This is a genomic window from Gemmata palustris (assembly GCF_017939745.1).
Classification (GTDB): Bacteria; Planctomycetota; Planctomycetia; order Gemmatales; family Gemmataceae; genus Gemmata; species Gemmata palustris.
Genome location: NZ_JAGKQQ010000001.1, coordinates 3,848,930 through 4,771,675, shown reverse-complemented (window position 1 = coordinate 4,771,675; position 922,746 = coordinate 3,848,930). Strand labels below are relative to the sequence as shown.

Below are 922,746 nucleotides of genomic sequence, written 5' to 3'. Positions count from 1 at the left end.
CAAGTCCAGCGGGCTGAACAGCGACTTCAGCGAGGCCCTGGTCGAACAGGCGCGGGAGATCCGGGAGGTCGATAAGGTCTCGGAGGGCGTCGTCGACGTGACCGATATGACGCGCGACAGTGGCGCGTCCGACCCGGTGCTGATCCAGGGTTGGAAGCCGAGCAACTTCGGGTTCGAGGACATTCAGATCATCTCCGGGCGCAAGCTCGAAGAGGGCGAGCGGAGCAAGATCATGCTCGGCCGCACGCTCGCAACGAACCTCAACAAGAAGGTCGGCGACCACATCGTCTTCGGCGGCAACAAGGACAACCCCTACGAGGTCGTCGCGGTCTTCAAGAGCTTTGTGGTGTTCGAGGAGGGCGGAGCGGTCGTTTCGTTCCCGGACGGGCAGGCGCTCACCGGCAAGCGCGTGACCGGGTTCTCCGTGCGCGTGAAGAAGACCTCGCCCGACTCGGCCGCCGAAATCGAAGACGTGCGCCAGAAGATCGAGGCGCTCCGCGACCCCAAAGACAAGACCGCCCGGCTCTCGGCGCAGACGCCCGACGCCTACGTCACGTCCGTTTCGCAACTGAAACTGGTCCGAGCGGTCGCGTGGCTCGTGTCGGCCATCGCCCTGGCCATCGGCGTCATCAGCATGCTGAACACGATGGCGATGTCGGTGCTCGAGCGCACGCACGAGATCGGCATCCTGCGGGCGGTCGGCTGGCCCCCCGGGCGCGTGATCGGCATGATCCTGGGCGAAGCCGTGCTGCTGGCGACCGTCGCCGCGATTGGGGGCACGGTGATCGCTTTTCTGGGTATGCACCTGCTCACACTTTCGCCGAAGGTGAACGGGTTCATCGAGCCCGAACTCGCGCCTGTGGTGATCCTCCGCGGGGTTCTCATCACCGTGTTCATCGGGGTTCTCGGGGGGGCGTACCCGGCGTTCCGCGCGTCCCGCCTGCTGCCAACGGAGGCGCTCCGCCATGACTGACGGCCCCGCCGCCCACCTGCTTTACGCCGACCAAGTGGTGAAGACTTACCCGGACGGGGACGTCCACGCGCTGAACGGGGTCACGCTCGGCGTGCGGCCCGGGCAGCACGTCGCCATCACCGGACCGTCCGGGTGCGGTAAGTCCACGCTCCTGAACCTGCTCGGCGTGCTCGACAAGCCCGACGCCGGCGAGGTGTACTTCCGCGGCGAGCCGCTCTCCCGGCACCCCAACCTGAACCACTTTCGCGCCCGCCAGATTGGGTTCGTGTTCCAGTCGTTCTTCCTGATCCCGACGCTGACCGCGCGCGAGAACGTGCAGGTGCCGATGTTCGAGGGGCCACCTCGGAGCGCCCGCGAGCGTGTGAAGAAGGCGGACGAGTTGCTCGAACTCGTGGGCATGGCGAAGCGCGCCGACCACCTGCCGCAGAAACTGTCCGTCGGCGAGCGCCAGCGCGTGGCGCTCGCCCGCGCGCTGGCGAACGACCCCGCCATGCTCCTCGCGGACGAACCGACCGGGAACCTCGACTCCGACAACGCGGCAAAGGTGCTCGACCTGTTCGCCGCGCTCCAGAAGTCGCGCGACCTCGCGCTCTTGGTGGTCACGCACAGTGACGAAGTCGCCGAACGCGCCGACCGCGTGATTCGCATGAAGGACGGGCGCGTGGTCAGTGATTCCGGGACCGCCCGAGTGTCCGCCCAGGGGTGCGGGGGGAGTGGCTGACCGCGGGGTTCTCGTTTCGCGCCGGGCTGTCACTATCATTGTGCCGGGCGCCACTTTCTGGACGCTTTTTGCCCCGTGCCTCAAGTGGCACGAGGACGCGCATGGTTCCCCGGCGCTTTTCCCCTCGCGCGTGCTCCGGCGCGCTAAGATTCGGTTGACAGACGGAGATCCGATCCGCCTCGCGCCCAGAGGTTCGTGATGTTCACGCTGGTGAAAGCGCTCGAGACCATCGCCCAGCAGCCACGAACGTCGCGCCTGATGCGGTTGACCGCGCTGAAGTTCCCCTTGCTACCCCAAGCCGCCGAAACAATGGCGCTCGGGATGGCCATCAGCGACGCCACCCGCCCCGACTATCCCATCGTCTACTGTAACCCCGGGTTCGAGCGCCTGACGGGCTACACGTCCGAAGAGGTTTTGGGCCGCAACTGTCGGTTCCTCCAGGGGCCGAGCACCGACGCGCACGAGCTCGAAAAGCTCCGCCGGGCGCTGCGCGAGCGCGCCGCGTGCTCGGTCGTGCTGCGGAACTACCGGAAGGACCGGACGCCGTTCTGGAACGCGCTCTCCGTTACGCCACTCGAAGACGAAACCGGAACGGTCACGCACTTCGTCGGGGTGCAGACCGACATTACGAACGTGAAAGAACTCGAAGCGCAGTTCCTCCAGGTGCAGAAGATGGGCGTCGTCGGGCGCCTCACGGGGGGCGTGGCGCACGACTTCAACAACCTGCTCACCGTCATCAACGGGTTCGCGGAGGCCGTTCTCGATCTGTTGCCGCCGGACAACCCGACCCGCGACATGATCTCCGAGATCGCGGCGGCGGGTTCACGCGCGGCCGGGCTCACGCGCCAGTTGCTCGCGGTCAGCCGGAAGAACGGGGGGCGCCGCGCGCACGCGGACCTCAACGCCGTGGTGAACGCCTGCGGCAGCATCCTCCGCCGACTGCTCGGGACCGATATCGAGCTCCGGACCGAGTTCGCCCCGGACCTGTGCGCCACCACCACCGATCCGGGGCACGTCGAACAGGTGCTGATGAACCTCGTGGTGAACGCGCGCGACGCGATGCCCGACGGGGGCGCGCTCACCATCTCGACGCTCGGGGCGCACGTGCGGGGCGACGACCCGCTGCACCCCGGAATCCCCTCGGGCACTTACGCGGTGCTCCAGGTCGCGGACACCGGGCACGGGATGGACCCGGCGACACTGAAGAAGATTTTCGAGCCGTACTTCACCACGAAGCCCACTGGGAGCGGGACCGGACTGGGGCTCTCGACGGTTTGGGACATCGTGCAAAAGAGTCAGGGGCACGTGCGCGTGGATTCGGAGCGCGGACTGGGCACGACGTTTCGCGTGTACCTGCCGCGCGTGGACGCGCTCCCGTTCGAGCCGCTCCCGGACTCGTCGGGCGAGCACCGGCTGCGCGGCTCGGAGACGGTCCTCGTCGTGGACGGCGACGCGCCCGTGCGGGCGCTAATGACCCACGCGCTCCGCTCGCGGGGCTACACCGTGCTCGCGGCGCGCGACGCGCAAGAGGCAACCGCGCTCGTTTCCGACCACCCCGGGACCATCGATCTCGTGGTTTGCGACCTGATGCTCCCGGGGGCGCCGGGGCGCTCTCTGGTCCGCCGGCTCCGGGCGTCCCACCCGAACCTGGCGCTCCTGCTCACGTCGGGGTGCGTCGGCGAGGAGTGCGAGGTGCCGGACGGCGCGACGCCGTTCCTGGTTAAGCCGTTTACGCCGGTCGGACTCGCGGCCGAGGTGCGAAGGGTGCTCGACCGGCGCTGAAGTCGCGGGGTTCGCCTTGCCGAATTTCGGTGCCGCGAGTCTAATCCGCGGACGTTTCCCAATGCACGCTGACACGGAGGTCGGCCATGCGCGCCGCGATCGTCATTCCCGCGAGATTCGCATCATCGCGATTGCCCGGTAAACCGCTCCTGCGGGAAACCGGGAAGTACCTGATCCAGCACGTTTTCGAGCGGGCACAGAAAGCGAAGTGCGCGTCCGACGTGATCGTCGCCACCGACGACGACCGCATCTTCGCGGCGGTGCGGGAGTTCGGCGGCACCCCCGTGATGACGCGCGAGGACCACGTTTCCGGGACCGACCGCGTGGCCGAGGTCGCCGCGCGACTGGGCGCGGACGTGGTCATCAACCTGCAGGGCGACGAACCGCAATTCGACCCGGACGCGATCGACCTCCTCGCGGAACTGATGCGCGCTCCCGGTTCGGATATGGCCACGCTCGCGGTACCGATCACGGACGCGGAGACGTACCGCAACCCGAACGTGGTCAAGGTGGTGTGCGACGACCGCGGGCGCGCGCTGTACTTCTCGCGGTCCCCGATCCCGATGGTGCGGGACGGCGAACCGGACTTCGCCGCGAGCCCGGCGCGCTTCCTTCAGCACCTGGGCGTGTACGCCTACCGGCGCGACTTCCTCCTGCGGATCGCCGGAACCCCGCCGCACCCGTTGGAGCAATCGGAAAAACTCGAACAGCTCCGCGTCCTCGGTACCGGCGGCACAATCATGCTGGGGCAAGTGGCCCGCGCCCACCGCGGCGTTGACACCCCGGCCGATTACGCCGATTTCGTGCGTTGGTACCGGCAGAACGGCGACGACGGGGCGGGCGGAACGCGCCGCGCGGCTTAACGGTCCTTTGCGCGACCCGGCAACCTGCGCTGATTGGTTCGGCTCGGAGCGGGCGATATAGTGAGGTGATAGCCCGCCTCACGTTAAGGATCGCCGCGCGATGACCAAGCACATTTTCGTTACTGGTGGCGTCGTCAGCTCACTCGGAAAAGGGCTGACGTCCGCCTCCATCGGGCTGCTCTTGGAGAACCGCGGGCTGCGGGTGCGCTTGCAAAAACTCGACCCGTACTTGAACGTCGATCCCGGCACGATGTCGCCCTACCAGCACGGCGAGGTGTACGTTCTCGACGACGGCACCGAGACCGACCTCGACCTGGGGCACTACGAGCGGTTCACGCACGCGGTTCTCAACAAGGACTGCAACTACACCACGGGCAAGATCTACCTCTCGGTCATCGAGAAAGAGCGCCGCGGGGACTACCGCGGGAAGACCGTGCAGGTGATCCCACACGTCACCGACGAGATCAAGAGCTGCATCAAGAAGATGGTCGCGCCGGACGTGGACGTGGTCATCACCGAGATCGGCGGGACCGTCGGCGACATCGAGGGGATGCCGTACTTCGAGGCGATCCGCCAGTACGCGCTCGACGTCGGCAAAAATAACTGCCTGTTCGTTCACCTCACGCTCGTCCCGTACCTGAAGGCCGCCGGCGAGCTGAAGACCAAGCCGACGCAGCGCAGCGTGCGCGACCTGCGCGAGATCGGCATCCAGCCCGACATCCTCATCTGCCGCACCGAGAAGGAGATCCCGAAGGACGAGTGCGAGAAGATCGCGCTGTTCTGCAACGTCGAGCGCAACGCGGTGATCGAGGAGAAGGACAAGGAGTTCAGCATCTACGAGGTGCCACTCAGCCTCGCGAACAACAAGCTCGATCAACTCGTCGTGGAGAAACTGCACCTCACGCACGCGCGGCCGCTCGACATGAGCGAGTGGAGCCGGATGCTCGAAAACATGCGGGCGCCCGAGCACGAGATCACCATCGGGTTCGTCGGCAAGTACGTGAAGCACCGCGACGCCTACAAGAGCGTGTACGAGTCGCTCGACCACGCCGGGATCGCCCACCGCACGAAGGTGAAGGTGCTGCGCATCGAGTCGGACAAGCTCGCGGACGAGGGCGCGGCCCAGGCCCTGGCGACCGTGGACGGGCTGCTCGTCCCCGGCGGATTCGACAAGCGCGGGATCGAGGGGAAGATCGAAGCGATCCGGTTCGCGCGCGAGTCCGGGCTGCCGTTCTTCGGCATCTGCCTCGGGCTCCAGTGCGCGACGATCGAGTTCGCGCGCCACGTGGCCGGGCTGGAGAACGCGAACAGCACCGAGTTCGACAAGGCGTCCCCGCACCCGGTCGTGTGCCTGCTCGAAGAGCAGGCGGGCGTCACGGACCTCGGCGGCACTCAGCGGCTGGGCGCGTACCCGTGCCACCTGAAGCCGAACACCAAGGCCCGCGCCGCGTTCGGGGTGGACGTGATTAGCGAACGGCACCGGCACCGCTACGAGGTGAACAACAATTACCGCGACCGGCTCGAAGCGCGCGGCATGATCTTTTCGGGCACGAGCCCCGACGGGTCGCTCGTCGAGGCGATCGAGTTGCGGGACCACCCGTGGTTCGTGGCGGTGCAGTCGCACCCAGAGTTCCAGTCGAAGCCGACCAAGCCGCACCCGCTGTTCCGCGACTTCATCGGCGCGAGCCTCGATCGCCGCCGCACGCGCAAGCCCGTTGCGGTCGTGATGGGCTGAGGACGAAAGGGAAGTGGGAGCCGCGGGTAACGCGGCTCCCTTGTTTTGCAGCTCTTACTTCACCAGCTTCGCAATGTCTTCTTTGATTGCGTCGGCCCAAATCTTGTACCCCTCTTCGCTCAGGTGCAGGAAGTCGGGCATGATCTTCTTCTCGAGCGTGCCGTCCTTTTCCAAGAACTTCTCGCCGATGTCTTTGTAGAAGACCTTCTTGTCGTCGCCGAACGTGGCGAGGATCTTGTTCGTGTCGTTCACCTTCACGCGGATCTTGTCGTCGGCCTTCGGGGACCGCGGGAAGATCGCGAGCAGGAGCACCTTCGTGTCGGGCTTCTGCTTTTGAAGTTCGGCGATGATGGCCTTCACGCCGCCCGCGATCTGCTCGGGCGTGTGTGCGCTCATGTTGTTCGTGCCGATCATGATGACCGCGAGTTTCGGCTTCAGCGGTTCGATTTCCTTGCCCACGGTGATGCGCCAGATCACGTCCCCGGTCTGGTCGCCGCCGATGCCGAGGTTCACCGGCTTGAAGGCGCCGAAGGCCTCGGGCCACACTTTCTTTCCATTCCCTTCCCAGCCCTGAGTGATGGAGTCGCCGAGGAAGATCACGTCGCCCTCACCTTTCTCCACGATCTTCAGGAACTGTTTGTGGCGCGGGACGTCGCGCGGGCGCGGTTGTGCGGCCGGGTTGTCCTTGGCGTCTTTCGCGCCGAGGGGCGCGGTGACACACAGCGCCAGCACGAGGCCGGTGCTCACGATTCGGCGAACGAGCATGGAGATTCTCCGGTACGGTCAGATCGGGGGTGGGAAGGTGGGCGGGAACGAGTTCGTAGCCTGAACCCCGGTAGTATCCCGGTTCGCGCCGCACACGGCAACAGTTATCCCACCGTTCGCCGCCGCTTTACGCAGACGAAAACGCGCACCCGCTGCTCGCCCAATCCGCCCGCACCGTTTGCCCCTCGGCAGTGTGGTTCGTGAGCAACCAGCGCGCGAGCGGCGCGACCACTTCGCGCTCGATGGCGCGCTGCAGCGGGCGCGCGCCGTACCGCGGATCGAAGCCGATTGCGGCGAGGTGCTCCACCAGCGCTTCCGACCAGTGGACGTTCACGCCACTCCGCGCCAGTCCTTCGCGCTTGGCGATGGCGTCGAGTTCGCGCCGGGTGATCGCTCGCACGGACGCGGGCAACAGCGGACGGAACGTTACGACCGCGTCCATTCGGTTGAAGAACTCCGGGCGGAAGAACTTCATGGCCGCGTCCTGGTATTGCGCACCCGTGTTCTCGCCGCCGAACCCCACCGCGCGCGACGTGCCCGAGCCGAGGTTCGAGGTCATCACAATAATCGTGCTGCGGAAGTTCGTGACGCGCCCGTACTGGTCCGTGAGCCGGCCCTCGTCGAACACGCCCATGAGCGCGTCGAACACATCGGCCGCGGCCTTCTCAATTTCGTCCAGCAGTAGCAGCGAGAACGGCTGCCGGCGCACTTGCTTCACCAACTCGCCCGGCTCACCGCGCGGCGGACCGAGCAGCCGATACACCGCGTCGAACCCGCCGTACTCGCTCATGTCCAGCCGGATCAATCGATCGGCGCGGAACTCGGGGGGCGGAACGCGGAGCGAAGAAACAGAAGGGGGCACCTCTTTGCGGGCCGTCGATTTTGGTTCCGCGCTTTCGCTGTGCCCGAAGAAGTAGGTCGCGAGCGCCTGGGCCATGTGCGTCTTGCCGACACCCGTGGGGCCGCAGAACAGCATCACCGCGGGCGGCCGCGTCGGGTCGTTGAGCCCGGCCTTCACCGTCATTACGATGTTCGCGGCGGCTTCGCACGCTTCCGGCTGGTCGATCACGCGGGCGCGGAACCAGTCGAGGGCGCTCTCGCGCCGGAGCGTGATCTCGTCGCGCAGGAACAGCTCGGGTAGCCCCGTTTGTCGGCGGAACTGGTCCACCACCGCGCCCGGTGTGACCGGCTTCTTGTCCTGCTTGACGTGCGTATCGACGAGTTGGCGCGCGAACGCGGACGCCGGCCCCGGGAACGCCGCGTAGGGCATGAAGCGCCGGAACAGCCGCACGATGCGCTCGCCCGTGCCGCGCTCGACCTCGACGCCGGGGCCACTCGCAGTCGCTTCGAGTTGTCGATCGATGACCGTAAGGGCCGTGGCGCGGTCAAACGGTTCGACGCGCACGATCTGGAACAGGTCCGGCAATCCCGGCATGAGCCGCCGGCAAGCGTCGAGTTCCGCGGGCGTGACTTCCGCAATCATGCGAAGCTCGCCACGGGCGAGGTACGGCACCAGCAACGCGGCGATGCTGTCCGTCGGCCCGAGGCCGCCCGCGCGGACCAGCTCCAGGAGGCGCTCGACGCACAACACGCCACCGAGTTCGCCGAGTTCCGCGATCACCGATTCGACGCGCTCTTCCCACTGGCCGAGGTACTTCATCCCGGCGACGATGCGGCCCGCGGACGTGAGCCAGAACCGCCGTTTGTGCTTCACGCCGGGGCGCTCGTCTTCTGCGAGCGCCTTCTTTTCGGCCTCCTTCACCGCGTCCACCATGAGCGTCGTTTTGCCGGCGCCGCTCTCGCCGACGAGCAGCACGTTGGCCTTCTCGTGGTGGAGCTTGCGGACGAGCGCCGTCAGCTCGGTCTCGCGGCCCCAGGCTCGCGCGTACCCTTTGCGCACGGCGCGATCGCCGACCGGCTCGGCCACCCGCGCGAGTGTCGGGGGAGGGGGGATCGTGAGTAGAGCGCCCGGAGGTTCCTTCGGCACAGGGACAACGATTTCGAGCAGTTCCGCTTCGATCGGCGGGAGGTACGCGCCGACCTGCTCCGGCGTCAGCCCCTCGAGCTTCTGCGAAACGTACCGCTCGACGAGCTTTTCGAGTTCCGTGCGATTGGGGTAATCGAACCGGATGCCGAGCAGCGGGAGGTCCGCGGTATGTTGCCCGCTCTTGCGCGTGCCAACGACGCAGGGAACGCGCACCGGCACTTCGGCGTCGGTGGGGTACAACCGGTTGGCCCCCCGGTACTCGGGCCGCACCGCCACGGTGAACCACCGCAGTTCCGGCTCGCCGAAGTCGGGCGCGGTCGTCCACTGCTCCTTGCGGTGCAGCCAGCGGAAATACTCTTTGAGATCGTCGCGTGCGTCGTTCGCGGTCGCGCCGAACCCGGTGGTACCGAGGTCGAGCGCGATCGCGGAGAAGCCGCCGGCGGCGTCGCGACAGAGCAGGGCGTGATAGCGCGCGGTGGGCATAGTGGCTCGGGCTGGCTAACAATTGCTAACAATTTGGGGGTCGGACCGTCGATCGCAGGCCGCAACTATTGGAATCGTCAGCAGTTGGTGTTATTTGGCCTCTTCACCGGGCCGGCCCGATGGGTAACAACGGCTAACATTTCTGCGTTCCTGGCTCACATCGGCTCCCAAATTGATTGATTTTGTAGAGAACGATTTCAATCTGAATTATACGGATAAATAGCTAAATATGGATGAATCAATAACTTCCGTTCTGTTGATCGCCCGTGATGACACATGGAGACTAACAAGTAGCAAAATTCCGAGTTTTTGGGCTAACATCTGTCCAAAATCCCGCTCCCATTGGCTAACATTCGCGCCTCACGATCAAGTCGTTAAGATTTATGTGGCGAACGGCCGGCGTGAGCCGGCTGGGGCAGTGCCGAGACCCAGTGCATCACTCGTCGGACTGGGTCGATCCGGGTGTGGGTGGCACTGTGGCTGGTAGCCCCCCCACCAGCCGTTCGCCAAATCACCTGACACTTCGCACCCGGTTGGTCGCCTTTGAATCCGCTCCAGACATCTGGGTTTCGTAAATTGTATACTAGTGGACACAAGAATACAAATAATTTGGTGACCGATCACGTTGTTTGTTGGCCCGCGCGCGGGAGCGCGGCGAGCGCGAACGCGCGGAACACTTCGGGGAAGTCACTTCGCCCGGGGAGAGGCGATACTAATCCCGTGCGCACGTCCGCGACCGGTTGACCCTCGGCGTACACACGGAGGATCGGCCCGAACGCGAACGGGTCCGCGACTTCGTCCGGCCACGAATCGAGCACGTCCACGCGCAGCGGAACCGGTCCGCCGTGCTTCGGCAAGTACAGGTGCGTGCCGCACTCTACGCGGGCAAGCGCTCGCGCGTGGAACCCCTTCAACTGAATGACCGCGTGGCTCATTTGCAGCTCGGGTTTCGTCGCGTCCGACAACTCGAGGCCGAACTGCGTTCCCCAAGCGGCCCTGTATTTGGCGGCGTGGATCGTGACCCACTTCGATGGTTCGCCGTCCGGGAACCCGCGCACGAGCAGGTACACCGGCTTATCATCGACGGGCGCGGTGGCCATCAGGTTCAGGAGCGCGAGCCGGTTCTCCACGTCGAACACGTCCTGGTCGTCCGGCAGCGGCTCGGACGTGTCGAAGAGTTCGCGCAGCGCGTCCTCCATGTTGTCCGCGGAGGCGAGCGAGCGGAGCGGTTGTGCGACGGCGTGGTTGTGATTCGTGAGCATTTTGCGCTTGATCGCGCGGTACCGAGTCCGGCGCCCGGTCGCTTCGGGCTGCGCGGCTTCGAGATAAAAATGTTTGCGGTCCTCGAGGCGGCTCTCGTAGTCGTTGAGCGCGTCGGCGATCGCGTCGGCGAGTTCCTTCAGCGCGAAATAGCGCTCGTGGTCGCGGGTGACTTTCCCCGCCACGAGCGCGGTTCCGGGGCGGATCGCGTTCAACACTTCATCGACCCGGTCGAGTGCGGCCCATGCCGCGGCGAGGCGCTCGTTCAGGGGTACCGCCGCGCGCTGGTCGAGTGGCAGTTGCGCGGCCCATTCCGGCGCCTGCACGCTCACCGTCAGTGCCCGGGGGTTCGACTTCACCGTGACGACGGTCAGTTCGTTGACGTCGAGTGAGGCGAGCCGGGCCGCGGCCGGTTGCGTCAATTCGCGCTCCACCGCGCGCTTCATCGCTCGCGCGCCGAGGGCCGGGTCGTAACCGGCCTGGATCACGCGCTCCAGTGCGTCCGGCGCGACGTTCAGCACGCACTTGCGCTGGCCGAACCCCTCGCGCGAAAGCACTTCATTTACGAGGCGCCGGGCGATGCGACCCATTTCGTCGCGTGACAACTTGCGGAACGGAATCACACGGTCCAGCCGGTTGAAGAACTCCGGGCGGAAGAACTTCTCCGCGGCGCGCGTGTAAGCGAACGACCGGTCCGCTTCGGGCACGAACCCGAGGGCACCTTCGGCCTCGCGCACCCCGAGGTTCGAGGTCATGACGACCAGCGCGGACGTGAAATCGGCCGTGCGCCCGAGCGAGTCCGTGAGCCGGCCCTCGCCGAGCAACTGGAGCAACAGGTCGAACACTTCGGGGTCGGCCTTTTCGATCTCGTCGAGCAAAACCACGGCGAACGGTTGCCGCCGGATCGCGCTCGTGAGCAGGCCCTCGGGTTGAGTGAACGTGCCGACCAGACGGGCCGCAGCGCCGGGCTGGTTGAACTCGTTCAGATCGAACCGCAAGAGCCGGTCACTTTCGCCGAACAGGGTGCGGGCGATGGCCTTCGCGCACTCCGTCTTGCCCACACCGGTGGGGCCGAGAAACAGGAACGCGGCGAGCGGGCGGTCGGGGTCGTTGAGCCGCGCTTTGGCCACACTCACCACGTCCGCGAGTGCTTCCACCGCTTCCGTCTGTCCGATCACCTGTTCCTGGAGCTTGTCGCGCACGTCGTCGCGGTCGAGGCGCTGTTTCGGATCGAGGAAGGCGAGCGAAAGTCCGCTACGGGCCGCGAAGTCGGCGAGCACGTCGTCCCGCGTGATCTCCGGGCGCGGGGGGAACTCGTACCCGTCGCTCGGGCGCGTGGTGTCGTACAGAACTTGCGCGAGCAACTCTTCTTGCTTCGTTGAGGCGCGCACCGCGAGGCGCGTGAGTACGTTCGCGGCTTTACCGGGAAACGCGGCACTGCGATCGTAGCGCCGTTGTTGGTCGATGACCGCGGGCAACACGTCGAGGCCGAAAATGCACGTGTGTTTGCCTTCGAGTCGGCGCTGCTGGTCGATCAAGATGCGCAGGGTATCGGCGTCCGTCGGCTGGCGCACCGGGATGATGTGGAACAGGTCCGCGAACCCGCGGTCGCGCTCTTGCAGCACGCGCAGACCTTCGGGCGTGATCTCGCCGAGAACCCGCACGTCGCGCTGCTCGAGGTACGGCTTCAGCACGACGGCCGCACTGAGCGTGGACTGGCCCGTCACCCCTGCGAGGAACAAACCGAGCAAATCATCGAAATAGAGAACGTGGTCGCGCTTCCGCGCGTGTTTGAGGATCGCGAGCAGCCGGCCCTCCCACTGCCCCACATACGACATGCCGGAGATGAGCCGCTGCGGGGAGACGAGCCACGTGTTGTACCACTGGCGGTGGACCGCTTTGCGCGCGGCCACCCGGCGGTACACGCACTCGTGAATGACGGCGGACTTGCCCACCATGCGCGGGCCGCACAGCAGGACCGGCCGGCGGTCGTTGAGTTCGAGGAGCCGGGCGAGTTCGTTGACTTCGAGGTCGCGCAGCACGGCGCGATCGAGTTCGTCCGGGTAGAGCCAGTCGAGGCACCGCCCGACGCGGCGCAGTTCGGTCGCGCCGTCACTCGTTTCGCCCCCGCCGAGCGCGAGAAAATTCGTGGGCGGCTTCTTCGGCACGACCGCGGGGACGTTCGCGCTGATGTCGAGCACCTCGACCCATGCCTTCCCCGCGAGCGAACCGTCTTCGGGGCGCACGTCGTCCGCTTCGTCTGCGTCGCGCTCGATCGCGCGCCAGTGTTCGGAGTAAACGGCCTGCGCGCGGACCTCGAGCGGTTCCCCGCGCGTCATCTCGAACCACAAATCGGGAACCACCGGTGTGAACGCCAATCTGCGCCCCAGGTGATCGAACGCGAGCAGCAGGTACTTGGTACGGGCGACGCGCCGGCGCAACTCGATTTCCACCGGGACGCGGTGCGCTGTGACTTGGGGGCAGAACGCCCACGCCGCGAGCTCGTTGTGGCGCTCCTTGCGGCCCAGCGCTTCGAGCAACTCCACGAGGTCGCGCGTGAGCTTGGTGAGCAACCGGTTGAGGTTCCCGTCGGTACGTTCCGGGGACGCGAAGAACAGCGGTCGGGCGGTGTAACCGCCTTTGTGCTGGAACACGTACATCGGAATGCGGAAGTTCATAAGCGAAGAACCTCTCCCCCCAACCCCCTCCCCTAAAAAGGGAGGGGGAGCAGAAAGACAACCTACCCCCCCGCCCCCTCCCTAAAGGGAAGGGGGAGCAGGCGCGCGAAATCACTGTGCTTGAAACTGCGTCCGTATCCGGGAGTTCTTTCTCCCCCTTCCCTTTAGGGAGGGGGGATAGGGGGTAGGTTTTGACTCGAACCCCTTCCCCTCAGAAAGGGAGAGAGGTTCTGCCGCCCCTCTCTCCTACTCCGCGATCATCTTGAGTAGCCGGGCGCGAACGTTCGCGGCGAGCGCGGGGGCGAGCCAGCGGCTCAGCGCGCCGTACTGGTTCGTCCACACGCGCTCGAGGTTGCCGTCGTGCATCTCGCCTTTTATGCGGTCGTACTGTCGCCGGATTTCCTCGTCGCGGTACCACCCGCGCCGAACTACGGTTTCGGGCGGGCGGTACGCGCCCAGCGGTTCACCACTGAACCGCACCATCACGTTCGGGTTATCGTCGGTCTGGTCTTCGAGCGGCTTGATCTGGTGCAATCCGGTTTCTCCCCCGAACCGCAAATGGGCACCCGGACCACTAATGTCGAGTGCGATCCCGACGGTGTTCTTTTCTGCGTAGCTGCGCGCCTGCGCGGGCGTGATCGGCACGCGCTTCAGCAGCAGTTTCGCAGGCGCGGCCAGCAGTAAGAACCGGTCCCCGATCCACACGGTTGTTGGCGCGGGCGCTTGCCCGCCCGGAGGCGGGGTGTCGGTCGGGCGCGGCGCTGCCGGCGGTGCGGGGACCGGCTCGTCCGAGTCCGGCAAGTCGTAGCGGATCATGTCGACCGTCAGCCCGTTGTCATTCGCAATGTTCCGGTACGCCGACGCCATTTCCGCCAGGTGCTCGCGGTGCTCACTAAAGAGGGCGAGCGTGACGCGGTCCCCGGTCGGCGCGTTCAGCGCGTACAAGCGAAGGAGCAGCTTGTCCCAGTTCTGGTTCGCGTCGTCGAGCCGCTCTTGCAGATCGGCGGGCGGGTTCTCGGCCGTCTCGTGGAACGCGACCACGGCCGCGTCTTCGAGGGCGAACGCCGCGCTCCGTTGCTGGAGCACGTCCCCGGCGACATCGCGCAGCTTCCCGAGCGCCGCGAGAACGTACTGGTCCTCGGCGGTGAGCTTCTTTTTCGCGGCCTGCTTCTTCAGGATGCGCGCCTCTTGTTGGGAGAACTGGTACACATCATTGTTCAACTCGCGCACGGTGGAAGACGCCGCGAGCAACTGGTGCCACCGGCGCATTGCTTGCGCGCTGGAGGCGAGCTTCCCGCTCGGGCTGGATGGTTCGCGCTGGGCCTTTGCACGAGCGCCTTGAAGTGGCCGAACAAGCACCGAAGGCGCGTTCCGCTCGAAACCGATTTCCACGGACAGCGGAACGTCACCCGCGTGGCGGTTCATTTGTCGCGCGAGCGGCGCGAGCAACTCGCGCTCCATCGCGCGCTTCAGCGGGCGCGCGCCGTACCGCGGGTCGTAGCCCGTTTCTGCGAGATGGTCGAGTAAGAGTGCGTTCGCCGAAAGCGCGAGTTCGCGGAAGCGGACGCCGTCGCGGTTGAGCACCTTGTGCCACTCGCGGTCCGCGATCCGGCGGATGACGTCGGTGCCGAGCGGCGCGAACGGTACGATGCGATCGAGCCGGTTGAACATTTCGGGCCGCAGGAATTGCTCGACGGCCCGCGCGAAGTGCTCTTGCGATTCCGCTTTGCCGGCGCCGCCCCCAATGAACCCCGCGGCCCCGCGCCGGAACGACTCCGCGCCGAGGTTCGACGTGAGAATGACTACCGTGTTGCGGAAGTCCGCGAGCCGCCCGCCCGCGTCCGTGAGGCGCGCTTCGCCGAGCGCTTGCAGGAGCAGGTCGAAGAACGAGCCGTCGGCCTTCTCAACTTCGTCGAGCAGCAGCACGCTGAACGGCTGCTCGCGGACCTTCGCGGTCAGCAACCCCTCGGTCCCGAACGCCCCGCCCACCAGTCGGCGCACCGCGACCGGGTCCGCGAACTCGCTCATGTCGAAGCGCGTGAGCCGGTCCTTCGAGCCGAACAGGAACTCCGCGACGGCCTTGGCCATCTCCGTTTTGCCCACCCCGGTCGGGCCGATGAACAGCAGCGACGCGATGGGCCGGTTCGGGCGCGTGAGTCCGGCTTTTACCGTCGCGAGCAGGTCCGTAACGAGGTGGACCGCGTCCGGCTGGCCGACGACGCGGCCCGCGAACCACGTGTGCGTCTCCGCGAGATCGAGCGGCACGTTCGGGTCAATGATGGCCCGCGGGAGGCCGGTTTCGCGCGTGAACCCGTCGAACACTTCGCTCTCGGTGACGGGCGCGTCTTTGGCGCCGTCGCGAATGAGGTTTTCGAGGAACCGGAGCGGCCGACCCGGGTACGCGGAGTAGGTCGCGTACCGGCGGTGGAGCCGGTCCGTTGCCGCGAGCGCGGCGGGTTCGGTCACGCGCCGGGCGTTGTCGCGCGCGAAGCTCGCGAGGATCACGCGCCCCCTTGCCGCGTCGGGTTCTTTTACCGTGATGTGGCGGAACGCATCGAGCAACTGCGGGTCTTGCTTCTCGATCAGCGGGATCTGCTCGGGGGTGCATTCCGCGATGCAGAGGAACTCGCCGCGCGCGATCGCGGGGCGCAGGAACGTCGCGATACCGGAACTGTTGTGCTCGCTCTTACCCACTTCGAGCAGTTCCACGAGCGGGCCGACGTGAACGACGGCCTTCTTCCTGGTCGCGTCCTTGACGAGTTCCTGGCAGCGCTCCTGCCACATCCCGAAGCCGCACTGCCCGGCGACGATGCGGGAACCGCTCGTCTGGTACACCGGCGCGCACGCGGTCTCGAACCGGCGCCGGGCGAGTTCGCGCACCGCGGCCGTTTTACCCACACCGCTCGGGCCGATCAGGAGCACACTTTGGGCCGGGTTCCCCGTCAGCGCGCGGGTGAGTTCGGTTACCGTTTCGTCGGTCTCGTAGGCCTTTTCGCGGTCGCGCCCGAGGAGCGTGCCGATTTGCTGGAGCAGCGATTTTTTGCCGTCTTGTTCGGCGGCTTCGGCGCGCAGTACGCGGTCCTTGAGCGTGGGAACGCGGACGGTCAGGGTGTGGTGCTCCACCGCGAACCCGAGCGTCGTTTGCACCGCGGCGAGGGAACGCAAGTTGACGGACAGGTTCAGGCGCCGGAGCGCGGCGAGCGATTCTTTTTGCAGCAGCGACACGAGGTCGTCACTCGGCGCGGCGATGACTTCGATCCCGAGCTCGATCACGCGCGCGAGGACGTAGTGCTCGTGACGCGGGCCGAGCGCGCTGAACGGTGCGGTGTCGGGCGCCGGATCGGGCTGTGATTGGTCCCACACGGCCGCGTGGAACTCGAGCACGAGCGGGTCGCGCCAGGCTTCGTTCGCGCGCGGCGGCGGGAGTTCCAGCGTGAACGTGAGCTCGCGCGCGGCTCGCGCGCGGCGGCGCTGAATCAGCGTGGCCGGATCGAGTTTCGGGAGGAGTTCGAGCAGGTTCCGGCGCGCCGCGGAGCCCGACAGCGCGCGGTTCGCACCCAGTCGCGCGAATTCCGGGAACAGGAGCGGTTCCGCGAGTACCGCGCCCGGACCGACTTTACGCAGCGCCAGAGAGACGGGGAACGCGATCTCGGACGCCATGTGTCCTCCGGGGCGAACAACGGTTGACTCTTCTTGAGACGTCCGGTTCCGGTTGTGGGGCGGGCCAACGGTCGATGATCGCGGTGCTTTCCCGCGCCTCCTGGCACGGACCGTCTCGTGTGTAGCACCCGCCGCGCTTCGGAACGCCGGCACCGGTGCCCAACTACGAGAGGCGGAACACGTCCGCGAGGTTCGGTCGGCTTCTAAATCTCACCCGCCCCGTGGGTCCGCGAGCGGATCACTTCGTGCCGCGCGCGTCGGTCGAGCGCTCGCCGGTAATGAGCCGGGCGGCGCGGTTCCGCGTGACGTAGTTGAAGAACCACTGGAACAGCACCAGCACGCGGTTCTCGAACCGGGCTAGGTACAGGATGTGGATGAACAACCACGCGAACCACGCGAGGTGCCCGCTGAACCGGATGCCGAACGCCTCGGCCACCGCCCGCGCGCGGCCGATCGTCGCCATGTTCCCCTTGTCGAAGTAGCGGAACGGCCCCTTCGGGCCCTCGCCCTTGAGTCGGCGCACGATGGCGCCGGCCACGTACTCGCCCTGCTGCATCGCGACCTGGGCGACGCCCGGGAGCGGCTTGCCGTTCGCGTCGGGGCAACTGGCGAGGTCGCCGATCACGAAGACGTTGGGGTGCGTTCCGACACTACAATCGGGGTTCACCGGGACGTGCCCGCCGCGCCCGACCGTGACGCCGCCGAGCGCGTCCGCGAGCAGCTTCCCGAGCGGCGACGCCTTCACGCCCGCGGCCCACACGACCGTTTCGGTATCGATCCGGGTCACCTCGCCCTTACCCCCGTCGGGCTTTACGAGCACGTGCCCCGCCCCAATCGAGGTCACGTGGCAATCGAGTTGCACTTCAATGCCCATTTCTTCCAGCGCGACCTTCGCCCGCGCGCTAAGCGACTCGTGGAACGCGCCGAGTACGCGGGTCTGCCCCTCAACGATTATCACGCGCGCGGTGGCCGAGTTGATGTTGCGGAAGTCGGCGCGGAGCGTGTACTTCGCGAGCTCGCGGATCGCGCCGGCCATCTCCACCCCGGTCGGCCCGCCGCCGACGACCACGAACGTGAGGAGCCGGGCCTGTTCCGTGGGGTCGGTCGCGCGCTCGGCCCGCTCGAACGCGGACAGCACCCGGCGCCGGATCTCGGTCGCGTCCTCGATGGTTTTTAGGCCCGGGGCGAACTCCTCCCACTCGTTGTGGCCGAAGTAGTGGTGCGTGGACCCGGCCGAAACGATGAGCGAATCGAACGGGACGCGCGCGCCGTCCTTGAGCAGTACGGTTTTGCCGGCGATATCGAACCCGGTCACCTCGCCGAGCACCACGCGCGTGTTCTTCTGCTTTTTGAGCGCGGACCGGAGCGGGGCCGCAATGTTGGCGGGCGAGAGCGCGCCGGTCGCGACCTGGTACAGCAGCGGTTGGAACAGGTGGAAGTTGCGCCGATCGATGAGCGTGACGTCGGTCGGCGTTTTGTTCAGCGATTGTGCCGCGACCAGCCCGCCGAACCCGCCGCCGATGATGACCACCTTGTGGCCGCCTGTGCCGTCCGCCATGTGCGTTTCCCCGCGGATTTGTTGGGTCGTGTCGGGGAGTAGTGTATGGAGGACCGGAAGTGGGGAAGAGAAGGGCGGCGCCGCGGACCGGCCCGAGAAATCCGACCGGCGGCCCGCGGTGACCCGTGGGCCACCGCGAGCGGAGGGCCTTACTTGTCAATGAGGAGCATGTCCGCAACGTTCAGCGGCATGTTGATCTGAATGGCGCCTTTGAGCTGCGTGAACTTCAGTTCCCCGCGCTCGACGCTCCGCACCTTGCTCACCTTGTCCACGCGGATCGTGATCGTGAGCGAGGTCTGTTCCGCGCCGCTCCAGTTGATGAGCGGCACCGCGAGTTTGGCGGGCGCATCACCCTTCGCGGGCGTGTCGATGCACATCGTTTCCACGAGCCCGTCCGTGGTGACGACGGGCTTCGCGTCGCGCCCCGCGAAGCCCAAGAAGTCGTCCGCGAGCCGCGTGAGCAGGTGGAGCCGCATCCCCGTGGGCAAGAAGTGCGAGTAGCTCTCTGCACTCGCCCCGCGATCGACCGGGCGCACGGGCAACCCGCTTTGCAGGTACGCCTGCCCCGGCAGGAACCCGAACAGGATCGTGCGCCCGGTGCCGTGGCGCTTCGCGATCACCGCGGGCGCGCCGTCCTTGAACTTGCCGATGACCGTGCCATCGGTCGCGGTGAGCGCCTGCTTCCACGCGATCACGGGCACGTTGAAGACGTGGTTCGGTGACGGGGCCGGGTCGGGGTCCACTTTCGACAACCCGCCGATGTGCCAGTGGGCCGTGTCCATCGGCTCGTACTGCGGGAGGTCGTGCTTGCTGAAGAACGGCGTGTTCTCCTTCCGCAAATACTTTGAGACGAGGTTGGGGTCGGTCGTGATCTTGCTGCCGGTGGCGCCATAGAACTTCGCGGTTGCTGGGTTCTCTTTCTGGAACTCGTTGAAGTACCCTCCTCCGACCGTCGCGACGACCGTTCCTCCGGCCTCGCACCATTTCTGCAGCGAATCCAGACACTTGGAGTGGAGGTACTGCTGCGTGACGTAGATGAGCTTGTAGTCCTTCGCCCGGCCGTCAATCACGTCATCTTCCGAGAGGAAATCGACCGGCACCTGCGAGTGACGCAGCGCGTAATAGAGCGCCTTGCGTTCGTTGTTGTGGATCGCGAGTGAGAAGTTGTTGACGCCGGTGATTAACTCGTCCGTGCTCGAAAGGAGCAACCCGACCTTCGCGGGGCGCACTTTGCCGTCCACAATGTAATCTTCAAAGATGCCGGCCTCGTGCGTGCAGGCGTGGATCTCCTTCCACATCTTCAGGTCGTAGCTGTCGACGTAGTTTTCGGTAGCACCCACGGCGGACGGCGTCGCACAGAAGTAGTTAATCATCTTCGCGCCGTGGGCGATCGATGTGTAGAAGCTCTGCCGGAACTCGCTCGGCAATTGACCCGGTGAGTGCGGCATCACGTACATGTGAATCGGCAAGTCGTCGTACTTCGCCCCCGCGCGCAGCCCGCTCGCGAGATACCCCACGATCTGCGGGCTGAACTCCGCGATCTGCCAAGCATAGTCCTCCGTCCAGGGCATCGACATCGCCTTGAGCTTGAACGGGCGGATGTAATCGAGTTCGGTGACGAGGTAGTTCGCGTGCGGCGAATAGTTCGCGCCCGTGAGCACGCCCTTTGATTTGTAGTAGGCCGTTCCCTCGGCGAACTTCGCTGCGCCTTTCTCCTTGGCCGCGATCTGGGAGTAGTAGTAGAGCGGATCTTTCTTATCAGCCGTGTACTTCACCGCGCCTTCAACGGTTACTCCCCGGTCCTTGAGCCACTTCGCGAACTCATCGTCCTTAAGCGGGATCGCTGGCAGGTGAATCTCGTCGCCGTAACTCACAATAGCGAGGTCATCGAACCCGCCTTTACGGGCCATTTCTTGCTTCTTGATCGACTCCACGGACGGATCGGCCCAGTGCGCCACCAGTTCGCGCTTCTTGCCGGTCGCATTGACCGTGGTGTTATCGCCTAGCGCGAGGGCAAGTTGTTTCGCTTCGGGGAACGCGGTGTGTGCGGAACCGAATCCCATGATGCCGTAGATCGGCATCCGCTTCGGCACGCTGCCGACTTGCGGAAACTTCGCGACTTCCGCGTTCAAGTAGTCGAGCACTTCCTTCTGCGTGCGGATTTCGGGCTTCCAGTAGCGCTTGATGAGCGCGAGCAGGTGGTCCTGGTTCGGGTTCACGCAGCCCGGAATGTCGAAGCACGCGGGCGAGAGATTTTGCGCCGGCCCCTTTACGGTTACGTTCTTCACCAACTTGATCCCGCCGCGACCGTCCGGGATACCGAACTCCAGGCGGAGGTGGACGCCCTCGACTTTGCCCTTGTAGATCGCCTTCGGAAACCACTGCGAGTAGTTGAGCGAATCAAGTACGGGACCGAGCGGTACCCACCCCGACGTATCCCCCGGTTGCAGGTACTCGTTATTCGGGATCGTTGCCGGAGCGGGGATAACCGGGGCGAGTGCTTCCGGCTTCACTTTGGTGGAGCGCGGACCGGCGTTCTGGTACTTGGATTCCGATACCGTGCGCCCGCTCTTCATCACTTGCTGCGTGGGCCAGTCGCGGACGTGAACGTAGTACGGCGAGTGCTGCCCCTGATCGAACGGCGCGACGACCGGCACGACCGGCCCGAACCCGTCCTTCGGGTTCGTGAACCGGACGAACACGTCGCCGTCCTGCACGAGCCAGCCGTCGAATTCGAGGTAGCCCGTTTTCTTCTGGGCCTCCGTGCCGGCCTTATCGTTCGTCAGGCACACGAGGTCGATGTTCCGCTTCGCGATGTTCACGCGCGGTTTGTCGCCGTCCTTCTGCTCGGTCGCGATGAGACGCAGTTTCGCGGTGCCGGCGGCGAGCTTCACGTTTCCCGGTTGCTGCCAGACGATGTTGTCGGTGCCGCTCCACGAGTATCGCTCCATCAGGACGCGCTTGTGGTCGTTGAACGCCCAGATTTTCGGATCGGTCAGGCGCCCGCACGGGAAGCTCCCGACCACTTTGCCGTCTTGCTCGACTTCGACCGTGAACTCGGCCGCGAACTGGTACGGTTGCTCGTACCGGACCATAACCTCGAACGTGTCGGCGTAGGGAATCGTGATCGCTTGTTCCGCAACGGCTTTCTTGCCGGCCGCGATCTCGTCCGGGGCACTTAAACACGACATCCGCGACAAAAATGTGATGGCGAACGTCCCTGCGAAGTAATTCTCGCGGTACGGCATCACCTTCCAGCCCGAGGTGACGGTGAAGTCTTCCGCCTCCGCGATCAAGCGCACTGGCTTCTTGTCTTGCGCGAACGCGGGCGACGGCCCCGCGAGTACAAGAAGTGCAACAACGACCGGCAATAGCGAGCGGATCATGGTGGCATCCGAAGGATTGCTGAAATCGAGCTTGGAAAACGATGGTACCCGGTCGAGCACGAGAATGCACAGGGCTTCCGCCCTGTGCTACGAACGCCGGCCCCGCCGGGGCGAAGAATCGCTTCCGCCCTATGTTTAAACGCCAGTCGCTCCGCGGCGGAAGCCCTGTGCGCTCTTCCGTCCGGTGCGTCTGAAACACGTTGACCCGTTCTCGGGTATCCGTGATAACGCCTCTCTACGGCCCTCACGGATTTGCCATATGCGACTGACCGCGTTCGCGTTCCTGGTGCTCGTTGCCGGTGTAGCCCCGGCAGCCGATGTCGCGCCCGCGCCGCGCGAAAAAGTTCTCGCCGACCAGAACCTCAAAGAAGCGCCGAAACTCCGGCTTCCCGGGGAAGCGGGCATCGGCCGACTCGTTCCCGATATCGCGTTCACGGACCTCGCCGGCAAACCGGGAAAGCTGTCCGATTTCAAAGGCAGCAAACTTACCGTTGTCGCCTTCACGAATTCCACTTGTCCGCTGTGCAAAAAGTACCGGCCGGCGCTTCACCGTCTGGAAAAGGAGTTCGCGGGGAGGGGGGTGAGCTTCCTGTTCGTGAACCCGACCAAGACCGACAAACCGGGCGATCACGGGTTCGCGGGGCGCTACGTTCACGACACAGACGGTGTACTCACGGCCGCGTTCGGTGCGACTGCGACCACGGAAGTGTTCGTACTCGATTCCGCTCGCACGCTGCAGTACCGCGGTGCGGTCAACGACCAGTACGGTCTCGGCTACGCGCTCGAAAAGCCGCGTGCGAATTATCTCGTCACCGCGCTGGAAGAATTGCTCGTCGCCAAGCGCCCGGTCGTGCAGGCGACCGCCGCGCCGGGGTGCGAACTCGCGCCGGATGCGGCCAAAGCGCCCCGAGTCGCGCTCACTTATCACGCGCGCGTCGAGCGCATCATTCAGGCCAACTGCGTCGAATGTCACCGAACCGGAGGCGTGGGGCCGTTCGCACTCGATACTTACGATTCCGTCGTTGCGAATAAGGGCATGATTCGCAAGGTCGTGAGTAGGGGCACGATGCCGCCGTGGTTCGCGGCTCCGCCGAAGAAGGGCGAGCACTCGCCGTTCGCGAACGACCGCACGCTCACGGAAAGCGACAAGAACGATCTGCTCGCGTGGCTGGCTTCCGACCTGAAAGAGGGGGACGTGGCCGATGCTCCCTTACCGCGCAAGTACGAGAGCGGTTGGCTCATTGGTAAACCGGACGTGGTGTACCAGATCCCCAAGCCGATCGAGATCCCGGCCGAAGGGACGATGCCGTACCAGAACGTGAACGTGGAAACGACTTACGACGAGGACAAGTGGGTGCAGGCGCTCGAAGTGCAACCGGGTGCCCGCGAAGTGGTTCACCACGTCCTGGTGTTCGCGATACCGAAGGGGTCGCGCGGCTCGGGCGGCGAGGCTCAGGGCTTCTTTGCCGCTTACGTTCCGGGCAACAGCGCGATGGTGTACCCCGAGGGCTACGCGAAGAAGCTCCCGAAGGGGTCACTCCTGCGGTTCCAGATCCACTACACGCCCAACGGCAAGGCGACGACCGACCGGACCAAAATCGGGCTGGTCTTCGCGAAACAGGCACCGCGGTACGAGGTCCGCGTGGCGGGGATCGCGAACCCGGTGTTCACGATCCCCGCCGGCGCCGACAACCACAAAGTGAACGCGAGTCTGCCCATTATCCCGTTCGAGACGCGCATTCTGGCCCTCTTCCCGCACGCTCACCTGCGCGGCAAAGCCGCGAAATACGACCTCCGCACCCCGGATGGGAAGGTAACGACGCTACTCGAGGTACCGCACTACGACTTCAACTGGCAGTTGCAGTACCGGTTCGCCGAGCCGGTGCATGTGCCGCGCGGGAGCGGGTTGAGTTACGTCGCGTGGTACGACAACAGTGACAAAAATCCCGCGAACCCGGACCCCACCAAAGCGGTGAAGTGGGGACCGCAGACCCACGACGAAATGCACCTCGGCTACGTCGAATTCGTTCTCGACACGCGATCACAGGCGCGCGAGAACTTCGATTTCCCGAAGCCGGAAGTGAAGATCCCGAAGGGCGGCATCGTGATCCCGGAGCAGTTCAAGAACGGGCTCAAGCGGTTCGACACCAACGGTGACGGCAAACTCGACGAAAAAGAGATCGACGCGCTCCCGCCCGCGATCAAGAACGCCGTGCTCGAATACATCTGGCACACCACGCAGTAGGCGGGCAGGTACAGAGAACAGAGGACAGAGGACAGAGGACAGAGGACAGAGGACAGAGGACAGAGGACAGAGCCACGGATCAACGCAGATCACGCAGATCATGATCGCGAATGAGAAGAAGGCCTTGTTTTTGTAGCCCCGGACGGGGCGGCCGATGGCAGTCAGGGGTTGCGCGTTGCTCCACCCCTGGCGGGCTTCCGCGAACCCCGGGACTCATAAACGAAATGAAACCGAGCCCCGTGAGGGGCGTCAGGGCCAACCGAAGCTCACCAGGGGTTGCGCTAGCGCTCCACCCCTGGCTACGATCGGTCGCCCCGTCCGGGGCTACAAAAACCAACACACGTCCGGTCTCTGTCCTCTGTCCTCTGTCCTCTGTCCTCTGTCCTCTGCGCCTGTAATACTCCACGTCTCGTCTTTCCCCGACCGAACCGGAGGGCCGCCTGTCCCGTAGTACCGCTGGAGACTACAAAGGCAGAAGTCCTATTTTCCGGTCCGGGGTCCGTGCAGTCATGGCCGAACCGACTCAATCGCCCGCGCTCCCGTCCACCGCGGACGCGACCCCCTACGTCCCGGTGTCGTGGACCGCGGTCGCGTCCGCGCTCACCGCGGCCCTGTTCGCGATCGTCCTCCTGATTCTGGGGGCCTTCGCGTTCATCGGTAAAAAACCCCTGCTGATGCAGGAACTGCTGGTGATGCCCGTCATTGCCATCATTTTGTGCTTCGCGGCCCGGCGCATCATCCGCAATTCCGAGGGCACCCGCACCGGCGAGGGCCTGGCGGTCGGCGCGTGGTGGGCGTCGCTGGTGCTGGGGCTGGGGTACGTCGCGTACCTGTTCGCGATCGATTACTCGGTGCGCCGGGACGCCGCGAACGTGGTCGAGCAGTGGGTCGGGCAGGTGCGCGACGACAAGATCGCGGGGGGGGCCTTCTACACGGCGCTCGACCCCCGTCAGCGGCAAGGGGTCTCGCGGAGCGACACGAGCCTGATCGAGATGCGGTTTCGGGACGAGTTGCTCGCGTTCCGCAACTCCGACCTGGTGCGCCTCGCGCAGCGCAACAGGGGCGAGGGGGAGTTCAAATTCGAGTCGGTCGGGGTCGCGGACTGGTCGTACAAGCCGGGCGCGATCGATTGCGCGTTCTCGGGAACGGTCACGTGCCCGGAGGGGAAGTTCCCGATCCTGGTGAAACTCAAGGGCATCGAGGGCGTCACCGGGGGCGAGGGCGGCGGGGTCCGACAGTGGGCCGTCGCGTTCCAACCGGGCGGCGGGTTCATCCAGCAGGAGAAGAGCGAGCGCACGACCTACGGGTGGATGATGGTTCTGTTGGAGATCAACGGGGGGACGTTCGGTAAGAGGTTCATTGAAGAACTGAACGCCGGTCCGTTCGCGCTACCGTTCGCGTACCAGGGGTTCGTTACCGAGAGCGGCACCCCGGCCGACATGATGGGCAGCCGGAACCCGACCGCCGTGCTCGCGTCCTTTATTCCGCTCGGCGTCGCCTCGAGCACCGGCCGCGGGTACGCCCGGCAGCTCGCGGACACCGTTTTCAAGCTCCCCGGCGGGGCCGAACCGACACCGGCGCAGAAGGACAAGTTCTTCGCGGCGTGGAACGCCCAGGGGCTGTTTGAGGCCGGTCGGCGCCTGAAAGACCCGGCCGGCGGCGTGCCCGACAAGGACATCACCCTCAAGACCACGGACACCGCGGTCGAGGTTCACCTGCCGGTCGAGATCCCACTTCAGAACAGCTACGGGAAGCCGGAAACCGCGCGCGGACGGGTCGTGGTCGCGTGCAAAGACCCGGCGCTTCTCGCCGAGATCAAGGCGCGCAAGGCCGCAGCGGTCGCGGGCGAGAAGCCGGTCAACACCCCGCCCGCGGAACTGGGTAAGTGGACGAGTTCCCACTGGCGAGTGGTGCGGATCGAATCGGACCTGAACCCGGTCACCGCGCACGCGGCCGGCGGACCGGGCGGTGGACCGCCGGGTATGGGCGGGGGCCACGGTGGTCCCGGCGGCGGGTAGCGCATTCGCGCCGGGCGAGCGCTACAATAGCTGAGACGCTACCTCGCCCGGAGACCGCTATGCCCCGCACCGCCGAAGGATTTTGCACCATCGACGCGGCCCTCGAAGACCTCCGGGCCGGCCGCATGATCGTGCTCGTGGACGACGAGCACCGCGAGAACGAGGGCGACGTCGTGATGGCGGCCGAGGCGATGACGCCGGCGGCCATCAACTTCATGATCCGCCAGGCCTGCGGGCGCCTGTGCGTTTCGTTCTCGCGGCCGCACGCGGAGCGGCTGGGCCTCGAACTGCTCCCCGGCGTCAACCTCGACCCCACCGCCACCCCGTTCACGCACAACTTCGACGCCCGGTTCGGCATCTCCACCGGCATCTCGGCCTTCGACCGCGCCCGCACCGTGCAAGTGTGCGCCGACCCCGCGTCCGGCCCGCAAGACCTCGTGCGCGATAAGGGCCACGTGGACGGGCTCATCGCCCGGCCCGGCGGTGTGCTCGTGCGCGCCGGGCACACGGAAGGCAGTGTGGACCTGTGCCGGCTCGCCGGGCTGCGCGAGATCGCCGTCATCTGCGAGGTGCTGAACGAAGACGGCAGCATGGCCCGGCTGCCGGACCTCCGCGAGTTCTGCGTGAAGCACGAACTGAAGATGTGTACGATCGCGGACCTGATCGAGCACCGGCGCCGGCGCGAGAAGCTCATCAAGCGCGAGATCGCACTGAAGCTGCCGACCGAGTTCGGCACGTTCGACCTGTTCGCGTACTCCTCAATGGTGGACCAGGAACCGCACCTCGCGCTGGCGCTCGGCGGCATCGGCCTACCGACCGCGGACGCGGCCGGCGCGCCGGGCATCCCGGTCCAAGAGGAATCGGTTCTGGTGCGCATGCACAGCGAGTGCTTGACCGGCGACGTGCTGCACTCCACCAAGTGCGACTGCGGCCCGCAGTTGAAGTACGCGATGCAGCAGGTGGCGGAAGCCGGGCGCGGGGTGATCGTGTACATGCGGCAGGAGGGCCGCGGAATCGGGTTGCTCAACAAGCTGAAGGCGTACAAGCTCCAGCAGGAAGAAGGGCTGGACACGGTGGAGGCGAACAAGCGCCTCGGCTTCGCCCCGGACCTGCGGCACTTCGGCATCGGCGCGCAGATCCTGCACGACCTCGGGGTCCGCGACATCAAGCTCCTGACGAACAACCCGCGCAAGGTGATCGGGCTCGAGGGCTACGGCCTGCGGATCGTGGAGCGCATACCGATCCAGATGCAGCCGGGCGCCCACAACCGCGACTACCTGCAAACGAAGAAGGACAAGCTCGGTCACCTGCTCGACGAGTTCGAGCAAAACGAAGGTGCGTGAAGCCGATGAACCCGTCCGAGCCGAATCGACTCGCGGCGTTGCGGGAGAAAGCGGCCGCAGCGCGTGAACGAGCGAAGCAAGATCCGTTCTGGCAGCGCCCCGGCTGGGTCGCTGCAGAAGCTCGGATACGATCAGTGTTTGCGACGCTCGGTGACGCGCCGTTCAGTCCGGACGCGATTACCTCAGCCGCGACCCAACTCTGTATTCCGTTCGACTTTGTCTTGCTCCGCAATCCGTGGCGCAGCAACCCGGCGGGCAAAGGAACGAAAGCATTCGAGGATCTTTCCGAAGCCGAATTGTTCGATTCGGTCTTTGAAGAGCACCCGCCGGCGCCTGGGCCGCTCTGGTTCATGCCGGACGACTGCTTTGACTTCCGCCGCGAACCATATTTGGCTCGCGGTGAATCACTGCGCGAGTTCGCACTGAACGGTCCCTGTTCGCTACACCACGATGTGCTGTTCATCTGGACCGAAACACCGCGGGTGTCGCTCATCCACCACGAAGGCTGTTACACCCATATCTTTCTGCCGGACGAGCCCGTGATCCGCGAAGCCCAATCGTGATGGGTCGAATGGGCTTTGGCTTACGTGTTAAACGCGGCGGGTAATCTCGAAGGCGTAGCACGCCTGCACATCCGAGCGCAAGCGGGTAACTGGAGCGGCGGCGCCCGGAACCCGCGCATTTCCGTAGATTGCCAATCCACAAAATCGGAAAATCATTCCCAGCTTCTCAGGCACCTGTCTTGTGAAAGGCCAGGGAGCGGCCGTGAACCCGACACGAATCCACACCATTGCGAACCGGTTCACCGCTCCGCGGGAGCGAGCGGACGCGCCCACCGACGCCGAACTGCTCGGCCGGTTTCTGGACGCGCGCGACCAAACCGCGTTCGCCGACCTCGTCACGCGGCACGCGCCGGCGGTCCGGGCCGTGTGCCGATCGGTGCTCCGCGACCCGAACGACGCCGACGACGCAGCTCAAGCCACGTTCCTGGTGCTCGTTCGCCGGGCAGGAGTGGTTCGGGACCGCGCTGCACTCGGCGGGTGGCTCAGCCGCGTCGCGTGGCGCGCGGCCAACCGGCTTCGTGCCGACAACCTGCGTCGTGACGATCGGACCGCCGGTGTTGATCCCGATTTCACACCCGCGGCGCAGGTGGCTGGCGATTCCCCCGACTTGGCGATCGTGCTCGACGAGATCGGGAAGTTACCCGAACGGTACCGCGTCGCGGTGCTGGCCTGCTACGCGACCGAGACACCGACGGCCGAGGCCGCGCGGCAACTCGGGTGGCCGAAGGGCACGCTCCTGACGCGACTGGCCTGGGCGCGAAAGCGGCTTCGGGACCGGTTGGCCCGACGGGGCGTCACGCTCGCGGGCGGATTGGTTGTGGTTCTCGCGAACCGGCTCGGTTCGGCCGGGGCCGCATCGTTTGCGGACCGAATCACGCGGGTCGCTGCGGCGCTGGTCGCCGACGCCCGGGTAGAAGATGGATTGGTGTCGGAACGAGTTTTCCCTCTCACGAATGGAGTGGTGCGAGCGATGATCGGAACCAAACTCAAAGCGGCTATCGGGATCGGACTCCTTCTGGCCGTGCTACTCGGGCTGGGCCTCGGCCGCTCGACGGTCGCCACCGCCGAAGCGAACACGGGTGACGGTAAGAAGCTGGTTGCGGCTGATAAGGCGGAAAAGGCCGATAGAGGAGCACCGGCGAAGGCGGACGAGGAGCAGCAACCGAACGTTGTGGCCATCGGACCGGGCAAGGAACTCGTTGTGCGCCGGCCGTTCGGCAGCTACACCCGTGAGGTCCAGCCCTACGGCCGCGCGACGCTCACGTTCACAGAAGACCGGTTGCACGTCCAGGCGACCGTGAGTATCGAGAAATTCACCGTCACCGTCACCGCGGACGCCGACTACAGCGTCAACCGCGAGAGCCTTGTGTACGGGGTGATCACAGGGGCAGACGCTACCGGCGCGGGTGAGGCCGCGGGAGCGTTCGCACCGTTTGCTGTGGTCGCGACCGACCTGCCCTTCGCGTTCCGGGTTCGGGTCGAGGACGACGCGATTACGATCAAAGACATCAAGGCCGGGCCGTTCGGCTCGCCGCTGCTCATGGAGGCACTGACGAATGAGAAAACGGGCAAGGAGATGCTCTTGGTAGCGTCTATGGTGGGCGGGAAGTACAAGGTCGATCCGAGTCCGGATCGGAACACCGCTCCGCCGGTCGCCCGTCCGCGGAAGAAGTGAGGGCGCGCCACCGAACCGAGGGCGAGCTACCCGATACGTGGGTAGCTCGCGCCACTTACGGCAGCAGTTCGTTCACGGGAATGGCACTCGTCGTGGTGCCATCGAGTACCACCGGGACCGGGTCGCCGGGGCGGTGGTCCGTGCGAGTGCGATAGGCCGGCGGGTTCGCAGTCGTATCCGGGTTTGTGTACACTTCTACTTGTCGGTCCGCAACGTTGACGATCCAGTACACCGGAATGCCGGCCCGGGCGTAGATCCGGCCCTTGTCGTTCCGGTCCGTGTGAAGCGACGAATCCGCCACTTCGATGACGATGCCAATTTCAGCGGGCAACGGGTGATGCGCGGCGAACGTCGTCTCATCTCCCTTTGCGAGCAGTCCGTCGGGTTCAGGTTCACTGTCGGACAGCGTGATCGGGAGCTGGGACCGCGGTTCCCACCCGGGCGGAGCGAGCCGGACCAATCGCTTGATGAGTTTCTGGACGGCAACACTGTGGGGCGTGTTGTGCGACATCTTTTGCACCAAGTACCCTTCGAGCAGCTCGATCCGATCTCCGTCGCCGAAAGCACCGTCCTCGATCATCTGGTGGTACTCGGCAACCGTCACTCTCGGGTAAAGAGTGCGGGACAGGTACGACGGCGGAACGGCGGTAATGCGTGCGGTCACGGCCCACCTCCTACGGTCTGCTTCCGTATACCATAATCCCCTTACGAACGAAAGCCCGGCCAAAGGCCGGGCTTTCGCGCTACTACCCTCTCTGGGCTTGCGCCCGGGGGGGCGGTTACTTGTCGCGGGCGGTGTCGCCGAGCGCGGCTTGGGCCGCGGCGAGGCGCGCGATCGGCACGCGGAACGGCGAACAGCTCACGTAGTCCATCCCGATCTTGTGGCAGAACACCACGCTGTCCGGGTCGCCGCCGTGCTCGCCGCAGATGCCGATCTTCAGGTGCTGGCCGTGCTTCGCGGTCCGGCTCGTCCGGCCCTTCTGGATGCCGATCTTCATCAGCTCGCCGACGCCGTTGAAGTCGATCGTCTGGAACGGGTCGATCGGCAGAACCTTGTCCTTCAGGTAGGTCGGCATGAACCCCTTGATGTCGTCGCGGCTGAAGCCGAACGTCATCTGGGTCAGGTCGTTCGTCCCGAAGGAGAAGAACTCCGCTTCCTCCGCGATCTTGTCCGCGGCGATGCAGGCCCGCGGCAGCTCGATCATGGTGCCGATCTGGTACTCGACCGTGACCCCGGCGGCCTTCATACATGCGTCCGCGACCGCGATCGCGCGCTTCTTGAGGATGCTGAGTTCCTCGACCACACCGACGAGGGGGATCATGATCTCGGGCAGCACGCTCTTGCCCCGCTTCTTCACTTCAATGGCGGCCTCGATGATGGCCCGCACCTGCATGTCGCCGATCTCGGGGAAGACCAGCGGCAGGCGGCACCCGCGGAACCCCATCATCGGGTTCATCTCGTGCAGTTCGTCCACCCGCGCGAAGATCTGCTCCACCGACACGCCGATCTGCTTGGCGACCTCTTCGGCGCCCTTCACGTTGTCCTTCTGTGGGAGGAACTCGTGCAGCGGCGGGTCTAGCAGCCGGATGGTGACCGGGTACCCGTCCATCGCCTCGAAGATGCCGATGAAGTCCGCGCGCTGGAACCCCAGGAGCGGGGCCAGGGCCCGTTCGCGGGCGGTGATCGCCGGCTCGACGGTCTTGACCGTCTGCTTCTGCCCGCCGAAGTCGATTTCGCGCTCGACCTCCACGGTGGCGAAGTAGTCGCCGGTCGCGAACACCGAGAGGATGCCCTGCTCCTTGCGGGCCGCGGTCTTCGCCGCGTCGTCTTCGGCCAGGATCATCCGGCGGAACGCGGCGATGCGGTCCTTGCCGAAGAACATGTGTTCGGTGCGGCACAGGCCGATCCCCTCGGCCCCGAACTCGCGCGCCTTCAGCGAGTCGGCCGGGGAGTCGGCGTTGGTGCGGATCTTGATCTTCCGCGACCTATCGGCCCACGTCATCAGGGTGGCGAAGTCGGCCGTCATCGACGGGGCGATGGTCGGCACCTTGCCGATCATCACGTCGCCGGTGGTGCCGTTGATGGTCACGAACTCGCCGACCTTCACCACGTGCCCGGCGATCGTGATCTGCTGGGCCGCCTCGTCGATCTTGACCTCGTCGCACCCGACGACGCACGGCTTGCCCCATCCGCGGGCGACCACGGCCGCGTGGCTCGCTTTGCCGCCGGTGCTGGTCAGAATGCCCTTCGCGACGTCCATCCCGGCCACGTCTTCGGGCGACGTTTCTTTGCGGACGAGCAGGATCGGCTCACCGGGGAACTTTTCCGCGTGTTCCACCGCGGCCTCGGCGGTGAGGATGACCTTCCCCGACGCCCCGCCGGGGCTGGCCGCGATGCCCTGCGCCACCGCCTTGATGTCCGACTTCGGGTCGAGTTGCGGCTGGAGCAGGTGGTTCAGGCTGTCCGGCGCGACGCGCTTCACCGCGGTCGTCTCGTCGATCAGCTTTTCCTTCGCCATTTCGACCGCGATGCGCACGGCCGCGGTCCCGGTGCGCTTGCCGGAGCGCGTCTGGAGCATGTACAGGACGCCGTCCTGCACCGTGAACTCGATGTCCTGCATCTCCTTGTAGTGCTTCTCCAGCGTGCTGCGGATGCCGACGAGCTGCTCGTACACCTTCGGCATCTCGTCGTTCAGTTGCGCGATCGGCTCCGGGGTGCGGATGCCGGCCACCACGTCTTCGCCCTGGGCGTTGATGAGGTAGTCGCCGTAGAAGACGTTCTCCCCGGTGTTCGGGTCGCGGGTGAACGCGACGCCGGTGCCGGACGAGTTGCCCATGTTGCCGAACACCATCGCCTGCACGTTCACCGCGGTGCCCTTGAGCCCGGTGATGCGCTCGATGCGGCGGTACTCGATGGCCTTGTTGCCGTTCCACGAGTTGAACACCGCGTTGACCGCGAGGAACAGTTGCTTCTTCGGGTCCTGCGGGAAGTCGTCCTTCACGTGCTTCTTGTAGACGGCCTTGTAGCGCTTGACGAGTTCCTTGAGGTCGTCGGCGCTCAGGTCGGTGTCGAGTTTGGCGCCCTTCTGCGCCTTCATTTCATGGATTTCGTGCTCGAACTTCTCGTGCTCGCAGCCCATCGCGGTGGACCCGAACATGTCGATGAGGCGGCGGTAGCTGTCGTAGGCGAACCGCGGGTTGTCGGTCTTCTTCGCCAGCCCCTCGACGCTCGCGTCGGTGAGGCCGAGGTTGAGGATGGTGTTCATCATCCCGGGCATGGAGAGGGCCGCGCCCGAGCGCACCGAGACGAGCAGCGGGTCGGCGGGGTCGCCGAGCTTGCGCCCGCCGAACGCGGCCTCGACCTTCTTGAGCGCCTCTTCGATCGCGGGCACGGCCGCTTCGGGGATCTTCTTCCCCTGTTCGTAGTAGGCCGCGCAAACTTCGGTGGTGATGGTGAACCCGGGCGGCACGGGGATCCCGATGCGGCACATTTCGGCGAGGTTGGCGCCCTTACCGCCGAGCAGCTCTTTCTGCCCCTTCGCGTCCAGGCCGGTGTCCTCGGCCGCCTTGCCGCCGAAGAAGTAAACGTGCTTCGCGCTCATTGTCGTCCGCTGTAAGGAGGGGTAGCGCCGCAGTGCGGCGTGTTCACGAGATGGTTTACGGACGAGAGAACCGTGCGGCAAAGCGGCCGGGACGGTAGAATACGCGCACCGCACATTCTGGAGGGCGACATGCTCCGCACGACGATTCAGACAATAGACGAAGAAACAGGGAAGGAGCAGCCCGTCCCAACCGACCTGCTCAAAAAGGTTCGGCGCGCTGCTGATATTTTGGAACAACTGCTCCGTAGGGTGGGTGAGAAATTCGACGTCGAGGCACGGTGGCGGTTCGATCGTATAGTCGTGAGCGACTTTGCTGTGCTTCTCAGCCTGACTACTGCTGATGGAGGGGTATTGAGTTACGAGTTTCCGAAGGAGGATCTCGAGAGCGACGAGTCCATTCGGAGTCGGCTGTGGACGCCGATCGGCCATTTTGGTGCCGTGTTGTCAGGTGAACTGGATCGTGACCTAGAACGCATTCGTCGTGATCTCCAGTCTCTCGTCACTTCAACGGGGGATTAAACGTGCCCGGTAAATCGCCCACTCAGCGTATTGAAGAGTTGGCCAAGAAGGTTCAGGAGTTAGAAACCGCCTTCGAGAAGCATCGAGCGGTTGCGGATCTTCAATTACAGAGGTTAGAGGCGCGCGACGGCGAGCACACACGAACGGAAGATGAGCTCCGCAACAAAGTCTCCGAGTTGACTGCGAAGAACGCAGCCCTCGAAGAACGGGCGCGGCATCAAGAGAAGACCACGGACCGCGGATGGCAACTCTGGCTCGCGGCGCTCGGTTTCGGCTTCGGACTCATCAGCTTGCTTATCACCGTCGCGCTTCAACTCAAGAAGTGAGTTCACATTGACGCATTTGCCCGCCCAATAACGGGGCGCCGAATTCGTTAGGTGCCTCGGACGCTCATCAGGGGCTGTTTTTATCGGTCAGCGGCGCCTAATTGCCTCAATTCGGACAACCGGCATCGCCAGGCCCGAACGTTTTGTCACACTGGATAACACGGCACAAAAGCTCAGCCAACGAGCGGGAACGATGCGGGTACCAGAGTTCGAGTCGGTTTACGGCGTGGACTTTTCTGGGGCGAAGCAGGCGGGGCGCACGATCTGGATCGCGCGCACGGAAGCTCGCGCACGCGGGCGGCTGGCACTCGTCGCGCTCGACCGACTCGATTCGCTTTGCGGGACCGCGGAACGGGCCGTGTGCCTCGCGGAACTGGTGCGGATCGTGAACGCGAGCGACGCGGCCCTGTGGGGTTTTGATTGCCCGTTCGGGCTGCCCGTTGAACTGTTTCCCGAAGGGGCGCCGTGGGCGGACCAGTTCGCGTTCCTCGCGGAGTACGAGGACGCCTACCAGTGCGGTTTGGAGTGCATCGCCCGCACCAAACGGCTCCCCGACGGTCCGCTGCGCAGCGCGCTGCACTGCCGGCGCCAGTCCGACTTCGACGCCAAGGCGCCGTTCGACGGGTTCCACTACCGCATGATCTACCAGACGTTCTTCGGGATGCGCGACGTGGTGCAACACCTGGCCGCGACACCCGGTACCGCGGTGCTACCGTTCCAGTACCGCAAGTTACCGAAGGCGAAGCGCGTCGTGGTCGAGTGCTGTCCGTCATCGGTACTGAAGAGAAACGGCCTTCCGCACCAGAATTACAAACAGCCGAAGGGCGGTCCGCTCCTTCGTAAGCGGCGCCTGACGCGGCACGAGATTCTGGCCGCCCTGGATAAACGGGTGCGGATCGGCGATCGGCACCGGCGCGTGATGATGCGCAACCCCGGCGGGGACGCCCTGGACGCGGTCATCGCGGCGGCCGGGGCGCTCCGAGGGGTCCGCGACGCCGACCACGCGATTCTGTCAACGCACCCCCGACTCACCCGTGAGGGCTGGATGTACGTGTGACCCATTTTTGCCGCTCGCGGGCGCCAGTTTTTTACACGCGGACTTGCGTCATCGTTTTCCCGAAACCACTTCAAACTCATCAATTTTCGCGGACACAAAGCCACGCTCCCGCAGAGCGGGCGGTTGCGGTTGCGTGGGATAAGTGAATTGTGTAAACAGCTTCCCGGGGTTCTGCCGAATGTATTGAGTAGGCACGGGCGCCGCGACGGGGGACGGTGCTGGCTCCGGGCAACTCAGGGAAGGGAACCGATGGACCTTCGGAACAAGCGAATCCTGGTGACCGGCGGCGGCGGGTTCCTCGGTCGGCACGTCGTGGCGGAGCTGCGGCACGTGGGGTGTACGAGCCTGTTCGCCCCGCGCCGGGCCGAATACGACCTGACCGATGCCGACGCGGTGCGCCGGGTGCTCGACTGGAGCCGCCCGGAGGTGGTGATCCACCTCGCGGCCGTCGTCGGCGGGATCGGCGCCAACCGCAAGTACCCCGGCACGTTCCTCTACGACAACCTGATGATGGGCGTGCAGCTCATTGATGCGTGCCGGCGCCGCGGGCTCGCGAAGTTCGTTTGCGCCGGGACCATCTGCGCGTACCCGAAATTTACGCCGGTGCCGTTCAAGGAAGAAGACCTGTGGAACGGCTACCCGGAGGAGACCAACGCTCCCTACGGGCTGGCCAAGAAGATGCTGCTCGCGCAGCTCCAGGCGTACCGCCAGGAGTTCGACTTCCCCGGCACCTACGTGCTGCCCGTGAACCTGTACGGCCCGTGGGACAACTTCGATTTGCAGTCGTCGCACGTGATCCCGGCCCTGATCCGCAAGTGCGTGGACGCGCAAGCCCAGGGGCTGCCAGAAGTTCCCGTGTGGGGCACCGGTCAGGCGACGCGCGAGTTCCTTTACGTCGCGGACGCGGCCCGGGGGATTCGGCTCGCCGCCGAGCGCCTCGAGACCCCGGACCCGGTTAACCTCGGCTCCGGGCACGAGATCTCGATCCGCGACCTGGCCCAAATGATCGCCGACCACGTCGGGTACCGCGGGGCGCTGAAGTTCGACCCGACCCAACCGGACGGGCAACCGCGCCGGTGCCTGGACACGAGCCGCGCGAAGGCGGTGATCGGGTTCGAGGCCACGACCACGCTCACGCGCGGGCTCGCCGACACCATCGCGTGGTACCGCGCGCAACTTTCGGCGCCGACCCGGATCGCCGCCTGATACCACCGCCGCTACAGAGGGGCACAGCCATGAGTTCGCCGGAGACCGACACGAACGCCACCGAGTACCCCATTATCCTGGGGATGGAGCGGCGCGTCCAGGACCTCGCGAACCAGGTTCTGGTGCTCCAACAGGAACTGGGGCGCCTGAAATCGTACACGCGCCCGCGGCTCCCGTGGAAGTTCTGGATCCGGCACCAGATCAAGGTGCTACTGGACCTGCGCGTGGTTCTCGGCAAGCTCTCGTTCACCGAGCCGCCGAAGGTCGTGGGCGTCCCGAAGTGGTACCACACCAAACCCGTACTGAAGAACCCGCCGGTCATCTCGATCGCCACCCCGTCGTACAACCAGGGGGACTTTCTGGAGGGCACGATGCGGAGCGTGCTCGATCAGGAGTACCCGGAGCTCCAGTACGTCGTGCAGGACGGCGGATCAACGGACAGCACCGTCGACGTTCTCGCCCGGTACAGGTCTCGGTTGCACCACTGCGAAATGCAGAAGGACCGGGGCCAGTCGCACGCGATCAACCTCGGCCTGGCGCACACCGACGGCGCGATCATGGCCTACCTCAACTCGGACGACATCTTGTTGCCCGGGGCGCTCCACGCGGTCGCGAAATACTTCGAGGACCACCCGGACGTGGACGTCGTGTACGGGCACCGCGTCCTGATTAACCAGCAGGGGGACGAGATCGGGCGGTGGGTGCTGCCCCCGCACGACACCGATGTGCTGAAGTGGGCCGACTACGTGCCCCAGGAAACGATGTTCTGGCGCCGCCGGATCTGGGACAAGGTCGGCGGGATCGACGAGAGCTTCCGGTTCGCGATGGACTGGGACCTGATCGCGCGGTTCGTCGACGCCGGGGCCAAGTTCTACCGGATGCCCCGGTTCCTCGGCGCGTTCCGCATCCACGATGCGTCCAAAACAATGACCGTGGTGAACACGCACGGCCAGGAAGAGATGACGCGGTTGCGGCGCCGGATCCACGGGCGCGACGTGAGCCCGCAGGAGATCCAGCAGGGCATCCGCCGGTACTTGGGGCGCCACGTGATCTACAACCGGTTGTACCGGCTCGGCCTGTTCCGGTACTGATCGCGCCCGGTACTCGAAATACACGCACGAACCCCGAGCGCACCAGCGCTCGGGGTTCGTGCGTTCCTACGCGGCTCCACACCCGCCGGTGCGCGGGTAAGCTGAGCGCACTTCGCACCACGGGACGATCATGTGGAACCTCATTGAACTGGAGCCGATTCCCGGGCGCGTGCGCGCGGTTTCCGCCCCCGATCACCGGCAGATGCTCGTGGTGTGGACCACCGACGGGCTGTACGGGCTCTGGTTCGGGCGCGCGGCGACGAGCCTCCGCATGGGCAGTTCCGCCGATGCGGAACGAGCGTTTGATACCGCGCGGGGCGTGCTGGCGTGGCGCGGGGCGGAGTTCTCCATGCACGGCGAGTGCGGCGCGCCGGGCACCCGGTACGGCTGCGAACTGCCCGCGCGTTCGCCCCAAGGGGACCGACTCGCGTTCGATCCCGCGGGCCGGTTAACCGGGATCGACGCGCCCGAAGACGCGCGCGTTGCGATCACCGATGCGCCGCGCGCCGGGAAGTGGGCGGCCATCGGATTTTCGGCCGACGGCCGGTACCTGCTCGTCGCGGACGAGTGGGACGTCCGGCTCTTCCGCTACGCGCCGCCGAAGGGCCGGCCGGTGCGCGCGCACTCGGTCGATCAACTCGCACTGGTCCGCGCGATCGCGACCGAACCGAACGACGACACCCCGCGCCTCGTGTACGCGGACTGGCTCCAGGAAAATGCTCAGCCCGAGCGCGCCGAATTCATTCGTCTGCAGTGCGCCCACGCGCGCCAGTTGCGCGCGGGGAAATTCTTCGCCGGCGCGGAGCGCGAACAAGAACTGCTCGCGCGCTTCGGCGACGTGTGGCAGGCCGAGTACCCGGTCATCCGGGGCGTAACGTGGTCGGGCTTTTGGCGCGGGTTCCCCGGCGTAACCGTACTAAACGCGGGCACGCTCGCGCGAAACGCAAAAGCGATCTGGGACGCAGCGCCCGTCGAGTCCGTCGTGGTCCAGAAAATGGACCTGAAAAGTGCGACCGCGCTCGCGAAGTGCCCGTTTTTGGACCGGCTCCGGGTACTCGAATTTCGCAACTACCGGGCGGATTCCGCGCCACTTCACGCGCTCGTGGGTGGCGCGGCGCTGAGCGGGTTGTGGTGGCTCGCGTTCGGAGGAAACACGCGCCTCGATGCGCCCGTGCTCGAGGTCGTTGCGTCCAGCGACGCGCTCCGAAACCTGGAAATACTGACACTTCGCTGGTGCTCGATCAGCGACGCCGGCGCCCTCGCGCTGGTCGCGTCGTCTCACATGAATAATCTTCGCGAACTCGATCTGACCGGCAACGCATTCACCGCCGACGTACCTTCCGCGCTGCGTAAGCGGTTCCCGGGTGTTCATTTCTGACGAGCGCAACAAAACGCCCGCCTTTTGGCGGGCGTTTTGTTGCGTACCGGGCTCGGTTACTTCTTACCGGCTTTCACCGTCTGGCGCACCTTGGCACCGCCCTCGGATTCGACGACAGCTTCTTCTTTGCGCACGGTGCCGCTGACCGTTCGGTTCTCGCGCACCTTTCGTTTGCCGACCGTTACCTCTTCCGTAACGACCGGCTCTTTAGTCACGCGCACACGCTCTTCTTTGACCGGTATGCGGATCTCTTCGGCCCGAATCTCTCCGGACGCCGTCCCGGTCGCGGGGCGCCGTTCGATGACCACCTCTTCGTGCTCCACCGGGACGGTGAGTTGCCGCTGCTCGGTGTGAACTTCTTTCCGAACGCTCACGCTGCCCGTCTCGATTTCTTCCGTGTTGGCCCGGAGCTGTTCCTCGCGGAGCTGAATCACGCGCCCGTCCTGCGCCTCGAACCGGCCGTCGGCCACGATGTTCGCGCGATCGGCGCGAACGGCGGTCCACCCCTGGCGGTCGAACCCGCTCCGGCGGTGCATGATGTCGCGGGCCTCCAGCCCCCGCCCGTTCGCATCAACGGTTACGAGATACCGTCCGTTCTCGACTTCGCGCTCGTAGAACTCGGCGTCCTCCTCCGGGATGCCCCAACCGACGAGCGCACCCGCCAGCCCGATCAGGGCCGCGCCGCCCGCGGCGTTAACGAGCACGGTCCCGAGGGTACCGAGCGCCAGAACCGGCCCGATGACCGGGATCACGCCGGCAAGAATACCCGCCCCCACGAGGGCCCCGCCCGTGGCCCCGGCCAACGCGCCGGCTATTGCGCCTTCCTCGGCGTGGGTCTCGTCCGCGGCCCCGGTCTTCACCGTTTTGCCGGCCGCGTCGCGGTACACCATCCCGATTTTACTCTCTTCAAAGCCGGCGGCTCGAAGGTCCGCGATCGCTTGTTCGGCCCGTGCTTTCGATTCAAACACACCGATGGTGTGGTGCTTCTTTCTCGCTGGCATGATGTGCCCTCCCGGTGTAGGTCGCCGGTCCTCGCAACCGACTGGGATGAGTTTCAGCACGGTGCGTGCCGGCGCCGCGGTGAAATCGCTCCGGCCCGCGCCACTGGCACGCACATAAACGCAGGTGTAGAAGGGGAATGATGCGTGCGGTGGGCGAATGAACGCGCCGCGAGAAATGTGCGAAAGATCCCGGCGGGCGCGGATCGGGCAATTGCCCGCGCACATTTCGTCGGACGGGTGCCCGATCGAATGGTTTAGCGGCGTGGGGTTACGCCAGCACCCCTTTGACGACGCTGCCGTGAACGTCGGTGAGGCGGAAGTCGCGCCCCTGGAACCGGAACGTGAGTTTGGTGTGATCGAGGCCGAGCAGGTGCAGGAGCGTCGCCTGGAGGTCGTGGACGTGAACCGCGTCCTTCGCGGGGGCGAAACCGAAGTCGTCGCTCGCGCCGTAGCTCGTACCCTTTTTGATTCCCCCACCGGCCATCCAGAGCGTGAACACATACGGGTGGTGGTCGCGCCCCCAACTCTTCACGTCCTCGATCTTGCCCTGGAGGAACGGCGTTCGGCCGAACTCGCCGCCCCAAATCACGAGCGTGTCGTCGAGTAGCCCGAGGCGCTTCAAATCACTCACCAGCGCGGCCGAGGGCGCGTCCACATCAGTGCATTGGACCTTGAGTTGCGTGTTGAGGTTCCGGTGCTGGTCCCAGCCGGCGTGGAGGAGTTGGACGAACCGGGTGCCGCGCTCGACGAGCCGGCGCGCCATCAAACAGTTGTAGGCGAAGCTCCCCTGGCGCTTCACGTCCGGCCCGTAGCTGTCGAGAACCTTCTGCGGCTCCTTGCTGAAGTCGGTGAGTTCCGGCACGCTCGTCTGCATCTTGTACGCCATCTCGTACTGTGCGATGCGCGTACCCACTTCCGGGTCGCCGAATTCCTTGAGGGTGAGGTCGTTCAGCTTCGCGAGGTCGTCGAGAGACGCGCGCCGGCTCTCCTTGCTCAACCCGTCGGGGTTCGAGAGGTAGAGCACCGGGTCGCCCTGCCCGCGGAACTTCACGCCCTGGAACTTGGTCGGAAGGAACCCGCTGCCCCAATAGAAGTCGTAGAAGATCTGGCCGCACGACGCTTCCTTGTCGCGCGAGGTCATCACGACGAAACCGGGGAGTTCTTCCGTTTCGCTCCCGAGACCGTAGGTGAGCCAGCTCCCCATACTCGGGCGGCCCGGCATCTCGGACCCGGTGAGGAAGAAGCAGATCGCCGGCGCGTGGTTCACCTGCGTGGTGAACATCGACTTCACGAAGCACAGTTCGTCCGCGATGGCGGCCGTGCGCGGAAGGACGTCGCTGACCCACGCGCCGCTCGCGCCGTGCTGCTTGAACTTGGTGATTTCGGGCAAGCACGGCCGAACCGTCTGCCCGCCGGTCATCGTGCTGAACCGCGCGCCCTTCACCACGGAATCGGGGATCTGCTTTCCCTTCTGCTTGGTAAGTTCCGGCTTGTAGTCGAAGAGATCGACGTGCGTCGGCGCGCCGTTCTGAAACAGGTAGATGATGCGCTTGGCCTTCGGCGCGAAGTGCGGCAATTCCTTCAGCCCACCGATGCGCGCGCGGTCGGCCCCGTGCGCGTCGCGTGCGAGGAGCGCGCCGAGCGCGGCCGTGCCGATGCCGGTCGCAGCGCGCCCGAAGAAATGCCGGCGCGAGAGCAACAGTGCGCGTTCGTCGATGGGGTGCATGACGGTTCTCGTAGGTCGGGCTGTGCCCGACATGTATTTGCTGGCGCCGGGCACAGCCCGACCTACTTATTGAGTGTCTCGTCCAGGTTCAGCATCATCAGGCACACGGCGGCCAGGGCCGCGTGCTCGGTCGCGTCCAATTTCTCGTTGCGGGGCGAATCGCCCACCTTCAGGAGCTTGAGGGCGGCCGCGCGGTCCGCCGCGAACAACTTCCGCTGCTTCTCCAGCGCCGCGCCGAGTAGCTTTTGTTCGGTCGCGGTGGCCTTGCGCGAGGTGACGCGCCGGAAGGTGAACGCGAGGCGTTCCGCGTCGGTCGCGCCGCCTTTTTCGAGCGCGAGTTGCGCCAGGGCGCGGGCCGCTTCCACGTATGTCGTGTCGTTGAGCGTGACGAGTGCGTGGAGCGGGGTGTTCGTGGTCGTGGTCTTCACGCTGCACGTCTGACGGTTCGCCACGTCGAAGAACATGGTCGGACCGACGATTCGGCGCCAGAACACGTACAGGCTGCGCCGGTACAGTGCCTCGCCCTTGTCCTGAACGTAGCGCTTGTTGCCGAATGTTGCTTCTTCCCAGATGCCCGGCGGCTGGTACGTTTTGACCGGCGGGCCGCCGTAGGTCGGCGTGAGCAACCCGCTCGCGGCGAGGGCTTGGTCGCGGATCACCCACGACGGCAGCCGGTAGCGCGGGCCGCGCGCGAGGAGCCGGTTGTCCGGGTCGCGTTCGAGCAACTCTGGTGTGACCTTCGCTGACTGGCGGTAGGTCGCGCTCGTAACGATGAGCCGGACGATGTGCTTGGTGTCCCAGGGAGAAGAACCTAACCCCCCAGCCCCCTTCCCTAAAAAGGAAGGGAGAGCCGAACCAGAACCACCAGGCGCCGTTCCGCTCGTCTTGGTTTTAGGCCCCTCTCCGTTTAGGGAAGTGGTTGGGGAGGGGTTGTCGGCAGAACCTAACCCCCCAGCCCCCTTCCCTAGAAAGGAAGGGGGAGGAAGAGTCGGCTGCTGAAGTCCCTCTCCCTTCGGAGCTGGGGTCGGGTTCTGAAACTCCACCGCGAGCCAATCCAACAGTTCCGGGTGGCTGGGGCGCTCGCCCTGAACGCCGAAGTCATCGCCCGTCTTCACGAGCCCGGTGCCGAAGAACATTTGCCACAAGCGGTTCACGGCAACGCGGGCCGTGAGCGGGTTGTCCTTCGACGCGATCCATTCGGCGAGCGCGAGCCGGTTCGCGCTCGCGCCCTTCGGAAGTGCGGGGAGGCCGACCGGCGTACCGGGAGGAACTTTGCCTTCCTTTTTGTCGTAAGCGCCGCGGGTGAGGATGAACGTTTCGCGCGGAGTTGGCTGGTCGCCCATCACCATCACTTTGGGCAGGGCCGCGCTCGCCGAATCGCGGATTTGTTTGGCCTTCCGCACTTCGCCGAGCAGTTTCACGTATTCGGGTTCTTTGTCCTTGTAGTGTTTGGTGAGTTCGTCGTAATTCTGGTCCGCGCGGTCGTTCGGACCTTTGCGAAGCGCCGATTCGATCAGTTGCGGCAGCGTCGTTTCGTACTTACCGTCCTTGTTCTTCACCATCCCGGCTTCGCGGAGCTTCGTCTCGATCGGGACGATCTTCTTCACGAGTTCGTCGTAAGCGACTTGCGTGTCCTTGCGCTTCTTCTCCTGCTCGGGCGTGCCAAAATCCATCACAGGGGGCGTTTGTCCGCTACCGTTTCCGCCGTTTACGGGCGTCTGGTTGAAGTACGCGAACAGGCTGTAGTAATCCTTCTGCAAGATCGGATCGAACTTGTGGTCGTGGCACCGGGCGCACCCCACGGTGAGGCCCATCCATACGGTCGCGGTCGTTTCCGTTTGGTCGAAAACATATTCAACTCGGTTCTCCTCCGCGATGCGCCCGCCCTCACCGTTAATCATGTGATTACGGTTGAACGCGGTCGCCAAGAGTTGCTCGCGCGAGGGCTTGGGGAGATGGTCTCCTGCGAGTTGCCAGGTGGTGAACTGATCGAACGGCAGGTTGTCGTTGTACGCCTTCACCACCCAATCGCGCCACGGCCACATGGTGCGTTCGCCGTCGCCCTGGTAGCCGTTGCTGTCCGCGTAACGGGCCGCATCGAGCCAGTCCCACGCCATCCGTTCGCCGAACCGGGGGGAGGCGAGCAACCGATCGACGACCGTCTCGTAGGCACCGGGCGAATCGTCCTTCAGGAACGCATCGACTTCTTCCGGGGTGGGAGGGAGTCCCGTCAGGTCGAGTGTGACGCGGCGAATGAGCCGCTCTTTGTCCGCTTCGGGCGAAGGAGTGAGCTTTTCTTTTTCGAGGCGCGCGAACACGAATTTGTCGATTGGGTTTTGTGTCGGGTACTTTGTGCTCGGGGGGACCGGGCGCACGGGTTTGACGAACGACCAGTGCGTGCCCCATGAAGCGCCCTGGTCGATCCATTTTTTCAGCACCGCGACCTGTTCGGGCTTCAGCGGCTTGTTAGCCTTGCGCGGCGGCATTACCTCTTTCGGGTCCGCCGATTCGATGCGCTTGATGAACTCACTTTCGCTGCTCTTGTTGGGCACAATGACCGCGCCCTGTTTGCGCAGCGCGTCTTCTTTGGTATCGAGACGCAGGTCGCCTTTACGGGCCTTCTCGTCCGGCCCGTGGCACTGGAAACAGTGGTTCGACAGGATCGGCAGCACGTCACGCGCGAAGTCGATTTTCTCTTGCGCGCGGGCGAGTTGAGTGAAGGCGAACAACACGGCCAGCGCGAGGAAGTGGCGCATCATCGTGATTTGAATTGGGTGTGGGAGAGCGGGGCGGGTGGTGCGCAGTATACCCGAGACGTGCCGAATGGTGAACCCCCGCGCGGGCGGGGCACACGGTCAACTGAGGATCGCGCCGATGGGCTTGCCCTCGCTGCGGGCGAACGTGCGCCCGATCGGGCTGCGGAACGTCTTCTCCCAGTCGATGCCCAGTGCTTTTAATACGGTCGCGTGCAAGTCGGCCGCAGCGCGCTTGTCCGCGGGTTCCTTTCCGCCGGCCGGGTCGCTTTCGCCCACCACCGTGCCGCCCTTAATGCCTCCTCCGGCCAGCGCCGCGGTGAAGTTGTGCGGCCAGTGGTCGCGGCCCCCGAGCGCGTTGAGTTGCGGCGTGCGTCCGAACTCGCCGACGCACAGCACGATCGTGTCCTTCAGTGAGTCGCGCTTCGCGAGATCGCGGATCAGGGCCGCGAACGCCGGATCGAGTTCGCCCTTTAATCGTGTGGTGATCTCGTGATTGTTCGCGTGGCTGTCCCACCCCGCGAGCGTGACTTCGACGCACCGCACGCCGACTTCGATCAGCCGCCGGGCGGCCAAGCACCCGCGACCGAACGCCGTGTCGTCGTATTCCTTGCGGGTGGCCGCGGACTCGCGCGACACGTCGAACGCTTTGAGTTGGTCCGAACTCATCATCTTGCGGGCACGGTCCATCGTGTCTTGGTGCCCGGTCGCCTCGACGCGCTTCCCGCGTCCCTTCGCGAACGCCTCTTCCACCACTTTCAGGTCTTCGAGGCGCTGATCGAAGCGCGCCGGCGGAACGTGCGGCGTCACATCCGGCACGCTGTCCTTCGGATCGTACACCTTGAACGCATCGAACTGCGCGCCGAGTACGCCTCCGCGTGCGGGCCACTCGTTCGGCATGATGGAGACGTGCCGGGGGATTTCGACGCCTTTGTTGGGCAGGTCGTGACACACGATCGCCCCGAGCGACGGGTGCGTTACGGTCGCGTCGGGGCGGTAGCCGGTCTTCAGTGCGTAGGTGCCGCGCTCGTGGTCGCCCTCTTTGCTCCAGAGCGACCGCACCAGAGCAACATGCTGCATCTGGTCCGCAAGTTGTTCGAGGCCGGGCGCGAGTTGCACACCCTTCGCAGCGGTGTTGATGGCTTTTGTGCCAGCGGCGATGTCCGTTCCCGACTTCGGGTCGAATGTCTCCAGTTGACTCGGCCCGCCGCCCATCCACAGCACGATGACCGACTTCGCGGGCGCCCGTTCCTTCTCCGCAGCGCGAGCCAGTGCCGTACCCAGCGGCGTCAGCCATGCGAGGGAAGATGCGCCCGCGGTCGCGAGGAAGTGACGGCGATTGAAGTGTGGAAGAAGCGGGTTCACGGTCGCTCCGCGGAAGAAGCCAAGCCAGACGCACTGACAAGCGTAGCACGGTACGGGGAATACCCCGGTCGAGCGCAACGAGTTTCAAAGCGGGCTGGTAACAAAGATGGGATCGGTCGCTCGGCGATCGTGTTTATTTGGGAGAGGCAAACACGGGTCCGGATTTCAACGATTTGGGCTTACGAACCTGTTGGGACTTGTGCGACTAAACTCGGTCCGCCGAACAGCGCCCGCGGATTCTTCGGATCAGTTCCGCTTCCTCCGGGTTTTGGGTGCGTCTCCCGCCAACTCTTCGGAAGAGGGCGAGAATGTCTTTTCCGGTGAAGTGGACCTTGCTCCTGCACTCTTGCAGGGCGGTGTGGATCGCGTGGCGGAAGGAAATCAGGTCTCGGTTACCCGCCTCGTACACGGCCCGCGCCAGTTCGGGTTTGACGTGCTCCCAGGTTTCCAACGCATCGGAACATGCCTCCGCTGCTTTACGAATGGCTGTTCTGTTGACTGTGCTCGTCCTTTTCATGCTTTTGGTTTCCCCATGATTACAGGGAGCGAAATTGTTTTATCGCCGACCGCGCAACTCAGGTCAATCATGAATTTTAACAATTTTCACGCCGCGACGGGGTTACGAATACTTTGCATCTGGAACGATTGAACGGTTTGGTAGGCACAGTGAAGAGAAGCCGCGAACCGCTTCCCCTGTGAAGATTGGTGCGGGAATCAGGGACCGGGTCGTTGGGTGCATCGGCTTATGCAAGTAGGGCGCCTTACCCGCTCGTTGACACTCGCGGTTCGCCGGAGTCTATGGCGAACCGCGAGTGTCAACGAGCGGGTGGTCTCGCATTCGTGAGGGCTTATCGCATCTTGAGAGGTCGATAGTGGTTATATGTGTCTATTTGTTCCAGCTCAATTCCGTGCCATTGCGTAGAATAACCACTCACTAGGTCGGAGATTTGTGCTTGGCTCCAATCTCCGTTTGAGTTATCGTTTCCCCCATGAAGGAAACCAAAATGGCACTGGGTTACTCCTACAAGCGGTTCAGTTCTCCTGAGCAAGCGAAGGGGCGGTCGCTGGAGCGCCAAACGGAATTTGCGAAGCAGTGGTGCGAGCGGAACAAAGTCCAACTCGACGCATCGCTACACATGACCGATGCGGGTGTGCCTTCCGCCAAGGGACAGAATTTGGTGAACCCCGATGTTCACGCGCTGGCGGGTTTCATTCAAGCGGTTCGGAACAAGCGGGTGCAGTCAGGTTCGTTCCTCATCTGCGAATCATTCGACCGACTGAGCCGCGCCCACTGGCGGTTAGCCCTGCCGCCGTTGATGGAACTGATCAACGCGGGCATTCGGCTAGTGCAACTCGCCCCCGAACAAATCATTGACGATAAGACCGACGCATTTGGTCTGATTGGTTTAATAATTACGCTCGCTCGGGGACAGAATGAATCGGACATGAAGTCCACACGCAGCGCCCATGTGTGGCAGGATCGGCGGAAGAAAGCCCGCGAGAAGGGGAAGCCGGTCGGCGGGGTGATTCCCGGTTGGTGCGAGTACCGAGACGAGAAGATTGTCGCGAACACGGAACGGGCTGCGGTCGTTCGCCGGATTTTCAAACTCGCGTCTTCCGGCAACAGCCTTCGCTCCATCACCAAAATTCTGAACGGTGAAGAAGTGAAGCCGTTCAGCGAGGGTCGGCGGAAAATGCCTCCGAAGACATGGGCTGACCCGATGGTTTACAACATCCTCAGAAACCGGAATGTGCTCGGAGAGTACCAACCGCACAAGGGTCGGTGGATCGACAACAACCGCGAACGCGAAGGTGAGGTAATCAAAAATTATTACCCGCAGGTGGTCACTGAGGAGCAGTGGCACGCGACCCGACACGCGATCGAAAAGCGGCGCACCTCCGACCGGGGGCGAAGGAGCAAACACGTTAACTTGTTCACCGGGTTGCTGTGGGATGTGACATCGGACGGTCGAATGAGTTACTGGCACGAACCGGGACGAGCGCCGAAGATCTTCCCCACGGACATGAAGACCGGGCGGGACAAAGAAGGTGCTACTTGGAAGACATTCAACTCTCGGATTTTCGAGCAGGCGGTTTTGTCCCAACTGGTCGAACTCAAGGCGTCCGATGTGATGCCCGGTCAGGACGCTACGCAAGTCGAGGTATTGGCGGGGCGGCTGACAGAAGTGGAGCAGGGGATACTGATTTTAAAGTCGCAGATTGAAGCGCGTCCGGTGCTCGCCGCTACCCTTGGGAACGCCCTCGCGAACGAACTCGAAAAGCAACGGAAGATCGGAGAGGAGTTGGCGGACGCACAGCGGTTAGCGGCTTCGCCGATGTCGGAAGCGTTCGGGCAGTTCAAAAAGATTGCGGGTCAGACCGAAACGGAAGAGCAGCGGAAGCGGGTGCGGACGGCAATCCTGAGAATTATCGAGTCGATTAAAATTCTGATCGTGGGGAAGGGGAGGCACAGCCGTACCCGCATGGCTTATGTGTTCGTGCGGTTCGTCGGTGGTGCGATGCGCGTGTGCTTGATTCTGCACCAGCAAGCTGGCAACCGTGCAAAGGAAGCGTGGTCGGTCGGTTCGATTCGTGAAGAAGAAATGCCCAACGAACTGAACTGGCAGGAAACGGAAAAGCGGACATTGGACAACTGGAGTTTGTTTGAATCGTTCAGAGGCGTGTTACCGGTGAGCGTGCCCGGAATGGTGGGGACTACCACTTGGGTTGCTGTCGAGATTCCTGCAGGTGAAAAGTGGTCGGGCGAGACTTTGGAGTTTGATTCGCAAATCTTCGATCTTCTGGTTTTCGAGGGGAAAGAGCGTTCGGAGGTGGTGCGGGAAGTGGTGCGGTTGGTGCGGGGGAACGAGAGCGAAGAATTTAGTTTCCAGGTGCGGGGCACTTCGCTCTTCGTTCGGCGCGACAAAGAGGATGACACGGTGCTGGTTTCGCCTCTGGAATTTCTGTCGTGAAGACGGAAACAGACTTCAGGTATGAAAATAAAATTAGTGCGTGAGGTTAACGCAGGCGCTTGGTAGTATCTCGTTTGTACTAAGCCTAGCCTAAGCCGACGCTCGCCCATGCCCGCTCGCAAGCCCCCACCGGACTACCTGCGCTTTTACAAGTCGATCTCGTTGGGAAGCGGAGTCATGCCATGCCCCTCCTGTGAAGCACCGTCCCGTTTAACGCGCGTGCAAAAGCCGATGAGCAAAACCGAGTCTCAAGTGAGCATTTATTTGTGCGCGAAGTGCGGCAAGTGGTTGCACATCACGCCTGCGGGCGATTTGCAAAATTGAAGCATGCGGAACACTCCCGGCCTTACCCAAGGGTAAGGCCGGTTGCTTGGAACTCACTCCAATACGCACAACTCTTTTTTCAGTCTCGTTCGTTCCTTCAGTCGCAAAACAGGCAACTCAATACGCGGAGGCATTTCGTCGTAAATCTTCCCGTCGAGGGTGCGCCCGGTGCCTGCCTTTCTCACCCCGCCCCACTGCTTAAAAAAGAAATCCGAGCCGCTCGCTTCGCACTGTTGGCGGATCGATCTAGCCCAATCCGCTTCCATCGGTCGCGCACCCGGTCCGCTCTCGCCACCCGCGATTACCCAGTGGATGCCCCTTAAATTTATTTTGCCCAAGTCTTCGAGAAGTGGTTCGCAAGACAGGAATCTGGTGGCTGCCGGTGCTGCTCGGAGGTGATCGATTCGCGGTAGACCGTGCTTTTTGTTCTCGACACTTACCCCCCACCAGACATTTTCGAGTTTCGCGTATTCAGGGTTCTCAGTCAAAAAATCCCGAAGTCGTTCCGATCGCTTGGTTAGCACCTGAAAGGTATGGCAATTTGCTTTCTGCATTACCCAGCAAACTTTCTTAATATAGTTTTCAGGAACATCCTTATGGAACAGGTCACTCATCGAATTCACAAACACTAATTTTGGTCTGGTCCATTTGAGCGGCTCGTTCAGTTGCTCTGGCACAAGTCTTAGTTTGAACCCGCCTTCGTAGGCGCCGCCCTTTACCCCCTTAAATCGGTGGGCAATGGACGCAGCGTAACAATGGGTGCATCCGGGGCTAATTTTCGTACAGCCCCTTACCGGATTCCAGGACTCTTCAGTCCATTCAATCTTAGTCTTCTGAGCCATTTCAAGATCCAGCCTTTCTGTAATTTATTCTTCTTTACTAAAGCAATTATAGCACACATCATTCATGTTGTCAACTGAGAAACGGAAATTTATTCATAATTGAGCAAAAAAGTGCGTATTGAAGGGGTTAATTCAGGGAAAAAGTGGTGAAAATCGGAGTTTTCTGCAGTGAATTGCGGCTTTTCGGACGGAAATGAGAGAAAGCGGTGGTTTTTGTCAGAATGAGAATAGTTTTCAGGCAGTAGGTGGGCAGGGTTTAGGGGGCAAAGTGCAAAATTGAACGCGCTGCGCAAGAAAATGTGCTGTTTTGAGACGTACTAAAGAAAATTAAAAAGCGTGAAAGGGGCGGTGATTAGAGGGGTAAGGATCCGACAGTCCCCAATCACTCCGAGAGGCTTGCCCGATGCCCAAGTCAGAAAAAATGACCGGTGCGGAACTGCGCAAACTGGTCGATGTGAAGCAACTCAAGCGCGACATTAGTGAGTTCTGGGAAATCATTTTGGATGATGCCCAATTGTTCCTCTACCCCGAAGAACCCACTCAGGCGATCGCACTGCTTCGATTACTGGAGAAGGCTGCGGACAAACTGCCCGCTGGTGCGATTCGGGCAAACCTGACTTTAGTGGCGAAACCGTCGCGGGAGTACAAAATCACCACCGACGAAGGGGTTGAGGAAGGGGTAGCGGGTGGGAAGTCGGGACTAGACGGTGAAGTGCATTACCCCGGTGGAAAGACCGTTACCATTCGAGTGATCTGGGTTTCGCACCCCTTCTACCAGTACCGACCGATTTCAAATGCGCCCGCGAAGGTCGGAAAATAGTTTTCATAAAGAGAAAGGCCGGGGTTACCCCGGCCTTTGTCGTCACTTCGTACCGCTCACTTCACTTGCGCATAGTGTGGGGGTTCACCTTGTGGTTGCACTCGTCCCAGAGCATCCAGACATCTTGCCGTTGGGCTTCCGCGATGTCGTCGTCGGTAACCGTAAAGCCCTTCTGTCTCAAATGCGTAATGGCTTTATTCGTCGCGATCTGATTCATTCGTATGGACGGGTGAGCCAAGTACCACACGACTGAATCGGTGGTGTTAAATGGTCGCTCGTTGAGAGCAGTGAACACCGCAGTGAAAACGGCATCCCACTTGTCCCGTGTCCAGCGATACGGGCGCACTATAGGTTCGACTGGTTTGGGCATCCGGCATTCAGCAATCTCCGCTTGCTCTAGTGCGACTTGCTTTGCCCAATACGCCTTGTCCGCACGATGCCAGTCCTGCGAGTGCTGCGGGGTGACTTCGGCGAGCACTTCGAGCGGAGTAATGTTCGTGGGGCGGTGCTTCGCGTCCGCCTGCCAATCGTACCGGTCGATTCGCTTGAGCCGTCCGAGCACTGCCGCCGCTACACTTCGCTCTTCCTTCAGTGCCTTTTTCGCTGCCTTAATCAGCACCCAACCGAACCGCGTAGCAAACTGCACTTCGGTCTGGAACTCTCTTCGGCTCGGCTGGTTCTTAATAATTTCAATTGCAAGTTTGGTACTCGGGTTGCGTTCACCGGCGAATTCTAAAAAGGATTTGATCCACCGCACGCGCTTCGCCAGTTCTGTCGGTGACATGCCCTCGATTCGCGATTCCCAGGTGTCACTGATTGCCATAATGATTTCCTCTTGCGGCTCTAGATCGCCCATATTGTCTCTTATTAAATTGAGTGATTCAAGTTCAGATTTTGCTTCGCGCAGGGATACCGCACTTGTCGAGAGCATCCCCTGCAGTGCCTTTTTGGTTGCCCAGGAGTACCCCTCTTTCGTGGACAAAGACACAATCAGCCAGAGCAAGCGGTTCGCTTTGGGGCTGAGTTTTGCGTTATCCTGCACCAGAGCGGGCACGGGCACGCAACGTGGTCTGCCCGCCCGGTCGGTCGAGACTTCGGTGGGCAGGCAAATAACTTTTAAATCTTCGACTGCACCGGCAGCAGCTAATTTTTTCAAGGAAGACCGAACCGTAGACCAGTCATAATTCACCGCTCGGGCGAGCGCCGCCAGTGTCGGTATGCTCCGTGCCGAGAGCGTGCCGAGTACCAACCGGTCACACGCACTCAGGTCGGACTTGTCTTCCTCGCCACGAGTAATTGACGCGAGCCGGGCACAATTTAAAATCTGAAAAGTTTCTTTTCCAATCGCCATTTTATTTATCCTTTAAATGATTTAACAATCATATCATAAAAATATCGCTTCTGAAATATGAGTATCGAGAACTGCGAAATGCAGCCCGTGGACTGAATTTTGGTAAGTGAAGACTGGAAAGGTGAACGGGGTGCGTCTGGAATTAAGGGAGTGAACTCGGGAAAATAAGTGCCGAGTAATGAATCCGAAATACAATTACATTAAGTATTACAAGTTGATTACAAGCTGATTACAGTTCGGTCACTTTTTAAATTATGTATAAACAAGTTTGATTTCCGGTTTCGCTCCGCGAACGAAGACAAAACGCTTTCAAATTTTGAACTGGTGTAAAGGCAGTTGGACCAGTCCGGGCTTTAGGCACGAAAGTGTAAATTTGCCAGTGCGGTGTAACTCGCGTTGAGTATGCCTCACTGCGTTCGGCATTGTCCTCGCACCGAAGTCGGTGCATCGGACAACGGGAAAGCTTCGCTACGCTCTCTGGCAAACCAAAGGCAGTTGAACCCGTCTTCACTCAGTGAACTGCAAGTACCACCAGTTATTTAAGAATTAGTCGTTATCGGATGTTCTACCCACCAGATGAGTATTTACCCGTTTCCACCCGTCCGACCGGTTTTAACGCTATCCTGTGCGATTTACACCAGTTAACATTGCGCGTGCGTGAAGTGTGCGGCTTTGCCGCCAGACAGTTTTTGAAATTTAGTTAGTTAAGTTCAAACTTGTTCGGGTGTGGTCGGGTTGGCTTGCTCGCTCGTGTTCACCCGTGCCGACTGGTCGAGTTGCTTGCGGCGGGTTAACTCCAAATCCAGCATAATTTCGCGGAGCGTGTCACCCCACACCAATCTCAGTGGTTCGTGGTCGCCCGGCTGGTCTACTTTCAGCCAACCGCCCCAACTGCTTTCCGGCTTTTTACTTTGAAAAATGCAGGCAATGAACCCGCTCCCACGCGCCACATACGAAGACGCAGTCTTGCTCAGTCGCCATTGCGTTGCGTCACTGAAATCTATTTGGTCGGCTTCCATTTAAGGCTCGCTTTTGCCGCTTCAAACGCGGCGATTTTGTCTTTGATCTCCTGCAAATCACTGGCTTTAACGATGCACGCTTTGCCTACCCGCTCATTGGGAATCCTGCCGCAAATCGCCAGTCGGTACAGAGTCGAATACGGGTATTGCAGGATTCCCGCGAGTTCGACCAGTGAATACAGCTCTTTAGGCATAAAATATCCTCCAATATATAGGAGTGCTGAGTGTGAATTTTGTGCGATGCAATTAGTGGTATTTCTGAAAGCAATAGTTCACATAAATTGATGATAAACGAATTGTAAACTTGACAATGGCTTGAGATGTGTGGTATAATCAAACCAGAAGGTAAGATTTTAAGTCTAAAGTCTGGAAAAGGATAAACATGACTGAGGCGATTAAGGGGTTGCTGCGTCCGGCGACGCTGGAAGAGTTTCACGATTTGTTAGCCGATTTGACTTGGAACACGGAATCCAAGTGCTGGCTGCCCCCGATAGAATGGCTAATAAATTTGTGGATTCATTTTGAAGACGAGCCAATTGACATCATTGACGGTGAAGATATCTTCTTCACTCCCAAAATCGTTGCCGAGTTACTGAATCGCCGGCACAGCTTCGACCAGAATTATGATGACCGGTACTGGGATAAGTTCAGCGACGGAGTGCTTGCGGATGCTTTTCTCAATTCGCTCAGGGAACATGGTTTCGATGTTGAACATCTGCAAACCAATGTCGATAGCCCGGGATTCATTTTGCCCCACGAGAGGGTAGTGGCTTGGAACGATTTCTTTCCTCCCGACTCCTTCACCATTGTTGACTTGCTGGTGCAGTGGGCGCGAATCACTCATCCCGAATTCAGTGTCAAGAACGGTAGTGACTTTCCAATTTTCGCTGATTTACTTCAGGAAGAAGGGAAAGAGGGATGGGCGGAACGATTCCGTTACTATGCAGGCTGGTCTGCGTAAACGCGAACAGCCGACAACGAGTCGGCTGCTGCTTTATTGGAGATTTGCCCCAACTGAATCACTCGTATCTAGTGCTCACTCAATAATATGCTAGATCATTGCCGAGCAAATCGCAAAAAACAGTTGACATGCGAATGGGCGAGTGGGAGTCTGTTCAATGTTCACACTTAGTCTTCAACACTGTCAGGATTGATCTCATGAAAGTCTCACGAGTCCTCCCGTTGTTCGCAGGCGTGGTGATTGGAGCGGTAGGCGCACTCACCCTAGCGAGCGACTTGCTGCCGGCATCTACTGCCCAGCCTGCCGCCCCGGTACTCGCGCCTAATGCCGATACAGGTCGATTTCAAATTTCCTCGTGGGGACACGGAGGGAGTGGCGAGCGAGGCGGTGGAGCGAACCACGGTGCGTACATCATCGATACTCGGACTGGGGATGTGTATTCACTGCCTCGGGATGGCAAAATGGTATTCGCCAGTTCACTTCCGGAGAAGAAGTGATCGCTTGCGTGTCGCAAACTGAATCGCATCTAATGCTCTTGAAAGCAAAAAAACAACCCGGACAACGAGTCCGGGCTGCAAGGATAACTGAGAATAGTCGATGGACACTAACCACATCTATCTAGTGTTCTCGTCAATAATTTTTCGCAAACGCTCCGTGTCGTTTTTTACGGTTTCTTCGTAGGGGTATCCGCGAGTCAACCTTGGCATTCGCGCCTGAACCCTGTCGATGCCCCTGGTGCGATTGTGACGGCACAAATGCTTGATGTCGTAGGGTAACGGCACTTTACGCCCTAAAGCTGCGAACACCATGTCTAACTGAACATCCCCGCCCCACGAGCCAAACGCGGGGTTGATCGCGTGCCCCAACGCCAAAATTGCTTGCCGTGACAGCACTGGAAAGCAACTGTACGCGCACCCGGTGTCATCGTGCGGGCAACCGAGCAGAATGCCGTCCGGGTGCTTCTGAAAACTATTCAGCAATTCCAGGGCTACGATATTCCAGCCTTTAGTGGCGAAAAGTGTGTCGTCGTTTAGCAACTGTACAAATTTGCCCGTGCTGCGAAGAGCGAGGGGGGTGTAGTATCCAACGCTTAAATTGCTCTGCTGTTCGCCGCTGAAAAATCGAACGAAAGGGAACTGCCGCCGCAACTTGTGTGATGCTTCGACCGTTTTGGAATCGTCGCGGTCGATGCCCACGAGCACCTCTACCGACGAAAGGTCTGCGGTGGTGTCCGCGATCGACTGAAGGCACTGAGTCAAGAGGGGTACGCGCTCGCGTGAGGGAAGGACGACAGAAAATTGAATGCTCACCGTGCCTTCCTTCCGACTGCCGGTCTGCGGTTCTGCCACCAGCGAGTCGAGTGTGTGTCAAAATTCGTGATGTCTGATTTGCTTGCGCGTTGCCCTGCTAACCAAGCGGTCGGAGCGTAAACCCGGTAGTCCTTTTGCGCGTGTGCCCATTCCCAATCGACATGACCACGGGAACGGGCGAAGATCGAATGGAGTTGGTTAATGAACTCGCCCCGCACCATGTAAGCGTGCGTCCGGTGGCAACTCAGGCAGCGAACCACACCGGGGCTGACTTGTTCAGGGGCGGAAGCGTGCTGCCCTCCGAGCATGAGCGCTTGCCAATCCGGTGGCACTTCTTCGAGGAACGCGGAAAGTCGCTCCTGAAAGTTAGGAACGAAAGTCACGTCGTCTTCGAGCACGCAAACTTGCTCGTAGCCCTTTGCAATTACGTCCGCCAGAACCGACATGTGCGACAGACGGCAGCCGAGAGCACCCGCGTTCTCTTTGAAATCCGGTGGCATCGGTACGGTAGTGCCGTCGGTGGCTTCCCAAACGATGGGCTGGATTCCGACCCGTCGGCACTCTTCGAGTGATTCTGCCAAGCGGTCTGGTCGCTTTCTTAGATTTATTAGGTAATGCAACTTCCCTTCTTTTTAGGCTAAACCAACGACCAATCCGCCAACGATGGTCATCGTCTTTGGAACTCCCGAAACGGTGACAGTGCAGGTGGCATCGATCCCGTCGTAAGTGGTCGGGGTGTAACTGGAAATCCGAACGATTGAATACTTTGGCGTTGAACTCCCACTCCCGTTTTGCGGCGCTTTCAGAATGAACCGACCGGCGTAGTAAGTCTGGCAATGCCATTCGCTCTGGTAGTTATTCAAACTGCAAGTGAACCCGCCGACGTGACTCGTCGTCAGCCCCGGACCGCTACCGCCAGTTCCGCCCGCACCGAGTTGCGCCCAATCCGTGAGCAGAGTTCCGGTCAGAACATCGTTTGCGCGGACATACACATACCCCGAACCGGCAGAAAATCCCGGATAGCCGTCCGCTGTATTAAAAGCATAATTTATATTCGATCCGATATTATACGAACAGTTCTTTAACTGCCGTCCGCTCGTCCCGTCCCAAAGGGCAATGGCGGTGTCGGTGGTTGCGGTTGCCGGTCCGTCCACATTCCCACTGACTCGCTTGAAATTTATGCTCGTGCTGCCAACCGTCGGGTTGGTGTAATTGGTGCAGAACCAAAGCGTGTTCGTGCTCAATGTGCCCAGGCGAACGGGAACAATCGCGCTAACAAAATCGGCTGCCGAATCCATATCGGATCGGCGCGTCAGAACCCAAGGAGTGCTCACGCTGCCCAGGTCGGTGATTCGGTACACACCGTTTCGGGAAGCGGTGCTTTCGGCGGTGACCAGTATTTCGTCGTTCAAGTTGGTGCTGAAGCCATCGGTGAAGGGAAAAGCCCCGTTGCTCGTGGCGGTCAGAGTTGCACCCACTCCAGAACTTCCATTGCTATAAAAATTCGCGGGAAGGGCTGCTGTAACGACCAGCCGAACCGAGTCCTTCAGGTTGTTCACGGCTGGAGCGCTGCCGCTTTCGCTCGCCTCTTGCACTACGAACACTTGGTTCACAACGCTGCCACTACCCGAACCGCTTCCGCTAACGCCCTCGGACACATTGTTAATCCCGCAGTGCATGGCGCGATAACGCTTCCCGACCGTGAGGGGCAATTCGTTGCAGTCGATCGCAACGCAACTGCCCGTGAACTCTTCCCACGAATTGGTTGTTGAGTTGTACTGCACGGCAACGCAGGGGAAGAAAGACGAATGGATTTCGTCTCCCGTCACCTCTAAAAAGCAGTCGAAGCGAGGCGTAGTGTTCGTGGTCGCTCGCGCCGGAAGGGGAGCGCTCTTCGTGAGCAGCGCCTTCAGTTTATTCGCGGTCCGTTTCGAGAGTTCGTAACCCAAATTCCCTTCTTTGTTTTCAGAAAACTCAACTAAAAATCGTGCTAAAATCTTGGCTCGGGTGCGGGTAGAACTCCAACACCACGGGCGGGAAGCCTGAAGCCAATGGCGCACCAGCCCCGTTCAAAAACATCGCATGGTCAACCGGGGCGCCTGTGCTCTGGTCGAGAAAACGATTTAAAATGGGTCTACCAAGAATGTCGAGCGTCCCGGACAGGTAGGTAAAGCCCGTGTCCAATATATTGCGAGTCCAGGTATTTGAGTTCATTTCAAATTCAATTTCACACTGGGTTATCCACATTCCGTCTTCATAAACAATCGTGCCAGAGTACGAGTTGCACCTGAGCGTGTAAGTGGCGTATGTCCCGAATGCGGGCGCGAGGCTGAAGGGGGCGTCATTACAAGTGCCGACGAACTGTTGCTGCTTTACCGAGATGTCGGTAACTGCCTTATTGAAACTGACTGTGATAACACTCGTGATTTCGTCACGGACTTCTCCTTCCAGGGGGACGCCTGCACTATTCTTAAGTGCTTTCGCGCCGCTAGGGTCAAAGTCTTTGGTGAACGGAACTTGAACGGTGTTTTGGCTGAATTTTATTGTCGGTGGACGTAGCAGGGGATTTGGCTGAACGGTCGGGTCTGATTGACCCGGCTCAAGGGGAGTGCCACCACCACCGCCAGTTTCGACATCCGCACCGATGCCCGAATCCCAGGGGCGCGAAGTGTAGGAGTAACTTACATCCTGAATGCCCAACTCGCCGTTCACAAAAGCAGAAGACACGCCGACTGCCAAAGCACCTGAGTCAGTTGGGTACGCGGAAAAGCGGGTGATTGGAATTCCGGCAATGCCGAATTCGGGGCGCTGAGCCGGGTCTAAGCCGTAGATGCGGAAGACACGAGTGTAAAGGCGGATGCCGTCTTTGTCGGTCGATGCTGTCCCTTCTGGTAACTCTACATAAGTTGCCACCTTCCCCCTTCTTAGATTTCAGGTGCGGAGCGATCTAAAGCCCCTAACCCAATCACGATTTGTTGAAGCTTCTGCGCCATTTCTTTGAGCAATTTTTCTTGGTTCATTCCGAACCGCCGATCTTCCTCGAATTTAATCTTGTTCTGCAGTGAAAACGCATCGGCTGAACCTGCCTGAATCGCTTTCGAGGGCTGGTAAGGTGTGTCCAACTCTTTCTTGTAAGCAATCAGTTGCTTGATTCGCGCGATGTGCTTTTCATCAATGCCTTTCTCTATCAGGTCTTGCAGTTGGATCTCTTCGCTTGATTTTTTGTAGAATCCCTTTATTAGCCCCAAGTCTTCTTCGAGCGACCGGGCGAAGCGCTGGGCTTCACGGTCGTTCTTGGCGAAAATTGCGTCCTGCCCTTTCTGGATTTGCTCCGCAGTAAGTTTGTGCTGTTCGGCAAGTTCGGTAAGTTTCTGCACGTCCGCATTCACGTCCGAACTGTATTGCGACGAAACAAATCTATCGAGTTCATCGTTCGCTATCGCCATTTCCTTGTTGATAGCGGCGAGTCTGGCAGCACCGATATCAGCATTTGAAAACCCGAAAGCGTCTTTCAGCTTCTCCAGTTTCATGATGTCGGAATTCTCGGTCAAGCCTTTTACGGCATCGTCCATTTCGACAATAAATTTGCGGAGTGCGTTCGTGGCTTCGATGGATTGGGTCGGGTCTGCGATCTCCAGCAGCCCCTTTCGCAACTCCTGTGCCCGCTCGAATCGCTGCTTGTAAACCGTTTCGATCTCGTCGAGTTTCTTCTGCGCTTTCAGCGCGAAGTCCTCTTTGCTGCCGATGAGAAACGCTTGCATCACGCTGGTATCTTTCCCCCAGACACTTTGCCAGCGTTCCACTTCTTCGCGTGCCTTTTTGAGTTGCGGGGCAGTGCTCGCCAACTGGTCGTCGAGAGTTTTGAGTTGCCGCTTTTGCGCTTCGATGCCTTGGGAAGTCCCAAGGATGTCCGCCATTGCTTCGAGTTCCTTGCGGCTTCGCTCGATGCCCTTGCCTACGACTTCACTCCAAGCAGCAGCGAGTTTTCCGCCCCGTTCCAGTTCGTTGTGGAACATCTGCGAGCGTGTCACCAGCCCGCCCATGTTCTTCGCCAGTTCTATTGCGCCTACTGCGAGAACGCCTGCAATTCCAGCCTTCCCGCCTAATTCCAAGAAATTCCCCAGGCTGCCCCCAACTGAAGCCGTCATTTCCTTGGCTTTAGCAGAGAACTCGCTGAGTTTGGCGTTCGCCTGCTTCAGCCCCGTAACGAGTCCGGTGCTGTTGGTGGTGAGGATGAGCGAACCTTCTCCCAGTGACGACGCCATTCTTAAATTTATCCTTTTGTTTTGGTATTTTTCTTACTCGCTACTGCCCACGCCTTCAGTGCTACCGAAGCCTCGTTTCCGGTCAGGGTCTTCGCTTCCCCGAAGTGCGGAATTAACTGCTTCACACTCACCTTCGCACCGTGAACCTGACAGTTCGCAGCCCCTGACAACGCAATCGCTGCCTCTAGCCTCTGGAGAGGCAATCCTTCCCGACGCATGTACTCGCCCCAAAGTGGAATCTCGTCGTATGGGAAGCACTCGCGGAAGTGCTTGAGCGACTGGTAACCCAGTGCCAAACACAACCGCATTTCGAGCATCACCCAGGGTTCTTCTTCGAGGATTTTTTTGCTTCGGAATCCCCCTTCAACCCGGCGAACACGCTGGCGTTGCTCGCGATCCAACTGAGCGTTGCACCGTTCTTCTCCGCAAGTATCGGGAAGTCGTCGTCACTGAATACCCGTGTGCCGTCCGGCTCGGACAAGCAGTACAGGCAAATCCAGATGTTCGCATCGAGTCCGCGTGACTGCTTTTCGCACTCAACGATTTTGAGCAGAACCGAAGTCCATTCCTTACCCTTCAGCGAACGCAAGTGCAGCCCCTTTCCCGCTTCTTCCCACTCGGGAACGGGAAAGGGCGTGACTTTGACATCGTTCAGGCTGGCTAGTTTCTCTTTGGTACTCATGCGATGGATACATCTCCAGACGGGGTTATTTCCAGCGAGATCATCACCTCTTCGTCCGGGGAAAACGGGGTGTCGATTTTTGTGATGAAACCTGAGAAGGTGACTACGGCTGGTTCGTCGGCGGGACATGTGATGCGCCAATCAACCATGTCGCGGAGCATACCGTGAAGTGTGGTGAAAGCGGATTCTGAGAATTCTAGTGACACACTAATTGCAGCGTTCGTTATCATGCCGGGCATCATCGTCTTCTGGTAAGAAGTCAGCCCAAGGTGCGAAGTGTCTATGCTAGTTACAGAAATCGAAGGCAGCGCGAGAGTCTTAACCCCCGCGAGAGCCACCCAACTTGACCCGACTTGATACTCTATTTTGCTTGTAACTCCGAGTACTGGCAATGATCCCCCTAGTTTCGATTCTTAAAACTATGTAGGGGGCTGCTTCTCACTTTCGTTTCGGGAGCAACAATTCGACTTGCCGTCTGAGTTCAATGATGAATGTGCTGCGGAACGCGCGACCGTAAGAACGCTGAATGAAGTGCCTGCCTCGGATGAATCGTGTGCCCTGGTCTACCAAGTGCGAGTAGTTCGCGGGTCGGTGGTTCTTCGGCTGTCCCTTCTTCTTCCCGCGTTTGAACTTCCCTTTCTTCCTCACGAAACTCCGCGACGGACCAATGACCGAAACCCAAACTTGCTTGTTTTGGTAGTTCTGTAACCGGATGCGAATAGATTTCTTTAAGAAGCCGAAGCGGTTTGGGGCTGCTGCAACGATCTTCGCTTTGACGGGCGAAGAAGCCTTGTTCAGCGCAATGCGCATTGCCTTGTTTCGCAAGCCCTTACTGAGTTTCTCAAGCACGGTCTTCGGGTCGGTAGTCCAGGTGAAATAGGCTGAAATCCCAATCGTTCCCCCTCTTGCTTCACAAAACTAGTAAGAGTGCTGCGGAAAAATCGTCCGAAGAACCAAGAGGCACACCGATGGTGAGATGTTGCCGCATCCGTGAGATCCCCACGATATGCGCAGCAATGCTAACATCTGTAGTGAGTTTGTCGTTACGGTGCGCCTGCAGCGATAACTCGTTGTTTGCGCCGTAAATAGATTCGATGCGGTAGACCGTCCCCGATTCGTCCCGCAACAAATCGTCCGTGCTGACTGGTGGGGCGTCCTTCAAGAGTATCGTGACATCCGCACCGGGCTGCTTCGCCCCGTAGTCTGCAGTATTTCGACCGTTCGTTTCTTCTAGCGACGCCCAAAGGTAGCCGTTCTCTTGAGCAGTTAGCACCTGTTGCCCTTGCTCGTCAACGGTTCGGTAGCCCTTTAGCCACTGCAGACGGCAATTATAGATTCCAGATTTCTGCATATTACACTCCTGCCAAGCCAGTGAGATATTTGTTGCAGACGCGAGTGAACGCCATCGGCAGTTCCTTCAGTGAATCCGTGGTATGACTCTCGCGGTTTGCGTAGTAATGCGCGGCAAGTTGGAGCACAGCGACACGCACCTCTGCGGGCAAGTAATCCACTCCGACCCAACCCGCTGTAAACTCAATTGCGATCGGTCGGGGCATGGCACTTAGTGCCGGGAATTCCCCGTCAATTATGGAAACTATAGCGGGGATGCCGGTCGCGTCCCCGATCCAAGAGGTCAACTCTTGCTCTTGGTCGGCATCGTCGAAGTAGGTCACGCTGGCGATGTCCGTGACCTTGCCCCGTGCAAGTTCAAAGCATTTTGCCCAGCAAGGGAAGTACTGTTTAAAGCCCGTGGACAGGACAATGCGTCCATCGGTTTCGTGCTCGAATGCGGACATAGCCGCATCAAGGAACACTTGTAATTCGGCGTCTTCGGACGATCCGTTGTTGCTTTTGATGTGGGCTACCAGTTGCGTTACTAAATCCAGGCTTTCGGGCGGCTCGGTGATTTCAATGGAATAGTGGTGCATACCGTATGTAGTGTGTTCTTCTTTAAACTAAAAAGCACCACCGGCGAAACCAGAACCGGTGATGCTAAATCACCCCTGAGCACTGAATTCAGGAAATGATATTTCTTGAAACTATTCTTAACTTGTGATCGTGAGCGAGTGGACTGCACCGCTTGCGCCGGTCGGTCCGAGCCATGCGCCGCCAAAACTCATGAGTCCGCAGTAGGCAGTGTGCGGGTGGTACTTCTCAACCAAAGTGTCGAAGCGTTGACCTTCCACCATGCGTAACATGTAGAAGTCGGGAACGAAGAACAGGATTACATCGTCCGCCATGTACTGACTCACGTAAGCCCGCTTGCCGAGCAGCGTGTCCCACTCAACTCCGTCAACAATGTTTTTGTCGAACAATGATCGCTTGTCGGCATCCTTGAGGTACTTGCGCAAACGCTTCGCGGTCACATCGTTATACAGCCACATCGCGTTCTGCCGGTACTGCATCGGAATGCGGAAGTACATGTCTTCCAGGTAACTTTGTGCGTCAGAGTTGAAGTTGCTGGAAGTCACCGGAGTCAGCACGTTATCGACCGCGAACAAACCTTGGACGCCAGTCGAACCGTTACCGCTCGCATTCAGGATTTCGTCTTCGAGTTTGCGAGCGTGGCTGTTGCTGTTGGCTTTTGCGATCTTCTCGACAATGCCGACGGCAGCGTGTGCATCCCTCAACTCTTGGTAGCTTATTTTCTGATATCCGCTTGTCAAATCGAATGTATTGATTGTGACGGCTGCGGAAGCGATGTTGGTATCGGGAATGGTCGGGTTGGAATCCGTACCTGCTGAAGCGGTTAAATATGTGGACTTAAGTCCAGTATCGTCTATGCGAAAATAATCGCGTGCGTTCCCGTCACCAGTCGTTTCGGTTGCGAGCGTGCCGACGAAAGGCGAGAAGTAAGTGAGGTACTCGGTTACATGATCTGAATAAGATTTGTAAATCCACTCAGCACCGCTACCGCTTCCGCCTTTGGTGAGAATGGTACGCTGTTTGAAATTCAGTCCACGGTAGTCGCATTTGATCTTTGCCGACCCTGAACCCAGCATGAACCCGGCTTCGCGGGTGCGGAAGTGTGCTTCGCTCGAATGGTCGGGCTCTGCAGTTCGGGAAAGCATCCACAACCGCAGACCTTCGCTGAACTCGTCGCGATCGTTGCGCTTCGGAGTGGCTGCTACCTTGGGTGCGGGTCGGGTCGGCTGCTGCATCCGGTTCTTGGCAGCAAGTAACCGCTGACTCGACTGGGCGGCTGCGAGGTCGGATTGAAGTTGTTCGATCTGCGAAAGGACTTCGTCGAGGTGTGACTGCTCTTCTGGCGAGAGCGTTTCTTTTGCCTGAAGTGCGTCGGCTTCCGCCATTAGACTGTCAATGCTTCCCTGAATTTCTTCTGCGCTAGAGCGGCTCTTGGTACTCATTTTCCTCCGTGGTTGTTAGTATCTAGTGCTTAACATTCTGTTTTTGATTTTTATAATTCGCATCCTACTCAGCATTCTTTTCAGTTCTTGGTTTTGGCGCAAGTGTACAGTCGTCTCGTGGTACGCTGCCGCCGTGTTGCGGCAAATGCACACGTCTGCCAGCGTTACCGACAGCCGTTCCACGAGGTCACCGTTCAGCCGGTCCTTCAGCGAACCAAAGCGGAAACTGCAGCCATCGAGTTCACCCCGTTCCACTCGTGAAATGATGCTGTCGCCGAATTCACCGGGGGGAAGGTAGCAACTTGCGAACAAACCGTGCGGGTCTTCCTGCAGGATGAGTTCACCCGTACTTCTGCGGGCAAAGGTCTGCTTGTCGTCGTGGTCGATGTTCGCGATCACTTCCGCCTCGGAGCAAAGTGCTTCTGTAAAAGCACCCGGGCGAATCACTTCGCGGTAACTCACGAGTTTGCCGGCTGCGTCCCGTTCGGTGATGGGGGCAATTTCACCGAACACGCTCGCATAAAAACTAAGTCTGCGGTTCTCCCCGATGGTCGGGGCAATCCGGCTGTTGCGAGTGTGGCTCATGCTGCTCCTGGTGCTGGTGGTAGTTGGTTGGGGCTGACAGGCGGAAGTGTTCCCGCCCCTTGGTTCAGCGGGGCTAACGGCTGGTCTAATCCTTCGATGGAGTTCAGTTTCAAGCCTTCCCGCACTTCGTTTCGGAGTAGAACCCCACTCGTTAAGTAAGTGTTGTCGATCTGCGATTGCGTAACCGGGTCGCCTCGGAGAAGTTCGCGCGTGTCGAACTCCGCGAAGAAGTCCGAACCAACACCGAAGATTTTGTTGTTCACCTCGGTTTCGATCGCTTCGAGCATCCAGCGAAGTGACTTCTGGTAAACGGCTTGGTTTTCTGCAGCGAGAGAAGCGTATTTGGCTGCTGCGTAGTCGCCGAGAATTATGGAGCTTATTCCCGTCCAACGGCTCACATCACCAACGGAAGCCCCAAGCGCCTCGATGATTTGGGCATCTTCGGCGTTGCTCCCGCTGAGCGGGGTGAATTCCCCGCCTTCGCTCAGCAGTGGGATTTCGCCCGTGTTCAGCGTGCCCGCGAACTGCTTTTTAAAATTCTCGCGAATTGTGTTGATCGTTTCCGGGGTGATCTTCCCCGCGTACCGCAAGTAGCCGCTTGGTTTCGCAGCGTTTTTGTAGAAGGATGTCGCGGATTCCTGAACCTGCTTGTGCAGTCCGAGTGCTTCGCCTGCCCAACGCAGGAAACTCGCACCTCGGATGCCGTCACAATCGGGAATCGCCACGATGTGAAGCATGTCCGTGTCGGAGTACACTTCCGGTTCGCCGTTGTCAGCTCGCACCGCAAACGCTTTGTTCCACTCGTCGTCAACTATCACTTCAGTGACACAAGACGGCTTGATGGGGTAAACACCGTACAGCGCACCCGTGCCAGTCCAGCGAAGTTGGCAGAACGCTTCGCCGTGCAAAAAGAGGTCACGGGCGAGCACCTGCAAAAAAGTGTTTCGAGTTTGCGCCGGGTTGGGGCGGAACTGTAATAGTTTCCAGGCAGGGTGCGTTCGCGCTTGCTCGCGTCCCCCATTGAAATCGTCGCGGTAAACCACGAGTGGAAGGCTGCTCAGAGTGGTTTGATACCAGCGCAACGCGGCGAAAACGGGGGAGAGGGTTAGCGCTTCATCGGGAGTTGCGACCGGTGATCGGTTGCCGGAACGCCCGAAGAACCATCCCTCGGGAAGCGAGTTGAGTGGATACCACTTTGTGCGGTTGAAAAGTCTACGGGCAAATTGGAACATACCCTATCTAGTGTCGATCAAATCAAAACACATCCGGTCTGAACCACATTGTCGGCGGGCTTTGCGAGTTGACCGAGAAGACTGAGCAGCGCCGAAATCGCCCCGTCCACTTTATCGACTGACCGTTTACGAACGGGGTAAACCTCCCCGTAGCGGTTCAGTTCCACACGCACGTTTTGAAGGCAGAACTTGAGCCAACTGCTTCCGTCGTGTGAGTACCGCTTCTCTTCGATTGCCTTCCGTAACTCCACCATTGCCGGATTAAAGTAACGGGCTGATGGTGGCACACGCTCGCACTTCACCCCTTCCTCGGACAGCCGGTTACCCATCACGTAAGCCGATCTCGGATCGAAATTGCAAACTTTGACATCATAGTTTTTCGCGAGGGAAACGAGGTGAGCGAGAATTGCCCTCTCGTCGATCATATCGCCCTTCGTGATGCACATCTCCGGGAACTCACGGTAGTGGCTCAGGTTCGACTTTTCCCGTTCAAGAACCGCCTTTTCTGCAACCCAGCACCACGAGCGTGAGAAGTATCGTCCGGGCGAGAGTTCCCAAGTGATCGTTACCGAAGTCGGGTCGGTCGTTTCCGAGAGGTCTACACCGATCGCAGCCGGTGCGGACTTCAGTTCCGCTTCGCTCGGTTCGGCTTTCAACTCATCGAACTTGTTCACCTCGAAGTACGCCATCTCATCGGGCTTCAGCCAGCGCCCCAACCGCAATCGCTGGAAGTTCAGCCACTCACCCAACCCCGCCGACTTCGCCGCTTCGAGGTCGCGGCGGAACTGGTCGGTAGGACACCACGGTGAACCGAGTAACGGGTTAGCCAGTTTCCACTGTGTCGGGTCTTCCGGGCTTCCGTCCGCGTCCATCTCGTGGACAACGGCTAAGTGCGTGATGTCGAGGTCTTCGCCCGACAGAATTCGCTTGGATTTGCTGTAAATCCGCTTGTGATACCAGTGTTCTTGCTGGTCGCTCGCCGTGCTTATGACAACTATAAGACCGTTCGGTCGGGCTGCCGGAGCGTAGCGAAGTGCATCGAACGCATCCGCGCTGCGTGTCCAACCCGCTTCATCCACAAGCACGCTAGAGCAGTTGAAACCGTGTAGCCTTTTGCCGTCTGATGAAACGGAACGAAAACGGGAATTCAGGTCTTTGACTTCGATTTCTTTCGTGTGCCGTCGGCAATCGGTGAACGGGTCGAACGGTGAGTGCTCCACTGCGAATTTCAACTCATCGAAAACTTGCGAAGCGTTGTCCCTTGATGCCGCGCAACTCACCACGAACGGACTGGGTTCACCACTGCCCAAAGTCTCGAAGTACGCGATTATTGAAACTAAAAGCGTTTTGCCGAATGACTTCTTCGGTACGTGGAGATTGGCGAAGCGAAACCGCCTGTTACCGTTCTGAAGTCGCCAACCGTACAACCGCTGCAGGAACTGGGCTTGCTCGGTTGCGAGGGTGACTTGCCCGCGAATGAACTGACTGCGGAAGAATGTTCGCGTGAATTTTAAAATGCAGTTCGCGTGCGGTTCGCTCCAGTAACACCCTTCTTCGAGTGCCAGCCGATCGGCTGCGGTGACTACTGCCCAGTCTGGCGGGTTCACCGATCCTGCTTCGCGTGCAACCGCCCGTGACAGGTGGCGCACAACGCTCGGTAATCATCGAGGCTCAACGCGGGGTAACGCAAGTGGTGGGCGTGAGCAGAGAATTCGGTGTTGTTGCAGCAGCCGTTACCGCAGCCTTCGCACTGACAGACCGGATGAGTGGCAAGCAGTTCACGCCGCAAGTCATGGTGTCTGCGATCGTAACCCCGCATCCACGAATTCGGTCGCTCCCGCTTCTGCTCGGTGAGGGGTTTAGCTCTGGGCATCTTGTCCGGCATTCAATCCTTCTCTGATAATCGCTGCGAGGTCGCGGGGCTTCTCGTTCTTCTTCTTCGCGGTAACTCCGAACGGAATTCCCTGCCGCTCGAAACTCTTTGTGAGTGCGACGAACTTGATGATTCCGGTTCGCTCGTCCTGCTCCGGGTCGAACTGGAGCAGGGCGTAGGTGCGGGCGAGCAGCACAAAGGAATCGAACGTGGCGTCAGTCAGCAGCCCTTCCTCAACGCACCGCTTTGCGTGCCGATCCCAAAACTTCGCCGCTTCCTTGCTCAAAACTGGTCGTTTCATTCTAATAGCCCTTATCAAATAATCTGTTTGAAGAAAGATCACATGCCGGTGTGGTTTCTAGACTCTACGTTCTGAACATCGTTAGGGCATCCCCCTCCCACCACGACATTCTGTCATAAATTAAAATACCGCGAGGTACTGCGAGTTGAACGGTTCGCTGAAATCTAATCGAGGTGCGTCACCGGTAATGGTTGGCGTCCCGAACGCTTCGCCTGACTCGATCCCAGCATCGACACGAATTCGCACGGTCTGTTCGTACCAAACGGTGAACTCTGAGACTGCCGAATACCGCTCCGAGTCTTCGTCCTTTTCAGTGGCTGAGTTGCCCCACATCGACCACTTAACTTGACCTTCGCTCCACCCACTGAGCGTGCTCCGCAGCGCACTCAGGATCTGCGTAACTTGAGTGTGCTTGTTGCCCCAAACATCGAACATTATTCCGGTCTTTTCCAGTGAAGACGGGCTGCCATCGAGTCTGTAACTGTTCTCGCTGCTAGTAATGGTGAACGCGACAAAAGGCACTTGAGTGCCATCAGTGCCGATGGCGGGTGTGATCCTACCGCCCACCAACGCATTCACGGGACTGTTTGTTAGTTTCGCGACTAATGTTTCTGGCAAGCCCATGCCAGTATTTAGTGCTGCTAATCAATTTTATCTGCGAATGCTTTGTCGCAGTCGAAATCGTGCTTTTTAAGCCGGTAAGTGACTGTGTTTAGGGCGATGCCGAACCGTTCGGCGAGTTGGGCGATTGTCGCGGGCTGTCCCTGGAACACGAACTGTCTGGGTTGAGAACCCGTTTTTCTGTTCGGTGTGGTGAACGCTTTATTTGCGTCCCAACCGTGCCGTGTCAGTCGTTCTGAAACCGTTCGTCGCGGCATGTTGAGGTGTTGCGCCAGTTGGGTCACAGTGAATTGCTTGCCTCGGTACTCTGTCGTCGTGATTCCCGCACCTAATCGTTGTGGCTTGGGTGCTCGTTGTGGCTTCGGCTTGGTTGTTCGATGCTGCTTCTGCTTGGGTGGTTCGGTTGTGGGCGTTGGTGGTGCTGGAAGTGGTGCGATGATCGTGAGAAGGGGGTTGCTGCGTCTCCACTCGATGAGTTGTCGAAGCCGTTCGGTGTCCTTGTCGCTCCACACGAGCCAACTGCCCTGCCTGCGAGTGGGCAGGGTGAACAAGTCGGCTCGCACGAACTTATTGAGCGTTTCGGGCAGAATGCCGAGTTCGGCGCAGACGGTTGAGGTGTTGCGTTCGGGGACTTCGGGCTTCGGGGCGTAGTGCATGCACTATTTAGTTTCCAGGAAACGAAAAACCCCGCCTGGAAGCGGGGCGGTCGCGTGGTTTACTCCTTTGATCAAATCAAAGAAAATCGCCTTGTGGTTAGCGTTTCGCGACGTGTGTCTTTGCAAGGGCTGCGCAAACCATGCTGAGTATTTCCTTATTGGTGATGACTACTTTAACCGTTTTGTCTCTCCCTCTTCCCGCTATCTTAAATTCTATCGCTACCTTTTCTGGCTCATCGCTGGTCTGAGGGAAAAAACTTTTTTCCGTCCCAACTACAGTCATGGGGCAGTTGTAGTTCTTCTTCCCGTTGCCCAATTGAACCGTAGCCATGTCGTATCTCTCCTTTGTTAGCGGGCGATTGCTGATTGTCTCATGAATATGAGTCATTTGCAAGGAAAAAATAAATTTATTTAGTTAGATTGATTCGATCAAATTGTGACGTCTGCAAATAAGGAAGCCCGGCGAAAATCGCCGGGCTTTTTAGGGGGGGAATACTCAGTTCACTTGTTACCTGTTCAGCCCCAGTGCCTTTCGATCGCGTTCGATTTGTTGCCCGACGAGTTTGGAACGCTGCTCTCCGAGTTCCCGCGAGCGTTCGGTTTCGCGCTGAATCGCTCGGCTCTGAATCCCGTGAAGGGCGTTCACCACGACGAACAGCGCCACGCAGCACACGCACACCGCGTAAATCTTCAGCCACTTCAGCCCCGTGCGTTTCCGCTTCCGGGGCTTCACGAGTTCGACATCGATCTCGTCGTCTTCGTAGTCGCGGTGGTTGCGCATGGTCGGCACTCCCCTTGTGCGTTGGGTCGGATAATTGTGGCTCCAACGACATTGAGATTAACGCGGTTCGGGGGCGGTGCCAAGATTTTTCAGGAGTGGTTACAAGGCGCATTCGTCTTGGTAGTTCACCTCCTGGCGTAGGCGGTTTTGTGCCTTGCTTGCCTCCTCTTCGGTCGCAAAAGAATAGGGCAGACTGTACGGATTGCTCCCGAATTCGTCCGATTCAGATTCGAGTTGTGTTATCGACACTCGCCACCTCCCGTTCTTTTCCCAGCGGGACAGTCGATACCACCGCACACGAGTTTGAAATTTAATGTACACGTGTTTAATTTAATTTGGGTTTTCTGTCGTCTCAAATTGCAATGCCCGCTACTTCGGAAGTCAACCATAACCAGCATGAAACGTGAAACCATTTGAAATCGCAGGGGAAATTATCGCTACCTATTTGTTGCCAACTCAGTCGAATTGAATAGTACCCAATACAGGTCCGCGAGCCGTCGCTTGCGTTCGTCGCCGGTGGTGCCGGCGAGTTTCGCCGTGAAGTGCTCTGTCTCTCGTTGCGTGGGGCGGCGCGTCAGCACGGTCAGGTACGCGGTCTCGACGGCCGCCGCGTCGCTGGGGGCGAACATCGCGATTTGGGTGGACGCGCTCAGCAGCTCGTCCTTCGCTTTGCCGTCCACGAGGTCGCCGTTCATCATCAGGAGCCGCTGCGGGATGGTGCCGTGTGCCCGCGCGAACTCGTCGTCGTCCGCGTCGCCGTAGCGCTTCACGAAATCCCGCTCGTTGAAGTACCGCATGGCCCGCACGAAGATGTGCGACTGCTGGTTGATCGTCTTCACGCTCGCGGCCTGAATCACGTTGCCGATCACCTGTTCCGGGCGCAACCGCGTGAGCGGGAAGACGGCCAGAGAGTCGTCGTGTGCGTCCGTGACCTCGAACTCGGCCGCGCTGTCGAGCCGGAACACGTCCGTAGACGCGATGAGCAAGACGAGCCGGCGCAGGTCGTGACCGTGGGCGGCGAAGTCGTCCGCGAGGATGCGCAGCGCGGGCGGGATCTTCTCGGTACTCATCTCATCGAGCGTTTGCGCTTCCACGCGCCGCAGCAGCGGCCGGCCGAACATCATCGCCCAAACGCGGTTCACGGTGGCGCGGGCAAAATAGACGTTCTCCGGGTCGGTGACCCACGACGCCAGGCGCTCGCGCCGCGTCCCGTGTGCCGGGAGCAGTTCGGGCGCGAACGGTACTGATGGCGCGATTTGGTGCGTTCCGCCCGCCACGCGGTCCTCGAATTCGTACTCGCCTTTGTCCGCGTCCGCGATGTTCGTGACGGCGTGCTTCGTCTGGCCGAAGAACGCCGCGAGTGCCTGGAAGTGCGTTTGCTTCCATGCGGGTTCCAGAAAGTGGTCGTGGCACTGGGCGCAATCGATCCGCAGACCGAGGAACGCGCGCGTGACGCGGATCGCGAGCTTCTCGGCGTCCGGCGCCTTCTTGTTCTCATCAAACGTCGCCGCGATGAAATTGACCGCCGGCGTGTCCGTGTTCAGCCCCTGGGCCGAGATCATTTGTCGCACGATTTCGGCATACGACGTGTTCTTGAAAAGCTCGTCACCGAGCCACGAGATGTACCGGCGCTTGCGGTATGTGAGGAGCGGGCCGTCTTCGGTGCCGACGAAGGCCCGTGCGAGCCGGTCCGCGAAGTAGTCCGCGAACCGGCGGTCGTGGAGCAGGTGATTCGCCCAACCGTCGAGCCGTTTTTCGGGCGGTTGAAGCTCGAACTGGCGAATCTCTTCGAGCGACGGCACGCTGCCCGTCAGTGCGAGCGACAGCCGGCGCGCGACCGCGAGGTCGTCCGCGCGGGCCGCGGGTCGAAGCTGCTTCGCGGCCCAATCTTCGCGGAACGAGTGGTCGACTTTGCTCACCACCGCGCGGAAGTCGTTTTGTTCCGCGGGCGTTGGATCGAACTTCACCTTGCGCGATTCGGTGTACAGCGGAAACAGGCTCGCACGCAGCGCGAGCACGCCACCCGCCACGATCGCGATGAAGAGAAGGTTACGGCCCCACATGGGTGCGCTTCCGGTGGATGAAGACTCGCACACACATACCCCGCGTCGCGCCGCCGCGTTTCACGAAACCGCGAGCTACCTTGAAGGGTAGCACGAATATCGTAACCGCCTCACTCCGTGCGAATCATGGCCAGTGCAGCAATACCCGTCGCGCCACCGCTCCTGGTCGAACCGGACTTCGAGGGCGAAGTTCCGACCGTGATGCCGATCCCGCCGAAGAATTTTCTTCAGCGCGCTCTGCGTTCCGTTGGCTCCGTTGTGGAATGGTGTTTCGGCGTCACCGCGCTGTTTCTGGGGCTGTCCGTGTTGGCGTCGGTCCCGCTCGGCCAGTTCCTCGCGCTCGGGTACCTGCTCGAAGCGAGCGGGCGCGTGGCGCGCACCGGGCGCATCCGCGACGGCTTCATCGGTGTGCGCACTGCGGCGCTGTTCGGTGGGGTCGCACTCGCGTGCGCGCTGATGTGGCTGCCGCTGTACTTCGTGTCACTACAGGCCGAAGCCGCGCGGATCATCGACCCGAACGGCCGGGCGGCGAAATTATGGGAGGGGGCGCTGACCGCGCTCGCGGTGGTGTTCGTGCTCCACGCGGTCGGGGCGCTGATGTGGGGCGGGCGCATTCGGCACTTCATGAACCCGATTAACGCCCCGTGGCTCGCGTACCGTGCGTGCCGCGGCGGGCTCTACACCGAGGCCCGCGACCGCGTCTGGAACGCGGTCGTTGCGCTGCGCTTGCCGTACTACTTCTGGCTCGGCGCGCGCGGATTCGCGGGCGCGTTCGTGTGGCTCGCGCTCCCGCTCCTGCTGCTCGGGTTGGGGCACCGGTACTGGTTCGTGGGCTTGGTCGGCGCGGGGCTGTTCGCGGTCGTGGTGCTGTACGTGCCGTTCATGCAGGCGCGGTTCGCGCGCACGCACCGGTTCCGGGCGTTCTTCGAGGTGCTCAAGGTCCGGCAGGTGTACCGGCGCGCCCCGCTCGCGTTCGCACTCGCGCTGTGGGTTCACCTGCTGTTCGCGATGCCGCTCTATTTGCTGAAGATCGAACTGATCCCGCGCGACCTCGTGTTCCTCGAAGGGTTGATCTTCCTGCTCTTCATGTTCCCGGCGCGCGTACTCGGCGGGTGGGCCTACGCTCGTGGGGCGCGCCGGCGCGAACCGCGGTTCTGGGTGTCCCGCTGGGCGGGCCGGTTCGCGGTGATCCCCGTCGTGCTGGCGTATGTGTTCGCGGTGTGGGTTTCGCAGCACATCGGCTGGCAGGGCGTGTCGACGCTGTACGAACAGCACGCCTTCCTCTTGCCGGTTCCGTTCGTGGCGTGGAAGTAATTCCCGGGGCCGTGGGCGCTACCGTCCGTGCCGCTTCTGGAGGTACGCGGCGAGGTCGTGACCGAGGTCCGCGTCGGTGCGGAGCCGGACGTAATCGACCTCCAACCTCCGGCACCCGGCTTCGATCGATTCGATGTGATCGTGAAGTGCTTTCAGGTAACTGTCGCGGATACCGGACGGGTCGGTAAGAATTTCGGGCAGCCCTTCGAGCCCGCGGAACAGCGTGGTTTGCCTGAACGGGAAGTCGAGTTCGGCCGCGTCGAGCGTGTGGAAGAGGATGACTTCGTGCTTCTGGTACCGCAGGTGCTGGAGCGCGGCGAGAATATCGGGCACGTCGTCGAGTAGGTCGCTGAACAGGAACACGACCCCCCGGCGCCCGGTGCGCCCGGCCAGTTCGTCCACGCCGCGCGCGATCCCCCCTCCGCCCGGGAACGGCCCGTTGGCCATCACGCGGCACGCTTCGCGGAGCTGATTCATCTGGCCCGACGGCCGCAGGAACGCGCGCACGTCGTTCGCGACCAGGCTCAAGCCCACCGTGTCGGCTTGTTGGAGCACCAGGTACGCCATCGCCGCCGCCGCGGTACAGGCGAGGTCGTACTTCGTGCGGGCGCCGGAGCCGTACCCCATCGACTCGCTCGCGTCCACGACGAGCCACGCGACGAGGTTGGTTTCCTGCTCGTATTGCTTGAGGAAGTATCGTTTGGTACGCGCGTACACGGCCCAGTCGATGTGTTTCACATCGTCACCGGGTGCGTACTCGCGGTGCTGCGCGAACTCGACGGCCAACCCCTGGCGCGGGCTGCGGTGCTTGCCCGCGAGGTACCCCTCCACCGCGAACCGCGCTTCCAGTTCGAGGCGGTCGATGCGCGAGAGGACGGCGGGGTCGATGGGGTTCGTCATGGCGAGCGGCCGGGTGAGAGCGGCGGAACAACGTGTGGCACCGGGATCTACTCCGTCGCCCGCGCGGGGACGAGCGCGAGGAGCTTCCGCACGATCTCGTCGGGCGTGACGCGGTCGGCGTCGGCGTTGTAATTGGTGACGATGCGGTGGCGCATCACGGGCATCGCGACCGCCTTCACGTCCTCGGTCGCGACGTAGGTGCGCCCGCGGAGCAGGGCACGGGCCTTCGCCGCGAGGATCAGGCTCTGCCCGGCGCGCGGACCCGCGCCCCACGTCACGTACTTCTTCACGAAGTCCGGCACGTTCGGGTCGGGCGCCTCGCCGTCCTGGGTGCCGGGGCGCGTGAGGCGCGCGATCTTCATCGCGTAGCGGATCACGAACCCGGCCGCGGGCACCTTCCGCACGAGCCGCTGCATCGCCATCAGCTCTTCGCCGCCCACGACGCGGTTCGGTTGCGCCCGCACCGCGGACGTGGTCGCTTCGATGATGCGGAACTCTTCTTCCTCGCTCGGGTACCCCACGTTGACCGTGAACATGAAGCGGTCCTGCTGCGCTTCGGGGAGCGGGTAAGTGCCTTCCTGTTCGATCGGGTTCTGGGTCGCGAGCACGAAGAACGGTTCGGGGAGCTGGTGCCGGACGCCGGCGACGGTGACCTGCTTTTCCTGCATCGCCTCCAGCAGCGCCGATTGCGTTTTGGGCGGCGTGCGGTTCACCTCGTCCGCGAGCACCACGTTGGCGAACAGCGGCCCCGGGAGGAACTTGAACACCGGGCGGTGCGTCTCCGGGTCGTCCTCGATCATCCGCGTACCGGTGATGTCGGTCGGGATGAGGTCGGGGGTGAACTGCACGCGGTTGAACGTGAGGTTCATGCTGTCCGCGAGCGTGCGGATCATGAGCGTCTTCGCCAGCCCGGGCACGCCCACCAGGAGCGCGTGGCCCTGGGCCAGGAGCGCGATGAGCAGCAGCTCCATCACGTCCCGCTGGCCGACGATGACCTTGCCGCACTCTTCGAGGATGCGCTCGCTGGCGGCCCGCAGTTGATCGACCGCGTGTGCGTCGTCACCGCTCAGGCCGACGGGTTCCGCTCGAACAGGCACTTCTGCCTCCAGTCGAATGTCGAAAGGTCGAAGGTCGTAAGGTCAAAAGCCGTTAATCCGACCGACGTTACGACCTTCGACCTTATGACGTGTGACTATTCACTTTAGCCATACGACGCGATCGCCGGTGGCGAAGGCGGCGGTGTTCGCATCAAACCACGCGGCGACGGCCGGGCCGCGGGCCGGGATCTCGTACCGGCCGACCCGCTTGCCCGTTTCCGGGTCGAACAGCAGCACCGGCACCGTGCGATCGACCCACGCATCATACAGTGTGGTCGCGAGTCCGGGGAGGCGCCACACGAACGGTTCCGCCCGGAACGAGCGCGCGAGGCGCGCGAGTACGGCTCCGGTCGGCTCGTGCGGGATCGCACGCGTTGGGTACGCGATCACGCACGACTTCCCGGCGCGAACGACCCACTCGGCGCCGTGCGCATCGGGCAGGTCCGCGGTCCATTCCGTTTTGCCCGCGCCGAGCGTGAGGCCGAGCAGTTTGTTTTCGGCCGGGACGTAAGCGCGGGTCGCATCGGCATCGCTGGCGAAGAGATCAATGCGGAACGCGTCCGCGAACGCCGGGTCGTTCCACGCCGGAGTGCCATCAGCCGCGCTCACGCACTCGATGTCGACGCCGTGATTTCGGCGCGTCGCGATCAGTACGGTGTCGCCCCACGCGCGCACTTGCGGCGGTGCGCCCGCGAGCCCGTCATCGTCCTTCACTTCGTAGGCCCACTTCACGCGCCCGCCGAGGCGCACCAAGCGCACGAGGCCCGGGCCGTCCGCGAGCGCGAGCAGGTTCTCGCCCACTTCCGCGGGCGCGTGCGGCCAGTTCACGCGGGCCGTGTTTTCGCCGAGTGCCGGTTGTGCTGCGGGGCGCCCGGTTTCAAGCTTGATGAACCAGCGCCGACCGTCGGTGAGTTGCGCGACGACGAATTTCCCGGACACGGCGAAGTGCGGGCAGAACCGCGGGGCCGTGGCGAACACGAGTGCTTCGTAACCACTTCGCCCGGTCGCGCCGAGAACCCACACCACGCGCCGGGCCTGGAGGTCGAGTGCGATGAGGTGGTATTCGCCCACGCGCACGAACAACCACGACCCCGATAGCACGAACGACGATAGGTACGGCGCCGGCGCTGCACCTTCAGTTAGTACGCGAAAGGGGGCCGAACCGCTCGGGAGGCGCTCGGTCGCGGGTAGGCGAAACACCCACACCGGGTCACGGGCCGCTCCGTAGAGTGCAACGGCCCGAGGGCCGGCCGCAACGAACCCGTCGCGCACATCTGCCGCGTGGGTGAAAATGTCGGCCGCGACGTGCTCACTTTCTGCGCCCTGATCGAGCGGAATCGCAACGATTTTCTGCAGCCCCGCGGCGAAGAAATGCTTCGGCGGACCGGTCCCGCCGACCACCGCCAGGAGCGGCGAAACTCCGGCCGGGAGTTTCAGGGTGCGGTCGAATTCCGCGTCCGGTGAAAGTCCCGGTACGCACGGCTTGGTGTTATTCGTGCGTACCGGGGTGGAAGCCGCGGGCGGTTCGTGCCCGAGGTGCTTCTGGAGAAAGTCTTCGAGCGTAACCGGGAGCCCGTCGGGGGTGATAATCCATTCGCGCATGAGTGCCGGGCTGAGCGCGCCTTGAACTTCGCGCGCGAGTTGTTCGCGTGCGGTCACTTGCGGCGACCACTGGAGGATGCGTGCGGCGGCCCACGCACGCATCGGGGCCGGGAGATTACTAGTTGCGACTCGCGCGAGTGCCGTGATCGCGCCGGCGCGGTCGCCCGAGGTGAACTGGCGCTCGGCGCGCTCGACGATCCAGTCGAACCGGTCGCGGGGCGTACTGTCCGGTCGCGGGACGATTTTCGCCGATTCCGCGTGGTAGCCCCAGATCTGAGTCGGGGTCACCACGACGAGTACGCCGTCCGCGTAAGCGAGGTTACCGAAGTAGCGCGCGCGAAAGTTCGTGTCCAGGGCCTGCCACGGGTTCGGGCGCCCCGGCGGGAGTTGGCCGTCCTCGGGGCGCAAGAAGTACAGCCCGTGGTGCGACGGCCAGGCGATCACGTCGTCGGTGACGATTCCTTGCCCGTAGGGAAGGGTACCGCCCCCGCCGCTCTGCACCCACCCGCCGTCCTCGCGGTAGTGCGAACCCGTATCGAGGTTCAGCCCGCGGAGGCCCCGGAGCGGGCCGGCCACGCTGACGATCAACCGGCCGCGCGCGATGCCGACGATTCGCGCCCCCTCCGTCGGCCCCGATTCCCACGCGAGTTGGCCGGTGCGCGCATCGAGGGCGTAGACGCGCTCGCCGTCGGTCGGGGCGACGAACACGCGCCCGCCGAACGCGACGGCCGGGCTCGGGTCGCCATTCGCGCTCGCGGACTTGCGCGCCCGCGGGTAGCGGAAGCCCCACGCCCGCTGGCCCGTACTCGCATCGACGGCGACCACCGCCCCGCCGTTCGAGCAGAACACGAGGTGCTGCCCGGCGAGCGTGAGAAGCTCCTGGCGCGTGCGGCCCTCGTTCGAGACCGGTTGCGCGCTGTCGCACAGTTCCGTGGCCCAGGCGGGGCGCTGGGGATCGGTGGCGCCGTCGATCGGGTCGTAGCCGACCGCGACGTGAATCACGCGCCCGCCCTCGAACTTGGCGTACACCGCCCAGAGGCGCTTCCCAACCACGACCGGCGCGCCCTCCCACGCGGCGGGCACCTTGGGGTCTTCCGGGGGCGCGAGTTTCCACAGCAGCTTCAGTTCCTGATTCTCCGATCGGAGGCAGCACAGAAACGATTTGCTCGCGCCTTCGGGCGCGCGAACAACGGGCGGGCCGAAGCGGGCGTAGAGCAGCCCGCCGGCCGCGGTGAGCGAACAGCACGGGTCCGGGTCCGGGGTTTTCTGGTTCGGTGTGACCTTTAGTCCCGAGTCGTAGGGGCGCAGGCGCGCGCCGGTTCGGAGGTCGAAGCCGAACACGTGTGTGGCGCTCGCGACGAACACCTCGCCGTTCACGATGACCGGGTGGCCGAGCGGGGGGCGCGCCGGCGGGTTGCGGAAGTCGGTCACGTCGTCGATGGTCGTTTTCCACGCGGGTACCGATGACTCGAACCGCGGGAGGCCGCCGGGCACGCGCCCGGTGCGCTCGGGGCCGCCGCCGTAAGTCGCCCACGCGCGGGTGGGCGGCTCGGGCGCGAGTTTCGGCGGCGCGTCGAGGAACGTTCGGAGCGTGTCCGCGAGCGGCCCGGTCTTCCCGGCGAGCGCGCCGGTCGCGGTCGCGTGCTGGGTTTTGAAGGCGTCGAACTCGGTCTTGGCGCGCCCCGCGTCGCCCGCGAAGAGCGCCGCGAGTACGATTCGTGCGCGGACGAGCGCGGGATCGGCCTTCGAGTTCGGGTACGTCACGTCCGCCCCGCCGGCCGGCAGGAGCCTGCGCCACGTTTCTTCGGCCGCGCGGAACTCGCCGCGCTCGAAGAGCAGGTCGCCGAGCAGCAGGAGCGCCTCGTCCGCGGGGTGCGAGACGAAGTAGCGGTCGAGGAGTTGGTAGAGCGGGCGCGGGTCGCGGTCCCGCTTCGCGTGCGCGAGTAGCTTCTTCGCGGGTTGGTCGACGCGGTCCTGGTACGCTTTCAGGGCGTCGCCCGGGAGCTTGGCCAGGAGCTGGTGCGCGAACCACCGCGCCGGGCGGGCCTGGGTCGCGTTGATGAGAATCAAATCACCACCGGACTCGTCGAGCACGCGCTGGAGCTCGTCGGCCGCGTCCGCGTGCTTGCCCGCGAGGAGCTTCTGCTCGATTTCGAGGAGCCGCTTGCGGGTCTGGGCGGATTCGCCCCGCAGGGTGGCCGGTTCCGGCGCGATCGGGGCCGCGGGTTGTGCGCGGGCGGTGAGTGCGGTCGAGAACAGACAGAACGTTGCTGCGGCGCGAACGGCCCGGTTCATAGAATGTGGTCCGTGGGCCCGGGGCTGTCCGTCGGGGGACGTGGGTCCATTGTTGGCATTCCGGTCGAAAGCACAAGCGCCACTCGGTGAAAAACGGAACCCGAGGGCGCCGGGGCTTTGGGCCGAACGACGGGACCGAGCCGGATCGAGGCGCGCCGTCCGCCTCCCCTCACAGTGCGCTGCTTTGCCATGAACCAACTTCGCTTCGTGCTCACGTGTGCCGCTCTCGCGTCCTTCGTTTGTGCCGGGTGCGGGTCTTACGGGGAGGGGGACGCGCCCTCGCCGGCCGCGGCGCTCACCGTACCGTCGGGTCGGTACGCGGCCCGCACCGACCTGCTGGCCCTGACCGCGCCCAAGAAGGCCCAGCCGCGGTGGTACTCGGCCCAGTTCCCGCCGCTGCGCAGCGTGCGGCTGTTTCCTAACACGCCGGACCGCGATCTCGCGACCGACCTCCGCGCGGAGGGGCGCGAAGTGGTCCTCGACCCCACGGTGTTCGAGCAAGAAGTCTGGATGCCGGCCCAGGCGGACCGGCTGACGCGCCTCCTCGACGCGCACTTCGGTACGCCCGCTGCGCCCGCAGTACGGGTGCCGAGCTGGGACCAGTTGGTCGCGGCGGGAATTACGCGCTTCGATCAGTCGGTGAGCCTGGGTGCGAACCTCAAGGAGATCCGCGGGAAGCTCGGCAAGGCGAAGTTGAAGGACTGGCAGGCCGACTGGACCGCCGCGACCGCCGCGAAAGCGGAACTCAAGCTCGATGACGCGGCCCTGGCGCGCGGGGCGCTGGTGTACCGCCGGTGGTGCATGCAGTGCCACGGGCCGAGCGGCGCGGGGGACGCGGCCTACGCGATCGAAGCCGGCCCGATGCCGCGCGACTACCGCCAGGGCGTGTTCAAGTTCACCACCGCGTTCGCGCCGCCGAGCGCGCCGAAGAAGGCCGGGCTCGGGGCGAGCGGTAAGGCGCGGCGCGGGGACCTGAAGCGCACCGTGCGCAACGGGTTGGACGGCTCCATCATGCCCGCGTTCCCGGCCCTCACCGACGCGGAACTCGAAGACGTGGTGAGCTACGTCATTCACCTGAGCGTCCGGGGCGAGACGGAATTCGCGACGCTCGTCAAAGCGATCAAGCCGGGCGGGGACGACCCGATCGCCGAGGGCGGCGAACTGGACTGGCTGTTCCTGCAGCACGAGCTCGCGGTGCTGATTAACTGGGGCGTCGCGGCGAAGAACACGATCCCGGTGCCGCTCGAGAAATCGATGACGGAACCGGAGCGCATTCAGTCGGCGATCCGCGGGTTCAAGTTGTACAACTCCGCCGAGTTCGGGTGCGCGAGCTGCCACGCGAACTACGGCCGCGCGCAGCAACTGAAGTGGGACGCGTGGGACACCGTTGTGCAACCGCGGAACCTCACCCTGGGCGTGTACCGTGGGGGGCGGAAAGGCGAAGATTTGTACGCCCGAATCTACGGTGGGATCGCGCCGTCCGGGATGACCGCATTCCACGATCGCGTGGCGACCGCGCCCCCGGGGCAGCCGGACAAAATTTGGGACATCGTCCACTTCTTGCAGGCCCTTGCCGATTCCAGCGATCGGCGCCGGATGCAGGAACTCGACCGCGACGTGAAGTTCGATCCGTGAGAACGGGGCGTTCCGTGAGTTACCACGCCGACCCGCGCCCTTCGTTTAACGCGCCCGCTTTTTAGTCTCATTTACGTCACCACGCGACTACGTTCGCCCCTCGGTCTCTATGTAGAGGCCGGGGGGTGTTAGGTGGTTTTGTGCGGACGGTATTGGTTGGTGAAGCTTCGCGCCCGGCCGGGGCCGGGTGTGTGAAACGGGTCTGCATGGCAGACGTTACATGGACGGGCGTTTCCGCCGCGTTGCAAACGCCGCGCGCGGGACCGCGTTGAGTAGGGTGCCAAACACATCGGGATCGACCGTGCGGCCGGCACAATCGGCACGCTCGGTATCAGTTTGCCCACCGATGAGCGCTTTATTGCCGATTTATGTCGCGCACGCGGCGCAGTTATCACCAGTCCTTCAGGACTCGTTAAGCGGGTACTAACTATTCGTCCTGTAATGTGGAAGCAACCCATTCGTTACCGAACGGATTCGGGTATCGGAGTCATTCCATGCTCGTCGTTCTCGTCGTCCTGTGCCCACCGCTCGCGGTGCTCCTGACCGCTCCGTCACAAACCGCCAAGAGCTTCGCCCTCACGCTCTTGCTTTACGTTCCCGGGGTGCTCCACGCGCGGTCCACGGTCGAGCAGTACCGTGCGCACCGCCAGTACGCCTCGCTGATGCGCGTGCTGGACGGCCACCCGGAGCCGGCCAAGTCCCTCCGCGCGGCGTAGCGGCGTACCGGTTACGAATTCTTCAGCGCCCGGATCGCTCTCCGGTCGTTTGGAGGTGCTCGTCGCGAAGGGGGCGAACGTTGGCCCCTCTGGACTCCGTTCATCCGGGCCGGTGTCGCGGGTACCGGGGTACCGTCCAGCACGGACTGCGGACAGGTGGTTAAGTCGGACCTCGCTGATTGCAACTCATACCAGAAAAAAAACGCGAACGGCGGCCGGATCATTCCGACTGCCGTTCTTCGTTTCGCGACGATCTGCTGGCCGTGAATCACCGCTCGGCTTTTGCGCGGGAGGCCACTTTCATTCCCTTTTTCCGCGCCTCCGATAGACCGATCGCGACGGCCTGTTTCGGGTCGGTTACGGTCTTCCCCGAGCCGCTCTTCAACTTGCCGCGCTTGAACTCGTGCATCACTTCGCCGACTTTTTCCTGGGCTTTCTCGCTGTACCTGCGGGCCATGACGGTGCTCCCCGGCGTCCCTGGGCGGAATTCCACACGCCCGGACGTGTTGCATCCGGCGTGCCGGGCGCGGGGCGAAGGTGCCGGGACGCTCGTCGGAATGACACCGCGTTGTCACTCTGTGATTTTTTCTGGTTTTTCTGTTGTCTTCTTCGCGCGTCGGGGTAGCATCTCGACTTTGTGAAGAGAGCGGCAAAGTCGTGTGGACACTCCCCCGGCCGGGTCGTAATTCACAAGCACCATTCGGCGGAAAGGTGGCTGCGTCCTCCTCTCCCCGCCGGCGAACGGCCGGAAACTCGCGTTTCCGTACCCCCTCGCGACTCTCAGAACGGCTACGCAACGAGCGGCGCTCGTGTCACACACGCGGGCGCGGTTCCCCGGTTCCTTGCGATCGAGAACTCGCCGCCGGTCGGTACCGATGGTCGAGCCTCGGAGCAACTCCCCGGTCGGAGGCCTGATTGTGGATCATCCCTCAACAACTCCCGCACCCGTTACCGGCGCCCGCTCGCCGAACGACTCCTACGTCGCTCGCGGGATGGCCACCGCGTCGGTGGGCATGGGGTTCTTCTCCGCGTGCGTGTTCTGGTGGACGCCGTTCACCTCGATCCTCTCGACCGTCGGCCTGACGCTCGGCCTGATCTCGGTCCTGCGGGGCGTGAAGGGCGGGCTCCGCGGCGAGAACTACGCGATGGTCGGCACCATTCTGTGCGCGACCAGCCTCTCGATCACGGTTACGCTGAACCAGGGTTTGCGGTACGCCCAGTGGGACTCGCTCCCGTGGCTGTGGTGAGTGCCGGAGCGGAGTTGTAGCGTGCCGCTCGCCCGCGCTGCGGGTGCGCGTCTGGCCGGTGCTCGACGGGTTTGAGTCGGATACGTAGGAAAGGTGGCTCGCGATGCCCCAGATCTTCCCGAAAGCGCTGAACCCGATCACCAAGATGCTCGTCCTCGCCGCGCCGCTTTTGGCCGGGGCGACGGGCGTGACGGGCGCCGCGTTCTACCGGTCGAGCTACGCGACGGGTATGGGCGAGACCCCGCCGCAGCCGGTCGCGTTCAGTCACGGGCACCACGTCGGGCAGCTCGGGATTCACTGTGTCTACTGTCACACGTCGGTCGAGTCGTCCGGGTTCGCGAACGTCCCGCCGACCAAGACGTGTATGAACTGTCACCAGCAGATCTGGCAGGGGGCCGACCTGTTGGAGCCGGTGCGCAACAGTTACAAGGAAGACAAGCCGATCGAGTGGGTTCGGGTCCACAACCTGCCGCACTACGCCTACTTCAATCACTCCATCCACGTCGCCAAGGGCGTCGGGTGCGCGTCGTGCCACGGGCAGCTCGATCAGATGAACCTGACGCGGCAGAACAGCACGCTCCTGATGGAGTGGTGCATCGCGTGCCACCGGGCCCCCGAGAAGAACCTGCGCCCGAAGTCGGAGGTCTTCAGCATGACCTACGACCCGAAGAAGCCGGCGGACTGGACGGCAGAGGACTTCCCGAAGTCGGGTCGGCTGCCCGACGGCACGCTCAACCCGCTGATCGGTACGCCGCGCCCCACGAGCCAGAAGGAACTGGGGCTCCTGCTGAAGGAGCAGTACCACGTTCGCGACGCGGTCACGCTCACCAACTGCTCCATGTGCCACAGGTAGTAGCTGTTAGCCGGACTGGTTAGCTGTTGGCCCGCCGTCGGAGGTGTGTCGCCCGGCTAACAGCCCGTAGCGAAAGAGCCAAGAGCTAACGCGAGGTAGCGATGAATCCCGACCGCACGGAAACTCCCGCGACCGAACCCGCCCCGCTCCCCATGTGGCGCGGGCTGGATGAGCTTGCGGCCTCGCCGGAGTATCAGGCCGCGGCCCTGAACGAGTTCCCCGAAGGGGCGACCGAGTTCGTGGACGAGCCGAGTCGCCGCCGGTTCCTCACGCTCATGGGGGCGTCCCTCGCGCTCTCGACCGGCGTCGGGTGTAACATCCGACCCGCGTCGCAGCGCAAGATCGTTGCTTACACGACGCAGCCCGACGAAATCGTTCCCGGCGTCCCGCTCTACTTCGCAACGTCTGCTCCGTTCGGCGGTTACGGACAGGGCGTGTTGGTCCGCAGTAACGAAGGGCGGCCGACCAAGGTCGAGGGGAACCCGGACAGCGCGTCCAGCCTCGGCGGGGCGAGTATTCACGCGCTCGCGTCTGTTCTTGATCTTTACGACCCGGACCGTTCGCGAGGTGTCACCCGTCGCGGTATCAGCGCCGGCTACGATGAGGCCCTCGCCGCGCTCCGTGCAAAACTCTATCCGGGCGGCGCCGCGAACGCGGGCGTTAAGATCCGCATCCTGAGCGAGACGACGACCTCGCCGACGCTCGGCGGGCAAATCGCGAAGCTGTTCACCGCGTTCCCGAACTCGAAGTGGGTTCAGTACGACCCGATCAGCAGTGAGAACGTTCGGGCCGGTACCGCGAAGGCGTTCGGCTCGCCGAACGGTGTGGCACTCCGGGCGACTTACGATTTCCTCAAAGCGGACGTCATCCTCTCGCTCGACGCCGACTTCCTCGGGAGCGGGCCGGGACACGTTCGCTACAGCCGCGATTTCGCCGATCGTCGCAAGATCCGCGAACACGGCAAAGACGCGAAGGCTATCGCCGAGGGCAAGCGTCTGCTCGAGGGCGTGCTGGCCGACCAAATCAGTCGACTGTACGCGGTCGAGTGCATGCCGACCAACACCGGGGCCGTCGCGGACCACCGGTTGCCGCTCCTGAGTGCTCAACTCGAAACGTTCGCTCGTGCCCTGGCGACCGAACTCGGCGTGGCCGGTACGCCGGCCGGCGGGGCGCTGCCTGACGAAGCGAAGGCGTGGATCAAACCGCTCGCGGCCGATCTTAAATCGGCCGCCCGCAAGGGGAAGACGATCGTTGTGGTCGGCGATCACGCGCCGGCGTCGCTGCACGCTCTCGCGTTCGCGATCAACGCTCACCTGGGTAACATCGGTCAGACGGTGAGCCTCGCGCCGTCGCCCGAGGTGGCCGTCGCGGGCAAGATGGGCGACCTGAAGGCGCTCGCCGCTGAGATGGCCGCGGGGCAGGTCGACGTGCTCCTGATTATCGGCGAGGCGAACCCCGTGTTCACCGCGCCGGCCGACATCGACTTCGCCGGCGCCCTCGCGTCGCTGGCGAAGGACAAGACCAAGCTCACGTTCCACCTCGGTCAGCGCCAGGACGAGACCGGTGTGCTGTGCGAGTGGCACGTCAACGAGGCCCACTACCTCGAAGCCTGGGGCGACATCCGCGGGCACGATGGGACGGCCTCGGTTCAGCAACCGCTCATCGCGCCGCTGCACCACGGCAAGTCCGCGATCGAGCTCCTCGCCGCCCTGCTGAAAGACGAACCGGGGGTTCCGGCGGCCTCGCGCGACCCGCTCGACGTCGTTCGCGCAACTTGGCGGGCGTGGTTCACGGGGCAGAAGCGGACCGAAGCGTTCGAGACCTTCTGGCAGGAGTCGGTGCGGTCCGGTGTCGTTGCCGGATCCGCGCCCGCGGCGGTTCCCGCGGTCCTCGTGCCGAACTGGGCCGCGGACGCCCCGGCCTCCCCGCCCATTCAGGGGGCGAACGCTTACGAACTCAATATTCGCGCCTGCCCGTCGCTGCACGACGGTCGGTTCGCGAACAACGGCTGGCTCCAGGAACTGCCCAAGCCGCTGACCAAGATTTCGTGGGACAACGCCGCGTTCTTGAGCCCGAAGACCGCCGACACTCTCGGCATCATGGAAACCTATTACGAGTGGAACAAGGGCGCCGGGGAGCACGGTCGGGCCGAAGTCGGCGTCATCGAAATCGAAGTCGGCGGTAAGAAGATCAAGGCGCCGGTGTGGATTCTGCCCGGACACGCGGACGGGGCCATCACGGTTCACCTCGGCCACGGGCGCGACGGCGGGGCCGTCGGGCGGATCGCGACCACGCCGGACGAACTGAACGTTGACGGCAAGCCGGTTCGCGGGTTCAACGCCTACCCGATCCGCACTTCTACGGCCCCGTGGGTCGCGGGCGCCAAGGTGAGCGTCGTCGCGGGGGCCAAGTACGTTCTCGCGTGTACCCAGGGCCACTGGGCGATGGCGGAGAAGGACCCGGTTTCCGGGAAGTTGCTCGACCGCAAGCCGGTTCGCAAGGGGAGCCTGGACGAGTACAAGCACAACCCGGCGTTCGCGAAGATCCCGCCGATGGCCGCGGGCGAAACGCTCGAGATCAACCAGAACACGCCGCTCCCGAAGCAGAAGGACGGCAAGAACGCTCACCACCCGCACGACGAGCGGTTGCACCCGCTGAACATGTACCAGCCCGCCGAGGGGCTGTACCCGGACCTCAAGGACGCCCAGCGCCGGCGCTGGGGCATGGCGATCGACCTGAGCGCCTGTAACGGGTGCAGCGCGTGCGTGATCGCGTGCGTCAGCGAGAACAACATCCCGGTCGTCGGCAAGCGGCAGGTGACCCGGGGCCGCGAGATGCACTGGATCCGCATCGACCGGTACTACGAGAGCACCACGGCCGACATGAAGGGCGCGAAGGACGCGGGCGCGATCAAGACGTACTTTCAGCCGGTCATGTGCGTGCAGTGCGAGAACGCCCCGTGCGAGATCGTCTGCCCGGTCGGGGCGACGGTCCACTCGGCCGACGGCCTCAACGACATGACCTACAACCGGTGCGTCGGCACCCGGTACTGCTCCAACAACTGCCCGTACAAGGTGCGCCGGTTCAACTTCCTCACGTTCGAGGGGAACGACTGGAGCACCGACACGCTGAAGCTCGGGCGCAACCCGGACGTGTCGGTCCGCAGCCGCGGCGTGATGGAGAAGTGTACCTTCTGCGTGCAGCGCATTCGCGGGGCGGAGATCGTGGCCGAGCGCGAACAGCGCCCGATCCGCGACGGCGAAATTCTGACCGCGTGCCAGTCCGCGTGCCCGTCCGGGGCGATCGTGTTCGGCGACCTGAACGACGCCGACAGCGCGGTCGCCCGGTGGAAGAACGAGCCCGCGAACTACGGGCTCTTGGCCGAACTGAACACCCGCCCGCGGCTCACGCACATGGCCGCGATTCGCAACCCGAACCCCGCGATGCCGAAGTGACTTGTTTGTGGGGCGGGCGCTCGGCCCGCTGTGGCTCGGCTCTGGCAGGCTAAAACGCCTGCCCCACAAGAATGCCTAGAGGGACTGACGTGGCGACAGCGGAACTACCCCCTGCTCGATCGACCGAGCTGCCGCTCGAACCCGAGATGCACCCGCTCGTCAAGAGCGTGCATACCGGGCAGCCGCACAACTTGGTGACGGTCGGCAACGCGATCGGTAACGTCGTCCTCGACGGCAACCACCCGCGCGGCTGGTGGATCGGCTTCCTGGCCGGCTTCGCCATGCTGCAGGTGCTGGCGCTCGCGGTGTGCTGGCTGTTCTACATGGGCGTCGGGATCTGGGGCATCAACGTCCCGGTGGCCTGGGGCTTCGCGATCGTCAACTTCGTGTGGTGGATCGGCATCGGCCACGCCGGTACGCTGATCTCCGCCGTGCTGCTCCTGCTGCACCAGAAGTGGCGCACGTCGATCAACCGGTTCAGCGAGGCCATGACCATCTTCGCGGTCATGTGCGCGGGTCTGTTCCCGCTGCTACACATGGGCCGCCCGTGGTTCGCGTACTGGCTCTACCCGTTCCCGAACGTCGCCGGCGTGTGGCCGCAGTTCCGCAGCCCGCTGACGTGGGACGTGTTCGCCGTTACGACGTACTTCACCGTGTCGCTCGTGTTCTGGTACCTGGGCCTCGTGCCCGACCTCGCGGCCCTGCGCGACCAGGCCAAGAAGCGGTGGCAGCGCATCGCCTACGGGCTGCTCGCGCTCGGCTGGCGCGGGTCGGCGATCCACTGGCGCCGATACGAAAAGGTCTATTTGATCCTCGGCGGCATCAGCACGCCGCTCGTGCTCTCGGTTCACACGGTCGTGTCGTTCGACTTCGCCGTGTCGATCGTTCCGCTGTGGCACGCGACGATCTTCCCGCCGTTCTTCGTCGCGGGGGCGATCTACTCCGGTTTCGCGATGGTGGTGCTGATCGCGATCCCCGTGCGCCGGTGGTACAAGCTCGAAGACTTCTTCAGCGACCACCACCTCGACATCATGGGTAAGGTGATGTTGGCGACCGGGTTCCTTGTCACCTACGGGTACTTCAGCGAACTCTGGATGGCGTGGTACGGGCACACACTCTATGAGTGGGGCACGACGATCGAGCGCATGTTCGGCCCCTACGGGTGGTCGTACTGGTGCCTGATCGGGTTCAACTGTGTGTTCCCGCTTACGGCCCTGTGGTCCCGGAAGATGCGCGTCAGCCCGTTCTGGATGTCCGCGATCTGCATCTCGGTGCTGATCGGGATGTGGTTCGAACGGTACGTGATCGTAATCACGCTGGCCCGCGAGTACCTGCCGAGCGCGTGGGGCCACTACGCCCCGACGGTATGGGACTACGCCACGATGGTCGGCTCGCTCGGGCTGTTCCTGTTCCTGTTCTTCTTGTTCCTCCGATACCTGCCGATGATCTCGATCACCGAGATGCGCGAGCTCCTGCCGAAGAAACAGGGCGGCGGCGGCGGCCACTCGATCATGGAGAACGCACCATGAGTACGACCGTCGTTCCCGGCACCGGCCACGAGCCGGGCCACGCTCACGGCCACGCCGACCCCGATATGCCCGTGACCTACGGGCTCCTGGCCGAATTTGAAACCGGCGACGCGATGGCGCACGCGACCGCGAAGGCGACCGCCGCCGGCTACACGCACCTGGACGCGTACAGCCCGTACCCGGTGGGCGAAGCGGCCGACGCGCTGAACTTCCCGAAGTCCGAAATGGGACCGGTGATGTTCATCGGCGGCCTCACCGGGGCGTGCGCCGGGTTCATCATGCAGTACTGGGCGAACACCTGGGGCTACTCGCTCAACATCGGCGGGCGCCCATACTTCAGTTGGCCGTCGTTCGTGCCCATCACGTTCGAGATGATGGTGCTCACGACCGCGCTCTCGGGGTTGTTCGGCTTCATGGCGATCTGCGGGTTGCCGCGCTACAACCACCCGCTGTTCAACAGCAAGACGTTCGATCGGGCCTCGTGCGACCGGTTCTTCGTGTGCATCGAAGCGACCGACCCGAAATTCGATCGCGCCGCGACCCGCGCGTTCCTCAATGACCTCCACCCACTCTCGGTCGAGGAGGTGATGGAATGACCACCACGCTTTGTGACGGCACAAGGGAAAAAGGAAAAATGGGAAGCCGGTCACTCGGTTTTTACCTTTTCGCTTTTGCCTTTTTGCTCCCCGCCGCGGCCGGGTGCCGCCAGAAAATGGCCGATCAGCCGTACTACCGGCCGCTCGAGGGGAGCGAGTTCTTCGCCGACGGGCGCGCGAGCCGGCCGCTCGAGCGCGGCGTCGTCCACCGCGCCCAGCGCCTCGAAACCGATCCGCGCGTGACCGGTTTGACTGCGGAGGAGTGGAAGCGGGTTTACGAGTACGGCGTTCCGGTCGCGAAACTCGATACCCCGCCCCTGGCCGACGCGGACCGGATTCTCCGGTCGGTCGGTGGCCCGCGGTTCGACCCGAAGGACGCGAGCAAGCCGAAGGTGTACGTGGACGAGTACCCGTTCGCGATCACCCAGGCCGATCTGAAGCGCGGGCAGGAGCGGTTCACGATCTTCTGTGCCGTGTGCCACGGCCCGCTCGGGAACGGGCAGGGGAAGATCTGGGAACGCGGCTACCTCACGCCGACCTCGTTCCACACCAAGCCGGTGGCCGCGGACGAAGTGGCGGCGAAGAACAAGGACGAGGGGCTTGGGCTGTCCCGCGGCTACAAGCTGTGGGGCTACCGCGTGCCGATGGACGAGGCCCCGGTCGGGTACTACTTCGAGGTCATTACGAAGGGGTACGGCGGGATGCCGAGTTACTCGGCCCAGATCCCGGCCGACGACCGGTGGCGGATCATTGCGTACATCCGGGTGTTGCAGTTGAGCCAGCGCGCGGACGCCGCGAAGCTGCCGCCCGAAATCAAGAAGTTGCTCGACGAGACGGGAGGTAAGAAGTGAGTAATACTCCCGTTACGGCACCGCCGGCGCCCTCCGACCAGCCCAACTGGTCCGGGTACACCCGCGTCGCGCTCATCATGGCCGTCGCCGGCTGGGTGCTGTTCGCCATCGTCGGCTTCATCAACTACGGTGCGGCCAGTTCGCACGCGGTCGACGCCGCCGCGAAGGTCGAGAAGGCGAAGGCCGAGGGCGGACCGGACGGTCTCGCGAAGGCCGAGGCGGAGAAGGCCCACGCCGACGAAGAAGTTCACGACTCGAAGTCGCGGTTCATGGTCGCGTACCTGTCCGGGTTCACCTACTGGTTGAGCCTGCCGGTCGGGGCGCTCGCGCTGCTCATGATCCGGTACGTCGCCAAAACGTCGTGGGGGCTGTTGCTCACGCGCCCGTTCGAGGCCGCGACGCGGACCCTGCCGCTCACGATCGTGCTGTTCCTGCCGATCGTCGGCGCGGTCGCGTACCACGACGACAAGCACGAGGCGCCGCTCTCGCCGTACTGGTGGTCCGGCCCGGCGCACGCGGCGGAGCACGACGCGCACGACGTCAAGAACGACGCGCACGCCGACCCCGGCGACAAGCGACAGCAGGCCGAGAAACTCGGCAAGTTGCACCTGAACAAGGCCATCGCCGATCGCCAGGAGGCCGAGCGCAAAGAACGCGACGAGAACATCTACGGCTACCTCTCGGTGCCGGGGTTCGTCGTCAACAGTGTGATCGTGTTTAGCGTGTGGGGTGTCCTGATTTTCTTCCTCAACAAGTGGGGCAAGGAAACCTCCAACGCGACCGACCCGCGGGTCGTGGACCGCGGGCTGATTAAGCTCCAGAACATCTCGGGGCCGGGGCTGATCCTGTTCGCGATCATCACCACGTCCGCGGCGACGCAGTGGACGATGTCGCTCGAGCCGGGGTGGTCGAGCACGATGTTCCCGGTGATCTTCTCCGTGAACACGTTCCTCACCACGATGGCGTTCGGCGTGGCGATGTTCCTGCTGATCGCGGACAAGCCGCCGTTCAAGGGGTTCATGCGGCCCAAGTTCCAACTGGACATGGCCACGCTGATGCTCGTGTTCACGCTGTTCTGGTCGTACACCTCGTTCAGCCAGTTCATGCTGGTGTGGATCGGGAATCTGCCGGAAGAGATCCCGTTCTTCCTGAAGCGGTCGAACGAGCACGGCGCGCGGTCGTTCTGGTGGTTCGTGTCGGCGGCGCTGATCGCGCTGCACTTCGCGCTGCCGTTCGTGCTGCTGCTGTTCCGCAACATCAAGCTGCACCCGAAACGGCTGCGGATCGTCGCGCTGTACCTGATGGTGATTTGCGCCGTGGACGTGATCTGGTGGGTCGCCCCGAGTGCCCCGGCGCACGGGAGCTTCCCGACGTACCTGATGGACGTGGGCGCGGTCCTCGGGGTCGGCGGGGTGTGGCTCCTGTACTTCGTCTACCAGTTGAAGCAGCGGCCGATTTTCCCGGACAACCAAGCGTTCCTGCTGCCGGAGGGGCACCACCATGAGCAGCACTAATCCCTCACCCCAAGACCCGGTCGTGAAACTCGCACCGAAGGAGCCGGGCGCGCCGGCCCACGACGACCACGACCTGAGCGGCCCGCCGTCGGCGGAGACGATCAAGCGGGGGTACGAAGAGGACAAGTACGACACCAAGACCGTGCTCAGCGTGCCGCTGCTCGTGGTCCTGTTCTTCGTGCTCGCGTTCGGCACGGTGACGGTCCTGTTCTCCGTGTACTCGAAGCCGATCGTGGACCCGAACGCCCACCCGCAAGCGAAGGCGCGTAACGAGGCGGACATCAACACGCGCATGGGGCGCATTCACCGCGGCGGCGAGGTCGACCAACCGCGCCTCGAGCCGCTCCGGATGCGGTCGGGGGATTCCCGCGCGATCACGCGCCCGGAACTGCCCACCGGCAACTCGCCCGAGATCCACCCGGAAGACCTGATCCCGAACGAGAAGCGGTTCCCGGAACTGTACGCGACCAACAAAGAGAAGGTCGGGCTCGACAAGACGATGGCCCTCGGCAACGACGCCCTGAAGACGCTGTTCAAGTCTTCGGCCCCGCCGCTGTCGGAGGAGGCGTCCCGGTTCGTGCCGAGCGGCTCCAACGCCGGGCGCGGGGCGGAGGGCTCCCAGGCCGCGGCCCCGAAAGCACCCGAAACGAAGCAACCGGCCCCGGCGCCGAAGGAGAACAAGAAGTGACGCGCGTCAGCCGCATCGCTCTCTTCGCTCTGCTCGCGGCCCTCGGTTCGGTGGTCGCGCTGCCGCTGCCGGCCCGCGCCGGCAACGACGGGGTCGTGCCCGCGCACGATACGAAGAATTCCTCGCTCACCACGGCCCGGATCGACGAGCAGATCGGTGCGCAGGTGCCGCTCGACACCGTCTTCCGCAACGAGGACGACCAGCCCATTACGCTCCGGGAGTGCATCGGTGACAAGCCGACGATTCTCGTGCCGGTGTACTACCGCTGCCCGATGCTCTGCACGAAGATCCTCAACGGGCTCGTCGAGACGATGCGGGACATGCCGAAGGATTTTTCGATCGGCCAGCAGTTCAACGTCGTGACCGTGAGCATGGACCCGAAGGAGCACGGCGGGCTGGCGAAGGAGAAGAGGGCGGCCTACGTCGGCGAGTACGGGCGGCCCGGGGCCGAGAACGGCTGGCGGTTCCTGACCGGGACCAAGGAGTCGAGCACCGCGCTCCTGAGCGCGGTCGGGTTCCGCTACGAGTTCGACAAGATGCTCAAAGAGTACGACCACCCCAGCGGGCTGGTCATTCTGTCGCCGGCCGGGAAGGTCACACGATACTTCTACGGCATCAGTTACGACGGCGAGTTCGAGGTGTCCGAGAACGCGAGTTGGGCCGGCAAGGGGCCGCGGCCCGAGCTGACCAAGGAAGAACTCAACGTCCGGACGGAGAAGCGTAGAAACTTCACGCGGCCCACCACGACGCTGCGGCTCTCGCTGATCGAGGCCGCGGACGGGAAGGGCGGGTCGCTGCTCGACAAGCTCACGCTCCTGTGCTACCGCTACGACGCGCTGCACAAGGGCTACTCGCTCAACGTGCTCCGCGCGGTGCAGGCCGGCGGCGTCCTCACGCTGCTGCTCATCGGCACCGGTATCTTTTTGGCGCTCCGGCGCGAGCGCCGGTCCCGCACCCTTCCGCCGATCGCTCTCCCCGAGGGAGGGGGAGGGGCCGGTGCGACACCGCCTACCGCGTTACCCTCTGGGGGAACTGCATGACCACCCTGAGCATGTTACCGTTCATCCCCGAGCGGGCGTCCACGCTGGCCGACCAGTTCGAGTACCTGTTCTGGTACATCACCATCACCACGGGCGTCGTGGGGCTGGGGGTGTACGCGGCGATGGCGTACTTCTGCGTCCGGTACCGGCGCGGGGCTACCAGCGGCTCCACCCCCCGCATCCTGGGGTCCACGCGGCTGGAGCTGGCCTGGACGGTCGTCCCGCTGCTCGTGTTCATCACGTTCTTCGCGTGGGGCATGTTCGTGTACAACCACGCGGCCCACGCGCCGGCCGACTCCGAAGAAATCTTCGTCATCGGCAAGCAGTGGATGTGGAAGGCGCAGTACCCCAACGGCCAGCGGGTCATCATCGGGGGGAACCCGGCGAACATGACCGAGGCCGAGCGCAAGTCGATCGGCAAGTTGGTGCTGCCGGTGAACAAGCCGGTGAAGCTGACGTTCATCTCGGAAGACGTGATCCACGACTTCGGGGTGCCCGCGTTCCGCTCGAAGATCGACGTGCTCCCCGGGCGCTTCACGACCGCGTGGTACCAGCCGACGAAGCTCGGCGAGTACCACGTCTACTGCGACCAGTATTGTGGCACGTGGCACTCGCTGATGGTCGGCAAGATCGCGGTCGTGCCAGAACAAGAGTACCGGGACTTCCTCCAGGGGTTCAAGTCGCTCCAGGGCACGAGCAACGCGGTGGACGGGTCGCTGGCGCACGAGGGCCGGCAACTGTTCCTGAAGCTCCAGTGCATCAACTGCCACGGCGCGACTCCGACCGCGAAGGCGCCGGTCCTCGAGGGGCTGTACGGCAGCCGGGTGCCGCTCACCGGGGGCGGGGCCGAGATCGCCGACGACCACTACATCATCGAGTCCGTCCGCCGGCCGCGGCTCAAGGGCGTCGAGGGGTGGGAGAAGATCATGCCGGCTTACGACGAGAGTCAGGTATCGGCCGAAGAGATGAACGCGCTCGTCGCTTACATTCGCAGTCTGAAGAAGGGCACCACGCCGGACAACACCCAGCGGTTCCCGGCGCCGGTCGGGGCGCCCACCGAGCGGCCCCAGTCTACCGTGCCCACGCCGGGAGGGAAATGATCCATGAGCATCGCGGTTACTCATCGCGGCCCGGCCGCGGCGCCGGTTCCGCCGGAGCCGGCCCCGGCGCCCGTCAACTACCTGAACGTCTCGCACACGATCTGGTCGTGGCTGTTCACCGTTGACCACAAGCGGATCGGGCTCCTGTACCTCGGGTCGATCAGCGTGTTCTTCGTGATCGGCGGCATCTTCGCCGCCCTGGTCCGAACGAACCTGCTGATGCCCAACGGCGCGTTCCTCAGCGAGGACGCGTACAACCGGGCGTTCACCGCGCACGGCGTGATGATGTTGTTCTTCTTCCTGATCCCGGCCGTGCCCGGGGTCATGGGGAACTTCTTCATCCCGCTGATGATCGGGGCCAAGGATCTCGCGTTCCCGAAGTTGAACATCGCGAGCTGGTACGTGTTCATGATCGGGGCCACGTTCTCCGGCTGGGCCGTCCTGGTCGGGGGCATCGACACCGGGTGGACGCTGTACCCGCCGTACAGCTCCCGCGCGTCGCAGTCGAACGTACTGCCCGGCGTGATGGGGGTGTTCATCTCCGGGTTCAGCTCGATCATGACCGGCCTGAACATCATGGTCACGGTCCACAAGATGCGTGCCCCGGGCATGACGTGGGGCCGGCTCCCGCTGTTCGTGTGGTCGCTCTACGCCACGAGCCTGATCCAGTTGCTGGCGACGCCGGTCGTGGCCGTCACGCTGGTGCTGCTCATGGTCGAGCGGGCCGCGGGGATCGGGATCTTCGACCCGTCCATCGGCGGCGACCCGATCCTGTTCCAGCACCTGTTCTGGTTCTACTCGCACCCGGCCGTGTACATCATGATCTTGCCCGGGATGGGCGTGGTCAGTGAAGTTCTCACGTGCTTCAGCCGGAAGAACATCTTCGGCTACCACGCGGTCGCGTGGTCGAGCATGGGCATCGCGGTCGTCGGCTTCTTGCTGTGGGCGCACCACATGTTCGTCGCCGGCATCAGCTTCTACGCCGCGCTGTTGTTCAGTTTGCTCAGTATGCTGGTCGCGGTGCCGAGCGCCATCAAGGTCTTCAACTGGACCGCGACGCTGTACCGCGGGTCGATCACGTTCCACGCGCCGATGCTGCTCTCGCTCGGCTTCCTGGTCCTGTTCACCGTGGGCGGGCTGACCGGTCTGTTCCTCGCCACGCTGGGCACCGACATCCACCTGCACGACACCTACTTTGTGGTGGCCCACTTCCACTTCGTGATGGTCGGCGGGATGGTGATCGCGTACATGGCCGCGGTCCACTTCTGGTGGCCGAAGATGACCGGGCGGATGTACTCCGACTGGTGGAGCCGGGTCGCGTCGGTCATCATGATCGTGGGGTTCTTCCTCACGTTCGTGCCGCAGTTCATCATGGGGTACCACGGGATGCCGCGCCGGTACCCGAACTACCCGCAAGAGTTCCAGATCCTCAACGTGATGTCCACCGCCGGGTCGAGCGTGCTGGGCCTCGGGTACCTGCTGCCCGGGATCTACCTGCCGCTGTCGCTGTTCTTCGGCAAGAAGGTGGGCGCCAACCCGTGGAGCGCGACGGGCCTGGAGTGGACCACCCCCAGCCCCCCGACGGTTCACAACTTCGAGGTCACGCCCATCGTCGTGTGCGGGCCCTACGAGTACGCCATCGGCGTCGATCAGATGGGGCGCGGGCTGCCCGAACCCCCCGGTGCGCAAGACGATCCCTCCCACCGGGACGGGAGCACCGGTCCTTCTGGACCCATGAAGAAGGAGACCGAAGTTGTCGGCTAGCACCCACTCACCGGTGCTGAAGCACCACTTCGAAGACCTGGGTCAGCAGCACGCCTGCGAGCGGCTGGGGATCTGGATGTTCCTGGCCACGGAGATCCTGTTCTTCGGCGGCATCTTCGGCGCCTACACGGTGTACCGGCTGTGGTACCCGCACGAATTCGTGTTCGCCAGTTCGCACCTGAACCGGCTGTTCGCGACGATCAACACGGTGTTCCTGATTACCAGCAGCCTCACGATCACGCTGGCGATCCGGTCGGCCAAGCTCGGCGACCGCGCCGCGCTGATCCGCTACCTGCTCATCACCGCGGCGCTGGCGACCGCGTTCATGGTGGTGAAGGGGTTCGAGTACGCCGAGGACTTCCACGAGCACCTCGTGCCCGGTCCGTCGTTCAGCCACGAGATCGAGAAAGAAGCGGTCGATAAGGGGCTGGACCCGGGCAAGGTGCAGTTGTTTCTGTGCTTCTACTACATCATGACGGGCATCCACGGTATCCACATCATCGTGGGCATCGGGTGTATCCTGTGGCTGGTGTGGGAAGCGTGGCGCGGGACGATCCCGCCCGAGAACTACTCCACCGTTGAAGTGGTGAGCCTCTACTGGCACTTGGTGGACGCCATCTGGCTCTTCCTCATGCCGCTCCTGTACCTCGCCGGTGCCGGGTACGGGGCGCACCACTAACGCGACGTTCTCTTGTCTGTGGCGCGGGCACTCTTGTCCGCGCCGCAGAATCGAAAATTACGAACTCCCTGCGCTGCCAGGACGATTCTCAATGTCACACCCAACGACCCCCGGCGCGACGACACCCGACGACCCGCACGGCATCCGCGCGAGTGCCGACAACCCCGGCGTGCTCCTCGTGGTGTTCGCCTGTGTCCTCGGGCTGGCGCTGGCGAACATCGGCATCTCGATCCAAATCGGGCCGACGAAGTTCACGCTGCCGCTGCAGCTCGCGATCGGCTCCGTGCAAGCGGGCCTCGTGGCGTACTACTTCATGCACTTGCGGCAGGGCGACAAGGTGGTGATCCTCACCGCGCTCTCGTCGCTGTTCTGGATGGGCATCCTGTTCGTGCTGTTCATGGGCGATTACATGACGCGGCACCTCGTTGTCAGTTCGTGACGGAGCCGTGAACTCGGATGACGGTATCGCACACCGGGCGGGGTCGGTTTCGAGTTGCGGTTTCAACCGCGCTGCTCGCGACCTGCTCCGCCCTGCTGCTCCCGGGCTGCGGGGGCTGTAACAAGACCCCCGACTACCCGCCGAACTTCACCTTCCCCGCGCGCGCCGATCGGCTCGTACTCAAAGCTCCCGACAAGCCCGCACCCGCGATCAACGACCCGGGCAAGCGGCAAGATGACATCGACGCACTCGATGCGGTCGGCGGAAAGACCGCGGACGTGTCCGCGATTCCGGCCGACACTCGCGCCAAACTCGAGGCGTTTCTGAAGGACACGTTCGGCACCCCGGCCGCGCCGACGATCGCGGTCGAGAGCGAGACCGTGGCCCGTCTTAAACTGACGAACGCGCACCTCGCCGAAGGGGGCAAACTCTACCGCCGGCACTGCCTCCAGTGCCACAACATGGTGGGCGACGGGCGCGGGCCGTCCGGGGCCACGATCCCGTTCCCGCGCGACTACCGCCAGGGGCAGTTCAAGTTCGTGTCGAGTGGCGACGGCGGGAAGCCGCGCCGGGCCGATCTCCTGCGCACGATCGCCGAGGGGCTGAAATCGACCCCGATGCCGTCGTTCGGGCTCCTCCAAGAGGGCGAACGTGACCTGCTCGCGGGCTACGTGACCTACCTCGCGATCCGCGGACAGGTCGAATTTGAATCACTGCGCGCGCTCGCCGCGGGAGAGACGAACGACCCCGCATTGCGCCTAAAAACCGCACTCGGCGAATGGGAGAAAGCGGAGACCGCGGTGCCGGTTCCGACCGAGCCGGACGATGGCGAAGTGGGCGGCCCGAAACACCAGGAAGCCGTGCGCCGCGGGTTCGCGCTGTTCACGGTGAAGGCAGACAACTCGTGCATCAGTTGCCACGGCGATTTCGGTCGGAAACCGGTGCTGCGGTTCGATGTGTGGGGGACGGTCGCGAAGCCCGCCGACCTCACCCAGACCACGCTGAAAAGTGGTTCGCGCCCGGAAGACGTGTTCGCGCGCGTTCGCGGGGGCATCCCGGCCGTGGGGATGCCGGCCCACCCCAAATATTCCGACCGCGAGGTGTGGGATCTGGTGCGATTCGTGCGATCCGCACCTTACATGGTGCAGCTCCCGCCCGATGTGATGAGCGCTGTCTACCCGAAGTAGAATTCGTAAGCTGAAGCTACCCCTTTGACGTGCCGCCCCGAGCTTTTCATCGATGACCGACCCGCTCCGACCCGTTCCGCGCTGGCTGCACGTCTGGGCCGTCCTCGCGGTGCTCGCGACCCTCGTGCTCCTGGCGATCGGCCAGTTGGTGACGAGTTTCGCCGCGGGCATGGCGGACCCGGTGTGGCCGACGGAACCGTGGTACGTGTTCCGCACGGCAACCGATACGGAGAAGGAGCGGTTCCGCAAGGACTACCAGTTCTTCCTCGAGCACTCGCACCGCATCGCGGGCTACACCATCGGCGGGCTGGTGATCGTTCTCAGCCTCGGGGTGTGGGCGACCGAACCGCGCAAACCCGTGCGCTGGATCGCGCTCGCGGGCATCTTCGTGCTGATCGTCGGGTACGGCGAGTTTCACCGCGGGTTGATGGCGCAGCGCGACAAACTCCCCGCGGACGTGCGGTTACCGATGGGCGCCGTTGGCGTCGCGCTCCTGGGCCTCGGGACCATGTTGGCCGTTGGCGTATGGGGGCTGTTAACGCGAGCGCCGGGTGCGGGGTTGCGCCTGCTCGCGGGCCTCGCGCTCGTCGCGGTGATGATCCAGGGGTTACTCGGCGGCTTCCGCGTGAAGTTGAACGAACTCGTGGGGACCGACCTCGCGGCGTTCCACGGGATCTTCGCGCAGATCGTGCTCGGGTTGCTCACGTCCATCGCGGTGCTGTCGGCCCGCGCCTCATCGAGCGTGAGTGCAGAATCGCGCCGGCTCGGTCGTTGGACCTGTGTCCTCGCGCTCTTGGTGTTCGTGCAGGTCGCGTTCGGCGCGATGGTGCGGCACTACCCCATTCCGCTGTCGCAACGGTTGCACTTTGCGACAGCGTTCCTGGCCACGGCACTCGCGGTGTGGGCACTGCGAGCCGTGTTCGTGGATTCTGTCACGCGGGCGCGAGCCGGATGGTTCGCGTGGGTGCTGGCCGCGTTGCTCGTTGCGCAATTATACCTCGGAATCGAAGCGTGGTTGGCGAAGTTCGGCGCGTACATGCCACCGGACATGGTGCCGATCACGGCCGAGGGCGGGGCGATTCGCACGCTACACGCGCTCGTCGGGAGCGGTGTGTGGGCCGCGTCTTTGGCCCTCGCCCTGAGCCTTTGGCGGCCGGCGCCCGTGCCCAGTAATACACTGAATCCACACGTTTCGGTCCGTGCGGTGGAGCACGCTCAATCCCCCGCACGCACACCGGAAATAGTTGCAAGTCACTTACGCGGAGACGCGCGATGATGAAGGTGACGCTCACCGGCGAGGCCGACACGCTGACCTCGGTGGCTTCGGCCGTGGCCGCGCCGCGGGCGCACGCACCCTCGCGCTTCGCGGACTACCTCGAACTCACCAAGCCGCGGATCGCGGTGATGGCGCTGTTCACCGTGGGGGCCGGGTACCTGCTCGCCGCGGGCGGTGCGGCCGAGTGGCGCGTGCTGCTCAATACGCTCCTCGGTGCGGGCCTCGTTGCGGCCGGTGGGAGCGCGCTGAACCAACTCTTCGAGCGCCGGATCGATGCGCGGATGCGCCGCACGCTGAAGCGGCCGCTCCCGGCGGGGCGCATCTCGCCCGAAGAGGCCGCGGCATTCGGCGCGGGGCTGGCCGGGGCCGGGCTCGCGTACCTCGCCGCGACCGTGAGCCTCCCGGCAACCGTCGCCGCCGCGCTCACGTTCGTCGCGTATGTGTTCGTGTACACACCGATGAAGACGAAGACCGCGTGGAACACGGTTGTGGGGGCGGTCCCCGGGGCGCTGCCGCCGGTGATCGGTTGGTTCGCGGCGCAGGGGTGGAACGGCGGGTTGGGCTGGAAGGGCGCGCTCGCGGTGTTCGCGATCCTGTTTCTGTGGCAGATCCCGCACTTCCTCGCGATCGCGTGGATGTACCGGGCGGACTACTCCGCCGGCGGGCTGAAGATGCTGCCCGGGTGCGACCCTTCGGGGAAGCGCACCGCGTTCGTGATGGTGGTGACGGCCGCGTCGCTCCTCCCGCTCGCCTTCCTGGTCCCACTCGCGGGCCTGGGCGGTTGGCTGTTCGCCGCGGGAGCGATCGTGTTCGGCGCGCTGTTCCTGCGCCGGACGATTGAGTTTGCCCGCGACCGCACCGACCGCAAGGCGCGCCGCGTGCTCCACTCTTCGCTCTTCTACCTGCCCGCGGTGTTCGCGTTCCTGATGCTCGATGCCCTTCTGGTGAAGTAACAAACCAAACAGAGTTTTGACAGAATTAACAGGATTGCAGCCGAATTCTGCCTTCATTCTGTCAAAACCCTGCTATCCCTCTGTGATTCCAATGCGCCGTTTATTTCCGTACACGTTTCTGCTTCTCGCCGGGTGCGGCGCGTGGGCCGGGTCGCGCCCGACGCAACCCGCGCAGGAGCCGGACCTCGATTACCCGGTCGGCGCGTTCAGTCTCACCGAGCGCAGTGGGAAAACTGTCACGGATCAAGACCTGCGTGGTAACGTGTGGGTCGGGTCGTTCATCTTCACGCGCTGTAACGGCCCGTGCCCCGCGGTCACGGCGACGATGGGCACGTTGCAACGCGACCTCGCGGACGAACTGAAGACCGGCGAACTAAAACTTGTCACGTTCACGGTCGATCCGGCCCGGGACGACCTGAAGTCCCTCAACGAGTACGCGACCGCCCGCGGTGCGGACCCGAAGAACTGGCTGTTCCTCACCGGCAACGAAAAGACGGTTCACAAGCTCCTGAGCGAGCAATTCAAGCAAGCGGTGGAGCGCAAACTCGGCCCGGACGTACAGCCCGGCGACGAGTTCGGGCACAGCACGCGCCTCGTGCTCGTGGACAAGACCGGTGTGATTCGCGCGATGTACGAGGGGCTGCCGAACGAAGACTTCCCGGACGGTAAAGAGCGCTTCGATGCCGGTCTCAATCGACTGAAGGATCGCGTTCGCGAACTACTGAAGTAGTAGCACTACACCTTATTCGGGCGGTACCAAGTCGCTGTTTCTCGTTGCACATTGCGCGGGGCGCTGGTGCAATGACGGCATGGACCGCGAGCCCTTCGATCACATCTGGATTCACGCGCGGGTCGCTACGTTCGACCCGCGCGTGACTGTGCCGTGCGGCTTGCTCGCAGATCACGCCGTCGCGGTTCGCGGTGACACCATCGCGGCCATTTTGCCTTCCAATGCGCCCGAAGTGCAATCACATCGCGGCGCGGTTACGGATTGTGGCGGGAAACTCGTTACGCCAGGGTTCATCGACTGTCACACACACCTCGTGTGGGGCGGGTCGCGCGCCGCGGAGTGGGAGATGCGGCTCGCGGGCGTTCCCTACACCGAGATCGCGAAACGTGGCGGGGGGATTCTCTCGACCGTGCGTGCGACGCGGGCGATAAGTGAAGGTGAACTGCTTCAAACTGCGGTTCCGCGCCTTCGGGCACTCGTCGATGAAGGCGTTACATGTGTCGAGATCAAATCCGGTTACGGTCTCACGCTCGACGACGAACTGAAGATGCTGCGAGTAGCGCGTCGCTTCGCGATCGTCGAGAGTATCGACGTGTCACAGACATTGCTCGCGGCGCACGCGGTTCCGCCGGAGTTCGCCGGCCGCGAGGATGACTACGTTTCACTCATCGTGAACGAGATGATTCCCGCGGTCGCGCGCGATCGGCTCGCAGAAGCGGTAGACGTGTTCTGCGAGTCGATCGCGTTCACCGTCGCGCAATGCGACCGCATCTTTTCAGCGGCGCGGGCACACGGACTTGCGATCAAGGGGCATGTCGAGCAAATCACGAACTCGCACGGCGCGGAACTGGTCGCCAGACACGGCGGCTGGTCCGCAGATCACCTCGAACACCTGGACGATGCCGGCATTGCGGCGATGGCGAAGAGCGGCACCGTCGCGGTACTGTTACCCGGTGCGTTCTATTTTCTCCGCGAGAAACAAAAGCCGCCCGTCGAGAAGCTCCGCGCCGCGGGCGTGCCGCTGGCCGTGGCCAGTGACCTCAACCCCGGCACGAGCCCGTTCGCATCGATTCGCCTGGCAATGAACATGGCGTGCGTGCTGTACGGCCTTTCGCCAGAAGAGGCACTAGCGGGGGTGACACGCGAGGCCGCCAAAGCACTCGGCCGTGCATCGCATATTGGCACACTCGAAGCCGGCAAGCGGGCGGATTTCCTTGTGTGGGATGTTACTCACCCGGCCGAAATCGTGTGCCAACTCGGTGCCACTCCGCGAGCGGAGCGAGTCGTTCGGGGGAAGGCCAGCAATGCCTGAACCCGACATGAGCGTGTGGACCGGTCGGGTCGATACCGCGGACGGCCCGACCGCGCTGCGGTGGCACCAGATGGTGAAGCCACTTGCTCCGGATTCGCCACCGGGCGTCGTGCTGATCGGTTTCGCGTGTGACGAGGGCGTGCGCCGAAACGGTGGGCGCGTCGGCGCGAAGGACGGTCCGCGTGCGATTCGTAAGGCGCTCGCGAACTTCGCGTGGCACCGACAACAGCCGGTTTACGATGCGGGTGATGTGCGGTGCGACGGTGGCGACATGGAGGGGGCACAGGTACGGCTCGCCGAGGCCGTTCGGAACGCACTTGTCGCGGGCCACTGTCCATTGGTACTCGGTGGCGGTCACGAAACAGCGTGGGGGACGTATCAGGGGTTGGTGTCATTTCGGTCTGATGTGAACATCGGGATCATCAACGTCGACGCTCATTTCGACTTGCGGGACGACGAACCCGGAAATTCGGGAACCCCCTTTCGCCAGATGGCGGATTGGTGTCAGGCACACGGTCGTTGGTTCGGCTACATGGCACTCGGGATCTCCGTGCCCTCGAACACGCGCGCGCTTTTCGATCGTGCGTGCGCATTGAATGCTTGTTGGCGTCTCGACCAGAGCCTTGTGCCCTGGAACCTGGGCCGCGTGCTGGCCGACGTAACGGCTTTTGCCGGCTCCGCTGATTACCTTTATCTCAGTATCGACCTCGACGTTTTGTCGGGCGCGGTGATGCCGGCTGTGAGCGCGCCGGCCGCGCGCGGGGTGGCGCTCGAATCAGTGGAAGAGATCCTCACGGCGGTCCGAGATACGGGGAAGCTATTGGTCGTAGATATCGTTGAGCTAAACCCGCTGCACGACATCAACGGTCAGAGCGCTCGGCTCGCGGCTCGGTTAGTTTGGCACTTTTTGAACGCGCGAAAGGTCGACGGAGAGCAGCCATGACCTTCACCCGAAACGATCCCTCGCGCGTGATCCGCGCGCCGCGGGGGAACTCACTTTCGTGCAAGAGCTGGCAGACGGAAGCGGCCCTCCGGATGCTTATGAACAACCTCGACGCGGAGGTGGCCGAGCGCCCCGCCGAACTCGTGGTCTACGGTGGGATCGGTCGCGCCGCTCGCAATTGGGAGTGCTTCGACAAGATCGTCGAAGTGCTGCGCCGACTGGAGGACGACCAGACGCTGCTCGTGCAGTCGGGTAAGCCCGTGGGCGTGTTCCCGACGCATTCGGATGCGCCGCGGGTGCTCATCGCGAACTCGAATCTGGTGCCGCACTGGGCGACGTGGGAGCAGTTCCACGAACTCGACCGCGTCGGGCTGATGATGTACGGTCAGATGACCGCCGGGAGCTGGATCTACATCGGTACCCAGGGCATCGTGCAGGGCACCTACGAGACATTCGTAGCAGTCGCGAAGAAACATTTTGGCGGGAACGCAGCGGGTAAGTGGATTCTGACCGGCGGACTGGGCGGTATGGGCGGCGCTCAACCGCTTGCGGCGACAATGGCCGGTTTCAGCTTACTCGCGGTCGAGTGCGATGAAACGCGCATCGACTTCCGATTGCGTACTCGTTACCTCGATCGCAAAGCGAGTAACCTCGATGACGCACTCGCCATCGTGCGCGAAGGCCAGCCCGTATCGGTCGGACTGGTCGGCAACGCGGCCGACGTGTGTTCGGAACTCGTCGCGCGTGGCATCGTGCCGGATGTTGTCACCGACCAAACCAGCGCGCACGACCCGCTGAACGGCTATTTGCCCCAAGGGTGGACACTCGCGGAGTGGCGCGCAAAGGCGAAAACCGAACCGCAAGACGTGATCGCGGCGGCGAAGCACTCGATGGCGGTTCACGTTCGCGCGATGCTCGAACTTCAGAATCGCGGTACGGTCGCGCTCGACTACGGGAACAACATCCGACAGGCCGCGAAGGAAAACGGAGTCGCGAACGCCTTCGACATCCCCGGTTTCGTCCCTGCATACATCCGCCCGCTGTTCTGCGAGGGCGTCGGGCCGTTCCGCTGGGCCGCGCTGTCGGGCGATCCCGAAGACATCGCCCGTACCGACGCAAAAGTTAAGGCGCTGATCCCTAATGACGCGCATCTACATCGCTGGCTCGATCTAGCGAAGGATCGCATCGCTTTTCAGGGGTTACCTGCTCGCATCTGTTGGCTCGGGCTGAAGGACCGCGCCCGTGTCGGGTTGGCGTTCAACGAAATGGTCGCGTCGGGAGAACTCAAGGCGCCGGTGGTGATCGGGCGCGATCACCTCGATTCCGGCTCCGTCGCCAGCCCAAACCGCGAAACGGAAGGAATGCGCGACGGCTCCGACGCGGTGTCCGACTGGCCACTACTGAACGCGCTCCTGAATACCGCGAGCGGCGCGACGTGGGTTTCGTTGCACCACGGCGGTGGGGTCGGCATGGGGTTCAGTCAGCACGCGGGCGTCGTGATCGTGTGCGACGGCACACCGGAAGCTGCGAAACGCATCGCTCGTGTGTTGCGAAACGACCCCGGCACCGGTGTGATGCGCCACGCGGACGCGGGCTACGACAGCGCGATTCGCTGTGCGAAGGAGAACGGGCTGGACCTGCCGATGCTGGGCGAATGACGCACGAAGACGCACAGGGCGGAAGCCCTGTGCTACGGACGCCGGCCCCTCCGGGGCGAAGAGAAATGCAGTCTTTTGTAGCGCCGGGAGCCCGGTGCGGGAGTTCGTCATGTACCCACGTTTGTCCGTTGTGTTCGCGCTCGTTGTGGGTGCCGGTGTTGTGCCCGCGGCGCCGGAGCCACCGGCGTTCAAAGTGACCGAAGACGGCGAGCGCATTCGTATCGCGGGAAGCACACTGGAAGCATCAATCAAGAAAAAGGGGTACGTGAGTGGCGTTGAAGCCGGCAGCCTGCTCGACACGAAAACCGGCGCGCGCGACCTCGGGTTCGGGCTGGACATCGTCGATTGGGTCATGGAACCCGGCAGTGATGAAGAGTACCGCGACAAGCTCCCGGGTGATCTGCCTTACGTCTTCAACAATCCCTATCACGGCAAGCGCGCGAAGCGCTGCATCGAAGGCCCGCAAATTTGCACGAAGGCAAAGGAACTGAAGCCGACTGTGATTTTCGGTAAGGACTTCGTCGCGGTGAAGCAGGATCACACCTATACGCTCGCCGCGCCGGGTAAGAAGACCGGCTCGAAGTGGGAACAAACGATCGTGTTCCCGGCCGGCAAACGCTACTTCATCTCCGCGGACAAGATCGCCGCGGTGAACGCGAGCGACGCGATGTTCTTTCGCATCGACATGCCGGGGCACATCAAGCACAAGGGCGGTGACACGTTCAGCGAAGTGTACCTCAGTTACCACGGAAAGATCGCGCCGAAGGAGTTCGAGAAGGACTTCGCTCCGGACGAGAAATTCCTCTACACGCGCGACGACAAGAAGGTTCCCCAACGGATCATCCGCGCGTACCGCATCCGCGATCCGAAAACCGGGAAGGACGGCCCGTGGTTGGCCGGCATGACGCTCGACCCGTCAGTCGTTTACGAAGCCTGGTGCCACCAGCGCGGCTACATTTGCATGATCGAAGAGATCGGCGGGCGTGCGGTGAAGGCCGGTGACACGTTCGGTGCCGCGTTCATCGTCGGGTATTTCGATTCCGTCGAGGAGATGGAAAAGGTGTACGACGAGTTCGCGGGTAACCAGGGGCTCGAGGTTAGCGAGACTGGCTGGAAATTGAAGAAGGCGCCGTAGCGCACTTCGCTCCGCGGTCGCTCACTTCACCACCACGAACGGGCGGAGCTTGTCGAGCGTCTTCGGGCCGATGCCCTTCACTTTGTCCAGGTCGTTCACGGTCTGGAATGGCGCGAGTGTCCGGGACGTGATGATCGACTGCGCGTGTGTCGGACCGATGCTCGGGAGGCGCTGGAGTTCTTCCAGAGTCGCGGTGTTCACGTTGATTGGCGCTTCGCCCGGTTGAATCTTCTTCGCGCTGACCGGCGCGGGGCGCGGAGCGGGAGTCGGCGCGAGCACAGGTGGGGTTGGCGGCGCGGGCGAGATCGGTACTTCGGCGAGAGGGGTATTCGGCGGCGCACTGGTGCGGAAGTGCGAGCGGACCTTCTCGAACGTGACCGGGCCGATGCCGCGCACGTTTTTCAACTCGTCCACCGACTTGAACGGCCCGTGAAGGTGGCGGTGATCGACGATCGCGACCGCCATTTTCGGCCCGACGCCCGGCACCTGAGCCAGTTCCGTCTGGTCCGCGGTGTTCAGGTCCGTGAGATCGACTGCGGCGGGTTCCGTTGGCCGTGCCCCGAGCCGGTTGCCGTACCCCCGAACCACGAGCAAACCGAGCAACACCGTGAAGAACACCCCCAGTGCTACCTGCGCGCTGCGCGAGGGCGCACCTGACGCATCAGCAACCGGAGGTAGCGAAGCGGCACTCATCGGGGCGGCTCAATCGGTGCAATCCGCACAACCCCAATAGTCTAACCGCCCGTACAGCCAACATCCACCCCCTAATTGGCTTCTATTGCTCGCGACGCAGCACGATGACCGCGTAGCGGCACCAGTTTCCGAGAGCGGGCAAAGCGCGGAGTAATTGAGTGTCGGCGGCGTCGAGGAGGTTCAGCGCCCGGCGGTTCCGCCACACCCGGCGCACCATCCCGAGCAGTTGGAATCCGCGGACTTCGACCGATGGGAAAATCGCGCGGAGCGGCGCGAGGTCGCGGTGCGTGAGTGGGTGCTCGTCCGGCGTGCGATCCTTGCCGGGGTAGGGGAGCGACCCGCGTGCGAACCCCAGAACCGGGTTCCCGCCCCACGGTTCGCAGAACACCGCGACGCCGCCCGGTTTGAGGACGCGGCGCAGCTCCGTTCCGGCCTTAGCTAGGTCGAGGTGGTGCAGGATCGCGTTGCCCCACACCGCGTCGAACGAAGCATCCGGAAAGGGTAAATCTTCGCCGTCAGCGGCCACGCATTCGATACGCACGCCGTTCGCAGCGGCCCGCGCCCGAGCTTCGTTCACGTAACCCGGCGACAGATCGAACGCGGTCACGGTCGCGCCGGCGCGGGCCATCGCAACGGCGGCCATGCCGTGCCCGCACCCGTAGTCGAGTGCGTGCGTCCCGCGCAGATTGCCGAGCGCCTCGAACGCGGGCCGCACCCAGGTTTCGTGATCGAGGTAGGAACCGGTATCGAACCGGAGATCGGCCCGGCCCGCGCGGAACGAGTCCGCGCGCTCGGCGGCCTGCCGGTCGTGAAAGAGTTGTTCGCTGAGTCGGCGCTCCGTGCCGTGCATGGGAAACCTTTCCAGTATGGGGCGAGCACGCGGCCCGCCCCGTCAGCACAAAATCAGAACGGGAGCAACGCGGGTGGGATAAAAGCGTACCCGCCAACGACGACGGAGACCAGCCCGACCATCGCGGCGAACAGCCACAGCACGTTTTTCTGTTTGCGGGCCAGAGCTAGTGACGACGCGACCGCGCCGATTTGCGCCACGAGCATCGCGTAAGAGAGGAATTCGCTCTTCTTGCGGTGCTTGTCGCTCTCGGCCGCGCTCACCTTCGTGCGGATCTCGTACAGGAACCCGATCCCCTGGTTCAACCGCGACTCGGCCCGGTACCGGCGCTCTTCGAGGTCGAAGCCCACCGCTTGCGCGGCGGTCGCGCTCGCGGACTTCTTGGCCGCGTCCGCGGCGTCCGGATTGAACGCGAGTTGTGCCCGCACCAGTCCGTTCGCCAGGTTCAGCGTCGGGGTCCATTCCTTGTCGGTGTGTTCGGTGTACTTCTCGGCGTCGTCGATCGCCTTGGTGATCTTCACCATTTCGACGCGCCCGGCCTTTTTGAGCAGGTCGCGCTCGGGCTCGCGGTGCTCGATGGCCTCGCGCAATTCCTTGATTTTTTCGTCTTCAATGTCGGGCAGTTTTGCTGGTGGTGGGCCGCCTTTTTCGCCGCGCTCGGTGAGCCACGCACGAGCCTTTTGAAGCTCCTCGGGAGTGGCAACGTCTTTTAGCGTGACATCAAACTTGGCGGGCGCGTAATTGCTCAACGCGCGGAGCTGAGTCGCGGTCGCTTGCATAATCAGCGCGCGGTCTCGCTTGAAGCCCGCGAGCGACCACTGGTTCGTCGATTTCGACTGGTCCTGTGCCGCCTGGGATTTCCAGTACATCGCTTCTTGAAGCGCGCCGTTGGACATGGACGCGAACACCGTCGCGAGAGCGGTCAGCGCGATCGGGAGCGCGGCCCCGGCCTTTTCGATGAGGCTCTTCGGCTCCTCGGGCTTCTTGTCGTCCGGGTTCGGCGCGGGTGCGTCGTCGGCCATGATGAGCGTCTCCGTGATGAGGTGGCCGGAACAGTGTACCCACCGATTTGGTCGCGGTCACCAACCACGGTCGGGAACTTCATTCGGGCTTCTTTTTTCCCTTTGCAGGGGGCCGTTCCTTCTTGGGTTTCGCCGGTGCCGGAGCGTTCTTTCCCTTTTCGGGTTTCGGCTTCGATTCTTTCGGGGCCAACTTTCGGAACGCGACCGCGGCGCGCTCGGCCACTTTCGTGTCGGAGTCGCTGGTTGCGGTGGCGAGCGCCGCGAGAACCGCGCCGGTGCTCACTTTCAGTTTGCCCAGCGCATCAATGGTCGCCCGGCGCACTTTCGCTGCGCGATCTTCGACCGCGTGACCCAGTGCGGCGATCGTTTCGGTTGAGGTGTCGTTGCGCCAGACTAATACTTCGATCGCACGCAGGCGCACTGCCTCTTCGCTGTCACCAAGCATTCGCCGAAGGAGCGGGAAAACGGCCGGTGTGCCGAGCCGATTGAGTTGGTAGACGAGGGCCGCGCGGATATCCGGTTCGGGATCGTCAACGAGCCGTGCAAGTTCCGGCAATAGCGCCGCGTCGTTCAACGCGAACAGCGCACTCGCGCAGGTTTGTCGGGTGGACTTTTTGACCCGACGTTGAGCACTGTTGTCGGTTTCCTCCGGTGCAGCGGCACGCAGAAATTCACACAGTGGATCTTTGACTTGCGGTTCGCGCGGGGCGAAATGCGCGACGATCGTGGCGATCGTATCGAGGTCGTTCGCGAACCCGGGCCGGCGTGCGAGTTCGATCAGTCTCGGCAGGTGCGGAAGGAGCGCGGGGCCGAATTGTTGGAGCGCGCGGAGCGTGTTGGTTCTGGTGTGCCCCGGTTGCGTCGTTTCGAGGGCCGCCATCAGACTCGGAATCGCGGCATCTGCGCCGGGACCGAGGGCGCGGATCAAGTCTACGATCAGGCTCCGGTGTCGTTCGTCGGTCGTGCGGTGATAAAGTCGGAGCGCTGCGGGCAAGAACGGCAGTGCGGCGGCCCCCTGTGCCCGTAAGCCCTGAAGAACAACCGCGCGCGCGTCATCGGTCCCAGTATCAAGTGCTGCGATGAGTTGATCGTGCCCGCGTTCACCGATACGAATGAGCGCCGCCACCGCGAACTGGTGTTCGTAGTAGTCCAAGGGCTGATCGTCGCGAGAGAACAGGGCGACGAGATCCGGAATTGCAGGGGCGGCGGCCGATCCCAGGGCCGCAAGTGCCTCGATTGCGGTCCGTTGACCGTACCCAACCGGGGGCGCGCGCACGGCCTCGCGAAGTGCTTCGATCACTTCGGCTGGTGGGGCCTCGAACCGACCAAGAGCGCCCAGAACTACCGCGGTCGCGTGCCCCCACTGATCGGTGCCACGCAGTCGCGCGAGTCGCTCGAGCAGCGGGGCCGCAACCGGAGCCGGGAGCTTCTCCCAATTGCTGATAGCGCTGGTCGCGTCATACGCCACCTCCTCGATTGGATCGTTGAGTAGCGGTACGAGAGCCGCGAGCGCGCTCGCGTCGTCGCGCCCGACTGTCCCGACAGCGCAAGCAGCGAGTTGGCAGTGCTTGGGATCGAGGTTGTTGAGTTGCGCGTTCAGGGCTTCGAGTGCGGCCTTATTGCCTCGGGCAATGTCGCTGAGCGTGCTGATCGCACTTTGCTGGACTTCGGGGCTGAGGTCGCCGAGTAACGCAATGACGCGCGGAATTAAAGGAGGCACTAACGGGCCGTCGAATCGAGCGATTGTGGCGCACGCCGCTGTGCGCACGTCGGGCACCGGATCATCGAGCAAGACGATAAGTGCCGTGACCACTTCAGGCGTGAGGGCCGCGTAGCGACCCCCGCTCCCGAGTTGCCGGACCGCGCTCTTGCGGATTGTCGCGACGCGGTCCTTCATCGCGCGGCATAACGCTTCCGATGCGTCCGCAAATTTCAACCGGCCGAGCGCCTGGACCGCTGATTCGCGGACCGCCATTTCGGGATCATCGAGCGCGCGATCGAACGCGGGGACTGCGTCTGCGGTGTCGAGTTGCATCAGGCCGCGGATCGCCTCCCGACGGTCGTCGGCGTCGGGACTGTCGAGCTGCGTCACGAATTCCTGGAGTACACTCCCCTTCGCGCGCATCGAACCGAGCACCTTGCTCGCCGCCCGGCGCACGCTCCAGTCGTCGTCGGTGAGTGCTGCTTTTAGTTGGTCGGTGTCGGTTACCCCGGCGGTTCCGATATCCTTGAGTGCTTTCGCGGCCTGTTCGCGCACGTCGCGTTCGGAGTCGCCGAGCGCTTCGAGCAGCGCGGGTACGGCTTCCTTTGCGCGCTTGCCGATGTTCCGCAAACACATGCACGCCTGCTGCCGAACGCGGGGCTTCGCGTGTTTGAGTAACTCGATCAGCCCCGGGACGATCGGCTCTCCAATTGCTTCCGCGGCCCGGCGCACGTCGAGCACGCGCTTGTCCGCTACGAGCGCGGCGAGTAACTTCGGGGCCGGGTTCTCGTATGTAGGGGGCATCCACGGGCGGACGGCGTGGTGGCGAATCCACGGGCCGCGCGGGTCGCCGCGGTCGTCGAGCCAGTCCGCGAAGACCAGCGGTAGGTGTTGCTCCTCGGGCGCGGCCGCGATCGCCGCGATAAATGCCGCTTCGTCGTTCATCGCACAGTCTCGTGAGTGAGGGCTACGATACCCGTTGCGCGGGCCCCTCGCCACGTCGGGGGCGAACACCGCCCGGTCGTCGGGTGTCCTTAGTTCGTTCCGGCGGCTAAAACGCCTGTAACTTCACTCACACAACGGAATACTAACTGTGGCCGACGAAACCCCGCCCCTGCCGCCCCCCGCTTCCCCTCCACCCGCCGGCGGTACCCCGCGCCGACCGGCCGACGAAACGCCCGATCTCGCCGAAATCCGGCTCCAGAAGCTCCGACAGATCGAAGCCCTCGGTCTCGACCCGTGGGGCCAGCGGTTCGACAATACTCGGCCCATCGGCGACATTCGCCAGCTCCCGGCGGAGAATTTCGACGACGCGAAGCCCGGACCGAAGGTGCGTGCGGCGGGGCGCGTGGTGCGCTACCGCACCGGCGGGAAGCTCCTGTTCCTCGAAATCTGGGACCAGACCGGGCGCGTGCAGTTGATGATTCGCGTGAACAAGGTCACGCCGCAAGAGTGGCAGGTCGCGCAGTTGCTCGATCTGGGCGACCTGATCGGCGTGGACGGCGAGTTCGGCAAGACGAAGACCGGCGAACTCACGATCCAGGTCGAGACGCTGACGTTCCTCACGAAGAGCCTGGAGCCGCACCCGAAGGACGTGTTCGGGATGGGCGACATCGAGTTCCGGTTGCGGCACCGGTACCTCGACATGATCTACACGCCGGACACGCTGCGCCGCGCGCACCAGCGCGTGAAGATCATCCGCACGATCCGCACCCACCTCGACGCCCAGGGCTACATGGAGGTGGAAACCCCCACGCTGCACGCGATCGCGGGCGGGGCGGCCGCGCGCCCGTTCGAGACGCACCACAACGCGCTCGACATCGACCTGTTCGTGCGCATCGCCCTCGAACTCCCGCTGAAGCGCCTGCTCGTGGGCGGTCTCGAAAAGGTGTACGAACTCGGCCGGGTGTTCCGCAACGAGGGCATCAGCCCGCGGCACAACCCCGAGTTCACCATGCTCGAACTGTACCAGGCTTACGGCGACTACCGCAGCATGATGGACCTGACCGAGGGGCTGATCGTCGCCTGCGTGGACGCTTTGGGGAGCGGGCGCACGATCCCGTTCGGTGAGAAGACGGTGAACTTCGAGCCGCCGTTCCAGCGCGCGAAGTACGCCGACCTGTTCCTCGAGCACGTCGGGTGCGACATGGCCGACGAGGTCGCGGTGCGGGCCGCCGCTCGCGCGGAGAACATCGAACTCGAAATGGCCCCGACGAAGGGCGCCCCGAAGGTCGCGAAGGCGCACGTCGTTCTCGTACAGGAACTGTTCGAGGACCTGGTGGAAGAGAAGCTGGTCGGGCCGGTGTTCGTCCACGACTACCCGGCGCCGCTGTGCCCGCTGACCAAGCGGAAGCGCGAGACCCCCGCGATCGCGGAGCGGTTCGAGCTGTACGTTCACGGCATGGAGTTGGCGAACGCCTACACCGAACTGAACGACCCGATCACGCAGGAGCAAACGTTCACGCAGCAACTGGCCGGCATGTCGGAAGAGGACTCGATGGCCAAGATGGACCACGATTTCATTCGCGCGCTGCGCCACGGGATGCCGCCCGCGGGCGGCCTGGGCATCGGCATCGACCGGCTCGTGATGCTGTTGACCAACACGCAGACGATTCGCGACGTGATCCTGTTCCCGCTGCTGAGGTCGGAGGCGAAGTGAGCTGGCAGAACCGGTACCTGTTGCCGTGGGAGCGCCTCGACCGCGATCGCATCGCCGCTGCCGTGGAGCACGTCATGCGGTCGGGCGCGGGGCTCCCGCTGCTCCGGTACAAGATCGAGCCGCACGGGGCGGACGCGGTCGCCGTGTTCTTTTACTTCCGGGCCGAACTGGAGCGGAAGTGGGATCTGCTATCGAGCGCCGAACGAAACTTCCGGCTCTACGAGATCTCGGACGAAAACGAGGCGTTCGTCCAGATCGATTTCGGCCACACGCCCGCCGATCCGAAATTGGACCTCCCGGCCGAGACGTCCTTCGAGTTCTACTCGAACGTCTCGGGCAATTTCGTGTTCAGTGGGGTCGGAATTGAGATCGCGGAGCGGATCGGGCGCTACTTTGGGGTGAAGTGCGAGCCGCTTTAAGGTGCCGGTCGGTTGTTCGCGCTACCTTCAGCCATGTAAACAAGCACCCAGCGCGCCCGCGCCCGTGAGAGTTCGCGACACGAGGGTCTTGCGAATCGCCCCGAGGTGCTCTTCCAACGACTCTGTGATCGAGCCAATCCGCACCACTGAGGCTCGCGCCAGGAAAGCACGTCCACCTCAAATCCCCGCTTGCTCCGTTCGTGGCGAATGCGACAATCTCGTTTTCAGGAGGACTTGTCCATGAGCCGAACGGCTGCGAAGTGTTGCGGGGTGCTCGGCCTTCTTCTCGTCGCGGCCGAGCCGGGCTTGTTCGCCCAGGAACCGCCCTACGACGTCTTCCCCCTCGCCGAACCGCCGTACTATCGCGTGCGGTACGAGGCTTCGACCAACAAGGGCGAACTGCCGTACCCGGTCAACTACACGATCTGGGTTCCTCCGGGCGTGAAGACGCTGCGCGGCGTCATCGTCCACCAGCACGGGTGCGGCGAGGGGTCGTGCAAGTCGGGGCTGACGGGCGCGTATGACCTCCACTGGCAGGCCCTGGCGAAGAAGCACGATTGCGCGCTCCTGTCCCCGTCCTACGAGCAGCCGGATAAGGCCGACTGCCAGATGTGGTGCGACCCGCGCAACGGTTCCGGCGCCGCGTTCCAAAAGTGCCTCACGGATCTCGGCGCGAAGTCGGGTCACCCCGAACTGGCGAAGGTGCCGTGGGCCTTGTGGGGGCACAGTGGCGGCGGTCACTGGGCCGGTGGAATGGTGATGCTGCACCCGGACCGCGTCGCCGCGGCGTGGCTGCGCTCGGGCGTGCCGCTCCTGAAGGCGGACCCGGGCCGCGCCGGGATCAAGGCGCACACCTTGCCGGACGGCGCGCTCAAGGTGCCGGTGGTGTGCAACCTCGGCACGAAGGAGGGCGTCACCGTCAAGGACAAACAGTTCGCCGGCGTCTGGCCCGCTAACGAAGTGTTCTTCAACGAGGTTCGCGGGAAGGGCGGGCTCGTCGGCGTGGCGGTCGATCCGCTGTCGAGTCACGACTGCGGCAACCAGCGGTATCTGGCCGTCCCCTGGCTCGATGCCTGTCTGAGCGCTCGCCTGCCGAAAGCCGTTGGTGATCCGCTCCGGGCCATGCCGACGGACAAGGCGTGGCTCGCTCCGGTCCTCGGCGGCGACGCGACGCCGGCTACGAAGTACGTGGGCGAGCCCCTCAAGGCCGCGTGGCTCCCGAACGAAGCGGTGGCGAAGGCGTGGACGGAATACGTCAAGGACACGAAGGTCACCGACCCCACTCCGCCGCCCGCGCCGACGAACGTGTACGTGCGGGACAACAAGCTGACCTGGGAAGCCGAGGCCGATCTCGAAAGCGGGCTGGCGAGTTTCGTCATCGAGCGCGACGGTCAGTTCCTTGCTAACGTGCCCGAATCGGGCAAGAACCCGTTCGGCCGACCGATCTTCCAGAACCTGCAATACAGTGACACGCCCACGCAGCCGCTCGTGCCGATGCAGTTCACCGATACCAAGGCGGAGGTCGGCAAAACACACACCTATCGCGTCACCGCCGTGAACACCACTGGACTGAAGTCGAAGCCCAGTGCGGACGCGGCTCCGGCGCAGGACGTGGACGCCATCGCCGGCAAGCGGGTCGTGTTTCTCGGCGACAGCATCACGCAGTCCGGCGGGTACGTTGCGTTCACCACGTACTACCTCGAAAAACTGTACCCGAAGAAGGACTTCGACGTCCTCGGTCTCGGGCTGGCGAGTGAAACGCTGTCGGGGCTGAGCGAGGACGGGCACGCGGGCGGCCAGTTCCCCCGCCCGTGCTTGTTCGAGCGCCTCGGCCGCGTGCTGGAGAAGTCCAAGCCGGAGGTCGTGTTCGCGTGCTACGGGATGAACGACGGCATCTACCTCCCGCTCGACAAGGACCGATTCGCTGCGTTCCAGAAGGGGGTCACGAAGCTGATCGAGCAGTGCAAGGGGGCCGGCGTGAAGCAAATCTTCCTGGTCACGCCGCCGATCTACGATCTCGTGCCCAAGAAGGACGAGTTCAATTACGACACGGTCCTGGCCGAGTACGCGAAGTGGGAGATGAGTTTGAAGGTTCCCGGTGTGCGGGTGATCGATTTGCACACCGCGATGCGGAAGGCACGCGACGGCCGTACCGAGCCGTTCTCGAAGGACCGGGTTCACCCCGGCGACGACGGGCAACTGGTGATTGCGAAACCGATCCTCACCGCGCTCGGTGTCAAGACCCCGGACGAGACGGTTACGGCGATCAAGGCCGACCCGCTGTTCAAACTGGTGGAGCAGAAGCGCGGCGCGCGGTCGGCCGCGTGGATGAAGCACGTCGGCTACACGCGCGAGAAGACCGTCAAGCCGGAACCGCTCGGGACCGCCGAGGCGGACGCGGCGAAGTTCCAGGAGAAGATTGATGCGCTCCGGCGCCACTGATCCCGCCGCACACGCCGAAAACGACATCAAAGCTGATGTGTTGTCGGCAAACGAGCCGCGACCGCCAGGGAGCGGGGCGCGGCTCCCCGAGTTACCTTGAGGTCACCCGGATGCGGGCAGTGCCTCCCGCTCCCTCGCGGTCGCGGCTCGTTACAAGACAAGGCGCGGCTCCCGGGTTCTCTTGAGGTCACTCGGATGCGTGCAGTGGCTCCCGCTCCTTTGCTGTAGCTCGCTACAGGGAGCCTGAAATCGGACTGGTTCGCGTTTCGCTATCGGCTGTCCGGTCATGCACTTGGGGTGATTGCCGCCCGCCGTTGTACCCCACGCTACACGCTCGCAAAACGTGTTCGGCGCACCCGCATCACTTCTCAACTGACCTATCACTCGTGCCGAAAGCCGTAGTAGCCTCTCTCCCCTCAATTAACACCGCGCCGAAGCGCCCGGCGGCACACCCGCGTGGACGTGCCGGCGGACGTTTCACACCCCACCCGTGCGAGGCGTGACGGGCATCGGTAACTCCGAGGCGAGATGATTACGCCGCTCCTTTCCCCGGCCGACGTTCGCGCGCGAGTTGATGAGATCTACCGCGCGGAATCCCGGCGCGTGTTCGCCTCCCTGGTGCGGTTGCTGCGGGACTTCGATCTGGCCGAGGAAGCCCTACACGAGTCGTTCGCGACCGCGGTCGAGCGGTGGCCCGCGGACGGGCTGCCGGACAACCCGCGGGCGTGGCTGGTATCGACCGGTCGGTTCAAAGCGCTCGATGCCCTCCGGCGCCGCACCAAGTTCGCGGCCCTGCAACCGGAACTCGCCGGCCGGGTGGCCGAGGTCGCCGGAGTCAACGCGGTCCGCGCCGCGGAGGAGATCGAGGACGACCGACTGCGGCTCGTTTTCGCCTGCTGTCACCCGGCCATCGATCGCGCGGTGCAGGTGCCGCTCACGCTGCGGGAGGTGTGCGGGTTGACCACCGAAGAAATCGCCGCCGCGTTCCTCGCCGCGCCCGCGACGATGGCCCAGCGGATCGTGCGCGGGAAGGCGAAGATCCGCGACGCCGGGATACCGTTCGCGGTCCCGACCACAGGCGAGTTCCCCGAGCGACTGGGAGCGGTGCTGGTGGTCGTTTACCTCGTGTTCAACGAGGGTTATTCGGCCACCGCCGGGGCGGGCCTCACGCGGGCGGACCTCTCGGGCGAAGCCATCCGCTTGGGGCGCCTCATTGTGGAACTGCTACCCGATCCCGAGGCGGTCGGGCTGCTCGCGCTCATGCTCCTCCAGGAATCCCGCCGCCGCGCCCGGGCGACCCCGGAGGGCGACGTCGTGCTCCTCGAAGAACAGGACCGCTCGCTCTGGGACGCGGCACTTATCGCGGAGGGGCGGGCGCTGGTCGCGCGGGCGCTCGGTACCCGTCAATTCGGCCCGTACACGATTCAGGCCGCCATCGCCGCCGCCCACGCGACGGCCCCGACGCCGGGGGCGACGGATTGGCGGCAGATCGCGGCGCTCTACGACGCCCTGCTCGCACTCAACCCGTCGCCAGTAATCGAACTGAACCGCGCGGTCGCGGTGGCGATGCGCGACGGGCCGGCTGCCGGTCTGACTTTAATCGACGCCCTCCTGGGGCGCGGTGACCTCGGCAATTACCATCTCGCGCACGCTGCGCGGGCCGATCTGCTCCGCCGGCTCGGGCAGCGTGACGCCGCACGAGGGGCCTACGAGCGGGCGCTCGCGTTGGCTCAACAGGAGCCGGAACGGCGATTCCTGATGAAGCGACTTTCGCACCTCTGACGATTGTGACCTGTCTCGCTGGCGGCGCGACCGCATGTCCCCGCGTCGACACGGGAAAACTTTGCGGAGTGTCGATCCGCACCCGCCCCGTTCGACTACGGGCTGACAGCGCGCCCGCTTCCGTTGACGAGGAGCCCCGTTCTGCCGCAATTCCTCGCAGATCCCGCAACGGCCGGGCGCGTGATGCAGGCACTCATGGGGATGACCAAGCTCGACATCCAGGCGCGGCAGAACGCGGCCGACGGCAAATAAACACACTCACGGGGAACGCGATGAAATACATGCTGCTCATTTACAGTGCTGAGAGCTGTTGGATCGATGAGGAGCGAACGGCCTGCATGGTCGATTCGCTCGCGCTCTGCGACGAACTTGCCGCACGGGGCCAGTTCATTGATGCGTCGCCACTGGAGCCGGTGACGACGGCCGTCACCGTCCGCGTGCGCGACGGGCAGACGCTCGTCACGGACGGCCCGTTCGCCGAGACCACGGAACAGCTCGGCGGGTATTTCGTGCTCGATTTGGCCGATCTCGACGAGGCGATCGCGGTCGCGACCCGGCTCCCGCCGGTTACCAAAAGCACCGTCGAGATCCGCCCCCTGTTCGTGCTCGACGGGCTCCCGCCGGCCCACCCGGTCTCGGCCGGCGAGGGGAAGCCCGGCGCGACGTTCCTGATGCTCTGCTACGACGACGAGGGCGCGTGGCGCGCGGCCGGCCCCACCGCGCAAGGTGTCGCGATGGCGGAGGCCGCTGCGCTCTGCCGGGAACTGAGTGGCTCGGGCGCGTACCTGAGTGCCGCGCCGCTCCACCCGGTGGAAACGGCGACGTGCGTGCGGGTGCGCGACGGCCGGCGCGTCATCACGGACGGCCCGTTCGCCGAAACGCACGAGGTGCTCGGCGGCTATTACCTGATCCGCGCCGAGTCCCGCGACGCGGTCGCTCGGATCGCCGAACGGCACCCCGGCGTGCGGGTCGGTGCGGTCGAGGTCCGACCGGTATTCGACCTGTCCGGGCTGCGGAAGCGGGCGTGAGAAAATTCGGCGGGGCGTCGATTCCCGCTCCCGGCGATCGACTAACCAATGAAGCGACGGGGCGGGTGATCCGCTCCACGATCAAGAACCCGTGAGCGAGGAGAGACCATGACAGGCACAACCATCACTCCATACCTGTTCTTCGGCGGCCGGTGCGACGAGGCCCTGGAATTCTACCGCACGGCCCTCGGCGCGGAGATCGAGATGCTCATGCGGTACGACGAGGGCCCGGAGCCGCCCCCGCCCGGGGCGCTCCAGGCGGGGTTCGAGAAGAAGGTCATGCACGCGACCTTCCGCGTCCGCGGCGTCCCGCTGATGGCGTCCGACGGGCGCGACGACCAGTCGAAGTCCGTCGGGCTGCACCTGGCCCTTTCCGTCCCGGCCGAAGCGGACGCGCGGCAGGCGTTCGACGCGCTGGCGGCCGGCGGCACCGTCGAGATGCCGCTCGGCAAGACGTTCTGGTCGCCGTGCTTCGGGATGGTCACCGACCGCTTCGGGATCGGCTGGATGGTGTCGGTCCCCGGTCCGGTGGGCTGACGGCAACGAGAGCACACGCTCCCGCGCCGGTGCGGGGGCACGATTCGCCCTGACCCCAATGGGAGTTCGACATGATGCAACGAATTCTGACCTGTGGCTTACTGTTCATCGCCCTCGGCACCAGCGCCCGCGCCGCCGACGCGCCGGCCAAGACCGCGCCCGTCCATCCCGGCCTGGAGAAGATCAAGGCGCTGGCCGGAACCTGGGTCGAGGCCGACAAGGACGGCAAGCCGACCGACAAGGTGGTCTCGGTCATCAAGGTCACCGCGGGCGGCAGCGCCGTGACCGAGACGCTGTTCCCCGGCCAGCAGCAGGAGATGGCGTCGGTCTACCACCTGGACAAGGGCGACCTGGTGATGACGCACTACTGCGTCCTCGGCAACCAGCCGCGGATGAAGGCGGACCCGAAGTCCCCGTCCAACCAGATCAAGTTCCTGTTCGCGGGCGGAACGAACCTGGACCCCGCGAAGGACATGCACATGCACGAAGCGACGCTCACGTTCATCGACGCGGACCACATCGAGATCACCGGGGTCGCGTGGGTGAACGGCAAGCCGGCCGACGACCACTGCGGCGGCATGAAACTGGTCCGCAAGAAGTAACTCTCGCGGGCAGGTGGCCAGAGTAACGAAAGCCGGCGACTGAAGTCGCCGGCTTTCTCATTTCCTGTGGGCTCACACGGCCGAATTTCACGCTTTTCGTTGCCCGACCCATGCTTCAAACCGCGTCGGCCCGAGGCGCGGATTTTTGCCCACCGGTGCGAGGCCCCGGTCGTCCAGCGGCGCGCCGAAGTAACGGGCCTGTGGGTCGGCAATGACGGTCCGCTTGTCCCCGGTCGCGGCCAGGAACCGCCCCACGAATTCGGCGACGGACGACGCTTCGGGGCCGGCCAGTTCGACGGTCCCGTTCGCCGGCGCGTCCTCGACGATCGCGGCGAGCGCGCCGGCTACGTCGGCGGACGCGAGCGGTTGGAAGGGGGCGGTTGGTAGGCGAATCGTGTCGCCGACTACTCCCGATTCGGCGATGCCACCGAGGAACTCGAAGAACTGCGTGGCGCGGACGATCGTGTACGGCACCTTGCCCGCCCGGATCAGTCCTTCCTGGGCGACCTTCGCCCGCATGTACCCGCTGTCCGGCAAGAGATCGGCACCCACCACCGACAGGGCGATGTGGTGCTTCACCCCCGCGGCCGATTCCGCGGTCAAGAGATTACGGGTAGACTTGTCGAAGAACTCCATTACCGCCGCATCCTCCCAGGACGGCGCGTTCGATACGTCCACCACGACGCTCGCGCCCGCGAGCGCGCCGGCCAGCCCCGCGCCGGTGAGAGCGTTGACGCCCGTGGACGGGGACGCGGCCACAGCCTCGTGCCCCCGCTTCTGGAGAATGGGCACGAGCTGTTTCCCGATCAGCCCGCTACCGCCGATTACAACGATCTTCATGGTTGAACCCTCATTGCGGATTGCTCTATTCGACCGCGGCCGCCGACCACCGGGCCAGCTTGTCCGGGTTCACGCTGATGTACACCGCCCGCACGTCCGTCCCCAGGGACAGTGCCGTGACCTGGACGACGACCCCGCCGGACGAGAACACCACGCCCGGCGCGCCGTTTACTGTCGTCGCGCGCATGTCGCAGTTGCGCCGCTTCTTGCTGAACACGCCCGTCAGGAACCGGGCCGCCCGCTCGCGCCCGCGGATCACGACCCGCGCCGCCGAAACTCTACCCCCGCCGTCCGAGTGGATCTCGACGTCTTCGGCGAGCATCCGCTCAACGGCCCTCACGTCTCCCTCCCGGCAGGCCGCGACGAACCGCTCGGCCAGCCCGTCCGCCCGCTCCCGTGTCGCCCGGAACCGCCGCTCCCCGTCCAGTCCCAAGCGCTGTCGCGCCCGGCTGACGATCTGCCGGGCGTGGACCTCGGATTTGCCCAGCGCCTCGGCAAGCTCGCCGTACTCGTAGTCGAACACGGTGCGGAGCAGGAACGCCGCCCGCTCGTCCGGGGTCAGGCGCTCCAGGAGCAGTAGGAACGCTTGCGTCAGGGACTCGGCCAGCGCGGTATCGCGGGCCGCCCCCCGCGTGTCGACCGGTTCGGGCACCCACGGGCCGACGTACCCCGCGCGCTGTCGCGCCCGGAGCCGGTCGATGCAGAGGCGGGTGGTGGTGCGGACCAGGAACCCTTCCGGCGAGGACACCCCGCCGGCGGTCTGGTACCGCACGAATGCGTCCTGCACGGCGTCCTCGGCGTCCGCCACGCTGCCGAGCATCCGGTACGCGACGGACATCATCCGCGGCCGCAGGCCACACGCTTCTTCGGTCATGACACCCTCACGGGGCCGCTCACTTCTTCGGCTCGGGTATGACGAGCTGAGCGGCGTCGCGCGGGTGCAGTACCCACGCGAGCACGCGCGTCTTTACTTTACCCGGGTTCTTTGACACCCGGTGCAAGCAACCGGCCGGCTCGTAGAAGGTTTCCCCGGTCTTGAGTACCTTGGCGGGTTGGTCGTTGATGGCCCACTCGTACTCCCCCTCCAGCACGTACCCGAACGTCGGTCCGGGGTGGCGGTGCGGTTCACCCGCTTTTCCGGCCTCGAGTGTCACCTCCACGGTCGTCGCTTTCGCTTCCTTGCCGTCCAATTTCTCGGCAATGTCCCGCGCGGCCAACACCTTGACCGACCCGTGCTTCTCGTCGTGTCGGGCGGCCGTCATCCCGCCCGCCCCGAGGCCGATCCCAGCCGCCAACAGTAGTGCTCCGCGAATCATTGCTTCCCCTCCATCGTGTGTGCTGTGACTGGGCGACATCCCGCGTTCGGTAGCAAGGACGATCGGGCGGGGTGGTTTTGTGACAGACGGGGAGATTTTTTTGGATTTGGCGGAAGTGAGCGAGCGGGGCGCCAGGAGCGCGATGTCCCGCCGACGCCCTTCGGTTCGGCCCGTTTCCAGTTTCCATTGCCGCAGTGCCTTCGTCGGTAATTCGTCAGGACGGGAAGGTGCTATCGGCGAATTATGTCTCGTACTCGACGCGCAACTGACCTATCGTAAGGCCCAGTGAAGTCATGATGTGCCCGGCCGGTTCTGGAGTACCCGCCATGTCTATTCGTCTTCTTGCGTTGGCTGTCGGCTTCGCTCTCGCTCCCGTATCAGGCCTCGCGGCGGACTGGCCCCAGTTCCGCGGAACGGGCGGGACCGGGGTCGTGACCGGGAAGAACCTTCCTCCCAACAACTGGACGACGAAGGACAACGTGGCGTGGAAGCTGGATGTTCCCGGCCAGGGTTGGTCGTGCCCGATCGTTACCGGCGGAAAGGTGTTCGTCACCAGTTGCGTGAGCGACGCGAAGGTCGCGGTGCCGAAGACCGGGTATTACGCCCCGAAGGACACGAAAACGCTGACCGGCGAGCACCGCTGGACGCTCTTCTGCCTGGACGCGCCCACGGGCCGCGTTCTGTGGGAACGGGTGGCGCACAAGGGAGAACCCAAACACCCGATCCACGTGAAAGCCAGTTACGCGCCCGAAACGCCGGTCACCGACGGCGAGCGGGTGTACGCGTACTTCGGCAACGTCGGCATGTTCTGCTACGACCTCGCCGGGAAACAGCTCTGGTCGAAGTCGTGGGACGTGGTGCCGACGCAACTGGATTGGGGGACCGGGGCGTCGCCGGTGCTTCACCGCGACCGCGTGTACGTCGTCAACGACAACGAGAAGAGTTCCTTCATCGTGGCGCTGGACAAGAACACCGGTAAGGAGGTGTGGAAGGTCGCACGGGACGAGAAGAGCAACTGGGCCACGCCGTTTATCTGGGAGAGCGGCAAGCGGACCGAGATCGTCACTTGTGGCAAGGGTAAGGTGCGGTCCTACGACCTTGATGGCAAACTGCTCTGGGAGTTCGGCGGCATGTCGTCGATCTGCGTGCCGTGCCCGGTCGCCGCACACGGGCTGTTGTACGTCAGTTCGGGGTACGAGTTCGGCCGCCCGCGCCCGGTGTTCGCGGTCAAACCCGGCGCGTCCGGCGACATCTCCCTGAAGAAGGGCGAGACGAGCAACGAGTTCATCGCGTGGTACAAGGAGCCGGCCGGGGCGTACCACCCGACCCCGCTCGTGCTCGGCGATCACCTGTACGTCCTGTACTCGACCGGCCTCATCTCCTGCTTCGAGGCGAAAACCGGCAAGCCGGTTTACGAACGGGAGCGGCTCGGCGGCAGCTTCACTGCATCCCCGTGGACCTACGACGGCAAAATCTTCTGCCTCAGCGAGGAAGGAACGACTTACGTTGTGAAGGCCGGTGCGGAGTTCGAGTTGCTGGGCAAGAACGTGCTGGGCGACGTCGCGCTCGCGACCCCGGCGGTCGCCGACGGTCGGCTCTTCGTTCGCACTGCAACGAGCCTGTATTGCATCCAGAAACCGGCTAGCTCGGATGCGAAGAAGCCGTGACCGCGGGTGGGAACGGGACGACATAATCGATGAGAAATGCGCTCTCGCCACCGCTTCCGTGTGGGGCGGGAGATCGGTCCCGGGTCCGGGCACCTACAAACACGACTTGAAGTTCGGAGAATCGCGATGAGGGTTTGGGACCGAGTCGGGCGGAGTGCGTTCGTCGCCTGTGCGGTCGGGATGGCCTGGGGCATCCGCGGGGACTACGGCCACGTCATCGGGGCGATGTACCCGGGCGCCGTCCTCGGGCTCGCCTGGGTGTTCGTCGCCGGCTCCTCGACCCTGCGCTCCCGGATGTCCGTGATCGCCGCCCTGACCGCGGCCGGGATCGGGGCCGGCGGGCAGATGAGCTACGGCGTACTCCACGGGTACGCGCAAGCCGACACCCTACCGAACTACGCCTACGGGTTTGCCGCCCTATTCCTCCAGGGCGGGTGCTGGGGCACGTTCGGCGGCGGGCTGGCCGGGCTCCTGGCCGAGCGCCGCGCCGTGCGCACGGGGGACTGGGTCGGGCTCCTCGCGAGCGTGGTCCTCGGCGGGTGGCTCGCGCCCGCGCTTCTCGTGGATGCGATCGGCTTTCACATCAACCCGCCCCGGAACAACATCGCTGTGGCGTTTCTCGGGGCCGCGCTCGGGCAGTTCGCGTGGCTCGCGTGGACCAGGCGCGCGGCCGGGCTTCGAGGCGCGCTCTACGGGTTCGTCGGGTTTGGCCTGGGTATGGCCGGCGGGCGCCTGCTGGGGAACGCGGCCGTACACCTGGAGGTCTGGGGGTACACCATCAACCACTGGAACGTGATGGAGATCACCTGCGGGTTCGTCGGGGGCGGGGTGTTCACTTACGGGATGCTGGGGCTCGGCCGGGTCGATCCGGCCGGGGAGCCCGACGAGTTTCGTCTCCCGGCGGTCCTCGGGGCGGTGTTCGTACTCGGCGTGATCCCTGCCTGGCACCGGTTGACCCGGGTGCCGGAAAAGGTGGCCGGGTGGGGTGCGACCCTGCGCGAGTTGGGGCACGCGGACGGGCTGGCCGGGACGGTGCTGCGTGGTACGGACGCCGTGTGCGTCGCGGCCGGGGCCGGCGCGGTCTTGTGGGCGCTCGCCCTGGCTCGTGGGTGGCGGTGGCCGGCCGCACTGCCGGTCATTGGGCTGTCCGTTGCGATGCTCGTGTTCCAGAACTTGACGGCCCTGTACTTCTGGCGCCCGGCCCGGCCCGGCTACCTGGACACGCAGACGGGTTTCTGGATTTTGTTCGCGTTCGTGCTCGCGTACCCGATACTCGCCCGCCCGCGGGAGCGCGCTCTCGTGGAGCCCGAACGCCCGGTTCGGTGGGGGCGATTGATTCTTGGAACTGCTGCCACCTTGGGGGTGATCGTGGCCCTGGCGGGGTTCACGAACGGGGAGCGGACGATGCGCACGGCGAACACCCGGTGGCCGGTCTGGTCCTGGAACGATGGGCCGTTTCCGGGCTCCCGGAGTAAACCGTAACATTTGCTCGTGCGGGAAGCCGAAGTCGTTGCACGGTTCCCAAGTTTCTCGACCCCGCGGTACCCTCACGAATGAAGCTGCTCCGCACCCACCACGTCGCGATCATCTGCTCCGACTACGCGCGGTCGAAGCACTTCTACACCACCGTCCTCGGTCTGGAGGTGGTTTCCGAGGTACATCGGGCCGAGCGCTCTTCGTACAAACTCGACCTGCGGCTCCCCGACGGCACCCAGATCGAACTGTTCTCGTTCCCGAACCCGCCCGCGCGCCCCAGCTACCCGGAGGCGTGCGGGCTCCGGCATTTGGCGTTCGAGGTTGGAGACGTGGACGCGGCAGTCGCGGACCTGGGGCGGCACGGGGTAGCGGCCGAGCCGGTGCGGGTGGACGAATACACTGGCAAGCGGTTCACGTTTTTCCGAGATCCAGACGGCCTGCCTCTGGAACTGTACGAGCGGTGACCACACTCGGGCGGTCACGTGTCCCGGGTCGGCGGATCGGACGATTCGTTTTGATTCGCCTCGGTCCCGGGTTGGTACCCATCACACCGCACCACCGGTTGCGCCGGGTACTTTGGGAAATCGGCCCTTGTGACCGACAACTCGCACAGCAAAAAGCGCGACCGCGGCGTGCGGACCTCGCGCATCCGCTCGCACGATTCGCAAAGGCTCGGTGTCGTCACTTCTGCACGCAAAGTATCATTGACGCGACCGGGGGAACGAGGGGCGCACGAGAACGTATACTCGAAGTTCCGCGCGTCGCAGCGGGCGTCACCTCAATCGTACCGCCCGCTGGCCTCAATCGGCCACACGGCCTCTACCCGCCCACCGCGGACGGCCGCACACGATCGGTGCAAGTTCATCGTCGCGCAGCAGTGGGCCGGCAGCACCTCTCGCCGGTCCCCGACTCGTACCGCCTCGCCGTCACCCGGGGCCACGATCGTGTGTTCCTCGTTGACCGCTGTCACGCGGTCGGCCGGTCGGTCCTTGACTACCGGGGTGCCGAAGTCTCGCGAGATCGCTTTGCTCCCGGCGTCGAGCACGTACCGCCCGTCCCGCCGACTGACCACCGTCGTGAGGACCGACAGGGCGCACCCGTACTCCGGGCAGACGGCGTGGTACGCCGCGTCCATGACCGCGAACGACCCCGGCTGAATCTCGGTCAGCCCCGGGAACCCGGCGGCGGTGTCGGCGGTTCCGGTCCCCGCACCGGTGACCACCGGGACCGCGATTCCGGCCGCCTCGAGCTCCCGGCGGGTACCGACCAACAACTGGAGCCCGGCCCGGCACTGTTGGCCCCGATCGGCCGCATCGGGAATCATCTGGATGTGCCCGGCGTACCCTTGTAGCCCGCGGAATTGCAGTGCCGGGGCGTGACCGAGCACTCGTCGCGCGAGAGCCACGGCCGGGGCACCGGGATCGACGCCGCACCGGTGCTGCCCCACGTCCACCTCGACCAGTACCCCGAGCGACACCCCGGCGGCGCGAGCGGCCGCGGCCAGTTCGTCCACGTTTTCCGCGTCGTCCACGCACACGGACACGTCGGCCCGGGCGGCCAGTGCCGCCAGCCGGCGGGCCTTCACCGGGCCGACGATCTGGTTCGCCACCAGCACGTCCCGGACCCCGGCGCCGACCAGCACCTCGGCCTCGTTCAGCTTCGCGCACAGGAACTTGTCCGCCCCGGCCGCCATCAGGTGGCGCGCCAATCCACCGCACTTGAGGGACTTGAAGTGAACCCGGACGTCCACCCCGTTGGCCCGGCCCAGGGCGAACATGGCGGCCGCGTTTCGGTCCACCACGTCGAGGTCGATCAGGGCTTGAGGCGTGTCGAGGACCGGATACAGGTCGGCGGCTATTGTCACGGGAATTCTCCGGGGTCGTTCCGCTCAGAGTACGGCGCGGCTCGGCCCCCCGGCTCGGTGGCCCGTCGTAGCCCCTATCGCACAAGAGCCTACAAATTCAATTTTCAGTCACCCGGGTTCTAATGCTGACATCGACTCGCTACCGCGGCCCGTTTAAATTCACCCACTTCGCCCGACTCACGGAGGTAGACATGCAAGCGGAACCACAGAAAGAGCACAAGTGGCTGGAGCAACTCGTCGGCGAGTGGGTCACCGAAATGGAGGGGAGCGGCGGCCCCGATCAACCGCCGGTGAAGCACACCGGCACGGAAACCGTCCGCTCGCTCACCGTGTGGGTGCAGTGCGAGGGGCAGATGCCCGGCGACGTGCCGATGAAGACCGTGATGACGCTCGGCTACGACCCGACCAAGAAGAAGTTCGTGGGCACCTTCATCGGGTCCATGATGACCAACCTGTGGGTGTACGAGGGGGAGTTGGACGCGAGCGGGAAGATGCTGACGCTCGACGCCGAGGGGCCGAGCTTTACCGACGCGACCAAGACCGCGAAGTACAAGGACACGATCGAGATTCTCTCCCCAAACCACCGGACGCTGTCGTCCCGGTTCCAGGCCGAGGACGGGACGTGGCACCACTTCATGACCGCTCACTACCGGCGCAAAACGTAACCGGCGCGAACCTCTCGTGGGGTTCGCGTGTCTGCCCTCTCCGGCACCGTGTGACGTGGTGCCGGGCGACCGGCCACAGGCGCGGACGGTGACGCCGGAGCGCTGGGCGCTCGGTCCGTGAGACGCTCGACACCCGACACCCGAGGGCGGAACCGATGGACGAGGCCGCGATCACGAGGCACATCACCGAGACGTACCCGGGAGTCGACACCGTCGTGGCGCTCGGCGCGACGTTCTTCTTCTACAACCCCGAGGACGGCGCCCCGAAGGATCACATGTTCCCGTTCGCCACGCTCGTCACCGGCGACGAGCACGATCAGTTCTCGAACCTGAACCGCCCGGGCGTGTTCCGGCTGAACGTCGGCGCTTCCAAGCAGACCTTCCAGTCGCTGTTCCAGACCAACGACCACGACTTCACCGCACTTGATACGATCATGCCCCACCCGGTGTACGGAATGATGTACTGGGTGTGCGTGCTCAACCCGAGCGCCGAGACGTTCGAGCGCGTCGAGCCACTGCTCGCCGAAGCGTATCAGACGGCCGTCGGAAAGCGCGCCAAGCGGGAGGGGCAGCCGTGAACCTGAACCACCTGAACCTGACCGTTACCGACGTGCCGGAGACGTACCGGTTCTTGGAGACGTACTTCGGGATGCGGGGGACGAGCGCGAATAACAACATCGCGTTCCTGACGGACGCGAACGGGATGATCCTGACGCTCACCAGCATGAAACTCGGCGGGGTGGACGAGGTGAAGTACCCGCCCAACTTCCACATCGGGTTCGGCCAACCGAACGCGGACGCCGTGAGCCGAGCAAGCAACACGGATCGTGGACGTTCTACTTAACCGCCCCGGGCGGGTTCACCATCGAAGTGCTGGCCTGACCACGATAGACGGGAGTGAATCATGCCGCTGTCTGGAGAACGCGCTCGGATCTACGACGAACTCCGCCGCGCTTACGACGGCGACGCCTGGCACGGGCCGCCGCTGCGCGAGGTGCTGAAGGGTGCGACGGGCGCGCGAGCCGCGGCGCAGCACCCGCGGCTCGCGCACTCCGTTTGGGTACTGGTGAATCACCTTGCCGCGTGGACCGAGGTGGTCGCCCAGCGGATCACCGAGTGGCGGGCGATTGGCGAACCGGAGGCGGGCAACTTCCCGCCCGTGCCCGACACTTCGGAGGCGGCGTGGGCGGCCGCGCTCGACAACCTCGATCGGCAGCACCGAAGGCTGCTCGACGTGATCGTCGGGCTGAACGCTGCCCAACTCGACGAGACCGTGCCGGGGAAGACGTACCCGGTCACAGTCATGCTGCACGGCACCGCCCAGCACTACGCCTACCACGCCGGGCAGATCGCGCTCTTGAAGAAGTTGGCGGAATGACGGCGGGCGCGCCGGGGTGACCGCATCCGTCGAGGTCGCCTTCGTCACTCCCACCGCGCCCGCTCGGGCGGCCGGTTGAACTCGGTCGGCGGCACCAATTCCGTGTCGTCCGCTCTCAACTCCCGCCCATCAAGGGACGTTCCCTCGGGGGCGGTGCGACTTCTAATTTTGGAACCGGGAGAGGCGCAGGCGCCGCGGCAATGCGCTTGAACCCCGGGCGCTCGCGGAGCGGAGCCAGGTACGGGCTCGTCGCCAACTCCCGCTTCCCGCCCCGGGTCACGAGGTAGCCCATGTCCCGGGAGCGGGTCAGGAGCTCGATCGCTCGGGCCGCGTACACTTCGGCCCAAAAGCTCCGAGCGAGCGCAGGGATTGTGGCATCCCGGCGGGCTGTAGCGGACGCTTCGGCCAGGGCCTCGGCCCCCCGGAAGAACAGCAGTCGGGCGGCCTCCGGTGGCGCCGTCAGAGCGGTGACCTCGGTGCTCGCGTCCGCCCGCTGTCCGACCGCCGCGAGGCTCACCGCGTGCTGGGACCGGAGCTCGTTCCGCGTGCCCTCGGTGTGCTGCATCGCGAGCAATTCGTCCCACACGGGCAGCGCTTCGTTCGAGCGCCCGAGCGCGGCCAACACCTCCGCCCGGTTCCACTGTACGTTCCGGATCAGGTTCTGGAGGTCCGGGGACGCTGGATCACCGGTCCGCAACCCCTCGACCACGGCCCACGCCTTATTCGCCCACTTCAGTGCCCCGGCGGGATCGCCCGCGACGCGCCCCTCGCTCGCCAGTTCGTCGTATGCCCCGGCGAGTGCCTGCCGGTACCGATGCGCCCCCGACCGGGCCGTCAGGCGCTCGTAGGTTCCGATCACCTCGAAGAACTGCAGGCGGATTTTGTCCGCCGGGACGGTTCCTTCCGCTCGCGCGACGATGACCAAGTTGTTCAGGGCCGCGGCCGCCCGGTACTGGTACTCGAACGCATCCGGTTCGGCGGCCGCGAGTTCGGTGTAAATCGCTCGTGCCTGTTCCAGTGCCCGCCGCGCGGCCGGGAGGTCCCGGGGCGATTGTCGGAAGCACGCCAGCCCCAACCCGTTCAGCGCCACGGCGAACCCCTCACGGTGCTCCCGGCTCGCGCCGTCCGTCCGGATCAGGTCGCTTTCCAGCTCCCGCGACCGCTCGTAGAGTGCCCGCGCCGCCGAGTGTTGCTGGGCGTCGAACCGGGCGGCACCGGCCATCTGGTACGCCCCCGACAGTTCCATTCGCACCGACGTATTCGCCGGTACCTCGCGGAGCAATTCTTCGCCGAGCGCGATCGCCCGGTCAAAGTGCTCGAACGCGCCGGCCGGGTCTTTCGAGACCGTGGCGAGTCGCCCGAGGTACGTCCGTGTCGCCACCAGATCGTTCCGGTACGTGCGGTTCCCGGGCTCTTTGGCGAGCAACTCCTCCTGCGCGGCCCGGGCCGCGCCCAGGTGTTCCCGGGCCGCCGACCGCGAGCCCCCTTCGGTCTCGATGTACCCGAGGTACGCGCGGGTGCGGGCGCGGTCCCCGGCCAACCGCGGGTCGCCCGGGTAGGTCGCGTTCAGTTGCTCGTGGTACTCGTCGGTGTCCGCGAGCAGCGCGCGCTGCACCCCGGGCAGCCCCCGGAGCCGGTTGTCGTTGGCGGTCCTCCGACCGAACTGGTCGATCGCACCGCGGGCGAGCTCCAGCAGACCCTCGGCCCTCGCGCGCTGCTCCTTTGCATCCTCGAAGTTCTCGACGGCTTTTTTCTCGGCCGCGATCGCGCGGACCGCGAGCCACGTGCTCACGCCCGTTGCGGTGGCCAGGAGGAGCACGAACCCGACCGCCACGGACACGGCCCCGCGGTTGCGCCGGACGAACTTCTCGACCCGGTACCGGCGCGACGGGGGCCGTGCTTCGACCACCTCGTCGGCCAGGTACCGTTCCACGTCTCCGGCTAGCCCGGACGCCGACTCGTAGCGCCGGGCGCGGTCTTTCTCCAGCGCCTTCATCACCACCCAATCCAGTTCCCCGCGGATCATGGCGGCCAGGCGCCGCGGTTCGACGCGCCGGTTCGCGGCGATCGACGGGAGTGTCTCGGCCCCGGCCAGCCGGCTACTCGGGGTGGGCGGCTCCTCCTCGCGCACCAATCGCAGAACCTCGAGCAGTGCCGCGCGGCCGACGCGCTGTCGGGTGAGCGGGGTCGAACCGGTCAGCAACTCGTACAGGAGCACCCCGAGCGCGTACACGTCGGCCCGCGTGTCCACGTCGAGGCCGTCGGCCGCGGCCTGTTCCGGGGCCATGTACTCGGGGGTGCCGACGATGGCCCCGAGGCCGGTCACCAGCGTGCGCTCGGTGAGCGGGCCGTGGGTGGCCTTCGCGATCCCGAAGTCGATCACCTTGGGGACCGCCCGCCCGTCGACCTCGGACACGAGGACGTTGCTCGGCTTGATGTCGCGGTGGATGACGCCCTTCTGGTGCGCGTGCTGGATCGCCCGGCACACCGGGACGAACAATTCGAGCCGCTCCCGCAGGGGGAGGTGCTTGTCGTCGCAGTACGCCGTGATCGGGACCCCGCGGACCAGTTCCATGACGAAGTACGGGCGCCCGTCGCCGAGAGCCCCGGCGTCGAACACTTTGGCGATATTCGGGTGGTCCATGACCGCGAGCGCCTGGCGCTCGGCCTCGAACCGGGCCAGCACCTGCTCGGACCCCATCCCCGGGCGGATCAGTTTCACCGCGACGTCGCGCCGCACGGGCTCGGTCTGGCGCGCCCGGTACACGGTGCCCATCCCGCCCTGGCCGATCGGTTCCTCGAGTACGTATCGACCGCCGACCACGGCCCCGACCCCGAGCCCCGGCCCGGCGGCCGACGCGGGCGCTCCACGGAGCGCGGCCGCGACCGGGTCACCATCTGTGCCCGCCTCGAGGCGCTGGAGCGCGCCCTCGCACCGGGCGCACCCCTCGACGTGACGGGCGACTTGATCGATTTCGTCCGGGGGCAGGTCGCCGCGAAGAAATGAGGTCAGGGCCGCGTCGGTCGGGCAATCGCCGGGCGTCGGGCGGGCGTCGGAAGTCATGAGCGGGGTCCGCGGAGGGGTAGAAGACCGGGGCGGTCGCGTTATAACACACATCCGGTTGCTGTGACACGCTCTCCGCGAATCCCGCCCCCGGTGCCCCATGTCTGATACCCACGATTCGGGCCGCGCCGCGACCTCGATGACGCTCTTGGACAAGCTCCGGGCCGACCAGCCGGACGCCTGGACCAGGACGGTGCGCCTCTACGGGCCGCTGGTCGAATACTGGGCCGGGCGCGGCGGCGCGACCGGGGCGGACGCCGAGGACGTGGCCCAAGAGGTGTTCCGGGAGGCCGCCGGTGGGCTCGAGCGGTTTCGCCGGGACCGCCCGGGGGACACGTTCCGGGGCTGGCTGCGCGGGATCACCCGGATGGTTTTGCTGCGCCACGCCCGGCGCCGGAGCCAGCAGCCGCACGGGAGCGGCGGTACCGCGGCCCTGGCCGCGCTGAACGAAGTGGCCGACCCGGTGAGCGAACCGGACGCCGACGACCCGGCCCCCGAGACGCACGCCCTGTACCACCGGGCACTGGAGTTGGTGCGCGGGGAGTTCGAGGGGAAGACGTGGAACATGTTCTGGGCGACCACCGTGGACGGCCGACCTCCGGCGGAAGTAGCGGCCGAACTGGGAGTGAGTACGGCGGCGGTGCGCCAGGCCAAGAGTCGGGTGCTGCGGCGCCTCAAGGAAGAGGTCGGTGACTTAATCGACTGACGGCGAATATTTTCCTGTCACACTCCCGCGATTAGTGAGCACCGGGGAACGAACCCCGGCCTCACCCGGCCCCTCGGGGCCATCAACGGAGCACGAAAATGTCGCCGAAAACCTGGGTCCGCAAGCTGTTCGCCCCGGCCACCTCTCCCGTCACCCGTCGCGCCACCACGCTCGGGCTCGAAGCACTCGGGGAGCGGGCCATGATGTCCGCCACCGCGTCGGTCGCGGGCGGGGTGCTTACCATCACCGGCGACGCCGCGATCAACCGGGTCGAGGTCACGCACTCGAACTTCAACGGCGGTCGATACCTCGTGTTCGACAACAGCACCATCGTCGCGAACGTGCCCGCTGCCGGGGTCACGGCCCTCGATTTCGTCAACCGCGGGTCGGGCGACACCCTGGCCAACACCTCGGGGCTCGCGACGGTGCGCCACGAGACGGGCACGGTCAGCGGGGGCATCACCTGGGCGTTCGACTACAACCCGATCAGTCGCGTCGGGACGCTGACCGTGAACGGCACCAGCGGTGCCGACCGGATCGACCTCCAAGAAGCGTACAACAACGCCCAGGTGGGCGAGCCCGGGTACGGGGACAACCGCCCGGTCGGGGTCAACATCCTCAACGCCAACGACAGCGAGTCCCAGGGCGGCCCGTCGTTCGCGGCCGGGAGCCAGATCACGATCGTGGTGAACGCGAAGGCGGGCAACGACATCGTGCGGAACTTCACCCGGTTCAACTCGGTCCTGAACGGCGGGTCGGGCGCGGACCAACTGTTCGGCGGGTCCGGGAGCGACACGCTCTGGGGCGACCGGGATCTGGTCAACGGGGTGTACGTCGAGGTGGTCACCAAGACCGGCGAGACGAACAACGACATGCTGCTCGGTGGGTGGGGCGCGGACGTGCTGCACGGCGGGTCGGGTGACGACCAGTTGTGGGGGGACCAGGGGCATCAGGTGAAGGTGGGCACGCAGTGGTGCTGGGAGAGCCTGTCCGGTGACGGCACCGGGACCGCGGGGGACGATGTGCTGTACGGGGACGCGGGGAACGACACCCTGATCGGCGGGTACGGGAACGACACGCTCGAGGGCGGGGCGGGCAGCGACTGGCTGTTCGGCGGGATCGGCAACGACACCCTGAAGGGCGGGACCGAGCGGGACTACCTGTTCGGCGGCGACGGGTCGGATTCGCTGGACGGCGGAGCCGGGAACGATTTCATCCGAGTGAACAACGCTTACGGGAACTACAACGACCCGTACTGGGGGGTGAGCGAGTACGCCCTCCCGCACACGGTCGACAGTTACGGGGACAACGACAACGAGGCCATCAAGCTCGGGTAATTCGCGTCCCGATTCGTTTGAGGGCGGGTGGACCGCGGTCGGCTCCCAGTGCCCGGTACTCGGGCGGGAGCGGGCGGTCCCGTAGCCCAATGGTAGAACGGTAGGGGGTGCAAAAACATCCCTTCCCCTTTGTTAGGGGAGTTTTCAACAGTTCGCGCCGCTCTCCGACACTCTGTAAATGCGATCCTACGCCCACCACCTCGATCGTCGTCACGTTCCTCTTGCTTTACGCCGGCGCTCCGGTCAAAATAACTGCTCCTCACCAAACCAGTTGGTCAAATCTGCAACTTGTGGTTGGCGGTTTTAGTCGCATGTGGAATGCGAGGCCGGTATGGAGGTGGTGTACCCATCAGAGCTCACCGAATTCTTCCTGCCGAGTAGCAAGCCGGCCTAACTACACCCACCTCTCCGGCCGCAGCAAACACGACACCCGCACCTGAGATTCGCTTTCGTCTTGGCCCGTCTTTGCTTTTGGTTTCGCTCCCTTCTTGCTGACACTTCTCGCTGTTAATCCCTCGTTACTTTGGAGTTTCCCATGCCCACGTTAATCGTGGCGGCGCGGTCGTTTGTGTGTTCCGTTGGGGGAACACCGCCGCTTTCCGCTGTGTACGATCAGCGCGTGATTGCCGCGGCCGAAAGCATCGGCTGGTCCGTGCTCGGCGCGGCCGATGATTGGATCTCGGATGATGTGCCCGATCCCGTGGTGTACGTCACCACCGAGCTCGCGATGTCAACTGCCTGTTCACTGGATCTCGCGCTGCTCGAGCCGTCCTTCGATTTGCTCACGCGCGTGCCGGAGCGCTTTCTGCGTCGGCACGTCGAATCCGCGACGTTCGGTGATCTCGACCGGCTCGACGGCCGGACGTTCGTGAAGCCGGCCGACCCGCTCGACAAGTGGTTCGACGCGGGGCTGTATTCCGACGTGCGCGACATCCGCACGTGCGGGCGCTCGCGGCCCGAGGCACCGATTCTGCTCAGCGAGCCGGTCGAGTGGTCGGTGGAGTTTCGTTACTTCGTGCTCGAAGGAAAGGCGGTCGCGGGTTCGCCCTATCTCGCGTATGGGCGCCCGGCGTGGCGCTGGAGTGCAACGGCATCGCCGATACCGACTGCGGGTTTGCACGTCGTTGAGGGGCTCTGTGCCGCGATGGAGGGCGAACTACCGCCCGCGTTCGTGGTGGATGTCGGGCGGATTGACGACCGCGGGTGGGCCGTGGTGGAGTTCAACCCGGTGTGGTCTGCCGGCTTATTGAACGCGGACGCACGAGCCGTTCTGCCGGTGCTCCAGCGCGCGACGCGCCCGCGGCCAATTTCGCACGCGAGCGACCAGCGGTGGGATCTGCGAGGGGGCTGATGCGCGACATTTCAGCTACCCGTTGCTTCCGCACGTCGATCACCGCATAATCCACATCACTGCCCTCCCTCCTCCCTCGTCAGGAACCTCTCACCCATGCGCCGGCTCCTACCCGTACTGCCCCTCGTCGCATTCGGCTTGGCCCTCGCGCTCGCGCCCTCAACGGTCGCGGCGCCCAAGGCCGAGGACGCGAAGATCACCTGGAAGAAGACCGTGCTGGACGCGAAGTTCCGCTCCGAAGGCGTGGCCGTCGCGGACGTGAACAAGGACGGCAAAATTGACGTGCTCAACGGCGAATACTGGTACGAGGCGCCGGACTGGACCCCGCACGAGTTGCAGCCGTACAAGGACCACGGTACCGGTCTGGGCAACTACAGCCGCGTGTTCGCGTGCTGGACCGAGGACATCAACGGCGACGGGTGGCAGGACCTCATCGTGATCGATTTCCCGGGCGCGCCGTGCTACTGGATGGAGAACCCCCAGGGCAAGGCCACCGGCGCCGACGGCAAGCCGCTGCACTGGAAGAAACACACCATCTGGCACTCCGCCTGCAACGAAACGCCGCTCTACACGGAGCTCGTCGAGAAGGGCAAGCGCGTGCTGGTGATGGGCTGGCAGCCGAAGGGCAAAGAGACCGACGGGCAGATGGCGTACTTCACCCCGGACCCGAAAGACCCGACGGCGCTGTGGGTCATGCACCCGATCAGCGAAGCGAGCGTTCCGCCGGACGTGAAGGACGGTAAGCCGGTCGCTAACACCGGTAAAGAAATGCCCGGCACGCGGAAGTTCAGCCACGGGCTGGGCGTCGGCGACATCAACGGCGACAAGCGGGCGGACGTGATCTGCACGGGCGGCTGGTGGGAGCAACCGGAGAAGACCGACGGCAAGACCGCGTGGACGTTCCACCCGGCCAACCTCGGCGCCGCGTGCGCGGACATGTACACGTTCGACATGGACGGCGACGGTAAGGCCGACGTCATCAGCTCGTCCGCGCACCAGTTCGGCATCTGGTGGTACAAGCAGCGCGCCACCGACAAGAGCGGGAACCCGGCGTTCGAGAAGGTGGACCTGTTCCCGAAGCTCGTGAGCGAAACGCACGCGGCGCACTTCAAGGACATCGACGGCGACGGGCGCCCGGACCTCATTACCGGCAAGCGCTGGTGGAGCCACGGCAAGGCCGAACCCGGCTCCGACGGCCCGGCCGCGATCTACTGGTTCAAGAACACGAAGGGCGCGGACGGCATCGTCCATTTCACCAAGATGACCATCGACGAAGACTCGGGCATCGGCACGCAGTTCGAGGTCGCGGACATCAACGGCGACGGCCTGCTCGACGTGATTTCGTCGAACAAGAAGGGCGTCCGGGTCATCATCCAGCAGCGGAAGTAAATGTTGCGCGAGGGACGCACAGGGCGGAAGCCCTGTGCTACGAAAGCCGGCCCCTCCGGGGCGAAGACGGGGAACCATCTTCTGCCGCGGAGGGGCCGGCGCATTTGCACCAGTCTTCTGCCCGGTGCCGTCAACATTCGCAGGCCGTCACCGCTTTTCTCGCTATTCTCAATTCGAGAAGTGGGGGTTGTCAGCGCCCGGCGTTGAAGCCCTTTCGCGTCTCTCTATCATCAACTACCGGTACTTTCTCTTCCACGAGGGGGCGTTTCCCCAATGCGGCACGTGCTTTCCGCTCTGGTGCAGAATCAACCGGGGGTTCTGGCGACCGTCGCCGGGATGCTCCACTCGCGCGGGTTCAACATCGACAGCCTCGCGGTCGGCGAGACCGAGGCGCACAACCTCTCGCGCATGACGTTCGTCGTTAACGGTGACGACAACGTACTCGACCAGGTGCGGAAGCAGCTCGACAAGATCGTCACCGTCGTGCGCGTGGACGACATCAGTTCCGAGGATTTCGTCGAGCGCGACCTGATGCTCATCAAGGTGACGTGTACCTCGGCCCAGCGCCCGGAAGTGTTCCAACTGTCCGAGAGCTTCCGCGGCCGGGTGGTGGACATCCAGCACAACAACGTGCTGATCGAGATCAGTGGTACGGAAGGGAAGGTCGAGGCGTTCATCGAACTGATGCGGCCCTACGGCATCCTGGAACTGGCCCGCACCGGGCGCATCGCGCTGGTGCGCGGGGAAGCGAAGCCCGCGGTCGCGGCGGAGGGCACCTGAACGTGGACACCGCAGCCCAAAAGATCATCCTGCCGACGCGCCGGCTCGATCCGGCGATCGTGGAGTTGCTCCGGGCGCTGAAGCCCGGCGACAAGATCAAGATCACGCAGGCGGTCCGCGTGGGCGCCAAGAAGTGGAACGCGGAGGCCACGGGCGAATTCCGCGGCCTCGCGTACCTGCAAACCGGCGTCACCACGGAGCGCGTCAAAGAGGACGATCTGGTGGTGCCCGTGGTCCGCTTCACCAAGCCCAACGGCGAACTGACCTCGATCAGCCTCGACGAAAACACGAAGATCGAGCGCGGGGTATAGCTCGCACCCGGGACCGCGGACGTCCCGTATTCAAGCGCGACACTTTGTGCTTCAACCGAAACGAAAGTCGCGGGCATTCGGCCCGCGACTTTTCTCGTATCCACTCCGGTTTTGGGTTTCAGCTAACGAGTCGCGAGGAAGCGGAAGGCGCTACCGGTCGGTGAGTGCGGTTCCGTCAACCGGGTCGGAACGAGCCGCGATCGCAAGGGAGCGGGAGGCACTACCGCCATTTACCGCTCAGCCAACATCGGGAAGCCTCTGCCCGCTCCCTTGCGGTCGCGGCTCGTTTGACGTGCTGCGACGATTACGCAGCGAGAGTGGCCGGTGGAATGCAGTGGACGGGACGTCCGCGATCCCAGGCTTATTGCGCCTTCGGTGGTTCTGTGCGGAACGGTTTTCGGGCTTTGTAGAGTTGCAGTCGCTTTTGCGCGTCCTCGTCGCACTTCTTCGCGTACCCGCGGTCCGTTAGCGCGAGTTCCTGCGCCTTCACCGCAGCGCTGAAATCATCGACTTCGGCGTGTGCCGCCGCGAGCGTATCGAGAAACCCGCCCTCGCGGTTGCCCGTTAGCTCGCACGCGCGTTTCGCGAATTTCACGGCCGCCTTACCGTCTCGAAATTCGGCACTCGGGCACGTCGCGCGCAACCACGCGGAGTTGTTCAGTGCCAGCGCGTCGTCCGGGGTGCCCGCGAGGACCGCGGCATAGTCCGCGTCCGCGCGTTTGTACTCGCCTTTCATCTCGTAAGCCCAGCCGCGGTTGAGTTGCGCCGGGGGGTGGCCGAGCTTCACGGCCTCGTCGAGATCCTTGATGGCCCCACCGAACTTGCCCAACTCCGCGAGCACCAACCCGCGGTTGCTGAGCCCGACGGCGCGGTTGGGATTGGGGCCGGGGCCGGGGCCGACCGGGGCCAACTTCAGGAACTCGTCAAAGTCCTTCACCGCGTCGTTGGGCTTGCCGAGGAGGTACTTCGCCCAACCGCGGAAGTTGTAGGCGTAGGCGTCCTTTTCATCGTCCTTGAGCGCCTTCGTGAAGAAGTCGATCGCGTCCGCGAGTGGCACGAGGCGCTCTTTCTCGACCCAGCACACGGTCCCGTCCGTGTCGAGTACCTGGACGCTGGTGTCCTTCTCGGCTTTCACGTCCCACGCCGCCGCGTAAAGCGTGCGGAACAGCTTCGTCGGTTCGGACGAACCGGGGCGGGCGGGCTCATAATAGGCACCGATCGGGTCCGCCTTTTTGGGCAGGACCGTCTTACCGACCCACGACTTGTCATCGCTCTTGGGTACCGGCGCGGCAAACGCGCCGAGTGCCCCGGTGGTAACGGCCACTCCGGTGGCGAGGGCCTCGCGGCGCGAAACGGGTGCGGTCACGGGCTTGCTCCCGGGTTCGGTTCACACGCGGTACTACTTCTTTTCGTCCTTCAGATAAGCATCGTAAAACACGCGAACCGATTCCGCGAGGTCTTTTGCGGTGGTCGCGTACTGCTCGCGTGCTCGCAGCTCGGTGCCGAGTTCGACTTGGATCGCGTCGATTGCGAACGCGGTGTGGCTGCCGTAGGTGGCGACGATGTGCCCGCCGGTGAACTGCGCTTCTTCCTTCGCGGTTTCCTCCGAGTCGCCCGGCGGGAGGATCTTGTAGCCGAGCTTCTCCATGCGGCCGAGCACGCTGTTCTTCCCGCGGATCGCGGCCATGCCCTCGCGGTCCTTGAGCAACTTCACCGTTTTGAGGTTCTGCGTGCCGCGGCAAATCGACCCCTGATGCACGCTCTGGCCGTGGATATCGAGCAGAATCCCGCGCCCGTACTTTTCCTTGACGGCCTTGCACGCCGCCGCGAGCGGGTCGTGGTACGCATCGTAGTACGGCTTCGCCTTATCGCTCTCGTAAGCCTGCTCGCGCGAGCGGTTTACGTCGAGGTGCTTGCGCTCGAACCGCGCGACGACGACCCACGGTTTGGCGTTCAGTGACTTCTCGATCTCGGCGACGAGTTTCTCGACCAACTCGGCCGTGTTCTCGTCGCGCACGGTCTGAAAATTGGTGAGTCCGGTCGCGACGCGCTCGGGGACGTCGGGGATTTTTTTGCGCCCGCCGTGCGGCGCCGAGATGATGACGGGCAGCGTGCCCTTTTGCACGCTCACGAAGTCCGCGGGTTTGGGAGCGTCCGGGGCGGCGGGTGTGAAGACCGCGAGGGCGGGGAAGAGCAACGCGGCCGCGGCAGAGAACGGACGCCCCATGAAGAGCCCTCGTCAATCAGTTGCCGGCTAACGTCGGGCGCCCCGTCGCCGTATCCCAAACGGTCAGCACGAAGACGCGACAATCGGCTGCAATCACTTCAAACTCGACACCTAATGGGGTGTACGTGTATTCGCGAACGGTGTCGAACACGACCCGACCGACGGTATCGGCATCAATGGCGAGCGATTGGTCGATGGCGTGCGAAGCGTCCGTGACCGCGGCGCGGTTCGCGGACGCCAACCAGATCGCGGCCAGTTCTTGTTCGGCGGCGGGGCGCCAATCGACCATGAACGTCACACCCTGCCCCCGCCGAGTTGGTTCAACCGGGTCATGATCTCGGCGAGCGATTTCCCGCCCCCCGGGTTCTTTCGGGCCTCTTCGCGCCGCTCCTCCACCTCCTCACGGGTGTACGGTGAGTGCGGGAATTTGACCGGTGTGCAGACGGCGATGACCGTGCCGGTTGCATCAACGATGTTCACCGGCCCGTCGGCCGCTTCGATCTGCTTCGCCATCTCCGCGTCGGCCAAAATCTGACTCACGGCTCATTCCTCCAGTGAAGCTCGCCCCATCATATCAGGTCGCGGCAATCCGCGATGGTGCCCGCGAGGGCGCTGGCGGCCACGGTCAGCGGGCTGGCGAGGAACACTTTTGCTTCCTTGTGCCCCATTCGACCAGGGAAATTGCGGTTCGTCGTGCTGATGCAACTGATGGGGGTGTTCAGCCGGCCGAAGGTGTCGCTCGGCCCGCCGAGGCACGCGGCACAGCTCGCCTCGCCGATCTTCGCGCCGGACGCCAGGAAGATGTCGCGGAGCGATTTTCCGCCGATCTTCTCGGTGTCCAAGCCGCGCGCGACTTCGGTCGTCGCGGGGACCACGAACGTGTCGATCTTCACGCTCTTGCCGTTCAGCAACTCGGCCGCGGCGCGGAAGTCGGTGAGCTTCCCACCGGTGCAGCTACCGATGTACGCGCGGTCGAGTTTCGTGCCCTTCACCTCGGTCACGGTCGCCTTGTTGTCCGGCGAGTGCGGCTTCGCGATCACCGGCTCCATCTTCGTCACGTCGTACACCTTCTCGAACACGAACTGCGCCCCGGGGTCGCTCTTCACCGCCTGGTACGGCTTCTGCCCGGCGTTCCGCTTGTTGACGTAATCAAACGTCACCTGGTCCGCCGCGATGATGCCGTTCTTCCCGCCGGCCTCGATCGCCATATTGCACAGCGTCATCCGCTCCTCGATGTTGAGCGCGTAAACGCCGTCGCCGTCGAACTCCATCGCGCGGTAGGTCGCGCCGTCCACGCCGATGTCGCCGATGACCGCGAGGATCAGGTCTTTGGCCATCAGATACGGCGGGAGGTTGCCGTGGAAGACGAACCGCATGGTGGGCGGCACTTTGAGCCACAGCTTACCGGTGCCCAGGACGAACCCCGCGTCAGTGTTACCGATGCCAGTGGCGAACTCGCCGAACGCGCCCGCGGTGCAGGTGTGGCTGTCGGTCCCGAGCAGCACTTCGCCGGGGCGGGTGTGGCCCTCTTCGGGCAGGGCGATGTGGCACACGCCCTTATACTTGTCCGTACCCACGTCGTAGAAATACTTGATGTCGTGCTCTTTCGCGAACTGCCGCAACACGTCGACGTTGCGGTTCGCCATCGCGTCCTGGGTGAAGATGTAGTGGTCCGGGATGAGGACGAGCTTTTCCTTGTCCCACACCTTCGCGTTCGGCCCGAACTCTTTCTTGAAGACGCCGAACGTGCCCGGGCCGCACACGTCGTGCGTCATGAGTACGTCGACGTTGGTCCAGACGTTTTCGCCGGGCGCGACGCTGCCCTTGCCGCTCGAGCGGGCCAGGATTTTCTCGGTCATCGTCATCGCGGACATCGCGGTAAACTCCCAAATGGAAGAGGCCTTACCAGTATTGTAAGGTATTTACCATCAGGAAGCCGGCCCGCTTTGCTCTCCAACTTATGTAGCCCGCGTCCGACCGACGTGCGGCGCGGGGTCGGGTCGATTTTACGTCTCGCGAGTGATACGCAGACGGTCACAGGACCGATCGCGTGCGAAGCACGGGAGAAACTGAATGTGGCGCATGAGTGGTAGGCCCACTGCTCGCGCTCTGGGGCGGGGCCGCAACGATATACGGCCTGATGCTACCGTTGGCCCCCGGAGTTTATGGGGTCAGTCAGATCGCCGTGATCGTGTTCGCCGGGTGCGCGTGCCTGATCGGTATGTGTCTCGCTGGTATGGGGGTCGCCAAATTGAGCACTTCATCGACCGGTTCGCCGCTCTGCGGGTCGCGCTCACGCGACCCGCAGAGCCATCTCCCCCTTCCTGATGGGGGGGGGCGTCGCGGTGACGGTTGGTACGCTCCTCATCGGCGTGACCGGGGCAATTCTCCTGTTCGGCGGCTGGCGCGAGACGCCCCCGGTCGGTGTGCTGTTCGCCAACAACGACTACCGCGACTCCCGAGCGAACGGGGTGATCCTGATCGGCTTCGAGGTCGGGTTCGGGAAGGCGTTCGACACGGGGTGAGGTTGGCTCCGCTCGCGAAACCGATCCGCCCCTCGGGGTTGACCAACGTCGCCAAGGGGCTGCGGTGCGCCTGTTGAGCCGCTTTCGACGATCTGGCCGAAAAACGCCCGGGCGGTAGTTTCGGGGACCGTTCGACCGGAGCCGGGCCATCATTCGGACACGAATCGTGTTGCAGGCGACCATTCACGGACGTAATGTGTGACCTCAATGCCGATTCGTGTTCCCAAAGGCGTTCGTCTGGGAAAGATCGGCTAAGATCACTTCCGGCCTAACATCACCTGGAGCCCGCCCGTGCCCATAGCCCTCCGCTCCGTCGTTCGTCGGGTACTTGGCCATTAGGCGCAATCGCTCCCGCCGCATGATACGATGGTGACCGCCGAATCATTACTCGTCGGCTTGGCGCGGGATGTGATCCTGCCTCGTCTTCCGGCGCCGGCTGCCGGACCGATGGGTGACCCCGACCTGTACGCGGCCTCGATCCCGGAACGGGTAGCTTTGGCCGCCCTCGTCATCCGGCACGGAGCAAAGCGGGTGTTCGAGATCGGCACATTCCGGGGCGTCACGGCACTGACGATGGCCGCTAACGGTGAGTCTGACGGAGTCGTGCATACGCTTGACCTTCCCCCCTCATTGACGCCCGCCGAGATCGCCGCCGGGCACTACATTGACCCCGCCAACGGGTTCGCACGGATGGCCGCCGCCGGGGCCGAGCGGCGAGTCGGGATCGCATTCGCGGGGTACGCCGGCCCCGGGCGGATCGAGCAGTTGTTCGGAAACTCTGCGGCGTTCGACTTCGGTCCGTATCGCGGCGCGTGCGACCTGTTTTTCGTGGACGGATCACACGAGTACGCCGCGGCCAAGACGGACACGGCGACGGCATGGGCCTGTCTGCGTCCCGGGGGCGCGCTCGCGTGGCACGACTACGATTGGCCTACGGTCCATCGGGCGGTCGCTGATTCCAAATTGGGCTCGCCCATTACGCTGATCAAATCCACGTCCCTGGCCTTCGCGCTGAAAATCTGAGGCTCGCAGCACCCCCTTCGCCGCTCCGACCGCGCGCGCCGCCGGCACCGCGTTCCGCGCCCACCTCCGTCCACCACCCGCCCACCTCGCCGGGCGGGGCGTAGATGTCGTCCGCGGTGATCCGCACCCGGGCGACGGGTGCAGTTCGGTGTTGCCGGTGTCCTTGTCGATGACGCGGGAGCGGCGGAGGGTCCGGGCGCAGCGGAACCACCCCGGCCCCAGGTACTCGCCGCTCATCGCGTCCAGGTGTCGCAGGTGGCGGAGACGACGCGCTGTGTGGCGGGGATCACGTCACCACCTCAGAACGGGCCGGGGTTCGCCCGGCGGAACAGGTGTACGGCCGCGAGGACGGTCAGCAGGGTGAGCAGTGGTGCCACGGGCGGCCTCCCGGAAACGAATCGGGCCGTCCCTCGCGCGAGGGGCGGCTCGCTGGCGAATCACCAGTAGGCACCGGTGCTCAGCAGGTCGAGCAACAGCTTGGCCCCCGACGGCATCCCCACCGCGGCCGGCATGTCGCCGCGGTTCTCGTACCAGTAGGCCAGGCATAGCAGGATCGCGGCCTTGGCGCTCTCCGGCACGGCCGCGGGTTCGCCGCCGGCCGTCAGTTCGATCGTCACGCTCTGTATCGCGCCGTACTGGGTCGCCGGCCGGTAGCGGGACGCGGCCGGCGCGATCAGTGGCGGGCTGTGGTCGAGCAACGTCTGGTACCCGTCGGCCGCGCAGCGTGCGCGTCACGCCGTTCGTGTCCGGGTGGGTCGCGCTTTAAGTCGTCCGGCGACAACCACCCGCGCACATGTTCTGGCTTGTCCACGATGAATTCTGCCAAATTCTGCGTGGTTCGACTCGATCGTTTGGCAATGTCGTACCGAACCACAGACGGCTTTTCCCGACTCGATTAGCTGGCCGATCTCGAGTGGACGTATCGGGCGCATTCGGTTCGGTCAGCGGGAGTTCTTGAGTTGCTTGATTTGTTCTCTCCAGGCCTCCGCGAACACTTTGTTCACGTTCCCCAACTCGATTCCCCGGTCCCGGATCTCGAGCGCCTTGATCGCGCCGTTGGCCAGCAGCATCCCGACGATCACCCAGATGAGGGCGCCGAAGAGTGCGCCGATGAACAGCGGACCGGTCGCGGCCTTCGGTAGCGCGTCCCAGAACACTCCGAGTGCGACGGCGACCGCGATCCACCAGAGCAGGCCGAGCCACACGAACAGTTTCCGGGCGCGCCAGTGCCCGCGGTGCTTCCCGCACATCGGTGCAACGACCCGCATCGTCCTGCGCATGACGAGGGCCATGATGATCCACGGTCCGAGGCCGAGGAGGATCAGGAACGTGACCCAGACCGGCATCCACGCGAACGTTTGCGGCACGTCGTGATCGGCCGGTCGCCCGCACCGCATGCACAGGCGCGGGAAGTATTCGCCGTGGGCCTCGTCCCTGAAAATGCGTATCCGCGCCATCTAACCCTCGCGTGCGTGTCCTGAACTGAGTATGGTTTGGACCAGGTTAGAGTCTCGGGGCGCGATCGTCACTCTGTGAATGCAAACGTGCCCGGCACGACGTGGAAGTAGGGCACGTGGACGAAGTCCACCACCGGTGTACCCCGCGAGCCAGCGCGCCTGAATCGCCCCGTTGCACGCCCGGGCGCCGGCCGCGATCGGCTCCATCTGATCACAGTCGACAGGGAGGGGCGCCCGCGCCGTAGGCTCGGCGGGTGCCGATTTCGTCCCACTGCTTGGCGAGTTCCTTCACGCCCGCCAGTTGCGCAGGCGCTAGTTCGCGTTTCGTCATCGGCTTTCCCGTCTTGAAATTGGGGCGAATTTTTGGACTAATTTTATACCGATAAAGATATGTTGTCGCATGATAATGTGAAAGATAGGTCCTGCATTTCCGTTCGTAACGAATGCACGCCAGCCCTTGCTTCTCCGGCCGCGCCGTGTTGAACTAAAGAGTGCATCCGCGCGTGCATTCAGGAGTCCCATCATGTTCCGTGCCGGGAAATGGGCCGCTGTTGTCGGGTTCGTGGGGGCCGCGGTGTGGCTCGGGTTCTCGCTCACCGCACAAGAACTGAAGCCGACCCCGACCGCGGACGCGAAGGGCACCGACCTGACCGCACTACGGGACGTGGTCACCGCTGCCACTAAGCGCGGCGAAAACGTGGACGAGGTCCGCAAGGCGCTCGAAGCCTTTGAGAAAGCACTCCCGACCATCAAGTCGGGCCGGGTGTCCCCGGAACTGCAAGCGCTCCGCGATGCGGTCGATGCCGCTGCGAAAAAGGGCGAGAACGTCGAGGCGGTGCTGAAGGAACTCGCTGCGGTCGAAGTCGCGATCACCGGGCGGTCGCTCGCGAAGCCGAGGCCGGAACCGCGCCCCGAGCTGCCGCCGAACCCGTTCAATAATCCCCCGGCCCTCGACCTCCCCCTCCCGGTCGTCCCGTTCCCCGATCCGGGCCGGATCGACCGGGATGCGGTCCAAAAGGCGATGGACCTGCGCATGAAAGCGCTCGAAATGCTGAAGGCGAACCCGGAGGCGCCCGAAGCCATGAAGCTGTTCATGGAAGCGAACGAACTGATGCTGAAGGCGATGCGGAACGGCGACGGGGCCGCGGTGCCTCTGTTCCCCGCGTTCCCGGACGCCGGCCGGGTACCGGATCGTGCCCGGTTCGGCATCCGCATGGAGAAGCTCACCGCGATCACCACCGAGCAACTCGGGATCGAACCGAACGTCGGGGTCGCGGTCGCCGCGGTCGTGCCTGACTCGGCCGCGGAGAAAGCCGGATTGAGGGTTCACGACATCATTCTCGAGTTCGCGGGCAAAGTCGTGAGCGACAACACCGACGACTTCGTCCGCCAAGTGAGCGCGGTGAGGGCCGGTGAGAAAGTCGATCTCGTTGTAATGCGTCGCGGAAAGAAGGTGGAGGTGAAGGGCGTCGTGCTACCGGATGTCGGGCGCCAACCGGTCCCCCCGCGCCTCCCCGTGCCGGTGCCCGGACTGCTCCCGGTTGCACCCAAGCTTCAACCGCTCCCGGTACCGAAGCTAGAACAGAAGTTTCAGAACCTGCAGCCGCTCGCGCCGATCGCCCCGCTGCCAAAACTGGAATCACTCACACCGCCACCGGCCAAGCCCGTGATTGACGGAGCACTCGTCGACATTCGGGCCGCGGATGAACCTAAAACCACGAAGCCGGATCTCGGTGAATTGCGCGCGGTGGTGGCGGCCGCGAACAAGCGGGGAGAGAACGTCGATACGATCCTCGCCGCCTTGACCGCACTCGAAAAAGCACTGGCGAAGGGTGCGGTCAAACCGGGCGACGCCCCAGCAGAACTGATCGAGTTGCGCGAGACCGTAGAACAAGCCGCCAAGAAGGGCGAGAACGTCGAGGCGATTGCGCGGGAACTCGCGCTCGTCGAAAAGACACTGACCGGGCGCGCCTACGAGCGGCCGAAGCCCCCAACGCCGCGGCGCGAACCCGTGCGCCCGTTCCCCCCGCGTGGCGACGGGTTCGGGCGCGGGGTCATCGTTACCAACACGATTGTCACCGTTACGAACGGCAACTTCACCATCAAGGCGAAGCAAAACGACGTGGCCTACGCCATCACGGGCACCACCGACGCGACCGGTGCGCTGAAGATCGTCATTGAGGACGGGAAGAAGACGGTCGAGGCCGACGACGTCAAGAAAGTGCCCGAGGGCTACCGCCCGATGGTCGAGCAGCTCCTCAAGGTGGTCAATCGGCGTTAAACGACCGGGACCCCGCGTTACTCTTGCGGATCGTACAACCGCACGCGGAGCGAGTTGTTCCGCAACGGGGTGTGCTCATACGCGCTCGGTAGCCCGGACACGCACGCCTCGGCCTCGAACGATTCCGTTTCAATTTCCGTTTCGGACTGTAGTTGCCCGTCGGCCAGCTCGAACACGCGGTCCGCGAAGGGCGTGAGGCGCGGGTCGTGCGTGACCACGAGGACCATCGCACCGTTTTCGCGCGCCGTTTCGGTGAGCAGGTTGATGACCTGTTCGCCGTTCTCCCAATCGAGCGCGCTGGTCGGCTCGTCGGCGAACACGAACGACGGGTTCTTCACGAGCGCGCGGCCGATGGCAACGCGCTGCTTTTCTCCACCACTCATTTCGGCGGGGCGCAGGTGCGCTTTTTTCGACAGCCCGAGTTGCCCGAGCACCCGATCCGCGCGACAGCGGGCCTCGCGCGCCGGGCACCCCTCGCCCCACTTCAGCACGATTTCCAGTTGTTCGCGCGCGGTCAGCGCCGGGAACAGGTTGTACCCCTGGAAGATGTACGAGCAGTGCCGGAGGCGGAACCGCTCCATTTCGTCTTCGCCCATCCGCCACACGTCCCGCCCGAGCGCTCCCACCGTTCCCGTGTCCGGGCGCAGCAACCCCGACAGCACCGCGAGCAGCGTGGACTTCCCGCTCCCGGACGGCCCCATCAGAAGGTTGAGTTCCCCGGGTTGGAAGTCGGCGGACACACCCTTGAGTGCGTAAGAGCGCGTTTCGCCGGACCCGAAGGACCGGAACAGGTCCACACCCGCGAGGGCCGGTTCGCGCCGGCAGATCACCGCGGGCGCGTCTTGAACGAGCGAAAGGCCCCCTCCGTCCGCTTCCCCTCGAAACAAGCGCCCCAGGTATCGGGAAAGTGGAATCATCGCGGCATCATCCTTGTGTCGTGTGTGGATTAGCTAATGTGGTGGGGCGGGTAGGTTGAAGCCGGCGATACGCGCCGGTTCAAGGAGGAGAGGTGCTCGAACTCCTTTCGATGGTCAGTGGGATCGGCATTCCGGCCCGCGCGTCTCGCGTTAAGTCACGCGGATTGGGGCGAATCGATCCGAGATCGAGTTTTCGGCTCATTCGGAGGGTGGCAGCGATCAGGACTTTTATGCAACTCGAAACGACTCTTGGCAACCCATTAACCCTATTTAACCGACATTACTCCCCGGCCCAATTGCGGCAATTCTGGCGGAATGGGCGTGTTTCGTCCACTGAAGCCCACTGCCTTCAAGTACGGTGATAGCCTTCACTTACGCACATGAAATCGGGCGGGGGTGTCGGGCTGTTCACGGGTCGCTGCCGTGCGGTAATAGAATGGGCGGTTCAAGGAGAATTTCATGACGACGGCGGCCCCCGCAGCGCCGGCGGATGCCGGTTTACGCGCTCTACCCGGCCTCCTGGAAAAGACGGAGGGGTGGGCTGAACTGCGCGCCGCGCTCGTCTCGGGACGGAGCGGAACCGTGGACGGCGCCTGGGGGTCGTCCGCGGCGCTCGCGGCCGCCACCCTCGCGACCGAAGCGCCCGGCACACTGCTCGTGGTGGTTCCCAACCCTACCGACGTCGAACCCTGGCGGGAAGACATCGCGTCGTTCACGGGCACGCGGCCCGCGGTGTTCGAGGCGTGGGAATCGTGGCCGGTGGCTTCCAACAAGGGGAAGCTCGACCCAACCACGACTTCGCGCTTGCGGTTGCTCCAACAACTCATGTCGAGCGCGCCCAAAATCGTCGTCTGCGGCGTCGCGTCGGTGTGCCAGCCGGCGCCCGAACGTGCGGACCTGGCCGCGCGGGGGCGCACGATCACCGTAAACGAGATCGTGGAGCCGAGCGAACTGGCGGAGTGGCTGGTCACGAGCGGCTACAAGCGCGTGGACGCGGTCGAGTACCCGGGCGAGTTCAGCCGCCGCGGGGGGATCTGCGACGTCTACCCGCCGGATGCGCCCGACCCGTACCGGTTCGAGTTCTTCGGCGACGAAGTAGAATCGATCCGCAGCTTCGCGGCCGGTTCGCAGCGGAGCCTGGAGAAGAAGAACAGCGTCGTACTGTTGGGAATAGAAAACGACCCCTCCCCAACCCCTCCCCTAAGCGGAGAGGGGCTTAAAACCGAAGACGGTTCTGCTCCCCCTTCCTTCTTAGGGAAGGGGGTTGGGGGGTTAGGTTCTTCCCGGAGCCGTCCCCGCGGGCACCTTGCGGACTACCTCCCGCCCGATTCGTGGGTCGTACTCGTCGAACCGCGTGAACTGAAGGAGCAGGCCAAGCACTTCCACGAGCGCGTCGCAACGACGGATGGGCTGCACTCGCCGGAACAGGCGTTCGCACAGTTGATGAAGCTGCCCAGTGTAGTTCTCTCTGCGCTGCCGCGGCCCAGTGTGGAGGCGTCCGTTCACCTGCGCGTCGAGTCGGTGAACCGATTCAGTGGTAGCGTGCATCGGGTGCGCGACGAACTCGATTCGATCGCCCACAACTCGTCCGCGCGCGTGCTGATCGCGTGCCAGAGCGAGGCGGAGGTCCACCGGCTCACGGAGGTGCTGAAGGCGGGCAAGCTCGCGGAGTCGCACCGGCTCCAGCTCGTGACGGGCCACGTCCGCGGCGGGTTCCGTCTGGTCGAGAGCGGGACCATCGTTCTCGGTAGCCACGAGATCTTCCACAAGGATCTGCTACCGCCCGGCGTGAAGGCTCAAACGCGCTCCAGCCGACAAATCGAGTCGCGCGCGATCGACTCGTTCCTCGACCTCAACGACGGGGATTACGTCGTCCACGTCGCCCACGGGATCGCCCGGTTCCGTGGGATGCACATGCTCGAAAAGGCCCGGGGGCAGGACACCGAGTTCGGTGAAGAGAGCGCCGAGCTAAGTTCGTCCCGAAGGGCCGAGTCCCGAGCCGGTCCCGCGACGGAAGAGCACCTCGTGCTCGAGTTCCGCGACGGGATGTTCCTCTATGTTCCGGCCACGCGCATCGACCTCGTGCAGAAGTACGTGGGCGGGTCGCAGACGGAACCGGCGCTGAGCAAGCCCGGCGGGACGGCGTGGGGGCGCAAGAAGGAAAAAGTCGCCGAAGCCGTGCGCGACATGGCGGCCGAGATGATTAACATCCAGGCCGTCCGGCAAGCCGTTCCGGGGCACCAGTTCCCGCCCGATTCCGACTGGCAGAAGGAGTTCGAGGCCGCGTTCCCGTACCAGGAAACGCCGGACCAACTTTCCGCCATCTCCGAGGTGAAAGGCGACCTGGAAAAAACGAAGCCAATGGACCGGCTCATTTGCGGCGACGTCGGGTACGGCAAAACCGAGGTCGCGATCCGGGCCGCGTTCAAGACGGTCGATAGCGGCAAGCAGGTCGCGATCCTCGTACCCACAACGGTACTCGCGGAGCAGCACTACCGCACGTTCACGCAGCGGTTCGCCGAGTACCCGTTCATCGTCGATGTGGTGAATCGTTTTAGGGGTGGGGCCAAACAGAAAGAGACGCTGAAGAAGCTCGCGACCGGCGAGGTGGACGTGATCGTCGGCACGCACCGGTTGCTCTCGAAGGACGTGAAATTCAAAGACTTGGGTCTGGTCGTGATTGATGAGGAGCAGCGGTTCGGGGTCGAACACAAGGAGCGCCTCAAGCACCTGCGCGCGATGGTGGACGTGCTCACAATGACCGCGACGCCCATTCCGCGCACGCTGCACGCCTCGCTGCTCGGCATCCGCGAAATCAGCAACCTCGAAACGCCCCCCGCGGACCGCCAACCCGTGGAAACGCACATCACGCGCTGGGACGACAAGCTCATTCGCAACGCGATCCTGCGAGAAATGAACCGCGGCGGACAGGTGTACTTCGTTCACAACCGCGTGCAGGACATCTTCGACATCGCGACGAAAGTGCGGATCTTGGTCCCGGAAGCGAAGGTGACCGTCGGGCACGGGCAGATGGACGCGCACGACCTCGAAAAAGCGATGGTGGGCTTCGTGCGCAAGGACGCCGACATCCTGGTCGCGACCACGATCATCGAGAGCGGGCTCGACATCCCCAACGCGAACACCATCTTCATCAACGACGCGGACATGCACGGGCTTGCGGACCTGCACCAACTGCGCGGCCGCGTCGGGCGGTCGAAGCACCGCTCGTATGCGTACCTCATTGTGAACCCGCTGAAGCTGCTGAACCCGACGGCCCAGCGCCGGTTGAAGGCGATCGAAGAGTTCACCGAGTTGGGCGCGGGCTTCAAGATCGCGATGCGCGACTTAGAGATCCGCGGGGCCGGGAACATTCTGGGGGCGGAGCAGAGCGGGCACATCGCGGCCATCGGCTACGAACTGTACTGCCAGCTCCTCGAGAACGCGGTGCGGGCGCTCAAGCAACAGGCGCCAAAGGTCTCGGTAGAAGTCACGGTCGATTTGCCGTGGCCCGCGTACTTGCCGCGCGACTACGTTCCGGGGCAGAAGTTGCGCATCGAGGTGTACCGGCGGCTCGCGCGGCTCCGCGACCCGGCGAAGCTCGCGGACTTCCGGCAGGAACTCCGCGACCGCTACGGCCCCCACCCGGACCCGGTCGAGTGGCTACTCCGCACGACCGAAATTCGGCTCCTGTGCGTGAAATGGCAGGTCGCGAGCGTTCACCGCCACGATCACAATCTGGTGTTCACGTACCGCAACGCGGACCGCGCCAAGCAGCTCGTTGCCGCCAGCAAGGGGCGGCTCAAAATTGTGGATGAGAAAAGCATCTACCTGCGTCTCACCGCGGGCGACGCGGATAATCCCGAAGGGTTGTACAAGCTGCTGTTGAGCGTGCTGAAGCCGACACAAACCGCCGGGGCGTGAGACCAGATTCCTTGGATTGTGTGACGCAGAACAGGCACCAAAAGTGCTTCACAGAAACGATTTAAGAGGGTCCGAACCCTCGTCGGAGCAACCGGGCTACGTAAGTTATCTCCCGCCCGTTTCGCGGGAACCCGCGCCCTCCCCAGGAGAACACCGATGCCAGAAGTACCCCCGATGCCGCAAGTGGACGCCGACGAGTGGACGAAGCAAGCGTCCGGGTTGGAAGTGTGGGACGCGAAGGTGGGCGAGGGCGACGCCGTCAAGCCCGGCGCCACCGTCACCGTTCACTACACCGGGTGGCTCACGAACGGCAAAATGTTCGACAGCAGCGTGGCCCGCGGGCAGACGATCTCGTTCTCGCTCAACCAGGTCATTAAGGGTTGGCAGGAAGGGATTCCCGGAATGAAGCCGGGCGGCCTGCGCCGGCTCAAGATCCCCGCCGTACTCGGTTACGGGGCCGCCGGCGCCGGGCGCGACATTCCGCCGAACTCCGTTCTCATCTTCGAGGTCGAGTTGATCTCGGCGAAATAAATCCGATAGTTCCAGTCGTTGTGCAACTCCACCCGCTCGTTAACACTTGCGGTTCGCCAAGAGGCTCCAGGCGAACCGCGAGTGTTTTGGAACTCTGGCAACTACCTCCTCAGCAACCGCCACATCAGCAGCAGGCCGACGGCCCCCATCACGATGTCGGCGGCCCAGCACCCGAGCCAGAGCGGTACTTTCCCCGTTTTGCCCATGTCGGACCCGGCCAGGAGCAGCGGGTAGTAGACGAGCAGCGTGGGGATGAAGCACACGACGAACGTGCTGAGGTAGTCGGACCGGTTGGCCCAAATACCGACCGGGCACCCGATGAGCGCGAACACGAGGCAGCTCACCGCCAGTGCGGGCCGGGCGTACACCTCCGCTTCCAGGTTGCGGACCTGCCGGGTCTTCGCGTCGATCCCAAACTTGAAGCCCCGCAGTTCGGCCTGCCCGTTCGTGCGGACGTTGATGTCGGAGGAGCGCTCGACCTCGACTTGGTGCGCGTCCCGCTGGGCCACGAGCACGTCGCGCTCGGCCCGCATGCCCGCGATCCGGTCCGGCAACTCGTCCCACGTCAGCGCGCTGATGCGCAGCCGGGCTTCCTTACCGCTTACCGAGTCGGGCAGGTCCATTTTGAACTCGCCGCTGCTCGTGCTGCCCCCGACCGCGGTCTTCCCGTCGATGACGAACCGGTCCGGCACGATCGACATCGTACCGTTGTCCGCGTCCACCTGGAGCTGGGCCTCGTGCATGCGCGCCACGAAATCGTAGGGGCTGGCGCCGGGCCTCGGGTCTTTCACCCGCCGCTTGATGACCACGTCGATGAGGCGCCGACCCTGCACGTCGCGCACGTACAGCACGTAGGGGAGGCTCGGGTGCCGCAGGCACCGGTCCCGGCGGAGCGAGTTGTAGAGCACCTCTTCCGGGTCCGAGAGGATCTGCCCGTAGAACATCTGCTGGGTGCGCGGGATCGTGGTGTGGTACAGCGCCGCGGTGGTGCCGGTGGTGAGCACGCCGAGCGCCACGGTCGGCTTCACGATCCCGAACAGGTGGACCCCGGCCGCTTTGAGCGCGACGACCTCGTTGTCGTGCGCCAGGCGCCCGTACACGACGCACGCCGCGAACAGAGTCGTCGCGGGGATCGCGATCGGCAGGATGCTCGGCACGAGGAGCGGCATCGCGCGGACCAACTGGGCCAGCGACAGCCCGAGCTGCGACGCCTGCTGGACCGCCACGACGACCAGAACCAAACCGGTGAGGGAGCCGAGCGAGAGCAGGAACACCCGCACCAGTTCCCAGAAGATCATCCGGTTCAGGGTACTGCCTAGCACACCGCCTCCTCAAACTGTGACCGTGTTACAGCGTTGAAAACGCGCGTTTTCTGCTCGTGGCGCGGCGCAAGCCCGCCGGTGGTTTTAGCCATTACTGGCGGGCTTACGCCGCGCCGCTCGCATTGGGTATTTCACTCGTGCTCCCGCACGCACCTTCTCGAACTACTTTCCCATTAACCACCCGGCGCCGCGCTTCAATCGGTCGAGAATAGCCTTCGTCGGCTCCGTCACGAGCGGCACCGGTTCCGGGCTGTATTTCAGTTTGCCGTTCTCCCGCACCATCTTGATCGTAAACAGGTTCTTGCTCAGGAACTTGTTCAGTTCGCCCACCGGCGTGTTAATCATCTGCTTCAACAGTTGCGACCAGATCACGTAGAACTCGAACTTCACGTAGTCCCCGCTGGTGTCGAGCTCGCCCGATCCACCGAGGCAGATGGCCTTCCCGATCAGGTCAAGCTGATCGACCCGGATCCGATCACCCCGCACGTGGAACGACACGTGCGCCTGCTCGAAGGCGGTCTTGTCCGGCACCGACCCGCGGAACACCTTCATCAAATCGAGCAGGACCGGCAGGTTGTACATGCGACCGGTGGGCACATCGAGCGTGCCCTCTCCGTCAACGACCAGTCGGCCCGTCTTGGGGTCCAGTTTGTTGCCCAGTAGGAGCCGGGCTTGTGCGATCCCCTTGAGGTCGGCGTCGGAGCCGAGATTGTAGTGGCGGGCCGCTTTTTCCAGGTTCACGTCGGTCGCCGCGAGCCACACCATGTACCCGGGTGCCTCCGTGAGCACGACCGCGGCCTCGCCGATGAGCCGGCCGCTGAACAGGTCGCTGGACACATTGAGGAACTGGAGCGTGGTGGGCAGGTGCTGGCCGGGCCGGGCCGGGTCGGGCGCCTGCGGGTCGGCGCGCAACTGGCACCGGGCCGCCGCGACCGGCAGGCGCGCCACGAGCGCGCGGTCCAGCCACACGTTACCGCGAACCGCCCCGAGGTGCGTACCCTCGTAGCGCCCGCGGCACGCGACCGAACCGAAGGCGTCCTCCCACGCCACACCGGTATCGAGCGCCGCGCCGAACAGCTTCAGTTCCGCGTCCCAGTACACAACGGGGTCGGGCGGTTCCGCCACACTGGCGCTCGAACCGACTTTCAGGGAAGAGTCGGGCGCGGGCCGTTTCCCTTCGGGGAGGAGCGCGACGGGGAGCGGTCCCGGTGCCCGCGCGTCCGGCGGAACGCTCACCACGAGGTGCTTGACCAGCAGTTCCGCGCCGCCCCTAAACTGCAACTCGTCGATCGCGGGGCCGAGCTTGCCGGGCAGCGCCTTCTTGAGCGCCTCGTCCACGACGCACGGTTTCATTTCGATCCCGCCGAGGTTCGCCCAGACCGCGCCGTCGGGGTAGAACCGGATGTCGCCGGCGTCGAGTTTCACGCGGCTCGCGCCGTGGCTCCCGGACATGCGCGCCACGTCGAGGCGGTTGTTCTTGTACTCCAGCCACCCCTCGATCTCGGTCAGTTCGTAGGGGAAGAATTTCGGCGTCACGGTCGGGCCGCGGAACGCGAACGTCACCTTCGCGTCGGTAGCCGGGTCCAGCGGCGGGTCGAAATCGGGGCGCGCGGCGGTCGGACCGCGGTCCAGCACGTCCACGGCGGCCGTGAACGTGAGGGTCCCGGTGGGCGCGAGCGTGGCCCAGACGTTGTCCGCTTTTACCGCCCCGAGCGCGGTGCGGAGGTCGGCGTCGAGCGGCACGTTGGTCCCGCCGACGTGGATCACGAGTTTGTGGTCGGGGGTGTCCGGGACCGGGCGCCTCGATCCATGCATCCGCACCAGTGCGCCGGCGTGGACCGCAGTGAAGTCGTCAAAAATGATCTCGTCGCGGTCCGGCGGCGGGCGGCGCGGCGCGCCCGGGGGCGTGCGGTCCTCGGTCGAAGTGGTGTGGATCACGAGCCGCCCCTTGAGCTTCTCCAGGGGGTACGGGAAGGCGGTGTAGTTCAGCTTCCCGTCTTTGACGTCAATGCTGAACTCGTTCTCGGTCATGTTCACGCCCGCGCGCTGAACGACCTTGGCGACGAAGTCCCCGCGCCCGGTGGCGCGGAACTCGCGCACGATCGCGGCGTACTTGGGCGGGAGGGCATCAAACAGTTTTTCGTCCACCGGAACGTTCGTGCCCGTGACGCGCAGGCTGAGCTCGGGGTCCGGTCCGTCCCCGGTGATTTGCCCCTTGACCGAAATCGACTGGCCCGCGGCGACACCGATGAGATCGATGGCAGTGGTCTCGGTCCCCGTGTGCGTGGTCGTGCGCTTGACCAGCCCGCGCACCTCGGACACCGGGTAGCGGAACTTCTCGTAGATCATCCCGGACTGTTTCGGGCGCACCTCCAGCTCGCGCTTCCACCCGGCCCCCTCGCGCACGAACTTGTACCCCGCGTCCACCTGACCGGTGGGGGAGAACATTCGGCGCCCCTTCTTCAGCTTGTCCGGGAGCCGGTTGAAGAGGGCGTCGTCGAGCGGCACGCCGGCTACCGACACGTCGAGCCGCTGGAGCCGCTCCTCGATCCGGCGCATCGGGTCGTCGCCCGCGGTCGCACTGGGTCCGGGCGGCGTGAGCGCAACGGGGGGGGCATCGGCGCGCGTTTCGAGTGACACGCTGAGTTTCGCCGGACCGACCTCCGCGGTCGCGTTCTCGACCCTCACGCGCCCGTCCACGCTGCGCACGGTGGCGGCGATCTTCTCGATCGGCCACGGCAGATCGGGGTGCTCGAACCGCGCGCCCTTCACGTCGAACCGCACGTCGTGACGCCACTGCGGGGACGATTCCGGCGCGAAATTGAGGTCGGCCTTCACGTTGGCGACCGCGCTGAGCTTCGCCAGGTGCGGGGCCACTTCCGGGGCGAACCGCTGGGCGGTCGAAACGGCCGCGGCGCCGACCGGGAACTCGGCCAGTTCGACCGAGAGCGCCAGGTGGTTGTTGATCCGGTTCAGGCGCCCGCGAACGGTAACGGGGCCGTACTGTTTTGCGGTCGCCGTGGCCTGCACGGTGAGCGCCGGGAGCGGGTCGTTGAGGAGCATCCCTTGCACGTTGGTAAACGTGGTCGGGGGGAACCCGGCGGCGGAGTGATCGATGACGATCGCGGTCGCGCCCCGCACCTGGAAGGTCGGAACCGGCTTGTCGGCGGGGCCGGGTTTCAGGATCTCGGCGACGTTCCACTTCCCGTCCGCGGACCGCTCGATGCGGATCGTCGGGTTCTCCAGCTCCACCTTGCGGATCACGAGGCGCCCGCGGTTCAACTGCTCCTTGTCGTGGATCAGGACCGCGTCGGGCACCACGAGGAACGGCTGGCCGGGCGGGTCGCCGCGGCGCGTGAGGCGCAAGTCGCTCACGGCGATGCCGCCGAGGATGCGCATGCGGGCGGAGCCGACGTGAACGTCCACGTCCTCGAACTGCTCGGAAAGTGTGGCGATGACCTTCTCGCGCACCCGTTCCGGGCTGACCCACGAACTGGCGACCCACGCGAGCGCGGCGAGAGCCGCGATCCCGGCGAGGATCAACCCGCGGATAAGCCAACTGCGAACGCGCATCCGTGCCCGTCCCGGTGTGTTGCCGCGCCGCCGGTAACGGTCCGGGAGGGCGCGATGCGGCGGGACAATACGCAGAGTTCACGCTCTGGTCAATTCCGAGTGCCGGGGACGGAAGTCGCGGAACGGATAAGGGTTGCCTTTTCCGCGCGGTTCATTCATCGTGGGAACTATTCCCGCTGGAGCTGCCAATGTTCCCCCACCGGCTACTCGTTCTCGCGATCGTCCTCGTCTCGTTTAACCCCCGACCTGCGCGCGCCGACGCCCCGCGCGCTCTACCGCCCGAGAAGGCGAGGAGCGCGTTCCTCAAGGCGCTCGACCGGCCGAAAGTGCCCGCGGACGTGCGCGACGAAGGGAAGCCCGCCGAAAAGGGCACGCTCTCGTACTCGCAGTGGTCGTTTGCCAGCGAAAAGAAAGCCGACGGCGCGATGGAACGTGTGCCGGTGCTGATGGTTGCGCCCGCCGGCGCGAAAGGGAAGTTGCCGGTGATGGTCGTGCTGCACGGCACCGGCGGAAACAAAGAAGGCGTTCAATCGTGGCTCGAAGACTTCGCGAAACAGGGAGTTGTCGGCATCGCGATTGACGCTCGCTACCACGGCGCGCGGAGCGGAGGGAAGAAGGGCTCCGAGGCTTACGTCGCAGCCATTACAAAAGCGTGGCAAACGCCCGCCGGCAAACCGATGGAGCACCCGTTCTACTACGACACCGTTTGGGACTTGTGGCGCCTCGTAGACGTGCTGGAAGCGCGCAACAACATTGACCCGAAGCACATCGGAATGCTCGGCATCAGCATGGGCGGCATTCAAACGTGGCTCGCGGCGTCGGTGGACGACCGCGTTACCGTGGCGGCGCCGCTCATCGGCGTGCAGAGTTTCAAGTGGAGTTTGGAGAATGACAAGTGGCAGGGTCGCGCGAACACCATCAAGCAAACGCATGAGGCCGCCGCGAAGGAACTGGGCGAACCGGCCGTGAACAAGAAGGTCTGTCGCGAACTGTGGTCGAAGATAATTCCCGGCATTCTGGACGACTACGACTGCCCGAACCTGCTCCCCCTATTTGCAACCAGTTCCCGGGCGCTGTTCATCGCGAACGGCGATCTGGACCCGAACTGCCCCGTCGAGGGAGCGAGGATCGCCATTCGCGCTGCAGAGGACGCTTACACAAAAGCTGGCACGAAGGACCGGCTCGTGGTCCGCGTGAACGCGGGCGTTGGGCACAAGGTCACCGACGATGACCATAAGGCTGCCATCGAGTTCTGCACGAAGTGGCTGAAGTAGGCCGATTACTTTAGCCGCAGGGCCGTTGAGTTCTCGGGGATAGGAACGTCCACCCGCTCGGTGACCGTCGCGGTTCGCCCGCGTCTCTTGGCGAACCGCGACGGTCACCGAGCGGGTGGAGTCAATCATGCGGCCCATATTCACACAGTAAACAGCCCTGACTTCAGCCGGCGTTCGATTGACGCGACGATCACATGTGTGGACAATCGCGGGTTCCCAGCCCTTTCCTTTCACGCCGAGGTATCGCTCGTGAATCGGCTCCTGCTGCTCGCACTCGCGGTCGTGCTACTCAGCGCGTCCGCCGTCCACGCGGACGTCATCCTGCCCCCGCCCCCACCACCTCCTCCACCGCCGGGCGAAACGATGACCCCATCCGTGGTCGCAGGCGTGGCGGCCGCGGTGGGGTTGGTACTCGCGGGGCTGTGGGTCTCGCGCACGCGGCGCCGAACACTCTTGCAGGGTTAGACCGGTCCCGGGTTCCTCACAGCGAGCCGCGACTGTAAGGGAGTGGGAGGCGCAACCGGCTCGGTGGTCACCGCTCATTACACAGGGAACCACTGCCCCCGCTCCCTTGCGGTCGCGGCTCGTTGGGTCGGTGACAATGATCCCGAAACGAGACGAATCGCGCATGTCCGTTGCCGCCCCCGCTACCGACATGCCCGTCACCTTGAGCAGCCCGCGAATCGCGTTCGCACTCGGGTTCGTCGGGTTGGCCGTCTGCGCGGCCGTGCTGTCGGGCACGCTACCGATCGCGTTCGCGTTCGCGACGGTGTTCCTGTTCGCCGGGCCGCACAACTGGTTTGAAGCCCGGTACGCCCTCGGTCGACTGCCCGCGCGTACCGGAAAGTTGTGGGGCTTCTTCCTCGTTTCCGCGCTCGGCATCGTCGGGTTGAGCGCAAGTTACGCGGCACTGCCGGTTGCCGTATCACGAATCTCCGATGCGCAACTCGGCACGAGCGTGTATGCCGGGTGGGGCACCGCGTTCCTGTTCTGGGTTGCTCTTCTCGTGTGGATGCGGGCACGCACGAACCCGCGGTTCGACGGCGGTTGGGTGTGGCCGGCCGCGTGCCTCGCGTGCGCCGGCGTGTGGCTGAACCCGATCGCGCTGCCGATGGTGCTGGTGTATCTGCACCCGCTCATGGCGCTGTGGTTACTCGACCGCGAACTCGCGCGCTCGCGCCCCACGTGGCGCCGGGCGTACTGGTGCGCGTTGGCGTCCGTACCGCTCTTGCTCCTCGCGCTGTGGGGGCAGCTCCGCGATTCCCCCGAGTTACCCGGCACGGACCAGATCACGCTCGCGTTCGCGCCCAACGCCCTGAGCGCGGAAACGCTCACCGATCACGCGGGGGCGTGGGCGCTCTCCTCCGTATCGCCGCACTTCCTGGTCGCTGCGCACACGTTTCTGGAGGTGGTGCATTACGGCGTGTGGGTGGTGCTCATCCCGCTCGTTGGGATGCGATCGTGGCCCTGGCAGTTGAAGGCGATCCCCGCCGCGCGTCGCGGTCGAAGTTGGTCGCGCGGGGTGGGTGCAGTCCTGCTGTTCGGCCTGTTGATCGTGGTGACACTGTGGGTGTGCTTTGGCATCGACTACGAAACGACGCGCCGCGTGTACTTCACCGTGGCGATGCTCCACGTCCTCGCGGAAGTGCCGTTCCTGCTCCGAATGGTGTGAGCCCCCGGGCTCCCGAGAAAGAAACGTGCGATGCCCGCGACCGAATACCTCCTGGCGATGCTCGTCGGGTACCTCATCACCATCTCGATCGAAACGACGGTGCTGCTCGTGCTCTTGTCCCGGAGGCATTCGAGGCGGGTGCGGGTATTCGCAGGCGTGTGGCTGACCGCGTGTACGTACCCGGTCGTGTGGCTCGTGCTCCCGCCGCTGTTCGCGGACCAAGAGCGGTGGGCACTCCTCCTGGTCGCCGAGACGTTTGCGCCCGTTGCGGAATGTGCAATTTTTTGGCTCGCGTTTATCCGCCCGTCCGCGCTCGGGGAACGAGTCGAAACCCGAGAACCGTCCCCGCCATCGGCCGATGCCCGCGCCACCGCGCGCGATTTCGCCGCGATCACGCTCGCGAACCTGTGTTCGTTCGGATTGGGTGAGGTGCTGATCGAATCGGGGCTGTTTGAAAAACTGGTGGCGGCCCCCGGGCGCTGGCTCCTGTAGGAACCGGCGCGCGACATTACAAATCGGTGCGGAACTGGGCGCCGTAGACGGACTCGCGCATGGAGGACTGCGTGCGGATCAGGCGCACCAACACGGCCTGACCAACGGTCGCCGTAACGCTGGGGAAGACGACGTAGGCGTACTTGGTCGGCAATTTCACCGTGGTGGTGAACCCCAGACCGCCGAGCGACACGTCGCGGCACCGGGCCGGTACAGCCGCGTCAATCCCGCCGTCGCTGTGAACGGGGTAAACCGTAACCTGCGCGCCGTATGCGATCCGCGGGTTCTTCCGCCGGTCCTGCACGTTGGCGAGTTGTGTTCGCACGTCAACGAGCAACTTCGGCATCAGGTCCATCGAGTCGCGTGCGAACTTCTGGTCCGGGGCGCCGAACAATTGTGCCGTGGCGGTGATCTCCCCCACCGCGCGCCCGGCCGGAGGGAGCACGATCGTGGCCTCGAACCCGAACTTCTTTCCGCTGAAGAACCCGCCGCCGCCGGCGGTGCGCCGCATCACGATCAGGCCCGCTTCCGGCTGTTCCAGCGACACGCCCCAGCGCTCGCGAACCACGGACAGTTTGAGCGGCACCACCGGCGTGGGAACGGTGGAGGGGAACTGGCACACCCACGAGCCGTCGATCAGGCGCCCGATGTCTCCGGGAATGTGCGGGACGTACCCGCCCCCACTGGCCGCGTGCATGATCGCTTCGGCGAACGTCTGCGGGTTCAGGGCGTGCTCGTCGGACGTCATGCCGAGCAGCAGCCCCACCGGAACGACGGACTGAATCGAATCCAGCACCACCAGCCCGGGCTCGATTTCGTCGGCGGGAGGAGGCGTTTCGACCATCCGCGGCGGCGGCGTGGGGACGGAACTGGACCGGCGGGTGCTCGCCGGGATCGGTTCCGGGGCCGGAGCCTTGCGCGTGCCGGACACGAGGGGCGGCAGCCCACTGTACTTCACGCCCGGCACGGTGAGTGGTGCCTTCGGGAGCGTGAAGCTCTGGGTCGGCGGCGCGCAGCGGCTCTTGGGGAGGCCGGGGTGGGTCAGGTCGTTCTGGGCGCTGACCGACGAGGCGTTGCCGGGGTACTCGTCGTCGTGGTCGAGTGCGGCGTGCATCTCGGCGACGGCCCGGTCCACGCGCGAGCGCCGAATGCTCATCCCGGTGTTGGGAATCGCGGTCGAGTTCTCGGCGAGCATGAGCGCCTGAACGAACGCGAGGCACGACGGGAACCGGTCGATCGGCCTCTTGGCCAGCGCGCGCTTCACGGCCGGCTGGTCGGAGGGCGGCAGCCCCGACAGGTCCGGTTGCCCGGAGACGTGCTGGAGCATCAACTGTTGCGGCGTGCGCCCCGGGTACGGGAACTCGCCGGTGAGCAGTTCCTGGTAGACGAGTGCGAGGCTGTACTGGTCCGAACAGCTACTCGGCGTGCCGTGGAGGACCTCCGGCGCCACGTACCGAGGGGTCAGCCCGCGGTTACCCGAGTCCGCGCCCTCGAGTTGCGCGACGAGCCCGTAGTCGCCCACCTTCACGTGGCCGGACACGAGGAACAAGTTGGCCGGTTTGACGTCGAGGTGCTGGAGGTGGAACTTGGCCGAAATCACGTCCAGGGCTTCGGCGGCGTCGGCGAAGTAAGCCAGCAGCTCTTCGCGCGGAACGCCGGGCAGCCCGCAGGTGCGGCACTCGCGGAACCGGTCCTGGAGCTGCCGGTCGGCGAGTTCCATGACCATCACGAGTTCGCGGTCGATTTGCTCGACGCGCTCGAGCGTAAGTAAGAACGGGTGCCGGATCGTTTTGATTTGCTCGAACGCGGCGAGTTCCTGATCGAACCTTTCGTCCCCGCGCCCGTCTTCCGAAATCGACGATACGAACTTGATGGCCTTGTGCAGCCCGCCGGGGGCCTCGCACTTCCACACCTCACCGAACCCGCCCCGGCCGAGGGGCGAAAGGAGCTTGTAACCGGGCAGCGGCTCGGAGCCGGCTAGTTTTGTGTAGGAGCGATAGGTACCGCTGTCTGCGGTCGAAACCGGCGGCATGGGGGTGCCAGCGCATGGGGATTCGTGGGCGTTAAGCAACCGTAGGCCATAATCGAACGACGTGTGTCAAAAAAAACGTCATTTCAACGCACCAGAAATTCAGGCCCCGCGAAGCGCGGTGTGAAAACCGCGTGAAAACGTGCTTCGCGCGTGACCTCACACGGCCACATCAAAGACCGCGAACTGTTTGTTGCTCCCGCCGACGGAGCACGTGAGCCCGTCCGGGGAGAAGGCGACCGAGGTGGCCTCTCTGTTGTGGCTTGCCGAGTGACGCAGGTAGCTCGTCCGCGGTTACTGTTCCCCTTCGCCGTCTTCGTCGGGAGCCGCGTCGTCTTCTGTAATGCTGGCCTTCATGACCTCGGCGAGCAGGACGGTTGCGTAACTACCGGCCGGTAGCGTGAAACCGAGCCGCAAGCCGTCCGGCTCCCACGCAGACGTGAGGTCGTCGAGGTACACCAAGTTCTGGCGCCGGGTACCGAGTGCGAGTTTGCCGAACCCGCCGAATGATGCGATCGACAGCCCGTTGTCGCGCAGCACCACGGCCTCGCGCTCGGCCGCGATTCCCTCAGCCGGAAACGTCTTCTTGCCGAACATCGGGCCGGCGGTCACGGTTTCGCGCGTGTCGAAGCGGGCTTGCTCCGCGGGCACGTCCTTCGCGACGAACATGCCGCCGAACGGCCACTTCGTCATCACGTCACCGTCGAGCACCGTGCGGAACAGCCCGTCCTTCATCCGGCGCGCGAGGTAGTCGTTGAAGAGGAGCGATTGCACGCTCGAGAGTGCGAATCGAAACAGAAACGGCCGGATGCGCCGAGGGGCTTTCCCGGCGAGGCACTGGAACCCGAGGTCCACGGTTCCACCGTCGCGCCCGAACCGCTGCGGGCCGTAATAGTTCGGCATCCCCTGCGCGCGAATGCGATCCAGGATCGCGTCAACGGGGGCGGTGCGATCGGCTTCACGAATGAGAATGCGGAACCGGTTGCCACGCAAGTGCCCCGGCTTGAGCTTGTTCGAGTGCAGCCCCGTTTTCAGAACGCGCACGCCCTCGCCATCAATTTTGGACACACGCGGTTCGCACTCCTTCGGCACGGACACCCATTGTCGGGTGACCGCGTGCCGGTCCTTCAGGCCCGCGGTGCCCACGTTCCCCGGGTGCGTACCGAGCTTCCGCGCGATCGTCTGAGCGAAGAATTCCGGCGCAACGCCCTTCTTTTCGATCCACAGATAAAGGTGATCTCCGGTACCGCACGGTTCATACGAGGGCACCTCTTCGACCTCGAAGTCCTCATCGTGCGTGCGAATTCGCCCGCCGATGCCCGGCAGTTCGGCGGTAAACAGCGGCGGACTCATCGCGGGGTGGTTCATCTACGGCGCTCCTTTGGGAATGAACTATGCTGTTCGCAAGTCGAAGCAATCCCGCTCAGCAATTGAAACGCGCCTTCGTGAGGCTCTGGGAACCACGACGCGGTACGAGGCGAGGACGTCGGCGTACACGTTGGCCCCGGCCCGGTACCCGTGTGGGAGCGCGTCCCACAACCGCTGGACGGTGCCCGCGGACCGGTCCCCGGGACCAGGATCCGCCGGATACCCGCGTCCTGGTTCACCCGCACCCAATGCCCGTCACCCTTGGCCCCCACGAAACTTCAGAGCTCATCGGCTTCGATTACGACCGAGCCGGCCTTTTTGGGGGCGGCCCGGGATCGCGCGGGGTATCGCCCCGGTACAACTGGTTAACGAACCTTTGGACCCAGGACCTGGGCCGGCCCGTGATTCGGGCGGTGGCCCGCACCCCGAGGCGCTGGAGTTGCAGGCTGCCCACCGTGGCTCCGAGGTGGGCAACTGAGACACGACGCGGCGCCGGTTTCGCGCGCCGACGCCCCTTCGACTGGAAAATTCGCGCGCCGATTGGCTCCGGGTACCCTCTTACACGATAACAGGTACCGGGAGACCTCCCATGAGACTGACCGCGGCCCTTCAACTCGTCCGAACCGTCGAACGCGCGCCCGTGTGCGACACCGGCGACGCCGAACTCCTGCGGCGCTTCTGTCGGGACCGGGACGAGGGCGCGTTCCGGGAGCTCCTGCGGCGGTACGAGGCGCTCGTCCGCGACGCGAGCCGGCGTCTGACGCGGGACCGCCACGCGGTCGACGACGCGGTCCAGGCGACCTTCCTGACACTGGCCCGGAAAGCCCACACCATTCGACACGCGGAAGCACTCCCCTCCTGGCTGTACCGCGTGGCGCGGTCCGTCACGGCCCGGCCAGTTGCGGTCGTTCCGCCCGTCACCGAACCCGTTGATCCGACCGCGTCGCCCCTGGATCAGCTCTCGGCCCGCGAAGTCATGGCCATTTTTGATGAGGAGCTCGCCCGCTTGCCCGCGGCTCATCGATCGGCCGTTCTGTTGTGTACCATCGAGGGGAACACGGTCGAGGACACAGCCCGGCGCTTGGGAACGACACCTGGCGCGGTCCGAGGGTGGCTCCAGCGCGGCCGGGAGACCTTGCGCCATCGGTTGGGACGGCGCGGAGTGGAACTGTCGGTGGCCGTGTCGCTGTTGTTAATCGACTCGACGACCGGGTCCGCGGGTGCCACACACGACGCGATCGTTCGCGGTGCGATGGCAGCCCACAGCCCCGTGAACGCGGTCACCCGGTTCCTGACCGGTTCGTCCGTTACCGCTGCGGTGGTAAGCGTTCTGGTCGCGGGAGCCGTTGCGTCGGTCGTGCTGCTTTCTTCCGGGGCCAGCACCTCTCCCCCGACGCAGGCACCAAAGAAGGAAGAAGCGAAAGTTGATACGCAGGCGGATGCCCTGGTCACGCGCGACAGCCTCCCCGAAGGGGCGGTTGCGCGGATCGGCTCGCCGCGCTTGCGGCACGCGGGAGAGGTCGGCGCGATGGCCTTCAGCCGCGACGGGCGCCGGCTGGCAACGGCCTCGCCCGCGAACGGGGACAAGTCGGTCCGCGTCTGGGATCTGGCCAACGGGAAGGAAGTGTACCGCGTCCCGGTCGCCGTGGATCCGCACCAGAGCACCATGTGTTACCGGACAGTCGCCGTGGCGTTCACAGCAGACGACAAGCGACTGTTGGTTCTGGACGCGAACGGGTTCCGGTCGTTCAACGCGGCCACGGGCCGGCAGGAGTTGGAAAAGGTTCTGTACACAGAAGCGGACCCAAACCAACACTTCCCGCCGAACAGCATTATCGGTACGGGTTTCTCTCCGGACGCGAAAACGTTCGCCGTCGTCCGCCGGAACAGTGAGATGCTGCTCGGCGACACCGCGACCGGCGAGGTAAAAAGGACCATTGCAAAAACGACAACCGTCCCCGAGAACTGGCTCTACTTTTACGCCGGCGTCCTGTTTACTCCGAGCGGGTCCGAAGTGTGCGCGCCGATCCAGGGGCGCCCGATCCCGATATTCGACACCGCGACCGGGGAGCCGAAGCGATCGTTCGCGCCGGATCTCGTTCCTCAACACGACGTCATCCACAACGCCGCGTTCGCGAACGACGGGCGAGCGTTCATCACCATCTCTGGCACCGCGCAAGAGGGGAAGCCCCGCACCGGCACGGTCACTTTCAGGGACATCGCGACCGGCAAAGTGCTCCGGTCCATTTCAGTACCGGCCGTGCCCAGCGTCCTGAGTGTCAGTCCGAACGGAAAACTCCTGGCGGTTTCTACAGAATCAGCGTCATCGAGCGAGATACGGGTGCTCGACCTGGAAAGCGGCAAGGAGCTCCAGTCCATACCTTTCGCCTGGCCCGCACTCGTGGCGTTCTCCCCGGATTCCCGACTGCTCGCCAGCACGCGCAACTACGAGGGGCGGGTAACGGTGTGGGATCTCGAAAAGAACGCGCGGCACCCACAGTCGGCGGACGAGTACGTGCTCCCGGTCCGCTTCGACGCCCGCGGCAACGTCGTACTGCGCCAGTCCAACCGGACGATCACGGTCGACCGGCAGAGCGGGAAGTTTCTGCAAGACAAGGCATATCGTCCCAAATCGCACTACGACGACATCAGAACCGAGGACGGGCGGATGCGCGTCGAGCTTGATATCCCGAAAAGTAAGCCCAGGCTCCCACTGGCGATTCTGATTAAGGAAGTAGCCACGGACCGAGTGGTCGCCCGATTAGAAGGTGTGTCCGATTACCCGTGGCACACGACGTTCGCGGACCGGGACCGGCTGCTCGTAACGGTCACGCAGGACCATGTGCTGACGGTCTGGGACATCGCGGCCGGGAAAGCACTTTGGTCGGAGGCGTGTCCCGGGGCCTTCGGCTACAAAGGGATGGGGGTACCGTACTTCGACGCCGTAAACCGCCGGCTGGCAATCTGTTCGCTGACTCAAAACGGAACCGCCATCGACGTCTGGGAGCTGCGGCGCCACAACCGGGTGACTCGTGTGGAAGTTCCCGGGCGACCACTGATCGAAGGGATCGCGTTCTCTCCGGATGGTGCGTTCGTCGCGGGCGGACCCGAAGACGTGACGTGCTGGCGGGTGTCGGACGGGCGGGCGATGCACACACTGAAGGGGCAAGCGACCAAAGCATCGCCCAACGACCTCTCGGGCGTCAGTTGCGAGTTCTCGGCCGACGGGCGGAAGCTGCTCACGGTCGACGGGGCGGGCACGATCCGCGTGTGGGAATTCGCTACCGGACAGGTGATCCGCACGTTCTCCGGCCACAAGGGACCGACCATCGCCCACTTCGCGCCGGACGCCCGTGCCATTGTGGGGGCGAGCTACGAGGCCCCGGTCTTCGTCTGGGATGTGTACGGGCCGGGAGCCCCCACGTCTTTCAACACCGACCGGGTCTGGACCGACCTGGCAGACGCTTCACCCGCGACGGCGTTCCGGGCGGTGCGTGAGCTTTGCGCGTCGCCCAAGGAGGCCATCGCTCTGCTCAAGCAGAAACTGGAGCCGGAATCGATCGACCCGAAGGCGATCGCCGGGTGGGTCAAGGATCTCTCGTCGGAACAGTTCGCGGATCGGGAACGGGCGACGGCCGAACTGGAGAAGCGGGGAGAGTCGATCGCGTCGCTGTTACGGGAGGCACTCGGGGCAGCCACGGACGCGGAGGCCCGTCAACGTCTCACAGCGATCCTGGGACGAACGGAGCGCCCCTCCCCCGCGGCCCTGCGGCTCCGCCGCGCGATGGACGCGCTCGAACACCTTGGTACGCCGGAGGCGAAAGCACACCTCGAAGCCCTCAGCCGCGGTTCACCCGGGTGCCTGCAAACCATTCAGGCGAAAGAGGCCCTGACCCGGATTTCCGGGCGGTAAAACGCGCCCGCAAAAACGCGAAAGGCTCCCAGAATCGCTGGGAGCCTTTGCCACGAATCACTACCCATTTCTCAGCGCTTCACGTCTTTGATGTCCAGCACGTGGGACGTCGCCATGCTGTTGCCGAACGTCTTGAAGTCTTTGAATGTCCACACCACCTTCTTGTCGCGGGTGACCTCGAAGAGCTGCGGGTTGTCCGGCCCCGCGTGGCAGTTGCCCACGATGAGGTTGCCGTTCGGGAGCGCGTGGAGCGTCGTGACCCACGCGAGCGTGATGCCGGGCAGTTCCTTCTGATCGATGCTCCACACCACCTTGCCGTCTTTGTCCACTTCCAGGACGCGGTTGTTGTTCCCGCCCGCGATCACGGTGTTGCCGTTCGCCAGGCGCAGCGCGCCGTACACCGCGGTCCCGTGCCCCTCCGGGCCGTGACCGTCCGAGGCCTTGCGCCCGCCGAGGTCGAGCTTGTACTCCCACACGACCTTGCCCGTCGCATCGTACTCGCGGACGCACCCGTCGCCCTCGTGACACACGAGGTAGTTCCCGGTATCGAGCTTCCGCACCATGCGCGTGTCGCGGTGCGGGTCCGGCTTCTCCACCTTGAGCGCGATTTCCTTCACGATCTTGCCGTCCTTATCGACCTCCACGAGGCGCTTGTTGCCGCTCTCCGCGACGAGCGTGTTACCGTCCGCGAGGCGCTGAAAGGCGTGAACCTCGATGCGCCCCTTGTACCCCTCCTTCGGCTTCGCCTCGTACTTCCACACGACCTCTTTCTTGGGCGTCATCTCGGTCACGGTCGCGGGGGCGGTGTGCAGGAGCAGGTTGCCGTTCGGGAGCAGATCGATGTCGTGGGAGTTGTGTTTGCACTCCACCTCCCACTCGATCTTGCCATCGGTCCCGACGAGCACCACGTGCCCTTTGTCCTGCGCGAGCACGCGGTAACCGGGGTGCTTGGGCGCGTCCGCCGCGAACGCGGGCAGCGCGAACGCGAGCGCCGTGAAGGAGAGAAAGAGTCGCATGAAGCCTCCTGGCGAACGGCCGGTGTAAACCGGCTGGTAAGGCGATCGGGGCAAGTAAATAAGCCGTTAGCAAGCGGACCGAAACAAACAAGTGTGTAGCCGGTGAATCAATTCTGGGCAAACGTGGTTACATCACCACCAGCCGGCTCACGCCGGCCGTTCGCCCAATGAGTCCAGGGCGGTTTTTAGTTTCGCGCCCACGTCCGGGCGGACCATGTTCACGAACGCGATCTTGCCCGCGAGCCACTCGCGGAAGTTCTCGCGGCCCTCGCGGTTCTGGGCGTCGAGCCCCTCACTCTTCGCGCGGTGAAGGATCGCACGCAGTCGGCGAATCTCGTCTCGGCTCACGGACGGCTTGTCGTTCACCACGACGCCCGTGACCACCTGCGCCGCGCTCCGGCGCATCACGCGGGTCTTCTTCTCGTTGACCGCGAACCCCTCTTCCCGGCAGATGTTCCGCACCTTCGCGAGCAGCCAGCCGATCTTCCCCGCGAGTTCCGCGCCGCCCGAGAACGTCAGGTCGTCCGCGTACCGCGTGTAGGTGAGACCGAGCTTCGCCGCGACACCGAGCAGCCGCTTATCGAGCTTGCGCGCGACCTGGTTCGACAGCCCGGGGCTGGTCGGCGCGCCTTGCGGGAGCCCGCGCGGGCCGGTCGCGGCTTCGTATTTCGTGCCCGCGTAGGTAACGGCGGTGCGCGGGCACTCGGTGCAGAGTAGCGCGAGAACGGTCGCGACGCTGCCGGAGTAGCCGTAGCGCTCGTAGACCGCGCGCACGCGGAAGAACGCGATTGATGGGAAAAAGTCGGAGAGGTCGAGGTTCACGACCACGGCCTTGTTCACGTGCGGGTTTGCGTTGGTCACGATCCCGCGCCCGGCAACGAAACCGTGGGCCGCTTCGGTCACCGGGAACTTGTTGATGACGTTCCCGAGAATCCAGTGCTGCGCGGCCTTGAGCTTCTTGTGTGGGGCCGCGAGCGTGCGCACCCCGCCGGACTTCTTCGGCACCTGGAACTTGACGTAGTGCGTGCGGGTAGCCACTTCGGTGTGAAAGCTGAGCCAGCGGAGTTGCTTGATCGTTAGCCCGAGTGCCTTCGCGACGTCCGCGGGCGCGTGCAGCACGGGCAGCCCGAGCGCGGTGAGCTTCGCCTCATCGCTCATGCGCAGGTGGAGCCGGCCCGAGACGCCGCGCCCCAGGAAGATGACGTCCGTGGCCCGTCGGCGCCGCACCGCCTCCGCACGCGCTTTCTTCCGTTCGGCGGATTCGGCCTTCTTGCGGGCCTTCGCGCGCTCCTTCGCTTCGCGGTACGCTTTCACCGCAGCGTTACCCGCCAATCCTGCGGCCGCGGCCATGCCCTGTTCGGTCGGGCGGACCTTCTCGTACTCCTCGCCGACGCGGTGGATCTCGTTGAGTTCTTCCGGCGAAAGGAGACCGTTCGTGACGAGTGCGCGGTCGATGATCTCGGTTCGCGGGTCGCTGACGGGCGGGATGATGCTCTGGCGCCCGAACTGGAACGCGGTCGCGAGCAGGCGCCCGTGCTTCTGGGCCGCGTCCACGATCTCCTGCCTCGAGATGGGCAAAAATTCCGACGCGGAGTACGGGTCGCCGACCGCTTCGGCTTGCGGTTCGGCCTTCGGCGCTTGTTGCTGGGGGCGCGGATCGGGTGGCGGGGGAACGGAGGGCGGAGCGCTCTCCGCGGACGGGGTTACGTCGCGCTTGCGCCGGAAGATCCAGTCGAACATGCTCATGACAGCGCTCGCACGGCAAGCCCCGACCGTGCGGTCGGTGGGTAAACAAGGCGACCGGCTCCGACTTCAATCGTGGACCAGATGCGTTCACGACGCCGGTCGAATTCGTGGCCTTCCGGCGACGCCGGTCGATTCAGGCCGGAAGGCCACGAATTCGACCGGCGATAAAGAACAACGCACCTGGGAACGCAATCGCAAGCAACCGCACCCGCGGCGGAGCGCCGCAGGATGTTTAAGTCTCGGAGCCGGTCGCTTGGCTTCAGTGGTTCGGTATCACAACCCCGATTCAAACGCGGAATCCAGCTTCCGGTACTGGAAGCCCGACACCTGCCACCCGCTGGGGCTGGCGTAATACGTGAAGGACCACACCACGCACCCGTGCGGGAACTTCTCGGTGTACGCGAACCGCACGGCGTCGCCGCCGAACGTGGTCTCGCGAACGAACTCGAACTCGCTCGGCGCGCCGTACACCCTCGTGAAATTGGAGCGCATGGTCTTCATCTGCAGCCCGAGCTGACCGAACTGATCGTCGGTTAATTCGTTGAAGCCCGATCGCACGACCGCGAGGAACTCATCGTTCTTGCCGGCCTTCAGTTTCGCGACCAACTCATCGGCCAGCGCGCGCGCTTCGCTCCGGGGCGCGTCGGGAACCTGTGCCGACTTCAAGGTCGATGGGAGCGTCCGTAGCAATGCGTAGCCACCGAACCCACCGAGCAATCCCCCGAGCACGCCCGCGAACAGAACCGACTTCGTCACCAGAATGCCCCTTGAGTTACCCCGGTTCCCGTTTCTTTGTCACGAGCCGCGACCGCAAGGGAGCGGAAGGCGCAGCCATTTGCGGCAGGATCCAACACTCAGGAAGCGACTAGCCACCGCTCCCTTGCGGTCGCGGCTCGTTCAATCCGCCGTCAGCTCGTGAACCGCTTGAACCAGCTATCGAGCGTGCCGCCATCCGTCCCAATATCGAGCGCCTTGTTGCGGAGCGCCTGAAGGTGCCGGCACGGTCCCTTCCGCAAGCCGCCCGTGTAGAAGTACGAACACGCGCACTTGCCCGCCACAATGCGGTCGTCCGCGTCCAGCGTGACCTCCGACGCCGCCCGCCCGTCGACCGTCCCCACGACGCGGCGCTGGCCCTTCGCGTCCACGGTGTCGGACGTGACGCGGCACTTCCACCGGCTCAGGTCGCGTGCGGCCACCGTCTCTTCGTTTTCCGGGCCAATGACTTCCGCCGAGAGCGTGACCGGCATCACCTGGCGCCACCGGTACACGCCGTGCGGCAAATCGTGAATCACTTGCCCCAGAAGCGCGAGCTTGTTCAACCCGGCCGACACCACCGGCGCCGAAGCGCGCGTCTTGCTCGCGAGCGCGTCGAGCGTCCATGTCGGCGACTGCTTGAACGCGGCCGCCATCGCGTTCATCACCTCGGTCGAAGGGGCGACGGGGGGCGCGAGTTGATCGATCGCGCTGCCGCCACTGGTCCAGTCGTTCGTGGTCCACCCTGAGAGCCCGAGCGTCAGCTTCATCTCGCCCATCTTCGCGACCCAGAAGCTGGGCAGGCCCGTCCCGAGCAGGTACACGTCCACGCCATCGAGCAGCGGAAGGAGCCGACCCAACACGCGGAGCCGATCGCGGCCCCAGGTGCGAATCACCTCCTTGCGCGGACCGGGGTACGGCGTATCGTGAAGGACGATCTCCTTGTTCCACGGCTCGAGAACGATCTTCACCGGTGCCCCGGGCGTCAGTTCAAAGCGAACCGCACGCGGCGACGCCTTCGCCTTGTGGCGCTTCAGGAACGCGACCAGCGCATAAATCCCTTCGCGGCTCACCGGCACGCGGCGCATCGGCAAACTCATCGCGGATTGCAGTGCCGAGAACCCGCGGAGCCACGATTGGGGGAGGTCAATCTTCTCTTCGCGGTACCCCGCTTCGTCCGACGTGGTCTGCACCTCGAAGCCCATTGGGTCGATGGTGAACCGCGTTTCGCGGTAGCTCCGAATGGTTTGAAAGTGTTCGTAAAGGCGCCACGAATAATCGACGTTTGTCGTGCCGAGCGCCACATCGGTTTCGGCTTCAAACGCCTCGCGCTCGACCGTGAGGCACCCGTAACTGCTCTCGTCCGCACTGAAGCACTCGAAGAACATCACGTCCGGGCTGACGGTGATGACCGGGTCGCACGGCATCAGCATGCGCCACAATTCCGGGTCTTCGCGCGAGAGCAAGTTGCCGTACCGCGTGCGCGCCTCCCAGTACCGCTGTCGGCACTTCTGGAAGCGCCGCTCCAGGCCCTGCGGCATCGGGCGCCCGCGCTCTTTCTCGAGTTCCGCGCGCGTGAGTTTCACGGCCTCGGTGCGGATACGGGCTTCCTTCGCGGCCTCTTGCTTCTTCCATTCCTCGTAGCCGGTCTTGTCTTTTGGTTTGAAGCGCAAATCAGAAATGACGACATCGTGGAGCGCGGACATCGCTTCGCGGAAACGGAGCGGTTGCCGCAGCACACCCACGAAGCTCACGCGGTCGCGGCGCAAGTTGGGCGCCAGCGACACCGCCAAGCCGACGGGGGTCTGTGCGACGTTGCTCCGCCCGCGATACGCCGTGTTCAGCAGCATTCAGCGACCTCTCGCCCGGCCAATGACGGGCGCCTGAGAATCATGGGTGGTGGAACCGACTTCTATCGTGGACCAGATGCGTTCACGACGCCCGGCCCGGGTGGTCCGGGCCGGAGACGCCGGTCGATTCAGTACGGCCTGGACCACCCGGGCCGGGCGATAAAGAACAACGCACCTGGGAACGCAATCGCAAGCAACCGCACCCGCGGCGGAGCGCCGCAGAGAAGGTCTCGGAACCACCACCCAAGTTTTGGCAATCTTGGCGAACCCCGCCCGCAAGGGCGGCGGGTGAAACTCACTACCAAAGGTTGACCGCCAATCACCATTGCCATTAGTTGTTGGGCTACCCACCGCCCTTGCGGGCGGGGTTCACCCGTGTTTCGCGGTGTCCGCCGCAACCGACTTCAATCGTGGACCAGATGCGTTCACGACGCCCGCCCCGGACCGGTCGGGCCGAGGACTCGGGTCGATTCAGTTCGGCCCGACCGGTCCGGGGCGGGCGAACAAGAACAACGCACCTGGGGACGCAATCGCGAGCAACTTCAACCGCGACGGAACATCGCAGCATGGTGGTCTCGGATCGCGACGGACACCGTAGCTTTCCGTGCGACCCGCTCCGTGAGCGGGGCACCCGATTCAGTTCCACTGTAACTCCGGGAATACTGCTTCCACCAGCGGCTTCCGCGTCGGGTTCTTCGCGACGAAGCCCGCAACGCCGGCCAACCCCACACGGAACTCCGGCCCGCGCACCGAGCGGAGTGCGACCGCCACCATCGGGAGCAGGTCACCGGCTTCGTCCGGGTGGTCCGTGAGGCGGTCGATAATTTGCCGTACCACGAACGGTTTCGCGCGGCTCCCGCGGTGAACGTTCAGGAGCACCGTGGCCCACAGGAACCGCACGCGCTCTGGGGAGAACTTCGTCAGCCCCGCGGGTTCCTTGGCGCGATCCTCCAGCATTCCCACGAGTCGCAACCGAATGTTGTCGTAGGGCGATTCTAATAGCCGTTGCCACACCTGGATCGCGTCGCGCGCACGCGGTTCAATCTGAAGCCATTCCCAACCGATCTCGCGCACCTCTTCAAAGCGGCTATCGAGGAACTCCAGCACCCACAGCGGGTCGAAGTCCGTTCGGCCGCTCAGCGCCTCGCACGCCCACTTCACGAGATCGGCGCGGAGCGGTTCGGCCTCCGCGTTCCGCAAGTTAAACACCGCAGTCAACTCATCTTGCGTGCGCGGCTTCTTACCTTTGAGGAAAGCAAAACCCAGGCGCGCGAGCGGAACGGGCCGCTGCATCGCGAGCCGCACCGCGGACGCGAACGTGACCTGCTCCGGCTTCACGTTGCGCTCGACCATTGTGCAAATTCGGTCGAGCAGATCGGTGCGCACTTCTTCCGTGATGCGCAACCACTGCTCGACGCTGACTTCTTCCAGTCCGCCGCGCGCTTCGAGCAGTTCGAGCGCGAGTTCGTTCAGCGCGCCGTTGGGTGCCGTCACCCACGCGAGCATCTCGTCGAGCGTGAGTTGCGCGAGCCGGTCCGGGAAGTTTTTGCGGAGCATCTGCACCGCCCACATCGCGACCGGCCGGCACTTCGCGGTCACCAACAGGTCGAAGATCGGCTCCGGGCTGCGCAGCCACAACTTGCGGAACATCGGGTCCGGCTGCAACCGCGACAGCGTTCCCCCGTCCGCGACGCGCCACCCCGCCGGCTTCGAGACAATGGTCGGCGAGTGGTGAAACAGGACGTGAACGAGGCCCCAATTGTCGAGCAGCGCGAGGCCGTCGGGAACGTCCGCGTCGGTGTAGAGTTTCAGGGCGGCGCAGACCGCGGGGATGTAGCGCGCGGGCTCCTTGCGCCCGAGCTTGCGGAAGTACCGCCACGCCCGGCGCCGGAGGTAGTTCCGGGTGGGAACCGAGAACAGAAACTTGCCCTGCGTGAACTGTTCGCGGTTCTGGCTGAACCACGGCCCCGAGTACGAGCGGTCGTCGCGCGAGAGCGTCGTGTCGCTGGGTGTGGTGACGGCTTCGTACTGCTCGTAACTGCGCGAACGATAGTTGTATTTTTGCTTCGTACTGCGCCGGCGCCGGATGGTGCGATCGAACCCGACGAGGAACCGCGCCATGATTGCGTCGTCGCCGGTCGTGTCCGCGAACTTGAACAGCCGCTTCACGAGCGGCTCGTGCCGGGGGGCGTTGAACGGGAGGTCGAGGTAGTTGAACAGCAGGCGCTTGGCTTCGATCCGCGGGTCCGTCCACCACGTCTCGGCGAACGTGGCGAGCGCGGGAGCGTTCACGCGCTGGCGGATCGCGTCCACGAACTCCGGCGCGCCCGCCTGGAACAGCCGCACCGTGCGGTCCCAGTCGGGGCCGTTTCCAGCGGGTGGTGGAGGTTTACGGTCACGGGCCATCGTCACTTCCCGAGTGTGGTGAAGAGGATGGTATGCGGTGCCCGCGCCGGGTGCAAGCGCGGTAGTCGCCCGGAACTTGGCGCCGAGGTCAGTTCACGGTTTGTTGGGGGCTAGCAGTGTTTCGAGGGCGGGATAGGAAATCCCCAACCCGTCGTCGACGCAACCTCAAGGCAGGACGAGCCATGCCGACGCCCCGCTTCACGCCCGAGGAACTCCGCCAACTCCACGACCTCGCCCGGCAGTGGGCCAAGATCGTCTCCAAGCGGGCCTTCGGCGACGACGGCCCCGGACTCGACGTGGACTTCCGAGCCATGGAGCAGATCGCCACCGCCGCGGCCCGGGGACTCACCGAGGGCACACTCGAACTGCTGCTCCAACAGCAGGCCGACAAGCTCTCCACCGAACAGCCGTGTCCGGCGTGCGGCACGCTCTGTCCCACGACGCCGCACACCCGACCGCTCACCGCGGACGGAGCCGAGGTCGAGCAGACGGAACGCAAGGCCCACTGTCCCGACTGCCGCCGGGACTTTTTCCCCCCTGCGGACGGCTCTGGGCCTGGATGAGCACGGGTACAGTTCCTCCGTCCTCGAGCGTATCGTCACCGCCGCCGCCCGGTTCGCGTCGTTCCGCGATGCCACCTTCGCCGTGCAGATGTCGCGGGTCGGCATCAGCGAGAGCCAGGTCCGCCGGCTGGCCCACAAGGTCGGGGCGGAACTGGTCGCCGAACGGGACCGGAAGGCGGTCGAGCACCGCCGCCGGCAACTGGCCTCGCGGACGGGGGTGGTTCCCGAGGTCGTCGTGGTGGAGGTCGATGGGGGGCGCATCCGTACCCGCGCGGCGGGGGCGGCCCCTGGTGTCCACGAAGCCCAGAACAAGGAGGACAAGATCGCCGGTCTGGCCACGTTGAAGGGTCCGACGTTCGCCGCCGACCCGTGCCCCGAACCGCCGGAGTCGTTCCTCTGCCCCCGCCGGGTGCAACGTCTGGTGAGCCAGATGAAGGGGCACTCGGGTCGGGACGATACCCAAGAAACCCCGGACGAATCGACCACGGCCGGAGTCGAGCCGATCGCGACCGGGTCGGCCGGGCGGTGGTCACCGGAGAAGTTGGTGCGGACGTGTGTGGCGAGCCTGGGATCGAGTTGTTCGTTCGGCCCGTTGGTGGCGGCGGAGGCCCAAGAGCGGCACTTCTACGAGGCGAGGCGCCGGGCGTTCGTGGCCGACGGGGCGGCGTACAACTGGTCGATCCACGAGGGGTACTTCCGGGACTTCGAGCCGGTCGTGGACCTGTTGCACGTGCTGTGCTACGTGTACTCGTCGGCGCGTGCGGTGGGCGGGGACGAGTCGGGCGGGTGGCGACAGTACGAGGCGTGGATGCGTTCGTGTTGGAAGGGCCGGGTCGCCGAGGTGCTGGTGGAGTTGGACGGGTGGCACGAACGCCTGGGAGAGTCGCCGGCGGGTGAGGCAAGGACGGCGGAGGACCGCCGTGACCCACGTCGGTTGGTGGCCGAGGCGAGGTGCTACCTGAGGAACAACGAGAAGCGGATGGACTACCCGAGATACCGGCGTGAGGGGTTGCCGACGACGAGCAGCCTGGTGGAGTCGCTGGTGGGTGAGTTCAGCGCTCGTGTGAAAGGGAAGCAGAAGCACTGGAACCGCCCGGACGGGGCCGAATCCATCCTGCAACTCCGGGCGGCCGTTCTGAGCGAGGACGATCGCTTGAGTCGGTACTTCACTGACCGATCCGGAAGCCCGTTCCGGAAACGGCAGCCAGTGGAGAAAGACGACACCCCAAACACGCAAACCGCGGCGTGACCTCCTTGGCGCCGAGGTTCGTCGGGGCTGCGGTGTTTCGCGGGCGAGACAGGAACGATCCGACAAATCATCGAGTAACGAGCCGGTAAATTCCCCAATAACCGGCCCATTCTGCAGCGGGGACAGGGCGGCCCACCGAACCCGGCCTGCGGGTGCGGTACGGTCGCCCTAAAATGATCTCCTCTGGGGGCGCGCAAGTGGCGCCTCCGGAGCAGCGGCTGCGTGGGACACGCGGGCCGAAAGCACTTTCGCCCATGAGGAGTTGTCTGTGAACCTGCGATTCATCGGAGCTGCGTCGTCGATCGCCTGCTTGTTTTTGGCGTCGGCCGCTGCCGGCGACGAGCCGGTCAAGAAGACCGTCAAGGCCGGCGACGGGCTGAGCATCGCCTGCGACGTCCGCGGCAAGGGGGACACGGCCCTCGTCTTCCTGCACGGCTGGGGCGGGGACCGCGAGTACTGGAAGAACCAGGCCGACGCTTTCGCCCCGGAATACACGGTCGTCACCGTCGATCAGGCGGGGCACGGCGCTTCGGGCACGGACCGTAAGGCGTGGACGGTCGAGGCCCTCGCCGGTGACGTCGAGGCGGTGGTCAAAGACTTGAAGCTCAATCGGGTGATCCTCGTCGGCCACTCGATGGGCGGGCCGGTCGCGCTGTTGGCCGCCAAGCGATTGCCGGGGACGGTCGTCGCTGTGGTGGGTGTTGACACCCTGCAGGACGCCGAAATGAAGAGGCCCGAGGAGATGGTGAAGGCGCTCACCGCCGGTCTGGAGAAGGACTTCAAGGAGACGGTGGGCGGTATGGCCGGCGGTTTGCTCCCCGAGAAGTCCGACGCCAAACTGAAGGAGTGGCTCGGGACCAAGGCGGCGAGTCGGGAACCCGCCATTGCGATCGCCCTGATAAAGGATCTCTTCGCCCTCGACCAGAAGAAGGCGTTCAAGGAGGCCGGGGTGCCGGTGCGGTGCATCAACTCGGCCGGCGGGTTCCCGTTCTTCACCCCGACGGCCGTCGAGACGAACAAGAAGTACGCCGATTACGACGCGGTCACCATCGCGGACGTCGGCCACTACCCGATGTTGGAGAAGCCGAAGGAGTTCAACGAGAAACTCCGGGACGTGCTCAAGGGCCTCGCGGCCAAGAAGTGAAATGATTCAAAAGAGGTCAGCAGCCTTTCCCGGCTGCTGATCCTCGTGACGGGCGCCCATCACTTTGCGCTCCCACAGAGCTTCGCCGCCAGTTTCACCGCCTGCACGAAACTCGACACATCAGCCACTCCCCTCCACGCGATGTCGAACGCGGTACCGTGATCGACGCTCGTGCGCACAATGGGGAGCCCGAGTGTAATATTGACCGCCTCCTCGAACGCGAGCGCCTTCAGCGGGATCAGCCCCTGATCGTGGTACATGCACACGTAAGCGTCGCACCCGGCGCGGTACTTCGGCAAGAACGCCGTGTCCGGCGGGAGCGGGCCACTCACATCAATGCCGCGCGCACGAGCGGCCTCGATCGCGGGCAGAATGATGCGCTCTTCCTCGCTATCACCGAACAGCCCGTGTTCGCCCGCGTGCGGGTTCAGCCCGCACACGAGCAGGCGCGGCGCGCGCCCGCGGATGCGCCGCATGGCTTCCGCCGTGAGGTCGATCGTGTCCCGGATGCGCTCCGCGGTGAGTAGGGCGGGCACTTCGCGGTACCCGACGTGAACGGTGACGAGGCTGCACGTGATCGCCTCGGCCGTAAGCATCATGCAGGAGCGCTCCGCGTTCGTGCGGCTCGCGAGGATCTCCGTGTGCCCGGGGAACGGGATGCCGGCCGCGTGGAGCGCCTCCTTATGAAGGGGGCCGGTGGTGATCGCGTCCACGCGCCCGGCGAGCGCCTCATCGATCGCAAAATTCACATAATCGTAAGCCGCCTTCCCGCACGCCGCCGACACCGCACCGGGTTCGACCGTGCCGGCATCGATCGCCTTCAGATCGAGAACGCACGCCGTATCGGGGGCACCGAGGTGCGCCCACTCGCTCCGGTCGAGGACCAGATCCGGTTCCGGCCACCCGAGGTGCCGGGCGACGCGCGCGAGAACGCCAGCGTCCCCGAACACCACCGGCGTGCAGAGCGCGAGTACCCGCTCGTCGCGCAGCAGCTTTAAGCACAATTCAGGGCCAACGCCGGCTGGATCGCCTGTAGTGATTGCGATTCGTGGAAGTCGCGTCATCGTGCCTTCTCGCGGGTCTGTTGCTTGCGGGGCAATTACACCGGGGTAGAATGCGAGTACTAGGTAAGTTGCGGATACTATTCGGTCTTTTATTCCGCGGCCTCCCCCAAATTGTACGGTACCACCACTCGATGCTCCCCAGAGGGACCGTTCATGTCTATTCGAGTCAGCCGGCTCCGCGTTCTCGTACCCGCGATCTTCGCGCTCTCGGCCTTCGGGCTGGTGACCGCAGCGAGCGAACCGGATCTCCCCACGCCCAAGGACGTGAAAGAGTCCGTCGACGCGCTGCGGGACGCTTACGAGAAGCACTACAAGGCGGCGGAAACCGACGCCAAGGCGAAGAAGGACCTCGCCAAGAAGCTGTACACCGAGGCCCCCAAGCGGAAAACGCCCGCGATGCAGTACGCGAGCTACGACGAGGCCCGGCAGCTCGCGGCCGGGACCGGTGACATCAAGCTCACGCTCGACGCGCTCGTGGCCCTCAGCACCAAGTTCCCGGGCGTGGACCCGAACCTGGCCCCGGACACGCTCAAGCTGCTCGGCGACGGGGCACTGGTATCGACCGACGACACCGGGCTCATCCCGCTCGCGACCGAGGCCGGCGCGTCCGCCCTGGACCGCGAAGACTTTGCGACCGCGGTCGTGCTCGGCAAGCTGCTCGCGACGGCCGCCAAGAAAGCCGAAGACCCGGACGCGACGATGGAAGCGCGCAAGCTGCTGAGCCGGGCCGAATCGCTCACGGCCGCGGTCGCGACCATCAAGACGAAGCCGAACGACCCCGCGGCGAACGAGACGCTCGGGCAGTACTGGACCTTCACCCGCGGGCGCTGGGACATGGGGTTGAAGTACCTCGAGAAGGCGGCGAACAAGGATCTCGCGGCGGCCGCGGCGAAGGACCTCGCGAACCCCAAGACCTCGAAGGAACGCGCCGCGGTCGCCGATGCGTGGTACAAGCTCGCGCGGGACTACCGGGGCGCGGAGCACCGGCGCGTGATCGACCGCGCCTGGGAGTGGTACTCGGCGGCCCTCGTGATCGCGGCGGGCGACGAGGAACTCAAGGTCGGCGAGCGGGTCAAGGAGATCGAGAAGAACTACCCGGAACTGTTCAACGTGACGTTCGCCGGCCACACCGGGGCCACGGCCGCCATCGCCGTCACGCCCAACGGCAAGACCCTCGTCTCGGTCAGCAACGACAACTCGGTCCGCCTCTGGGACGCCACGACGGGGCGCCTCCAGAAGGTGCTCGAGGGGCACACGTCCTGGGTCGGGAGCGTGGTCCTCACGCCCGACAGCGCGCAAGCGGTGACCGCCGGCGGGGACAACACGATTCGCGTTTGGGACCTGCAATCGGGTAAGGAAGTGGCCCAGTTGAAGGGGCACGCGGTCGCGATCCGCGGGCTGGCCCTCACCGCCGACGGCAAGACGCTGATCTCCGGTGCGAGCGACAAGACGTGCCGCGCGTGGGACCTGAAGTCGGGTAAGGAGCTGAAGCGGTACGGCGAGGGGAAGGATTCCGTGGAGAGCGTCGCCGTCACCCCGGACGGCAAGAGCGTGCTGGTCGGCAACGACGCGGGCGTGGTCACCGTGTACGACGCGAAGTCGGGCGACATTGTGAGCAAGTTCGACAAGCACGACGGCATGATGGTCTACACCATCGTCACCAGTGCCGACGGGAAGACTGCGATCTCCGGGGCGCGCGGCAAAGACGTTCACGTGTGGGACATCGCCACCGGCAAGGAGCTCCGCCGGTTCAAGGGGCACACCGAGCAGGTGTACCAGATCGCCCTCAGCCCCGACGGTAAGCTCGTGGCGTCCGCGAGCTTCGACAAGACGGTCCGCATCTGGGACTTCGAGAGCGGCAAAGAGCTGAAGAAGCTGGAGGGCCACGCGGACGGCGTCCAGGGGGTGTGCTTCACGCCCGACAGCCGGTTCGTGCTCTCCGCGAGCTGGGACAAGACCGTCCGCAAGTGGCGCCTGCCGCTGTTCCCGAGCGGGAACAACAAGCGGGTGGACTAACGAGCGCGCGGGGTGGGGAATAGAGTGGGGAGTGAGGAGCGGAGAGCGAACCGGGGGAACGTACCCGGCCCTCTCGCTTCTCGCTCCCCGCTCTTCATTTTTCACCCCCAGAGGTGCCATGTCCGCGCCTGAACAACCACCTCGCGCGTCGCTCCCCGCTCCGTCGCGCATCGGGTCCGTGGATGCGTACCGCGGCTTTGTCATGTTCCTGATGCTGGCGGAAGTGCTACACTTCGACAAGCTAAAGAACAGCTTCCCGAATTCCGAGTTCTGGAGTTTTCTCGCCCACCACCAGGACCACGTCGCGTGGCGCGGGTGCTCGCTGCACGATCTGATTCAGCCGTCGTTCTCCTTTCTGGTGGGGGTCGCTCTACCCTTCTCGCTGGCGTCGCGCGCGGCCCGCACGGAAGCGGCCTGGGTGAGTTGGCTGCACGCTTTCTGGCGCGCGTTCCTGCTCGTCGCCCTCGGCGTGTTCCTGCGCTCGGTCGGGAAGGCGCAAACGAATTTCACGTTTGAAGACACGCTCTCGCAGATCGGCCTCGGGTACGTGTTCCTGTTCGCGCTGGGGCGCGTGCGCCCCGTGTGGCAGTGGGGCGCGTGTGGCGCCATCCTCGTGGGCTATTGGGGCTTGTTCGCACTGTACCCGCTCCCCGCACCGGACTTCGACTACCGCGCCGTGAGCGGACTGCCCGAGGCGGAGCGCCCGACCGGGTTCGCGGCCCACTGGGACAAGAACACCAACGCGGCGTGGGCGTTCGACGTGTGGTTCCTCAACCTGTTCCCGCGCGAAGTGCCGTTCACTCACAACCGCGGCGGCTACGCGACCCTCAGTTTCATCCCGACGCTCGCGACAATGATCCTCGGGCTGATTGCCGGCGGGTGGCTGCGCGCGTCATCGGCACCCGGCGCGAAGATCGGGCGGTTCGTCGCGGTGGGGCTCGCGCTCCTGGCGTCGGGCTACGCACTCGACGCGGCCGGCATTTGCCCGAGCGTGAAGCGCATCTGGACGCCCGCGTGGGTGCTGCTCAGCGGCGGGTGGTGTTTCCTGTTGCTCGCGCTGTTCGCGGCCCTTCTCGATACCGGGTTACCCGGCGGGTGGGCGTTTCCGCTGAAGGTGATCGGCGCGAACTCGATCGCGGCCTACGTCGGCGAGCACCTGATTAAAGGTTTCGTACTCGATTCATTCAGAACCCACCTCGGCGCGAACATCTTCACTCAGGCGGGACCGTATGAACCGCTCGCGAGCGGGGTGACGTTCCTGGTCGTGTTCTGGCTCGTCCTCTGGTGGATGTACCGGCACAAAGTGTTCGTCCGCATCTGACTCTTCCCTTCGCGCGAGCGCGGATAATTCGCGCTCGCGCGAAATCGCGGACGGTCCGCGGGAGAAATGCGCCGCGGCCCCGGCCCCCGGCACGCGCGCCGGGCGGTACTGTTCTACGCTGGGCTTCACACACTCGCGCGGTCCGATTGGTCACAGCCGTGGAAGGTACGTAGCTCATGCCCGCCCCAGTAGGTGCTCTCGTGGATACCCCCCCGGCCCCGCTTTACGCCCCCGGCGCACCGAAATCGACTGCACAGGCCGTCCCGACCATTCTCCTGGTCGACGATTCGTCCGTTCAGCGCCGGATCGTCCACTCACTGCTCGATGGGGCCGGAACCTGGAACGTCGTTCACGCCGCGGACGGGGTCTCGGCGCTGCAGCAGATCGAGCGGGAACAGCCGGACCTGGTCCTCACCGACGTGTACATGCCGAAGATGGACGGGTTGGCCCTGGTCGAACAGGTGCGCGACCGGTTCCCGGGCGTGCCGGTCGTCCTGATGACCGGGCACGGGAGCGAGCAGGTCGCGGTCAGCGCGCTCAAAGCGGGGGCGGCGGACTACGTCCCGAAGCGGGCGATGGTGAGCGAACTCGGGCGCATCCTGGAACGGGTGCTCACGAACGCCCGCACGGAATCGGACCGCGTGCGCCTGTTCTCCGGCATGACCGGGCGCGTGAGCCGGTTCGTGCTCGACAACGACCCGCGGCTGATCGGCCCCCTGGTCGCCCAGATCCGCGACGACCTGCTCGCGGTGGGCGTGTGCAACCGCAACGGGGTCACGCGCGTCGGCATCGCCCTCGAAGAAGCGCTCCTGAACGCGATCTACCACGGGAACCTGGAGGTCAGTTCCCAGTTGAAGGAGAACGGCGACGGACCGTTCTGTGAGCTCGCGCACGCGCGCCGCACCCAGGCCCCCTACGCCGCGCGCCGCGTGCGCGTGGTGGCCCGCGTGACGCCGCGGCGGGCGATGTTCGTGGTCGCGGACGAGGGTCCGGGGTTCGATGTGAACAGTCTGCCGGACCCGGCCACCCCGGAACTCCTCGAGCGCCCCAGCGGGCGCGGGCTGCTCCTGATGCGCTCGTTCATGGACCAAGTGCGGTTCAACGCGATCGGCAACCGGGTCACGCTCGTGAAAAGCCAGATCAGTTGCACACGGGACGATTGACCCGCCGGCAAGATAACGGGGCGCGCCCGCGAAAAGCGGCACCCGTTTCCCACGGACGCCGCGTGGCGCTAACCGAGTTTGTGGACCGCGATCCGGTTGTGGCCGACGCTCGTGATGAGGTCGCCCGCGGTCGAGATGGCGAAGTCGTGAACGTGCATCATCAGCTTTTCCTGGCGCAGCGTCTTCTTGTTGGTCGGGTCGAAGAAGCACAGGAACCCTTCACCCGCCCCGCCGCCGCCCACGAGCCAGGATCCGTCCGGCGCCCACGCGAGCCGGTTCACCAGCCCCACGAACTTGTCGCCCGGGAACTCGGCCGTCCGCTTACCGGCTCTCCAGTCGAACACCTCCACGCGCGCTTTGCCCTCGAGGTGGTCGATGTTCCCGACCTGCCCCATCCCGCCGACCGCGAGTGACTTGCCGTCCGGCGAGAACGCGAGCGAGCGGATGCCGCCGATCGAGTGGAGCCGCTGCACCTTGTCCCAGGTGTACATGACGGGCGCTTCGCAGACCGACAGTTCCTTACCGGTCGCCGCGTCCCACACGACGACGTGCCCCGCCTTGTCGCCGGTCGCGATCAACTTGCCGTCCGCCGAAAAGGTGACCGCGTACAACATGGAGGCGAAATCGTTGGGCGTCTTCTCCTTGTGCCCCTTCAGCGCGTGAACGAGCTTACCCGTCGCCGCGTCCCACACCTTGCACACCATGTCGTCGGCCACGCTCGCGACGAGCTTCCCGTCCGGCGCCGCGACCACCTTGCGAATCCACTTCGCGTGCGCGTCCGTCGTGCGGACCTTCTCCCCCTCGTCCGTATCGAACCACACGAGTTTGCCGTCGTAGCTGCCGCTCACGAGCGCGGCGCCCGCGAGCGCGACGCCGGTGACGTAGCTCTCGTGCGCGTAGAGTTCTTTGGGTTCAAACTTCGGCGCGGCGAAGTCGGCCCGGTACACCTTGAAGTCCGAGCACCCGAGGTACGCGGTGTCGGACCCGTCCGCGCGCGCGATCGCGAACGTGATCGTCGGCCGGGAGAAGTCCTTGACCAATTTGAGGCTGTCGGGGAGGGGAGTTTTCATGGCGACGAAGTGGACGTTGAGGTAGGTGGGTATCGGAACCAGAAGTCGGTGGCGTTTCCGCCGTATTCACCGAGGCGGAGTAACGGCAGCCCGACGAGGCCCACGAAGTCGGAATGGGACCGCGCGGCTGCGGCCGCTGCTCGATCGTTTCCAAAAGCGAGAACCAGTTCAACAATCCCAGGTCGGGATTGTGCCATTGAATCCAACCACCTTCGAGTTCGCCAAAATTGCTCTGACGATTTCGTGACGGAGCGACACGAAGCGCGTTCATGAGGTCGGTACGGATGATAATTCCGGCCGGGCTGCCGGTATCCGCAACTAGGTCAAGGCTCATTACGGTCCGGTCCGGAGCACGGAACCCTAAACAGAGCCAGGGCCGTGGACCGCGATAGGGGTTGCGCTGTTCGGGCATTGGGCGTCCCGTGTCTAAAGAATCTCGAGATAATCTGGGGTATCGTCTCCCGCGCGCTCAATGAGCGCGTCCCAGAGATCGATTCCCAAGGCGTGCAGTTTCTCGCGCAGCTTGTCGAAATTCGCATCGTCGGTAACGATCTTTCCGCCCGCAATCGCTACGAACTGTTTGGGCGGGTAAGTCGCGTCGATTGTTGGCTTCAGCCGCGGAAACGCGGTCTCGTTGACGGCGCGGTGCTCTTCGCGGGTCATGTGTCATCTCCGATAAACGGGCGTCGGTCCATGATACCGCGCGTCCGCTTTCACTGCAGCACGGCGGAGATCGGATGCACGCCGGGGTTCACGAGCGGGATCGGCCGGCTGCCGACCTGGTAGTTCTTGTCCGGGTCGAGGCCGAGGGCCGAGTAGATCGTCGCGAACAGGCTGCCCGCGTCCGCCTCTTCGGACACAACAGTTTGTCCCTTCGGGTCGGTCTTGCCGTACACCGAGCCGCGCTTGATGCCGCACCCCGTGATGGTGCTGCTCCACGCGCTCGCGAAGTGGTCGCGCCCCAAGCTCGCGTTGATGCCCGGCGTGCGGCCGAACTCGGAGAGCGTGATGACCATCACGTCGTCGAGCATCCCGCGCTCGCCGAGGTCGTCGATCAGCGTCGCCATGACGTGATCGAGTTCGGGCACCATCTCCTGGTGCGTCTCGAAGTTCTGCCCGTGGCTGTCCCACCACGCGCGCCCGACGCGGACGAACGGCACCCCGGCTTCCACCAATCGCCGGGCGATCAGCACCTGCTCGCCGAACTGCGTCGGGCCGTAGCGGTCGCGGACCTTCTGCGGTTCCTGGGTGATGTCGAACAGTTTCTCGCTGGCCATGATCCCGCGGACGCGCTGGTACGCTTCGTTCTGACTGCTCATCGTTTCGGAACTGCGGCCCCGGCCGAACTGCTTGCCCAACAGATCGCGGAGTTCCCCGCGTTCCTGGTGATCGAGATCGGTGATGCCGTCGAGCTTCTTGATGAACTCCGGGTAGTTGCTCGTGGTCAATTCCATCGGGGCGTAGCGCGACCCGAGGAACCCGGCGTCGCCGGGCGCCATGCTGCGGCCCTCGGTCTGCGTGTAGAACGTGACGTAGTCGGGCACCTTGCTGTCCGCGCGGCCCATTTCGCGCGCGACCACGGCCCCGAGGTCCGGGTAGCGCAGGGCCGCTTCGTCGCGCCGGCCGCGCATCATGGTTTGGGCCGCGCTACCGTGGTCGCCGTTCTTGGTGTTCAGCCCGCGGATCAGACACGTGGTCTTCATCCGCGCCGCCATTTTCGGCATCAGCTCCGAAATGCGCAGGCCGGGCACATCGGTCTGGATCGAGCGGAACGGCCCGCCCGTGGGGGCGCCCGGCTTCGGGTCCCACGTTTCGAGCTGCGACGCCCCGCCCGCGAGCCACAACAGGATGATGCGCTTCTGCGTCTTCTTGAGCGCGCCGTTCACACCGGGTGCGGCGAGCGCGTTGAGCGCAGTCATATCGGCAGCGACCGCAGCGCCGGCGGCCGCGATACCCCCCAGGAACCCGCGGCGATTGATGGCGTGGGCCGCGGAACCGCAGAACGTGTTACGGGCCATGATTGCCTCGTGTTAAGTGAACCCCGACCGCGAGGTCGGGGGTGCATGTCGCAGGTCGGAGGTGCGTGTCACAGGTCGGGGGCAAACGTTAATAGCTGAATCGGAACTCGGGCGCGGTCACGAGCGCCCAGAGCACCTGACGGTAGGCTTCGGGCTCGCGCCCCTTGCGCTTTTCGATGTAAGCGACGAGCGCCGTTGTTTCGGGCTCGGTTGCGGCGCGCCCGTAGGCGGTCTTCACGAGGAACTCGACCGCCTCTTTCGGTTCCTTCATCTGCTTCACGCGCCCGAGGGCCGTGCCCGGTGCGTCCGTGAGGAACTCTTTCATCACGCGGTCGCCGTTGCTGAACAGGAGCGCTTCGCCGACGCCGATCTGGAAGTTGTCGGCCGGCTGCGCGAGTTGCGCGGCGAGCCCGCGCGCGGAGGATTCGAGCTGCTCCATCCGCTTCTCGAACTCTTCGGGCTTCAGCTTGTCGAAGCTCGCGGGGTCCGCGGCCGCGAGCTTCAGGGACGTGGCGAGTTGCAGCGGCGTCATCGGCTTGAGGCGCGCGACCGCGAACATTTTGTGCGAAGGGAGGCTCTCGGACGCCTCGAACCGGCTGCTCCGCGAGTACGCCTTGCTCATCACGATCCCGCGCACCAGGCGCTTGATATCGTACCCGTTGGCCGAGGTGTCCCGCGCGAGCCACGCGAGCAGTTCCGGGTGACTCGGCCGGTTCTCGCTGTGCATCTGATCGAGCGGGCTGACGAGGCCCGTGCCGAGGAACCGGTGCCACAGGCGGTTACTGAGCGACCGCGCGAAGAAGTCCGCGTTCTCTCCCTTAAGAGCGACTTCGACGAGCTTGGCCCGTGCGCTGAACTTCGGCGCGGGCGGCGGGGCCTTCGCGGTCCGGGCCTTGTCGAGCGCGTCCTTTTCGGCCTTCTGGTCCGCGGCGCTCGGCTCCTTCGCGCTCGCGTCCTCGAGGGTGGTTCCGGTGAGGAACATCATCTTCGCGGTGCGCTCCGGGCCTTTGGTCGGCTTGTACTTCACGGTGCCGTACCCGCGCTCCCCGAGGAACCCGCCGTTGTCGAACGTGCGCGCGAGGAACGCTTTCATCCCGTAAAAGTGATCCTGGGTCCAGTCCTCGACGTGCGGGTGGTTGTGGCACTGCGCGCAGCTCACGTTCACCCCGAAGAACGCGACGCTCACATCGGCGGTGAGTTTGTCGGCGTCGGCGACGCGCCCGCGAATGAACTCCGCAGCGCCCTTCAACTTCGGGTCGGCCTCGTTGGGCAGCATCACTTCGCGGAAGATCCGGTCCCAGGGCTTGTTCTCTTTTAGCGCGTCGGCGAGGTACGCGCGAAGTGCGCCCCCGCGGCGCTCGCCGTCGGGGTTGAGCATGACGTCGAAGAGGGCGGCCTGGTGCCGGACGAACCCCGGCGCCGCGATCAGCCGGTCGACCAATTTCGCGCGCTTGTTCGGGTCGGTCGACTTGACGTAGGCATCGACCTCGCCCGTCGTCGGGATGCGCCCCACGAGGTCGAGCGTGAGTCGGCGAATGATGGTCGCGTCGTCGGCCTGCTCCGCGGTCGCGATACCGGCCTCGGCGATCGCGGCGTCCACGAACTGGTCGATAACTTGCTCAACGGGGAGCAACCCGGACGCGACGAGTGCGCGGGGGGCGGGAACGGGGGCCGGTTCAACGACCCGCGGCGCCGGCGCGCGGTCCGCCGCTTCGGTCGCTACGGGTACGAGCACACAAACGGCGGCGAGCAGCAAACGGAGCCGCATGAAGGGTGCTCCTGGTAGGCGGGTTAATTGGTCGCGGTACAAGCCGTGGCGGGAGAATTCGGCGGGCAGGTCTCACAAAAGTATAACATCGGCCAATAGCGACGCCAGCGCAAACCGTGGCGCCCGGAATCGATTCGTCCCCAACGCTGTCCCTTAATGTGGCGGAACACGTTCCTCTCATGTTGAATGTTCACCTTCGGATCAACGCCGCGACCACGAACCGACCGGTCCCCGTTCGCGTGCGCATCACCGGACCGGACGGAACCCACTACGCGCCGCTCGGCCGGTCCGCGGAGTTCGCCGGCGGGCGCAACGAGGACGTCGGCGGTCACCTGAGAATCGGGCGCGAGCGCTGGTTCTACATTGATGGCGCGTGTGAAGTGCCGCTCCCGGCCGGCGTGCCGCTCCGGGTACAAGCCGCGAAGGGGCCGGAATGGACACCACTCGACGCGCCCGTCACCCTCGGCGCCGGGCAAATTTCCCTGCGGTTCACAATCGAGCGCTGGATCGACACGCGCGCGGAAGGCTGGGTGACGTTTGATGCGCGGAGCCATTTCCTCCCGCCGCACGCGGCGCTCCTCGAAGCCCGAGCCGAAGACCTGACTTCCGTGAACGTGCTGGCGACACCGATCCCGGTCCTGGCGATGGACGCCAACACGTACACCACCACGCCGAACCTGCTCGCGTTCAGCGGGCAAGTTCCCGCACTGGAGCGCGACGGGCACGCGGTCATCGTCAACACCTTCAACACTCACCCGGTGTTGGGGAAGGTGTCGCTCCTGAACTCGCACCGCCCGGTGTTTCCCCTCACCTTCGGCGGCGAAGATTCCGACGATTGGGGCATCTGCGACTGGTGCGACCAGTGCCACCGCAAGGGCGGATTGGTGGTGTGGGTCGATGCGTTCGAGCCGACCGGCGGGGTAACCGGAGGCGAGGCGCTCGTCGCCGCGATTCTGGGGAAGATTGATGCGATCGAAGTGTGCGCGAAACCGCGCAAGTCGCCGCTAATGCCGTGGGTGTACCGGCTCTGGGACGCGGGGGTGATGGTGCCGCTCGTCGGCGCGAGCGGCAAGGACTCGAACGCGGTGCCGCTCGGCGCGATGCGGACCTACGCGCGGGAGCAATCTCCCCCCCCGGCTCCCCTCCCTAAAGGGAAGGGGGAGGAGCAAAGACAACCTAACCCCCTAACCCCCTTCCCTAAGAAGGAAGGGGGAACAGAACCAAATACGACGGGCATCACGCCACAAGCGCCGGTATTAAGCCCCTCTCCGCTTAGGGGAGGGGTTGGGGAGGGGTTGCAGATACAACCTACCCCCCCGGGCCCCCTCCCTAAAGGGAAGGGGGAGCTGGCGCGCGAAATCGCTGGGCATAAAGCCATGCCCATGTCCGATGGTTCTTTCTCCCCCTCACTAGAAGCGAGGGGGGCGGGGGGGGGAGGTTCTTCCTGGCTCGCGGCCGTTCGCGCCGGGAGCACGTTCGTGACAGCGGGTCCGCTCCTCACGTTCGCGGTCGAGGGCCAGCGCGCGAGTGCCTCCCAACGGGCGCCCTTCGAGTCACGACCCGTGGAGATCGTCGCGAACGGTGACGTCGTCGCATCAAACGCGCGCGCGGAAGCAACGATCAGCGCGCCCGGTTGGGTGGCAGCGCGCGTGATGGGTTCGGCCGGTTTCGCGCACACATCGCCGGTCGTTGTGGGCTCGCCGACCCGAAATCCGGACGCGGTCGCGGCGCTGCGAGGGCTGATCGAGCAGATGTGCGAATGGGTCGAAACCCAGGGCCGGTTCGCGAACCCCAAGCGGAAACAAACACTGCTCGACCGGTGCGCGGAAGCCGCACAAAAACTGGGAGCCGGCACGTGACGCGGGGGCCGAACTGCTCCACTCATGGAAATGGCCACGCGGCCCGAGTTTCTGGATTTACAGATGGAAGAGATCCGCGTGGCGCCCGCCACGACTCCACCAGTCCCGGGGGAGAAACCTCGCCGGGGTGGTAGTCGACATGGTGCGTCCGGGCCGCGAATCGCTCTGCAACCCGAATCCGGGGCTGATTTTAGAATCAGAAATGGTACTAATCACCCGGGGCCTGTGCCGACAGTTGGATCGGCTCGAAGAGTTCGTGCCCTCCGGGAAAACGTGGCCCAGCCCCCGTCAGCAACCGACCGACGTGCCGGCAACCATTTGATCTTCCACGTAGCGGTGCTTTGAGTTAGTTTCTGCGCAGGGGCGATTGCGCCCGAATTGCGCCGCGGTACGGTTTCCTCGTACCGACCTTCTATAATCCGCGGAAGTCCTTGTTGGCGATTGTTCTACCGCCCAGAGCAGCCGATGTCAGACTCGCCCGTTACCCCCGTCCCGCCCACCGGCGCCGGTGCCGAAACCGAGCGCCTGCTCCGGCTCGCGCACCAGAAGCTCGTTGCGCACGCCGAAAACACCCCGCTGGTCGTGATCGAGTGGGACCACGAGACCCGGATCTCGCGGTGGAACGCCCAGGCCGAGCGCGTGTTCGGGTGGTCGGCCGCGGAGGTGATCGGCAAGGGCCTGTTCGACTGGCACTTCGTTCACGAGGACCACTACGAGTTGGCCCGCCAGATCACGCGCGACACGTTCGCCGGGGGCCGGGCGCGGCGCGTGCTCGTCACCCCGAATTACACGAAGAGCGGCGGCCTCGTCTGGTGCGAGTGGTACACCTCCGTCCTGTTCGACGACGCGAAGCAGCCGCTCTCGACCCTGTCGCTGGCCCTGGACGTGACCCCGTACCGGGCCACGGCGGAAGCACTGGAGCTGAGCCGCACCCGGCTCACGGCGGCGCTGGACGGGGCGAAGATGCTCGCCTGGGACATGGATCTGACCACGAACAGGTGGGAGACCACGCTCGACATCCCCGACTTCTACGGCGTCCCGCGCGGGCCGGACTACTCGAACCCCGAACTCGCGCTCCACGCGGTTCACCCGGACGACACGGCCCTGGTGACCGGCGGGCGCCAGCGGGCGATCGACACCGGCGAGCCGATGCGGTACGAGTTCCGCGGGCGCGCCCCGGCCCCGGACGGGTTCCCGCGGTGGTTCTCGACCCGCGGTCAGGTGCTCCGCGACGCCTCCGGGAGGCCCGCCCGAATCATTGCCGTCACGTCCGACATCACGGAACTCAAGCGCGCCGAGGAGCAGCGCGAGGCGCTCAACCGGCAGCTCCGCGACGCGGCGAAGTGGGAGAGCTTGGGGGTGCTCGCGGGCGGCGTGGCGCACGACTTCAACAACATCCTCACCGTCGTACTGGGGAGCGCGAACTTGGCCCGGCGCGGGCTGCCCGCCAACTCGTCCGCGGCCGCTTACCTGGACCAGATCGAGCAATCGTGCCGGCGCGCCGCGGAGGTGTGCCGGCAGATGCTCGCCTACGCGGGGCGGAACCTGGGCGGGGCCGCGCGGATCGACCTCACGCCCCTGGTCCGCGAGTCCGCGCCGCTGCTGGCCGGCCCCGCCGCCCCGCACACCGTCCGGTACGAACTCGCGAACGACCTCCCGCTGACGCACGCCGATTCCGCCCAGGTCCGACAGGTGCTGGTGAACCTCGTGACGAACGCGGCCGAGGCGCTCGCGGGCGCCCCGGGCGAGATCGCGGTGAGCACCAGTTCCACCGAGGTGCCGCCCGGGATGCCCGACGGCACGTTCCACCTCGCGCCCGCGCCGGGCCGGTACGCGCGCCTCGCGGTCGGCGACACCGGCCCGGGGGTATCGGCCGAGGTCCGCGCCCGGATGTTCGACCCGTTCTATTCGACCAAGTTCACCGGGCGCGGGTTGGGGTTGGCGGCCGTGCTCGGGATCGTTCGTGCCCACAAGGGCGGCATCCGCGTCGAGAGCGCGCCGGGCGCGGGCACCACCGTGGCCGTGTACTGGCCGGGGCCGGTCGAACAGGTTTCACCCCCATTAACGCCCAGCCCGTCCCCGCGGACCACGAGCGCCGCACTGGTGATCGACGACGAGATGTTCGTCCGCGAGGTAACGGCTTCGACGCTGGAAGAACTGGGGTACACGGCGATTCTGGCCGCGGACGGGGCCTCCGGGGTCGAACAGTTCCACCGGAACCGCGACGCGATCAAGGTCGCGGTGATCGACGTGATGATGCCGGGGGTGACCGGCGATCAGGTTCTCAAGACGCTCCGGCTGTTTGCGCCGAAACTGCCCGCGGTCCTCGTCAGCGGGTTCACGGACAACCGCATCGTGACGGCCGAGTTCGGCCCCCACACCGAGTTCCTTCAGAAGCCGTTCCACCCCGAGGATTTAATGAACATCGTGCGCCGCCTCACAGAAGAGTCGGGGATGAAGTGAGGTAACAAGTCGGCCCCAGATCCTTTCGGGAAGGCTCCTTCTTACCCGCTAATTCGTCACGGTGGCGCGATTCATCCTGGCCATCATCTCGGTTCTCACCCGGTGGGCGTGGCCCCGCTACGAACCGGACCTCCGCGGCGGGAGTTCAACGTCAGTTAAAGTGGCTGAACCCTTCTTATTACACTTGTTGTGGCGATTATTACGGGCGAACAGATCGCACGGAGAACGCCCGGCGCGACTCTTGCGCGCTGCGTATTTGTTGCGCGCGTTCTGTTGCGAAAAATAGGGCCGTGAGCAAAATTAGTGAAGTTGGGCGACGGAAGACGACGAGCGGCAGGCCGCTGCTAGTGTGAGGGGGGTCTGTGATGCTCCGCCGGTCGGTCTTGATTGCCGCTGCCGCAGTTCTCGTTGCGGCCCAAACGGGCTGTCGGTCGAATTGCAGCGATTGGCGCCCGGGGTGGTTCACATCACACTCGCGGCCCGCGGCTCCGTGCCAAACGGTCGGTCGCAGTAGTGGGTGCTTCGACGCGGCGACCGGTCAACCGGTGCCCTGCCCACCCGGAACACCTTCCACCGTGGTTCCCGGGGGCACGTACACTCCGACCGGCCCCTTCGTGCCCGGCGGCCCGCGCCCGGACGAGCTGCACATGCCCGCACCGAATAACCTGATCCCTTCACCCGCGGTTCCCGAAACAGCGCCTCCGGGCAATGCGGTGCTCCCGCTCCCAACGCTGCCCGGCACACCGGTGAAGAGCGGCTCGAACAAGTGAGATCACCCGGGAGGGTGACCCTACGACGCGGCCGGTGGTCGGAGACCGCCGGCCGCGTCTGTTTTACGTCACTCACGAACGCGCGACTTTCGTGGCACCGGTCCCGAGCCGGGAACAATGCCCTAGAGCCGAGGGCGTGCCGCGAGACGAGGAAGTGCGTTCATTAGCGCGGGGTGGGGCAGCGCCCGTTCGGGCACCCACCGGAGGACGGGAAGGAGTAGCCGCCCTGGATGATCGTCGGGCAGCTCCCGCCGGAGCACCCGCCCTGGATGACGGTCCCGCGGTACACCGGGGCGTAGCCGGCCGGGTACACGGTGTACGGCGCGCTCGTCGCGCCGACCGTCACGGTCGTCGCCGGGGTGCCGGGCGCGGTCGCGAAGGCCGTGGCGTGCTTCGTCAGGTCGGTCGCGCTGACCGCTCCCGATTGCCGCAGCGCCTGGTGCGTTCCGCCGGCGCTGCTGATGACCAGCCCGTCGGTGAGTTGGAACTGGCCGGCCAGTTGAGCCCCGGCCGGGGTGCTCACGTCCACGGTCACGCAGACGAACTTATCGCGGAGCAGTTTCGCGGTCGCTTCGGGCAGGTCCGAGTCGCCCATCGCCTTGGCGAACGGGTTCCCGGTCCCGATCAGCACCGCCATCGGCTTCCCCTCAGCGGCAGCCTGCCGCAGTGCCTGGCCGTAATCGGTTTGGGCCTGGAACTCGGGCTTGGCCGCGGGTACCAGCGAACCGGCTAGGGCGATAGCGGCCAGAATCGTAGTGGTCATCCTTCTCGTACCTCCTGGTGTACCACATGGTGGGCGACACCGCGCCATACGCGCCGCGGTGAAGTGCCGTTTATAGACGAAACCGACGCGACCGGGAACCTACTTATCCACAAAAAAGGAATATTCGGAATAATTGAACTTCAGAGTGGAGCAACACTGGACATTTACACCAATTTCGACTGGAGAAAATGGGATACTTGGATCATTTGGGGGCTGTGCGCGGATTCCTGGCATTGTGGGAATTTGACTCCATACTTAAGTGCGAAAGCCCGTCACTGATTCAGCCGTTGCGTGTCTTGCGTTCGTCATTCGGCTCTCGTACTCTCAATTCCGCCCGCCAAGATCGGGTCGGAACCGAATTGCAAAGAATAGGCGACCGTCCGATACTCCCTCGCCCCGTGCTGCGTATCTGAAGGCTCGAATCGCCCGCGTATCTATTCTCTCGGAACCCATCAAAATGCACCGCCGCACGTTCCTGGCGACCCTCCCCTCTTCCGCGCTCGCCGCTCAACTGTCCGCGATCGAACCCCGAAAGGAGCCGAGTACGATCGCGGTTGCGGCGACCGACTGGCCGTGGTGGCGCGGGTTCACGCGCGACGGCGTCGCCGCGCCGGGCCAGAACGTGCCGCTGGAATGGTCCCAGGACAAGAACGTCCTGTGGGCGGCCCCGCTCCCCGGGCGCGGGCACGGCTCGCCCATCGTAGTGGCGGATCGCGTGTTCCTCGCGACAGCCGATCAGGAAGCGGAAACACAATCGCTACTGTGCCTCGACCGAAAAACGGGCCGGCACCTTTGGCAGGCAGAGGTCCACAAAGGGAACTTCGCGAAGGGCGGCAACGCGAAGAGCTCGCACGCCTCTTCGAGCCCCGCGTGCGACGGCGAGCGGGTGTACATCAACTTTCTCAACGGCGGGGCGGTCCACGCGACCGCGCTCGACCTGACGGGCAAAAAGGTGTGGCAAACGAAGGTGACGGATTACGTCCTGCACCAGGGCTTCGGCTCGTCCCCGACCGTGTTCGGGCCGCTGTTGCTCGTGACCGCAGATAATAAGGAGAGCGGGTTACTCGCGGGGCTGGAGCGCGCGACCGGCAAAGTGGTGTGGACCCGGAAGCGGCCAAAAGCGCCGAACTATGCGTCGCCGATCGTGGTGAACGTGGCCGGTAAGGAACAACTCGTTCTCACGGGGTGCGACCTCGTCACGAGTCTCGATCCGCTCACGGGGAAGGAAAACTGGGAGATTAAAGGATCAACGACCGAGTGCGTGACGTCCACCGTGACCGACGGCAAACACGTCTTCACGAGCGGCGGGTACCCCAGGAACCATGTCGCCGCGATCAAAGCCGACGGGTCCGGGGTCGCGTGGGAGAGCAAGGCGCGGGTGTACGTGCCCTCGATGCTCTTCCGCGCCGGTCACCTGTACGCGGTAATGGACGAAGGGAACGCGATTTGTCTGCGAAGCGACACCGGCGCAGAAATCTGGAAGGGCCGGCTCGGGGGCACGTTCAGCGCGTCGCCGGTCATGATCGGGGAGCACGTCCTCGCGGTGAACGAGACCGGGCTCGCGTTCGTCTTCAAAGCGGCGCCCAAGGAGTTCGAGGTCCTGGCCGAGAACCGGTTGGGCGACGAGGCGTTCGCCACCCCCGCCGTGTGCGGCGGGCACATTTTCATGCGGGTCGCGGTCAAGGAGAAGGGCCGGCGCGAGGAGCGGCTCTATTGCCTCGGCACGAAGTAGCGGGTCCGATGGCCGCCCTTTCAGGTGAGCACACGAATGTCGGTTTATATCGGCAAGCTTTGTACGTTTCTGTGACGTTCCCAGTGTCGGTGCGTAGCCGGGCCATTGGCGTGAGCTATATTGCCCCGGGTGCCACATCACGCGGCCCGCGGCCCCTCTCGCCCGCGGGCGCGACCCTCCCCACAACGCCCCGGCGCGCATGACCGCGTACGACCAGGCCGAACTCGCGCAGGCGCTGCTCTCCGAGATCGGGGACGCCCTGTTTCTGCTCGACCCGGACACGGACCGGTTGCTCGAGGTGAATCCGGTCGTGCTGCGGCTCACCGGGTTCTCGCGGGCGGAAGTGCTCCAGTTCTCCGTCACCTACCTGTTCCGATTCGAGGCCGCCGGCGGAACCCAGCGCCTCAAAGGGGCGTTCACCAAAACGGTCGTGTTCCACGGCCAGGACGGGTTCCTGCTCCGCACGAAGGGCGACACGTGGCTCCCCGTGAGCCTCACGGTGTCGCGGCTGCACCTCGCCCCGAAGCCGCTGGGCCTGATTATCGCGCGCGACGACCGCGAGCGCCGCTCGGCCCTGGCGCAAGCGCGGCGCGTCGAGGCCGAGCTGCGCACGGTGCTGAGCAGCTCCCCGGCCGCGCTGTGGAGCGCCGAGCGCGCGGCCGGGCCGGACGTGTTCTCCGGCTGGCTGTTTCGGTACGTGTCGCCGCTCCTGGGCCGGATCGCGGGGCGCCCGACCGAGTTCTTCGATCACCCCTTTAAATGGGCCGAAGTCGTCCACCCGGGCGAGCGCGAGGCGTACCGGGTGGCCCTGCGCCGGGTGCTCACCGGGGGGGGCGACTGCGAGCAGCTCTACCGCGTGCAGACCCCGGACGGCGGCGCGCGCTGGGTGCGCGACCGGCTCCAGGTGGTGCGCGACGCGGCCGGGCGCCCGACGCGCCTCGACGGGTGCGTGACCGACGTAACCGAGCAGTGGGCCGCGGAAGAGGCCGTGCGCCAGAGCGAGGGGCGGTTCCGCGCCCTCGTGGAGAAGAGCCGCGATGGGATCCTGCTGCTCGACGAGCGCGGCACCGTCAAGTACGCGACCCCGGCCATCAAGTTCATCCTGGGGTTCGCCCCCGAAGCGGTCACCGGACTGGAAGCGTTCGCGTTCGTTCACCCGGACGACGTTTCGGCCACGCGCAAGCGCCTGGCGTACAGCCTGAGCCACCCGGGTGAAGACGTACCGGCAACGTTCCGCGCGATCGCGGCCGACGGCGGCACGCGCGTGATCGAGATGAACGGGGTCAACCGGCTCGACGACCCGAGCGTCCGGGCGGTAGTGGTGAACTACCGCGACGTGACCGAGCGCGACGCGGCCGTGCGCGAGCTGGCGAAGCAGCACGCGCTCCTCGAGGGGCTGTTCGCGTCCGTGCCGGACGTCGTGTGCTACAAGGACCGCGAGGGCCGGTTCCTCGGCGGGAACCCCGCGTTCGAGGCGTTCGCCGGGCGCCCGGCCGCGGACCTCGCCGGGCTCCGGTGCGACGAAGTCTTCGCGGACGAGTGGGCGGTGCGCATGCGCGCCGCGGAGGAACTGGTGCTCGCGACCGGGCGCACCGAGCGCAGTAAAGAATGGGTGACCTACCCGAACGGGCGCAAGGCGCTGTTCGATACCGTCGTGGCCCCGCTCCGGGGGGACGACGGCGCGACCCTCGGGCTGATCGTCGTCGGGCGCGACGAGACCGAGCAGGAGCGCCTCGAGGACGCGCTGCGCCAGTCGCAGAAGATGGAAGCGGTGGGCCGGCTCGCGGGCGGGATCGCCCACGACTTCAACAACCTGCTCACCGTCGTGCTGGGGAACCTCGAACTGGTCCGGTGCGGCGCGGCGACCGGGCCCGACGCGGCCGAACTGCTCCTCGCGACCGAGCGCGCGGCCAAGCAAGCCGCGGAACTGACCAAGCAGATGCTCGGGTTCGCGCGCCGGCAGCCGCTCCGCACCGCGGTCGTCGATCTGAACGCCCTCGTGCGCGAGTCGCTGGAGCTGCTCCGCCGCAGTATCGACCCGCGGATCACGATCCGGTTCGTCCCGGAGCCGGAACTGCGCCCCGTCGCGGCCGACCCGGTACAGGTCCAGCAGGTGGTGATGAACCTGTGCTTGAACGCGCGGGACGCGATGCCCGATGGGGGAACGCTCACGCTGGAAACGACCGAGGCGGACCCGCCGAGCGAAGCGGGCGCTGTGCGCCGGTTCGTGCGCCTGAGCGTTTCGGACACGGGCACGGGGATGAGCGAAGAGGTGCGGGCGAAGATCTTCGACCCGTTCTTCACCACGAAGGGCGTGGGCCAGGGAACCGGCTTGGGGCTGGCGGTCGTGTACGGCATCGCGACGGCACACGGCGGGCTGGTGGAGGTCACGTCCGAGCCCGGTGCGGGGAGCCGGTTCGACGTCTATTTGCCGCGCGGGATCGCGTCCGACGAGCGGGCCGGGTTCAGGAATGAAGTGCGCACCGACTTCCCCCGCGGGGGCGGCGAGACGGTGCTGGTGGCCGACGACGAAGCCGGGGTGCGCGACCTGGCCCGGGTCGCACTGGAGCTGTCCGGGTACAACGTCCTCTTGGCAGTCGACGGCGCGGAGGCGGTCAACGCGTTCCAGAAGGCGAACGGGCAGGTGAAGCTCGCCGTTCTCGATGCGAGCATGCCGAAGCTGTCCGGGCGACAGGTGTTTGAAGCAATTCGGCGCATCGATCCGGGCGTCAAAGTTCTGTTCGCCAGCGGCTACCACGGGGGCGGCCTGCTCCCGGAGGACGAGCCCCCCGGCACCCGGCGCCTCAACAAGCCGTACATCCCCAGCCAGCTCGCCGCGGTCGTTCAAGAAATGCTCACGGGCGCGTAAGGCGGGAGCCCGCTCTCGGTTCGGGACACGTTGTCCGGGAACCGAGAGCGGGCTCCCGTTTTACCGCAGTCACTTATCGTTTACACGCTCATCCCGTCGCTCAACTTGGAGAGCGCTTCGTTCTCGATCTGGCGCACCCGCTCGCGGGTCAGGCCCAGGCACTCGCCGATTTCCTTGAGGGTCTTCGGCTCCTCGTCGTTCAGCCCGAACCGCATGCGCAGGACGCTCGCTTCGCGCGGGTCCATCTTGTCGAGCAGGTGCAGCACCTGCTTCAGGTCGTCCGATTTCCCCATCTCGGACTCGGGCGTATCGGCCCGGGCGTCCATGAGCATCTCCTCGATGCTCCACCCCGCGTCCCCTTGATCGGCCTGCGAGCCCGCGTTCGCGACGCGGATCGCCTTCTTGATGATCGCCAGTTTCTTCTTCGATAGCCCCAGGAGCTTGGCGATTTCGTCGTGGGTCGGCGGGCGCCCGAGGTCGTCGCTGAGTTGATTGGTGGCCCGGCGCCACTTGGTGAGCAGTTCCGCCATGTACGCCGGGATGCGGATCGTTTTCGCGGTGTTCACGATCGCGCGCTTGATGCTCTGCTTGATCCAGTAGCTCGCGTAGGTACTGAACCGCGTGTTCATCGACGGCTCGAACCCTTCGACCGCGCGCAACAGGCCCATGTTCCCTTCGGACACGAGGTCGTCGAGGGCGAGGCCCTTACCGGTGTACCCCCGCGCAATATTCACGACGAGGCGCAAGTTGGCGCGCACCATGCGGTCGCGGGCCTGGGCGTCGCCGGTCAGCACGCGCGCGCCGAGCTCGCGCTCTTCGGGGGCCGAGAGCAGCGGCGTGTGGTCGATCTCGCTGAGGTACGTGGAGAACGCGGTGCGGGCGTTATTTTCAGTTCTCACGGTAGCTCTCTGATAAGCGGCGGATCGGTTTAACAGCGCACTCAGGCCGGACCGGAACCCGAGTGACTCGTTAACTTGCGACAGGAAATCGGGTCAGTCAAATCGGAATATTCGACACAATCGAAATCCCTTTGCGGGTCCGTGATTCGGTCGAAATGATTCTCGAACGTGCTTCACGCACGCACCTCGCAACGGCTCCGCCTTCCGCCACCAAAGAGAAGTGAAAGTGTTTGACTGTGACCGGGAGAGGCCCGAAACTGGCGAGCGTTAGCGAATCGTCGATCACACTCTCCCGAGGGTCGTTATGCGCGGTCCGGCGAAATGCCTCTGCTTGGTTGTCCTGGTTGCTCTGCTGGGGGGCTGCTCGAAGAAGGTGTCCGAGGAGAACGCCAAAAAGGTGCAGCCGGGCATGACACTGTCCGAGGTCGAGGCGCTTCTCGGCTCGGGCCGAAAGGACGGAGCGGACCAGTACGAGTGGACCACCGAGAAGGGCAAGCTCAAACTCGGTTTCAGCAACAACAAGGTCACGCGGATCGAGTACCAGGGTGCCCCGCGCGTCGTGACGGAAGAAGAACAAGCTGCGGAGAAAGCGCGGAGTGACGCGAAATGGGCCGAGCAGAAGAAAGATTCGGATCGCGTCGCACAAGACCGGGACCGGATCAACGCACTGAACGACGTCTACGCCCTCCTGTTTGCCGCCGTCGGTGCCGGGGACCGGCTCCCCGCGAACGAAGCGGCGGCAGCGGCGAGCCCGCTGGCGAACGTGAACAAGGGAATGGACGCGATCCGCTCCGGGCGCGTGGTCGTGCGCTGGGGCGCGGCGATCACCGACGACGTTTGGGCGTATGAAAAGGACGCCCCCACCAAAGGCGGGTACGCCGTCGGCGAGAAGTACACCCAGCCCGAGAAACTGACCGCGGAGCAACTGCGCCCGTTCGCGGCCCGATAATAGTCGTTGAAGGAGCCGCACGCGGCCCACGGTCGCGGCTGTGCCACGCTGTGCTATTCCCAGTAACCCGCGGCACAGCGTTCTTGACCGCGGGCCGCGGGTATGCGACAGTTTGATTGCTGCACGAGCGCACCACGCGCACCCACCCGCCGAATTCCCGCCACCCGTGCCCGTCTCGGAGGCCCAAACATGTTCAGCCTCGACCTCGGCTCCTCGAGCCGCTACTGCGACGGCGTTTCGCGCCGCGACTTCCTTCAACTGGGCGTCGCGGGGATGGCGAGCCTCGGACTACCGGACGTGCTCCGCGCGAAGGCTGCCTCGGCCCAATCCCCGGCGAGCAGCAAGAGCACGTCCGTGATCCTGATCTGGCTCGACGGCGGCCCCGGGCACATGGACATGTACGACATGAAGCCGGACGCGCCGGGCGAGTACCGCGGGATCTGGAAGCCGATCCGCACCAAGGTGCCCGGCTTCGACATCACCGAGCTGTTCCCCAAACAGGCGCAGGTGACCGACAAGTTCTCGATGGTGCGCTCGCTGTACCACGACACCGGCGACCACTTCGCCGGCGGGCACCGGATGCTGACGACCAAAGACATGGGCGTGTCCGGGGCGAACAACGCGCAGAAGTTCCCGGGCATCGGGGCCATCGTGAACCGCGAACTCGGTTCGCGCGTGAACGGGATGCCGGGCTACACCGCGACCCCGCACGCGGCCAGCATCGGGATCGCGCCCGGGTACTTCGGCGCCCACATGCTCGGCGCGCAACACGACCCGTTCCTGACCGGCGACCCGAGTGTCGCGAACTTCCAGGTGCCGAACCTGAACCTCGCGAACGGGCTGACCCTGGAGAAGATGGAGGACCGCCGGTCGCTGCTCACGCACTTCGACAGTAAGCGCAAGCACCTGGACGCGCACCCGACGGCCCAAGCAATGGACCGGTTCGGGCGCGAGGCCTACGAGTTCGTGACGGGGCCGACCGCGCGCGAGGCGTTCGCCATTAGTAAGGAAAGCACCCGGCTCCGCGACCGGTACGGCCGCGACACCTGGGGACAATCCACGCTCCTCGCGCGGCGGCTGGTCGAAGCCGGTTCCACGTTCGTCACGGTCCACTTCGGCGGGTGGGACCACCACTGGGACTTGAAGACCGGTTACGAGAACTACTTACCGAAGGTCGATCGCGCGGTCTCCGCGCTGTTCACCGACCTCGACGACCGCGGGTTGCTCGACACGACGCTCGTAGTTCTGTGCGGCGAGTTCAGCCGCACCCCGAAGATGAACGACGGCGGAAACGGCGGCGCGCCGATGAGTCAGGGCACGCCGGGGCGCGACCACTGGGGCAACGCGATGTTCTGCCTCATGGGTGGCGGCGGCGTGAAGGGCGGGCAGGTCGTCGGCTCGACGGACCGGCTCGGCCAGCGCCCGCACACCCGCGCGGTCACGCCCTCGAACATCCACGCCACGATCTACCAGGTTCTGGGCATCGACCCGAAACTGCAACTGCTCGACCCGAGCGGCCGACCCGTCAACGTGCTCGACGACCCCGAACCGATCAGCGAACTGCTATGACTCCCCTGGGACCGCGGGCAAGGTGCTCGCACCTGAGGACGCCTACCGCATCGCGTGGGTGTTGTCTTCTGTAGCCCGCTCCGGCCAAGCGCTGGCAACAATTGGTTGTGCCCTCTCCCCTTGCGGGAGAGGGTCGCCGCGCTTCGCGGCGGGGTGAGGGGTTGCTTCCACATTCAGGGAGTACCCCTCACCCGGTTCGCAAAGCCTCACCACCCTCTCCCGCAAGGGGAGAGGGCAAAAGACGCACCAGGCACTTGCAATCGCTTGGCGGAAGCGGACTACAAACCGCCCAAATACTTCGGAAAGCATTTGGGCTCGGCTCGTGCGGGCAAGATGCCCGCGGTCCCGGATCAACCCAATCACTTCGCCTTCAGTACGTCCAGAGCAATGTGCGAAGCGAACTTCGGCGTGTGGTAGACGCGCTGCGTCGCTTTCTGGAAGTCGCTGTCCACGGCCTCGAAGATGTTCGGGACGAACTTCTGCGGGTTCCGGTCGATCACCGGGAACCACGTGCTACTCACCTGCACCATGATCTTGTGGCCCTTGCGGAATCGGTGGTGCCCCCAGTTCAGATCGATCGTGTACTCCTCCACCGCGCCGGGCTTCACGGGCTCGGGCTTCTCCAAACTCTTGCGGAACCGCGCCCGAACCGGCTCGCCTGCAATGAGCAGTTGGGAGCCGGCCAGGTCCGCCGGCTTCGTGTAGTCATCGGGGTACACGTCAATCAATCGAACGATCCAGTCACAGTCCGTGCCAGATGTTGAGCCGAACACCTTCACCTTCATCGAGCCGGCCACGATCACGTCTTCCGTCAGTGGCTCCGTCTCGTAAGAGAGCACGTCCGGGCGCCCGTGCGTGAACCGCTGGTCCTGAACCATCCACTCGGGCCACTCGGGGCCGGGGTACGTCGGGCGCACCGGGCGCGGGCGGTACGGGACCGGGTTCGCGGGGTCGGAGACGTACTCATCGGCCTCGGTCGCGCCTTCCACCGGCGGATCGAAGCTCAACTTGCCCTTCGGGTGAAAGTGCAACTTTCGCGATACGACGCCCTTCGGGGGCCACGAATCGTAGGTCTCCCATTTGTTGGCGCCGGTCTGGAACATGCGAGCTTCGGGCGGCGCGTCTTTGCCGACGTCCTTCAAGTAGTGCGCGAAGAACGGCGCCTGAATCTCTTTCCGAAAGTGTGCGCCGGTGGCCGAATCGAACGGGATGCGCCCCAACTTGTCGGCCCTACCGCCGCCCCACCCACCGTGGTTCCACGGGCCGACCACGAGGAAGTTCTGGTTCTTGGTGTCGTGCTTTTCCAGCAGTTCGTAGATCTTCAGCGGCCCGCGGAAGTCCTCCTGGTCGTACCAACCCGCTACGTTCAGTGTCGGCACGGTGACCTTCGTGAGCCGCGGTTCGAGCGACTGCGTTTTCCAGAACGCATCGTAGTTCGGGTGCGCGACGAAGTCGTTCCACGTCGGGAGCGTGTTCTTGAAGTGCAGTCGGTTAACGTTCGAGAGCGCGCCGAGCTTCAGGTACCACTCGTAGGTGTCGTGCTTGTCGAACTTGAAACTGAAGTTGCTCTTGTCCGTTTCCATCATCGCGACGTACTCGAACCCGTAACTGAGCCGGAACGCGCCGTTGTGGTGGAAGTCGTCCCCGAGGAACATGTCCACCGGCGACGCTTGCGGGGAGACCGCCTTGAGTGCCGGGTGCGGGTCGAGCATCGCGACCGCCGCGAGCCAGCCGGGGTAACTGATCCCGAGCATCCCGACGCGCCCGTTGTTGTTCTTCACCTCCTTCAGCAGCCAGTCGATGGTGTCGCTCGTGTCGGACGCTTCGTCCACGGCCTTCGGGTCTTGCGGGTCGCGCGCCGGGCGCGTCATCACGAACGTCCCCTCCGACTTGAACCGCCCGCGGATGTCCTGGAGGACGAAGGCGTACCCGTCGTCGATCATCTCCTTGAAGTAGTCCCGGAACAGCCGCTCCGTGCGCCCGTCGATGCCATAGGGCGTGCGGAGCAGAACGATGGCGACCGGCCCCTTCGGGTCTTTCGGGGCGTGAACCGTGGTGAACAGCTTCTTCCCGTCGCGCATCGGGACCATCGCTTCCGTGCGCTCGAACCGGGCGTCGACTTTCGCTTGTTGCGCACGCGCGGGCGCATTCGGAACGAAGAGTGCGAGAAAGACAAAGGCGAGTAGCCGCATTGGAGTCTCGTCTCGGGGGTGCAGAGGGGGAACCGGTTATTCGTCGCAGCAGGGGCACTTGTCCGGCACGAACACGGTGAGCGTGGCGGCGAACTTGGTCGCCTCGTACTTGTCGCCCTTTTCATCCGTCTCGTGGTGCGCTACGACGAGGTAGTAGTTGCCGGTCTTCGGAGTGAAACTCGCGCGCCCGTCCTTGTCCGTCGTGCGGTCGTAAGTGGGGTCCGTTCCCTCTTTGAGCGCGACACCGCGCGGGATGAAACTCACGCGCGCCCCCGCGAGCGGCTTTCCGGCGAGGAGCAGTTTCACCTTGAGCGCGGTTCCCGGCCCCATCGGAGCGACCGGATTCACTTCGGGCACCAGTTCCAACTTGTGGCCGAGCGGCTTATCGAAACCCGTCAGGTTGGCCGGCACCTTATCGAGCGAGTTGGAAACTACGAAGTATGTCTTGGCACTGCGAACGGCCCGCACCGGTTTGCCGTGATTCACGACGCTATCGGAACTCTGCGCGGCAACGTACAGCCCGGCCTTCGCGGGCGCGAACTTTACGGTGTGGAAGCCCTCTTTGGGCGCGTACCCGAGGTCGGCCAGATCAGTCTTTAGGTCGTAGCTCTTGCCGTCCGGCGCCACGACCACGAACGACCCCACGGATTCGGCCGGGAGCTTCCCCGCGATCTTGAAGTCGCGGTGATCGTTCCCGTGGTTGCCGAGTAACAGGTCGATGTGAATCGCGTCGCCGGTCCGAATGATGTGGGCGTTCGTCTGAACCCAGGTGTCGTGTGCGCCTGCGGATATTGCAAAAAGTGCGAGGACAAGGGCTGCAACCAAACTCAGGCGGCTCATGAGGGGTGTCTCTTGGTGGTTCTGTGCTCGTGTTTAATGCGGTTTCCCCGTTGTACGCGCCCCGCACGCTCGCGCCAAAAGGATTCCCGTGTACCGATCGAACCGAATACGCGGGCGGCGCGGCCCCGCACGTCACGCCCCGGGACCGAAGCCCTCGCGTCACAAAAGTGGGCGCGCGGGCGGTTGAGTAAAGTTGAGTGTCCTTGTTTGTCGCGTTGGAGGAATTCGTATGGAGGTCGAGACACCATTCCGGCTATCCGAACGCGCGGCGCGAATTCGCACGCAGGCCCGCGCGTTGCTGAACTTGCACGGACTGACCGCGTGGGAGTTCGGGTTCAACGCGAACGTGCGGCGCGCCGGCGTGTGCTTCTACCCGCACGCGGGCGAACCCGGGCGCATCGAGCTCTCGGTCCACTTCGCAGCGCGGAACACGGACGAGGAAGTGCTCGACACGCTGCTTCATGAAATCGCGCACGCATTGGTCGGTCCGCGTCACGGACACGATGCGGTTTGGCGGGCGAAGTGTCGCGCAATTGGAGCGCGCCCGGAAGCGTGTTATGGCGAAGAGATCGAAATGCCGCGCGGCCGCTGGCGCGCGACGTGTCCGGGGTGCGCTGCGGAGTACGATCGCCACCGGCGCCCGGCTCGTGCGGAGGGTTGGTATTGTCGGCCCTGCGGCCGAAATCGCGGAACCCTGACGTGGTGCGAAGCGGACCCGGGTTAATCCGGTTACGGTTTGTGTGTAACGAGCCGCGACCGCAGGGGGAAGTTGATCGGTACACACTCGCTCGGGAGCGCTTCGTCAAATTTAATGAGCCGCGACCGCAACAGTAGTTTCAAGGCGTTGCGTTGGTTGTAAGTGTATTGTGTGGCAGGGTAATACATCGTGTGCGTGGGTATCGTGAGCGGATCCGTTGCGTGAGCCAGTCGAGCATCTCGGCCAACGGGAACTGGGCGACCCAGGCGGTCGGCGCGAGCCCGCGTGCCCGAGCGATCCGGAGCGTCAGGTACACCCACACCTGGCGCAACAGCAGGGCCACGCCCTCGAGCAGCAACCGGTACTCGGGGTTGGTGCTGGTGGTCCACCCGCGGGCCTGGTTCTTCTGCCGATAGCTGGTCTCGATCCCGAACCGCTCTCGGTACCGCCGGCGCCCCAACCGAGCCCGGTTCGCCTCCGACACGGCGGTCGCATCGCCCCACCCGCGGAACGCGTACACCCGGGCGTGCGATTCGCCCTTCCGTTGCCACACGAGCACCCGAGTCGATACCGCCTTGCGGCTCTTCTCGGTGACCCACTCCATGGTGGTGATGGTGCCGTGGGGTTGGGTGTAGCTGGCGTTGCGGCGGTTGGTACCGGTGCCCTTCTTGCGCATCGGGACCGTGTAGCTCAGGTTCCGTTCCTGCAACAGCAACAGGGTCTCCCCGCTGTCGAACCCGGCGTCCAGAACCACCCCGCGGACCGTGAGCCCGCGGGCCGCCACCTGGTCCAGAAGGGTCTGCACCTGCTGGTGCGGCTTGGTTCCTTTCGTCACGCTCATCAGCCCCACGGTGTACCGCCGGTGCTTGTGAATCAGTACCCCGGTGGCGTACGCGTGAAAGAACGAGGTCCCGGCCTTCTTGGGTCCGCCGATGATCCCCGGGGTGCTGCGATCCCCATAAAAGGGGACGTAATGCACATCGATGGCACACGTCCACCGGCGCCTCCGGTCCCGGCGCGTGAACCCCGCCACCTGGTGAAGGGCATCCACCAACCGGGCCGTGAGTTGGTCCCGGGAACCCCGGTTGGCGTGCATCGCCTGTCGCGCGGTCTCGTGGGAGAACCCGAAGTACCGGGTCACTACCGCGAACAACGTGCGGGTGGTGCCCGCGATCAACAGCACCAGGTCGAGCAACTGGGTGCGCGTGACCGACCGCTTGTAGTCGGTCCAACCCAGGGCCCGTTCCAACGTTCGGCGCGTCAGTGCGTGGACCACCGCCGGGGTGATCGTAGAGTAACCACGTCGCATGGGAGGCTCCCGTTCAAGTGCCTGAGAACCTTGAACTTAGGAACTCCCATGCGGCACTGCCAAATCACTTGAAACTACTGGCAAGGGAGCGGGAAGCGCGCCCGGGTCGCCGAAGTCCCGGTCTAACGCAGAGCCTCGGCCCCGCTCCCTTGCGGTCGCGGCTCGTCAAGAAGTCCCGAAACCGGGTCAGGCTTGCGTATCGAGGAGCGCGAACACCACGCGGATCGCGTCGTAACTCACTTCGCGGTTGAGTTCCTCGAACACCGGCTTAAGTTTTGCCGTGCCGTGGATCTCTGCGGCGGCCGCGACCCGCTCGCACACGTCTTCCGGCACCCAGTGAAAGATCGATGTCGGCTTTTCCGTCCGCACGAACTCCGCGAGGTAGTCGGTGATCGTTGCGGCGGCCAACTCGGTCTTGTTCACAACGTCGGTGATCGACGACCCGCCGCGGAACATCTTGAACGCGAGTTCCTTCTTCCCTCCCGGCTTGGGCGTTGCGGGAGGCAAAGCAGCCGGCGCGGTTCTCGGTGCCAGCGCACTTTTTGGCAGCGGCACGTCGTTCATCAGCCCGGTGCGCAGACAGTACGCGATGATCGCCTTCAGGAAGGCACGGCCATAAGACTGGAGCCGGTAATCGCCGACACCGGAGATGCGCCGAAGTGCGTCCTCGGTGGTCGGCCGGCCGCGGGCCATTTCCGCGAGCACCGTGTCGGGGAACACCTGCTCCGGCTTCACGCCCGCACGCGACGCCTCCTGCCGGCGGAGCTGGCGGAGCGCCTCGAACAGTTTGGCATCGGCCCCGGCGGGCAGCGCGAACGGTTGTGCGGACGCGGCGGAACTGCCGCGCTTCTCGCGCCGGGCGAGTTGGATGAGCCGCACCGTCTGCTTCCCGTTCATCACGGCCCACGACGCGGAGTTCAGCTTGAGGAGCGGGTACTCGTCCCCGCCCTGTACCAGCACGTCCTGCCCAATCAGTTGGTAGACCCAGTCGCGCAAGTCGGTTTTGGGAACGCTCTTCAGCAGTCCGTGCGTACTCAGTTCGTGGTGCCCGCGTGCGCGGATCGTGGCGGTATCGGCCCCGCGAAGGACGTCGATCACGTGCGCGATGCCGAAGCTCTCTTTCACGCGCGCCACGCACGAGAGGATCTTCTTCGCAACGGTCACTGCGTCCGGGACTTCCTGCGTGTCGCCGAGACACAAATCGCACGCGCCGCAATTGGGTGCGTCGTAGGTTTGGCCGAAGTGCTGAACGAGCGCCTTGTGCCGGCACACGGCCCCGCGACAGTACCGGGCCATTTCGTCGAGGTGCTTGATGCTCGCGGTGACGTACTCGGCCGCGGTCTGCGCCTCTTCCGCCGACTTCTCGATGATCGCCTTGAGCGAAACGAAGTCCGCACCGGAGTGGAGCAGCACGCACTCGGACTGCAACCCGTCTCGCCCGGCGCGCCCGGTTTCCTGCTGGTAGTGCTCTATGGTCTTCGGCATCGCGGCGTGGACGACGAACCGCACGTTCGAGCGATCGATCCCCATCCCGAACGCGACCGTTGCCACCACGATATCAGCCTCTTCAGCCGCGAACGCTTCTTGCGTGGCCCGGCGCGACTCGTTGTCCATGCCGGCGTGGTAGGGCAGCGCGCGGTACCCGGCGGCCTTCAGCGCGGCGGTCATCTCGTCCACGTCCTTGCGCCGCAAGCAGTACACGATCCCGGCGTCGCCGGCGTGCCGGTTGAGCACCTCGCGCACTTGGGTCTGCAAATCCAGTCTGGGGAGCACGCGGAAGATCAGGTTCGGCCGGTCGAAGTTACCGACCAAGATTTCGGGTTGCTTCAACCCGAGTTGTTGCGCGATGTCGCGCCGCACTTGCTCGGTGGCCGTTGCGGTGTAGGCGTGAACGGCGGCGCCGGGGAAGAACTCGCGCAACCGGGCGAGTTGCCGGTACTCGGGCCGGAAGTCGTGCCCCCAGTGACTCACGCAGTGCGCTTCGTCCACCGCGATCGTGTTGGTCCCGGCGTTTTGGAGCATCCGGAACACGTCGGTGTTGACGAGCCGCTCCGGAGACGTGAAAACGAGTCGCGTGGTGCCGTTGCGGATACCTTCGGCAGTGGAAGCGCGTTCGGCCGCGTTGAGCGTACTGTCGAGCCGCGCTGCGGGCACGCCGATGCGGGTCAGGTTATCGACCTGGTCCTTCATGAGCGCGATGAGCGGCGAAATCACGACCGTGAGCCCCCCGCGAACGACCGCCGGCGCCTGAAAGCAGAGTGATTTCCCGCCGCCGGTGGGCATGACGACGAGCGAATCGCGCCCGGCGAGTGACGCGCGGATGGCCTGTTCCTGAATCGGTCGGAGCGACGAGAACCCCCAGTGCCGGGCGATGGCGGCGAACAGCGCGGGTGGCAGCGGAGCGGGGGCAGGCACGATGAACCTCGGAAGGCGCGGGAACGCGAGCGCAAATAAACATCCGTACCCTACCCCAGATGCGGGGCTCGCGTCTACCCCAGCCGGAAGAAGAACGGCATGGCGAGCGGGCCGCGCCAGGTAAACTGCGGCGCGGCCAATCAAAGTTCTAACGCCGCGAGAGGAAGGCCCGCTACCCCTGAGAATCACTTCAAACGGGGCCGGATCGTTGAAATTGCCGGTCGGCGGGGGTAAAATGATTGGGTAGGCCATCACACGTCGGGACGACCCAACGTTTTTCAACTTCCGGTAGGGACGACCCACCACTAGCGCCAAAGGTGCGTTATGGCTTGGGTGTATCTTCTCATCGCCGCCGCTTTCGAGATCTGCTGGGCCATCGGCCTGAAATACACGCAGGGCTTCACGAAGCTCTGGCCGAGCGTACTGACCGTCACCGCGATGGCCGTGAGCTTCGCGTTCCTGTCGCTGGCCGTTCGGACCATTCCGATCGGCACGGGGTACGTCGTCTGGACGGGCATCGGCGCCGTCGGAACGGCCGTCCTCGGCATCATCCTGTTCGGCGAACCAATCACGGTTTGGCGGGCTCTCTTTTTACTGCTCATCGTGGGAGGCGTAGTGGGGCTCAAGTTCACGTCCACCATTCCCCATTGACGTTATCGTAAATGAGCACACCGAACCGTGCCCGGAGTTCGTCGGTGAAACTGTTGAATTCGTCGGTGTGATCGAAGCCCGGATCTTCGTCCGACCAAACCGAAAGCCTCCGAGAGCACGTCGACACCACCTCGGTCGGAGCGGGCAAATTGTCGCGGTTGGCCAGTTCGCGGCTGTCTTCCAACACTGATTTGTCCGCTTCCAACCACGCGACAATCGCCCAGTCGCCGTAATAGACGCGGAACCCCGACGGCTTTCGCTTGCCGGGGCCGACAGCCGCCTCCGCACGCAGACGAGTTGATCCGGATTTAAGCGAGCCGAAGTGTTTGAGCGCGACCTCCAGTGAAAAGTCGCTCGTCTCCGGAATAAGAGCGATCACTTCATACATGCCATCTGCCATCGGATTCGCCCTCCACTGCTTATTCGAGCACAGAGCAGAACGCAAAATTGAATCGCGTCCTGCTTGGCCGCAACTCGCCGAGGCACCTCTCCTACCGCAGCGGGTGCTTCTCGGGCTTACCTCGCGCGTCCAGAATCTGGAAGTGGTGAATACCGCTCTTGCGATCGTCGGTGTAGGTCCACACCACTTTCTTCTCGCGCGTCACTTCGGTGAGCTTCGTTTGTTTGGCGGTCGCGTGGTGGCTCGTAATCACCGTGTTGCCGTTCTCCAGGCGCTGCACGCCACAGGCGTCGTTGATCGGCTTGTTCGAGAGATCATCGTTCGTCACGCGCCACACCTCTTTGCCGTCCTTGTTCACTTCGATCACCAAGTTGCCGAGCGTGCAGCCGATCAGCGTGTTGCCGTCGGGCAGGCGGATCGCGGTGAACGGCATGTGCGGGGTCTTCACCTCCCACACGATCTTCCCTTTCGGGTCGTACTCGCGCACCACGCGATCCAAGAGTTGCGGCACGAGGTAGTTGCCGTTGGGGAGCTTGCGTGTCATCCGCGTTTGCAGGTGGTGGTCCTTCGTTTGTGCCTGCAGCGGCACTTCGGCGAGCACCTTCCCGTCGCGGTTCACCTCGAGAATACGCGGCTTGTCTCCGGCCTCGGTGAGCAACACGTTCCCTTCACCGAGCGCCTGAACCGTGTTCACCTCGGATTGTACACCCCTAAACGCGAAGACCTCTTTGCCGTCCTTGTCGATTTCCGCGACTCCGCCGCCCGGATAGGCTTTGCTCTTCGAGAGCGCGAGCAACACGTTGCCGTTTTCGAGCACCCAGCCGTCGCGCGACGATTGTGGGTACTTCCACGTCACCTTGCCGGACTCGTCGGCGATGAACGTTTCCGCGCCCGTGGCGAGGAACCCGTGCTTGATGGGATCGGCCCCGAATGTGGGCGAAGCAAACGCGGCAGCGAAAAGGGCGATTACGCCCCGACGGGAGAGGAGCATTTCGTTCTCGATAAGGTCGCGGGTGTGGTGGTACGGGCAGCTCGGCGATTGTCGCCGGTAGGCACCACTCAGGCAAGGATTTATCGTTCGCGAAGTGAGCTTTAATAGGCGAACGGTCGGCGTGAGCCGGCCGGTGGAACAACAACCAACTGGGCCGCTAGCACGAGCGAACGGCGCGGCGTAAGCCCGCCGGTAGTGCCGCCCTAAGTGTGCCCGCGCCGCACCGGCGGCACCTCAAAAACTGGTAGCACCGGCGGGCTTACGCCGTGCCGTTCTCACGGACCACCAAGAGCCTCACACCCCGATTTTGACTTTGCGGCGCACGCTGATGACCGGCGTCGGGCGCGGCGGGCAAATCGTGGCGGCGATGTCCAATAGTGCGGTCGGGCCGAACGGCTTCGGCAGGAAGTGCTCCGCGCCGGACGCCGCGGCGTAGTCTTGTTGGGCGGGGGACGTGTACCCGGACATGATGGCGACGCGGATGTTGTCGCCGAACCGCTCCTTCAGCGCGAGCGTGACCTGAAACCCGCTCTGGCCCGGCAGGAGCATGTCAACGATTGCGGCAACAGGTTTGTGCTCGTGGGCCAGTTCGACCGCTCGGAGGCCGTTACCGGTAGAGATAACTTCGTAACCCGCGTTGTGGAGAACAGTTTCGAGGGTACCGCGCAGGTCGGGGTCGTCTTCAACGAGTAGAATTGTGCCGTAGCGCGACGACATGCTGCCTCCTGCAACCGCACCCGATGTTCGGGTAGTTCGTCCTTGATGTAGTGGACTATAGCCGTGGTACGGCCGGCTCGCAAGAACGTCTCCCGGCAGAATCGCCTCGCTTGATTAGAAATTCCGAAGTTTCGCGCGGGATTAAAAGATGCCATCAGCGTTTCGGCATCGCCTGAAAATCCTCCTCACGGTCACACGATGACTGCACCGACCCACCTCGATAAACCCGCCGCGCGCGGGTTCCGAATGCCCGCTGAATGGGAACCGCACGCGGCCACCTGGCTCGGGTGGCCGCACCGCGAATCCGATTGGCCGGGTCGCCTCGAACCGATCCCCTGGGTTTACGCGGAGATCGTTCGCGCGCTCACCCGGCACGAGACGGTGAACCTCCTCGTCCCCGACGAAAAGCACGCAAACACCGCAGCCGACGTACTTTCGCGCGCGCACGCGTACATGGGCCGCGTGAAGTTGTGGGAACTGCCCACCGACCGCTCGTGGTTGCGCGACTCCGGCCCGATCTTCGTAACCAGCGCCAGCGGCGAGCGCATCGCCCTCGACTGGCGGTTCAATGCGTGGGCCAAGTACCCCGACTGGCAGCACGACGATTTGGTACCCGCGTTCGCCGCGCAAAAGCTGAACGTGCCGAGCACGCAGCCGACACACAATGGGCACCGCGTGGTGCTCGAGGGCGGCAGTATTGATGTGAACGGCGCGGGGCTCCTGCTCACAACGGAAGAGTGCCTGCTGAGCAAAACCCAGGAACGCAACCCGCCGTTCGCGCGGGCGGATTACGAACAGGTGTTCGCGGACTATCTGGGTGTGAAGAAGGTGCTGTGGCTCGATCGCGGGATCGTGGGCGACGACACGCACGGCCACATTGACGACCTCGCCCGGTTCGTGGGCGAGCGGACCGTCGTAACCGTGGTGGAGACGAACACGGCCGACGAGAACTACGCGATCCTGCAGGAGAACCGCGAGCGGCTCGAAAGCATGACCGACCTGCACGGTACGAAGCTCGAAGTGGTGCCGCTCCCGATGCCGCGCCCGCTGATCTTCGACGGCACGCGGTTGCCCGCGAGTTACGCGAACTTCTACATCGCGAACGGTGTGGTGATCGTGCCGACGTTCAACGACCCGGCCGACCGCGTCGCGCTGGGCACGCTCGCGGACCTGTTCCCCGGCCGCGAGGTGGTCGGGATTAGCTGCGTCGATCTGGTGTGGGGGCTGGGTACGCTCCACTGCATGACGCAGCAGGAGCCCGTTTAAACAAGAAGGGTCGTCGTGCGGCTGGGCGCATAGCCAGGGGTGAAACCCCTGGCTATGCGCCCAGCCGCATGCGGGGCTGAAAACTGGCACCCAAGGAACCGGGCGCGCCTGAATTTCGTGGCGCACGCCTTCAATGGACACCCGCACCGTGTCTTTGGCCCGCGCTGAAGCGGGCCGGCACTACTGCTTCCGCTCATCGAGCCACTCGCTGGCCTTCTTGTGCGCCGCAGAACGTGACTTCGCGTCGGGGAATCCGTGAATGCGCGGAGAGTAGAACCAGTCCGTGTCGGGCTTCCCGCCGTCGAGTATGTGCGGGTGCAGGAAGCCGAGTTCCGCCGGCTTGCCGCCCGCGAGCTTCACGGCCGCGGCCCACGCACAGTCCGCGATGCTGCGGTCGCCCTCGCGCACGTCGGCTTTCTTCCACGCCTCGGCCCACTGCTCTTGTGATACTTTCTCGCCGAACTTGACGCCGTGCCACAGGAAGTTGAGTTCCTCGCGCCCCTTCAAGATCACGCTCCATCGCTCGCGCGGCTTGTTCGCTTCCTTTGATTCCGCTACGCGACGCAGGAGCGAAAGATCGTCCTTTGTGCCGAGCATCCCGATGAGAAGGGCCGCTTGTGAGCGCCGGTCCGGTTCGGCCTTTTCATCAACGATCAGCTTCCGCAACAGCGGCAGCGCCTCGGCAACGCGGTCGCGGCCGATCTTGTTCAACCCGCCCTCAACGACGAGTTCGTTGTCTCGCAGCGCGAACCACGCGGTAAACACCCGGCGCGCTGCGGGGCCGGCCGGTCCCGCGAGTGCGGCGTCCCACGTGCGGAAGAGCTGGTTCTCCAAGTTATCGGGAACCGCTCCGGCGCTCCGGGGGTACGTCCCCAGGTACAGTATGACGAGTTCATCGGCCCACGGGCGCTCCTGCGGTTCCGGCGCCTTCGAGTTGTTCACCCGATCCAACTGTTTTTGCCACAATTTCTGCACGTGCACGCAGTACGCTTTTATCTCGCCACTGTAGAGCGTCCCCGCGCGGTCCGGGTCGCGTGCCACGTCGTCGAGTAATTGGCGCCGGTGCGGATCGGAAATGAGTTCCGCGAACAGCACGCGGGCCGCTCGATCACGGCCCGCAATCGTTTTGAACCGCGCCCAGATCGGGTGATCCGGCTCGGTGTCTTTTGCGGTGTCGAAGCTCTTTACCAGGGCGTCGAGAGCGTCCTTGCGAATCGCGATGAGGAGCGTGGCGCACCGCGTGCGCACTTCGGGGTCTTCGGACCTCGCCCCGGCCCGGAGCGCGGGTTCCGCTTTCAGCCCGATTCCGCGCAGGCTTTTGTGAGCGGCCTCACGTTCGGCAAAGTCTCCGCTACCGAGTTTCGTCACGAGACCGGCCGCGTCCTCCACGAAGCGCGGAGCGGGAGCCGGGGCTTTAACTTCTGGGGGCGAATCGGACGAGTGGGTCACCGCCAGCCCGCCGCAAACGACCGTAAGGCACACCGCGGCCGCAAGCGCAGCGGACCTGAGTTGGTCGAAGAGCATCGCCTTGACCACCGTTGCTGCGGTCGCGCTCGCCGCACTTCCGGCCGCGCCACGAACAGCGGCGGCTGTCGTTTGAAGCAACCGCGCCGAGACTGTAACCGGCGCGAGAAGCGTACCGAGCGCAAGAGCTGGGGCGACCCCGCGCGCGGAGAGCCGCTCGGCGAGTTTCCGCTTCGCACCCGCGAGTCGGCTGGACAGCGTACCCTCGGGGATGCCGAGTTCGGTCGCGGCTCGCTTGCGTGACAGCCCTCGCAGTTCGCACAAGATAATTGCTTCACGGTGCGATTCGGGAAGGCTCGCGAGTTCCTCGTCAATCACATTCGCGAGGGCGTGGTCTGCGGGTGCGGGAATCTCAGTAGACGGTCGAACGCGGCTCGCGCGCTCGTGCTTCTGCCGGCGCTCGCGCATGACCCGTACCCCCTTCGCGGTGCGTGCCGCCACGCCGTGTAGCCATGCGGCTATATTCGACCCGCGGATGGCTCCCGCTTTGCGCGCGAGAACGATGAACACCGCCTGGAATGCGTCTTCGGCGTCGTGCTCGTCGGTCAGCACGCGGTGGCACACGGCCAGCACCATCGGGCCGTGCCGCCGGACCAGTTCGGCGAACGCATCGTCCGTCCGCGACGCGATAAATGTTCTCAACAGAGCGGCATCGGACGCGGAGGTGGGGCGCGGTGCGATGAAACGCGCGAGCGCGACTGCGGTGTGAGACATGAGCCGACCCTCCGAGTGAGTGTCCGCCGTATAGTGCGCGGCGAAGGGTCAGCGCGTCGCGCGAATTAGTTCCAGCGCGCGATCTCGGTGAGCGCTTGGGTCAGGAACTTCTCGACGTCGCGGGCGTCCTCGGCCTGGGGTTCGGCACGCAGGTACGCGCGGAGCGGGTCGATCGCCCGGCCCGGTTGCTCCGCACGCACGAGCAGAACGCCGAGGTCGCGGTGCTGCGTCGCGTCGCCGGGTACGAGTTGCGTGAGTCGGCGCGTGATGCGAGCGGCCCGCGTGTACGACCGGTCTGCCAGGTACGCGGTTTTCAGGTTCTGGAGCATCCGCGCCACGATCGCGCCCGGCGGCGTGGCCGCAAGTGCTTCCGGTGTTGCTTCAAACGGTCGACCGGTCACCCCACCGACCAGCGCTTCGCACGCTTCGATGTCAAGGAACTGCCCGCCGTTGAACGGGTCGAAGAGCACCTCCTCGTTCCCGTCCACCGCCTTCGCGATGAAGTGACCGGGCAACCCGACGCCGACCACGGTCATGCCCGCCCGCGTTCCGACCGCCATTGCCAGGACCGAGAGCGCGATCGGCAACCCCATCTGGCGGTCCAAAACCTTGTTGAGATAGCTGTTGCGCGGGTCGTAATAGTTCTCGGTGTTCCCCACGAAGCCGCACTCTTCAAAGAGGAAGGTCGAGAGCTCGGCGGTGCGCGCCGCGAGCGACCCGTGCAACCGCGGCCGGAGTTGGTCCGCGAGCCGATCAATGCGGCGGAGGTACGCCCGTGGATTCATGTGGCTGTAGGCGTCACGCGCAACGAGTAGTGCGACGCGCGCGATGTCGATCGGTGCGTGCGGGTCGGCCGCAAGGGTCGTGAGGGCGGAACTGAGTTTCATGCTCGTATTCTAACCACCGGGGGACGTTTCAGGTTCCCAGTTTCGGACTCTACTCCAAGAAACGAGAGCACCAAAATCCCGATCGGACATATTTTCATTTGTGGACTTCAGTCCACATTGTTATAATTCCGGTGAGGTGCCGAGCGAGATGTCTACTGAGCGAGCGTCCGGCTCCATATCGAGGCCGAAATTCCGATCGGATGTTAGCCGAGAACCGCGAGTTTTGGAGTTTTCGTAGCGAATGTTAGCCGCAATCGGCTCGCGGCCAGCAGTAACGAACCGGCTCCCTGACGTTCAAGGCTTTGAAGCATCAGCACTTAACGCAACATCCGTGCTGCACGTAATCCGAGCGGAGGCTCCTCGGCCCCAAAATGTTAGTGATTGTTACCCACAGATTGGCACTAACGAAGATGGACACACGCCACGCAGCGTCCAGGTCCGACAAACTTGAAATTTTGAAGCAGGGAATTTCGGAACGCGAAATGAGTAGCTGGAAATGATCGAACCGCACGACTGACTGACAGCCTCTCCCTCTGCCAGTCAGCCGTGCGGTTAATTGGCTCTCGCCGAAATAGGTAATAGCGAGCAGCGTGCCAATTCCACGAACGTGTGCGTTAAGAAGTCGCAAAGACTGACGAAATAAGGCAATTTGACGTGTCGAATTTTTTCAGATGAAAACAATCAAATCCCAAAATGCACGCAAATCGCGCACTCAATCAAGGAAAATGCGCGATTCAATGGCAATTGCCATTTTCCGCCTCTTTCGATTGACCCAACTTCCCGCTCTTGTCCACAATACATAGCAAAAAATGCCTTGAATTGAGGTTACGCTCGATGCCAGCCACGATTGACGACACCTACGCCGAAGCGTTCCGCAGCATCTATGCGAGCGTCCTCATCACCGCACGCGACCGGTATTGGCTCGACAAAGCCATCAACGCAAGTACCGGCAACGCAAGCAGTACCATCCTTTGCGACTGTGAAGCCGGTTTGGACCGGTACGTGGACGCGAGCGAAACGCCCGACAACCGACCGGGCGCGATTATTCAGTTCCACGTTCCGCGCTTCCACAAAGACCGCGAAGCCCGGCTCGAACGCAGTGCGCTAGTCCGCGTGTCGCAGAACGTGATGACGTGTCCCACAACGGCCGTGTTCAACGTGTTGCCCGCGGACGGGAGCTGGTACGCGAGCACTCAACCACCGAAGCCGGGCGCGAAGTGGTTCCCGCTGGGGCGGAAGACCTCGTACTTCGGCGACGGACACCAATTCACCGCGGACCGATTCGGGCGCCGGTGTTGGGTGGTACCGATCCTCAGCGGTGAGTTCGTGATCGAACGGCGCTGCGGGTTCACTGACGGGCTGATGGGCGGGAACTTGTGGTTCTTCGGCGCAACCGCCGATGCCGCGCTCGATGCCGCGACGAAAGCCGCGGTCGCCGCGAGTGAAGTTCCCGGGGTGATTCTGCCGTTTCCGGGCGGGGTCGCGTCGAGCGGGAGCAAGGCGGGGAGCAAGTACAAGTTCAGTATCGCGAGCACTTTCGCCGAATACTGCCCGACCCTTCGCGGCAAAGAAGGGATCACGTCGCGGTTGCCAAACGGCGTCACGAGCGTGCAAGAAATCATCATCAACGGCGCGGACCTGCCGACCATCGTGAAGGCAACGCAAGCCGCGATCGCGGCCGCAAAAGACACCCTAGACCTGCTCATGATCTCTGCGGGCAACTACGGCGGGCGGCTCGGGAAGAGCTTCGTCTACTTGCACCCCGAGAAGCAACCCGCAGCGTGAGCGTCACGCGGGCGGGTGCAAAAGCTGTGCGGCCCACACCGCATCCGATGCGGACAGCGGCGGTTCGGGGTCGGAATCGTAGATGAAGAGCCGGTACCGACCGGCGTCGTAAATGCGGTGAATCAGGGCTTGCAGATCGAGCAGCGGCTCCGGTTCGTCGGGGCGCAGCGAGATCGGAATGGGCGAGAGCGCTTCTCGCAGCTTTACGGGCCAAAAGGCAACACGCGGGCGCTCGGACGCGCGACTAACGAGCGCGTAGTAATCGCACTCTTTCATCTCGCGCCACGGCATTCGCGGGCCACCGCGAAGCAGGTCGATTTCGACGAGATTAGCTTTGGTCCGACTCAGAAGCAGCCGAACCTTGTTCCAGTATTGTTGCCGCCCCTCTTTGGAATCCTTGTTAGACGGGCTGAGCAGTTCGACGACGGTGACGACCTCGCGCGTCTGCCGATCACGGATCTCGAGGTATCGCTGGATTTCTTCCTCAACCGCGTCCGGTGTAAAGACGGTAGCGGGCGCAGCTACGGCAGCTCCACCAGAAGGCACGGGGGCATTTTCGTCACCCGGAAGCACGCTCAAGTCGGGACGACCAAACGGTTCGCGCTCCGCCGAGAAGAGTTCGTGGAGGTAGCGGTGCTCTTCGATTTTCACGAAGTATCGCGGCTCGACCTGTGCCCCGATCACATCCGCCGCGGTACTCATGAACCGCGTGTGGAAGTCCTGCCATACGGCCGCCTGTTCGATGTACGGGTTCATTCCGGGAAACGGCGACGGCATTCGCAACCCTCTACGGTGCGCCGCATTATACCACCGAGTTACGACTTGCCGAGCACGAGATCGACGACCCAGCACCCGCGCACGTGGGCCCCTTCGCTGCGGCAGTGCGAGAGGATGTCGGTGTTGTCACAACCTGCATCCTGGAGCGCGTCGGCCAGAATCGGCACCCGATCGAAGGCACGCTCCTCGTAAATGCCATGCGCCAGTGCGAGTACGTCGGAAGTGAGCCACGCGAGATCGAAAGTGAGCGGTCGGAAGGGATTGCCGAAGATGTCGCGAAGAAGCTCGACCTGAGCGGCCCGCTCGTCTGTTGCACCACCTGAAGCTGCCGGGAGGATCGCATTGATCGCTTCAGCGAGAACATGTACGGCAAGCGAAGGACTCGAAGAATATGAGGCCGCATAAGCAACATTTGCCATCAGGTCGTCGTTGTCCGTGGCGGCCTCTTCGTAAGCCTCTTCCGCTGCAGCTGAAAGGAGATCGAGCGCCCGTTCGAGAATCAAGCCGTCGGCGAACTGTTCGGACGCGGTAACGGCTTCGCAACAACGAGCATCACCCATTAGGTCCGAAATCCGGCGGCACGCAGCACACCCAAACAGACGTAGCTTCCGGGCACTCGCGACACCCGGAAGCCCTCGCAACATGAGTTCCGGAAGGGCACACGCGATCCACTCCGCTTCGGTCATCGCCCTACCCCAAGCGGCTCATCTTGATCGCGCCACCGACGATCGTAGCCACCGCACGACCAGTGACCGCGGTGCCGTGGAACGGCGTGTTGCGGCTCTTCGACTTCGACTCGGTCTTGTCGATCGTCCACTTCGCTTTGGGGTCGATCACTGTTACGTCGGCCGGTTTCCCGGTTTGAAGCGTCCCGCGATCGATCCCGAGCACCGCAGCGGGGTTACACGTCATCTTCGCCAGCATGCGGGGCCACGTGAGGTGCCCCGGTTCAATCAGGTGTGTCACGCACAGCGGCAGGAACGTTTCCAGGCCCAGAATGCCGTTCGGCGCTTGGTCGAGTTCGCGCTCTTTCTTCTCGGGGGCGTGCGGAGCGTGGTCGGTCGCGAGCACCGTGAGCGTGTCGTCTTTGAGTCCGTCGAGGATCGCCTGACGATCCACCTCGGTACGCAACGGCGGCGACATCTTGTAGTTACTATCAAACGATCGAAGCGTTTCGTCCGTCAGGATGAAGTGGTGCGGGCACGCCTCGCCACTGATCCAGAACGACGGCTTCCCGGCCGCTTTCAGCACCTCAGCACGTTTGCGCCCCTGCCGAATGAGATCGACGCCGCCGGCCGTCGAAACGTGCAGGATGTGAACTTTACCGCCGGTCAGTTCCGCGAGCACGATGTCGCGGTAGATCATGATGTCTTCCGCGACGCCCGGCATCCCGCGGAGGCCGAGCTGCGTACTCACCAGTCCCTCGTTCATCACGCCACCCTGCGTGAGTTCGAGGATCTCGGCGTGAACCAGAACCGCTTTGTCGAACATCTTGCAGTATTCGAGTGCCCGCCGCATGATCTCGGCCGAATACACCGGCGCGCCATCATCCGTGAACGCGACCGCTCCGCCTTCGGCCAACCCACCGAGTTCCGCGAGTTCCTTCCCGGCGCGTTCCTTCGTGACCGCTCCAATGGGGAACACGTTGCAAAAGCCCGCGCGCTGGGCTTGGTGGACCACGAACTCGACGGCCATGCGCGTGTCGAGCCCCGGCTCGGTGTTCGGCATGCACGCGACCGACGTGACGCCTCCCTCGACTGCGGCTTCGGTGCCAGTAGCAATGGTTTCGTCTTCCTCGCGTCCCGGTTCGCGCAGGTGAACGTGCATGTCGATGATGCCCGGCGACACAATCAGTCCGGTGCAATCGAGCGTCTGTACGTCGCCGGAAATGCCCGCGGGCCGCGCGCCGGTACCCGCGATCTTGCCGTCGGCGAGCCACAAGTCGGTGACCTGATCGAAGTCGCGCGACGGATCAATGACGCGGCCGTTACGGAGATGGAGTGGGGTCGACATCGTGAATCTCGATCACAAGTTGAAGTGGAAACGAACCGCCCCCAGTGGGAACGACTCTTTCTGCGCGAAGAAACGCCGGGAAACGCAACCGTGCGGCTCCCGGCGTCGCGTGGCTTGCCGTGCGGGCCGCTTAGCGGTTGCGGAGGCGCCCGAACAGCCCGCGGCGCTGCTTGGCCGGCTCGCTGTAGCTGGCCGTCATAACCGTGCCGCTGTCCGTTCCGCTCGCCATGACGACGCCCGTGGTGCCCGGCATCGGGGTCGCGCTGGTCTTGCCCGGCATCGGCATTGGGGCCGGCGGGGTGGCTGGCGGCATCGGCGTGGCGCCGGTCGTCGGGACGGTGGTGACCGGGCCGGTCGTGTAGGTGCTGCTGGTACCGCGGTTGCGGAGCCGCGCGAACAGCCCGCGACGGGGCGACGCGGTCGTCACCGACCCGTACTCGACAACCGGGGTGCCCGGCGTGCTCACGACGACCGGGGTCGCAGTGGCCGGCGGGGTGGCAGCCGGCTTGTCCTCAGCGCCACCAGCGGACGCGGCCAGAGCCACCACTGCGACCGCGAACAGGAACCGCTTCATGATGCTTCCTCCTGAAACACTCTGATCCCCGTACCGCCCATCGGCCGGCGATCAGGTGGGAACAGTTTAGCGACCGCGCCGGAGAGGGGGAATAGTCCGGTTCAAAGTGGCACGCCGGTTGCGTGAACTGCGGCGTCGAGCGGCCGTGGCGCGCTTCGGTTTTCGCGCCCCCGCGGCAGCGCGTTCTGGAGAAAGCACCATGAGTTCGGCAGTTCCCACTTATCCCGCCGGTTCCGTTCCCCCTCCCGGTATCGCACCTGCGACCGTGGCCGTGAGTGGCGGGCCGGTGCCGGATGAAGAGATTCGCGTTTATGGGCACAGTAACCTCTTCTACTGGTGGCCGGTTTGGGCGGTGGCGTTCCTCATGGCCGGCCTGACGTTTCTCGACGGGCACGTCATGGCGATCGTTCCACGTGGGACGACAATTGAACAAGGTCAATCCGCGCCCGGTACGGACAAGACGCGCGACGTTCTCGTAACACCTCCGGGCGAAGTCGTTCCACCCGCAACGGCCACGAACAGCGATCCTTCACCGCGCCTCCGCGTTGCGGCCAATAACAATTACGGCGTCGTGTTCACCGGCGTCCTGCTCCTCGTGGTCACCATCACCAACCTGACCCTCCGCGGGCTCGCGTCGGTTATTGCTATCGCGGCGCTGGTCATCGTCGGACTGGTGGTCGCACTATTCGGCTGGTGGGACCAAGTGCTCTTCTGGCTCGGTGGGGTAGACGTGCGCATGAATGCAGGGGGCTATCTCGCGATCGGCATCCCGCTGTTCGTGATCTGGGCGTTCTCAACGTTCATTTACGACCATTACACATATCTCATCGTTTCGCGCGGTCAGGTGCGCATCCGCCGGGAGATCGGCGACGGTGAACTCGCCGTCGATACAGCCGGGTTAATGTTGGAGAAGAAGCGCGATGACCTGTTCCGGCACTGGCTGTTGGGATTGGGGAGCGGCGATCTACACGTGAAGACTGGTGGGCCCGCGAACCTCGACTTCGAGCTGAATAACGTGCTGTTCGTCGGTGCGAAAATGGCTCGCATCCAGGATCTGATTCGCGAGAAGGAAGTTTCGTCGCAGGCCGCCGGCGCGTGAAAGCGAGCGGCACAATGAGACGCGGCCCCGTGTTACATCACGGGGCCGCGCTGCGCTTTCTGATCGTTGAGTAATCACGAACTCAACACGTCAGGGCTTCTCGACGCGGCATCACGCGGCCCTGCTCAACTCACTCAGCACCGCCATGCGCACGGCGAGGCCGTTTGTGACCTGATCGAGAATCGCCGAGTTCGGACCGTCCGCGACCTCCGGCGTGATCTCCACGCCGCGGTTGATCGGCCCCGGGGCGAGTAACAGCACGTTCTTCTTTGCCTTCTTCATGCGATCACCGTCCACGCCGAACAGTAACCGGTACTCGCGAATGGACGGGAACAGTCCGCTCCGTTGCCGCTCGAATTGCACGCGGAGCAGGTTCAGCACGTCACAGCGCGGGAGCACGTCGTCGAGTTTGTCCGCGATCTCCACACCGAATTGAGCCACTTCCGCGGGAACGAGCGTGGTCGGACCGCACACGATGACCTTCGCGCCGAGTGCCGTGAGCGCGTGGATGTTGCTCCGCGCCACGCGACTGTGTGCGATGTCCCCGACCAATCCCACTGTCAACCCCTGCACACGACCGAGTTTCTTGCGGATAGTGAAGATGTCGAGCAGCGCTTGCGTGGGGTGTTCGTGTGCCCCGTCGCCCGCGTTCACGACGCGAACGTGCGGGGCGAGGTGTTTTGCGAGCACGTGCGGCGCGCCCGGCGACGAGTGCCGCACCACAACCATGTCGATGCCCATCGCCTCGATGTTCTTCGCGGTATCGATGAACGTCTCGCCCTTCGACGTGCTCGACCCGCTCGGCGAGAAGTCGAGCACGTCCGCACCGAGCCGGCGTGCGGCCAAGCCGAAACTCATCCGCGTGCGTGTGGACGGCTCGTAGAACAGGTTGACGACGACCTTCCCTTTGAGATCGTCGCGTTTCGGCACGTCGCCAACCCCAACACCGGCGAACGTCTCCGCCGCGTCGAAGAGGCGGTTCAGCCCCGCCGCCGACATCCCTTCCAACCCCAACAAGTGCTTCATATAGCTCTCCGAGCGAGCAGTCGGCAGCCAACCGTTCGCCTAACCTCGCTTCAACCCGCGCCCCGATCGCGCGCTCGTGCGCTCGCCGGCGAGCAACACCGGGGTACCGTTCACAAACACGTGCTCCACACCAACTGCGAGTGCCTTACCGTTATCGTATGTGGAACGGTCCGCGATCGCGTCCGCGTCGAACACTACCACATCGGCCGCGAGCCCCTCACGGATCAGTCCGCGGTCTTTTAATCCGAACCGGCGGGCGGTGTGGTACGAGCACTTCATCACGGCTTCTTCGAGCGTCCAATCGCCGTTGCGGACGTGGTGGCCGAGGTAGCGCGCGAAGCAACCGGTCCCGCGCGGGTGAGGTTTCCCGCCGACGTAAATGCCGTCGCTCCCGGCCATCATCAGTGGGTGCTTCATTAACTTCAGAACGTCCGATTCCTGGCGCTCCGCGAAGTGTCGGATCACGCACCCGGCCGCGAGATCGGTCGCGATGAGCAGATCGCACGTGAAATCCAGCACCGATTGGCCGCACAACTCCGCCGCACGCGGGAGCGCCTGCCCTTCGAGGTGCCGGTATTTATCGTGCGGCAAACTCGCGAGCCGAATCGTTTCGATCGGGAACCGTGGGTTCGCGAACGCGGCTTCGAGTTGCTTGCGCGTCGCGGGGAGCTTCAATCGCTCGACCGTGGCCTCGATCCCGCCTTCGAGCGTTTCCGGCGGGAGCGTGAGCATCGCGACGATGGTGCTGCCATAGAGGTAGCAGTACAGGTCGAAGGTCACATCCACGCGGTCGGCTCGTGCGGCATCGAGCATCGGAATCGTTTGGTCAGCGAGGCAGTTGAAGTGCGACACGTGGACCCCGCATCGCGCGCGTTTCCCGATGTTAAACACCTCCTGCAGCGCAGCCGGTGCTTTCTCGCGGTTGTACCCGCGCATGTGAGTCACGTACACGCCACCGAACGGCGCGATCTCTTCGCACAGGGCCGTGAGTTCGTCTTCGTCCGCGTAGATGCTCGGCACGTAATCCAACCCGCTGGACAGGCCGACCGCGCCCTGCTCCATCCCCTCTCGCACGAGCGCCTTCATCCGTGAAAGTTCGGCGGGCGTGGGCTTTCGCGGATCGAGGCCCGTCACCTCCATCCGAACGTTGCCGTTGGGGATCAGCACACAGGCATTGATGGAAGACTGCCCGTCGAACTGTGTGAGGAACTCACCAATCGAATACCAGTTACGACCGGGAGTTGGGAAGTTGCCATTGAAGCCGGCGGTATAGCGCCGCATGTACGCCATCGTTGCCGGCGACGCGGGCGCGAACGCAACCCCGTCCTGACCGATGACGTGCGTGGTCACGCCCTGACGGACGCCCTGTTCGTGCGCGGGATCGGCGAGCAGCGGCAAGTCGCCGTGGACGTGTGCGTCCACGAAGCCGGGGCACACCACCTTCCCGGCCGCGTCGATCACTTGCTTCGCGCTCGCCCCGCCGAGCGCGCCCACGGCCGCAATACGATCCCCGGTGATGCCAACATTCGCCGCGACCCACGGAAGGCCGGTGCCGTCTACGACGCGCCCGTTGCGGATGAGGTAGTCGAACATGGGGAATGGTGCCGTGTGAGGTAGTTGTGAAGAACATTACCGCTGACTCGGTGCGCAGACCAGTTGAATCGCGCCCGCCCCTTGCGGCACCCAGGGCGCGGGATGGCGTGCTCCTGTTAGATGCGGTACAACAGCACTTCGTTTATTCTGCCGACCGCACCATCCCGGGCACACTATGGCCGCCGCGCAATCGGTTCCGCACACGCGCATCCTGCTCGGTCTCGTCGGCGGGGCCGTACTCGGTTGTGCGGTGAACGCACTCAAAGCCGAAGGCACGATCGATGCGGCACTGGTCGCGGGAGTGATTAAGTACGTCACCAAGCCCGTCGGCGACGTCTTCCTGAACCTGCTGTTCATGGCGATCATCCCGCTCGTGTTCGCGTCGCTCGCGGTCGGCGTGACGCGACTCGGGGGCGGGCAGAACGTCGGGCGCGTCGGGCTCAAGACGGTCAGTTACTTCCTCGTGACGACCGCGTGCGCTGCGGCCATTGGGCTGTCGCTCGTGAACGCCGTCCGCCCCGGGGACCAGATCCCGGAGGAGAAGAAAAAGGAACTGCTCGCGGAATACTCGAAAGAGGCCGACAAGAAGTTGGACAAGAAAGAGGGGGACGAAGGGTTCGGCATTAACACGTTCGTGAAGATCGTGCCCCGCTACCCACTGAAGGCGTTCGTCGAGAACGATATGCTCGCGGTCATCTTCACCGCGCTCATCGTGGGCATCGCGCTCACGCGGATGGCACCCGACCGCGCCAAATTGATGATCGACCTACTTGAAGGCGTCAATTTCATTGCCGACTTCATTCTCCGGCTCGCGATGGCGATCGCCCCGTATGCCGTGTTTTGCCTGATCTTCACCACGACCGCAGCGCTCGGGTACAAGGTGCTGGTCGCGCTCGCGGCGTTCGTGTTCACCGTGCTCGGCGGGCTGACCCTTCACTTGTGCGTCGTGCTCCCTCTATTGGTGAAATTCCTCGGCGGGATGTCGCCGCTGGAGTTTTTCAAGCGCGCACGCGGAACGATGGTGACCGCGTTCAGTACGAGCTCGTCGAGCGCGACGCTCCCCACCGCGATGCAGTGCGCTGAGGAGGAACTGGGCGTCCCGCCGAGCGTGTCGCGGTTCGTGCTGCCGCTCAGCGCGAGCATGAACCACAACGGCACCGCGCTGTTCGAGTCGGTGACGGTGCTGTTCCTCGCGCAAGCGTTCGGCGTCGATCTGAATTTCGGCCAGCAGTTGGTCGTGCTGGTGCTGTGCATCCTCACGGCCACCGGAATGGCCGGCGTGCCCGGTGGGTCACTCCCACTAATCGGGCTGATTCTGGTTCAGGTCAGTGTGCCCGCCGGTGCGATCGCGCTCGTGCTGGGCGTGGACCGCATCCTCGACATGTGCCGCACGATGGTGAACGTGACCGCGGACCTGACGACCGCGGTCTTCGTGGCGCGGAGCGAGCCGGCCATTGATGCGCCACCGACGCCGGCCGAGAAAGCTGCGGACGTGAGCAGCGCGAACGCGCCCGAATAGCCTGGAACGTCTTACGCGCGGGCGCTCAGATCGTTTTCACCCACGGGCGCACGTCCACGCCCAACATCCCCGCGCGCCGGGCGGCTTCCAGGCCGATGTCGGTGTCCTCGAACACCACGCACTTCGCCGACTCGACGCCCAGGCGCTTCGCGGCTTCCAGGAACACGTCCGGCTCCGGCTTGTGGCGAGGAGTGTCTTCGGCTGTTACGATCGCATCGAACCAGTCGCGGATCGCGAGCCGATCCAATGTGCGCGTGATAGTATCGCGGTACCCACCGCTCGCGACCGCGATCGGTAGCTTTCCGCGATATGCGGTTGCGATGTTGAGCACCGGCTCGATGGGCGCGACCGCTTCGAGGAACGTGAGGAACGTTTGCTCTTTTTCGTGGACCATCGCATCCACGTCGGGTACGGCTACGCCTACCTCCCCGGCAAGTACACGGATAATACTAGCCGTGGGCATCCCGCCCATCGCGTAGAACCGCGGTTCGGGGAACGGGATGCCGAACCGCCCGAGCATCGCGATCCACGCCTTGTAGTGGGCCGGCATGGTGTTCGCCAGCGTGCCGTCGCAGTCGAAGATGAGCCCGGTCGTGCCCGCCGGCGGGGTCCAAGTGTGCGTGTGCATGGTAGTTCTTTTAGGATCGCGGGCGGGGCGCGACGACTGCCGGGAGAGTTTACGCGATTGCGCCAACTTGTCGGGGCGGTTCAGCGTCATATCATTGTGATTCGTCCAATCGGCGAAATCCGTGCCCCTGTTCTGCACCTGAGTCGCGACACCAAACGGTCGAACATGCAGACGCCGGCGATCAACGTTCAGAACCTTTCCAAAAACTACGGCCCCGTGCAGGCCGTGGACGACGTCACCTTCCAGGTGGCGCCCGGCGAGTTGGTCGGGTTCCTCGGCCCCAACGGGGCCGGCAAATCCACCTGCATGCGCATCCTCACGACCTGGCTCCCCGCGTCCAGCGGGTACGCGTGGCTCAACGGCTACGACGTGATGTACCAGTCGATGGAGGTCCGCAAGAACATCGGGTACCTGCCCGAGAGCGTGCCGGTGTACGGCGAAATGCGGGTCCGCGAGTACCTCGCCTACCGCGCCAAGCTGAAGGGCGTCGAGCGCCACGGGCGCAGCGCCCGCATCGACCACTGCATGGCAAAGTGCCGCGTGAAGGAAGTGCAGAACCGCCTCCTCAACACGCTCTCAAAGGGTTACCGGCAGCGCGTGGGCCTGGCCGACACGCTCCTCGCCGACCCGCCCATTCTGATCCTCGACGAGCCGACCAGCGGCCTCGACCCGGTGCAGATCGGCGAGACCCTCGCCACCATCAAGGAACTCGGCGGCCAGCACACGATCCTGTTCTCGACGCACGTGCTCCCGGAAGTCGAGAAGGTCTACGATCGCGTCATCATCATCGACAAGGGCCGCATCAAGTTCGACGAAACCAAAAAAGCCATCGACTCCCGCGAGGCGTCGTACCTGTTGGAAGTTCGCGGCCCCGTCGAAGAAACCACCAAGTTCATGCGCGAACAGCCGGAGCTCGCGTCGGTGGAATCAACGACCATCGGGAGCGACTTGGCCGCGTTCGAGGTGAGGACGCGGGACCACAAGGATCACCGCGAAGCGCTCGCGGCCCGGGTTGTAACAAAGGGTTGGGGCCTCGGTCGGTTGGAGATTCGGAAGCCCAGCCTCGAAGCCATTTTCGACGATGTCGTTCGGCAGCGGTATCAAGCGGAAACCGCCCCCGTAGCACCGCCCGCGGCCGAACCGGATAAGACCCCGGCGGCGTAAACCCATCGGGGCCTTGCGCACCAGTGGGCGCCTTACACAGAACGATAAACAGGGGCTTACCATCCCCGTCGGCTGGAAACAGAGCGCGAATTACCCATGAGTAGCACCCCGCCCGCGCCGACCGATCCGATCCCCGTAGCGACCGCGGTCGGGGCGCTCCGCGCCCCGGTCGAAACCGCGCCCTCGGCAATCAAGTTCGAGGGGCCGGCGTTCGCGCGGGTCGTCGGGTTCCTCGGACTGTTCCTGCTGGTCCTCGGTGCAGTGGTGGTAGTCGCCACGCGCGCCACCGGGCAGGCCCGGATCGTGCCCGAAAGTTGGGGGTTCCTGCTGGCGGGAGTGGGCATCGCGCTGATGCTCTACCACGCGATCATTGACGGCGAGCAGGAAATTCGGCGCATGTACGGGATGCTGTTCGTCGCGTTCCTCGCGCTGGCGCTGGTCGGTGCCCTCGTACCGGGACCGTTTAAGGGCGCCGACTCCAAGTCGATCGGCTTCTATTTCATGCCGTGGGGCCTGGGAGCCGGGATTCTCGCGATTCTGTTCGCGATCCCGTTCACGCGCCACGAAACGGACGAACAGCTCCGCACGATCGGAGGGGGCGTACTGCTTGCGGTGGGCGCGACCTTGTGCGTCGGCGTTCTTATCGCGGGTATCGCAAACCCGGAGTGGCTCGCGGGGACCGGTTTGGCGCTCGCCGCTCTCGGGTTGGGGTTCCTCTGTGCTTACTTGGGGCAGGCCGACACCGACACCGGAATCGGGCACACGGTCGCGGTCGCGCTCGGCGCGGTCGGTGCCGCGGCCCTCTTCTACGCATTCGCCCGCACAGTGTTCCCGACGGTATTGTTCGACGGACCGGCCGCGCTGCGCAAGCCGTCGCAAGCGCTCGACTACTGGAAAACGGCCGGGCGCGTCCTCGTACTGGGTGCGAGCCTGGGAGTTGTAGCACTGGGAGCGCTGGGCAAGTTCCCGGTGTGGCTGCGTGCGGTTCTCGCGGGGGTGGGTGTAGCGACCGCGGGGGTATTCATCATGGGTAGCACGGGCACCCACGTTGCAATCGCGCCCCGGCCGTTCCTGATCCCGGGCGGCGCGATCCTCGGTGGCATCGGTCTCATTTACCTCTCCGTCTCCCTCGGTGTGTGCTCGGACAATCAGTTCGTAACGCTCGTTCGGCGCGAACTCGGTGCGTACTTCGCCTCCCCGATCGGGTTCATCGTCCTCGCGGGGATGCTCCTCGTTCAGGGCGTCGCCTACGCGGAGTTCGCCGGGTCGCTCCAAGACGGTAACCCGCGGCGCGAGCCGATCGTCCTCGGGTACGGCGTCCACATTCTGAGTTTGTTCGCGTTCACGCTCCAGATCCCCGTACTGACGATGCGGCTGCTCTCGGAAGAGAAGCGGTCCGGGACGCTCGAGGTGCTCCTGACCGCCCCGCTGAACGAAGTCCCCGTGGTGCTCAGCAAGTTTCTGGGGACGTGGATCTTCTTCCTGCTCTGCTGGCTCCCGACCGGGCTGTTCCTGATCGCGCTCCGGGTCGTCGGCGACGCGCCGTTCGACTACCGGCCGCTGATCGGGTTCTACTTGGGGCTGGGCGCACAGGGGGCCATGTTCATCGCGATGGGTATCTTCTTCTCGGCCCTAACGCGAGATCAGATCGTGTCCGCGGTCCTCACGTTCGCCGTCCTCTTGGTGCTGCTCGCGTTCGTATTTTTACGCGAGAATCCGATGTTCCTGGACCTGCCTGAGGTGCTCCTCACGGTCGCGAACCGGCTGTCGTTTTACCGCATGTGGGTCGAGTCACTGTCCGGCCAGCTCCCGGTCCGGGATCTCCTCTTGGCTCTGTCGCTGGCGGTGTTCTGGCTGTTCCTCGCGACGAAGATCCTCGAAACCCGCAAGTGGAACTGACGGCGCCGAGCCCACGCTCCCGATACACCGTAGCCCCCGCGCGAACCAACCATGCAACCGACGCCACCTGTTCCCGTCCCGAACGCTCCGGCCCCGAACTCCGGGAACCCGGTCGTCGAGTTCGTCCGGACGCAGCGCCAGAACGCGGGGAGCGTCCTGGCGGGTCTGGCGGTCGTCCTCCTGGCGCTCGCCGGGTACATGGCGGTCAAAGGGTTCCGGGACGCGCCGGCGCCGGCACCTGACAAACCGCAAGTCGAGAACCCGCTCGATCCCGAGCGCCCGGAGTCGGCCAAACCGGTCGCGGGCACAAAGGAGGGCGATTTCCGATGGGGAGCGATCGCCGCTCTCAGCGCGTTTCTGGTCGCCATCGGCGGCGCGGCGCGGTTGCTCGTCTCCCTTCCCCGAACAACGGAATCGCAACAGCGGGCCGAGGCCCGTGCGGTCATCTTGGCCGTCGGCGGCGCGCTCGCGTGGGAATTGATTGCGACCGGCGGGGTGTTCTTTTATCGGTGGAGCGAGAGCATCGTCAACTGGCTCGAAAAGGGTCAAGAAGAAGAGGCGCGGTACGTCCTGATCCCGGTCCTGATGATCGCTTTCGGCGCCGCACTGGGGTTGGCCGCGATCACCCCCGCACGGGCCGAGGAACGCAACAATCCGTCAATTCGTAAGCTCGTGTACGGGACCAATCTGGGGCTGACGGCGCTGGTACTGTTCGTCGTCCTCGTCATCGCCAACGTCGTGTTCGCGTACCGCGTGTCGAACAAGATCGACATGACCGGGAGCGGGTTCTACTCGATGAGTCCCCGGACCGAAGAGTTCCTGCGCGGGCTGGACCAGCCGATCGAGGCCTACGCGATCCTCCCGGGCCAGGGCAGCCGGGTCGAGAGCGACCTCCGCGACGTGCTCACCCGGTTCCAAGAAACCAGCCGCGACAAGTTCCGGGTCCGGTTCCTCAGTCCCGTCTCCAGTACCGCCGATCTCGCCGAACTGAAGGCCAACTACCCGCCGGTGCAAGACGGTGAACTGGGCGTCCTGCTCACGTTCCCGGGCGACAAGAAGCGGTTCTCGTTCATTCCGGTGGAAGAGTTCTTCACCACCGAACCCGGCCCCCGCGGTGAGACCCCCAAGACGGTCTTTACGGGGGAAGGTCGGCTGGTGAAAGAACTGTTGTTCCTCGCGGACAACAAGCAGAAGCCGAAGGTATATTTCACCCAGTCGTCTGATGAGTTGGAGCTCGCCGGGCGAACGGACCCGGAACGGGCCGCGACCCGGCTCCGCACGTTCCTGGAAAAGAACTACCTGGACGTACAGCCGCTGACGTTCGAGGGCGAGAGCCCGAAGGTGCCGGACGACTGCGCCGTGCTCGTCGTGGCCGACCCGCAGAAGCCGCTCGACCCCAAGTACGTGGACGCGGTCCGCAAGTACATGACCGAGCGGAAGGGGAGGCTCGTCGTCCTGTCCGGTGCGACCCTGCCCGGGCCGAACCTGCGCAAAGTAACGCCGACCGGTCTCGAACCCGTGCTCGCACAGTTCAACGTCGGGCTGAGTGACAAGTACCTGTTCGCGCTGTCCGCCGACCGACGCATCCCGGTCACGAGTCCCCCGGTCGAGTTCACCCAAGCCGCGGCGGACGCCAAGAACCCGATCGTCCGGCTGTTCCGCCGGATCAGTATTCAGATGCCACTTCCCCGTGAGGTGAACGCACTTAATACCACGCCCGGGATGACGGCCACCCCCCTGTTGACGACGGACACCGAAGGCGGCGCGTGGCTGGCCGACGAGTTCCCGGCGAACCCGAACGTGCGCCCCGCGAACGCCGTTGCCGTCCGCAGGCGCACCGTGGGGGTCGTTGTGGCGGAGGGCGGAAACGGCCGCGTGGCGGTGTACGGCAACGGGCTGATGGTGTGCGACGCCCTCGCCGGTCAGTTCGGGGCGGAGAGCCCCCCCGCGTTCGACCTGCTCGGGGCCACCATCGACTGGCTCCGGGACCGCCCGCCGGTCCCACAGGGCGTCGAATCCAAGGCCTACGCGGTGTACGCCCTGCCGGGGGCCAAAACGATCGACGGTACCCGACTCAAGTACATGCCCGTGATCTTCGGGCTGATTGTGGTCGTCTCACTCGGGCTGGGCACATGGGTCATCCGACGGCAACAGGCGTGAACGCGCACCGGGACCGCACTACGGACGAACGACTGGGAGCTCGGGTATGAATTTCCGACTGACGACGGTTCTGATCGGTGCCGTCCTCCTGATTGGCACCGTGCTGCTCGTTCGGACGTTCTTCCTCGATCCCGCGGCACCCGACACGCTCCTCGTCGGCCTGAGCGGGGCGAAGGTCGGGGACATTGACGAGGTCGTCATCGAGCGCCCCGACACATCGGCCACGCTCAAGTTCAAGCGCGTTGTCAACGACGATTGGGAGATCGTCGAGCCGATCCGCGCGAAAGCGAACGGGGCGGCCGTCAAAGCGATCGTCGAATCCCTGCTCAAGGCCAAGCCGACCGTGTTCGCGGAACTGAGTTCCAACCCCGCGCTCCACGGTCTCCAGCCGCCGAGCCTGAAAGTCACGCTGCGCCAGGGCGAACAGCGGTCCGGCACGCTGAACGTTGGCAACGTCAGTATCGGTGGTCGGGAAGCGGTGGCGTTCGTGACCACAACGGCCAAACCCGATCGCCCCATCGCGGTGGGGCGCCGCGACCTCGACGCGCTCTTCCGCCAGGATCAAGTCGCGGGCGGCGGCAAGGCGGGCGACCTGACGAAGTGGACCGCGGACTATCGTTCGTCAGCAATCTTCCCCTCCGATTCGCGTGCGGTGGGCGAGGACGTCACTTCGGTGCGCCTGGAATTACCAAACAAGAAAGCGACGCTCGCCCTTACTCGCGCACCCGGGGGGGCGTGGAAGTTCGATAGCCCGGCCGGGTGGGGCGACGCCGATGTCGAGGGCGACGCGGCCGGGTCGCCGACCACGTTCACCGGCGTCCGCCGACTGCTCGGTGCGCTCACGAGCGTGACCGCCGCGACCCCGGCCGACTTCATCGACGCCCCGAAAGACCTCAAGGAATACGGCCTGGACGCGGGCAACCCCGACCTCGTGAAGGTCGAGATGAAGACCAAGGACAACCAGACCGCGATTGTGTACCTCGGCAAGCGCGAAGGGGCGGCCCCGCCCGTGACGCTCCCGGGCGCGCCGCCGAGCCCCCCGAGCGGCAAAGTGTACGTGCGCGTCGAGGGGCAGCCGGGCGTGATCCGCGCCACGGCGGGCGATCTGTCCGGGCTGAACGGCGTCGTCCTCGATCCCGCTCCGCTCCGTGACCGCACCCTGGTGAACGCGGACCGCGCGAAGGTCGATGGCATCGACATCGTGCTCGCCGGTCAGCCGGCCGACAAGCCGACGAAACTCCGGCGTTCCGGGGAGGTGCCACTGCAATGGCGGCTCTTCGGCGGGCCGGGTGACCCGCAGTCCGCGGACCGCGGACCGGTCGAGCGGTTGCTCGATGTCGTTATGGCGCGGCGAACGATCAAAGACTTCCCCCCACCGAACCCGGCCAACTTCGCCGCGATCTCCGCTACGATCTTCGTATGGGCAGACGGATTCACCGCGCCGACCGATCCCAAAGCGGAGCCGACCAAGAAGGCCGAGCCGATCAAAATCGAGTTCGGGCGCAAGGACGGCGACACGGTTTACGTCCGGCGCACGCTGCCCGGGCTCCCGCCCAACGAGTTCACGATCCCGGCACAGGTGAAGGTTGGAGGGGCCACCGATACCGTGGACGCGATCACCGCGGTCGCTAAATCGCGTTTGGACCTCCTCGACCCGTCGCTCCCGACGTTCGGCTCCGACGCGGTGATGCAGGTCAACGTGAGCGGCGCGAACAATTACGTGCTCAACAAGGACGAGAAGCCTGATCCGTCCACGAAAGAGGTTTTGTGGCGGTTCGCCGCCCCGGAACCGAAGGGCCGCATCGCGGACCCCAAGAGCCTGGAGTACATCCTCCAACTGCTCGGCACCACACAATCGGTTACGCGGTTCGTGGACGAACAACCGAGCGACGCGAAACTCGCCGAGTACGGGTTCACGCCCGCGCCGCGCCTGAAGGTCGTCGTCGGGCTGAAGCCCGATTCGCTGGACAAGGAGCGCGTGTACGAGTTCGGCAAGGACACCGCCGATCCCAACTTCGTGTACGCCCGCGTCGCGGGTAAGGCGGCGGTGTTCACGCTCCCGCGCTTGGTGCTCGACAAGTTCGTGGCCCCCGACCTGCGCGACCGGGTCGTGTTCCGCAGCGTCGATGCCCCCGCCGTGAACAAGGTAGTGCTCCAGGGGTGGGGGAACATTCTGGGGAACACGCCCATTACGCTGCGGCTGGAGAAGAACAAGGACGGCGTGTGGATCGTTCCGCCCGCGGCCCCCGGCGCGCCGCCGAACGCCCCGGCCGGGTTCGTGGTCGATCCGGCCAAAGTCTCGGCGTTCGTGGACCTGATCGCCAAGAGCCGCGTCAAGGGCTTCGAGCAGGGGCGGCCCGAAGCCCGGCACGGGCTCGCCAACCCGAACGAGTTCCTCGACGTCCGGTTCGAGTGGCCGGGCGGGGCCGTCACGTTCCGGCTCGGGGCCACCCCGGACAACGGCGCGACCTACTACGGCGAAACCGGCTGGTTGCCCGCCACCGACCCGATGTTCACGATCGACGGCGCACTCTTGAAGCCGTTCAAAGACAAGCCGGGCGGGTTCGCGAAGTAAGATCCGTAGTCGCGGTTCTCGCCCCACCAAAAGCAGTGGGGCGAGAACCGCGACCAAACTCACAAATCTCCATGCAAACCTTCACCAGTGTCGGCTGCACCGTGTGCGGGTGCGTGTGCGACGACCTCACGGTGACGGTGGACCGGGGGCGCGTCACCGGGGCGCGCGGGGCGTGCAAGCTCGCGGAGCCGTGGTTCCTCGCACAAAACACCTCTTCTTCCCCCGCGGTACTACTCGACGGACAACCGGCCGAACCCGAGGCCGCGTTCGCGCGCGCCGCGGAGATCCTGCGAACCGCACGCTATCCACTCATCTACGGGCTGTCGCGCAGCACGACGGAGGGTCAGCGCGCGGCCGTCGCGCTCGCGGACCGACTCGGCGCGACCATCGACACTACTGCCAGCACCGGCCACGCGCCGTCCATCGTCGCGCTCCAGCAGGTGGGCGAATCTACCTGCACGCTCGGTGAGGGCAAGAACCGCGCGGACCTCGTCGTGTTTTGGGGTAGTGACCCGGTCGTAACGCACCCGCGGCACATGGAGCGTTACTCGGTCGATCCGATCGGGCGCTGGCTCCCCGGCGGGCGCGCGGATCGGTTCGTGGTCGTGGTGGACGAAGAGGAAACCGAGACCGCGAAACGCGCCGACCTCTTCGTGCAGGTACCAAGCGCCCGGAACTGGGACGCGCTCTGGACCCTGCGGATGCTCGTCCGACCTACCCCCCCAGGCCCCCTCGCTTCTTGTGAGGGAGAACCCCCCACGGGTTCCCCCTGTGACCCCCTCCTGCCAGGGAAGGGGGAGGAAGAGCCTAACCCCCTAACCCCCTTCGCCCCTTCACCCGCTCTCTCCGAACTCGCGGGGCGCATCACAGCCGCGCGGTGCGGGATGTTCTTCTTCGGCGCCGGGCTCACGCGCGGGAAACTCGCGCACCGCACGGTCGAAGCACTATTGCAACTGGTCTCCGAGCTGAACGACCGCGGGCGGTTCTACGCGCGCCGGATGCGGCGGTTCGGGGACGTGGCCGGCGCGGACTCCGTGCTCGCGTGGCAAACTGGCTACCCATTCGGCGTGAACCTCAGTCGCGGGTACCCGCGGTACAACCCCGGCGAGTTCACCGGGCCTAACGTGCTCGCACGCGGTGAACCTGATGCCTGCCTTCTGGTCGGGAGCGAGACGGTCGCCGACTTCCCGCCCGCGGCGCTGGAGCACTTGCGGAAGATCCCGGTCATCGCGCTCGATTCGTCCGGCGCGGAGCCGCCGGTCCCGACCGCAGTGCGGTTCACAACGGCCGTGTACGGCATCCACCGACCCGGCACCGCGTACCGCATGGACGAAGTGCCGATTCCGCTCCGCGTGCTGCTGCCGACCGACTACCCCAGCGACGCCGACGTGCTGAACGAACTCTTGAAGCGCGTGGGCTGAGGCTGTTTTCCCTGGGACCGCGGGCGTCCCGCCCGCCTACGGTGATCGCACCCGTTCACAAATGGGAAGCAAACGAACCGTTCTACTCTGTGCGGGCGGGACGCCCGCGGTCCCAGGGAAAACAACGCCTTCATCTCAGCCACGTCTGGTACGCGAACACCCCAACGGCGATCACGAGCGCGAGTGATGCGGCGTACCCGATGGCGGTCATCCGGCGGTAGTCGCGCTCTTCGGCGATCGCGGTCGCGGTCCAGCCGACGTTGTTCTGCAAGCCGATGAGTTGCTGCACCACGCCCGCAACGAATGCTTGGTCCTGCTCCGCGGGGCCGGTCCCGGCGAGGTACGCCCCCGCGAGCATGGGCAGCCGATCCGCGCCGTCGGTGATACCCTGTCCCAGCAATCGCACAAGGGCCGCTCGGCGCGTGTGCAGTTCACACAAGAGTGCCCACAGCCGGGCGTTCGCGGGCGACCAGCGCTCGCCGTTCCCCTCCGCCTCGCTGCCGAACCGCTGGTACGCGACGCCCGGCACCAAACTCCGCGCGACCCAATCCACGCCGTTAAACAGCACGTCGGGCCGCTTCTCGGCCGGCACCGCGGGCACGAGGGGGAACGACCGACCGAGCAGCCGTTCGCGGGCGAGCGGCTCGGGCAACCCGCGGAGCAGATCGCGGAAGCCGGGAAGGTCTTGAGCGTCGCAGACCACCGCCGCGGCCGGGCAGTGAACTTGCAATCCGGCTTCGGCCGCGAGCAGATCGGCGCGACACGCCACTGCGGTGCGGTCCGCGACCGCTTCGGACGACGTGCCGACCACGGGAACCAGCCACACGATCCCGTTCGCGGGGCAGTACGGTCGGCGGCGCTCGGCGATCAACCGACACAGGTACTTCAAGCGCCCCGCGAGCCGGTCCGCTTCGTCCGCGGGGACCGCGGGGACGTCCGAAACGCCCGGGCGCGGGAGCCATTCGTCCAGCACGTCGGCCGACGCGGTACCGGCTTCGGGCACGACGACGAGCGCGGACCCGGGCAGCACTTCGAGCGGGCGCTCGGTGCTGTCGAGCAAATCGAAGCCGGCCGGGGGAGGCGGGGGCGCTGCGGCACGCGCCTCGCTCACGAAGATGTCGGCCAGCCGGCACAGCACCGACGCGCCGGGGCACACCACGAACACCGCGTCGCGGGTCGCGTACACCTGCACCGGGGCGCCTTCCGTGCGGGGTTCCGCGCGCACCGCGAACGGGAGCTTCGTCGCGGCGAAGAAGTCGGCGAGGTCGGTTCGCGGCTTACCGATCACGAGAAATAGCGGCACCTCGGTCGGGTCGATCCCGGCCGCGTCGAGTGATTTCAGGGCCGCTTCCCAGGCGTCATCAATGTCGGGGTGCGAACCGTCGCGCGGGTCGGTGAGCAGCCGGAAGAACCAGTAGCCGAACCACGCACCGGCGTACATCAGCAGGAACAGCAGCGGCAGCCAGTAGGCGTACAGCCCGGGGAACGGCGAGAGCAACTCGGTTTCGAGGTGGTACCGTTGGTTGATCGCGTACAGCCCGAGCGTAACCAGAATGACGATGAGGACGTGGAGCGTCCACACGATGACGCGCAACACCTTGCGCGACGTGAGCCAGGTGAAGAAGCGTGTGAACATGCCGCGTCCGATTGTGTGGCTTTGTCTGCGTAACGCCTTACTGAAGCACCAAGTCCGCGAAAGTCTTTCACTTCAAACACTTACGGCCAAATATCTCGGGCCACCACACCGCCGACGCTAACCATTGCTAACATTTCGGCCCGGTAGGGTTCAGAACCGGGCCGTTCGTAGCAAGAGCATCAAGATTTCCAGACAATTGGTTCACAGTACATGCCACCGTATTAATACCAATTCAGTCTTGGGAACGTCATTCAAGACCGCCACTGCCACGGAATAGCCGATCCAACATCGAAACAAGCCACCCCCGAGCGGTATTGAATGCCACCAATCTGGCACTTCAAAAATGCGTCGTAATCCCAGTCGCGGCGTACGTTGAACTGGCGGAACAGTACCTCGTCTGTAGCAACGTAAAGCGTCACCCTCACGCCGTCAGCAGGACGATAAAAAGCACCGCGTAGGACACACGGCGGTTCGTCCGCCCAACCCCATCGACATTCTGTGAGGCCGAGCCGCTGAACCACATCGCCTACCTTTTGACCGAGGCAACCTTCCAAAACGGCTTCGGTCACTTCCACGTTTTGTGTACCTCGCGTTGTCAAACCTGGCGATCATCAACTAACACTCGCTAACCTTTCCCCTTCTGGAACGCATCTTCCAATTGATGCGCCTGTTTGGACACTTGCGGTGACGGCCGGCTTATCTGGCATTATACACCGCTAGTATACTAAAATTCAGTAAAATTCTTTCACTCAATCCCCTGGTCAACTCACCCGATCGGGAAACGCGGCATCACTTCATCAGTTGCCGCGCGACCAGAAGCGCGCCGAACGGGACGCACACGAGCACGGCCAACCCCGCGAACACGGCCATGCGTGCCAGACGCGCTTTGCCGTATCGGGGGGGCACGCTCGCGGGCGGCTCCAGTGCTTGCGGGCCGACCCATTCGGTTCTCAGCGCCTTCACCAGGCGCTCGCGGGTGGACCCGAGCCACGCTCGGAGTTGTGCCTGATCTTCTACCCATTCACCGCGGAACCCGAGCACCGCACACAAGTAAAAGACTTCCAGGTCGTCGTCGGTGGCGCGTTCGGCGGCCATGCGTGCCTGAATCCAGAAGCGCCACGCGCGGTCGTTCGTTTCGTAGAACTCGACCTCGAACTTCCGCTCGTTCCACTGGCCCGCAACCGGCGAATTGAGCGTGAACAGTTCGTCCACCCAGCTCGCGATCGCGTAGCCGATGCCGAGGTACCGCGCTTCCGGTGAACTGAGGCTCGACGCGGACAGGTCGATCTCGAAACTCGATGCCCCCGGTCGCGCGGAAGGCGGGGCGAAGGTCAGAAGGAGTTCGCGGAACCGCGCGATGAGCAACTCGCGCCCCGCGTCGAACGGCGGTCCCGCACCAATAGCCCAATCGTCGCGCAGCTTCAGCGCGGTGCGCACGATCGGGTTCACCACGGATAGCAGTTGGTCGCGCATTCGCTTGTTCTATGTTCTCCGCTCTTGCGTTCCGCCGAGTCACATTCCATCGGCCCGCGCCGAAAGCCAGTCCTTAATCGTTCTTGCCCGTCTCCAAGCATCAGAGAATCCTGCGCCGAGGCACTCACCCCGCGGGCACTGCGTACAGCGTGAATTGCATCGTGTTCGTTCGCCCTCCGCCCGCGCGAACGGTGACGGTTCGCTGCCCCTGGATCGCACCCACCACGCGCGTCTCGTTGAACCGCACCGCGACTGTTAACGAGCGCGTGACCGCGCCCCACTCGCGTTCCGGCAACCGACTCACGCGGCAGTAGCGCTGCCCCGCGAGGTCCGGCAGCAACCCGGGTCGGGGACACGGCTCGAACCGGAGCCCCGCCTGACCGAGTTGATAGATCGCGTCCACGCGGTCCCCGGAGCCGACCTTCATATCGAGTTGCCCCGGCACCGTGAGCAACCGCATCATCTCGTCCGGGTCCATTTCGGACCGCACCCCGAGGTACAACTCCCACGCGGGATCGAGCCACGTCGGTTCGATCGCGGCCTGCATTCGCAAGCCCATCCCGATGAACGGCCGTTCCTTGTATTCGGGTTCCGGCAGGATGTCGAGCAGCGTGTCGAGGTACACCTTCACGCGGTAAAAGCACCCGCCCAAATCGTCGTGGTCGTAGGGCGGGATCGCGGGCCAGCGCCCGGAACGGTCGAAGATCGCGAGCTGTCCCACGAGCCGGCACAGTTCGGTGTAAGCCGTGAGGGGCGGGATTCCCGGTGTGAACGCGACCACACTCAGCACCGCGTAGGACTCGTTCAGCTCGCGGAGGTGGGCGGCGGAGACCGCGTCTTGAGGGTCGGTCCCCACGAGCGCCCCGCCCCGAGCCGCCAGCGCACTTGCGAGCCGTTCGCGCTTCCGCCCGATACGGTCGAAGAGCCCCTGCAGAATGTCACCGTGCAGCGCGGGCCACGTGTCGCACGCGAGCACCGGCGGAATGTACGACACGTCGATTTCGGGCGGCGCGTTTGCGAGCGCGGACTTCACGAGCCGCACGAGCGGAAGTGTCGCGAAACCCGTTTGATCCTGATCGCCGACGAGGAGGCGCAAGTTGTGCAGCCGCACCCGGATGGGCTGCGGGTTCACGCCGGTGTTTTCGTCCTCGAGTTCTTGTGTATCGAGACGGTAGCGGGCGTTCGGGTCCGGTACGTCTTCTGAGATGTTCGCTTTGCCGAGGTTGAGGGCGGGGGTCGCCAGATACACCATCAGCGGTTGCCCCGGCTCGAACAGCCCCTTGAGTTCGAGTGTGGGTAGCAAGCCGTCAGTGGGGACTTCGATCGGGGTGCCGTCGCGGAAGACCGCGCGTAACGACCGCACAACGAAGCGGTTGTTCGCGAGTGCGTCCGGATCGACTTCGACGGTACGCAGCCCCCAAACGTGGTGCGTCGGCCAGCTACCGGCACGATGCGCCCGGGCCGTGAGGTACCGGTGCTCGGCCTGGAACTGGTGCGGCTGGAGGAACATGCCCTCGTGCCAGTGAACCGCCCGGGCCGTCATGCGGGAACCTAATGTGTTGAGGGTGTTCGAGTAACGGCAGTATAAGCCAGCGCGAAAACCGACTGCAAGTGTTACGCCCCGAGGAGCGTAGTTCTTTCGTGCCGCGCGCCGGTCCCGGACGGTTTGTGCCGGTTACATGCCGCGTGCGAAGCCGTGAACGTATACGTCTGCGCCGGATGGCGCGAAAGTAACGCCCTGCAGCGCGAGCCCCTCGGCCATTTGCGCGGCGCCGAGCCCGGCGATTGGAACGGGCGCGCCCGTTCCCCCAATCACCTTCGGCGCAATGAACACATGGAATTCATCCGCAACGCGCTCATCGAATACCGAACCGAGTAATCCCGCCCCGCCTTCGACCAGCACGTTGGTGAAGCGCCGACGACCGAGGTCCGCGAGAACTGCGTCGAGCGTCATCGCATCGGGGAACGCGACTATTTCCGCGCCGTCCGCGGCCCAACCGCGGAACTTCGGGGCGTTCGCGTCGAGTGTGTAAACGATTACGGGTGCTTCTCGTGCGGTTGTGCGCAAGTGACATCGTTCGGGTAAATCGCCGGAAGCCGAAATTACCACGCGCGTTGCGACACGCGCCCCCGCGGGCCGAGCTGTAAGAAGCGGATCATCGGCCACGACGGTTCCACGCCCCACAATAATCGCGTCCAGCCGCCCGCGCAGTTCGTGAACTCGGCGCCGCGACTCTTCCCCGCTGATCCACTTGGAATCACCGGTTCGCGTGGCGATTTTCCCGTCGAGTGTCATGGCCCATTTCGCATGAACCCACGGGCGCCCGGTGCGGATCAACTTCAAGTAAGGGGCGTTGAGGGCGAGCGCGTCCGGTTCACACAACCCTACGTGAACGTCCTTTCCAGCCTCTCGCAAAATCGAGATCCCGCCGCCGGCCACTTTCGGGAACGGATCGGCCATCGCTACTACAACGCGGGCGATACCCGCTTTCAGAACCGCATCAGTACAGGGGGGCGTCTTCCCGTGGTGACAGCACGGTTCGAGCGTGACCACGAGTGTTCCGCCGCGTGCGCGATCTCCGGCCGCGGCCAGCGCGAACACTTCTGCGTGCGGGCCACCGAACTTCTGGTGCCAGCCCTCACCCACCAACTGGCCGCTCGTGTCGAGCACGACGGCCCCGACCATCGGGTTCGGTTCGACAAATCCGCGCCCCCGCGCTGCCAGCGCAAGAGTATGCCGCATCCAGGGTTCTAGATCGTTCACGATTGAGTTCTCAACGCCCGCGCAAAATAAATTCGATTCTGTGCGAACCCTTTGATGAGTCCCGCGTCTATCTAGCGTACACCGCGAGTTGGAATCAACAACCGCGGGTTAATCACCAACACGGAACTCAACGTACACCCGATACAACCATGACACGCTGGCACACGAGTAACGAGCTTCAACTAACGACCGCGACGGTCGCCGCGAAGACGCTGTATACCGCCGGCCTGGAAACGGGTTATGCGTTAAGCCTGGATCTTGATACCGCGGCGCGCGTCGAGCTTGAAGTCAGTCTGAGCGGTAAGAGCGATACGAGTGGGTGACCCCTGGCGAGCCATGTTATGGCAACCGCGCCGGCCGGGGGTACAAGTGACCCCCGGCCGGTTCTCGTTTTGGGGACGCGCCGGAAGAGATTTATGCCCCGTTCGACTTCCGGTGAGGTCGGTGGCCTTTCAAGCCGCCCAGGTCGGGTTCGACTCCCGCACGGGGTACTGAAATACAGGTGGGGATTGCGTCTGGGAACGCACTCGGTCTCCAAAACCGACGGTTCGTCCTGCGGGGTTCGATTCCTCCCCCACCTGCTGTTCGTGAACGGTCCCGCGGGCCAGTGGAGTGGCCGTCTCCCTGTCACGGAGAAGATCGGGGGTTCGAGTCCCCTCGGGATCGCTACCCGACACCGGGTAAATGGAAGTGTGTCCGACGTTGGCTAGGAGCCTGCCTCTTAAGCAGGTGTACGTGGGTTCGATTCCCACCGCTTCCACTGTCTGTGACGGTTCGTTCCGCGCCCATGATGTAGCGGTAGCCTATCGCTTTGCCAAGGCGGATGTGTGGGTTCGACTCCCACTGGGCGCTCTTGATTTCGGGACTGGAGATATATCGCCCCTGTGATGTAGCGGTAGCTTGCCGTCTTGGTATGGCGGACGCGCGGGTTCGACTCCCGCCGGGGGCTTTAAGAGTTTCAGATTCCAGGCTCTTAGTTCCAAGTTAAATACGTGATTGCGGGTTATCAATTTGGAACCTGGAGCTTGGAACTAAGAACGGAATTGACGGCACGGTACGCCAACTGGAAGTGCGACCAAGCTCAAACCTTGGTGTGTGTGGGTTCAAATCCCTCCCGTGCTACTCGATTGATGTCGGTTACGCCTCCGGGCGCGCGGTGGGCCGCCAGGCTGCCTGTAAAGCAGCCGCCCCTTGTGGGCAATGTGGGTTCGATTCCCACCCGGGGCACTGGGAAAAGTGCGGAATGCGGAGCGTTGAACGCGGAACAAATATACGAGAAGCGGAACAAATCGGAGCCTGATCTTAGTTTTCGCTCCGCGTTCCGCACTCCGAATTCCGCGCTCCCAAAATACGGCCCGTTCGTCTAGCGGTTCAGGACGCCAGGTTCTCAACCTGATAACGGGGGTTCGATTCCCCCACGGGTCACTCGGAGCGGCTTGAAGAATAAGCGCGGTGTCAGCTCACCGGTTTATTGACATCAAGTGGTTCCCGAACGGTGATGTAGACCAACTGGCAGGAGTCGCCACGCTCAGAACGTGGACAGTGTGGGTTTGAATCCCACCGTCACCACTCCATGAATTGCGGACGGGCCGGCGCCCGACCGGGTCTCATAAGCCTGGATGCTGGGTTCAACTCCCAGGTCCGCAACTCCTCGGCGCGTTATGCCGCCGAGATCTATCGCGGGCGGGCAGGCGCTCTGCCGGGTCTCATAAGCCCGGCCGCTGGGTTCGAGTCCCAGGCTTCGCGACTCGCGCTCCGACGAATCGGAGCGCGCATGGCCCGGTGGTGTAACGGGAGCCACGCCGGTCTCAGAAGCCGGTGCCGTAACGGGCGTGAGGGTTCAACTCCCTCCTGGGCCACTGACGGAAAATGACCTCGTGCTGTAATTGGTAGCCAGAGTCGGTTGAGAGCCGGCTGCCGTAAGGCGTGTGGGTTCGACCCCCACCGAGGTCACTGTGCTTTTCAAATGGGATCGTTCGCGGGCGAGAGTTGTGTCTTGCAAACACGACGACGGGGTTCGACTCCCCGCGGTTCCACTTGATCGGTGTGTGTTCAACAGGTGCGAGGCGCGGACCAATCAACGTCCGGCCGACTGGGGTTCGTTTTGCGCTTCGCACCTGTTGAACGCACGCCGGTCACTTACGGACGGGAGCCGGATACGGCTTTGCCGGGTCGCTTTGCTAAAGCGATAGCCCCTCGCGGGTATGTGGGTTCGAATCCCACCCCCTCCGCTGAGTTGATGAAATGCCCTGGTGGTGAAACGGACATCATTCCGCGCCTCGAACGCGGCGTTCCGGGTTCAAATCCTGGCCGGGGTACTCGGGAGAGCGTTCCGTCCGAATTGTACTGCACAGTTTGTGCAGCGCGCGTTTCCAAAACTGAACACTGAAGACAAAATTACTGAACATTCATCTGGTCCTGTGGTCTAGCGGTTCAAGGCGCCTCCCTGACACGGAGGAGAACGGTGGTTCGATTCCACCCAGGATCACTCCGAGTTGCGTTCTTTCGCACGACGGTGCAACGTTTCTCGGCTCCGTGCGGCATGTGGTGTAACGGTTAGCACGCGGCCCTGTGAAGGCTGAGGAGATGGGGTTCGACTCCCCCCGCGCCGCCCTCTCAGAATTTCTGCTCCAGGCCCGAATTATAGAGAGCTGAAACGCTGGAATTTTCAGCACTTTGCCGGTGTGGCGCGACTCAGGAAGGCACCGAGCTCGTACCTCGGATCATGCGGGTGCGAACCCCGCCGCCGGCTCTCGTTCCGTGTCGATTATTGGACCCGTCGCGGCGGTGCGCGTTGCGCGCCCCCGCGGCGGGTCGTTTCGTTTACATTCCCGTTCCCGCAGTGGCACGGCGGCGCCCGGCTCCGTAGGATTTCATCTCCGAAAATTGCCCGCCCTACATCGCCGCACGTGACGGCGTCTACTGGTGCCAATATGACCGAGTTTGCAGAAGCTCGCAAAGTGGCCGCGTTGCTCGATGCCGTGGCCGAGCCGACCCGCTTGTGCGTCTTGTGGCAGTTGGCCAAAGGCCCCCAGCACGTGGGCAAACTTGCGGAACTCGTGGACATCAAGATGGTGAACATGTCGCACCACCTCGGGGTGATGCGTCAGGCCGGCGTGCTGGAGGACGAGAAGGACGGGCGCCAGGTGATTTACCGGTTGCGCCCGGACGTGTTCACCCCCGGTACGACCCCGGACGTGCTCGGCGTTCTGTCGCTCGGCAGCTTCCGCGTGATCCTGCGGGCCAAGCCCGAAGCCCCTCCGGTATCGACCAATACCAAGACCCGCCGGAAGACCGCGAAGAAGTAACCCTTCACCGCCGAGCGCCGTCCCTAAAATGTGGCGATGGCCAATCCCGCGGCACCACCCGAAGCACTGTCGCGACCTCTCTGGCGGCAGGTGCTGGCCCTCGCTCTCCCGGCGCTCGCGCAGCAGTACCTCCACCTCGTTGTCCAACTCTCGGATCAGTTCCTCGCGGGGCGGTTCGAGTTGCCCGATCCGAACCAGCGCATCGGTTACCTCTCCGCGCTGAACACCGCCGGCTACCTCTACTGGTTCGTTTCGAGCTACACCGTTTTGGTGAGCGTGGGGAGTACCGCGCTCGTGGCGCGGTTCGTCGGGGCCAAAGATTGGGCACTCGCCAAGCACGCGACCGGGCAAGCGGTGGTGCTCGCGGTCGTGTTCGGGGTGCTCGGCACGGTTGCCGCGGTCCTGGGGCTGCCGAGCCTCATCGAAGCGCTGAAGCTCACCGGCGACGCGGCCCGCGTGTGCGTCGAGTACCTCATGCCACTGGCCGCGCTGCTCGCGTTCCAGATCACGGAATCGGCGTGCGCCGCGTGTTTGGCCGGCGCGGGGGACACGCGCACCGGGCTTAAAGTGCTCGGCCTGGTCGCGGTCTTGAACGTGCCGCTCGCGTGGGGGCTGTGCTTCGGTGTCGGTCCGCTACCGGGGATCGGCTTCGTCGGGATCGCGCTCGGCACGGGAATCAGCCACGTCATCGGGTGCATCACACTACTCGTAATCCTCGCGCGCGGAAAATCGGGCCTACAACTTCACCTCGCACACCTCGTCCCGGACATCGGCCTGATTCGCCGACTGCTGTGGGTGAGCGTGCCGGCCGCGATCGATAGCCTGTCGGCCGCGTTCTGTCAGTTGTGGTTCCTCAGCCTGGTGAACCGCCTGGGCGACACGGCCGCGTCCGCCCACGGCATCGCGCTCAAATGGGAAGCGCTCGGCTTCCTCTCTGGTGCGGCGTTCGGAACGGCCGCGATGGCGCTCGTGGGGCAGAACCTCGGCGCACGAACCCCGGACCGCGCGGCCCGGAGCGGGTGGACCGCTTACGCCATCGGCGGCGGCGTGATGTCCTTCATGGGACTGCTGTTCGTGCTGCTGGCGGAACCGATGTTCCGCGTGTTCTGCCCGGACCCGAACCTGCAGCCCATTGTTGATGCGGGCGTACCGGCGTTACGACTGATCGCGTGCGCAATGCCGGCACTGGCGTCACAGATCATCTTTACGGCCGCGCTACGCGGCGCCGGCGACTCGCGCGTGCCGGTGCTGTTCAGTTGGTTCGGGTTCCTGGGCGTGCGCATTCCGCTCGCGCACCTCCTCACCGCTCCGCAAGTCGATCTGGGACCGCTCGGTGTGGTCCCGGGTTACGACCTGGGACTATTGGGGGCGTGGGTGGCAATGTGCTCCGACTTGTGGGTGCGCGGAACGTTCTTCGCGATCCGCTTCGCCAGCGGGAAGTGGAAGAAAGTGGAAGTGTAAGGCAGCGGGCGGGATGCCCGCGGTCCCAGGAACGACAGATTACTCGTGCGTCGGTTGCTTAATCGTGTGGGTGAATCAACTGTTTCTGCGGTCGGTCGTGGGAACGCTCACTCGAACGGGGGCAAAGGTGTCCGCCCGTGTAACCGGTGCGTCAAGCCCGGAAGACCCGTTACGATGCGTCGCGCCGTCACGGGAAAGCCCAGATAGCGCATGTCTTTATCGCGCCGGCGCCTGGCGCGAGGGCGCGGGGCGCGCTATTCTTCCCTGATGGGGGAAGGGGCATGAGGGTACTCAAAACGGCGCTGGGCAAAGTGCTAGACGTGGCGTTCAGCCCGGATAGCCGCGCCGTTGCCGCGATCGTCGAGGAAGAGAACGCCCTCCTGTGGAACCTCGACTCGCCGAACATCGCGCCCGTGCGGCTGGAAATCGGCGGTAAGTACCGGGCCGGCGGACTCAACTTCTCCGCCGACGGGCGGCAGTTGTCGTGGCAACTCTTCGACGGCCGGCGCACCTACGACCGCGACACCCGCGACGCGACCAGCGAGTACCCGGCCCTCCTCGCGACGGCGACCGCGTGGAAGCTCGGCGCCGACGGCACGCACCTCGTTTGCGTTCACGGTTTGCCGGACCACGTTCTGGCCGGGTGGCGGTGGAAGGAAGAGGAATGGGTGCGCCAGTGGCAGATTTCCACGCGCGACCTGTCCGTCGGTAGCGTGACGCTCGCACCGCCCGGGGACCGGTTCGCGATGTTCACTCGGGCGACGGACGCGGACCGGTGGTGGGAACAAAAGCACCGACTCGAAGTACGGGACGCGGCCACGTCCGTCGCCCAGAGCGTCGGCACGTACCCGTACAGTTATGCGGGGAAGCTCGCGTTCCACCCGACCGGCAAGCAGATCGTCGGCATCAACGACGCGACCCTTCTCGCGTGGTCACTGCCGGAGGGGGGCGACCCGCGCCTGGCACGCAGTGACAACAAGAAGCACTTCACCGCGTTCGCGTACCACCCGAACGGGCACCGGCTGTTCGTCACAAGTAACGACGAAACCGTTCACGTGTTCGACACGCACGCCCTCGACCGCGTGAACCGCTACTCGTGGCGCCTCGACCGCCTCAGTGCGGTCGCGATCAGCCCGGACGGGACGCTCGCCGCGGTCGGTTCCGCGAACGGCGACGTGGTGGTGTGGGATCTGGATTAATCGGTATCAGGGCGAACGGCCGGTGTCAGTCGGCCGGTGCGCGAAGAAATCACCGCGTTGGTTTTTGCATTCTCACCGGCCGGCTGACACCGGCCGTTCGCCTGAATACCGGCCAGCTGACACCGGCCGTTCGCCTGAATACCGGCCGGCTGACACCGGCCGTTCGCCTGAATACCGGCCGGCTTACACCGGCCGTTCGCCTGAATATCGGCAGTCGCCTCGTACCGCGCGAATGTTCCGCTATTTCTTCCGCCACACCTGATCGGCAGTGAGGCCGAGCTTCGCCATCGCGGGCTGAATCTCGGTGAAGAACCGTTTCGCGTCCATCGGGTAACCGGCGGTGGGCGCGATGCTGGGAACGCGGGTGGCCCAAAAGCGGTTGAACTGCTTCATGCACACTTCGCGCAGGTACTTGCACAGCATCGACGCCAGCGCCACGGACACGCTGTCGCCGTCGGCCCGCGGGCGGAAGGTGATGGATATTTCGCGCGGCGTGTGCTCGATGCGGTACCGGCTCTCCTCGGCCGATTCGCGCTCGGCGACCACCCACCCGTCCGGGAACGCTTCCTGAAGGATGCTCGCGTAGAAGTTCCGCCCGCCCTGCTTGTCGCACGCAAACACGATCGGTTGGCCGTCGGCCGGCACCGCGTCCGTTAACGAAGTGAGCAGTTCGATCAGCCCGCGCCCGAGGATCGTGCCCTTCGACCCGTACTCGTCCACCATGCGATTGAAGCGCGGCGCGGGTACGATGCGGTAATCGCCGCACCACTGGTGATTGATCGCGGTCCGAACCGGCTCGGACGCTTCCCATTCCGCACCGGGATCAATGTGTAACGGGATCGAGGCACCCCCATCGAACCACGATTCCGCCAGGAGTTCTTCACCCCACGCGGGCACATCGCCACTGCTCCAGAGGAAATCGTGGATCGTGTGCGGATCGGCCCCGACAATCGACCAGACCCCGCGTTCGAGGGCTTCGAGGCCGCCGCGTGTGTAGACCTTCTTCGAGTCGTCAATAAGGAGCCGGCCGTCGGGCTTCTCGTGCGCGCGCCGGACCACGGGCTTCAGCGTGCCCCAACCCGCGGGGTCGCCATCGGGCAAGTTCAGCGCGACCGCCGCTTGCACGAGCGGACCGAGGTTCGGTCCGTAACCCGCTTCATCGATCCCGACGACCCAGGGCATAAGCAACCTCTCCCCAACCCCCTCTCCCAAAAAGGGAGGGGTTAAAACCGCCGCGGACAGCGTGACGTCTATTGTGTTTGGTTCTTGCTCCCCTTCCTTCTTAGGGAAGGGGACTGGGGGGTGAGGTTCTTCGCGCGTATGGTAACGGCATTCCCCGATTGGAGGAACCCGACGTGTTCGCCGACAACCTCTTCCTGAAGATCATCGACAAAACGATCCCCGCGAAGATCGCCTACGAAGACGATTCGTGCCTCGCGTTCCACGACATCAAGCCGCAGGCGCCGGTCCACGTGCTCATCATCCCCAAAAAGGTGATCCGCACGCACGACGACGCCACGGCCGAGGACCAGGCGCTGCTCGGGCACCTGCACCTCGTCGCGATCAAGTTGGCGAAGGAACTTGGTCTATCGAACGGGTACCGGCTCGTCATCAACTGCAACGAGCACGGCGGGCAAACGGTGCCGCACCTGCACGTCCACCTGCTCGGTGGGCGCGACATGACCTGGCCCCCCGGTTGAACATGGACGATTCCGAACTGCGTTCCGTATTGGCCGAACGAATCGCGGGCGCCCGCGCGCGCATCGCCGAGGCGTGCCGGCGCGCGAACCGCGACCCCGCGGGCGTCACGCTCGTCGCGGTGTCCAAGACCGTGACCCCGAAGGTGGCCGCGGTCGTTGCGGATCTGGGGTTACGCGACCTCGGCGAGAGCCGGCCGCAAGAACTGTGGAAGAAGGCCGAAGCCGTGCCGGGCGTGAACTGGCACCTGATCGGGCACCTCCAGCGGAACAAGATCGACCGCACGATTCCGCTCGTCGCGCTCGTTCACTCCGTTGACAGCGAGCGCGTACTCGACGCGCTCGACGCCTTCGGTCGCAAGCGCGGGACCGCAATACCGGTGCTGCTCGAAGTGAACTGTAGCGGTGAAGCGAGCAAGGGCGGGTTCGCGCCGGACGCGGTTCATCCACTGGGCGACAAGCTAGCGGCACTCGCCGGCGTCACCGTTCGCGGGCTGATGACGATGGCCGCCTACTCGGACGATCCGCAATCGGCGCGACCAACGTTCGTGGCCCTGCGCGAACTCCGCGACGCGCTGAGTACGCGAACGGGGCTCGCGCTGCCCGAGCTCTCGATGGGAATGAGCAACGATTTCGAGGTCGCGGTGGAAGAGGGCGCGACGCTCGTGCGAATTGGGACGACACTGTTCGAGGGGCTGAGCTAAGAAAAGCAGAATTCGCCACAGATGAACGCAGATAAACACGGATCAGACCAATTCAAGGAGGGCTTCAGGCAGTCGCGCTGCGGGTAACTCTTCTTAACAATGGCTCTGCTCTAATCCGCGTTTATCTGCGTTCATCTGTGGCGAATTTCTCTTTGCCCTTCTCCTTTATTTTACTTCTTCGGTAGGTCTTTCGCCTTCTGGTCGAGCAGGTACGCGACGATGTGGTAGAAGTCGGCTTCGGGGACCACGTCGCTGAAGTTCGCGGGCATCGCGGAGAGCATCGTCTCGCGGTTCAGCGTGATCTCCTTCAGCGGGATGCGCTTCTCCTTGCCCTCCAGGTCCGCGACCACCAGCACCTCGCCCTCGACCCGGAGCATCAGCGCCGTAATCGTGCGGTCGTCGCTCGTGCTGATCGACCGCGCGCGGAACGCCTGGTCGACGTTCCGGTTCGGATCGAGCACGTCTTCGAGCAATCGCTCCAACCCGCGGACGCCGATGCCGTCGAGTTGCGGCGCGATCTTACCGCCCTGGTCGCCGATCTTGTGGCACGCGGCGCAGTGCTTGGTAAACAGCTTCGCGCCCTCGACCTTATCGGCCTTCGCGGACGCGAACCCGCTCGCGCGTTTCTTGATGAGTTCCGCGAGCCGCTGGTCCGCCGGCGGAAGCCCCTTCGTCAATTCCGCGACCTGCTTCTCCCAGCCCGGCAGGTTGGACGCTTTCAGGCGCTCGAGAACGGCCTTCTCCTGAAGCAACCGCTGCGGCGCTTTGCCCTGTTTGACCGCGGTGAGCAGAATGTCGGCCCCCTCCCGGGTGCTGGCAAGACTCAAGCCGATCGGCACCGCGACCCGGTAGGGCAGGTCTTTCAGCGCGTCGCGGGCTTCGACTTGTGCGCCCGGTACGTTTGACGCGGCGAAGACGAGCAGGAACCCGACCTTGACCGAATCGGGAGTTGTCGGAACGGCCAGTTGCTTGCGCACCGCGCTGATGCTCTCCGCGGGCGCGTACCGGAGCAGCACCTCCGCGGCGCTGATGCGGACCTCGTCGGGAGCTTTCGCGGCAGAGACGGCGTTTCCGAGCGCCTGCACCGAGTCCGCGGTCAGCTTCAGCGCGCCTCCGCCGGCCACGGTGGGCAGAGTGTTAAGAACCCGCAAGCCCCAGATCGCCCGGATCGCCTCCGCGGGCGGCAGGCCCGCAGCAAAATCACTCGCGTGAATCGCGCCCTGCGCGGTCTCCAGGAGATGCTTCGTCGCTTCGGTCCCGAGCTTCGTGCCACGGGCCTGCACGCCCTTGAAGGCGGCGACAACCGCGTCCGCGTTCGGCGGAGACGATAGCGACTTGAACAAGCTTTCTTCGTCCTCAGCCGCACCGTAACGCGCGACGTGTTCGGCCGCGGGCGGCAACCGGTTCGCAGACAGCTTCCGCGTGCTGATATGGGACAGGAGGTACTTGGCCGCGTCGCGGGTGTTGATCGCGAGCGCCATATCCGCGTAAACGGCCTGGTACTCCGTCGGCCACGCCTTCGGGTCGTCGCGGAGGCAGTTCCGCAGTGCGATCCGGGCCGCTTGCTTCAACAGCACGTCATCGGCCGGGCACTTCCGCAACACCTCGACGAGCGGCTGCACGAAGTCCGCGTGCGGGTGTGCGCCAACGGCCTCGACCGCGGCCCGCGTTTGGTGAACGGATTCGGACGATTTGAGGGCGCCGAGCAGAATCGCGCGCTCGTCTTTGTCCCACTTCGGGCGGCTCGAAAGTGCGCGAATCAGGTGCCCGGTGAGTTGTTCCGGTTTGATGCCCACGTCTTTGTGAATCGCCCGCAGCAATTCGTAATCTTTTGCCGCCTGTGGTTGCGGGCGCGCCTCGGAGATGAACGCGCTCCAGCCGATCACCGACGCCGCGAGTTCCGGGTTCTTCGCCAGTTTCTCGCCGTTAACGCCCCCCCTCAGATCCTTCCCCTCCGCCGCGCGGCGCCGGAGCTGGTGCCCCGCGAAGAACCGCACCGCCAGGTTCGGGTGGAACAGGTCGTCCACCAGTTCCGCGTCCGTCGCGGTCGTGTAGTCGGCGCGGTGGAACTTCGGCGCGGGGGCCTTTCCGTCCTTACCGGTCCACACGATGCGCCAGATGCGCCCGCGTCCCTTGTCGCGGCGCGGGTCCTTGAGGTCCACTTCGTAGTGGCCGATGATCTTGTTGTAAAAGTCCGCCACGTACAGCGCGCCGTCCGTGCCGAGCTTGATGTCCACCGGGCGGAACCACCGGTCCTTGCTCGTCAGGAAGTCGGGCTGCTCCACCGCGACCGGGGTCGAGCCCTTCCACACGATCTTGTCGGAGCTGATGCAGTTACTGACCACGTCCCCGAGGAGCATCGTGCTCTTGTACTCCGCCGGAAAGTGGTCCGCGTCGTACCACACCAGCCCGCACAGCCCGGTGCTCTTGTGCGGGTGCGCGGTGACGTGCGGGGTGAACCCCAACCCGTCGTGCGGCTTGCCGAAGCTCTCGTAGTACGCGCCCGGAACGAGTTGCGTGATCGGCTTCGAGTGGCAGTCGGCCGTGTACAGGTTGAACCACGGGTCGACCGCGATCCCGAACGGGTTCACCTGCCCGCGGGTCCAGATCTCGAGCCGCGAGCCGTCCGGCCGGAACCGGAACGTGTTGCCGGAGTTCATTTTCACTTCGTGGCCGTCTTTACCCCGCACCGTGCTGTCGTTCGAGAAGCCGTGGCACGAGTACACCCAGCCGTCCGGCATGAGCGTGTACGAGTTGTACATCCCGTGCGTGTCGCGCGAGCCGAAGCCGCTGAACAGCACCTCCATCTTGTCTGCCTTGCCGTCGCCGTCGGCGTCCGTGTACTTGCGGATCTCACCGACGCTCGACACGATGCAGCTCTTGCAGTCCGGCAGCGGCAGGATGCCAATGGGGATGTTCAAATCGTCCGCGAACGTCTGCACCTTCCCGGCCTTGCCCGTTTTCGGGTCGAAGTCGGAGAGGATAAACAGCTTATCGGTGGGCTTGCCCTGCGCCGCGAACGGGTAGTGGTACGAGGTCGTCACCCACATCCGCCCCTTCGCGTCGAAGGCCATCTGCATCGGCTTCTGGATGTCGGGCTCGCTGGCGACGAGTTGCACATCGAACCCGGCGGGAACGGTGAACGCCTTCCGCTCCTCTGCGGGGGTGAGTGCGTCGGTGGGCGCCATCAGGTCGGGCGGCAGGTTCGGCAGTTTCGGCTGCTGCGCGAGTGCCGGCAGCGCGAGCACGAATAACGAGGCGAGGGAGAGAGGGAACCGCATAACGTCGAATCTCCGCGAAAAGCGCTAACGAGGCAGACCCAGATTAGACCACCTCGCGGCCCGGAACAAAAGCCCTTCTCCAATCTGAGTTCCAAGTTCCAGCGTTCCAAGTTCCAGAGCTGAAGACCAAACAGCGCCGGGCTTATGTTTTTCAAACCTGGAACTTGGAACTCGAAGCAAAGTGATTTTCGGCTCGGCAGAAAAAATCAGTGATAGGATCGCGCGCGGCCCGCCGTAATTTAGGCATCCAACACGGGTCGCGAGTCAACGGCCCAGAAAACAACGGGTTCGAGTCCGGGGTGCTTCACCCCACAACGAGGAGCAGGTTATGCCGATTTACGTCAAGTACGGGAAGATCGTCGGGAACGTGACCGAGGCGGGGCACAAGGACTGGGTGGAAGTGAACAGCTTCCAGTGGGGCGTGGGGCGCGGGATCGGGTCGCCGGTCGGGAAGTCTGCGAACCGCGAATCGTCGGCCCCTTCGGTCAGCGAAATTACGGTTTCCAAGCAGATGGACAAGTCCACCTTCGCGTGGCTCCAGGAAGCACTGACCGGCAAGGGCGTGGACTGCACCGTCCACTTCTGCTCGACCGACGGCAAGGAGCTCCGCATGTACGCGGAGTACAAGCTGACCAACTGTCTCATCAGCGGGTACTCGCTGTCGAGTGGCGGCGACCGCCCGTCCGAGAGCCTCTCGATCAACTTCACCAAGATCGAGTACCTGTTCAAGGAATACGGCCAGGACAACTCGATCACCGACAGCCCGCGCGTGTCTTACGACCTGGCGACCGCGGTCGCTTCGTAATCCCGGCCCCAATCTTTCAGAGTCGAAAGTCGTAAGGCCGAAAGTCGTAAAGTCGAAGATACCAACCACATTGGTCTTCGCCTTTACGACTTTCGGCCTTCCTGACTTTACGACTTTCGCCTTTACGACTTTCGGCTCGGCTCCGACTTTCGACCCTGTAAAGATTGGAACCCTGAAAGATTGGGACTCGGAAAGACATGGCCCTCACCCAGAACCGCCGGCTCGTCACGCTCACGACCCCGCTCGGAGCTGATACGTTCATCGTCACCGGGTTCCGCGGGCGCGAGCGCCTGTCCGTGCCGTTCGAGTTCGCGCTCGATCTGGTTTCGGAGAACCTGACGGTCGCCGCAGCCGATCTCGTCGGTAAGGCAGTCGGGTGGACGCTCAACATGCCCGACGACACCCCGCGCCCGTTCCACGGGTTCGTGCGGAAGCTCGTCGCGGGCGAAAGTGCGAGTCGCGGCCTGCGCGCCTACCGCGCCGAAGTGGTCCCCTGGTTGTGGTTCCTCACGCGCACCACGGATTGCCGCATTTTCCAGAACATGACCGTGGACGCGATCATCACGAGCACGTTCGACCGGCTCGGGCTCACCGACTACAAGAAGCAGCTCCAGGGGACGTACCCGACGCGCGAGTACTGCGTGCAGTACCGCGAGACCGCGTTCGCGTTTGTGTCGCGGCTCATGGAAGAGTACGGCATTTACTACTTCTTCGAGTTCAAGGAGGGGCAGCACACGCTGGTCCTGGCCGATGCGCCCTCGGCCGCGTTCGACTGTGCCCCGCACGGAACCGTCGAGTACCGGCCGGACGTGCCCGGCGCGGAGAGCGTGTCGAGTTGGGACCGGCGGTTCGCGTTCCGCTCGGGGAAGGTCACGCACACCGATTACAACTTCGAGACCCCGGCCACGAACTTGCTGAAGGACGCGGACACCACCGTCGCGCTCACCGGCATCAGCGGTTTCGAGCTGTTCGACTACCCCGGCGGGTACCCGGTCGCGGGCGACGGCACCACACTCGCGAAGGCGCGCATGGAAGAAGTGGAGGCCGGGTACGACACCGCGACCGGCACGAGCCGGTGCTCGTCCTTCGCCCCCGGGGGCAAATTCACACTGGAGAACCACCCGTCTGATGACGGCAGCTACGTGTTCCTCGAAGTAGAACACAACGCGAGCGAGGATTGGGCCGGAGGTGGCCCCGGCGCGGCCGACTACTCGAACACGTTCGTCGTCGCGCCCGCGGCGGTACCGTTCCGCCCCGCACCATCGACCCCGCGCCCCGCAATTTCGGGCGCGCAAACGGCCGTGGTCGTCGGGCCGAGCGGCGAGGAGATTTACACCGACAAGTACGGGCGCGTGAAGGTGCAGTTCTTCTGGGACCGGCTCGGCAAGAAGGACGAGAACAGTTCGTGCTGGATTCGCGTGTCCGAGATGTGGGCCGGCAAACAGTGGGGCATGGTCTTCACGCCCCGAATCGGGCAAGAGGTGGTGGTCGAGTTCCTCGAGGGCGATCCGGACCGCCCGCTCATCACGGGCCGCGTGTACAACGCCGAACAAATGCCGCCCTACGCGCTGCCCGCGAACATGACGCAAAGCGGGTTAAAAACGCGATCCACTAAAGGCGGCGGAGAAGCGGACTTCAACGAACTGCGGTTCGAGGACGCGAAGGGCAAGGAGGACATTTACTTCCACGCGCAGAAGGACTTCCACCGGTTCGTGGAGAACGACGACGACCTGAAGGTCGAACACGACCAGTTCATTCAGATCAAGAACAACCGCACGCTGACGGTACAAGAGGGTTTCGAGAAGATCACCATCGAAACGGGCGACCGCGACCGGACCGTCTCGAAGGGCAACGACACGCTGCTCGTGAGCAAGGGCAACCGCAGCGTCACGGTGTCCGAGGGTAACGAATCGCTGACGGTCAGTAAGGGCACCCGCACCGTTGACGTGAAGTCCGACTACACCGTGACCGTACAGGAGGGGAACCGCAGCATCACGGTGTCAAAGGGCAACGACACGCACACCGTTACGAAGGGCAACCGCGTGGCGGGTGTCGATACGGGCAACGACACGCTGACCGTCGCGAAGGGCAACATCGGCGTTAAGGCGACCGCGGGGAGCATCGAGATCGAGGCCGGTACGTCCATCACGCTGAAGGTGGGTGCGAACAAGATCGTCATCGATTCGAGCGGGATCTTGATCGACGCCGCGAAGGTGACGCTCAAAGCCACCGCGAGTTCAGTGGAAGTCGCCCCGGCCGGCGTGACCGTGAAGGCGCCGAACGTGAACCTGAAGGGCGACGCTCAGGTGAAGGTGGAAGGCCCAATGGTCGCGGTCGAAGGCGCGGGAGTGACGACCGTGAAGGGCGGCATCGTGCAGATCAATTGACCGGACCGCGATCACACGAAGCCCTGCCGGGTGCCGTCACGCCAACTCGCTGATGACATCACCGTGGGGCAGCATCGGGATGGGGCGGCCGGTACCATCCGTGAAACTGGTCGCGTTGAAGTCGATGTTCAGGTGCGTGAACACCGTCGCCCACAAATCGTTCGGCGTGAGCGGGCGGCCCTTCGGCACCTCGGCCTTTGCGGTCGTGCTGCCCACCGTGATACCCGTCTTGCACGCACCGCTCACCAAAATGCTCTGCGCCTGGGGCCAGTGATCTCGCCCCGGTCGACCGGTCGCCTTATCGTACTCGACGCGCGGCGTGCGCCCGAACTCGCCCGTCACCACGAGCAACACACGCTTGTTCAGCCCGCGCGCGTACAAGTCCTCGATCAGTGCCGAGATCGCCTGATCGAGGAAGCCGAGCTTGTACCGCGTGTCCTCAAAGATGTGGCAGTTGACCGCGTGCGAGTCCCAGTTGTACGTGTGGTCCTTCTTCAGATCCGCGCCCGGCGGGGTCGCGTTCTCCATCACCATCGTGACCCACGACGCGCCCGCCTCCACGAGCCGCCGGGCGAGCAGCGCCCGCTGTCCGTAGCGGTGCATCCCGTACCGGGCGCGCGTTTTCGGGGATTCTCTCGTGAGATCGAAGGCATGCTTCGCGGTGTCCGTTGTGATGAGATCCAGCGCACGAGCGCGGGCGGCGTTCATGCCCTCGGCGCGGCCCGCGAGGTCCGGGCCGATCAACGGCGCATCGAATTTGCTAAGCAGTGCGAGACGATCTTTCAACTTCTCTTCGGTTCCCGGTAGCGCCGAGAGGTTCTTCACCTCGAACTTGCTATCGGCCGGGTCGCCCGGGACGAACAGCGGGTGCGATTGCGGCCCGAGGTACGCGGAGCCGAAACTGAACGTGTCGATCTGCTGGCGCCCGCCGTCGACGCCCGCGATGTAGTTCGGGACCGCGGCCCGCTTCGACTTCAGCACCTCTGCGACCATTGACCCGACCATCGGCGTGTCGTTCACGAAGCCGACCTGTTGGAGCGGGTCGCGCCCGGTGAGGAACCGCTTGTGCCCACCGCCGTGGTCCGCGAACGTGTGCGCCACCGAGCGGATGATCGAGTACCGGTCCGTCACCTTCGCGAGTTGCGGTAGGTGCTCGCAAATCTGGATTCCGGTGACGTTGGTTTTGATCGGTTTGAACGCGCCGCGGTACTCATCAGGCGCATCCGGCTTCATGTCGAACGTGTCCTGGTGCGGCGGACCGCCCGGGAGCCAGACAAAGATGACCGCCGGGTCGTTTGTGGTCGCATCGGCCGCTGGCGTCTTGTGTGCAGAGAGCGGACCGAGGGCCGCGGACGCGAGACCGACCGAGCCGAACCGCATAACGTCGCGGCGATCGGGGCCTCGGCAGGAGCGGAATTTTGGTAACACGCTGACGTGCTCCGCGCGGGTGGAAGTGCGTGAGGTGGGTACCGTGCAGATTAGGCGCAAATTGCTGTGAAGTCAAAGGCGAGGTGTTCGCGTTGTTGCACACCGAAGCCGGCGCATAGCGGACAGTACCGAGGCCATATTAAGGACGCGGCTGTCACGAAGCCTACCTGCGCAGTTCCGAAGCGCGAAGAAGAGAGGATTTATGCTTTACGCATTCAGGAGTGACACATTGCCCCAGGTCTGGAAGTTGTGCGTCAACAGAGTGGCCAGCTTCTGGCGGTGTTTGGTCGTCAGATCAGCCAGGCACCCGTCGATGGCGTCCTGAAACTTTTTGAAATCCTGATGGTGGCGGCTGTTCAGAACTTCCATCTTGACGAACTTCCACAGTCGCTCGATCAGGTTCAGGTTGGGCGAGTAACTCGGCAGGAACAGCAACTCGATACCCAACTCCTTGGCCGCGCCCTGCACCAACGCGCACCGCTGGTACCGGGCGTTGTCCATCACCAACGTGACCGGTATCGGCATCCCTCGGTTCGCGATCGTGCGGAGCAACGCACACACCGAGGTCGCCGTGATGTAGGTCGTGTTGATCTCCGTCACCAGTTCGTGCGTGACCGCGTTGAGCGCGCCCAGCACGTTGTACCGCTGCCGGCCACTCGCCGCCCGCACATACAGCCGCACGAAGCACCACACCCACCCCAGGAACGACGCCAACACGAAGTGCGACGCGTCTACGAAATACACGGTCCGGTTACCGCCCCGAGCCTGCGCCAGCTTCGGTTCCAGTTCCGCCTTTTAAAAAGTCCGCCTGCGTTCGGGCGTGTTCCACGACGGTCTTCTTCGGTGGGACCGGGATTGGGGCCACCTTCAGGCACTTCATCCCCAGGTCGTCCTTCAGGAACTTACGGACCCGTGATGGCTTCCGTCGGACGCCGGTCCGCTCCTCGATCCGCCGCGCCGCGTCGTGAGCCGTGTGCGGCGGACGCGCGCGGAACTCCTCTTCGATCGTGGCCCGGTGCGGCGTCAGGGCGCTGGGCTGGCCTTTCCAACCGAACGACCGGACGCCGTCCAGACCTTTGACCGCGAAGATCCGCAGCACCCGCTGGACCGTGGACCGCGACACATTGGCCAGCTCGGCGATGCACCCGTGGGTCTGGTTCTTGCTCTTGAGCCAAAGGATCTCCATGCGCTCCTGAACGCGCGGGTCCGGGTGCCCATACCGATCACGCGCGATCGCTTCGACCACGGCCTCGGGAAACGAATATGTGGGGCGCATCATCGGCCTCCCGAATACGGATTACGGCGACAGGCCTATCCTCTGCTGACGAGCGCTGACCCGCAAGGACGACTTGTGTCACTTCAGGGGACGCCGAGAATAGAAACAATACCTCTTGGCAAAGATCGGGATAACCGCTCCGATCCGAAGAACACTGATCGTGATAGCGGTGTGATGTTCGTCATGACTGAACCTGCACCGTAGGCGATCCCAAAGCAGCACTAATCAGTGGCATAATCGGAACCTCCCATTGATAGCTGTGCAAATTTAGGTGAATCGCGCCTTGAGCCGCCTCTGCAAGTGGTGATACAGTGCAATTATGTCCATAAGCAAGGAGGATTTGTGGCAGCAAACCGATTGCAGCTTTACGAGTACGCTGGCGGAAAATGTGTTTTTTGTGGGCGCGATGTTCGAGAAAATCTGGCTCGCTTCCACACTCTAAACGGTTTCGAGTTCAATCACATCAACCCCAAAAAGAAGGCCCCTGATTATGAGAACCTGATTCGCCGTAATCTATCAAGCGAACAATTGGACGAAATCGACAAATGTGCTCTGATGTGCCGCATCTGTCACAGTATCTTCCATGCGCAAAACATCACAGCGCGAGGGACAATCAGCATTCGTGTCGGAAAGATGCGGAGGCAGCAGACGTATCGCGCGGCAGGAATGGCAGATTGGAAAGAGAAACGTTTGGTGCTTTTCAGCGATCAAGACGATGCACTCGCGATTTTCACAGCTCAATACCAGAGGACGCCTCCTCGCTTCATGACCAAGAAAGACATTGAAGCACGATTCCTTCCCGAACTCCTTCCTGCGGTAAAATCGCAAGGTTCACTATTGATCCGAGGTAGTAACAGGACACCACTCCTCCTGGTGGAACCCGTTGATTCCGATCACTTTCAAATCCAAATGGACGTCCGCTGTCCACTATTCCAAGTCGAGCTTCACGAAGAGCAGGGTAAACCTGTGATCTGGGTTCGGAATGGAAAAGCGGTAACGGCGGAAGGCGAAGTGCTTCATCAGGGAGTCGTCACTTTCTACCGCCTACCGTATTCCGAGTGGTGCAAAGCAAAAGTCTCGGCTTAACTGAACAGTTCGCGCATCGGCTTCCCGCGTGCGATCGGCAGCGGGCGGTTCAGTTTGTCGCGGACCTCGGTTTCCGGGTCGATCCCGAGCGCCTCGAACATCGTCGCCGCGAGGTCTTCCGGGCGCGCCTGGCCCACGGTGGAGTACGCGCCGAGCTTGTCGCTGGCGCCGTAGACGAACCCGCGTTTCGCCCCACCTCCAGCGAGAACGGCGCAATAGCACTGCGGCCAGTGGTCGCGTCCCCCATTGGAACTGATCTTCGGGGTGCGCCCGAACTCGCCCACCCACACCACGAGCGTATCGTCCAGCATCCCGCGGTCTTCGAGGTCGGTGAGGAGCGCGGGCAGCGTCTGGTCGGTCATCGGCAGCAGTTCGTCGAGCCGGTCCGTGACGCTCTCCTTGTTGAACCCGTGGTAGTCCCAGCCCTGTCCCTTCCCGCCAATGGCGCGCGAGAAGTACACGTTCACGAACTTCGCACCGGCTTCGACCACGCGCCGCGCGAGCAAGCACCCCTGGCCATAGGTCGTGCGCCCGTAGGCGTCTCGCGTCTTCTTGCTCTCCTTTGTGAGATCGAAGGCCTGCTTGAAGCGCGGGCTGGTGAGCATCGCCACCGCCTTCTGATAGCTCTCGTCCAGTCCCTGCGCGACCAGCGAGGTTTCGAGCAGGTCACTCTGCTCGTCAATCAACTTCAGAATGTCCTTGCGGCTCTCCAGACGTTCGACGCTCAAATTGTCCGGCAGCGTGAGTTCCGGCAACTTGAAGTCGGCCCGGCTCGGGTCTTGGTTCACGAACAGCGGGCTGTGGGCTTTGCCCAAGAAGCTCGCGTGCTGGCCCGGAGTAATGGACCCGTCCGCGATGACGTGCGGGTACGCGACGAACGTGGCAACGCCTTTCGGCGCCGGCGCGAGCTTATCGACAAGGGAACCGTAAGCGGGGAACAGTTCGAGCGAGTCGCGGAGGCGCTGGTCATCGGTGGGCGGCGCGACTCCGGTGAGGCTGTAGTACCCCGCGGAGTTGTGGTTCTTCATCGTGTGCTGCATACAGCGCACGATGGTCAGCTTGTCGGCCATTGCCGCGATCTTCGGGATGCGCTCGCCGAAGATCACGCCCGGTAGTTTTGTCTTGGTAGCGCCGTACCACCCGCGCACGTTGTCCGGCGCATCGGGCTTCGGGTCGAACGTTTCGTGTTGCCCCGGTCCGCCCCACTGGTGCAAGAAGATGACGCTCTTGGCCGTGGCGCGGTGCTTGGCCTTCGGCGCTTCCGCCGCGCGCAGCATTTCCGGGAACGACAGCCCGAGAAGCGACGCTCCGCCGACGCGGAGAACGGCCCGACGGGAGGGAAACGAAGTGTGAGGCATGGCAGCGCCCTTGTCTTCAAGCCCCGTAAGGGGCGGCAGATGGTAGCCAGGGGTGGAGCAACGCGCAACCCTTGGTGGAGCGACGCACAACCCCGGCGGGCAGCGCGCCAGGGGTGGAACCCCCGGCGGGCAGCGCCAGGGGTTCCACCCCTGGCTACTATCTGCCGCCCCTTCGGGGCTAATCCAGTTTTCTTGTAACGAGCCGCGACCGCAAGGGAGCGGGAGGCACCTCCGCGCAAAGCGGCTCGCTAGCCCACTATGAGGCACAGTCGGTTCGCGGAATCCTGGTTAACATGGGAGTCGTTCCCCGCTCCCTTGCGGTCGCGGCTCGTTCGCCCGCAAGCACTCGGAACGGCACTATCGTCTCAGCAAGAATTCCTTGCTATTCAGCAGCGCCCAGAGCACGTCTTCCCACGCGGCGCGGCGATCCTTCGCGGCCGCGAGGTACGCGAGCAGTTTCTTCGCTTCGGTCGAAGTTGGTGACCGGCACAGCGCGGCGAGGTAGAACTCGTCGAGCATCTCCGCGTCCGTTTTACCGGCGGAGAGCATCTTGCCGAGCCGGTTGTTGGAATCTCGCACCAGCGTGTTCATCAACTCACCCGTAATGAGCTGGAACGCCTGGAGCAAGCCCGGGTCGTCGTTGCGTTCGCACTCGCAGGTGAGCAGGCGGTCGGGTTTCCCGAATACCTTCAGGAAGCGCTCGCTCATGCCTTCAAACCCGCGCCGGCCGGATTGGGGCGGGGCCGGGATCTGGTTCGCACGCATCCCGAGCGGGTACCCCTTAAACTGCACCGGCACGCCGGTCACTTGTGCGAGGGCGTCGAGCAATTGCTCCGCTTCCAGCGGCATTACGGTCGCGTGCGAGTTGTGGAGGTCGTCACCCATCGTGGTACTGTCGCGCACCGTCGCACTCAGTTGGTAGGTGTGGCTCAGCATGATCGTCTTCACGGTGCGCTTGAGGCGGAATCCGCCTTTGGCAAAGTCTTCCGCGAGCCAAGCGAGTAACTCCGGGTTCGTCGGCGGGTTGGTCGCGCGGAAGTCGTCGTTCGGGTCGACCAGTCCGCGCCCCATCAGGTGCAACCAGATCCGGTTCACCTGCGCCTTTGCGAAGAACGGGTTACTCGGCGCCGCGATCCAGTCCGCGACGGCGGCGAGCCGGTCGGCGCTTTCACCCATTTCCGGTGTGGAGGCGCCCAAGAAGCGCGGTTTCGCGGACAGCTTCGTGCGCGGGTTCGGCATCTCCGACGTGCGGTTCTGCCACACGATCTGCTCGCCCACGAACTCGTGCTTGTCCAGATTGTCCTTCTTGTTGTTCTCTAAAATGCGGTAATCGATGCGGGCGAACAGCGCCCCGAAGCCGTAGTAATCATCAATCGTCCACCGGTCGAACGGGTGGTTGTGGCACCGCGCGCAGCCGATACGGATGCCGAGGAACACTTGCGCAACGGATTCCGAACGCATCAACGGGTCGCGGACCGCGCGCCAGAAGTTCGCGGGCGGATTCGCATAAGTGCTTCCGCGGGCGGCGATGATGTCGCGTGCGAATTCGTTGAGGGGCCGGTCCGCGGCGAGTTGGGCCGCGATCCACCGGTAGAACACCGCGACGCCCTTCTTGTCGAGCGACTTCTCTTCGTTGCGCAAAAGGTCCGACCACTTCTGTGCCCAATACTCGGCGAACTCGGGGCGCGCGAGGAGGGAATCGATCAGTTTCGCGCGCTTCTTCGGATCGGTGTCATCAAGAAACGCGCGCGTTTCGGCGGGCGTGGGCAGAACGCCGAGTGCATCAAGAAACGCCCGACGCAAGAAAACGTGGTCGGGGGACAATTCCGCCGGCTTCAGACGCAACTCTTTCAACTGCGCGAACACCAATCGGTCGATCGCGTTATTCGTGGGGAAGTTGACCGTGTCGGGAACCGGGCGGTCCGGCAGGAAGACGATGCGGACCGGTTCGACGTGCGAGAGGTACCGCACGAGCAGCACGACCTCGCCAGTTTGTTCGCGGACCACTTCGCCCACGGGCGTGATCTTCGCGACACCAACTGCGGTGAACTCGAACGCGGCGAGCGAAGTGACGTTGCGCGTGGTGCCGTCGGAGAAATGTGCGAGCGCTTTGACCTGAAAGCGATCGGCCGGGTCCACCAGGATTTGACTCGCGGGGGTGACCGTGAGTTTGGTGAGAGCGGCCCCGCCCGGCGCATCGAACTTGGCGCCGCGCGCGATCCAATCGCGAAGGACCGCGTACTCGGGAGCGCTCTTCGCGAAGCGCGCCCCGCCTTCGTGCGGCACCTGTGCGGTGGCCTTTTGGAGAAGAAGACTCTCGTCGGGCTTAATGGGGTCGATTCGTCGTGCGAGCATGTCGCGCGTGAGAACGGCGAAGTCTCCGGTCACCTCTTCGCCCTTGAGCGAGAGCTTCAGCCCGCCCTTGCCGTTGAGGTTGCCGTGGCACGCGCCCGCGTTGCACCCGGCCCGCGTGAGCACGGGGAGCACTTCGCGCTCGAACGACACTTCGGCAGCAGACGCAGCGAGGGGTGAGGCGAGCACCAGTAGCGCGGCGAGAGACCGGACGGGCATCAGCGCACTCCGGGGAGCGGTCGGTGGGTCTCCCCAGTTTACCATCCCGACTCCGGCAGAGCGAACACGAACACCGTAGTATCGGCACGCAGATTCCGTTCGTAGTGGCGGGGCGGCGCAACCGATCTTGATCTGTGCCGGTTGCTGGCCGAGCGACTCGGGGATCGGGCCATCGCACGGGCCACGGGCCGATCCCGGTCCTGGGTTCACAACTTCGTCAACGCCCTGTACCGGGAACAAACCCCGGACGATCCGGAACCGCCCCCAAAGTCGGCCCCGGTCGTGATCGAGGCCGATGAGTTGTGGAACTTCGCGGGGTCCGAAGACCAGGTCCAGTGAGTGTGGGTAGCCTTGGAAGCGGAACCCGGCGGGTGCTGGCGATGACCGGTCCGCAGCCACGGCTCAGCGATTGTGGGACGCGCTCCCGCGCGGGTATCGGACCGGGGCACCGTGTACACCGACGTCCTCGCCTCGTATCGGGTCGCGATCCCCCAGATCCCGACACCGACCCGTGGGTACGAACACCGGGAACCGCAGCGCTTTGGGCCTCGCCCGGCTCGGCCCGGAGGTGTTAGGCGACGGGCACCGGTTCGTGGTCGGCCGGTTGCGCACCTGAATTACTGCACCCGTGCGGCGCGAGTTCGTCGCGCTGTGACATCGTCACAACATGTGTGTAGGCAACTACAAACGCCAGTTCCATTCGATCGAATCTCGAACCGGTACCGCATAGCGGTACCGCACGGGCGCGGAAGTGGGAATATTCTCGACGGATTCGGCGCGCGGCGCGGGTACAATACACTATCGCCCATAACGGAGAAGCAATGCGCGCACGTGAGATTTGCCATGCGTGGGTCGTGTACCGGATGACAATGGACAAGGGTAAAGTCGGCGGGAACGTGGTGTGCGAACAGCGCGAGTGGGACGCGATCGAGGCCGCCCAGCCCGGTCTGCACACGCTCTTGCACACGGGGATCAAGACCGAGAAAGAAGCCGAGCGGTTGGCGACCGGCACGGCCGGCGATAACTACCGCGTGCGCGCGAGCCGGCAACCCGTTGCACGACCCGCGGTCAACGTGCCCCCGTTGGTCGGCACCTCACCGCGCTAGTGTGCCCGAGGCCCTGCCATCTGCCGCTCCGTAGTTGATCGCTTCTGCATTGCACATGCTGATTGAACTCGGGCGCTCGATGTCGAGTGCCCGAGCACCAACTCTCAACCGACTTGCGCCGCGTTGCTCGAGTGGCGTGGTATCGGAATCAGTCGGGAGCAACCACTTCGCCCCCGGCGCGGGTGGCTAGCGCGGCCAATATCGAGTTGGCCCGATACGCGAGGACGCGAACGGAACCGTCGCAAAAAGCGAAGTTGGCACCCCCGGAGTGCAAGGACCAATACTGGAACTGGGCGCAGTCGGCCTCAGAGTTCAAATCCGGTCGTTGATACGGGAACGGCCCGGGACCGCAACTCGCGTCCGGTACCCTCCAGACAAACGGGTTCGGATCATTAACGCCCATGACAGAACTGAGTTCGCCCGCTCCGTTCGCGTGTGCTCCCCACCCGTAATACAACCACCCGAGCATTAAGTTCTTTGGCGGCGGGCGTTCGCCGAACGCGAGCGTATTGGAAGTGCCGTCCGTTACATGTAACAGAGTTACGGTGCCGTCCGCGATGATGACGCCGTCTCGCCGCGCGCTGACCTCGCCCCCGTTCCCGAGGTACGAGGTGAGCGCGAACGATCGGGTGACGAGGGCCGGGCGGGGCCGGGCGAGTGAGTAGACGAACGTGACCTCCCAGCTCACGGCAGTTCGCGGGTCCGACGGGCAGGAGAACGGTTTCAGTGGCACGGACAGGCCGCGGTGCGGCGACGGGAATATCGCGTCCCGCTCGCGCCGAAAATCGTCCACCGCCGTCCGCCAGTTGGCCTCGAGTTCGAGGTACGGCGCGATCAGCAGCGGCCACTGAAGGTTGGGCGTCTCCGGGTCGGTACGCCGGTGACGGAACGCGGGCGGCAGTTGGCCGTGAGCGGACTCGTAGCCGTGCGTCGCGAGGGCGATCTGTCGGAGGTTCGACTGACAGCCCATTCGTGTGGCCGCCGCCCGAGCGCGCTGCACTGCGGGTATGAGCAGGGCGAACAGGAACGACAGGATGCTCACGACCACCAGCACTTCCACCAAACTGACGCCTCGGCGCCGAAGTGATCGGGTGAGCTCCGTCATCCCGCGGCCCTCCGCCGGCGGATGACGACCGCGAGTACCGCGGTTACGACTGCCAGTAGCGCGGTAACAATGCTCACGGTGAGAGTCGTGCTGCCTTCAGCCGGGTAGTTGGCCACGGTTTTCGGACCGTCGGCAACTGCCGTCTGGGGCCCGAGCATATCGGCCGTGTATTGGCCGAGCGTGTACGACTCATCGACCTTGCCGTTCCGCCACAGTGGCCGCTCGGAAGGTTTCAAATCGGGAAGCCCGATCGCCTGATTCTCGTTCAACCCGAGGCCAGCGAGCGTGAAGACCGCAGGATCGATGGCGCTGTCGAAATCGGCGTGTGTCACCGTGACGATTTCTTCACCCGGGTATTTCGCACCGTTGAACGAAATCGTCGTGTTGTGTTTCACCGTTTTCGGGTACCGATGCCCTCCCGGGGTCAGTTGCCAACTCACCTCCGTCGTTCGGCTTTCGGGTTCCCCTCCAACGACCTCGAACTTGTCCTCGAAAAAGACCGGATTAAACTCTTCGCGTTCACTAAGCCAAACGGATTGCTGGAGGTGCCCCGTCTTTCTGGACATGGCCGCGACAAGACACGGAACCCCGCCTCGGTTTTCGCGCCTTGTTTGGACATCGGACCGGCCAAAAAAGCCGGGAAAGTCGGAGCCAATATGAAGTTTCGGGTATCCGCATGGCCGGTCGTTGCTCAACCCGAAATATCGCCAGTCGAAATAGGTGCAGTATCCATCTAAATTGCGTGTGCCAAGGCGAACGAACTCGACCGTATGAAGCGTTGGGGGAGAACCCCGTACCACAGTGGTCACAATTCCGTAACCTTCTTTCTCGCAATTCTCACACGTGACTCGCCGATCGTGACTATCGTGATTCGGTCGCGGGGGCGTGTAGTGAGCGTCCAAGTGATCGACGCGAAATTTGTTCCCGTCACGCCAGATATGTAGAGTTGAGTCCCACGAGGACTCGAGCGGCGGCGGCGCGTTTGGCGTGCGCGATTCCACGCGGAGCTTCAGTTGATAGCGGTTTGGCATCCGCGACTTCTGGGCAACAACAGCCTCAGCTTTGTCGGCAGGTGCCCCCGGTGAGAGAACGAGAAAAATAATTGAAGCGAATTCCATTCCGCGCCCTCGAAAAGCCAGTTGTCCGGAAATTCAATTATTTTTGCTTATCTACCGAGTCAAAATCGTTTCACGTGGTCACGGCTAACGGGCGGGCAATTGCGACCACCCGTTTCTGAGATGTGGACCTACTCGATCCATGTAGCGACAATTAGGGCGCAGCTGGTGGCGGAGGTGGCGGAGGTGCAACGACAATTACTGCGCATTTTATATTGACCGAAGCCCCTTCTCGGCCGAGATCCTCCTTGACAAGCCTTTTGGTTATCACGATTTCGCCTTTTTGAGAGCAGTTCGTGTACAACGTACCATCACCCTTGGTCTTGGTTTCACCGACGCAGATCCGCTTTTGAGTACATTCTTGAGATGCGACACTGTCGGCGCAATACGATATATATTGCCCTGTAGCCGGATCGACCGCGGGAGACGTGCAGCCGAAATATTCGATATTGAATGCAATTGCATTCAGACACGCGCCATTGTGCGACAAGTCGCCTTGGCACTGTGAAGACTGATAGTAGCCCGCTGGTACCGTGCCGTCACATACAATACTTTTTGGTTTCGTCCCATCGCAAGTGGGGTTGGCTATCGCAGCGATTGCCAGTACCAGCGTGGTTGCGAAGCCGAAAGCGACCATACACGCGAGCTTTCGCATAACGTACCTCCTAAATAAGGCAAGAAATCGCGATTCACTATTTGCGAACCCGAACGGGCACCCGAATCGTTTCTTCACTTGGATTATTCGTGGTAATAATACACTCCGCTTCAAGTACGGCCTCGTCCCGTGTGTTGAGATCCAGTTCGAGTGTCACAATCGGCAGAGCACCAGCATCCACATGCACGCATTGATGATTTGATCGAACATCAATCACTTTATTCTGCTCCGCCGTCGAAGCGGTACTAACAACAAACGTGGCCTTTGGCTTCGCTCGCGTCAAGATCACTTCAGTCGGATCTATTTCAAAAACGCCCTTTGGTGCGAAGTACACCCTGCCGAATACTTGAACCGCGTCCGATCCAGCACTTGTACAGACGAGGGCGATGGTTTCCCTCCGAGGAACGCGGTTCCCACCGGCGTTGATTGCGAACTTCAGCGAGCACCGTTCCCCAGGAGCCAATTCCCGGCGATCCAGTTCGGCGGTCGTGCATGAACAACTCTTCATCGGCTCGCCGATCATAATGGTCCGGTCAGTATCGTTGACGAGCGTAAACGAATCGTGAATCGTCTCATTAAGGCGAACGGCGCCTAATTGTTTATCTGGCTCGAGAAAGTGAACTCCGCGGCGGACGGGAGCGGCCACCGACTCGGCGCGAACTGGCCCTTTGGCCCAGTAGACGAATGAAGCGACTGAGATCGCGGCGAGAATGCAAGATATGGTGACAAGTAGCCTCATGCTGCACCCGAGGGAATTCGCTTTTGTGGACATTGTCGCAATTTCAACCGTGGCGGCAAGCCATCCCGCGGCAATATTGAGCTAATGATATTTAAATAATCTTGCATTGTTTTGCCAGTCGCATCGAATTCATCCGCCCCTCTAACCCACACCGAGTGCGTCGCGCGAAAATCGTGGAAACGAAAACGAGGGCCGTCGGCTGTGCTTGGAACGCTGTTTCTACCTGGGATTATTTCGTGGATTTGTGCAAGGAGGGGCTTCGGACGACGCCTTTGGTTACCTCGGGCGCACGAACAAAGTTGAAGCGAAATGTGCCCGATGGAGGCGGGCAATCGGCAGTATGCGAACAGCTCGGGGCCGGGCCGGACGTGAACTCGTCAGTGCGTACCGCCGGTTGCTTCCCGAATCGACCGGGTTCGGGTCGTTGCAAAACCGGCCGCTCGGTTCTCAGTTCGAGCCGACGGGAAAATACGTTCGGCTCACCCAGAGCAACAGGCCGAGTAAAACTGCGCCGAGGGCCAGGCTCCCGCCGATCAGCCACTTTTCAGCGGGCAGCAGCGGCTCGGCTTCGACTTGAGCCAGTTCGCGGGCCATCTCCGCGTCGGTCGGAGGGACGTTCGGCTTTTCCATTTCACTTTCCCCCCGCCGGCACCCCGTGAAAGAACAGCCACGAGATCGCCAGCCCGATCCAGATCACGAACCCGAACAGGTTCACCACGTACACCAGCGCGAGGCGCCCCAACCCCTCGGCCCAGAGTCGGCGCACGTTCGTCGCCAGCCCGATGCTGAAGAACGTCAGCACGAAGAACAGTCTGCGGAACACGTCGGCCTGATCGGTCCCGCGTTTCAGGTCGCCGATCACACCCGGGTCCGATACCCCGATGGCGAAGAACGTGCCGAACGTCACCGCGTAGCCGAACACGAACTTGGGGAACCGCTCCCAGATCTCGCGGAGCGGGAGCCCCCGGCCCGGGCGCTTGTCGATCTTCCACGACCAGATTACGGACAGAACCAGTGCCCAGATCCCGATAAACACGTCGATGAACACCTTCACCGTCGTGGTCGTCAGTGCCATCCACTTCCGGGCCGGGTCTTTTTCGTCGGGGTAATAGAGCCCGGCCGTGATCTCCCCGCTGGAGAACGCGGCGCCGTCCGTTTTCACGGCCAGCCCCATCCACCCGGCGGCAACCATTGGTTCGTCGGGCAGGATCACGTGTGCGAGTTTCGGGAGCACTAACATCTCGAAGACCGCGAACACGACCACCAGCGACGATACCATGACCGGCACCACCGGTCGGGCGCGAATCGCGGCCCCCGTAGTGATCGCCGCGGTGACACCGCAAATCGAGATACCTGAGGCGAGGGGGGCGGCCCACTCGCGACTGAACCCGAACACCTTCCGCGCGATCAGGTACACCAGCGCCCAGTAGATGAGGTACGCCTCAATGATGGCCGCCAACCCGCGGAACAGGATCGCGGTCGCCCGGACCGATTCCTCGGCCGCTTTCGCCCCGAGAACCGCACCGTAGATCACGATACCGACTTTGATGAACAGCTCCGAGCGGGCCGCGTCCTTGAACCAGGCGCCTGCGCGCGGGAAGAGGTTCCCGATGAGCAACCCGCCGATCAGCGCGAGCAGGTACCCGGCCTCTCCGGTCAGGCCCAGTGCCCAGCCGACGCCCGCCGGGAGCTTGTTCGGGTTGGCCGCGATGTAGGCGTTGTGCCCGGCGACCCAACAGAGAAACGCGAGTACGAACAGCACGGCGAACCGGACGGCGAAGCGCGCCGGGCTGGTGCGCAGGAACACCGCACCGGCGGACAGCACGCCGAGCAGAAACACAAAGGTGGCCGCGAAGGCGCCGATCCCGGTCAGCCCCGCGAACGCGGAAGACGACGGGACGAGTGCCTTCGCGGGGTCGGCCCACTCCTTCACGGCCACCGACCAGCCGAGCAGGTTCGCCCCGGTGAGCGTGGCCAGACTGAGGCCGATGAGGAGCACGCCGATCAGAACAGCGAGGACGTCTTCTGAACGGAACCACGATTTCATGAGCCGGCGCGCCTTGGGGAGAGGGACCGCGTTGGACCTTACCGCATCGGGTCTTCGGGCAGGTACAGTTCATTCACCTTATTAACGTCGTCGGGCGGGGTGCCGTCTTTCCACGTCGGGATGGCCGTCTTGTCCGGCGCGTAGAGCGACTCCAGCGGCCCCCAAACCTCGTCCACGTGGTCATCGAACAGGTCGCCGATGAGCAGGTCGGTCACCTTCCCCTTCAGGTGCGGGTACGTCTTCACGAACCGCCCGAAGCTGAACCCGTCGTAGTACTCGCACACGAGCCGGCGCATCCGGTCCACGCCCTTGTTGAACACGTCCCCCCACCGGCCCAACTGCGCGGCCGAGGTGTCACCCGCGGCCAGTCCATCTGCAATCGCGTCCGCGGCCAGTTCCCCCGACTTCAGCGCCAGGAGCACGCCGGAGGAGTACAGCGGGTCGAGGAACCCGAAGGCGTCCCCGATCAGCACCCACCCGTCGCCGGCCACCTGCGACGAGCGGTAGGAGTAATCCTTCGTCGCGTAGTACCCGCCGCGGCGCTGGCCCGTGGAGAGCCGCTTGATGACCTCCGGGCAGGCGTCCTTCTCCTCGTTGAACACCTGTTCGTGGCCCCCGCGCCCCTTGAACAGGTAGTCGAACGGGGCCACCACACCAATACTCACCGTGTTATCGTGCTGAGGGATGTACCACCACCACCCCTGCTTGTTGGGCGTCTGGATCACGACCGTCGCGCCCTCGTCCTTACCGGCGTCGCGGTACGCGCCCTCCCAGTAGGTCCAGATGGCTCCCTTGTTGAGTATCGGATCCCACAGCCGCAACTTGAACTTGTTCTGGAGCATCGTGCTCTGCCCGCTGGCGTCCACCACCACCTTTGCCCGGACCTCTTCCGATCCGCCGCCCTCCTTTTGAACCTTCACCCCGACCGCGCGATCGCCCTCGAACAGCACTTCCAGCACGCGCGCCGGCTGGCGGACGTCGACCCCGTGCTCGCGCGCGTTGTCGAGCATCATGGTGTCGAACTCACTGCGGATCACTTGCCACGTCTGTGACTGCTCGCCCGGCTTGTTCTCGTCGAAGTAGAACGGGGCCGACAGCTTCCCCTGGGCGTTCACGAACTGCACGCTGTACTTCTTGACGAACGCACTGGCCTTCATCTTGTCGAGCATGTTCAGGCGCTTGAACACCCAGTACGTCTCGGGAATCAACGACTCGCCGATGTGGAACCGCGGGAACGTGTCGCGCTCGTATAGCCGGACCTTGGCGCCCCGCTGGGCGAGCAGGGTCGAGACCGTGCTGCCGGCCGGTCCGCCGCCGATCACGATGACGTCGGGGGTGTTATCGGAACTCATGTCGGACTCCGGGAAGGATAGGAGAGTCACCGCCAGCTACTGTCGGCGTCCTCGTGGGGCAACCGGGCGGTGCGGAGGAGGTCGGTCAGATCGCGAAGTTGTGTGCGGGACAGGTGGCCGAGTTGTCGCGCGTGACACTCCCGCAGGGGCTCATGGAGCTTCTCGAGGAGGGCGATCCCGGCCGCAGTGATGCCGACGCGGACCTCGCGGCGGTTCGTGGCCGGGCGGTGGCGCTCGATCAGTTGGCGCTCGGCCAATTTGTCGAGCAAGCGGGTGGTGTCGGGGGCGCGAGACACGAGTCGGGTGCTCAGGTCCAGCGTGCGGAGCGCCTCCGGGCTGGCGGCCCGGAGCAACCGCAGCGCGTTGTACTGTTGCGGTGTCAGGTCGTACCGGGCGAACAGTTCCTCTTCCATCGCGCGAAGGCGGTCGAACGTCCGCCACAAGTTGAGGAACGCCTCCTGCTCGGGGGAATCGAATCGGCGCTGGGGAGGGGCGGTGTGAGTAGCCATACGGTTACAATACCGGTTCGGACGACGGTTGTCCAAACAGCTATTCCTGCCGACGGCGCGAATCTATCACCGCGCGAGTGGAAAAGTGGGTGCGGTGAAGTGTGCGCCGGTGCGCCGCATGCTTCCATCACTGGTCATTGACGAACCACTCTGGCCGAATAGAGTACAGGTGGCTGTTGAGAATCAATCTCAACAGTTGCCGAGCACGCTCCGCACCGCACGCAACGCGCCTACGATCCCACCCGGCGCATTCCTGCCAGCAACGCGGCTCTCCACACGCACCCTACGGAGATCGGCTCATGTGCCGCGGGAATCGTCGCGCCTTTACGCTCATTGAATTGCTCGTTGTGATCGCGATCATTGCGATCTTGATCGGATTGCTGTTGCCCGCAGTACAGAAGGTGCGTGAAGCTGCGGCCCGGATGAAGTGCTCCAATAACCTCAAACAACTGTCACTCGCATTCCACAACTACGAGAGCGCTCAGGGCGGGCTCCCTCCGTCCCAATTTAGCCCGCCGTTCACCGGGTGGGGGAGCATCACCTTGCCGTACATCGAGCAGGGGAACGTGGCCGCCATCTACAAATCTGAACTCGACTTCTACGCGCCCGAAAATCAGACCGCGGTCAACACGCGGCTCGATACCCACATCTGCCCCTCAACGCCCTCGTCGGATCGCCTCTTGAAGCCCATCGGCAACGTTTCGTTCACAGACCGCACCGGTCAGGCGGGCGATTACTACGTCCCGCGGTCCTATAAGACTTCGGCCTCCGCGACCGAAGAAGCGGTCGGCGCGATCAGCTACCTGAAGGACGTGCGGACCAAGTTCCTGGAGGTCACCGACGGGACGTCCAACACCATGCTCCTGTACGAGAGCGCCGGGATGCCCGTCACCTATCGCAAACGGGCGCCAGTGGCGTGCGCCAACACCACCAACCCGGCCAACTGCAACCGCCACTGGTTCGCCGCGTGGTCGTCGTTCCACAGCAGTCGGATCTACTCGTGGACGTTCGACGGGGTGAACAGCGGTGGGCCGTGCGTTGTGAACTGCACCAACGATTTGGCTTACGGGATCTACTCGTTCCACACTGGCGGGGCGAACTTCGGGCTGTGCGACGGGTCGGTCCGGTTCGTGTCCGAGAACGTGACCCCGGACGTGATTAAGTCGTTCGTGAGTCGGGCCGGCGGAGAGGTGTTCAACCTGGATTAAGTCGGGCACGATCCGGCACGAATCACTCCATCCTGGGCCATCCATGCATACTGCACGATCAGTTTTTTGGACCGTGACGTTCATCGCCCTGGTTGCGACCACCGGGTGCGAAAAGCCGAAGCGCTACACCCCGATTCACCTGGTTCCCGTGCGCGGGAAGGTGCTCACGGACGGGAACCCGGCGGCCGGGGCCACTGTTCGGTTCCACCCGCGGAACGCGGCCCCCGGCGCGCTGACACCGGTCGCCAAGACCGGCCCGGACGGGTCGTTCGAGCTGACGACCTACGAGAACCAGGACGGCGCCCCGCCGGGAGAGTACGACGTGACGCTCCGGCTCGATGAACCGACGGGCCGCGACGCGGAGATGGTGGACCGGTTCCGCGGCCGGTTCGCCGACCCGAAGAAACCGGCGTGGCACATCCGCATCGAGGACCGGGCGACCGAATTAGACCCGTTCATCGCAAAGTGAAAGGCACGACGATTATGATAACGCGATTCATGTTGGCCGCGCTGGTATCGGGTGGGTGTTTGGTGCCTGCAAGGGCCGCCGAACCGATTACCGAACACGCGCTCCCCGGCACGGGCCAGCGCCCGCAGGCGATCGTCGTCGGGCCGGACGGGAACGTGTGGGTGACCGAGGTGCTCAAGCGGCAAATCATCCGCGTCACCCCGAAGGGCGCGGCGACCGCGTTCGCGGTTCCGGGGAAGGACGTCGGTGTCCTTCAGGGATTGGCCGTGGGGCCGGACGGCAACCTGTGGTTCACCTCGCGCGAGGAGAACGCGATTCGCCGGATCACGCCCAAGGGAGAGTTCGATGGAACGTTCCCAATTCCCTCGAAAGCGGTGGTCGAAAACAAGGTGACGAAGGGCTCGTGGCCCCGCGGGATCACGGCCGGCCCGGACGGGAACTTGTGGTTCGCGGAGATGACCGGAAACAAGATCGGTCGGATCACCCCGAAGGGCGAAATCACCGAGTACCCGGTCCCGACCGACGACGCCCAACCCTACGGGGTCGTGACCGGTCCGGACAAGATGATCTGGTTCACCGAAAGCGCGGCCGGAAAGATCGGCCGGCTCGACCCGAAGACCGGGAAGATCGAAGAGTTCCGCTTGGCCGATCCCAAGGCCCGCCCGCGCGACATTACCAACGGCCCGGACGGGAACCTGTGGTTCTCCGAGAACGGTGCCGATCGAATCGGCCGGATCACCCCGAAGGGTGAAGTGACCGGGTTCGAGTTGCCCAAAGGAACGCAGCCGATCGGGATCGCGACGGGCGGCGACGGGAACGTGTGGTTCACCGCGTTCAAGACGCACAAGATCGGGCGGATCACGCCGGCCGGGAAGCTATCGTGGTTCGACCTGAAGACCGAAAACGCTCAGCCGTTCGGGATGACGGCCGGCGCTGATGGGACCGTGTGGTTCACCGAGCAGGCGAACCGGGTCGGGCAGATCGACACGAAGAGTGCTGGCAAATAGTTCGGTCGTGGCGCCGGTCACTCAATTGACCGGCGCCACGAGTACTAGCAGCGGCACTTCGGGGGAAGGTGCGCTCTGCTCCCGCGACTGTTTACTTGCGAATCATCTTCGAGCAGGCGGCTTTCGCCGCTTCGCGCACCATCGGATCGGTGTCCACGCACGCGGTCTGGATGTGGCCCAGGAAGTTCGCATTGAAGTAGCCGAGCTCGCACAGGTGCGTGATGCACGCGGCCCGCACTTCGCCGCACGGGTCCATCTGGGCCGCCTTGAACAGCACGTCCTTGACGCCCTCGGTCGAACGGTGCCGGCACTCAGTCAACCCCTTCGCAGCGCTCAGCCGAGCGGACGGTGCGTTCATTGATTGCAGCGCGATCACGAACGGCTCGACGTCGCGATCGAACGCGATTTGCGGCGGAACGTACCCGGCCGGCACCACAATCTGCAGCGGCTTGGTGGCTGACGTCCCGCCCGGCGGCACCGGGATCGGCGGCAACCCACCTCCGGCCGGGGGCACCGACGGCAGCGGCACCGGGATCGGCGGCGCCGGGAGCGGGGTCGGAATAGGCGTTGGGGCCGGGAAAGTCGGGATCGGCGCCGGGACCGGAGTCGGAGTCGTTTGCGGCGCGGGCACGGTCGGCACCGGGGTCGCCACCGGCGGCGCGACCGGCTTCGTGGGCATCACGCGCGGCGGTTCGGCCGTTCCCCCGGTCAGCCCGCCCGGGGGAACCGGCAGCACCGCCGGGGGCGCGGACGAGGTCGTCTTCACCGTTGGGCCGGTCGCGGGCGTGGACATGTTCGGGCCGCTCGGCTTCTTCCCGAACACGCGCGCCAACATCCCCGGCTTCTTGGTTTCGCCCGCCGAATCCGACGGCTTGTCCTTCTCGAACATGCGGAGGAGCGGGCGCTTCTCTTTTTCCTTGTCCTTCTCTTTGTCCTTCTCTTTGTCCTTCGCCGAATCGGGCATCGTAGCCCCGAGCGGCGGGGTTAGCGTGTCCGTCGTGCGCGGCTTCGCCTTGGGCGGACCGTTGTCCGTGGTCTTCGGGGGCTCCGTACCCTTGGGCGGTTCCGCTCCCTTGGGGGGCGCGGTCTCGGGCTGATCGACGAGCGTGATCGTCTCGCCCGTCTTGGTGTCCTTCAGTTCCGACTGGTAGGTGCCGTCGGTTTGCTTCTCGCACTTGAGCACCTTGAACTGGCGCTCGCCCTTGCCGTCAATGTTCAGGGAGATCACCGCGCCGACTTTTTGGGGCGGGGTATCCGCTCCCGTCGCGCTCCCGACGGTCACGGTGGCTCCGACCACGACCGCCCACGCCCACCGTTTGCACAACCACCGTGACATGATTTCGGCCTCCGTGCGCGTGCCCTGTGTCGCCGTCCTTGGCGTGTCGGGCTTCCGTGCGTAGGCGGAGTATCGGTTCGCCCGGATTCGCCGGTTGACCCATCTTGATGGGTGGCGCGGAAAGTCGAGCGAAAGCTGGGCAAAGTGTATGTGACGTGGCGGTGGTATCGCGTGAACCTGAAATGCCGGGCGCGGCGCAAACCTTTACGCCCGCGTCGCGCCCGTTCCCGGGGTCGCGGTCGCGCTGCCGCGTGCGGTGCCCGCGCCGGGGAGCGAACTGCCCCGGGTGATCGTGCCCACGCTGGTGCTCGTGACGCTAGTGGGGAGGCCCGCCCAGCGGCGCAAGAGGCGCGTGACCGGTGACCGCGACGATGTGTCCATGACGAGCACCATCCCGCTCCACATCAGCGCGACGAGCACCAGAATCACCACGCACGCGACGAGCGCAACGTAGCCGAGGCGCCACTGCAGGTCGCGCACCGGCTGGAGGGCTTCGTCTCTGCGCTCCTGGACCAGTACCACCCAGCCCGTATCGACCTTGTCCGGCCCCACGCGCACGCGGTTCACGGCCGCCAGCCACTTGCCCTCGTAAGTCGCTTGCCCCGGAACGTCGCCGTTCGCGACCGCAACGGGGTCGGTGTATTCGGCGCCGCCGTCGAAGGACCGGGCGTCCTCGCCCGTTTCGCGCATCGCGTCGGTCCACTTCACGACCGCGTCCGCGTAGTAGAGCGGCGGGTCGCTCTCGCCCTTCGTTGCCGACCAGTACGGGTGCCGCAGGATCAGCCCGCGGCGCCCGGTTTTGAAGTCCGGGCGCGTGTCGATCAGCACCGGGAACCGGTCCGTGCGCTCGGGAGCCGCGTCCGCGAGATCGATCGTCATTCCCACGACGCCGACCGGTTTCGGGTCCGGCCCGTCGCTCAGCACCGGTACCGTGAACGCCACCGCCCACACGCTATCGCCGCCGTCCAATTTGCGGCGGTACGCGACCGAACGGTGCGGGCGCGTGACGATCCCCGGCGGGGTGCCGGACGCCGTTTCCGGAAACTCGCCCGTTCCGTTGAAGTAGTCCCGGTACCCGCGGTACTTGTGGCGACTCGGTTCGGACGGCGGAGAGGTGCCGCGCTGGTACCCGCCCGCGTCGTCCGCGAACCAGATGGACGCTTTCTCCGAATCGGAAAACTGCCTGTCGCCGCGCTCCTTGCGCTCGGCCAGCAGTTGATCGAGCTTCAACCCCGCGCCGGGGTCGTCCTTCATCCGCTCGCCCTTCTGAAGTAGCTCGCGAATCTGCTGGTTGCGGGCCATCGCTTCGAGCTGCACCCACCGGAGCTGAACCTGTGCGGCGAGCTGGCGGGCTTCGGTTTGCGCCGCGAACCGGTTCGCATCGAGCGCGCGACTCTCGACCCCCTGCGCGGCCGTGTTCACCGTGGTGCGGAACAAGTATTGGCCGAGTAGCGCCATGAGGAAGAAGAGGAGCGCGAACGTGAACCCGGTGACCCACAGCAACGGCCGGCGCACGCGCTGGAGGTTCCACGCATCAAGGGCCGCGAGGACCGCTTGGGGGTTCGCGAAGCGCTTGCCGGGGCTCGGTTCCAGGCACTTGTCGATGATCGCGGCCAGGCCCGAATCGACGCCCGGGACGGGCCGGTGCGCGCTCGGTTTGGGCGCGCTGAAGATCAGTTTACGGTACGCCGCGAGTTGCGCCTCGAGCGTGCCCGTGGTCACGTGCGCCGCGCCCGGTTCGTTCCGGTGGGGCGGTTCGCCCGCGAGCATCCGGTACATCACCGCGCCGAGCGCGTACACGTCCCAGCGCGCGTCCGGCACCGCGGTCAGGTCGGCCTGCTCGGGCGCCATGTAGAACAGCGTGCCGAGGGCGGGCGCCATCTCGTTCGTGAGGCGCGACTGGCCGAAGTCCGCGAGCCGGGGCTTGCGCTCGTGGTCGAGGAGGATGTTCGCGGGCTTCAAATCGCAGTGCAGAATGCCCTTGTCGTGGGCGTGAACGAGCGCGATGGCGACTTCGCGGAAGACCGTGACGGCTTCGTGAGTCGTGGGGTGGTAGGTGCGGAGCAGGTCTTCGAGCGACCCGTTCTCCATGAACTCCATGATGTAGTACGGCGGATCGGACTCCCACCCCACCTCGAAGAGCTGCACCACGTAGCGGTCGGAGAACAGGTAGCGGAGCTTCTCGACCTCGCGCGCGAGCGCGGACCAGTCGAGGCCCCCGCGCCGCGTGAAGAACTTGATCGCGACCCGGCGCCCGCTGTTCCGGTTCACCGCGGTCCACACTTCGCCGTAAGCGCCGTGCCCGAGGAACTGCTCCTGGTCGTAGCCCGGCACCTTGACCGGCGGGCGCACCCCGCGCAGGCTCAGCTCGCGGGCCGCTTCGCGGTCCGTTTCGCCCATCACGGGAGTGAGTCCGGAGTCGCTCACCACGATCCTGTGCGCGTTCATACCAGGAAACAGTGGGCGATGCCCAACTTGCGCCGCTTTCCCACGCGAAACGAAGATACCACAGGGCTCCCGCCCTGTGCTACGAACGACGGCCCCTCCGGGGCGGAAAACAAAGAATCCGCTCTTCGCCCCAGAGGGGCCGTCGTTCGTAGAGGGAGCCCTGTGGTATCTTCCGCCTGTACGACTCTGTGCGACCGGTACGCGAGTCGGCTACACTTACACCCACCCACTCAAGGAGCAATGTCGATGCCACTCTCCCGACGCGCGTTCCTGGCCACGAGCGCCGCGATAACACTCCATTCGTCACTTGCCTACAGTGCGGACAAGAAAAAGAAACTGGTGATGATCGCGGGGACGCCGAGCCACGGCCCCGGTGACCACGAGTTCAACGCGGGCGTGCGCCTGCTCGAGAAGTGTCTGAAGGGGTACCCGGGGCTGGAAACCGTCGTTTTCCTCAACGGCTACCCGAAGGACGACTCCGCGCTCGACACCGCCGACGCGATCCTGTGTTTCGCGGACGGCGGCGGGAACCACCCGCTCGTGCGCGAGAAGCGGCTCGAGCGCATCGGCAAGTTGATGGCGAAGGGCGTCGGACTCATGTGCGCGCACTACGGCGTCGAGGTGCCGAAGGATCTGGGCGGACCGGAATTCAAAGACTGGATCGGCGGTTACTACGAACACATGTATTCCTGCAACCCGATGTGGGCGCCGGAGTTCAAGGAGTTTCCCAAGCACCCGATCGCGAACGGCGTGAAGCCGTTCAGCGTGAAGGACGAATGGTACTTCAACATGCGGTTCCGTGACGGGATGAAGGGCATCACGCCCATTCTCTCCGCGAAGCCCGCCGACACGGTGCGCGACGGCCCTTACGTGTACCCGCAGGGGCCGTACAAGCACATCCAGGACGCCAAGGGGCAGCCCGAAACGATGATGTGGGCGCTCGAACGCGAGAACGGCGGGCGCGGCGCCGGGTTTACAGGCGGGCACCACCACCGCAACTGGAAGGACGACAACTACCGCAAGGTCGTGCTGAACGCGCTCGTGTGGCTCTGCAAACTCGACGTGCCGAAGGACGGCGTGAAGTCCGAAGTGACCGAAGAGGACATGCGCGCCAACTTGGACCCGAAGGGGAAGAAGTAACCGGCGACCGGCCGGTGTGAGCCGACCGGTAATTGAGGGACGCATCCACCGGCCGGTCGCCTACGGTGGATCGTACCCGCCCCTATTCCACGGGTTGCAGCGGCAGATGCGCCACGCGCCTTTTGCGCACCCGAAGATCGGGCCGTGCTTCTTCACCGAGAGAATGAAATATTCGCTGCACCCCGGATAGAACCGGCACATCGGCGGCAGAATCGGGCGAATCAACTTCTGATACCCGCGCACGCACACGACCATCACCGCGCCGAACGCGAGCGCCGGTCCGCGCCAGAGCCAAGAGAGGGACTTCACGAGGGGGTGCCCCCGTTGGGGGCAGGTTGTGGCTGTAACCCCTCCCCAACCCCTCCCCTAAACGGAGAGGGACTTAAAACGGCCGTAGATTGCGTTGCGTCTGTTGCGTTTTGCTCCGTTCCCCCTTCCTTCTTAGGGAAGGTGGTTAGGGGGTTAGGTTCTGCCTCCCCCCTCCCTAAAGGGAGGGGGGACGGGGGGGTAGGTTGGCTTGGCTTGGGGCGCGGACCGTCGCGCAGCTTTCGCGTCGCCTGAGTCGCCAGTTTTACCAGTGACACCTTGAGCGCGTCGATCGCGGGGTACGGCCCCGGGCGCGGGATCAGGATGAAGTCCGCGCCCGGCGGCAAGTCGTGTTGCACCAAGCGGAACGCTTCGCGGAACAGGCGCTTGTAGCGGTTGCGCACCACTGCGTTGCCCACCTTACGCGACACGGAGCACCCGAGGCGCGGGTGGGCGAGTTCGTTCTCGCACGCATACACGATCAGCAACCCGTCCGCGGACGAGCGCTTCCGCGCGTAGCACCGCTCGAACTCCGCGGGAGTCTTCATGTGGTGCGTTTGTGGGAACGTCAGTGGCTTGTCGGGCGCGGTCATATCTCAATTCGCTACACGAAGGAAATCACACCCACGGGGCTTCCGTGCGCAGATTCTGTGGGTTCAGTTTCGCGAACTCCTCGATCAGTTCGCGGCTCTTGTCGTCGACCTTCCCGCTCGGCACTTCCACCTTGAAGACCAAATACTGATCGCCGCCCGAGATGCCTTTTCCGCGCAAGCGCAGCTTGCGACCACTCGATGTACCGGGCGGAACAGTGACGGTGAGTAGCGCCAGCTTGCTCCCGTCGAGCGTGGGCACGTCTACCTTCGCGCCGAGAACCGCTTCCGAGATCGTGATCGGCACGTCCAGGTAGAGGTCGTTGCCCTCGCGCCGGAAGAACGGGTGGGGGGCGATCTTCACTTTGAGTAGCACCTCGGGTCCGCCGGTCGCGTCGGCCGGTACGCGGAGCCTCTTTCCCTCCTCGATCCCCGCGGGTACCTTCACATCGATCCGGCGCCCGCCGACCTCCAGCGCGACGCTCCCGCCGTTCGCGGCCACGTCGAACGGGACCGTCACTTCGGACTCGATCGGCTCGGCGTGCGCGCGCGACCGGGTCCGGGTTTTGCGCTTGCCGCCACCGAAGATGTCACTCAGATCCGGACCGCCTTGGCCGCCCATTCCGCCGCCGAACATGTCAAAGAGGCGCTGCGCGGCTTCCGGGTCGATTGGCGCACCGCTCGCACCCGGGAACCCGCCGCCACCAGGAAACCCACCCCCACCCGGAAATCCGCCACCGGGGAACCCGTTTTGCGGTCCGGCGAACCCGAACTGGTCGTACTGCGCCTTCTTGTTCGTGTCGCCGAGGATGTCGTGTGCGGCCTGAACTTCCTTGTAGCTGGCGTCGGCCTGCTTGTCGCCGGGGTTGCGGTCCGGGTGGTACTTCTTCGACAGTTTGCGATACGCCTTGTTGATGTCGTCCGCGGTCGCGGACTTGGAGACACCGAGCACGTCGTAAGGATCACGGGGCATTGGAGTAACTGCTGGTGAATGAAACACCGCTCCGTGCGGCTTGGTAAATTGTAGTGTTCCGGCCAACCGAACCGAAACCTCGTTCGTTTAGATTGGTGCGGCGCTCGCTCGGGTTCAGGGTCTCGCCCCTCGGATCGGGGAATTCATGCGGCCTCACAAGACGCGCGGATTCACACTGATTGAATTACTGGTCGTCATCGCGATCATCGCGGTACTTATCGGGTTATTGCTCCCCGCGGTGCAAAAAGTGCGGGCCGCGGCCGCACGCATCTCGTGCAGTAACAACCTGAAACAGACGGCACTTGCGCTGCACGCCTTCGCAGGAGACAACGAGCGGTTCCCGTCCGCGTTCGCGGGGCCGGATTTCAATGGCTCGTGGAGCTGGTCCGCGTACCTGCTCCCCTACATCGAACAGGACAATCTCTTTAAGCAGCTCGGAGTGAGCACCAACACGCGGTTCGGTGGCGGACTGGTACTCGTTAACGCGACCGACGTTCCGGGCGGGTTGAGTCAGGTGAAGATCAAGACGTTCCTGTGCCCGGCGGACGGTGCCCCGGAGATCAACCCGCAGCGGCAGAACCACGCGACCTCGAACTACCGCGCGGTGTGCGGCCCGTACACGCTCCCGACGATCCAGATGAACTTCGACTTCGGCGGCATCATGTACCAGAACAGCCGCACGCGGATCACCGATATCACCGACGGCACGTCCAACACGCTGCTCATCGGCGAGTGCATCTTCGACACGCCAACTCAGAAGCGCGCCGCGATCTGGGCCGGGATGAGCGGGCAACCCGGTGCGATCGTGCAGACCAGCGACACGATGTGGTGGCTGGACGCCGACACGTCGCGTATTAACGGCTCGGCCCCGCAAGCGTTCAGTTCGCGGCACAGCGGCGGGGCACAGTTCGGGTTCGCCGACGGCTCCGTGCGGTTCCTCCGTGACTCCAGCGACCCGGCACAACTCCGGTGGCTGGCGGGGCGTGCGGACGGGATGGTTGTGAGCGCGGATTACTGACGAACCTCCGACCGGGGATGTGTGTCCGTGCGGCATGGCTCTGTCGCACGAACATCCCCTGGAGTGCCAATGCACGAAGAGGCCGGTTTTCTGTCCGTGATCCGCCAATCGCCCGCCGACGACACCGCCCGACTCGTATTCGCCGACTGGCTCGACGAACAAGACGACCCGAACTGCAAAACCAAAGCCGACTTCATCCGCCTCGAACTCCGCATTGCCGACGCACCCGAACAAAACCACGATCAAAATTACGGCCGGAATCAGCTCCGGCGCCTGGCCAAACGCATTGACCCTTTGTGGCTTACGGTGATTAGCAATCCGAAGCTCGAAACCTATCAAGTAACACCTTCAGATGCGTGCCCGAAACAGTGGAAGCGGCTCACACCAACGGCTACTCCGGAACTGCGACATTGCGAAGTTTGTCGGACGTGTATTCCCTATTGTGGCTCGTTAGAAGAAACCCGATCCAGTGCCTTGAACGGAACCTGTGTCGCGCTGGCCCTTGCCTTGACAAATCGCGCCAGTGATCTTAGCGCACTCCCCGCGCTCAAATCTCGGCGCCTCGCGCCCAAAACACACGAACGAAAAAAGCGACAAGCAAGGTGGCTCGACTCACGAGAGAATGCCATTCGCGTGATTGCCGAACCAGTTGAAAATCGATTCGGGGCGCGTGGCAGATGGCTCGAATCAGTTCCACCCCGTGGGTGAAACCGCGAGGCACGTTGCAATGCGCGGAAACACAACATCGAGCGCGAGAACTGGGAGGAGATGGATTGAATCGCACGCATCCCAAGCCCGTTCGCCCTCGGGCTTGGGATGCGAAACACACAGTGACGCCTCGCTTGGCCGCGACCCAAGATCAGCGCTCGCAAGCGGCCGCGTAGGTGGCTTCGAGATCGAGCTTCAGGTTCATCGCCCCACGAATCGGAACCGGGACCGTGGGCAGCGGGAACCCCGACGCGACCGCGTAGTGCCACACCGCGAACTGCTCCGCGCCGCCTTGCACTTGGGGGTGAACGACGAGTACAGGGGCGTCGGTGCCACGCGGTCGCTTGGTGATGGGGTACACCCCTACGAGGCTGTGCAGGTGCGTGGCCCAACTCGCGGGGCCGGGCAGCGCGTCCACAATGACCACACCCGCCCCGCGCGACATGAGCGCGGCCGCGCGCACCGCGAACGCGAGCGACGAATCGGAGTCGGCCTTGTTGTCCGGGGTCACGAACATCACCACGGCCGTGACGCGCCGACCGTGGTGCGCGTCGGACACGTTCACGCCCACGCGGTCGGTGAACCGGGCCGGCGCAACGAACGTCGGCGCCGGCGGATCGAACGCCGGGTACTTCTGGTCCGTGTCCTGCCCACCGGCGCTCACCACCGGCGGTCCTCCGGCGAAGCCCGCGATTTCTTCGCCCGTTTTCAGGCGCGTGCGGTGGAACGATTCCGCGAGGAACCGCTCGGTGTTCGGCAGTTGCGCGTTCAGTGCGTCGGCAACGCACGCGGACCAGTTCACCAGGAACGCGAACGGGTCGCGGTCGTTCTTCGCCCAGTCGATATCGAGTAGCGGCATCGGGTACCCTTTAATGGTGGCTATTCAGTAATACGGAGCCGCGCGCACGCTTCCGTGTAAGTGGCTTCCAGATCGAGGCGCACGCACCCGTAACCCTTGAGTGCCAGGGGCACGGCCGGGAGCGCGGTTCCGACCACGAGCGGCCAGGTCCAGAGGTCGATCAGGTCTTCTTTGTTCCGGCGCACCGGGCGGTACGCGGTGGCGTAAATCCACGGATCGTCCGGCATCAGAAACTTGTCGTCGTGCTCGGCCAAGCGGACGAGTTCGTTGTGCAAGTTCCAGTGCCGCGACGTCACGATGTCGATCACAACGAGCCCGATCCCCTTGCCGAGGTAACTGAGGCACTTCGCGGCGAACTGCTCCCGCTCGTTGGCCTCTTTCTTGTTCGATTCGCTCACCAGTTCGATGACGGCGATCACGCGCGACGCTTTGAGCGTGTCGCGCACTTCCACGCGGTACTCGTCGGGGAATGTGGTAGGCATGACCAGTTCGGGCGCCGGTGGCGCGTAGACCTCGACTTCGGTCACGAGGGCCACGCCGTTGCCGGTGGCCGACTCGCCGCCGTGGGTTTCGTGACTCTCGGAGAGCCACTCCCGTTCGGCCACGTCCGCCGCGACGGATGGCCCGAGGCGCATCGGGGCCGAAGCGAGAAATCGTCTCGGTAGGCGTCGATTCAAATCATCCGCGAGCGCAACGCCCCAGCGGGTGTGAAACGTTTCCCACTCGTGCGCTTTCGCAATCGGTCCGTGAAAGTGGTCGAGCAGCGGCATCGGTCTTCTCCTGAGAACACCCGCCCCATTCTACTTCGCGCGGTTACTGCCCCAGTAGTGGATCAGGTCGATGCGGGTGACGATGTCCACGACCGCGCCGTCGTTCGTGGCCAGCACGCCGGTGTAGCCCGCGAGGAGGAGGCGGTACGCTTCGTCCAGGTGCGTGCGGATGTCGAGCGTCGGCAATGGGCGCGCCATCAGGTCGCTGATCGTCACCTTCGTCGGGTCTTTGCCGTCGTGCAAAATGCGGGCCAGTGACACCTCCTGGACGCTGCCGACCGGTTTGCCCGCGTCCATGACGGGCAACTGTGAGATGCCGGTCGCTTCCAACAGTTGAATCGCCTGCTCCGCGGTCGCGTCCGGGGTTATCATCACCAGTTTGCGCTCTCCACGTTTCTTGAGTAGGTCGCCGACCGAGTGCGCCGGGGCTTCCGTAAATGTGAGCTTGTTTTCGGCCAGCCAGCCGTCGTCGAAGAACTTGCTGAGGTAGTTGCGCCCGGTGTCGCACCCGAGCGCGACGATGATCTGCCCCGGCCCCAATCGGCGGGCGTAGCGGAGCGCCGCGGCCACGTTGGTTCCTGTGCTCCCGCCGAGGAGCATGCCTTCGCGCCGGGCCAGTTCGCGCGCGACGAAGAACGACTCCGCGTCGCCCACGCGGACCCAGTCGTCCACGTACTTGCTGGAAAACGTCTTGGGGACGAAGTCTTCGCCGATCCCCTCGACCTTCCACGGTTTCGGTGTCCCGCCGGAGAGCACCGAGCCTTCCGGGTCGGCGCCGACGATCTTCACGTTCGGGTTCATTTCCTTCAGGTACTTGCCCACGCCGCTCACGGTGCCGCCGGTGCCGACGCCGCACACGAACACGGTCACCTTGCCCTTTGTCTGTTCCCAGATTTCCGGGCCGGTCGTGCGGTAGTGGACTTCCGGGTTTGCGGCGTTGGTGAACTGGTTGGGGCGCCACGCCCCCGGGATCTCGCGCGCCAATCGATCGGCCACGCCGTTGTAGCTTTCGGGGGAATCCGGCGCCACGGCGGTCGGCGTGACGACGACCTCCGCGCCGTAAGCCTTCAGCAGCAGGATCTTCTCGTTGGACATCTTGTCGGGTAGCACGAAGATGCAGCGGTAGCCCTTTACCGCAGCCACCATTGCTAGGCCCACGCCCGTGTTGCCCGCGGTGGCCTCGATGATGGTGCCGCCGGGCCGGAGCGTGCCGCGCAGCTCGGCTTCCGCGATCATCGCCTGCGCCACGCGGTCCTTCACGCTCCCGCCGGGGTTGGCGAACTCCACTTTCACCGCGACCTTGGCCTGGAGCCCCTCGGTGAGCCGGTTGAGCAGTACCAGTGGCGTCCGGCCGATGGTATCGAGAACGGATTCGAGCATGGGGGTCTCCGGGATTGAGGGGGAGCGGCGAACCACCGGGCGCACGCGACACCGTATTGTCGGGCGCGGGTGGGAACTTGGACAAGCCCGCGAATCTCGTTCTTTTTTGGGTTCCGCTGTTGGCGTCGCGCGCGCCCGTACCGTACAGTGGCACAACGGTCCGCGCTGCCGCTCCGGTCGTTTCAAGTCGCAAGGTCGGCGAGAAGTCCGCGCTCGTAAAGTCGGTGGCGTAAAGCTCGGGGGGGCGTAGAGTCGAACGCGGCCCCGCGCGGGGCTTCGACTTTGTGGCGCTCGGACTCACGACTTTGGCCTTGGTGACGTTTGACCGTTCGCGAACCCGGCGACCCGAAACTACTCATTCGCTAGTCTTCCCAATATGAGCTTGCCCAGCCAAAGCGTCGCGCTGCTCCAGGCGGCGCGCGATCTCGTGAAGAGTTTGCCGGCCGATGCCGTGCTGCTGCTCACCGAAACGTCCATCGACTGGGACGAGGTGGGCCGCATGCTGGCCGGGTGCCGGCTGTTCGTCGCCGCGGAGAACCCCGCGCTGACCAAGTCGTTGCGCGAAAACCCGGACTGGACCGTCATCGACCTCGACCCCGAACCGCTCCCCACCCAGGAGCGGATGAACGCGGCGCTGCTGAAGGCGGTCACGGAGGATCTGCTCCAACCCGGGTCGCACGTCGTCGCGATCTACAACGGGATCGCGACCCTCGAAGACGCGCCCGAACCGGTGGACAGCCTGAGTGTGATTCACCTCGGCGAGCACCTCGAACGCATGACCGCGCAAGACCTCCGCGTGCTCGGCGACGCGGCGCCCATCGACGTGCTCCGCGCGGTCGTCGATCTGGCGACCGAGATCGGGCGCGAGGGGCGCGAGGGCCAACCGATCGGCACCATCCTCGTTGTCGGCGACACGCGGAAGGTGCTCAGCCTCTCGCACTTCCAGAACTTCAACCCGTTCCGCGGGTACTCGCGCGCGGAACGCGACGTCCGAAAACGAGACGTGCGCGAGCAGATCAAGGAAATCGCCAAACTCGACGGCGCCGTTCTGATCGGGCGCGACGGGATCGCGGAGGCCGCGTGCCTGCACTTGGGCGGGCGCGGCGACGGCGTGAACATCCGCAAGGGATTCGGCAGCCGGCACATGGCCGCGGCCGCGATCAGCAAGCAAACGAGCTCGGTCGCGTTCGCGGTCAGCCAGTCGAGCGGGAGCGTCCGCGTGTTCCAGGGGGGCGAAGAGGTGCTCCACATCGAACCGCTGGCGCGCCCGCACGTGTGGCAACCGTTCCGACTTGAAAACCAGGAACAAGCGCCGGCCGAACCCGACGATAGCGGGGACGAGGTTTCCTGAGTAACCGGTCGTATCCGCGAGTCGCGATTGTTAGCGTTCGCAAACCATTTTCCCGTAATGGTTTGCGTCTGATTTGGGGCCGAATGCTAACATTTGCTAACCTTTTGGGCTCGTAGAGGGTGTTGGGGCCACACGGTTCATCGAGTGTGGCGTAAGTCGTTATTTATTCGAGAGATCGGCAATTTGCGTGTTCTTGTGAAGCGACTCGCCCGGCTAACAAACGCTAACATTTCCCTCTTTTGGCCTTCGATCTCCTCCGACCTGTTGGAACGCGATTCTTCTCGCGCGTGTGGAGGGGCTCCGCCGATAACCCAATTGTGACTGATTTTTGGACGGACGTCCAGTTTAATTTGGCACAGATCCAGGGCCGAATTTGCTGGAGATTACCAGCCGAAAACGTTGTCGGTTGGGCTGTGCCCGACGTAACCCCCGCAGGGGTCAACGCTCCGCAGCCCGATGCCGTGCTGTTCACCCGTTTCGTGCCCACCGAGGATGCGGTATTCTTGCTATGAAACGGTTCAGAGGTGTTTGAAATGACCGAACAGGAATGGCAAACGGCGACTGACCCAACGCCAATGCTGGAGTTCCTACGGGGTAAGGCAAGCGACCGGAAGTTACGTTTGTTCGCTGTGGCGTGCTGTCGGCGAGTTTGGACATTACTGGAGGACAAACGGCATAGATTTATCGTTGAGAGGGCAGAGCAATATGCGGACGGCGTATTGTCGCTAGCACGCATGAACAAAGCAGTGGAACGTGCGCAGCAGGCGGGGAATGAACGTCGCTATCAGGGCAGCGAGTTGGTAGGCGACTGGCATGTGGTATTGGCTGCCGAAGGACTGACGATTGATTTTGATGCGGCGAGGATTGCGGACAACGTGGCGACGGCACGAGGGGAGATTGCCAGCCACTTCTATTTTGAAGAGGTAGCGAAAAGAAGCCAAACAGAGTATGAAACCGCGTGGAGGGAGCAACGGGATTCGGCAAGCCGAAATGCCGCCGATGCAGAAGAGAAACGTTCACAAACTGTTCTGCTTCGAGACATCTTCGGCAATCCCATCCGTCCAGTCACCGTTGAACCCTCCTGGCTCACGTCCACTGTCACCGCACTCGCAAACGGCATCTACACCGAAAAAGCCTTTGACCGGCTCCCGATTTTGGCGGATGCGTTGATGGATGCTGGATGCTCGCACGACGATCTTCTGAACCACCTTCGCAGTGATGGCCCGCATGTCCGAGGCTGTTGGGCATTGGACTTGGTGTTGGGCAAAACGTAGTCGAAACACGTCCGCTGTAACATCGTTGGGAGCGCCCGCAGTCCTTACGCCGAAATTACTTGCACCACATGGAAGAAGAGTGCAGCTATTACGGCATTTCGGGTAACCCAGGCACGTCGGGCACAGCCCGATTTACGAATACTGGTTCTGTCCGGTGATCCTTTTCGCTTGCGTGCGGTATTGCGACACGTGATCTCGGAAAAGAGCCGAGCGCACTCGTCATCGTTTTGGTCGTCACTCGTCACAGATTGTGTGGCCCGTTAAGATGGGCGCATGTGGGCCGGTGCGCCCGCCGTTACGAGGACACGCCATGTCTCTGTTGTTCCGTGCCGCGGTCGCGGCCGCCGTCATCGGTACGTTTGCCGCGTGCGCGCCGCTTTCGCACGCCGTTGCGCCGGTGCCACCGGATGGGGGGAAGGCCGTCACCTTCCCGTTCCCGGCGAAGGCGCCGATCGCCGTGCAACTTACCGGTATCGGGGCCGCCCGCGAGCGGCTCTCCGCGATGCTCAAGGCCGCGCTCCCGGACGCAGCCGAGATCGACAAACAGATCGACGATGCCCTGAAGCAGCTCCTCACCGATCGCAAACTCACGGCCGTTCCCAAAGAGGGCCGCGTGTACTTCGTCGTGAACGACATCGCGAGCCTGTTCGAGAACACCCCGGCCGTGTCGGTGCTCGTCCCGGTCACCTCTTACAAAGAGTTCCGCGCAACGTTCCTCACCGCCGACGAGCGGAAGACGTTCGAGGAGGGGAAGGGCGTCGACGAGGTGAAAGTGAGCGCCGGGGGTGCGGAGCACGCGGTCTACATGGTGGACCTGAAGGAGTACGTCGCGCTCTCGCCGGACAAGGCGACCGCCGACACTTATGCGGCCAAGTTTACGCGGGCCAGCACCGCCACGATGCCGGCCGAACTCGCCAAGTCGTTCGTCGGGGCCGATTTCGGGCTGTACGTCAATCTGGACGTCATCAACGACGTGTACGGCGACCAGATCCGAGGGTTCAAGGGGCTCATCGACTTCGGGCTCCAACAGGCCCAGATGGGCGGCATGTTGCCCGGCTTCGGCAAGAAGCAGCTCGAAAGCGTGAAGGCGATGGCCCACGGGCTGTTCCAGGCCATCGGGGATTGCCGCGGGCTGGTGGTGGCGGCCGAGTTCCGGCCGGAGGGCCTGAACCTGCGCGTGCAGGCGCAGTTCGCCGAGGGCACCGAGAGCATGAAGTTACTGAAGGCCGAAACCCCCGGTTCGTTCGCCGAGATCGGCAACCTGCCCGCGGGGCTGGCGCAATACACCGGCTCGAAATTCGGCAAGACGTTCTCCGACGCGGTGCGCGGGCTGAACCCGGAATTCGGCCCGGTGGATGAAGACGAAAAGGGGAACCAGGCGATCGAGAAGCGCCTAGCCGATCTCGCCGCGGCCGGTCCGCAGGGCGAGATCTCGGCGGCGGGCACCCCGGACTCGCTGTTCACCGTCGCCAAGTACACGGAGCCGAAGAAGGCCGTGGACGCGCTACTCGGGTGCTACGAAGCGATGGCCCCCGGCGGGCGCATCCACAGCGCCGTGCTGAAGGACGCGCCGAAGGTGACGAAGGACGCGCACAAGCACGCGGGCATCGCGTTCGCCGAGATCCGGCTCGCGTTCGATTTCGAGGCAACGGTAAAAGACCTCCCGGAAGGGGCGAAGGAAATCACTCTGGAGCAGCTCAAGCGAGCGATGTCCGAGAAAACCACCGTTTGGATCGGCACCGACGGCAAGGCGGTCATTCAGGTGACTGCGAAGGACTGGGCCGCCGCCGCCGCTACGATCGACGGCTTCCGCGACAGCAAGAAAGCGATCGGCGAGACGGCCGGGTTCAAACTCACGCGCAAGCAACTCCCGGCCGACGCCAGCGTGTTGACGCTGATGGAAGTCGGTCAGGCCGTCACGGGGTTACTCGACGGGCTGCGCGCGCTGCAGGACACCGTGCCCGGCTTCCCGCGGATCGGGAAAGTGGCGCCGGTGAAAGGCCCGCCCGCGTTCATCGGGGTCGCGATCACGCTGAAGGACGATACCGCGACCCTGAACGTGTTCGTTCCGGGCGCCGCGATCGCCGCCGGGCGCAAGATTGCGGCCGGCCTACTCACGAACCTCGAGTAATGGCGTGTGCCGGTTCGCGTACCCGGCTTTCGTAAAAGACGAAAGCCGGGTGCCGGACACCAAGTACCAACCGCGTTAAGAAAGGATCTCCATGCCCACTCGATTCGCTCTCGCTGTGTGCGCGCTCGGACTGTTCCTCGCGACCGGGTGCGGTCCCGCGAAACTGGACCAAAAGACCGTTGTTTCCGTTGATGCCGGGGACACCAAATCAATCGATTTGGACGCTCAGCCGAAGCCGCAAAAGATCACCATCGATTTCTCGTCTTCCGCGGGCTCTGTGTCCGTGTACGTCTTCAAGGAGGCCGACGCAAAGGGCGAGAAGGGTTTGGAGGACGCCGAGGCGAACAAAGCAAAAGCTCTCGCCGCCAAGGAGAGCAAGGGGGAGGCGTTCGCCGTGGACGTGCCCGAGAACACGGCGATTCGCATCATTTTTTTCGCAACTAAGAAGACGGATGTAACGGTGAAACTCACGAACCGGTAACCGTCGGTGGTGCTCACTTTTACGGGCGCTGGCCGTTCAGCCAGCGCTCGAACACGTCTTGGCCGCGTGCGTAATCCTTCACCCATTCCGGGCGCGGCTCCACCCGGTCGCGGAACCGGACCATCGCGGCGACCGCGTCGGCCGCGGTGTACGGCTCGCCGATCCCCTGTTGCTTGCGCAGGTGGCTCTCCAAGCCCGCCAGGGCCGCGACCGCGGCGCCGAGGGCCGGGCCTTCGTCGGACACGAGCCGTTCGAGCGGGCGGTTCAGGGCGCTCGCGAGGATCTCGCACATCAACTGGCTCTTCGCCATCCCGCCGGACACGGTGATCCGCGTCACGGTTTGCCCCGCTTGCTCGTGCTCGCGAACGGCCCGTGCGAGCAGATACGCGAGCGCCTCCAGACAGGCCCGAACCTTAACAGCGCGGTTCTCGGTGTTCGCGGGGGACCACTCGACGCGGGGTGCTTCGACCCCCACCGAGGGTTCGGACAGCAGGAACGGTAGCACGGATGTCCCGTTGCACAGCGGCGGAACCTTCGCGGCCTCTTCGACCTTGAACCAGTCCTTCCCGGCAACCTCATCGAGGAACTGGGCGCCGTTGGAATAACACCGCATCCAGAGGTACGGCCCCCAGTTGAGCTTCATCGCGTCGAGCGTGCCCGATTGCGGGAGCCGCGCGGACGACGAGTTCACGACCGCAGAATTCCCGAGGATGATCGCGACCTGTCCGGCCTCGACCGCCCCGCCGCCGATCAGCCCGGCCGCCTGATCGTCGAGCGTCGGGAACACGAGGGGCCGGCAACTACCCGGTAGCTGAGCGTCGAGCCCGACCGACTCGGACAGCGGGCCGACCGGCTGGTTCATGTCGATGATGTCGGGCAGACAGTCCCACGCGAGGGCGCGGTACTCGGGCTTCGCGATGGCATCGAGCATTTCCTTCCGCCACTGGTTCGTGCGCAGGTCCATGATGCCCGTGGACGCGGCCGATGAAACGCTCGTGACGTCGAACCGGTTCGTGAGGTAGCCGGCCGCGAGCGGTCCGTGCGGTACGATCCCATCCGTCCGCTTCCAGTCGGCTTCGCTCAGTGCGTGTTCGTCCTTCACCAGGTGGGAGAGCGAATAGCGAACGGCCCACGGTCCGCCGGTCAGTTCCTTCGCGCGCTCCTGACCGCCGAGTCGCTTCAAGCCTTCGGCGTGGTACTTCGCGAGCGTCTGGTCGTTCCAGCAGATGGCCCGGCGCACCTGATTACCCCTCCCGTCGATCCGCCCGGCCGAGTGGTGCGTCGCCGAGATGCCACACGCGCCCGCGCCCCACGCGGCAATCTGCTTGCCGTCCATCGTGCTGACGATCGCGCGGGTCGCGGCGCGGGCCTGTCCTTCGAGCTGCATCAGGTTGAGTTCGGAGACGCCGCCCTCGGTCCACAGATCAGTGGGGAGCCGGACCTGGGCGACGGTGTTACCGGAGAGGTCGAACGCGAGCGCCTTCACGCCCCCGGTGCTGAAATCGTAGCCAACGATAATTGCGTTCGGGGGAACGCAGCGCAGGGATTCGGACATCGGAGAGGCTCCGGCGTGGAGAAACGGGTGGTGCCAGACCGGGTGATGTTCTTCTGTAGCCGGCCTCTGTCAACGAATTGCAAACGTGGAGCGCCAGCGTTTTGGTTGTGCCCTCTCCCCTTGCGGGAGAGGGCCGTCGCGCTTCGCGGCGGGGTGAGGGGTTGCTTCCACACGCGGGACGTTACCCCTCACCCGGTTCGCAAAGCCTCACCACCCTCTCCCGCAAGGGGAGAGGGCACAACCAAAGCGGAACCGTTGCCCACGTTTGCAATCTGTTGACAGAGGCCGGTTACAGAAGGCACCCAACCAACACGGCGCTGCTGCGTTGAAAGCGGGCGTTTTTGCGGTGGCACAGGCCTCTGGCCTGTGGAGGCGCTCACACAGGCCAGAGGCCTGTGCCACCAAACCAAGAACCACGCGCATCAAATCAACACGGCAACGTGTCTGAGTTACCAGTAGAGTAGTGACTCACACCCATCCCCTCGAACGGTATTCTTCCGGTACGTCGGGCGGTAGGGGGGGCGGTTTGCACCGGGCGACGCACGCGACGGCTTCGCGCACTTTGTCCGCCCAGTCGGGATCGTCGGGCAGCACGACGCACACGTTCCGGTCGAAGCGGTTCTCGGCCCACACGCCCCAACTATCATCGACGTGCAGATGAATCCCGAACCCGCCGGGATTTTTGCTCGGTCCGCGGCGCCCGAAGGCGCGCTCGTGGCGGTCCTGGTTGATGACGCGCCCGACCCGCGCCCCGTAGCACCAGAGCCACCACGCGACCGTTCGCGGGCTCCGGTACGAGGTGGTGTAAACCCAGATCTCGTGTTCTTTTACGAGTTCGGAGAGCAGGCCGACGGCCCCGAGCCGGAGCGGTTCGTAGATCCACGGGCGCAGCCACCAGCGCACCCGGCTCGGCTCGTTTCGGGCACCGGCGTGGTAACAAATGAGGGTGTCGTCGAGATCGAACGAGATCCGCATGCCCTCGTTACGAGGTGCGCGCGGGGGCGGTTCGGGGCGGCAACATCGAAAGTCGCCGAAGTATGGTCTGCGATCTAATATACTATCGGGTGCCCATCCTAAAAACACGAGGCGTCACCGTGGCCGACAAACTCACCGCGAAACAGCAGATTCAGGCCATGTTAGATCGCGGGTGGTTGTGGCGCGACGCGTACTCCGACGTACTGGTTCACCCGCACGACTACACCCTCTCCGTGAGCTACGACCGCGAGGCCGACACGCTCACCTTTTCCCCGGAACTGCTCAAGGCCCTCGAACTGGTCATCCCGACCCCGGCCGGGCGCAACCCGCGCTACTGGCGCGACGAGCAGAAGGCCAAACCCACTAAACGGTAGCTCCGGCGCGCCGAACCCGGCGGTCAACAGAAAATGGGACCGGAGCAGGGATTCTGCTCCGGTCGGGTTTGCGTATTGGGGAAATGCGTTCTATCTTCTGACAGCGAACGGTCGGGTGCGTTTTGGGTACCCGACCGGGGGCGTGCGTCGGCGCGTTCCTCGGCGCCACACCTTTCATCCTCGAAAGGGCTAACCCGCCGCGAGGCGGGGGCGCAAAGCCACGGGCCTGCGGGTACCCCACCAAACCAATCCGCAGGTCGCCTGGTTGCCGAAGGGCTTGGCGGTGAAAACCTGTCCATCCCTGGGCCACCGGTCGGGTTAAACCGGCTAGTGGCCTCCGTGCCGCGGAACCCGGATCAAACCGGCGCCGCCGACGCACGCCCCCGCTATTCTCTTCCCCACACACGCCACTTCGTAAAAACTTACGCAGCGTCGCGTGCCCCCACCGGCGGCATCCGAAATCCGTGGGGCGCGGGCGACACTATTAATCCGGCGCATTTCGTGCCGTCGACGTGCTCCGGCAGCGGAATGTAGAGCCCGTGCTATGACGCACTGTACCGTGATAGGACCGGGATCGGGCGCGCCCGAAGTTCCCCGGTTTGGATTTGCTGCAACTGAGCCGTGGTTCTGCCGTGTCGAAATCTCGCGAACGGCGCGGCGTGAGCCCGCCGGTATCGCTTTAAACACCGGCGGGCTCACGCCGCGCCGTTCGCACTCGGTCGTTGAGCCGCGCGAGTCGTGCGCCTCGGGTGAGTTGGCGGTGTTGTGAGAATTTGGGAATTGGACTGGAAATGCAGCGCCGCGAACTCGCGACGAGGGAGTGGTCCGTTACCGGCGAGATGATTGCAACTGGTCCCGATGGCAAACAGTACGCCATGTCGATGATCGATCTCGACTCACTCTTGATGTGGCTCGCCTCGATCGACACGCGCAAGGTTGTCGCTCGCGAAAATCGAACGAGCCGCAGTCGTCAAACCCCCAGTTCGGACAAGTTTGCCCGAACTGGGAAAGCGTCAGGTCCGCGACCAACTCGCGAAGTTCACTCAGCTCCCGGCGGGCGGCTTGACCGAAGAGCCGACGAAGCTGAACGTGCTGTTGGCGTTGGAGCCGAGGGTCGTGATGGCGGCGATGCACACCACGACGATGAGGGCCAACATCACCGCGTACTCAACGGCCGTCGGGCCGTCTTCGGCCTTCAGGAACGACACTACGTTCTTGGTCAAGCTACGCATACTCGTGCTCCGAAAAAGGGTCGGCGCTCGCGGCGCCCGTGATGGATAGAGAGCGGTACTCGTGCGACCGGATGGGCGGGAGAGGTCGCGACTCGCGGTCGACACACAGACGTAGCAGCGCGCCGTTGGCGTGCGGGACGGTTTTGCCGATTTGTTCGATTGCGTCGGGATCCTCCGTCCAGAACGCCGACACATGGAAACGGCCGTCGGCCCCACGGGACGCCCAAATCAAGAACGGTTGGCGGTTCTCGGCTCCGGCAATATTATCGGGGCCGAGAACGGGAACATCCGGGACCGACGCGCGAACGCCTCCGGGCGCCGCGTTCGCGCTTGCACCGGGGGCCGGATCGGTCATGCTGGTGAGGGCACTGTCCGCGTCTCCCAACCCTCGGGGCACCATGTCAAAGAGCGCGTTATTGGGCGCGTACCAAGTGCTCTCGGTACTCGCGATTCTCGCCGGGGCCGGCGGAATGGGGCTGAGTTTCCTGTCCATGGCGTGCGCGGAACTGCCCGAAATCGTCGCGGGCGGCGCCGGGTTCATTGCGGGCTCGATCCTGGTCGGAACCGGGCTGATTTCCTTGGCGATCTTCTCGTTCACCGGTGTATGGCTGGCGCGCGATTCGCACCCGCCCGTGTCGGGTGACAGCGAAGATCTGTCCGCGCTCGAATAACGCCATTGAACGGCGGTTCCAAGGGTGACCGGTGGCCGAAGAGGAATGGCTAGCTGCCACCACCCCTCAGCTAATCCTGGCTCGCCTGCGCGGGTTGCGGTGGGGGCTACTGATCGGGGACTCGAGTTTTTCGCGCTTCACGCCGACTTGTCACGTGGGCGGGTGCTGGGTTGTCGACCTGGTACTGGGGAAAGTGTAACCGAGTGAAGAATCGACCATGTGTTAGACTAGGGTTTCTCCCCTTGGCGCCCGGAGCCCGCTCCGCTCTACTGCCGGTGGCTTCACCGCCCGCCCGGTGATCGGGGCGTCAGGCTGCGCATATCAGCCACCGTCACGGGGTCCGGCGTGAGTACCCGGCGGTCCCGCACGGGAGCTGCCTCCCGGGCCGCAACCGCGCCAGTCGGAGCGCTCCTACACCTTGGAGCGGCTCCGGCCTCTGCCCGACGGCCGGGCACAAGGGGCAACCCAGCCGACTTTTCTTCGCCAACGCCCGCCCGCGTAACGACCTCCGCTACACGACTGCGAACCCGCGCGTTGATCTCCGACACACCGCCCGGACCAGAGTGTTTCACCGCAGAGGGCACACGAGGCCGCGGTGAACGACCGGATTGAGGGCGGACGATTTCAGCCCTTGCTTTCCTCTGCGCCCTCATCTCATGTGCTCTCTGCGGTGAAACACTCTCACAAGGGCTGTCTCAAACGCAAGCGTTGTTGGAACAGTGGTCCCCGCGCGGTGCGGTAGTACGGGTTCGGACGACGTAACATCGTCCTATCGCAGAGCGACGAGTTAAACACTTCCACGGGAATCGTTACAAAGAATATCAGACAAAATGATGGTTGACGGGGCGTATCTGACCTCGTCATACTGCTCGTGTTTGCCGCCGGACGAGACGCTTTAACCCCTTGGAGTGCCACGATGCCCCTTCTTCGGACACTGGCTGTCGGTGTCACCTTCGCCACGTTGCTCACTCTGTCCGGGACAAGTGCCGCTGCCGACCCGATTACCTCGTTCAAGCTCCCATTCATCAAAGGCGGGGTGATGCTCGCCGACGCGAAAACGCTCGTAGTTTCCATCCCGTCCAAAGCGACGCTTGTCTACTACGACACAATCGCCGAGAAGGAACTCAAGCGCGTCGAATTGGACTTCAAGCCCACGTTCATGGCCGTCCAGGGGGACAAACTGTTCGTCGCCACCGACGGGTCCGCGAAGATCCACGTACTCGACGGAGCGACCGCCAAAGAACTGAAGGAGATTGCCGTCCCCGGTGAGCCGGTGCAGGCGCTCGGGTGCCACCCGACCAAGGGGCTGTTGTATGCCGTCAACTTTCAGAACCAGGTATACGCCATCGACTCGGATAAGGGGTCAGTGGACAAGACTGGTGCAACCGGGCAGTACATCGCAGTGGACCCGAGCGACGGAAAGACCGTCTACTTCGGCATTCAAAAGCCGATCCGAAACGTCTTGGTGATGGAGGAAGGACCGGGCAAGTCGGTGAAAATATCTCTTGCCACCGCGAACATCCGTGCGGTGATACTCAAGTACGCTGTCGCCGATAAGGACCTTAAACTTATTGGGGTAAACGACAACGCCTCAGTCAACGGAACGTCACTGGCGGTGAGTTCGGATGGCAAGCAGGTCGTGCTGGCCGGTGCGGGCGGGTGGCGTTCAAAGGTCGATCCGAGGTCGGTCCCCGGTGTGGCCGTCTTCGACACAAAGGATATGGAGACGCGACTGGGACAAACGGAGAGTCCAGGAGGGGGGCCGCAGGGAGTGGCGTTCCACCCGAACCTGAACTTAGGCGTCACGCTCTGCGTGGACGCTAAGGGAAAGTTGCTGACCTTCAGCACCAAGTCATTCGTCTCCAAAGACACTTATGATGTAAGAGACGGATCGCACCCGTGTGTCCTCACCTTCGGGGCGAAGGGAACCAAGATCATCTACGGGTCTATGCCGGGTGTAGGTGGGCCAAAGGAATCGACGATCGAGTTCTTTCCGCTGAAACTCTCCGACGCTGAGAAAGAGATACTTCAGAAAGCGTACCCGAAATAGAGCGCCGACCGCAACTCGCCGCTGAGGTGGATCTGGTGCGAGGCAAGGAGTATCACAAGCCCCGGCATTCCCGGGGTTTTAATGTGCCTTCGGGTGTTCTTGAACCGGGGCCGGCGGCCCCTCACCGCTCCCCGATCCAACAGATGCGAACGCCGACGTCCCGGCGCTGAGCGTCGGGGCCGTACCAACCGCGGTTCGCGGACCGGGCGTCGTGGGCCTGGTTGAACCAAGAGCCCCCGCGCACGACGCGCGCCGGCATGCCCTCGTACCGGTTCTCGCACCACTCCCACACGTTACCGTGCATGTCGCACAGCCCCCACGGGTGCGGGGCCTGCGCCGCGTAACTGCCCACCGCCACCGGGCGCCCCACGTTCCGTCCCTTCGTCGCGGTCCCGAACGGGGCACTGCCGTCAACGTTCGCCTGCGTGCCGTTGAGCCCCGCACCGAAGTAAAAGGGGCGGCCGTTGCCCAACCCGCCGCGGCACGCGTACTCCCACCCGTCCTCGTGTGGGAGCGCGAACGCACCCTTCCGGCCGAACACTTTTTCACCCCCGCCCAGCGCGTTCAGCTTGTCAACGAACTCCCGGCTCTGAACCCACGAAATGCTGTCCACGGGCAATTGCCCGTCCTCGGTGTTCCCTTCGGGGGCGGCCCTGTTATCGCCCCCGAGCTGGGAACCCGGTGCGGCGGACGGGGGGCCGCGCATGACCGCCGCCCACTCCGACCGGGTGACCTCGTATCGGCCCATCCAGAACCCGTTCGTCGTGAATGTGCCGCGCCGCTCCTCGCGCTCGTCCGGGAGCCAGGCCGGGGCCTGCCCGAACGACTTCAGAACGGTGTCCCGTTCGGCACTCGGGGAACCGAGTTGGCACTCCCCGGGCGGAACCCAGCAGAACGTCATGGTCACCCCGTCGGGGAGCCGAAATTCGCGCGTTTCGCCCGGTGCGGGTCCGCTCAACCTCCACCCCGGCGGAAGGAAGGTATGGGGCGCGAGGAGCGCGAAACCGGCACACAAACCGACCACGATGAACAGGCCCGCGCCCAGCACCCACCCCGCGGACCCGCGCGATTTCTTGCGCCGGACCGGTTTCGGCTCGTTCCAGACGCGCCAGTCGGCCGGGCGCGGGGGCGCGGGGGCCGGCTCCGGTTCGGTTCGCGGGGGCGGAACGTCCGTCGGCGCCTCCGGTGCGGCACTCGGATCCGTACCCGTGGGGTGTGCGCGTTCGGAGGGGCCGTCCGTCTTGTGGATCAGTGCCGCGAGCGCGGACTCCCACGCGCCCGCGTCCGGCGGGCGCCGCTCGGGGTTGATGGCCGCGCTCCGGACGATGAGTTCGACCAACTCGCCCGGCACCCGGAGCCGGCGCAGTTCGTGGCCCGCGTCCGTTCCCGGGGCCGTCGTCAGATCGGCCAGAACCATCTGGTACGCGATGACGCCCAGCGCGAACACGTCGTCGCGCGGGCTGGGGGCGCTGCCGAACAACTGCTCCTGGGGCGCGTAGATCCGGGTGCCCGCGGCGCGCAACTCGGACGGCAGGCGCGGCGCCCCCTCGGTCGCGCTCTCGGTCGTGAGGTCCATCGGGCGCAGGGCCACGCCCCCGATCCCGAAGTCGGTGATGCGCGGGACCGACCGGGCCATCAGCACGTTGTGCGGCTTCATGTCCCGGTGTACGAGCGGCGGGTCGAACCGGTGGAACGTGCCGAGCGCCCCGGCGATGGCGTGGAGCGCGCGCACCGCGAGGTCGGTGCGCGCGCGGGGCGGGAGCCCGCGCCACTGGGTGATGGCGCGCGCGAGGGTGCCGCCCTCGACGAACTCGTACATGAGCCAGGGGGTGTCGCCGTCGAGGTTGCAGTCGAGGAGCGGGACGACGTTCGGGTGCTTGGCCGCGTACTTCATCACCCGCAGGACGACGTTCTTCTCGTGGGTGACGAGGCGGTTCCGGGCGACCGGGTCGGTGCAGAATTTCACGGCCCGGGGGTTCTGCTCGGCGTCCCAGGCGTGCCGCGCGAGCCAGACCTCGCCGAACCCGCCCCCGCCGAGTTTGCGCTCGAGGAGCCAGCTCGAGAGCCCGGGTACCGGGGTGCCCGCGGCGAACACGGGCACCGGGCGCACGGTCAGGAGTTTCAGATCGTCGGGGGATTGGACGCGGGTGCTATCGACCGGGGTGCCACTCATCGACCGCTCTCGTGGGGGCGCAACCACACAAGTTTCTTGTAGTGCGCGATTGGGAGCGGTGCCGGCCGCCCGAGGTACTCGCCCGACAAGTGCCGCGGGGGATCTGTACTTATTGCAATGATTTCGACCCCGAGTTCGTTGAACAGGGCCATGTCTTTGTTTAGAGCGAATAGTTGTGAGACACTGTGGGGCAGTAGACGAACTCAGGGCGCCCACGATCCTTCTGTGCTCCATGCCCCGGAGCCCGCGCTCCCCAACGAAACTCGTACCCCTACAACTTTCAATGGGCATCACCGGTTTTGGACGCGAGTGAAATGAACACCTTTGAACGCGACCGTATCGCCATCCGCTACCCCACGAACTGGACCGCGGAGGAGGCCGAAGACCCCGAAAGCGGCGGCTGGTCCGTAACCGTGTCCAGCCCGGACACGGCGTTCTTTATGATGTCGCTCCAACCGGAGGCCCGCGACCCGGGCGAACTCGCGGACCAGTCGCTCGATGCGCTGAAGGGCGAGTACAAGGATCTGGACTCGGAAGACGTGACGGAAACGATTAGTGGTCAACCCGCCATCGGGTTCAACGCGGACTTCCTCACGGTGGACACGGCCACGAACTGTCGCGTGCGCTGCATGGACACGTTCGCCGGGCCGCTGTTGCTGCTCGCCCAAGTGAGCGAATACGACCGCGCGCGGAACGAACCCGTGCTGAACGCCATCATCAAATCGCTGAACGTGGACGTCGATTGATGCGCACCACGCTCCTCGTTTTGTTGGTTTGCGCCACACTCGATCTGATCGCGGTCCTGGGGCTGCTCGGTGTGGTGTGGGCGCTGCACCGGCAGATGCGGAAAGAGGCCGCAGTGCGCGGGGAAGTGATCGCGTCCGCTGCGTCGCAGTTCGGGTACGTTCTCGCCGGACTGGTCGGTCTGTTCGCGGCGTTTTGCGGACTGATCGCGGCCCTTTTCCTGTGGGCGTGATTCCCGTGTGGCACGGTTGATGATTTCTCGTTTTCACCGTTGCGTGCTTCCGGCCCTTTCGCTCCACTAATGGTTGTTTTGTTGTGTGTCGGACCGCGCTCCCGATCCGGCCCTGACCCTTTGAAGGGCTGTCATGCGCCCGTTTTCTCGCGGCCGCAGTGGGTTCACCCTGATTGAGCTGCTGGTCGTCATCGCGATCATCGCGATCCTGATCGGGCTGTTGCTCCCCGCGGTCCAGAAGGTGCGCGAGGCCGCGGCCCGGATCAAGTGCGCGAACAACATGAAACAGGTCGGGCTCGCGTTCCACAATTACCTCTCCGCGCACGACACGTTCCCGCCCGGGTGGCGCACGGATTACCACAACTACGCGGTGTGGCTGCTGCCGTACATCGAACAGACCGCGGTCGCGGCCCGGTACGACCTGAACTTGCCGTACACGCACGCTTCCAACGCGCCCGCGGTCGAAAACGACATCGCGATTCTGGTGTGCCCGTCCGCCCCGTCCCGGCCCCGGCTGTTCGTGTGCGATTACCCCATTTCCGAATCGGTCTCCGTGACGCAGAGCGAGTTCGGCTTGCCGACCACACCCGATACGAGTTGGAGGATCGGCTTCTTCCGGGCGAGTAATGAACCGGTGCGGGTGGGCGCAGTCAGTGACGGGCTGTCGAACACGTTCATGGTGTTCGAGGACGGCGGGCGCCCGGAATCGTGGGCGAACGGGAAGCGCATTTCCGGCGGCATCATCAACGGGAACGAGCGCTGGGCCGATTCCGAGAACCGGATCACGATCGAGGTGGTGTGCAACGGGACCAGCCCGATCAACTGCCACAACGGGAACGAGATCTACTCGTTCCACGGCGGCGGGGCGAATTTCCTCCTGGGCGACGGGGCCGTGCGGTTCTTCCGCCAGAGCATGTCCGGGGCCACGTTCGTCGCGTTGTACAGCCGCGCTGCGGGCGACGTGGCGCCGAACGAGTGACGGCGGGTCGCGTTCCGGGATCGCGGTCGGTAGGATGTTGGCACCGATCGCTCCCGATGGAACCCCGCATGTCCACCGACCCGTTCGCCGCGAAGCGCCAGGAGATGCGCGACGAGTTCTTCGCCAAATTGTTCCTGCTCGGCGGGTGGCTCGGCGGGACCGATACGTACAAGCGCACCATGTGGACCGCGGTACCCGAAATCGCGCTCCAGCGCGCCGCGTACACCCTCACGTTTCGCAAGGGCCTGCCCGAGGTCGGGGCGAACAACCGGCTCGTCATGGCCGGGCACGAGGCCATGCTCGCGCAGTGGTTCCACCGACCCCTCAAGAGGCGCGACATCGAACTGTCGCGCGCGTGGTACGCGACCCACTCCGCGACGAAGGCGTTCCCCGCCGAAGTGTGGGACGCGGTGCTCGAACAGCCGGGCGAAGACCTCACGTTACCCATCGACATTTGGGGGCTCCCCGGCGGGCAGACGTTCCTCGCCGGCGTGCCGAGTATCACCTTTGAAGGCGCGGGCGGGCTGATTTCCTATCTCGAGCCCGCGATGTGCCGCTACTTCGCGCCGATCATCCAGGCGACCAAGGCCCGCCTCATGAGCGAAGCGACCCCGCGCGACGCCGAGTTCGGGCTGCGCTCCGCGCCGGTCGAGGTGTGCAACCTCGTTCTGCTCCTCGCGCGGTTCGTTGGCGGGGCGGGGACATCGGGGGCCGCGCAACTCACGTCCAACGACACGGCCGAGTTCGTGTGGCCGGAGCTGTTCAAGTCGATCGGCACCATCGGTCACGAAATGATGTGCGCGGCGCAATCGTTCGAGAAGACGCTCGCGGCGAGCGAGTACGAGATGATGGACCGGTTCGTGTCGAAGATGGGTACCGCGTCGCTGCTCTGCGACCTCGTGGACGCGGAAACTGTCGGCCTGGAGAACGCCCTGCGCGTGATCCGCGCGCACCCGGAAACCGATCGCGTGGGGGTGCGCGTCGATAGCGGCGACATCGCGGCGCAGTGCGTGCTGTACTTCCAGCGCATGAAGGCGCTCGGTATCCCGCCGCGCGTGATTGTCTTCGAGGACGAAGTCACCCCCGACGGCGTGCGCCGCGTCTACGACGTGTTCCGCACGCAGACCGGCATCGAGCCGACGATGCTGTTCCCGGGGGCGGGCGGGTACTGGTGGAAACTGGTCCACCGCGACACCGTGAGTGCAGTGTTCAAGCGCACCGCAACGGCGGACCGGCCGAACGTGAAGTTCTCCAATTCGCCGGGTAAAGAAACGATTCCGGGCTACGTCCGCGTGTACGCACGCGGCGACACACTCGTCGTCGCGGACAAGAGCGAGAGCATCGACGGCGAACCGCTGTTCGTGAAACTGGTGGAGCAGGGCCGCGTGGTGTACTCGGAGGACTTCCGATCACAAGCGGCCCGCGCGGAACGCACCTGGGCGCGATACACGCGGTGGGAACCGTCGCCGCTGGTGGCCGAGCACCTGAGTCGATTCAACGCGATGCGCACCGCGGAAGTCGCAGAGGCGCGTGCCCGACTGTCCGCGGGAACTACGGGATAATGGCCCGTTCACCGCATCGCAGATCGCTGCGCGCGGGGGCGCAGTTGGTAGAATGTTGGTAGGGCGTGAACGATAACGAACACGTATGTTGTGACCGGTGCAACCACGGTCACGACCAGCAATTGAAGCCGTTCACCGGAATCGCCGTCGAGGTGATATAACTTCGCCATGAACACACACGGCTTCCTTCGCGTCGCGGCGGCCAGCCCGGAACTGCGGGTCGCAGATTGCCCGTTCAACGCGGACCGCACGCTCGCGCTCATGGCCCGGGCCGAGGGGCAGGGGGTCAACCTGCTCGTGTTCCCGGAGTGCGGGTTAACCGGCTACACGTGTCACGACCTGTTCCACCTGTCGTCGCTGCAGCGCGCCGCCGAGGAAGCGCTCGCGAAGGTGGTGGAGAAGGGCGCGACCGTGTTCCGCGGGGTCGCGGTGGTGGGGCTGCCGCTCGCGATCGAGGGGCAGCTCTTCAACTGCGCCGCGGTCGTTCACGGGGGCAAGGTGCTCGGCATCGTCCCCAAAACGTACCTGCCGAATTACAAGGAGTTCTACGACGCCCGGTACTTCTGCCCGGCCGACAACGCGAACTTCTCCGCCGCGTCGTGCGCCGGCCAGAGCGTGCCGTTCGGCACCAACTTGCTGTTCGACTGCCGCACGATGAACGGGTTCACGCTCGGCGTCGAAATTTGCGAAGACCTGTGGATGCCCGTCGCCCCCAGCGCGCTCCAGGCGGTGATGGGCGCGACCGTGTTCGCGAACCTGTCCGCGAGCAACGAGGTGATCGGCAAGGCCGGGTACCGGCGCCAGTTGGTGAGCTCGCAGTCGGCGCGGTGCATCGGGGGGTACGTGTACGCGTCCTGCGGGGAGGGCGAGTCGACGACCGACATCGTGTTCGGCGGGCACTGCATCGTGGCCGAGAACGGCGTGATCCTCGCGGAGTCCGAACGGTTCCGCCACGGGCAGCAGTTGCTCGTGACCGACCTCGACCTCGACCGGCTCCTGCACGACCGCATCCAGACGAACACGTTCCACGACGCCAACCGGGTGGCGGACCTGGGCCTGGGCAAGTACCGGACCCTGTCGTTCGATCTGGAACCCACGGCGCGCGAGCCGAAGCTCGTGCGCGCGGTGGACGCGAACCCCTTTGTGCCCTCCGACCCGGCCACGTGCGACGAGCGGTGCCGCGACATCTTCCAGACGCAGGTCGCGGCGCTCGGGCGCCGGCTCTCGCACGTCGGGCTCCCGCCGGTCGCCATCGGCGTGTCGGGCGGGCTGGACTCCACGCTCGCGCTGCTCGTCGTGTGCAAGACGATGGACGAACTGGGGGTGCCGCGCGAGGGCGTTCACGCGCTCACGATGCCGGGCTTCGGCACGAGCGCGGGCACGCGGACGAACGCACACGACCTCGCCCGCGCGCTGAACATCACGCTGCGCGAGATCGACATCCGCGCGATGTGTTTGGAGCAAATGCGGGCACTGGGCCACGCCCCGTTCGGCATCCGGCTCGAGACCGAGACCGTCGCTTCGCTTTCGGAGCGGCTGTGCCGGCTGCCGGAGGACAACCGCTCCGACCTCACGTTCGAGAACGTGCAGGCCCGCGCCCGCACCGCGCTCCTGATGAACACCGGGTTCGTGATCGGCACGGGCGACCTCTCGGAACTCGCGCTCGGGTGGTGTACCTATAACGCCGACCACATGAGCATGTACAACCCGAACGTGAGCATCCCGAAGACACTGGTGAAGTTCCTGGTGGAGTGGGCGGCGCACAACGAGTTCGACGGCCCCGCGCGCGACACGTTGCTCGAGATCGTGAAAACTCCGATTTCGCCGGAACTGTTGCCCACCGGCGCGAACGGCGAAATCGCGCAATCGACCGAATCGACCGTCGGTCCCTACGAACTGGTGGACTTCTTCCTCTACCACTTCCTGCGGTTCGGCGCGGAGCCCGAGAAGATCCTCTTCCTCGCGGGGCACGCGAAGTTCGCGCGCGAGTACACCGCGGACACCTTGCGCCACTGGCTCCGGGTGTTCCTCAAGCGGTTCTTTGCGAACCAGTTCAAGCGGAGCTGTTTGCCCGACGGCCCGAAGGTAGGTTCGGTGAGCGTCTCGCCCCGCGGCGACTGGCGCATGCCCAGCGACGCGGCCGTCCGCGTGTGGCTCGACGCGGTGGAGGGGGGCGAGTGAACGACCGGGCGGAATTGAACTAATGGTCATTGATAACGTTTGCCCCGAATCGGCTCACCGCGACTGGCAGTTGTACTCGCGCGGTAATTCGGCTTCGCAGACACCGCACTCGAACACGGCGTGCTTCACGAGATTGAGCGCTGCGCACTTTGGACAGCGCCGGAATTCGCACCGCGGGTCGAAGCCGTCCGTTGGCCCAAGTCCCGCCCCGCGCAGTGCGCCGACCACATCCGCCCACGACTCCGGTTCCGGGCAATAGCCGGTCGACTGGTTGCTGATTCGCGTCACGGTTACAGCGTCGCCGTGAACCGCAAAGCAAATTTCGCCGGCCGTGCGCACCGGTCGGGTACCGGCACAGGCGACGTGTTCCGAATGGCGGTCGGCGATGAGGAGCGTTCCCGCCTCGCTCACGACAAAAGTAACGGTTACTTCAACTGCGACGAGCGGCCCTTCGGTGTTCGAGGCGACCCAGCGAAGTACGTCTTCCGGCGACGCGATCGGGGTTCCGCGTGGGGGCGGGCCGCAGCGGTTCGCGATCGCGCGCGGACCGACGAAGTGGTAGAGCACGGTTCCGGCCTCTGACTTCATCGCACCCGGGCGAACCGCTACCCCTACCGTCACTTCTGGTAGATCGGCAGGTAGTGCGTCGGCACGCTGAGGATCAGCACCGCGATCGCCGTTTGGTACGAGGAACCGTAGGCCGCTTCGAGGCGCGGGTCGTACCACTCGCCGGTGTTTTTCTGGTAGCCCGGCGAGAGCAGCTTGTCGCGCATCCGCTTGTAATACTTCTCCCACAACTCGCCGCCGATCTGGTTCATCGCGTGGCAGGCGTAGTAGTGGCCGTACCAGTAGTGGGCGCGGTCGTCGCTGATCTTTTCCAGGTACTCCACCGCCTGCTTGATCTCGTCCGCGTCGTACTGGCCGCACAGTTGGAGCACGCACACGCCCGCGGCCGTGCGCGCGTAGCCCGCGCCGGCCGAATAGGGCTGGTACTTGTACCCGCCGGTGCGCTTGTCGTAACAGCGGTTCACGTACTTGATGGCGTCCTTCATCACCTTGTCCGGGACGTGGACGCCCGCGTCCTGCGCGCCGCGCAGCGCCATCACCTGCATGATCGTGACCGAGATGTCCGCGCCGGTGGGGGCCGGGTCGTAGCGCCAGCCGCCCTCGTTGTTCTGCGTCTTGATAATGAGGTCGATGGCCCGCTTGGTGACCTTCTTCACGTCCTCGTCGCCGGTCATGCCGTAGGCCTGCGTGAGCGCGAGCGTGGCCATGCCGTGGCAGTACATGTTGCCGCCGCGGGCGCCGACCAGGTACCCGTCCTCGCGGGCCACGGAGCACAAGTTGCGGATGCCTTTCGCGACCGCTCGGGCGTGGTCGCCCTGGGTCGGCATGTGGCCGTTCGACATAAACGCGAGGAGCACGAAACCGGTGATCGCGGTGTTCCCCCACGAGCCGTCGGACTCTTGCTTGTCGGCGAGGTACCTGAGCGCCTTGTCCACCGCCTTCTTGGTGTCGTCGTCCATCTTCACGTTGTCCTTGGGGACAACGCCCATCGGCTTCGGCTCGTCGGCCGCCGGCGGTTGGGTGGCGGCCGGGGCCGCGAACACGCCCCCGAGGGCAGTGGCGAGCACGGTAGCGAGGACGGTGCGGCGCATGAAGTTACTCCCGCGGACGAGGGCTGTGGGGGCGGGCACAGCGCGTGTGTTCTTTAGAAGGGCTCATTCGGACAGAGGGCCGGTGAACCGACACGTTCGGTTCCCGGCCCTCGGGGTTACGAGCGTAGGCGCCGGCGGGTCACTTGCCGCCCGGGGCCGGGGCGCCGGCGGCCGGCTTGCCGTTCTTGATGTTGATGTTGTACTGCTTAATCAGTTCGCGGAACTCGGCCGGGAACTGGGTGTCGGCGGTTTGCTGGACCTTGTCGCGGTCCTTGTTGCGGAGCTTGATGAAGTTGCTGTCGCCGTTGGCGTTGTTCCCGGACGACCCGACGTTCTTCAGTTTGTCGTTGCCGTTCATGTCGCCTTCGCTCATGCCCATGTTCATCGGCTGACCCATTCCCATCCCCATTCCCATCCCGGGCTGCATGCCCATTCCCATCCCAGGTTGCATCCCCATGCCGGGTTGCATTCCCATCCCCATACCCATGCCGGGCTGCATACCCATCATTCCCATACCCATACCCATTCCGGCTTGGGCCATCATCCCCATTCCGGGTTGGGCGCCCATCATGCCCTGGGCCATTGCCGCTTGGTTGAGTGCCTCGAGTGCCTGTTGAAGCCCCTGGGCGGCTTGCTGCTGGTTCATCCCGGCCTGACCGGGCTGCCCCTGTTGGAGCTGCTCGCCGGCCTTTCCGAGCTGCTCGCCGGCCTTTTGTAGCTGTCCCTGCACGGCCATCGGCGCGTTCGCCTGGGCCTGCTGCAGCGCGGCCTGGGCCGCGGCGTTGGCCTGTTGCGACTGCTGGAGCGCCTTCGTCGCATCGAGGACTTGCTGCTGGTTCTTGGCGATCTCGCCGGCCATCGGGTTCATGGGCGTCCCCATGTCGCCCATCATCGGCTGACCGGCCTTTTTCAACTCGTCGAGGGCCTTCTGCTGGTTCTCGATGGCTTTCGGCAGGTCGCCCTTTTCGAGCGCTTGAGCGGCTTTCTCCGCGGCCTTCATCGCGTCGGGGAGCTTCTGGTTGTCGGCCCGCTTCGCGATCTCTTTTTGCAGCTGCACGATGTCGGGCGGGGTCTTGCCCTCGACCGGCTCTTGGAGCGCCTTGTCCGCCATGTTCGCTTTGTCGGCCGCCATGTTCGCCTGCTCGATGGCCTTGGCGAGTTGCTGCGCGGCTTGCTGCGGGTCCACCTTGTTCGGCTGGAGCGCGGCCTGGTCCGCGGCCTCCTGGCCCTTCTTCTCATCGACCTTTTTCTGAACGTCCTTCGCGGCCTCGGCGAGCTTGTCGGCCGCTTCCATTGCCTTTTCGCTGCCCGTCATCGGCATGTTCATGGCGAGGTCGTTCTTCGCGCCCTCCTGCTTCGTACCGGCCTCATCAACCTTCTTGGCCGCGTCCGGGGCGAGTTCCTTGAGCTGCATCCCCACGTCCTTCGTCGGCGGCGTGAGATCGTCTTGTTTCTTGGCGAGGTCGCCCGTTTCGGGCTTCTTCGGGTCCGCCGCGGCCTTGTCCGCGGCCTTCGCCAGATCCTTTTCTTTCTTGGCGAGTTCTTCGAGCTTGTTCTTCAGGTCTTCCAGTTTGGCGATTTCGGCGCGGCGCTCTTCGATGGCTTTCGCCTGCTTTTCGAGTTCGTCCTTTGCGTCTTGCAGCGCCTTGAGGGCCTCTTGTTGGTTCGGCTTGGCATCGGCCGGCTTCTTGTTGTCGAGCTTCTCGCCGGCCTGTTTTTGCGCGTCCGCGGCCTTATCGAGCGCTTTCTTGGCGTCGGTGTTCGGCGGGAGCGGGGTGTTCCGCAGGTCGTCGGTCTTCTTGGCCACGTCCTTTTGGGCGGTGGCCGCGTCCGGGGTGCGGTTCGGTTGCTCCGCGGCCTTGTCGGTCTTGGCGTTCGTTTCTTTTTGTTCCTTGATGATCTGTTCGACCTGCTCGATGGCCTGCTTGGTCGCGGCCAGCGGATCGACCTTCGCGAGTTCCGCGGCGGCGATCTGGCGGTCGAGTTCGTCCTTCGCGGCCTTCAGCGCGTCGAGGGCCTTTTCCTGCGGCTCTTGCGCGCCGGCGATGTCCCGGTCGCGGAGCTTGTCTTCGGCCTTCCACTGCTGCGTTTCGGCCGGCTTGAGGGCGTCGGCGACTTCCGGGGCGGCTTTCTCGGCGGCCTTACGCGCGTCCCGGGCGGCGAACTCGGCCTTGGTCTGCGCGTTCGCGAGCTCGTTGGCGCGGACGGTCTTCGGGTCGGTTCCGGGTCTGCGCGGCCGGTCCGTCTCGACGCGCTCGGGCTGCTCGGCCGTGTCTTTGTTCACTTTCGTCTGCGCGTCGATGGCCTTCGCGACCTGCTTCTGGGCCTCTTTCAGAGCGTCCATGCGGCTACCCGGCGGGGCGCGGAGCGCGGCGGCGAGGTCCTTCAGTTCCTTCGCGTGGCGGCGCTGGCGCTCGACCGCCCCGCCCTCGCCGATGAAGTTACCGGCGCGGAGGGCCGGCGCGGTGTTGCCCATATCGGCGGCGAGCTTGATGCCCCGCGGAAGGGCCTCGGCCTTCTCGACGCGCGCGAGCTGTTCCGGGGTGAGTTGCTTCTCGTCGATGAGCCGCTTCACCTGTTTGAACACCGCGAGCACCTCGGTGCGGAGGTCGGCCTGCTCGATGGCGAGCTCCTCGCGGTCGTCCGCGCGCGCGCCGGCCCGGGAGGGCAGCGTGCTGTTGGTGTGGGCCGCGGTGACGAGTTTGATCTGCTTCTCGGCGGCGAGTTCCAGGCGCTCGGCGGCCTCGTCGAGGTTCTTAATCACGTCGAGCTGGCCGAGCATCACCTTGAGCTGCTGCACGACCTTGAGGTGCTTCGTGTACGCTTCCTTCTGCTCCAGGGTGGCGCTCAACGGGTTCGGCGCGTTCACCGCTTTTTCCAGGTGGCCGAGCACCTCGGTGATCTGGTCCCGGCTCAGCCCGCGGAGCCCGTCGGCGACGTCGCGGAGCGTCTTCTGTTCCGCGTCGGCGGGCAGGCGCTGGTACCGCATGACGTTGAGCGTCGAGTAGGCGCGGCGGGCCGCCTCGTCCACGCGGGCCTTGATCTTCTTCTGCTCGTCCCGCTGCTTGGCCGGGTCGATGTCCTTGGAGACGGCCAGCGGAACGGTTGTCCCGGCCAGCAGCAGTGCGGCCACGAACCAACCACGACGAGCAACCATCGGCGGGCCTCCTTGAGGCGGGTGGTGCGCGGAGAGGGGCGCCCCGGTGAGAAGTCTTTTCAGTATCCAACCGTCACACGTGGAATGCAATCGGAAATCATTCGCCCTGTTACGCGAGCGTTTCAGGTGCGGCGCGAGAAACTGGCAGGTACCGTGCCGCCCGTTGCGGTTACTGCTTGGGCGGTTACTGCTTGGGCAGCTCCTTCTTCGGCTCCTTGAAGACGTTCCCCTGGTCGGCGGCGAGCTCGCGGAGCTTGTTCTGAAGGCGATCGTACTCCACGTTTCGCATTTGGGTCGCGATCCGGGCGTCCTCGGGGGTGACCACGATCTTCCGGCGCGCCTCCTTGGTGTAACCGGGCGCGCGGCCGGGCGTCGGGTTCTTATCGAACACCTCCACGAATAATTCAACCGTGTCGCCGACCTCGAGTTTCGCGTTAACGAAACTTCCGGTGCTATCGGGGATTTTTTTGGTCAGCCCGTCGATCTCGAAGTTGTAGCGCCCGCCGGCTTCGAGCCCGCCCGGGACCGCGTCCGGCGCGGGCGAGGGCCAGAGGTAGAACTCGATGTTCACCCGGTCGCGGTCGGGCTCGCTCAGCCCCGCCCAGGACTTCTCGAACAGCCCCAGATCGGGCACGAACTTGCCCACTTTGGTCAGGTCCGCGGTGATCGGTTTGAGCGGCAGGCGGTTGAACACCTTGTTCTCCGGGTCCTGCCGCGGGTGCTGAATGTCCTGGACCTCTTTGGGGTAAGCGTCCGGCGCGACGCCCCGCGGGATCACGCGGTACGCGATGTTCGCCCGGCCGATGCCCTGCTCGGACCGGGTGTTGTAGATCACCATCACGCGCCCCCCCTGGGCGAGCGGGATGCGGTCGCCCCACTCGTACACTTTCGGGTCGCCCTGGCCGCCGAAGTCGGTCGGGTCCGGGTGGCGGTCGGATTCGGGCAAAAACGTGACGACCGGGGGGCGGTCGTCCAGCATGCGCACGTTGCGCCGGATCGGGACCGAGTTCACGAACCCGCGGTCGTCGGTCAGCTCGATCCGGTACCCGATGGTCTTCTCGGTGGTGGGGAACAGCCACACGGCGGATTTGCGGTCGGCGCCGGTGTCGCGCGGCGCGTGGAAGTCCGCGGGGCCGTCCGGGTAGTCCTTTTCGCGCACCCCGTCGCGCACGATGGGGATCAGGCGCGCCTTCTGCACCGGCTTGTTGAACTTCGCTTCGACGAGGATCTGGGACTGAGGCAGGGCGTCGGTCACCTCGCCGCGCACCCCGCCGTCGCTCTTGCGGACATACGGCGCGCCGTTGGGCTGGGTGCCCAGGAACTTCGGGAGCCACTGCTCGGCGGTGAGCGCGTCGCTGTCCGCGCTCAATTGCGGCGGCGGCTCGAACCGGACGCGGCCCGGGGCGCGGGTCCGGCCGTTGTCGAGGCGCGCGGTGAAGCTGAAGTCGAGTGATGATGCGGGGAGCTTGGCGACGAAGTACGCGGCTCCGGGTTCGCCCTCGACCTCCTTGTCGTACACGAGGTCGTAACTCTCTTCCGGCTGGCCGTCCGGTTCGACCCGCAGCCGCCCGGAGAACCCGTCCGCGGGCGGCGCGAGCGCGAACCCGTGCTCCGCGCGGAGCCGCTCGGTGAACCACGGGCGCGGGTAGTCGCCGGTCACCTTGTACCGGATTTCGACTTCCGCCCCGGTCGGCCACACGTCTTGCGACACGTTTTGCAGGTGAATCGTGCGCGGGATCTCCACGCTCAGGAGCAACTGGCGCTTGAGCAGGACGGCGGCCAGCGCGGGCTTCGCGAGCGCGTAAGCGGCCCAGCCGCCGAGCACCGGCCCCGCGACCAGCGCCGCGAGCGCGAGGCGCCGGTAGTCGACCAATTTGAGGAGGTTGTGCCGTGCGGAGAGCTCGCCCGCTTCGCGCGTGACGTCCGCGATCAGTGATTGGGACATGCCCTGCGTCCGGGCCGTCGGGCGGTTCAGTTGGAGCGCGGTTACGAGCCGGTGCCCGAACTCGGGAATGGCTTCTTCGGCCGCGCCCGCGAGTTCGTCCACCGAGGGCGTTCGGCGCCACGGGCGGACGAGCAGGTAGTACGCGAGAACGAGCGCGAGGGCCGCTTGCCCGCCGGTCATGGCGACGCGGAGCCACTTGGGGGAGTCGTCGATGACGGCCGCGGCCGGTGCCCGGAACCCGTAGTGGAGCCGCAGGTGCTCGGTGAACCAGCGGTCCTCGGCCGCGGGCGCCGGGGCGGGGGCGAAGACCCAGGTGTCCTTGAGGAACTGGCGCCACGTTTCGGAGCCGAGGTACCGGTCGGCGGCCCAATCCGTGAGGCACGCGGCCGCGAGCACGGCGCCGACGACGGCCCCCCACCGCGCGCCGCCCCACGCGAGCCGGACCAGTTGTTCCGTGAACCGCCAGCGCTTGAGTTGTCCGAGTAAATGGGTCATGGGGCCAGAGGTCAGAGGACAGAGGACAGAGGACAGAGGACAGAGGACAGAGGACAGAGGACAGAGGAGCCTCACATTGTGTCCGCGAGAAGGAATGGTTCCGGGTTCTGAATCATTGCACCCAGCATTTTGCCCACCTCACAGCACAAGCCCGCGGCCCGGCGGTGATCTTCTTCGGTGATGTAACCGTGAACCAGGGCAAAATCGAGCGCGGTGTCCGTCTCGTTACTCTCTCCGTCACAGTCTGTAAGTTTGCTGACAAAGTGAGCGCGGTACCGACGTTTGGCCCATGCTTCCCGCAAGTTCAAGCAGATCGAACGTGAAGACCGGCGCAACTGGCTCGTGAGGGCGTAGATCTCCTCTCTCGGAAAACGCAGCGTCAGCTCGAACGCCAATTTACCAAGCTCAAACGCTTTTTGATAAACGGTGAGGTCTTTTGCGGAGTTAATACGCACGGCGATAGTCCCCGACGTTTTGACTTTTTACCCGCTTCACTGGCTACTGTTTTTTGCTGTTTTCTGTCTTCCTCGTCTTCTGATCTCTGGTCTGGTCTTGTCCTCTGGCTTCTGGCTTCTGTCCTCTGTCCTCTGTCCCCTGGCCTCAACTCAGGCCGCAGAACTTGCGCAAAAACCACTCGAGCGACAGCAGGCCGATCAGCAGGGCCATCCACCACTTGTTCCACAAGACGGTTTCGTCGCGCCGGGTGAACTTCGTGTACTGCGGTTTCACGTCGTCCGGCAGTCGGGACAGGTCTTCCTCGTGGTAGAACTGGCCCGGGCGCTCGGCCGCGCCGCTGTCGGCGGCGAGCTTCATCATTTCGAGTTCCGCGAGCCCGCCGGGCGCTTGCTCGTGATCGGGCGGCAGGTTGACGCGGTACTCCAGGTGCGCCGGGGACTTGTTGTTCGGCGTCACGGTGAGCTTGAAGCGCCCGAACCGGTTGAACGGGAGCGGCGCCACGAACTCGCCGTCCTGCCCGTGGAGCTTCCGCAGCTTCACCGGCGCGGTGCGGTCCCGGGCGTTCGGGTCCGCGTCGAGTTGCTCCAGCGTCGCGTCGATCTCGTCGGCCGCGTAGGGCTTGAAGTTCTCGTCGAGGACGCGGGCGTAAATCTGCCCGCTCTTGCCCTGGACCGGTTCGAGCGTGTCGAGCGAGACCTGCGTCAGCTTGGTCCCGATGGCCCGGGGGACGCCGGCCAGGTACACGCACTGGCTCCAGAACCGGCCGAAGTACCGGTCGGCCTCGTTGAACCGCCACTTCCAGGTGTCGTCGAACGCGCAGAACAGGACGTAGCCCTTGCCGTAGTAGTGGCCCGCGAGCAGCGGCATCGGCCGGTTGTCCGGCTCGGGGGTGCGCGCGGTCGGGTGAACGAGGAACGTTTCCGCGCCCGGTTTGAGGCGGGTGACGGGGTAGTACCACTCGATCGGTTGGAGCTGCTTCTTCTTCGTCTCGCGGCTCGGCTCGGGCGCGGACGGGGTGTCGTTCGGGCCGGTCGGGGCGGTGCGCCCCCACAGGTCCGCGTTGTCGAGCGGGTCGTCCTCGAGGGCCACGAGCGGGTTCCGGGTCGCGGTCGGCGCGAGGGCCGGGACGAACGGTTGGTAGTACCGGCCCTGGGGCGGCTGGATCGCGAACTTGACCGGCTTCAACTCGACCGGCAAAACGTCGGCGACGGACGCTTGCCCGCCGTCCGCGGTGAGCCACCCGCTCGGGCCGTTCCACTTCCCCGCGATGTGAACCATCCCGCCGCCCTCGGCCACGAACTCTTTGATGACCTGCTGGTGCTCGCGCGAGAAGAACTTGCCCGGTACGTCGCCCAGGATGAGCAGGTCGTACTCGTTGACGAGCTTGCGGAACTCTTCCCGCTCCAGGCTGAGCGTGCCGTTGAGCTGGCGCGTGAACTCGAGGAGCCACGGGTACCCGGACTTCATCGCCTCGCGGTCGCCCTCGGTGAGAAAGAACCGCGCGTCCACGCGCCGGTCGCGCAGGAGCGCCCGCTGGAGGAACTGGAAGTCCTTGCGCGGCAGCCCGTCCACCACCAGCACCTTGAGCTTCTTGGTGACGACCTGCGTGGGCTTGGTGGTCGAATCGGTGAGCGCGTCCGCGACAACGCCGGCCGGTCCGCCGGGCGTGACCGTTACGGTGACGGTGATTTCCTGCTTCTTGGACCCCGCTTCCTCTTTGCTCGGCACGAAAGTCAGCACCTCGCGCAGGTCGTCGCCCCCGCGCGCCGGGATGCCGCGCTTGGCGGCGACCTCGCGGTCGCCGAACTTCACCACGATGTCGACCGTGCCCCCGGCGACGCCCTTGACGGCGTAGCGCACCGGCACGGCCACGGTGTCGTCGATGAACACCGATTCCGGCACGCCCGCGTCGCGCAGCCGGAGCTGGCCGAACGAGGAACTCCCGACGCCGTAGATGTGGAGCGGGATCCGGCGCGCGCGGTACCGCTCCGCGAGTTCGGTGAGGCTCTTGTCGCTGGCGTTCTCGCGCCCGTCGGTGACGACGACGACGGCCGCGGGCTGTTCGTTTTCGTCGCGGTTGAGCAGCTCGAGGGCCGCGTTCACGAGCTTGGTCCGCGGCTGGTCCGCGGTGAGGCTCTTGATCCACGCGGTGTCGCCGGAGTCCCGCCCGGTGCGGCCCGAGCCGAACGTGGAGACCTCGAGCGGCCCGGTCTTCTTGAGCTTGTTGAGCAGGTCGAGCCGCGGGTTGGTGAGCGCGGCGCGGGCGACCTCCAGGCGCGTGGGGCGCTCGGGCACCGACCCCCGGTCCGCGGGCGAGTGCGCCGGGAAGGGCTTGCCGGGCTCGATGAGGCCGAACGCGAGCGCCGCGCGCCACTGGTCGTCGGGGTTCGGGCGCGGGTCCTTTTGGTCCATGCTCTGCGACACGTCGATGAGCACGGCGACGGGCCGGGGGCGCTCGCCGGCCCGCTCGCTGACCCACACGGGCCGCGTGAGGAGGAACGCGACGACGGTCACGATGGCCGCGCGCACGCCCGTGAGGAGCAGCCGCTGGGCCGCGGTCAGCCGCCCGGCTTCTTTGGCGTAGAGCACGACGACCGCGGCGACCGCGACGAGCCCCAACGGGATCGCGACCTCGGGGCGGATGCCGCCCCGGACCTGGGGTTCGCCGGTGAACAGGCCCCAGAACAGGCCCAGGAGCGGCGCGTCGGCGAACTGCGGGGCGATTGCGAACAGCGCGTTCATAAAGCGTTACACTCGTCGGTACCGGCCGTCGTTGCGCGCGCCACTCCGGGGAACATTCACCACGCTTTTCCGCAGGACCACGCCCAGGCCGCTTCACCGATCAGCAGGAAGAGCAGCCCTAACAGGAACCAGTGGGTCCACTCGCCGCGGGTGCGGCGCTCGCGCACGGCGGTCTCGGTGCCGGCCCCGGCCGTGATGATCGCGGGGCGGAACCCGAGCAATTTTTCCAACTCGCTGTCGGTGATCGCGTCGAGGTTCTCGGTTTCGCGCAGGTCGGGGTTCACGGCGAACGTGATGCCGTCCGTCTCGGGCGCCCCGACGGGCACGATCGCGTACTCGCCGGCCACGAGCGCGTCGGCGGTGCTCACGGTGAGCTTCTGCCCCACTTCGGCCTTCGGCTCGGGGAGCTTCACGCGCGGGCGCACCTTGTCGCCCGGTTTCGCCCCGCGCGGGCGCGGCTTCACCAGCTCGAACCCCGGCGCGGTCACGGGCGGCGCCCAGGTCAGCGTGTCGCCGGCGGTGCGGGTGCCGCCCGGAACCTTGCGGCCCGTGAGGTGCGCGACGAGGTACGTGGTCATCGGGACCGCGAGCTGCCCGTCGGACATCATGCGCCCCCAGGTCTCGTCGAGCGACGTGGCGAAGAAGATCACCTCGCCCTCACCGACGACGCGGGACGCGACCAGGGGCTTGCCGTCGGTGGTGCGCATCAGGACGCGCCCGCCGTTCGGGGCCGCTTCGTCCAGTTTGAGCACGCGCGTCAGCGTCGCGCGCCGGAGCCAGTCCGTGTACGGCTTGACTTGCCCGAGCACGGAGGTCGCGTCGATGCTCTCCGCGGCCGGCACGAACGGGGCCGAGTCGGTCGCTTCCCACGTCCCGCGGGCCAGCGGGAACGGGAGCAGCCCGGCGCCGCCGAACACGCGGTTGTAGGCGTCCGCTTGCACCAGGTCGCCGCACCCGATCACGAGCCCGCCCCCGGCCCGCACGAACTCGGCGAGCTTCGTCACGAACGCGGGCGGCAGCCCGGAGAGCGGGTCGTCGGTCCGGGCCGCGGCGTTGAGGAGGTAAACGATGTCCTTCCCCGCGAGCTTGTCCGGGCTGACCTCTTGGGGAAGGACCGATTCCGTTTCGATGAAGTATTTTTCGATCTTGTCGCGGTCGCGGTCGGCGTCGAACGGGACGAGGGCCTTCCGCGCGAACCAGTCGCCCGCGTCGGTGGCGGGCTGGCCCGCGAACGGGTGCGCGACCAGCAGCACGCGCACCTTGTCCCGCACGCCGACGATCTTGTACAGCACGTTGTCGCCCTCGAGCCCGTCGCCGTCCACGAACACCGCGAGGAGCCGCGCGCCGGCCTCGTCGAGGCTCCCCGTCAGGGTCACTTCCGCGTTCGCGCCCGCGTCGATGTGCTCGATCTGCACCACGTCGCGTTCGACCGCCTTGCCGTCGAGTTCGAGCGACACCTTCACGCCGCGGATCGGCTCGCGCCCCGTGTTGCGGACCGTGACCACGAACGGCACGCGGGTCCGGGTGTGCGGGATCGCGGCGATCAGCTTCACGTCGGTGATGGAGACGTTCGATACCTTGCGCTCCGGGTTGCCGCACCGGATAAAGACGAGGTTGGCCCGCGCTTTAATTTCCTCGCACTTGGCGCGCACGGCCCCCTGCTGGCGCGTGAACCCGGTCTGCTGCAGGTCGGAGAAGACGTAGATCTCCTTCGCGGGCGCGGTACCGCTCTCGGCCGCGGTCAGGGCGTCGGTCAGCCCGGGCAGGAAGTCCGTCGCGAGGCTCGTGACCTCGACGCCCTGGATGACCTGCTTGGCCTGGTCGCGGTTGTAGCGCGAGACCGGGCCGAGCAGGTGGGCGCGGTCGGCGCACGAGTACACCTGCACCGACGACTTGTTGGGCAGCGTTTCGAGGACGGCGAGCGCGGCCTCTTTCGCGCGCTCGATCCGGGTCCGCTCGCCGTCGCGCGCGGCCATGCTGTACGACGTATCGAACACGAACACCGCGTCGATGGTTTCGTTCCCGCTCGGAGACGCGGACTCCCGCCCCGGGCGGGCGATGGCGAGGGCGAGCAGGACCAGCGCGAGGCACCGCAGCGCGAGGAGCACCCATTCCTGGAACTTGAGGCGCCGACTGGTCTGTTCGATGGCCTCCTTAAGGAACTTCATCGGCGCCCACGGGAGCGGCTTGTACCGCGCGCGGTAGAAGAAGTGCAGCGCGATCGGTACGGTCACCGCGGTCGCGCCGAGCAACATCATGGGAGCCAGGAGCTGCATCGCGTGGGAACCTGAAAGGCGGTCGGAGGGCTACTTCGGGCCGGTCGTCGGTCGCGTCGGCTTCACGGGTTGGGCAACTGGTTCAGGACCGTTTTTGTGGGTCACACGATTGCGCCGTCCGTTTCGATGGCGCTGCGTCAAAAACTCGCGTATTCTGCTGGTGACACCGGCCTCTGGTCGGTGCCACCAAACAAAAGACCAAACGCACCAATTAAGCACAGCGCTTCGACGGCACGCCTCGGATCACTTAGTGGTGCCCCGGGACGTGCTGCGGTAGGTGCCGCGCGAGGTTCCCGAGCGCGCGGTGCCGCTGAACGATCCCGGCACGTCCCCGTTCACCTTTTTCAGCGTCATGAGGACGACGCCGGACACGTCGGGCTTGCCCGGCTCGGACACGTCCGGGCGCGCCTTGAACTCCTTCGGGGGCGCCTTCTTGTCGTCCCGGGTGAACGCGACGACGAGCGCGTCCCCGTCGAACTTGTAGATCCACTTCCACGTGTTCGGGTCCTGCGATGCCGGGGCGTCGCCCGATCGCGACGTACCGCGGAAGGTGCTGCGGGTCGTGCCGCGTGCGGTGCCCCGCGCCGGTTCGTCCGCGCTGGCGCGGAGGTGCGCCATGACCTTCGGGTCCTGCTTTTCGTCGAGCGCGAACCGCGTTGTGAACTCCTCGCGCCCGTTGTCGAGGATCGTCATCCGGTTCCCCTCGAACTGGAACCGGACGTACTTCAGGTCCTCGAGGTCGCGCGTTTTTTCGGCCTCCGGGCGGTTGGTCCGGCCGTTGTCGAACGTGTCGATGCGCCACGCGCCCTGGAGCTTCTTGTGGTCGGCGCTGACGTCCGCCGAGCGCGCGTTCGGTTCGGTCAGCCGCGCGCACCCCCCGCCGAGTGCGGCGCCGAAAACGAGCAGCGCGAACGTGATGGGCTTGCGCATGGCCGGGTTCCTCACTTCTTGACGCGGGTAAAGGTCAGCGACGCGATCGTTCCCCCGTCCCCGCCGCTGAAGTTTTTGAGCGCTTCTTCTTGATCGCCGGAGGTGCCCGGGTGCCCGCACCGCGGACGCCGTTCCGACCATTGCGACGAACGGCACGAGTACGGCGCAACGCACGGCGCTATCTACCCTGTAACTCGAGCACCCAGACCGGGGGGCCGTCGGTCGCGTCGAAGGCGGTCGGGCGCGGGTGCGGGTTCGGCGCGGTCACCACTTTCACTTTGTCGCCCTCGACCGTGTAAATCCCGCGGAGGACCACCGGCACGAATTTTCCGTCGCGCCGTTCCTGTTGCGGGGAGTCGTCCGGTGCCAGTTGCGTGAGGTCGATTTCCTTCGGGCTCGTGTCCGGGCGGAGCGCCATCGCGTAGCGCTTCTGGTCCGTACCTCCGACCAACCAGGTCCACTTGTCGCCGGACACGCGGACCGTGATCGGGGCCTGCTTCGCGCGGTCGGCCACGGTCAATTTCCACTCGCCCTGGAACCGGCCGAAGTCGTCACGCGGCTCGGGCGTGCGGATCGCGAAGTACCACACGGCGACCGCGACCACACCGGCGACCGCGGCCACGATCGCAAAGCGCCGACGGGAGGAACCTCCCCCCCCGTCCCCCCTCGCCCCTTGTGAGGGAGAACCCCCCACGGGTTCCCCCTGCGACCCCCTCCTGGCAGGGAAGGGGGAGCTGGCGCGCGAAATCGCCGTGCTTGAGGCGACGTCGGCCGACAGTTCTTTCTCCCCCTTCCCTTCAGGGAGTGGGGACGGGGGGGTAGGTTCTTCCATCATCGGCGCCCCATCTGCAGCCGGCGCACGAGGTACTCGGACAGTGCCACGTCGAGCGGTCGGTCGGTCATCATCCGCACGTAATCCACCCCGCTGCCGTCGCAGCCCCGCTGAATGTCCGCGAGGTACTTCTTCACGATGCGCAGGTACGCCGGGCGCAGCAGGTGCGGGCGCGTCATCCGCTCCTCGAACCCCTCCAGCCCGATGAAGCGGACGTTGCCGTCGAGCGGGAACTGCACCTCGTCCGGGTGGAGGACGTGGAACAGGATCACCTCGTGCCCGCGGAACCGCAGGTGCCGCAGCGCGGCCAGGATCGGGTCGAGGTCCTCGAGGCAGTCGGAGATCAGGCACACGATCCCGCGCCGGGCGATGCGGTCGGCCACTTCGTCGAGCAGCGGGCCGATGCTCGTGCGGTCGCGCGGCTGCGTATCCTCGAGCGTGTGCGCGATCGCGTTGATGTGCGCGAGGGAGCTGCTCGCCGGGAGCTCCGCGGCCCACGCGGTGTTGAAGACGCGCAGGCTCACGCTGTCGCGCTGGCGGATCGTCATGTACGCGACGGACGCGGCCAGGAGCTTGGCGTACTCGAGCTTGTTCGTGCCCCCGCGCCCGTACCGCATCGAGTTGCTGCCGTCGAGCAGCAGGTGGCACAGGAAGTTGGTTTCCTGCTCGTACTGCTTGATCGTGTAGCGCTCGGACCGACCGTAACCCTTCCAGTCGATGTGCCGGATGTCGTCGCCGGGGACGTACTCGCGGTGCTGGACGAACTCGACGGAGAACCCCTTAAAAGGGCTCTTGTGGTCCCCGACGCGCAGCCCCTCGACCACCTGCCGGGCTTTCATGCCCAGGGCTTCGGCGCGGGCCAGGATTTGGGGATCGAGGTAGCTCGGCATCGCGGCTCACAGGCGAACCCCGGACGCGAGTCCGGGGGTATGGGTTGGGAGCATTACCCCCGGACTCGCGTCCGGGGGCACCGAGGTCAAGCGGCCACGGCCTTCGCCGCGGTCTTCACCAGTTGGCGGATCACCTCGTCGATTGTAACGCCCTCGCTCTGCGCGGCGAAGTTGAGAATGAGCCGGTGGCGCAGGATCGGCGTGGCCACCGCGACCACGTCGTCGCCGGCCACGTGGTTCGAGCCGCGCAGGAGCGCGTGGGCCTTCGCCGCGAGGATCAGGTTCATGCTCGCGCGCGGCCCGGCGCCCCACGTGAGCCACTTCTGCACGAACTCCGCGGCCTCCGGGGTGCCCGGGCGCGACAGCCGGGTGATCCGCTTCGCGAAGTGGAACACCTTGTCCGACACGGGCACGCGGCGCACGATGTGCTGCAGCCCGAGGATGTCCTCGCCGTTGAGCACCGGGCTCACGGTCACCTTCGTGTCCGAGGTGCCCATGCGCATGATCTGCTCCTCTTCCGCGTCGGTCGGGTAATCGACCTTGATGAGGAACAGGAACCGGTCCAACTGTGCCTCGGGGAGCGGGTAGGTGCCCTCTTGTTCGATCGGGTTCTGCGTCGCGAGCACGAAGAACGGGCTGCGCATCGGGTGGTCGGTGCCGCCGATGGACACCTTGCGCTCCTGCATCGCCTCGAGGAGCGCGGCCTGTGTTTTGGGCGGGGTCCGGTTGATCTCGTCGGCCAGCACGATGTTCGAGAAGATCGGGCCGGCCATGAACTTGAACATGCGCTCCCGGGTCACCGGGTCGTCCTGGATCACCTCGGAGCCGGTGATGTCCGACGGCATCAGGTCGGGGGTGAACTGGATGCGCTTGAACCCGAGGTCGAGCGCCTGGGCCAGCGTGGAGACCATGAGGGTCTTCGCCAGCCCCGGCACGCCCATGAGCAGCGCGTGACTGCGGCAGAAGATCGCCATGAGCAGCTCGTCGACCACCTTTTCCTGACCAACGATGACCTTGCCGATTTCTTTCTTCAACTTCTGGTGCGCGGCCCGAAGTTTCTCGATCATCGCAACGTCGTTTTCCACGGGTTCGGCGCTCATGGTTGCTGATCGGTTTGGTTGTGATTGGGCGGGAGAGGGGCCGGCAGGTTAGGACTATCTAACCACAGAAGGCGAACGGACGCAAAGGGATTAAACTCCGCCCGCGGCAGAAAGTAGCGACGGAAAATTGGAACGCTCGGGGCGGTTCGATTTGGGTTGCGACGAAGGAACGCGCGCAGCCGTTTGCGGTGCGCGCTTCGGTGTTGTGGCGGATGAGGTCCGGGACGCGGGAGCTTACTCCCCGAAGCCGTTCGGGTGCGCCTTGTGCCAGCGCCACGCGGTTTCGAGGATCGCGCGAAGGGTGTCGTACTTCGCCGACCACCCGAGTTCGCGCCGGATCTTGTCCGCGCTCGCGACGAGTACCGGTGGGTCGCCGGCGCGCCGCGGCCCTTCTTTCACCGGCACTTTTAGACCGGTCACGTCTTCCGCGGTGGCGATGACCTCGCGCACGCTGTACCCGCGCCCGAGACCCACGTTGTACGCGAGCTTCGACCCGGGGGCGATCTTGTCCAGTGCCAGCGTGTGCGCGGCGGCGAGGTCGTTCACGTGGATGTAGTCGCGGACGCAGGTGCCGTCGGGGGTCGGGTAGTCGGTCCCGAGAATGGTGACGTGCGGGATCTTACCCGTTGCGGCCGCGAACACCAGCGGGATGAGGTGCGTCTCCGGGGTGTGGTCCTCGCCGATGGCGCCGTCCTCGGCGGCGCCGGCCGCGTTAAAGTACCGCAGCGCGCAGAACCCGAACGGGTGGGCCGAGGCGTAGTCCGAGAGGGCGTGCTCGAACGCGAGCTTCGTGTTGCCGTAGGGGTTCACCGGGAGTTGCGGTTCGTCTTCCGTGATCGGCACCCGGTCCGGTACGCCGTAGGTCGCGCACGTGCTGGAGAAGACGAACTTCTGGATGCCGTTGCGCCGGCACCGGTCGAGCAACTGCAGCGAGTAAATGAGGTTGTTCGTGTAATACTTCGCCGGGTTGGTGACGGACTCGCCCACGTATGCGAACGCCGCGAAGTGGACGACCGCTTCGATCCGGTTGACGACCATGAGTTGGTCGACGTGGTCGATGTCGCGCAGGTTGCCGACGACGAGATTTTCGGCCGGGACCGCCTGCCGGTGCCCGTACTCGAGGCTGTCGAACACGGTCACCTCGTGACCGCCCGCGAGCAGGTACCGAACCGTGTGCGAGCCGATGTACCCGGCCCCACCAGTGACGAGAATGCGCATGGTTTTCAGTATTCGGTGTTCAGTGGTCAGCCAGAAACGGGGCGCCCTGGCACTGTCGTTATGCGGACGCGAGAGCACTTCGTCCGCCCCCGGTCGGGCACCGCGCTAGCTCGTGATCCCCTTCGTGATGGTGAGGAAGATGTGTTCGATGTTGATCTCCTCTTCCCGGAAACTGTGGAGCTTGAACCGGTCGGCGATGAGCCGCTCGGGGATGAAGCTCCCGTCGTCCTGCCCGCCGCGGAGCGCCACGCGGACGGCCCCCGCCTTCGGGTCGAGGTCCGCGCTCGCGACCTCCTTGTAGCTGCTCAGCTTTTTGGCGGCCTCGGCGTTGCGCTCGCCGACGGAAACCAAGAACGCCCGCCCGCCGCGGAGCTTGCGGACCTCGTTCTCGGCCTCCTCGACGGTGCCGTTGAAGATCAGCTTCCCGCGCTCGATGATGCCGAGCGTGTTACAGATCTCGGCCAGTTCCGGGAGGATGTGCGACGACAGCATGATCGTCTTCTGCTCCTGGCGCAGGCGCTTGATGAGTTCGCGCATTTCGATGCGCGCGCGCGGGTCGAGGCCGCTCGCGGGCTCGTCGAGGAGGAGCACCTGCGGGTCGTGGAGCAGCACGCGCGCGAGGCCGAGGCGCTGCGTCATCCCGCGGCTCAGGCTCGTCACGAGCGCGTCGCGCTTGTACCCGAGGTCGACGTAGTCGAGCACCTGTTCGACCTTCTTCTTGCGCTCCGCGCCCTGGATGCGGTACGCGGCGGCGAAGAACTCCAGGTACTCGGTCACCTTCATGTCGTCGTACACGCCGAAAAAATCCGGCATGTACCCGATCGCGCGGCGGATCTCCGTCGACCCGGTGTAGATCGAGTGCCCGCACACGGTCGCCTCGCCCCAACTGGGGTTCAGGAGCGTGGCGAGCATCCGCATCGTGGTGGTCTTGCCGGACCCGTTCGGGCCGATGAACCCGTACACGTCGCCCGGCGCCAGCTTCAGCGAGAGCCGGTCCACCGCGAACAACTCGCCGTACTTCTTCGTCAGGTCGCGGCACTCGATCATGGCGTGAGTTCCAAGTTCCAGAGTTCCAAGTTTTTGTTCGGCGGCTTCCCGTTCGAGTTCCAGAACTGATCCAACGCGCGCCTTTTTGGTTTGCCCCTTGGGGCCGGGCGCTCCGTGCGAATTGGAACGTGGAACTTGGAGTTAGTCGGTTTCCGTTTTGCCTGAACGAGCCGCGACCGCAAGGGAGCGGGAGGCGCCTCCCTTAGCGGTCACGGCTCGTTCGGGCCGTTGCACTCTTCCCGAAGTCGGTCTAGCGAACCGGAAGATAAAATCGGACCCATGTTTCTTGTCGGGCGGTGCCGGGGATCGGCCGGCGCTCGCCGGACCCGGGCAGCCCCTTGAGCCACAGCGTCGCGGGCGCGTTCGGGCCGGTCAGGACCTCTTCCGCCGGGCCGAGCGGCGGGGCGACGCGGCCGACGACGATCACCTCGTCGCGGTTGTCGGCCGCGAGCCGCCACGACTGGTCCAGGCGCCGCAGCGAGGCGTTCCCGGCGATCACGCCCTCGTCGTTCTTCAGCGCGCCCTCGTGGAACAGCATTCCCATCAGCGGGAGCGGACCGGCGAGCGCCGTTTGCTGCTGTTGCTGGCGCGGCGCAGTCTTCGGCCCCGGGCGCTGGGCGTAGGCCGGGTCGCGGACCAGGAGGGTATCGAGCCCCGCGTTCTTTTGCAGCCACTGCGTCGCCGAGGTGCCCTGATCGAGAAGCAGGCGCACGGTGCCGCCGCGAACGATCACGTCGCCCGGGAGCGGGTACGCATTTCCCGCGTAGAACGCGACGCAGTCCGTCAGCTCCGGCAGGGGCAGGTTGTGCCCGAAACTGCCGAGCACCTTCGTGCGGTCACCGGGCGGGTGGAAGAGGTTCGACTCGAACCGGCGCGGCTGTTGGCCCGGCGCCGCGGAGCGGTCCAGTTGGGCCGACCAGTTCGCGGAGAACGCCTTCGTGGACCACACCTGAATGGGCACGTTCTCCAGCCCGTTGGCCCCCACCCCGTACTTGCGGCGGGTGACGCCGGCGCGCCCGGAGCGCGGCGCACCGATCGACGTGATCGCGGTACTTTCGGGCCGGTCCTCGGCCCCCCACCCGGCACCGGGGGTGACGCCGATCGAGTACGAATCGATCCGCGGGCTGAAGACCGTGAACCACGTGGTCCCGTAGATCCGGTCCGACGACGGGTCCACGTCCACCACGTCGATCTTGTTCACCTTCAGGTCGCGCCCCTTCACCGCGAACGCGGAGACGTAGGTCAACACGCACACCGTTAGCACGATGACGGGGAACGTGACCCACGTGAGTTCGAGCCGCCCGAAGAACCTCTTGAGGACGTAATACTCGACCGGGCCGATGAGCAGGATGTACAGCGCGATGAGCAGCGCGACCCACCCGAACGACACCACGGGGACGCCGTCGAACGTGTCGTTGTGGACGCGCAGCGCGACCGCCGCCGAGTCCTCGTCTTCGGTCACGGTGCCGGGCGGCCGGGCCTTGCCGTCGCCGCCGCTGGAGGCCCGGTTCGCGCCGCACTCGCGCAGCACGAAGTCCCAGAAGTCCGGGCGGGCGGAGAACTCGGCGAACGGGGAACCGTCCAGATCGAAGCCGACCACCGTGACGCGCCCGAGGCCGAGCGCCGATTGCACCACGAGCGCCTGGCGCTCGGACCCGGATTGGCCGGGAGGCGGGATCAGCACCCGCGCCGCGCGCCCGGGGTGCGGCACCAAGTTCGCCAGCGGGAAGCGCGCCCCGCGCCCGGTCAGCGCCGCGCTCGCGGTGTTCGCCAGCCCCGAACCGGCGGACCAGACGAGCCCGACGATGTCGACCTGTCGGGCGGGCTCGTCCCCCCGTACTGCGAACGGGAGCAGCGGCTTCAGCGCGGGAAGTTGCGCCACGAGCGCGGCGTTCGAGCCGACCGACGTGACCAGGCGCCCGCCGCGGCGCACCCACTCGATGAGCGCTTCGCGCTTCTGCTTGTTCGGGGCGGGGGCGTCGTCACCGAACAGTTGCTTCAGGAAGTCGGCCGCCGTGCCCGTGTTCAGCACGACGAGGTCCGCACCGTCGTAGCCGTACCACCGGTCCGGCAATTGGGCGACGCTCGCGATGTGGGCGAGTTCGACCCGCCCCCCACGAAGGGGAGCGGTTTCGGCCCCCGCCCCCGCGGGCTTGGGGAGCTCGAACCCGGCCGGTGCGCCGCCGAGCGCGAGCACAACGTACTGGAGCGCCTCGTGCGGGCGCACGCGCACGCGGAACGGCTCGGAGATTGCACCGCCCCGCGCGGTCCGCACCGTGACAGTGACCTCGCTCGTGGACCCGCCCGGGCGCACGTAGCCGATCGCCGCGCGGTCGGTCGCGAGGTTCAGCGGGACCGTAAAGGTGGTCGTGGTTTCGTCCGCGTCCGGGGCCTCGATCACGAGTTCCGCCGGCTCGGTGACTTCGCCGAGCGCCTCGAACTGAACGTACACCGGTGCCCACGCGCCGAACTTCGCCGCGCGCGCGTCGTCGCGTCCGGTCGGGAACCCGACCGATACGCCGGTAATCTTCACACTATCTTTAGCGCCGGCGGGCGCGGTGAACACCAGGAACGTGAACGCGGCCGCGAGAGTGCGCCCGATGGTGGCCGCCGTTGGCATGAATCGTCTCGACTTCTTTCTTGCTCCCCCCGCGAGCGAGAGGAGGGCCGAACTCACGGTTTGGCGGCGCCGCACACACACGGTGTGGCGCTGCACTTCGGGCAGCCGGCGCCGTACTTCCGCCGCATCGCGTCTTCGAGGTCCACGCCCGCAATGTTCGCGAGGGTGGCGAGCCATGCCAGCACGTCGGCGAACTCCAACCGGAGGTTGTCCGGGTCCGCGGACGGGTCGCGGAGCGCGGCCGACAGCTCGCCGACCTCCTCCATGAACCACATGAACGTGCCTTCAACGCCGCGCTTCCCGTCCTTCGCTCCGAACAGGGCGCGGATTCGTTGCTGCACGTCGCGGAGGGTCATTGGTGCCGGTGGTTGCGTCACGCACCTGATTCTACGGCCGGGCTCGCCTTACGGCAGCGCGCGGGCGCGCGCCCGGGGCCGCGCCCGGTATTCGGTACGTTCCGGGGGAGAAAGGAGTTCGCGTGTTTGCGGTGAGGGCACTCTTGAATCAGTTACGGAGGAGAACCTTGTATGCGGCAAACTATCGCGAAAAGCGACGCAAAAGTTGGTTAGCGATGAGTACGGAACCACACTCCCGATGCGCCGTCGTGGTTGATTGGGTAAACGTTGTTTAATTGCTCATTGCTCGCAGTGTCGCGTAGCCAAAAGCCACCCTTGCTTCGGATCTCATTAAGTAGGGCCTCAAATTCGGCCGATTCGGGCCAATCTTCATCAGACCCGAAATAGACTCGAAAGCGATCGAACTTTGCTGGATTGTTGAGTTCGCCGTAAGTCCAAGGGGACTCGTAACTCGTTTCGCGAATTGTGGAGATGACTTCGGTGCCGAGTCCGAGTTCCCAAACAGTACCGTTGAACATGTCATTTCTCGGCGCGCTCGAGTTGAATCTTCGCGGCTTTCGCGGCCCCGTCGATCTTTTTCAAATCGTCCTTCGGCGGGAACTCGAATCCCTGGATTCGGTGACTCCAGAACACCATCTCGTTTTCCGCGAGGAGCTTCAGGGCCGCGGTGAACTTGTCCGTGCCCGCGTAAACCGTCGGCGCGGTCTTCACCTCTTTTTCAGTCTTGTTGCGGTTCGTGCCGTCCATGATCGCGAACTGCCAGGTGCCCTTATCGTCCTTCCAACTGTAAACCTCGACGCCCTTGAACCGCGGTTTCGGCTCCCGCTTCGGTTCGTCGGCCGCAGTTCCAAACGGACAGGCGAAGAAAGCCGCGAGGAGCGCGAGCACGAGGGGGCCGAGCTTCATTTGCGTTCTCCGGGGCGGTTAATCACTTCGCGGGGAGTTCCAGTCGGAAGCACGAGCCCGGGGCGCCGTCGGCCGGGCGGTACGCGACCGTGCCGCCGAGCACCTCGGCCCACTGCTTGGCGAGCGCTAGGCCCAGTCCCGCGCCGCCGGCCGCAGCATCCGCGCTTGCGCCGCGGCGGAACGGCTTGAAGATCGTTTTGCGCTCACCGGCCGGCACGCCGATTCCGCGGTCCTCGACCTCGAACACCACGCGGGTGGGGCCGTCCGGCTTCGCCCAGAGCCAGATGCGCCCGTCGCCCGCGTCGCGCGTGTACTTCCGCGCGTTGTCGATCAGGTTCCCGATGATCTGTTGAACCATCGCCGCGTCGGTGCAGACCTCCAGGTCCGCCGGGAGCGTGGAGACAATCACCAGTTCTTTGCCGTCCGCGCGCACGCGCTCGGTCCACGTCCGGTCGAGTTGGTCGAGCAGTTCGCCGGCCCGGATCGGCTTGAAGTCGCCGTTCTTCCGGCGCTTCTCGAGCTTGGCGAAGTCCAGTACGTTGTCGACGAGCCGGTGCAGCCGGTCGGACTCGGTCGCGAGTGTGTTCAGGTACTCCTGGCGCTTCGCTTCGTCGTGAATCATGCCGCTCGTGAGCAGATCGAGGTACAGGCGCAGCGACGTGAGCGGCGTTCGGAGTTCGTGCGTGACGGCCGACACGAACCGGATGCGGCGCTCGGCGAGGTCGATGAGCGACCACCCGCTCAGCCCCACCGCCGCGAACGCGATGAACGCCGCGATCCACGCCAGCACCAGCCCGAGGCGCAGCGTGGTCCACCCCGCGGGCGGCAGTTCGGGCGCGGGGCCGGGGTCGAGTTGCACGGGCAGGGCGGTCATCGCGCGGTCGGGCGAAACGCCGTCGGCGTTCTTCACCGGAACCAGTTTCGCGTCCGGGAACAGGTCGCTTACCTCGTCCTTCAGGACCAGTTCCAGCTTCGGCCAGTCGAGAACCACGCCCTGGTACATCGTCTTGGCGTCGAGCTTCGCGACCCGCACGAGGACGAGCGTCTCGGACCCGTCGGTCGCGGTGATCCACTGCGGGCGCATCGATCCGAGGTGGATGTTGATCGCCGGCGGACCCGCGAGCGTGTTGCCCAGCGACGGGGTGTTCGGAATCCCGTTGCCGGGGTTGGTCGGCGTCGGGTGCTCTTCGGCGGGCGGGACCGGCCGCGCCGGGCTCCCGGTGAGGTACACCGCCCCCGCGACGCCCCACGCGGCCGCGACGAGCGGGTGCGCGTCCGGGCTCGCTTGCTTGCGGCGCAGTTCCTGGATCTCGTCGAGCGCGATCCGGCGATCGAGCTGCGCGCGCAGCTTTGCGAGCTTCTCGGAGATCGAGTCTTCCGAACTCTTCTTGAGCGGGTCGGAATCTTTCGCGGGCCTCGTGTCTTTGGACTCGCTCAACTTGTCGGGGGGAGACGATGAACCGGGTTTTGCGGGCACGGCTGGCGTCAGTGCCTTGCCCTCTTTGACCTTGTCGCCGTCCGCTTTTCCGCCTCCAGGTGCCCCCGGGAACCCGCCCGGCCCACCCGAGCCGGCGCCTCCCGGTTGTGCTGGTGGACCGCCCGCGCCGGGACCGCCCGGCGCGCCGCCGAGCGGGGTGACGAGGTTCGCGGGCGCCTTCGGGTCGGGGTTCAGCACCGAGTTGTTCTGCGTGTATCCCTTCCCGTACATGGGGTCGCTGCCCGCGTTCTTGGAATCCTGGATCGCGCGCTGGCTGGTCTGCGCGCGGTTTAGAAAATCGTTCAGCCCGCGGTCATTGTCTTTGTCCAGTGCCTGCGTGAACCCGCCGCGCCCACCGTTCCCGCCCGCACCGGGCGCCCGCGGTCCGGGGGTTTGAGAACCGCCCCCCGGTGGGGGCACGGATTCCTTCTTCGGGCCTTTACTGTTGTCGAGTTGGTTGCCGGCGAGCGCTTCGCGGGGTTTGAACTCCCACCCGAACATGCGGAACGTGTTCGGGCTCGGGTCGGCCGGCGCGGGGGTGGATGGGAGCCCGCTGATCGGCCCCATTTCCGGCGGGGGTGGGGGCTTGGGCGGCGAGATCGGGGCGCTCGGGATCGCGTACTGCTGGAGCGCGTTGTTGGTGAACAGTGCGGCCGCGAACGGCGGGGAGTCGTCCGGGATGGCGCGGTCGCGGGCCGCGAGCAGTTCGCAGGTGGTGCTCGCCGGGTACTTCGCGCGCACGCCCCGCAGCGCCTCCGCGCGGTCCGGGGTGTCGTTGCGGAGCGGGAGATCGGGCCAGGCGCTCTGCACGCGCTCCCGGGCGTCGGGCGCGAGGACTTGGGGCGAGTCCCAGCCGGTAGCGGGGTCGAGTTGGACGTGCAGCTTCATCCAGTCCGGGAGCGGCGCGGCCAGGAGCGGTGTGGGGCCGGTGGTGGAACCCGAGAGCGGGTCGGCCGGGCTGTAGTGGTAGAACGGCCTACTGTCCTCGACGCCCAGGGCCGGGAGCATGCGCCCGTCGAGGCGCCAGAGCGCGACGCGCAGGTTGTTCCCGAGTTCGGCTTGTGCGGCGGCCTCGCGCTGGGCTCGCTCGACGCGCAGCGCGACGATCGTGACCCAGCCCAACCCGGCGAACACCAGGGCGGCGACGAGGAAGAACACAACCGGTCCGCCGACCGGACCGAGTAGCCGCCGCGACATCGCGCACTCCGCTGAACGTCGCGCGGTCCGGGAACGACCCGAGGGTTTCGACCTTGCGACTTGATGACCTTACGACTTGAGGCTCGTGGCCTCTTCCGGCACCGCCAGGGCGGGACCGGCCATGTACCCGTGTGCCCGCACCGTGACGATGGCGTCGGGCTGGTCCTCGCCCCCGTGCGGGTCTTTGAGCTTGGCCCGCAGCCGGGCGATGTGCATGTCGACCGCCCGCGTTTCCAGGCCCGCGGTCCCGATCCCCCACACGCGGGAGAGCAGTTCCTCGCGGGACACCGCGCGCTCGCGGTTGCACACCAGGTACTTGAGCAGCGCGGCCTCGGTTTCGGAGAGGTCGGCGCGGGTGCTGTCGCTCCACCGGATCTCGCGGCGCAGGAGGTCGATCATCCCCCCGCCCATCTCAACGAGCCGCACGTCGGGCACCGCCCGCATGGTGCGCCGGAGGATCGCTTCGACGCGGGCGATCAGTTCCTTCGCGGAGAACGGTTTGACGACGTAATCGTCGGCGCCCATTTTGAGCCCGCGCACGCGGTCGTCCTCGCTGCCCCGCGCGGTGAGCAGGATGACCGGGCGCGTCGGGTTGGTGCGGCGCAGTTCGCTCAGCACCTCCAGCCCGTCGCGCTTGGGGAGCATGATGTCGAGCAGCACCAGGTCGACGCCGGCGGAGGCGGCCTCGCGCAGCCCGATGGCGCCGTCGATTGCTTCGGTGACTTCGTACCCGCTCAAGCGGAGAGCGTCGGACACGCCCCGGCGAATGGCCGGCTCGTCTTCCACCACTACGATGCGTGCCTTCGGCATGGAATCACCCGTGTGCGGCGTCTGTTGGGAGCCACTAGTAAGACGACGGACGGGGGCATTTCGTTTGACAGATCTTGTTTGGCGCGCGGGTAAATGTGCGCTGTGGGCATAAGTGTGAGTAAAAGACGGAAACCTGTAGCTACTCGGGGTTTCTGCCTTTCACTCACGCTCGCACGAATTACTTATTTCGCCAGGAACCCGCCGATGTTCACGTTCTTGTCGAGTTCCATTTTGAACTCGTAGTCGATGAACAGGGACTTCTCGCCGTTCTGCTTCGGGTCGATGGTCACGTCCCAGCGGAGCAGCCCGCGGCCCTTCTCGTCGCGGACGTAGAGCGGGTCCGCGCTCAGCTCCGGCTTCGGGTTCGTGAGATTGATCGCGATCGTCTGGGCCGTTTCCGCGTGCGGGGTGCGGTCCCACACCTGGACCGGCGTCGGCGACGGCTTGTAGCTCGACAGCATGATGCGGTACTTGAACGTGAGCACCTGGTTGCCGCCCTGTGTGGTGCGCGTCTTGTCCACCAGGAGGCGCGACACCTGCAGTTGCGGGTCGACGCCGAACCCGACCGTGAACGGCTTGCCCGCGGCGACCAGCGGGAGCCGCGTTTGGCCCACGAAATCGCCGTTGAGGTACATGGTCGCGTCGCCCGGGAGCAGGACGTATTCGCTGTTATTGGTGAGGTCCGCGAGCCGGTACACGTTGGCCGTTAGAACCGGTACGGCCTTGTGGTAGAACTTCGGCGGCAGGTCGATCTTGGCGATCTCGATCACCTGCTCGTCGTTGCGGCTCGGGATGGTGAGGCGGGTGGCGAGCTTGTACGTGACGCTCGGCCCTTCGCCCGCGGCGCCCGGAGGGGCAGCCGCGGCCGCGGTCAGCTCTTCCTTCCCGGAGAACAGGTCGCGGAACTGCTCCAGCGCCGCGGCGTTGTTCGCGAGGTCGCCGGCCGCCTGATCTTTCTTCTCGCGGTAGTTCTGAGCGACTTGTGCCCGCAGGTCTTTCGAGAGCTTGTCGAGATCCTTCGCGTACTCGGTGGCGCTGGGCATCCCGCCCATTCCGCCGCCCACCCCGCCCGGTCCGCCGGCACCGGAGAAACCGGGGGATGCGGGCTTCGCGGGCACCGGGATGCCCGTGGCCGGGTCGACCGCGGCGGCCGCGACGGTTCCGATCGGGCTGATGTTCACCGACAGGGCCTTGAGGTCCGGCGGGGCCGCGTTCAGGAGCGGCTGCGCGGTGGACAGCGTGACGAGCGCGTTCACCCAGTCCTCACCGGTGCGCTGGTCGATCGCGGCCTGGTACTCGGCCACGACCGGGTCTTTGTCCTTACCCGTTGCCCGGAACTTGTACTGCGGGCGCCACGACGCGCTGCCCACGAGGTAGTTCAGCTTCACCGCCCCGGCGCCGGGCTTCTTGTCCAGCAGGATGACCGCGTCGCGCTCGGTGCGAACCGACCCGTTGGACCGCTCGGCGAGTTGCCGCTGGGCGAAGGCGATTTTCACCTGCACGTCTTCGAGCTGTTGCTTGACGCCGAGTTGCTCTTTGACGCGCTTCGCGCGGTCCTCTTGCACGAACTTCGCCAGCGCGATGATCTTTTCCGGGTCGAGCTGGCCCTTGTCGGTGAGGTTGTCGAGCGACTTCGCGGTGAACCCTTCGAGCTTGTCGAGGAGCTTCAGGTTGTCGGCCATCGCCTTGAGATCGGACTCGAAGGTTTGGGCCTTCGTCTGGAGCGCCTTGATTTCGCCCTCGATCTTGCGGACCTCCTCGCGGGTGTCCTCGGCGATCGCCCGGGTGCGGTAGCGGACGCTGAGCACGCGGATGTTGTCGTTGCCTTCTGCGTAGAGCGAGCTTTGCATCGTCTGCGGCGGCATCGGGGAGACGACCACTTCCGCGAGCCCGGCGGCTTCCGGGACCGTGACTTCGCGCGTGATGAGGGCCGTGTTCGCGTACACCGTGACGGCTGTTACTTTGCTCGGCGCGGGCTTCACGGGGTCGCCCTTCTCGTCGGCGGATTTCCCGGCCGAAGCGAAGGCGACGAGCCCGAAGGCGAGGATCGAGAACCGGAGGAACATGGGCACGAACTCCAGAGAGGTTGTTTGGCGATCCCGGGACCGCGGGGCGACACGCGATCCCGGGATCAGAGGTTCCGATTTACTTCGCGCCGGCGAGTTTCGGCTCAAAGCGGCCGAGGAAGTACAGCGCGCCTTCGGGGAGCGATGCCCCCTTGTTGGTCATTTGCGCGAGCTTCGCGGTGACGGTTACTTCCTTGCCGTTGAGCGGCGCGAGCACCTTGGGGAGCGTCTTCCACTCGCCCTCGCTCGCATGCACCCAGACGCGCGTCTCCTCGATCTCGGAGCCGGTCTTGCGCTTCACCGAGACGTAGGCGCTGGTGCCGTCGAGGACCAGCACGCCGCGGATCTCGGCCGCGATCTCGCCCTGCGGCACGGGTGTGGCGGCGGTCATTTGGGCGTACCAGCCGGTCTTGACGGCGTGAATGGCGACGCGGCTCGGAATGCGCTCGCCTTGCAACCGCGTGCCGGTGAGCGTGTACTTGGTTTGGTCCTTCTCGCCCGGTTCGGTGACGAGGTGGGCTTCGTAAGTGCTGGCACCGACCGCGAACACGAGTGCCTTCCCGTTCCAGGTGCCGGTGAAATCGGTGCCGAGCATCGAGCCGGTCACTTTGCCGTCCTTGATCTCTTTGATGATGAAGTCGCCCTTCGTACCGTCCGCGTTCGCGGCCCACGTCCCGGTCGGCGGATCGACCGCGCGAACGGAGCTCACGAGCGCGAGGGGGAGCACCAGTGCGAGCGCGAAGCGGGTCATGGTGGGCCTCGGAACGGGAAGGGTGAATCGGGGATCGCGGGTGGGTTCGAGGGTCGGATATCGGCGGGGCTAACAATTGCTAACATTTGGGCGCTGCGGAGCAGGGAGAGCGTTTTCGCCGGGCGAATGCGAGGTTTGCCACCGCCTCGGGCTAACAATCGCTAACATTTCCGGGTTCTCGGGCGGCTTTTCTGTCACCGGTTCCAAGGGCTGGTGCTCCCCGGCCTACTTAGGTTTTGGCCTCACACAACAGATTGCAAACGTGAGCAACGATTCTGCTTTGGGTTTGTGCCCTCTCCCCTTGCGGGAGAGGGCCGTCGCGTTTCGCGGCGGGGTGAGGGGTTACTTCCTGGGTGTGGCGACGACCCCTCACCCGGTTCGCAAAGCCTCACCACCCTCTCCCGCAAGGGGAGAGGGCAAAACCTCAGACCACACAGAGGCCGGCTACAAAACAACAACTCTTTCACGCGATTCGGATTACTTCTTCTCCGGCGCGACCTCGAAGCCCTTGGCCTTTGCCTGGTCGCGGATGACGGACTTGAACGCCTCGTCGAGCGCTTTCTCGGCGTCGTTCTTCGGTTTCTTGGTGAGTTCCTCGTCGATCTTCTTTTGCCGCTGGGCGGACAGGTCCGCGATCTTCTTTTGGAGGTCGGCCCGCTCTTCGGCCTTCTTCTTGAGGAACGCGAGCCGCTCCTCGGGCTTGATCTTCTTCAACTCGTCGCAGAGGTCTTCGTCCTTGATCTTCGTGATGTCGAAGTCCTTCTCCTTCATGCGGTCGACCAGATCCCAGGTCGCGTTGCGGTACAGCCCACCGGCTTTAGTCACGCTGCGGTCGATGGCCGCGGCCGGGGCGCCGCCTGCCACGCCGGGCGCGGCCGCAGCGTTCTTGTCTTGCACGACTTGGTTCTCGGCCTTCGCCTTACCCTCTTTGCCGTAGGCGACGTAGGTCTTGTTCAGGTCTTCGCCGAGTTTGATGATTTGCCCGTCGAACTCGGTTTTTACGACGACCTGCAGGGCGGCTTTGTTCTGGTCGATGTTGACGTGTCGCCCGCCGCACGATTCGGAGAACGCGGCCCAGGCGGGGATCTCCTGGTCGTGGCCGTATTTGCAGTAGATCGTGTTGACGACGATCCCGGACTTCTTCGCGAGCGCCGCGACGTCGTCGAGCGGAACCTCTTTGTCCTGGTTAGCGGGCTCGTTGCCGCACACGAAGACGATCTTAAGCGCGCCCTTTTCGGTGCTCCACTTCTGTTCGTCGATGGCCGTCTTCGCGGCCCGGGCGACGTATTCGTCCCCGCCGCCGGTCGTGAGCGCGTTGAGCGCTTTGTACACTTCGTCGAGGTCTTCCGTCAGATCGACTTCCTTGTGGACCCACCCCTTTTTCGCTTCGTATTTGGTCGCGCCGTAGGCGTAGAGGCCGACCCGCAGTTGCGGCGTGGGCTTGATCCGCGCCAGTTCGTTCACCACGTTCCAGAGCTGGATCTTCGCGGAGTCGATGAGCCCGTTCATGCTGCCCGACACGTCGAGGCAGATGACGATGTCGATGGGTTTGCCCTCGGCGGGCTTGGCCGCGTCCGCGGGCTTGGGCACATCCGCCGCAGAGAGCGGGGGCGCAGCGCCGAGTGCCAGTGCGACGAACCCCGCGAGCGCGGCGAAGCGGAAGGAGCGTGACATGCGCGGAACCTCCGGAGCGAACGTGAATACGGGCGCGGGCAACGAGGCCCTTCCTCATATCCGACGAAATTGTAAGCGGATTCGCTTGGCGGAGGTGTAACGCTTCGGTAACTGCGCGGAGGGCGGAGAAGGGGGCGTTGGGCGTTGTTCCGATTCGTCGGTGTTGTGAGTTCGCCAGTTGTTGCGCGGGAGTCCGCCAGGGGTTGCGGCCCGCCGGGTTCCGCGGGAGTCCGCCAGGGGTTGCGCTGCGCTTCACCCCTGGCTACTATCTGTCGCCCCTACGGGGCTAAAGAGGGCGTTGGTTTTAAGCCCCGAATGGGGCGTAGGAGTGTAGCCAGGGGTGGAGCAACGCGCAACCCCTGGCGGACTACCACGAACTCCGCGTCGGATTCGCGGCACAATCACTTCTTCAGCACTTTGATCTCGACCTTGCGGAACTCGACGGGGTGGCTCTCGGCTTGCAGCGAGATGTAGCCTTCTTCGAGCAGCAGTTTGTCGTCCTTGATGAGCTTCTTCGCGTCCGCGTCCTTCGGGTCGAGTTGTGGCTTCTCGTACTGCATCACCAACTCCCCCTCGACGAAGTGCTTCACGGTGCCGGAGCCGTGTACCTCGATCTCGGCCGTCACCCACACGTCGCCGTTGTAGGTCTTCGACTTCGAGTCCTTGCAGTGCGGCGTGTAGAGTTTGCCGTCCACCACGATGTTCGTGCCGGGGGAGCACATGTTGTTCGTCGTGCGGTTGCCCTTGCCCAACCCGCCGAGGAACTGCGCCTCGATCGACACCGGGAACTCCTGGTCCTTTCGCATCGTCTTCGGGTTCTGGCAGTGGAACATCACGCCGCTGTTGCGAGTCGCCCAGCCCGGGCCGCCCTTGCACTGGTCGCCGACGAACCGGTACTCCACCTTCAGCCGGTAGTGGGAGAATTTGTCCTTGTAGAACAGGTGCCCGAACTTGCCGTCGAACTCCTTGTACTTGTCGTACCGCACCTTGATTATGCCGTCCTCCACGCGGAACGTGTCCGCGTGGTTGTCGCCGTACTCATACCCGGTAATTTTGGGCGTCCAGCCGTCGAGGTTCTTGCCGTTGAACAGCGGCACCCACTCGTCTTTCTTGGGTTCGTCGGCCGCGACCGAGTTCGGCAGCGATAGGGGCGCGGCGCAAAGCGCCGTGAGTGCAAAAACGGCAATGCGAGAGGTCAGAGAGCGCATAGGAATTGGCTCGTGCGGGCGGAGGGTTGAGGGCCACTGACAGTGTACGGCGCGGGTTCGTAGGAAATGCCTACCCGTTCTCCTCGTACCCGAAGGAACCGTGCCATGTCCGCCGGACGCATCGCGACCGTAACTCCCGTTTCCGAAGAGGCCGCGACCGGCAAGGTCGCCGCGGTCTTCGCAGACATTAAAGCGACGAAGAACATCGCCTTCGTACCGAACTTGTGGCGCGTGCTCGCCACCAACCCGGACCACCTCGAACTCGTGTGGACGCGGTTGAAGGCGATCATGCACCCGGAAGCGTGCGGGCGAACGTCCAAACTCGACCCGCTGGTGCGCGAAATCATCGCACTGGCCGTGAGCGCGACCAACGGTTGCGCCTACTGCGTGAACTCGCACACCGCGGCGGTTCGCAAACTCGGGTTGGGCGTCGAGGCACTCGGAGAAGTGATGGCCGTTGTGGGGCTGTTCAACAGCACCAACTCGATCGCGGAAGGATATCAGGTGGAGCCGGACATTTTGCCGCCGCTGGAATAATCGTCACCTATGCTTGAGACATGAACCGACTCCTCTTTCTCGGGCTTTTTGTGCTCTGCGGGTGTTCCGACAGCACGCCGCCCGATTCGCAGTGCATTCTGGGCGAATGGGTGGTGGTGGACTTCCGCTCGCCCAAGGCGACCGAGGACCGCGGCCAGCGCCGGAAGCACGCGATCATCTCGGAAGGGACGTGGTCGGAGCAGTTTCAGGGTGACACGTTCGAGGACTTCGAGTACGCGATCGATCCGAGTAAATCGCCGAAGGAGCTCGACCTCACTTACACGGATTCGAGCGGCCGGCACCTGAAGGTTCGTGCGATCTACGAGATCGTCGATGAGGACCGGTTGCGGGTGTGCCTCGGGTCGCCGCCGATTGTGCTGAAGAACGGGAAGCCCGAGTTCGTTGAGAGCGTGCGCCCGATCACGTTCGAGGCAAAGGACGGTCCCGTCATCAGTTACCGCCGGAAGACGAAGCGAGCAGAGTGGTTCTTTGGCACCCGGGATTGAACCCGGGATTTGACGGTTAGCGCGGTGTTGATTCAACCCCCGCTCGGTAGCGCTTTAGGTTCCCCCAAGCCGCCGAACTTGCGCAGGAACACGAGGAACTGCTCCATCAGGCTCGACGGGTTCCCGGCGTGGCCCTCGATCGTCACTGCGTTGCGGGTGACGTTCACCTTGCCCGCGAATCCGGTCAGCGCGATCACCGCCGCGCCCGAGTCGCTCGCCACGCTCACCTTCACGCCCTCCGGCGGCGAATCCTCGATACGGTCCACGAAATCCGCCACGTCTACTGGTACCGCGAACTCGAACACGAGTTTGTCGAACATCGTGCCGAACACGTTGCGGAAGCCCTCCCCGCGCACGAAATCGGGACCGGACAGCCGGCTCACTTCGCGCCGCCAGAGCACCTCGGACGGATCGTCTTCGTGTACGCTCAGCGACACCGTGTACTCGAAGTCCGGCGTGCGGATGAACCCGAGCCCGTCGCGCTCGGCCGAGACGTCCAGGTCTTTGCGCTTGTAGCCGAACGTCTCGCGCACCATGTCGAACGTGTTGTCGAGATCGGCCTTGATGTCGGCCGTTGCGATGCGGTTGACGTACTTCCGCGCCCACTCGTTCGCGCGGTCCGGGATCGGCTGCCCCTTGCGGTACCCCGTGAGGTTTTTGACCTCCCCGCGGCTCTCGGAGCGGAACACGACGCGCTTCATGCGGGTCGGGTCGAGCAGGTCGCCGCCCGGCCCGAGCAGCTTCTCCAGTTCCGCGACCACCACCGCGCCGTTCGCTTCGCCGTAAAGCGTCGGCGTTTGTTCTTGGGCCGTTTCGTAGGTGCGGCGGAGCGTGCGCGGGACCGCGTCCGCGAGGAAGTCGTGGAGGGCCGCGGCGGTCAGCGCGCCGTCCTTGCCGACGCCGCTCCGCGTCTTGCCGGTGAACGCTTCGATGAGGTGGTGCCGCCAGATCCCGTGTCGGAGTTGAGCTGATTCAAACGAGCGCTCGCCCTCCGCGCACGCGAGCAGCCCCACGCACTTCGGCGACTTGTCGAGCAGCGCCGCGAGTTCCGCGTCGTCGAGGCCCGGGTGAAGCAACTTGCTTTCCGCGATAGTGAGCGGGTCGATGTCGAGAAGAACCGTGATTTCTTTCGCCTTCACTTTGCTGAGTTGCGCGAAGAGGTCGGCGACGGGGAGGGCCGTTTCGAGCGGATCGGGTACGATCGTGTCCGCGCACGCGATGTACCCGCGCCCCTTCACGTTGAACCCGCGCGACGCGACCAGCACGAGCAGCGATTCCGCGTCGCCCACGATTTTGGGCAGGCGCTTCAGCGTGGCTTCGATCACGGCTTTGGTGGTGCGGTGCGCAGCGAGTAGCGTGCAGCGCTCCTGTGCGTAACCGACGGCGGGCAGCGCGCGGAGCAGTTCGGCGCAATCGGCCGCCGCGTACTGCACGAGCGGCCCGGCCTCGAAGAACGTTTCCACTGCGATCAGCAGCGCGGCACGGTCGGGCACATCAACCCCCTTTGAAAGTGAACCAGTGGGGGATTCTACCGCGAAGTGGGGCCGCGATACGAGGTGAGTGGGTGATTGGTGCCACCCGCTCGTTGACACTCGCGGTTCGCCCGAACCTCCTGGCGAACCGCGAGTGTCAACGAGCGGGTGGAGTTTCTTCGGATTAGACGTCCACTTTCACCAGGGAGCAGCTCTTCGCGTGGCCCAGCCCGCGCTTCAAGATGGGGAACGTCTGACACAGCGCGATCGCGAGCGCGAGTTCTACCATTGCTTCTTCGCCGAACACCGATTGGAGCCGGTCGCGGTACTCGGCTTCATTTCCACTGTTCTCCGCGACTGCTTCGGTGAACCGGTACACGTCGCGCAGCGATTCGGGCAGCGCGTCCACATTTCCGAGGTACGCGGCCTTCAGGATGGCGGGTTCGACACCGTCGGCTTTGGCGAGGTTGATGACCGTTTGCACGCACGGGCCGCAATCCTGGTGGCGCACCGCGACCACGCGCGCGACGTGGAACGGGGCCGCCGGGAGCTTGCTGCGGTACGCGGAGGCTTGCGCGACCTTCGCGAACTTCCAGAACGCGCCCGGCGAGTGGTCGAGCATCTGCCGCAGGTAGTCGAGCGGTTCCCCGAGCTTCTTCTCGGCGGAGCGGATCTTCCAGCGCACCAGGAAACCGAGCATACAGGCGTCTCCGTTCAGTCCAGCCACGAGTACGGGTACTTCGGGTCATCGAGTTCCAGCGACTGTTTCGTTACGAACAGCGGGCGGAACGTGTCCACCATCACCGCGAGTTCATCCGTCCACTTCACGTCGCGGCTGGCGACGATGGTACCCGGGTGCGGCCCGTGCGGAATGCCGTGCGGGTGCAGTGTGAAGGATGCCTCTTCCACTCCGCGCCGACTGCCGAACTTCCCGCGCACGTAATACAGCACCTCGTCGCTTTCCACGTTGCTATGCGCATAGGGAACTTTGATCGCGTCCGGGTGCGTGTCGAGCATCCGCGGCGCGAACGTGCAGAGGACGAACCCGGGCGTCTCGAACGTGAGGTGGATCGGTGGCGGCTGGTGAATCGTGCCCGTAATCGGCTCGAAGTCGTCCGCGTTGAACGTGAACGGGTACACTTGGCCGTCCCACCCGATCACGTCGAACGGGTGGCTCGCGAGCACGTAACGCGACAACCGGGGGCCGTCCTTGATGACAACGGGCGTGTCTTTCTCTTCGTCGAGGACGAACAAGTCTGTGGGGCCGTGGAGGTCGCGTTCCGAGTAGGGGGCGCCGAGCCGGAGCTGGCCGTCGTGGTTGAGGTACTTCGCGGGGACGCTCACCTGGCCCGCCGATTCGACCACGAGGAGATCGGGCTGCGTGCCCGGGTCGAAATCGAACTTGTACGTCGTGCAGCGCGGGATCACGACGTAATCGAAGGGTTTGAACGGCAGCACGCCGAACGCAGTGAGTAACCGGCCCGCCCCTTTGTGAACGAAAATCACTTCGTCCGCGAGTGCGTTGCGGTACAGTTCTGCCTGTGGTTGCGCCGGTCGGCACCGCCACATGGTGACGTCTGCGTTCGTGAACATCGGCACGCGGCCCGTCACGGGATCGCCCTTCGTGGGCATCGTGCCGCTTTTCAGGTGGTGGTGCCGCAGAACCGCTTGCTCCGCGACGTCCACGGCGATCGTGCCGGCCGGTTCGATGTGCTTGACGCGCGTCGGTGGCTTGAGGTGGTACGCGATCGAGTGTGCGCGCGAAAAGCCCTGAGTGGTAATCACCTCTTCGTAGTAGATGCCCTCGCTCTTGAAGCCCGGCGAGGTGCGGTGCGCGGTGTGGCGCTTCTTGGGAACGCTGCCGCGGGAGAGATAGTGTGGCATGTCTGTCTGCCCTCGTCGTAAGGTCGTAAGGTCGCAAGTCGTAAGGTCCAAAGCATCTGCCGTTTCGGTCTTTGGATCTTACGACTTGCGACCTTACGGCTTTTGACTGAGAAGGGCCGCGTGGCCCAGAATCGTCGGCCCCGCTTTGAGCAGCGAGCACGTCGGCTTCCAGCCCCGTTCGACCCGCCGGGCGAGCAGTTCGTCCGCACTCGGGCGGTGATCCCAGACGGCGACCGCCGCCAGTTCACCGAATCACGACACGCCGAAGACGAGCCAGCGCGAATCCGGGAGCGGGACAGTAGTTTCAAGTGATTTGGCAGTGCCGCATGGGAGTTCCTAAGTTCAAGGTTCTCAGGCACTTGAACGGGAGCCTCCCATGCGACGTGGTTACTCTACGATCACCCCGGCGGTGGTCCACGCACTGACGCGCCGAACGTTGGAACGGGCCCTGGGTTGGACCGACTACAAGCGGTCGGTCACGCGCACCCAGTTGCTCGACCTGGTGCTGTTGATCGCGGGCACCACCCGCACGTTGTTCGCGGTAGTGACCCGGTACTTCGGGTTCTCCCACGAGACCGCGCGACAGGCGATGCACGCCAACCGGGGTTCCCGGGACCAACTCACGGCCCGGTTGGTGGATGCCCTTCACCAGGTGGCGGGGTTCACGCGCCGGGACCGGAGGCGCCGGTGGACGTGTGCCATCGATGTGCATTACGTCCCCTTTTATGGGGATCGCAGCACCCCGGGGATCATCGGCGGACCCAAGAAGGCCGGGACCTCGTTCTTTCACGCGTACGCCACCGGGGTACTGATTCACAAGCACCGGCGGTACACCGTGGGGCTGATGAGCGTGACGAAAGGAACCAAGCCGCACCAGCAGGTGCAGACCCTTCTGGACCAGGTGGCGGCCCGCGGGCTCACGGTCCGCGGGGTGGTTCTGGACGCCGGGTTCGACAGCGGGGAGACCCTGTTGCTGTTGCAGGAACGGAACCTGAGCTACACGGTCCCGATGCGCAAGAAGGGCACCGGTACCAACCGCCGCAACGCCAGCTACACCCAACCCCACGGCACCATCACCACCATGGAGTGGGTCACCGAGAAGAGCCGCAAGGCGGTATCGACTCGGGTGCTCGTGTGGCAACGGAAGGGCGAATCGCACGCCCGGGTGTACGCGTTCCGCGGGTGGGGCGATGCGACCGCCGTGTCGGAGGCGAACCGGGCTCGGTTGGGGCGCCGGCGGTACCGAGAGCGGTTCGGGATCGAGACCAGCTATCGGCAGAAGAACCAGGCCCGCGGGTGGACCACCAGCACCAACCCCGAGTACCGGTTGCTGCTCGAGGGCGTGGCCCTGCTGTTGCGCCAGGTGTGGGTGTACCTGACGCTCCGGATCGCTCGGGCACGCGGGCTCGCGCCGACCGCCTGGGTCGCCCAGTTCCCGTTGGCCGAGATGCTCGACTGGCTCACGCAACGGATCCGCTCACGATACCCACGCACACGATGTATTACCCTGCCACACAATACACTTACAACCAACGCAACGCCTTGAAACTACTGGGGAGGTACAGGTCGTAGCTGTACTCGTCCTGTTGCACGAGGTCGATGCCCGCGAACGGGATGCCGGCGCCGGGCGCCCACTTCAGAATCGCTTCGAGGTTCCGGAGCGGCGCGACCTGTTCGCCGAGTGCGGAATCGCGACTCACGAGTGCGGCGAAGTGTTCGGGGTACGTCATGTCGGGCGCTCCACAACGGGGTTCCACAAGATGCCGAGGCGCTCGATCGTGAGTTCGACCACATCGCCGGGCTTTAGCCAACCGCCCACGACTTCGGGTGTCAGTTCCAAAATGCAGCCGGTGCCGACGGTGCCACTGCCGATCACGTCGCCGGGCTTCAGTTCGGTGTCGCGACTCGCGTGGGCGAGGATTTGCGGCCACGTCCAGTACATGCTACCGCCGTTGCCGCGCGAATACTCTTTGCCATTAACGGTCGCGGTCATCTCGACGTGGAGTCGGCCGTCGCGGTAGACGTCGCGTAGTTCGGAAACCGGGACAATCCGTGGTCCGAGCGAGGTCGCGAAATCCTTGCTCTTGGACGGGCCGAGGCCGACGGCCATTTCCGCGCGCTGAATATCACGCGCGCTCCAGTCGTTCATGATGGTGAACCCCGCGAGGCACTCCAACGCGGAGTCATCAGCGGGTAGGTCGCGGGCCGGTTTCCCGACGACGCACGCGAGTTCCAGTTCGTAATCGAGCGCTGCGCTCCCTTTGGGTGCCCAGACCGGGTCGCCGTTGCTGATGATCGCGACCGGGTTCGAGAAATAGAAGACGGGCACCTGATACCACTGCGGCACCATGTCCAGCCCGCGGTGCCCGCGGCACGTCTTCACGTGCTGCTCGAAAGCGTAGAAGTCTCTCAGTGACGCGACGGGGAAGGGAGCGGTCATGAGCGTTACTCGAAGATTTCGGCGACTTGGCACACGAAGCCGGGCAGGTCGGCGCCGCCGGGTAGTTCCTGAGAGCGTGTGTACATAACGGGTTCGGCATTCGCTCGGTGAACGGTCACCGCCTCCGTAGTGGTGTCCACAATCCAGACTTGTTTCACACCGCAGTCGAGGTACTCCTCAATGGAGTTGACGATGTCTTGGTGCTTGTCGTTGGGGGACAATACTTCGACCGCGAGCAGCGGCGCGCCGTCCACGAACGTCGATTTCTTCTTTACTGCCGCGGCTTGTTCCGGGGTCGCGAGTGCGACATCAATTCCGACATTCGTTTCCGGATCTTGACGGATCCGGAAGTACGCCTCGCCGCCGTAGAGCTTCCCGCGAGGCTTTGGTTGTTTGGCGAGCCAAATACCAAGCAGTACGCCGATGGTCATTACCGCGGCGGCGTGGTTCGGGTTGCGTTTAGTCACTTTGCTTTCTCGAAGTTCGCCCTGGAACAGCCAGCGATCTACCTTCTTGCTCGGCGGTAGTGCGAACAAGTCGGCGCTTGTTAGGCGCTTGGTTGTTGTGTTGCTCACGATCATGCCTCACAGAGTGCCACGCAACTCCTGTTCGCGCTCGATCGCCGCGAACAGTGCCTTGAAGTTGCCCTTGCCGAAGCTCTTCGATCCGCGGCGCTGGATCACCTCGAAGAACAGCGTCGGGCGGTCCGCGACCGGCTTCGTGAAGATCTGCAGCATGTAGCCCTCGTCGTCCTTGTCCACGAGGATGCCGAGTTCCGCCAGTTCGTTCAGGTCTTCTTTGATGTTGCCGATGCGGGCGGTGAGGTCGTCGTAGTACGTGCGCGGGACGCGGAGGAACGACACGTCATTCGCCCGCATCGCGCGGACCGTCTTCACGATGTCGCCCGTGATGAGCGCGATGTGCTGCACCCCGGGGCCGCCGTAATACTGGAGGTACTCGTCGATCTGGCTGCGGCGCTTCGCCTGGGCCGGCTCGTTGATCGGGAACTTCACACGGCCCGTGCCGTTCTGCACCACCTTCGACATGAGCGCCGAGTATTCCGTGCTGATGTCCTTGTCGTCGAACGACACGAGCTGGTTGAAGCCGAGCACCTTGCGGTAGAACTCGACCCACTCGTTCATCTTCCCCTCTTCGACGTTCGCGACGATGTGGTCGATGGCCGCGAACCCGACCGGGCGCGCGGTGCTCGGGTGGTAGCGCTCCGGGGCGATCGGGTGGAAGCCCGGCGCGAACACGCCGCGGTACCGGTCGCGGTTGACGAACGTGTGCGTGGTGTCGCCATACGCCTGGATGCTCGCGGTCTCGAACACGCCGTGCTCGTCTTCGAGGGCCTCCGGCGCCCTCACGCCGGTAGCGCCGCGCTTCAGGGCTTCGTCGTAGGCGGCCCGCACGTCGGGGACGTCGAGCGCGATGTCCATCACGCCGTCGCCGTGCGTGACGAGGCGCTGGCTCTCCGGGTGCTTGTCCGAGAGCGGCGAGGTCAGCACGAACGTGATTTCGCCCTGCTTCAGCACGTACCCGGCTTCGTGCTTCACCTTCGTTTCGAGGCCGGCGTAGGCGACGACGTCGAACCCGAATGCGTTGCGGTAGAAGAACGCGCTCTGGCGCGCGTTGCCGACGAAGAACCGCACGTGGTCGATCTTGCGAAGGGGAATGTCTGTCATGAGTTAATCCAAAGAGGGTTCACCGCAGGGGGCACGAGAGGGCGCGGAGAGAACATCAGCAGAGTTCGAGAGTACCGCGCGGTACTTCTCTCTACGCCCCCGAGCGCCCTCTGCGGTGAAATAGCTTTGTTTACAGCGCCGAGATACCGAACCGGCGCACAAGTGACTCCAGTTCCCGGCGCAGAAATGGTAGCGACGGGGCAATGAAGAAGTCTTTCTGCATCTGCGACGGGTCGTAGTCCGTGGCGATTACGGTCTCCGTGACGAACGGTCGCCGGGCCGCGTTCGGCGAAAACAGCGCGTGCGGGATCTCGCCCGTACTCGAAAGGATACCCGCGCCGAACACCTTCGTTTCACCGCGCTCCTCGATCAGCCCGAACTCGATGCTGAACCAGCTAAAGCGCTTCAGCGCGAGCACCTGTTCGCCGTGCGGCGTGGTGGCCGCGGCCTTCCCGATGAGCGTGAGCAGCTCCGCGTAGTCCTGGTTCATCAGCGGGGGGACGTGTCCCAGACAGTCGTGGATCATGTCCGGTTCCGGCGTGAACTCGGGGTGCGACCCGTGCCGGATAAATTGCGTGACGGGGAACCCGCGCCGGGCGATGTATTCGTAAAACGTGCGGTACGGGAGCGCCCCCTCCGCGGGGACGAGGTGCATGTTCGTCTCGCGCTGCACGCGCTCGCTCAGGGTCTTCAGTTGCGGGATCTCGGCCTGCGTGATCGCGAGATCGTCCTTCGCACGCAAGTAAATCTCGCAAGCGTACTTGCGGTGCAGTTCGTCGAGCTTCGGTGAGACCTCGCGCCAGATCCGCGTTTCTTCGGGCGTGTACGCCACGAACGGCGGCCCCAGCTTTTCGAGCCGGTGCTTGCGGGTGAGCGCGAACAGTTCTTTCCGCCGGGCGATGTATTCCGCGTCGTGTTCGCCGGGGTGCCCGGGTTCGAGCTCCAGTTCGGTCGTGTCGAGCGGTTCGACCATCTGGTGCGCGTCGATGACCGCGCCGTACTCGACGAGCGTGTTCGGTGGTTCGTTCATGGCTGCACCTCGCGAACTGGCAGACGTGATGTGCGAAGGGGCACCCGTGACCGCAGTGCCCCCGGTCTTTATGCTATCGGAGCGCGGGGATTTCTTCGCCCCCAGCTTCTGCCAACGTCGGTACGCTTCTTCTTCCAAACAGACGGGCCGAACTATGAAAGCCGCGTTCTTCGACACGACCGGAACGCCCGACGTGATCCGCGTCGGTGACCTGCCCGCCCCGGAACCCAAAGAGGGCGAGATCCTGGTGCGGGTGACGGTCGCGGCCATCAACCCACTCGATACGTACATTCGCGGCGGACTCGCGCCCATGCCGTTCCCCAAGCCCGCGATTACCGGGACCGACTTCGCCGGCGTCGTCGAGGCCGTGGGGTCGGGCGTGACGCGGTTCAAACCGGGCGCTCGCGTGTGGGGGAGCAACCAGGGAGTGCTCGGCCGACAGGGGACTTGCGCGGAGTTCGTGTGTACCGATGAGAAGTGGGCGTACCCCATCGCGGAAGGTGTTTCGGACGAACAGGCCGCGGCCGCGGCCCTTACCGGGATCACCGCACACCTGGGGCTGTTTCACCGCGCGAAGCTGCAGGCCAAGGAGTTCGTGTTCGTCAACGGCGGGACCGGTGGCGTCGGATCAATGGTCGTTCAGATGGCGAAGGCGGTCGGGGCACGGGTCGTTTGCACCGTCGGGAGTGATGAGAAAGCACAAATCGCGCGTGAACTCGGGGCCGACTGGGTCGTCAATTATAAAGCCGAAGACGTTGGGGCGCGCCTGAAAGAGATTACGGGCGGTGCGGGCGTTGATGTGTGGTTCGAGACGCTCCCGCCCTCGGACCTCGACAAGACCGTGGAGGCGATGGCCCCGCGCGGGCGCGTTGTTGTCATGGCGGGGCGCGCTGCGCGTCCGGTGTTCCCGAACGGACCCTTCTACGTGAAGGGATTGTCGCTGCTCGGGTTCGCGATGTTCAACATGACCACGACGGAACAGCAGACCTGTGCAGATGATATGGCTCGGTGGATGGCCAAAGGCGTGGTGAAGGCACTTGTCGGTGCGCGGTTCCCACTGGCGGAAACGGCACGGGCACACCAGTTGCAGGAGGACAACACGATCCGTAAGGCGGGGACGCTTTCGGGGAAAATCGTGATTTCGCCAACGTGACCCGAGATTGAATCGTTGGTCGGGTGCTGCGAGAATAAAACCAAGACACGAAAATTGTGTAAGATTGGCCCTACTTAAACGAATTACCGTTAGCGTGCGACGGAGCCGCCGCCTTCACTCCTCGGGTCAACGAACGGTGCTACTATGATCCGGCTCACGGCTCTTATCATCCTCGGCAGTGCGGGTTTAGCATTCAGCCCCGCAACGGCCTCCGCGCAGTTTGGTCCGCGCCCCTCCGGTTTCGGACCGGTGCCGGTCATCGTGCCGTCGTTCAACCCGTTCTTCTACGTGCCACAGTACCGCTATCAGAGCAACACGTTCCTGAACCTGCAGGGGCCACTCGGAACCACGACTCTATCCACCAGTCGTTACTATTACGGTGTGAACCCGGTTTGGTCGGTGGCGCCCGCGTACCCGGCGATCTACTCCCAGGCCGTGGGTTCCTCGTACAGCACAATGGGCGTGCGCCCGAACGTCGCACTGGAAGCGCAACGCGACCTGATGCGTGCCCAGCGTGCGATGTCGGCACAGGTGCCCCCAGCTACCTCGAAGGCGGTTGTCGGCGAGAAGCCGGTCGCGCCCGCTGTGATCGAAAGCAGCTCACCGATGCCCGAAGGGTTCCCGGCCCTTACCCCGGCCGAACGAGCCCGGGTGCTGTCCGGTGAGGCGCTTAACGAACTGCTCGCGGCGATCGTGAAGGCTGAGGCGAAGGCCGGGGCGCGGTCGTCCGCGTTCGTGCCGAACATGCTGCTCGATGATGTGCGGTTCGGCGGTTCGGACGCGGCCGACACGCTGAATCTCGCGCGGCGTGCGACCAGCTTGGATTTCCCGGCTGCGTTCGACAACGCGGCTCTGAAAGACGACCGCATCGCTCTGACCCGGGACTTCGCAGCGGTGACCGAGCGACTGCAAGCAGGCAAGGCCGTGGACCCGACCAAGCGAGATCAGTTTGAAGTGACGCTCCAGAAAGCGGAAGCCGCGCTCGCTTCGATCGTGAAGACTCTGCCCGCGGACGACGCGACCGCTGCGAACCGGTTCCTGGGACAAATGACGGGGGCGCTGAAAGTCATGAAGACCGAAGCGGCGACCGGCCTGATCGACCCGAAGTGGGCCTCCGAGGGCACGACCGTCGCGGACCTCGTGAAGCACATGACGCGGTTCAAAGTGCAGTTCGCCGCTGCGACCACCGGGAACGAAGAAGCGTACCTGACGCTGCACCGCAACTTCGCGAGCTACCTGTTCTTCCTCACGCAACCGAAGAAGTAAGGGGCGAGCGGTCCGGCACCTTTCGTAACCGGCAGTGGGGCCGGGGCTCCACTGAGGGTGCCCCGGCCCCACTGCCGGTTGCAGAAACTGCTCAACGTCAATCACGTTAGTCGCGTTCCAGGATCGTAGCGGGTTGGGCGAGCCGTGACCGCAAGAGCGCGGCGCGCGTGGACGCCTGATCCCGGTACACCATGAGTGTTGCGGGCAAACGAGCCGCGACCGCCAGGGAGCGGGGCGCGGCTCCCCGAGTTACCATGAGATCACTTGAGTGCGGTGGTGTCTCCCGCTCCCTGGCGGTCGCGGCTCGTTACAAGGCGCGGCTCCCGAGTTCTCTTGAGGTCAGCAGTAAACAAAAAGATCGCGTCCATCGCACTCGCGAACAACGCGCTCCTGCTGACTGCGAACCGGCAGCACTTCCAGTACCCCTCCAACTTTCGGGTCAAAAATGGGATCGGCGCACACCGCGGCGCGTCACGTGCCCGCCGCCGGGCGTTCGGCTATAATGCCGTTCTGCCCCGGCGAATCGTAGGGGCACGGAGGGTCGCCATGTCGTCTCCTGTCGAATCCGCTCTCGACGAATCGCGCACATTTGATCCGGCTCCCCTCGGTATCGGGCACCCCGGGCGCGTCTGGGCGAATCTTTCCGCCGCGGCCCTGACCGAGCACGCCGTGCGGCGCGAAGAGGCGCTGCTCACGGACCTGGGCGCGGTCGCCGCGTACACGGGGAAGCGGACGGGGCGCTCGCCGAAGGACAAGTTCACCGTCCGGGAGCCGCTCGTCGCGGATCAGATCGACTGGACCGCGAACCAGCCGATGGCGCCGGAGACGTTCGCGCGGCTCCGCGACCTCACTCGCGCGTACTTCCAGAACCGCGAACTGTTCGTCTTCGACGGGTTCGCCGGGGCCGATCCGGAGCACCGGTTGCCGATCCGCGTCGTGACCGAGAAGGCGTGGCACTCGCTCTTCGCGCGCTGCCTGTTCTTGCGCCCGACCCCCGAACAACTGCAAGGATTCGAGCCTGAATGGACGATCCTGCACGCCTGTGATTTCCACGCGGACCCGGCCCGGGACGGCTCCAAGTCCGAGACGTGCCTCGCGATCAGCTTCGAGCAGAAACTGGTGATCGCGTGCGGCACGCACTACGCCGGCGAGATCAAGAAGTCCGTGTTCACCGTGATGAACTACCTGCTGCCGCAGAAGGGGGTGCTCTCGATGCACTGCTCGGCCAACGTGGGGCGGGGCGGGGACGTCGCGCTCTTCTTCGGGCTGTCCGGAACGGGCAAGACCACGCTCAGCGCCGACCCCGAGCGCCGGCTGATCGGGGACGACGAGCACGGCTGGTCCGGGACCGGTGTCTTCAACATCGAGGGCGGCTGTTACGCGAAGACCATCAAGCTCTCGGCCGCGGGCGAGCCGCAAATCTGGAACGCGCTGCGGTTCGGGTGCGTGCTGGAAAACGTGCCGATCGACCCGCTGTCGCGCGTGCCGGATTTCGACAGCAAGCAGTACACCGAGAACACCCGGGCCGCGTACCCGGTGGACTTCATCCCCGGGTGCGAGCTGTCCGGTACCGGCGGGCACCCGAAGAACGTGTTCTTCCTGACGTGCGATGCGTTCGGGGTGCTCCCGCCGCTCGCGCGCCTCACGCCCGATCAGGCGGTGGAATACTTCCTGTGCGGGTACACCGCGAAGATCCCCGGCACGGAGGTCGGCGTCACGGAACCGGCGCCGGAGTTCAGCACGTGCTTCGCGAAGCCGTTCCTGCCGCTCCCGCCGAAGCGCTACGCGAGCATGCTTAAAGAGAAACTGGAGCGCCACAACGCCCCGGTGTGGCTGGTGAACACCGGTTGGACCGGCGGGCCGTTCGGCGTCGGCAAGCGGATGAGCCTCCCGCACACGCGCGCCCTTTTGCGCGCCGCGCTCACGGGGGAACTGAAGGACGTGCCGTTCAGCCCGGACCCGGTGTTCAATCTGGCGATCCCCGCGGCGTGCCCCGGCGTGCCCGACACCGTGCTGCGCCCCCGCGATGCGTGGGCGGACAAGGCCGCTTACGACGCGAAGGCGAAGGAACTCGCCGCGCGCTTCAAGTCCGAGTTCCAGAAATACACGTGAGGGCTTCGGTTCAAGTCGCGCGGGCCAATCGCCGGAGGCGCCAGCCGAACAGCGCGAGGATCGCGGCCCACGTCACGCCGAACATGAGTGGCGCGAACGGGAGCGCGGCCGCCATGAGGAACGACAGGAGTATGAACAGCACCCCGAAGCCGTAGCACCAGCCCCAGAACACGCTCCCCAGCGCGAAGAACGTGAGCGCGGCGAGCGTCGCGAAGAGCTGGTACATCATCGGCTCGACGCCGTTGTTGACGCCCCACCCGGAACTGAATCGCAGGGCCAGCGAGCCGCCGAAGCACGCGACCGCGTAGCCGCAGGTGATCGACCACAGTTGTCGCTCGGCCGCCGTGCGCGGGAGCACGTGCCCCCGGCGGGCGACCCACACGATTGCCACGTACAGCGCCAACCGAATGTACTGGGTGATCGCCCCGACCCACGACGGCAAATAGTCCAGGGTGACAATGGTTTGGAGGCCGTCCACCAGCAGCGTGACGATTGCGAACCCGAACAGTACCGATGCGTAGCCGGTGAATTCTGCGTCCTTGCCCGTCCGGTCCAGTGCCCCGACCATTTTGCCGAACACGCCCGTGGTGCGGGCCTCGACCGGTTCGCCGTTCAGGAACCGGCGCAGGTCGTCGGCGAGATCCTCGGCCGTCGCGTATCGCGCGTGCGGTTCCTTGCGGAGGCACTTCAGGCAGATCGCTTCCAAATCGCGCGGGACACTCGGGACGAACTGGCGAACCGGTTGCGGCTCGTTCTCGACCACTTTGACGAGGAGGCTCACCGTGTCATCGGCCGTGAACGGCGTGCGCCCGGTCAGGCACTCGTAGAGGATGGCGCCGAGGGCGTAGATGTCGGCCGCGGGGCCGACGAACTTGGTTCGCCCCGCGGCCTGTTCCGGGGCCATGTAGTGCGGCGTACCCATCACCGCGCCGGTTTGGGTGAGGTCGGTGCGCCCGCCGCGTTTGGCGAGCCCGAAGTCGGTCACTTTTGGTAACTCGTCGTCGCCCAGTAGCACGTTTTGGGGCTTGATGTCGCGGTGAACGATACCCAAATCGTGTGCCGCTTGAACGCCCCGCGCGACTTGCTCCACGAGGGTCGCCGCGCTCGCGGGGGCGAGCCGACTACTCTTCCGAATCAGGTCCACCAGCGACCCGCCGCCGAGGTACTCCATCGCGAAGTACGGGCGCGCGGCACACTGTCCGAAGTCGTACACTTGCACGACGTGCGGGTGGCGTACCGCGGCAACGGCCTCGGCTTCGGCCAGGAAACGGGCCAGTTCGTGTTGCTCGGCGTAGGCCCCGCCGGGCAGCATCTTCAGCGCAACGATCCGGTTCAGACTGATCTGGCGCACCTTGTAAACCACCCCCATCCCACCCCGACCGAGTTCGCTAATGATCTCGTACCCGGGCACGTCCACGGCGCCGGCGAGCATCGCGGGTGCGGCGACCTGCGCAATGGTCGCGTCGCCGTCGGGGGCGGTCGGGCGCGCCGGGGGATCGGGAGTGGGTGTCATGGGCGCGCGGGGAGTTATACGGCGGGCGGTTTGCCCAGACTGCGGCGGATCGTCGAGAGTTGGCCGCAGTGCATGGTGAAGTGCATCGCGCCGAACAGCACGGCCTCGCCGTAATTGGTGGCGAAGCGGCTGGGGTTCGCGGGCGGGTTCGTGAGCGCTTCCGCGGGAAGCGTTCGCGCCGCTCCGATGAGCTTGTCCACGCAGTCGTCGAGCAGTTTCAACAGATCGCCTTTGGTACCCAGTTCGGTCTGCGTTCCGGCGGCTTTCTTTGTTACGCTGAACCGCCCGATGAATTCTTCCGTCAGCGCCGGTAAGTCGGTCGCGCCGAGCCGCTCCGCCGTTCGGCGCGCGGTGACGGCGAGGTGCCCGACGATCCACGCGGCCGAGTTCGTTCCGGGAACCGGCTGGTGCGCGAACTCGGGGGCCGTGAGGTCGTCCGTCATCGTATGGACCATGTGTAGGCCCATCCGGTACCCACTGGCGAGCAGGTCGTTGGGTGACATCGGCACCTCCGAGTTGTGAATCGCGCTGTGGAACGGGAATACCGAATAGCATAGCGTTCCTTTCCTGTGAGGGGCCGGCGCCCAATGTCCGCGGGTCGGTCGGAACGGTATAACCCTATGTGGGTGCGGAGGATGGCGATGAGCGAGACGGTGCGCAACGTTCCCCAACTGCCGCGGCGCGCCCACGACGGGCACAAGGGGACTTACGGCAAGGTGCTGGTGGTCGCCGGGAGCCGCGGGATGAGTGGCGCTGCGGTTCTGTGCGGGCGCGCCGCCCTTCGCAGTGGTGCGGGCGTGGTACAGGTCGCGTGCCCGGCCGACGTGCAACCCGTCGTTGCGACCGCGTACCCCGGGTACACCACGCTCCCCATTCGCCAGCACGCGGACGGCACGTTCGGCGACGGTGCGGCGGGGGAGCTGGTCGAACTGGCGCGTGCGGCAGACGTAATTGCCATCGGGCCGGGGTTGGGACGCAGCGACGCGACTGTTGCCTTCGTGCGCCGGGTACTCGCGGACCTACCCAGCGCTACCGTGGTGCTCGACGCGGACGGACTGTTCGCGGTGTCGCCGTTTCGCGACGACTTCACGAACCGAACCACGACTCTCGTAATGACCCCGCACTCGGGAGAGTTCGCCCGGCTCACGGGAAAACCGGCGCCGGCGACCGACCGCGAGCGCGAAGACGAAGCCGTTGACTTCGCGTCGCGTTTCGGCGGCGTGATGCTGCTCAAGGGGGCCGGGACGGTCGTGACCGACGGCACGAACGTATACCGCAATACGACGGGCAACCCGGGCATGGCGACCGGCGGGAGCGGCGACGTGCTCTCGGGAATCATTGCCGCACTTATCGGTCAGGGGTTGGGCGCGTTCGATGCGGCGGTTCTGGGCGCGTGGGTTCACGGCCGGGCCGGTGACCTCGGCGCCGCCGTGCTCGGACAAACCGCGCTCAACGCGACCGACCTGCTCGATTATCTCCCGGCGGCGTTCAAAGAGCTCGAAACACACTGGTAGGAGCGGATATGCGGTTGATTTGCCCGCACTGCATGAGCGGCGTGACCGTGGCCGACGATACGGCCGGCAAAGAGGCGACGTGCCCGAACTGCGGTCGTTCGTTCCCCACGCCCGCGCGGTACTCCGCCGCGGTCGTACCCGAAGCGGCCGCAGCAATCGCGAGTGCGGCGGCTTCGGCCCCTCCGGGATCGACCCCGCCGGCGCCTCCGCCCATCCCCGCGTCGGCATCGGCTTCGGCCCCGCCCCCGGGATTCGTTCCGCCGGCGCCGCCGACGCCCGACGGGTTCCTCCCGTCGTCCGCCGCTGCGCCCGCGCTCGCGGGATATACGCACGCACGCGGGATCACCATTTCGCCGAAGGTGGTCGCGTGGCTCCCGGCCGCCCTGCTGACAGTAGTGTTCGTGCTCACGTTCTTCCCGTGGGTGGGGAGTTACCTGGGGGGCTCCGCGGTTTATTCACAGCGGCCGTGGGGGGCGATGTTTGGTGGGTCGCCGAGCCGGAACTACCAGCTCGAAGAAGCGGGAGCAATTCCTGGCAGTTGGATCGACAAGATGCACGGTGACTGGCCACTGCTCTTACCGTTCTTCTTGTTTCTTTTGACCGGGTTGTCTTTTGCCTGGGCCGAGCGTGGGCTGAGCTCATTTGACCCACGAAAGGTGCCCCCGCTCGCAAAACTGTGGCCCTGGCGCAACGCGATTGTTTTGGCGTGCGCTACGTTCGCGCTCCTCTTCGCGCTGTGGCAAGTTGCGAACGGCTTTGGTATGGAACGCGCTATCCAGAAACAAATTTCGGAACAGTTTGCTGCGGCCCGTGAGAAAGAGACCAGCCCGGCCAAGTTGGATGCGCTGAAGTACAAGGAAGAGCAAGCGTATAACGCTTACAACGTCGAGCGGACGTCGTGGTTGTATCTCGCGCTCCTGTGCAACGCACTTGCGGTTGGGGCTACCGTCACGCGCATCGTGCTCGACAAACGCGGCAACAAGCCGGCGCCGAAGATTCTGTTGCACTACTGACCCCAGAGTTCCAGAGTTCCCAGTTGAAAAGATCGATCCGAACGGTTCGCCTTCAACTTGGAACTCTGGAACTGGGAACTCTGGAGCTACCACTTCCACCCGGCGGCTTCTTCGCCATCGAGCCGCAGGGTGAGGCACTTCGCGCTACCGCCGGCCTTCAGGAACTCGTCCAGCTCCACTTCAATTGCTCTGTACCCGGCGCGGGTCAGGTCTTCGGCCAGGCGCGGGCACCGGCTATTGTGAACCACCGTTTTGCCGACCACCACCGCGTTGCACCCGAACCGAAACGCCTCTTCTTCTGCGACCGGAATGAGTTTGGGCACGTGTGTGTGTAGCACGCGCTTACCGTAAGTGTCGAACGCATCCGGGAAGTAGATGGCTTCGCCCGGCGCGATCGGGCAGAAACACGTATCGAGGTGGTAGAACCGCGGGTTCACCAGTTCGAGCGGCAACACGCGCACCTCGAACGTTTTGCCGACCCACTGGTGCGCGCTCGCGTCCGACCGCGTGCGGTACCCCGCGAACAGCGTGTCGCCGCAGAACAGCGCGTCGCCCGCGCCTTCGTGGAACGAGTTCTCCGGCAAGTGCGTTACGGTAAAACCGTGTTCCGCGAACCACGCATCAAAGTGCGGCGACTCTTTGGCCCGCACCTCGTGCCGGAACCGACTACTCAGGAACGTGTTGTGGAACACCAGCCCGGCGTTGGCGGTGAACACGAGGTCCGGTAGCCCCGGCTGCGGGGTCATCGTCTCGACCCGAACACCGAGCGACACGAGTGTGTCGTGGAGTTGCTGCCACTGTCGGAACGCGAGCGCGCGCACGGCGCCGAGGGACCGGTTCATCCACGGGTTGATTTCGTACTCGATCCCGTAGTGGTCCGGCGGGCACATCAGAATTCGCGCGTGCGGCGACATATCGAACTTCCGTGATTGCGTGAACGCGGCGTCTGTGTTCCCATTTTACCAAACGCGGGAAGAGAGCTTTTGGATGCGCCAGTTCAACACCCCGGCGGGCGAGGTTCGCTCGCTCCGATTCGCCCCAGACGGTCGGAGCCTGTACTTGCTGTCTAAAGACTCAGGTGATTGGCGTCGATTATCGGCGCACCTATCGAAGCGTCAATTCGATGGACCTGAAAAACTAGCTGATCAGTTCGATGAGAGCTGGCTCGGGCTCTACCGAAATGCGTACCGTGTTGACGTTTCTTCGGGCGCTGTAGTTGGTGAGTGGCAGTTGGACGGAAGTGAAGTTGCGATATTCGCGCCCGGCCTGTGCTCGGTTTACCATTCGGTCTCAGTTGCAGTTGCTGGAGGCGAACTCGATCTCCGGCGGCTTGATCTGCAGAGCGGGCGACAGAACGTTTTTTACCAAGCGGATGTCCCCTACCCACGGTGCCTTTCGTTTACTCCGAACGGTCACATCCTGGCCATCGGTGGATATCACCATTTCGGGGACCATCGTGAATACGTTCATCGACTTGACGTGTGGCACAAGACTGAACTCGACACGATACAAGTCGATCTGAGCTGTCTCGCGTATTCACTTGACGGCCGATTGCTCGCGACCGGGGGCCAAGAGGTGCAGGTCTGGTACGGCCGGAAGTCGATCGCGCGGTGGACAGGATATGCCGGTTCGGTCGCGTGGTCACCGGACGGTCGGCTTGCCTGGGCAAATGAGAAATCGGTAACAATCGCCCACCCGACGACCGTCGAGCCTTTGCTGACATGGGACGTGCCCCACGGAGAAGCTTCGGTTTTGGTGTTCTCGGCGTGCGGCCGATTTCTGGTTACGGGAAGTACACGCGGGAGTTGCACCATACACGATCCCAACGCGGGAGCCGTTCGTGGGACATTTGATTGGGGAATCGGCCACGTTCATTCGATCACGTTTTCCCCGGACGGTCTCACGTGCGCCGCTGGGGGTGAGAACGGGCGGGTCATCGTTTGGGACGTGGACGGGTAACCGCGCTCACGCGCCCGCAAGCAATTCGTCCCAGGTGCTTACATCGAGCAGCTTCTCGATGATCGCTTCGAGCCGCGGGAGTTCCGTGATGGTGCTCAGTGCGGTTTCTTGCTCGGCAGTCGGCGGCCCGAATTTCCTCCGGCCCTGACGGAGCAGAAGTTTGGCGGCTTCTTGAACTGATCCTTGCTGGAGCCCTTGCTGGAGCCCTTGCTGGAGGCCTTGTTGTAGCCCTTGCTGGAGGCCGCGTTCGATACCGTCCTGCATTCCGCGGCGCAGGATCGCTTGGTAAGTCACAGATTCTTCCATTTGCATTACCCCTGATAGGATATTATCGATTACCTGCTCATCGAACCGCAAGCCCATTAGCACGTATGTGGCCGCCCACAGCTTCGCAGCGAGTGGGCGGTCGGACTGGGCATCGATTCGCCCGCGCATTCCGGCCACAACGGTCGGTAATTCGGCCTCACTCACGCCCGAGAGTGGGGCGAACGGGACCAATCCTAGCGGGCCGTTCAGGAAGTCGGTTGCCGGTCGTTCCCACACGCGAATAACCTGGTAGCGGAACTCCCAGGGTGGGCCGACCGGTGGGGCGGTCGACAGACATCCGCTCAACCACGCTATGTTAGCGGAGCGCCGGAGGAGCACAACGGCCGACGCGACCGGCACCCCGTGGCGGGCGTGGAGCAGGGCGTTGTAGCGGAGCAGGCGCCGTTCGATTGATGAACTCGTGCCGGTCTGGATATCGAGGTGGAGGAGCCAGCGGTACGGCTCGTCCACACGGATGACCTTGTCGGCATCGGTCGTGACGGTGGACAGGTCCGCGTCGATCATCCCGACGGCCGAGGGCCGCACCGCGCACCCGAGGAACGTGACCCAGCCCGCCGGGTCCGTTTCGATCAAATCCTTGCTCGTTGCGTCGTAGGGCATGCTCACTGCGCACCACCCTTATCGAGTTCGGTCACGAGCGCGCGGATGAACGGTTCGGCGTCGGAAACGATGCCCACGGTCTGCGTACTCCCGCGGTCCATGAGCTTCGTGACCGTCGCGGGGCTGATGTCCACGCACGCGACCTTGACCCACGCTGGCAACAGGTTGCCCACTGCGATGCTGTGCAGCGTCGTCGCGACCATCAGGCAGAAGCCCACGCCGGGGATGAGTCGGCGCATCGCGTCCTGGGCCGCGAGCGCGTCGGTGACGACTTCCGGCAGCGGGCCGTCGTCGCGGATGCTGCCCGCCAGTACGAACGGCACGTTCCGGGTGGCGCACTCGTACATGATGCCGCTCTTCAGGCGCCCGGCTTCGACCGCCTTCTTGATGCCCCCGATTCGGCGAATGGTGTTGATCGTGCGCAGGTGGTGCTCGTGCCCCTCGTCGGTCGGCAAGCCCTTATCGAGCGAGACGCCGAGGCTCGTGCCGTAGAACGCCTGTTCCATGTCGTGGGTCGCGAGCGCGTTGCCCGCGAACAGCACGTTAATGAACCCGTCGCGCACGAGCTTCGCCACCAACTCGGCCCCGCCGGTGTGAACGACCGCCGGGCCGAGGACCGCGAGCACCTTGTCGCCCGCGGCGCGCGTCTTGCGCATCGCGCCGGCGATCTCGCGCACGCTGACCGCCTTCGGGCGCTCGCTCGAAACGGGGCTGGCCATGAACTCGAACAGTTCGTGCCGCCGCATCTCGGCTTCGGGCGGGAACACGCGCGTCCCCTGGCGCCCGACGAGCACACGGTCGCCGGTCTTCACGGCCGTCATCGGGATGCAGCGCGCCGCGCCGCCCTCGGGGTCGACGACGATCCCGCAGTCCATCTCCTGGTCCTCCACGTCCACCCACTCGCCGTTCAGTTTTACCTGCGTGCGGAAGTTAGTGGAGCAGTAGAACCCGTCGGGGAACGCGCCGTCCATGTCGGCGGGCGCGGTGCGGCAATCGCCGGGTTGCGCCGGGACCGCGCCGTGCGGGTGGACCTCCGCGAGAATCGCGTCGAGTTGCTCCGGCGAGTCCGCGCGCACCTCGATGCGCACGAAGCTGGGGTCGTCCTGGCGCTCGCCGAGTTTCAGCGTCTCGATGTGGTACCGCCCGCCGCGCGACAGGATCGCGTCGAGTACCTTCGGCAACAGGAGCGAATCGACGATGTGGCCGGTCATTTCGACGTGTTCGACGTGCGGTGCGGACATGGCGTGAACCTCCCCGATGTGTGCGGCGTCGTAGCGTGTGCGGTGCGCGGCGCGGACCCGCCGGCACACGGCTTCCTGATACCTTGATACCGGGACCGGCGCGGGAATACGAGACGACCATGAGTGACGGCTTGGGCGACCGGATGAAGCAGTACGAGGGGGCGGAAGCCGGTCGGCGCCTGATGCCCTTGTTGCCCGCGCTCGCGCGGCTCGACGGGCGCGCGTTTCACTCGTTCGTGCGCGGACTGGATAGACCGTTCGACAAGCGCCTCTCCGACCTCATGATCGACACCGCGACGTTCCTCGTGCGCGAAACGAACGCGGTCATCGGCTACACGCAGTCGGACGAGATCACGCTCGCGTGGGTGCCGGGGGAGTACGACGCGCAGATTTTCTTCGACGGGCGCATTCAGAAAATGACGTCCACATTAGCGGCGCTGTGCTCGGCGCACTTCAACCGGAGGTTGCCCGCGTATTTGCCGGGCGCGTTCGCCGATCGGGTGCCGGTGTTCGATTGCCGCGTGTGGAACGTGCCGACACGGGAAGAGGCCGCGAACACCTTCTTGTGGCGTGAACGGGACGCGACCAAGAACTCGATCGCGATGGCGGCCCGCGCGTATTACGGCCACGCGGACCTGCACAACAAGAGCGGCGCGGAGATGCAGGAACTGCTCTGGAAGAAGGGCGTGAACTGGTCCGACTACCCGACGTTTTTCAAACGCGGCACGTACCTGCAGCGCCGGACCGTTTCCCGCGCGTTCACCGCGACCGAGCGGTCGGCGCTTCCCGAAAAGCACGCGGCTCGTGGTAATCCGGCGCTGTCTGTCGAGCGCACGGAGTGCGTCCCGCTCGACCTGCCGCCACTGGCACAGGTGGGAAATCGGGCCGGAACGCTTTTCCGCGGTGAAAAGCCGTGCCCGAAGCCCGTTGACGCCAGGCCCAGCGCGGTGTAAGAATCTACTGTGGTTGGTGGAAGCGCCAACCGCTCACGGTGGCTGTAGCTCAGTTGGTTAGAGCGCCAGATTGTGGATCTGGAGGTCGCGGGTTCAAGCCCCGTCAGTCACCCTAGCACGATAGCGGCACAAACCCTTTAGCCGAAGCGTCTTACGCTTACACCGGAGTTCTCCGGCTGCGGCTTCCGAACGGTGCGAAGTGTGGAATCATTCCACACTTCGCCGCGAGGAACCCACAGTATGAGCGCCCGCCGCAAACCCACCCCTTCCTACCTCCTTCACAAGCAGTCCGAGCGCGCGAGAGCCGTTTGGACCGATTCCACCGGCACCCGGCAGCAAAAACTTCTTCCCGGACTGTTCGATTCACCCGAATCTCGGTCCGCGTTCGCCCGACTGCTCCTCGAACTCGAAGTCGCACCCCACGCGCGCACCAACCCCGACGGCGCGACCGTCAACGAAGTGCTCCTCGCGTTCATCACCTTCGCCGAAACCCACTACCGCCGCGCCGACGGCACCACCACCAACGAACTCGACGAGTACAAGCTCGTCTCCCGACACGTCCGCGAACTCTACGGCGACCGACCCGCCGCCGAGTTCGGCCCGCTCGCGCTCAAGGCCCTGCGCCAGCGGTTCATCGGCGCGGGTTGGGCACGCGGGTTCATTAACCAGCGCGTCGGGCGCGTGCGGCGCGTCTTCAAATGGGCCGCGTCCGAGGAACTGGTTCCCGCCACCGTCTACCACGCCCTCGCCACCGTCGCCGGGCTCCAGCGCGGACGTTCCGCGGCGCGCGAGTCGGAACCGGTCGGTCCCGTGGCCGGGGCCGTGGTCGATGCCACGCTCCCGTTCCTCAACCGCCACGTCCGCGGGCTGATCGAGTGCCAGCGCCTCACCGGGTGTCGGCCGGGCGAAGCGTGCGCGATCCGCCGCAGCGAGATCGACACCACCGGCCCGATCTGGTTCTACAAGCCCCCGCAGCACAAAACCGCGTGGCGCGGAAACGACCGTACCATCGCCATCGGTCCCAAGGCTCAGGAGCTTCTCCAACAGTTCTTCACGCCCGACGCCGCCGACTACCTGTTCTCGCCCGCCCGCGCCGTCGAGGAGCTGCGGGCCGCGCGCGGCGCGAACCGGAAAACCCCGCGCTACCCGTCGCACATGGCCCGCAACGCGGCCAAGCGCAAGGCCCGTCCGAAGCGCGCCCCGGCGCACCGCTACACCCGAGGGAGTTACGGCGTCGCCATCGACCGCGCGTGCGACAAAGCGTTCCCGCCTGCGGAACCACTCGCCCCGCGCCCCGGCGAGTTCACCAAAGCGTGGTGGGTGCGCCTGACGGCCGACGAACGAGCCACGGTGAAGGCGTGGCAGAAGGCGCACCGGTGGCACCCGAACCAACTCAGGCACCTGTTCGCTACCGAAGTTCGGAAGGGGCACGGGCTGGAAGCCGCCCAGGTGCTGCTCGGGCACTCCCGCGCTGATGTGACTCAAGTCTACGCCGAACGAAACGAGGCCCTGGCCGCGACCGTTGCGGCCAAAATCGGTTGACTTTGGCCGTTCGTAGCGGCGCTGGAGTGACGGTCGTTTGAAACTCCCGGTTCACAGAGCGCCGTTCCCTGCGACCTGCCATTGGCCGCGCGTGGTTACTCACACCATGCGAGGGCGCCTTGAATGGCCGATTCCGTTCTCACCCCCGACGTCGAACCCGTCGCGCAAGTGCTGGCCGAGATCCAGACCGGCGACGGGCTAGCCCTCTCCGCGGCCGGGCGCCTGTTCCCGGCCCACCGCGGGACCGGCACCGTCGGGCCGTCCACGGTCTTCCGCTGGCTCACCAAAGGCGCGAAGGCGAACGGCGGGCACCTCGTGAGGCTCGAAGCGGTCCGCGTGGGCGGGCGCTGGCTCACGTCGCGCGGGGCCGTCGCCCGGTTCGTCCGCGCGCTCACCGATGCGGCCACCCCCGCGGCTCCCGTCCCCGCTCCCCGAACCACGTCCGCGCGGCAGAAGGCGAGCGAGCGCGCCGGCCGTGAACTCGTCAAGCGCGGCGCGTGAACCCACACCCATTCCGATACGGCCGGAGGAGCCATGAACCCGACTGCGCGCGCTGTGGACGGTCCGCCCGAAATCTCGCTCGATCCCCCGCGCCCGGTGCCGGGGAAGCCGGGCGTGTTCACGTTCGTCAGCCGCAACGGGGAGCCGATCCACTCGGACGACTTCCGCCCGTCGATCGCCTCGCGGGTCACGAAGTTCATCCGGGAAACCATGCGGAAGGCGTACCCGGACCTGAAGGAACCCGAGTGGCCGGCGCCCGTCGTGGCCCGACTGGAGAAGCAGTTCACGGCCTGGGCGGTGGTCCCGCCCGCGCCCGCGAACCGCCCGCCCGCGAGCGCGGACCCGGACGCCGACCCGCGCGCGGAGGCGCTTTCCCGGGTGCCGGAGGACGTTCAGATCGAGGCCTACGACCTGCTCGAAGACCCGAACCTCATCGAGATCGTCAGTGCCGATATCCGGGGCGTCGGGGTGGTCGGCGAGTGCGAAACGGCGCTCGCGCTGTACTTGGTCGGCACCAGCGCCCAACTCACCGAGCCGCTCGCGGCCGTCGTGCGCGGGCCGAGTTCGTCGGGCAAGTCGTTCCTCGTCGAAGCGGTCGCGTCGCTGTTCCCGCCCGAGGTCACGCTCCGGGCCACCGACCTGAGTCCCAACGCGCTGTACTACTTCAAGCCGGGCGAACTGCGCCACCGCTGGGTGGTGGCGGGCGAGCGCTCGCGGATCGAGGACGACGAGCGCGCGGAGGCCACCCGCGCGCTGCGCGAGATGATCTCCGCGGGCCGGCTCTCCAAAGCGGTCGCGATGAAGGAGGGCGACGGGATCTGTTCGCGCGTGATCGTTCAGGAGGGGCCGATCGCGTTCACCGAAACCACGACGCTCGAAGACATCTTCGCCGAGGACGCGAACCGGTGTCTGGTCTTCAGCACCGACGAGCGCGACGAGCAGACCCGGCGCATCCTCGACGCGACGGCCGCACGCGCGGCGGGGCACCCCCGGCGCGATCCGGCCCGGCTCCGGGCGGTCCACCACGCCCTCCAGCGCATGCTCCCGCGCGCCGAGGTGGTGGTGCCGTTCGCGCCCGACCTGTCCGCGCTGCTCCCGGCGACCCGCGTCGAGGAGCGGCGCGACCTGCCCAAGCTGATCCGGTTCGTCCAGGCCGCGGCCCTGCTGCGCTACCGCCACCGGGAGCGCGACGGCGCGGGCCGGGTGGTCGCGGAGCTGGCCGACTACCAGCTCGCGCTGCGGCTCGTGGCCCAGGCGCTGAGCGCCGCGCGGAACGGGCTGAGCGACCCGGCGCGCCGGTGCTTCGCGACCCTGTGCGAGAAGTTCGGCACCACCGGGTTCGATTCCAACGAGGCCGAGCGCGCGGTGGCGAAGTCGCGCTCGTCGGTGCGCGCGTGGCTCTCGGCGCTGACCAAGTGCGGGTTCCTCGAACAAACGGAACCGAACAAGGGACCGAACCCGGCGCGCTGGCGCCTGACCGGGGACGAACCGACCACGGCCGCGGCGTACCTGCCCCCGGTGCAAGAAGTGATGACGCGGTTCCTGGCCCGGACGCGCGGACACAGCGAGTAATTCGCGGCTTTTTGCTGGCTTTGAACTGTCCGGGTGCTCGTTGGCCGCTTTCGGACAGTGGACGCATTCCGCGCCCGAAAGAGCGTCTACCGTCCACGAGTGGACATAGTCCGGTTCGGACACTCGATTCGCTAGCGGGGCAAGGAGTTGGTGCGTTGCGTCCGAGCGTTCACGAGGTTCACACCATGCGCACTCACGCACCGGTCTTGGTTCTCGATGACCTATCGTTCCTCGACGGGGGCGCGACCGCACCGGATCACGTGGTATGGGACGCGGGCGCGGCGCAACGGCTGATGGACGAAACCGACGGCACGGTTGCCGCGAGCGGGGTACCCGGCACGGACCCGATCATCTGGAGCGCGGCGGAACGGTGCGTCGGGGCACAGCGCCGGCGGGATTTGGCCGCGGTCCGGGCCGCGTGCCGTGCGATTCGGGACCGTGTGAACGATCTGAGTGGAACCCGGCGCGCGTAGCTGTGGCTCAAGATTAGCTCAGGAGTGTCTTACCATGACCGACCGTGGCAGCGCGAAGAACGGGACCAAGCCGCACCGCGGGCGCGCGGGCGCTGATGATGCGCTCGTTTCAGCGCTGGCCGCGGGGCGCACGGCGCGGGAGTCGGCGGCTCTCGCGGGCGTGAGCGAACGTACCGTGGCGCGGCGGCTCCATGATCCGGCGTTCGCAGATCGAATACGCGCGCTCCGGTCCGCGGCGCTGGTGGCCGCAGCGGGCCGGCTGACTGACGGGAGCACCGCGGCGGCGGACGTGCTGCGCGGGCTGCTCACGAGCGAGGACGAGCACGTGCGCCACAAGGCCGCTGTGAAGCTGATCGAACTCGGGCTGAGGATCAGCGAGGTACTCGAACTGGACCGGCGCGTCGCGGACCTGGAGCGCCTGCTCGCGGGCGCCGCGAGCGGAGGAGCGCTGTGAACGCGGCCCGGATCGCGAAGCTGGAACGGTTCGCAGCGCGCGTGCGGTGCCGGCACTGCGGGCGCCCGCTCGTGGACCGCACCGAGGACCGGGTGCTCGCGCTTACCGTGCCCGAGGTGAAGGAACTCGCTCGGCTGATCGGGTGCGCGGTGAGCAAGTGCGCGTGCGGGCGCGCGTCGGTGGACCTGGGGCAGATGCCGGACGAGAACAAGCGTGCGGCGCTGGCCCTGTTCCGCGGGGCGCGGTCGGGCCGGGTAGCCCCTACTTCTTCGTGCGCCCCTTTGCTTTAGGGGCCTTCTTCTCGGTGGCCGGAGTCACCGGCTCGGTCGAGCCGTCGCGCTTCACGCGGATCTCGGACTCGCAGCACGGGCACCGGACGACCAGCCCGAGCGGTGGCAAGCGCGACAACTCGTCGCCATGCGCGAGCGGCCGGTTGACGCCCTCGTGGTCGAGCCGGTGAACCACCTCGCGCGCCCACCGGGACAGTTTGCCGAACTTGGTCGGCGCCGGGATGCGCTGCTCCTTCACCCAGCGCAGCACGGTCCGCAGGGTCGTGTTGTACCGCGCGGCGAGCTGGTCGCCGGTGAACCACTCCGGGTCCGTGTGGTCGGCGGGGGGCGTAGTAGGCACGATGCGTTACTCGAAAGAAACAGAGACGGGAGATGATAGATTGTGACGGGTGATGTCGAATTCCGCAAGCTCGGAGCGCGTCCGATTTGAATCCGCGCCCCGCTCCACCATCCGTGGTTCCGCACCCCCCACCGTCCATCGGGGCATCCTGCCCCGCGTGCTCCGCGCCCTGTGGTCGCTCCACTGTGCCGGGCGGCGCCGAAGATGGGCGCCGCGGAAAGGCACGGTTCGGCGGCGCGCTCCGCTTCGGCCCCACGGCGGCATTTTAGCTCGCTCCGCTCGCTGTGCCGCCTTTGGGGGCCTCCGCTCCGCCGCGCACGAGTTCGAGAGGGGTGGAGAAGAGAAAGGCGGTGGGGGTAGCGCGTGCCCTTGTGCGTGCGCGCCGGCAGGAAGCCGGCGCTGTCTTCGCGCCGGATGCGCGGGCTTTGTAGGGCGGTTCCCGTGCAGTGGGGCCGCGGCGCGCGCTGTGAAGCACAGAAAACACCGGGAAAAACGTTGATTTTGAGTGACAGAAGATGATATAATATGACCGGAGATGACAAAAGGTGCCGCCGCGGTGCTGGTAACACCGCGGCGGCTGCCAAAACCCCTGAGTGATGCAGGAGCAAGGCAATGGCAACGGTAACGAAGGCAGCGACGAAGAACAAGGTAAGGCAGAACCTGACGCCGCACGTGCGGCACGCATTGCGGCTGCTGGCCGCGGCCCGGCTGTGTTACGTGTTGGTTCTGATCCCGAACACACAAGGCCACGCGGAAGATTGTTGCAGCGTGCGGATTTCCAAGGCCCAGGCCCGGGTGTTCATCCGCCGGCACGGTGACAAGTTCACCACGCAGCAGTGGGATAACGGCGGAACACTGGTGTTAGATCCGATGCCCTGGTGAGCTTCGCCGCGGCCGGCGAACTGTTCGCCGGCCGCACTGCCTGAACCCGCGGGGGCGCAAGCCGCGGCATCGTGCCGCGAAAGCCCGCGCCGGCCTCCTGCCGGCGCACATGCAGCCCGCCCCGCAAGACGCGCGCTACCCCCACCGCCTTTCTCTTCTCTTCCCACACCCCTCTAAACCAACGCGCGCAGTGAAGCGGAGGCCCCCCGAAGGCGAACAAACCGGTCGTCAATGGCCGGCCGGCTTTGCGGCCGGAGCGAGGCTTTGCGAGCGGTCCATTGCACGGCCGAGTTAGTTTGGAGCCGCAGGGGGCCGAAGCGGAGCGCGCCACCGCAAGGGGCTTTCCTCCAGAACACTCCCGCACGCACCCGGATCAGTGCCCTGCGGCAACAGACGGTTTTTTACTACGGGCCGTTGAACAGTAGTCCGTGCGAGTTAATAACGTGCAAATTAAAATGCGACTTTCTCCGCGCGCTCTGTTTAGGTAGACTTACTCAACAATCGAGGTTACCCCACTGTGGCCAGTTGCTCATGAGATCGATCGACCGCTGAGGAATTATGCCTTTTCTCTACTCGAGCGGACCACCTGCCGAGTTCGTCCGCACTCCCTGCCGCGTCACCCGCATTTGAGGCCATTAATGCCCCGCCCACAGCCCCCGCTCCCCCCCCGTTCAACCACCCGGAGCACCGCCCCCGGCCTTCGATCGAAAAGCGGTCATCACGATTCAGGGCGGCGGGGTCTACGGACTCAGTCTCCTCGGCCAGTTGCAGGGGCTGCTCGACGAGGGCGTCGAACCGTTCGCGCTGGCCGGTACGTCCGCCGGGGCAATCGTCGCGACGCTGTTTTGGGCGGGTCTGTCCCCGGAACAGATCCGCGACCACTTCGCCAAACTCGCCGAGAGCCCCACCGGTCTGTCGGACCTCGTGGGGCCGTTCCGCAATCCCCCCTTCGACTACGCGAAGTTCCGCCGCACCGTCCTGCGCTACCAGCGGTACCTCGGGTTCTTGCAGCGCGAGTTCGAGTCCGATACGTGGGACGTGTGTGGGTGGCCCGGGCGCCTTGTGGACTGGCTGCGTGGGCTGCCCAGTGCGGCCCGCATCGTCTGGGATGTGCTGTTCCCGTTCCGCCGGCTCGCCGGGTACCGCGGGCTGTTCGCCGGTGACACGTTCGAGCACGAGATCGATAAGCTGCTCCGTGCGTCCCCTCTGCTCGTCCGTGTGCGCGCGGCCGACCCCGAATTTCCCCCCTCCAAGGACGTACCGGGCGGGCGGCTCCTGACGTTCGGTGACTTCCACCGGTGGCTCGATAACGGGCTCGAGTTCTTCGGCCCGCTGTTCCTGACCGCGACGAACCTCGTCACCCGACAACTGGAACTGATCGAGTTCCCGAACCGCGACTATTTCGGGCTGCCGGTGGCCCGTGCAGTGCGCGCGTCGGCGGGGTTCCCGTTCTTCTTTCGTCCGGTGAACGAAACCTACGATAACACGCGCTACGCCAGCTACGTGGACGGCGGCGTGATTTGCAACTTCCCGGCCTTCGTGTTCGCGGACACGTTCCGAACGCGCTTGATCGGGCGCCGCGACCGGGCGGATTACCTGTCGTTCGCGGCGCGGACGTGGGTCCACATCGGGTTGCGCCTGGGGAGCGACAAGCACGATCAGAACCCGAAGAAGATGCGCGACCCGGAGGAGTTCTTGAAAGCCGTGTTCGGCCTAGCGGCCGGCGGTGCCCGGAGCGAGTTGGAACAGCGCCTCGCGGGAGTGGTCTCGCGCTCGCTGACAGTCGAGCAACCGCCGGAGCGGATCGGCGGACCGAAGAACGTGTTGGACATCCATGACCTGACCCCCGAGGTCGTCAACGTGATGTTCGCGCTGGGGCAGAAAGAAGCGAAGAGCACCATCGGCGCGCAGAAGTTCGATCTGCCCGACGCGCGCCCCATCCGCGACGTCTTGGAAGACCTCGTGCGGCGGTCCGCCACGGCACTCGGCGACCCGTCCAACGCGACCCTCGGCCTGCGATCGAATGTGTTCATTCCTCAAGGCCAACAGCTGATCCTCCGATACTCGTTCAACATGGACGACCCGCGGGAGAACCCCGACCACGAAATAATCCTCCGCGACGACCAAGGGTTAACGGGTTTCTGTTTCCTCCGCCGTGCCCCCATGTTGTGCAATTTGCAGAAGCTGAACGAGGCGTTCGATACGGCCGCGGACCCGAGGGAGTTGTTTGGCCTGGACCCCGGGTTGCGGCGGCAAGTGCGTAGTGATAGGACGTGGCTGCTGAGCGTACCGATCTTTGATCCGTACTCGCTCCTCGCGAAGCGCGTTGACTGGACACCTGACGGGCACCCCGAGGGGCCGTACTATAAAGTTTTGGAAACGGCGCTAGACGGGGCCGTATTTGGTGTGCTAAATTTAGACGCACATTTGCCTTATGCGGACCCTCCGTTCGCATTCGATCCCGATCCGGCGAACCTAGTTGATGACCACCGCATCTGTACCGTGCGGGATATAATGCTCCGCGCGGCCTACACCATCGGCGGAATCTTCTCCGCCGAGTACCCCGGCCGGAAGTGACCCTCTCATGAACGATCAAACCCCGAAACCGACGACCCCACCAGCGCAAACCCCGCCCGCGAGCGCGCTGCCCGCGGCCAAAGTCCCGGTGTCCCCGACCGTCCTCGCTAGTGGCGTAACCGAGAAGGGGCGGATGCTCTACGCGATGTACGAGAAGCGCTTTGGGAAGCCGGCCGGTAGCTGACTCGGTACACAGACACTCGACGCCCGTGGGTCCACTCAGTACCCGCGGGTGTTTTATTTGTGAGGTTCAGAGATTCGTCAGAGCGGGCCGCGGAGCAAACCCGGGACCGTGGCGAGTTCCGCGAGGGAGCGAATGCGAATGTACCGATCCCAAGGAACGAACTCGGTTTGTTCGACAGACCAATTCTTTCGGTGATCGACGTGAATGCCCCCCAGTCCCGCATCGCGCGCGGGGATCATGTCGGATTTTCCACTGTCGCCGACCACCCACGACCGGGCCGGGTCAACAAAGTGGGTGTCGCAAAAAGTACGGAACGTGCCGGCCGTCTTTGCCTCCACGATCTCCACCGCAGCGAACCGATCGCGGAGGTGGAAATCGTTCAGCCGTCGCTCCTGGACCCACTTCTCGCCGGCAGTGACGACGGCGAGTTGGTACTCGTGGGCCAGCGACCCCAAAACTGCTTCGAGGCCCTCCACGGGCTGTACCCGCTGCTCGAAGATGTTCAACGCGAGCAGCCGTGCGTGCCGAATGTTCTCGGGTGGAGCGCTGGGCACGAAGCGGAGCCAGGTGTCTTCAAACGACCGCGCGAAGCGACACGCCGAGTAGCCGTGGGTCGCGTACAGTTCGATGTCACGTGCCCGTTGGTAAGCTTCCACTTCATCGCGCTCGAACCCTTCGAGCGCCAGAGATTGTACGAGAGATTCGCGCGCGTCATCGTAGAGGTGCTCGATCGGCCAAAGGGTGTTGTCTGCGTCAAAGATGATCCACGCGCTACGACCTTCCACGGGCGCCTCCGTTCAATGTGAGGTTCATTCAGAGCGTTCCACAGTATTCCACAGATAGCGGTGGAAATTCCACAAATCCCTGTGTTTCCACACAACGAATCTTGCTCCTCGCACGGCGTTCGGGTACGCTCAAACACTGGAAAACGTAGTCGTTCGGAGCGTTTTCGGGGTACGCTGGTCGCGATTGTGGATCTGGAGGTCGCGGGTTCAAGCCCCGTCAGTCACCCTTAAAAACAAGCACTTTCACAGCACTTCGAGTTCTGGGGTAGCGGATTGTCTCCAAACTCAAGGGTTTGGAGCGGGAATTACGGGGGAGATGCGGGTAACGGCCCACTCCCAGGTGGAAAAACAGAATAGCCCCGGAAAGCCGTGAAGGATTCCGGGGTTGTTTCGTTTCTGCTGGGGTATTTCCCGTCGCTTTTCACTTCTGCGGTTCTGGGGCACTCGGGTGGATTCTGGGGCAATAGGATGCCTGCCATTCGCTTCATCAGTTCCTGCCCGTCGAAGGCCTTCGACGAATCCAGGTCGTGCCGAGACGCGGTTTCGGGTCGGACGCCCCGGGCGGGCGCGGCAGCGTCGATTGAAGCAGCTGCTTTCACCGTGAGTGTGATTGCTCTACGCCGAAGATCGTGCGGCGCGAACTGCGTGCGCTCGGGGGACTTCTTCACGTAGTACCGGAACAACCGACGAACCGCCATCGCGAGCCGTTCGGGGTAGAACTCGGCTGCGGCTCGTGCGTCCCGTTGCTTCGTTTCCGGTGCGTCCCGTTCCTGCAAAATCAATAATTTCGGAGACGGACATCCGCTCTCCGAGTGCTCGGTTTCCGGTGGGTGAATCACGAGTGGGCGGGCTTTGACGGTAAACACTTCGCTGATAGCTGCTGCAATCATGAAGATTTTATTAGCTCGATGGTTAGTCTTTGATTGCAACTGCGATTGCAGGTAAGATGCGCCCGACTCGCACCAGCCCAAACCAGCGCCCGCTCATGCCAACGCCCCTACACAAGCCCCCGCCGGACTACCTGCGCTTTTATGATTTAATTTCGCTCGGGAGCGGGGTCATGCCGTGCCCCAAGTGCCAAACCCAATCGCACTTAACACGAGTGCAAAAACCGTTACGCAAAACCGAATCTCAGGTGAGCGTGTATTCGTGCTCGAAGTGCGGGAAGTGGCTGCACATCACGCCCGTGGGCGACTTGCAAAATTAGTCGGCTACCAGCCGAACAGCGGAAAGCACCTCAATTCTTGAGGCGTTTCTCATGAGGCGAATAGCATTCTCTTGTCCATGCGTGTTGCTTTTATTAATTGCATCATGCGAGGATCACAATGGCGACAGCCGCAATTCCAGGACTCGTAACAGTCCTGCACTTTCCGTGATTTCCTATATACCGGATGCCAATTGCCCCGAGCCTTCATGGCAGTTCTGTAGGCATAGCCGGCTGGGTGCTACTCGTAGATCTTGCCGCACAGCAGGAAAACGGCGAAAGTCTTCCACGACGGCTCGACGGGCAATCCCTGGCGGGTGCCCATGTCGGAATCTACGGCCCACGCGAGCGCGGCGTTCAGGTAGGACTCGATCGTGAAGTTGTACCAGCCACCCGCATCAGGCGTGAGCCCCAGGGCGCGGGGATCTGTCGGTTGCCGCGCTTCGGCTTCCAGGGCGGCCTCGCGGTCCGCTACCAAAGCACGCACGAACGCCAGGAACGACTCGCGGTCATGCACGGCGTCCGGGTCGAGTGCGTCGGGCTCCTTGCTCATTGCCGCCTCCCACCGGTGCGCTCACTCGTGTTTCAGTGGCCGGGAGCCGGCCTATCCGGGACGATGGCGGTAACCACACCAGCCCACCGCCCCGGACGGACTCGGCCATGCCATCATCGCATCCGCTACCCCCGTCGTGCCACTGGTTTTCTCGTCTGGCGTCGGCCCTCGACCCGCGCTCGGCCCCGCGACTGGCGTGGCTGCTGGTCGGGGCGGTTTTGGCCCGGGGGCGTCGGACCGTCACCAGTTGGGTTCGGGCGGCCGGGCTCTCGAACGAATACCGACCGTGCTACACAACCGTCGCCGCCGCAGGTAGGCGGGCCGACTCCGTTGCCGCTCGGTTACTTCACGAGGTGGTGGAACCGCTCGTAGTCGGTGCGCCGCGGCTCACGTTGGCCTTGGACGACACGCCGACCGAGCGGTACGGGCCGAAGGTGCAAGGGGCCGGGGTGCATCACAACCCGACGCCCGGACCGGCCGGCGGCCCGTTCGTGTACGGGCACGTGTGGGTGGTCCTCGGGTTGCTCGCCCGGCACACGTCCTGGGGTATCGTTGCGCTCCCGCTGCTGGCCCGGTTGTATGTCCGCCAGAAGAACCTTGTCGGCATCGCCGCAAAGCACCGACCCGCGTTCCGTACCAAGCTGGAACTGGCCGCCGAGTTGGTGCAATGGGCGGTGTCGTGGCTCGGGCACCTGGGCAAACCTGTGTGGGTCGTAGCCGACGGGGCGTACGCCAAGGCCCCGTTCCTCAAGTCCATGCGGACGCTCGCGGTGACGGTAGTAAGTCGCCTGCGGAAGGACTCGGCCCTGTGGACCGTCCCGGGGGGCCGCGAGTCCCTCAAAGGCGCGGGCCGAACCGGATCTATGGCGAGCAGAGGATCGTTCTTGCCAAGCGGGCCGGGCAGAAGCGCGGGTGGGCGACCGGGACGTTCGATCTGTACGGCAAGGCGACCGAGAAGAAGTACAAGACGTTCGTGGCCACGTGGCGCCCGGCCGGGGGCGCGATCCGGGTGGTCCTGGTGGACGAGCCCAAGGGATGGGTCGCGTTCTTCTGCACGGACACGGCGGCGACGGTGGCCGACATCCTCGAATCCGTCGCGGGCAGGTTCAGCCTGGAGATCACGTTCCGTGACGTGAAAGACGTGGTCGGCGCCGGTCAGCAGCAGGTGCGGTTCGTGCGGGCCAGCGTCGGGGCGTTCCACATGTGCCTGTGGACCTTCACCATGACGGAGGCGTGGGCCTGGACGCGAGGCGAGAAGGAACTGGCGGGCCACCGGTCCGCATCCCCGTGGGACGATGAATCACGACGACCGAGCCATGCGGACAAGCGGCGGGCGTGGCGTCGGGAACTGCTGGGAAATGAAATCCGGGCGGTTCTACGCCCCGGGGCGACCGAGCAAGAATTGCAAGCGGCCGCGGAACGCATGCTCAACTTGGCCGCATGAAGCATAGGAAATCACGGAAAGGACAGACAGTCTTGAGAATATTGCAATCGGAGCGGAGAACCTTGACCCTGTTGAGATGGAAAAGTCGCGCGACGTGGAATCGCTGCGCCGAGTGTTCACGGCAGAAGATGATCCCATAACCAAAGAGCTCTCCGCAAGTTATTGGACTGATGGGTGGGGCGTTCCGATGCAGTTGGACCGAACAGAGGTCGCCGATTCGGTCAAAATGCGCATCTATTCCAGCCACAATGCTCCCGAAGGTGATAAGTGGAGACGGTTGTACGTCGATATTGTTTTTCACCGCCTTGCGGATGGCAAATTTCGTGTCGAAGTTAAAAGAGGGTGGAAATGACGGCTCGCGCCGTTGAGCACAGCGCGGCGCGTTATTCGCCGGTATACGAAGTGTGTTTGGTCATCTCGTGAGGCGTCGGCGATCATTCGGTAGGGCGATGACTGCCAGTAGGAACTCCCGGATCGCCCTCAGATCGGGTACGTTGGGAACGAGCTTTGCAGCAGTACCATTGCACGCGGCACCGCTCGGGCGCGACTCGACTCTGGCACTCACGAGTTCCACCATGATTTGGCCCTTCCGTCGCCCAAGCTCGAATGCTCCCGCTCCGACTCGCTCCCACGCGGCACCACTCCGAATCGAGTCCCTGGAGGATCGGAGCGTGCCCGCGGTGATTGGTGCCACCGGGATCAATTTCTTCCCCAACCCGTTTGGAGGTGGAACCTTCTCCCCTTTCGGCGCCTTCACGGGCACGGTCCGGTCCGCGATCGGGGATGTGAACGGGGACGGGGTTCCCGACATCATCACCGCTCAGGGGGTGGGGGCCGGGAGCGCGTCACAGATTCGGATCTTCGACGGGGGCGCGGCCCGCTTTCAGTCGAGCCCCGTGGCGATCGCGGACTTCTATGCGTATTCGGACGTGCCAGGCGCGAGCCAAACACCGGGGTTCGCCGGGGGCGTGTTCGTGGCGTCCGCGGACGTGAACGGCGACGGGTTCGCGGAGGTCATTACGTCGCCCGGCGCGGGCGCGAGCGGGCACCTCAAGGTGTTCAACTTTAATAACGGGGCCGGCGCGTTTCTGGGCAGTGCGCCGACCCTGCGTGCGAGCTTCTTTGCGTACCCCGGTTTCCTCGGGGAGATCCGCGTGGCCACTCTGGACCCGGGTAGCGGTCAGTTGCCGCTCCTCGCAACCGCGTCCGGCGCGGGCACGACCCAGTCGGACATCCGGCTCTATACGAACGCATTTAACATCGGCTCGGTCGGGTCTGGTACGCTCGTAACCCCGGCCGTGCAGATGTTCCCGTTTCCGGGGTATTTGGGTGGCGTGTCGATCGCTGGAGGGGCCGCGGGCCAACTGTTCGTGTCCCCCATTGTCGGGCAGTCACTGGTAAGCGAGTTCGATCTCAACGCGCCCGTGGGGGCCGCGATGACGCTCTCGCCCGGCATCACGTTATCGACCGGGTTCAGCGCCCCGACGGACGCGCGATTGGGGGCTGCGGACATCAACGGGGACGGAGCCCCGGACGTACTGACCTCGTCCGTGGGCAAGAACTCGACCGGGGCGATTTCCGTCTTCTCGCTGAGTGCCGGAACGATTACGCCCCTGAGCGGATTGAACGGGTTTCAGACGTTCGGGTTCTTCGGCGACTCGTGGTTGACCCCGACAGCGATCGTGACCTTCCCGAACGGCGCGGTCGGAGGGTTCGTGTTCCCGGGCTAGTAAGCACCCGGAACTCCCCGCGCCTCAACGCTCACGTAGTCCCGACTTCCGGCTCCGAGGTGGGTTCCATCTTCGTATCCGCACGCGACCCTCCGCACCTTTCGTAGGCGCGGGGGATGCGTCGTCGCGTGATTCCTGGTTCAACTTTCTCGCGGTTTCGACCACAAGCCGGTCACCCGGTTCAGCAGGCGGTGCAAAGCGGAACCTGGCTCCTTGCTTTCGACCTCCGGCTCGGGGAACAGGGTACCGGCTCGCAGGCCCGCGCGGATCTGCTCGATCACCTCGGTCGGGGCCGCGGGTTTGGTGAACTGCAAGTCGAACCCGGCGTCCACGGCGCGCTCCAGGTGCGCGTAGTCCCCGTAAGCCGTCATCGTTGCCAGCAGTGGCGGGCGGTCCGGGAACAGGCCGCGAATCTGACGCGCCAGAGCGTACCCGTCCATCCCGGGCATGTTGATGTCCAGAAGGCACGCTTCCGGGGCAAAGGTCGCAGCCGCCTTCAGAGCGGACGGACCGTCGAAGCAGGTCTCGACCTCGAACCCGGCCACGACGAGCAACTCACTCATGGACAGTGCCGCGTCGCGGTTGTCATCAACGATCAAGACACGGTGCTTCGTCATCGGGGCCTCCAGAATGAAAGTATCGAACGGATAGCAAAAGCGATGCCGCTAGTGCCCCATCTCTTGGTGATTTCCTTCGACCTTTTGATTTCTTTGGATCGCGCTTCGGTTGGAATGATGCAAAATGTGCCCGGCGAGATTGTGCCCGACAAATCACACGTTCGCCGACGCCGCACGATTCGCGAGTCGCGATGCCACAGTGACGACGTGTCGTCACTGCTCGGGCTTCGCACCCGGCCCCCGAAAGAATTCACCGACGCGCGGGCCGAGCGACGGGATTATTTTGATGTACCCCGGGAAGGGACCGAGATGACGACAACGGCAGTAACCGGGTTCCTCACCCGCACGCGCTGGGGAGCGGCCCGCGACGTTCGCACGGACGCTGAACTGGTTCGTGAGTTCGCCGCGACCGGTTCCGAGGGCGCGTTCGCCGAATTGGTGCGCCGGTTCGCCCCGATGGTGTGGGGCGTGTGCCGGCGCGTGGTCGGGCACCGCGAGTGTTCCGAGGACGCCTTCCAAGCCGTGTTCCTGGTTTTGGTGCGCAAACCGACCGCGATCCGCCCGCCCGCGGCCGTCGGCGCGTGGTTGCACGGGGTGGCCGTTCACACCTCACTTCGGGCACGAGCAATGGTCGAACGGCGCCGGCGCTGGGAATCTTTGGGAGCAACAGTTCCCGATCGTGCCATGCCCGAGGCCCCCGAGTCGCCCGATCCGGACGTGGTGCGGGTGCTCGACGAGGAGATCGCGCGGCTCCCGGACAAGCTGCGGGCCGCGGTCGTGCTGTGTGAACTCGACGGGCTGAGCCGGCGCGACGCGGCCCAGCGCCTGGGGATCGTTGAGGGCACGTTGAGCAGCCGGCTGGGTGCGGCCCGGCGGCAACTGGCCCAGCGCCTCCGGTCCCGGGGCGTGGCGCTGGGCACTGGTGGGATCGCGGTGGCTCTGGGTGGCCGAACGGCGGCCGCTCCGCCGGTGTTCCCGACCGTATCCGAACCCGTGTCCGCACTCGCGGATGGAGCGATCCGAACTATGTTCCTGAGCAAACTCAAATTGTTGACGGCCACGGCGATGGCGGCGCTGGCGCTGATCGGCGTCGCATTGACGGCGTACCGCGGGGAAACGAGCGAACCGCCGCGCCCGGCCCTTCCGGTCGTCCGTGCCGCTCCGGTTCCGAAACCGAAAGCGGTGCGAGAGGGCACGATTCTGATCTGGGTGGACGAGAAGCCGCTGCTGCTGAAGCCGGACGGGACCGAACTCGAGTCCCCGGACCCGATCCCGAACGTCCAGTTCGGTGTCGGCAGTGGGAACGCCAACCTGTCGCCGGACGGTACCAGGGTCGCGTTCGAGATGCAGGGGGCCGAGTACGAACGGAAGCCCGGGGCGGTGCCGGCGGGAGCGGTCGTCAATAGGTACCGCACGAACCTGAAGATCCTGGATCTGGGAGGGAAGAAGGAGACGAAGTCGCTCGACTCGGTCCAACTGAACGGGTTCAACTGGCTCGGTGACGGAAAGACGCTGCACCTGCGCGGGTACGAGATCGGTGCGGACGGGGTGGCGAGTGAGAAACTGGAGAACTGGGTGTACGACCCGGCAACCGATAAGCGCACGTCGCTGAAAGTTCCCGCGGACTTCGTCGTCCGCGCTATCGGACCCGACGGCAAGACGGCCGTGGTGGACGAGTGGAAGATGGGCGCGGAGAAGTGGCACCAGCACGCCCACCTGTGGACCATCGGAACAGAAAAGCCGGCCCCGCTGTTTGAACTCAACCAGAGCATTTACAGTCCGACGCCCAAGTTCTCGCCGGACGGCAAGCGTGTGCTGTGCAAGGTGCTGCAATACGGCACGCACACGGCACTCGGAAACGGGGCCTTTAACATCGACGACTTCAAGTGCAACAACGTCGTGGTGATCGACCTGGCGACGAAGAAACAAACGGTGGTGAAGGAACTGGGCGAAAACCCCGAGTGGGCCGTGTGCGGGCTGGCGTGGTCGCCCGACGGCCGGAAGATCGCCTACGTCGAGACCAAGCGCCTCCCTCGACCCCCGGGAGCCCGAGCGGATCAGAACCCGTACCGGGTGATGATCGCGGACCCGGACGGGAAGAACGCGAAGGAGATCCACACGGCCCAAGGGAGTTGGTTGGTCGGGTTCGACTGGAAATGACCGCGTCCCGAAAGGGATGTCAGGGGCGCGGATTTTAGTCCCGTTTCGGTTTCCTTGTAGCAGGGCGCGACCGCAAGGGAGTGGAAATCGTTTCCGCTCCCTTGCCAGTAGTTTCAAGGGGCTTGGCAGTGCCGCATGGGAGTTCCTAAGTTCAAGGTTCTCAGGCACTTGAACGGGAAGCTCCCATGCGACGTGGTTATTCTACGATCACCCCGGCGGTGATCCATGTGTTGGCCCGGCGAACGTTGGCCCGGGCACTCGGTTGGCCCGACTACAAGCAGTCGATCACGGGCACACAGTTGGTTGATCTGGTGCTGCTGATCGCGGGCACCACCCGGACCCTGTTCGCGGTGGTCACCCGGTACTTCGGATTCTCGCACGAGACCGCTCGGCAGGGGGTTCGCGCGAGCCTCGGTTCCCGAGACCAACTGACGGCCCGGTTGGTCGATGCACTCCACCACGTGGCGACGTTCACCCGTCGGGACCGGAATCGCCGGTGGACGTGCGCCATCGACGTGCACTACGTCCCCTTTTACGGGGACCGCGGCACCCCGGGGATCATCGGCGGACCCAAGAAGGCCGGCACCTCGTTCTTCCACGCGTACGCCACCGGGGTCCTGATCCACAAGCACCGGCGGTACACCGTGGGGCTGATGAGTGTGACGAAAGGAGCCAAGCCGCACCAGCAGGTGCAGACCCTTCTGGACCAGGTGGCGGCCCGTGGGCTCACGGTCCGCGGGGTGGTTCTGGACGCCGGGTTCGACAGCGGGGAGACCCTGTTGCTGTTGCAGGAACGGAACCTGAGCTACACGGTCCCGATGCGCAAGAAGGGTTCCGGCACGAACCGACGCAACGAGTGCTACACGCAACCTCACGGCACCATCACCACCATGGACTGGGTGACCGAGAAGGCCCGCCGGTCGGTGTCCACCCGGGTGCTGGTGTGGCGCCGCCCGGGCGAATCCCACGCGCGGGTGTACGCGTTCTCGGGTTGGGGCGATGCGGCGGCGGTGTCCGAGGCGAAGCGCGCGTGGCTCGGGCGGCGCCGGTACCGGGAGCGGTTCGGGATCGAGACCAGTTACCGGCAGAAGAACCAGGCCCGCGGGTGGACCACGAGCACCAACCCCGAATACCGGTTGCTCTTGGAAGGGGTGGCGCTGCTGTTGCGACAGGTGTGGGTGTGCTTGACCCTTCGGATCGCTCGCGCACGGAACCGGAGCCCGAATGCGTGGGTACCCGAACTCCCGTTGGTCGAGATGCTCGACTGGCTCACACAACGCATCCGCGCGCGATACCCACGCACGCGATGTATCACGCTGCCCCACAAAATACTTACAACCGCTCCAATGCCTTGAAACTACTGTTGCGGTCGCGGCTCGTATGGCCGCTACAAGGATCTCGAAACGAGACTAATCCTTGGTGAATTGGAACGCGAACAACTTTGTCCGCTTCATCTTGATGTGAATTCGCACCGGCTTGCCTGCGAGCGCCGACACGTCCGTTTTTCCCTTCCAGTACACGCACTGGTCGATGAAGTTGCCGCCGATCTCTTCGCAATCGGCGAGCGCGAAGCCGGGGATCGGCTTCCCGTCGGCCTCCTGCAGTTCGACGAACGCGGTGCCCGCCGATCCGGTGTCGATGTTTAGCCGCAGCCGGTTGCCCCTAAACACGACCGATGGGGTGGTCAGCCACCCGCCGCGGTGGTCCGCGTCGGCCGAGACGAACCCGTCCAGCCGCTGCTTGACGACCCCCACACCGCCCTCCTGCTTCGCGACCTTGTCGTACTCGGGGCGCAGGATCGCCGAATCGTGCAGGCGGCCGGAGGAGTAGTAATACTGGTAGATCGAACTGCCCCGCCGAACGAAGCCGGGGGCCGCGACCGTGTACCACCGGTCCCACTCATCTGCCAACCCGTTCGGGATGTACGCGCTCCGCTCGGGCCGCGCCCACTTCACCCCGTCGCGGCTGACACCCATTTGCACCTCGAGCATCCCGTAGTCCTCCCACTGGCCCTTGACCCGGGGGCGGATGAACGGGTTCCGCTGGGGCGAGAAGTGCCGAAAGTGGGAGGGGAACATGAGGTACACGTCGTCGGCCCACGGGTACGCCCCGGCCGCGTTGTAGTAGACGTCCGAGTGCGGGTCGTCTTCCTTGTCGGCGGAGTACACGACCGGGATGTTCTCGATCGACGGGAACGTGCGGTGCTTGGCGGTCTTCTGATACGGCCACGGCTTGAGCGGGTCGTCCGTTTCGATGCGCCCGATCCGGCGCTGGTTCTCCGAATCGTAGTCGAACGCGCGGGTGTAGATCACGTACTTCTTGATGCGCTCGTCCCAGTGGACGATGGCCGGGTTGTCGGTGAAGAACGGGAACACGCGCCCGACCTTGGTGAACGTCACACCGTCGGCCGAGTAGCTCGCGTACACGCCGTGTTTGGCCGGGTCGAACGGCTCGCTGAACTCGAGGTGGAACAGTTTGTACTTCTTCGCCGGGTCGGTCTCGTGCGGGTCGAGAAAGACCGTCGGGAACCAGCCCCCGGGGAGCTTGGTCCCGGTGCGGCGGAACTTCAGCCCGTCGTCGCTTTCGAGCACCTGCACGTCTTTGGCCCCGAGGTACAGGCGCACCTTTCCACCGTCGTCAATTACGCGACTGATGTGCCCCTTCAGGAGCTGGTCCTTCTCGTCCCGGAGCGCTCCGAGTTTTTGAGGCGGGTTGACCCGGAGTTCGACGCGGTCGCGCTCGGCGATGAACCTGTCGTCAATGAAGAGCTGTTTGCGGTCACCGATGTCGATCGGTGTGGGTGGCGCGGCGAGCGCGAGGAACGCGATCAGTGCGGTGGGCATAGGACTTGTACCTTAACGGGCGAGGGCGGGCGGGGAGGGGGGCTGTGGCGGGTAAAGACCGAACCGGGCCGCGGGTGGCGAGCGGGCCGCTCGCACGCAGAGGTTACCCCGAAGACTGTATCCAACGTACACGCGAATCACAACACTGATGGACCGCGACGATCCCGAATCTAAAATGCGCCTCCGTGCCCGGTCGACTCGCTGTCGGCTTCCGCGTTACCATCAATGGCTGTTCCGCACCCTCAACACGCGGAGCGGTTAAGATTCACAATTGAGGTGACTCGACGTGTTGGAACGTATTTCGATCACCGCAGACTTCGGCGCACGGTGTGCATCACCAAGAGCTTTTGAGAACGCCCAGACGTGCTCCTCGAGCACAGTCGGGCAAACTGCGGGTTTTATAGGCCGAGGGTATATTCCATTAGCTCACTCCGCTTCACATGGCTGTATGCCGTGAAGCGGAGTGAGCCCGGCCGATGAGCACCGGGCGACCAGTTGAACGGGGCGCGATCTCGGCGCGAGTCCGGACCGATCAATTGGGACCATCGATCCGTGAAAAACACTCGCACGGGCTCTTTAACACGTGAGCCGGGCGTGCGAAACTCAATAGATCGCCTCAGCAACGTGGGTACCGAGCGATGACCGTGTTTGTGGCCGAATACCAAGTACGACCACCCGGGAGCCCGCGCGAGCGCTGGGCCGAAGAAGCGGCACGGGCGCACGTCCACTTCTTCGACGAGGCGAGTGGGTTGTTACTCGTCCGGGCACCGGATGATTTTCAGGATCGAGGTGGGCGGTTCCATCCGCTCACCGAGCCCGAGTTCGAGCGCCTGAGTCAGATCGCCCGGTACTGGCTCGAACAGGTCGAATGATGGCGGCAAATCGGCCCCGCGCCTTATCCCCCCCCGGCAACCCGAGCAGGGATCAACTCGAATCGGGAGCGGCGCAGCACCGGCGGCAGATGCACTGAGAACGGTAAGGGCTATTCGCGGCAGAGCCCCGGACGTTCCGGGGCTCGTGTATTCCCCGCTGATATTCGCCGCCCCCGCCCATCGCACCGCGCGGCGGCGGGGCGTGTCGTTCCGCTCGCGCCCCCGCTCAGCCCATGAGCTTCTGGAGCAGAGCGGTCCCGTTGGGCGTGCCCCACCCGGTACACGCATCCCACCCCGCCCGCGCCGTGTACGCCCCGTTGTTGCCCGAGGTCACGTCACGAAACGCGCCCGAGCCGACGAGCGAGCCGTAGAGCATCGGGTTCAGGAACCCGACCGGGTGCCCGAGCCTCTGGTTCACCAGCGCGATCAGCCCGGCCCACAACGGGGCCACCGCACTCGTCCCGCCGATCGTGAATTCCTGCCCGTCCACTCGGACCTCGTAGCCCGTGGCCGGGTCCGCGTCGCCCGCCACGTCGGGAACCCCGCGGCCCGCGCGCCCGCCCGGGTTGACCGACACCGGGACGCTCGCTCCCGCCTGATACGCCGGGACCGGGAACACGGCGCTCACCCCGCCCCCGGTCGCGCTGCGGGTCGGGTCCGCGTTCCAGACCGTTTCGCTCGCGATCGCTCCGCCCGCGGCCGTCAACTTCGTCCCCCCGCAGCACAGGGCGAACGGGCTCGAACCGGGGAAATCGGCGTGGGCGAGACCGTCGGGAGGGGGGAGATGATTCGCGGCCAGTTGGTCCGGGTTCTCGTCCCCGGACCCGGCGTCACCCGCGGCGCAGCACACGGTCACGCCCAGTGCGGCCGCCGTCTGGAACGCCTGATCGAACGACCGCGTTGCCTGCCTCGTCCAGTTCTTCTCCGGGTTCCCCCAACTGATCGAGATTACCGACGGCTTGTTCACCGTGTCGTGGATCGCCGCCGTGATCGCGTCGAGGAAGCCCTTGGTCGTGTTGGGCGCGAAATAGACGGCGATGCGCGCCTTCGGTGCGACGGCCGCGGCGACTTCGATGTCGAGCATCACCTCGCCGTCGTCGCTGTTGGCGTTCGAGGGCAGGTTCCTCGCGCCGTCCACCCGGACCGCTTTGACGTTGGGCACGGGGAGCCCGAGTTTGTGGAAGTAGGCCGTGATGTCCGCGGCGCGGAACCCGCCCCCGAGTTCGATAATGGCGATGCACTGGCCCGACCCGTCGAGGCCGGTCGGGAAGTTGTACAACTTGGCCAGTTCGGGGGGCGTGAACGTGGCGCCGGCGGCGCGGGGCTGGGCACCGGCGGCGGGCCGGGTTCTCTGGAAGTGCGGGGTCGCGGCGGGGCGGTCGTCGATGCCGAAAACGCCCTCGACGAGGTCGGCCATGTCGGTCGGCATCATGAGCGCGCCGGTGCGCCCGCGGTACGTTCCGCCGTCGTGCTCGTACTGCTGGATCGCGGTCCCGAACGCGGCCTCGAACTGGGCCGCGGTCCCCGACAGGAACACGCTCCGGCGCGCCGGGCTGGACTCAACGACGACCAGCCCGTGTGCCCGCGCGAACGCCTCGATTTTTGCGAGATCCGCCGGGTCGGACCCGTTTTTCGTGGCGTACTCTTCTCGGGTCATGTACCGGCGCTTGGACGGGAGTTGGTCGGCGTGGGTCGCGCCGGCTGTGGCGTCGAGTGGGGCCTTTCGGCGCACGCGCACGGTGACCTCGAACCGCTCGTCGCGGGGCACCGGTCCGACCGCTTTGGCCCCGTGAAGGGGCGCGCGCTCGCTACCGCTGACCGGCATACGGGATTGGTGAACCGTCATTGCAGAACCTCTGTGGGCGCGGGACGTGGACCTCCGCTGGCGGCGCGGGCGCGTTCAGTTGGGACTTTGAATTTGCTGAGCGGGCATGGCTCGGAGGCTACAACGATAAGCGACACGAGGACCGCTACCGGTCACAAAAACTCGAAATTTAATTTGCGCTGTTGTGGGCTTATGTAGACAACTTTTTGGCGAGTGGCACCGGTTCGGGTATCGCGCCGAACCCCGGAACCCGAACCGGTGCCACTCGTTGCGCCCGGGCTCTTTGGGGCGGCCGGTGTGATTGCGCACCTGATCCGCAGACCCGGCAGCGGTGACAACATTCTTCGTCACCGGACCGAGGCGACACCCCGGTAGCGCCGGTGCTCGTGGCACGAGTCGCACCCGATGGCGAACGCGCGGCACACCTCCGGGCGGTGCTCGTGGTAGCGGCACCCCTTCGATTTGAGATCGAACCAGAGGCACGGCGATTCGAGCGCGCCGCGCGCGTCGCGGCCGTTGAGGAGCTGGTTGTGGTACTCGGCGAGCGCGCGCTTGGCCTCGGGTGGGGCGGTCGCGAGGCGGTCCCAATCGGGGTGGTCGCGGTTGGGATCTGTTCCGTCGTTGCGCATCATCCCGGCGGCGATCAGCGCGGGGCTCCAGGTGACGAAGGGCGGGCTGGCCATGTGCAGGCAGCACGCGCCGCAGTTCTCGCAGGACACGGGCGCGGGGGGTGAAGGCGCGAAGAGCGTCAACGAGATCATGTCGCGACTCCTTCGCGCGTTGGGGGCTGGTGCGGCCGGTAGTTCATCTTCTGCACCGGCCGGGAGAATACAACGGCAACATGCGATCCGGTTCGCCGTTTCCCGTTGCCTTGCACACTCGGGCGGATGGACGATTGATTCCCGCCCCGGTTCCATCGGACTACCGAGGTTTCGGCGGATCGATCCCGATGAGTCGCTTTTGCGCGGCTCGGGCGGACTCGGTCAGTTCGGCACCTCGCGCTCCGCGCGCCCACTCGCCGAGGAGCTTCCTGGCTTCTGGAGTCCCCGCGCTCTCGGTTACTTCGACCGCGCGGATCAGCCGCAACCGGTCGCCCCCTCGCGTCACGCCCGGGGGCGCGAGTAGCGCTGAGAGCCGTTTGCGAATTTCGGGCGCCTCGGCTGCCGTAGCCGCTGTGCGGAGCTGATCGGCCGCCCCTTCGCCGATCTTGGCCAACTCTTTCTCCGCCGCCTCGCGTTCCGAGAAGGTCTCGCTCCCCAGTTTCTCGATCAAGCCGGCTACCGTCTTCGGGTCCGTGGCCGGAACCGGGCGCAGGTGTTTTGCGAATAGCGAGACGGCTTCCGCCGGCCGATCGGCGAGGTACCGCGCCGCCGCGAATCCCGCTGCGGCATCTCGGTCGGAGAGTTGCGCCCAGGCGCTGACCGCGTCTTTCGGGCGGTGCTTCGGGTCGGTCGAGAGCGCCGCCCCGGTCGCGTCCCAGGTGACCACCGACCGGTCGCTGCTACCCGACGCCAGGAGCGTTCCGTCCGGGGAGTACGCGAGTGCCAGGACGGACCCGCGGTGGCCGTCCAACGAGAACCGTTCGCCCCCGGTTGCCAGTTCCCAGACCCGAACTTTCCCGTCTATACATCCGGTTGCCAGGGTCCGACCGTCCGGGGAGAACGCGACCGCGTACACGGAGTTCTCGTCGTGCGCAGCGGACCCCGGCCGATTGGTATCAAACTCGCGCACCGGCTTCCCCGTTCCCAGATCGTACAAGCGGACGAAGCCGTCCCCGCCGCCGACCGCGACGAACCGCCCGTCGGTCGAGAGCGCCGGCGCACTGTAGGTTCGCTTCCCGGCGTCGAACGCGAGCACCTCCTTGTCGGTGGTCCAGTCCCAAACGTGGACCTTGGACTGGTCGCTCGACCGGACGAACACCACGTGCCGGCCGTCCGGTGTGAGTTGCAGCCCGTTCATGGTTTCACCGCTCGCGATCACGCGCACCTGTTGGCCCGTCGCCGTGTCGATCACGCGAATGCCCGGTTTGTCCCCGCGGACGGCCAATTCCTTCCCGTCCGGGGTGAACTCAACGTCGTACCCGGTCAGCCCCTTGGTGTCGGCTACCGAGATTTCCGCGAGTGTGGCCGCGTCCCGCAGGCGCAGCTTTTGGTCGAGCCCGGTCGTGGCGATCAGGCGCCCGTCACGAGAGGCGGCGACGCCGTACACGCCTCCGGGGTGACCCGCGAAGGCACCGATCTTCTTCCCGGTACGCGGGTTCCAAACGAGCCCGGACTCGGCGCAGGACAGAAGCACCCCGTCCCGGGTGAAGCCCACGAAACCGACGGACCGGCCGTGCCCACCGAAGTCGTGGACCTTTTTCCCGGTTTCCAGGTCGAGGACGGCCACGTCGTCCATGAGGGCCACCGCGATCCGCTTGCCGTCCGGGGTGAACGCGGCCCCCCACGCCCCGTGCCCGCCCGGGTAGTCGCGCACCTTCTTCCCGGTGGCCACGTCCCAAACCTGGAGCGGCCCGGCCGAATTGGAACTCGCGATCCGCTTGCCGTCCGGGGAGAAGGCGCGGACGTTGAGGAGCCCGCGGGATCGTTCCGCGGTCACCGCAAGTTCTTTCTTGGTTGCCACGTTCCAGAGCTGGAAACTGTCGGCCATCGGCTGTACGACGGCGAGGTTCTTCCCGTCCGCGGAGATGACCGCGTGCCCGACCCAAGTGCCGTTCGGAATGACCGGCACTTTCAGCTTCGCGGTTCGAGTGTCGGTATCCCACACCTCGTAGGTGTCCTGAAAGTGCATCACGACGGACTTGCCGTCGTCCGAGAACACGAACCCGAACAGGCTGCGGCCGACGATCTCGGTGAACACGCCCGGAGTCGGATTCTTCTCGGTCAGATCGGCGAGGTACACGGTCTTTTTGGCACCGTTGTTGAATGTCGTGTGGGTCCACAGCATCCACTTCCCGTCCGGCGAGAGTTCCGGCTCGCGGTCCGATGTGTGGGAGGGGCGCGTGAGAACGTGGCGGAGCGACGCGGGAACGGCCGCGACTTCCTCGCCGGTGACCGCGTCGAGAACCCGTGTGACGGGCTGCTTCTTGTCCGGGACGACGGCGACCACTCGCTTCCCGGCCGGGGCGACCGCGGCTTCCCACTGCTCCACGTCGCGCCCCTGTCCCCGTGACCCGGTGAACCGGGCGTTGGCCGGCATCCCGACCGGAACTTGCTCCTTGCCGGTCGCCAGCTCCCACACCCGATACCCGGTGTGAGAACCATAGGAGATGACCCATTTGCCGTCGGGGGACACGGTCAACCGGTGAATGTTTGACCCGTGGTGGAACCGAGACGAACCCATGCGGGCGAGCGCCCCGGGCGGGAGCGGGTCACCGACCACGTCGGTTTGCGCCGCCGGCGCGACCGCGACGGGCGGTGGGGCCGGATCGAGTTTCGGTGGATCGGCCGGTGCCCGGAGCGCAGCGAACCCGATGCCCGCCACCGCGGACGCGGCGATTCCCGCGACGATGAGCCACTTCACCCACGCGACCGCGGCGCGAACGGGCGCTGATCCCGCGGACCGGACCGCGGCGAGAGTGGCGTTTCGCAAACTCGCTCCGACGGTCGGTGCGGCCGAGCCCGCGAGGACCAGCGCGGCCGGGAACCCGAACCGCCCCAGGCGCCGGCGCAGGGCCTCCCGGCCGCGCTCGAGGCGCCCGCGGAGGGTTCCGAGCGTACACCCGAGGCGCTGGGCCGCGTCCGCGTAGCTGAGTTCCTGGACGTAACACAGTAATAGCGGTAACCGGTACTCGTCCGGGAGGCGGGCGAGTTCGGCATCGATGCGTTCTCGCACCTCGGCCCAGGCGGTGTCTTCTTGAGACGGGTCCGCGGAGGGCGCGCGCGGGGGGCGCTCGCGCCGGCGGCGCCGATCCTCAGCGCGGCGAATTTTCCCCGCCGACCGCACGGCGACCGTGTGCAGCCAGCCGGCGACGGACGGGCTCTCGACGAGTCGGGCGGCGTTCCGGGCGAGCAGGAGGAAGGTGACCTGGAAGGCGTCGTCCGCGTGGGCCGGATCTCGGAGAACGTTCCGGCACGCCCGGAGCACGAGCGGCCCGTTACGGCGCACGAGTTCGGCGAACGCGGACTCGTCCCCGGTCTCGGCGTACCGGCGGAGGAGCTTCCCGTCGGCGGTGCGGGCGTGGTCCGGCAGGTTACGGAGCAGCGCGAGCGGGGTGGCGATCATGTGGGCCTCCGTTCGGGTCATCTTATCTGAACAGATAACCCCGCGGGGGCCGCCCTCGGCGCGCGAATTATTCGATTCGCGGGTACCGTCTCGCGCCCGGCGCCGGGCCGGTCGCGCTGGGATGATCGACCGGCCTCTGCGCCCGTTTGCACTGCCCACACAACGAATACGACTCGGCTGGTTACTTCTCGCGCGGGGCCGGGGCCTGCGGGGGCGGGTATTTCGCCCGCTCGTTTTGCCATTTGGCCACCTCGATCGGCTGCTTCGTGGCGGTGTACAACTCGATGAGTCGGTCCACCGCGCCAGGGAGCAGGGCCTTCTGCGACCCGGGGATTTTGTCCGCTCGTGTCTTGAGCCCCTCGTACCCCCCGATGAGAAGCGGTGCGGCCGCGTCGAACTGCTCCTGACCCACCGCGACCGCGCCGAGCATCGACTTCGTGTGGAACGTCCGCCAGTCGTTCGGCAACTTCTTTTCGCGGATCTTCAGGCACTCGCGCAAGACCGTTTCGGCCTCCGGTAACTTCTGCGCGGTCAACAACACTTCCCCCAACCCGGCGAGCGTCCGGGCCAGGTCCGGGTCGTCGGCCGGTAGGAGCGGGCGCGTGGCGGTGAGTAGGTCGCGGTAGGTTGTTGCCGCCCGGTCGAGTTGGTTGTCTTTCAGGTACGACGTCCCCAGATATTGGATCACGGTTTGCGTGTCCGGGCTCACCGGCCCGAACTTCTTCTTGAACGCGGTGACCACCTGCTCGTGCATCCGTACCGCGTCGCTCGTGCGCCCCGACGAGCCATACGCGATCCCCAGGTTCGCCATCGTCACCAGCAGGTCGCGGTGGTCCGGGTCGAGTTTGGCTTTCTGAACGACGAGCAATTGTTCGAGCAGCGGAACCGCATCCGTCGCGCGCCCGACCGCCTCGTATGCCGATGCCAGTTGCGTAATTGTCCGCTGTAGACCGGTGTCGTCCTCGGAGCGGGCCGCCTTCCTCGCGGCGAGGGCGCGCTCGAGTACCGGGATCGCCTCGGCGGGTTTGCCGGCGCGCCGCAGGGCGACGCCGAGGTCGTGCGTCGCGGTGATGGTCGTGTGGTGGGTCGCCCCCAACTTGGTCGTCGCCGCGGTGACCACTTCCTGAAGTAGCGCGAGCGCCTCCTCCGGCCGGTTCAGGAAGCTGTAATTCATCGCCAGGTCGTGCATGGCCGTGAGTACGGCACCGGCGTTCTGTTCCTTGGCGCCTTTCGCGCGTTTCAGTGCCTCCGTGCTGACGGGCAGCGCGTCGGGCGCTTTGCCGAACTGATAGTACGTTTGGACCAGTTTGCTCATGGCATCGAGCGTCCGGTGGTGATCGGGGCCGAATTTTTCTTCCATCCGGGCAACGGTGTCGCGCTGCAGAGCGATGGCGTCGGCCGTGCGCCCGGCGTCCGCGTACACCCGCCCCAGGAAGTTGAGGGCCAGCACCGTGTCCGCGTGGTCGATGCCCTTGTGCATTTTCAGCAGGGCCACGGCTTCTTCGTGCAGCTTCACCGCATCGGCCGTGCGGCCCGCGGCCTGGTACAGCATCCCCAGGTTCGTGATCGCATTGGGGAGCTCGGGGTGCTCCGGCCCCCAGACCTTCCGCAACCCGGCCAGCCCTTGCTCGGAGAGGCGGATCGCGTCGTTCAGGCGCTTGGCGCTCCAGTACCGCCCGGCCAGTTGGGTCATCGTGAGCAGCGTGTCGGGGTGATCCGGGCCGAGCACCTCTCGGCGGCGCGCGAGGAGGTCTTCCCCCACGCGAATGGCGTCATCGATGCGGGGCGTCTGCCCCAGGCCGAACGACAGGCGGTGCATTACGCCGAGGGTGTCGGGATCGTTCGGCCCGAGCTCGTTCTGGTAGTCGGCCAGCGCTTTTTCCTGGAGCGCGACGGCCCGCTCCGGCAGCCCGAGGGAGAAGAACGTCTGCCCGAGTGCGTCCCGGAGCCGGGCGCGCGTGAGGGCGCCCATGTTCTTGTCGCCGTCGAGTTGCTCCGCGGCCCGATCGAGCAGGTCGACCACCTTGAGTTGCCGGCCGTCTGTTGCCGGGTCCGGCTTGCGGAACGCGCTCACGAGGTAGTCGGAAACGGCCGCGGCCTGTTTCCGGGCGGTTTCCGCCTTGGCCCGCGCGCGTTCCGAGTCGGCGAGCGCGTTTTTGGTTTCCCCGCGCGCGCGTTCTGAGTCGGCGAGCGCGTTCTTGGTTTCTCCGCGCGCGCGTTCCGAGTCGGCGAGCGCGTTCTTGGTTTCTCCGCGCGCGCGTTCCGAGTCGGCAAGCGCGTTCTTGGTTCTCTCTCTCTCGCGTTCCGAGCCGGCGAGCGCTCTTTCGGTTTCTGCACGCGCGCTCTTTGAATCGGCAAATGCGTTCTCGGCTTCCTCCCGCGCGCGTTCGACTTGTGCCAGCCGGTCGTGCGCGAGTTCTTCGGCGGCCAGAGCGCGGCGCAACCCCCAGGACGCGCCGACGATCCCGCAAACGAGGGCGACGAACACGAGCGCGGCGGCCAACACGGGGCCGCGGTTGCGGCGGGCGAACTTCCGCGCCTTGTACCACCGGTTCGGGGGGCGCGCTTCGACCGGCTCGTCGGCGAGGTACCGCTGAACGTCGCGGGCCAGTGCGTCGACGGTCTCGTAGCGCCGGGCGCGGTCCTTCTCCAGCGCCTTCATCACTACCCAGTCGAGTTCGCCCCGCAGCGCCTTCGCCAGCTCGGTCGGGCCGGTGTTGCGATTGGCCGCGATGAGCTGGATGCCCTCGGCCGTGCTCAGTTTCGTACTCGGGCGCGGCGGCTCGACCTCCCGCACGATCCGCAGCACCTCGAGGAGCGTTCCCCGTTTGAGTTCCCGGCCGTCGATCGGCGGCGCCCCGACCAGGAGCTCGTAGAGCACCACCCCGAGCGCGTACACATCGGTCCGCGTGTCGACATCGGCCGAGGACGGGTCGGCCTGTTCGGGCGACATGTACGCCGGGGTGCCCACGATGGCCCCGAGGTCCGGGAGGCTCAGATCGGTGAGCTTCAGTTCAGTCGCCTTGGCCACCCCGAAGTCGATCACCTTCGGCGCCGGGCGCCCGTCCACTTCCGTGACGAGGATGTTACCGGGCTTGAGGTCGCGGTGGATGATCCCCTTCTGGTGGGCGTGTTGCACTGCCTGGCACACGGAGACGAACAACTCGAGCCGGGCGCCGACCGACAGCCGGTGCCGGTCGCAGAACGCGGTGACCGGCGCGCCGCGAACCAGTTCCATGACGAAGAACGGCTGGCCCGCGGTCGTGGTGCCGCCGTCGTAGACGCGCGCAATGTTCGGGTGGTCCATCAGCGCCAGCGCCTGGCGCTCGGCGTCGAACCGGGCCAGCACCTCTTTTGAACCTGCGCCGAACCGGATCAACTTGAGCGCGACCTGCCGTTTGACCGGTTCGGTCTGGTCGGCCAGATAAACACTGCCCATCCCGCCCGCGCCGATCATCTCGACGAGCGTGTACCGGTCCGCGATAACCGTTCCCACCTCCTCGCCCCTCCGGGGCGCCGGTGACGGCCTGGCGGAGACCAACGTGTCCGCGGACGGGTTGGAGGGCGGGAGCGCCTTCGTGTTGGGACTACCTGCCGAGGATACGACGGTTGCGGACGGGTTGGAGAGCGGGACCAGGGTGAAGTCGGCGCCGCCATAGCTCCCGGACTCGACCTCGGACCGGACCAGGGCCTCCACACGTGCGCGCAGAGGGGCATCGCCCGCGCACGCCTCGTCGAGGTACGCGGCCCGGCTCTCGGGATCGGATCGTTCGATCGCCGAAAGGACAATCTCCCGCTCGGTCATGGGAGTTCTCACCTTAACACCGCTGGATCGTTGCGCCCGGGATGAAGGATAGCGGTGCGGGTGTTCTCCATCAATGCGCTGAGCCGGCGCCCCCTTCGTTCCGTGATCGCGCACGGGGATGCGCACTCGCGCGAGTTCGAGCGCAACCTGCGGCAGCGACAATAAATAGATGGATTTTAGAATTTACAGACGCGAACCGAACGCCTTGCTCAGCTTCGCGAAGCGCTTGCCGGAGTGGAACTGATGTGGAGCCACTTTCCGCACTTTTCGCACGCGAGCACCCGGACGATTGCCCGATCCTGGGCCTCTTGGCAGATGGGACTCGACCACGTTTCGCAGGTGGGGCACGGTTCGCCCCCGCGCACTCGGAACAGCCCGCTACTTCGCGCCGACTTTTGTTGTTTACTCGTGACCATGTGACACCTCGGTTGGGCGCTCGACACATAGAGCACGTTCGGTGCCCGCAAATGACTCTACGGGTGAAAATTGGCTCGCCTTACAAGCCCTCCCGTTTTCAACGTTGTTATGCAAGTCGATATTGTTTTGATTGAAACGCGCCCGCGTGGTTCGGTACCCGAGTTCAGCCCTCCGCGGTTAATCGCTTCCGAATACAGACCGACGGGGATACGAATCCGATGCGGCTGCGGTTTGGTTTTTGTCTCTGGTTCAGTGAGCCGTTTAAGATTTGCGCCGTGTGCGTACTTCGTGCAATTAAGCGGAACGCAGGGGCGAGTGAGATGGGGAGAAGCGGGAGAGCGATGCACGGTTAACGGGCCGGATGACGCGATTGCACGCGGACCGTTTCGGTGTCACCGTTCGATGGGCATGGTGTTGCAAAACTGCATGATTGCAAAGATGAACAGCGCGACTGCGACAAGAAAGGCGAAGATCACACTTAAATCCGACTGCGAGGGGGAATCGACGGGGTTATGTGACATGAAGGGTACTGCTGGTTGTGGTGAGTACCGTGACGAATCGCCCCGGCGCGGCAACACTTTGCACTGGGAGCGGGACGCGCGTCAATCCCCGTTGGCATTGCCGAGCCCGAAATTATCGACATCGATGTGACCGGCCGAGCGCTTTGCGAGTGGCTACACGCGGAAACGCTGATGGTAAATGTGTCGTCGGATTGAAAGGGTTGGTGGCAGTTCGATCGGTCCGGTGACCGCCGCGCGGCTGACGAATGCGTGCGCGGCGGCTATTATCGCGATCCCGCCGAACCGACGTGCGCACGGGGCGCCTGATCGTGCGCACGTCGGTTCGGCGGGGCGTGGATTCCGAGGTCGGTGTGCGTCGATCGCGCGGACCGACGACCCGTTCGCGCTCAGCCCAGTGGTATGGTCACTTTGGCCCCGGACGGGTGGACGAGTTCCAGCGCGGCCCCGGTCGCGGTGGCCCCGACCAGACTGTACAGCATGAACCGCCCGTCCTTCTGAGCGGTCACCACCCCGACCACTTTCAGGATGCTGAGGTGGTGCGACACGTTCACCATCTCGGTTCGGCACTCGCGCGCGAGCATGGTGACGGTCTTCTCGCCGGCCGCGAGCGCGCGGATGAGGGCGAGGCGCGTCGGTTCGCCGGCGGCCGAAATCCAGTCGGCTTGCGCTTTGAGGTCGGTAGCGGGTTTTGCCATCGGATGACCTGCGGGTTGGTGGGTTCGAGTAGCGGGTTCGGTCGCGGCGCCGGTTCGCGGTGGTGGTCGGCTCGTGTCGCCCGGCCGGATTCGCGGAGCAACTTAATTGACTAACGTATTGTACGAATGGAATCATCACAGGCCATTTCTTCCCACATCTGCTTGTGGGTTCGCGACGCGGGTCCGCATGTCAAAACGCGCATATTGTGAAAATGGGTTATTTTGTTGATCGCGTTTCGTATGGTTCGTGGCCGGCCCGTGGACCTTTGAATGAGCCGCGGTCGGAACGGATTGTGTCCCTTGTTTGTCAAGTTGAACGTGCCGCGGGATTGATTTCTGCGGACCGCGTCTCTACTCTGGTGAAGCCATCCCGCCTCACCGATTCTTCATCAGAGTCGCCATGCCCAACAACGTCTATTCGCTCCGCCGTCGTATCGGTTTCACCTTAATCGAGCTGCTGGTGGTGATCGCGATTATCGCGATCCTCATCGGGCTCCTGCTCCCGGCCGTGCAGAAAGTGCGAGAAGCGGCCGCGCGCATGAAGTGCCAGAACAACCTTAAACAGCTCGCGCTCGCGTGTCACAACTGCGAGTCCAGCAACGGCCGGTTCCCGATCGGCAGCCAGGGGAACGACCCGGCGACCGGTCTCAACAGCCTCACCAAGCCGCGCAAGCCGTTCGTCGCCGACGTTCTGCCGTACATCGAGCAGGACAATCTGTACAAGAGCTACAATCAGACAGTCGGTTTCAACGACGCCCTCAATACCCTGGCCCGTTCGCAGAAACTGACCATATTCCAGTGCCCGTCCGACCAGACCCAGGAGCCGTGGACCACGACTAACGATTACAAGGGGAACTACGGGGTGAACTGGGGCCGGTGGGCGTTCTTCGACCAAGGCGGGCCGGCCAGTAACCCCGCTCCGCTGAACATCGGCACCGCAGGGCGGTCCCCGTTCTGGCTCGAGTTCGGCGCCAAGTTCACGGACATGACCGACGGGACCAGCAACACCCTGTGTCTGATGGAGATGCTGCAACCCCCGCAGAACCACTTGGGGTTGACGACCGACCGCCGGGGGCGGATCTGGAACAACGACTCCGCCTGTTACGAGATCTCGGCCCGGATCACCCCGAACAGCCCGTCCGGGGATTACGGCCAGTGCATCGACAACCCTCAACAGGGATGGCCGTGCATCCGGGACACGGGCGGCGACCCGCGGAACTTCTTCATGGGCAGCCGGAGCCGGCACACCAACGGAGTGAACGCCGCGCTGTGCGACGGGTCGGTCCGGTTCATTAATAACTCGATCGACCTCAACACCTGGGCCGGCATGAGCAGCATGGCTGGGGGCGAAGTGCTGGGGGAGTTTTGATGTCGAGGTACTGTATTCTGGGCGCGGTCCTGTTAGTGACCGCCGGTCTTTGTGGGTGCGGGGACGCGACCCCGAAGCGGGGGCCGATTCGCGGAACCGTCACGGTTGACGGGGAGCCACTGGCGGCCGGGAAAGTTCGGTTTTTCGCCCTGACCGGCGGGATCAGCGCCGAAGGCGACATCCAGGACGGGCGGTACGAAATCCCGGTCGAGCGCGGGCCGACGAGCGGCAAATACCGGGTCGAGATCGTCACGGAGAAGAAGACCGGGCGCAAGGTGCCGGACCGGGACGCCGGTCCCGGTGAGATGAAGGACGAGATCGTGAACGTGATCCCGCCGAAGTTCAACCGGGATTCGACGATGCAGATTGATTACGACTCGGGTGCTGGTACCCCGCACGACTTCAGTCTGAAGACCAAATAACGACCAGTGCGATTCTTGAGACCGGTTGCTGTCGTCAGCAACCGGTCTTTTTGTGTTTCTGTAGGTCGGGCTGTGCCCGACGTCCGAAGCTTTGTGAAGATGCGCTGGGTACGGGCCGACCTACAAAACACGGAATCACGCCGGCCGTTCGGCGACGCAGACGATGCAGTCCGACGCGCTGGTCACGTAGCACAACCAGGCCGCGAGTCGGGCCGTCGGCTTCCACCGCAGCAGCTTCGTGAGCAACCCCTTGTGGCCGTTGCGCTCGGTGAGACGGGCGCTCGAGCGGAGCCAGTCGCTGTGTCGCAAGTGGCGCACCGGTTCAGGGCGGAACCCGGCGCTTTGTAACATCGTGGTCAGCGTAGTCGGCGTGAAGTGTGTGAGGTGGCGCGGGAGGTCGAGTCCGAACCACGAGCGCCCGAACAGCTTGTAAGGCAGGCTATCAATGTTCGGCGTGGCGATGATGAGCTTGCCGCCGGGCACCAATAGTCGGAAGGCTTCGCGCAGCAAGGTTAGTGGTCGGTGGACGTGCTCGAGCGAGTGCCACATGGTTACTACGTCAAATGAGCCGGGTCGCAGGTCCGCGTGTGGCAGTGTGCCGACCAGCGCGGCCAACCCGAGCTGCTCGCGCGCCTGCTCCACCGCGCCGATAGAGGCGTCGAGGCCGGTCACCTGCCAACCCTGATCGGCCATCGTCTTCAGGAAACTTCCCGCCCCGCAGCCGAAATCGAGTAGGCGCCCCGGACCGGGCCACGGCAGCACCCCGCGGCGCTCCGCGCACGGGCGCCCGGAAAGGCGCGCCCAGAACGGCCGCGCCCGGCGCGACTGGCGGATTTTCCCGGGGCGGCGGTGCGGCTGGTAATCGGTCGGGTAGAAGCCCGCGATCGTGCGCTCGGTCGGGCGCGGGTTAGTGTACGTCAGCCCGCAGTGCGCACAGCGCACCACCGCGAACACCAGGCCGGTACCGGCGGCCGGGAGCGGGTCCGGCGCTTCCAGAACGGGCGCGCCCGCATCGGTCCCGCAGAGCGGGCAGGGCGTTTCTTCCCATGCGACGCTCGGGGCCGTGTTGCGCACTTCCGCGCCGGCGGGGAGGGGCGCGAGTGAAGGGCGGTTCAGCATGGAGGCTGCCATCCGTGAGCCGACAACGAGGGACGTTCGGGCAAACTTACCTCGATCCGGTTTTCCGCGTCAACGGCACCTTATAGATGGGTAAAATGTGCGCTCTCAATTCACGGAGCGACAGCCATGAAAATAGGTCATTGGAGTGTCGCACTGTGCGTTGTTGCGTTCGGTACAACTGGGTGCGCGAAAGAGAGCAAATTGCCAGTCGCGGTGCTGGCGGCGCTGGAGAAGGCCACCGAACTCGAACTTTATTCGCTGAGTGGTGATGAAAACGTTCAGGACGGCTGGCACGGCACCAAGGTTCTCGGCCAGACGACCGTAAAGGGTGACGACGCGAAGAAACTGACGGCTGTGGTGGTGAAGAGCGTGGGCGAGGGTGAACTGGGCGCGCGGTGCTTCATTCCGCGTCACGGTGTCCGCGTAACGCACGACGGGAAGACCTACGATCTCGTCATCTGCTTTGAGTGCCGCTGGGTGTACGTCTACACCGACAAGAATGAGAAGCCCCAGATCGTTACGACCTCCACTTCGGCCCAGGAGTTGCTGTACCAAATTCTGACTGATGCAAAGGTGCCGTTAGCGAAGCCGGAGGAGTGACGCCGGGGCTTCTGGATGGCTTCGCGCAGGCCCTGCGCAAAGCGAAGCTCCATTTCGCTGAGCCGGTGTGACGGGTCTTCGCTCGGGTGCCCAACGATCAGCAATGGTTACGCCCTCCGCCAGGAGACGGTCATGAAAGCCATTCGTTGGTTCGCTGTGGGGTGTGCGGTCGTGTTCGTCAGCACCGCCACGGCTCAAGATCAAAAGCCGCCCGAGACTAAATTGCCCGACGCGGTGCTGACGGCACTGGAGAAGGCCGAATCACTCGAGGTGTACTCCCTCAACGGGAGCACCAACGACGAAGATCAGACCGGGTGGCACGCTTCGCGGCTACTCGGCAAGACGACTGTGAAAGGTGAGGCTGCGAAGGGGCTGACTGCCGCGCTCAAAAAGGGCGTTCAGGACGGGGCCGAGAAAGCGGACTGTTTCACCCCGCGGCACGGTATTCGTGCGATCCACGATGGCAAAACCTACGACTTCCTGATTTGCTTCGAGTGCCGCTGGATGTACGTCTACACCGGCGAGAAAGACAAGCCGCTAATGGTTGTCATATCCGATTCGCCACAAGAACAGATCAACAAGATTCTCACCGACGCGAAGATCCAACTTGCCAAATAGCAAACGAGAAAGCACAGGGCTTCCGCCCTGTGCTTTCGGTGTTCATATTGGACACAACGTTGCCAACCGGACGAAGCTACCGCACGGTCTTCGCGATTCTTTCGGGCCAATCGAGGTCGCTGCCGGCTTTCGCCAGTTGCGTTTGGAAGTCCAGGAGCAACTTCGCGTCCTTGCGAACCTGGCGCGGAACGCGCTTCTTTGCTGTGCAGAACGCGACCAACTCGCCCACCGCTTCGCCGATGCTCCATTCCACCGGGTGTAGCCGGTAACAGCCGTTCGTGATGTGCGTGGTGCCGATGTTCTTGCACGCCGGGAGCAGGTTCTCGACGCGCTCGGGAATCAGCGCGCCGAGCGGGATCTGGAACGGGAGCGAGCTCACGTCGATGTAGTTATCCCCGCCGGACGACGGGTGCAAGTCGATGCGGTAGCTCCCGGTCCCGACGGAGTCCTTGAATGGCTCCGCGGTGAACTCGCCCGGTTTCGCGCTGAGGTGCTTGGCCCGGGCATCGACCCCGACGTGGTTCTCGGTCACGGTGAACTGCGCTTTGATGCGCCGGCTCTCGCGGATGTAGGGCGCCATCGCCAGTCCGTCGCCGTCCTCGGTGCCGGTCACGTCCCCACGCAAGCGCAGCCCCTTCCAGCCCTCTTTCTTGCCGCCGGGCTGTGGCGCCTCGGTCTGCATCCAGTAGAGGAGGCACTCGCTGAGTCGGCGCCCGGCGAGTTGGTGCTCCCAGGCGTCTTTGCCGTTGCCGTAGAGGTTACCGAGCCAGTAGTCGTTTTGCGGCCAGTTGACGAGACACACGTCACTCAACCCGGACCCATCGACGAAATTGTCTTTCGCAACGATTCGGCGATAAGTCCACAGGTTCAATCCCTTCGCGATCGGTCCGGTCGGGTCGAAGCCCACCGCGCGCGTCTTGAGCGTCTTCGGCTCGGCCATCTCCCACGACAGCAGGTTCCCGGGCCACGCGGGGGTCATCTTCGGGACGTAGTCGCGCCACTGCTTGTAGCCCTCGGGCTTCTCGATCGTGTTGTCCTTGTCCGCTTCGTGGTCCATCGCGAAGCAGATCGTGAACGCCTGGTGGTTGTCCGGCTGCGCCCGGTCCGGGGCGCGGGGCTCGCGCGTATCGCTGTTCGATTCCGCACCGGTGACGTGTTCGATTTTGGCCAGCGGAAGTAGGTCGCCGGTCTCGGTCGCGTCCGCGAAGTAGGGCGCGATCAGGTTGACGGGGGCACCGGTCCTGAATCGACCGAACACCGATGTGATGGTGTCGCCGTCCGTCTGGGCACTCATCGCGCGGAACGGTTGGAGCAGTTTCACGCGGCCACTGGTGAGGTGGGGTGCGAGCATTTCCAGTAAGACCGCAAGCGCGACACGCGGCTCGTGGCACAGTTTTGAGACGCCGCCCGCGCCGGGGTTCAGGAGCCGGTTCTTCGCCGCGTCCTCGGTGAGCGGGTACGCGCGGCGGTAGTAGTCGCGGACCTTCGTTCGGAAGGCCCGGTAGGTTTTGGTGCTCCCGTGCTCTTCGATCCACGGGTGCTCGTCCGGCGGAACCGCTTGCGCCGTAAGTTGCCCGCCGATCCAATCGTACTCTTCGGTGAGAATCACCTTCAGTCCGTTGCGCGCTGCGGCGATCGCACACGCGACCCCGCCGACGCCGGCGCCGAAGATCACCAGATCGGCCGTGAGTTCGCGTTCCGGTTGCTTCACCGGGTCGCGCATCTGTCCGTAGACCGGCAGCAGGTGCGCGAGTGGCGTGAAGGCCGAGAGCGAGAGGAACGCGCGGCGGTTCATTCAGTGGCTCCCGTGCGGGCGAAATGTCCATCCAGACTATCGGCACGCGACCCACCCCGGAAGCACTTTGCGGCACTTCTACTGGCGCGAATGTCGGGCGCGGCTAAAAATGAAAACGGTTACGGGGTTGTGGGGCGAACCAGAGGTTCGCCCCACAACCCCGTAACCGTTTGGTCGCCGCGCTCAGTCCTCGCGCTTGGCTTCGGCAATGCTCTTGATCTTCTCGCCGAGCAGTGCTACGTCGAACGGCTTCTTGAAGATGTCGTTGAAGCCGTACTGCGTGAGCTGCTCGGGCGCGGCCTCGTCCTCGCTCGCCAGGCCCACGATGAGCGTGGTCGCGTAGGCCTCGTCCTTGCGCAAGTTGGAGACGATCTGGATGGACTCGGCGCGGCCCAAACCGAGATCGATCACGATCGTGTCCGGGTGGAAACTGCCGGCCAGGATGCCGGCCTCGAACCCACTATTGGCGAGCTCGAACTTGAAGTCGTCGTTTTCGGGAAGTAGTTCTTTGATGCGGTCGTTGAACAACTTCTCGGTGCCGATGAGCAGCACCTTGTGCCACTCTTCTTCTTCAAGTTCTCCGAGCGGCATCCCGTGTTCCTTGAGGAACCGGATGAGCTGCTCGCGGGGGATACGGCGGTCCTGGCTGCCGGGGATGCGGTACCCCTTGAGGCGCCCGGAATCGAACCACTTGGACACGGTGCGGGGGGCTACCTTACAGATCTTCGCGACCTGTCCGGTGGTGAACACCTTTTTCATGGCGAGACACTCCGTTTGAACTCGCTTCGACCCGCGCCCCGCCCATTACCATCCTGGCGGGCTGCGTGGGTTCCTCGGGCGAACCCTCGGGGCGAGGGGCGTGCCGCACGCGGTCGGGGGCACCGCGGCGGCGGGTGTATGAACGTCCGGCGGGCCGTGGGCCGGATTGCTAACGGCGCGTGGGCCTCTCGCGTTGCTCCCGAAGCGCCCGGGCGAACTGGGCATTTCGGGTGGCCCGGGCGGTTAACCCGGGCGGCGCGGGAAACGGTTGCGACGCTAACTCCATCGGCTACACCAACCGTCCGTCTTCGCAAAACCCGCGAAATTGGGAGGTTGGTAAAGGCGGTGGGTTCCGGCGGGGTTGGGGCCGCTGGATCGGGCGAACGGTCCAAGGCCGACCACCGGCCTCCGGGCGCTCGCACTGTCAGTCACAATGATCGTTCGGGCTGGATGTGTAACTTGGGTGAGAACTCTTCGCCGAGACGTGCCTTCCGTGGCAGGAGGGCCGATCGATCCGGTTGGTCCGGTTCTGACGGCTCGCGAGGCATCATACGCGGAGGGGCAAGAGGGGCATTTTGAGTGTTCAGCACTCGGTAAGAATTGCAACGCAGCGCATTTTCACGGTGCTGCGGGAGATCCGGCATTGAGATCCGAAAAACTACGCGCAAAACACTCAATTCGTCCTTAATCGTTTTGTAAAAACTGCCATCCCGTCGCCGTCGGCGTAGAAGTCCGGGATCTGGCTCGCCGCGGCGTAGCCGTGCTTGAGATAAAACTGGCGGGTCGGCTCGTAGTGCTCGGTGGTGGACGTTTCGACGACGAGCAATCGGCCGTCGCGTTCGCGGACATCCGCTTCAGCGAACACGAGTAACTTTCCGCCGATCCCGCGGCCCTGCTGGTCGGCCGCGACCGCGATCCACCACAAGTACCAAGTGCGGTCGGTCATCTCTTCGGGCGCGTGGTAGACGTACCCCAGCGGGCGCCCGTCCTCCTCCCAGACGAACGCGCGGTGCCCGTAGTCGTCGCGGTTGGCCGCGAAGAAGTCGTTCAGCACGTCTTCGAGGGTCTCCACTTCGAGCGGCTTGAAGAACCCCGTACCGGCCGTGAGGCGGAGCAGGGCGGCGGTGTCGGCGGGTGTCGCGGGTCGGATCATGAGTGGAAGTGTAAACGGACGGGGGAAGAAGGTAAACGGAGGGCGGCAACGCGGGCCTTCATTTGTGATGGTACCTATGGGGATAATCATGGCGAGGCGAATGCGATATCAGTCATAATTGGCGAACCTGCGCGTGCGTGTGGCCCTCCTTCCGGGAGGGGTAAAAGACGTGTCGCGATTCTACCGCAAGACCGCGCCGGGCGTTCGCAACGGGCGCGTTCAGAAGCAGAACAACTGGGCGCTCTCGCCGGGCGTGTATTACAACACGCAGACGCGCCTGGTGATCGATCGGCGCAAGCCCGGGGAAGGGTATCGGCACTTGCTCCTGAAACGAGATGTCGAGAGGTTCATTGCGCTGATCCCGAACTGGGGCGCGCTCGCGGTGGGTCTGGATCTGGTGAGCCTCGATTGTGGTCGGCGCGGGTGCGACGGGTGGTACAATCGCGGGGTGCTCGGCATTTGCGCGTGGCCCAAGGAGATGAGTTACGCGCTCGATTTGCCCTGGTTCGCCGAACACCGCCGGTTTCTTGCGCGCATCGGCGCTCGGATCGAAGACGGTGGCCCGGGGCGCGACGTCACCATTCATTGGACCGACAGCACTGCTCGTGCCTATCAGCTCTGCCACGTCTTTCTGCACGAACTCGGTCACCACGCGGACCGCATGCACACTCGCATGAAGAAGGACAACGGACCCCGCGGAGAGGATTTCGCGGAGGACTATGCGTTCGACCTGGAGCGCGAAGTTTTGGAACGCTACTTCGGCGAATTCGGGTTCCCGGCGTGAACCGTGAGTGCTGTTACGGCCGTTTCAACTCGAACAAATCCGACGTGTGACACCAGAACGCCCCGCCGAGGCGCGCGACCGTTTTGAGTTTGTGCGGATCGACGCCGCCTTTGCCGTCGAGCACTTCGTCCGCGACGTGCATCATCACCACCTCGCCGATTACCAGATTCGCCGCGATCGGGCCGGTTCCGCACGGGACGATCTGCCTAACGACGCACTCCAGTGCGACCGCGGCTTCGGCGATGCGCGGGGGCTTCACCTTCACGCTCGGAAGCGTGCTCAGGCCGGTCAGGGCGACTTCGCTCTCGTCCGGCGCGATCTCCTTGGAGGACAGATTCACTTTCTCCGCGAGCGGCGCGGTCGCGGCGTGAACGACGAACTCACCGAGCCTTTCCAGATTGAGCAGCGTGTCCTTCTTCGTGCCGTCGCGCCGGAGCGTGGGGGAGAACACCACGATGGGCGGGTTCGCGCCGAACGCATTGAAGAAACTGAACGGCGCGAGGTTCACTACGCCGACCGGGGAAAGCGTCGTCACCCAAGCGATGGGCCGCGGGGTGACGAGCCCCACGAGGTACTGGTACACATCCGGCACGTGTGCGGTCGTCGGGTCGATCTGCATGGGGTCGCGTGGGTTAGCGGAAGTGGCACAGGTGGTTCCAAAGGGCATGATAGTCGATCGCCGCGCGGCGATTGCCCTTCGCGCCGGTTCACCTCCTCGGTATTCCCCCTCCCAATTGTGTCTTTGTTCCGTGCGGGAGGCCCAACATGATGTTGCGATTCACGGTTCTGGCGCTCGCGTTTTCGACCGCGACCCCGGCCTTCGGGCAGCCCCCGGCGCCCGCTCCGGCCGCGCCGCGGTTCGCGTGGGAGCCGGGAAAGGTACACACGTACCGCGTCGTCCAGTCGACGGTCGTGAAGGAGACGGTACTCGACGAGAAGACCGAGAAGCCGGTCACGAGCGAGTCCGGCACGAACCTCACACTCGTCCGCAAGTGGACCGTGAAGGACGTGGACAAGCAGGGCGTTGCCACGCTCGAAATGAGCATCAGTGAGATGAAGAGCGTGATCCGCCAGCCCGACGGGATGACGGTAACGACCGATTCGGCCAAGCCGGAGGACGCGAAGAGCATGGCCGAGTTCCTGAACAAACCGATCGTCACCGTGCGGGTGGACACGCAGGGCAAGCTCATCGAAGTGAAGGACGCGAAGATCGGCTCCGCGGCGCGCCTGCAAGCGGAACTGCCGTTCCGCCTCGTACTGCCAGACGCGCTGCCGGACGCGGGCAAAACGTGGGACCGCCCGTTCGGGGTGAAGATCGATCCGCCGAACGGTACCGGGGAGAACTACGACTTCACCCAGAAATACACGAGCAAGGGTGCGAAGGACGGCTACCTCATCGTGGGCGTGGAAACGACGCTGAAGGCCCCGCCGAAGGCGACCGGCGAACAGGTGCCGCTCGTTCCGATGCTGTGGACCGGCGACGTGTACTTCAACACGGTCGCGGGCAAGTATCAGGCGTCCCGCCTGAGCGCGAAAGCCGAACTCGCGAACCACCAGGGCGAGGGAACCAAATTCGTCTACGAGAGCACCTACGCCGAAGACTCGATGGACAAGTAGTGCGAAGTGAGTGGATGAACGCAGCGGCCGGCCGAAAGCCGGCCGTTTTCGTTTTACGGCAGCAGGTCGGCTACCAGAATCGAACACGAGGGGAACAATTCGGCTCGCGTTTCGCCTCCGAAAACGCTTCGCCCGGGCCGCGCCCGCAGGTTTTCTCCAGAGCGCCCACTGTCCACCACACCTACTTCAAATATTCTCCACTTGAAACCGCGACGGCACGTACCTAAAAATGGGTGTGCCAGACTGAAAAGTGCGGGTGTAACTCAGTGGTAGAGTACCTCGTTGCCAACGAGGTTGTCGTGGGTTCAAGTCCCATCACCCGCTCTGATTTCATGTGGCGCGTAAGCGCACAAAAGCCGGGAAGTCGCGGGCTTACGGCGGGGATACAATCCCGCTGCCCCAACTTCCCGGTTTGTCGTTTTAAAGTGGCTCGCACACAGCACGAATTCGGCTTCACCGACGGAGGACATCACGATGGCCGACGAAACCACCCCGACCACGGAAGCTCCGAAAGACGAGATCACGGCGACCGCACTCGCCGAGATCACGGGCGCCGAAGCTACTGCCGAGGCCGACGTTAAGCTCCAGCAGACGGTCGAAATCAGGGACGTGGGGCCGTGCAAGAAGCACGTGAAGGTCACCGTCGATCGCGGGGCCATTGACAAGCGGTTCAATGAGAAATTCACCGAGCTGACGCGGAGCGATCAGCCGCAGGTGCGCGGGTTCCGCCCCGGCAAGGCGCCGCGCAAGATGATCGAGAAGCAGTACTACGAGAGCGTCGCGGAAGAGATCAAATCGCAGGTGCTCATGGCGAGCCTCGAGCAGCTCGCGGAAGAGCAGACGATCGCGCCGCTCAGCCCGCCGGAGTTCGACCCGACGCTCGTGAACATCCCGAAAGAAGGGGCGTTCGTTTACGAGTTCGACATCGAAGTGCGCCCGGAGTTCGATCTGCCCGAGTACAAGGGCATCAAGCTGCGCCGCCCGGTCCACACCTACACCGCGGACGAGGTCGAGGCCGAAAAGAAGCGGCTGCTCGAGCCGTATGGCCAGATCGTGCCGAAAGAGCCCGCGGTCGTCGAGCTCTTCGACACCGTGACCGCGGACGTCACGATCGCCTTCAACGGCAAGGACATTAACAAGCTCGACGAGGTGCAGGTGCGGGTCGAACCGCAGCTCGCGCTCTCCGACGGCATCGCCTCGGACTTCGGCGCGAAGATGGCCGGCGCCAAGCCGGGCGACGTGCGCGCGGTCGACATTACGCTGTCCCAGGAAACGGCCTCCGAGCAGCTCCGCGGCGCAACGGTTCAGGCCACGTTCACCGTCAAGGACGTGAAGACCACCCGTCAGCCGGAAGTCACGCAGGAGCTTCTGGAAAACTCCTTCGGCGTCAGCACGCCGGATGCGTTCACCGAACTCGTGCAGGCGGTTCTCGAGCGCCGGCTCGAGTACTCGCAGCGCCGGTCGGCCCGCGAACAGGTTCTGCAGACGATCGCCTCGGCCGCGGCGTGGGAACTGCCGCAGGACATGCTGCGCAAACAGGCCCGCAAGACGCTCGCCCGCAAGGTCATGGAGATGCGGAACGCGGGCATGACCGACGAGCAGATCCAGGGCCGGCGCCGGGTGCTCGAGCAGGACGTGCTGAAGAGCACGGCCGACGCGCTCAAAGAGCACTTCGTGCTCCAGAAGGTCGCCGAGGTCGAGAAGATCGAGATCGAGGAAGAGGACATCGACGTCGAGATCGACCGCATCGCGGAGCAGTCGGGCGAGAGCTTCCGCAAGGTGAAGGCGCGGCTCGAAAAAGAAGACCTGCTGGAAGCGGTCGCGGCCGACCTGCTCGAGCGCAAGGCCCTGGACCTCATCATCGCGAACGCGACCTACGAGGACTACGAACTGAAGGCGGACGAACAACAGGGCGAGGTCGCGACCGTCGAACAGGCCGCACTGCCGGAACCCGAGGCGCCGGCCCCGACCGAGGGCGAGGAGCCGAAGACCGACAGCGGCAGTTGACCGCCTGCGTACAGTGTAAGTGACCCCATTTTTGTTTCGCCGCGACCCGGCGCGAGAGTGTAACAGCTCCGCGCCGGGTCGCGGCCGAACGGCTCAGCTCGGAAGGCCAAATCATGTTCTCACCGTTCGACCCGACGGCCGCGGCCCGCACCTTCGAGCCGACGCTCCAGCGCGGCCAGTACACCCGCCAGCGGACGATGACGCTCGGCGACCTGTTGATGGAAAACCGGATCGTGTTCCTCGGCGCCGGCCAGGACCTCGGGAGCCCGGTCATCACGGACCTGCTCGCCAGTATGGTGATCCAGCGGCTCCTGTTCCTCCAGTACGAGAACAAGACGGCCGACATCCACATGTACATCAACAGCCCCGGCGGGTCGGTCTCCGCCACGCTCGCGATCTACGACACGATGCAGTTCCTGGAGGCCCCGATCCACACGTACTGCATGGGCCTCGCGGCCAGTGGTGCGGCGGTGCTGCTCGCGGCCGGGAGCAAGGGCAAGCGGTACGCGCTGCCGAACTCCAAGGTGATGATCCACCAGCCCTACGGGCAGGTCGGCGGGCAGGTCTCGGACATCGAGATCCAGGCCAACGAGATCATCAAGGAGCGCCAGCGGCTCAACGAGATCCTGGCCAAGCACACCGGCCAGCCGATCGACATCATCGCCAAGGAAACCGATCGCGATAAGTACTACCACGCGGACGAGGCCAAGTCCTTCGGGCTCGTGGACGAGGTGCTCATCCGCCCGGAACCCAAGAAGTAAATCCGACGCGGATCGCGGAATACGGAACTGAAGGCAAAAACAGAAATCGGGCACGAGCCACCGCCCGTTGCCTGTTGCTTTCGTTTCGCAGTCCGCAGCCCGCACTCCGCGATTCTACCGCAAGTCCGCCACGCCACAGGCGCGCGCGACTAACACGGACCGACACCGCTCATCACCCGCGACCCGCCCGCCCGATACCAGAGGGCGCGGCGCTTCGCCCGGAGGACCGAACATGCCGCTCGTACCGATCGTCGTGGAGAGCCGGGGCCGCGAAGAACGCGCCTACGACATTTACAGCCGCTTGCTGAAGGACCGGATCATCTTCCTTCAGGGCGTGGTTCACGACGACATGGCGAACCTGATCGTCGCGCAGATGCTGTACCTCCAGTTTGAAGACCCGAAGCGCGACATCAGCCTTTACATCAACAGCCCCGGCGGGAGCGTGACCGCGGGCATGGCGATCTACGACACCATGCAGTTCATCACGTGCGACGTCGCGACGTACTGCATGGGACAGGCCGCCAGCATGGGCGCGATGCTCCTGACGGCCGGGACGAAGGGCAAGCGGTTCGCCCTGCCGCACGCCCGGGTGATGATCCACCAGCCGAGCGCCGGGAGCGAGGGGACCGCGGAGGAGATCCTGATCCACGCGAAGGAGTTCCTCCGCACGAAGGACACGCTGAACAAGCTGATGGCCATGCACAGCGGCCAACCGGTCGAGGCGATCACGAAGGGCACCGATCGCGACAACTTCATGTCCGCGCAAGAGGCCCGCGAGTTCGGTTTGATCGACAAAGTTCTGGAGCGGATGCCGGCCGAGACGCTCGCCGCCAACCGCCCGACAGGGGACTGATAAGAGCCTACCCTCCCCAACCCCTTCGCGTGAGCAAGGGGGGAGTCGGATGTTCTCTCGGTCTCCTTTTGGGACCGGGGGAGGGTAGATTTCTTTGGGAAGCAGGATGCGACACCACAGGCGGAACCCGCGCCGGTTCACGCACCGCAGTGCGGTCTGTGGCTGCGTCTGCGTTCTCCTCACTTTTCTTGCCGGGTGCAAAACTAATAACCGTTACGACCTGATCGAATCGGAACTCCGTACCCGCGAAAAAGAACTCGCGGACACGCGGGCCGCGCTCGACCAGTCGCGCAACTTACTCCGCGCTTACGAAGCGTCCCAGCGCCCCGCGCCCACTAACGACCGACAACCCGGCGCGACGGGCACGAGCGGCGGGGCGTTCTTCCCCGTGAAGGAAATCGCGATCGCTCGGGGGACCGGCGGTGTCGATGACGACGGCGTTCCCGGTGACGAGGGGTTGGTCGTTGTCATCGTGCCGAAAGACGAGGACGGCTCCGCGGTGAAGGTTCCGGCGCGGGCACTCATCGCCGCGTGGGAGATCACCCCCGCGGGCCTGAAGAACCCCATCGGGTCGTGGAACCTCTCGGCCGACAAACTGCGCCCGACGTGGAAAAGCGGCCTCATTAGTACTGGTTACTTCGTTGCGGTGCCGTGGCAGACGCTCCCGAGTACGGACCGCGTGCGGATCGCGGTACGCTTGGTAACTACCGACGGGCGCACGTTCGAGGCCGACCGCGACATCACCGTGAAGCCGCCAGCTCCCCCACGTGCGGGCGCTGGTGGGAACGTGTTGCCGTACCCGCAACCAACTGCACCGGACGGCCCGCGCGTGCCCACAATTCCGACCCCACCCGGGAGCGGCGGGGGCCGACAGCCGATCTTCCCGGAAATGCCGCCTCCCGGCGTACCGTCCACGATTCCGCCCGGCACGGAAGAACTCCCTCCTCCAGCGCCCTCCAACAGCGAACGCGGAGCACGGTTGTTGCCCCCCGAGAGGCCGTAAAAAGTCATCACAACAATAACGCCATGTCCACACTCTCACATTTCGACGAGTCCGGCGCGTCACGCATGGTCGATGTCGGCGGGAAAGCTGAGACGCACCGCGTCGCCCGGGCTTCGGCGGTCGTGCGCATGTTGCCGACCACCCTCGCGCTCATTCGGGACAAGCAGGTGGCAAAGGGGGACGTGCTCGAAGTGGCCCGGCTCGCGGGGATCATGGCTGCGAAGAAAACCGCCGACCTGATCCCGCTGTGTCACCCGCTCCCGCTGACGTCCGTGAAACTGGATTTCGCGTTCCCGGCGGAAGATTCGCTGCGAATCGAGGCCGCGGTGACAGTTTTCGCGCGCACGGGTGTTGAAATGGAGGCCCTCACTGCGGTTACCGTAGCAGCCCTAACGGTGTACGACATGTGCAAGGCGGCCGACCGCGGAATGGTGATCGAAGCGGTGCGGCTGGAAGAGAAGGACGGCGGGAAGAGCGGACACTTCGTTCGCGCCCCGGCGTGACTCTTCGTGGCGCGGGTTTTCGGACCCGCGGTTGCAATTGACGGTCGGCATCACGGGCGTATGCTTTCCGGGTTGCGGCACGCACCGGAAATGCGGGAGGGCCGCGCGATGGGGACCGCAATGGCAACCGTTTCGCCCGCTACTTCTGGCGGAACCGCTCCGGGGCTCGATCCCACTCACCGGTCCGGCTCGAGGGCCGCGGGTTTGGCGTTCGCCCCAGTCGCGGCCGAGATCGCCGAAGCCGAGCGCATCTTCGACAGCACGCTGGCGCCCCACCGCGGTCCGTTCGGGCCACTCATCGAGCACCTCAAACACTACCGCGGTAAGCGCCTCCGGCCGGCGCTGCTACTCCTTACGGCCAAAGCGGTTGGGAAGATCACGCCCGCGCACCACGCGCTCGCCGCGGCGATGGAGATGATCCACACGGCCACGCTCGTTCACGACGACGTGCTCGACGAAGCTGAAATGCGCCGACACGCCCCTACGGTGAACGCCGGGTGGGGCAACAAGGTCAGCATTCTGCTCGGCGACATGCTGTTCACGCACGCCTTCCACCTCACGAGCACGGTGGACGGTCGCGCGTGTCAGATTACGGGCGAAGTGACCAACCGCGTGTGTGCCGGCGAACTCAGGCAGGTCACCGAACGCGGCAACCTCGAACTGACCGAAGCCGACTACTTCGCCATCATTGACGGCAAGACCGCGGCTCTCACGGAGTGCTGCGGGCGGCTCGGTGCGCTCTACGCGGGCGCGTCCGAGGACGTGGCCGCGAAACTCGGGAACTACGGGCGCTCGCTGGGGCTGGCATTCCAGATCGCGGACGACCTGCTCGATCTGGTCGGCACCGAGGACGCCGCCGGTAAGACGCTCGGCACCGACCTCGAACAGCAGAAGCTCACGCTCCCGGTGATTCACTGCCTGAACCGCCTTCCGCCGACCGAGTCCGCAAAACTCCGCGACGCGATCCGCACAAACGCAGAGGGGCTCGGGGCGCGCGTGCTTCAGGCGCTGGAGAAGACACAGTCCATCGCCTTCGCGAAGCGCCGGGCCGAGGAACTCGCCCGTTCTGCGAAGCAAGAGTTGGAGTGCCTCCCGCGCAACGAGTGCCGCGCGATCCTGGAAGCCATCGCGGAGTGGAGCATTCGCCGGGAGAAGTAAAACAAGAACGTAGCGGTTCGTGGTGCGACAGAGGACGCACGAGTGGCAAAGTTTCGGCTAAACCGAGTTGCGCCGCCGGAGTGGGCGACGCAGCCCGATCTTAACATCACCGCCATCACGGTCGTTGAGTTCGCGGCGATTCAGCGGCACCGGACCAAAATGCTTCGGGTGGTCCAACGCGAAATCGAATCATATCTGAACGATCCGCGGTTAGTTTTTGATGGCGAAGAAGAGGGCTTTCCGCACCTCGGTCGTTTGACCGGGGCGTACTACATTGGTGGTGAGTCGTACACCGCGTACCGCGACCCGACTTCGTTTCTAATCGGTGTGATGTGCCGGTGCCTGGAGCCCCCGAAGTTCGGAGTGGCCCGCGAAGACGACTATCTTGGTCTCCACGTTTGGCTCAAATGTGTACCGCGTCGTTGGGCCTCTTTTGAAATATGTCGTAACACGGATTCATCGGTTATCTGAGCTAATTTGACCCGGCGGACCAAACCCGCGAAGAACAACCGGACCGCGATGAACCCCGAAGACCTCGACCGCTTCCTCACGCAATCGCTCGCCGATCGCAAGCTCTCCGGCGGCGAGAAATCCGCACTCACGGACTGGCTCGCGAAGAACGTGAAGTCCGACCAGCACCGCGGGCTGGTTCGGCACTCCGCGTTCGAGGTCGTGCGCCGGGCAATCGCCGATCCCGCGTCCGCCGAACTGGTGGAGTGGCTCGAAGACGTGATGAAGGTGCTCGCACCGCTCGCTTCGGTCGCTCAAACCTCCGGTGTGCCGACGGCGGGCCAAGACGAAGCGTTCTTCGCGCCGGGCGAACGGTGCCTCCAGCAGATCATTCACCGGTTCGGTCAGTGCCGGCGCACCGCGGACGTGTGCGTGTTCACGATCACCGATGACCGCATTACCCGGGCGATTCTCGATGCGCACCGGCGCAAAGTGGTCGTGCGCATCATCACGGACAACGAGAAACAACACGACGCCGGTTCGGACATCCAGAAGTTCCGCGAAGCGGGCATCGCTGTGAAAACAGACGACATGCACGGCCCCGCGGACACGGGCCTCAACGGGCACATGCACCACAAGTTCGCCATCTTCGATGGCGCGCGGCTCATCAACGGCAGTTACAACTGGACCCGCGGTGCGGCCGACATGAACTTCGAGAACATCGTCGATACCGCCGACGCGAGTCTGATCGCCGCGTTCACTGCCGAATTCGCGCGGTTGTGGAACCAGTTCTAACGGGGTACACTCGTTCTCACCCCGCAAACCTCCCCGCCACGCCCGCACGTCCCGGAGTTGTGATGACCCGCCTGTACCCACTCCTCACCGCGGCGCTGGCCATCGGTGTCGCCCTCGTTCCGTCGCGCACGTTCGTCCCCGCGGCGCAACCGCCGAAGGAGTCCGTGGGCGAGTACGTGAACAAGGGCAACCGGGCAGACAGCGCACGGGCCACGCTCGGTTCGCACAAGTTGCCCACGCTCGAGGGCAAGTGGTACTTCGCGGGGCCGTTCGACAACGCGGACCGGGTCGGTTTCGACTTCGCGTACCCGCCCGAAAAGAAGGTCGATCTGAAGGCGACCTACGCCGGCAAGTCCGGCGCGAAGGTGGCGTGGAAGGAGTACGACACGTTCCAACTGGGCCGCGTCGTCAACCTCCAGAAACTCTTCCCGGACGTGACCACCGACGCGGTGGTGTACCTCTACCACACGTTCGAGTCGCCCCGGGCGTTCAAGCTGCCCATCTCGTTCGGCAGCGATGACACCATCAGCGTGTTCGTGAACGGCAAGCGCGTGCTGCACGAGGCCCACACGCGCGCCGCCGCGCCGGACCAGGACATGGTGTTCGCCGACGTGAAGGCCGGGACAAACGAGCTGCTCGTCAAGGTGTGCCAGGAGGCGGGCGAGTGGGCCGTGTACGTGAACCCGGAACTGCCCGACGTGGTGCCGGAAACGATCCGCAAGCGCCTCGACCGCGACTTCCCGCCCAAGGGCGTCGTCGAGGCGTCGGGGGCCGCCGCGAAGAACGAATCCGCGTCGTACCGGATCGACACGGTTCCGCTGGCGAACGACTGCGTGCTGGAGGTGGGCGGGCTCGCGTTCCGGCCGGACGGCAAACTGCTCGCCTGCACGCGCCGCGGGGACGTGTACCTGATCCACAACCCGACCGCGGAGAACGTCGCCGACATCAAGATGACGAAATTCGCGACCGGGTTGCACGAGGCGCTCGGGCTGTTCGTCGAGTCCAACGACACGGTCTTCGTGGTCCAGCGCCCCGAGCTGACGAAACTCGTGGACATCGACCACGACGGCAAGGCGGACGAGTACCAGACCGTGTGCGACAAGTGGGGCGTGTCGGGCGACTACCACGAGTTCGCGTTCGGCCCGGCGCGCGACAAACAGGGGAACTTCTTCATCACGCTCAACGTCGGGTTCGGCGGCGGGCACCAGGCGAAGGCTCCGTGGCGCGGGTGGTGCGTGAAGGTCTCGCCCGACGGCAAGATGGAGCCGTATGCTTACGGCCTGCGCTCGCCCAACGGCATCAACTTCGCGCCGGACGGCGAACTGTTCTACTGCGACAACCAGGGCGAGTGGGTGGTGACGAACAAGTTACACCACCTGAAGAAAGGCGCGTTCTACGGGCACCAGGCCGGGCTCCGGTGGGTGAAGGATTCGCCGTTCGCCGGGAAGGTGCCTGAGAAGGTCGCGAGCGGGATGTGGTACGACGGCACGCAGCCCTCGCAGAAGAAGTGGAACGACCTCGGGCGCACGCTCCCGTGGGTGCGCCCGGCGCCGGTGTACCCGGACCTGGACCCGCCGTGTATCTGGTTCCCCTACGGGCGGATGGGGAAGTCCGCCAGTGAGCCGATTTGGGACACCACCGGCGGTAAGTTCGGCCCCTACGCGGGCCAGTGCTTCGTCGGCGACCAGACGAACTCCGTCGTGATGCGGGTGGCGCTGGAGAAGGTGAACGGCGTGTACCAGGGCGCGTGCTTCCCGTTCCGGAGCGGGTTGCAGTGCGGGGTGAACCGGCTGTGCTTCGCGCCGGACGGGAGCCTGTTCGCGGGCCAGACGAACCGCGGGTGGGGGTCGCTCGGCGGCAAACCTCACGGGCTCCAGCGGGTCGTGTACACGGGCGCGGAGCCGTTCGACATCCACCACATCAACTTGACGAAAGAGGGCTTCGCGCTCACGTTCACCAAACCGCTGGACCCGGAGACGATCGGCGCCCGGCCCGTGGCGGTCAGCTCGTACACCTACGCTTACAAGAGCGACTACGGCGGCCCGGAAGTGGACACGCGCGCCGAAACCGCCGGCGCCGCGGCGCTCTCGAAGGACGGCAAGACGCTGACCGTGCCGGTGGGCGGGCTGAAGAAGGGCCGCGTGTACGAACTCCGTCTCGACGGCCCGAAGTCCCGCACCGGTGAACCCGTGTTGCACCCGGAGGCGTACTACACGCTCAATGAACTGGTGAAGTGACGCGCTGCGGACTTACATAGCTTTGCGCGACACTTCATTGAGATCTAGCAAACGGCGCGGCGTAAGCCCGCCGGTGTTTTAGAGCACTACCGGCGGGCTTACGCCGCGCCGTTCGCGATTGTCAGGGCTTTAAAGCTCAATTCCACGGCATGGGCTGTTGTCCCATATCGCCTTTTGCACTGTCCCCTCGACCGTTACGCTTAGCGACTACATGAACCAGCTCAACCCGTTCGATCTCGCGTTCACCGACCCGGCGCACCCGTTCCACGTCCACCACATGGAGACGGCGCTCGAGGAAGCCGGCACCGCGGCCCAGGAAGACGAAGTACCGGTCGGAGCGGTCATCATTCACCCGGAACTCGGGGCGATCGGGCAGGCGCACAACATGCGCGAGCAGCTCAACGACCCGACCGCGCACGCGGAGATGATCGCGCTCACGCAGGCCGCCACCGCGCTCAAGTCGTGGCGCCTGGAGAAGTGCATCCTGTACGTCACGCTCGAACCGTGCCCGATGTGCGCCGGCGGGATCGTCCAGGCCCGGGTGCCGATGGTGGTGTACGGCTGCACCGACCCGAAGGCCGGGGCGTGCCACACGCTCTACCAGATCGCGAGCGACCCGCGGTTGAACCACCGCGCCGAGGTGGTCGGGGGCGTCCTCGCGGACCGGTGCTCCGCGCTCCTCACCGACTTCTTCCGCCGGAAGCGCGAACTGGGCAAGAAGTGAGCGGCCCGCACAATCGGCGCCACCCGCACCTCTCCCGGAACCTTCGGCGCCCGTTCGCGCGGATCGGCGCTCACATTCGCGGCCGCGCGTTGTTAAACTAAAAGTTAAGTTTCGCGCCCGCCGCACCGGAGTCGCACTCATGTGGCATCGTTTCGTCGCGGTCGTCGGCCTCGCGCTCGCCGCCGGCCCCGCCCCGGCCCAATTGAACAACGTGTACTCGAAGGCGGTCCCGCCGGAAAAGGCGGCGCTCGACCGGCTGAACCTGCGCGCCGAGTGGAGCGTGGTGGTCCCGGTCGAGGGCACCCGCGACACGCTCTCGCAGGTCCAGACGATCGGCGACCAGGTGTTCGTGCAGACCCGGGCCGGGGTGCTCATCGCCATCGACGCGCTCACCGGGCGCCTGCAGTGGGCGGCGCGGCTGGGCAACGGGACGTCCGGGACCGCGTACCCGGTCGCGGCCAACGCGAATTTCGTGTTCTGTGCTCACGTCACCAAGTTGTACGCCTTCTACCGCTACACCGGGGTGACGGAGTTCGTGGCCGAGCTCGGCTCCACGCCGACCACCGGACTGGCCGCGGACGACACGGCCGTGTACTGCGTGCTGGGGGTGCGCCCGGGGAACGCGGGCGCGCACCGCGTCGCCGTGTTCGACATGCCCCGCCCGATCACCATAAACGCATCGGGCAAAGGGGGCGACCAGCTCGATCAGGGCGCGAAGAAGAGCGACACCAATCCCATCGATGACCTGCTCAGCCGGTACTCCCCGGGTACGAGCCTGCCGCCGAACGAGGGGTTCGAGCAGACGGTCCGGCCGCGCGTTCTCGAGGCGCCCGTGGGCGGGTCCGCCGGGTCGAAGACGCCGTCGCTGAGTACGCTCCCGAGCGTCATGCCGCCGTACTCGCTCGAGAACCGGTCGCCGGCCGTGTCGCTCGGCTTGCTGCCGTCGCTGCGGCAGCCGTACCACCTCCGGAACGAGGCCGGGCGGTACATCCAGAGCACGCCGTCGCTGAGTTCCATTCCGCCGTCGATCGCCGGGGCCATGCTGCTGAGTGACCTGCGACCGAAGGCGGTCGAGCCGCCGGTCCGGTGGCAGTACGGGCTCACCAGTCGGGTCATTTACCCGATCATCCTCACCCCGACGCGCGCGTGGGCGGTGACGGACGACAACACCGTTCTGGCGCTCAGCAAGCGGACCGCGCTGGGCAACGTGGTCACAGAGGTGAGCGAGCGGCTCACCTCCGCAATCCCGGCTGCACCCGTCGCGAGCGGGACGACCCACTACATCCCGTTCGCCAATGGCACCCTGATCGCTCTCGAAGCGACCGGGGGAAACCTGGCCGGCGGGATCGCTCCCAAGTGGCGCTCCAACCCGGGCGGGATCAATAACCATTCCCCGTTCGTCACGAAAACGCACCTCTACGCGGCCGGCGACAACAGCGGCGTGGTGTGCCTGAACCGGGAGACCGGGAACGTCGTGTGGCGGTCGGACGACAGTGCCGATCGCGTGATCGGCGCGAACGAGGAGCTGCTCTACGTCCGCGACCGCCAGGGCCGGTTCCTGGTGTTCGACGCGAAGCGCCCCACCGACCCGGCGCGCCAGAAGTCCGGGCCGCTCGGGACGGCCAACTTCAGCGAGTTCAACATTCACATCGTGAACACGGCCTCCGACCGCGTGTACCTCGCCGCCGACAACGGGCTGATCGTGTGCCTCCGCGACGCCGCGGCCAAGTACGCCAAGCCGATGACCATCTGGCCCGCGCCCGAAGTGAACCAGACCAAGGTGATCGGCGTGGACACGCAACCCGGCAAGGGCGGTACCGAGCCGAAGAAAGACTCCGAGCCGATGAAAGAGAAAGACCCGGAGCCGAAGAAGAACCCGGAACCGAAGAAGTCGTAACCCCGCGTATGCGGCGCGAGTACAGACCTAACTCGCGCCGCACACCAGTCTTCACATCGGATTGCCACAAATCCATCGCTGGGCGCAAGAACCGGATAGTTCCCCGCTCACCCCTCGAGGTATCGTAAGCACGGAGGTGCCGCGATGCCGACTGTCGCCGATCCCGATACCGTTTCGCTCGTCGCCGATCTGTGCGACTACATCCGCGCCAATCTCGAAACACCGCTGACGCTCTCCCATCTGGGAAAGCAGGCCGGTCTCAGCCCGGCGCACCTCCAGCGCGTGTTCAAACGGGTCGTCGGTCTCAGCCCGCGCCGGTTCGCGGACGCCTGCCGACTCGACCGACTCAAAACGAAACTCAAGAAGGGCGATACCGTGACCACCGCGATGACGGCCGCCGGCTACGGGTCCAGTAGCCGACTCTACGAGCGCGCTGCGGACCAACTCGGCATGACGCCGGGCCAGTACCAGAAGGGCGGACCGGTCGCGATCCGGTTCACCACCGCGAAGTGTGATCTGGGCTGGGTGCTCCTGGGCGCGACGGAGAAGGGGATCTGCTGGTTGAGTTTCTCCGACAGCGACGAACGAGCGGAAGCCGGGCTGCGGGCCGAGTTCCCCGCCGCGGCCGTCGCGCGCAACGACGCCGAACTGGAACCGTGGCTCGCGGAACTTCAACGGCACCTCGCCGGCGACCAACCGCACATCGAACTACCGCTCGACGTGCGCGCGACCGCGTTCCAGCGCCGCGTGTGGGACGCGCTGCTCGCGATCCCCTACGGCGAAACGCGGAGCTACCGCGAAGTGGCCGAAGCCATTGGCGCCCCGACCGCGGCGCGCGCGGTGGCCCGGGCGTGTGCCACCAACCCGGTTGCGGTGATCGTGCCGTGCCACCGCGTTATCGGCACCGATGGCAAACTCCACGGCTACGCCGGCGGACTTCATCGGAAGAAGAAACTGCTGGAAACCGAGCAGAAGAGCTAGATCAGAGGTCAGAGATCAGAGATCAGAGGTCAGAGATCAGAGGTCAGAGGTCAGAGGTCAGAGATCAGAGATCAGAGGTCAGAGGTCAGAAGACAGCGTAGGGGTAAGAAGACTGTAATGGTCGGAACATGCGTTTGCTCCGAACCCAAATTCCTGTCTTCTGCTCTCTGTCCTCTGTCCTCTGTCCTCTGTCCTCTGTCCTCTGTCCTCTGTCCTCTGTCCTCTGTCCTCTGTCCTCTGTCCTCTGTCCTCTGTCCTCTGATGGTGAGGTCGGTATGTCCGAAAACCGCGACGACAACCTCCCGCCGAACTTCCTCATCTCGGTCGGGTCGCAAGTGGTGTTGCGCTACGATCGGCGCGTTCCGGGTACGGAGGTCATCAAACCTGCGGGTACAGTGGGCGAAGTCGCCGAGGCGCCCGAGTCGAACGACCGGCCGTACCTCGTGCGGTTCCTGGACGGCGCGTCCTTCCGGTTGAAGTTTGGGGAACTGCTCGTTCGGCGCGGGGATCACAGCGTCGAAGCGACCGCGACCGCCGGGCCGGACGTGTCCGCGTTCGTGGTGTACCGCGTGATGTTAGGGTCGCGGGCGTTCGGGCTCGCGACCGAATCCTCGGACGAGGACCGGCGCGGCGTGTTCCTGCCGCCCGCCGACTGGCACTGGTCGCTCACCAAGCCGCCGGAGCAGGTCGAGTTCTTTGCGGAGGGTGTCGAGGAAGTGGACTGGGAGATCGAGAAGTTCGTCCGGCTCGCGCTCCAGGCGAACCCGAACATTCTCGAGGTGCTCTGGTCGCCCGCCGTGCTGCACGCCGACGAAACGGGAACGGAACTGCGCGGCATCCGCACCGCGTTCCTCTCGCGGCACCTGTACCGCACCTACTCCGGGTACGTTCTGTCGCAGTTTCGATTGATGAAGAGGGGATTTGCCACGAACCGGCACTACAAGCCGAAGCACGCGATGCACCTGATTCGGCTCCTGCACAGCGGCATTTACGCGCTCCGCGACGGCGACATTCGGGTGGACGTGGGCGAGCACCGCGACGAGTTGCTCACCATTCGACGCGGCGAAGTGCCGTTCGAGGCGGTCGAGGCCCGCGCGCTGGAACTGGACCGCGTGTTCCAAGAGGCGTTCGCCGGTTCCAAGCTCCCGGACAAGCCGGACACGGAGCGCGCGAACCGGTTCTTGATCGCGGCCCGGCGCCGGCGCGTTTAGAAGCAGAAGGATGAGCCGCGGATAACACCGATAACGCGGCTCGGACAACGAGAGCGATTTGTAGCTCCGCAGGGACCACGAGTAACCGAGGGGCTTGGTTTAACGAGCCGCGACCGCGAGGGAGCGGGTGCCGGGACCGCCCTGTGTTGGGTGCGAGCGCCGGGGGCGGTGGGGCCTCCCGCTCCCTCGCGGTCGCGGCTCGCTCCAAACCACCCGAACCGGATTCGATTTTTAACACGCACTACGTAATTGGCTCGATCAGCGATTGCGTTTTGACGACGGCAAACTCTTCCGGGAACGTGTGAAAAGCGTTCACGCTCAGACATTGGGGCAGGGCTTCGACGATCACGACGCCGATCGGTGACAGCCCGATGCGGTTGTTCTCCGGGCCGTGGAAGACGAGCCCCTTGCGCGCGCCGTCGGCGAGCAGTTCCGCGTGGACGTGAATGAACTGTTCCGGTTTCAGCACTTCGACCTGGGCCGATACCTGGTACCGCACGGTGGGGAACACACAGTTCCCGCGCCGCCCGCCGTCGAACCGGTGGGCGAGCCGCAAGCCCGTTTCGGGCAGGTCCGCTCCGGCGGTCGCAATGATCTCTTCCAAATACGTACCGGGACCGGCCCAACTCAGGGAGTGCCCGGTGCGCGTGAGCCGGACCGTGAGGCGCGCGCCGGCGTGCGGCACGGACTTCACGGCCACCACATCAAATAGTTCGGGGTGCAGCGGGCGGTCGTAGAGCCGGAACTCGAGTTCCGCGACCGCCGGCCGCACCAGGGGCGCGCCCATTCGGGTTCCTCCGGGTCGAGGAATTATAACCGCGCCCGTAAAAACAGGAACGGGAGCCCAAAGGCTCCCGTTCGTGCATCGGTCCGAATAATTACTTACCCGCCGTGGCAGCTACCGTGGCACCCGCTCTTCTTGTTGAAGAGCCCGCCGCCGCTGCGGAGCCCGAGGAACCCGCCGCCGTGGCAGCTCGAGCCGTGGCAGCCGGCGTAGCTGTAGCCGGAGCCGGTGCAGCCGGCCGGGGCCGCGACTACGACCGGGGCCGGAGCCGGGGCCGGGGTGTAGCCGGTGCAGCCCGTCGGGGTGCCGTGGCAGCTCGAGCCGTGGCAGCCGCTCTTGTGCGAGAACAGCCCGCCGCCGTTACGGAGCCCGAGGAACCCGCCGCCGTGGCAGCTCGCGCTCGTCCCGGTGCAGCCGGTGCAGCCCGCGCTAACGACGGTGCCGTGGCACCCGGCCTTGTCCTTGCCCCCGAAGCTCGCCATGTCCCCGCCGGAAGTAGCCGCGACCATCAGAACAACGCTGTACATCCCGAAGCCCTCTCGACACCCGCCTCGCGTGCGAACGGCCCCCGGTCGCGGCTCCGTGTCCGCAACTGAACGAGCGCCGGGTTTTTCGCGTCTAGTTATCGCCTTGTGGGGAAGCTTTAACCGAGTGAGGCAGGCGAATTCGTGTAGTGAGGATGGTAGGTTGGGGAAGAATGGGAGTCAACGGTAAACTAGGGTGTTTGGCGCGTTCCCGGGTTCCGAAAACAACGGTTGTACGGTCCCGTGTCGTTCGCTCGGTGCCGGGGCTAAAATGCGGGTGGCGCGACCCCGGCCCCGCGGCGCAAACGCCGCTCCCGGAAACAGGGTTATGACTACCGCGGGCACGCGCCGATTAAAGGTGAGTATTTTCACGCGCCGCACCGTTGAACGAGGTCGTCATGGACCGGGACGCAGCACCCGCAGAGTCAGTCGCCGCAGTCGTTCCACCGTTTGAATGGAGTTTCGTTCGCAAGGTCGGGATCGTCGGCTCGGGGCTGGTCGCGGGCGCGGCGGTTCTGGGCCTGGTGGCGACCGCGATGGGCTCGCCGCCGTGGGTCATTCACACGGCCCGGCTGTTCCTCGTCTTCGGCGGGGCGATCACCACCGGCGCCGCGGTGTCGATGCGCCCGGACCTGTGGCAGGCGTGGGCGCTCGGGGCCGTTACGGGGGCGCTCGCGGTCGCCGGCACCCCCGCCCACTGGGACTCGTTCCGGTTGCTGTTCGGGGTGTGCGGGGCGGTCGCCGCTGCGTGGGCCGTGGCCCTACTCGTCTCGGTCCGGTACCGGTTGTACGCCCTCAGCGCGGTGATGGTGTTCCACTTCGCTGGAATCTTCTTCGCGACGACCAGCCCGCCCTCGACGCCGTGGGTCACGGAGCAGGCGTTCATCCGCGTGTACAACCCGTACCTGCAGTTCCTCTACTTGCGGAACGCGTACCACTTCTACTCGCCCGAGCCCGGGCCGGCGAGCGTGATCGTCTGCTTGCTGAAAACGGAGACGGGCACCGACGCCCAGGGGCGCAAAGTGTACGAGACGCGCTGGGTGGTGCTGCCGAAGCGCCCGGCGGACGTAAAAGACCCGCTCGGACTCACGTACTACCGCCGGCTCTCGATTACGGAGCAGATCGCGCGGGCCACGCCGGCGCTGCTCCAACCGGTCCACGTCGCCGAGAAGAACGAGATGCTCCCGCGCCGGCGGATGGTGTTGCGGTCGATCCCGCTCCACCCGGCCGAGGAGGAGACGATCCAGTACCGGCTCCCGCAACCGGAGGTCGCACGGTTCGTGCTCCCGTCCTACGCCTCGCACATCATCCTGGAGAACACGGACGCGGCCGGCGCGGGCAAGACGACGGTGAAGATCTACCGGCTCGAGCACAAGACACTGAGCGTGGAGGAGTTCACCAACGTGCTGAACCGGCCCGGCGTCATCAGCAGCCCGTACCACCCCTCGACGTACCGCCCCTACTTCCTGGGCGAGTTCGGCTTCGTGCCGGACCCGGACAAGCCGGGTGCGACGCACATCGAGCTCCTGAACCCCCAGGAACCGATGCTCTACTGGCTCGTGCCCATCGGCCCGCGCCCGGGCGGGCGCCCCCCGGGCGACCCGGACAAGCGCGAGTTCATCGATTACATGTCGATCCACGCACTCGACACACTCAACTTGAGCGAGCGGGACGTGGACGACCCGCAGTACCGCGACAAAGTGTTCGACTGGAACCAACTGCGGTAACCGGCCTCCTCCTCTGTTCGCAAAGGCGTTGCGCGGGCAGAGGAGGGGCGCCCGCTCGGTGACTCATTGACACGCACAGTTCGGCAGACAGCACGCGCGCCGGCCCCGCTCTTTTTCAGGGACGCGGGCCGGAGGGACGGTTCTTGTAGCTGGAGTGAGATTCGTCATGGCCTCTGAGATAACGCCCGACACCGCGCCCGAGCCCGTGTACCGGTCCCCGTGGCAGAAGTGGGTGGAGTTCTGGTTCCCGGCCGCGGACCCGACCACGCTCGGCTTCATCCGGCTCACGACCGGGCTCCTGGTGCTGTACACCCACCTCGCGTACAGCGTGGACCTGCAACAGTTCTTCGGCAAGCACGGGTGGTACTCGGCCGCGTTCATCGAGCGCGAGCGGAAGGAGTATCCCTCGCTGGTGCAGCCGTTTTGGAGCTGGGACCACCGGCCGGTGGTGCCCGCGAAGGTACCGGACTTCCCGCACCGGCGCAAGGCCGTCATCGATTTCATCCGCGCGCTGCCGGAGGACGACGCGCAGCGCAAGCGCGCGCTCGAGTTCCTCCACCGCATCAGCGCGAGCGACAACCCGGATCACCCGCTCCAGGCGCTCGGCTGGTTCCAGGACATGAGGACGTTCCCGGAGCGCCGCGACCGGTACCTGAACGTGCTCACGAGCGGCTCGCCCCCGGCGCAGGACGAACCGGCGCCGCCCGCGTTCCTCGCGTCGCTCCCGCCGGCCGAGCGCCAGCAGGTGGCGGCGGACGTGCGCGCGTTCTGGGACGTGCTGCCGATCAACCGCGTCGACAACAGCGCGCGGGCCTACGTGCTCAACCACTTCGTCGAAATCGGCATCGATTTCCGCCGCGCGCTCGTCAATTTCCTGTACACGCTCCCGTCCGACCCGGCGGAGCGCGCGAAGAAGATCGAGTACCTGGACTACTGGAACAACGAGTCCGAGAAGGCGCTGCGGACCGGGCACAGCATCTTCTCCGTCTGGTTCCACGTCACGGACCCGACGCAGATGGCGCTGATCCACGCGGCCGTCCTGGTCGCGATCCTGATGTTCACCGTCGGACTGTTCACGCGGGTCACGTCCGTCCTGGTCTGGATCGCGGTCGTCGGGTACATCCACCGGACGCAGCAGGTGCTGTTCGGGATGGACACGATGATGAACATCCTGCTGTTCTACCTGATGATCGGGAACAGCGGGGCCGCGCTCTCGCTGGACCGGCTGATCGCCCGGTACCGGGCGGCCCGCGCGAGCCTCGCGCGCACGGGCGCGATCGACGCCCCGGTGCGGTCGTTCCTGACCGCCCCGCCGCTCTCGAAGGGCGCGGGGTTCGCGCTGCGGCTGATCCAGGTCCACTTCTGCTTCATCTACCTGGCCTCGGGGCTCTCGAAGCTCAAGGGGGGCGCGTGGTGGGACGGGCACGCGGTCTGGGACGTGCTGGTGAACCCGGAGTTCACCCTGATGCAGTACGAGTGGTACGAGAAGATGCTGCGCGCGCTGGCGAGCATCAAGCCGCTGTACTACACCGCGGCGGCGCTCAGCGCGTGGTCCACGCTGTTCATCGAGATCGCGGGGCCGTTCCTGCTGTGGACCCGGTTGCGGTGGCTCATCATCTTCCTCGCGAGCGCGATGCACGCGGGCATCGCCGTCCTGATGGGGCTGAACCTGTTCGAGCTGTTGATGATCGTGATGCTCCTCGCGTACATGCCGGACTTCGTGATCCGCGACCGGCTCCGGGGCGGGGTGAACCTGGCGAAAGTGAAGTTCGCGTTCGATTCCGGTTCGGAACCCGCGCGCCGGGCTGCTGCGCTCGCACTGGCCGCGGACACCGAGGGACAGGTTTTGCTCGCGCCCGAACCCGCGCTCGGCACGCCGGTCCTGACGGACGCGGGCGGCACCCGGTACAGTGACGCCCGTGGCGTCACGGCGCTGTTCCGTTCCGTGCGGATTCTCGCTCCCATCGCCCCCGTGCTGTGGGTACCGGGGGTGCGGGGCCTGTTGGCGAAGCGCCTGTTCCCCGCTCCCGCGGGAGCCGTTCCCCCCGCGCCGACCGCACCCGCGCCAGTGGCCGCGCGATAACGGTCGTGTTTCTCCCGTCAGGGATCATCTTCAGGTGAAATGCCACGGGCCAGGGAGCAATCTCTGGCCCGTCGTTTCTGCTTCTCTTCTTGGTGTGCGGAACACTCACGTCAACGCCGGCCCGAGTTATCAATCGAAGACCGCCCCACATTCCTTGCTGAATCTCGTTCGCGATGCGCGGTACAGAACGCCCACAGAGGCACTTTCGGCGATGCCGGGAATATGTACGTCTTCGTGTGCCGCAACCACCGCGAACCTCACATCCGTGCTTCCATGCAGTGCAGTTAGCAACGCGGCGCCAGGTCGTTGCTCGTTGTGGTAATGGCGGGTACACTTCGGTTGCGTTCCCGCCTGTTCTCTCCCCACTTCGAGTAACCGACATGCTCGCCTTGCGGTCAAGGCTCCTGGCGCTCCTCGTTTGCGTTGCGAGTGCGGGCGGTGCTACTGCTGCAGATTGGTCGGGATGGCGCGGGCCAACCGGAATGGGGCAGACGGACGACAAGAACTTGCCTCTCACCTGGAACGGCAAGACCAGTGAGAACGTTCGTTGGAAGTCCTCGCTCCCGGGCACCGAGGAGAAGGGCGCACAAGATCAGAACCAGTCCAGCCCCATCGTGTACCGCGGCCGCGTGTTCGTCACCGTGAGCTACTGGCCCGGGAAGATCGATCCCAAACAACAACCCGAGCACCACGTCGCGTGCTACCGCACCGACGACGGTAAATTGCTCTGGAACGTGAAGGTCGAACCGGGGCCGTGGACCTTCGCCGACCTCCGCGGCGGGTACACCGCACCCACGCCCGCCGCGGACGACGAGCGCGTTTATGTCGTGTTCGGGTCGTCAGTCATTGCGGCACTCGACCACGACGGCAAACAGCTCTGGCGCAAGGAGATCAAGCCGTTCAAGTTCGATGTCGCGCTCGCGGCCAGCCCGGTTCTCGTTGGCGATACCGTCGTGATGCAGTGCGATCAAACCGATAAGCAGTCGCGGTTGATCGGCTTCGACCGCAAGACCGGTGACGCGAAATGGGAGCAGTTGCGGCCGAGCCACGGTTTCGCGCACAGCACGCCCGTGCTCGCGGACATTGCGGGAAAGAAACAGTTGCTCGTGGCCGCGTCGAACGCGCTGCAGGGCGTCGATCCCGATACCGGCAAGGTGCTGTGGTCGTGCGCCGCGAGCGGGGACACCGTGTCGCCCGTGTTGGGCGCCGGGCGCGTGTACCTCGATAGCGGGCGCGGGGGAACCGGTGTCGCGGTCGACCCCACCGGCACCGGTGACGTGACCAAAACGCACCTGAAATGGAAGACCGGAACGATGCCCGAAGGGTACGGTTCGCCAGTCATCGTCGGCGAGCACCTATACCGGCTACACTCGCCGGGGGTGCTGAAGTGCCTCAAACTCTCGAACGGCGAGGTGCTGTACAGCGAACGGCTCACGGGAGTTTCGATTCACGCCAGTCCGGTCGCGGCTCCGGGCGGGCGCATCTACCTCGCGAGCGCCGGGAAGACGTTCGTCGTACAGGCCGGAGAGAAGTTCGAGCTTCTTGCGGTCAACGACCTCGGCGACGACGGCCCCGCTTCGCCCGCCATTGCGGACGGCAAACTGTTCCTCAAAGGGCGGAAGATGCTGTACTGCGTTGCGACGAAAGAATAGCGGAAGACCCTACCTCATCCCCTCCCGTAAGGGCAGGGGAGCACCTCGGACCTCTCCTATGCGATTTGTTCTCCTCTCACTCGCAGTTTTTATTGGCCCCGCCGCTCGTGCGGCTGACGGATGGCAACCGGTCGCGACCGAACTCCTCGCGAAAGAGAAAACCGGCTTCGGCGGGTTGTCCGGGGTGGCGGTCGATCATGATACCGGCACGCTGTTTGTGTGCCTCAGCGATCGCGGGGTGTTCCGCTCGGCCGATTCGGGCAAGACGTGGGAGCGGCACGGCAAAGACGTACCGAAGGGCCGAACGGAAACGCCCGGCTGCCTGCAACGCGACCCCACCGGGAAAACCAAAACGCTCCTGATGGCCACGGTGTACGGCGGGCCGGTCATCGTCGCGTCCTCCGATCCCGCGACCCCGTGGCGCACGATGGACAAGAAGTGCGAGCACGTTGACTGGTGCGCGGTCGACTGGACCGATCCGGAGATGAAGTTCGCGCTCGCCTTCAAGCACGAAGCCGGCGGGCTCCTGCTCCTTTCCCGCGACGGCGGAAAGTCATTTTCCGAAGCGGGTAAGGGGCACGGGTTGGGTGCGTGGGTCTTCGACGCGGACACGGCCGTTGTCGCGCGAGAGAAATCGCGACAGAAGGCGACCGGCGGGATTCTTCGCACCACGGACGGCGGGAAGACGTTCAAGCCGGTGGCCGATTACACCCCGGTTGCGCTTCCCAAACCTCAAGGCGATGCGCTGTTCTGGCTCGTCGAGGGCGCGCTGCTGAAGGGCACTGAGAAAGGCGCAAAGTGGGAAAAGGTGAGTGACGTGAAGGACGCGCGCTACGGTCCCGTGTTCGGTAAGGACGCGATGCACCTGTTCGTGCTCACCGCGTCCGGCGTGATCGAGAGCACGGATTCCGGTGCAACGTGGGCCAAGCCGATCGCGGTTCCGAAGGAACTGAAAGGCGTTTCGGCACTGACCTGGCTGGAATACGACCCGAAGAACGATTTGCTCTACGTGATGAAGATGGGCTCTGATCTCTATAAGCTCGCGCGCCCGAAGTAGATCGACGGTCACGAGATGCCGGTATCGCGTAAACTGCTCTGTGGTGCCCGACGGAGCGGTTGACGTGGACGAGCGCAGTGCCTTATTCGCGAACGTGTTTGAGCACCCGTCGGATGATACCGCGCGCCTCGTTTTGGCTGACTGGCTGGACGAGCACGGCGAAGACGTGTTCGGGCGGTTCCTGCGCGCCGGGGTGACCGCGTCCCGGTTCCGCGACGAGGTGCTGATCGATGATCCCGACTACTACGCCGCGCTCGGCGACCTCGCGGCCGTGACCACGAACGGGTGGCCCGCGCAGTGGCTCTCGGAACTCGGGATCGGCCCCAAACCGCTCAACTTCGGCGACTGGGTGTGGGACAACACCGCGGACCGGGTGACGGTGCGCATCGGGAGCGTGTCCGGGGTGTTCGCACGCGGGATGTTGTCCGAACTGGTCGCGCCGCTCGCGAGTTGGTACGAATTCGTGCCCCGCGCGATCGCCGCGTGGCCCATCGAGCGCGCCGAAATCACCGGCGCGTGGGGCCTGCGCTTCTCGATCCAAGCACCCGCGGAAGGGCACCCGGCCTGGCGCCTGGGAGCCACGTTCACCGTTTCACCGCGCCGGCGCCGGCCCCGGCCCCGGCCCCGGCTGCTCCCCCCGCCCGGCCCCGAGGACCCCCTGCGTCGACCGATTGCGCCGATGCGCTGGGATTGTGAGCGCTTATTCCCCACCCGCACGGAACTGGTCCAACAAGTGGCCCGGGCCTCAATGGAACTGATGGACCAACTTCGCGACGCGGTCGGCACGGAGTGGCCGCTGTAATCGACACCCGACACCGAGTACCGACGTTGCGAGCGGTCGTTACAACCGGACGCATTTCATCAGCGTAGAATCGTCTCACCCCTTTCTCATTAGAGGACGCGAGATGATCGACTGTCGAGTGCTTATTGTTGGTGTCGCACTTGCTGTGCTAGCCGGGCGCTCTCACGCGCAGCCGTCCGCGGTCGCCGCGGCAGACGTTACGGGGATGAAATTGAACCATTACTACACCCCGGACAAGAAGAACCACGAGCCGGATTTTACGTGGACGTTCACCAAAACCGAGTTCACGATTAAAAAGGGCGCCGGGCCGATCCCCAAACACCTGATCGAGAAACTGTTGTCCGAGGGCGCCGCGGCCGACGAGATCACCGGTTCGTGGAAGTTGAACGACGGGAAACTGGAACTGACCGATATCAGAGCCGGGGATAAGGCGGGCAAAAAGGACGTCGGCCTGCGGATCTTCAAGACCGCGCCGACCGTCGTGCGTGTTTGTGACCCGGATCAATTCGTGTTCGGTGCCGGGCGGTAGTCTCTGTACCGGGTCCGCGCGGAGAGAGATTTTGAGGCGGGCGCCGGTGCCCGCCCGTTTCATGTTAACAGAAACTATCATTCTCGCGGTTCGCGCTCGGATTGTGAGAGTGTGATTGAGTTGCTACTTCGCGATATTGACTGTAAACTTTCTACGCCCACCAACCTCTCTCTCTCCAAATGTCCGCCCATCACACCAAAGCGAGCGTTCACTGTGCCCGTCCGTTCCACGACCCACTTTACTTGGCAAGTTCTGCGTGCAGTCAAACGTAGCAAGAAGGCGGCCATCGGCCGCACCCTGCGCCTCTCGCCGACCGCGAAAACTAAAGACGGCTCGTTCCTGACGACCCTGGTCGACGAGGGGCTCCTCGCGCGCGTCACGGGGACCGCCGCGGCGCCGTTCGAGGCGACCTATGCGCTGACCGAGAAGGGCCAGCACGCGGCCGAGTACGGCGAGTACGAGTTCCAACTGAAGCCGCGGCCGGTCGTACCGCAACGATGAACGGCGCTGCCGCCAGAAAATCATCAGAAGTACCACGGTTGACGCGGCGATGATCGCACCGAGTGCAATCGCCGCGCGAAGTCCGTGAGCCGCCACGCCCGAAATCCGAACGGGTCCGTCCTTCCGACTCGGAGTTGGGGCAACACGTTCGCGCACGCACGCCGCATTTCTGCACTCCCCGCGTTCCGGGGTCGAACCTCGGCCACTCGCTCCCCGTTTCATTCTGTCGGTGTCGAGCCGCGCTCGATAACTTGTCCCCGTCGCGGCTCAACGTGACGTCGGTATGGGCACGCAGGTTGCAACACTTCCCTCCACGTTCGCCCCAATCCGTAGGAGGAATGCCATGACGGGGCACGATAGTCACACCAAGCTGACGTGCGAATATCTCGAAGACCGAGACACCCCGGCCGGGAACGTGACCGCGATGGTGTCGGGCGGCGCCCTGGTCGTCACGGGCGACGATGATTTCAACCGCGTCCGGATCGAGCAGGACGGCGCCGGAAACCTGTCCGTGACCGGGCTGGCGGGGACCACGGTGAACGGCCAACCGGCCGTCTTCATTGGCCAGGGCACCCCGTCTGGGGTGTTCGTAGATCTGGGCAACGGGCAGGACTACCTGGAGATGGTCGGTGTGTTCGCCGGGACGATCAACGTCCAGGGCGGGAACGACGGGGACGGCCTGTACCTGTGGAACGTAGGTGCGGCCGGGAACATCGAGGTCCACAGCGGGGAGGCCAACGACACGCTGTTCGCATCGGGCGTGGTGGCCGGAGGCGCGCTGGTGCTCGACGGCGGGAACGCTTACGACATCGTCCACGTCGATAACAGTTGGGGGAACGGTGGGACGTTCTTCGTGAATAACGAGGCCCCGTTCTAGCTCGTTCGTCGTGACAGCAATCGAAGGGGGCGTGGGGCACGACTCGCCCCACGCCCCCTTCGATTGCGCTGACATCACACCTCGGGGTGTTCGTAGACCGGGGCTTGCACCGCATCTCCGGGTTCGGAGTCGAACCAGCGATAGACGGCCGGGATGACGAACAGCGTTAGCAGCGTTGACGTCACGAGTCCGCCGATGACGACCGTGGCCAGTGGCTTTTGGACCTCGGCCCCGGACCCACTGGAGAACGCCATCGGGATAAATCCCAGCATCGCGACGAGAGCCGTCATGAGCACCGGGCGGACGCGCATCATGGCGCCTCCAAAGGCGGCCTCGTGTGCGTCCCGACCCGACCTCCGCAGTTCCACGACGTAAGTCACGAGCACGACGCCGTTCAGTACCGCGACCCCGAACAGTGCGATGAACCCCACGCCGGCCGAGATGGACAGGTCCATTCCCCGGAGCCACAGCGCGAACACCCCGCCGGACGCGGCCAGCGGCACGTTCAGGAAGATCAGCGCCGCCAGTTTGGTCGAATTAAAGGTGGAATGGAGCAGCACAAAGATGAGCAGCAGGGCGACCGGTACGGCCACCGAGAGCCGCCGAGTGGCTTCCTGCAAATTCTTGAACTGCCCGCCCCACGCGACCGAGTACCCGGTGGGTAACTTCACCTTCTCGTCCACGGCTTTCTGAGCTTCGGCCACGAACCCCGCGAGATCGCGCCCGCGCACGTTGCACGAGATCACCGCCCGGCGCCGGATCGCGTCGCGACTGATCTGCGCCGGTCCGTCGTCGAACTTCAACTCCGCGAGGTGCTCGAGCGGGATGGGGCGCCCCTGCGAATCGGGCACGGTGACGCGCTTGAGCCGGTCCAGGTCTTCGCGCACGGCTTCCGGGAACCGCACTTGAAGCGGGAACCGGCGCTGCCCCTCGAACACTTCCCCCACGTCCTTCCCGCCCATGACGGCCACGGTGTCGAGGACCGCACGTGCGTTGATCCCGTGGCGCGCGAGAGCGTCCCGGCGCAGGATAACGCGCAGGTACGGTAGCCCGCCCGTTTGTTCGACCGCCACGTCCGCGGACCCCGGCACCTTACCAACTGCGGCCGCGACCTCTTCGGCGGTCGCGCGCAGCGTTTCGAGATCGTCGCCGTACACGCTGATGCCCACGTCCGATTTGACCCCGGCGATCAGTTCCGCCACGCGCAACTCGATCGGCTGCGAGAACGCGTACACCTGCCCGGGCACCTCGCTTTCCAGTTTCTCCTCCATCGCCTTGACCAGTTCCTCTTTACTGGCGAAGCGCCACGAACCGTGCGGTTTCAGCGACACAATTACGTCGGTGAGGTTGATCGTCATCGGGTCGTTCGCGATCTCGGGCCGGCCGCTCTTGGAAACAACCGATTCGACCTCGGGCATTTCCCGGAGGCACTTCTCGATCCGCGTCGTCATCTCGACGGATGTTTCGAGTGACGCGCTCGGCAACCGGGTCGCCTGGATCGCCACCGACCCCTCGTCCAGTTTCGGGATGAACACGGCGCCCATGTGGAGTGCCGCCCACGCGCTCAGCGCGAACACTGCGGCCGAGGTCGCCAGAACCGTGCGCGGGAACCGGACCGCCAGTTGCAAGAGCGGTCGGTACACGGCCTTCGCCCAACGCACCAGGAGTGGTTCGTTCTCGGACACGCTGCGCAGGAAGATCGACGCCAGCACCGGCATCAGTACGAGCGCCAGCGCGAGCGACGTGAGTAGCGCGAAGATGACCGTCAGCGCCATCGGCCGGAACATCTTCCCCTCCACCCCGCGGAGCGACAGGATCGGGAGGTACACGAGCAGGATGATGCCGACCCCGAACACGACCGGCCGGGCGACCTCGCTGCACGCGGCGCGAATAACTTCGATCGGCGCGCGTTCGTCCCGGTTGTGGTGCCGGTGCTCGGCGACCCGGCGAACGACGTTCTCGATCAGCACGACGCTGCCGTCCACGATCAGTCCGAAGTCGATCGCACCGAGGCTCATGAGGTTGCCGGACAGTCCCGCGACCCACATGCCGACGAACGCACCGGCCATTGCGAGTGGGACCGCCAGCGCGACGATCAGCCCGGCCCGCAGACTACCCAGGAGCACCAGCAGAACGATCGCTACGAGTACGCCACCTTCCAGGAGGTTCGTTTTCAGCGTGTGGACCGTGCGCTCGACCAGTTCCGTCCGATCGTAGACCACATCGATTTCCATTCCCTCGGGCAGTGTTTTCTTGATCTGCTCCATCTTTTCCTTGCTCCCGCGCACCACGTCGCGGGAGTTCTCCCCGGCGAGCAGCATAACGATTCCGACGACCGCTTCCCCCCGTCCGTCGCGGGTCGTGGCGCCTTGCCGCAATACTGGTGCGAACTGCACGTCGGCTACCTGGTGAACGTACACCGGGGTGCCGTCGCCGCGCGCGTCCAGCACCACGTTGCGCACGTCGTCGAGCGAGCGGATCAGCCCCTCGCCGCGCACGATCCGCTGTTCCTGGGACCGGAGCAGCACGTACCCGCCGCCCTCGTTGGCGTTGTTCTGCTGGATCGCCGCGCACAGTTTTTCGAGTGAAATGTTGTGCGCCCGGAGCTTGTCCGGGTCGGGTCGGACCTGGTAGGCGCGGGACTGACCCCCGTTGGTGTTCACCTCGGTCACGCCGGGCACGCTGCGGAGCTGCGGGGCGATTTGCCAGTCCAGTACCTCTCGCAGGCGCATCAGTGAGTGCGTGTACCCGGACTTGTTGCGCACCTCGAACTGGTAGATCTCGCCCAGGCCGGTGGCGATGGGTCCGGGCTTCGGGGCGGGCACCCCGGGCGGGATCTTCTCGCGCGCTTCGGTGAGCCGTTCGTTAACCTGTTGCCGCGCCCAGTAAATGTCCGTTCCTTCCTCGAACACGACCGTTACGACCGAGAGGCCGAACTGGGACACCGAACGGATCTCCTCCACGCGAGGGAGCCCGCTCATGGACGTCTCGACGGGAATCGTGACCGCCTGCTCGACCTCCAGCGGGCCGAGGGCCGGGGCGGTCGTCATGACCTGGACCTGGACGTTGGTCACATCGGGCACGGCGTCGACCGGTAACCGCCCGGCGGCGTACACGCCCGCGGCCAGAAGTAAAAGGGTACCCAGAATCACCAGGAAACGGTTATCAATGGCGAAGTCGATCACCCGCGCGAACATGCGCTTACTCCCCCACCATTTGGTCTTTGAGTAGCTCGGACTTGAGCACGAACCCGCCGCGCCCGACCACGAGTTCACCGGGCCGGACCCCGTCGGTGATTTCGATCGCGTCGCCCGATTGCCGGCCCAGAACTACCTCGCGCTTCACGAACGTGTCACCGTTTGTGGCGACGAAGACGAACGGCTTGTTTTCGTGCCGGAGGACCGCGGAGGCGGGGACTTGCACCACCGGATCGGACGTCCCGGTGTCGAACCCGACCTCGACCATCGTGCCGGGCTTGAGAGCCCGCTCGGGGTTGGGCGCTTCGGCGGTGAGAGTCAGTGCCCGGGACGATTTGTCGATCAGGTCGCCGGTGTACACGACCGTGGCGGGCCGTTCGGTCACGCCCGCCAATTCCGAGCGGAACGTGACCGTCCGGCCCGTCAGCCCGCGGAGCAGCATCAGGTCGGCCTCGAACACGTCCGCCTGAATCCAGACCGTTGAAAGGTCGGACAGGACGAACAGTTGGGACTGCGGCCCGACGCGCTCGGACAGGACCACGTGCTTCTCGACGACGGTCCCCGCGAACGGTGCGCGAACCATCAGCAGCGACGCTTTCGCGCCCTCGGCCAGCGGATCGAGCGCATCGACGGCCCCGGGCGCCAGGCCGAGTGCCACGAGTTTGGCCCGGGTCACGTCCACTGCCGTTTCTGCTTCCCGGAGCTTCAATTCTGCCTGTCGAACCTGGTACTTCACCTGGTAGCGGAGGTCTTCGACGAGACCGGTGTAGGTCGCGTTGGCCGCGTCCGCTTCGGACTGGATCTTGAGCGCGACGGACTCGGGCACGGCCCCGGCCGAGGAGCGCACGGACGCGAGTTGTGTGCGGAGCTGGCCCCGGCGCGTGTACGCGCTCAGGAGTTGCGCGCGCCAGTCGCCGATCGGCTTGTCCGCGAGCTTCTTCTCGATGTCGGCGAGTGGCGTGCCGTCGGCGAGCAGTTTCAGAAGCTCCGCGGCGTTCGCCGTCGTCGTCCGGGTCCGCGCTGCGGCCTCGCGCTCGGTGGCGAGCGCGGCCCGGCCCTTGACCAGTTCCAGCTTCAGCGAACTCAGTTCGCGGCAATCAATGACGGCCAGTACGTCACCGGCCGCGACGGTGTGCCCGAGGCGCGCGGGTACCTCGCGCACGATCCCTTCGACCGGGGGGCTGATGTGCGCGACGCGCTCATCATTGAGGGCCACCCGACCCGTGCGCCAGGTATGCGCCCGGAACGGGGCGGCCGAAACGGGGGTCGTCTCGATCCCGGCCGCGGTCTGTTTTTCCTTCGACATCGTGACCGAGTCTTTGGCACTTTCGGGGTGCTTCTCGGTGTCGCTCGATTTGGTTGTGGTGGGCACGCGCAGTGCGCCGGAGGCGATCACTCCCGCACCCCCAGTGCCCAGTGCCAGACCCAGAAGCACCCCGATCCACCGGCGCCGGAGGCGCGTCGAAGGGGCGCTGGGGACCAGTTCCCGGCGGATGACCACTTCGCTCATTGTGTTCCCTCGTTACTTCATGTGCGTGCGCACCGACCGGCACTCGTGCCGCGGTCGAATTCACGCTCGGTGTGAGAACGCCCGGAACCCGCGTGAAGCGCGTTCGCGGAACGAACAACGGTTTGTGCGAACGGTTGGGGGGAGCGGCGAATTCGTCCGGTGAAATGGCACCGGCGCTACCGACCGGTCATGGCACCGGTACGCGCGGAACGAATCGCGGGCTGAAGGAAGGGCTAAATGGTGAGCGCGAGGTAGCGGAGGTACAGCGGGCAGTTCGTTGCGAACCGGGGCCGGCAGTCGCGTCGGGTGAGGCGCGTTGCGACGCTCGCGTTGAAATCGAGCGAGTGCAGTAGGGCAACAGGGGCCGCGTCGTGGTGACCGTCGCTACCGCCCTGCTTCGCGCGCTCGGGCGTCGCGGCCGTGGCTTCCACATAGACCGCGTCGGCGTCGTGATCCCAGGGCGAGTCCCCGTCGGGCAAAAACGCAGCGGACGCGAGCGCCGAACACTCCGGCCCGCATCCGCTCCCAGCGGCGATCCGTTCGCGGGGCGCGTCGGCCGAACCGAACAGGCGGAGGTGAAAGTGGAAGTGCGGTTGGGAGTGCTGCGTGGATTCCTGGTGAGAACCCGTGTGTACGTGCGGGGCCGTGGCGAGTTGCGTGAGCAGCACACCTGGAATCAGCAACAGCGTGACAATGAGCCGCGCCATAGGATCAACGATTCCGGCACAACACGAATCCGTACCGTGGGTTCAGGTTAACCAGATCCGGCCCGCTGTCAAGCATTTCGCGGGCGCTCCATGTCTCGATCGGCGCTCCCCCGAGGGGCGAACGTGGTTGCACATTGCTTGTGGGGCGAGTTCTGCAATGACTTCACCTGGTGTGGCGGCACGAGGGCCGACCCGACACCGGACGCGGAACTGAAAGCGCTCCAGGGGACGTGGGTGGCCGAGTCGGAGGAGCTGAACGGCGCGGCGACACCGAAAGAGAAACTGGACCGAACGTTGGTAGTGGAGGGGGACAACGCGACCAACACGTTCAGGCGGGGAGCCGGGGTTCACACGTCGGGTGAAACTCGTACTGGACCCGTCGAAGGCTCCCCGGGCGATGGACGTGGTGGGCAAGGACTTTGAGCGGAAGGCGATAGGTACACGGGATTGGTGCCGGGTGGTCAGCCCGGACGAACTCCAGAGCGTGACCCCGGCGCCAAAACCAAGACACACTTCGTCATCGTCGATGCCGTTGGCGCGTGCGAGCAGGACAAGAGCGAGTCGAAGCTACTCGACCGACAACCCACGATTCCCTTCGACAAGATTCTGGATACCGTGGCGAAGGGCGTGACCGACTCCGACCTGGCTTCGACTCTTGCTGTCGTCTGGTCCGCCTCGACCGCCAGTTGAGCGACGCGCTTCAGGGCGAACTGAGTGGGCCCGCGCAGGGCAGACCGTACAGGGCTTGGCGGCCGGGTTGTTGGTGGCACCGAACGCCGACGCCCAGACGAAGTGTAACTTCCCGCGGATCTTCTTCGCCCAACGTTTCGTAGTGTGGGCGTACAGTGGGAAATTCGGGTATGGTTTCGATGGCTTGCCAGCGAACCCGGGCGCGGTAGAATCGCTCTTAGACACGTAAGCCGCTCTTCCAAAGCGGTTGGTGTTGTGGTCGGGGGGGCAAACACCTCGACCATGCTACAGGGATATTGGGTGTAGAGCCGGGTGCAGTTGACTGAATCGGCCCGGTTGAAAATGATGCGAAAACACTTGAAATCCTAGTTGATTGGCCGCCTTAGCTCAGCGGTAGAGCACGGCTTTCGTAAAGCCGGGGTCTAGGGTTCAAATCCCTAAGGCGGCTCTTGATTTACGGCAACGGGGGAGGGTGGTCGCCCCTTTAAGGGTCCGCTGGGCGGACTGTTTCCCGCCGCCCCAGCAATCTGGGGCGGTTTCTTTTTCACTTCCACCATATATCGCGTTCATCTTCGCGGCCGTGTCCCGGTTGTCCGTCGGGATCGAGTGCGCGTATACCCGCATCAGTGTTTCGATCTGGTCCCCGATCCGCTTGGTCACTTCCTTCCGTGGGGTAACACCCGCGGCCAGTAACCGGCTCGCGTGGGTGTGGAACTTCCGGTACGGCACTTCTGCTTTCTCCAGAAGTGGCTTCCAATCCTTGCGGACGAAGTTGAACCGTGCGACGTAGTTCCCGATGCAGGTAGTGAACAGCGGGCCGGGCTTGCGGCCCGTCAGGTGCCGCCAGGCCGCTGCCCGCGCTCATCCCTCCCGGCCCATCTCGGCCCATAGTTTCGTTGCGTGGGACACGCTGAGTTTGCAGAGCGGCTGGCCCCGATGCGCGGCTCGAGGTGGACCCGCACCACTACCTCGTAGCGGCGTATCCGGGGCGACCGGCCTGTTTTGGTTCCAGGGGGCGGCGCCCGAGCCGGGGACAGCCTCGTTTTCGCCGTGGAGCCGGTTCTCGGTGCTCATCTCACCGCCCGGAACCGGCCGTCGGTGTCTCTCTGCTGTTCAGAGTTTAAACCGTTACCACGATCCCGAAAGGAAGCCGGCCCGCCATCGGTTCACTTCTTGGGTGCCGGGAGCGGTTTCGGGAGGATCATCGCATCGGTGAACGTGAGGTGGTACTTCGGTTTCGCTTCGCGCTTCAGTTCGTCGTACATCTTTGAGAGTTCGTTTTGCACTCGGGCATTTACTTCTTCCGAGAGGATCAGCGGTTTCTCGGCCTCGAACGACTTGTCCTTGCTCGCAGGGGCTACCAGGAAGCACTGGATGATTGCGAATTCGGTACCCGTGGCGACGAGCGGGCTGACTTCTTTCGATTTGAGCTTTGATGCCGCGATTTCAATTGCGCTCGCGCTCGGTCTCGGAGTGCGAGGCATTGGAAGAAGGTGCCCGTGTCTCTCTCGCGGTGCGCCGTTCAAGTCCTGTTGGGTGTAGTAATCGAACTTGGCCGGGTTCTGGCTGATCTTCTCGCGCGCTTCGCGCGCCGCGTCGCCTTCCTCCTTTGCCCAGAAAATGACGCGGCAATAGACCTTCTCGCCGTACTTTGTGTCAAAAGCTTGCCGCAGTTCCCCTTCGGTCACGGGTGAGATCTTCGCGGTACACAACTGCGAAAGCATGAGCTGCGGAACGATCGTGTCCTCGATCCATTCCTCTAAAGTTTTCTTGTAAAGCGGTAGCATCTCTTTCACGAATTGTTCTCGCGTTTTCCCGAGTGCCTTGCAGTGTGCCTCGAGCGCGGCAATCACGTCGTCAGTTTTTATCGTCCCCCCCTTCCGCGCGAAGGCGTGCGCGATCACTTGCTTGTTCACGAACAGGTCCAGTTCCTTCTTCCCGTACCGGCGGATGAGGTGGTCCGCAAACATCTCGCGCGAAACGGGCACGTCGCCGAAGATGGTCGCGATCGGTTCCGGTCCGCTCACCGCCGGGATCTCTTTCTTGAGCCCCGCGGGTTTATCAGGGGGTAGCGCGGGCGGTAACGCAGCCACGGGCTGGTTCGGAGCGGTCGGCGCTGGTGGGTGTGCGGACGTTTGCCACGCACCGAGCCCGGTGAGCCCGAGGCACGCGGCGATCATGGCGCCGGCCAGTTTCCATTTCACGATCATCGATTTCACAGCCCCTTCCGTGAGGAACAAAACCCCGGCCGGGACCGCCCCGGCCGTGCGTGAGAGTACGTGGACCGCGTTCCGAACGGTCGCGGTCGCCAGTGATGCGGGAACGGTCAGCGCCAGCCCCGCGGTGATTGGAGCGAGGCCGCGCCGGGCGAGCCGGTCGCGGAGCATCTTGCGCCCGCGTGCGAGCCGGCTCGACAGCGTGCCCTCGGTTAGCCCCAGTTCGCGGGCCGCGACGCGCCGGCCGGTGCCCTGAATCTCGCACAGGATGAGCGGCAGGCGGTAGATCGCGGGGAGGGCGGCGAGTTCTTCGTCGAGGACCGCGCTGGCGTCGTCCGGTTCGCTCGCCGGGATCGGTTGATCGCTCATCGCGGGTACCTGCCTTTCGTTCGCCAGGCGCTTGGCCCGCGCGGATCGCGCCCGACGCGCCACCCGGAGCGCGACGCCGTAGAGCCAGGGGCCGAGGGCGTCGCGCCAGTCGGTGCCTCGTGCGCGGGTCACGAGTACGAGGAACGTGGCCTGGAACGCATCCTCGGCGTCCGGGGTGGCGCCGAGGAACCGACGACACACGCCGAGGACCGCGGGGCCGTGGCGCCGGACCAGTTCGGCGAACGCATCTTGGTCGGTGCTTTTGAGGAACGCCGCGATGAGGTGGGCGTCGGTGCGCGGGTCGCCCGCGCCCGTTGCTAGCCGTGATACGGCGTGAAGGAGACTGGTCGGCATCGTGCGCCTCCGTGCGACGGGTCCGTTCGGAGAGATATTGCCGTGAGAAGCCCCGCGCGTCCCTCTTTTCGGAATTAATTCGGGCGCGCAAAAACGAACGCGGTCGGCGCGCGAGCGGAATTCGCGCGCCGACCGCGTTGGTGTCAGCTCCGATCAAGGCGTGAGCGATTTGTCCGACACCGGCGGTTTGAACGGCGGCGGCGGCTTGTTCGGGCTACCCGGCGTGGCCGGCCCCGTCGGGGTGCCCGGTGCCGACGGGTTGGTTGACGCGGGCGGGGTACTCGGTGCCGGCGGCTTGCTCGGGGCGGGCGCCGGTTTCGGGTCTTCGGCCCGCAGCGGGTTCTCGGGCTTCGCGATGGCGAACGGCCGGACGGCCGACGGGCGCCCGAGCGTCGGGTTCTGTGACCCGCCGCTCAGTTGGCGCACGCGGGCCGTCGCGTACATGTCGAGCTCGTGGATGTACACGACCCCGTCCTCGTCGATGTCGCCGTACCCGGACATCCCCTCGACCAGCCCGAGCGTGAAGAACCCGGCCTTGCTGATCGGGCTCTCGATGGCGTACTCGCGCCCGAGCGAGGCGCACATGACGATCACCCCGGAGTCCTCGGCCGTCAGGTCGCGGACGAGGGTGTCGGCCTGGGCCGGCGCGCGCTCCTTCTCGGCGACCGAGCCCGAGTGACAGGCGTCCAGAATGGCGACCAGCCGGCCGGGCATGTTGTCGAGCCGGGACTTGAACTCGTCCCCGGGCAGGCACGACGTGCCCTCGAAGTCGTCCGGCTGGACGTCGAACGGCACCAGGTAGAACCGGTTGAAATCGTCGCGCATCCCGTGGCCGGAGAACGAGACCACGCCCACGTCCTGGGGCGTCATCTTCGACTTCATCCAGTCCAGCCCGTCGCGGATGCCCTTCTTGGTCGCGTCCTTATCGGTCAGGAGCTTCACCTCGATCTTGGCGAACACGCCCTTCGATTTTTCCTTGAACGCCGCGGCGAGCATTTCCGCGTCGGTGGCGCAGTACCGCAGCTTCAACTTGCCGGGGTAGTCGGACACCCCCATCGCGAGGACGTACAGGTTCGGTTTGGGAATCTCGCCCGAGCGGATCACGACCCCGACCTTCGACATGCCCTTGCTCACGGGCGAGTCCGCGATGACGGCGACGGTGTGCGTCCCCGGCGCGAGCGGGACTTCCCAGGTGGCGTCCGCGGGGGTGTTCGGCTGAGCGTTCTCGAACCGCTTCACGCCGGCGGCCCCGTTGAAGGGGCGCCCGTTCACGAGGAGCCGCATCGCGGTGATCGGGTGTTTGGCGCTCGTCGCCTGGGCCTTCACGGTGAAGCTGCCCTTGTCGATCTTGACCTCGGTCTCGGTGAACCCGTCGAGCGCGACCTCCGGCGGGAGCACGTCGGCCACGTTGGTCGTCTGGACGAGGGCCTTGTCGAACTTCTGGGCCATCGCCATCGCCGCTTGCAGGTTGCCGGCGGGGATGAGGTATTTGAGCAGCGCCGGCTGGTACATGGACGAGCGGAACCGCTCGGCCGGGTGGACCTGCGGGATCTTGACCCCTGCCGCTTGGATCTGCCAGGCGATGAGGCGCTCGCCCTGGCCGGAGCAGGCGTAGTACCCCTCCGGAGTCCACGCGATCCACTCGCGCCCGGCGATGAAGATCGACAGGATCGGCTCCTCGCGGTTCCGCTGCCAGATGCGGATCGTCTGGTCGGACGACCCGGTCGCGAAGTATTTGCTGTCCGGCGACGGGGTGACGCAGAGCACGTTCCCGCTGTGGCCGATGAAGTTTCCCATGATCCCGAGGTTCGCCGGGTTGACCATGTACAGGTTCCGGACCCCGCCCACGAGCACCGCGTTCCCCTTTGGCAGGATGGTGGCCGAGTAGATCGGCTCGCGGTCGGGGAGGGCGACCAGGACCGGATCGCGCCCGGCCGTCTGGACCATGAATACGCTCTTTTCCGTGCGCAGTTTGACCCCCGCGTCGTCGCTTTCTACGGTCTGGGTGTATTTGGACGGGTCGGGCGGGTTGCCGACGCCGAACTCGTCGAGCCGGAAGGTGCTCTCCAATGCGAGCACCCCTTCGTCTTTCTTGTTGCTGTTGCCCCACGCGATCGACTTGCCGTCCTTCGCCCACGCGATCGCCCACACGCCGTTCCCGGTGCCGGCCAGCCGGTGCTCGATCTTGGCGTCGTCCGATTTCCAGATCAGCGTCTCGTTCTGGTTCCCGCCGCTGGACACGACCTGGCTCCCATCGGCCGAGACGTCGAGCGCGAACACGACGTTGCTGTGGGCCGTGACCCCGACCCGTGGCACCCCGCTGTCGGCCGAGACGATGCCGGTCCACCCGCCGACGCCGGGGCTCACGCCCGCGACGGCGATCTCGCGGTCGTTGGGCATGAATTGCAGTTGGTGAATGCGCACCGGCTTGCCGCCGTGGGTGATGGGCGTCAGGCTCTTTTGGAACTGCCCGTTCGCGGTGCCGAGCATGATCTCGCCCGTGGTCGTGCCGACCGCGAGGGTCTGGCCGTCGCTGCTCCAGGCGAGCGTCGAGGGCGTGACCCCGCGGATCGGGAAGTCCTTGTGCTGGGCGGTCGCCGCGAAGTTCCAGATCTGCACGAAGTGGTCGGCCCCGAGGGTGGCGAGCAGTTTCGCCTTCGGGTTCGGGTTGTACTTCACCTCCATCACCTGCGCCTTGCTGATCGGGGGGGCGGGGTACGAGACGCCAGTGGACACGTTCACCATCTGGATCGCGCCGTTCTCGCACCCGACGCCGAGCCAGTTGCCGTCGTTGGAGAAGCTCAGACCGGTGACGGCCGCGCTGCCCACGTCGAGGCGCTTGATGAGCGCGCCGGTGTCGGGCGCGACGATGTAGATCGGCACCTGCCCGGGTTTCACCTTGGCAAGCGGTTCCCCGGCGACGGCGAGCCGCTTGCCGGACCGGGACATCGCGGCCGCGAGGAGCGAGCCCTCGTGCCCCGGCCCCGCGGGGAACCGGATCGTTTTCACCGTTTCGTTCGTGGTCGGGTCCCAGAACCGAACGGCCTTGTCCTCGCCGACGGTAATGATCTGGTCGCTCTTCGTGTCGAAGAACACCTTGCCGACGAACCCGGTGTGGCCGCCCGAGTCGAGCGTCAGCAGCGGGCGCTGGGCGCCCTTCGGCAGCGCCGGGGGGACCGGCAGCGGGCCGTCGGGCTTGAACGTCTTGGCGCGGACGAACGGGTCCTCGTCCGGCGCCAGCGGCGGAACCGGCGGGGCCTTTACCAGCGCGGTCGTGGTCGTGAGCTTTCCGCCGGTCGGTCGGACCTTCGGCGGCGGCGGGAGCGGTGGGAGCGGGGGCTCCTGCGGGTTGTTCTTCTTCGGCGGGTTCACGCCCGGGCCGGGGGGCACGTTCGTGTTCGGCCCCGGGCCGGGCTTCGGCGGGTTCGCGTTCGGGCCGGGGTTCGGCACCGGCCCTGGGCCGTTCGTTGGCTGGGGCTTCACTTCGGCCGGCGCGTCGTTCTTCGCGACCTTGTTCGAGCCCGTGAGCGCGAAAATCAGTGCGCCGAGGCCACCGAGCAACAGCACCCCGGCGACCGCGCCCGCGATGATGAGCTTTTGCTGCCCGCCGTCGCTCCCCCCGTTTTTCTTTTTCTTCCGGGGGGCGTCGTCGTCCTCATCGTCCTCGTCATCGTCGTCGCGACGAGCCCTCTTGGTGGCCCGGTCGGGCTTGGCGCTTTCGGCCCTCAGCCGCTCTTTAGTGCCGGAGCCGGGCTTGGCCTTTTTGGACTTGGCCGGCGGGTCGTCCGCTTCCAGTGTGGCGACGAAGTCGTGCCCGCACTTCAGGCAGGTGACTTCGTGATCGCCCTCACCGTCTACGGCGAAGCGCATGCTGGCGGCGCACTTGGGGCACGGGGTCTTGAGTACGGGCACGGGCGCACCGTTTGGGTCGGGAACGGGGGTCTAACGACAAGCAGCTAACTGTGCGGGGAAGTCGCACAAGTGGGAGTTATGAAATGCTGGCCGGTTGGTGTTCGTTCGTCAAGTAGAAAAGGGTTTCACAGTGCGGTTTCAGCGCGTCATCATGGTCGGAAAATGCCGCGCACGACTTGAGTTCTCACGGTTTTGTCGCCAACGGCGCCGGCGGCACGGTTATTCGAGCCACCGCGCGGGCTCTGGCACGCGCATTGCATTATCTTCTCGCATAACGGCGACCGGGCCGATAAAACCGGCTCAACAACCCCGAATTCTGAAACAAAGGAGAACAATCATGGCTGATACCATCAAAGGCAAACTGGTCGAAGCCGGGAACGCGATCTCGGAAACGGCCCAGAAGGTCGCGAACCGGGCCGGCGAAAAGGCGGAAGAGGCCAAGAACTGGGTGAACGAGAAGCTGAACAAGGTCCAGAACCGTGCGGAAGAGGCCGAGGAGAAGGCCAAGAACGAAGCGGACGCGGCAAAGGCCGACGCCGAAGCCAAGGACAAAGACTGTAACAAGTGCTCGTAACCGTCTGAACCGCGGTTATGCTGCAGGCTCACCCACTCGTTGGGTGAGCCTGTTTGCGTTTGGTGACCTCATAACGAGCCGCGCCCGCAAGGAAGTGGTTGCGACTCCCGCTTCCTTGCGGGCGCGGCTCGTTATAGAGGCGCTGTACGGCTGATGCACTTGTCATTGGCTTGGTCGCAACCGCTTTCTTGTGGGCGCGGCTCCTCCCACTCAGTCCCCGAACGCCGGGTGCAACTCCAGGAACTGGTCGCAACCGCTTCCTTGCGGGCGCGGCTCATCCACTATCGGGGTTGTTTGCGAACTACTCGGTAGCACAGTTGAGCAATTCGCTTCGCGGATTCGTCGAGCGCGGGTGCCCACGCAGTCACGTGCGCTTCTGGTTGTTCACCCGCACTTGCGGGAGTCCGCGGCGGTCCTTCTCGAAGTAGCAAATCTCGACGAGCGTCGGCCACAGTTCGATCGACCCCTTGATGACCGATACCACGTCGTCCGCGATGCGCAGCAGGTTCTGCTGGAAGAAGTCCGGCTCGAAGCTGTAGAACGCCTTCTGCAGATTGGCCGCAAACAGGCGCAAAGCGTCCGCCCGTTCGGGCCGCGCGGCCCCGGCCGCCTCTACTGCGCGAGCGTGTATGGCCGCTACTTTGTCCAGGCTCCGCGCTGCGTCCTCGGCCGTTACCTCCCCGGCGTAATCGAACCCGATGGTCAACTCGTCCGTGTGGCTGAGCGTGTCCTTGATCTTCCGCTTGAGCAGGTTGCACACTTCCTCGTTGAAGACCTCGGCCGCCACCGGGTTCCGCATGTAGTTCGATTTGGTGTGGTTCTGGGCAGCGTCCACGTGTGCGGCGGCAACCTGATCCTGCCGCACCCACAGCCGGTACACGTAGTCCTCGAACCGGAGCCGGGTGGGGAAGAACGGCGGGAGGCCGAACGTGTTGTCGTACCCGGCCACGCCGCAATCCATTCGCCAGTTCAACTTGGTGACCGCCGGGCGGAAGTTGACCAGTACGTAGAGCTCGTTCAGTTCGTCCGGGTCCACTTGCTCCTCGTTGGCCAGGAACAGTTCGGCGAAGTCGAGAGCGTCCACGTCGTTCGTTCCCGATCGGAACGTCTGGGCCATCTTCACGACCGCGTCCGGGTGGACCGCGCCCTTTTGCAGCAACAGCGAGTTCTCCCGGCTCACGCCCTTGGTCGCGTTCGTTTCCAGGTCCATTGCCGTGTCCACCAGCACCTCGCCGGCTTCGTAGTTGGCCGGCACGTCACCGGCCTTTTTGCCCAGCACGTCGAGGAACGACCCGAGCACGTCGAACGACTTCCTGACGTACCCGTTCTGGTTCACGCGGTGGAGTCGCCCGCGGCTGATTTCGCCCTCGTCGAGCGATTCCAGGCTGTCTTCCATGAGTGCGTAGGGGCGCATGTCGTCATCGGCCGATACCACCAGTCCGCCGAGCGTGTACATGAGGGCACAGTTGCGGTTCCCGCCGTAGCTCGGGCGGAACAGGTTCTTCACCAGTCCGTCGAGGCGCTTGTCGCGCAGGCGCTTGCCCAGGTACGCGGTGAACTCCTCCTTCTCCCGCGGACCGACGTAGAACACCTCGTTGTAAGTGCGGGTCCGCTCGAGGAGCGGGTAATACTTCTCTTGTGCGGCCGGGCTGGAGTCATCGAACACGATGATCTTCGGTGAGTGGCCGTTGCGCCGGAAGTGCTCGTCGTAGGCTTCGACCGTCTCGCCCACGTCGCGGAGCCGGTACGTGGGGATCACGAAATACAGATCGCGGGCATTCATTGAGTGGGTCCAGAACGCAACGGGCGGCTCGCCGGATGGCAGCTCGAACGCCGGCCCGATAGGTGCGTGCGAGGGGCTATCGCACCGACCGTGCCGGATCAGTGCGGGCGATGGAAGTGATTTTGCAGATAGGAGTTGCGGACAACGGACAGTTAGGGGACGTGGCAGGAATTCGTGCGAAATGCCGTGGTCGGATTGCAATCCGCAACCCGACCGCAGGGATGGTTAGATCCACTCGGCCTTGTGGTAACGAGCCGCGACCGCAAGGGAGCGGGTGCGGCTCGGGTGGCACACGGGGTGATTAGGAACTGACCGCGCCTCCCGCTCCCTGGCGGTCGCGGCTCGTTCGGACTCCACGACGATCTCGACGCGATATCAGATCCACTCGGCTTTCACGCGCAGCGTTTCGCCGGCGGAGTATTCGAGCGGGATCGCGTCGCCGTTCATGGCGAGCGGTTGGAGCACGTTCCCCATTCCATCGACGAGCGCCGCGGTATTGGGATCGCGTGCGAAGCGCAGTTCGGCCGAGCCGCTGAACCCCGTCGTTTCGATGAGCGAGCCGGCGACCGCGCGATTCGACCCTTCACTTGGCTCGCACGGGCGCAGGCTCATCAGCAAGAAGCTCGGCATATCGACGTGCGCGAGCCAGCCGGACGCGCCGATCGCGGGCGGGCCTTTCTCGGTGAGCACCACCGGCGACGGTGACACCCATCCCTGCGCGGTCTGCATCGGCACGTCGCGGTCGGTCGCGAGGAGCAAGTCGAAGGTGCGCGCTTGTTCGCCCTCGGGGGCCAGGATCACGTCCGCCATGCGCGCCCCGTGGCGCTGAACGAACGGCAGCCCGCCCGTGAAGAGGAACGAGCGCTCCGCGCCGAGCCGGATTTCGAGGTAATCGGGCGAGACCGGGCGCGTGTACCCCGTTTGCGCGTTCGCGCCGTTCACCCCGCGGAACAGGACCGCGCGCTCGTCGCGCCACCCGAACCGCGAGCCGTAAAAAGCGTGCCACGGGTACCCCGTCGGCTGGTGCTTCACATCGAGTTCGATGCGCAGTTCCAGCACCGGCCGGCCGAGCCACGCCCGCACGCGCTGTTTAAAGGTCGCGAGGATCTCGTCGCGCTCGTCGATCAGGTCGCCCGTGCTCACGATCTCGCCGAGGGCCGCACCGCTGTGCGTCACGCGGACGTCGCGGGCGATCATCTTGCTGCCCGGGTTGAACACCAACTGCTGGCCGAACCGCGTCGCGCGGGTGCGCAGGTCGCGGAACGAGCGGATGCCGCCGGTGGTCGCGTCCACGTCGCACTCGATGAACTCGTTCCGCACGGTCAAGCCCTCCGCGAGCTTGATGCGCGGCTTCGGCGGCGCGGCGCTCCCCGCGCGCGGCACCCACGCGAACCCCAGCGACGGGACTTCCACAACGAGCCGCGCGGTCGTGCCGCTGAACTCCGCGGCCTTTACCGGATCGGCGACCGGGATCGCGCCGCGAAAGCCCTCGATCTCCAGCGCCACGCGCCGCGTGAACCCGCAGGGGTTGAACACCATCAATCCCGGCTGCCCCTCGGCCGAGCGCGCCTGAATGCGGTCCGCGAGCTTCTTCGCCCAGTGCGTTTCGAGCGTGGTGAGGGCGGTAGGTTCTTCCTCGAACCCCACGTTCACCCCGCGCACTTCGATCGCGTCCTCGGCTTCGGCCAGCGCCCGCAGCGCGTCCTCGTCTTCCGGGGTGGGCGGCGTGAGCGCGCGGTGGAGCGCGGCGAGCGTGAAGGCCGAGTCGATGCGGCGCCGGAGCCGGAGGTGGCGCGGGAACCCGCTCACCGGGTCCGGGCGGTGCAAGTTCGTCGTGCGGTCATCAAGGTAGTCCGCGAAGAACTCGTCGGCCGACTGCACGCCGATGTAGTCGCCGCTCGTCGCGCCGCCGAAGTAGCGGCTCAGGTTGGTCCAGTCGCCGAATACGGGCGCGAGGTCGGCCAGCGCGAGTAGGTCGTGGTACGTCGCGAACGCGGCTTCGCCCTTGTGAGAGAGCGACACCGTGGGCGCGGAGTCGTAGCTCGTGGCCTGGTGCAGGTGGTAGACGAGGTTGAAGAACGTGTGCGGGTCGTGGGCCGGGAGCGGTTCGCGCGTGAACGCTTCGACCGCTTTGCCGTCGGGACCGGGCCAGTTCACCGCGGACGCCCGGATGCTGGGAATCAGTCCGCCGTCGGAGCTGACCAGGACCGCGTGCTTGAAGCCCATGTGCGTGAGCCAGCCGGGGAGCTGCGGGTGGAACGCGCTCTTCTTACGGCCGTATACCGCGGGTTCGACACCGAATAGTTTGTGCGCGGCGCGGCGCGCGGCGCGGAGGTTCCACAACTGGCTCTCAACGGGCATGAGCGCGTCTTCGCGGTCGCGGTACGATCCGCAGCACAGGTCCACGGCTTGCGGCAAATCGGGCGGGATCTTCGCTTTGAGCTCGCTGAAGCGCTCGGGCGCCTGCTCCGCGAGTTGCTCCAGTGTTTCGCCGGAAGCGAGTACCGTGATCGGCAACCCGGCCGCGAGCGACGCGGGCCACGGCGCGTCGAAGTTCTTGGGGTCGATGTGAACCCAGTCGAGCCAGTAGAGGGAACCGGAATAGACCGGCTCGCGCCCGGCTTGGAGCTTCTCGGCCGCGCTCTTCAGAGGCGACTTGTAATCCTCGCCGCGTTCCAGTGCGTCGCGTGCGGCGACCACGTCGGCCCAGAACCCGGGAGCGTCGAGCAGCTTCTCGTGGTCCATCGCCTCGTAGAGCGTGTCGAGCATCTGGTAGCCGTAACCCAACCCGGCGAAGAGCCGCACGGCTTCCGGGGGCACATCGAACAGCGGCCCCGATTGGCCCGCTTCTCGGAGCGCGGCCAACAGGCGCTCAATCGTTTCGCTCCGCGACGCGGTCGCGCGGAAGACGGCGGCCCCGGCCTGTTCGACGCGCCGGTCCCAGTCGTCGGGCTGGAACAAGTGCGGGCCTTCGGGCACGCAGTACACGAACCCGCTGCGCGGGAGATCGTGGTCGTAAGAACTGGACGCTTGCGGCGCTTGCACCGCCCCGGCGAGCGCGGCCGGGTGCCAGAGCGCGGCGAACCCGTTGAGCCACGCGGCCACTTCGTCCGGGGTCTGCTGGAGCGGGTACGAGGTCGCGAGCCGGTACGACGAGAGCAGGTGCAGTTGACGGTCTTCGCTCATGGTGGGGTCGCTGGCGTGCTGTGGCTGAATCGGCGCGCGAACCCGGTTATAGTACAGAACCCGACGCCCGGTGCCCCATGTCCGACCACGACGCCCTGCTGTCCGCGATCCTGGCCCACCCGGACGAGGACACGCCGCGCCTGATGTTCGCCGACTGGCTCGAGGAGCACGGCGGTGCCCCGCGCGCGGAATTCGTTCGGGTGCAGATCGAACTCGCGCGTTTACGCGCGGAGGAGAGCGACCTACCAGACACGTTCGGTACGCTCCAGAGCGCGGACGGGTGCCAGTTCCGCCCGCACGACACGGCCGAGCGGGTCGCACTGTTGCGGCGCGAAAGCGAACTGCTGAGCGCGAACCGCCGGGCGTGGGCGGCCGAACTGCCCGAGTTCGCGGTGGCCGGGACCGCGATCGACGACGCCGGCTTTTCCCGCGGGTTCGTGGGGCACGTCTCGCTCCCGCTCGAACCGCTCGTGCGGAACCCGGATCGCTTGTGGGAGCGGCACCCGGTCGAGTCACTGGATTTGTCTCGTGTCGATTCAGAGGCACGCGCTCTCGTGCCGGAGTGCCGACAACTCGAACGCATCCGCGCGCTCCGGTTCGGCTTCCTTGCCAGCGTGCCGTGCGAGGCGGAATTCTTCGCGCCGTTTGTCGAATGCCCTCACCTCGCGGCCGTGCGGGTGCTCGATTTGGGGCGCCTGGATTGCAGCGATTCCGCGCTTAACGTGCTGGCCGCGGCGCCCCACTTGCGTCCGACTGCGCTCAAGTTGCACTGCCCGCACGTCTCGCGCGATACCCTCGAACGGATGCTGCACACCCCGTTCGCCTCGCGCGTGCGCCGGTTCGAGCCGCGCCGGGCCGCGGAGTGGGCGCCCGAGGTCATCGCTACCGCGCCACTCAGCGCGCTCCGGTTCCTGGACCTGCGCGGCGCGATGTGCGGGGACACCGGTGCCCGCGCGCTGGCCCGTTCCCCTCACATCACAGACCTGGTCGCGCTCGACCTGAGTTCCAACGGACTTACCGACGCGGCCCTTGAGGCGCTGGCCGCGTGGCCGGGGCTCGAGAGTGTGAAATCGCTAAACTTGGCGTTCAATCGAAACATTACTGATGCGGGCGTTCGATCGCTGCTCTCGGCTCGCCGGTTCCGCCCGATACACATCGGATTGCAGCAAACTCAACTTGGTGACGCGGGGGCCGAAGTGTTGGCAGCGTGGCCCGGCCTGGGAACCGTGATCGACCTCGATCTGTCCGCCGTCGAACTGGGCGACCGGGGGGCGGCGACCCTCGCCGGATCGGTCCACTGGCGCGACCTGCGCTACCTGCGCGTGAGCCGGAACAATTTCGGGGCGCAAGCGAAGGCCCAACTCTGTTCCCGGTTCGGGCGCGGGAACATTGACATCTGGGGCTGGTGACCGGTCATTTGGTACGATGGTGTTATGAGCAACGACGAGCGGACGTTTCTCAAAGCGATTTGCGACGAACCGGCCGACGATACGGTCCGGCTCGTGTTCGCCGATTGGCTCGAAGAGCACGGCCGGGCCGGGCGCGCGGACTTCATTCGTACCGAGATCGAACTGGCCCGCACGCCGCCGGGCACCGACGAGGACGAGCGCCGCCGGGCCGTGCTGTTCGCCCGCCGCGCCGCGCTGCTAAAAGCCCACAGCGCCGAGTGGCTCGCGCCCTTTCGCCCCGCGGCGCGCGAGGCCGTGTTCGTGCGCGGGTTCGTGCAGGCCCTCGACGTGCCCGCGAGCGCGTTCCTCCAGCACGCGGAGACGTGGTTCGAGTACACGCCCCTCACGCGGGTGAAGTTCACCACGTGCCGCATCTGGGACCAGGTGTGCGGCGTCTACGCCTGGTGGACCGAACCGCTGTTCGCGTCCCGGTTCCTCTCGCGCCTGGAGTGCATCGATCTGGAGGGGCTGGAGCTGAACGCGAGCGACATGGAACTGTTCGCGGCCCACCCGGACCTGTCGCGGTTGCGCGTGCTGCTGCTGGCCGACAACGACATCCGCACCGGGGGCGCGGTTGCACTGGCGAACATGCCGCAACTGCGCGGGCTCGAAGAACTGGACGTGCGCGGCAACCGCATTACCGACCGGGGCGCGCGGGCCCTGGCCCAGAGCGAGTACCTGGGCCAACTGAAGGAACTCCACATCACCAAGAACTCGATCCGCGACCGCAACTGGGCCGTGCTGGAGCGCCGGTTCGGGGACGCCCTGCACTGACGGAGGATCGCCCGTGACCGAAGCGGAATGGCTGGCGGGTACCGACGACGAAGCGATCGCTGCGGTCGTGTGTGAGTCCGCGAGCGACCGCAAGGCCCGCTTGATCGCGTGCGGGTGCTGCCGGCTCGCCTGGGATTGGCTCGTGAACGACGGGAGCCGGGGGGCAGTCGAGATAAGCGAACTGTTCGCCGACGGCCTCGCGACCGGCGACGAACTGAGTCGCGCGGCGTACTTCGCCGAAGCCGCCGTGTTCGCTGTGGACGAGATGCGGGATCGCTACTGGCGGGACCAGAAGGCCGTCCGGGACGGGTGGCTCGATGCTTGCGATGCGACTGAAAACGGCATACCGAGTCGTGATCGCACACTCATCTCGTTTGATATCGCTCGTTCGGCAGCGAACTGGGCCGAGCGATTGAACGCGGACGATTCGCGACTGTGCTTCCGCGAGCCTCCCGATCCGATCTTCTCGCCGGCTGTCGCGCGCGATGTGCTGGGTAACCCGTTTCGCTCCGTCGCTGTAGATCCGTCCTGGCTTACGACAAACGTTCTGACCCTCGCGGCTCAGGTGTATGCGTCGCGTGATTTTAGCGCGATGCCCATTCTGGCCGACGCACTCCAGGACGCCGGGTGCAACAGCGCCGAGATCCTGGACCACTGCCGCGCCCCCGGGCCGCACGTGCGCGGGTGCTGGGTGGTCGATTTACTCTTGGGAAAGACGTGAGGCGAGCTTCGTGATCGAGGCTACTTCTTCGGTGGCGCAGTGACCGTTAACCACAGGTCCGCGGTGGTATCGTCGGACTCGGTCAGTGCGAAGCGGGCCGTGCGCTGGTACTTCGGCTCGCCCTTGATCGTGCCGATTAGCCGGAACGAACCCGACCACGGCTTTTCTGCGGTGAGCGAGACCGTGAGGACACCAGCCTGGGCTTTCGCGGGTTTGGCGGCCTCGAGTTTCACCCCTTCGGGCAGTCCCTCCGCGCTGATCTCGACGTTTTTGGCGAATTCGTTCTGGCGGTTGATCTTGACCGGAATCGTCGTCGGCGTGCCCGGGGTGAGCGTGAAGCGATCCGCGGCAACGGTGAGGTCGTAGTCCGGCTTCGCTTCGAGGACGCGGAGCGCGAACACATCGCGTGCGCCTCCCCCGCCGCCGTACAGGTCACTCACCGCGATCGAATACGCTCCATCGGCCGGCGGGTTAAATGACAGCACGCTGTCGCCGTTTAGCTTGGCCGGCTCCGCACGCGCGACGCGCTTCTCGTCTTTGTCGAACACCTCGATCACCGGGTTCACAGCCAGTCCGAGCGTTCGACTCTCAACTTGGAGCGTGAGCGCTTGCCCCTTCTTGAGCGATAGGGGAATGCGCTGTGCCAAACCCTTCGCGTGCAGTCGAGCGGTGAGTGAGAACGGCGCTTCGTACTTGTGTGCGAGCCGATCGCGTTGATCCACGTCAACGAAGTGCGGGTGCGGTTCGACCCGAAGGGGAACCGGGTTCGCGATCTCCGGGTCCGACAGCGCTGCGAAGGCTTCTCCCGGCGCGAGCTTCGGTACGAGGAGCCGCTTCCCGGATTTGGGTAAATTCCAGCCCCAGATATCGGCTTGCGGTGGGGCATCGGGTTCGCGAACGGGGAGCGCGAAGTCCGCGAACGCACCCGTCGTCAGCGTGAGGCGGTACACGCACGCATCCGAGCCGAAGTAGCGAATGCTCGCATCGGGCGCCGCGGGGAAAGCGTAGACGCGGGCGATGTAGGTGCCGTCCTTCTTGGCCGTGAACGCGAGTTGCGGATCGAGTCCGTGGAAATCGTTGTTCTCTTCGACCACGAAGCCGTCGGCCGAAAGGATCTGCAACATCCCGTCCATCGGGGAGTTGAGCACGCGGTTCGCCTGGAGCGAGGCGACGAGCGTCTGTCCCTTCTTGAGCGGCACCGCGAAGCAATCGACGTCGCCACTCTTTTCGAGCCGGCCATTAATCGTCACCGCTAAGTCGTTGAGAACGTGTGGCTTCTTGAAGTCGTCGTTCGGCTCCTTCTCGGTCACCTCGGGCAACACCCCGACCACGAACGGGCGCAGCGCGCTCGCGCCTTCCGCATTATGAGCACGCAGCCAGTACGTGCCCGGCGTGGCGTCCTTCGCGACCGTGACCGCGAACTTCCCCTTTGCGACTTCCGCCGACACGCCCACGCCGCTGACCCACACCTTTGTGGTTGCGTCGAGCGTACCCGCAGCGGTCACTTCGGTCGTAGTGCCGCGCTGGGCGCCGGCGGGGTAAAGGTGCGTGATGGCAGGCGGCGCTGCCGTGGCGGTGGAGGCAAAAGAACCGCAGATCAACGCAGATAAACGCAGATAAAGAGAGATTTTCATCATGTAAGTTCTTCTGATCCGCGTTCCATCTGCGTTGATCTGCGGCTGCTCTTGTTGCGTCTCGATCACATCAGTTCTTTGATCGGCGTCGGGTCGCTGACGAGGTGCGCGGGGCGACCCTGTTGGTTGAACAGGATCTTGTTCGGGTCGATACCGAGTTTCGTGTACACGGTGGAAACGAAGTTTTCGGGAGCTAACACGCGCTCGATCGCGGCGAAGCCCTTCTTGTCGGTGGCGCCGACAACGGTCCCGCCCGGGGTTCCGCCGCCCGCGAACAGCACGCTCATCGCGTTGGCCCAGTGGTCGCGGCCCGCGTCCTTGTTGATTTGCGGCGTGCGCCCGAATTCGCCCAGCGCGATCACGAGTGTGCTATCGAGCAGCCCGCGCTGGTCCAGGTCTTCGATGAGCGCGGACACGCTGTTGTCCCACTCGGGCAGGCGCTTCTTCAGGGAGTCGAACAGTTTGGAGTGGTGATCCCACCCGCCATCGTAGACCGTGACGAACGGCACGCCGGCTTCGACCAGGCGCCGGGCGAGTAGGCACCGCTGACCGAAGGCGTTGCGGCCGTAACGCTCGCGAGTGCGCTCGGGTTCACGGCCGATGTCGAACGCCGCCTGTGCCTCGCGCGAGTTCATCAGGTCGTAGGCCTGCTTATAGTGCTCGTCGAGCGCGAGCGCGGGATCGCCCGCGGCGCGGTCCATGAACCGCTTGAGGGTGTCGACTTCGCTCCGCGTGCCGGCGCGGTCGTCGAAGCGCTCGCCAGTCAAACCCTCCGGCAGCGCCACGTCGCGCACCTTGAAGCTCCGGCCGTTGGGGTCTTCCGCGACCACGAACGGTGCGAACTTCGCACCGAGGAAGTTCGGCCCGCCGGAGCGCGCCATGCTCGGCATGGAGAAGTACGCGGGCAGCCCCGCGGGCGCGCCCTTCTCGCACGCGACGACCGAACCCATGCTCGGGTGGAAGCTCACGAACGCGCCGCACCCGACGGGGATTCGCGGCGGTGCGCCGGTCATCATGTAGTGGTTACCGGCCCCGTGGTTGCCCTGCTCGTGCCGGATGGAGCGGATCATCGCGAACTTGCCGAAGCCCTTCGCGAGCTTCGTCATGTGTTCGGAGAACTGCACGCCGGGCGTTGCGGTCGGGATCGCTTTGAAGTCACCGCGGTACTCCGCGGGCGCGTCCGGCTTGGGGTCGAACATCTCGTAGTGCGTCGGTCCGCCGTCCTGCCAGATGAGGACGCAGGACTTCGCTTTGGCCGCGGGCGGGTTCGCAACTTCCGCGGCGAACCCGCGCGCACGCAGTGCGGTGACCAACCCGCCCCCGAGCAGCGCACCGAGACCGAGTTGGAGGGCGTCGCGTCGCGAGACGCCACTGCAGTTTTTGGGCATGGCAGATCCCATGTGATTCGGGTGGGCTGGTTTCGGGCTACATCGGTCAATCAGGCAACACCAAGAGGGAGGGACTGCAACGAGCCGCGACCGCAAGGGAGCGGGAGCGATATCCTCGGTACTGAGACTCCCTGAAACTGGTTGTGCCTCCCGCTCCCTTGCGGTCGCGCTTAGTTTTTACGAGCCGCGACCGCAAGGGAGCGGGAGCGATATCCTTAGTTTTTACGAGCCGCGACCGCAAGGGAGCGGGAGCGATATCCGCGTACTGAGACTCCCTGAAACTGGTTGCGCCTCCCGCTCCCTTGCGGTCGCGGCTCGTTTACCTTTGCGGTACGTCATCAATCGTTGTTTGTTGTCTATCGCACCGCTCTCTTGCGGTCACGGCTCGTTACGAAGTCAGTCGCGGTTCGTTTGTTCCTTCCACCTTCACGTGGTACACGGCCATTGGCTCACCTTGTTCACTGACCGTATATTCGATCGCTCGAAGAACCGACTCGTCCGTATTTAGCCACCGCGTCGAACCGTGCCGTGTCCAGTATTTTCGTTGCGCTCCGGCCGGACTGTTTCGATTCAGCGCGCGTGAAGCGTAAGCCTTGAATTCGGTCATCATGCGTTCCGGTTTCGCATCCCCGACAACGACCAGGTGAACGTGGTTCGTGCGAACATGAACCGCGAGCAGGCGCCAATCCCTGATCTCCGCGTGCTGGCGAATAGCCGTAAGTACCGTTTCCCGTTCCGGAGCCTTCATTCGATATTCCGGTGCGTTCATCAGCGCTTTCCGGGTTCGTAGTAGATCCGCGTTCTCGGGTAACAGCACTTCACCGGCAGCATTGTTGTTTCGATCGACCGAGCCGCGCTCGTCGCCATGCAGCCACGTTCCGTATGTGGAGAACGTGATGAAATAAGCGATCGCAGACATCGGCGACTCGGCTGCGTGTTGTCTGTCGCACCGCTCCCTTGCGGTCGCGCTTACTTTGTTACGAGCCGCGACCGCAAGGGAGCGGGAGCGACATCCCGGACATCGAGACTTCCAGGAACGGGTTGCGCTTCCCGCTCCCTTGCGGTCGCGGCTCGTTTACCTTTGCGGGCCACGTTACCAATCGTTGTTTGTTGTCTGTCGTTCCAGCTCCTTGCGATCGCGGCTCGTTTGCCTTTGTGGTCACGTCATCAATCGTTGAACACGAATTCCGGGGTGTTGATGAGCGCCCACATCAGGTCTTCGGTCGCGCTGCGTTTCGTTGATCCCTTTTTCTCGAAGCGCTTCACGGCCGCTGTGCGTTCGGTATCGGTTGGAGTGCGGCAATACGCGAGCAAGTAAAGCTCGTCAACGATCTCCGCGGGTGTCTTCGGGCCTTTCGCGAGAGCGGCGCAGCGACCTTCGTCCGAGGTCACTTTGCGGTAGAGGTTCGGGCTGTTCATCAGGTGGAGCGCCTGAACAACGGTCGTGTCCGAGGTGCGCTCGCACGGCGGGTCTTGGTTCGGGTCGGGGCGGCCGAAACTGTCGAGGAACACCGACTGTGATCGCGCGGTCCAGACTTCAATGGCCCGCGACCCCGCCGGCATCGCTTCAAACTTCTCCGGCACACCCGAAACGTCGCTGACCATATCGAGCAGCACCTCCGCGCGGATGCGCTGCCGGTAGTGGTGCGAGTAGTTGCGCAGGTCGGCCGCGTTGCGGTCGTTCGGCACGGTACTCAGTCCGTAAGCGTGGCTCAAACAGATGGTGCGAATGAGTGCCTTCAGGTCGCACTTGTTCTTGCGGAAGTCTTTCGCAAGTGCGTCCAGTAGCTCCGGGTTGCTCGGCGGGTTCGTGGCGCGGAGGTCGTCTACCGGGTCGACGATTCCGCGGCCCATCAGATCGGCCCACACGCGGTTCGCGATCACCTTCGCGAAGTACGGGTTCTCGGGGGCCGTGACCCACGCGGCCAGCACCGCACGCGGATCTTTGTCCGGGTCGATGTCGAGCGGCTTGCCCAGAAGGGGCGTCGGTGTCATTTCTTTCCCGCTAACCGGGTGCCGCACCGAACTCCCGTTGCGCTTGCCGCCCGTACCGCTACCGAGGTGGATCACTTCCTCGCCGCCACTAATCGGGGCGGAGATCCCCACACCCTTGCGCCCGATGCGACCGAAGAACGCCGCGAAGCTGTAGAAATCGTCCTGACCCCACACTTCAAACGGGTGGTGGTGGCACTTCGCGCAATCGAGCCGGACGCCGAGAAAGAGCTGGCTCACCATCGTGGTCAGTTCGTCCGGTTCGCGCCGGTTGCGGTAGAACACCGCCGCGCCGTTGGTGAACGTGCTGCCGTTCGCGGTGATGATGTCTCGCACGAACTCGTCGTAGGGCTGGTTCGCGCGGAAACTCTTGCGAATCCACTGGTCGAGGTTGTACGTCGCCTTCATGCCGACGTGGTACGGGTTCGGCCGCAGAAGGTCGGTCCATTTGTTCGCCCAGAAGTCCGCGTATTCTGGGCGGTCGAGCAGCGCGTCAATCAGCTTCTCGCGCTTCTGTGGGTCTTTGCCCGCGAGGAAGGCCCGCGTTTCGTCCGGTGTGGGTAACCGGCCGATCACGTCGAGGTACGCGCGCCGGTGGAACTTGTCATCCGGCGCGCGTTCGGACGGCGTGACGTTGAGTTGCTTCAGCTTCGCCCACACGAGGCCGTCGATGAAGTTGTTCCGCGGGAGCTTCTCGTACACGCTCGCGTCCACGTCTGTGGGCAGCGGAATCAGCACACTGGATACCGCGAACTTCTCCGCGAAGCGCGCCATGATCGTCGCTTCGCCGGGAATCGGCCCGGCCTTCACCACACCCGCGGCATCGACGGCGGCGTAAACGCTTTCGCTCGACGAGAACTGCGACAGGCTGGTGACGTCGCGCGTGGTGCCATCGGAGTAGTGAGCCGTCACCGCGAGTTGTTGACTCGCTTTGAAGGTCATCAGCCGGCTATCGGGGAACAGCGTAATCTTTTCGAGCTTCGGCGCGTTCTCGGGTGTTCGCGGCGTCCCGGAGGAGACCCATTTTTCGAGCACGCGGTATTCGGGGCTGCCTTCCGGGAGCTTCTTCCCGCCGCCGTGCGGAGTTTGGCCGCTCGCCTTGCGGAGCAGCAGGCTAAATGTCGGGTTCGCAGGGAAGATACGCCGACCGCGCGCTTCGGTGGTGATCGCGTTGAAGTCGAAATCGTTGTCGTAAGCGAGCAGTGAGAGCTGGAAGCCGTTCTGCCCGCGTGCTTTACCGTGGCACGCCCCCGCGTTGCACCCGGATCGGGTGAGGATCGGCTGAATGTCGCGCTCGAAGGTGACCGGATTTGTGCTCGTGGTGTTCTTCACGCTTACGGCGACCTTCGCGGTCCGGCCGTTCGCGGTGACCGTAACGACCGCGTCACCGTCACTCACCGGGACCACCACACCGGCCTTCACCATCGCGACGCCGGGGGCGCTACTCGTGTAGGTGGCGTCTGCGCTGCGGTCCGCGAGTTTGCCGTTCTTCGTTTCGGTCACCACCAGTTGCTGCTTGGCGTCTGCGCCGTCGAGCACAACTGTGGAGGGAAACGCACTCAATTCGTCAGCGGCCCGAAGAGGAGTCGCGCAGGCGAACAAAGCCACAGCGAGAAGGAAGGCGGGTTGCCGCATGATGTCGGAGGAGAGTGCGGGAGGGCGGGTCGATACTGGCGGGTGGAATCAGAATACCCCGGCGCCGGTTCTGACGCCAGTGAAACTGCGGCAATCTGTGGAGGTACTGGAGCCCACCCGCTCGTTAGCACTCGCGGTTCGCCAAATTCGTAAAGCCGCAACGAGGCTAACAATCGCTAACATTTTGGGCCGTGGGGGTTGTGTGCGGCGAATGATCGGGCGAGCAATGCGACAAGTCGTTGATAGCTCAAGGTTTTTGACGTTTTCGCCCTCTGCGCTGTTTCACTCTGGTGGCTAACAATCACTCACATTGCTGTGATTTCGGACCAACACACGCCACATTTCTCGGCTTTATGGAGCGAGCGTTACCCATCTTTTGCGAAGAGATGCGCGCGGCCCACTCCATGAAGAGACACTCCCTTTCAACCAATTATACGATACTGGACATAAGAATACAAATGGTTCCGAACGGAACTGCAGGGCCGTTGAGTTCTCGTAATTGCGTGACTCCACCCGCTCGTTAACTCAGTGGCAGCAGGTGTCCTTTGTGGCCACTTTGGTGGGCGGCGGGAGGTCGTTGGCGGGATTCATCGTGAAGAAGCCGTTCGGCTTGAGCAGGAAGCCGATGGTGGCCGTCGGCATCACCGGGTAGTCTTCCGGGCGCGGAATGTGTGTGTGCCCGAAGGTGTACCAGAACACCACGTCCGTGTTCGCGATGGGTCGGTCCCGCTCGGTCCACTTCACCAGGCCGTCGCCGCCCGTGCTCTGGTTCGGGTAGTCGCCGGCCGCGAACCGCTCGCCCGCGTCGAACGGCGTCACCCACACGTGATAGTTCACGAACCCGGCCCGGCGCCGCCACCACGCATCGGTACTCGCCATCGGGAGCGAGTTGTCCATCGGGAGGAGCTTGTACCCCACCGGTTCGCCGACCGCGTTGGGGACGTTGGGGTTCACCACGCGCCAGGTCCGGGCGGTTTCCAGCTTGAGGTGATCTCGGGCCTGCTTCTCGGTTTCCAGTGTCGTGGACCGGGCGCGAAAAGCGTTGCCGTGCGGGTTCGCGGGTCCGGGTTCGTCCGGCACCACGTCCACGCGCTGGACCGAGTTGTTGATCCCGTCGAGAGCGAAATCGAGCCGCACGTTGAAGAAGTGCTGGTGAACCGGGGCGTAGAGTTGCGGCGCAATCATCGTACCGTACTCGGACTTTTCGCCGGGGTGCATGGTACCGAGCGAGAGAATCCCGGTAAGTCGCACTTCCAACTGAATGTTGCCGTCCTGGTAGAGCGACCAGAAGAACCCGTACTCGTAGTTCTCGACGGTGGAGACGCTCGACACGATGAGGCGCCGCGAGCGCCGGACCTCGGGCCGGTCCGGGAACCGGCGATCGGTGTGCTTCCAGAGTGTGCCCGCGTCCTCTTCGTGCATACAGATCGCGTTCGTGATCGTGAGCGGCGCACCGCGGCTCGTCACCAAGTGCGCGTCGAAGTAGCGGATGTGGCCCACACAGTCGCACCCCAGCGTCAGGCTGTTCGCACACATGCCCATGCCGTACTCGCCGACATCGAAGGCGTTCTTGCGGAACTGCGTGGGCGCCGGGTCGCCGTAGGGCACGACCATTTCGGTGAGTGAGGCGCGGTGCAAGATTGAGCGCTCTTGACCGTGGTCGGTGTAACGCAGGTGGTGAAGTGTCAAACCTTCGCGGGCGTTGAATCCGATTACGAAGCTCCAGTTCTGCCACGTCACCCGGAACCCGTCCACCTGGAAACTCGGGCCGTCCGGTTGCGTGATCTCCAGGCGCTGGATATCGCTCCGCGGGTTCGGCACGCGGTCCGCGGCATAATTGCCCGGCTGCGGGGGCAGTGGCCAGTGCCCGTACTCTTCGACCCGGATCACCTTCATCTCGTTGAGATCCACGACCGGTCGAATGCCCTCGATCGGGCGCGCGTACCCGTTATCGGTCGGGTCCGAGCGCAGGAAACAGAGCGGCCGGGCGAGCCGGCGCGTGCTCTCCTCGGGTTCGCCGTAGTTCCCCGCGCTCCAGATATCGACCATCACGAGCGACACGTCTTCCACCCCGTACTGCTTCTTGAGCGCGGCCCGGAACTCGGGGCTGGCGAGCACGGCCTGTTCGCACTCGACCTGCTCGTCGATGGTCATCGTCGGCTGCGCGCCGGGGACGTGCTTCCAGGTGAGCACCTTGCGCTCGGCGAGTGCGAGCGTCGCTTCGTAGCACGAGTTCGTGGCGTTGTCGAACAGCACCGCCAGCGCCTTGCGATCGAACGCGGCCCGGTCGCCGGCGTGAACGAGGGCCTTTGGCGGTTCTTCCAAACTGATCGAAACGAATCGCGTCGTCGGGGTAACGCGGCCCGCGTCCTTGAGGGCGGCGACCGCGGAGCGAACCTCTTCGGCCGTGAGGGGTTCGAGTGGGTGCTTGACGGTGGACATGGTGCCTCGGTGGGTGGGGCCGGAGAGGTGGCGCAAGTGTACCCGTCGCGCGCACGGGTACCAATCGATTTTGAGCCGCGTGCGCGAATCGGATTTTGCCCTCTCCCCTTGCGGGAGAGGGTCGCCGCGCTTCGCGGCGGGGTGAGGGGTTGCTCCCAGGTGCAGGAGGTTACCCCTCACCCGGTTCGCAAAGCCTCACCACCCTCTCCCGCTCCCCGGCCCGCGAGAAGCTCCGCTGACCGGGTCGGGGAGGACAACGGGAGAGGGCATAGCACCAAGCCGACCCATGACCCACGTTTGCCATCTGCTGACAGAGGCCGGCCACACAAGATCACCGATCGACGCAACATCACTTCGAGAGGTTCACGTTCTTCGCTGCGGCACCGAGCGCGTCCGCGGCGGCGCGCATCGCGTTCTCGGCCGAGGTCGGGGGGGCGGCGGTCAAGTTGACGAGCGCCGTGCGCATCGCGACCTCCGCCGTGCGCAGGGCGATACCGAGGTCGTTCGCGCTCGTGCCGCTCGCGGGGGCCGCGCCGGAGATGCGCGTGTACGCGGTGCGAACGCGCGCGTCGGCGTCGGCCCGCAGTTTCGCGGCTTCCCGGATCTCGCTCGCGTCGGCCTTGCGCGCGGCTTCGAGCAACAACTTCTCCGCACGCGCCACTTGTGTCACGGCCTCGACGAGTGCGTTCGTGGTCTCGTCGAGCGGGTCCGACCCCTTCGCCGACAGCTCCAGCACCCGGGCCAATTCTCCGGCCCGGGCCGCGAGTTCCTTCGCGCGCGCGATTTGTTGCGCGGTCGCGGCGTTCGCTGCGCCGGTGAGCTTCGTTACCGCTTCGAGTACGGTCCGCTGCCGGGCGGCGAGGGCCGCGGCGCGCTGGCCCCACGGTTTCCCGGCGCCGGTCCGTTCGAGTTGCTTCAACTGGTTCGTGGCGTCTTCCGCGCTCTTGAGCGCCCCGGGCGCGTCGCCGGCGCGCAGGCGATCGGCCGCACCCACCGCGGCCTTCCACTGTGTTTTGGTGTCTCCCGCCTCGGGCACAAGGGCGAGGAGGGTCGCCGCGATCGCGCGCTGCTCCGTTTCGAGGTCGGGGAACGGGTTGACGGGCGCGGGGCGGAGCCGGTCCGCGAGCGCTTGCGCGAAGTTCGTCAACTGATCGTGGAGCGTGCGCTGTTGACCCGTGAGCCCGCGGAGCGCTTCGGCGAACGCCCGGGACGGCAGGTGCGCATCGATTTCCGGCGGGGGCTGCGGCGCGCTGGCGCCCGCGGGCGCGGCGAGTTCCGCGATGTCGGCCATCTTCGCCGCGAGTTCGTCGAGCGCCTCCGCGAGCGCCTTCTGGTCCGAGGCGAGGCGATCGGGTTCGGCCTTCGCGCCGAGCCGCGCGTACTGGTCCAGTGCGCGCCTCTTGTTCAATTGGCCCACTACGCCCACGCGCGTGTGGACGAGTTCCTCCGCCTCGTGCTTCAGTTGCCGGCCCGCTTCGTCGGAGGCCGGCGGGTTGAACGGCGCCTTCGCGTCCGACAGTTCTTTTGCGCGGGCGCCCGCGAGGCGCCGGTTGGACGCGAGCCGCTGGACGCGCTCCAGATCGGTCTCCGAACCGTTGAGCCGGTCCCGGAACTGGCCGAGCGCATCGGCCGCGGCGCGGACGTTGCGCCGGGCTTCGTCCGGCTTCGTGCCCTCGCGAAACCAGGTGTCCGCCCCCAGGAGCGCCTTCTTCGCATCGGTCAGAAGGGCCGGGGCTTCCGGGGCAACGAACCGCTCCAGTTGCCTCGACACGTCTTGCACCACCGGGCCGGCCGGTTCGAGGAGCTTCGCCGTGAGGTTCGCGCCGTGTGCGTCGAGCGCGTCTGCGAGGGCGGCGAATTTGTGGTGCAGTTCGTCCACTTTCGTGTCGGGCGGCGGGGAACCTTCGAGTGCGAGTTTGAGCCGGTCGAGTTCGCGGCGGACCAACAACTGCGACGCTTGAATGTCGAAGGGCGCGCCGTCTTGTAGATCCGTGACGGCGAGGGCCAGTGCCGAGACGACGCGCGCCTGGCGCTCGCCCAAACCGGGGAGATCGAGTGCGGCCACCGCCGGCCCGAGGGTCCGCTGACGGTCGGCGAGCGGCGCGAGTTTTTTGACGAGCGCGGGCGTCGGGGCTTGCCCCTCGTACCCGCGGAGCGCGCGCTCGACGTCGTTCGCGAGCACGTCCTGTGTGGGCCGGAGCTTGTCGAGCGCGCGGAGTGTTTTCGTGAGCCGCTCCGCGACCGCGGGCGTTTTCTCCGCGAGCCGGTTGAGCGCGTCGGCGGCGAGCTTCATCGCCGTACCCGCCCCGGCGCCGGTCTCCGCGAGGCTACTGTGCGCCGTGCCGGTGTGGATCGCGGCGTTGTCGCGTGCGGCCTTTACCGTCGGGTCCGGGGGAAACGCGAACTGCATCAACCCCGTGTGAAGTGCCTTTTGTTCGCTGCGAAACGCCGTTCGCGTTCCTTCCGGGAGCTTGTCGAAGGGGATCGTCTTCGTTGCCGTGTTGAAGCGCGTGAGGAGATCGTCCTGCCACAGCGCGAGTTGCCTCGTGCCCTTTTTGGGGTCGATCCGGTCCGCGGCCCACTTGTCGAACTCGAGCGCGATCCGCTCGAGGGCCTGCGCTTGTCGCTCCAACTCGGTGAGCGCTTCGACCGTTTTGCCGAGCGCGGCGAGGTCCACGACGCGCCGGAACTCCTCGAGTTTGGGGGGCGCGGACCCGGCCAGGCGCGCGGCGGTATCGATTGCCGCGAACAACTGCGCGGCCCGCTTCGTGAGTGCCTCTTGGTCGTGCGCGAGCCGTTCGAGGATCGTGGCCTGTGCGCCGATCGAGGTCTGGCGCGCGACCTTATCGAGGTCGCGGATCTGTGCGGATAACTCGAAGAGTGATTGCGCGAGCCGGCGCGCTTCCGTGCCCTTCGCGCTCTCGGCCGCGGCGCGAAGGGGGGCGCTCTCGGCGACCAGGGCTTTCAGTTGTGCGAACAGCTCCCGCTGGCGGGCGAGTACGTCCTTCTCGCCGGCTCGGGCGAGCGCGGATTGGTCCGCGGCGAGTGTACCGAGCTTGGCGCGGTCGAGCCGGTCGCGGGCGAGGTTCGCGTTTCGCGCGAGTAGCGCGTCCAGTTTGTCGCCGGCGCCGCTCAGGTGCTCGGTCGCACTGGCGAACGCGCTTTCGCGCCCGTTTTCGTCGGCCTCGATTTTGCGGACCGCCTCTTCTGCGCCTTTGAGTTCGCGGTCGGCGATTTCGCGCGCGGCCGCGGCGAGCGGGCGCAGTTCGAGTGTGAGGGCCGACTCGCGCGCGAGGTTGTTGAGCACCTCGACCGCCCGGTCGATCTTCTCGCGGATCGTATTTAACCGAATGATGTGATCGGGCGCCAGTGTCGTGTGCCCGATCACATCGGTCCGCACCGCGCTCAGGACTTCTGCGGCTTCGCGCACGGCGCGGCGCGCGGTTTCGGTCGCGCTGCGGACCGCGTCGCGCTGGTGCAGGACGTCTTGCTCTTCGATCGGCGGCGCGGTCGCAGCGATCCGCAACTCGCTCCACCCGGTCGCGGGGTAGAACGTTTCTTGCGGGCCGAGCGCCTTGCCCGCACCGATGCTGCGATTGTCGGTCACGCGAATTCGGAAGCGAACGGTGCCACTCGCGGGCGCCAGCTTCGCGAGGTCGAAATCGAGGTGCCCGGTTACCCGAGCGGTTCCGCTCGGGATCAGTGGAACGGACAGCGGTGCTGTGTTGGAATCGAACTCCAGCACGGCCCCGGAAACGTTCATGTCGTCACAGGCGACGAAATCAATTGCGATGCGGGCGTCCGGGCGCGCGGTCCGCGGGTACGAGGCGACGCCGGAGATGTGCTCGATCCACGGGGCTTTGTCGCGTGTGATTCGCGCGTGAATGGTGCTCACGGAACGGAGTTTTTTGCCGTTCTCTTCTCGCAGCAGGACCAGTCGCAGGGTACCACTCTCGTGCCCGAGGGCGGGGACAGCGGCGGTCGCCGAGAGGCCGTCCGGTGCGAGTTCCAGCGCGATCGGTTCCGGCTTGGCTTCGCCGCGGCGCCATTCCAGTTGCGCGGCCGCGGCCGGGTGCGTGAACTTCAACTGAATGGTGACGGCGCTGTACTCGAGGGCGTCGAAGTCCGCGAACCCCGCAACCGTCTGTTTGCGCCACGACGCGGCGTAGTCGGGCGGGGCGATCTCGATGCGCGTTCCTTCCGCCAGTTCCACCGCGTCCAGCGCCGTGACGCGGAACCACTCGCTCGTCGTGCTACCGATCTGAACGCGGTACTCGAAGTCGCCCGTTACTTCGGGGCGCGTGACGTGGACCGCGCCGGTCTCGTCCGCGGTCATCGGGAGCCGGTACTCGGACCCGCTGGCGTGGTGGCGGAACAGCAGCACGGCGCCTTCGGGGGCGCGCACGAGTACCCGGCCGTCGATCTTCTCCGCGAACGCGGTCAGCGTAACTGATCCACCGCGCCGAACGACCGGTTCGCCGGACGTGACGACCACGCGAACGCCCGCGCCCGGGGGCCGGGACCAGGGCATCGCCACGCGCTTGATCCGGTCCGCGCTGTTGGGCACCAGCCCCGCGCCCATCAGGAAACTGAGTAGAGTGAGTAGGGCGCCGCAAACTCGTAGGAGCGCCGGGTGCGTCGGAATGGCGCGTTCAAAATCGACCGCGCGGGCGCGCCGGGCGGTGTCCTCGACGAGCGCGGCCCGCACCGCGGCGGACGTTCCCGCTTGGTCCTCGTCCACGAGCGCCCGGAGCCGCTCGGACAGTTCCGGTAATTTCTTCGCCAGTTCGTCGGCAACGTCCGCGAGCGAGAGGTCGGCCTGCCACGGTCGCACGACGAGGTGCCACACGAGGACGCCCAGGCCCGTGACCCACACCGCGATGAACAGCCCGCGCGCGGTCGCCGGGAGCTCGAAGAGGGTGTCGAGGAGCAGAACGAAGGCGGTCGCGGCGACGGCCGCGAGGAGGCACAGGCTCGCGCCGCGGGCCAGGCGCAGCGCCCGCACGCGCGGAACCAGCGCGACGAGCCGCTGTTCGAGGGCGGGCGGCAGTGCGGCGACCATCAACGCTCCGAAGGTACCTGCGTCCGAACCGCGCCCGGACACGCGCGAAGTGTGTGACTAAACTATACCCGCGGCCGGACCGTCGCGGCAAGCACGAGCTGCGCCCCCTCACCGGAGTCACCAATCATTATGGTCTCGCCCGAACGCTTGGCGTCGATGCAGAAGAGCTGGGTGCGGACGCTCGAACAGTACCGCGTGGCGCCCGTGGACGCGTACCCCGCGTTCGACGTGCTCGTGGCCGCGTACTCCGCGGTGGAGCGGTACTACCACAACCTCGAGCACATCGGCGAAATGTTCAGGGTGGTCGAGCGCCTGACGCCGACCGTCGAAGACCCGAACGCGCTGCAACTCGCGGTGTGGTTCCACGACGCGGTGTACGACTCGCGCGCCAAGGACAACGAACAGCGGAGCGGGGAACTCGCGGTCGACCTGCTCGGCCCGATCGGGGTACCCGCTTCGGCCATCAATCGCATCGTGCAAATGATCTGGGCGACCGCGCACGCGGCCGAAGCCCCCGGGGGCCGCGACACGCAAGTGCTACTCGACGCCGATCTCGCGATCCTCGGCGCGTCCGAAGAGCGCTACGCACGTTACGCCCGCGACATTCGCAAGGAGTATTCCTGGGTGCCGGACCCGGAGTACCGTGCGGGCCGGACGGCCGTGCTCACGAAGTTCCTTGCCGCGCCGCGATTGTACCACTCGCCGATCATGTTCGAGGAGGGCGAGGAGCGGGCGCGGACGAACTTGCGCAACGAACTGGCGGAACTGCAGGGGGCACGAGGGGCGTAGACTTCCTGGCGGGACAGAGGACAGAGAACAGAGAAGGCAGAGGACAGAGAACAGAGAAGGCAGAGGACAGAGAACAGAGAAGGCAGAGGACAGAGAGTGGGCAAATGTTTCTCTGTCCTCTGTCCTCTGATCTCTGTCCTCTGTCCTCTGAAAGTCCGGTTCGCCACGAATCCGATCCGCCGATCGTCCCTCTAATGTGCAACGCCCGCCTCCAACCATTTCGAGAGGCCGGGAAGGAGGAGCAACTTATGGACATGAACCAGTTTACCGAGAAGGCACAGCAGGCCCTCGCCGGAGCGCAAAAGCTCGCGGCGCGGTTCAACCACCAGCAAATCGACGTCGAACACGCGCTCTTGTCGTTACTCGATCAGGAGAAGGGACTTACGCCCGCTATTTTGGAGAAGGCCGGCGTCTCGGCCGATGCCGTCACGATCAAGATCCAGCGCGAGTTGGAGAAACAGCCCAAGGTGACCGGCACGAACGCCGAACCGCGCCTCACGCAGCGCCTCATCAAGCTCATTGACGCGGCCGAGGGCGAGGCGAAGAAGCTCAAGGACGAGTACGTCTCGGTCGAGCACCTGCTGCTCGCCATGACGGAGGACACCGGCACCGCGGGGAAGACGCTCCGCGAGTTCGGCCTCACCCGCGATCGGCTCCTGACCGCACTGAAGGAGGTGCGCGGCAGTCAGCGCGTCACCTCGCAGAACCCGGAAGAGACCTACCAGTCGTTGGAGAAGTACGGGCGCGACCTCACGCAATTCGCGCAGCGCGGCAAGCTCGACCCGGTGATCGGGCGCGACGAGGAGATCCGCCGCGTCATGCAGGTACTGTCGCGCCGCACGAAGAACAACCCCGTGCTCATCGGCGAACCCGGCGTCGGTAAGACCGCCGTGGTCGAGGGCCTCGCGCAGCGCATCGTTCGGGGAGACGTGCCCGAGGGCTTGAAGGACAAGATGATCGTGGCGCTCGATATGGGCGCGCTCATCGCGGGGGCGAAGTACCGCGGCGAGTTCGAGGAGCGCTTGAAAGCGGTCCTGAAGGAAGTGACGTCCTCGGAAGGCCGCATCATCCTGTTCATCGACGAGATGCACACGATCGTCGGCGCGGGCAAGGCCGAGGGCGCGATGGACGCGGGCAACCTGCTGAAACCGCTCCTCGCGCGCGGCGAGTTGCACTGCATCGGCGCGACCACACTCGACGAGTACCGGCAGCACATCGAGAAGGACGCCGCGCTCGAGCGCCGGTTCCAGCCGGTGTTCGTCGGCGAGCCGTCGGTGGAGGACACGATCAGCATCCTGCGCGGGTTGAAGGAGCGGTACGAGGTTCACCACGGGGTGCGCATCAAAGACTCGGCACTGGTTTCGGCCGCGGTGCTATCCAACCGCTACATCTCGGACCGGTTCCTGCCCGACAAGGCCATCGACCTGGTGGACGAGTCGGCCGCGAAACTGCGCACCGAGATCGACAGCATGCCGGCGGAGCTGGACGAGATCAGCCGGCGCGTGATGCAGTTGGAGATCGAGCGCGAGGCGCTGAAGAAGGAGACCGACCGCGCCTCGCGCGACCGGCTCGAAAAACTGGAACACGAACTCGGCAACCTGAAGGCCGATGCGGACGCACTGAAAGCCCGGTGGCAGGCGGAGAAGCAGGCCGTTCAGCAGGTGCAGGTGATCCGCGAACAGCTCGAACAGACGAAGCAGGAGATCGAGCGCGCCACGCGCCAGGGCGAGTACCAGAAGGCGGCGGAGTTCCAGTACGGGAAGCTCCCCGAACTCGAAAAGAAGCTCGCGGCGGCGGAAGTCGCCTTTTCACGCGATAAGGCGAACAAGCTCATCAAGGAAGAGATCGGCGAGGAGGAGATCGCGGCCGTCGTGAGCCGGTGGACCGGGGTGCCGGTGTCGAAGCTCATGGAGGGCGAGAAGGAGAAGTTGCTCCACCTCGAGGACGAACTGCACAAGCGCGTCATCGGCCAGAACGAGGCGGTGCAAGCGGTGTCCGAAGCGGTCGTTCGTGCCCGGAGCGGGTTGAAAGACCCGAACCGGCCCATCGGGAGCTTCATCTTCCTCGGGCCGACCGGCGTGGGCAAAACGGAACTGGCCCGGGCGCTCGCGGAGTTCCTGTTCGACGACGAAAAGGCGATGATCCGCATCGACATGAGCGAGTACCAGGAGAAGCACACGGTCTCGCGCCTGGTCGGGGCGCCCCCGGGCTACGTGGGGTACGACGAGGGCGGGCAACTCACGGAAGCGGTGCGGCGCCGGCCGTACTCGGTGGTGCTGTTCGACGAGATCGAGAAGGCCCACCCGGACGTGTTCAACACGCTGCTCCAGGTGCTCGACGACGGGCGCCTCACGGACGGGCAGGGGCGCACGGTGGACTTCAAGAACACCATCGTCGTGATGACCTCGAACGTCGGCAGCCAGCGCATCCTGCAGTACAAGGGGTCGCACATTGGTGAGGTGTACGATCGCATCAAAGACGCGGTCATGGACGAACTGCGCAAGGGGTTCCGGCCCGAGTTCTTGAACCGCGTGGACGAAATCATCGTGTTCCACGCGCTCACCGAAGCGGACCTCACGAAGATCGTCGAGATCCAGCTCGGCAACCTGCGGAAGCGCCTGGCCGAGCGGAAGATCGCGCTGAAACTCACGGACGCCGCGAAGACGCACATCGTCCGCGCGGGGTACGACCCGGCCTATGGTGCGCGCCCGCTGAAGCGCTCGATCCAGCGGGGGGTGGAAACGCCGCTCGCGCGGATGCTGCTGAAGGGCGAGATCACCGACGGCGGTACGGTCACGGTGGACTGCGACGCCTCGCACGACGCGCTCACGTTCGCCGCGACGAACCCCGAAGCGGTCGCGTAGGGAAATGAGCCGCAAAACGTGCCCGCGGTACCAACCGCGGGCGCGTCCGTTTCCGCTGCCCTGTCCACGGTGCGGTGGTATCGTGAGCGCCCGTCGCTTTCGGGGAGTGCTCGTACCATTTTTTCTTGCGACGAGCCGCGACCGCCAGGAGCGGAGGTACTCCGAACTCGGGTGGCCTCAAGGTAGCCCGGGAGGTGCCTCCCGCTCCCTGGCGGTCGCGGCTCGTCCGACCACTGCTGTAACGAGCCGCGACCGCCAGGGAGCGGGCGGCACCTCCTGCGCTCGGATGACCTCAAGGTAGCCCGGGGAGCCGCGCCTTGTAACGAGCCGCGACCGCCAGGGAGCGTGCGGCACCTCCTGCGCTCGGGTGGCCTCAAGGTAGCCCGGGGAGCCGCGCCCCGCTCCCTTGCGGTCGCGGCTCGTTTGCCGACAACACGTTCGTGGTGCGCCGGGATCAGGCGTCCTCTTGCCCCTGGCGGTCGCGGGTCGTCGCAAGGCCCTACGAATCCGTGCCGAGAGCGCGGATCAGATTAATGAAGGGCAGCGGTTCGAGTAAGCGGATTCGATACACCACCCGCGCTCGAACTGCACATTTATTCAGATTCTCCCCACGGATCTGTGTCTTCGGGGTGTATCTGTGGCGCCCCCGTTTTTCGTCGAGTTGTGCCATTCCGCCCACGTTTCCCACTTGTGCCTCGCCGCCGGGCCGCTATACAACAACCCCGACGCCCCCGCCCGTGCTCGCCCGAGCGCGGTACGCGGGGATTCCATCCGTGCATTAAGGCGGTTCGCATGAAGCGCGCGCTCATTACCGGGATCACCGGTCAGGACGGCAGTTACCTCGCGGAATTGCTCCTCGAAAAGGGTTACGAGGTTCACGGCATCGTCCGCCGGGCGAGCACGGAGTCCTTCGAGCGGATCGAGCACCTCGCGGGGAAGATCCACCTCCACCAGGCCGACCTGCTCGACCAGCTCTCCATTATCGACGTCATCAAGGTGTCGAACCCGCAAGAGGTGTACAACCTCGCGGCCCAGAGCTTCGTGCCGACGAGCTGGAAGCAGCCGATGCTGACGGGGCAGTTCACCGCCCTCGGCGTGACGCAGGTGCTCGAAGCGGTCAAGCTCCTGGGCCGCGACACCATCAAGTTCTACCAGGCGTCGTCGAGCGAAATGTTCGGCAAGGTCCAGGCCGTGCCGCAGATCGAGACCACGCCGTTCTACCCGCGCAGCCCCTACGGGGTGGCGAAGGTGTACGGCCACTGGATCACGGTGAACTACCGCGAATCCTACAACATGTTCTGCACGAGCGGCATCCTGTTCAACCACGAGAGCGAGCGCCGCGGGAAAGAGTTCGTCACCCGGAAGGTGACCGACGGCGTGGCCCGCATCAAGCTCGGGCTGGCGACCGAACTGAAGCTCGGCAACCTCGACTCCAAGCGCGACTGGGGGTTCGCCGGCGACTACGTTCGCGCGATGTGGCTGATGCTCCAGCAGGACAAGCCCGACGACTACGTCGTGGCCACGAACAAGACGCACACGGTCCAGCGGCTCGTCGAGGTGGCGTTCACCGCCGCGGGCCTGGACTGGCAGAAGCACGTGAAGATCGACCCGTCGCTCGTGCGCCCGGCGGAAGTCGATCTGCTGATCGGTGACCCGGCGAAGGCGAAGAAGCACCTCGGCTGGGAGCCGGAGGTGAGCTTCGAGCAACTGATCGAGCGCATGGTGAAGGCCGACCTCGCCCGCCTCCAGGGGCAGCCGGTGCCGGACTTCAAGGCCAGGGGCATCTGATGGCGACCCTCGTCCACAAGGATGAGGGGGCGCCGGCGCTCCCGCCCGCAGGGGCCGGGGGCGCCCGAACACCTATGCGAATTCTCATTACCGGCATCACCGGATTCGTCGGCGGGCACCTGGTGGACCACCTGGTGTCGGCGGGCGGGCACGCCCTGTTCGGGGTGAGCCGGAACGCGACGTGGCCCCCGGTACTCGAGCACCTCGCCCCGCACGCGAAGTTGTTCGCGTGCGACTTGTGCGACCGGGCCGGCACCGAGGCGGTGGTCCGCGAGGTGCGCCCGGACTGGGTGGTCCACCTCGCGGGGTACGCCAACACCGGCGGGTCGTTCCGCGACCCGGACCGGGCGTGGCGCGAGAACTTCACCGCGACGCGCTCGCTGTACGACGCGCTCGCGGCTTCGGGCGTGCAATCGCGCGTGCTGTTCGTTTCGACCGGACTCATTTACGGCGAACCCGACCGGCCCGACGAGCCGTGCGACGAGTTCACGACCCTCAAGCCCGCCAGCCCCTACGCCGCGAGCAAGGCCGCCGCGGACCTCATTAGCTACCAGTACACGCGGAGCCCGGGCCTGGATATTGTCCGCGTGCGCCTGTTTAACCAGATCGGCCCCCGGCAGAGTGCCGACTTCGCGGTGCCGAACTTCGCGCGGCAAATTGCCGCCGCCGAAAAGGGCACCCAGCCGCCGGAGGTGCGCACCGGCGACCTCTCCGCCCGGCGCGACATCGCCGACGTGCGCGACATCGTGGCCGCGTTCCCGCTCCTGCTGGAGAAGGGCGTGAACGGCGAGGCGTACAACGCGGCCCGGGGCGACTCGTACCAGATCCAGGACGTACTCGACCGGCTCGTGGCGATGGCGCGGTTGCCGATCAAGGTGGTGCAAACGCTCGAACCGGGGCGCAAGGCCGACACCGCGGTGACGAGTGCGGACGCCCGCAAGCTCCGGGCGGCGACCGGCTGGGAACCGCAAATCCCGCTCGAACGCACCCTCGCCGACGTGCTCAACTACTGGCGGTCGATTTAGACGCAGAGTTGAAGATCGTAAGCATTGCTTTCAAGGCTTTCGGCCTTACGAAAGCATGTCCGACGCCAAGTCACGGCATCGTGAAGCACTCGCTTCATGTAAGGGCGTGCCGAATCCGAACGCCTAGCAAACTCTCGCAAGACCTGCGCCTCAACAGTCTTGAGGCGTTTAATCGTTTGTCGGAATCACACTTGATCCCACAGTCCCATCTGCTTCATATTCCGAATGCCGTCGACGGTCACTTCTTTATTGGGAATCGCGCCGATGGTAACCAAATACTTCACAATGACGTAGTCGTGAGCTGGGTTGTAAGCAAGATCGAGTGGTGTACTTCGGCGGCAGTCCTGTCGATTTAATTCGCTCCCCGCCGCAACGAGCGTTTTGACGACATCCAGTGAGCCACTATGGACGGCATAGTGAAGCGGAATACCTTCTGGGCAATAGGCGTTTACATCGGCTCCCAGGTCCAATAGCAGCATGACAAGATCAAGATAACCCTCTCCCGCTACCAAGTGCAAAAGAGTTCTGTCCCATGACGCTTTGGCGATAGCGGGTTGCCGTCTGATTTCATTCGCCAAAAGTTGCGCGTTCACCTTCGAGGGCTCAACCAAAGCAATCTTAAATTCGGCCAACTGACTCCAGTCCCATTCCTCGAACATTTCGCCGTGGAGTGGGGCGTCGGGGTTAAAGCCTGATTGAGGTCTTGTCATCGCTAGCTCTCCCAACTGCTTTTGTCGATATTGTACTTGTTTGATTGACTGGCCCCGTGGCAACCACTGGGCGCTTTTCACTGACAGTGAGCGTTTTGACTTTACGACTTTCGACTTGTGACCGTCTCTGGTATTCTCTCAGAACGAGCCTCGCGGTGGCACTGGATAGGCTCGCTAAACTCAACCACCGCATATAAAGCATGTCCGACGCCAAGTTGCGTCACGCGATCGCGTTTGAAGCCGCTCGACTGATGTACGAGCGCGTCGAATCCGAATACTTCACCGCCAAGCGCAAGGCCGCGAAGCGCCTGTGTCGCGGCACCGTCAAACCGAGTGACCTGCCCAGCAACGCGGAGATCCGCGACCAAGTTCAGGCGTTCGCGCGCGTCCACGAGGGCGAGGCACGCACGGTCAACCTGCGCGACATGCGGCTCCACGCGCTGCGGCTCATGCGCCTGCTGTGCCGGTTCCGCCCGCGGCTCATCGGCAGCGTGATGACCGGGCACACCCGTAAGGGCTCGGACATCGATCTGCACCTCTTCAGCGACTACCTCGAGCCGATCACCGCGACGCTCGACGAAGAGGGCCTGCAGTACGACGTGGAGCACAAGCAGATCACGAAGCACGGCGAGACCCGCGTGTTCACCCACGTTCACGTCTTCGACGTGTTCAACTTCGAGCTGACGATCTACGCGGAGAACCTCGCGCACTACGTGTTCAAGTCGTCGATTACGGGGAAGGCCATCGAGCGCGCCAGCACGCGCGAACTCGAAGAGCTGATCGCCCGCGAGCACCCGGAAATCTCGATCGAGGACGCGATCGCCGAGCAGGAGGAAGCGGTCGACCCGTACCAACTGTTCCGGCTTCTGCTGTTGCCGCTGGAAACCGTGAAGCAGAGCGCGAAGTACCACCCCGAAGGCGACGTACAGTTCCACTCGCTCCAGGTGTTCGAGCTGGCGCGCGACGAGCGCCCGTGGGACGAGGAGTTCCTACAGGCCGCGCTGCTGCACGACGTGGGGAAGGGCATCGACCCTTACGACCACGTCGCGGCCGGGCTTCAAGCGCTCGAGGGGCTCATCACCCCGCGGACCGCGTGGCTGATCGAGAACCACATGCTCGCGCTGGAGTACAAGGCCGGAACGCTCGGTCACCGCGCGCGGAAGAAGCTCGAAGAGTCCGACGAGTTCGAGGACTTGATGCTGCTCCGCGAACTCGACACCCGCGGCCGCGTACCCGGCGCGCAGGTGTGTACCGTGGACGAGGCGCTCGACTTCCTCAAAGAGTTGGACCGACAGAACAAGTGGAAGTAGCGCGGTACCGAAGCTCTCACCCGCTCGTTGACACGCGCGGTTCGCCTGAGCCTTGGGCGAACCGCGCGTGTCAACGAGCGGGTGGTCTTTCTTCGCACCCGGGCTTTTCGATACGTATACGGTTATGACGCACACGCACCCCGCTCTCGCGCTGTTCCCGGTCGTGATCGAGTTCGACATCGGCTGGAGCGACATGGATTCGTTCGACCACGTGAGCAACCTGGAATACTTCCGCTACTTCCAGGACGCGCGGCTGAACTACATCACGCGCACCGGGTGGCTCGATACGAAGCGCGAGCTCGGCCTCGGCCCCATTTTGAAGAGCACGTCCGCGACGTACCGCAAGCCGCTGAAGTACCCGGACCACGTGTGGGTCGGGGTGCGTGCCACCGAATTGCAAGTGGACCGCGTGGTGTTCGAGCACAAGCTCGTGAGCCGGGCGTGGGACGCGGTCGCGTGCGAGGGGCTCGCCACTGTGGTGAGCTACGACTACCGCAACGAGTGCAAAATCGCGCTACCGGAGCGCGTGCGGAAAGTGATCGAGGAGTTGGAGTCAGCAAACAAATGACCCCGGACGCCAGAGGCGCCGGGGCACGATGTTCGATCAAAGAGCCCGCTCTTTAGCGGTTCAGATCGAGCATGAAGAAGTCGCGCGGGCTGCGGGTGAACGGCTGGTGCGGGAACACGAGTGTCCCCTGGGCCGGGCCGTAGGCACCGGGCGGGTACCCGTTCGGGTTGTACGCCGGGCCGCTCTGGTTGTAACCCATCTGCGGGTAGTATTGCGCCTGCGAAGCCGGCACCTGGCTCGACCGCGAGCCGATGTGGAAGAGCCTCTTGAGGCGCGGGTTCAGCCCGTACTTGTCGGGGGCCACGCCGTTGTACGGCCCGCCCGCGCCCATCAGGGTGTTCGGGTCGGCTTGCGGGGCCTGAGCGCCCGCTTGCGGCGCGCCCGCCGATCGGGGGCCGCCCCAATCCGTTCGTGCCGCGCTGGTGGTCAACCCGACCGCCACAACTGCTAACAGCAACCGCTTCATTCGCGTGTCCCTCGCGACCCCGGTCCGAACTCGGTCCGGTCGATACCACGTGTATCGTCACTCCGACCGGTGCGACGCGAGTGTTATTAGCGAATTGTTCAGCGAATGAGGGACAGCCCGTAGAGGAGGAGCCCGAAGCAGCTGACGACGATGGTCCCGCTCCCCACCGCGGCGGACATGAGCCACCGGGCGACCGGGTTCTCGTCGGTCAGTTGCGTCGCGAGCGCGCCGCGGAGCAGGCGCGTCGCGTCTTCAAAGAGGCGCTGGTCGCTCGAGACCCAGCGCAGGGTGACCGTGTGCCCGCTCTCGAAGGCGTCCAGCTCGAACAGCGGTACCCCGGAGAGCCACAAATTTCCGCGGCGCTCGAGTGGGCGGCCGAGTTGCTCGAACACTTCGGTGAGCAGCACCTCGAACGCGGCCGGTTCGATGTTGTAGACGACCAGCGACCGGCGCCGCGAGAGGAGCGCGAGCGCGAGCCCGCCGAGCACGAACACGAGGTAGAAAAAGACCAGCAGCGACCAGGTGACTTTCTCCTGAATCCACACGGCGCGGAGCTGTTCAAAGTTGCCGCGCATCCAGAAGCGGACATTGGACTGGAGGAGCGAAAGGACCATCGCACCGCCGAAGAAGATGAACCCGGACAGCCCCAGCGCGACGCCGGCGAAGTCCCACGTCCCCGCGACGGGGGTGGGGCGCTCGCGGCGCGTAATCTGGACGAGCCAGAGCAGGTACATCGTCAGTGGGATGAGGCACAGCACGCCCGCGAAGCAGACGACGAGGATGAACGGAAGTACCAAGTGACCGGTCCCCGTCGGGTATCGTCATGATGTGACGAAAGTGTTTGGTTCATCCTAGGTTGTGGCGGCGGGCGGGTCAATTCGAGGCTCGTGCCGGGAGCCGCGTTGCGTCGCTCGCGCTCCCATTACAAAATCTCCCCTTTCCTTTTCGCCCCTTCGGTCATAAACTTCCCCTACGCAGATAGGACGCGGCGTGGAGCAGCCCGGTCAGCTCGCCAGGCTCATAACCTGGAGGTCGTAGGTTCAAATCCTACCGCCGCAACTTGTTGTGTTAGTTTGACTTGAGACGGCCCGCTGATGACAGATGTTGTCAGCGGGCCGTTTTCGTTGACATTTCCAAGCTTCACGTCCAATCCGTTCGGGATGGTTGACGCCCTCACGCACCCGGCGGGCGCGCGATCGGCATGCGCGGCGGGGCCGTGTCCCACATCAATTTCACCTCATCGGGCGTCAGCCCGAAGGCGGCGTTCACCACGTCCGACACCTGTCGTTCGAGTTGCTCGGCTTCACGGGCGAGCGCGTGCAGCGGGAGCACGGACTTCCCGTATTCGTCTTTCAGTCGCTTTAACTCCGCGACCCCGAACCCTTTCTTGCTCTCCTTCTTCACTTCGGCGACGAACGCATCCGCGCTCAACGTGGCCGGAACCTGGAGCTTCTGTGACGCCTTCTCGACATTGAACTCGCTCCGCAGCCAGTCCAGTATCGCGGCGCGCCCGCCCTGCTGCTCGCAGGCCAGTTCGATCAGACGCCCGACCGCAGCCTCAACCTCGGCACGCTGGCCGTCGGTGGGCTTGGGGATGGGGATCGTCTGAACAAACTCCCGGATGAATCGCAGCGCCTCGTCTTTACCGTGCTGTGCGTTGCGCCAACAGTATGCCCACATTACTGGGGCATTCATGACGGCGAGTACCCAAAGATCTTCTGTCGGAAGGATGTACACCGTGTTGTTAATGTGCAGACCACGCGAATCGAAATTCCAATCCGCGCGCCAAGTAATTTCGGGATAGATCAGCTTCTTCTTCTCGAACGCATTCCAGTATGCGCACGACCGCAACTCCCACCAGTGTTCGCCTTGGTCCTGTCGTTTGATAAGCGCGTCACGGAACTGGTTGAGGTGAGCATGAACGGCCGGGTATGTCTGGCGGAAGATAGCCTCGGCATCCATTCCGGTTGCGGTCTTGGACCACGGCCACTCGTGATTATTACTCGACTTCAGCGCTAGCATCCACAACTTCACCCATCCGGCATTCCAACGAGAATTATCTTGTCCTCTGAGATACGGCTTGCACAGGTCTGCAGACTTTAGATCGGCCGCAACAAGTTTATCCTTCGTTGCATTGTCGAGGAGGAACGCTTCATTCAAGCCGGTTTTGATCCCCGACAAAGGTTCCGCACCGATGAATTCCCGCAGCGGCACGCCAGCCGCGCGAATCTTGTCCATCAGCGCCGTCGCGCCGGGCGGTTCGAGGCTCCACGGCTCCGTGCCGAAGCGCGAGCGCGGCACCGCGACGCCTTCATCGGCGATTTGTTGAGAGAGGTCGTCCACGCGGGTCTGCTCGCGCGGCAGGATACAAACTCTGACATTCTGGGTGGGGCAATAATGTCAGAGGGTTTTCGAGCCACGAGGATACACGGGAACACGTCGGCGTCCGGGAACACTTCCTTGTTGTGTCCGAGATCGACGACCGATTCGACCCACGCCGATTCGCCGTATAGTTTGCGGAGCGCTTCGCCGTATCCGGCCTTCATCCACTTGTTCGTGACGATGTACCCCAGCCGGCCGCCGGGCTTCAGGACGTTCAGCCCGAGTTCGTAGAAGTAGACGTACAGGTCCGCCACGCCGTCATACGCCCGGTAGTGCTTCTCTAAGAACGGTTTGTCGTCCTTGATGATCTCTTGCCGCACATAAGGTGGATTGCCGATTACCGCATCGAACCCGCCGTTTGCGAACACCTCTGGGAACCGCGTGCGCCATGCTTCCAGGGGTGGGCCGTCCGCAACCACGCTGTTTCCCTGAACGATGTTCGCGTCCAGCGCCGTGAGTTTCTTGCCCTTCTCGGCTGTCTTGATCCAACACGACAGCCGAGCGATTTCGACCGCTTCGCCGTTCAAGTCCATCCCGAACAGGTTCTTTGTGAGGATCGTTTCGTCCACATCGAACAGCGTGGGTTGCCCGCCGCGCAGTTCGGTCAACCGGGCGTTGGCGTCGCGGTATTCCGCGAACAACTGCTCGAACGCTTCGATGAGGAACGCGCCGCTCCCACACGACGGATCGACCAACCGGATCGTTTGAAGCTCCTCGATCCAAGCCCCCCAGAACCGTTCGAGGGCTTCCGTTTGAGGTTTGTTGAGCTTGTCGAGGTTGTACGTCTGCGGGGCTTCGAGCGCGCTCTTCGCGGTCTTCGTGGCGCTCGCGTGGTGGTGTGCCCGGAGTGTTTCGAGCCGCTCTCCCAGAACGGGGCCGAGCGTTTCGCGGACGATGTAGCGCGTGATGAACGCCGGGGTGTAGAACGCCCCTTCCTTCTTGCGCTTCGTCGGCCCGCTCGGTTCGGACAGCACCCCGCCGGTGCTGACGATCTGCCGGTGCATCTCTTCGAGGTCCGAAATGGACTGCTCGAAGATGTGCCCCAGGATCTCCACGTCGACCAGCTTCGCGGCATCGGTCGCGTCGCGCCCGTACTCGTAATCGGCCAGCTTCTTGAACCCCTCGCACACCTCGTCGGGCACCGCGAGCGCATCAATGAATGCGTCCGGGGCGAACAGCCCGCCGTTGTACGCATCCACCTTGAGCGCCGGGTTGCCCATGTCCACAGAGCGGAACAGCGCCTTGAAGTTCTCCCACACCGGGCGCAGGTTGAACGGGTCGGTGTGGGTGTAGGCCCGCGCGACGATCTGTGCCGGGAGCAACTCGCGGTCCTCGCAGAACGCGACGAACAGCACGCGGTCGAGGATCTTCTGCGTCGCGGCGAGGAGTTGGCGCGGGTCGCGGTTCGGGTTGTGCGTGCGGATCGCCTGGAAGGTTCCGCGGCGCAGTTCGCGGTACTCGAGGTAGAACCCGACGGTGAGTTCGCGCCCGACCGTGCGCGACTCGGCGAACAGCGCGTCGAGGTGGTTCTTGCCGTCCGCGCCGGCGAGACGCTCGGCCCCGAGCAGGAACACGAACCGGCGGTACTCGTCGTCATTATCGGCGAGCCGGGCCGTCTCGAACCGCTCGTAGTGCGCCGTATCCTGGCGCTTGTAGTAGAGCCGAATCTCCTTCAAATTCGTGACGAGATACCAGTCGATCTTCATCTGGAGCGCGTAGAGCGCGGCCTGCGTAACGGCGGAATGCTTCCGACTGCCGAACGGCCGGTCGAGCGGGTCTTTCGGACCTTTCCCTTCGAGCACGGCAACGAACGCATCGCTCGTCGTGGTGAACCGGCCTAAACCCGCGTCCGCGAATTTTCCGTCCACCTCACTGAACGCTTCGCGCTTGAGCGTGTGGGGATCAGCGGGCGCCCGAGTGTAGCCGAGCGCGGCCTCGAACACGTCGGAAATGAACCCGGGGAGCAGTTCGGTTTCTTTCTTCGCGTCGAGCTTCTTCGCGCCGAGTTGCTTGGCCCAGTCTTGTATATTCGCGCGGGCCGCGATCGCAGGTGGTAGGAGTGCGAACCCTTTGATCGCGTTACGGACCGCCGCGGGGTGGAACAGGGGCTTGACTTCAGTGGGCATCAGCGGAACCTGGGGCGCGGGAGGGGAGTCGCGTCTCAGGGTATCCGGCCGCAGTTGGAATGTCACCCGCAAGCGCGCTGGAATGCGACAGGGCGGCCGATTTCGCGCGCCCCAACCGAAACGCACAGACGTGGTGCGTTGGTAATCGAGACGTGGGGCTCCGCGCCCGGGGATCGCGTTCTCACATATGCGTTGTTTCGCGCGGAATCGGGTGCCCACTCGACCGTGACGAGTAGCGGCACCCGTGGCCGAATTGCAGGTCTTCGATCACGCGGATACGCGCGGGCGGTGGGAACGGGGCCGACCGCAGCGCGGTCCGTTACTGTGCCCCGTTTCACCACAGAACAATCACGCGACGTAAACGCCGTTCTGGTCGAAACCCGCGGAGAGCAGGCTGAGTAACTCCTGGTGACCGGGGCCGAAGGCCTTAAAGTGCCCCCGCGCACCGGCGCCGGAACCCGCGAGTACCGCGGTGACGCCGTTCACCTGCCCGGTACCCACGCGGACCCCACCCGTGAACGTCCGATCGAACGCCAGGAAGCTGTCTTCCAGCGCAAAATCCCGGCCACTGAACACCTTCACGTGCCCGCCCGGTGCCCCGGCGCCGCTCCCGGTGATGATGTCGGCGAGCCCGTCGCCGTCCACGTCACCCGCCCCGACGTAGACGCCGCCGTTGAACCCGGCGTAGGGCAGGAGACTCGCGAGGAGCCCGCCGCTCTGACCACTGAAGACTTTGACGTTGGCCGGTGCCCCGGCGCCACTCCCGGTGACGATGTCGGCGAACCCGTCCCCGTCCACGTCCCCTACCGCGACCCGCACGCCGCCCTTGAATCCCGCGTCGTAGGCCAGGAAGCTCCTCATCAGCGACCCGTCCTTGCCGCTGAACACCTTGACGTGCGGGGTAGCGCCCGCGTCGGCGGCCACCACGATGTCGGCGAACCCGTCCCCGTTCACGTCGCCCGACGCCACGAACACCCCCCCGGCGAATCCGTCGAACGCCAGGAAGCTGAACCGCTCGGCACCCGTGGCCCCGTCGAACACTTTGACGTGCCCGCCCATCGCCCCGGTGCCGGTGCCGGTAATGAGGTCCGCGGTCCCGTCGCCGTCCACGTCACCGGACGAGACACGGACCTCGCCCCGGAACCCGGTGTACGCCGGGACCGACGCACCCGGTAGCCCTGTCGCGGGGTCGATCTGTTGCACCATGCCGCCCACCGCCCCGAGGACGATTCGGGTATCGGCGTCGTCATTCGTTATGGTCCCGGTGCCGCTACCGGCCGCAATGGTGGCGCTGACGGGCGACGCGAGCACAACGCGGAACGTCTCGTCGGCTTCCGTCGCGGTGTCACCGGTGACGAAGACGGTGACGGTTTGTGTGGTCTCGCCCGGCGCGAACGTCAGCGTTCCGGAAACGGGCGTGTAGTCGGTGCCGGCGGTCGCCGTCCCGTCGGCCGTGGTGTACGCGACCGTAACCGTCTGGAGGCTCGGCGCGGACAAGGTAACGGTGAACGTGAGGGCGGTGGTCCCGCTGTTCCCTTCGGCCGTAGACGCGCTGGAAATTGAGAGCGCCGGCTGAGGGACGGCGGTCAGGGTCACGTCGTTGCCGTCGCCGCCAATGTAAGAGATCCGGAACGTGGTGCTCCCGAGGAGGAACGTCCCGCCCTCACTCAACCCGACGAAGGTCCCACTTACCACATCGCTCATGTCGTTGGCGATGATGATAAACGTGTCGCCGCCCGTCGGCGTGAAGCCGAACGTGGGCGCGAGCGTCGCCCCGGCCAGCGCCACCGTGCCGGTGACGTTGAGCTGGTCGTACTGGGTGCCGGCCGTCGTGCCGTTGATGGCGACGGCGTAAGTCGAACCGCTGGCGAAGGTGGCGCTGCCCGAGGCGAGGGCGCCCACCGGGGTTCCGGGGGCGACCGTGGCCCCGCTGACGAGCGTGAACGCGGGGAGGGCACCCGAGCCGCCCAGTGTGGCCCCGCCGGCGACCGTCACCGCGCTGCTCGCGGCGATGCTGCCGTCAACGAGCAGGGTACCGCCGGTGACGCTCGTTGCACCACTGTAGGTGTCGGTCGCGCTGAGCAGAAGTACCCCGGCGCCGGTCTTGGTGACGGCGGCCGAGCCCGAGATCGCGCCCGAGAGCGTTAGTGTCCCGCCCGCGGCCACATCGATCGCTTGGTTCCCCGTTAGGTTCGTGGCGAGACCGATCGTCGAAGTGCCGGACGCGTAAGTCGCGGTCACCCCGTCGTCGAGTTGGATCGCGTTGCCGGTGAAGGAGAACCCGGCGCCGTCGATCGTGATCGAATTAAAATTGGTCCCGGCGACGAAGTCGTTGACGCTGCTCGTCCGGGCGGCCCCGGTGGGGAAAACGAGATCGTCGCCCGCGATCGGGGCAACGCCGCTGGCCCAGTTCGCCGCGGTGGACCAGTTGCTGTCCCCGCCCAACCCGGTCCAGGTGTCGGTCCGAGAGACCAGAGTCAGGACGACGTCGTTGCCGTCGCCCCCGGTGTAGCTGATCGCGTAGGTCGCGGAACCGGAGGTGATCGTGGCGCCCTCGGACAGCCCGTTGAACGTGCCGCCGACCGAGCCGACGGTGACGTTACTAATCAGGGTGAACTGGGTCCCAACGGCGGGCGCGTAACCGATGGAGAGCGTGAGCGTGGCGCCGTAGAGGTAAACGCCGCCCGTTGCGTTGATCTGATCGTACTGGGTGCCGGCGGTCGGCCCGTTGAGCTCGGCGCTGTAGATCGAGCCGCCGTCGGTGAACGCGAGGGCGCCCGTGTGCAACGTGCCGGGCGAGTTGCCCGGGGAGAGGGTGCCGATGCTCGAGATCGTCACCGCGGGGACCGTGCCCGAGCCGCCGAGGGCGCCGTCGACGAATACTGCGTTGCTGGTGGCGAGCGAGCCGTTGACGATCAGCGCGCCGTCGCCGACGTTCACGTTCCCGGTGTGCGTGTTGGTGCCCGTGAGGGTCAGCGTGCCGGTGCCGTTCTTATCGAAGTCGACCGCGCCACTGATGACCCCGGTGACCGTCAGCGTCGTCCCCCCGGCCACATCGAAGGACTCATTATTGGCACCGGTGATCCCGATGTCGCCCTGAATGGTGTTGCCTCCCGAGACGCTGTTGATCTTGCTCCGGTTAGTAACAGGGACGCCGTTAAGATTGATCGTGTTGGCCAGCGTGATCCCGCCACTCAGGTCCAGCGACCCGCCGCTGGCGACCGTTACTAGGCCCGTTCCGAGTGCCGAGCCGTCGCTGATTGCGAGGGCGCCGCCCCCGTTGAGGCCGTTCGTGATAGTCGTCCCGCCGTCGTAGGTGTTCGCGCTTGTCAGGGCAACCGTTCCCGCGCAGACCTTGGTGAGGGCGAAGCTGCTGGCGCCATCGGAGATCACGCCACTGAACGTCAGGGTGCCGCTGAGCGAGCCGATGGTGCTATTGGCCCCCAGCGTGATCGCGCCGGAGATTGTATTGTTGCCGCTCCCGTTGAAGACCGCCCCCAACCCGCCGAACCCCGCGCCGCTGATGGTGATCGGCTCTGGCACCGTGATTCCGCCCAGCAAGGCCAGTGAGAACCCGCTGTTGACGACCGTCCCGGCTGACGACGAGCCCAGGGCGTTATCGCTGGCGATCTCGATGGCCCCCGCGGTGATCGTGGTAATGCCGTCGTAGGTGTTGTTCCCCGAGAGCAGGAGCTGGCTGTTCGCCCCCGCCTTGATGAGCCCCGCGCCGGTCCCGCTGATGTTGGCCGTGATCGAGAGGTCGGGGTCGAGGTTGGAGTTGTTGCCGACCGTGAAGGTGCGGGTCGCCCCGCCCAGGTCCAGGTTGCCCGAGATGACGGAGGTGGTGGCGGCGGAGTTGGTGGTGACGTTGTCGCCCAGGGTGAGCGTCCCGGTGCCGGTGGCGACCGTGGCCCCGGTCATGGTCAGGGTGCCGATCTGGTCATCGAAGTTGTTCAGGCCGAGCACGGCCCCGTCGTTGACGGTCACGGTCGCGGCGTCGGGGATCTGGTTCGAGGCCAGGAGCGCGACCGCGTCGTCGGTGCCGGAGCTGTTGCCGACGACCAAGTTCCCCGCGAACGCGTTCACGCCGGCCGTCTTGTTGAGTTCGAGCCGCCCGGCGTTGACGGTGGTCGCACCCGTGTACGAGTTGGCCAAAGCCCCCGCGTACTGGAGCGTGCCCCCGCCGATCTTGGTAACGCCGAAACCGGTGCCCGAGATCGCGCCGCTGGCGACCAGAGTTCCGCCCGTGGTAACGTCGAACGTGCTCGACGAGTGCAATGAAATGGGCAGCGCAACCGCCGAACTTCCCGATGCGTAAGTGGCCAGCAGGCTCCCCGCGAGGTCGAGCGCGTTGCCGCTCAAAGTGTAGCCCGCGCCGCCGATGGTCAGCGAAGAGAATTGAAGGCCGGCGAGGTCGTTGACGTTCGTGAGCCTCTGGGCGCCGGTCGGGAACACGAGCGCATCGAATTGCGAAGGCGCGGCGTTCCCGACCCAGTTCGCGGCGTCGGACCAGTTGTCGGTCGTACCCCCGCCGTCCCAGGTGGAGGTCTGGACGTTGACGGAGGTGACCGTCAGGGTCACGCCCGAACTGAAGTATCCGACCGAAAACGTCACGGGACCGACCGCCAGGCTACCGAACTGGCTGATGCCGTTGAACCGCCCGGTGATCGCGGAGGAGATCGTCTGCGAGACGATCTGGAAGCTGGTATTCACTGTCGGCAGGTAGCCGAGGCCGATGTCCAGGGTCGCGCCGTTCGGGTTGAACAGGGCGGACCCGTTGGTGAGTTTCAGTTGATCGTAGCCCGTGCCGACGGTCGACCCGTTGAGGTCGATGTGGAGGATCGAGGAGGTCGTGAGGGTGAGCCCGGTCGCGTTCGAGTACGTCAGGATTCCAGAGCCGCCCACCGTCCCCGGATCGACGACCGACGCCGCGGTGTCCGTGATCCCCGGGCTATTGACCGTGCCCGAGCCGCTCAACGTGCCGCCCGCGAGGGTCACCGCGCTCGTGATCGTGCCGTCCACCCGCAGCACGCCCGCGTTGATGGTCGTGGCGCCAGCGTAGGTGCTGGTCCCGGAGAGCGCGAGGGTGCCGGCGCCCGATTTGGTGACCGCGCCGGCCCCCCCGAGCGAGAGGGCGACTGTATTGGTACCGGTAGCGGTCGTGTCGGTCAGTCCCGTGGCAAGGGCGACCGCCGCGCCGGACAGGGCGTAGCCCGAAGCGCTCAACTGGATCTCATCGACGGACAGCGAGGTGATGTCGTTCGCGCTGGCGAGGCGCACGGGCGCGGACGCGAAGATCAGCACGTCGTCGGAGGAATTCGGGACTTCTTCCCCCGCGCCGCCGCCGGACCAGTTGCCGATCGTGCTCCAGTTCGCATCGACGGTGCCGGTCCACGTCAGCGTGGTGGGGACGGTCCGGTCTTCCAGGTGGGTCAGCGAGAGGCGGGGCGGGAACGCCCGGCGGGTCTTTCGGTTGGGGCGGGTCGCGATATGGAGCCGGCGCCGAATCGAGTCAATCCAGTTCATGTTTGTCAACTACTTTTGGGCACGACTGCGGGCTTGCTGGCATTAAATGTTGGCAGCAATCCCGCAATCGGAAGGGGGAGTAGACTCTCAAAAATCCGAGTCTGCCCGGACCCTAGTTCACGCCACGCGCGATTGAAGGGACTGGCCGTGTAAATTCCCGTCAACATGGGTAAAGAAGTGACAACATTTTGATCTCGCGCGAATGTTCAGGAACAGACGCAGGAAATAGTCGTAGCACTGGAATAATAAGTACGTGCGTAGCAGATACGGACCGGGAAATCACAGCAATTTGAGCGCAAATTGACTCGACCTGTGGTCCGGCGGGTTTACAGGGGCTCTGTGAAGAACGACCCGATGGGCCTTCTCGAATAGGATGCCGCAGTGTCCGGTTTCTACCACCCAATAATCTGCGATCTGCTCTATCGGCGGCCCATCGCATTCTGGCTGAGGTCAACGCCTCAGTGACGGCGCGGGTGTCAACTGAGCGGCCAGGTATCGACGAAACTGGTCGCCCATAATGACCAGTCAGCACGCGGCGGCCGTCGCGGTCCTGGCACCTCCATCCGGCGGCGAAACAAACTCCGTCCCCAATCTCTGTTGCAAGTTCGGCCGTGGCCTTGCCCGACGGGAATTATGAGAGCGTGATGTGAGTGGCACAGCGCACTCTTCCGAACATCTTCAAACGGCTACAACAAGTTTCACATCCGGTGGCCCGTCTCGCTCTCCTCGGGCCGCACCTCTTAATTCACCCAATCAGGAACCGTGTCATGCGAGGGAACCGCTTCCTCCGCCGGTCGGCCGCGTGCGTCGGTCTGATCGCCCTGGCCGGGCTGCTGAGGGCTGCCGAGCCCGCACCCGCTCCCCGTTCCGCCGGCACCGCGGCCGCGCTCGCACCGTTAGGGCGCGAGACGTACCTGCTCCCGCCGAAGGAGATCGCCGACGCGGTTCTCGCGTCCCGCGGGGAGATCGTGGCCCTTACGAACCTGAGCCCGGACGGGCGCAAGTTCCTGATCGCCAAGCGCGACCCGTTGCCGCCGGTCGAGCGCCTCGGGGCGCCCTGCGTCCACCTCGCGGAGATGGCCTTCGATCCGGTCGCGTGCCGCTCGCGCGAGCTGTGGGTGGGCAGCGCGGAAGCGCTTGATCTGTTCTTCCCGGCCGAGCGCCGCACCGTGCCCGTGCGGGTGCCGTCGGGCGCGCGGATTGCGAGTCCCGCATGGTCCCCGGACGGTTCCAAACTGGCATTCTTCGCGCTGTTCCCGGACGCCACGCACATCTGCGTCGCCGACACTGAAACCGGCGCGTGCCGGAAGGTGACGCAAACGCCGGTGCTCGCGACCCTCGTGACGGCGTTCCAGTGGTCCCCGGACGGCAAGCGCATCCACACAGTGCTGTTGCCGGATGGAGGAAAGCGGCCGGTGCCGAAGCCCGGGATCGCGACCGAGCCGAAGGTCCGAATCGCGCGAGACGGCAAAGACCCGTCGCGCACGTACCGGTACCTGCTCGAATCGCCGTACCAGATGCAGTTGCTCGAACACCTGCTCACCGGTCAGGTCGCGGTCGTCGGCGTCGAAGACGGCGCGGTCACGCCGATCGGGGAACCGGCGATGGTCCGCAGCGTCAGTGCGTCGCCGAACGAAAAACAGTTCCGCGTGGCGACCGTGAAGAAGCCGTTCTCGTACTACGCACCCTTCCAACGGTTTGGCACGCAGGAGAGCATCTGGGACAAGTCCGGCAAGTCGCTGGTAACACTGTCCGACCGCAACCTGCGCGAGACCGAGACGCCGCCCGTGGTGACCCCGGCGACGACCCCCACGCAACCGCCGTTCCCCAAGGGCGGGCTAACGAAGGGCGCACGCGGCACGGGCGGCACCCAGCCGGTGCCGGACCCGACGCAGCCTGCGCCCACGCCGCCGGTGAACCCAACGAACCCGGACGACGCGCCGACGGTCGCGCCCGAACCGTTCGACCCGGACGCCAAGCGTGATCTCTCGTGGCGCCCGGACGGGAAGGGGATGTCGTTCTTGCAACTCGAACCCGTTGCCAAGGATGCCAAGAAGGACGATGCGAAGAAGGACGACACGAAAGCGGTGCGCAAGGACCGCGTCATGCAGTGGCTCCCGCCGTTCGGGAAGGACGACGCGAAGGTCGTGTACGAGTCGCCGAACCGGATCGTGGGGGCACAGTATTCCGCCGACGGGCACTGGCTGTTCATCTCGCAAACTGTGGACGCGCAACGGCAGATCACCGCGATCGATGTCGCCAATCCCAAGACGACTTACGTGATCTCGCGCGGCGGTTCCGATTTCGCCACACCGAAGAAGGACGAACCGCCAGCCAAGAAGGACGGCGGCGACAGTGACAACGAGGACGCCGATGACGAACAGCCCGGCGCGGGGCGCGGCGGAGCGACGGTTGGTCTTGGACTATTGGCTCGTCCGCTCGGCGCAGTGAACGTAGTCCGCGTGTCGAACACCGGTACCGTTTACCTTTCGGGCACCGAGCGCGCCCGCGGCGCCGGGGAGGGTGCGTTCCCGAAGCCGTACATCGACGCCGTCAACATCAAGACCGGCAAGAAGACCCGCGTGTTCGAGGGCAAGGCCGATGTGCTCGAAACGGTCGACGGCGTGGACGGTGACGACGTCAAGTACGTGTTCACCACGCGGCAGAAATCGAACGTCGTGCCCAACTCCTACGTGACCGACGTCGGCACCGGGAAGGCGACGAAGTTGACCGACAACGTGGAAAAGAGCGCGTGGTTCCACGAACTGAAGACCGAGCGCTTCCGCGCGACCCGGGCGGACGGGATCAAGTTCTGGGTGAAGGTGACGCGGTCGCCCAAGGCCGAGGGCAAGCTCCCGGCGCTGTTCTGGATCTACCCGCGCGAGTACGCGGACCAGGCCGACTACGACGCCAAGGCCGGTCGCGGCGGCACCGGCACCGGTCCCGGGGCGACGGCCGGGCGCTACACCGGGCCGGCGCCGCGGAGCGTCGCGATTCTCACACTGGCCGGGTACGCGGTGGTCGAGCCGGACGTGCCGATCGTCGGCCCGACCGGGCGGATGAACGACAACTACGTCCCGGACCTGCGGAACGGACTGTGGGCCGCGATCGACGAGTGCGACAAGCGTGGGCTCATCGACCGGGACCGGCTCGCGTGCGGCGGGCACAGCTACGGGGCGTTCAGTACGGCCAACGCGCTGGCGCACACGCCGTTCTTCAAAGCCGGGATCGCCGGGGATGGGTGCTACAACCGCACGCTCACCAGTATGTCGTTCCAGTCCGAGCGCCGGCAGCTCTGGGACGCCCGCGAGACCTACCTGGAAATGTCGCCGCTGTTGCGCGCGAACCAGATCAACGGCGCGCTGCTGATGTACCACGGCATGGAGGACGCGAACGTGGGCACGCACCCGATGAACTCGGAGGCGCTGTTCGCCGCGCTCGACGGGCTGGGCAAGCCCGCGGCGCTGTACATGTACCCGTATGAGGGCCACGGGCCGATCGCCCGCGAGACTAACCTCGATATGTGGGCGCGGTGGCTCGCGTGGCTCGACCTGTACGTGAAGAGCGCGAAGGCGAAGTAGTCTCATGCGGTCTCGGTTCGATTGTTTTCTGTAGCCGGCCTCTGTCAACGAATTGCAAACGTGGGGCGCCAGCGTTTTTGGTTTTTTGCCCTCTCCCCTTGCGGGAGAGGGCCGTCGCGCTTCGCGGCGGGGTGAGGGGTTGCTTCCACACTCGGGACGTTACCCCTCACCCGGTTCGCAAAGCCTCACCACCCTCTCCCGCAAGGGGAGAGGGCAAAAACCAAAGCGGAATCGGCGCCCACGTTTGCAAGCCGTTGCGAGAGGCCGGGAGGTGCTGTGCTTGTGCTAAGCCGACTCGCTCGAGCTAACGCATACCTGTTTCGCCGGCCGCGTCCCTTCTCATAGAGGGACCGGTCGAACTCCCACACACCGAGGTTCCTGCCAATGGCCTCACGTTTCTTGGTTCCGCTCGCGCTCGCGATCGGAACCGCCTTCCTCTACCCCGGCGGCGCGGCGCGTGCTGCGGAACCGGTCGCGCCGAAGGTCACCACTCCGAAGACGCACTTCGGCTTTAACCTGGGCGACGATTACTCCCTCGCCAACTACGAACAGTACGCCGCGTACCTCGCCAAGCTCGCGAAGGAGTCCGACCGCATCAAGGTGGTCGACATCGGGCGCACAGAGGAACGGCGCCCGCAACTGATGGCAGTCGTGACGTCCCCGGCCAACCACAAGCTCCTGTCGCGCTACCAGACCATCGCGCGGGATCTGGCGAATGCCGACGGGATCACGTCCGAGGCGGCGAAGAAGCTGGCGGCCGGAGGGAAGGCCGTCGTGTGGATCGACGGCGGGCTGCACGCGAGCGAGGTACTGTGCGCGCAGGCTGTGGCCGAGACCGTTTACCAGATGGTCAGCGGAACCGATCCCGAGACGCTCCGCGTGCTGGACGACGTGATTATCCTGTTCGTCCACGCGAACCCGGACGGGCACGACCTCGTGGCCGACTGGTACATGCGCGATAAAGACCCGAAGAAGCGGTCGCTCGGCGGGCTGCCGCGGCTGTACCAGAAGTACATCGGGCACGACAACAACCGCGACTTCTACGCCAACACCCAGGCCGAGACGCGGAACATGAACCGCGTGATGTACCGCGAGTGGCTCCCGCAAATCGTGTACAACCACCACCAGACCGGCCCGCCCGGTACGGTTTTGTTCTGCCCGCCGTTCCGCGACCCGTTCAACTACAACTTCGACCCGCTCGTGGTCAGCGGCATCGACGCGGTCGGGGCGGCGATGATGCAGCGGTTCCTGGTCGAAGACAAGCCCGGCGCGACGACCCGCTCCGGGGCGCGGTACTCGACGTGGTTTAATGGCGGGCTCCGCACCACCGCGTACTTCCACAACATGATCGGGCTGCTCACCGAGACTATCGGCAGCCCGACCCCGATCCGCGTCCCGTTCAACCCCGCGATGCAGCTCCCGAAGGCCGACCTGCTCAGCCCGGTCGCGCCGCAAGAGTGGCACTTCCGCCGGTCGGTCGAATACTCCGTCACCGCGAACAAGGCCGTGTTCGATTACGCATCCCGGCACCGCGAACAACTGCTGTACAACATTTGGCTGATGGGCAAGAACGCCACCGAACGCGGCAACAAGGACAGTTGGACCGTCACGCCCAAGGTGGTCGCCGCGGCGAAGGGCGCACGCGGCGCGGATGCGTTCCAGAAGTTCTTCCGCGACCCTGCGAAGCGCGACGCCCGCGGGTACATCGTCCCGGCCGATCAGCCCGACTTCCTGACGGCCACCAAGTTCGTCAACGCCCTCATCGGTACTGGGGTGCGGGTACACCGTGCTACAAGTGCGTTCGAGGTGGGTGGGAAGAAGTATCCGGCCGGTTCCTACATGGTGAAGTCGGCGCAGGCGGTCCGCGCGCACGTGCTGGATATGTTCGAGCCGCAGGACCACCCGGACGACTTCGCGTACCCCGGCGCGCCGCCGACACCACCCTATGATGCCGCGGGCTATACGCTCGCGTTCCAGATGGGGGTGCAGTTCGATCGTGTTCTGGAGGGCTTCACCGGTCCCTTCGAGGAACTGAAAGACGAGATCCCGCCTCCGCCGGCCAAGGTGCTCGACGCGAACGGAGTGGTCGGATTTTTCCTCCGCTCGAACACCAACGATGCGTTCCGCGCAATGAACCAGTTGCTTGCAGCAGGTGAGGAAGTTCAGCGCCTGAAAGAGCCGTTCACCGCCGATGGCGTGAAGCACCCCGCCGGGATGTTCTTTATCGTCAAGAAGGACGGCACGCAGGCGCGGCTGGAAAAGATCGCCCAAACTCTCGGCACGCGGTTCGTCGGCAGCACGGAGGCGCCCGGGAAAGAGGCGGGCGCGCTCAAACCGGTGCGCGTCGCGCTCGTGGACCGGTACGGCGGGTCGATGCCGTCCGGCTGGACCCGGTGGCTGTTCGAGCAGTTCGAGTTCCCGTTTACGGTCGTGTACCCGCCGGACCTGGATCGCGGCGGGCTGCGCGACAAGTTCGACGTGATCGTGGTCGTGGACGGCCTGGGTGGTGGGCGCGGCGGTGGTGGAGGTGGGGGCGGCGACCAGCCGCCGGAACCGAACGCGGTGGACGAACTTGCACTGCCGGCCGACTTCCGCGGGCGCCGCGGGAGCATCACCGCTACCAAGACCGTACCCGAACTGAAGAAGTTCGTGAGCGCGGGCGGGACGCTGCTCACCGTCGGTAGTTCCACTTCGCTCGCGAACCAACTCGGGCTGAAGATCGAAAGTCATCTCATCGAGACGGGGACCGACGGGAAGGAGAAACCGCTCGGGCGCGACAAGTTCTACGTGCCCCCATCCGTGCTCCGCGCGAAGGTGGACCCGGCGCACCCGCTCGCGTGGGGGATGTCGGACGAGGTGGACGTGATGTTCGCGAACAGCCCGACGTTCCGGTTCCCGACCGGTGCCGCTGCGAGCGGGCTGACGCGGGTGTCGTGGTTCGCGGGCAAGACGCCGCTGCGGAGCGGGTGGGCCTTCGGGCAGGAACATCTCGACGGGGGGACGGCAGTGATCGACGCGGCGGTGGGGAAGGGGAGGGTAGTGCTGTACGGCCCCCAGGTGCTGTACCGGGCACAACCGCACGCCACGTTCAAACTGGTCTTCAACGCAATCGTGCGTGCGGGCCAGAGCGAGTAGCGGCGTCACACGAGCTGGTGAGTTTGCTGTCAGAGTTAACCGGGCGGTCACTCGTTTCGGGATCGTCATATCGGGTCGGACGAGTGCTGCGCGTTGCACGAGCCGCGACCGCGAGGGAGCGGGGCGCGGCTCCCCGGGGTTACCATGAGATCCTCGCGTGCGGGAGTGCCTCCCGCTCCCTCGCGGTCGCGGCTCGTCCGAGCCTCCTTACGAGCCGCGACCGCGAGGGAGCGGGGGCGCCAGGGCCGATGAGTGTGGAAGTGTGCTGGCGTGAGGCTCCACCCGCTCGTGAACACTCGCGGTTCGCCCGAGTCTCTTGGCGAACCGCGAGTGTTCACGAGCGGGTGGAGCCTCACACATTTCGCGGCCCTTCTGCCGAGATTCAATCGCAAGCGCTTGAGCACTCAGTTACCGTGTTGTTTGACGTGTACCGGTAGCCCAAGCGCTCCGCTCCGGGGCGGTTCCACAATTCTCTGCACCGAAGGCCCCGATGCTGAAAATCATGTTCATCACTGCGACCCTCTGCGTTGCTCCTCTCGATCGGGGCGCCAGGGCCGAAGATCCAAAGGAGGGGGCGCCCTCGAAGAAGGTAACCTTCAAAGCGCCGAAAGAGTGGGAGGCACTCGGACCCGACAAGACCGGGATCGTGACGGCCCGCTTCCAGACCGGAGAGGCGGCGAGCGCCGTTACTGTAACGCTCGTCGAGCTCGCAGGCGAAGGCGGCGGGTTGGGCGCGAACGTCAATCGGTGGCGCACCCAGGTCGGTCTCGAGAGCCTCGCCGAAAAGGAGGTGCTCAAGGCGCCGGACCCGATCAAGGTGGACGGCGCGACCGCTCACCGCCTCGACGTGACCGGTCCCGCGGTCGGGGACAAACCCGCCCCGCGCATCATCGCCGTCGTGGTCAAGAGTGGTGACGCAACTTGGTTCATCAAAATGAACGGGTCGGCCGGCGCGGTCGACAAACAAAAGGCCGCGTTCGACGAGTTCGTGAAGTCGATCCGGTTCGAGAAGTGATCGCGGGCGCCCGGCGCTGACACACGTCCGGGTGGAAAAAGATAAAAATCTTGGCGGTGCCGTACCGTTCCACTATACCAATTTGCTCGCATCGACCGCTGGTAAAGCGGACCGGTGCGTGCGGCCGTCGGTCGTTCAGTACGCAGCGATATTTATTTCGTTGGGCTGATCGGCCGGTCCGAATTTGTACGATTAACATCTGCGATTCGGACCGCCGGAAGAGTCTCGCGAGTTGTGCGACGCATCACGCACTCCAGCGGGGCTCGGCAGAGGGATGACAATCGGATCGGGCCGAAGACTCGGTCGCTGATCCGGCCCTCGCAACAGAATCTTTGGAGAGGGTTGACGGGACGCGATGCGGTCCCTAATCTAATCAACGCAGGCGACTCGAGGCAAACGCATGTGAGTGTTTGCGATAGAGTTCCTGCAAGAAGCGGGCCGTGTGACGGTCCGCGTGTTTGATCTTTGACAACTTGGTGAAGCAAGTTAGTTGCATCTTCTCGGTGCCGCTTGTGCTTGGTTTGGTTCCCGTGAAAGCGGGTGCCGGCCGGGGACGGGTGGTGGCGAGTGTACGACAGAGACAAGACACGAGCCTTAGAATGCAGAGAAAGTGGCAACATCGTCAGCCCCGGTCCGCTTCCCAGCGGTTCGGGGGACAGGATTCTAGCTGGAAGAGTGTTCGTGACTCGGTGCGGTGACGTAGCGAGGGAGCGAACAATGCGGCCAAGCTAGTAAGGGCGTGTGGGGGATGTCTTGGCACCAGAAGGCGAAAGGGCGTGGAAGACTGCGAAAAGTCCGGGGGAGTTGTCAAACGAGCTTTGATCCCGGAATACCCGAGCGAACCCAGGGAACTGAAACATCTCAGTACCTGGAGGAAGAGAAAGAAACCTCGATTCCGTCAGTAGCGGCGAGCGAACGCGGAGTAGCCCAAACCACGGGTAACACCGTGGGGTTGTAGGACCACATTTAGGATTCCGAGCTCCTAACGGAAGGGTCTGGAATGGCCCGCCATAGAGGGTGAAAGTCCCGTATGTGACAGGAGCGAGGACCGAGTGGTATCCTGAGTAGGACTCAACACGTGAAAGTGAGTCCGAATCTGCGGGGTCCATCCCGTAAGGCTAAATACTCTCTGGTGACCGATAGCGAACTAGTAGCGCGAGCGAAAGATGGGAAGAACCCCGATAAGGGGAGGATACTGAACCTGAAACCACATGCCTACAAGCGGTGGGAGCCCTATGCCCGCAAGGGAACGGGTGACCGCGTGCCTTTTGCATAATGATCCGGCGACTTACCGTAACCAGCCAGGTTAAGGGCCTCTGGCCCGGAGCCGAAGCGAAAGCGAGTCTCAAACGGGCGCTAAGTTGGGTGCGGTAGACGCGAAACCACGTGACCTACGCATGGCCAGGATGAAGTGGGGGTAACACCTCATGGAAGACCGAACTCATTTGGGTTGAAAACCGATGGGATGAGCTGTGTGGGGGAGTGAAAGTCTAATCAAACGTGGAGATAGCTCGTTCTCTCCGAAATAACTTTAGGGTTAGCGTTCGGATAGTTGACGCTGGGGGTAGAGCGACTGATTTCGAACGGGGGCCTACCCGGCTACCCGTCGAAGCCAAACTCCGAATACCAGTGTACCAGTCCGGGCAGCTAGACGGTGGGGGATAAGCTTCATCGTCGAGAGGGGAACAACCCAGATCACCCGCTAAGGTCCCGAAGTCGTACTCAGTGCGAAAGGAAGTTGGACTCCCGAGACAGCCAGGATGTTGGCTTAGAAGCAGCCACCATTTAAACAACGCGTAATAGCGGACTGGTCGAGGAGTCCTGCGCCGATAATGAACGGGACTCAAGTACGACACCGAAGCGGTGGGCAGCGAAAGCTGCGGTAGGAGAGCGTTGCGTGTGCGGTGAAGGGGTACGGGCAACGAGCCCTGGAGCGCATGCAAGTGATTATGCCGGAATGAGTAGACGATAAAACGGGTGAGAATCCCGTTCGCCGTAAACCTAAGGTTTCCTGGGGAAGGTAAATCCGCCCAGGGTTAGCCGGTGCCTAACGCGAGGCCGAAAGGCGTAGCGGATGGGGAGCAGGTTAATACTCCTGCGCTCCTCGCACAACACGGGACGTCGGTTCAAGGTGGTGTAGGCTTATTAGATTGCCTCAGGGCACTTAAGACCCCGATATCCATCGCGAGCCGACCGAGAAAACCGTGCGAGAAACCGTACTAAAACCGACACAGGTAGGTGAGATGAATATTCTAAGGCGCTCGAGAGAACTCTCGTGAAGGAACTCTGCAATTTAACTCCGTAACTTCGGGAAAAGGAGTGCCCCCGCGAGGGGGCCGCAGTGAAAAGGTTCTGGCGACTGTTTACTAAAAACACAGGTCTGTGCGAAGGCGTAAGCCGCGGTATACAGACTGACGCCTGCCCGGTGCTGGTAAGTTAAGGGAGAGGGTTAGCCGTAAGGTGAAGCTCGCAACCGAAGCTCCAGTAAACGGCGGCCGTAACTATGACGGTCCTAAGGTAGCGAAGTTCCTTGTCGGGTAAGTTCCGACCTGCATGAATGGCGTAACGACCGGAACACTGTCTCCACGAGAGACTCGGTGAAATTGTAGTTGTCGTGAAGATGCGACATACCCGCAGCTAGACGGAAAGACCCCGTGAACCTTAACTGCAGCTTGGTATTGGGTTTAGACCCAGCATGCGTAGTGTAGGTGGGAGACTATGAACCGCGCATTTCGGTGCGTGGGGAGTCGACGATGAAACACCACCCTTGCTGTGTTTGAATTCTAACCCGACGTGTGTAGCGTCGGGGACCGTGCTAAGTGGGCAGTTTGATTGGGGCGATCTCCTCCTAAAAGGTAACGGAGGAGTGCAAAGGTACCCTCAGCCCGGTTGGCAATCGGGCATCGAGCGTAAAGGTATAAGGGTGCTTGACTGCGAGTCCGATGGGACGAGCAGGGACGAAAGTCGGCCTTAGTGATCCGGTGGTTCCGGATGGAAGGGCCATCGCTCAACAGATAAAAGGTACTCCGGGGATAACAGGCTTATCTCCTCTGAGCGTTCATAGCGGCGAGGAGGTTTGGCACCTCGATGTCGGCTCATCACATCCTGGGGGTGGAGAAGCTCCCAAGGGTTCGGCTGTTCGCCGATGAAAGTGGTACGTGAGCTGGGTTTAGACCGTCGTGAGACAGGTCGGTCCCTATCTGCTGTGGGCGGAGGATACTTGCGGGGCTTTCTCCCTAGTACGAGAGGACTGGGAGGGACACACCTCTGATGTTCCAGTTATGGCGCTAGCCGTACCGCTGGGTAGTCACGTGTGGATGGGATAAACGCTGAAGGCATATAAGCGTGAAACTTCCCCCTAGATCAGGTATCCCGCGCAAGCGAAGGCTCCTCGTAGACTACGAGGTCGATAGGCCGGGCGTGTAAGTGTGGTAACGCACTCAGCTAACCGGTACTAACAGCCGAACGTTTGGCCGCATTGTTCCCTTTCTCGCTCGTGTCACAACGAACTCTGTTCGGACACCGATGCGACTACTTGCTTCACCACGTTGACATCGATACATAGAGCACTCGGGCCGTAATAGGCCCTCGTGCCGAGCGACTTAAAAGTAGATTTTAAGCAGCTTGCCGGTGACCATACCCGAGCGGAAACACCCGTTCCCATTCCGAACACGGCCGTGAAACGCTCGGGGCCGATGGTAGTGCGTCCAGCGCGAGAGTAGGTATCGCCGGCTCTTTACAATGAACCCCGCACGGCTCCGGCTGTGCGGGGTTTTTTCGTTGTTATTCACCACCCGTGATAAAATACACAGGGCTCATGACCCGTGGAGATTCGCCCATGTTCGTCGTTTGGAACGGTCTCGGCTTCCTCGTTCTCCCACTCGTGATCATTGGCGTTGTGCTTGGTGGCGCGATTGCGGAATCCACACCGCCTCGCAACGCTCGGCTTGGGATTCATTCTCAATCGCAGGAAGGTGATCGGACGCGAGCGCCGGGGTAACGCAGTGACCGCGACCGAAGGGGCACTCGCTCTACTGGATTCCGGTTCAATACTGGTCCGCGATCGTCCTCGTAATCGGCACCATTCTGGTCTTCAAGACGTGAGGTTCACTCGCCTTCGAGGTCCGTATCCTTGAGATCGGTGAGGAACATGTGGCCGGGCTTGTGCGTGATCGCGAACGGCGGCTTCGCCTGCATCACGGCCGCTTGTGGAGTCACGCCACAGGCCCAAAAAACAGGCACTTCCCCCGCGCGGATCTCGACCGCGTCGCCGAAATCCGGTTTGTCGATGGTTTGAATGCCGATCGCGGCGGGCGCGCCGAAGTGGACCGGTGCGCCGTGTGCCCGCGGGAACCGGCTGCACACCTGCGTGGCTTTCACAGCTTGTGCGGGTGTGAGTGGTCGCATCGACACCACGAGCGGCCCGCTGAATCGCCCGGCCGGTTTGCACGCGATGTTCGTGCGGTACATCGGCACGTTCACGTTCTGTTCGATGTGCCGAACCGGAACGCCCGCGTTCAGGAGCGCGTTCTCGAAGGTGAACGAGCACCCGATCGCAAACGAGACGAGGTCATCGCGCCAGTATCGCGTGACGTCGGTCGGTTCCTCGACCAACTCGCCGTTCCTCCACACGCGGTACGCCGGCAGATCAGTGCGGAGATCGCTGCCGGGCGCAACAAGCTTCGCCTCCGGGTCGCCCGGTTCGGTGACATCGAGTACCGGGCACGGTTTCGGGTTGCGCTGGCAGAACAGAAGGAAGTCGAACGCCCAGTCGCGCGGGAGGATGACGAGGTTCGCGTGGACGAAACCGAGTGCGAGCCCCGGGGTTGGCCCGGTCAGAGTGCCTGAACGACACGCAGCCCGCACCTGTGCCCCGGTCCCGTTGCGCAGATCGCTACCCATCACGCCTCCAGAATCTCACGAATGCGGACGAGCGGTTGCACGTACTCGTCCCACGACAGCCCGTCCACAGTAGCGGTTTGCTGGCCCGTCACACCGTCCACGAGCGGTCCTTCGCGAACCATCACTTCGAGAATTTCGTGCTCGCGATCGGGATCGAACAAATCTGCCGGCGGCTTCTCACCGCGAATCGCAAATACGCCCGCGGCGAGAGCATACGCGCCCCAATTACTCACACCCGCAACGATGAGGTGGTCCGTCGGCACGCGACAGTGAATCTGATCGCCGTTGGGGATGTTTTTCACGATCGTTTCGTGCGGAATCTTCCCCATCCCGACTTCGTTTCCACCGTCGCCGATACCGATGGTGTGAATCCCTTTGGCTCTTACACCTTCTCTCTTCTGAAGTTGTTGAGTGAGCAGAGAGTCGAAGTGCTCGGTAATGTCGCTACCCCGCATTGTGTAGTGTCGACCGTCTGCCCCAGGGCCGCTCCTTTCAATTACGATGATGTGAGACCATCCCTCTGGGCCGACATCTACCGCCGGCAAGTCGCACACTTCACGAGCAGCCTTCATTGTCCGGTCCACTGCACCTTCTGAATAAGGTACAGTTGGTACGTTACATCCGAGCAACGCCCGTTGGAGGAAGATAACACCCAATGGCCCATCAGTCTCAAATGCCGGTGGCTTTGCAGAAGGGATGTAGAACCCTGTCGTGAGAGCCACAGTGGGGCTTCGACACTCAGCGAGCAGTCGGCACGCCGCCTGAAAATCGCCCGCGGTGGCGGTGAATAAGTTGTCGTGCGGGTCGCGTGTGAGGCCGCGGTTGCCCGGGTCGATTTGCACCGCGGCCAGGATCGCGGCGAGCTTTTCGTCGGTTGTCATGCGGGTGTGCGGGCCTATACCGGCCGGTCGCTGTTGAGGAGGTACGCGAAGCGCCCGCGCCAGAACTTCGGCACGTCGGCCTTCGCCGTGATGGGTTCTTTCGTCGTCGGGTGGAGGAACGTGAGGCTGCGGGCGTGCAGCCCGATCGCGTGCCCGAACGATTGGTCGCTGCCGTACTTGTCGTCCCCGTAGATCGGCGTTCCGCGGCTGGCGAGCTGCACGCGGAGCTGGTGCTTGCGGCCCGTGTGCGGTCGCAGTTCCAGCCACGTGAGCCCGTTGTGACGCGCGCGCACCTGAAAGAGCAATCGCGCGAACTGAGCGCCGGGCGTTTCGGGCGCTACGACTTCCACGCGCATCTTCGGTTCGTCTTTTTTCAGCCAGTCCTCGATTGCACCCGTATCTGCGGTGGCCCAGGGCGCGGCCGCGGTGTTCTTCCCGCGAATCTGGTTTTCGACGACCGCCCAATAACACTTCTCGACGCCGCCCTCGCGGAACTGCTCGCTCAACCGCGCCGCGGATTTACTCGTTCGCGCGAACAGGAGCGCGCCGCTCACGGGCTTGTCGAGCCGGTGGACGACCCCGAGGAACACGTTGCCGGGTTTGTCGTATTTCTCTTTCAGGTAGGCTTTTACGAGCCGGTCAATGGTTTCGTCCTTGCCGTCGAAGTGCGTGGTCGGCCACCCGGCCGGCTTGTTCAGCGCCAGACAGTGGTTGTCTTCGTACAGGATGTCGAGGTGTTCCGCGAACGACATGCGGCTCATCATAGTGGAAGAGGGCGGCGGGTGAAACCGATTGCCGCTTCGACCCACGCGGCCGTTTGGAACAGGTCGTCTTCCTGAGTTTGTTTAGCTACGAGTTGCACCGCCAGCGGCATTCCGTCCGCGGTCCACGCGAAGGGCAGGGACACGACCGGCATTCCGACGAAGCTCCACGGTGAGTTAAACGTCGGATCACCCGTTGTGTCTTTGTTCGGAGCCGCGGCCGGGGTCGCGGGCACGAGGAGCACGCGGAAGCGGGTGCGGAATTCGTTCGTGAGTCGCGCCTGGGCCTGTTTGCAGCGCGCGTATTCGGCCGCGGACGTGCGCAACCCGTGCTCGATGAGCGATGTGATTTTCGGCGGGTAGTCGTCCGGGTGCCGACGGTAACGCGGTTCGTGGTACGCCGCCGCTTCGGTTGCCATTATGGTGTGTTGTTGCGCTGGCGCTTCTGCGAACCCCGCTGGCAGTGCGATCGGTCCGACGCGCCCGACTTGCTCATTTACCGGCTCGTAGCGCACGAGCTTCCGAACCGTCGCGTCGAACGCGGGGCGCATCGAATCGTCGCAACGGCTCGGGAAAAAGTCGTCCGTCACACACATCCACTGGTGCTCGTAACCCATATCGGGATCGCGGGGCATCTCGTAGTTGTTACCGAATGCGTCGCGCACGATGGCGTTCCGACAATTCGGATCGCGGTTATCTGCGCCGGCAATCGCCTGGAACATAATCGCCAAGTCCCGCACGCAGTTCGCCATGACTCCGATGTGGTCCAGGCTCGGCGCCAGCGGGAGTACGCCGTCCACGCTCACGCGGCTGTAGGTCGGTTTCAGGCTGTACACGCCGCAGTAGCTCGCGGGTCGGGTGATCGAACCGCCCGTTTGCGTTGCGAGCGCTCCCAAACACATCCCGCACGCGACTGCGGCAGCCGAGCCGCTCGAACTGCCGCCGGGTGTGCGGTCGAGGTTCCACGGGTTGCGCGTGGGCGGCGGGTCGAAACTCGCGTATGCCGTTGTGACCGTCTTCCCGATGATGATTGCGCCCGCCTGACGCAGCCGTTCCACGCAGGTCGCGTCGCGTCGGGCGAAGCTGTTCGCCCAGCGCTTCGAGCCGCACGCGGTCGGCATGTCGAACACATCAATGATGTCTTTGATGCCGATCGGGACGCCGTGCAGCGGTCCGCGGTAGTCCTTCTGCTTGAGTTCGGCCGTGAGGCGCGCGGCTTGTTCGCGCGCGCCATCGCGGTCGAGATACGCCCACGCTTTCACGCGCTCTTCGTATCGGTCGATGCGCGCGAGGCACTGTTCGAGAAGCTCCGAGGGCGTGAACTCGCCCTTTCGGATGAACTCGGCCGCCTCGGTGATTGTCACTGGTTCGGGCATCGCGGGTTCCGTGTACATATGAGTCGCAATGGATTCGCAGGCACAGGCGCACAGGGCTTCCGCCCTGTGCTACGTCAGACGGCCCCTCCGGGGCGAAGACCAAGAACCATCAATCGCCGTGGCGGTTGGTTCCTCTGGAGCGAAGACCGGTGCCCTCAATGCGTTTCCGCCCCGGAGGGGCCGGCGTTCGTAGCACAGGGCTTCAGCCCTGTGCGCCTGTGACGCCCGGTGTATCTTTGTGTTTTGTGTTGCCAATATACTACAAGGCGTGGTTCCTTGATTCCCGGCGTGAGGGTGTGGCGTGGCCCAGACGTACACACGGTTGCTGTACCACATTGTGTTCAGCACGAAGAATCGGGAGCCGTGGATTGACCCCGCGTGGCGCGCGGAACTGTACGCTTACATCGGCGGCCTCGTGCGCAACCGGAAGGGTGAACTTCTCGAGATCGGTGGCGTGTCGGGCCACGTTCACCTGTTGTTGCGACTGGCCGCGGACCGGTCGGTGTCGGACGTCGTTCGCGACATCAATGCGAACTCGTCGGGCTGGCTCCACGATCGGAACGTGATGCCGTTCGCGTGGCAGGACGGGTACGGGGCTTTTACCCTCAGCCCGTCCGCGATTCCGGGCGTGATCGCGTACATTAACAACCAGGAAGAGCACCACGCGGGGCACACGTTCCGCGACGAGTTCCTGGGGATGCTGACGGAAAACGGCGCGCAGTACGACCCGAAGCGATTGTGGGAATAGGGGCAGACGCACAGGGGGTGGGGATGCACAGGGCTCCCGCCCTGTGCTACGGAAGTCGGCCCCTCCGGGGCGAAGACCGGGAACCATCAACCACCACGGTGGGCGTGTTCTCCGGCGCAGGTCGGTACCTCCAATGCGTTTCCGCCCCGGAGGGGCCGTCTGACGTAGCACAGGGCCGAAGCCCTGTGACTCTATGACGCCCTGTGGCCCTGTGATCCCTGTGACGAGTGTCAGACTTCAGAGGAAGCAATGGACAAGGTGAAGGTCGCGATTCTCGGTGGGTCCGGTTACACGGCGGTGGAACTCATCAAGCTGTTGCTGCGGCACCCGGGCGCGGAGATCGTCGCGATCACGTCGCGCCAGGCCGAGCACATCGCGGACCTGCACCCGAGTCTGTTGGGCCGGCTCGATCTGCGGTGCGAGCCGTTCGACCCGGACGCGCTCAAGGCGAAGGGTGTGCAAGTCGTGTTCGGGTGCCTGCCGCACGGCACTAGTATGGAGAGCATTCCGCCGTTACTGGAACGCGGGATGCGCGTGATCGACCTGAGTGCCGATTACCGCCTGCGCGACGTGAAAGTGTACGAACAGTGGTACAAGGAAACGCACCACGACCAAAAGAACCTCGCGCAAGCGGTGTACGGGCTGCCGGAAGTTTACGGCGACAAACTCGCGGGTGCGAAGCTCGTTGCGAACCCCGGCTGTTACCCGCAAACCGCGATCCTCGGGCTCGCGCCCCTCGTGGCGAACAAGCTGATCGAACTCACGGGGATCGTGATCGACAGCAAGAGTGGCGTGTCCGGTGGCGGGCGCACGCCGAAACTGAGCTTTCACTTCCCGGAGTGCAACGAGAGCGTCACGGCGTATGCGGTCGGTACGCACCGGCACACGCCGGAGATCGAGCAGGCGCTGAGCGACGTTGCGGGCGCGCCGGTGTCGGTGATCTTCACGCCGCACCTCATGCCGATGGACCGCGGCATCTTCAGCACGATCTACGCGACGCCGACGCGAGCCGTCACCGAAGCCGAGCTGGTGGAGCTGTACCGGAGCTACTTCGCGGACAAGCCGTTCGTGCGCTTACGAACCAACCCGCCCGCGACGAAGGACACGACCGGCACGAATTTCCTCGACGTGTGCGTGAAGGTGGTTCGCGGAAAGGTACTGGTACTCGCCGCGGAAGATAACTTAGTGCGCGGCGCGAGCGGCGTGGCCGTGCAGAACTTCAATCGCGTGTTCGGGTTCGACGAGCGCACCGGGCTCATGTGATGGACCTACTGTCGCAACACGAGGCGTTCTTGCGGGCGATCTTTGATGCGCCCGACGATGATACGCCGCGCCTCGTGTACGCCGACTTCCTGCAGGAGCACGGTGACGAAGAGCGGGCGACACTCATTCGCTGGCAGTGCGGGCGCGGCGCCAAACCCGCGACGGTAACGTCCGCGCCGCCCAAGTCCTGGCGCGGCTTTCCGCCAACCCCCGCGGAACTCGACCTCCGTTTGGAGCGGTTGCTCGACACGAATACCCTACGCGGGGACATCGTTCGTTCGTCCCCGGAGTTCTTCGCGGCCACCACGGTGAGGCTGTTCGGCGGCCGGGTCACGTCGGGGGAACCGTTCGACGTGCTGTTCGGGCTGGCCGCATTCGCCCTCGTGACGGAACTCGAACTCATCGGCGAAGAGGTTCCCGACCTCGATTCCGATTTCACCACGTTCAGCCTTGTCCCGGTCATCACGCCCGCGGGCGTTGCCGCGCTCGCTCAGCACCGCAGCCTGCGGCGCATCACCACGCTCGACCTCCGTAACAACGACCTCGATAACGACGCGGCGCGGGCACTGGTGAAGTCGCCGTACCTCGATAACTTGAAGCGCCTCCGACTGCTCGAAGGCAACCGGTTGCGCGGGCGCGTGTGGCAGCAAGTGATCGAGCGGTTCGGTGAAGACGTTGTGGGTTAATCTGGTTTCGGATTGCGCGTAGCGAATCGTGATGGCGCGGGTGCAAGGTTTTACGAGCCGCGACCGCGAGGGAGCGGGAGGCTTCCGCGGTTCCCGGTGCTCACACCCAATACATCGGGCGTCTGCACGGCGCTCCCTCGCGGTCGCGGCTCGTCAAGCCACTACGACGAGGGGAGCCCGCCAGGACTATAACACGCGCGTTTGTCTGATCCGCGTGATCTGTGTAATCCGCGGCTCTTCCTTCTGCTTCTAACACGCGGGGCGCCTCAGCACCCGCTCCCTCGCGGTCGCGGCTCGTAAAACGCTACGATGAGACCGGAACGGGACTGTAGGGAGGTACCGATGCGATTCGTGTTTGCTGTGGTCGTGTTCGTGCTCCCCGCGCACCTGCTCGCCGCGGAGACGAAGTTATCCGCGAAGGTGGAGAAGGTCGCCGCGCCCGACGCACTCGCGGAACCGGTGCGGAAGCTCCTCGATGAACAGGCCCTCGTGGTGCGCGACGGCGACACCGAAGTGATGACCGTGTGGTTCCGCACGGAGATCCCGGCGAAGGCGACCGAGGAGCAGGTCAAGAACGGCCTGACGTATCGCGAGATCCCCGAAGGCACGCTCGTCGGCGCGATCCAGTTCCCCGCGAAGTTCACCGACTTCCGCAAACAGGAAATCCCCGCGGGCGTGTACACGCTGCGGTTCGCAGTACAGCCCGACATCGGCGACCACACCGGCACCAGCCCGAACCCGGAATTCTGCCTCATGTCTCAGGCCGAGAAGGACAAGTCCGCGGACACGATTGAGCTGAAGAAACTCATCGAAGTGAGCAGCTTGGTGAACGAGGGGCGCCACCCGGCGGTGCTGCTCCTGTGGCCGAACAACGCCAAAGACGCGGGGCCGAAAGTGGTGGACAAGGGCAACGGCGTGCTCGTCGCGACGATCCGGCGCACCCTCGTTGCCGAAGACAAGAAGGCCACGCTCGGGTTCGCGGTTACGATCGCGGGCGTGCGGAAGGAGTAACACGGCCTCGGTTTGCGGCCTTCTGTAGCCGGCCTCTGACAGCAGATTGCAAACGTGGGTAGCGCCGGGCCGCGAGCCGGCGTTTTGGTTGTGCCCTCTCCCCTTGCGGGAGAGGGCCGTCGCGCTTCGCGGCGGGGTGAGGGGTTGCTTCCTGACACCGGGGCCACCCCTCACCCGGTTCGCAAAGCCTCACCACCCTCTCCCGCAAGGGGAGAGGGCACAACCAAAACGCCGGCTCGCGGCCCGGCGCTATCCACGTTTGCAATTCGTTGACAGGGGCCGGCTACAATCTGGTGATACTCGCTGCGCCCCTGGGGACGATCACTTCGCTTCGATCTTCTTCACGGCTTCGGTCGCACGTGCGCGGTTGCTCGTTTCTGGATCGGTTTCGATCAGCTTCTTCAACGCGGGGAGAGCGTTCTTCGCGCCCGGCCCGATGGCGCCGAGTGTTTCGATCGCGTACCGGCGGTGGTCGCCGTCTTCGGACTTCAGTTGCGCGGTCAGTTCTGGGACGAGCGGTTCGGCGAGTTGACCGAGCTTGGGTAACTGATCCCGCACGTCGTCGCGGTCCGGTTCGCTGTCGTCCAGAACCTTGCGGACCCAATCGTAAGCGGCCGTCGCGTTCTTCGCGTCGATCGTAATCATCGTGAGAGCCACGTCGCCGCGAAACACCGAATCCCGATCGGCCAACACTTCGGCGAGCGCGGGCATCGCGCCCTTCGCGTGGTCACCGAGGCGCACCAAGAAGCCGAGCGAGTTCGCGCGAACCAGGCTCCGCCGGTGCTGCCGGTTCTTCAGTAGTTCGACGACCACATCGACCGCTTTCGGCGCCTGGGCCGGGTCGATCGCGGTCGCGGCTTCGGCTGCGGACAGTCGTAGGTGCGGGTCGTTCGCGCTCAATTTCTTAATGAGTTCGGGCAGTGCGTCTTTCGCGTCCGCACCGAGATCGCCGAGTGCTTTGGCCGCCCGAATTGCTTCAAAATTCCTGCCGTTTTTCAACGTTTCGATCAGCACGGGCCGCGCATCGGCCGCGCCCTTTGGGGCCACGGCGACCAGCGCAACAGCGGCCTCGAACGGAACGGTCGGCGATTGGCCGCTGAGCGATTTCTTCAGTGCGGGGACGGCTTTTTGGGCCGGGGTGCCGATCGCGGCCAGAATCTGGCAGGCATCGACCTGGACCTGTTCCTCTTTTTGTTGGAGCCCCTCAATCAGCGTCGGAACGGCGCGGACCAGCTCCGGGTCACTCTTGTGTACGTAACGGTACACACCCTTTGTGGTCGCGAACCGGACGACGAACTCCGGGTCCGCGAGCGCGGCCTTGAGCGCGGGCGTCGGGTTCCCGTCGCTGAACCTGTACGAGCCGAGTACGAGCGCCGCACCTTCGCGCGTGCGTGCGGTTTTGCCGCCCTTGAGCACGCCCTCCATCGGCTCGCGCACCGGAAGGTGTGCCAGTGTATCGACGGCCCATTGCCGCACGCGCTCCGACTTGTGATCGAACAGTGGGACCAGCGCGGTCGCGGCCTGTTTCGGAACGGGGAGGAAGATTTCGGGCGCGCGGATCTCATTCAGGAGGCGCTCGTTTTTGTCATCGAGGGCGACCGCGATGACGACGGGAATCGTTTTCTCGGAGTGCTCCTCGACGCGGGACAGCGCCAGACACGCGCTCATTCGCACCTCGGCGGAATCGTCCGCGAGCAATTTCTCCAGCGCCGCGGGGACGCCCTTTGTCGCTTTGGCCCCGGCCTTGTCGAAGACAACGGCCCCGTTCCGGTCGGGGTTCCGCTTGAGTTCGCCGAGTACCGTTGCGGCCCGTGCCCGCACCTTCGCGTCCTTGTCGCCGCAGAACGCGACCACGTGCGGGACCACTTCCGCGGGGTGCTCGCGCAGGGTCTGCGAGCCGAGTAGCATGACGGTTCCGCCCTTGGCCGACGTGAGAATGAGCGCGCGGGTCGCTTCGGGCTTCGGGCCGTCGATCGCCGTGATTGCCACCGCGACGTCCTCGGCGGCGTAGCCGATTCCGTCCTCATTCGGGAGCTGGGCGATCAGCGCCGGGACCGCGTCTTTCGCGCTCGGCCCGATCGCGCCGAGCACTTCGATGGCGTGCCGGCGCGCGGTTTTGTCGCCGAGCTGTTTCGCGAGGAGCGGGACCGCGGACTTCGCTTTCGGCCCGGCTTTGACGAGCGCGGCCCGCGCCGCGAACTGCTTCTCGATGTCCGCGCCGCCCAGGTCCGCTACCCACGAGAAGATCGCGGGATCGTCGGACACTTCGAGCGGGGCGCCCGCGAGTGGGGCAACGAGCAAAAGTATTATTGTGGTCATTGTTCGCTCCCCAGTATGACGACGGCATCATACCCGTAGACGCACCGAAAGCGCCGGACCCACGCGAGACATTACACGGGCGTTACACTGGGCGCGAAAGTGAGGGATTGAAAGCGGCACCCGCTCGTTAACACTCGCGGTTCGCCAAGACACCTCCGGGCGAACCGCGAGTGTTAACGAGCAGGTGCCGTTACGTAAACGAAAACTAAACGGCCCCATCACTTTGGGGTTGCACGCACACCATCTTGTAGATTACTTTGTGATGCAAAGCGAAGCGTTCGGCGTGAAGGTGCGACGGACGACGAACACGGCCCCGAGGGAGATGTGATACCATGATTCGTTTGTTGTTGGCCCTTGCAGTCACGGTGGCACTCGGTCTGGCGTCCCGGCTGTACCCGACGGGCTGGTTCCTTTGGGACCGGGTTCTCGGGGAGGTTCTCTATGCCGTGGCCGCCTATCTCGCTCTGGGCATGTTGTTTATCCGCAAGTCACCGCTGTTCATCGCCGTGATTGCGTTCGCGAGTTGTCTGGCGGTCGAGCTGTTCAAACTGACGGGCATCCCGGCCGAAAACCAGCGCGTGTTTTTGGTGCGCTGGTTCCTGGGCATGACCTTTTCTGTGGTGAATCTCGGCTACTACTTCACGGGCGTGGTGCTGGCCGCGTGCGCGGACCACGCGACCCGTGGTTCAAAGTGGTTTGACGAGCCGCGACCGCGAGGGAGCGGGTGCAGGGGCATCCCGTGTGTAAGGTGCGAGCGCCGGGATCGCGGAGATCTCCCGCTCCCTTGCGGTCGCGGCTCGTCATACCGCTACAACGAGGGCAGCCCGCCAGGGGTTGCGCGGCGCTCCACCCCTGGCTACTCGCGGCCGCCCCTATCGGGGCTTAAAACTGATGCGTTTGCCTTCTGACCTCTGCCTTCTGATCTCTGTCTTCTGATCTCTGCTTTCCGCCTTACTCCTTCTTGAGCGACGCGGGCTTCCAGTTCAGGCCGATGGCGACGGCCTTCTCCTGTTTGGCCTGAATCGCCCAGGGCGTGCCCTTGTACTTCACGCTGATCTCGCCGAAGAGCGTTTGCGCTTCTTCCGCCATCTTCTTGATTTCTTTGCCGCTCTTGAGGGTCTCGGAGGCGACGAGCGTGTACCCGTCCTGGCCGAGTTTCGCGTCGAGCGCGGGGACCGAGTCGGTCATGAGGTTGCCGAGCAGTTTGTTGTACTCGTGCATGTACGCGAGCCGGGCCTTGACCGACGCGAGCGCGAAATCGTAGTGCGCCTGCCAGCGCTTGCTCGGCTCGGTTTTGCGCTCGGCGGCCATGTCCTCCAGGTTGGTCAGTGCCAGTTCCAGTTCCGCGATGCTCACGGCCCAGAACTCTTGTTCCTTCTTCACCGCGGCCTTGAGCGTGTCGTTGATCGGGCCGTTCACGGTGTCGCGGATCTTGGTGGTGCCGGCCCCGTTGGACCACTTCTCGCGGAGCTTGTCCAGGCTCCGCAGGACCGCGTTGCGGAGCTTGTACTTCTCCGCGTCGCCCTTGATGTCGTCGACCGAGGCGTCGGCCGCGAAGTCCTTCATCACGTCGGCCGGGAACGGGAACTCGCCCAGCCCGACCTCGCTCAGCCCCGGCTTGAGTGGGGGCAGTGTGAACTCGCGCTCGACGGACCTGATCTCGACCGGGGACGCGCCCTTCGGGGCTTGCGGGAAGTTGAAGCGAACGGCGAACTTCTCCGCGCCGTCCGGGGCGGGCAGCGGCGCGGGCGGCGCGCCCGTGAGCGTCACCGTTTGCTTGCCGCCGCTGCCGACCTTCTCGGCCTGCGCGCCGATGTTCGTGATGCGCTTGACGAGGGCCGCGTGCCACTCGGTGATCGGGAGCGGGTCGGCCTGGGTTACCGATGCTTTCGGGGCGTTCGGGGCCACCGGGGGCGGGAGCTTGGCCGCTTCGAGGAACGCGCTGCCGCTGTAAAAGATCCGGCTCGCGAACCCGTCGGGCCGCAGTTGGGTGAACTCCAGGGCGTTCTCGCCGGCCTTGCACGACGTGACGACCTGCACGCCCGCGGGCGGGGTCGTGAGCGCCTTGTACAGCGCCTCACTCATCGGTTCGGAGCCCGGGCGCACCTTGCCCTTTTCGGGGTTGAACCGGCACACGTCCCACACCACGACCTTCTGCGCGGCCTTGCACTTCTTCACGTCGTCGTAGAACTGGGCGAGCGGGATCAGCGTCTTCTCCCAGTCCTCGCCGTCGAGTTCCGCTTCCATCGGGGCGAGGTACGCTTTGCCGCCTTTCTCGATCGCGTGGCCGCCGAAGTAGATCAGCACGCGGTCCTGGGCGCGCGAGGTCTGGCAGAACTCCTGATACGTCCCCTGCACGACGTCCTTCATCGGCAACCGCTCGTCCTTGCCGGTCATCGTGTCCGACAAGATGAAGACCTGGTTGTTGTCCTTGTCCTGGGGCACGCGCCACTGGAACGCCAGGCTGCTCGCGGCGCTCGCGGGGCGGTCGGTGCTGCCCGTCGAGACCCCCGCGGTGAGCGGGTTCAGGTACATGTACTTCGTCACGGAGATGAACAACATCCGGCGCGGGAACGCGGAGCTGACGGGTTTGGGCGCTCCACCGCCACCGGGTGTGGTGTCCGGCCCCGGTTCGGGCTTCACGGGCTCGTTTTCCTTCTCCTTTTCCTTCATCACGAAGGCCGCGATCGGCTTGAAGAAAACGCCGCCCGCGACCAACCCGGCGGTCAGCAGGAGGCAGAGCCCGATCCAGATGAACGTCGCCCCACCGCCCTTTGAGCGCCGACCGTACTTTCCGCGCTTGCTGCGGCTCACTCGGGGGGCGTCGTCGACCTCGAATTCGTCATCGACCGTGATCGATTGCGGCGCGGGCCTTGCCGTGGGGCGCCCCGGAGTCGCGCCCGCGACCGGGAGCGGTTCGAGTGCCGCGGGCGCAGGTATTGGGGCCGGTTGCGGGTACGGGTAGCCCGCCGGTTGCGGGTACCCGGGGGGCGGGGCGTATGCGCCCGGAACCGGTTGCGGGTAGCCGGGCGGAACGGGGTGCGGGTAACCGGCCGGAGGGGGCGCGTACCCGGTCGGCGCGTAGGGGTACCCCGGAGGTGGCCCGTAAGGGTAACCGGGGGGCGGCGCGGGGTAGCCCGGTGCCACCGGGTACGCGCCCGCGGGGTAGCCCGGGTGCGGCGCGGGATAACCGGGGGGCGCGGGGTACGGGTAGCCGGGTGGGATCGGCGCGCCGGTGGCGTCGAGCGCGGGTTGCGGCGCGGGACCGGGCTGTTGGTAGAGCTCGTCGTCCGGCGGGAGGTCGATGTCGAGTACGGGCGGCGGAACGGGGACCGGCTTCGGGGCGTTGCCGGCGGAAGAACCCCCGGACGGGCGCGCCTTCGTTCGCACGAGTGCGCCGCACTGTTTACACTTCACCGCCTGTCCGATCCACTCGGCGGGGATGCGAAGTGAGGCCTGGCATTTTGGGCAGGTGGCCCGCACCGTCGAGTCCATCAAGTATCTCCGGCTCTCCCTCCCGGTTGTGGGCACCGGGGGCGGCGACAGAATGTCCTAACTTAGAGAGTAGTTTACCAGATTCAGTTCCGCGAAGTGGGAGTCATTCCGCGCGCCCGGACCGCGTGCCGATCACGCCCCGGGCATAAACTCGCGCCACGACTCAACGGATAGCCGCTTGCCGGATCGGGGTCCGACCGGCATTCTGATCAGAAGGCCCCGCTCCGCAGAGGATTCCCATGCAGATCGTGTTGATCGAAGGCGACGGGATCGGCCCGGAAGTGACCCAGGCCGCGTGCCGCGTGGTGGCCGCTACCGGCGTGAAGGTCGACTGGGTGAAGGCGCCCGCCGGCATCCCCGCGGCGGAGCAGTTCGGCGAGCCGCTGCCCGAAGAAACGCTGGAGATGATCCGCCGGTACCGCGTCGCGCTCAAGGGGCCGTGTACGACGCCCATCGGGAAGGGGTACCGCTCGATTAACGTGCGGCTCCGGCAGGGATTGGGGCTGTTCGCGAGCGTGCGCCCGGTGAACACGCTACCCGGCATCAAGACGCCCTACGAGAAGGTCGATCTGATCGTCGTTCGCGAGAACACCGAGGGGCTGTACGCGGGGCTGGAGCACGAGGTGGTGCCCGGCGTGGTGGAGAGCGTGCGGCTCATCACGCGCGCCGCGGCCGAGCGGATCGTGCAGTTCGCGTTCGAGCTGGCCCGGCACCGCGGGCGGCAACTGGTCACGTTCTGCCACAAGGCGGACGTGATGCGCCTCTCGGACGGGCTGTTTTTGGAGTGCGCCCGGACTGTGGCGGACGACTACCCGTTCATCCAGTTCGAGGAAAAGCCGATCGACAACGTGTGCCTGGAACTGGCGATGGACCCGTCGAACTTCGACGTGCTGGTGATGGAGAACCTGTTCGGCGACGTGATCTCGGACCTCGCGGCGGGGCTGATCGGCGGGCCGGGGCCGGGCGGCGGGCTGGGGCTGGTGCCGGGCGCGAACCTGGGCACGCGGTTCGCGGTGTTCGAGGCGGTCCACGGGAGCGCGCCGGACATCGCGGGGAAGGGGATCGCGAACCCGATCGCGGTGATCCGCAGCGCCGCGCTGCTGCTCGAGCACGTGGGGCACAAGGTGGCCGGTGCCCGGATCGAGCAAGCCGTCATCAAAACGCTCCAGGCCGGCATCGGGCTGACCGGTGACATCGGCGGTACGGGCACCACCGCGACCATCACCGACCAGATCATCAAGAACCTGGGGGCGTAGGTGCCGTCAATCCGTGACGCGGGGGACGCGCGGGGGAAAGTAATATGGTTTGCTCGCCTCGTATGAGGCCAACATTGCCTGGGCGTGGGGGGCCAATTTTTTGTACTTGGGGTCTTCGAGCGCCTGTTTCATCCACTTGACGGCTCCGGGGAAATCGCCGATCGCGGCCGTGCCCGATGCCATTGCTTCGAGCGCGTTCGCGCTTTTGTAATCAGTCAATTCACAGGCACGGTCCGCGTCCTTAAACGCCTGAACGCTGTCCCGGAATTTTTCATCCGAGCAGCGCGCTAGGAAAATCGCTCGATAGGTGTGAGCGCTGGCGCTATTGGGGCCGAGTCGGACCGCCTCATCGAAAGCGGTTCGGGCAGAAGTCCAATCGGCGCGGCACGCTTGTGCCCGTCCGCGCTGGACAAACGCCTCGGGGTCTTTGGGATCGAGTTTGATGGCCGCGTCTGCATCTTTGAGTGCGGCGTCGATGTCGGTGGCCTGCTGCATGTGGCACTCGCTCCTTTGTAGGAGCGGAACCGGGTTCTTGGGATCGAGCCGAACGGCTTCATTGAAGTCGGCGAGTGCCTCATCGAACTTTCTCTGCAACTGGAGCAGGGTGCCCCGGTCCGAGAACGCGGGAGCGTACTTCGGGTCGAGTTCGATCGTCTTGTTAAAGTCTGCCAGCGCCCGATCGGGTTTGCCTTGGTTCGCGTACACGTAGCCACGCTGGTAGAACGCGGGGGCGTATTTCGGGTCGAGTCGGATCGCCTCATTTAAGTCCGCGAGGGCCGCGTCGATTTTGCCTTGCCCGAACAGATCCGTGCTGCGGCAATAAAAAGCGAGCGCGAACTGAGGGTCGAGGCGTATCGTTTCGGTAAAGTCCGCGATAGCTTTTTCGGTCCAGCCCAAGCGCCCTCTGGCAGCCCCGCGGTTGTAAAACGAAGGCGCGCACTTCGGGTCGAGTTCGATCGCTTTATTGAAATCCTCAATTGCCTCGAACAGGTCGTCGTTCTTACCCCGGGCTACTCCGCGGCGCCCAAATGCATCGGCACTCTTTGGATCGATCTCAATGGCTTTGGTATAGTCTTTGATTGCCGCAGGGTAGTCGCCCATTTGCTCCCGTGCGTGGCCGCGACGAATGTAGGCCGGTACGTACTTCGCGTCGAGTTCGATAGCCTTCGTGAAGCATTTAATCGCTTCTTTGTAATTCTCTTTCTGGAGCAATTCGTGGCCGCTTTCAACGAGGCCCCGCGCGTCGTCCGGTTTCGGTTGGGCGGGCGCGGGGAGCGCGAGCGCAACGAGCACGCAGGCGAGAGCGATTCGGGTCCGCACGTGTGTTCCTCCGAAGGGCGTTGCGACGAGTGTAACCGCGGGGCGATGAGCGTTCCATGATTTCGCTCTCATTAAACCTTCGGTTGCAATCGAACCGGTGCGCGTGCCACACTGGGGCGACGAAGTTTGAGGAGGGCGGAAGGTACGTTCCCGCGGCGAGCACCGAAGCCGCCGACCCTGTCGTCACAATCGGGGTGGCCTCGAGAGTTCTTCTGGGCGGGACGGATCAGTATCCCGACCAGTGGCAGAACGTTCCCGGTACGGTACAAGTTGCCGTCAACTGCATCAACGCACGGGCCAGCCGGTCGGTGGGCAGTTGACATTATTAATAATTGAAGTTCATGTGGTATCGAAATCGTCATTTATTGAGCCGTCGTCATCAACGGCACGGTGATATTTACCGTCCAGTTCTGTGTAGGGCTGGAACTGTAAGGTATGTTGCTGAATAAATTGTCAATGGTTCTGTCGGGTCTTGACAGCCACCTCGCTACCAGCTACAAGTTGCACCCGTCGGTGATAGCCTTGGGTAGAGGGGAATAATACATGCCGCGTCGTCAAAATTGCGGTTTTACACTGATCGAGATCCTGGTCGTGATCGCCATTATTGGGATTCTCATCGGGCTGCTGATTCCCGCGGTCCAAAAGGTTCGCGCGGCGGCGATTCGGATGCAGAGTTTGAACAAGATGAAACAGGTGGTCTTGGCCACGCACAATTACACGTCGGCAAACGCCGAGGCGCTGCCCGGGTACGGATCGCCTGTACCCTTAGTTGTCAGCAAGTCACCTTTTGAACTGCTCCTTCCGTACCTCGAAGCACAAAACACGCTGACCAAGAGTGGCAGCAGCCCGATCCCATTCGTGGTGGCGTATCGGTCCCCGGCAGATCCGAGTCTGCTCACGGCACCTACGGAGCAAACCGACGAAATTTACGGAAACATTAGTTACGCCGCGAATTACCAGGTGCTGCGCGCGGGAACGCGGTTGCCCGCGGGCTGCCCGGATGGGAGTTCCAACACAATCGCTTACGGCGAGAGGTACGCGCAGTGCGGCTCCGTCGCGAGCGAATGGGCGACTCCCTGGTTCCCCTGCCTGGACAGTCAGGGGAATGTCATCCCTTGCGCGAGCCCTCCTCTTCGGCGGGCCGCATTCGCAGATCCGCTGGTCGCCGATATTAAACCGATCATAGGGCCGAACGGGACTAATCCATCCATTGCTGGACTCACGTTTCAAACCGCCCCGCCGTTGGACCAGTGCGATTACCGCGCCCTGCAAACTCCTCACGCGAGCGGGATGATAATCGGGATGTTGGACGGCAGCGCGCGGACCGTTTCCCCGACCATTTTGCCATCAATTTTTTGGGGTGCGGTCACTCCGAATGGTGGGGAAGTTTTGGGAGATTGGTGAAAGAGTTTGCTTGGCACGACAAATAGAGCGGTTCACGTCGAACAAGACTGTTGCGGTGCGACGAAGTTTGACAAAGTGTGACAGAATCTGAAAGGCTGCACGAGTGAGGCGGCATCATTCCTTCGTGCCCCCCACATACACTCGGGTTCGTTATGCAGCGTCAAGATCCGTCTGTGATTTTCGATCAGAATCACGCCTCTGAATACGACAAACGGTTCGCGAAACTGGCTCCCATGCGCGACGCGCTGCATCTGCTCATCAGCGCGGTGCTCGCCGACCTGCCCGCCGAGGCGCGAATCCTGTGCGTCGGCGCGGGGACCGGTTCGGAGGTGATCTACCTCGCCCAGAAGTTCCCCCGGTGGCGCTTCACCGCGGTGGAACCTTCGGCCCCGATGCTGGACGTGTGCCGGCGCCGGACCGAGGAGTGCGGCGTCGCGTCGCGGTGCGTCTTCCACGAGGGCTACCTCGATTCGCTCCCGCCTTCTGAGCCTTTCGACGCGGCCACGTCTCTGCTCGTTTCACACTTCATTCTCGACCCCGATGCGCGGTCCCAATTCTTCCGGTCGATCGCCAAACGCCTCCGGCCGAGTGGACATTTGGTGAGCGCGGATTTGGCTTCTGATGTGACTTCTGCGACGTATCATAATCTGCTCGAGGTCTGGCTCCGGCTGATGCGAGAAACGGGTTCCCCTCCGGATAAACTCGAAGCCCTTCGCGTGGCTTACGCCCGGGACGTGGCCCTCCTACCGCTGGACCAAGTGAGCGCAATCATCGCGTCGGGCGGCTTCGAGGCGCCCGTGCTGTTCCTCCAGACGGGTCTCATCCACGCTTGGCATACTACACGAATGTCGGCCGTTGTTTGACCGCAACTCACGGCCGGGCCTGTTTTTGAGTTGTGGGTGAGCCCTCCGCGACCCCGGAAGCAAAGCACTCGCTGTCCACCCTTGGCCATAGCGCAAATATGCGCTATGGCCAGCGCAAGTCGTTGTGGCGCAACGACCGGTCACACCGGCCACCCTGGTCACACCCTTTCTATGGCGGCAAACACTGCGATAGAAAATGGGTAACCGACCACTCGGGTCACTTTTTATCTGGCCTGTGCAATCAATCTCGCATTCGCTAACGCGACGGGAAGATCGTAATCGCGAATCATGGGTTCACCTCTTGTAAGGGGACAGCACCGAGAACCACGCTCCCCGCGATCAGCAGACCAGTGGGTTTCCCGGAATGGTGGTCGGTGCGCAGCAGAGATTTCCAAAAGGGTGTGACCAGGGTGGCCGGTGTGACCGGTCGTTGCGCCACAACGACTTGCGCTGGCCATAGCGCATATTTGCGCTATGGCCAAGGGTGGACAACGAGGTGGGATCGAGTGCCCGAATTTCACGCGCCGGCACCCACGCGCCGGTTCTGTCATTAGAAGGAGGCTCAGGGCGCACAGGGTAGTAGATGCACAGGGCTTCCGCCCTGTGCTACAAACGCCGGCCCCTCCGGGGCGGAAAGGCACTGAAGGTCTTGGTCATCGCCGAGGTCTTGGTCTTCGCCCCGGAGGGGCCGTCTTACGTAGCACAGGGCGGAAGCCCTGTGCGATCTCTGCGCGCCCTTTGTACTGTGCTTTCTTGTGTTTGCGACAATTGGCTAACAATTGGCGGGGGGCAAAAAAGTTAGCCAATGTTAGCCTCGTGTCGGGATCGTCGGGCCGCGACCGCAAGGGCGTGGGCGCGTGGGCGCCGGAATCAGGCGCATCACGAGTGTTGCGGGCAAACGAGCCGCGACCGCCAGGGAGCGGGGCAGCGACTCCCTTGAGCCCGGCGCACAAAGGAACCGGGAATCGCTACCCCGCTCCCTGGCGGTCGCGGCTCGTTACGAGGCACAGCGTGCCACGGGTTACCGTGCCTTCCGCCCTTTGCGGTCGCGGCTCGTTACAAGGGCCGAGCCGCGCACGGGGTAATCGGTCGTCTGTCTAACTGAAACTCCCGTTTCAGAAGTTGGTCAGAACCTCACAACAAAATGACCCACGCGGCGGAAAAGAAGATCGCGATGCCACTCACGTCCACGATTGTCGCGACAAGTGCGCCGGACGCAATTGCGGGGTCGCCGCCGAGTTGTCGAATGATGAGCGGAATCACGCACCCGATCAGTGTCCCCCAGAGGCAGATCCCGAGCACCGCGATCGAGATCGCCGCGCCGAGCCGCCACCGGCTGACCGGCTCGGTGCGCACCTCGCATTCCGCGGGGAACTGGTACACCCAACCGTCGGCTTGCTTCGCGGGCGGGTCGAGATCCTTCATTCCCTCGGGCAGCCGGACGCGCGCGTTCTTTTCCATCTTCGTCGTTTGCGGGGTTCCCGCTTCGAGGGGCACGTCCCAGTATTTCCCGCCCCAGAGCGACGCCCCTTCTTGCGCGGGCAGGGCGGTCCCCGCGGGCACCCGGACGGAAAACTCCTCCTTCACCCTCCGCGGGCCGCTCCGCGTGTCACTCGGGGTGAGCGCCCCGCGCACGAACGCGATCGCGCCCAGCGCGCCGCCCAGCGCCAGCCCCATCATGAGTTCGCGGCGCAGCACCCGTTTCCAGTCGCGCGGGCCGACGTACCCCAGGGCCATCGCCCGCGTCACGAGCGTCGCGGCCTGCGTACCGGAGTTGCCGCCCGTCGAGATGCACAGCGGGACGAACAGCGCCAGGACGACCACGGCCGCGATCAGTTCCTCGAACCCCTCCATCACGGTGAACGTGAACAGTTCCGCGACGAACAGCACGGCGAGCCACTTCACGCGGCTGCGCCACACGCGGTAGAAGCTCGCGTTCAGGTAGTCGCCCTCGATCGGCCCGAGGGCCGCCTGGCGCTGCATGTCCTCGGTGGCCTCCTCGCGCACGACGTCGAGCACGTCGTCGTGGGTGACGATCCCGAGCAGCCCGAACTGGTCGTCCACCACGGGCGACGCGAGGAAGTCGTACCGGGCGAAGAGCTGCGTGACCGCCTCCTGGTCGTCGTCGTAGCGGAGCGTGACGAGGTCCGTTTCCATCAGCTCGCGGATGAGCGCGTGCCGGGGCGCGAGGATCAGGTCGCGGAGCGAAACGACGCCCAGGAGCCGGCGCGGGCTGAGCGACCCGTCGGCGCGCCGGAGCGGGTCATCGAGCACATAGATGTAGTAGATCGTTTCGCGGTCCGGCGCCTGTTGGCGGAGCTGGTCGATGGCTTCGGCCGCGGTGAGCGTGCCCGGGAGCCAAGCGTAGTCCGTCGTCATCAGCGCGCCGACGGTGTTCTCGCCGTACTGGAACAGCGTCGCGATGTCCTTGCGGTCGGCCTCGTCCACCAGCCGCATGATGGCCTCGGTCACGCGGCCGGGCAGCCGGCGCAGCAGGTCCACGCGGTCGTCGTGCGACATCTTGGTGAGCAACTGGCCCATCTGGGGGCGCGCCTTCTCCGCCATCAGCACCTGCTGCGCCGGCGTGAGGTACTCGAACACGGACGCCTGGGTGCGGATGCTCGCGGTACTGATGATCTCCCAAATCTGTTCCGGGGTGAGGTCGTCGTCGAGCGCTTCGGCCACGGTCGCGGGGTGCAGCGATTCGCAGAACTCCCGCAACCCCGCGGAGTTCTTCTCCGCGAGCATCAGCTTGATTTCGGGGCTGAACAGCGGGTGAACCATCATCGCACCAGGCGGAACGTGGAACGAAATCCGAGACCAGCAGCGAACGTTGCAGCGACTTGGACGAGCCGCGGCCGCAAGGGAGCGGGTGGCGCCTCCCCGGTGTTGAACCCGGCGCACAAAGGAACCGTGGGAGCTGTAGCACAGCGCGCGAAACGAGCCGCGACCGCAAGGGAGCGGGGGCGCCACCCGTCCCTTGCTACCCCAACTCAACACCGAGAGGTCTCGGCCCCGCTCCCTTGCGGTCGCGGCTCGTAAATAGGAACCCCCAAACCTCAACACCGAGAAGTCTCGGCCCCGCTCCCTTGCGGTCGCGGCTCGTAAGAGGAACCCAAAATCAAGCGCCGCGGCCTTCACCCTCTGAGCGCGTTACGCGAGCACGAGGTTGTCGATCAACCGCGTCGTGCCCAGGAACACCGCGACGGCCGCGACCGCGGGGCGCTCGAGGCGCGCGAGCGGTTGCAGCGTTTCCGCGTCCACCACGCGGGCGTAATCGACGCGCGCTCCGGGGATCGCGGCGAGGTCCGCGAACAGCGCCGACTCCAGCCGGGCAACGTCGATTTCGCCGGCCGCGGCCCGCGCACGAGTCGCCTGGAGCATCTGATAGATTCGCGGCGCTACGGCGCGCTGCTCTGCGCTCAGGTATCGGTTACGCGAACTCAGCGCCAGCCCATCGGGTTCGCGCACCGTAGGCTCGACGCGCACCGCGACCGGCACGTTGAGATCGCGCACCATCTGCGCGATGATGCGGGCCTGCTGATAATCCTTGGCGCCGAAGTGGGCCGCGTCGGGCTTCACGATGTTGAAGAGCTTGAGCACAACGGTACACACCCCGCGGAAGTGCCCCGGCCGCGTGGCGCCGCACAGGTGGTCACCCAGCTTCGCGACGTCCACGAACGTGAAGGAGTTCGTCGGGTACATCTCCTCCGCGCTCGGCGCGAAGATCAGGTGCGCGCCGGCGTCGCCGCACAACTTCTGATCGGCGTCGATCGTGCGCGGGTACTTGGCGAAGTCCTCTTTTGGACCGAATTGCGTTGGGTTCACAAAGATCGACACGACCACGAACCCGCGCGCGGCGCGGACCAGTGCGGCGTGCCCCTCGTGGAGCGCGCCCATTGTGGGCACGAAGCCGATGGGCTTGTGCGCGGCGCGGGCCGCATCAACGGCGGCCCGCACGTCGGCGATAGTCGAAACAATCGGTGGGAGCATTCCGACCGAACCTCGGTGTATAGGTCTCGAACCAGTACCGGGCGAACAGGGACGCTCACGCGGGCGCGTTTTGCGCTTCCAGCACCAAACCCAGATAGGAGCGCGGTTCTTTTTCGGAGAGCCCGAGTTCGGCGGCCGCGGCGAGCAGCCCCGCTTTCGCCGCTTCGTACTGCGCTTCTTCCGCCAGAATCTCCAGTTCAACAAATTCGCCCACGCGATCAACGCTGTCGAAACAGGCTTCGAGATCGAACCCGTCGCGGTGGAATTGGTAAACCCGGCGCTTCTTGCGGACCGTCATCACCGGGCGGTACCCCAGCGCGACGAGCATCCGCTCCATGTCGGTCGCGGCGGCGTCCCCGTCCCCGAGCGGAACCTCGATCTCGGCGCGGGTCTTGGTCTCGGTGTCGCGCCGCGGCCCTTTGTAAGTCAGGTAGTTCTTCGGCCCGATGCGCCGGAGCCGGAACGCCTCGTCGGTCGCCTTCAGGTCGCGATCGGGCGCCTGGAAGTACAGGTCCACGTCGGTGCGATCTTGGGTGAGCGTCGCGCCCCAATTGAGGAGCGTCGCGATCGCGGCGGTGCGGTCCGCGTTCCGGTACTTCACTTCGACTTCGAGCATCGTCTCTCGTGGTTGGGGGGCCTATTGGGTCCGGTTCTTCACTGTAACGAGCCGCGACCGCAAGGGAGCGGGAGGCACGCGGTGCCTCGTAACGAGCCGCGACCGCAAGGGAGCGGGAGGCACTGCCCGCCCGCGGGTGATCTCAAGGTAACCCGGGGAGCCGCCCCCCGCTCCCTTGCGGTCGCGGCTCGTTTGCTCGCGACTCGAAGAGCGCGAAGCTCGATCATTGGCTAAGATAGTTTGGGACAGTAGTTACGGACATCTGCCAAGCTTACGGAGTGCGTGCAGTGCCCCAGCGAGTGACGGTCGCAAAAGTGGCGGACATCCCCGACGGCGGGAGCGTGGTGGTCAACGTTCTCAAGCGGGACGTTGCGGTCTTCAATGTGAACGGCTCGTTCTTCGCCGTCGACGACTTCTGCCCGCACATGGGCGCGTCGCTGTCGGGCGGGTACATCGAGGACGGCTGCGTGACGTGCCCGTGGCACTTCTGGCGGTTCCGCCTGACGGACGGCGCGTGGGCAGACAACCCCAAGCAGAAGATCGGCGCGTACCCGATTCACGTCGTCGGGGACGATGTGCAACTGGAACTGCCGGACCTGCCCGTTGTGTAAGAGTGAGTGCCTCGGAACCCAGACGGGACGAACACCATGATGCGCGTGCGGTTCTGGTTCGCAGCGGCCCTCTTCGGGTTGGCGTGTGCGTTCGTGCCGGTGGCACAGTCGCAGCCACAGACGGCAAAGGGGAAGCCCGCACCCAAACTCGAACCGGTCGCCGAAACGAAGTTACTCATGGAGGGGATCGCGGACCCGAACGCCCGCGCGCTCGGCAAACTGTTCGCCGCGAAACCCAAGGACGCGGAAGTGTGGGCGTTTGCACGCGGTCAATCGCTCCTGCTCGCCGAAGCGGGCAACCTGCTCATGATGCGCCCGCCGAAGACGAAGGACGGGCAAGACCCGTGGTTGGCGCACGCGGCGGACCTGCGCGAGAACGCGACGGCCCTGGCGCGAGCCGCCGCCGCGAAAGACTACCTCCAGGCGCGCACCGCGCTCGCGGGCGTCGCGAACGCATGCAACCGGTGCCACCAGACGTTTCGGGTGGGCGTGCGAGTGGACCCGTTCGCCGGGGAATAGTTCCGAGTCGGAGCGCGCCGGGGCTCGTGCGGGGCGTACCGTCCGATTCGCGCGTTCGCGACTTGGAACTTGGAACTTGGAACTTGAAACTCCGTTCGCCGCCGTCTAGCCTGAGCGCGATTCGCGCAAAATTCCGACTCGCGATGACCGAAGTACCAGTGACGCGGGCCGCGCGGCCCAACGCGACACGATTCCACCCTCACCGAGTACCATTCACAATGTCCACTGTGCCGCCCCCGCCGCCCGCCGGAACCCTACCGCTGGCCGGCGCACCGGCCCCGCAGATCCCGCACAAGCGGGAAATCACGCTCATTAGCCACTCCATGCTGTTCTACTGGTGGCCGATCTGGTTACTGGGGTCCGTGATGGCGCTGGTGACGTACTTCGAGGACCACCGGCTCGCGGTCGTCCCCGCGGGTACGACGGTGACCGAGAAGAAGGACGACAAGGGCAACGTGTGGAAGGACGATAAGGGCAACACGTACTACGAGGTGGGGATTCCCGGGAGCAACACGACGAAATCCCTGACCGAAGCGGCGGAAAAGTCGAAGCCCGTTCCGGGCGGGGGAACCATTAATGCGTTCCCGACCCGCGTGTCGCAGAAGGTCTGGATGGCGCCGGTGTTCTGCGTCGTGCTCCTGGTCACGGTCGTCATCACGAACGTGCCGCTCCGCGGGCTGTGGTCGTTCCTGGTGCTGCTGTTGTTCGTGGTGATCGCGCTGCTCATCACCCTCGTGCCCGACGGGTGGGATAAGGTGCTCGGGGCGCTCGGCCACCTGCACATTTACATCAACATGGCCGGGTACCTGTTCATCGCGTCGGTCGTGTTCGTTCTGTGGTCGGTGTCGGTGTTCATCTTCGACCAGCGGACGTACATCGTCATCACCCCGGGCCAGATCCGGGTGTGCGAACACGTCGGCGCGTCCATCCGCACCTTCGACACGACCGGGCTGTCGTTCGAGAAGCAGCGCGACGACCTGTTCCGTCACTGGCTGCTCGGCTTCTTCTCCGGCGACCTGATCGTGCGGACGTCCGGCGCGGAGCGCGAAACGATCCGCCTGCCGAACGTGCTCTGGATCGGCTGGCGCCTCGAGGAAGTGCAGAAGCTCCTGGCTGAGAAGGCGACCGTGTCCAGCCAAGTGTAACCGTCGGATTCAGGCAGAAGAGGGACCGAGGGGAACCAGACACCAGTCTGGTTCCCCTCGGTCCCTCTTCTTTGGCCCGCGTTCTCGGTCCCGCACTATTCCTTGATTTCTTCCTTCACCAGATTCAGATAGAACGTTTTCTTTTCTTCGAGCTTCTTGTTGAGGAGCGCTTCGGCCTCCTCTTTCTGGTTGTAGGGGAACTTCTCGACCACCTTGCTCCCGTTGTCGAACACGATCCAGACGGCGCGCGTGCGGACCTCTTTCGCGGTTCGCGAGCGCTTGACGGGCGCCTTCTTGACGGCGACCTTCTTGGCGGCGACCTTCTTTTTCTTCTTCTTGGGTTTGTCTTCGTCGTCATCGTCATCGTCGCCGCCCGCGTCCCCCTCGGGATCGCCTTCGGGCTCTTCGCCTTCGGCTTCTTCGCCCTCGGCCTCTTCGCCCTCTTCCTCGTCCTCGTCGTCTTCTTCGCCTTCAACTTCGCCTTCGACCTCTTCCTCGCGCTGCTTGGCCTCAACCGCCTCGGCCTCGCGCCGCAGGTCCATCCGGCTCTTGCGCCCCTTCGCCATGTGCGTCCCCTCCGAGCGTGTTTAAATCGCAACCGTTAAGCTAACTCGCGGCGCCGGTACCGACAAGGGCGGGCACCGACTCGAGCCCCGGACGGTCCGCCGTCAAATCCACTTTTTCCAGCGGAAGAACCCCAGGGACGCGATTCCCGTCAGCGCCATCAACCCCAGCGCGAGCGGGTACCCCCACTCCCATTCCAGTTCCGGCATGTGCTTGAAGTTCATGCCGTAGACGCTGGAAATGAGCGTCAGCGGGAGGATGGTCGTGGAGATCATGGTGAGCACCTTCATGATCTGGTTCAACCGGTTCGAGACGGCCGCGAGGTGCGTCTCGGCCAGGTCGCTGACCATTTCGCGCGCGGCCTCAATTAGCTCCGTGTATCGGACGAGGTGGTCGTACACGTTGCGGTAGTACGCCATCTCGCGCGCCTCCACCAACTCGAACTCCCCCCGGATCAACCGCGACAGCACCTCGCGCTCGATGATGAGCGTCTTCCGCATACCGGTGACGATCCGCTTGAGCTTCAGGATGCCGGAGATGAGTTTGGCCGTGGGGCGCGTGAAGATCTGCGATTCCAACCGGTCCAGCCGGCCCGCGACCCACTCCACCACCGGCGCGTACTCGTCCACCATCGCGTCGAGGACGATGTGGAACACGTAGTCCGGGCCGCGCCGGGCCGATTCCCCGTGGCGCGCGAGGAACTGGTGCGCGCTCGCGATGCACGCGAGCGGCTCCATCGAGTGCGTGACGAGTACGTTCCGCGAGAGGACCGCGCTCAACTGGGGCCGGTGCCGGCGCAGCATCCGCGACGCGGACGGGAGCTTGGCTTCGCCCTCGGCCGGCTTGCCCTTCGATGCGGCCAGTTTGGAGAGCCCGGGCGGGAGCGGGTTCACGATCACGAACAGGTAATCCGGGAACTCTTCCACCTTCGGGAAGTGTGCCCCCTGGTCCGGTTCGCGCCGCATGCGGGTGATGTCTTCGAGCGTGAGCATGTGAACCGGCAGAAACTTCTGAAACACTGCCGCTTCTTCTTCCGGGGTCGGCGCACTCATATCGATCCAGACGAACCCTTCGGCCGCGATGGACGCGGCCGATTCGGGCATCCCCTCTGCACCCGTGCGCTCGCAACAGGAGCCGTTCCAGCGGTGGACGGTAATCATTCACTTGTTCCAGAAGCGAAAGTCTGAATTGCCGCCGACCCGTTCGCGTCTAGATACGGAGCGGGCCGCCGGGCGGCGCGGGACGAACTTCACGGGACGGGAGCCTTCTTGTACCTCGGCGGCCCCTGCGCCGCGAGTTCCGAAGTTCCGAAATTCCGATTGGAAGGGGCCACGTGGGTGGGGGTACAATACGGGCGATCGGATTCGCTCCCGCCTGGAACGTGTCCCCCCTTATGCCGCTCGCCACGTTACCGATTCCGCCGGCCCCGCTCACAGACGACGCACTGCTCGCGCGCTTCGCGAGCGGCGACCGCGCCGCACTCGACGACCTGTTCCGCCGATACCGGAGCGTCGCGTACCGGGTCGCGTACCGGCTACTCGGCCGCGAGGCCGATGCGCTCGACGCGGTCCAGGACGGGTTCGTGAACGCGCTCACGCACCTGGACCGGTTCAGCGGCCGCAGTTCGTTCAAAACGTGGCTCCTGCGGGTCGTGTGCAACGCGGCCCTTGATATCGGTCGGCAGCGGAAGCGGAACGAGCGCGTGCCGCAGGCGCCGCGCGGGTTCTCGCCCGACGGGTTCGGGGCGGACGACCTGCCGCCCGCCGATACGAACCTCGTGCGGGCCGACCTGCGGCGGGTGATCGATGCGGCCCTCGCCCGCCTGCCCGACGTGCAGAGGCAGACGTTCGTCTTGCACGTCGAGGGCGAACTGACCTATCGTGAAGTTGCCGACGCGCTGGGGATCTCCATCGGCACCGTGATGAGCCGCCTGTTCTACGCCCGACAAAAACTGAAAGACCTGCTGGCCGCGTACCAACAGCCATGACACCCGCCTCTCAACAACCCGACCCGAACGAGCGCGACCTCCTCCGCGCCTACGCCGAGGGCGACCGCGCCGCCGCACGAGCGGTCCGGCCCGACGAACCGACCGAGCCCGAGTGGGACGCGGTGTACCAGAGCGTCCGGGCGCGGCTGCGGCCCGTGGACCGCGTGCCGGAACACCAAACGACCCACTGGCGCGCGGCGGTGCTGATCGCGACCGGGGCCGCGTTCGCTGCAGTTGCGGCCGCGCTCGCGTGGGTCGCTTGGAACCCCGCGCTCGTCGAGAAGCCCGAACTCGTCGACGTGCGCCCCGCGCACCCGAGCGCACCCGAGGCGCCCCACGTCCCCGACCCGCTCGCGGACTTCGCGGTGCTGCCGATGGCCACCGCCGAGGAGGTGGACTTCCACCGCGTGCCCGGCTCGGGCTGGTTCCCGGTCGGTACCGATCCGCTGCCGAACGTTCTCAAACTCGCAACCACGGACGAAGTCGAACTCGACGACCCCAACCCGGCGTGGCCCCAGGTGACACCGTCGCCCGGGGACGCCCCGATCATCTTCGCCGCCAAGCCCAGGTGAGTCATGTCCGCTGTCGTTCTGACCGTGATCCTGTTCGTGGCGTGCCCCACCGAAGACCCCGTGCGCGTCACGGTGGTGATCGTGCTCGCCACGACCGAGAACGCGACCGTCGATCCGAAACTCAAGGAGCTCGCGAAAGAGGTTCAGAAGCGCGACCCGAAGCTGACCGGGTTCAAGCTCGTGGCGACCGAGTGCAAGTCGATTCCCGTGGGCGGCGGCACGACGATCTCGCTGACCGACAAGCAAGAGCTGAAAATGAAAGTGGACCAATCGAAGGACGAGAAGGGGCGGATCAGCCTGACCCTCAACCCGCCCGGTATGGACTCGGTTACTTACGCCTGTGCGTGCGACAAGTTCTTCCCCGTTGTGACGCCGCACCGCACGAAGTCCGGCGAGCAACTCATTATCGCGGTCATGGCGAAGCCCTGCACCGCGAAGAAATAAGGCCCCTTCGGTAGAACGTAGGGCCGCACTCCCGGGCACCCCCGAACGAATCACTTCTTGGGCGGCGGGCCTGCCGGACCACTCTTGGGCGCCGACCCGATGCTACCGCCGAACCCGGCTTTGACACTCGACGAGCCATCGGCGCGGTCGTAGAGAATGACCTTGCCGACCTGCTCGTTGCCCCCGCCGAAGCGGTTCCTGACGCGGGCCGGGATCGCGTCGTTGCCGGTCAGCGTGACGGCGTTGCCCTTGCTATCAATGGTGATCGCGGTCCCCTCGTAATCGTCCGTCCGCAAAAAGGCGTTCCCGCTCGCGGTCATGTTCTGTGCCGCGGGGGTGTCGCCCTGTTGTTTGTGGCTCCAGACTTCGAGCTTGTCGTTACAGGTGAGGAGCACCGCCCGGGGCGGCAGATTGTACTCGTCGATTTTGACCGTGGGCGCGTCGGCCGGCACGTGAATGGCCGTGACCTCGTCGCTGAACGCCGCCGACTGGTACAACTTCTTATCTCGGCCCGTCATCCGGCCGCTGAACTTGATGAACGTGAGCTTCATCTCCGGCTCGTCCTTCGCCGGTTTCGCGGCCGCCTTCGCGCCACCCGCCATCGGTTTCGCGCCCGCGGGCGGACCGGCGGGGTTCGCCTCGCCCCGCTGCCAGATGCGCAGCCGCCCCGGCCCCTCGGCGAACACTTGCTGGTACTTCTCTCCGCCGGCCGAATCTTGGGCTTGCGCCTCCATCATCAGGTCCGGGCACCAGAGCCATTGCGCTTTCAACAGTTTGCCGCTCTTGTCGTAATCCACCTGGGTGTAAACGACCTCGAGTTCGTGCTTGTTGTCGGCGATGTCGGCCGGCGCCGCGTAGCACTGGATCTTGTAAATCTTCGCGCTCTCGCCCTTCTTCGCCTCCGCGCCCGCCTTCGGGTCTTTCGGGTCCGGCGGGGGGGGCGGCGCCGCGGCCCTCTTCTGGGCCTGGTTAAAGTAAATCGGCCGGTCGAAGATGACGTTCATCGCGTGGCACTGCACCGACGATTCGCCCTGGGGCGCGGTCTGGTGCGCGGACACCTTTCCGGTAAAGACCGCGGAGCGCAGCGCGCCGTTGAACGCCATCGAGTCGCGCCAGTGAACGACGACCACTTCCGGCTGAGCGAGTTCGCCGCCCGCGAGGTTGCTCTTGGTCGGCATGGTGAGCGCGCCGCGCCCGTCGACCGCCGCCGAGTTGAGCACCTGATTGAGCACGATCTTCGGCCCGATGAGCGACATCTCTTCCTGGTGAACTTCGCCGTCCTTGTTCGGCCAGCCGAAGACGGTCATCACGCTCCCGTCCGCCGCGCCGTCGATCAGGAGCAGGCGCCCGAAGATGTCGATGCCGCGCGGCTTACCGGGTTCGAGCGGCTCCTGGTGTACGGACACGTTGTCCTCGCACCGGGCGCGGTCGAGTTGGTACTTCGCGGCGGGCGGTTCCGCGGCCTTGTCCGCAGCGAGCTTGTCGGCGGCGGGCTTATCGGCAACCGGGTTGTTTGATGCGGGCGCGACCGGTATCCGTTTGACGAACGTCTCGATGGTCTTGGCGCGAATCTCGAACGGCGGTTTCGGTTTCTCCGGTGCCTTCGCGATCGGCTCGGGCGCCTTCGGCGCGTCCCCCGCACCGGGAGCCACGGGGGGCATCGGCCCTGCGGGGGGACCGGCCGCGGCCGCATCGGGCGATACGGGCTTGCCCGGTTGCGCGACCGCAACTGCGACGGGGTCCGCGTCGCTGAAGTGGACCGTGAGTTGCTCCGCCTCTTTGATGTCGTAATCCGTGGAGTGGCTCGACACCTTTCCGACGGCCTCGACGCGCGCCGGCTTGGGCTGTCCGCCGCTCGCCACCTTCCCGTCGGCACCCGCCGGAGTTTCGGCGCGCGCCGGTTTGGGCTGTTCGCCGCTCGCTACCTTCCCGTCCGCGGGCGGTTCGGCCCGCGGGTGCAGCCACAGTTTGAGTACGGTGCCCTTGAGCCAGTAGTCCGCCCTCAAGTCTTCGAGCTTCGCGTCGTCGGTGAATATGAACAAGTCCTGCTCGCGCTCGTTAATGACCTGTTTCGATTGCACGAGCGAGGTCTTCCACGACGCGGCGAGCGTGTAGCCCTTGCTGACCGCGTCGAACAGCTTCACTTCCCCGGCGCCGCGCACGGTCATTTGCGTCTTGCGTACTGGCGGGAGCCCGGGCGCGGGGGCGATCGGCGGTCCCGGTTCCGTGGTGAGCGTCGCCGCGGTCTGTACGCTACCGGCCGTGAGGATGTTGCGGTCGCTCACCACGTAGAGCGGGTAGCCCGTCAGAATCATCCGGCTCGCGGCCTGTTCGTGAACGAGATCCTGGCCGTAGGCTTGTGTGGAACTGGCGCTCTGTGTGGCCCCGGGGGTGCTCGGCGCGGTGTCCCCCTGCGACTCCAGCGTGACGTACCGGCCCGGCGTGGTCGTCCAGGCGTGGAGCCGCTTGATCGCGGGCGAATTGGCCGGGCGCGCGTTGCCGGTCGGGGAGCCGTTGAATTCCAGCTCGAGCACCTGGCTGAACAAGCTGCTCGTGCCGCCCCGCGCGGGGATCTTCGTCACCTGCACGTCGTTGGGCAGGTTGGGGTCCGAGTGCGGGACCACGTCGAACCGCGCGAGCGACTTGCCCGCGTCGTAGGCGAACGAGCCGCGGGTATCGATCTGGAGCAGCGCGCGGTCCATGAGCCGCACGTTGTACGCGGCCGGACCGATTCCCCCCGTGATGCCGACGATCGCCGCCGGAGGGGGAACGAGTGCGAGGCCGTTGCTCTTGGGCGCGCTCGCCCCGCCCGGTTGCGCCGGAGGTGGGCCGCCCGTGATCGATTGGCCGTTGTCCACCCACAGGTTCATCACCACCTGTTCCTGGAACTCGATCCGGCGCACGCCGTTGACGGTGCTCGTGCCGGGCTGCGGCTCCTTCTTGGGCTGGCCGGGCGGCGGGTCGGGTTCCAGGTACACGCGGAGCCCGATCGCGGTGATCGTCGGCGGCGGGAGGCGCTGGCCGCTCAAGATCGCCGCGATCGCGCTCGTGTTGCGGTTGTCCTCGCTCTTGGTCGGCGCGGTGACCGGGGCCGCCGCACCGACCGGCCGCGGCAAGTTCTGGCGGTCCACGATTTCGACCGGGGCGTCGGTCCAGAAGTCCGGCGCTTTCGCGGCGTCCGTCCCGACGACGTTTTTCGGGTTGCGGTAGAACACCGGGCCGACGGTGCGGAGCACCAGGGACCGGTTCGGGTCACTCGACCGCTGATTGTTGGTGATGTGAACGACCCCGCGGCGCGGGTCCGGGAGCGCCTGCTCGAAGTCGCTGACGAGTTCGACGCGCAAGAGCAGCGCCTTCTTCATGTCGGCCATGTTGTTGATGACGCGATCGAACTCGAGGACGCCCTTGTCCGCGTGCGCCGTACTGATCTCCGCCACCTCACCGGGCTGGCGCAGGTGCGCGGCCTTCGCCTTGCTGAACACCGCGATGCTGAACGGCGAGAGGGTCACGCGGTGCGAGTTGGGTTTGTCTGGCGGCATCCCGGACGCGATCAGCACGGACGAATCGCCGCTCGGGAGCAGGAACTGCATCAGGTAGTGCGAGTCGTTCGTTTCGGGGCTGTTCTCGCCGAACGCTTCGATCAACCTCTGCTGGGTCGGGGCGACGGCCGGGCGCTCGGGCGGCGCGAAGACCCCGGTGCTCCGCACGAGCGCGGCCGCGGGGAGTTGGGGCAGCCCGTCGAGCCAGCCGAGGAGCTGCGCGTAAACGGCATACGCGCCGGCGAACAGCACGAAGCCCGCGAGCAACAACATCGTTCGCCGGGGCGTCAGCACCGTTCACTCCAGGGTTATTAGCCTATTTCAGGCTCTGTAGCGAGCCGCGACCGCAAGGCAGCGGGAGGCACTGCCCTCCCTTTAACGAGCGACCGCAAGGGAGCGTGGCACGCCGCGCCTCGTAACGAGCCGCGACCGCAAGGGAGCGGGGCAGCGACTCCCGGTTCCTTTGTGCGCCGAACTCAACGTCGGGGAGCCGTCTCCCGCTCCCTTGCGGTCGCGGCTCGTCCAAGTCACTGTGCCACGGCGAGTCCCGGCTCCTTTGTGCTGGACTCAACGTCGGGGAGCCGCCTCCCGCTCCCTTGCGGTCGCGGCTCGTCCAGTCCGCTACGACGATCCTGAAACGAGACTAGTTGGCGTAGCCGGCGGTCACTTCGGCCCACCGGCCCTGTGCCCTCAGTAGCCACTCGATCAGCTCGCGCACGGCCCCGTGCCCGCCCGGGACCGCGGTCACGTAATGGGCCGCGGCCCGCGCTTCCGGGCACGCATCGGCGACCGCGGCCGCCAGCCCGCACCGCCGTAGCACGGGCACGTCGGGGAGGTCGTCCCCGATCGCGCACACCTGCTCCGGGTTCAGCCCGGTCTGGGCCAGCACGTCCTCGAACGCGCGGAGCTTGTTCTCGCGGCCTTGGAGAACCGGGTGGATGCCCAGTTCGGCGGCCCGGCGCTCCACCGCGCGCGAATCTCGTCCCGAAACGATGGCCGCCCGCTTACCCGCGGCGCGCCACAACTTCAACCCCGACCCGTCGCGCACGTGGAAGAATTTGAGCTCGCGCCCGTCGTCGGCGTAGACCACGCGGCCGTCGGTGAGGACGCCGTCCACGTCGAGGAGCAGGAGCTCGATGGCCGCGGCGCGCTGGGAGAGGTCGGACGTCTGCATCACTTTACGCGCTCTTGCGGTCGATCAGGCGCAGCGCCGGCCGGGAATCCGCGCCCCCGGCCAGCGGGTCGAGTCCGATCAGATCGGTAATATCGAGCATTCCGACGGGCCGGCCGGCTTCGTCCACCACGGGCAGTTCGCTGAACTTCCGTGCCCGCAGCACATCCAGCGCGACCGCTACGCGCGACTCGGGCGCGATCACGACCGGCGCGTGCGTCATCACGTGCGCGACGGGCGCGTCCAGGAGCCGGTCCTCGCGGTTCTCGAAGAGGCGGGCGAGGTCGCTGTCGGTGAACAGCCCCGCGAGCCGCCCGTCGGCGTCCACGAGCATGATCGCGCCCGTGCGCCGGCCGGTGTGCCGGACTTTCGCGAACACCTCGCGCACCGTGTCCGTCTGGGCCGCGATGCGGAGCTCGCTCCCCCGGCGCATCAATTCGGAAACGAGAGCGAGTTTGCGCCCGAGCGACCCGGCCGGGTGGAACTTCGCGAACTCGTCGGCGGTGAACTGGCGCTGTTCGAGCAGCGTGAACGCGAGCGCGTCGCCGAGCGCGAGCATCACCGTGGTGCTGGTACTCGGCGCCAGCGCGAGCGGGCACGCTTCTTTGATCGGGCCGTACACGATGGCGGCGTCGGCGGCGCGGCCGAGCGCGCTCCCCGCGCTGCTCGTGATCGCCAGTAAGGACGACGCGAGCTTCTTCAGCGGGCCGAGTAGCCGGACCAGTTCTTCCGACTCGCCGCTGTGCGAGAGCAGCAGGGCGACATCGTCCGGGTGAATGCTCCCGAGGTCGCCGTGAACGGCGCGGGTCGCGTCGAGTATGTAGGCCCGGGTGCCGGTGGAGTTGAACGTGCCGACGGTCTTCTGACCCACGTCCGCGGATTTGCCCACGCCGATCACCGCGACGCGCCCGCGGCACGCGAACAGCGCGTCCGCGACCCGGTTGAAGCCGTCATCGAGGCGCCCGGCAACGACGTCGAGCGACGCGGCCTCGGCCCGCAGGACGCGCCGCGCGTAATCGATCTTGTCGAACGCCGATTCGGTGGAGTCAGGCATGGATGCACGCGGGTGAAACGATGATCTCGGTCCCAATTGGTGACGAGCCGGTAACACTCGAGCTTCAGTCCACTGGAAGCAAAATTCGCTGATTTCCGCTCGCGTCCCGGGCTCGGCTAACAATCACTAACATTTTCGACCCTGGGGGCATTCCTCGGATGCCGCGCCGGGTGTGAACCCCACTAACTACTGAGATTTCAAGTCATTCGGCGTTGTTGGCGTCTTCCGGCGACCCGCGCCGGTCACTAACAACGGCTAACAATTGCCAACTCTGGAACCGCTATTTCGCGAATACTTACCGCCTCTTGTGGCCCGAAATCCTGGGGCGTCGCGATGCTCCCCCCGTAGCGAGCCGCGACCGCAAGGGAGTGGGGGCACTGTCCTCCCTTTAACGAGCCGCGACCGCAAGGGCGCGGGGCACGCCGCTCCTCGTAACGAGCCGCGACCGCAAGGGAGCGGGGCAGCGATTCCCAGTTCCTTTGTGTGCTGGACTCAACGTCGGCGAGCCGCCTCCCGCTCCCTTGCGGTCGCGGCTCGTCCAAGTCACTGTGCCACGGCGATTCCCAGTTCCTTTGTGCGCCGAACTCAACGTCGGGGAGCCGCTTCCCGCTCCCTTGTGGTCGCGGCTCGTCCAAGTCACTGTGCCACGGCGGTCCCAAAACGAGCCGCCCTCGGCGCTGCAAGATTCCAATACCTGTTCGGGCGCCCACGACACGGCACCAAATTTTACGCTAGTGGACACAAGAATACAAACGGTTTCGGGCCGGGGTCACGAGGATGTGACAGAAGCGTTACTTCAGCGCCATCTCGAAACGCCCGCCGGTGCCCCCATAAATTCGGATGGCGAGGAATAGCCGGAGGGGGGAAGAATTGCAAGACGAACGAGTTTTCGGCGCGCGAAGTTGCTTGCCCCTTTCGCGGCACTCAGTTACGCTGTCACCGTTCTCGTGGAAGTGTTTAGCTCGTCGCTCTGCGACAGGACGATGTTGCGTCGTCCGAGCACTTTCCACCACACCCCGCGCGGGGACCGCTGTTCCAGCACCGCTATCGAGCAGGAGCAGTACCTGCGGTTGGCGGCCTGGAACAACCCCGCGAATCGTGGTTCCGCCAACCGCAGGTACTGCTCCTGCTCGGCGTTGCCGTGAGCGTTCCGCGCCCCAGGAAGAGAAGTAGACACCACGGGAACCTTGACCGGCCCGCCCAGCGGAGCGCATGCACCGCCAGGGCCGGTCGGGAAAGTGCCGGCCTGCCCAGCGGGGCGCATGCACCGCCAGGGCCGGTCGGGAAAGTGCCGGCCTGCCCAGCGGGGCGCATGCACCGCCAGGGCCGGTCGGGAAGCACACGGGCCGAGGATTGCTCCTCGGCCCGTGTCGTTGAGCTAGAAGTGAGATCGGCCGGGTTGTCTGTTGCTTCGGCCGTCGAACAGAGAGCTTACTTCTTCTCCACCGCTCCCAAATGGCGGGGCTTGGTCGACTGGTCAACGTGGAACACGTCGCCGGTCTGGGTGTCGATGACGTAAGCCCCGTTATTGGGTGTGCCACGGTTGTCGTTGCCCCACGCCGAGATCTGGTAGCGCCCGACCGGTCCCGCCGGGGCCGGCGCCGCAGTAGCGACCCTCGGGGGCGTTGCGGCCGGAGGAGGAGGCTGGGCGTGGACCCGGTTGGCCCGATCGTCCGTCATTAGCAGAGCCCCGAGAGCCCCGATTACGATCCCCATCAGAACTAGTGGCCACCGAGATTGTGTAACCATGACAGTCTCCGCGATGTATGCAGCTCCGAACCGCTTACAGCGTACCACTCCTTCAACCCGGACGCTATTCCTTGCCGAGCACTAAGTCCACAACCCAACACCCGCGCACGTGCGGCCCCGGCCCGCGGCAGTGATCGAGCACGTCGGCGCTGTCGCACCCCGCATCTTGGAGCGCGTCGGCCAAGATCGGAATCGCACTGAAATCACGGGATTCGTACATCTGCGACGCAAGCGCGAGAGCGGTGGAGGTGCGCCACGAAGGAGAAAAGGCCACCGGGCGGAACGGGTTGCCGAAGATGTCGCGGATGAAGTTAGCGAATCGAGCACCGTTAGCATTTGTGCATATGCTCGGATGATCGAAAACCTCCTCGATTAGAGAGAGGGCAGACATCCCGGTAGTGAACTTGTGCTCGTCCACTTCTGCCTCCTCGATACTCGCTTTTGCTCCCCTATCCAATGAGTCCCAGACAAGACGGCAACCGGCACAGGAAAACAGCACCAATCTTCTAAATGATGTGCGTCGGTCTGGAACCTCCAACATCGGTTTCGGGTCAGTTGCTACCAGCCATTCCTCTTCGGTCATCGGTCACCCTCCAGAGTTGCCTCCAAGCATGACCGATCCTACTCTCGCTGCAAGCGTGAACGCCGGCCCGAAACGAACACGGGCCGCCTTACGAGCGGCCCGGAACGCGCTCTCGAAATGAAACTAATTCGACTCACGCCGGAACAGGTCGGTTCGGTAGCCGGTGCCTATACCAGCACTGCAGCGAGAGTTTGCAATTCGGCTGCCGAGGGCGCCCGTGGAAGACGCGGTGATCCGTGAAGTCGAGCCGGAGAAAGCCGAGGCGGTTCTCACCGTCCGGCTGCACATCCCGGGCGTGGACGAGGGCCGCGACGACCGCTACTACTTGGCCCGGGTTCGGCCCCGCCAGTTCATCTCGGTGGTCGAGTCCGTGATTTGCAACCCGAACGGCAGCATCACTACCACCGGCAGCATCAGGACCGTCGGCGAAACACTGGTCGCCCATTGCTCTCATGCCGACGGTGCGACTGCGAGGGGGAAGGGGTTCGGGTACAGCAAGACGGTGTCCATTCGTGGGCGATCCGCCGACGAGGTGGCGGTTCATGTGTCGGTGCGCTGGAAGGCCCGCGATGGGGGCCGCGGCCGTCTCGACGAGGAGCTGGTCGTTCCGTGGCTCGGGCCGGCGCGTGCGGATCTGAACGGCGGGATCTGGGTAACGGCTGACATCGCTCCGATGTGAGACATGGTTTAAGCACAACCACCCCGGAAGTTCCGGGGTGTTTGCGTTTCCCGATGGCGCCCGCTACCCCTTCCCCCCGCGGGCGCCATCGGGTATCAGCCGCGCGAAGTCGCTTACGGCTCCGCGCGGGCGGGCGATCAGCTCAGCACGCCGCGCCGGGCGTAGATCCCGAGGCCCTGGTCGCCGGGGACGTTGTACCCGACGTCGCCGATGAAGTACGTGCCGGCCCCGTTCATCCCGATCGAGGCGGTGAACCGGTCGCCCAGGTTCGTCGTGCTCCGCACCGTCCCGTTCGCGTTCATCTCGCGGACCATCAGTTGGTTCGGCCCGACGAGCTGCGAACCGTTGTTGCGCAGTTGCTGGTACGAGACCACGAAGCTGCCGGAGGTCGGGTTCACCGCGACCGCCGGGGCGAACTCGTAGTCGGTGTCGAGGTCCACGAACATCGTCGCGCCCAGCGTGCCGTTGCTCGACACCCGGCGCGCCTTGATGTCGTGGTCCAGGTTCGCGTACACCTCCTCGTAGACCAGCGTCGTGTTGCCGAATGCGTCCATCGCGATGTCCGGGGAGAGCTCGCCCCGGCTCGTGTTGGCGACGGCCTGCGAGGTCTGCAGCGCGCCCGCGGCGGTGTACCGGTTGAGGATGATGTCGCTGTCGATCGAATTGCCGCTCGGCCGGTCGATCTGGTAGGCGACGGCGAACCGGCCGTCGCCCGTCCGGGCGATGCTGGCCGAGTACTCGTTCAGCCCGCCGCCCGCGACGATGGTCGTGCCGATCGAGGCGCCGTTGGCGGCGAACCGGTGGACGTACACGTCGCGGTCGTTGGCCGAGTACTGGAACGTGTAGCTGACCGCGAAGTTGCCGGCCCAGTCCATCGCGACGTCCGGGTCGTACTCCGCCCGCGTGCTGTTGGCCACGGCGATCGTGCCGCCGTTGCGGGTGCCGTTGGCGAAGAACCGCTGGGCCAGGACGTTCGTGTTCCCGGAGTTGTTGACGTCGTCCACCCAGACGACGACGAAGTTGCCGGCCCCGTCCATCGCCACGGCCGGCTGGCTCTCCCGATAAATGCCCGCCGCCACGGTGATCTCACCGCCGGCCCTGTTCCCGAACTGGTCGTACCGCTGGATGTGGATGTCGGTATCGGTGCCGCTCGTGTTGTACTGGTGCCGCCACGCCACGACGGACCCGCCGTTCGAGGCCGGGGAACTGGAGACGGCGACCTGGTCCTGGTGCAGCGACGTGATCGAGTTCACGTGCAGCTCGGGGCCGACGACGGACATCAGCGCCCGTCCCTCGAGCACCTCCACGGACGGTCGGAACCCCGACGCGGAGCGCGTCGGCTGGGCCTGGGACTTACCACCAAACACGCTGGCGAGCAATTTCTTCACAGGACACTCCCGCGGCGGTCCGCCGCACCGGATGTTGCAGCGGACCCCGGGGCGGTGCCTCTCACCGGTCCCTCGTCCGCTACTGACCGAAGCGGGGTGCCGCGCGGAGTGTTACTGCGGGGCCGGGAATGTTTTTCGCTCGCGATCTCCGCCCGCGGCCCGGCGCGGGGCCGACCAACGGCTTTCGGCACCCGCCAGAACAATGAGACAAGCAAATAAACGCGCACTTCTCTGCTGTCAGGTTTTCACGAATAGTGATTTTGACTCACTCGTTACGTCTCTGGGTGACAATAAAAACAGCAGCCCGGCTCGGAATAACGGCGTGCGCGAGCGCCGGTGTACCTCGCGCGGCCGGCTCCGCGGGAGAATCTGCAGTAACTCGCTTCCACGGCGCGTTATGTGCTTGTTAATCTGATAGAGACCATTAAGTGCGGTTCACACGAGATTCGCATAATTTCTACTACCAAAATAACCCAAACTACTTGCTCTGCGCATTTTTTCAGACTATGTGTTAATTCGGGCCGCACCAAAATCCGGTCCAACGACTCGTATCCGACTCGCGCGGCGGCACCCCCGGCGCCAATTCATGAGGGGGGCAACTTAATGCACTCCCGCCCGCGACCCGATGCCCGGTCCGTCGCGGCCCCCGCGCGGAAGCCCGCGGTCCACGAAATACTGCCAACGATTTCGGACCGCTCCGGCCCCATCTCCGATGATCCAACCATCGGGGCCTGTCCACTCCCAACGCTGTGAGGTCTCACCGTGACTGTGATTTCCACTCTCCTCCGCCGGCTCCAGAAGTCCCGCACCCTTTCCCCCGTCGCCCGCGCCCGTGCGCGGTTGCAAGTGGCGCTCCTGGAGGACCGCACGGTCCCCACGACGCTCACGTGGACCGGGGCGATAGACGCCGACTGGAGCACGTCGGGCAACTGGGACGACGGGGCGGCCAACACCGAAGTCCCGGACTCGGCCGACGACGTCCTGGTGTTCACGACCGGCGGCGCCAACCAGAGCACCAATAACGACATCGGCGCGCTGACCGTCGACCAGATCCAGTTCGGCGACTCGGGCTACACCCTGTCCGGTACCGCGCTCACCCTGGCCACCAGTCTGACCGACACGACCGCGTCGGGCACGAACACCATCGCACTGGACGTCGCGGGCGCCGCGACGTTGTCGAAGTCCGGCGCCGGAACCCTGGAACTCTCGGGCGCCAACACCTTCACCGGCGCCACCACGGTGTCCGCGGGCACGCTGACGCTCACGGGCGGTTCGGCCCTGGCGGACACCGTGGCCGTGAACCTGAGTTCCGGCACCGCGAACCTCGCGCTCGGTGCGAGTGAGACGATCGGCTCGCTCGCCGGCAGCGGCACCGTGGACCTGAGCGCGTTCACCCTGACCACCGGGGGCGCCGGCACCAGCACCGCATTCAGTGGTGTGATCTCCGGCGCCGGCAACCTGGCCAAGGCGGGTGCCGGAACGTTCACCCTGTCGGGGGCCAACACGTACACGGGAACCACGACGGTTTCCGCGGGCACTCTGAGCGTCACCGACGATACGAACCTGGGCACCGGAGCAGTTACCCTGGCAGCGGGCACCACGCTGGCTGTGACCGGGGCCACCACGATCGATAACGCGGTCGCGCTCTCGGGTGCCGCCACGATCAGCAACACGGCCGCGGTCACCGTCTCCGGTCTCATTTCTGGCAGCAGCACCCTCACCAAGACCGGCGCCGGAACGCTCACCCTGACGAACACCGGCAACGAGGCCGCGTTCAGCGGCGCCATCACCGCGAGCAGCGGCACGCTGGCGGTGGGGGACGACGACGCCCTCGGCAGCGGCGCCCTCACGTTCAGCGGCGGCTTCTTCACCCTCACCGGCACTACCACCGTCGACAACGCCATCGTCCTCAACGCCAGCGCCACCCCGATCAGTGTGGGTACGGGCCTTACAGCGACCCTCTCGGGCGTCGTCTCCGAAACCGGTGGCGCGCGCGCGATCAACAAGGCGGGCGCCGGGACGCTCGTCCTCGCCGGGACCAACACTTACACCGGCAACACCAACCTCAACGGGGGCACGGTGAGCGTCGCCGGGGACGCCAACCTCGGCTCCGGCACCATCCTGTTCAACCAATCCGCCCCGACCCTGCTGGTGACCGGCACGGGCACCATCGACAACCTGATCGCGCTCAGCGTCGCGGGCACCATCGACAACGCGAACGCGGTGACGCTCTCGGGCGTCATCTCCGGGGCGAACAACCTGACCAAGGCCGGGGCCGGCGTGCTCACCCTCTCCGGGGCCAACACCTTCACCGGCACCGCCACTGTGTCCGCGGGTACGTTAACGCTCTCGGGCAATTCTGCGATCGCGGATACGGTGGCCGTCACCGTGAGCACCGGGGCCACCCTCAATCTGGGCAATGACGAGACCATCGGCTCGCTCGCGGGCGCGGGCAACGTGACCCTCGGCGCGAACTTCCTCACGGCGGGCGCCGATAACACCAGCACCACGTTCTCCGGTGTGATTAGCGGCACGGGAACCTTAACCAAGCAGGGCACGGGAACCCTCACCCTGTCGGGGGCCAACACGTACACGGGAGCTACGACGGTCAGCGCGGGCACCCTGAGCGTGGCGGCGGACAACAACCTGGGCACCGGTGTCCTCACCCTGGCGGGCGGCACCACGCTGACCGTCACGGGGACCGGCGTCACGGTCGACAACCTCGTCACCCTCTCGGGCGCGGCGACGGTCAGCAACGCCAACGCGGTCACCCTTTCGGGTGTCATCTCGGGGGCCAACAATCTGGCCAAGACCGGGGCCGGAACGTTCACCCTGTCGGGGGCCAACACGTACACGGGAACCACGACCGTGTCCGCGGGTACCCTGAGTGTTGCGGCGGACAACAACCTGGGCACCGGGGCGGTTACCCTGGCGGCGGGCACCACGCTGGCCGTCACCGGGGCCACCACAGTCGATAACGCCATCGCGCTCTCCGGCAACGCCACGGTCGACAACACGGGCGCGGTGACGCTCTCGGGCGTCATCTCGGGGGCCAACAGCCTGGCCAAGACCGGCGCGGGCGCGCTGACCCTGTCCGGGGTCAACACGTACACCGGGACCACGACCGTGTCCACGGGCACACTGGCGCTTTCGGGCGGCAGTGCCCTGGCCGACACCAGCGCCGTGACCGTGAGCACCGGGGCCACCCTCGCCCTGAATAGCGGCGAAGTGATCGGCTCCCTCGCGGGCGCCGGGAACGTGACCCTCGGCACGTTCACCCTGACCCCCGGGGCCGACGACACCAGCACCACGTTCAGCGGCGCCATTTCCGGCACCGGCGGGCTGACCAAAGTGGGCCTCGGAACGCTCACCCTCTCGGGGGCCAACACGTACACCGGCGCCACCAACGTGATAGTTGGCACGCTCGAACTCGTGGGCGGTTCGGCCCTGACCGATACCACCGCGGTCGTCTTCGGCACCGGTACCATTCTGGCCTTGAGCGCCAGCGAGACCATCGGCTCGCTCTTCGGAACCGGCAACGTGACGCTGGGCGCATTCACCCTGACTACTGGGGGCGACGACACCAGCACGACCGTGACCGGCATCATCTCCGGCACCGGCGGGGTCACCAAGACTGGCACCGGGACGTTCACCCTCGGCGGGGCCAACACGTACACCGGGACCACGACCGTGTCCGCGGGCACGCTGGCGCTCAACGGCGGGGCGGCCGTGGCGGACGCGAGTGCCGTCACGGTAAGCACCGGGGCCACCCTCGCACTAAGCGCGAGCGAGACCATCGGCTCCCTCGCGGGCGCCGGGAACGTGACGCTGGGCGCGTTCACCCTGACCGCCGGGGGCGACAACTCCAGCACCACGTTCAGCGGCGTTGCTTCGGGAACCGGTAACCTGACCAAAGCGGGCACCGGGACACTGACCCTGTCCGGGGCCAACACGTACACGGGAACCACGACGGTTTCGGCCGGCACTCTGAGCGTCACTGGCGACACGAACCTGGGTACTGGCGCTCTCACCCTGGCCGCGGGCACCACGCTGGCCGTCACCGGGGCGACCACGATCGACAACGCGATCGCGCTCTCGGGCGCGGCCACGATCGACAACGCGGCCGCCGTCACCATCTCGGGTGTCATCTCGGGGGCCAATAACCTGACGAAGGCCGGGGCCGGGGTGCTGACGCTGTCGGCGACCAACACGTACACCGGCTCTACCACCGTCTCCGCCGGCACTTTGAGCGTCACCGGGAGCATTACCACTAGCTCGGGCGTCCAGGTTGCCAGCGGTGGCACGCTGGGCGGCACGGGCGACGTGCCCGCGGTGACGGTCGCCAGCGGTGGCACGGTCGCCCCGGGCACGTCGCCCGGGTTACTGACTATGGGCAATCTGGCCCTCGCCGCCGGTTCCACCTTCAGCGCCGAAGTCAACGGCACCGCCCCCAGCACCGATTACGACCAAGTCGTTGCCGGCGGCACGGTGGACGTGACCGGCGCGACGCTGACCATCACGCTCGGGTTCACGCCCGTCGCGGGCACCAGCTTCCTCCTGATTTCCAACGACGGCGTCGACGCGGTGACCGGCACGTTCAACGGACTGGCCGAGGGCGCGACCTTCACCACCGGCGGGGTGACGTTCACGATCAGCTACGTCGGCGGCACCGGCAACGACGTGGTCATCACGACCGCTCCCCCGACCGTGTCCATCGGTAACGTGACGGCGGCAGAGGGGAACACGGGCGGAACGAGCTTCACCTTCACCGTCACCCTGTCGGTCCCCAGCAGCCAGACCGTCACCGTGGACTACGCGACCGCGGCCGGCACCGCGACCGCGGGCACCGACTTCACGGCCGCGTCGGGCACGGTCACGTTCGCCCCGGGCGAGACCTCGAAGACCGTCACGGTCACGGTGACCGGTGACACGGCGGTCGAGTCCGACGAGACGTTCACGGTGGTCCTCTCGAACCCCACGAACACGACGATCGCGACCGGCACGGGCACGGGTACGATCACGAACGACGACACCGCCACCGGCACGACCGTCATCAGCGTCGGCGCCGGGAACGGGACGCCGGGAACGGTGGTCCCGGTGGACCCGGCGACCGGCCAAAAGGGGACGCCGATCCTGGCGTTCGCCGGGTTCGGCGGCGAGATCCGGGTCGCGTCCGGGGACATCAACGGGGACGGACAGGCGGACACGATCACCGGGGCGGGCGCGGGCGCACCGGGCGGGCACGTGAAGGTGTTCGCCGCGGACGGCACGCTGCTCCGCAGCTTCCTGGCGTTCGACGGGTTCACCGGCGGCGTGTTCGTCACGTCCGGGGACGTGAACGGGGACGGGTTCGACGACATCATCGTCTCGGCGGACGCGGGGGCCGCGCCGCACGTGAAGGTGTTCAGCGGTGCGGACGGCGCGCTCCTCCAGAGCTTCTTCGCTTACGACGCCGGGTTCACCGGCGGGGTCCGCGTGGGCACCGGGGACGTGAACGGGGACGGGTTCGACGACATCATCACCGGAACCGGCGCGGGCACCACGGCGCACGTGAAGGCGTTCAGCGGCGCGGACGGTTCGCTCCTCCGCAGCTTCTTCGCCTACGACGCCGGGTTCTCGGGCGGCGTGTACGTCGCGGCGGGGGATCTGAACGGGGACGGGCTCGATGACATCGTCACCGGCTCCGGTCCGGGCGCCCCGGGCGGGCACGTGAAAGTGTTCAGCGGCTCGGACACTTCGTTGATTCAGAGCTTCTTGGCCTACGACGCGGGATTCCGGGGCGGGGTCCGCGTGGGCACCGGGAGCGTGAACGGTAGCGCGGCCGTGCTCACCGGGGCCGGCCCCGGCGCCGGCCCGCACGTGAAGGCGTTCGTCAACGGCGTGCAAGTGGCCAGCCTCTTGGCGGGCGACCCGACGTTCAGCGGCGGCGTCTACGTGGGCTAAGGGCAGAGGTAAAAAGAAGCACAGGGTGTCGCGGACGCACAGGAGGCGCACAGGGCTCCCGCCCTGTGCTACGAGCGCCGGCCCCTCCGGGGCGGAAACCCTGGTTCACAGGAAGCCTCGTAGCACAGGAATCGCACAGGGCGGAAGTGAATGAATGTGAAGGCGGAAAGCGTCAATGCCTTTTCGCCCCGGAGGGGCCGGCGTTCGTAGCACAGGGCGGGAGCCCTGTGCGTCTTGTGCTCTGAGAACGACACGGCCCCGGGCGTATGTGACGCCCGGGGCCGTGTCGCTTGCTTACCGAAGTGTTAGTTCACCTTTTCCTTGACGTCGTAGCAGTACATCACGTTCTGGTCGCGGATGTAGAGCTTGCCGTTAACAATGACCGGGTGCGGCCAGCTCTGTGAGTGCGTCTTGACGTTCGCTTCCGGGAGCTTGAAGGACGAGACCACTTTGAGTTCTTCGGGGCTCGGTTCGATGAGCACCATCACCCCGTTTTCGTAGCGGAAATAGAGTCGGCCGTCGGCGAACAGGACCGCCGCGGAGCCCCGCCCGCCCGCGGGCGCGTTCTCCGGTCCCCACTTGATGTCGCCCGTCTTGAAATCGACGCACACGGGCTTGCCCCCGTTCTGGTCGTGACCGAAGTAGATGTAGTCCCCGACCAGTACCATGCCGCCGTGGTGGTTGTTCAGTTGGGGCTTCTTGTACGCCTTCAGTTCCTTCGCCTCGAACGCGCCTTGCCCCTTCGGGACGATCTGGAGCAGGGCCGCGCCGCCGCCGTAGCTGCACGACACCCACACCTTGTCGCCCTTCACGATCGGGATCGGGATCTGCGCCACGCCGCCCGCGGCCGGGGTGTTCTTGTACTGCCACAGTAGTTTACCCGTTTCCGCGTGGACCCCGACCACCCCCGACGACTGGCCCAGGAGTGCGATGTACATGGGGACGCCGTCGATCGTCGCCTTGACGGGGGACGAGTACCCGAACCCGCCGCCGACCGGGTTCACTTCCGTCTTCCACACCACGTCACCGTTCTCGATCTTTAGCGCCGCGACCGCCCCCTTCGTGCCGCCCGGGATGCAAATGACCTTGTCGCCGTCGATCAGCACGGAGTCGGTGTACGCCCACGTGGGCACCTTGCCGCCGAAGTCGGCGACGTAGTTCGTCTTCCACAACACGGTGCCCTTGGTCGCGTCCAGGCACGAGAGCGTCCCGTTCGCGCTGACCGCGAACAGCTTCCCCTTGTCGTAGGTGGGCGTGCTGGCGGGGCCGTTCGTTTGCCGCGCGAGGCCGGTCGCGGGGTCGGCGAACGGGGTGAACCACAGCTCCGTGCCGTCGGCCTCCTTTAGCGCCCACACGCCGTCCTTACCGTCACGGGTGCCGATGCCGAAGATCCTGCCCTCGGCCACGGACGGCGTGCCCCAGCCGAGGCCGAGATCCTTCGCGGTCCACACCTGTTTGGGGCCGCCGTCGGGCCACTTCTTGAGTAGCCCGGTTTCGGTGCAAAGGCCGTCGCGGTTCGGGCCGCGGAAGCCCGGCCAGTCGGCGGCCGGGGCGACGGTGGCAGCCGCCGCGCCGAGCAGAACGGCGCAAGCCAAAACGTTAACTCGCAGCGCCATGATAGCAGTAGCTCCGGTTGATTGGGGGCGGCGGGCGGTGGGAGAGAAGTATCAGTTTACGCGAACGTGAGGGGGCCGCAACCCCGGCGAAATGCGCGCTCTTGGCCGCTGCGTTCTCGTCGATGAAGTGTTTAATCCGCGTGCCAACAAGCAGTGCGGGTAGCTACACTTGGCCAGCACCCGCACATTAAAAGGGTGTGAATGTGAACCGCCCGGCGAGTTGTGAACTCGCCGGGCGGGGATCGTTTCAACAGTGAACGTTCGCGCTACCAGCCACCGCGCCGGTAGTACCCGTACCCGCCGCCGTACCCGTAGCCGTAACCGTAGGGGCGCGGCGGGCCGACCACAACGACCGGTGCCGGGCGCACGTACACGGGCCCCGAATCGTAGACGACCGAGGGCGCGTCGCGAACGATCACGCGGGTCGGGGCCGGGCGCGCGGCCTGCATTTCCGCGATGACGCGGGACGATACGCCGGCCCGCTTCAACTCGTCGAGGTCCGACGCGGTGAGCTGGAACGTGCTGCCCGTCGTGCGGATCTGGTTAATGATGACCGTGTCGTCGTGCCCGCCCTGCGCGAGCCGGATCACGTCGAACATGCCCATGCGCTGTTGCTGCTGTTGGGCCGCCGCCAGTGCCGCGGCCTGGTTGATGTCGCGGTCCCGGCGCTCTTGCTTATCGATGTCGTTGCCGACGAGCGCACCGGTCGCGGTGCCGGCCAGCCCGCCGATCACGGCGCCGGCCCCGGTGTGACCGGTTGCCGCGCCCACGGCGGTACCCAGCGCGGTACCGACCACGCCGCCGCCGATCGCACCCTTTTCTGTGTTGTTCATCGACGCGCAGCCGGACCCGGCCGCCGCGCACGCGAACACTGCTAAAGCTCCCAGGCGTCGAAAGTGTATCTGGCGCATCTGATCCTCTCGCGATTCCGACCCGCGTCGGGGTTATGCCGAGTTCTAGCGCACCGGTCAACCGCGGTTGGGCTTCTTCAATTTAACGCTCCGGGGGCCGCGACTTGCACGCCGGGCACCCGGGGCGGAGCGGGATCGACTACATTTAGCCGAACAGTCGGTACACACGGTACAGGCGGCCCCACTTCCGCCGGCGCGGTTTCCGTGGGGCGTGTTGACTTCCGCGCGACCGGCTCACACACCAACTATCGGCACCGAACGAACCGCGGCCGCAGGCGCGTGTCGTTAAGATGGAAAAGACGGATTCCGCGCAGTTTTCCTAAAGGACGCGACATGCTACCCGACCGGCCGGTGGACAACGCCCCGTATTACTCGCTCTCGCACGGAGGTCTGACGGTCGAGGGGTGGTCGCGCGCCGCGGTGCAGAGCTACTGGCGCATCCCCGAACTGAAGATCGGGTTCGACCTCGGAGCGCAGCCGTGGGACTTCATGGGCACGCCGACGTGGTTCGTGTCGCACACGCACCTGGACCACGTCGCCGCGCTTCCGGTGTACGTGGCGCGGCGCCGGATGATGAAGATGGAACCGCCGACGGTCTACGTCCCCACCGAGGGGCTCGAGGACGTCAAGAAACTGATGATGATTATGCACCGGCTCGACCGCGGGCGGCAGCTCGCGCACATCAAAGGGCTGACGGCCGGCGACGAGATCGAGCTGAGCCGCGAGCACGTCGTCACGGTGTTCAACACGGCCCACACGATCCCGAGCCGCGGGTTCGTGGTGTGGGAGCGGCGCAACAAGCTGAAGGACGAGTTCGTGGGGCTGCCCGGCGACAAGATCCGCGACCTCAAGCTGAGCGGCACCCCGATCACGCGCGAGGTGCGCATCCCGATCGTGGCGTACACGGGGGACACCTCGCCGGCCGGGTTGGATGCGTGCCCGGCGTGCTTCGAGGCGAAGATCCTCATCACCGAAATGAGTTTCATCCGCGCGAGCCACCGGCGCGACAAGATCCACAAGTTCGGTCACATGCACCTGGACGATTTCGTGGAGCGCGCCCCGCGGTTCAAGAACGAGCTGATCGTCGCGGCGCACTTCAGCACGCGGTACCACCCGAACGAGGTGCGGAAGCTGCTCGACAACAAGCTCCCGGCCGAACTGAAGGCGAAGATGCACCTGTGGGTGTGAGGCCCGATCGGTTTGATTTCTTTCCTGTAGCCGGTCTCTGTTAATTGCTTGCAAACGTGGGTGGGCCGGCTTGGTGTTATGCCCTCTCCCCTTGCGGGAGAGGGTGGTGAGGCTTTGCGAACCGGGTGAGGGGTGGCCCCGGGGTGTGGATGCAACCCCTCACCCCGCCGCGAAGCGCGGCGACCCTCTCCCGCAAGGGGAGAGGGCGAAGCACAAGCCCCCGACCGGTTCCTGGCGCTCCAGTTTACAGTCTGTGCGTCACGCACTAGCACAAAACGTAGCTCGGAGAACCCGTTGGGGGCGCCACTGTGGGTTATTCTCTCACCACGATCTGGTACGAGCGGCAGCGGTTCCTGCCGGCCATCCTCGCGGTCGCGTTCAGCGCGGTGCTGGTCGCGGTGCAATCGGGGCTCGTGCTCGGACTGCTCTCGATGATGTCGCTCCCGGTGGACCGGTCCGTGGCCGACGTGTGGGTCGGCTACCCGGCCGTGCGGAGCGTGGACTTCGGCCGGCCCATCCCGGAGCGCTGGGTGTCCCGGCTCGCCGCGCAACCCGAGGTCGAGCGCGCGGAGGGCGCGATCATCGGCTTCACGCCCTGGACCCGGAACGGCGAGATCCCCGCGAAAACCACCACGGAAGTTTGCACCGTCGTCGGCACGCGGCTCGACCCGCACTCGCTCGCGGCAATGGAAGTTGTTCGCAACGACCGCGAGTTACTCGCGCGCCTCACCCAACCGCTCACGATCGCGGTGGACGAGTCCGAACTCGGCCGCCTCGGGATTCGCAGCGCGGGCGACACGGCCGAAATCCTCGGTGTTCGCGTTCGCGTTGTGGGGCTGGTGGCCGGGTGCCGCAGCCTGGGCGGGCCGTACCTGTTTTGTTCGCTCGAAACTGCCCGCGTGCTGCTCCACTACCAGCAAGACGAAGTCACGTACTTGGTCGCGAAGTGCGCGAAGCCGGGGGACGCGCCCGCGGTCGCGCGCCGAATGAACGGCTACGCGCAACTGAGCGCGTTCACCGCGGACGAGTTCTCCGCGCGCTCGCGGCTCCACTGGCTGACCACGACGAAGGCCGGCGTCGCGATCGGGTTCACGGCACTGCTCGGGTTGCTCGTCGGCGCGGTGGTGACGAGTCAAACACTGTTCGCGGCGACCGCGGCCAGTCAGCGCGAGTTCGCCACGCTCCGCGCGATGGGTATTCCCAAGTGGCGGTTGAAGTTCTCGGTGCTGGCGCAATCGTTCTGGGTGGGGTTGTTCGGTATCGCGCTGGCCGCACCGATCACGGTCGCACTCGCAGAGGGTGCAACCGCAATGGGAACCGCCGTGCGCCTGCACCCGTTCATTCTGGGCGGCGCGGCGGCGGTGACGATGTGCATGGCGGTCGGGTCGGGGCTGGCCGCGCTGCGGTCGTTTCAGAAAGTGGACCCGGCGCACAACATTCGTTAGGCCGGCTTTTGGTCACTTACAACGAGCCGCGACCGCAAGGGAGCGGGGTAGCGATTCCCCGGTGTTGAGCCCGGCGCACAAAGGAATTGAGAATCGCCGTAGCACAGCGGCTGGGACGAGCCGCGACCGCAACAGTAGTTTCAAGTGATTTGGCAGTGCCGCATGGGAGTTCCTAAGTTCAAGGTTCTCAGGCACTTGAACGGGAGCCTCCCATGCGACGTGGTTATTCTACGATCACCCCGGCGGTGATCCATGTGTTGGCCCGGCGAACGTTGGCCCGGGCACTCGGTTGGCCCGACTACAAGCAGTCGATCACGGGCACACAGTTGGTTGATCTGGTGCTGCTGATCGCGGGCACCACCCGGACCCTGTTCGCGGTGGTCACCCGGTACTTCGGATTCTCGCACGAGACCGCTCGGCAGGGGGTTCGCGCGAGCCTCGGTTCCCGAGACCAACTGACGGCCCGGTTGGTCGATGCACTCCACCACGTGGCGACGTTCACCCGTCGGGACCGGAATCGCCGGTGGACGTGCGCCATCGACGTGCACTACGTCCCCTTTTACGGGGACCGCGGCACCCCGGGGATCATCGGCGGACCCAAGAAGGCCGGCACCTCGTTCTTCCACGCGTACGCCACCGGGGTCCTGATCCACAAGCACCGGCGGTACACCGTGGGGCTGATGAGTGTGACGAAAGGAGCCAAGCCGCACCAGCAGGTGCAGACCCTTCTGGACCAGGTGGCGGCCCGTGGGCTCACGGTCCGCGGGGTGGTTCTGGACGCCGGGTTCGACAGCGGGGAGACCCTGTTGCTGTTGCAGGAACGGAACCTGAGCTACACGGTCCCGATGCGCAAGAAGGGTTCCGGCACGAACCGACGCAACGAGTGCTACACGCAACCTCACGGCACCATCACCACCATGGACTGGGTGACCGAGAAGGCCCGCCGGTCGGTGTCCACCCGGGTGCTGGTGTGGCGCCGCCCGGGCGAATCCCACGCGCGGGTGTACGCGTTCTCGGGTTGGGGCGATGCGGCGGCGGTGTCCGAGGCGAAGCGCGCGTGGCTCGGGCGGCGCCGGTACCGGGAGCGGTTCGGGATCGAGACCAGTTACCGGCAGAAGAACCAGGCCCGCGGGTGGACCACGAGCACCAACCCCGAATACCGGTTGCTCTTGGAAGGGGTGGCGCTGCTGTTGCGACAGGTGTGGGTGTGCTTGACCCTTCGGATCGCTCGCGCACGGAACCGGAGCCCGAATGCGTGGGTACCCGAACTCCCGTTGGTCGAGATGCTCGACTGGCTCACACAACGCATCCGCGCGCGATACCCACGCACGCGATGTATCACGCTGCCCCACAAAATACTTACAACCGCTCCAATGCCTTGAAACTACTGTTGCGGTCGCGGCTCGCTTGCCCGCAACACTCGTGGCGCGGCCGGGATCAGGCGCCCTGCTCCCCTTGCGGTCGCGGCTCGTTCAACCCGCTACAGCGGTCCCAAAACGAGACTGGAGATGCGAATCTTCCGGCGGAATCACGGGGGCTAGCCCGTGTCGAAGAGCGTGACGGGCATGAGCGTGTTATACTGACGGAGTTCCGGAGATGCTCCATGCGCGTCCTTGCGATCGGCGACATTCACGGCTGCCTCGGTGCCCTCGACGACCTCCTCGCGTGGGTCCAGCCGACCCGAGCCGATGACCTCATCGTGCTCGGCGACTACGTGGACCGCGGACCGGACACGCGGGGCGTCATCAATCGTCTCCTTGAATTGAAGCACAAGCGCCCGGTCGTGTGCCTGCGCGGGAACCACGAAATCATGATGCTCCAGGCGCGCGACGGCGGGCGCTCGGAACGGAAGATGTGGCTCGGCGTCGGCGGCGTGCAGGCGCTCGGCTCTTACGGCCCCGCGATGGGCGTCAGCGGCACCTTCGCGGACGTCCCGGACGGGCACTGGGACTTCCTCGAAAACGAACTCGTTCCGTACCACGAAACCGATCAGTTCATCTTCGTTCACGCCGGGGTGTACCACGACACGCCGATGGACGAGCAACCGGACAACATGCTGTACTGGGAGTTCTTCCCGGACGCGATGCGCCATTACACCGGGAAGACGGTGATTTGCGGGCACTCGTCGCAGCGGTCCGGCGAGCCGAAGGTGATTCCCGGCGCGGTGTGCATCGACACTTACGCCTACGGGGGCGGGTGGCTCACGTGCCTCGACGCGATCTCCGGTCGCTACTGGCAGGTGGACACGCTCGGCCGCAAGCGCGAGGGCCGGGTGGATTATGAGGAGTAATGCTCCACCAGTGAGGCGAACGGCCGGTGTAAGCCGGCCGGTGCGAGCGACAATGTGACTTGAGAGTGCGGCTCTGTGTGCCGCGCACGCGCCGGGTGTGACGAGTGGCTTAGAAGTCTCACCGGCCGGCTTACACCGGCCGTTCGCCCATACTTACCAAGCTCATTGACACCCTTAAGAGGCATCTGGAGTTCTCACCGGCCGGCTTACACCGGCCGTTCGCCTAGCCTCTTGGCGAACCGCGAGTGTTAACAAGCGGGTGGTGCTTCCCGCTGCTATTTTACCGCTTTCGCATCAAAGTGCGGGTTCTGAATCAGCCCGATCTGGTTGCCGAACGGGTCCGCGATGGTCGCGGCCTTGATATCTCCCCCCACGTCCTGAATGGGTTGCGCCACGGTCGCGCCGAGAGCGACCGCGCGAGCGACTTCGGCCGCAACGTCGGCCGTGCCCCAATACGCGATCGTGCCGCCCGGCCCCGGCTCGCCCTCGGGGTGCAGCCCCAGCTCGAACCCCCCGACGTTGAACCCGACGTAGAACGGCTGATCGAAGTACGGCGGGGTGCCCGCGAACTGCGTGTACCACGCCTTCGCCTCGTCCAGTTGTTCAGGGCGGACTTGGGCAACGAAGGTGCGAAGGCCGAGGATCATCGTGCGTAGCTCCGGGGCGATTTGGTGGGGCGAGTGACAATAATAGCTGCTTTGAGAGCCGAAGAAATGTCAGCACCAAAGCACCTGAAGGAGTTAATCCAGGCGCCAGCGAAACGGCGGTTCGACGCGGACCTGCAAGCCCGCGTCGAGGTATTTTTGAGCAACCTTCGACACGTCCGAAGCCGGGACGTGCGGGGCTAACGGACGTGCGCCTGCACCTCCGGCGGAAGCGCGTCGAAGGCCTCGGGTGCTAGCGCCGGGGGAGGGGGCGTGCCGCAGAAGGGGTGTTTGATCGTCAATTGCCAGATCATTCGCGTGATAGAATGTGTGATAGTAAGGATCAGGAGAATATTCTGGCCGCCGGATCACTTTTGAGCGGGAATCCGCCCCTTCTTTGTGTCTTTGCCCGCACCGGAGTCTTGGGGGGCGGCGCCGTTCGGCTGCCCGGGCAGGGTCGAGGCCGAAGAACCACCGCACCCCGCAAGGCCCGCAAAACCGACCGCACACACGACGACGAGCAGGATTGTTTTCATATGCCGTTCCGGAATCAGCAGTAAGTGGGTCGAACGAAGGCGCCCCGGCGGCACGAGCCATCGGGGCGGGGTACGGACACCTTTAGTTGATGTTGGCGACCTCGCCGCCGGCCCGCGTCGAAAGAGCCGGAAGTACGCCGTTGTTGGCATACGTCACCAGACGGGCGGACCCGTCTGCCATCAGGAATTGGGCGCCAGCGGTATGGAAGCTCCAGTAGTGAGCCGCATCGCACCCGACGTTCGGGTTACCCGTTTGCAACCCGATCTTCTGAGCTGCCGTCCCGTTGCACGGCAGGTTCGGGGCCGACGAGTAGCCGGAGATGAAGTAGTTTGCAATGGCCAGATCGTTGGACGTCATCACGCAGTCACCGTTGCCCCGACCATCGTACCCGTAGGCGGCGAACCACCAGCCGAACTCCAGGTTCGAGTTCGGCGGGCGCTCGCCGACCAGAATTGTGTTGCTGGTGCCGTCGGTGATTCCGACCAGCTTGACCTTCGAGCTCATGTACAGTACGCCGTCGAACGAAGACGAGGTGGTGCCGGCGTTACCCAGGTACCCGGTCAGCGACTGGTCGACCGCGAGCCCGTTCGCCGGCCCGGGGTACGCGACCGGTCCCCGCGAGTCCGCCGGGCAGGTGTACAGCTTCATCTTCAGCCCAGCGACCGGGTTGTTCCATGAATAGGTATTCGAGGCATTTTGCCACGCCTTTGCCTGCTTATAGGCATTGTCCTGCTCCATATACGGCAGGATGTAGCCCTGCCACGACCACGCCCCTTCATAAGGAGCCTGGTAGGCCGCGCTCCACGGCGACTGGCCCTGGGGGAGCACCTCGTTGGCGTCGTGGTACGCGTGCAGCGCGAGACCCATCTGCTTCAAGTTGTTGACACACTGAGTCCGGGCCGCGGCCTCGCGGACTTTCTGGACGGCCGGGAGCAGGAGCCCGATGAGGATCGCGATGATCGCGATCACCACCAACAGCTCGATCAGCGTAAACGCTTTTCGGGGGTGCCTCTGTGCGAGTCTCATAATGACCACCTTGACAGAAACAAGAAATGGATAGTGAGCCCGATGCCTGCGAGTTCGACCGCCCGGGAGAGATGAAGGCGATCGGCACCAGTCTCAGAAACTATAGCGCTCGCGAACCACTAAGGCGCGACGAACCGGCTGCTCATGAGCAAAAGGGAGAGTTAACGATCGATGAGGAGCTGATTCAGAGAGCGTGAGCGACTGCGAGTTGAGATGTTTCTAAACCTTCATTTGATGAAGGGCAAGAGGAAAAAGGATTAGATTTAATGCCTTCTCAAAAAAATGATGGCTCGTGAGACCGTCGGGGTGGGATTGATCTTTTCCCGTCCCCCATTGGGCTGAGTGTGTCGGGCGACACTCGTCGCTGTTGCGTTCGGAGGCCGGGAGATGGACCTCCCAATCGTGGACCTGTTGTACCCCGGGCCTGCTACCGGTTCCTCGTCGCGTTACTCCATCCGAACGGGCTATTCTGTACATGCGGCCATTTGAGCTGTTCGCTCTGTCCCTTCTTCCCATCTTGATCGCGGGAGCGATGAGTTGGCACCTCGTGGAGAAGTGGTCTCGGTCCCACACGGGTGCCGCGAACCGCGACAAACCTCTTTCACTCGCACGGTGTTTGTGGGTAGCATGATACCACCCGCCGGTGACCATCTGGAACGATCATGCCCCGTACTGCTCTCCCCGCGCTCCTTTTACTGGGCGCTTTTACCTCTCCGGGCCGTGGCGCTGAGCCACCGAAGGGGGCGCTGCCGCCCGCGGTCGAGTTCGCGCGCGACGTGCAGCCGATTTTTGCGAAACACTGTGTGTCGTGTCACGGACCGGACAAACAGCGCGGCGGGTTGCGTCTTGATCGCAGCGCCGATGCGCTCAAAGGGGGCGACACCGGCAAAGCGCTGGTACCGGGCAAACCCGCCGAGAGTTTGCTTCTGAAGAAGCTGACGATCGAAGACGCCCAGGAGCGGATGCCGCCGAACCGCGACCCGCTCACTGCGGAACAAATTCGCGCCCTCACCGCCTGGGTCGAAGCCGGTGCGAAGTGGCCCGCGGTCGAGGGCGCTGCCGATGCGCACTGGGCGTTCCAAGCGGTGACGCGCCCGGCCGTGCCCACCGCGACGGCTCAAACGCGAAACGCGATCGACGCATTCGTTGCCGCGAAATTAAACGCGAGCGGATTGGCGCTTTCGCCCGAAGCGGACCGGCGCACGCTCATTCGGCGGCTCAAGTTTGATCTGCTCGGGTTGCCGCCCACGCCCGAAGAGGTGGAGGCGTTTGTCAACGATAAGGACGCGAACGCTTACGAAAAGCTCGTGGACAAATACCTCGCGTCGCCGCACTACGGCGAGCGCTGGGCGCGGCACTGGCTCGATACGGTGCGCTTCGCGGAGTCGAACGGGTTCGAGACCAATCAGTTGCGCCCGAACGCCTGGCACTACCGCGACTACGTCATCAAAGCCCTCAACGACGACAAGCCCTACGACCAGTTCGTGCGCGAGCAGTTGGCCGGCGACACGCTCGGCGCCGATGCCGCGACCGGGTTCATTGTGGGCGGCGCGTGGGACGAGGTGAAAAGTCCCGACATCACGCTGACGCTGAATCAGCGTGCGGACGAACTGCACGACATGATCGGCACGACGGGTTCTACGTTCCTGGGGCTCACGGTCGCGTGCGCCCGGTGCCACGCGCACAAGTTCGACCCGATCTCGCAACTCGACTACTACCGCATCAAGGCCGTGTTCGCGGGCGTGCAGCACGGCGAGCGCCCGGTCCGTACCGGTGACACGGTCGCCCGCGCGAAAGAAGCCGATCGGCTCCGCGCGCAACTGGCCGAACTCGAAGCGAAACTCGCGGCGCTGGAACCGCTCGCGGACCCGGCCGCCACCGACGCGCGCCGCGTGTCGGTGAACGCGCGCCTCAACACCGAGCGCTTCAAACCCGTGCGGGCGAAATTCGTCCGGTTCGTGACCTTCGAGACGAACAGTGTCGAGCCGTGCCTCGATGAACTGGAAGTGTTCTCGTTCGGCTCGAAGCCCGTGAACGTCGCGCTCGCATCGAACGGCGCGAAAGCCACCTCGTCGGGCGATTACCCCGGCTCTCCGAACATTCACAGTCTGCCATTCATTAATGATGGGAAGTACGGGAACGGTCGCAGTTGGATCTCGAATAAGTCCGGGCGCGGGTGGGTCGAACTGGAACTGGCCGAACCGACGGTCATCGACCGCGTCGCCTGGGCACGCGACCGCGAGGGCCGGTACACGGACCGGGTGTCGACGCGATACCGCATCGATGTCTCTACGGACCACGAGTCGTGGATCGTGGTCGCGTCCTCGGACGACCGGGTGCCGTTCGCGGAGGGCGCGTCAGCGGTTCCGAGCGGGTTGACGGGCGCCGAGCGCGCGGCGTGGGTCAAACTCACGCAACAAATCGGGGGCTTCCGCAAGCAAATCGAAGAACTCGCGCGGGGGCAGTTGGCTTACGCTGGGCGACTGATGGTGCCCGAAGAGACGCACCGCTTGCACCGCGGGGACGCGACCCAGAAGAAGGAAGTCGTCGGGCCGGGGGCACTCGGCGAACTCGGACCGAAACTGACCATCCCCGAGAACGCGACCGACCCCGAGCGCCGGGCCGCGCTCGCGAAGTGGATTACCGACCCCGCACACCCGTTGACGGCCCGTGTCATGGTGAACCGGCTGTGGCAGCACCACTTCGGCACGGGCATCGTGGACACTCCGAGCGACTTCGGTCGCAACGGCGGTAAGCCCACGCACCCGGAACTGCTCGACTGGCTCGCGAGCGAGTTAGTTGCGCCTTCTGTAGGGGAAGAACCCCTCCCCAACCCCTCCCCCAAGGGGAGAGGGGCTGAAGGCAAAGAAGGTTCTGCTCCCCCTTCCTTCTTAGGGAAGGGGGCCGGGGGGTTAGGTTCTTCCAACCCCTGGTCGCTCAAACACATGCACCGGCTCATCGTGACCAGCGCCACGTACCGTCAGGCGTCGCGCGCCAGCGATGCGGGCTTAGCAAAGGACGCACAAACGCGGTTACTGTGGCGCTACCCGCCCCAACGAATCGAAGCGGAACCGCTGCGCGACGCGGTCCTGTTCGTGAGCGGGAAACTCGACCTCAAGATGGGCGGACCCGGCTTCGACCTGTTCGAGCCGAACGGCAATTACGTGAAGGTGTACACACCGCGGAAGCAGTTCGGTCCGGCCGAGTTCCGCCGCATGGTTTACCAGCAGAAGCCGCGGATGCAGCTCGACGACACGTTCGGCGTGTTCGACTGCCCGGACGCGGGCCAGATCGCGCCGAAGCGGAACGTCTCCACCACACCGCTCCAGGCGCTCAACCTGCTCAACAGCACGTTCGTGCTTCAGCAGGCCGGGTACTTTGCGGAGCGCGTCGAAAAGGACGCGGGGGCGGCCCCCAGCGCCCAGGTGAATCGTGTGTTCCTGCTCGCGTTTCAGCGCCCGCCAACCGACAAAGAACGGACCGCCGCGACGAAGCTGGTGAAGGAACACGGCCTCGCGGCGCTGTGTCGCGCGGTGCTGAACGCGAACGAATTCGTTTTCGTGGATTAAGGACGACCGGACAGAAGGGTTGTAGGTCGGGCTGTGCTCGACACAACCTTCGCAATGCCAAACACGTCGGGCACCGCCCGACCTACCGACACCGGTTCTGCTCTCTGTCCTCTGTCCTCTGTCCTCTGTCCTCTGTCCTCTGATCTCTGCCATCGGGTCTCTCCTATGACTTCGATTTCTCCCGGCGGTGCCTCTCTCCTCAACAGGCGCGGGTTCCTGCGCGATGCGAGCACGGGCTTGGGTGGGATCGCGCTGGCCGCGCTCCTCGCGGAGCAGGGGCTTCTCGCGGATGACAAGGCGCCGCTGCGCCCGGACATCAAACCCGATTCGCCCCTCAGCGCGCGGAAACCGCACTTCGCGCCGAAGGCGAAGCGCGTGCTCACGATCTTCTGTTCCGGCGCGGTCAGCCACGTCGATACCTTCGACTACAAGCCGGAACTGGTGAAGCGCGACGGCCAACCCCTCCCGGGGGCCGAGAAGCTCGTCACGTTCCAGGGCGCGCAGGGCAATCTGGTGCGCCCGCTGTGGGCGTTCAAGCCGCGCGGTCAGAGCGGGAAGATGGTGTCAGACCTGCTGCCGAACCTCGCGGGGCTGGCGGACGAAATGTGCTTCGTCCACTCGATGACCGCGAAGAGCAACACGCACGGCCCGGCCGAGAACCAGATGAGCACCGGCTTCACGCTCGACGGGTTCCCGAGCGCCGGGGCGTGGGTCAGCTACGCGCTCGGCAGCGAGTGCAAAGACCTGCCCGCGTTCGTCGCGATCCCGGACCCGCGCGGCGTCCCGCAAGTCGGGCCGAACAACTGGGGGAGTGCGTTCCTGCCCGGCGTGTTCCAGGGCACGCCGTTCACCGCGGACAAGCCCATTCCGAATCTCGCGCGGCCCGGGAGCATCAGCGCGAAGACCGACGCGGACACGCGCGACTTCCTCCAGTTGCTCAACGCCGACCACGCGACCGCCCGCGCGGGCGACTCGCAACTGAGCGCGCGCATCGCGAGCTACGAGATGGCCGCGAAGATGCAGTTGCGCGCGGCGGAGGTCGCGGACCTGTCCAAAGAGCCGAAGTCGGTTCACGCCGAGTACGGCACCGGCGACAAGGACCGGTGGAAGAGCGGGTTCGCGCGCAACTGCCTGCTCGCCCGGCGCCTGCTCGAGCGCGACGTGCGGTTCGTGCAGCTCTTCAACGGCTCTTACGCGATGGGCGAGGGCGTCGGCAACTGGGACGGGCACAAGACGCTGAAGTCGCAGTACGAGGTCCACGCCGCGATTCTGGATAAGCCCCTCGCCGCGCTCCTCACGGACCTGAAACGCACCGGCTTGCTGAAAGACACGCTCGTGGTGTGGGTGACGGAGTTCGGGCGGATGCCCACGTTTCAGAAGGATGCGAGCGGGCGCGACCACAACCCGAAGGGCTTCACAGTGTGGCTCGCGGGCGCCGGGGTGACGCGCGCGCACAGCTACGGTGGAACGGACGAATTCGGCTATCAAGCCGCGGAAAAGCCTGCCACGATCTACGACCTCCACGCGACGATTTTGCACATCCTCGGGCTCAACCACGAGCGCCTCTCGTTCTACCACAACGGCATCGAGCGCCGGTTGACGGACGTCCACGGCGAGGTGCTCGACGGTATCCTTTCGTAAACATCCGCGCCCCGTTCACCCGGAATTCACAGCATTTCGCCCCCTGCGCACCTTGCGGGCCGGCGCGGGCGCGTCAATAATTCTGCACAATCCAACCTCACTCTTCCGTTCTCACCAACCGTGTGAGTCATGGCCAAACAAGCCGTTAAGAAGCCCGCCAAGAAGGTGGCCGCGAAAACCAAGACGACCCCCAAAGCAAAAACTGTGACGACGGCCAAAGGCGCGTCGGTCGCGAAGCCCAAAGCGGCTCCCAAACCGAAACCCAAACCGAAGGTCGATTGGGTCGCGACGCTGAAAACGGGTGCCGCGGGCGTGAAGGAGTGGAACGCGCTTTCGGGCGACGCCAAAGCGCGAGTCAAGCTGAAGGGCGCGGACCTCTCGAACACTGATCTCACCAAGGTCGATTTTAACGGCCTCAATCTCACGGACGTGAACTTCTCGAACGCTAACCTGTCCAAAGCCTCCCTCTCCTACAGCAACCTCGCGGGCGCGACGCTCACCGGCGCGACCCTTGATGGTACGCTGCTCAGTTGGGCGCGCGTGAACGACGGGACCAAGTGGCCCGCCGAGATCCGAATGGCGGACGCGCTGACGTGGGCCGGGAAGGGGCCGGACCCGCGCAAGGTGGCGACGGCCGAAGAGAAGGCGCTGCCGAAGCCGGCGGACTTCGGCGAGTTCCTGACGCGGCTCAAGAAGGTCACCGACCCGGCGAAGCTCGACAAGGCCACGGACATGCTCAAGGCCGAGCGGTTCCGGCTGTACGCGAAGGTCGCGCCGGACCACCTCGTCGGCGTGGTGAAGAGCCAGGGCAACGCGGACCTCGTGTACTCGTGCCGGCTCGCGTCGGACGGCAAGTACAGTTGCGGCACGCAGAATCTGAACATCTGCGGTGGGCTGCGCGGGTCGCCGTGCAAGCACCTGCTCGTGCTCATCGTCGGGCTGTCGAAGGCCGGCGAACTCGACGCCGCGACCGCGCACGAGTGGACCCAAAACACGCGCGGGCAGAAGCCCGAACTCGACAAGGAAGCGATGACCGCCACGTTCCTCCAGTACAAGGGCGCGGAAGCGGGCGAGATCGACTGGCGCCCCACCGAGACCGTGCCCGAGGACTTCTACGCGATGTAGACGCCGTGCTCAGGCGAGTGGCGGCAGAGGTCTGGGCGAACGGCCGGTGTAAGCCGGCCGGTGAGAGCGGCAGCAGTGGCCGGTGGTTGTGTTGAGTGTTTGTGCTCGTGGCACAGGCCTCTGGCCTGTGGAGGCACGCACAGGCCAGAGGCCTGTGCCACCAAACCACGTGCATCGGCACTGGCCAGCAAGAGAGAAGGGTTTTGACAGGGTTAACAGGATCGACAGGATTCGGAAAACGCACGTGATATCTTGATCCGGTTAATTCTGTCAAGATTATTTTAGGGATTTGAGTTATCTGAATCACCAACAGAATTCACACGACATGGCCACGAAGAAGAAAGTCGCCCCGCCTCTAGAAATCGACTGGCCCGCGACGCTGCAAACCGGGCGCGCGGGCGTGGCGCAGTGGAACGAGCGCTCCGAGACCGCGCGGCAAATGACGAAGCTCGGGCGCGGCGACTACGCCGGGTGCGACCTCGCGGGCATCAACTTTGGTGGGCAGTCGGTCCTGAAGTTTCAGGGCGCCGGGGTCGATTTCGCCGACGCGACACTTACTCGCGGGTCGTTCATTGAGGCCGATCTGCGCGGGGCGAACTTCGCCGGCGCGGAGATGACCAAGTTCTGTGCCCGCAACGCGGACCTCACCGGCGCGAAGTTGCCCCACGTGTCGCTCCGGGGCGGGCGCTTGGTCGGCGCGAAGTTTGTGGGGGCCGATCTGAGCGGAGCCGACCTCACGGGCGCGGACATTACGGGGACGGATTTTAGTGACGCAAATTTGACCGGGACCGTGTTCGCTGAGCTAGTCTTCGACCAGACGACCGTATGGCCCGCGGGGTTCGAGATCCCGGCCGGCGCGAAGTGGTCGCCCGATGCCCCGGACCCGCGCTTCAACGGCGTGGGCGAAGAGGCGGTCGCGGTGAGCCTCGACGGGTTGCTCGCGCGCCTCAACAAGGTCATCGACGCGAACCGCATGACGCGGACCGTGGAGATGCTGAAGACCGGCACGAACCAACTGTTCTCGGAGATCGAGCCGGCTGTGGTGCGCGGCGTGGTCCGCAGTCAGCGCGAGCCGGATTTGGTGTACTCGTGTTTGATCGAAGCGGACGGAACGTACTCGTGCGGCACGCCCGATCTGACCGAGTGCATGGGGCTCCGCGGGGAGCCGTGCAAGCACCTGCTCGTGCTGCTCATCGGGTTGACGAAGGCGGGCGAACTCGATGCGGGCGCGGCCGATCGGCTCGTCGTCGCGGCCGGCGGAAAGAAGCACAAATGGAACGAGCGCATCGTAGATCAGGTGAGCGACACTCTTTTGAAATATAAAGGCGCTCAGGCGGGCGAAATTGACTGGCGCCCCACCGAAACCATCCCCGAAGACTTCTACGCGATGTGACTCATGGCCAAGAAGAAACCTGCTGCGAAGCCCGCACCCGCGACGAAGAAGCCGGCCGCGAAGAAACCCGTGCCCAAAACTGTCGTGAATTGGGTCGAGGTGCTCAAGAGCGGTACGGCCGGGGTGAAGAAGTGGAACAAACTCACCGTGGCCGAGCGGAAGGCCGTCAAACTCACGAGCGCCGATCTATGTGGCGCGGAACTCGCGGAGGTGAATTTCCGCGGATTGTCGGCCACGAAGTTGAGGGCCGTGGGTGCGAAGTTCGTGGGCGCGAACTGGGTCGGTACATCGTTCCTGACGGGTGATTTCCACGGTGCCGATTTAATTGATGCGAACCTGCGCGGGTTCAACGGGCGTGACGCCGATTTCAGCGAAGCGAAGCTCGTTGGGGCCGATTTGTGGGAGGGGCGGTTTCTTCGGGCGAAGTTCGTGAAGGCTGATTTGACGCGCGCCAACTTGCTCGAAACCGACCTCACCGGCACCGACTTCACGGACGCCGTGCTGACCGACGCGAACCTGGCCGGCGCGTCCTTCGACCAAACGACCAAGTGGCCCGCCGGGTTCGTGATCCCGGGCGAGGCGCGCTGGCAGGGGAAGAGCACCGATCCGCGCTTGGTCGGGAAGGGGAAGAAGGCCGCGGCGCAGGACATTAACGGTCTCATGGCGCGCCTGCACACGAACATCGACGAGAAGCGCATGAAGCGCACGCTCGACATGCTCAAGAAGGAGCGGAACCAGATCTTCTCCGAGATCGAGCCGACAATGGTGCGCGGGATCGTCCGGAGTCAGCGGGACATTGACACCGTCTACTCGTGCGTCCTCACGGAAGACGGTACGTACTCGTGCGGCACGGCGGACATGGCCCCGTGTATGGGGCTTTCCAACGAGCCGTGTAAGCACCTGCTCGTGCTGCTCATCGGCCTCGCGCGGGCCGGGCAACTCGATCCCGCGACCGCGGACAAGTGGGTCGTCGCGGCGAACAAGAAGGGGCCGCGCTGGAACAAGACCGTGCAGAACCACATCGCCGATTCGTTCTTGAAATACAAGGGCGCGCAGGCCGGCGAGATCGACTGGCGCCCCACCGAAACCGTCCCGGAAGACTTCTACGCAATGTGAGACACCAATGGCGAAGACCAAGGCGACCCAGCCCAAAATCCCGGCCGCGCGCACCGAGTGGGACGACTTCCTCGACGGCGCGCGGGGCGTCTCGGACTCCGGCGCGCTCGCGAAAGCGCTGACGATGCTCCGCGGCGAGAAGTTCCAGCTCTACGCGGACGTGCAGCCCGAGTTCGTGTGCGGCGTGGTGCGCAGCCAGTCGTCGGGCAGCCGCGTGTACGCCTGCCGGCTCGCGAACGACGGCAAGTATTCGTGCTGCACGCAGAACCTGATCCAGTGCGTGGTGTCGCGCGGGTCGCCGTGCAAGCACCTGCTCGTGCTCGTCGTCGGGCTGGTGAAGGCGGGGCGCCTCGCCCCGGCTACGGCACTGGAGTGGCTCGGCGGCGCGCGGAAGATGGGGCGGACCGCCGACGGCCATAAACCGGATAAGGACGTGGTGACCGCGACCTTCCTCAAGTACAAGGGCATGGAGGCGGGCGAGATCGACTGGCGCCCCACGGACACCATCCCCGAAGACTTCTACTCCGCGTAACCGAGATCTCACATGGCGAAGAAGGTCGCGAACACGAGAACGGCGGGGGCGCTCGCGGGCCAGACCGTCGCGTTCGTCGGGAAGTTCGGTTACATGCTCGACAAATACAAGGACGCTTGGGTCAAGAGCGCGGGTGGCACCATCGTTCCGGCGACCGGTACGTTCGAGTACCTCGTTTACGGCGAGGGACGCGGCGGGAAGCCGCCGGGCGACGTCGCGAAGATCGAGAAGCGGGTGCCGGGCGTCACGGTGTTCGACGTGGCCGGGCTCGCGAGGTTCGTGTTACCCACTGCGGCCGAATTCGTGGCCGCCGTCAAGCGAACCGAGCCGACTTACGAATATTGGAGCGCCTTCCAAGCTCTGCTCCACGCGGCGGGGGGTAACTTCGACCTGAGCAACGGCGACTTCCGCGGTACGCACTTGTCGGGTGCGAAGCTCGGTTGGGCGGTTTTGAGCGGCGCGGATTTTCGCGACACCAACTGTGAGTACGCGGACCTCGCGACAACGCACGCCATCAACGGGGCGAAATTCGACCGCGCGAAACTGTACGCGGCCACGCTCCGCAAGGTGAAGGGGTGCAGCTTCCGCGGCGCGGACCTGAAGCAAACGTGGGCGGACGGTGCGACCTACGAGGCGTGCGACTTTCGCGACGCGACCATGCCGGGGGTCCGCGGCGCCCGATCCCAGTTCACAGGCTGCGACTTCCGCTCCGCGGACTTGAGCGACGCGGACTTCACCGGATCGAAATTTCTAAAAGGCGACTTCTCGAAAGCGGATCTGACCCGGGTTCAGGGCTACGGGGCACAATTCACGGACGCGAAGTTCGTAAGTGCCAAACTCCACCGGGCCGACCTGCGGGAATCGTCGCTCAAGGGCGCGGATCTGCGCAACGCCGATTTGCGCGACGCGGCCCTCGGCGGCGCGGACCTCACCGGCGCGAACGTGGCCGGCGCGGACTTCGCCGGCGCCGGCCTGACCGGTGCGACGATTCAGGGGGTGGATTTCTCGAAGGCCAAGAACTTCGTACCGCCCGTCGCGCGGGTTGCGGGGCCGAAGGCCAAAGCGTTCGCGAAGGCGACGACCGGCGCGAAGGGTTTTACGACAACTGCCGAGGCCGACCTGGGCGGGAACGAGCACGCGAAGATGTGCCTGCGCGTGGGCCCGCACGGGCTGCGCGCGTTCGCGAGCCACTACCGCGATGGCGCCGAGGTCTACAACTCGATCCCCGTGCCGACGTTCTTGCAGGGGTTGCTCAACCTGGCGGACCGCTGGCCGAAGGCGACGCTCCGGCTCGACACGGTGCGGGCGAGCGGGAGCCCGACCGTCCGCGGGGGCAAGCTCCGGACGCTGGCGGTCGCGGCGTGGGCCGAGGCGTTCGGCGCGGACCAAGCGACCGACGCGGAACTGACCGATCAACAGAAGGCGCAGGCGGCGGAAGCGCTCCGGCAGCGCGACGACCTGATGGAGCAGCTCCGCGATAAGGGCGCGAGCACGTGGCACGCGATCGACTTCCGCGAGCGGATGCGCTACAACCTGCGCGGGATCGACCTGCGCGGGGGCCGCCTGATGGGGCTCGACATGGCGCGCCGCGACGACCTCCGCGACAGCCGGTTTAGCGGCGCGAACCTGTCCGGCGCGAAACTGTGGGGCAGCGATTTGCACTCCGCGGACTTCACGAACGCGAACCTCGCGGGCGCGGAACTGCAGTTCAGCAAGTGCGAGAAAACATCGTTCGTCGGCGCGAACTTGCGGAACGCGAACCTGAACAACGCGAAGCTCTGCGGGACCGACTTGACGGGGGCACATTTGGAGGGCGCGACGTTCGAGAACGCGCAGTTCGACGAACACACACTCTTCCCAGTGGGCTTTAAAATTCCCGAAAACGTGCTCTGGAAGGGCGAAGGCCCGCGCCCCGGCCCGCGCCGGGCGAAGACCGCACCGCCGGGGAGCATGGACTTCGACGCCTTCTTCAAGGGGCTGACAAAGAAGGTCGAACCCGCTCGGGTGCAGAAGGCAACGTCGATGCTCAAGGCGGAGCGCTACCAGCTCTACGCGGACCTGACCGACACGCACCTTGTTGGGGTCGTGAAGAGCCAGTCAGACAAGGACCTCGCGTACTCGTGCCGGCTCGCCTCGGACGGGCAGTTCTATTGCGGCACGCAGAACTTGAGGGCGTGCGGCGGGCTCCACGGCGCGCTGTGCAAGCACCTGCTCGTACTGGTAATCGGGCTGGCAAAGTCCGGCACACTCGACCCCGCGACCGCGGACAACTGGGTCAGCGCGAGCAAGGACCACAAGCCCGTCATTGACCGGGACGCGGTGAGCGAGACCTTCTTGAAGTTCAAGGGCGCGGAAGCGGGCGACATCGACTGGCGCCCCACCGAGACCGTACCCGAGGACTTCTACACGATGTAACCTGGGACCGCGGGGCGTCGGGGCGCGTGGTCCCAGCGGTTCGGGCGAACGGCCGGTGTAAGCCGGCCGGTGTGAGCGGCACAAGACGCCCGAAGTGAGCCGGCCGACAAGAGAGAAGAGCTTTGACAGGATTAACGGGATCGACACGATTCGGACAACGCACGTGGTTTTGATCCGGTTGATCCTGTTAATCCTGTCAAATATTGCTTCGCGAGATTCGGTGGCAGACGTTCGCAACCAAATCCCGGGAGCAGTCACAACATTAGTCTCGTTTCGAGATCCGTGTAGCGACCAAACGAGCCGCGACCGCAAGGGAGCGGGCTTCCGGTGCGTGGAACCGTGACGATAAACGGGGGCGCCTCCCGCTCCCTTGCGGTCGCGGCTCGCTACAAGGAAACTGAAACGGGACTAGCGGCGTAATCTAGGACCGAACCGAGGCCAATTGTGGACGAGATCGCCGAACTCCGCGACGCGCTCGACCGGCTCCACGCCGCGATGGACGACCTCGTCGTGCGCGGCGTGCGGGCCGCTGGTCCGACCGACATCGCAAAATTGACCGCGCTCCGCGACGAGTTCCGCACCGCCGGGGCCGAGCACCTCGCCGAGAAGTTGGGTACGCTGGTCGACGCCGTCCAAGCCGGCGAGCGCTCCGCGGCGCCCGCGCTGATGCGGGCGGTCACCACGTTCCGGCTGTTCGACCGGATGCTCACGCTCGAAGTCGCGCGCGGGGCACTTAGCCCACCGGTTGCCGTGCGTGGAGACGACGAAGCCGAACCGGAAGGGGACGAGTAGCCCATGTTGCCGCCCGCCGCAGACCGCCCGAAACTCCGCGCCACGCTCGACCAACTGTCGGCCGCGGTCGAAGACCTGCTCCTCGGCGGCCTTACCACCGCGTCCGACGCGACCCGCCAAACGCTCTCCGGGGCGATGCAGGAGGCCGCGCGCCTGCGCCTCCTGCGGCTCGGGGGCACGCTCCGCGTCGCGACGGAAGAACTCGGCCGGTTCACGCGCCAGGAAAAGAGCTTCTCGCGCCGGCGGCTCACGTTCTTCCTCAACCGCGCGTGGCTGCTCAGTCGCGGAATGGGGCACGCCCTCGACACCAGTGACGAGAAGGAGTACGACCGCCTCACGTGGGCACCTCCCGTGCAACCGCTGCCCGCGGTGGAGGTCGTGTGCCTCGGTGCGGTGAAGAAGGTCGCAGAAAATGCCTTCGTGATGTTCGAGTTTCGGCTGCGTGTGGTCGCGGACGCCGGTCCTGTGAAGGCCGGCCAGAAGCTCAGTTGGTCCGCGGTGTTCCCAATCAAGAAAGGGCAGGACATCCCGCCGGAGGGGTTCTTGCACCTGCCACAAAAGCAAAAATTCGCGCCGTTCTTGTTCCTCGAACGCACGACGCTGAACATCGCGAATGCGACCGTTTCCGGTGACGATGTCGGTGGCTGGCGTTTATCGCTGACCGACACGAGTACGATCGCAGTGGGTAAGCCGTTCACCGAGTGGGGCCGGTTCCTCGCGTGGTCCCCTCAGAGTGCGCTCGATCGCCTGGCGAAGCACGTTCCCGGTCCGCTCGATCTCGACACCGAACTGCAAGAAGAGGTCGTGCTCCGCGATTACGAGATCGGTAAGGCCGAGGACGGCGACGAACCCGGCCAGACCGTTTACCCGATCACGATGGGCGCACTCACCCTCCACGCACTCATTGGCGCGGGGGCCGAGGGCAAGGCGCTCAAGAAGTGCATCGACGAGGTCCGCAAGGTGCGCGGCGCGAACCCGCCGCTCTTCGGGCTGATGCACTACGAGCGCTGCCGGCTCGTGTTTCAACCGCTCTCGACCTTCCCCAGTAGCCCGGACTACATCACGATCTCGAAGGAGAACGTGAACAAGGCCGCGCTGCTCAAGGCAATGGACTTCCGATCGTAACCCGGCGAACCCCGCACCCCGCGGGGTTCACTCACCCTCCGCACTCGCGTGCGGGGTTCACCAACTCAGCACGACACATGGCCAAGAAACCCGCCGCCGCGCCCGCGCCGCAAGCCACTGCCGATAGTGGCGCGGTCAGCCCCGAAACCGTGCTCCGCGAGCCCGCCGAGAAGCGGTACGCGGACCAACTCGAAGCGCTCCGACAGAACGACACCGAGACGCCGCCGACCAACTGGAAACTGTCGCCGCGCGCGGTGCTCGCTTACGTCACCGGCGGGAAGAGCCTCAAAGCGACGATCAACGGCAAGAGCGTCGAAGTGCCGATCACGCGGAAGTTCTTCGGCGACGACGGCGTCGTGGAGCGCTCCATCGTCACGCTCGCGTCGGAACGGGCGCTGTTGCTCGTGGGCGAACCCGGCACCGGAAAGAGCTGGTTATCGGAACACCTCGCGGCGGCGATTTGCGGCACGTCGCTGCTCACGATCCAGGGCACCGCGGGCACCACGGAAGAGCACATCAAGTATTCGTGGAACATCGGCCGCATCATCACGGAAGGGCCGACGGCGGAGAACCTGATCCCGTCGCCCGCGATGCTCGCGATGCGGAAGGGGGCGCTGCTCCGGTTCGAGGAACTGACGCGGTGCGTGCCCGACGTGCAGGACGCGCTCGTGTCCATTCTTTCGGACAAGGCGACCGCGGTGCCCGAACTCCCCGGCGACGCGATGGTGTTCGCCAAGCCGGGGTTCAACATCATCGCCACCGCGAACACGCGCGACCAGGGCGTGAACGAACTCTCGGCCGCGCTGAAGCGCCGGTTCAACTACGTGTACATCCCGATCGTGGGCGACCAGAAGACGGAAGTGAAGATCGTGCAGCAGCGGTCCGCGGAACTGCTCGAGCGCTACAACCTGCCGGCCAAGCTCAGTCCGCCCGTCATCGAACTGCTCGCAACAGTGTTCCGCGAGATCCGCAACGGCAAAACGAGCGATGGCGTGAGCATCAAGAAGCCGAGCACCACGCTCTCCACGGCCGAGGCGATCGGCGTCGCGCTGGACGCGGCGCTGCACGCGCGGTTCTTCGGCGCCGGGGAAGTCGGCCCGGCGGACATCGCGCGCAACATGGTCGGCGCAGTGGTGAAGGAGGACCAGGAGGACAAGGTCGCGCTGAAGGAGTACGCGACCGTCGTCGCGAAGAAGCGCGGCGCGAAGGACAAGAGCTGGAAGGAGTTCCACGACGCCCTCGTGGAACAGTTGTGAGCGTAGAGAAGGCAGCTTTCACCACAGAGAAAACCAAGAGAGACGCAAAAAGCAGATTTCACCGCAGAGGGCGCAGAGAGCGCAGAGAAAACCCAAAAACGGAGAGCGCGTGAAAGAGCAACTCAATGCGATATCCGAAACCGTTATTGGGGCAGCGATCGCGGTTCATCGCGAACTCGGTCCGGGCTTGCTGGAGTCCGCTTACGAAGCGTGCCTGGAATATGAATTGATCGATCGGGGGTACTCGGTTGAGCGCCAACTTTCCTTGCCCGTGCGCTACCGCGGCGTCTCAGTGGATTGCGGCTTCCGGATCGATCTGCGCGTGAACGGTTTGGTGATTGTGGAACTTAAAGCGGTCGAGCGGTTGGAGCGGATTCACGAAGCGCAAGTGAACACGTATCTGCGTTTAACGGGCCTACACCTTGGATTGCTAATGAATTTCAACGTGACCAGGATGATAGACGGTGTCAAGCGCATCGTGCGCGAGTTTCCGGAGTGATTACCGCGGCAGCACAGAGAAAAAGAACCGTTCTCAATACTCTCTCTTGGTTTTCTCCGCGCCCTCTGTGCCCTCTGCGGTGAATCTGCTTTTCAAGGTTCTCACTGGTTTTCTCCGCGTTCTCTGCGCCCTCTGCGGTGAAATCTGTCTTCTCTACGCTCTGGTGAGCCATGTCTTCTCAAATAACCGATGCCGGCCTCGACGCGACCGAGATCGCCAAGCGCGTGGACGCCGTGCTCGCCGACCCGCTGTACTGGTTCCCGGTGCGGCACCACTCGCCGACCACCGCGCGCCACGTTCAGGCCGCGATCGCCGCGCGCAAACCGAAGGTCGTGTTCATCGAGGGGCCGTTCGAGGCGAACGACCTCATTCCGCACGTCGTTGATACCGCCACCGCGCCGCCGGTCGCCATCTACTCGTCGTACCGCGACGACGACAACGTTCTCGGGCTGAACGGGTACGCGAGCGCGGCGCCGGACATCCCCGCGCGGTTCGCGGTGTGGTACCCGCTCACGCCGTACTCGCCCGAATACGTCGCGATGAAGACCGCCGCGACGATCAAGGCGGACGTCGTCTTCATCGACTTGCCGCACTACGCCCGCGTCGAACAGCACGCGCCCACGCCCGAGGGCCGGCAACCGCCGCGCGAGGCGCCGGTCGTTGCGCCGAACGAGGACCGGCTCATCGCGAGCAGCGGTTTCTACAAGCACCTCGCGGACGCGGCCGGCTTCAAGAGCTGGGACGAGGCGTGGGACACGCTGTTCGAGAACCCGGTCGCGGACGATTACGAAGTGTACCGCCGGGAGATGGCGACGTTCTGTTGCGCCGCGCGGGCGACCGCGGACCACGCGGCCGAACACGCCGAGGGGACCGTCGAGCGCGAGCGGCACTTCCTGAAGACGATCCGCGAAACACTCGCGGCCCGGAAGCTGAAACCCGCCGACGCGATGGTGGTGTGCGGCGGGTTCCACCTGTTCCTCGACCGCGCGGACAAGGCCCCGCCGCCCGAGTGCCCGGCCGGGACCGTGTACACCACCGTCGTGCCGTATTCATACTTCCGCATCTCCGAAATGTCGGGCTACGGGGCGGGTAACCGCGCGCCGCAGTTCTACCAGACGTGCTTCGATCTGGTCGCGGCCGGGCGCCCGAGCGATATCGCGATGGAGCACGCGATCGCGGTGCTGCGCCAAATGCGCAAGGGCGGCGACCCGCTCTCCACCGCCGACGCGATCTCGGTCACGCACCACGCCGCGATGCTCGCGCGCTTGCGGGGGCGCCCGCACCCGACACTCGACGACATTTCTGACGCGCTCATTACGTGCTGTTGCAAGGGTAACCCAAACGACGAAGGGACCAAACTTCGCGCCGCAATGGACACGGCCGGGATCGGCACCAAGATCGGCAAGGTGACATCGAAACTCGGTCGACTGCCGATCGTGAACGACTTCCACACGCAGATTTCCGATCTCGAACTCGGCGAGGTGCTGGGCAAAGAAAAGAAGATGTCAGTAAAGCTCGACAAGCGCGACGCGCTCGCCGCGCGCCGGTCGGCGTTCCTGCACCGCGTGTCGTACCTGAAGGTGCCGTTCGCCGGGATGGTGAACGTGGGCGGCGACTTTTCCGGCACGCTGTTCCGTGAGGACTGGCACCTGAAGTGGGACCCGAAAACCGAGCCGGCGCTGATCGAGCAGAACCTGTACGGCGACACCGTCGAGGCCGCGGCCCTCAACCGCTTGCGCGAAGCGATGGCACAGGCCGGCACGAACGCGGGTGAAACGTGCGCGCGACTGCTCGAAGCGGTCGATATGGACATGCCCGATCTGGTGCAAGCCGCCGAAGACGCTTGCGGCGACGCCATCGATACGGACGCCTCGTTCCCCTCGCTCGCAACTGCACTTCGACACCTGGGCCGGCTCGAACAGTACGCGGTGTTCCGCGGGCTCCGGCGCAGCGTGCTCGAAGACCTGCTCACCCGGTGCTACGACCGCGCGTGCTTCGCGCTGCCCGACGCCGCAAATGTCCCGGAAGAGGAGCAGCAGGGCGTGGTGGACGGCCTCATCAGCGTCGCGGAGGTCGTGCTGCGCGACCCGATCCGGTACGACCGCGTACTCTTCGCACAAGCGGCACGAACCGCTGCGGCGAACTCGACGGTGCCGTTCCTCCGCGGCGCGTTCCTCGGATTGCTCTGCGAGATCCGCGAATTACCAGCCACCGCACTCGCGGCCGAAGTCGCGAGCCTCGCACTCGCGTCGGTGGAAGTGATGGTGACCGCGGGCGACCTGCTCGACGGGATGCTAGCGGTATCGCACACGTCGCTCATGCTCGGAGCGGAGAGCCTCGTCGCCGCGGTCGATGATCTCCTGAAGGCGGCGGAGTGGGACCCGTTCCTGGTAATGCTCCCGCGACTTCGCGCCGCGATCGAACGGCTCTCGAACTCGCAAAAAGATTCGCTCGCGGCCACAGTAGCGCGGCAGTACGGACTGGCCGGGTCGGAAGACCTGCGTGCGCTGAGTGGCAGCCTCGGTGCGACCGCGCTCGTGGCGCGCCTCGATGCCGCAGTCGCTGCCACACTGAAAAACTGGCCATTGTGAGTATTGGCGATTTGTAGGGTGGGTCCAGGCTTTGCGCAGGCCCACCACGTCGTGCGAAGGTTACCCACGATTCCGGCGCGAGTTTCGTTCGCGCTCGTATTACCGAGAAAGATGGTGGGCCTGCGCAAAGCCTGGACCCACCCTACAAGAACAATGGCGGGTTACCGCGAAGCCGCGACCCATCCCTTACGAGAGCATTTATGCCTCCCGATCCTCACACGCTCGCGCGCTGGCGGCTGGTTCTCGGCAAGACCGCCGAGCAGCACGGTATCAACTGTGGTGGCAACGGCGACGCCGAGCGCATCGAGGAACTCGTGGGGTTCCTCTTTGAGCCCGGCGCGGGCGACGGCACCGGGGGCCGCGGGCGCGGGGGGCGCGGCGGTGGCGGACGTTCGTCCGGTCGCGCGGGCGGCAGCGGCGGGCCGCAACTCACCGTGCCCGATTGGGTGGATCAGGTCAACGAACTGTTCCCCAACCAGTCCAAAGAGGTGATGCAGAAGGAGCTCGTGAAGCGCCGCGGGATCGCGGAACTGATGGAGAAGCCCGAGCTGCTCGAGAAGATCGAGCCGAACATGGAGCTGGTGAAAACGCTCCTCACGCACCGCGACCTGCTGAACGAGAAGACGCGCATACTGGCACGCAAGATCATTGAGCAGGTGGTCGAAGAGTTAAAGCGCAAGATGCAGGTTCAGGTCGAACAGGCCATTACCGGGGCGATCCGTAAGGACCGGCACTCGCCGCGGAAGGTGTACCGGAACCTGGACCTGAAGACCACACTCCGGCGCAACCTGAAGAACTACGACCCGGACACGGGCAAGCTGATGGTGGACCGGGTGTTCTTCTACGCCGCCGAGCGCAAGAAGAAGCCCTGGCACGTGATCGTCGTGGTGGACCAGTCCGGGTCCATGCTCGAAAGCGCGATCTTCTCCGCGGTGATGGCGTCCATCTTCGCCGAACTCCCGGCGGTGAAGACCTCGCTCGTGCTGTTCGATACCGAAGTGGTCGATCTCTCCGATCAGGTCGGGCAACCGGTGGACGTGCTGCTTTCGATCCAACTCGGCGGCGGAACGGACATCACGAAGGGGCTGATGTACGCGAACGAACTCGTGCGCCAGCCGGCGCGCACGATCGTGGTGCTCATTACAGACTTCTACGAGGGGCGCGACGAAAAAGACCTCGTGGACCAAACGCGCCTCATGGCCGATAGCGGCGTCCGCATGATCGGTTTGGGTGCGCTGGGGTATGATGCGCGCCCCTCGTACAACAAGCCGACCGCACAGAAACTCACGAAAGTGGGGATGGACGTGCTCGTCTGCACGCCGGAAAAGCTCGCCGAGTGCATGGCCCAGATCATTCGGGGCTAGCCCGGTTTCTTGTAACGAGCCGCGACCGCAAGGGGCGGGCGCCTCCACTCTCTTGCGGTCGCGGCTCGTGATGATGACCTCGAAGTGAGGTTTTTGTTAAGAGCGATTCACCGCAGAGGGCACAGAGGGCGCGGAGAAAAACCGGATTGAAAGCCGACCATCTCTGCCTTTGCTCTTCTCCGCGCCCTCTGTGCCCTCTGCGGTGAAACACTCTTTGCACTTCTACGGAGTCGAGCCGTGCCGCAGGCGAAGAAACCGCGCTGGGTGGTCTACATCCTGCGGTGCGCGGACGGTACGCTGTACACCGGCATCACTACCGATCTGGCGCGCCGGCTTGGTCAGCACAACGCGGGGACCGCGTCCAAGTACACGCGGGCGCGCCGGCCGGTCGCGGTGGCGTACCGCACAACGGTGAAGACGCACGGCGACGCGCTCCGCCGGGAACTCGCGATCAAGAAGCTGACTCGCACGGCAAAAGATGCGCTCATCGCGAAACAGGCGAAGCGCCGAAAACGTGCGTGACAACAACTCGAAGGACACCGATGAACCGTTCCCTCTCCCGGATCGCGGTTAGTGTGTTGTGCTCGCTTCTGCTGCGCGGTTCGCTCCGTGCGGAAGAGTCGATTCACGTGGAGTCGGGGGACGCGGCCAAGATGCGGCACGAGCGCGTCGCGGCGCGCCGGAAAGGGCCGGGGATCATCTGCCACCGCGGGGCGTCCGAGCACGCGATGGAGAACACGCTCGAAGCGTTCCGCGCCACCTTTGAACTCGGCGGCGACGGCAACGAGATCGACATTCGGATGACGAGCGACGGGGTGCTCGTCGTCTTCCACGACGACCTGCTCGACCGGCACCTCGAAGCCTACGGCGACGCGGGCGATTACACCTGGGCCGAACTCCAGCGGTTCCGCTTCCGCGCTCCGGGGAAGTTCGGAGCGCAGTGCCGCATTCCCACGCTCGCGGAGGTGTTCGCGCTGCACCGTGCCTACGCGGGCCTGATGCACCTCGATATCAAGCGCACCGGACTCGATACCGCGATCGCCGAATTGCTCACGAAGATGGACATGTGGGGCCACGTCGCGTTCGCGAACAGCGACACCGGTGGGATGATCCTCAAAGACCCGCGTTTCAAACCGCAGCGGTACAAGGCGGGCCTTTACCTCGATCATGGGGAGGTCTTCCCGGACGCGATTGAAGCGGTACTGAAGAAACCCGGCGATCACGTAATCGCGGACGACCCGCGCGGCGTCGCGGTCGCGCTCGGTCGCAAACTCGGCAAACTCTCAAAAGAGCCGGTCGCGCCACGCAAGCCCGAACCACGTATCGATGCGAAATCGCCTACGAAAGCCGATCTACTCGCCATTCTTCGCGCGGCCGACGATTGGAACGCTCCGGCGGAAACGTTCGCGGGTCGAATGATCTCCGGCGCACGCATCCGAACGCGCGCTCGGGCGGCCGAGGAACTGTTCGCAGTTGGTGCGTCATCGAAGGAGGCGCGCTCTGTTCTCGAAGAGCGCGTGCGCAAGCGGAGCCTGCACCCGCACTGGATGTTCCACGGCTTCGACGGGGCCATGTCGCTGCGCACGCTCGTTCTGCTCCGCGCGCCGAACGCGGTCGATCTGGCGCGATTCGTTCTTTGGCGCGACGACCCGGCGCTCGAACCGGTAATTGACCCGCGCTGGAAGAATCCGCGGGCGTGGACCGACTTCCGCGTGAAGATGGTCGTCTTCCCCGCTCTGGCGAAGTGCCCCGGCGCTGCAACCGAGAAGCTCTGCCGCGACTACCTCGCGCTCACCGATGCCGAAGCGCGAGAACTGGGGCCGGCGCAATTCGAGGAGGCGGGAAGAGCGCTTCTTGCGGTCAGCCCCAAAATGGAAACGGCACTCGAACTGTTCCAACACCGGCTCCAGGAGGTTCGCGGGCGAGCGGTCCTCGATTGCCTCACGCACGCGACCGAGGGGTGGGCGCTCGCCGCGCTCAAGAAGGGCGCCCCGCACGCGCTCGCGTACCGCGTCGAAGAATAGCGCAGGCACTCGGCGAGGAACCGCTCATCCACCGTCCGTTGCGAGTAGTCCGAGTTCACGGGGAACGCGGACGACCCGCACACGGTGGGGGACGAGTGATGATCGCGCTGTTGCAGGCGAGCGTGCTCGCGATATCATCTTTCGGGTTCGGGGCTCCGGTCCTTGCGGATCGGGCCGACGAGAAAGTGAAGGTCGAGTTCCGGCGCGCCGAGACGAAGAACGCGGAGGGGCTGGTCGAGGCCAAAGTGGAGGGCACGCGGACCAAAGTCTATCTGCACAAAGAAGCCGACGCGACCAATAAGGACATCGCCTCGGCCCGCGTGTTCGAGGACGACAACAAGAAGGTGCTGATTGAGGTCACCTTCACCAAGGACGGCGCGAAGAAAATCGCTACCCTCTCGGGCGAGCACAAGGGGAAGCCGGTCGCCGTGGTGATTGACGGGAAAGTGGTGTGCGCGCCCGTTCTGCGTGCGCCCCTCACTGACAAAACGCAAATCTCCGGGTCGTTCACCAAGGACGAGGCGGAGAAGATCGTGAAAGGGCTCACCGCCCCGTAATCATCCCGACTTGCTGTTCGCGTTCCACGGCTCGATTTGCTTGAGCTTCTTCGCTTGGAGCGCTTTGTAACAGTCTTCGAGATCGAACGAACGCAACACGCCCGGCGCGAACGCCGACAGCGGCCACGAGTACGTTTCCGACTGCGCCACATCTGCGTAGTTCGTGAGCGCGTTCTTCAGTGTGATGCGCGTCACCCGATCCGAGAGTACGGCCGCGAAGGTCGCGGGGAGAGTGCCCCATCCCTTGGCGACGAGGTGAACGTCTTTGTGGCCGATATCGCCGAGCCAATCGAGTACGCGGAGCACGTCGAACGTCTTCTGCCCGATGTACGGCTTGTCGAGCATGAGACCGTGGATCGCGTAGAAGTAGTCGTTGCCGTAGGCGGCGAGAAACTGGTCGGTTCCACCACACGTATTGGGGCGCGATTCGCCCACGCCCCGCACGTCACACGCATAAAACGCGGCCTTGGGCTCGGCTTTGACCAACTCGGTGAGGAACGCCTCTTCGCGCAATTCGGCGTCGGCGGAATGGTGCGAGACGTAGAGAATCGCAGCGCCTTCGTCCTTCGTGGGGCGCGACAGGTGGGCTTGGTCGCTCAACCGGTACACCACCGCGACCGCGGGCTTTTCGGTTTCGATGACGTAGGTCGTCGCGTGCGGCTTGGGGTATTTCCTTCCTCCGGCGGGCCGAAGGATGCGGAAATCTGGTACGCCATCGCGCTTCGGCAAACCCAGTGTGGTCTCGATGTGGACCTTCAGCGGGTTGCCAACGAGCGGCATTCGCTTCGCCGCGAAGTGCTTCGCTTTCTCGGCAGTGAACGAGAACACGGTGCGAGATTTCAGTTCGCTCACCTGCCCCTTCGGAGCACAGAGCAAATCCTCTTCTTTCTCGATGGTCAGTTTCGGCTCGGTCTTTTCGTTTGAGACGCCCGTTACGTGATTGAACCAGCGGTACATCGCCTCGCGGTTCTCAACGGTGTAGCCGTGCCCGGTCGGGCCGACGTGCAACTTCACGTTCTCTTCCGCGCCGAGCAGAGCGTAGATGTTCTTCAAGCGCCGGTACGCTTCCTCCGCGCCGCGGACGTCGAAGTAATCCTTTTCTTTCGCGAGGACGATGACCGGTTTGGGCGCCAGAGCCGCGAGGAAATCGGCGTGGTCGAGACCGAGTGCGAGCGCGCGGGGCGGGCACTGTTCCGTGTCGGCCGGGAGCTCGTTTTCCAGGTTGCGCCGGAACGTGGTGACGAAGCACCCGGGCGCGGCCATCGTCCAGCGCGCGTCGAGACCGCACAGCCACGTCGTCATCGTGCCGCCGCCGGAGTTGCCGGTGATGCCGACGTGCTTCGGGTCCACTTCCGGGCGCGACAAGAGGTAATCGAGCGCGCGAATGCCGTCCCACGCGCGCCAGCTCCCGAAGAACTCGCCGACGAGGAACTGCTGGTTGCCCGCGAGCAGGTGCTCATCGACTCCGATCCCGGGGCGGATCGATTTCTCGATGTGGGCGTACTGGAGGCGCTCGCCCTGACCGATCGGGTCGAAGACGAGCACCACATAGCCCATGCGTGCGAGACCCTGGCAGAACGACTGGTACGCGGAGTCGGCCTTGCCGTTACGCGCGTGCCCGCACGACCCGACCACGCCCGGTCGGGGTCCGTTCGCCCCTTTGGGAAGGTACAAGTTCGCGGTGATGAAGAACCCGGGGCGGCTCTCGAAGATCACCTTCTCGATGGTGTAGGCGTCGCGTTCGAGTTTGCCGGTGACCTTCGCGTTGAGCGGCGTCTTCTCGGGAAACGGCCCGAAGCACTTCGCGATCTTCTCGCGTACCCCGCGGATGTAGGCCTCGGCGTCGGCTTTGGTTTTCAGCTTCGCGCGGGCCTCGGTCCCGATCCGCTCCGCGGCGCGAACCTGTTCGACGAAGAATTCCTGAACGGTTCGTGGGAACCGGTTGAGCGGTTCGAGCGCGGGAGATTTCTCGTCAGCGAGCGCACTGAGCCCCTCCAAGCCGAGCGCGAGTGATGAGGCGGCAGCGGTGCGGAAGAAGTGCCGGCGGGAGAGTGGAGGGAAGGGGAGCGACATGAGCCGTTCTCGTTGTGGTTGCAAGAACTCTAACCAATGAAAAATCTGTCTCTTCCGACACCGTGTCCAGGATCGTATGCCGCAATTTCGGGCCGGGGGCAAAAGAAGGCGCGGAAAGCGCCCTGAAGATCCCTTTGCCGTCGCTCACGTTTTGAACGAGCGAGCCGGTTAGTCCCGTTTCGGTTTCCGTGCCGGGTCGCCGGGGCGTCTCAGACATTTGGGTCCGCAGCGGGACCGGGGGCGCGCCGGCACTCGGCGAGGCGGCGCCGCAGGAACTCTTCGTCGGTGCTCGCGCTCGTCAAGCGCAGCGCCTCCCGCCAGGCGCGCTCGGCGGCGGCGTGCTGGCCGAGGCGGAAGTGGAACTCGCCGATGACCGCGTACCAGCCGGGGTAGCGGGCGGGGACGTTTTCCGGGGCAACGGCGGCCAGACGGTCGAGCCCGGCTCGCGGGCCGCGCAGGTGGGCCTCGGCGACGGCCCGGTTGAGCGCGTGAACCGGCGACGGCGCGATGCGGTCGAGCGCGTCGTACCCTTCGGCGATCCGGCCCCAGTCCGTGTCCGCGAAGTTCGGCGCCCGGCAGTGCTCCCAGGCGATGCCCGCTTCCACGTGATAGCGCGTCAACTCGTCGCCGGCGGCGGACCGGGCGAGCCACTCCATGCCCTCGCGCACGTCGCCCCACTTCCAGGTCGAGCGGTCCTGCTGCTCGAACAAAACGATGCCGCCGTCGAGGGCGACCCGCGCGTCGAAGCGGGCGGCGTGGAAGCACATCAGGGCGAGCAGGGCGTGGACCGCCGGGACGTCGCCGACGGGGTGGGCGGCCAGCATCCGCGCCAGCCGCCGGGCCTCGTCGCACAGGTCGCGGCGGATCGGGACATCGGCGTGGGTGGCGTGGCACCCCTGACTGAACAGGAGGTAGATGATCGAGAGCACCGCGTCCAACCGGGCGCGGAGCTGAGGGGCGGCGGGCGCCTCGAAATCGACGTCCAGGTCGCGCAGCCGATCTCTCGCCCGCTCGATGCGCTTCTGGACGTTGGCCTCGGTGGTCAGCAGACCGCGGGCGATCTCGGCCGTACTGAACCCGCAGAGCGCCCGGAGCGCGAAGGCGACGCGCGACTCGCCCGGTACGTCTTCGTGGCAGCAGACGAAGAGCAGGCGGAGCGGCTCGTCACCGATCTCGTCGGCGAAATGCGCTTCGGGCGGCGCCGGCTCCCGCGCGGCCCCGTCCGCCAGGTGCGGCAGTACCCGGGCGTGGGTTTGCTCCCGCCGCAGGGCGTCGATCGCGAGGTTGCGGGCGGTGCGGTAGAGCCACCCGGCCGGGTCTTCGGGAACGCCGCGCCGCGCCCACGTCTCCAGGGCCTGCGCGAGCGCGGTCTGCACGACGTCCTCGACCAGCTCGAGCCGGCGCACGCCGAGCGCCCGGGTCAGCACGGCGACGAGTCGGCCGAACTCGTGGCGAAAAAAGTGCTCCACCAGGGCGCGCGGTTCGCTCATGCGTACCCGGCCAGTTCGCGGATCTCGATCACGTTGTCGCCCGGGCACTCCCGAGCGATTGCCAGCGCCGCGTCGTAGTTGTCGGCTTGGATCAGGCTGAAACTGGCGACGAATTCTTTGGCCTCCACGTAGGGGCCGTCGGTCACGATTCCCGCTTTGATGAGCCGTCCGTCCGGTTTCAGCCCGTCGCCGCCGGGCAGGATCGACGCGCTGAACTTCTGCATCCAGGCGTACCACTGGCCCCCCAGCGCTTGCATTTCCTCGGGAGACGGCCGGGATTGGGGGTCGGTGGAGTGGCGAAAAATGAACAGGAACTTCGGCATGAGACTGTCCTCCGAACGGTTTCACGTGCTTGGGCCGGGGCTCTTTTCTCCGGCCCTCCGGTGGTACGACGAACGAGGTGCGACCGCTCGGACACTGCCACCGGTTTATTTTGCGCGCGTCGCCGGAAGCGAGCGATTGGAGCGCGGCGCCCCCTGGAAGAGCACCATCGAACGCTCGAGGCGGGGATGAGAGTGCCGGCCAATAGGAGCGCCGGGACCGACAGATGGTACCCAACTTACCAGACCGTGGGAAGCCGGACGCGCTTCTCGGACAACTGACATCGGAACTTGAGGTGAAATAGCGGACACATCGGGAGAGCCGGGTTCGTGTTCTCTAGTAAATCACGAGCAATTGGGGCTATCGGCTCCGGGCTCAATGAACTTTAACGATTCTGGTCCGCAGGTTGCATGTATTCAAACAGAACAACCTGCAACACCCTCAAGGACGAGGCTACCATGCTCGTGCTCACCCGCAAGACCGGTCAAGAAATCATCATCGACGATAACATCCGCATCACCGTAACCGCCTGCGGGGACGGTCGGGTCAAGCTCGGGATCTCCGCGCCATCCCACATCAAGGTCGACCGGGCCGAGGTTGCCGCCCGCATCGCGGCTGAAGAGGCCGACTCCGTCGTGGAACTCGCCTGCCGTTGACACCCGTCACCTCGCGCACAACCTCCCGCCCACTCGGACGCACCCGTGCCAGCGAACCGCGTTGCGCGGGCACGGATGTCCTCGTTCGGGTGGACTTCCCGCCGCTGGGCTTACACAGACCTGGCTTACGCGCGCACCAGCGCGTCCAGCGCCGCCCGGAGCGGGGCCGCAATCTCGGGGGCTGCGGCCAACTCGTTCGGGGTCAGTCGTTTGGACGACAGCGGGATGGCTACCCGCGCTCCGGGCTTCAGGACCGCCATCATGACCGTCAGGGTCTCGACGAGTGACGCCTGCGCGTGGGTCGACTTGGGGAAGGCGTTCACTAACCCGACCGGCTTGCCCACGAACTCGCCGCTACCGACCACCCAATCCAGCGCGTTCTTGAGCACGCCCGGCACCCCGTGGGCGTACTCCGGTGTGGAGATCAGCACGGCGCCCGCGGCCCGCAGGAGCGAGCGCCACTCGGTGACAGGGGCCTGGGGCGGGGAGCCTTCGGCGTCGAGGTCCGGATTGAACGGCGGGAGCGTACCGAGTCCCTCGTACAGGGCGATCGTAACGCCGGGCGGGGCGAGGAGCGCAGCGGCCCGCAGCAGGTTGGTGTTCGACGAAGCGGTTCGGAGGCTACCCGACACGGCGAGGACGGTGGTCATCGGTGCCCTTCATCCGATCGGCGGGGAACTCCGGGGGATATTCCCCACCGCGTTGAGAGTTCTTTCGCGGATTGTGGAGTGGTAGACTGGCGCGGTCGTCTGAACTCGGTCCGGAAGCCCGGAATGAGAGGAGCGCCATGAACTGCTTTTGGTCCGCGCCGCTGTTGGTTTCGCTACTGGGCGCGCCGCCCGAACTGCCGAAGTCCTTCGACTTGACGGCGGTGGACACGTACATCGCCGGCCAGGTTAAGGCGAAGGGGTTCGTCGGGCTCTCGGTCGCGGTCATGCGGGACGGGAAGATCGTATTCGCCAAGGGGTACGGTCAGCGGTCGATCGAGAAGAACCTGCCGGTCGAGCCGGGCACCAGCTTCGCCGTCGGATCGATCACCAAACAGTTCACCTGCGCGTGCGTGCTGCTGCTCGCCGAACAGGGCAAACTGTCGATCGACGACCCGGTGTCGAAATACTACCCGAACTTGACCCGCGCGAAGGACATCACTCTTCGCGATCTGATGAACCACACCGCCGGGTACCCGGACTACTACCCCCTCGACTTCGTCGACCGGCGGATGCTCAAGCCGATCTCGACCGACGCCCTGCTCAAGGAGTACGCGGGCGGGAAGCTGGACTTCGAGCCGGGCGCGCGGTTCTCCTACAGCAACACCGGGTACATCCTCCTCGGCGGGGTCGTGGAGAAGGTGTCCGGCGCGTCGTTCGGCACGTTCGTCGAGACCCGTCTGCTGAAGCCGCTGAAGATGGAGCACGCGCGGTTCGGGTCGTCGGCCGGGCTCTCGGCGGCGACCGGGTACACCGCGTTCGCACTGGGCGCCCCGGAACCGGCCGAGCCCGAGGCGGGCGGGTGGATCGACGCGGCCGGCGGGCTGTGGGCGTCGGCGTCGGACCTGTTGCAGTGGGATCTGGCGCTGACCACGGGCAAGGTGCTGAAGCCCGAGTCGTATAAGGTGATGACCGCCCCGCGCACGCTGACCACCGGGAAGGTGTCGAACTACGCCTGTGGGCTGCAAATCGCCACTGTAGACGGGAACACGGTCCTGGAGCACACGGGTGGTGTGAGCGGGTTCGTGTCGGCCAACACGTTCATCCCGCGGGCGCGGACCGGGATCGTGGTATTGTCGAACACGGAGCACGTCTCCACATCGAAGCTGCGGGGCGAACTGTTCCGGCTGCTGCTCAAGGACGTGGAGGCGCGGGACGTCCCGCCGGTGCCGAAGGTGGCCGGGGTGGGACCGAAGGAGGCGGTGCTCGGGCTGATCGAGGAGATGACCGGGGGCAAGGTCGATCGCACGAAACTGGGGGAAGAGTACAGTGTGTACCTGACCGACGAGCGGGTGAAAACGGGCGGGGCGCGGCTGAAGGCGCTGGGCGCGCCGGAGAAGGTCGAAGTGCGGGGCACCTACGAGCGGGGCGGGATGGAAGTGGCGACGGTGATCCTGACGTACAAGACGGCGACCGTGCGGGCGCTCCTCTACCGCACGCCGGACGGGAAGATCCAACAGCTCCTCTACTACGCCGAGTGAGTGCGGTGAGCCGCGGCGGGCTCTTCCCCGGCCCGGCGATACAACGACCCCCTGTCGTTCCCAAACAGAAGTTATTCGCGAGGGCCGTCGTGAACCGCGCAACCACTACTCGGATCGGGCGCCGGGCGTTCCTGGCGAACGGCGCCTTGGTCCTCGCTGCGGGCCTCGATCCCGCGTCTTGCGCCGGGCGACTCGCGGCCGGCGCACCGAAGAAGGGCGTTAGAGTGGGCCTGGTGACCGACCTGCACTACGCCGACAAGCCGGCCGCGGGCACCCGGTACTACCGCGAGACGCTCGACAAGTTGGCCGAAGCCGCCGAGCGGTTCAAGAAGGACGAGCCCGCGTTCGTCGTCGAATTGGGCGACCTGATCGACGCGGCCGACGCGGTCGAAACGGAGCTGAAGTACCTCAAGCGGGTCGATAAGGAGTTTGCCGCCCTCGCGAAGGACCGGCACTACGTCCTGGGCAACCACTGCGTCGACACGCTCACCAAGTCGGAGTTCCTCGACGCGGTGGGTCAAAAGGCGGCACACGGCTCGTTCGACCGCGGGGGCGTCCACTTCGTCGTGCTCGATGCGTGCTTCCGGGGCGACGGCAAACCGTATGGGCGGAAAAACTCGAAGTGGAACGATGCGAACGTCCCCGCCGACCAGCTCGACTGGCTGAAGGAGGACCTGAAGGGCACGGACAAGCCGGTCGTGGTGTTCGCGCACCAGCGGCTCGACGTCGCGAACGACTACGGGGTGAAGAACGCGGCCGACGTGCGCAAGGTGCTGGAGGGGTCGAAGAAGGTGCGGGCCGTGTTCCAGGGGCACAGCCACAAGAACGACTACAAGGACATCGGCGGCGTCCACTACTGCACGCTGGTCGCGATGATCGAGGGATCCGGGGCCGAGAACAACGGGTACTCGGTCCTCGACGTCGGCCCGGACGGGGCGATCACCGTCACCGGGTTCCGCGGGCAGAAGAACTACGACTGGAAGGGGGCGCACTGACGCGGCGGGCGCCGCGCTACCCGGGCGCCGGATGAGAAGATCCAACAGCTCCTCTACTACGCCGAGTGAGTGCGGTCCCAGTATGACGTGAGCCGGTCTATCACGACCCGGCTCCTGCACCTATCATCGCGGTGGCGGCCCGGAGCAGGCCGAGCCATCGCGATGTAGCCGAGCCAGAGTTGCCCGACGAGGTACGGGGGGCCGAATGGACGATCCGCACAACTCACCACAGGTGCCCGGTACCGATTTACAGCGCCCTTCGGCCGAGGCCGCGTCCTCTGCTCCGCTGCCGAGGATCTACTGCGTCACCGACCCCGACGCCCGCGTCGCGGCCGTCCTGGAGAGGCGCCCTCGGAAGTGGTGGCGAGTTGGCCGATGGGACTTAGCGACCGGTAGGTACGACGGTGGTGCATGGTTCCGGGGCACGCTGTACCCACAGTGTTGCGACCTGTCCCCCGGCGGCCGGTGGCTGTCGTACTTCGCGCTGAAGACTGACTCGGCGTGGCCGGCGGGGGCAACGTACAACGCGGTTTCGCGGTTACCCTGGCTGAAGGCCCTGGCAGCGTGGCGAGAGTCCGGGACGTGGAGCCGGGGGCATCACTTCGTGGCCGACACCAGTGTCTGGGAAATCGGTCCCCCCACTGTCGGCGACGCGGCGGTTTGCGGGACGCTGTGCGGTATGGGGCTCACCGCACCAGCGCAGTTCGCAACAGAGCGGCGGCGGGGATGGCGGGAAGCGGCGGCGACCCAGGAGCGGGAGCCGGACGACGTGTGGGACGAGCGCCGGGAGGTCGTCATGGAGAAGGTCGCACCGACCAGTCGCCACGTCGTACTCTCTGTGCGGGGCAAGTTCGAGGCGTTCCGGACGTCGCCCGATTTGTGGTCCCCACACCCCGCCCCGTATGCGCTGACCCGGAGCGGCCGTGTTAAGACGCTGGCAGGGGTACAGTGGGCCGATTGGACCTGCGAGGGCCACTTGGCGACCGCGACGGGCCGGGCGCTCCGAATCCTGGATACGCAGCGCGGTCGCGTGGTGAGTGAATCACGGCTCACGGATGAGGAACCTCGGCCGGGGCCGGCACCCGCGTGGGCCAACGAGTGGTGACGACGAATCGCTCGAACAGATCCCAACCGTACTTTCGCGGGCATTTATGATGAGTTCGCCCTGCCGGGTTCCGCGGGCAGAAGAACTACGACTGGAAGGGGGCGAACTGACGAGGTGCCCGCCCCGCTACCCGGGCGCCGGCCGCGTCGGGTAGCGAGGTCGGCGCCACCGACCCGCGCCTTCCACAGTACCGGGGCGCGGAAACCCTTCAGCCCTTTAGAGGTGTGCGAGTACCCGCCCGCGCTTCCTGCTACAGTCGAGGGGCACCGGTCACTTCTTCACCCGGTACACGTGAACGAGCGGGTGCATCTCGCGCCCCACCGGGTACGCGGCGCAACGCATCACGTACAGCGTGCGCGTTTCTTCGTCGAAACACGCGCCGAACGCCATGCCCTTCATCCCCGCGTCGGATTGCATCAGGTACGGGGCGGTCGCGCCGACTTGCCGGGTGCCCTTCGCGGTCTCGCCCAGTGCGCGCGCGTCGTAGAAGTACCAGTACTGTGCCTCGCCCGCGTTCCCGATGTGCCCGTAGTCGTACCCCAGTCGGCCCGTGCCCAGCTTCGCGAACGCGATGTAGCCCTGTTTGTCGGCGAGATCGATCAGCACCCCCGCGCGGGTGTGATCGCAGTACGTCCAGGTGCCCGCCGAGCGGCTCTTGGGCTGGTCGTTCCAGAACCCGCAGTTCGCGTTGAAGTAGTCGCCCGGGCGCGGGGCCGGTGCGGTCCCCGGGTAGCCGAGTAGCGAAATAACCTCGGCCTTACCCTTCGCCGGGTCGGGTGTCGCGACCGCGCCGAGCGCCGGCCCGCGGCTGCACGGTTCGACGATGCTGTAATACCCCCCGAACCCGACGCCCAGCGTTGCGCCGCCCGTGTACTTGTCCGCGAACGACTTCGGTAAGCGTGTCACCCCGCCCCAGAACCATTTCTGCCGCGGTAGCATCCAAGAGCCGACCGGCGTCACGGTGCCGTCCGCGTCCAGCTTCGTCGCGTTCAGAACGGGCAGATCCCCTCCGGCCCAGTAGCCGTGGTAGTACGACCAGTACATTACCTGGCGCTCGTCGTCCCAGACGAACCCGCCGTTGGCGCCGTACTTTTTGTCCTTGCTCGTGAGGGCGCCCCACTCCTTTTTCACGGTGGCGGTTTTGAGTGCTGACGCATCACCCTTCTCGAACTTGACCGGTTCCGGGACGTCCGTCTCGAACAGCACGGATTCGGGGTGCGTGTAGTTCATGAACAGGCGCTTGGAGCCGTCTTTGAGTGTGCGGAGCGCGAGCCCGCTCTCGGAGAACCCGGCGCCTCCTTTACCCACCACTTCCGGCACCTTGAACGACCCGAGGTACTCGAAATCGTCGACCGTGAGTGGACGCTTCCCACCCGGGTCCGGGGCCGGCACCGTGAGAACACGCTCCTTCGCGTCGGTGCGCTTTAGCACCGTGATTTCGAGTTTGGGCGTGGTTTCGCCGATCGCTCCCTTCGGGCCATGCACGCGCCACTGAAAGTTGTGCTTGCCGGGTTCGCTCGGGGCGCGCAGGTACGACGTGTAGGTAATGTCTTGTCCCGGCGCGACGACCACCCCTTGCCCCTGGATGAAGAAGTTGGTGCCCCAGGTGAGATTGTCCGCGGGCTCGGCCGCGTGCAGCGAACTCGGGACCACGTCGCGCGCCTCCTTCCACGTCTGGGTGCCGGTGTTGCGCATTGTCACCTTCGCGGCGAACACCTGGTCCGCGGTCACCTCCTTCGGAACCTCCATTTTGATGTATTTGGCGTCCCACTCGGGCTTTTGAGCGCTGGCGCGCGGCCCCGTGAGGGCGAGCAGCGCAACGACAAAACACATGCGATTCACGACTGATCCTCCGTGCGTATCGTGGCGGCTCGACCGCACCGCGCGCGGCACCGTTACAGTCGGGCCGCCCGGGGCGTATGCGAACTCCACGATAGCAGAACTCGCGCTTCATACACACGCCGCTCGCTCGATGCCCAACTCGGCGCGCGTCAACCGTCGCGCGGGTGGTAGCCCCGGCGCGAGCGGGTGCGGGTCGGGCCGAAGCGCGTGAGCGATTATTTTCGGGCGGTCCACCAGTCGCGGGCGGGGCCGACCGAAGTGCGCATTACCGTCCGCGGCCCTGCACCGGACGCGCACCGACTTCCCTCTTCGTCGCGTCCGCCCGCGCGGAGCGAACCTGTCGAGACGCGACTGGCTTATTCCCCGCGCGGCGAGCCGTCCACGTCCGTGTACTGGCCCTGGAACGATCTCAGTAGAGATGAGAGCGATGGCGGCTCTCTCAGGAACAGAGCCCCATTTCGCGATATTCGCCAGGCGGAATTGCGTCAGGTGTGAGAACCGCCGTCGCGCCGTAAGACGAGCGGGAAGCCCCGGTAGTTACCCGATCACCCGCGCACCGTGAACACACGCGAGCAGCCGGGGCGGGGTAAGTTGGCGTGCGAGTGGGCGACGCGCGCCGGCGAAGGCGGACTCCTTGACGCCGCCCCCGTTCCCGGCGCACCCGTCGTGACGTGCGCACCTACCGGCCGGGGTTTCGTGCGCGGTCCCCGACTCCATCATCTTTACGTGCGCGGGTCGTGTACTTCCCTTGACGTAGCTGGCGTCCCATTGCGGCCCGCGCGGCGCAAATAAATTCAATCGTTCGGCCGCTCCGCGGTGCCCGCTCCGTATATTGCCCGACACCGGTCCCGCCCAATGTGGTCGGGGCGGTTACACCTCGAGAACGGTGGTCACCATGCGATTCACCCTTTCGGCACTGCTCCTGACCGCGGTCACGTGGGCGGTCGTCGCCGACGACGTCAAGAAGGGCGAAGACCCGAAGAAGGCGGAGAAGAAGGGCGACGGGCCGGCGACCCCGGAGCAAAAATTTGAAGACTTGATGAAGCGGTACTCGGAAACGGTGATCCAGTTCCAGAAGAACATGCAGGCGGCCAAGGCGGACGACGAGCGCAAGAAGCTCAACGACGAGTTCCAGCCGAAGCACGAGAAACTGGCCCGGGAAGCCCTGGACCTGGTCAAGGCGCACCCGAAGTCGGAGTTCGCCATGCGCGCGCTGGCACTGGCCACCCGGGACGACACCACCGACACCGAGGCGCTGAAGTTCGCCGTGGACACGTTCGGGGACGATCCGAAGATCCTCGACCTGGTGCCGGTGCTCGAGTTCCGCCCGGACGGGAAGGCGCTGCTCGCGAAGCTGGCCGAGTCGAAGAACAAGGACGTGCGGGGCGGGGTGCGGTTCCTCCAGGTCACCAGCGAGATCGACCGGCTGGACTCGAACGGCAAGGCGAAGCCGGACGAACTGGAGAAGGGGTTCGCCGAGGCCCGGAAGAAGCTGGACGCGCTGGTGAAGGAGTACGGGGACGCGCGCGTGCGCGGCGCCCAGGGGCCGGCGAAGCTGTCCGACGCGGCGCGCGACGTGGTGTACATGCTCGACCACCTGACCGTGGGCAAGGTGCTCGGGGACGTGGACTGCCCGGTGCTGGACGGGGACAAGAAGGCGAAGGTGAGCGACTACCGGGGCAAGGTGGTGGTGCTGGACATCTGGGCCACGTGGTGCGGGCCGTGCCGGGCCATGATCCCGCACGAGCGCGACATGGTGAAGAAACTGGGCGGCAAGCCGTTCGCGCTCATCAGCGTGAGCGCCGACGAGAAGAAGGAAACGCTGACCACGTTCCTGGAGAAGACCGAGATGCCGTGGACCCACTGGCACGCGGGCGCGCGCGGGGAGCTACTCAGCAAGTACCAGGTGAAGTTCTACCCGACCATCTACGTGATCGATGCGAAGGGCGTGATCCGGCACAAGAACATCCGGGACAAGGACCTGGAGCACGCCGTCGAGGAGCTGCTCAAGGAAACCGAGAAGGGCGAAAAGAACTGAAGACGGTGAACCGGTTTCGGTCCGGGTGAGCGGCCCGGACCGATGCGCTCCCCAACACCGGGAGCGCGGCCGTTACCACATCACGTCGGGTCAAATCGGAACCGGCGCTCGGCACATTCGACCGAGCGGCGCGGCTCATTTGGGGAAGACTTTCGTGGCCGTCTTGAGAAACAAATCGCGGGCCGCCCACTGATCGCCGCTCGTGCACTGCACCATGAAAATGGCTACCATTCCCGTCTTGGGATCGACGGACAGATCGGTGCCGTAGGCCCCGTCGTGGCCGAACATGCCGTTGCGCAGGTGGTACCCCAGGCTGTAATTGACCTTGGTCTTCCCGGTTTGTTCCTTGCGCAGTTCGTCCATCGCCGCGCGCGACAGGTAGCGCGTGCCGTCCAGTTCGCCGTCGTTGGCCAGCATCAGCCCGTAGCGGAAAATGTCGCGCGTGGTGGAGAACAGGCCGCCCCCGGCCTCGGGGAACCGGCGCGTCCGGTCGCTCAGCGGCTTGGTCAGGAAGCCGACGTCGCCCCGAGCGTAGCCGTTCTTCTGCTTGTTCGGCCCATACGCACCGGCCAGCCGAACGACCTGCGTATCGCTCGGCCAGAAGGTAGTCTCCGTCATCCCCAACGGGTCGAAGAATCGCTTCTGGAGGAACGTCTCGTAGGGCACGCCGCTGGCCACTTCGACGACGCGCGCGGCGACGTTCATGCCCTGGTTGCCGTAGGCGTATTTGTCGCCGGGGTGTGACTGGAGCGGCCCGGTCACCGAACTCAGCGCGCGGGCCTTCAGCGGGGTGCTGTCCGAACCCGCGACCTGCTGGAGTTCGGACGAACCGGTCAATCCACTGGTGTGGCTGAGCAGGTGCCGGATCGTAACCGGGCGCGCCGGGGGCTTCAGCAAGACGTGAGTTTGGTCCCGTTCTTCGATAACCATCCACTTGCCGAGCTGCGGGATGAACTTGGTCACCGGGTCGTCCAGGCTGACCTTGCCCTCGTCCACCAGCATCATGATGGAGGCGCCGGCGAACATTTTCGTCATCGACGCGATCCAGAAGACGTTGTCCTCGCTGATCGCCTTCTTCGCCTCGACGTCCGCGAACCCCATCAGGTTCTTGTAATGAACCTTCCCGGTCTTGTCGGCGACGATCCCGATGATCCCCGCGATCTTGTAGTTGTCGAGGTACGGCTGCAGCGCCGCGGTGACCTCGGGGCTGGTCGGTGGCGCGCCGTCGGCGGCGCGGGCGGGCGCGGGCGAAACCAGCGCCGCAAGAACGAACGCGGGCGTGAGTGCGACCTTCATGCGCGGGTTCCCTTCGCGTGAGAGAGGTGCCGTTCCGAACCTCTGCTGTGGTGCGCGGTCACACGTGCCGGAGCGCTTCGACCGGGTCGAGGCGGGCGGCCCGGCGCGCCGGGAGCACCCCGGATATCAGCCCGACCACCAGCGCCACCCCGACCGCCAGCAGCGGCGACCACAAGCGGATGATCGTCGGCAGCCCGATCACCCCGCTCACCACGAACGCGAGCCCGATCCCGAGCGCGACCCCGACGATTCCCCCGCACCCCGACAGGAGAACCGCTTCGGCCAGGAACTGCGCGGCGATGTCGCGCTGTCTGGCCCCGAGCGCGCGCCGGATGCCGATCTCGCGGGTGCGCTCGGTCACCGTTGCGAGCATGATGTTGACGATCCCGATCCCGCCGACCAGGAGCGAGATGCCGGCGATCGACCCGAGGATCAGCGTGAACAACCGCTGCGTCTCCTCGGCCTTGCGCAGGAGGTCCAGCGGGACGCTGATCGTCACGTCCTTGCGCGGGTGGAACTGGTCCACGAGCGACTGGAGGGCCTTGGCCGTGCGCGGCACGTCGGCCACGTCCCCGACGCGCACCGTCACCTGACTGACCTCCAGTTTCTCGACCGAGAACGACCCGGCCTTCTGGGTCATCAGCTCGACCCCGAGCCGGACCCGGTCCGTCTGGAAGGGGATGAACATCACCTTGTTGAAATCGGCGTCGCCGCTGTCGGCCCCGGCCGCGGCCAGCGTCTTCGGCGCGGCGACGCCGATCACGGTGAACGCGCGCGACCGGTCCGGGCTCTCCAGGGTGACGGCCCGGCCGATCGGGTCCTGGGTCGGGAACAGGGTCTCCGCCGCGGCCGAGCCGAGGACCGCGACCGGCGCGAAGGACTCATCGTCGCCCCCCTCGATCCCGCGCCCCGCGGTGAGTCGGATGTTGTGCTGGCGCAGGAAGTCCGGGGTGACCCCGATCACCCGGACCTCCATCTTCTTATCCAGGTTACGGACCGTTTTGCGGTACTCGCGCATCGGGGTGGCCGCGGTCACGGTCGGGATGGTCGAACGGATGCGGTCCAGATCCCGGAACGTGAGGCCGTAGGCGAGCAGGTCCACGCCCTGGCGCTGGGTCGGTTCATCGGTGGGCTTGACGCTCCGTAACAGGATCGTCGTGGCCCCGAGGTCCTCGAGCTGCTTGAGCGCCTGGTACCGGGCCGCCTCGCCGACGGCCAGCATGACGATCACCGACGCGACCCCGAGCACGATGCCGAGCGCCGTCAGTAGCGTCCGCAGCCGGTGGGCGGCGAGGCTCCGCAACCCGAGCTTGAGCGGGTGAACGAACCGGGACGGGATCGTCGGCAGGAACTTCATCGCGGGGCACGCGAAGGGCCGTGGGGGAGGAACGGTATGTGGAGCACGAACGGGACGGGCCGAACCCCGGTTCGACCCACTCTTGGTACATCGGGCCGTATCGTCTCAGTCCATTTCCCGTGTATCAACCGAACGAGCCGCGACCGCAAGGGAGCGGGCTTCCCGCGCGTTGAACCGTGACGACAAACGGGCGCGCCTCCCGCTCCCTTGCGGTCGCGGCTCGTTACAAGTAAACGGAAACGGGACAGGTGGCCTCCTGTGGCCGGCCTTTGTGAGGCCGGTCGGTCACTTCGGCTTCGCGCTACTGTCCTTGTTGTCCTTTGCGGCGTCCGGCGGAGGGGCCGGGCCGGTGCCCGCTTCGCCGGACGCCCGGCTGCGGGCATCAAGGGCGACGCGCTCGCCGGCGCTCAGCCCTTCGAGCACCTGGACGAGTTGGTCGCTCCCGTCGCCGATGGTGACCTCGCGCCGCTCAATGTCGGCGCCGGTGACCACGTAGCAGACGTGCCGGCCGCCGGCCTCGGTCACCGACTGGACCGGGACGGTCAGCGCGCCCGGTATCGTTTTGGCCAGGATCTTGACCTCGGCCGACATGCCCGGGCGCAGCCCGGAGTCCGTCGGCAGGTCCGCGATGGAGACGATCGTCTCGTACTCCTTGACCCCGGACCCGCGCCAGTCGTCGCCCTGCGCGAGCGTGGCGACCGACACGACCTTGCCGTGCAGCACGTGGCCCGGCAGCGCGTCGATCTTCATCGTCGTTTGCAACCCGGGGCGGACCTTCTTCACCACCGACTCGTGGACCTTCATCTTCACGTTCATCCGCCCCAGGTCCGGGAGGTTGAAGATCGGCTGCTGGAAGAACACCTGCGCGCCGGGGCGGATGCGGGACGACTCGTCCCAAATGCGTTTGAAGTAGATGACGATACCGCTCCCGGGGGCTTTCACCTCGCACTTGTTGAGCTGCTCCTTGAGGCGCCCGAGCTGGCGCTTCTCCAGTTCGGCGGTCTTGCGGGCGGCGCTCACCTCGTTGGCGGCCTTTTCGGTGGCCGCGGCCTGGCTCTTGATCGTCCGTTCCAGGTCGCGGACGGTGTCCTTGGCCTTGGCTTCCAGTTCGGTCATCTTCCGCTTCTTGGTGTACTTGGTGAACACCGCGAGGTCGGCCTCCTGCTGCAGCACGGTGTACCTCTTGCCCTCGAGCGTCAGCTCCACCACCCGGACCTGTTCCAGTTGCGCGAACCCCTTCTTGGCCATCGAGCGCGTGAACGCCAGGGCGTCCTCGGTCTCCTTCAGTTCCTTCTTGCCCATCTCAAACGCGCCCTTCCGCTTGTCCAGTTCGGCCTGGTACTCGCCCTGGGTCGCCTGGTACGCTTCGAGGTCAATGTCCGCGAGCGTGCGGGCCAGTTCCGCCTTCGCGATCTCGCCCTCGGCCTTGTTCTTCTGGACCTCGAGCTCGCTGATCGCGGCCTTCACCTTCCCCTCGGCCTGCTCCCACTTCACCTCTTGCTCGTTGATGCCCTTTTGGAGCACGTCGGTGTCGAACCGGGCGACCACGTCGCCCTTTTTGACGGGCGTGCCCTCGGGCAGAATGGTGGTGATTTTGCCGCCGCCCTCGACCTCGCACATCACCTGGACCGACTCGGCGCTCTCGAGTTCGCCCTTGTCCGACACCACGATGTCGAGGTCGCCGACGGACGCGGTGGCGGTGAGCACGTCTTCGACGCGGTGCTTGGGCCAGAGCTTGGGAGCCCCCCAGCCGATCGCGGTGACCACGAGGGCCGCGCCCGCGAGGCGCACGGCGCGCGCGGACCGGCCGGACTTACGGACCGGCGCGGGGAGCGGGGGCCGGCGCGCCGGGGCCGGGCCGGTCGGAGCTTCGAGGGGCGGCATTGGTTGGGAACCCCCGGTCATCGAGTTGCAGTTCCTCTAAATCTAACAAGAGCTGCAGCCGGCGCTGCTCGAAAAGTACGAAATTCGCGGCCAGTGCGTTGCGCGCCGCTTGCAGGCTACTCAGTGCCTGGATCAGGGCGAGCGTGGTCGAGTCATTGGCCGTGCGCCGGTCTCGCGGGCCGAGCAGATTGAGGCGCGAGTTCTCGTACTGGCGGGCCGCGGAGAGCACCTGCTGCCGCGCGATCGCGAACGACGCGCGCGTCCGTTCGAGTTCCCGTATGTCCTGGCGGATCTGGAACTCGATCCGGTCGGACAACTCGACGACCGAGCGCTTGGCCCGCTGGTAGGTAATCAGACTCAGGCGGTAAGCGTTCCGCTCGGCCACCCGGTTGAGCGGGCCGTCGAACTGGAGCCCGACCGTGTACGTGCTCAGTTCGGAGGAGAACCTGAGCGGCTGGTTCCGCTCCGGGTCCGTGGTCAGGTTCGCGGACGCGACCACGTCCACGCCCCCGCGCAGCGCGTTCGCGGCCACCGTCACTTTGCGCCAGGCGTCCGTGGCCTGCCCGAGCCGGTTCTGGAGGTCGAGCCGGTTCTCCTTCGCGAACGCCAGGGCCGGCCCCTGGGACACGCTCACTTCCGGTAGTTCGATCCGGTAGATCCGCGCCTGCGTCTGGACCGCGATCACCCCGTCGAGCGCGGTGAGGAACAGCTTGGCCCCCTCGACGGACGCCTCCCACGCGGCCTTGCGGGTCTCCTCGGCGACCCCGGCCGCGTCGCGCTCGATCCGGGCCGTGGCCTTCTCCAGGTCCGCGGCTTCCTCGGTCAGTGCGGTCTTGAGAGCGGTGTAGGTGGCCCGGTCGCGTGCCCGCTGCTCGGGATCGTCCGTGGGCCGGGCCGGATGGTCGAGCTGGCGCCCGAAGGCGTCGAGGTCGGCGCCGGCGGAGGCGACGGCATTCGGCCCGTTCTTCGCGATGCCCCGGAGCGCGGCGAACACCCGGCGCAGCACCTCGACCGACGGCGGCGCGTCGAGTTCCTGCAACCGGGCGCGCTGGAACGCCTCCAGGTCGTCCCGGAGCTGTTCGAGTTTGGGGTCCGTGAGGACGAACGGGTCGAGCGGGGCCACGTCGAGTTCGATCGGCAACCGCGGGGGCAGCCCGAGAACCAGTTTGAACTGGTCCTTGGCCCCCTCCAGTGCGACCCGGGTGTTGAGGACGTCCTGCCGAGCCCCCTGGAAGCTCTGGTAGAACTGGTCCACTTCGACGACCGACGCGCGCCCGCCGCGGAACAGTTCCGCGTACAGCCGGTACGTTTCTTCCTGCCGCTTCAGGTTCGCTTCAGAGTTGCGCAGCGTTTGCACGGCCAGCAACAGGTCGAGGTACCCGCCGCTCTGCACCGCCACCGACACGTAGAACGACTTGCGGAACCGGGCGAAATCGCGGACCGCGTACAGCACGTCCCGCTCGGACTGCGTCAGCCCCTCCAGCCGGACCTTGCGGCCGAAGTTGCGCAACAGTGGTTGCGTCAGACTGAACAGCAGGTTCGAGCGCACCTGGGGGTTGTCCCCGGTGGACGTGTAAACGATGCTGTTGGCGAAATCGACGAGCACCTGCCCCCCGGCGGCGAAGTTGCGGTTGAACCCGAGGTCGGAGTTCGAGGTCAGGGTGCTCGACCCGTTCGGCTCCGGGAGCCCGGCGTGGTTGAAGGTGGTGGCGTTGCGGCCGAACCAGCGGAGGTCGAACTCGAACCGGTTGAGCGTGAGCGATAGCGCCGACAGGTAGACGTCTTCGAGCGCGGTCTGGTACTCCCGGCTGTTGAGCAGCGCGACCTCGGCGGACTTGTCCTGGTTCAGGTGGACGGTGCCCCGGTCGTCCGGCGCGAGCGCGGCCTCCCACCCGACCGGTTCGATCAGGTCCGTGTGCCCGTCCTTGCCCCACCAGCGCGAGCCGTGAAACTTGTACGGGTGGTCCATGAGGGCGCCGGCCGCGCGGTCGTCGGGCGGTTTGGGCGGGTGGTCGGGGTTGAACGGGTCCGCGAGCCGCGACCCGGGCTGCGGTTCCAGTTGGCGCCGGCCGATCCCGTAGCCCGGCCCGAGTGCCTCCCGGTCGGCCACGATCGGGTACGCGGCGCGGTCGGCCGATTTGCGGTAATGCGCGCGCGTGCAACCGACCGCGAGGGCAATCGCTATGAGGACCGGTAGCGCGGCGCGACGCATAGGCGATCTTCGGGTGCAGGCGGTGCGAAGAATCGGCGGAATAGCAAGTGGACCACCCGGCTGCAACACGGGTTCTGATCGAAATGCTCACTACAAGAAAATCTAATAAGCAATATTTTGTCTCATTATTGATCGAATGGTGTCTGCCGAAGACCGCATGACGGAGAATGTTTCCGAACCGCCCAATCTGCGCTTTCGTCGCGCGCCGGGACTGAGTCGCGCGCCCCGTGACGATGTTCGGCGGGGCCGCGCACACCCTAGACAAGAAGCCCCGCCCCATTCCGCCCACACCGGCGAGAATCGTAGATGCAGTTGGCCGTTGACGGGCCACGTGTACGCGGGCGCGTGGCCGACCGTGAACCGGATCGTCACGTTGTCACCCGCGGGCACGTCTGCGTCGGCGAGCCGGGTGCGTTATCCGCGGCCTCACACCGCGTCGGCCGGGTGCTTCCACGGGGCGCGGTACGGGCGCTTCAGGAGCTTCGTCGCCTCGTCGTCCCCGACGCAGACGTGCTTCTCCGGGTTCCAGGTGATCGACCGGCCGAGCTGCTGGCTCAGGTTCGCCAGGATGCAGCTCGCCGACGAGATGTGCCCCTGCTCGATGTCGGCGACGGGTTTTCCGCGGCTCTCCCGGGCCTTCAGGAAGTCCTGCCAGTGGCGCCGCAGCGCGGATGCGACGTGGCGCTCGAGATCTTTCTCGGTCTTGTCCTCGGGGAACTTGTCCTCCTCGAAGAGGGCCGTGCCGGTGACGGTCGGCCGGTTCGAGCCTTGCGGGAAGAACTCGTACTTGTTCACGCTCGCCTTGAGCGTCCCCTTATCGCCGTAAATGAACGCGGCCCACGGGTATTCCGGGTCCGGGGTGCTGCCCCAAGTGCGGTGCTGCCACGTGACGGTGAGCGCCGGGAACTCGAACGTCGCGCTCTGGGTGTCGCTGATGTTCGACTTCGCGTTCTTCTGGACCAGGATGCCGCCGGTGCTGCTCACCCGCGTGGGCCAGCCGAGGTCCAGCATCCACCGGACCATGTCCAGCATGTGGATGCACATATCCCCGACGATCCCGTTGCCGTACTCCGTGAACGCGCGCCACCAGCGGCGGTGCGGCAGGTTCGCGTCGAGATCCTTGTAGAACGGCGCATCGTACTCGCGCAGCGGCGCCGGGCCGGTCCACATCTCGTAGTCGAAGAACTCGGGCACCTTCGTGACGGGCGGCTTGTCCCCGCTCCGCATGTGGTAGTAGCAGCAGATCTCGACGTGCCCGACGGTGCCGAGCTTCCCCTCCTTGATGACCTTCTCCTTCGCGTCCGCGAGGTGCGGGGTGCTGCGCCGCTGGGTGACCACCTGCACGACCTTCTTGTGCTTCCGGGCGGCGTCGAGCATCGCCTTGCCCTCCAGCACGTCCACGCTCACCGGCTTCTGCACCCAGACGTCGGCCCCGGCCTCCAGCGCCGCGATCGCCGGCAGCGCGTGCCAGTGGTCCGGGGTTTCGACCATGACCACGTCGCAGTCCTTTTCCTTCAGCAGCTCCCGGTAGTCGGTGTGGAGCCGCGGCTTCTTCGGGGCCTTGGCCCGCGCGGTGATGAGGTCGGCGGCCCCGGCGAGCATCTTCTTGTCCACGTCGCACAGCGCGACGACCTCGACGGGCGCGACCTGGAGCAAGCGGAACAGCGAACACTTGCCGTACCAGCCGGTGCCGATCAACCCGACGCGGATCGGCTTCGATTCGGCGCCCGCGACGAAGTACCCGCCGGCGGGGGCGGCGAGCGCGGCCGCGGACGAGGTCCGGAGAAAGTGGCGACGGTCCATTGGGGAGAGACCTTTTGGGAAGAGGGGAGGCGACCCGAACACTGGCATTATGCGCGAACGAGTAAACGAAATGCCACACGTCGCTCGTTTTCTGCGCACGCGGTCGCCGGAGGTGCCGGGCGAACGGCCGGTGTGAGCCGGCCGGTGAAGTGCGAACGTGGTGCCGGCGCTGGGGATCAGTTCTTTGAGTTGATCGCCTGAATCGCCCGGTTCGCGGCGTCGCGGACGTAGTCCGCATCCCATTCGGTTCGGTTGTCGACGAAATCCTGGAGCGCGGGCAGGGCGGCGGATGCTTTCGGCCCCATCTCGGCGAGTAACGAGAGTGACATGTAGGCGACACGACCCGTGTGCCGTTGGGCGTTGCGGATGAGAAACGCCACCGGATCATCGGTCAGTTCGAGGATACTCCGAATACCCGCCTCTACTTCGTAGCTTTCATCGGTGTTGATGTGCTCGACGATCAGGTCGGGGTCGGCACGCAGTTGGATCAAAGCTTCGGCCGCAGATTCCGGGTAAAGCCACATGTTTGAGGCCAACCACGGCACCGCCTCCAATGCAGCCGGGCCGATCTGTCCGAGGGTGTGGCAAACCGCGTTCTCCACGGGCCGTTCAACGCTATCTATCGAATCGTTCAACTCGGGCCATCGTTCCCACCCCTCGATCTCGGTGAGTGCCGTGATGGAGGGCGCCGCGGCGGCTTTGTGAAAGCCCAGGTCAACGACCGCCAGCCACACGTCTACCCAACTTTGCTCCTTCAATTTCGCCTGAAGCGCCGACACAGATTGCAATTTCTCCGGCTCAAAGAAACGCATGAATCCCTGGGCTTCGTTGCCCGGCACTTGATCCGGGTGCTCCCGAATCCACGTGCGAACCGCGTCTACGGCCGAAGTCCCCATCTCAAAAAGTGCGGCTTCCGCAGAACCACGGCGCTTCCAGTCGATCTCCTCACGTTCAATGGTGTAGCGGACACCGCGAGGAATCACCGTCAGCGTTTTCATAATCCCCGGCACCGGGTCGCGGGCATCGGGCTTCATCCATTCCCAGATGTCGGCGTCCCGCACCCACGGCGCACGCGGGTCGCTCCGCTCTTCCAGCCAGTCGGCGAACACCAGACGCGCTGTCGTGTCGTCCGGCGCGGCGGCGATGGCCGTGAGGAACGCCGTTTCATCGGGGTGCCGGTCGGGGGTGCTCATGCCCGCAATGTTATCCGTCCACACCCTGGGTTGAAACCCTGGGCTATTCCCGTCACTTCTTCGAGGTCCAAAAAACAACGAATGGGGTTGCGGCCCCAAAAATCCCGGGGTTGAAACCCCGGGCTATTCCCGGTGACCCCTTCGGGGGCCAAAAACAATGCGCGGTATTTGTGCCCCAATGAGGCCCAATGCCTTTGTGACCCCGAAGGGGTCACCGGGAATAGCTCGGGGTTTCAACCCCGGGCGTGGACGGGTAACAAGAAGTGCCCGGTTCTACCCACTGCGGCAACCACCAGTAAAAGCGCCAAGCGTACTCACGTCACCGACGTACCCGCGAGCACCCTGCCCGCGACGATCAGCGCCGCGCCCGCGAGCACCCGCCAGACGTTCACGCCCTGCCACTCCCCGAGCAGGCCAGACCGATCCCCACCGCGACCAGCGTGTTCATGTTGTAGAGGGGGCGATCACACTCACCTGGCCCTCGTACCGGCCCAGTCCGAGCATGATCCCGAAGATGCCCGCGGCCCAGAGCGCGGCGAACTCCGCGGTCTGGGCGCTTTCTTCCACGGGTATCGCGAAAGGACGGTTGAGACGCTCGGCGGGCCGTTACCAGCCCGCACCGACCGGTTGCCCATCCGTCGGGAGCAAGAGGCGGGACCAGACGCCCGTATCGATCCCCGGTTGGAGCAAGTGGACCGATCCGTCGGCGAAGGCTACCGGCATCACGTCGTGCCCGGTCTGGGCCGTCCAATTGTTACAGCAGTTCTCCCCGATCGGGCAGTCCTTCGCGGCCAGCGGTTTGGGCCGGATCTGGAACGAGAACGTGTTCGGCATTCCGTTCGGGTAGTTGTACCTCTTCGCCCCGTCCCCGAGATCGACCTGGTCGTTATTCAGTCCCCACGTCAGCCCGAACCCGTGATCTTCCCAAGAGTTCAGCGCGACTCGCCCGCGGGCGTCGCACCAGGAGTACCCCTCGGCGAACAGGACCGTACACGCCGCCCCGTCGCTGAGAGCCGAAAGCGCGCGGGGCGGTGACTGGTACCCCAATCGCGAGTCGCCGCCCAGGGCGTTCCAGTTCGCCAAATAATTTGTGCTCCCCCACTTGGTGGGCTGGGCGGCGTACACCCGGCCGTCACCCGCGTCCGGGTCCGAACCGATGCTCGCATCGTTCCAACAGCGCAGAACCGAGAACCGCGTTTCGGAGATGCCGGCTCCGTAGATCCCGCCGGTCTGGGTGACGGTTCTCGGCCCGGACCCCGGCGGCTCCCAGCGCCCGCCCGTACCCGGCACCCAGACGGCGTTCGCGGGTTCGTAGTGCCCGGTGCGCCCGACCCATTGCCACTCCCAATGCACGTGACCGTTGAACCCCCTCACCTGCACGTAGGTGTAAACACCGGGGTTGTCAATCACGTACGTCCGCGGCGGCGACCAGTAGCCCGGGGTGCTGGTGACCCACGTCCCCGTCGCGGGAATCGTGTACCCGTTCCAGTTGTTCCCCGTTGCCCGGATGTTGGCATCGATGCGCTCGGCGAGTGCGCCCTGCTCCACGTCCGGGAGGATGTGGGCGAACCAGCTCCCTTTGACGGAGAGCGTAGTGGGAGTCGGATAGCTGCCCCAGTACGGCGGCATCTTCTCGTTGCGCGCGTGGAACTGGTGGACCCCCAACGCGAGCTGCTTCAAGTTGTTCTGACACCGGAGCAGGCTCGCTGCCTGGCGTACTTTCTGGACCCCGGGGAGCAGCAGGGCGATGAGAATCGTGATAATGGCGATCGTCACCAACAGTTCGACCAAAGTGTAGGCGCGCGGCCTTGCAGCGCGAAAGATCATCGCGTTCCTCAACGTGTGTTGTTCGCCCCGGCGTGACGGGTCGTCCGTCGCGTAGAACGATATCGGATAAGGGTGAAGCCGTGCGAGTCGGCTGTGCGACAGGAATGTGCGGCAGAAGGCGGACTTGTGCAAATGAAAATTGGTGAGTTCCGGGCATCGGGGGGACGAATGTGCGCTCTCTTAAGACCAGGGAAGGAATTCGAGGCGAAAGAAGGACGGGCACTCGGACAAATGTGAAGGCATCCACTCGCACCGGGCGCCGGATCGGTCCCGCGGGCAGAGACTGTGGGGAGCGATCGGTGACCGAAGAGGAGCGCCCGCGCGCCGGTGACTGGGACAAAAAACGTACCGCTTCGCGCTCGGTCGCGTCGTAGAATTCCCTCGCCGCTCCGAGCGGAGCAACATCGGGTCGACGAGTCGGGCGACGCTTCGTTCTCGTTCGATATGCACGTGACGATCAAGTGCGACGACGCACCGGCTCTGGAATCGGCGCTCCACTACGCGCTCCGGTCCCGGCGGGTGAACCGCCTCTGCGTTCTCTATCCCGCTGCAACTTGATTAATGAGTATCTTTCATGCCGCGATAACATCGGCACTATCACATCCCGTGTGAGGGCGCGCATCGCCCCATTTACCCCTTCAAATTCGCTTCGAGTAGGATGGCAAGCACCCGCAACGGGTGCCCCGAGCCGCCTTTGGCGCCATTCCGGGTTCGAGAATGAGCAGGGCGGATCAGAATTCGGCGTTGTACTTTTTGACCATCTTCCGCCGGAGGTCGAGCGTCCCGGCTTGTATGGCTTGCCACGTCTCCCGCCGGTACAGGGCCTCGTTCTGCGAGGTCACCGTTTGGATGTTGTTGACCGTCGCGTAGTTGTCCACGACCGCGGTGGACGTGCTCCCGCTCGGGACCGCGTAGTTCCACCCGTACCCGCCGTAGTACCCGCCGACGTACCCGCCCCCGGTGTAGTAGTTCGGGGTACTCACCGTGGACATCGCTCTGTTCGCTTCCGCCAAACTGATCGCGCCCCCGGCCTTCTGCGACATGACCGCCATTGTGCGCAACGTGGTCGCGAGCGCGGCCCCCCATTGGAGCAGCTCCTCGTCCACGTTCAACAGCGGCAGTTCTTCGATGTAGCGCGCCCCGTTGTTCAAGACGGCCGTCAGCTTCTGAAACGTCGGCGGGCTGTTCTTCTGCACCTCGCCCATCTTTTTCTGGACCGCCTGGAAGTACTTCTTCGAGGCCTGGAGTTTGACCTGCTCGGCCGGCACCTCCGGTGCGGGTTGGTCGACGGCGCCGAGTGACGGTTGAAGAAAGGGGGACAAAAGATCGTTCGCGCTCTCTTTCGTCAGTGGCCCGGAGAACGTCACCGTGCTGCCGCGGACGGTCGCCGCCCACTGATCCATTTCCGCACTGTGAAACCCTAACCCTTTGAGCACCTCGAGCATAAGCGGTTGGGCGGCGCCGTCGAGCGGGGCGGCGGGGGCACCGAATTCCAGTCGCAACTCCGCCGCCAATTTGTCGGTCGCGCTGATCGATACGGTGACGTAGTGGAGTTGGCCGAACAGATCGGCGACGGGTCCGATTTTCGCCGCCTTGTCCTTGAACGTGGCGGTCGCCGCGAGCCGGGTCTTCACCAGCGCCGGGGAGAACATGTCGCTCGTGTCCAGTACCAGAACTACGGGAGTGTTCGCACCGACCCCCGCCCCGGCGATTGCCAGTAAGGGAGACAACTTGGGCGACACTTCACCGTTCGCTTCCCGTAGCCAGCGCCCCATATCCTGGCGATTGGCGGGTTGGTACCCACCGGCGATTCCCGGCTTGAGGTTCGCCACGAACCGGCTGTTGGGGGTCAGAACGACGTTCTTGCCGGCGATCTTGTCTGTCGTACCGCCGGTCCCCTTGAGCAGATCGGCGTCGGACATCGGTTTCTTCAGCCGGACGACGAACGCTTCCCCGCTCGGACCCGAGCGGGGCTCGAATTGAGACGCCACGACCAACTGGGACACGCCGGGCGGGAGCGTGTCGAGGCCGGAAACGGGTTCGCCGCTGGTGCCCCACTTTTCCTTCTTCGCGATTGCGGACTTCCCGAGGGCGTCCGCGTCCACGAACAGGACCAAATTGGTCCGGGACGGAACCCAGCCCAGCAAATCGGTGACGCGCTCCTGGGCGCGTAGTGTGCCCGCACCCGTGCCGAGGGCCGCGGCGATCAGCATCACTCGAAAAACAGTGCTCATGGGTACCCTCGAATATGTGACTATTTGCAACTGCCCGAGCGCTCGATTTTGAGTTTCCGCACTCCCGCGTGTTCCCGTGGGTCGCCAGCGCCCGGCTCGGACCGGTCGAGGGCACGCGACTCCGTGAGTAATTTCAGTGACATCCCGTCAATCGGGGCGCGTTACGGAGTTACTGTGTTCGTCGGTCGCGTGCTCGTGAGCGTGGGTGTGGAGGAGGCTAACGCGACGAAGGGGGAGATACACCTGTCAAAAGTGACAGGTGGGAGAACAGAAAACTAACAGGTCGCGGGGAAGGCGTCCCAAATCACAGTGATCGTTGCTACCCGCCGGGCGCGAAGAGCTGCGGGTCGAGTCGGTGCAGGAGCTGGCGGATGCGCGGTACCGCGTCGAGGCCGGCGGCCCGCCCGATCGCGGCCATCTCCTCGGACCGCGTGAACGCGGTCAGGTCGAACCCGCGCACGTCCGTTTCGATCACCACGTCGGCCGGGAGCACGCCCTGGGCGTTGAGGATGTGGTTCTGCACCAGCAGGCTGCGGAGGAGCGTTTGGAGCACGGACGGTTTCTTCCCGGTGTGCGCGCGCGTGTCCGGTGTGATCGCGCAGAACGCCTTCTCCATTTTGGCCGTCACGCTGACCGCGATTACGAAGTTGCACCCGCGCGCCACCAGCACGTCGGCCGGGATGTTGTTCGCCAGTCCCCCGTCGATGAGGGCCTGCCCCCCGCGGACGATCGGGACCGAAAGGACCGGCAGGTTGATGCTCTCGAGCACCGCGTGGGTCGCGTCGCCCCGGTCGCGGACCACCGGGGCGCCGCTCACGAGGTCCACGGTGATCGTCAGGCACGGCACGGAGAGCTGTTCGAGGTGCCAGTCGCGCAGGTACTTGCGGAGCATCGGGTCGAAGTGCCCGCGCCGGTACTTGTACAGCAGGTACCAGTGGTCCCCGCGCGGCAGCCGGCGGAACACCCACGACGGGCGCAGGGCGGTGGCGAACTGGTTCGCGCTGTAGTCGCAGTCCAGGCCGCTGGCGTACACGACCCCGGTCATCGCCCCGGCACTCGTGCCGGCGATCATGTCCACCACGATCCCCTGGTCTTCGAGCGCCTTGAGGATGCCGAGGTGCGACATGCCGCGGGCCGCGCCGCCCCCGAGCGCGACCCCGATGCGCACCCCGCGGAGGTCGTGGACCAGGCGCTCCAGCCCGGCCGTCAGCGCCCGGCCGCGTGGGAACTTGGGAGGCGCCCCGGCGATCTTGAAGTCCCGAGCGACGAGGTCGTGGAGACCGGGCGTGACCGGGGCCACGGAATCTTCGCCCTCCAACAACCAGGCGATGCCGATCTTGTCGCGCCACCCGTGGGCCGGCACGTCGAGCGCCCGGAGGCGCTGCGCCGCGGCCCCGCTGTGACTCGCGGGGACGAAGTAGACGGCCCGGTCCGCGATCTCCAGTAACCGCGACATGCGCTCCGGTTTCGTGTCCGCGTGCAGGTCGAACACGATGCGGTTCACGTCGTGCCACGCGGCCGCCTGTCGGCGGATCTCTTCGGGCTCCACATCCCGGCCGTCCACACGCAGCGCGCGAAACGGGACGTCGGGGAGGTTTTGCCAGTCGTTCGAGTCGCTGAATATGGCGAGTTTCTCGCCCAGGCCGCGCAGTCGGGCGATCAGTTGCTCGGCGACCGCGCGCGCAGCGGGGGACTCGTGGATCAGCGCGAGCACCATCGGGGCGCGCTTCGGGGCGGCACCGAAGAAGTGCTTCCGCAGGCTCCCGGTAAACGTCGACAGCCACAGGCGCCGCAGGTCCGGGTGCCGGAACGTCAGCTCCATCGCCTCTTCGTAATCCAGGTTCAGGACCGCCGTCGGCTCCAGCGCGACGACCCGGACCGGGACCGGCTCGGTGAGCGCGCCGACCATCATCCCGAACTGCTCGCCGCGCCCGATCATCCGGAACAGGGACTCGCCCCCGCGCGCATCAATCCGAACGGCCTTCAACCGGCCGCGGAGGACGAACCCGACCGTGGTCAGGGGGGTGTTCGCCTCGTGGACAACGTCGCCGGTCGCGTGCTGAGTCACGCGGGCGAGTGATGTCACTTCCCGGAGCACCTCGTCGCTCGCGCTGCGGAAGTACTCGTGCATCTTCAGTAGCGGGATCACGTCATCGTTCACAGCGGCGCCTTTCCAGTTCGCGGCGAATGTGGTCCCCGAACCCGTCCGCGGGGGCGGCATTGGCGATGTCGTTCAGGCGCGCGAGGCGCTTGAGTTCCGCAAACGGGAGCGCGCGGTCCAGGCGCCCGTCCGCGTACAGGGCGCGGTCGAGTCGGCCGTTGGCGAGTACGCGCCAGTCGAACCGGCACCGACTGTTGGGCAGCCGGTAGAACGTCGTGGTGCAGTTCGTGGTGATTCCGTGGTACCAGCGGGGCGCCGCGCGCAAGTCGTTGATGGCCCCGGCGTAGTCGAGGAACGCGGCCCGAACCTCTTCGGGCGGGGCGGAGAACCGGTACAGGTGCGCCTCCTGCGGGCGCCCGTGTTTCGTGCGCCGGAGCACAATATCGCGCTCGTCGGCCGCGACGATGACGAGTTCCTGTTGGCGGTACAGGCTGCGGGGAATGGAGAACCGTTGGCCCTTGCGGAACCGCACTTCGATCGACACGCACACGCGCCCGTCGGGGCCGAAGTCGAACGTGAGGACCGGGTGGCTCATCAGGGCGATGCCCCAGTTGAAGAAGACGATGTCCACGCCCCGCAGCTCGGAGAGGCGGTACGTCCGGGACTCGTACCGCGGGGTGAAGTCGTCGAGTGTGCGGTACTCGAAGTTGCGCACGTTCGCGATGGTGACCGCGTCCCCGTCGTGGGTCGCGTGGGGCAGGGTGCCCACGGCCGGTTCCCACTCGCGGTCGTGACTCGGTCTCAGTTGGCTCCACCACACCAGAAAAAGGGCCGTGAACCCGAGCAACACCGCAAACGGGTACCACAGCGGTTGCCACAACGCGAACAAAGCGGTGACGCCAGTGACCCACGCGACCGCGGCCGCGCGACCCCACCGCCCGGCACCGCAGACGTCGTAGTAGATCGCGCCGGCCACCCACAAGGTTGTGACCGCTGCGATCATGAGCAGCGGTGCGGAGATGACCCACTCCAACACTTGATCCATGATGGCTTCCAATAACCCGAACGTGATCACAGAACGACCGATGCACGTTTACGCAGGCCGAACGGGGCTTGAGGCGATAGTCGGAACACGTCTCGCGATTCGCCGGCCCCAGCCGACTAGACACACCTGACCCAACCCGATCCACACCCACACCAGCGTGTGCGCAACCGCCGCAACGTGGACCCAGAACACTATTTGCACTCGCCTCCGCTCGATGCGCTCTTGTGCGCCGGTGATCTCCCGGCGGGCGTCCGCCAGCCCCTCGGCCAAGCGCTCCGAACCGGCCACGGCTTCGCGCACGAGTTCGATCAACTCGCGCGTCAACCGGACCGCGGCGGCCGACTTCACGGCGTCGATCCGCGCTTGCGGGATGTTCAGCACTTCTCCGGCGCGGTCGATCGTGTCGGCCGCGGTCCGGGCACGACTCGGGTGCTCGAACTCCCCGCCGAGCTGAACAACGACGTCCTCCGCCGCGCGCAGACCGACCGCCACTGCCCGGAGCGAGTCCGCCAGCGCTGCGGCGCGGTCGATCGTCGGAAGGAGCCGGTCGAGGAGGCGCTCGATCGCGGCCCGCACCCGAGGGAGTTCCGGGTTCTCGGCTGCCAGCTTTTCGGCCTCGCCGCGCGCGTCAGCGAGGCCCGCGCGGACGGCGGTCAGGCGCGCCTCGACCCGCTCCAGTCGCGCGTCCGCTTCGGACAGTCCGTGGTTCAGGCGGGACGCGGCGCGGGTCGTGCGGTCCGTGGTCCGTACCGCGGCCCACCAGCCGCCACCGAGCGCCGCAGCGCACACCAGCACCCCGAGCGCGCCGAGGGCGGCGGCCCCGGTTCCCAGCAGTCGTCTCATGCGCCCCTCTCCGGGGTGTGAATGGCCCTTCCGCAGCGCGAGTGCGAGCGCGTCCCGGTGCTCACGCGAGATATGTTTTCACCACGCTGCCCTTGAGGGCGAACTGGATCAGATCGGCGAACGTCTTCGCCCCGAGCAGTTCCATCATGCTGTACTTGTGGAACGCGACCGTCCGCGGGGTGATCTTCAGGAGCCGCGCGATCTCCTTCATCGTGTGCCCCTCGGCGAGCAACTGGAGCACCTCGCGCTGGCGCACGCTCAACTCGACGGGCCGGGCGGCCGGTCCGGGGACGTGCAGGAGGTTCTCGACCAGCCCCCGGGTGGCCATCGGCGTGATGTACGAGCGCCCCTGCGCGACCTCCCGGATCGCCTGGAGCAACTCCGACGCGGCCGAGTTCTTCAGGAGAAAGCCGGATGCGCCCACGCGGAACGCTTCGGCGGCCAGGTCCGCGTCCTCGTTCATCGTGAGGATGATGACCTTCACGTCCGGCGCGTCCTTCCGCAATTGTCGGGTCGCGTCCAACCCGTTGAGCAGGGGCATCGCGATGTCGGCCACGACGATGTCGGGTCGGAGCGTCGGGACCTCGGCGAGCAGCGCCAGCCCGTCCGCGACCGCGCCCACCACGTCGCACTCGGGTTCCACGAGGCGCGCGAACGCTTCGCGAATGAGGCGGTGGTCGTCGGCGAACAGGACGCGCGGACGGTTCACGAGAATCTCTCCGCGGTGGAAACGAGTTCGGGTTCCGGTTCGGTTACGCGGGCCACGGGAACGGGTACGCGGGCCTCGATCCGCGTGCCCCCGGCCGGCCGCGAATCAATGACGAACTCGCCGCCTACCAGGTTCAAGCGCTCGCGCATACTAACCAGTCCCAATCCCGCGCTGACCGCGGAGAGGTCGAAGCCGGCGCCGTCGTCAGAGACCCGCAGGCGGATCGTATTCGCGCTCCCGCGCAGTTCCACAGTGGCTCCGCGCGTTCCGCTGTGTTTGACGACGTTCCACAGGGCCTCTTGCGCGATGCGGTACATGCAGAGCGCAACGTCTGCGGGAACGGATTCCGGCACCGCATCGTGCGAGAACGTTGCGATGAGCCCGTGCGCGTGGTTCAGTTCCTTGCACAGCCCTTTAAGGGCCGCGACGAGTCCCAGGTGCTCCAGCTTCGACGGGTGCAACTGGTGAGAGAGGGCGTGAACGGAAGACGACAGGTCCTTGACCCGGGCCGCGAACTCGCGCAGGTGCTGAGCAGTTTGGGTCGCCGATGTCGGTGGCACGCACGCCAAAAGTTCCATCTCGATGGACAACAGGGCGAGGCTTTGGTTGAGGTCGTCGTGCAGTTCGCGGGCGATACGGCGCCGCTCCGCTTCCTGGGCCTCCAGTAAATGGCCCGTCAGCACCCGCTGTTCCTGTTGGCTGGCGCGTAACTCTTCTTTCACGCGCCGGCACTCGGTGCGGTCGGTGACGGCCACCAGTACGAACGCACCGCGTGGCGTCCGGATCGCGCTCAATCCGATCTCGACCGGGAACGTGCTCCCGTCCTGCCGCCGCGCGAACGTGTCGATCCGAGTACCGGACAGAGTTGGGGGGGCCGCAACAAACTTGGCGCGGCCGGTCGAAAACCGGTCCAGCAGGTGCTCGGGAACGAGCCGGTCCGCCGGTCGTCCGAGCAAATCCCCTCGGCCGGAACCGAAAAGTGCTTCCGCTTGAGCATTGGCCAGAAGAACCGTGCCGTCCCGATCGACCATCAGCATTCCGGTGGGGGCCGTTTCCACCACCTGCCGGAACCACTCGTCGGTCCGCACGCGCGCCTCGCGCCGGATCAACAGCCCTGCGATCAGCAGCGCCTCAATGAGACAAAACAAACCAATCCCAATGACGTGCCACTCGCGGAAGCCCCCGACAATTCCCCGGAGCCCGGTCCCGTCTCCGGGATCGGGCACCACGATTTGTGACTGCAGGTGCGGGTCGGTCGCTGCCTGGGCCGGGTGTGCGTGGAGGAACGCGATCGCGCCGAGCACCAGTCCACAAAGCCGTGGCACAGAAGACCGCCAAGTCCGTTGACGCGCCATGCCACCTCCCGGAACCGGGCGATACGGAGCGTCCGTGCCAGAATTTCAGATCGCGCTTCGCGTGCGCGGTTCTGTGCTTGTGTTACATAGGTACGTAAAGCGATTATCCGACCGTGTTTCGATTGTCAATAAATTTCGCCGCACCTGTCAGTATTTGGCCGTTCAAACTGTCAGAAATGACAGGTGCGTTCTTGATGAATCGGTTTAAACTCTCCCCGCACACTGTACACGAACGAGCGATCCGGGCCGCGACTCTCGCCCGTTGGGGCAGATCGGAGGGGCCGATGTTCGTATCACCGCTTGCCGGCAAACCGGCCCCGGTCGAGCTACTGATCGACCCGGCCCGGCTCGAGCGCGAGTATTACGACCGTCGGCCCGACGTGGACGACACCGAGCAGCTCGTGAGTTTCGGCCCGGGCGGGCACCGCGGCTCGCCCGTTCGGGGTACTTTCACGGAATCACACGTGATGGCCGTAGCCCAGGCCGTTTGCGACTACCGCCGCAGCAAGGGGATCGACGGACCGCTCTACATGGGCCGGGACACGCACGCCCTGTCCGGTCCGGCGCAGCGAACCGTACTGGAGGTACTCGCGGCCAACGGCGTGCCGACGGTGATCCAGCGCGACGACGGGTTTACGCCGGCGCCCGTGATCTCGCACGCGATTCTGACCCACAACCGCGGCGGCACGAACCACCTCGCAGACGGGATCGTGGTCACGCCGTCGCACAACCCGCCCGGCGACGGCGGAATCAAGTACAACCCGCCCAACGGCGGACCGGCCGATACGGGCGTGACGAAATGGATCGAGGAGCGCGCCAACGAATACCTGCTGCGCGACAACGCGGGCGCCCGGCGCGTGCCCTTTGAAGCGGCGCGAAGGGCCGCGAGCACACGGGAGGAAGATTTCGCGCTCGCTTACGTTGATGACCTGGGAACCGCGATCGACATGGGCGCCATCCGCGGGGCCAGATTGTCGCTCGGTGCGGACCCGCTCGGCGGCGCTTCCGCAGACTATTGGCCCCGCGTCAACGCGCGCTACGGGCTCGCGATCGATGTCGTTAACCCGGCGGTGGACCCGACGTTCGCGTCTGTGGCGGTCGACCACGACGGGCAGATCCGAATGGACTGCTCCAGCCCGTGCGCGACGGCCCGGCTCGTGGGCCTTAAAGACCAGTACCGGGTCGCGTTCGCCAACGACCCGGGCGCCGACCGGCACGGGATCGTCACCCCGTCCGCGGGGCTGATGAACCCGAATCATTACCTCGCGGTCGCGGTCCGCTACCTGCTGGCGCACCGCCCCGGTTGGCCCGAACGAGCGGTCGTGGGCAAGACGCTCGTCGGCAGCGGGATGATCGACCGCGTGGTGCGGGAGCGCGGCCGAGCGCTGTGGGAAGTGCCGGTCGGGTTCAAGTGGTTCGTGCCGGGGCTGTTCGACGGCTCGTGCTGTTTCGGGGGCGAGGAGCGCGCCGGCGCGAGCTTCCTGCGCCGCGACGGGGCCGTGTGGACCACTGATAAGGACGGCCTGTTGCTGGCCCTCTTAGCGGCCGAGATCACGGCCGTAACCGGGAAAGATCCCGGCGAGCACTACCGCGAACTCACGGCCGAGTTCGGTACTCCGTACTACGCGCGAATCGATTCCGGGGCCACACTCGAGCAGAAGGCGCGGCTCCGGAAACTGGCCCCTCAAGACATCAAGGATTCGGCACTCGCTGGCGAGCCGATCGAAGCGGTTCTCACGCGCGCCCCGGGCAACAGCGCCCCGATCGGCGGCCTCAAGGTGGTCGCGAAGTGCGGGTGGTTCGCGGCCCGCTCGTCCGGCTCCGAGGACGTGTACAAACTCTACGCAGAGAGCTTTAAGAGCCAGTCGCACCTCGACGCGATCGTAAGAGACGCCCAGCGGCTCGTCGCGAACGCTTTGGGGGGAAGTACGCGGTAACTGTCGCCCGCCGCGTATCGCTCCCGTCAGTGGCAGGCGGGGGAGCGGGCACGGCACCCGAACGTGCTCTCCGAGATGTGCCCCGCCGGAGAGCGTACAGTTCCGAGACGGCGCGGCGGTTCGGTGCCGGCAAAGGGCACGGCTCGCGCAGATCCGACACTCCGGATGCTCGGGGCGCCCGGGACGACGCGGATCGGTTGGATGCGGAACCCCGAAACCCAGGGAGAGAGACATGAGCGACGTCGCCGATCTGACGGCCCGAATCGAGGGCCGTTTCACCGCGGTAAGGGAGAAGCTCAAGCAGCAGCAACAAGAGTTGCTCCAGTCGTTCAAGGAGCGACAGGAACTGCTGAAGGTGTACGAGAGCGTTCGGCCCCGGATCGTCGAACTGGCCAAACCCCGGCTGGAGGCACTGGCGAAGCGCGCGGGCGACCGCGTTACGGTCACCCCGTCGGTATCCGAGAGCCGGAGGTCGGCGCGCTTCGAGTTCAGATCCGCCAAGGCGTACATCACGCTGACGTTCTCGGTCGCCCCGGACCGGGAGATCAAGAACGCCGTGGTGGAGTGCGACCTGCGCATCGTCCCGGTACTGTGGACCTTTGATCGGCACGCGGAGTTCAGCACCCCGATCGCGGCCCCGGATTACGCCGGGATGACCACGTGGCTCGACGACCGGATCGTCGCGTTCGTGGAACTGTTCATTCACATCAACGAGGGCGAATTCATCGACAACGCGGAGTTCGTGGAGGACCCGGTCGCCAAGGTCCGGTTCCCGAAGTTCGCGGCCGGTGCGACCCTCGATCACGGCGGTCAGACGTACTACTTCATCGACGACGACACGAAAGCCGATTTTGTCAAGCAAAAGGGCACCGCGTGACCGGCCGCACCGCTGCGCCGAGGGGCGGGCTGGGCATGGGGGAGGGAGCATGAAAATCGGCGTCGTCGGGAGCGGGTTGGTCGGTTCCACCGCGGCCTACGCACTGGTAATGCGGGGCGTCGGCCGCGAGATCGTACTCGTCGATAAGAACGAAGCCCGGGCCGCGGCGGAGGCCGACGACATTCGGCACGCGGTCCCGTTCGCTCACGCTCTCGAAGTACGCGCCGGTAATTACACAGACCTCGCGGGCTGTCGCGCGGTCGTGCTCTGTGCCGGGGTCGGACAGAAACCGGGTGAGAGCCGGCTCCAACTCCTGCGCCGGAACGCCGCGGTCTTTCGCGAGGTCGTACCGACCGTCCTGCGGCACGCGCCCGACGCGGTCATCATCGTGGCGACGAACCCGGTGGACGTGATGACCCATCTCGCGGCCCGGTTCGCCGCGGAAGCGGGTGCCCCTCCCGGGCGCGTGTTCGGGTCCGGAACCACACTCGATACGGCCCGGTTCCGCACGCTGCTCGGCGCGTTCTGTGGCGTGGACTCTCACCACGTCCACGGGCACGTGATCGGCGAGCACGGCGACTCCGAGGTGCTCACCTGGTCGCTGGTGTCGGTCGGCGGGATGTCGCTGGATGCGTTCGTGGAGCGGCGCGGCCTCGATCTCTCGGAACCGGTCCGCGCGACGATCGACGAGAAGGTGCGCCGGGCCGCGTACACGATCATCGGCGGCAAGGGGGCCACGTACTACGGCATCGGGTGCGCGCTCGCCCGGATCGTGGAAACCGTTCTGCACGACCAGCGCTCGATCCTCACCGTCTGCGCCCCGGCCCCGGACGTTTTAGGTGTGAAAGACGTGACCGTGTCCCTTCCGCGACTTGTTGGTGGCGCGGGCGTGCTCGAAACGTTCCCGCTCCCGCTGAACCCCACCGAGCACGCGCAACTCCGAACCAGCGCGCGCGTGATCCGCGACGCGCTCGACGAACTCGACCGCCCGGACCCGGGTCCGGGCTAACTTGGCCCGCTCGTGAGACGCAGTCTTACTACCCCGAGAGGAACTTCGTGATGACCACGACTCTTGCTCCGAAAGCGCCTTCGACCGACGGCCAGACGGCACCCTCGATCAGCGCGTTCGGCAAGGCGCGATCCACGATCGCGGGTGCCCCACTGAGTGCGGACGAGTTGCACAAGATCGATGCCTTCTGGCGCGCGAGCAATTACCTCGCACTGGGGATGACGTACCTCAGAGCGAACCCGCTCCTGAAAGAGCCACTCAAGCCCGAGCACGTCAAGGACCGATTGCTCGGCCACTGGGGGGCCAGTCCCGGTCTGGCGTTCGCCTACATCCACCTGAGCCGGGCCATCAAAGCCTACGACCTCGACGCGGTGTTCATGGCCGGACCGGGCCACGGCGCACCGGGGGTAATCGGGCCGTGCTACCTCGAGGGCTCGTACTCCGAAGTGTACCCGGACTGTAGTGAGGACGAAGAAGGGCTGCTGCGGTTCTTCAAACAGTTCTCCTTCCCCGGAGGGATCGGGAGCCACTGCACCCCGGAAACGCCCGGCAGCATCCACGAGGGCGGGGAGTTGGGCTACGTCCTCTCGCACGCATGCGGGGCCGCGTTCGACAACCCCGACCTGATTGTCGCGGCGGTCGTGGGCGACGGCGAATCCGAAACCGGCCCGCTCGCGACGAGCTGGCACGTCGGCCGGTTCCTGAACCCCGTGCGCGACGGGGCCGTTCTGCCGATCCTGCACCTCAACGGCTACAAGATCAACAACCCCACCATCTGGGCGCGCGTGCCGCACGAGGAACTCGAATCGTTCTTCCGCGGCATGGGCTGGACCCCTTACTTCGTCGAGGGGTCGGACCCGGAATCGATGCACCAGGCGATGGCCGCGACCATCGACAAGTGCGTGGCCGAGATCCGCGCCGCACAGAAGCAGGCGCGAAGCTCCGGTCAACCGTTCCGCGTGAAGTGGCCCATGATCGTGCTCCGCACCCCGAAGGGTTGGACCAGCCCGTCCGAAGTCGGAGGGCACAAGCTGGAGGGGAGCTGGCGCGCCCACCAGGTGCCGATGGCCGACGTGAAGAAAGACCCGGCGCGGCTGAAACAGCTCGAAGACTGGATGCGCGGGTACAAACCGGAGGAGCTGTTCGACGCCGGCGGGCACTTCCGCCCGGAACTCAAGGCCATCGCCCCGACTGGTGTAAGGCGCCTCGGAGCCAACCCACACACCAATGGTGGGAACCTGAAAAAGGCGCTCCGGATGCCGGACTTCCGCAAGTACGGCGTGAAGGTTGATAAGCCCGGGACAGCCGAGGCCGAGAACTGCCGACCGCTCGGCGTGTTCCTCCGGGACATCATGAAGGCGAACATGACGAACTTTCGCGTGTTCGGGCCGGACGAGAACACGTCGAACAAGCTGAACGCGGTGTACGAGGTCTCGAAGAAACTTTGGCTGGGCGAATACTTCCCCGAGGACGCCGACGGGACCGAACTCGCCCCGGACGGGCGCGTCATCGAGATGCTCAGCGAGCACACTCTGGAAGGGATGCTGGAGGGGTACCTGCTCACCGGGCGCCACGGGTTCTTCAGCACCTACGAGGCGTTCGCACACGTCATCGACTCGATGTTCAACCAGCACGCCAAGTGGCTAACGATCTGCAACCACCTGTCGTGGCGCGCAAAGGTACCGTCGCTGAACCTGCTCATCACCTCGACCGTGTGGCGTCAGGACCACAACGGTTTCACCCACCAGGACCCGGGGTTCCTCGACGTCGTGGTGAACAAGAGCGCCGCGGTGACGCGGATTTACCTGCCGCCGGACGTGAACTCGCTCTTGTCGGTCGCGGACCACTGCCTGCGGAGCGAGAACTACATCAACGTGATCGTGTCCGACAAGCAGAACCACCTGCAGTACCTCGACATGGACGCGGCGATCGTCCACTGCACGAAGGGACTCAGTATCTGGGCGAAGGCGAGCACCGACGCGGGCCAGGAGCCGGACGTGGTGATGGCGTGTGCGGGGGACATCCCCACGAAGGAAGCGCTGGCCGCGACCGAGCTGTTGCGCACCGAGTTCCCGGACCTGAAGATCCGGTTCGTGAACGTGGTCGACCTCTTCAAGCTCCAGCCCGATACCGAGCACCCGCACGGCCTGTCCGACCCCGACTTCGACTCGCTGTTCACGGTCGACAAGCCGATCATCTTCGCGTTCCACGGGTACCCGTGGCTCATCCACCGGCTCGCCTACCGGCGCAAGAACCACGCGAACCTGCACGTGCGGGGGTACAAGGAGAAGGGGAACATCAACACCCCGCTGGAACTGGCGATCCAGAACCAGATCGACCGCTTCACGCTGGCGATAGACGTGATTAACCGGGTGCCGCGGCTCCGGGTGGCCGGCGCGCACGCGAAGGAGAAATTCCGCAACGCGCAGATCCAGTGCCAGAACTACGCCTACGAGCACGGCGTCGATAAGCCCGAAGAGGCGAACTGGAAGTGGCCGTACTGAGGCGGGGTGTGCCCGATACCGTGCTGATGACCACAAACCACACCCGCGACGCACTGGAACGAACTGGAGCCGTCACGTGAGCGCGAGACCCCCGTCCGCCGGCGAACCCATCGTCCCGCTCTCGGACGAGCGGTCAGCGCTCGACATTCTGACCAAGACCGTGTTCGGGCTGTGGGACGCGGTCAACGACCTGACGCGGCTGCGCCCCACGAAGCGCGACCGCTACCGGGTGACGATCTTCGGTTCGGCCCGCGTCGACCCGAACCACTGGGTGTACGCGGCCGTTCGGGACACCGCGGCCGAACTCACGCGCCTCGGGTGCGACATCGTGACCGGCGGCGGTCCCGGACTGATGCAGGCCGCGAACGAGGGCGTGAAACTCGCCGACCCGGAGGGAACCCAACAGCAGTCCGTGGGCATCCGCGTCGAGCTGCCGTTCGAGCAGGACGTGAACGCCTTCGTGACGCAGGCGTTCGAGCACAAAACGTTCTTCACGCGGTTGCACCACTTCGTGCTGGTGTCGGACGCCTTCATCGTCACGCCCGGGGGCATCGGGACCGTGCTGGAGACGCTGATGGTCTGGCAGCTCCTCCAGGTGCGCCACCTGCACGACACGCCGCTGATCCTCGCGGGGCACTTTTGGGACGGGCTGATCGACTGGGCGCGCGCCGCGATGCTCAAACCGGACACTCCGCTCATCAGCCCCGGCGACTTGAACATTCCGCAGATCCTCCCCGATGGGCCGTCGATCGTGCGCGCCGTGCGCGAGCACCACGCCCGGTGGAAGGACAAGCAGGGCTGACCGTACACCGTGAACTTCTTCGAGGAACCGCAATGCCCGCGATCGAACCGGATCAGCTCGCGCGATACGAGTGCAACGGGTTCAAGTTCCCCGACCGCGACTACTACGACCGGCACGTGGTGTTCGATCACGTCGTGTCGCTGGGCGCCGCCACGCAGCGCGAGCGATTCGAGGCCGTCTCGCGGACGCTCCGTGACCTCCTCACGCAGCGCTGGATCAAGACCGCCGAGACCCACGACCGCGCGAACCCCAAGCAGGTGTACTACCTCTCGATGGAGTTCCTGATCGGTCGGTCGCTCATGAACAACATCATCAACCTGGGCGTCGAACAGTTCGTCCGCGACGACCTCCGGTCCGACCCGCGCCAGGACTGGAAGGAAGTGTTGGAGCAGGAACCGGACGCGGGCCTGGGCAACGGCGGGTTGGGGCGCCTGGCCGCGTGCTTCATCGACTCGCTCGCGACGCTCCAGATCCCGGCGATCGGGTACGGGCTGCGGTACGACTACGGCATCTTCCGCCAGGAACTGAGCAACGGCTATCAGGTCGAACAGCCGGACCCGTGGCTCACGCGGCCCGACCCCTGGGAGGTGAGCCGCCCGGGGGAGAACGTCACGGTGCCCCTCGCGTCCACTTTCGAGGTCCACGGTGGGCAAATCACCGTCCAGCGCGGGAAGTCGATGAGCCTGTTGGGGGTGCCGTTCGACCGGCCCGTGGTGGGGTACGGCGGGCAAACGGTTAACACCCTCCGGCTGTGGCAGGCCGCGACCCCGGACGTCTTCGATTTCGGCGAGTTCAGCGGCGGTGACTTCTTCGGCGCGGTCTCGAACCGCGTGCTGGCCGAATCGATCACGCGCGTGTTGTACCCGGACGACTCGACGCCCCGCGGGCAATCGCTCCGGTTCCTCCAGGAATACTTCCTCGTGCGCTGCTCGCTCGCGGACATCATCGCGCGGTTCCGCAAGCGCGGGAACGACTGGTCCGCGTTACCAGATAAGGTCGCGGTTCAGCTCAACGACACGCACCCGGCAATGGCGGTGCCCGAGCTAATGCGCATCCTGCTCGATATCGCGCACCTGGGGTGGAACGAAGCCTGGGACTTAACCACTCGCACGCTCGCGTACACGAACCACACGCTGTTACCGGAAGCGCTCGAAAAATGGCCGGTGGGGCTGTTCGAGTCATTGCTCCCGCGCCACCTGGAAATCATTTACGAGATCAACCGGCGGTTCCTGGACGACGTGCGGGCCAAGCACCCCGGCGACGAAGAGAAGCTGGCCCGCGTCAGCCTGATCGAAGAGGCGCCCGCGCGCCGGGTGCGCATGGCGAACCTCGCAATCGTCGGGACGCACAGCACCAACGGCGTCGCGGCCATTCACACGGACCTGCTCCGCCGGAAAACAGTAGCGGACCTCGCGGACCTGTTCCCGGACCGGTTCAACAACAAGACCAACGGCGTCACCCCGCGCCGGTGGTTGCAACTGGCCAACCCCGATCTCGCGAAGCTGCTCACGGACGCAACCGGCGGCGGGTGGGTCACCGACCTGCCGCGACTCAGGGGTGTCGACGCCCTCGCGACCGACGCCGGGTTCCAGAAGAAGTTCCTGGCCGCCAAGCGGAGCGCGAAGGTGCGGTTCGTGGACTGGATCAAGGCGACCGCGGGGATCGAACTGGACCCCGACACACTGTTCGACGTGCAGATCAAGCGCATCCACGAGTACAAGCGCCAGCTCCTCAACGCGGTCCAGTGCGTGGTGTGGTACAACCGGCTGCGCGCGAACCCCGGGCTCGACGTCCCGCCGCGCACGGTACTGGTCGCGGGTAAGGCGGCCCCGGCGTATCACCTCGCGAAGGTCATCATCAAGTTGTTCACGAGTATCGCGCGGGTGGTCAACACGGACCCCGCGACGCGCGGCAAACTGCGAGTCGAGTTCCTCCCGAACTACTCCTGCACGCTCGCCGAGCACCTGATCCCGGCCGCGGACGTGTCCGAACAGATCTCGACCGCCGGGTACGAGGCGAGCGGCACGAGCAACATGAAATTCATGATGAACGGGGCGCTCACGGTGGGCACCCGCGACGGCGCGAACATCGAGATCGCGGAAGAGGCGGGCGAGGAGAACTGCTTCATGTTCGGCCTGACCGCCGAACAGGTGCTCGCCGGCCGCGGGTGGTACGCCCCGTACTGGCACTACGAGAACGAACCGGAAACGGGCGCCGCCCTCGACCTGATTTTCAACAACCACTTCAACCCGGACGAGCCGGGCATCTTCGAGCCGGTCCGCGAGACGCTGCTGACCAAGGGCGACTACTACATGCACCTCGCCGACCTGGGCGCCTACGTGCGCACGCAGGAAGCGGTCGCGGCCCTCTACCGCGACAAGAGCGCCTGGGCGAAGAAGGCGATTCACAACGTCGCGCGGTCCGGGAAGTTCTCCAGCGACCGGACGATCGCCCAGTACGCGGACGAGATTTGGGGCGCCAAACCGTGCCCGGTGGAGTGAGGCGCGAGGGGCGACCATGACCTGGGAGTTCGGGTACCGACTGAGGCACACGGCCCGCACCTCGCTGGTGCTGTGGGCGGTGCTGGCGCTCGCGCTGGCCCTCGTCTGCGCACCTGCGGTCCGGTGGCTCGACGCGGAAACCGACTGGTCGGTGTTTCGGTACACGCCGGACGGCGCCCGGGCCGTCCTCGGGAGCTTCGTGAGCTCGACGCTCACGTTCATCGTGTTCGTGCTGTCGGCGACGCTGATCGTGGTGCAGTTGGCCAGCGGGCAGTTGACCCCGCGGATCATCGCGCTGGTCCTCACCACGCCGGGCGTGAAAGTCGCGCTCTCGGCGCTCACGTTCACATACGCCTACACGCTCGCGGCGCTGGGGCGCGTCGAGGACCGGGTGCCGCACCTCCACGTGAGCATCGCGGTGTTCCTGAATCTGGTGTGCATCATCGTGTTCTTCCGGTTCGTTCAGCAGTTGTCGAACGGGCTGCGCCCCGCGTCCGTGTTGCAGCTCGTGGCCGACCGCACCGAGCGCGTGATCGAACGAGTGTACCCCGTGCGGTACGACCCCGAGCAGCCGGAAGTGCCGCCCAACGAAGCGCTGCCCTCCTCCGCGCGGGTCGTCGAATTCTCCGGACGAGCGGGCGTGTTGGTGGCATTCGGCGCGGCCAGCCTCCTGCGACTGGCGCGCGAAGCGGGCGCGGCCATCGAACTGATCCCACAAGTGGGGGATTCCGTAGCGCGCGGCGACCCGTTATTCCGCATCTCCGGCGCGACGCGCGAGATTCCCTATGCCGCGCTGCGGGGGTGTGTGGCGGTGGGGACCGAGCGCACGTTGGAGCAAGACCCGCGGTTCGGGTTCCGGATTCTCGTGGACATCGGCAACAAGGCGCTCTCCCCGGCAATCAACGACCCGACGACCGCCGTCCTCGTACTGGACCAGCTCGACAACCTGCTCCTGCACCTCGGGCAGCACCGGCTCGACGAGGGCCAGGTGCGCGACCGCGACGGCAAGCTCCGCGTTGTCTACGGCACCCCGGACTGGCCCGACTTCGTGGCGCTGGCGGTGACCGAGATCCGGCACTACGGCCAGGGCAGCCTGCAAGTTACCCGCCGGCTGCGCGCGATGCTGGAGCACCTGATTGCTGCGCTACCCGAGGAGCGGCGCCCGCCGCTCCGGGCGGAACTGGCCCTGCTGGGTAGTTCGGTCGGGAGGAGTTTCCAGGACGAAGAGGACCGCAAACGGGCCGCCGTCGCGGACTATCAGGGGATCGGTGGATCGGATTCCTGACGAGGCACAGTGCCGTTTACTGGGTTCAGAGATGGCGGAGTTTCTGGAGGGCGTGCTGAAGGTCGCGGTTCTGGTCTTCGTCGTGACCTGTATGGCCGCGGCGGGGCTGGGGTTGAGTGCGCAAGCTCTCGTCGCACCGTTCCGGCGCCCCCGGTTGGTGCTCGCCGCCGTGGTCGCGAACTTCGTCGTCGCGCCGGCACTCGCATACGGGCTGACTGAACTGGTGAAACTGGACCGCCCTCACGCGATCGGTCTGCTCCTGCTCGCGGGCGCCGCGGGCGCGCCGTTCCTCCCCAAGTTGGCGGAGCTCGCGAAAGGCGATCTGGCATTCTCGATCGGCCTCGTGTTGTTGCTCACGGCGGGAAGTGCGGTCTTTATGCCCTTTGTGCTGCCGCGGTTGATGCCCGAGTTGTCGGCGGAGCCCTGGCCGCTGTTGCAACCGCTGCTGTTCACCATGCTGCTCCCGCTCGCGGCGGGAATGGTCGTCAAGAATCAGTTCGAGCACCGGTCGGCGCGATTACGGCTCGTGCTCACCCGCGTGTCGAACATCAGCATGGTGTTGACGGTCGTGCTGCTGGTCGGGTTGAACTCCCGCGCGATACTGGGGACGTTCGGCAGCGGGGCCGTTGCGGTGGCGATGGTGTTCGTGGCCCTGGCGACCGCAGCCGGCTTCGCCCTCGGTGGCCCGACCGCAGACACACGATCGGTACTGGCGCTGGGGACCGGGCAGCGGAACGTGGCTGCAGCGCTCCTTGTCGCGACGCAGAACTTCCCGGACGAACCCGGCGTGGTGGTGATGCTGTTGGTATCGACCCTCGCGGGACTGGTCGTGTTGCTCCCGGCGGGGCGGTGGTTCGCGCGCCGGGCCTCCGAAGTGATCGAACCGCGTTCTGTGCCGATTCCCGTGTCCCTGGAGGAGCGACAGCCGTGACACTGCCACGCGATACGGACGCGGCGAGCGTGTTCGTCAGCGATTTCGACGGCACCATGACGCGACACGACTTCTACAAGCTGGCGGTCGAATCGCTGATGCCACCGGGCACGCCGAACTATTGGGCCGAGTACCGCGCCGGCACGATCACGCACTTCGAGGCGCTCCGGCGCTACTTCGCTTCTATTCGCATGAGTGAGGCGGAGGTACTGGCCGTGGTCGACGGGATGGAACTCGATCCGCAACTCCCCGCGGCGGTGGAGGATCTGGGCCGCGCCGGGTGGAGCGTCGTCGTCGCGTCGGCCGGGTGCGCGTGGTACATCCACCGGTTGCTCGCCGCCGCGGGGGTGAGCATTGAAGTGAATGCCAACCCCGGACGGTTCGAGACGGGCGCGGGCCTATTGATGCAGATGCCCACGGATTCGCCGTACCTGTCTCAGACCCTGGGGGTCGACAAGGCGGGGGTCGTGCGCCGGCACCTGGGCGCGGGCCGCACGGTCGCCTTCGCGGGCGACGGGTTCGCGGACGCGGACGCCGCCCGTCTGGTCGCCGACGAACTGCGATTCGCCCGCGCCGATCTCGCGCAGGTCATGACCCAGGAGGGGCGCCCGTTCCACCCGTTCGAGACATGGTCGGACATCGCCCGCGTGCTCCTCCGGCGGGGGAACTGACATGCTCCGGCCGACACAGATCGCGATCCCCACACTGGTCCGCGCCAAGGCCGGTGCGCTGGACCGGCTCGGGCGCTACCTCGACCGGTCCGGGCACCGCCGGGTCGCGGTCGCCATGAGTCAGGGGCTAACCGCGCCGCTGCCGGATCGCGTGACGAGCAGCCTGAAGGAGCAGAACGTCGAAGCGGCCGCGTGGATCGAAGTAGCGGACAACGGGCTCGAATCCACGGTGCGCGCGTTCGCGGACCTGTCCAAAGGCGTAACGGCCATCGTCGGCGTGGGCGGCGGGAAGGCGCTCGACGTGGCGAAGTACATCGCGTTCCTCGGGCGCCTGCCGTACTTCGCGGTACCGACCTCGCTCTCGAACGACGGGTTCTGCAGCCCGCAATCGAGCCTGACGGTCCGCGGCGCGCGCCGGTCACTGCCCGCCGCGCTCCCGTTCGGCGTGATCGTGGACACCGCCGTGTGCCTCAACGCCCCGCGCGTCCTCACGCTCTCCGGGGTCGGCGATCTGGTGGCCAAGTTCACCGCGATCCGCGACTGGAAACTCGCGTTCCACGCGAAGGGCGAGCCGATCGACGACTTCGCGACCCTGATGTCGGACGGGACCATCTACTCGTTCATGAGCCACCCCGCCATCGACCTGGAGGGGATTCGGCTGCTGGCGACCGCGCTCCTGCTCAACGGGATCGCAATGGAGATTTGCGGCTCGTCGCGCCCGGCGAGCGGGAGCGAGCACCTGATTTCGCACGCACTCGACGCGACCTCGGCGCGCCCGCGGTTGCACGGGCTCCAGGTCGGCGTCGCGACCTATCTCATGAGCGTATTACAGGGCGAAAATACAGAACGCATTACGGCGCTGTTCGATTCCACCGGGTTCTGGGACGTGATCGCCGCGGACCCGTTCTCGCGCGACGAGTGGATGACGGCGGTGCGCAAAGCGCCCTCAATCAAAGAGGGCTACTACACCGTGCTATCGAGCCGCGACGCGGTGCCGGAAGTGGAGCACCTCCTGACCTCCGATCCGCGCCTGGTGCGGTGCTTTCAATAGCGGTGTGGTCCGGAACGAGAGAGAAACATGATTCGCAAAGACATCATCGATCTGTTCCACGTACCCGCGGGCAAAAAGTTCCGGCTCAAGGACCACAATCCGGGCTGGAAACAGACCGAGGAACTCAAGGACTTCGGCAAGGACGCGCTGAAGGCCCGCGCGAAGGAAACTCTGGACGAGAACCTGCGCGCCCTCGCGGACGCACAAAGTCTGCTTTATGCCGACGACCGGTACTCGGTGCTGATCGTGCTCCAGGCGATGGACGCGGCCGGCAAGGACGGGACGATCCGGCACGTGATGTCCGGGGTGAACCCGCAGGGGTGCCAGGTGTTCAGCTTCAAGAAGCCGTCGGCCGAGGAACTCGATCACAACTTCCTCTGGCGCTACATGAAGAGCCTGCCCGAGCGCGGGCGCATCGGGATCTTCAACCGCTCGTACTACGAGGACGTGCTGGTGGTGAAGGTCCACCCGGACTTCCTCGGCGCACAGCTCCCGCGCGAGAAGGTCGGGAAGAAGTTCTGGGAGGACCGCTACGAGGACATCAACAGTTTCGAGCGCCACCTCGTCCGGAACGGGACGCTGATCCTCAAGTTCTTCTTGAACGTCTCGAAGGAGGAGCAGAAGCGCCGGTTCCTCGACCGGCTCGACCGGCCGGAGAAGAACTGGAAGTTCTCGGCGTCGGACCTGGCCGAGCGCGGGTACTGGGACGACTACATGACCGCCTACGAGGACGCGATCAGCGCCACGAGCACGGACCTGGCGCCGTGGTACGTGATCCCGGCGGACCACAAGTGGATCACCCGGTCGGTCGTAGCGGACATCGTGACGACCTCGATCCAGGCGCTCGATCTGAAGTACCCGGTCGTGTCCCCGGAACAGAAGAAGCGGTTGGAAGACGCCCGGAAGCAGTTGGAGGCCGAGTGATTCAGAGCTCGGGTTGATGATTTTCTGTAGCCGGCCCCTGCCAACAGATTGCAAACTTGGGCTTTAGTCGGCTTCGGATTGTGCCCTCTCCCCTTGCGGGAGAGGGTGGTGAGGCTTTGCGAACCGGGTGAGGGGTAACCTCCTGAATATGGAAGCAACCCCTCACCCCGCCGCGAAGCGCGACGACCCTCTCCCGCAAGGGGAGAGGGCACAACCCAAAGCAGAATCGTTGCACACGTTTGCAATCTGTTGGCAGGGGCCGGCTACAGAAAGCAACACTCCGCCCGTTCCACCAGCGAAGGAGTTCAGCCGTGAGTCGGAAACAGACGCGCATCGCGGTTCTTTGCTACGGGTGCTTGGCCATCGTTGCGGTGTGGCTCGCGTTCAGTGGTGGGGAGTCCGCGCGGTCCGCTCCGCCCGCTCGAGACGGGCAACCGGTCATTGCCGTAACCGGTGCGGCCCCTGACGACCGACCGACCGACAAGGAGAGCGTCCAGAAGGCGCTCGACGGGTTCGTGGCCGCGTTCCGTAGTGGTGATGCGAAGGCCGTGGCCGGTTCCTGGACCACAGAAGGCGAGTACACCGACGACGAAGGGACCACCTATCGCGGTCGCGCCGCACTGGAGAAGGCGTACACCGAGTTCTTCGCGAAGAACAAGGGCCACGCGCTGGAGGTCGAAGTCGACGCGGTCCGGTTCCCGTCGAAAGAGACCGCGGTCGTGGAGGGGCACTTCAAGCTCCGCAAGGCGAAGGGGGCGGAACTGATCGTCAGCAAGTGCAGCCTGCTCTACGCACGCGAGGACGGCGCGTGGCGCATCGCCATCGCCCGCGAGTGGGCCAGCGACGGGCTGACGCTCCGCGACCTGGAGTGGCTCATCGGAACCTGGGAGGCGAAGCGCACCGGCGTGACTGTGAGCACGAAGTACGAGTGGACCGCGAACAAGGCGTTCATCCGCTGCACGTTCTCCGTCGTCCAGGATGGGGCCACGCACACGGGGACACAGATGATCGTGCGAGACCCGGCCACCGGGGAACTCCAGCAGTGGACGTTCGAGGACTCGGGCGGGATCGGCAGCGCGGACATCACGCGCGACGGGAAGAAGTGGGTCATCACCGCCCGCGGAACGGCCCCCGACGGGCGGGCGCTCACCGCGACCAACATCATGACACCGATCGACGCGGACACCTTCATGTTCCACTCGGTGGAGCGCACGGTGAACGGCGAAGAACAACCTGACCTGCCGCCGATCAAAGTCACGCGCGTCAAAACCAAGCCCTAACCCCAACCACACCCACGAGGAACCAGCCATGAAACGGACCCTCTTTGTGACCGGTGTGGCGGCGCTCGTCGTACTCGCGGCGGGGCACGACTCCCAGGCCCAGCGCGGCGGGCGCGGGGGCGGTGGGGGGCGCGCGGCTCCTCCTGCAAGCCGCGGGGCGATCGCGCCCGCGCGCACCAACCCGCCCGTCGGCACGTACAGTGGCGGCACGAGTACCCGATCCAGTAGCACCGTCGTCGGCCCGGCCGGAGGAACGCGGACGGTTGGAGGTGGGAGTGGGTCGTACACGACCAAGGGCGGAAGCACCATCGACTACGCGGGCGCGGGTCGCACCGCGACCGGTCCCGGAGGCGCAACGGCCGGGCGCGGGGTCGGGGGAGTCACCGTGACCACCCCCGGCGGTAAGACCGCGACAAAGGTCGGTACCGCGGGCGGGATCGCCGGTCCGGGCGGCAACGCGGCCGGCACCAGAGGTAGCGTCACGGTCGGCAGCGGTCCCAACGGCTCATTCGGTACCGCGAGTCGCGGCGGTGTCGCTGTTGGGCCGCAGGGGGTCGTAGCTGGTGGGGGGCGCGTCGGTACTGCGACCGGGCCGGGAGGGACGGTTTCGGGCGGGACTCGCGCCGGGGTCGCGGTCGGCCCTTACGGGGCGGTGGCTGGGCGAACGACCGTCGCTGGCGGGGCCGGCGGTACCCGTTACGCCTCTCGAACGACTCTGGCGACCACCGGCGGCGCGGTACGCACGAACTTCAGGTACTACGGCGCGTTCAGCCCCAACTGGTACGCCAAATACCCCGGGGCGTGGTTCGCGGCCGGCTGGACCGCGGCCCGGGTCTGGAGCGCCCCGGTTTGGGGCACCGTGTCCAGTTACTGCAGTTACCCGGCGGAACCGGCCTACTACGACTACGGCGAAACGGTCGTCTACTCGGGCGACACCGTGACCATCAACGGCGACACCGAGGTTCCCGCGACGGAGTACGCGCAGCAAGCGACCGACCTCGCCGGCGCGGGCAAAGAGGCTCAAGTCGAAGCGAAGAGTGACGACTTCCAGACACTCGGCGTGTTCGCGATGGTCGGCGAGGGCGAAACGAAGTCCACGAACATCTTCCAGCTCGCGGTGAACAAGGCCGGGGTCATCCGCGGAAACTATTACAACGCGCTAACCGACACGACCGAGCCGGTGTACGGGTCCGTGGACAAGAACACGCAGCGCGCCGCGTGGACGGTCGCGGACCGCAAGACCCCGGTGTACGAGGCCGGGATCGCGAACCTGACGCGGGACGAGACGACGATGCTCGTCCACTTCGCGAAGGACAATTCGCAGCAGTTTACGCTGGTGCGAGTCCAGCAACCCGAAGGGGAATCGCAGGGGGACAAGTAGTCGCGCCGGCGTCGGCGCGGGTGCTGTAACGGCGGAGGCGGCCTTAGAAACACGGGCGGAATGAAGGGCGGGCTCTGCTTTCCAGGGATTCGGCTTCATTCTGCTCGTGTTTCTGATGATTACCAGATGGAAGTGCGTTAGGCTGTGCCCAACACACCCTTCGCAATGTCTGTAGGTGTCGGGCACGGCCCGACTTACGAATGCGGTTTTGTTTCCAAACCCTAACTCTGCCGGGCGAGTTGTGGTAACCCGGGAAGTGCGTGCCGGGGCTGAAGTAGAACCGCGCACCAGCGCAACAAAATACGGAGGAACCGAATACCCAGGCGACGGTCGATTACAAGTGCTTTCGCCCCAATGATCAATCGCAGGAGGAGTGAGATGCTCGCAGTCAGGAGGCAAGTGGTGGCCATTTACGTGGACAAGGCGAGCCAACAGTGGGTGGTCCGCGACGCCGAAGGGAACTTCTGGATCTTGCCATCTACGGACAACCCGTGGAGCGACCGCCAATCGTTTACCCCCAACGACGAGGCGGAACTGGAATCCGTTCCGGGTCATTACAGATACATGCTCTGCTTACCACCATAATTAACCGAGTGCTCTCATGAACGCCGAACAAGCCCGACTCCGAGACGCAGGCGCACCTTCGACGCCCTGGCGGAAGTGGGGACCGTACCTCAGCGAGCGACAGTGGGGCACGGTCCGCGAGGACTACAGCGAGGGCGGAAACGCCTGGGACTACTTCAGCCACGACCAGGCCCGCTCGCGCGCGTACCGCTGGGGCGAGGACGGTCTGGCCGGTGTCTCCGACGACAAGCAGCACCTCTGCTTCGCGCTCGCGCTCTGGAACGGGAAGGATGCCATCCTCAAGGAGCGGCTGTTCGGGCTGACCAACGCGGAGGGGAACCACGGCGAGGACGTCAAGGAGTACTACTTCTACCTCGACAGCACGCCCACGCACTCGTACATGAAGTACCTCTACAAGTACCCCCAGGGCGCGTTCCCCTACGACGACCTCGTTCAGACGAGCCGCGCGCGCGGCCGCACCGAGTTGGAGTACGAGCTGATCGACACCGGGGCGTTCGATCAGGACCGCTACTTCGACGTGTTCGTCGAGTACGCCAAAGCGTCCCCCGAAGACCTCCTCGTTTGCGTCACGGTCCACAACCGCGGCCCGGAACCGGCCGACCTGCACGTGCTGCCGACGCTGTGGTTCCGCAACGAATGGGCCTGGCACGGCGCCACCGAGCGCCCGGCGCTCCAACAGGTCGGCGGCGCCCCGGCCCACGGGACCGTGAGGGCGGCGCACCCGGCGATCGGGGAACGGTACCTCTATGCCGAGGGCGACGCCCCGCTGTTGTTCACCGAGAACGAAACCAACACCCAGCGGATCTTCGGCGTCGCGAACCGCTCCCCGTTCGTCAAGGACGGTATCAACAACCACGTCGTCCACGGCCAGGCCGGGGTGGTCAATCCCGAGAAGACGGGGACCAAGGTCGTGGCCCACTACCACATCACCGTGAACCCGGGCGCGTCCGAGGTGATCCGGCTGCGGCTCTCGGACGTGGCGCCGGCGGCGCCGGCCCAACTCAACGGCACGAAGGGCGCGCCGTTCGGCGCCGCGTTCGACCTGGTGCTGGAAACCCGGCGCAAGGAGGCCGACGAGTTCTACGCGGGCGTGATCCCGGCCGCGGTCGGCCCCGACGGGTCCAACGTGATGCGGCAGGCGCTGGCGGGGATGCTCTGGAGCAAGCAGTTCTACCACTACGACGTGGACAAGTGGCTCGAGGAGCGCGGCAGCGACCCGTTCAGCCCGACCCGCAAGCAGGGCCCGCGGAACGACCACTGGCACCACATGTACAACGGTGACGTGATCTCGATGCCGGACAAGTGGGAGTACCCGTGGTACGCGGCGTGGGACCTCGCGTTCCACGTGCTCGCGCTGACGCTGGTCGATCCGGAGTTCGCCAAGCAGCAACTCAAGCTGATGCTCCGCGAGCGGTACATGCACCCCAACGGCCAGATCCCGGCCTACGAGTGGAACTTCGGCGACGTCAACCCGCCCGTTCACGCCTGGGCCACCATCTTCACATACAGCCTGGAGAAGGTGAAGACCGGCGAGGGCGACAAGGAGTGGCTCAAGACCAGTTTCCAGAAGCTGCTCCTGAACTTCACGTGGTGGGTGAACCGGAAGGACCGGACCGGGCGGAACGTCTTCGAGGGCGGGTTCCTGGGGCTGGACAACATCGGCGTGTTCGACCGCAGCTCGCCGCTGCCGACCGGCGGGTACCTGGAACAGGCCGACGGCACCGCGTGGATGGCGCTGTTCAGTCAGAACATGCTGGAGATCGCGGCGGAACTGGCGATGAGCGACCCGGACTACGCGGACATGGCGGTGAAGTTCACCGAGCACTTCATGTGGATCGCCTCGTCCATGACGCACCTGGGCGGCGAGACGGGCATGTGGGACGAGGGGGACGGCTTCTTCTACGACGTGTTGCGCACGCCCGACGGCCGCGCCGAGCGGCTCAAGGTGCGGTCGATGGTCGGCCTGCTGCCCCTGTGCGCGGTCACGGTGTTCGACGGCAAGGTGATAGCGAAGTTTCCGGAAATCGCGGAGCGGCTCAGGTGGTTCATCGAGAGCCGCCCGGAGGTCCGGGCGGCGATCCACGACCCGATGAAGCCGGGGGTGGCCGGGCGCCGGCTCGGGTCGATCCTCGACGAGACCAAGCTCCGTCGGGTGCTCGAGAAGATGCTCGACGAGAACGAGTTCTTGAGCGATTTCGGCATCCGCTCGCTCTCGAAATTCCACGAGAAGCACCCGTTCGTGATGCACGCGGGCGGGCAGGAGTACCGGGTGGGCTACCTACCGGCCGAGTCCGACACCGGAATGTTCGGTGGCAACTCGAACTGGCGCGGGCCGATCTGGATGCCGGTGAACGCCCTCATTATTCGCGCGCTCCTCCAGTACTACAGCTACTACGGCAACGACTTCACCGTCGAGTGCCCGACCGGGTCCGGGCGCCGGATGAACCTCTACCAGGTGGCCGAGGAGATCTCCCGCCGGCTGGCGAACCTCTTCCTGAAGGGCGCGGACGGGCGCCGCCCGGTGTACGGCGGGGCGGACAAATTCCAGACCGACCCCCACTGGCGCGATCACGTCCTCTTTTACGAGTACTTCCACGGCGACAACGGGGCCGGTCTGGGTGCGAGCCACCAGACCGGGTGGACCGGGATCGTCGCGCGCATCATGCACGTGTTCGCGACCACGTCCGCCGACCAGATGGCGAAACTGGGCAAACTCGCCGCGGGCACCGAGTTCCCGGTCGAGGCCCGGACCGAGGAGCGGCCCGCATCTTTCACCGCGTGAGGCCTTCGGCCTTTTGATACGGAGTGCGCAACATGAGCGTTTCGAGAGTCGGGGCGGCGCGGGCCGCGGTTCGCGGCGGGTTCGTCGCCGCTCTGCTCACCGTCGTCGGGTGCGGCGGCCCGGACAAGACCGGGAAGGCCGAGCTCCCTCACCCGATCGTGAGCACCGCCCCTCCGGTCGAGCGCACGGTCACGCGCTACGAGACGGCCACCGGCCGGGCGACGCCGCTCGAACAGGTGGAGATCCGCGCCCGGGTCAACGGGTACCTGAAGGCGATTCGCTTCCAGCCGGGCCGGGAGGTCGAGAAGGGCCAGCTCCTGTTCGAGATCGACTCCGAGCCGTACAAGGCCGATCTCGCACGGGCGAACGCGACCCTCGCGACGGCCGTAGCGGACCTGGCAACGTCCGACGCCGACCAACAGAAATCCGAGAGCCGGGTCGCCACCACCAAAATCGAGTACGACCGGCAGGAGGCCCTGTTCAAGCAGGGCGTGGGCGAGCAACAGACCCGGAACATCGCCAAGGGGTCTTACGACGAGGCCTCGGCCGCGCTCCGGTCCGCGCAAGCCAAGGTCAAAGTCAGTAAGGCCAAGATCGACGAGGGCAAGGCGAACGTGCAGTCCGCCGACCTGAACCTCGGGTACTGCACCATCACCGCGCCCATAACGGGCATCGTGGGGGACAAACTGGTTACCGAGGGGAACCTGGTAACCGGGGGCGTGGGCAACACGACGCTGCTCACCACCGTCGTCGCGGTGGAGAAAATGGACGTGGCGTTCGACGTGGACGAGAACACGCTCCAGCGCATCCAGCAGGCCGTCCGGGACGGAAAGGTCAAGAGCGCCGATCCCGGGGAGATCCCCGCGGAAGCGGGGCTGGCGCTGCACGGAACGGCGTACCCACTGAAGGGGAAAATCAGCTTCGCGGACAACCAGTTCAACCCCAAGACGGGCACGGTTCGGATGAAGGCCCGGTTCGACAACCCGAAGCCGCCCGTCGGCCAGCGGTTGCTCGCCGCGGGCATGTACGCCCGAATCCGCGTCCCGATCGGCGAACCGGTCAATGCAATGCTCGTCCCCGAGTCCGCGTTCGGCTCGGACCAGGGGACCAAGTTCCTGTACCTCGTCGGTCCCGAGAACAAGGCGGTCCGCGCGAAGGTGGTGCTCGGCGTGCAGGAGGGCGAGGAGCGCGTCGTCGAAAGCATCGACGTCCCCGGCGAGGGCAAACCGCGCCCCCTCGCCACGAGTGACCAAGTGATCGTTTCCGGGCTCCAGCGGCTCCGACCGGGCATGACCGTCGAGCCGAAGCCGGCCAAGAAGTAACACCAAAGCGCGTGGTCCGTCTGTTTTCTGTAGCCGGCCTCTGTCGAAGCCGAGGTGTGCCGGGTCCGTGGTTCACCAGCTTCTATCAACGAATTGCAAACGTGAGGGACGCCAGCGTTTTTGTTTGTGCCCTCTCCCCTTGCGGGAGAGGGTGGTGAGGCTTTGCGAACCGGGTGAGGGGTGGCCACCCCATACGGGAAGTAACCCCTCACCCCGCCGCGAAGCGCGGCGACCCTCTCCCGCAAGGGGAGAGGGCACAAACAAAAGCAGAATCGTTGCACACGCTTGCAATCTGTTGACTGAGACCGACTACAGAAGGCGAGTACCGCACGCCGCCGAGTCACCCAACCGCGAGGGCGCACCGTGTCCGGGCTTTCCAAGTTCTTCATCGACCGACCCATTTTTGCCGCGGTGATCTCGATCGTGATCGTGATCGCGGGCCTGGTGTCCGTGCGCAGCCTCCCGATCGCCCAGTACCCGGAGATCGCCCCGCCGACCGTCGAGGTCCGGTGTACGTACACCGGCGCGAGCGCGACCATTGTGGCCGAGACGGTTGCGGCCCCGGTGGAACAGCAGGTCGTCGGCGTCGAGCGGATGCTGTACATGTCGTCGCAGTGTACCAACGACGGTACTTACGTCCTCACGGTCACCTTCGAGGTCGGGACCAATCTGGATGACGCCCAGGTGCAGGTCCAGAACCGCGTCAACCTCGCGCTCCCGACGCTCCCGGAGGAAGTCAAACAGACCGGCGTGAGCGTCAAGAAGAAGTCGCCCAACATCCTGCTCGTGGTGAACCTGACGTCCCCGGACAAGTCCCGCGACCTGCTCTACCTGAGCAACTACGCGACGATCAACATCGTGGACGAACTGAAGCAGGTCGAGGGGGTCGGCGACGTGACCATGTTCGGGCAGCTCGACTACAGCATGCGCGTCTGGCTCGACCCGGCGAAGGTGGCGTCCCGGAACCTGACCGCGCCGGACATCATCAACGCCCTGAAAACGCAGAACGTGCAGGTCGCCGCCGGGAGCCTCGGGCGCCCGCCGGTCCCGACCGGGCAGGCGTTCCAGTACACGCTCAGCACCCAGGGGCGGTTGACCCGACCGGAGGAGTTCGGGGAGATCATCATCCGCACGGACCCGGACGGGGCGACGACGCGACTCAGGGACGTGATTTCCGACCGCCGAACGGTCACCGACGCGGCCGGGGCCAAGCGGAACCTCGGGGGGATCGAACTCGGGGCCAAGAGCGAGGACACCGGCTGCACCCTCGACGGCAAACCGTCGGTCGGCGTCCCCGTCTACCAGCTCCCCGGGTCCAACGCGATCGAGACCGCGGAGCGCATCAAAGCCCGCATGACGCAACTCAAGAACGACTTCCCGGCCGGGGTCGACTACGCCATCGTTTACGACACCACACCGTTCGTCGAGGAGTCGATCGCGGAAGTGTTCCACGCGCTGCGCGACGCGATCATCCTCGTGGCGATCGTGGTGCTCGTTTTCCTCCAGAGCTGGCGCGCGACGCTGATCCCGCTCATCGCGGTCCCGGTCGCGATCGTCGGCACGTTCGCGGTCATGGCGGGGATCGGGTTCAGCCTGAACAACCTGTCGCTCCTGGGGCTGGTGCTCGCGATCGGGATCGTGGTCGACGACGCGATCGTGGTGGTGGAGGCGGTCGAGCACAAGCTCGAACACGGTTACGCCCCAATTGATGCGGCGCGCCGCGCGATGGACGAGGTGGCGTCGCCGATCATGGCGATCTCGCTGGTGCTGATGGCCGTGTTCGTCCCGTGCGCGTTCATCAGCGGGATCACCGGGCAGTTCTTCAAACAGTTCGCGGTCACGATCGCGGTCTCCACGTTCTTCTCCGCGCTCAACTCGCTCACGCTCAGCCCGGCGCTGTGTGCGATTCTGCTCAAGCCGAAGGCCGAACAGACCGACCCGCTGACGCGGGGAATCAACCTCCTCCTGGGGTGGTTCTTCCGGCTGTTCAACTTCGGATTCGACCGCGGATCGGCCGGGTACGCCCGCAGTGTCGGTTGGTTACTGCGGGTGTCCGTGGTCGTGCTCGTCGTGTACGGCGGGCTCCTGTTCCTGACGTACAAGGGCTTCACGACGGTGCCGACCGGCTTCATCCCGACCCAGGACAAGGGCTACCTGGTCGTCAACGTCCAGCTCCCGGACGCAGCGTCCCTGGAGCGCACGGCGATCGTCACGTCCGAGATCGAGCGGATCGCCCGCGGGGACCAGGACGACAAGGAGAACTACCCGGGCGTACCGGGGGTGGCGCACACCATCACCATCCCGGGCACGTCGGTCATCCAGAACGCGAACGGGTCGAACTTCGCGACCCTGTTCGTCGTGCTCGACGAGTTCCACAACCGTCACAAACCCGAGCTGCGCGGGGACGCCATCGCGGGTAAGCTCCGGGCCGAGTTCTTCCGGCGGATCGAGAACGCCTCGGTCGCGGTGTTCCCGCCCCCACCCGTGGACGGGCTCGGGAGCGCGGGCGGGTTCAAGGTGATGATCCGCGACCGCGCCGCCCAGGGGCTCGATCCGCTCCAGGCCGCGACCGATACGGTGGCCGCGAAGGGGAACGAGACGCCGGGCCTGGTCGGGCTGTTCACGCCGTTCCGGTCGAACACGCCGCAACTGTTCGTGGACGTGGACCGCACCAAGTGCCTCTCAATGGGCGTTCCTCTCAACGACGTGTTCCTCACCCTTCAGGTGTATCTCGGCGGCTATTACACGAACGACTTCAACCAGTTCGGGCGCACCTGGCAGGTGAATCTTCAGGCCGACCCGGGTCAGCGCCTGACCCCCGACGACGTCAAACAACTCAAGGTGCGGAACACCAACGGGACGATGGTCCCGTTGGGGAGCGTGGCCGAGGTGCGGCCCGTCGGCGGCCCGGTCATGGTTACGCGCTACAACGGGGTAACCGCCGCGGCGATCAACGGGGCGTCGCTGCCCGGCGTCAGCTCCGGACAGGTCATCACGTCCATAGATCAAGTGGCCAACGACGCGCTCCCGCAAGGGATGAACTACCAGTGGACGGAGCTGACGTTGCTCCAGATCCGCGCCGGGAACACGGCCATTGTGGTGTTCGCGCTGGCCGTGGTGCTCGTGTACCTGCTGCTCGCGGCCCAGTACGAGAGCCTGCGGTTACCGCTGGCGGTGATTCTGGTCGTCCCGATGTGTTTGCTCTGTTCCGTCATCGGGGTCGCGATTGCGAAACTGGACATCAACATCTTCGTCCAGGTCGGGTTCGTGGTGCTGGTCGGGCTGGCCGCGAAAAACGCGATCCTCATCGTCGAGTTCGCCAAGGAAAAGCGCGCGGAGGGGAGCACCTCGCACGCCGCGGCGGTGGAAGCCTGCCGGTTGCGGTTGCGGCCGATTCTGATGACCAGTTTCGCGTTCATCCTCGGCGTGGTACCGCTCGTCCTCGCGGCCGGGGCCGGGGCCGAAATGCGGCGGGCACTGGGGATCTCGGTCTTCAGCGGCATGCTCGGGGTGACGCTGTTCGGCATCTTCCTCACGCCGGTCTTCTACCACGTGCAGGAGAAGTTCGGGTTGCTGTTTGGTACCCCGGTCGCACCGGGGGCGGAACCGAAAGAACGATCGGCCGCGCACCCGAACGGCGACGGAGTCGCGGCCGATTCGGTCGCGACCAGCGGACCGGCCCAAGCTCCCAAAACCTGATTCTTTTACAAGCCGGGGTACCATGACACCCGCACGGACCGGTCAACCGTTTCCGATCGGATCAACCGTCACGGACGGCGGGGCGAACTTCAGCCTGTTCTCCCGTACCGCGACCGGTGTGGAGCTGATGCTGTTCGACCGGCAGGACGACGCGCGACCCGCGCGCGCGATCGCCCTCGATCCGGTCGCGAACCGGACCTACCACTACTGGCACACGTTCGTGCCCGGAGTGAAGTCGGGGCAGCTCTATGCGTACCGCGTGCATGGCCCCCAAGACCCGGTTCGGGGGCTGCGCTTCGACCCCACAAAGGTGCTGATCGACCCCCACGCGCGCGGGATCGTGGTGCCCGATCGCTACACCCCCGGTGCGGCCCGCGCGCCCGGCGACAACGCCGCGACAGCGATGAAAAGCGTCGTCGTGGACAGTTCCGAGTACGACTGGGAGGGCGACACCCCGCTGCGCTTGCCTTCGGCGCGCACGATCATCTACGAGGCACACGTTCGCGGGTTCACGCGCCACGCCAACTCCGGCATCAAGGAGCAGGTCCGCGGCACTTATGCCGGGTTCGCGGAGAAGATCCCGTACCTGAAGGATCTCGGTGTCACCGCGGTCGAGCTACTGCCGGTCCACGCGTTCGACACGCAGGCGTGCCCGGCCGGGCTGGTCAACTACTGGGGCTACCAGACCGTTTCGTATTTTTCGCCCCACCCGCAGTACAGCTCGCGCCGCGATCCACTCGGCCCGGTGAACGAGTTCCGCGATCTGGTCAAGGCGCTCCACCGGGCGGGGATCGAAGTGATCCTTGACGTGGTGTTCAATCACACCGCCGAGGGGAACCACGACGGCCCGACCCTCTGTTACCGCGGAATCGACAACCCGACCTACTACATCCTCGAAGACGGCGGGGCGCGGTACGCGGACTATTCCGGTTGCGGCAATACGGTCAACGCGAACCACCCGGTCGTGCGGCGCATGATCGTGGACAGTTTGCGGTACTGGGTAACCGAGATGCACGTGGACGGGTTCCGGTTCGACCTGGCATCGATCCTGTCACGCGATTCCAACGGCCACCCGCTGCCGAACCCGCCGGTGTTGTGGGACATCGAATCGGACCCGGCACTAGCGGGGACCAAGCTCATCGCCGAGGCGTGGGACGCTGCGGGGCTGTACCAGGTCGGCAGCTTCGTCGGCGACTCGTGGAAGGAGTGGAACGGCCGGTTCCGGGACGACGCCCGCGACTTCTTCCGCGGCGAACCCGGGACGGCGGGGCGGTTCGCCGACCGGATGCTCGGGAGCCACGAGGTGTACGGGCACAAGGGTCGCGAGGCGGAACAGAGCATCAACTTCGCGACGTGTCACGACGGGTTCAGCCTGAACGACCTCGTCTCCTACAACCAGAAGCACAACGGGGCCAACGCGGAGGAGAACCGCGACGGCGCGAACGACAACCGGAGCTGGAATTGCGGGGCCGAGGGTCCGACCGACAATCCCGCGATCGAGGGGCTGCGGAACCGGCAGGTGAAAAACGTCCTCGCGGCCACAATGTTGTCGCTCGGGGTGCCGATGATCGTGATGGGCGACGAGGTTCGGCGCACCCAGGGCGGGAACAACAACTTCTACTGCCACGACAACGAGGCGAACTGGTTCGACTGGGCGCTGCTGGACACGCACGCGGACGTACATCGGTTCCTGAAATTGCTACTCGCCCGGCGCGGGCAGCGCGACGCGACGAACGAACAACAGCGCGTGAGCCTGACCCAACTGATCGCGCGGGCGACGAAGGCCTGGCACGGCGTGAACCTGAACCGGCCCGATTGGGGCGAAAATGCGCGGAGCATCGCGTTCAGTGCGGACCTCAAGAACGACAACCTGACGTTCTACCTGGTGCTCAATGCGTACTGGGAACCGTTGGAGTTCGAGCTACCCCCGGCCACGAGCGGACCGTGGTTGCGGTGGATCGACACCTCGCTCCCGTCTCCCGAGGACATCGTCGAATGGCGCGCGGCGCCGCCGGTGGCGGGCGGCACCTACCCCGTCGGCCCGCGGTCGGTCGTCATGCTCTACAGACACACGAAGTGAGGTCATTGTCAGGGATGGGCAACGGTGGGCCAAAGTTCGGGCGCATCCACAAGGCGCCCGGGAAGAAGGTCCTACCAGCCACTGCCAATTGCCTACAGACCGTGAGCGTATCTTCGTGGGTGTAAATGGATATATCTATTGTCGTCTGGTCAAGTTGATGTAAGTGGTAGCTGAGTGACACAAACGAGGTTATCGGCCCGTTTAAGCGCCGAATGGTATTGCCAAGAGAAGCGGCCTGCGTCGAGCGTGCCAGTCGCATGCGCTTTGAATCATGGGTTCGTAGGACGTCTACCGGGCCGCGTTTGCGTGATAGTTATTTCACTTAAGGAGTTGGGTCATGAGTCATCGCGTTGCGATTCTGTGTACCGTTCTAATCGTCGCCGTGTTCGCGCCCGCGCGCGCCGCCGACGGCGAAAAGGACGACAAGAAGACCGCACAAGGAACGTGGGCGTATGAGACCTTGGAGTGGAACGGGAAGAAAATCCCCTTCAACCAGATCAAAATGACCACCGTCACGTTCGACGGCGACAAGTTCGCCATCAAGATCGGCGATAAGGTGGTCTCGAGCGGAACCCACAAGTTCGATGCGACCAAGTCGCCGAGGACGTTCGACGGGACCGTCACCGAGGGCGAGGGGCGCGGGACCACCATGCTCGGGATCTACAAGTTCGACGGCGACACCCTCACCGGGTGCGTCAACCTGACGGGGCGCGAGCGCCCCACCGAATTTAAGACGGCCGAGAACTCGGAAACGGTCCTCGTCACCGCGAAGCGAATGAAGAAGTAAGCCGGTTCCGATTCCGGTGATCCGGTTGCGCTCCTTGTACCCATCCCTTGGCGCGTTGAAACGTTGCGAACGGTGCGGCGTAAGCTCGCAGGTAGTGGCTAATAACCACCGGCGGGCTTACGCCGCGCCGTTCGCTTGCACCCTCATTTCAACACAGCCCCCATCTCTTTCAACGCATCGCGTCTGTTCACCGCTGAGCAGGCGCGATGTGGCGACATGCTTGGCGCCGGGGAATCGGGTCGGGGCGGGTTCGGTTTCTTCGGTCCCCGTGTGGCTTTCCGATACCGGTCCAGGTCCGCACCCCGAGCCGGCCCCACGAACCACTCGGCCATCCGCCCGCCCGCCGATCTCCGCCCGCGCCTCGGCCGGGATCGCGATCCACAGCCCAGACACGCGCCCGACACCTCCCGCGCCACGTGGTAATACGAGACCCCGTGGTGGGCCGCCCGCAACGCCCCCTTATACTCCGGCGTACACGTTCCCGGCGCCCCCTCCGCGGTTCCGTCGCGATCCCTAGAATGCGCGGCGGCGGCCCGGCACTCCGTCCCCGTCGGACGGCTCTTCGGTTCGGGCGCCACACGAGGACCGTTCCATGAAGGTGCTTCTCACCGCGGTGCTGGCGCTGGGGCTGGCCGGGTTCGCAAAAGCCGAGGACAAGGCGGGTCCGGTCGGGACGTGGAAGTGTGAAACGGACATCATGGGCCAAAAGCGCGAGTCCACGCTCACCATCAAGAAGGACGGGGACAAGTTCGCCGGCACGGTGGTCGGGCCGGACAAGAAGGAGCTGAAGCTCGACGGCGTGAAGTTCAAGGACGGGGAACTCACGTTCTCCGTCGAGCGCGAGCGCGAGGGGACCAAGTTCACGGTCAAGTACAAGCTCAAGGTCGAGAAGGACGCCGTGAAGGGCAAGGCCGAGGCCGAGTTCGGGGGCGAGACCCGCTCGTTCGACGTCGAGGGCAAGCGCGAGAAGAAGGACAAGTAACACCGAGGTCCGCGGCGGGTTGTTCGTAGCCCGTCACCAACGCCACGAGCCGTCTCTTATAGGGGCGGCTCGTGGTCGCGCACCAAGCACTCCAAGAACTCCACCACTCCGCAGCCGAACCGAGCCCCCTATGCCGACCTACGCTTGCGACTTGCCCGCCGTCCTGGAAGCCGCGGAACGCATTAAAGGCATCGTTCACCGCACGCCGGTGCTGACGTGCGAGACGCTCGACCGGCTCGCGGGCCGGAAGCTGTTCTTCAAGTGCGAGAACTTACAGAAGATCGGCGCGTTCAAATACCGCGGCGCCACGAACGCCGTGCGCAAGCTCACCGACGCCGAAGCCGCGAAGGGGGTCGTCACGCACTCCAGTGGTAACCACGCCCAGGCCCTCGCGCTGGCCGCCCGCGAGCGCGGAATCCCCGCGTACATCGTCATGCCGAAGACCGCGCCCGCGGTGAAAAGGGCTGCCGTCGAAGGGTACGGCGGGCAAGTCACGCAGTGTGAACCGAACCTCGCCGACCGCGAGCGCGCGGCCAACGAACTGGTCGCAAAAACCGGCGCGACGCTGATTCCGCCGTTCGACCACGTGGACGTGATCGCCGGTCAGGGCACGACCGCACTCGAACTGCTCGAAGACGTACCCGAACTGGACGCGATCATCACGCCCGTGGGCGGAGGGGGACTGCTGGCCGGGTGCGCGATCGCCGCGCGCGGACGGAAGCCCGGCATCCGAGTCTTCGGCGCGGAACCACTCGGCGCCGACGACGCGGCGCGCTCGAAAGCCGCGGGCGAACAGATCCTGCAAACGGCGCCGAACACGATCGCGGACGGCCTGCTCACGAGCACCGGCCAGCTCACGTGGCCGATCATCCGCGACCAAGTGGACCGCATCTTCACCGTCACCGATGACGAAATCCGTGCCGCGATGCGCCTCGTCTGGGAGCGCATGAAGCTGATCGTGGAACCGAGCGGTGCGGTCGGCGCGGCGGTCGCGTTGAGCGACACGTTCAAGGCGCTTGGGGGCGCGGAAAAGATCGGCATCGTCTTCAGTGGCGGAAACGTGAGCCTCGACAAGCTGTGGTGGTAGTTAACCGCATACGCGATTCTCAGATCGAGTCGTCGTCCAATACATGAACGTACAGCGACCGCTCAAATCGTTTCCGACCCGAACGTTCGCTCGGCAAACCCGTGATCTCGGGAACGCGCATTAGCGTCGAGTTGGTCCTTGAGGGACTTGGATGCGGGCCATCGGTCGACGACCTGCTCCGGGGAGTACCCGCACCTCACGCGCGAACAAATTCTCGCAGCCGTTTCGTCCGGTCTCCCCTCGTTCTGATACTTCAATCCGTCATCCGCAGCTTCGCCTGACTCGGGTCGATGCTCACGAGGAGCGGGCGCGCGAAGTGCGGGAAGCTGACGACGGCCTGCCCCGGCGCGAGGTTCGGGAGCCGGTCCCATAACCCTTCGTCCACGCCGCCCACGGTGCGCTTCAGGAGCGTCACCACCTGCGGGTCTTGCAACTTGTGCAAGATGAACGAGTTGCACAGCCCGAGAACTTGCTTCGGGAGGTGACTCGGCAGTTGCGTCACGAAGCACAGCCCGAGCCAGCGCTTGCGCCCGCGCTTCGCGATCTTCGCCACCTGCTCGAATAGCACCGGCGTGCGTGCGATGCGTTCCTCGCTCAGAAACTCGTGTGCCTCCTCCACCACGATCAGCACCCGCGGCGGCTCGGCGGCGGTGTCGCCTTTCGCCTTGACCGACTCGTATGCGGAGTAACTGTCGTCTTGCACGTCCTGCACGCCGCGCAGGATGTCCGCGATCACCAGATTGTTCAGTTCGCTGAACCCGCTGTCGGACAAATCGATGACCGAGAGCGAACCGGGGCGGACCAAGTTCGTGTACGTCATCGGCGGTTTCCCGCCCTCGTTGTGGAAGACCTTCATGCGGTTGAGTCGGGCGAGCCGGCCCAACACCGCGCGCCACGAGATCGCGTTGCCCGGCGGGTTGGCCGCGTTCAGCCGCTTCGCGAGTTTCCCCTTTCCTTCCGAGTCGCGCAGCGCCGGCGTTTGCGGCTCGAACGCACTCGGTGCCGCCTCCTCTTCGTCGTCCGATCCCTTCCCCTTTCCGCGCCCCTCCTTCGGTCCCTTCTCCGAGCGCGCGAGGCACGCGCCCACCACGTCCATCAACAGCGACAGCATCATCCGCGGGTAGCCGCGCTCGAACTCGTCGTTCTCCAGGGCCATGCGCTGCTGTTCGCCACTGTCCCGTGTCGGAAATATGTTGAGATCGCGCATCATCTCCTTCGTGATGTCGAACGCCTTCAGGAACCGCTCCTGCTGCGCGTCGGAGAGGTCCAGGATTTCCATGACCGCGTAGGGCGAGAGCCGGGCGAATTGGAGCGAGAACTCCTTACGGTTCGGGTGGCCCGGGTTCGCGGTTCCGCGCCCGACGAGGTGGTACACGGTCATGTCCTTCACGGGCACGCCTTCCGGGGTCAGGTTCCGGGCGCGTAAGCCCTCCTGCATGCCCTTGTGGTCGGTCGGCTCGTGCATCGCCGTGTACTCGCCCTCCACGTCCAACAGGATCACCGCCATGCCCGCGGCGCGAGCGCGACTGACCAGACCCGATACAGTGGTCGATTTCCCGCCGCCGGTCGTGCCGAGAATGGCGGTGTGACGCGGGAACACGCTCTTGGCCTTCGCCGGCGCCCCGACCTCCACCTGCTCGTGCCCGACCGCCAGCCCGAGGCGCACGTCACCGCCACACTTCAGCACCTTCGCGGCTTCATCGTCCTTGAGCACGAAGACCGGGCTGTTTGGCAACGGGCGCAGGCGCGGGGGCGTGAGTTCGCCGCCCTTCACTTCCTCACCGAGAATCGTGACCTGCACGCGCCCGTGGAACGGCGGGAGGTAGTCGCCGCGGTGCGTCGCGACGGCTTTGAGAATGTCCGAATCGGCGCGCAGCCCGTCTGGTTCAGCGAACGGCCCGGCCGTCACCACGCCGAGGTACTTGCGCTTGTCGTTGCGGCTCTCGATGCGAACGAGCGATTGCGACGGCGCACGCTGAAGGTGTTCGCGGCCGAGGAGCACGGTTATGGTGAGATCATTACTGCCGGGCAGGTCGAACATCGTCACACCGACCGAATCCGCGTCGTCCGGGTTCGCGAGCTTCGGCCCGCCGGCTCGAGCGATGTCGTCGGCGAGTTGTTGTTGACGCGCGAGCGCGGAATCATCTTTGTGAGGTTCACCGTGAGCACCGCGCGCGATGTCATCTGCGAGTTGCTGTTGGCGCGCAAGGGCACCATTGGACTCGGGCATAATGAGCCTCTTGTTGTTGAGTGCCTGGCGATGCACGGCCCCGGCCTTGCGGCCGAATCCACCTTAATCCGGACGATTCTGGCGCTCACTGCCGTAGCGCAATCCCGCCCCGGCTCGGGCGTAAGCGGCCGTGGCGATGTCGCGCAGGCTCCCGCCACCGTACACCGATTGGCAGGTGCGGTCGGCCAAGTCGATGAGTGCCGGGAACCCGCGGTCAGCCATCAGCACACTGTCGGCGATTGCGATCTTCGCCGCGGTGTGGACGTGTTCGCGGTGCGCATAGAACATGTGTGGCGGGGCGAGCGGCGAAGCGCGGAAGACGCCCACGAGCACTTGTGGGGCGACTTCGTCCAGGAACCGTGACGCCCACAGTTCGGGCATCATCGGCTTGTCGTCCCAAGTGTCATCAACGGTCACGCGCCCGGAGAAATGGAGCCCACCGACGAACCGCTCGATCCGTTGCGCGAGAGTGCCGACGATAGCGTACTCACACGGGTGAAGGGCTTGGCCAATTGTGAGGTACAGGCGGTCGCTCGGTTCACTGGCGATAAACACGAACCGTTTGTGGTCCTCGATGAGCCTGCGGAGCAACCGCACCGAACGGATCATGACGTCCGGGTTCCCGGCCCCGCTGAGCAACTGGTACGGGGCCGGGCTGCCGTGGCCCATCTTCCATAGCGCCGTGGAGTGCTCGACCAACACGGCGACCTCGGCGTAGCTCATCACCGCCCGCTTCGCCAGCTCCGACAATCCGTCGCGGCGATCGGGTTGGTTCAGCCCGCCCCGCGTTGAACGCGCCTCCAGAAGTGCGACCGTTTCGGCCACAGGGTCGCCCCGCTCCTCGTGCAAATCGCGCCGGTACAACCGTTGGCTCCAGCTCCCCCGGTTACCCGCATACGACACTAGGCACACGCCGATCTGGTAAATGGTCAGTGCGAGCGAGTCGTGGACGTCGACAGTACCGTCACAGCAGTCGGTCCCACCGTTGAACAACAGCCCCTGGTGGACGTCCCGAATTTCATCCACAGAAACGGGCCACTTTCCGGCTTCTGGGGGCGCACCAGCAAAGCTATGGAGCTTATCCACGACGAGGTTGCGAACACGAGCTTCCAAAGCCGTTTCCGCTTTGACCGCGTTGGCGATCAGGTCAGCGACCCGCGCGTACTCGCGGCTCATATCCTCACCAACGTGCCACGTTGCCAAATTCAGCACATCGTCGATCGATTCGCGAAAACAACGCTGAAACGCATCGCTCGTCGCGCCGCTGGGGCGCGAAACTGGTAATTCGGCGCGGGGAGTAACATCGGACATAGGCGACCTCCGACCAACTGTTCCGCGAACCGGCGGATAGTTCGACGAAATTCTCCCAATTTTTCGCCAATGCCGAAATGATCTTTTGTGAGAAATGTTCAGCACTGAAGGAGAACTGCGTATTTCATCGCGGAAACGATGGGCAGGCCGAATACGGATGTGAGGCGCGACACGAGTGCATCGCGCGAAGGAGTGGCTTCGGGGTTCACCGCGTCGAAGGGTGCGAGTAACTCGAACGCGAGCCGGTCGGCAGCTTCTTCGGCTTCCCAGGTAGCCTCATCGACCACGCGGCCCCAGCGGTCGCGCTCGAGGAAGTGCGTGTGGCTGCCAATTGTGACACCGCGCAGGGCACCCGAAAGGCGCTCGCCGAGCGTCGCCGGGCGGTTCCCGTCGAGCACGTCAAGGATAGCCGGGCCTAAGCGCGCGACGGCCCTCCGGCGCGCGTCTCGACAGTCGCGGAGGAAGTGAGCGAGTTCGTGTGCGAAAGTGAACCGCAGTTCGTTCGCAGATACGGTCGGGTCGATCAGAATCACGCCGATCCCGCGGCGCGCACCAAAGCACCCGTAAAACTGGCGGTCTCCGGCCAGGGCCGCACACGGGACGTTGTGCCGCGCGAATTCTTGAGCGACGGCCGCGGCAGAGAGGTTCGGGACTTCTTTGACGTGCAGGTCCGGGAAGTCCCACGTTACGTCACGCAGATCGCGCGGGAATCCGGGTTCGTGGCCGACTTCGGCCCAGAACCGCGCGGCGAGTTCGAGCACCCAAATTTCCGGGCGCGCGATCACGGGGCGTCACTCCGGTCGCGCGCGGCGAGAACGGCGCCAGCAGGTTCGGTGTTGGTCGCGTCGCGTGCGATCACAGCCGGAACGGGCTTCGCGGCATCCGCAAGCGCCTTCACGTTCAGCCCGAACTTGGTCGCCACACAGGTCACATCTTCACGAAACTCGGTGTTCGTTTCGAGGCGCGGGGCGCGACACAGCCGGACGTGCGCGAGCGTCGCCACATCGCACCCGAGCCGGGCCGCCAGTGCCGCGTCGTCCAGGGACTCGCGCGCGGCGAATTCGGCGAGCCGAAATCCGAGGAAGAATGGTCTGGCCGAGGCCCGTTCCGCGAGCAATTCAAACGGTGTCGGGTTCATGACCGCCCCCCAACTGCGCGCCGCAAGCGCACTTTTACGGTATCTTTGATCCGCTTCACGACTGCCGCCACGTCCGCGCGTGTTACGTCCAGGCCGAGCGCCCGCGCGTAAACGTCCGTGTGGCGCTCGCCCGCGAGAATCAACGTGTAGGTCACGTGCTCGTGCGGCCCGAACGACGCGATCTCATCGACGACTCGCGGGTCGTCCAAACTCGGCGCCTCGACCGGCTCTACACAATTGTTCCCACCCGCAATCGGCTCGTCGACAAATTCGAGCGAACTTTCTCGTCCGCGCCGTCGCGCGTCTCGCGCACACAAGTTGCGTAAATCACCTTCCACGGACATGCGGAGAAATTTGTTAAACGACATGCGCGTGGGATCGTACTGCTGTGGACGCTCGATCACGTTCATGATCGTTTCGGACACGGCACTTGCTCGTATGTCCTCCGCAACGCGGGCGAACGCAATGGCCAGATGGTTGCAGAGAGGCTGAAAATACGTGTCCGCGAAGTCGCGCGGCGCGGTTGAAATGCCGCGCACCATTTCGGTGTGAAGGCGCCGACCTTCGTCTTCACTCGGCCACTGTGGGGTGGGGAGCATACGGGTCTCCTTTCCCAAACACCGTAATCGGAAGAATCCGCCGGCGCCGATGTCGGTTGCGGCGCGTTTTTCACCCGCGGGCACCCCCCAACGCGACTCGGCTCCTGTGTTCACGAGGCTCGAAGCGAGTAAGACAAAGCGCAGCACGTCGCCCCTTATCCTTCGTCGGAGTTGAATCGTGGAGTATGTCAACCTCGGACGCACGGGCACCAAAGTTTCGCGCATCTGCCTCGGCTGTATGACCTACGGCACGTCCAAGTGGCGCCCGTGGGTGCTCGACGAGGAGCCGAGCCGCCCGTTCTTCCGCCAAGCCTGGGAAGCCGGGATCAACTTCTTCGATACCGCCGATATGTACTCCGACGGCGAGAGCGAAGTCGTCCTCGGTCGCGCGCTGCGCGAACTGGCGATTCCGCGCGAACAAGTGGTGATCGCAACGAAGGTATTTCATCCGGTCGGTGCGACGCCGAACGAGCGCGGGCTCTCGGCCAAGCACATCCGGCACGCGATCGACAACAGTCTCAAACGGTTGCAACTCGATTACGTCGACCTCTACCAGATCCACCGCTTCGATCCGTCCACGCCGATCGAAGAAACACTCGACGCGCTCGACGCAGCCGTTCGCGCGGGGAAGGTGCTGCACATCGGGGCGTCGAGCATGTTCGCGTGGCAGTTATCGAAGATGCTCCACGCCTCCGACCGGCTCGGGCTGGCGCGGTTCGTCACGATGCAGAACCACTGGAATCTCGTGTACCGCGAAGAGGAGCGCGAGGTGAACCCGCTGTGCCGCGACGAGGGGCTCGGGCTCCTGCCGTGGAGCCCGCTGGCCCGCGGGTTCCTGGCCGGCAACCGGCGCACGAAGGGCGAGGGCGACACGAGCCGCGCGAAGACGGACGACTTCGCCCACAAGCTCTACTACCAAGACGGGGACTTCACGGTGGTGGACCGCGTGACCGAAGTGGCCCAACGACGCGGGGTGCCCAACGCACAGGTCGCGCTGGCGTGGCTCCTGCACCAGCCGGGCATCACCGCGCCCATCGTCGGCGCGTCGAAGCCGCACCACTTGACCGACGCCATCGCCGCGGCCGAGTTGAAACTGGAACCCGCCGAACTGAAGTCGCTCGAAGAACCGTACCAGCCGCACCCGGTTCTCGGGCACTCGTAACGCTCGTTCTTGGCGGGCTACAGGAGAGCAGCATGCGCGTTGCGGGTCGTAGAGTTCTCGTCACCGGAGCCGGGCAGGGCCTCGGGTTCGCTATCTCGGCCGCGTTCGTGCGCGCGGGGGCGACGGTGATCCTCACCGACCTGAACGCCGACGCGGTCGAATCGGCCCGCGCGAAGCTGAAAGAAACGGGCGGCACGGTCGCGGGGTACGCGCTCGATGTCACGAACGCAGAGCAAGTCGCGGACGTGCGCGCCCGCATTCTTGCGGAACACGGGCGCATTGATGTGCTGGTGAACAATGCTGGCGTGGTGTTCGGCGGCGCATTTTTGGATGTTCCGCTCGCGCACCACATCGTAACCGCCAACGTGAACCTAGGCGGCGTCCTCGCGGTCACGCACGCCTTCCTGCCGGACCTGCTCGCGCAACCGGCGGGTCACATCGTCAACATCGCGAGCGCATCGGCCGTTCTCGCGCTGCCGTTCGGCGCCAGTTACGCCGCGACCAAGTGGGCCGTGCTCGGCTTCTCGGACTCGCTCCGCGAAGAACTACGGTTCCTGGGTCACAAGCACGTCCACGTAACCGCGATGTGCCCGAGTTTCATCGCCACCGGGCTATTCGCGGGCGCCAAACCCGCGTTCGGTACACACTGGCTCACGGCCGAAACGGTCGCGCACGCGGTGGTGCGTGCGGTCGAGAAGCAACAAGAACTCGTGCTCCTGCCGCGGTCGGTGCGGTTCCTCTACAGCATCACCGGATGGTGGCCCCGGAGCTGGTTCCGCGCTGCATGCCGCGTTCTGGGCGTTTCACGCAGCATGACCGACTGGAAGGGCCACACGCCTCCGAAATAACAACCCGTTGCTTCGTTGACTGATGCGTTTGGTTTTTGGTTTGGTGGCACAGGCCAGAGCAGTAGTTGCCATGCTTATGCGGCGGTCGTGGCGGTGGTTGAGTTTGGGTCTCGGGGGCGCCCATCGTTCGCCACTTCTCCGTTGGGTAGGAACATCGTCACCTTATTGTCCTCGCGGTCGCAGTCGCGGTCCTCGTCCCGCGCTTCGTTCGGCTCGTGGTGCTGGTTGGTGGTGCGCGGATCGGCGCGCGGGCGCGATGCCGGCGAACCGGTACCGTGCGTATTTTGACGCCCGTGGTTACGTTGTCCGCTCATTACGGCTTTCCTTCAAGGCGCGCAGGAGCGCGCGCGAAGGGATAATGCGCAACCACGGTGCCGTTACCCGCGGAAGTCGAGGGCCGGTTGGCCGAACTCGCCCAACTTCGGCGTGATACCCAGCCCGGGTACGACCGGCGCCGCGAGTCGACCGTTTTGGCGCTGCGGCGCGCCGGTCGCGATGGACCGCGTGACGTAGCTGTTGAAGTCGGTCGAACTAAAGAGGAACTCCGTCGGCGTACTGTGTGCGAGGTGCGCGATCGCGGCCGTCACGATGTCGCCGCCCCAACTGTCTTCGAGCGTCATCCCGATGCCGAGCGAAACGCAGAGGTCGCGCAGTTGCTTCGTTTTCGTGAGCCCGCCGAGCTTGCTGATTTTCAGATTTACCACGTCCATCGCGCCTTCGGCGTGCCCGCGGACGAGCATGTCGATTCCATCGACCACCTCGTCGAGCACGAACGGGTGATCGGTGTTTCGGCGCACCGCGAGGCACTCTTCGTAAGTGAGGCACGGTTGCTCGATGTACACATCAATGTCGCGCACCGCGCGCACGACGCGGACCGCTTCGTGCTGGAGCCAACCGGTGTTCGCGTCGGCCACCAGGCGGTCGCCCGGTTGGAGCACCGCCGCCACCGCCTTGATGCGCGCGATGTCCGTGTCCGGTTCGCCGCCGACCTTCAGTTGGAACCGGCGGTACCCCTCCGCGCGGTAGCCCGCGACGTTCGCGGCCATCGCTTCGGGCGATTCCTGCGAGATCGCGCGGTACAGGTGGAAGTCGTCGCCGTAGCGCCCGCCGAGCAGCACGCACACCGGCAAACCCGACACTTTGCCGAGAACGTCCCAGCACGCGACGTCCACGGCCGACTTCACATACGGGTGTCCCTTCAGGGCCGCGTCCATCGTGCGGTTCAGTTTGCCCAACTGTGTCGGGTCTTCACCCAACAACTTGGGCGCGAGTTCCTTCAGCCCGGCTCGCACGCCCGCCGCGTAAGCCGGAAGGTACGCCGGCCCGAGCGGACACACCTCGCCGTACCCGGTGACGCCCGCGTCCGTCTCTACCGCGACGACCGTGCTATCGAACACGGTGACGGACTTCCCGCCGGACCACTTGTAGCTGCCCTCGTGGAGCGGGAGATCGACCTGCCACGCAGAAATTCGAGTGATACGCATTGTGCGTTCCTGGTACCGCGATCATCCCGATCGCAAAAGCGAACACGCTTCGGAAGGGTATGGAAATCGGCCCGTTTTGTGAGGTGAACCACGTTCAGCAGTCGGGTTCGGATGCCCGTGACGAGCCGCGACCGCAAGGGAGCGGGAGGCGCTTCCGGTGCGGTCCGCGCGTCTCTTCCTTCCTGCCTCAAACCGTACCCGTGAAGTCTCCGCCCCGCTCCCTTGCGGTCGCGGCTCGTTCGCCCGCTACGGCAATTACAAATCCCAGAGAATGGCGGTCGGGACGACCGCGGCCCCAGGGCACCATTACCCAATCAGTTCGTTGATAACGTGACCGTGAACATCGGTGAGTCGGCGATCGATCCCGTTGTGCCGCACGGTAAGTTTCGTGTGGTCGATGCCGAGCAGGTGCATGATCGTGGCGTGGACGTCGTACACTTCTGTCGGGTTCTTGCGGTCCGCGGGCTTGTACCCGAAGTCGTCGCTCGGGCCGTGCGATACGCCGCCCTTCACGCCCCCGCCGGCGAGCCAGTTGGTGAAGCAGTACGGGTTGTGGTCGCGACCCTTGCCGCCCTGCGACGACGGCATCCGCCCGAACTCGGTCGTCCACAGAACGATCGTGTCTTCGAGCAGCCCGAGGCGCTTCAGGTCCGCGATAAGAGCCGCGGCGCCACGGGCCATGCCGTAGGCGAGCGGGCCGTGGTCGCGCTTCACGTCCTCGTGCGAGTCCCAGTTCCGGCGCGGAAATCCGTTGTCGTTACCGCTCCAGATCTGCACGAACCGCACCCCGCGCTCCAGCAACCGGCGCGCGACCAGGCACTTGCGCCCGAAGTAGTCCGTCTCCTCGGTCCGGTTGATTTCCTTGTCGAACGTCCCCTTCCCGTGATCGAGGCCGTACAGCTTGAGCGTGCGCGCGGTCTCCTTCGAGATGTCGAGCGCCTCCGGTGCCGCGAGCTGCATCTTCGCGGCCAACTCATAACTCTTGATGCGAGCGTCCAGGCGCTCGTCGCCAGCCCGGGTGTCCGCGTGGGTGCGGTTGAGTTGCGCGAGCAGATCGATACCGGCTTTGTCGGAAGCGCGGGTGATGAACTTCGCGCGCTCGTCCGGGAACAGGTCTTCGATGGGCGTTTTTGTGCCGGGGTAGATCGCCGCGCCTTGGTGCTGTGCGGGCAGGAACGCACTGTCCCAGTTCTTGGTGCCGTTGGACGCCAGCCCGCGGTGGTCTGGGAGCACCACGAACGTCGGGAGGTTCTGGTTCATGCTGCCGAGGCCGTAACTCGCCCAGCAGCCCATACCGGGGAACCCGGGGCGGTTGAAGCCCGTCGTCTGAAGCAGCGTGCCCTGACTGTGTACTCCCGTCTTGCCGACCACGTTGTGAACGAACGCCATCTCGTCCACGACGTCACCGAGCGGCGCCACGACCTCGCTCAACTGTTTCGCACACTTCCCGTAGGGTTTAAAGTCCCACACCGGTTTGAGCCACGGTCCCAGCCCGTTTTGGAACGCCTCGACGTGCTCGCCAAAGTTCGCCTCTTTCCCGTGCTGTTTGACCAGTTCGGGCTTGAAGTCGAACAAATCAACATGCGACGCCCCGCCCGCCATGAACAGTTGCACCACCCGTTTCGCCTTGGGCTTGTGGTGCAGCCCGCCGTCGGCACGCGCGGGCGCGTCCGCGAACAGGCGATCCGCGCCGAGCAGCGACGCGAGCGCGATGCCCCCCAACCCGCCGCCCGAATGGAACAGAAAATCGCGCCGGGAGAGCATCGCGGTACCTCAGAACGAGCAAGCGAAGAAACCAATCCGCCGCGGATAAACGCAGATTACGCGGATCTAGACAAAAGACAGATTGGCCACAAAAGAAGACCGAGCAGAGAACAGAGATCAGAAGGCAGAGAACAGAAAACAGGTGAGAAAAAGACAAATCTATCGTCCGGCTGCCGCCTACAGTTCTCTGCTCTCTGCTCTCTGTTCTCTGTTCTCTGTTCTCTGTTCTCTGTTCTCTGTTCTCTGTTTTCTTTTGTGCCCTTTGTGCCTTTTTGTGGCCAATCTGCCTTCTTGTTCTCGGCTTATCTGATCCGCGTAATCTGCGTTTATCCGCGGCGGATTTTTCACACCTTCCTCAATCCACGAAGACGAATTCGTTCAGGTTCAGCACCACGCGACAAGCATTCGCGAGGCCGTGCTCTTTCGCGTAGGCGGCCAGCGCGTCGCGCTCTTGCGCCGTGGGTACGCGGCCGAGGGCTAGGTGGAACGCGGCCGCGACCCGTTCCGCGTCGGTGGCGCCGAGTTTCTCGACACGTAGCGCGAAGTGCTTGGCCATCGCAACCGCGAGCTTGTTGTTCAAGAGCGCGAGTGCCTGTTGCGGCGTGAGTGTTTCGTTCCGCTTCTCGACCGCGAGCGACGGGTCGGCGCAGTCGAGCGCCGCCATGAACGGTTGCTGTTTGGATCGCACAATGAAGCGGTAAACCGCACGCCGGTGGGCCGTTGTGTCTTCGGGGTCGTGAAGGTGGTACTGGTAGTGCGGCGAGTGCTCGGGCTTTTCGACCACGAAGTCGCGGAAGCTCGGTCCGCCCGGTGTGAGGTCGAGCTTCCCGGCGACCGCGAGAATGGAATCGCGCACGGCCTCGGCTTCGAGTTTGCGGCGGTTCTGGCGCCACACGAAGCGGTTGTCGCCGTCCACCTTCGCGTTCGTATCGTTCGAGGTCGAAACCTGTTTGTAAGTAGCGCTCGTCACGATGAGCTTGTGGAGCTTCTTGATGGATTGGTGATCGCGCAATTCCGATGCAAGGTAATCGAGCAGTTCCGGGTGCGTGGGGAGTTGCCCCATTTTGCCGAAGTCGTTGGGCGTGTCCACCAGTGCGCGCCCGAAGTGGTACTGCCACACGCGGTTCGCCATCACGCGCCAGGTGAGCGGGTTGTTCGGATCGGTCAGCCACTTCGCGAGCGCCGCACGCCGGTCGCCTTCGGTGTGGTTCGGCGGGAGGTCGAACTTGCCGATGATGCCGGGGACCGCGGGGATCGCCCCCGGACCGACTTCCTTACTCGGTTTGGTGACGTCGCCGCGCGGGAGCACGTGAATCGGTCGCGGCTTTCCGCCGGCGGTGCCGGTACCGGTGAACGAACCGCTCCCGGTGTGAATCGCACCAATGTACGCGGTCCGGCGCGAACCGGCGAGTTTCACGAGTTCGGCCTCAGTTGTAGCCACATCCGCTCGAAGCGCGGCGAGGTCGGCGACGCCCTTCTCGCCGAGAGCGGCTTTTAGCAGCGCGTCCCGGCGCTCGGTGAGCTTCGCGAGTTCGGCCGCGGAGAGTTTCGGCCCTCCGGGGGCGAGGCCATCCGTGAGGTTGCTCTTGCGCCACCGCGCGGGAGCCTCAATGCTATCGAGCGCGGTCACAGATTTGCCGAGCGCGCGGTTCTTGCCATCAGCGTCGAACGCTTCGAGTTCCGCCAGCGCGAGCATGTAATCGTTCTGTCGCGGTGCCAGTACCGTTGCCGTCACGCGAACGTAGCGCCCGACGCTCCCACCCGCCTTCGCGCTGTACGCGGCCGTGCCGGGCCGCGGAACGTCCTTCGCGGTCTCGTCCGCGAGTGTCGCAACGCCCGTTTTGAAGGCCGCGTCGTCGGACGCTTCAATCCGAAACCGCACCGGGAACCCGAACCCGGCGCCGATGTCGTTGAAGTCGTCGTGACACGGCTTCAGCACGACACGATTGAGTTTCACGCTCTCGCCGAGATCGACCTGCACCCACTTGGCGTCGTCCTGCTTGGAAGCCAGTTGCGAGTGGTAGCCGAACTCCGGCGGCTTAGAATCGCTCGTTGGTTTGGTTGCTTCGCGGAGCTGCTTCTCCAGCGTCTCAAGTTCTGCACCCGCGGCCTTGCGCGCGTTTGCCTCCAGTGATGTGATCCGCGCTCTTGCGGCTTTCTTCTTCGCGTCCAGTTCCGCGCGCTTCGAGGCGATTTTTGGGTCCGCGTCGTAAGTTCTGTCGGTGCGATCGAGGGCCGCAAACACCGCCTGAAGACGGTAGTAATCGTCCTGCGCGATCGGGTCGAACTTGTGGTTGTGGCACTGCGCGCAGTGGACCGTCAGGCCCATGAACGTGCCGATGGTGTTCGCCACGAAATCGTCGCGGTCGAGGTGGCGCGCGATCTTGCCATCGATTTTCGTTTCGGGCACTTCGATGTGACCGATGAAGTCCCACGGACCGGCCGCCAGGAACCCGAGCGCCTCGATACCGTCCACCGTGCCGGGGTGCAGCACGTCGCCCGCGATCTGCTCGGCGATGAACCGGCCGTAGGGCTTGTCCGCGTTCAGCGCGCGGATGACGTAATCGCGATAGGGCCACGCATTCGGCCGCGGCTGGTCCTTGTCGTAGCCGTGCGTCTCGCCGAAGTGGACCACGTCGAGCCAGTGCCGCGCCCAGCGCTCGCCGTATTGCGGCGCCGCGAGCAGCTTATCAACGAGCGCCTCGTAAGCCTTCGGGTTCTTGTCACCCACGAACGCTTCCACTTCCTCCGGTGTGGGCGGCAGCCCGATGAGGTCGAAGTACAACCGGCGAACCAGCGTGCGCCGATCCGCTTCTGCCGACGGCGCCAGTCCTTTCTCCTTGAGCTTCGCGCGGACGAAGTGATCGATCGGGTTCACGTCCGCGGGCGCGGCGGATTTCTTCAGCGGCTTGAAGCTCCACCAGTCCGCCGGGTTCGCGGTCGCCGACCCGTCGTCGGGCCACTTCGCACCGTCGTCGATCCACCGTTGCAGCGTGGCGATCTCGGCCGCGGTCAGTTGCGGCTTCTTCGGCGGCATCCTGCGGTCCGCGTCGTCGCTCGCCACGAGTTGCATCAGCAAGCTGTCCGCTGACTTGCTGGGTGCGATCGCTTTCCCGGAATCACCGCCCTGAAGCGCATCGGTCTTGCGATCGAGCCGCAACCCGCCCTTCGATTTCTCCGCACCGTGACACGAAACGCAGTGCTTCGCGAAGATCGGCTTCACGTCGCGCTCGAAGTCCACCGGTTTGGGCGGTTCGACCGCGAGCGTACCCGTGGGCACCACGAGCAGCGCGGTCATTAGCGCGAAGTGAACGACGAAACGAGAGAGCATTGCGGAACTCCGGGCAGCCGGAAGCGAACGGCGGGAAGTAGGTCTAGCGTACTCGATCGCGAGTGCGTTGACAGCACGAGATTCGGGGCGGTGGGGCACATTCGCTACCCTTCGCCCCGTTCTTGTTGCAGCGGCGGTTCCACGAGCGGTGTGAAGCGGTACAACCACCACGCCCCCGCCGCGCACACGAGCACGCACACGTACAGATCGATCAGCGGGTCCCACGCCGCGCGCGCGGTTAATCCGTGTAGCTTTTCTTGCCGGTCGGTGAACCACCCCACGAACTTCTGAGACACCATCGCCCCGAGCACGCCGGTGCCGTTCGCCAGGCCGAACACCGTGCCGACGTGCTTGCCCGATTGCGGAATGATGACCGACCACCAGTTCGGGAGCGTGAGGTGCATCACGCAGAATGATGCGCCCCAGAAGAGCGCGAGTGACAGCGCGTCGTCACACAGGACGCCCGCGTACAGGCACCCGGCCGCGGCGAGGTACGCGAACACCCCGAGGTGGCGCCGGGCCGCGACCGGGTCGGCCGCGCGCTGCGGGATACGGTCCGCGAGCCACCCGCCGACGAGCATCCCGATCGCCGACCCGCCGAGCACGAGCGACGAGAGCCACCCGGCCTCTTTGTTGTCCACGCCGCGCGCGTCGCGGAGGTACGTCGGGAGCCAGCCGTAGAAGAAGTACGTGAAGAACGCGCCGAGGACCATGATGAGGCTGAGAACGATGATCCCGCGGTTGGTCAGAATCGCCCGCCACGGCACCGGTCCCGGGTCGAGGGCGGGCGGGGCTTCTTCTGCGTGGATGCGCGCGAGTTCCGCTTCGTTCACACTTTTGTGCTGCGCGGGGTCGTTACGGAACCACAGCCAGAAGCCGACCGCCCACACGATCCCGAGCGCGCCGAACGAGAAGAACGCCCAGCGCCAGCCGGCCGCATCAATGAGGTACGCGGCCCCGGCCGGCGCGATCACGGCGCCGATCTGCGCGAACGCGAGCATGACGCCCTGCACGCGGCCCCGTTCGCTGTGCGGGAACCAGCGCGACATCACCTTCGCCGCACTCGGGAACGCCCCCGCTTCCGCCGCACCGAACAGGAACCGCGCGACGAGTAACGTGACGAGCCCGGTCGCGAGCCCCGTGAGCGCGGTGAACGCGGACCACACGAGCACGATCCCGCCGAGCACGGACCGCGGGCCGAGCTTGTCCCCCAACCGGCCGACGGGCACCGCGAACAAACCGTAGGCCAGCGTGAACGCGGCCATCACGTCGCCCATCTGGTTCTTGGAAAGACCGAGATCATCACAGATCGGCTTTACCGCCTGCGACATGCAGATGCGGTCGAGGTACAGAATGGCGGCGAGCCCGCAGAGCCACGCGGCAACAACGAACCGCGCCCGCGTCGGCGGCTGATCGGAGGTTTCAAGATCCGGTGACGGCATGACAGCGCTGCGAGGGAGGGCGGGATTCGCACCAGTGTAACGAGGATGTGGGGAGGAAGGTGCGGAAATGTCGGGCGAAGGACGTCCGGGATTCTTGTAGTTCGGGATTGGCACGCGGCCCAGATTGTTTGCCTTCTACAGCCGGTTTTGTCGGCGGATTGCAAATGTGGGTTGTAGGTTGGCTTCGGATTTTTGCCCTCTCCCTTGTGGGAGAGGGTGGTGAGGATTTGCGAGCCAGGTGAGTGACCATCCGCGATGAATCGCTTGCCGATCCTGCAGCCGCGCGCTCCGATCGGCTCACGCGACCGGCACCCCAACTCGGGCCGCTCGAACCGCCGGAGCCGCGCCCCCCGGATCGACGGCAGCAACTCGTCCTTGGCCTTCCACACCGCGCGGGACGCGATCGCGTCCTCGAGCCCCTTCTCGGTCTCACCGATCTGCCGCAAGCCACTCACGATGGGCCTCCAGGGACCGCCGAACGGTCCGGCCGGCGCCAGCCGGTTCCGTTCCACCGTCCACACACCCACCTTGGCCGTCGCCTTGGATAACCGTCTCGGCCGCCGCCCGCGAACATTACTGGCAAATGGCCGAGGACCACTACCTGAAGGCGGCGCAGAATCCGGCGCACGAAGTGGCGCAAAAAGCGGCTCAGTCAGGAGTGGACGTAAAAGAACCGGAGCGGACAGAATCGGCCGAAGTGCTTGAAGATCAAGCGCCCCAGCCGAATCTGTCCGCTCCGGTCACGTTCCGTCCGAACGTTCAGATGACCCTATCGGGATTTGAACCCGAGTTTTGGCCTTGAGAGGGCCACGTCCTAGGCCACTAGACGATAGGGCCGCATTCTAATGGTTTTTTAGGCAGTCGAGCGGTCGGCGTCAAGGGACAGCGCAAAGCCCGTCAGGGCCGTTTCGTGGTGCGGGCATTTTTGTCTTGTGCGTCTCTATCGTTTCGGCGCGCCGAGGGCGCATCGCACATAAGCGGTGCCGGTTGCTTTCTTCGCATCTTCACGTCGCGCGCTCTTCCAACTTCGCACAATAACTTCGCTCCCACATCTCTACACGCACGAGGTCGGAACATGCGTGGGCAATCTCTGTTAGCGGTCGGGACACTCCTGATCGCGTGCGCCGGACTGTTCGCGGTCGATCCCCCTGCAAAAAGCGAACAAAAGGCGGAATCGAAGCCGCTCGAGCGCGTGCTGCCGGGGCTGCGCAAAGACGGGTCCGTGCAACTCCCGAACCAGTGGTCGTTGCGGCCCGCGGGCCGGCACATCGAAGCCGGCGACTTCCCCGTCAACATCGCGATTCACCCGACCGGTGAGTTCGCTGCGGTGCTGTGTGCCGGGTTCGGCCCGCACGAAATTCTCATCATCGACCTCAACCCGGAGCGCACCCGGGTGCTCTCCCGCGTCCAGATTAATCAGGCGTTCTACGGCCTCACCTGGAGCGTCGATGGGAAGCAAATCTGCGCGAGTGGCGGTGAAGACGAAGTCGTTCACGTTTTCGACTTCGACAAGGGCTATCTGACGAAGGGCAAGCCGCTCGACGTGAGCGTGCCGAAGCGCAAGGGCGTGGTCGGTGGGCTCGCCTTCGACCCCACGGGCAAGGATCTGTTCGTCGCGGTGCCGTGGGCCGATGCGGTGGTCCGCGTGCCGCTCGTGAACCCGGAAAACAAGAAGGTCATTCCGTTCACTCCAGAACAGTTCAAGAAGGAACCCAATAAAGGAGAACCGCCCAGCCCGCCGGACGGTCGCAAGGAGGAGAAAACGAACGCGAAGACCCAGGACGAACCGGAGGGGGCCAAAGATCCGCAAGTGTACCCGTATGCGTGCCTCGTGGAGCCGGGCGGCAAGCGGTGCTTCGTCAGCTTGTGGGCACGGGCCGGCGTCGCAGTAATCGACCTCGAAAAGAACCAGGTCGTCGCGACGTGGGCCACCGCGGAGCACCCGACGGAGATGGTGCTGTCGCCGAAGGGCGACGCCCTTTATGTTGCGTGCGCGAATTCCACGAAAGTGAGCGTGATCGACCCGGCGACCGGTCAGGGGCTCCAGACAATCAACTGTGCCCTCTACCCGAACGCGCCCAACGGGAACACGCCGAACAGTCTCACGATGACGCCCGACGGCCAGATGCTCTTCGTCGCCAACGCGGACGCGAACAACCTCGGCGTGTTCACCATCGCCGACCGCACAAAGGCCGTGTCACTCGGGTTCATCCCGACCGGGTGGTACCCGACCAGCGTGCGCTACAACCCGACCGACAAGCAGCTCTACGTCGCCAACGGGAAAGGGTTGTCGTCCAAGGCGAACCGCGGCGGGCCGAACCCGCTCGTTCCCTTCGCGCGCAACCTGAACGAGTACATCGGGCAGTTACTCAAAGGCTCTCTCGCCGTCATGAAGTTGCCCACCCCGGAGCAAATGGCAACGCACAGCAAGACCGCGTACTCGTGCAGCCCGTACCTCCAGGGCGGCGCGGTGCGGGCCGATGCCGTGGAAGCGGGTAACCCGATCCCCAAGAAGCTCGGGGACGCCAGCCCGATCAAGTACTGCATCTACGTCGTGAAGGAGAACCGCACCTACGATCAGGTGTTCGGGGACATCAAGGAGGGCAACGGCGATGCCTCGCTGTGCCTGTTCCCCGAAGCGGTGACGCCGAACCACCACAAACTCGCGAAGCAGTTCGTTCTGCTCGACAATCTGTACGTCGATGGCGAGGTGTCGGCCGACGGCCACGAGTGGACGATGGGCGCCTACGCGACCGACTTCGTGGAGAAGATTTGGCCGCTGAGCTACCGCGGCGGGAAGATTTTCGGCTACCCCAGCGAGGGCGCGAAGGACCTCATCGCCCGGCCGAGTGGCGGGTACCTGTGGGACAAGTGCGCGGAAGCGAAGGTCAGCTACCGGACTTACGGCGAGTGGGTGACCAACGGGAAGCGCAGGCCGGACGGCGGGTTCGAGGACGGCACGCCCTCGGTGCCCGCGCTGAAGGACAAGATCGACCCGAAGTTCCGCGGGTACGATCTCGAATACACGGACGTGAAGCGAGCGGAGCGATTCATCAGTGAGGTGAAGCGGTTCGAGGCGGCGGGCGAGATGCCGAAGATGCAGGTGATTCGCCTCCCGAACGACCACACGGCCGGGACGAAAGTCGGCGCACCAACCGTGACCGCGATGGTCGCGGACAACGACCTCGCGCTCGGGATGGTGGTCGAAGCCGTCAGCAAGAGCAAGTTCTGGAAGGAAACGGCGATTTTCGTGATCGAGGACGACACGCAGAACGGTCCCGACCACGTGGACGCGCACCGCTCCGTGGCGCTCGTGATCTCGCCGTACACGAAGCGCAAGTCCGTGGACAGCACGCTGTACTCGACCACGAGCATGCTGCGCACGATGGAACTGATCCTCGGCGTGCAGCCGATGAGCCAGTTCGACGCGGCTGCGCGGCCCATGTACAACTCGTTCACCGCGAAGCCCGACCTGAGCGGCTACGCGCACGAGGTGCCGAAAGTGGACCTCAACGAGAAGAACAAGCCGGGCGGGTTCGGCGCTGTGTGGATGGAGAAACAGAACCTCGCGAAGGAAGACACGCTGGACGATCTGCTGTTCAGCGAGATCATCTGGAAGGCCGTGCGTGGGGCGAAGAGCTCGATGCCGCCTCCGGTGCGGGCCGCGTTCTTCGTGCCGCTCAAGGCCCCGAAGAAGGACAAGGACGACGACGACGATTGATTCGGGGCCGGCGCGGGGCGTTTCCGGGTAGCCAGAGGTGGGACGACGGCGTAACTTCTGGCGCACCGGTACAACGCAACTCGCAGCAAGGGCGAATCATGTTCCTCGGGATCGAGATCGGCGGAACGAAGCTCCAGCTCGGTTTGGGGCACGGCGACGGGCACATTGCCGCGCTGTGGCGCGGAACCGTGAACCCCTCGGAAGGCGGTGAGGGGATTCGCAAGCAAATCGTCGCGGCCGTGCCAGAACTGTTCGCGAAGGCCAACACCGATCCTGGCACCTTAAAGGGTGTTGGTATCGGCTTCGGCGGCCCAACAGACGACCGCAGCCGGACGGTCATCAAATCACATCAAATTCAAGGCTGGGACGGCTTCCCGCTCGCGGATTGGGTCAGCGATCTGGTCGGCGCGCCCGCTGTGCTGTGCAACGACGCGGACGTGGCCGGTTTGGGCGAAGCGCTGTTCGGCGCGGGGAAGGGGCTGTCGCCGATCTTCTACATCACGGTCGGCACAGGCGTTGGTGGCGGGCTCATCATCGACGGCCAGATCTACCGCGGCGTCGGAAGAGGGGCCGCGGAGATCGGGCACCTGAAGGTGCGAGACTGGCGAGAGTACAGTGAGCTAGCAATTACGGACCTCGAAGAAGTCGCTTCGGGCTGGGGGATTGCTAACAACATGGGCGAACATCTCGCATCAGAAGTCGAGGCTCGTAGTACGTCGCTGTTAGGTGAAATTCCGCGTAAAGCATTGACAACAAAGCATGTGGCAGATGCCGCGCAACGCGGAGATAAGCTCGCGGCTGATGTCCTCAATTGTGCAATTGGTTCCATTGCAGAAGCTGTCAGCCAACTGATTACATTGCTTTGCCCGCAGCGTATTGTGATCGGCGGCGGGGTTTCCCTGATGGGTGAAGAGTTGTTCTTTGCCCCACTTCGCCGGATGGTCGAAGAACGAACCTTCTCCCCCTTCGCCGGGCTGACGGACATCGTGCCGGCGGCGCTGGGCGAAGAGGTGGTGATCCACGGCGCGCTGGCGTTGGCGCGACAGAAGCTCGGTGGGTAAATTGCCCCTACGAAAGAAAGCAAGAGGAGGGGGTATGTCCACCGCCACACCAGGCGCTGTGACAAAGTTGACGACCGCCGACGAGTTCTGGGAGTTCGTCCACCGCCCGGAGCACGAGTCGCGCTCGTTCCACCTCATCCGCGGCACGGTTGTCGAAGACGCGCGCCCAGAACGGCCGCACGGCGTTGTTGTTGCCCGGCTCGGCTCATTTCTCGAAGAGTACGCGCGGCACGTCCGCTTTGGGTACGTCGTCACGGCATCCGGTGTGATCCTGGCTCGGAATCCGGCAACCGTTCTGGGACCGGACGTTGCATACTTCACAGACGCGAACAAGTTCGAGGATATGCACCCCAAATGGGGAGAGGTGCCTCCGGTTCTGGCGGTCGAGATTTCGTCGCCGAACGACCGCCCGGGGCGCATGAACGCGAAAATCCAAGAGTACCTGACGAACGGCGTGAAAGTCGTTTGGCAGATCGATTACGAAGAGCGGAACGTCACCGTGTACCGCCCGAACAAGACGATGGAGGTCGTGCGCGAGAGCGACGAGCTAACCGGCGGGGACGATCTGCCCGGACTGGTCATCAAAGTCGCGGACATCTTCAAACTGCCCGGGGACCGCCATCCGCCCCCACCTACTTCTCCGCCGCCCGCCACGTAAACTGACCACATGGTTCGTATCAAGATTTGTGGTGTCACGACCCCCGAGGCCGCGCGCGGTGCGGCCGAAGCCGGGGCCGACGCGGTCGGGCTGAATTTCTACCCCCAATCCCCGCGGTTCGTCTCGCCGCAGCAGGCAGCGGGCATTGTTCGCGCGCTACCGGCGTTCATCGCGCCCGTCGGCGTGTTCGTGGGGATGCAGTTGCGGCAGGTGTGCGCGGTCGCGTTCCAGTTGGGGTTGCGCGGGGTCCAGACCTACGACGAGCAACCGCCGGATGATAACACCTTTCCGTTCGCACACGTCCCCGCGTTCCGGGTGAAGGACCGGGCCGGACTGGATCACGTCCGGCGGTTCGTGGACACCGCCCGGGCGCTCAATCGGGAGCCGTCGGCGGTGCTGATCGACTCGCACGTTCCGGGGCAGATGGGCGGCACCGGGCACGTGGCCCCGTGGAACCTCCTGAAAGGGTTCGACGTCGGTGTACCTATCATTCTTGCGGGGGGGCTGACCCCGGAGAACGTCGCGGAGGCGATCGCGGTCGTGCGCCCGTGGGGCGTCGATGTCGCCAGCGGCGTCGAAAGCTCGCCCGGCGTGAAAGATCCCGATAAGGTGGCCCGGTTTGTGAAGAACGTGCGTACCGGGTCCGAATCAGTTTTCACTTGACTTGCGCGCGGTTTCCCGTTGCGTAAGTACAGTCCGCTCTTACAATATGCGGCGCCAGGGCGGCTCGCGGCCCACGACCGGACATACCCTACGGAAGCCCGGCATGAGCACCGGATACTGGCTCGGCGTCGACCTCGGCGGAACCAAAATTCTGGCCGGCCTGTTCGACGACGACCTCAAACTACTCGCACGCGCCAAGCAACCGACGTCCGCGGGCGGCGGCCCGACCGGGGTCGTCGCTAACATCGTGAAGGCGGTCGACGAGGCCGTGCGCGCGGCGGACGTCGACCCCAACAAGATCCGCGGGATGTGCATCGGCGTCCCGGGGCAGATCGAGCTGGGCACCACGCGGGTGAAGTTCGCGCCCAACCTCGACTGGCGCGACGTGGACGTGAAGCCGCTCCTGCCCGCGTCGTGGCAGTGGCCGCTCGTCGTCGAGAACGACGTGCGCATGGGCACCTACGGCGAGTTCGCGCACGGGGCCGCGAAGGGCGCCCGGAACGTCCTCGGCGTGTTCGTGGGCACCGGCGTCGGCGGGGGGATGATCCTCAACGGCGAGCTGTTCACCGGGTTCAACGGCAACGCGGGCGAGATCGGGCACCTGATCGTTCACTGGCGCCGGGGCACCGAACTCGAGGGCATCGCCGGCCGCAAGTACATGATGAAGCGGGCGAAGGAAATTCTGGACGACGCGCCCAAGCGCGTGCGGAAGGAATGGAAGGGCGTGGACCTGAGCGGGGTTCGCAGCTCGCAGCTCGCGGAGTACTACCAGAAAGACGACCCGGTCGCGGTGCAACTGGTGGACGACGCGGCCCGCGCGCTCGGGGCCGCGCTCGGCGGTCTGGTGAACTTCATCAGCCCGCAGGTGATCGTGGTCGGCGGGGGCGTTACCGGGGCACTCGGGGACACGTTCATCGAGCGCATCTGGGAAATCGCCCAGCGGTACGCGCTGCCCGGCGCCGCGACCGGCGTGAAGTGCGTGTCGGCCCAACTCGGGGACGACTCCGGCATCGTCGGTTGTGCGGCCTACGCTAAAGCGCACCAGCCCGGCGCCGAACCCGCGCCGGGCCAGCCCGATTCGACCGAAGTGGTGCAACGCGAAGCGATCTGACCCTCCCTTTACACTAATAAGGCGGGGTACGCCCCCGCTCAAGTTCGCATGAACGCAGACTGGCGCACACGGTACGATCTGGCCATCGACGCGGCCCACAAAGCGGGCGACCTCGCCCGGACGTACTACGAAACCACTTTTGAAGTTGAGCACAAGGCCGACAGTAGCCCGGTCACCATCGCCGACAAGTCCGCCGAGAAGTTGATCCGCGAGGCCGTGTCCGCCGCGTTCCCCGCGGACGGGTTCCTGGGAGAAGAGTTCGGGAACCAGCCCGGCACGAGCGGGTTCCGGTGGGTCATCGACCCCATCGACGGGACCAAGTCGTTCATCCGCCACGTGCCCATTTGGGCCACGCTCATCGGCCTCGAGTACCGGGGCGAGCAGATCGGCGGGGTGGTGTACATTCCGGTGTTCGGGATGACCTACCGGGCGCTCCGCGGCGACGGCGCGTACCACAACGAGCGCCGGATTCGCGTGTCGGACGTGTCCACGCTCGCGGAATCCTCGCTGTGCTACTCCAGCATGGGCTGGTTCTCCCGTGCCGGGCGCGAAAAGGTCTTTCACGACCTGTACGGTAAAACCAAGCGCCAGCGCGGGCACGGGGACTTTTACGGCTTCGTCCTCGTGGCCGAGGGCGCCGCGGACATCATGCTCGAACACGGCGTGAATCCTTGGGACGTGGCCGCGACCAAGCCCATCGTGGAAGAGGCCGGCGGTATGTTCACCGACTGGACCGGCGTCCCGACGATCCACACGCCCGACGTGCTCGCGACCAACGGCAAGCTGCACGCGACCGTGGTCGAAATGCTGCGCGGGTAGTGTTCAGTGGACTCGCTGCGCAAGAGGTGTTGGCTCGGACGAACTTCGGCGGGGCGAACGCGCCGCCGAGAATCCCGTCGATTCCGTAAGCCTTTAGTCCGGTTTCAGGCTCCCTGTTAGCGAGCCGCTCGCGTGTCGACTCACACTTCCCAGATTTCGACCCGGTACCCTTCGTGCCAGAGGCGGATCGCGACCCGTCGGGCTTCGGCGTGGAGCGGGTACGTGCCGTGGAGCTGCCAGCCCGAGCCGCGCTGAACGAACACTTTGAATTGGCGCTGGGGTCGTGTCGGCGGGGCAATGTCGGTGGCCGCCGAAATCGCGCTCGGTCCGACCAGAGTGGCGACCGCGACTGCCAGAATGAGTTTGCGGAGCATAGCCCTTCTCCTCATCAGATCGAATCCCGTTCGATCCTCGCGAAGAGAACGCAATACCCCCGCTTCATTGCGCGAATTGCGTCCCGCACACCGGTTTGTCCCGGTCGGCCGACCGCCCTTAACTCAAGGATCGGCCGAAAGATATGCGTCCCGCGAACTCCGCTCCCGGCGGTAGTTTTTACGGGTCTTTCTCGATCGTGCGGGGGGCGGCCAGTTGCGGGAGTTTCAGGAGTTCCGGGTCGAGCAAGAACAGGTGCCGGCGCCCGGGTACGTCGGGCGCGTCAATAATCACTTTGTCGCGCACCCGCAGTACGTCGACCACGGTTTGGTACGTGAGGCGCGTTTCGAGGAGCGCCCGGCGCTCCGCGAGGAGCTTCGCCCGGCGCTCGGCAATGTCCTTGTCCACGGCGGCCGGGTCTTGTTTGGCCGCGACGCGGTTCGCGCGCTCGGTCGCGAGGGCCGCTTCTTCCGCGTCCGTCAATTTCGCGCGGACGAGGTGCCACGCGAGGAAGGCGTCGCGGTCGGCGTTCGCGCCCTCGAGCCGCGCGTGCTTTTCGGCCTCGGTGCGCTTCAGCACCCAGTCGGCCTCTTCTTCCGCGCGGCGCCGGGTGCGGATCGAACTCGCGAGCGCCTCGTTCACCACCCGGTCGCGGTCCTGGATGGCCTTCGCCACCTCGTGGTACGAGGTCACCACTTCCGGCGGCGGGTGCAGGTCGTGGAGCGTGAACCCGTCGAGCGCGACGCCCATGCCACCGGGCGCGGCCTGCGCGAGCCGGCGGTTCAGGCGCTCCAGCGCGGTACTTTCTAATTCCGCGCGCCGGACCGTGAGCAGTTCCAGGAACCGGTGGCTCGCGACCAGTTCGCGCAGCACGGCTTCGGCCGACGAGCGGACCACCCCGTCCGGGTCGCGCGTCGCGAAGAGGTACTGGCGCGGGTCGCTCACGCGGTAGCGCGCGGTGGCGAGGATCTCGACCAGATCGCCGTCGCCGGTAATCATCACCGCTTCGTCGGTGAGGCGCCCGACGCCGTCGCCGTGCCCGCTCGTCCACGTGTTACTGCCCGGCTTCTTTTCCTGCTTCTCGGCGAGTACGCGGAACCCGAGTTCGACGCTGCGCACCTCGTCGGGGCGCACGCGGGTGACCGTTTCGATGGGCCACGGCCAGCGCACGTGCAGCCCCGGTTGCAGGTCCGCGGTCACTTCGCCGAACCGCCGCACGACCCCGACCTCGCCGTTCTCGATCTGGCTGAATGCGGTGCCGAGAAACACGAGTACCGCGGCCCCGACCAACCCGGCGCGGATGAACTTCCACTGGTGCGCGACCGCGTGCAACAGGCCGTCGATCGAGACGCGCCCGAGCCACCCTTCGAGTGCCTGGGCCACTCCGCGGGCGCGCGAAAGGGTGCGGTTCTCTTTCCGATCAAAGGCGAGCAGGCGCATCGAGTTCAACAGCACCGCGAGCGATCCGAACTGGTGGTAGATGACGGCCGCGAGCGGGGCCGATTCGTACCATTCGGGCGACGACGCGAACAGCGGCCACAGCAGACCGGTGAGGAGGATGCCGACGAGGTTCACGCCGAACGCGAAGACGAGAATGTTTTGCCGGATGATGCGGACCGTTTCGCGCGACAATTTCACGAGGAGCGGGAGCGGGGCGAGCGGCGCGCCCATCATCACGATGTCGCCCGCTTCGGCCGCGACATCCGTTCCACTCCCGATGGCGATTCCCACACCGGCCCGCGCGAGGGCGGGGGCGTCGTTGATGCCGTCGCCGACGAAGGCCACGGAAGAACCGGTTCGTCCCGAAGAAAGAGGGGAGAACCGTCCTTCTGTACTCGGGACAGTGTCCGCACTCGAAAGCTCGGCCTCCGCGCGCCCTTCAGCGGCGGGAACGGGAGCGCGTGATGCCACCCACTCCGCCTTCTGCGCGGGAAGCATCTCCGCGTGGACTTCGGTTACGGGAATTTGCTCCGCAATCGCGCGCGCAACCGCGGAGCGGTCCCCGGTGAGTAACGCGACGGGCGTGATCCCGAGCGCGCGCAGATCGGCGAGAACTTGTGCCGCTTCGGGGCGGAGCGTGTCGCGCGCGCCGAGCACACCGAGCACGACGCCGTTGCGGGCGACGACCAGCGACGTTTGCCCGGCCGCGTCGAGTTGCTCGAGGGCCGCGAGCGCTTCCGGCGGAAGGGCAATCCCCTGTTCTTCGATCAGGCGCCGGGTGCCGACGGTGATGGCGGTTCCGCTCGCGGTCGCGGTCACGCCCGCACCGGGGTGCGCCTGGAACGCTTCGGCTTGCGCCACTTCCAGGTTGCGCGCTGCGGCTTCGCGCACGATGAGCCGCGCGAGCGGGTGCTCGCTCCGCTGTTCGGCGGTCGCGGCGGCTTGTAGGAGCTGTTCCGCGGTGGACGCAAGGGGAATTACGTCGCCGAGTTCGAGTTTCCCTTCTGTGAGCGTGCCGGTCTTGTCGAACGCGAACGCGGTCACGCCGGCGAGCCGTTCGAGTGCGGAACCGCCCTTGATGAGCACCCCCGTCCCCGCGAGCCGACCGAGTGCGGCAATCACCGCGGCCGGTGTCGCGAGGATCAGTGCGCACGGGCACGCGACCACCAGCACGGCGAGCGCCGGGTACGCGGCGACCTTGGCGGCCGCCCGGAGCGTGGGTTTGGGGAAGCCGGGTTGTGGCGTGCTCGAGACCTGATACGCGACGTTGCCGATGAACGTCACGAGCGCGAGCGCGAGCACGACGGGGAGAAAGTACCGCGCGAGCCGGTCCGCGTAGCGCTCGAGCGGTGCCTTATCCTTCAGTGCCTGTCCGGTCAGCTCGATCACCTGCCCGGCAACGGTCTGCTTCGCGACCTTTCTCGCCTCGACCGTGAGCGAACCGTGTTGAACGATGCTACCGGCAAGAACCGTGTCGCCCGGCCCTTTATCGACGGGCAGGCTTTCGCCGGTGATCGCGCTGGCGTCCACGGCCGATCGGCCGTCCATCACGTCACCATCGACCGGCACGCGCCCGCCGGGTTTCACCACCACCTTGTCGCCAACGATTACATCCGCAGTGAAGGCGCGCACTTCGGCGCCGTCTCGCAGCACCCAGCACCGCTGCGGGAAGAGTTCCGCGAGTTTGCCGAGCGCGTTCTGCGTGCGCGCGAACGTGAACGCTTCGAGGCACTCGCCGACGAGACCGATGAACACGACCTCGCACGCGACGACCGGCTCTTTCAGGATGATGGCCGCGAGGCACGCGATGGCGAGCGCGAGATCCGACCCGATGCGCCCCTCAAAAAGCGCTTCGAGCGACGTGTACAGCACGCGCCCGCCGCCGATGACGGCCGCGATAAGGGCGTACCGGAAGCCGTACAGTTCGCGGCCCCAGGAATACGTCTCGGCCCCCTGACCCTTGAGCCAGGTCGCTACGCTGGGCCACAGATCGGCTGCGAGTAGCCCGCCCACGACGGCCGTGAGCAGGTACAAGCCGAGCGGCGACTCGGAGTGGAACGGGTCGTCAACGGTGCTGATCTCGCGGTGCATGAAGTGGTTTTAGGCGAACGGCGCGCGTCCGCAACTCAGTGAATTGTGAAGATCATTGGTGCGGTCACAAAGGCTTCTGGACCATCTTGTCGGTAGGGTTCGTAGCGGACGCGAAGGCTCACCTCGTACTTGCCCGGAACCCAACCGCCGCGTATCGGGAGGCGCTCGAGGCCGATTTCGTCGGACGTGACGCGCGGAAACGTTCGCATTGTCACCACAACAGCAGGTCGGCTCGTGTCCGCGAGTGATAAAGCCGTTTCACCGCCGAGTTCGTCGCTCGCGCCCCTCCGCCGGACGTCGTGGAGCGACACGCGCACCGTTCCAGCCGGGGCGCGGTGGTGCTCGCGGCCGAACCAGTTGATCGGCCGCACGGTGACGATCGGCGGGCGCCCGAGCAAATGGCGCCGAGCTATTTCACACACGTTGCGCGGGAACAGGTAGCAGTTCCCCGTTTGCTTCACCCATTCCCATTCACTCGGGCCATCGGGGACCCGCCACCCGCGCGACGTCCAGTGGTTCGCACTGAAGCAGAGGTTCCAGAACGTCCCACCGGGGCGCACGTTGCGCCCGTGTCGAAACGGGAACACGTCGAGGTCGGTCCACGAGTGCGTCTCGTTGCCGCTCGTGCAGAAACTTCCCTCCCAGGCGTCCGACTCCGGCACGAACGGGAGCGCGGTGCGACAGCGGACGCGGGAGCAAAGCGAGCCGCCCCGCTCGGAACCCGTGCCGATCCAATACGGGCCGAATCGCACCTCACCGGGGACGAGTTCGCGGAGCCGGCGGAGGAGATAATCTTTCACCGCGAGCCAGGTGGATTCGTCGCGACGCACCGGTGATTGTGCGACGAGCGCGGCCAATTCGGTATCGGTCATAGTGTGGCTCCTCTCGCGGGCTCGGTCGTCAGCCGCGCCCCGACCGGGGGTGTGGAGAACCGCTGGTACGTCGGGCTGGTGAACGAGAAGACGAATGCGGCGCCCCGTAGCCGCGCCTCGGGTGGTAGAATCATGACGGCCGTCCGCGTGCGAGGGGAGCATGGGAGCTTCAGTAACCCTCATGCTACCCGCCACGGACGGCCACCCGGAATCGGCGTCAGCCGAGCTAAGAAGGGAGCGGATCCGAAACGGCAGTTCCCGTTTCAGCGGAGCGTGCGTGCATCCCCTATCTCGCCCCTTTCGTTCCCGGTTGCCTCGGTCCGCCCGGGATCAGCACCTCGCGGTCGTATTGTTCGCGGTACCCTTCGTCACACTTGCTGGCGATGGCCCGGTGGTACGCGGCAACGGCACGGTTGCGGTCCCGGTACAACTTGTCCCGCTTCTGCCCCGATGACTCTTGCCAGCCGGGGCGGATCCCGCCGAAGTGCGTGCGGAGGGTGTTGCCCTCCAGTGCCACGATCCAAAACTGGTCCGACGAGGAAAACACCCGCCTGGTGAGCGACCACTCGGTCTCGACGAAGCCCTCGGCCGTTTGCTCGACAACGGCCCGCTCGAAGTCCGCTCTCTTGGTCAGGACGTGCTCGGCCAGCCGACCTCCGTCGGTTACGCGGTACCCGAAGCGCAGGGGCTCGTCGAGGAAGATCAGTTTGCAGGTGCGGGTCGGGTCGCCGCCGACGAATTCGCGAACGAGCATACGGAGGAGTCCCGAGTTACGGTTGTCGTTGCCTCGGGGTGTCTTATTGATCGCCAACCCGAGTTGTGGCGCGAGCACTTTGCGGGGCGCGGTGTAGCTCCGCGAAGTTCGCTCCGGTAAACGGCTTGCTGATTCAAGGAGACGCTCATGCGCTGGATATCGCTGACGGGTTCGATGGCGATTGTTCCACGGGCGCGATTCACCTTGTGGAGCACGGAGACAGGAAGCTGGGCACTCCGACCCCGACCACGTCCAGCCGTTCACTCTGAACGGCTCGTTCGACACTGGGCTTGCAAGCGCATCGGCAACCAGGTCACCGTGAGCGGCCGGGGCCAGGTGTCGTCCATGCCCTCACCGGTCGGGCGCTGCGCACCTCGTTGCCGTTCGCTGCGGCGGACCTCCCGGAGTTCGGGGATTGGCCGATGTGCAGGTAGTTTTTGACGGTGCGGTGGCGAAATACACGTAAATCAATTCCCGCTCGATCGCCACCGGCCCCGTCTCTCGATTGTTATGAAATTAATTTGTCATTAAAACAAAATTTTCCCAAATGATGATTTCACACTGCAGACGACCGTCAGGGCGACTGCTTCGGCAGTCCCTGCGAAACTTGAAACATAGTCGCGCACTGTCTCTCACTCCGACGGTGCGCCGTGCCGGCTACTGAGGCATTGTCGCAGGGTCGCGAAATAGGCGATCGACGGCCTGATCACAGTGGAGGTGCTGAGGGTGGTGAGCGCGAACAGTGCGGAGATCGTCAGTGCTTCCCACACTTCGAGGCCAACAGGGAGCCCCCCGCCACTCGGTTCCGGCGCACGTCGGTCGCGGGTGGCGGCAACCGACAGCCATATCGAAACGCTTACCGTACAAGTTCGACCGATGCCCCATCCGTCCGGTCCGCGGGCCAAACAGTGAGAAACTCTTCGCTGTCGGTCATAGGCTCCCAAGCTACCGGTTCGCTCTTCCCGCCCGGCCGCGCCTGCTTCTGAAGTAATTCCACCATCCCGTTCTGCCTTGCGCCGATTTTCACGGACGTCTTCAACCCTTTTCTCGCTTTGCTGCGATTCGGACCGTATCTACCATCTTCTCTGTGATGAACGAAGCATCGGCTTCCGGGACTTCGACGAACACGCGAACCACCTCCGTTCGGACCAGGACGAAAAGTGGTGTTTGCACCGATCTCAACGCGGGCGGCGTGACGTATTGCCTGCGGTCCACGTTCCGCTGCACCACTATGCCAGCGAATAGTGCCTTCCCTTGAGCGCTCCCCGGCCCGCTGTGCCTCCAGACCAACTGTTTCTGCGGTCGCCGGGCCACCGCGCGGACGCCGCATAGGGCCGGCCGCAGCAAGCCGGACGGGGGCGCGCGGAGAATTCGCCCAGCGCCCGAGCAGCAGCCAGGATCATTCCGTCGATTATCGGTGACACAAGATCGCCTGCGGGAGTGACCGAGGAAACGGCAGTGCCATCAGGCACAAGTCACCATTCTCGACATCAAGAATGGCGAACAGAAATTCCGTCCGCAGTCGCGATTCGCGCTCACGAGACAATCTGAACAACGCACCGCATCTTCCGGCAGCTCGCACCTCATCTTCTGGGGCAGTTGCGCGGCGGACAAAGTTCGGGTCAAACGGATAAGGGCGTTGCCACGGTCAGGTCGCGGAAGTTTGGCTCCAGCCTGACCTAGCCGGAACTCTTTTAGTCGCCGTTGGAATCATCGTGAGAGAATGTTTTTCGTGTTTTCGTCCGATCGGTGCCGGTGGGTCCGGGCTTCGATGAATCGTGGAGCGATGTGTAACTCGCGGAGCCACCGGTGGAGGGTCAGTCGGACGACCCCGAGCACTTTAGCCGCTTGATATTACTCCGTTAACTACGGCGGCTTGGCATTCCGGAGTTCGGGTACGTCGTGACCGCATAGGGGGGCAGCGGCCGCACCAGCATGCCAGCAACGGTTGCAGTTGTTCGGGCAGCGTCAGCAGCGTCAGGGTGCCACTTTTTTTGGCGCCGGCGCCGCACGTCTTGGAGGAACGCATACGCCATCAGCACCAACACGACGTGGTGGTTCCAACCGTGCCAGGAGCGCCTTCAAAGTGGTCCAGACCGAGTTCGTCTTTCAGCTCGCGGTAACTGTGCTCCACCCACCACCGGCTCTTGGCCGTATCGACGAGCCGCTTCAAACTCGTCTTCGCGGGCACGTTGCTGAAGAAGTACTTGGTTGGCGCGTCGGTGCCCTAGTGGTTGGCCACTATTGAGTGGTCGGGTAGAGTCGGTGGAGCTTGATTCGAGCACCGTCGGTCGTGAACCGCCAGTTGGCCTCGACCAGTCGGTCGTTGCGGGCTTTCTCCCAAGCCTCGACCTGACGACGCAGTTCCTCGATGCTCTCGAGCCGCCGGTTCAGGCACTGGCGGGTCAGCACCGCGAACTCGCACTCGGCCACGTTCAACCAGCTCCCGTGTTTCGGGGTATCGTGCCACTCGATCTTCTCGGCCACGCGCCGCGCCGTCGCCGGATCGAGTGCCTCGTACAAGCTCCCGGGACCGTGGACGTTCAGGTTGTCGGTGGCCAGGACCACCCGGTCCGCCTCCGCGTACACTTCGTCGACCGCGTACCGCAGGAACGTCCCGAAGTCCTTGGCCATGCGTCGCGCGGTCACGTCGACGTGCCGCCACCCGACCAACGGGGCGAATGCCAGGAATAGGTTCGCGGTCCCGTTCCGCTGGTACTCGTAGTCGTACCGCTCGGGCCGACCGGGCGCACACGGGATCGGGACCCGGGTCTCGCCGACCAGTTGCACCGGTTGCTCGTCGATGCACACCACCGGGCGTTTCGGGTCGTACGGCCGGTGGTACACCTCGATCACGTCCTCCATGGCCGCGACAAATGCCCCGCTCGGCCCGCCCGGGATGCACCACTGCTCCTTGAGCCACGGCTTGACTGAGTTTTTTTCGTGGCCCGGCGCACGGTCTCGTCGGAGATGGTTTCCACCACCTCCAACTCGACCAACGTGTCACCCAGCAGTTACATGGTCCACTCGGCCCGGCCCACGGGCGGGTCGGAGCACGCCCGTGCGATCAGCTTCGCCTCGGCGGTTCCATCCAACGTGCGCTCCCGGCTCGGCTTGTCCTGGCGCTTGCGCCGGATGCAGTCCTCGAACCCGCGCTCCACGAACCGCTGGCGCACCCGGCCGATGGTACGCAACCCGACGTCCAGGTCCTCGGCGATGGTCTCGTCATCGAGAGCCGGGCCACCGTCCGCTTGATCGGCCTTCCGCAGGATGCGGGCGCGGGTGAGCACCAGAACTGACGCCTTCCCCTTGCCGAGCAGGTCGTCCAGGTGATCCCGCTCGTCGCGGGTCAACGTGACCAGGTACTTCTTCTGCGACATGATCGGCCTCCGATCGGGTTACGGTCAGCAGTACCGATCACGTGTTGCACGTCAACTCGTCAGAGGCCAACCACTAGGGCCATTCGGCCAATAACCGGCACGGCGCCAACGGCTCCTTGCCCGCTGAGTGACTGTCCCATATGCCTCGAAATCGCCGTATTTTCGAGTTGTCACCCACGATTTCTCAGGCTTTTTCGCACATATGGGACAGTCACTGAGAGCTCGTGCGCGGGCCGGACCCGCTAAGTGACTGTCCCATATGCCTCGAAATCGCCGTATTTTCGAGTTGTCACCCACGATTTCTCAGGCTTTTTCGCACATATGGGACAGTCACTAAGCGGCGAAGCGACCGCTCATTTCCCCCTTCGAGCCCGCCCGCCACGTCACCGTGCGGAAGTCAGCGGCATGCGCGAGAGCCCACCCCTTGACGCTCGGCGAGGTCGCAACCGCACGAACCGTCGTCGGTCGGGTCGGTGGGCGCCCGATGCCCGAGGACTTCGGAACCGGCCCCGGGTCGGCGTCCGCCGCGATCACCTTGATTGTCGAATCGATACCGACGCAGTACGTCCGACCGTTCGACGCGAGTTGCTCCCGGAACGCGGTCACCGTGCCGAACAGACTGTCGGCCAGGACGATGCCCCCAACCCGTTACTGATCCGCAGGAAGCGAACCCTGTTTATCGCGCCTCATTTGTGGGAATGGCAAATCCGACCCGTCCCACAGGTTCCGCAGTACGTTCGGGTCGCACTTCAACGCGATGAGCCGGTCGATGATCTCGTCGTCCAAGTCGGCCATCGCGTCGGGCACGTAGTTCGCCAGTTGCCCGTACTTGAGCCACGACCACACCGCCTCGACCGGGTTCAACTCGGGCGCGTACGCCGGCAACCGTTCCAACCACAACCGCCGGTTCCGACGCAGGAACGCCCGGATCAGCGGCCCCTTGTGATTCCCGCCCCCGTCCCAAACGACCACCACCTTCCCCCGCAGGTGCTTGAGGAGATCCCGCAGGAAGTGGACCACCGCCTCGGCGGTGAAGAACCCGTCCGGTAGCGTCGAGAAGTACAGGCCCGGCCGCCGGGCGACCGGAGACACGCTCACCGCCCCGATGACGCTCACCTTCTTGCGGTGACCGCCGTCCCTGCCGATCACCGGGGTCTTGCCCCGCAACGACCAGGACCGGCGGACGAGCGGGTTGAGGAACAGCCCTGTTTCGTCGATCAGGACGAGGTGGGCGTTCTGCCGCCGGACCTTTTTTTGATTCGAGGCCAGTCCTGCTTGAGCCACGCGGCGATGGCCTCGGGGTTCCGCTGCTTGGCCCGCCGGGCCGGCTTCTGCGGGGTATGGTTCCGCTTGGTCAGCCACTCCCGCAGGTAGTTCGGGTGGAACGCGACGCCGAACTTGGTGCGGATCAACTCGGCCACCTGCTTGGCCGTCCACAGGTCGGTTCGGAACCCGTGCTTGGTCGGCGACTCGGTGAGCCACCCGAGAACCCGCTTCTCCTGGTCGGCGGTCAGGAACGGGGTTCGACCCGGGTGGGGCTTGGGCGCAAGAGCCTTCTGCCCACCGGCGGCATGGGCACGCACCCACTCCCCAACGGTCTCGCGGTGGACCCCCAAGAAGGCGGCGACCTCCGCACGGGTCCAGCCCTCGCTCACCCGCAAGACAGCCAACCGTCGGCGGGCTTCCAACTCGGCAGCGGTCCCTTTGCTCCTCATGGCGAACAGGTTATGACGAATAGGAGCACGGAACAGGGCTCACTACCTGCGGATCAGTAGTCGCCGCGCGGCCCACCATGTCCAGGGCCATTTGCCACTTCGGCTGATGCCCGACCGTGCCCGGGATGCCCGCTTGCGTCATCCGATCCCGTTCCCCGGTCCAAGCCTCCGGCAGGTACAACCGGGCGTCGAGGGCGACGACATGGCCGCAGCCGCGAACTGCAGGGCTACCGCGACCTGATAACTCGCGACCTTGCCCAGGGTTCCGGTGTACTGCCGGGCCACGCTCACGGAACGCGCGCCCTGCTTGGGCAACCCGGTGTCGTCAATGATGAGGAACCCGTCGGCGCCGAAGTGGCGCCCGATCCAGACGTGCAGGTCGTCGAGTAGTTCTTGCTTGTCCCACGGGCTCTGGTTGAGGAAATGCTGCAGCGCCTGCTCGTAATCCTCGCCCTGCTCGATGGCCTTGAGCCGGGCCGCCATCGGTTCGACGCTCTTGCGGTGCCCGTCGAGGAGGACGCCGCGCAGATACCCGAAATTCAATCCCCGCCGCAAGCGCAGCCTCGAACTTAAATTCGGCCGCGGCTTATGAGCCGCGGAGATCCCGTGAAAGCTGGGCCTTGTACTGTTCCACGGTCAGGCTTCAATTCGGCCGCGGCTTATGAGCCGCGGAGATGCGGCGGGTTGACCGCGGCCCAGTGCATATCCCAGATAGCTTCAATTCGGCCGGGGCTTATGAGCCGCGGAGATATGTCGCGCGCAAGTACCGCCCGGCCGCGGCGAGCGCTTCAATTCGGCCGCGGCTTATGAGCCGCGGAGATTCGAAAAGTGTCTTAGTGACTGTCCCATATGCCTCGAAATCGCCGTATTTTCGAGTTGTCACCCACGATTTCTCAGGCTTTTTCGCACATATGGGACAGTCACTTAGAAAGAAGTGGCGGGTCACGGGCTTCAATTCGGCCGCGGCTTATGAGCCGCGGAGATCCGTGTGGGGTCTTGTGCCAGATACTCAGAGAAAGTGCTTCAATTCGGCCGCGGCTTATGAGCCGCGGAGATGTCGATTCCAGATGATAGGCGCGTTACCGAGAACAGCTTCAATTCGGCCGCGGCTTATGAGCCGCGGAGATTTGACGATCTGAGAAAAGAAGGTCACGATTTGCGGCTTCAATTCGGCCGCGGCTTATGAGCCGCGGAGATGTCGTGCGACGCATGCCTGCCAGCTACGTAAACGAGATGCTTCAATTCGGCCGCGGCTTATGAGCCGCGGAGATCGCACCGGCAGCGTAGTCGTTACAGACCGCACGAGAGCTTCAATTCGGCCGCGGCTTATGAGCCGCGGAGATTTGACCAGACCCGCTGACACCACTGCGTACGCGCAGCTTCAATTCGGCCGCGGCTTATGAGCCGCGGAGATCCTGTTCCGCGAGGGGCGAACGATTCCCGCGGAAGGCAAGGCTTCAATTCGGCCGCGGCTTATGAGCCGCGGAGATGATCCACCGGGACCGGGGCGAGGTCGCGAACAGCGAAGCTTCAATTCGGCCGCGGCTTATGAGCCGCGGAGATCCGGTTCCGCCTGCACGTCCCCGGGGCGCGGCAGGCTTCAATTCGGCCGCGGCTTATGAGCCGCGGAGATGCCAACAGCACCAGTCGGCCATCGACGCGCCTCACCAGGCTTCAATTCGGCCGCGGCTTATGAGCCGCGGAGATATCTGAAGGTCCGAGTCTATCGCTCGGCGAGATTGTGCTTCAATTCGGCCGCGGCTTATGAGCCGCGGAGATCGGCCGGCGAGTGGGTAAGGGCGAGGGCTGGGTGAAGCTTCAATTCGGCCGCGGCTTATGAGCCGCGGAGATAAGACGACTTCGACGCGATAGACGCAGCCGTGAAAGCTTCAATTCGGCCGCGGCTTATGAGCCGCGGAGATGAGTCAACCGCCTTGAACTCGGTGTTGCAGTGCTTGGCTTCAATTCGGCCGCGGCTTATGAGCCGCGGAGATCTGCGGTCGGTCGCTTGCAGCAGATGGGGCAGGTGCCCGCTTCAATTCGGCCGCGGCTTATGAGCCGCGGAGATGCGCATCGTGCTGCGGCAGTGATCTACACCGGCGAGATTCCGGGCTTCAATTCGGCCGCGGCTTATGAGCCGCGGAGATGAGTGCGGAGGTAGGCTTTGTTACTGGTCCTTTGATGCTTCAATTCGGCCGCGGCTTATGAGCCGCGGAGATCGCCCATTCGTCTGCGTAACATGCTGGCACGCGGTGCTTCAATTCGGCCGCGGCTTATGAGCCGCGGAGATTCCGATTGCCATCTTGCAAGCACCATGCGAGCAAGATGCTTCAATTCGGCCGCGGCTTATGAGCCGCGGAGATTTCTCCGCCCAGATTTTGTTATCATCGATGATCCCGCTTCAATTCGGCCGCGGCTTATGAGCCGCGGAGATACGAAAGAAAGCTAATACGTCACATGGAATGTCGAGCTTCAATTCGGCCGCGGCTTATGAGCCGCGGAGATTACTATAAGCCGTGGTATCCGGTGGACTCAGGATAGCTTCAATTCGGCCGCGGCTTATGAGCCGCGGAGATGCGGAAGCCATTGCTAATAAATACGTGGAAGCCACGCTTCAATTCGGCCGCGGCTTATGAGCCGCGGAGATGACGGTTGGGTTTCGGTCCCGGACCCGAAGTCGCTGGTGCTTCAATTCGGCCGCGGCTTATGAGCCGCGGAGATCATTGCCAATCCCCTCGGCGGGGCGGCGAGCGGGTGGCTTCAATTCGGCCGCGGCTTATGAGCCGCGGAGATCCCGCCTTCCCTGGCAGAGAACCGAGGGCGACGAGATGCTTCAATTCGGCCGCGGCTTATGAGCCGCGGAGATTCCTCGGATGGGCCGAGAGCTACCCGGCCGACGAGGCTTCAATTCGGCCGCGGCTTATGAGCCGCGGAGATGCGGGCCGTCCGTGCCTGAGTGGGCCGACGAGGACGACGCTTCAATTCGGCCGCGGCTTATGAGCCGCGGAGATCCGCAATCGCACGGTAGCGATTGACAAAGAATCTGTACTTTCCGCGAACTTATAGCGTTTAAGCAGCCAGATCCAGGCACCGGTGCGCGGGGCGCGGATTCTCGCGGGGTCGTGGTGCTCGCCCACAACGGCCTGAATTTCCTCGGCCAGCAGCTCCCGTTGCCAGGCCCGGCGCTTGTCCGCGTGGCTCGGGCGGTTCGGATCGTCCCACGGGGAGGCCGCCCGATGGGCCACCAGTTCATCCGCCTTCTGGTTCCAGGCCCACACCTCGGTGAGCGTGAGGGACCACGCACACAGGTGGAAGCATCCCACGTTCGACGCGACCCCGCGTACCTGCTGGTGACCGGCGCCCGCGACCTGTTTGAGATCTCGAAAACAGGTTTCCAACGAGAACCGGTCCGCGATCAGGCCCAGGATGTCGGCCACGGAGGCCGTGGGGTCCGTGCAGAAGAACGCGACCCACCCCTTGGGTTCGTCCACCAGGACGACCCGGATCGTGCCCCGGCCGGCCGCCACGTGGCCTCGAACGTCTTGTACCGCTTCTCCACGGGCTTCCCATACAGGGTGAACGTGCCCGTGGTCCACCCGCCCTTGTGCCCGGCCCGCTTGGCGAGCGACACCCGCTGCTCCCCGTACACGCGGGGCCGCCCGCGGGCGCTCGGATCGCGGGCCGGGGGCACCGTCCACAGGGCCGCGTCCTTGCGGAGCCGGCTCACCATGGTCACCCGGGCGCGAGTAGGGCCTTGAGCACCGGGGCCTTGGCGTGCGCCCCGTCGGCCACCACCCACACGGCCCGGCCCCACGTCTTCAGCCACCCGTGGGCCCACCGGACCAGGTCCACGGCCATCACCAACTTGTTGCGAACTCGGGCCGGTCCGGCCCGGGATGGCCCCGAGATCTTTGCGGCGGATGTACAGGCGGGCCAACAGGGGAGGGCACAATCCCCCGAGGGGTGTCCACCAACAACCCGAGGACCACCCACACGTGCCCGTACACGAACGGGCCCCGGCCGGCCCGGGTGTCGGGTTGTGGTGCGCCCCGGCCCCTCGAACCTTGGGCCCGTACCGCTCCGTCGGGGTGTCGTCGAGGGCCAGCACCACCCGAGCGCACCGGCCACCATGGGCTTGAGAACCTCGACCAACAACCGCATGGCGATACGCTCGGTGCGGCGCCCCACGGCCGCGGCCGTGGCGGCGTAGCACCGGCGGTACTGGGGCGACAGCCCGGCGGCCCGGATCCAACCCGCGAGGGTGCGGCGCCCGCGGGTCAGGATGATCCCGAGGAACAGGACCGCGAGCGCCGCCCGGACCGCGGGTCCAGAGCCTTGCCAGGGTTGAAAACCAGTGGCACCGAGGGGCCGGAGTATGCGAAGATGGCATGGCCGCGTCCGTTCGGGTCGGGAGGTCGTGTGGTAACGCCATCCTCCCGGACGGGCCGGCACTCGTCTACCCCGACCCCACAACTTACGCCAACCGCCTATAACTTCGCGGAAAGTACAGAAAGAATGAATAAAGCTTCAATTCGGCCGCGGCTTATGAGCCGCGGAGATTACTCGGAACCCGTGGCCGATTGGCTGTCACGCGGTGGCCAGCTTCAATTCGGCCGCGGCTTATGAGCCGCGGAGATCACGGTTCGACCGCTAGGCGGGTTGTTGTGGCGGGGCTGCTTCAATTCGGCCGCGGCTTATGAGCCGCGGAGATCGGAGCGGGGGCGGGGGCGGCGGCGGGGCGGCGGCTCGGCTTCAATTCGGCCGCGGCTTATGAGCCGCGGAGATCTGCCGGCGCGACCCGTGCTCCGGTAGTCACCTTCGCGAGCTTCAATTCGGCCGCGGCTTATGAGCCGCGGAGATTGCCGATGAGATAACCTTTACACATCGACAGCAAATGCTTCAATTCGGCCGCGGCTTATGAGCCGCGGAGATGTCCGTGAGCCTGGTGGGCAACAACAAGGTGTGGAAGCTTCAATTCGGCCGCGGCTTATGAGCCGCGGAGATTTGGAACTGAGCGACGCGACGGTCAACCGGTTGTCGCTTCAATTCGGCCGCGGCTTATGAGCCGCGGAGATGGCGGCCCCTTAGTTTTGGTACGTCTCACCGGTGAGCGTGGCTTCAATTCGGCCGCGGCTTATGAGCCGCGGAGATCCGGATTCTGTTCCTGGGCGACAACCCGGGGCCCGCTTCAATTCGGCCGCGGCTTATGAGCCGCGGAGATCTGCACCGGCAGCCAGTTGCGGACGTTCTCGCGGTGGCTTCAATTCGGCCGCGGCTTATGAGCCGCGGAGATACCTGGGGCACGTCCCGGTCGCCCTCGTACCGCGCGAGGCTTCAATTCGGCCGCGGCTTATGAGCCGCGGAGATCTGGTGTTGTGCAAGAGCACGTGGGCGCGGTGCTTCCTGCTTCAATTCGGCCGCGGCTTATGAGCCGCGGAGATGGACGACATCGAGGTTTATAACTGGCTCGATTGGATCGGCTTCAATTCGGCCGCGGCTTATGAGCCGCGGAGATCCGGTTCATTTGGCCCCGTGGTTGTGTCCGCCGTTGCTTCAATTCGGCCGCGGCTTATGAGCCGCGGAGATCAACTGAGCGTCGTCTACGAAACCCCGACCGGGCTTCGAGCTTCAATTCGGCCGCGGCTTATGAGCCGCGGAGATGGGGAGTATTGGAAGCTACCCGACAAGTACCAGTGGGCTTCAATTCGGCCGCGGCTTATGAGCCGCGGAGATCTCGGTATGGACTTGACCAAAGTCCCATCGTACCGTGCTTCAATTCGGCCGCGGCTTATGAGCCGCGGAGATCACGTACCCGAACTTCGGGCACACGTTCGAGACGTAGCGCTTCAATTCGGCCGCGGCTTATGAGCCGCGGAGATTTCGCGCCGCTTGCGGTCATGGGGCTAATGGTGCTGTTGCTTCAATTCGGCCGCGGCTTATGAGCCGCGGAGATGAGGGCAAGTCGCCGAACCGCACGGGCTTCATGTCGATGCTTCAATTCGGCCGCGGCTTATGAGCCGCGGAGATGCGCCTGCAGGCGCCGAAGAAAACGTGACGACCGCAGGCTTCAATTCGGCCGCGGCTTATGAGCCGCGGAGATGACGACGGTGATCCGCGGTGGCGCGCGGAGTGGGAGCTTCAATTCGGCCGCGGCTTATGAGCCGCGGAGATGCGGGGCAAAGTGCTCAGGCTGTCTCGGGAAGGGGTTGCTTCAATTCGGCCGCGGCTTATGAGCCGCGGAGATCTCGGACGCGGCGTAGGTCATCGCCTGCGTCACGGGGCTTCAATTCGGCCGCGGCTTATGAGCCGCGGAGATCCACGAGGGGGTATTTGTGATGCGGTACCGTTCCTCGCTTCAATTCGGCCGCGGCTTATGAGCCGCGGAGATGGGGCGCGTCGGCTCAAAGAGCACGTGTACCGCATCGCTTCAATTCGGCCGCGGCTTATGAGCCGCGGAGATCCCACTGGTGTCACGGCGGGTGGGCGCAATGGTGGTAGGCTTCAATTCGGCCGAGGCTTATGAGCCGCGGAGATTTGAATTCCGGGGCTAAGAGGCTCGTTGCTTGGCCTGCTTCAATTCGGCCGAGGCTTATGAGCCGCGGAGATGCGGACGGTCGCTTCGAGAAGGGGCTGTCGGGCGTGACGCTTCAATTCGGCCGAGGCTTATGAGCCGCGGAGATGCCCCCTGTGTCCATCCGCCACGACCAGTGTTGCACGCTTCAATTCGGCCGAGGCTTATGAGCCGCGGAGATTTCACGTCAAGCGTGTAGCACGGCGTGAAGTTGTCGCTTCAATTCGGCCGAGGCTTATGAGCCGCGGAGATGCGACCTGCCGGTTGACCCGAGCATAAACGCCACTGACGCTTCAATTCGGCCGAGGCTTATGAGCCGCGGAGATTCCGCGATCACCGCTTGGTCGAAGCTGTCGCGGACCATGCTTCAATTCGGCCGAGGCTTATGAGCCGCGGAGATGGTCGGCCTGCAAATGTGAAGGCTCCGGCAAAGGTGCTTCAATTCGGCCGAGGCTTATGAGCCGCGGAGATTTCACTGGGCACGTCGCCGGCGGCGGTGTACGCGCGGCTTCAATTCGGCCGAGGCTTATGAGCCGCGGAGATTCCCGGATCAAGCAATTCGTCAAGTCCATGATGGACCTGGCTTCAATTCGGCCGAGGCTTATGAGCCGCGGAGATACGGCTCACGGGCGGACGCCGGGGGTACTCGAACTACTCGCTTCAATTCGGCCGAGGCTTATGAGCCGCGGAGATGCTACGGTCGGGCGCCGCGGCGGGGCAACTCGGATGGCTTCAATTCGGCCGAGGCTTATGAGCCGCGGAGATCCGGTGTGGCCGCGTACCTGCCGCCCTACGGGCTGTCGGGGCTTCAATTCGGCCGAGGCTTATGAGCCGCGGAGATGGCGCAGGTGTGCCGGGTGCTTCTTTCGGAACGGGGCTTCAATTCGGCCGAGGCTTATGAGCCGCGGAGATAACAAGGTTCCGGTCCTCGTTGGTTCCCCGCACTTCGCTTCAATTCGGCCGAGGCTTATGAGCCGCGGAGATGCGCGGTGCAAGTGGGTAACGAAGTGGGGGCCGGACCGGCTTCAATTCGGCCGAGGCTTATGAGCCGCGGAGATCGTGCCGCCAGACGAGTCGCCACGATTGGGCGGACAGCTTCAATTCGGCCGAGGCTTATGAGCCGCGGAGATTCCGTCACCCCGGTATTCAGCGGCGAACCGACCGCGCTTCAATTCGGCCGAGGCTTATGAGCCGCGGAGATTTTGTCGTCCTTGTTCACGGTGACGCGAGTACCGTAGCTTCAATTCGGCCGAGGCTTATGAGCCGCGGAGATCGCACCCTCAACGGCCGAATGAACTCGTGGCCCCTCGCTTCAATTCGGCCGAGGCTTATGAGCCGCGGAGATGCGCGTCAGGAAGAACCACAGGGCGATGAAGCCCGGCTTCAATTCGGCCGAGGCTTATGAGCCGCGGAGATTATCGCACTGGCTGCCCTCAAGGCTTATGATATGTAGCTTCAATTCGGCCGAGGCTTATGAGCCGCGGAGATCCTCGAAACCCCGGCACGCATCTTCCGCAAAGAGATCGGCTTCAATTCGGCCGAGGCTTATGAGCCGCGGAGATGTGAAGATGATCCAGGATTAGATCGTGCGTAGGGGGGCTTCAATTCGGCTGAGGCTTATGAGCCGCGGAGATCTCAGCCATCCTCCCCCCAGGAACAACGATTAAGGGGCTTCAATTCGGCCGAGGCTTATGAGCCGCGGAGATGCATCGGGCACGGCGGGGGCGACATTGCCGCGTTCCAGCTTCAATTCGGCCGAGGCTTATGAGCCGCGGAGATCAGTTCGCCGAGTATCCGCGTGAGGGACGTGTGGGCCGCTTCAATTCGGCCGAGGCTTATGAGCCGCGGAGATCGCACTCCGCTTGAGAGTACAGTCCGTGGTCCATCAGGGCTTCAATTCGGCCGAGGCTTATGAGCCGCGGAGATCACCGGTTCGGCAGTAGAGTAGCTCTGCGCACATCGCGCTTCAATTCGGCCGAGGCTTATGAGCCGCGGAGATGGAAGAGGCTGCGGACCTCGACGGCGACCTAGCGGAGCTTCAATTCGGCCGAGGCTTATGAGCCGCGGAGATTCCGCACGGGCTGCGTGTCGCCAATCGCACGTCATGGCTTCAATTCGGCCGAGGCTTATGAGCCGCGGAGATGTACCGACGCGCCCAAGTTCAGCGAGCCTATCCAGTAGCTTCAATTCGGCCGAGGCTTATGAGCCGCGGAGATGCCCGCGAACCGTTGTGTGTAGTCCGCTTTGGCGCGGTCGCTTCAATTCGGCCGAGGCTTATGAGCCGCGGAGATTTCCTGGCAGTCGGTGCGAGCCTGCTCGCGCCCGCGCTTCAATTCGGCCGAGGCTTATGAGCCGCGGAGATGGACGCCCATACTGTACTGGACGCCTCTCCACAAACGGCTTCAATTCGGCCGAGGCTTATGAGCCGCGGAGATCCGGATCACGGTCGGGTCGAACGAGTCGCGTACCATGCTTCAATTCGGCCGAGGCTTATGAGCCGCGGAGATCACCGTTCGACACTACCGTCGCGCCGATCCGCACGTGCTTCAATTCGGCCGAGGCTTATGAGCCGCGGAGATCTCGCAATCGGCATCCTCCGAACTCACTGTGCTCCCGCTTCAATTCGGCCGAGGCTTATGAGCCGCGGAGATCTACTGGCGGGTCGGCTGTTCGGGTTCGGCGACTTCGCTTCAATTCGGCCGAGGCTTATGAGCCGCGGAGATTCTTCGCTCTTTGTTTCGAGGGGGTTCGGTGGTTCCTCGCTTCAATTCGGCCGAGGCTTATGAGCCGCGGAGATCGCGCGCCACTCTTCCTTGCACCACACGTCGGTAGAGCTTCAATTCGGCCGAGGCTTATGAGCCGCGGAGATGCCCGCAATTCTTGGCCGACCGCCAGGCACGCGGGGCTTCAATTCGGCCGAGGCTTATGAGCCGCGGAGATGGGCTGCCGCGGTTCTCTACGTGGGTTACAACAAAGTCGCTTCAATTCGGCCGAGGCTTATGAGCCGCGGAGATACGATTCGGGCCGAACTGGACCGGATTTGCGCGAGGTACGAGCTTCAATTCGGCCGAGGCTTATGAGCCGCGGAGATGACTTGGTGCCGTTCCGCGGCGTGCTCGTGGCCGTGCTTCAATTCGGCCGAGGCTTATGAGCCGCGGAGATGAAGTCAACCCGCATCCGCGTGAAGGAAGCGGCCGAGTGCTTCAATTCGGCCGAGGCTTATGAGCCGCGGAGATCCCGCACGGAACTCGACCTGTCGCCGATCGAGGGGCTGCTTCAATTCGGCCGAGGCTTATGAGCCGCGGAGATGTGAGTGGGCGCGCCCCCGCCTCTGGGGAAATAACGCTTCAATTCGGCCGAGGCTTATGAGCCGCGGAGATTCCCGTTGAACCGGCGGCACGTGATCGTTTTGACCACGCTTCAATTCGGCCGAGGCTTATGAGCCGCGGAGATGACGATGGGCCCGCTGGGGTATGCGGCACAGCACCAGCAGCTTCAATTCGGCCGAGGCTTATGAGCCGCGGAGATGCCCATAGTCGAGGAGATCGAAGCCCGTGCTAGTGCTTCAATTCGGCCGAGGCTTATGAGCCGCGGAGATCAAGACCTTCTTGTGAAAGACGAAGCGAGCGGCCTAAAGCTTCAATTCGGCCGAGGCTTATGAGCCGCGGAGATTACAAGAGGCGGGCGGGAACTACACGCTCACGAGTGGCTTCAATTCGGCCGAGGCTTATGAGCCGCGGAGATAACAGCAGTCGGGCGTGACGGCCTCGACCTGATCGTAGCTTCAATTCGGCCGAGGCTTATGAGCCGCGGAGATACGATCCGCCCGGAGACGGTCGAGACAACGAAGCTGTGGCTTCAATTCGGCCGAGGCTTATGAGCCGCGGAGATGTCGGAGTTGTCGCCGGAGAGAAAGCAATGTACACAGTGCTTCAATTCGGCCGAGGCTTATGAGCCGCGGAGATTTCAGGATCAGAGCGGCCGACAAGACGTTTGACAAAGCTTCAATTCGGCCGAGGCTTATGAGCCGCGGAGATGATTTGATTCCCCGGTTCGGCGCTCCGGGCGACAATTGGGCTTCAATTCGGCCGAGGCTTATGAGCCGCGGAGATGTCTTTCGTCAGGTCTTGCAGGTCGGCCCGGTGCTGGCTTCAATTCGGCCGAGGCTTATGAGCCGCGGAGATGGCGCCGGCGCGTCACTCTTTTTTCTCCTCTCCCCGTAGCTTCAATTCGGCCGAGGCTTATGAGCCGCGGAGATGAGGCCGCGGAAGTAGAGGCCACGATCGCGGAAGTGCTTCAATTCGGCCGAGGCTTATGAGCCGCGGAGATGTCGGGATGTACGATGGTCGGAACCGCTCTACAACAGCGGCTTCAATTCGGCCGAGGCTTATGAGCCGCGGAGATCGCGAACTTTTGCGGCATGATGAGCCACGGCACCCCGTAGCTTCAATTCGGCCGAGGCTTATGAGCCGCGGAGATACCCGCAATTCCGGTCCACAACGTGGCGTCGTAACAGAGGCTTCAATTCGGCCGAGGCTTATGAGCCGCGGAGATCTACCGCGGCTGTCGAGCGTGTGGTAGCACGTCCACCCGCTTCAATTCGGCCGAGGCTTATGAGCCGCGGAGATTTATCGCAGTCACCACCCAGAAGGGTGTAAAGACCGCTTCAATTCGGCCGAGGCTTATGAGCCGCGGAGATACGATCGATTGAGCCGGTGAATCCTGCGTACACGACGCTTCAATTCGGCCGAGGCTTATGAGCCGCGGAGATTCGCGGTCTCCGGGGCGAGGCGCACGCCGACTGGTCGGCTTCAATTCGGCCGAGGCTTATGAGCCGCGGAGATTGGAACGGCCGAAAGAGAGCGCGACCCTGGACGCCGGCGCTTCAATTCGGCCGAGGCTTATGAGCCGCGGAGATGGCTCCCGACCGCGGACGGGTTCGGCGGGAACTACCGCTTCAATTCGGCCGAGGCTTATGAGCCGCGGAGATCTCAATCGTGCGCTGAATATCACTCGGACCGGTGAGCTTCAATTCGGCCGAGGCTTATGAGCCGCGGAGATGCCGGGCACACGCTCAAGCGCCCGGACGCCGACAGCAAGCTTCAATTCGGCCGAGGCTTATGAGCCGCGGAGATAAAGCCCCCTCCGAGAGTGGAGAGGTTTTGTACCCTGCTTCAATTCGGCCGAGGCTTATGAGCCGCGGAGATCCCGACGAGGCGGTGAAGACGAAGACGGTCAAGAAGGCTTCAATTCGGCCGAGGCTTATGAGCCGCGGAGATACGAGCACACCGTTACCGAGTACGAGGACAAGTAGCTTCAATTCGGCCGAGGCTTATGAGCCGCGGAGATAATACGACACTAAGGAGTTGCGGAAAAATAATTTCTGCTTCAATTCGGCCGAGGCTTATGAGCCGCGGAGATTCGACCCGTGTTTGATTTGGCCATCTGGCGCAACGACATGCTTCAATTCGGCCGAGGCTTATGAGCCGCGGAGATACCTAAAGACGGGAGAAAAGAAATGGCACGCATGACGCTTCAATTCGGCCGAGGCTTATGAGCCGCGGAGATGCCGGTTGTTGCGCACGTTCACGATGAAATACTATGTGCTTCAATTCGGCCGAGGCTTATGAGCCGCGGAGATATAGTTCCGTTCCGGGTATTGAGGCGGTATACAACAAAGGCTTCAATTCGGCCGAGGCTTATGAGCCGCGGAGATTCTAACATCTGCCGTTGAAATTCCACCGATCACTATTGCTTCAATTCGGCCGAGGCTTATGAGCCGCGGAGATGTGTGGCTACCGGCGAATGTATCGAGATTAACCCCACGCTTCAATTCGGCCGAGGCTTATGAGCCGCGGAGATGCGATAATCTAGTCCGCGAGCGGCATAAACTTCCGAAGCTTCAATTCGGCCGAGGCTTATGAGCCGCGGAGATGTTTCGGTTTCCCCTTGTGGAATTTGCGTAACTGTCGCGGCTTCAATTCGGCCGAGGCTTATGAGCCGCGGAGATCTCCATACCGACCCAACCAATCGGCAACTTGGATACCGGCTTCAATTCGGCCGAGGCTTATGAGCCGCGGAGATCGCCATTGTTGGAACACGTGCAGTGACAACGGAATGGGGCGCCTTCCGCGAGCGGTTGCGTCTTACGGGGTCGGGAGGCCGGAGCGTTGCGGGCATGGGAGCCTCAAGTCGTTGTCGGGTTTGGAGGTTGCGGCTCGCGAGCGGCTACGAGCCGCAACTCCAATGGAATGTCCTGTGTTGTCAAAGACCTACGGCGCGAAACCGGCTCGGGGCCGAGTTCATCACCAGCGCCCTCGGGGCGCGTCACACGAGTGCGCGGGTCGGGGTCAGGTTCGGAGTTTTGCCCACCAAGATCCTCTGACTTTGGTAAACGGTCGTTACGCCAAAACATCGGAGTGCGTTGGCGTCGAGAGATTGGGATTGGAGCTTCGACAAACTGAGGATCGGGGCCACGCCGTCCGGTGTCAAGCGGGAAGTCCATAACGGCCAGATCCAGTACGTGTTTGCGACCCGATTTCCCCGGAAGCCGCGCGTTCGGACGCGATCTCCACCGTCTGGGAACGATGGGAACAGGGGCCATGCTTCCAGCGCAAGACGGTTCGCTCCCAACATCCCGCCCGTTTCGCGACTCCGAGCGTTCGTTGGCACCAGCCACTGATACGCATGACGGCGGTCTTCACTCGGTTCCCAGTGCAACGACTGATTATTGAGCGAATCGGCATAGTCCCACGGCTCGAATAGTGACCGACGCAGGTGATCCGCCTCGGTTCGGTGCATTACCGAGCGAATGTTACCGATCAGATAATCCCGGCGAACGGTCTGTAACTGGCTCGCTACCGCAGGGTTTGTCTCGCAGAGCAGCGCAGTAAGCCAATCCCGCACCACTCGATCATTGGTAGCGGTTGGCGGGTGGAACGGTCGAATGAGAGACCGACGGGCCGACTCCTCTTGCTCGAGGATCGCGAGCGCGGCAGCCATCGAATGAGTTTCGGGCGTGCGCCTCAGATGATCTGCCAAAAACTGCGCGAACTCGATTGGCGAAGGCGGTCGGGCGCACAGGTTCAGGATGGGAGTGTTCGGCGAATCCGCATTCCCCCAGGACAGCGCAACGCGCCCGAGGAGCCAATCGGGAGACTCGGCTGAGTGCGATAGTTGATCGCAAACCACGAGCGTACCCAGCGCTGCAAGGAATGCGAGCGGGTTGGACCCGTCAAGGCCGGTCAACGGGAGCGGGTGTAACCCGGTTTGTGCCGTGTCTGTCGAAATCGGTACCCACGCTGTATTGGCCGGGGCCGGAGTGACTTCGGCCTCCTGTTCCGCAGCGCTTTGAGTGTGATCGGCGAGGCGAAATACGGCTTCGTGATAGGCCGATCCCCACCAACCGCACTTACGAACCACCCGCCAGAACCGTTCCGGCAACTCCGCGTTCCAAGCACGAATATCCTGGCGACAAGAGATCGACGGAAACGTCTCGCCGAACAGCTCGGGCGTGAATGGCCGATGTGCGTCGATTCCGTCGGTGGTATCGTCCACCGGAGACGCGAACGGGCGCGCGGAGCCGTGGTGCGTCGCAATCAGGTGCAACAGGAGGTCATTGACCTTATCAGCACCGACTTTCTCGGTGACCAACGCGACCGAGAGTAGCTCGTGCCGAGCACCTTTGGGGTATTTGTGAACCTGTCGGGCCTCGTCACGTTCGACCTCGGTGCGCGGGGAACGAGCGGACTTCGCTAACGGGTCACCCACCACGGTTCGCGGCGACGATTGCCGCAGCATCGCTTGGAACCGCGGATCGAGTTTCCCGAGGTCGTGCCACAGCCCGGCCTGCGTAAATAACGTGCGGTCCAAACCGCACTCTTTGGCGAAGCGCTCGGCGTGCCACGCGACCCCGGCAGAGTGATCCTTCAGTGCGACCGCGACACCGCGGAACGACTCGGCCGGTTCGCTGTCGTCCAGGTACGTCGGGTCGAACTGACCCAAGCGCCTCTTACCGGTGATGACGAACCCTCCGAGGGGGTGGCGTTCGATCTCACAACGCCGGAGGTTCTTGGGTTCGGCAAAATGGTCCGCTGCCCGTTTCCGCCAATCCGGTAAGTCGCCATTGGACAGTTCTTTCAGTCGCTCAATAGCCGCGGTGACCGATTCGATTTCTTCGTTCTTGCTGGCGTCCTCGGGAATCACCAAATCCGGCAGCCGTAACAGCGCCTTGTCACGGGAACGTTGAAACGCTTCCTCTGCGTAATCCGTCACGGAACCAAAAGGAAAATCACCCAGCCCTTCAATCCCCGGCGCAGAACACGGAACCACAAACAGGTTGCCGGGGCGGACGAACTCGTCACTCGGAACGGTGAGCACGAGCGTCTGGTCCGAATCACCGCCCTTCCAACGTAGCGCGACCCGTTCGCCCGGTGTCGGCTCCTCTTCGCTCTCGTCCTTTTCCTCGGGTGTTCCGCCTTCCACATCAGCCGTGTCGTCTGTCACGAGTTCGTCAGTCATCCATTTCTTGAACACACCAATCGGTACAGCGACGGCTTCGGACGACGATGGGGGGCACAGCGCGACGATCTCGGCCCACAGGTCCGAGTTATCGCCGAGGTCGGCGCGGAATACGATCTGAACGTCCGGCTGACCCGCTTGCTTCGGGCCGTGCAGGAAAAGCGCCGGATCGGGATCGGGCGTCGGAATTGGGTGCGTCTGCACCCAGCAGTCGAGGTGTGCGGGGAACAGCACCGGCGCGTCTTTAGACGGCGCGTTCAGTTCCGACAGTTTCTCGTCCGGAACGCCGCTGAGCACCTCATTTACTGCCGATACGCCGAAATCGAACGCACCGTCCTTTGCGTTCGCGTTCAGCCAATTCCAGGTGTTCGCGATGGCGTTGTCGTACACCGGATCACGGTCGGTTTCCTTCTCCTCGGGTTCGGTCTGGTCGCTGCGAATCACGATCACTGCTTTCGCATTCGACCGAGCCGCAACACGGTTCAGTCGCCCGAATCGTTGCCGGAGTGCGTCGAGGCTTGCGCACTCGGTCACCAGGGCGTGGAAATCGAAATCGGCACCGCACTCCAGGCACTGCGTCCCAACTACGAATTTCGGCGGCTCACCCGATGCACCCGAAAGGAGTGGTTGCAACCGTTCCGTGAACAGGCGGTCGCGGTCGAGCGGGCGCATTCGTCCGGTGAGAAGCACTGCTTCGGCCCCGAGCCTCTTCGCCAACTCGCGCGCCGTTGCGACGCGGTTCACGATGATCCCGACGCACGCGAACTCGGTCGCGAGTTCCTTTGCTTGCTCCATCAACTTCTCGACGAGCGGCTTTCCCCACTGCCTCCAAGTTTTGCCCTTCGCTTTCTCCGCGACGACGAGGCGGGCGGGCTTGCGCGCGTTGATCCGCGCGCCCAGCACTGGGTGGGCGAGATCTTCGGCAGCGGCGCGTTCGATCTGCGCTTCCGGCAATCCACCTGACGGGGTCGCGGTGATGGACACGAAGCGAAGCGGCGCATCGTTTTTCTCGCCCCACGTGCGATACTGCTCGACCGCCTGCATCGTCTGATCGAACGGTTTCGCGCAGTGAGCCTCATCGAGCAGGATGAGCGAATCGTTGCCCACCAACCCCGCGTGAACCGGCTTCATCGAATCGGACACACCGTACCCGCGGAACAACAACCGCGAGCCGATCTGATCGACCGTCGAGGCGATCACCGTGGGTTGCAGTGGCGACCGTGCCCACGCCGACTCGCGGTACATGCCGCCACGAAGCGCGTACACATCCAGTGGGCGCACTTCATCCTGTTCCTTCTCGCTCAGTTCATGCCACCCCGGTTCGGCAATGGCACGCAGCGCATCCGCGACCTGTTTCAGAATTCCCGACTTGGCTGTGTGAAGTGCCTTCGCCAGTTTCTTTGCGTGCATCCACGCCTGATCGACGACGATCCGCCGGTCCACGACGAAGAAAATGCGGCGAGGTTGGCGGAAGTCTGCCGCCCCGCACGCCAACGCGAACACCGCGATGTCGATACACGTGGTCTTACCCGCAGCCGTTGGTAGCGCAATCGCACGCGGCCAATCGCCGCCACACACACGAGCGGCCAACCGATCCTGCCACGGGAACGGTCCAAAATTCGGATCGTCCTTTTTCCCGTTAGCGGCCTTATAGAACGCCTCAAACTGGTCCGGTGTGGGCGAACTCATGACTGGTCCTCGTGGCTCGGGCGGCAGACACCATAACCCGCGTAACGACCGGCGCCGATCAGCACCGGCCCGCGAACGCGAATGGGGAACTCGATTTGGGCGTGAGTGAGCGGACGCGGCGGGCGCCCGCCGCGCGGCTTGACGTGGAACGCCCGCGAGTGCGGCACACCGCGGACGAGAGGCGCGGAACTGACCCGGACTGCGACCGGTTCCGGGTAGCCGGCGTCCAAACACGCCTTCACAATGACGTCTTCGGTTCCCAGCTCCCGGCGCGGGAACTGCGACAGCATCACCGGTGTAACCGTGGTCCAGATACGCGACGGATTCGTCCAGGTAAACGTCTTGAGTGTGAACTGCCGGCGACCTTCCGGGCGCTCGTCCAACTCAAGGTCGAATTGGCCGATCTCACGGTTCTCCAAATGGGGATTCCGCACCGTCATTGACAGGTACGGCACACCCGCATCGATCTCGTGAGGGTTCTTCCCGTCGTGCGCGCTCAGAAGTCGGAACAGTTCGGCCGTGTGCTCGAAATCGTTCGGCACTGCGATCGCCACGCCGAGTAAGTGGCCGTCAGCGTGGTCGTGACCGACGAACCCGAGTGGCACATAGGCGGGACGCGACAACTTGCTGGGCGATCCGTCGGCCGCGTGCCCGCTCAGCCATTCGGGTGCGTTCTGCACGTTCGGTCCGTGCCGGCGCATCAGTTCGCGCCGGATCGCGTCGGCGATGATGCCGCACGATTCGAGCGCGTACCGCCGGTTGCCGGGCAGTTCGCGAAACACAAATAGCCCCGGATCGAACGGCCCCTCGATCACGTCCGCGTTCGATTCCGTCCGCGGTGGCGCGTACCCCTGCCACAATGACGGCTGCGGGCGCAGGTTCGCATCGAAACGGTTCTTCAGATAAGCCGTGCGCCCGGAGCCGAACACGCGCAGGCGCACCGTGGCACGGTTGTCGTCCGGTTGCAACGAAATCGGCGCATCGTCCGGCAACTGGTCCGCGACCCACATCCGCACGGGTGACGCTGAGTGCCCGAGGTACGTTACCAACCCGCAGACGCGCTCCAGAGCCGGCCGGAGATTCGCGGGAACGTCAACTTCCCATTGGAGGAAGAACGTCGGCGACGCGGGCGCGACAGCGGGGAACTGGCGCGGTTGCCGGTTGCGGCCCAGGGGCAAACTCCCCATTGGACCGAACGGCCCTTTCTTCCCCATCGGGCTACCGTCATCGTTCACCGGAACGTAACTGGTGAACGGCGTGCGCGTCGATACATCCAGTGGCACTGCGATCTCAGGGGCTGGTAGTTTCTCCAGCCATTCGAGGGCGGCGCGCTGGTCCGCGTCCTCGCCGGCCTCGCCCCAAGCCGCGACCAGCGCCATGAACACGCGGTCCGGGTGCGGCGGCCACTCCGGTTCTTCGCGGTTGTCGACGCGCGTGATGATCGCGCGCCCCATCAGGAACTCGACTCCGAGGGCGAACATGGGTCAGCCCTCCGTTCCGGCTTCCGCCGCGGCGAGTTCCATGCTCTTCTTGACGAGCGTAACGAGGTCATCCGAAGGCGTGAGAATGATCTCTTCGAGGTGAATCGGCAACTTCGCCTTCTGCACCGCGGCAAGCGCATCGTTGTAGAGCTTGATCGCGGCAGCCTTATCGAGCACGAACGGCTTGTCGGCGTCGCCGGGCTTGCCGAGCAGGTGCCACGTTACGACGTTCGTTGCCCGGAGAATGCACCGCGAGCGCAGATCGTAGCCCGCTTCAACCGCGAGTGTGGCACCGAGTAGTCCGAGTGCAGCGAGGTACGTTCGTGCTGCGTTGTCGCCTTCGGGCGTGGACTTCTCGCCAGACTTCGCAGGGAACCGCAATCGCCGCAGGGCGGGCAGTGACAGCACGGTGGTTTGCTCCGCGTAGTCGATGGTGAACCCGCCCTTTGCAATCGGCTTTCGCTCATCCCGAATGACGTACTTGTGACCCCGTTCTTGTTCGTTGTCGAATACCACCATCATGACCGGTCGCTCACTATCACCGAGCACAAGGTTCCCGTTCTTATCCTTTCGGTAGACGAGATCAGGCGTTACGTTACCGTGATTTGCTTCCGATGGTTTACCGTCTTTGCCCAGCAGTACAGCCTTCTTGGTTTTAGGGTCTTTCTCAGCCAACTCCGAATCGAGTGTCCAGCCTCCGCCCTTGGCTTTATACAGGGTGCCACTATTCACACGAATATTAAGCGGATCAATGCGGCTACTCGAAGTGACACCAGCTACTGCGTTTACACCGATGATTTCGGACACGAGTGCGCGGGCGAACTTCACACCCAGACCACCGCGCGGGCCAGTGCTGTCCCACATGCCGAAGACGAGGCAGTGTGGTGCATAGTCGAGAAGCGGCGTTGCGTAGCCGGTGGACAGTTTGTCGAGTTCCTTGCCGATCTCCGACTCGCGGAACTTGGCCGGCTTCTTCCCCTCGCCAATGGTGCTATCGCGGAGGATCGCGTCGGCGATGCGGTGCGGCGCCTGAAGCGACGTGATCTTCGGAATGCCGGGATTATCGACCGCGGCAAAGTTGACCGACACGAGCGGCAGTTGAAACAACCCGCCGTCGATCGCATCTTGTAGCGCGAGTTCCATCCGGTTGGCCTGCGACGGTACGGAATCGAGCAACACGCACGGCAATTTCTGGCCGTTGATGTTGCGATCCTCGGTCGCGTACTTGCCTCCCTCGTAAGTGGGCGGGAATACTTTCGGGCTGACGGCTTCCAGTTTCAGCGTGAGTCGGAACGCGGCGGAGCTTCCCGCGACAGCGGCTTTCAGGTCGTCGTAACTCAGGGTTGGGTCAGTGGGCACGGTCTTCCTCCAGAGGTTAAAGGATCATCACCACGTCGTTCTTGTCGTAGGCGTCGGTGGGCCGGCCGATCGCTTCCATGCGCTGCAAGCTCTGCTCCGTGAGCGGGAGGAACAGCACCTGGTCTTCGTTCAAGTTGATAATGTCGTATAGGCGCGAGCGCAGGCGGACGAAGTCGGTTGCGCTCACACGAACCAGGAACACGGACAATTGCTTGCGGTACCCGAAATCCTCGCACGTCCGCGCCACCTTGCGGAGTCGCTTCGGATTCGAGATGTCATAACAGACCAAATAGCTGTCCATCGCGTTCCGTTTGAGAGTGTGACGTTGTGCTCCGCCGCATCGAAGTCTTATTGCTCGAATACCTGTACCCGCGAAACTTCGGCCCCGGGATTTCCGGCACAACCCCACCGGTCACTAACATTGGCTAACATTTTCGGCCCGATGGGGTCGGCGCGGTCGCATTGGGGGTCGGTGGTGGCGTCGAGCACTGGTATTTTCAGTGTTTGGCGCGATTTCGGGCTTTGGCGTTGCGCCGTCTGCGTGGCTGACATTCGCTAACATTGGCTCACTTTTTCTCGCTGTAGCAGTCCGGTCGTTAGGCTTCCCGATCACGCCAACAACGCCCGCGTGCGAATGAAAAGACACCTGGGTTATTATACGCCGAAACACGAAGAATATATACGTAGATTCACTATTAGCGTACCGTGAACCCGGTGTACGTCGGGATGCTCCCGCGGATGAATGACGCGAGCATCCGGGCCTGCACTTCCAGCATCCGCGCGTAGGACATCCGGTAGCCGTACACCGGGTGCGTGATGACCGTCGATTTGCGCTGCTCGTAGGCCGCGAAGAACGCCTTGCGCCCGCTCTCGGTCAGGTTGCACGCATCCCGCCACATGATGAAATCGTCGGGGGTCAGCGTTTCATTATTAATCAGCGTGAGAACGACCGAATCGGCGATCACGGGTCGGAATTCTTCCATGAGGTCCAGGGCAAGCGACGGTTTTCCGTGTCGGCCCTGGTGGAAGAACCCCTTGTACGGGTCGAACCCGACCGTGCAGACGGCCCCGAAGCAGTCCTTTGCGAGCATCGCGTAGGCGAACGACAGGAGCGCGTTCACCGGGTCGCGCGGCGGGCGCCGGTTCCGCGTGGTGAAGTCGAAGCGCTTGCCCGTCGGCGGTTGCTTCAGGAAGCGCCCGAACTCACCGAAGTACAGCGCGGCCCCCTGGCCCTCGATACCGAGCACGGATTCTACCGAGGTCTGGTTGTCAATCACCCCGAGTAGCCCGTAGATGCCGCGTGCGGCCGGCTCGTGACTACCGCGTGCCTCTTCTTCCCCGCGCAGACTGCGCATGAGCAGGGCACGCTGGTTCGAGAGCTTGGCCCGCACCACGGCCTTCGACAGTTCCAGACACGCGGCCGGGTCACTGAACTTACGGAACTGAGCCTCGCGGAGTGACACGTTTTTCGTGGGCGCGGGCGAAAACGTGCCGATGAACCGCCCGTGCCCGGTCACGTAAGACACCGCGATGTCGTTGGTCGCGAGCGTTTCGAGTGCCTGCGTGCTGACCTGCACGTTCCCGCACACCACTACCTGTCGAATCGCGTGCATCGGAACGCGACTCATCTCCTTGCCGTCCTTCTTGACGACAAGGTGCTCGCTGCGCTTGCCGACCGAGCTTCCCGGCTCTTGCAGGTACAGCACCGCGCCGTCATCGGATTGCGGAATGACCCGCCTGAGTTCCGGCGGCGCTTTCGCCTCTTCGATTTCCGCAGGGGCCGGGTGGCCGATCTGATACAGCGTTTCTTCGGGCAGGCACACGGGCGCGAGCGAGCAACCGAAGCACCGGTGACGCAGCTCGGGCGGGAGCGGATCGGGCGGGGCGTCCAGTACGGTCAGTTCGCGACAGCGGGCGATGGCCCCGCGGGTCTGCTCGCGCAATTCGGGCGTGAACTCCAGCGGTACGCGCTCGCGGGTACCTGCATAGAACTGGTAGCCGCGCGGCACCGGTTTGCCGGTCGATTCTTCCATCAAGAGCGCCTGGGCGCACAGTTGCACCGCGTCGTTGTCCCAAACGGTCGGCTTGCCGTCATCGTCGTGCGGCGCCGAGCCGTGTTTGGTTTCCACCGGGTACTGCTCGCCGTTCTTCTCCTCGATCACGTCCAGCACGCCGGTGACGCCCAGCGCCTCGCTCGACAGCGCGATCCCGCGACTGGTGGCGGTCCCGCGATCGGTGCGGGTCTTGTTCTTGAGTTCGGGTGCATCGACGCGGCGGTGGTCGAACAGTCCGCCTTCGACGTGCTCGTTCACGGGCATAACGGCATCGACGTACTGCAGATAGAAGAGCCGGGGGCAGTACGTCACTTGGTTGAGTGCGCGCACCGGGATCGGGTCCGTGGTCGCGGACATGGGCGTAGCTCCGTTCGGTGTGGTGAGGGACGTTAGGCGGAAGGGTCGTCGCGTCGCGGGAGCTTGCTCCGCTTGCGGAGGTTGTGGAGCGTGCGGAGGATGTCGAACTCGGTGCGGTCCGCGGCACTCGCCCGGATCCGGCCGAGGAACTCCCCGCGGAACTGCGGGTCTTCGAGAATGCGGTCCACCGAACACTCGTCCGGTCGGGCCTTCAGCATCTCGGCGTAAGCGGCAACCAGTACCGGTTCCATGACACGCCTCCTGTGTGGTTCTGCAGACTTGTTCCGAAGGGGCAGGGGAAGTTCGACGGCTTTATTTTGTTTTCAGCGCTAAACCACTGCTCCATTTAGTGGCTGCGGACTTACGGCGGAGATGATTACTCTTGCCAAGACTTGGCAAGAGCGATGATGTCTGCAGTAAGCAGACATCATCGCTCTATTGACAGGACACTTCCTCGGCGGTACAGTTGGATATGAAAAAACCGCATCAAGGTGCGCTAACACCTCGATGCGGTTCAGAGAGACCGAATCGGACTCCGGTCAATCGGCGGAGAGCCTTGTAGCCCTCGCACTCCACTATGAAGGTTACCCGAGTGCTTTCCGCCCGTCAAGCAGTCCGGCTTGAGGGCTTCGTATGCCTTTCTGGAACATCAAGTGGTATCGCTTCGATGCGGGTAACTTGCCTGCGGTTGGTGGTGTGTACGGGATTCTCAACAACGCCCGATTGGTGATCTACGTCGGGCGAACAGAGGATCTGAGCCGCCGAATCGGGGAGCACCGCAACGATTACTACCACTGCATGCACCGCCAGTACCCTGTGTCCATCGTGTTTGAAGTCATCACAACCGAAAAGGAGCGGATCATCCGGGAACGAGCGTTGATCGCGGAGTACCACCCGCCTTGCAACAAGACCTGCTAGGCTGTCCCAACTCAGCTCGATGATAGAGCCGAGTTGTCTCCCCAGATCGCGATCTGGGGCCGAATTGAAGCGCAAGGGCGATTACCTCCGCGGTAAGGTGGTTAGCGTATCTCCCCAGATCATGATCTGGGGCCGAATTGAAGCCGAGGACCGTATGGCTACCGCTCAAATCGTTTCCGACCCAAGCATCTTGTTCGGCAAACCCGTGATCGCAGGAACACGGATTAGTGTCGAACTGATCCTTGAGGAACTCGGCGGCGGATTATCGGTCGATGACCTGCTCCGAGAGTACCCGCACCTCACGCGCGAACAGGTTCTCGCGGCCGTGCGGTTCGCGGCCGAGGCGATCCGCAACGACGCGGTGTACCCGTTCGGGAAGGTTCCGGCATGAACCTCGTTGCCGACGAGAGTTTGCTGGGTGCGATCATTGACCGCCTTCGCGCGGACGGACACACCGTTCGCGCGATTCGTGACACGGATGGCGGCGCACCCGATACCGACGTGCTCACCATTGCCGTGAATGAGCACGCGGTTCTTCTCACCCAAGACAAAGATTTCGGCGAACTCGTTTTCCGCAACCGCCTGACGCATACCGGGATCGTATTGATCCGTCTCACGGGTATGTCCGCCGACGACCGAGCACAACTGGTCAGTGAAGTGATCCGAGACCACGCGAACGAACTCTCCACCGCATTCACAGTTGTGAGCAATAACGGTGTTCGGATTCGCCCTGTCTCCTCTCCCTGATGCTTCAATACGTCATCCGCAGCTTCGCCTGGCTCGGGTCGATGCTCACGGGCGCGCGAAGTGCGGGAAGCTGACGACGGCCTGCCCCAGCGCGAGGTTCGGGAGCCGGTCCCACAACCCTTCGTCTACGCCACTCGGTCTCGTCGGCATGTGAGGACGCCCGCGTCGAGGCGGTGGAGGTGTGCTCGCACCAGGGGGCCACGACATGCGTCAGGCGGTGCCACATCTGGGTCAGCCCGCCGTCGGTGATCGGCAACCGCAGATGGCTTGGCGTAGGGCGGGGCGGTTCCGCAGGGCCCGTGGGCACCGCCGACGGGCGCGAGGGGAACCGAGTGCGGTGCTGAGTTGGAGGAGGAAGAAGACGGCGGTGGCCCGGTCGCGCGGCAAGACCGCTTCGGCCTGTTCCGGGGGCAGGGTGCCCGAATGGAACGCCGCGAGGACGGCGGAATCGAGTATCGGGGCCACGGGCATCATGCCCGCGATTCTCGACAACCGACCGAAAAGCAGAAGCCCAGTTCAGGAGGCTGAAGGGACCGGGGAGGAGTTTTTCGTGGCGGTTTCCGATGGCATCGTACCATTGGAGTCGGCCGTGACCGGACTAGTGCAGCGTCACGGTAAAGAATTAGGGTCGGCGTTCGGCGAATTTACAGTGTTCGCCGTGTGAGCCGATCGTGGGCAACTCTAATTCCTTACCGTGACGCTGCACTAGCCCTTTCGCGCAGCTTTGCAAGGCACTTTATTCATTGCGTGAAACGACGTGGGTGCGGTGACAATGGGCTGCGGGGACTCGTGCCCGTTGGTCCGCGCGAAGGTGCGCGAGGAATGGAACATCCCCGATCCCAAGGATCTTCCCGATGACGATTTTCGCAAGATCCGTGACCTCATCGAACAAAAGGTAACGAGCCTTCTCGCGCAACCGACCGGGTGAAACCCGTCCGATCGCCGAGTGCGTAGGTATTCGTGTTTTGCGGCACGTCGCGAGAGCGCCTACCGCACCTTCTCGGCCAGCTCCAGTCGGCGCCGGGCCTGCATGAATACGCTGAGCATCAGGCGCCCGATGTCGTCCCGGCGCTCGGCGTATTTCGCGGACTCGAACGGCGCGCCGTCGAACGCCTTCGGGTCGAGGTACAACACGGGGATACGGGTACCTGCTCCCGTCACCCGCGGGCAGGCCGTTTCCGCCTCGCTGCACACTAAGAGCGCCGCGAACCCGTCCTGCGGGTTGTGCGCGTCGGTGTAGACCTTCGAGAACTCGTTTATCTCCAATCCCTTCCCCCACTGCACTCGATAAATGGGATTCGCGACGCCGCTCTTACCGCGCGGAGCCTCTTTCCCGGTCGGTTCGATCCCGATGCCGATCTCCTTGAGGGTCGCAATCGTCCGCGGGTTGATGGCATCCGGAGTGGTCCCCCCGCTGTAGAAGCGAACGTTGGGGAACCCGTAGTACGCGGCGGCCACGTTCCCCATCGTCGCGCCTAACATGCTGCGCCGGGTGTTCCCCGTGCAGATGACGACGACGCTCAGCGGCTTGTCGGCCCGGTAGTTCTTCACCACCCAATCGACCAGTTCGCCCCCGGACTTCCCGTGGGCCTCTTCGATCATGTCGAACTGCGTCGTGAGCAGTTCCGCGTGTCCCCGGGTCTTTGCGTTCATGTCTTTGCGCGATTGGGGGATTTTGTCACGCAGGAGTTGCTCCATCTTTTCCACCGAGATCGCGGTCCCGTCGCCGGTGAGAGCGCGAAACGTGGCTCGATCGAAAAAATCCTCTGCGGCCTCCCATGACAAATTCGGGGACTTACCCAGGGCCGAAATAAGCGCGGTCTTGAGCCTGCGGTCTTTGCCGGGGTGCAACGCTTCCGGCGCAGCGAACTGGTGCGCGAACGACAGCGCCGTTGCGACGGCGTTACCGGTCTTGGGCGCGGGTTGGGGCTGCTCGTTTTGAGCCGCCGATCGGACTACCGGAAACAGGTGGATCATGACCGCAAGACCGAAGCACGGGCCGAACATGCCGGGGCTCCACGAAAAGTGAACGGCAACGGTGACCCATATTGGACGGACCAGCGCGCGCGTTACAACTGAATTCGGGTCACTCGGCCCCACGACGCGCCGAGCGATCCCCCTTCGCCTCGAGAGAAAATGTCGCGCGGCGATTCGCGTCTGAAGCGATCGAGTTCCAAGGACGAACTCGGCTTTTTGTCGCTTGGGCCGTTCGAGCGGGGCCGGATCGAGCGCTTTAAGTTTAGACCAGAGCGTCACATCGAAGAATTCCGGTGCCCCAGACGGATGGCAACCCAATGTGTCTGATGACTAAACAACATGGCAGCATTCATTTCGACATCCGCGTGCCAGTCGCGATTTCCCGTTGATTCGATAGTTAGGTTCGCTTACTGTATTCGTCACCTCCCAGCTGAGGATTCCTTCCCACTTCCGGAGTTGCTGGCATGAAGGTGTTTCGCCTTGGGGTTGCCGCCGTGCTGCTTGCCGTGAGCAACGCGCGTGCGGCGGACGACAAGCCCGTTCCGGCTACCCCGATCGTCCCACCGAATCCGGCCGAGAAGTTCGAGACCACACACAAGGTCATCGCCTCGATCGACGTCAAGGGCGAGAAGGGGCACACCCTCCAAACGATTTGCCTCGACAGCAAGGGCCGCGTGGTCGGGCTGGTCGCCCCGCCCAAGCCCTACGGCGCGCCCCCGAAGGGCCAAACGGCCGAGATTCACCTGTTCGACGCGGACGGCAAACCGGTGAAGAACTGGAAGGTACCGTTCCACGCGACCGCGGTGAACTGCGGCCCGGACGGGACGATCTACGTCGCCGGCGACAGCAAACTCGCGAAGTTCGACGCCGACGGCAAGCAAGTCGGTGAAACCGTCGAGTTACCGCACCTCGCGGCCATCCTCAAGGACGCCGACGCGCTCAAAAAGAAAGCCGCGGTGCAATTAGAGAAGGAAAAGGAACAGATGGTCCAGGCGTATGCGAACGCCAAGAAGTCCATGACCGAGCAGCTCAAAAAACTTGAAGAGAAGAAGGAAGAGGACCGGACCAAGACCGACGTCCGCCAGATCGAGCAGTTCAAGAGCATCATCAAGCAGTACGACCAGATCGAAACCCAGTACAAGAACCGCACCGTGGAACAGGTCGTCGAGGAGATGACCGGGCGGATGCGGGTCGCCAACGGCATGGCCGTCTCCGAGAAGGACGTGTTCGTGGCGTGCGGTGACGTGGGCTACGGGTACGCGGTGTGGCGCTTCACCAAGGAACTGAAGGAACCGAAGCAGGTGCTCAGCGAGATCGGCGGGTGCTGCGGGCAGATGGACATCCAGTGCCACGGCCCGGACGTGCTGGTCGCGGAAAACACCAAGCACCAGTTCGCCCGCTACGACCGCGACGGGAAGAAGATCGGGTCGTTCGGCAAGCGCGGGGAAGACACCGACCCGAAGTGCTTCGGCGGGTGCTGCAACCCGATGAACATCCGCGCCAACGGCGTGGGCGACATCTACACGGCCGAAAGCGAGGGCGTCATCAAGCGCTTCGGGCCGAGCGGCGAATTCATCGAGACGGCCGGCGTGGTCAAGCTCACCGGCGGGTGCAAGAACGTCGCGGTGGCCGTTTCCGAGGACGGTAAGAAATTGTTCTTCTGCGACCTGCCGGGTTCCAAGTTCCACATTCTCGAAAAGAAGGCGAAGTAACTTCGCCCGTTCCCCGCGCGTCACCCCGACGCGCGGGGTTCTTTTATTTCCCACCGACACCCCTCTTGAGGGCGAACCGATGGCCGAGAACCTGAACCGCCGCGAGGCGCTCGCCGCGGCCGCGCTTTCACTGGCCGCGTTCCCGGTCCCGGCGGTCGATAAGCCGGGAGAAAAGCCCGCCGAGAAACCGGTGGTGATCCCCGAGAACGCGCTGGTCGTGCTCGTGATGGACCCGCTGTCCGCCCAACTGTCGTGCCCGTGCGTGAACGGGTACGGACAGCGCGATTACGACAAGCTCGGCAAGTTCCTGGCGGACAAGATCGGGCGCGCGGTTGCCGTGGTTTACGGCGAGAGTCTGGCCGGGGGGCTGAAGAAGTCCTCGGGCAAGGCGCACCTCGTCATCGGCAAGGACTCGGTCGTGCGCACCACCGCGCCCGGCAACAAGCTCGCGGTCACGTACCTCGCGGCTCTCACGGGCAAGGACGGGAAGACTACCCAGACCGGGCTCGTGTGCGTTGCCGCGATCGACAAAGCGGTTACACCAGTCGATCTGAAGGAACACACGATCTACTTCGGCAACCCCGCGGCCGAGGAGAAGAGTGCGGCGGCGGTGAAGGCACTAAAAGATTTCGGGCTCGAAGTTCCCGCCAAGCTCGACACGTGCGCGACCTGCTCCGAGGGCGCGACCAAGGTCGTTGAGGAGACGAAGGCGGGTAAGAAGGTCGCGGCCGTGATCTCGTCCTACGCGCACCCACTTCTGGAAGGGTGCGGGACCATCAAGAAGGGCGAGCTGCGGGTGATCGCCGAAACGGACCCGGTGCCGTTCATCGCCGCGTTCGCGACGGACAGCCTGGCCCCCGCCGACCGTGGCGCGGTGAAGGCCGCGCTGTTGGGAGTCGGAAAGAACAAGGATCTCTGCACGGCCATCGAGACGAAGGACGGGTTCATCGAGCCGGCTAAAAAAAAGTAACCGGTAACCCGGACTGGACCCAGTGGCGCGGGCCGAACCGTGACGGTCGGCTCGCGTGGCTTCCCGCCAAGTTCCCCGCCAAGTCTGAACCCGTTTGGGAAACCGTTCTTACCGCCCCCGGATTGGGGGGCGTCGCGGCCACATCCGGATACGTTTTGGTTTCCGATCGCGAACTCAACGACACCGTGGACGTGTTCCGCTGCCTTAAAGCCGCTGACGGCAAGGAAGCGTGGGCACACCGTACCCCGGCAATCGGGAACCTGGATTACGGCAATTCTCCGCGTGCCACACCCCTCATTTACAACGATCGCGCGTACCTCCTGGGTGCGTTCGGTGACCTCGCGTGCGTCGAGATGGGGACGGGCAAATCGGTCTGGGCGCTCAACGTGCGCGACGAGTTCGACGCGGCCGACGAGCGCAAGTGGGGCGTGTGCGATTCGCCGCTCATCGCCGATGGCAAACTGATCGTCGCCCCCGGGGGGAAGGACGCGGCCCTCGTCGCGCTCGATCCCAAAACCGGCAAGCCCGTGTGGAAGGCACCCGGGAAGCCCACGGGCTACGGCTCGTTCATCGCCGCAAAGCTCGGCGGGGTGCTCCAGATCGTCGGCCACGACGCCGAGACGCTCGGGGGGTGGGACGCGAAGACCGGCACGCGCCTGTGGACCGTGAAACCGGAGCGCCGCGGGGACTTCAACGTGCCCACGCCCATCGTGGTCGGCGACAGGCTGTTCGTGACGACCGAGAACAACGGGGCGCGGCTGTTCACGTTCAAAACGGGCGGGGCGATCGACCCGAAGCCCGTCGCAACGAGCAAGAAGCTCGCGCCGGACACGCACACGCCGGTCGTCGCGGGCTCCCGCGTATTCGGTGTGTGGAACCGGCTGTACTGCTTGAACCTCACGGACGGGCTCAAGGAGCTTTACGACGAGAGCACCACGGCGTTCTCCGGGTACTGCGCGGCAGTGGCGACCGACTCGCGTGTGCTCGTGGTGCCGCGCTCGGGTGAACTGATCCTGCTCGACGCAACGGCCGACGAGTACACGGAACTCGGTCGCTTGGCCGCGTTCGGAAAGGACGAGAAAGGCGTGTACGCGCACCCGGCGTTCGTCGGCACTCGCGTATACATTCGCGGGAACAGTTCGGTCCGGTGCCTGGAGTTGGGTTGAAGTTCGCAACCGTGGGGACGTCCCCGCGTCGCGGATTTGCGGCTGAACCTGTACCGTTTCGAGTTTCTGCCGGGTTTGCCGGCGGCCCTTGCTTCGCGAGTTTACGTCGAGAAGCGAGTCGGAGCAGTTGTTCCCGTTTCTTCAGGCCGACGGGTGTTCCGCTCTCGATCGAACAGCTCGCGCTTTAAGCGCCCGAGGCGCGGACGGTAATATACCATCGACCTATCGCGCATAGTGGCACTCTCGCGCCACGAATCGTGTTCGGTTCCGCAACAGAGAAAGCGCACCCGGTTCACTCGCTAAGGAGATCGCAATGAACTCGCGTAATCTGCTCCTCGCTTCGGGGGCGCTACTCGCCCTTGCTCCGCTCGTGAACGGCGACGACTGGCCCCAGTGGATGGGACCGAAGCGCGACAACGTGTGGCGCGAAACCGGGATCATCGAGAAGTTCCCGGCGGGCGGGCCGAAAGTCCTGTGGCGCGCGCCCGTCGCGGCCGGGTACAGCGGCCCGGCGGTCGCGGGCGGGAAGGTGTACGTCACCGATCGGGTGCTCGCGAAGGGCGTCGAGAACCCCGCCGATCCGTTCGACACGAAACAAAAGGTGAACAGCACCGAGCGCGTGCTGTGTCTGGACGAGAAGACCGGCAAGGAACTGTGGAAGCACGAGTACCCGTGCGCCTACCAGATCAGCTACCCCGCCGGCCCGCGCTGTACGCCCCTGGTGAGCGACGGCAAGGTCTACACGCTCGGCGCGATGGGCGACCTCTACTGCCTGGACGCCGCTTCCGGCAAGGAACTGTGGAAGTGCGACTTCAAGGCCGCGTACAAGTCCAAGCCCGCAATCTGGGGGTTCGCCGCGCACCCGATCCTCGACGGCAAGAAGCTCATCACGCTGGTGGGCGGTGAGGGCGCCCACGTGGTCGCGTTCGACAAGGACACGGGCAAGGAACTGTGGAAGGCCGGGGACGACAAGGAGATCGGGTACGCCCCGCCGCTGTTCACCGAAGCCGCCGGGGTGCGGCAGATGATCGTCGCGGCGCCGAAATCCGTGTACGCGGTCGATCCGGAGACGGGCAAACAACTATGGACCACGCCGTACAAGGCGACCAGCACGTCCATCATCATGACGCCCGTGCGGAGCGGGGACCACGTGTTCGTTGGCGGCTACCAGACCAAGAACCTGATGCTCAAGTTGACCGCGGACAAGCCGGGCGTGGAAGTGGTGTTCAAGGACAAGAAGGGCGCCGGGCTGTCGCCCGTGAACGTTCAGCCGTTCGTGCAGGACGGCGTCGTCTACGGGCACGACGAGGGTGGCGCGCTCAGGGCCGTCGAGGTGCCCAGCGGGAAGCGCCTCTGGGACTCCCCCGGCCCGCTCGCCAGCGACCCCAAGGGCTCCGACACGTCTTTTATCGTTAAGAACGGGGATCGCTTCTTCTTCTTCAACGAGAGCGGCGAGTTGGTGATCGGGAAGCTCACGCCGAAAGAGTACGAAGAGGTGGACCGCGCGAAAGTGATCGAGCAGACCGGCGCCGCGTTCGGGCGCAAGGTCGTGTGGTGCGCCCCGGCCTTCGCGGATAAGAAGATGTTCGTCCGCAACGACAAGGAGATCATCTGCGTCGATCTGGCGGCAAAGTAGTCACAAGCCCCAAGTGACTGCATCTGGCGCTGGGTAGTCACCTGCTCAGCGCCTCGCAAACTGAACCTGATGAGCTGAGTTACGGTGGGGCAGCACATCCTCGATATTCGTGGCCACAGCTAAAGTGCCATTGTGTGCGGATCAGCGCGGTAACTCAGCCGCTAAAATCTCGGGCGTGTGGGTCACAATCCCTCAGCGGACCGGAAGTCGGCCCTGCTCGCCGCGGTTCGGCGAGCTTCGTACTGACTCCTGAAGTGTGTGTGTTCAGGTCATCGAGTGCAGATCGCAGATACACGAGGTTTCCCGCCCGGCACGCTCACCCAAACAACACACCTCGAACGCGATTCGCTGCTCTTTCACGCCACGGATCGCTGCACGTGCCGCGTTGAACTCTGAACGGGCCTTCTGCACGGCTTCCGGGTCGAATTCTCCAGGGGTGACCCCATGCTTCCACTGTGCGTATCGCGAGCGCTCGCCGCCGAGTGCGAAGAGCTGCGAGAACCGCTGCCCGCTTCTGGTTCCGGGTGATCTGCTTCATGCCGTGGTACCGGTTGAGGGGCCAGAACATGAGCCTCGCCCGGATCTCGTACCCGCCGCGCTCCGTTTCAATGATCTCGATGTCTCCTTGTCCCGCCGTTCCTTCGCCGGCAGTATTCGCTCCTCGAACCTCACACAGCCCTCCCCAGCACCCGGTTGATCTCGTTCTCCAGTTGCGCGCGGCTGAACGGCTTTGGCAAGTGGCTTTTCGCACCGAGGTTGAGGAACTGCGCTGCCTCCCCACGTGCGGCCAGCAGAAACAACCAGATGTACGCCGATCACTTGGCCGGAAAACAGCCGCACCAAACGGATTTCAGGCCGGAGTTGCCAAAGAGCTCCGGAGGGGCAAATGGCCCGGCAAATGGTCATCCGGCGTTCGACGAGATCCCGTTCTAAAGCCATCAGCTAGTCAACTGACCGGAGGGTCTCGGCCCCTCCGACAAACCAAAGGAGCGCAGGTCGCAATATTCAACTTGCCCAACGGAGTCTTCCTGACGGCGAGGGTCATTTCTTCACTTCAGCGGCACGCTCCGCAATTCCCAATACTGGCGCACCGCCAAGAAATTGGTCCGATGAAGCCCAGTGTTCCACGACCATCCGATGTCCGATCTTGGTCCACCGCTCGATCCGGTCATCATCGAATGCGAGCACCACAACGCCGTTCATTGCGTCGCGAACTTTTCCCGGGGAGCGCCGCTTCGGTTCGGCGACATTCGCCGTGCCCCCCTTGACGAGGTCACACGTTTCCACGACCCCATTTGCAAATTCGACAGTCCATTGCCCAACCCAGGCGTCATCGACCGGTTGCGCGCCTCGATCCTGCGCAACAATGGCTGCTGCGCCCCCACAGAACGGACTTACTTTCTGTTTGGCTGTAGCAAATGCCAACAGGGTTTTCACTTCGGGCAGATGGTTGTCGCGGCCGCCGGCGAACATGTCGCCGAAAAGTTCGATCCGGCCAGTCGGGTACGGGTCGTTTTCTCCGACGTCTTTTGGCTTTTCGTTGGCCGGATGAATCGTCACCGTCTCAAAGCCCCCCGCGCCAGCGCAACTGCCGACGAGAACGGCCTTGCCGGTCCCAGCAGCTTTCTGCCATTTCGGGGCCTCTTTGTCGCTTCCGCGGCCGAATTGGACGTAGCCATCGATCGGCTTACTGAACTCGGTAAGCTGTAAGGTCGGGTTCTTGGCACGGGTAAAACTGCCCCAGATTCTGATCATCGAAATCGACGACTGGTCTTGAGTCGTTTCGACCCGATCGACGACGACGTACATCACCGGGCGTCCGCCCGCGAAAGCCGTTGCCGCACCAAACGCCGCGAGAACTAAGGGGGCCAACAGGAATTTCTTCATGAGCCGATCTCCTTTTGATTTCTGTCGCCTCGCGATCTCGCAACGTTAGAGGATCGCCGATGGGCACCGTGAATGGTAGCGGCGAGTCAACAACCAGAAGAATTGTTTATTATTTCCCTCATCACCTTTATTGTTACATTCGAGTCACGCGGCGTCGAACAGGCTCGGTTGCGTCCACATCGGCACGGCGTCCTCGACCGGGGTGAGCAGATCGGCCCCGCTCGCGCTCGCCCGGTTCACGCGATCACTTACGGGCCAGGATTCCATGCGCGAGGCCGGGCACGGTACGAGTAACGGGAGCAAGTTGGCGGGCCGCGTTTCTTTCGGATCGAGCCACGCCGCGAAGTGCTCTTCGGGCAGGATCGCGGCCATGCGCTCGTGGAGCGGCTTCACCAACTCGTTGGCCGGTACCGTGAGCACCGCGACCGTATCGACCGGTCTCGCGGGTCCGTCCCACCGGTCCCAGATGCCCGCATAGGCGAGTGTTCCGCCGTCGGCTCTGCGGAAGAAGTACGGGCGCGTCTTTTTGCCCGCGGTCTTCCACTCGAAGAATCCGGTTGCGGGAATCAGGCACCGGTGGAACCAGAACGGGTCGCGGAACGCGAGCTTCTCGGACGCGGTTTCGGGTCGGGTTATGGAGGTAGTAAGACGCGCGCACATGGTGCCACTCACGTGAGGTGGGGTGAGCGTACCGCGCCCCCGTTCGTGTTCCGATGTCGGTGAGCGTTGAGTGCCCGACGAACAGATTCGGACGGGCGCGTTTCTCGGAATCGAACCACATCGGTAAAACAATCCGGGACCAGTTTCCCCGGAGCCCGGCCATGTTACCCACGACCGATCACGTCATTTCGGGTGTTCGTTGCGGGGTCCACGACAGTGACCCGGGGAGATATGAAGCGGTGGTGTTCGTTCACGGGAACCCCGGTCCGATGGACGACTGGGAGGAGTTGATCCCCGCCGTCACCCCGTTCGCCCGCGCGGTCGCGATGGACATGCCCGGGTACGGGCGCGCCGAGCACCCCCGACGGTTCGACTACACCATCGACGGGTACGCGCGGTACCTCGGGGCGCTGCTCGACCAGTTGGGCGTGGATCGCGCGCATCTGGTTCTGCACGACTTCGGCGGCCCGTGGGGGCTGCGCTGGGCGGCCGCGAACCCGAGCCGCGTCGCGAGCGTCACGCTCATCAATTGCGGCGTGCTCGAAGGGTACAAGTGGCACGGGTTCGCGCGGGTCTGGCAGACGCCGATCCTCGGGGAACTGTCGCAACTCACCACGACGAAGTGGGGGATGAAGCGGGCGCTCAACGCGATGAGCCCGAAGCCGATGCCCGACGCCTTTTTCGACCGGGTCATGAGGTACGCGGACTGGGGGCACAAGCGCGCCGTGCTGAAGCTGTACCGGGCCTCGAAGCACGTTGGGACACGCGCGCCAGAGGTGCCCGCGTTCGCGAAGGATCTGCCCGTGTGCGTGCTCTGGGGCGCGGGCGACCCGTTCATCGGGGTCGAGTTCGCCGAGAAGCAGAAGCGGTACTTCCCGAGGGCCGAAGTCCACGTGCTCGCCGGCCTCGGGCACTGGCCGTTCATCGACGACCTCGAAGCGGTGCGGACTCCGCTGGTGGGGTTCTTGACGAAGCACGTGGGGCGGTCCGACTAGGGGGACCTCATGCGCGCCGACGAGTTCCTTCACGCGGCCATCGAGTGGGTCGCGATCCGTGACGCGGTCCGAGCCGCGTACCCGAACGAAACGAGTGCGTTCCACGCGATCCTGTGCGCGTTCTACCGAGAAGCCGCGTGGTGCCACGTGCTCGTTCGCGCGCACCGGTACGCCCCGATTGTGACCCGGCTGAAGTTCCTCGACGCGAAGTTCTTTGGAGCCGAGAGCGCCACCCGTGTGCGGCTCCGCCCGAACCGAATCCATACGCAGGAGTTCGCGGCCGATGTCTTCGCGCGGTTCCGGGTTGAGGCGTCCGAGCGGTACCCGGAAGCGTTCGCTCGGCTCGCCCGCCCTGGCGCGTCTTTGCGTCGCCCGGCGTGACTTACGGAGGTGGTGGGATCATGTGCGTCGGCGTGGCTCTGACCTACAGTGAATTGCCCCTCGCGCTCATGGAGGAACACGAACTCGACCGGCGCGTTCACGACCGGGGCGCGGAGAAAGAGGTGCGGTTCTATTGGGCCGCGACCCCGACTCTTTTGCCGGTTTTGTGGAACGGGCGGTTCCAGATCGTGAAGTGGGGGAACAGGGATCGGGCGGAGCGGAAGTTGCCGCCAACCGGGTGGACCTGGGGGGAGTCGATCGCCGAAGGGAAGTGGTCCGCGCTGGCCCCGGAGCCGGTGATCGTGCCGGTAACTTACGGTCTCGCGAACGGGGTCTGGTACAAGATGAAGCAGGGCATGCGCGGGTTGCTCGTTCACGATCGCAGCGGCGCGCCGGTCCTGTTCCTGATCTGCCAGCCGGCCACGCGCTACTACCAGGTGATGACCCGCTCGGAGTGGATGCCGGCGCTAATCGGGGAAGTGATTTGAGGATCGGAAAGGGGCGCGACTGGGAAAACAAAATCCCAGCCGCGCGCCATCCGTGAGTCGCCCAAAAACGCGGCTGATGGCACCATTCGCCCGTTCGGTCTGCTCAAGACACACGTGACTAGGCTACTAGTTCTTTGACCGCTTCTTCGGGGGAGTGGGCGTCCGCTTCTGGGTTTCGACGGGGTACAGAATAGCTTCCACGTCCAGTGAGTCGACCGAGAGCACGACCTGTTCCCCCGCGGCCCGGCGCTGGGCGGTCAGCAGGATGTTGATCGAGTACGTGAGCGACGTGTTCGCGTCTCCCGGTCCACCGCCCGATCGGCTGTCCGTGATAAAGGTCTGCTGGAAGTTTTTTCCCAGCTCCTCACCCACGGGAAAATCGCACACCTGCGTGCTCCCGCCCAGATCTGCGACGATCGCGGCCCGTGCTCCCGGGGACTTTGAGACGAAGCCCCGAACATCCTGAACGAACCCGGCCAGCCGCTTTCCCGCAGGCAGGGCAAAGGGGATCGTGATCGAGGCGGTTTTCACAGCGGCCAACGCGTTCCCTTCGGCGGACACCGTGAGGGAATCAAAGAGGATCGTGAACGCCAGGCCGTCGGCGGAGACGCTGGTGGAGTAGCTCTTCGGTTTGATCGTGTCGGGAGTGACCAGCTCGAACCCCGCGCCGCCGAAATAGTCCTTGCGGGCGTTCTGGGGCTCCTCGCCACAGGCCGCTCCCCCCACTGCCGCCAGCCCCAGAACACCCGCCCCACGCCGCAGCACCGACCGCCTAGTGAACCGCTCGCACATGACCGACTCCCTTATTTAGAAACGACATAAAAATACACATACGAATTATTATGTCAGACAATTGACTGTGAAGGTAAAAATGAATTAAATTGCGCCGTCCCCAGGCATCGACCGACAGTTCACGACCGTTAGTGTCCGCATCAAGAAGGTTTACTGGACTATCTCCAGTCCCACTCGTCCTGTTTAAGGGCGCCAACGAAACGGGATGCGCCTACCTATACAGCGACGCCGGTGCGGCGCCAGTCCGAGAATTTTGGGATTTCTTTTCGGCGAGCTTTGGGGAACGTAGATGATGTAAAAGTTGGTTCGACCCGCGGGTCTCACAGTGCCTCGGATTTGTTGCGCGTCGGAGGTCGGCACACGTGGTGGTTGGCAAAGTGAAGTCGGCTGGGTTGCCACTTGTGCCCGGCCGTCGGGCAGAGGTCGGGCCACTCCGAGGTGTTGGCGCCCGACGGACGTGGTTATGGCGGTAACTAGCGCCGGGCACGCACGTTTGATCCCACGACAGCGGTGAAGTGGAACTCAAAGCCTATCGCCCCTGTCACCGGGCGGCTGGGAAGGTGCGGAATTATACCTGTGCCCACGAGTTCAGTGAAACGCGCGGGGCCAAATAAGCAGGAGCCGGCGGAGGAGATCTGGTTTTTCCTACTCCTTGCCGAGCACCAAGTCCACAACCCAGCACCCGCGGACGTGCGGCCCCGGACCGCGGCAGTGATCGAGCACGTCGGCGCTGTCGCACCCGGCGTGCTGGAGTGCGTCGGCCAGAATCGGCATCGCACCGAAGTCGCGCGACTCGTACATCTGCAACGCGAGCGCAACGGCAGTAGAGGTACGCCACGATGGAGAAAAGGTGATCGAGTGAAACAGATTACCGAAGATCTCGCGGAACAGATCACATTGTCGGGCCTCATGCAATTGGTGCTTGAGCCATTCGGTCGGCGTCGGTTCCGGGGTACGACTGAACATGCCCCTGATGCGGCCGAAAAATCCTGCCCGCCGAGTGCTCAAAAAGTGGCTCGCGCCGAAGGAGTCAATAGCCCCCATTATCGTACACACGGTCAGCGTTCCCGCGACCGCGTCCCACGGATCGGTCGCCACGGGTTCCGTTCCCAAGCCGTCTAATCTGTTCCCCGGCGTCAATTCCTGAGCCGCACGCCCCTGCTCGAGTTCGGCCTCACTCGCGAGTCCATCGGCGTACCGCTCGGCGACGTGTAAACGTGCCTCGATAACCGCCGGTGGATTGGGGGACGTGGGCATCACATGCCTGTAAATTGATACCGCGAACAGCCGCAACTTCCGGGGGCTGGCCGGTCTGAACGTTAGGACGGTCTGCATTAGTCGCGGGTCTTCGCAGACCAGCCATTCCGCTTTGGTCATGGGCCACCCCCTTGGAGCCGCTCTCAGCATGACCGATCCGGCGCCCGGTGCAAGCCTCGGCGCCCGCAAGTCGTCCACTTGACACTTCGGTGAACTCGGAACACACCGGAACATGTCGCCCAGTTGACCCGTTTGATATCCGCGTGTGCATATTTAGCGGAGGGTTCGTCAGGATGGTGTGCTGTTGATATAGGGTCTGCCGCCGTGTGGTACCGCTCTCGCACCCCCGATCTCTGAACTGCCGCTTACGCTCATCGACCAGCACAGCCTTCACAACCGCGTGTACGAGCGCGGCGAGAAGGAGGTGCGGTTCTACTTCCAAGCGCGCCCGTGTGTACTCCCGGTGTGGCTGCACGGCCGGCTGCAGGTCGTGCGCTGGGGCAACCGTGACCGCTCGGACCGCGTGCTGCCCGACCGGATGGACGTGAGAAGAGTCGGTCGAGGAAGGGATGTGGGCACGGATGGCGGTCCCGGTTTCACAATCGAACGTTTCCAGGTGTTCGGTAACGGTTGGCTGTCCGCACGACGTGCGATCTACAGCCAGTTGGGGGCGATTGAATGAGCCAAGGTGCTCTTGGGGCGAGCGGGCGGCTATTGCTCTGGCGATTGCAATGATACTCTGGAGATTTTACTCATGGTTTAGCGTCCGCAGGTCGGTATGACCGGAAAAGTGGTGGGTGTTGAATTGCATGGGCCACAGCGTTCTGTGATGATACCGCGGTCGAGCTAAACACTGCTGGTTCGGCGTGAGACGTGGGCTTGTGCAAGTGGTTCAAGCACGACCATCCCGGCCGGTGGCTGTTGCGGGCTCGACCAACTCCTGGAGCCGATGCACATGCCCGTCTACTTTGGCGAGACCGTAACCGTTGAAGTTCAGGGGCAGACCTGGCGGGAGGAGAAGTGCCAGTACTGCGGCGGCCGATTCCACTATCCACTGCGGATCACCGCCAAAGGCGTAGCTATCAACCCGTACTTCCTTGACTCCTACGGCAGCCCTCGCCGTGCGGAAGAAAACGCCCGATCCAGACTAGACCACGCGCTGAAGCACGCCGTTCTCTCGGTCCCGTGCCCGCACTGCTCCAAGTACCAGGACTACATGGTGCCCGTGCTGCGGGCGCGCGGGTACCGGTTCATGCGATCCGTCGCGCAGTTTGTCCTCGGCTTGGGGGTGGTGGGCCTTGCGATCAGTTTGGTAATCACCGTGGCGATTATCGTTCCCGCTGATAAATCCGGTCTGAACACGACCTTAGCGGCGGTCGTGTTCGGGGCGCCCGTTGTGCCCCTGGCCGTCGCCCTGGGGCTTTTCCTAACGCGGCGGCGGCTGCAGGCCGCGTATGATCCCAACGCGGAGATGTATGCCTCAGATCGCCGCCGGCTTGCCGCCGATTCGGTCCTAACGCCCGAGGAGTTCTCGCGGCTAAAAATCCCGATTCCCCCGACCGGGTTGGCCCGGCTCGGCCGCCCTCCGCAGCGGACGCAGCTCGTTGGGGCGAGCTGCGTCCGCTGCGGGGGGCGCATCCCGGACGAGCTTGACAGTCGGTCATGCCGCGGGTGCGGGTGGCCCGTCCACAACCGATGCGCGGCCCCGGCCGAAGGGGGCTGCCCACAATGCGGCGCCGGGGCACCGGGAGCGTAACCAGGACGGTGCGAACCGTAATGTGGAGCAACTCGGACATCCCGCCAGCGAACGGGACGCCGACCCATCCGCACCCCTCGAGCTGCTCACCGACGTGGCGAGCGAGTGTGCGGTTGGAGCCGAACCACGGGGCCAGTTTACCTTCACGTTCGATGTCCTCTTTCGGTTTGGTTCCGTATCCTCAACCCGCGGCCCGGCGGAACCGGACAGTGTGAGATGCGGCGCTACGCCGCGGGTGTGTTGGTAGTGCTGGTCAACTTTGACCGCATCCCGTGGGGCCGGCTCCACACGGGAAGGCGTCAGGTGTTAGGACAGTGGCCCATCCGCCGGGCCGCGATCAGTGAAACAACCGCACCGCGGCGAGCGGCTGTTCGGCCAGGAGCGGGCCGCGGAGTCGTTCAGTCACGTGGTACGAGTACGCTCTCGCCCACTGCAAAAAACCGCGGTTGAACTCGAACTGCACCGCGTACCACTTGAGATCACCCGCATGTGGTCCGGCCGGTAGGTGCATGTGGGCTCGGATCTCGTGCCCGGACCGCGTCTACTTCACGTCTTCAGTGACCTGCTCCGGTTCCGGCCCGATCGTCCACCAGGTGGGGGCGTGCCGGTCGAGCGTCAGGGGGCAAGCCGCATCCAGTTCTCCCCGAGCCACTGGTGCGCCTTCCGCGGCATGTATCCGGGCACATGGTTGCGCCCGGGGAGGGACTTCTTCGTTTTACCGGGTCGGCTTGGCCGCCGGTGGGAACTCCCCCTTGGCCGCGAAGTCGGATGGCACCTGGGCGACGAACTAGGATCGCTCATCCCGCCGACCATGCCCGTGTGCCTTGGACTCGTAGCTCCGGTGCCGGAGGGGCTCCAACTCGCGTTCCAGGTGCCTCATGATGAGCGCCCGATGAGGCTCGCTCTTTTCGTTAGTAGCGGATAGCATGTGACCATCTGACCAATTTCTCCCCCCGAAGTCGAGGCACCCCTATGCCCCCTCGCCCGAACCCCGAATTAATGGTCATCGGCGACTCGCTCCCGCAGGGCTGCCGGTCGCTCAGCGTGACCGCGGATTTCTGCTCCAAGAGCTGGCCCGCGCGGGTAGCCGCGGTTCAAGGCTGGCAGTTCGACACGCCGGATTTCCCAAGGCCGGTGCTCTTCGACCTCGAAGACGACATCTTGCGGCAACTGGACCTTGTGGCACTCGTCGCCCGCCATTCGATGCCCGGGTTCATTGGCCGCCTCAGGCAAAACCTCGCCGATTGGGTCCGAAACGACAAGACGTCCCAGCACGAGTGCTTCGATAACGTGGCCGTTGCAGGGTACCGGGTGTTCGAGCTCTATAAGGCCACCGCGGCTACGGCACAAGCAACTATCAGCGCCCGGACGGCCAACGGCACGCTCCTGGAGCAATTGTCCAACAGCGGAGCCGCAGAACTGCACGTTGCGATCAACACGCGGTTCACGTTGAATCCCGGCCAAGATCCCCAGTTCGCCAATTTCACCCAACTCGATTGGGTCCGCGCACGGGTTCCGAAGCGGCTGGTCGTGCAAATCGGGCACAATCACGGGCTGTACGAGGTCGGGTCGGACGCGGTGGTCACCTCGGTCACCGGCGGAAATGACGGTGAGGGTAGCTACTTCGACCAATGGGCGGAACTCGCGAAGCAACTCGCCGAACTCCCCGCCGGGGTGGAGCAGGTACTGGTCTGCCTGCTGCCGAAACTGGGAGCGGTTGCCAACCTGCGCCCCAAAGGCCCCGAGCGGGAAAACGGCTACGCGCTCGGCTACGAGCCCGTGTTCTCGATCCAGCCGAACACGCTCAGTGGAACGGATTTGGCTGCGATCGATCAGAGCATCCGTGACGCGAACGCCAAGATTCAGGAACTCGTCCGCGCCGCCGCCGAAGCCCGGGGCACGGCGGGACGAATTCGGTTTATCAACACGTTCGAGATCTTCGACAGGTTCGACTTCAAGAACAGTGGCGACGCGATCCGCCGGGTTTTGGTTCCCGAACGCCCCACGCTCGACAATCAGTACCTCGATCGAACACTCTTCAGACGTGAAATCGTGGCCGGCGGGTTCCAAAGCGCCGACGGAATGCACGCCAGTGCCGTCGGGTACGCTCTCCTCGCGTCCGAGATCATGACGGTGTTGGGCATCGCGCACGACCGCGGCGCGATCCTTCAGACGGCGTTCGACGGGGACGCACTACTCGGCACAAGGTCCTCGAACTTGGACGCGCTCGTCGGCATCCTGGGGTCGATCCGGAGAACACAGATTAACCTGGGTATTAACCTGGGCGAGGCGATCGCGACGGACCAGCTCGGAATCGGCCGGGTCTTGGCGATCGGGAAGTCCATCTTCAGTCGATAGTGCATGCGAGCGGTTACTATCGTCGAACGGGTCGGGCGGCGTTCCCAGGGGGCGGAGGAGATGGTGAGGGGGCTGACCACCTCGCGGTCGCTCGTGACTTCGGCCGCGAGCTACCCGTTCGTGACCCGCTTCTTGGTGTGGTTCGCGTGGAACACCGGCCCCGGCCAGACGCGCCACGTCGAGTGGGCCTCCCCCGACATCGGGCAGTAGATTCCGAACGGCACGGATGCCACGGGTCAGGACGGTTGGGCCTCCTTAGCGGAACAGCCCGGCACGTCATCATGCGGGAGCGCAACGGCCCGTCCCGCGGACCCCGATGGGCGGGGAAACGTGCTTCTGACCGATTCACACCCCGACATACACGGCCGGCCGACGGCTCACATCCGGCTCGGCTCGGCGGAGGATCTCGCGGGTCAGGGGCGGCACGTCCCCGTGCCCGGAGAACAGGTACCGGATGAGGTGCAAGACCGGGTTCCCTTCGCCCCAGTTGAAGTACACGCTCGGCCGCTTCCCGGTCACGTCCCGGAGGTGCAGGAGAAGGGCCGCGATTCCGTTCGGGGTCGCCGTCGCCTCGGCGCGGAGGACGCGGTGGCACCCGACCTCGATCCCGCACACACGGAGCACGTCGGTGAAGTCGGAGGCGTCCCGGACGCGCACCTCGAGAAACAGGACGGGTTCGCTCGGGAGCAGGTTGAAGTCGCCGCGCTGGTCCGCCTCGTCGGCCGCGTAGTCGGCCGGGAGGGGGAGCGTCGGGTCGTGGGCCAGCAGGTGCAGCGGGCGGCCCCCGAGTTCGGCGAGGAATCGGCGCGCGGTGTCGTCCAGTTCGACGCCCGCGACCCGCAGTTCGAGGGTGCGCCACACCCGGGACGCGAGCGACACGGCCACGATCCCGGCGATGAAGAGGCACGCGATCTTCACCCCGTCCGGGCGCTCGACGATGTTGGCCCCGAGCGTGTACAGGAACACGAGTGCCACCGCCGCGAACCCCGTGGCCGCGGCCCGCGAGCCGTCCCGGCGGCTGGAAATCGCCGCCGCGGTCGCGCCCGACGTCATGAGGACCAGGACGCCGGTCGCATACGCCCCCGCTTGGGAATCCACGTCCGCGTGAAAGATGAGCGTGATCGCGACCGAAACCGCGGTGAAGAGGAGGACGAGGGGGCGGGCCGCACGGGTCCACTCCGGCGCCATGCCGTACCGCGGCAGGTACCGGGGTACGATGTTGATGAGCCCGGCCATGGCGCTGGCCCCGGCGAACCAGAGGATCAGAATGGTCACCACATCGTAAGCCGTTCCGAACCACTCGCCGAGTAACCCGTGCGCCAGGTACGCGAGCGCCCGCCCGTTCGCCCGGCCGCCGGGTTTGAACTCGTCGGCCGGGATCAGGAGCGTAGTAGCGAGGCTGCTGGCTACAAGGAACAGGCTCATCGTAACGGCGGCGGTCGCCAGGATCTTGCGGGTGTTCCGGATCCGACCTTCGGGCTTCTGTTCGGTGTCGGTGGTCCCGCACCGGACGAGTGGCATGACTGCGACCCCGGTCTCGAACCCGGACAGGCCGAGCGCGAGTTTGGGGAACACGAGCAGCGCGACCGCGGCCATGGCCCACGGGCTCCCGTGCGCGGCCCACAGGTTCTTCTGCCACTCGGCGACGAGATGCGGGTGCGCTACCACCTTAGAGAGGGCGTAGCCGACGACGACACCGTTCAGGGCGAGGTACGCCGCGACCAGGATGACGGCGACCCCGATGGCCTCCTTGAACCCGCGCAGGAACACGACCCCGAGGGCGCCAACCAGAGCGCTGGTGACGGCCACCTGTTGCCCGTTGAGGGCGTCCGGGCAGAACGGGTTCTCGATCAAGTGGGCGGTCGCGTCGGCCGCCGAGAGCGTGATGGTGATGGTGAAGTCGGTGGCCACGAACCCGAGCAGGGCCAGGACGAGGAGCTTCCCCTGCCACCACGGGAGCAGGCGTTCCATCATGGCGATGGACCCCTCGCCGTGCGGGCTCTTCCGCGACACGTACCAGTAGACCGGCAGCGCCCCGAACAAGGTCAGGGCGACGAGGACCAGGGTCGCGACGGGGGAAAGCAGGCCGGCGGCGAGGGCCGCGATGCCGGGCTGGTACCCGAGGGTCGAGAAGTAATCGACCCCGGTGAGGCACATGACTCGGTACCACGAGTGGGTACCGCCCTCCGGCCCGCGCGCGTGCGGACCGGCGACGCCGCGAGTATCGGCACCGTCGAGGAGCCAGCGGCGGAACCGCCCGCGGGAGGGTTTGTTGTCGGAGCCGGAGGAGAGGTCCATAAGCCGCTGCGAGTTCAGGGCAATCGTCCGGGGCCGGGCGCAATGTAGGCGCCGCGCCACCGGTCAGCAAGCGCCGGATTCGGGGAACGCCATAGGGATGCGCAGGGGACGTGCGAGGCACCGAGCGGAGCGAAGCCCGGAGGAGCCCGGCCCGGAGGGATTACCCGAACCCTCACTGCCACTTCTGCGGGTTCTGCAAATCGCGTTCGACGGCGGCCATGTACTCGGCCCACGATGCGTACTCCGACGGTACGATCACCCCTCCGGACTCGCTGTCGTACTTCCAGATCGCTTCCCTCGGGTCGTTCAGATCCACCATCCAGAAATCACCGCCACCGTTCGTGCCGACCACGAAGTAGTTCAGCGGCCACGGCTCCGAGTCCTCGTTGATCTCGATCATCCGCGGGTTGTCGTGCAGCCTCCTGTTGATCTCCGTGATCTGCTTCGGCTCAAAATACAGGAGCGCCCGCATGGGCAGCTTCTTCTTGGCGGCCTTGAGCGTCTGCGCGTGTTCCAGCAGGAACCGTCGGTAATGTTCCGGCAGTTCCACGCCCACGGCGGATTCGATCCCGGCAATGCCCTTTTCCATCATGTCATCACTCCTTTTCGCAGCGGCTTCAACGTTGGGGCAGTTCATTCAGCGGATGCCTTCTTCGATGATCGACTCCTGAGCGGTCGCGGCCACCTGCTTGTCCTCTTCCGTCAGCCGCGTCTCCTTCCACCCGCCCCGGGCGAACCAGCACACCGAGATGACCGCGATGGCCACGTTGGTCACCGGGAACGACCACCAGAGCCCCTCGCCCTGGAGCGTGGTGTGCTTGGACAGGACGTAGGCGAGCGGGAACTGGATCACCCACTGCGCCACGAGCGCGATCACCATTGCGCTCAGCATGTTCCCCGACGCCCGGAACGCGGACACGATGCAGAGTTGCACGCCGATGCCGCCCCATGCCAGGGACATGATGCGGATGAATCGCGCTCCTTCTGCGATCACGGCCGGGTCACCCGGAATGAAGAACGCAACGATGTGGGGCGCGAACAGGTAGGCGCCGACGCCGACCAGTGACAACAGGCCGAAGCCGGACACCGTCCCGGCCCGCGTCACCCGCGCGGCCCGCTCGATCTTGCCAGCCCCCACGTTCTGGCCGACCAGCGTCGAGACCGCCATCGACAGGCCCATCGCCGGGATGGTGATGACCTGCAGCACGTTCGACCCGACCCCGTAGGCCGCAATCGTCTGCGTGCCGAAGCTCGCGACGAGGAACGACATGACCATCAACCCGAACCCCCGGGTCGAGAGTTCGACCGATCCCGGGAACCCGAGGAAGAAGGCGCGCTTGATGTACTGTGGGTCGGGCTTCATCGCCCGCCACGACAACTGGATGCCGTGTCGCCCCCGCAGGAAGATGGTCATACCGGCCGCTGCTGCCAGCGCCTGTGTGACCAGTGTGGCGAGCGCCGCGCCCTTCACGCCGAGGGCGGGAAACGGCCCGTACCCGAAGATGAACAGCGGATCGAGCAGGAAGTTCAGCACCACCGTTCCCGTCACGATGTACAGCGGGATCCGCGTCTGGCCGACGCCGCGCATGAGCGCCTGGAACATTACGTAGATGAAGACGAAGACGATGCCGATGAACGACACCCGCATGAACCCGAGAGCCTGCTCGTAGACGTCGGGCGCCACGCCGATCAGGGCCAACAGGCGGGGCGACAGGGCGTAGCCGATTCCGCCCAGGGCGATCGAGGTGAGGGCCACCATGATCATTGTCTGAGCCGCGACGTGGTTCACCATGTCTTGGCGACCGGCACCCGTGTACTGCGCGGTGAGGGTTGCTCCCGCCATCGCCAGCCCGGAGCCGAGAGCGATCACCAGAAACGTTACCGGGAGGCTAACCGAGACGGCGGCCACGGCGCTGGCGCCCAGCCGCCCCACCCAGAAGGCGTCCGTCAACTGGTACCCGGTCTGGAGCACGTTGCCCAGGATGATTGGGACGGCGAGCGTGATCAGCGCGCGGCTGATCGGGCCTTCGAGGAAGAGCTTCTGTCGGTCACTGACCATCCTGACCCCAATTCCTGTGAGCGTGCGGGCGCGACTGGCACATTTTAGGCGCCGTGCATCACACAACCTGCTCCAGTTTGGGGCCGGTCGGGCCATTTCTTGCGATTGGGATGCGGGGCGGTTCAGGCCGTCGTAATCGCTGCTGATCGTACACGGCCCGTCGGCCATCTTCGCGGCCTCGACCAATGCGCGAAACTCCATTTCGTAGCTGGAGGTGTCAGTTCGGCGCCCGACGAGGTGCGCGCGATAACGGCCGCCCATCCGCCGACTCCGGTTCGGTCGTTGAAGGTTCCGTCCGTGTGGATCTCGCTGCGCGCGCTCACGGCGGCAGAATGCTGGAAGACGGGCACTCGCGCAAGCGGAAGCGTATGATCGAGACATTGAGTCGCGGCAAAGGCACGGAACCCGTTCGGAAACGCCCGTGTTGCGGAATTCGCCGTGCCGAACCTCTCCGGGCGTGGCGCACCAGCGCGAGATCGTGATCCAGCACGAGATGGACGGCATCGTTGTCGTCAACAAGGGGCTGGATGCGAGCGGCCGGATCGTCGTCGATGGGGTCCGGCCGGTCCGCGACGGCGAGAAGGTGGAGTACGAGTTCCGCAAGCCGGAGCCGGCGAACCCGAAAAAGCCTTTGGAAAGGTGACTGCTGGGCGTGACAAGGGAGGCCCGCTCTCGTCACAGGATCTTTCCGGTCAGTTGCCGCCCTTCCGCGAGGCCGATGAAGAGCTGTTCCCTGTTCTCAGCGCCGATGAAGACGAGGACGAAGAGGAGGACGAGGACGAAGAGGAGGACGAGGACGAAGAGAGCGATCTCGGTGACGCGGACCTGGATGCCGACGGCGACGAGGATAAGGACGAGTGAGGTCGGCGCCCGTCACGCGATAAAGCCCGGGTTCGTCACCGGGGCTCCTTCGTTTCAGCGGGTCGGTTTGGCCGTCGGTGGGGCCGATCCCGACCCCTTGGCGTGTGCCACTTTTCCGGCCACGAAGCAGTTGCACCCGCTATTCCCCGAGACCCGCAAGGTGAACCGCTGGAGGCTCTCCTCGATGCACAGCCCCATCGTCGTGTTCTCGACGCTCGCGCCGGGTTCGACCTGGAACCACTTGCAGTCCTTACACTCGCCCCATTCTTCGTCGGATCGGCGTGCCATGATGAGCTCCACAGGTGTGAAACGGTATGGTTGACGGGTCTACGCGCCCGTAGAAGCGTCCCGAGTTGAGAGGCCCAGTTCACGGTCGCGGCGGGCGATCGACTCACGGATCTGCGCGATCTTTGCTTCGGCCCGTGTCAGGGCAGAATCCATCCGGTCCAGTGGGGTACGGGCGCTCCGCGCGATGGCCTCGGCCCAAGCGGTTATTGCGTCGAGTTTGGGATCGGTCGTCACCGGAATGGCCCGGAAGGGGGAGCAACTGGGCGGCGGCTAACTGTTTGCAACCTGCGTGCCGCCCGTCTGCTGAGCTGGACACGTCACTGCCCAGCGATTACGGTCTCCCCTTTCTCATTGGGGGAGTGGAAATGCCACGTTCAGCCGTCACGCAGTTGATGTTCGAGGGCCGCGCCGAGGAGGCCATGACGCTTTACGTGTCCCTATTCAAGGGGACCGTGGATCGAACCGAGAAGTATGGCCCCGGAGAGTACGGAGCCGAAGGCACGATCAAGCGGGCCGAGTTCACACTCGGCGGGCATCGGCTCGCGTGCATCGACAGCCCGGCCAAGCACGCCTTCACCTTCACCCCGTCCGCCTCCCTTTTCGTCGAGTGCGCCGACGAGAACGAACTGGATAAGGCGTTCGCGGTCCTGTCCGAGGGCGGAGCGGTACTGATGCCGCCGAGCAACTACGGGTTCAGTCAGAAATTCACTTGGGTCAACGACCGGTTCGGCGTGTCGTGGCAGCTCAACCTCGCGTGAGGGCACACCGTGGCGACGAAGAGGCCGGCCGACACCGTGGAAAGTTTTCTCACCACCCTGGAGCACCTACACAAGCCCGCGGTCCTCGCGATTCGAGAGATCCTCCTCGGCACGCCGGGCGTCACCGAGGGCATCAAGTGGAACGCCCCCAGCTTCCGCACCACGGAGTGGTTCGCAACATTCCACTTGCGCGCGAAGGCGGGAGTGCAGATGATCCTCCACCTCGGCGCGAAGGTGCGGGCCGGGAACGGGATCACGATCGACGACCCGGTCGGGCTGCTCACCTGGCTGGGAAAGGACCGGGCGTCGGTGACGTTCGCGGACACGGCCGACGTGAAAGTAAAGCGAGACGCGTTCGCCGCGCTGATTCGGCGGTGGATCGAACACGTTTGAGGGCTACTTCCGCCGCGCGCATTCAGGCCGGCTGAACTCCTCCGCCGGGACGAGTTCCATGTCGTCCGGCCCGACTTCCCGCCCGTCGTGCGCGTGGAACGCGAGCGGCTTCACCGGCTTCCGGTCCCGCTTGTCCACCAGAACGTAGGGGTTGTCGCCCCCGCACCCCTCGCCCCACTGCCGGATCGCCATCAGCACCAGGAACAGCCCTCGCCCCTTTTCGGTCAGCGAGTACTCCTGGTACGTGCTCCCCTCGACCGGAACCTGTTCGAGTACCCCGAGCGCGACGAGCTTCCGCAGCCGCACGGTCAGGATGTTCTTGGCCACCCCGAGGCTCTTCTCGAATTCCCCGAACCGTCGGTCGCCCGCCAGCGCCTGCCGCACGATGAGCACCGACCACGTGTCCCCGATCGCCTCCAGGGACCGGGCGAGCGGGCATTCGTCGTTCTCTAAGCTCTTTCGTTTCATGGCTTTTCCCCCGTTACGGGAGAATTTTAGAAATCGGTTGCAAGGGGCAACTGCTGCCCATTGTATACCCCGCCAGTTGCGAACTGCAACTGACCTAAGCAGGAGACGGTCATGTCGAAGAAACTTGCGGGCAAAGTGGCGGTGGTCACGGGCGCCTCGAAGGGCATCGGGGCGGAAATCGCCCGCCACCTCGCCGCTGAAGGGGCCTCGGTGGTCGTCAATTATGCCTCCAGCAAGGAAGGCGCCGACAAGGTGGTGGCCGACATCACCGCGAAGGGCGGCAAAGCCGTGGCCGTGAAGGGCGACGTGTCGAAGAAGGCGGATGCAGAAGCCATCGTCGAGGCCGCGGTCAAGCACTACGGCCGGCTCGACGTCCTGGTGAACAACTCCGGGGTGTACGAGTTCGCCCCGATCGAGCAGATCACCGAAGATCACTTCCACCGCCTGTTCAACATCAACGTCCTCGGGCTCCTGCTCACCACTCAAGCAGCCGCCAAGCACCTGAAAGAAGGCGCGAGCGTCATCAACATCGGCTCCGGGGTCAGCCGCGTCACCCCGCCGAACACCGCCGTGTACACCGCGACCAAAGGGGCGGTGGACGCGATCACCGGGGTGTTGTCGAAGGAACTGGGGCCGAAGAAGATCCGGGTGAACTCGATCAACCCGGGCTTGGTTGACACCGAGGGCGCGCGGACGCTGGGTGTGATCGGTTCGGAGATGGAAGCCGGGTTCGTCGCCCAGACCCCGCTCGGTCGTGCGGGTCAGCCCGCGGACATCGCCTCCATCGCCGTGTTCCTCGCTTCGGACGACGCCGGATGGCTGACCGGTGAGACTCTCCTGGCCACCGGCGGGTTGCGGTAACCAAACTCGAACCATCTCCGGCCGCGCTGCGGCCGATTCTTTTAGGAGCACTCCAATGGCTGGCAAACTCGAAGGCAAGGTCGCGGTCGTCACCGGTGGTAACAGCGGCATGGGGCTGGCGACCGCCAAGCTGTTCGCGAAAGAAGGGGCGCACGTCTACATCACCGGCCGCCGGAAGGCCGAGCTGGAGGCGGCGGTTAAGGAGATCGGGCGGAACGTCACCGCCGTGCAAGGCGATGTCGCCAAGCTCTCCGACATCGACCGGCTGTACGCGCTGGTGAAGGAGAAGCACGGCAGGGTGGACGTCGTGTTCGCCAACGCCGGGGTGGGGGAACTGGTACCCATCGCCGACGTGACCGAGGCGCACTTCGACAAGCTGTTCGGCATCAACGTGAAGGGGCTCCTCTTCACGGTGCAGAAGGCGCTGCCCCTGATGGCGGGTGGCGCGTCAATCATTCTGAACGGGTCGATCGCCGGGTACACGGGCTCGCCCGCGTTCAGCGTCTACAGCGCCACCAAGGCCGCGGTTCGCTCGTTCGCGAGGACCTGGACCGCTGACCTGAAGGAGCGCAAGATCCGGGTCAACACCCTCAGCCCCGGCCCGATCGACACGCCGATCTTCGAGACCGTCGTAACTGAGAAGGACCAGGTGGAGCAGCTCAAGGCGGGGTTCGCCGCTCAGGTGCCGCTCGGCCGAATGGGGCGCCCCGAGGAGATCGCCACCGTCGCCCTGTTCCTCGCGTCGGACGACAGCAGCTTCGTGACCGGGATCGACCTGTCCGTGGACGGCGGCATGGCCCAGGTGTAGGCGCGTCGGGGCGCGGGAGTTGCAACCGGGCAAGCGCCCCGCGCCCCGGAGCCACAAATGAACAGCCGCAAGAAAGACGACTTTCCCACCAATAAGATTCGCCGGTTCCTCGAACCCGGCCCCATCGTCCTGGTCAGCTCCGCCCACGCGGGCGAACGGAACATCATGACGATGGGCTGGCACATGATGCTCGGGTACGACCACATCGGGTGCTACATCTGGGACCAGAACCACAGCCGCGAACTGATCCGCAAGAGCAAGGAATGCGTCTTCAACGTACCGACCTTCGACCTGATCGAGGCGGTGATCGGGACCGGCAACAACCACGGCCCCGAGATCGACAAGTTCGAGACGTTCGGCCTCACCCCGGAAAAAGCGAAGCAGGTTGACGCGCCACTCATCGCGGAGTGCTACGCGAACTTCGAGTGCCGGCTCGTGGATAACAGCCAAGCGAAGAAGTACAGCCTGTTCGTCTTCGAGTGCGTGAAGGCCCACGTCGCCAGATCGCCGAAGTACCCGAAGACGGTTCACTACCGGGGCGACGGGGGGTTCATGATCGCCGGCGAGAACAAGAGCTACCGGAAGAAGTTCAAGCCCGAGATGCTGTAACCGACTGTAGATTCGTCGGCACCGCCTTTGCAGCACCACGCACGCCTCGCTCCAACGAGGGATCCACCCGTGCAGCGGCGCGAGTTCATCGGGCCGATTACCCCGAGGCCGAGGTGCTGCTCCAGGAGACGCTGGACGAGGAGAAAGAGGCCGACGAGAAGCTGAACGAACTGGCCGAGACCGTCATCAACGTCGAGGCCCAGGAAGCCGAGGGCGACGGGGAGGACGACACGGAAGAAGAAGAGCCGGAAGAGGATGAGCCGGCACCCGCACCTCAGAAGGGGAAAGCCGCACCTAAAGCGGGCGGCAAAAAGTAAGCGCGGAAGCAGGACGTGGGGAGCCCCGGTTTTTGCCGGAGCTTTTTTCGTTTGCTCTCGTTTCACCCCGCCCGCGTCTCGCCGCCGAGCAGGGTCAGGATCTCGCCGTTGATGTAACTCGAATCCGCCTCCGACGCGAAGAACACGAACGCCGGGGCCACCTCCTCGGGCTGGCCGGGGCGCTTCAGCGGAGTGCCGGCGCCGTGTTCGGCCACTTTGTCCGGCGGCTTCGACACCGGTTGCAGGGGCGTCCAGATCGGCCCCGGCGACACGCAGTTCACCCGAATGCCCCGGTCGATCAGGTTCTGCGCCAGACTCTTGGTGAAGGCGTGGATCGCGCCCTTGGTGCTGGCGTAGTCGATCAGCGTCTTGTTCCCTTCGAGCCCGGTGATCGACCCGCAGTTCACGATCGCCCCGCCCTTCGGCAGGTACGCGACCGCCGCCTTGGCCATGTAGAAGTACCCGTAGATGTTCGTCCGGAACGTCGTGTCGAACTGCTCGTCGCTGATGTCCTCGAGCTTCTGCTGCGTCTCCTGGTACGCCGCATTGTTCACCAGCACGTCGAGCCGCCCGTACTCGGCAACGGTCTCCTCGACCGCGTCCCGGCAGAACTTCGGGTCCTTCACGTCACCGGGGAGGAGCAGGCACTTGCGCCCTTCTTCCTGCACCGCTTTCTTGGTTTCCTCGGCATCGGACTGCTCAGCAGCCAGATACACGATCGCCACGTCCGCCCCCTCGCGCGCGTACAGGACCGCGACCGATCGCCCGATCCCGGAGTCGCCCCCGGTGATGAGCGCGGCCTTACCCTTGAGCTTGTCGGCGCCCTTATAGAGCGGGGCTTTGTACTTCGGCGGCGGGTCCATTGCCGAGTCCAGGCCGGGCTTCGGCTGGGACTGCGGCTTCATCGGGCCTTTCGGTTCCTTCTGCTGGCTCATTGGCAACTCCAGGTGTGGTGCAGACGCCATCACGACTGCACAAGGCATACCGGCGCGTGGTTTGCGGAGGAACGCCCGGCAAAGCCTTTCCACAACGGAGCTTCACAATGAATTCGATCAACGAGAACCAGCCGGAACAGAACAAAGACGACCTGCAGGGCAAGGCCGCGGTCGCGAAGATCCGGGAGCTCGTCGGGTACGCGAAGAACTGCTTCTTCTGCACCACGGTTCCCAACGGCGAGACCGGCGGCACCCGCCCGATGAACGTCCGCAAGGTGGACGACGACGGGAACCTGTGGTTCCTGAGCGCGAGCGACAGTCACCAGAACCAGGAGCTGGCGCACGACCCGTCTGTAAAGCTCTTGTTCCAGGGGGCGCCGAACTCCGACTTCCTGAGCCTGACCGGGCGGGCCACTGTCACCACCGACCGGGCGAAGATCGAGGAATTGTGGGAGCCGATCCTCAAGACCTGGTTCACCGGCGGGAAGGACGATCCGCGAATCACCGTCATCAGGGTCACGCCGACCGACGGGTACTACTGGGACACGAAGCACGGGAGCGCGGTGGCTTACGTGAAGATGCTCATCGGGGCCGCCGTCGGGAAGACGCTGGACGATTCGATCGAGGGCAAGCTGAAGGTGTGAAATCGATGGCGGGAAAAGACGCCCCGGCTCCCTTTAGAGAACTAGGGCGTAAGGTCAATCGGTCCAACAGTGCCGACACGTCGCGTAGGTCGTGCCCTTGTTCTGGGGTTTCGGTGGGGGCACACCTTCTCCAGAGAGTTAGCGGCAGTGATAGCTGCCGGAGCGGGTGATCGAGGAAGGCCAGATCAGACTTCCCCGTGTCCTCGTCCACGTCCGTCTGCATCAACGCTACTCTCACGTTCGCCGGGTCGGGTTCCCGGTTCGAGAGCGAACAGCAGTTTAAGGGGCCACTCCGTTGGCCTGCGATTTGCGGCCAGTTTCGGCATTCGCCCCTGCCGCATCAACAGAAGGCCACGTCATGTTCCGCGTTCTGACTGCCGCCGGGATTGTCGTCGGGTTCTCGGTGTCCGCTGCGTCCGCGCAAGACACGAAGTTGAAGTTCGAGTTGTACAAGGGAAAGGACGACCAGTTCCGCTGGCGGCTCAAGGCGGGTAACGGAGCGATCCTCGCCACTGCGGGTCAGGGGTACAAGGCAGCCGCGGACGCCAAGCACGGGATCGAGCTGGTGCAGAAGGCGGGTACGGACAGCAAGGAGAAGTTCGAGGTGTACGAGGACGAGAAGAAGGAGCACCGCTGGCGGCTGAAGGCGGCGAACGGTCAGGTCGTGGCGACGTCCAGCGAGGGGTATAAGGCGAAGGCCGACGCCGAGAAGGCGGTCGCGTCGATCAAGACCGGCGTCGCGAAGGCCGAGGTCGTCGAGGTGAAGGAGTGACGCCCGCGGAGAAACCGCTGGCGACGTTCTCAGAAGTGCGCTAGTGCCGGCGGACGGAAGTGGAGCTTCAGAACGGATTCAAAGTGCTGGTGGACCAAAAAGACCGGGAACTCTTGGAACTCGGCCGCTACGCATGAAACGCAAAGCGCAACGGCGGCCGAACCTTTTATGCCATCGCCAACGTGTGTGGGCGGACCACAACTCGATGCACGTACAAATGCGAGTACTGCCCGCGGACCTGGTTTGAAGATGAGACGACAGAAGTGGAAGCTTTTGAGCGCCAGTGAGCAAGTCGAATATGTGGCGCGAAATTCACGCGATTTTACGAGTTTCGGCTGACAGTACAATCTCGCCGAGTATGCCGAATCCGGTAGTGGCCCTACTGACGGCACTGGTTGTACAGTCGTATGAAGTACCAGAGGGCTCCGAGATGATTTCTGGGGCACTTGGAGAACGTCAAGGTCTTACGAACGAATCGGGCGCAGCGCTGTCCTAGGGTAAGCCCGAAGCGCTCGATGTGTGCGGTGTGCCCGGTATCCTTGCCCACGGGCCGGTGCCGGGCCCGCGGGATCGCTCCCCGGTACGAGGCGAGGAAGTCGGTGTACACGGTGACCCCGGTCCGGAACCCGCGCGGGAGCGCGCTCCCGAACCGCTGGGTGGTGCCCGCGGACCGGTCCCCGACAACCATCGCGAGGACCCGCCGGGTGCCCGCGTCCAGGGCCACCCAGACCCACCGCACGTCGCCCTTGGAACCCACGAAACTCCACATCTCGTCGGCTTCGATCACGACCGGGCCGGACTTTTTTGGGGCGGTCCGGGATCATGCGGGGTATCGTCCCGGTACAGGGCGTTGACGAACCCCTGGAGCCACGACCGGGACACCCCGACGGCACGAGCGATGGCCCGGATCCCGACCCGCTCGGCCAGGAGCCGGCGGACCAGGTCCTTGGTGGCCTCGGGAACCGGACCGGTTTTCGGGGCCGCCACGAACCGTCGGTCGCACCCGCGGCACCGGAACCCCGGGGTACCCGAGTGGGTCAGGCCATTGCGCACCACGTGGGTCGCTCCGCACCGCGGGCACTGGGGAACGGGTGGGCGAGGCGGCGTTGCTGCTGACATCACAATACCTTATGGCAATCCCGACAGGCGGGCCATTACCCGTTACCGCATCCACGTCGTCAGATCTCGTAGTTGATCGGGGGCTCCACCCTGATCCGACGACCGAGTATAGAGTCCACGTCGATAATACTTCCAGCGTCTCGGGCCTCAGCAAGTCGCTGTTGCAATGCGGGGTTGAATGGGGTGCCCAAGACCGCTTCGCCCAACAACCTGCGGTGATCGTCGGGTTTGCCTTCCTCGTCGTAGAGGTTAGCAACGTGACAAACCACCGCAGCCTCCAGCAGCCCCGCCACCCAGACGCACTGCGGCTTGTGTCGGTGTTGCAAATACTCCCGGTAAGCACGCTCACTCGTGGCGGCGTCAAAACCTGCCCTGCCCCCGCAAAGGATCGCCGAGATGAGGTACTCCATGTGGCAGTCGGTCGCCTTCTCCAGCACCCCTTGGATGGTCTGCTCCCAGTTAGGCCGCTGATGCTTTTGGACAATTAAGGCGTTGTAGAGCCAGTAGATTCCCAGCAGGGCGGGCTGGTGCTCTTTTGAGGCTTTCGGAATCAGACCCTCGACAATCTCCACGACGGGACCGATAGGAGCCATCGCCGCCCCATCCTTGGGGATCAGGTCCAAGAAATGCGCAGCAACGCCGCTGAACAGTTTTTTGGCGTGTTTCGCCTCAAACCCATCCGTCTTCCAGATCCAGTATTCGGGTGACCACTCGGCGGAAACCATGCCGGGTAGCTGGCTCCGCCAGTGAGTCTGTTCGGTGTCGAGTTTCGGTGCCAAGTTGATGAAGTTGATCAGGACGGCTCTCGACAGCCGTACCAGCCCGGAGTAGGTCAGGTAAGGATCGTGCCTGATGCGTGTGGTGTCGTCCGTGGGCTCGGGCCGGATGTGGCGGCTCTCGTCGAGCACTTCCTCTAGTTCGTGAACGTACACCGACCTCGTGGTGTAAAGGTTCTTCAGAAGTCTGGGCAACTCGCTCTTGCGAATGGGCCACGTCCTGCCGACCGACTCCGTGGTGTAGAACGAGTCCTGAACGTTACCCGACACGAAGTCCATGAACCGCTTTGACAACTTCAAGTGCGGGGTGCTGGTCAGTGTCTCCCGCAGCCTCCGGGCGAGGTCGCCCTCCATCTCCCCGCACAGCTTGTCCACCTTCTTCCGCTGTCCCTCCTCGTAATCCTCCCAAGTGGGGGTGAATTTGTCGTCTGACGCCTTTCCCAGCGCCTCCAGCATGTAAATGAGCAGCGAGTAGGCCACGTCATAGTTGATGCCGAGCGCTTCTAACGAGTCACAGAACGCGCGGATGCACGTGATCACCCGGAGGTACTTCTCTCGGGGCAGGGAGAGGACGCTGTTGAGGAACGTCGAGAACCCGGCCCGTTCCTCGTGGTCGCACTCGACCGAGGCATTAAAGTACCGGTCCACATACCGGGCGGGGACTAGTCCGCCGCCGAAGCCTCGGGGGTACGGGCGGGTCATTGCCTCAACGAACGCCCGGTCGGGATGGAACAGCGCCCGGAACCAAAGCGTAGCCAAGGCCCTGAACTGGTCCACGGCCTCGTCCGAGTGGGCCAGAACCAGCGGGTCGTTGTCGCTGGCACGCTCGTACTTATTCACGTACCGGAAAACGAAGGCCGTAGCCTCGCGGGTGCCGTACCGGGCCGGGTTCAGCACGCCCACCGGAGTGTTAATTTCCCTGATGAACCAGAAGTTTGAATAGAGGACGGCTTCCGTCTCCTGTTCTTTAAGCTTTCCCTTGCCCTCAAAGAACCTGCCCGTCAGGATTTGCAGCATACGGCCCTCCGATTAACGAGGTATCGTCACCACCCGGACACCGTTCCCTCTTCCGAACCCGCACTCCGAAAGGATCATGTCGCAGGCGCGCACGAACTGGAGGAGCACCACATGAAGCTCTTCGTTCGTCCAGAGGAGCCGTTTTTGTCGTCTGCAACGTGCAACAGCGTTACCGATCAACTTCTTCTTGGGTCGAATGCACCCCGTCCGCATACCTACGACGAGCAGTTTCTTGCCGACTTTTGCCTGATGAGAAGTTCGCCGAGGACGCGGGGACGCCTCGGCCAAGACGGTCCTGATTTTCGACGGCTCGGTAGCTGTCGAAGGGGCCGGGTGATCGACCAGTGTGGCCGGGAACAAGGGTCGGTGGATACGCACGAACCCGATAGAATGCTGCGGCACCTGTTTGAATAGCTGAGATAGGTTGTGCTAAAAAGGAAATGGGCGGGGAACCCCGCCCATTTTTGCCAGCCGTTTTGCCAATCAGATTTGCCAGTTAGCCTGTCGTCTTAAGTCCTTACCAATTCGCTACTTAGAGTGGGCGATACAGGATTTGAACCTGTGACTTCGTCCGTGTGAAGAACGCTGCTCAAGTCACTGAAAATGGCCCAGATGACGGTATTTCCAGTGTTTTGAAGGTACCCGCCCTCTGTGCGAGAGTCAACATCGTGTGCGTGGAAACGCATGCATTTGCGGACTCTCCGCAGTATTCTGCGGAATTCTGCGGAACGACCCGCCCGACAAAAAGATTGCTCAGGACGGGGCCGGAAGTGCGGAACGAGAAGCTCCGCGATTAGAGGGCGTTCGGCCCGCCATCCCACGCTAATGCGATCTGGTGGGGCTTGGGGCAAGACGGCTCCGAAGGGAAAGAAAAGGCAGCAAAGACACCCCCTAAAACTAAGAGCGGACCGGTATCGCCTATCGATTGCGAATTTTATCATAGGCATTGTCTATCGATCGACCGGGGAGCATTTTATTCAACTTGAATAAAATCGGGTCGGGGTTCGGGGGGCCGTCTTCTCGTTTTCTTCCTCTCGGTGCCGTCTTCGGAAGTGGCTCGGTGCAGACTTGGCACCGGCACACCAATCGGTCATGCTGAGAGCAGTTCCAGGGGGCGACCGATGACCGAAGCGGAATGGTTGGCGTGCGCCGATCCAAACCACGTTCTGAAATTTCTTGGTGGAAATTTCCTCAGCGGGAGCGGCAGCGAACGAAAGTTACGGCTCTTTACCTGTGCGTGCTGCCGCCGTATTTGGCATTTGCTGGCTGATGAGCGAAGTCGCAGGAATGTGGAAATCACGGAGAAGTACGTCGATGGTTTGGCAAGCGCTGACGAAGCGAACGATGCCATGAACGGTGCCGACCAAGCGTGGCGCGATTTCGAGCGCGACAATCCCGACGCAGGCAATTTCGCGAATCGCTCGACCAATTGCGGCTGCTGGGCAGCATACTATACCGATTTCCCCGAATGGGGAGCGAGAGAGGCACGAACTTCGGCGGTGTGGGAAAAAGCCGCGCTGGGCATTGACCACCGTGCTGCAGAAGCCGCCGAACAAGCGCGGCAAAGCGACACATTGCGAGACATCTTCGGCAACCCGTTCCGGCCTGTTACCTTCTCTCCCTCGTGGCGCACCTCTACGGTCGTTGCGCTCGCGTCGCAGATGTATGAGTCGCGCGACTTCTCTGCGATGCCGACCCTGGCCGACGCGCTCCGGGACGCCGGGTGCCAAAGCGCCGACATGCTCGATCACTGCCGCGCTCCCGGGCCGCACGTGTGCGGGTGCTGGGTCGTCGATTTGGTGCTGGGGAAGGAGTAGGCGTGCGGGGAGCATTTTATTCAAGTTGAATAAAATCGAGTCGGGGTTCGGGGGCGGTCTTCGGAAGTGGTTCGGTGCGGACTTGGCACCGGCACACCAATCGGTCATGCTGGGAGCGGCTCCAGAGGGCGACCGATGACCGAAGCGGAATGGCTGGCGGGTAACGATCCGCAGACGATGTTGCAATTCTTGAGCGATAAGGCGAGTGACCGGAAGTTGCGGTTGTTCGCCGTTGCGGTTGCCCGCCGGTGCCCGGGCGACATAACCGACCCCGCGCTGGCTGAGGCTGTCGACGTGGCCGAGCTTGCGAGCGACGGGACCGTGGGGCAAGACGCGCTACTCGCCGCGGTGAGACGAGTGGATAGTCTGGTCGGGACGCTATTCATCCGGGACAGTGAACGACCATCTTGGAATGCCACTCCGGTAGAAATTCGGGCTCCAATGCATTGGGTGTTTATTGCGATTTCTCCCAGACACATGCGCATGTCCGCGTTGCGGGACTGTCTTTTGTTTCACTACGGGTGGGCAAGCAAACTCAACCGCGCCCACCAACCGCCCGTACTCTGTGAAATCTTCGGCAACACATTCCGCCCCACCGCCTTCTCCCCTTCGTGGCGCACGTCCACCGCTTTCGCACTTGCGTCCCAGATGTACGAGTCGCGCAACTTCTCCGCGATGCCGATTCTGGCCGACGCGCTCCAGGACGCCGGGTGCGACAGCGCGGATGTGCTGGAGCACTGCCGCAGTCCCGGGCCGCACGTGCGCGGGTGCTGGGTCGTTGATTTGATATTGGTGAAACAGTAATAGTGTACAACGTCGCGGAGGATGAGGGCAGATGGAAGTAACGTACACGACCACTTTGGATGACTACGTGGCACTCTGTATGCACCTGACGAAACAGTCATCATTCATGAAACGGCAAGTCAGCCTCCTTTGGTTACTCTTGCCGTTGGGGTTGCTGATTTCGGCTGCTCTTCTGGCGAGTAGCAGCCCGGTTGGAGCGGCAATCTTGATTGTGGTTGGCGTAACTTACGCTGTCATATTCCCGGGCATTCGTAGGGCAAATCTCAGCTCAGGGTTCCGAACATTTGCTCAAGAATTGGGAACACGAGGGGTGATTAGCCGCATCACTTTGGTGTTGACCGAAGACACCCTTACCGAGCGGACGGATTCCGTTGTGTCAGTCGTACATTGGCAAGACATGAAAGGCGTGAAGGAGGTTGGGGAGAGTTTGTACATTTACGTCACTGGAATGTCCTTCGCCATTATCCCACGTCACGGATTCGAGCGAGAGAAGGACTACGAAGCAGCACGAGAATTCGTGCTCTCTAAGCTCAAAAAACTGGTTTAATCAACTGGTACCGTAATTGCCCTTGTTCGTCTCCGTCCACTGCTCGACAGCCTGACGCAGACGGCCACTGTTGCACGAAACGGAGCGGGCCAGGGAAATGATCCCTGGCCCGCTCCGTTTCCGGGGTGTCTACTTCCCGACCCGGGCGCGGAACGCTCGCGGCAACGCCGGTACCCAATTGAATTCAGTACCCGCGGAATAACTTTTCGGCCTCGTACCCGTCCATTACGCCCCACTGCGCGAGCCAATAAGAGAACAGTTCGATCTTCTTTTGTTTCGCCGCGAGGAGCTTGATCGTATCGGCACGCGCGGCCGTGCGCTCGTCCGGTGACAGCCCCAACTTGGTCAACGCGCAGTAATCGCCGTGTGAATTGTCGAGGAATTTCTCGGAGTCGGTCAACATGCCCTCACCAATCGGCCCCGCGAAAAGGATGACGGCTCCAGCGTGCCGCGTATGCGGGGCACTGTACTCTGTGTAGCCGCGCCCCCCAGTCACGAGCACGCGCGTGACCTGACACCCGTGCGACAGGGCCGCGACCGCGTGACTGGCTTCGTGAACGGAGGCATACCAGTCGAACGACCGGTCTTTTGCCAGGAGCGGTATGAGGAGCGTAGTGGTCTGTCTATCGCTCGATGTCGGGTATGGGGTAGGCTGTGGCCTGATGAATCCCCCACCCGGAGGCAAGGATGCCGAGGTCCACGCCGAAGCACAAGGTCGTCCTCTCGGACGATCAGCGGGCCGAACTCGAGCGCGTGACGCGCCAAAGCTCGATCGGTGTGGCCCGGAAGCGCTGGGCCACGATCCTTCTCTTGGCCGACGAAGCCCATCCCGAGGGGCAACGCACGGATGCGTACATCGCCGCCCAGGTCCAGGTTTCGGTCCGGCAACTCGAGCGCATCCGCAAGAAATTCGTCCAGGGTGGGATGGACCGCACGTTGACCCGCGCGACGCGACGCGATGCCGGCGTGCCCCAGGTTCTCGACGGCCAGGCCGAGGCCCACCTGGTCACGCTCTGTTGTAGCGACCCACCGACCGGGCGCGAGCGCTGGACCCTACAACTGCTCTGCGACGAATTGGTCCGACTCCAGGTGGTGACACACGTGTGCCCCGAGACCGTGCGCACGTGCCTGAAAAAAGCTATGCCGGCAAGCCTGACTGGCGGGCCAGGTTTTCCAGGCTTTTGAGGTAGCTGGCGGGATCGCGTCGGAACTGCCGCTGTTGGGTCCGGGCCGCTTCACGAAACCCGAGCTCCTCTCGCAACTCGCGCCAGGCGAGCACCGACGTCGGTGCCAACTCCTCGGCCGTCGCCTCGCCCAGCCGCGTCATCAGCCCGGCCACCAGCCGCACGCTCCCGCGCACGACCAGCCCCGGCGACGCCACTTTCCGACCGCTGCACCGCCGCTCGTGGTGCCGGTGGCTCCCGAACAGTTGCTCCAGGTCGTTGTTGGTCCGCGGCAGGTCCCCCACGTCGTAGGTGTGGAACAAGCCCGGCTCGTAACTGCGGCTCACCTTCACGAAGTGATCCAGCGGCTCGGACAGGTCGGGGCGCTGTCGGCTCATCGCGTCCATCTCCCGGACCCGTTCGTCCCACCGGGCGCGGACCCCGGCCCCGGTCCGGCCGTCGTAGTTCGAGAGCTCGTGGGCGACCCGGTACACCCGATCGAACAGCTCCTTCACCGGCGCGAACAGTGCCGCCGTCCCTTCGAGCCCGCGTGTGATCATTCCGTGCAACCGGGTCAGCTCCCGGCCCGCCCCTTTTTCCCCGCGCCCAGCTTCTTCAGGCTCCCCGCCACCGCGTCGAGCCGCCCGCGCAGCCGCAGCCCGGCCGAGTCCAGCGGCGGACGCCCGTCGTCGGTCAGCGCGCTGCGGACCGCGGAACAGTACCCGCGCACGACCTCCGCCTCCGCATCGCTCCGGTCCTCGACTCGACGCTCGACCTCGCGCACCCCGCGGACGCGCTTCTTGAGCTCCTTCTTGGCGTGCCGGTCGGCCTCGTAAACCGGCCCGGCCGCCTCCCGCAGGTAGTGGAACTGGCACAACTGGTGCGGCACTCCGGGCAGCGCTTGGGCCACCGCGTTGCGGATCGAGTGCTGCCCGTCGGACACGACCCCGGCGATCGGCACCCCGACGGCTTCGGCGGCCTGGGCCAGCAAGGCGGCCAGATCCGCCCGGCACGCCGACAGCAGCGACTTGGCCAGGACCACACGCCCGCTGAGCACGTCGCGGATCACCCACAGCACCTCGTGCCCGACGTCCGGCTGGAGCCCGTCGAGCGCGAGTAATACCCGCCCCTGCTTCTCGAACGCCGGGCGCATCCGGTCCGGGTTGGTGGCACCCAAGGTGCGCAGCTCGTCGAACCGGTGGAGCAGGTTGGTGACCGTGCGAACTGACAGGGCCACACCGCGGGCAACGAGTTCGGCGTGGATCTCGGGCGCGGTCCGGTGCGCGGTGTACCGGCGGTTGCCGGCGTACGCGACGACGTCGAGCCCGAACTCGTGGTGCGGGAGGGCGATTCGGCCTTCGGCCTCGGGTCGGAACGGGACCGAATACAGGTCACACGGGCGGTGACGGCAGCGGCCGATGCGCAGTGTGTACCGGGCGACGCCGGCCAGCGTGGTGACGGTGCGGAAGTTGGAGTAGTCGAGGTACAGGTGATGCCCGCACGCCACACACGCGGTGGCGACCGGGGTCAGCGTTTGCTCGGCGGTTGGCGCGGGACGACAGGTGCGACGGGCCATACGAACACTCCGTGGAGGCGCAACCCATCATCACTCAACGCCTTCTGCACCACCAGTCAGGCTTGCCGGCATAGAAAAAAATGAGCTCCAGCCCTGGAAGGTCGAGCGCTTCTGCATCGCGTCGGGGGGACCGGCCCCGGTTCGTCGCCGCGATGGAAAACGTCCTCGATGTCTACCAAGCCCGATACGACGCGAAGCACCCGTTGATCGGCATGGATGAAGCGGCGCGGCAGCTGCTCAGTGACGTGTTCGACCCACTTCCACTTGCGCCCGGCCGGGCGCGGCGCGTCGATGACAAGTACGCGCGCCACGGAACCTGTTCACTGTTCATGTTTTACAACCCCCTCGACGGGTGGCGCCGGGTCGGGTGCCGCGACAGCCGCACGGGTTGCGATTGGGCCGAGGAGGTCCGGTGCCTATTGGACGTCGATTACCCCGAGGCGGAACTGGTGACGCTGGTTTGTGACAACCTGAACACGCACAACATCGCCAACTTGTACAAGGCGTTTGACGCCGAGACCGCGGGGCGCTTGCGGCGCCGGTTGCGCGTGGTGCAGACGCCGGTGAACGGGAGCTGGTTGAACGTGGCCGAAATGGAACTCAGCGTGCTGTCGCGCCAGTGCCTGGGGAAGCGGCGATTCGAGACAAAAACCGAGATGGAAACGGCCCTGGGCGCGTGGGCCGCGGCTCGCAATGCCGCGAAGGCGGGCACCCGGTGGCAGTTCACCACCGCCGATGCCCGCGTGAAGCTCAAGGCCCTCTACCCCATACCCGACATCGAGCGATAGACGGACCAGTAGGGCGAGTTGCACCCGGCTTCACGTACCCCTGCGTGCGGTTCACGAGTTCCCCGGCCCGCATCTTCCGCTCGATCTCTTCGTCGTGAGCGTCGTGTGCCCGGCCACGAGCGTGCCACAACTGGATGTGTTTGCGCCGTTCCAGTGCCTCTGCGGACCAGTTGCCGTCGAACTGGCTTCCGTTTAAATCACTCGCCGACTGGCTGGCGTACTCGTTCCTCATAGGAGTTCTCACGTAGGAAGGGTGAAGAGGCGCGCCGACTTAGTGACGCGCCCCCGAACAGGGAGCGTTACCCGTTCGTTGCGAACTCGGTGCGAAGTGCCCGCGCTTCCTCTGCGGTGATAAATTCCTGCTCTTCGAGAGCGGGGATCAACTTCAGCGGATCGAGTCGCCCGTCGAGTTCGTAGAGCGGGAGGGGCATCAGGGTATTCGGTCCGTCGAGCAAATCGGCCGCGCGAATCTCGCCTTGAAACTTCCGCAGATCGAGCATTTCACGGACCGCGGAGAGTAACGCTTTTGCCGCGTTACGAACCGCCGGGCGATAACTCTTCTCGAACACCTCCAGGGACAACTTCGCCCGCGCTCGACTGCACTCCCCCCTCAGCTTCTCTTCCATCATCCCGAGTGCCGTGGCGAGTACCTCTTCCTGGTGCGCGAGTTCGCGGCCGCGTTCGGCCAGTCTCCTGTGTTCCTGCTGTTCAGCACTCGCACCGTCCGACGTGATCCGCATTGCCTCGATCTGAACGTCCGAGAGCGGGCGCGTGTCCCCGAATGTGACGAGCGACTTTTCGACATCGTCCCGGTCGCCCCGGACGGCTCTGTGTTCCGCGGCCACCTTGTCGCGGCGGTCCAGTACAGTCTTGTATCCCAGATCGTCCGTCAGCTTTGGTAGCTGGGGCGGGACGGGATTTGATGGGTTTTCACCGTTGCTTCGTAGCCATGACATGGGAATCTCCGTGAAGAGGGCGGGTGTTGTTTCAAACCGCCCCGAAAGAAAGAAGAGAGAAAACCGCCCCCAGAAAAGACCAGAGGCGGGGGCATTTATTCAACTTGAACAAAATCGCCTTACGCCCCGTCCTTCGGCGGCCCGAAGGGAAGGAGTCGGTCCAGATCGGTGAGCGGGCGCGCGTGCGGCTCGGAGAGTTGCTCCGTGGCGCGATTGACCCGGGCGACGCGGTGCCGGTCTGTTGGCGTCAGCCCGAGACAGGACGCGAGCTTAATAGACATCACTGCGGAATCGTTCATCAGCCTATACCACCTGCTGTATTGCACGCCCTCCGCACTCTCGCCCCGCTTGGGCTTCTTAAACATCCCCTCTAACTTCACGTGTTCGGCCGCCTCGATGTGGTATCCCTGGTAGAGGCAGAACATCGCGAAGGTGTGCCGCTCGGCTTCGGTGACGATGCCGAGCGAGGTCACGATGGGGTACAAGTCCTCCCAGACCGCACGCCCTCGGTCGGTCAGTTCCGCGGGCGGGTCGGATGCGAGCGGCGGGTTCGTGATCGAGTCGTTCGGCAGTTTGCTGTGCCGGTTGGCGCGGTACGTTCCCCGCGCGAGGTGTTCTGAAGGTGGTATGCGATTATTTCCGCCTCTCATGGTCAATCCTTTCATTGGTAAGAACTGGTTTCGGTCACAAAAAACACTTGTCCGCTGGTCAACTGTCTGCGACGGGGGCGGGACGGTCTCCGGCCTTGATCCCCGATCTCGAAAACCCCCTTACCCGGTGCCCCGCACAGCTACTCGCGCTCCCACGGCGCCGGGTTCTGGGCGTTCACCAACCCGCGGAGCCTGGCCACTTCCTTCAACAGTGAGGCGTTGTCGTATCGGAGGCGTCGAAGGTCTTCGCGGAGCGTCTGGTACTCGGTGGTTACAAGGTCCGGACGCTCACGGAGGAGTCGCAACACTTCTGCGGCCACCTGTCGAAGCCGGGTGTCAGGTGCGTCCTGGCATTCCACCGTCCAATCGTGGAGTTCGGCGAGTGTCACAGCTTCACCCTCAGTTCCGTAAGCGTGTTCTCCACACCGTCGAGCCACTCCCAACGCAGCCCCTTGTCACCCACCCACACAGGGACTTTGTTTTTCTCCGCAGCATCTTGAACGGGTGCTTGACCCTTCTCGGATTCGAGTTCCCCTAGGAGTTTCCGCAATTCGGTCAGGCACTTCTTAAACTTCGGACCAAGCGCCTCCGTGTGGGTCGGGGCCGCGGGAGTTGATGGGGGCTGGGGCGATTTCGCAGCGTGGCGATCACGGGTCGCCGGGGGCGGCTTTTGTTCAACTTGAATAAAATCGTCCCTGGCATTGGTTGGCGTGCCCTCGCTCGCTATCGGCAGTTTCTTGCTTGCGGGTTGGCTGCGGCCGATCGTATCGGTTCGCTTTTCGACGTGAGGAATCTCCTCACGCCGTTCCAGTTCGCTCCGCTCTTTCGCCACGGTCTTGTTGTCCGCCCCGACCTTGGCGCCAATGCTCCGGTCCGAAGCTCCCGCGTTGACCAAAAGCTCCTCGCGGATCAACCTGCGTTTCTCGTCAGCACTCACGTGCCGTCGGTGGAGGTTGAGGTACAGTGCGGCCGTTCTCTTCTCCGCGGCACTGCCGAAGTTCTTCACCTCGATCGGAACCGCCTTGCTCAGCCGGTCCGCGATTTCGGCACGGTTGTGTCCGTCGATTACCTCGTCTTCGGGGGTTACGATCACGGGCACCAAAACGCCCCGGGTTTCGATGTCGGCCTGTAGTTCGTCACGTTCGCACTCGGTCAGCGGCGGTAGCAGATCGGCGAACGGGGCGAAGTACAATTTGCCGTTGAACGTAATGGTCTTCACGACCGGGGCAGAGATACTTGCGGCCTGCTCAGACATGGCGCACCTGCCCTTCGAGTCGTGCAGCACGTTCGGCACGGACCTGCTTTCGTAGCTCCGCGAACTTTTGAGTCAGGAAGCGGCGCGAGACGGAATAGAGTCGGCCGCGGTTCGAGGTCGGAGCGAGTTCCGCTTTCTTCTGGGGACGGCTCGTGTGCTTCCAGAAGTAGGCGGCCATTCCCTGAACGTTGCGAACGCGAGCACATGTGACGCGCAATCCCCGCACGTTCCGCAACCGCTTGAGTTGATCGCGCGTCAATCGCCCTCGGAGCAGCAGGTGCGCGTGAATCACACCGCGCACCCACTCGAACACTCTGGCCCACTCCAATTTCGCGACGCGAACCACGGTCCGCGTGAACTTCGTCACGTTGTCCTTGAATCGGTCGATCGTTTCGGGCTTCGGGTGTAAGACCGCGTGGAAGTCGGGCGGTAGCTCTCTAAACGACACCCAAAAGCATTGGGTCATGCGCCGGGCAAACACGTCGCGGCATTGGCGGCAGCACTTCGGGCGACCACACGGCGCCCACCATGAGCCGTGTGGACCGTTCGCGATGTGTGGCGACCCGCATTTCTCCGCGTCGCGCTCGTCGTGTCGTAATAGCGCACTCTTAAGACTGGGTAATAGCGCACTCTTAAGACTGGTGGAGGCAACATCCGCGATGTCCTCTGCCTTACTAGCCTTGCTGTTGTTTGAGTTGTCGGTTATAATATCCACGAGTTAGACCTCCGAGAAACGGGTTGGGGCACTCCTGGCGGGGAACCCAACCCGTTTCTCCGTTTGTGAATCCGTCTCTTAGCCTCATTCCGGTTGATTCAACTCTTCACGTTTTCGAGTTTGCGGCGACACTTCTCATCCGCCGCATTCACTTGCTGTTCGCGCTTCGCAGTGCTCATTCGTTGCGATTCGGGAGCAGTCGCTCCCACGTCCGGGCTTTCGGCGAGTTGAGAGAAGAACGTCTCCAAATCCTCTGGCCGAACCAGCCACCGCGAACCGACACGAGTTGCCCGCAGCTTGATACGCCCTCCGGCGCGTCCCGGGCATCCCTCCGCGATCCATCTTGCGACCGTCGATGGGCTGATCCGCTTCGCCCCACGGGAACCGGGGATATTGCGGCACACCATTGAAACCGTCAGCATCTGGTCGGTACCCAGCACCGCGCACTGAGACAGAACCCATATCACCGCGAGAAGCGTCACGAGGAACTCCGCGGCCGATGTTTCAAACATTGCAAGCCTTTCCACTCAAAGCCCTTTGTGCATAGCCACCTATGGGTGGTGTACAGATTGTCGCAACATGGTGTCAATGTGAGGTAGTTAATTTTGTCACATGGTTGTTTTTTAGTTGACTTGCATTACGTCTGATGTGTTCCGTGATTTTGTTCAACTTGAATAAAGTTGGCATGGAAACAATGAAGCCCGCGGGTTTAGCCGCGGGCTTGATGATGTGAATAATGCGTTGTTATTTTAGCCGATTTGCACGGCAATCGAGGATGCTAATCGTTCGTTTTTTCTGCGTACAACTCGGTCGTGTTTATTTTGGCGTGACCCAGCACGGCTTGAGCGCCTTCGAGTCCGAACAGCTTTCGCGCCCGGGTCGCGTAATTGTGACGCAGTTGGTTCGGGTGCCAGTGGTGCCCGCGCCGCCATTCCTTCACCGCGACCCGCTGTTCGCTCGCGAGTCGTGCCCACCACTTCGCGGCAGACTCCTTTTCTCGCCGTGCCAGCTCATCCACGGGCGGGAACGCCCGGTCGCACCCGCGCGTGATTGCCGTCAGGTACGCGAGCCGGTTGTAGCGCGCGGCCGGTGGCCGAATCAGTTTCGCACCAGCGCGCCGGGCGTGCTTCCGGGTGGCCTCACTCGGGTACTTAGGCGTCTTCCGGTTCGCGCTCCGCTTGGCGCGGAACTCCTCCACCGCCCGCGCGGGCGAGAACAGGTAGTCAGTTGGTTCTGAGGTGAAGAACTCACGCAGCAGTGTTTGAGCTTTGGGGCCAATGGGGATGGTTCGCGTTTTTCCCTTCCAGGCGGTTTTGTGCCTCTTGGGTTTGTACAGCCACGTGTTCCCGGTCGTGTCGATATCGCACCGGCGTACCCGACACGCTTCACCCGGCCGGCTCCCGGTCAAGCGCTGGAACTCGATGAGCCCCGCGACGTGCCGGTTGACGTGGGGCAGGGTCGCGTCAACGACCGCGTCGGGGACCGGCTTGATCGGTTCCGTTTCGCGAGCCGTGGTGCGCCCCTGCCGGAGCCCCTTCACGGTCTTGAGTGCCTGACTCACGGACACGGGAATTAGCTCTTCGGCGACGCCCCACTCGAACATCCGGCGCACGCGCTCGACGCGGGCGTTGACGGTCTTGCGGGACCACTTCAAGTCAACGAACTTCTGCCGGACGGCTTTGAGCGCGAGCGGCCCGAACTCGATGACGGGTAGTGAACCGTACAGCACGCGGACGTACCGAAGGGCAGTTTTGAGGTGCCGAAGTTCCTCGGATGGGTTCCCGTCCGGGTCGCGGTAGTGGCACTCGGCGTGGTCGAGGTACGCGGCCATCACTTCGACCACGGTCAACGTTTTCGGATTGATCGGTGCGCCGAGAGGGGACGTAACGAGTTCGAGTTCCAGCCGGGCTTTCGCCGCGAGAGACTCGGGAGAGTTGAACGGGCCGGGGAGAAGTTTTTCGTGCCGGTTTCCGATGGCATCGTACCACTGGAGTCGGCCGCGACCGGATTTGTTGTGGGGGATGTAGGACGGGGCGAGATTGCGAGTACGGGACACGGTGCGGAACCTCCGAATGGGATTCTGCGGAATCGTTCCGCAGAATCCGTCATCTGGAAGCCGCACCCGGCACGCGCCGGAGTAAGCAGTAACTGCTTCGGCTGAAAGGACTTAAAGCAGAGTGGGCGATACAGGATTTGAACCTGTGACTTCGTCCGTGTGAATCACGACCTAACAGCTTCAGAAAGCGCTCCAAACCACAACGTTTTCTAAGGTTTGAAGCTTATCGCCTCGCTTTGCATGGGTCAACATCCAATGCGTGGAAACGCTTGGAACTGTGGAATCTCCACTTCAACTGTGGAAGAACTGTGGAACAATTCTGGCCCGGCAAACACCACTGCAAATGAGCCATCGTCAGCAGCGAGAGAGTGTTTCGATTGCCTAGATGTCTCCGCACTGACGCGGACACGAGAAAGACCGCTTTGGAGGAGAAAACGAAAGAACGGTCGTTTGCTGTGGGGATTTGATACCAATGTCGAGCGTCGAAGCCGCCACTCTCACCCTTCTTGCTCTCGTGGCGGTTTTGAAGCGACCTGATGTGTGCAGCGTTCAATTTGAACACGTGTGTTCCAACTCACGGTGCGGACTTGGCACCGGAACTCTGGTCGATTACACGTTGGCAGCGGTTTCAGAAGAGGACCGATGACGGGTGGCGGAAACAAGTGGACAATCCGATTCAGTCCGCGCGTTGTACCATCTCTAGTTTCGATCCGCTAACATTTCGGGAATACTTTTCACCTCGTTTGGGAAAACTGTGTGCCGTTGAGTGGCGCGTGGGCATCTTGAAGGTGCCCCGGAGACCGCCATGAATCGGACCCCACTCACACACCTCGCGCACCGGTTGCGACCCCGCGACCCGGCCCTCGCTGCCGCGACCGACCGGCAGCTCCTCCACCGGTCCCGGTCGGGCTCGGACGGAGGTGCATTCGCCGAACTCGTGCGCCGGCACGAGCGAGCGGTCCTCGCGGCCTGTCGTCAGGTGCTCTCTACCCCGGCCGACGTTGAGGACGCGTTCCAGGCCACATTCCTCGTTCTCGTCCAACAGGCGAATCGTATTCGGAGCGATGGCTCCGCCTCTCTCGGCGGGTGGCTGTTCGCCGTCGCTCACCGGGTCGCGGTTCGCGCCGTCCGGAGCCGCGTGCGGAAGGACCGGCGCGAGACGGCCGCGGCGCGGGCCGGGGCCGTTGCGCCGGAGCCCGCGGCCGATCTGTCCTGGCGCGAAGCCGTCGCCGCACTTCACGAAGCGCTGGACGCGCTGCCCGATCGCTTCCGGCTACCGCTCGTTCTGTGCTACCTCGACGGCCTCAGTCGCGACGAGGCCGCCGCCCAACTCGGCTGGACCGCGGGGTCCGTCAAAGCCGGATTGGAGCGCGGGCGCGAGAAGCTCCGCGCCGCTCTGGAGTGCAGAGGGGTAACACTCGGCGCCGGACTGTTGACCGCGCTCGCCGGGTTCGGTTCGTCCGCGACCGCGTCCGCCGAACTGTTTGCTGCCACGCTCCGGGTCGCGGACGGTTCCGCCCCGGCCCCCGTACTCGAACTCGCGAGGCCAGCCATGACTCCGTTCACAACGAGCGCGAAATTCCTCCTCGGTACGGCCGCCATCGGCGCGCTGTGTGTCGGCCTGTACGCCGCCGGGCTGAACGAACCGACCCAACAACCACTACCGATCACGAAATCGGTCGACCCGAAACCGGACGCGCCCGCTCCGAACTCAAAGGCCGTGGTGATCGCGCCCGACGCGATTGGTGCCGGTGAGCCGGCGACGGTCGCCGGGCGCGTCGTGGGGCCGGCCGGCAAGCCCGTAGGCGGAGCGACCGTGGTGTGGCGACAGAAACCGGCCAACGCACACGGGCAGTTCCACGCGGACCCGGCCGAACTGTACCCCGCGCCGGTCACCGGTAGGACCGACGCGGAGGGCAAGTTCAAGCTCGACGTCGTGATCCGCGGGCGCACGCCCTTTCGCCCGTTCAACCCGTGGGGCAATCTCACGGTTCTCGCGGACGGGTTCGGCCCGTGCGCCTCGCACACCGGCGACCTGATCGGCGAGAAGTGGAACCAGAACATTGAACTGACGTTGGCGAAAACGGACGTGCCAATCGAGGGGCGCGTCATCGATCTCGAAGGCAAACCCGTGGCCGAGGTGACCGTCCGCCCGGTGATGGTGTTCTTCAACATCGCCGGTGACCTCGGCCCGTGGTTGAAGTCCGTGACCGGTACCGATTACCCACCCGACCGCCACCAGGTCGGCATTTCGATCCCCGCCGCCGACCTGGAACTCACCCAATCGGCCACCACCGATAAGGACGGGCTCTTCAAACTGACCGGTTTGGGTAACGAGCGCGTGGTCGGGCTGCGCGTGGACGGGCCGACGATCGAAACGCACTACATCCAGGTGATGACCCGGCCCGGGGAGAAGCTCACCATCACGAACCGGCTCGCGTGGGATCCCTTGATCGGCCCGAACGACGTGTACCCGGCGAAATTCACGCACGCGGTCGCCCCCGGCGGCGCGGTCCGCGGAACAGTTACTGCGGCGGACACGGGGAAACCGCTCGCGGGGGTTCGCGTTACATCGGCCGCCTGGGTGCCCGGATCGATGATCCCGCCCCTTCGCAACGTCACCTTCACCGACCGGGACGGGCGCTACACGCTCACTGGCTACCCGCGGCGCACGCCCTACATGCTCCGGTTCGATCCGCCGAACGATCAGCCCTACGTCGCCTTCTACGGCGACGTACACAGCAGCGAAGACGGTAAACCCCGAACGGTGGACATGAAGTTACCGCGCGGCGTACTCGTGTCCGGTACCGTGACGGACAAGCAGAGTAGGAAGCCGCTGTCGGCGGTCGTCGATTACCACCCCAGTAGCGCGAACACGAACCTGGGCGCAAAGTACCCCGTTCCGAAGCAGGCCACGTGTGACCCGAAGGACGGATCGTTTAAGCTCGTGGTTCTGCCGGGGGACGGATTGCTCGCGGCGCGAATCAGCGACCCGTGTCGCGGGGCGTACCTGCCCGGTGTGGGAGCGGAAGAGGTGTCGTGGTTCGATAAGACGAAGAACAGCTTCGCGTCCGCGCACCTCGGGTTCCCGCGGTCCTTCTACGACTCGTATGTTGGTATCGCGCCGAAGGCGGATTCCGATCCGCTCAAGATCGATCTGAAACTCGATCCGGGCGTGACCGCGGCCGCGCGCTTCGTTGATCCCGACGGGACGCCGCTGACCGGGTGCAGCCTGATGACCACCGGGCACGGCCCCGACGTGCAGGACATCCGCGACCTCCCGACGGACCGCGTCACGCTCTACGCGCTCGACCCGAAGCGGGCCGCAACCGGGATCGTACTCAACAAGAAGTGCAAACTGGCCGGCACGTTCACGATCGACGGGACGAAGCCCGGGGAGGTCGTGGTAAAGCTCCAGCCCACCGCCACCGTCACGGCCCGGCTGCTCGATTCGGACGGCGCCCCGCTCGCGCGTGCCACAGTAGTCGGGCACGTGCGCGCCGACGAGAAGACGCGCCCCACGGGGTTCTATGGCACGTCCGACAAGGACGGGAACGTGCGCATCGAGGTAGTCCCGCCCGGGGTGCCGGTTACGGGAGAGGTTCGGCAATTCACAGGGAAAAAGAACCTGCGGTTCGTCGTCCCCGGGTTCGACAACGTGGTCCTCAAACCGGGCGAGGTGCGCGACCTCGGGGACGTTAAAATTTCTACCGAGGGCAAGGACCAGTAGCCCGCCGCAAAAAGTTCGCGTGCCGCGGGAGCGCCAACCGGGAATATGTGTCAGTAACGCTCCCGACGGAGGACGAACGGTGCCCGCACACACGCTCACTCAGATCGCGTCCCGGCTCCGGAAAGAACCGGATTCGACGGGAACCGACGCGACCGATCGCGACCTGCTCGAACGCTTCCTCGACGCGCACGACGAAGAAGCGTTCGAGGCGCTCGTCCGCCGGCACGACCGGCTCGTGCGCTCGGCCATCACAAAAGTGCTCCCGGACGCACACGACGCGGACGATGCGTTCCAGGCCACGTTCCTCGTGCTCGTGCGGCGCGCGAAGGCCATCGACTGGCGCGCCGGGTTGGGTCCGTGGCTGTACGGTGTCGCGCACCGCGTGGCGGTCAAGGCGCGCGACGCGGGCCACGCCCGCACCCGCAAGGAAAAGGACGCGAAGGCCCGCGCCCCGGGCGCCGCGCCGGATCTCTCGTGGCGCGAAGCCTGCGTGCTGCTCCACGCCGAACTCGACAATCTCCCGGATCGCTACCGGCTCCCTCTGTTGCTCTGTTACCTGGAAGGCAAAACGCGCGACGAGGCGGCTTCGGCCCTCAAGGTCACGGTCGGTACGGTGAAGGGGCGGCTCGAGCGCGGGCGCGAGATGCTCCGCGCGCGGCTCGCCCGGCGCGGGGTCGCGCTCTCGGTCGGGCTACTGGCCGCAGCAGCCGGTGCCCCCGCGGGTGCGAGTGCCCCTTCCGCAGTGGCAGCGGTACTGGACGCCGTGCGCGGTTCGGCGCGCCCTCGGGCACTCGGACTCGCGCGGGAGGTAACCGCCTCTTCGCTCCTGTCGAAGCTGACGAATACGGTCGCAGGCGTACTCGGTTTGGTTACGGTGGCATGCGTTCTGGCCGCGGGCAGTGCGAAATCACCCGAACTCAACGAGAAAGACAAAGCCCCACAACCGGTCCCGGCCGCGAAGCCCGATGCGAAGCCGGCATCTGCGGACGTGAAAGGTAACGAGCCGCGGCCGATGGTCGTAACCGTAACGGTCAAAAAGCCGGACGGGAAACCCGCGACCGGCGCAAGCGTGAGCGTCTGGGCCGAAAGGAAGCAGCAAGTTGCGGGAACAACGGACGCAAATGGGCGAGCCGAGCTAACGGTCCCGCAGTCCTTTGAGAAAGTCGTCGCGGTCGCATTCGCGCCGGGATTCGCCCCCGACTGGGCCGAGTTGTCGTCCAAAACATCGCCCGTAGGCGCCGCGCGGACCGACTTGCGCAGCGAACTCACGCTCCAGGAAGACTCGGTGGCACTGGAGGGGCGCGTGACCGACCTGGAAGGGCTCCCCGTCGCGAACCTCCCGGTCGCGATCGAACGCATCGGCCGCCCGAAGCCGGGCAAGGCGCTCGACGATTTCGTCCGGGTGAACCAGGAACAGCGCTCACGGGGACTCACGTCACTGTTCGATCTGGACTCGATCCCGGCCGAAGCCGTCGGGCTGCCGAAGCAGGTCGTGACCGATAAGAGCGGGAAGTTCAAGATCACCGGCATCGGGAAGGACCGCGCCGCGCGGATCACCACGCACGGCGAAACGACCGAACACCTCCAGGTGCGCGTCGTCACACGGGCCCTCGAACCGAAACTCGAACAGCACGGGCCGTTCGGCCTACACGGGGCAAAGTTCACGTTGCGCGTCGGCCCGGCGCGCCCGATCGTGGGGACGATCCGCGACGCGAAGACCGGCGCCGGGGTGCCCGGTATGAAGGTCGCCGAACTGATCGCGAACATCTGCGAGACCACGACCGACAAGGACGGCCGGTTCCGACTCGTCGGTGTGAGAAAGGAGATCCGGTACATGCTCGGCACCGGGTCGCTAGGCGCGTCCCCGTACTTCGACACGAACCTGGTGATCGAAGACCCACCGGGGCTGGGTGAGATCCCCGCAAACATGAAAGTCCAGCGCGGAGTGATCGCGACCGGGCGCGTGCTCGACGCGGCCGGTAAACCGGTCAAAGGGTCGATGTTCTATTCCTGGGCGCGCGACAACCCGCACGCAAAGGAGTACCTGGAACTCACTGACACACGAGTCAGTGTCAGTATCAGTAACTGGCATCAACTGAGCGGCGACGGCCGTTACAAAGTGCTCGTCCTCCCTGGTGAAGGTGCGATCGGCGTGTGCGCCAGCCCCGAAGACGCCTTCCAGCGCCTCAACGCTCAGGTCGAGCTGGCCAAGCACAAAGTCGATCCGTTCCCGGGCGACGCGCTGCACGCGGTGGTCGCGGTAAACATCGACCCGAAAGACCCGAAGACGCTGACGCACGATTTCACACTGACGACCGGCAAATCGCGCCCGCTCGTGGTTCGGGGCGTCGACGGGAAACTGCCCGACAAACTGCTCGCGGTCGGGCACACGGAGAGCCCCGAAGCGAAGCGGGTGACGGGAGACGCGCTCAAGATCGCCGGCCTATCGTCGTCGCGCACGCGCGCCGTGGTCTTTCTCGATGAGGCGCAGACGGTCGGCGCGGTCGCGACCGTGTCCGGCGACGCCGAAACTCCGGTCACCGTCGCGCTGGAGAAACTCGGTTCGGTCTCCGGGCGCGTGTTCGACGCGGACGGTGCGCCCGGGGCCGGGGCCGATGTCCGCGTGTGGCTCGTTCTCGCCCGCGAGAAGTACGACAACTTGCCCGACGAAGTGTTCGCGGACCGTGGCGTGTTCGGAATCCACGCCGGCGCGTGGCAACAGTTCACCGGGCGCACGACCAAGGCCGATAAGGACGGTCGGTTCAAACTCAAAGGGCTCCTGCCCGGCCAGCAATACCGACTCGTCGCCGGATTCCACCCGGAGAAAAAGGGCGGCGAACTCCTCCACGAGCGGGCCGACTTGACCGTGAAGCCCGGCGAAACGACCGACCTGGGTGATCTGAACCCCAAGAAGTGAATCGTCCTCTCACTTTCGTGTGCCGGCTATACGACCCGGCGCACGGAACCCACTGCGTGAAGACAAAAGTCGGTCGGCGCACATGACCTTCACGAAGAAACCGTGAGTGGGAGGTCCATCATGCCCGGTAACCGGTCCGTTGCGCTGCGAAAAGTGGTCCGGTCGGTCGCGCCGCAGAGTTCGTCCGCGACCGACCGCGAGTTACTGCATCGGTTCACCCGCAACAACGATCAGTCGGCGTTCGAGGTGCTCGTGAATCGACATACGGGAATGGTACTCGGAGTGTGCCGGCGCGTGCTGCCCACCGTGCAGGACGCGGAAGATGCTTGCCAGGCCACGTTCCTGGTTCTGGCGGGCCAAACGGGGCGGGCGAAGTGGGACGAATCGATCGCGAACTGGCTCTACACGACCGCGCGCCGGGTCGCGAGTAACGCCCGGGTCGCCGCCGCCCGCCGATCGAAGCGGGAGGCCGGCGCCGCGGTGCCCGGGTTCGTTGAACCGGTCGATCGAATGACCGGCCGCGAACTGCTCGCGGCGCTCGATACCGCCCTTGATGCGCTCCCGGCCCGGTACCGCGAACCGCTTGTACTGTGCTACCTCGAAGGGCTAACGCGCGACGAAGCGGCCGCGCGGCTCGGGGTTCCGCTGGCCACACTTCACACGCGCATCGATCGCGCGCGGAAGCGGCTACACGAATCACTAACAAAGAGCGGCTGCGCGCTCGGCGCAGGGCTCCTGGCGCTCGCGGTTACCTCACCGGCGGGGGCCGCTCCGCCCCATCTGGTGAGTTCCATTCTTGCCAGCGCGTTCGGTTCTCCCCCAATCGTCGTGGGGGAACTGGCAAAGGCGGCGACCGGGAGCGGTCTCGGCAAAACGGTGTTGGCCCTCGTGCTCATCGGTTTCGCCGCGATCAGTGTGGGCCTGGGAGCACTCAGCTCCACACACGCGGCAAGCCACTCACCGGAACCGGTGCCGCCCGTGGCAGAGAAGCCGGACGCGCTCTCCGCTCCCCTTAGTGCGAAGCCCAAGACCGATCGGGTCGAGGTGAAGGGAGTGGTACTGGGATCGGACGATAAGCCCGTGCCGGGCGCCAAGTTGTTCCTTCAAGCCCCGAACGAGATGGTACCGGCGCCGCAAGCGGCTGCGAACGCGGACGGCACGTTTGCGTTCGCGCTCGACGAGCACAGGTATGCGGTGCTCGCAACCGCACCCGGGTACGGGATCGCTTGGGGGTCGGTGCTCGCTCGCCCCGTGCCCGTTCTCACGCTCCGGTTGACGCCCGACGAACCGATTCGCGGTAAGGTGGTGAACCTGGAAGGCAAGCCGGTCGCCGGGGTCCGCGTGTCCGTGACCGCGGCCCACAAGCCCGTTGAAGACAAAACTCTCGATCGCTGGCTCGAGGCCACACGCGGCCCGAAGAATGAGCAACTCGTCCCGGTTGAAATTCTGGGAGATTACACCAGCGCGTTCGCCGGGCTCATTGCCCCGGCCACATCCGATCGCGACGGTAAGTTCGAGATCCGGGGGCTGGGCCGGGACCGCGTCGCGCACCTGCGAGTCACGGGGCCGGCCATCGCGACACACGAAATCAACGTGGTTACGCGGAAGGTCGAGCGGTTCACGGCTCGCGGGCCGAGTTACAACGAGGGCGAGGTGGTTCACGGGTCCGAACCCGTTGTGGTGGCCGCGCCGGTACCGGTAACGACCGGCCGGGTTCTCGACAACGCGACCGGCAAACCGGTTCCCGGAGCGGTACTGTGGGTCGATTACCTGGCGCAACGGAACTCGATCATCATGGGGCTGAAAGCGGTCGCGGACCGAGACGGGCGATTCACACTACCGGGTCTCCCCCAGGGTAAACAGGAACTCGGAGTCATCGTCATACCGCCAGCCGGTGCGCCGTACCACCGTGTTCGCGTCACCGTTCCGGACGGCGCGGCGGCGCGCTCCGCGTTCGACGTCAAACTCGCTCGCGGTATCCCGGCAACCGTAAAAATCATCGACAAAGTGACCCGCGAACCGGTCAAGGCGAGCGTCCGGTACGGTGTTTTTGGGGACGCGAACCCGAACGTTAATGCGGTGTCGAACGTCTGGCTCACCGATTCGTGGTCCGACGTGCCCCATTTCCAGCCGTGCGAATCCGAATTCCGCGTGGTCGTGTTCCCCGGGAAGGGATTATTGGCCGCTCGAGCCAATTGGCTACAGAGCGGAGAATACCTGAACGGTATCGGCGCGGAAGCGTTCGAGAAGTACCGCCACAAGGACCAACTGTTCGGCCTCGTCTATTGGTCCAACATGTACCTGCATTCGTGGAACACGTTCGCCACGATCGACGTGCCCGCGGGCGCCAAAGAGTTTCACTTCACGCTCGAACTGGATCGCGGGATGACAGTCACGGGACGTCTAGTTGATGCCAACGGGAAGCTCGTTACGGGAGCCGAGAGCTTCGGCCTACGGAACCTCACTTCACAGAGTGGAAGTTGGTCTACCGCGGCCGAAGCAACGTTCACGGTAACGGCCCTGCGCCCCGGACAGAAGCGGCGGGTGATGTTCGTTCACACCGAACGAAAACTTGCCGGGTCCGCGGTGGCGGTCGGCGGAACGAAAGAACCGCTCGAGGTGCGCTTGGAGCCGTGGGGAGAAGTGACCGGGCGACTCGTTGGTGCGAACGGGAAACCCGTAGCGGGCCGGATGGACATGTCCTACGAGGTGACGGAGCAGGCCGACGTCAAGCTCGGCTCGTCGCCGCTCTGTCATCCTGGCGGGCACGGCATTTCGACCGGTTCGGACGGGCGGTTTCGCATCTCCGGCCTGGTTCCCGGGCTGACGTACCGGTGGTTCGCGAGCGGCACCAAAAACGAACGCGCGACCGTACCGGATGTGGTCCCTAAAGCCGGCACAACGGACCTCGGAGACATTGTGGTGCGCGATGAACAGCCGTAATGCCTGGTTACGAAAGGGAGGAGCTTGTCATGCCCACTCAGCACTGGAAAGCATATGCGCCGGACGCGAAGGCCCCGTGGGACTTGCGCCGGGTGGTTCACCTGCACCGGCGGGCCGCGTTCGCCGCGCCCTGGGACGAACTCCAGCGCGATCTGAAGGCCGGCCCGGAAGCGAGCGTCAACCGACTGCTGAAGGGCACAGCGAACGGCCACACGCCCGACGACTTCGCGCCCACGGCGGAGGTTCTGGCGGACGCCGCGGTGAGCGCCGGTGACATCAACCGGTTGAAGGCGGCGTGGTTCTATCGCATGCTGTTCGGTCCGGACCCGGTGGGCGAACGGCTCGCGCTCGTGTGGCACGATCACTTCGCCACCGGGAACACCAAAGTGCGGAACGCCCGCGCGATGCACCGACAGAACGAGCTGTTCCGCACGCACGGGCGCGCCAAGTTCGCCGACCTGCTGAACGCCGTCGCGCGCGACCCGGCGGTACTCGAGTACCTCGACGCCCCGACCAACCGGAAGGGGCACCCGAACGAGAACCTCGCCCGCGAGCTGATGGAACTCTTCATACTCGGTATCGGCAACTACACCGAAGCTGATGTGAAGGAAGCGGCCCGCTGTCTCACCGGTTGGAGCGTGGACGCGGACGTGTTCGCGGAGCACGCGACGCGCCACGACGATGATTCCAAGACCGTGTTGGGCGCAACCGGTAAGTGGACCGGCGCGGACCTCCTTAACCAGTTGCTCAAGCACCCCGCAACGGCCGACCGCGTCGCGTCGAAGCTCGTGAAGGCGTTCTTCGGCGAGGGGGCGTGCCCGGCCGACGCGGTGAAGGAACTCGCGCGCGGGCTGCGCGAGCACGACCTGGATGTGAACTGGGCGTGCGGCGTGGTTCTGCGCTCGCGGCTCTTCTTCGCCGACGCGAACATCCACACGCGCATCACCGCACCGGCCGAATTCGTCGCGGGTACGGCGCGGGCACTGGGATTGTTCGATCCGGCCCCGAGCACGCTCGCGATGGCCGACTGGTCCGCCCGAATGGGCCAGGATCTGTTCGATCCGCCGAACGTCGGCGGGTGGCCGGGCGGGCGCGCGTGGATCACCTCGCGCACGCTGATCGCTCGTGCCAATTACGCAGCGGCACTCATCGAAGGGCCGAACGCGGGGCGCACAACGGCCTACGATCCCGTCGCGGCGACAAAAGCCGCGGGCCTCGGCGCCACCCGCGCCGACGTTTTGGCGCACCACCACCGGTTACTTTTCGGCACCGACCCGACCGCCGAAATGTCGACCCGCCTCGCTCAACTCGACGGCCGCAAACTCGTGATCGCACTGCTCTCGACCCCCGAAGCTCAATTGGGTTAGCCCCATTCGCCAGGAGTTTCCCATGCTCACGCGCCGCTCGTTACTGAAGTCCGCGCCGCTGCTGGCGCTCGCACCAACAGTCCCCGCGTTCCTCGCGAAGACGGCCCGCGCCGCCGGGCCGAAGCCGGAGACCCGCGCCCTCGTCGTCGTGCAACTCGACGGCGGAAACGACGCACTGAACGCGGTCGTTCCGTTCGCCGACCCGGAATATGCCAAGCTCCGCACCAAGTTGAGGCACGATACGAAACGGCTGGTGAAACTGAACGATTCACTCGGCTTGCACCCGGCGCTGAAGCCGCTCGATAAGCTCTGGGACGGCGGGCACTTGGCGGTCGTACCGGGGATCGGGTACCCGAACCCCAACCGGTCACACTTCCAGAGCATGGCGACCTGGCACACCGCGCGATTCGAGGAGGAAGAGATTCGCGCGAGCTACGGCTGGCTCGGGCGCGCCCTCGACGCGGGCGGCGGGGAGTCGTGCGTCGTGGCCGGCGACGCGCCCCAAGCGGTTCGCGGGCGCCGCGCGGCCACAATCGCCCTTACGCGCGCGGACGACCTGCTCCTCGCCGATCCCGCCGCGGCGAAAGCGGCCGTTGGGCGAACGCCCCAGGCCGATGATTTGCTCGCCTTTGTTCAACGCCAGGCGGTCAGTGCGAACACGAGTGCGGAAAAGATCGCCGAACTGACCCGCGACCGATCCGACGCCGCGTACCCCGCCACCGCGCTGGGGCAGAAACTACAACTCGTCGCGCGGCTCCTCAAGTCCGGTTCGGCAGCCCGCGTCCATTACACGTCCCAGAGCGGGTACGACACGCACGCGCAGCAGGAGAACGCACACTCCATTTTGCTCTCTGAGTTCGCAGAGGCGCTGTCCGCGTTCTTCGCGGACCTGACCGCGGCGAGGTGCGCCGACCGGGTCGCGCTGCTGGCGTTCAGCGAGTTCGGGCGGACGATTAAGGAGAACGGGTCGGCCGGTACGGACCACGGAACCGCGGGGTGCGCGTTCCTGGCCGGCCCCGGGGTAAAGGGAGGCATCCACGGGACCGCGCCGAGCCTGACGGATCTGGTGGCTGGGGAACCGAAAATGACGACCGACTTCCGCCGCGTGTACGCGGCGACGCTCGCGAACTGGCTCGGGCTCCCGGCCGAAGGGCTCGGCGCGTCGATCGCACCGGTCACGCTGTTCAGGTAATCGAGCGCGTGGAGGCCGTCCGGTTCCAATGTTACCTAACGCGAATAGCATGAGATAAGACGAGGAGTGCTCAACGCCTTTCGGCGTCACTGGCTTCTTCACACACCGGGGAACATTTGCCAGGACGCGACGGCGATAGCGAGCTGTGAGTTTCAATCCGCCCCGGTGTTCATCACACCGGGGAACACGCGGCGCCAGATTATCGCGAACTTACGCTGTGTCTCAATCCGCCCCGGTGTTCATCACACCGGGGAACGCACGCCACGCTCGTGCCGACGAACACGTTGTGCAGTTTCAATCCGCCCCGGTGTTCATCACACCGGGGAACGTCAACAGGGCCGCGGTCGCCATCACGCACATCAGGTTTCAATCCGCCCCGGTGTTCATCACACCGGGGAACTTGCTCCGGTGCTCCAGGCGGACGCGACGGGAACAGTCGGGTTTCAATCCGCCCCGGTGTTCATCACACCGGGGAACATCGGAGTTGCCTTTCTGAATAGCTCCCCACTGTTGTTTCAATCCGCCCCGGTGTTCATCACACCGGGGAACCTGACTCGTGCCGTCGATTACCGCCTCGACGTCATAGTTTCAATCCGCCCCGGTGTTCATCACACCGGGGAACTCGATACCGGGAACGTGGACTGCCTGCACGACTTGTTTCAATCCGCCCCGGTGTTCATCACACCGGGGAACTTCTGGCCGTTCTCTACTTCCTCTTCCCGAAAAAGTTTCAATCCGCCCCGGTGTTCATCACACCGGGGAACGAGCTCGTCGTCTTCAAAGTCGTCCGTCCCGTCCTGTTTCAATCCGCCCCGGTGTTCATCACACCGGGGAACGGCAGTTCTTTTTCGACACGCGGGCCGCGCAATCGGTTTCAATCCGCCCCGGTGTTCATCACACCGGGGAACTCCCCGACTGAATCACCGAGTGCATCCAGTTCACATGTTTCAATCCGCCCCGGTGTTCATCACACCGGGGAACCCGTCCAACTGCTCGTGATCCGCATCGTATTTCAGGTTTCAATCCGCCCCGGTGTTCATCACACCGGGGAACTTGGGTGTTGGTGCTGGCTTTTTAGCAGGTTTCTTGTTTCAATCCGCCCCGGTGTTCATCACACCGGGGAACGCGATACTTTGCGAAGTCAAGCGAGCCATCTGAAGTTTCAATCCGCCCCGGTGTTCATCACACCGGGGAACCTGACTGCGCTGCACCACGCGCTCGCGGCACTCAGGTTTCAATCCGCCCCGGTGTTCATCACACCGGGGAACGATCGGGCGATCGCGGGCGCGTGTGCCGTCTCTAAGTTTCAATCCGCCCCGGTGTTCATCACACCGGGGAACATGGGGTGCCCACCGGTGCCCCTTTTTTCATTTGTTTCAATCCGCCCCGGTGTTCATCACACCGGGGAACATCTCCACCCGGAACTCGGGCAGCGTGATCGTCGTGTTTCAATCCGCCCCGGTGTTCATCACACCGGGGAACGCCAGCTCGCGGGCTGGGCCGGCCGCACGTACAAGTTTCAATCCGCCCCGGTGTTCATCACACCGGGGAACATTTTCGCCCCGGTTCTTGTGGCCCGCCCAATTGGTTTCAATCCGCCCCGGTGTTCATCACACCGGGGAACGCGAGCCGGCCGTCAAGTCGGCACTGCTCACGAAGTTTCAATCCGCCCCGGTGTTCATCACACCGGGGAACAGGACGCGTACCGGCGGTTGGAAGCCGAAGAGTTCTGGTTTCAATCCGCCCCGGTGTTCATCACACCGGGGAACTACGCATCGGCTTCCCGTTGTGGCGAGCCGTTCGAGTTTCAATCCGCCCCGGTGTTCATCACACCGGGGAACGTCCTGGTTCTCGTTAACCCCCGCGCGCCCGATGTAGTTTCAATCCGCCCCGGTGTTCATCACACCGGGGAACCGGCTCACTGGCGGGTTGGCAACGCAGCCGGGGCATGTTTCAATCCGCCCCGGTGTTCATCACACCGGGGAACGACGAACGTTCTGATTCAGAGCTATTTCCCCTACATGTTTCAATCCGCCCCGGTGTTCATCACACCGGGGAACAAGAGGCGGCTAGAGAACGGTACAAGCTGCACAGTTTCAATCCGCCCCGGTGTTCATCACACCGGGGAACTAGAAGGACCAGTTGTTGCCGCTTGTGCTTGTGTTGTTTCAATCCGCCCCGGTGTTCATCACACCGGGGAACTCGTGTTCGGCGGACCTTGGCGGACGACTTGTAAAGGTTTCAATCCGCCCCGGTGTTCATCACACCGGGGAACACTTTCCCTGCCACCCGCCCCGCCCTGTGTGATTGTTTCAATCCGCCCCGGTGTTCATCACACCGGGGAACAAAGAGTCGGCCCGCTCCCGCCTGGAAGACGAGTTTCAATCCGCCCCGGTGTTCATCACACCGGGGAACGGCACCATCCGCAAGGTTTTTTGGGCTGTGTTGGTGTTTCAATCCGCCCCGGTGTTCATCACACCGGGGAACTTCGCACTTCATCACTGGCACTCCGGTAGTGTGTTTCAATCCGCCCCGGTGTTCATCACACCGGGGAACTTTGACGGGCCGGAATCGCTCGAAGACGAGTACCGTTTCAATCCGCCCCGGTGTTCATCACACCGGGGAACCGGCCGACATTACCCGGCCTGCTTGTTAGCGAAGTGTTTCAATCCGCCCCGGTGTTCATCACACCGGGGAACACTTGTGCCCGGCCGCCTTGAGCCGGGACCACATGTTTCAATCCGCCCCGGTGTTCATCACACCGGGGAACGGGGAACGCGGGCGCGAGGAGTTGGCAGCGGCCCAAGAGGTTTCAATCCGCCCCGGTGTTCATCACACCGGGGAACCGCAGTCCTTGCGCGTGGCTTGTGGGCAAGCATTTCCGGGGTGCTTTCCGCGAACCCCGCTGCCACACGGCTTGCGCCGATTCCATGCTCGCCCTCAACATCACTGTAACCCTGAGCAGGTCAGTACTTCCGACCGATCGCGAACACCCTTACTGATCCGACACCACTTTGGGTCCGCGATCCCAACTTTCCACGTCATCATCATACGACGAGCGGCCCGTCCAGGTTCCACGGCTCGCCCGCGCCGTGGTGCTCCACGCGCACGTCGGCTTCCAGAAAGTAGAACCGGACCGAGTCCCGACGCTCGTCCATTTCGGCGAGGAGACGGGTGCGAAGGCGCACCCACTCGGTTTCGCCTACCGAGCACTCGAACACCGACTTCTGAACCCGCTGGCCGAAATCCTGACACGCCTGGGCTACGCGCCGCAGGCGCCGAGGGCCGTTCGAGTCGGACGTGCTTACGTCGTAAACGACGAGAACTTTCATGCCGCTCCCCGGAATGGGCCGAGCCGTCAACGAGTGGTGCCGGGCTCCGAGCCCGTTACTGCGGGTCAGTTCTTGAGGACACAGGGGAGGTAGCTCGGCAGGTCACCGCGCAGGTGCCGGGCGAACACCCGGGCCTGGAGGAACGGGAGCCGCCCCAACGGTACCTTCTGGTCGAGGTACGGGTGGGTGACCTCTTCCCGCTTCCGCTGCTGGTACGCCGTGAGCACCGCCTTGCGCGTCGCCTCGTCCATCGACACGGCCCCGCCCTCGCGGAACTCGAACCCGCTGGCTTTTACCTGTTGCCGGTTCACGAGCGCCAGGGCCAACCGATCGGCCAGTAACGGACGGAACTCTTCCATTAAGTCCAAGGCCAGGCCCGGGCGCCCGGGCCGATCGACGTGGAGGAACCCGACCGACGGGTCGAGCCCGGCCGCCGCACACGCCGCTGTACAGTCGTGGGTCAGGAGTGCGTACAGGAACGACAGGAGCGCGTTCATGCGGTCCAGCGGGGGCCGGCGCGTGCGCCCGTTGGGCGTGAACTCTCCGCGCCCGACCCGGACCATTGCGCCGAATGCCGCGAAGTATACCCGCGCCGCGTCGCCCTCGCGCCCGCGAACGGTGTCGGCATCGGTATCCGCCTCCAAGTTCGGGATGGCGCCGGCCAGGTGCCCGGCCGCCCCCGACAGGGTGCCCTGGTCGGCCGCGTCCCCCGACTCGCGCCCGGCCCGCAAGAGCAGGTTGCGGCAGTTGTGAAGCTTGCCCGCAATCAGGCACCGAGCCACGGACCCGCGCGCACCCGGGTCGTCGGCCCGGCGGAACTGCTCGCGCCGGAGGAGCACGTTACCGGACGATGGGGCGTCCACCCGTGCGACCAAACGCCCAGATTCCGTGAGGAAGTTGACCGCGACCCCGCTCTCGGCGCATAGCCCCATCGCGCCGGGGGTAACGTGAACCCCGCCGAACGCGGCGACCGACTCGAGCTGGTGGATCGGGACCGTCAGTCGGGCCTGCTGCTCGACAACGACCTGAAGGGTCAGGTGATCGCGCCGGACGGTGGCCCCGCGGGTGACGATGTAAAGCGTGTTCAGTTGCACGTCCACAGCGGGCGACTCCGGTACGTAACTCAGGAAGTACGAAACAGATCGGCCACGGCCCGACGGTAGGCGGACGCACCGGTAAGCAGGTCGGGCATGCAAACGGACCGAACGGAGCACTGCTTGCACTTCGGGTGGACCACCGGCGGTGGGGTGGTCGTGGCCGCGAGCAGCGCGTGCAGGCGTTCGGCCGTTTCCCCGGTCCGTTCCCGCAGATCTGGGGTGAACGCGATCTCGCGCCGGCGCTTCGACTTGACGTGGAAAATGGCCCCGGAGGGGATCGCGTGGCCGAGCATTTCTTCCAGGCACATCGCCTGGGCACACAGTTGCACCTCGTCGTTGTCCCACGTCCGACGCTTGCCCCGCTTGTACTCCACGGGGAACGGCACCTCCGGCGCACCGGGGCGGAACTCGACCAAGTCGCACACGCCCGTGAGGCGCAGCCGGTGGCTGGTCACCCACAGTCCGCGGGCCGTGCGCCCAGTCGCGGACTCGGTGTCTCGGGTTTGGTGGACGCGCCGGTGGTCGAGGGTTCCGGCGGTCGTGTGAACGTTCTCCACCCACACGCCTTCAACCCGGTGCAAAAAGCACCGGCGGGCACAGAAGAGCAGGTCGTTGAGGGCCGACAGCGGTGGATAATCGGCACCGTCGGCGGGCAGAATGGGCAGTGGGATCATGGGATCAGCCCACCATGCGGTGCAGGGTGACGCCGGTCGGCAGCGCGGTGTCGTTGACCTCGACCGCGTATTGCTCGAATTTTCGGGGCGCCCGGTCGGGTCCGAGTGCGGGGACGTGGACCCGGGCGAACAGTTCGTGTGCCGGGGCGCTGCCCAGGGGCGAGGCGTGCTCGAACACGTACAACCCGCGGGTCGCCATCAGCCCGCGACTGGCCGACCGATCGAGCTCCCACATTTGCCCCTTGAGTGCGGCCCACAACAGTTGCAGGTCGGCGTCGGTGAACCCGGTGTCCTTCGCCAAGTACGGGTTCACGAACCCGTGGCACTGGTACAACCCATACGGGACCGTGTTCTTCCGCCCCATCGTGCCGGTGATGCTCCCGTCCTTCTCGGATTGCTTTTTCGCCTCCTCCTCGGTAGTGACCGACTTCCGGGTGATCGAGAACTCGAGCGGAACGATCGGATCGACCGACCGGGCGAAGGTGATCTGGACCGGGCCACGGACTTGGCCGCAGTTCACCCCGGTCGTCATCACGGCCCCGAACGCCCGGATGTCGTAAAAGTTCGCGCACATCCACGTCCGAGCCACGATGGTGTTAGCGGCCTTCTTCTTCGCGTCCTTCTCCTCCTTGACCCCGGCCGCATCGTACGCCCGCTGGTGCTGGAGGTTCAGAACCCGCTTCTCGTACACCGCGTCCTGGGTCTGGAAGTACAGTTCGTTGCCGGGCTTCCCCTCGCCGAGCACGGCGACGGCGTTGCGGACCTTGCGCTTCAAGCACCCGTCGGTGACGAGCCCCTGAAGGGACTGAGGGTCGATGCGGGGCAAGTTGCCCGCGTCCGGGTCGCCGTTCGGGTTGCCGTCCTGCACGTCGAACAGGAACACGAAGTCGTACCGCTTGCCGACTGGGGCGTTCTCGGGCACGGAAATCTCCTCGGTAAATGGTGTTGACGGTGTCACTCGGCCTTGGCATCGGCTTTCGCCTTCGCCACCTTTTCGGCCTTTTTCTCGGCGATCTGCCCGAACCGTTTCGCCTTCTCGTGGTAGTACCCGAGGGCAAATCGCCCTTGGTCCTGGAGCGAGAACTGTGGCGGCGGGGGAGCGGCCGTCAGCAACTGGCGAATTTCCATGAGGCGCTGTTCAAGAGCCACCGCAGTGCCCGGTTTCTCCCCGCGGATCTTCCGCAGGTGGTTCTGGGCGTTGGCGACGAGCCGGCCGAACACCATTGCCGGGGCGGCGCTGAACGTGCCGTAGAACTTGTCCACGACGTTCGCGTTCACGTCACCAAGAGCGGCATACTGGATTTGGGCGAACACCTCCAACAGCCGACCGTACACGTAGGCCGAGTGCTGCTCGTCCGCGTTCAACGTCTCGGTCACGGGAACCCCCTTGCGCGTGAGACACAGTTTGATGAGCCCCATCCGGGGGGGGCGAAATGCGTCGTGGCCTTCGGCCCACAACCGCCCCACGGCCGCGATCAGAAGCGAGTCCGGCACCGGGCCGCCGGTCAGGGCGGCGCACATGAGCCGCGCGTGTATGTCCGGGGCGACGCGATCGGCTTCGAGGGCCGTTGCGTTCGCCAGGAGCCACAGCGGGAACGCCGCGTTCGGCCGGCCCTGGTGTTGCTTGGACGTGTCCGCGATGCGCAGGTCCGCGAACCACCGACGGATGTTCTCGCGCACCTGCCCCAGGGGCCGCTCCAGGTAGTCGCGGACGACCACCCGGGCCGCGTTCCCGGACACGGCCAAGAGGTAGAAGTCGTTCGCGTCCTCAACGGGGCCGCATTCCTTGCCCTGTCCGGTACCTTCGAGCAGCCGTTTCACCTGATCCGGGTCCGCCTGCCCGAGTGCGTTCATGTCCCCGAGGTCTACCGGCCGTCGGGTCCAGAAGAGGAACAGCGTGCCGCCAACGACGAAGTGGTGGTCCCGCCGTGCCCGGAGCCACTGGAACCCGCGGGCGTACCCGTCAGCCGCCTCGTACCCGATCGCCGCGTTCGCCGCCCCGTCCAACCCGTGGTGTTGGAATGCCGGCTTGTCGAGGCTCACGATCTTCACCCCCGTCGGCAGTCCGCCGGGAACGCCGGACAGTGCCAGCGCGTGGCTCGTCGGGAGCGGACCGGACCGACCTGTGATGGTGCAGAACCCGACCGGGCCGCTCTCCTGTTTCTCGGCGGTGAACCGGCGGAAGTGAGTTGCGTACCAGTTGCGCACGGGCTCGCGGTCTAGGATCGTCGGCCCGCGGTCCGGGTAGTACGCGAATGTTACCCGTTCCGCACCCGTGGCCCCGGTCGCCGCGACGGCCCGCCGAATGCTCTCGGCGAACTCTTTGTCCTCACGTTGTCGGCCGAACGCTTGGACCGCGCGTAGAGCGTTGTCGTCGGTCGCGTCCGCCGCCGTGTCAATTTGTCTCCAAAAGGTTTCCCGGCTCCGCGCATCCTTCGCGGCGTTCTTGGCGTCGAAGACCACCGGAAGCACGCGGGCAAGCGTATCAGCAAAGTACCGGGCGAACCCTTGACTCGCGGCGCTGCCGTGCGGGCGCGGGATCGAGAGTTTCCGCTCGGCCCGCGACTCGCCTTTCTTTGGGGGGCGCGGGCGCTCGCCATCGATGCCGAGGAACGTTCCACCCGCACCGACCTGCACGACGAACGGCACCGCCTGTTCCTCGAACGCCGGGTCCGAGAGTAACTGCTCCCGCACGGCCAGTTCGTAGAGCCGGTTCAAGATCATGACTTACCCCCCCCCCGCGTCGTCCCACCCGAACACCGTCACCGCCGGTTCGCCGTTCGGCCCGTGAGCCTCGGTGTCACAATGCAGAACCCCGTTCGTGATCCGTGCCTCAAAGAACCCCGGTCGTCGGCTCCCGTCCGCCGCGTACTTCAGGTCGTACAACACGAACCCGAGCGACTCGGACCACCCCGTGAGCGCTTGCTCGCCCCCGTTTGCCGGCGCGAAGTGGGCCGCGAACTCGCGGGTCCCGAGGTACGGGCGGTGGAAGCACTGCCCCTTCTCGACCCGGCGGTTGAACATGGCCACGTACTTCGCCACCGTGTCAGGACCCTGGTCTTCACCGTCCTCGGCCCGAGTACGTGGGCGGTTCGCTCGAGGGGTCAGTTGGGGGCTGGCCTCGATCAGGTACGCGACGTGGTGGAGCAACCGACTCGCCCGCTGGGTGCGATTCTGCCCCTGAGCCCCTTCGCGCCCGGCCGAGTCCACGAGGTACGGCTCGAACGACCCCGGCTTCTTCATCCACCCTTCCACCGTGCGCGGGGCGACGGTGCCCTGGATCTCGTTGCGCCGGACCGCGACCATCCGGTAGGGGCGGTCGGCCTCTTGGGCCGGGAACCCGGTCGGGAACCGCGGGCGAAGGACCGTGATCCGGCGCACGTGCCACGCCATCTGGGGCTTGAACAGGACGGCGTCCAGCACCCCGCGCGCGGCGGACGGGGTCATGCACGGGTACGACATTCGCTCCACCGACAGCTCGGGCCGGCTGAACAGTGCGAACTCGCCCCAAACCTTGATCGCAACGGTCGGCGGGGACATCAAGGGCCCTCGGTTACACGATGAACTCGTCGGCCGTCTCGGACACGATCCCGACCTCGTCGTCGTACTTCCCGTCCCAGACCAGCACCCTGCCCGCGTGCTCGTGGAGCAGGTGCCCGACCGGAACGAGCTGCGCCGGGAGCAGGTTCACCTGGAACGGAGCGAGCTGCCGGTACACGGATTTCCGTGGCCGCGCGGCGAGTTCGACGAGAAGGTCGTCGATTTGTGCCCGGTGCGCCCCCCACGTCCTCACGACGACCGGTTGGCCGGCGTCGGCGATGAGCCGGTACGCCTCCGCGACCGACGCGAACTTGAACGTGCGACGCATCTCCTGCACGCCTGCCGCGTCCAGGTTCCCGGTGTGGTAGAGCCGTGCGAAGTAATCGCGGATCGCGGCGGGGTCGTCGATCTGGGGGCCGTCACCCTTCTCGCGGATGAGTTGTTCGACCTTGGCCCGGCCCGCGTTGTACCACCGGTCCGGCGGCATCTTACCGCCCGCGCTCCGGAACACGACCACGCGCCCACCCGCGTGGGGGATTTTCCCTTCGCGGTTGCACCGACCCGCGGCCTGGATCACGGATTCGAGTGGGGCCATCTCGCGCAGGAGGAACGGGAAATCCACGTCCACCCCGGCCTCGATCAACTGTGTCGAGACCACAAAGCACGGTTCACCGGCAGCCAACCGCCCACGAACCTGTGCCAGTTTCTCCCGCCGGTGTTGAGGGCACATCCCCGTTGAGAGGTGGAACGCACCGCCGGCACCGGCCGTCGTCAGTTCGTCGTACACCGCCCGCGCCGCCTTCTTGGTGTTCATCACGCACAGCGCCGACTTCTGTGCCCGCATCAGTCCGGCAACTTCGCCCCAACCGAGCGCCGCGTCCGTTGGTTTCGGCCATCGGACCCGCACCCGCTTCAGTGTGGCGAACAGGTTCGCGTCCGGCGGGATGATTTCCGTCACGGCGAGCCGCTCGTCGGGCGCCAGTTTGTCGTGGTCGAACGCGGGCTGCGTCGCGGTGCAGAGGACGACGGAACACCCCAGTTCGGTCGCCAGTTGGTTCAACATCCCGCACGTCGGCGCGACCAGCCCCGGCGGGAGCGTCTGACACTCGTCGAGAACGACCACGCTGCGGGCGATGTTGTGGAGTTTGCGGCACCGGCCCGGTTTGTTCGAGAACAGGCTCTCGAAGAACTGCACGTTCGTGGTTACTACCACGGGTGCGTCCCAGTTCTCCGCCCGCCGGGCCGCGGCCCCCAAATCGGTCTCGTTCGCGTTGGTGTCGCCGGGATCGGCCAAACTGTAGTGCTCGAACACGGTCGGGTCCGCGGCACCCACGTCGAGGGCGTCCCGGATCGCGTCCGCGTTCTGTTCGAGTATGGTCATGTACGGGGCGACGTAGATGATCCGTCGGAGCCCGTGCCGGGCCGCGTGTTTCAGCGCGAACGCGAGGGCCGCGAGCGTCTTGCCCCCACCGGTCGGGACCGTCAGCGTGAACACCCCGGACGGTCGTTCCGCGGCGACCAGGCACGCCGCCAGAACCTCGGCTCGGGCCCTCTTGACGTGGGGTTCGAGCGGGCGCGCGGCCCGGCCCGCGATGAACGCCTCGACCCGCGCGAGGCGCTCCCCCGGTTCCAGGGCGGGTGGGTCGGGCTCGGCGGGCCAGTTCTTCACCTCGCGCTCGTGTGCCCCGGTGTCGCTCCAGTCGGCGTCCACGAGGCAACTGAACGTGACCCGGGTGAACAAGTCCCAGGCGAGGCCGTTCGGTAACTGGGGCGGGATCGGAACCGGGGCGCCGAGTTCGGGGCAGTCCCGGGTCGCGGTGGCCCGGAGTGATGCTGCCACGACCCGACCGTTCGGGCCGCTCACGGCGCCCAAGCACTCGGTCCCGTCGGGGATGCCGCCGTGGTGCCCGGCGATCGCAAACGCGACCGCCTTGTGCCCGCGGTCGAATGCTACAGCCGCGCCGGCTTCTTTGTGGCGGGTGAGCGAGTTGCCCTTCAGGTACCGCGGATCGTCACGAATGTACAGTTGGAACTCCGGGCGGTACTTGCCGAGGTCATGGAGCAGTCCGGCAAGACGGGCGGCGGCGGCAAAGTCGGTTCGTTCGGGCCGAGCGAGAGTGGCCCTCCGCGCCGCCCCTTCGGCAACGGCGTGGAGATGTTGGGCGAGGAATTGAAACGATTCCAAATCGAGCGCGCCGGTGTCGTCGCGCGCGGAATGGGCGAAATACAACATCCGAAATCCTCAGCACTCAGCGGAATCAGACCGCGCCCGGGTCCGGATTGCAAGCGCCGTAGCAACTTTCCGCCCGGCTTTCAGTCGAACCACGGCGCAACGGAGTGTGTACCGAAGGATTGTGGCTCCTCACCGGCCCAAGGTTGGAATCGAAGTGACTGAAACGCACCTTCAACGGCGCGCCGTTTAGAGGACAAGGTGGTTCGTTCCACCCGTCTTCCCAACCGCTCAGTGACTGTCCCATATGCCCCAAAATCGCCGCGTTTTCGAGTTTCCACCTGCGATTTCTCAGGCTTTTTCGCGCATATGGGACAGTCTCTCAGTGGAGTGTCGATCGGAACCGCCCGCGGCCCGCGCGTCTGGCACCCGGGAGCCACGTTCGTGGTCGCTCCATCCATCCGGGAAGGCTCCACGAACTAAATTGGGCGCCACGCCTTGTCAGTATCTGATAGAGCGGGGCGCCCATCTCCACGCCACTGTACCGCTCGGATCACGTGCACTTCTCAAAGAACACACGGCGCGAACTGTCGTAGTCGATGAGCTGGTGCTGGTGACCCGCGTGCCCGAGAACCTGCCCGCGCCGACCGTGCGCGCCGACCGTCGGGTTCCCGCCGGTGGCCGGTTCCGGACCCGACTTCGCGCCGCGATCCGGGCCACCTTAATCGCCGACCGCGTGCTCGCAGGCGCCGGCGCGGTCGCGCGCCTGGGGCGCTGACCCGCGGACCCGCCCGTCCCTCACTTGGAATCCCACCGCCCCGTGCGGCTCCCCATCGACCGCACGGCTGTTGTGTGCGGTCGCTCTGTTTCACGAGGACCCCGAGATGCTCGTCCCCGTACCCGCGGCCCCGCCCGCACTCGTCGCCCCGTTCGACCGCCAGCACGTGTTCGTCGCCCTGTTGCCCGCGCTCACGCGCCGGGCCGAGGACGCGTTCCGCGCAATCCGCTCGGCCCACGACCGCGAGGACGCGGTGGCCGAGGTCGTGGCCCGCGCCTGGGAGGGGTTCCTCGCGTTGCCGCACCCGCACGGGGCCGATCCCGGCGCGCTCGCGGACACGGCCGTGCGCGCGGTCCGGGCGCAACTCCTGGCCCCCGCCCTGTAACCCGGCAACCCAACCGAGGGCGCGCCGGGTCCGATTTCCTCGGCGCGTTTCCGCTTCCCTGCTACTTCCCCACGGAGCCCGCTGATGAAACCGTACCGCCCCGCCCCGGATCCGCACCCGGTCCGCGCGAAGTTCGCGACCGCGCGGCGCGAGCTCTCCGCGGCCCTGATTGAGCGCGACGACGAAGTGGACCTGGTGCTCGCGGCCCTCGTAGCCGGCGAGCACGTGCTCCTGGTCGGCCCGCCCGGGTGCGCCAAGTCCCTGCTCCTCGATGCCCTCCTGGCCTGGACCGGGGGCACCAAGTTCGCAACGCTCCTCACCAAGTTCACCACGCCCGAGGAGGTGCTGGGCCCGGTGAGCCTGGCCGGGCTCAAGAGCGACCGGTTCGTCCGGGTCACCACGGGCAAGCTGCCCGAGGCCGAGTTCTGCTTCCTGGACGAGGTGTTCAAGGCGAGCAGCGCGATCCTCAACACCCTGCTCCGGGTCCTCAACGAGCGCACCTTCGACCCGGGCGACGGGGCCGTCCGGCGCGTGCCCCTGCGCCTGTGCGTCGCGGCCTCGAACGAGTGGCCCGAGGCCGGGCCCGACCTGGGGGCCCTGTTCGACCGGTTCGTGGTGCGTAAGACCGTGGCCCCGATCCGGTCCCGGGCCGGGCGCGCGCGGCTCCTCTGGGGGCCGGGCACCGTCCCCGAACTGTCCGGCACAATCACCCCGGCCGAAGTGGACGCGGCCCGGGGCGCCGCGGCGGCCCTGCCGTGGTCCGGGGCCGCGAAGGAGGCGCTCGAGGCGGTGCTCGGGGACCTGGTGCGGGACGGGGTGCGGCCCGGGGACCGGCGCCAGTTCCGGACCGTGGGCGTGGTGCGCGCGTTCGCGTTCCTGTGCGGGGCCGAGCGCGTCGAGCCCGAGCACCTGGAGGTCGCGCGCCACTGCCTGTGGGACGACCCGCACGAGCACCCCGAGCGCGTCACCCGGGTGATCGCCAAGGTGGCCAACCCGCCCGGGCTCCGGGTCGCCCAGTTGCTCCTCGAGGCCGAGGGCGTGCTCGGGGCGACCGACGCGCGGGACCTGGCCGCGGCGGCCACGGGCGCGGCCAAGCTGGGCGAGATCGAGCGCCAGCTCGGGGCCCTGCCCGGGACCGGGCGCGTGGAGGCGGCCCGCGCGTACCTCCGGGACCAGCTCCGGCAGCTCAAACTCGCCAGCATCGGGGCCGTCTGACCGCGCCCGCGCGCTCAATGCGGAGCACCCGTTCCCTCTCACCGGAGACCACCGTGGACCCGAACGAGATGTTGAAGTTGCTCGACCTGGGGGCGAAGCCGGCCCGCGCCCCGACGGGTCCCGAGCCACGTGCCGTGGACGCGGCCGGGCTCGGGAACTCACTCCATCCGACGGCCCTGGAGGTCGACGCGTGGGGGCTCCGGCGCGGGCGCGATCTGGTCGCCGAGAGCGACCGGTTGCGGCGCACCGGGGCGGACGCGCTCGGGGCCGCGGACTTCTTCGCGGCCGCGTTCGACCCGGACCCGCGGCTCCGCGACGGGTGCGCCGACGCGCGCCGGTACCGGTTCCTGGAGGCGCTCCTCGGGACCCCCGAATACCGCGCCCTGCACGCCGCGACCCGGCTCGACGACACCGCTTCGGCGCTCGCCGCCGGGCACTTTGCCGAACAGTTCGCGGCACTTCCAGCCCCGGGCACGCCGGGGGCACACGGAGCGGCGGGTCCGAGTACCGAACCCGAGGGCGCGACCCTGCGCGCCGCAAGTAAGGCCCTGGTCGGCGCGGTCCGGGAGGTGACCGAGCTGAAGGAGACCGCCGCGGCCCTGGGGCTGGGGCCGGGCGCACCCGGGAGCAACGACCCCCGTGCGATCGCCGAACTGTTCCGGCGGGTGCGCGACGACCCGGGGCTGCGCGCGATCTGTGCCCTCGCGGGCCGGTTTCGGCGCGTGGCCCGGGCCCGGCAGCGTGCGAGGACCGGGCCCGGGTTCGACGATACCGTTGGGGTCGAACCGGGCGGCGATGTCGGGCGCCTGTTGCCCTCGGAGTTGGTCAAGCTCGTGATCCCCGAACTCGAACTCGACGCCCTGCGGCGCGTCACCGAACGTCAGTCCCTGTGTCGCGCGCACCGCTCGGTCGAGCCGGTGGGTCGGGGGCCGATCGTGGTCGTGGTCGACGAATCGGGCTCGATGGAGGGGGCCAAGGTCCACGCGGCCAAGGCCCTGGCCCTGGCCCTGGCGTGGGTCGCGCGGCACCAGCGCCGGTGGTGCGCGCTCGTGGCGTACTCCGGGGCCAGCGGGGAACGGCTCCTCGGGCTGCCCCCCGGGCGGTGGGACGGGGGGGCGCTGTGCGATTGGCTCGGGGCGTTCATCGGCCGAGGCTCGGACCTGGACCTGCCGCTCGAGGAGCTGCCCCGGATGTACCGGGACCTCGGCGCCCCGCCGGGGGCCACCGACCTGGTCCTCGTGACCGACGCACGGGTCCGGATCCCGGCCGACCTGCGCACCCGGTTCGGGGCCTGGCGCCGGGCCGCGCGGGTGCGCGCGCTCGGGCTCGTGGTCGGGAGCGCGCCCGGGGACCTGGGGGCCGCGTGCGACGAGGTCCACGTGGTGCCCGCGCTCGACCCCACCGGCCCCGCCGTGGGCCGGGTCCTCGCGCTCGGACCGTAGCCGATAGCCGGATAGCGCCGCACCGGAGTGGTCCCCTTTTCGATCCCACGGAGCCCGTTCATGACGACGGAACTGTGCTTCCCCGCGCCCGGACCCGCACCGGGCGCGCGCCTGCTGGGCGAGATCATCGCGTGGGCGTGCCCCGGGCTCGCGGTCCCGCACGCGGCCCTGGTGGGCGCGCTCGGCGCGTCGGGCCTCGATCCGGGCGTGGCCCGCGAACTGGCCCCGCGCCACGCGTTCGCCCGCGCGTGCAAGAAACTCAGCGACCGGCGGATCATCCGCCCGGTGGCCGAGGATCCGACCACTATCACGTTCCAGTTCACCCACGAGTCCCGGGCCGGTGACCGGTTCGAGTACGTCCTGGAGACCATGCTCGCGCTCGACAAGCGGACCGGGAGCGTGTCGTGCGCGTTGCCCGGACTGGCCGCCCTGGCACAAGAGGAACTGGACCGGTGCATCGCGGTGCGCACCGGTTCGGACGTGACCCGGGTGATCCAGAAGTTGTTCGAGCGGCAGGCCGACCTGTTCCCGATCCGCCCGTCCGGGGGCACGTACTTCGTCCCGCACCGGCACGCCGCGTTCACGGACCGGATCCAGGAGCTCCTGAACCGGGTGGGCGGTCGGCTCCTGCGGTTCCCCGTTCCGGCGGGCACGGGCGAAGGGGACCGGAGCGTGACCGCGGCCGTGGCCCAGGGGCTCGCGGCGGTGATCGCCGAGCACCGGACCGCGGTCGCCCAGTTCGGGACCGACGCCCGGCCCGACACGCTCGCGCGGGCGGCCGAGCGGATCCGCGCGACCCGGTTCAAGGTGCAGGCATACGCCGAGTACCTGGCGGGCGAGCGGGTCGAGCTCGAGCGCGCCCTCGAGGCCGCGGGCGACGAACTGCGGGCCCGGGTCGAGCACCTGACCGGCGAACCGGTCCCGACCGCGTGAACCGGCGCGAACGTTCTCGCGCCCCTCGGGCCGGCTCTCGGGGCCGGCCCGTTCCCCACTCGAGGCGAGCTCATGACCCGCGCACCGGACCCGGACCGGGACCGGACCCTGTTGGTCCTCACCGCCCCGGTCCTGTGGCCCCACTGGCCGTTCCTCCCCGTGGTGCGGCGCACGCGCGGGACCGAGGAACTGGGCCTGGTGTTCGACGCCCGGACCGCGCGCCTAACCGGGTACTCGGCGACCGTGTTCCGCACCAATTTGTTCGCGCTCCCCGCGCGCCTCGACGCGTTCCTGGCGCTCCCCAAGGAGGTATTCGACGGGGCCGAGGAACTGGTCGACGCGGGGTGGCGCGCGGACTGAACCGATCCCCTTCACTCGAACGTGGAGCGACCCATGATCGCGATCCCGCGCGCCCTCGCGCGCCGGTTCCGGGTTCTGGCACCGAAGTGCGTGGTGGGGCGCCCGCGCGGCCCGGCACCGGCGGTGGTCGTGCGCCGGGCCCGGGGCCGGGTCACGCTCGCCGCGGCGTTCCCGGACGCGGCCCTCGAGCTGTCCGGGCCCGGCCCCGGGTCCGCCGAGGTCCTGGTGATCCCGATGGCCGTACTCGACGCGATCGGCGGCCCGGAACCCGAGCCGGTGCGCCTGGAACCGACGGGGCCCGGCACCGGGACCGCGCGGTGGACCGAGCGCGGCGCGTCCCGGTCGGTCCCGGTCGAGTTCCTGGTGCCGGGCGAGCACCACAACCCGCTCCCGCACCCCGCGGACCCGGCCCCGGTCGGCGCGGCGTTCCGGGCGGCGCTGCACGGGGCCGGTCGCGTCACGAGCCGCGCGGACGGGCGGTACGCGCTGAGTCGGGTCCAGGTGCGCGGGGGCGCGGGCCAGGTAGTTGGGACCGACGGCACCGTCGCGGTCGTGTTCGACGGGTTCGCGCTCCCGTTCCCGGGCGACGTCCTGGTGCCCGCGCTCGCGCTCTTCGGGTGCCCCGAGGTGCGAGCCGAGACGGACGTCCGGGTCGGGCGCACCGCGGCCCACTTGGTCGTATCGCTCGGCGACGTGACGGTGTGGCTCGGACTCACCGCCGGTCTGAAGTTCCCCGACGTCTCGGGCGCGATCCCCCAGTCCGCGCGGACCACCGTGACCCTCGACGCGCGCGACGCGGCGGACCTGCTCGCGGCTCTGCCGGGGCTGCGGGGGGGCACCGAGGAGCACCGCCCGGTGACGCTCGACGCGGACCGCGTGCTCACGGTCCGGGCCCGCGCCGCAGGTACGAACACGGCTCGGGACCTCGTCTTGGCGCGCTCGCCGGTCGCGGGTCCGGCCGCCCGGGTCGCGCTGAACCGGCGCGCGCTGGGCACGATGCTGGGGCTCGGGTGCGGGGCCCTGCGCCTGGGTCCGGACCGACCGGTCGCGGCCTCGGGGCCGGGCGTCACCGTGCTGGCCGCGGCCCTCGGTCCCGATTTCGTTGCTCCTCCCACGGAGCCCGAAATCCGCCCCGAGCCGTCGGGCGCGGGTGACATTATCCTTGCTCTCGACGAAAGGAGTGACCCGATGACCCCTCGTGCCCCGGCCCGACCCGAACCCGCGCCCGGACACCCGGCGCCCCCGCCGAGCGACCCACCCGACCCGCTGGTCGCGGCCGAGGACCTCCGGGCCGCACTCGGGGACGCCGCGGCGAAGGCGGCCCGGTTGGTCGCGGCGCTACGGGCCGGGCGCAAGGAAAAGAAGGTGCTCGCGAGCGTCTGGGCCGGGCTCAAGAACTTGAACCTGGGCGCCCGGTGACGCCCGGTCGGCGCTCCGGCCCCGTGTGGCCCGGGCGCCTTCACTCACCCCAACGGAGAGCGGACCATGACCAGTGTCTCGATCGAGGCGCCCGCGCGGCGCAAGCAACTGGCGGAGCAACTGGACCGGTTCGACGCGATCCTCGACGGCCTCGCCGAGGGCCTCACTGCGGTGGTCACGGACGCGTGCCGCGAGGGCACCCAGCGGGCCGTTCGGGACGCGATCCTCGGGGCCTTACGCGACCCCGTGGTCCGCGCGCTCGTCGCGCCCGAAGCGCCCGCGCCCGCCCCGAACCGGCCGGCGCGTAGGCGCCGGATTCCGAACCCGCTCGCGGGGCTGCGCGCGTGGGGCCGGCGCGCGACCTCGGCGGCGGCGGCGCGAACGGCCCGCTTCGTGCGCGCGAACCGCGCGGCGGTGGCCGTGCTGGAGTCGGGTACCGGGAGGCCACTGGGCCTCGGGCGCGCGGTCCCGAGCGCGGGTGCGATCGGGCTCGTGATCGGACTCGGGTGCCGGTTCGCGCCCCCCGAACTCGTCGCGGCGCTGGCCGGCGCCGGCACCACAGCCCTCGTACTCGGGGCCGGGGTCTGGTACCGGCTGGTGCGCGCCGCGCGGAACACAACGGGTCCCTCGGACCCGGCGAACGGGGCTTAACGAGCCCCCGCGTGGGCACACCCGAACTCTGGTACTCGGTGCCGCTCGTGTACGGTGGAAGTGCCGGGCGAACCGAGCGGATCGTTTCATCACCCCACTCGAAAGGCGGTGCGCGATGTGGCACCTGTTCGGATCACTGGTGGACCGGGTCAAGGTGCTCCTGGCCGTGCGCGCGGTCCAGGAACTCGAGGCCGAGGCCCTGAGCGCCGGCGCGGGCCGGTCGGCCGGGTTGAGGCGCCTGGCCGCCGGGTGCGCGGCCGAGGGGCTCCCCGAGGTCGCCGAGGACCTGCGCCGCCGGGCCGAAGAACTCGAGCGCGCGACCGCGCCCCCAGCGCCCGCGCCGGGCCCGCTCCCGGTCGCGTTGCCCTCCAGGGAGAGCAGGCGCCGGAGCCGGTGAGAGCCGCCGGGAGCGAAGTGTTCCGATTGAAGACCTTACTGGGGACGCAGACATGAGCGCACGAAAGAAGCTGAACGGGCTGTACACGGGCCTCGCGGCGCTGGTCGCCGCGTTCGTCGGACTCGGGTTCGGCTCGTGGGCCGCGTTCGGGGTCACGTTCGTCTTGATCATGGTATTCAACACCCACACGGGCAACACGCGCTGGGCCGCCGGCCGGCGCGGGTGGTGAGGCGCTATGACCCGCGGGCCGGTGGCCCGGCCGCGGGTTCCTTTTAGCCCTCGGTCCGCGTTGCACGGGTTCGAGCACCGGTGGGGGCGAGTTGTCGCGCCGGGCGAACGGCTACACCATTCGAGGCGACCGGTACTGTCGCGGTTTCCCGAATCGTGTTGCCCGGTACCGCACCGGGGCAACGGTGGCCCGGTTGCGGTCGCGAGTCCCGCACGTCTCAGTGACTGTCTCATTTGCGCGAAAAAGCCTGGGAAATCGCGAGTGACAACGCAAAACTACCGCGATTTTGAGGCATATGAGACAGTCACTCAGTCGGCCACGGCCTCGGTACGCGCGTGCGCCCCAAGCCCTTCCGAGAGCCCCCGGAGCGGGACGGTAACGGTCGCCTCCTGGCCCTTCTTCAGGTACACCAGGGTGGACCAACTGTCGATGCGCTTCGTGCGCGCCTTGTCGCGATACGCCGTGACGATCACCTTGATCCTCCCGTCCCCCCCGACGTTCCGGACCGTAACGATCATGTTCGAGTCGCCGAACGCGTGGTAATCGTGCTGCGTGTTGGCGACCACCGGGCGCGCGGGGTCGCGCGCGAAGAACCCGCCCCCGCCGGTGCTCTCCCCCCCGCCCCCGCACGCCACGACCGTCGTGGCGACCAGGGCGCACCCGACCAGGGTGAGTGTTCGATAGGCGATCGTCGACATGGGACCTCTCCGTTGGGTTCAAGCGATCCGTAGGGCGCTCGGGGGCCCCGCTCCCGACGGGGCCGCGCGAACCGAACCCCGGCTCGTAGCGGTTTCCGCCCCGGTCGCGATCACCGGGCGGCCCGAGTCGAGTTCGCCCCGTCTCGGTTGACCGGGGTCTCGCCGGCAGAATGCTACTTAAACACATCTTGAGCGCCCGGATGCTGGTTGTCCAGTATGAACCGGGACGACAAACAATTCCTCCAGGGCGTCGGTGATCGCGTGCGCGAGCGGCGCTTGGCCCTGAAGCTGACCCAGGCCGAACTGGGCAAGCGCGCCGGGCTGCACCGGACGTTCGTCGGTAGCGTCGAGCGCGGGGAGCGCAACGTGGCGCTGTTGAGCCTGCGCAAGCTCGCGCGGGTGCTCCGGGTGCCCCCGGCCGAACTGCTCACCGAACCCGATCCGGGCGCGTAAAGAAAACCCCTGGCCCGGGACCGCGGTTGTGAGGTCGCGAATACAGGGACCGCGCTCGGGCCCCGATGCGAGCGCAGCGTGGTTGCCGTCGTACGATCCGTACGGCCCCTGCTACATCACACCGGCTGACACATCGAGGTTTCGTTCAATAATTGCGGGAGCGGCACCCGAGCACGGTTCGCCGCTCTTACTCGAGATCGGTGGGCGAACCACAAACCAATTCAGAGCGCGTTCCGGATCCGTGGGTGGGAGGGTCGAGCTGAGGCGCACAAGCCCGGTCGCGGGCCGGGCCGCACGAACTCGTGAACGCGCTCCTCGGGCATAAGTGTGGCGGGGCTGCGGATGGACGGTATCAGGGCACCTCGGGGTAAGCCCCACGCCCTTCGCGTCGCGACCGGCGGGCTGGCGGGAGATCGAGAGAATGTCTCTATCTGTTGATTACACCGAACGGGTCCGAAGTGTCAGAAGATGCTGAACAGATCGCACAAACTACCGGGAACCGCCGTCGTGGGGTTCGGAGGGGCGCGCATCATTACGGCGCGCTCACCGTTCGGTTCTCGCTATTTCGGGGCTTGAACGCGTCGAACCAGTAGCTCGTTTGCTTGAATCCCAACAACGCCTGCGCCCCACCTCGACCCGGGATTCGATTTTTCGTCGAGATTTGGGAAAATGCGCGTGCCGACGGGCCGGGAGCCCTCAGATAGATTCCGACTCCCGGCGGAGGATCGATTGTGGGATCTGCGACCTACTTGACGAGTGTGATCCGGCACCTCGGGCCATCCGGGGATCTTTCGGGCGACCACTACCTGCTCACCCGGTACGCGACCCGGCGCGACGCGGCCGCGTTCCGCGCCCTGGTCCAGCGCCACGGGGCACTGGTTCTCGGGGTTGCGCGCCGGCACCTGGGTGACCGGCACCGGGCCGAGGACGTGTTCCAGGCGACGTTCCTGGTCCTGGCCCGGTCCGCGCACCGGCTCGGGGGCCGTACCGGGCTGGCCGACTGGCTGTACGTGGTCGCGCTCCGGCAGGCCCGGAAGACGCACGCGCGCACCGCCCGTCGCGAGGCCCTGGAAAGGGCCTCCGTGCCGCACCCGCACCCCGACGCGGACCCGCTCGTCGAACTCACGGCGCGCGAACTCGTACGGGCGATCGACGGCGAACTCGCGCGGCTCGCGGTCCCCAGTGTGACCCGGTTCGACCAGGGCGGGTACGTCGGCGGCGCATCGCTCCGTATCAACAGCCTCATCGCGCGCGGCCCCGGCTCCGCGGTCGGCCCCACTCAAGACGGCACCTACGGGACGGACTTCGGCGGGTTCCGCGCGCACCTGGGCCGCGTGTTCCTCGCATCGTCCGACGACCCCTCGCGCGGGCGCCCGGCGTACCTCTCGTACCGGGCCGACGGACCGCGGATCGTGGACGTGTTTGCGATCCGTCCGCTGCGTAACGGCATTTTGGCGAAGCGTGAAGCCGCCGAAGAAATGCACCACGGAAAAGAAGAACACGGGGCCGGTGGGCACGCAGAAGGGGTAGAGGGAAAGGGCGAGAAACATTGATAGGCTGACGACGAGACTGAACATGGAAGGGATTTGGGCCGGCGGTACCGTGTACCGCCGGTTCACCGCTACTGTCATGGGATTAGGCGCCGAGTGCCCGGCACGGAAATCCCCGTCTACGACTCACACTCCGTCAACATTCTGCCGCGCGAGCAGCTCAGCACCATCGGTTTCATGTCGACCGATCAGTTCGTTGTGACGTTGTCTCACGGAAGTGTATCCGCCGAGCGTACAGGTGCGGCCTGGGGGAGAATGTTCATCAGAGAAAATCACCTCGTACTTCACGATAATCTCCGGTAGTGAAGGGCGATCTTTCACATCATTGTCTCGCCCCCTGCCCGTAAATTGCGATGTCGGCTCCCTACTCATCCAAATCATCGACGAGTGCGGGCATCTACTCGCTCCGCGTCATCACCTGGTAGTAGCGCGTCGCGGGCTGACAGATCAGGAACACGACCGGCATGCCCTTGCGTTCCTGATCTGTCAGCCCGCGCATCCATTGTTTGATCTTGTACTAGACCCCGTTCGCGAGCCCGTAGGTGACGGGCACGATTACCGGCTCCGCGGCCAGCACAGACCGGTCGCCCGCAAGGCTCGATGGCGACGGTCCGAGTGCTGCTTCTCGTCACTTCCGTCTGCGGAAACGCGCGCCCGAGAAGGCACCTCAACCCACGAAGATGCCACCCGTACCGGCCGGGTCGAACGCGAACAGGTTGAGCGACTCGACGAGCGTAACCGAGAAGCCTTTCAGATGCGGCCCTGCTCCCGCGCCCGCGCCCGCGAGGATCAGGGCCCCGTTCCCGGCGACACGCACGCCCCCCTGGAACGCCGGATCGAACGCGTAGAAGCTCCCCTGTTCCGCCCCGCCAACAAACGTCTTCACGTGCGGCGGACCGGCCGTCGCGCCCACCACGACGCTACCGCTCGCGAACCCGACTGACACCCCGCCGCCGAACCCGCTGAACGCGAAAAAACTGTTCAACAGCGCCCCGCTCGCGCCGTCGAAAACTTTAATGTGCGCCCCGCTCGTGGCGGTGCCAGTGATGATATCCACGCGCCCGTCGCCGTTCGCATCCCCCGTGGCAACCGTTACCCCGCCCGTGAACCCGTCGTAGGCGAGGAAGCTGCGGATCACAGCACCCGTCACCCCGTCGAACGCCTTCACGTGCGAGGCGCCCGTTGCGGTGCCCACGATGATGTCGGCGCGGCCGTCGCCGTTTACGTCGCCACTCGCGACGAACAGCCCGCCCAGGAACGCCGGATCAAATGCGAGAAAGCTTCGCACTAGCCCGCCGGTCGCGCCGTCGAACACCTTTACGTGTGGCGGTGCCCCCGGGGCCGTCCCCGCGACGACGTCTTCCACCCCGTCGCCGGTCACGTCACCGCTCGCGACGCGCACCCCGCCGCTGTACCCCGCGTAGGCGGTTACGGTGAATCGCGTGGTGCCGTCCGCGCTCAGGGCAGCGATCCGGGACGCGACGCCCGGGCCGGTCCCGACCGCAATCAGTTGCGCCGGGGCCGTCGGCCCAGTCGCGGCGATCTGGTAGATGCGCCCGGTGTTCAGGCTCAGGTACAGCAACCGGCCGTCCGGCAGCACGTCCAGATCGACCACGCCGGAACCGGCGGTCGGGTCGGCGAACGTGGTAACCGCGCCCGAACTTTCGTCCCGGAGGAAGATGCGGCTGCTCACGAAGTCCGCGAAGTAGTAATCGCCCACGAACGCACCCGGGAACGATGCAGTGGTGGGGTTGTAGAACGCCCCGCCCGCGATCGAATTCCCTTGCAGCGGGCCGCTCCCGTGCGCGTACGCGTACACCGGACGGGTGAAGCCCGGGAGGGCCGCAGGGTCGAAGTCGCCCTCGGTGGTCGGCCACCCGTAGTTCGCCCCCACGGCCCCTTGGTTCACCTCCTCGAACTGAGTGCCGCCGACGTCGTTGATGAGCAACCGCCCGGTGCCGGGCTGAACGGCCATCGTGAACGGGTTCCGCAACCCCAGGGCGTAGATCGCGCGGTTGTCGCCGGTCGCGGTTCCGAAGAACGGGTTGTCACTCGGAATGGTACCGTCCGAGTTGATGCGGAGCACTTTGCCCGACACGTTGGTGAGCGACTGTGAATTGCTGCTCACCCCCGCATCGCCGACGCCAACGTAGAGCTTGCCGTCCGCGCCGAAGACCAGCGCTCCACCGTTGTGGTTGCCGTTCGTGGACGGGATGTTGTCCAGCAGAATGGTTTCCGGTCCCGCCGCGGTGTTCCCGTTCGCGACGAACCGGCTGACCCGGTTCACCAGTGTACCACTGGTGGTGTAGTAGACATAGATGAAGTTGTTGGCAGCGAAGTTGGGGTCGAGAGCCACACCGATGAGGCCGCGTTCACTGGCCGTGTCCACGCCCACCGTGAGGAACGGGGTCGCGAGTACGGAGCCGTTTTGCACCACCCGGAGCGCGCCCGCCTTTTCGGCGACGAAGATGCGCCCGTCGGGCGCGAGCGCCATCGCAGTCGGTTGGACTAGCCCCGACGCGAGCACCGACTCTGTAAACCCTGCGACGACCGCGGGCGTCTCGCGTGCCTCGAGCTCCTCGCAGCGCAGCCGCGCGGCCCACCGGGAATGTACTCTCATGCGTAACCCTCGGCGGGCGACCACGGGCGCGAGCGGAAGAAGTGGCAAACCCTCGCCGCGTATTATACCCGCCCCCTGAGGTGCGAATTCACATCACGAAGGTTCGCTCGGGGCGCGAAGTTGGTCTCGTGAGTAGCCACTCAATATGATCGGCATTCCATCTCCAGTAGCACCCGAGGCAGGTAGCGATCTCAGCACCGCTCCCCGAGCGTATGGAATCCTGGCCCGCGCCGGCCCGAGCGCAACCGAGCCTGCCCGCCACCGCATGATCCCGGCCACGTTATTGCATTCCGCGCGCTCGTCTGCTCCAATCGGTCCCATGAGCACACTCATCTTTTGCACCCTGGTGGGCGCCCAGCCCATCGCCCCGTCATCAAATTCGACACACTCACTCCGGATCAAGCCGCGCGCCTCGCGGGTGACAGCGTGACGATCCGGTTCACGGTCGTGGACGCGCCCGCGTACACGTGGCCCGTCAACGGCCAACTGCGCACGATCTGTGGTCCCGTGTTGCGCGACGGTGACGATCAGGAGCGCACTGTGTCACTGATCGGGGACCGGACCAAGAAGGCGCGCGAGGGAAAGACGCTCACCGTGCGCGGGACGCTGCGGGTCGTTCACCACGAGGCGTATGCGGTCAACGGGGTCCACGTCCCGGCCTGGACCGACATCCGGTTCGAGGAGCGCTGATAGAGCACATCTGCTTCAGGTATTGGACCTGTCGGTTGGAGGAACTCCGACACGGTCAGGAAAACGGGTGAGTGTCGGGAGTATGATGACCGGTCATCACACTCCCGGTCTACGAGAGATAGGATCGGCACACCCTCAACCACGCGCATTGCTGACGGATCGGGTTGTCGTCGTCGCGTGCTAGTATCGCGGTCGGGCCGGCGAGCTAAATCTTCGGGCGGAGGCGGGGCACTCACCGACTACTTCATCCCGGCGGACGGCGACGACGAGAGCGTCGCCGTCCGCCGGGATGACCGGGCGCGGGAAATGCACTCCCGGCCCGCGATCTCGAGCGAAGAATCACTTCTCAACCGCCGGAACGTCCTGGAAGATGGCTTCGCTGTGGGTGACGGTGGCTCCGTTCTGGCGGTAGGTTACCGACCCGTACTTGCGGAAGATTTTCAGGGCGCCAGTCACTTTCCGGGCCACCTCTTCGTTCTGTTTCGCGTCCCCTCCCGCGGCGACCGTGCGGAGGCCGAAATCGACCCACGGGGCGGCCGTGTCAACCATCCCGGCCCAGTTAAGGTAGAAGGCCGAGTCCGCGGCCTTGCGCGCGAAGGGCGCCAGCCCGGCCGCGAGCGGCGTTTCGCTCAGGAGCCGGTCGGCGTGGCCGCGCGACAGGGCCAGGACCGCGACCTTGTCCGAGAGCCCGCCGGTCGGCTGGAGTTGCTCGTCCACCCCCAACCCCGCCGGGAGCGGGTAGTGCGCGAAGGTTCGCCCCCCCTTGGTCTCAACCTTCGGCCGCGGAATTTCAAACTCCGGGATCGATCCCGGAGGTGCCAGTTCCCGCGCCTTGCCCAACAGCTTGTTGGCGCCCGCAAGGTACCCTTCCAGGGCCTTTTCGAGCTTCTCCCGGTCGCTCACCCCGACCACGATGCCGAGTTCTGGCAGGGGCATCGGCCGGTCGGTCGGGAGCGCGGCGTGCCACTGCTTGCTGGACCACTTGGCGTCGAGGACCACGGCCTCCTGTCCGTCCGCGAGGGCCGGCAGCCAGAGCCGCTCGGTCACGTCGCTCAACTCTTGCAGCACCGGGTAAATCTCCTGGCGCACCGACTTGATGATCGGCTCGGCGTCCGGTGCCTTGGCGATTGCGACCTTTTCGACGTGGCCCGCGATGATCTTGGCCCACTTGACCGCCGCCCGGTAGTCGTCGACCGTGGTGCCCGAGCGCCACACGGCCGCCATCAGCGGGTCGCCGCCGAGGTGGTTCAACAGGGTGAGCGGGCGCGACTCGCCGGCCGCGGCGGGCGAGTAGTCGTGGGCGTAGGTCTCCCACCCGCGCGCGGTGCGGAAGCTGAACGAGGTCGCCGCGCCCGGCTTCGTGATGTCCTTGGCGATCGACTTCAGCAGCGCTTCGCCGTCTTTTTCGATCGCCTTCCGCAAGTCATCGGGCAGGTCCGCGTGTTCGAGCCCCGCCTTGAGCACGTCCCCGTAAGCCGTCACGTCTTCGGCGGTGGTGCCCGTCGCGCGCCGGACCGCGGCGCTGGTGTAGCCGACGGCCGTCAGCGGCTTCCCGGCGAGTTCCGCCAGCGGCTTGAACTCCGGCAGCCCCGCGAGCTTGGGTCCGGGGCCGCCGAACTTGGCCAGCTGGTCGGTGGACGGGCCGACGGCGACCAGCAGGTAACCCTGGCGCACCCCGATGGAGACGGTCAGTTTCAGCGCCTTGAGGTGCTTGATCAACGGGGCGAACTCGCCCTCCTTCTCTTCGAGCATGGCGATCGGCAGTTGGTCCCAGGGGATCAGCGACCCGTCGAGTTCGAGCACGAGGAACTCGTCCCCGTCCACCGTGGCGCGCTTCGACCGCCCCTTGAGCGGAGTATCGGCGAGTGCCCCGGCGACGAGCGGATCGAGCCGCTTCAACTGGGCCTTGACCTTGGCCGCGTCGCTCACCTTGAACCCGATCAGCAGTTCCGGAACCCGCAACCGTTCCGGCCGTTCGGCGAGCGACCGGACGACGATCCGGGCGCGGGCCGCGTTCGCGTCGCCGCCGTCCCGCCCCGCCAGTTTCAGGAAGGCGGGACCGTATTTGGCCCCGCCGAGGAGCTCCTGTCCCAAAGAGAGCAGGTCGCCCGTGCCGGTCCCGGTGGAGACGAAGACCTCGTGCGACGCCGCGTCCAGCAAGAGCCCGAGCAGCTCGGCGTTGGCCGGCTCCGTCAGAAACGCACGCAACGCGGCCGCCCCGTCGTTGCCCGGCTCGGAGAACTTCTCCATAGCCTTCTTGCGGAGCTCTTTCACCACCGGGTCGTTCCACAACCGCTGCCACGCGCGGCTGCGGCCGATCAGTTCGATCGTTTCGCCGAGCCGGAGGACCGAATGGTAGGTCTCGGCGGTGGCGGGTACCTTGTTGAGTGCCGGGGCGGGTGCGGGATCGGTCGCCCGCACCCGCCCTGTGACGACGATGGGGAGCAGCACAGCGGCGAGCACGAAACAGAGCGGGATTCGGTGGCGCGCGGAGGCGAACATCGTGGGGTCCCAAAAACGCATCGGATTGGTACAGGCCAGACGGCCGTCATTGTAGCGGCCGACTGAGACGATCTCGTTCATAAAACGCACTTTCTTTTCGGAACGCTCAGACGTATGAGCGACGGCCCAGAACGACCGCATCGCGTGTCCACACCTGATCTCCAAACGGTCGGCCGAATTGAAAACGAGAACGCCCACGGAGTGACCCCGAGGTCGTCCTCTTGACACCAGGATCGGTCCGCCCGCGCGGGTTTGCACCGGGCGCCGGATCGGTCATGCTGGGAGCGGTTCTAGGGAGCGACCAATGACCGAAGCGGAATGGCTGGCGTGCGACAACCCCGCAACCTTCATGCAGTGGATAAGCCGCCGCCTGCCCCCCCGGAAGCACCGCCTTACTTTGTGTTGTGAGTCACGGGGCCGTGTGTCTAATGATCCGTGGCTCACTGCATTAATCGAGCTGGCCGAGCGTTTTGCTGACGGGCTTGCCACTAACGAGGAGCGAGTACGGGCGCGCGAAAAAGGGATGCAGGCAGTCCGGCAGTGGCGAAGCCAAGGGGAGCACGAGAAAGCACAGCGAGCCGAGGAAGTTCTTGCGGCACTCGGTGAGTTCGATGCCGCCTACTACGTGCAACTGCACTCTGCCCTCCAAAACCTTCAACCGCAGGACATGCCCTCCCCCGATCCTTGGATATGTGACCGCTTTCGCGACGTGTTCGGGAGCTTGTTTTATTCGGCGAGGTTATCTCCCTCGTGGCGCACCTCCACCGTACTCGCGCTCGCGTCCCAGATGTACGAGTCGCGCGACTTCTCTGCGATGCCGATCCTGGCCGACGCACTCCAGGACGCCGGGTGCGACAGCACCGACGTGCTCGACCACTGCCGCGGGCCGGGACCGCACGTGCGCGGGTGCTGGGTCGTCGACCTGGTGCTCGGGAAGGAGTAGGGCGAATAGAAACGGAACAGCTCGGCTCCCGTGACAGTTGCTCACGTGTGTTCAGCGCGGCTTGCGCGGGCGATCCTCAATCACGAAATGCGGGCGGACTCGCACACCGCTCGCGCGCACGAGTTGAACAGCTTTGGGGCACAGGGTGCCGGTGATGGTGTCTTGTGGGCCGGGATCGGTGGAGATGACGGGGGCGACGGGAACGTTGTACGCGAAACTGAAGCTGACACCCGGTGCGGTGAAGGATCGAGGCGACTGGTCCGGCATCTACCCGCCCTCTGGTGCGTGATCCGGAACGGCTATGGGAACCACGAGCAGCCGCCGTTCCATGAGCGGTGGCCCGTTCGAGAATCTGAACTCGGTACTCGCCGGGCTCGGGAACGTGAGCGCCCCGAGTTGGATGTCCAGCTCAACGACCGCTAACGGGTCGCCTACCTCGATCACGTTCGACGCCTCGAAGATCGCCCGGTCGTCGCTCGCGTCGGCGATGCGGAACGTCAGGGGTAGATCACCGTGGCACTCGGTTAAGCAAACATAGACCGCCATTCGCGGGTGCGTCACGGGAAAATGAGATGCGTTGATTCGGGAGAACGTGCCGAGCAAAGTTCTCTTGCCCGTCGCGTGGTCCGTATGCACCGCGTCACAGAGCACTACCGCCAGGACAACTGGTTCGGGTCCGGTCATAGTTGTTGCACCAGCAGGGCTTACCGCACAGACGTGATGTCCCTAGCGGTCAACTTATCCGCGCTGTGGCACCCGGTGCAACTCTGATTTTAATTTCTGTCAGAGGTAACAAGTTATTGATGTGGGCCTAACTGGGCTAGCCCGCCGTGCGAACAAAAATAGGGCCGTCACCTGTCGGGATTTCGGCCGGGCACAAGGGGCAACCCAGCCGACCTTTCACTTCGCCAACGGCCACCTGCGTAACCAACTCCTTTACATAGATCTGAACCTGCGTGGTGATCTCCCCCACGCACCTCGAGCGTGGAACCGACACCGAGAAGGTGGCAGTTGTTGCGGAGAAGGCAACAACACGGGGTTCACACCCGGCTCCGGGCGGCACGAGAAGCGGGCATCACTCTGGTCCCGGTGTGTAACGCGGAGTTGCGCGGGGACAAGCCCGAAGTGTACATGCTCCGGGCCGCGCTCCGGCACAGGCACATGAGCCGATCCCAACTGGCCGCGGTCGGCGTGGAACTGAAGAAGCGGTACGAGGGGCCTGCCGCGGAACGGCAACGAGATTCGGGTGGGGACAAGAAAAGCCCTGCAGCAAGAGCTAGTCGAGCGACCGGATCGGTTGTGGCAAATTTGCCACAACCGATCGACGATCGGGCGGGCCGTGCCCGTGAACAAGCGGCCCGCGAAGTTGGTGTCAGCGCTCGCAACATTCAGACGGCCGAAATGGTTTCCGAGAAGGCGCCGGATCTCTTTGAGCAAGTCAAGCAAGGTGGAGTCACCGTTCACCAAGCGGCTGTGGGAATCAAGCGGCGCGAGAAGCGAGCCGAACTCGCGGCCAACACTGCGGTTGCCCCGTCGCCACCGAGAATCTGGCAGTTGCGGGCTTCTGGCCCACAACCCGGAATCGCGGCCGACTGTGAGACGCCGGTCCAATCGACCGGAATTCCGGTCGAAGGGCAGTCACCAACGAGAAGTTGGCACCTGGAACCGTCAACCAGAAGTTGACGGTTGGCGCCGCGGGGCAGTTGTGTTGACGATCGACACGACTGGAACCGTGAACCAGAAGTTCAGGGTTGGTGCGGGGAGGGAGTTGTGAACCAGAAGTTCATGACTGGAACCGTTGCCTTCCCCGCAACGGTTGGGACCGAAACGGGAATTCCCGCTTCTGTCGACAGGGCGTGTATCAAGGAGATCGTGATACACCGCGGGGTCCGAAACGCAAATTTGCGTTCCGGACGTGGTCAGTCATCAACCAGAAGTTGACAACTGAAACCTCCTCAACGACGACCGGCGCCACGAAGACCGAATGCATCGCGTTGAGCGCGTGCGCCGGTTGCGCGAGAAGGGGCTGAGCACGCGGGCGATCGCGGACGTGGTGGGCGTTACCCAACCAACAGTTTTGCGCGACCTGAAGTCAGGTGAAACATTTGTTTCACCTGACGCCGAATCCGAGCAGGAACCAGATTCATGCCCGATGCTAACCGAATCACCTGCAATTCGAGAGCACCCGCGACATTAGCGCTTTACCTTTACCATCCGGCCGCTCGCTGCGGCCTCCTGGATCGCCTCAATTGCTAACATGTCCGCGAGACCTTCTTCACCCGGCGTGGCCGGCGCCTTGCTTTGGAGGATGCACTCGGCGAAGTGGTCCATCTCGGCCGCGAAGTGATTCACTGGCCGCACTTTGATTTCTTCCCGGCCCGAATCGCGCGCGACGGCGAGTTTCTGTCCGCGGTAGGCGAACGCGTTGTCCAGTTCGACGAACCCCGTGCTCCCGTTGACCCGGAACCACCGGCTCTCGGCCGCGTCGAACCCGCAGTCGCAGTGGGCCAGCGCGCCGGATGGGAATCGCAGCTCGAACGCGACGCTCCGGGGTACCTCACGGAAGCGTGGAGTGTCCGTCGGCTCGTCCGCAAACGCGGCCACTTCGATCGGTTCCTCGCGGGTGATGTACCGGGCCGCATTCAAGCAGTAGATGCCAACGTCCCCGAGCGGCCCGCCCCGGAGCGCCTTGCTGAGTCGGATGTTCGGGGCCTTTGTGACCTGGCAGTTGGTCGCGAGGATCGTCCGCACGGCACCGATGGCTTTGTCGGCGCACAGCTTCATAACGGCGCGGTTGAACGGCTCGTAGTGGAGCCGATACGCGATCATCAGTTGTCGCTTCGCCTCTTTCGCCGTGGCGATCATCGCCCTGCAATCGGTCGAGGTCGGGGCCATCGGCTTCTCGCACAGCACGTGCTTGCCCGCCTTGAACCCGCGGATCGTGTATTCGGCGTGCATGCTGTTCGGCAGGACGATGTAAACGGCGCCGACGGCCGCATCGTCCCGGAGACGGTCGTAGCTCTGGTAATCGTAGATGTGCTTCGGGTCGATGCCGTAGGCCGCGGCAACACGCTTGGCCTTATCCGGGTGCCCACTGACGAGTGCGGTGGGGCGCGCGAGTTTACACTGCGCGAACGCGGGCATGATTTCTTCCAGGGCCAACTGGCCCAGCCCCACGATCGCGAACCCGACCGTTTTCCCGACGAACTCGGGCAGCTTTAAGTTGGGCGGTTGCTTGTCCGGCGGCGCCAGGGGCGGTTCATCAGCGCTCGCAAAGAGACCCGGTCCCGTGAGTCCGGCGGAAGCGGCCATAAACGTGCGGCGCGTGGGATCGGTGGAAGTGGCCATCGTAAACGGACCTCGGTTTGGCGGGCCGTGGACGGCATGCAACTCGCGCGCCCTCCGCCCCGTGCCAGAACCGCTCGTCACGTTGTGGGCGGAGTCGACACAACTGTGAATCTGTGCTTGGGTCACTCCAGAGGCAGAGACACTTTGGTCCCGCACGGGTGAGCCAGTTCCAACATCCCCTTCGTCACGGCCGCACCGCTCACTCGCCGTAACGTCAGCCCCTTCGCCACCACCTCGGCCGACACGGGCGGTGACGACTTCGAGTCCAGAACCCAGCGATCGGGCGACGGACGGTGCGCGGCGGGTGAACCCAGCTCGGCTCGTTCGGGAACACCACGCTGGCGGCCGGCACGACGACGACGTAATGCAACCCACGTTCGGCCAACCCGGCTCGCATGACGGAACTTCCGTAGCCCAGATCGGCGACCACCGTGCCGCCGTTGATCCCTTCGGCACGCACCTGGTCGATCAACCCCAGAGCAATCTGGCCCTTGGTCTTGGCGACCCGGAACTCTTCAGGCACGCCCGCGGCGTCCATCCGCGTGGTGTCGTCGATCCAGCTCTCGGGCAGGTGCAAACGTACGGCCAACGGGAAGTGCCCGCGTGGGCCGGAGTAGTGAAGCGTGACCGCGACCTGACAATTGGCCTGCTTGCCCAGCGCCCCGCAGTACTGGTGCTGGACCCCGACGGAATGTCGGCCCCGCTTGGGGAAACTGGTGTCGTCGAGGACGAACACGCCCTCGGGCGAACCGAACGGTTCGGCTATGAGGGCGCGGTACCGGGTCAGCACCTTCTGGTCGTCCCAGGGACTCTGGTTCACGAACTGTTGGAGTGCCTGCTCGGGATCTGTGCTGGTCAACTCGGGCGGCCGTATGACGCGGTGGGACAGGGGCTCGATGCTCTTGCGCTCGCCGTCGAGGAGCAACCCCTGGAGGTAGACACCGGCCCAACACGCGGGCTTGGACTGCGGGAAATCGGACGCGAACCGCGCCGCGTACTCACGCAGGCGCTCCAGAACGGCCGGATCGAGATCGGGGGTGAATGTCTTCATAACCCGTTAGAGGGCTGAAACTAAAGGGCGATGCACACCTCTAACGGAGTAGTGTTAGCTGTACCGTTTCATGGCGCAGCGAGCGGAAACGCATCGCGCTTGCACCGGGCGCCGGATCGGTCACGCTGGCTGCGGTTCCAGAGGGTGACCGATGACCGAAGCGAAATGGTTGGCGTCCACCGATCCACTGACCATGTTTGCGTATCTCGGAATCGTACAGGATCGGTAGGCACGCCTATTCAGAGTCGCTTGCGCCCGGCGAGTAAGGCGGATTAGCCACGTAAGCGCGCCAGGTACGGAGCCGTCCGGCTCCCGGTTGCCCGCGCCACGTCCCTCGGTACTCCCGTCGCGACCACGCGGCCACCCTCGTCGCCCGCACCCGGGCCGACGTCGATCACCCAGTCGCTCCCCGAAACGACCCGCATGTCGTGCTCGACCACGACCACCGTGTTCCCCGCGCCGACTAGCCCTTCGAGCTGGAACATCAAGCGCTCCACGTCCGCCGGGTGCAGCCCGGTTGTCGGTTCATCGAGGACGTAAAGCGTTGTCCCGCGCTCGGCCCGCTGCAACTCGGTCGCGAGCTTGATCCGCTGCGCCTCGCCACCGGACAACTCCGTCGCCGCCTGCCCGAGCCGCAGGTAACCGAGCCCGACGTCCCGGAGCACGCCGAGCGAGCGGTGGGCGTGCGGTTCGTTGGCCAGGAACTCCCACGCCGCGTCCACCGTCATCCCCAGTACGTTGGCGATGTTCTTGCCCCGGTACTCGATTTCGAGGGTCTTCGCGTTGTACCGTGTGCCGTGGCAGGCCGGGCACGGGCTGTAAACACTCGGTAGGAACAGGAGTTCGACCATCACGAACCCTTCGCCCGTGCAGGTCTCGCACCGCCCCTTGGCAACGTTGAACGAGAACCGCCCCGCGTCGTACTTCCGGGCCCGCGCCGCCTTCGTACCCGCGAACAGCTTGCGGACGTGGTCGAACAGCCCGGTGTACGTGGCCAGGTTCGAGCGCGGGGTGCGACCGATCGGCCGCTGGTCCACCACGACCAGCCGCTTGACCGCCTCCATCCCGGAGACGATCCGGCCCCCGACCGGAGACGCGGGGGCATGCTCCAGTTCCTCGCCGTCGTCCTCCGGCGGGGCGGGCTGCCCGAGGTGCCCGGCCACGAGTTCCACCAGCGCCTGACTGACCAGGCTCGACTTCCCCGACCCGGACACACCGGTCACGGCGGTGAGCACGCCGAGCGGAAAGGCGGCGTCCAGGTCCCGCAGGTTGTTCCGCGTGCCCCCTGCGAGTCGGAGCCAGCCTTTCGGGTTCCGGGGCTCCCGCCAGTTGGCGGCTTGCCCGGGAAACAGGAAGGGTCGCGTCCGGGATTCTTCGACCGTCCTGAGCCCGTCTGGCGGGCCGCTGTAAAGTACGCGGCCGCCGTGCTCGCCCGCCGCCGGTCCGACGTCCACGATCCAGTCGGCGCGGCGGATCACTTCCAGGTCGTGCTCGACTACGAACAGCGAGTTCCCGGCCGCCTTCAGTCGGTCGAGGGCGCGCAAGAGCGCCTCGGTGTCGGCCGGGTGCAGACCCGCGGAGGGTTCGTCGAGGACGTACACCACGCCGAAGAGGTTCGAGCGTACCTGGGTCGCCAGCCGCAGCCGCTGCAACTCGCCCGGCGACAGGGTCGGGGTGCTCCGCTCCAGCGTCAGGTAGCCCAGCCCGAGGTCGAGCAGCACGCCCAGACGGGCACTCATGTCCTGGGCGATCCGCCGGGTGACCTCCCCCTGTTCGGGGTGCTCGGCGTCACGCTTCTTGCGCCCCGGCGACGTCGCGTCTGCGAACGGGCGGAAGATCGCGGCCAGCCGCTCGAGCGGCTCGCGGGACAGGTCCGTGATGTCCCGGCCGGCGAACGTAACGGCCAGGGCCTCGGGGCGGAGCCGCTTGCCCCGGCAGGTGCGGCAGTCGGTGCTCACCAGGAACGGGGCCACCCGCCGCTTCATGAGCGGACTCTCGGACTTCGCGAACGTCTCCTGCACGTACCGCCGAGCGCTGGTGAACGTGCCCAGGTAGTCGTGCGGCTCCTTCCGCTTCTGCGCCCGCTTCACCTCGTCCAGGCTCTGGTGCGGGTAGACCGGGACCTGCGGCTGCTCGTCGGTGAACAGGAGCCAGTCCCGGTCCTTCTTCGGCAGGTCCCGCCACGGGGCGTCGATGTCGATGCCCAGCGCGGTGACGATGTCCCGGAGGTTCTGCCCCTGCCACGCCCCGGGCCAGGCGGCGATCGCCTTCTCCCGCAGTGAGAGCGCGTCGTCCGGCACCATCGACGCCTCGGTCGCGTCGTACACCCGGCCGAGGCCGTGGCAGTTCGGGCACGCACCCTCGGGCGTGTTCGGGGAGAACGACTCGGCGTACAGGAGCGGCTGGCCGCGCGGGTAGTCCCCGGCCCGCGAGTACAGCATCCGGAGCAGGTTCGACAGGGTGGTGACGCTGCCGACCGACGATCGCGTGGTCGGCGTGCCGCGCTGCTGCTGAAGGGCCACCGCCGGGGGCAGCCCGTCGATCGAATCGACCTCGGGGACGCTCAACTGGTGGAACAGCCGGCGGGCGTAAGGGGCGACCGATTCGAGGTACCGTCGCTGGGCCTCAGCGTAGAGGGTGCCGAAGGCGAGGGACGACTTGCCCGAGCCGGACACGCCAGTGAACACGACCAGCGCGTCGCGGGGTACATCGACGTCCACGTCCTTCAGGTTGTGCGTGCGGGCCCCGCGGACGCGCACGAATCCGGCGGGAGAGCGGCCGGCGGCGAAGCGGGTGAACGTGGGACCGGTCTTTTTCATCCCAGGAGCTCACAGTCACAACGGATGGCGCGGAAGGGCACACGTGCAGTGACATCATCACGAGGGATTCGTGGTGCAGAATTTATGCCGCCCACTTTTCGAGGGCCGTAGAGCAAGTCGCACTCGTGGTGGCGGCGGGTTCGACGTGCCGGCGCTGAACACTTGCAACAGACGAACGAGAAGCGGAATGTTATGGCACGGTAATTTCAGCGTCCCGGCTTCGGCGCAGCTTGGTGCAGGCGCTCCGGGAGCGCGCAGAAGGATGTACTCGGCTCATGTCACTCGCTTCGATTACCGCCTCCGATCTGCCCGCCGCCTTTTTATCCAACTATCGATCCGGGCCAAGTGTGAACCGCTCAATCGAAGCCCGTGATTTCTGGTCATTCTGGGGTAACCCGGATTGCGGCCATCCGTTCATTTTCGGAGCAACGCGATTCACCGGGGCCGACAAACGGCCGGGACGCTGATTGCGGAACCGGGCGTCAAATCTTCCGTCGTATGGCCCTCTGGCGGCGCGTCCTGCAAAACGAACCCAACCGGGCACGGGTGCGCCCCGGCGCCGAACTCGATGCACCGTTGGCCCTGGAGTTTCGCAAGCATTCCCAAGGTGCGGTCCAATTCGCGGGCCAGATGGCTCTCGGCCCGTGCGACCCGCTGAATGAGAGCCTCGTCGACATACAACTGAGCCGCGATGGACGTCGCCCGCTCTTCGTTCACCTCTGCGATGAGTTTCAATTCCTCTTGCTTGCGTTCGTCCGCGCGCCGTTCAGCGTTCGCGATTCGCTCGGCCAGTTCCGCTCGGATTCCGGTCACAACGGTTTTGAGATCGAGCCCGGCCAACCCAGCGGCCACCCTGAGTACCCGAAACAACCGCCCCCGGGTCCAGCGCACCCGATGAACCTCGTTTCGCTTGGACCCGGCTGCGGCCAGTGCCGCGGGCCACGGGTCCGGGCCGGAAATTCGATCGAGCAGAACGAGTGACGCGCCCAACACTTCCTCAACCGCGATTGCGTCGAGTGGCTTGCGAGGAGCGTTGCCCGGTCCAACCGCAGCGGCCGCAGCCCGATTCAGGCTTTGCCAGCAGGAACTGGATTCCTGTGCGTACCGCAAATCGGCCAGTCGATCGACGACGGTAGCGTTCGACGGGACGGGGCGCCCCGGTGCGAATACTTCCCGTGCCCCGATCTCGTCGGGGCGGGGCGGGAGCAAAGCCGACGGAACCGACAGGGCCGCGGCTTCGTGTCGGGCGACCCGTCGCAGCCTCCACATCAACCCCGCGACGCGGTCCGCCAGTTCCCGCTCGACGGCGCCGACCGGTAACAAATCCGTGATCGTGGCGTGCCGAAACTGGTCCATTTCCTCACTCGACTCGCCGAGTGCGGGAATGATGAGCAATTTCGAGAACAGCCCCGCCTTCACCGCGTTCTGTGACGAACGTGTGATTCCGCCGGGCGTTCGCGGGCCCGTCGATTGGAGGGAATTCAGGCGGTTCGCTCGGGCTCGTGCGCGTGTGGTCATTGTGCAGCCCAATGGGATTTTACTGATCGCATATCTTATTGATGTTTCAGAAGCAGAAATAAATGCGTCATTTGATATCCGTATATCATCCAAAATTACCTATTTAATTCGAGACCAATCGCCGCAACACTCATCTGCGACGGACTCGGTGCGGTGACCTCGCGGTGCGAACCCGTCGCGCCGGGCGGTGCGGATTCGAGGCCACCTGCTGGCACCCACGGCACGAGCCGGCCGTTCGCGTCAAAGACCGCCTTGGCCTTCTTGTGCCACCGTTCCGATGCTGCGAAGTCCACGTCCACTTTGACCTCCGGGACGACGTCCGCCATGCCCGCGATCATCTCCACCTTGATGCGCTCGGCGTGCGCCGCGAGGTCCGCGCCCGCGGGCACCTCGACGAGGAGTTGATCGTGAACGAAGTTCACGACCCGGTACCCGGCGCGCCACACGCGCCACAGGGCCAGCTTCGCACCGTCGCTGGCCGGCCCCTGGAAGATCGTGTTGTGTCGGGCCGTGTAACTCGCCCCGGCCCGGAGCCGGCCCGTGAGGGTAAAAACTCCCGCCCGGCCGAAGTGGCTCGCGACCGCGCGCTGTAACGCGGGCGAGGGTTGGCGGCTCCGAAGTGCCCGGGCGTGCTTCGGGGCGAGTTCGCCGCTCACGCGCTCGAGCCGTGACCAGAAGAATTCCAGGTCCTCGGCCGAATAGGGCCGACCGGCTCCCGTTGTGGGATTCTCGTGTCCGAGTACCTTCAGGCACATCATCCCGAGGACCTGGTTCGGTTCGTGCTCCCGGGCGCGGTTCTCGGGGTGTCGGACCAACCGTGCGTCCCCGGTTTCTTCGGCGTGCGCCACCGCGGTCAGGTCGAGCCCGTGCGCCAACCGCTCGGGGACGTTTACCGCGTCGGCCAGGAACGCGCGCATCTCGGGGAACTGGTCCAGCCAGTACTCCGACAGTTCGCTCGCCTCGTCCTCGGTGTACTCGACCCCATACGTTGCCCGGGCGTACGCCCGGAGGGCCCGGTCCCCCATTCCACCGGGCTTCCCGAAGTTCACCGCCTTGACCTTGCCGCGCTCGTCGTCCGTGACCTCGTGCTCCGGCTTCCCGGTGACCCGCGCGGCGAGTTCCCGGTGCAGGTCTTTGCCCGCGTTGATGAGTTCACCCATGTGCGACCGGAGCCCGAACTGGGACCGGCACGCTTGGGCCAGACACACCAGCTCGATGGTCTTATAGTCGAGGTCGAGGAACACGTGCCCGGGGCGCGGCACGAAGCAGCTCCGGACCCGGTCGTCCCGGGGCAAGTTCTGAGCGTTCAGGTCGCCGAAGGAACTCGTCCGCCCGGTCCGGGTCAGAGTCCGGAACGACGGGTGCACCTCGGCCCGGTCGAGCTTCGCGACAAACGACGAGAGCAACTTGTCCACCGCCCGGTGGGCCAACAGGTCGTCTACGAACGGGACCGCCCCCACCAACTCGGACAGCGCGTCGGCGCTCGTGGCGTACGCGGCGCCGTCGGTGCGCGGGAACGCGATCCCGGGGTACTGCCCCTCCAGCTTTTGTAACTTGGTTTGGAGCGATTTGTTCGAGCCCGCTCCGCTGACCAGGCACCCCTGGGAGCGGAGGGACGTGCGCAACCGGTTCCGTTCGCACTCGAGTACGGGCACGAGGCGCTCGCGGGCCGCGACGTCGATCCGCAGCCCGTTGGTGGTGACGGCCTGCAGGGCAATCGCGCCCTTGAGTTGTACGTGGTGGGTCAGGGGCCCATACCGTTCCCAGCAGCGCTCCAGCCAAGCGCCCGAAACGAACCCCCAAACGGTACGGGCGACGGTCCCGAGCGAGGTGATCAGGGCGCGCAGGCGCCGGAACACGCCCCAGGTAGCGACCGTGTCTCGGGCGAGGTACTCGAGGTACACGGGCTCGATCTCGGAGGGCTCGCGGGTCAGCCACCGCCCGTAGGACGTCCGGACGTCCTTGCCATTCGCGCCCCGGACGTCCTTGGGTAACTCGAGTTGCAGATAGCGGGTCACACACGCCTCGAGTGTGGACTCACCCGGGCGGTCCGCCGTGTGTCCCTCGGTCCCGAGTACGAAGAGCTTGTGCAAGAGGAGCGTATCCCACACCCGGTTCGCGTCCACGCGGTCGTACCCGTCGAACCCGGCGCCGCAAAGTTGCGCAAGGACGGCCAGGTCGAAGGGCGCGTGGTGGAACACGAGTTGCTCCCCCGGGTGCGCGGCCAGGAACGCGGGAGCATGGTCGCGGGTGACGAAGTACCCCTCGGCGCCGCCGAACGCCGCGCCGAGTACGTACGGGGGCGTGAGCCAGGGGAACTCGTCGCTGATGCGGGCCGTTTCGCAGTCGAACGTGAACGCGCCCGTGAATACCTTCCCGAGCACGGGCTTCCACGGTCGGAACTCGAAGTTGCGCCCTCCGAACTCGATTTTCACGGCCAAAGTCTCCGTTTGGTGAAGGTCGGTGGGGAGGGGTATTCACCACGGCTATGGTGCTGGTAGATAACGACTTACGCGACCAAAATGGCGGGGTGGTGAATAGAACCGACCTCGGTGCCGGGCGAGACGACTCGCGTTCGCGACCGGCACCGATCAACACCCGGGACAAATGGAGGGCGTTTCTATTCACCACCTTCACCACCTCGTCACAACTGGTGATTGGGTCGCTAGTTAGTGGTGGTGAATAGGGCTCTCATTCCCACTCTTCGCCGTTCCCGTCCTTCACCACTATGGCGTCCTCCTTCGGCGCCCCAATCGGTGCGGGCGTTGGGATCGGATCAGCACCACTTTTCCACGCCGGCGCGTCCGGCGAATGGGGTTCAGGGACGGTGGCCGTGGCGTCGGCTTGAGCGCGAGGCTCTCTCAGATCCCACGCGATCTCGAACCAGTACTTCTTCTCGCGGGCCCGGCCCTCGGCGACCCGGAGGGTCGCCTTGCCGGTGCGACCATTGAGACCAACGGGCACGGTGCGCCCGACCTTCGCGCCCAGGTACTTGCCCGCAGCAATGGCCTTGGCTTGCGTACCGCCGGCTTTCGCGTGGGCGTCGCCGAATACCCCGGCGCGCTCGAGGAACGTGACCCATTTCGCGGCCGGCAGGGCCCGATCATCGGTCCCGTGGATCATGGCGAGCACTCCTATGGTGTGGTGACGTGCGGACCGTTCGGGTCCGCGAGTACGATCTCGACGAGGGTCGACAGTTCTTCGAGCTCTGAATTAAAGGTCGCGGCGGCCTCGTCGTAGTTCGCGAGGAAAGCCGGGAACCCGTTCGCGGTCATGATCCCGCCGATTACCTCGGCCCACCCGTGCAGCCGGTGCGCCTGGGCGCCACGGGGGCGCCCCTGTTGGGTCCAGCGGACCACGAACCCGAACAGTTCGGCCAGGATCTCGGGCCGGTGCGTTCGGGCGTACGCGATCGGATCGGCGCGCCCGAACGCGCGCCGCGCCGGGTCCCCGATATACTCGAGTCGGATCGGGAGCCCGCGGCTGACGAGGTCCGGGCTCACCCGGGTCTGGTTCATCGTTAGCGCCCAAATCGCGTCGTTCGGGCGCACGTAGTTCTGGGACACGCCGAGGATCCGCAGGCTGATCTCCGGGGCCATCGAGTTGGCCTCGACCGCCGGGCTGCTGATCGGGGTACCGGTCGGGGACTTCGCGTTGTCGATCAACACGACCGATTGGCGGTTGGGCCGCAGGGTGGCGCAGATCCGCTTCTGGAGCTCCTCATCGTCGGGGGTGTAGTGGATCGGGCGCGGGTCCACCCCGTCGAGGACCATCCCGATGACGCGCACCAGCAGGGTCTTCCCGAGGCCCGGCTGGGTGCCGTCGATGAGGGCAACCGGCTTGCCGCCCTCGACGAAATGGTTGACGAGCACCCCGGTGATTAACAGTGCCAGGGCGTTCGCCGAATCGGCCGCGTCACGGAAACAGAACCCCGAGAGGAGTCGGTTTAGGTGGGGCGGGAGCCGCTCGACTGGGGCCTCGGCGTGCGGGAGCGGCGCGACATCGGGTTCGACCGGCGCGCCGTGGATCAGGTACCGCGGGCCGGGGTGATAGCCGGGATTGAGGAGCTCGTAATCGGGGCCGAACAGTGCCCGTCGCGCGTAGAGATCGATCCGCGGGAGCTCGCGCGCCAGGGGCTCGGCGTTGAGGAGCACCTGGAGGAAAACGCTCGGGAGCGGGAACCAGACCGGTTGCCCCTTTACCTCGCCCCCGCACACGAGAATGTTGGCGAGTAACCCGCCGGCCGCGGGCTCGACGCGGGCCTCCGAGCGGAGCGGCACAAGGGCCGGTTCGTCGGACGGGGCCGTGGTATCGAAGACGATCGTGCCGCCGTGGCCGTAGACGCGACCCGAGGCCCGGAGCGCGTCGATCCCGGAGCGGACGACGACTTCCACGGGCAATCGGTACTGTCCGCTCGGGGTGAGGCCGGTAAGCACATCTTGGTCACGGGCGCCGGGCGGTGGCGCAGTTTGCTCGTCGCGCACGCCCGCGCGCAAGCGCTCGGCCAACTGCGCGGCCGGTCCGGATTCCGTGGAGCCCGATTTCGATTTTGCCACGTTAGTCCCCCTTCTCGGCGGGATTCGCCATGACCGTGGCCATCAGCTGATGTAACTTCACGGACCCGCACCCGCCGTAGCAGTGGCCGCCCTTGGCGCTCGCGAGGAGCGTGCGCCCGTCGGCCCCGCACACCGGGCAGGGGGTCACGCGCTCGCTCCCGTACAGGAGCGTGGCCACCGTCGCGAACGGTTTGTCGCGGACCCGTTCGTAGAGCGCGCGGAATGTTTCGGTCGGTACCGGTGTCCCCTCCCGCAGGCGCGCGACGGCCTGCTGATTCTTCCCGTTGACGGAGCCGATCGGGCGCGTGAGGGCGGTCAGGGCCGGCGCGGTCGGGTCCGTGGGGAGGCACGATTGGACGGCCTTGATCATTCCGCGCCAGCGCTGGCGGTCGCCCGTGTCGCGAAGTTCGACCGCGGGCTTGAACCACACGAGGACGTGAAGCCCGCTCCCGCTGAACCGCACCTCGGCGCAACGCAGGACGGGGTCCCGATCGAGCCACGTGCGCACGTGGTCCTCGTACAGGCCGAGTGCGGGGCTCGCGCTGTCCGAGCCGAGGAGTTCCGGGGCGAGCAACTTGGTGTCGATGTCGCACATCATCCCGCAGACCGTAGTGACCAGGTCCTCGGGCAACGATACCGCCTCGATCGGTCCCGACTCGCGAAGATTGACGATCTGTTCGCGCTCGTCGACCCGGGGCGGCGGATCGACGGTCTTGCGTTCCGCTTTCGACGGCCTTATAGTAGTCATAGACTTTGATCCCACAGGGTTGAGTCGACCTCCTGGCGGCGGCCCCACAACGGGCCGCCGCCAGTGCCGTTTTCACGGCCATCTCGTTCATTTTTTGGGGTTTTGCTGCCTTACCACTTGCGGTGAGCGCACGTTCCGTTTCGAGGCTTGCTGGTCCCGAGGGCGTTCGCAGTAGCAAACGGAATCGCTGGGGATCGCCGTGGCGGATCGGGTGCGTGGCCGAGCTACGCGCCCATCTGCTTGAGCTTTTCGGCGGCGCGCTCCGCCGTTTTCCGTCGCGTATTCGATGATCGAGTGACAGAAGGGGGGACCGCGACGGGTTGCTCGGAGACGGCGGTCAGGACCGTGACGAAACGGGCGACCGCGGCATGGGACGTGAGCCAGCGCCCGCCGACGCGGACGGCCTCGAGCTTGACCCGATCTCCGTTGGTCCCCCGGGCCCCGGCCGTGACCCACCTGAAGACGGTACTCGGATCGACCGCCACACCGCCCCGGTGACCGGGGAACAGTCGCCCGGCGCGCGCCAAGGACAACCCGTCACCGGCCTGGATCTCAGTGAGCACTTGGGGTGCGGCGTCGGGTCCCAAAATGACATCGGCCACGGTCCACCTCCTCGCAAGAATTGCGACACGGTGAACAGTAGCCAAGTAGGCTGTCCTTTGCCAAAGGACGTCCAAGGACACTCAGGGACAAGTTTTTGGTGGGAGTGTGAGGCAGTACCCACCACCCGCCCCATTTCGTGAGGCGACCAGTGACGTCCACCGCTTGGGTAACTTGCGGATGATCCGGGAGAGCTTCTTGCCCGCCAGACCCGGCATACTCTGAATGTCGGAACCCGGGATCATGGAACCGCACCTCTCTCCCGCACCAATCGCCTTGAGGAACCAGTAGACGTCGACTGGGAGGGATGAAGCATCGGGAACCGAATCGAGTGAAACGATTCGAGATTGATCTTCGAATTCTAATCTGGAACCGGGTGTTGCGGGCACTTCGGGCCGCGTCGGTGAATGCGGCCCGACGGTTCCGATGGCCAGGAATGGTTGCGGGCCATACAGAATAATGTCTCGAACCATCGCCTCGTCGGCGGGATCAGCCCGTGAAAGTCCGGCAGCGAGCGTCTCGGCGAACGCGAACGCGAACGCAAACCCGGATTCATTTGTCCCAAGTGGGCAGTAAGGGTCGGCAGCGATCACGCGTCGCACTGCGGCCGGATCGATTTTCCCAGGTTGGAGTGACGCAGACGCTATCTCCGCTCGCAATGCTTCGGGGGTGAGCCCTAGGACCGCATCGGTCAGCGCTGAGACATGCCGCTCGAAGCGGTCACGGAGCATGAGTCGATGCCACGACGGGGTATCGGGGGTGAGGTGCCGGCGCTCGGTGATCGTCTGAACCAGTTCGTGCGTGTAGGGGTAGATGGAGTAGGCGTACGCAATGGCCGACATGACCTGTACCTCACGACGTCGGACGGCCGGTCCGGTACGGGGGACATAAGGTGGCACCCGGCACCGGACCAACTATAGCTCGGTGATCAATTGCGCCTTCGGGCGTCGCCAAGTTAACCAATCTGGGCCGCGATCGCGGTGGCTAGGGCCGCATTCCGTTCCGCGTACACCTGTGTCACGTCGGCCTTGGCGTGCCCGAGCAGCACCTGCGCGGCTTCGAGCCCGTGCTCCTTGCGCACCCTCGTGGCGAACGTGTGGCGCAACTGGTTCGGGTGCCAGTGGTGCGCCCGGCGCCACGCCTTCACTGCGGCCCGCTGTTCGCTCGTCAATCGTGACCACCACTTCGCGACCGACTCGTTGGCGCGCCGGGCCAATTCACCAACGGGCGGGGATGCCCGGTCGCACGCACGGAGGACCGCTGTCAGGTAGGCCCGACGGTTGTAGCGCGCGGCCGGTGGACGCTTCCGCTTGGTCCCGATCCGCCGACTCTCGTTCCATTTCACGTGGCTGGGGTACTTCGGCGTCTTCCGGTTCGCGGCTCGGTCCGCTCGGAACTCTGCCACCGCGCGGACGGGCGAGAACAGGAAATCAGAAGTGTCGGACGTGAAGTACTCGCGCAAAAGGGCCTGGGCCCTCGGTCCGATCACGATGACGCGCGTTTTGCCCTTCCAGGCCGTTTTATGGGCCGTGGGCTTGTATACCCACACAGAGTCGTTTGTGTCGATATCACAGCGCCGGATCCGACACGCCTCACCCGGCCGGCATCCGGTCAAACGCTGGAACTCGATCAGCCCTCGGACGTGCCGATTGACGTGGAGTAACATCGCGTCTACGAGCGCGTCCTCGACCGGTTTGATCGATTCGGTCTCGCGTGCCGGGGAGCGCCCGCGTTGCAACCCGGAAACCGCGGTGAGCGCTTGAAAAATAACCGGGGGAATCAACTCCTCGGCGACGGCCCACTTGAAGATCCGGCGCACGCGCTCGACCCGGGCGTTGACACTCTTGCGGGACCACTTCTGTTCGACGAATTTTTGCCGAACCGCTTTCAGTGCCAGTGGGCCGAACTCCGCAGCGGGAATTGCGCCGTAAAGCTCACGCACGAACCGGACAACGGTCTTTATGTGCCGGTTTTCGTCGGTCGGCTCGCCGTCCGGCCCCCGGTAGTGGCTCTCGGCATGTCCGACGTAAGCCAAGAGCACTTCCGCCACCGTGATACCCCTCGCGGTAACGGAAGTCATGGCCGGGGCGGCTTCGTACTCCAGTTGCAATTTGGCGAACGCGGTGCGGGACTCGGCGCTGTCGTAGGCACCGGGGAGGAGTTTATCGCGTCGGGTGCCGGTTTGGTCGGTCCAGACGGCGCGAGCGCGACCGGTTTGTTTGTGGAACAGGTAGGACGGGGTGGGTTTTCGCGGATTGCTCACGAACGGGTTCCTCGCCGCGAACTGTGGAACGATTCCACAGTTCGCTTGGTTTGGAAGCCGCACCCGGCACGCGCCGGGGTAAGCAGGAACTGCTTCGGCAGAAAGCCTTTAGGTCAGAGTGGGCGATACAGGATTTGAACCTGTGACTTCGTCCGTGTGAAGAACGCACTCTACCACTGAGTTAATCGCCCGGTTCACCCGCGTACCATCCGCGGGTGGTGTTGTAATAACGGAGCCGTGGCGCTGCGTCAAGGTTCGCGCTCAAACCTTGGGCGGGGCACTGGTCGGAGCGGGGGCATCGTCGAACCTCGGGGCGCTCGACGGCGTCACCCGGGTCGGGGCCTTGATCGGTTCGGGTTCAATCGCGGCGCGCGGGGCGCTCGGTTCGCTGACTTCGTCTTCGATCCCCTTCAGCCCCTTTTTCACCTCGACGACCGTCTTGCCGAGTGAGCGACCGACGTCGGGCAGTTTCCGCCCGAACAGGAGGACGCCGAGAACTAGAAGGAGCAGGATTTCTGGACCACCTAGACCGAACATTGCAAACAGAGTTGTGGACACGACCTTCCTCCTCAGTTGGATGGTAATGCGACGGAAACTTGGTTGTGGAGGAGGTTGAAGGTAACCCCGCCGGTGTGCGGCCTGCAGGCCATTAGCAATCATACCTGCCGAACCCAGTGAGGGGCAAGCGGGGTCCGGGGAATTTTCCCTCCAGAACGAGCTTGGGAAGTCGGGCAGGGCTACGCAGTGATTGATCTTGGGCGAGTTAGGCTCTAAGCATTCAGGAGGGCCACATCGTTCCAGGTTTGGACGTTATCGAGACGAAATTTCTCCCGTTGGTGTCGGACCAGCTACATTAAACTTCATGGACGACGCATTCCTCGCACAACTTCGTTGCCCGCTCGATCCCCAGCGCGAAGCCACGCTCAGTCGCGACGAGCAACAGCTCGTTTGCTCGGGCTGTACGGCACATTTCCCTATTAAACAGGGCTTGCCCGTTCTCGTGCCTGATGAGGCCGAGTTGCCGGCCGGGATGCGCGAAGTGAGTCAGCTCCCGTGTCACAGGCGGGCGAACCGCCGGAAGCACGCCAACTGAACTGGCGTCATTCCGCGCCCCATGCTATCCCGCAGCCGTGGTCATCATCTGCGCTAGATTTCGTTGGTGGGCGGTACGGCTCGCGATTCTCGTCGCGGCCCTTGCTACGTTCACCCCTTCGACCGGGGCGGCCGACGCACCTGCGCCGGCTCCACAGCCACCAAACCGGCCGCAATACGACCTCGATATTGCGATCGATGGCACCACTCACCGTGCCACGATCCGCGAGCGCGTGACCTGGACGAACACGACCAAGACCGCAACGAATCAGCTCGTTTTCAACTTCTACCCGCACTTCCAGGTGCCTGCGGGCGAATCATTACTGTTCGCGAAGACGCTCGAGTTACTCCGGCTCCAACCGTCGCTCGGTATCGACCGCGACGGCAAAATGGGCAACGTCACCAGCGCTCACCTTTTGGGTGCTAATGCCGCACTGGTTCCACTGAACTACAGCTACGACGAGAAGAACACGACCGCGCTGCGGTTCGAGCTGCCGAACGCCGTTCAGCCGGGCCAGAGTGCGACGATCGAGTTGGTGTGCGACGTCCGGTTGCCCAATAAACAGGGGCGCTGGGGGCACTATGAGGGCGTCACGTTCCTCACGAACGCCATCCCGCTTCTCGCGGTGTGCGATGACGGCGGGTGGAAGCCGATGCCGTTCGTGCCGTGGCACCAGCCCTGGTACAACGAGGCCGGCGTCTTCCGCGCGACGATCACCGTGCCGGAGAACGAGAAGGTCGCGTGCTCGGCGGTCATCAAGTCGGAACAGAAGCTCCCCGGCAACAAGAAAAAAGTTGAGTGCGAGCCGTTCTTGGGGCGCGACTTCGCGGTCCTCTCGTCCGCGCGCTATCAGGAGTTCATCAGTTCCACGAAGCTCCCGGACGGCCGCGAGGTGAAGCTCCGCTGCCTCGCGTTCCCCGAGCACGAGTTCTACGCCACCGAGATCCTGAAGATCGTCGGCGAAGCGATCACGACCTTTTCGCAGTGGTTCGGCGCGTACCCGTACTCGCAGTTCACCGTTGCCGAGTCGTACTTCGGCTGGAACGGGAACGAGTGCGGCGGCCTCATTATGGTGGACGAGCGCGTCTTCGGGATGCCGCACCTCGCGCGGGGGTACGTCGAGTACCTCGTGTCGCACGAGACGTGCCACCAGTGGTGGTACAACATGATCGGCACGAACGGGTTCACGGAGCCGTACCTCGACGAGGGTGCGGCCGCGTACTTCACGCACCGCCTCGTCGACACCAAGCGCGGCAAGAACAACCCGCTCCTGGCGTGGCCGAAGGGTTTGGAGTGGCTGCCGAACATCAACCGCGAGAACTATCGCAACGGCAGCATGTACCACGCCATCCGCAACGGCGAAATGACGCCCGCGGCGCAAGAGCTCCCGCAGTACAAGCACCTGTTCGGGTTGTTCACGGGCGCCTACGACCGCGGGTCGAAGGTGTTCGCGATGATCGAGGACCGGCTCGGCGAAGCCGCGTTCCTCGACTTTATTCGCGGCGTGGTGAAAAAGTATTCGTGGAACATCCTCTCATCGGAACTGCTGCGTGCGGAACTCGAAGCGTATACGGGGCGCGATTGGGGCGAATTCTTCCAGCGCTGGGTGTTCGGTAAGGGGCTGACGGACTGGTCGGTCGAGCGCGTGCGGGTCGAGGCACTCGGCGGCCCGCGTTCGCGGACCGGGTACGCAGTTTCCGTCACCGTGAAGCAGAGCCGCGAGTTCACCGAACCGACGCTGCTCGAATTCACGCGCGGCGCCACCACGGTCCGCGTTCCGGTCGGTCCGTTCCCGGAAACCGTAAAGTTCGAGCAGCACAACGCGACCGCGACGCCGATCGGCGACAACCGCTGGCGCGTGGACCTCGAGTTGCCCTTTGAACCCGAGCAAGTGACGGTCGATCCCGACGGTGTTTTGCTCGACGCGAACCCCAACAACAACCGGTGGAAACCGTCGATCAAGACGCACGTCACGCCGCTGTACACGATGCTCGACGAGACCGGGTTGACGGCCGATTACAACCGCTGGAATTTCCTCGCCGGGCCGTGGGTGTGGGGGCCGGCCGCACAAGACCCGTGGTACACGCGCTCGACGATGCTCGGCCTACGGGCCGGCGGGTTCCGCACCGAGCGCTACGCGACGGGCGCGTACACCGCGATCCGCTCGGACTACCGCGACGCGATCGTGGGTGTCGACGGCAAGTTGCTGTTCGAGCACCGCGAGATCGGCGCGAACTGGGAAACGCGCATCGGCGGGCCGTGGGGCGGCCTGGACGGTGCGAGCGGTGCCCAGCGCGGATCGATCTACGCGCGGAACATTCACAAGGAATCGGCGAGCCTCTACCTCCCGCCGATGTTTTACGACGAGGCGTTCGCGACCTACCAGGACAACTTCCTGCCGTTCGCCCGCCGGCCCGGGGGCGATCGCTGGGACCGCCTGTGGATGGCCGGCTGGCACGTGCGATTGAACCTGTACACGCCGTACTGGGACCCCGAGTGCGGCCTCTGGGCCGATGCGATGGCGGCCGGCGGACAGGCCGATTTTGCGGACGGTTGGAAGCCGATGGCGCAGGCCCGCGCGGAGCTCGCCGCGGTCCACACGCTGCCGGAGTGGACCGGGCCGTTCCGGGTCGCGCGGATCGCGGGGCGCGTGGTGGGCCAGTTCGCGACCCCGGACCGCGGGCAGTTCTTCGCACTGGGCGGCGGCACGCTGTTCCGCGGGTTCGATCTCGCCGAGCGCCAGGGTAGTGCCCTGTGGGTCGGGAATTTGGAGATGCGCTGGCCGCTGGCGCGGAACGTGACCTGGGACGCGCTCGATCACAGTGTCGGCGCGCGAAACGTCTGGCTCGCCACCTTTTACGACGTCGGTGCGGTGTACGCTAACGGTCGGGCCGTCGGTGGAAACGTGGCCCACGCGGTCGGTGCGGGGCTCCGGGTCGACGTCGCGGTGTTCAGTTTCATCGAACGCGCGACGCTGCGCTTCGATGTGGGCAAGTCTCTCAACGGCGGAACGCCGCTGCAATTCTGGTTCGGCGTCCAACACTCGTTCTGAAATCACGCGATTCCCGGCAGGTGTCGCGCGCGTACCGGGTGCCTGTGCATTGGGTCGGCGCGGGGGCGCGGCACCAGATTTTCAATTGCGCCGCGCGTTCGCATTCAAAGGTGCGCGGGTCGTTTCCGCAGACTTGGGGCGAAATGGTCGCGCATTTTAGGTATAATGAGAGTGCGTTACGCCACCGATCGACGAACCAACCCGAGTACCCAATGCCAAATGCCACCCTCCCGGCGGCCGAAAAGCAACAGCGCCGCGTCGAGGCCGCGATCGAGCAGCTTCGCGTGGTCGTCGTCAAGTCACGGGGGTCGTCCGACGTCGCGGACGAAGCGGCTCAAGCCATCGAACAGCTGAACGCGCTGTACGCCGAAATCAAGGACGCTTTCACGCCCGAGGACGTGCGGTACGCGAACGTGCTCCGCGGTTACCTGGGGGAGCGGCTCGCGGCACACGAGCCGAAGGCGTCCCACACCAAGAAGGCGAAGCGGAAGGGCGACAAGCTCGACCACTGCTGGCGGTGCAAGACCCCCGTGGACGAGCGGTTCAACGACGAGTGCCCGTCGTGCAGCGAAAAGGCGTACAAGTGGCGCGTGTGCCCCGTGTGCGCTGCCTGCGGGTGCCAGCGCGCCGGCAAAGTGCTCATCTGAGCGGAGTGAATACAGATCGGGAAAGTCAGAATGGCCACAAAAACGCACAAAGGGCACAAAAAAGAGAGGACAGAGGTCAGAAGACAGAAGAAGACAGAGGTTTGGGTTGGTTTTTGTAGCCCGGATGGGGCGACCGATCGTAGCCAGGGGTGAAGCGAGCTACGGAGCGCAACCCCTGGTAGACCAGCACAAGATGAAGCCAGCCCCGTAGGGGCGACAGCCCAATCAGAGGCTCTGTCGCCCCTACGGGGCTGGCTTCGTCTTCGCGTTCGTCCCCCGGTCCATTCGTGGGGGTTCGCGGGAGTCGGCCAAGGGTTGCGCTGCGCTTCACCCCTGGCTACGATCGGTCGCCCCATCCGGGGCTACAAAAACCAACACGTCCGGTCTTTGTATCGGGTCTCCTGACTTCTTCTGTCCTCTGTCCTCTGTCCTCTCTTTTTTGTGTCCTTTGTGGCTATCCCGTCTTCGGTATTGATCCGTGTTATCGGCGTTCATCCGCGGCGGATTGCTCTTCCCAACTCCCTGTCACTCGGGCAGCGGTTGCCCCTTCGTTTCGGGCGCGATCGCGATGAGCACCAATCCCACAACATAAACGCCGGCGACCACGGCGCAGGCCTGCGAGTAGTCCTTGTCGAAGTACGCGAGCAGGTTCGCCATTTGGAGCTGCCCGACGGCCGCGATGATGCGCCCGAAGTTGAACCCGAAGCCCTGGCCGGTTGCGCGCACCGAGGTGCGGAACAGTTCGGGCAGGTAAAGCGGGAGCCACCCGTAGAACGCCGCCGAGATCGTGCCCAGCAACCCCGCCGACAGCACGAACGCAGGGCCGTATTCGGTGTTCAGTTTGTAGAAGCCGACCATCGTAATCAGGGAGAGCACGCACAGCGCCGCGTAGACCGGTCGGCGCCCGAGCGCTCCGCCCACAACCGCCGCGACCACGCACCCGATTGCGGCCCCGATCGACGACGAAATCTGGAGCCACGCCCGCCGCACCTCGGCCGGAACGTTCTCGCCCGGGAGGTCGTTCACCCACATGTACATCCACATCAGCCCGGCCCAGGTCGCCAATAGGGGAACGCCGCTCAGTCCGGCCGCGAGGAGCATCCGCTCGAGCGTCTGGCGCTTCGCGGCCGGTGCCAGATCGCACCGCGACAGGTAACCCCGCGCCGGCGTCAGGTAGCCGAAGACCACGACCGCGAGCCCGACCAGTGAGCCGGACACGCGGACCCAGAGATCGAGCCCACTTACCGCCCACAGCGCGATGATTCCCAGCGCGGCAGCCGCCCCGACGAGGACGCCGATGAGGTCGCGCCCGGCCCAGTGCGACGCCTTCCCCGCTTCTTTCTCCTTCGTCCACTTCTCCGACTCGGGTACCAGCAGTCGGATGAACAGCGTGAGGAGCGCGGGTACCGTGCCGACGAGCAGTAGCAGGCGCCAGTTCCCGTTCGCGGTGAGCGCTGCGGCCAAATCGTGCGGGACGCCGACGGATTCGATCCACCGTGGGAGATCGGCCTTCACGCGCCCGAGCGCCAGTGCGATCCCGCCACAGACCGTGTACCCGAGGTTCCCGAACGCGCCGATCCAGCCGGCCAACCACGCGCGCGAAGCGTTCGGCCAAACCTCCATGACGAGCGCGACCCCGAGCGCCCACTCGCCGCCCATACCGAGCGCGCCGAGGAACCGCAGGACCGCGAGCTGTTCCGGCCCCTGCGACAGCGCCGAGAGCCCGCTACAGATCGAGTACAGGAGGACGCTCACGGTCATCGCGCGGACGCGCCCGATCTTGTCGCCGAGCCACCCGAACACGACCCCGCCGGTCGCGGCGCCCACAAGAAAGCACGCCATGATGATGCCGTACCACTTGCTCACGCTGTCCTTATCAGCGCGCGACGGGTCGAGCGGGTCGCGGAGCCATTCGCCGAGCGCGTCGCGCCCGACGAGCGGGAACAGGCCCATTTCCATCCCGTCGAACATCCAGCCGAGCAGCGCGGCGAGGAGCGCGAGGTTGCGACCGCGGGACGTGGCAGCGGGCAGGCTCATGGGGTGGTAGTCCAAACAATAAGCACGCGGCAGGGTTGATGAGCAGGATGGCGGAACCGCGCGGGATGGGCAAGGGGGAGCCGAAAATCATCCCGACTCGGCTGGGGCGGGCACCCGACCGCCGCGATCGTAGTTCGTTGCCAGTAACTTGTTTGGGCGCTGGGGCAGGGGCCTTGCCGCAAAAGGGGCGTCGCCTGATCTGCACACTGACTTAAGTTTTAGATGGATTTTGGAGGGGGCGGCCCGTTTAGCGAGCCGGAAGACACGCCCACCGGGTCGGCTTTCCGTTGCCGACCCGCGTGTGGTGCCCGGCTATTGTGTGGAGCCTTCGCCGTGCGGTCACTTTTTCTTCGGTGGCGGAGCGGCCTTCGCGGGCGCACTTTTCGCGTCCTTCTTCGGTTTCTTTTTTTCCTTACCCTGAGAGTTGTTGCCCTTCGCCATCACACGCCCCTGTTCGAGATCGAGAGCGGTCGGATAACCGCTACGCTGATGGTACCGTTTTCGTCCGGGCGCAACAGACCATCCGCCTGGTTTTATGCGGCGCTGGGCACGTGCCCGGTCACACAACCGTGAACGACGGTCCGAATGTAGGAGATATTCTGGCTCGAGCGAACGCCGCGCGGACTCCCGAGAGCCCCGCTACGCGGCCCGCGCGAGCCCCGTGCCCCATGCGCCCTTGAATTCCGCAGGGTGAACCGCGTTCAGGGCCATCAGGATGGGCGGTTCCCCGCTGGCGAGCAGCTTCCGAAAGGACCGCTCCTCGCGCACGTCGCGCCCGGAAACCCAGACGTCCCACGGCGATTCTTCGCACACGCAGCCGAGAAACGGGCGCGCGGTGCGGTCCATGAACCACACGCTGAACACGCTCTCGCGCTGGCGCAGTTTCGGCCACAAATTGGGGGCGCGCTCCCACATGGCGGCGTACTGGTGCTGCACCTCGGTGATGCGCTCGCGCTCGTTCGGTTCGACACCGAAGACCAGGACCGCCCACGCGACCCGGGAGAACGGCACCACTTCGGCCGCCTGCAGGCCGCACGCGACCAAGTGGGCGACGGCGTCGAACGTCGGTTCGAGGTCCGGGCGCCCGGTCAGGTCGATGCGGATGTACCGCCCGAACAGTGGCTCGTGTGGCTCGTGTGGCGCGTGCGGCGCGTCCCGCTCGTACCCGCGCGCCCCAACGTGTGGTGGTATGTCCACGAACGGCTCCCTCAGTCGAACTGGCGTTCCCCGAACCGCGGCCGGTACGACTCCGCGTATCAGACCCGGTGCAATATCTATTGACACCGCGGAACGCAACAAAAAAGGCGGGAAGCGCCAGTCAGGATTGGTTTCGGCTCGGGGACGGGTCAGGGGTTAATCTTGAATTTATCTTCCCGTTTCCCGGTCCCGAACCGGGTGATCGGGTCGATGCCGTAGTACGCCGCGAGGAGCGAGTACATTTCCGGGTGCAACCGCTTCAGGGCCGCCGAGCGGCAGTAAAAGGCTTCGGTCGCGTCGGCGAAAAACTCCATCTCATTATCGGCCGCGTGGGGGGTAAAGAGCGTACCGGAGTTGTTCTCACGAAGCGCCCGGCGGTGATCCTCGAGTGCGACGGTCATCACGTACCGCCACCGCGTTTCGAGCGCGCGGTCGCCGAGGTCGGGGGCGCCCGCGGTGACCCCGTGGCGGAAATCGAGCTGGTGGGCGAACTCGTGGACGACGACGTTGTACCCGGCGTCCGGGGTGCGCCCCTCGGCCAGCACCTCGTCCCACGCGAGCAGCACCGGCCCCCGATCGACCGCTTGCCCGGCCAGGGGTTGATCGGACAGCAGGTCGTCTTCCCAGTCGTCGCCCGCGACCGGGGTGCGGAACTCGGTGGGGAACACCACGACCTCGCGCACCCACGGGTAATAACCGCGATCGGGGCCGAGGAGCAAGAGGGCCGCTTGCGCCGCGATGGTGACGCGCATCTCTTCGGTGATGAACAGCCCGCCGCGCCCGAGCCACAGTTTTTCAGCAATGAGCACGCGGGTCGCGTCCCGGAGTTGTGCTTGATCGGAGGGGGAGAGTCGCGTGTAGTGCCCGACGTTCCGCTCGAGGAACCCGGTCCACCGGAGCGGGAACGGTTCGGCGAGCAGTTTGCGCCGGCGGCGGGTGCGGAGCCAGGAGAACAGCATGCGGCTATTGTACCGCGTGAGCGTCGGGCGGGTGGACCCGTCCGAGCGGGAACGGCGGGCCGGGTATTCCCGGCCCGTGTCGTTTGGTGATCGAGCTATTATTTCCGGCCGAAGCGCCAGCGGCCGAGCCCGACCAGCGGTAAACCGAGCGCGACGAGTGCGATCGTCGCGGGCTCCGGTACGCCCGGCGGGGCGCTGCCGGTCGGGACCGTCACCTCGGTGATGTTCGTGTCATACGTCCCGTCGCCGGAGCGGGCGTTGCGCCCGACGAACAGGCTCAACTCACCGGACCCGTACTGCGAAGACGCCCAGAAGTTTCCCAGCCCGATTTGACCGGTCGGGATCGTCGGCCCGTTGTAGGTCCAGATCAGGTTCGGGGCGGTCGGGTCGTCGAAGATGTTCACGTTCGGCGGGAGCGGGCTCACCGCGGGGGTCGAGAGGGTCCAGCCGTCGGGCGCGCCCCCGGAGCCATCGATCAGCCCGTGGAAGTTGTAGATACCGAAGTAATCTCCCGCCTGGAGCTTCATGTCACTGGGCAGGACCACTGCATACGTCCACCGGAAACCCGCGCCCTCGGGCGTAACGGTGACGGTGGTTGGGACGAGCCCCGCGTAAGCGGGAGTGGTCGCGAGTGCCGCGGCGAGGACCAGGGCGATCCGGCTGATGCGGAACATGGGGGATTCTTTCCGTCAAGGTGGGGCGACATCTGCGTCGGTAGACCGGCGCGAGCCGGGGCTTTAGGGAAACTCGGAAATCGTGTCAACTGCAACCCGCGCGTCGTCGGGACTGTTTGGTGTGCAGAGGTACCTCGCATCCGCGAGTCCCAACGACCCCGGCGGGAACTCAAGTTCTCGCTTTTTGTGTGAGTGTGCTCGGCTCGCGTTCCTTCAGAAATTCTGCAGCGAACGTGTCGCACAGAACGTCGAGGGCGAATTTCGGCACGCCGCGTGCTGTAAGCCGATTCTCGAAGCGGCCCCGGTGTGCGATTACCGGGGCCGCTTGATTTATTCCCATTAATCCGAGTTCGACCGACGCCGAGCAGGTTGCCCGTTGGTCACGTTTTCACAAATCGAGCGCCGATGAGCGAGCACAACGCCGTCATGATGCAGTTCTTTCACTGGTACACGCGCGAGGACGGTGCGTTTTGGGACGAGGTGACTCAAAAAGCTCCCGAACTGGCCGCGGCCGGGGTCGACGCCCTCTGGCTCCCGCCCGCCTCGAAGGGGACTAACGGTGCTACGGACGTCGGCTACGGCGTGTACGACCTGTACGACCTCGGCGAGTTCGACCAGAAGGGGACCGTGCGCACCAAGTACGGAACCCGCGCTCAGTACCTCGCGGCGATTAAGGCCCTCCAGGGGGCAGGGGTCCGCGTGTACGCCGACATCGTCCTGAACCACCGCCTCGGGGCCGACGGGTTCGAGACGGTGAGGGCGACCCCGTTCCCGGCCGACGATCGCCGCACCCCGAAGGGCGAGCCGGTCGAGATCCGAGCCGCGACCTCGTTCACGTTCCCCGGGCGCGCGAAGGCGCACTCCGATTTCGCGTGGAACTGGACCCACTTCGACGGGTGCGACTACGACCACAACAAGCCCGAGGACCGGGGCACCGTGTACCTGTTCGAGGGCAAGGCGTGGGACGACCAAACGTCGCTCGAGTTCGGGAACTACGCGTTCCTGATGGGCGCCGACCTGGACTTCGAGTCGCAAGAGGTGAACGACGAACTGAACCGGTGGGGCCGGTGGTTCGTGGACACGACCGGCGTGGACGGGTTCCGGTTCGACGCGGTCAAGCACATCTCGGCCCCGATCTTCCCGGCGTGGCTCGAGCACATGCGCCAGCACACCGGGAAGGAGCTGTTCACGGTCGCGGAATACTGGTCCGGGAACCTGGCCGAACTGCACTGGTTCCTGGACGAGGCCGGGCCGCTGTTCACCGCGTTCGACGTACCGCTGCACTACAACTTCCACGCGGCGAGCCGGTCGAACGGGAACTACGACATGCGCCAACTGTTCGACGGGTCGCTCGTGAAGGAGCGCCCGCTGCAGGCGGTCACGTTCGTGACCAACCACGACTCGCAGCCGCTCCAGTCGCTCGAATCGGTGATCGAGCCGTGGTTCGTCCCGCTCGCGTATGCCGCCATTCTTTTGCGCCGCGACGGGTACCCGTGCCTGTTCTACCCGGACTATTACGGCGCCGAGTACGAGGATTTCGGGCGCGACGGGAACCGGCACAAAGTCGTGCTGCCCTCGCACCGGGTGCTGATCGACGTTTTCCTGAAGGCGCGCAAGGAGTGCGCATACGGCGAGCAGGTCGATTACCTCGACCACTGGAACCGGATCGGGTGGGTGCGGATGGGCGACGAGGCGCACCCGAAGGCGATGGCGGTGCTCTTGAGCGATAAGTCCGAGGGCACGAAGTGGATGGGGACGGGGCGCCCGGGGGGAACAACGTTCCGCGATGTCACCGGTCACATTGCGGAGCCGGTTGTGGTCAATGACGACGGGTTCGGTGAGTTCCGGTGTCCGGGCGGATCGGTCTCGGTTTGGGTGCAGGAATAGGCCGGCGGTCGCGGATCAAAACTCTTCCGGGCGCTCGGGTTCGACGGCTTCAATAGTGGCGGAGCCGTCGTCCTTCCGAATGAAAGCGCGGCAATCGATCCACCGCGCGACTTCACAAGGTGCCTCGGAGCACCCCGAACTGAAGGCCTCGTTAAAGCGGACCGTGAATTCCACGGCGATGCGCTCGTTACTGACACTGACCTCTCGAATCGTGATTTCTGCGCCCGTTTGAGGGTACCCGCCGCGGCTACAGGCGGAGCCCAGGGGGAACGCGCTATAGTTCTTCTCCAGTTGATCGATTACGGCGGCGCGGAATTCGGACGTGCCGTAGGCGCGCAGGCTGTTCGCAAAGTTCATCTCTCTCCCGCTCTGATTCGATAGCCGCAGTAGGATCGTTTCGTTCTCGGGGCTGGAAAAGTCCACCCGCGTTGGCGCTCGTGATTCGCCAAGAGGCTCCGGCGAATCACGAGCGCCAACGCGGGTGGTGCCAAACCCCCGTGGATCGTCAGGCGGGAGCCGATGGATTGGCGGGCGCGCCGGGCGGGGGAACGACATAAAAGAGGAGCATGTTGCGGCCGTAACTCCGAATGTCCCACGCCGGCGGGTCGGGCAGGCGCTCGAGGGGGAAGCCCTCTTCGGCCTGGATCGTCAGCACGGACTCGGCCGGGGCTTTGGCGAGAAGCACGTTCACCAGTGCGAGGAACTCCTCTGCCTTTTCGCTCAGGTCCGGGAACGGCGGGCTGAGGAACAGGTTCACCGCGTCCTTGGGCGGGAGCCAGCGCTCGGCCCAGCGGTACGCATCGGCTTTCAGCACCTGCACCTTGTCGGCGATGCCGAACTCTTCCGCGTACTTCTGGATGTCGGTGCTCTGCCGCGGGTCTTTTTCGATGAGGCGGGCGGACGCCGCCCCCCGGCTCACCGCTTCCAGGCCGACGACGCCGGTCCCCGCGAAGATGTCGAAGAACGCGCGGTCCGGCACCGCGTTGCCGAGAATACTGAAGAGCGCCTCGCGCACCATTTGTGGGGTGGGTCTCATCCCGTCGTGAACCACGACGGTGAGCTTCCGGCCGCGGAGCGACCCGGCGACGATCCGAACCTGTGTTTTTTCAAGCATAGTTGTTTGGACACGGTGACTGCGGGGCGAGTTCGCTAACTCCCCATCAAATCACTATCCGCACCCGACACACCCGCTACAAGTCCACCCGCCCCAGGAAGTTCCAAGTTCCGGCCCCGGATTCCGAGTTGGGGCCGGAAGTGACCGGCGCGAAAGATGTTATTGCGGGGGCTCGATTTGGATCAGTTTCGCGGGAAATCGTCACTTCCCGGGGGTGTCCCTGTAGATTTTGGCAGGCGGTAGTGGTTAGGCTGTTGGTCCTTGCACTTTTTGACTCTGGGAGGCACGGATGCCGACGCTAACCATCGAGTACCAGACCGACGCGGAACGACTGATTTTGGAGCAGGCGCTGGCGTTTTTCGCTCAGATGCGACACGTCGGTGCCACCGCTCCCGATGGTACGGTACTGGCCGCTTGTGAACGAGTCGCCCTCGACTCCGGACGCGAACTCGTCCGCGACACGTTGGCTTCCGCCGTCCAGAGTCGCGCCGACACCACCGATGCTTCCCAAAAAAGTCGGGCAGCAGGCTCAAAGGACGACGCCCCCGCTGGCTCTTGACGGCACTCGGGCGCATCCGCCTCCGCCGTCAGTACGCCATCCGCGCCGATGGCGGAGCGTTCCCGGCCGATGCCGTTCTGGGAGCCGAGGGGTATGTAACGACCGCCGCACAGCGGATGGCGGTTCTGGCCGGTGCGAGGGATTCCTTTGCGCGTGCGGAAGTAACGCTGCGTGAGTTGGCCGGTTGGGAGTTAGACGACGAGGTGATTCGCCAACTCACACACGCCGCCGCGAAGAGTCTGAGGGCCTCCCGCGAGCATCGCGCCGACGCCGAACGATTCGCAACGGCCGGGGGAGTCGTCGAGGTGCAAATCGACGCCGGGAAGGTGAACACCACGACCGGATGGCGGGACATCAAGTTGGGCGTGGTTTGCAAGCGAGAGCGGGGGAAGTCCGCGACGCCCGAAAAGTGGAGCGACCGCGTGTTGCCGCCCCCAACGATTCGGACCGTGGTGGCCAACGTCGAGGGCGCGAGCATTTTCGCGGAGCGCGTGCGAGCGGAGGCGGATCGCCTGAAGGTGACCACCGCCAGCGACGTGACGGTATTGGGTGACGGCGCGGAGTGGATCTGGAATCTGGCGGCCGATGTGTTGCCCCAGGCCGCCGGTGTATTGGACGTGTATCACGCGATCGAGCACATCGGGACTGCGGTGAAGGCGATCTGGGGTGAGACGGCGGAGGCGACCGCTCGTCGGCAGAGCGCCTTGTTGGCCGTGGTGACGGATGGGAAAGCCGGGATCGAGCGGTGGATCGCCGATACGTTCGGCGCGTTGCCGTCGGAATCCAACGGAGACGTGTTGCGGGCGTTGGCGCGTTACCTCGGCTCGCACCCGACGCGGTTGGGCTACGCGCAACGGCTGGCAAATGGTCGGAGTATCGGCAGCGGGTTAATCGAGGGTTCGGTGAAGCAGTTGGTGAATCGCCGGATGAAACTAACCGGCGCGCGGTGGCGCGTGGAACACGTCGGGCCGCTGGTGGAACTGGCGGCCGTCATCGAGACCCCAGACTGGCACGACTTCTGGACCGCCGCTTGAGCGTTGCCAAAATCTACAGGGACACCCCTTCCCGGTCCGGCCTTTTCCCGGCGCGGGTGGGAAGCTATAAGGCTCCGGCGGTTTGTCCGCCCGTACCGAATGAGGAGGTGCTTCCGATGCGATCCGCTGGCTTCACCCTAACTGCTCTGTTGGTCGCCGGCTCAGCGGGGTGGGCACAGCCGCCCGCGGTGCCCGGCGCACCCGTTGCCCCGCCCCCGGCGGCGCAACCGAAGGCCGATCCCAAACTCGATGCGTACCTCCTCGAGTGGGAAAAGAAGATGGCGGGCGTGATTAACTTCCGGACGGAAGTGACACTGGCGCGCACCGACGCGGTGTTCAAAAAGACGACCACCTTCGGCGGGCCGGATTCCGTCGTGCTGTGCATGAAGCCCAACTACGCGGTGCTCCGGCTCAATAACACCGGCGACCCGACGAAGACCGACTACGAGGCGTACATCTGCGACGGCAAGGCCGTGTACGCCTACAACGGCGTCGCCAAAACGATCACCGCGTTCAAGATCCCGAAGGCCGGGGCCGGGGTGGACAACCTGATGATCGACTTCCTCTCCGGGATGAAGGCGAAGGACGTGAAGGAGCGGTTCGACATCGCGCTCTTCAAGACCGACGAGAACTACATCTACCTGGACATCAAGCCGCTGTTGGGCAAGGACCAGCGCGAGTTCAAGCACCTGCGCCTGGCCCTCTACGGGCCGGGGGCGAACACCGCGAAGTTCGCGTACCTGCCGGCCCAGGTGTACATGCTCAAGCCGAACGACGACGTCGAAGTGTGGAAGTTCGCCAACACGCAGGTGGACATCCCGGGCGTGGAGGCGAAACACTTCCAGTTCGTTGACATCAAGGGGTGGAAGGTTCTGGAGGCCCCGCCGGCGCCCGTGGGCAACAGCGGTACGGTCCCGGCCGGCGGTGCGGTGCGCCCGGGCAAACCGTAACGCTCCCCGCGGATCGTATTTGTGAGAAGCCCGTGACCGAGGTCGCGGGCTTCGCTCATTTTGCTACTTTCTCATTCCCCTTTCACCCTCTCGGCGTAACGATGTGGGCAGCCGACGGGGACTCGTACCTTGCGCCGGCGAACGATTCACCTCTACTCCCAAGGGGACGTCATGCGAGCAATTCGGTGTTTGGTGGCGGCCGTGCTGGCCGCGGGTATCGTCACTGTTGTTGCGGCCCAACCGGGACGGGGTGGCGGCGGGTTCGGCGGTCAAGACGTGACCACCCTGGTGCTGACCAACGCGGCCCTCCAGGAAGAGATCAAGGTAACCGACGCGCAGAAGGAGAAGTTCAAGCCGGCGGTCGAAAAGCAGACCGAGATGAACAAGGAATTCGCGGGCGCGTTCAAGGGCGGCTTCGACAAGGACAAGTTCACCGAGCTCAACGAGAAGCGGACGAAGGTGTCCGAAGAGGTCAAGAAGGTCGTGGACGAGACGCTGACCGCGGATCAGAAGAAGCGGCTGAAGCAGATCTCGATCCAGGTGATGAACTTCACCGTGTTTAACGACCCGGAAGCCAAGGGCAAGGGTAAGGGCTTCGGTGGCACGACCGAAGCGCAGAAGGCGGTCATGAAGGACGTTGCCGAGGCCCTCAAACTGAGCGACGCGCAGAAGAGCACCGTGAAGGGGCTCGTCGACGAGTTCAACAAGGAGAGCCGTGAACTCTTCGCGGAAGCCGGCGGCGGTGGCAAGGGCAAGCAAATCGACCCGGAGAAGTTTGAGGCCGCGAACAAGAAGGTCGACAAGCTCCGCAAGGAGACGTGGGCCAAGATCGAAGAGGCCCTCGACGGCACCCAGAAGACCGCGTGGAAGGGGCTCGTGGGCGAGCCGTTCGACACGGCCAAACTGCGCCCGACGTTCCCGAAGAAGGATTGACCCCGGCGCCGGTTACTGAGTAGACGATAGGCCCGTCCGGTGAACCGGGCGGGCTCCGTCGTTTCACCAATTCCGCACGCGCTTTCACCAACTAACCAGGAGCCGCCGTGCCCGACGACGACACCCCTCTGCCCGAGGACCGCCCGCGGGATCGGAAACCGCCGCGCCCCGAAGGTCCGCAACCCCCGCGCGACCGGGCCGGCCGGGGCGCCGATGGTGACGAACCCGACGAGCGCCCGCGGCGCCGGCGCTCCCGTGAGGACGATGACGAGGGCGACGACGATTACCCGCGCCCGCGCCGGCGCCCCCGCGAGGACGAGTACGACCCGGCGCTGAAGATGGTCGTGCCCCTCAACACCTCGGCTCTCGCCATCATCGCGGGCTACGTCGGGCTGATCTCCGTGCTGTGCCTCCCGGCCCCGTTCGCGCTGCTACTCGGTATCCTGGCGCTCGTGCATTTGAAGAAGAACCCGAAACTCGACGGGAAGGTGCGCGCGATCTTCGCCATCGTGATGGGGGGGCTTTTCAGCGCCATTTTCGTGACGATCCTGGTCGTGGCCGCTCTCGGAAAGATCAAGTGACGGTCACGCCGTGGCCGGCGCCGGGAGCGGACCGACATCGAATCTCGCGTATTTGAGGAACCCCTTCGTCGCGACGAGTGGCGCGAGCGCGCCGACCGCCAGATCGCGGACCCAGCACAACAGCCGCCCTTCTCGCTGCCCGAGCGCCCCGAACCGCCGCGACTCGCGCGTGATGGCCGTTGTGCGCGGGTACCGCTCCGCGGCGAACGCTTCCAATCCGCGGGCCGGGTCGGGGGCCGTTGCCAAACACCGTGCGAGCGCGACGGCGTCTTCGAGCGCCATGCACCCGCCCTGACCGAAGTTGGGCGTGGTCGGGTGCGCGGCGTCGCCGATCACACCGACGCGGCCCTTCGACCACACGCGCACCGGCGGGCGGTCGATGATGTCGTTACGAAAGATGCGGTCCGGAGGGGTGGTCGCGAACAGCGCGGGCGCGGGTTCGGCCCAGTCGCGGAACTCGGACGCGAGGAACGCGCGTTCGTCCGCTTCGTGGCCGTTCGGCGGGGCGTTTTTCGTTGCCCACCAGTACACGCGGTCCCCCGGCAGCGTGGTGATGCCGACCCGCTTCCCGCGCCCCCACCACTCACCGACGTACCCCGGTTCCACGCCCTCCGGGCGCGGGCAAATGCCGCGCCAGCAGGTGTACCCGGCGAACCGCGGCGCTTCGGGACCGAGAATCGCGGTCCGCACGACGGAATGAATCCCGTCGGCGCCGATTACGACATCGGCTTCGTCGCTGTGGCCCGTTGCGAATCGGACCTTTGCGCCGGCCCCACCGCCCTCGACCGCGACGCACTCCTGACCGTACCGCGCCGCGCCCGGCGGCACGTGCGCAGCGAGCGCCGAGACGAGATCCGCGCGGTGGATCATGCGAACGAACTCCGGTACGCCGAACGTGCGCTCGAGATCGTCGGCGCGCGTCCCGAGCTGCACCTTCCGCCCGCTGCGCCCCCGCACCTCGGAGCGAACCATGCGCAGGGAAACCGCGCGCACGGAATCACCGGCCCCGAGGTGGTCGAGCGCGCGGAGGGCGTTGGCCCACAGGCTGATTCCTGCGCCGACTTCCCGCAGTTCCGGCGCGCGCTCGTAGACGGCGACTTCCGCGCCGATTTTTCGGAGCGCGATCGCGGCGGACAGGCCCGCGATGCCCGATCCAATAATGATGACGCGCACTTGTTCCTCCCGTTCGGAAACGCGGCAGAGGCCCGAAGTACGAAATACGAACGCGCGCCGGGTGTGGCAGGCGCAGTTGAAGTGCGCGCGAGGGGCGACAAGCACGGACCCACGCGAACGGGAGCGATTCAAGAGGTGAAGTGGTGTGCGAAGTGTTGAAATGATGCGGACCGATCCCCGCGGCCCGGGCCGCGGGGAAGGGGAGGGCTATGTCACTCGCTGGGAACGCGGCCCGCGAAGCACTCCGCGGCCAGCCCGTGCTTGCGCTGGAGCTCGTACCCGCGGCCCATGACGGTCAGCAGTTCCGCGCGCGGGACGCCCGGGCGGTTCACAATGGCCTGGCACCGGCGCACGGCGTCCGCGCCCTGACCTTCACGCGCGGCCATCGCCGCCAGGCGCAGTTCCGCCAGTGCTCCCAACCCTTCGGGGTCCGCGGCCGCGATCGCCAGGTACCGCGACCGGGCCAGTTTGCGATCGTTGAGCCGGTCGAACCGCTCGGCCGTGTCGAACAGCATCCGCAGCGCGATCGGCCCGCGGGCGGTTTCGATGGTCGCGTCGTACAGGTCGCTCATCTGCTGCGCCATCCCGAGCTCGAGGTACACCCGGCCCATGAAGTACGCGCCCGCCGGCCCGAGCCCGCGCGCCTCATCCGCGCTGCGGATCGCGGCGAGGAGGCGCTCGCGCCGGCTCTCGGTCGGGGCAATACGGTACTGCACGAGCGCCTCGAAGAATGCGACCACGTTCGCGTGCGATTCCCGGGTGCTGAACCGGGTGTCGCGGAGCCGCTCCGTGGCGCCCTCGTCGTTGCCGGCGAGCAGGTCGCACACGATGATGCTGAGTGCGGCGGCCGAGGTCGTGTCTTTCGTGCCGCCGTCGAGCGCGGTGAGGTACGCGCGCCGCGCCAGTTCCGGGGCGTCGCCGTCGAGGTGCGTGCGCCCGATCCAGTACCAGCCGGTGTCCGCCCAGTAGGTACCCGGCGCGCGGTCGATGACTTCCAGGAACCGGGCCCGGGCGCCGATGCGGTTCCCGTCCTTGAGTTCGAGCAGGCCCAGGTTATAGGCCGCGTGCGTCACTTCCGGGGTGGTCCCCGCGTTTTCTAGCACCTGCTTGTACCCGAGCGTCGCGGCCCGGAACCGGCCGGCGCGGAGATCCACGTTCGCGAGCGTGACCCGCGTCGCCCCGATCGCCGGGTGCTCCGGAGCGAGCGCGACGATGCGCCGAAGCGCGTCGGCCGTGGCGTCCGCGTCGGTGGCGCGGGTGCCGCGCGTGAGGACCAGCGTTTCGCCCCGAATGTCCCACACGACCCCGGCCCGCTCGGTCACCGCCGAGAGCACCTCGCCGAGCGGCAGGCGCTCCACTTCGACCGGCCCGACGGTCGCGGTCAGGGCCGTGACGACATCGTTTTCGGCCCGTACCGTCAGTCCCGCCGCTTTTGCGACGGCCCGCACGACCTGGATCGCGGGGCGCACCGACAATCGGACGGTCACTTCCGGCGCGCCCTGGGCTTCCGCGTTGCGGCGGAACTCGACCAGGTCGCGCCCGGCGTCCGGGACCGGGCTCACGGGCGCGGCTTCCGTCGGGAGCCACTCGAGGCACTTGTCCGCGGTCACGTGCATGGCCGGCCACGCGAGCGCGTCCGCGTTGAGCGCGTCGATCGCGCGCCCGCCGCCGATTTCCCGCACCGCGATCTGCGCCCGCAGGTGGAGCGCGTCCTCGTAAACCTTTGATCCCCGGCACTCCGGGTGCCCGGAGCGGAGCAGCACGCGGTCCGCGATCGCGCGTGCCTCTTGCGGCGCGTCCGTCGCGATCGCGCAGCGCGCCCGGCCGAGCAGCGCCCGCGCCGACGCGGCCACATTCGTATCGGCCTCGGCCTTCTTGAACGCCGCGTTCGCGTCCTTCCACTTCCCGAGCCCCTCGAGGCACAGCGCCTCGCGGTACGCGAGCGGACCCGCGTCGGGGCCGAACGTGTTGCGCGGGGCGCTGCGGACCAGCTCCAGCGCTTCGGGGAAGGAGGCCGAGCGAATCAGCGTGTCGATGCGGGTCGCGAGGGACGTGTCCGCCGGTCCGTGCCCCGGTCCGCCCTTAGTATGAGCGTGCGCGCCTTCCGGGTGCGCGGCCGCGTGTTCCTCAGCTTCGGCCGCGGCGGCTTCGGCTGCCGCGTGCTTCATTTTGTTCGTGTACGCGATTCCCCCGGCCACTCCGCCACCCACGCATACCAGAAAGAGGGCTGCGCCCGCGAACCGCCCCGCGGTCCCGAGCACGCGGGCGAATAGTGGGGGGCGGCGACCGTGTACTGGGGCGCTCGGGGCCGCGGGGGCGCTGCTACCCTTGGCTGCAGCGGCCGCGGCTTCTGCGGCGGCCGCGGCGTCCGCTTCGGCGAGTTCGCGCTCGGCTTCGGCCTCGGCCGCGGCCCACGCCGCGAGCGCTTCTGCGGACGGGGGAGGTGGAGTGAATGTGTCGCTCATGGCGGGTAAACCGGTTGAAGTTGTACGGGGGTTGCACCAAAGGTATGATCGAAAACATGCGTTCGGGATTATTGCCAGTAATTTGGGGCAAATTTTCCCAACCCCACTCGATAACTATTTCTGTAGGCCGCGAACACCGGCACCCACACCTGAAACCGCGAGTCGAGCCATGAGAATCGAACCATCTGGAGCCCAACAAACCGCCCCCCAACAAACCCCCGCTGTCCGGTCCGCTAACCGCACGTCCGATGCGGCCCCGGTCGCAGCGCCGCAACCGGCGACCCAACCCGGTAGCACGAAAGAGTTCGCGCTGACCGGCAAGCTGGCCACGCTGCTGGCCGCCGTCCGCCAGAGCCCGGAAGTGCGCCCCGACGTCGTCGCGGTCGCCGCGGCCCGGCTCGCGGCCGGTGACTTCAATACACCCGAAGCCGCCGCCGCCGCCGCCCGGTCTATGGTGAGTGCGGGCGTGCTCCCGGCCCCCGACGTCGAGTAGTTCGCGGACCGACAAAACGACATAAACGCCGCGGCCCCGGAGAGCAATCTGCTCTCCGGGGCCGTCGGCGTTTTGGGCGCCGGATTTCGGGACACAGTGTGTCACACGTCGGGGCGGGGTGACGAAAAAATCGGGGGCAAATTTCGAGTGCCGACTTCGATAACTCATGCAGACGGGACGGACTCACCGGCCCGCAAAAAACATCCAACTCGGAGTGCCCTGCAATGGCCCTGTCAGTCGTCAACAACAACGCGTCGCTCAACGCACAGCAGAACCTGAACCGGACCAGCACCGCGCTGTCCAAGTCGCTGGAACGGCTCTCGACCGGCCTCAAGATCAACCGCGGTGCGGACGGCCCCGCCGGCCTCGTGATCTCGGAACAACAACGGGCCCAGATCGCCGGCCTCACGACCGCCATCGACAACTCGAACAAGGCCGTCTCGCTGGTGCAGACCGCCGAAGGCGCGCTGAACGAACTCAACACCCTGCTCACGAAGGCCCGCGGGTTGGCCCTCGACTCCGCTAACAGCGGCGTGCAGGACTCCGCGGCCCTCGCCGCGAACCAGTCCGAAATCACGAACGCCCTCAGCACCATCAACAACATCGCGAACACGACCAAGTTCGGTAGCAACAAGTTGCTGCTCAACGGCCAGGCCGGGGTTCTGGCGACCTCCATCACCAACCCCAGCACCCTGGGCCAGATCAAGGCCGGTGCGACGGCCCCGACCGGCAACCAGACGATCGCGGTGGGTGCGGCCGGTGGCGGTTCGATCACCGGTGCGGGTAACCTGGCGAACGTGGCACTGGACGGCTCGGTGCTGGCGTCCGGCGGTAACGTGACGGCGGGCACGGCGGCTGGGGCCGCGACCATCACCATCAGTGGTGGCGGGCTGAGCGGCTCGGTCGTCGCCAACATCCAAAACGGTGACAACGCGGCGGCCATCGCAGCAGCCGTCGGCGGGGCCCTGGGCAGCAGCTTTACGGTGAACAACACCGGTGGCGGTGCGACCCAGTTCCAGATCATCGCCGAGGACAGCAACCAGGCGGTCACCGTCACGTTCGGTGGCGCGGGCGCCGCGTCCGTGGCGACCGCCCTCGGGTTCGCCGCCTCGACGCCGTTCACCGGTGCGGCCGGGACCGCGACCCTGACCCTCACGGGCGGCGGGCTGGCCAGCGCCGGCGTCGTCGTGGATCTGTCCGCGACCAGCACCGGGGCCACGGTCGTGTCCACGGTCCAGGCCGCCCTTGATGCGGCCGCCGGGTCGGGCAACTTCACGGTGAGCGGTAGCACCGGTGCCCCGCTGGTCATCACCAGCAAGCTCAGCAGCACCGCGATCACGGCCGTGGCCGGGGCCGCGAACACCTCGACCACGACGGCCCCGGCGACGGCGACAGGGATCGCCACCACCGCCCAGGTCGGCACCACGGGTGCGAGCGTGAGCAGCACGACGGTGACCAACGGGACCGCGACCGGCGGCCGCGGCACCGGGGCGAACAACATCACCAGCGCCGCCCTCACGGGCTCGGGCACCTTGACCCTCTCTGGTGGTAGCCTGACCAACAGCGCCTCGATCGTGGTCTCCCTGGCCACCGGCGACAGCTCCGCGACCATCGTGAGCAAGGTGCAGGCGGCCCTGGACAACGCTTCCGCCAACGGCGGCGGCTCGGGCAAGTTCACGGTCAGCGGCTCCGTCGGCGGCAAGCTGACGATCCAGAGCAACGTGCTCGGCTCGGCCGCGATCAGCATCCAGTCCGACTCCGCCGCGACCGCCGCGGTGACCGGCGTGAGCAACGGCTCGGCCGACGTCGGTATCGCCGGGAACGCCCTCCGGGTGTTCGTCGGGGCGACGGAAGGCACCGTCTCGACCGGCTCGCAAGGGTTGGGCAACGCGGTGACCCTGGGCGACGCGACCACCGGCCTGACGTTCAACGTCGGGGTGGCCGGCGGGAAGGCGACCGCGGGCAGCAACACGGTGAACGTGACCGACAACTCGCTGAGCTTCCAGATCGGTGCGAACGCGGGTGAGTTCTCGAAGATCTCGATCGACAAGGTGACCGCGGACCGCCTCGGCACCGGGGTGAGCGGCCTGAACAACATCGCCACGACCGACCTGAGCTTGATCGACGTCACGACCTCGAACGGGGCCCAGGACGCGATCAAGATCATCGACCAGGCGATCACCGACGTGTCCACGATCCGTGCGAAGCTCGGGGCCTTCCAGACGAACAGCCTCGAGTCCAACACCAACAGCCTGCGGAACACCCTGGAGAACACGACCGCGGCCCAGTCGGTCATCCGCGACACGGACTTCGCGTCCGAAATCGCGAACTTCACCCGCCTCCAGACGCAGCAACAGGCCGGTGCGACGGTGCTCGGCAACGCCAACCAGACGACGGCCCTCGTCGCCCAGCTCCTCCGGGGCTAAGCGATCGGGACTAGTTGAAAAGTGATACCCAATGGACGCGGAGCGGAGGAAACTTCGCCCCGCGTCCCGTTCCGCACACTATGGTTGTCGCGTCCCGCGCTTTTCGCGCCCCACATAACTACCCCGAGGTTTCTCATGGCCATCAGTGGCGTTAACTCCAACGGACTCAACTTCGCCGGCCTGGCCACCGGTATCGATACCGCCAAGATCATCGAAGGATTGAACTCGATCAGCCAACAGCGGATCGACCGGTTCAAGGTCCAGAAGACCGAAGTCATCAGCAAACAAGCCACGTTTGCCACGCTGCAGGGCAAACTGTTCGACTTACAATCCAAAACCAATGCCCTGGCCCGATCGGGTGGCGGGGCGTTCGACGGGCGCACCGCGACCACGTCCGACAGCACGTCCCTGACCGCGACCGCAGGAACGGCCGCGGTCGCGGGCACGTACTCGCTGTCCGTCGTGAGCCTCGCGAAGGCCGCGCAGACCTCGTCCGCCGGGTTCGCCGACCCCAACGCTCAGATCAAGGAGGGGACGCTGACCCTTCAGGTCGGCAGCGGGACCGCGACGACCGTGACGGTCGACAGTCGCAACAACACGCTCCAGGGCCTGGCCGACTCGATCAACACGGCCGGGGGCGACCTCCGGGCCTCCGTGGTCAACGACGGCACGGGTGTCACCCCCTACCGGTTGCTCCTCACGTCCGCCAAGACGGGGTCGGCCAACGCCATCACCGTTACGAACAACCTGAGCACCGGCACCGGCGCCGCGATCGATCCGGGTGCCACCGTGGTCCAGGCCGCGACGGACGCCCAGGTGAAGGTCGGGAGCGGGGCCGGGGCGATCACCGTGACCAGCGCGACCAATCAGGTGAACAACCTGATTACGGGCGTCAGCCTGAACGTGCTCCAGGCGGACGCGGCCAAGACCATCACCGTGACGGTCAAGGCCGACACCGACGCCACCGTCAAGTCGGTCCAGGATTTCGTCACCTCGTACAACGCGGTGCGCGACTTCATCACCGAGCAAACCCAGTTCGACGCCGACAGTTCGACGGCCGGGGCGCTGCTCGGGAACGGCGACGTGTCCGCGCTGGCCAACGAGCTCTCGGGCGCTCTCTCGGCCACGATCCCCGGGCTGACCACCAGCTCGAACCGCCTCTCCACGGTCGGCCTCTCGTTCACCGACGAGGGGAAGCTGGCGTTCGACTCCGCGAAGTTCACCACCGCGCTGGCCACCAGCGACACCGCCCAGGCCGATTTCAAGCGCCTGTTCTCGCTCTCGGGTAAGTCGGACGCCAGCGGGGTCGATTTCCTCATCGGCACGAACAAGACCAAGCCCACGGCCGGCACGCCGTACAAGGTCAACGTGACGGCCCCGGCGACGCGCGCCGTCGTGGTCGCGTCCGGTGCCCCGGGCGCGGTGATGCTCACCCCGCCCAATAACGCCCTTCAGGTCAAACTGAACGGCCTGACCGCGGTCGGAGTGACCCTGCCGGGCGGGACGTACAGCACCCCGGAGGAGCTGATCGCCGCGGTCCAGAAGGCGATCAACTCGGCCTCGGGTTTGAACGGGAACCTCGTCACCGCCACGATCAACGGGGACGGGAAGGCCCAGATCACGACCCAGAAGTACGGGTCCGGGGCCACCATCGCGATCACCGGCGGGTCGGCCGACGTGCTCAACGCGCTCGGGTTCGCCGGTACCGAGACCGGCACCGGCACGGACGTCGCCGGGAACTTCGTGGTGAATGGCGTAACCGAAGCCGCGACCGGGTCCGGCCAGATCCTCACCGGTTCCTCGGGGAACGCCAGCACCGACGGGCTCCAGGTGACCTCGACGCTCTCCTCCGCCGGTTCTGCGAACGTAACCGTCACCCAGGGGCTGGCCAGTCGGCTCGGCTCGGTGCTCAACAAGTACCTCGACCCCGTGAACGGCCGGTTCAAGCAGATCAACGAGGTGTTCACGAAGCAGACATCGGATATCGACAAGAACGTTGCCAAGCAGCAAGCACTCGTTGACTCCAAGGCCGCTCAACTCCAGTCGCAGTTCGCTGCGATGGAGACTGCGGTGAACAACCTGAAGGGGATTCAGACCCAGCTCTCGTCCCTGACCTCGAGCGCCACGAGTTCCAAGTAACGCCCCAGTAACCCGATACGGACCTCCCCCATGAACGCCTACCGCCGTTACCAGCAGACGCAACCGGACACCGGATGGACCCGCATGGACCTGCTCCTCGCCCTGTACGACAAGGCGCTGGAGCACCTCGACCGGGCCGAGGCCGCGCTCGGCGCGGGGGACACGTCCGGGGCGGTGGCGCGCGTGAGCAAGACGCAGCACATTATCATGGCCCTGGCGGACGGGGTCCGGGTCGAGGTGAACCCCGAAGTCAACACCAACATCCTGCGGCTCTACGAGTTCGCGGTGACCACCCTGAGCAAGCCGACCGTTGAGAGCGTCGCGAGCGCGCGGAAGATCCTCCGCACGCTCCGCGAGGGGTTCGAGGCGGTCCGGGTCGAAGCGAACGAACTGGAACGTGCCGGTAAGGTTGCGGCGATGCAGAGCGGCCAGTTGGTCGCCGCGACCGCCTGAGTCAACTGTAAAAGTGTGGCGATTTTGCCGACCGGGTGAGATCGCGCAAAAGAAGTGAACGCGCCGATCGTGCGGGGTCGATAAGTTCCGTGGACCCGATCCACCGGAACGATCTACCATGATCCGCGGAATGTATAGCGCGGCCTCCGCGCTCGTGGTCGCCTCGGAACAGCAAGAGGTTACCGCCCACAATCTGGCCCACGCGACGACACCCGGGTACCGCGAGCGCGGGCTGGTGTTCGAGACCTTCGACCGCGCCCTCGGGCGCGCGACCGAACCGACCGGTGACATCACCGGCGTGCGCACCGTTCAGGCCTACAACGACTTCCGCCCCGGCGCGCTCCAACAAACCAATCACCCCTACGACCTCGCGCTCGGCGACCCCGACCGCTTCTTCGTGCTCAACGGCCCGAACGGGCCGCTCTACACCCGCAACGGGTGCTTCTTCCCGACCCCCGGGGGCCAGCTCGTCAGCCAGGGCGGGTACGCCCTCCAGAGCGAAAACGGGGCGGTCACGATCCCCCCGAACGCGAACCGGGTCGTCATCGCGTCCGACGGGAGCATCACGGCCGACGGGCAACCGCTCGGGCAGCTCCGCGTGGTGCGCTTCGCCAACCCGCAACAACTCACGGCCACGGGGCCGACGCTCTACACCGCGCCGCCCGGGGCCGGGCTCCAGGCCGCGCCCACGCAGGTGATGCAGGGGTTCCGCGAGGGCTCCAACGTGCAACCGGCCGACGCGATGGTGCGGCTCATCATCGGCGCCCGCTACTACGATGCCGCGCAGCGCGCGCTCCGCTCGCTCGCCGAAACGATTCAACTGAACACGCGCCCGCAGAACTCCTAGCTCGAAGATCTAACGTGGGCGGGTGGAACACTTTAGGTGGGCTTCCCGCGTTCCCGCGGCGCACGACTTTTCGGACCGCGCGTTTCGCATTTAACCGGAGGGTTCCCCGTGATTAAGGCCCTGTTCACCAGCGCGACTGGTATGAACGTCCAGACCACGGCGATCGACAACACGTCGAACAACATCGCCAACGTGAACACCAACGGGTTCAAGAAGGGGCAAGCGGACTTCCAGGACCTCATCTACGTGACCCAGCGCGCCCCGGGCTCGGACGCGGCCCAGGGGCTCCAGGTGCCCACCGGTCTGCAGATCGGGAGCGGGGCGCGGGTGGCGGGCATCACGAAGGTGTTCACCGAAGGCGCGCTGGTCAACACGCAGAACCCGTTCGACGTGGCCGTGGAGGGCGAAGGGTTCTTCCAGGTCACGCTGCCCAGCGGCGAACTGCGGTACACGCGCGACGGGGCGCTGCGCCTGAACGCACAGGGGAGTCTCGTCACGAGCGACGGGTTCCTGATCTCACCGCAAATCACGATCCCGACGTCCGCGGTGGCCGTTTCGGTCGGGTCCGACGGCACCATCTCGGTGCAGAACGCCGGGGCGCTCAACGCTTCGACCGTGCTGGGGCAGCTCACGCTCGTGCGGTTCCAGAACCCGGCCGGCCTCAGTGCCGAGGGGCGGAACCTGTTCGCGGAAACGGCGTCCTCCGGCGCGCCGCTCATCGCGACGCCCGGTCAGAACGGCGTCGGGCTGACGCGCCAGGGGTTCCTGGAGCGGTCCAACGTGGACGTGGTGACCGAACTCGTCAACCTGATCCTCGCGCAGCGCGCCTACGAGTTCAACACGCGCGCCGTGCGAACCGCCGATAACATGCTGGCCTCGACCACGGACCTGATCCGATAAGAAGCTCTGACTCGCTTTCGGGCGAGTGGTGCTTTCTCTTTCGTTGCGGCGCGGGTCGGGGGACTCGTGCCGCAAGACCGGAACCGCTCGCGGGGCGAGCGAACACCCGATCCCAATGGGGAGCGCACGGATGCGAATTTCTCGGTTCCTGCTCGCCCTCGTGGGCGCCGGGCTCGTTACCACAGGGGTGCGAGCGGGCGACCCAGTCACGGTGGAACTCACGGAGCGCGCGACCGTCGGGACCGCGCTGGTCACGGTCGGCGACGTCGCGGTCGTGTCCGGCGGGGACGCCGACCTCCGCGCCCGTGTGGCCCGACTCGACCTCGCGGACCTCAAGCCGCGCGACCAGAACATTGTCCTCGGGCGCCGGTCCGTCGAGTACCGAATTCAGTTGGCCGGGATCGACGCCGTGCGGGTCGTCGGGGCCGAGCGCTCGACGGTCGCGGTGGCGCGCCGGTCGGTTACGACCGAAGAAGTCGTGGCGGTGGCGCGGGCGGAACTCTTTCGCCACTCGGCAGATACGCCCGGTCTCACGATCGACCTCGCGCAACCGCTCGTGGTGAAGCTCCCTGAAGTGCCGGCGAACGAGCGCGTCTCGATTATCGCGAAGCCGCGCGCCCGGCCGGGCGCGACCGGCCGCGTGCAAATGGACATGACCATCGCCAGCGGCGGCGAAACACTACTCGCCTTCGCCATTCAGCTCGACGTGAAGTCGAGCACGCGCCCCGCCCCGGCCGCGGTGACCCCCGCCGGAGGAGCGATTACGAGCGTCTCGTCCATGCCCGGTGCCGCGATGCTGCCCGCGCCCGGGGCGGGCGCCCGGAACGAGGTCCTCGTTCGCGCCCGGCAGCGGGTGGAAGTGCTGATCCAGAGCGGCGAACTGAAGATCGTGATGGTCGGCGAAGCCCAGCAGGACGGGCGCCTCGGTCAGACCATCTTCGTGCAGAACCCCGACTCGAAGAAGCTGATCCCCGCGAAGGTCGCCGGACCCGGCAAGCTCGAAGTCGAACTCGGAGGGCAATCGCCATGAGGCGCTGGATGTTAGCTTCCGTCGGCCTGATCGCCGCGGCCGTCACGACCGGGCGGGCCGATTCGCTCTGGGAGCGGCGCGACCCGCGGTACGGGTTCCTGTTCCAGGACAACCGCGCCCGTAACATCGGCGACGTGCTCACGGTGACCATCACCGAGGCGACCGTCGCGAACGAGCAGGACCAGAAGGCCCTGACCCGCACGACCACTTCCAGCGGTCAGGTGCAGGTGTTCGGGGGCGGGCCGGTCGGTGCCGGCACCGCGGGCGGGACCGGCACCGTGACCGCGCCGGGGGTCGGGTTCGTGTACCCGAACCAGAGCAGCAACATGGCGTTCAACGGCAACGCGCAAAACACGGTCAATCGTGTGTTTACGGACCGCATGGCCGTAACGGTGGTGGACGTGATGCCCAACGGGAACCTGGTCGTCGAGGGGTACCGGAGCCGCGTCGTTCAGGGCGAGGAGCGCGTGCTGCGCATCACCGGCGTCGTGCGCCCGGCCGACATCGGGGTGGGGAACGTCATCACGTCCGGCTCGGTCGCGAACTTCCGCATCAGTTACTTGGGCCGCGGGCCGACGACGCGGACGACGAAACAGGGCTACCTCGGGCGCCTCGGCAACCTGCTGCGCCCGTAGTCGGACCCGTGGAAGATCACTTATGACCGGCGGGTCACTGGCCCGTCGGTCGTTCCCACAAGGGGGAAAACATGTACCGGCTGTTGATCGCCGCCGCCGCCGTGCTCGCGGTGACGTCCCAGGCGCCCGCACAGGTGCGGATCAAGGACGTCACCGACGTGTCGGGCGCGCGCGGGAACCAGTTGTTCGGGTTCGGGCTGGTGGTCGGGCTGGACGGCACCGGGAGCCGCAGCACGTTCACGCAGCAGATCGCGGTGGACATGCTCCAGCGCATGGGCACGACGACGCAGATCTTCAGTCAGCTCCCGGCCGAATCGGTCCTCCGCTCCACGAGCATCTCGGCGGTCATGGTGACGGCCGAGATCGGGCCGTTCGCGCGGAAGGGCGGGAAGCTGGACGTGACCGTGTCCGCGATGGACGACGCCCGCAGTCTCCAGGGCGGCACGCTGATCTTCACGCCCCTGCGCGGGGCCGACGGCAACGTGTACGCGCTGGCCCAGGGGCCGCTGTCCATCGGCGGCTTCTCGGTGACCGTGGGGGGCGGCGGCGTGCAGAAGAACCACGTGAACGTCGGGCGCATCCCGGGCGGCGCGTTCATCGAGAAGGAAGTGCCCGGCGAACTGGTCCGCGACGGGAAGGCCACGCTGCTCCTGAAGGACCCCGACTTCAACACGTCGCGCTTGATCGCGAAGACGATCAACGAGCGCTACCCCGGAACCGCGAGCGCGGCCGACCCCGGCGCGGTGGTGCTGTGCCAGCCGACCGACCTGAGCAAGTCGGCGACCCAGTTCATCGCGGAGGTCGGGCTCCTGGAGGTGCGCCCGGACGCGCCGGCCCGGGTCGTCATTAACGAGCGCACGGGCACCGTGGTGGCCGGGGAGCACGTCTCCATCTCCCCCACAGCGGTGGCACACGGGAACCTGTACATCGGGATCTCGATCAACCCGCTCGTGTCGCAACCGGCGCCGTTTTCCGGTGGGGTGACCACCGTTGTACCGCGCGTGCAGACCGCCAGTAGCGAGCAGCAGGCGCGGCTCATCCCGCTCCCGAAGGCCGCCACGGTCGCGGACGTCGCGCGGGCCATGAACGCCCTTGGGGTCAGCCCGCGCGACCTGATCGCCATCTTCCAGGCCATGAAGAAGGCCGGGGCGCTCCACGCGGAACTGCTGATCGAGTGAGTCGGGAGTTCCAAGTTTCCGGGTTCCACGTTCCAAGTTGAATACCAAGCGATGGCGAGAACCGCCGCGTTGGGATTTGGTCTTGGAACTCTGGAACGGGAAACTTGGAACTCGGCCTTTGAAACCAATTTTCAAACAGGAGGGGAAAATTATGATCGGGACGGAAAGTATTGCGTCTATGACCACAATTTCAGACCCCTACGCGGCCAAGTATGGTGCTACGGTTCAGAGCAAGGAAGAAGCGCGTCTCAAGAACATGGCCGGCGAGATGGAGGCCACCTTCCTCTCGATGCTGTTGAAGGAGATGCGCCAGACGCTCGACCCCGATGAGGGGGGCGGCATGTTCCCCGGCGACTCCGGTGACGTGCAGGGCGGTTTGTTCGATCTGTACTTGGGTCGGCACCTCGCCGATGGCGGGGGAATCGGGCTGGCGGCGACGCTGGTCCGACAGATGCAAACCGCCGGCGCCGTGCCGAAGCCGGTAACCCCAACTGATGCACACCGTGCCCCAACAGCTTTCGACCACCACCGCGACGTTCCTCCAGCACCTGCGGGTTGAGGAGCAGTTCCTCGCGGACGTACTGGCCAAGGCGAACGACGTGTACGCGGCCCTGCGCCGGGGCGACCTGGCGGCCGCGACCGAAATAACCACGCAACTGAACGCGGACGCCGCCGGGCTGCGGGCCGCGTCCGCACAGCGGGCCGCGGTCGCCGAGCACCTCGCCCGGGCCCTCGGCCTCCCCACAAAAGACCTGAAACTCTCGGCCCTTGTTGAGAGCCTGCCCGACCCGCTCGGCGCCGAAGTCGGCGCGGCGCGGGACCGGCTCACCGCGGTGACCACCGACCTCACGGCGGTTCAGACGCGGAACGCAAATCTTCTCGGGCACCTTCGATCTTTTTTTCGAGACGTGTTGGCCGACCTCACGGCGGACGACACTCCGGCGCGTTACGGCCCCTCTGGTAACTGGCTGGCCCCGTCCGCCGGCTCAGCGCTCTTGACACCCGGATACCCTCAATGAACGCTCTCAGCATCGGTACCTCGGCGCTCCAGACGGCGCAAAAGGCGATGGCCCTGGTGGGCCAGAACATCGCCAACGCCACGACCCCCGGGTACCACCGGCAGTCGGTCAACTTCACCAACAGCGTGACGGGCGCACAGGGCTCGGGCGTGGACATCGCGTCCATCACGCGCTACACCGCGGCCCCGGTCCGCACGGCGATCGTGAGCGGGAACGCGAACGACGGGTACTACGCGGCCCAGCTCGCGACGCGCCGGCAGATCGAAACGACCCTCGCCGGCGGCGAGAGCGGCGTCGGCGACCGGCTCGACAGCCTGTTCAACCAGGTCGAACAACTGACCTCCCAGCCCGACAGCCTGGCGTCGCGCCGGGCGATCATCACGGCCGCGGGCTCGGTCGCGCAGCAACTGAACTCCACGGCGGGCGACATCGACCGGCTCCGCGCGGACATCAACAAGCAGGTCACCGCGACCGTGACCGAGGTGAACGACTACGCCACCAAGATCGCGGACCTGAACAACCGCATCCTGACGACCGAGAACCGCGGGAACCCGACCAACGACCTCCGCGACCAGCGCGACCAGCTCATCGACGAGCTCTCGAAGCGGGTCGACATCAAGACCGTCGAGCAGCCGTCCGGCGAGATCAACGTGCTCGCGTCCGGGGCGGCGATCGTCGTCGGCCAGTACGCCAACAAGTTCCAGGCGGCGAACGACGCGACGGGCAACGTCGTCATCACCCAGCAGGGGGTGGCGCAACCGGTCACGTTCAAATCGGGCACCCTGGGCGCCCTGGTGCAGGACCACAACACCACCATCCCCGCGATCCGCGCCCGCCTCGACGGGGTCGCCGGGCAACTGATCCAACGGGCGAACCAGGTACAGGCGACGGGCCTGGGCTCGAGCGGCCCGCTCGCCTCGACGAGCGGCACGAACGCGGTCTCGGACCCCACGGTGCCCCTCAACACGGCGGCCCTCCCGTTCGCGGTCCAGGCCGGAACGCTGACCGTGAGCGTGACCAACAGTAACGTGATCCCCAGTACCCGCACGAACACGGCGATCGCGATCAACCCGGCGACCCAGAGCCTGAACGACATCGCGACCGCGCTCGGCGCCGTCCCGGGGCTCCAGGCGTCGGTCGATCCCACGACAAACACGCTCCAGATCCAGGGGCAGGCGGGCTTCACCTTCGACTTCGCCGGGCGCGATTCCGTCCCGGCCGGGTCCGGTACGGTGGCCAACTCGGACACCTCGAACCTGCTGTCCGCGCTCGGCGTGAACGGGCTGTTCGTCGGGTCGAACGCGGCCGGCATCGCGGTGAACCCGGCGGTCTCGAGCAACCCCGGCCTGCTCGCGGCGTCCCGCACCGGGCTGCCGGGCGACGGCACCAACCTGGAGCGCCTCGGGGCGATCCGGGACCAGCAGGCGTTCGGCACCCGCACCCTGACGGAAGAGTTCGCCGACATCGCCGCCACGCTCGGCACCGACATCAACAACATCAGCGACCAGCAGACGGCCCAGTCCGGCACGCTCCAGAACTTGAACAACCAGGAACTGTCCGTCACGGGCGTGGACACGAACGAAGAGCTGCTGCACCTGCTCGACTTCCAGCGCCAGATCCAGGGCGCGTCGAAATACCTGTCGGTCGTCAACACCGCTCTGGACTCGCTCCTCGCGATCCTCCCGTAATAATTAAGGTAGCACCCCCATGAACCTCCGCGTAACAGCACAATCCCGGACCGGCGACGCGATCGCGAACATCCGCACGCGGAGCGCCGAGCTCGCCAAGTTCCAGGACCAGGTCTCGTCCGGCGTGCGGATCAAGCGCGCCTCCGACGACCCCGGCGCGTACCCGCAACTGGCCCGGGCGAAGTCCGCCTCGGCCCGCCTGGACTCCTACTCCCAGAGTATTTCCGCTTCCACCGCCACGCTCAACGCCGGCGTCAGCGCCCTGCAGGACGTGACCGACGTGCTGACGCAGGCCCGGCAGATCGCGATCGAGGGCGCCAGCGCCGACACCGCGGGCGAGCCGGCGAACCGCGAGGCCCTGGCGACCCAGGTGGACGGGCTCATTAACCGGGCGCTCCAGACCTTGAACGCCCGCCCCGACGGGCAGACCCTGTTCGCCGGCACCGCGACCGACACGGCCCCGTTCCGCGTCGCCACCACGGACGCCGCCGGGCGCCCCGCGACGATCGCCTACGACGGCTCGACCGACCGGGCGCGCACGATCACCGGCCGCAACACGACCACGGACACCCGCTACGTCGGGAGCGAAGTGTTCCAGCAGCCCGGGGCGGACACGTTCGCGTCCCTCATCGCGCTGCGGGACGAACTGCGCAACAACCCGTCCACCGGGCCGGCCTACTCCCAGGCCATGAACCAGCGGCTCACGGACCTCGACGCGGCCCGCACCGCGATCGGCCAAACGACCGGGGAGCAGGCCTCGAACCTCGCGACCCTCGAATCGCAGGGCACGGTCGTCAGCAACGCGAAACTGGACTCGGACTCGCGCGTCAACGAACTGGTCGTCACGGACTTCCCGATGGCGATCGTGAAAATCCAGGAGCAGAAGACCGCGCTCGACGCGATCTACGCCGTGACCGCGCAGCTCGCCGACCCGGGGCTCCTCGACTTCATTGGCCGGTAACCTCGGAATCGACCCGCCCGGCGCTCGAAGGCACACTTTGTGTGCCTTCATTCTTTTAATGCGCTCTCCCGCGCGTCAGGGCCGTTGAAAGTGTGGATGTGGGTGAGAGCGCACAGGGCTCCCGCCCGGTGCTACGAAAGTCGGCCCATCCGGAGCGAAAGCAAGGGCTTCCGCCGCGGAGGGCGGCGCGTTCTTTCGCTTTACGCCGGCAGCGCCGAGCCGAAGAACCGGAGCCAGTTGCCGTAGAAGATGCCGTCGATGTCGGCCGAACTGTACCCGCGGCGCGCGAGGATGTCTTCCAGCTTGTGAACGTCGGTGATCGTGTCGAGGTCGCGCGGGGTCTGCTCGGTGCCGAACCCGCCGTCGAGGTCGGTACCGAGAGCGATGTGGCGCGCGTTACCCGCGAACTGACAGATCCGGTCCATGTGATCGACGATCGCTTCCAGCCCCACCACCGCGGGCTGCGTTTCCCCGCGGACCCAATTCGGGTACATCATCCACGCATCGAAGGCCGAACCGATCACCGCGTTACGCTTGATGAGTTCCTTCACCTGCTCGTCGGTCAGTTGCCGGTCGCCGGGAACGAGTGCCCGCAAGTTGTGGTGGCTCGCGAGCATCGGCCCGTCGTACACGTCCATCGCGGTCCAGAACGACTGGTCCGAGAGGTGCGTCACGTCGAGAATCATCCCGACCTTCATGAACTCCTTCAGGAGCTTCACGCCCGCGGGCGTCATCGGCCCATCGACGGCCGTGCCGAAGGCGTACTGCCCCAACCCGTAGTGCGCGGGGCCGACCGCACGCAACCCCAGCCCGAACCAGTGCGCCACTTGCTCCGGCGCTACGATCGGGTCCGCGCCCTCCATGCTCAGGATGATCCCGAGCGGGGTGTTATTTGGGTCCGCTTCCCATGCCTTCCAGTGCGCGGCAAGTTCGCCGCGGGTGTGAATGAACTTCAGGTGCCCCTGCGCTTCCAGGAGCCGGTAATAGCCGAGCGAGCCGAAGGCGTGGGAGTACGCGATGTGCTGCGTGGCGTAGTCGATGTCGCCGCGCTTGAAGCCCCAGCGGGTCGCGGCGTCCGGGCCGCTGCGGGCCAGAACCGTCGCGACGCAGACGGGCACGCGGCACCGCTTGAGTTCGGGGAACGTAACCGTTCCGCGCCCGCGGCCCTTGATGTCGGTGAAGTTCTTTTCGACTTCACGCAGTTCGTCAACGGTCAGGAACAGGTTGCGGTTGTAATTGAGAGCGTTGAGGGCGAGGTCGAGGTGGGCGTCGATCATCGGTCGCATGTGCGAAACTCACGGGGATTCGGGGGTGGGGTGGCATTCTATCCCCCGCCCGCGTAGCCGCCCTCGTGAAGTGCGCGCCGGGCCATCACGTCGTTCTTCTGGTGGTTGCAACTCTGCCCGGTCGCGGATTCCAGCTTGTTCCAGTACCCGATGGCGCGGTCGTACATTTCGGGGCGCTCGCGCCCCAATCGCTCGCACAACCGGGCCAGGGTCTCGAACACCCACGGGTCGGACGTGCCGCGTGCCTGTGCCAGTTTCTCGATTTGGCGCAGCGGGCGGTAGCACAGGTCGAGGAGCGCGACCGCTTCGTAGAGCCGGTAGAGCTCGCGCAGCAGCTCGGGGCCGTCCGGTCGGGTGCGGATCGCGCGATCGAGGACCGTGAACGCATCGTCCAGGCGCCCCGCGGTGCGCAGGCTCCGGGCGCTCGTCGTTTCGGGCGTGTCGAGCCAGAACCGGCGGAGCCGGTCGCGCTGCGCGCCGAGCCACCCGCCGAGGCCGCTCTTCGGCTCCTGCACCGGGAGCGGTTGCTTCTTCAGCCAGTTTTCGAGCTGCTGGCCGCGCGCGTGGAGCGCGAGGATATCGAGGCTGGAACCCGGATCGGGTGCTCCCCCCAACCCGTCGGTCGAGGCGGGCAGGTCCGTGAGTATCGACGACTCGCTCAGTGGCGGGCGCTCGCGCGAGCCGGTGAGGGCCGGGAGCGCCGCGCGTTCGGCCGTGGGGGGGCGGATCTCAATGCGCACCACGAGCGGCCCGATGAGCAACTCGTCGCCGTCCGTCACGCGGGCGAAGTGGTTCACCGCCTTGCGGTTCCGGCCGAGGGCCTTCTTCGAGAGGGTGTGAATGTACCAGGTGCCCGCGTGCGAAGCCAAAAGCGCGCCCAGGCGCGAGAGCCGCGTATCGGACAACTGGACGTGGCACCCTTCGAGCCGGCCGAACAGGAGGTCGTGATCGACCGCCCGGCACTCTTCCATGCCGTCCGGGTTCGTGATGTACGCGAAGCAATCGGGGGGCGCGCCCTCTTCTTCGGCCTCGGATTCGTCGTCGGGGGCCGTGTTGGGAGCGAGGAACGTGAACCGGCTCTCGCCGATCGCGAGCAGATCCCCCTTCCGGGGGGTTACGCGCTGGGCCGCACGCAGCGGCCGGCGGTTGAACCGAACGCCCTCGTCGGACAGCCCGAACAGTGCCCACCCGGTCGGGTAGCGCACCGCGAGCGCGGCCAAGTACGGGCTGTCGTCCGTCAAAACATCGGCGTGTTCGGCCGCGCCGATCAGGGCACGTTCCGGGGGTAGTTTGACGATCTCCCCGGTGCGCACGTTTTGTAGGTGAAAGTCCATCTCGTCGGTCCGGTCGGGCGAAATGGATGATCCGCGCGGTCGTCGGGAGTTAGTCGGGGCGAAGTGAGACGACTCAGATTAGTATACCTCACATCCGGCCGCGCTTGCAAAATTCACTCTTACCGCACAATCCAGAAGACGAACAAGGCCACAATCAGGGCAAAAACGAGCAAAACGAGCGGGCGCCGGACCAGCGAAGCGACCCGCTCGCCGAACGGGTGGGCGGGTCCGGGCGTCGGGCGCAGGTGCGCGGGGAGAAACACGCGCTCAAAAACCGTGAGAACCGGCCCGAACACGCGGTCCAGCGGTCCGCGCGACTCCATTTCAGCCGACGCGATGGGCCGCGGGGCCTGAATCGGGGCGGCTTGGGCGGATTTCGACCTGTGCACCGGTTTTGCGGATCGTGCCGGCGCGTCGTCCGCCGGGAGCAGTTCCCGGAACTCCGCGATCAATTCCGTTGCCGTTCCGCGATCGTCCGCGCGCTTCGCCATCATTCTCTGAAGGAGCCAGCTCAGTTCCTGTGGGACGTTCGAGTTAAAGTCGGTCGCCGACGGGATCGGCGCGCGGGAGTGCGCCTTCATAAACGCGACCGCGTCCCGGCCCTCGACTTCGTAGGGCGGCCGACCCGTGAGCGCGTAGAACAGCGTCCCGCCGAGTGCGTAGAGGTCGGACGAGGGAACGACGCGCTCCGCCCACTGCTCGGGTGGGGCGTACTCGCGGGTGCCGACGAAGATGCGCCGGCCGCTTTTGGACCCCGTGGCCCCCTCGACCGTCCCGACCGCGCCGAGGTCGAGTAACTTGGCCGCGGTCTCGTTGGGGCGCGTGCCGGCTTCCGGGGGCGGGCCGAGCGGGATCACGTTCGCGGGCTTCACGTCCCGGTGAATGAACCCGTTCTGGTGAACGACCGCGAGCCCGCCGAGCAGGTCGATCGCCCACTTCACCGCGAACGGCCACGGCACGGGACCGGACCAGCGGACCAACCGGTGCAGGTCGGTTCCGTCCACGAGTTCCATCGCGATGAGGTACTCGTCGGTCGGCTTGTTGTCCTCGTCGCGGACGCGCTCGTACAGGTAGAACCGCGCGACGCCGGGGTGCTGGATCTTCATCATCGCGCGGGCCTCTTGCTCGAACCGCGCCCGGCTCGTCTCGGTGTCGCGCGTGAGGGTCTTCACCGCGACGAACCGGGCCGGGTTCAGTTGGCGCCCGCGATAAACCTCGCCCTGACCGCCCTCGCCGAGTTTGTCCAGCAGTAAAAACTGGTTCACGGTCAGTTGCCGGGCGATCGGGGTTTCGTCCCCTTCGAGCCACAAATCAATGACCCCGCGCTGGTACTCGGTCAGTCCGGGCGGCACCTCGGCCGTGTCCCCGGCCCCCGCCGTGTACCATTCGGGCGGGTGGGCGGTGAGGGCGTCGAGAACCGCGACCGGGTAGTCCCCTCCGGCGCGCACCGCGCGCTCCCAGCGCGTGCGGCTGACGATCCGGCACCCGATCAGGACGTTCGCGAGGTCCGAGAGCGTTCGCATTCTTCGACCGATCGGGAGGGGCGCAGATTGATTGGAGCGATGAGCGTTATTTTGGCACGGGGGCGCCGAAATGCCAAATCACCTCGGTACAAGCGCTCATTTCTTGATCCCGCCCGCGTCCACAGTGGTCATGGAACCGTAACCTTCCGCCCAGCGCCCCTGGAACTCGGCCTCCCCGACGAACTCCCCCGCGCCGATCCGCGCCGTCCAATCTTTCTGTGCTTTGTTCGCGGAATCGACGAAAGCCTTTACAAGATATTTCCCCGCTGGGAGCGAAGGCTTACCCTTCGCCCACAATTTTGCCCGATCGGAACCCGGCGCGGCGAGCAGCGTGACCGTGTGCTGCCAGCCGTTATCACCACACACGCGGTCCGAAGTCGCGATCGGATCTTTTTCCCAAGCGCCGCTCTTCGCGTCCCAGGCGTACACGTCCACCTGGAGCAACTTCCCGTTCCACGCGGCCGGCGTGTTGTTCAGCCGGAACCATGCTTCGGTGCCGAACTGTTTGGGTGCCTGGTCCTTCGGGGGCAGGTCGGCGGCTTTTGTGTACCGGCCCTTCTTGATAGAGGCCACGTCTTCGGCCCACGCGCGGATCGCCTTATAACCCTGGTCCCCGACCACGACTTTCACCCCACCGCCGTGTTTCACCTCGTTGAGCGGTTTGGTCAGCAGCAGGCTCTTTTCCGGCTTGTCGAGGTCGATCAATTTGCTCGCGAGGAGGTAGTCCATCGTGGCTTCGGGGCCGGCTTTTCGGAACCACGCGACGCGCGCGCCGTGCTCCTTTACGAGTTTGTCGTTCTGCGGCGTGCCCTCGGTGTGGCAGTTCATGCACCGGAACCGCAGCGACCAGATGTTCGTCTCGAACGATTCCAGCATTCGGTCCTTGCGGGCGTGCCGGACGACTTCGACCGGTTTCGTCGCGAGCGCGGGAGCTTTTTCGGGCTTGGGGGCGCCGCGCAGCGCGGGATCGGCGGCACACGCCTTGATCCACACCGCGAACGCCTCGTATTCGGCCCTCTGGCGCTTCGCGGAGATCAGCCCCGCGGCTTTCGGATCGTCCGCACCGCGATTAATGAGCGCGAGGATTTTTGAGTTCTCCGGTTTGTCGAGGTCGATCAATCCCTGTTCGCGCAGCGCGAGAAACGTGTCGTTCGCGGACGGCAGAATGTACTGCTTGATGTCCACGGTCGCGAGGTGGCACCGGGTGCAACTCGACGGGGCCGGCGACTGGAAGATGGGCGCGATGCGCTCCTCGAACACCTTCGCGGCACTTTCGCCTGCGAACGGAGCGGGGGAGGCACTCGTTGTCACCGTGGTGGGCGCGGGCGGGGCAGGGGACGTGCTTGCTGGCGCCGTGGTAGGTGCCGGCGTTGCGTTGCAGCCGGACAGGGCTGTGGTTACGGCGATAATTGCAAGGGCCGCGGAGGGCCAACTTCGAGACATCGGGCGCTCCTGCGCGGGGAGGGGCGTGGGGGGCGGAGTTGTCGCGAAAGTGAGCGAACGGCAATCGGAGGTCACGGCCCGTCTGGGGGTGCGACGTCGTTACTGAGGTTGAACACCGCCCGCAAGATTTCTTTCACCCGGAGTTCGTTGAAGAACTCACGGAGGCGGTCCTGGAGTTCCTGCTCGTCACGGACCGGGCTGGACCAGTAGTTCTTGTCGTGTTGCTTCGTGAGGTCGGTTTCAACGATCGTTGCCGGGTACGGCTGGGGTTGTGGTTGGTCGACCCGGATCAGAGGTTTCCGGTAGCGCAGGAGCGGGGCCGAGAGATAGAGCGTGTGCGCGAACTGCTTCCCATCAAGGGTCGAGGTCGTTTCGACTTCGCCGTGTACGAAATTGTGCGTGTGCGCGCCCAGCGCTTCACCTTGTTGGCGAAGGACGGCGATCGGGGTACTGCTCGGCATTGTGAAGATGTCGGCCGGCCACAAATCCGGCACGATCGTCGGCATGGCTTCTCCCTTCAGTCGGTCAGGCGCACCCGAATCGGGTAGTGATCGGACCCGATCCGGCGGTTCGGAACGAGGTCCGGGCCGGCCAGGGTCGTGCCCCCGACACTCGTCACGATACACACCGAATCGTCCCGGTAGTAGGGCCGGAGGCTCGGGCGAATGAGTACCTGGTCGAACAGGTGCCAGTAGTACCCGGTGTGAGCGCCTCCGGGCTCGCGGTAATAGGTACCCGCCGGGGTCGCGGTGGCGTCCCCGTAGAACTGCCACATCGGGTTGAAGAAAAACGGGTACCTACGGTGGGACGCCTGTCGTTCGCCGCGCCCGGCCACGGACCGGGACATGATTCCGTGTAGGCCGACCGATGACGCGACACCGTCCGAAAATGGGTGCGCGTTCAGGTCTCCGATAACGACGGTTCGGTCGTGGCCCGTAGCTTCTTCTGCGCTGCGGATCGCGTCGGCCAGTTTCTCAAGTTCTTTGTCGATGTGTGGCGCGTCCTTCTCGAGCAGGCTGACCATGTGAACCGCGGTGAGGAGCAGATCCGGCTGACCGCCACGAACCACTTTCAGAACCGAATAGTATTCGTGGCGATCAATTTCGCTCGTTCGGGAGACCGTGCGGCGGGTTAACACCTTCACCCGTGAAGTCGTGGGCACCAGATCGAAGTTGAGGCTCTGCCCGGACGGGTTGAGCGCTCGGAGGGTCGAACCGATTACTCCGTCCGAGCACTCGGCCAACACGATAACGTCCGCGTCCTCCTGGCGCTGCAGCGCGGTGACGAGGCGCACGATGCCGCTCCGGGGAGGTTGCCCACCGATGTTCCAGAACACGGCACAAAACATGGCGGGCGCTCAAATGCTAGTTCCAACTCACTTCGCGGTGTCGACCGCGCGGCTCTCGCGGATCACCGTGACCTTGATCTCCCCGGGGTAGTCGAGCTGCTGCTCGATGGAGCGGGCGATGTCGCGGCAGATGCGCACCGCGTCCGCGTCGGTGGTGCGGTGCGCGTTCGCGATCACGCGCAGCTCGCGCCCGGCCTGGATCGCGAACGCTTGGTCCACTTCCGGGAACCCGCACGCGACCGCTTCCAGGTCCGCGAGGCGCTTCACGTACTTTTCCAGGGTCTCGCGCCGCGCCCCGGGGCGGCTCGCGCTGATCGCGTCGGCCGACGCCACCAGCACCGTGTAGATGTTGTCGATCGTGATGTCGTCGTGGTGCCCGGCGATCGCGTGCAGCACTTCTTTGCTCGTCTCGCCGTACCGCTTCGCGAGTTCCGCCCCCACCTTCGGGTGCCCGCCCTCCATCTCGTGGTCCGCGGCCTTGCCCACGTCGTGGAGCAGCCCGCACCGGCGCGCGAGTTGCGCGTTCAGCCCGAGTTCGGACGCCATGATCCCGCACAGGTGCGCGACCTCGACCGAGTGGGCCAACACGTTCTGGCTGTAACTCGTGCGGAACCGGAGCCGCCCCAGGAGGTACACCAGCTTCTCGTGCGGCATCTGCACGTCCGCGTCCAGCACCGCCTTTGTGCCGAGTTCCTGGATGTGTTTTTCCATCTCGGCCTGCGTTTCGGCGACGACCTCCTCGATCCGCGTCGGGTGGATGCGCCCGTCCTGGATGAGCTTCGTGAGCGCGAGCCGGGCCGTTTCCCGGCGCACGTTATCGAACGCGGACACGATCACCACGCCGGGCGTGTCGTCCACGATCACGTCCACGCCGGTCAGCTTCTCGAACGTGCGGATGTTCCGCCCCTCGCGCCCGATGATGCGCCCCTTCATGTCGTCCGACGGGATGTCCACCGTGCTCACGGTCGTGCCGGCGGTCTGGTGCGCGGCGTAGCGCTGAATGGCGATGGTGACGATCTCGCGCGCCGCGGCCTCGGCCTGCTGCTTCATGCGCTCGTCGTGCTGGCGGATCTTCTTCGCGATCTCGTCGGACAGTTCGCGCTCCAGGCGCTCGAGGATCATCTTCTGTGCGGCCTCGCGCGACAGCCCGCTGAGTTCGTGGAGCTGTTGGGTCTGCTTGTCGATGAGTTCGTCGAGGTGCCGGGCCTTCGTACCGAGCGCCTCCTCGCGCTCGGCGAACTTCTCTTTCTGTCCGTCGAGGTGCTTCTCCTTGCGGGCGAGCTCGCGCTGGTGCTGCTCGACGGCGTCCTCGCGCTTCTCGACCCGGCGCTCCAGGTCGCGCACCTCGGTCCGGGCGACGTCGAGTTCGCGGCTCAGCTCCTCGCGGCGCCGGACGGCCTCGTCGCGGGCCTTCAGTTCGGCGTCGCGGACGATGCGCTCGGCGTCGCGCCGGGACTGTTCGACGAGTTCGTCGCCGCGCGCCTCGGCGCGGCGCATCACTTCGGGGTCGGGGGGCGCGGGCTCGCGGGGGACGACGGGCGGGGGCGACCGGCGCACGACGAGGTACGTGCCGCCGATGCCCGTGAGGACAGCGACGACGACGAGCCCGCCGACCAACAGCGGTTCCATGATGAGGGCCACTCCAAACCGGTGGCCCGTCGAAGCTCGGCAGCGGGGCCGGGACAAATGGCACACGCGGCGCCCGACCGGGCGGTCGGGCGTCACGAGTCACGAATCGAGTCCCGAACCCCACGTGATCGGACAGTCGCGGCGCGAGCACTCGCGGCCGCGTTCGTCGGTGTCAAGCCCCGCCTCTAGCGCGGGTCCGAGGTGCGACGGGCGAACCGGGGTCTTTATTTAGGTAAAACGGAGCGCGAGCCGTCCGTGGTAGACCGGCGGCGGTACATCCGCGACCGGGATAATCCCGCGCGATCGACCGTGACCGCGCGAGGCTTGACGGTATTATGGCGAGAGCAAAGTTGGTCTGCAACGGAAACGTGCCGTTCGTGTCCGATGTTCCGTTTTTCGTGTTCGGTCTGCGCCGGTGAAAGAAAAGAAGGCACAGGGCTTGCGCCCTGTGCCTTAAACGCCGGCGGCGGCAGATGGTTTTGGCCTTCGCCTCTCTGGGGCCGTCTTTCGTAGCCCTGGGCTTCTGATCGGGAGACTTGCGCCCCCCGTTCCCTTACCGGGAGCGATGGTTCGACTTCGCCCGTCGCCAGAGTCTTACCGTTGAGGGCAAAGAACAGGTGCTCGGCGCTGGTATTCGCCGGTCCAGGCGTTACCATAATCTGGGCGCCCGAACACGTGGTCCGGTCCTACTTCTTCTCCACTATGGCGGATTTGTACCCGGCCGGCGGTTTCGTATCGAAGAGCCCTTCCGTCTTCACATCCCACTCGAACTTCTCGAGCCGAACACCGGCGACGTCCTTGGCCGTCGGGTCCTGCCCGGCCTGGAGTGCGAATTCGACCCGCACGGGCCGTTTCGTCTCCGGGTGGACCCAGACCCGGTACTGCCAGGTCGCGTCCTTCGCTTCCGCGTCCTTGATTTCCAGATCGAACCGCGGGGCCTTCACTCCGTTGATTTCGTCGGTCCCGGCCGGCTTCTGGTCCCCGCCCGAGTACGCCGCCAGTCCGTGGACGAGTTTGAGTAGGGCGGCCTCCTGCGGACCGGGCTTTTCGTCCATCGGGAGGAACGTCTTGTCGCGGTGGTCGATGGCGACCCCCGCTTTCCCGTGCGGGAGGATGGCCGCGGCCTGCGATTTACCGCCGGCGGATACTTCGTTCCGCAGAGATCCGGGGGCGGCCCAGGTCAGCTTTATGGTTACGTTCTTCGCGACCGCGTCCGGCTTCCCGCCGTGGAGCGGAATGTACTCGCACGAGAACGCCTTTGCCTCCTTGAACGGCTTGAGGCCGTCGGCCAGGGCGACGGATGGCGCCCCTCCCCAGCCGAGGACCACGGCGACGACCACTGCGGCCGAAAGCGCTCCGGACGTAATCCAGGTACGCCGATCCATGAGAACCCTCCAAAGAAAAGTGGGGTGAACCGGCACCGGCTCTGCGGCCAGTGCCTCCAGTAATCGTGCCCGCCCGGTCGCGTGGCCGCGCTCGGGCACGGTGTGGGCCGCTTCTAGCCGGTCCACGGTGGACCGGATCTCGGCGAGCCGGGCCGCGCACGAGGGGCACCCGGCGACGTGCTCTCGGTCGGTGGCGGGCGCCCCGCCAACGGCGAGGGCCGCGAGTTCGGCATCGGTCGGGCACCTCATCGCGGAACCTCCCCGGCCGTGTGATCGGCCCCCATCCACCGGGCGAGAATACCGACCGCACGATTGATGAGCGCGTAGGTACCCGACCGGGACCGGCCGAGTAGCCGGGCCGTTTCGGTCCCGTCCCGGCCGCTCAGGAAGAAGAACTGGACGGCCCGCCGTTCTTCCTCGGGCAGCCGGCTCACCAGCGCGAGCACGTGGGCGCGCTCGTCCGCGTCGTCGATACTGTGTTCCGCGGGCGGGCGCCCGTCGGCGACGTCGCTCGAGAGGGGCTCTCGAACGGGGCGCCGGCGGGTTTCCTGGACCACGCGCCGGGCAATGCCGACCAGCCAGGGGGCGAACCGGTCGGCGTCCCGTAGTGCGGTGATGGACCGGTACGCCCGCAGGAACACGTCGTGGGTGACGTCCTCGGCGCGGTCCGGCCCGGCGTCGCCCGCGATCGCGCGGACCAACCGGGCGTACCGGTCGTACAGCCGGGCGAATGCGTCGCGGTCACCCGCCACGGTCCGGCGAACCAGCTCGGCATCGGTCGGTACGGGCTCGCTCATCTCACCTCACCAGTGCGTCGAGCCGGCCACTTGTCCAAAGAAAATGTTACATTGGCGGCCCGCGCCACTTCTCCGGTGGTCACCGAGTGAAGCATCGGAACCGACGGGGGAACGGCGGCGGCCGGCGGACGTGGCACGGGGCGAAAGGACGCGCCGGGCGCTTTTTCGCACGCGGTAGGAGTCCGGCGCGATTCTTCTGTACGCGCCCGCGGGGTTACGGGCAATCACTGGTAGAGACGCGAACCCGAGGAGCGATGGTGAACGCGACCCTGGCCAAGCTGAACCGGCTGACGAGTACCCCCGGCGCGTCTTCGGATGGCGCGCTGCTCACGGCGTTCCTCGCCGGCGACCAGGGCGCGTTCGCCGCGCTCGTTCACCGGCACGCGGGGCTCGTCTTCTCCACGTGCCGGCGCGTCCTGCGCCACCGGCAGGACGCGGAGGACGCGCTCCAGGCGACGTTCATCGTGCTCGCGCGCCGGGCGGGGGACGTGTGGCCGCGCGAGGCGGTCGCGGCGTGGTTGTTCGGGGTGGCGCACCGGGTTTCGCTCAAAGCGCGGGCGGTGCGGGGCCGGCGGGCCGCGCGCGAGCACGCGCTCGAAGACGTCGCGGCCCCCGAACCGGCGCGGCCCGACGCCGACCTCGCGGACGTGGTTCACCGCGTCGTGTGCCGGTTGCCCGAAATCTATCGTTCGGCGGTCGTGGCGTGCGACCTCCAGGGCCTGAGCCGGAAAGAAGCGGCCGAGCGCCTGGGGTGGAGCGAGGGCACGCTCTCCGGCCGGCTCGCCCGGGCACGCGAACTCCTCGCGACGCGGCTCCGGCGCGTCGGGCTCGCGCTCCCGGCGGGCGGGCTGGTCGCGGCGTGTGCGGCCACCGAGGGGGCCTCGGCCGCGGCGATTCAATCAACAATCGATCTCGCGATCGGAACCGGCGCGGGCGTTTCGGCTCCCGTGGCGGCTCTAACCGAAGGGGTGGTGTCCAGTATGGCGCTCTTCAAGCTCAAGGCGATGACGGCGGTCGTGTTCGCGGCCTGCGCGCTCGGTTTTGGCGCGTTCGCGGCCTCCGGTTCGGGCAGCGGCGACGGTGCCGGCACGCAACCGGGCCAGAAACCGGGCGCTCCGGCGACCACCGTAAGCGGGGTGGCGGGCGAGCCGCCCGCGACGGGAGCCGGTCAACGCGGCCCGCGGTTGAGCCTCGCGCAAGAAGAACTGCGGGTTCTGGCCGAGGAACTGAAGGCCGCGGCCGGCAAGCGGAACGTGGACCCCGACGTACTGGCCCGGTTGCAGGCGCGGATCAAAGAGGTCGGTCGGCTACTCGACCCGGGCGAGGCGCCGGCGCCCGCGGACCCGCCCGCGAAGCCCGGGGCCGACCTCGACCCGCTCCAGGGATCGTGGCGCGTCACGAGCGTGACGGACGGGAACAAGAAATTGAATATCGAGCCGGGCGACCCGTGGGTGATCGAGATCAGCGGGAGCACGATGAAGATGCCGTACCGGGATGCGACCGGGGCGTGGAAGCAGCGCCGGTACGGGATCTCGGTCGAGTTCGCCCGTCAGAAGCCCGACGCCGTCGCGCACCGCAACACCATCGATCTGATCACCCCGCACGAACCGACGGGCCGCGGGATCTACGAGGTCACCGCGCCGCTGAACGCCTGCATGCAGTGCCACAAGACGAACAACAACTTGCGCACCCTGGTCACCGGGCGGTTCCCGAACGAGAACGGGGTGTGCGAACCGGCACTCAAGAACAAGACCGTGATGCACGCGGCCGGTTTGCGACTGGCGCTCACGGTCGAAGGCAAGCGCCCCACGAAGTTCGGTGGCGAAGGGGTGATCGTGTTCGAGATGGTTCGCGCCGGCCCGAAGCCCACGGCGGCCGACGACGAGCGGACGCGCGAACTCCGGGCACAACTGGACGCACTGGCGAAGAAAACGGGCGACGAGCGGGTGAGCGACCTCGCGCTCGCGCAGCTCTTCGCGCTTGTCGAGAACGCTCAACTCGATTCGCAACACGCCAAGCTCGAACTCGCGGAGGCGACCGCGCAGCTCCAGATCACGAAAAAGGCCGCCGAACTCGCCGAAGCGCGGTGGGCCGGGGCGAACCAGCGGTGGCAACTGGCCGTCCGCGAGTACGAGGACGCGAAGGCACGGGCGGCGAAGGGCACGAAGGCGCCCGTCGGCGCCCCGGGCGGGGCCGAGCCGACCGGCGCGGTGTTCACGGTCCACATCCGCACGCTCACCGCGTCGGAGAAGGTCATCAAGGTGAAGGCGACCGGCAACGAATGCGTCCTCGACGGGTTGCTCCACGCGATCGACGACATCCCGATCATGACGGGCACCGTGAACGTGTGGCTGGTCCGCGGCAAGGAGGTCATGCCCGTCGAACTCCCCGCGATCAAAAACGGCGTGACGTACACCAACTATCAGCTCAAGCCCGGTGACCAGCTCTTCGTGCAGGTGAAGGCCGAGAAGTGATCGGCCACTAACGAAACTCGGAGTGTGAACCTCAAGTGATGATTTGGTTTGGCCGCTCACTTGAGGCTCGTTTTTACAGTCGGCGCTGATTCGGAGACGACCCGCACAGCCACCGCCTGTGTTATCCACAACGTTTCTTCACTTCTTCTTCACTTGCTGTCGTAATTGCCTGTCGGGTAAGGGTTTGTCGTTTCGCAATCTTCTCCGATTGTGGAATGTCACGGAAGAGTATGTGAAGGCCCCCTCATTCACTTCGGCGCGGGTAGATTGGGTGTGTTGGGATCGTGTGTGCCATTGCCCTGGTGCCCGTTTTTCCCGCCTTCGCTCCCTGTTCCCGCCCCTCGCCCCGCCTGCCCTTATCCTTCTGAGGCCGAATCGGATGACGCGACACAACGCGCCACGTGGGTTTACGTTGATCGAGCTGCTGGTGGTGATCGCCATCATCGCCATTTTGATCGGGCTGCTGCTGCCCGCCGTTCAGAAGGTGCGCGAGGCCGCGGCGCGCATGAGCTGCTCCAACAACATGAAGCAAATCGGGCTCGCCTTCCACAACTACCACGGCGCCCAGAACCGGTTCCCGAACGCCGGGTCCGACGGCCCGAACGGTGGAACCGCGCCGAGCACTGCGCCGTGTTGCAACGCGGGCTCGTACCGCCCGGGGTGGACGTGGCTCTACCACATCACCCCGTACATCGAGCAAGACAACGTTTACAACAACCCGACCGACACGGTCGTTGCGATGACCGCGATCAAGACGTACTACTGCCCGTCCCGTCGCCCCCCGACCGTGTACTCGAACGGCGCCCGGGCGGACTACGCCGGGAACGGCGGGCGGGACATGGACGGTGAGGGGCGCGAGGGGATGCTCGTTCGGCAGTGGAAGTTCAAACCCACCTTTACCGCCAAGCCCGTGAACGCCCCCATCGAGCAGACGCGGACCCTCACCGACGTGAGCGACGGCCTCTCGAACACCGTTCTGGCCGGCGACAAGCAGTGCCACCCCACCGTGTTGGGCAGTTCCGGCGGGGACAACGAGGTGTGGAACAACTCCGGCTGGGACCAGGACCACGTGCGGTTCGGTGAGGCCGTTCCCGACTCCGACGCCAACCACCCGGACTCGCGGTCGGCCTCATTCTGGTCGGTGCGGTTCGGCAGCTCGCACCCGGGCGGCTTCAACGCGGTGATGGGCGACGGCTCGGTCCGCTTCATGCGGTACGGGATCGACGCCGCGAACTGGATGCGCCTGTGCCTCATCAGCGACGGCGAAGTGATTTCCGCCGACTACTAGCCCCCGCCCGCCAATGGTCCCCCGCCGGCACTGGGCCGGCGGCACGTTTCAAAAATAGCCTCCGAGGTTCAATATGACCGTTCACGCGAGCCCGCGGCGCGGGTTCACGCTGATTGAATTGTTGGTCGTCATCGCCATCATCGCGATCCTGATCGGGCTCCTGCTCCCCGCGGTGCAGAAGGTGCGCGAGTCCGCGGCGCGCATGAAGTGCCAGAACAACTTGAAGCAGGTCGGGCTGGGGATGAACAACTTCCACTCCGCCTACGGGTGCTTCGCGCCGGGCGGGTTGTCGGGGGCGACCGACAACGTTTCGCTCTCGGCCGCGCGCCGGGCCGGGGTCACCACGTCGGGCGTGATCCACAGTTGGTCCCCGTTCCTGTTGCCGTACATCGAACAGGACAACGTGTACAAGCAGTACTCGTTTACGGTGAACTGGAACAACGCGGCGAACCAAGCCGCGATCGCTAACGTGATCCCCGCGTTCCAGTGCCCCTCGACCCCGGGCGCCGGCACGCGCGTGTGTACCGGGGGCGGGGTGAACAACCCGCCGAGCGACTACGCGCCGAACAATGCGTACTCGGCGCCCCTCGCGACCACCGCCGGCCTCTGCGACGTGGTCGCCGACTACACCGGCATCCTCCAAGTGAACCGGTCGTGGACCATTCCCGAGATCGTCGACGGCACCTCGAACACCCTGATGCTGTCCGAGTGCGCCGGGCGCCCGGACCGGTGGGTCAAGGGGAAGATGGTGACCGCGGGCGGCGGGCAGGACGGCGGGTGGGCGAACCGGGACAACGAGTACATCGTTCACGGGGCGCTGGCGTCGGACGGGGTCACGGCCCCGGGGCCGTGCCACACCAATTGCAACAACGGCAACGAGGTGTACAGCTTCCACATGGGCGGGGCCAACCACGTGTTCGCGGACGGGTCCGTTCACTTCATCAGCGCGAACATGGACATCCGCCAGTTCGTGAAGTTCATCACCCGTCGGGCGGGCGACATCACCCCGTCGGACTACTAACCGGAGGGCCGTACATGCGACGTTTAGTAGCCCTCGTATCGCTGTCGGCCGCACTCGCGAGCGGGTGCGCCGGGGAGAGCACCAATGACGGGCCGGTGACGGCCCATCCCGTCACGGGGCGGGTGATCTACGACGGAAAGCCGGCCGCGGGGGTGAGCGTGATCCTCCTTCCGAGCGACGCGCCGATGGTCCCTAGAATCCCCCACAACCCGAACGGGGTCACGAAGGACGACGGTACTTTCACCATCACGACCTTCAGCGAGGGCGATGGTGCGGCCGAGGGTGGGTACCAAGTGTTACTCACGTGGCCGTATGACCCGGCCGAACTCGCCGCCAAGGGCGAAACTTCGGACGAGGCGAAGGACATGGATCGGCTCATGGGATGGTACGACGCTGCCCACACGCCGGTCAGTGTCCGCGTGAAGCCGGGAGCGAACGAAATCCCGACCATTAACATCCCCAAAATCACGCGCCCGGCGGGTGCGGTGCAGGGGATACCGGGGCGGAACTGATAGCCCTGTGATACTTCAATGCAACTCGCACACGGGACCGGTTCTTCCGGTCCCGTGTGTTTTTTTCGTGTCATTTGTGTGTGCGATTAAATGTTGTGAGGGAATTGTGAGCGCGGCGCGCGCGTCCCGTGAGCAGATGTTGAGAGTTGTGCGAATATTGGGGCGCGCCACTGGAGGAACGCGCCGGGGATCGCCAATGTTAACCCACGTTGGCGGTGTTCATTCTTCCTCGCCCGCTTTCGGAGTCTCTCGATGGATCACAGATCCCGGAACCGTTCTCGATCGGCATTCACATTGATCGAACTGCTCGTTGTGATCGCGATCATCGCCATCCTCATCGGGCTCCTCCTGCCCGCGGTGCAAAAGGTCCGCGAGGCCGCGGCCCGGATGCAGTGCTCCAACAACATGAAGCAGATCGGGCTCGCGTTCCACAACTTCGAGAGCGCCAACAGCCACTTCCCGCAAGGCCCCTACGACGGCGACCCCCGGTTGCCGGGCATGGTCTACAACGAGCCGGCCGGCGCCTACGAGAGCGGCACCACGTGCTGCAACGCCGCCCACCCGGACGGCTGGAGCCACTGGTTCAAGATCCTGCCGTACATCGAGCAGGACAACGTGTACAAGCTCGCCAAGTTCGACCTCCCGCCGATCCACAGCGGGCGCCCGGCGAACTACAACGGCGAAGACGACGTCGCCCGCGCGCTCATCAAGACCTACTACTGCCCGTCCCGCCGCGCCCCGACCGGTTACGGGGCCGCTCTCCTGGGCCGGTGCGATTACGCCGGGAGCGCCGGGTTCTACCAGGGCGAGATGCACGAGAACCAGGGGGACATCCCCGACCCGCCGATCGGCATGACCCCGCGGCGCAACGAGCGCACCCCCGAAAACTTCGGGGACTACCCCGGGCGCAAGGGCATGATCGTGTGGTCCGGGCAGGGGGCCAAGCGCCGGATCGCCGACGCGACCGACGGCCTGTCGAACAGCCTGATCGCCGCGGAGAAGGCGCTGCCCCCGAGCCGCCAGGGGGCCGACGGCGGGGACAACGAGCGCTGGAACAACGCCGGTTGGGACGAGTGCGTCATCCGCTACCATTTCCCGCCGAAGCACGACACCGACCCGACCAACATCAAACTGAACCCGGACGGCACGAACACGTGGCGCCGGTACTTCGGCTCGGCCCACACCGGTGGCCTGAACGCGGTGATGGGCGACGGCTCGGTCCGCTTCGTGCGGTTCAACGTCGACCCGATCTCCTGGATGCGGGTGTGCGTGATCGACGACGGCCAGGTCATTGATGGGAGCCAGTTCTAAACCCACTAACCGCGAGGGATACCGTGCGGAACTACTTTCTGATCGCGCTCGTGGTGGCCGTCGTGGGCCTCGGTGGGTGCGGGGCGAAGACGACGATCAACACGACCCCGCTCTCCGACGAGCAGAAGAAGCAGGTGGCCGAGGACGACAAGCGGATCGCCGACGAAGAGAGCAACGGCACCGCGGGCAAGGTGCCGCCCAAGAAGGCCGGCAAGAGATAAGCCATCCCATCTGTACGACGACGGACGGAGCCCTGGGGCTCCGTCCGTCTCCACTTACCGATCCCATTTATCCGAGGTGTTTTTCATGCGCGCCTTCGCTTCTATTCCCCTGCTGCTCGCGACCGCACTCGTTGCCGGGTGCGGCGGGTGCTCCGGTCAACCGGCCCCAGGCGCCGGGGCCGTGGCCGTTGAACCGAGCGCGGCCCCCTCCGGGCCGATGTTCGATACGCTCGAGTACGCGAACTGGAAGCGGTTCCCGGTGGGAACCACGGTCAAGCGGAAGCTGGTCACCTCCACGGAACGGTCCACGAACAAGGTCACGAGCGTGAACACCTACACGCTCCGCACGCTCGGCAGCGACGGCATCGAGGTGACGCGCCAGAACACGACGGACCGCGGGGACGGCACCCCGCCGACTGTGAACTCCGGCGAGACCAACCGCTTCGCGCGCCAGTTCGCGATCCCGAACGGGATGACCGCGGACGATTTCAACAAGCCCTCGCGCAAGGCCAAGGTGGCCGGCGAGGAGGACGTGACCGTGCTGGGGAAGAAGTACAAAACGACGATCTACTCGTGGAGCGACTCGACCGAGGCCGGGCCGCTCGAAGTGAAGCTCTGGCTGAGCGAGGAGATGCCCGGACGGATCGTCAAGCAGGTCATGAAGCAGTCCACGCTGGCGAATACCACGAGCGAGGAAGTGGTCGAGGTCACCATCCCGAAGAGCTGACGTGTGAATGGCGCCCGCTGTTTGCTGTGCCCTTCACACGTCAGTTTCAGCCCTTAATCACACCAAGCGGCCGCATCCGTGCGACGCGGCGCGACAAATCGGCCTCGTGGACGACGTCCACCACGTCGTCCACGTTCTTGTACGCCTTCGGCTGCTCCTCCGCGAGCCCGTTGCGACTGCTCGCCATCGCGATCACGCCCTTGTGTTCGAGCTCGCGGTCGATCCTGCGCCCGGCGCCGTCTTTCAGCGCCGCGGTGCGGCTCATCGCGCGCCCGGCGCCGTGGCAGGTGGTGCCGAAGGTCTTCTCCATCGCGCCCGGCGCGCCGACCAGCACCCACGACGCGCGGCCCATGTCGCCCGGGATAATCACCGGCTGCCCGACCGCGCGGTACTTCTCGGGCACCTCCGGGTGCCCGGCCGGGAACGCCCGCGTCGCGCCCTTGCGGTGGACCCAGACCTTCTTTTTCTTCCCGTCCACCGTGTGCTCTTCGAGTTTCGCGATGTTATGCGCGACGTCGTAGAGCTGCTCCATGCCGAGGTCTTCCCACGACCGGCCGAAGACGCCCGCGAACACCTCGCGCGCCTGCTGCATGAGGAGCTGCCGGTTGCAGAACCCGTAGTTCGCGGCGGCCCGCATCGCGGCGATGTACTTGCGGCCCTCGGGCGAATCGACCGGGGCGCACGCGAGCTGTCGGTCCGGCAGCTCGAAGCCGTACTTCGTCGGGCAGTTGCGGAACGCGGCGAGCGAGTCGTCGCACACTTGGTAGCCCAACCCGCGGCTCCCCGAGTGAATCATCACGCAGATTTGGTTCAGCTCCAGTCCGAAGACCTTCGCGACGTCGGCGTCGAAGACGCTGTCGACGACCTGCACTTCGAGGAAGTGGTTCCCGCTGCCGAGCGTGCCGCACTGTTCCGCGCCGCGCTTCACCGCGTGGTCGGAGACTTGGTGCGGGTCCGCGTCATCAATGCGGCCGTTCGCCTCGGTGTGATCGAGGTCGCGCGCCACGCCCAGTCCGCGGTCGATCACGAAGCGCGGGCCTTCGCCCATCAGCCGGCGCGTCTCGGTGGCGTCGAACTTGTAGCGCCCGGTGCGCCCGGCCCCGCTCGGAACGGTGTAGAACAGCGCCTTCACCAGTTCCTTCATGTGGTGCTTGACGTCATCGAGATAGAGGTTGGTCTTGATGAACCGGACGCCGCAGTTGATGTCGTACCCGACGCCCCCGGGCGAAATGACGCCGCCTTCTTCCGGGTCGGTCGCGCAGACGCCCCCAATGCAGAACCCGTAGCCCCAGTGGATGTCCGGCATCGCGATGCTCGCGACCTGGATGCCCGGGAGCATCGCCACGTTCGCGACCTGGTCCGGCGCCTGGTCCTTGCGGATGGCTTCCAGGAGCTTGTCGTTCGCGTAGATGTGCCCGTCCACGCGCATCCCCGCCTTGTAGCTCTTCGGGATGCGGTGGCAGCAACAGCCGATACGTTCCAACGGGCCGGTAAATTCGCTCTTCATGATTTTTCGGCGAACGGCCGGCGTGAGCCGGCTGGTGATAGCAACGCGCGGTGACGGCATGAGAGATTCGCGGCGCGAACGCGAGTCTCACACCAGCCGGCTCACGCCGGCCGTTCGCCTAAATATCGACAATGACTTCCGCGAGCCACGCACCATCAACTTCGACCACCTTCAACTCGTGATAAGTGATCGCCTTCACTTCGTGCGCGAACGTGTGGCGCTCGGTGTCGAATGGCTCGCCACGCACGGTTGCAGTTAGGCCCGCTGCGCTGAGACGCACATCGAACGATGCGAACAGCATTCGGTCGGTCTCGAACCGGAGCAGGAGTTCTTTGAGCCAGTCAAAGAGCAGAAATTCGCGATCGGTACCCGCGATTTCAATCTGCAACTCCTGCGCCGGTCGCACCCGCGTCGGGTCTTCGATCATCGCGGAAACGAGGCACGCGGCCATCTCCGCGAACAGCGCGTCGGGGGTCGGTGCGGTCGCCCGCAGTCCGAGATCGGCAGTGTGTTCAAATAGCTCGTGCATCGGCGGTTGACGGACACGCGGGGAAGGGCGGGGGTTCGGAACCTACGAATTCTCGGTCGGCTCGCGGGCGATGTCGAGTTGCGTAGCCGGGCCGTCCGGGGACGGTTGAATCGTCACGCGCAGGCGGAATCGGCGCTCGTGAACGCGGATCACGAACTCGCCCGTTAAGAGTTCCATTCCGAAGGGTTGGGCGAAAACGCGGTCGGGGTCGATCTGGCCCATGATCGCGAGACGGGTCGTGACCCCGCGGAGCACGCGGAGCGGCACCTGCTCCTCTTCGACCCACTCGCCGTCGATCCGGTAGCGAACGCCGAGGAAGTGAATGTCCGGGTAAAGAAGAATTCGGTCCGCTCGCGCACCGATCGCTTCGGCCGCGAGCAGGTTTACGAACCGAACGACGGGGTCACTAACCGACTCGTATTCGGCCGCCACATCGTGCCGGCGAATCATCGGTGGGTCGGTGAACCCGGTGATGAGCGGGGCCGAATCGAAGTTCTCGTACTCGTGGTCCCCGAACGCGCGGTTGATCGCGGCCAGCACGTCGCTCTCGTCTGCAGCAACTTGAATAATGTCGCGGTTCAGTATGAAACTGAGCTTCTGTACGGTGTCGTAGTTGTGTGGGTGGGGTGTTGCGACGAGAAGTGTCTGCTGTTGCTCGTCGAGCGGCAGAACCAAGTTCTCGCGTGCCACGGATTCCGGCATCAGTTCAAACGCGGGCGGTGGAACCTCGAAGTTCGCGAGGCGCACGGTGATGTTCGACGCGGGGAGCAGTTGAAGCAGCGATTTGGGGTAGCCGACGAAGAGGCTCGCTGCGATTGTGAGCTGCGCGCGAATTTTCGGAGCGTATTCGTCGGCTTGCCGGAGCAGTTCGAGGCGCTCGTCACTGTCGGTGCCGTAGCGCTCGGCCTCGTTGCGCAGGCGAATGAAGTACGCCCACGCTGCGTTGTGCGGGACGCCGGTTTCTTCGAGCCAGTCCGCGAACACGAGCCGCGTGGTCGCGCTCGTGGGCCGGGTCAGGTACTCGCGAACGAACGCATCGGCGTCGGGGTGCTTCTGCATGACGTGCCCCCTCAATCGTCTCGTCCCTTCGTCCCATCAGAGCCGAAAGCGAACGGCTTGGCAAGTTCCTCGGGGAACTTGTTGCGATTGAGGTTGCTCGGGCGAAAAAGGGTAACTCACCACCGAATGACGGCGGTACCCCAGGCGAGGCCGGCGCCGAAGCCGCTCAGCACGACGAGGTCGCCGGTTTTCAGACGCCCTTCTGCGGCGGCTTCGTCGAGGGCGATGGGAATGCTACCGGCCGACGTGTTCCCGTAGCGCTCGAGGTTGTTGTAGACCTTCGCGCGGGGGATGTTGAGTGAGTCGATGGCCGCGTTGATGATGCGGATGTTCGCCTGATGCACTACGAACAGCCCGATGTCCTCGACCGTGAGCTTCGCCGCGGTGAGCACTTCGCGGATCGTGTCGCAGAGGATGTTCACGGCCCACTTGAACACCGCGTAGCCGTCCATGTACATGAAGTGCTTGCCCTCGGCGAGCAGCTCCGGCGTGATCGGGGTGCGGCTGCCACACGCCTCGCGCTTCAGGAGCGGCCCGCCCGAGCCCTCGGACCCCATGCTGTAAGCCAGAACCCCGTACTCCGGTCCGGCGGGCTCGACGAACACGGCGCCGGCCCCGTCGCCGAACAGTGGGTACGTCTTAATGTCGGTCGGGTTCAGCACGCGGCTGTTCGTGTCTCCCCCGATTACCAGAGCGCGGTCGCTCAGACCCGCTTTCACATACGCCGCGGCGGTCATGAGCGCGTACATGAACCCGGCGCACGCGGCTTCCACTTCGATCGCGGGGCCGACCAGTCCGAGGCGGTCTTGTACGAGGCACGCGGTTGAGGGGAACGACATGTCCGGGGTGAACGTGCCGAGCACCAGCAGGTCGCACTCTTTGGCCGTGCGCCCGGTCTTGGCGAACAGGTCGGTCGCGGCCTCCACGCACAAATCGGAGGTGGCCTGGTTCGGCGCCGCGTGCCGGCGCTCGAGGATGCCGGTGCGCTTCACGATCCAATCGGAATCGAACCCGAGGCGGGCGTGGAGGTGATCGTTACCGACGACCATGTCCGGGACGTACTTGCCCGTGCCGACGACGCGGACGCCCATCAGTGACCGGCACTTCGGTCGCGTTATAGCTCGCTCGCTGCTCATCGGTTCGGAATCCGCGCGGAGGCCAGGGCCGTGGTGCCCACAAGCCGTAAGTAGGGATTATAGGAACCGCCCGGCTCCACGGTCCCAGAGTTCCCGAGTGTTTCGCGGCGAGTCAATCGGAGAGTTGTGGGGAGCAGTGGCAAGCGGAGCGGGAGCAAGGAATATAAGGACCGCGTGCTCGGTAACTTGCGTGAGAAGAACGAACATTCTTCCCACAAGTTACCGAGCCACGGGGCGCGTTCAACGTGCCACGGGTACCGGGAGTTACCGCTCCGCGCCGCACGAGAGGAACCGCAACAGGCCGGTAATGGCGCTGGCCGATGCGTCAATGCGGAGGTTGCCATCGGTCGGCGACAGGTGGAACGCCCCCATCAGCATCTTCGCGCGGAAATTGTCCTCGAAGTGCCGCGTGTTCGTTTCGAGGAACTGGAGCCCGTAGAGGAACTGCACCGCGAACGTGAGGGCGGGGCGGTACTTCTCCTCGTGCGTCAGGTCGCCCGTTACGCGGGTGAGGTGGTACGCGCACGCCAGACTCTGGATGTAGCGCCCGGTGTCGGTCGCAGAGGGCGGGGCGTCTGTGGTGCGGCCATCCGCCACGGTACGGAACCCGCCGGCCCACTGCGGCGTGCGCTGGTCGTTACCCGTAATTTGCAGCGCACAGAGCCAGTCGTTCATCTCGAACACCGCGGTCGCGGCCTCGTTCGACTTCGTTTGAAGGTAGAGTTCGGTCGCGGCCGGAGTTACCGTTGCGACTAGGGCGGGGTGCGGCTTCGCCCGGAACGCGGTGTGGTAATACGCGACGCCCTTTTTCACCGCGTCCTTCTTCCAATCTGCCGGGCGCACGCGGTTGCTAGCCGCGAGAGCGTGTAAGGCGAGGCCCGGGTACTCGTTGAAGCCGGCCGGATCAAACTTCGTGGGGTCGTCCGCGGGGTTGTCTGCGTAATGAACCGAGCCGTCCGCGCGGAGCTGCGTGCGGAGGAACGCGCACAGGCGCTCGGCGTCGTCGAGGAGCTTGTCGCTCGGGTTCGGGAGTTCAACGATTGCGAGCGCGACGAGGGCGGCGAACCCGACGCGGTTGCACACGAACGACATCTGCACCGGGGCGCGGCTATTCGGGTCGTTCGCATCGACCTTCGTGGACGCGAGCAGCGCGAGGACCGCCTGGCTCGCGATGGCCGCGTGCTTCTGGTCGCCGCTGAATTTGGCGGCCTGAGCCATCGCGAGCGCGGCCTGGGCCTGTCGTAGATCGTGGTCGCCGCTCATGGGTTGGCGGAGCGCCGGCAAGTAACCCTGGAGGAACCGGCCGTGTGGTTGGCCCATCTTGGCCAGCCATTCCGCCGCCATCAACGATCCGCGCACCGCGAACTGCGTGTTTTGGGGGAACGTCTCAATGTGCGTGAATTTGCTGAGCGGCGCTTCTGCGGCTGCAACGGGGGCCGAAACGCTCGGGGTGCCCATCGGGGCACTTGGCGCACCCGGCACACCCGGGAACGGCTTTGGGGGCGCGGGCGGCACCGGGTCGCCTTGAGCGCCGGGAGGAACGACCGATGGGGGAAAGCCCGGGGGCGCGACCGAAGGTGCGGGTGGCGTTAGGGGTGGCGCGACAGGGGGCTGCGCGGTAACCACGACCACGACGAGCAGAACGAGAATCCCGGACGCGAAAAGTACCCGCCGCATGTTGTGCCCTCCGTGGCTGCGAAGCGATCGGAGCGGCACTGTAAACGAACTCGCCGCCGGCACGCAATGCGAACGTGACGGCGGCGCAGTTGGTGGACGCTGTTGGCTCGCGATTAGCTCGCGGCCGGTGCTTCGGGCGCGGTCTCGCCGGCCTTCAGGATGTGCGTGATCTTCACGCGCACGTGCGGCTGCGTGTGGCCCTTGAGCCGCCGCGACGCCTTGCGCCGGCGGAACTTCTGGGTGATCGTCTTGACCCGCGGGAAGTCCACAACTTCGGCCAGAACGCGCGCGCCTTCAACGAGCGGGCGCCCGATCAGCGTGTCGGTCCCGCTCGAAAGCAGCAGCACCTTGTTCAGTTCGAGGCGCTGACCGAGTTCGATGTCGCGGTGGTCGATCACGACCGTGGCCCCGGCTTCGACGCGGTACTGCCGCGACCCGTCTTCAAAAATCGCGTACATTTGCTCAACCTAAAGCGGAATACGGAACGCACAAGCGAAGAATTTTATGATAGGGGGCCGTGGCCCGCGCGACCACACAGTCTTTAGCGAAACTCGCCTCGACACGGGCGTTCCGCTTGTTATACCCCGGCAGATTCCGGCGACTTCGGGGGAAGCCGCGCGCGAATCGCCCTGGGGGAAGCAGTTATGGGGCGGTCCTGCGTTTTCGCGTTATTGGCGGTTGCCGCCGCAACGAGTGGGTGCGCATCGCACGCCAAGTTCATCGAAAAGAAGGCCGATTCGGGTATCGTTGCGGTGCCGGACGAGACCGACGCCTGGCCGAACAACAATCGCCGCGCGGCACTCGATCTGATCCAGAAACACGTCGGGCCGAACTTCGAGATCCTCGACGAGCGCACGGTTTCAACGGGGCGCACGGCTCGTAACTCGCTACCCGATACCAACGAAGCGCTGAACCCGCGGAACCAAGCGTACCCGGCCAAGCGACCGATTAGCGCGACTGCCACGCAGCAAGAAGGCACCGAGTACCGGATCACGTACCGCAAGCTCGGGTCCGACCCGAACCCGGGCGCGCCCGGCACCACGGTCCAGACGCAATACCCGTCGGCGGGCGTGCAACAGGCGGGCGGAACCGGGGCCGGCGGGCCGCTCTCGGTATTCAACCGGAACCCGGTCCAACCCGCGGGCGGGGCTGACTGCGATCACTGACGCTTCAAGTAACGGGCGCGGTCGCGCTCTACGTTACCAGCATGAATGTCGATCCCGAATTCCGTTGCGATCCCGTGACCGGGCGGTGGGTCGTTATCGCCCCGGAACGTGCCCGGCGCCCGATCGCGTTGAGCGGGCACGCGCCGCGCCACCGCACGAACGGTGAGAGCCGGCCGTGCCCGTTTTGCCCCGGTCAGGAGAGCGAGACGCCGAACGAGGTCTACGCCCTCCGCGGGGCCGGAACGGAACCGAACGGCCCGGGCTGGCAGCTCCGCATCGTGCCGAACATGTACCCGGCCGTGAGACCGACAGAAGAACCTAACCCCCTAACCCCCTTCCCTAAGAAGGAAGGGGGAACAGAACCGTCTTCGGTGTTAAGCCCCTCCTCTAAGAAGGGAGGGGCTAAAACCGGTACTGATAGCGCGATACCTGATGTGATTGGTTCTGCTCCCCCTTCCTTCTTAGGGAAGGGGGCTGGGGGGGTAGGTCTCTTCGCCTCTGTTCCCGCGACGGGTGTCGCAGAAGTCCTGATCGAGTGCGCGGAACACGTCGACGACCCCACGCAGCTTACCGACGACCAGTTCGCCGAGGTGTTCCGGGCGTACCGCGTGCGGATGCGTGCTCTCGCGGCCGATCCGCGCCTGGCACACGTTGCGGTGTTCAAAAATGTTGGGGCAGAAGCGGGCGCGTCGCTCGCACACACGCACTCGCAGATCATTGCCACGCCCATCGTCCCGGAACTGGCGCGCGCGGAACTGGTCGGCGCGGAGGTCTACCACACGCGCACGGGGCGGTGCGCGTTCTGCGACATCGTTGAGCAGGAACTGGCCGACGGCTCGCGCTTGGTGGCGCGCTCTGCGAATTTCGCCGTGGTGACCACGTTCGCACCGCGGTTCGCTTACGAAATGTGGGTTATACCGGTCTCGCACCGGCCGCGGTACGAGTCGCTCACCGACGCCGAATCGACGGAACTCGCCGCGCTCCTGAAGCGCGTTCTGCGTGCCCTCGACGCGGTGCTGAACGCGCCCGCTTACAACTGGTTCCTTCACACGACGCCGCTGCACGCGGGCGCACCGGAGCACTACCACTGGCACCTCGAAGTGCTCCCGCGCACGGCGCGCCCGGCCGGTCTGGAGTGGGGGTTCGGGTGCCACATCACGACCATCGCCCCGGAACAGGCGGCGAGCGAGTTGCGCACCGTGTTGCCGGACGTTGCGTGACCGGTAGGCTGAAAGCGAGTAGCGCTTGTTTGGGGTGCAAGAGGTCGTGGGTTCGAGTTGGCACTACACCCAACGCCTTTGCGGGCGGGATTCGGCTGGAACACGTTATGCGCATCGGCATTTTTGGCGGCACGTTTGACCCGATTCACATGGGGCACCTGATCCTTGCCGAACAGTGCCGTTCGCAAGCGAGATTGGACGAAGTGTGGTTCGTGCCGAGTTACCAGCCACCCCACAAGTCCGAGAAGGGCGTGACGCGGTTCGAGTCGCGGTGCGACATGATCGAACTCGCCATCGCCGGGCACTCCGCGTTCCAGGTGAACCGCATCGAAAAGGAGCTGCCGGAGCCGAGCTTCACGGCTCGCACTTTGGGCGAGTTGCACGCGCGGCACCCCGGGAACGAGTTCTTCCTGCTGATGGGTTCGGACTGCGTGCCGGACCTGCCGGGGTGGTACGAACCGCGCCTCGTGATCGAACGTGCCGGTTTGGTGGTGGTGCCGCGCCCGGGTGTTATGCTCTGGACCGCGGACCGGCTCGCGAAGGCGCTGGGCACGATCGAGGAAACGGTGCGATTACAGTTCGTCGCGTGCCCGATGATCGAGATCGCGAGTCGGGAACTCCGGCGCGCGATCGCGGACGGGATGAGTATCCGGTACATGGTCCCGCGGGCGGTGGAGGAGTACGTGCGCGAGCGCAAGCTCTACACCACGGGGTGACGCGATGAACGAACTGGAGTGGCTGGCGTGTGAGATCCCCGAGATGCTGGTGCGTGAGTACCGCGTCGCGCCCACTGAGCGGAAGCACCAACTCCTGGACGTCGCATGTTGTCGGCGTCTCAGTCATCGGTTGGCCGAATGGCCCATTGCGGTTCGGATACTCGACGTCGCGGAGCGGTTCGCAGAAGGGGCGGTATCCGCGGAAGAGGTGTGGGCCGAGTACCTGACGTTCTCGCCCTATCACCGCCACATGGGAAGGCTTCCAGGCCACGCGAACCCATTGGACCCACTGAGGTACCTCTTCATCACCTCACGCGCGGGCGGCAGGTTTTCCAGAATCCCCAAAAGTGTGCGGCGAGTGGTTCGGAAGAAAGAGCGGCGCGAGGAGTTCCGGGCGCAGTCAGCTCTCTTGCGTGATATCTTCGGTTGCCCGTTTCGGTCGGTCGTGTTCGCGGCCGAATGGCGCACGGGCACGGTAGTATTGCTGAGCCGCGGAATGTACGAATCGCGTGACTTTACCACGATGCCGATCCTCGCGGACGCACTTCAAGATGCGGGTTGTGATAACGAAGACGTGCTAAACCACTGCCGAAGTACCAGTCAGGTCCACGTGCGCGGGTGCTGGGTCGTGGACCTGGTACTAGAGAAGCAATAGCCCAGCGTTGGCAGAGCCGAACATTTCCAGCGATCACGAGTCGCTCACAGTATCGTGAACCGGCTATCCCTTTTCGCGCGGGAACTTGGACAGAATCGATTCCACGATCAGGATGAGTTGCACGCGACGCTCGACGAAAAAGTCTGCTTCCACCAGCTTGTCGAGCAGTTCCATGAGGACGCCCGTGCCCACGCGATCGGCGAACGCCTTCAATCGCGGCGCTTCGGTTGGGTCGAGGTCGGGCACTGTTGCGCCGAGCGATAGTTTCAGTGCGTGCTGAACGGCTTCGATCAGGAACTGGAGCACGAGCGACGCGCGCATTCGTTGGGCCGCGGTTTCCTTCCCGGCGTCCTCGTTGAACTTGCTCCACGTCTCCGCGAGCGGCTGAAATTGCGGGCGCGGGGACGTTAATCCTTCGATCAACTTCTGTCGCACCTGCCAGATCGAGTCGTCGTCGAGGGCGAGCGCGCGGGACACGCTCCCGTTCCCGAGCCGCGCGAGGCGGTCGCGCTTGGCGGGGTCTTCGACGCCCCGATCTTCGAGGACCGCTTTCAGATCGGTCGCGTTGAGCGGCGCGAACCGCACCACTTGGCACCGCGACAGGATCGTGGGGAGTTGCCGGTCGGTCGTGGTCGCGATGAGTAACAGGAGCGCGCCGGGCGGCGGTTCTTCGAGCGTCTTGAGGAACGAATTGGCCGATGATGCGTTGAAGTCGTCCGCGTCTTCAACGATGCCGATCTTGCGTGGGCCGCGCGTGGGCTTGAGCGCCACGTGCGAACAGAATTCCCGCATGTCATCGACCGGCAGCTCGTGCTTGTCTTCCGGCGTGCGGAGGAAGAGCAGGTCCGGGTGCGTGCCCGCTTCGACCTGCGCGCACGCGGGGCACCGGTCGCACGCGGTCAGGTCCGCGGGCGGTTTCTCGCACAGAAACGCCTTCGCGAGTTCGCGCGCGAACAGGCGCTTACCGATCCCGTCCGGCCCGACCAGCAGGTACGAGTGCGCGAGCCGCCCGGCCTCGTGCGCGGCGAAGAACGTGTTCCGAGCGCTGCCTTGCCCGCGAATGCGGTCCCACGACATGCGAGCTTCCTTCGCCTATTCTTGTACGTTCCACCCGTGATCGCTCAAGAGCCGGCTCACCTCGCGGCGCGCGACCTTCTGCACCGCGTCGGCGTCCGGGGTCGCGTCGATGAGGCGGTATTTTGCGGGGCGCATCCCGGCTTCGTATTTGAAGCCCGTGCTCACACGCGCGTAATAATCCGCCCCGCGCTCCTCCATGCGATCAGCTTCGCGGTTCCGGCGCGTGACCGCGATGTCGGGAGGGAGATCGAAGACGAGTGTGAGGTCGGGTTCGAGTCCGCCGGTAGCGAACGCGCCGACCTGCCACAAGGCATCCGCACTGAGCCCGCCCGCGTGCCCCTGATAAACCACGTTCGCGAGGAGGAACCGGTCCGAAATCACCACTTCACCGCGCTCGAGCGCCGGGCGGATCACTTCTTCCACGAGTTGCGCCCGCGACGCCATGAATAGCAAAGCTTCCGTGGTGGTCGCGATGGTGTGCTCGCGCCCGAAGAGTAGCAGCTTCCGCAGTTCCTGGCCGAGTGGTGTACCACCGGGGTCGGCGCATTGGGTGACCGGAATCTTCTGCGCACTCAGCCACTCGACTAGCAACCGGCACTGTGTCGATTTGCCGGTGCCGTCCAGACCGTCGAGCGACAGGAACACGGGGCGCGGCATGAACCACCTCGACGGCCGACCGGTGTGAACCGGTCGGGGAACACACGAACATTCAACGGCACCGGTCCGATAACGAGCGCGACTGCTAGGGGGCGGGAGGCACAACACGTTCTCGGTGCCCACGATCACCACACCGGGAATCACTGCCCCGCTCCCTTGCGGTCGCGGCTCGTTACCGAACCGCCAGGGATTCTGAAATCGATCACCGGCCGGCTCACACCGGCCGTTCGCCCGGCTCTTCGATCACCCCGAGCACGGTGCCGGGCGTGAGCGGATCGTTGGGGAGCACGGCGCGCTCAACGAGTGTGCCGGTCGCGGGGGCGGGCACGTCGAAGATCGCGCCGGGAATCAGCACCTCCGCGACGCGATCCCCCTCGGTCACGCGGTCGCCGACGCGGACGTGCCACAAGCTGAACGTGACGCGCTGCGCACCGAGGTCAGGCGCCGTGATCGGTACTCGCGGGGATTCCTTCACGGGTGGGTACCATGTCGTCCGCGTGGTAGCTGGACCGCACATACGGCCCCGCAACAACTTGCTTGAACCCCATGAGCCGTGCGGTCGCGGCCAGGGTATCGAACTCGCCCGGCGGCACGAATCGAGCCACCGGCATGTGCTTCACGGTCGGGGCGAGGTACTGCCCGAGTGTGAGCACATCGCACTTGATCGCGCGGAGGTCGGCCAGCACGTCGAAGAGTTCATCAATCGTTTCGCCGATGCCGAGCATCAGCCCGGCCTTCGTGACGATGTGCGGCGCCCGGCGCTTCACGCGCTCGAGTAACCCGAGGCTCCGATGGTACAGCGCCCGCCCGCGAACGGTGCGGTGCAGGCGCGGAACCGTTTCGAGGTTGTGGTTGAACACCTCGGGGTTCGCATCGGTCACGGTGTCGATGGCGACGGGGTCACCGAGGAAGTCCGGCGTGAGGACTTCGACAGCGGCCGAGGGCATTCGCGCGCGTACAGCCGCAATGCAGTCCGCGAAGTGTGTGGCCCCGCCGTCCGGGAGGTCGTCGCGCGTGACGGACGTAATCACGACGTGCTTCAAACCCAAACGAACGGCGGCTTCGGCGAGGCGCGAGGGCTCGTCGACCTCGAGGTGCTCGGGCGCGCCTTTGGGCACGGAGCAGAAGCTGCACGTCCGCGTGCAGAGGTTGCCCATAATCATGAACGTGGCCGTGCGGCGCGACCAGCACTCCGGCCGGTTCGGGCACTTCGCGCTCTCGCACACCGTTTCGAGTTTGAGGTCTTCGATTAGGTGCGCGGTGAAGTTGTTCCCGTTCCCGGTCGGGAGTGGGCGCTTCAGCCATGCCGGGAGCCGGTTGCCCGTTCGCGGCGGTGGAGCAGGCTGTTCAGGTTTATCAAGAAGCGTGAGGGAGCGCATGTCGTGTCGGGCGCGGAAGGTCCGCGGGGTGGTTGTGGAAGACCGAAACACGGGCGAAACCGAAGCGGGCCGCGATCAACTCGAGGAGGCGCTGGCGCACACCGGCGACGCGCACCCGGAGCGGACTTTCGCGCTGGAGCGAGGTCATGGGTGCGGGGGCGCCGTCGCACCGCACGTCCCGGAACGGTTCGAGGTCCGGGTTCGCGTTCACAATCAGTCCGAAGGAGCTGACCCAACTGCGGACCGCGACGCCGACGTGGGCAATGCGCCGACCGTTTGCGCTCGCGCCGGGGTGGGCCGGGTCGGGGAGGGCTTCGACGCCGAACTCGCGACACAGATCAACCGCGACCGCTTGCAGTTCGGTAACGAAACGCCCGGCCGAAATGTTAAGCGCGTCGAGTGGGAATATGAGGTAGCACGCGACCTGCCCCGGTTGGTGGAGCATCACCCCGCCGCCGCGACTCACCCACCGAACCGGCCAGCGCCGGGCGGCGAGCGCGTTCACGTTGGGGCGGATGTGGGCCGCACTCCCTTCGCGCCCGATCGTGATTCCGGGCGGGTGCTCGCAGAGGACCAGGGCCGCGGTGTCGCGGTCGCCGCTGACGTCGTAGACCAGCCGGCGCTGGAGCGCGGTCAGGGCGTCGAACTCCAGGGCACCGAGTAGGTATGCCGAGAGGACGCGCTCGGGGGCGAAATCGGGTTGTTCCGGCCGCTCGGTCACCGCGAACGTCTCGTGTCACGTGTGGAAAACACCTCCGACACTGGTAGTTTACCACACGGACGTGCCTTCACCCAGATGAAGTGAGAGCGGGAGGCACGCGACTTTCCGATGGAGTCGCTGGTGCCCCGTTCTTTTCTCGCCGGGCCGTTCGCGCTGGCCGCGCTGGTCACGTTGGCAAACGTCGCCAAACCGGTCACGGTGGACGATACCGCGTACCTCCTCTTCGCGCGCCACATCGCGTCCGATCCCACGGACCCTTACGGCTTCTCGATTTTCTGGTGGAACCAACCGGAGCCGGCAATGGAAGTGCTGTGCCCGCCGGTCGTTCCGTACTGGCTCGCGCTGGGCGTGAAGCTGTTCGGCGAACACGTCGGGCTGCTGAAACTCTGGTTATTTCCCTTCATTCTGCTACTCGCCTGGGCGATGCGATCGTTGCTGGTTCGTTTCGCGCGCGGAACAGAGCATTTTGCACTTCCGCTGTTAATGCTCTCGCCCGCGGTACTTCCGGCCGTCAATCTGATGCTCGATGTACCGGCCGTGGCGCTCGCGCTTGCCTCGGTGGAGTTGTTCATTCGGGCCGCGCTCGCGCGAAACTGGTGGCGGGCGGCACTTGCGGGGATCGTCGCGGGGTTGGCGATGCAGACGAAGTACAGCGCGTTCGTCGCGCCGGCGGTGATCGTGTGGTTCGGCCTCACGCACCGGCGCGTCGGACTGGCCGCGCTCGCGACGGGGTTGTGTGTGGCAGTGTTTGTCGGCTGGGAGGTGTGGCTCGTACAGAAGTACGGGCGGTCGCACTTCGCGTTCCACGCGAGTTCTTCAGGCGGGGGCGGGTGGGAGGAGTTGATCGAAAGCAAGTTCGAGCTCGTCCCGCCGCTCGCGAGTTACTTGGGGTGCCTCGCGGTCGGGGCCGGTTTGCTCGCCGGTTCCGCGCTGCGTATTTCGCGTCAGTGGCTCGCGGGAGTCGCCATTACATGGTGCATCGGGTTCGCGCTTGTGGCGATCCTCCCGCGGCGCTGGACGCTGATCGGTGGCGACTTACCGGCCGCGACCGGATTTTGGCAAGTGAGTGGAGTCGTGTGGTTCGGTACAGTTGCGGCGTGTGCGTGCGTGCTCCTCGTGCGCGTGCGGAACAAGCTCCGTATTCGCGCGAATCGCACGTCGTTGTTCCTCGTCGGCTGGTTCGTGATCGAAGTGGTCGCCGTGTTCGGGCTGACGCCGTTCCCGGCCGCCCGGCGCGTGATCGGCGTGAGTCTCGTGATGGGGTTGATCGCCGCGCGAACGGCGACTCTGGTTCGTCGCGCCCGCCCGGAACGCACGTCGCCGCGTTGGGTGCTGGTGGTCGGGATCGGGGCCGGTGTGCTGGTGGCCGCGTTCGACACACTCGATGCGTACCCGGAGAAAGTGTGCGCACGAGGCGCGACCCACTACACCCGCGACCGACGAGACGGCGAAACGGTGTGGTTCGTCGGGCACTGGGGGTTCCAGTTCTATTGTGAGCGCGAGGGAATGATGCCGCTGATCGCGAAGCAAACGGTCGCGCGCGCCGGCGATTTCGTCGTGCTCCCGCTGTACCCGGAGGGCGACAACTTTCCCCGACCGTATGGTGGCTTCGCCGTGACGCACCCGCCCGAGGGGGCCGCAGACGCGGTCGGGGACGTGGAGTGCGATGACTGGCTCTCGGCGAAGACGGTGCCGAACTTCTACGGCGGCGCGGACCCGGTCAGCGGGCGCGATTCCCCGCGCCTCCGGGTGCGCGTGTACCGCCTGAAGTCCGATTGGGTGATGCGTTGAGCTTTGGGATAAAGGAGAAGAGCCACGGATGACGCAGATCACGCGGATCAGAACCAGAGCGACTATTGAACACGCGCTTGGTTTTAATCCGCGCGAGCCGTGTCTTGCTATTGGCCCGGATTTCGGTGCCAATGTACCCACTCGTTACCTGACCGGGCTCCGGCTTGCGGGTGCCGTTTCAAGGCGTTTTTGGGTTTTTGTCAGAACCAGTTACGGGCGGAGGCAGCGTCAGGGGCGGGAGCGATGTGGGCTGTGCTGCGGGCGGGTACGAGGTTCCCGGTGTCGCGCTCGCGTTCGAGGGTCTCGGTGTCGCGGGGGTGTCCGCGAATGTCAAGGGCGGGGCTGGTACTGGCTGATTCACGTAAGAGTACATCTTCGTATAAGGCCACGTCACGATGTCGCCGATGAGACTGAACGGCAGGTCTATGGCACAGAACAGCATGAGCGCCAGTTGTGGATCGTGCTCGGGCTCCGAATGAGGGTCCGTGCTGACGCCCAATTCTCCGTTCGCGGCGCGCTTGATACACAACATATCTTGCCGGATACCGCCGAAAGGGGTTCTCCCCCCCTCCTCGGGGCGAGTTGTGAGCGTGTTTTTGACTGTTCCGCACCCCGCGATCGGCAGACTTGAGAGCAGCAAAGCCACACAGATTGCGCGAAAAGTCATCTCATCGCCCCCCCCAGGACAAGGGCGCGAACATAGCAACCGAGTACACCCTCGCAAGACCAAAACGATGAAAATCAGGGCCGTCTAATGTGTGGGTATTGGCCCCACCCGTTCCGTAACTGTCGCGGAGGGGTGAGCATTTCGCACCTCACGCGGTCACGACACTCGCCACCACTTCGAGCTTGAGTGCGGCCATCATTTCCAGCCATTCCTTGCGCCAGAAGGTAAACGCCTTCTTGCCGGCGGGAACCTTCGTGCGGAGCGACGCCGCGAGGCCGTCCAGACCCTTTTTCACGCGCGTCAACTGCTTCGGCATCACCGCGCTCGCGTGCGCGCGAATGTCCGCGATGCGCGCGATGCTGACGTTCGCGTCCTGGACCTCGCCGAGCACCTCCTGCACCCGTTCGACGGCCGGGTAGATCGTGTCCTTTAAGAGCGGTGGGAAGCAGTCCGCGAAGATTTCGATCGCGTAGCGGAGGCGCTTCGCGGTGATCCGTAGCGCGTGCAGCGCGTGCGCTTCGGTGGGGTTCGCTTCGGTGCTCGCGGAGAGGTCGCCGAGGAGCGCTCCGAGCTGCTGGGCGGCGAGCGCGCCGAAGTTCGCGGGCGCGCCCGCGCCATCCGGTTCGCGGGCGCGCTCGGGTAGCGCTTCGCTGAGCGTGTTGAACTCGCCGCCCGTTTCGGTCTCGGCGGTCGTCAGGCGCGATTGTGCGGCGGCGCGCTGGCCGAACGAGTAACCGAGGAGGAAATCGAGTGCGGGCTTCGCGGGAGCCGTGCTGAAGGTTTTCGCGCCGGGCAGGGCGGCGAGGAACACGTCCCAGTCGCGCGCGTCGCCGGCGGCCCGGCGGATCGTGCGGAGGGCGGCCTTCGTCGCTTTCAGCGGCTTGCGCGGCAGCGCGTCGGCGAACGCGCGCAGCGCGGCCCCCGCGCGGCGCGTGCCCACGCGGAGCTGGTGAACGTATTCCACGTCCTCAAAGGGCTTACTCGCCGCGAGCGGGAGGTAGTGCCGCACCACCGCGAACCGCTCGGAAAGCACGAGTTTTGCCGCGTCCGCGATCGGCGTTCCGGGCTTCAGGCCCGAGATCCATTTTCCTTCTGCCATAACGTCTGCCTTCCCGGGCGGCCCACCCGCTCGGCGGGCGGACCGCACTCGAAACTTACTTCCCGTACAATTCGGCCACGCGCGCGGCTTGTTGCCGCTCGGCCAGCCAGTCGTTGACCTGTTTCGCTTCAGCGATGAGCACGTCCACCTGCTTCCGCTCTTCCTGGATCGTAGCGGCCACCTCGGACGGGATCGGGAGGTAGGCGCGCCCCAGTTCGGCGGCCATTCGCGTACCGAGTTGCTTACGGAACTCGTGCCGGATCGCCGGCCAGCGCACCGGGAGCAAGAGCAGAACGAGCAAGTGCAGCACGATGATGACGACGAGCGGGATCAGCCCCACTAACGACATGCGGAAGAGGTCCGGGGTCTCCCCACGGACGAAGAAGTTCCACAGCAATAGGCCCGCCGTCGAGACGAGCGCGATTTCCGGCAGTGTGTTCGCGAACAGGCCGAGCGTCCCGCGGACGACGCGCTTGAAGCCGGTCGGGTTGATCGCCTGGCGCTCGACTTCGGCGAGTGCTTCGATGACCGCGCGCGTGACCTTCTCGCGCCAGTCGAGTCGGCCCGCAGCGCCCGCGGGGTCGGTGAGCAGCGTGAGCGGAAAGCCCTTCGATTCGGCTTCGACCAACAGTCGGTTGGTGAGTGCGGTGGTGCGCTGGTCGAGCACGCGCTCGCCCGCGGTCCGGGCACACTCCTGCACGAACGCTCCGAGGTTCCACTCTACCGGCGTCTCGACGCGCCCCCCGAGCAACTTCCCCTTTAAGTTGCCGAACGGGATCCGGTCGCGCAGGCCGCTGCCCGCGTAGCGGAGGCGCGTCGTGAGCCGCAGGTACGCCGCCATCAGCCCGCGGAACCGCTGCTGATCTTCGACGCTGAAGTGGTGCTCCACCTCGGTCTGGTACGGCTCCAGGGTGCCGACGAGCACATCGGCTTGCACGTCCGCTTCTTCGTCGAGCGTGCGCTCCCACGCGGCCTTGACCTTTTCGCCTTCCGCGCTCAAATCCGGGGGGCGGATCGTCTCCGCGATGCGGGTCATTTGTTGCAGTAGTTGACCCACGCCGCGCGCTTTTACGGCTTCGATCTCGAGCCGCGTGAGGCCGAGTTCGAGCCAGTTGCGGAGCAGCCCGAATTGTTCGCCTTCGGGGAGGTCCGCCGGTTTCGGGGGAACGCCGCTCCCGCTGTGGGCTTTGGCCGCATCGAGCCACAGTTGGGCCGTCGTGCGGAAGAGCAGGGGGTTCTGGAACCCCTCGGCTTTGAGGTCCGCGAGCAGGTCTTGGTCCGGTTGCACGCCGCTCTCGCCGGTCACGCACCGGTCCCACTTGTTCAGCACGAACGCGAACGCCCGGCGCTGGCGCTGCTCCTTGAAGAGTTCCCACCCCAGGCGGTCGTGGTACTTCTCTTGCGAACCGACGTACAGCACGATGTCCGCGACCGGTAACAGCGCGATGAGTTTGTCGCGGTTCGAGAGGTCGTTGGAGTCGATGTCGGGCGTGTCGACGATGACTTTTTGTTCGAGCCCGGGGCGGTCGTGCTGCACGAGCCGGCACACCCGGAGCGCGGGATCGAGCCGCTCGGACTTCACCGAATGGTGGAAGTACACCACGGGGTCGCGCGTGGTCGGGCGCGTGAACGAAGCCTGAGCAATCGGCCCGCCCGCGAGGGCGTTCAGGAGCGTGGATTTACCGACACCGGTGCCGCCCATGAGCATGACGACGAGGAGCGGCTTTTCGACATCGAGCGTCTCGGCCTGGCGCCGGAGGTCGTCGGCGAGCCCCTCGAGTTCCGCGCGCTGGATCATCGAGAGCGGGAACTTGCGGCGCGTATCGAGCCACGCGCGCAGGGGGCGCTCCAGCCCGCGCAACAGGGGCGCGAGCGTCCGCAACAGTGGTTGCGGCGCGGCCTCTGGTGCTTCGGCGAGCGGGGGGAGGGAACCGCCGGATTCTTCTTCAGCGCTCATGCGGTCGGCGGCTCCGTGTTTTGGTGAGCGAGCGGCGCGGGCGCCTTGTTTTCGTGCGGCTTCGGTGCGGTGATGGCCGCGACCTTCGCGGCCACGCGCTGTTCCATCGTGCGAATCGACTCCGGCACGCGGCGCAGCACCTGCTGGAGCTTCTCGAACGACGTTCCGCCGGTCGTCGGCCACTCCGCGAGCCACTCCGCGAGCGGCGCGGACAGCGACGTGGTGACGAGTTGCTCGCGGTGCGAGCGGACGCGGTGGCGCGCGCCTTCGGCCACCGCGCGCGTCGCGAGTTCCGCGAACTGGTGCGACGCCGACACACCGAACGGGATGAGCAGCAGGAGCCAGCCCGGGGGCCACGTGAAGTAGACCACGCTGCCAATAATGACAAGGTCGAGCGCGAACTTGCCACCGCGGAGCGTGTAGAGCAGGGCGGGGTTCTTCTCCAGACCGTCCACGAGCGCCTTACCTGCTTCTTCCAGGTCTTCGGATTCCTTTAGCTCGAAGGCGCGGAAGTCCGTCGCGAACCGGTCGCGCGCCTGCGGACTGAGTTCTGAATCGAACCGCACCGCGATCTGCTTCCAGAGCGAGTGCGCGCCGGCCTTGCGGAGCGATTCCGCTTGCAGCGCGTCGAGCCAGCTCGTGAGCGCGCCCGTGAGCACCGTTTGTTCCGAGAGATTCAGCACGTCGGGGCGCGCGACCAGCCCGAAGACGTAATCCCGGGTCCAGCGGTACGGCGAGCGGAGCGCCCAAAATATGCCGCCGACCACGCGCCCGGCGCCGGGCAGTTCGAGCAGGTCCGTGAGCCGTTCGCGGAACCGGTCGAAGCGCCGGAACTGTTCGCCCGAAAGGTACTCGCGGCGGTAGCGCTCGTCGAACGCGGACTTCCCCGCGGTCACCGTGGACTTCCACGCTTCGAGTTCCGAGAAGTCGCGCCGGGCCACGTCGAGTAGGCCGTCCCCGGCAGTGCTGAGGTACTTCGCCGCGTTGGTGACGGTGCGGGCGCGCGTGGCGTCGTCGCTCTCGCACTGCACGAGGATCTGGTTCAACAACTGAACGCGGTACCGCGCGCCCGCACCGGCCGGGTCCGTGCGCTCGGCCATGCTCATGTGCGGGATCGCGACCACCGGCACCGCGGGTACTTCGCCGTTGGGCAGCTTCGGCAGTCGACCGAGAATCTCCTGGCGGAAGTGCTCGATGAAGGAATCCGCGTCCTGTGCGCGCATCTTCGTGAGCGCAACAACAACCGCTTTGCCGGCCTTAACCAGAAGGTGCAGGAACTCCGTCGGGACCGCGTCATTGTAGCGCTCGTCGGACGCGACGTAAACGATCACGTCCGCGAGTGCTGCGACTTCCATGAGCCGCGCCACGTACCCCTCGGAGGCCCAGGTCGTCATGTCCGGGCAGTCCCAGATGACGAACTCGGCGAGCGGGTGACTGTACTTCTCGTTCGTGCCGGCTGTCGTCGCTGTGGGCGGCGCGATGCGCTTCACCTGGTACACGTCTTCATCGGCGCTCGCGGGCTTGTCTTCCGTGAGCCGGTGCATTTGCCCCATGAAGCCGATGTAACTGGGCCACTGGAAGGCCGGTCCCGGCGGCAGGAACGCCGTGGGGTGCCGCGTGAACCCGGCCTGCGGGTTCGCCTCGGCGACTTTATCGCCGGCGAGGAAGTTCACCACCGTGCTCTTGCCCGCACCGGCCCCGCCGACGACCGCGACGTGCAGCGGGCGCGTCGGTTGGCCCTCGAGGAACGGCCCGATGACGTTGCGCGTGAGCGCGGAGGCGAGCCGCAGCGTGCCCGCGTGCGCGGCCAGTTCCGGCTGTCGGCGGCAGTGGTCTTCGAGCCAGCGGAGGTCGTCGGCCAACTGACCCACGGCCGAGCGGTGTTCGGTCGGTTGCATGGGGGTATTATTGCAGACTCGAGGGCGAACGGCCGGAAAGACCGAACCAGAAGAGCTTTTGACGGGATTGACGGGATCAACAATGTAACGCGAGCCGGGTAACTCGGTCCGCGCCGTCGAAGAGTTTTTGACAGGATTAACGGGATCAACAGGATTAAAAGCGAGGTTTAGTTCTGATCCTGTCAAAAACCCCTCCTTATCACGACCGAAACGCGCTCTTCGCGGCCGTGTCGGGTGTTCGGTCCAGTGCGAACGTGGCCAAATCGACGCACGTCGGCTTGCCGGTGAGTAGGTCGGTGATCGCTTGTGCGGTGCCGATCGAGAGTTGCACGCCGGCGCGGAAGTGCCCGCACGCGACGAACGCATTGTCCCACCCCGGAACGCTGCCGATAAACGGCAACCCGTCCGGCGATCCGGGGCGTAGCCCGGCCCATGACGTTTCGAGGGTCGCTCCCGCGAGCGCGAGAACCGTCCGGCGCGCGAACGCGACCAGCCCTTCGATTCCCACGGCGGTGGTTCGCTTCTCGAAGCCCGCTTCTGGCTCCTCGGTCGAACCGATGAGCGTGAGCCCGTCGGCGCGCGGCACGAGGTAGCGCTTGCCGAGCATCAGCACGCGCGAACAACTCGGCCCCTTCAGAAGCGCGATCTGCCCGAGTACCGGGCGAACGTGTGGACTGTGGCCGAGCGGGCGCAACAGAGATTCACTCCAGGCGCCCGCGGCGAGCAAGAACCGCTCCGCGGTTACCCGTGCGCCGGTCGCGAGTTGTGCGGAGGTGATGCGATTGGCATCGAAGTCCCACGCCTCTACGCTGGTGTTCGGATGTAGTTGTACGCCCACTCGTTCACACGCGGCGATAAGGGCACGCAGGTGACGCGGGTTTCGCACTTGTGCGCACCCGGGCAGCAAGTACGGCTCCCCTCCGACCTCGCCGAGCGGTTCGAGCCGTTGGGCGTCGGCAAGGGACAGCCGCTCAAATGCGATGCCTTCTGTGCGCCATACTGTGGGGACGTCGCGGTCTTCGGGTTCCAGGAAATCGATGCCGCCGCAAAGTCGGTAGCCGTTGTCGATACTTGTGAGTTCTCGCAACTCGGCGGAAAGCTCGGGAAAGCGCCGGGAGCCGATGCCGCGGAGCTTGTCGGCCGGGGTCGCAGCGCGTTCGGGGTTGCCGGGCGGAACGATCCCCGCGCCGGCCCACGACGCCTCCCGGCCGAGGTCGCTGCGGTCGTACACCGCGACCGACAGTCCTTCTTTCGCGAGGAAGAACGCGGAGGTGAGCCCGATGATCCCGCCGCCGATGATCGCAACGTCTGGGTGCTTCGCCATGATGCGGTTGTTGTAGCAGGGGCAGCCCGAAATCGCTCACGGGTGCGGTGCCGGAATGCGTTTCGGGTCGCTAATCGCCCTTTGTGCGCTCTTCGGTAACTGTGCGTGAACAATCGCGTTCTGTGTTCGGATCACGGTTTGGGTGGCGGTGCCAACGGTGCGTCGCGCAGTTGCTGCAGAACATATCGGGCGTCTGTGTTCCCGAGTTCCGCGGCCTTAGTGAGCCACGTCACAGCCTCCGATGCGTCTTTGGCGGTACTCACACCTTCAAAGTACCCAGCGCCGAGAAGGTACATGGCGTGGGGTGCTCCGCGTTCTGCGGCCTTATGGACCCATTTCAACCCTTCAACTGTGTCCTTCGGCACACCCACGCCGAGAACGTAGGACTGCCCCAGATTGACCATTCCCAGTGGCAGCCCCAGTTCCGCAGCCTTGCGAAACCACCTCACGGCCTCAACCGGATCCTTCGCTACCCCGACGCCATCGGCGTAACTTACACCCAGATTGCGTGTTGCTTCGGCGTGTCCAGTTTCGGCGGCTTTGTGGAACCACTTGACGGCCTCGACCGGATCCTTCGGCACACCTGCGCCGTTGGCGTAGCACGCACCCAGGCTGTGCATCCCTTCGGCACTACCGAAGTCCGCCGCTTTGCGGAACCACTTCGCGGCTTCGACTGAATCCTTTGCCACGCCAGTGCCATTGGCGTAACACGCACCCAGATCGTGCATGGCTTCGACGCATCCGAGTTCCGTGGCCTTGCGGTACCACTTGACGCCCTCAGTCAGATCCTTCGGTACACCTACGCCATAGGTGTAACATGCACCCAGATCGTGCATCCCTATCGGTAGCCCCAGTTCTGCGGCCTTGCGGTACCACTTGATCGCTTCAGTCGCGTCTTTCGTCACCCCAAGGCCATTGACGTAACACGTGCCCAGATCGTGCATCCCTATCGGTAGCCCCAGTTCTGCGGCCTTGCGGTACCATTTCACGGCTTCGATCAGATCCTTTGCCACGCCGCGGCCGTGGAAATAACACGCACCCAGATTGTGCATCGCTTCGGGACATCCGAGTTCCGTGGCCTTGCGGAACCACTTGACGCCCTCCGTCAGATCCTTCGGCACACCTGCGCCATAGGTGTAACACGAACCCAGACTGACCATTGCATCGGCATTTCCGAGTTCCACGGCTTTGCGGAACCACTTCACCGCTTCGGCGCTATCCTTCGTCACCCCAAGGCCGTTGACGTAACACGCACCCAGATCGTGCATCGCATCGGCATTTCCGAATTCCGCACCCTTGCGGAACCATATCACGGCCTCGGTTGGATCCTTCGCCACGCCTTCGCCGTCCAAGGAGCATTGTGCGAGGAGACACATTGCGTCCGTGTTCCCGCGCTCGATGGCCTTGCGGAGCCACTTCACGGCCTCGGTTGGATCCTTCGCCACGCCGGTTCCCTCTTGTAGGGACCGGGCATAGAGGACCATCGCTTTGCTCGACCCCTGTGTGGCAGCCTCCTTCCACACGGGTGTCCGCTTCTCCCCCTGTGCTCTGAGGAAGTCGGCCGTACTGCGGTGCTCGTACCAACACCGTTCCACAATGGCATAGTCTTCCGAGACACTGTCGCCGGTCGAGGGCGCTTCTGCTTGGGGTAACGCGGTCGGGGCCGGGTTCGGGTCGGGGGCAGGTTCCTGGCGCTGGCACGCGCCAGCGAAGAGGAGCGCGAGGAGGAGCAGGGCGGACGATCCGCGCCGGCGCGTGGGGCCGGTCGGGGTGGGGGCTTTCGTCATAGAGAATGCATGGGCTGGAATGGGGTCGAGCATAATCGCGCCACAGTTGTGACTTGAAGAGCCGCGTCTGAACTTGCTCACGGGGGCACGTGCCCGAAGTCCTGGGGTCGCTATTTCGCCCGGGCCGTCGCACGTGGCGCCAAGACGCCTTGCAGAACCGTAGTTCGCCTCGTGAACGAGTGCCCGCGTATTGCTCCCCGAGCCCGAAATTACAACCCGAGAAAATCCCTGCAAACAACCGCGCAACACGACGGTGCCATTCTTGTGGATATGAGACCAATGCGCCTTCCACTTGACCCACCATTAGCTTGGGGCCGGCGCGTTGACCGCGTCGAGGCCCTTGGTGAACAGTTACAGGGGCCGCGCGGGCCTTGGAACGATGAGGCGGAACCGCGAGCGCATCGACGGCTGGAGTTGCGGCACCAGTGGGCGACCGGGTAAAACACTTCGGCGTCGCCCGCGCTGCAAGAGGGGCTCCAATGAAACGAACACTCGCGCTCTTGGCCCTTGTGCTCCTCACGGGTCCGACCCGTGCCGGCGAGCCGGCACCCGAATTGACAGCTTTGCTGAAAAAGGCCGCCCCCCTGCGCCCCACGGGGCGCGACCTGGCGTGGCGCGAGATCCCGTGGCACGACGACCCGGTTGCGGCCCTCAAGGAGGCCCGGGACGAGAAGCGCGCGATACTGGTGTGGCTGGCCGGTGGTCGGGACCGGGACGGAACTCCACTGGAGCGGTGCTGAGGGTACGCGGCCGGGCTCCGTGCGGGCCCTCTGAACGACCCCGCGGTCGTAAAACTCGTCACCGAATCGTTCGTACCGGTGACGCTCAACGCGGACCGCTTGCCGGACACGGCCGAGGGCAAGTTCTTCCGGGCGCTGCTGAAGCAGTGGCCCCAGGGACTGTGGGTCGTTACGCCCGAGGGCCGGGTGCTCGGGTTCCACTACCACCGGGCGAAGGGCACCGAGTCCGCGGCCGAGGGCGCCAAACGCTGGGTGACCGATACGCTCGGGATGCTGAGCGACGCAGCCAAAGCCGCGGGTCCGGCGCCCGCGCGCGTGGTGAAGGCGAAACCGGGTACACTCGCCGACCGGGGCCGCGGGGTGGGAGCCGAGGGCGGGGTGCGATTGGCGGTGAGCGTGATCGGGCTGCGGAACGGGCGCCAAGAAGGCCCCCCGGTCGTGGACAGCATCCGGCTGGGCGCCAAGGAATGGACCGCACTGGCCCCGCCGGGTGGGGCGCGCGTCGGGACGGAGTGGTCGGTCCCGGAAGCGATAGTTCGCCACTTTACCCCGGCGCTGAGCCCGATGACAGACCCGATCTTCGGCCCGAAGCCGGGCGACGTGACGGTCGCGAAGGTCACCGCGACGGTGGCGCGGGCCGGGGACGGTGTGCTCGTGGTGCGGTACGCGGGGACGTGGGAGTCCGCTCACGACCGGGACGGCGACCCCAAGTACCCGATCCGCACGACCGCGACCGGTGAGGGGGTGGGCGTGTTCGACGCGACGACGGGCAAGGCGGTCGCAATGGCGTGGGTACTGAGCGGCACGTTCCGGGCCGGCCCCGCGACGGAGAAGGCACGCCCGACCGGGGCAGTTATTGAGTGGCTCGCGGACCCGTGACACCGGGATTGGGGAACCGGTACAACCCGAGCACGTTCACCGTGGGCGCGGACGCGCGGCCCCTGGAACCGGTGCCCGAGGCGAGCTTTCCGCCGAAGTATTTCGGCGGCGCGAGATGGGCCGACTCGCCCGGCGGTAATGGCCCTACGTGTGGCGCAATCCTAACCTAACGGTACGAGGTTCAAGGGTTCGTCAACGCTTCGTACCGGGACGGTAACTCAGTTGGGTCCGGGCGGCCCAGGGCGCGGGCACCCGGAGGGTGCTCGCGATAAGAGCCCAGATCTCAAAGAATGGCCAGTGATGCTTTTCGCATGCGGCACCTGGAAGGGCTGCGCGGACGCACGCAGCCGCCCAACTGTGGTACGGTCGTCTGTGATTTGCTCGTCGTTTCCGCTACAATTACGGCTTGTCCACAGACTCCAGGGCGGCGAGGGCCGCCGCGGTGGTGTCGTAATCGGTGTTACCACTCCCCCGGAACGAGCGGTCATTCCGCCAAGCGGCAAGAGTCGCCCGCAGCGCCAGGCCCGCGAACACTGTCGTCACCACGAGCAGTTTGGCCAGGAAGTCGATTACCAGCCGGAACGACGCTAGATCGAAGGCGTAGACCACCGACTTCGACTCGGCCATCGCGGTCCGAACGTCTTCCAAACCGATCTCATCATCGTCTGCCAAGGCATCAAGTTTGGTGGACACGGCGGCTCCCCGATCGAACCCGACCACCCGTAAGCCGGCCACTTTGCCGGTCAGAGCGAACGCAACCAGGAGCGCGATACCGGCGAGGCCGGTGAGCCCGACGACCCGCTTCACCCGGCCGATCCGTGCGGCGTCGGCGTCGGTCAGGTGCGGGCGGACGAGCGCCCGGCCGAACACCGAGTACAGCGCCGGGCTCCCGGCCCACAGAAGCACTCCGAACACGAGCAGCGGGCTGCGGGCGGCGTGGTTCGCTACCGCCAGCAGAACGAGCCAGAATAGTAGGAACGCCGGGGCAACGGTGACCAGCAGCCACCCCGGCAACTGGGCCGCCGGCATCAGAGTTTTTACCCGCAGGCACCCGTTCACGGCCCCGGGAATGAGCGACAGCACCGCCGGAAGGAGCAACAGGTACCCGCCGCCGGACAGTACGAACTCGACCAAAGTTTCCTCCATCGCAACGGCTTTCTCGAGCACCGCCGGATCCACCGGGACTTGCTCGGACTCGGGCCTCTCGTCGTCTTCTTCGTCGTCTACGACCTTGGCAGCAGGCGCGCCGGTCGCGGGTGAGATCGGTTTGGCCGCAAGTTTGGTGACGGACTCGGGGGTAACGGGCTGAACGTGGTAGATCAGGCCGACCGGGAGCAATGCGTACACGAACGGTAAGAGGAACGCCGCGGCCCACGCCCCGGTGAGGAGTGCGGCCCCCGCTTCGGGGCGGGTCCACCGCGTGGCACCGACCAGTGCGGCCAGCGGTAGCGCGCCCGCGGCAACCAGCCACGCCACCTCCAACCCTTTTCCGAAGGCCGTGTACTCGCCCATTCCGCCCGCGACCGTGTCCACGACGGCCAGGGCGAACGCACCGGCAGACACGGCCGCCGCAACGAGGAGCAAGCTGCGCCGCCACGCCGCGTACCGCTGGACGACGGGCTCGGTCAGCCCGGCGGTTGCTAGCCGCTCGGCCTCGGCCTGCGAAGGGGTAACCCGCCCGAGATTCCACGCAAACGCACGGGCTAGGTGGGTGAGGAGTGTAGCCGACGGGGGCGAGGTCATGATGCACCGGCAATCGTTGAGGCGGTGAGGGGCACGGGTATTTCGGGGCCGACAATTCGAGTCACGGTGAACCAGCATCGGTCGGGCGGTCGGGTGAGATGAGTGGAGCGGACCCGATTCATCCGGGCCGAAACGACTCTCGATGCCATAATCCGGCGGGTCGCGCTATTCCTTTCCGTCGCCCGATTCGGCAGGTAAGAGTCCTGGAGGTCGGCTCCGGGCATCATTCCTCCCGAGTGTGCGACCGACAGCCTCCGCGCAGGCGCCGGGTTTCACAGATGGGGCTTATGAAGACTGGGGTTCGGCAGGGTGCCGAACCCTCAGTCGAACACAACGAGAAATAAATGGCTTTGGCTCATGAGGCCGTCGGGGTGGGCCGGGGCAGCCCAAGTAGGGTGCGGACCATGCCGGCCACGTGTTGTACGCCACTGGAAGACGGCGACGTACTGATGGAGGTCGTGCTTGCGGATCTCGCGGAACGGTCGGACGAATGTGCGCAAGGCCGCCCACAGCCTTTCGAGCGTGTTGTCATGGACCTTGCGAATCCCGTCCCCGTCGTCATCGCGGGCCCACTCCCGGCGACCCGGCGCGTGGGTCACCGTCGCGTGCCCACGGCCCGACAAGGTCGATTGCGTTGCAGGCAGGTCTCTCACAACCAACTATTCCGATTCGGTCACCGGTCACCCTCTCCCCGCGTGACCGATTAGGCGCTCGGCGCAAGCGGGCGCACACGCCCGTTCGCCGAAACACATTTTCGACTGGAAGCCGTTGCGGGCAATCGAATCTCGCGAGGCCCTTTCGGGGCCGCTACCGCTTTAGGCCGTTCACGGGCACGAGTGTGTTCTTGTTAGCGCACATGCGGGCGCGCTTTTGTCACCTGCGTCGGGGCCGGCCGTTGTTTATTCGCTTGACGGCTGGACGGCGGGCGGCGACGATCCTGGTACACTTCTAAATTCACGGTATCCGTTTCGTACACTCTCACTCTCTCCTTTTCCCAACGCCCTCCGCCACCTTTAACCGGTGCAGCCCATAATGCCCATTATCAAGACGTGCTGTCCGAAGTGCGACACTCGTGTTCGCGTCGCCGTGGACGAAGACGGTGACCACGAGGTCGAGTGCCCCAAATGCGGGCACGAGTTCACCGCCGGGCTGGAGGACGCGGAACCGCCGGCCTTGAAACCGGCGGAGATCATCAAGCGTCGCGATCGAGGCGACGAGGGCGGCCGGCCCGGGAAGTACAGGCGGAAGGACGCGGGCGCGTCGAAGGCACCTCTCGTCGCCGCCGTGGTCGCGGGCGCCCTGGTACTCGTCGGCGGCTTGGTCGCGCTGGTGCTGGCGTTCAGCAGCCCCGATAAGCAACCGGTCGCGCAGGCCGATCCGCCTGCGAAGGCGAACCCTGTATCGCCCAAACTGAACCCGGACCCGCCGAAGCCCAACCCGAAACCCGAGCCGGTGAGCGCCTCAAAAACGCCAGCGGAGCCGCCGGCTCCGGTCGGGGACGTGTTCGCCCGCGCCGCGTCGTTCAAGCCGGAGGGGCCGCTACCCGAACTGCCACCGCTGCCGCCCGGGGACCGGCGCCCCATGCTCGTCCTCGACCCCGGCGGGCACACCGGGTTCGTCAGGCACGTGTTCTTTACCCCGGACGGGAACCGGGTCATTTCGGTGGCCGAGGACAAGTCGGTGCGGCTGTGGGACGTGCCCAGCGGCGCGGCCGTGTACACGGCCCGGCTGCCGGCCGGGCCGGACACCGAGGGCGCGCTGTTCGGCGCGGCCCTGTCGCCCAACGGCAAGCACCTCGTGGTCGGTGGGTTCCCGCTCAACGGCGGCAGATCCGGCATCCCATTTTACGTGCTGGCGGTTGAGACCGGCGAGTTGCTCGGCGCGGCCAGTGGCGCGGCGGACGTCATTCACGCGCTCGAGTACTCTCCGGACGGGAGGTTGCTCGCCGTTGGCTGCGGCAACGGTACCCTCCAAGTGTACGACCTCGCGGCGCGGAAGTGGGTGTACGAGGTGCCCGCGCACACCAAGCAGGTGAAGCAGATCCGGTTCCACCCGAAGCGGCCGGTGCTGGCCGCGGTGGGCCGCGACAGCGAGGTGACGGTCTGGGCGCTCTCCGATCGGACCGGTCCCACGGTCCGATTGAAACTCGCAGAGCAGGGGGCGAACACGATCGACTGGGCGTCGGACGGGAGCGCGCTCGCGATCGGCTGCGGGAACGGCGAGGTGCTCACCTATGACCCGGCCGGCAAGCCGCTCGCGAAGGTGGCACCGGCGCTGGAGGACGGGAGGAGCCCGATCCAGATCGTCCGCATGCGGTTCCTGCCCGGCGACAAGCAATTCGTCTTCGGGGGCATCGCGCGCCAGGGCTGGGCCGGGGTGACCGACGTTGAAACCGGCCGGCAACCCGTGGTCGTGAAAGAGCACACGAACACGGTGATGGCCGTGAACCGGTCGGCCGACGGCGCGCGGGCCGTGACCGCCGGCGGCGAGAACAACGAAATCATCGTATGGGGCACAAGGGACGGGGCGATCGTCCGCAAGTTCCAGTCCGCCAGCAAGTCGCTCTGGGCGGTCGGGTGGGGGAAGGACGGGAAGTCCCTCGCGTGGGGCAACACCAACCTGACCGGGGCCGACGGGCTGTGCGCGCTGGAACAGGCGCTCCGGCTCGACGAGTTCGTGCCCGGCCCGGCTCCCGAACCGGGCGCGTACGCGCGGCACGTCCGCGACGACGGCACCTACTCGGTCCGCGTGGACAACTTCTTCCAGTTCACGGTCCTCGAGAACGGTAAGCCGCTCTACCAGCACAAGTCGCGCGCCGACCGTATTTATAGCGTCTCGCTCCTTCCCGGGCGGGGCGTCCTCGTCGGCGCGTCGTTCGACCTGTACCTACTGGAAACGAAGACCGGCAAGCTGATCCGCCAGTACCGCGGCGACCGCGGGCTGACGACGGCGCTGGCCCCGGCGCCGGACGGTCGGCACTTCGTCAGCGGGTCGTCCGACCAGGTACTCCGCGTGTGGGCGGTGGACCGCGAAGACCCGGTACTGTCGGTCTTCGCCGTTTCGCGCGAGTGGATCGCGTGGACGCCGCAGGGGTACTACGCGTGCTCGCCGTACGGCGAGCGGCTCATCGCGTGGCAGGTGAGCGCGGGTGTCGCCAAGCTGCCGGCGGTCCACCCGGCGGTGCGGTTCCGCGCGTCGCTCTACCAGCCCGCGCTCATCAAGTACCTGATCCCGGCCGGTGACATGCGGCTGGGCCTCGCGATGGTGAGTAAGTTCGAGCGGCAGCAGATCACCGCGACCGGGTTGGCGGACGTGCTGCCGCCGGGCGTCACGCTCGCTGCGCCGGTCGCCGCCACCGACAAGCCGATCACGGTCCGCGCGACGGCCGAGGGCAGTGCCAAGAACCCGATCGTCGCGATGCGCCTGCTCGTGGACGGGCGACCGTATGATGGGGCCGCGGGCGTGAAGCGGTTCGACAAGCAACCGAAAGCGGAGGCGAGCTGGGAAGTCACTCTGGGGCCGGGCACCCACACACTCGTGGCGCTGGCCGAGTCGCCGGTGAGTAAGGGCGGCTCCGCGCCGGCGGTCGTCACCCGGGCCGGCGCGGAGCCGCTCCCCAATCTGTACGTCCTGGCGGTCGGGGTGTCCGCGTACCCCGGTAGCATGAAACTGAACTACGCGGCGTCCGACGCGATCCTGCTCACCGACACGCTCCGGGTGCGGTCGAAGGCGGTGTTCGGCACCATCGAGATGAAGGTGCTGACCGACAAGCAGGGGACCAAAACGAACATCCGCGAGGGGCTGGACTGGCTGAAGGCGAAGATGACCGCGAAGGACGTGGGCATCGTGTTTTTCTCCGGCCACGGCGGGCGCGACGAGGGCACCGGGAAATTCTACCTGATCCCGGTGGACGTCGGCCCCGATATGGAGCGCACGTGCTTGTCCGGGGAGGAGTTGAAGAGCCGGCTGGAGGACATGCCGGGCCGGCTGGTCGCCATCCTCGACGCCTGCCACTCCGGCGCGGTGACCGAGATCCGGCCGGCCCAGACCGACAACCTCGTGCGGGACCTGATGACCGACGACTACGGGGTGGTAGTGTTGGCGTCGTCGCTGGGCGGCGAGTACTCGCTGGAAAGCCCGGCGACGAAGGCCGGGTTCTACACGCTCGGGCTGACCGAGGGGATGGGCGGTCGGGCCGACTTCAACCGCGACGGGGTGGTCCACCTGAACGAGTTAGAGCACTACGCCGCTGTGCGCGTGCAGCAGTTGAGTGGTGGCCAGCAGAACCCGACGCTGGGCCGCCCGTCAACCATCAGGCCACTCGCTATCTCGAAGCCGTGATTGTCAGATAATCTAGTCGTTTACACGGGCGCACGAAATGGAATGCCAACGCCCTGGGGACTCCTCCCGGGAAGGGGGCGTCTTTCCCTCAACCAAAGCAGATTCGCGCAACCGAGTGCGGAGGCCTATTCGACATCTTCGGGAGCCCGTTCCACCCGATCGCCTGAACCCAAGAGTGGCGCACTTTTGCCGCCGTTTCGCTCGCGTCCGCGTGGCGTCGGCTCGGTGATCTCTACTCGCGCCCCACTCGAACCGGCGCTACACTGAACTCGCGTGTACGATCGATTGATCATACGTTATCGTGATGATCGCGTGCTGGCTCTATGACTTCCCCAGCACGAGGTCCACCACCCAGCATCCGCGCACGTGCGGCCCCGGACCGCGACAGTGCGCCAGCACATCCTCACTGTCGCACCCCGCGTCCTGGAGCGCGTCGGCCAAAATGGGCATCGCACCGAAGTCGCGCGACTCGTACATCTGGGACGCGAGGGCAACGGCTGTGGAGGTGCGCCACTCGTGGAGGAAGGTGACGGGACGGAACGGGTTCCCGAAGATGTCGCGGATGGTCGGGCCCGCGGCCTGCAGAGCGATTCTTATTGGATCGCCCGGACGGGTAATCTGAAGGCTACTGAGGCACGTTGGGAAGCTGAGGAAGTCTCTCTCACTGATCGCAACCGCGGCCAGGAACAGAGGGGTGTATTCCCCCGATGGGTCGCTACTGCTCAACGAGTTCTTGCGATGGGTCAGGGCTTGCCGGCGCCGCTGCATGGCCGGTTTTGCCCGCTCGTCGTCGGCATAACGCTCCGCAGCGTCCAGTCCTAGAAGGTACTCCACGGTCCCCACGAGTGCTGCGAGTTTTCGACAAACGCCGCAAGCAAATAACTGGAGCTTCCTGTCGGTCCTGCGTGACTGCAGAAACATAACCATCCGCACTGGGTCTTCCAACTCCAGCCACCGCTCTTCGGTCAACATCGGCCGTCCCCCTGGAACTGCTCCCAGCATGACCGATCCGGCGCCCGGCGCAAAGCGCGAACGTCGGTCATGTTGCGCGTGCATTGACCCACGATTCATTGCCCGCATCACATCTCCCGGATGTGGCTCCCCATCAAGGGGTTACGGACGAGACATTGGATTCGTCCAGCGTTACCGCCGCGGGCACACGACCCGCAAAACGGGCTCGCGGGTAAACATCTTGCGCCCAACATTGGGACACCTCGTTGAACAGTCGACGAGGTGAGTTCGGGCCGTGCAACGATCGCAGAGAGCCGCACGACCGTGGCAGCGCGAATCAAATGGTGCGCGGGGGAAACGGTGCGACGAAAAATCGGTACGGCTTTTTGTGAGGATTGTCCCTGCCGGGCCGCGCGCTTACACTGTTTGAACCCCATATGACGGACAGCGAAGGCTCTCAACTGCGGACGCGCGCCAGCCTACTCTTCAGGCTGCAGCAGGCGCCGGACGACCCGGCGGCGTGGGACCAGTTCGTGGCGCGCTACGGGCCGCAGATAGCCGCCTGGTGCCGGCACTGGGGATTGCAAGAAGCCGACGCCGCCGACGTGACTCAGAACGTCCTCCTACAACTCACCCAAAAACTGCGCGACTTCTATTACGACCCGTCCAAGCGGTTCCGCGCTTGGCTCAAGACGCTGGCGCGGCACGCCTGGAGCGACTTCTACCGCGCCGGCGACCGCGCCGGGGCCGGTGGTTCGGCGGCGCTCGACGTGTTGGACCGAGTCGCGGCCCGCGACGATTTGGACCAGCGGCTCCTGGCCGCCTTCGATCACGAGCTACTGGAGCGGGCATACGAACAGGTTCGTGCGCGGGTCGAGGGGCGCACCTGGCAGGCGTTCGTTCTAACCGCCGTCGAGGGGCAGAAGGGGGCCGAAGCCGCTCACCGACTCGGCATGAACGTCGGGGCGGTGTTCGTCGCCAAGAGTAAGGTGCAGGCCATGCTCCAGGAGTTCGTCCGCGCGTCCGAGGAGGAGCCATGACCGGCTGTTTGGGGGAGCAGGGGCTTCGCAACTTCCTGACCGGCCGGCTGGACGCGCCGTCGTTAGCGGCGGCGACCAACCACATCGACGCTTGTTCGACCTGCCAAGCACAACTGGACGCACTGACGGATCGCCCGTCGCTGGTTCTCAAAGGGTCGCGCGCCGAAAACTGGGCGGCCGGACCGATCGACGCCGCCGGCACCGTGCTGGCCGGTCGGTACTGCCTGCGCGAAATCGTTGGTGAAGGTGGCATGGGCACCGTCTGGGCGGCCGATCAGACCGCCCCGCTTCGCCGGGCCGTTGCCGTCAAGGTGATCCGGGCCGGGTTCAACGGCCGGTCGGTTTTGCACCGGTTCGAGACGGAGCGGCAGGCGCTGGCCCGGATGGACCACCCGAACATCGCCCGCGTCTTCGACGGCGGCGAAACCGGCGACGGGCGCCCGTTCTTCGTCATGGAACTGGTCCCCGGTCGCCCGCTCACCGACTACTGTGCGGGCGCGCGACTGGACGTGCGCGGGCGCCTGGAACTGTTCGCAACGGTCTGCCGGGCGGTTCAGCACGCGCACCAGAAGGGCGTCGTTCACCGCGACCTGAAGCCGTCGAACGTCCTGGTCGCCACGGTCGACGGCAGACCGGTACCGAAGGTCATCGACTTCGGCGTCGCCAAGGCCGTGGGTGACGAAGCGACCGGGGAATTGCACGTCACGCAGGACGGCGTCGTGGTCGGCACGCTGGACTACATGTCGCCGGAGCAAGCCGCCGGCCCGGGCGCCGACATCGACACGCGCTCCGACATCTACTCACTCGGCACGGTCCTTTACGAACTGCTCACCGGGCTGCGGCCGCTCGATCTCCAGCGGGCGGGGCTGGGCGAAATCCTCCGGATGATCCAGGAGAAGGAGCCGGCGAAGCCCTCCGCGCGCGTGACTGCCGCCGCGCCACCACGAGCCCGCCCGCGGCGCCTGGTCGCGCAACTGCGGGGCGACCTGGACCGGGTAGTGATGAAGTGCCTGGAGAAGGCGCGCGACCGGCGGTACGAGTCGGCCAGCGCCCTGGCCCGTGACGTCGAACGGTTCCTGGCCGGCGAACCGGTCGAGGCGCAGCAGCCTTCGGCGGCGTACCGCCTCCGCAAGTTCCTCCTGCGCAACAAGGGGCCGGCAATCGCAGCCGGCCTGGTTCTACTCGCGCTGGTGGCCGGCTTGGGCGCGGCGAAGTGGCAGGCGATCGAGGCCGACCGGGCGCGCGCCGCCGCCGAGACCAACGAGCAGCGGGCCAACGATGCCGCCGAGAAAGAGCACGCCGCGCGCCTCGACGAGGAACGGGAGCGGAACTTCGCTGAAGCGATTAACCGGTTCGTGCGTGACGACTTCCTGGCCCTCACGAGCGTCGAGGGGCAAGACCTTCTTGGTAGCGACCGGGACGGGCTGAGCAAGGACGCCACCCTGCGCGACCTGTTGGACCGGGCCGCGGCGAAGTTGCGGGCGCGGAAGGATCTCGCCCCGCGGATCGAGGCCGAGTTGTGCTGGATCGTCGGCATGAATTACCGCAGCGTCGGGGCGCCGAAAAAGGGCATCGAGTTCTTGCAGCGCGCCGTCCAGCTCCGGACCATGCTTCTCGGCCGGGACCACGCCCACACCCTGGCCGCAATGAATGGCCTCGGCCAGGCGTACTTCTGGGCCGACCGACCCGACCTCGCCCTGCCGCTCGACGAGGAAACGCTCCGGCTCCGCACCGCGGCACTCGGCCCGGAGCACCCCGACACACTCGTCAGCACGGCGAACCTGGCTGCGGACTACGCGGCGGTTGAACGGTTCGACCGCGCCGTGCCCTTGTTTGAAACGACGCTCGCCCTCATGAAGGCTCGCCTCGGCCCCGACGAGGCCCGCACGCTGACCTGCATGACCAATCTCGCCAAGTCCTATCTGGACATTGGCGAGATCGGCCGCGCTTTGCCGATGTACGAAGAAACGTTCCGCCTCATGCGCGCCAAACTCGGCCCCGAGCACCTGCACACGCTCACCTGCGCGAACAACCTCGCGATGGTGTACCGGGACGCGGGCCGGCTCCGAGCCGCGGTGCCGCTGCTGGAAGAGACGCTCACGCGCCGCAAAGCCAAACTCGGCCCCGAGCACCCCGACACGCTCAGCAGCACGATCAACCTTGCCGGGGCGCACCACGACGCCGGGAACTTCGGTGCCGCGCTCCCGCTCTTTGAAGCGGCACTCGCCGTGTTGAAGGCCAAACACGATGCCGATCATCCCTTGGCGCAGACGTGCAAGTACAACCTCGCCTCGGCCTACCGGGACGCCGGGAAGCTCTCTTTGGCGCTCCCGCTCTTTGAAGAAGCATACGCGCTGCGGAAAGCCCGGTACGGCCCGACGCACTCCGTAACACTCCTCGGACTACACAACCTCGCTCGGGCGTACTGGCTGGGGCGGCAGTTCGATAAATCGGTTCCCCTGTTCGAGGAGGCCCTGAAGCTGAAGACCGCGAAGTTCGGGCGCGACCACGCCGACGCGCTCAACACTGCGGCCAACCTCGCCGTGAGCTACCGGGACGCGGGCCGGCTGGCGGACGCGATCGTGCTCATGGAAGAAGCCCACCGGGCCTCGAAGTCGGTCCCCGAACTGCGCTGGATCGGCCCGCACCTTCTGGACGCCTACGCGAAGGTGGGAGACGACGCCAAGTTCACCCGTTTGCTCCAGGAACAACTGTCCGATATTCGCGGCACGTTATCCCCGGACAGTCCGCAACTGGCCGGCCGACTCGCCCAACTCGGCCTGGTTCTTCTGGAGCGCAAACGGTGGGCGGAAGCCGAGCCGCTGCTCCGCGAGGCCTTGGCGATTCGCGCGAAAAAAGAGCCCAACGATTGGCGGACGTTCGCCACGCGGTCGATGCTCGGTGGCGCGCTCCTGGGTCAGAAGAAGTACACCGACGCCGAACCGTTTTTGCTCGCCGGATACGAGGGCATGAAGCAGCGCGAGCGATCCGTACCGCCGGAGGCACGGGCGCGGCTCACCGAGGGCGCGGCGCGACTCGTCGAACTTTGCGAGGCGACGAACCGGCCCGACGACGCGGCGAAGTGGCGCAAGGAACTGGAAGAGCGCCGAAAACCGTAGCGGCGGTTAGGCCCAGCAGCGACCGCTCGACGGAACCCGAATCAGTGGCCACATGTCCTCACGGGGCGCGGTTACCGCTCCGAGCCGCCACTTCCCCCGCTCAGACGTTGGTAACCGAATCCCAAAGCCCTGCGCCATCGGCCGGATTCCAGAGGGCACCGGCTCCCGTCAGACCGTTTCAGCGATTCCTGGGAACATTTCTCGAAAAGAGGGTTTAGGTTTCGGCCCGGTTTTCCGTACCAGGTGCGTGAAACAAACACCCTCCGATACGCCCCGATAGCACCCGGCGGTTCGTGAACCGCTGGCCGAACGTCCCGTCGCGCACGCGATCCATTTGAGCGCGTCGCGAAGCCCGGTCGCGCACGCAATCGCGCCGCTGAAACTGTAGCCAGTTGCTGGATCAACGGGCGATCCAGGGGCTGCCACTGCCCGCCGCCCGCCCCTCCGAGTACTAACATGCTTCGTATTGCCCTTGCTCTTATCACCGCTGCCCTGTGCACGGGGCCGGCCACCGCCGGGTTCACGATCGCCGAGTACACGGGTCCGGCCAGCGGGACCAGTGTCAGCACGTTCGCCATCGGGCAGTCGTTCACCACATCGACCGGTGGCCCCTGGGATCAGATCACGTTCAACTTCTTCGCTCCGGGCGGGGCGACAACGCCGGTCGCCTCGGGCACGCTCTACTTGCTCGACAAGGAATATTTCGGGAAGCCGGTCGACCTGAGCGCTTCTACTCCCGGGTTCCTGGCGACGGGCGCTGCGACGGCCGCCGGGGTGTACGTGTTCGACTCGGGCGTGACGCTCCAGGCTCAGACCCAGTACTTCGTGTACACGAGCGCCGCTTTTGGATCGAGCATCGCGGTCCGACTGCCCGGCGATTACGACGGCGGAAAAGAGTACACAACCAGCCCGAACTCTAACTACTCGGCGATATTCGGGGGCCAGGTCGATGCCCTGTTCCGGGTACAAGGGGAATTAGCCGGCCCGACCCCGATGGCTGCTCCCGAACCGGCGTCGCTCACACTCGGGCTGCTCGGGGTCGGAGGGCTATTGGCTCTGCGCCGCCGGCTGGCCTGATGTTGCGTGGAGGCCGTCGGGGTGGAGGTGGAGGCTGAATGCAACTCGTTGCCCGACAACGTCCTCTGCTACACCTCCACCCCGACGGCCTCATGAGCCGATTTTTCAGCTTTTTGAACTGATTATTGGCACCCAGGCCCAGATGCTCACAGCACCTCCGGATGCTCACCCGCACCTTCTCGCCACCATCCGAATGGCGTCGGGCGCGTCACCGTTTCCCCGCACCTTTCCAGAATTCTTCCGGTGGCCCTTCGTTGATGCGTTTCAATCCCGAGAAGGAACGGAGGAACTCGGCGTCTCGTTCGAGGACGAAGTCGTAGGTCACTTCTTCGAGTGGCATTCCACGCAGTAGGCTCAAGTCCGTTACACGCGAGCCCTTGAGCGATGCCTTACGTAACTGCATCCCCTTGATCGGCCCCAAGTCGCGGATCGGGGTACTCTCGATCAACAGTCCCTCGAGCGCCACTCCCCGCAGTGGCGATAGGTCGTCCGTGCCGGTCTGATTGATACAAAGGAATTTCAGCGGTTGCCCCTTGAGCGGTGCCAGATCGAGTTTGCGCCCGCCGCCACCACAGTTCAGGATCCGCAGCGGCATCCCTGCCAGGGGCAACAGGTCGCCGCCCCCGAAGCCCCACACCTCCAGGCACTCGAGCGGCATACCCGCGAGGGGCGACAGGTCACAGAGCTGAAAATCGTTGTTGAGACAGAGGTGCCGAAGTGGGAGCCCCCGTAGCGGATTCAGATCGACTACCTCGGTGTTCCAAGCGACGAGTTTCTGCAGCTCATGAAGGTCGCGGAGCGGCGATAGATCTCGGACGGCATTGCAGTCGGTCAGCTCCAGTCCGATCAACTGGTCCTCGGCAAACGTCGGGATGATCTGCCCCTTAAACTCCGGGTTCAGCCGGTGCAACTCGGTCGCGGCGCGTCCGAATTTCTGATGAGGTGTCAGGGACTCGGCCCGCACCGGGGGCGTTGCCGGGACTTTAGCACCCTCCGCGGTGCCATTGCTCGTGATCTTCTCGGCAGATCGGAAAGACATAAATGCAATTGCAGCGACGACACCCACCAGCAACGTCAGCGCCGGCAGAAGGTAGCGGCTCACACTCGACTTGAGTCGGCTCGCCGGGCGTTGTCGTGCCGCACCGTCGGCACCCGCCACCAGCCCATGCTCAAGAAGGTCTGCTACTTCTGACGCGGACTGGAAGCGGTCGCCCGGTTCGCGGGCGTGGAGCCGGGCAATGATCTCGCACAGCCACTCCGGCACTTCAGGAATGATCTCTCGAACCGGCCTCGGGGTGTCCTCGGACACACGTTTCAGCACCGCGAGACTGTTGCTCGCACGGAACGGCGGTCGGCCGGTGACCATCGCGTAAAGCACGCTGCCGAGGCTGAACAGGTCCGCCCGGTGATCGACGGGATCGCCCCGGGCTTGTTCCGGAGCCATATACATCGGCGTGCCGACGATCATGCCGCTCTGAGTCAGGCTGGCGTCGTCGGCCGCTCGGGCGACCCCGAAGTCGGTCAACTTCGCGCGGGGCGGAGAGCCGGGCTCGAGCAGCACGTTTGCGGGCTTGACGTCCCTATGAACCAGCCCGTGTGCGTGGGCCGCGGCCAACCCGCGGGCGATCTGCGCCCCGAGTCGTACCACCTCTTGGGCGTCGAGCGGACCGGAACGTGTGAGCATTTCCTGCAGTGACCCGCCGGAGACGTACTCCATGACGAGGTGCGGGCTCGGATCGCTCTCGACCGCGTAGATGTGGACGACGTTTTCGTGGCAGACGGCGGCCGCGGCCCGGGCCTCGCGAAGGAACCGTTTGCGGGCCGGCGACGTAACTGCCAGTTCCGCGGACATCACCTTGATGGCGACAATGCGCTGTAGCTTCGGATCGAACGCCTTCTGGACGGTCCCGAACCCGCCCTGGCCGATCGCCTCCAGTACCTCGAATTGTCCGATCACATCCGTGATCGGTTGACGGATGAACTGCGATCGCCCGACGGGCGGCGGGGTGTCCCGTGTCGGATTCTGTACGACGACCGTCTTCTCGCATCTTGCGTCGTTCGGATCGGGATTCAGATCCGGGCACGACTTGCTGCCGTGCGAGCGGTCATTGCTCATGTATCAAACCGGGTTTGGACGCTAAGCCGGCAGAAAAACATCCCATCTTAGAACAGAAAAATGAGACGTGCGGGAACGAACCGTGGAGCGCGAGCTCGCGCAGCGGCGGTGCCCGGTCGATCGAGATGCAACTGAACGTGTCGGTCGAGGTGTCCCAGCACACGTAATTGTACTCGTCGACGCGGCGGTACAAGCGGCGGTTCTTCGGTGCGGCGCTCATCGCTTCTCACTTCTCCGTTGGGTACGAACGGATCACCGTGTCGGGGAATTCTGCCCGCCACGTCAGATCCCACTGATGGTCAAGTAGATCGGGATCACCCGCGCTCGCCCGCTTTCAGGATTTCGGCCGCGAGATCCGCAACCGGTGCGACCTTTCGCGACGGCACCTCAACTGATACACTCGGCAGAAACCGCGGGAGCCGCTCATGCCCGATTCAAACGACCCGGCGCGGATCACCGATCCGCGCCTGGGGAGCCTGCTGATCTCCGCCTCGGACCACTTCGGCGTAACCAAGCACCCCGCGTCGTGGGGCTCTGCCGCGCTCGCCTTCGGCCCGCCCGTGGCGGGGGGCGAGGTGGGAACACTCGGGCCCTACCGCGTCGTGAAGGAACTGGGCCGGGGCGCGATGGGTGCCGTCTACCTGGCGCGGGACACGCGCCTGGACCGCGACCTGGCGCTGAAGGTGATGCTGCCGGAATTCACCGCCGACGCGGAGGCGAAGGAGCGCTTCCTCCGCGAGGCGAAGGCCGCCGCCCGGATCAGCCACGACAACGTGGTGACCGTGTACGAGGCCGACGAGCGCGACGGCATCCCGTACATCGCCATGCAGCTCCTCCAGGGGGTATCGCTGGACGCCTTCCTCCAGAACAAGGGTGCCCCGGCGCTGCGCAGTGCCGTGCGGATCGCACGGGAGGCGGCCCTGGGTTTGGCCGCGGCCCACGAGCTCGGCACCGTGCACCGTGACATCAAACCCGCGAACCTGTGGCTGGAGGCGCCCCGCGGCCGGGTCAAGCTGCTCGACTTCGGTCTGGCCCGGCCCGGCGGTGCGGACAACGAGCTCACCAAGAGCGGTGCGGTGCTCGGCACTCCGGCATTCATGTCGCCAGAGCAGGCGCTCGGCGAGCGGGTGGACCACCGCACCGACCTCTTCTCACTGGGCGCGGTCCTCTACCTGCTCTGCACGAGGCAGCTCCCCTTCCAGGGGGCGAGCGTGGGTGCCGTGCTACTGGCTCTTGGCACCAAGGAGCCGAAACCCGTCCGCGCGCAAAACGTCAACGTTCCCGAGTCTCTAGCGGAACTGATCCACCAACTCCTCGCGAAGGATCCGGAGCGGCGCCCGCAGACCGCGGCGGCAGTTGCCAATCGCTTGCAAGAGATCTTGGAACAGCCCGCGGGCCTTGCCGCGCCCGGCACGGCCGAGGGGCCGGGCGCGCCGCCCGCGCCCTCCAACTCGCAAGTGGCGGGCGCCGACCCGTGGACGACCCGGACCCCGTCGAGCGCATCGCAGCGGGGAGGGCACCTCGCCGCGAAGCCGGGCGAGCCGAGGTTGCTCCGCTCGATGGCGGTCGTCGCCATCACGCCGCCAATGCCGCCCGACGAGGAGCAGGAGGAGAAGACGACGATCGGCGCGACGCGCACGGTCATTTCGTCCGGAGTCCTCTGGGAGGGGACGCGGGAGGAATCGCGGAAGAGAGCGCGGGAGGAGAACGCGCGAGGGGAGGACGAAGGCGCCGATCTAGAGCGCCCCGACCGACCGAGGCGGAGGAAGGCAAAGGGGGGAGCGCGGGGAAAGAAGGCCCGCGTCATACCGGTCCTCATCGGGACCGGTGCCGCGGTTCTGGTCGCCGCCTTCGTAGGCGTAGCTCTAATCGTGGCCGGAGGGAAGCCGAAGGCGACGGATTCCGTGCAGCAAGAGACGGTCAAAGGATTCACAGCGGCCAAGAGGGGAGATGAAGTATCGACGATCGGGTCCGCGCGGAAGGATCTCAAGAACGAAAGTCCGACAGCCGACGGGGGCCCGATCGACCTCCTCGCTCTCGCGGACCCGAAGGCTCACGCCGTCCTCGGAGAGTGGAAGAAGAACGGGAAATCACTTGTGGGTGTTAATCCGACGTTTCCAGGGGTGCTGCAACTACCATACGAGCCGGGCGACGAGTACGACATCGAAGCGACGGTACGGCGCGTCTCGGGGGATGAGTATTTTGGTTTTCAACTGGTCGCGGGCGGCCACCGGATCAACGTGGCGATCGACACGTGGCCGTCCAAAGGCTACTTCAGCGGAATGGGGAATATCGCCGGGGAAAGCCTGCTCAATAACGGAACGGGAGTGAAGGGCCGCCAGCTCGTTCAGGCCGGAACGGATTATGCGGTCGCCTGTTCCGTCCGGAAGGGGAAGATCGACGTCTTGGTTAATGGAACGGTAATCACCTCCTACAAGGGCGCGTTTACTCACTTCTGGATCCATTCCGACTTCCGCACACCGAACGAAAAGGCGCTGGCCATTCAAATCGGCTACACAACACCCTTCCAGATCGACCGCCTCGTGGTGACGCCCGTAAGTGGGAACGGTAAGATACTCAAGTAATCGTGCGGCGGAAATTTAGGTGAATCACGCAACCGTGCCGAGAGGTTCGCCGGGGCCTACTCGGTCTCGTCGTTGTGGTCACCGGTGCGCGCGGGCCGCGTAATCTGTTGGACCTGTTCCGGAGCGATCATGTACCGTTCCTTAAAGCATGCCCTGTTGCGGCCTCAACATCGCTCAACACGACCTTAGCGAAGTGATTGAGGAGAACGGCGCGGGAAGCAGCCGAAGGAAATCCGCGGTCGGCGTGGGACGCCCACGACTCGCGGAATACGACCCGAGCAAGGCTGCTCTGGTGAAAGTCCACATCGTCCCGGGTGAGCGAGGTGAGCAGACCGTTCCGTGTATTCGCTTAAGCGAGCTGGAGGTAATCGCAGCGCCACGGGACGATTCGGAAGTGACGGTGATCGCTCGGTCATTTCTTCAACTCGTGCGCACCCAGGACGGTGCGGCCGGTGGTTACGTTCGCGTGCGTCGCGAGGAGTTGGTGAGTATTCTTGAGAACCTGATCGAAGTCGCGGAAGCTCGCACCGATCCTGAACTCAAGGAAGGGCACGAAGCTAAAGCGTCGGACACAACGAGTCCGGCGAAACCCGTCAAACCTTATAAAGATCCTGAACGTGAGCCGAAACACGAGGATGAGGTTGGTAATCGCGGGACAGAAAATCCGGAGCCCTCACGAAGGATGTCGCGAGCGGAAGCGGAGGTTTTTGAGGTTACCTTCGAGCTGAGTCGATTGGAGCCGGCCGTTCTGCGACGTGTAGTCTGCCTGGATAAAGTGCGGCGACTCTTCCCCGCCCCAAGGTGAAAAGAACACATACGTCTTTCTCGCTGTGAGCCGCTTGTCAAAGATTCCCAAGACACGACGGCCCCAGGCGTACCGCGCTGTACTGGATTGGATCGAGAAGAAATTGAGCGGGCGAAATGATCCCTTTGCCCGCCCGAACCCTTAAGCCCACCCGAACCCCAATAGCCCGAACCGCATCCGCCCCGAACGAGCAAGCTGGCTGGATCGCGGCCATCGGCGAACCGACGCGCCTGGCCCTGATCCGCGCCCTAGCCGTCGGCGCACAGACGGTGACGAATCTGGCCCGCGAGGTCGGTACCGAGATGGTAAACGTATCGCACCACCTCAAGATCATGAAGGGCACCGAACTGGTTACCGTCCAGAAGGACGGGCGGTTCATGATCTACGCGCTGGAGTGGTGCGGCCGTGGCGAAAGGGATGCTGGAGCTGACGCACACATCCGGGGCCAAAGTAGTCTTGCCGCTGGAGTGAGGCGCCCGCGGCGCGCCGGTTCGCCCTACGTTCTTGCGGGAAGCGATTACTGATTTTTGTACCCGTAGGAATCACCCGCGAGTATTTTTCACGTCGATGATGCCTAACTGAGATTTGTTTATGTACATTGTTCTGAACTTGTAATTGCGAGTTTCCCCTTCTAATTGCCCAGAGTGTTCCGTGCCCATCGCCCCGCGACCCATGACGTGCCCAACGTGCGAGGCGCCGCTCGGGGTGCCGGTTTCTGCCGCCGGCAAGACGGTCCGCTGCCCGCGTTGCAAAGAGCCGTTCAAGGTACCTGAGGTGGCGGTCGCGGTCGCGGTGCTGGCACCCGACCCGGCCAACGATCTCGATTTCTTCAGCGACGCTACCCCGGCAGTCGACGAACCCAGGTTCCCGCACTTCCACGTAATCGATCCGAACGGCCTGCAGAATTTCCGCCTGTATATCGGCGACGGCGAGTTGGTGGGCGTGTACCTCGGGCAGGACTGGATACCCCCGGTCTGGTTGTCCGGGGCGGGGATCGGTGCTTTCGCGGTCGGGATGGGCGCCGTGAAGGGCACGATCCGGGATGGTCTGACCGAGGCCCTGACCGCCGGTGTGATCGGTGCGGCCATCGGCGCGGTCGGCGGTGCCTTATGCGGTGCGCTAGTTGGGTTGGCGCTCGACAGCTTCCGCGGCCCGGACCCGGACAAGTACACCGAGCGACGCGCGCGCGTCGACAAGAAGCCGTTACACCTGTTGCGCCGGGACCACGAACTCAACTTCGTCATCAAGGCGCGCAACATCGAGGACGCGCTCATCTACAAGCCGTCCGTTCTGTTCCGCCTGTGGAACCGCGGGGCTCCGCACGAGGCTCTGCTGAAACTGTACCTCCGCGATCGGGACGATCTCGTGTTGGGCCTAACCACGCTCAGTGACGTGCGCCGACTCACCAAACTGCTCGGCGAACTGACCGAGCGGAGGGTGCGCACCTTCACGGACGTGAGCCACTGACCGAGGGGCAGTTCGTGTGCGGGTGCGGAAACGGGTGACGTCCGGCGCTTGTGTTGCCTTCCACTCGTAGCTACGCTGTCACAGTTCCCGTGGTCGGTTTAGCTCGTCGCTCTGCGACAGGCTGATGTTGCGCCATCGTAGCGCCCGCGTCGATCTTGGCTGTTGTGTAGTCGTTGCAGATCTCTTCCGAGGTCAGGTCCGGGAACATCGGTTCGGCGGGTCGACAACTTTCTCGGGCGAAAGGTAGTTCCTGTTCGGACCCTGGCGACTCGGCGCTCAAGAACTGTTGCCTTCTCGACTACGATAGGCGCGATCCGCACGCGGTCGCTCGTTCACTCAAACAGGACCGGGATCCGGGCGCCGCCGCCTCGCGGGCCGGGCCTCTTCTCGTCTTTGGGTTTACCAACGCCGGATGTTCGGTGAGCCGGTTCCGCGTGCCGAGGGAGCAACATGGGTCTGTTCAGTTGGTTGGTCATTCGGACCGCGAGCGCGTTCGGGTTACTCCCGCACCAGCGCGTGCGACGGTACAAGGTCACGCTCTTCGGCGAAGCGCTCGGTACCTTCACGTTACCCATCGGCGACCACATGGAGAAGCCGGACGCGTTCATTCGTCCCGTGCTGACCCCGCCGTTCCGCATCGAGTTCGGTGAGGATTCGTACTACTACTGGGCTGAACCCGATCCGGACGGCGGGCACAAGACGGTCGAATTCCACCCGCCCACGCCCGAACTCCGCGAAGAGGCGGCACGGTTCTACAACACCGCGAACGGGTTGATCGCCCCCGGGCGCCCCGATCCGGCGCGGCAACAACCGCTCCCGACGCGCTCCCTCGAGGAGGTGCAACTCATTCGTGCGATCCTCGACCACCGCGACACGGATCGGCCCTACCTCGACTACGCCGCCTGGCTCAGCGCCAAGGGCGACCCCTACGGCGACTTCATCCGGCTCACGCTGGGAATCGCGGCGCTCCCCGAGGGAGACGAGCGCCGCGGGCGCCTCGAAGAGCGGGTGGGGAAAATTGTCGCGAAGTACGGGCCGCGCTGGGCACTCCCGCTCGCCAAAATTGGCATCTACCCGGGCGTCTATATCGGCGGCTACGACGGGTACTTCCCCACCATATTCCACGGCCCGAAGGGCGTGATCGAGGAGCTGGACATCGAGCGCGACGCACTCGTGTTTCCCGCGAACGCCCCGCGCCTCTTTCACGCCGCGCCGTTCCTCCAAAAACTGAAGGTCGCCCACGGTGACCTCACGGTCGGGGAGTTCGCCGCGATCCCACAGTTCGCGCAACTCGAATCGCTCTCGTTGTCCGTGGCGGGCGGAACGGCGGAGGACGTGCGCCGGTTCTCGGAATCGCCGCACCTGAGCGGGGTGCGCGAACTCGGGCTGTCCGGGTGCCGAATCGGTCCCGAAGGGGTCGAGCATCTGGCACGGGCCGAGTGGCTCGCCGGGGTACACTCGCTCGACCTCGGCTCGAATGCGCTGGGCGATGACGGTGTGGCCGCACTCGCGGGAACTCCGAATATCGCGAACCTGACCACGCTCGACCTCCGGTACAACGGGCTTACCGACCGCGGGCTGATCGCGCTGTGCCGGTCTCCGCACCTCGCGCGGTTGGAGGTCCTCAACCTGGAGAGCAACGAGTTTACTGCGGAATCCGTTCGCACCCTCGTCACCGCCCCGTTCGCGCAGACACTAACGTCACTCAACCTGAGCAGCACCCAGTTGGGCGCCGACGCACTCACGGTGCTCGCGACCGGTGCTTTCCCGGCGCTGACGGCACTCGAGATCTCGTACTGCACGACAAGTGACGAGGGCGTGCGCGCCGTTGTCACGGCACCGTTTTTTCGCGCGATCGAAGTGTTCCGCGCGAACTCGAGCGGGGCCGGCGACGCGACTGCGACCGCGCTGGCCGCACACGGTTTCGTGCAACTCCGTGAACTGGAGCTGGCGAACAACGCGATCTCCGATGCGGGGGTGGAGGTGGTGGCGCGGTCAAAGGCCGTAACAAAATTGACCACGCTCAAGCTGAACGACAACCCGTTTCGGGCGGCGGGAACGAGTGCGGTCGCTGCCGCCGACATGCCGCTCCTCGAACACCTCGATCTGTGCCGCGTGGCGTGCGGCCCCGAGGGCGCACGGGCGCTGGCCGCGGCGCCACACTTCAAAAGCCTCAAGCAGCTCTGGATCAGCGAGGAGAACGTCGGGGTTGCGGGACGCGAAGCCCTCCTCAGGCGCTTCAAGGACGACGTGGTGACGTTTATGTCGTGAACAACACCAGTGCTCGATCGCGAGGTCACGGTGTACCACATGAAGGCCCGTCCGACTGATACCGAATCGGGCCGATTCCTTACCGTCGCTCACACGCTGTAAACTGATAATTTCCCGAGCGTTTTCCGGTTAGAACGGTAAGAAATTGGACTACTTCGGTATGAGTGCCGGCGCTGGTCGAAGAAATGACCTCTTGTGACTGCCGGCCTACATTTCGCGCCAAATTCCGGCGCCTCGGTGCATTTTGGTAAATCCGTGCGACTGGGGTTGCGCGCTGGTGGGAGGGCGCTTTAATGGGCGCGATCCCTACAACCGTTACCCGGGAGCACGCCCATGTTCGGTGGAGACGGCACGATCCGGTTCCGGTCGGCGAAGCGCGGCTCGGAGCTGGAGGACATCATCGAACAGGCCCTGGGGCGCCTCGGGCGCGTCGAGTTCCACAAGGGCGGGGCGTTCGAACTCGTTGGCGCGCGGCTCCGGTCCGGCATGTCGGTGACCGAGGTCACGGGTCACCTGCCCCGGGGGCGCAAGGACGACGAGTGGGTCTTGGACGTGAACTACACGGTGCGCCCGTCGCCCGCGTGCTGGGTCGCCGTGGCGCTGGGCGTGGTGTTCCTGTTCCTGCTCGGGGTTCTGTTCCTGTTGATCCCGTTCACGACCAAGGGCGAGGTCTAGCGGGTCGTGTCCAACGCGCTGCGCGATGTGCGGCCCGGTGCCGAGGACTAACCGGGCGGGGCCCAGATTGGGTTGGGCAGAGCGCCGGGTGTGGTCCTGAGCCCCGGGACCACGTAGTGCAGGTTCCAGGACGCGCGGAACACGGGGTAGGCCGCGTATCCGACAACTCTACTCTTGAACCCTTCTCCGGGCGTCCCATCGGTAATCAGCGTGGCCGGGAACCCGTTCACGGAAATCAACTGCGGGTGGGGGATGTCGTAGCCGTACCGGACCGCGACCCCGGTCACGTACACGTGAACCGCCGGTGTGGTCCGGTGCTGGATCGTCGTGTCGCCCGACCCGGCGAAGGCGGCCTGCAGGCTCCCGCCCGGTTTCTTCACGACCGGCGGAAGCGCGCTCCCCGCCGCGAGGGGCAGCGCGCCGGTTTGCCCGACGTTCCACGTGTCGGAACGCAACTCCGCGCGCTCGAGCGGCTCGTCGGGGAGCGTTTTTACCACCATCGCGCCCGTGTCCATGACAACCCGCGTGTGAACTTCGTAGCGCAACCAACTCGCATCCTTGGTCGGGGGCGGGAACAGGTTCGCGGTGAGCATACCGCCGAAGCCCGGTCCCGGGCCGGCACCCGGCGCCCCACCGCCGGCGGACACGGGCGGCACTTCGGCGCGACACAGGTCGACGAGCTTGTCGTTGCCCACGTCGAACCGCAGCCCGGCGCGTCCCGCGCGGCCCGAACGCAGCGGCCGTCGAGTTGGCCCAGATCCGGTAGTCCGAGCCCGGGATCGGCTTCCACAGCCCCGTGGCCCCCAGCGCGGACGGGAGGTACGCGTCGACGACCTTGTACGTGAGGGAGAGTGAGACTTTCTGCTGCGGGCCGTACACGGACGGATCTTCTGCGGTGAAGTTGATCGGGATCTGCAACACCCTCGGGATCCGGGTGCGGGCCTTCTTCAACCGGTCAGCGATGATGGCGAAGAATGCCTTCCACGCCACCTCGACGGAGCGCCCGGGTGCGATCGTGTACGTGGTGCGAAAGGTCTTGATCCACTGGACCCAGTAGTCCTTACCCGGGGCGTTGGTGATGGTCTCCGAGGCCTCGGCACTCAGGATCCCGTCGCCCGGCGCGTTCGACCCGATCTCGTGGTCCACGAACACGTACTCGAGCATCGACTTGTCCAGGGAGAGCGTGAACTCCTGTGGCTCACGCTTGAACCCCCGGAGCAACCCGGGCGTGACGGCCGCGCGGTACGTGTCGGCGCTACGAGTAACGGCCCGGTCCCCGGGCCGGGCGCGGTTGTTGGCGACGACGAGGTGCCCGCGGGTGGTGCGGGTCGTGACGGCGTCTGCGTCGATGGAGTACGTGACCCCGAAGTTCCACTCCATGACCCCGGTGAACGCCGCGTCGTGGCACGTGGGGATTGTGAACGTGACTTGCCATTCGGCCTCGACCGCGCGCCCGGCGCCCACGGGTTTCAGCACCACGTCGCCCGGGTGCGGTCCCCAGTCCACGTCGCGCACGACCCCGCGGTTGACGGCCTCGTTCCCGAACCCGCGCCCCTCGTACCGCAGTTCCTCACCGGACTTGGTCAGGCGCGCGATCATATCGCGCACCTCGGCCGTGGTGCCCCCGTTGTTCGCGATCGTCTACTTGAGCCCGATCGAGAACTCGCACGCCGTGACCGTGCGCCGGGCCGCGTCGTACCGCGGGGACACGCGGTACAAGGTCGTGTCCGTGGTCTCGTTGAATATGTAACCCGCGTAGGACACGATCCCGAGTTGGGGCAGGTCGCCGATCGCCATTCTGAACCCTCGCGAAGGAGGGTTCCAGGGCCGACGCTACCCGCCGGGCGAGGGCCGGGATCAGTGCGCCACAGTTGTTCGGGTGGGTGCGGTGCCGAGTCGCACGATGGGCGCGGTCAGCCACTCGATCATCAGGGGGTCGGGATAAGGAACCCGTTCGGTGGTTTCCTCGAGCACGCAGTACTCGATCCCTTCCATTTCGTCGGCGAGGTCGCCGGGCGAACACGCTTCGGGGGGCGGGCGTTCGCCCGTGGGGATGGTCGCCAGGTGTTCGAGGTCGGGAATCGGGTTCATAGTCCGGTTACTCATGGATTGGGGCGAAGCTCTACCATCGCACGTACCCGGTGGAGTTTCCGGGCAGCGACGGAACCCGGAACGGCGAATACGGAAGCGGATAAACGAGGCGCGGGCAACGGTGGGCAAGAAGCCCACAGTTGCGGAAGACGGGAAATCGCAGACTTTGGAGATGATCGGCCGCCCGACACCGTATGTGGGCTTCATGCCCACGCACGCTCAGTTGTGGGCATGAAGCCCACAACTGGAGGTGGCCCGATCGCCTACGTGATGTCGAAGCAGAACAGGCGTGACCTCTCCACGAGCCAGCGGGCGTTGGCCGTGGTGCGCGCGAAGGGCCTGCGTGAAAGGCTTATCGAAGAAGCAAAAAAGCGATTACGCGAATCAGGCGCGCGAGGAGGTAAATCGCTCGGGATCAGCCCGCGCGAAGGCTCGAAGGGTAAGGCAAATTTGCCTTACCGCTTCGAGCGGTCAAGTTCGCGATCAAATTGCGGAACTCGCCGGGGTTGGGTCTCGAACCATCGACTGTGCTTCCCGTGTCTTGAACAAAGCCGCCCCCGAGCTCAACAAGGAGCGGCGCCAACTCACGAAGTCGCAGATGGCGATGGTGGGCTCACGCGCAACGAAGCTCACCGAGAAGTTAAAGGCCGAAGCAGCGGCGCGAATGAAGGCTGCGGCCGCACGAGGCGGGCGGGCGTCTGGATCTTCACGAAGAGGCGACTCGAAGGCTCCGGAATTAATTCCGGAGCCTTCGAGTAAGGGGAAAACCCGTGACGCGGTGGGCAAAACGATCGGCGTTTCGGGGCGGCTGATCGTGCGGCCGGTTAGCACTTCCGCTCGCACCCGGGGCGCGCAAAGTTGCGGTTGACTTGCACTCGCGCTGGCGCCTACACTCGTCACCTTCACCCCAAGTAGAGACACTGTATGTTGCTCCCTCGCCCTCTGGCGCTCGGGTTCGCGTTGGTCATTTCCGCGGCATTCACCGCTCCCCTCGCCCGCGCGGGGCTGCTCCCGTTAGCCGTGACCGTCACTCCGGAGCAGAACCACTTCCGCTGGACCTATTCCGTCACCCTGCCCAGCGGGGCCGCGCTCCAGGCCGGCAACTACTTCACCATCTACGACTTCAACGGACTCGTTCCGGGCGCCACGGGTGCGCCGGCCGGCTGGACGCTTTCGACGCCCATGTCCGGTCCGGCACTGTCATACATTAACATTCCCGATGATTCCAGCGTCGCGAACCTCGTTTGGACGTACACCGGGCCAGTGATCCCTGCTGGCCGGGTCCAATTGGGGGAGTTCTGGGCCACGTCGCTGTCCGGGTCCAGTGAGGAGGGGGTGTTCGTCGGCCACAACACCCGTGCCAAGGACCGCAAGCCCGATACGAACGTCACCGAGACGCGGATTCCCGTCCCCGCGCCACCGGGTGTGCCCGAACCCAACACACTGGTTCTGGCCGGTATCGGGTTGTCGGCCTTCGGGCTGTTCCGGCGCGCCCGTCGCACGTGACAAAAGCTGCGTCCGACCACAGCCGCCGGGATGTGGTGGCCCGGCCACGAGGGTTCGGGCATTCAAACTACAGGTGTGAGGGGACAGCGAAGTGATTCACTCGCGAGACACGCTCTCGTTCATCACCGTTTCGACAGAATCAACTGAAAACTTCGAGCCTCGTGTTGACATCAAATCGATTCTCACGTATTTCTCATATTTCCTGGCCTCAAGTTGCCTTGCCCCAAATTGAGGCGCCCTGTGAATCCGTTTGAACTGCGCGACCAACTCCGAAAGGTTGGTGTTCCGTGCTTGTTGACCCTTGGATCCGGCAAGCGGGTGCTATGTGAGAAGGTACTCCTCGCGAATGATATTCAAACGATTATCATGAGTAATGGTGTCTGCATTTCTTTCGCTGACCCGATTGCTCACCTCTCGAAGCTGTCCGCACAGACGTTACTCTCTCGCGGTTGATGTTACTCTCGCGGCGCACTCGTGCCTGGGCGCGTCCACGCCCCAGCGCGCGCGGCCAATTTCGTTGCTTCGGAAGTGACGTCGGCCGAGTCCCCGCTTGTGCCCGGTCGTCGGGTGGAAACCATGTCGACTGGAGCGGTCGCAAAAGGCAGCAGAACCGGCACTGTTTGAGAACGACGGTAAGACGCTCCCGGCTCAGAACTTGGGAATCAGTTCGATACCGATCGAAATGGCCGCGGTACTTGTTTTTGATTGAAATGAAGCGCTCCACAATGTGGGGTCGTTCCCTCAATCCACGTCAAGGCGCCGGTTCTCTCTCGTTGCCTTGCTCTCGATACGCAACTGCGGTTTGCCCCGCTGCAACGGAGCAATGGGTCCAGGCGCGCGAGGTTCGTGACTTGATCCCTTTCACGGTCTTCATTGTGGACGACGACCCCGAGTTCCGGACCTCCGTGTCCCTGCTACTCGGGTCCGTAAATCTGCCCGTGCAGGAGTTCGAGAGCGGGGACCGATTCCTACAAGAAGTGGGGGCCGAACGTCCGGGGTGCGTCGTCTTGGATCTGCGGATGCCCGGGCTCAGCGGGCTCGCCGTTTTGGACCGCTTGGGCGCGCGGGAAGTAGCTCTACCGGCCATCTTGGTAACCGGGTACGGCGACGTGACTACGACGGTCCGGGCCATGCGCGCGGGCGCCGTCCACGTGCTCGAGAAGCCCTTCGGCGCGCAGGACTTATTGGACGCGGTTCAGGAAGCATTGAGCCGCGACGCGAAGCGCCGGAACGAGCACGCGCAACGAAGCGCGGCATTGGAGGCGCTGGGCACACTCAGCCCGCGCGAGCGCGCGATACTCGATCGGATCGCGGTCGGCAAAGCAAACAAGAATATTGCCAGCGAACTTCAGGTGAGTGAGAAGAACATCGAGTTCCACCGGGCCAAGGTCATGCGCAAGCTCCGGGTCACGAGCGTCGCGGAACTCATACGGTTTGCGATTCTGCTAGAAATCCGGGGCCGGCGGTGACTCCCGCTACTCCTTCCCGGGCACCAGGTCGACGACCCGGCACCCGCGCACGTGCGGCCCCGGTCCGCGGCAGTGATCGAGCACGTCAGCGCTATCGCACCCGGCGTCCTGGAGCGCGTCGGCCAAGATCGGCATCGCGGAGAAGTCACGGGACTCGTACATCTGGGACGCGAGCGCGCCCCCCGTGGGAGTGCGCCACGAAGGGGAGAACGTCACGGAGCGGAACGGGTTCCCGAAGACGCAGTGCAAGAGCGCCCCCCACATCCTTCTGGTCACTCAGCAGCTCGACGTCGACCGCATGGGCGGCGGCATCCAGCGCCCACATCAGGCCATCCATCGGGCCGTCCGGCGACCGGGAGGTCGGGCCGAGCAGGAATTTCACCGACATGGCCGCGTGATACAAGGACTCGCCCTCGTTCTCCTCGCTCCAATTGGCGGCCCGGGCCGCTCCCCTGCGGGCGGACGTCAGTTGCTGCGCGTCCGCGGTCCCATCGGCATGCCGTTCGGCAACATCGACCGCGTGCCGGCTTGTGGACTGGCTGAGCAGGTGCCACAACCGGCGACAGACCGCGCACCCGGCCAGCCTCAGTTTCCGTTCCCTCTGATCGCCGAGCGCGTCCGGCATTCGGAACAGGTTCTCACCCACCAGCCATTCCGCTTCGGTCATAGACCCTCCTGGAACCACTCCCAGCATGACCGATCCGGGTTCCGGTGCAAGCGCGAACGTACTTCGCCTGCGCAACGGATTGCACCGTCCTGCCCCTGGCGGCCTCGATCCAAGAGGTCGGCTTGTTGCACCCGATCGTCTTGAACACGCGGCTTGAATTAATCGCGGGCGCGCGTCGCCTCACGGCAGCCAAGAAGTTGGGCTGGACGGAGATTCCCTGCCGCATCGTTGACGCGCTCGACAGGGCGGTCGCGGCTCTTCAAACGGAGCGCGACGAGAACACGTGTCGGAAGGAGCTCGATCCCGATGACCTGTTTGAGTTCGGGCGCCGCATCGAGGCCCTGGAGAAGCCTGAGGCAAAGAAGCGGCAGGGCACTCGGACGGACAAACCTTCAGGCAAATTGCCTGAAGGTTCCACCGGTCAGACCCGTGGCAAGGTGGCGGGCGCCTTGGGAATCGGCGGCAAGACCTACGAGAAGGTCAAGAAGGCCGCGAAGGAATTCGGGTTTCGCGCGGAAAATCTGCGCCCCGGTGTCGTCTCTCGTTTTGATATGACTGCCCGGCAAATCGCTGAACTGATCGCCTCGCACGCGGCCGTGCTCGCACTGTTCGCCCGCCAGTGGTGCGCGGACCCGGAGGACGCGGTCCAGGATGCGTTCTGCAAGCTCGTGCGCCAGTCCGTGCCCCCGGGCGACCCGGTCGCGTGGCTGTTCCGCGTGGTCCGCACCACGGCTATCGACCGCGGGCGCGTGGACCGGCGCCGCGTTAAGCGCGAGGCCATCACCGCGCGGCCCGAGCGCTGGTTCGCGGAGCACGAAATCGACGGGCTAGATGCGACAGCGGCGGTCGCGGCGCTGGACGCGCTCCCGGACGAGTTGCGCGAGGTAATCGTCGCGCGGCTCTGGGGTGGGATGACCCTGGAACAGGTGGCGGCGGTCGCGGGCTGTTCGCTCACCACCGCGCACCGGCGGTACGGGGCCGGGATCGTGGCCCTACGAGAAAGGCTCGGTGTGACGTGCCCGAAATGACCCCCGACCCGATCGCCAAACTCGCGCAGTTCACCCCCGCGCCCTCGATCGACGCGGCCGAACTGTTGTTCGCGGTCGGGCGCGCGTCGGCGCGCACGCACTGGGGATGGAAGGTCGCGGTCGCGGGCCTGGTGGTATCGAATGTTGCACTTGGTGCGACGCTCCTGTTCGCCCCGCGCAGCGCGCCGCTCGCGGCCCCGGTTCCGGTCCCCGCAATTTCGCACCCGGAGCAGGCCCCCGCACCGCCGGCGTCGGCTCCGGCCCCGGTCGACGAACCGTGGAGCTACCGTATGCTCCGCGCAACGGACCTGGAGCGCTCGCCACAAACGGAACCGGTCGCGAACCTCGTTCCGGCCCGCGAACCGCTTACGGCCCGGTCCGGGCGCCGCGGTGACATCGACTGACGTTTGATCCCCTGATTCTATACCCCTGGTCCTACTCCGGAGGCATCCGATGCGTTGCCGTTGGCCCCTATTTGCGCTCGCGGTCGTCCTCGTGGGGGCGCCCGCCATGCCCGCCCAACCGCCGATCGAACCGAAGGGCGACAAGTACGTCGTCGAGCTCACCGTGGACGCGGTCGCGCCGGTGCGCCCGGCGCTCAAGCACCGGCTCCTTCCGGACCCGCGCGACCTGCAACCCGGGAACCAGATTCAGGCCTTTTACAAGTGCTTCTTCGAACAGAACAAGCTGTTCCACGCCAAGGAATCGACGGACAAACAGCAGAAGTGGAACACGACGCCACTGAAGGATTTGGCCTCCGAAAAGGAGCTCGTGAACTACGGCGGGGCCGCGGTCAAACAAGCGTTCTACGCGGCCCGGCTCGACACGGTGAACTGGGAGCTCACGCACCAGGCCCGGGCCGAGGGCGTGGAACTGCTCCTCCCGGACATCCAGCAGATGCGGATGCTCACCGTGGTGATGAAGGTCCGCGCGCGCGGCGAGGTCGCGCGAGCGGAGTTCGGTGCCGCGCTTCAGACGCTCCAGGCGCAGTTCGCTCTGGCCCGCGCGTTCAACGAGCACCCGACGCTCATCGGCCACCTCGTCGGCATCGCGCTCGGTATGATCGCGGCCACCGAACTTGAAGAGTTCGTGCAACAGCCGGGCGCGCCGAACCTGTTCTGGGCGCTCACCGACCTCCCGCGCCCGTTAATCGACCTGCGCAAGGGGCACGAGGGCGAGCGGCGGCTGACCGGGAAGGAGTACGAAGTGTTGCGGAAGGCGGTTCCGATTCTAGAAGCGGAGTTGGTAGCGCGGATCAAGGTACTCGACACAGTCGACGGGTTGGGGGCCGGCAAGAGTGTCGCGCCGAGTGCGTGGTGTGCGAAGCAATCGCAAGACAAGGACGCGGTCGCGACCGCAACGACCCGGCTCACGGGGGCCGGTCACAAGGCCGATGCCCTGGCAAAACTGTCGCCGCTCCAGGTGATCCTGATGGACGACTTCCTGCAGTACGAAAATGAACTCGACGACAACATGAAGTGGACCAACGTCCCGTTCTGGCTCACTCCCGCGGACTTCGGTACCCGGAAGCACCCGGGCGCGTTCGGTACCCTTCTCCCGGCCTACCAGAAGGTGACACTGGCACGGGTCCGCTTGGAGCAACTCGTCGCGCTATTGACCGCGGTAGAGGGCGTGCGCGCGCACGCGGCCGAAAATGGAGGAGTGCTGCCGACGACTCTCGACGCGGTGAAGCTCCCGGTCCCGATCGACCCGGTTTCGGGCAAGCCGTTCGTATACGAGGTGAAGGCGAACCGGGCGACGATCCGCGGTACCCCTCCACCGGGGCGCGAGCAGGATTGGAGTTTCAACCGCGTCTACGGGATCACGGTGCGGAAGTGAGTCTTCTCGCGGATCTCGGGCTTCACCTTGCGCGCGTCGATCGAGGCGAGCCACATCGGGAGCGCGTCGAGATCGATCATCGACACGGTGTACTGTTTGCCGTCGGGACCAGTTGCGGGCATCTCACCCGTAACTGTCCATTCTTTATTTTTCAGCTTGCGGCGCTGCGTTTCCAGATCCAGTCCGAGATTCTCACCGCACCGTTTAATCGCAGCCCACACCTTCCCGTCACCATCCTGGATGGCGTCGAGTGTGTCGGCGTGGAACTGGTGATGTCGCGTTCAACGTCGTGCGACAGCACGCAACGTTTTCGGCCCATGACCAACGCACGGCTCTGGCGGCTCGAACCGTTGGAGCCGTGCGTTGGTTGGCGTCGCCGGTGAGAGCCTATTTCTTCGGTCCCCCGCGCCCACCGCGCTCCTTATCACCCTGAGTCTTTCCCTGATCCATAATTTCTTTCACCTGGGTCTCGCTCAGCTTCGGTTGGGTCGGTTGGCCGGAGCCGCAACCGGACGCGACCACCAACGAGCCCGCGATCACAAGCCATTTCATGAATCAATGCCCCCGTCGGATGAAAATGATGAATTTGGGAGGATGTCAATCGAGGTTCCCGATCTCCCCACCCGATCGGCTGCCGTACCCCATCCACGCGTCCAAATCGACCCCGTCGCGCACGAACCGCACGCTGCCGTCGGCCATGCACACATTGGCCCCGCCGGTGTGGTAACTGCTGGCCGGCACCACAATGGCCCACCAGTCGCCCGGGCGCCAGCAGGGCGAGTTCGGTGGGAGCAGGTGGTTGTACCACGTGCGCCACGGTGACCCTTCCACATACGGGTACCCCTTGTAACTCCACGCCGGGCTCCAGCCCCCGGCGAGGGACGCGGTCTTGTAGTCCCGCGACAGGAGCTCGGCCCGGGCGGTCTGGAGTTGGGCCCACGTGAGGGCCTGGTACGGCTGGGAAGTGGAGGTCTCGAAGCAGTCGCCGCCCTTCTTGCCCCCGCCCCCGCCGGACAGGTACCCGGCCGTGACTTCCGCGTAGAGCGCGGTGTTGCTGGTGCCGTCGGTGACGCCCTCGATCTTGCGCCCTGTGTTCAGCAGGTCGTCGAACATCCCGTCCTTGCCGCTGCGGTCGTACCAGATCCCGGAGTTCCCGTGGTAACTGGTGAGTCCCATCGGCTCGGAGGTGCCCGGCTTCCCGCCGACCTGCGGGTCCGAGGGGCACATGAGGCACTTGATCCGGTTGCTCGTGGCGGTCACGTTCGCCGCGTCCCCGTACCACGGCTGGTTGTAGTTGTAGATCTTGGCGATGTTGTCCTGCTCGAAGTACGGGAGCAGGCGGCTCAGGTCGTTGTTGCTGTACGCAATGCCGGTGGCCCAAGCCCCGTCCTGGAACTTCCCGTTGGCCGATACGAAGTTGTGGGACGCGAGCCCCACCTGCTTCAGGTTGTTGCTGCACGTCATCCGAGCGGCCGCGTCGCGCACCTTCTGGACGGCGGGGAGCAGCAACCCGATGAGGATCGCGATAATGGCGATGACGACGAGTAACTCGATCAGTGTGAAGCCGCGACGGCGCATGGCCGTACCTCCGGAGAGGATGTGAAGTCTTGTCCGTGTAACGAACAGGATTGAGATAATCGGGCTGGGGCGAGCTGGTGGGTGAGGAGGGCTGAGGGAAGAAGGTAACCGGTTCGTCGACGCGAGTCTAGTGCCTGCAGATTAAATTCTGCTCATTACCAAGCCCCATTCGACTGTGAGTTGCCGTGTATCGGTCCGGATTCGACCCGGATAGCTTTTGCTGTGTTTGGAACTGCACTTCGTGCCGCGAACTCCGCGGACGCCCACTGCGCGAAGTGGATCACGACGCGCGGGTGAATACAGGTGCCACCGCTTTTCCCGCTCTTCATCTCGATCAGCGAATCGGCGGGAATTTCCGCCGATTGGACCAGAGCTTGAACGAACTCTTTTGTTCCCCCGAGCCGGAAGTAATCAGCCCACTTCTTCTTCGCCGCCTTGCACAATGCCGTCGCGTCCACGTACTTGTCGCTCGCGCGCGCCCGGATGCTCGTGCTGCCGATGACTTTGACCAGTTCGTTCGCCATTACTGCGTCCTGTGTGGGTGCGATCAGAAGTGGCAGCAGGACTAGCGGCGGAATGCCGGTGAAGTGCTGCGCGCCAACTGTCAGGGTCGCCCCAGCGATTTCGCGACGCGCGAGCCGGGCTCGCCCCACTACATCATGAGCACCGAACGAGGGCCACCTGCCGTGCCGAACCGATCGATCATCGCAGCCCAAACCTTTCCATTGCGCTGCCCGCCCACATCTGACGCGGCCTTACTCGCCGCCGTCATCGCTGGCGCAGACGAAGTCGTGTTCGAGGAACTCGTGAACCGGCACGGGCCGATGGTCCTGCGCGTCTGCCGGCGCACCCTCGGGCACCACCAGGACGCCGAAGACGCCTTCCAGGCCACGTTCATCGTGCTCCTGCGCCGGGCCGCGCGGATCGGAAAGCCGGGGGCACTCGGGAGTTGGCTCCACGGGGTCGCGGTCCGCGTGTCCCGGGAACTGTTGGACCTGCGCCGGCGGCGCGCGACCTTCTCCTGGGACGAGGAGCCGGTTGGCCCTGACGTTCCCTGTCCCGTCGAGCGCGACGAGCGCGCGGCCGTTTTACACGTGGAACTCGCGACCCTCCCGCCCCATTATCGGGCGCCCGTGGTACTGTGCGAACTCCAGGGGCGCTCGCGGCGCGAGGCCGCGGTCGAGTTGGGGATCCGCGAGGGTACTCTGTCCAGCCGGTTGGCAAAAGCCAAACGGATCCTGGCTGAGCGCCTCGTGGGTAAAGTGCCGGCGGGCGCGGTACTCGGTTTGATGCTCGGGGAACGCGCGGGCGCCCTTCCGGTACCCCTCGCGCGTCGCACGCTGCGGTTATTGGTCGGGGCCGCGCGCGGTGAACCCGCGGTGCCGGCCGGGGTCCACATCATCGCCAATGGAGTTGCTACAGCCATGCGCACCAGTAATCTTCGCCGGATCGTCGTTGCGGCCGCCCTGCTCGTCGCCGGGTTCAGTGGATTGGCGTCGGCGTGGCCCGCCCCGCGTCCCGCGCCTTCAGCTCCTGTTACTGCGGCCGCCCCGGTCCCGCCCCAACCGAAGCCCGAAAACCGGATCTGGGTGCGGTACCCGAAGACCGGCAAAGTGGTGGCCCTCACGACGGCGGGGCGAACCGTCCGGGAACTGGCCCTCAAGGACGAGCCGTTCGTTCTGCACGTGTCCCCGGGCACCGACCGACTCTTGTTCGCGGGGCGGGAGGGCCGGTCCCTGGTACCGACGCCCGACGGCCGGTGGCCCGAAGGAAAATTGACCCTGCACGCCCGGCCCATCGACGAGAACGGGGACGGGAAGGATCTGGGGGTCGAGGTGAACGCGTCCTCCGTCCTTTCGCCGGCGGGGGACACACTCGGGTCCGTGGTCATGAAGCAAGTCGCGCAGGTTCCTCCGGCACCGGCCCCCGTGCCGTTCGTGTTCGAGAACACGTTGATCGACGTGGCGACCAAGAGGGCCACCAAGCTCGACGTACCGGAGCCCCACCAACTGATCGACATCGCCCGGGACGGAACCTGGGTGCTGACCTACGAATACAACTTGCCGGATGCGGAGAAGGGGACGCCGCCGTATCGGCTTCACAAGGTTCCCGTGGGCGGGGGTAAGCCGCGGCTCCTGAGCGGCACGCTCTCGGCCGTGTACGGGAGCCGGATCTCGCCGGACGGTACCCGGGTTCTGACCTTCGCGGAGGACCTGAAGGGCAAAGACCGAGTGAACTGGGAGATCTCGGTGTACGTGATCGATGTGGGCACGGGAAAGGCGGCCCGGATCGGGGGCGAGAAAAATCAGCTCTGGTCCTACGGGGTGTGGTCCCCGGACGGGAAGCGGGTTGCCTACGCGTGGCGGGAGCGGGGAACGAACAACAACGCGAACGGAAGCGCGCCGACGCGCCTGGTGGTGTGCGACGCGGATGGAAAGAACGCGGCGACGGTCCTGACGACCGATGACGATTTCGTTCCTGTCGCGTGGTGGTAGGGCTATGCCCGCTGAATCCGGACGAGACCGTTCGCCCGGACGACCCAGATCCGCGCCGCTTTTTGAAGGTACTGCGCCTCGCGCCCCTCGTAGCGCGGGAACTCGACTTGCTTACTGAAGAGCCCGTCCTTGATTGGCTCCGGTATCCACGGGTCGTCCAGTACCGTCGCCTGATATAGCGCCCGTTTCCTCCTTCCCGGGTAGTGGCTTGAACGGTGTCATGGTCCTACTCTGACCGGATGAGCAAATCGGCTACCGCCCTGGCCCCGATCCCGCCGTGCCCCCGGTGCTCGGGAACGCACGTGGTCCGGAACGGGGCCAACGCTTCTGGCACTCCGGTGTTCCGCTGCCAGGCGTGCCGCCGGCGGTTCGTGGCCGCTCCCAAGAAGGGTCCGGTCGGCGCGTCCGACCAGGCCCTGGTGCTCCGGTTGCTGGGCGAGCGGGTCGGGATCCGAGCCATCGCCCGGATCACCGGCCGGTCCCGGTCTTGGATCCAAGGGTTCGTCAACGCCGTGTACCGGGACGACACCCCGCGCGACCCGGGACCGCCCCCAAAAAGTCCGGTCCGGTCGTGATCGAGGCCGATGAGTTGTGGAGTTTCGTAGGGCCTAAGGATCAGGTGCGGTGGGTTTGGGTGGCCCTGGACGAGGGCACCCGTCGGGTTCTGGCGATGGTCGTCGGGGATCGGTCCGCCGCAACCGCCCAGCGCCTCTGGGGCGCGTTGCCCCGTGGGTACCGGACCGGGGTCACCGTGTACACCGACGTCCTCGCCTCGTACCGCCAAGCGATCCCACGCGCCCGGCACCGGGCCGTGGGCAAGGACACGGGCCTCGCCGCCCATGTCGAGCGCTTCGGGCTCACCCTCCGCCAGCGATGCGCCCGGTTCGTGCGAAAGACCCTCTCGTTCTCCAAGTGCGAGATGATTCCTCTCGGGGCACTTTGGTACTTTATCCGGCTCTATAACCTGTGCCATCAGTAAAGCCACTACCCGAATTCGTACTGGTGCCACTCCGCGAACACGCGCGAACCCGGCCCGCTATTCACGACCGAGGCTGGGGGCTACATCTTCAAATCCAACTTCGTTCGGTGCGAGTGGAAGCCGCCGCTCGTGAAAGCGGGGGTGCGGTACCGGAGCTTCCACGTGATCCGCCACACCGTCGCGTCTGCTGGCCGCCGGCGTGGATCCCGCAGAAGTGGCCCGACGGCTCGGGGACAAGATCGAAACCATCATGCGCACCTACGCCCACTGGATCAACACCCAGGGGCGGGACACCGCGAGCAAGTTGAACGCGATCTACGGAGAAAACGGACCGGTGAAGCCCGCCGCCCCAAGAGCCATTAAGGGGTCGGATGTCCATTCTAATGGATGCGGCAAAGCATCAAAACGCTTGAAATCCTTGAGTACCCTCGGCGCGAATCGAACGCGCGACCCCCGGTTTAGGAAACCAGTGCGGCGGATCAGAATTCGCTGACAATTCCAGCGTTTCTGCGGCATTCACTCAATCCGGAGCAGCACCGGGAGCAGCAACCGACCCGGACCTCGCGCTCGTCGCCACGGCATGGCCCGCTCTGCCGGACCCCATCCGCCGCGCCATTCTCGCTCTCGTCGCCACGACCGAATCACCGAAAGCACCGCGGTAACGTCCGCCGAGCGGGGCAGTGGCGCGGAACGTAGTACACACCGGGAGCAAAAATGGGCTGGGAGGTGCGACACGGCGGGCGCCGGTACCTGTACCGCAACCGCCGCGTCAAAGGGAAGCCGGTCAAGGAGTACCTTGGAGCTGATGACCGGTTCGGAACGGGCGTATTACTCGCACACCAACTGGAACGGCTCCAAAAGCACGCCGCGAAACTGCGCGGGCTTTCCCGGGAGGCCGGTGCCGCGTTCCGGGATCGAATCGACGGTCTGCTCGACGCAACCGAGGCCACCAACGCCGACATCCGCACACTGGCAGACGGAACTCTTTATGCGCTGGGGTATCACAAGCACAATCGAGGGGAATGGCGGATGAGGCGCGAACTGATGCACCTGAAGAACGCGATCGAGAAGTTGAAGGAAAATACCGCGGAGCCGAAGCCGCTCGTCCGGTACGAGGCGCCCGCCAGCGACACCGAAGCGGTCGAGTTGTTCGCGCGGGCTCGGGCCGGGGACGCCGAGGCCAAGAAGCGCGTCGGCGCCCTGCTCCGCGAGCGCCAGTGGGTGGACTCGTTTGGAAACCTCGGGCGCCAAGCGACCCGGCAACTGATCCGCCGGGCCTCGGGCGGAGATCCCGTGTGGGAGGCCGGGATCATCGAGAAGGTCAGTGCCATGCGTGCCGAGTTGTTGGGCACGACCCCGACCGTGTTGGAGGAGCTGTTGGTGCGCCGCGTGATCAACGGGTGGATCGCGACGCACACGCTGGAACTGGAACTCACGGTTCGCCCGCCGGTGAATGCGAAGGAGTGCGAGTACCTGGACCGCGCCCTGGGCCGCGCACAGAAGCGGTTCGCCGAGGCCGTGCGCGAGTTGGCCCGGGTCCGTCGGCTCCGCGCCCCGGCGATCCTCGCGCAACTGAACGTCGCCACGACCCAAACTGTGGTGAATCACGCGCCGGATGCGCGGGTGAGTGATCCGCGCTCGATTCTCGGGCTTTCGACAAGGTAACGGAGTGCGTTTGGGCCTTTCGGAAGCAAAGACGACGCACACAATCGCACATCCCGTGTAATCGACGGAACCTGCATGCTGAATTAGACTTGGTGGCGGCATGGGGCGATGAATTGGTACTCAGCCCGCAATTGATTTCGGAGAATCCGAGCACGAGCGGAGGGACGGGCGATGGGCGGAACGTTCAGCGGGTGCCGCGGGTCGAAGAAGCGCGTGGTCGAGTCCTGCGACGCGCTCGACACTGCCAATCTCAAGCGCTGGGGAATGCTGATTCCGGGAACGGACCGAGCTGGCGTTCTGGACTGGCGTCACGGCGGTGAGAAGAAGCCGTCATCAACACTCGCTTACACGCTCGCGGTCGGAACAGACAACGGAGTGCTCCGGTTGGTGTACCGGATCGGCCAGCCCGCGGAGTCCCTCGATTACGCGATCCAGTTGGTGACGACACGCTGCCACCTGGGTGGACTGCGCTGGTGGTTCATCTGCCCGCTGGTGCGGGACCGTGTGGCCTGCGAGCGCCGCGTCCGGAAACTGTACCGGTGCGGCAAATACTTCGGGTGTCGGCACTGCCACAACTTGGCGTACCGGAGCACTCAGGAGAGCGACAGCCGGGTGTACGCGGCCCTGCGGCGCGGGGCGCATCTCCACGAGTTCGGGGACATTCGCGGAATGTCGGTCTCGCAACTCGGACTTGCGCTCAAAGTACTCACGGCTGGGCAAAAGCGCTTCGACCGCCTCATTGCTCGGGGGCCGAAGAGTTGAATGTTGGGTCCACAATCGTGTTCCCGTTTCTCGGGGAAGAACTCATGACTACGCTCGCGAAGATCGAAGCAAATCAGCGGAACGCTCAGTTGTCCACCGGGCCGCGCACGCTCGAAGGCAAGTCCATCGTTGCCCGAAATGCGACCAAGCATGGCATTTTCGCGGCAGTGCCTGTACTCCCGGGCGAGAGCACGGACGAATGGGAAGCCCATCGTACCGGCGTGGTTGAATCGCTCGCCCCAATCGGGCTCCTGGAACTGAACCTCGCAGAACGGGCCGCGCTGCTCCTGTGGCGCTTGCAACGCTTGGCTCGGTACGAGACCGAAGTGGTGGCCGCAGCGATGGAAGACGTCGAGGTGCCTGCATTCCTCGCGTCCCAGGATCCTGTTTCCGCGCAACGTGAGGAACAACTCCGAGCTATCCGCGACGAGTTACGGAGAGCGCACCAAGAGCTGGTCGAGACGATCGCGGCGCGGGACTACCTCTTGTCGGAACCAGTCACCGATGCGCCCTTCTCGATCGCCGAGAGCGTCCTGGAGGCGGCGTGCGGACGCGCCGAGGCCGCGGACGATCTGCGCACCGATCCGCCCACGTTCGGCAGCAAGGCATTTATGCGGGAGCTCGGGCTGACTGGCACGGATCCACAAAGCACGGCCTGGACGCCCGAGGTAATCCAGCGTGGACTGACCTTTTACTGCCGTTTCACCGGCGAACCGGTAGAGCCGTTCGCCGAGCGCATGCGCGCGGACATGGAATCGCGGGCCGAGGAACTGGCGCGCCGGGTCCGGCGACTGGACCGGGAAGCAACCGCGGTCGCCCGACTCTTGGACGGGCGCACTGATCGAAACCGGTCTGCGTGTATGCTTCCCACCGACGGACGCGACGAGCGCATCTCCAAGTACGAGCGCCACGTGCACGGCCTGCTCACGTCCACACTCCACGAACTGGAGCGGCTTCAGGCTCGACGAGAGGGCGATCCGGTTCCCCCGCCGGTCGTGACAGATATGAATGTCGTCGTTGATTCTGGAAGGGGATGAACGCAGCGTGGGTTTGTTTTGGTGAACCGCTCTCGTAACGGGCCGGAGCAGGCAGACGTCGAAAACAGCAAGTCTTCGTTTTCGGCGCGGCCGGAGGGCTGGGAGCTACCGCGCCACGGAGGTGTCCAGCACCTCGCGCACGCGGGTCGCGAGGTCGCGGGTGCTGAACGGTTTTCGAATGAAGGTGACTTCACCTGACTGAACGCCGTGCCGGAAGACCTGGTCCTCGGTGCAACCGGACATGAACAACACGCTCACCTCGGGGCGCACTGCCGTTATGCGATCGGATACCGTCCGCCGCTCATCACGGGCATAATTGCGTCGGTCAGCAGCATGTCGATTGCCCCGGGTTCGCGCGCACAAAGCAACAGGGCCTCTTCACCGTCCGCTGCTTCGAGAACTCGGTATCCCGACTGCCAGAGTAACTCGCGGGTCATGCGACGGACGCCGTCGTCGTCGTCCACGAGCAGGATCGTTTCGGAACCGCCTTGCGACTCGGCCCGTAATGGAGTGGCTTCTCCGATCGGGCCAGTCGCGACACGTGGAAGATACACTTTGAATGTCGATCTGCGCCCGAGTTCGCTATCAATGAAGATGTGACCGTGGGCCTGCTTGACGATCCCGTAAGCCGTCGCCAGTCCCAGCCCGGTCCCCTTGCCGACTTCCTTGGTGGTAAAGAACGGCTCGAAAACGCGCGTGCGCGTGACCGCGTCCATCCCGTACCCGGTATCGGAAACGGTCAGGGCGACATAATCTCAGGGCTGGAGCTCGGGGACGCCGGCCTCGAACTCATCACCGATTCGGAAGTCCGCCGTTTCGATTGTCAAAGCGCCTCCGCCGGGCATGGCGTCGCGCGCGTTCACGACCAGATTCATAGTGACCTGTTCCAGTTGCCCGCGGTCCACCAATACGCCCCCAGATCCGCTTGGAGTTGAGTGCGGAGCGTGATGTCCGGTCCGATCAACCGCCGGAGCATTACGACCCCGCTCAAGTCGTTTACTGCCGGAATCAGGATTTCCTTGCGGGCGAAACTGAGAAGCTGACGGTGAGGCCCGCGGCCCGGTCCCCGGCCCGTTTCATTTCTACAACCATATCGCGAACCGGGCGCCCAACAGGGGGGTGTTCCAGGACGAGTTCGCCGAAGCCTATGACGGTGGTCATCATGTCGTTTACGTCGTGCGCCAAACCACCGGCTAATCGACCGACCGCTTCCATTTTCTGAGTGTGGCGCACGTCCTCGCTGGCTTTTCGGGCTGCCTCTGCGGCGCGCAACTGTTCGGTGAGGTCTCGGAACACCAGTACTACGCCTTTGACATGCAGTGCCACGCGGATCGGGGTCGCACTATCGCCGACCGGGATCTCGGACCCGTCCCGTGCGGTCAGTATTGCTTACTCGGGCAAGAAGACGATCCGGTCCTCATCTAGTCATGAACGGTCGTGCTCAAATGGGTTATGGCCATCCGGCTGGAGGAACCGATTCGTGTGAGGTCAAAAAACTGTAGCACGGGATTGCCCCCGTCGGTTCCGAAGGTTGTGTCCGAAATTAACAAATCCTCATTAATTCGTGATGTAACACGATATTTGGTGCCGGAGCTGAATACCTCCTCCGGCCTCTGTTTGTTGGCAAAACGACACCCGTGAAGCGGCGAGGGCCTTGGCGAATTTGGCGTGAACGCGGTCTATTCCCGCTTCAGACTGTATGTGAGTATGATGATATACTAAACTGCCCAGACGACGTATTTCAGTCCGAATGACGAGTTTTCAGCGGGCACCTCAGATCTGTACTTTCCGCGAAGTTATAGGCGGTTGGCGTAAGTTGTGGGGTCGGGAGTAGACGAGTGCCGGCCCGTCCGGGAGGATGGCGTTACCACACGACCTCCCGACCCGAACGGACGCGGCCATGCCATCTTCGCATACTCCGGCCCCTCGGTGCCACTGGTTTTCAACCCTGGCCAAGGCTCTGGACCCGCGGTCCGGGCGGCGGCTCGCGGTCCTGTTCCTCGGGATCATCCTGACCCGCGGGCGCCGCCCTCGCGGGTTGGATCCGGGCCGCCGGGCTGTCGCCCCAGTACCGCCGGTGCTACGCCACGGCCGCGGCCGTGGGGCCCGCACCGAGCGTATCGCCATGCGGTTGTTGGTCGAGGTTCTCAAGCCCATGGTGGCCGGTGCGCTCGGGTGGTGCTGGCCCTCGACGACACCCCGACGGAGCGGTACGGGCCCAAGGTTCGAGGGGCCGGGGCGCACCACAACCCGACACCCGGGCCGGCCGGGGGCCCGTTCGTGTACGGGCACGTGTGGGTGGTCCTCGGGTTGTTGGTGGGACACCCCCTCGGGGGATTGTGGCCCTCCCCTGTTGGCCCGCCTGTACATCCGCCGCAAAGATCTCAGGGCCATCCCGGGCCGGACCGGCCCGAGTTCGCAACCAAGTTGGTGATGGCCGTGGACCTGGTCCGGTGGGCCCACGGGTGGCTGAAGACGTGGGGCCGGGCCGTGTGGGTGGTGGCCGACGGGGCGTGCCAAGGCCCCGGTGCTCAAGGCCCTACTCGCGCCCGGGTGACCATGGTGAGCCGGCTCCGCAAGGACGCGGCCCTGTGGACGGTGCCCCGGCCCGCGATCCGAGCGCCCGCGGGCGGCCCCGCGTGTACGGGGAGCAGCGGGTGTCGCTCGCCAAGCGGGCCGGGCACAAGGGCGGGTGGACCACGGGCACGTTCACCCTGTATGGGAAGCCCGTGGAGAAGCGGTACAAGACGTTCGAGGCCACGTGGCGGCCGGCCGGGGGGCACGATCCGGGTCGTCCTGGTGGACGAACCCAAGGGGTGGGTCGCGTTCTTCTGCACGGACCCCACGGCCTCCGTGGCCGACATCCTGGGCCTGATCGCGGACCGGTTCTCGTTGGAAACCTGTTTTCGAGATCTCAAACAGGTCGCGGGCGCCGGTCACCAGCAGGTACGCGGGGTCGCGTCGAACGTGGGATGCTTCCACCTGTGTGCGTGGTCCCTCACGCTCACCGAGGTGTGGGCCTGGAACCAGAAGGCGGATGAACTGGTGGCCCATCGGGCGGCCTCCCCGTGGGACGATCCGAACCGGCCCGAGCCACGCGGACAAGCGCCGGGCCTGGCAACGGGAGCTGCTGGCCGAGGAAATTCAGGCCGTTGTGGGCGAGCACCACGACCCCGCGAGAATCCGCGCCCCTCGCGCCGGTGCCTGGATCTGGCTGCTTAAACGCTATAAGTTCGCGGAAAGTACAGTCAGATCTCGACATCGCGTGCAGCGACGCCATAAGCGGTCGCCCGCGACCTCCGACTCACTCCGGCACCGACTCGGTCCATCCTATGTTCGAATTTTTGGGTTTGTTGTTCGATGCGTCCGGGTTCCCACCCCGGTGGCGGTGCGGGGCTTGGACCCCGGCCCACGGGTGGCTCCACGTGCTCTCCGATCTAGGGGTCTGGTCCGCTTACATGGCAATACCTGCGGTGCTAGGGTACTTCGTTGCTCGCAAGAAAAATGTGCCATTTCGCCGCATCTTCTTGTTGTTCACGGCCTTCATTCTGGTCTGCGGAACCACACACTTGATGGAGGCCGTCATTTTCTGGTGGCCCGCGTACCGGCTCGCGGGGCTTCTCAAGTTCGTCACCGCCGTCATCTCGTGGGTAACGGTCTTGGCCCTCGTTAAGGGCACCCCGCAAATGCTGGCGATGCCGACCCCGGAAGAACTGGAACGCGAGGTCGCGGCCCGACGCGCGGCCGAAGCGGCGCTGGTCCGCGCCAACGCCGCGTTGGAAGGGCGGGTACGGGACCGAACCGAAGAACTGACCTGTGTGAACGCGGCCCTGCGCGCCGAGCGCGAGCGGTTCCGCACCACGCTGTCGAGCATCGGGGACGCGGTCATCGCCACGGACACCGCCGGGCGGATAACGTTTCTCAACCCGGTCGCCGAAGCCCTGACCGGGTGGTCGGCCGAAGGCGCCGCGGGTGCGGACCTCCGGTCCGTGTTCCACATCGTTAACGAGACGACGCGCTCCGAGGTCGAGAACCCGGCCGTTCGGGCGTTGCGGGACGGGGTGCTCGTGGGGCTGGCGAACCACACGGTGCTGATCGCCAGGGACGGCCGCGAACTTCCGATCGACGACTGCGCGGCGCCGATCCGTGACGAGGAGGGTCGGGTGGCCGGGGCGGTCCTGGTGTTCCGGGACATCACCGAGCGGCAGCGCGCCGAGGCCCAGATGCGGGACAGTGAGGAGCGGTACCGGCACCTGTTCGAGGCCAACCCGCACCCCATGTGGGTGTTCGACCGGGAGACCCTGCGGTTCCTCGCGGTGAACGATGCGGCGGTCGCCAAGTACGGTTACGACCGCGACGAGTTCCTGGGCCTCACGATCAAGGACATTCGACCCCGTGAGGACGTTCCGGCGCTCCTCGCCAGTTTGGCCGCCGACACCAGCGGGCTGGACGAGGCCGGGGTGTGGCGCCACCGCCTGCGGCACGGGCGGGTGATACGGGTGCGGATCGTGAGCCACACGCTGACGTTCGCCGGGCGCCCGGCCGAGGTCGTGCTGGCCCAGGACGTGACCGACCAGTTGCGAGCCGAGGAGGAGCTGCGGGCGAGCGAGGAGCGGTTCCGGGCGTTCATGGATCACAGCCCGGCCGCGGCCTGGGTCACGGACCGGGAAGGGCACATGGTGTACCTGAGTGCGTCCTACCAGCGCACCTTCCGGCTCCCGCCGGGCGAGATCGTCGGCCGCCTGGTCTGGGACCTGTACCCCCCGGACGTGGCCGCAGTGTACCTCCGGAACATCCTCACCGTCGCCGACTCCGGAACGGTCCTGACCGTGACCGAGCCGGGCGTGCGTGCGGACGGCAGTGCGGGCGAGTTCTTGGTGTACAAGTTCCCGCTCCCGGGACCGGACGGAAGCCGCCAGGTGGGCGGGGTCGCCGTCGACGTGACCGAGCACAGGGCGGCCTCGGCCGCCCTCCGGGCGAGCGAGGAGCGGCTCGTGTTGGCCCTGTCGGCCGGGGGCATGGGGACGTTCGACTGGGACGTGGCGAGCGGTCAGGTGATCTGGTCCCGGTCCCACTACGAACTGTTCGGGTACGCCCCGGACGATTCGTTTACGGTCGAACTCCGGCACTTCAAGGACCGCATTCACCCGGACGATCTGCCGGGTGTAGAGGAGGCGCTCCGCCAAACCATGTCCGCCGGGACGGGATATTCTCACGAACACCGGGTCCGCCGGCCCGACGGCACCGAGCGGTGGGTGGCGGCGACCGGGCGGTTCCGTTACGACCCCGCGGGCCGGGCCGTCCGAATGGTCGGGGTCGTACAGGACATTAGTTCCCGGAAGCGGGCCGAGACCGAGCGCGCCGAACTACTCGCCCGTCTGAACCTGCAGATCGAGCGCCTGCCCCTGGCCTACTTGTTGAGCGGACCGGACTTCCGGTACACCCGCTGGAACCCCGCCGCCGAACGGATCTTCGGGTTCGCGCAGTCCGAGGTGCTCGGGCGACACCCGTTCGAGGCGATCGTCCCCGAGTCGTCCCGGTCCCTTGTGGCCGACGTGTTCGCGCGGTTGGCGGGCGGGGACATGAACGCCAACGGGTCGTGCGAAAACGTCACCGGGGACGGTCGGACAATCGTGTGCGAGTGGCATAACACGCCGCTCTTCGCCCCGGACGGCGCGTTCCAGGGCATCCTCTCACTCGCTCAGGACGTGACCGCCCGACAACGCGCCGAGCTGGAACTGCGGCTGCGGGACCGGGCGATCCGGGCAGTCCGCCAGGGCATCGTGATCACCGACGCCGCCCGCGCGGACAACCCAATCATCTACACGAGCCCGGGTTTCGAGTGGCTCACCGGGTACGCCGGGACCGAGGTGGCCGGGCGGAACTGCCGGTTCCTCCAAGGGCCGGGCACCGACCAGGAGGCGCTGATTCTGCTCCGCGAGGCGGTCCGGGACGCGCGCCCGTGCGACGTGGAACTGCTCAATTACCGTAAGGACGGAACCCCGTTCTGGAACCACCTCCAGCTCTCCCCGGTGCGGGACGACGCGGGGCGACTCACCCACTACATCGGGGTCCAGGCCGACGTGAGCGGGCGACGCAAGCTGGAAGATCAGGTCCGTCAGGCGCACAAATTAGAGGCGGTCGGGCAGTTGGCGGGCGGTGTGGCGCACGACTTCAACAACTTGCT

General features: G+C 65.1%; 729 protein-coding genes, 23 tRNA genes, 2 rRNA genes, 10 pseudogenes, 3 CRISPR repeat arrays and 1 riboswitch (2 of these 768 only partly in view). Of the genes and pseudogenes, 401 read left to right on the top strand and 363 right to left on the bottom strand.

All coding sequences use genetic code 11. The features are described from left to right. The 5 genes from J8F10_RS19630 to J8F10_RS19610 all read left to right on the top strand — a co-directional run. Positions 1–973: the 3' portion of an ABC transporter permease gene (locus J8F10_RS19630; RefSeq protein WP_210656535.1), read on the top strand. Its footprint begins 188 nt before the window's first position; 973 of the gene's 1,161 nt are visible here — the last part of the coding sequence; its start codon lies off the left edge, out of view; its stop codon occupies positions 971–973. Next, positions 966–1,694, top strand: a complete 729-nt coding sequence (locus J8F10_RS19625; protein WP_210656533.1) for an ABC transporter ATP-binding protein — start codon at positions 966–968, stop codon at positions 1,692–1,694. The genes J8F10_RS19630 and J8F10_RS19625 overlap by 8 nt, the downstream gene beginning before the upstream one ends. 198 nt (positions 1,695–1,892) lie before the next feature. Continuing rightward, positions 1,893–3,476, top strand: coding sequence for a PAS domain-containing protein (locus tag J8F10_RS19620; RefSeq protein WP_210656531.1), 1,584 nt, complete (start codon positions 1,893–1,895; stop codon positions 3,474–3,476). An 86-nt stretch (positions 3,477–3,562) separates the two neighbouring features. Further along, positions 3,563–4,339, top strand: a complete 777-nt coding sequence (gene kdsB, locus J8F10_RS19615; protein WP_210656529.1) for a 3-deoxy-manno-octulosonate cytidylyltransferase — start codon at positions 3,563–3,565, stop codon at positions 4,337–4,339. A 100-nt stretch (positions 4,340–4,439) separates the two neighbouring features. Continuing rightward, on the top strand, positions 4,440–6,074 hold the full coding sequence (locus J8F10_RS19610) for a CTP synthase (protein ID WP_210656527.1): 1,635 nt from the start codon (positions 4,440–4,442) through the stop codon (positions 6,072–6,074). Positions 6,075–6,128: 54 nt separating this feature from the next. On the opposite strand, the gene J8F10_RS19605 is transcribed toward J8F10_RS19610, so the two are convergent. The 6 genes from J8F10_RS19605 to J8F10_RS19580 form a co-directional block, all read right to left on the bottom strand. Next, positions 6,129–6,839, bottom strand: coding sequence for a GDSL-type esterase/lipase family protein (locus J8F10_RS19605; RefSeq protein ID WP_210656525.1), 711 nt, complete (start codon positions 6,837–6,839; stop codon positions 6,129–6,131). A 127-nt stretch (positions 6,840–6,966) separates the two neighbouring features. Then, positions 6,967–9,309 carry an AAA family ATPase gene (locus tag J8F10_RS19600; protein ID WP_210656523.1) on the bottom strand — a complete coding sequence of 781 codons (2,343 nt, stop codon included), beginning with the start codon at positions 9,307–9,309 and terminating at the stop codon, positions 6,967–6,969. Positions 9,310–9,929: 620 nt separating this feature from the next. Next, positions 9,930–13,247, bottom strand: coding sequence for an AAA family ATPase (locus J8F10_RS19595; RefSeq protein WP_210656521.1), 3,318 nt, complete (start codon positions 13,245–13,247; stop codon positions 9,930–9,932). A 246-nt stretch (positions 13,248–13,493) separates the two neighbouring features. Then, complete coding sequence (locus J8F10_RS19590; protein ID WP_210656519.1) at positions 13,494–16,907, bottom strand: AAA family ATPase; 3,414 nt, start codon at positions 16,905–16,907, stop codon at positions 13,494–13,496. 238 nt (positions 16,908–17,145) lie between these two features. Continuing rightward, positions 17,146–18,465 carry an NAD(P)/FAD-dependent oxidoreductase gene (locus J8F10_RS19585; RefSeq protein ID WP_210656517.1) on the bottom strand — a complete coding sequence of 440 codons (1,320 nt, stop codon included), beginning with the start codon at positions 18,463–18,465 and terminating at the stop codon, positions 17,146–17,148. A 149-nt stretch (positions 18,466–18,614) separates the two neighbouring features. Further along, a complete protein-coding gene (locus J8F10_RS19580; RefSeq protein WP_210656515.1) occupies positions 18,615–21,851 on the bottom strand; it encodes a hypothetical protein in 3,237 nt (1,078 codons plus the stop codon). Positions 21,852–22,110: 259 nt separating this feature from the next. Between J8F10_RS19580 and J8F10_RS19575 the strand changes: the two genes are divergently transcribed. From J8F10_RS19575 to J8F10_RS19555, 5 genes are all read left to right on the top strand, one after another. Further along, entirely contained in the window at positions 22,111–24,096 is a 1,986-nt protein-coding gene (locus J8F10_RS19575; protein ID WP_210656513.1) for a redoxin family protein, read from the top strand. Between the two features lie 509 nt (positions 24,097–24,605). Continuing rightward, positions 24,606–26,114, top strand: coding sequence for a DUF4190 domain-containing protein (locus J8F10_RS19570; RefSeq protein WP_210656511.1), 1,509 nt, complete (start codon positions 24,606–24,608; stop codon positions 26,112–26,114). 59 nt (positions 26,115–26,173) lie between these two features. After that, positions 26,174–27,457 carry a GTP cyclohydrolase II gene (gene ribA, locus J8F10_RS19565; RefSeq protein WP_210656510.1) on the top strand — a complete coding sequence of 428 codons (1,284 nt, stop codon included), beginning with the start codon at positions 26,174–26,176 and terminating at the stop codon, positions 27,455–27,457. Between the two features lie 134 nt (positions 27,458–27,591). Continuing rightward, on the top strand, positions 27,592–28,020 hold the full coding sequence (locus tag J8F10_RS19560) for a hypothetical protein (protein WP_210656508.1): 429 nt from the start codon (positions 27,592–27,594) through the stop codon (positions 28,018–28,020). A 202-nt stretch (positions 28,021–28,222) separates the two neighbouring features. Next, positions 28,223–29,695 carry an RNA polymerase sigma factor gene (locus J8F10_RS19555; RefSeq protein WP_210656506.1) on the top strand — a complete coding sequence of 491 codons (1,473 nt, stop codon included), beginning with the start codon at positions 28,223–28,225 and terminating at the stop codon, positions 29,693–29,695. A gap of 55 nt (positions 29,696–29,750) precedes the next feature. Here the strand turns inward: J8F10_RS19555 and J8F10_RS19550 are convergent, their stop codons facing one another. Continuing rightward, the gene (locus J8F10_RS19550; protein WP_210656504.1) at positions 29,751–30,359 is read right to left on the bottom strand and encodes a Uma2 family endonuclease; all 609 of its coding nucleotides are present in this window, start codon (positions 30,357–30,359) and stop codon (positions 29,751–29,753) included. A 115-nt stretch (positions 30,360–30,474) separates the two neighbouring features. Next, complete coding sequence (gene ppdK, locus J8F10_RS19545) at positions 30,475–33,297, bottom strand: pyruvate, phosphate dikinase (RefSeq protein WP_210656503.1); 2,823 nt, start codon at positions 33,295–33,297, stop codon at positions 30,475–30,477. Positions 33,298–33,426: 129 nt separating this feature from the next. Here ppdK and J8F10_RS19540 point away from each other — a divergent pair, with 129 nt between their 5' ends. The 6 genes from J8F10_RS19540 (at position 33,427) to J8F10_RS19515 (ending at position 38,874) form a co-directional block, all read left to right on the top strand. Next, a complete protein-coding gene (locus J8F10_RS19540) occupies positions 33,427–33,816 on the top strand; it encodes a hypothetical protein (RefSeq protein ID WP_210656501.1) in 390 nt (129 codons plus the stop codon). Positions 33,817–33,818: 2 nt separating this feature from the next. Continuing rightward, a complete protein-coding gene (locus J8F10_RS19535) occupies positions 33,819–34,142 on the top strand; it encodes a hypothetical protein (RefSeq protein WP_210656499.1) in 324 nt (107 codons plus the stop codon). A 193-nt stretch (positions 34,143–34,335) separates the two neighbouring features. Then, entirely contained in the window at positions 34,336–35,199 is an 864-nt protein-coding gene (locus tag J8F10_RS19530; RefSeq protein ID WP_210656497.1) for a DUF429 domain-containing protein, read from the top strand. 249 nt (positions 35,200–35,448) lie between these two features. Beyond that, positions 35,449–36,405 (top strand): GDP-L-fucose synthase family protein, encoded by a 957-nt coding sequence (locus tag J8F10_RS19525; RefSeq protein WP_210656495.1) that lies wholly within the window; start codon positions 35,449–35,451, stop codon positions 36,403–36,405. Positions 36,406–36,434: 29 nt separating this feature from the next. Continuing rightward, complete coding sequence (locus tag J8F10_RS19520; protein ID WP_210656493.1) at positions 36,435–37,496, top strand: glycosyltransferase family 2 protein; 1,062 nt, start codon at positions 36,435–36,437, stop codon at positions 37,494–37,496. Positions 37,497–37,626: 130 nt separating this feature from the next. Then, positions 37,627–38,874: a TIGR02996 domain-containing protein gene (locus J8F10_RS19515; protein ID WP_210656491.1), complete on the top strand. Its 1,248-nt coding sequence runs from the start codon at positions 37,627–37,629 to the stop codon at positions 38,872–38,874. A 56-nt stretch (positions 38,875–38,930) separates the two neighbouring features. On the opposite strand, the gene J8F10_RS19510 is transcribed toward J8F10_RS19515, so the two are convergent. The 4 genes from J8F10_RS19510 to J8F10_RS19495 form a co-directional block, all read right to left on the bottom strand. Further along, entirely contained in the window at positions 38,931–39,875 is a 945-nt protein-coding gene (locus J8F10_RS19510) for a YsnF/AvaK domain-containing protein (protein WP_210656490.1), read from the bottom strand. Between the two features lie 268 nt (positions 39,876–40,143). Then, positions 40,144–41,601: a DUF1501 domain-containing protein gene (locus tag J8F10_RS19505; RefSeq protein WP_210656488.1), complete on the bottom strand. Its 1,458-nt coding sequence runs from the start codon at positions 41,599–41,601 to the stop codon at positions 40,144–40,146. Between the two features lie 62 nt (positions 41,602–41,663). Next, positions 41,664–44,360, bottom strand: a complete 2,697-nt coding sequence (locus J8F10_RS19500) for a PSD1 and planctomycete cytochrome C domain-containing protein (RefSeq protein ID WP_210656486.1) — start codon at positions 44,358–44,360, stop codon at positions 41,664–41,666. Positions 44,361–44,456: 96 nt separating this feature from the next. Next, positions 44,457–45,719, bottom strand: a complete 1,263-nt coding sequence (locus J8F10_RS19495) for a DUF1501 domain-containing protein (protein WP_210656484.1) — start codon at positions 45,717–45,719, stop codon at positions 44,457–44,459. A gap of 1,004 nt (positions 45,720–46,723) precedes the next feature. Here J8F10_RS19495 and J8F10_RS19490 point away from each other — a divergent pair. Further along, the gene (locus J8F10_RS19490; RefSeq protein WP_210656482.1) at positions 46,724–48,691 is read left to right on the top strand and encodes a recombinase family protein; all 1,968 of its coding nucleotides are present in this window, start codon (positions 46,724–46,726) and stop codon (positions 48,689–48,691) included. A gap of 377 nt (positions 48,692–49,068) precedes the next feature. On the opposite strand, the gene J8F10_RS19485 is transcribed toward J8F10_RS19490, so the two are convergent. After that, entirely contained in the window at positions 49,069–49,857 is a 789-nt protein-coding gene (locus tag J8F10_RS19485) for a DUF5131 family protein (protein ID WP_210656481.1), read from the bottom strand. Positions 49,858–50,260: 403 nt separating this feature from the next. On the opposite strand from J8F10_RS19485, the gene J8F10_RS19480 reads away from it, so the two are divergent. Continuing rightward, positions 50,261–50,677 carry a hypothetical protein gene (locus tag J8F10_RS19480; RefSeq protein WP_210656479.1) on the top strand — a complete coding sequence of 139 codons (417 nt, stop codon included), beginning with the start codon at positions 50,261–50,263 and terminating at the stop codon, positions 50,675–50,677. A 61-nt stretch (positions 50,678–50,738) separates the two neighbouring features. Here the strand turns inward: J8F10_RS19480 and J8F10_RS19475 are convergent, their stop codons facing one another. From J8F10_RS19475 to J8F10_RS19465, 3 genes are all read right to left on the bottom strand, one after another. Then, the gene (locus J8F10_RS19475) at positions 50,739–52,028 is read right to left on the bottom strand and encodes a hypothetical protein (protein WP_210656477.1); all 1,290 of its coding nucleotides are present in this window, start codon (positions 52,026–52,028) and stop codon (positions 50,739–50,741) included. A gap of 710 nt (positions 52,029–52,738) precedes the next feature. Beyond that, on the bottom strand, positions 52,739–53,047 hold the full coding sequence (locus J8F10_RS19470) for a hypothetical protein (RefSeq protein ID WP_210656476.1): 309 nt from the start codon (positions 53,045–53,047) through the stop codon (positions 52,739–52,741). Then, positions 53,029–53,241 carry a hypothetical protein gene (locus J8F10_RS19465; protein ID WP_210656474.1) on the bottom strand — a complete coding sequence of 71 codons (213 nt, stop codon included), beginning with the start codon at positions 53,239–53,241 and terminating at the stop codon, positions 53,029–53,031. Before J8F10_RS19465 ends, J8F10_RS19470 begins: the two co-directional genes overlap by 19 nt. Positions 53,242–53,429: 188 nt before the next feature. Between J8F10_RS19465 and J8F10_RS19460 the strand changes: the two genes are divergently transcribed. Further along, the gene (locus J8F10_RS19460; protein WP_210656472.1) at positions 53,430–54,008 is read left to right on the top strand and encodes a hypothetical protein; all 579 of its coding nucleotides are present in this window, start codon (positions 53,430–53,432) and stop codon (positions 54,006–54,008) included. Between the two features lie 614 nt (positions 54,009–54,622). Here J8F10_RS19460 and J8F10_RS19455 read toward each other — a convergent pair. The 21 genes from J8F10_RS19455 to J8F10_RS19360 all read right to left on the bottom strand — a co-directional run bounded on the left by J8F10_RS19455 (position 54,623) and on the right by J8F10_RS19360 (position 71,745). Next, a complete protein-coding gene (locus J8F10_RS19455; RefSeq protein WP_315854126.1) occupies positions 54,623–55,318 on the bottom strand; it encodes a glycosyltransferase in 696 nt (231 codons plus the stop codon). Next, positions 55,315–55,938, bottom strand: coding sequence for a glycosyltransferase family 25 protein (locus tag J8F10_RS19450; RefSeq protein WP_261363071.1), 624 nt, complete (start codon positions 55,936–55,938; stop codon positions 55,315–55,317). Before J8F10_RS19450 ends, J8F10_RS19455 begins: the two co-directional genes overlap by 4 nt. A 12-nt stretch (positions 55,939–55,950) precedes the next feature. Then, the gene (locus J8F10_RS19445) at positions 55,951–57,378 is read right to left on the bottom strand and encodes a hypothetical protein (protein ID WP_210656466.1); all 1,428 of its coding nucleotides are present in this window, start codon (positions 57,376–57,378) and stop codon (positions 55,951–55,953) included. Beyond that, entirely contained in the window at positions 57,293–58,231 is a 939-nt protein-coding gene (locus J8F10_RS19440) for a hypothetical protein (protein WP_210656464.1), read from the bottom strand. The genes J8F10_RS19445 and J8F10_RS19440 overlap by 86 nt, the downstream gene beginning before the upstream one ends. A gap of 11 nt (positions 58,232–58,242) precedes the next feature. After that, positions 58,243–59,583, bottom strand: coding sequence for a hypothetical protein (locus J8F10_RS19435; protein WP_210656462.1), 1,341 nt, complete (start codon positions 59,581–59,583; stop codon positions 58,243–58,245). An 8-nt stretch (positions 59,584–59,591) separates the two neighbouring features. Beyond that, entirely contained in the window at positions 59,592–59,903 is a 312-nt protein-coding gene (locus J8F10_RS19430) for a hypothetical protein (RefSeq protein WP_210656460.1), read from the bottom strand. Then, complete coding sequence (locus J8F10_RS19425; protein WP_210656458.1) at positions 59,900–60,265, bottom strand: hypothetical protein; 366 nt, start codon at positions 60,263–60,265, stop codon at positions 59,900–59,902. The genes J8F10_RS19430 and J8F10_RS19425 overlap by 4 nt, the downstream gene beginning before the upstream one ends. Continuing rightward, complete coding sequence (locus tag J8F10_RS19420; protein ID WP_390891111.1) at positions 60,262–60,507, bottom strand: hypothetical protein; 246 nt, start codon at positions 60,505–60,507, stop codon at positions 60,262–60,264. The genes J8F10_RS19425 and J8F10_RS19420 overlap by 4 nt, the downstream gene beginning before the upstream one ends. A 196-nt stretch (positions 60,508–60,703) precedes the next feature. Beyond that, positions 60,704–61,114 carry an HK97 gp10 family phage protein gene (locus tag J8F10_RS40860; RefSeq protein WP_390891110.1) on the bottom strand — a complete coding sequence of 137 codons (411 nt, stop codon included), beginning with the start codon at positions 61,112–61,114 and terminating at the stop codon, positions 60,704–60,706. A gap of 61 nt (positions 61,115–61,175) precedes the next feature. Then, a complete protein-coding gene (locus J8F10_RS19415) occupies positions 61,176–61,616 on the bottom strand; it encodes a phage head completion protein (RefSeq protein ID WP_210656454.1) in 441 nt (146 codons plus the stop codon). Position 61,617: 1 nt separating this feature from the next. Continuing rightward, the gene (locus tag J8F10_RS19410; RefSeq protein WP_210656452.1) at positions 61,618–62,193 is read right to left on the bottom strand and encodes a head-tail connector protein; all 576 of its coding nucleotides are present in this window, start codon (positions 62,191–62,193) and stop codon (positions 61,618–61,620) included. Positions 62,194–62,310: 117 nt separating this feature from the next. Then, positions 62,311–63,633 (bottom strand): phage major capsid protein, encoded by a 1,323-nt coding sequence (locus J8F10_RS19405; protein ID WP_210656450.1) that lies wholly within the window; start codon positions 63,631–63,633, stop codon positions 62,311–62,313. Positions 63,634–63,648: 15 nt separating this feature from the next. After that, a complete protein-coding gene (locus J8F10_RS19400) occupies positions 63,649–64,218 on the bottom strand; it encodes an HK97 family phage prohead protease (RefSeq protein ID WP_210656448.1) in 570 nt (189 codons plus the stop codon). Continuing rightward, entirely contained in the window at positions 64,215–65,450 is a 1,236-nt protein-coding gene (locus tag J8F10_RS19395) for a phage portal protein (RefSeq protein WP_210656446.1), read from the bottom strand. The genes J8F10_RS19400 and J8F10_RS19395 overlap by 4 nt, the downstream gene beginning before the upstream one ends. Before the next feature lie 17 nt (positions 65,451–65,467). Beyond that, positions 65,468–67,057 carry a terminase TerL endonuclease subunit gene (locus J8F10_RS19390; RefSeq protein ID WP_210656444.1) on the bottom strand — a complete coding sequence of 530 codons (1,590 nt, stop codon included), beginning with the start codon at positions 67,055–67,057 and terminating at the stop codon, positions 65,468–65,470. A gap of 252 nt (positions 67,058–67,309) precedes the next feature. Next, entirely contained in the window at positions 67,310–67,624 is a 315-nt protein-coding gene (locus J8F10_RS19385; RefSeq protein WP_210656442.1) for a hypothetical protein, read from the bottom strand. 120 nt (positions 67,625–67,744) lie between these two features. Beyond that, positions 67,745–68,248: a tail completion protein gp17 gene (gene gp17, locus J8F10_RS19380; RefSeq protein WP_210656440.1), complete on the bottom strand. Its 504-nt coding sequence runs from the start codon at positions 68,246–68,248 to the stop codon at positions 67,745–67,747. A 17-nt stretch (positions 68,249–68,265) separates the two neighbouring features. Continuing rightward, positions 68,266–68,901, bottom strand: a complete 636-nt coding sequence (locus J8F10_RS19375; protein WP_210656438.1) for a helix-turn-helix transcriptional regulator — start codon at positions 68,899–68,901, stop codon at positions 68,266–68,268. Positions 68,902–68,998: 97 nt separating this feature from the next. Continuing rightward, on the bottom strand, positions 68,999–69,232 hold the full coding sequence (locus tag J8F10_RS19370; RefSeq protein WP_210656437.1) for a hypothetical protein: 234 nt from the start codon (positions 69,230–69,232) through the stop codon (positions 68,999–69,001). A 177-nt stretch (positions 69,233–69,409) separates the two neighbouring features. Beyond that, positions 69,410–69,682 (bottom strand): hypothetical protein, encoded by a 273-nt coding sequence (locus tag J8F10_RS19365; RefSeq protein ID WP_210656435.1) that lies wholly within the window; start codon positions 69,680–69,682, stop codon positions 69,410–69,412. A gap of 437 nt (positions 69,683–70,119) precedes the next feature. Next, complete coding sequence (locus J8F10_RS19360; RefSeq protein WP_210656433.1) at positions 70,120–71,745, bottom strand: DUF1549 domain-containing protein; 1,626 nt, start codon at positions 71,743–71,745, stop codon at positions 70,120–70,122. 126 nt (positions 71,746–71,871) lie between these two features. On the opposite strand from J8F10_RS19360, the gene J8F10_RS19355 reads away from it, so the two are divergent. Beyond that, the gene (locus J8F10_RS19355; protein ID WP_210656430.1) at positions 71,872–73,059 is read left to right on the top strand and encodes a hypothetical protein; all 1,188 of its coding nucleotides are present in this window, start codon (positions 71,872–71,874) and stop codon (positions 73,057–73,059) included. An 18-nt stretch (positions 73,060–73,077) separates the two neighbouring features. On the opposite strand, the gene J8F10_RS19350 is transcribed toward J8F10_RS19355, so the two are convergent. The 3 genes from J8F10_RS19350 to J8F10_RS19340 all read right to left on the bottom strand — a co-directional run bounded on the left by J8F10_RS19350 (position 73,078) and on the right by J8F10_RS19340 (position 78,953). Continuing rightward, the gene (locus tag J8F10_RS19350) at positions 73,078–73,959 is read right to left on the bottom strand and encodes a DUF58 domain-containing protein (protein ID WP_210656428.1); all 882 of its coding nucleotides are present in this window, start codon (positions 73,957–73,959) and stop codon (positions 73,078–73,080) included. 47 nt (positions 73,960–74,006) lie between these two features. Further along, positions 74,007–75,056, bottom strand: a complete 1,050-nt coding sequence (locus J8F10_RS19345) for an AAA family ATPase (protein WP_210656426.1) — start codon at positions 75,054–75,056, stop codon at positions 74,007–74,009. A gap of 99 nt (positions 75,057–75,155) precedes the next feature. Continuing rightward, the gene (locus tag J8F10_RS19340) at positions 75,156–78,953 is read right to left on the bottom strand and encodes an outer membrane protein assembly factor BamB family protein (RefSeq protein WP_210656424.1); all 3,798 of its coding nucleotides are present in this window, start codon (positions 78,951–78,953) and stop codon (positions 75,156–75,158) included. A 189-nt stretch (positions 78,954–79,142) separates the two neighbouring features. Here J8F10_RS19340 and J8F10_RS19335 point away from each other — a divergent pair, with 189 nt between their 5' ends. Further along, positions 79,143–80,588 carry a c-type cytochrome gene (locus J8F10_RS19335; protein WP_210656422.1) on the top strand — a complete coding sequence of 482 codons (1,446 nt, stop codon included), beginning with the start codon at positions 79,143–79,145 and terminating at the stop codon, positions 80,586–80,588. Positions 80,589–81,082: 494 nt separating this feature from the next. Continuing rightward, positions 81,083–81,304 (top strand): YqaE/Pmp3 family membrane protein, encoded by a 222-nt coding sequence (locus tag J8F10_RS19330; protein WP_210656420.1) that lies wholly within the window; start codon positions 81,083–81,085, stop codon positions 81,302–81,304. A gap of 268 nt (positions 81,305–81,572) precedes the next feature. On the opposite strand, the gene J8F10_RS19325 is transcribed toward J8F10_RS19330, so the two are convergent. After that, positions 81,573–81,761, bottom strand: coding sequence for a DUF6496 domain-containing protein (locus J8F10_RS19325; protein ID WP_210656418.1), 189 nt, complete (start codon positions 81,759–81,761; stop codon positions 81,573–81,575). Between the two features lie 460 nt (positions 81,762–82,221). Here J8F10_RS19325 and J8F10_RS19320 point away from each other — a divergent pair, with 460 nt between their 5' ends. The 21 genes from J8F10_RS19320 (at position 82,222) to J8F10_RS19220 (ending at position 106,253) form a co-directional block, all read left to right on the top strand. Then, positions 82,222–82,551, top strand: coding sequence for a hypothetical protein (locus tag J8F10_RS19320; protein ID WP_210656416.1), 330 nt, complete (start codon positions 82,222–82,224; stop codon positions 82,549–82,551). Positions 82,552–82,654: 103 nt separating this feature from the next. Further along, complete coding sequence (locus tag J8F10_RS19315; RefSeq protein ID WP_210656414.1) at positions 82,655–83,404, top strand: cytochrome c3 family protein; 750 nt, start codon at positions 82,655–82,657, stop codon at positions 83,402–83,404. Positions 83,405–83,505: 101 nt separating this feature from the next. Beyond that, positions 83,506–86,859: a TAT-variant-translocated molybdopterin oxidoreductase gene (locus tag J8F10_RS19310; protein WP_210656412.1), complete on the top strand. Its 3,354-nt coding sequence runs from the start codon at positions 83,506–83,508 to the stop codon at positions 86,857–86,859. Positions 86,860–87,005: 146 nt separating this feature from the next. After that, the gene (gene nrfD, locus J8F10_RS19305; RefSeq protein WP_210662040.1) at positions 87,006–88,388 is read left to right on the top strand and encodes an NrfD/PsrC family molybdoenzyme membrane anchor subunit; all 1,383 of its coding nucleotides are present in this window, start codon (positions 87,006–87,008) and stop codon (positions 88,386–88,388) included. Further along, positions 88,385–88,984, top strand: a complete 600-nt coding sequence (locus J8F10_RS19300) for a DUF3341 domain-containing protein (RefSeq protein WP_246523450.1) — start codon at positions 88,385–88,387, stop codon at positions 88,982–88,984. Before nrfD ends, J8F10_RS19300 begins: the two co-directional genes overlap by 4 nt. Then, complete coding sequence (locus tag J8F10_RS19295; protein WP_210656410.1) at positions 88,981–89,835, top strand: c-type cytochrome; 855 nt, start codon at positions 88,981–88,983, stop codon at positions 89,833–89,835. Before J8F10_RS19300 ends, J8F10_RS19295 begins: the two co-directional genes overlap by 4 nt. Beyond that, complete coding sequence (locus tag J8F10_RS19290; protein WP_210656408.1) at positions 89,832–91,349, top strand: hypothetical protein; 1,518 nt, start codon at positions 89,832–89,834, stop codon at positions 91,347–91,349. Before J8F10_RS19295 ends, J8F10_RS19290 begins: the two co-directional genes overlap by 4 nt. After that, on the top strand, positions 91,336–92,037 hold the full coding sequence (locus J8F10_RS19285; RefSeq protein WP_210656406.1) for a hypothetical protein: 702 nt from the start codon (positions 91,336–91,338) through the stop codon (positions 92,035–92,037). Before J8F10_RS19290 ends, J8F10_RS19285 begins: the two co-directional genes overlap by 14 nt. Continuing rightward, entirely contained in the window at positions 92,034–93,077 is a 1,044-nt protein-coding gene (locus J8F10_RS19280) for an SCO family protein (protein WP_210656404.1), read from the top strand. Before J8F10_RS19285 ends, J8F10_RS19280 begins: the two co-directional genes overlap by 4 nt. Beyond that, positions 93,074–94,177, top strand: coding sequence for a cytochrome c oxidase subunit II (gene coxB, locus J8F10_RS19275; RefSeq protein WP_246523447.1), 1,104 nt, complete (start codon positions 93,074–93,076; stop codon positions 94,175–94,177). The genes J8F10_RS19280 and coxB overlap by 4 nt, the downstream gene beginning before the upstream one ends. 3 nt (positions 94,178–94,180) lie before the next feature. Further along, positions 94,181–95,941, top strand: coding sequence for a cytochrome c oxidase subunit I (locus J8F10_RS19270; RefSeq protein ID WP_210656402.1), 1,761 nt, complete (start codon positions 94,181–94,183; stop codon positions 95,939–95,941). Then, positions 95,931–96,620 carry a cytochrome c oxidase subunit 3 gene (locus J8F10_RS19265; RefSeq protein WP_210656400.1) on the top strand — a complete coding sequence of 230 codons (690 nt, stop codon included), beginning with the start codon at positions 95,931–95,933 and terminating at the stop codon, positions 96,618–96,620. The genes J8F10_RS19270 and J8F10_RS19265 overlap by 11 nt, the downstream gene beginning before the upstream one ends. Positions 96,621–96,711: 91 nt before the next feature. Further along, on the top strand, positions 96,712–97,059 hold the full coding sequence (locus tag J8F10_RS19260; protein ID WP_210656398.1) for a cytochrome C oxidase subunit IV family protein: 348 nt from the start codon (positions 96,712–96,714) through the stop codon (positions 97,057–97,059). A gap of 17 nt (positions 97,060–97,076) precedes the next feature. Next, positions 97,077–98,246 (top strand): c-type cytochrome, encoded by a 1,170-nt coding sequence (locus J8F10_RS19255; protein ID WP_210656396.1) that lies wholly within the window; start codon positions 97,077–97,079, stop codon positions 98,244–98,246. Between the two features lie 52 nt (positions 98,247–98,298). After that, positions 98,299–99,522, top strand: a complete 1,224-nt coding sequence (locus tag J8F10_RS19250; RefSeq protein WP_210656394.1) for a hypothetical protein — start codon at positions 98,299–98,301, stop codon at positions 99,520–99,522. After that, positions 99,519–100,475, top strand: a complete 957-nt coding sequence (gene cyoE / locus J8F10_RS19245; protein WP_210656392.1) for a heme o synthase — start codon at positions 99,519–99,521, stop codon at positions 100,473–100,475. The genes J8F10_RS19250 and cyoE overlap by 4 nt, the downstream gene beginning before the upstream one ends. Positions 100,476–100,566: 91 nt before the next feature. Then, positions 100,567–101,205: an SCO family protein gene (locus tag J8F10_RS19240; protein WP_210656390.1), complete on the top strand. Its 639-nt coding sequence runs from the start codon at positions 100,567–100,569 to the stop codon at positions 101,203–101,205. 79 nt (positions 101,206–101,284) lie between these two features. After that, a complete protein-coding gene (hutI, locus tag J8F10_RS19235) occupies positions 101,285–102,517 on the top strand; it encodes an imidazolonepropionase (protein ID WP_210656388.1) in 1,233 nt (410 codons plus the stop codon). Next, entirely contained in the window at positions 102,510–103,460 is a 951-nt protein-coding gene (gene hutG, locus J8F10_RS19230) for a formimidoylglutamase (protein WP_210656386.1), read from the top strand. The genes hutI and hutG overlap by 8 nt, the downstream gene beginning before the upstream one ends. Next, complete coding sequence (gene hutU / locus J8F10_RS19225; protein ID WP_210656384.1) at positions 103,457–105,118, top strand: urocanate hydratase; 1,662 nt, start codon at positions 103,457–103,459, stop codon at positions 105,116–105,118. Before hutG ends, hutU begins: the two co-directional genes overlap by 4 nt. 109 nt (positions 105,119–105,227) lie before the next feature. Further along, positions 105,228–106,253, top strand: a complete 1,026-nt coding sequence (locus J8F10_RS19220; protein ID WP_210656382.1) for a hypothetical protein — start codon at positions 105,228–105,230, stop codon at positions 106,251–106,253. 21 nt (positions 106,254–106,274) lie between these two features. On the opposite strand, the gene J8F10_RS19215 is transcribed toward J8F10_RS19220, so the two are convergent. The 4 genes from J8F10_RS19215 to J8F10_RS19200 form a co-directional block, all read right to left on the bottom strand. Beyond that, positions 106,275–106,946 carry a ComEA family DNA-binding protein gene (locus tag J8F10_RS19215; RefSeq protein ID WP_210656380.1) on the bottom strand — a complete coding sequence of 224 codons (672 nt, stop codon included), beginning with the start codon at positions 106,944–106,946 and terminating at the stop codon, positions 106,275–106,277. An 82-nt stretch (positions 106,947–107,028) separates the two neighbouring features. After that, positions 107,029–107,796: a class I SAM-dependent methyltransferase gene (locus J8F10_RS19210; RefSeq protein ID WP_210656378.1), complete on the bottom strand. Its 768-nt coding sequence runs from the start codon at positions 107,794–107,796 to the stop codon at positions 107,029–107,031. Between the two features lie 53 nt (positions 107,797–107,849). Next, on the bottom strand, positions 107,850–108,818 hold the full coding sequence (locus J8F10_RS19205) for a hypothetical protein (RefSeq protein ID WP_210656376.1): 969 nt from the start codon (positions 108,816–108,818) through the stop codon (positions 107,850–107,852). A gap of 79 nt (positions 108,819–108,897) precedes the next feature. Further along, complete coding sequence (locus tag J8F10_RS19200) at positions 108,898–111,465, bottom strand: HEAT repeat domain-containing protein (RefSeq protein WP_210656374.1); 2,568 nt, start codon at positions 111,463–111,465, stop codon at positions 108,898–108,900. Positions 111,466–111,613: 148 nt separating this feature from the next. On the opposite strand from J8F10_RS19200, the gene lysS reads away from it, so the two are divergent. From lysS to J8F10_RS19165, 8 genes are all read left to right on the top strand, one after another. Further along, positions 111,614–113,179, top strand: a complete 1,566-nt coding sequence (gene lysS / locus J8F10_RS19195; protein ID WP_315854123.1) for a lysine--tRNA ligase — start codon at positions 111,614–111,616, stop codon at positions 113,177–113,179. Beyond that, entirely contained in the window at positions 113,176–113,598 is a 423-nt protein-coding gene (locus tag J8F10_RS19190; RefSeq protein ID WP_210656372.1) for a hypothetical protein, read from the top strand. The genes lysS and J8F10_RS19190 overlap by 4 nt, the downstream gene beginning before the upstream one ends. A 240-nt stretch (positions 113,599–113,838) precedes the next feature. After that, positions 113,839–116,040, top strand: a complete 2,202-nt coding sequence (locus J8F10_RS19185) for an SGNH/GDSL hydrolase family protein (protein WP_210656370.1) — start codon at positions 113,839–113,841, stop codon at positions 116,038–116,040. Positions 116,041–116,568: 528 nt separating this feature from the next. Next, on the top strand, positions 116,569–117,822 hold the full coding sequence (locus J8F10_RS19180; RefSeq protein WP_210656368.1) for an RNA polymerase sigma factor: 1,254 nt from the start codon (positions 116,569–116,571) through the stop codon (positions 117,820–117,822). A gap of 123 nt (positions 117,823–117,945) precedes the next feature. After that, the gene (locus J8F10_RS39915) at positions 117,946–118,074 is read left to right on the top strand and encodes a hypothetical protein (RefSeq protein ID WP_261363070.1); all 129 of its coding nucleotides are present in this window, start codon (positions 117,946–117,948) and stop codon (positions 118,072–118,074) included. A 20-nt stretch (positions 118,075–118,094) separates the two neighbouring features. Beyond that, positions 118,095–118,850 (top strand): YciI family protein, encoded by a 756-nt coding sequence (locus tag J8F10_RS19175; protein WP_210656367.1) that lies wholly within the window; start codon positions 118,095–118,097, stop codon positions 118,848–118,850. Positions 118,851–118,958: 108 nt separating this feature from the next. Then, the gene (locus tag J8F10_RS19170; RefSeq protein ID WP_210656365.1) at positions 118,959–119,387 is read left to right on the top strand and encodes a VOC family protein; all 429 of its coding nucleotides are present in this window, start codon (positions 118,959–118,961) and stop codon (positions 119,385–119,387) included. A gap of 71 nt (positions 119,388–119,458) precedes the next feature. After that, positions 119,459–119,989 carry a hypothetical protein gene (locus J8F10_RS19165; RefSeq protein WP_210656362.1) on the top strand — a complete coding sequence of 177 codons (531 nt, stop codon included), beginning with the start codon at positions 119,459–119,461 and terminating at the stop codon, positions 119,987–119,989. A gap of 87 nt (positions 119,990–120,076) precedes the next feature. Here the strand turns inward: J8F10_RS19165 and J8F10_RS19160 are convergent, their stop codons facing one another. Genes J8F10_RS19160 through J8F10_RS19150 form a run of 3 tightly spaced genes read right to left on the bottom strand, consistent with a single transcriptional unit; the run spans position 120,077 to position 122,145 of the window. Then, a complete protein-coding gene (locus J8F10_RS19160) occupies positions 120,077–120,829 on the bottom strand; it encodes an SDR family oxidoreductase (protein ID WP_210656361.1) in 753 nt (250 codons plus the stop codon). A gap of 25 nt (positions 120,830–120,854) precedes the next feature. Beyond that, entirely contained in the window at positions 120,855–121,703 is an 849-nt protein-coding gene (gene sigJ / locus J8F10_RS19155; protein WP_210656357.1) for an RNA polymerase sigma factor SigJ, read from the bottom strand. Between the two features lie 19 nt (positions 121,704–121,722). Next, entirely contained in the window at positions 121,723–122,145 is a 423-nt protein-coding gene (locus J8F10_RS19150; RefSeq protein WP_210656355.1) for a cupin domain-containing protein, read from the bottom strand. A 326-nt stretch (positions 122,146–122,471) separates the two neighbouring features. Here J8F10_RS19150 and J8F10_RS19145 point away from each other — a divergent pair, with 326 nt between their 5' ends. The 3 genes from J8F10_RS19145 to gloA2 all read left to right on the top strand — a co-directional run bounded on the left by J8F10_RS19145 (position 122,472) and on the right by gloA2 (position 125,752). Then, positions 122,472–123,812 (top strand): outer membrane protein assembly factor BamB family protein, encoded by a 1,341-nt coding sequence (locus J8F10_RS19145; protein ID WP_210656353.1) that lies wholly within the window; start codon positions 122,472–122,474, stop codon positions 123,810–123,812. Positions 123,813–123,938: 126 nt separating this feature from the next. Further along, the gene (locus tag J8F10_RS19140; protein ID WP_210656351.1) at positions 123,939–125,294 is read left to right on the top strand and encodes a hypothetical protein; all 1,356 of its coding nucleotides are present in this window, start codon (positions 123,939–123,941) and stop codon (positions 125,292–125,294) included. Between the two features lie 71 nt (positions 125,295–125,365). Continuing rightward, complete coding sequence (gloA2, locus tag J8F10_RS19135; protein ID WP_210656349.1) at positions 125,366–125,752, top strand: SMU1112c/YaeR family gloxylase I-like metalloprotein; 387 nt, start codon at positions 125,366–125,368, stop codon at positions 125,750–125,752. A gap of 314 nt (positions 125,753–126,066) precedes the next feature. On the opposite strand, the gene J8F10_RS19130 is transcribed toward gloA2, so the two are convergent. Further along, a complete protein-coding gene (locus J8F10_RS19130; RefSeq protein WP_210656347.1) occupies positions 126,067–127,152 on the bottom strand; it encodes a DSD1 family PLP-dependent enzyme in 1,086 nt (361 codons plus the stop codon). A 191-nt stretch (positions 127,153–127,343) separates the two neighbouring features. Between J8F10_RS19130 and J8F10_RS19125 the strand changes: the two genes are divergently transcribed. From J8F10_RS19125 to J8F10_RS19110, 4 genes are all read left to right on the top strand, one after another. Beyond that, positions 127,344–127,817, top strand: a complete 474-nt coding sequence (locus J8F10_RS19125; protein WP_210656345.1) for a DUF1579 domain-containing protein — start codon at positions 127,344–127,346, stop codon at positions 127,815–127,817. A gap of 155 nt (positions 127,818–127,972) precedes the next feature. Further along, a complete protein-coding gene (locus J8F10_RS19120; protein WP_210656343.1) occupies positions 127,973–128,395 on the top strand; it encodes a DUF6194 family protein in 423 nt (140 codons plus the stop codon). Then, on the top strand, positions 128,392–128,661 hold the full coding sequence (locus J8F10_RS19115) for a VOC family protein (RefSeq protein WP_210656341.1): 270 nt from the start codon (positions 128,392–128,394) through the stop codon (positions 128,659–128,661). The genes J8F10_RS19120 and J8F10_RS19115 overlap by 4 nt, the downstream gene beginning before the upstream one ends. Before the next feature lie 60 nt (positions 128,662–128,721). Beyond that, entirely contained in the window at positions 128,722–129,195 is a 474-nt protein-coding gene (locus tag J8F10_RS19110; RefSeq protein ID WP_210656339.1) for a DinB family protein, read from the top strand. 115 nt (positions 129,196–129,310) lie between these two features. Here J8F10_RS19110 and J8F10_RS19105 read toward each other — a convergent pair whose 3' ends face one another. Beyond that, positions 129,311–132,259, bottom strand: a complete 2,949-nt coding sequence (locus J8F10_RS19105; RefSeq protein ID WP_210656337.1) for a serine/threonine-protein kinase — start codon at positions 132,257–132,259, stop codon at positions 129,311–129,313. A gap of 100 nt (positions 132,260–132,359) precedes the next feature. Here J8F10_RS19105 and J8F10_RS19100 point away from each other — a divergent pair, with 100 nt between their 5' ends. The 6 genes from J8F10_RS19100 to J8F10_RS19075 all read left to right on the top strand — a co-directional run bounded on the left by J8F10_RS19100 (position 132,360) and on the right by J8F10_RS19075 (position 138,133). Next, complete coding sequence (locus tag J8F10_RS19100) at positions 132,360–132,965, top strand: RNA polymerase sigma factor (protein ID WP_210656335.1); 606 nt, start codon at positions 132,360–132,362, stop codon at positions 132,963–132,965. A gap of 98 nt (positions 132,966–133,063) precedes the next feature. Beyond that, complete coding sequence (locus J8F10_RS19095) at positions 133,064–134,302, top strand: calcium-binding protein (RefSeq protein WP_210656333.1); 1,239 nt, start codon at positions 133,064–133,066, stop codon at positions 134,300–134,302. Positions 134,303–134,837: 535 nt separating this feature from the next. Then, the gene (locus tag J8F10_RS19090; RefSeq protein WP_210656331.1) at positions 134,838–135,653 is read left to right on the top strand and encodes an ATP-grasp domain-containing protein; all 816 of its coding nucleotides are present in this window, start codon (positions 134,838–134,840) and stop codon (positions 135,651–135,653) included. 96 nt (positions 135,654–135,749) lie between these two features. Next, positions 135,750–137,042 (top strand): FG-GAP repeat domain-containing protein, encoded by a 1,293-nt coding sequence (locus J8F10_RS19085; protein ID WP_210656329.1) that lies wholly within the window; start codon positions 135,750–135,752, stop codon positions 137,040–137,042. A 273-nt stretch (positions 137,043–137,315) separates the two neighbouring features. Beyond that, positions 137,316–137,822 (top strand): acetolactate synthase small subunit, encoded by a 507-nt coding sequence (ilvN, locus tag J8F10_RS19080; protein WP_210656327.1) that lies wholly within the window; start codon positions 137,316–137,318, stop codon positions 137,820–137,822. Between the two features lie 2 nt (positions 137,823–137,824). After that, positions 137,825–138,133: a hypothetical protein gene (locus tag J8F10_RS19075; RefSeq protein WP_210656325.1), complete on the top strand. Its 309-nt coding sequence runs from the start codon at positions 137,825–137,827 to the stop codon at positions 138,131–138,133. A 361-nt stretch (positions 138,134–138,494) separates the two neighbouring features. Here J8F10_RS19075 and J8F10_RS19070 read toward each other — a convergent pair whose 3' ends face one another. The 5 genes from J8F10_RS19070 to J8F10_RS19050 are packed head-to-tail and all read right to left on the bottom strand — an operon-like array spanning position 138,495 to position 142,234. Continuing rightward, entirely contained in the window at positions 138,495–139,499 is a 1,005-nt protein-coding gene (locus J8F10_RS19070) for a tetratricopeptide repeat protein (protein ID WP_210656323.1), read from the bottom strand. 33 nt (positions 139,500–139,532) lie between these two features. After that, entirely contained in the window at positions 139,533–140,360 is an 828-nt protein-coding gene (locus J8F10_RS19065; RefSeq protein ID WP_210656321.1) for an N-formylglutamate amidohydrolase, read from the bottom strand. Positions 140,361–140,376: 16 nt separating this feature from the next. After that, positions 140,377–140,649, bottom strand: coding sequence for a hypothetical protein (locus J8F10_RS19060; protein WP_210656319.1), 273 nt, complete (start codon positions 140,647–140,649; stop codon positions 140,377–140,379). 5 nt (positions 140,650–140,654) lie between these two features. Beyond that, a complete protein-coding gene (locus J8F10_RS19055) occupies positions 140,655–140,900 on the bottom strand; it encodes a hypothetical protein (protein WP_210656317.1) in 246 nt (81 codons plus the stop codon). A gap of 29 nt (positions 140,901–140,929) precedes the next feature. Then, entirely contained in the window at positions 140,930–142,234 is a 1,305-nt protein-coding gene (locus tag J8F10_RS19050) for a 3-isopropylmalate dehydratase large subunit (RefSeq protein ID WP_210656315.1), read from the bottom strand. Between the two features lie 471 nt (positions 142,235–142,705). Between J8F10_RS19050 and J8F10_RS19045 the strand changes: the two genes are divergently transcribed. Next, complete coding sequence (locus J8F10_RS19045; protein ID WP_210656313.1) at positions 142,706–142,885, top strand: hypothetical protein; 180 nt, start codon at positions 142,706–142,708, stop codon at positions 142,883–142,885. Positions 142,886–143,251: 366 nt separating this feature from the next. Next, a complete protein-coding gene (locus tag J8F10_RS19040) occupies positions 143,252–143,908 on the top strand; it encodes a class I SAM-dependent methyltransferase (RefSeq protein WP_210656311.1) in 657 nt (218 codons plus the stop codon). Positions 143,909–144,345: 437 nt separating this feature from the next. Here the strand turns inward: J8F10_RS19040 and J8F10_RS19035 are convergent, their stop codons facing one another. Beyond that, entirely contained in the window at positions 144,346–144,606 is a 261-nt protein-coding gene (locus J8F10_RS19035; protein ID WP_210656309.1) for a head-tail connector protein, read from the bottom strand. A 243-nt stretch (positions 144,607–144,849) separates the two neighbouring features. Next, positions 144,850–145,365 (bottom strand): hypothetical protein, encoded by a 516-nt coding sequence (locus J8F10_RS19030; RefSeq protein ID WP_210656307.1) that lies wholly within the window; start codon positions 145,363–145,365, stop codon positions 144,850–144,852. A 523-nt stretch (positions 145,366–145,888) separates the two neighbouring features. Here J8F10_RS19030 and J8F10_RS19025 point away from each other — a divergent pair. Continuing rightward, positions 145,889–147,646 (top strand): PDZ domain-containing protein, encoded by a 1,758-nt coding sequence (locus J8F10_RS19025; RefSeq protein ID WP_210656305.1) that lies wholly within the window; start codon positions 145,889–145,891, stop codon positions 147,644–147,646. Positions 147,647–147,663: 17 nt separating this feature from the next. On the opposite strand, the gene J8F10_RS19020 is transcribed toward J8F10_RS19025, so the two are convergent. Next, positions 147,664–148,563, bottom strand: coding sequence for an ABC transporter ATP-binding protein (locus J8F10_RS19020; protein WP_210656303.1), 900 nt, complete (start codon positions 148,561–148,563; stop codon positions 147,664–147,666). 459 nt (positions 148,564–149,022) lie between these two features. Between J8F10_RS19020 and mfd the strand changes: the two genes are divergently transcribed. Both mfd and J8F10_RS19010 read left to right on the top strand, forming a co-directional pair. Beyond that, positions 149,023–152,484: a transcription-repair coupling factor gene (gene mfd, locus J8F10_RS19015; RefSeq protein ID WP_210656301.1), complete on the top strand. Its 3,462-nt coding sequence runs from the start codon at positions 149,023–149,025 to the stop codon at positions 152,482–152,484. 156 nt (positions 152,485–152,640) lie between these two features. Next, the gene (locus J8F10_RS19010) at positions 152,641–153,015 is read left to right on the top strand and encodes an FKBP-type peptidyl-prolyl cis-trans isomerase (RefSeq protein WP_210656299.1); all 375 of its coding nucleotides are present in this window, start codon (positions 152,641–152,643) and stop codon (positions 153,013–153,015) included. 101 nt (positions 153,016–153,116) lie between these two features. On the opposite strand, the gene J8F10_RS19005 is transcribed toward J8F10_RS19010, so the two are convergent. Beyond that, the gene (locus J8F10_RS19005; RefSeq protein WP_210656297.1) at positions 153,117–154,337 is read right to left on the bottom strand and encodes an LptF/LptG family permease; all 1,221 of its coding nucleotides are present in this window, start codon (positions 154,335–154,337) and stop codon (positions 153,117–153,119) included. Positions 154,338–154,499: 162 nt separating this feature from the next. Next, positions 154,500–157,910: a hypothetical protein gene (locus J8F10_RS19000; protein ID WP_210656295.1), complete on the bottom strand. Its 3,411-nt coding sequence runs from the start codon at positions 157,908–157,910 to the stop codon at positions 154,500–154,502. 188 nt (positions 157,911–158,098) lie between these two features. Here J8F10_RS19000 and J8F10_RS18995 point away from each other — a divergent pair, with 188 nt between their 5' ends. The 4 genes from J8F10_RS18995 to J8F10_RS18980 all read left to right on the top strand — a co-directional run bounded on the left by J8F10_RS18995 (position 158,099) and on the right by J8F10_RS18980 (position 161,348). Then, a complete protein-coding gene (locus J8F10_RS18995; protein ID WP_210656293.1) occupies positions 158,099–159,184 on the top strand; it encodes an alpha/beta hydrolase family protein in 1,086 nt (361 codons plus the stop codon). A 249-nt stretch (positions 159,185–159,433) separates the two neighbouring features. Next, positions 159,434–159,649 carry a hypothetical protein gene (locus J8F10_RS18990; protein WP_210656291.1) on the top strand — a complete coding sequence of 72 codons (216 nt, stop codon included), beginning with the start codon at positions 159,434–159,436 and terminating at the stop codon, positions 159,647–159,649. 163 nt (positions 159,650–159,812) lie between these two features. Continuing rightward, positions 159,813–160,856 (top strand): hypothetical protein, encoded by a 1,044-nt coding sequence (locus J8F10_RS18985; RefSeq protein WP_210656289.1) that lies wholly within the window; start codon positions 159,813–159,815, stop codon positions 160,854–160,856. A gap of 30 nt (positions 160,857–160,886) precedes the next feature. After that, positions 160,887–161,348 (top strand): hypothetical protein, encoded by a 462-nt coding sequence (locus J8F10_RS18980; RefSeq protein WP_246523445.1) that lies wholly within the window; start codon positions 160,887–160,889, stop codon positions 161,346–161,348. Between the two features lie 16 nt (positions 161,349–161,364). Here J8F10_RS18980 and J8F10_RS18975 read toward each other — a convergent pair whose 3' ends face one another. Then, entirely contained in the window at positions 161,365–163,380 is a 2,016-nt protein-coding gene (locus J8F10_RS18975) for a serine/threonine-protein kinase (protein ID WP_210656287.1), read from the bottom strand. A gap of 291 nt (positions 163,381–163,671) precedes the next feature. Then, entirely contained in the window at positions 163,672–164,745 is a 1,074-nt protein-coding gene (gene truD, locus J8F10_RS18970; protein ID WP_210656285.1) for a tRNA pseudouridine(13) synthase TruD, read from the bottom strand. A gap of 589 nt (positions 164,746–165,334) precedes the next feature. Between truD and J8F10_RS18965 the strand changes: the two genes are divergently transcribed. Then, on the top strand, positions 165,335–168,658 hold the full coding sequence (locus J8F10_RS18965) for a sigma-70 family RNA polymerase sigma factor (protein ID WP_210656283.1): 3,324 nt from the start codon (positions 165,335–165,337) through the stop codon (positions 168,656–168,658). Between the two features lie 71 nt (positions 168,659–168,729). On the opposite strand, the gene J8F10_RS18960 is transcribed toward J8F10_RS18965, so the two are convergent. From J8F10_RS18960 to J8F10_RS18940, 5 genes are all read right to left on the bottom strand, one after another. Next, positions 168,730–169,674 carry a beta-propeller domain-containing protein gene (locus tag J8F10_RS18960; RefSeq protein WP_210656281.1) on the bottom strand — a complete coding sequence of 315 codons (945 nt, stop codon included), beginning with the start codon at positions 169,672–169,674 and terminating at the stop codon, positions 168,730–168,732. A gap of 147 nt (positions 169,675–169,821) precedes the next feature. Next, positions 169,822–171,420: a reverse transcriptase family protein gene (locus J8F10_RS18955; RefSeq protein ID WP_210656279.1), complete on the bottom strand. Its 1,599-nt coding sequence runs from the start codon at positions 171,418–171,420 to the stop codon at positions 169,822–169,824. A gap of 273 nt (positions 171,421–171,693) precedes the next feature. After that, positions 171,694–172,176 carry a hypothetical protein gene (locus J8F10_RS18950; RefSeq protein WP_210656277.1) on the bottom strand — a complete coding sequence of 161 codons (483 nt, stop codon included), beginning with the start codon at positions 172,174–172,176 and terminating at the stop codon, positions 171,694–171,696. Positions 172,177–172,328: 152 nt separating this feature from the next. Next, the gene (locus J8F10_RS18945; RefSeq protein WP_210656275.1) at positions 172,329–174,023 is read right to left on the bottom strand and encodes a hypothetical protein; all 1,695 of its coding nucleotides are present in this window, start codon (positions 174,021–174,023) and stop codon (positions 172,329–172,331) included. Positions 174,024–174,659: 636 nt separating this feature from the next. Next, positions 174,660–176,429: a hypothetical protein gene (locus tag J8F10_RS18940; RefSeq protein WP_210656273.1), complete on the bottom strand. Its 1,770-nt coding sequence runs from the start codon at positions 176,427–176,429 to the stop codon at positions 174,660–174,662. A gap of 182 nt (positions 176,430–176,611) precedes the next feature. Between J8F10_RS18940 and J8F10_RS18935 the strand changes: the two genes are divergently transcribed. The 3 genes from J8F10_RS18935 (at position 176,612) to J8F10_RS18925 (ending at position 179,385) form a co-directional block, all read left to right on the top strand. Beyond that, positions 176,612–176,992 carry a hypothetical protein gene (locus J8F10_RS18935; protein ID WP_210651472.1) on the top strand — a complete coding sequence of 127 codons (381 nt, stop codon included), beginning with the start codon at positions 176,612–176,614 and terminating at the stop codon, positions 176,990–176,992. An 88-nt stretch (positions 176,993–177,080) separates the two neighbouring features. Then, the gene (locus tag J8F10_RS18930) at positions 177,081–178,241 is read left to right on the top strand and encodes a LysR family transcriptional regulator (RefSeq protein ID WP_210661683.1); all 1,161 of its coding nucleotides are present in this window, start codon (positions 177,081–177,083) and stop codon (positions 178,239–178,241) included. A 268-nt stretch (positions 178,242–178,509) separates the two neighbouring features. After that, positions 178,510–179,385 (top strand): alpha/beta fold hydrolase, encoded by an 876-nt coding sequence (locus J8F10_RS18925; RefSeq protein WP_210656271.1) that lies wholly within the window; start codon positions 178,510–178,512, stop codon positions 179,383–179,385. Positions 179,386–179,444: 59 nt separating this feature from the next. On the opposite strand, the gene pdxA is transcribed toward J8F10_RS18925, so the two are convergent. Further along, the gene (gene pdxA / locus J8F10_RS18920; protein WP_210656269.1) at positions 179,445–180,449 is read right to left on the bottom strand and encodes a 4-hydroxythreonine-4-phosphate dehydrogenase PdxA; all 1,005 of its coding nucleotides are present in this window, start codon (positions 180,447–180,449) and stop codon (positions 179,445–179,447) included. Between the two features lie 153 nt (positions 180,450–180,602). Between pdxA and J8F10_RS18915 the strand changes: the two genes are divergently transcribed. The 3 genes from J8F10_RS18915 (at position 180,603) to J8F10_RS18905 (ending at position 184,949) form a co-directional block, all read left to right on the top strand. Further along, on the top strand, positions 180,603–182,465 hold the full coding sequence (locus J8F10_RS18915; RefSeq protein WP_210656267.1) for a WD40 repeat domain-containing protein: 1,863 nt from the start codon (positions 180,603–180,605) through the stop codon (positions 182,463–182,465). Positions 182,466–182,583: 118 nt separating this feature from the next. Further along, positions 182,584–183,786 (top strand): acyltransferase family protein, encoded by a 1,203-nt coding sequence (locus J8F10_RS18910; protein ID WP_210656265.1) that lies wholly within the window; start codon positions 182,584–182,586, stop codon positions 183,784–183,786. 176 nt (positions 183,787–183,962) lie between these two features. After that, the gene (locus J8F10_RS18905; RefSeq protein ID WP_210656263.1) at positions 183,963–184,949 is read left to right on the top strand and encodes an ATP-binding response regulator; all 987 of its coding nucleotides are present in this window, start codon (positions 183,963–183,965) and stop codon (positions 184,947–184,949) included. Positions 184,950–185,017: 68 nt separating this feature from the next. Here J8F10_RS18905 and J8F10_RS18900 read toward each other — a convergent pair whose 3' ends face one another. The 4 genes from J8F10_RS18900 to J8F10_RS18885 form a co-directional block, all read right to left on the bottom strand. Further along, complete coding sequence (locus tag J8F10_RS18900; protein ID WP_210656261.1) at positions 185,018–186,019, bottom strand: WD40 repeat domain-containing protein; 1,002 nt, start codon at positions 186,017–186,019, stop codon at positions 185,018–185,020. 426 nt (positions 186,020–186,445) lie between these two features. Next, positions 186,446–186,682, bottom strand: a complete 237-nt coding sequence (locus tag J8F10_RS18895) for a hypothetical protein (RefSeq protein WP_210656259.1) — start codon at positions 186,680–186,682, stop codon at positions 186,446–186,448. Between the two features lie 50 nt (positions 186,683–186,732). Further along, on the bottom strand, positions 186,733–188,037 hold the full coding sequence (locus J8F10_RS18890) for a DUF1501 domain-containing protein (protein ID WP_246523443.1): 1,305 nt from the start codon (positions 188,035–188,037) through the stop codon (positions 186,733–186,735). 88 nt (positions 188,038–188,125) lie between these two features. Continuing rightward, complete coding sequence (locus J8F10_RS18885; RefSeq protein WP_210656257.1) at positions 188,126–189,805, bottom strand: DUF1549 domain-containing protein; 1,680 nt, start codon at positions 189,803–189,805, stop codon at positions 188,126–188,128. Positions 189,806–189,984: 179 nt separating this feature from the next. On the opposite strand from J8F10_RS18885, the gene J8F10_RS18880 reads away from it, so the two are divergent. From J8F10_RS18880 to J8F10_RS39910, 3 genes are all read left to right on the top strand, one after another. Next, the gene (locus J8F10_RS18880; protein WP_210656255.1) at positions 189,985–191,664 is read left to right on the top strand and encodes a hypothetical protein; all 1,680 of its coding nucleotides are present in this window, start codon (positions 189,985–189,987) and stop codon (positions 191,662–191,664) included. A gap of 465 nt (positions 191,665–192,129) precedes the next feature. Continuing rightward, positions 192,130–194,127, top strand: a complete 1,998-nt coding sequence (locus J8F10_RS18875; RefSeq protein ID WP_210656252.1) for a PAS domain-containing hybrid sensor histidine kinase/response regulator — start codon at positions 192,130–192,132, stop codon at positions 194,125–194,127. Between the two features lie 647 nt (positions 194,128–194,774). Continuing rightward, positions 194,775–194,897, top strand: a complete 123-nt coding sequence (locus tag J8F10_RS39910; RefSeq protein ID WP_261363069.1) for a hypothetical protein — start codon at positions 194,775–194,777, stop codon at positions 194,895–194,897. A gap of 163 nt (positions 194,898–195,060) precedes the next feature. Here the strand turns inward: J8F10_RS39910 and J8F10_RS18870 are convergent, their stop codons facing one another. Then, positions 195,061–195,660, bottom strand: a complete 600-nt coding sequence (locus J8F10_RS18870; RefSeq protein WP_210656250.1) for a hypothetical protein — start codon at positions 195,658–195,660, stop codon at positions 195,061–195,063. 457 nt (positions 195,661–196,117) lie between these two features. On the opposite strand from J8F10_RS18870, the gene J8F10_RS18865 reads away from it, so the two are divergent. Both J8F10_RS18865 and J8F10_RS18860 read left to right on the top strand, forming a co-directional pair. Continuing rightward, on the top strand, positions 196,118–197,392 hold the full coding sequence (locus tag J8F10_RS18865; protein WP_210656248.1) for an outer membrane protein assembly factor BamB family protein: 1,275 nt from the start codon (positions 196,118–196,120) through the stop codon (positions 197,390–197,392). Positions 197,393–197,591: 199 nt separating this feature from the next. Beyond that, entirely contained in the window at positions 197,592–200,261 is a 2,670-nt protein-coding gene (locus J8F10_RS18860; protein ID WP_210656246.1) for a hybrid sensor histidine kinase/response regulator, read from the top strand. An 80-nt stretch (positions 200,262–200,341) separates the two neighbouring features. On the opposite strand, the gene J8F10_RS18855 is transcribed toward J8F10_RS18860, so the two are convergent. Further along, on the bottom strand, positions 200,342–201,160 hold the full coding sequence (locus J8F10_RS18855) for a sigma-70 family RNA polymerase sigma factor (RefSeq protein WP_210656244.1): 819 nt from the start codon (positions 201,158–201,160) through the stop codon (positions 200,342–200,344). Positions 201,161–201,464: 304 nt separating this feature from the next. Between J8F10_RS18855 and J8F10_RS18850 the strand changes: the two genes are divergently transcribed. Then, a complete protein-coding gene (locus J8F10_RS18850) occupies positions 201,465–202,109 on the top strand; it encodes a hypothetical protein (RefSeq protein WP_210656243.1) in 645 nt (214 codons plus the stop codon). 189 nt (positions 202,110–202,298) lie between these two features. Next, positions 202,299–203,678 (top strand): DUF1501 domain-containing protein, encoded by a 1,380-nt coding sequence (locus tag J8F10_RS18845; protein ID WP_210656241.1) that lies wholly within the window; start codon positions 202,299–202,301, stop codon positions 203,676–203,678. Between the two features lie 359 nt (positions 203,679–204,037). Here J8F10_RS18845 and J8F10_RS18840 read toward each other — a convergent pair whose 3' ends face one another. Together J8F10_RS18840 and J8F10_RS18835 are read right to left on the bottom strand one after the other, a co-directional pair. Continuing rightward, positions 204,038–205,870, bottom strand: coding sequence for a CocE/NonD family hydrolase (locus J8F10_RS18840; RefSeq protein ID WP_210656238.1), 1,833 nt, complete (start codon positions 205,868–205,870; stop codon positions 204,038–204,040). Positions 205,871–205,906: 36 nt separating this feature from the next. Continuing rightward, on the bottom strand, positions 205,907–206,710 hold the full coding sequence (locus J8F10_RS18835) for a DUF4198 domain-containing protein (RefSeq protein WP_210656236.1): 804 nt from the start codon (positions 206,708–206,710) through the stop codon (positions 205,907–205,909). Between the two features lie 229 nt (positions 206,711–206,939). On the opposite strand from J8F10_RS18835, the gene J8F10_RS18830 reads away from it, so the two are divergent. Next, entirely contained in the window at positions 206,940–207,434 is a 495-nt protein-coding gene (locus J8F10_RS18830; protein WP_210656234.1) for a SprT family zinc-dependent metalloprotease, read from the top strand. Positions 207,435–207,546: 112 nt separating this feature from the next. Here the strand turns inward: J8F10_RS18830 and J8F10_RS39065 are convergent, their stop codons facing one another. Both J8F10_RS39065 and recQ read right to left on the bottom strand, forming a co-directional pair. Then, positions 207,547–208,716 carry a transposase gene (locus tag J8F10_RS39065; RefSeq protein ID WP_246522717.1) on the bottom strand — a complete coding sequence of 390 codons (1,170 nt, stop codon included), beginning with the start codon at positions 208,714–208,716 and terminating at the stop codon, positions 207,547–207,549. A gap of 186 nt (positions 208,717–208,902) precedes the next feature. Further along, a complete protein-coding gene (recQ, locus tag J8F10_RS18815; RefSeq protein ID WP_315854122.1) occupies positions 208,903–211,131 on the bottom strand; it encodes a DNA helicase RecQ in 2,229 nt (742 codons plus the stop codon). A gap of 324 nt (positions 211,132–211,455) precedes the next feature. On the opposite strand from recQ, the gene J8F10_RS18810 reads away from it, so the two are divergent. After that, on the top strand, positions 211,456–211,782 hold the full coding sequence (locus J8F10_RS18810) for a DMT family transporter (RefSeq protein WP_210656231.1): 327 nt from the start codon (positions 211,456–211,458) through the stop codon (positions 211,780–211,782). On the opposite strand, the gene J8F10_RS18805 is transcribed toward J8F10_RS18810, so the two are convergent. The 3 genes from J8F10_RS18805 to J8F10_RS18795 form a co-directional block, all read right to left on the bottom strand. Further along, positions 211,760–212,227 carry a hypothetical protein gene (locus tag J8F10_RS18805; RefSeq protein WP_210656229.1) on the bottom strand — a complete coding sequence of 156 codons (468 nt, stop codon included), beginning with the start codon at positions 212,225–212,227 and terminating at the stop codon, positions 211,760–211,762. The two genes, J8F10_RS18810 and J8F10_RS18805, sit on opposite strands and share 23 nt — an antisense overlap. 46 nt (positions 212,228–212,273) lie before the next feature. Further along, entirely contained in the window at positions 212,274–213,173 is a 900-nt protein-coding gene (locus J8F10_RS18800; RefSeq protein WP_210656227.1) for a beta-propeller domain-containing protein, read from the bottom strand. A 294-nt stretch (positions 213,174–213,467) separates the two neighbouring features. Further along, complete coding sequence (locus J8F10_RS18795) at positions 213,468–213,890, bottom strand: response regulator (protein ID WP_210656225.1); 423 nt, start codon at positions 213,888–213,890, stop codon at positions 213,468–213,470. 198 nt (positions 213,891–214,088) lie between these two features. Between J8F10_RS18795 and J8F10_RS18790 the strand changes: the two genes are divergently transcribed. Then, a complete protein-coding gene (locus J8F10_RS18790; protein WP_210656223.1) occupies positions 214,089–215,156 on the top strand; it encodes an agmatine deiminase family protein in 1,068 nt (355 codons plus the stop codon). Between the two features lie 180 nt (positions 215,157–215,336). Here J8F10_RS18790 and J8F10_RS18785 read toward each other — a convergent pair whose 3' ends face one another. Together J8F10_RS18785 and J8F10_RS18780 are read right to left on the bottom strand one after the other, a co-directional pair. Continuing rightward, positions 215,337–217,394 (bottom strand): RNA polymerase sigma factor, encoded by a 2,058-nt coding sequence (locus tag J8F10_RS18785; protein ID WP_210656221.1) that lies wholly within the window; start codon positions 217,392–217,394, stop codon positions 215,337–215,339. A gap of 65 nt (positions 217,395–217,459) precedes the next feature. Further along, positions 217,460–218,281: a SirB1 family protein gene (locus J8F10_RS18780; protein WP_210656219.1), complete on the bottom strand. Its 822-nt coding sequence runs from the start codon at positions 218,279–218,281 to the stop codon at positions 217,460–217,462. Between the two features lie 834 nt (positions 218,282–219,115). Between J8F10_RS18780 and fhcD the strand changes: the two genes are divergently transcribed. Beyond that, positions 219,116–220,066 carry a formylmethanofuran--tetrahydromethanopterin N-formyltransferase gene (gene fhcD / locus J8F10_RS18775; protein WP_210656217.1) on the top strand — a complete coding sequence of 317 codons (951 nt, stop codon included), beginning with the start codon at positions 219,116–219,118 and terminating at the stop codon, positions 220,064–220,066. 3 nt (positions 220,067–220,069) lie between these two features. Here the strand turns inward: fhcD and J8F10_RS18770 are convergent, their stop codons facing one another. The 4 genes from J8F10_RS18770 to J8F10_RS18755 form a co-directional block, all read right to left on the bottom strand. Continuing rightward, on the bottom strand, positions 220,070–220,843 hold the full coding sequence (locus J8F10_RS18770; protein WP_210656215.1) for a DUF4058 family protein: 774 nt from the start codon (positions 220,841–220,843) through the stop codon (positions 220,070–220,072). Between the two features lie 38 nt (positions 220,844–220,881). Then, on the bottom strand, positions 220,882–221,403 hold the full coding sequence (locus J8F10_RS39060; RefSeq protein ID WP_246523441.1) for a hypothetical protein: 522 nt from the start codon (positions 221,401–221,403) through the stop codon (positions 220,882–220,884). Positions 221,404–221,533: 130 nt separating this feature from the next. Next, positions 221,534–222,856, bottom strand: coding sequence for a dihydroorotase (locus J8F10_RS18760; protein WP_210656213.1), 1,323 nt, complete (start codon positions 222,854–222,856; stop codon positions 221,534–221,536). Positions 222,857–222,986: 130 nt separating this feature from the next. Next, complete coding sequence (locus J8F10_RS18755) at positions 222,987–223,430, bottom strand: hypothetical protein (RefSeq protein ID WP_210656211.1); 444 nt, start codon at positions 223,428–223,430, stop codon at positions 222,987–222,989. Between the two features lie 199 nt (positions 223,431–223,629). Between J8F10_RS18755 and J8F10_RS18750 the strand changes: the two genes are divergently transcribed. Continuing rightward, a complete protein-coding gene (locus J8F10_RS18750) occupies positions 223,630–224,529 on the top strand; it encodes a hypothetical protein (protein WP_210656209.1) in 900 nt (299 codons plus the stop codon). A 111-nt stretch (positions 224,530–224,640) separates the two neighbouring features. Here the strand turns inward: J8F10_RS18750 and J8F10_RS18745 are convergent, their stop codons facing one another. Further along, entirely contained in the window at positions 224,641–225,555 is a 915-nt protein-coding gene (locus tag J8F10_RS18745) for an aspartate carbamoyltransferase catalytic subunit (protein WP_210656207.1), read from the bottom strand. Positions 225,556–225,594: 39 nt separating this feature from the next. Next, positions 225,595–227,148, bottom strand: coding sequence for an N-acyl-D-amino-acid deacylase family protein (locus J8F10_RS18740; RefSeq protein ID WP_210656205.1), 1,554 nt, complete (start codon positions 227,146–227,148; stop codon positions 225,595–225,597). Between the two features lie 175 nt (positions 227,149–227,323). On the opposite strand from J8F10_RS18740, the gene J8F10_RS18735 reads away from it, so the two are divergent. Then, a complete protein-coding gene (locus tag J8F10_RS18735; protein WP_210656203.1) occupies positions 227,324–228,667 on the top strand; it encodes a dicarboxylate/amino acid:cation symporter in 1,344 nt (447 codons plus the stop codon). Between the two features lie 25 nt (positions 228,668–228,692). Here the strand turns inward: J8F10_RS18735 and J8F10_RS18730 are convergent, their stop codons facing one another. After that, on the bottom strand, positions 228,693–229,295 hold the full coding sequence (locus J8F10_RS18730; RefSeq protein ID WP_210656201.1) for an HAD family hydrolase: 603 nt from the start codon (positions 229,293–229,295) through the stop codon (positions 228,693–228,695). Between the two features lie 165 nt (positions 229,296–229,460). On the opposite strand from J8F10_RS18730, the gene J8F10_RS18725 reads away from it, so the two are divergent. The 5 genes from J8F10_RS18725 to J8F10_RS18705 all read left to right on the top strand — a co-directional run bounded on the left by J8F10_RS18725 (position 229,461) and on the right by J8F10_RS18705 (position 238,514). Then, positions 229,461–230,459, top strand: coding sequence for an ABC transporter ATP-binding protein (locus J8F10_RS18725; protein ID WP_210656199.1), 999 nt, complete (start codon positions 229,461–229,463; stop codon positions 230,457–230,459). 96 nt (positions 230,460–230,555) lie between these two features. Then, positions 230,556–232,358, top strand: coding sequence for an ABC transporter permease (locus tag J8F10_RS18720; RefSeq protein WP_210656197.1), 1,803 nt, complete (start codon positions 230,556–230,558; stop codon positions 232,356–232,358). A gap of 51 nt (positions 232,359–232,409) precedes the next feature. Continuing rightward, entirely contained in the window at positions 232,410–234,518 is a 2,109-nt protein-coding gene (locus J8F10_RS18715; protein ID WP_210656195.1) for a Gldg family protein, read from the top strand. A gap of 46 nt (positions 234,519–234,564) precedes the next feature. Beyond that, the gene (locus J8F10_RS18710; RefSeq protein WP_210656193.1) at positions 234,565–237,093 is read left to right on the top strand and encodes a DUF4340 domain-containing protein; all 2,529 of its coding nucleotides are present in this window, start codon (positions 234,565–234,567) and stop codon (positions 237,091–237,093) included. A 71-nt stretch (positions 237,094–237,164) separates the two neighbouring features. Continuing rightward, positions 237,165–238,514, top strand: coding sequence for a formylmethanofuran dehydrogenase subunit B (locus J8F10_RS18705; RefSeq protein WP_210656191.1), 1,350 nt, complete (start codon positions 237,165–237,167; stop codon positions 238,512–238,514). Positions 238,515–238,644: 130 nt separating this feature from the next. Here the strand turns inward: J8F10_RS18705 and J8F10_RS18700 are convergent, their stop codons facing one another. From J8F10_RS18700 to ribD, 5 genes are all read right to left on the bottom strand, one after another. After that, the gene (locus tag J8F10_RS18700) at positions 238,645–240,150 is read right to left on the bottom strand and encodes a type VI secretion protein IcmF/TssM N-terminal domain-containing protein (protein ID WP_210656189.1); all 1,506 of its coding nucleotides are present in this window, start codon (positions 240,148–240,150) and stop codon (positions 238,645–238,647) included. Between the two features lie 251 nt (positions 240,151–240,401). After that, on the bottom strand, positions 240,402–240,725 hold the full coding sequence (locus J8F10_RS18695) for a hypothetical protein (protein WP_210656188.1): 324 nt from the start codon (positions 240,723–240,725) through the stop codon (positions 240,402–240,404). A 214-nt stretch (positions 240,726–240,939) separates the two neighbouring features. Continuing rightward, positions 240,940–241,623 carry a DotU family type IV/VI secretion system protein gene (locus tag J8F10_RS18690; RefSeq protein ID WP_210656186.1) on the bottom strand — a complete coding sequence of 228 codons (684 nt, stop codon included), beginning with the start codon at positions 241,621–241,623 and terminating at the stop codon, positions 240,940–240,942. Between the two features lie 124 nt (positions 241,624–241,747). Then, on the bottom strand, positions 241,748–243,166 hold the full coding sequence (gene tssK, locus J8F10_RS18685; RefSeq protein WP_210656184.1) for a type VI secretion system baseplate subunit TssK: 1,419 nt from the start codon (positions 243,164–243,166) through the stop codon (positions 241,748–241,750). Positions 243,167–243,298: 132 nt separating this feature from the next. Continuing rightward, positions 243,299–244,387, bottom strand: a complete 1,089-nt coding sequence (ribD, locus tag J8F10_RS18680; RefSeq protein ID WP_315854121.1) for a bifunctional diaminohydroxyphosphoribosylaminopyrimidine deaminase/5-amino-6-(5-phosphoribosylamino)uracil reductase RibD — start codon at positions 244,385–244,387, stop codon at positions 243,299–243,301. 149 nt (positions 244,388–244,536) lie between these two features. Here ribD and J8F10_RS18675 point away from each other — a divergent pair, with 149 nt between their 5' ends. The 20 genes from J8F10_RS18675 (at position 244,537) to J8F10_RS18580 (ending at position 250,355) form a co-directional block, all read left to right on the top strand. Beyond that, a complete protein-coding gene (locus tag J8F10_RS18675) occupies positions 244,537–244,710 on the top strand; it encodes a hypothetical protein (protein ID WP_210656177.1) in 174 nt (57 codons plus the stop codon). A gap of 95 nt (positions 244,711–244,805) precedes the next feature. Next, positions 244,806–244,878 (top strand) — tRNA-Glu (locus J8F10_RS18670). Positions 244,879–244,980: 102 nt separating this feature from the next. Next, a tRNA-Asp gene (locus tag J8F10_RS18665) sits at positions 244,981–245,053 on the top strand. A 20-nt stretch (positions 245,054–245,073) separates the two neighbouring features. Further along, positions 245,074–245,147, top strand: a tRNA-Lys gene (locus tag J8F10_RS18660). A gap of 21 nt (positions 245,148–245,168) precedes the next feature. Next, positions 245,169–245,239 (top strand) — tRNA-Gly (locus J8F10_RS18655). A gap of 26 nt (positions 245,240–245,265) precedes the next feature. Continuing rightward, positions 245,266–245,336 (top strand) — tRNA-Thr (locus tag J8F10_RS18650). 99 nt (positions 245,337–245,435) lie between these two features. Next, positions 245,436–245,509, top strand: a tRNA-Leu gene (locus tag J8F10_RS18645). 19 nt (positions 245,510–245,528) lie between these two features. After that, a tRNA-Tyr gene (locus J8F10_RS18640) sits at positions 245,529–245,614 on the top strand. Positions 245,615–245,739: 125 nt separating this feature from the next. Then, a tRNA-Glu gene (locus J8F10_RS18635) sits at positions 245,740–245,812 on the top strand. 69 nt (positions 245,813–245,881) lie between these two features. After that, positions 245,882–245,956 (top strand) — tRNA-Leu (locus tag J8F10_RS18630). A gap of 207 nt (positions 245,957–246,163) precedes the next feature. Then, positions 246,164–246,246 (top strand) — tRNA-Leu (locus J8F10_RS18625). 12 nt (positions 246,247–246,258) lie between these two features. Continuing rightward, positions 246,259–246,340: transfer RNA gene (locus J8F10_RS18620), tRNA-Leu, on the top strand. Positions 246,341–246,530: 190 nt separating this feature from the next. Further along, a tRNA-Ser gene (locus tag J8F10_RS18615) sits at positions 246,531–246,618 on the top strand. A 15-nt stretch (positions 246,619–246,633) separates the two neighbouring features. Next, a tRNA-Arg gene (locus J8F10_RS18610) sits at positions 246,634–246,705 on the top strand. A 96-nt stretch (positions 246,706–246,801) separates the two neighbouring features. Then, a tRNA-Val gene (locus J8F10_RS18605) sits at positions 246,802–246,875 on the top strand. 49 nt (positions 246,876–246,924) lie between these two features. Then, positions 246,925–247,000 (top strand) — tRNA-His (locus J8F10_RS18600). A gap of 65 nt (positions 247,001–247,065) precedes the next feature. Continuing rightward, a tRNA-Thr gene (locus tag J8F10_RS18595) sits at positions 247,066–247,139 on the top strand. Between the two features lie 181 nt (positions 247,140–247,320). Continuing rightward, complete coding sequence (locus tag J8F10_RS18590) at positions 247,321–247,695, top strand: ArsR/SmtB family transcription factor (RefSeq protein ID WP_210656175.1); 375 nt, start codon at positions 247,321–247,323, stop codon at positions 247,693–247,695. A 36-nt stretch (positions 247,696–247,731) separates the two neighbouring features. Further along, entirely contained in the window at positions 247,732–249,156 is a 1,425-nt protein-coding gene (locus J8F10_RS18585; protein ID WP_210656173.1) for an MATE family efflux transporter, read from the top strand. A gap of 281 nt (positions 249,157–249,437) precedes the next feature. Continuing rightward, positions 249,438–250,355: a WD40 repeat domain-containing protein gene (locus J8F10_RS18580; protein ID WP_210656171.1), complete on the top strand. Its 918-nt coding sequence runs from the start codon at positions 249,438–249,440 to the stop codon at positions 250,353–250,355. A gap of 240 nt (positions 250,356–250,595) precedes the next feature. Here J8F10_RS18580 and J8F10_RS18575 read toward each other — a convergent pair whose 3' ends face one another. Further along, positions 250,596–251,537, bottom strand: coding sequence for a hypothetical protein (locus J8F10_RS18575; protein WP_210656169.1), 942 nt, complete (start codon positions 251,535–251,537; stop codon positions 250,596–250,598). A gap of 173 nt (positions 251,538–251,710) precedes the next feature. Between J8F10_RS18575 and J8F10_RS18570 the strand changes: the two genes are divergently transcribed. Both J8F10_RS18570 and J8F10_RS18565 read left to right on the top strand, forming a co-directional pair. Further along, entirely contained in the window at positions 251,711–252,055 is a 345-nt protein-coding gene (locus J8F10_RS18570; protein WP_210656166.1) for a histidine triad nucleotide-binding protein, read from the top strand. A 2-nt stretch (positions 252,056–252,057) separates the two neighbouring features. Further along, positions 252,058–252,756, top strand: a complete 699-nt coding sequence (locus tag J8F10_RS18565) for a YggS family pyridoxal phosphate-dependent enzyme (RefSeq protein WP_210656164.1) — start codon at positions 252,058–252,060, stop codon at positions 252,754–252,756. Positions 252,757–252,926: 170 nt separating this feature from the next. On the opposite strand, the gene J8F10_RS18560 is transcribed toward J8F10_RS18565, so the two are convergent. Further along, on the bottom strand, positions 252,927–256,037 hold the full coding sequence (locus J8F10_RS18560; RefSeq protein ID WP_210656162.1) for a PVC-type heme-binding CxxCH protein: 3,111 nt from the start codon (positions 256,035–256,037) through the stop codon (positions 252,927–252,929). Between the two features lie 328 nt (positions 256,038–256,365). Here J8F10_RS18560 and J8F10_RS18555 point away from each other — a divergent pair, with 328 nt between their 5' ends. Both J8F10_RS18555 and J8F10_RS18550 read left to right on the top strand, forming a co-directional pair. Next, a complete protein-coding gene (locus tag J8F10_RS18555; RefSeq protein ID WP_210656154.1) occupies positions 256,366–256,842 on the top strand; it encodes an Hcp family type VI secretion system effector in 477 nt (158 codons plus the stop codon). Between the two features lie 197 nt (positions 256,843–257,039). Beyond that, on the top strand, positions 257,040–259,229 hold the full coding sequence (locus J8F10_RS18550) for a type VI secretion system Vgr family protein (RefSeq protein ID WP_210656152.1): 2,190 nt from the start codon (positions 257,040–257,042) through the stop codon (positions 259,227–259,229). 36 nt (positions 259,230–259,265) lie between these two features. On the opposite strand, the gene J8F10_RS18545 is transcribed toward J8F10_RS18550, so the two are convergent. The 3 genes from J8F10_RS18545 to J8F10_RS18535 form a co-directional block, all read right to left on the bottom strand. Next, positions 259,266–260,609: a DUF1501 domain-containing protein gene (locus tag J8F10_RS18545; protein WP_210656150.1), complete on the bottom strand. Its 1,344-nt coding sequence runs from the start codon at positions 260,607–260,609 to the stop codon at positions 259,266–259,268. 255 nt (positions 260,610–260,864) lie between these two features. Beyond that, a complete protein-coding gene (locus J8F10_RS18540; protein ID WP_210652505.1) occupies positions 260,865–261,401 on the bottom strand; it encodes an IS630 family transposase in 537 nt (178 codons plus the stop codon). Between the two features lie 7 nt (positions 261,402–261,408). Further along, positions 261,409–261,936, bottom strand: coding sequence for a helix-turn-helix domain-containing protein (locus tag J8F10_RS18535; RefSeq protein WP_210652504.1), 528 nt, complete (start codon positions 261,934–261,936; stop codon positions 261,409–261,411). 339 nt (positions 261,937–262,275) lie between these two features. On the opposite strand from J8F10_RS18535, the gene J8F10_RS18530 reads away from it, so the two are divergent. Then, a complete protein-coding gene (locus tag J8F10_RS18530) occupies positions 262,276–263,019 on the top strand; it encodes a hypothetical protein (RefSeq protein WP_210656148.1) in 744 nt (247 codons plus the stop codon). Here the strand turns inward: J8F10_RS18530 and J8F10_RS18525 are convergent. Both J8F10_RS18525 and J8F10_RS18520 read right to left on the bottom strand, forming a co-directional pair. Beyond that, positions 263,016–264,377 (bottom strand): DUF1501 domain-containing protein, encoded by a 1,362-nt coding sequence (locus J8F10_RS18525; protein ID WP_210656146.1) that lies wholly within the window; start codon positions 264,375–264,377, stop codon positions 263,016–263,018. The two genes, J8F10_RS18530 and J8F10_RS18525, sit on opposite strands and share 4 nt — an antisense overlap. A gap of 357 nt (positions 264,378–264,734) precedes the next feature. Continuing rightward, positions 264,735–266,948, bottom strand: coding sequence for a DUF1549 and DUF1553 domain-containing protein (locus J8F10_RS18520; RefSeq protein ID WP_210656143.1), 2,214 nt, complete (start codon positions 266,946–266,948; stop codon positions 264,735–264,737). A gap of 141 nt (positions 266,949–267,089) precedes the next feature. Between J8F10_RS18520 and J8F10_RS18515 the strand changes: the two genes are divergently transcribed. Then, entirely contained in the window at positions 267,090–267,287 is a 198-nt protein-coding gene (locus tag J8F10_RS18515; RefSeq protein ID WP_210656141.1) for a hypothetical protein, read from the top strand. A gap of 482 nt (positions 267,288–267,769) precedes the next feature. After that, positions 267,770–268,054, top strand: coding sequence for a hypothetical protein (locus J8F10_RS18510; protein WP_246523440.1), 285 nt, complete (start codon positions 267,770–267,772; stop codon positions 268,052–268,054). 148 nt (positions 268,055–268,202) lie between these two features. On the opposite strand, the gene J8F10_RS18505 is transcribed toward J8F10_RS18510, so the two are convergent. From J8F10_RS18505 to J8F10_RS18470, 8 genes are all read right to left on the bottom strand, one after another. Beyond that, the gene (locus J8F10_RS18505; RefSeq protein WP_210656139.1) at positions 268,203–269,159 is read right to left on the bottom strand and encodes a DUF1559 family PulG-like putative transporter; all 957 of its coding nucleotides are present in this window, start codon (positions 269,157–269,159) and stop codon (positions 268,203–268,205) included. Continuing rightward, on the bottom strand, positions 269,156–270,277 hold the full coding sequence (locus J8F10_RS18500) for a hypothetical protein (protein WP_210656137.1): 1,122 nt from the start codon (positions 270,275–270,277) through the stop codon (positions 269,156–269,158). The genes J8F10_RS18505 and J8F10_RS18500 overlap by 4 nt, the downstream gene beginning before the upstream one ends. 151 nt (positions 270,278–270,428) lie before the next feature. After that, positions 270,429–270,929 (bottom strand): hypothetical protein, encoded by a 501-nt coding sequence (locus J8F10_RS18495; protein ID WP_210656136.1) that lies wholly within the window; start codon positions 270,927–270,929, stop codon positions 270,429–270,431. Between the two features lie 37 nt (positions 270,930–270,966). Further along, positions 270,967–271,668, bottom strand: a complete 702-nt coding sequence (locus J8F10_RS18490) for a DUF1573 domain-containing protein (RefSeq protein WP_210656134.1) — start codon at positions 271,666–271,668, stop codon at positions 270,967–270,969. A gap of 447 nt (positions 271,669–272,115) precedes the next feature. After that, positions 272,116–272,298 carry a hypothetical protein gene (locus tag J8F10_RS18485; protein ID WP_162671662.1) on the bottom strand — a complete coding sequence of 61 codons (183 nt, stop codon included), beginning with the start codon at positions 272,296–272,298 and terminating at the stop codon, positions 272,116–272,118. A 1-nt stretch (position 272,299) separates the two neighbouring features. Next, positions 272,300–273,715: a putative sulfate exporter family transporter gene (locus tag J8F10_RS18480; RefSeq protein WP_210656132.1), complete on the bottom strand. Its 1,416-nt coding sequence runs from the start codon at positions 273,713–273,715 to the stop codon at positions 272,300–272,302. 38 nt (positions 273,716–273,753) lie between these two features. Beyond that, positions 273,754–275,067, bottom strand: a complete 1,314-nt coding sequence (locus tag J8F10_RS18475) for an NAD(P)/FAD-dependent oxidoreductase (RefSeq protein WP_210656129.1) — start codon at positions 275,065–275,067, stop codon at positions 273,754–273,756. Between the two features lie 26 nt (positions 275,068–275,093). Next, positions 275,094–275,576 carry a MarR family winged helix-turn-helix transcriptional regulator gene (locus J8F10_RS18470; RefSeq protein ID WP_210656127.1) on the bottom strand — a complete coding sequence of 161 codons (483 nt, stop codon included), beginning with the start codon at positions 275,574–275,576 and terminating at the stop codon, positions 275,094–275,096. Positions 275,577–275,875: 299 nt separating this feature from the next. Between J8F10_RS18470 and J8F10_RS18465 the strand changes: the two genes are divergently transcribed. Genes J8F10_RS18465 through J8F10_RS18455 form a run of 3 tightly spaced genes read left to right on the top strand, consistent with a single transcriptional unit; the run spans position 275,876 to position 278,260 of the window. Beyond that, positions 275,876–276,784: a DUF1559 domain-containing protein gene (locus J8F10_RS18465; protein WP_210662024.1), complete on the top strand. Its 909-nt coding sequence runs from the start codon at positions 275,876–275,878 to the stop codon at positions 276,782–276,784. A gap of 43 nt (positions 276,785–276,827) precedes the next feature. Then, on the top strand, positions 276,828–277,253 hold the full coding sequence (locus tag J8F10_RS18460) for a carboxypeptidase-like regulatory domain-containing protein (RefSeq protein WP_210656125.1): 426 nt from the start codon (positions 276,828–276,830) through the stop codon (positions 277,251–277,253). 14 nt (positions 277,254–277,267) lie between these two features. Further along, positions 277,268–278,260, top strand: coding sequence for a Vgb family protein (locus J8F10_RS18455; RefSeq protein ID WP_210656123.1), 993 nt, complete (start codon positions 277,268–277,270; stop codon positions 278,258–278,260). Between the two features lie 91 nt (positions 278,261–278,351). On the opposite strand, the gene J8F10_RS18450 is transcribed toward J8F10_RS18455, so the two are convergent. Together J8F10_RS18450 and J8F10_RS18445 are read right to left on the bottom strand one after the other, a co-directional pair. Next, a complete protein-coding gene (locus J8F10_RS18450; protein ID WP_210656122.1) occupies positions 278,352–279,596 on the bottom strand; it encodes a hypothetical protein in 1,245 nt (414 codons plus the stop codon). Positions 279,597–279,800: 204 nt separating this feature from the next. After that, complete coding sequence (locus J8F10_RS18445; protein ID WP_210656120.1) at positions 279,801–282,044, bottom strand: protein kinase domain-containing protein; 2,244 nt, start codon at positions 282,042–282,044, stop codon at positions 279,801–279,803. Between the two features lie 246 nt (positions 282,045–282,290). Between J8F10_RS18445 and J8F10_RS18440 the strand changes: the two genes are divergently transcribed. Continuing rightward, complete coding sequence (locus J8F10_RS18440) at positions 282,291–283,184, top strand: ThuA domain-containing protein (RefSeq protein ID WP_210656118.1); 894 nt, start codon at positions 282,291–282,293, stop codon at positions 283,182–283,184. 60 nt (positions 283,185–283,244) lie between these two features. Here the strand turns inward: J8F10_RS18440 and yidD are convergent, their stop codons facing one another. From yidD to J8F10_RS18425, 3 genes are read right to left on the bottom strand one after another with little or no spacing between them, the layout of a single operon-like run. Next, on the bottom strand, positions 283,245–283,493 hold the full coding sequence (yidD, locus tag J8F10_RS18435; protein ID WP_210656116.1) for a membrane protein insertion efficiency factor YidD: 249 nt from the start codon (positions 283,491–283,493) through the stop codon (positions 283,245–283,247). Continuing rightward, a complete protein-coding gene (gene rnpA, locus J8F10_RS18430) occupies positions 283,490–284,083 on the bottom strand; it encodes a ribonuclease P protein component (protein ID WP_210656115.1) in 594 nt (197 codons plus the stop codon). The genes yidD and rnpA overlap by 4 nt, the downstream gene beginning before the upstream one ends. Positions 284,084–284,108: 25 nt before the next feature. Next, complete coding sequence (locus J8F10_RS18425) at positions 284,109–285,053, bottom strand: DnaJ C-terminal domain-containing protein (RefSeq protein ID WP_210656114.1); 945 nt, start codon at positions 285,051–285,053, stop codon at positions 284,109–284,111. 145 nt (positions 285,054–285,198) lie between these two features. On the opposite strand from J8F10_RS18425, the gene J8F10_RS18420 reads away from it, so the two are divergent. After that, positions 285,199–286,071, top strand: a complete 873-nt coding sequence (locus J8F10_RS18420) for a DUF1559 family PulG-like putative transporter (protein ID WP_210656112.1) — start codon at positions 285,199–285,201, stop codon at positions 286,069–286,071. Positions 286,072–286,140: 69 nt separating this feature from the next. Further along, positions 286,141–286,779, top strand: coding sequence for a TIGR02996 domain-containing protein (locus J8F10_RS18415; RefSeq protein WP_210656110.1), 639 nt, complete (start codon positions 286,141–286,143; stop codon positions 286,777–286,779). Positions 286,780–286,930: 151 nt separating this feature from the next. Here the strand turns inward: J8F10_RS18415 and J8F10_RS18410 are convergent, their stop codons facing one another. The 3 genes from J8F10_RS18410 to J8F10_RS18400 are packed head-to-tail and all read right to left on the bottom strand — an operon-like array spanning position 286,931 to position 289,788. Continuing rightward, entirely contained in the window at positions 286,931–287,638 is a 708-nt protein-coding gene (locus J8F10_RS18410) for a hypothetical protein (RefSeq protein ID WP_210656108.1), read from the bottom strand. Between the two features lie 20 nt (positions 287,639–287,658). Beyond that, positions 287,659–288,408, bottom strand: coding sequence for a DUF4058 family protein (locus J8F10_RS18405; protein ID WP_210656106.1), 750 nt, complete (start codon positions 288,406–288,408; stop codon positions 287,659–287,661). 30 nt (positions 288,409–288,438) lie between these two features. Beyond that, positions 288,439–289,788, bottom strand: a complete 1,350-nt coding sequence (locus tag J8F10_RS18400) for a cystathionine beta-synthase (RefSeq protein WP_210656104.1) — start codon at positions 289,786–289,788, stop codon at positions 288,439–288,441. A 376-nt stretch (positions 289,789–290,164) separates the two neighbouring features. On the opposite strand from J8F10_RS18400, the gene J8F10_RS18395 reads away from it, so the two are divergent. From J8F10_RS18395 to J8F10_RS18380, 4 genes are all read left to right on the top strand, one after another. Then, entirely contained in the window at positions 290,165–291,139 is a 975-nt protein-coding gene (locus tag J8F10_RS18395) for a DNA integrity scanning protein DisA nucleotide-binding domain protein (protein WP_210656102.1), read from the top strand. Positions 291,140–291,672: 533 nt separating this feature from the next. After that, a complete protein-coding gene (locus J8F10_RS39055) occupies positions 291,673–292,413 on the top strand; it encodes a hypothetical protein (RefSeq protein WP_246523439.1) in 741 nt (246 codons plus the stop codon). Positions 292,414–292,723: 310 nt separating this feature from the next. After that, positions 292,724–294,544 (top strand): hypothetical protein, encoded by a 1,821-nt coding sequence (locus J8F10_RS18385; protein ID WP_210656100.1) that lies wholly within the window; start codon positions 292,724–292,726, stop codon positions 294,542–294,544. Between the two features lie 91 nt (positions 294,545–294,635). Then, positions 294,636–295,025, top strand: a complete 390-nt coding sequence (locus J8F10_RS18380) for a hypothetical protein (protein ID WP_210656098.1) — start codon at positions 294,636–294,638, stop codon at positions 295,023–295,025. 19 nt (positions 295,026–295,044) lie between these two features. On the opposite strand, the gene J8F10_RS18375 is transcribed toward J8F10_RS18380, so the two are convergent. Together J8F10_RS18375 and J8F10_RS18370 are read right to left on the bottom strand one after the other, a co-directional pair. Then, complete coding sequence (locus J8F10_RS18375) at positions 295,045–296,580, bottom strand: xylulokinase (protein WP_210656096.1); 1,536 nt, start codon at positions 296,578–296,580, stop codon at positions 295,045–295,047. Between the two features lie 468 nt (positions 296,581–297,048). Further along, positions 297,049–297,555: a hypothetical protein gene (locus J8F10_RS18370; RefSeq protein ID WP_210656094.1), complete on the bottom strand. Its 507-nt coding sequence runs from the start codon at positions 297,553–297,555 to the stop codon at positions 297,049–297,051. Between the two features lie 119 nt (positions 297,556–297,674). Here J8F10_RS18370 and J8F10_RS18365 point away from each other — a divergent pair, with 119 nt between their 5' ends. Together J8F10_RS18365 and J8F10_RS40855 are read left to right on the top strand one after the other, a co-directional pair. Further along, positions 297,675–297,929: a hypothetical protein gene (locus tag J8F10_RS18365; RefSeq protein ID WP_210656092.1), complete on the top strand. Its 255-nt coding sequence runs from the start codon at positions 297,675–297,677 to the stop codon at positions 297,927–297,929. Positions 297,930–298,106: 177 nt separating this feature from the next. Continuing rightward, a riboswitch (cyclic di-GMP riboswitch) is annotated at positions 298,107–298,202 on the top strand. Between the two features lie 476 nt (positions 298,203–298,678). Beyond that, positions 298,679–298,858, top strand: a pseudogene (locus J8F10_RS40855) (phage antirepressor N-terminal domain-containing protein); the annotation flags it as partial. 114 nt (positions 298,859–298,972) lie between these two features. Here the strand turns inward: J8F10_RS40855 and J8F10_RS18355 are convergent. Continuing rightward, positions 298,973–299,161: a Flp family type IVb pilin gene (locus J8F10_RS18355; RefSeq protein WP_210656090.1), complete on the bottom strand. Its 189-nt coding sequence runs from the start codon at positions 299,159–299,161 to the stop codon at positions 298,973–298,975. 398 nt (positions 299,162–299,559) lie between these two features. Here J8F10_RS18355 and J8F10_RS18350 point away from each other — a divergent pair, with 398 nt between their 5' ends. Together J8F10_RS18350 and J8F10_RS18345 are read left to right on the top strand one after the other, a co-directional pair. Then, positions 299,560–299,832: a hypothetical protein gene (locus J8F10_RS18350; RefSeq protein ID WP_210656088.1), complete on the top strand. Its 273-nt coding sequence runs from the start codon at positions 299,560–299,562 to the stop codon at positions 299,830–299,832. A 916-nt stretch (positions 299,833–300,748) separates the two neighbouring features. Continuing rightward, positions 300,749–301,882 (top strand): YncE family protein, encoded by a 1,134-nt coding sequence (locus tag J8F10_RS18345; protein ID WP_210656086.1) that lies wholly within the window; start codon positions 300,749–300,751, stop codon positions 301,880–301,882. A 121-nt stretch (positions 301,883–302,003) separates the two neighbouring features. On the opposite strand, the gene J8F10_RS18340 is transcribed toward J8F10_RS18345, so the two are convergent. Then, positions 302,004–304,055 (bottom strand): bifunctional serine/threonine-protein kinase/formylglycine-generating enzyme family protein, encoded by a 2,052-nt coding sequence (locus tag J8F10_RS18340; protein WP_210656084.1) that lies wholly within the window; start codon positions 304,053–304,055, stop codon positions 302,004–302,006. A 314-nt stretch (positions 304,056–304,369) separates the two neighbouring features. On the opposite strand from J8F10_RS18340, the gene J8F10_RS18335 reads away from it, so the two are divergent. The 5 genes from J8F10_RS18335 to J8F10_RS18315 all read left to right on the top strand — a co-directional run bounded on the left by J8F10_RS18335 (position 304,370) and on the right by J8F10_RS18315 (position 309,753). Next, complete coding sequence (locus J8F10_RS18335) at positions 304,370–304,801, top strand: hypothetical protein (protein ID WP_210656074.1); 432 nt, start codon at positions 304,370–304,372, stop codon at positions 304,799–304,801. Next, positions 304,801–305,031 carry a hypothetical protein gene (locus J8F10_RS18330; protein ID WP_210656072.1) on the top strand — a complete coding sequence of 77 codons (231 nt, stop codon included), beginning with the start codon at positions 304,801–304,803 and terminating at the stop codon, positions 305,029–305,031. Before J8F10_RS18335 ends, J8F10_RS18330 begins: the two co-directional genes overlap by 1 nt. 133 nt (positions 305,032–305,164) lie before the next feature. Continuing rightward, the gene (locus J8F10_RS18325; protein ID WP_210662020.1) at positions 305,165–306,010 is read left to right on the top strand and encodes a DUF1559 domain-containing protein; all 846 of its coding nucleotides are present in this window, start codon (positions 305,165–305,167) and stop codon (positions 306,008–306,010) included. 68 nt (positions 306,011–306,078) lie between these two features. Next, entirely contained in the window at positions 306,079–307,572 is a 1,494-nt protein-coding gene (locus J8F10_RS18320) for a hypothetical protein (RefSeq protein WP_210656070.1), read from the top strand. Between the two features lie 168 nt (positions 307,573–307,740). Continuing rightward, positions 307,741–309,753, top strand: a complete 2,013-nt coding sequence (locus J8F10_RS18315) for an NAD(+) synthase (protein WP_210656068.1) — start codon at positions 307,741–307,743, stop codon at positions 309,751–309,753. A 54-nt stretch (positions 309,754–309,807) separates the two neighbouring features. On the opposite strand, the gene J8F10_RS18310 is transcribed toward J8F10_RS18315, so the two are convergent. The 23 genes from J8F10_RS18310 to J8F10_RS18200 all read right to left on the bottom strand — a co-directional run bounded on the left by J8F10_RS18310 (position 309,808) and on the right by J8F10_RS18200 (position 341,564). Further along, positions 309,808–310,320, bottom strand: coding sequence for a hypothetical protein (locus J8F10_RS18310; protein ID WP_210656066.1), 513 nt, complete (start codon positions 310,318–310,320; stop codon positions 309,808–309,810). A gap of 50 nt (positions 310,321–310,370) precedes the next feature. After that, positions 310,371–311,411, bottom strand: a complete 1,041-nt coding sequence (locus J8F10_RS18305) for a prenyltransferase/squalene oxidase repeat-containing protein (RefSeq protein WP_210656064.1) — start codon at positions 311,409–311,411, stop codon at positions 310,371–310,373. Between the two features lie 139 nt (positions 311,412–311,550). Continuing rightward, a complete protein-coding gene (locus tag J8F10_RS18300; protein WP_210656062.1) occupies positions 311,551–314,568 on the bottom strand; it encodes a hypothetical protein in 3,018 nt (1,005 codons plus the stop codon). Positions 314,569–314,752: 184 nt separating this feature from the next. Continuing rightward, entirely contained in the window at positions 314,753–317,008 is a 2,256-nt protein-coding gene (locus tag J8F10_RS18295; RefSeq protein WP_210656060.1) for a hypothetical protein, read from the bottom strand. 71 nt (positions 317,009–317,079) lie between these two features. Next, the gene (locus J8F10_RS18290) at positions 317,080–317,463 is read right to left on the bottom strand and encodes a four helix bundle protein (RefSeq protein WP_210656058.1); all 384 of its coding nucleotides are present in this window, start codon (positions 317,461–317,463) and stop codon (positions 317,080–317,082) included. A 145-nt stretch (positions 317,464–317,608) separates the two neighbouring features. Next, positions 317,609–320,206, bottom strand: coding sequence for a VWA domain-containing protein (locus tag J8F10_RS18285; RefSeq protein ID WP_210656057.1), 2,598 nt, complete (start codon positions 320,204–320,206; stop codon positions 317,609–317,611). Between the two features lie 56 nt (positions 320,207–320,262). After that, complete coding sequence (locus tag J8F10_RS18280; RefSeq protein ID WP_210656055.1) at positions 320,263–322,482, bottom strand: BatA domain-containing protein; 2,220 nt, start codon at positions 322,480–322,482, stop codon at positions 320,263–320,265. Positions 322,483–322,725: 243 nt separating this feature from the next. Beyond that, positions 322,726–323,412 (bottom strand): TIGR03067 domain-containing protein, encoded by a 687-nt coding sequence (locus J8F10_RS18275; RefSeq protein WP_210656053.1) that lies wholly within the window; start codon positions 323,410–323,412, stop codon positions 322,726–322,728. 178 nt (positions 323,413–323,590) lie between these two features. Next, positions 323,591–324,034 (bottom strand): TIGR03067 domain-containing protein, encoded by a 444-nt coding sequence (locus tag J8F10_RS18270; RefSeq protein WP_210656050.1) that lies wholly within the window; start codon positions 324,032–324,034, stop codon positions 323,591–323,593. Between the two features lie 209 nt (positions 324,035–324,243). Then, positions 324,244–325,134 (bottom strand): DUF58 domain-containing protein, encoded by an 891-nt coding sequence (locus J8F10_RS18265; protein ID WP_210656049.1) that lies wholly within the window; start codon positions 325,132–325,134, stop codon positions 324,244–324,246. Between the two features lie 86 nt (positions 325,135–325,220). After that, complete coding sequence (locus J8F10_RS18260) at positions 325,221–326,234, bottom strand: AAA family ATPase (protein ID WP_210656047.1); 1,014 nt, start codon at positions 326,232–326,234, stop codon at positions 325,221–325,223. A gap of 234 nt (positions 326,235–326,468) precedes the next feature. Beyond that, on the bottom strand, positions 326,469–327,452 hold the full coding sequence (gene galE, locus J8F10_RS18255) for a UDP-glucose 4-epimerase GalE (protein WP_210656045.1): 984 nt from the start codon (positions 327,450–327,452) through the stop codon (positions 326,469–326,471). 105 nt (positions 327,453–327,557) lie between these two features. Beyond that, positions 327,558–328,499, bottom strand: coding sequence for an ABC transporter ATP-binding protein (locus tag J8F10_RS18250; RefSeq protein WP_210656043.1), 942 nt, complete (start codon positions 328,497–328,499; stop codon positions 327,558–327,560). A gap of 250 nt (positions 328,500–328,749) precedes the next feature. Continuing rightward, positions 328,750–331,119: a hypothetical protein gene (locus tag J8F10_RS18245; RefSeq protein WP_210656041.1), complete on the bottom strand. Its 2,370-nt coding sequence runs from the start codon at positions 331,117–331,119 to the stop codon at positions 328,750–328,752. Positions 331,120–331,172: 53 nt separating this feature from the next. After that, positions 331,173–331,475, bottom strand: a complete 303-nt coding sequence (locus tag J8F10_RS18240; protein ID WP_210662018.1) for a MazG nucleotide pyrophosphohydrolase domain-containing protein — start codon at positions 331,473–331,475, stop codon at positions 331,173–331,175. 209 nt (positions 331,476–331,684) lie between these two features. Further along, positions 331,685–331,993, bottom strand: coding sequence for a hypothetical protein (locus J8F10_RS18235; RefSeq protein WP_210656039.1), 309 nt, complete (start codon positions 331,991–331,993; stop codon positions 331,685–331,687). Position 331,994: 1 nt separating this feature from the next. Next, complete coding sequence (locus J8F10_RS18230; protein WP_210656037.1) at positions 331,995–332,381, bottom strand: hypothetical protein; 387 nt, start codon at positions 332,379–332,381, stop codon at positions 331,995–331,997. A gap of 22 nt (positions 332,382–332,403) precedes the next feature. Next, positions 332,404–335,055: a sensor histidine kinase gene (locus J8F10_RS18225; RefSeq protein ID WP_210656036.1), complete on the bottom strand. Its 2,652-nt coding sequence runs from the start codon at positions 335,053–335,055 to the stop codon at positions 332,404–332,406. A gap of 69 nt (positions 335,056–335,124) precedes the next feature. Beyond that, complete coding sequence (locus J8F10_RS18220; protein WP_210656034.1) at positions 335,125–335,865, bottom strand: response regulator transcription factor; 741 nt, start codon at positions 335,863–335,865, stop codon at positions 335,125–335,127. 182 nt (positions 335,866–336,047) lie between these two features. Beyond that, positions 336,048–337,931, bottom strand: coding sequence for a DUF4139 domain-containing protein (locus J8F10_RS18215; RefSeq protein WP_210656032.1), 1,884 nt, complete (start codon positions 337,929–337,931; stop codon positions 336,048–336,050). 79 nt (positions 337,932–338,010) lie between these two features. Next, positions 338,011–338,682 carry a hypothetical protein gene (locus J8F10_RS18210; protein WP_210656030.1) on the bottom strand — a complete coding sequence of 224 codons (672 nt, stop codon included), beginning with the start codon at positions 338,680–338,682 and terminating at the stop codon, positions 338,011–338,013. 477 nt (positions 338,683–339,159) lie between these two features. Beyond that, positions 339,160–340,356, bottom strand: a complete 1,197-nt coding sequence (locus J8F10_RS18205) for a vWA domain-containing protein (protein WP_210656028.1) — start codon at positions 340,354–340,356, stop codon at positions 339,160–339,162. 401 nt (positions 340,357–340,757) lie between these two features. Further along, positions 340,758–341,564 carry a 3-keto-disaccharide hydrolase gene (locus tag J8F10_RS18200; protein WP_210656026.1) on the bottom strand — a complete coding sequence of 269 codons (807 nt, stop codon included), beginning with the start codon at positions 341,562–341,564 and terminating at the stop codon, positions 340,758–340,760. Positions 341,565–341,684: 120 nt separating this feature from the next. On the opposite strand from J8F10_RS18200, the gene J8F10_RS18195 reads away from it, so the two are divergent. Then, complete coding sequence (locus tag J8F10_RS18195) at positions 341,685–342,101, top strand: carboxymuconolactone decarboxylase family protein (RefSeq protein WP_390891145.1); 417 nt, start codon at positions 341,685–341,687, stop codon at positions 342,099–342,101. 20 nt (positions 342,102–342,121) lie between these two features. Next, the gene (locus J8F10_RS18190) at positions 342,122–342,607 is read left to right on the top strand and encodes a TIGR03067 domain-containing protein (protein ID WP_210656022.1); all 486 of its coding nucleotides are present in this window, start codon (positions 342,122–342,124) and stop codon (positions 342,605–342,607) included. A gap of 32 nt (positions 342,608–342,639) precedes the next feature. Here the strand turns inward: J8F10_RS18190 and J8F10_RS18185 are convergent, their stop codons facing one another. The 3 genes from J8F10_RS18185 to J8F10_RS18175 all read right to left on the bottom strand — a co-directional run bounded on the left by J8F10_RS18185 (position 342,640) and on the right by J8F10_RS18175 (position 345,963). Continuing rightward, positions 342,640–344,100 (bottom strand): caspase family protein, encoded by a 1,461-nt coding sequence (locus J8F10_RS18185; protein ID WP_210656020.1) that lies wholly within the window; start codon positions 344,098–344,100, stop codon positions 342,640–342,642. 163 nt (positions 344,101–344,263) lie between these two features. Next, positions 344,264–344,779, bottom strand: coding sequence for a hypothetical protein (locus J8F10_RS18180; protein WP_210656018.1), 516 nt, complete (start codon positions 344,777–344,779; stop codon positions 344,264–344,266). Between the two features lie 14 nt (positions 344,780–344,793). Next, positions 344,794–345,963 (bottom strand): homogentisate 1,2-dioxygenase, encoded by a 1,170-nt coding sequence (locus tag J8F10_RS18175; protein ID WP_210656017.1) that lies wholly within the window; start codon positions 345,961–345,963, stop codon positions 344,794–344,796. A gap of 376 nt (positions 345,964–346,339) precedes the next feature. On the opposite strand from J8F10_RS18175, the gene J8F10_RS39050 reads away from it, so the two are divergent. Continuing rightward, positions 346,340–347,509, top strand: a complete 1,170-nt coding sequence (locus J8F10_RS39050; protein WP_246522717.1) for a transposase — start codon at positions 346,340–346,342, stop codon at positions 347,507–347,509. Here J8F10_RS39050 and J8F10_RS18160 read toward each other — a convergent pair. The 5 genes from J8F10_RS18160 to J8F10_RS18140 form a co-directional block, all read right to left on the bottom strand. Further along, the gene (locus tag J8F10_RS18160) at positions 347,487–347,693 is read right to left on the bottom strand and encodes a hypothetical protein (protein ID WP_210656015.1); all 207 of its coding nucleotides are present in this window, start codon (positions 347,691–347,693) and stop codon (positions 347,487–347,489) included. The two genes, J8F10_RS39050 and J8F10_RS18160, sit on opposite strands and share 23 nt — an antisense overlap. Beyond that, entirely contained in the window at positions 347,690–348,403 is a 714-nt protein-coding gene (locus J8F10_RS18155) for a fumarylacetoacetate hydrolase family protein (RefSeq protein ID WP_210656013.1), read from the bottom strand. Before J8F10_RS18155 ends, J8F10_RS18160 begins: the two co-directional genes overlap by 4 nt. A gap of 5 nt (positions 348,404–348,408) precedes the next feature. After that, positions 348,409–348,978: a Uma2 family endonuclease gene (locus tag J8F10_RS18150; protein ID WP_210656011.1), complete on the bottom strand. Its 570-nt coding sequence runs from the start codon at positions 348,976–348,978 to the stop codon at positions 348,409–348,411. A gap of 9 nt (positions 348,979–348,987) precedes the next feature. Further along, positions 348,988–350,088 (bottom strand): 4-hydroxyphenylpyruvate dioxygenase, encoded by a 1,101-nt coding sequence (hppD, locus tag J8F10_RS18145; RefSeq protein WP_210656009.1) that lies wholly within the window; start codon positions 350,086–350,088, stop codon positions 348,988–348,990. Positions 350,089–350,218: 130 nt separating this feature from the next. Continuing rightward, entirely contained in the window at positions 350,219–351,118 is a 900-nt protein-coding gene (locus J8F10_RS18140; protein WP_210656007.1) for a hypothetical protein, read from the bottom strand. A 154-nt stretch (positions 351,119–351,272) separates the two neighbouring features. Here J8F10_RS18140 and J8F10_RS18135 point away from each other — a divergent pair, with 154 nt between their 5' ends. The 3 genes from J8F10_RS18135 (at position 351,273) to pckA (ending at position 355,649) form a co-directional block, all read left to right on the top strand. Continuing rightward, entirely contained in the window at positions 351,273–352,271 is a 999-nt protein-coding gene (locus J8F10_RS18135) for an NADPH:quinone reductase (RefSeq protein WP_210662016.1), read from the top strand. Between the two features lie 144 nt (positions 352,272–352,415). Further along, positions 352,416–353,537: a hypothetical protein gene (locus J8F10_RS18130; RefSeq protein ID WP_210656005.1), complete on the top strand. Its 1,122-nt coding sequence runs from the start codon at positions 352,416–352,418 to the stop codon at positions 353,535–353,537. Between the two features lie 546 nt (positions 353,538–354,083). Then, positions 354,084–355,649, top strand: a complete 1,566-nt coding sequence (pckA, locus tag J8F10_RS18125; RefSeq protein WP_210656003.1) for a phosphoenolpyruvate carboxykinase (ATP) — start codon at positions 354,084–354,086, stop codon at positions 355,647–355,649. Between the two features lie 10 nt (positions 355,650–355,659). Here the strand turns inward: pckA and J8F10_RS18120 are convergent, their stop codons facing one another. Together J8F10_RS18120 and J8F10_RS18115 are read right to left on the bottom strand one after the other, a co-directional pair. Next, positions 355,660–357,162 carry a serine/threonine-protein kinase gene (locus J8F10_RS18120; protein ID WP_210656001.1) on the bottom strand — a complete coding sequence of 501 codons (1,503 nt, stop codon included), beginning with the start codon at positions 357,160–357,162 and terminating at the stop codon, positions 355,660–355,662. A gap of 14 nt (positions 357,163–357,176) precedes the next feature. Continuing rightward, complete coding sequence (locus tag J8F10_RS18115; protein WP_210655999.1) at positions 357,177–357,665, bottom strand: DinB family protein; 489 nt, start codon at positions 357,663–357,665, stop codon at positions 357,177–357,179. Between the two features lie 138 nt (positions 357,666–357,803). Here J8F10_RS18115 and J8F10_RS18110 point away from each other — a divergent pair, with 138 nt between their 5' ends. Next, positions 357,804–358,676 (top strand): NAD(P)H-hydrate dehydratase, encoded by an 873-nt coding sequence (locus tag J8F10_RS18110; protein WP_210655997.1) that lies wholly within the window; start codon positions 357,804–357,806, stop codon positions 358,674–358,676. Positions 358,677–358,684: 8 nt separating this feature from the next. Further along, a complete protein-coding gene (locus J8F10_RS18105) occupies positions 358,685–359,689 on the top strand; it encodes a hypothetical protein (protein ID WP_210655995.1) in 1,005 nt (334 codons plus the stop codon). A gap of 86 nt (positions 359,690–359,775) precedes the next feature. On the opposite strand, the gene J8F10_RS18100 is transcribed toward J8F10_RS18105, so the two are convergent. Next, positions 359,776–360,603, bottom strand: a complete 828-nt coding sequence (locus tag J8F10_RS18100) for a dimethylarginine dimethylaminohydrolase family protein (RefSeq protein ID WP_210655993.1) — start codon at positions 360,601–360,603, stop codon at positions 359,776–359,778. 73 nt (positions 360,604–360,676) lie between these two features. Here J8F10_RS18100 and J8F10_RS18095 point away from each other — a divergent pair, with 73 nt between their 5' ends. Next, complete coding sequence (locus J8F10_RS18095) at positions 360,677–361,648, top strand: WD40 repeat domain-containing protein (protein ID WP_210655991.1); 972 nt, start codon at positions 360,677–360,679, stop codon at positions 361,646–361,648. A gap of 6 nt (positions 361,649–361,654) precedes the next feature. On the opposite strand, the gene J8F10_RS18090 is transcribed toward J8F10_RS18095, so the two are convergent. After that, positions 361,655–362,575, bottom strand: coding sequence for a DUF4351 domain-containing protein (locus J8F10_RS18090; RefSeq protein ID WP_210655989.1), 921 nt, complete (start codon positions 362,573–362,575; stop codon positions 361,655–361,657). 2 nt (positions 362,576–362,577) lie between these two features. Then, positions 362,578–363,816 carry an ornithine cyclodeaminase gene (locus J8F10_RS18085; RefSeq protein WP_210655987.1) on the bottom strand — a complete coding sequence of 413 codons (1,239 nt, stop codon included), beginning with the start codon at positions 363,814–363,816 and terminating at the stop codon, positions 362,578–362,580. 119 nt (positions 363,817–363,935) lie between these two features. Between J8F10_RS18085 and J8F10_RS18080 the strand changes: the two genes are divergently transcribed. The 8 genes from J8F10_RS18080 to J8F10_RS18045 all read left to right on the top strand — a co-directional run bounded on the left by J8F10_RS18080 (position 363,936) and on the right by J8F10_RS18045 (position 369,601). Continuing rightward, positions 363,936–364,769: a tRNA(His) guanylyltransferase Thg1 family protein gene (locus tag J8F10_RS18080; RefSeq protein WP_210655985.1), complete on the top strand. Its 834-nt coding sequence runs from the start codon at positions 363,936–363,938 to the stop codon at positions 364,767–364,769. Positions 364,770–364,807: 38 nt separating this feature from the next. After that, positions 364,808–364,881, top strand: a tRNA-His gene (locus tag J8F10_RS18075). 128 nt (positions 364,882–365,009) lie between these two features. After that, positions 365,010–366,311: a tyrosine-type recombinase/integrase gene (locus J8F10_RS18070; RefSeq protein ID WP_210655983.1), complete on the top strand. Its 1,302-nt coding sequence runs from the start codon at positions 365,010–365,012 to the stop codon at positions 366,309–366,311. Between the two features lie 123 nt (positions 366,312–366,434). Beyond that, positions 366,435–366,812 (top strand): DUF1580 domain-containing protein, encoded by a 378-nt coding sequence (locus J8F10_RS18065; RefSeq protein WP_210655981.1) that lies wholly within the window; start codon positions 366,435–366,437, stop codon positions 366,810–366,812. A gap of 33 nt (positions 366,813–366,845) precedes the next feature. Then, the gene (locus J8F10_RS18060; RefSeq protein WP_210655979.1) at positions 366,846–368,384 is read left to right on the top strand and encodes a hypothetical protein; all 1,539 of its coding nucleotides are present in this window, start codon (positions 366,846–366,848) and stop codon (positions 368,382–368,384) included. Between the two features lie 185 nt (positions 368,385–368,569). After that, complete coding sequence (locus tag J8F10_RS18055) at positions 368,570–368,857, top strand: hypothetical protein (protein ID WP_210655977.1); 288 nt, start codon at positions 368,570–368,572, stop codon at positions 368,855–368,857. 34 nt (positions 368,858–368,891) lie between these two features. Beyond that, positions 368,892–369,311, top strand: coding sequence for a hypothetical protein (locus J8F10_RS18050; RefSeq protein ID WP_210655975.1), 420 nt, complete (start codon positions 368,892–368,894; stop codon positions 369,309–369,311). Continuing rightward, a complete protein-coding gene (locus J8F10_RS18045; RefSeq protein WP_210655972.1) occupies positions 369,308–369,601 on the top strand; it encodes a hypothetical protein in 294 nt (97 codons plus the stop codon). Before J8F10_RS18050 ends, J8F10_RS18045 begins: the two co-directional genes overlap by 4 nt. Here the strand turns inward: J8F10_RS18045 and J8F10_RS18040 are convergent. Next, entirely contained in the window at positions 369,573–369,941 is a 369-nt protein-coding gene (locus tag J8F10_RS18040) for a hypothetical protein (protein WP_210655970.1), read from the bottom strand. The genes J8F10_RS18045 and J8F10_RS18040 overlap by 29 nt on opposite strands. Positions 369,942–370,553: 612 nt before the next feature. Here J8F10_RS18040 and J8F10_RS18035 point away from each other — a divergent pair. The 3 genes from J8F10_RS18035 to J8F10_RS18025 all read left to right on the top strand — a co-directional run bounded on the left by J8F10_RS18035 (position 370,554) and on the right by J8F10_RS18025 (position 373,584). Further along, on the top strand, positions 370,554–370,823 hold the full coding sequence (locus tag J8F10_RS18035; RefSeq protein WP_210655968.1) for a hypothetical protein: 270 nt from the start codon (positions 370,554–370,556) through the stop codon (positions 370,821–370,823). A gap of 717 nt (positions 370,824–371,540) precedes the next feature. Next, positions 371,541–373,400: a patatin-like phospholipase family protein gene (locus J8F10_RS18030; protein ID WP_210662014.1), complete on the top strand. Its 1,860-nt coding sequence runs from the start codon at positions 371,541–371,543 to the stop codon at positions 373,398–373,400. A 7-nt stretch (positions 373,401–373,407) separates the two neighbouring features. Continuing rightward, positions 373,408–373,584, top strand: a complete 177-nt coding sequence (locus J8F10_RS18025) for a hypothetical protein (protein WP_210655966.1) — start codon at positions 373,408–373,410, stop codon at positions 373,582–373,584. Between the two features lie 77 nt (positions 373,585–373,661). On the opposite strand, the gene J8F10_RS18020 is transcribed toward J8F10_RS18025, so the two are convergent. Further along, the gene (locus J8F10_RS18020; protein WP_210655964.1) at positions 373,662–374,369 is read right to left on the bottom strand and encodes an HAD family hydrolase; all 708 of its coding nucleotides are present in this window, start codon (positions 374,367–374,369) and stop codon (positions 373,662–373,664) included. Between the two features lie 1,445 nt (positions 374,370–375,814). Further along, positions 375,815–376,126, bottom strand: coding sequence for a DUF7660 family protein (locus J8F10_RS18015; protein ID WP_210655962.1), 312 nt, complete (start codon positions 376,124–376,126; stop codon positions 375,815–375,817). 107 nt (positions 376,127–376,233) lie between these two features. On the opposite strand from J8F10_RS18015, the pseudogene J8F10_RS40365 reads away from it, so the two are divergent. From J8F10_RS40365 to J8F10_RS18000, 4 genes and pseudogenes are all read left to right on the top strand, one after another. Beyond that, positions 376,234–376,914: pseudogene (locus tag J8F10_RS40365) on the top strand (IS701 family transposase); the annotation flags it as partial. A gap of 20 nt (positions 376,915–376,934) precedes the next feature. After that, positions 376,935–377,570 (top strand): hypothetical protein, encoded by a 636-nt coding sequence (locus J8F10_RS40360; RefSeq protein WP_315854246.1) that lies wholly within the window; start codon positions 376,935–376,937, stop codon positions 377,568–377,570. A gap of 76 nt (positions 377,571–377,646) precedes the next feature. Next, entirely contained in the window at positions 377,647–377,922 is a 276-nt protein-coding gene (locus J8F10_RS18005) for a hypothetical protein (RefSeq protein ID WP_210655960.1), read from the top strand. Positions 377,923–378,241: 319 nt separating this feature from the next. Further along, entirely contained in the window at positions 378,242–379,300 is a 1,059-nt protein-coding gene (locus tag J8F10_RS18000) for an FG-GAP repeat domain-containing protein (protein ID WP_210655958.1), read from the top strand. Between the two features lie 140 nt (positions 379,301–379,440). Here the strand turns inward: J8F10_RS18000 and J8F10_RS17995 are convergent, their stop codons facing one another. Then, positions 379,441–379,917 carry a response regulator gene (locus J8F10_RS17995; protein WP_210655957.1) on the bottom strand — a complete coding sequence of 159 codons (477 nt, stop codon included), beginning with the start codon at positions 379,915–379,917 and terminating at the stop codon, positions 379,441–379,443. Between the two features lie 309 nt (positions 379,918–380,226). Between J8F10_RS17995 and J8F10_RS17990 the strand changes: the two genes are divergently transcribed. Together J8F10_RS17990 and J8F10_RS39040 are read left to right on the top strand one after the other, a co-directional pair. Then, positions 380,227–382,077: a sigma-70 family RNA polymerase sigma factor gene (locus tag J8F10_RS17990; protein ID WP_210655955.1), complete on the top strand. Its 1,851-nt coding sequence runs from the start codon at positions 380,227–380,229 to the stop codon at positions 382,075–382,077. A gap of 185 nt (positions 382,078–382,262) precedes the next feature. Beyond that, a complete protein-coding gene (locus J8F10_RS39040) occupies positions 382,263–383,432 on the top strand; it encodes a transposase (RefSeq protein WP_246523415.1) in 1,170 nt (389 codons plus the stop codon). A 54-nt stretch (positions 383,433–383,486) separates the two neighbouring features. Here J8F10_RS39040 and J8F10_RS17975 read toward each other — a convergent pair whose 3' ends face one another. Continuing rightward, positions 383,487–384,920: a hypothetical protein gene (locus tag J8F10_RS17975; RefSeq protein WP_210655953.1), complete on the bottom strand. Its 1,434-nt coding sequence runs from the start codon at positions 384,918–384,920 to the stop codon at positions 383,487–383,489. A 638-nt stretch (positions 384,921–385,558) separates the two neighbouring features. Here J8F10_RS17975 and J8F10_RS17970 point away from each other — a divergent pair. Continuing rightward, positions 385,559–385,792, top strand: a complete 234-nt coding sequence (locus J8F10_RS17970; protein ID WP_210655950.1) for a hypothetical protein — start codon at positions 385,559–385,561, stop codon at positions 385,790–385,792. Positions 385,793–386,018: 226 nt separating this feature from the next. Here the strand turns inward: J8F10_RS17970 and J8F10_RS17965 are convergent, their stop codons facing one another. The 5 genes from J8F10_RS17965 to J8F10_RS17945 form a co-directional block, all read right to left on the bottom strand. Further along, positions 386,019–387,638 carry a S53 family peptidase gene (locus J8F10_RS17965; RefSeq protein WP_210655949.1) on the bottom strand — a complete coding sequence of 540 codons (1,620 nt, stop codon included), beginning with the start codon at positions 387,636–387,638 and terminating at the stop codon, positions 386,019–386,021. Between the two features lie 326 nt (positions 387,639–387,964). Next, complete coding sequence (locus J8F10_RS17960) at positions 387,965–388,378, bottom strand: YkgJ family cysteine cluster protein (RefSeq protein WP_210655947.1); 414 nt, start codon at positions 388,376–388,378, stop codon at positions 387,965–387,967. A gap of 160 nt (positions 388,379–388,538) precedes the next feature. Beyond that, complete coding sequence (locus tag J8F10_RS17955; protein ID WP_210655945.1) at positions 388,539–391,841, bottom strand: sigma-70 family RNA polymerase sigma factor; 3,303 nt, start codon at positions 391,839–391,841, stop codon at positions 388,539–388,541. A 181-nt stretch (positions 391,842–392,022) separates the two neighbouring features. Then, on the bottom strand, positions 392,023–395,646 hold the full coding sequence (locus J8F10_RS17950; RefSeq protein WP_210655942.1) for a serine/threonine-protein kinase: 3,624 nt from the start codon (positions 395,644–395,646) through the stop codon (positions 392,023–392,025). A 1,324-nt stretch (positions 395,647–396,970) separates the two neighbouring features. Continuing rightward, entirely contained in the window at positions 396,971–397,279 is a 309-nt protein-coding gene (locus tag J8F10_RS17945; protein WP_210655940.1) for an ArsR/SmtB family transcription factor, read from the bottom strand. Positions 397,280–397,679: 400 nt separating this feature from the next. Here J8F10_RS17945 and J8F10_RS17940 point away from each other — a divergent pair, with 400 nt between their 5' ends. Together J8F10_RS17940 and J8F10_RS17935 are read left to right on the top strand one after the other, a co-directional pair. Further along, positions 397,680–398,648 carry a DUF1559 domain-containing protein gene (locus tag J8F10_RS17940; RefSeq protein WP_210662012.1) on the top strand — a complete coding sequence of 323 codons (969 nt, stop codon included), beginning with the start codon at positions 397,680–397,682 and terminating at the stop codon, positions 398,646–398,648. Beyond that, positions 398,648–399,070 carry a hypothetical protein gene (locus J8F10_RS17935; RefSeq protein ID WP_210655938.1) on the top strand — a complete coding sequence of 141 codons (423 nt, stop codon included), beginning with the start codon at positions 398,648–398,650 and terminating at the stop codon, positions 399,068–399,070. Before J8F10_RS17940 ends, J8F10_RS17935 begins: the two co-directional genes overlap by 1 nt. Before the next feature lie 135 nt (positions 399,071–399,205). On the opposite strand, the gene J8F10_RS17930 is transcribed toward J8F10_RS17935, so the two are convergent. Next, positions 399,206–400,189, bottom strand: coding sequence for a class I SAM-dependent methyltransferase (locus J8F10_RS17930; RefSeq protein WP_210655937.1), 984 nt, complete (start codon positions 400,187–400,189; stop codon positions 399,206–399,208). Between the two features lie 126 nt (positions 400,190–400,315). On the opposite strand from J8F10_RS17930, the gene J8F10_RS17925 reads away from it, so the two are divergent. Together J8F10_RS17925 and J8F10_RS17920 are read left to right on the top strand one after the other, a co-directional pair. Continuing rightward, positions 400,316–400,789, top strand: coding sequence for a hypothetical protein (locus J8F10_RS17925; protein ID WP_210655935.1), 474 nt, complete (start codon positions 400,316–400,318; stop codon positions 400,787–400,789). Between the two features lie 132 nt (positions 400,790–400,921). Beyond that, a complete protein-coding gene (locus tag J8F10_RS17920) occupies positions 400,922–401,407 on the top strand; it encodes a hypothetical protein (protein ID WP_210655933.1) in 486 nt (161 codons plus the stop codon). 76 nt (positions 401,408–401,483) lie between these two features. Here J8F10_RS17920 and J8F10_RS17915 read toward each other — a convergent pair whose 3' ends face one another. The 3 genes from J8F10_RS17915 to J8F10_RS17905 form a co-directional block, all read right to left on the bottom strand. Beyond that, positions 401,484–403,202 carry an FAD-dependent oxidoreductase gene (locus tag J8F10_RS17915; RefSeq protein ID WP_210655931.1) on the bottom strand — a complete coding sequence of 573 codons (1,719 nt, stop codon included), beginning with the start codon at positions 403,200–403,202 and terminating at the stop codon, positions 401,484–401,486. Positions 403,203–403,385: 183 nt separating this feature from the next. Next, positions 403,386–403,961, bottom strand: coding sequence for a helix-turn-helix domain-containing protein (locus J8F10_RS17910; protein WP_210655929.1), 576 nt, complete (start codon positions 403,959–403,961; stop codon positions 403,386–403,388). Positions 403,962–404,634: 673 nt separating this feature from the next. Beyond that, positions 404,635–405,114, bottom strand: coding sequence for a GNAT family N-acetyltransferase (locus J8F10_RS17905; protein ID WP_210655927.1), 480 nt, complete (start codon positions 405,112–405,114; stop codon positions 404,635–404,637). A gap of 169 nt (positions 405,115–405,283) precedes the next feature. Here J8F10_RS17905 and J8F10_RS17900 point away from each other — a divergent pair, with 169 nt between their 5' ends. Next, positions 405,284–405,898, top strand: a complete 615-nt coding sequence (locus tag J8F10_RS17900) for a hypothetical protein (RefSeq protein WP_210655925.1) — start codon at positions 405,284–405,286, stop codon at positions 405,896–405,898. A 13-nt stretch (positions 405,899–405,911) separates the two neighbouring features. Here the strand turns inward: J8F10_RS17900 and J8F10_RS17895 are convergent, their stop codons facing one another. After that, positions 405,912–406,565, bottom strand: coding sequence for a flavin reductase family protein (locus J8F10_RS17895; protein WP_246523427.1), 654 nt, complete (start codon positions 406,563–406,565; stop codon positions 405,912–405,914). A gap of 98 nt (positions 406,566–406,663) precedes the next feature. Between J8F10_RS17895 and J8F10_RS17890 the strand changes: the two genes are divergently transcribed. The 14 genes from J8F10_RS17890 to J8F10_RS17825 all read left to right on the top strand — a co-directional run bounded on the left by J8F10_RS17890 (position 406,664) and on the right by J8F10_RS17825 (position 422,095). Beyond that, on the top strand, positions 406,664–407,515 hold the full coding sequence (locus J8F10_RS17890) for a hypothetical protein (RefSeq protein WP_210655923.1): 852 nt from the start codon (positions 406,664–406,666) through the stop codon (positions 407,513–407,515). Between the two features lie 252 nt (positions 407,516–407,767). Beyond that, positions 407,768–407,839, top strand: a tRNA-Gly gene (locus tag J8F10_RS17885). Positions 407,840–407,989: 150 nt separating this feature from the next. Next, positions 407,990–409,522, top strand: a complete 1,533-nt coding sequence (tig, locus tag J8F10_RS17880) for a trigger factor (protein ID WP_210655921.1) — start codon at positions 407,990–407,992, stop codon at positions 409,520–409,522. A gap of 113 nt (positions 409,523–409,635) precedes the next feature. Beyond that, positions 409,636–410,283 carry a ClpP family protease gene (locus J8F10_RS17875; protein WP_210655919.1) on the top strand — a complete coding sequence of 216 codons (648 nt, stop codon included), beginning with the start codon at positions 409,636–409,638 and terminating at the stop codon, positions 410,281–410,283. Between the two features lie 232 nt (positions 410,284–410,515). Further along, entirely contained in the window at positions 410,516–411,136 is a 621-nt protein-coding gene (locus J8F10_RS17870; protein WP_210655917.1) for an ATP-dependent Clp protease proteolytic subunit, read from the top strand. Between the two features lie 106 nt (positions 411,137–411,242). Next, positions 411,243–412,139: a hypothetical protein gene (locus tag J8F10_RS17865; RefSeq protein WP_210655916.1), complete on the top strand. Its 897-nt coding sequence runs from the start codon at positions 411,243–411,245 to the stop codon at positions 412,137–412,139. 23 nt (positions 412,140–412,162) lie between these two features. Then, entirely contained in the window at positions 412,163–412,642 is a 480-nt protein-coding gene (gene moaC, locus J8F10_RS17860; RefSeq protein WP_210655914.1) for a cyclic pyranopterin monophosphate synthase MoaC, read from the top strand. Between the two features lie 120 nt (positions 412,643–412,762). Beyond that, on the top strand, positions 412,763–413,800 hold the full coding sequence (locus tag J8F10_RS17855) for a polyprenyl synthetase family protein (protein WP_210655912.1): 1,038 nt from the start codon (positions 412,763–412,765) through the stop codon (positions 413,798–413,800). A 477-nt stretch (positions 413,801–414,277) separates the two neighbouring features. After that, entirely contained in the window at positions 414,278–415,045 is a 768-nt protein-coding gene (locus tag J8F10_RS17850; RefSeq protein WP_210655910.1) for a phospholipase D-like domain-containing protein, read from the top strand. A gap of 62 nt (positions 415,046–415,107) precedes the next feature. After that, positions 415,108–417,282: a DUF7133 domain-containing protein gene (locus tag J8F10_RS17845; RefSeq protein WP_210655908.1), complete on the top strand. Its 2,175-nt coding sequence runs from the start codon at positions 415,108–415,110 to the stop codon at positions 417,280–417,282. A 211-nt stretch (positions 417,283–417,493) separates the two neighbouring features. Further along, complete coding sequence (gene tadA, locus J8F10_RS17840) at positions 417,494–418,006, top strand: tRNA adenosine(34) deaminase TadA (protein ID WP_246523425.1); 513 nt, start codon at positions 417,494–417,496, stop codon at positions 418,004–418,006. Between the two features lie 139 nt (positions 418,007–418,145). Beyond that, complete coding sequence (locus tag J8F10_RS17835) at positions 418,146–419,903, top strand: outer membrane protein assembly factor BamB family protein (RefSeq protein WP_210655906.1); 1,758 nt, start codon at positions 418,146–418,148, stop codon at positions 419,901–419,903. A gap of 144 nt (positions 419,904–420,047) precedes the next feature. Next, positions 420,048–420,884: a bifunctional transcriptional activator/DNA repair enzyme AdaA gene (locus J8F10_RS40355; RefSeq protein ID WP_210655904.1), complete on the top strand. Its 837-nt coding sequence runs from the start codon at positions 420,048–420,050 to the stop codon at positions 420,882–420,884. A gap of 275 nt (positions 420,885–421,159) precedes the next feature. Then, positions 421,160–422,095 (top strand): nucleotidyltransferase domain-containing protein, encoded by a 936-nt coding sequence (locus J8F10_RS17825; RefSeq protein WP_210655902.1) that lies wholly within the window; start codon positions 421,160–421,162, stop codon positions 422,093–422,095. 241 nt (positions 422,096–422,336) lie between these two features. Here the strand turns inward: J8F10_RS17825 and J8F10_RS17820 are convergent, their stop codons facing one another. Both J8F10_RS17820 and J8F10_RS17815 read right to left on the bottom strand, forming a co-directional pair. Then, positions 422,337–422,882, bottom strand: coding sequence for a DUF2617 family protein (locus tag J8F10_RS17820; RefSeq protein ID WP_210655900.1), 546 nt, complete (start codon positions 422,880–422,882; stop codon positions 422,337–422,339). 95 nt (positions 422,883–422,977) lie between these two features. Then, complete coding sequence (locus tag J8F10_RS17815) at positions 422,978–423,406, bottom strand: hypothetical protein (RefSeq protein WP_210655898.1); 429 nt, start codon at positions 423,404–423,406, stop codon at positions 422,978–422,980. Positions 423,407–423,801: 395 nt separating this feature from the next. Here J8F10_RS17815 and J8F10_RS17810 point away from each other — a divergent pair, with 395 nt between their 5' ends. The 8 genes from J8F10_RS17810 (at position 423,802) to J8F10_RS17775 (ending at position 432,631) form a co-directional block, all read left to right on the top strand. Continuing rightward, on the top strand, positions 423,802–425,130 hold the full coding sequence (locus tag J8F10_RS17810) for a hypothetical protein (protein ID WP_210655896.1): 1,329 nt from the start codon (positions 423,802–423,804) through the stop codon (positions 425,128–425,130). Between the two features lie 166 nt (positions 425,131–425,296). Then, positions 425,297–427,213, top strand: coding sequence for a hypothetical protein (locus J8F10_RS17805; RefSeq protein ID WP_210655894.1), 1,917 nt, complete (start codon positions 425,297–425,299; stop codon positions 427,211–427,213). Positions 427,214–427,593: 380 nt separating this feature from the next. Beyond that, complete coding sequence (locus tag J8F10_RS17800) at positions 427,594–428,865, top strand: PQQ-binding-like beta-propeller repeat protein (RefSeq protein WP_210655892.1); 1,272 nt, start codon at positions 427,594–427,596, stop codon at positions 428,863–428,865. Positions 428,866–428,923: 58 nt separating this feature from the next. Then, positions 428,924–429,922 (top strand): WD40/YVTN/BNR-like repeat-containing protein, encoded by a 999-nt coding sequence (locus J8F10_RS17795; protein WP_210655890.1) that lies wholly within the window; start codon positions 428,924–428,926, stop codon positions 429,920–429,922. Positions 429,923–429,986: 64 nt separating this feature from the next. Continuing rightward, positions 429,987–430,724 carry a TIGR02996 domain-containing protein gene (locus tag J8F10_RS17790; RefSeq protein ID WP_210655888.1) on the top strand — a complete coding sequence of 246 codons (738 nt, stop codon included), beginning with the start codon at positions 429,987–429,989 and terminating at the stop codon, positions 430,722–430,724. Positions 430,725–430,827: 103 nt separating this feature from the next. Next, a complete protein-coding gene (locus tag J8F10_RS17785) occupies positions 430,828–431,253 on the top strand; it encodes a hypothetical protein (protein WP_210655886.1) in 426 nt (141 codons plus the stop codon). Positions 431,254–431,466: 213 nt separating this feature from the next. Continuing rightward, the gene (locus tag J8F10_RS17780) at positions 431,467–431,754 is read left to right on the top strand and encodes a hypothetical protein (protein ID WP_210655884.1); all 288 of its coding nucleotides are present in this window, start codon (positions 431,467–431,469) and stop codon (positions 431,752–431,754) included. Positions 431,755–432,097: 343 nt separating this feature from the next. Continuing rightward, entirely contained in the window at positions 432,098–432,631 is a 534-nt protein-coding gene (locus J8F10_RS17775) for a hypothetical protein (protein ID WP_210655883.1), read from the top strand. A 74-nt stretch (positions 432,632–432,705) separates the two neighbouring features. Here J8F10_RS17775 and J8F10_RS17770 read toward each other — a convergent pair whose 3' ends face one another. The 3 genes from J8F10_RS17770 to J8F10_RS17760 form a co-directional block, all read right to left on the bottom strand. Then, on the bottom strand, positions 432,706–435,828 hold the full coding sequence (locus J8F10_RS17770; protein ID WP_210655881.1) for an efflux RND transporter permease subunit: 3,123 nt from the start codon (positions 435,826–435,828) through the stop codon (positions 432,706–432,708). Between the two features lie 4 nt (positions 435,829–435,832). Continuing rightward, complete coding sequence (locus J8F10_RS17765) at positions 435,833–437,338, bottom strand: efflux RND transporter periplasmic adaptor subunit (protein ID WP_210655878.1); 1,506 nt, start codon at positions 437,336–437,338, stop codon at positions 435,833–435,835. Between the two features lie 233 nt (positions 437,339–437,571). Then, a complete protein-coding gene (locus J8F10_RS17760) occupies positions 437,572–438,045 on the bottom strand; it encodes a hypothetical protein (RefSeq protein WP_210655877.1) in 474 nt (157 codons plus the stop codon). Positions 438,046–438,135: 90 nt separating this feature from the next. Between J8F10_RS17760 and J8F10_RS17755 the strand changes: the two genes are divergently transcribed. The 3 genes from J8F10_RS17755 to J8F10_RS17745 all read left to right on the top strand — a co-directional run bounded on the left by J8F10_RS17755 (position 438,136) and on the right by J8F10_RS17745 (position 439,183). After that, entirely contained in the window at positions 438,136–438,468 is a 333-nt protein-coding gene (locus J8F10_RS17755) for a hypothetical protein (RefSeq protein ID WP_210655875.1), read from the top strand. Between the two features lie 27 nt (positions 438,469–438,495). Next, on the top strand, positions 438,496–438,735 hold the full coding sequence (locus J8F10_RS17750; RefSeq protein ID WP_210655873.1) for a hypothetical protein: 240 nt from the start codon (positions 438,496–438,498) through the stop codon (positions 438,733–438,735). Between the two features lie 376 nt (positions 438,736–439,111). Continuing rightward, a tRNA-Thr gene (locus J8F10_RS17745) sits at positions 439,112–439,183 on the top strand. A gap of 718 nt (positions 439,184–439,901) precedes the next feature. Here the strand turns inward: J8F10_RS17745 and J8F10_RS17740 are convergent. Then, the gene (locus tag J8F10_RS17740; protein ID WP_210655871.1) at positions 439,902–441,674 is read right to left on the bottom strand and encodes an RNA polymerase sigma factor; all 1,773 of its coding nucleotides are present in this window, start codon (positions 441,672–441,674) and stop codon (positions 439,902–439,904) included. A 153-nt stretch (positions 441,675–441,827) separates the two neighbouring features. Further along, positions 441,828–445,544: a caspase family protein gene (locus J8F10_RS17735; protein WP_210655869.1), complete on the bottom strand. Its 3,717-nt coding sequence runs from the start codon at positions 445,542–445,544 to the stop codon at positions 441,828–441,830. Positions 445,545–445,923: 379 nt separating this feature from the next. Between J8F10_RS17735 and J8F10_RS17730 the strand changes: the two genes are divergently transcribed. Further along, on the top strand, positions 445,924–446,160 hold the full coding sequence (locus J8F10_RS17730; RefSeq protein ID WP_210655867.1) for a hypothetical protein: 237 nt from the start codon (positions 445,924–445,926) through the stop codon (positions 446,158–446,160). Between the two features lie 364 nt (positions 446,161–446,524). Here the strand turns inward: J8F10_RS17730 and J8F10_RS17725 are convergent, their stop codons facing one another. Then, positions 446,525–447,943, bottom strand: a complete 1,419-nt coding sequence (locus J8F10_RS17725) for a hypothetical protein (RefSeq protein WP_210655865.1) — start codon at positions 447,941–447,943, stop codon at positions 446,525–446,527. A gap of 375 nt (positions 447,944–448,318) precedes the next feature. After that, the gene (locus tag J8F10_RS17720) at positions 448,319–451,129 is read right to left on the bottom strand and encodes a hypothetical protein (protein WP_210655863.1); all 2,811 of its coding nucleotides are present in this window, start codon (positions 451,127–451,129) and stop codon (positions 448,319–448,321) included. 77 nt (positions 451,130–451,206) lie between these two features. Here J8F10_RS17720 and J8F10_RS17715 point away from each other — a divergent pair, with 77 nt between their 5' ends. The 3 genes from J8F10_RS17715 to J8F10_RS39025 are packed head-to-tail and all read left to right on the top strand — an operon-like array spanning position 451,207 to position 454,072. Next, positions 451,207–452,538 (top strand): TIGR02996 domain-containing protein, encoded by a 1,332-nt coding sequence (locus J8F10_RS17715; protein ID WP_210655861.1) that lies wholly within the window; start codon positions 451,207–451,209, stop codon positions 452,536–452,538. Between the two features lie 24 nt (positions 452,539–452,562). Next, positions 452,563–453,351 carry a TIGR02996 domain-containing protein gene (locus J8F10_RS17710; RefSeq protein WP_210655859.1) on the top strand — a complete coding sequence of 263 codons (789 nt, stop codon included), beginning with the start codon at positions 452,563–452,565 and terminating at the stop codon, positions 453,349–453,351. Positions 453,352–453,364: 13 nt separating this feature from the next. Continuing rightward, positions 453,365–454,072, top strand: a complete 708-nt coding sequence (locus tag J8F10_RS39025; protein ID WP_315854118.1) for a hypothetical protein — start codon at positions 453,365–453,367, stop codon at positions 454,070–454,072. A gap of 20 nt (positions 454,073–454,092) precedes the next feature. On the opposite strand, the gene J8F10_RS17700 is transcribed toward J8F10_RS39025, so the two are convergent. From J8F10_RS17700 to J8F10_RS17675, 6 genes are all read right to left on the bottom strand, one after another. Beyond that, positions 454,093–455,709 carry a PPC domain-containing protein gene (locus J8F10_RS17700; protein ID WP_210655857.1) on the bottom strand — a complete coding sequence of 539 codons (1,617 nt, stop codon included), beginning with the start codon at positions 455,707–455,709 and terminating at the stop codon, positions 454,093–454,095. A gap of 62 nt (positions 455,710–455,771) precedes the next feature. Then, positions 455,772–457,094 carry a DUF1501 domain-containing protein gene (locus J8F10_RS17695; RefSeq protein WP_246523424.1) on the bottom strand — a complete coding sequence of 441 codons (1,323 nt, stop codon included), beginning with the start codon at positions 457,092–457,094 and terminating at the stop codon, positions 455,772–455,774. Positions 457,095–457,482: 388 nt separating this feature from the next. Further along, on the bottom strand, positions 457,483–458,013 hold the full coding sequence (locus J8F10_RS17690; RefSeq protein WP_210655854.1) for a transposase: 531 nt from the start codon (positions 458,011–458,013) through the stop codon (positions 457,483–457,485). 248 nt (positions 458,014–458,261) lie between these two features. Further along, positions 458,262–460,649 (bottom strand): DUF1549 and DUF1553 domain-containing protein, encoded by a 2,388-nt coding sequence (locus J8F10_RS17685; protein ID WP_246523422.1) that lies wholly within the window; start codon positions 460,647–460,649, stop codon positions 458,262–458,264. A gap of 597 nt (positions 460,650–461,246) precedes the next feature. Beyond that, positions 461,247–463,163, bottom strand: coding sequence for a primary-amine oxidase (locus J8F10_RS17680; protein ID WP_210655851.1), 1,917 nt, complete (start codon positions 463,161–463,163; stop codon positions 461,247–461,249). A gap of 349 nt (positions 463,164–463,512) precedes the next feature. Next, positions 463,513–468,225: a hypothetical protein gene (locus J8F10_RS17675; protein WP_210655849.1), complete on the bottom strand. Its 4,713-nt coding sequence runs from the start codon at positions 468,223–468,225 to the stop codon at positions 463,513–463,515. Between the two features lie 129 nt (positions 468,226–468,354). On the opposite strand from J8F10_RS17675, the gene J8F10_RS17670 reads away from it, so the two are divergent. From J8F10_RS17670 to J8F10_RS17655, 4 genes are all read left to right on the top strand, one after another. Continuing rightward, complete coding sequence (locus tag J8F10_RS17670) at positions 468,355–469,014, top strand: HD domain-containing protein (protein WP_210655847.1); 660 nt, start codon at positions 468,355–468,357, stop codon at positions 469,012–469,014. A 248-nt stretch (positions 469,015–469,262) separates the two neighbouring features. Then, complete coding sequence (gene clpB / locus J8F10_RS17665; RefSeq protein WP_210655845.1) at positions 469,263–471,878, top strand: ATP-dependent chaperone ClpB; 2,616 nt, start codon at positions 469,263–469,265, stop codon at positions 471,876–471,878. A gap of 792 nt (positions 471,879–472,670) precedes the next feature. Next, positions 472,671–473,666: a GDP-mannose 4,6-dehydratase gene (gmd, locus tag J8F10_RS17660; protein WP_210655836.1), complete on the top strand. Its 996-nt coding sequence runs from the start codon at positions 472,671–472,673 to the stop codon at positions 473,664–473,666. Then, entirely contained in the window at positions 473,666–474,691 is a 1,026-nt protein-coding gene (locus J8F10_RS17655; RefSeq protein ID WP_246523419.1) for a GDP-mannose 4,6-dehydratase, read from the top strand. The genes gmd and J8F10_RS17655 overlap by 1 nt, the downstream gene beginning before the upstream one ends. A 185-nt stretch (positions 474,692–474,876) precedes the next feature. Here J8F10_RS17655 and J8F10_RS17650 read toward each other — a convergent pair whose 3' ends face one another. Beyond that, positions 474,877–475,401: an ankyrin repeat domain-containing protein gene (locus J8F10_RS17650; protein WP_210655834.1), complete on the bottom strand. Its 525-nt coding sequence runs from the start codon at positions 475,399–475,401 to the stop codon at positions 474,877–474,879. Positions 475,402–475,601: 200 nt separating this feature from the next. On the opposite strand from J8F10_RS17650, the gene J8F10_RS17645 reads away from it, so the two are divergent. Further along, on the top strand, positions 475,602–476,711 hold the full coding sequence (locus tag J8F10_RS17645) for a tRNA adenylyltransferase (protein ID WP_210655832.1): 1,110 nt from the start codon (positions 475,602–475,604) through the stop codon (positions 476,709–476,711). Positions 476,712–476,835: 124 nt separating this feature from the next. After that, the gene (locus J8F10_RS17640; RefSeq protein ID WP_210655830.1) at positions 476,836–477,279 is read left to right on the top strand and encodes an acyl-CoA thioesterase; all 444 of its coding nucleotides are present in this window, start codon (positions 476,836–476,838) and stop codon (positions 477,277–477,279) included. 52 nt (positions 477,280–477,331) lie between these two features. Here J8F10_RS17640 and J8F10_RS17635 read toward each other — a convergent pair whose 3' ends face one another. Both J8F10_RS17635 and J8F10_RS17630 read right to left on the bottom strand, forming a co-directional pair. Beyond that, entirely contained in the window at positions 477,332–477,745 is a 414-nt protein-coding gene (locus J8F10_RS17635) for a hypothetical protein (protein ID WP_210655828.1), read from the bottom strand. Positions 477,746–477,843: 98 nt separating this feature from the next. Then, complete coding sequence (locus tag J8F10_RS17630) at positions 477,844–478,542, bottom strand: hypothetical protein (protein WP_210655826.1); 699 nt, start codon at positions 478,540–478,542, stop codon at positions 477,844–477,846. Between the two features lie 187 nt (positions 478,543–478,729). Between J8F10_RS17630 and J8F10_RS17625 the strand changes: the two genes are divergently transcribed. Next, a tRNA-Met gene (locus tag J8F10_RS17625) sits at positions 478,730–478,804 on the top strand. Between the two features lie 114 nt (positions 478,805–478,918). Here the strand turns inward: J8F10_RS17625 and J8F10_RS17620 are convergent. From J8F10_RS17620 to J8F10_RS17610, 3 genes are all read right to left on the bottom strand, one after another. Continuing rightward, positions 478,919–480,088: a TaqI-like C-terminal specificity domain-containing protein gene (locus J8F10_RS17620; RefSeq protein WP_210655825.1), complete on the bottom strand. Its 1,170-nt coding sequence runs from the start codon at positions 480,086–480,088 to the stop codon at positions 478,919–478,921. Then, positions 479,983–482,253 (bottom strand): Eco57I restriction-modification methylase domain-containing protein, encoded by a 2,271-nt coding sequence (locus J8F10_RS17615; protein WP_210655823.1) that lies wholly within the window; start codon positions 482,251–482,253, stop codon positions 479,983–479,985. The genes J8F10_RS17620 and J8F10_RS17615 overlap by 106 nt, the downstream gene beginning before the upstream one ends. A gap of 348 nt (positions 482,254–482,601) precedes the next feature. Then, positions 482,602–487,779 (bottom strand): beta strand repeat-containing protein, encoded by a 5,178-nt coding sequence (locus J8F10_RS17610; protein ID WP_210655821.1) that lies wholly within the window; start codon positions 487,777–487,779, stop codon positions 482,602–482,604. Positions 487,780–488,546: 767 nt separating this feature from the next. Here J8F10_RS17610 and J8F10_RS17605 point away from each other — a divergent pair. From J8F10_RS17605 to rrf, 5 genes are all read left to right on the top strand, one after another. Further along, positions 488,547–491,360 (top strand): prolyl oligopeptidase family serine peptidase, encoded by a 2,814-nt coding sequence (locus tag J8F10_RS17605; protein ID WP_210655819.1) that lies wholly within the window; start codon positions 488,547–488,549, stop codon positions 491,358–491,360. Positions 491,361–491,744: 384 nt separating this feature from the next. After that, complete coding sequence (locus tag J8F10_RS17600) at positions 491,745–494,495, top strand: M14 family metallopeptidase (protein WP_210655817.1); 2,751 nt, start codon at positions 491,745–491,747, stop codon at positions 494,493–494,495. Between the two features lie 490 nt (positions 494,496–494,985). Then, positions 494,986–495,510, top strand: coding sequence for a hypothetical protein (locus J8F10_RS17595; RefSeq protein ID WP_210655815.1), 525 nt, complete (start codon positions 494,986–494,988; stop codon positions 495,508–495,510). A gap of 721 nt (positions 495,511–496,231) precedes the next feature. Then, a 23S ribosomal RNA gene (locus J8F10_RS17590) occupies positions 496,232–498,987 on the top strand. A gap of 149 nt (positions 498,988–499,136) precedes the next feature. Further along, positions 499,137–499,244, top strand: a 5S ribosomal RNA gene (rrf, locus tag J8F10_RS17585). A gap of 373 nt (positions 499,245–499,617) precedes the next feature. Here the strand turns inward: rrf and J8F10_RS17580 are convergent. From J8F10_RS17580 to J8F10_RS17565, 4 genes are read right to left on the bottom strand one after another with little or no spacing between them, the layout of a single operon-like run. Beyond that, positions 499,618–500,412: a putative hydro-lyase gene (locus tag J8F10_RS17580; RefSeq protein WP_210655813.1), complete on the bottom strand. Its 795-nt coding sequence runs from the start codon at positions 500,410–500,412 to the stop codon at positions 499,618–499,620. Next, positions 500,412–501,293, bottom strand: coding sequence for a glutamate cyclase domain-containing protein (locus tag J8F10_RS17575; protein WP_210655810.1), 882 nt, complete (start codon positions 501,291–501,293; stop codon positions 500,412–500,414). The genes J8F10_RS17580 and J8F10_RS17575 overlap by 1 nt, the downstream gene beginning before the upstream one ends. 14 nt (positions 501,294–501,307) lie before the next feature. After that, on the bottom strand, positions 501,308–502,045 hold the full coding sequence (locus tag J8F10_RS17570) for an RluA family pseudouridine synthase (protein ID WP_210655808.1): 738 nt from the start codon (positions 502,043–502,045) through the stop codon (positions 501,308–501,310). 8 nt (positions 502,046–502,053) lie between these two features. After that, positions 502,054–503,430 (bottom strand): amidase, encoded by a 1,377-nt coding sequence (locus tag J8F10_RS17565; RefSeq protein WP_210655806.1) that lies wholly within the window; start codon positions 503,428–503,430, stop codon positions 502,054–502,056. Between the two features lie 301 nt (positions 503,431–503,731). Here J8F10_RS17565 and J8F10_RS17560 point away from each other — a divergent pair, with 301 nt between their 5' ends. The 4 genes from J8F10_RS17560 (at position 503,732) to J8F10_RS17545 (ending at position 507,138) form a co-directional block, all read left to right on the top strand. Further along, the gene (locus J8F10_RS17560; protein WP_210655803.1) at positions 503,732–504,178 is read left to right on the top strand and encodes a transposase; all 447 of its coding nucleotides are present in this window, start codon (positions 503,732–503,734) and stop codon (positions 504,176–504,178) included. Positions 504,179–504,427: 249 nt separating this feature from the next. Next, positions 504,428–505,441: an N-acetyl-gamma-glutamyl-phosphate reductase gene (gene argC / locus J8F10_RS17555; RefSeq protein WP_210655800.1), complete on the top strand. Its 1,014-nt coding sequence runs from the start codon at positions 504,428–504,430 to the stop codon at positions 505,439–505,441. Beyond that, on the top strand, positions 505,441–506,127 hold the full coding sequence (locus J8F10_RS17550) for a TIGR02996 domain-containing protein (protein WP_210655798.1): 687 nt from the start codon (positions 505,441–505,443) through the stop codon (positions 506,125–506,127). Before argC ends, J8F10_RS17550 begins: the two co-directional genes overlap by 1 nt. A gap of 342 nt (positions 506,128–506,469) precedes the next feature. Continuing rightward, positions 506,470–507,138 (top strand): hypothetical protein, encoded by a 669-nt coding sequence (locus tag J8F10_RS17545; protein WP_210655796.1) that lies wholly within the window; start codon positions 506,470–506,472, stop codon positions 507,136–507,138. Between the two features lie 321 nt (positions 507,139–507,459). On the opposite strand, the gene J8F10_RS17540 is transcribed toward J8F10_RS17545, so the two are convergent. After that, positions 507,460–509,457, bottom strand: coding sequence for a HEAT repeat domain-containing protein (locus J8F10_RS17540; protein WP_210655794.1), 1,998 nt, complete (start codon positions 509,455–509,457; stop codon positions 507,460–507,462). Between the two features lie 332 nt (positions 509,458–509,789). Here J8F10_RS17540 and J8F10_RS17535 point away from each other — a divergent pair, with 332 nt between their 5' ends. Further along, entirely contained in the window at positions 509,790–510,365 is a 576-nt protein-coding gene (locus tag J8F10_RS17535; protein ID WP_210655792.1) for a ribosomal maturation YjgA family protein, read from the top strand. A 43-nt stretch (positions 510,366–510,408) separates the two neighbouring features. Here the strand turns inward: J8F10_RS17535 and J8F10_RS17530 are convergent, their stop codons facing one another. Then, entirely contained in the window at positions 510,409–512,952 is a 2,544-nt protein-coding gene (locus J8F10_RS17530) for a hypothetical protein (RefSeq protein ID WP_210655790.1), read from the bottom strand. A 239-nt stretch (positions 512,953–513,191) separates the two neighbouring features. On the opposite strand from J8F10_RS17530, the gene J8F10_RS17525 reads away from it, so the two are divergent. Further along, positions 513,192–514,208 (top strand): isocitrate/isopropylmalate dehydrogenase family protein, encoded by a 1,017-nt coding sequence (locus J8F10_RS17525; protein ID WP_210655788.1) that lies wholly within the window; start codon positions 513,192–513,194, stop codon positions 514,206–514,208. A gap of 6 nt (positions 514,209–514,214) precedes the next feature. Here J8F10_RS17525 and J8F10_RS17520 read toward each other — a convergent pair whose 3' ends face one another. Continuing rightward, a complete protein-coding gene (locus J8F10_RS17520; protein ID WP_210655786.1) occupies positions 514,215–515,528 on the bottom strand; it encodes a tetratricopeptide repeat protein in 1,314 nt (437 codons plus the stop codon). Between the two features lie 543 nt (positions 515,529–516,071). Here J8F10_RS17520 and J8F10_RS17515 point away from each other — a divergent pair. Together J8F10_RS17515 and J8F10_RS17510 are read left to right on the top strand one after the other, a co-directional pair. After that, entirely contained in the window at positions 516,072–516,932 is an 861-nt protein-coding gene (locus J8F10_RS17515; protein WP_210655784.1) for a DUF1559 family PulG-like putative transporter, read from the top strand. A 152-nt stretch (positions 516,933–517,084) separates the two neighbouring features. Next, on the top strand, positions 517,085–517,795 hold the full coding sequence (locus J8F10_RS17510) for a class I SAM-dependent methyltransferase (protein ID WP_210655783.1): 711 nt from the start codon (positions 517,085–517,087) through the stop codon (positions 517,793–517,795). A 1,134-nt stretch (positions 517,796–518,929) separates the two neighbouring features. Here the strand turns inward: J8F10_RS17510 and mgtE are convergent. From mgtE to cyaB, 3 genes are all read right to left on the bottom strand, one after another. Continuing rightward, positions 518,930–520,582 carry a magnesium transporter gene (mgtE, locus tag J8F10_RS17505; RefSeq protein WP_210655781.1) on the bottom strand — a complete coding sequence of 551 codons (1,653 nt, stop codon included), beginning with the start codon at positions 520,580–520,582 and terminating at the stop codon, positions 518,930–518,932. A 366-nt stretch (positions 520,583–520,948) separates the two neighbouring features. Next, positions 520,949–521,788: a pantoate--beta-alanine ligase gene (panC, locus tag J8F10_RS17500; protein WP_210655779.1), complete on the bottom strand. Its 840-nt coding sequence runs from the start codon at positions 521,786–521,788 to the stop codon at positions 520,949–520,951. Positions 521,789–521,843: 55 nt separating this feature from the next. Continuing rightward, the gene (cyaB, locus tag J8F10_RS17495) at positions 521,844–522,404 is read right to left on the bottom strand and encodes a class IV adenylate cyclase (protein WP_210655777.1); all 561 of its coding nucleotides are present in this window, start codon (positions 522,402–522,404) and stop codon (positions 521,844–521,846) included. 287 nt (positions 522,405–522,691) lie between these two features. On the opposite strand from cyaB, the gene J8F10_RS17490 reads away from it, so the two are divergent. From J8F10_RS17490 to J8F10_RS17480, 3 genes are all read left to right on the top strand, one after another. Beyond that, entirely contained in the window at positions 522,692–523,015 is a 324-nt protein-coding gene (locus J8F10_RS17490; protein WP_210655775.1) for a Rieske (2Fe-2S) protein, read from the top strand. 36 nt (positions 523,016–523,051) lie between these two features. Then, on the top strand, positions 523,052–523,534 hold the full coding sequence (locus J8F10_RS17485) for a cytochrome c (protein WP_210655773.1): 483 nt from the start codon (positions 523,052–523,054) through the stop codon (positions 523,532–523,534). Positions 523,535–523,752: 218 nt separating this feature from the next. Then, positions 523,753–524,679, top strand: a complete 927-nt coding sequence (locus J8F10_RS17480) for a hypothetical protein (RefSeq protein WP_210655770.1) — start codon at positions 523,753–523,755, stop codon at positions 524,677–524,679. A gap of 95 nt (positions 524,680–524,774) precedes the next feature. On the opposite strand, the gene J8F10_RS17475 is transcribed toward J8F10_RS17480, so the two are convergent. Together J8F10_RS17475 and corA are read right to left on the bottom strand one after the other, a co-directional pair. After that, a complete protein-coding gene (locus J8F10_RS17475) occupies positions 524,775–525,245 on the bottom strand; it encodes a hypothetical protein (RefSeq protein WP_210655767.1) in 471 nt (156 codons plus the stop codon). Between the two features lie 102 nt (positions 525,246–525,347). Then, on the bottom strand, positions 525,348–526,403 hold the full coding sequence (corA, locus tag J8F10_RS17470; RefSeq protein WP_210655765.1) for a magnesium/cobalt transporter CorA: 1,056 nt from the start codon (positions 526,401–526,403) through the stop codon (positions 525,348–525,350). Positions 526,404–526,636: 233 nt separating this feature from the next. On the opposite strand from corA, the gene J8F10_RS17465 reads away from it, so the two are divergent. From J8F10_RS17465 to J8F10_RS17455, 3 genes are read left to right on the top strand one after another with little or no spacing between them, the layout of a single operon-like run. Next, positions 526,637–527,230, top strand: a complete 594-nt coding sequence (locus J8F10_RS17465) for an RNA polymerase sigma factor (protein WP_210655762.1) — start codon at positions 526,637–526,639, stop codon at positions 527,228–527,230. After that, a complete protein-coding gene (locus tag J8F10_RS17460; protein ID WP_210655759.1) occupies positions 527,227–527,802 on the top strand; it encodes a hypothetical protein in 576 nt (191 codons plus the stop codon). The genes J8F10_RS17465 and J8F10_RS17460 overlap by 4 nt, the downstream gene beginning before the upstream one ends. Before the next feature lie 3 nt (positions 527,803–527,805). Then, on the top strand, positions 527,806–528,246 hold the full coding sequence (locus J8F10_RS17455; protein WP_210655757.1) for a hypothetical protein: 441 nt from the start codon (positions 527,806–527,808) through the stop codon (positions 528,244–528,246). Between the two features lie 50 nt (positions 528,247–528,296). On the opposite strand, the gene J8F10_RS17450 is transcribed toward J8F10_RS17455, so the two are convergent. From J8F10_RS17450 to J8F10_RS39020, 5 genes are all read right to left on the bottom strand, one after another. Beyond that, positions 528,297–532,079 (bottom strand): hypothetical protein, encoded by a 3,783-nt coding sequence (locus J8F10_RS17450; protein WP_210655755.1) that lies wholly within the window; start codon positions 532,077–532,079, stop codon positions 528,297–528,299. A 349-nt stretch (positions 532,080–532,428) separates the two neighbouring features. Continuing rightward, positions 532,429–532,959, bottom strand: a complete 531-nt coding sequence (locus tag J8F10_RS17445; protein ID WP_210662002.1) for a KdsC family phosphatase — start codon at positions 532,957–532,959, stop codon at positions 532,429–532,431. Positions 532,960–532,963: 4 nt separating this feature from the next. After that, entirely contained in the window at positions 532,964–534,010 is a 1,047-nt protein-coding gene (locus J8F10_RS17440) for a KpsF/GutQ family sugar-phosphate isomerase (RefSeq protein ID WP_210655753.1), read from the bottom strand. A 1,431-nt stretch (positions 534,011–535,441) separates the two neighbouring features. Next, complete coding sequence (locus J8F10_RS17435) at positions 535,442–535,759, bottom strand: hypothetical protein (RefSeq protein WP_210655751.1); 318 nt, start codon at positions 535,757–535,759, stop codon at positions 535,442–535,444. Positions 535,760–535,823: 64 nt separating this feature from the next. Next, positions 535,824–536,342: a hypothetical protein gene (locus J8F10_RS39020; RefSeq protein WP_246523416.1), complete on the bottom strand. Its 519-nt coding sequence runs from the start codon at positions 536,340–536,342 to the stop codon at positions 535,824–535,826. Positions 536,343–536,559: 217 nt separating this feature from the next. Between J8F10_RS39020 and J8F10_RS17425 the strand changes: the two genes are divergently transcribed. Continuing rightward, positions 536,560–537,021 carry a hypothetical protein gene (locus J8F10_RS17425; RefSeq protein WP_210655749.1) on the top strand — a complete coding sequence of 154 codons (462 nt, stop codon included), beginning with the start codon at positions 536,560–536,562 and terminating at the stop codon, positions 537,019–537,021. Positions 537,022–537,158: 137 nt separating this feature from the next. Here J8F10_RS17425 and J8F10_RS17420 read toward each other — a convergent pair whose 3' ends face one another. Continuing rightward, positions 537,159–538,409, bottom strand: a complete 1,251-nt coding sequence (locus J8F10_RS17420; protein WP_210655747.1) for a hypothetical protein — start codon at positions 538,407–538,409, stop codon at positions 537,159–537,161. A 762-nt stretch (positions 538,410–539,171) separates the two neighbouring features. On the opposite strand from J8F10_RS17420, the gene J8F10_RS17415 reads away from it, so the two are divergent. Next, complete coding sequence (locus J8F10_RS17415; RefSeq protein WP_210655745.1) at positions 539,172–544,352, top strand: beta strand repeat-containing protein; 5,181 nt, start codon at positions 539,172–539,174, stop codon at positions 544,350–544,352. Between the two features lie 305 nt (positions 544,353–544,657). Here J8F10_RS17415 and J8F10_RS17410 read toward each other — a convergent pair whose 3' ends face one another. After that, a complete protein-coding gene (locus tag J8F10_RS17410) occupies positions 544,658–545,968 on the bottom strand; it encodes a PQQ-binding-like beta-propeller repeat protein (protein ID WP_210655743.1) in 1,311 nt (436 codons plus the stop codon). Positions 545,969–546,234: 266 nt separating this feature from the next. Continuing rightward, on the bottom strand, positions 546,235–546,840 hold the full coding sequence (locus J8F10_RS17405; protein ID WP_210655740.1) for a glycine zipper domain-containing protein: 606 nt from the start codon (positions 546,838–546,840) through the stop codon (positions 546,235–546,237). Positions 546,841–547,212: 372 nt separating this feature from the next. Here J8F10_RS17405 and J8F10_RS17400 point away from each other — a divergent pair, with 372 nt between their 5' ends. The 4 genes from J8F10_RS17400 (at position 547,213) to J8F10_RS17380 (ending at position 551,802) form a co-directional block, all read left to right on the top strand. Next, on the top strand, positions 547,213–548,067 hold the full coding sequence (locus J8F10_RS17400; RefSeq protein WP_210655738.1) for an MBL fold metallo-hydrolase: 855 nt from the start codon (positions 547,213–547,215) through the stop codon (positions 548,065–548,067). Between the two features lie 308 nt (positions 548,068–548,375). After that, complete coding sequence (locus J8F10_RS17395) at positions 548,376–549,512, top strand: ABC transporter permease (protein ID WP_210655736.1); 1,137 nt, start codon at positions 548,376–548,378, stop codon at positions 549,510–549,512. 212 nt (positions 549,513–549,724) lie between these two features. Next, the gene (locus tag J8F10_RS39015) at positions 549,725–550,894 is read left to right on the top strand and encodes a transposase (RefSeq protein ID WP_246523415.1); all 1,170 of its coding nucleotides are present in this window, start codon (positions 549,725–549,727) and stop codon (positions 550,892–550,894) included. Positions 550,895–551,115: 221 nt separating this feature from the next. Next, the gene (locus J8F10_RS17380; RefSeq protein WP_210655734.1) at positions 551,116–551,802 is read left to right on the top strand and encodes a metallophosphoesterase family protein; all 687 of its coding nucleotides are present in this window, start codon (positions 551,116–551,118) and stop codon (positions 551,800–551,802) included. A 275-nt stretch (positions 551,803–552,077) separates the two neighbouring features. On the opposite strand, the gene J8F10_RS17375 is transcribed toward J8F10_RS17380, so the two are convergent. Then, the gene (locus J8F10_RS17375; RefSeq protein ID WP_210655732.1) at positions 552,078–552,449 is read right to left on the bottom strand and encodes a VOC family protein; all 372 of its coding nucleotides are present in this window, start codon (positions 552,447–552,449) and stop codon (positions 552,078–552,080) included. A 66-nt stretch (positions 552,450–552,515) separates the two neighbouring features. Between J8F10_RS17375 and J8F10_RS39905 the strand changes: the two genes are divergently transcribed. Beyond that, a complete protein-coding gene (locus J8F10_RS39905; protein WP_261363068.1) occupies positions 552,516–552,650 on the top strand; it encodes a hypothetical protein in 135 nt (44 codons plus the stop codon). A gap of 164 nt (positions 552,651–552,814) precedes the next feature. Here the strand turns inward: J8F10_RS39905 and J8F10_RS17370 are convergent, their stop codons facing one another. Both J8F10_RS17370 and J8F10_RS17365 read right to left on the bottom strand, forming a co-directional pair. Beyond that, on the bottom strand, positions 552,815–552,982 hold the full coding sequence (locus tag J8F10_RS17370) for a hypothetical protein (protein WP_210655730.1): 168 nt from the start codon (positions 552,980–552,982) through the stop codon (positions 552,815–552,817). Between the two features lie 82 nt (positions 552,983–553,064). Next, positions 553,065–554,009: a DUF1559 domain-containing protein gene (locus tag J8F10_RS17365; protein WP_210655728.1), complete on the bottom strand. Its 945-nt coding sequence runs from the start codon at positions 554,007–554,009 to the stop codon at positions 553,065–553,067. Between the two features lie 662 nt (positions 554,010–554,671). Between J8F10_RS17365 and J8F10_RS17360 the strand changes: the two genes are divergently transcribed. The 16 genes from J8F10_RS17360 (at position 554,672) to J8F10_RS17280 (ending at position 576,008) form a co-directional block, all read left to right on the top strand. Beyond that, a complete protein-coding gene (locus J8F10_RS17360; protein WP_246523414.1) occupies positions 554,672–557,578 on the top strand; it encodes a DUF1553 domain-containing protein in 2,907 nt (968 codons plus the stop codon). A gap of 165 nt (positions 557,579–557,743) precedes the next feature. Next, positions 557,744–559,219, top strand: coding sequence for a DUF1501 domain-containing protein (locus J8F10_RS17350; protein ID WP_210655726.1), 1,476 nt, complete (start codon positions 557,744–557,746; stop codon positions 559,217–559,219). 129 nt (positions 559,220–559,348) lie between these two features. Then, positions 559,349–560,344, top strand: a complete 996-nt coding sequence (locus J8F10_RS17345; RefSeq protein ID WP_210655724.1) for a pentapeptide repeat-containing protein — start codon at positions 559,349–559,351, stop codon at positions 560,342–560,344. A 325-nt stretch (positions 560,345–560,669) separates the two neighbouring features. After that, positions 560,670–561,737, top strand: coding sequence for a pentapeptide repeat-containing protein (locus tag J8F10_RS17340; protein WP_210655722.1), 1,068 nt, complete (start codon positions 560,670–560,672; stop codon positions 561,735–561,737). A gap of 3 nt (positions 561,738–561,740) precedes the next feature. Beyond that, the gene (locus J8F10_RS17335; protein WP_210655720.1) at positions 561,741–562,853 is read left to right on the top strand and encodes a pentapeptide repeat-containing protein; all 1,113 of its coding nucleotides are present in this window, start codon (positions 561,741–561,743) and stop codon (positions 562,851–562,853) included. Positions 562,854–562,860: 7 nt separating this feature from the next. Beyond that, positions 562,861–563,385, top strand: coding sequence for a hypothetical protein (locus tag J8F10_RS17330; protein ID WP_210655718.1), 525 nt, complete (start codon positions 562,861–562,863; stop codon positions 563,383–563,385). Positions 563,386–563,397: 12 nt separating this feature from the next. Next, positions 563,398–565,800, top strand: coding sequence for a pentapeptide repeat-containing protein (locus tag J8F10_RS17325; protein ID WP_210655716.1), 2,403 nt, complete (start codon positions 563,398–563,400; stop codon positions 565,798–565,800). A gap of 444 nt (positions 565,801–566,244) precedes the next feature. Further along, positions 566,245–566,592, top strand: a complete 348-nt coding sequence (locus J8F10_RS17320) for a hypothetical protein (protein WP_210655714.1) — start codon at positions 566,245–566,247, stop codon at positions 566,590–566,592. Positions 566,593–566,595: 3 nt separating this feature from the next. Continuing rightward, positions 566,596–567,717: a hypothetical protein gene (locus tag J8F10_RS17315; RefSeq protein ID WP_210655712.1), complete on the top strand. Its 1,122-nt coding sequence runs from the start codon at positions 566,596–566,598 to the stop codon at positions 567,715–567,717. A gap of 77 nt (positions 567,718–567,794) precedes the next feature. Further along, complete coding sequence (locus J8F10_RS17310; protein ID WP_210655710.1) at positions 567,795–568,973, top strand: ATP-binding protein; 1,179 nt, start codon at positions 567,795–567,797, stop codon at positions 568,971–568,973. Positions 568,974–569,082: 109 nt separating this feature from the next. After that, the gene (locus J8F10_RS17305) at positions 569,083–569,472 is read left to right on the top strand and encodes a GxxExxY protein (protein ID WP_210655708.1); all 390 of its coding nucleotides are present in this window, start codon (positions 569,083–569,085) and stop codon (positions 569,470–569,472) included. 170 nt (positions 569,473–569,642) lie between these two features. Then, on the top strand, positions 569,643–572,063 hold the full coding sequence (locus J8F10_RS17300) for a DUF5682 family protein (RefSeq protein ID WP_210655707.1): 2,421 nt from the start codon (positions 569,643–569,645) through the stop codon (positions 572,061–572,063). Between the two features lie 200 nt (positions 572,064–572,263). Beyond that, entirely contained in the window at positions 572,264–573,427 is a 1,164-nt protein-coding gene (locus J8F10_RS17295) for a VWA domain-containing protein (protein ID WP_210655705.1), read from the top strand. 237 nt (positions 573,428–573,664) lie between these two features. Beyond that, positions 573,665–573,949 (top strand): GIY-YIG nuclease family protein, encoded by a 285-nt coding sequence (locus J8F10_RS17290; RefSeq protein ID WP_210655703.1) that lies wholly within the window; start codon positions 573,665–573,667, stop codon positions 573,947–573,949. Between the two features lie 20 nt (positions 573,950–573,969). Further along, positions 573,970–575,451 carry a glycerophosphodiester phosphodiesterase gene (locus J8F10_RS17285; RefSeq protein WP_210655701.1) on the top strand — a complete coding sequence of 494 codons (1,482 nt, stop codon included), beginning with the start codon at positions 573,970–573,972 and terminating at the stop codon, positions 575,449–575,451. Positions 575,452–575,549: 98 nt separating this feature from the next. Then, entirely contained in the window at positions 575,550–576,008 is a 459-nt protein-coding gene (locus J8F10_RS17280; RefSeq protein ID WP_210655699.1) for a SecDF P1 head subdomain-containing protein, read from the top strand. On the opposite strand, the gene J8F10_RS17275 is transcribed toward J8F10_RS17280, so the two are convergent. The 3 genes from J8F10_RS17275 to J8F10_RS17265 form a co-directional block, all read right to left on the bottom strand. After that, entirely contained in the window at positions 576,009–578,081 is a 2,073-nt protein-coding gene (locus tag J8F10_RS17275; protein ID WP_210655697.1) for an alpha/beta hydrolase family protein, read from the bottom strand. A gap of 209 nt (positions 578,082–578,290) precedes the next feature. Then, complete coding sequence (locus J8F10_RS17270; RefSeq protein WP_210655695.1) at positions 578,291–579,571, bottom strand: RNA polymerase sigma factor; 1,281 nt, start codon at positions 579,569–579,571, stop codon at positions 578,291–578,293. Then, positions 579,568–579,894, bottom strand: a complete 327-nt coding sequence (locus J8F10_RS17265; protein WP_210655693.1) for a YciI family protein — start codon at positions 579,892–579,894, stop codon at positions 579,568–579,570. The genes J8F10_RS17270 and J8F10_RS17265 overlap by 4 nt, the downstream gene beginning before the upstream one ends. 456 nt (positions 579,895–580,350) lie before the next feature. Here J8F10_RS17265 and J8F10_RS17260 point away from each other — a divergent pair, with 456 nt between their 5' ends. Beyond that, a complete protein-coding gene (locus J8F10_RS17260; protein WP_210655691.1) occupies positions 580,351–580,548 on the top strand; it encodes a carbon storage regulator in 198 nt (65 codons plus the stop codon). 125 nt (positions 580,549–580,673) lie between these two features. Here J8F10_RS17260 and J8F10_RS17255 read toward each other — a convergent pair whose 3' ends face one another. After that, entirely contained in the window at positions 580,674–581,198 is a 525-nt protein-coding gene (locus tag J8F10_RS17255) for an NADPH-dependent FMN reductase (RefSeq protein WP_210655689.1), read from the bottom strand. A 137-nt stretch (positions 581,199–581,335) separates the two neighbouring features. On the opposite strand from J8F10_RS17255, the gene J8F10_RS17250 reads away from it, so the two are divergent. The 3 genes from J8F10_RS17250 to J8F10_RS17240 all read left to right on the top strand — a co-directional run bounded on the left by J8F10_RS17250 (position 581,336) and on the right by J8F10_RS17240 (position 584,836). Next, positions 581,336–582,736: a serine hydrolase domain-containing protein gene (locus tag J8F10_RS17250; protein ID WP_210655687.1), complete on the top strand. Its 1,401-nt coding sequence runs from the start codon at positions 581,336–581,338 to the stop codon at positions 582,734–582,736. Positions 582,737–582,825: 89 nt separating this feature from the next. After that, complete coding sequence (locus J8F10_RS17245) at positions 582,826–583,731, top strand: metallophosphoesterase family protein (RefSeq protein ID WP_210655685.1); 906 nt, start codon at positions 582,826–582,828, stop codon at positions 583,729–583,731. Positions 583,732–583,936: 205 nt separating this feature from the next. Continuing rightward, a complete protein-coding gene (locus J8F10_RS17240; RefSeq protein WP_210655683.1) occupies positions 583,937–584,836 on the top strand; it encodes a hypothetical protein in 900 nt (299 codons plus the stop codon). A gap of 270 nt (positions 584,837–585,106) precedes the next feature. On the opposite strand, the gene J8F10_RS17235 is transcribed toward J8F10_RS17240, so the two are convergent. Further along, entirely contained in the window at positions 585,107–586,669 is a 1,563-nt protein-coding gene (locus J8F10_RS17235) for an NBR1-Ig-like domain-containing protein (protein WP_246524330.1), read from the bottom strand. A 904-nt stretch (positions 586,670–587,573) separates the two neighbouring features. Here J8F10_RS17235 and J8F10_RS17230 point away from each other — a divergent pair. Next, positions 587,574–588,716 (top strand): redoxin domain-containing protein, encoded by a 1,143-nt coding sequence (locus J8F10_RS17230; RefSeq protein WP_210655679.1) that lies wholly within the window; start codon positions 587,574–587,576, stop codon positions 588,714–588,716. A 135-nt stretch (positions 588,717–588,851) separates the two neighbouring features. Here J8F10_RS17230 and J8F10_RS17225 read toward each other — a convergent pair whose 3' ends face one another. From J8F10_RS17225 to J8F10_RS17195, 8 genes are all read right to left on the bottom strand, one after another. Then, positions 588,852–590,012 carry a serine hydrolase domain-containing protein gene (locus J8F10_RS17225; protein ID WP_210655676.1) on the bottom strand — a complete coding sequence of 387 codons (1,161 nt, stop codon included), beginning with the start codon at positions 590,010–590,012 and terminating at the stop codon, positions 588,852–588,854. A 58-nt stretch (positions 590,013–590,070) separates the two neighbouring features. Then, positions 590,071–591,369, bottom strand: a complete 1,299-nt coding sequence (locus J8F10_RS17220) for an ABC transporter permease (protein WP_210655674.1) — start codon at positions 591,367–591,369, stop codon at positions 590,071–590,073. A 285-nt stretch (positions 591,370–591,654) separates the two neighbouring features. After that, the gene (locus J8F10_RS17215) at positions 591,655–593,253 is read right to left on the bottom strand and encodes an efflux RND transporter periplasmic adaptor subunit (protein WP_210655672.1); all 1,599 of its coding nucleotides are present in this window, start codon (positions 593,251–593,253) and stop codon (positions 591,655–591,657) included. After that, complete coding sequence (locus J8F10_RS17210; protein WP_210655670.1) at positions 593,183–595,465, bottom strand: hypothetical protein; 2,283 nt, start codon at positions 595,463–595,465, stop codon at positions 593,183–593,185. Before J8F10_RS17210 ends, J8F10_RS17215 begins: the two co-directional genes overlap by 71 nt. A 426-nt stretch (positions 595,466–595,891) precedes the next feature. Beyond that, a complete protein-coding gene (locus J8F10_RS17205) occupies positions 595,892–597,268 on the bottom strand; it encodes a Gfo/Idh/MocA family protein (protein WP_210655668.1) in 1,377 nt (458 codons plus the stop codon). A gap of 176 nt (positions 597,269–597,444) precedes the next feature. Next, positions 597,445–598,461, bottom strand: a complete 1,017-nt coding sequence (locus J8F10_RS17200) for a TIGR02996 domain-containing protein (RefSeq protein WP_210655666.1) — start codon at positions 598,459–598,461, stop codon at positions 597,445–597,447. A gap of 444 nt (positions 598,462–598,905) precedes the next feature. Beyond that, positions 598,906–599,028 carry a hypothetical protein gene (locus J8F10_RS39900; RefSeq protein ID WP_261363067.1) on the bottom strand — a complete coding sequence of 41 codons (123 nt, stop codon included), beginning with the start codon at positions 599,026–599,028 and terminating at the stop codon, positions 598,906–598,908. A gap of 39 nt (positions 599,029–599,067) precedes the next feature. Beyond that, positions 599,068–600,288 (bottom strand): DUF1559 family PulG-like putative transporter, encoded by a 1,221-nt coding sequence (locus J8F10_RS17195; RefSeq protein WP_210655664.1) that lies wholly within the window; start codon positions 600,286–600,288, stop codon positions 599,068–599,070. 327 nt (positions 600,289–600,615) lie between these two features. Here J8F10_RS17195 and J8F10_RS40850 point away from each other — a divergent pair, with 327 nt between their 5' ends. Further along, a complete protein-coding gene (locus J8F10_RS40850; RefSeq protein ID WP_390891109.1) occupies positions 600,616–600,846 on the top strand; it encodes a GIY-YIG nuclease family protein in 231 nt (76 codons plus the stop codon). Between the two features lie 173 nt (positions 600,847–601,019). On the opposite strand, the gene J8F10_RS17190 is transcribed toward J8F10_RS40850, so the two are convergent. The 6 genes from J8F10_RS17190 to J8F10_RS17165 form a co-directional block, all read right to left on the bottom strand. Continuing rightward, the gene (locus tag J8F10_RS17190; RefSeq protein WP_210655662.1) at positions 601,020–602,522 is read right to left on the bottom strand and encodes a hypothetical protein; all 1,503 of its coding nucleotides are present in this window, start codon (positions 602,520–602,522) and stop codon (positions 601,020–601,022) included. A 319-nt stretch (positions 602,523–602,841) separates the two neighbouring features. Further along, a complete protein-coding gene (locus J8F10_RS17185) occupies positions 602,842–604,683 on the bottom strand; it encodes a cyclic nucleotide-binding and patatin-like phospholipase domain-containing protein (protein WP_210655660.1) in 1,842 nt (613 codons plus the stop codon). Continuing rightward, positions 604,673–605,668, bottom strand: a complete 996-nt coding sequence (locus J8F10_RS17180; RefSeq protein WP_210655658.1) for a lipoprotein N-acyltransferase Lnb domain-containing protein — start codon at positions 605,666–605,668, stop codon at positions 604,673–604,675. Before J8F10_RS17180 ends, J8F10_RS17185 begins: the two co-directional genes overlap by 11 nt. A 48-nt stretch (positions 605,669–605,716) precedes the next feature. Continuing rightward, positions 605,717–606,511, bottom strand: coding sequence for a hypothetical protein (locus J8F10_RS17175; protein ID WP_210655656.1), 795 nt, complete (start codon positions 606,509–606,511; stop codon positions 605,717–605,719). A 61-nt stretch (positions 606,512–606,572) separates the two neighbouring features. Further along, positions 606,573–607,220: a response regulator gene (locus J8F10_RS17170; protein ID WP_210655654.1), complete on the bottom strand. Its 648-nt coding sequence runs from the start codon at positions 607,218–607,220 to the stop codon at positions 606,573–606,575. Then, on the bottom strand, positions 607,217–608,545 hold the full coding sequence (locus J8F10_RS17165; protein WP_210655652.1) for a PAS domain-containing sensor histidine kinase: 1,329 nt from the start codon (positions 608,543–608,545) through the stop codon (positions 607,217–607,219). The genes J8F10_RS17170 and J8F10_RS17165 overlap by 4 nt, the downstream gene beginning before the upstream one ends. A 314-nt stretch (positions 608,546–608,859) precedes the next feature. Between J8F10_RS17165 and pgm the strand changes: the two genes are divergently transcribed. The 22 genes from pgm (at position 608,860) to J8F10_RS40845 (ending at position 639,333) form a co-directional block, all read left to right on the top strand. After that, entirely contained in the window at positions 608,860–610,512 is a 1,653-nt protein-coding gene (pgm, locus tag J8F10_RS17160; RefSeq protein ID WP_210655650.1) for a phosphoglucomutase (alpha-D-glucose-1,6-bisphosphate-dependent), read from the top strand. A 232-nt stretch (positions 610,513–610,744) separates the two neighbouring features. Then, the gene (locus J8F10_RS17155; protein ID WP_210655648.1) at positions 610,745–611,389 is read left to right on the top strand and encodes a hypothetical protein; all 645 of its coding nucleotides are present in this window, start codon (positions 610,745–610,747) and stop codon (positions 611,387–611,389) included. A gap of 49 nt (positions 611,390–611,438) precedes the next feature. Beyond that, positions 611,439–612,398, top strand: a complete 960-nt coding sequence (locus tag J8F10_RS17150; protein ID WP_210655646.1) for an L-lactate dehydrogenase — start codon at positions 611,439–611,441, stop codon at positions 612,396–612,398. 50 nt (positions 612,399–612,448) lie between these two features. Next, positions 612,449–614,902: a phosphoketolase family protein gene (locus J8F10_RS17145; protein WP_210655644.1), complete on the top strand. Its 2,454-nt coding sequence runs from the start codon at positions 612,449–612,451 to the stop codon at positions 614,900–614,902. A gap of 76 nt (positions 614,903–614,978) precedes the next feature. Next, positions 614,979–615,704, top strand: coding sequence for an LOG family protein (locus tag J8F10_RS17140; RefSeq protein ID WP_210655642.1), 726 nt, complete (start codon positions 614,979–614,981; stop codon positions 615,702–615,704). 32 nt (positions 615,705–615,736) lie between these two features. Then, entirely contained in the window at positions 615,737–618,205 is a 2,469-nt protein-coding gene (locus J8F10_RS17135) for a glycogen/starch/alpha-glucan phosphorylase (RefSeq protein ID WP_210655640.1), read from the top strand. Positions 618,206–618,221: 16 nt separating this feature from the next. Further along, positions 618,222–619,490 (top strand): DUF2254 domain-containing protein, encoded by a 1,269-nt coding sequence (locus J8F10_RS17130; RefSeq protein ID WP_210655638.1) that lies wholly within the window; start codon positions 618,222–618,224, stop codon positions 619,488–619,490. Between the two features lie 31 nt (positions 619,491–619,521). Continuing rightward, positions 619,522–620,421 carry a bile acid:sodium symporter family protein gene (locus tag J8F10_RS17125; RefSeq protein WP_210655636.1) on the top strand — a complete coding sequence of 300 codons (900 nt, stop codon included), beginning with the start codon at positions 619,522–619,524 and terminating at the stop codon, positions 620,419–620,421. Then, the gene (locus J8F10_RS17120) at positions 620,418–621,092 is read left to right on the top strand and encodes an HAD-IB family phosphatase (protein WP_210655634.1); all 675 of its coding nucleotides are present in this window, start codon (positions 620,418–620,420) and stop codon (positions 621,090–621,092) included. The genes J8F10_RS17125 and J8F10_RS17120 overlap by 4 nt, the downstream gene beginning before the upstream one ends. A gap of 1 nt (position 621,093) precedes the next feature. Beyond that, on the top strand, positions 621,094–622,143 hold the full coding sequence (locus tag J8F10_RS17115) for an iron-containing alcohol dehydrogenase family protein (protein WP_210655632.1): 1,050 nt from the start codon (positions 621,094–621,096) through the stop codon (positions 622,141–622,143). Positions 622,144–622,170: 27 nt separating this feature from the next. Next, positions 622,171–623,067, top strand: coding sequence for a polyphosphate kinase 2 family protein (locus J8F10_RS17110; protein WP_210655630.1), 897 nt, complete (start codon positions 622,171–622,173; stop codon positions 623,065–623,067). A 311-nt stretch (positions 623,068–623,378) separates the two neighbouring features. Continuing rightward, positions 623,379–624,347: a YybH family protein gene (locus J8F10_RS17105; protein WP_210655628.1), complete on the top strand. Its 969-nt coding sequence runs from the start codon at positions 623,379–623,381 to the stop codon at positions 624,345–624,347. A gap of 28 nt (positions 624,348–624,375) precedes the next feature. Further along, positions 624,376–625,728 carry a hypothetical protein gene (locus tag J8F10_RS17100; protein WP_210655626.1) on the top strand — a complete coding sequence of 451 codons (1,353 nt, stop codon included), beginning with the start codon at positions 624,376–624,378 and terminating at the stop codon, positions 625,726–625,728. A gap of 378 nt (positions 625,729–626,106) precedes the next feature. Then, positions 626,107–626,313 (top strand): hypothetical protein, encoded by a 207-nt coding sequence (locus J8F10_RS17095; protein WP_210655624.1) that lies wholly within the window; start codon positions 626,107–626,109, stop codon positions 626,311–626,313. 16 nt (positions 626,314–626,329) lie between these two features. Then, complete coding sequence (locus J8F10_RS39010) at positions 626,330–629,095, top strand: MGH1-like glycoside hydrolase domain-containing protein (RefSeq protein ID WP_246523413.1); 2,766 nt, start codon at positions 626,330–626,332, stop codon at positions 629,093–629,095. A 32-nt stretch (positions 629,096–629,127) separates the two neighbouring features. Continuing rightward, positions 629,128–630,417 (top strand): efflux RND transporter periplasmic adaptor subunit, encoded by a 1,290-nt coding sequence (locus J8F10_RS17085; protein WP_210655622.1) that lies wholly within the window; start codon positions 629,128–629,130, stop codon positions 630,415–630,417. Between the two features lie 363 nt (positions 630,418–630,780). After that, a complete protein-coding gene (locus J8F10_RS17080; RefSeq protein WP_210655620.1) occupies positions 630,781–634,116 on the top strand; it encodes an efflux RND transporter permease subunit in 3,336 nt (1,111 codons plus the stop codon). Positions 634,117–634,138: 22 nt separating this feature from the next. After that, positions 634,139–636,196, top strand: a complete 2,058-nt coding sequence (gene glgX, locus J8F10_RS17075; protein WP_210655618.1) for a glycogen debranching protein GlgX — start codon at positions 634,139–634,141, stop codon at positions 636,194–636,196. A 337-nt stretch (positions 636,197–636,533) separates the two neighbouring features. Then, positions 636,534–636,983: a TIGR03067 domain-containing protein gene (locus J8F10_RS17070; protein WP_210655616.1), complete on the top strand. Its 450-nt coding sequence runs from the start codon at positions 636,534–636,536 to the stop codon at positions 636,981–636,983. Between the two features lie 592 nt (positions 636,984–637,575). Then, the gene (locus J8F10_RS17065) at positions 637,576–637,965 is read left to right on the top strand and encodes a hypothetical protein (protein WP_210655614.1); all 390 of its coding nucleotides are present in this window, start codon (positions 637,576–637,578) and stop codon (positions 637,963–637,965) included. A gap of 130 nt (positions 637,966–638,095) precedes the next feature. Then, positions 638,096–639,052: a pyridoxal-phosphate dependent enzyme gene (locus tag J8F10_RS17060; protein WP_210655612.1), complete on the top strand. Its 957-nt coding sequence runs from the start codon at positions 638,096–638,098 to the stop codon at positions 639,050–639,052. Between the two features lie 101 nt (positions 639,053–639,153). Next, positions 639,154–639,333 carry a DUF433 domain-containing protein gene (locus J8F10_RS40845; protein WP_210655610.1) on the top strand — a complete coding sequence of 60 codons (180 nt, stop codon included), beginning with the start codon at positions 639,154–639,156 and terminating at the stop codon, positions 639,331–639,333. Here J8F10_RS40845 and J8F10_RS17050 read toward each other — a convergent pair. From J8F10_RS17050 to J8F10_RS17030, 5 genes are all read right to left on the bottom strand, one after another. After that, the gene (locus J8F10_RS17050) at positions 639,306–641,282 is read right to left on the bottom strand and encodes an ATP-binding protein (protein ID WP_210655608.1); all 1,977 of its coding nucleotides are present in this window, start codon (positions 641,280–641,282) and stop codon (positions 639,306–639,308) included. The two genes, J8F10_RS40845 and J8F10_RS17050, sit on opposite strands and share 28 nt — an antisense overlap. Before the next feature lie 63 nt (positions 641,283–641,345). Next, positions 641,346–642,593 carry a hypothetical protein gene (locus J8F10_RS17045; RefSeq protein ID WP_210655606.1) on the bottom strand — a complete coding sequence of 416 codons (1,248 nt, stop codon included), beginning with the start codon at positions 642,591–642,593 and terminating at the stop codon, positions 641,346–641,348. A gap of 98 nt (positions 642,594–642,691) precedes the next feature. Next, entirely contained in the window at positions 642,692–643,378 is a 687-nt protein-coding gene (locus tag J8F10_RS17040) for an ImmA/IrrE family metallo-endopeptidase (RefSeq protein ID WP_210655604.1), read from the bottom strand. Then, positions 643,375–643,731, bottom strand: a complete 357-nt coding sequence (locus J8F10_RS17035) for a hypothetical protein (protein WP_210655602.1) — start codon at positions 643,729–643,731, stop codon at positions 643,375–643,377. Before J8F10_RS17035 ends, J8F10_RS17040 begins: the two co-directional genes overlap by 4 nt. Next, positions 643,728–644,330 (bottom strand): sigma-70 family RNA polymerase sigma factor, encoded by a 603-nt coding sequence (locus tag J8F10_RS17030; protein WP_210655600.1) that lies wholly within the window; start codon positions 644,328–644,330, stop codon positions 643,728–643,730. Before J8F10_RS17030 ends, J8F10_RS17035 begins: the two co-directional genes overlap by 4 nt. A 178-nt stretch (positions 644,331–644,508) precedes the next feature. Here J8F10_RS17030 and J8F10_RS17025 point away from each other — a divergent pair, with 178 nt between their 5' ends. Together J8F10_RS17025 and J8F10_RS17020 are read left to right on the top strand one after the other, a co-directional pair. Next, positions 644,509–645,492 (top strand): aldo/keto reductase, encoded by a 984-nt coding sequence (locus tag J8F10_RS17025; RefSeq protein ID WP_210655598.1) that lies wholly within the window; start codon positions 644,509–644,511, stop codon positions 645,490–645,492. Positions 645,493–645,524: 32 nt separating this feature from the next. Further along, a complete protein-coding gene (locus J8F10_RS17020; RefSeq protein WP_210655596.1) occupies positions 645,525–646,340 on the top strand; it encodes an SDR family NAD(P)-dependent oxidoreductase in 816 nt (271 codons plus the stop codon). 377 nt (positions 646,341–646,717) lie between these two features. On the opposite strand, the gene J8F10_RS17015 is transcribed toward J8F10_RS17020, so the two are convergent. The 5 genes from J8F10_RS17015 to J8F10_RS16995 all read right to left on the bottom strand — a co-directional run bounded on the left by J8F10_RS17015 (position 646,718) and on the right by J8F10_RS16995 (position 655,198). Next, complete coding sequence (locus J8F10_RS17015; RefSeq protein ID WP_210655594.1) at positions 646,718–647,824, bottom strand: cis-3-hydroxy-L-proline dehydratase; 1,107 nt, start codon at positions 647,822–647,824, stop codon at positions 646,718–646,720. Positions 647,825–648,130: 306 nt separating this feature from the next. Then, a complete protein-coding gene (locus J8F10_RS17010; protein WP_210655592.1) occupies positions 648,131–649,588 on the bottom strand; it encodes a DUF1501 domain-containing protein in 1,458 nt (485 codons plus the stop codon). A 355-nt stretch (positions 649,589–649,943) separates the two neighbouring features. After that, positions 649,944–652,919 (bottom strand): DUF1553 domain-containing protein, encoded by a 2,976-nt coding sequence (locus J8F10_RS17005; protein WP_210655590.1) that lies wholly within the window; start codon positions 652,917–652,919, stop codon positions 649,944–649,946. A gap of 104 nt (positions 652,920–653,023) precedes the next feature. Further along, on the bottom strand, positions 653,024–654,361 hold the full coding sequence (locus J8F10_RS17000; protein WP_210655588.1) for an MFS transporter: 1,338 nt from the start codon (positions 654,359–654,361) through the stop codon (positions 653,024–653,026). Positions 654,362–655,125: 764 nt separating this feature from the next. Then, positions 655,126–655,198 (bottom strand) — tRNA-Glu (locus J8F10_RS16995). A 238-nt stretch (positions 655,199–655,436) separates the two neighbouring features. Here J8F10_RS16995 and J8F10_RS16990 point away from each other — a divergent pair. The 6 genes from J8F10_RS16990 (at position 655,437) to J8F10_RS16965 (ending at position 662,394) form a co-directional block, all read left to right on the top strand. Continuing rightward, the gene (locus tag J8F10_RS16990) at positions 655,437–658,082 is read left to right on the top strand and encodes a bifunctional YncE family protein/alkaline phosphatase family protein (RefSeq protein ID WP_210655586.1); all 2,646 of its coding nucleotides are present in this window, start codon (positions 655,437–655,439) and stop codon (positions 658,080–658,082) included. A 98-nt stretch (positions 658,083–658,180) separates the two neighbouring features. After that, positions 658,181–659,143, top strand: a complete 963-nt coding sequence (locus tag J8F10_RS16985; RefSeq protein ID WP_210655584.1) for an ROK family protein — start codon at positions 658,181–658,183, stop codon at positions 659,141–659,143. Positions 659,144–659,177: 34 nt separating this feature from the next. Beyond that, the gene (locus J8F10_RS16980) at positions 659,178–659,801 is read left to right on the top strand and encodes a Uma2 family endonuclease (protein WP_210655583.1); all 624 of its coding nucleotides are present in this window, start codon (positions 659,178–659,180) and stop codon (positions 659,799–659,801) included. Positions 659,802–659,810: 9 nt separating this feature from the next. Further along, positions 659,811–660,464, top strand: a complete 654-nt coding sequence (locus J8F10_RS16975; protein WP_210655580.1) for a phosphoribosylanthranilate isomerase — start codon at positions 659,811–659,813, stop codon at positions 660,462–660,464. A gap of 103 nt (positions 660,465–660,567) precedes the next feature. Continuing rightward, positions 660,568–661,575 carry an ROK family protein gene (locus tag J8F10_RS16970; protein WP_210655578.1) on the top strand — a complete coding sequence of 336 codons (1,008 nt, stop codon included), beginning with the start codon at positions 660,568–660,570 and terminating at the stop codon, positions 661,573–661,575. Positions 661,576–661,623: 48 nt separating this feature from the next. After that, positions 661,624–662,394 (top strand): inositol monophosphatase family protein, encoded by a 771-nt coding sequence (locus tag J8F10_RS16965; RefSeq protein WP_210655576.1) that lies wholly within the window; start codon positions 661,624–661,626, stop codon positions 662,392–662,394. Between the two features lie 140 nt (positions 662,395–662,534). On the opposite strand, the gene J8F10_RS16960 is transcribed toward J8F10_RS16965, so the two are convergent. From J8F10_RS16960 to J8F10_RS16870, 19 genes and pseudogenes are all read right to left on the bottom strand, one after another. Further along, positions 662,535–662,768: a hypothetical protein gene (locus J8F10_RS16960; RefSeq protein WP_210655575.1), complete on the bottom strand. Its 234-nt coding sequence runs from the start codon at positions 662,766–662,768 to the stop codon at positions 662,535–662,537. 178 nt (positions 662,769–662,946) lie between these two features. Further along, positions 662,947–666,297: a cation-translocating P-type ATPase family protein gene (locus J8F10_RS16955; protein ID WP_210655573.1), complete on the bottom strand. Its 3,351-nt coding sequence runs from the start codon at positions 666,295–666,297 to the stop codon at positions 662,947–662,949. 35 nt (positions 666,298–666,332) lie between these two features. Beyond that, positions 666,333–667,169, bottom strand: a complete 837-nt coding sequence (locus J8F10_RS16950) for a hypothetical protein (RefSeq protein ID WP_210655571.1) — start codon at positions 667,167–667,169, stop codon at positions 666,333–666,335. Next, complete coding sequence (locus J8F10_RS16945; protein WP_210655569.1) at positions 667,166–667,303, bottom strand: hypothetical protein; 138 nt, start codon at positions 667,301–667,303, stop codon at positions 667,166–667,168. The genes J8F10_RS16950 and J8F10_RS16945 overlap by 4 nt, the downstream gene beginning before the upstream one ends. Positions 667,304–667,455: 152 nt before the next feature. Continuing rightward, positions 667,456–667,923: a hypothetical protein gene (locus tag J8F10_RS16940; RefSeq protein WP_210655567.1), complete on the bottom strand. Its 468-nt coding sequence runs from the start codon at positions 667,921–667,923 to the stop codon at positions 667,456–667,458. A gap of 2,006 nt (positions 667,924–669,929) precedes the next feature. Next, positions 669,930–670,150: pseudogene (locus tag J8F10_RS16935) on the bottom strand (transposase); the annotation flags it as partial. Positions 670,151–670,164: 14 nt separating this feature from the next. Then, positions 670,165–671,303: pseudogene (locus J8F10_RS16930) on the bottom strand (IS630 family transposase). Between the two features lie 333 nt (positions 671,304–671,636). Then, the gene (locus tag J8F10_RS16925; RefSeq protein ID WP_261363200.1) at positions 671,637–671,933 is read right to left on the bottom strand and encodes a transposase; all 297 of its coding nucleotides are present in this window, start codon (positions 671,931–671,933) and stop codon (positions 671,637–671,639) included. Between the two features lie 18 nt (positions 671,934–671,951). Then, complete coding sequence (locus J8F10_RS16920; protein ID WP_210655561.1) at positions 671,952–672,587, bottom strand: transposase; 636 nt, start codon at positions 672,585–672,587, stop codon at positions 671,952–671,954. After that, positions 672,521–673,018 carry an IS630 family transposase gene (locus J8F10_RS16915; protein ID WP_210655559.1) on the bottom strand — a complete coding sequence of 166 codons (498 nt, stop codon included), beginning with the start codon at positions 673,016–673,018 and terminating at the stop codon, positions 672,521–672,523. Before J8F10_RS16915 ends, J8F10_RS16920 begins: the two co-directional genes overlap by 67 nt. 10 nt (positions 673,019–673,028) lie before the next feature. Further along, positions 673,029–673,561: pseudogene (locus J8F10_RS16905) on the bottom strand (IS701 family transposase). 404 nt (positions 673,562–673,965) lie between these two features. After that, positions 673,966–676,029: a CRISPR direct-repeat array (repeat unit 36 nt; unit sequence GCTTCAATTCGGCCGCGGCTTATGAGCCGCGGAGAT). Between the two features lie 404 nt (positions 676,030–676,433). Further along, positions 676,434–676,748: a hypothetical protein gene (locus J8F10_RS39005; RefSeq protein WP_246523412.1), complete on the bottom strand. Its 315-nt coding sequence runs from the start codon at positions 676,746–676,748 to the stop codon at positions 676,434–676,436. 2 nt (positions 676,749–676,750) lie between these two features. Then, entirely contained in the window at positions 676,751–676,876 is a 126-nt protein-coding gene (locus J8F10_RS39895; RefSeq protein ID WP_261363065.1) for a hypothetical protein, read from the bottom strand. Positions 676,877–677,542: 666 nt separating this feature from the next. Then, positions 677,543–685,673: direct repeats of the CRISPR family, unit length 36 nt; unit sequence GCTTCAATTCGGCCGAGGCTTATGAGCCGCGGAGAT. A gap of 243 nt (positions 685,674–685,916) precedes the next feature. Continuing rightward, complete coding sequence (cas3g, locus tag J8F10_RS16895; protein ID WP_210655554.1) at positions 685,917–689,798, bottom strand: type I-G CRISPR-associated helicase/endonuclease Cas3g; 3,882 nt, start codon at positions 689,796–689,798, stop codon at positions 685,917–685,919. Beyond that, positions 689,795–691,279, bottom strand: coding sequence for a type I-G CRISPR-associated protein Csb2 (gene csb2 / locus J8F10_RS16890; RefSeq protein ID WP_210655552.1), 1,485 nt, complete (start codon positions 691,277–691,279; stop codon positions 689,795–689,797). Before csb2 ends, cas3g begins: the two co-directional genes overlap by 4 nt. Before the next feature lie 3 nt (positions 691,280–691,282). Further along, complete coding sequence (gene cas7g / locus J8F10_RS16885) at positions 691,283–692,638, bottom strand: type I-G CRISPR-associated RAMP protein Csb1/Cas7g (RefSeq protein WP_210655550.1); 1,356 nt, start codon at positions 692,636–692,638, stop codon at positions 691,283–691,285. Positions 692,639–692,654: 16 nt separating this feature from the next. Beyond that, on the bottom strand, positions 692,655–692,939 hold the full coding sequence (gene cas2, locus J8F10_RS16880; protein WP_210655548.1) for a CRISPR-associated endonuclease Cas2: 285 nt from the start codon (positions 692,937–692,939) through the stop codon (positions 692,655–692,657). A gap of 394 nt (positions 692,940–693,333) precedes the next feature. Next, positions 693,334–695,049 carry a CRISPR-associated endonuclease Cas4g/Cas1g gene (gene cas4g/cas1g / locus J8F10_RS16875; RefSeq protein ID WP_210655546.1) on the bottom strand — a complete coding sequence of 572 codons (1,716 nt, stop codon included), beginning with the start codon at positions 695,047–695,049 and terminating at the stop codon, positions 693,334–693,336. A gap of 32 nt (positions 695,050–695,081) precedes the next feature. Beyond that, positions 695,082–695,300: a hypothetical protein gene (locus tag J8F10_RS16870; protein ID WP_210655544.1), complete on the bottom strand. Its 219-nt coding sequence runs from the start codon at positions 695,298–695,300 to the stop codon at positions 695,082–695,084. Positions 695,301–695,682: 382 nt separating this feature from the next. On the opposite strand from J8F10_RS16870, the gene J8F10_RS16865 reads away from it, so the two are divergent. The 4 genes from J8F10_RS16865 (at position 695,683) to J8F10_RS16850 (ending at position 697,642) form a co-directional block, all read left to right on the top strand. Beyond that, positions 695,683–695,967, top strand: coding sequence for a GIY-YIG nuclease family protein (locus J8F10_RS16865; protein ID WP_210655542.1), 285 nt, complete (start codon positions 695,683–695,685; stop codon positions 695,965–695,967). A 154-nt stretch (positions 695,968–696,121) separates the two neighbouring features. Continuing rightward, positions 696,122–696,358 carry a DUF433 domain-containing protein gene (locus J8F10_RS16860; RefSeq protein ID WP_210655540.1) on the top strand — a complete coding sequence of 79 codons (237 nt, stop codon included), beginning with the start codon at positions 696,122–696,124 and terminating at the stop codon, positions 696,356–696,358. After that, complete coding sequence (locus J8F10_RS16855) at positions 696,355–696,714, top strand: DUF5615 family PIN-like protein (RefSeq protein WP_210655538.1); 360 nt, start codon at positions 696,355–696,357, stop codon at positions 696,712–696,714. Before J8F10_RS16860 ends, J8F10_RS16855 begins: the two co-directional genes overlap by 4 nt. 757 nt (positions 696,715–697,471) lie before the next feature. After that, positions 697,472–697,642, top strand: coding sequence for a hypothetical protein (locus J8F10_RS16850; protein WP_210655537.1), 171 nt, complete (start codon positions 697,472–697,474; stop codon positions 697,640–697,642). A 59-nt stretch (positions 697,643–697,701) separates the two neighbouring features. Here J8F10_RS16850 and J8F10_RS16845 read toward each other — a convergent pair whose 3' ends face one another. Continuing rightward, entirely contained in the window at positions 697,702–698,721 is a 1,020-nt protein-coding gene (locus tag J8F10_RS16845; protein ID WP_210655535.1) for a hypothetical protein, read from the bottom strand. Positions 698,722–699,155: 434 nt separating this feature from the next. Here J8F10_RS16845 and J8F10_RS16840 point away from each other — a divergent pair, with 434 nt between their 5' ends. From J8F10_RS16840 to J8F10_RS16825, 5 genes and pseudogenes are all read left to right on the top strand, one after another. Then, positions 699,156–700,403: a hypothetical protein gene (locus J8F10_RS16840; RefSeq protein ID WP_210655533.1), complete on the top strand. Its 1,248-nt coding sequence runs from the start codon at positions 699,156–699,158 to the stop codon at positions 700,401–700,403. Positions 700,404–700,482: 79 nt separating this feature from the next. Continuing rightward, positions 700,483–701,373: a PhnD/SsuA/transferrin family substrate-binding protein gene (locus J8F10_RS16835; RefSeq protein WP_210655531.1), complete on the top strand. Its 891-nt coding sequence runs from the start codon at positions 700,483–700,485 to the stop codon at positions 701,371–701,373. A gap of 98 nt (positions 701,374–701,471) precedes the next feature. After that, positions 701,472–701,756: pseudogene (locus tag J8F10_RS40350) on the top strand (hypothetical protein); the annotation flags it as partial. Positions 701,757–701,759: 3 nt separating this feature from the next. Beyond that, positions 701,760–702,539, top strand: a complete 780-nt coding sequence (locus J8F10_RS16830) for an outer membrane protein assembly factor BamB family protein (protein WP_315854235.1) — start codon at positions 701,760–701,762, stop codon at positions 702,537–702,539. 313 nt (positions 702,540–702,852) lie between these two features. Continuing rightward, positions 702,853–704,175 (top strand): PQQ-binding-like beta-propeller repeat protein, encoded by a 1,323-nt coding sequence (locus J8F10_RS16825; protein ID WP_210655527.1) that lies wholly within the window; start codon positions 702,853–702,855, stop codon positions 704,173–704,175. Between the two features lie 1,041 nt (positions 704,176–705,216). Here J8F10_RS16825 and J8F10_RS16820 read toward each other — a convergent pair. Beyond that, entirely contained in the window at positions 705,217–706,062 is an 846-nt protein-coding gene (locus J8F10_RS16820) for a hypothetical protein (protein ID WP_210655526.1), read from the bottom strand. 144 nt (positions 706,063–706,206) lie between these two features. Beyond that, a complete protein-coding gene (locus J8F10_RS16815; protein ID WP_210655523.1) occupies positions 706,207–706,722 on the bottom strand; it encodes an SOS response-associated peptidase in 516 nt (171 codons plus the stop codon). A gap of 161 nt (positions 706,723–706,883) precedes the next feature. On the opposite strand from J8F10_RS16815, the gene J8F10_RS16810 reads away from it, so the two are divergent. The 3 genes from J8F10_RS16810 to J8F10_RS16800 are packed head-to-tail and all read left to right on the top strand — an operon-like array spanning position 706,884 to position 708,586. Then, positions 706,884–707,717: an alpha/beta fold hydrolase gene (locus J8F10_RS16810; RefSeq protein ID WP_210655521.1), complete on the top strand. Its 834-nt coding sequence runs from the start codon at positions 706,884–706,886 to the stop codon at positions 707,715–707,717. Positions 707,718–707,726: 9 nt separating this feature from the next. Then, positions 707,727–708,098, top strand: coding sequence for a hypothetical protein (locus J8F10_RS16805; protein ID WP_210655519.1), 372 nt, complete (start codon positions 707,727–707,729; stop codon positions 708,096–708,098). 20 nt (positions 708,099–708,118) lie between these two features. Next, on the top strand, positions 708,119–708,586 hold the full coding sequence (locus tag J8F10_RS16800; RefSeq protein ID WP_210655517.1) for a hypothetical protein: 468 nt from the start codon (positions 708,119–708,121) through the stop codon (positions 708,584–708,586). 126 nt (positions 708,587–708,712) lie between these two features. Here J8F10_RS16800 and J8F10_RS16795 read toward each other — a convergent pair whose 3' ends face one another. Then, a complete protein-coding gene (locus tag J8F10_RS16795; protein ID WP_210655515.1) occupies positions 708,713–709,378 on the bottom strand; it encodes a hypothetical protein in 666 nt (221 codons plus the stop codon). Positions 709,379–710,023: 645 nt separating this feature from the next. Beyond that, the gene (locus J8F10_RS39000) at positions 710,024–710,755 is read right to left on the bottom strand and encodes a hypothetical protein (protein ID WP_246523411.1); all 732 of its coding nucleotides are present in this window, start codon (positions 710,753–710,755) and stop codon (positions 710,024–710,026) included. A gap of 304 nt (positions 710,756–711,059) precedes the next feature. On the opposite strand from J8F10_RS39000, the gene J8F10_RS16785 reads away from it, so the two are divergent. Then, positions 711,060–711,317 carry a hypothetical protein gene (locus J8F10_RS16785; protein WP_210655513.1) on the top strand — a complete coding sequence of 86 codons (258 nt, stop codon included), beginning with the start codon at positions 711,060–711,062 and terminating at the stop codon, positions 711,315–711,317. A gap of 273 nt (positions 711,318–711,590) precedes the next feature. Further along, positions 711,591–712,391, top strand: coding sequence for a hypothetical protein (locus J8F10_RS16780; RefSeq protein ID WP_210655511.1), 801 nt, complete (start codon positions 711,591–711,593; stop codon positions 712,389–712,391). Between the two features lie 337 nt (positions 712,392–712,728). On the opposite strand, the gene J8F10_RS16775 is transcribed toward J8F10_RS16780, so the two are convergent. Then, positions 712,729–712,902 (bottom strand): hypothetical protein, encoded by a 174-nt coding sequence (locus J8F10_RS16775; RefSeq protein WP_210655509.1) that lies wholly within the window; start codon positions 712,900–712,902, stop codon positions 712,729–712,731. Positions 712,903–713,363: 461 nt separating this feature from the next. Here J8F10_RS16775 and J8F10_RS16770 point away from each other — a divergent pair, with 461 nt between their 5' ends. After that, complete coding sequence (locus J8F10_RS16770; protein WP_210655507.1) at positions 713,364–714,749, top strand: hypothetical protein; 1,386 nt, start codon at positions 713,364–713,366, stop codon at positions 714,747–714,749. Positions 714,750–714,752: 3 nt separating this feature from the next. Continuing rightward, positions 714,753–714,959, top strand: a complete 207-nt coding sequence (locus J8F10_RS16765) for a hypothetical protein (protein ID WP_210655505.1) — start codon at positions 714,753–714,755, stop codon at positions 714,957–714,959. Positions 714,960–715,094: 135 nt separating this feature from the next. Here J8F10_RS16765 and J8F10_RS16760 read toward each other — a convergent pair whose 3' ends face one another. From J8F10_RS16760 to J8F10_RS16750, 3 genes are all read right to left on the bottom strand, one after another. Further along, on the bottom strand, positions 715,095–717,047 hold the full coding sequence (locus tag J8F10_RS16760; protein ID WP_210655503.1) for an amino acid transporter: 1,953 nt from the start codon (positions 717,045–717,047) through the stop codon (positions 715,095–715,097). Positions 717,048–717,219: 172 nt separating this feature from the next. After that, positions 717,220–717,639, bottom strand: coding sequence for an SMI1/KNR4 family protein (locus tag J8F10_RS16755; protein WP_210655501.1), 420 nt, complete (start codon positions 717,637–717,639; stop codon positions 717,220–717,222). 45 nt (positions 717,640–717,684) lie between these two features. Further along, positions 717,685–719,106: an MATE family efflux transporter gene (locus J8F10_RS16750; RefSeq protein ID WP_390891144.1), complete on the bottom strand. Its 1,422-nt coding sequence runs from the start codon at positions 719,104–719,106 to the stop codon at positions 717,685–717,687. Positions 719,107–719,527: 421 nt separating this feature from the next. Here J8F10_RS16750 and J8F10_RS16745 point away from each other — a divergent pair, with 421 nt between their 5' ends. Beyond that, complete coding sequence (locus J8F10_RS16745; RefSeq protein ID WP_210655497.1) at positions 719,528–719,749, top strand: hypothetical protein; 222 nt, start codon at positions 719,528–719,530, stop codon at positions 719,747–719,749. Then, complete coding sequence (locus tag J8F10_RS16740) at positions 719,746–719,967, top strand: hypothetical protein (protein ID WP_210655495.1); 222 nt, start codon at positions 719,746–719,748, stop codon at positions 719,965–719,967. Before J8F10_RS16745 ends, J8F10_RS16740 begins: the two co-directional genes overlap by 4 nt. 54 nt (positions 719,968–720,021) lie before the next feature. Here J8F10_RS16740 and J8F10_RS16735 read toward each other — a convergent pair whose 3' ends face one another. Beyond that, positions 720,022–720,255 carry a hypothetical protein gene (locus J8F10_RS16735; RefSeq protein WP_210655493.1) on the bottom strand — a complete coding sequence of 78 codons (234 nt, stop codon included), beginning with the start codon at positions 720,253–720,255 and terminating at the stop codon, positions 720,022–720,024. Positions 720,256–720,294: 39 nt separating this feature from the next. Further along, on the bottom strand, positions 720,295–720,489 hold the full coding sequence (locus tag J8F10_RS16730) for a hypothetical protein (RefSeq protein WP_210655491.1): 195 nt from the start codon (positions 720,487–720,489) through the stop codon (positions 720,295–720,297). Positions 720,490–720,620: 131 nt separating this feature from the next. On the opposite strand from J8F10_RS16730, the gene J8F10_RS16725 reads away from it, so the two are divergent. Further along, positions 720,621–721,013 (top strand): VOC family protein, encoded by a 393-nt coding sequence (locus J8F10_RS16725; RefSeq protein WP_210655489.1) that lies wholly within the window; start codon positions 720,621–720,623, stop codon positions 721,011–721,013. A 9-nt stretch (positions 721,014–721,022) separates the two neighbouring features. Further along, complete coding sequence (locus tag J8F10_RS16720; protein ID WP_210655487.1) at positions 721,023–721,406, top strand: DUF1801 domain-containing protein; 384 nt, start codon at positions 721,023–721,025, stop codon at positions 721,404–721,406. A 3-nt stretch (positions 721,407–721,409) separates the two neighbouring features. Here the strand turns inward: J8F10_RS16720 and J8F10_RS16715 are convergent, their stop codons facing one another. Continuing rightward, complete coding sequence (locus J8F10_RS16715; protein WP_210655485.1) at positions 721,410–721,874, bottom strand: winged helix-turn-helix transcriptional regulator; 465 nt, start codon at positions 721,872–721,874, stop codon at positions 721,410–721,412. A 111-nt stretch (positions 721,875–721,985) separates the two neighbouring features. On the opposite strand from J8F10_RS16715, the gene J8F10_RS16710 reads away from it, so the two are divergent. From J8F10_RS16710 to J8F10_RS40345, 4 genes are read left to right on the top strand one after another with little or no spacing between them, the layout of a single operon-like run. Next, positions 721,986–722,735, top strand: coding sequence for a glucose 1-dehydrogenase (locus J8F10_RS16710; RefSeq protein ID WP_210655483.1), 750 nt, complete (start codon positions 721,986–721,988; stop codon positions 722,733–722,735). Between the two features lie 55 nt (positions 722,736–722,790). Beyond that, on the top strand, positions 722,791–723,543 hold the full coding sequence (locus tag J8F10_RS16705; RefSeq protein WP_210655480.1) for a glucose 1-dehydrogenase: 753 nt from the start codon (positions 722,791–722,793) through the stop codon (positions 723,541–723,543). A 57-nt stretch (positions 723,544–723,600) separates the two neighbouring features. Then, positions 723,601–724,152 carry a flavin reductase family protein gene (locus tag J8F10_RS38995; RefSeq protein WP_246523410.1) on the top strand — a complete coding sequence of 184 codons (552 nt, stop codon included), beginning with the start codon at positions 723,601–723,603 and terminating at the stop codon, positions 724,150–724,152. Beyond that, positions 724,047–724,469, top strand: coding sequence for a DUF892 family protein (locus tag J8F10_RS40345; protein ID WP_315854234.1), 423 nt, complete (start codon positions 724,047–724,049; stop codon positions 724,467–724,469). The genes J8F10_RS38995 and J8F10_RS40345 overlap by 106 nt, the downstream gene beginning before the upstream one ends. A gap of 62 nt (positions 724,470–724,531) precedes the next feature. On the opposite strand, the gene J8F10_RS16695 is transcribed toward J8F10_RS40345, so the two are convergent. Beyond that, on the bottom strand, positions 724,532–725,404 hold the full coding sequence (locus J8F10_RS16695) for an SDR family oxidoreductase (RefSeq protein WP_210655477.1): 873 nt from the start codon (positions 725,402–725,404) through the stop codon (positions 724,532–724,534). 107 nt (positions 725,405–725,511) lie between these two features. Here J8F10_RS16695 and J8F10_RS16690 point away from each other — a divergent pair, with 107 nt between their 5' ends. Beyond that, positions 725,512–726,048: a pyridoxamine 5'-phosphate oxidase family protein gene (locus tag J8F10_RS16690; RefSeq protein ID WP_210655475.1), complete on the top strand. Its 537-nt coding sequence runs from the start codon at positions 725,512–725,514 to the stop codon at positions 726,046–726,048. A gap of 358 nt (positions 726,049–726,406) precedes the next feature. Further along, positions 726,407–726,820: a YegP family protein gene (locus J8F10_RS16685; protein WP_210655473.1), complete on the top strand. Its 414-nt coding sequence runs from the start codon at positions 726,407–726,409 to the stop codon at positions 726,818–726,820. A gap of 379 nt (positions 726,821–727,199) precedes the next feature. Here J8F10_RS16685 and J8F10_RS16680 read toward each other — a convergent pair whose 3' ends face one another. The 4 genes from J8F10_RS16680 to J8F10_RS16665 all read right to left on the bottom strand — a co-directional run bounded on the left by J8F10_RS16680 (position 727,200) and on the right by J8F10_RS16665 (position 730,342). Next, a complete protein-coding gene (locus J8F10_RS16680) occupies positions 727,200–727,607 on the bottom strand; it encodes an IS1 family transposase (protein ID WP_210655471.1) in 408 nt (135 codons plus the stop codon). Continuing rightward, positions 727,604–727,939, bottom strand: a complete 336-nt coding sequence (locus tag J8F10_RS16675) for an IS1/IS1595 family N-terminal zinc-binding domain-containing protein (RefSeq protein WP_246523409.1) — start codon at positions 727,937–727,939, stop codon at positions 727,604–727,606. The genes J8F10_RS16680 and J8F10_RS16675 overlap by 4 nt, the downstream gene beginning before the upstream one ends. A 59-nt stretch (positions 727,940–727,998) precedes the next feature. Then, positions 727,999–729,732 (bottom strand): hypothetical protein, encoded by a 1,734-nt coding sequence (locus tag J8F10_RS16670; protein ID WP_210655467.1) that lies wholly within the window; start codon positions 729,730–729,732, stop codon positions 727,999–728,001. 538 nt (positions 729,733–730,270) lie between these two features. Beyond that, positions 730,271–730,342 (bottom strand) — tRNA-Leu (locus J8F10_RS16665). A gap of 511 nt (positions 730,343–730,853) precedes the next feature. On the opposite strand from J8F10_RS16665, the gene J8F10_RS38985 reads away from it, so the two are divergent. From J8F10_RS38985 to J8F10_RS16650, 3 genes are all read left to right on the top strand, one after another. Further along, positions 730,854–731,549, top strand: coding sequence for a hypothetical protein (locus J8F10_RS38985; protein WP_246523408.1), 696 nt, complete (start codon positions 730,854–730,856; stop codon positions 731,547–731,549). A gap of 483 nt (positions 731,550–732,032) precedes the next feature. Next, positions 732,033–732,353 (top strand): hypothetical protein, encoded by a 321-nt coding sequence (locus J8F10_RS16655; RefSeq protein WP_246523406.1) that lies wholly within the window; start codon positions 732,033–732,035, stop codon positions 732,351–732,353. A 31-nt stretch (positions 732,354–732,384) separates the two neighbouring features. Further along, positions 732,385–732,900 (top strand): YcxB family protein, encoded by a 516-nt coding sequence (locus J8F10_RS16650; protein ID WP_210655465.1) that lies wholly within the window; start codon positions 732,385–732,387, stop codon positions 732,898–732,900. Positions 732,901–733,084: 184 nt separating this feature from the next. Here J8F10_RS16650 and J8F10_RS16645 read toward each other — a convergent pair whose 3' ends face one another. Continuing rightward, positions 733,085–733,303 carry a hypothetical protein gene (locus tag J8F10_RS16645; protein WP_210655463.1) on the bottom strand — a complete coding sequence of 73 codons (219 nt, stop codon included), beginning with the start codon at positions 733,301–733,303 and terminating at the stop codon, positions 733,085–733,087. 284 nt (positions 733,304–733,587) lie between these two features. On the opposite strand from J8F10_RS16645, the gene J8F10_RS16640 reads away from it, so the two are divergent. Further along, a complete protein-coding gene (locus tag J8F10_RS16640) occupies positions 733,588–734,085 on the top strand; it encodes a helix-turn-helix domain-containing protein (protein ID WP_210655461.1) in 498 nt (165 codons plus the stop codon). Here the strand turns inward: J8F10_RS16640 and J8F10_RS16635 are convergent. After that, a protein-coding gene (locus J8F10_RS16635) for an ISNCY family transposase (protein ID WP_210661762.1) occupies positions 734,039–735,552 on the bottom strand; the annotation gives its coding sequence in 2 pieces (ribosomal slippage) (positions 734,039–734,668 and positions 734,671–735,552; 1,512 coding nt in all). The genes J8F10_RS16640 and J8F10_RS16635 overlap by 47 nt on opposite strands. 167 nt (positions 735,553–735,719) lie before the next feature. Here J8F10_RS16635 and J8F10_RS16630 point away from each other — a divergent pair. Further along, a complete protein-coding gene (locus tag J8F10_RS16630) occupies positions 735,720–736,427 on the top strand; it encodes an IS630 family transposase (RefSeq protein ID WP_261363063.1) in 708 nt (235 codons plus the stop codon). 299 nt (positions 736,428–736,726) lie between these two features. Here the strand turns inward: J8F10_RS16630 and J8F10_RS16625 are convergent, their stop codons facing one another. The 6 genes from J8F10_RS16625 to J8F10_RS16600 all read right to left on the bottom strand — a co-directional run bounded on the left by J8F10_RS16625 (position 736,727) and on the right by J8F10_RS16600 (position 742,059). Beyond that, positions 736,727–737,383 carry a hypothetical protein gene (locus J8F10_RS16625; RefSeq protein ID WP_210655457.1) on the bottom strand — a complete coding sequence of 219 codons (657 nt, stop codon included), beginning with the start codon at positions 737,381–737,383 and terminating at the stop codon, positions 736,727–736,729. Between the two features lie 119 nt (positions 737,384–737,502). Then, complete coding sequence (locus J8F10_RS16620; RefSeq protein WP_210655454.1) at positions 737,503–738,048, bottom strand: P27 family phage terminase small subunit; 546 nt, start codon at positions 738,046–738,048, stop codon at positions 737,503–737,505. Between the two features lie 125 nt (positions 738,049–738,173). Continuing rightward, positions 738,174–738,422, bottom strand: coding sequence for a hypothetical protein (locus tag J8F10_RS16615; protein WP_210655452.1), 249 nt, complete (start codon positions 738,420–738,422; stop codon positions 738,174–738,176). Then, complete coding sequence (locus J8F10_RS16610) at positions 738,419–739,288, bottom strand: ParB/RepB/Spo0J family partition protein (protein WP_210655450.1); 870 nt, start codon at positions 739,286–739,288, stop codon at positions 738,419–738,421. Before J8F10_RS16610 ends, J8F10_RS16615 begins: the two co-directional genes overlap by 4 nt. Then, positions 739,281–739,754, bottom strand: a complete 474-nt coding sequence (locus J8F10_RS16605) for a hypothetical protein (RefSeq protein ID WP_210655448.1) — start codon at positions 739,752–739,754, stop codon at positions 739,281–739,283. Before J8F10_RS16605 ends, J8F10_RS16610 begins: the two co-directional genes overlap by 8 nt. Before the next feature lie 1,027 nt (positions 739,755–740,781). After that, positions 740,782–742,059 carry a site-specific integrase gene (locus J8F10_RS16600; RefSeq protein WP_315854115.1) on the bottom strand — a complete coding sequence of 426 codons (1,278 nt, stop codon included), beginning with the start codon at positions 742,057–742,059 and terminating at the stop codon, positions 740,782–740,784. 805 nt (positions 742,060–742,864) lie between these two features. On the opposite strand from J8F10_RS16600, the gene J8F10_RS16595 reads away from it, so the two are divergent. The 5 genes from J8F10_RS16595 to J8F10_RS16575 all read left to right on the top strand — a co-directional run bounded on the left by J8F10_RS16595 (position 742,865) and on the right by J8F10_RS16575 (position 754,208). Further along, the gene (locus J8F10_RS16595; protein WP_210655446.1) at positions 742,865–745,789 is read left to right on the top strand and encodes a sigma-70 family RNA polymerase sigma factor; all 2,925 of its coding nucleotides are present in this window, start codon (positions 742,865–742,867) and stop codon (positions 745,787–745,789) included. A gap of 79 nt (positions 745,790–745,868) precedes the next feature. Then, complete coding sequence (locus J8F10_RS16590; protein ID WP_210655443.1) at positions 745,869–748,706, top strand: sigma-70 family RNA polymerase sigma factor; 2,838 nt, start codon at positions 745,869–745,871, stop codon at positions 748,704–748,706. Between the two features lie 120 nt (positions 748,707–748,826). Then, a complete protein-coding gene (locus tag J8F10_RS16585; RefSeq protein ID WP_210655441.1) occupies positions 748,827–751,649 on the top strand; it encodes a sigma-70 family RNA polymerase sigma factor in 2,823 nt (940 codons plus the stop codon). Positions 751,650–751,678: 29 nt separating this feature from the next. Next, positions 751,679–753,016 carry a DUF1800 domain-containing protein gene (locus tag J8F10_RS16580; RefSeq protein WP_210655440.1) on the top strand — a complete coding sequence of 446 codons (1,338 nt, stop codon included), beginning with the start codon at positions 751,679–751,681 and terminating at the stop codon, positions 753,014–753,016. A 22-nt stretch (positions 753,017–753,038) separates the two neighbouring features. Beyond that, on the top strand, positions 753,039–754,208 hold the full coding sequence (locus tag J8F10_RS16575; RefSeq protein ID WP_210655438.1) for a DUF1501 domain-containing protein: 1,170 nt from the start codon (positions 753,039–753,041) through the stop codon (positions 754,206–754,208). Between the two features lie 149 nt (positions 754,209–754,357). After that, positions 754,358–757,054: direct repeats of the CRISPR family, unit length 37 nt; unit sequence GTTTCAATCCGCCCCGGTGTTCATCACACCGGGGAAC. Between the two features lie 201 nt (positions 757,055–757,255). Here the strand turns inward: J8F10_RS16575 and cas2 (J8F10_RS16570) are convergent. The 7 genes from cas2 (J8F10_RS16570) to cas3 all read right to left on the bottom strand — a co-directional run bounded on the left by cas2 (J8F10_RS16570) (position 757,256) and on the right by cas3 (position 765,084). Then, positions 757,256–757,540 (bottom strand): CRISPR-associated endonuclease Cas2, encoded by a 285-nt coding sequence (cas2, locus tag J8F10_RS16570; RefSeq protein ID WP_210655436.1) that lies wholly within the window; start codon positions 757,538–757,540, stop codon positions 757,256–757,258. 65 nt (positions 757,541–757,605) lie between these two features. Beyond that, entirely contained in the window at positions 757,606–758,640 is a 1,035-nt protein-coding gene (gene cas1c / locus J8F10_RS16565) for a type I-C CRISPR-associated endonuclease Cas1c (protein ID WP_210655433.1), read from the bottom strand. Positions 758,641–758,663: 23 nt separating this feature from the next. After that, the gene (gene cas4, locus J8F10_RS16560) at positions 758,664–759,311 is read right to left on the bottom strand and encodes a CRISPR-associated protein Cas4 (protein WP_210655431.1); all 648 of its coding nucleotides are present in this window, start codon (positions 759,309–759,311) and stop codon (positions 758,664–758,666) included. 4 nt (positions 759,312–759,315) lie between these two features. Beyond that, a complete protein-coding gene (gene cas7c, locus J8F10_RS16555) occupies positions 759,316–760,239 on the bottom strand; it encodes a type I-C CRISPR-associated protein Cas7/Csd2 (protein WP_390891143.1) in 924 nt (307 codons plus the stop codon). 26 nt (positions 760,240–760,265) lie between these two features. After that, positions 760,266–762,035: a type I-C CRISPR-associated protein Cas8c/Csd1 gene (gene cas8c, locus J8F10_RS16550; protein ID WP_210655427.1), complete on the bottom strand. Its 1,770-nt coding sequence runs from the start codon at positions 762,033–762,035 to the stop codon at positions 760,266–760,268. A gap of 3 nt (positions 762,036–762,038) precedes the next feature. Then, on the bottom strand, positions 762,039–762,851 hold the full coding sequence (gene cas5c / locus J8F10_RS16545) for a type I-C CRISPR-associated protein Cas5c (protein WP_210655425.1): 813 nt from the start codon (positions 762,849–762,851) through the stop codon (positions 762,039–762,041). A 13-nt stretch (positions 762,852–762,864) separates the two neighbouring features. Further along, positions 762,865–765,084 carry a CRISPR-associated helicase Cas3' gene (gene cas3 / locus J8F10_RS16540; RefSeq protein WP_210655423.1) on the bottom strand — a complete coding sequence of 740 codons (2,220 nt, stop codon included), beginning with the start codon at positions 765,082–765,084 and terminating at the stop codon, positions 762,865–762,867. Between the two features lie 544 nt (positions 765,085–765,628). On the opposite strand from cas3, the gene J8F10_RS16535 reads away from it, so the two are divergent. From J8F10_RS16535 to J8F10_RS16490, 10 genes are all read left to right on the top strand, one after another. Further along, positions 765,629–765,799 (top strand): hypothetical protein, encoded by a 171-nt coding sequence (locus J8F10_RS16535; RefSeq protein WP_210655421.1) that lies wholly within the window; start codon positions 765,629–765,631, stop codon positions 765,797–765,799. 106 nt (positions 765,800–765,905) lie between these two features. Continuing rightward, the gene (locus tag J8F10_RS16530) at positions 765,906–766,184 is read left to right on the top strand and encodes a hypothetical protein (RefSeq protein ID WP_210655419.1); all 279 of its coding nucleotides are present in this window, start codon (positions 765,906–765,908) and stop codon (positions 766,182–766,184) included. 84 nt (positions 766,185–766,268) lie between these two features. After that, a complete protein-coding gene (locus J8F10_RS16525) occupies positions 766,269–767,399 on the top strand; it encodes an AAA family ATPase (RefSeq protein ID WP_210655417.1) in 1,131 nt (376 codons plus the stop codon). A 53-nt stretch (positions 767,400–767,452) separates the two neighbouring features. Then, positions 767,453–768,841 (top strand): hypothetical protein, encoded by a 1,389-nt coding sequence (locus J8F10_RS16520; protein ID WP_210655415.1) that lies wholly within the window; start codon positions 767,453–767,455, stop codon positions 768,839–768,841. A gap of 60 nt (positions 768,842–768,901) precedes the next feature. Then, the gene (locus tag J8F10_RS16515; protein WP_210655413.1) at positions 768,902–769,774 is read left to right on the top strand and encodes a hypothetical protein; all 873 of its coding nucleotides are present in this window, start codon (positions 768,902–768,904) and stop codon (positions 769,772–769,774) included. A gap of 72 nt (positions 769,775–769,846) precedes the next feature. After that, complete coding sequence (locus J8F10_RS16510) at positions 769,847–770,134, top strand: hypothetical protein (protein WP_210655410.1); 288 nt, start codon at positions 769,847–769,849, stop codon at positions 770,132–770,134. Positions 770,135–770,167: 33 nt separating this feature from the next. Next, positions 770,168–771,553: a hypothetical protein gene (locus J8F10_RS16505; RefSeq protein WP_210655408.1), complete on the top strand. Its 1,386-nt coding sequence runs from the start codon at positions 770,168–770,170 to the stop codon at positions 771,551–771,553. A gap of 66 nt (positions 771,554–771,619) precedes the next feature. Then, positions 771,620–772,204, top strand: coding sequence for a hypothetical protein (locus J8F10_RS16500; protein WP_210655406.1), 585 nt, complete (start codon positions 771,620–771,622; stop codon positions 772,202–772,204). 115 nt (positions 772,205–772,319) lie between these two features. Then, positions 772,320–772,601 (top strand): hypothetical protein, encoded by a 282-nt coding sequence (locus J8F10_RS16495; RefSeq protein WP_210655405.1) that lies wholly within the window; start codon positions 772,320–772,322, stop codon positions 772,599–772,601. A gap of 52 nt (positions 772,602–772,653) precedes the next feature. Continuing rightward, on the top strand, positions 772,654–772,830 hold the full coding sequence (locus J8F10_RS16490) for a hypothetical protein (protein WP_210655403.1): 177 nt from the start codon (positions 772,654–772,656) through the stop codon (positions 772,828–772,830). A gap of 308 nt (positions 772,831–773,138) precedes the next feature. On the opposite strand, the gene J8F10_RS16485 is transcribed toward J8F10_RS16490, so the two are convergent. After that, complete coding sequence (locus tag J8F10_RS16485) at positions 773,139–773,528, bottom strand: hypothetical protein (RefSeq protein WP_210655402.1); 390 nt, start codon at positions 773,526–773,528, stop codon at positions 773,139–773,141. Between the two features lie 216 nt (positions 773,529–773,744). Between J8F10_RS16485 and J8F10_RS16480 the strand changes: the two genes are divergently transcribed. Together J8F10_RS16480 and J8F10_RS16475 are read left to right on the top strand one after the other, a co-directional pair. Continuing rightward, the gene (locus J8F10_RS16480; protein ID WP_210655400.1) at positions 773,745–773,981 is read left to right on the top strand and encodes a helix-turn-helix domain-containing protein; all 237 of its coding nucleotides are present in this window, start codon (positions 773,745–773,747) and stop codon (positions 773,979–773,981) included. Positions 773,982–774,712: 731 nt separating this feature from the next. Further along, complete coding sequence (locus J8F10_RS16475) at positions 774,713–775,534, top strand: RNA polymerase sigma factor (protein WP_210655398.1); 822 nt, start codon at positions 774,713–774,715, stop codon at positions 775,532–775,534. 664 nt (positions 775,535–776,198) lie between these two features. On the opposite strand, the gene J8F10_RS16470 is transcribed toward J8F10_RS16475, so the two are convergent. Beyond that, complete coding sequence (locus tag J8F10_RS16470) at positions 776,199–778,151, bottom strand: PQQ-dependent sugar dehydrogenase (protein WP_210655396.1); 1,953 nt, start codon at positions 778,149–778,151, stop codon at positions 776,199–776,201. A 426-nt stretch (positions 778,152–778,577) separates the two neighbouring features. Here J8F10_RS16470 and J8F10_RS16465 point away from each other — a divergent pair, with 426 nt between their 5' ends. Continuing rightward, a complete protein-coding gene (locus tag J8F10_RS16465) occupies positions 778,578–778,841 on the top strand; it encodes a hypothetical protein (protein ID WP_210655394.1) in 264 nt (87 codons plus the stop codon). A 339-nt stretch (positions 778,842–779,180) separates the two neighbouring features. Here J8F10_RS16465 and J8F10_RS16460 read toward each other — a convergent pair whose 3' ends face one another. Both J8F10_RS16460 and J8F10_RS16455 read right to left on the bottom strand, forming a co-directional pair. After that, positions 779,181–781,343: a hypothetical protein gene (locus J8F10_RS16460; RefSeq protein ID WP_210655392.1), complete on the bottom strand. Its 2,163-nt coding sequence runs from the start codon at positions 781,341–781,343 to the stop codon at positions 779,181–779,183. A gap of 448 nt (positions 781,344–781,791) precedes the next feature. Further along, a complete protein-coding gene (locus J8F10_RS16455) occupies positions 781,792–781,980 on the bottom strand; it encodes a hypothetical protein (RefSeq protein ID WP_210655390.1) in 189 nt (62 codons plus the stop codon). A 150-nt stretch (positions 781,981–782,130) separates the two neighbouring features. Between J8F10_RS16455 and J8F10_RS16450 the strand changes: the two genes are divergently transcribed. After that, positions 782,131–782,286, top strand: coding sequence for a hypothetical protein (locus tag J8F10_RS16450; RefSeq protein WP_246523404.1), 156 nt, complete (start codon positions 782,131–782,133; stop codon positions 782,284–782,286). A 51-nt stretch (positions 782,287–782,337) separates the two neighbouring features. Here J8F10_RS16450 and J8F10_RS16445 read toward each other — a convergent pair whose 3' ends face one another. The 15 genes and pseudogenes from J8F10_RS16445 to J8F10_RS16375 form a co-directional block, all read right to left on the bottom strand. Beyond that, positions 782,338–782,553 (bottom strand): hypothetical protein, encoded by a 216-nt coding sequence (locus J8F10_RS16445; protein WP_210655388.1) that lies wholly within the window; start codon positions 782,551–782,553, stop codon positions 782,338–782,340. Further along, positions 782,554–782,970, bottom strand: coding sequence for a DUF6941 family protein (locus J8F10_RS16440; RefSeq protein ID WP_210655386.1), 417 nt, complete (start codon positions 782,968–782,970; stop codon positions 782,554–782,556). 1,509 nt (positions 782,971–784,479) lie between these two features. Beyond that, positions 784,480–785,634 (bottom strand): Gfo/Idh/MocA family protein, encoded by a 1,155-nt coding sequence (locus J8F10_RS16435; protein ID WP_246523402.1) that lies wholly within the window; start codon positions 785,632–785,634, stop codon positions 784,480–784,482. A gap of 232 nt (positions 785,635–785,866) precedes the next feature. Further along, a pseudogene (locus J8F10_RS38980) lies at positions 785,867–786,685 on the bottom strand (IS701 family transposase); the annotation flags it as partial. A 272-nt stretch (positions 786,686–786,957) separates the two neighbouring features. Next, complete coding sequence (locus tag J8F10_RS16425; RefSeq protein ID WP_210655384.1) at positions 786,958–789,504, bottom strand: excinuclease ABC subunit UvrA; 2,547 nt, start codon at positions 789,502–789,504, stop codon at positions 786,958–786,960. A gap of 435 nt (positions 789,505–789,939) precedes the next feature. Then, on the bottom strand, positions 789,940–790,860 hold the full coding sequence (locus J8F10_RS16420) for a hypothetical protein (protein ID WP_210655382.1): 921 nt from the start codon (positions 790,858–790,860) through the stop codon (positions 789,940–789,942). Positions 790,861–791,117: 257 nt separating this feature from the next. After that, the gene (locus J8F10_RS16415; RefSeq protein WP_210655380.1) at positions 791,118–793,457 is read right to left on the bottom strand and encodes a DNA polymerase; all 2,340 of its coding nucleotides are present in this window, start codon (positions 793,455–793,457) and stop codon (positions 791,118–791,120) included. Between the two features lie 256 nt (positions 793,458–793,713). Continuing rightward, positions 793,714–794,145 (bottom strand): hypothetical protein, encoded by a 432-nt coding sequence (locus tag J8F10_RS16410; RefSeq protein ID WP_210655378.1) that lies wholly within the window; start codon positions 794,143–794,145, stop codon positions 793,714–793,716. A gap of 11 nt (positions 794,146–794,156) precedes the next feature. Further along, complete coding sequence (locus J8F10_RS16405) at positions 794,157–795,578, bottom strand: hypothetical protein (protein ID WP_210655376.1); 1,422 nt, start codon at positions 795,576–795,578, stop codon at positions 794,157–794,159. A gap of 1 nt (position 795,579) precedes the next feature. Then, positions 795,580–796,326, bottom strand: a complete 747-nt coding sequence (locus J8F10_RS16400; RefSeq protein ID WP_210655373.1) for a hypothetical protein — start codon at positions 796,324–796,326, stop codon at positions 795,580–795,582. A 224-nt stretch (positions 796,327–796,550) separates the two neighbouring features. Next, on the bottom strand, positions 796,551–796,928 hold the full coding sequence (locus J8F10_RS16395; RefSeq protein WP_210655371.1) for a DUF1580 domain-containing protein: 378 nt from the start codon (positions 796,926–796,928) through the stop codon (positions 796,551–796,553). An 81-nt stretch (positions 796,929–797,009) separates the two neighbouring features. Then, positions 797,010–797,768, bottom strand: coding sequence for a hypothetical protein (locus J8F10_RS16390; RefSeq protein ID WP_210655368.1), 759 nt, complete (start codon positions 797,766–797,768; stop codon positions 797,010–797,012). Positions 797,769–797,881: 113 nt separating this feature from the next. Beyond that, positions 797,882–799,189, bottom strand: a complete 1,308-nt coding sequence (locus J8F10_RS16385; RefSeq protein ID WP_210655366.1) for a tyrosine-type recombinase/integrase — start codon at positions 799,187–799,189, stop codon at positions 797,882–797,884. A gap of 119 nt (positions 799,190–799,308) precedes the next feature. Further along, positions 799,309–799,380, bottom strand: a tRNA-Val gene (locus J8F10_RS16380). A gap of 70 nt (positions 799,381–799,450) precedes the next feature. Beyond that, complete coding sequence (locus tag J8F10_RS16375) at positions 799,451–799,747, bottom strand: Sec-independent protein translocase subunit TatA/TatB (protein WP_210655364.1); 297 nt, start codon at positions 799,745–799,747, stop codon at positions 799,451–799,453. A gap of 304 nt (positions 799,748–800,051) precedes the next feature. Here J8F10_RS16375 and J8F10_RS16370 point away from each other — a divergent pair, with 304 nt between their 5' ends. The 3 genes from J8F10_RS16370 (at position 800,052) to J8F10_RS16360 (ending at position 803,981) form a co-directional block, all read left to right on the top strand. Beyond that, a complete protein-coding gene (locus J8F10_RS16370; RefSeq protein WP_210655362.1) occupies positions 800,052–800,282 on the top strand; it encodes a Trm112 family protein in 231 nt (76 codons plus the stop codon). Between the two features lie 232 nt (positions 800,283–800,514). Further along, the gene (locus J8F10_RS16365) at positions 800,515–803,334 is read left to right on the top strand and encodes a M1 family aminopeptidase (RefSeq protein WP_210655360.1); all 2,820 of its coding nucleotides are present in this window, start codon (positions 800,515–800,517) and stop codon (positions 803,332–803,334) included. Positions 803,335–803,546: 212 nt separating this feature from the next. Then, complete coding sequence (locus J8F10_RS16360; protein ID WP_210655358.1) at positions 803,547–803,981, top strand: hypothetical protein; 435 nt, start codon at positions 803,547–803,549, stop codon at positions 803,979–803,981. A gap of 525 nt (positions 803,982–804,506) precedes the next feature. Here the strand turns inward: J8F10_RS16360 and J8F10_RS16355 are convergent. From J8F10_RS16355 to J8F10_RS16340, 4 genes are all read right to left on the bottom strand, one after another. Further along, on the bottom strand, positions 804,507–806,018 hold the full coding sequence (locus tag J8F10_RS16355) for an MFS transporter (RefSeq protein ID WP_210655356.1): 1,512 nt from the start codon (positions 806,016–806,018) through the stop codon (positions 804,507–804,509). A gap of 639 nt (positions 806,019–806,657) precedes the next feature. Next, on the bottom strand, positions 806,658–807,215 hold the full coding sequence (locus tag J8F10_RS16350) for a hypothetical protein (RefSeq protein ID WP_210655354.1): 558 nt from the start codon (positions 807,213–807,215) through the stop codon (positions 806,658–806,660). 149 nt (positions 807,216–807,364) lie between these two features. Beyond that, a complete protein-coding gene (locus tag J8F10_RS16345; protein WP_210655352.1) occupies positions 807,365–808,174 on the bottom strand; it encodes a M90 family metallopeptidase in 810 nt (269 codons plus the stop codon). Positions 808,175–808,272: 98 nt separating this feature from the next. Further along, complete coding sequence (locus J8F10_RS16340) at positions 808,273–808,848, bottom strand: PEP-CTERM sorting domain-containing protein (protein ID WP_210655350.1); 576 nt, start codon at positions 808,846–808,848, stop codon at positions 808,273–808,275. Positions 808,849–809,253: 405 nt separating this feature from the next. Here J8F10_RS16340 and J8F10_RS16335 point away from each other — a divergent pair, with 405 nt between their 5' ends. After that, positions 809,254–810,735: an alpha-amylase gene (locus J8F10_RS16335; RefSeq protein WP_210655348.1), complete on the top strand. Its 1,482-nt coding sequence runs from the start codon at positions 809,254–809,256 to the stop codon at positions 810,733–810,735. 15 nt (positions 810,736–810,750) lie between these two features. Here J8F10_RS16335 and J8F10_RS16330 read toward each other — a convergent pair whose 3' ends face one another. Together J8F10_RS16330 and J8F10_RS16325 are read right to left on the bottom strand one after the other, a co-directional pair. Then, a complete protein-coding gene (locus tag J8F10_RS16330) occupies positions 810,751–811,092 on the bottom strand; it encodes a hypothetical protein (RefSeq protein WP_210655346.1) in 342 nt (113 codons plus the stop codon). A 148-nt stretch (positions 811,093–811,240) separates the two neighbouring features. Continuing rightward, positions 811,241–811,849, bottom strand: coding sequence for an RsmD family RNA methyltransferase (locus J8F10_RS16325; protein ID WP_210655344.1), 609 nt, complete (start codon positions 811,847–811,849; stop codon positions 811,241–811,243). 289 nt (positions 811,850–812,138) lie between these two features. Here J8F10_RS16325 and J8F10_RS16320 point away from each other — a divergent pair, with 289 nt between their 5' ends. The 5 genes and pseudogenes from J8F10_RS16320 (at position 812,139) to J8F10_RS16300 (ending at position 815,906) form a co-directional block, all read left to right on the top strand. Next, a complete protein-coding gene (locus tag J8F10_RS16320; RefSeq protein WP_210652645.1) occupies positions 812,139–812,408 on the top strand; it encodes a hypothetical protein in 270 nt (89 codons plus the stop codon). Then, positions 812,357–813,442: pseudogene (locus J8F10_RS16315) on the top strand (hypothetical protein); the annotation flags it as partial. The gene J8F10_RS16320 and the pseudogene J8F10_RS16315, both read left to right, overlap by 52 nt. A gap of 116 nt (positions 813,443–813,558) precedes the next feature. Next, positions 813,559–814,392 (top strand): TIGR03009 domain-containing protein, encoded by an 834-nt coding sequence (locus J8F10_RS16310; RefSeq protein WP_210655342.1) that lies wholly within the window; start codon positions 813,559–813,561, stop codon positions 814,390–814,392. Positions 814,393–814,563: 171 nt separating this feature from the next. Next, positions 814,564–815,325 (top strand): hypothetical protein, encoded by a 762-nt coding sequence (locus tag J8F10_RS16305; protein ID WP_210655340.1) that lies wholly within the window; start codon positions 814,564–814,566, stop codon positions 815,323–815,325. Positions 815,326–815,432: 107 nt separating this feature from the next. Then, the gene (locus J8F10_RS16300) at positions 815,433–815,906 is read left to right on the top strand and encodes a DUF4190 domain-containing protein (RefSeq protein WP_210655338.1); all 474 of its coding nucleotides are present in this window, start codon (positions 815,433–815,435) and stop codon (positions 815,904–815,906) included. Between the two features lie 3 nt (positions 815,907–815,909). Here the strand turns inward: J8F10_RS16300 and J8F10_RS16295 are convergent, their stop codons facing one another. Both J8F10_RS16295 and J8F10_RS16290 read right to left on the bottom strand, forming a co-directional pair. Next, positions 815,910–817,079 (bottom strand): FAD-dependent monooxygenase, encoded by a 1,170-nt coding sequence (locus J8F10_RS16295; protein WP_210655336.1) that lies wholly within the window; start codon positions 817,077–817,079, stop codon positions 815,910–815,912. Positions 817,080–817,291: 212 nt separating this feature from the next. Further along, positions 817,292–819,544, bottom strand: a complete 2,253-nt coding sequence (locus J8F10_RS16290; RefSeq protein ID WP_210655334.1) for a tetratricopeptide repeat protein — start codon at positions 819,542–819,544, stop codon at positions 817,292–817,294. 169 nt (positions 819,545–819,713) lie between these two features. Here J8F10_RS16290 and J8F10_RS16285 point away from each other — a divergent pair, with 169 nt between their 5' ends. The 13 genes from J8F10_RS16285 (at position 819,714) to J8F10_RS16225 (ending at position 833,313) form a co-directional block, all read left to right on the top strand. Continuing rightward, positions 819,714–820,037: a hypothetical protein gene (locus J8F10_RS16285; RefSeq protein ID WP_210655332.1), complete on the top strand. Its 324-nt coding sequence runs from the start codon at positions 819,714–819,716 to the stop codon at positions 820,035–820,037. A gap of 224 nt (positions 820,038–820,261) precedes the next feature. After that, on the top strand, positions 820,262–822,463 hold the full coding sequence (locus J8F10_RS16280; protein ID WP_210655330.1) for a flagellin N-terminal helical domain-containing protein: 2,202 nt from the start codon (positions 820,262–820,264) through the stop codon (positions 822,461–822,463). A gap of 135 nt (positions 822,464–822,598) precedes the next feature. Beyond that, a complete protein-coding gene (gene fliD / locus J8F10_RS16275; RefSeq protein WP_210655328.1) occupies positions 822,599–824,602 on the top strand; it encodes a flagellar filament capping protein FliD in 2,004 nt (667 codons plus the stop codon). A gap of 30 nt (positions 824,603–824,632) precedes the next feature. Further along, entirely contained in the window at positions 824,633–825,055 is a 423-nt protein-coding gene (locus J8F10_RS16270) for a flagellar export chaperone FliS (RefSeq protein ID WP_210655326.1), read from the top strand. Between the two features lie 118 nt (positions 825,056–825,173). Then, positions 825,174–825,902: a flagellar hook-basal body protein gene (locus J8F10_RS16265; RefSeq protein WP_210655323.1), complete on the top strand. Its 729-nt coding sequence runs from the start codon at positions 825,174–825,176 to the stop codon at positions 825,900–825,902. 108 nt (positions 825,903–826,010) lie between these two features. Further along, positions 826,011–826,802 (top strand): flagellar basal-body rod protein FlgG, encoded by a 792-nt coding sequence (flgG, locus tag J8F10_RS16260; protein ID WP_210655321.1) that lies wholly within the window; start codon positions 826,011–826,013, stop codon positions 826,800–826,802. A 130-nt stretch (positions 826,803–826,932) separates the two neighbouring features. Then, positions 826,933–827,832, top strand: a complete 900-nt coding sequence (locus J8F10_RS16255; protein WP_210655319.1) for a flagella basal body P-ring formation protein FlgA — start codon at positions 826,933–826,935, stop codon at positions 827,830–827,832. Between the two features lie 8 nt (positions 827,833–827,840). Beyond that, complete coding sequence (locus J8F10_RS16250; RefSeq protein ID WP_210655317.1) at positions 827,841–828,467, top strand: flagellar basal body L-ring protein FlgH; 627 nt, start codon at positions 827,841–827,843, stop codon at positions 828,465–828,467. Between the two features lie 71 nt (positions 828,468–828,538). After that, entirely contained in the window at positions 828,539–829,645 is a 1,107-nt protein-coding gene (locus J8F10_RS16245) for a flagellar basal body P-ring protein FlgI (RefSeq protein ID WP_210655315.1), read from the top strand. A 178-nt stretch (positions 829,646–829,823) separates the two neighbouring features. After that, the gene (locus tag J8F10_RS16240; RefSeq protein ID WP_210655312.1) at positions 829,824–830,204 is read left to right on the top strand and encodes a rod-binding protein; all 381 of its coding nucleotides are present in this window, start codon (positions 829,824–829,826) and stop codon (positions 830,202–830,204) included. Further along, complete coding sequence (gene flgN, locus J8F10_RS16235) at positions 830,140–830,664, top strand: flagellar export chaperone FlgN (RefSeq protein WP_210655309.1); 525 nt, start codon at positions 830,140–830,142, stop codon at positions 830,662–830,664. The genes J8F10_RS16240 and flgN overlap by 65 nt, the downstream gene beginning before the upstream one ends. Further along, positions 830,661–832,352: a flagellar hook-associated protein FlgK gene (flgK, locus tag J8F10_RS16230; RefSeq protein WP_210655307.1), complete on the top strand. Its 1,692-nt coding sequence runs from the start codon at positions 830,661–830,663 to the stop codon at positions 832,350–832,352. Before flgN ends, flgK begins: the two co-directional genes overlap by 4 nt. 19 nt (positions 832,353–832,371) lie before the next feature. Next, entirely contained in the window at positions 832,372–833,313 is a 942-nt protein-coding gene (locus J8F10_RS16225) for a flagellin N-terminal helical domain-containing protein (protein WP_210655305.1), read from the top strand. A gap of 200 nt (positions 833,314–833,513) precedes the next feature. Here the strand turns inward: J8F10_RS16225 and J8F10_RS16220 are convergent, their stop codons facing one another. From J8F10_RS16220 to J8F10_RS16180, 9 genes are all read right to left on the bottom strand, one after another. Next, a complete protein-coding gene (locus J8F10_RS16220; protein WP_210655303.1) occupies positions 833,514–834,599 on the bottom strand; it encodes a dipeptidase in 1,086 nt (361 codons plus the stop codon). Between the two features lie 38 nt (positions 834,600–834,637). Beyond that, positions 834,638–835,933, bottom strand: coding sequence for an FHA domain-containing protein (locus J8F10_RS16215; protein WP_210655301.1), 1,296 nt, complete (start codon positions 835,931–835,933; stop codon positions 834,638–834,640). Between the two features lie 119 nt (positions 835,934–836,052). Then, positions 836,053–837,456 carry a serine/threonine-protein kinase gene (locus J8F10_RS16210; RefSeq protein ID WP_210655299.1) on the bottom strand — a complete coding sequence of 468 codons (1,404 nt, stop codon included), beginning with the start codon at positions 837,454–837,456 and terminating at the stop codon, positions 836,053–836,055. 96 nt (positions 837,457–837,552) lie between these two features. After that, positions 837,553–838,767: a hypothetical protein gene (locus J8F10_RS16205; RefSeq protein ID WP_210655297.1), complete on the bottom strand. Its 1,215-nt coding sequence runs from the start codon at positions 838,765–838,767 to the stop codon at positions 837,553–837,555. A 203-nt stretch (positions 838,768–838,970) separates the two neighbouring features. Beyond that, the gene (locus J8F10_RS16200) at positions 838,971–839,405 is read right to left on the bottom strand and encodes a hypothetical protein (RefSeq protein ID WP_210655295.1); all 435 of its coding nucleotides are present in this window, start codon (positions 839,403–839,405) and stop codon (positions 838,971–838,973) included. A gap of 11 nt (positions 839,406–839,416) precedes the next feature. Then, on the bottom strand, positions 839,417–840,247 hold the full coding sequence (locus J8F10_RS16195; RefSeq protein WP_210655293.1) for an endonuclease/exonuclease/phosphatase family protein: 831 nt from the start codon (positions 840,245–840,247) through the stop codon (positions 839,417–839,419). Between the two features lie 27 nt (positions 840,248–840,274). Then, on the bottom strand, positions 840,275–841,876 hold the full coding sequence (gene rny, locus J8F10_RS16190) for a ribonuclease Y (protein ID WP_210655291.1): 1,602 nt from the start codon (positions 841,874–841,876) through the stop codon (positions 840,275–840,277). A 686-nt stretch (positions 841,877–842,562) separates the two neighbouring features. Then, positions 842,563–843,510, bottom strand: a complete 948-nt coding sequence (locus J8F10_RS16185; protein WP_210655289.1) for a hypothetical protein — start codon at positions 843,508–843,510, stop codon at positions 842,563–842,565. Next, the gene (locus J8F10_RS16180; protein WP_210655286.1) at positions 843,507–844,058 is read right to left on the bottom strand and encodes an RNA polymerase sigma factor; all 552 of its coding nucleotides are present in this window, start codon (positions 844,056–844,058) and stop codon (positions 843,507–843,509) included. Before J8F10_RS16180 ends, J8F10_RS16185 begins: the two co-directional genes overlap by 4 nt. A 254-nt stretch (positions 844,059–844,312) precedes the next feature. On the opposite strand from J8F10_RS16180, the gene J8F10_RS16175 reads away from it, so the two are divergent. The 7 genes from J8F10_RS16175 to J8F10_RS16145 all read left to right on the top strand — a co-directional run bounded on the left by J8F10_RS16175 (position 844,313) and on the right by J8F10_RS16145 (position 851,612). Beyond that, positions 844,313–846,532 (top strand): sigma-70 family RNA polymerase sigma factor, encoded by a 2,220-nt coding sequence (locus J8F10_RS16175; RefSeq protein ID WP_210655284.1) that lies wholly within the window; start codon positions 844,313–844,315, stop codon positions 846,530–846,532. Positions 846,533–846,911: 379 nt separating this feature from the next. Continuing rightward, positions 846,912–847,820 carry a DUF1559 domain-containing protein gene (locus J8F10_RS16170; RefSeq protein ID WP_210655282.1) on the top strand — a complete coding sequence of 303 codons (909 nt, stop codon included), beginning with the start codon at positions 846,912–846,914 and terminating at the stop codon, positions 847,818–847,820. A gap of 73 nt (positions 847,821–847,893) precedes the next feature. Continuing rightward, positions 847,894–848,841, top strand: a complete 948-nt coding sequence (locus tag J8F10_RS16165) for a DUF1559 domain-containing protein (RefSeq protein ID WP_210655279.1) — start codon at positions 847,894–847,896, stop codon at positions 848,839–848,841. 14 nt (positions 848,842–848,855) lie between these two features. After that, positions 848,856–849,353, top strand: a complete 498-nt coding sequence (locus J8F10_RS16160; protein WP_210655277.1) for a hypothetical protein — start codon at positions 848,856–848,858, stop codon at positions 849,351–849,353. Positions 849,354–849,605: 252 nt separating this feature from the next. Then, positions 849,606–850,664 (top strand): DUF1559 domain-containing protein, encoded by a 1,059-nt coding sequence (locus J8F10_RS16155; RefSeq protein WP_210655275.1) that lies wholly within the window; start codon positions 849,606–849,608, stop codon positions 850,662–850,664. A gap of 23 nt (positions 850,665–850,687) precedes the next feature. After that, positions 850,688–850,885, top strand: a complete 198-nt coding sequence (locus tag J8F10_RS16150) for a hypothetical protein (protein ID WP_210655273.1) — start codon at positions 850,688–850,690, stop codon at positions 850,883–850,885. Positions 850,886–850,970: 85 nt separating this feature from the next. Beyond that, positions 850,971–851,612, top strand: a complete 642-nt coding sequence (locus J8F10_RS16145; RefSeq protein WP_210655271.1) for a hypothetical protein — start codon at positions 850,971–850,973, stop codon at positions 851,610–851,612. 46 nt (positions 851,613–851,658) lie between these two features. Here J8F10_RS16145 and J8F10_RS16140 read toward each other — a convergent pair whose 3' ends face one another. The 6 genes from J8F10_RS16140 to rplU form a co-directional block, all read right to left on the bottom strand. Then, positions 851,659–853,119 carry an RtcB family protein gene (locus J8F10_RS16140; RefSeq protein WP_390891142.1) on the bottom strand — a complete coding sequence of 487 codons (1,461 nt, stop codon included), beginning with the start codon at positions 853,117–853,119 and terminating at the stop codon, positions 851,659–851,661. Between the two features lie 118 nt (positions 853,120–853,237). Beyond that, positions 853,238–853,648 carry an archease gene (locus J8F10_RS16135; RefSeq protein ID WP_210655268.1) on the bottom strand — a complete coding sequence of 137 codons (411 nt, stop codon included), beginning with the start codon at positions 853,646–853,648 and terminating at the stop codon, positions 853,238–853,240. A gap of 42 nt (positions 853,649–853,690) precedes the next feature. Then, positions 853,691–854,707 (bottom strand): GspE/PulE/PilB domain-containing protein, encoded by a 1,017-nt coding sequence (locus J8F10_RS16130; protein ID WP_210655266.1) that lies wholly within the window; start codon positions 854,705–854,707, stop codon positions 853,691–853,693. A gap of 116 nt (positions 854,708–854,823) precedes the next feature. After that, positions 854,824–855,843 (bottom strand): 3-oxoacyl-ACP synthase III family protein, encoded by a 1,020-nt coding sequence (locus tag J8F10_RS16125; RefSeq protein WP_246523394.1) that lies wholly within the window; start codon positions 855,841–855,843, stop codon positions 854,824–854,826. A gap of 264 nt (positions 855,844–856,107) precedes the next feature. Beyond that, positions 856,108–857,520, bottom strand: a complete 1,413-nt coding sequence (locus J8F10_RS16120; protein ID WP_210655264.1) for a hypothetical protein — start codon at positions 857,518–857,520, stop codon at positions 856,108–856,110. A gap of 113 nt (positions 857,521–857,633) precedes the next feature. After that, positions 857,634–857,978, bottom strand: a complete 345-nt coding sequence (gene rplU / locus J8F10_RS16115; RefSeq protein ID WP_210655262.1) for a 50S ribosomal protein L21 — start codon at positions 857,976–857,978, stop codon at positions 857,634–857,636. A gap of 186 nt (positions 857,979–858,164) precedes the next feature. Here rplU and J8F10_RS16110 point away from each other — a divergent pair, with 186 nt between their 5' ends. The 4 genes from J8F10_RS16110 (at position 858,165) to J8F10_RS38970 (ending at position 861,277) form a co-directional block, all read left to right on the top strand. Next, entirely contained in the window at positions 858,165–858,686 is a 522-nt protein-coding gene (locus J8F10_RS16110; protein WP_210655259.1) for a hypothetical protein, read from the top strand. 41 nt (positions 858,687–858,727) lie between these two features. Further along, positions 858,728–859,906, top strand: a complete 1,179-nt coding sequence (locus tag J8F10_RS16105; protein WP_210655257.1) for a galactose-1-phosphate uridylyltransferase — start codon at positions 858,728–858,730, stop codon at positions 859,904–859,906. A 107-nt stretch (positions 859,907–860,013) separates the two neighbouring features. Continuing rightward, positions 860,014–860,622 (top strand): nicotinate-nucleotide adenylyltransferase, encoded by a 609-nt coding sequence (gene nadD, locus J8F10_RS16100; protein WP_210655255.1) that lies wholly within the window; start codon positions 860,014–860,016, stop codon positions 860,620–860,622. Between the two features lie 4 nt (positions 860,623–860,626). Then, a complete protein-coding gene (locus J8F10_RS38970) occupies positions 860,627–861,277 on the top strand; it encodes a hypothetical protein (protein WP_246523392.1) in 651 nt (216 codons plus the stop codon). Positions 861,278–861,340: 63 nt separating this feature from the next. Here the strand turns inward: J8F10_RS38970 and holB are convergent, their stop codons facing one another. From holB to J8F10_RS16070, 5 genes are all read right to left on the bottom strand, one after another. Then, on the bottom strand, positions 861,341–862,354 hold the full coding sequence (gene holB, locus J8F10_RS16090) for a DNA polymerase III subunit delta' (protein WP_210655253.1): 1,014 nt from the start codon (positions 862,352–862,354) through the stop codon (positions 861,341–861,343). Positions 862,355–862,369: 15 nt separating this feature from the next. Then, on the bottom strand, positions 862,370–863,011 hold the full coding sequence (tmk, locus tag J8F10_RS16085; RefSeq protein WP_210655251.1) for a dTMP kinase: 642 nt from the start codon (positions 863,009–863,011) through the stop codon (positions 862,370–862,372). Between the two features lie 214 nt (positions 863,012–863,225). Beyond that, positions 863,226–863,486 carry a biotin/lipoyl-containing protein gene (locus J8F10_RS16080; RefSeq protein ID WP_210655249.1) on the bottom strand — a complete coding sequence of 87 codons (261 nt, stop codon included), beginning with the start codon at positions 863,484–863,486 and terminating at the stop codon, positions 863,226–863,228. Continuing rightward, the gene (gene lipA, locus J8F10_RS16075; protein ID WP_210655247.1) at positions 863,449–864,390 is read right to left on the bottom strand and encodes a lipoyl synthase; all 942 of its coding nucleotides are present in this window, start codon (positions 864,388–864,390) and stop codon (positions 863,449–863,451) included. The genes J8F10_RS16080 and lipA overlap by 38 nt, the downstream gene beginning before the upstream one ends. Beyond that, on the bottom strand, positions 864,368–865,111 hold the full coding sequence (locus J8F10_RS16070; protein WP_210655245.1) for a lipoyl(octanoyl) transferase LipB: 744 nt from the start codon (positions 865,109–865,111) through the stop codon (positions 864,368–864,370). The genes lipA and J8F10_RS16070 overlap by 23 nt, the downstream gene beginning before the upstream one ends. 120 nt (positions 865,112–865,231) lie before the next feature. Here J8F10_RS16070 and J8F10_RS16065 point away from each other — a divergent pair, with 120 nt between their 5' ends. After that, entirely contained in the window at positions 865,232–866,902 is a 1,671-nt protein-coding gene (locus J8F10_RS16065; RefSeq protein WP_210655243.1) for an ArnT family glycosyltransferase, read from the top strand. An 815-nt stretch (positions 866,903–867,717) separates the two neighbouring features. Here J8F10_RS16065 and J8F10_RS16060 read toward each other — a convergent pair. From J8F10_RS16060 to J8F10_RS16040, 5 genes are all read right to left on the bottom strand, one after another. Continuing rightward, complete coding sequence (locus tag J8F10_RS16060; protein ID WP_210655241.1) at positions 867,718–868,668, bottom strand: CHAD domain-containing protein; 951 nt, start codon at positions 868,666–868,668, stop codon at positions 867,718–867,720. A gap of 55 nt (positions 868,669–868,723) precedes the next feature. Next, positions 868,724–870,625, bottom strand: a complete 1,902-nt coding sequence (locus J8F10_RS16055) for a GTPase (protein WP_210655239.1) — start codon at positions 870,623–870,625, stop codon at positions 868,724–868,726. Continuing rightward, positions 870,622–872,523 carry a GTPase domain-containing protein gene (locus tag J8F10_RS16050; RefSeq protein WP_210655237.1) on the bottom strand — a complete coding sequence of 634 codons (1,902 nt, stop codon included), beginning with the start codon at positions 872,521–872,523 and terminating at the stop codon, positions 870,622–870,624. Before J8F10_RS16050 ends, J8F10_RS16055 begins: the two co-directional genes overlap by 4 nt. A 199-nt stretch (positions 872,524–872,722) precedes the next feature. Continuing rightward, positions 872,723–873,847: an NAD(P)/FAD-dependent oxidoreductase gene (locus tag J8F10_RS16045; RefSeq protein ID WP_210655228.1), complete on the bottom strand. Its 1,125-nt coding sequence runs from the start codon at positions 873,845–873,847 to the stop codon at positions 872,723–872,725. A 131-nt stretch (positions 873,848–873,978) separates the two neighbouring features. Beyond that, positions 873,979–875,634, bottom strand: coding sequence for an SEL1-like repeat protein (locus tag J8F10_RS16040; RefSeq protein WP_210655226.1), 1,656 nt, complete (start codon positions 875,632–875,634; stop codon positions 873,979–873,981). Positions 875,635–876,113: 479 nt separating this feature from the next. Here J8F10_RS16040 and J8F10_RS16035 point away from each other — a divergent pair, with 479 nt between their 5' ends. Next, positions 876,114–876,374, top strand: coding sequence for a hypothetical protein (locus J8F10_RS16035; protein ID WP_210655224.1), 261 nt, complete (start codon positions 876,114–876,116; stop codon positions 876,372–876,374). Positions 876,375–876,452: 78 nt separating this feature from the next. Continuing rightward, positions 876,453–877,253: a hypothetical protein gene (locus tag J8F10_RS16030; protein WP_210655222.1), complete on the top strand. Its 801-nt coding sequence runs from the start codon at positions 876,453–876,455 to the stop codon at positions 877,251–877,253. A gap of 399 nt (positions 877,254–877,652) precedes the next feature. Here the strand turns inward: J8F10_RS16030 and J8F10_RS16025 are convergent, their stop codons facing one another. Next, complete coding sequence (locus tag J8F10_RS16025) at positions 877,653–878,996, bottom strand: hypothetical protein (protein ID WP_210655220.1); 1,344 nt, start codon at positions 878,994–878,996, stop codon at positions 877,653–877,655. Positions 878,997–880,028: 1,032 nt separating this feature from the next. On the opposite strand from J8F10_RS16025, the gene J8F10_RS16020 reads away from it, so the two are divergent. Further along, on the top strand, positions 880,029–883,337 hold the full coding sequence (locus J8F10_RS16020) for a caspase family protein (RefSeq protein WP_210655218.1): 3,309 nt from the start codon (positions 880,029–880,031) through the stop codon (positions 883,335–883,337). A 321-nt stretch (positions 883,338–883,658) separates the two neighbouring features. Here J8F10_RS16020 and J8F10_RS38965 read toward each other — a convergent pair whose 3' ends face one another. Then, positions 883,659–884,171, bottom strand: a complete 513-nt coding sequence (locus J8F10_RS38965; protein ID WP_246523388.1) for a hypothetical protein — start codon at positions 884,169–884,171, stop codon at positions 883,659–883,661. Between the two features lie 554 nt (positions 884,172–884,725). Between J8F10_RS38965 and J8F10_RS16010 the strand changes: the two genes are divergently transcribed. The 3 genes from J8F10_RS16010 to J8F10_RS16000 all read left to right on the top strand — a co-directional run bounded on the left by J8F10_RS16010 (position 884,726) and on the right by J8F10_RS16000 (position 889,524). Next, positions 884,726–885,328 carry an RNA polymerase sigma factor gene (locus tag J8F10_RS16010; protein ID WP_210655216.1) on the top strand — a complete coding sequence of 201 codons (603 nt, stop codon included), beginning with the start codon at positions 884,726–884,728 and terminating at the stop codon, positions 885,326–885,328. Continuing rightward, complete coding sequence (locus J8F10_RS16005) at positions 885,325–888,447, top strand: serine/threonine-protein kinase (RefSeq protein WP_210655214.1); 3,123 nt, start codon at positions 885,325–885,327, stop codon at positions 888,445–888,447. Before J8F10_RS16010 ends, J8F10_RS16005 begins: the two co-directional genes overlap by 4 nt. Positions 888,448–888,903: 456 nt before the next feature. Next, a complete protein-coding gene (locus J8F10_RS16000; protein WP_210655212.1) occupies positions 888,904–889,524 on the top strand; it encodes a PEP-CTERM sorting domain-containing protein in 621 nt (206 codons plus the stop codon). Positions 889,525–889,732: 208 nt separating this feature from the next. Here the strand turns inward: J8F10_RS16000 and J8F10_RS15995 are convergent, their stop codons facing one another. Continuing rightward, positions 889,733–891,640, bottom strand: coding sequence for a serine/threonine-protein kinase (locus J8F10_RS15995; protein WP_210655210.1), 1,908 nt, complete (start codon positions 891,638–891,640; stop codon positions 889,733–889,735). Next, positions 891,630–891,860, bottom strand: coding sequence for a hypothetical protein (locus J8F10_RS15990; RefSeq protein WP_210655208.1), 231 nt, complete (start codon positions 891,858–891,860; stop codon positions 891,630–891,632). Before J8F10_RS15990 ends, J8F10_RS15995 begins: the two co-directional genes overlap by 11 nt. 205 nt (positions 891,861–892,065) lie before the next feature. On the opposite strand from J8F10_RS15990, the gene J8F10_RS15985 reads away from it, so the two are divergent. The 6 genes from J8F10_RS15985 to J8F10_RS15960 all read left to right on the top strand — a co-directional run bounded on the left by J8F10_RS15985 (position 892,066) and on the right by J8F10_RS15960 (position 899,443). Continuing rightward, the gene (locus J8F10_RS15985; protein ID WP_210655205.1) at positions 892,066–894,225 is read left to right on the top strand and encodes a serine/threonine-protein kinase; all 2,160 of its coding nucleotides are present in this window, start codon (positions 892,066–892,068) and stop codon (positions 894,223–894,225) included. Between the two features lie 193 nt (positions 894,226–894,418). Further along, positions 894,419–895,030 (top strand): hypothetical protein, encoded by a 612-nt coding sequence (locus tag J8F10_RS15980; protein WP_210655203.1) that lies wholly within the window; start codon positions 894,419–894,421, stop codon positions 895,028–895,030. Between the two features lie 116 nt (positions 895,031–895,146). Then, complete coding sequence (locus J8F10_RS15975; RefSeq protein ID WP_210655202.1) at positions 895,147–895,554, top strand: ArsR/SmtB family transcription factor; 408 nt, start codon at positions 895,147–895,149, stop codon at positions 895,552–895,554. Between the two features lie 127 nt (positions 895,555–895,681). Continuing rightward, positions 895,682–896,497, top strand: coding sequence for a hypothetical protein (locus tag J8F10_RS15970; protein WP_210655200.1), 816 nt, complete (start codon positions 895,682–895,684; stop codon positions 896,495–896,497). Positions 896,498–896,947: 450 nt separating this feature from the next. Further along, a complete protein-coding gene (locus tag J8F10_RS15965) occupies positions 896,948–898,768 on the top strand; it encodes a TIGR02996 domain-containing protein (RefSeq protein ID WP_210655198.1) in 1,821 nt (606 codons plus the stop codon). A 333-nt stretch (positions 898,769–899,101) separates the two neighbouring features. Next, positions 899,102–899,443, top strand: coding sequence for a hypothetical protein (locus J8F10_RS15960; protein ID WP_210655196.1), 342 nt, complete (start codon positions 899,102–899,104; stop codon positions 899,441–899,443). Positions 899,444–899,490: 47 nt separating this feature from the next. On the opposite strand, the gene J8F10_RS15955 is transcribed toward J8F10_RS15960, so the two are convergent. Then, positions 899,491–900,138, bottom strand: coding sequence for a hypothetical protein (locus J8F10_RS15955; protein WP_210655194.1), 648 nt, complete (start codon positions 900,136–900,138; stop codon positions 899,491–899,493). A 200-nt stretch (positions 900,139–900,338) separates the two neighbouring features. On the opposite strand from J8F10_RS15955, the gene J8F10_RS15950 reads away from it, so the two are divergent. Together J8F10_RS15950 and J8F10_RS15945 are read left to right on the top strand one after the other, a co-directional pair. After that, positions 900,339–900,500, top strand: coding sequence for a hypothetical protein (locus tag J8F10_RS15950; RefSeq protein ID WP_210655191.1), 162 nt, complete (start codon positions 900,339–900,341; stop codon positions 900,498–900,500). Between the two features lie 21 nt (positions 900,501–900,521). After that, positions 900,522–901,193 carry a hypothetical protein gene (locus J8F10_RS15945; RefSeq protein ID WP_210655189.1) on the top strand — a complete coding sequence of 224 codons (672 nt, stop codon included), beginning with the start codon at positions 900,522–900,524 and terminating at the stop codon, positions 901,191–901,193. A gap of 107 nt (positions 901,194–901,300) precedes the next feature. Here the strand turns inward: J8F10_RS15945 and J8F10_RS15940 are convergent, their stop codons facing one another. Then, entirely contained in the window at positions 901,301–901,534 is a 234-nt protein-coding gene (locus J8F10_RS15940; RefSeq protein WP_210655186.1) for a hypothetical protein, read from the bottom strand. Positions 901,535–902,458: 924 nt separating this feature from the next. On the opposite strand from J8F10_RS15940, the gene J8F10_RS15935 reads away from it, so the two are divergent. After that, on the top strand, positions 902,459–903,040 hold the full coding sequence (locus J8F10_RS15935) for a PEP-CTERM sorting domain-containing protein (RefSeq protein WP_210655184.1): 582 nt from the start codon (positions 902,459–902,461) through the stop codon (positions 903,038–903,040). Positions 903,041–903,891: 851 nt separating this feature from the next. Continuing rightward, positions 903,892–904,509 carry a response regulator transcription factor gene (locus J8F10_RS15930; RefSeq protein WP_246523385.1) on the top strand — a complete coding sequence of 206 codons (618 nt, stop codon included), beginning with the start codon at positions 903,892–903,894 and terminating at the stop codon, positions 904,507–904,509. Between the two features lie 6 nt (positions 904,510–904,515). On the opposite strand, the gene J8F10_RS38960 is transcribed toward J8F10_RS15930, so the two are convergent. Together J8F10_RS38960 and J8F10_RS15920 are read right to left on the bottom strand one after the other, a co-directional pair. After that, positions 904,516–904,671: a hypothetical protein gene (locus tag J8F10_RS38960; RefSeq protein WP_246523383.1), complete on the bottom strand. Its 156-nt coding sequence runs from the start codon at positions 904,669–904,671 to the stop codon at positions 904,516–904,518. Further along, the gene (locus J8F10_RS15920; protein ID WP_210662347.1) at positions 904,655–905,176 is read right to left on the bottom strand and encodes a hypothetical protein; all 522 of its coding nucleotides are present in this window, start codon (positions 905,174–905,176) and stop codon (positions 904,655–904,657) included. The genes J8F10_RS38960 and J8F10_RS15920 overlap by 17 nt, the downstream gene beginning before the upstream one ends. A gap of 44 nt (positions 905,177–905,220) precedes the next feature. Here J8F10_RS15920 and J8F10_RS15915 point away from each other — a divergent pair, with 44 nt between their 5' ends. The 3 genes from J8F10_RS15915 to J8F10_RS15905 are packed head-to-tail and all read left to right on the top strand — an operon-like array spanning position 905,221 to position 908,043. Continuing rightward, entirely contained in the window at positions 905,221–906,204 is a 984-nt protein-coding gene (locus J8F10_RS15915) for a sigma-70 family RNA polymerase sigma factor (protein WP_210655180.1), read from the top strand. Continuing rightward, positions 906,201–906,608 (top strand): hypothetical protein, encoded by a 408-nt coding sequence (locus J8F10_RS15910; RefSeq protein ID WP_210655178.1) that lies wholly within the window; start codon positions 906,201–906,203, stop codon positions 906,606–906,608. The genes J8F10_RS15915 and J8F10_RS15910 overlap by 4 nt, the downstream gene beginning before the upstream one ends. A gap of 49 nt (positions 906,609–906,657) precedes the next feature. After that, on the top strand, positions 906,658–908,043 hold the full coding sequence (locus tag J8F10_RS15905; RefSeq protein ID WP_210655176.1) for a hypothetical protein: 1,386 nt from the start codon (positions 906,658–906,660) through the stop codon (positions 908,041–908,043). On the opposite strand, the pseudogene J8F10_RS15900 reads toward J8F10_RS15905, so the two are convergent. The 3 genes and pseudogenes from J8F10_RS15900 to J8F10_RS15890 form a co-directional block, all read right to left on the bottom strand. Then, positions 908,019–908,300 (bottom strand): annotated as a pseudogene (locus J8F10_RS15900) (phage antirepressor N-terminal domain-containing protein); the annotation flags it as partial. The gene J8F10_RS15905 and the pseudogene J8F10_RS15900 overlap by 25 nt on opposite strands. Positions 908,301–908,640: 340 nt before the next feature. Then, positions 908,641–909,621, bottom strand: a complete 981-nt coding sequence (locus tag J8F10_RS15895) for a DUF1559 domain-containing protein (protein WP_210655174.1) — start codon at positions 909,619–909,621, stop codon at positions 908,641–908,643. A gap of 155 nt (positions 909,622–909,776) precedes the next feature. Then, the gene (locus J8F10_RS15890; RefSeq protein ID WP_210655172.1) at positions 909,777–910,145 is read right to left on the bottom strand and encodes a KilA-N domain-containing protein; all 369 of its coding nucleotides are present in this window, start codon (positions 910,143–910,145) and stop codon (positions 909,777–909,779) included. Positions 910,146–910,307: 162 nt separating this feature from the next. Between J8F10_RS15890 and J8F10_RS15885 the strand changes: the two genes are divergently transcribed. The 6 genes from J8F10_RS15885 to J8F10_RS15860 all read left to right on the top strand — a co-directional run bounded on the left by J8F10_RS15885 (position 910,308) and on the right by J8F10_RS15860 (position 916,559). Then, positions 910,308–912,116 (top strand): sigma-70 family RNA polymerase sigma factor, encoded by a 1,809-nt coding sequence (locus J8F10_RS15885; protein WP_210655170.1) that lies wholly within the window; start codon positions 910,308–910,310, stop codon positions 912,114–912,116. A gap of 239 nt (positions 912,117–912,355) precedes the next feature. Next, entirely contained in the window at positions 912,356–912,691 is a 336-nt protein-coding gene (locus J8F10_RS15880) for an IS1/IS1595 family N-terminal zinc-binding domain-containing protein (protein WP_246523381.1), read from the top strand. After that, on the top strand, positions 912,688–913,095 hold the full coding sequence (locus J8F10_RS15875) for an IS1 family transposase (protein ID WP_210655166.1): 408 nt from the start codon (positions 912,688–912,690) through the stop codon (positions 913,093–913,095). Before J8F10_RS15880 ends, J8F10_RS15875 begins: the two co-directional genes overlap by 4 nt. Before the next feature lie 714 nt (positions 913,096–913,809). Continuing rightward, positions 913,810–914,760, top strand: a complete 951-nt coding sequence (locus J8F10_RS15870; protein ID WP_210655165.1) for a hypothetical protein — start codon at positions 913,810–913,812, stop codon at positions 914,758–914,760. A gap of 171 nt (positions 914,761–914,931) precedes the next feature. After that, positions 914,932–915,522 carry a hypothetical protein gene (locus tag J8F10_RS15865; RefSeq protein WP_210655162.1) on the top strand — a complete coding sequence of 197 codons (591 nt, stop codon included), beginning with the start codon at positions 914,932–914,934 and terminating at the stop codon, positions 915,520–915,522. Positions 915,523–915,566: 44 nt separating this feature from the next. Continuing rightward, the gene (locus J8F10_RS15860; protein WP_210655160.1) at positions 915,567–916,559 is read left to right on the top strand and encodes a hypothetical protein; all 993 of its coding nucleotides are present in this window, start codon (positions 915,567–915,569) and stop codon (positions 916,557–916,559) included. Positions 916,560–916,664: 105 nt separating this feature from the next. On the opposite strand, the gene J8F10_RS15855 is transcribed toward J8F10_RS15860, so the two are convergent. The 3 genes from J8F10_RS15855 to J8F10_RS15845 form a co-directional block, all read right to left on the bottom strand. After that, the gene (locus J8F10_RS15855; RefSeq protein ID WP_210655158.1) at positions 916,665–916,811 is read right to left on the bottom strand and encodes a hypothetical protein; all 147 of its coding nucleotides are present in this window, start codon (positions 916,809–916,811) and stop codon (positions 916,665–916,667) included. A gap of 23 nt (positions 916,812–916,834) precedes the next feature. Next, positions 916,835–917,302 carry an ATP-binding protein gene (locus J8F10_RS15850; RefSeq protein ID WP_261363197.1) on the bottom strand — a complete coding sequence of 156 codons (468 nt, stop codon included), beginning with the start codon at positions 917,300–917,302 and terminating at the stop codon, positions 916,835–916,837. Positions 917,303–917,567: 265 nt separating this feature from the next. Continuing rightward, positions 917,568–917,885 carry a hypothetical protein gene (locus J8F10_RS15845; protein ID WP_210655154.1) on the bottom strand — a complete coding sequence of 106 codons (318 nt, stop codon included), beginning with the start codon at positions 917,883–917,885 and terminating at the stop codon, positions 917,568–917,570. Positions 917,886–918,459: 574 nt separating this feature from the next. On the opposite strand from J8F10_RS15845, the pseudogene J8F10_RS41110 reads away from it, so the two are divergent. Both J8F10_RS41110 and J8F10_RS15835 read left to right on the top strand, forming a co-directional pair. Further along, positions 918,460–919,781: pseudogene (locus tag J8F10_RS41110) on the top strand (IS701 family transposase). Between the two features lie 110 nt (positions 919,782–919,891). Next, on the top strand, positions 919,892–922,746 hold the 5' portion of the coding sequence (locus tag J8F10_RS15835) for a PAS domain S-box protein (RefSeq protein WP_449267459.1). The gene runs 1,084 nt beyond the window's last position; 2,855 of the gene's 3,939 nt are visible here — the first part of the coding sequence; its start codon is at positions 919,892–919,894; the stop codon falls past the right edge of the window.

Coding starts and splice junctions, on each gene's coding strand:
- cas5c (WP_210655425.1), bottom strand. CDS start 762,851: ATGTCCCCGCCGACCGTTGCGATCAAGGTTTGGGGCGAGTTCGCACTG.
- J8F10_RS18320 (WP_210656070.1), top strand. CDS start 306,079: ATGTCCACCGACCCGTTCGCCGCGAAGCGCCAGGAGATGCGCGACGAG.
- J8F10_RS15965 (WP_210655198.1), top strand. CDS start 896,948: ATGGGTCTGTTCAGTTGGTTGGTCATTCGGACCGCGAGCGCGTTCGGG.
- J8F10_RS18460 (WP_210656125.1), top strand. CDS start 276,828: ATGCATACTGCACGATCAGTTTTTTGGACCGTGACGTTCATCGCCCTG.
- J8F10_RS18745 (WP_210656207.1), bottom strand. CDS start 225,555: ATGAAGCACTTGTTGGGGTTGGAAGGGATGTCGGCGGCGGGGCTGAAC.
- J8F10_RS18245 (WP_210656041.1), bottom strand. CDS start 331,119: ATGCCAACGGCGGCCACCATCGGGCGCACTCTCGCGGCCGCGTTCACG.
- J8F10_RS15935 (WP_210655184.1), top strand. CDS start 902,459: ATGTTGCTCCCTCGCCCTCTGGCGCTCGGGTTCGCGTTGGTCATTTCC.
- J8F10_RS19365 (WP_210656435.1), bottom strand. CDS start 69,682: ATGCGCAACCACCGCGACTACGAAGACGACGAGATCGATGTCGAACTC.
- J8F10_RS18875 (WP_210656252.1), top strand. CDS start 192,130: ATGTCAGACTCGCCCGTTACCCCCGTCCCGCCCACCGGCGCCGGTGCC.
- J8F10_RS19050 (WP_210656315.1), bottom strand. CDS start 142,234: ATGTCCGCGATGACGATGACCGAGAAAATCCTGGCCCGCTCGAGCGGC.
- J8F10_RS17085 (WP_210655622.1), top strand. CDS start 629,128: ATGAGCGTTTCGAGAGTCGGGGCGGCGCGGGCCGCGGTTCGCGGCGGG.
- J8F10_RS19460 (WP_210656472.1), top strand. CDS start 53,430: ATGACTGAGGCGATTAAGGGGTTGCTGCGTCCGGCGACGCTGGAAGAG.
- J8F10_RS17825 (WP_210655902.1), top strand. CDS start 421,160: ATGTCCGAAAACCGCGACGACAACCTCCCGCCGAACTTCCTCATCTCG.
- J8F10_RS17285 (WP_210655701.1), top strand. CDS start 573,970: ATGAACCGTTCCCTCTCCCGGATCGCGGTTAGTGTGTTGTGCTCGCTT.
- J8F10_RS19160 (WP_210656361.1), bottom strand. CDS start 120,829: ATGAAGATCGTTGTAATCGGCGGTAGCGGGCTGATCGGGAAACAGCTC.
- J8F10_RS18885 (WP_210656257.1), bottom strand. CDS start 189,805: ATGCGGCTCCGTTTGCTGCTCGCCGCCGTTTGTGTGCTCGTACCCGTA.
- J8F10_RS17895 (WP_246523427.1), bottom strand. CDS start 406,565: ATGCCCTTTGGAACCACCTGTGCCACTTCCGCTAACCCACGCGACCCC.
- J8F10_RS17375 (WP_210655732.1), bottom strand. CDS start 552,449: ATGATCCTCGGCCTTCGCACCTTCGTTGCCCAAGTCCGCCCTGAACAA.
- J8F10_RS39065 (WP_246522717.1), bottom strand. CDS start 208,716: ATGCGACGTGGTTACTCTACGATCACCCCGGCGGTGGTCCACGCACTG.
- J8F10_RS16280 (WP_210655330.1), top strand. CDS start 820,262: ATGGCCCTGTCAGTCGTCAACAACAACGCGTCGCTCAACGCACAGCAG.
- tssK (WP_210656184.1), bottom strand. CDS start 243,166: ATGACGGCCCGGGCGGTTCACTGGCACGAGGGCATGTTCCTCCAGCCG.
- J8F10_RS39895 (WP_261363065.1), bottom strand. CDS start 676,876: ATGGCCGTGGACCTGGTCCGGTGGGCCCACGGGTGGCTGAAGACGTGG.
- J8F10_RS18280 (WP_210656055.1), bottom strand. CDS start 322,482: ATGCAGCTCCTGGCTCCCATGATGTTGCTCGGCGCGACCGCGGTGACC.
- J8F10_RS18790 (WP_210656223.1), top strand. CDS start 214,089: ATGACTGCACCGACCCACCTCGATAAACCCGCCGCGCGCGGGTTCCGA.
- J8F10_RS16800 (WP_210655517.1), top strand. CDS start 708,119: ATGTGCGTCGGCGTGGCTCTGACCTACAGTGAATTGCCCCTCGCGCTC.
- J8F10_RS17200 (WP_210655666.1), bottom strand. CDS start 598,461: ATGAGCACCCCCGACCGGCACCCCGATGAAACGGCGTTCCTCACGGCC.
- J8F10_RS17795 (WP_210655890.1), top strand. CDS start 428,924: ATGCGATTTGTTCTCCTCTCACTCGCAGTTTTTATTGGCCCCGCCGCT.
- J8F10_RS18220 (WP_210656034.1), bottom strand. CDS start 335,865: ATGCCGAAGGCACGCATCGTAGTGGTGGAAGACGAGCCGGCCATTCGC.
- J8F10_RS18420 (WP_210656112.1), top strand. CDS start 285,199: ATGCGGCCTCACAAGACGCGCGGATTCACACTGATTGAATTACTGGTC.
- J8F10_RS16265 (WP_210655323.1), top strand. CDS start 825,174: ATGATCCGCGGAATGTATAGCGCGGCCTCCGCGCTCGTGGTCGCCTCG.
- J8F10_RS17240 (WP_210655683.1), top strand. CDS start 583,937: ATGGACGATCCGCACAACTCACCACAGGTGCCCGGTACCGATTTACAG.
- J8F10_RS16620 (WP_210655454.1), bottom strand. CDS start 738,048: ATGAAAGGATTGACCATGAGAGGCGGAAATAATCGCATACCACCTTCA.
- J8F10_RS18480 (WP_210656132.1), bottom strand. CDS start 273,715: ATGAAATCGTGGTTCCGTTCAGAAGACGTCCTCGCTGTTCTGATCGGC.
- J8F10_RS17400 (WP_210655738.1), top strand. CDS start 547,213: ATGCTACCCGACCGGCCGGTGGACAACGCCCCGTATTACTCGCTCTCG.
- J8F10_RS17595 (WP_210655815.1), top strand. CDS start 494,986: ATGCTGAAAATCATGTTCATCACTGCGACCCTCTGCGTTGCTCCTCTC.
- J8F10_RS19110 (WP_210656339.1), top strand. CDS start 128,722: ATGCCGCTGTCTGGAGAACGCGCTCGGATCTACGACGAACTCCGCCGC.
- J8F10_RS16510 (WP_210655410.1), top strand. CDS start 769,847: ATGACCCGCGCACCGGACCCGGACCGGGACCGGACCCTGTTGGTCCTC.
- J8F10_RS18865 (WP_210656248.1), top strand. CDS start 196,118: ATGCACCGCCGCACGTTCCTGGCGACCCTCCCCTCTTCCGCGCTCGCC.
- J8F10_RS17145 (WP_210655644.1), top strand. CDS start 612,449: ATGACCACGACTCTTGCTCCGAAAGCGCCTTCGACCGACGGCCAGACG.
- J8F10_RS16855 (WP_210655538.1), top strand. CDS start 696,355: ATGAACCTCGTTGCCGACGAGAGTTTGCTGGGTGCGATCATTGACCGC.
- argC (WP_210655800.1), top strand. CDS start 504,428: ATGGACAAGGTGAAGGTCGCGATTCTCGGTGGGTCCGGTTACACGGCG.
- J8F10_RS18720 (WP_210656197.1), top strand. CDS start 230,556: ATGAGTAGCACCCCGCCCGCGCCGACCGATCCGATCCCCGTAGCGACC.
- J8F10_RS18415 (WP_210656110.1), top strand. CDS start 286,141: ATGCACGAAGAGGCCGGTTTTCTGTCCGTGATCCGCCAATCGCCCGCC.
- J8F10_RS17870 (WP_210655917.1), top strand. CDS start 410,516: ATGCCGCTCGTACCGATCGTCGTGGAGAGCCGGGGCCGCGAAGAACGC.
- mfd (WP_210656301.1), top strand. CDS start 149,023: ATGACGACGGCGGCCCCCGCAGCGCCGGCGGATGCCGGTTTACGCGCT.
- J8F10_RS18940 (WP_210656273.1), bottom strand. CDS start 176,429: ATGGCCCGTGACCGTAAACCTCCACCACCCGCTGGAAACGGCCCCGAC.
- J8F10_RS18425 (WP_210656114.1), bottom strand. CDS start 285,053: ATGCCCCGTGATCCTTACGACGTGCTCGGTGTCTCCAAGTCCGCGACC.
- J8F10_RS17005 (WP_210655590.1), bottom strand. CDS start 652,919: ATGCTCTCTCGTTTCGTCGTTCACTTCGCGCTAATGACCGCGCTGCTC.
- J8F10_RS17110 (WP_210655630.1), top strand. CDS start 622,171: ATGATTCGCAAAGACATCATCGATCTGTTCCACGTACCCGCGGGCAAA.
- J8F10_RS16495 (WP_210655405.1), top strand. CDS start 772,320: ATGTGGCACCTGTTCGGATCACTGGTGGACCGGGTCAAGGTGCTCCTG.
- J8F10_RS16605 (WP_210655448.1), bottom strand. CDS start 739,754: ATGACCCAATGCTTTTGGGTGTCGTTTAGAGAGCTACCGCCCGACTTC.
- J8F10_RS17180 (WP_210655658.1), bottom strand. CDS start 605,668: ATGGATCAAGTGTTGGAGTGGGTCATCTCCGCACCGCTGCTCATGATC.
- J8F10_RS19210 (WP_210656378.1), bottom strand. CDS start 107,796: ATGCACGGCACGGAGCGCCGACTCAGCGAACAACTCTTTCACGACCGG.
- J8F10_RS17975 (WP_210655953.1), bottom strand. CDS start 384,920: ATGCCCACCGCACTGATCGCGTTCCTCGCGCTCGCCGCGCCACCCACA.
- J8F10_RS17695 (WP_246523424.1), bottom strand. CDS start 457,094: ATGCCCAAAAACTGCAGTGGCGTCTCGCGACGCGACGCCCTCCAACTC.
- J8F10_RS18840 (WP_210656238.1), bottom strand. CDS start 205,870: ATGCGGCTACTCGCCTTTGTCTTTCTCGCACTCTTCGTTCCGAATGCG.
- J8F10_RS17455 (WP_210655757.1), top strand. CDS start 527,806: ATGTCCGCTGTCGTTCTGACCGTGATCCTGTTCGTGGCGTGCCCCACC.
- J8F10_RS16055 (WP_210655239.1), bottom strand. CDS start 870,625: ATGAGCGCTGAAGAAGAATCCGGCGGTTCCCTCCCCCCGCTCGCCGAA.
- J8F10_RS17365 (WP_210655728.1), bottom strand. CDS start 554,009: ATGAGACTCGCACAGAGGCACCCCCGAAAAGCGTTTACGCTGATCGAG.
- J8F10_RS17950 (WP_210655942.1), bottom strand. CDS start 395,646: ATGACCGAGCGGGAGATTGTCCTTTCGGCGATCGAACGATCCGATCCC.
- glgX (WP_210655618.1), top strand. CDS start 634,139: ATGACACCCGCACGGACCGGTCAACCGTTTCCGATCGGATCAACCGTC.
- J8F10_RS17650 (WP_210655834.1), bottom strand. CDS start 475,401: ATGACAAGACCTCAATCAGGCTTTAACCCCGACGCCCCACTCCACGGC.
- J8F10_RS16020 (WP_210655218.1), top strand. CDS start 880,029: ATGCCCATTATCAAGACGTGCTGTCCGAAGTGCGACACTCGTGTTCGC.
- J8F10_RS18250 (WP_210656043.1), bottom strand. CDS start 328,499: ATGATCGAGTGCCGCGACCTGACGAAGAAGTACGGCGAGTTGTTCGCG.
- J8F10_RS19300 (WP_246523450.1), top strand. CDS start 88,385: ATGAGTACGACCGTCGTTCCCGGCACCGGCCACGAGCCGGGCCACGCT.
- J8F10_RS17330 (WP_210655718.1), top strand. CDS start 562,861: ATGGCGAAGACCAAGGCGACCCAGCCCAAAATCCCGGCCGCGCGCACC.
- nrfD (WP_210662040.1), top strand. CDS start 87,006: ATGCACCCGCTCGTCAAGAGCGTGCATACCGGGCAGCCGCACAACTTG.
- J8F10_RS17920 (WP_210655933.1), top strand. CDS start 400,922: ATGAAAGCCATTCGTTGGTTCGCTGTGGGGTGTGCGGTCGTGTTCGTC.
- J8F10_RS16345 (WP_210655352.1), bottom strand. CDS start 808,174: ATGCTGTTCTCCTGGCTCCGCACCCGCCGCCGGCGCAAACTGCTCGCC.
- J8F10_RS19255 (WP_210656396.1), top strand. CDS start 97,077: ATGACGGTATCGCACACCGGGCGGGGTCGGTTTCGAGTTGCGGTTTCA.
- J8F10_RS16710 (WP_210655483.1), top strand. CDS start 721,986: ATGTCGAAGAAACTTGCGGGCAAAGTGGCGGTGGTCACGGGCGCCTCG.
- J8F10_RS17740 (WP_210655871.1), bottom strand. CDS start 441,674: ATGCCGACCAGTCTCCTTCACGCCGTATCACGGCTAGCAACGGGCGCG.
- J8F10_RS16575 (WP_210655438.1), top strand. CDS start 753,039: ATGCTCACGCGCCGCTCGTTACTGAAGTCCGCGCCGCTGCTGGCGCTC.
- J8F10_RS16165 (WP_210655279.1), top strand. CDS start 847,894: ATGACCGTTCACGCGAGCCCGCGGCGCGGGTTCACGCTGATTGAATTG.
- J8F10_RS19510 (WP_210656490.1), bottom strand. CDS start 39,875: ATGCCAGCGAGAAAGAAGCACCACACCATCGGTGTGTTTGAATCGAAA.
- J8F10_RS17485 (WP_210655773.1), top strand. CDS start 523,052: ATGATGCGCGTGCGGTTCTGGTTCGCAGCGGCCCTCTTCGGGTTGGCG.
- J8F10_RS17350 (WP_210655726.1), top strand. CDS start 557,744: ATGACTTCGATTTCTCCCGGCGGTGCCTCTCTCCTCAACAGGCGCGGG.
- J8F10_RS18555 (WP_210656154.1), top strand. CDS start 256,366: ATGCCGATTTACGTCAAGTACGGGAAGATCGTCGGGAACGTGACCGAG.
- J8F10_RS19285 (WP_210656406.1), top strand. CDS start 91,336: ATGAGCAGCACTAATCCCTCACCCCAAGACCCGGTCGTGAAACTCGCA.
- J8F10_RS18200 (WP_210656026.1), bottom strand. CDS start 341,564: ATGCGCTCTCTGACCTCTCGCATTGCCGTTTTTGCACTCACGGCGCTT.
- J8F10_RS17970 (WP_210655950.1), top strand. CDS start 385,559: ATGACCGTGTTTGTGGCCGAATACCAAGTACGACCACCCGGGAGCCCG.
- J8F10_RS17345 (WP_210655724.1), top strand. CDS start 559,349: ATGGCCAAACAAGCCGTTAAGAAGCCCGCCAAGAAGGTGGCCGCGAAA.
- J8F10_RS18035 (WP_210655968.1), top strand. CDS start 370,554: ATGGCAACGGTAACGAAGGCAGCGACGAAGAACAAGGTAAGGCAGAAC.
- J8F10_RS19515 (WP_210656491.1), top strand. CDS start 37,627: ATGTGGAACCTCATTGAACTGGAGCCGATTCCCGGGCGCGTGCGCGCG.
- J8F10_RS18370 (WP_210656094.1), bottom strand. CDS start 297,555: ATGCGGATCTCGTTCGATCTCGACGACACCCTCATTTGTTACCACGCC.
- J8F10_RS18780 (WP_210656219.1), bottom strand. CDS start 218,281: ATGAAACTCAGTTCCGCCCTCACGACCCTTGCGGCCGACCCGCACGCA.
- J8F10_RS19410 (WP_210656452.1), bottom strand. CDS start 62,193: ATGCACCACTATTCCATTGAAATCACCGAGCCGCCCGAAAGCCTGGAT.
- J8F10_RS18510 (WP_246523440.1), top strand. CDS start 267,770: ATGCGCGCACGTGAGATTTGCCATGCGTGGGTCGTGTACCGGATGACA.
- J8F10_RS16225 (WP_210655305.1), top strand. CDS start 832,372: ATGAACCTCCGCGTAACAGCACAATCCCGGACCGGCGACGCGATCGCG.
- J8F10_RS15940 (WP_210655186.1), bottom strand. CDS start 901,534: ATGAACCCGATTCCCGACCTCGAACACCTGGCGACCATCCCCACGGGC.
- J8F10_RS19200 (WP_210656374.1), bottom strand. CDS start 111,465: ATGAACGACGAAGCGGCATTTATCGCGGCGATCGCGGCCGCGCCCGAG.
- J8F10_RS16110 (WP_210655259.1), top strand. CDS start 858,165: ATGGGGCGGTCCTGCGTTTTCGCGTTATTGGCGGTTGCCGCCGCAACG.
- J8F10_RS18140 (WP_210656007.1), bottom strand. CDS start 351,118: ATGAACGAACCACCGAACACGCTCGTCGAGTACGGCGCGGTCATCGAC.
- J8F10_RS19425 (WP_210656458.1), bottom strand. CDS start 60,265: ATGAGTACCAAAGAGAAACTAGCCAGCCTGAACGATGTCAAAGTCACG.
- J8F10_RS19260 (WP_210656398.1), top strand. CDS start 96,712: ATGTCACACCCAACGACCCCCGGCGCGACGACACCCGACGACCCGCAC.
- J8F10_RS19030 (WP_210656307.1), bottom strand. CDS start 145,365: ATGGCGCGGATACGCATTTTCAGGGACGAGGCCCACGGCGAATACTTC.
- J8F10_RS17765 (WP_210655878.1), bottom strand. CDS start 437,338: ATGAGCGAAGTGGTCATCCGCCGGGAACTGGTCCCCAGCGCCCCTTCG.
- J8F10_RS16335 (WP_210655348.1), top strand. CDS start 809,254: ATGAGCGAGCACAACGCCGTCATGATGCAGTTCTTTCACTGGTACACG.
- J8F10_RS18210 (WP_210656030.1), bottom strand. CDS start 338,682: ATGACCCGCTTCGCGCTCGCACTGGTGCTCCCCCTCGCGCTCGTGAGC.
- J8F10_RS18050 (WP_210655975.1), top strand. CDS start 368,892: ATGACCGACCGTGGCAGCGCGAAGAACGGGACCAAGCCGCACCGCGGG.
- flgN (WP_210655309.1), top strand. CDS start 830,140: ATGCACACCGTGCCCCAACAGCTTTCGACCACCACCGCGACGTTCCTC.
- J8F10_RS16985 (WP_210655584.1), top strand. CDS start 658,181: ATGTTCCTCGGGATCGAGATCGGCGGAACGAAGCTCCAGCTCGGTTTG.
- J8F10_RS18305 (WP_210656064.1), bottom strand. CDS start 311,411: ATGCGCCGCACCGTCCTCGCTACCGTGCTCGCCACTGCCCTCGGGGGC.
- J8F10_RS39050 (WP_246522717.1), top strand. CDS start 346,340: ATGCGACGTGGTTACTCTACGATCACCCCGGCGGTGGTCCACGCACTG.
- J8F10_RS17580 (WP_210655813.1), bottom strand. CDS start 500,412: ATGGGTAGCGATCTGCGCAACGGGACCGGGGCACAGGTGCGGGCTGCG.
- J8F10_RS17480 (WP_210655770.1), top strand. CDS start 523,753: ATGTCCACTGTGCCGCCCCCGCCGCCCGCCGGAACCCTACCGCTGGCC.
- J8F10_RS16815 (WP_210655523.1), bottom strand. CDS start 706,722: ATGTGCGCGCGTCTTACTACCTCCATAACCCGACCCGAAACCGCGTCC.
- J8F10_RS19385 (WP_210656442.1), bottom strand. CDS start 67,624: ATGAAACGACCAGTTTTGAGCAAGGAAGCGGCGAAGTTTTGGGATCGG.
- tmk (WP_210655251.1), bottom strand. CDS start 863,011: ATGCCGCGCCCCGTGTTCCTGTCGCTCGACGGTCTGGACGGCACCGGC.
- ppdK (WP_210656503.1), bottom strand. CDS start 33,297: ATGAGCGCGAAGCACGTTTACTTCTTCGGCGGCAAGGCGGCCGAGGAC.
- J8F10_RS18295 (WP_210656060.1), bottom strand. CDS start 317,008: ATGACCCATTTACTCGGACAACTCAAGCGCTGGCGGTTCACGGAACAA.
- J8F10_RS17100 (WP_210655626.1), top strand. CDS start 624,376: ATGAAACGGACCCTCTTTGTGACCGGTGTGGCGGCGCTCGTCGTACTC.
- J8F10_RS16530 (WP_210655419.1), top strand. CDS start 765,906: ATGCTCGTCCCCGTACCCGCGGCCCCGCCCGCACTCGTCGCCCCGTTC.
- J8F10_RS39020 (WP_246523416.1), bottom strand. CDS start 536,342: ATGACCGAAGAGGAATGGCTGGTAGCAACTGACCCGAAACCGATGTTG.
- J8F10_RS39905 (WP_261363068.1), top strand. CDS start 552,516: ATGTCAGCACCAAAGCACCTGAAGGAGTTAATCCAGGCGCCAGCGAAA.
- J8F10_RS16420 (WP_210655382.1), bottom strand. CDS start 790,860: ATGGACCAGTTTCGGCACGCCACGATCACGGATTTGTTACCGGTCGGC.
- J8F10_RS19295 (WP_210656410.1), top strand. CDS start 88,981: ATGACCACCACGCTTTGTGACGGCACAAGGGAAAAAGGAAAAATGGGA.
- J8F10_RS17435 (WP_210655751.1), bottom strand. CDS start 535,759: ATGGTTACACAATCTCGGTGGCCACTAGTTCTGATGGGGATCGTAATC.
- J8F10_RS18455 (WP_210656123.1), top strand. CDS start 277,268: ATGATAACGCGATTCATGTTGGCCGCGCTGGTATCGGGTGGGTGTTTG.
- J8F10_RS19270 (WP_210656402.1), top strand. CDS start 94,181: ATGAGCATCGCGGTTACTCATCGCGGCCCGGCCGCGGCGCCGGTTCCG.
- J8F10_RS17150 (WP_210655646.1), top strand. CDS start 611,439: ATGAAAATCGGCGTCGTCGGGAGCGGGTTGGTCGGTTCCACCGCGGCC.
- J8F10_RS18190 (WP_210656022.1), top strand. CDS start 342,122: ATGAACCGACTCCTCTTTCTCGGGCTTTTTGTGCTCTGCGGGTGTTCC.
- J8F10_RS18160 (WP_210656015.1), bottom strand. CDS start 347,693: ATGACGTACCCCGAACACTTCGCCGCACTCGTGAGTCGCGATTCCGCA.
- J8F10_RS18500 (WP_210656137.1), bottom strand. CDS start 270,277: ATGGAATTCGCTTCAATTATTTTTCTCGTTCTCTCACCGGGGGCACCT.
- J8F10_RS16585 (WP_210655441.1), top strand. CDS start 748,827: ATGCCCGGTAACCGGTCCGTTGCGCTGCGAAAAGTGGTCCGGTCGGTC.
- J8F10_RS16120 (WP_210655264.1), bottom strand. CDS start 857,520: ATGCGGCGGGTACTTTTCGCGTCCGGGATTCTCGTTCTGCTCGTCGTG.
- J8F10_RS18215 (WP_210656032.1), bottom strand. CDS start 337,931: ATGTTCCTCCGGTTCTCGATCCTCGCCTTCGGGCTCGTCGCCTTCGCT.
- J8F10_RS17010 (WP_210655592.1), bottom strand. CDS start 649,588: ATGCTCTCCCGGCGCGATTTTCTGTTCCATTCGGGCGGCGGGTTGGGG.
- J8F10_RS18230 (WP_210656037.1), bottom strand. CDS start 332,381: ATGAAGCTCGGCCCCCTCGTGCTCGCGCTCCTCGCGGCTTTCTTCGCC.
- J8F10_RS16245 (WP_210655315.1), top strand. CDS start 828,539: ATGTACCGGCTGTTGATCGCCGCCGCCGCCGTGCTCGCGGTGACGTCC.
- J8F10_RS15990 (WP_210655208.1), bottom strand. CDS start 891,860: ATGAGCGCCGCACCGAAGAACCGCCGCTTGTACCGCCGCGTCGACGAG.
- J8F10_RS17000 (WP_210655588.1), bottom strand. CDS start 654,361: ATGCCGTCACCGGATCTTGAAACCTCCGATCAGCCGCCGACGCGGGCG.
- J8F10_RS39005 (WP_246523412.1), bottom strand. CDS start 676,748: ATGGTGAGCCGGCTCCGCAAGGACGCGGCCCTGTGGACGGTGCCCCCG.
- J8F10_RS17775 (WP_210655883.1), top strand. CDS start 432,098: ATGACGGGGCACGATAGTCACACCAAGCTGACGTGCGAATATCTCGAA.
- J8F10_RS39015 (WP_246523415.1), top strand. CDS start 549,725: ATGCGACGTGGTTATTCTACGATCACCCCGGCGGTGATCCATGTGTTG.
- J8F10_RS19405 (WP_210656450.1), bottom strand. CDS start 63,633: ATGAGTACCAAGAGCCGCTCTAGCGCAGAAGAAATTCAGGGAAGCATT.
- J8F10_RS18070 (WP_210655983.1), top strand. CDS start 365,010: ATGAGCGCCCGCCGCAAACCCACCCCTTCCTACCTCCTTCACAAGCAG.
- lipA (WP_210655247.1), bottom strand. CDS start 864,390: ATGCGCTCCCTCACGCTTCTTGATAAACCTGAACAGCCTGCTCCACCG.
- J8F10_RS19185 (WP_210656370.1), top strand. CDS start 113,839: ATGAGCCGAACGGCTGCGAAGTGTTGCGGGGTGCTCGGCCTTCTTCTC.
- J8F10_RS17910 (WP_210655929.1), bottom strand. CDS start 403,961: ATGAAAAAGGTGTTCACCACCGGACAGGTCGCGAAGATCTGTAAGGTA.
- J8F10_RS16760 (WP_210655503.1), bottom strand. CDS start 717,047: ATGGACCTCTCCTCCGGCTCCGACAACAAACCCTCCCGCGGGCGGTTC.
- J8F10_RS16145 (WP_210655271.1), top strand. CDS start 850,971: ATGCGCGCCTTCGCTTCTATTCCCCTGCTGCTCGCGACCGCACTCGTT.
- J8F10_RS17045 (WP_210655606.1), bottom strand. CDS start 642,593: ATGTCCGATGTTACTCCCCGCGCCGAATTACCAGTTTCGCGCCCCAGC.
- J8F10_RS16340 (WP_210655350.1), bottom strand. CDS start 808,848: ATGTTCCGCATCAGCCGGATCGCCCTGGTCCTCGCCGCGGCACTCGCG.
- J8F10_RS16750 (WP_390891144.1), bottom strand. CDS start 719,106: ATGGTCAGTGACCGACAGAAGCTCTTCCTCGAAGGCCCGATCAGCCGC.
- J8F10_RS18870 (WP_210656250.1), bottom strand. CDS start 195,660: ATGACCACTACGATTCTGGCCGCTATCGCCCTAGCCGGTTCGCTGGTA.
- J8F10_RS16450 (WP_246523404.1), top strand. CDS start 782,131: ATGTACGAGTCGCGCGACTTCTCTGCGATGCCGATCCTGGCCGACGCA.
- J8F10_RS16390 (WP_210655368.1), bottom strand. CDS start 797,768: ATGTCGGCCATTGCGTACGCCTACTCCATCTACCCCTACACGCACGAA.
- J8F10_RS19620 (WP_210656531.1), top strand. CDS start 1,893: ATGTTCACGCTGGTGAAAGCGCTCGAGACCATCGCCCAGCAGCCACGA.
- J8F10_RS17820 (WP_210655900.1), bottom strand. CDS start 422,882: ATGGGCGCGCCCCTGGTGCGGCCGGCGGTCGCGGAACTCGAGTTCCGG.
- J8F10_RS19020 (WP_210656303.1), bottom strand. CDS start 148,563: ATGATTCCACTTTCCCGATACCTGGGGCGCTTGTTTCGAGGGGAAGCG.
- J8F10_RS17550 (WP_210655798.1), top strand. CDS start 505,441: ATGGACCTACTGTCGCAACACGAGGCGTTCTTGCGGGCGATCTTTGAT.
- rny (WP_210655291.1), bottom strand. CDS start 841,876: ATGGAACCGCTGTTGGTCGGCGGGCTCGTCGTCGTCGCTGTCCTCACG.
- J8F10_RS16320 (WP_210652645.1), top strand. CDS start 812,139: ATGCCGACGCTAACCATCGAGTACCAGACCGACGCGGAACGACTGATT.
- J8F10_RS16270 (WP_210655326.1), top strand. CDS start 824,633: ATGAACGCCTACCGCCGTTACCAGCAGACGCAACCGGACACCGGATGG.
- J8F10_RS18330 (WP_210656072.1), top strand. CDS start 304,801: ATGCGCACCACGCTCCTCGTTTTGTTGGTTTGCGCCACACTCGATCTG.
- J8F10_RS17960 (WP_210655947.1), bottom strand. CDS start 388,378: ATGATCTCGTTGACGCTCTTCGCGCCTTCACCCCCCGCGCCCGTGTCC.
- hutU (WP_210656384.1), top strand. CDS start 103,457: ATGACCTTCACCCGAAACGATCCCTCGCGCGTGATCCGCGCGCCGCGG.
- J8F10_RS18095 (WP_210655991.1), top strand. CDS start 360,677: ATGCGCCAGTTCAACACCCCGGCGGGCGAGGTTCGCTCGCTCCGATTC.
- pdxA (WP_210656269.1), bottom strand. CDS start 180,449: ATGACGCGACTTCCACGAATCGCAATCACTACAGGCGATCCAGCCGGC.
- J8F10_RS16435 (WP_246523402.1), bottom strand. CDS start 785,634: ATGGCCACTTCCACCGATCCCACGCGCCGCACGTTTATGGCCGCTTCC.
- J8F10_RS16970 (WP_210655578.1), top strand. CDS start 660,568: ATGAGCACCGGATACTGGCTCGGCGTCGACCTCGGCGGAACCAAAATT.
- J8F10_RS16025 (WP_210655220.1), bottom strand. CDS start 878,996: ATGACCTCGCCCCCGTCGGCTACACTCCTCACCCACCTAGCCCGTGCG.
- J8F10_RS19525 (WP_210656495.1), top strand. CDS start 35,449: ATGGACCTTCGGAACAAGCGAATCCTGGTGACCGGCGGCGGCGGGTTC.
- J8F10_RS18105 (WP_210655995.1), top strand. CDS start 358,685: ATGCGGTTGATTTGCCCGCACTGCATGAGCGGCGTGACCGTGGCCGAC.
- J8F10_RS17725 (WP_210655865.1), bottom strand. CDS start 447,943: ATGAATGCCCGCGATCTGTATTTCGTGATCCCCACGTACCGGCTCCGC.
- J8F10_RS18890 (WP_246523443.1), bottom strand. CDS start 188,037: ATGGCCCGTAACACGTTCTGCGGTTCCGCGGCCCACGCCATCAATCGC.
- J8F10_RS18725 (WP_210656199.1), top strand. CDS start 229,461: ATGCAGACGCCGGCGATCAACGTTCAGAACCTTTCCAAAAACTACGGC.
- J8F10_RS18895 (WP_210656259.1), bottom strand. CDS start 186,682: ATGACCCGCGAAGAGCACCGCGCCGTCAACGAGACCGCGTTTCCGCGG.
- J8F10_RS16860 (WP_210655540.1), top strand. CDS start 696,122: ATGGCTACCGCTCAAATCGTTTCCGACCCAAGCATCTTGTTCGGCAAA.
- J8F10_RS18410 (WP_210656108.1), bottom strand. CDS start 287,638: ATGCCGCTACTCGATATCGACTGGGCGAAGAACGACCGCGACCCGTTC.
- J8F10_RS17310 (WP_210655710.1), top strand. CDS start 567,795: ATGGCCAAGAAACCCGCCGCCGCGCCCGCGCCGCAAGCCACTGCCGAT.
- J8F10_RS17230 (WP_210655679.1), top strand. CDS start 587,574: ATGCGATTCACCCTTTCGGCACTGCTCCTGACCGCGGTCACGTGGGCG.
- J8F10_RS18785 (WP_210656221.1), bottom strand. CDS start 217,394: ATGTCTCACACCGCAGTCGCGCTCGCGCGTTTCATCGCACCGCGCCCC.
- J8F10_RS16715 (WP_210655485.1), bottom strand. CDS start 721,874: ATGAAACGAAAGAGCTTAGAGAACGACGAATGCCCGCTCGCCCGGTCC.
- J8F10_RS17610 (WP_210655821.1), bottom strand. CDS start 487,779: ATGAACTGGATTGACTCGATTCGGCGCCGGCTCCATATCGCGACCCGC.
- holB (WP_210655253.1), bottom strand. CDS start 862,354: ATGTCGTGGGACCGCATTCGCGGGCAAGGCAGCGCTCGGAACACGTTC.
- J8F10_RS19355 (WP_210656430.1), top strand. CDS start 71,872: ATGGCCAGTGCAGCAATACCCGTCGCGCCACCGCTCCTGGTCGAACCG.
- mgtE (WP_210655781.1), bottom strand. CDS start 520,582: ATGATGGTTCACCCGCTGTTCAGCCCCGAAATCAAGCTGATGCTCGCG.
- J8F10_RS17715 (WP_210655861.1), top strand. CDS start 451,207: ATGTCCGACCACGACGCCCTGCTGTCCGCGATCCTGGCCCACCCGGAC.
- J8F10_RS19415 (WP_210656454.1), bottom strand. CDS start 61,616: ATGCAGAAATCTGGAATCTATAATTGCCGTCTGCAGTGGCTAAAGGGC.
- J8F10_RS38960 (WP_246523383.1), bottom strand. CDS start 904,671: ATGTACGAGTCCCGTGACTTCTCCGCGATGCCGATCTTGGCCGACGCG.
- J8F10_RS19585 (WP_210656517.1), bottom strand. CDS start 18,465: ATGGCGGACGGCACAGGCGGCCACAAGGTGGTCATCATCGGCGGCGGG.
- cyoE (WP_210656392.1), top strand. CDS start 99,519: ATGATGAAGGTGACGCTCACCGGCGAGGCCGACACGCTGACCTCGGTG.
- J8F10_RS17030 (WP_210655600.1), bottom strand. CDS start 644,330: ATGCTCCCCACCCCACAGTGGCCGAGTGAAGACGAAGGTCGGCGCCTT.
- J8F10_RS17155 (WP_210655648.1), top strand. CDS start 610,745: ATGAGCGACGTCGCCGATCTGACGGCCCGAATCGAGGGCCGTTTCACC.
- J8F10_RS18205 (WP_210656028.1), bottom strand. CDS start 340,356: ATGTCACGCTCCTTCCGCTTCGCCGCGCTCGCGGGGTTCGTCGCACTG.
- J8F10_RS16640 (WP_210655461.1), top strand. CDS start 733,588: ATGCCGAGGTCCACGCCGAAGCACAAGGTCGTCCTCTCGGACGATCAG.
- J8F10_RS18470 (WP_210656127.1), bottom strand. CDS start 275,576: ATGGCTACTCACACCGCCCCTCCCCAGCGCCGATTCGATTCCCCCGAG.
- fliD (WP_210655328.1), top strand. CDS start 822,599: ATGGCCATCAGTGGCGTTAACTCCAACGGACTCAACTTCGCCGGCCTG.
- J8F10_RS16050 (WP_210655237.1), bottom strand. CDS start 872,523: ATGCAACCGACCGAACACCGCTCGGCCGTGGGTCAGTTGGCCGACGAC.
- J8F10_RS16945 (WP_210655569.1), bottom strand. CDS start 667,303: ATGATTCTACCACCCGAGGCGCGGCTACGGGGCGCCGCATTCGTCTTC.
- J8F10_RS17235 (WP_246524330.1), bottom strand. CDS start 586,669: ATGTGTTTTGTCGTTGCGCTGCTCGCCCTCACGGGGCCGCGCGCCAGC.
- J8F10_RS16705 (WP_210655480.1), top strand. CDS start 722,791: ATGGCTGGCAAACTCGAAGGCAAGGTCGCGGTCGTCACCGGTGGTAAC.
- J8F10_RS17675 (WP_210655849.1), bottom strand. CDS start 468,225: ATGGTCGCCGCACTGCCGCCCGCCCTCGAACAGCGGCTCGTCGCGCTG.
- J8F10_RS18065 (WP_210655981.1), top strand. CDS start 366,435: ATGGCCGATTCCGTTCTCACCCCCGACGTCGAACCCGTCGCGCAAGTG.
- J8F10_RS17635 (WP_210655828.1), bottom strand. CDS start 477,745: ATGAAGCGGTTGCTGTTAGCAGTTGTGGCGGTCGGGTTGACCACCAGC.
- J8F10_RS18995 (WP_210656293.1), top strand. CDS start 158,099: ATGTTCCCCCACCGGCTACTCGTTCTCGCGATCGTCCTCGTCTCGTTT.
- J8F10_RS16060 (WP_210655241.1), bottom strand. CDS start 868,668: ATGGCAGAAGGAAAATGGATCTCGGGCCTGAAGCCCGGAACGCCGATC.
- J8F10_RS16135 (WP_210655268.1), bottom strand. CDS start 853,648: ATGCACGAGCTATTTGAACACACTGCCGATCTCGGACTGCGGGCGACC.
- J8F10_RS16840 (WP_210655533.1), top strand. CDS start 699,156: ATGAAGGTGTTTCGCCTTGGGGTTGCCGCCGTGCTGCTTGCCGTGAGC.
- J8F10_RS19060 (WP_210656319.1), bottom strand. CDS start 140,649: ATGGTCGATTGGCGCCCCGCCGCCGAACAAGAACTGGCCGCGATCTGG.
- J8F10_RS17510 (WP_210655783.1), top strand. CDS start 517,085: ATGCAGCGTCAAGATCCGTCTGTGATTTTCGATCAGAATCACGCCTCT.
- J8F10_RS19475 (WP_210656477.1), bottom strand. CDS start 52,028: ATGGCGATTGGAAAAGAAACTTTTCAGATTTTAAATTGTGCCCGGCTC.
- gmd (WP_210655836.1), top strand. CDS start 472,671: ATGAAGCGCGCGCTCATTACCGGGATCACCGGTCAGGACGGCAGTTAC.
- J8F10_RS17930 (WP_210655937.1), bottom strand. CDS start 400,189: ATGCTGAACCGCCCTTCACTCGCGCCCCTCCCCGCCGGCGCGGAAGTG.
- J8F10_RS16650 (WP_210655465.1), top strand. CDS start 732,385: ATGGAAGTAACGTACACGACCACTTTGGATGACTACGTGGCACTCTGT.
- J8F10_RS17575 (WP_210655810.1), bottom strand. CDS start 501,293: ATGACAACCGACGAAAAGCTCGCCGCGATCCTGGCCGCGGTGCAAATC.
- J8F10_RS18080 (WP_210655985.1), top strand. CDS start 363,936: ATGAGTGACGGCTTGGGCGACCGGATGAAGCAGTACGAGGGGGCGGAA.
- J8F10_RS16845 (WP_210655535.1), bottom strand. CDS start 698,721: ATGTTCGGCCCGTGCTTCGGTCTTGCGGTCATGATCCACCTGTTTCCG.
- J8F10_RS17545 (WP_210655796.1), top strand. CDS start 506,470: ATGCGATTCGTGTTTGCTGTGGTCGTGTTCGTGCTCCCCGCGCACCTG.
- tig (WP_210655921.1), top strand. CDS start 407,990: ATGGCCGACGAAACCACCCCGACCACGGAAGCTCCGAAAGACGAGATC.
- J8F10_RS16215 (WP_210655301.1), bottom strand. CDS start 835,933: ATGGACTTTCACCTACAAAACGTGCGCACCGGGGAGATCGTCAAACTA.
- J8F10_RS16355 (WP_210655356.1), bottom strand. CDS start 806,018: ATGAGCCTGCCCGCTGCCACGTCCCGCGGTCGCAACCTCGCGCTCCTC.
- J8F10_RS19240 (WP_210656390.1), top strand. CDS start 100,567: ATGCGCCGTTTATTTCCGTACACGTTTCTGCTTCTCGCCGGGTGCGGC.
- J8F10_RS16685 (WP_210655473.1), top strand. CDS start 726,407: ATGTTCCGCGTTCTGACTGCCGCCGGGATTGTCGTCGGGTTCTCGGTG.
- J8F10_RS18935 (WP_210651472.1), top strand. CDS start 176,612: ATGCCGACGCCCCGCTTCACGCCCGAGGAACTCCGCCAACTCCACGAC.
- J8F10_RS17360 (WP_246523414.1), top strand. CDS start 554,672: ATGCCCCGTACTGCTCTCCCCGCGCTCCTTTTACTGGGCGCTTTTACC.
- J8F10_RS16125 (WP_246523394.1), bottom strand. CDS start 855,843: ATGAGCAGCGAGCGAGCTATAACGCGACCGAAGTGCCGGTCACTGATG.
- nadD (WP_210655255.1), top strand. CDS start 860,014: ATGCGCATCGGCATTTTTGGCGGCACGTTTGACCCGATTCACATGGGG.
- J8F10_RS18730 (WP_210656201.1), bottom strand. CDS start 229,295: ATGCACACGCACACTTGGACCCCGCCGGCGGGCACGACCGGGCTCATC.
- J8F10_RS18395 (WP_210656102.1), top strand. CDS start 290,165: ATGAGCTTGCCCAGCCAAAGCGTCGCGCTGCTCCAGGCGGCGCGCGAT.
- J8F10_RS18115 (WP_210655999.1), bottom strand. CDS start 357,665: ATGTCACCCAACGACCTGCTCGCCAGTGGGTACCGGATGGGCCTACAC.
- J8F10_RS19150 (WP_210656355.1), bottom strand. CDS start 122,145: ATGATTCGCGGAGCACTACTGTTGGCGGCTGGGATCGGCCTCGGGGCG.
- J8F10_RS15960 (WP_210655196.1), top strand. CDS start 899,102: ATGTTCGGTGGAGACGGCACGATCCGGTTCCGGTCGGCGAAGCGCGGC.
- J8F10_RS16180 (WP_210655286.1), bottom strand. CDS start 844,058: ATGAGCGAGCCCGTACCGACCGATGCCGAGCTGGTTCGCCGGACCGTG.
- J8F10_RS18135 (WP_210662016.1), top strand. CDS start 351,273: ATGAAAGCCGCGTTCTTCGACACGACCGGAACGCCCGACGTGATCCGC.
- J8F10_RS18910 (WP_210656265.1), top strand. CDS start 182,584: ATGTCCGCGCCTGAACAACCACCTCGCGCGTCGCTCCCCGCTCCGTCG.
- J8F10_RS16130 (WP_210655266.1), bottom strand. CDS start 854,707: ATGCAGAAGCACCCCGACGCCGATGCGTTCGTTCGCGAGTACCTGACC.
- J8F10_RS18740 (WP_210656205.1), bottom strand. CDS start 227,148: ATGTTCGACTACCTCATCCGCAACGGGCGCGTCGTAGACGGCACCGGC.
- J8F10_RS19470 (WP_210656476.1), bottom strand. CDS start 53,047: ATGGAAGCCGACCAAATAGATTTCAGTGACGCAACGCAATGGCGACTG.
- J8F10_RS18300 (WP_210656062.1), bottom strand. CDS start 314,568: ATGGTTGCTCGTCGTGGTTGGTTCGTGGCCGCACTGCTGCTGGCCGGG.
- J8F10_RS16195 (WP_210655293.1), bottom strand. CDS start 840,247: ATGTTTTGTGCCGTGTTCTGGAACATCGGTGGGCAACCTCCCCGGAGC.
- gloA2 (WP_210656349.1), top strand. CDS start 125,366: ATGAAGCTGCTCCGCACCCACCACGTCGCGATCATCTGCTCCGACTAC.
- J8F10_RS17540 (WP_210655794.1), bottom strand. CDS start 509,457: ATGACCACAATAATACTTTTGCTCGTTGCCCCACTCGCGGGCGCCCCG.
- J8F10_RS18750 (WP_210656209.1), top strand. CDS start 223,630: ATGAGTTCGGCAGTTCCCACTTATCCCGCCGGTTCCGTTCCCCCTCCC.
- J8F10_RS17315 (WP_210655712.1), top strand. CDS start 566,596: ATGTTGCCGCCCGCCGCAGACCGCCCGAAACTCCGCGCCACGCTCGAC.
- J8F10_RS17925 (WP_210655935.1), top strand. CDS start 400,316: ATGAAAATAGGTCATTGGAGTGTCGCACTGTGCGTTGTTGCGTTCGGT.
- J8F10_RS18690 (WP_210656186.1), bottom strand. CDS start 241,623: ATGCGCGACCAACTGCTATCCGTGGTGAACCCGATCGTGCGCACCGCG.
- J8F10_RS18265 (WP_210656049.1), bottom strand. CDS start 325,134: ATGCCGAGCTACCTCGATCCCCAAATCCTGGCCCGCGCCGAAGCCCTG.
- J8F10_RS17410 (WP_210655743.1), bottom strand. CDS start 545,968: ATGGCGCTGCGAGTTAACGTTTTGGCTTGCGCCGTTCTGCTCGGCGCG.
- J8F10_RS19335 (WP_210656422.1), top strand. CDS start 79,143: ATGAACCAACTTCGCTTCGTGCTCACGTGTGCCGCTCTCGCGTCCTTC.
- J8F10_RS18810 (WP_210656231.1), top strand. CDS start 211,456: ATGGCTTGGGTGTATCTTCTCATCGCCGCCGCTTTCGAGATCTGCTGG.
- J8F10_RS15860 (WP_210655160.1), top strand. CDS start 915,567: ATGACTACGCTCGCGAAGATCGAAGCAAATCAGCGGAACGCTCAGTTG.
- J8F10_RS19435 (WP_210656462.1), bottom strand. CDS start 59,583: ATGGCGTCGTCACTGGGAGAAGGTTCGCTCATCCTCACCACCAACAGC.
- J8F10_RS16210 (WP_210655299.1), bottom strand. CDS start 837,456: ATGCGAACGCTCTCGGACCTCGCGAACGTCCTGATCGGGTGCCGGATC.
- J8F10_RS16480 (WP_210655400.1), top strand. CDS start 773,745: ATGAACCGGGACGACAAACAATTCCTCCAGGGCGTCGGTGATCGCGTG.
- J8F10_RS18575 (WP_210656169.1), bottom strand. CDS start 251,537: ATGCCCTGGGTCGTCGGGATCGATGAAGCGGGTTACGGACCGAACCTC.
- pgm (WP_210655650.1), top strand. CDS start 608,860: ATGTTCGTATCACCGCTTGCCGGCAAACCGGCCCCGGTCGAGCTACTG.
- J8F10_RS18580 (WP_210656171.1), top strand. CDS start 249,438: ATGAGGGTACTCAAAACGGCGCTGGGCAAAGTGCTAGACGTGGCGTTC.
- J8F10_RS15905 (WP_210655176.1), top strand. CDS start 906,658: ATGCGTTGCCGTTGGCCCCTATTTGCGCTCGCGGTCGTCCTCGTGGGG.
- hutI (WP_210656388.1), top strand. CDS start 101,285: ATGGACCGCGAGCCCTTCGATCACATCTGGATTCACGCGCGGGTCGCT.
- J8F10_RS19530 (WP_210656497.1), top strand. CDS start 34,336: ATGCGGGTACCAGAGTTCGAGTCGGTTTACGGCGTGGACTTTTCTGGG.
- J8F10_RS15995 (WP_210655210.1), bottom strand. CDS start 891,640: ATGAGCAATGACCGCTCGCACGGCAGCAAGTCGTGCCCGGATCTGAAT.
- J8F10_RS17730 (WP_210655867.1), top strand. CDS start 445,924: ATGGCTGATACCATCAAAGGCAAACTGGTCGAAGCCGGGAACGCGATC.
- cas8c (WP_210655427.1), bottom strand. CDS start 762,035: ATGATCTTGAACCGGCTCTACGAACTGGCCGTGCGGGAGCAGTTACTC.
- J8F10_RS17670 (WP_210655847.1), top strand. CDS start 468,355: ATGGTCTCGCCCGAACGCTTGGCGTCGATGCAGAAGAGCTGGGTGCGG.
- J8F10_RS16525 (WP_210655417.1), top strand. CDS start 766,269: ATGAAACCGTACCGCCCCGCCCCGGATCCGCACCCGGTCCGCGCGAAG.
- J8F10_RS17530 (WP_210655790.1), bottom strand. CDS start 512,952: ATGGACTCGACGGTGCGGGCCACCTGCCCAAAATGCCAGGCCTCACTT.
- J8F10_RS17225 (WP_210655676.1), bottom strand. CDS start 590,012: ATGAAGGTCGCACTCACGCCCGCGTTCGTTCTTGCGGCGCTGGTTTCG.
- J8F10_RS18880 (WP_210656255.1), top strand. CDS start 189,985: ATGTTGAATGTTCACCTTCGGATCAACGCCGCGACCACGAACCGACCG.
- J8F10_RS17735 (WP_210655869.1), bottom strand. CDS start 445,544: ATGCGCTTCGCCGTAGACGGTGAGGGCGATCACGAAGTCACCTGCCTG.
- J8F10_RS19125 (WP_210656345.1), top strand. CDS start 127,344: ATGCAAGCGGAACCACAGAAAGAGCACAAGTGGCTGGAGCAACTCGTC.
- J8F10_RS16940 (WP_210655567.1), bottom strand. CDS start 667,923: ATGCTCGTTCGCGAATTCGTCGGCGGCGACCCGACCCGCACCTGCAAA.
- J8F10_RS17600 (WP_210655817.1), top strand. CDS start 491,745: ATGGCCTCACGTTTCTTGGTTCCGCTCGCGCTCGCGATCGGAACCGCC.
- cyaB (WP_210655777.1), bottom strand. CDS start 522,404: ATGCTCGAAGTCGAAGTGAAGTACCGGAACGCGGACCGCACCGCCGCG.
- J8F10_RS18235 (WP_210656039.1), bottom strand. CDS start 331,993: ATGTTCAACGGTACTGTTTGGGAACTCGGACTCGGCACCGAAGTCATC.
- J8F10_RS19375 (WP_210656438.1), bottom strand. CDS start 68,901: ATGCACTACGCCCCGAAGCCCGAAGTCCCCGAACGCAACACCTCAACC.
- J8F10_RS18585 (WP_210656173.1), top strand. CDS start 247,732: ATGGCCAATCCCGCGGCACCACCCGAAGCACTGTCGCGACCTCTCTGG.
- J8F10_RS17275 (WP_210655697.1), bottom strand. CDS start 578,081: ATGTCGCTCCCCTTCCCTCCACTCTCCCGCCGGCACTTCTTCCGCACC.
- J8F10_RS16580 (WP_210655440.1), top strand. CDS start 751,679: ATGCCCACTCAGCACTGGAAAGCATATGCGCCGGACGCGAAGGCCCCG.
- J8F10_RS17700 (WP_210655857.1), bottom strand. CDS start 455,709: ATGATGAAAATCTCTCTTTATCTGCGTTTATCTGCGTTGATCTGCGGT.
- J8F10_RS16220 (WP_210655303.1), bottom strand. CDS start 834,599: ATGCGACCGATGATCGACGCCCACCTCGACCTCGCCCTCAACGCTCTC.
- J8F10_RS17190 (WP_210655662.1), bottom strand. CDS start 602,522: ATGAGCACTGTTTTTCGAGTGATGCTGATCGCCGCGGCCCTCGGCACG.
- corA (WP_210655765.1), bottom strand. CDS start 526,403: ATGATTACCGTCCACCGCTGGAACGGCTCCTGTTGCGAGCGCACGGGT.
- J8F10_RS16725 (WP_210655489.1), top strand. CDS start 720,621: ATGCCACGTTCAGCCGTCACGCAGTTGATGTTCGAGGGCCGCGCCGAG.
- J8F10_RS17215 (WP_210655672.1), bottom strand. CDS start 593,253: ATGCCGCCCCTCGAAGCTCCGACCGGCCCGGCCCCGGCGCGCCGGCCC.
- J8F10_RS16915 (WP_210655559.1), bottom strand. CDS start 673,018: ATGAGGAGCAAAGGGACCGCTGCCGAGTTGGAAGCCCGCCGACGGTTG.
- cas2 (WP_210655548.1), bottom strand. CDS start 692,939: ATGGACAGCTATTTGGTCTGTTATGACATCTCGAATCCGAAGCGACTC.
- J8F10_RS18380 (WP_210656098.1), top strand. CDS start 294,636: ATGCCCACTCGATTCGCTCTCGCTGTGTGCGCGCTCGGACTGTTCCTC.
- J8F10_RS18955 (WP_210656279.1), bottom strand. CDS start 171,420: ATGAGCATGTTCGACTGGATCTTCCGGCGCAAGCGCGACGTAACCCCG.
- J8F10_RS18835 (WP_210656236.1), bottom strand. CDS start 206,710: ATGAGCCGCCTGAGTTTGGTTGCAGCCCTTGTCCTCGCACTTTTTGCA.
- cas4g/cas1g (WP_210655546.1), bottom strand. CDS start 695,049: ATGTCCGCGACCACGGACCCGATCCCGGTGCGCGCACTCAACCAAGTG.
- J8F10_RS18705 (WP_210656191.1), top strand. CDS start 237,165: ATGCAAACCTTCACCAGTGTCGGCTGCACCGTGTGCGGGTGCGTGTGC.
- J8F10_RS16960 (WP_210655575.1), bottom strand. CDS start 662,768: ATGCTCCGCAAACTCATTCTGGCAGTCGCGGTCGCCACTCTGGTCGGA.
- J8F10_RS18175 (WP_210656017.1), bottom strand. CDS start 345,963: ATGCCACACTATCTCTCCCGCGGCAGCGTTCCCAAGAAGCGCCACACC.
- J8F10_RS16000 (WP_210655212.1), top strand. CDS start 888,904: ATGCTTCGTATTGCCCTTGCTCTTATCACCGCTGCCCTGTGCACGGGG.
- J8F10_RS17690 (WP_210655854.1), bottom strand. CDS start 458,013: ATGTCTGCGATCGCTTATTTCATCACGTTCTCCACATACGGAACGTGG.
- J8F10_RS19165 (WP_210656362.1), top strand. CDS start 119,459: ATGATGCAACGAATTCTGACCTGTGGCTTACTGTTCATCGCCCTCGGC.
- J8F10_RS16670 (WP_210655467.1), bottom strand. CDS start 729,732: ATGCTGCAAATCCTGACGGGCAGGTTCTTTGAGGGCAAGGGAAAGCTT.
- J8F10_RS17270 (WP_210655695.1), bottom strand. CDS start 579,571: ATGAGCGAACCGCGCGCCCTGGTGGAGCACTTTTTTCGCCACGAGTTC.
- J8F10_RS15890 (WP_210655172.1), bottom strand. CDS start 910,145: ATGGCGAACGAACTGGTCAAAGTCATCGGCAGCACGAGCATCCGGGCG.
- J8F10_RS18850 (WP_210656243.1), top strand. CDS start 201,465: ATGCGCGGTCCGGCGAAATGCCTCTGCTTGGTTGTCCTGGTTGCTCTG.
- J8F10_RS16500 (WP_210655406.1), top strand. CDS start 771,620: ATGACCAGTGTCTCGATCGAGGCGCCCGCGCGGCGCAAGCAACTGGCG.
- J8F10_RS17445 (WP_210662002.1), bottom strand. CDS start 532,959: ATGCAGACGTCCGACCTCTCCCAGCGCGCCGCGGCCATCGAGCTCCTG.
- J8F10_RS17565 (WP_210655806.1), bottom strand. CDS start 503,430: ATGCCCGAACCAGTGACAATCACCGAGGCGGCCGAGTTCATCCGAAAG.
- J8F10_RS17785 (WP_210655886.1), top strand. CDS start 430,828: ATGATCGACTGTCGAGTGCTTATTGTTGGTGTCGCACTTGCTGTGCTA.
- J8F10_RS16255 (WP_210655319.1), top strand. CDS start 826,933: ATGCGAATTTCTCGGTTCCTGCTCGCCCTCGTGGGCGCCGGGCTCGTT.
- J8F10_RS16515 (WP_210655413.1), top strand. CDS start 768,902: ATGACGACGGAACTGTGCTTCCCCGCGCCCGGACCCGCACCGGGCGCG.
- J8F10_RS19170 (WP_210656365.1), top strand. CDS start 118,959: ATGACAGGCACAACCATCACTCCATACCTGTTCTTCGGCGGCCGGTGC.
- J8F10_RS19500 (WP_210656486.1), bottom strand. CDS start 44,360: ATGATGCGCCACTTCCTCGCGCTGGCCGTGTTGTTCGCCTTCACTCAA.
- rplU (WP_210655262.1), bottom strand. CDS start 857,978: ATGTACGCGATTTTTGAAGACGGGTCGCGGCAGTACCGCGTCGAAGCC.
- J8F10_RS17300 (WP_210655707.1), top strand. CDS start 569,643: ATGTCTTCTCAAATAACCGATGCCGGCCTCGACGCGACCGAGATCGCC.
- truD (WP_210656285.1), bottom strand. CDS start 164,745: ATGAACCACCCCGCGATGAGTCCGCCGCTGTTTACCGCCGAACTGCCG.
- J8F10_RS15985 (WP_210655205.1), top strand. CDS start 892,066: ATGCCCGATTCAAACGACCCGGCGCGGATCACCGATCCGCGCCTGGGG.
- J8F10_RS19140 (WP_210656351.1), top strand. CDS start 123,939: ATGAGGGTTTGGGACCGAGTCGGGCGGAGTGCGTTCGTCGCCTGTGCG.
- J8F10_RS17845 (WP_210655908.1), top strand. CDS start 415,108: ATGACCCGCCTGTACCCACTCCTCACCGCGGCGCTGGCCATCGGTGTC.
- galE (WP_210656045.1), bottom strand. CDS start 327,452: ATGCGCATTCTCGTCACTGGTGGGGCCGGGTACATCGGCTCGCACACG.
- J8F10_RS17220 (WP_210655674.1), bottom strand. CDS start 591,369: ATGAAGTTCCTGCCGACGATCCCGTCCCGGTTCGTTCACCCGCTCAAG.
- J8F10_RS18710 (WP_210656193.1), top strand. CDS start 234,565: ATGAATTTCCGACTGACGACGGTTCTGATCGGTGCCGTCCTCCTGATT.
- J8F10_RS17760 (WP_210655877.1), bottom strand. CDS start 438,045: ATGGCGCGGCTCATTGTCACGCTGTTGCTGATTCCAGGTGTGCTGCTC.
- J8F10_RS17065 (WP_210655614.1), top strand. CDS start 637,576: ATGAAGGTGCTTCTCACCGCGGTGCTGGCGCTGGGGCTGGCCGGGTTC.
- coxB (WP_246523447.1), top strand. CDS start 93,074: ATGACCACCCTGAGCATGTTACCGTTCATCCCCGAGCGGGCGTCCACG.
- J8F10_RS18060 (WP_210655979.1), top strand. CDS start 366,846: ATGAACCCGACTGCGCGCGCTGTGGACGGTCCGCCCGAAATCTCGCTC.
- J8F10_RS17050 (WP_210655608.1), bottom strand. CDS start 641,282: ATGCCCGAGTCCAATGGTGCCCTTGCGCGCCAACAGCAACTCGCAGAT.
- J8F10_RS16485 (WP_210655402.1), bottom strand. CDS start 773,528: ATGTCGACGATCGCCTATCGAACACTCACCCTGGTCGGGTGCGCCCTG.
- J8F10_RS16425 (WP_210655384.1), bottom strand. CDS start 789,504: ATGAAAAAGACCGGTCCCACGTTCACCCGCTTCGCCGCCGGCCGCTCT.
- J8F10_RS18350 (WP_210656088.1), top strand. CDS start 299,560: ATGTCAAAGAGCGCGTTATTGGGCGCGTACCAAGTGCTCTCGGTACTC.
- J8F10_RS15945 (WP_210655189.1), top strand. CDS start 900,522: ATGGTCTCCGAGGCCTCGGCACTCAGGATCCCGTCGCCCGGCGCGTTC.
- J8F10_RS16325 (WP_210655344.1), bottom strand. CDS start 811,849: ATGCTTGAAAAAACACAGGTTCGGATCGTCGCCGGGTCGCTCCGCGGC.
- J8F10_RS17995 (WP_210655957.1), bottom strand. CDS start 379,917: ATGACGAAGCACCGTGTCTTGATCGTTGATGACAACCGCGACGCGGCA.
- J8F10_RS39055 (WP_246523439.1), top strand. CDS start 291,673: ATGACCGAACAGGAATGGCAAACGGCGACTGACCCAACGCCAATGCTG.
- J8F10_RS17770 (WP_210655881.1), bottom strand. CDS start 435,828: ATGTTCGCGCGGGTGATCGACTTCGCCATTGATAACCGTTTCCTGGTG.
- J8F10_RS16595 (WP_210655446.1), top strand. CDS start 742,865: ATGAATCGGACCCCACTCACACACCTCGCGCACCGGTTGCGACCCCGC.
- J8F10_RS18755 (WP_210656211.1), bottom strand. CDS start 223,430: ATGAAGCGGTTCCTGTTCGCGGTCGCAGTGGTGGCTCTGGCCGCGTCC.
- J8F10_RS17525 (WP_210655788.1), top strand. CDS start 513,192: ATGCAGATCGTGTTGATCGAAGGCGACGGGATCGGCCCGGAAGTGACC.
- kdsB (WP_210656529.1), top strand. CDS start 3,563: ATGCGCGCCGCGATCGTCATTCCCGCGAGATTCGCATCATCGCGATTG.
- J8F10_RS19090 (WP_210656331.1), top strand. CDS start 134,838: ATGCCCACGTTAATCGTGGCGGCGCGGTCGTTTGTGTGTTCCGTTGGG.
- J8F10_RS16410 (WP_210655378.1), bottom strand. CDS start 794,145: ATGATCCACGGGACCGATGATCGGGCCCTGCCGGCCGCGAAATGGGTC.
- J8F10_RS16975 (WP_210655580.1), top strand. CDS start 659,811: ATGGTTCGTATCAAGATTTGTGGTGTCACGACCCCCGAGGCCGCGCGC.
- J8F10_RS18975 (WP_210656287.1), bottom strand. CDS start 163,380: ATGCCGCCGGTTTCGACCGCAGACAGCGGTACCTATCGCTCCTACACA.
- J8F10_RS17095 (WP_210655624.1), top strand. CDS start 626,107: ATGCTCGCAGTCAGGAGGCAAGTGGTGGCCATTTACGTGGACAAGGCG.
- J8F10_RS18535 (WP_210652504.1), bottom strand. CDS start 261,936: ATGATGCGCCCCACATATTCGTTTCCCGAGGCCGTGGTCGAAGCGATC.
- J8F10_RS17645 (WP_210655832.1), top strand. CDS start 475,602: ATGTCCGACGCCAAGTTGCGTCACGCGATCGCGTTTGAAGCCGCTCGA.
- J8F10_RS19400 (WP_210656448.1), bottom strand. CDS start 64,218: ATGAGCCACACTCGCAACAGCCGGATTGCCCCGACCATCGGGGAGAAC.
- J8F10_RS18505 (WP_210656139.1), bottom strand. CDS start 269,159: ATGACGGAGCTCACCCGATCACTTCGGCGCCGAGGCGTCAGTTTGGTG.
- J8F10_RS16185 (WP_210655289.1), bottom strand. CDS start 843,510: ATGAGGTGCCCGACCGATGCCGAACTCGCGGCCCTCGCCGTTGGCGGG.
- J8F10_RS18340 (WP_210656084.1), bottom strand. CDS start 304,055: ATGAGTGGCACCCCGGTCGATAGCACCCGCGTCCAATCCCCCGACGAT.
- J8F10_RS17265 (WP_210655693.1), bottom strand. CDS start 579,894: ATGCCGAAGTTCCTGTTCATTTTTCGCCACTCCACCGACCCCCAATCC.
- flgK (WP_210655307.1), top strand. CDS start 830,661: ATGAACGCTCTCAGCATCGGTACCTCGGCGCTCCAGACGGCGCAAAAG.
- J8F10_RS18965 (WP_210656283.1), top strand. CDS start 165,335: ATGAGACTGACCGCGGCCCTTCAACTCGTCCGAACCGTCGAACGCGCG.
- J8F10_RS19175 (WP_210656367.1), top strand. CDS start 118,095: ATGAAATACATGCTGCTCATTTACAGTGCTGAGAGCTGTTGGATCGAT.
- pckA (WP_210656003.1), top strand. CDS start 354,084: ATGTCGTCTCCTGTCGAATCCGCTCTCGACGAATCGCGCACATTTGAT.
- cas2 (WP_210655436.1), bottom strand. CDS start 757,540: ATGAAAGTTCTCGTCGTTTACGACGTAAGCACGTCCGACTCGAACGGC.
- J8F10_RS16490 (WP_210655403.1), top strand. CDS start 772,654: ATGAGCGCACGAAAGAAGCTGAACGGGCTGTACACGGGCCTCGCGGCG.
- J8F10_RS19600 (WP_210656523.1), bottom strand. CDS start 9,309: ATGCCCACCGCGCGCTATCACGCCCTGCTCTGTCGCGACGCCGCCGGC.
- J8F10_RS16440 (WP_210655386.1), bottom strand. CDS start 782,970: ATGACCGGACCCGAACCAGTTGTCCTGGCGGTAGTGCTCTGTGACGCG.
- J8F10_RS15895 (WP_210655174.1), bottom strand. CDS start 909,621: ATGCGCCGTCGCGGCTTCACACTGATCGAGTTACTCGTCGTCATCGCC.
- J8F10_RS19095 (WP_210656333.1), top strand. CDS start 133,064: ATGTCGCCGAAAACCTGGGTCCGCAAGCTGTTCGCCCCGGCCACCTCT.
- J8F10_RS18860 (WP_210656246.1), top strand. CDS start 197,592: ATGACCGCGTACGACCAGGCCGAACTCGCGCAGGCGCTGCTCTCCGAG.
- J8F10_RS17260 (WP_210655691.1), top strand. CDS start 580,351: ATGCTCGTGCTCACCCGCAAGACCGGTCAAGAAATCATCATCGACGAT.
- J8F10_RS17710 (WP_210655859.1), top strand. CDS start 452,563: ATGAGCAACGACGAGCGGACGTTTCTCAAAGCGATTTGCGACGAACCG.
- J8F10_RS16865 (WP_210655542.1), top strand. CDS start 695,683: ATGCCTTTCTGGAACATCAAGTGGTATCGCTTCGATGCGGGTAACTTG.
- J8F10_RS17515 (WP_210655784.1), top strand. CDS start 516,072: ATGCCGCGTCGTCAAAATTGCGGTTTTACACTGATCGAGATCCTGGTC.
- J8F10_RS17380 (WP_210655734.1), top strand. CDS start 551,116: ATGCGCGTCCTTGCGATCGGCGACATTCACGGCTGCCTCGGTGCCCTC.
- J8F10_RS16765 (WP_210655505.1), top strand. CDS start 714,753: ATGCGAGCGGTTACTATCGTCGAACGGGTCGGGCGGCGTTCCCAGGGG.
- J8F10_RS18960 (WP_210656281.1), bottom strand. CDS start 169,674: ATGCGACTCTTTCTCTCCTTCACGGCGCTCGCGTTCGCGCTGCCCGCG.
- J8F10_RS18450 (WP_210656122.1), bottom strand. CDS start 279,596: ATGTCACGGTGGTTGTGCAAACGGTGGGCGTGGGCGGTCGTGGTCGGA.
- J8F10_RS17015 (WP_210655594.1), bottom strand. CDS start 647,824: ATGCGTATCACTCGAATTTCTGCGTGGCAGGTCGATCTCCCGCTCCAC.
- J8F10_RS17680 (WP_210655851.1), bottom strand. CDS start 463,163: ATGTCCACCGTCAAGCACCCACTCGAACCCCTCACGGCCGAAGAGGTT.
- panC (WP_210655779.1), bottom strand. CDS start 521,788: ATGCTCCCACCGATTGTTTCGACTATCGCCGACGTGCGGGCCGCCGTT.
- J8F10_RS18375 (WP_210656096.1), bottom strand. CDS start 296,580: ATGTCCGAATCCCTGCGCTGCGTTCCCCCGAACGCAATTATCGTTGGC.
- J8F10_RS17875 (WP_210655919.1), top strand. CDS start 409,636: ATGTTCTCACCGTTCGACCCGACGGCCGCGGCCCGCACCTTCGAGCCG.
- J8F10_RS19580 (WP_210656515.1), bottom strand. CDS start 21,851: ATGATCCGCTCGCTATTGCCGGTCGTTGTTGCACTTCTTGTACTCGCG.
- J8F10_RS17115 (WP_210655632.1), top strand. CDS start 621,094: ATGCTCCGGCCGACACAGATCGCGATCCCCACACTGGTCCGCGCCAAG.
- J8F10_RS17250 (WP_210655687.1), top strand. CDS start 581,336: ATGAACTGCTTTTGGTCCGCGCCGCTGTTGGTTTCGCTACTGGGCGCG.
- J8F10_RS16310 (WP_210655342.1), top strand. CDS start 813,559: ATGCGATCCGCTGGCTTCACCCTAACTGCTCTGTTGGTCGCCGGCTCA.
- J8F10_RS18735 (WP_210656203.1), top strand. CDS start 227,324: ATGGCCGCCGCGCAATCGGTTCCGCACACGCGCATCCTGCTCGGTCTC.
- J8F10_RS17255 (WP_210655689.1), bottom strand. CDS start 581,198: ATGACCACCGTCCTCGCCGTGTCGGGTAGCCTCCGAACCGCTTCGTCG.
- J8F10_RS17570 (WP_210655808.1), bottom strand. CDS start 502,045: ATGTCGTTCGCGGAACACCTCGACATCCTGTACGAAGACAACCACTGT.
- J8F10_RS17800 (WP_210655892.1), top strand. CDS start 427,594: ATGCTCGCCTTGCGGTCAAGGCTCCTGGCGCTCCTCGTTTGCGTTGCG.
- J8F10_RS15880 (WP_246523381.1), top strand. CDS start 912,356: ATGAGCAAATCGGCTACCGCCCTGGCCCCGATCCCGCCGTGCCCCCGG.
- J8F10_RS18085 (WP_210655987.1), bottom strand. CDS start 363,816: ATGTCCGCACCGCACGTCGAACACGTCGAAATGACCGGCCACATCGTC.
- J8F10_RS18100 (WP_210655993.1), bottom strand. CDS start 360,603: ATGTCGCCGCACGCGCGAATTCTGATGTGCCCGCCGGACCACTACGGG.
- J8F10_RS17915 (WP_210655931.1), bottom strand. CDS start 403,202: ATGAACCGCCGCGCGTTCCTCTCGCTCTCGGCCTTCACGCCACTCGCG.
- J8F10_RS16200 (WP_210655295.1), bottom strand. CDS start 839,405: ATGCCGACGATCGTGCCGGATTTGTGGCCGGCCGACATCTTCACAATG.
- J8F10_RS17195 (WP_210655664.1), bottom strand. CDS start 600,288: ATGATCTTTCGCGCTGCAAGGCCGCGCGCCTACACTTTGGTCGAACTG.
- J8F10_RS18700 (WP_210656189.1), bottom strand. CDS start 240,150: ATGTTCACACGCTTCTTCACCTGGCTCACGTCGCGCAAGGTGTTGCGC.
- J8F10_RS17865 (WP_210655916.1), top strand. CDS start 411,243: ATGCGACACCACAGGCGGAACCCGCGCCGGTTCACGCACCGCAGTGCG.
- J8F10_RS16330 (WP_210655346.1), bottom strand. CDS start 811,092: ATGAACTTTGCGAACAGCCTGCGCGCCTACGGCACGTCCGAATTCCGC.
- tadA (WP_246523425.1), top strand. CDS start 417,494: ATGAACCAGCTCAACCCGTTCGATCTCGCGTTCACCGACCCGGCGCAC.
- J8F10_RS19065 (WP_210656321.1), bottom strand. CDS start 140,360: ATGGGGCGTCCGTTCTCTGCCGCGGCCGCGTTGCTCTTCCCCGCCCTC.
- J8F10_RS18770 (WP_210656215.1), bottom strand. CDS start 220,843: ATGCCGTCGCCGTTTCCCGGAATGAACCCGTACATCGAACAGGCGGCC.
- J8F10_RS19605 (WP_210656525.1), bottom strand. CDS start 6,839: ATGCTCGTTCGCCGAATCGTGAGCACCGGCCTCGTGCTGGCGCTGTGT.
- ribA (WP_210656510.1), top strand. CDS start 26,174: ATGCCCCGCACCGCCGAAGGATTTTGCACCATCGACGCGGCCCTCGAA.
- J8F10_RS18405 (WP_210656106.1), bottom strand. CDS start 288,408: ATGCCGCTGCTCGACCACTTTCACGGACCGATTGCGAAAGCGCACGAG.
- J8F10_RS17615 (WP_210655823.1), bottom strand. CDS start 482,253: ATGCCCACTGAAGTCAAGCCCCTGTTCCACCCCGCGGCGGTCCGTAAC.
- J8F10_RS15975 (WP_210655202.1), top strand. CDS start 895,147: ATGATCCCTTTGCCCGCCCGAACCCTTAAGCCCACCCGAACCCCAATA.
- J8F10_RS39040 (WP_246523415.1), top strand. CDS start 382,263: ATGCGACGTGGTTATTCTACGATCACCCCGGCGGTGATCCATGTGTTG.
- J8F10_RS16835 (WP_210655531.1), top strand. CDS start 700,483: ATGGCCGAGAACCTGAACCGCCGCGAGGCGCTCGCCGCGGCCGCGCTT.
- J8F10_RS17815 (WP_210655898.1), bottom strand. CDS start 423,406: ATGTACAGCGTTGTTCTGATGGTCGCGGCTACTTCCGGCGGGGACATG.
- J8F10_RS19120 (WP_210656343.1), top strand. CDS start 127,973: ATGGACGAGGCCGCGATCACGAGGCACATCACCGAGACGTACCCGGGA.
- J8F10_RS16805 (WP_210655519.1), top strand. CDS start 707,727: ATGCGCGCCGACGAGTTCCTTCACGCGGCCATCGAGTGGGTCGCGATC.
- J8F10_RS19370 (WP_210656437.1), bottom strand. CDS start 69,232: ATGGCTACGGTTCAATTGGGCAACGGGAAGAAGAACTACAACTGCCCC.
- J8F10_RS16370 (WP_210655362.1), top strand. CDS start 800,052: ATGGACGACGCATTCCTCGCACAACTTCGTTGCCCGCTCGATCCCCAG.
- J8F10_RS17370 (WP_210655730.1), bottom strand. CDS start 552,982: ATGAAAACAATCCTGCTCGTCGTCGTGTGTGCGGTCGGTTTTGCGGGC.
- J8F10_RS19625 (WP_210656533.1), top strand. CDS start 966: ATGACTGACGGCCCCGCCGCCCACCTGCTTTACGCCGACCAAGTGGTG.
- J8F10_RS19395 (WP_210656446.1), bottom strand. CDS start 65,450: ATGTTCCAATTTGCCCGTAGACTTTTCAACCGCACAAAGTGGTATCCA.
- cas3 (WP_210655423.1), bottom strand. CDS start 765,084: ATGTTGTATTTCGCCCATTCCGCGCGCGACGACACCGGCGCGCTCGAT.
- J8F10_RS17340 (WP_210655722.1), top strand. CDS start 560,670: ATGGCCACGAAGAAGAAAGTCGCCCCGCCTCTAGAAATCGACTGGCCC.
- J8F10_RS18550 (WP_210656152.1), top strand. CDS start 257,040: ATGGCCCTCACCCAGAACCGCCGGCTCGTCACGCTCACGACCCCGCTC.
- J8F10_RS17210 (WP_210655670.1), bottom strand. CDS start 595,465: ATGCGTCGCGCCGCGCTACCGGTCCTCATAGCGATTGCCCTCGCGGTC.
- J8F10_RS19420 (WP_390891111.1), bottom strand. CDS start 60,507: ATGATGCCCGGCATGATAACGAACGCTGCAATTAGTGTGTCACTAGAA.
- J8F10_RS19490 (WP_210656482.1), top strand. CDS start 46,724: ATGGCACTGGGTTACTCCTACAAGCGGTTCAGTTCTCCTGAGCAAGCG.
- J8F10_RS17965 (WP_210655949.1), bottom strand. CDS start 387,638: ATGACGGTTCACCAATCCCGTATGCCGGTCAGCGGTAGCGAGCGCGCG.
- J8F10_RS16690 (WP_210655475.1), top strand. CDS start 725,512: ATGAATTCGATCAACGAGAACCAGCCGGAACAGAACAAAGACGACCTG.
- J8F10_RS38970 (WP_246523392.1), top strand. CDS start 860,627: ATGAACGAACTGGAGTGGCTGGCGTGTGAGATCCCCGAGATGCTGGTG.
- J8F10_RS16630 (WP_261363063.1), top strand. CDS start 735,720: ATGAGCTCCAGCCCTGGAAGGTCGAGCGCTTCTGCATCGCGTCGGGGG.
- fhcD (WP_210656217.1), top strand. CDS start 219,116: ATGCCAGCCACGATTGACGACACCTACGCCGAAGCGTTCCGCAGCATC.
- J8F10_RS16675 (WP_246523409.1), bottom strand. CDS start 727,939: ATGTCAGCAGCAACGCCGCCTCGCCCACCCGTTCCCCAGTGCCCGCGG.
- J8F10_RS17035 (WP_210655602.1), bottom strand. CDS start 643,731: ATGAACCCGACACCGTTTGAATTGCTCGCGGAACGGGCCTCGGCCAGA.
- J8F10_RS16990 (WP_210655586.1), top strand. CDS start 655,437: ATGCGTGGGCAATCTCTGTTAGCGGTCGGGACACTCCTGATCGCGTGC.
- J8F10_RS19025 (WP_210656305.1), top strand. CDS start 145,889: ATGTTCCGTGCCGGGAAATGGGCCGCTGTTGTCGGGTTCGTGGGGGCC.
- J8F10_RS16460 (WP_210655392.1), bottom strand. CDS start 781,343: ATGTTCGCCTCCGCGCGCCACCGAATCCCGCTCTGTTTCGTGCTCGCC.
- J8F10_RS19340 (WP_210656424.1), bottom strand. CDS start 78,953: ATGAACCGGGCCGTTCGCGCCGCAGCAACGTTCTGTCTGTTCTCGACC.
- J8F10_RS19540 (WP_210656501.1), top strand. CDS start 33,427: ATGCTCCGCACGACGATTCAGACAATAGACGAAGAAACAGGGAAGGAG.
- J8F10_RS18225 (WP_210656036.1), bottom strand. CDS start 335,055: ATGTCGCGGCGGCTACTCGGTCCGGTCGGCGGACCGGTTGTGTTCTTC.
- J8F10_RS19105 (WP_210656337.1), bottom strand. CDS start 132,259: ATGACTTCCGACGCCCGCCCGACGCCCGGCGATTGCCCGACCGACGCG.
- J8F10_RS18325 (WP_210662020.1), top strand. CDS start 305,165: ATGCGCCCGTTTTCTCGCGGCCGCAGTGGGTTCACCCTGATTGAGCTG.
- J8F10_RS16810 (WP_210655521.1), top strand. CDS start 706,884: ATGTTACCCACGACCGATCACGTCATTTCGGGTGTTCGTTGCGGGGTC.
- J8F10_RS16400 (WP_210655373.1), bottom strand. CDS start 796,326: ATGACTACTATAAGGCCGTCGAAAGCGGAACGCAAGACCGTCGATCCG.
- J8F10_RS18830 (WP_210656234.1), top strand. CDS start 206,940: ATGGAGGTCGAGACACCATTCCGGCTATCCGAACGCGCGGCGCGAATT.
- J8F10_RS16105 (WP_210655257.1), top strand. CDS start 858,728: ATGAATGTCGATCCCGAATTCCGTTGCGATCCCGTGACCGGGCGGTGG.
- J8F10_RS18445 (WP_210656120.1), bottom strand. CDS start 282,044: ATGAACGCGCACAGGATCGTGGTGAGCGACTCCGGACTCACTCCCGTG.
- J8F10_RS19205 (WP_210656376.1), bottom strand. CDS start 108,818: ATGGCCGACGACGCACCCGCGCCGAACCCGGACGACAAGAAGCCCGAG.
- clpB (WP_210655845.1), top strand. CDS start 469,263: ATGGACATGAACCAGTTTACCGAGAAGGCACAGCAGGCCCTCGCCGGA.
- J8F10_RS19575 (WP_210656513.1), top strand. CDS start 22,111: ATGCGACTGACCGCGTTCGCGTTCCTGGTGCTCGTTGCCGGTGTAGCC.
- J8F10_RS18900 (WP_210656261.1), bottom strand. CDS start 186,019: ATGAAAACTCCCCTCCCCGACAGCCTCAAATTGGTCAAGGACTTCTCC.
- J8F10_RS19570 (WP_210656511.1), top strand. CDS start 24,606: ATGGCCGAACCGACTCAATCGCCCGCGCTCCCGTCCACCGCGGACGCG.
- J8F10_RS18520 (WP_210656143.1), bottom strand. CDS start 266,948: ATGCCCGTCCGGTCTCTCGCCGCGCTACTGGTGCTCGCCTCACCCCTC.
- J8F10_RS19315 (WP_210656414.1), top strand. CDS start 82,655: ATGCCCCAGATCTTCCCGAAAGCGCTGAACCCGATCACCAAGATGCTC.
- J8F10_RS19360 (WP_210656433.1), bottom strand. CDS start 71,745: ATGTGGGGCCGTAACCTTCTCTTCATCGCGATCGTGGCGGGTGGCGTG.
- J8F10_RS17835 (WP_210655906.1), top strand. CDS start 418,146: ATGTGGCATCGTTTCGTCGCGGTCGTCGGCCTCGCGCTCGCCGCCGGC.
- J8F10_RS17805 (WP_210655894.1), top strand. CDS start 425,297: ATGGCCTCTGAGATAACGCCCGACACCGCGCCCGAGCCCGTGTACCGG.
- J8F10_RS17905 (WP_210655927.1), bottom strand. CDS start 405,114: ATGATCCGACCCGCGACACCCGCCGACACCGCCGCCCTGCTCCGCCTC.
- J8F10_RS18180 (WP_210656018.1), bottom strand. CDS start 344,779: ATGCTCGGTTTCCTGGTGCGCTGGAAGATCCGCTCCGCCGAGAAGAAG.
- J8F10_RS17955 (WP_210655945.1), bottom strand. CDS start 391,841: ATGATCGCCACCCCGCTCGCGCTGCTCCGTAACCTGCCGGACCACGCC.
- J8F10_RS17890 (WP_210655923.1), top strand. CDS start 406,664: ATGATGTTGCGATTCACGGTTCTGGCGCTCGCGTTTTCGACCGCGACC.
- J8F10_RS16470 (WP_210655396.1), bottom strand. CDS start 778,151: ATGAGAGTACATTCCCGGTGGGCCGCGCGGCTGCGCTGCGAGGAGCTC.
- J8F10_RS16240 (WP_210655312.1), top strand. CDS start 829,824: ATGACCACAATTTCAGACCCCTACGCGGCCAAGTATGGTGCTACGGTT.
- J8F10_RS18985 (WP_210656289.1), top strand. CDS start 159,813: ATGTCCGTTGCCGCCCCCGCTACCGACATGCCCGTCACCTTGAGCAGC.
- J8F10_RS16625 (WP_210655457.1), bottom strand. CDS start 737,383: ATGTCATGGCTACGAAGCAACGGTGAAAACCCATCAAATCCCGTCCCG.
- J8F10_RS16780 (WP_210655511.1), top strand. CDS start 711,591: ATGCCCGTCTACTTTGGCGAGACCGTAACCGTTGAAGTTCAGGGGCAG.
- J8F10_RS17020 (WP_210655596.1), top strand. CDS start 645,525: ATGCGCGTTGCGGGTCGTAGAGTTCTCGTCACCGGAGCCGGGCAGGGC.
- J8F10_RS18285 (WP_210656057.1), bottom strand. CDS start 320,206: ATGAACGCGCTGTTCGCAATCGCCCCGCAGTTCGCCGACGCGCCGCTC.
- J8F10_RS38985 (WP_246523408.1), top strand. CDS start 730,854: ATGACCGAAGCGGAATGGTTGGCGTGCGCCGATCCAAACCACGTTCTG.
- J8F10_RS19465 (WP_210656474.1), bottom strand. CDS start 53,241: ATGCCTAAAGAGCTGTATTCACTGGTCGAACTCGCGGGAATCCTGCAA.
- sigJ (WP_210656357.1), bottom strand. CDS start 121,703: ATGACCGAAGAAGCGTGTGGCCTGCGGCCGCGGATGATGTCCGTCGCG.
- J8F10_RS17810 (WP_210655896.1), top strand. CDS start 423,802: ATGGACCGGGACGCAGCACCCGCAGAGTCAGTCGCCGCAGTCGTTCCA.
- J8F10_RS17130 (WP_210655638.1), top strand. CDS start 618,222: ATGACCTGGGAGTTCGGGTACCGACTGAGGCACACGGCCCGCACCTCG.
- J8F10_RS16160 (WP_210655277.1), top strand. CDS start 848,856: ATGCGACGTTTAGTAGCCCTCGTATCGCTGTCGGCCGCACTCGCGAGC.
- cas4 (WP_210655431.1), bottom strand. CDS start 759,311: ATGATCCCACTGCCCATTCTGCCCGCCGACGGTGCCGATTATCCACCG.
- J8F10_RS17325 (WP_210655716.1), top strand. CDS start 563,398: ATGGCGAAGAAGGTCGCGAACACGAGAACGGCGGGGGCGCTCGCGGGC.
- J8F10_RS16770 (WP_210655507.1), top strand. CDS start 713,364: ATGCCCCCTCGCCCGAACCCCGAATTAATGGTCATCGGCGACTCGCTC.
- hutG (WP_210656386.1), top strand. CDS start 102,510: ATGCCTGAACCCGACATGAGCGTGTGGACCGGTCGGGTCGATACCGCG.
- J8F10_RS18355 (WP_210656090.1), bottom strand. CDS start 299,161: ATGCGTAGCTTGACCAAGAACGTAGTGTCGTTCCTGAAGGCCGAAGAC.
- J8F10_RS18015 (WP_210655962.1), bottom strand. CDS start 376,126: ATGAGCAAGGAGCCCGACGCACTCGACCCGGACGCCGTGCATGACCGC.
- J8F10_RS16010 (WP_210655216.1), top strand. CDS start 884,726: ATGACGGACAGCGAAGGCTCTCAACTGCGGACGCGCGCCAGCCTACTC.
- J8F10_RS18800 (WP_210656227.1), bottom strand. CDS start 213,173: ATGCTCCTCTCCCGTCGGGGCGTAATCGCCCTTTTCGCTGCCGCGTTT.
- J8F10_RS18120 (WP_210656001.1), bottom strand. CDS start 357,162: ATGACACCCACTCCCGATCCCCCGGCGCGCCCGACCGCCCCCGACGGC.
- J8F10_RS16305 (WP_210655340.1), top strand. CDS start 814,564: ATGCGAGCAATTCGGTGTTTGGTGGCGGCCGTGCTGGCCGCGGGTATC.
- rnpA (WP_210656115.1), bottom strand. CDS start 284,083: ATGACCGCGCCCGACAAGCCACTGACGTTCCCACAAACGCACCACATG.
- J8F10_RS17720 (WP_210655863.1), bottom strand. CDS start 451,129: ATGAGCGAAGACCGTCAACTGCACCTGCTCTCGTCGTACCGGCTCGCG.
- J8F10_RS19610 (WP_210656527.1), top strand. CDS start 4,440: ATGACCAAGCACATTTTCGTTACTGGTGGCGTCGTCAGCTCACTCGGA.
- J8F10_RS19010 (WP_210656299.1), top strand. CDS start 152,641: ATGCCAGAAGTACCCCCGATGCCGCAAGTGGACGCCGACGAGTGGACG.
- J8F10_RS17940 (WP_210662012.1), top strand. CDS start 397,680: ATGCCCAACAACGTCTATTCGCTCCGCCGTCGTATCGGTTTCACCTTA.
- J8F10_RS16505 (WP_210655408.1), top strand. CDS start 770,168: ATGATCGCGATCCCGCGCGCCCTCGCGCGCCGGTTCCGGGTTCTGGCA.
- J8F10_RS18590 (WP_210656175.1), top strand. CDS start 247,321: ATGACCGAGTTTGCAGAAGCTCGCAAAGTGGCCGCGTTGCTCGATGCC.
- J8F10_RS18490 (WP_210656134.1), bottom strand. CDS start 271,668: ATGAGGCTACTTGTCACCATATCTTGCATTCTCGCCGCGATCTCAGTC.
- J8F10_RS18260 (WP_210656047.1), bottom strand. CDS start 326,234: ATGAGCGCCGAACCCGTGGAAAACGACGTTGCGATGATCGAGAAACTT.
- J8F10_RS18560 (WP_210656162.1), bottom strand. CDS start 256,037: ATGCGGTTCCCTCTCTCCCTCGCCTCGTTATTCGTGCTCGCGCTGCCG.
- J8F10_RS18240 (WP_210662018.1), bottom strand. CDS start 331,475: ATGACCCTCCGCGACGTGCAGCAACGAATCCGCGCCCTGTTCGGAGCG.
- J8F10_RS18465 (WP_210662024.1), top strand. CDS start 275,876: ATGTGCCGCGGGAATCGTCGCGCCTTTACGCTCATTGAATTGCTCGTT.
- J8F10_RS17205 (WP_210655668.1), bottom strand. CDS start 597,268: ATGGACCGTCGCCACTTTCTCCGGACCTCGTCCGCGGCCGCGCTCGCC.
- J8F10_RS16980 (WP_210655583.1), top strand. CDS start 659,178: ATGTCCACCGCCACACCAGGCGCTGTGACAAAGTTGACGACCGCCGAC.
- J8F10_RS40355 (WP_210655904.1), top strand. CDS start 420,048: ATGCCGACTGTCGCCGATCCCGATACCGTTTCGCTCGTCGCCGATCTG.
- J8F10_RS39060 (WP_246523441.1), bottom strand. CDS start 221,403: ATGGGTGATGCTCGTTGTTGCGAAGCCGTTACCGCGTCCGAACAGTTC.
- J8F10_RS18090 (WP_210655989.1), bottom strand. CDS start 362,575: ATGCCCTACGACGCAACGAGCAAGGATTTGATCGAAACGGACCCGGCG.
- J8F10_RS17605 (WP_210655819.1), top strand. CDS start 488,547: ATGCGAGGGAACCGCTTCCTCCGCCGGTCGGCCGCGTGCGTCGGTCTG.
- J8F10_RS18400 (WP_210656104.1), bottom strand. CDS start 289,788: ATGCTCGAATCCGTTCTCGATACCATCGGCCGGACGCCACTGGTACTG.
- J8F10_RS17640 (WP_210655830.1), top strand. CDS start 476,836: ATGACGCACACGCACCCCGCTCTCGCGCTGTTCCCGGTCGTGATCGAG.
- J8F10_RS18495 (WP_210656136.1), bottom strand. CDS start 270,929: ATGCGAAAGCTCGCGTGTATGGTCGCTTTCGGCTTCGCAACCACGCTG.
- J8F10_RS17280 (WP_210655699.1), top strand. CDS start 575,550: ATGATCGCGCTGTTGCAGGCGAGCGTGCTCGCGATATCATCTTTCGGG.
- J8F10_RS18025 (WP_210655966.1), top strand. CDS start 373,408: ATGAACGATCAAACCCCGAAACCGACGACCCCACCAGCGCAAACCCCG.
- moaC (WP_210655914.1), top strand. CDS start 412,163: ATGTCCACACTCTCACATTTCGACGAGTCCGGCGCGTCACGCATGGTC.
- J8F10_RS16955 (WP_210655573.1), bottom strand. CDS start 666,297: ATGCACCGCGAGATCAGCACCGTTGACGACCCGTTCCACTCCGAGTCG.
- J8F10_RS38995 (WP_246523410.1), top strand. CDS start 723,601: ATGAACAGCCGCAAGAAAGACGACTTTCCCACCAATAAGATTCGCCGG.
- J8F10_RS19215 (WP_210656380.1), bottom strand. CDS start 106,946: ATGAGTGCCGCTTCGCTACCTCCGGTTGCTGATGCGTCAGGTGCGCCC.
- J8F10_RS18795 (WP_210656225.1), bottom strand. CDS start 213,890: ATGTCGTCGCGCTACGGCACAATTCTACTCGTTGAAGACGACCCCGAC.
- J8F10_RS16820 (WP_210655526.1), bottom strand. CDS start 706,062: ATGAAGAAATTCCTGTTGGCCCCCTTAGTTCTCGCGGCGTTTGGTGCG.
- J8F10_RS16735 (WP_210655493.1), bottom strand. CDS start 720,255: ATGGCACGCCGATCCGACGAAGAATGGGGCGAGTGTAAGGACTGCAAG.
- J8F10_RS18275 (WP_210656053.1), bottom strand. CDS start 323,412: ATGCGCAAGCCCATCACGTTCGCGCTGCTCGTTTTCGGCGCCGCACTC.
- J8F10_RS19595 (WP_210656521.1), bottom strand. CDS start 13,247: ATGAACTTCCGCATTCCGATGTACGTGTTCCAGCACAAAGGCGGTTAC.
- J8F10_RS19350 (WP_210656428.1), bottom strand. CDS start 73,959: ATGACGAACCCCATCGACCCCGCCGTCCTCTCGCGCATCGACCGCCTC.
- J8F10_RS18345 (WP_210656086.1), top strand. CDS start 300,749: ATGCCCCTTCTTCGGACACTGGCTGTCGGTGTCACCTTCGCCACGTTG.
- J8F10_RS18845 (WP_210656241.1), top strand. CDS start 202,299: ATGTTCAGCCTCGACCTCGGCTCCTCGAGCCGCTACTGCGACGGCGTT.
- J8F10_RS19250 (WP_210656394.1), top strand. CDS start 98,299: ATGACCGACCCGCTCCGACCCGTTCCGCGCTGGCTGCACGTCTGGGCC.
- J8F10_RS39000 (WP_246523411.1), bottom strand. CDS start 710,755: ATGACCAAAGCGGAATGGCTGGTCTGCGAAGACCCGCGACTAATGCAG.
- J8F10_RS19145 (WP_210656353.1), top strand. CDS start 122,472: ATGTCTATTCGTCTTCTTGCGTTGGCTGTCGGCTTCGCTCTCGCTCCC.
- J8F10_RS19590 (WP_210656519.1), bottom strand. CDS start 16,907: ATGGCGTCCGAGATCGCGTTCCCCGTCTCTCTGGCGCTGCGTAAAGTC.
- J8F10_RS17935 (WP_210655938.1), top strand. CDS start 398,648: ATGTCGAGGTACTGTATTCTGGGCGCGGTCCTGTTAGTGACCGCCGGT.
- J8F10_RS18335 (WP_210656074.1), top strand. CDS start 304,370: ATGAACACCTTTGAACGCGACCGTATCGCCATCCGCTACCCCACGAAC.
- J8F10_RS17755 (WP_210655875.1), top strand. CDS start 438,136: ATGTCTCGATCGGCGCTCCCCCGAGGGGCGAACGTGGTTGCACATTGC.
- J8F10_RS18980 (WP_246523445.1), top strand. CDS start 160,887: ATGCCCGCGACCGAATACCTCCTGGCGATGCTCGTCGGGTACCTCATC.
- J8F10_RS16775 (WP_210655509.1), bottom strand. CDS start 712,902: ATGCACCTACCGGCCGGACCACATGCGGGTGATCTCAAGTGGTACGCG.
- J8F10_RS17655 (WP_246523419.1), top strand. CDS start 473,666: ATGGCGACCCTCGTCCACAAGGATGAGGGGGCGCCGGCGCTCCCGCCC.
- J8F10_RS16040 (WP_210655226.1), bottom strand. CDS start 875,634: ATGACGAAAGCCCCCACCCCGACCGGCCCCACGCGCCGGCGCGGATCG.
- J8F10_RS16695 (WP_210655477.1), bottom strand. CDS start 725,404: ATGAGCCAGCAGAAGGAACCGAAAGGCCCGATGAAGCCGCAGTCCCAG.
- J8F10_RS18110 (WP_210655997.1), top strand. CDS start 357,804: ATGAGCGAGACGGTGCGCAACGTTCCCCAACTGCCGCGGCGCGCCCAC.
- J8F10_RS18440 (WP_210656118.1), top strand. CDS start 282,291: ATGCCACTCTCCCGACGCGCGTTCCTGGCCACGAGCGCCGCGATAACA.
- J8F10_RS19485 (WP_210656481.1), bottom strand. CDS start 49,857: ATGGCTCAGAAGACTAAGATTGAATGGACTGAAGAGTCCTGGAATCCG.
- J8F10_RS16155 (WP_210655275.1), top strand. CDS start 849,606: ATGGATCACAGATCCCGGAACCGTTCTCGATCGGCATTCACATTGATC.
- J8F10_RS19085 (WP_210656329.1), top strand. CDS start 135,750: ATGCGCCGGCTCCTACCCGTACTGCCCCTCGTCGCATTCGGCTTGGCC.
- J8F10_RS17945 (WP_210655940.1), bottom strand. CDS start 397,279: ATGGCAAAACCCGCTACCGACCTCAAAGCGCAAGCCGACTGGATTTCG.
- J8F10_RS17060 (WP_210655612.1), top strand. CDS start 638,096: ATGCCGACCTACGCTTGCGACTTGCCCGCCGTCCTGGAAGCCGCGGAA.
- J8F10_RS19330 (WP_210656420.1), top strand. CDS start 81,083: ATGCTCGTCGTTCTCGTCGTCCTGTGCCCACCGCTCGCGGTGCTCCTG.
- J8F10_RS16045 (WP_210655228.1), bottom strand. CDS start 873,847: ATGGCGAAGCACCCAGACGTTGCGATCATCGGCGGCGGGATCATCGGG.
- J8F10_RS18130 (WP_210656005.1), top strand. CDS start 352,416: ATGATCCGGCTCACGGCTCTTATCATCCTCGGCAGTGCGGGTTTAGCA.
- J8F10_RS16610 (WP_210655450.1), bottom strand. CDS start 739,288: ATGTCTGAGCAGGCCGCAAGTATCTCTGCCCCGGTCGTGAAGACCATT.
- J8F10_RS18945 (WP_210656275.1), bottom strand. CDS start 174,023: ATGCTGCTGAACACGGCGTATCGCGGGCGGAGCAACGTCGCACAGACC.
- J8F10_RS16655 (WP_246523406.1), top strand. CDS start 732,033: ATGTCCGCGTTGCGGGACTGTCTTTTGTTTCACTACGGGTGGGCAAGC.
- cas3g (WP_210655554.1), bottom strand. CDS start 689,798: ATGAGTTCGCCCACACCGGACCAGTTTGAGGCGTTCTATAAGGCCGCT.
- J8F10_RS15920 (WP_210662347.1), bottom strand. CDS start 905,176: ATGACCGAAGCGGAATGGCTGGTGGGTGAGAACCTGTTCCGAATGCCG.
- J8F10_RS16870 (WP_210655544.1), bottom strand. CDS start 695,300: ATGGAACCGGTACTGGTTGCCGCTTACGCCGAGATGCTGAAGGCCCGA.
- J8F10_RS15865 (WP_210655162.1), top strand. CDS start 914,932: ATGGGCGGAACGTTCAGCGGGTGCCGCGGGTCGAAGAAGCGCGTGGTC.
- J8F10_RS16140 (WP_390891142.1), bottom strand. CDS start 853,119: ATGAAGAGCGAATTTACCGGCCCGTTGGAACGTATCGGCTGTTGCTGC.
- J8F10_RS19480 (WP_210656479.1), top strand. CDS start 50,261: ATGCCCAAGTCAGAAAAAATGACCGGTGCGGAACTGCGCAAACTGGTC.
- J8F10_RS16285 (WP_210655332.1), top strand. CDS start 819,714: ATGAGAATCGAACCATCTGGAGCCCAACAAACCGCCCCCCAACAAACC.
- J8F10_RS19220 (WP_210656382.1), top strand. CDS start 105,228: ATGTACCCACGTTTGTCCGTTGTGTTCGCGCTCGTTGTGGGTGCCGGT.
- J8F10_RS18760 (WP_210656213.1), bottom strand. CDS start 222,856: ATGTCGACCCCACTCCATCTCCGTAACGGCCGCGTCATTGATCCGTCG.
- J8F10_RS17125 (WP_210655636.1), top strand. CDS start 619,522: ATGGCGGAGTTTCTGGAGGGCGTGCTGAAGGTCGCGGTTCTGGTCTTC.
- J8F10_RS17990 (WP_210655955.1), top strand. CDS start 380,227: ATGACGACAACGGCAGTAACCGGGTTCCTCACCCGCACGCGCTGGGGA.
- J8F10_RS16175 (WP_210655284.1), top strand. CDS start 844,313: ATGGTGAACGCGACCCTGGCCAAGCTGAACCGGCTGACGAGTACCCCC.
- J8F10_RS18675 (WP_210656177.1), top strand. CDS start 244,537: ATGACACGCTGGCACACGAGTAACGAGCTTCAACTAACGACCGCGACG.
- J8F10_RS17070 (WP_210655616.1), top strand. CDS start 636,534: ATGAGTCATCGCGTTGCGATTCTGTGTACCGTTCTAATCGTCGCCGTG.
- J8F10_RS16445 (WP_210655388.1), bottom strand. CDS start 782,553: ATGCCGGACCAGTCGCCTCGATCCTTCACCGCACCGGGTGTCAGCTTC.
- J8F10_RS18475 (WP_210656129.1), bottom strand. CDS start 275,067: ATGAGTTCCGATAACACCCCCGACGTCATCGTGATCGGCGGCGGACCG.
- gp17 (WP_210656440.1), bottom strand. CDS start 68,248: ATGGGCTTGCCAGAAACATTAGTCGCGAAACTAACAAACAGTCCCGTG.
- J8F10_RS18930 (WP_210661683.1), top strand. CDS start 177,081: ATGTCGCGGGTCGGCATCAGCGAGAGCCAGGTCCGCCGGCTGGCCCAC.
- J8F10_RS17295 (WP_210655705.1), top strand. CDS start 572,264: ATGCCTCCCGATCCTCACACGCTCGCGCGCTGGCGGCTGGTTCTCGGC.
- J8F10_RS17135 (WP_210655640.1), top strand. CDS start 615,737: ATGCCCGCGATCGAACCGGATCAGCTCGCGCGATACGAGTGCAACGGG.
- J8F10_RS18315 (WP_210656068.1), top strand. CDS start 307,741: ATGAACACACACGGCTTCCTTCGCGTCGCGGCGGCCAGCCCGGAACTG.
- J8F10_RS16795 (WP_210655515.1), bottom strand. CDS start 709,378: ATGTGCGAGCGGTTCACTAGGCGGTCGGTGCTGCGGCGTGGGGCGGGT.
- J8F10_RS16950 (WP_210655571.1), bottom strand. CDS start 667,169: ATGACCGATACCGAATTGGCCGCGCTCGTCGCACAATCACCGGTGCGT.
- J8F10_RS16170 (WP_210655282.1), top strand. CDS start 846,912: ATGACGCGACACAACGCGCCACGTGGGTTTACGTTGATCGAGCTGCTG.
- J8F10_RS18385 (WP_210656100.1), top strand. CDS start 292,724: ATGTCTCTGTTGTTCCGTGCCGCGGTCGCGGCCGCCGTCATCGGTACG.
- J8F10_RS18905 (WP_210656263.1), top strand. CDS start 183,963: ATGCCCGCCCCAGTAGGTGCTCTCGTGGATACCCCCCCGGCCCCGCTT.
- J8F10_RS18915 (WP_210656267.1), top strand. CDS start 180,603: ATGTCTATTCGAGTCAGCCGGCTCCGCGTTCTCGTACCCGCGATCTTC.
- J8F10_RS18155 (WP_210656013.1), bottom strand. CDS start 348,403: ATGACCGCTCCCTTCCCCGTCGCGTCACTGAGAGACTTCTACGCTTTC.
- J8F10_RS15910 (WP_210655178.1), top strand. CDS start 906,201: ATGACCCCCGACCCGATCGCCAAACTCGCGCAGTTCACCCCCGCGCCC.
- J8F10_RS19310 (WP_210656412.1), top strand. CDS start 83,506: ATGAATCCCGACCGCACGGAAACTCCCGCGACCGAACCCGCCCCGCTC.
- J8F10_RS17335 (WP_210655720.1), top strand. CDS start 561,741: ATGGCCAAGAAGAAACCTGCTGCGAAGCCCGCACCCGCGACGAAGAAG.
- J8F10_RS18715 (WP_210656195.1), top strand. CDS start 232,410: ATGCAACCGACGCCACCTGTTCCCGTCCCGAACGCTCCGGCCCCGAAC.
- J8F10_RS18005 (WP_210655960.1), top strand. CDS start 377,647: ATGGAAAAGTCGCGCGACGTGGAATCGCTGCGCCGAGTGTTCACGGCA.
- J8F10_RS16360 (WP_210655358.1), top strand. CDS start 803,547: ATGCCAAATGCCACCCTCCCGGCGGCCGAAAAGCAACAGCGCCGCGTC.
- J8F10_RS17175 (WP_210655656.1), bottom strand. CDS start 606,511: ATGAGACGACTGCTGGGAACCGGGGCCGCCGCCCTCGGCGCGCTCGGG.
- J8F10_RS16005 (WP_210655214.1), top strand. CDS start 885,325: ATGACCGGCTGTTTGGGGGAGCAGGGGCTTCGCAACTTCCTGACCGGC.
- J8F10_RS16755 (WP_210655501.1), bottom strand. CDS start 717,639: ATGATGGAAAAGGGCATTGCCGGGATCGAATCCGCCGTGGGCGTGGAA.
- J8F10_RS19520 (WP_210656493.1), top strand. CDS start 36,435: ATGAGTTCGCCGGAGACCGACACGAACGCCACCGAGTACCCCATTATC.
- J8F10_RS16290 (WP_210655334.1), bottom strand. CDS start 819,544: ATGAGCGACACATTCACTCCACCTCCCCCGTCCGCAGAAGCGCTCGCG.
- J8F10_RS19180 (WP_210656368.1), top strand. CDS start 116,569: ATGATTACGCCGCTCCTTTCCCCGGCCGACGTTCGCGCGCGAGTTGAT.
- J8F10_RS18545 (WP_210656150.1), bottom strand. CDS start 260,609: ATGCGGTTCGGCTCGGTCGGTCTCGCGTCCGCGGCCCTCGGTCCGCTC.
- J8F10_RS17535 (WP_210655792.1), top strand. CDS start 509,790: ATGATTCGTTTGTTGTTGGCCCTTGCAGTCACGGTGGCACTCGGTCTG.
- J8F10_RS18055 (WP_210655977.1), top strand. CDS start 368,570: ATGCGCACTCACGCACCGGTCTTGGTTCTCGATGACCTATCGTTCCTC.
- J8F10_RS39910 (WP_261363069.1), top strand. CDS start 194,775: ATGCCCGCACCGAATAACCTGATCCCTTCACCCGCGGTTCCCGAAACA.
- J8F10_RS15870 (WP_210655165.1), top strand. CDS start 913,810: ATGGGCTGGGAGGTGCGACACGGCGGGCGCCGGTACCTGTACCGCAAC.
- J8F10_RS16965 (WP_210655576.1), top strand. CDS start 661,624: ATGAACGCAGACTGGCGCACACGGTACGATCTGGCCATCGACGCGGCC.
- J8F10_RS19505 (WP_210656488.1), bottom strand. CDS start 41,601: ATGCACCCCATCGACGAACGCGCACTGTTGCTCTCGCGCCGGCATTTC.
- J8F10_RS16035 (WP_210655224.1), top strand. CDS start 876,114: ATGAAACGAACACTCGCGCTCTTGGCCCTTGTGCTCCTCACGGGTCCG.
- J8F10_RS16825 (WP_210655527.1), top strand. CDS start 702,853: ATGAACTCGCGTAATCTGCTCCTCGCTTCGGGGGCGCTACTCGCCCTT.
- J8F10_RS17440 (WP_210655753.1), bottom strand. CDS start 534,010: ATGCCTGACTCCACCGAATCGGCGTTCGACAAGATCGATTACGCGCGG.
- J8F10_RS16250 (WP_210655317.1), top strand. CDS start 827,841: ATGTTAGCTTCCGTCGGCCTGATCGCCGCGGCCGTCACGACCGGGCGG.
- J8F10_RS17855 (WP_210655912.1), top strand. CDS start 412,763: ATGGCAACCGTTTCGCCCGCTACTTCTGGCGGAACCGCTCCGGGGCTC.
- J8F10_RS18525 (WP_210656146.1), bottom strand. CDS start 264,377: ATGCCTCACACTTCGTTTCCCTCCCGTCGGGCCGTTCTCCGCGTCGGC.
- J8F10_RS17475 (WP_210655767.1), bottom strand. CDS start 525,245: ATGGCGAAGGGGCGCAAGAGCCGGATGGACCTGCGGCGCGAGGCCGAG.
- J8F10_RS17465 (WP_210655762.1), top strand. CDS start 526,637: ATGCCGCTCGCCACGTTACCGATTCCGCCGGCCCCGCTCACAGACGAC.
- J8F10_RS18485 (WP_162671662.1), bottom strand. CDS start 272,298: ATGGAAAAGCCGAACGTCCCTCCGACCGACGCGGAGATGGCCCGCGAA.
- J8F10_RS19325 (WP_210656418.1), bottom strand. CDS start 81,761: ATGGCCCGCAGGTACAGCGAGAAAGCCCAGGAAAAAGTCGGCGAAGTG.
- J8F10_RS39010 (WP_246523413.1), top strand. CDS start 626,330: ATGAACGCCGAACAAGCCCGACTCCGAGACGCAGGCGCACCTTCGACG.
- J8F10_RS19040 (WP_210656311.1), top strand. CDS start 143,252: ATGGTGACCGCCGAATCATTACTCGTCGGCTTGGCGCGGGATGTGATC.
- J8F10_RS19000 (WP_210656295.1), bottom strand. CDS start 157,910: ATGCGCGTTCGCAGTTGGCTTATCCGCGGGTTGATCCTCGCCGGGATC.
- J8F10_RS18565 (WP_210656164.1), top strand. CDS start 252,058: ATGGACGATTCCGAACTGCGTTCCGTATTGGCCGAACGAATCGCGGGC.
- hppD (WP_210656009.1), bottom strand. CDS start 350,088: ATGACAGACATTCCCCTTCGCAAGATCGACCACGTGCGGTTCTTCGTC.
- csb2 (WP_210655552.1), bottom strand. CDS start 691,279: ATGTTCGCCCTCGGAGTCGAGTTCCTGATGGGGCGCGCGATCATCACG.
- J8F10_RS19100 (WP_210656335.1), top strand. CDS start 132,360: ATGTCTGATACCCACGATTCGGGCCGCGCCGCGACCTCGATGACGCTC.
- ilvN (WP_210656327.1), top strand. CDS start 137,316: ATGCGGCACGTGCTTTCCGCTCTGGTGCAGAATCAACCGGGGGTTCTG.
- J8F10_RS16645 (WP_210655463.1), bottom strand. CDS start 733,303: ATGTTGACCGACTCCGAGAAATTCCTCGACAATTCACACGGCGATTAC.
- J8F10_RS17460 (WP_210655759.1), top strand. CDS start 527,227: ATGACACCCGCCTCTCAACAACCCGACCCGAACGAGCGCGACCTCCTC.